This is a genomic window from Kosakonia oryzendophytica, from assembly GCF_027886705.1.
Classification (GTDB): Bacteria; Pseudomonadota; Gammaproteobacteria; order Enterobacterales; family Enterobacteriaceae; genus Kosakonia; species Kosakonia oryzendophytica.
Genome location: NZ_CP115659.1, coordinates 230686 through 1153431, shown reverse-complemented (window position 1 = coordinate 1153431; position 922746 = coordinate 230686). Strand labels below are relative to the sequence as shown.

The window sequence follows — 922746 nt, the reverse complement described above, 5'->3', positions numbered from 1 at the left end:
TGCTGCGCTATATGAGCCAGCACCACTTACTGGAGAGCGATATCCATATCGCCAGTTTTGACGATCACTATCTGTATGATTCCCTGTCGCTGCCGATTGATACGGTCGAACAGAATGTGCCGCGACTGGCGCAGGACTGCTTCGATATCATCACGCAGATGATTGAAGGCAACGAGCCGGCGACGCCGCAGCGTATCCTGCCGGCAACGCTGCGCTGGCGTCACCCCTAACCCATCAGGTGTTAAACGGTATGCCCTTTAGCGGGTGTTGCGGCTCGCCTGGCGCCTGCAACGATCCGCAACTGTTTTGCTGCGGCGCGTGCTCCATCACGCTGCGAACGAACGCCAGTTCATCCTCAAAGGCCACATTTACTGTGCCATTGTGGGTAATGCCGGGGTAGGTCTTCCACTCAACCGGATTCCCGGCGGCGCACAATGCAGCAACGGCAGCGTACTGATGGTGCGGCGACAGCGTGTGATCGGCCAGCCCGGTTGCGGTAAATAGTGGTGCCGGGAACATCTTCAGCGGCATGTTGGTTACCGGGGTTAACGCGGCATTAACTGGCCCGTCCCCCCCGATAAACGCCTTAGCACCATCAATCTTCTCCTTGTGCTCATAGTGACCCAGTTCTTTCATACAGGCGGTTCTGGCAAGCACCAGCATCTTCGCCCCTTGCTCTGTCACCCATTTATCGGCCGCTGGCGCGCCGTCCGGTAGCGAGCCGCCAATCAATCGTAGCAGGGTAAAACGCGCCGGATCGCGGTGACCTGGCCGTGCGTGACCCGGTTTTATCGGCCCTTCCGGAAACGTCGCCACCAGCCCGGTAGCAATCGTGGCGCGCAGTTTCAGCTCTGGCGCATAGTCTGGCGCAATGAGGCTGGCACCAAGAGAGGCCCCTGAACCTTGCGACTGCCCGGTGATCACTAGGTTATTAGCAATCTGTTGCGGATACGCCTGCAACACCGCACGCACGCTGTCGAGTACCGAGCGCCCCTCCGCTTCCCAGTTAAGATAAGGGTGAGGCCCAGGCCCCCCCAGGCCCTGGTAATCCGTGGCAACCACCACAAACCCCTGTTTCAACCACTGATTGATATAGTGCGCATCGCGCGGGGTCGGGTTCGTCCATGAAGGGGCGCAAGCATCGGCGACACCGAGTGTACCGTGCGCCCAGGCGATGATCGGCCAGCCTCCTTTCGGCGTCTCGCCTTGCGGAAACCAGAGCGTGCCACTCACCGGAACGCTGCCCGCATTCCAGCGTTTGTCCTGTGAGGTATAGAGAATGCGCTGGATCTTGCTGGCATCGGTGATGTCCGGCTGGCGCGGTATAGGCTCTTCACGCAGCATCACTCCCGGGCGCTGGGGAAGCGCGCTGTCCCAGATGTAAAATGGCGACAGCGACTGATCGCCGACCGCAGGGCCTACGGGGAGCGCGTTACTCCAGGCGTTTGCGCCACTCGTCCAAAGGCTCATGGCAACAACCAGCGTGCAGAGGATATTTTTCATCGTCCGGTAAACCTTCACACTCATATTCAGTGAATAGCATCATGTTATGAGCAGTTAACGCAGGCGATTGTAATAATTCAAACAGAAAGTGTGAGTGTTTTATTCTGCAAACAGATCCATTACGGAAAGCGGATATCGTTATTATATTCAAAAGGATAAAAACGATACTTCTCTCGCTGAGCGACAATATTACCTGGGGTTTTGTGAGGGTGTGGAGCGGTTGAGCCATCTCACCACCGCCATTCTATGTATTGTGCTTTTTATCTTGCGTGGCAGAAGCGGGTTTCTTTACTCAATACCCGACGTAGCTGTGCCTGTGAACTTCCGGTGATCGGCAAAAAAAAGCACTACGTTGAATGTCCCCTCCCAACCCAGAGTTGAAAACAACGTAGTGCAAGGGCTTATTATTATGTTTTTATTATCAACGCTCCTTGTCTGCTCAACTGCCCCCTTTACACGGGAAGGGGCCGCATTTATCGCACTACCGCGAAACTATTTGCATGGAGATGTTGCTTTAATTTTCACATGCACAAAAAGACATTCAGATCCATCCGCTATCGGCGATGGTGGCTCAGGAGAGCGTTTTTATATGAATATCTAATTTATTAATCTTTTGTTCGTAAAGCCCCTGACTGAATGCGACAATAAAACGAATGGTGTCATCATCAACAACCATAAAGTCGACATCCACCTCACCTTCCGGAACCATGTTCGATATTTTCTCTTTAATATCAACCGCAATTTTCTCGAAAACTTCCATCATCAATCTCACTTCATCATGACATTTATATTAGGCCACTTTATTACCTTGCTAAGATTCACCTGATGCACTAAACAGTAAAATAACCACCTTTACGGGGCAGCAACCCTATCATAGCCAAAACATCCCACTCAACAAAAAAACCATATAAATAACAGCTGATATATACGCATTTCCTATTGAAATGCTTGAGTGAAATCAATAAATTGAAAAACAATAACAAAATCAAATCGCCATTATTAAACACCGATCACAGATTGAATAAAGACCCCATAAAAAAGGTACTCATTCGATATTAATAGATGAATACTACACCGCTAATTTTTTTGTCTGATCCCAGGGGAAAGAAAATGAGGGTTAGAGATCTTGAGTATCTGTACGCGCTCGCGCGATACAAACATTTTCAAAAAGCGGCTGATGCTTGCAATGTTTCGCAACCGACGCTGAGCGCCCAGGTACGCAAACTTGAAAGCGATCTGGGAATAACATTAATTAATCGTCAGGTGCGTGGCGTTAAGTTTACAGCGCAGGGTATAGAAGCTTTGTCGCAGATAGAGGTCATTTTGTCAGAAGTGAAAAGCCTTAAACACATGGCGGAAGAATCCAAGAAATATCCATCGGGGGTATTAAATATCGGCTCAGTGCCCACCCTTGCTCCCTACATTTTTGGCGATATCGAAATGATTTGCCGGGAGCGATTTCCAAAAACTGAGTTCAAATTTCATGAAGCCAGCAAAGAAAAGCTGGTTGCCTTGCTCGACCATGATATTATTCAGGTCGCGATTATTACTTCGCCGATTAATAATAACGACGTGGTTGAATTTCCCGTATTTGAAGAGCCTTACGTCATTGGCCTGAGCACCAAACACCCCTCGGTGAGTCACGATAAATTCAAACTTCCGTTGCCCCGGAATGAAAAAATTATGATTACCGAGTCGCTGTTTGCCGAAACGCTGGATGATACCTTTGCCCAAACGGTTCTGAATGCCACCAAAATCATGCCCAACACTCTGGAAACTGCACGCTATATCGTGACGCACTCACAAAATGTTTCGTTTTTTCCGTTGTTGTCGTCCATTGATGAAAAAGTGAAAAACATCCGCTATCTGCGAACACACCCTGAGGAGCTTCGCAGGCGTGTCGTGTTGATTTGTCGCCGGGGCGATCCCTTCAGAAGACGGTTTGAGCAGCTTCGGGAAGACCTCTCCGCGGCGTTTTCCCGAAAAATCACTGGCCATCTGCAATAACCCCAGCAGCCAGGCGTTGCGTCGGTCTCATTCCTATCGATTAGTCTCATCCCGGTTATTCACAAGGATTGCCGACATGAGGCTATTCCTGCGCGGTTCCCCGCTTGCATCCTGCTGCCTTTTATTTTAGATTAATCTAAATTTAGAAAAACCTAAATAAAGCGACTGACATGGATATTCTTCAATTACAGGCGCAAGCCGAACAAGCATCCGGGCTGTTGAAATCGATGAGCAATCCTCACCGGTTGCTGATTCTGTGCATGCTGATCGATGCGCCGGGAACGTCAGCGGGCGAATTAAGTACGGCAACCGGCCTTAGCCCTTCGGCGACATCCCAGCATCTGGCGAGGATGAAAGAAGAAGGATTAATCACCAGCCAACGCCAGGCGCAGCGGGTTAACTACTTCATTCAGGATCCAACGGTCAGTAAAATCATTAACACACTCAAGGGCATTTACTGCCCGGAGGTATAAATATGCGTTACACCCAGGTCACCCCCGAGCAGGCGAGCAAATTGCAGCAAAGCGGCGCGCTGCTGGTTGATATTCGTCAGTCCGATGAGTTTCGCCGCGAGCACCTCCCTGATGCTGTCTCACTGCCGCTGGATACCCTGATCGCCGGTAAAAACGGGGCGCTCGCTTCCCCCCAGCAAACCGTGATCTTTCATTGCCAGTCCGGCATGCGCACACAGCAAAACATCGATGCGCTGATCCAGGCCGCCGCCCCTGCGCAGGTCGCGATCCTGGAAGGCGGGCTGAATAACTGGAAGCAATCAAAGCTGCCGACAGTGCAGGATAAACGTCAGCCACGCCCGTTAATGCAGCAGGTGCAAATCGTTGCCGGTACGCTGATCCTTAGCGGTGTCGTACTGGGCTATGCGGTTAATCCGGGATTTTTTCTGCTGTCGGGCTTTGTCGGCGCAGGTCTGTTGTTCGCCGGGCTAAGTGGCTGGTGCGGTATGGCGCTGCTGCTGGCGAAAATGCCCTGGAACCGGGCGCACTCATAACGCCGCCAGGTTGCTCTCTTATGGCAACCTCAACTCCAAATGGCAAAAGCAGGTGCCCTGTGGGAAACAGGACGCCGCATCCCGGCTTTTTTCAAACAGCGGGCTGCACATTTCGGGAACAACCTGGTGTTCTGCCGAATATCCTCTGGGTCAAATGAGTGATATATTTCAGACCATCATCCAAGGAGACGCCATGGCGGAATTTGATTCACTTGCGCTACATCAGTTGGTGCAGGCAGAGAGTGACCAACAGCGACAGCAGGAACGCGATCGGGCATTACTGGACCAGGTACTGGAAATTTACGGCCAAAAGTGTGTGGCGGAACAGCTTAAAAAAGCAGGTAAACGGGAATGGAGCCGGGAGTCCCTTAATCGCTGGGTAAATGGCAAAGGTGCGCCAAAAATCCTGACCGTAGCCGAAGAGACGCTGCTGCGCGGGTTGCTCCCCTCCCCACCAGCACATCATCCCCATTATCGCTTCCGATTTATCGATCTCTTCGCCGGTATCGGCGGCATTCGCAGCGGTTTTGAAGCCATTGGCGGGCAATGTGTGTTTACCAGCGAATGGAATAAAAACGCCGTGCGGACTTACAAGGCCAACTGGTACAACGACAGCGTCACACACACCTTTAACCAGGATATCCGCGAAGTGACGCTCAGTGGCAACCCGGCGATTTCCGAAACTGACGCCTATGCGCATATCTGCCAGCAGATCCCCGAGCATGATGTATTGCTGGCGGGTTTCCCTTGCCAGCCATTCAGCCTGGCCGGCGTCAGCAAAAAGAATGCCATGGGTCGCGCTCATGGGTTTGAGTGTGAAGCGCAGGGCACGCTGTTTTTTGATGTTGCACGTATTATTAAAGCCCGACGTCCGGCGATTTTTGTGCTGGAAAATGTCAAAAATCTGAAGAGTCACGACAAAGGAAAAACCTTTAGCGTGATCATGAACACGCTGGACGAATTGGGTTACGACGTTGCAGATGCCGGTATCAATGGCAAGGATGATCCGAAAATTATCGACGGTAAGCATTTTCTGCCCCAGCATCGCGAACGCATAGTACTGGTCGGTTTCCGCCGCGATTTACACCTTAGCGAAGGCTTTACCCTGCGCGACATCGATCGCTTTTACCCTTCACAGCGCCCGACATTTGGCCAGCTACTGGAGCCAACGGTCGACAGCAAATATGTGTTGTCGCACAAGCTTTGGGATTATCTCTATCGCTATGCAAAAAAGCATGCCGCAAAGGGCAATGGCTTTGGCTTCGGGCTTGTCGATCCTACTTGCGAAAACAGCATTGCCCGCACCCTGTCGGCGCGCTATCACAAAGATGGTTCTGAAATTCTGGTGGATCGCGGCTGGGATAAAGCGTTGGGCGAAGCGGATTTCAACCATGCGGAAAACCAGGCCCGCCGCCCGCGCCGCCTGACGCCACACGAATGCGCCCGTTTAATGGGCTTTGAGAAACCCGGCGATAAACCGTTTCGTATTCCGGTTTCCGACACACAAGCCTACCGCCAGTTTGGCAACTCGGTGGTCGTGCCGGTATTTGCCGCGGTGGCAAAACTGCTGGAGCCGCGCATTGCTATGGCGGTTAAACTGCGCAACAAAAAGTGAGCCACTTCCCGGTGTGTGACGCACCGGGCACTTACTTAAGTCTTAATTAAGTGTTTAAAAAGCGATCATAAAGTTAATTTATGCCAGGTCGATAACCATTGAGCAATCCCGACTCTCTCACGGACTATGGCCATGCTCAAAAATATACGGGTTATTACCGGCATCATTATCGCGCTTTCGGTATTTTGTCTTCTTCAGTTCGTCACCGGGGGGTTGTTCTACTCGGCAGTCAATAACGACAGAGTGAACTTCCAGAACACCGGCGTACTGAACGCGCAGCAAGAAAACCTTGGCGACAGCGTCAATACGCTGATCAAAACACGCGTCACCGTTACCCGCGTGGCAATCCGCTTCTTGAAAAACCAGCGCGATCCCGCCTCGCTTGCCAGTATCGAAAAGCTCCTGACCACCGCAACCGAGTCGCTCGGCAAGGCTGAAGGTTATTTCAACAATTACAAAAGCATGCCGCGCGTTGCAGGTCAGGATACAGCATTAGCGGACGACGTAGCGCAGAAAATCACCAAAATGCACGATGTGCTGCAACAATCAATCACCTTCCTGCGGGCGAACAATTACGAAGCTTACGGCAACCTGGACGCACAACAAGCTCAGGACGATATGGACGCCAGCTATGCCAAATGGCGCACGGAGAACAATACCTTCCTGCAAGCCGCCGCTCAGGAGAATCAGAGCAGCTTCACCAGTATGCAATGGACGCTGGGCGTGATTTTTCTGGTTGTGATTGCGGTGCTGATTGTTATCTGGCTGGGTCTGCAACATCTGTTGCTGCAGCCGTTGCATAGCGTGATGGCGCATATTCGCGCGATCGCCAGCGGCGATCTGACGCAACCCATCTCTGCTGAGGGGCGTAACGAAATGAGTCAGCTGGCGGCTGGTTTGCACGAAATGCAATCTTCGCTGGTGCAAACCGTGAGTGCCGTGCGAAACAGCTCCGACTCGATTTACACCGGCGCGAGCGAAATTTCCACCGGTAACAACGATCTCTCTTCACGTACCGAACAGCAGGCCGCCTCGCTGGAAGAGACCGCCGCCAGCATGGAGCAACTGACCGCAACGGTGAAACAGAACACCGACAACGCCCGTCAGGCTTCGCAACTGGCGAAGAACGCCTCAGATACGGCTGCGCGCGGTGGTCAGGTCGTGAGCAACGTTGTACGCACGATGAGCGAAATCTCAGACAGTTCGCAGCAAATCGCCCACATTACCAGCGTGATTGACGGCATCGCTTTCCAGACCAATATCCTGGCGCTCAACGCCGCGGTTGAAGCCGCCCGCGCGGGTGAACAGGGTCGCGGTTTTGCTGTGGTGGCCGGGGAAGTGCGCACGCTTGCCAGCCGCAGTGCTCAGGCAGCGAAAGAGATCAAGACGCTGATTGAAAACTCCGTAAACCGGGTCAATTCCGGTACCACTCAGGTGGCTGAAGCCGGTGATACGATGAAAGAGATCGTCACCGCCGTAACGCGGGTGACGGATATTATGGGGGAAATCGCGTCTGCCTCTGAAGAACAGAGCAAGGGTATTGAGCAGGTGAGCCTCGCCGTTTCGCAGATGGATAGCGTTACCCAACAGAACGCCTCGTTGGTGCAGGAATCCGCTGCGGCTTCTGCTGCACTGGAAGAACAAGCAGAGCAGTTGCGTCAGGCAGTGGCGGTGTTCCGCGTCAATGGCCACACGACGCAGTCAGGTACGAAGCCGGGTAAACCACAATCCACACCGTTGCGCCCGGCAGCCGCCTCTGCGCCAACTACCAGCGAAAGCAACTGGGAAACCTTCTGATCCTGTCTCCCGTAGAACCGGCGCGATGCTGTTTTTCGCGCCGGTAACATAACAGTCCTCCCCCGCATCAGGCGGGGAAGAGGACTCACGCTACGGAATTAAGATTATCGACAAAGTGCTGCCACTGCTGCTGTAGCGCGCTGATATGCTGCTTTTCGATCTCACTAATGTAAGGTAACGAGCGACTTTCGCTCACCCGGTTATTCAGCCGTGAAAACCAGACATCGCTCTCTTTGTTACTGGCGGTCAGTTGCAGCATCTCGTTACGTACCGTCTGCGAAGAGTGCGTACCTTCACTCAGTTGATCGATCGCATCCTGATGGTGCTTCGCCTGTTCCTCATCCCCCAAACTTTGCGCCAGTTTGCTTGCCTGCGAGAGCACAACACGGGTCATCTGATCCGCCTGCTCGGCCTTTTCGCTGATATAACTGGCAACAAAGTCGCTGGCCTGCTGCTGATAATCCGCAGAGACGAACTGCTCCACCACTTTGTTGAGCTTAGCCTGCATCAATGCCAGATCCATCGCATTAGTGGTGTAGTCGCCATTGACCTCCGGCGACGTCATCGCCTGATGCAGCGCGCTGGCCATGTCGTCCGCCGCCACGGTGGCATGCTGGAAAAAGCCGATAAAGCGCACAGCGTCGTTGGCCGTTGCCGGGTCACCATAAAATTCACTGGCAAGGCTTGGACCACCGCGGGTGACCGCTGCCATGTTGGCTTTGCGGACTTCCGCCATGGCGCGGGCGTTCTTTTCACTCTCTTCTTTGGTCAACGGTGGATGGCCTTCCATCCCACGTGCGAGCGCCGCTTCAGAAAGGCTCACCGCAACCGAACTTTCCGTGACAATCTCTTTTCCCGCAAACATACGGGTCCTGGACTGATGCGTAGCAGGCTCTGTCTGCGGACCGGTGGAGGCACCAACATCCTTAATGCTCATCTCTTCTCCTTAGAATCATTGCCAAATGTTTCATTTATCGTCTGAATGATAAATACCTTTACGTTTTTGCTCAGATTTGGCGAAGAACAGTACGAGTTAGCCATTTAATCATGCTGGTTTTTATTATGGGCGAAGCATCGCCCATGGCGTGTTTAATCGCGGGTTTGTACCCAAAACGCGTGGATCAGGCCCGGAATGTAACCCAACAGCGTTAACAGGATATTGAGGATAAATGCCCAACCCAGCCCCTTACCAAGCAGTACACCCAGCGGCGGAAGAATAATCGTAAAGACAATGCGCCAGAAACCCATATAGCCCCCTACAAATAAATGACAGCTTATTGAAAAAAAGACACTTTCTCTTCAAGAGTAGCCACTGCGCCTGTGGTTGCCACTTCCCCCCTGCGCTTTTACCCTGTTTTACTTTTCCCACATCAGTGGCTGTCGCGTTCCGCTGTACCGCAAGCAGGCGACAGGCTATGGTTACTGACACAAACCAATGATAAAGGAGCGATGTATGTTTTCTGTCGGCGATATTGTGCAACCGCGCATTGGCGGTCCCAAACTGAAAGTGCTGGAAGTCCATCAGGATCAACTCGTTGCGGTGCCAGCCCACGATGAACAAGCGGACAAAATTACGCTGAAAGCCGAGGATGTCTCTCTGTACAAAGAAGACGGTGATTTCGGCGTTTGCTGATCGTTGGCGGTGAGGTTAGCTCACCGCCATACCGTTATATATATGCAAAAAAGGAGCATAAATAACCATTTAAGTTATTAGCATTAAACGCTGCAAACTTGTCTTTATCAGCATAAAAAATGCTGTTGATTGTTTTACATACTCTGCAAAAGCACAGTGCGCTAAAAACCCCGCTTTGCTCCCCGACCTGAACGCTGCATTATTCTTCAATTTAAATATAAGCGTTTGATATACATTACTTTTTAAAAGCCATCCAACTAAAATAATGAAATGCGCAAAAAACAGACAATGGCAGAGCACTTTATCCAATAAACGGAAAATAATAAAAATTAATCTCTAGTTGTTAGTTTATATCCAGACATATAATCTATCCGCATTAAATCAGGCACTTCAAAACGCTAAACACTCTCACTGTTCGTTTTTTTATTGAGTATCAAGGAGCTCGATCATGTTCTCTTCGCAGTCCCGCCTGCGTCACGCCGCAGCAGACACCTTTGCTATGGTTGTCTATTGCTCGGTAGTGAACATGTTGATTGAAATTTTCCTCTCAGGAATGAGCTTTGAACAGTCACTTTCCTCTCGTCTGGTCGCCATCCCGGTCAACATTATTATTGCCTGGCCTTATGGCTTGTACCGCGATCTGTTTATGCGTTATGCCCGCCGCATTAGCCCCGCGGGTTGGATGAAAAATCTGGCGGATGTGCTGGCCTATGTCACGTTCCAGTCACCGGTGTATGTGGCGATTCTGTGGTCGGTCGGGGCAGACTGGCACCAGATTGTGGCTGCGGTGAGCTCCAATATCGTGCTGTCAATGATGATGGGCGCCGTGTACGGCTACTTCCTGGATTACTGCCGCCGCCTGTTCCGCGTCAGTAACTACCATCAGGCCAAAGCCTGATGGCGGGTAGCTGGTGAAAACCGGCTACCGCTTAATGCTGTTGCTCGCCAAATAATCCTTTCAGAAAACGTTCCAGCGCCATGCGCGAGCTAAAGCCGTGTGGAATGCCGTAATGTTCCTGCGCATCGCCGCCCAGATAAAGCGGGAAATTCTGGTAGTGATCGCACATTTTGATGTCCGAGGCGGGTTCCGCAAGCGACAAACTACGTTCTTTGAGTGTGGGATGGATAACCAGCGCCGTTCGTCCCATGCGCGCTTCACGGTTCACATACACATAATTATCGCCACGCCGGTAACCATAGGTTTTCGTCGTCGCCACATCCATCGTAAATCCCACATTTTCCAGCACGCGCGCCACTTCATCGGGTCTTAAATACATAGATTTTCCTCGTCATCTTTCTACAGCCTCGCCACCTTACATGACTGAGCATTGGCAACGCTTTCAGAAAAGTCCACAAACGGACGTGAAAGGCGTGATTGCCGTCTGGCCTTAAAATTTATGGTCTAAACTAAAATTCACATCAAAAACGAGGGAGGATCCTATGTTTAACAGACCGAATCGCCGTGATGTAGATGAAGGTGTTGAGGAGATCAACAACGACGTCAGCCAGTTGGCCGACAGTCTGGAAGAGGTGCTGAAGTCCTGGGGCAGCGATGCGAAAGACGAAGCCGATGCGGCGCGTCGCAAGGCGCAGGCTTTGCTGAAAGAGACCCGCGCGCGTCTGCATGGCCGCAACCGCGTACAGCAAGCAGCACGTGATGTCGTGGGGTGTGCTGATACCTTTGTGAAAGATAAACCCTGGTGCAGCGTTGGCGCTGCCGCTGCGGTGGGCATCTTTGTCGGTGCGCTACTCAGTTTGCGCCGTTAAACGCTCTGGCTCACCGCTGACCCCTGCCTGGTTTCATCGCCCGCAGGGGTTTTTATTTTCCGCTATGCCCAGCATAACCTGCTCTAAAACCGGTACAAATTCCCCTTACCCATTATGCTTATCCTTCGGGCAAAGCCTATGTCATTTTCCTATATATTGTGTGGTTGCATCTTTTAATAACTACATCTAGTATTCCTTTCAGTGACAAACACACAACATGACGCGACCCATCGCGCCATCCTTTTATTTTAAACGGAAATACGAATTATGCGCATTACCATTTACACTCGAAATAATTGTGTTCAGTGCCATGCCACCAAACGGGCAATGGAAAGCCGTGGTTTTGCATTCGAAATGGTGAACGTTGACCACGTACCGGAAGCCGCGGATAAGCTGCGCGCAATGGGTTTTCGTCAGTTACCGGTAGTCGTCGCCGGAGATATCTCATGGTCCGGTTTCCGCCCGGATATGATCAATCGCCTGCACACCGCTCCCCGCGTGGCCAGCGCATGAGCACCCTCGTCTACTTCTCCAGCCGTTCCGAAAACACGCAGCGCTTTATCACGCGTCTCGGACTGCCGGCAGTGCGCATCCCGCTGAACGAGCGCGAGCGTATCCAGGTAGACGAACCCTATATCCTGGTGGTTCCCAGCTATGGCGGTGGTGGTACAGCTGGCGCTGTCCCCCGTCAGGTGATCCGCTTTTTAAACGATCCGCACAACCGTGCATTGATCCGCGGTGTGATTGCTTCCGGCAACCGTAACTTCGGCGAGGCGTATGGCCGTGCAGGTGATGTGGTGTCGCAAAAATGCGGTGTCCCGTATCTGTACCGTTTTGAGCTGATGGGAACCTCGCAGGACATCGACAACGTGCGTAAAGGAGTAAGCGAATTTTGGCTACGACAACCGCAGAGCGCATGATGCAAAGCGCACCCGATTACCATGCGCTGAATGCAATGCTGAATCTTTATGATAAAGACGGCCGCATTCAGTTTGATAAAGACCATCAGGCCGTCGATGCCTTTATGGCGACGCATGTCCACCCCAATACCGTGACTTTCGCCAGTCAGGATGAGCGCCTCAACGACCTGATATCGGAAGGTTATTACGATGAAAGCGTGCTGGCGCGCTATGACCGCGCCTTTGTGGTCGATCTGATTGCCAACGCGCACGCCAGCGGTTTTCGTTTCCAGACCTTCCTCGGCGCGTGGAAGTTTTACACCAGCTATACGCTGAAGACCTTCGACGGCAAACGTTATCTGGAACATTTTGAAGACCGCGCCTGCATGGTGGCGCTGACACTGGCGCAGGGTGACCAGGCGCTGGCTCAGCAGCTAACAGAGGAGATCCTCTCCGGACGCTTCCAGCCCGCCACGCCAACCTTCCTCAATTGCGGCAAACAGCAGCGTGGCGAACTGGTCTCTTGCTTCCTGCTGCGTATTGAAGACAATATGGAATCTATTGGTCGTGCGGTGAACTCGGCGTTACAGCTGTCGAAACGCGGCGGCGGCGTGGCATTTCTGCTCTCTAATCTACGGGAAGCAGGCGCGCCGATTAAGCGTATCGAAAACCAGTCATCCGGGGTGATCCCGGTGATGAAAATGCTGGAAGACGCCTTCTCTTACGCCAACCAGTTGGGCGCGCGCCAGGGCGCGGGCGCGGTCTATCTGCACGCCCATCATCCGGATATTTTGCGTTTTCTGGATACCAAGCGCGAAAATGCCGACGAAAAAATCCGCATCAAAACCCTTTCACTGGGCGTTGTCATTCCGGATATCACTTTCCAACTGGCGAAAGAGAACGCGCAAATGGCGCTCTTCTCGCCATATGATGTTGAACGTTTGTACGGCAAGCCGTTCGGCGATGTCGCCATTAGCGACATGTACGACCAATTGCTGGCTGATGAACGTGTGCGTAAAAGCTACATTAACGCCCGCGATTTCTTCCAGACCCTGGCGGAGATCCAGTTTGAGTCCGGCTATCCGTACATCATGTTTGAAGATACGGTGAACCGCGCTAATCCCATTGCCGGGCGCATCAATATGAGCAACCTCTGTTCGGAGATTTTGCAGGTTAACAGCGCCTCGACGTTTGATGAAAATCTCGATTACGCCAATACCGGCCACGATATCTCCTGCAACCTCGGTTCGCTGAATATTGCCCATACCATGGATTCACCGGATTTTGGCCGCACGGTGGAAACCGCCATTCGTGGTCTGACAGCCGTGTCCGATATGAGCCACATCCGTTCGGTGCCCTCGGTGGAAAGCGGTAACGCCGCCTCGCACGCCATTGGGCTTGGGCAGATGAATCTTCACGGTTACCTGGCGCGAGAAGGCATTGCCTATGGCAGCCCGGAGGGGCTGGATTTCACCAACTTCTATTTTTACACCATCACCTGGCACGCGCTGCACACCTCGATGATGATTGCCCGCGAGCGTGGGCAATATTTCGCCGGGTTTCCAACATCGCGTTATGCCAGCGGTGACTATTTCAACCAGTACCTGGAAGGCGACTGGCAACCGAAAACAGAGAAAGTCCGTGCGCTGTTTGCCCGTTCCGGCATCACGCTTCCTACGCGTGAGATGTGGCAACAACTGCGCGACGATGTGATGCGTTACGGTATCTATAACCAGAACCTGCAGGCAGTACCGCCTACCGGATCCATCTCGTATATCAACCATGCGACATCAAGCATTCACCCGATTGTCTCGAAAATTGAGATCCGCAAGGAAGGCAAAACCGGACGTGTTTATTATCCCGCACCGTTTATGACCAACGAGAACCTGGCGCTGTACGAAGATGCGTATGAGATTGGGCCAGAGAAGATCATCGACACCTACGCTGAAGCCACGCGCCATGTGGATCAGGGGCTGTCGCTGACGCTGTTTTTTAAAGACACCGCCACCACTCGTGACATCAACAAAGCGCAAATCTACGCGTGGAAGAAAGGTATCAAGACACTGTATTACATTCGCCTGCGCCAGCTCGCGCTGGAAGGTACCGAGATCCAGGGCTGCGTGTCCTGCGCGCTGTAAGGAGGAAAGGATGAGCCAACTGTCACGCGTTAGCGCGGTGAACTGGAACAAAATCCAGGATGATAAAGACCTCGAAGTATGGAACCGCCTGACCAGCAACTTCTGGTTGCCAGAAAAAGTGCCCCTGTCGAATGATATCCCCGCCTGGCAAAGCTTAAGCCCGGCGGAGCAGCAACTGACGATCCGCGTATTCACAGGCCTGACGCTGCTCGATACCATTCAAAACACCGTGGGTGCACCGGCGCTGATGGATGACGCTATCACCCCGCACGAAGAGGCGGTGTTATCCAATGTCAGCTTTATGGAAGCGGTGCATGCCCGCTCCTACAGCTCGATTTTCTCTACGCTCTGCCAGAGCAAAGATGTGGATGCCGCCTATGCCTGGAGCGAAGATAACCCGGCGTTACAGCGTAAAGCGCAGCTGATTCTGGCGCACTACCGCGCCGATGACCCCCTGAAGAAAAAAATCGCCAGCGTGTTTCTTGAATCTTTTCTGTTCTATTCCGGTTTTTGGTTACCGATGTACTGGTCGAGCCGCGGCAAGCTGACCAACACGGCTGACCTGATTCGTCTGATCATTCGCGACGAGGCAGTGCACGGTTACTATATTGGCTATAAGTATCAGAAAGGGCTGGAAAAAGTGAGTAGTGAAAAACGTGAAGAGTTGAAGAACTTCGCGCTGGAACTGCTGATGGATCTCTATGATAACGAACTGGCCTATACCGACGATCTGTACGCGGACAGCGGCTGGGCTGAGGATGTAAAAGCCTTCCTGTGCTACAACGCCAATAAAGCGTTAATGAATCTGGGGTATGAGGCGCTGTTCCCGGCGGAAATGGCGGAAGTGAACCCGGCGATCCTCGCCGCGCTCTCGCCCAATGCCGATGAAAACCATGACTTCTTCTCCGGCTCAGGCTCCTCCTATGTGATGGGTAAAGCGGTCGAAACCGAAGATGAAGACTGGAACTTCTGACCCCCACCCCTTCCCTCTTTTCGGAGAGGGAATATTTCTTTTTTTCAGGAAAATGATAATAACCGTCAAATTAAAAAGGATATCGTTAATTCCCGCATATAGCCGAAATATCCGGCACAATATCCCCATAACTTGTACACTGTAATTGAACTGTCATTTTCGCCTGAATTCTCACATTTCAGGTGCGATTTCCCGATGAATACAAAAAAATGATCACCCACCGTCAGCCCTTATTTCATGGTAAATGGCGGCGATTCTGCACGGCGCAAATTCACCGTCTGAGGAAATTCAGGGTTGTCTCAGATTCTGAGTATGTTAGGGTATGGCCAGTTAATTATTATCACCGGGTATTATATCGACACAATAAATAACAGGAACTCTCTTATTGCATGGCAATTAAATTAGAAGTGAAGAACCTCTACAAGATATTTGGCGAGCACCCGCAGCGGGCCTTCAAATATATTGAAAAAGGTCTTTCAAAAGAGCAAATTCTTGAAAAAACGGGTCTGTCGCTTGGCGTGAAAGACGCCAGTCTGGCCATTGAAGAAGGCGAGATATTTGTCATCATGGGGTTATCCGGATCGGGTAAATCCACTATGGTACGCCTTCTCAATCGCCTGATTGAACCCACCCGCGGGCAGGTGCTGATTGATGGCGTGGATATCGCCAAAATATCGGACGCTGAGTTGCGCGAGGTGCGCAGGAAAAAGATCGCGATGGTCTTCCAGTCATTTGCGCTAATGCCTCATATGACGGTGTTGGAAAATACCGCGTTTGGTATGGAATTAGCCGGTGCGACAGCACAAGAGCGCGAGGAAAAAGCGCGGGATGCGTTGCGTCAGGTGGGACTGGAAAATTATGCCCATGCCTGGCCGGATGAACTCTCTGGCGGTATGCGTCAACGTGTTGGTCTGGCGCGTGCATTAGCGATCAATCCCGATATTTTATTAATGGACGAAGCCTTCTCGGCGCTCGACCCATTAATTCGCACGGAAATGCAGGATGAACTGGTAAAACTGCAAGCGAAACATCAACGCACCGTGGTATTTATTTCCCATGATCTGGACGAGGCCATGCGTATTGGCGATCGCATCGCCATTATGCAAAACGGTGAAGTGGTGCAGGTCGGTACGCCGGACGAGATTTTAAATAATCCGGCCAATGATTATGTGCGTACCTTCTTCCGTGGCGTGGATATTAGCCAGGTATTTAGCGCAAAAGATATTGCGCGCCGTACGCCGGTGGGCTTAATCCGTAAAACACCAGGCTTCGGCCCGCGATCCGCACTGAAAATGTTGCAGGATGACGATCGTGAATACGGTTATGTCGTCGAACGCGGTAATCGATTTGTCGGCATTGTCTCCATCGACTCCCTGAAAGAAGCCTTAGGGCAGAATCTGGGTATCGATGCGGCGTTACTTGACTCCCCGCTTGCCGTGGAGGCCGAAACGCCGCTCAGCGAGTTGCTCTCCCATGTCGGACAAGCGCCCTGCGCTGTCCCGGTTATCGGTGAAGAACAGCAGTATGTGGGCATCATCTCAAAACGGATGCTGCTACAGGCTTTAGATCGCGAGGGGGCAAACAATGGCTGATGCAAATAACCCGTGGGATAGCGCGCCAGCGGCAGACAATGCAGCGCAATCCGCCGACGCCTGGGGCGGCGGCGCTTCGTCGGCCCCCGCCAGTGGCGGTGGTACAGACTGGCTAAACAGCGCCCCGGCACCTGCACCGGAACATTTCAACATTATGGATCCGTTCCATAAGACGCTGATCCCGCTGGACAGTTGGGTAACACAAGGGATCGACTGGGTAGTGGTGCATTTCCGGCCGCTGTTCCAGGGGATCCGCATTCCGGTGGATTACATTCTCAGCACCTTCCAACAGTTGTTGCTGGGCATGCCTGCACCAGTGGCAATCATTGTTTTCTCGTTGATCGCCTGGCAGATGAGCAGCGCGGGAATGGGCATTGCCACGCTGGTCTCCCTGATCGCCATTGGCGCGATTGGTGCCTGGTCACAGGCCATGGTCACACTGGCGCTGGTGCTGACCGCGCTGCTGTTTTGTGTGGTCATCGGTCTGCCGTTGGGGATCTGGCTGGCGCGCAGCCAGCGGGCGGCAAAAATTATCCGTCCACTGCTGGATGCCATGCAAACCACCCCGGCGTTTGTATACCTGGTGCCGATTGTGATGTTGTTCGGCATCGGTAATGTGCCGGGGGTAGTGGTAACGATTATCTTTGCCCTGCCACCGGTGGTACGACTGACGATCCTCGGCATTAACCAGGTGCCGGCCGATTTGATTGAAGCGTCGCGCTCATTTGGTGCCAGCCCGCGACAAATGTTGTTTAAAGTGCAATTACCACTGGCCATGCCCACCATTATGGCGGGAATTAACCAGACGTTGATGCTTGCCCTCTCCATGGTAGTGATCGCCTCGATGATCGCCGTTGGCGGGCTTGGCCAGATGGTACTTCGCGGTATTGGTCGTCTTGATATGGGGCTGGCTACCGTTGGCGGGGTGGGAATTGTGATCCTTGCCATTATTCTCGACCGCCTGACGCAGGCTGTCGGCCGCGATGCCCGCAGTCGGGGCAATCGTCGCTGGTATCAGACCGGCCCGCTGGGTCTGCTGACCCGGCCATTCACCCGCTAATCCCGCTGCCCGGTGCAACATGCGCCGGGCGTCCAGTATCCCACCTGAAAATAAGGAACAACGATGCGACATAGCGTACTTTTTGCCACAGCGTTCGCCACCCTTGTCTCCACCAGCACGTTCGCCGCAGAGGCTGAGCTGCCCGGCAAAGGCATCACCGTGCAACCTTTTCAAAGCACCATTTCAGAAGAAGCCTTTCAGACTCTGCTGGTAAGCCGCGGGCTGGAAAAACTCGGCTACACCGTCAATAAACCGAGTGAAGTCGATTACAACGTTGGCTATACGTCACTGGCCGCAGGCGATGTGACCTTCACCGCCGTAAACTGGCAGCCTCTGCATGACGATATGTACGCCGCTGCCGGAGGCGACAAGAAATTCTACCGTGAAGGCACTTTCGTCACCGGCGCAGCGCAAGGTTACCTGATCGATAAGAAAACGGCTGAGCAGTACCACATTAAAAGTATTGATCAGTTGAAAGATCCGAAAATCGCCAGGCTGTTCGACACCAATGGCGACGGTAAAGCGGACCTGACCGGTTGCACGCCGGGCTGGGGTTGTGAAGCGGTGATTAATCACCAGATTGATGCCTATGGTCTGAGCAACAATGTGGTGCATAACCAGGGTAACTACGCGGCAATGATGGCTGACACCATTACCCGCTATAAAGAAGGCAAACCCATTCTTTACTACACCTGGACACCGTACTGGGTGAGCGATGTGTTGAAACCGGGTAAAGATGTGGTCTGGTTGCAGGTGCCGTTCTCTTCGCTGCCGGGCGAGCAGAAAAATATCGACACCAAACTGCCGAATGGCATGAACTATGGGTTCCCGGTCAACACTATGCACATCGTGGCAAACAAAGCCTGGGCGGAGAAAAACCCGGCGGCGGCGAAACTCTTCTCGGTAATGAAATTGCCCATTGCCGACATCAATGCACAGAATGCGATGATGCATGCGGGTAAAGCGTCGGAAGCAGATATTCAGGGCCATGTTGATGGTTGGATCAAAGCCCACCAGCAGCAGTTTGATGGCTGGGTGAAAGAAGCGCTGGCCGCGCAGAAGTAAGGCATTTCCCCTCACCCTAACCCTCTCCCACTGGGAGAGGGGACGGATCGAGCCCTTATAGCTTCCAGCTCTCACCTTTGGGTAGAGGAGACGGATCGAGCCCTTATAGCTTCCAGCTCTCACCTTTGGGGAGAGGGGACGGATCGAGCCCTTATAGCTTCCAGCTCTCACCTTTGGGGAGAGGAGACAGATCGAGCCCTTATAGCTTCCAGCTCTCACCTTTGGGGAGAGGGGGCAGATCGAGTCCTTATAACTTCCTGCTCTCACCTTTGGGGAGAGAGGATAGATCGAGTCCTTACAACTTCCTGCTCTCACCTTTGGGGAGAGGGGGCAGATCGTACCCTTCCAACCTCTTGCTCTCTCCTTTGCACAGAGGGAACCGACAGCACATATTTTTATTCCCCCTCACCCCTTTGTTTTTTCCCCCTCCCCCCTGGCTGACCCGCACCTATTTTTTCTCCCTCTCCCCTGTGGGGAGAGGGTCGGGGTGAGGGGAAGGTCTTTCACCGCACTTTCCGACACGCGATCATCCTCACAAACGCCTACCCATTGGTTATGATGAATTTCTGACGAAATCACAGGCAAATTTATCACTCCTATGGTCAAACCCAATCAGGGCCTTAGCCCGTCTCTTATTGCACTGATGTCCGTTGCAACCGGCCTTGCCGTAGCCAGCAACTATTACGCACAACCCCTGCTCGATACCATCGCACACGCGTTTTCGCTCTCGCCGAATCAGGCCGGCTTTATTGTCACCGCAGCCCAGCTCGGTTATGCCGCCGGGTTACTGTTCCTGGTGCCGCTTGGTGACATGTTTGAGCGCCGTACGCTGATCGTTGTGATGACGCTGCTTGCCGCAGGTGGGATGCTTATCACCGCCAGCAGTTCCTCGCTGGCGGTGATGATCCTGGGGACCGCGCTGACGGGATTATTCTCTGTAGTGGCGCAAATTCTCGTGCCGCTGGCAGCGACGCTCGCCACCCCGGATAAACGCGGCAAAGTGGTTGGCACCATCATGAGTGGCCTGTTGCTGGGTATTCTGCTGGCGCGAACGGTTGCCGGGTTGCTTGCCAGTCTTGGCGGCTGGCGCACCGTCTACTGGGTCGCCAGCATATTAATGGTATTGATGGCACTAGCGCTGTGGCGCGGTCTGCCAAAGGTCAAACAGGACACGCATCTCAATTACCTGCAACTGCTGGCGTCAGTGTTTACACTGTTTGCTGGCGATAAACTGCTGCGCACCCGCGCTATGCTGGGTTGTCTGAGCTTTGCGAACTTCAGCATCTTGTGGACGTCGATGGCCTTTTTACTTGCCTCGCCGCCGTTTCACTTCTCAGAAGCGGTGATTGGCTTGTTTGGCCTGGTCGGCGCGGCCGGAGCATTAGGCGCACGGCAGGCAGGCGGACTGGCGGACAGAGGAAAATCGCATCTCACCACGACCGGTGGCCTGCTCCTGTTGCTGCTGTCGTGGGTGGCTATCTGGCTCGGTCACAGCTCAGTTATCGCGCTGATAGTGGGCATCATTGTGCTGGATCTCACGGTACAGGGAGTGCATATCACCAACCAGACGGTGATTTACCGCGTCAAGCCCGATGCGCGTAATCGCCTGACCGCCGGGTATATGACCAGCTACTTTATTGGCGGTGCGGCGGGTTCACTGATCTCCGCGTCCGCCTGGCAACATGCCGGGTGGAGCGGCGTTTGCGCAGCGGGCAGTCTGCTTGCGATGGTAAACCTGCTGGTGTGGTGGCGAGGATTTCATCGTCAGGAGGCTGCGATGTAAGCAACCGCCCACGTTTCGCGGTTTCGGAGAAAAACCGGGGTGTTAAGGCGCGCCTTAGTCTGTTAAGGTTAAGGGACTTGTTTATCCCGGTTATATTAACGTGGGTGATATATAACAAACACTATGGATAGCTCAGCAACACCAACAGACGTCAGTGCCGTGAGTACGGCCACGTTACAGGAAGGTATCAAAGACAGTCTTCCCATTGTATTAAGCTACGTTCCAGTTGCGTTTGCTTTTGGCATGAATGCCACCAAACTCGGTTTTACTCCCCTTGAAAGCGTCTTTTTCTCCTGCATTATTTACGCCGGCGCCAGTCAGTTTGTGATCACCACGATGCTCGCCGCGGGTAGCGCCTTATGGGTTGCCGCCCTGACCGTCATGGCGATGGACGTCCGCCATGTGCTATATGGCCCGTCACTGCGCAGCCGTATTGTGTCCCCGCTCAAAAACCCCAAAACCGCTATCTGGGCCTTTGGTCTGACGGACGAAGTTTTTGCCGCCGCCACCGCCAAACTGGTGCGCAATAACCGCCGCTGGAGCGAGGAGTGGATGATCGGCATCGCCTTCTGTTCGTGGTTTTCGTGGGTATTGGGTACCGTGCTGGGCGCGTTTTCCGGTAGTGGCTTACTGGAAGGCTATCCGGCGGTGGAGTCAGCACTGAGTTTTATGTTACCTGCATTATTTATGAGCTTTCTGCTGGCGTCGTTCCAGCGGAAACAAGCCCCCGCCGTCACAGCAGCACTGCTTGGCGCGTTGGCTGGTGTCACGCTGTTTTCGATCCCGGCGGCCATTCTGGCCGGGATTGTCGCCGGTTGTCTGACCGCGCTGGTGCAAGCGTTTTACCAGGGAACGCCCGATGAGTCCTGACGTACTGCTCCTTGGATTACTGGTCGGCGGGGTAAATTTTTTATTTCGCTACCTGCCCCTGCGCATCCGCACCGTGCAGTCTCGCCCGGCGAGACGCGGTGTGACTGCCGTGCTGCTCGACACCATCGGTATTGCGTCTATTTGCGCCTTACTGGTGGTCTCCTGCATGCCGGAAATCATGGCCGATGACCGCCGCCTGCTACCAACACTGGTGGGTTTCGCGGTGCTTGGCGTGAGCTTCTGGAAAACGCGCAGCATTATTACCCCCACGTTACTGAGCGCGCTTGCGTACGGAATCGCCTGGAAACTGCTGACAGATGTATAGATAAGGCAAATTTATTAGCACAAATAATACATTTACTTTATTTGTCACTGTCGTTACTATATCGACTGCAATTAATGAGGTTATGCCCAAAATGGATAGTTCTTTTACGCCCATTGAACAAATGCTTAAGTTTCGCGCCAGCCGCTACGAGGATTTCCCTTTTCAAGAGATTCTGTTAACGCGTCTGTGTATGCATATGCAGGGCAAGTTGCTGGAAAACCGCAACAAAATGTTGAAAGCGCAGGGCATCAACGAAACGCTGTTTATGGCATTAATTACGCTGGAATCCCAGGAAAACCATAGCATTCAGCCGTCTGAATTGAGCAGTGCGCTGGGTTCATCGCGCACCAACGCCACGCGCATCGCCGATGAGCTGGAAAAGCGTGGCTGGATTGAGCGTCGCGAAAGCGACAATGATCGCCGTTGTCTGCACCTGCAACTGACCGACAAAGGTCACGATTTTCTGCGTCAGGTGCTGCCTCCGCAGCATAATTGCCTGCATCAACTCTGGTCTTCTCTCAGCGTCGCTGAAAAAGATCAGCTTGAGCATATCACCCGTAAACTCCTGACACGTCTCGACCAGATGGAAGAAGACGACGTCATTCTCGAGGCGTTGCGCTAACGCGATAAGACGCTCGACTATCCAGGATATAAGAATACAGACAAGCTGGCTGGCAGCTTTTGCTGCTGGCCTTTTTGGCGAAAACAGGTCGGCATTGCCGATATGAAATAAGAAGATCGTGGAGAAAAGCATGAGCGCAAATGCGGAGAGCCAAACCCCGCAGCAACCGGTCAAAAAGAAAGGTAAACGTAAAGGTGCCCTTCTGCTTCTGACCTTGCTCTTTATTGTTATTGCCGTGGCATACGGGATTTATTGGTTTTTGGTACTGCGTCATTTTGAAGAGACAGATGACGCCTACGTGGCAGGGAACCAGGTACAAATCATGGCGCAGGTATCCGGCAGCGTGACGAAAGTCTGGGCCGACAATACCGACTTCGTCAAACAGGGGGATGTGCTGGTCACGCTCGATGCGACCGATGCACAGCAAGCGTTTGAAAAAGCGCAGACTGGCCTGGCCAGCAGCGTCCGTCAAACCCGCCAGTCCATCATCAACAGCAAGCAGTTGCAAGCGAGCATAGAGCTGAAAAAAACCGCTCTCGCCCAGGCACAGAGCGACTTTAACCGTCGCGTACCGCTGGGCAGCGCTAACCTGATTGGCCGCGAAGAGCTGCAACATGCCCGTGACGCGGTTGCCAGCGCGCAAGCCGAGCTGGACGTGGCAGTGCAGCAGTTTAACGCCAACCAGGCGATCATCCTCGACACCCCTCTGGAAGATCAGCCGGCAGTTAAACAGGCAGCGACCGAAGTGCGTAATAGCTGGCTGGCGCTGCAACGTACCAAAATCGTGAGCCCAATTACGGGTTACGTCTCCCGCCGCGCGGTACAACCCGGCGCACAGATCAGCCCGACAACGTCCTTAATGGCGGTGGTTCCGGCCACTAATCTGTGGGTGGACGCCAACTTTAAAGAGACCCAGCTTGCGCATATGCGCATTGGTCAGACGGCGACCGTCGTCAGCGACATTTACGGCGACGAGGTAAAATACAGCGGTAAGGTTGTCGGGCTGGATATGGGTACCGGCAGTGCCTTCTCGCTGTTGCCTGCGCAGAACGCCACCGGTAACTGGATCAAAGTGGTGCAGCGTTTGCCGGTACGTATTGAGCTGGATGCGAAGCAACTTGCCGATCATCCGCTGCGTATTGGTCTCTCCACGCTGGTGAAAGTGGACACCTCAGAACGTGAAGGTCAGGTGCTGGCAAGCCAGGTTCGCACCAGCCCGGCGTATGAAAGTAACGCCAGGGAAATCAGCCTCGAACCGGTCAATACATTGATCGATAACATCGTGAAAGCCAACGCCGGTTAATCTGAGGTGAGTGCAATGCAACAGAAACCGCTGGAAGGCGCGCAACTGGTCATTATGACCATTGCGTTGTCGCTCGCGACCTTCATGCAGGTGCTGGATTCCACCATCGCTAACGTTGCTATTCCGACTATCGCCGGGAACCTTGGCTCATCACTGAGCCAGGGGACCTGGGTTATCACCTCGTTTGGGGTGGCGAACGCCATCTCGATCCCGATCACCGGCTGGCTGGCAAAGCGCGTCGGGGAAGTGAAACTGTTCCTCTGGTCTACAGTAGCCTTCGCCATCGCCTCCTGGGCATGCGGCATGTCGAACAGCCTGAGTATGCTGATCTTCTTCCGCGTGATTCAGGGGATTGTCGCCGGGCCGCTGATCCCGCTGTCGCAGAGCCTGTTGCTGAGTAACTATCCACCGGCGAAACGTTCGATTGCGCTGGCGCTGTGGTCAATGACGGTGATTGTCGCGCCTATCTGCGGGCCGATTCTCGGCGGTTATATCAGTGATAATTACCATTGGGGTTGGATCTTCTTTATCAACGTGCCGATAGGTATTGCGGTGGTGCTGATGACCCTGCAAAGCCTGCGCGGTCGGGAAACCCGTACGGAACAGCGCCGGATCGATGGCGTCGGTCTGGCATTGCTGGTGATTGGTATCGGTAGTTTGCAGGTGATGCTCGATCAGGGTAAAGAGCTGGACTGGTTCAACTCCACAGAGATTATCGTCCTGACGATTGTCGCCGTCATTTCGATAAGTTTCCTTGTGGTTTGGGAACTGACCGACGAAAACCCGATAGTCGACCTGTCGTTATTCAAGTCGCGCAACTTTACCATCGGCTGTCTGTGCATCAGCCTTGCTTACATGCTCTATTTCGGCGCGATTGTCCTGCTGCCGCAATTGTTGCAGGAGGTCTATGGCTACACCGCTACGTGGGCAGGCCTGGCGTCTGCGCCAGTTGGGGTGATCCCGGTACTGCTGTCGCCGATCATCGGGCGTTTTGCCCATAAGCTGGATATGCGCCGTCTGGTCACGTTCAGTTTTATTATGTACGCAGTGTGCTTCTACTGGCGTGCATATACGTTTGAACCGGGGATGGATTTTGGCGCATCTGCCTGGCCGCAGTTTATCCAGGGCTTTGCGGTGGCGTGCTTCTTTATGCCACTGACGACCATCACGCTGTCTGGTTTGCCACCGGAGCGCCTGGCGGCAGCATCAAGTCTGTCGAACTTTGCGCGTACACTGGCAGGCTCCATCGGGACGTCGATTACCACAACCTTGTGGACCAACCGTGAGTCGATGCACCACGCGCAGCTTACGGAGTCGGTGAATCCGTATAACCCGAACGCGCAGGAGATTTATAATCAACTGCAAGGTATGGGTATGTCGCAACAGCAGGCATCCGGCTGGATTGCGCAGCAGATCACGAACCAGGGGCTGATTATCTCCGCCAACGAGATTTTCTGGTTCTCTGCCGGAGTGTTCCTGATCCTGCTCGGCCTGGTCTGGTTTGCGAAACCCCCGTTTGGCGCGGGCGGCGGCGGTGGCGGCGCGCACTGATGCTCAAAAACAATCGCCTCCTTTAGGGAGGCGATTTTGTTATGGCTCAATGGCAAGCACATCCAGCGTGATCACCGAAACCACGCCCGGGGGCACCACACCAGGGATCCCCTCTTCGCCGTAGGCCAGTTCACCGGGCACATGCATGGTTACCCGCCCGCCAACGGCCAGCTTCTTCACGCCGGTACGCATAACGACCGGAAGCTCACTGACAGGACCATGACTCACCTCGCCACGGCTGAGGATCTGCCCGGTGCTGATCTTTTCATCCACTTTAAAACGAATGGTATCGCTGTCCTTCACCATTGCGCCCTGGCCTTTGTTCTCAACCAGATAGACAGCGCCATTACTCTCCCGCACAGCGCCTTTCTGCCTGGCGGCACTGGCAAGGAGTTGTTCGCCCTGTTTTTTATTGCGCGTCATTTCGCGTTGTCTGGCATCGTTTATCTGTTTATTCAGCGTCGCGAGAGTACGGTCAATATCGCTATCGCGCATCTGTAAATGATTTTCGAACCTGTCCTTTACGCCTTGCAGAAACGCCTGCGCTACGAATGCTTTACCAACATCCTTCAGCGCACGACTTTCCAACTGCGCTTTCGCGGCGAACCAGACGCCCCAGGCATAGTTTACTCTCGCCAGTTCACCCTTATTGGCCTCCAGTGAGAAAACGGGCGCTGTTGCACTCTGCTTTGCCTGTAATGCCATGATCTGTTGTTCAGCGCGGGCTTTCGCCGCTTCAGATTGTTGCAGCTTTGCTTCCAGAGTCGCAATACGGGCCAATTGATCGGTCACTTTCTTCCGAGCGTTATTGTCGTCATCGGGTTGAACTCGCTCAGCCGATGTGGGAGGTGTTTGCTGAGAAGGAGCAGCAACCGGCGTCTGCTCACGGGCGGGAAAGAGAGAGACCGGTTCATCGCGAATAATACCGTCTTCCATGAGTCGATCGAGCAATGCCGTGGGCGCAGCATATCCCCGCGAAAAGGAAATAACAGACAGAAGCCCCATCGTTAAAAGTAATTGTTTTTTCATAATTGATTCAGTTCATTGGCACGACGGGACATATCTGTAAATACCGCACTGCGGACACGCGAACAAACAACATTAATTTTATTATCGATTTCCAGTTTCATAATCTCAGCAGAGTTCTTATCAATATTTTTTTCGTTTCTCTTATAAACCTCGTAACTTTTATTAATAGTACTGAATTGCTGCTGGTAGATCTGAAACGTGGCATTGTCGAGACCTTTTAACGCCGTTAATAAATCATAGCACTTCTGTGCCTGCTGCTTCTGCGGCGCATCCTGCACCACAGCGGGCGGTTTTGACTTCACGCAGGCGGTTAAAGATAAACACATTGATAAGCACAAGACCAAAGAAAGAGATATACGCATACTATCCTCATACCCTGAGAGAATTATTTCCATAAAATATATTTAACAGAAAAATATATTACGCAGACAGCCACCGGACAAAACGGCGAAAGCAAACTATCACGACAAATTTCAAATAACAACTGAAGGCAAAGGGAGATTTAGCGAGGCATTATCCGGTTAAATATATAAAACAAAAACGATAAATATTATAAATAACAGGAAGCAGAAGAAGGGGAAAAATAGAGCCGCCTTCTCGTTACGGGAAGGCGGCACAGCACTAAATATGCAATTCCTGCAGTTTCTCTTTCGGCAGGGCCAGCTCTTCGTTGCTGTTAACACGAACATCGCGATCGAGGATATGACGCGCAATTTCCTGTGCTTCCTCCAGCGAGTGCATCAGGTAGGTGCCGCACTGGTAAACGTTCAGTTCCGGGATCTGATTCTGATCTTTAACCTTGAGTACATCCGCCATCGCCGCTTTCCATGCCTCGGCAACACGCTGTTCTTCCGGTGTGCCGATCAGACTCATATAGAAGCCTGTCCGGCAGCCCATCGGGGAGATATCAATGATCTCAACGCCATTGCCGTTGAGATGGTTACGCATAAAACCGGCAAACAGATGCTCAAGAGTATGAATGCCTTTTTCCGGCATAACTTCTTTATTGGGCACGCAGAAACGCAGGTCGAATACGGTGATGGTGTCGCCATGCGGCGTGTCCATGGTCTTAGCAACACGGACAGCAGGGGCTTCCATACGGGTATGATCGACAGTGAAGCTATCCAACAATGGCATTTAGTCACCTCCGATAGTGATTTTTTAAAAATAAAATGAACTCTTTTTTCCCATGCGAGTCTGAGTATATGAAAGACGCGCATTTGTTATCATCATCCCTGACTTTCAGAGATGAAATTTTGGCCACAGCGATGTGGCCTTTTTCTTTTCTGTCAGGCGTGCCGCGCTAAAAGCGCATCAAAAGACTCGGTATCACCGGCTTCCACTTCCTGCTGACGCACCAGCGACGCTTTGCATTCGGCGATAAAATCTTCTTCTCGCAGCACTTCCAGCGGCTCTTCACGCAACTGAGAACGATACTGATCGCCCAGCGCTTTACCTGTTCCGCCGATCCCATTATCAATCATAGAGCGCAAAATGCGCGCTGAGAACGTTAATTCCGGATCGTCAAAGCTGGCAACCAACTGGTCACATACATTTTCGTACGCTTTGCCACCGTACACGCCATCCAGTGTCTGCGCCACACGTTTCAGATCGAGGAATAGATCTTTGCCGACCTGGGCAAGCGGGAACTGCGCAGTTTCACAGCCCATACCCAGCGTAAGGCCCGGTTTGCGTCCTTCAAGGATCACGCGGTTCCAGTTTTTACGCGTACAGAGCAGTTCGTCGCTGCTCATTTCCGGCGCATCAGCCAGCGCGCACCAGACCATAAACAGATCGAGGAAGCGTACCTGTTGCTCATCGACGCCAATCGCCGTGAACGGGTTAATGTCCAACGAACGGACCTCAATGTACTCAATCCCCCCACGCAGCAGGGCATCAGACGGCGTTTCGCCGCTGCGGGTCACGCGTTTCGGACGAATGGGTGCATACAGCTCATTTTCAATCTGCAGGATATTGGTATTGATTTGCAGGTATTTACCCTCTTTCTTCAAACCAATTTTGGCGTACTCTTCAGAAGGCGTTTTAATCGCGCGTTTCAGCGCCACCACATAATCGTGCAGATTATTGAAGGTGATGCCGAGGTTACTTTGCGACTTGTTGGTGTACCCCAAATCGCTCAAACGCAGAGAGGTTGCGTAAGGCAGATAGTACATGCCATTCGGCATTTTCTCGAACGGCAGCGAGGTCGGTTTCCCTTGCAGGAAGGACGAGCAAATCGCCGGAGAAGCGCCAAAGAGATACGGGATCACCCAACCAAAGCGGTAATAGTTACGGATCAGGCGGAAATAACCGTCCGATACCGTTTCTTTATCAGTGCCGCCGCCTTTTGCTTCCCAGAATGCCATCGGCAATGAGAAGTTGTAATGCACGCCAGATATGGTTTGCATCAGCGCGCCATAACGGTTTTTCAGCCCTTCGCGATAGAGGGTTTTCAGGCGGCCGATATTTGAAGTGCCGTACTGGGCCAGCTCAATATCCTGACCGTCCTTGATATAGCACGGCATACTCAGCGGCCACATACGCTCGTCGCCAATCTGGCGGGCGGTGTAGCGATGAATATCGCGCATAATCGTTAGCATATGATCGATATCGCCATCCACCGGAGTAATAAACTCCAGCAATGCTTCGGCAAAATCGGTGGTGATCCATTTATGGGTTAATGCAGAGCCAAGCGTTGCCGCATGGCGGGTCGTCGCCAGAGAACCGTCCGCATTAACGCGTAACGTTTCACGCTCAAGGCCGCGTTGCATGCCTTTAAGCGCCTGAGGATGTTTTTCCAGCCAGGACAACGCCTGAGATACGTCCGGGATCAAATTGACCTCCCGCCTGTCATAATCATTTTATTAAGCATAATTGTAATGGTTGACGATTAAAGGTCACTCACTCAATCCAATTAGTGCCACCACGTCATACCCTGCAGCGTTACGCTGGCAATAGCCACATAGCGCAACGCTTTCCCAAGGCACAGAAAAATCAATACTGGCCCCCACGAGAGGCGCATCCATCCCGCCAGCAGGCACAGTAAGTCGCCTATTACAGGCGCCCAGCTCAACAGCAATGCAGCCGCGCCATAGCGTTTGAGCCAGCCAGTCGCTTTTTCCTGCCAGCGTGAGGTTTTACGCTGCGGAAAGAAACGCCCAAGAATAACGTTAGTCAGCCCTCCAAGGCTATTACCCATTGTTGCTATTACAACAAGAAGCCAGGGCTGACTGACGTGAGAGAGCAGCATGGTCACCAACACCACCTCCGAATTACCCGGCAGAAGCGTGGCGCTGAGAAAGCTGCTGGCAAACAACGAAAAAAGCGACAGCGCGTCACTCACAGTAAGCGAACATCCACGACGTCCATTCCGGCCGCTCGCGCCGCCTGAATGCCAAAATCCGCATCTTCAAACACCACACACTGCGTTGCTTCCACACCCATTCGCTCAGCGCAGAGCAGAAACGTATCCGGTGCCGGCTTGTGGTGCTGAACGTGATCGGCGGCAATGACCGCATGGAAATAATGCCGCAGACCAAGATGCGCCAGTAAGGCTTCTGCGATAGCGCTTTCGCTGCCCGTGCCAACAGACAGGGGGCGACGCCCATGCCACTCCTTTACCACCTCAATCAGCGGTAAAGGGCGTACAGAATCCAGCAGCATTGCTTTTACCGCTGCCGTTTTTTCTTGTGCAAGAAGATAAGGATCAAGATCGCCCTGATTGGCTTCAATAATCGATTGTGCGATACGCCAGGTTGGCGCTCCGTTCAACCCGATCATGGCCTGCTCGTCAAAGCGCATCCCGTAACGCGCCAGCACTTCACGCCAGGCTTTACGATGAGTGGGTTCAGTATCCAGGATGGTGCCATCCATATCAAAAATCAGCCCTGCATAACGGTCGTACATCGTGTTCTCACAAACTGGATAACAGGTGATTACTTTAGCGTAAACAGGGATTTTTGTCGCTGCCAGTGCATAACAGGCAAATTGAACAGAAATGAAACGGGGTACGGGGTATCGATATCAGAGAAGGTAGTTTTTGAGAGGGAATGGTGCTTGCGGTCATTACCGCTCTCCCAGAAAGAACAGACGCACTGTTATTTCACAGAAGATGGTGCATCCGGGAGGATTCGAACCTCCGACCGCTCGGTTCGTAGCCGAGTACTCTATCCAGCTGAGCTACGGATGCATCGGAAAAAACTTTATTTACAACGCAGATTCAGTGCCGCGTTACCTCGCCACACTGAACAAGATGGTGCATCCGGGAGGATGACTCGTCTTTCGACTCGCCCTGCGGGCCGTTGCTAAAGCAACGTTATCCTTCCTGGTGCTTGCTGCCAGTACCGCTCTCCCTGAGAAAACAGACATGCTGTTATTTCAAAGAAGATGGTGCATCCGGGAGGATTCGAACCTCCGACCGCTCGGTTCGTAGCCGAGTACTCTATCCAGCTGAGCTACGGATGCATCGGAAAACTTTATTTGCAACGCAGATTCAGTGCTTACGACTTCATTGCACTGATGCAAGATGGTGCATCCGGGAGGATTCGAACCTCCGACCGCTCGGTTCGTAGCCGAGTACTCTATCCAGCTGAGCTACGGATGCATCGGGAAAACTTGCTTTACAACGCTGATTCAGTGCCGCGTTACCTCGCTACACTGAACAAGATGGTGCATCCGGGAGGATTCGAACCTCCGACCGCTCGGTTCGTAGCCGAGTACTCTATCCAGCTGAGCTACGGATGCAAAATGGCGGTGAGGCGGGGATTCGAACCCCGGATGCAGCTTTTGACCGCATACTCCCTTAGCAGGGGAGCGCCTTCAGCCTCTCGGCCACCTCACCACACGCCTCTTTCGAGTGCTTCGAAGAACTTGTTGAGAGCTCATCGTCGCTGCGTGGCGCACATATTACTTTCTGGGACTTATAAGTCAAACACTTTTTCCTGCCCCTGAATCGTTTGCACACTTCGCAGACAATTAGCCTGTAAAAAGCCCAAAAAGGATGTTTTATCAGCAGAATTTCCACCGTACCGCTGAGAAAAAACGACAATGGAGCAGACGTAAAAAACGGCAGATAACGGCAAAATCGGACGAGTGAAATAAAAAGATAACGAAACAGAGGGAGAATCAGGAGGAGGTGTTGCGTCTCGCCGGGAAACAGCGAGACGCGATAATTGCATCAGTAATTTGACTGCTGTGATTTTTCAGCCTGGATACGCTGGTAGATCTCTTCACGGTGAACGGAAACTTCTTTAGGAGCGTTAACGCCAATGCGCACCTGGTTTCCTTTAACTCCTAATACAGTCACAGTGACCTCATCCCCAATCATGAGGGTTTCACCAACTCGACGAGTCAGAATCAGCATTCTTTGCTCCTTGAAAGATTAAAAGAGTCGGGTCTCTCTGTATCCCGGCATTATCCATCATATAACGCCAAAAAGTAAGCGATGACAAACACCTAAGTGTAAGCAGTCACGGCATTACATTCTGTTAAACCTAAGTTTAGCCGATATACAAGACTTCAACCTGACTTTCTTGTTATCAATAGCGTAGTGGCAATAACGCCATAACGGCAAGGTTATGGCGTCTGCTTTCGCTTTGTAATTATGACAGTTTAGCGCTTACCCACTCTTTAACGCTGGAGAGCGCTGCTGGAAGCGCGGCCGCATCGGTACCGCCGGCTTGCGCCATATCCGGACGTCCGCCGCCTTTACCCCCGACCTGCTGGGCAACCATGCCAATCAATTCCCCTGCTTTCACACGATCGGTCACATCCTTCGACACGCCCGCTATCAGAGAAACTTTTCCTTCGGTCACGGTGGCAAGAACAATGACTGAAGCACCCAACTGATTCTTCAGATCATCCACCATGGTACGCAGCATCTTCGGCTCGACGTCTGCCAGTTCGCTGACCAGGAGTTTCACGCCGTTGAGATCGATAGCTTTACCAGACAGATTTGCGCTTTCCTGCGCGGCCGCCTGCTCCTTAAGCTGCTGCAATTCTTTTTCCAACTGACGAGTACGCTCAATGACGGTGCGGACTTTATCGCCGAGGTTCTGGCTATCGCCTTTCAGCAACTGTGCAATGTCGTGCAGTTGATCGCTCTGCGAATGCAGGCTGGCAATAGCGCCTTCGCCGGTCACCGCTTCAATACGACGCACACCTGCCGCCGTACCGGATTCAGACACAATGCGGAACAGACCAATGTCACCAGTGCGGGAAGCATGCGTACCGCCACACAGTTCGGTGGAGAAATCGCCCATGCTCAGTACACGCACGCGCTCATCATACTTCTCGCCAAACAGTGCCATTGCACCGTTCGCTTTCGCGGCTTCCAGATCCATGATGTTAGTTTCGATCGGCAGGTTGCGGCGAATTTGCGCATTGACCAGATCTTCCACCGCGCGGATTTCCGCCGGTTTCATGGCTTCGAAATGGGAGAAGTCGAAGCGCAACGCTTTGTCATTCACCAGCGAGCCTTTCTGCGCCACATGCGTACCCAATACTTCGCGCAACGCAGCGTGCATAAGGTGTGTAGCGGAGTGGTTCAGGCGAATGCGCGCACGACGAGCTTCGTCCACTTCTGCTTTCACGCCGTCGCCCACTTTCAGTGAACCGGTAGTCAGCTTACCGAGATGACCAATTGCCTGACCATATTTCTGCGTATCCTGTACGGAGAAAGCAAAACCGTTGCCTTTCAGCTCGCCTTTATCCCCCACCTGACCGCCAGATTCCGCATAGAATGGCGTTTCGTTGAGAACAACGACAGCCTCCTGACCTGCGGCAATCGCGTTAACCGGTTTACCATCAACAAACAGCGCCGTGACTTTGCCGTTCAGTTCCAGATGGTCATAGCCTTTAAATTCAGAGCTGCCATCGACGCGGATCATCGCATTGTAGTCTGCGCCAAAACCGCTGGACTCGCGCGCGCGGCGGCGCTGCTCTTCCATTGCGGCTTCAAAGCCAGCTTCATCGACTTTGATATTGCGCTCACGGCATACGTCCGCCGTCAGATCGACCGGGAAGCCGTAGGTGTCGTACAGACGGAAGGCCGTTTCGCCGTCCAGCGTATCGCCTTTCAGTTTCGCCAGCTCTTCATCGAGCAGTGCCAAACCGCGTTCCAGCGTACGGGCAAACTGCTCTTCTTCAGTTTTCAGCACCTGCTCGACCTGCGCCTGCTGACGCTGCAAATCTTCACCGGCGGAACCCATCACAGCGATCAGTGGGCCAACCAATTTATAGAAGAAGGTGTCTTTCGCGCCCAGCATATTGCCATGGCGGATTGCGCGACGAATGATACGACGCAGCACATAGCCACGGTTTTCGTTCGATGGGATCACGCCGTCTGCAATCAGGAATGCGCAAGAACGGATATGGTCAGCGATAACGCGCAGCGACTTGTTGCTCAAATCCGTCGCGCCAGTCACCTTCGCCACCGCCTGAATCAACTTCACGAACAGGTCGATTTCATAGTTCGAGTTCACATGCTGCAATACCGCCGCAACACGTTCCAGACCCATACCGGTATCCACTGACGGTTTTGGCAGCGGCTCCATGGTGCCATCGGCCTGGCGGTTAAACTGCATAAAGACGATGTTCCAGATTTCGATATAGCGATCGCCATCTTCTTCCGGGCTACCCGGAGGGCCACCCCAAATATGATCGCCATGATCGTAGAAAATCTCGGTGCACGGACCACACGGACCGGTATCGCCCATTTGCCAGAAGTTGTCAGAGGCATACGGCGCGCCTTTATTATCACCGATGCGAATAATACGCTCGCGCGGGATACCCACTTCTTTTTCCCAGATTTCGTAGGCTTCATCGTCTGTTTCGTACACCGTCACCCACAGACGTTCTTTCGGCAGGTTGAACCAGTTTTCACCGGTCAGCAGCTCCCATGCGTACTGGATAGCATCATGTTTGAAATAGTCGCCGAAGCTGAAGTTGCCCAGCATTTCGAAGAAGGTGTGATGCCGCGCGGTGTAACCGACGTTTTCCAGATCATTGTGTTTACCGCCTGCACGAACGCAGCGCTGTGCAGTGGTAGCGCGGGAATAATTACGTTTGTCGAGCCCAAGGAATACGTCCTTGAACTGGTTCATCCCGGCGTTGGTAAACAGCAAAGTCGGGTCGTTATTCGGCACCAGGGAGCTGCTGGCAACTACCTGATGTCCCTTGCTATGGAAAAAATCGAGAAACGCCTGACGGATCTCAGCGGTGCTCTTGCTCATAATTATCCTGAAATCAAGCTAACGAAATGTGGTAACTGGTCGCCGCTATTTGCATAGCCCACGCACCAGCTACTGGAAAAAGTGGGAATAAGATAAGTTTTCTTTACTGCGAAGTAAAATCCCGTATGCGCTCAGTCGGCAAAATTTCGCCAGATTTCCTGAATATCTTCCTGCAGAAAGCCGCGATAGAGTAAAAAACGCTGCACTTTCACTTTGGCCACAAACTCGGTTGGCAATGGTTCACCATATTTACGTAGCGCCTGCTCACGAGCGCTCGCTACCCAGTCAATATCGCATTCATACATTGCATTTTCACTCATCTGCCGGGCGATACCTTTCTGATTTAACTCCTGGCGAATGCGGGCCGGGCCATAACCTTTGCGGGCACGGCTGGCAATGAACTGGCGTACAAAGCGCATATCATCGAGAAAGTGATGCTCCAGGCACCATGCCACCACCTGGTCGACCTCTTCCGGCGTGATATCCAGTGTTTCCGGGCCATTTTTGCTCATTACCGGCGCCGTTAGCTTGCGACGAAACTCCTGTTCACTGTGGTCGCGCATCGCCAGAATACGCATCGCGCGATCGCGCAGGCGTGCAATTGAAGAGCGGCGGGAACTGTTCTCTGACATGACGAAATCCTGTGGTCATAGAAAAGCAAAAGGGCTGCATCAGCAGCCCTTGATTGCGGTTCAGATTATCAGAAATCTTCGTTGGTTTCTTCAACGCCTTCACCGCTGTCATCCACCGAAAATTCCGCAGAGGAGCTCTGATTACTGAGCAGAATCTCACGCAGTTTTTTCTCGATTTCTTTCGCTGCCGCCGGGTTCTCTTTCAGCCAGGTCGTTGCATTCGCTTTGCCCTGACCGATTTTGTCACCGTTGTAGCTGTACCAGGCACCCGCTTTCTCAATCAGTTTCTCTTTTACGCCGAGATCAACCAGTTCGCCGTAGAAGTTAATGCCTTCACCGTAGAGGATCTGGAATTCAGCCTGTTTAAACGGCGCTGCGATTTTGTTTTTCACCACTTTTACGCGGGTTTCGCTACCGATAACGTTGTCGCCCTCTTTCACCGCACCGATACGGCGGATATCCAGGCGCACGGAGGCGTAGAATTTCAGCGCGTTACCACCGGTGGTGGTTTCCGGGTTACCGAACATCACACCAATTTTCATACGGATCTGGTTGATAAAGATCAGCAGCGTGTTGGACTGTTTCAGGTTACCCGCCAGCTTACGCATCGCCTGGCTCATCATACGCGCCGCGAGGCCCATGTGAGAGTCGCCGATTTCGCCTTCGATTTCCGCTTTCGGCGTCAGCGCCGCAACGGAGTCAACCACCAGCACGTCAACCGCACCGGAACGCGCCAGCGCGTCACAGATTTCCAAAGCCTGCTCACCGGTATCCGGCTGAGAACACAGCAGGTTGTCGATATCAACGCCCAGTTTGCGGGCATACACCGGATCCAGCGCATGTTCGGCGTCGATAAACGCACAGGTTTTACCTTCGCGCTGCGCGGCGGCAATCACCTGCAGCGTCAGGGTGGTTTTACCGGAAGATTCTGGCCCGTAAATTTCGACGATACGCCCCATCGGCAAACCGCCAGCACCCAGTGCGATATCAAGAGAGAGCGAGCCGGTAGAGATGGTTTCCACATCCATGGAACGGTCTTCACCCAGACGCATGATGGAGCCTTTACCGAATTGCTTTTCGATCTGACCCAGTGCGGCTGCAAGCGCCTTTTGTTTGTTTTCGTCGATAGCCATGATTACTCCTGTCATGCAGAGTGAAGCGCGTTACGCCCCGCCGTGAATTACTGTTTTGTTGTGGCAATTATACTGTATAGTCATACAGTATCAAGTGTTTTGTAGAAAATGTTGCCACAGGGTTTGCAACGCATAAGCCGTCGCCTGCCGGCGCACTGCTTCACGATCCCCCTGGAAACATTCGCGTCGGGTGATCCCTTCTCCGCGCGCGCTGGCGAAACCAAACCAGACGGTGCCAACCGGTTTCGACTCGCTGCCGCCGTCCGGCCCGGCAATACCGCTGACCGACACCGCGAAATCGGCTCGCGCGGCTTTCAACGCACCAATCGCCATTTCCACCACCACCGGCTCGCTGACCGCGCCGTGCGCTTCCAGCGTGGCGTCCTGTACGCCGATCATTTGCGATTTCGCTTCATTACTGTAGGTGACAAAGCCGCGCTCAAACCAGGCGGAGCTGCCGGCAATATCGGTGATCGCTTTCGCGATCCACCCGCCCGTGCAGGATTCAGCGGTCGTAAGCGTAGCGCCGCGCGCCTGCAGCGCCCGCCCGACACGTTCGCTCAGTTGCATTAATTCACTGTCCGTCATGATGGCTCCCGTGCGTCAAAAAATCGTGGCGGAAAAGATACCACTTTCAGCACAAAGATGGGGATGGGTTAACGAATTTACGAGGAGGCTTCAGAAATATTTGCCTGATGCGGTTAGCGGCGCGCGCCTCCGGCAAACGTAACATGACTGGATGGCAACGTCCGGGCGCGCCATCCGGTCATGCGAGGTTATTTCATGCTATTCGCGATGGTATCAACATTATGACGGAATGCTTTCTGGTAGGTATCCGCCACACCCCCTTTGGCACTCAACGCTTCCGGGTAGAGTTCGCCGCCCGGTTGCGCGCCCGTAGCGCTGGCGATCTGTTTCACCAGGCGCGGATCCAGCTGATTTTCCATAAACCACACTTTTACACCATCGGCTTTGATCTGTTGGATCAATGACGCCACCTGCGCCGCGCTGGCCTCGCTTTCAGAAGAGAGCCCCTGCGGTGCCATAAATTCAACGTCATAAGCACGGGCAAAGTAGCCGAACGCGTCGTGACTGGTCAGTACTTTACGCTTCGCTTGCGGAATAGCGCTAAAACGCGCTTTTGCCCAGCTATCCAGTTGTTTCAACTCCGCGATATAGCGCTGACCTGATGCGTTGAATGCCGCTTCATCAGCCGGGTCGGCTTTCACCAGCGCAGCAAGAATATTTTGCGCATAGAGTGCGCCATTAGCCGCGCTGTTCCACGCATGCGGGTCGGTCACTGTTGCGCCATCTTCTTCCAGCGTATGGGTTGTAACCCCCGTGGACGCCACAACAAGCTGGCCTTTGAAGCCAGACGCTTTAACCAGCCTGTCCAGCCAGCCTTCCAGCCCGAGTCCGTTGACCACGACCACATCGGCTTTGTTAAGCAATGCGCTATCTTTCGCCGACGGTTCAAAAGTGTGTGGATCACCATCTGGCCCGACTAGCGTCGTCACCTTGACATGATCGCCTCCCACCTGCTGCGTGATATCGCCAAGAATCGAAAAGCTGGTCACCACATTGAGGGTTTTTGCCATTGCCCCCTGCGCGATTACGCTCAACACGAGCGCCAGTATCACCCCTGTACGTTTCATCATTTCCCCTTGCTAAGTTAACAGTGTGCGCAGGCTGTGAGCCAGCCCGCTGCGCGTACCGAATAAAATGGAAAAAAAGAAGATAAGGCTGGCCGTCAGCACAATCGACGGACCGGCAGGTAAGCCCGCGCTCCAGGACAAACTTAATCCCAACCAGGCACAGACCGCGCCGATAGCAGCCGCCAGCAATAACAATCCCGCTAAGGTACGCGCCCAGCAGCGAGCCGCCACAGCGGGTAGCATCATCACCCCAACCGCCATTAAGGTGCCCAGTACCTGAAATCCGGCTACCAGGTTCAGCACCAGCAACGCCAGAAATAGCCCGTGGAACATACCAGGCACTCGGGGCGCATTAACCTGCAAAAAGGCGCTATCGAAGGCCTCACTGACCAGGCCACGGTAACCCAACGCCAGCACCACCAGCGTCAGGCTGGCAACCCCGGCAACAAACAGCGCGGCATCGTTGTCCACTGCCAGAATTGAACCAAACAGCAGATGCAGCAGATCAACACTGGAGCCGCGCAACGACACCAGCGTCACGCCAAGTGCCAATGAACCAAGGTAGAAACCGGCGAAACTGGCATCCTCTTTCAGAGGCGTACGGCGGCTAACCCAACCTGCCACCAGCGCCACGACAATCCCGGCGATAAACCCGCCAATACTCATGGCCAGCAGCGACATGCCATTAAGCAGATACCCCACTGCAACACCCGGCAAAATCGCATGTGATAATGCATCCCCCATCAGGCTCATGCGCCGCAACAGCAGAAAAACACCCAGCGCCGTAGTGCTAACCGATAACGCCATGCACACCACCAGCGCGCGGCGCATAAAGCCAAATTCAATAAAAGGCTGAAAAAAGAGATGCCAGATCATGCGCTGCAGACCTCTGTTTGCAGCGGTGCGGTGTGTGTTGCACCCCACAGCGGTTGTTGCTCGCCAAGCCGCAAGGTTTGCGGGAAATAACGCGCGACACGCTCGCTGTCGTGGAGTACCGCCAGAATGGTTTGCCCACTGCAATGCATATCAACAATCTGCTCCATCAGTATCTGAGACGTCGCCTCATCAATGCCGGTAAAAGGCTCATCAAGCATCACCAACGGCGCGTTTTGCACCCAAACACGGGCAAACAACATGCGCTGAAACTGCCCGCCAGAGAGTGTATCGATCGTTTCCCGCGCCATTGCTGTTAGCCCGACACGCTCAAGCCCTTGCGCCACACGGCTGCGGGCTGCACGGTTCAGCCCGCGAAACAATGAAATACGCGGCCAGCAGCCCATGCTCACCACCTCCTGCACCGTCACCGGGAACTGTGATTCCAGCGCATGGCGCTGCGCCAACCAGCCAATGACAGGACGCCGCTCCGGCCAGCGCAGCACACCGCTGACCGGCGGTAAAAATCCCGCCAGGGTTTTCAGAAGTGTCGATTTACCACAGCCATTTGCGCCAACGATGGCAGTCATGCTGCCGCGCACTACCCGGCCGCACAGTGCCGGGGTAATCGCCTGCCTGTCATAGCCAGCCACCAGGTGGTCAAGTTCAATCATGGCAGCGCCACCGCCCAACAAGTCAGCAGCCAGAGCACCAGCAATAACACCGCCGCCAGCAGTAGCCGCGTCGTGGCGGAAAGGGAAAACAGGGTTACGGGAATCATTCACTCACCTCATATGTTATAACGTAACAATAATCGGAAGTGATAATGAAGTAAACGGGTAGGCGAAACGGGAATGCGTCGAAATGTTTCAGTCCCCTCCCACAGGAGGGGCGCTGAATTAGCGAACCCGTGCCAGCGCAACTGCCTGGCCGAGCTGCCAGACTGCCATTGCGTAGTGGGTGCTGTGGTTGTAACGGGTGATGGTGTAGAAGTTGGGTAAACCGTACCAGTACTCATAACCAGTACCCACATCCAGGCGCAGCAAGCTGGCCTGCTGATGTGTGCCCAGCGGCTGCTGCGGTGTTAACCCGGCAGATGCCAGTTGCCCGATGCTGTAGTTGGTTTTAAAGCCGTTTTCCAGCCCCGGAGCCTGACCGTTAGCCGGAACGGCGACCAGATCGCCTTTCACCCAGCCATGCTGTTTGAAGTAGTTGGCCACGCTGCCAATGGCATCCACCGGATCCCACAAGTTAATGTGCCCGTCACCATTAAAATCCACGGCAAACTGCTTGTAGGAGGATGGCATAAACTGGCCGTAGCCCATTGCGCCGGCAAAAGAGCCTTTCAACTCAAGCGGGTCATCGCTTTCGTCACGCGCCATCAACAAGAACGTTTCCAGCTCGCCGGCAAAGTAATCCGCACGGCGCGGATAGTCAAAAGCCAGTGTCGCCAGACCATCCAGAATACGGGTTTTGCCCATCACTCTGCCCCAGCGGGTTTCCACGCCAATAATGCCGACAATGACCTCTGGCGGAACGCCGTACACCATCCATGCGCGGTTCAGCGCATCTTCGTATTGATTCCAGAATGCCACGCCGTTTTGCACGTTATCCGGGGTAATAAACTGCTTGCGATAACGCAGCCAGGCACCATTTGGCCCACTCGGCCCAGCGGTGGTCGGCGCTTGCTTGTCCATCAGGCGCAAGACGTAATCCAGGCGTTTTGCCTGCGAGATAATTTCATGCAGTTGCTGGCGGTCAAAACCGTGCTTGCTCACCATCTGATCAATAAACCGCTCTGCCGCCGGGTTATTGGCAAAATCGCCCCCGGTCATCACAACATTGTGCTGCGGTGCCAGCAAAAACCCGCCGGACGGCGCAGGCGGCGATGCAGTCTGTGGGGTTTCGGCAAGGGGGGGTTTACTGCTACAGGCACAGAGCACGACAAACGCAGGCAGCAACGCTGCGTAACAACGCTTCAACATGGGACATCCATTTTAAACGAATTCAGCCAGGAGCAAGTATGGTAAAGCATCTGACCACCGACAAGGAAGCGCCATAACGCCTGCGCGCACGATCGCACTTCACTTTTCATCCTGCTATTGCGCATTCATTTAAAACCGTCCCTCCTCGCAATATCTTTCACAATGATCATTTTTTCTTTCATAACGAGATCTAAATAACACATTTCAACCTTTCATAATGATTATGATAGTGCACGGTTAAACAACAAAACGACACCCCTACAGGAGAGAACAATGGAAACCATTACGCATGGTGCCGAGTGGTTCATCGGGCTGTTTCAGAAAGGCGGAGAGGTCTTTACCGGCATGGTGACCGGTATTCTGCCGCTGCTGATAAGCCTGTTGGTGATCATGAACGCACTCATCAACTTTATTGGCCAACACCGTATCGAAAAATTTGCCCAACGCTGTGCGGGCAATCCGATTGCCCGTTATCTGCTTTTACCGTGTATTGGCACCTTTGTGTTTTGTAACCCGATGACGCTCAGTCTCGGGCGGTTTATGCCAGAGAAGTACAAACCCAGCTATTACGCCGCCGCATCGTATAGCTGCCACTCGATGAACGGGTTATTCCCGCATATCAACCCCGGCGAACTGTTTGTTTACCTTGGCATCGCCAACGGCCTGACCACGCTGGGCCTGCCGCTTGGTCCGCTGGCAGTGAGTTACCTGTTGGTGGGTCTGGTGACCAACTTCTTCCGTGGCTGGATAACGGACCTCACGACCGCTATTTTCGAGAAAAAAATGGGTATCCAACTTGAACAAAACGTCCAACTCGCTGGAGCTACATCATGAGTCGTATCGTTATTGAAAAAGGCGCTGGCGGCTGGGGCGGCCCGTTGCATCTCGATGCCAGCAGCGACAAGAAAATCGTCTATATCACCGCAGGCACACGCCCTGCCATTGTTGACAAACTGGCGCAACTGACTGGCTGGCAAGCAGTGGACGGCTTTAAAGAGGGCGAGCCACCGGAATCTGAGATCGGTGTTGCGGTGATTGACTGTGGCGGAACGCTGCGCTGCGGTATCTATCCGAAACGCCGTATCCCGACCGTCAATATTCACGCAACCGGCAAATCGGGTCCGCTGGCGCAGTACATCATGGAAGATATCTATGTCTCTGGCGTGAAAGAGGAAAATATCTTCCTACAGGGAGAAGCCGACAGCACAACGCCATCGCGGCAGCCGCAACAGCCGCGGCAACGTGACTATGACACCAGTAAAAAGATCACCGAGCAGAGCGACGGTTTGCTGGCCAAAGTAGGGATGGGCATGGGTTCAGCGGTCGCCGTTCTGTTTCAGGCCGGGCGCGACACCATTGATACCGTACTGAAAACTATCCTGCCGTTTATGGCCTTCGTCTCGGCGCTGATCGGCATCATTATGGCGTCCGGTCTGGGCGACTGGATCGCCCACGGTCTCGCGCCGCTCGCCAGCCATCCACTCGGCCTGGTAACACTGGCGCTCATCTGTTCTTTCCCGCTGCTATCGCCGTTCCTCGGCCCAGGGGCCGTTATCGCACAGGTCATTGGCGTGCTTATCGGTGTACAAATCGGCCAGGGAAACATTCCGCCGCATCTCGCCCTGCCCGCGCTGTTCGCCATTAACGCACAGGCCGCTTGCGACTTTATCCCGGTAGGCCTGTCGCTGGCAGAAGCTCGCCAGGACACCGTCCGTGTCGGCGTTCCTTCCGTACTGGTTAGTCGCTTTTTAACCGGTGCGCCCACGGTGCTGATTGCCTGGTTCGTATCGGGTTTCATTTATCAATAAGAGGTGTGCCATGAAGGTGATTTACCAGACCACCATTACCCATATCGGCGACTGCGCAGCCGACGCGCTCAGCGACAACATGCTGATTACCTTTCGTGAAGGTGCGCCTGCGGATGTGGCGGAGTTCTGCTTTATTCACAACCACGGCGAGTTGTCTGGCGTGCTGCGTCCGGGCGCGGAATTCATGCTGGGCGAGCAGCATTATCCGGTCACGGCGGTTGGCGATGTGGCGGAGCAGAATCTGCGTGAGCTGGGCCATATCACCCTGCGTTTCGATGGACAGACGCAGGCCGAATACCCCGGAACGGTGCATGTTGATGGCGTAACGCCGCACGATATCGCCCCCGGTTGCATTTTGAAATTTGTCGCTTAAGTCGTAAGGAGAACTATATGAAACAGGTTGCCGTTGTCATTGGCGGGGGACAAACCCTTGGGGCGTTCCTCTGCCGTGGGCTTGCCGCAGAAGGGTACCGCGTCGCGGTCGTGGATATTCAGAGTGATAAAGCGGCCAATGTCGCCCAGGAGATCAACAGCGAGTTTGGTGAAGGCATGGCCTACGGATTTGGCGCCGACGCCACCAGCGAACAGAGCGTACTGGCGCTGGCACGCGGTGTGGATGAGATCTTTGGTCGTGTGGATCTGCTGGTCTACAGCGCCGGTATCGCCAAGGCGGCATTTATCAGCGACTTCTCGCTGGGCGATTTCGACCGTTCATTACAGGTGAATCTGGTGGGCTACTTCCTGTGCGCCCGCGAGTTCGCCAGACTGATGATCCGCGATGGCATCCAGGGCCGCATTATCCAGATCAACTCAAAATCTGGCAAAGTGGGCAGCAAACACAACTCTGGCTATAGCGCGGCAAAATTCGGCGGCGTCGGGCTAACGCAATCACTGGCGCTGGATCTGGCAGAGTACGGGATTACTGTGCACGCGCTGATGCTGGGCAACCTGTTGAAATCTCCTATGTTCCAGTCACTTATTCCACAGTACGCCAGCAAACTCGGCATTCCTGCCGAGGAGGTGGAGCAGTTCTATGTGGATAAAGTGCCGTTGAAACGCGGTTGCGACTATCAGGATGTGCTGAATGTGCTGATGTTTTACGCCAGCGCCAAAGCCTCTTACTGCACCGGCCAATCGATTAACGTTACCGGCGGGCAGGTGATGTTCTGATGATTACCCTTATCCGGCCTGATTACAGGCCGGATAAGGCATTAACCGCCCTCTGGCACCGATATAAAGGAGAACATGATGGTTTCAGCCCTGATCACCCTGGCCGTTATTGCCTGGTTAAGCCAGCTTGCCCTTGGCGGCTGGCAAATTCGTCAGTTCAATCACGCGTTCGACGCACTGTGCCAGCGCGGGCGGGTCGGCGTTGGCCGTTCGGGCGGGCGCTTTAAACCCCGTGTGGTACTGGCCGTGGCCTTTGATAAACAGGACCGCGTCAGCGACACACTGTTGATGCGCGGCATCACCGTATTCGCGCGTCCGGCGAAAATCGACCGTTTAATTGGCTTAAAACGCGAGGAATTAGAGCCTGATGTGATCTTTCCCCATGATCCTGGCTGTCAGAATGCTCTATTATTAGCGCTTAAAATGAAACATTGATAATTTCGTTGTGAACGCTATTAGCTTGCGAAATTATCATTTCGCAACGTAACGCAGGAAATCAGCGCCAATGAAACCACGTCAGCGTCAGGCGGCTATTCTTGAGCATCTGCAAAAGCAGGGAAAGTGTTCTGTTGAAGAGCTGGCATACCACTTCGACACCACAGGGACGACCATTCGTAAGGATTTAGTTGCGCTGGAGCATTCCGGTGCCGTGATCCGCACCTATGGCGGTGTGGTGCTTAATAAAGACGAAGCCGATCCCCCTATCGATCACAAAACGCTGATCAACACCGTACAGAAGGGGCTGATTGCCGAAACGGCCGTCACCTACATCCACGATGGCGATTCCATCATTCTTGACGCGGGCAGTACCGTGCTGCAAATGGTGCCGCTGCTCAGCCACTTCAACAACATCACCGTCATGACCAACAGCCTGCACATTGTAAACGCGCTGTCAGAGCTGGATAACGAACAAACCATCCTCATGCCTGGCGGTACCTTCCGCAAAAAATCCGCCTCATTCCACGGTCAACTGGCGGAAAACGCCTTTGAGCATTTCAGTTTCGACAAACTGTTTATGGGCACGGACGGTATTGATTTGAATGCCGGCGTCACCACCTTCAATGAGGTCTTCACCGTCAGCAAAGCCATGTGCAACGCTGCCCGCGAGGTGATCCTGATGGCGGACTCCTCTAAATTCGGCCGCAAAAGCCCCAACGTTGTCTGTAGCCTGGAGAGCGTCGATAAACTGATTACCGACGCCGGGATCCCGGCAGACGTCCGCACCGCACTGGAAGAGAAAGGGGTCGAAGTGATCATTGCCGGAGAACAGCATGAGTGAGTCATTGATTAACGCGGGTCGTCAAACCCTGCTGCTGGAGTTGCAGGAAGCCAGCCGACTGCCAGAAAGGCTGGGCGAGGATTTTGTCCGCGCTGCGGAAACGGTGCTGAACTGCAACGGCAAAGTGATCGTTTCCGGCATCGGCAAGTCCGGGCACATTGGTAAAAAAATTGCCGCCACGCTTGCCAGCACCGGCACGCCTGCTTTTTTCGTGCACCCGGCAGAAGCGCTGCACGGTGATCTCGGCATGGTTGAAAGCCGTGACATTATGCTGTTCATCTCCTATTCCGGCTCGGCAAAAGAGCTGGAGCTGATCCTGCCACGTCTGGAAGAAAAATCCGTCGCGCTGCTGGCAATGACCGGCAAACCCCGCTCGCCGCTGGCGCTGGCCGCCGATGCCGTGCTGGATATTTCCGTTGAGCGCGAAGCCTGCCCGATGCACCTGGCCCCTACCTCCAGCACCGTCACCACCCTGATGATGGGGGACGCACTGGCGATGGCGGTCATGCAGGCGCGAGGTTTTGATGAAGAAGACTTTGCCCGTTCGCATCCCGCTGGCGCGCTTGGCGCCCGCCTGCTGAACAAAGTGCATCATTTAATGCGCAAAGATGAACAGGTGCCGCACGTACAGATGACCACCAGCGTGATGGAGGCAATGCTGGAACTGAGCCGCACCGGTTTAGGCCTGGTTGCGGTATGCGATGCACAACGCCGGGTGCAGGGGGTCTTTACCGACGGCGATCTACGTCGCTGGCTGGTGGCGGGTGGCGCGCTGAGCACCGGGGTCAGCAAAGCGATGACCTACGGCGGTATTACGCTTGCCGCAGACAGCCGGGCAGTTGATGCCAAAGAGCGCCTGATGCAGCGCAAAATCGCCGCCGCGCCGGTGGTGGATGATACCGGTGTGCTGGTGGGAGCTATCAACCTGCAGGACTTCTACCAGGCCGGCATTCTCTAATTTTTCAGACCCAGGCGTTTCGCCAGCCGATGCAGGTTGGCGACGTCCATCTCCAGCCCACGCGCGCTGGCTGCCCAGTTGCCGCCATGCTCCTCCAGCGCGCGGGCGATCAATGCACGCTGGAAATCATCGGTCGCATCACGCAAATTCTGCCCAACCGGCAATGACTCCGGCAGAAGTTCCGGCTGTACAGGTTCATCACTGAGCGCGAAATGACGGGCTTCCAGCACCACTTCCGCCTGGTTTTGCGTCCCGCGCGCCAGCACAATCGCCCGGTGAATCGCATGTTCCAGTTCGCGCACATTCCCCGGCCAGCGATAGCTCAACAAATGATGCCGTGCGCCAGGGCTTAGCACCACGCGCCCGAGCCCAAGCCGCAGGCGGCACTGCTCGCAAAAATACCCCGCCAGCAGGACCACATCCTCACCGCGCTCGCGCAACGGCGGCACAGAGAGCGGAAAAACGCTCAGCCGATGGAACAGATCGGCGCGGAAACGCCCGGCCAGCACCTCTTCCCGCAGATCGCGGTTAGTCGCCGCCAGTACCCGCACATCCACGCGCAAACTGCGATCGTCGCCAACCCGCTGAATATCGCCATACTGCAACACACGCAGCAGTTTGGCCTGCAACGACAACGACAGCTCGCCAATCTCATCAAGAAACAGCGTACCGTTATCCGCCATCTCAAATTTACCGCTACGGTTGCTGATAGCCCCGGTAAACGCCCCTTTCACATGCCCAAACAGCTCACTTTCCGCCACGCTTTCCGGCAAGGCAGCACAGTTCAGATAGATCAACGGACTGGCGGCACGCGGCGAGCCTTCGTGAATGGCTTTCGCCACCAGCTCTTTACCGGTGCCGGTTTCACCGCTGATCAGTACATTGAGATCGGAGGCCGCCACGATATCGATCTCTTTTTTTAACTGCATGATCCCCGCCGACAGCCCGATCATCTCGCTGTTAGCCGCCTGCTCGAAAGTGGCTGGCGCGCCCGGCAGCATATTCTGGCTCTCCAGTTGCTCAATCAACAGCGCATTGTTCAGCGCCCCGGCCGCCAGCGCCGCAATCAGCCGCAACTCTTCATCACTGAACGTGTCGAACTGATCCGGTGCCATACCATCCAGCGTCAGCGCACCAATCAGGTTCTGTCCGGCAAATAACGGCAGGCCCACGCAGGCATGTACCTTCAGACTCTCCTGACCGGGGATCAGCCCATCGTAAGGATCAGGCAAATCACTGTCCGCCGGGAATCGCACCACGTCTCCGGCGCGGGCAATGGCCTCCAGCCGCGGATGCCCTTCCAGCGTAAAACGCCGCCCCAGTACATCCTGCGCCAGCCCGTCAATAGCAAGCGGGATAAACTGTCGCGCCTGGTAACGCAACAATGCTGACGCATCACACTCCAGCACCTGCCGCAGGGTGGTGATTAGCCGCTGGAAACGATCCGCGTGACCAATACCGCTTTGCAGCTCAATGGCGATCCCCGCCAGTACATTCAGTGAAAAACTCATGCTAACCTCACTGTCTTTTTGACAATGCATAGTGTCATATTGACCATTTTTATCATAGTCATTATGACCATCATTTTTTAGCAATAAAAATAAAAAATATAAAAATCAATGATATAAAAAGTGGCACGTTAATTGATATATGTCCTGCATCGCTTTCAAGAAAACAGTACAGGACATTTGATATGGCTATTCATGTAAAGAACAACATTCACTGGGTCGGGCAACGTGACTGGGAAGTGCGCGATTTTCACGGTACGGAATACAAAACACTGCGCGGCAGCAGCTACAACAGTTATCTCATCCGCGAAGGCAAAAACGTACTGATTGATACCGTCGATCATAAGTTCAGCCGGGAGTTTGTGCAGAACCTGCGCAGTGAAATCGATCTGCAGAAGATCGATTACATCGTCATTAACCACGCGGAAGAAGATCATGCGGGTGCGCTGACAGAACTGATGTCCTACATCCCGGATACACCGATTTACTGCACTGGCAACGCCATCGACTCCATTAACGGCCACCACCACCACCCGGAGTGGAATTTCAATGTGGTGAAAACGGGCGACTCGCTGGATATCGGTAACGGCAAACAGCTTATCTTCGTTGAAACGCCCATGCTGCACTGGCCAGACAGCATGATGACCTACATGACTGGCGACGCAGTGCTGTTCAGTAATGACGCGTTTGGTCAGCATTACTGCGACGAACGTCTGTTCAACGATGAAGTGGATCAAACAGAACTGTTTGAACAATGCCAGCGTTACTACGCCAATATCCTCACGCCATTCAGCCGTCTGGTAACGCCGAAAATTACTGAAATCCTCGGTTTCAACCTGCCGGTGGACATGATCGCCACCTCGCATGGCGTGGTGTGGCGCGATAACCCGACGCAAATTGTCGAGCTGTATCTGAAATGGGCGGCGGACTATCAGGAAGATCGCATAACGATTTTCTACGACACCATGTCCAACAACACCCGCATGATGGCAGATGCGATTGCCCAGGGGATTAACGAAGTCGATCCGCGTGTCGCCGTGAAAATTTTCAACGTTGCTCGCAGCGATAAAAACGACATTCTGACCAACGTTTTCCGTTCCAAAGGCGTGCTGGTTGGCACCTCGACCATGAACAACGTGATGATGCCGAAAATTGCCGGACTGGTGGAAGAGATAACCGGCCTGCGTTTTCGCAATAAACGCGCCAGCGCCTTTGGCTCCCATGGCTGGAGTGGTGGTGCGGTAGACCGTCTCTCCACCCGTTTGCAGGACGCCGGTTTTGAAATGTCCGTCAGCCTGAAAGCAAAATGGCGACCGGATCTGGACGCACTGGAAGTGTGCCGCCAGCATGGTCGCGATATTGCCCGCCAGTGGGCGCTGTCGCCGCTGCCGGAAGCCGTGAATCCGCCGCCCGCCAGCGCACAACAGGCCTGTGCTTGCGCCGCCGCAGCGGCTGCCGAACTCGGCCCACGCATGCAGTGCAGCGTCTGTCAGTGGATCTACGATCCGCAACAAGGCGAACCGCTACAGGATGTTGCGCCGGGTACGCCGTGGCGCGATGTGCCGGACATGTTCCTCTGCCCGGAATGTTCATTAGGTAAAGAGGTATTTGACGAACTGGCATCGGAGGCAAAATGAGCGCAGGTATTGTCATTATCGGTTCGGGCTTTGCTGCCCGGACGCTGGTGAAAAACATCCGTAAACTGGACAGCGCCGTCCCGCTAACGCTCATTGCCGCCGATGGGATGGAGGAGTACAACAAACCGGATCTTAGCCATGTCATCAGTCTCGCCCAGCGCGCCGACGATCTCACCCGCCAGTCGGCGGGGGAGTTTGCCGAACAGTACCATTTACGTATGTTCCCGCAAACTCGCGTGAGTGCCATTGATGCACAGGCGCAAGTGGTGAAAAGCGCGGATAAACAGTGGCAATACGACAAGCTGGTGCTGGCGACCGGGGCGGCGGCATTCGTGCCCCCGCTGCCGGGTAGCGACATGATGCTGACCCTGAACAGCCAGCAGGAGTACCGCGACGGTGAAACATCATTGCGCGATGCAAAGCGCGTATTAATCGTTGGCGCAGGGCTGATTGGCTGCGAACTGGCGATGGATTTTCAACGCGCGGGGAAAAGCGTCACCGTGCTGGATAACGCCAGCAGCATTCTCCCGTCTCTGATGCCGCCGGAAGTCAGCGGACGTTTGCAACACTGCCTGACCGCCATGGGCGTACGCCTGCTGTTGAAATCCCGCTTATTGTCCCTTGAACAGAGCGGTGGCGGCGTACGCGCGCAGCTTGATGACGATCGCTATCTGGAGGTCGATGTAGTCGTTGCCGCCACCGGCCTGTCGCCGCACACCGCGCTGGCACGCTCGGCGGGCATCGCGACAGGCCGTGGCATCGTGGTAGACGGTGCACTGCAAACCAGCGATCCGCATATTTACGCCCTCGGGGATTGCGCAGAGATCAATGGCCGGGTACTGCCGTTCCTGCAACCGATCCAGCTCAGCGCCATGACGCTGGCGAAAAACCTCACCGGCAGCAGCACACAGCTGGTGCTACCGCCCATGCTGGTGAAAGTGAAAACGCCGATGATGCCCCTGCATCTGGCCGGGGAAACGGCGCGGGGCGATCTGCGCTGGCATATCACCACCGAAGCCGACGGCATGGTGGCAAAAGGGCTGGATGCCGGTGATAAACTGCGCGCCTTTGTGGTCAGCGAAGATCGGATGAAAGAAGCGTTCGCGTTGCTGAAGGCGCTGTCCGCGTAAGGCGGGCCGCCGCCACCAGCCCCTGGCCGAAGGCAATCGCCCCATCCCCCGCAGGCAACTGATGCGGAAACAGCAAGGTGAATTGCGGCAAATAAACCCGTAAGCGGTTTTTCAGCAGGCGGTTATGCAGTACACCGCCGCTGAAAACCAGCGTCTCTATACCGTGCGACACCGCATGCAGGCGCGCCAATGCGGCGATACCATGCGCCAGCGCATCATGAAATGCCCACGCCCGTGCCGCCGGGCTGGCTTTCCAGTTCAGCCATTGCCGCCAGAACACAGCCAGATCAAGCTGCCGCCCACGCAACGGTAACGTCACCGGATGCGTGACTGCACCACTGCTTGCAGCCAGCGCTTCCAACTGACAGGCCGCCTCCCCTTCATAGCTCAGATGCAGCGGCGCACAGCCCAAGGCACAGGCCACTGCATCGAACAGCCGCCCGCAGGAGGACGCCAGCGGCGCATTAATGCCGCGCTCAATTGCCCGCGCCAGCAGCGGCCAGTTCTGCCGCTCCAGCACGGCGCATTCCGGGTAGTGCTGCCAGTCCGGAACAAATGCCAGCATCTGTGCCAGCAGGTTTCGCCACGGCTGTTGCGCCGCCAGATCGCCGCCCGGCAGCGCCACGGCGGGTAAGCCGCCCAGGTGCTCGCATTCGCGATAATTCACCCGCAGGCATTCACCGCCCCACAGCGCACCGCCCGCGCCCATGCCAATACCGTCCAGCGTCACCGCTATCACATCCCCCCCTTCCAGCGGCCAGCCGTGTTCCGCCAGACAGGCGGCTGCATGCGCGTGGTGATGTAAAACGGTCTGTACCGGTAAATCGTAACTCTCAGCCCACTGACTGGTGCGGTAACCTGGGTGCGCATCCACCACCACTTGCCGTGGGGTAAAGTCATAGATAGCCTGCATCAGGCGCAGCGCGCTACGCCACTGCGCTTCCACGCCTTCATCCGTCAGGTCGCCAAAATGTTGCCCAGGCACAGCGCTGTTGCCACGCAACAGGCAGAAGGTGTTTTTCATGTCCGCGCCAAGACACAGCAGCGGCGGAATGGCGTCAAACCCGTCCGGCAACGGTATGGCGTCCGGCACATAGCCGCGGGAACGGCGCAGCATTTCGCCATTCGCCCGCATCACCGAATCATCCATCCGCTGCACAATATCGCGGTTATGCAGTAAAAAGCCGTCGGCGATCTCCGCCAGATCGTCCAGCGCCTGCGCATTGGTTATCGCCGGAGGTCTGCCGCTGAGATTACCGGAAGTCATCACCAGCGGGCGCTGTAACGCCTGCGCCAGCAAATGTTGCAGTGGGTTGGCGGGTAACATCACCCCGACTTCATCAAGGCCGGGCGCAATCGCCTCGCATAACCCGCTGACGCCAGCTTTATCCACCAGCACAATCGGCGCAGCGGGTGTGGAGAGTAACGTCACGGCTTGCGCCGTTAAACCACGTGTGCCCGGCAACATGACCGCCAGCGGTTTTGCCGGACGGTGCTTGCGCGCACGCAGTAACTGCACCGCCGCCAGGTTAGTGGCATCACAAGCCAGATGAAACCCGCCCACGCCTTTCACCGCCACAATACCGCCGCTGTGCAGGAGGGCCACTGCCGCCTGCAACGCCGCCTCGCCTTCAGCCTGCTGCGCGCCGCTGCACCACTCAAGCTGCGGGCCGCAATCCGGGCAGGCGACCGGCTGGGCGTGAAAGCGCCTGTCCAACGGGTTGCGGTACTCCGACTCACAGGCCGGGCACAGGGGAAACGCCGACATCACCGTAAAGGGACGGTCGTAAGGCATGGCGTGAATAATGGTGAAACGTGGACCACAGTGGGTACAGTTGATAAACGGATAACGGAAGCGCCGCTCAGCGGGATCGTTCATTTCCGCCAGACAGGCGGGGCAGGTTGCCGCATCCGGCACAATCTGCGTGTTCATGGCCCCCCCGGCACTGTGGCGGATGGTGAAATCATTCGGCAGGGGTTGCCAGAGATATGCCGTGCTAATCACACGATCAATACGTGCCAGCGGCGGGCATTGTTGCTGCAACAGGGTGAGAAATTGGTCCGCATCACCAAGCAGACGAACCTCCACACCCTGCGCATCATTACAGACATCGCCTTTCAGCCCGAGCTGCTGCGCCAGTTGCCAGACAAAGGGGCGAAAACCCACCCCCTGAACTTTTCCGTAAACGCGTAAGCAGACACCGTTGCTGTTGGTCATGTCATCATTGCATCGCCGCATTCAGCAGGCGAGTCTTCATCTGTTGGTAAGTGCTCTGAGTGTACTCCTCTGCCCAGCGCTGATCGTTGATCGCACTCACCCGTACTGCGCAATATTTGGTTTCCGGCGTTTTCGAAATCGGATCCAAATTATCCTGCGTCAGTTCGTTACAGGCCCCAATCCACCACTGGTAGGTCATATAGACACTGCCATGGTTGATACGCTCATTCACATCCGCGCGGGTTATGACTTTGCCACGGCGGGACTCCACCCACACCAGTTGCTTGTCTTTGATACCCAGCGCCTCCGCATCTGCAGGGTTAATCTGCACAAAGCCAGGCTCATCCGCGAGCGTTTGTAACGCCGCGCAGTTACCGGTCATTGAACGGCAAGAGTAGTGACCCACTTCGCGCACGGTGCACAACACCAGTGGGAAGTCGGCATCCGGACGTTCCGCCGGTGCGCGCCATGGCGCCGCAAACAGATGACCTTTGCCGTCAGGCGTATCGAACTTGTTGTTCTGATACAGGTACGGCGTACCCGGATGATCAAGCGTCGGACAAGGCCATTGTACGTGCCCCATGTCACCCATTTTTTCGTAAGTAACACCGTAGAACAGTGGGCAGAGTTCACGCAGCTCATCCCAGATCTGCTGGTTATTGTCGTAGTGCATCGGGTAGCCCATTTCCGTGGCAATCAGGCTGATGATTTCCCAGTCGCGTTTGACGTTGTACTTCGGCTCAATGGCTTTTTCAAAACGCTGGAAACCACGGTCGGCACAGGTAAAGACGCCACCATGCTCACCCCAGGAGGTGGCGGGCAGCAGCACATCCGCCTGTTCGGCAGTTTTGGTCATAAAAATGTCCTGCACCACCACAAACTCAAGTGCTTCAAACCCTTTACGCACCAGCCCAAGATCGGCTTCGGTCTGTAGCGGATCTTCACCCATGATGTAATAGGCTTTCACCTTCCCTTCCAGCGCCAGATGCGGCACCTCAGTAATGCGCACCCCGACTTTATCGTCCATGGCGGCCACATCGATGCCCCAGGCTTTGGCGAATTTCGCCCGCACATCGGCATCCACCACGTTCTGGTAACCCGGGAACTGATTCGGGATCACGCCCATGTCGCACGCGCCCTGCACGTTATTCTGCCCACGCACCGGCCCCACGCCTACATGTTCACGCCCCAGGTTGCCAGTGAGGAGTGCCAGGCTGGAAAGGCCTTTCACCACATCCACCGCCTGGCCGAACTGGGTTACCCCCATGCCCCACATGATGGTGGCAGATGGTGCAGCGGCATAGGTACGCATTGCCTGGCGAACCTGTTTCGCTGGTACGCCTGTCAGGTGTTCCACCGCTTCCGGCGCGTAGTCTTTTACCGTTTCACGGTATTCATCCAGCCCGGTGGTAAAGCTGGCGACATAATCTTTGTCGTAGAGTTCTTCTTCCAGCAGCACATAGCCAAACGCATTGACCAGCGCCATATTGCAGCCGTTTTTCAGTTGCAGGTGCTGATCGGCAATACGCGCGGTTTCAATACGACGCGGATCGCAGACGATGATTTTTGCCCCTTTCTGGCGGGCTTTGATCACCCGGCGCGCCACAATCGGGTGTGAGTCAGCGCAGTTATAACCAAACACCAGCAGGCAGCGGGAGTTTTCAATATCACCGATGGAGTTACTCATTGCGCCGTTGCCGAGGGTTTCCTGCAACCCGGCGACGGAAGGACCGTGGCAAACGCGCGCGCAGCAGTCAACGTTATTGGTGTTGATGACGCCACGGGCAAATTTCTGCATCACGTAGTTGGTTTCATTCCCGGTGCCGCGAGACGACCCGGTGGTCATAATCGAACGCGGGCCATATTTCGCTTTGATTTCACTCAGACGGCGCGCGGTGTAGCGAATCGCTTCTTCCCAGGAAACAGGGGTAAACTTGCCACCGCGTTCATAGCGGATCATCGGCTGCGTCAGGCGTGGAGTCAGCAGTTTGGTATCGTTAAGGAAGTCCCAGCCGTAATACCCTTTCAGGCAGAGTTCATTTTGGTTGGTTTTGCCGTCGGCCGCTTCCGCACGGATAATTTTCCCGCCGTCCACCACCAGTTTCAGTTTGCAGCCCGCGCCGCAGTATGGGCATACACTTGTGATTTTTTTCATCAGTAACAGACCTGTTAAAAGTGAAAGTGAGAGGCGTTAAAACATCAGCGACACAGCGCCATCCAGCGCTGCGCGACGGCGTTTTTCCGCGCTCATCTGTTCCAGTAAGTTGCGGTCGACACACACCAGCGCCTTGGTCGGGCACGCCTGAATACAGGCCGGACCGGTTTCACTGTGGTGACACAAATCGCATTTGTTGGCTTCGGCCTTTTCCGCATGCACGTTAAGACCTGCGCCGCTGTTGCGCACAATTGGACGCACGACCACTTCCATTGCGCCATACGGGCACGCCACCACGCATGTTTTGCAACCAATGCAGCGTTCCTGCATGACATGCACAAAACCTTCATCGCGGCTGATTGCGCCATTCGGACAGACATTGGCACAGGGGGCATCTTCGCACTGACGACAGATAGCCGCCGTCGACACGTTGACGCCTTTAATGACGTGAATGCGCGGTAAAAATGTCTCAGGGGTGAGCGCCGCACAGTCCCGGTTTTCCTGATGAGAAACCACGCAGGCCACTTCACAGGTGCGGCAGCCAATGCATTTCGCAGCGTCTGCCATGATAAATCGGTTCATTGTTTCCTCCAGCAATATGCCTTATCCCGCCGAAGTATTCATAAACCGTGCCAATATTTAAGCCGCTGTAATATATGGGTTTTTAAGAAGTGAGAAGCGGCAGGAATCTGTCATCGACAGAAGTGACGATGACAGATGACGAGATCAGGCGTAGGGACCGGCACTCAGTGAGTCGCGTAACATTAATTCGCCAGGAAACGTTTGTTGATAGTTAAAATCGCCGCCATCAAGCATAAAGATCAGACGATCAATTGTCTCTTTCACCATTTCGGTCACCGGAATTTTAACGCTGGATAATGCCGGCACGGTAAAAGGCGCCATCGCGATATCATCAAAACCAATAATTGAAACCTGCTGCGGCACAGCTATTTTGCTGTCGTGCAACTGTTTAATCGCGCCAATCGCCATATCATCATTGCTCGCCACCAGCGCACTAAAACTAACCCCGCGGGATAATAATTCTCGTACGCCCATTGCTCCACTGAGCGGCGTCCATTTCCCTTCCACAATCAATTCATTACGTACAGGAATATGCTGCTGAGTCAGCGCATCTTTATAACCGGATAACCGTTCAATACCGGTAGGAGAATCCAGTGAGCCGGTAATAAACGCAATCTCCCGGTGTCCTTGTGCGATTAATTGTAATACCGCGCTCTGGCTTGACGCTTTTTGATCGGAATAAACACAGTGACTGCTGTTTTTACGCAAACGTCGATTAAGCACCATAATAGGCTGCGAATGGTTTTGAATTATCTCATCCAGCTCATCGACACTGAGAAAACGCGGATAAATAATGATCGCGTCGCAGCGTAAGTCGAGTAAATACTGAATCGCCTGCCGCTCTTCTTCCGCACTGTGTTTACCGTCCGCCAGCAGTAACTGACGCCCTTTGTCTTCGGTCATGCGCGCCGCATGAGACAACAGTTCGCTAAAATAAACGCCGTGATAGAGGGTGTTGGTGACCACCAACCCCAGCGTCTGGGTTTTATTGCTTGCCAGGCTGCGGGCCAGTAAATTCGGGCGATATCCGCTTTCCGCAATGGCCTGAAATACGCGCGCCTTCGTCTCTTCGCCCACATAACCCTTGCCTGTCAGCACACGGGACACAGTGGCTTTTGATACACCCGCCCGCTTTGCCACTTCCAGCATTGTCGCCATCTTTTTCCCCAACAAACCTCGTGAGCCGAAGTGTACTTCAGCCATCGGGATGATGGGAACACTTAACACCCGCAGACGGTACTTCTGCGAAACGCTTCATAGTGATCGTAATCACGATTTTTGAAAGTGGTTAAATTTAGATCTTGTCTGACTCAAATAAACTCATCATGATTTTGTGGAACCGGTTACCTATTTCGCGTTTCATGGCCGCCAGAGCGCACTATGAAAATGTACCTCATTGATAAAACAGGATAAAAATCCGATGGCAAAGAACTATGCGGCGCTGGCCCACTCTGTGGTGAACGCGCTGGGCGGTGTCGAGAATATCGCCGCCGTAACCCACTGCATGACGCGCCTGCGCTTTGTGGTCAAAGACGCATCGCATATCGACGGTGAAACGCTGAAAAACACCAGCGGCGTGATGGGCGTGGTACGCAACGATAACCAGTGTCAGGTGATTATTGGCAACACCGTGTCTCAGGCTTTCCGGGAAGTGACGGCTTTGTTGCCACAGGATATGCAGCCGGTAGAGACGCACTCTCCCCAGAAGCTGACGCTTAAACGTATTGGCGCAGGCATTCTTGATGCGCTGATCGGCACCATGTCGCCACTGATCCCGGCAATCATCGGTGGTTCGATGGTGAAACTGCTGGCGATGGTGCTGGAAATGTCCGGCGCACTGCCGAAAGGCTCCTCCACCCTGACGATTTTGACAGTCATCGGTGATGGCGCGTTCTTCTTCCTGCCGCTGATGGTCGCCGCGTCCGCCGCCATCAAATTCAAAACTAATATGTCGCTGGCGATCGCGATTGCCGGTGTACTGGTGCATCCAAGCTTTATCGACCTGATGGCAAAAGCCGCACAGGGCGAGCATGTTGAATTCGCGCTGATTCCGGTGACGGCCGTGAAATACACCTACACGGTGATCCCGGCACTGGTGATGACCTGGTGTCTGTCGTATATCGAACGCTGGGTCGATCGTATTACGCCTGCGGTGACGAAAAACTTCTTAAAACCGATGCTGATTGTGCTGATTGCCGCTCCACTGGCCATTGTGTTAATTGGCCCGCTTGGCATCTGGATCGGTAGCGCGATTTCCGCGCTGGTCTATACCATTCACGGCTATCTCGGCTGGCTCTCCGTCGCCATTATGGGCGCACTGTGGCCACTGCTGGTGATGACAGGCATGCACCGCGTGTTTACGCCGACCATTATTCAAACCATCGCCGAAACCGGCAAAGAAGGCATGGTAATGCCGTCTGAAATCGGCGCTAACCTGTCTCTGGGTGGTTCATCTTTAGCGGTGGCATGGAAAACGAAAAACCCGGAACTGCGCCAGACCGCAATGGCGGCAGCCGCCTCCGCTATTCTGGCGGGTATCTCTGAACCGGCACTGTATGGTGTGGCGGTGCGCCTGAAACGCCCGCTGATCGCCAGCTTAATCAGTGGCTTTATTTGCGGTGCAGTCGCAGGTATTGCCGGGCTGGCCAGCCATTCCATGGCGGCACCCGGGTTGTTTACCAGCGTACAGTTCTTCGACCCGGCTAACCCGATATCAATCGTCTGGGTGTTTGGCGTGATGGCGCTGGCGGTGGTGCTGTCGTTCGTGCTGACGCTACTGCTTGGGTTTGAAGATATTCCGGTGGAAACCACAACTACACCGCAGACGGCGCAGCCGGTTACTGTTAAAGAAGCACGCGCCTGATTAACGAAACGAGGTAAGGCATGTCAGTATTTCCGCAAGGATTCTTATGGGGCGGCGCGCTTGCCGCCAACCAGTCGGAAGGGGGCTTCCGGGAAGGCGGTAAGGGGTTAACCACCGTCGATATGATCCCGCACGGCGCTAACCGCCTGCCGGTAAAACTCGGTCAGGAAAAACGCTTTGCACTGCGTGATGACGAATATTACCCGAGCCACGAGGCGATCGATTTCTATCATCGCTACAAAGAAGATATCGCACTGATGGCGGAAATGGGCTTTACGGTGTTTCGCACCTCGATTGCCTGGAGCCGTCTCTACCCGGACGGTGATGAATTGACACCGAATCCGGAGGGCATTGCCTTCTACCGTGCGGTGTTTGAGGAGTGCAAAAAGTACAACATCGAACCGCTGGTCACTCTCTGCCATTTTGATGTACCGATGCATCTGGTGGTGGAGTATGGCTCCTGGCGTAACCGTAAAATGGTAGAGTTCTTCACCCGTTATGCCCGCACCTGTTTCGAGGCGTTTGATGGACTGGTGAAATACTGGCTGACCTTCAACGAGATCAACATCATGCTGCACAGCCCCTTCTCTGGTGCGGGGCTGGTGTTTGAAGAGGGTGAAAATCAGGACCAGGTAAAATACCAGGCCGCACACCATGAGCTGATTGCCAGCGCGCTGGCGACGAAAATTGCCCATGAAGTGAACCCGCAAAACCAGGTGGGTTGCATGCTGGCGGGAGGTAACTTCTACCCCTACTCCTGCAAACCGGCCGACGTGTGGATGGCGCTGGAAAAAGACCGCGAAAATCTGTTCTTTATCGACGTGCAGGCCCGTGGCGCTTACCCGGTTTATGCGGCGCGCGTGTTCCGCGAAAAAGGCGTCACCATTCATAAAGAGCAAGGTGATGACGAGATCCTGAAAAACACCGTCGATTTCGTCTCTTTCAGCTACTACGCCTCGCGCTGCGCATCGGCGGACATGAACGCCAATAACACCAGCGCGGCGAACATCGTCAAGTCACTGCGCAATCCGCATATTGAAGTGAGCGAATGGGGCTGGGGCATCGATCCGCTGGGGCTGCGCATCACCATGAACATGATGTATGACCGCTACCAGAAACCGCTGTTCCTGGTGGAAAACGGGCTTGGCGCGAAAGATGAGTTCAATGACCGCGGAGAGATTGAAGATGATTACCGCATCAGTTATCTGCGTGAACACATCCGTGCAATGGGCGACGCCATTGAAGACGGCATCCCGGTGATGGGTTACACCACCTGGGGCTGCATTGATTTGGTGTCTGCCTCTACTGGCGAAATGAGCAAACGCTATGGTTTTGTTTATGTCGATCGCGACGATGCCGGTCACGGTTCGTTGGCGCGCAGCCGCAAAAAATCCTTCTGGTGGTATAAAAAAGTGATCGCCAGCAACGGCGCAGATCTCGACTAAGCTCGGGACTTACCCGGCCTGCCGTATTTTCAGGTCGGGTAAGCATTGGCTTTACGGATACAGAGACAGTAGCAATTGCCGCTTATCCTGATCGAAGATGACAAAATCGCGACTCAATGACGGATTGCTTGCTGCTAATTTTTTCTTCTCTGCCTCAAATCTGCCGTCATCAGTAAAAAAGAGCGCCATCAAATAGTCCATATTTTCACTACCTGAACGTTCAGACAGGCTGATGACATGTTTATAACAAGCGGCATCGCCATCATTAATCCTGTCCTTAAGCATGCATTCTTGTAATAGCAGAGAGGGGTTGTTTCTCGCTTTATTGACCGGCTCCAGCAAGGAAATCGCTTTTTCATACTCTCCTCGAGATGAAAGTATGCTGGTATAGCTGCGGATGACATTCACATTGTCCGGGTTATCCCGAGCCAAATGGTCAAAATCCTGAAGCACCGATGGCTTAGCGCTTTCATCAGCCATGACATATTTCTTCGACAATTCAGAAGCCTGTGCTGTTGGCTTATCCGCATAGCCGCCCGCCGTAACACTAACGCTAAAGATGGACAATATAAACAGCATGACAATGTTTTGATAACGCATGGCTTCTATCCTTGAAAAGGTGTCAGGTTTATAACACGTTTGAAACTTCCGGGTATCGGGGGAACAGTCCCCGTGTAGCCAGAGTCATAAAAATAACCGGCTTCTATCTCCAGGGAGGGGCTGTTGTGGACTGAATTAGGCATAAAAAAAGATACAGACCCAATAGGAACATCATCCAAGCCAACCGCCCAATACTCTCCTTTTTTTCGTTCTAAACATATAGTTTACTATCAACCGTATTTTTTACTTTGCACCAAAATAAAAGATTCCCGCTGCCAGCTGCTTTTGCCGCATTACTTTTCCCAGTGGCCGCGACAGAAACGTTTTTACCACCGGGTGTATTTTCATCTGTTACGGTTAAATTAACGGAATAGCTAGCATGGATACCGACACCTTCTATACGTAGGTCAGCGATCTGCGAGAAATAAAAGTTTTTAATTGCCACAATATATCCTTATCAAGGCTGAGTGATGTTCTATATAAAAACACATCGTGATTCTATCCTGATACAGCCCTTTCCTGATGTCAAAATGACATCTCTGTATTTTAAACTGGTTCGCTTATGTCTCCCAATTACGACAGATCATGAACAATCAGCCAGGCTTTACGCGCAATCGTTATAACGTGCCACATTATCGCTCCCTTATAGCGGGGGCCCTGTGAAGGGGCCGTATAGCCTTAAGGCTATATACTCAAGCGCGAATGCTTAATCAATAACCACGAAAGTGCTTTCAGGCTCCGACCCCAAACACTCTGAAGAGGGCGCTTTTGCCTTCGTCTGTCACGGTGACTTCACGGTAGCCAGGCGTTCTGCGTAACCAGCCTTTATGTTCGAAGGCAATCAACAACGATGCGCCAGCATCGCCGCCAAGGTGGAAACGACGCTCGCTCCAGTCCAGGCAAGCGCAGCAGGGTTTGCGCCGGGTACGCGGGTCGAGCGTTACGCCCAGGGCTTCCAGTTTGCGTTTGCCCGGTTCCGTCACGGCACTGCCCTCGTCCGTTACCCAGCCTTCGCGCTGCATAAACTCATAAATGTCGACGGCGATTTCACCGGCAAGGTGATCGTAGCAGGTGCGTGCGCGACGCAGTTCAACCGGAGTGCGGGTCGCCAGCGCACGCCCTCCGCGCATTGACACCCCCATCATATTTTCCAGTAACCCGGCGACATCGCTCCCCGCCAGGCGGTAGTAGCGGTGTCGCCCCTGCGAAACGCAGACCAGCAGGCCATGGCTCAACAACCGGTTCAGATGCGCGCTGGCGGTAGATGCGGAAATATCCGCGACCGAACTCAGCTCGGTTGCAGTCCAAGCCCGCCCGTCCATCAGCGCGCAGAGCATACGCGCCCGCGAAGGGTCGGACATCGCGCTGGCAATACCGGCCAGCGCCTCTTCCAGCGCTGTGCCGCTCTCATGTGAATGCTGTAAACCGGGTAAACTCATTGTGCCTCTGTACTCCAGGGCTGCGTGACCTCACGGGTCAGGGTGTCGTTATCCGTCAGCAGGATCAGGCGGTTAGCATGATCACTGTACTGCACGAGAATATTGATGCCATTTTTCGCGATCGTGCGGGCTATCGCGCCTAACTCACCGGGACGTTCCTGCTTTAGCTTGCGGATCACCGGCTGCGTCACCTGCAGCACCATAAAGCCTGCAGCTGCCAGCACCTGGCGGGCACGTTCCCCCTCCACGACCAGAAAGTGCGCATGACTTTCACGACCGACGGTGAATACGCCGCCACCTTCCAGGCCTACGCCATTTTTGCCAAGTGTTTCACCCAGCATCGCCAGCCCACCGGGCGCATTGTTAAGCATAACGTGAATATCATACATGGCCTGGTTTCCTGCTTTCCGATGAATAGTCACGCAGCACCTGGGCCACACGGATACGGTAAAACGAGAAAATTGCGCGCTGCCCCTCCGCCTGCGCGGCCTGGTGCAGCACATTTTGTTTCCAGGCCAGTACTGCAGCTTCATCACGCCACCACGACAGCGACAAAATCTTGCCTGTGGTGGTCAGGCTTTGAAACCGTTCAATAGCGATAAAACCGTCGATTTCCACCAGTAGCGGCTTTAACTCCGCGGCCAGTTGCAAATAGCGCTCCTGCCCTTCTGCGGCGACATCGGCTTCAAACAGTACAGCAATCATCGGCTCACTCCTTCTGTGTATTTGCCGCCAGTTTACGCAGCCTTCAAAGAAATGCTTCGCTCAGCAACGAAATGTGGTTGCTGGTGTTGCCGGACCCCATCGGGAAGTGATTTAGCTCGCAGAATCCCATGAAACCGGTTGCATGGAGTAATGACCAGGTTAGCATGAAACCGGTTTCACCCAGTTACACCTACTCAGTTTCCGATAATAAAAGGTAAATGAACATGGCCGTTATCAGGGATTACAATAAGTTAGCGAGTGATATCCTCCGGGAGGTGGGTGGCGAAGAGAACATCAGCACCTTCTCCCGCTGCGCCACACGTCTGCGCCTGGTGCTCAACCATACTCCCGCCACCGCGAAAACCCACATCCAGAGCCTGCCCGGCGTCATAGCGGTCGTGGAAAGCGGCGGTCAGTTCCAGGTGGTGATAGGAACGCATGTCGCCGATGTGTTTAACGCCCTGTCAGGTATGGTGAAAGAGAATGAACACGGTGCGCAGCAGCCCAAAACACGCTGGCTGGATGCGGTGATCGCCACCATGTCCGCCGTGTTTGCGCCGATCGTCTATATTCTGGCTGCGGCGGGGATCTTACAGGGCCTGCTGATCCTGCTGGGTCTGGCCGATGCAGAGATCAAAACTTCCGGTACCTTCGCGATACTCAATTTTATGTCGTGGACGCCGTTTGCCTTCCTGCCGGTCTTTATCGCCATCACCGCTGCACGCCATTTTAAATGTAACCCGTTTATCGCCGTGCTCTGCTGCTGCGCGCTGATTAACCCGGAATGGACCGCTATGGCCGGGAAGATCGCCGCCGGCAACGAAGTGAAATTTCTCTTCTTCCCGTTGGCGGAAACGGTCTACACCTCGTCGGTCCTGCCACCATTATTCCTCGTCTGGGCGCTCTCCTGGTTTGAACGCCGTGTTGAAAAGTGGCTGCCAGAGGTCATCAGCCCCTTATTCACACCGCTACTCTGTTTTGTGGTGATTGTCCCGCTGACGCTTATCGTGATTGGCCCCATCACCAGTTGGGCGGCGCTGGGCGTCGCGCACGGCTATAACACCCTGTTCCATGCGGCTCCTGCGCTGGCGGCGGCGATTATCGGCGGTGTCTGGCAGGTGATCGTCATTTTCGGTGTGCACTGGGGGATTACCCCGGTGATCATGGCCAACTTCGACACCCAGGGCTATGACTCCTTCCAGGCCTATCAAACCATTGCGGTGATCGGCCAGATGGCAGCAGTCTTTGGCGTATTTATCAAAAGCCGCAATACGCAACTGAAAGCCACCTCCCTGTCTGCGGGCGTCACCGCCATTTTTGGTATTACTGAACCGGCCATTTACGGCGTGACCCTGCGCTTTAAAAAACCGTTTATCTGCGGCTGCATTGGCGGCGCGATCGGTGCGGTGGTGGCCAGTCTGTTTGGTAGCCTCTATTACGCCTATGCCGCGCTGCCGGGCCTGTTTACGCTGGTGAATGCCATCAGCCCCGATGCGCCAATGTCGTTTATTGGCGAGCTGGCAGGCGCAGGAACCGCCATTGTGCTGACCATTGTGATGGTGCAATTCGTTGGCTTTGACGATCCGATCGAAGAGACGACGCCAGACGAAAAAACCCCGGTGCTGAAAGTCGGCGCCGTGCAGATGCTTAGCCCGATCAAAGGTGAAGTGATTGCGCTGGAAAGTGTGGCGGATGAAGCCTTTGCCGGCAAAGCGCTGGGCGACGGCATTGCCATTATTCCGCACGAAGGTAAAGTGGTGGCCCCGTGTGATGCACAGGTCGCAACATTGATCGACTCTCATCACGCCGTGGGACTGATATGTGATAATGGTGCGGAATTACTGATCCATGTCGGGCTCAATACCGTTAATTTGCAAGGACGGCATTTTACCCCACGGGTAAAAGAAGGCGACAGAGTTGCAGCGGGCGACACGCTGCTGGAATTCGACAAACAGCGCATTGAGCAGGAAGGCTACGACCTGACAACCCCGGTGCTGGTGGTGAACAGCGATGAATTCACCCTGACCCGCCATCAGTCACAGGGCACGGTCACCGTGGGGGAGCCGCTGATGTCGCTGGGCTAATCATAACAAGAGTGAGGTTGAATTATGGTAACGATACTGGATGTCGCCAGACTGGCTGGCGTATCAAAAGCGACAGTATCGCGGGCGCTGAACGGTAAAGTCTTTGTGCGAGAGGAAGTGAAAGCCCGTATTTTTCAGGCGATTGCCGATACTGGCTATCGACCGAATCAGTTGGCCCGTAACCTTGCCAATAATAAGACTAACTCAATAGGGCTGGTGATCACCAACGGGCTGTATAACGGCCCGTTCTTCGCCAGCATGATTTACCACGCCGCAACCAGCAGCGAGAGCTTTAGCCGTCAACTGGTGCTGGCGGACGGCAAGCACAGTGCGCAGGAAGAGCGCGATGCCATTAACCTGCTGCTGTCGCTACGTTGCGAAGGCATCATGATCTACCCGAAGTACCTTTCTGTGGATGAGCTCGATGAGATTATCGATCACAACACGACGCCGATCGTGGTGATCAACCGTGAACTTCCCCGCCATCGCAGCCAGTGTGTCTTTGTCGATCATCAACAAAATTGTGAAACAATGATGGCGCATCTGCTGGCGCAAGGTCACAGGCGTATTGCCTTTGTGGCGGGTTCGGAGGGATCGCCGACGGGCGAAAGCCGTTTCGCGGGTTATTGTCATGCCCTGCGCAAGGCAGGCATTGAACCTGATCCGCAACTGCACGTGCGTGGTAGTTGGAGTATCGACAGTGGATATCAGGCGGCGCAGCAGTTGCTGGCGCGCAACGTGCCGTTTACCTGCATCCTGGCGGCGAATGATGATATGGCGATTGGCGTGGCGAAAGCCTGTCAGGAGGCCGGATTACGGCTACCGCAGGATGTTTCTCTGGCGGGGTTTGACGATTCGGTCATTGGTCAGTACTACAACCCCTCGTTAACCACGATTCATGTGCCCATGGATGAAATGATCCGCAATGCCGTCGGGATGCTGCTGCAACCGGACGCGCAAACCCTTAATGCCCATCAGGGCGAACTGGTTTGCCGGGAGTCGGTGGCGAGTGCTAAAAAGGCCCGGTAAACTGCTGAGGTATCGCGAAAGATTTCAGGATACCTCAGCCGTAAAGTCTGTTTTTTTATTGAGCCAAAGAGATATTCCCTTGAGCCCCAGCGGCAAGAGTGAAATCCGCAGTGATAAGGTGTAGCCCTTTTTCGGCGGAACTCACCTCCCATGTGATGGAGTAGCGTGTCCCGGCGTTGAAGGTAGCGTCAAATAACGGCAGGCATGCACCCTGCTCTATATAGAGGGGATGATGATAAAACCGCGTGAATATCGGATCGTGGTCCTTACTGTAGATAACCGCCCCTGTCATTTTTTCTCCCGGTTTCATTATTGACAAAGCACAGACGGCATTGTTGTTAATGACTACCGTGGTCGCAGTACGCGGCACCATCCTGTCTCCGGAACCCGGGCATCCAGCGAGTAAAAATAGCGTTGCCAGCAGAATGCTTTTCTTCTCCATCAGCCCTTCCCGTAACCCTTTTTTCGTTGCGTTCTCAAGTCGAGAATAATCATTCGCTGCCCTGCTAAAAAAGTCCCCTCATTTCATACGAACGGAGAATGCACTGAGGCATTCTCCGTTCGTTTTTACCAAAAACACACCTGACCTTTCTCTCGCTATCCTGCAGCGATAAACCAGCTATTCTTCCGCTATGCGCCGATACCGTTCAGTTTTTCCAGCGCTTCTGGCGGCAGCGTTATCTTCGCGCTCGCCAGGTTTTCCTGTAAATGCTGCGGCGAGGACGTACCGGGGATCAGCAGAATATTCGGTGAACGCTGCAGCAGCCACGCCAGCGCGATCTGCATCGGCGTTGCGCCAAGGGATTGCGCCACTTCATTCAACTCACCGGCCTGCAATGGCGTAAAACCGCCCAGCGGGAAGAATGGCACAAACGCAATGCCCTGCTCGTTAAGGGAATCGATCAACGCATCGTCCGCCCGGTTTGCCACGTTATAAAGGTTTTGCACGCAGGCCACAGGGGTCATCTTCTGCGCATCCGCCACCTGTTTCGCCGTCACATTGCTCAGGCCGATATGGCGGATCAGGCCACGCTCTTTCAGCGAGATCAAGGTTTCCAGCGGCGCTTCCAGCGAACCCTCTTCCGGGCCATGAACACCAAACATCGAGCGCAGATTCACGACCTCTATCACCTCCAGACCGAGATTACGCAGATTGTCCTCGACGGCACGGGTCAGTTCTTCCGCACTGAACGCGGGTAGCCAGTTAGCTTTATCATCGCGGCGAGCCCCGACTTTGGTGACGATACAGAGATCATCCGGGTAGGGATGCAGCGCCTGCTTAATCAATTTGTTGGTAACGTGGGGGCCATAAAAATCGCTGGTGTCGATATGGCGAACGCCGGCGGCAATCACATCACGCAACACCTGAAGCGCTTTCGCTTCATCGGCTGGCGGGCCAAACACGCCAGGACCTGCAAGCTGCATTGCGCCGTAACCCAGGCGACCAACCTGACGATCGCCAAGACGATAAGTAAGTGTGGGTTGAGACATGGAATACCTCCTGTGCATAAAGTAAACAGATTGTAGGAGCATTGCGGCTGTGCAACAATCTGCTGAAATTCACACACAGTGTACGGATTGTCGAACAATGAAGCTGGATTTTGCCCTGCTGAACGCCATTGTGGCGGTCGCCAATGCCGGAGGCTTTCGCGAAGCCGCTCGCATCACCGGCTCTAACCCTTCCCGCCTGAGCGACGCCGTCCGCCGCGCCGAGCAACAACTGGGGGTACGGCTCTTTAACCGCACCACGCGCACCGTCGCCCTGACTGAAGCGGGCAAAATGTTAATTGAGCGCCTGCAACCTGTCATGACCGAAGTGGATGCAGCACTGGACGCCATCAACCGCTACCGAACGACACCCAGCGGCACCTTACGGCTGAATGTGCCGGTCAGCGCCACACGCCTGGTGCTACCGGCCATCGTGCCGGATTTCCTCGCGCGCTACCCTGATATTCGCCTGGAAATTATTGCGGAAAGCAATGTACTGGATATCTTTCGCGACAGCTGCGATGCGGGTATCCGCTACGACGAATGTCTGGAGCAGGATATGGTCGCGCTGCCCATCGGCCCGCGTCGCCAGCGCTTTGCAGCAGCCGCCTCTGCGGCTTATCTGCAGCAGCATGGTTGCCCTGAGCACCCTCGGGATCTCGTGCATCACAACTGTATTCGCGGGCGTTACGCCAGTGGTGTAATGGCCGAGTGGGAGTTTAGCGGCGAAGCAGAGCCGTTTCGCGTACAGGTGAACGGTTCGCTGGTGGTCAGCATTGGTGGCGCGATGGATTTGGCGGTACAAAGCGCTATCGCGGGTAGCGGCTTGGTCTATCTTTTTGAAGAGTGGCTGCGCCCCTCGCTGGAAAACGGTGCGCTGATCCCGATTCTTGAACCCTGGTGGTTGTCCTTTAACGGCCCTTATCTCTACTATAATTCCAGGCGGCTGATCCCCGCTCCGCTCCAGGCGTTTATTGATTTCGTCCGCACAATGGGGCAAGCCACGGATATATAACGTTATGGCAACGCAAGCGCGATAAGTAATGTCTACACTTAAAAAGACTACCTTCAGCGAGGGACTAACTATGATATTCCCGGCCATGCCAATAAATGAAAATGAGCGGCTTAATTCGCTGTACATGATGGATTTGCTGGATAAAAAGGACGATGAGCGTTTTGACCGACTCACCAGAATGGCGAAAAACACCTTCGATGTGCCGATAGCGATCATCAGCCTGCTTGATCGTGAACGCCAATGGCTGCTGTCCCACGTCGGCATTGATGCTGACGAAACGCCGCGTAACGTATCGTTTTGCGCGCACGCCATTCTTGAAGAGGGTGCGCTTATCGTCAAAGACACGCTCGCTGATCCGCGTTTTGCCAAGAATCCGCATGTCACCGGCGACCCGTGGGTACGTTTTTATGCCGGTTGCCCGGTGCGGCTGCCGGACGGCGCCATCGCAGGCACCATCTGTATTGTCGATACCTATCCCCGCCCGTTCTCCTCATCTGAAATTGACACGCTGCTTGATTTTGCCGCTCTCGTCGAAGATGAATTTTTAATACTCAGTATGGCGATGACCGATAATCTCACCGGCATGCAAAATAGCCGGGGTTTTTACCGCAGCGGCGAGAAACGGTTTGCCGGGTTAAAAGAGCACAACAAAGGGTGCACCCTGCTCTATTTCAGCATCGATAATCTGAAACCCATCAATGAGCTGCTGGGGAATAAAGAGGGCGATGCGGTGGTGAAAAACTTCGCTAGCAACCTGACAAAATGCCTTAAAGATCACGATATTGTCGCGCGACTCGGCGGCGGTGAATTTGCGGTATTACTGGGGGATACGACAACCAATAGTGCGGATGCGTTTTTGCTCGATCTGCAATCCCGGATGGATGCCCAGGACGAGATGTCAGGCAAGAATTATCACATCAACTATTCCTACGGCATGGTTGAAAATGAGGATAACAAATACGCCTCGCTCCGCGAGATGCTGGATGACTGCGACAAAGTAATGCATACGGAAAAACGCCGTCGCTAATCTGAAACGCTGCGCCGGGTTCACCGGCGCACATTTAGAGCGGCTCGAAACCGCCTTTGCCTTCCCAGCCCGCCAGTCGCTGGTAAATGGTTTCAACTGCCGCCATCACCGGTGGCGTCATCGGGTAATAAAAACCGACAATATCCGGCTGGATACCCAGAAAAATCACCTCATCAATGTCCTCTTTCAACTGATCGATAAGGTAGTTCAACGGCATATTGTGGGTGGTCATCAGGAACATTTCAGCAATGTCATCCGGATCCACCACGCGGATTTCGCCAGGGTTCAGCCCCATATCGGTGGCATCCACGATCAGCAACCGCGACGGGCGCAATTCACGGATGGCCACCACATCGTTTTCCGGTGCGCTGCCGCCGTCAATCACCTTCCAGTTTCCCGGTGGGTTTACCGCACACATCTCAGCGAGCAGCGGGCCTGCGCCATCGTCGCCCATCATGCTATTTCCCACGCACAACAACACGTCAGTCACGTAGTCTCCTTACCATCAAATAGATGGCGCTCTCCAGATGAATATCATGCAACATGGACAGCAGCGCCTTGCTCCATGCCTGTTGCTGCGCATTTTGCCGCGCCTGCGCCTGATCAAACGCCTTCGCCAGTAGCATAACGTGACTGCTCTCAATCACGATTTCACCGTAACGCGGCACACCTTCCATTTTGCGCCGCGCTTCGCTCCCCGCCTCCAGCGTAGCGATCCACGCCAGATAGTCTTCCCACGGGCAGGTCAGCGCCGTCTCCAGACAGTCGATCACCCCGAGATGGTGGCCAATAGCCAGACTGTAGTAGACCACCTGTTGCGCCTGCTGTGGAGCGTTGTCGTTCTCATCAACAAACTTACGCCGTAACTGGCTAAAGACCACCGACTCGCCCATCAGATTTTCGCCTCCAGCACCACCTGGTTGAGATGGCTGACAATCTCGGTAAGGCGCGGATCGTTCTCCTGCGCCAGCCAGCGCACCACTTCATGCTCACCGACACTGCGTAACCGCAGGTAATCGTCTGCAATCTGCCGACCATAGCGGTAACCGGCCAGACGGCGCGCCGTGCGATCCACTTTCACGCGCAATGGCTGAACCATCGATGGGTGGAGAATTTCCGCCGGTTGGTCGTCCTGCTCGCCGGGGGTGCGGGCATGAATTTTCTGCTCCAACAGCCCCAGCGCCATGGCGAAACCATACAGTGTGGCCGCGGGCGTCGGCGGACAACCGGGAATATACACATCCACCGGGACGATTTGATCGGTTCCGCCCCAGACGCAGTACAGGTCGTGGAAGATACCACCGCTGTTGCCGCACGCGCCGTAAGAGATACAGATTTTGGGATCCGGCGCAGATTGCCAGGCACGCAGCGCCGGTGAGCGCATAGCGCGGGTTACCGCTCCGGTAAACAGCAGAATGTCGGCATGACGCGGCGACGGCACCACTTTGATGCCAAAACGTTCCGCATCAAACAGGGGAGAAAGCGTCGCAAAAATCTCGATTTCGCAGCCGTTACAACCGCCGCAGTCAACGCGATAAACGTAGGCGGAGCGTTTGATTTTATTCAGCAGTGACGCTTTCATGCTGGCGATGGACTCGTCCACCGTCATCGGCACCGGAATCCCCTCCGCATCGCGCGGTCCTAATAGCTGGCTCATTAGCTGGCCTCTCTCATATGGCGGGTCAAATCAATGCGATCGGAAGGCACCAGGCACTTCTGCCGCTTGCAGTCCGGGCAGGTTTCAAACGTGGCACGGTGCTGCTCGGCGCGGCTGTCGCCGTTATGCGCCAGCAGTGCAATGGCGTAATCGATCTCTTTTTGCACCGCGAAAGGCCGGGCGCACTCGCGACACTGGCACAGTTCAAAACGCGACTGCTGTAAAAAATCGGTCTTACTCCAGACCGCCAGTTCGTACTCCTGCGACAGTGCGATCGCCGCCGTCGGGCACACCTCTTCACAGCGACCGCAGAAGATGCAGCGCCCAAGGTTGAACTGCCACGCCAGCTCGCCCGTGGCGAGGTCAGTCTCTACGGTAAGCGCGTTTGACGGACAGGCATTCACACATGCCGCACAGCCAATACACTGCTGAGGATTGTGCTGCGGTTTGCCGCGAAAGTTCTTATCCACCGGCATTGGCGACAGCGGATAAGCGGTGGTCGCGGTGCCGGTTTTGATCACTTTTTTAATAAAGGTAAACATGGTTGCTCCACTGCGGTGTATTCATTTTTCCTCCCCTTCAGGAACGGAATCCCCTCACCCCGCCCCTCTCCCCGGAGGGGAGAGGGAGAAAAGCACTTGCCCCACCCCACTCCCCAAAGAAGACAGGCAGGAAGAGAATCCCCTCACCCCGGCCCTCTCCCCGGAGGAGAGAGGGAGAAAAGCACCTGCTTCACTCCACTCCCCGGAGGGGAAAGGGAGACAGGCAGTTGCCTCACCCCACGTCTCTCCCTAAGGAGGGCAATGCCCGGCCCCCTTTAAACAGACGGCGGAGGGGCGATCCCCTCTCCCTTTCAGGGAGAGGGTTAGGGTGAGGGTCAAAAAACAGAACCTATTTCAACGGCGAGTTCTTACGCTCAACCCCGTAACGTTCCAGCTCTTTGTACGCCACCACTTTGCTTTTCTTCTTGCGAACATCCACCACCGTCATCCGGTCGGTACAGGAGTAGCAAGGGTCGAGGCTACCAATAATCAGCGGCGCGTCGGACACGGTATTACCGCGCAGCATATAGCGCAGCGTCGGCCAGTTGGCGTAGGTCGCTGCACGGCAGCGCCAGCGGTAAAGCTTCTGGTTGTCGCCGGTCATACTCCAGTGAATGTCGTCGCCACGCGGCGCTTCAGCAAAGCCCAGCGCAAAACGGTGCGGAATATAGGTAAACCCTTCCACCATCAGCGGGCCACCGGGCAGGTTATCCAGACCGTAATCAATCATGTTCAGCGCGCTGAGTACTTCGTTAATTCGCACTTTCAGGCGCGAAATGACATCGCACCCCTGCTCGCTGTGCACGGTCATCGGCAGCAGACCATAACCCACAAACGGATGATCGGCGCGGGTGTCGCGGGCGTGGCCGCTGGCGCGCACCATCGGCCCCACGTTACTGAAATCGCGGGCGATCTGGGGCTCGAGGCGACCAATACCCACGGTGCGCTGCTCGATATTCGGCGTACTCATCAGCACATCCACCAATTCGATCACATCACGGCGCATCTGCTGGGCCAACTGGCGCGTCTGCACCATGTCCTCTTTCAGCATGTCGCGACGGATACCGCCAATCAGGTTGAGGCCATAGGTTTTACGCGCGCCGGTCAGGATTTCCGCCATCTTCATTGAGGCTTCGCGCACGCGGAAGAATTGCATAAACCCGGAGTCGAAGCCCACAAAGTGGCAGGCAAGCCCAAGGTTCAACAGGTGCGAGTGCAGACGTTCCACCTCCAGCAAAATGGCGCGGATCATCTGCGCGCGCTCCGGCACCACGATACCCATCGCGTTCTCGACCGACGTGGTGTAAGCGGTGCTGTGGGCAAAGCCGCAAATCCCGCACACCCTGTCAGAAAGGAAGGTAACTTCGTTGTAGCCCATGCGGGTTTCCGCCAGTTTTTCCATACCACGGTGGACATAGAACAGGCGGTAATCCGCATCAACAATGTTTTCGCCGTCGACAAACAGGCGGAAATGGCCAGGTTCATCAGAGGTGACATGTAACGGGCCAATCGGCACTACGTTGTTTTTCTTATCACCCAGTTCGTTAATAAACTGATAGGTTTCGGCATCGGTGGTCGGTGCCGGTCGCTGGCGATAATCCATACTGTCTTTACGCAGCGGGTAGAGTTCATCCGGCCAGTCATCCGGCAGCACCAGTCGGCGCTCATCCGGTAAACCGACCGGCATCAAACCGTACATATCGCGCACTTCACGCTCGCCCCACACTGCCGCAGGCACACGCGGTGTGACGGAAGGGTACTCCGGTTTCAGCGCGTCGACTTCCACACGCACGGTGATCCAGCACTTCACGCCCTGCTCCATCGACAGCACATAATAGACAGCGTAATGGCCGTTCAGCTTGCGTTCATCGTTGCCAAACAGCACGGAGAGCCAGCCCCCCTGCTGGTAATACAGAAACTCCACGACCTCTGGCAGATAGTTCACTTTCACTGTGACAGTAAGCTGGTCTTTGGTCTGCCAGGCTTCATCCAGCACCACACCGGGAAATTTCTCGTGCAGGGCGGCGAGATAGTGTTGACCGATTTTTTCTTCAGACATGCATAAACTCTCTTAATACGTCGCCAGTAAGGAGACGAACGCTAAAAAGGCGACGCCAAACCCGGCCCAGGTCACACGTGACGTGGCAAGGAAGCGCAAACGCGCCATGCTGTTTTCAAACAGCGCAATCACCAGGACGCCCACAATCCATTTCGCCAGCGCCACCACCACCGCCAGCAACAGACCTGCGGTGCTGAAATCGCTCATCTGCCCCCAAGGGAGAAAAACGCCGACAAACATTTGCAGCACCACCAGCTGTTTCAGACTGATGCCCCACTTCAGTACGGCAAAACCGCTGCCGCTGTATTCCGACAACGGCCCTTCCTGCAACTCTTGCTCCGCTTCCGCGAGGTCAAAAGGCAACTTGCCCATCTCGATAAAGGTGGCGAAAGCACAGGCGCACAGCGCCAGCAACAGCGGAATAGTGTGATGCAGCGGCCAGTGGTAAACGGTAAACGTGATAGTGCTGATATGGGTTGATCCAGCCACCAGTGCCGCAACCCACAGCCCGAGCAGCAGGATCGGCTCCACCAGCACGCCAAGCATCGCTTCACGACTGGCACCCAGCCCGGTAAACGGACTGCCGGTGTCCAGCCCGGCGATAGCGAAAAAGAAGCGGGCAATGGCGAAGAGGTAAATCAACGTGATCAAATCCCCCAGCGCTGGCAGCGGAGACGCAATCGTCACCACCGGCAACGCCGTGGCGAGGGTCAGCATGACGCCGGTCATCACAAACGGCGTCAGGCGAAACACCCAGCCGGAGGCCACCGGAGCAACGCTCTGCCGACCGAGTAATTTGAACAGGTCGCGGTACTCTTGCAGCACCCCCGGTCCGCGGCGGTTGTGCAACCGCGCACGCGCCACACGACTGATACCGGAAAGCAGCGGCGCAAACGCAAACAGCACCAGCGCCTGCAGTAAAGCAAACAGAAAACTCATCATCAGGCTCCTCGCGAAATCACCACGACCACCAGCACCGCCAGCTCGATCAGCGCCAGACGACGGAACAGCAGCGGCGCGGCATCGGCACGCCAACCAGGAATGGGCAGCGTCGGCTCCAGCCATTTACGCAGCTTCAGCACCGGGGAAAACGCGGCTTTAACCGGCATAGCAAAACCGTGCGCCGTCACCACCATCGACGCTTCGTGATCGTAACCGCACACCCATGCCGTTCCCCGGCTACGGGCTGGCAGGCGATCGCCTTTGAACAGCATCATCAGCAGCAGCGGCAATAACGGCGTGGCGATCAACAGCAGCGCCATCATCGGCGGTGATACCAGCGTATTCGCGGTTTGCAGCGGCAACGGTACCGCCGCGAACAGGCGCGGCAGCAGCCAGGGCGCAGCAACACCACCCACCACGCAACACAACGCCAGCCCGGCGACACAGATCGTCATCAGCCACGGAACAGGCTGCGGGTTTTCTGCCTGCGGCGTACGCGGCGCGCCAAGGAAGGTCACACCATAGACTTTTGCCATACACATCACCGCCAGTGCGCCGGTGATGGCCAGACCGACGGCCAGCAGCGGCCCTATCAGTTGCAGAGAAAACACGCCGCTGGCACTTAAACGGAAGAAGGATTGATAAATCACCCACTCACCGGCAAAACCGTTGAGCGGCGGCAGTGCCGCCATCGCCATCAGCCCCACCAGCATTGCCAGCGAGATAACCGGCATGCGCTTACCGATGCCGCCCAGTTTTTCAATGTCGCGGTAGCCGGTGCCAAACCACAGTGCGCCCGCGCCCAGGAACAGCGTGCTTTTAAACAGGCTGTGATTGAACAGATGGTACAAACCGCCCGTCAGCCCCAGCGCAATCAGCGCCGGTTGCCGTAACGCCAGGCCGGTGACACCTGCGCCAAGGCCGAGCAGGATAATGCCGATGTTCTCCAGCGTGTGGTACGCCAGCAGGCGCTGAATGTTATGCTCCATCAGCGCATACAGCCCGCCGACAAAGGCCGTGACCATGCCAAGCACCAGCAGCAGTACGCCCCACCAGAGCGGTGGCTGGCCGCCGAGCAGCGACAGACTGAGAATGCCGAACAGACCGATTTTCATCACCACGGTGGAAAACAGCGCGGCGGCCGGAGCCGGCGCATTAGCATGCGCCTGCGGTGCCCAGGCGTGCAGTGGAATGATCCCCGCCAGCAAACCAAAACCTATCACCCCCAGCAGCCAGATATCGCTGTCGGGTGTTTGCGCACTCAGTAGCAGCAAACTCAGTGTGTGATAGCGTTGCCATAACAGCCAGCAGGCTATCGCCAGCAGCGCCGTGCCCAAGCGTCCCATGGCGAACCACAGCTTGCCAGACTCACTGCAGCCGGTGAGAAATACCGCGCTGAGCGCCATGATCTCCACCATCACCACCAGCGCACCGAAATTCGCCGCACTCACTGCGCATAGCGCAGCGGCCATCAGCAAATTGATCAGCAGACCGTTGGCTTTTACCGCATCGTGGCGATGCCACTGGATGTTATAGAGGCTGGTGAAACCGCCGCACACGCCCAGCGTAATCAGCCAGACCGCACTTAACGGCGTGACCAGCACCTGATACTGGATAAGGGGGATCGTTCCACTGACGGAGTGCCCCCCCAGCAGCGCCATCCCACCTGCCGCCGTTGCCATCACGCAACCTACCGTACCGCCAAGCCCGGCGAGCAGACCGCTGAGCGCTTTCGCCGGTGTAAACAGATACGCCAGCGCCGCCGCGCACACCAGCACCGCGATGGCGTCACTTAACAAAGAGAGGATCGTCATTTCGCACTCCGGTTTTGCGACTGAAACAGCGATAAATCGCCGTAGTCAGTGGTAAGGGTAAGTTCGCGTTTGCGTCGGCTGGCGAGGGCAAGATCGCGGTTATTCACCAGGTGCAATGCCTTGGTCGGACACATGCGTACGCAGGCCGGACCTTGCTCATCGAAATGGCAGAGATCGCACTTCACGGCGATAGCCCGCACGCCCGGCACCCAGTCCAGCAGCGAGCTGACGCGCGCAGGCGCTGGCGGTGCGGCGGGCGCTTTTGGCGAGTTGACGTTGGCGGGAATATCCAGCGGGCGGCTACCGGAAAACTCGATAGCGCCAAACGGACAGGCAATCGCGCACAATTTGCAGCTCACGCACAGACTTTCATTAAGCTGCACCGCGCCCTCCACACGGTTAATCGCGTTGACCGGGCAAACGCCCGCACAGGGCGCATCTTCACAGTGGTGGCACTGCTGCGGCGCAGATTCATTTTCGTTACGCATCACACGCAGTCGCGGCATCGCCTGCAACCCCTGCGCGCGGTGCGTCTCGGCGCAGGCGGCTTCACAGGTATGGCAGCCAATACACAGCGAAGCGTCGGCAATTACAAAACGGTTCACCAGCACATCCTCAGGTGATTCACCCACGTTACGGGCGGTCATTTATGACGAAACGTGTCGCTCAAGGTGTCACTTTCGACACTTGTCGACACCCAAACTCAGGCCAGTGCAGGCGCGTGCGCGTTGCGGGCAAGCGCCGTAAGCGTTACCGGCGAGTCTGTCTCCATGGCGGCATAGAGGTTGTTGTAAACGTCGGCGATCGCGTCCAGGTAGTGGTTCAGTACTTTTTCGCGATCGCGGTTGCTGATAACACCATCAATCAGGCCATCGCTGCTGAGCTGCGCCTGAGCAATAACGCGCGGCTCGCCGCCGTCTTTGCCGGCAATGGCGTACTCAATGGTGTGACCGTTAAATCCCCCGACAAGGGTGACAGAGAGTGTGAAGTGTTCGAACAGCACAAAGCAGAGTTGCTGTTCCGGCGCACAGCCGATGGCATGGTGCAATCGTGCTTTGGACAGGGTAATTCCCTGAACCAGCGTATTACAGTAATGGCGCCACTCTTCCTGCAGACGGTGATGCCGTCCGGCAATGAAGTCCGCCTTTTCGCTAATTTCCCAAATCGTCATGTCAGCTTACCCGGTTAATTGAAACAACGGCGGTAAAGCATCATCCATGCCAAATTTTAATTTCATGATTTTTAAGGAAATTAAGACAAAACCTTCGCCATTTCGACGTGTCATTTCGTCATGTTCGACATCGTCACCGTGACTTTAACCACGCTGGCACTCTTATTGCATTAACGCGGCAAAGTCCTAAGGAGGCGTTATGCACGAAATCACATTATGTCAGCGGGCGCTGGAAGTGATTGAACAACAGGCGCGGGCAAACGGCGCACGTCGGGTGACCGGCGTGTGGTTAAAAGTCGGCGCATTTTCCTGCGTCGAAACCGAGGCTTTAACGTTTTGTTTTGATCTGGTGTGCCGTGGCAGCCTGGCGGAAGGTTGTACACTGCATATCGAAGAACAACAGGCGGAGTGCTGGTGTGAGTCATGCCAGCAGTATGTGACGTTGCTAACCCAGCGCGTGCGCCGCTGTCCACAATGCCACAGCGACCAACTGCACATCGTCGCCGACGACGGAATGCACATTCAGCGACTGGAAATTGAGGAGTAAATAATGTGTACAACATGTGGTTGTCAGGACGGTAACCTTTATATAGAGGGTGATGAACATAACCCGCATTCCGCATTTCGCGGTGCGCCGTTCGCCCCGGCAGATCGTCCGGCGCTAAAAATTACCGGCGTCAAAACTCGCGAATTTAATCCAACCGAGCTGGATAACGGTGACCTGCATTACGGTCATGGCGAAGCTGGCACCCATGCGCCAGGCATGAGCCAGAAACGGATGCTGGAAGTGGAAATCGATGTACTGGATAAAAACAACCGCATCGCCGCCCGCAACCGCGCCCGTTTCGCCGCGCAACAGCAACTGGTGCTGAACCTTGTCTCCAGTCCCGGATCCGGCAAAACCACCCTGCTGACGGAAACCCTCGAACGCCTGAAAACCCGCGTTCCGTGTGCGGTGATCGAAGGGGATCAGCAAACGGTGAACGACGCCGCACGCATCCGCGCGACCGGCACCCCCGCCATTCAGGTGAACACCGGCAAAGGGTGTCATCTTGATGCGCAAATGATTGCCGACGCCGCGCCGCGCCTGCCGCTCGCCCACCAGGGCATTCTGTTTATCGAAAACGTCGGAAACCTTGTCTGCCCGGCCAGTTTCGATCTGGGTGAGCGCCATAAAGTGGCCGTACTGTCGGTCACCGAAGGGGAAGACAAGCCGCTGAAATACCCGCATATGTTTGCCGCTGCATCGCTGATGCTGCTGAACAAAGTCGACCTGCTGCCGTACCTCAATTTTGATGTCGACAAATGCATCGCTTACGCCCGCGAAGTCAATCCGGACATTGAAATCATCCTTATTTCCGCCACCCACGGCGAAGGCATGGATCGCTGGATCGACTGGCTGGAGACGCAACGATGTGTATAGGCGTACCGGGGCAAATCACGGCCATTAACGGTCTGCAAGCCAAAGTAGACGTCTGCGGCATTCAACGCGATGTGGATCTTACGCTGGTGGGCAGCGAGGATGAAAACGGGCAGCCGCGGCTTGGGCAGTGGGTGCTGGTGCATGTGGGTTTCGCGATGAGCATGATTAACGAAGAAGAAGCCCGGGATACGCTGGCGGCACTGCAAAATATGTTCGACGTTGAACCGGATGTCGGCGCTCTGCTGTTTGGTGAGGAGAAATAATGCGATTTGTCGATGAATACCGCGCCCCGGAGCAGGTGATGCAGCTTATCGCCCATCTGCGTGAACGGGCGGCGCATCTCTCTTATACGGCGGCGCGCCCGCTGCGCATTATGGAAGTGTGCGGTGGCCATACCCACGCTATTTTCAAATTTGGCCTCGACCAGCTACTGCCGGAGAATATTGAGTTCATTCATGGTCCCGGCTGCCCGGTCTGCGTCCTGCCGATGGGGCGCATTGATACCTGCGTTGAGATAGCCAGCCACCCGGAAGTGATCTTCTGCACCTTTGGCGACGCGATCCGCGTGCCGGGGAAAAACGGGTCGCTGTTGCAGGCGAAAGCCCGTGGCGCAGATGTGCGCATCGTCTATTCGCCGATGGATGCGCTGGCGCTGGCACAGAACAATCCACAGCGCAAAGTGGTGTTTTTCGGGCTGGGATTCGAAACCACCATGCCTGCCACCGCCATTACGCTCCAGCAGGCGAAAGCCCGCAATGTGGACAATTTTTACTTCTTCTGCCAACACATCACCTTGATCCCCACGCTACGCAGCCTGCTGGAGCAGCCGGATAACGGCATCGACGCTTTCCTTGCCCCCGGCCACGTCAGCATGGTGATCGGCACCGACGCCTATACGTTTATTGCCGATGACTTCCAACGCCCGTTAGTGGTGGCAGGGTTTGAACCGCTTGACCTGCTGCAAGGCGTGATCATGCTGGTTGAACAGAAAATTGCCGCCGCCAGTCGGGTGGAAAACCAGTACCGCCGTGTGGTGCCGGATGCCGGGAACCATCTGGCTCAGGCCGCCATCGCGGATGTGTTTGCCGTCAATGGCGACAGCGAATGGCGCGGTCTGGGGATCATTGGCGAGTCGGGCGTGCACCTGACGGCAGAGTATCAACGTTTCGATGCCGAAGCGCATTTTCGCCCGGCGGTGCAGCAGGTGTACGACGATCCGCGCGCCCGCTGCGGCGATGTGCTGACCGGTCGATGCAAACCGCATCAGTGCCCGTTGTTTGGCAACACCTGCAACCCGCAAAGCGCCTTTGGCGCACTGATGGTCTCGTCGGAAGGCGCGTGCGCCGCCTGGTATCAATACCGTGCTCAGGAGTGTGAAGCATGAAGGAAGTTCAACTCGCCCACGGTAGCGGCGGTCAGGCGATGCAGCAGTTAATCAGCCAGCTGTTTCTGGAAGCCTTCGCCAACCCGTGGCTGGCGGAGCAGGAAGATCAGGCACGGCTGGACCTGGCTGCACTGGCGGCCGGAGGCGACAGACTGGCCTTCTCCACCGACAGCTATGTGATTGACCCGCTCTTTTTCCCCGGCGGTGACATTGGCAAACTGGCGGTCTGCGGCACGGCCAATGATATTGCCGTCAGCGGCGCGACACCGCGCTTCCTCTCCTGCGGTTTTATTCTCGAAGAAGGCCTGCCGATGGAGACGCTGAGAAGCGTGGTTGAAAGCATGGCGGCCACCGCCCGTAGCGCCGACATCGCTATTGTCACCGGCGACACCAAAGTGGTGCAGCGCGGCGCGGCAGACAAACTGTTTATCAACACAGCGGGCATTGGCGCTATTCCCACGACTATCCACTGGGCAGCGCAGTCACTGCAACCGGGCGATGTGTTACTGGCCAGCGGCACGCTGGGGGATCACGGTGCCACCATTCTCAACCTGCGTGAAGGTCTGGGGCTGGATGGCGAACTGATCAGCGACTGTGCGGTGCTGACACCTTTGATTGCCACCCTGCGCGATATCCCCGGTGTTAAAGCCCTGCGCGATGCCACACGCGGCGGCGTGAACGCGGTCGCGCACGAGTTTGCCGCCTCATGCGGTTATGGTATTGAACTGAATGAACGGGATTTACCGGTAAAACCGGCAGTGCGCGGCGTGTGCGAACTGCTGGGGCTGGATGCACTCAACTTTGCTAACGAAGGCAAACTGGTGATTGCCGTACAGCGCGAGGCCGCAGAGCAGGCGCTGGCGGCATTGCGCGCCCATCCGTTAGGGCGCGACGCGGCGATGATTGGTGAAGTGGTCGAACGCAAAGGTGTGCGACTGACGGGACTTTACGGCGTAAAACGCCTGCTGGATTTACCCCATGCCGAGCCGCTGCCGCGGATCTGCTAATTTATTATTTTGATATTTTTTTACACCTGCGGGTGTGTTCCTGGATTAGCAAAATGTCGTATACACCGATGAGCGATCTCGGGCAACAAGGGTTGTTCGATATCACGCGGATTTTATTACAGCAGCCGAACCTGGCTGCGTTGAGCGAAGCACTGACCCGTCTGACGCGACAGGCGGCGCTGGCGGACAGCGCTGCCATTGTGTTGTGGCATGCCGACAGCCACCGTGCCAGCCGCTACGTTGTGAATGCTGACGACGACAGCGCCGACTATGACGACCAGGCGTTGCTGGCGAGCGGCCCGGTGCGCCATATTCTCTCGCATCCACAAGCGCTGCACTGCACGGCAGAGATGTTTGCCGACACCTGGCCGCAGCTCATGCAAAGCGGAACCTGGCCTCCTTTTGCCCACTACGCTCTGCTGCCCTTAGCCGCCGAAGGGAAAATTTTTGGCGGCTGCGAGTTTTTTCGCCGTGATGAGCGGGCGTGGAGCGAGAAAGAAGCAGAGCGCCTGCATACGCTGACGCAGATTGTCGCCGTCGTGGTCGAGCAGTTGCAAAGCCGCGAAAATCCCACCCCGGATTACGAATTGCTGTGCCAGGAGCGCGACGATTTCCGCATTCTGGTGGCGATCACCAACGCGGTGCTCTCCCGGCTGCACATGGATGAGCTGGTCAGCGAAGTCGCGAAAGAGATCCACTACTATTTCGGTATTGATGCCATCAGCCTGGTACTGCGCGGTAGCCGCAAGGGCAAACTGACCATCTATTCCACCCACTATCTGGATGAAGCAGACCCCACGCACGAAACGCAGGAAGCTGACGAAGAAGGCACGCTGACCGAACGCGTGTTTCGCAGCAAAGAGATGCTGCTGCTGAACCTGCATGAACGGGACAAACTCGCCCCCTACGAGCGGATGCTGTTTGAAACCTGGGGCAATCAAATCCAGACACTGTGCCTGCTGCCGCTGATGTCCGGTAAGAATTTACTGGGCGTCTTAAAACTGGCGCAGTGCCAGAAAGAGGTCTTTACCCAGGCCAACCTGAAATTACTGCGCCAGATTGCCGAACGTATCGCCATTGCTGTCGACAACGCACTGGCCTACCAGGAGATCCACCGGCTGAAAGAACGGCTGGTGGATGAGAACCTGGCGCTGACCGAACAGCTTAACAATGTCGACAGTGAGTTTGGCGAAATCATCGGACGCAGCGAGGCGATGTTCAGCGTGCTCAAGCAGGTTGAGATGGTGGCGAAGAGCAACAGCACCATACTGATCCTCGGCGAAACCGGCACCGGCAAGGAGCTGATCGCCCGCGCAATCCATAATCTCAGCGATCGTAACAGTCGCCGGATGGTGAAAATGAACTGCGCAGCCATGCCCGCCGGGCTGCTGGAAAGCGATCTGTTTGGTCATGAACGTGGCGCATTCACCGGAGCCAGCGCCCAGCGCATCGGTCGATTTGAACTGGCGGACAAAAGTTCGCTGTTTCTTGACGAAGTGGGCGATATGCCGCTGGAGTTGCAGCCCAAGCTGTTGCGTGTGTTGCAGGAGCAGGAATTTGAGCGGCTCGGCAGCAATAAACTGATCCGGACCGACGTGCGGTTGATCGCCGCCACCAACCGCGATCTGAAAAAAATGGTTGCCGATCGCGAGTTCCGTAGCGATCTCTATTACCGTCTGAATGTGTTTCCGATCCATCTGCCGCCGCTGCGCGAGCGCCCGGAAGATATTCCCCTGTTGGTGAAGGCATTCACCTTTAAGATCGCCCGCAAAATGGGGCGCAATATTGACAGCATTCCGGCGGAGACTTTGCGGGTACTGAGCAATATGGAGTGGCCAGGCAACGTCCGTGAGCTGGAAAACGTGATTGAGCGCGCGGTGCTGCTTACGCGCGGCAACGTGTTGCAACTGTCGCTGCCGGAAATCAGCGTACCGCAGGAGGTCTCCCGACCTGCTGAAGTCGCGCGCGACGGAGAAGATGAGCGTCAGTTAATTGTCCGGGTGCTGCGCGAAACCAATGGCGTGGTCGCCGGGCCAAAAGGTGCGGCACAGCGGCTGGGGCTAAAACGCACCACGCTGCTTTCCCGTATGAAAAAGCTGGGCATTGATAAAGATGCGTTAAGTTGAGATAACCGGGTTTTCCCCCTTAATGTTCAATGGAGGAACCCGGGCGGTTTCGACACGTAATCAGTTTGCCGGTAGTGTAACGACGGTGACAGAAGGCGCGGCAAACGCATGATTGCGTTGGTTAAGGCATCTGCAATCCTGATTGCGACGCGTGTCTGAGTCGGTAACCCTCACCCCAACCCTCTCCCTGAAAGGGAGAGGGAGCAAACCTGCAGCCGCCTTATCCCCTTGCCTCTCCAGAGAAAACGAGGATGAATGGAAAACCACACCAGTCTTATCCCCTCTCCCCTCGGGGGAGAAGGCCAGGGTGAGGGAAAACATCTTCGCCAGTCTACCCTTTGCGACGATACTTTTCGGGGAGTTCCGGCACCGGGCGTTTATCATCCATTAAATGGCGCACCGTCAGCAGAGGATGACGCCACAACATACGCGGCCCTGCCCAACGCATAATCTGTTTCATCTCTTCACGTTTGGCGGGCTGGTAACAGTGCACCGGGCACTGTTTACAGGCCGGTTTTTCTTCGCCGAACACACATTTGTCCAGCCGTTTTTCCGCATACGCATACAATTCCGCGTAGTGCGACGCACTACTGACCGCATTCGGGCAAGCGCGCTGGTAGAGTGCAATCATCTTCCGGATAGTCCGTTTTTCCCGCAGGATGCGTGGGCCAGACATAGCAATCACCTCACCTTAAAGATGCAATAATAATACATCTTATCGGTAACGGATTGCACTTCATACGTGCATTTCCTGCGCAGTGACGGAGGCTAACGCTATGATGCGGCACCAGTGGATGCACAACCGGAGTCACCCCACCGTATTTACCGCCACGGCCGCATTTTGCCCGCCAAAACATCTAAAGAATTGCGTCTGATTAACGATAAATTAATCACTCACATTTATAGGTAAGGATGCTGTATGCTCACCCGACTGATCCCTTTGACACTGTTGGCCATGGCAACAACCGCCACAGCCACCCCACTCCCGGAAAGTTTACTGCGCTGCGACAGTCAGTTTTTTAGCGAACTGTACGCGCAACGCGCCACCCTGACCCACACCGCACCGCTGAAAACCGATAATCAAGGCCACGCCTGGTTTGTTGCCCCTAAAGAGGGGGGAAGATGTGGTGTGGTTTACGCAGCCGCTCAAGGTGCAGCAACTGACCATTTCCGGCTACTTCATGCGTACCAGCGACGGTGATGAACTGGGGAAATTCTATTTCTGGGGACTGGTTTTTGACCAGCCGCCGGAGACCATCGTCAGCGCCCTGCCTAATGTGAAGTGGCAGCAGGACGGCCATAATTACATCGTTGAGCCGATGATCAAACGCGTCGGTGATAAAGCGTGGCAACCCAATACCGGCGCGGCCAGCGGCATTGCGCCAGGCAAAAACAGCGTTGAGAAACTGGCCATGCTGGAAAGCAGCGGCGGCAAATCGCAACTGTTATGTACTTTGCAGGGCAACGTCACGGATGTGGATTTACTGCCGCTACGACCGGATCTGAAAGGCAACCACAAATGATAAAACCGCTGTGGTTATGCTCTGCCCTGTTGCTGATGACGGGCTGTGCCAGCGTCGATAAGCCTGCCGTACCGGCAGCGAACACGCGCCCGCATGGCATTATCAAAATGCTGGAAGATGACACCGGCGGCACTTATGCAGATATGCGCACCGTCTCCAGCTATAAAGGCAACACGCACCTGCGCCGTCTCTGGCTGATTAATAATTATGAGCAAGGCGGCCTGTACCAAAAAAAACCACCTATCCATATTTACAGCTCACGCGCCATTTATGTTTTCAACTGCGATACGCAAGAGTATGCCCAGTTTGAGCGTATCTACTTTACGCAGCGCTGGGCCGAAGGCGACAAAGTGTTTAAACGCCACAGCATCGGCCAGTGGCAGCCCTATCCGCAGGAGTCGTTAATGGGGATTGTCGCCGCGGCAGTCTGTCTGATTGAGCCTTCGCGTCTGAAGCCCGAACCCCCGCGTGATACCGACACGCCAGACGTCGGCGATTGATACAGTAAGAGACAGAACGGCGGTAAAAGGCACACAATCAGGATACATCGATCCCGTGCAATGGGGGGATGCGTTTGCGCCCCCCTCTCCCCTTTATCACGCAAGATGTCATCGATTGAAAATCCGCAGCCGCCGCTTTGTATCGCTGTGTACAACGGTTAATAGACATCGCGCTGGTAGCGCTTCTCCTCTATCTGCTTCGCCACCCAGTCGCTGGCCTCGTCGGCACGCATCGCACCCCAGCGCTGAACCACCCGTCTGAGCGCGGCATCCACATCTTTCGCCATGTGGTTTGCATCACCGCAGACATAGAAATACGCGCCTTCAGAGAGCCAGCGCCACAGGGTTTCACCCTGCTCCAGCATGCGATGCTGCACATATACTTTCTGCGCCTGATCGCGGGAAAAAGCCGTGGTAAAACGGTGCAATACCCCCTCTCGCTGCCAGGCCTCCAGCTCATCACGGTAGTAAAAATCCGTCGCCGCATGCTGTTCACCAAAGAACAGCCAGTTGCGCCCCCTGGCGGCGGTCGCCTGTCGCTCCTGTAAAAAGCTGCGAAACGGCGCAATACCGGTGCCTGCTCCAACCATAATGATCGCCGCGTTAGGGTCGGCGGGCAGGCGAAAATGCGGCGACGCATGAATAAAGATCTCGGCGTGGGTGGCACGATCCGCAAGGAACGTAGAGCAGACTCCACCGCGCTGTTTTCCCTCGCCATAACGTACCGTGGAAACGGTCAGTTGCACCTGCTGCGGCGAGACGGTCGGGCTGGAAGAGATGGAGTAAAAACGGGGCTGCAAGCGCCGCAACACCGACACCCACTCCGCAGCCGTCGCGCGAACCGGGAACATCTGTAACAGATCGATAATCTGCCGCCCCCATAACCACTGTTGTAAATCGTCTTTACCTGCGCTGCTGAGCAGCCCATTAAGCGTGGCATTCGCTGCCCGTTTGCCGACAAACTCCAGCACCTCCGGCGTAATCCGCGTAATGTCAACATGGCGGGTCAGCGCTTCAGAAAGCGGCATTTCCCCCTGTTCCGCCACCTGCACCGGCGTATGCCCTGCCAGCCCCAGCGCGTCGATGATGTGCGCCACGCTCTGTGCGCTGTTGCACGGCCAGACGCCCAACGCATCTCCGGCCTGGTAGTGCATGCCGCTGCCCTGCAAATCAAAGGCAAACTGACGGATCTCTTTTTCTGCCCCGGCGCCGCTCAGACGCTGGTTAAGCACCAACGGTGCAGGTAACGGCGCATGGCGGCTATAACCGGGTTGCCGATCATCGCAAGGGGCGCTGAGCACAACCGCAGTCGCATCGCACAGTAATTGCAGCAGGGTGTTGAGCCACTGATGCGCAGCCACGCTGCCCGCTTCACAGTCCACGCGCGCGGTGAGCCGCTGCGCGCCTAATGCCGCCAGGCGAGCGTCGAGCTGGCGGCCAAAACCGCAAAACCGATCGTAGCTGGCATCCCCGAACGCCAGCACCGAAAACGCCGTGGTAGAGAGTTGCGGTGCAGCCTCATCCTGCAATGCCGCCCACAGCGCTGTGCCGTTATCCGGCGGATCGCCATCGCCGAAGGTGCTGGCAATCAACAACACTCGCGGCACCGCGGCGAGATCCGCGACAGCAACGTTGTTCATCGCGCAGAGTCTGACCGTCATCCCGCTACGCCGGAATCGGTCAGCGCAGGTGTGTGCAAAGGATTCAGCATTGCCGGTGGTAGAGGCCCACAGCATCAGCACATCCGCCATGCCCTCTTCGTCTGCGGTGGGCGTATTGTCCGTAGGCGTTATCACTGGCTGCTGGCTGCTGCGCACCAACGAAATGGCGCAGAACTTCAGCTCAGGTTGTCGCGACAACGGATCGACCGCATCGCTGGTCACTGCGTTAATCGCCAGGTTGTCACCGAACAGATCGTTCCAGTGGAAAGGGGCAAAACAGTGACCGGCCAGTACGCGCCCGGTCACGACCGCAGGCAAGGTGGCGGAGCCGCGCCGGGAGCGCACATCCACATGATCCCCTGTGTAGATCCCCAGCCTGTCGGCATCCTGCGGGTGGATTTCGATAAACGGCCCCGGATTGAGCTTATTAAGTAGTGGGATCTTGCCGGTCTTGGTCAGCGTGTGCCACTGGTGCTGGACGCGCCCGGTATTCAGTACCAGCGGGAACTCCTCGTCCGGCATTTCCGCGGGCGGCAGATCCGGGCGGGCAAAAAAGTGTGCTTTACCGCTGGCAGTGGCAAAGCGCAGCGTTGACTGCCGGTAACGAATGGGATGGCGGGCATCGTTGTCCTCCGGTGAACAAGGCCATTGCAGCGGCGTCTCACGCAACCGCTGATAGCTGGCACCGCGCAGGTCATAGCCGGTATCCGGGTTCCACGCCTGGCGGAGTTCATCAAACACATCACTGGCGCTGGCATAGGTAAAACCATCGGCATACCCCATTTCGCACGCCACCTGCGCGATGATTTGCCAGTCGGCAAGCGCCTCACCCGGCGGGGCCACCGCCTGTTGCATCAGCGTCATGGTGCGTTCGGAGTTAACCATCACCCCTTCGGCTTCCGCCCACAGCGCGCCAGGTAGCAGGATATCGGCGTAGCGGTTGGTTTCGGTATCAAGAAAGGCATCCTGGGCGATCACCAGTTCCGCCTGCTGTAGCCCGGCAATTACCTTTTGCCGGTTCGGCACACTGGCCACCGGGTTCGTGCAGATGATCCAGCAGGCTTTGATATGCCCGGCGCACATCTCATCAAACAGCGCCACCGTGCCGTCACCGCAATCCGGGCGCAGCGTTCCCGGCGGGCGCTGCCATAGCCGTTCAATAAAGGCGCGATCTTTTTCTACCAGTACCGAGCGTTGCCCCGGCAACCCCGCGCCCATATATCCCATCTCGCGGCCGCCCATGGCGTTCGGTTGCCCGGTGAGGGAAAAAGGCCCGCTGCCGGGGCGGCAAATCGCCCCGGTCGCCAGGTGCAGATTGCAAATGGCGTTGGTGCTCCAGGTACCGTGCGTGCTCTGGTTCAGCCCCATCGTCCAGCAGCTCATCCACTCGCCTGCCTGGCCAATCCACTCCGCCGCCTGGCGAATATCGGCTTCTGCCAGACCAGTGCGTTCCGCCACCCACTGCGGCGGATAATCCAGCAGGAAGTCCGGCATCGCCTGCCAGCCGTCGGTAAAACGCGCGATAAACGCCGGATCGGTGTGACCGTTTTGTACCAGCAGCGCCAGCAACCCGTTAAGGAGTGCCAGGTCCGTTCCTGGGTTAATTTGTAAAAACAGCGAGGCTTTTTCCGCCGTTGCGGTGCGCCGGGGATCGACGACAATCAGTTTGGCCCCGGCATTTACCCGCTCCATCATGCGCAAAAAGAGGATCGGGTGGCAGTCGGCCATATTGGCACCGATCACCAAAAACAGATCCGCGCGATCGAAGTCATCATAGGAACCTGGCGGCCCGTCCGCTCCCAGCGACAGCTTGTACCCCGTCGAGGCGCTGGCCATGCACAACCGGGAGTTAGACTCGATATTGTTGGTGCCGATAAACCCTTTCGCCAGTTTGTTCGCCAGATATTGCGCTTCAAGGGACATCTGCCCGGAAACGTATAACGCCACCGCATCCGGGCCGTAATTATCAATAATATCCCGCAGCCGCCGGGCCGTTTCACGGATAGCGTCGTGCACCCGGACCTGAACCGGTTGTTGCTGGCGATCGGTACGCAACCACCCCTGTTCCAGCCTGCCCGCCGCGGTCAGGGCAGCAGCGCAGCTCTGGCCTTTAGTACACAGCCGACCGGCGTTGGACGGGTGCGTTTTATCCCCCGTGACGCTGATAATACGCTGGTTTTCCACGTTCATGACCAGCCCGCACCCTACCCCACAATAAGGGCATACGCTTTTTATCTGCTCCATTTTCGCCCCCTGACGCGGTTTATGACGCTTCGGCAATCGCCGGGAAGAGAGCCTGATCGACAGGCATGCGGCGCACCCAGATTTGCCCGTGCTCCACTTTTACCGGCCACACGCGCACGCGCAGAGCCGCATCATCCGGACTGACGCCATCGGCTAAGCGAAAACGTTTTTTGTAGAGCGGCGAAATCACCACCGGCTCGCCCGCAACGTCACCCAGCAGACCGCGCGACAGCACATTGGCATTGCTGCCGGGTTCATGGTTCTCCAGGGCGAAAATGTGCGGTTCGCTGCCCGGCAAATGAAACAGCGCGATTTGCTGCTGACCAAGGCGCGCCGCCACGCCTGCATTAGCCGGAACATCAGCCACAGCGCCAACGTGGAGCCACTCATCCTCACACGGCTTCGCGGTGCGCTGGGCCGGTTTTTCTTCCGCCGTGGCAGGACGAATTTGCCCGCGTTCCGGCACCATGACCACCGCTTCGTCAGGGTGGTCACTATTAATAAATCCACGGAACAGCAGGCGGTTTTGCGGGTTATCCAGCGTGGTTTTCCATTCGCACTGGTAGCTGTCCACCACCTGCTGCATCTCGCTCTCCAGCTCTGCGCCAATGCCGAGACTGTCCTGCAAAATCACCTGCTTGAGGTAATCAAGGCCGCCTTCCATATTGTCCAGCCAGGTGCTGGTGCGCTGGAGCCGATCGCCAGTACGGATGTAGAACATCAGCAGACGGTCGATGATGCTCATCAGTGTTTCACTGTCGAGATCGCTGGCGAACAGATCGGCGTGACGCGGTTTCATGCCGCCGTTTCCGCACACATACAGGTTCCAGCCTTTGTCAGTGGCGATCACGCCAATGTCTTTGCCCTGCGCTTCGGCACATTCACGGGTACAGCCGGAGACCGCCATTTTGATTTTGTGCGGTGCGCGCAGGCCCTTGTAGCGGTTTTCCAGCGCAATCGCCATACCGGTTGAGTCCTGCACACCGTAGCGGCACCAGGTGGAGCCCACACAGGATTTCACCGTGCGCAGAGACTTACCGTAGGCATGCCCGGTTTCAAACCCAGCCGCGATCAGTTCTTCCCAGATGGCGGGTAACTGTTCAAGGCGCGCGCCAAACAGATCCACCCGCTGCCCGCCGGTGATTTTGGTGTAGAGGTTATAGCGCTGTGCCACCTGACCGATGGCAATCAGCCCCTGCGGAGTGATCTCCCCGGCAGGAATACGTGGCACCACGGAGTAGGTGCCATCCTTCTGGATATTGGCAAAAAAGCGGTCATTGGTGTCCTGCAGCGGCAAATGTTGCGGCTTTAAGAGATACTCATTCCAGCAGGACGCCAGCATCGACCCCACCAGCGGTTTACACACTTCACAGCCGCTACCGCGCCCGAAGCGAGCAATCAGCGCATCAAAGCTGCGAATGTCATGCAGACGGATCAGGTGGTATAACGCCTGGCGCGACCAGGCAAAATGCTCGCAAACGTCTTTTTTCACTTCGACGCCCCGTTGCGTCAGTTCATGCTCCATCACCTGTTTCAGCAACGGAACACATCCCCCGCAGCCGGTACCGGCTTTCGTGCAGTCCTTGAGCGCCCCCAGTTCGGTACACCCCCCGGCAACAGCGGCGGCAATGTCCCCTTTACTGACGTTATGACAGGAGCAGATTTGCGCGCTGGCCGACAGCGCCGCCACGCCGAGTCCTTTTGGCGCATCGCCGGAACGGGCCGGCAGAATGAGCGTCTCCGGCTGAGCGGGGAGCGGCATGGCGTTAAGCATCATTTGCAGCAGCATGCTGTAATCAGCGCTGTCGCCAATCAACACCGCGCCGAGCAGCCGTTTGCCATCAGCGGAAACAACGATTTTTTTGTAGATTTCGTTCGGGCCGTCGGTCCACTGATAGCTCTGAGCGCCCTCCGTTTTGCCGTGCGCATCCCCCAGCGACGCCACCTCCACGCCGAGCAGTTTCAGTTTGGTGCTCATATCCGCACCGGTAAACGGCGTATCCTGCTGCGCCAGCCGATCCGCCAGGCTACGCGCCATCTGGTAACCCGGTGCGACCAGACCAAAGATCTGCCCGTTCCACAATGCGCATTCGCCAATGGCGTAAATCGCTTCGTTGGAAGTCTGGCAATAGTCGTTAATGACAATGCCACCGCGCGGCCCTTTTTGCAGTTGTGCGCTCTCCGCCAGTTCATCGCGCGGGCGGATCCCGGCGGAGAACAGCAGCAGATCCGTTTCCAGCACGCTGCCGTCAGCAAAGCAGAGGCGGTGTCGCGCCTGTTCGCCGTCGACGATCTCCCGTGTCTCTTTGCGGGTATGCACCTTCACGCCCAGCGCGTCAATTTTGCGTTGCAACATTGCCGCGCCACACTCATCCAGTTGTACCGCCATCAGGCGTGGGGCGAACTCAACGACGTGGGTCTCCAGCCCCAACTGACGCAGCGCGTTAGCCGCTTCCAGCCCCAGCAACCCACCGCCGATGACCACACCGCTTTTGGCCTGTTGCGCACAGGCAGCAATGGCGTCCAGATCGTCCAGCGTGCGATAGACCAGGCAGCCAGGGCGCGTATTGCCGCTGATCGGCGGCACAAACGCATATGAGCCGGTGGCGAGCACCAGTTTGTCGTAGTGGGTCTCAACGCCTTGCTCGTCACGCACGCAGCGTTGCTGGCTGTCGATAGCGACAATTTTACTGGCGCTGCACAAGGTTATGCCGTTGTCGGCAAAGAAACCTTCACTCACCAGAGACAGTGACGCGGCGCTGCGCCCGGCGAAATATTCCGACAGATGCACGCGGTCATAAGCGGGTAAGCGCTCTTCGCCAAACACCACAATCTCGTACTGCTGATGCAGTTCACGCGCCACCAGTTGTTCAAGGAAATAGTGCCCAACCATGCCGTGGCCGATCACCACTAATACCGGCTTTTTCATAACCTGGATCCTTACATCGAAAGAGGGGAAGAGAGGTCAGGCCGCTTTCGGCTGTTTCTCGTAGAGGAACTGCAACACCTGCTGGCGGTATCGCTGGTAACGAGCGTCGTCGGCCAGTGCCACGCGGGAACGCGGACGTTCCAGTTCCACCGCCATGATTTCGCCGACGGTCGCCGCCGGGCCGTTGGTCATCATCAACACGCGGTCCGACAGCAGCACCGCTTCGTCCACATCATGGGTGATCAACACAATGGTGGTGTGCAGGCGTTGCTGGATTTCCATCACCGCATCCTGCAAGTGAGCGCGGGTTAAGGCGTCCAGTGCGCCAAAGGGTTCATCCATCAGCAGCACGCTGGGTTTCATGGCCAGTGCGCGGGCAATGCCGACACGCTGTTTCATGCCGCCGGAGATTTCGTGCGGGCGTTTATTCCATGCGTGGGACATATGCACCAGCTCGAGGTTATGCATGATCCATTCATGCATCTCCTGTTTGGGCATTTCGCCGCGAAACACCTGGCGAACCGCCAGCGCGACGTTGTCGTAGGCGGTCAGCCACGGCAGCAGCGAGTGGTTCTGAAACACCACCCCGCGCTCCGGCCCCGGTCCGTCGATTTCACGGTTATTGCACAGCAGCCCGCCGCTGGTGGGCAGCGTCAGACCGGCAATCAAATTCAACAACGTGGACTTACCGCAGCCGGAGTGACCGATCAGGCTGAGGGTTTCACCGGTGTGAATGTCAAAGCTCACGTTATCCAGCGCCAGGAACTCACCGCTGCGGGTGGTGAAACGCTGGCTAACCTGCTGTACCTGAATTATTGGCGTTGTACGCATCATCGTCTCCTTAGCGGTGGCTGTAGTTAAAACGGCTGGCTATCCACATCAGCCCCTGCTCCAGCAGCAGGCCGACAACCCCAATCACCACGATGGCGATAATGATGTTTTCCACGTTCAGGTTGTTCCATTCGTTCCAGATCCAAAAACCGATGCCGATGCCGCCAGTCAGCATTTCAGCGGCGACGATCACCAGCCAGGCGATGCCAATCGACAGGCGCATGCCGGTGAGGATGCCCGGCAACGCCGCCGGCAGCAGGATTTTGCGCATAATGGCGAACTCCGAAAGCCGCAGCACCCGCGCCACATTCAGGTAGTCCTGCGGGATCTGCCGCACGCCTTCCGCGGTGTTGAGGATCATCGGCCAGATGGAGCAGATGAAAATCGTCCAGCTGGACGCCGGTTCGGCGCGCTGAAACAGCAGCAGGCCAATCGGCAACCAGGCCAGCGGGCTGACCGGACGCAGCAGAGAGATCAGTGGGTTGAGCATGTTGGCGACAAAGCGAAAACGGCCAATCAGGAACCCGGCGGGAATGCCCACCAGTGCAGCGAGACCAAAACCGGTCGCCACGCGCTGCAACGAGGCCAGCACGTTCCAGCCAATGCCCTGATCGTTTGGCCCGGCGATATAAAACGGATCGGCGAACAGGGTCAGCGCCGCCTGCCAGGTCCGCCACGGTGTGGGAAACCCTTTGCTATTGAGCGCGGCAACCTGCCACAGGCAAAGCAGTAGGCCAATGCCCAACAGTGCCGGAACCCCGCGTTGCATCAGCGGACGAAGCAGTGGCACACGGCGGCGTACCACCGGTTTAGCCGGTAACGGGACGATCTCTGCCTGCGTCCGCGCGGGCGGCGTGTTGTCCAACGGAATGGGGATAATCTGCGCCTGGTTTTTCATCTGCAACCTCTCACTTCTTCACACTAAAGCTATTGGCGTACGCGGCAGGATTGCTGCCATCCCAGCGAACGCCGTCCATCAATACGCTGCTGCGCATGTCGCTGCCCGGGAGCGACACATTGCCCACCGCAGCAGCAGCCTGTTTGTAGATATCAATGCGGTTAACCTGGCGGGCGATGGCAAGGTAATCCGGGTCTTCGGTGAGGAATCCCCAGCGTTTATGCTGGGTGAGGAACCACATCCCATCCGACAGCCACGGGTAATTCACCTCGCCATCATGGAAGAAACGCATGGCGTGCTGATCGGTCCAGCGTTTACCGATGCCGTTTTCGTACTGCCCTAGCATGCGCCCGAGAATGGTCTCTTCTTTGGTGTTGAGATACGCACGCCCGGCAATCACGCTGGCGGTTTCCCGGCGGTTGGCTTCAGAGGCGTCTATCCAGCGGGAGGCGTCAAGGATGGCGGCAGTCAGCGCGCGGGCGCTGTTGGGGTTTTTCTCCACCCAGTCGGCGCGCGTGCCGAGCACTTTTTCCGGATGATCCGGCCAGATATCCTGCGTCGTGGCGGCGGTAAAACCGAGATTGTCGCTGATGGCACGCTGGTTCCAGGGCTCACCCACGCAGTAGCCGACCATATTGCCAATCTTCATGTTCATCACCATTTGCGGCGGCGGCACCACCACGCTGCGAATGTCATTCAGCGGATGGATGCCCGCGCTCGCCAGCCAGTAGTTAAGCCACATGGCGTGCGTACCGGTCGGAAAGGTCTGGGCGAAGGTATATGTGCCTGCCGGGCTGGCAGCGATGTGCTTTTGCAGGGTGGCCAGATCGCTGACACCCGCATCGTGCAGCTGATTCGCCAGCGTGATCCCCTGCCCGTTCTGGTTGAGGGTCATTAGTGATGCCATGGCGGTTTGCGGGCCAGAGAGCCCCATTTGCAGGCCATAAAGCTGACCGTAAAGCATATGCGAGGCGTTCAGTTCACCCGATACCACTTTGTCACGCACGGCGGCCCAGTTGGCCTCTTTGCTGGGGAGCAGGGTAAAACCGTATTTTTTGTCGAAGCCTTTGATCGACGCCATCACCACCGATGCGCAGTCCGTTAGCGGGATAAACCCGACGCGGATCTCTTTCAGCTCCGGCGCATCGGAACCTGCGGCCCACGCGCGGTTGACGACGGACGGCAGCAGCAGACTGCCGCCCAGCGCTGCGCTACCCAGTAAAAACTGACGGCGGGAAACCGTCATCCCCTTTGTTTTGTTGTCGCTCATTGCCACCCTCGCGCTGCTCACCGTTGTGGGGATGCAAAAAAAACGGCGTCCATAAGCCGGTGCAAAGCTGCACGCTTATGGACGCCGTTGTCCGGTTAACACACGCCCGACCGCCGTTGGCCGCGCATGCGTTATGTTGTGTTGTTGCTACATGACTAAAGCAAGGGCTGTGCCAGGGTCAACGAATGGCGCATTTACCTGCTTCAGGGCCGTCAGAAAGCGGTTTTCCGTCGCGTTTTCGCACTATCACAGAGCACATTTCGCACCCTTCACGTGCAGCTACCCCTTAAGTATTAGGCTGAAAAACATCCGCTACCGCCAGCATTGCGCTGGCGATCTCAATCAGCTTTTTGTTCTGATTCATCGCCATCCGGCGCAGGGTTTTATAGGCCTCTTCTTCGCTAATCTGCCGGTGCTGCATCAGCATGCTTTTGGCGCGTTCGATCTGTTTGCGTTCATTGAGCGTTTCACGCAGCGCCGCCAGTTCGGTATCCAGCGCTTGCAGGCGTCGCGACTGCTGCTGCACCAGCGTTAACAAAGAGCGCCCGAGCTGCGGGCGTACGCCGCCGCTCTCCAGCCATCCATGAGAATCAATAAACACCGAATAACCGCTCTCTTCCCCTTCCTGCGGCGGCATCAGACTTTCCAGATCCGCCCGCTGTTCACTGTTGGCCTGTTCAGTGGCGGCGATGCGCGCCCGGCAATGGGCCATCAGGGTTTGCGCCAGCGCATCTTCCAGCGTTTTCATCGCATCAATGCGCTGCGTGGCCAGCGCAAACCAGCGCAGACAGTTATCCGCTTCGATGAATTCACGCCCGGTACAGGCAATGCGTCGTAAACGTTCAAACTGGCTGTCGGTGGTCATCTGTTGCCAGCGAAGACGGTGCTCGTCATCGGCGAAATCGGCGAAGGTGGCGAAACAACGCTCCTGGCGTTCAATGAGATCGAGCCATTTTTGCTGGGTCTCGTCGCTGAAGGTGCCAACCGCAAAGGCCGCCGCCCCTGTTGCCCGCTCCTGCCCGGCGTACTCCTTGCCCTGCATAAAGCTGAACATGGCAATCAGCGCACGGGAAATAGCGGGCTCTGCGGCGGTATCGGAGAGCTCAAACACCAGCGAAAGCAGGTTGCGGATGATGTCGTTAAAAAAGGTCATCGCCTGCGGTAAACGCAGCGCGCGCTGGCGGATTTGCTGGCGCAGGGTGGGCAGTAAACTGAGGGCATAGACCACGCTCGCCACGTGGCTGAACAAACGACTGGCTTGCGGCAGCGCGGCTATCTGGCTTTCCAGTGTGTCGAGCTGCATCATCAGCGGCGCTTGCGCTTGTGCCACGTCGCGCTCGCGCAGGAGCAACTCATCGGCAAACTGGCTGTCCGCCGAGCAGAGGAACATATTGGATGTCCCCCGCTCGCGTTGCAGCATATGCACCAGTTGGCTGATTTTGCCCACCAGTTCACCGCTTTGCAGCAGATAACGCAGGCTGTTCAGCTCGCACTGGCGCGAGGCTAACAGGAAACGGATGGTGGTCGACGAATTGGCTATCATGCGCGTGCTCCCGGGAAGTCAATGCTTCACTAATGCAAGCAACGCGCCAGCCATTATGTTATGGCGCTTTTTGTCCCGTCACGCTGTATGCACCATTCCTATAATGACCGCGCACAATTCGTCTTTGGCCTGAACATCGGTGATGGCCCCCTGAACCACCGCCCACGCCAGCCCCTCGGCAGAACCGAGCATGGCCCACAATGCCGCATCACGCAGCGGGTGAGTGCAAAATGGCGCAAACAGCGTTCGGCATTTGCCGATGAAGTCGACAGCATACTCCCGGCGGATTTTTTCCAGCTCCGGCGTTCCGGCCAGCGCAGCCAGTACGCTTGGCATTTCGCGTCCTTGCAGTAACACACAGTCGATGTAGGCAGTGGCAATCACTGCCGCCAGCTTTTCCGGCGTCGCATCAGTACGGCTGATGACCTCATCCATTTTCTGGTTCTGCCGCTGATCGTATTCGCGGTACAGCGCCGCCAGTAACCCGGAACGGCTGATGAAATGATCGTATACCACCGGTTTGGTCACACCCGCACACTCTGCGAGATGCCCCAGCGTTAACGCCTCCGTACCTTCATCGCGAATAATTTGCCAGGCCACTTCCACCAGCTGTGTATAGCGATCTTCACGCGTCAGACGTTGACGCACACGGGTATCGCTCATGGTCTCTCCCCTTGACAGTCTTATATACCAAAGGTAACTTACTAATGGTAGGTTACCTTTGGTATATAAGATTACGTTCCTGTACGCCATCTGGCAACGGAGGAGGTTTGATATGCATGCGTTGATTGTCGTTTCTCATCCATTAACTCACTCTTTAACCCACAGCGTAGCGCAGGCGGTTGCCGAAGGGATCACCGCGGCCAATGCGCAAAACAGCGCCGAAATCGCCGATCTGACACGGGAAGGTTTTAACCCGATCTTTTCTGCGGAAGATAGTGCCGCTTTTGCACACGCCGCGCCACTGCCCGCTGATGTCCTTGCCGAACAGGCGCGTATCGACAATGCCGACGCGCTGGTGCTGGTGTTTCCGATTTACTGGTGGACGATGCCTGGTTTATTAAAAGGCTGGATCGACCGTGTGTTTACGAACGGCTGGGCCTATGAAGAAGGTGCGGATGGCAAGGTCGCGAAAAAACTCGGGCATTTGCCGGTGCACCTTGTAGCACTGGGCGGTGCCGATCTGAAGACGTTTGAAAAACATGGCTATGCGCAATCCTGGAAGACGCAGATCGCTCACGGTATCTTTGATTATTGCGGTGCGCCAGTGATGACCAACACCACGCTGATGATGCCGGATCTCGGTACGCCGGAAGCCTGTTTGCACCAGGCGCATGAGACAGGAAAACGGATCTTTTAAAATTTGCGCCCCCATAAGTTTGGGGGCTACCTGAGCGGACAGATACCCCACATTCTATCAGCCTCAACAGTATGTCGTTATCAACGCGGCTTGTTTCAGGTAATGATGCCCTCGTGCCATACAGCAAGAGAGGAATGTCACAGTGGTAATGACCTGAGGGCGCTGCTCACTGAGTGATCGCGCAGGCATACCCGAGCAGGCGCGGGCAGCGTATAGTGGCGACCAGAGTGAAATGACAAAGGAGTGTGATGTGTTCAACAAGGTGCTCAACCCCACAACGTTCGGCTGGTGGCTGCTGGCTAACCTGGTAAATTATCTGACGCAGACGGTATTCAGCGCGTTTGCTAGCAACAATCTGCTGGTGCAGATGCTGATCGCGGTGGTGATGTTTATCTGGTATGTGGAGTTCAGCCTGACCTACTACCGCGCGCTGAAAGCCCGCAACAGCATCGGCCGTTTCTTTCTTGCCGCATGGGTGGGCTCGACGCTAATCGCGTTTATTACCGCCTCAGTCTGGCTATTTTTGCTGTTCCGTTAATGGATCTTTTAGGGCACCTGCTTGCGGACAACTTTTTGATTGCAAAACACTGCGCCGCTTAGCAGCGCAGTGTTGTCGGCATTACACTACCCAGCTCAGTAACAATGTTGCCGCAATCACCGTCGATGCACCGCCAATACGGGTGGCGATCTGCGCAAACGGCATCAGCGACATGCGGTTTGACGCCGAGAGGATAGCCACATCGCCGGTACCGCCCAGGCCACTGTGGCAACTGGTGACAATCGCCGCTTCCACCGGGTACATATTCAGCCATGAAGCAATGAAATAGCCGCTGAGCGCCATGGCAATCACCACCGAACCGCACACCACCACATAGCCGACGGAAAAGACCGCAACAACGCTTTCCAGCGGCACATACAGCATGCCCAGACCAATCATCAGCGGCCAGACCAGCGCAGCCGACACGAATTTATAGCAACTGTGCGCACCCTGCTCCATGGACGCCGGGATCACCTGCGCATATTTGCACAGTACGGCGATCAGGATCATCAGCACCGGCCCCGGAATATGCACCAGTTTTTCAAATAACCCGCCAACGATAAAAAAGGCGCAAATCATCAACAACCCGCCGCCCATTAACTGGAAATCCGTCTGCTGCGCGCTCTGGGTCTGAGTAAAAATACGGTTATCGTCATCGCTACGGATCAGCATACCGTTACCGGTAAGCGAAGGACGACGCACGCCAATACGCGCCAGCACCCCGGCGCAGATAATGGCGAAAATATTGCCCACCACCGCAGCGGGTGCCAGTTGTGCGACGTAGACATCCGGCGTTTGCCCGAGGATAGCCGAATAGGCCAGCGACAGCGGTAATATGCCTTCCCCAATGCCACCGCCAATGATCGGCACGATGATAAAGAAAAAGGTGTGATACGGCGTGTAACCAAACAGCATGCCCACCAGCAGCCCCGATACCACCGCCATCACGGTGCCAGCCACCAGCGGCACAAACATACGGATCATCCCCTGGATCAGGATAATCCGGTTCATCCCCAGAATGCTGCCCACCACCAGACAGGCAATGACAAAATAGAGCAGGTTGGCTTCTTTCATCAGCAGATGAACCGTCGCCATGGTGTGGGGTTCGAACATGCCAAAATAGACCAGTACCGACGGTACCATCAGGCACAAAATTGCCGGTCCGCCAATGTCTTTCAGGACGGGCAGCATGCGCCCGATTTTGGCGAAGGCGAAACCCAGCGTCATGATCACCGCCAGGCCGCCAATCATATTTTTGGGCAGTAAACCGGCGGATGCCGATACCGCAACGATCGAAGCAATACCCACAAACAGCAGCAGTGGTACCGCGCCGACTTCAAGCCCCTGCAAACGGGCGAGTTGCCCGCCTGCCGGGGCGGTTTCTACAGAGGGGTTAAGAGGATTATCTTTCATTATTTTCACCTGATTCGCTATTAATGAATAACAGTGGGCCAGGAATAACCTCAGGGTTATTCGTAATGGATAAAATGCTTGAAAAAATAAAACCAAAGTAATAAATATTGCCACCAGGAAGTTATTATTGAATAAATACCAACGACGGCTGACTGTAAAGAGCATGCCTGTTTTCCAATGTTAAAATTGTGAATACCGTGGTAATTCCATTTTAAATAACTTAACTCAGCTATTTGTAAATAAAGTAACCGCCAGGATATTCATTTCAGATATTTCTAATAAAAATAACCCCTTAAGCCTTTCTTATTATCCATTTAATTAAAGTAGCCATTATGAAACTAATTAAAACAGGAGAAGTGTGATTCCAGTCACCTCCGGGGATAAAGGCTCCCGATAGAGTGCCGCCTGAAAACAAGTTAAAACAAAACCCAGGATATCTTATGCCTTCATTACTTTTACAATCTTTATTCCCATTGGTATTTATTATGCTGTTGGGATGGCTGAGCGGGAAATTAGGTTATACGCGTCGCGAAGACGCCACAGTGTTAGCCACAGTGGTGATCCGATTTGCGCTCCCTTTTCACCTGTTTATCGGCGCGTTAAACACCAACCCGGAAAAGATCAAAAACTTCTCGTTTATGGCGGTTCTGATTATTGGCCTGATGGGTTCCTATTTACTGACGTTGATCCTGTCGCGCTATGTTTTCCGCCACGATATTAAAACCAGCGCCATACAGTCTCTGGTTTGCGCCTTTCCTGATATGGCGTATTTCGGCGCACCGGTACTGGCAGTGCTGATTGGGCCGGAAGGCTTCTTAGGCGTGCTGATCGGCAACGTAATCACCAGCGTATTTATGATCCCGTTGACCATTATTCTGATCCGCATGGGGGATAAAAATGCCGATAGCGAAGCGCTGCATCCAGGCAAACTGATTTTGCAAAACCTGATGCGTGCAGTGCGTAATCCTATCGTCTGGATCCCTATCTCCGGGGTGCTGCTCAGTCTGGCGGGAGTGCAATTACCACACCTGCTTAGCGCGCCGATTGAGATGGTCGGTAAAATTGCCGGTGGTCTGTCACTGTTCGCACTCGGTCTGCTCTTCTACGGCGAGCGCCCGTCGTTAAACCTGCAGACGTTTACCAATATCAGCATTAAAAACCTGATCCAGCCTGCCATGATGGCTGCCGCCGGACTGGCTTTCGGCCTGAGTCATACCTTAATGCAGCAGGTGGTGATTATTGGTGCCACCCCATCCGCTATCGCTGCGGGCATGTTTGCATTACGCAGCGAAACGTATATCGAGTCCGCATCCTCTTCCATTCTTATTGGCACTGCGATCGGCGTATTAACTGAGGGAATCATGATCTATCTGATTTCATGACACTGAGATCTGATATCCCCGATACAACGACAGTGGTGTCGTTATTATTTAGTCAGGAGCAGCAATAATGTCACGCAAAGAAACACTTTATACGCCTTATAATGGCGCAGTGTTACTGGAAAACCCGTTACTGAATAAAGGACTGGCGTTTACTGAAGAAGAGCGCCTCGCCTTTAACCTGCACGGTTTATTACCTCACAATGTTGAAAGCATTGAAGAGCAAACCGATCGCGCGTGGAAACAGTTCTGCCATTTCAAAAAAGATATCTCTCGCCACGTGTATCTGCGCAATATTCAGGATACTAACGAGACCTTATTTTATAACCTGCTGCGCACGCATATGCAGGAAACATTACCGATTATTTATACCCCGACAGTGGGTGAAGCCTGCGAACACTTCTCGGAAATTTACCGCCGTGCACGTGGGTTATTTATCTCGTGGCCAAACCGCCATCATATTGATGAAATGCTGCAAAGCTTTTCCCGTAACGACATCCGCGTGATCGTCGTGACCGATGGCGAACGTATCCTTGGCCTGGGCGATCAGGGTGTCGGCGGGATGGGCATTCCGATTGGCAAACTCTCGCTGTATACCGCCTGCGGGGGGATTCACCCGGCGTCTACGCTGCCTATTATGCTGGATGTCGGTACTAACAATACCCAACACCTGGAAGATCCGCTGTACATGGGCTGGCGGCATCCCCGCATCAGCGACGATGAATATCTTGAGTTTATGGATATGTTCATTGAGGCAGTGAAGACCCGCTGGCCGGACGTGCTGCTGCAATTTGAAGATTTTGCGCAGAAGAACGCGACGAAACTGCTTAACCGCTACCGTAATGAGCTGTGCTGCTTCAACGACGATATTCAGGGAACCGCTGCGGTCACCTCTGGCACGCTGATGGCAGCGTCGCAGGTGGCGGGGACACGTTTACGCGATCAGCGCGTGGTGTTCCTCGGTAGCGGCTCGGCCGGGTGCGGTATCGCCGACAAAATCATGGCGCTGATGGTTGCCGATGGCGCAACACCGGAACAGGCACGCAACAACATTTTCATGATTGATCGCTTTGGCTTGCTGACGGATGACATGCCTAATTTGCTGGATTTCCAGCAAAATCTGGTCACCTCACGCGCGAGCATCGCCCACTGGAAGGTGGAGTCGTCCAATATCTCGCTGCTGGAAGTGGTGCGCAACGCCCACCCAACCGTGCTGATTGGCGTCTCCGGTCAGCCGGGACTGTTCAGCGAAGAGATCGTCAAAGAGATGCATCGCCACTGCCCGCGCCCGATTATTATGCCGCTGTCCAACCCCACATCACGTGCGGAAGCGCAGCCCAAAGATCTGATCGAATGGACGCAGGGCGCTGCGCTGATTGCCACCGGCAGCCCGTTCGCGCCGGTATTCTGGCAGGACGAACACTACGAGATTGCCCAATGTAATAACGCTTACATCTTCCCCGGCCTCGGCCTTGGCGTACTGGCAAGCAAAGCCAGCCGCGTAACAGAAGCGATGCTGGTAACGGCCAGTAAAACCCTTGCTGCGCATTCGCCGCTGGCAACGACCGAGAAAGGCGGATTATTGCCGCCAGTGGAAATGATCGAAAGCGTTTCTCGTGCGATTGCGCTTGAGGTAGCCCGTGTGGCACAGCAAGAAGGTGTTGCGCCCGCCATGAGCGAAGACGCATTGCAGCAAAGCCTGGATAAAACCTGGTGGAATGCCACCTACAGCGCCTATAAACGCGCTTCGTTCTAAACCTGCCTGACCACGGAGGACTGCGGTCCTCCGTCATCTCTCCTGATAACGTTTTCCCCCGCCCATTTGCCCAAAGTGTGAAGAGGTGCATAGCACCAGGTCAACCAGAGACAATTTTGTTAACTGAGGAAATACCGACTCCGGAAGCGCTACCGTATACTTGTTTCAGTCCGGGAAAAAAGTTTTCCGCTGCAACCAGCAGTCAGAACCCACTTCTGGCCGCCAGGGAAACGCACATTGAGGGTCGAGTTTATGGAAAAGAAACATATTTATCTGTTTTGTTCTGCGGGCATGTCGACGTCGCTGCTGGTCTCTAAGATGCGGGCCCAGGCGGAAAAATATGCGGTCCCGGTCATTATTGAAGCATTTTCTGAAACGCTGGCCGCGGAAAAAGGCCCCCAGGCGGATGTCGTCTTATTAGGCCCGCAAATCGCCTACCTGCTTCCCGAAATCCAGCGCCTGTTACCCGATAAACCCGTTGAAGTGATTGATCCCCTGCTGTACGGCAAAGTCGATGGCTTAGGGGTGTTAAAAGCGGCCGTAGCGACAATCAAAAAAGCCGCTGCCCACTGATTTTTTGCCATTTCATCGTTATTTCCTCATGTTCACCGCGCGATATTCGTGCGGTCATTAAGGGTATTTTTCTATGAGTAATGCCATTGCTTCACTTGAAAAGATACTTCTTCCTTTTGCGGTCAAAATAGGAAAGCAACCTCACGTTAACGCCGTTAAAAATGGCTTTATCCGGCTGATGCCATTAACCCTTGCCGGGGCGATGTTCGTCCTGATCAACAACGTTTTTCTGAGTTTTGGCGACGGTTCGTTTTTCTATTCGCTGGGCGTTCGCCTTGATGCATCCACCATTGAAACGCTTAATGGCCTGAAAGGCATTGGCGGTAATGTCTACAACGGCACACTGGGCATCATGTCATTAATGGCGCCCTTCTTTATTGGTATGGCGCTGGCGGAAGAGCGCAAAGTGGATGCGCTGGCCGCCGGACTGTTATCCATTGCCGCATTTATGACCGTGACACCCTACAGCGTGGGTGAAGCCTATGCGGTGGGGGCAAACTGGTTGGGCGGCGCCAATATTATCTCAGGGATTATTATTGGCCTGGTCGTGGCGGAAATGTTCACATTTATTGTGCGCCGCAACTGGGTGATTACCTTACCGGATAGCGTGCCTGCATCGGTTTCCCGCTCCTTTTCGGCGTTAATTCCCGGTTTTATTATTCTGTCGGTCATGGGGATTATCGCCTGGGCGCTGGCGAACGCGGGCACCAACTTCCATCAAATCATTATGGATACCATTTCCACGCCGCTGGCTTCACTCGGCAGCATTGTCGGCTGGGTTTACGTGCTGTTTGTACCGCTGCTGTGGTTCTTCGGTATTCATGGTTCGCTGGCACTGACCGCACTGGATAGCGGCATTATGACCCCATGGGCGCTGGAGAACATTGCCACATACCAGCAATATGGATCTGTGGCCGCAGCACTGGAAGCCGGCAAAACCTTCCACGTCTGGGCGAAACCGATGCTGGATTCCTATATTTTCCTTGGCGGCAGCGGCGCAACCCTTGGGCTGATTATTGCCATATTCATCGCATCACGCCGCGCGGATCATCGCCAGGTTGCCAAACTGGCGCTGCCATCCGGTCTCTTCCAGATTAACGAACCGATTCTGTTTGGTCTGCCGATCATCATGAACCCGGTCATGTTTATCCCGTTTATTCTGGTGCAACCGGTGCTGGCGGCCATCACCCTGCTGGCTTACTACGCAGGCATTATTCCGCCAATTACCAACATTGCGCCATGGACCATGCCAACCGGGCTCGGCGCTTTCTTTAATACCAATGGCAGCATCGCCGCCTTGTTACTCGCGCTGTTCAACCTCGGTATCGCCACGCTGATCTACCTCCCCTTCGTGGTGGTCGCCAACAAGGCGCAACACGCCATTGAAGAGGAAGAGAGCGAAGAAGATATCGCTAACGCGTTGAAATTCTGATCATCACCGGCAGGCATATACACCTGCCGGACAGCTTACAAGGAGACACTATGTTCGATATCGACAATGCCATGGAGACGCCGCTGGCAACCGATGCGCTGGAAGAGGTGATCATGGGCCTTATCATCAATGCCGGTCAGGCACGCAGCCTGGCCTATGCGGCGCTGAAACAAGCCAAGCTGGGCGATTGCGCCGCCGCGCGAACCATGATGGAACAGTCGCGCATGGCGCTTAATGAGGCACATCGGGTGCAGACTAAACTGATTGAAGACGATCAGGGCGAAGGAAGAATCAACGTAAGCCTGGTGCTGGTGCATGCGCAGGATCATCTGATGAACGCCATGCTGGCGCGTGAACTGGTTACCGAGTTGATCGATGTCCATGAAATACTGAATAAGTGAGGAGCGAATGATGCAGTCGCAGCTCAACCCCCAGGAAATCACCACTGTCCGTGAACAGCAGTTGTTTAATGGCAAAAATTTCCATGTGTTCATCTACAACAAAACGGAAAGCGCCAGCGGGTTGCATCAGCACGACTACTACGAGTTTACTCTTGTGTTAACCGGCCGCTATTACCAGGTCATTAACGGTAAGCGCGTGCTGCTGGAGCGTGGCGATTTCGTGTTTATCCCGCTGGGATCGCATCATCAAAGTTTCTACGAATTCGGCGCGACGCGCATTCTGAACGTAGGTATCAGTAAGCGGTTCTTCGAGCAGCATTATCTTTCACTGCTGCCGTTTTGCTTCGTCGCCTCGCAGGCTTACCGCACCACCAGCGCTTTTCAGGCGTATGTCGAGACGGTTATCTCCTCCCTCAATTTCCGTGAAAGCGGGCTGGATGAATTTGTTGAAGCCATTACTTTCCATATTATCAACCGCTTACGCCATTACCGTGAAGAACAGGTGATTGATGATACTCCGCAATGGCTGAAATCCACCGTGGAAGCGATGCACGATAAAACGCAGTTTGGCGATCATGCGCTGGAGAATATGGTTCGCCTGTCAGCAAAATCCCAGGAGTATCTGACCCGTGCAGTACGGCGTTATTACGGCAAAACGCCAATGCAGATTATCAATGAGATCCGCATCGATTTTGCCAAAAAACAGCTGGAGATGACCAACTATTCGGTTACCGATATCGCCTGGGAATCCGGTTATAGCAGCCCCAGCCTGTTTATTAAGACGTTTAAAAAAATGACGTCTTTTACGCCCAATGGTTATCGCAAAAGTTTAACGGAGTTAATTCAGTAACCCGTTTATTTCCTGCATTTTCAACCGGCCCAGCCACGCCTGGCGGCAACGCGTTTCTTTCTGCAACGGGCTGAGCACACTGAAGGGAGAAGTTATGAGCCAGAAATTAAAAATCGTTACCATTGGCGGCGGCAGCAGCTATACCCCGGAGCTTCTCGAAGGTTTTATTAAACGCTATCACGAACTGCCGGTGAGTGAATTATGGCTGGTCGACGTTGAAGAGGGAAAAGAGAAGCTGGATATTATTTTCAATCTTTGCCAGCGCATGGTTGAAAAAGCGGGTGTGCCGCTGAAAGTGTACAAAACGCTGAACCGTCGCGAAGCGCTGCAGGGGGCGGATTTTGTCACCACACAATTGCGAGTGGGCCAGTTGAAAGCGCGTGAACTGGACGAACGCATCCCGCTCAGTCATGGGTATCTGGGCCAGGAAACCAACGGCGCGGGCGGCCTGTTTAAAGGATTACGCACCATTCCGGTGATCTTCGACATTATTAAAGATGTCGAGGCTATCTGCCCGAATGCGTGGGTGATTAACTTTACCAACCCGGCGGGCATGGTGACCGAAGCGGTTTACCGCCATACCGGCTTTAAAAAGTTTATTGGCGTTTGCAATATCCCCACCGGGATGAAGATGTTTATCCGCGATGTGCTGAAATTAACGCAGAGCGACGATCTCGCTATCGATCTGTTTGGCCTGAATCATATGGTCTTTATTAAAGAGGTGCGGGTGAATGGCGTCTCGCGCTTTGCGGAATTACTTGATGGCGTGGCAAGCGGAGCATTAAGCGCCTCGACGGTGAAGAATATTTTCGACATGCCGTTTAGCGAAGGGTTAATCCGCTCACTGAACCTGCTGCCTTGCTCCTACCTGCTCTACTATGTCAAACAAAAAGAGATGCTGGCCATTGAGATGGGCGAGTATTACAAAGGCGGCGCCCGTGCGCAGGTAGTGCAAAAGGTCGAAAAACAGTTGTTTGACCTCTATAAAGATCCACAACTGAACACGAAACCGAAAGAGCTGGAACAGCGCGGCGGCGCATACTACTCCGACGCAGCTTGTGAAGTGATTAACGCCATCTATAACGACAAACAGAGCGAACACTACGTCAACATTCCCCATCACGGACGGGTGGATAACATCCCGGCGGACTGGGCAGTTGAGATGACCTGCCTGCTCGGTCGCGATGGTGCAACGCCCCATCCGCGCATCACCCATTTTGATGAAAAGGTGCTGGGGCTTATCTATACCATCAAAGGGTTTGAAGTGGCGGCCAGTCAGGCGGCGCTGAGCGGCAAATTTAACGATGTGGTGCTGGCGCTGAGTCTCAGCCCGCTGATTCATTCCGACAGCGATGCCGAAGTGCTGGCGCGCGAACTGATTCTGGCGCATGAGAAGTGGCTGCCGAACTTTGCCGACTGCATTAAAACGCTCAGGGATGAACGACGCTAAGAGGTGGCTATGGAACGCTTATTGATTGTGAATGCCGATGATTTTGGCCTCAGCAAAGGGCAAAACTACGGCATTATCGACAGTTTTCTCCACGGTGTCGTCACATCGACAACGGCACTGGTTAATGGTGAAGCCGTTGAACATGCAGCACAACTGTCCAGCGAATTGCCTGCACTGGCCGTGGGTTTGCACTTTGTGCTGACGCTGGGTAAACCCCTTACGCCGATGCCGGGCCTGACCCGCGACGGGCAACTGGGAAAATGGATCTGGCAAATGGCAGAACAGGATACGTTGCCGCTCGACGAGATTGCGCAGGAGCTGGCGAGCCAGTACCGGCGTTTTGTTGGCCTGTTTGGCCGCGAACCGACGCATCTTGACAGCCATCATCACGTGCATATGATCCCGCAACTCTTTCCTCTCGTGGCGCAGTTTGCCGCAGAACGGCGCCTGCCATTGCGTATCGACCATCAGGCGCTGTTGCCGGCAGATGATGTGCCGCCGTCACTGCGTAGCACGCAGGGTTTCAGCAGCAGTTTTTACGGCGATGGGGTTTCGCAAGCGCTTTTTTTACAGGCGCTGGATGCCTCCGCGGACCGCGGTGAATCATCGCTGGAGATCATGTGCCACCCGGCGTTTATCGATAATACGATTCGCCAGAGCAGCTACTGTTATCCGCGCGTGACAGAGCTGGAGATCCTTACCTCTTCGTCACTGAAATATGCCATTGCGGAGCGTGGTTACCGCCTCGGCACGTTTCTGGATCTCGCAATGTAGCCGCGGCGTTTTGCGGCGCAACGCGCGCCGCAATTTTCCCACTCTCTTACCACCAGACTTCCGCTTGTGCGCCAATGGTCAGTTGGTCTTTTTTCCGATCGGCAAACCTGAACTGGCTGATTTCATTATCCTGTGCCCGAATATAGGTCGTGTAGAAACGCAGTTCAGGCCGCGACTGCAACAGACTGGTGTCGACTTTTAGCGCATGGAACAGCGTGGCTTTATAGCCTTTCTCCGCGTACGCGTTGCCCTGCTGCTGGTTGGTCTGCTTAAACCACGCCAGCTCCATGCCGGTCTGGTTGCCGTTGTTCCAGATCCAGGCTGGACGCACGACCGCACGATAGCTCTGGAAGTCGGTATGCGCCCCGGTATCATAACTGTAGATATCATTGCCCGCCGACCAGGCTAACGCATGCGCCAGTACAACAGACGATGCGGGGTAAAACTCGCCCTGCGAGATCACGCGCAATGCCTTGCCATAAGTGTGTTTGCCATAGTAGTTGTCGCCATTGCCATACCCCGGACTGGCATTGGAAATCAGTGCAAAACCGCTGGCCAATGAGTTATCCGCCGCCTGGACGGTCAGCTCTTCAAAACCGCCCGCATCAAAACGGTGTCGCAGCACCGCCCCCGCAAGCCAGGCATCTTTCACGCTAAAGTGGCTGCCGTTATTTTCACTGTTTTGGTAACTGTCGGATTTGTTCGCCCGCGAATATCGGCCGAGAAGTTCCGCCGTCGTGTTGCTCGCCACGGGGATCTCTTTATAGCGAATATCCACGGTGTTGGTATTCACCTGCATCGCATCCTGGGTTGCCGGGTAGTTAACGGCATGGGCGTTGAGATCCTGGCGAACCAGCGCCATGCTGAGCTTCCCGGCACCGACCTGCCAGTTCTCAATCCCCACCCCGGCACCGCTGTCAGTCAGGTGGCTTTTCCAGTCCAGCATCTGAATTTCGTATTTGGGCAGGTTATGTTTACCGATCCACAGAGAGGCGTCCGGTGCAAAGGGAAGAAACCCGGTAGTAGTGAGATAGATGTCAGAAAATTGCAGCAGGTTTTCCGAATCTTTATCAAACCATGCAGTGCCGTACTGTTCACCCACGTTACCATCCAGCGTGACCACCGCATGGGCAGATTTGCCATCTTGCGCATAGACGCGCTGCTTAAATTGCAGATCGAACCACGACGAGTATTCATTACCGAAACGCCCCAGCGAACCAATGGCATACTCTTTTGGCGAACCGTGATTGCCCGTTCCCCACCCGGAGCGCAAATAGCCGGTAAATGAGAAACCCATATCCTCTTTTACAAAATCGCTTAACGCTTTTAGCGTCTGCGGTGTCGTTTCCGCTGTCGAACCATTTGTATTTTTGCGATTGATTTCAGATTTATTTATTTCTTGATTATTAGCCACCCCGGTAATAGAAACAGGCGTGGTCATTTGTTTATATTTATTCAATTCCGCTTTGGTTTGGCTGAGTTCACGCGCATTTTCTTCCAGTTTTTTCTCCAACTGAGCAAGCCGCTCTTCAACGGATAAAGGTTGCCCCCAGGCGTTGCCACACGCGGCAGAGATCAACAACACGAGCAATGATTTTTTCATAGCATACAATCCATGTGTTATATAATTAGAATACAAAGTTAGTGGTTTACTTATTTAAAAGCGCCCTATTAAAAGAGCGAAAATGATTCTAACCCAGGTTAATTAAATAAATACAGTTAAAGATAATCCATTTATTTTAAAAATAAAAACGCAGTTATTATAAAGATGGGTATATATGCGTTAAAAAGAGAATTAATCAGGAAGTTTTTAATAGATAACAGGTTCACATTAAGTACAAAAGATCGTTTACATAAAAGTTAATGCGCGGATAAAACAGGGCGCCTGATGCCATAAACATATTTGTGCAGGGATTCTAATAATTGATAAGAGCAATACGCCGTGTTCCTCCTGACCTGGTAACGTTTAGTCGTATTAACACACTTATTCCGGTTATCGATCGCTGCCCTTTTCCTGCTGAGCGACTGCGGAATAGCACAGCAGTCGAGGCCTCTCCGCACTTTTTATCGAATAGAAATCGCCGTCGCCGCGTTTACCCTTCATTAACACGCAAATGGGGCCTCATTTATGACTGAAAAAACATCACCGTTAACACAGCTACGCATTAGCACCGCCCTGCATGACCTGCAAAACGCATCCGCGATCCTGCGACGTCTTCTGTTGCCGGTGGTATGTATGCTGCTGCCTGTCATGCCCGTTTTCGCAGCGGGTGACGATAATACCAACAGCAAGACACCGGATTGCCCCAGCGGGCAGGTTTATGACAGTACGGCGAAACAGTGCGTCCCGGCGAAAACAAGCCAACTCAGCGATGAAGATAAAACCCGTTATGCTTATCACCTGGCAAAAAAAGGGGAGTATCAGGCAGCGCTGAACCTGCTCAACACACTTAAAAATGGCAATACGGCTGAAGCCTGGAATTACCGGGGATATGCCACGCGTAAGCTGGGGCGTACTGATGAAGGTATCGGCTATTATCAGCGTTCATTAGCACTCAATCCAGCCTATGCCAAAGCACGCGAATACCTGGGCGAAGCATGGCTGGTAAAAGGGCGTCCTGACCTGGCAAAAGCGCAATTGCGCACCATCGCGACACTTTGCGGCCATGGTTGTGAAGAGTACCGGGATCTGCAGGCAGCTATCGACGGCCATCCTGAATCCTGAGTCATGGTAAGAGGATAAAAAGATTACGACCCGTGACGTCCGTCAGCATCTTGCTGAACATCTGACACGCCTGTGGCGCTATGGGCTGGTTCTGTCGCGTAACCGCGAGGTGGCGGAAGAACTGGTTCAGTCTACCTGTGTTCGCGCGCTTGAAAAAAGCGCGCAGTTCACCCCTGGGACACGCATTGACAGTTGGTTATTCACTATCCTGCATTCCATCTGGATTTCAGATGTGCGTGCCCGCCGGGTGCGCCTGGGACAGGGGTTCGTTGAAAGCGATGAGTTACTGGCGCCGGATACGCATGAACAGGATGAAGCACGCCTGCACTATGCGAAAATCATGCAGTGCGTAAGCGCACTGCCGGAAGCACAGCGCAATGCCATGTTCTTAGTCTATGTTGAAGGTTTTACCTATCAGGAGGCAGCAGACACATTGTCTGTACCGATTGGCACTATCATGAGCCGGCTGGCTACGGCGAGGGCAAAAATCGCCCAGGTGATTCACACGCCGCCCCCTGTACAGGAGAAACGATATTGAAATCAATCAGATTTACAGCACCGTACAGCGATGAGGCGATAGTCGCCTGGCTCGATGGTGAAATGCCAGCCAGTGATGCAGAGCGCTTTGCGATCGCGCTTGGCCAGGATAAACACCTGGCCGAACGAACCGATGAGTTAAAGCTCAACCAGGCAGACGTTGCCCGTGCCTTTGCGCCCCTCCTGGAGGATGCGCCGCAGTCTCGCATGGAGGAACAACTGGCTAACGTGCTGGCCCACCAACCGGCCCCTTTTCACAAGGCACCGGGCGTCAGTCGACGCGCGTTGATCGCGGCCTCACTCAGTTTTCTGGCTATGGGTTCGGGGCTGGGCTATTTCGCGCGCCCCGCGACCAGGGTTCAGGGCGAAAGCGAAAAAATGCGTGACCTTGAGGCACAGTATATGTCTCTGTACAGTGCGGAAACGTTGCTGGATGCAGACAGTTCCCCCTCAGCGTTGCAGCGTGGGCTGGCGCGTACGGCACAAGACATAGGTTTGCGGGCGAATGAACAGCAACTGGTACTGCAAGGCGCAGAGCTGAAAATGGTGCGGATGCTGCGCTATGACAGCACCTCGATTGCGCAAATTGCCTGGATGCATGCCGATTACGGCCCGATGGCGCTCTGTATTTCACCGGACAGCCATCCTGCCAGCACAGAACTTCGTCATGAACAACGCCATGCGATGAACCTCGTCTGGTGGCATTCCAGAGGCTATCAGTTTGTGTTGATCGGCCGTAACCCTGCCGACCAATTGCAACAAAACGCACTGACGTTGCAAGCGGCGTTGGCATAGCAAAAAAAACGCACCGGCATGCTGATTGACTGGCTGCCAGGAGGATTTATACGGCCTGGTGTGGGCGGGCCTGAATCTCAATCGTGATCGTCACGGTGTCATCCACCAGCGCGGCAAAGCTATCCATATTGAATGCTGAGCGCGAAATCGCGGTCGAGGCATGCAGAAAAATATTCTCCGCACCCGAGAGTTCGCCATGTTGACTTTCCAGGGAGGCATCAAGGATCACCGGGCGTGTGACATTTTTCACGGCCAGGGTCCCGAATACCCGAAAATGTCCCTTTCCGAGAGCCACCACGCGACTGCTTGTAAATGCGATGTTTGGGTAGTGTGCAGCATCAAAAAAAAGGTGGCTTTTCATCTGATACGTTAACAGGGTATTGGACGCCTTAAGGGTATCAACCGGAATGGTGACGTCTATCCGGTCGCCACGTTCATTTCCGGTATCCAGCGTAATATTTCCCGTCACCTTTTCCAGGCTGGCTTCTGAGGTCCCCCCAAATGCATGCCAGGCGAGGGCAATCGTCGTTTTCTGCGTGTTGATACTGTAGCTGGCAGGGCTGGCATATAACGAAAATGGCGTGATTAAAAATCCGAGAGCGATGACGGGCATGATACGGGTCATAGTGGTAATCCTTGAGGTGGTTACCGTGTAAACGCGTCAACCTTGCTTCTTATTCGATCCCGCATCTCGTTTCACAGCAAACAGACGGTAAAAGAGAGAAAGCGATAGAGAATACATTGTTAAAATATCTTAAATTTCAGTCAATTATAAACAAAAGGAGTGTGCAGGATAATCAGATGTGCGTTTGCATTACATCCCTTCTCGCTCATGCGGATCGTCTGATCCCACCGGGTCAGTCTGTATGTGCCAATAGCGAAAATTCACTCGTTGTCGCTCAAATCGCTGACAGAAACCGTCAACACGAACCTCTGCTGTTCGCGCTTAAGGGAGAGCCATATTCAAATCTCACACAAGGCTCAATATCAACGTGAGGCGCGTAACAAACGCTGGCGATTACCTATTCTGCTCCCGCCATTGCCTGACATGGTCGACCAGAGCGCGTAGTTTGGGTGCCATATTACGGCGTTGAGGAAAATAGAGATAGAAGCCCGGAAAAGAGGGAAGAAACGCGTCCAGCAATGAGACAAGTTGCCCTGTTTCAACAAACGGTCTGAACGTATCCTCTGTGGCAAAGGTAATTCCGCCACCGGCGAGCGCAAGCCGCAACATCAGGCGAAGATCGTTCGTTGTGATCTGCGGTTCAATCGCCAGGTTGAAAGGTTCTCCCGCCTCCTCAAATTCCCAGCGATAAGGGGCGACATCTTTGGCAGGACGCCAGCCAATACACCGGTGATGGATCAATTCACGCGGGTGTACGGGTGTGTTGTTAGCCGCGAGATACGTGGGCGAGGCAACCACCATTTCACGTTGCTTTCCTGTAAGCGGGACGGCAATCATATCCTTTTCGATCACCTCCCCAAGTCTGACGCCAGCATCATAACCCGCGGCCACAATATCAAACTCTTCATCCGTCACGACAATATCAACCGTCACGGCGGGATTGGCTGCCGCAAACGAGGCGATCAGCGGGCCGGAAAGAAACGCTTCGGCTATCGAAGTCACTGCGATCCGCAGACATCCTCGCGGCAGCGTGTCCGACGCCACGTCTTCGAACGCCGCGTCAATACTTGATAACGGTGATGACAGGGACTGACGCAGACGTTCTCCCGCTTCCGTCAGCGTGACTGAGCGAGTCGTTCGCATTACCAGCATGGTGCCGAATGCGTCCTCAAGCCGCCTTATTCCCTGGCTGACCGCCGATCGGGTGACATCCAGGCGAGCAGCGGCAGCACTAAAATTACGCTCTTCTGCCACCGCGAGAAAAACAGGTAAAAGGTTAAGATCGATTTTCATTGTTTAATGCCGCTAACCAGTGAGTCCAGTAATGACAGGATACTGAAAACAATCGCGACGTTCTATGATCGATTCGAACTCAACTGAGGAGCATGCTATGGATAAAGTGATAGTCATTACCGGCGCATCCAGCGGGATTGGTGAAGGCATGGCCAGAGAGCTTGGAAATGCCGGCGCGAAGGTGTTATTAGGGGCGCGCAGGCTGGAACGTATTGAAGCCATTGCCACAGAAATACGCAGCGCAGGGGGGATTGCCCTGGCGCGGGAGTTAGATGTCACCAGTCGCCTGTCGATGGCGGGCTTCGTGCAGGCAGCGCTTGATCAATGGGGTCGGATCGACGTGCTGATCAACAATGCGGGTGTCATGCCACTTTCTCCGCTTGCAGCGGGCAAACAGGATGAGTGGGAACGCATTATTGACGTGAATATTAAGGGGGTGCTCTGGGGGATTGGTGCTGTTCTTCCTGTCATGGAAGCCCAGGGCTCCGGTCAGATAATCAATATAGGATCTATCGGTGCCCTGACTGTGGTGCCAACCGCTGCCGTCTATTGCGCCTCAAAATTCGCCGTACGAGCGATTTCGGATGGTTTACGTCAGGAAAGTTCGACTATTCGCGTGACTTGCGTCAACCCTGGCGTGGTGGAGAGTGAGCTGGCCTCAACCATTACCCATACGGAAACCAAAGCGGCGATGGATGTGTACCGTTCTGTGGCACTTAAACCTGCGGATATTGCCCGCGCCGTTCGGCAGATTATTGACGCTCCAGAGAGTGTTGATACAACCGAAATAACCATCAGGCCAACGGCATCCGCCAACTGAAATACCTGACCGGGAACTGGCGTCGTGTCGGTGTAGACTGCCTGCTTTGCTCCGAAAGCAGATTCCGGAAGGAGAGAAAAGTGAGCCAGAAACAGCGTTCAGCACTGAGCCGTTTCCGGCTCCCTGCTCACCTGGGGGGTCTGCCGTCAGGCTCTATAAACGCACCGGACTCATCCCCTTCCAGAGCATATTTAACCGGCCGCCGCGCCCCCTCCGCTGGCGTCATTACCCCGTAACCCGTCAGGTCCGTTTTTACAAACTTCGGGCTGACAGCGTTGCCTTTTATACCGGTGTCCCTCAACGCTTCGCTCGGTTGAACAGTAAACATATCCAGCGCAGCCCTGGAGGCATTGTAGCCAATAAAGTGTGAAGCGTAAGACGTGGAGGTCGGGTTATCGTTAAGCGTCAGCAAGCCTAATCAACTGAAAACGTTAACTATCCTGACACCTCCAGGAGCCGTTAAAACCCTCTTCTGCGGAAAATGGCACGGGATCCGGGAGGTATTTTCACTCCTGACGGTCATGCGAAGTGAGACATATAATGTCTTAAATGACTACCATAATCGTCATTTAAGACACTTCTTTCTCACTTATGATTCTCTCATTGAATCAATCGTGATCGAAAGGAGTCTGCAATGAATCTCGCAACACAACCCGCTAAAGGCACCGCCGTGATCACAGGTGCGTCTTCCGGTATCGGTGCCATTTACGCGAATCGACTGGCGCGCATGGGTTACGACCTGATCATTATCGCTCGCAATCATAACCGCCTGAATCAGATGGCCAGCCACATTACTGCTGACACCGCCCGTAATGTGGAAGTGCTGGCAGCCGACCTTGGAGATGCCCAACAGCTTGCCGCTCTGGAGCGAAAACTGCGTGACGATGCCAGCATCACACTGCTGGTGAACAATGCCGGTGTGGGTACGCATACGCCGTTGTTGTTGAGCGAAGTCGATGAGATGCAGGCGATGATTAATATCAATGTCGTCGCCCTGACCCGTCTGACGTATAGCGTGGTTCCAGGTTTTGTCGCGCGAGGTACGGGCGCCATCATCAATATCTCCTCGATTGTCAGCCTCGCGCCGGAACTGCTGAACGGCGTATACGGCGGTACAAAAGCCTTTGTATTGGCATTCAGTCAATCACTGCATCACGAACTCGCCGAAAAGGGCATTCACATCCAGGCCGTGCTGCCGGGCGCGACAGCAACACCGTTCTGGGATAACGGCGGCTTACCCCTCGAACAACTCGATAAGTCGATAGTGATGAGTGCTTCTGACCTGGTCGATGCCGCGCTAACGGGTTTTCTTAACGGGGAACTTGTCACCATCCCATCATTGCATAACGACGCTTACTGGCAGGCGATGGAAAGCAGTCGTCAGGCCATGATTCCGCATCTTTCACGTAACGTACCCGCCGACCGTTATCGCGTCGGCCCGACTCGCTAATTATTTAGCCAACAGGAATAACCGTATGAAACTGACAGGCAACACTATTTTTATCACTGGCGGCACGTCCGGGATTGGCCGCGCGATGGCGGAAAAATTTCATCAACTGGGAAATCAGGTGATCATTTCAGGCCGCCGTAAGGCGCTTCTGGACACGGTCACGGCTGAAAATCCGGGGATGGCTTCCGTGGTGCTGGATGTGACCGATGCATCCAGCATTAAATCGGCGGCGAAAGAGGTGCTCTTGCGCTATCCGGCGCTGAATGTCGTGATCAATAACGCTGGCATTATGCCGTTTGATAACGCCTCCGCTGAACTGGACGATGAGATGGCTACCACCTTACTGGATACCAACCTGTTGGGCACTGTTCGGGTCAGTTCAGCTTTTGTTGAGCACCTAAAGCAGCAACCGGACGCGGTATTGATCAATAACAGTTCGATTCTGGCCTTTTTACCCCTGGTGACCAATGCACTCTACTCAGCAACCAAAGCGGCGATTCATTCGTACACCCTGTCGCAGCGTTTTTTACTGCGCGATGCCGGTGTGAAGGTCATTGAAATTTCACCCCCTTGGGTTGATACCGATTTGATCTACAAAAGCGGTGACTCCCGCGCGATGCCACTAGCCGATTTTATCCAGCAGACCTTTGACAAACTGGCGACAGACGCCATTGAAGCGATTGTAGAGAGTGTGCTGCCTGCGCGTGCAAATCCGGGTTTGAATGAACACGAGATGGTGAATGCCTTCAACCAGTCAATGATGGATAACCCGATCCCGGTTGCGTAACCTGCTCTGGGGCAGGTAACTGCCCCCGTTCTGGAGTTGATAATGCAAAATCACCTGTCCACCTCTCAACGCCGCGCACTATGGGCGCTTAGCCTGGCGTATTTTATTCAGGCGACCGGTTCGCTTTCCGTCGCGGGCAGTCTGGTCCCGATTTCTCAGGAGTGGGGGATCAGCGATGCACAAAGTGCTCGTCTGCTCTCTATTTTCGGTCTGACATTTGCGCTCGGCGCGCCGCTGGCACAGGTTATGTTCGGCAAGTTCATGCGCAGAACACAGGTGCTGGCAGGCATGCTGGTATTTGGACTGGGCGCCCTGACTTTTGCCATTGCTCCGGACTATAAGGTGCTGGTGGCTTCGCGGATTGTCATGGGGCTGGGTGCCTCCCTGATCGGTCCGGTACTGATTGCGCTCGGCGCAGAGTTAGTGGCTCCTGAAGAACGTGGCAGCGCCATTGCCATGATCCTGCTGGGCGTCTCAATGGCCAGTATGGTCGGTATTCCGCTGGCGGCATGGCTGGCCACCGTCTGGGGCGCGCGGATGTTATTCACGCTTATCGCGCTGATGAGTGTCCTCACCGCCAGTAGCGTGTTTCTGCTGGTGCCCAACGTGGTCAGCGGTGTTGATATCCGCTTACGCCAGGTCGGCATGGTGCTCAAGCAAGGCAAATCACTGGCCGCCTTTCTGGTCGTCTTTTTTATCACCTCCGGCGTTTACGACATGTACGCCTTTATCTCGCCGATGATCCGCGATCGCTGGCAGGGTGATACCCCGGCCGTCTCCATCGCGCTGGCCGTTATTGGCTCGGCGGGTATTGTGGGGAATCTTTTTGTTGCCCGTGCTGCACGCCACTACAGTGCGGAACACTTGTTGGTTGTCGGTCTGACGTTGCTGGTGGCGGATATGTCGCTGATCATGCTACTACCGGCTCAACTGTCATTGTTGTATCTCCTGCTGGTGGTCTGGGCCTTCTCCACTGATCTGTTATGGCCCACTCAACAGCGGCGTATTGTGGAGATCTCAACGGCGGAAACGCGTGGAATTTCGCTGGCATTAACCAGTGCGTTTATGTTCTGCGGTATTGGTTTTGGTTCGGCCGTAGCCTCATGGCTTTATCCACTGTCGGGCTTTTACGGAGTAATGATAAGCTCAATCGTGTTCCTGCTGCTGGCACTGGCCAGTCTGTGGACGTCTGAGCGCTTACGCGCCCGCTCTGCGGAATATCAGGCGGTTAGTCTGTCATAAAGGAGTTGCGATGCACCGAATAGGATTAATCATTGCCGACCATTTTCAGATGCTGGCGCTGTCTACGCTGACGGTATTTGAGTTTGCTAATCTGGTCGCTGATCGCCCGTTTTATCAACCTGAGGTTTACTCCGAACATGGCGGTACCGTACGTTCTTCTTCCGGTATTGGTGTAGATTCGGCGAAGTTGAGCGAGGAAACGCAGGTGGATACCTGGCTGGTGGCAGGCGTGCTGTCTCCCCAGGAGGAACCCGCCAGCCCCGGCGTGGTTACTTTCCTGCAAACTACCGCCAGCCAGGCACGCCGTATCGCCGGGATCTGCACCGGCGCATTTGTACTGGCACAGGCCGGACTGCTGGAGCAAAAACGTGCCACCACGCACTGGGCGCACTCACACAGTCTGGTCTCACAACACCCCACTATTCGGCTCGAAGATGATCGTATTTTTATTATTGATGACACTATCTGGACCTCTGCAGGCATGACCGCCGGGCTGGACATGGCGCTCGGTATGGTAGAGAAAGATCTCGGTGCAGACGTTGCCCGTACGGTGGCGCATCGTCTGGTGATGAATCAGCGGCGCTCCGGCGGCCAAACGCAGCATTCGGAAATGCTTGCCTTGTCACCTCGCTCAGATCGTCTGCAAACTGCGCTGGAATATGCCCGCAACAATTTGCGCAAAACCCTGACAGTGGAAATGCTGGCCGATGCGGTGCATGTCAGCCCCCGCCAGCTTAGCCGTCTTTTTCGTCAGGAGACGGGCAAGTCCCCGGCAAAAGCGATTGAAGGGCTGCGGCTTGAGGCCGCGCGCGTCATGATTGAGCAAAGCCGCCTGTCGCTGGATGCCATCGCTCGTGAGTCCGGTTTTCGCGACAGACGGCATATGCGGGAGGTGTTTATTCGCGGGTATGGCATTCCACCTCAATCCCTACGCGCAGGCCGTTAAGCCATAGTGCTGTATTCACTCTGCAAGGGGGACGTGGGGTTATTATTCTTTTCCGCGAGCGCAGACTAACGGCGTGTCACCGAAAGGAAATGCAAGTTTGCACGATAACATTACGCCTGATCATCGTTGCCGTCCGGCAAGGTTCCGGTGAAAAAGGGGCTATGCCCACGTCTACGATACTGAGCAGGCGTGATACCGTAGGTTTTTTTGAACGCTTTCGTGAAAGAGGAGAGCGACAAAAAACCGCACTGCTCAGCCACACCCTCCATCATCAGGTTTCGCGCTTCTGAAAGTAGCCTCACCGCCAACATCATACGCAGTTGATTAAGCCAGGCCTGCGGTGTCTGATGGTAGCTGTTTGAAAAGTGACGGGCGAAGGTGGCTCGGGACAAAAAACAGCGTTGCGCCATTGATGCCATCGTCCATGGCGCTGCCGGATCGGCGATGACAGCCAATACAGCAGGAGCAAGACGTTTATCGCTTAGCAAACGCAATACCCCGGCAGGAGGCTCGCGCCGCGACAGTAAAATACGCAGGATCAACGCAAGCAGCGTATCTGCCAGCCCCTTAACGATGCTCGCACTGCCCGGCAAACCGCTTAGACTTTCGCGTACCAACATTACCAGTAGCGCTTCCAGCTCGGGGCAATCGTGTCGCTCATCGGTACGGAGATGGATCAGCGTTGTTTCATCGGCGAACATCCAGCGATAGCCCGGACCGAAATGAAAGTCACCGCACAATACCTCTACCGCAGGCCCCGGCCCTTCCGTCCACACTTCAGTTACGATGCCATTATTGTTGACCTGCGCGGGAACGACCTGCCCCCAGTCCACAAGGCTTTGCAATAAATGCGGCGATCCGTGCGGGAACAGAACGATATCGCCCGCGCGAACATCGAATGTGTTCCCTTCAACAACCAGCCGGGTTTCACCATGAAGAATGACATGCCAGGGCACAATACCGGCGACCTGTTGCGGGTGGTCGGCGTCCCAACGCCCGGTAAAACGGCAGTGGAGATTGACGTTACATACTGGCGCGAGTAAGGAAAGCAAGCGACTGAGGTTGTCCACCCTGGCTCCTGAGACGATAAGACAAAAAGTCGAGACGATACGGCCAGAACGTCAGCCCACCGCGCCCTATTATGTGCTCATCGCCGATACGGCGAAACCCTTAAACTGAAAGGAAAAAATGATGAGCCGATTAACTTCCGTACACCCCGACAATGCGACGGGTCAGACAGCCGAACTCTTTAACGCCATTAAACGGGCGATGGGTAAAGTCCCGAATGCCTACCAGACCATCGGGATCGCTCCCGACATTCTGAGTCAGGCATTGCAACACAACGCCACACTGGCGAAAAGCCAGCTGAGTAAACAGGAAATTGAAGCCGTTAACCTTGTGGTGAGTGAGGTGTCAGGATGTGATTATTGTCTGGCGGCGCATACGTTAACCGGGAAAATGGCAGGTTACAGTATTGAGCAGATTCAGGCATTACGTCGGGGAGAGTACCCGGAGGATCCGCATCTTGATGCGCTGGTCAAATTTGTGAAAAAACTGGTGACGACCCGTAACACCTTACCAGAAGAAACCGTCAGCCGTTTTCTGGCTGCAGGCTTTAGCGACCGACACGTGGTTGAAGTGATCAGCGCCGTCAGTGCAATTCTGTTCACGAATATGATTAACCGTGTAAATGACACCGTGGTGGACTTTCCAAAAGTAAACTAGCCCACTGCATGTGGCAGAAAGCCCTCTCTTTCTGCCACAATATTACGTCTCTCCTTACCCACATCCCGGCGAATAAAACAATGGGGCGCAGGTCAGGGTCTCGCGCAGACGCAGGAAAAGTTCCTGTTTGCCCCTACCGGAAAAATGTCGCCATTGCCTCACTCAGTGCGTTGGGCTGTTCATCCGGGATAAAGTGACCACTCTGCGGGATAGTGATGCCCGTTACCACCGCCGCAAACTGATGTAGCGGGGCCGCCATATCAGGAATAGATCCCTCTTCAGCGCTAATTGCCAGGAGCGGTAGCATCAATTTACCCTGCCCGCACCGCGTCCGATTCTGGGCGGCTGACACTGCCGCCTCGCGATAAGGCGCTAACCCTGCGCGAAGAGCACCACGTTGTCTCATTAACCGCACATACTCTGCGATATCCTCATGGCTAAATGCCATCGGACTGGCGGTTTTGCGCCGCAGGAACCATTCAAGGTAAACATCCTCACGCCCGCTAATTAACGCTTCCGGCAGATCGGGAAGCACATGGAAAGCAAAGTGCCAGGTCTTCCAGGCTTTATCAGGTGTTGCAGGTAAGGCATCCGGCAATGTGATACCCGGGATACCGGCATCCAGCAGCGCCAATTTGATGACCTGCTGGCTATAACACATGGCATAAGGCCACGCGACCCAGGCACCGACATCATGGGCGGCAAGGTAATGTCTTTCAATCTTGAGCGTTTGCATAAAGCGATAGACATTTCCGGCTAGTGTCTGTGTATCGTAGCCAGCCAGAGGCTTGTCTGAGTCGCCCTGACCGGGCAGATCAAGCGCGATGAGGTCGTAACGATCGCCGAGCAGCGCCATCACTTTGTACCAGGCATATGCGCTTTGCGGAAAGCCGGCCAGCAGCAGCAACACGTCACCATGCGGGTTGCCGCCTCTGACATAGTGCAAGCGAACACCGTCGACTGCCGCGTAGAAATGAGCAAAGCCGGGCAAATTATCGACCGGTTGCGACCAGGGTTGTGTGATTGATTGATCAGGCATTTATCACTCCGGTTATTTAGGAAATGAATATTTCCTTTATGGTTAAAATTTTTAGTCGAGTAGGGCCATGACCGTGGCTACCAGACGATCATGTGCCGGTAACTCACCGCTCTTACCCGCCACACGCATACCCAGCACCAGACACATCAGGACGCTGCTCAGTGCTTGTGCATCATGTCGTGGATGCACAGACCCATCCTGCTTTCCCTGCTCAATCAGTTGGCGGATCGTGTGTTGGTTGCGTTCAAGTGCAGCGCGGACCAACCCGGCCAGTTCGTCGTCAAGCAGCCCCAATTCAATGGCACTCCCGACAACCAGACAACCGCGTCGCCCCTCCATATCGCTGGCAGACTCAAGATAGAAGCGCAGGAGTTCGGCGATTTTTGCCCGCCCATCAGGTTGCTGTGTCAGGCGCTGGCGCAGGGTTTGATTGCGCAGCGAGGTATACCGTGCAAACACTTGCAGGAAGAGGCTTCGCTTGTCGTGAAAGGCTTTATAGATACTGCCGGCCGTGAGCTGCATCGCCTCGCTTAGATCGGTTATCGACGCACTGTGGTAACCCTTTTCACGAAATACCGGTATTGCAAGATCCAGCGCTGAATCCGGGTCGAACTGTCGCGGGCGTCCCCGTTCACGGGCGCTGTGCAATGTCTCAGGCATCATGCTCTCCATTTTGGAAATAATCGATTCCTAAATACTCCCACAGAAAACGACAATTGGAAAGTTTTCCGCTTGATGAAAATGCGCGCTAAAACGAAACACGCTCGCGAACCGCAGGTGCCGCAGGATGAATAATGTCGCTCAGTTCGGGTGAATCTCCATTCGTCCTGGCCAGAAAAGTCCGTCAGTTATAAAAAACCACCCCTCATCAAATTAGCCAGATAATATGCGATAACCCTTTGTAGTATATCAGCCCGATACGTACTTCAATCGGTTGAATAGAGCGCTAAAAATACTAAAAATTGCCTTTTTCAATCCGCCTCAAATACATCCTTTAATATATCCATATCTATTCGCCTCCTGTATACTTCGCGATTAACTAAAAAAATGCGCTTGTTATTGTTGTATTATTTTTTACTATGAACCAGGGAAAGTAAAATGAATAACAGAGTTCTTTTTCTAAAAAATATGCACGTCCTTGCACAAAAACTCAGTTGGATTGAAAATGATTCCGTCGTGGATGAGTTGAAGGATTTATTTATTGCAAATAGTCATCTTTTAAATGATGATGAGAATACCACAACATTTATTAATCAACTGATTTACTGTGCCGGGAAAAATGTCACACCAGACGATGTTGAAAACTTACTCACTCACTTAACTGATTTTTTTATATACTATTTTTCAATACAACCGTGTCATGTTTTCTTCGTCGGAAGAGATTGGGACTCCTACCAGCAAAACGCGCTTTTCCTTCCATCTAATATGGAAAAAGTTACCGCATTCGAAATCAATCTGGACACAGACCCGGAAAGCATCCAGCTAAACCAGAGTGACGATACGTTTATTCCCCTGATCGTCACAGATTCCACAGGGTTTAACTTCATCAAAAAAAATAATATAGAATTCCCTGACGCGCTAACCATCCTGCAATTTCCAGAGAAGAATACCAGTCTTTATAGTATGGATATTGGATTCATACCTCTTCTTAATGCTCGTTATAAAAAAATCATCAGCGATCCAAATGTACAGAGTGTGATACTTGGATCATCCTATGCATACCAGGGATTCCCTGATGAGCTATTAGATAAATCAGTAAACCTCTCTATCTTCTCCGGTGATTTTACTTTATCGTACAGCCTGATTAAGAAAATAACAGAAACAACACATATACGAAATTTCATTCTCTGCATCGGTCTTTATGATGCTTTTTATGAGTTATCAATGGGCGCTGCCCCAACGTTCCCTATTGCTCGCTACTTCTGCAAAAGCCAGGATATTGAATACAATTTCAGGAATAAAGTCGATAACTCCAATAGTAGTTCAACTAGCCAACATATTCTGAGCCCACTTGATTTGCTCATCAGGCATATCTACGAGAGAAAAACTCACCTTAAGTTTTATAATGATGAGGAATTATCGAGGCTCAGTAGTCTGTTGCTTGATGAGCCGATTGTAAAAAAATCTGTCGATTTTATAAATGAGAGAAACTATCGCACTGACTTTTCATATTCATCAGCAGACATCCTGACACGTACATCAGAACTATCAAAGGCTTATACAAGAAAGCATAGTTTTGAAAATAATAAAGAGGTCATTTCCTCCATGATAGAGTTAATTAAAGAAACGAACTCTACCATTAATTTTATCGTTATGCCGTTCACTGACTTTTACGTTGAAAACTTTGATAAAAACCTAAAAAATGAAACGCTGGAGTATATCGAAAGTATTACTGATGGCCAGAATGTATTCATGACTGATTTATCGACACATGAAGCATTCACGCCTGAAGATTATTACGATTCGGATCATTTGAATTTTAATGGCGCCCGAAAGCTCTGTCACGTTGTTAAGCAGCTAGGGGGTGAAATTTAACAAACAGGCGTGTTATACCGAAAAATCGCTTTTCCTTATGGTTTAACAGCAGAAAAGCGATAATGTGGCCTTTAGCCTGACGCGCATTCGTCATGTTTTCTTGGGTCAGGATTTATCATACGGCGCATTGCAAGCATGACCGAAACCGGATGACGGCGTTTTTTACGCTCCAGGAGAGCGTGACGTATCCTGAACGTCAGACGACGTAATTTTTTGATTGTCTTGGAAAAAGTGAGCGAGCAAAGTACCGCCCCGTCATCTGAATCGGGGCGGAGCATATGCGTGTTTATTGACCGTGCATCGCCACACGCAGCCGGGAAGGACAGGCAAAAAAGCGCTCAGAAGCGATATGTCACTTTCAGGCTTCCGGTGGGCGATGATTTTCGTTGCACAATCGGGCTGTTGCGTGCGTCCCCCGTCAACTGCGTATAGCCTGCTGCAGTAACCACGCTCCAGTCTGGGGTGAGCTTGTACGTCCAGTCAATATTCATGTTATAGGCATAAATTCCCGATCTGGCATCATATTGAGCAAACCCCGATGCGGCCGACTGTGATGCGCTTACGCCGTAGTAAGTCTGCATGTACTGGCTCGTCCCCCAACTGCCGGTCAGCGCCAGTGTCACGGAATTTTTGGGTGACGTATACAGCGGGCTGGTAATGCCAAAATGCAGCGCCGTACCATTGCTTCGCTCAGAAATCGGCACCTCCGCCTGCAATTGCACATTAAGCCAGTCGGTCACCCTGTACCCTAACCCGTGTACACCAATCGCTGAGCCTTTGACGTCACCCATCCCCCGCAACTCATCGCTGCCGTAGCTGACTGAGTCGCTGTCCACGTTACGATCCTTACGGCCTGCGCGATAACTCAGCGCAGCGCTGTAATCCAGCTTGCCGATATTGTTGCCGTAACCGATACCCCGCGTACTGCTGATGAAGAAACCATTTGCCATCGAGTAATCAAGCACCAGGGCCGTTGTGGCGCGGCTTTTATCCGAACCAGAATAGCGTGGCGCAACATCCACGCCTCCCCCGAGGGTTAACGCGTTGCCTTGTTGCTGTTCTGCCGCCAGGGTCGGGGTGGCCAGCAACGCCAGAATAATGCCCGGCACTATTTTTTTCAGGTTGCGACCCGAGAGTGAGGGGGGAAACTTATGACGCAGTTCGATGTTTCTCATTAAAGAAGTCCTTGTGGATTCAACTGATTACGATATAAACGGTTTTTAAACACCAGAACGCTCAGTTTGAATGCTCCCCCTAAAGTTCTCATGAGCCAAAAATGAAGAAAGCATGAAGCAAGTACAGGTGCCCCAAACCTGATAGATTTCCTGATATCGATTTTTTCTTCAGACGTTCTTCATTCACCGTTGATACAGTAACCATTGTGAAAATTCTCCTAATCGAAGACGACCTGGATCTCGGCAATGGCGTGCGTATTGCTCTTTCAGATCAAGGGTTTGACGTCATATGGGTTCGCCGAAAAGAGGATGCGCTGCATCAGCTTGACGCTTGCGTGCCAGAACTTGTGCTGCTCGACCTCGGACTGCCCGACGGCGATGGCATGAGCCTGATGGCGTGCTTGCGTCAGCAGTGCAAGGGCATCCCGGTCATCATCCTGACCGCGCGAGGCACGTTGCAAGATCGCCTCAGTGGCCTGGATGCTGGTGCAGACGACTATCTCGTTAAACCTTTTGTGCTCGCCGAGTTGTTAGCAAGGGTGAGAGCCCTTGCACGCCGCAGTTACGGTTTTCAGGATGAGGCGATAGAAATCCGCGGCCTCTCTCTCCATGTGCCGACTCGTCGCGTAACCGTGGGTGCAGGTCATGTCGATTTGACGGCCAGTGAATACGCGCTGCTTGAAACGTTAATGTTGCGTGCTGACCGCGTGCTGACACGCCGTTTTCTGGAAGAAAAGATCTTCGGCGCAAAAGAAAACATGAGTAATGCGCTCGATGTGCATATGGGTAATTTGCGTCGCAAAATTGGCGACGGCTATGTACGCACGGTGCGGGGCGTAGGGTATGTCATTGATACCGTACCGATCCAGAAAGGAGCGGGTTGATGCGCAATGTTTGGCACCACCTGAGAACGCCAACGCTCGTGCGGCGAGTGATGATCGCGCAAATGGTACTGCTTACACTGCTTTGGTGTCTTTTTCTGACCTACGTTTTGTGGGAGGACTTGCGCAGCCCCCCGATACTAACGGGCAGTAAGACTTACGAAACCATTTTTACAATGATCGATCGTATGGACGATAGCCCGCAGAAGCGCACTGATGTTCTGGACGCGTTCAGCAAGGCCTTGCGGGAAGATTATGGCGGAAGTGAAGATCCGGAACTGTCAATCAGCCTGATCGTTCGGAAAAATAAAGAGATTATTTATGCATCTGATGGCGCCCCAACAGGCGTGACAAACACCAGGTATGGGAAAATCCAGACGATTCAGAGCGAAGGTCGTAGCTGGACTAGCCGTACCCTCAAATCCGAAAACGCCGATGTGGAGGTAACACTTATCACCCCTGCCGGAGGCTGGAACTTCTTTATTTACCTGAACTCGCGTGGCTACTACGTATTACCGCTGTTGGTGTGCATTCCTTTTCTTTTGTTTCCCGCGTGGCTGTCTATCCGCATTGCCATGCGTCCCTGGAACAAGGTCGTCACTGAAATTGCCTTCCGAACGCCAGAAGATCTCTCGCCCTTAAAAGAAGTGCCAAAACACAGGGAGCTTCGCCAAATGGTCGATGCGGTTAATGGATTCCTCACCAGAGTGCGAGAAAGCACGGAAAGGGAACGGGTTTTCATAGCCGATGCCGCTCACGAACTGCGTACTCCCCTGGCGGCGATGCGCATCAATGTTGAGGCCTTGCAAGCCTATATAAACAGCGATAGCCAACAGGAGTTACTTGCAGGGATTATTCGCAGCAATAGCCGTGCGGCTCGTCTCGTCAATCAGTTGCTGCTGCTGATGCACAGCGAAGCGCGTACAGACACGGTTATGGCGCCGGTGCCGCTGACGACGCTCATACAAGAGCGAATGGCTGCACTGGCACCGCTGGCGGCTGAACGTAGTATTGAACTCGAATTCTACTCTCATGATGAAATCTGGATTACCGGTGTCAGGGAACGCCTGATGTCGCTGATCGACAACGTCATTGAAAATGCCGTGAAATACAGTCCTGAGGGCGGACGGGTTGTGGTAGAGGTACGATCATCTGATGCATCCACTCAGCTATGTGTCTCAGACGCGGGGCCAGGCATTCCCGTTGAATTGAGGGAGCGGGTGTTCGACAGATTTTTTCGCGATCCCAATCAGGTGCAAAGCGGGAGTGGATTGGGGCTTGCAATTGTCAACGCGGTTGCGCAGCAACACAACAGCAGCGTAAGCCTGAGTACCTCTGCCGAAGGTGGGCTCATGGTTACGGTTAACTTCCCAAACCACACGTCCGCCTGAACGAAAACACGGTTTTTGAACCCAGCCCGCCGGAGAGTATCCCCGTTCGGGCCCCTTCCAAAATGCTTTCCGAATACCGCCCCTAACGTCTTACGAACATCTGCTGAATGGCCAGGATCGTCTACCGATCAGGCGTCAGCCCATATTGAATGTGAGATCAGCGTTGCCTTTTGTGCACACCGGAAACTTATTTTTACGAGTCAGGTCACCCGTAGACTTCTTCAAAAAAATTGCCGTATTTGTTATATTATTGCTCATTGATTATTCACCTCTGCGGTGCCAAAAAGAACAAGATTCACCGCAACCCAGGACAATGAAATGTTAGATTACCGCTTCCCGACAGCTTTGCAGATGGTACTCAGCGTAGCGATGGCGGAGCAATTGGGTGAACGTTCGACAAGTGCGATTCTGGCCTACGGTTTGGAAGCGAATCCGAGCTTTATCCGCAAATTAATGGTTCCACTCACGCGTGACGGCATTATCGTCTCAACGCTTGGCCGCAACGGTTCTATTCACCTTGGTCGCCCGGCGGAAAAGATCACTCTGCGCGATATTTATGTTTCCGTCACCGAAGATAAAAAGCTGTGGGCGTCGCGTCCCGATATACCGGCTCGCTGCGTGGTCAGTGCCAACGCGTGCTGGTACTTCAAATCTATCGCCGATGAAGCAGAGCAGGCTTCGTTAGAGGTGTTAGCTCGCCATACCAGCGCGCTGGCGGAAGTCCAAAAAGCCAATACCAGCGGGTTCGATCTGGTGCCTGACATTGTTGCCCAGCATAAAAAAGCGCTTTGATTCTTTTCTGATGACAAAAAAAACCGCCTTCTCTGTGAAGGCGGTTTTTTGTTATCTGCAACAACTCAGGCAGGCAAAACGTCCCTTGCTGATTTGTCACGCGTAACAAGTTTACGCAGCGTAACGTAAAACACCGGTGTCAGGAACAGACCAAACAGCGTCACGCCCAGCATACCGGAGAACACCGTGATCCCGGTGACGCCGCGCACTTCTGCCCCCGCGCCGTGGCCGAGGATCAGCGGAATGGTCCCGGCAATAAACGCAATGGAGGTCATCACAATCGGGCGTAAACGCAGGCGACACGCCTCCAGCGCCGCTTCCATGATACCTTTCCCCTGAATTTCCAGCTCGCGGGCAAACTCAACGATAAGAATCGCGTTTTTACAGGCCAGTCCCATGAGAACCACCAGACCGACCTGCACGAACACGTTGTTATCCCCACCGGTCAGCCAGACGCCAAACAGCGCGGACAGCATCGTCATCGGTACGATAAGGATCACCGCCAGCGGCAGGGTCCAGCTTTCATACAGCGCTGCCAGCACCAGGAAAGCCAGCAGAACCGCAACCGGGAAGACAATCAGTGCCGTATTGCCCTGAGTGGCCTGCTGGAAGCTCAAATCCGTCCACTCAATATTCATCCCATTCGGCAGTATTTGCTTCGACATTTTGTCCAGTTGCGTCATCGCCTGCGAAGAAGAGAGTATGCGAGGATCCGCGTCGCCAATGAGATCCGCTGCCGGATAACCATTGTAGCGAATCACCGGATCCGGCCCGTACGTCGTCGTGATCTTCACCATACTGCCGATCGGCACCATTTCACCCTGATTATTACGGGTGCGCAGATTAGCAATATCTTCCACGCTGTCGCGGAACGGTCCGTCTGCCTGCGCCATCACACGCCAGGTACGCCCGAACTGGTTGAAATCATTCACATAAGACGAACCCAGATAGGTTTGCAGCGTACCGAAAAGATCGGTCAGCGACACCCCTTGCGCTTTCGCCTTATCACGATCGACCTGCACATCCAGCTGCGGAACGTTAGCCTGATAGGTTGAGATAGGGAAATGCATCCCTGGCGTCTGCATAATCGCACCGGACATCATGTTCACCGCGTTTTGCAACGCACCATAACCAAGACCAGCACGATCCTGTATGTACAGCGAATAACCAGACCCCTGACCCAGCCCTAAAATCGGCGGCGGCAAAATAGAGAAGCCAAAGCCCTGCTGGATTTGTGCAATTTTCGCGTTGATCTCAGCGTTAATTTCCGCCGCAGAATGTTTACGCTGGTCGAACGGTTTCAGGCCAAAAAAGACCGTCCCGGTATTCGGCGTATTGGTGAATTGCAACGCATTAAGCCCAGGAAAGGCGACCGCATAATCCACCCCTTCGGTGTTCATGCCGATTTCGCTCATTTTGCGGATCACCGCATCGGTGCGTGCCAGCGAAGAGCCTTCCGGCATTTTCACACCGCCAATTAAATAGAGCTTATCCTGCGTGGGAATAAACCCGCCGGGTACGGCTTTAAACATGACGCCAGCGGCACAGAGCAGCAGCACATACACAACAAACACCGCACCCCGTCGTCCAAGCGTTTTGCCAACCAGCCCCTGATAGCGGTTCGAGCTACGGTGGAAAAAGCGGTTAAACGGACGGAAAAGCCAACCGAACAGACGATCAATAAGCCTGGTAGGGAAGTCTTTCTGTGCGCCGTGCGGCTTTAACAGCATGGCCGCCAGCGCTGGCGAGAGCGTCAGCGAGTTGATGGCGGAGATCACTGTTGAAATCGCGATCGTCACCGCAAACTGTTTGTAAAACTGACCGGTTACCCCGGAAAGAAACGCCATCGGTACGAACACTGCACAGAGCACCAGCGCAATCGCGATAATCGGCCCGGATACTTCACGCATCGCCTGATGCGCTGCTTGAAGGGGAGCCAGTCCCTCTTCGATATTGCGCTCAACGTTTTCCACCACCACGATGGCATCATCCACCACGATACCGATAGCCAACACTAGCCCGAACAAACTCAGGGTGTTAAGTGAAAAACCAAGCAGGTAGAGAATACTGAACGTACCCACAACCGATACCGGCACCGCGATCAATGGGATAATCGACGCGCGCCAGGTTTGCAGAAACAGGATCACCACCAGTACAACCAGCACCACCGCTTCCAGCAATGTTTGCACGACCGCGCGAATCGAATCGCGAACAAACACCGTAGGATCGTAAGGTGCCGCCCATTTCATATCTTCCGGGAAACGCGTGGCCAGTTCGTCCATTTTGGCGCGCACCGCGTTAGACAAATCGATGGCGTTCGCCCCCGGAGACTGGAAGATACCAATCCCGACTGCGTCTTTATTGTTAAGCTGGGAACGCAGTGCATAGCTGCCAGACCCCATTTCTATACGCGCCACGTCGCGCAGGCGTACCAGCGAGCCGTCTTGCGCCGTTTTCAGAATAATATTGCCAAACTCTTCTTCGGTGTGCAGGCGACCCTGAGCGTTAATGGAGATCAGGAAATCGCTCTCTTTCGGCAGCGGCTCAGCACCAAGCTGCCCGGCGGAAACCTGTACGTTTTGCTCCTGCATCGCCGTGACCACATCCGAAGCAGTCAATCCGCGCGCCGCGACCTTATCGGGATCCAGCCAGATGCGCATCGCGTATTCGCCCGAACCAAAAATCTGAATTTGGCCGACACCGGGAAGACGCGCCAGTTCATCCTTCACTTTGAGCGTGGCGTAGTTACGCATATACAGTGAATCGTATTTACCGCCGGGCGAAAACAGATGCACCACCAGCGTCAGCGTCGGCGATTGTTTCTGGGTGGTAATGCCCAAACGCCTTACATCTTCCGGCAAACGCGCCTCAGCCTGTGATACCCGGTTTTGTACCTGAACCTGCGCCTGATCGGGATCCGTACCCGGACGGAAAGTAACGGTGGTCACCAGTACGCCGTCGGAGCCTGCAACGGATTTCATGTACATCATGTTTTCAACGCCATTGATCGCTTCTTCCAGCGGCGTCGCCACGGTCTCTGCAATCACTTTCGGGTTGGCACCCGGATACTCCGCACGCACCTGCACGCTTGGCGGCACGACGTCCGGATATTCGCTGACCGGCAGCAGCGGGATAGCGATTAATCCGGTGACAAAAATTAGAATCGACAGCACTGCGGCGAAAATCGGCCTGTCGATAAAAAAGCGGGAAAAGTCCATGTGTCGGATTCTCAAATAAGGGATCAGTTGAGGGCAGTGCTGGCGGTCATGGCAACGGTTTTCGCGTTAACCGGCATACCCGGCATAAACACTTTTTGTAAACCATCGACGATGACTTTATCGCCCGGCTTCAACCCTTGCTGCACGATGCGTAAACCGGCAGCCAGACGCCCCGGCGTGATATCGCGACGCTGCGCTTTACCATCTTTATCAACGATATAAACATATTTGCGATCCTGATCGGTCAGCACCGCTTTGTCGTCAATCAGCGTGGCTTTGAATTCAGCGCTACCCGGCAGCCGTACGCGAGCAAACAGTCCCGGCGTGAACTGACGCTGCGCGTTATCCAACAGCGCGCGCATACGGATCGTGCCGGTACTCGGCGTTAACTGATTATCAAGAAAATCCACTTTCCCCTGGTGAGGGTAGCCCTCCTCGCCAACAAGGCCAATCTCAACCGGTAGCGCCAGGTGATTGCTGGACGCCCCTTGCCCACTGCGGGCAAGATTTTGATAGTGGAGGTAAGTCGACTCATCCACGTCAAAATAGACGTAAACCGTCTTCTGCGAGACCAGCGTGGTGAGCACGCTGGCGCTGTCACCGGCAGTGACCAGATTACCGCTGGTGATCAACGCACGGCTGGCGCGGCCATCGATAGGCGCGGTGACTTTGGTGAAATCCAGATTAAGTTGCGCCGCGTCAACCGCCGCCTGCGCTGCGCGAATGTCGGCCTGTGCCTGGACGGCAGCTGAACGGCGCTGCTCCCATTCTTCACGGGATACCAGATTGGTATGGATTAATTTATTGGTACGCTCAGCCTCACTTTGCGCCAGGCTGGCCTGCGTTTTGGCTCTCGCTAACGTTGCCTGCGCCTGTTCCAGCGCGGCACGATAGGTTCGGTCATCGATAGTGAACAGCACATCGCCCTTTTTCACCTCCTGGCCGTCGGTGTAATTCACTTTATCAATGTAGCCGGAGACACGGGGGCGTAGCTGAACACTTTCCACCGCTTCAATCCGACCGTTAAAGCTATCCCACTGACTGATGGATTTCACGACCACATCAGCGGCGCTGACGGCGGGAGCTTGTGGCATGGCGTTCTGCGCGACACCGTCATCGCAGCCGACAAGCAGTACGGAAAGTAACATTACTCCCAACGCATGCAGATGAAAGTTAACCCAAGGTTTTTGCAGGCTCATTATTTTTATTCCGCTAATTGTAGCCGCCGGGCAAGACGCAGTAGAAGACACCGCGCCACTTCCTTTGTCCGGTCTGGCTTCAGGCCATTTGTGTCGTTCATCGCCACAAAACTGTAACAGTTACGAATACACTATCGCGGGGATTGTAGGGAGGCGCTAAATTTAGTGCAACAATAATTAATACACTTTATGTGCTATTTTGGTCAGCGCAAAAGACGCAATTCCGGCAAGGTCTTAAATGCAACAATAAAACTTGCAATTAATGCAAAATCGGGCCACCTTTAAATGCAACAGATAAAGATACCTTTTAAGCTGCGTGGGGGAACGAAATGAACACTGACGCATTTATGCACGATTTACTCGACTGGATCGACAACAACCTTGAAAGCCGTCTGGACATTGGCACCGTTTCCCGGCGCGCGGGCTATTCGAAATGGCACCTCCAGCGGATATTCAAAGAACATACTGGCTATACCCTCGGCGAGTATATTCGCGCACAAAAACTGAAAAAATCGGTCGAGCGCTTAACGCACAGCTCTGAACCGATTTTGAACGTGGCGATCGCGTTGGGCTTTGACTCTCAGCAATCCTTCAAGCGCCAGTATGGCGTGGCACCCGGAGTATGGCGCCGTAGTATGGGCACCTCTGCAATGCGGACATTACGCCAGCAATCCACATAATATGTTGTCGTTTTCGCGGCAGCCCGTGCAGGATGAAGTCGTCAACCTGATAACAGCGCTACGGGCAGGCCGCCCGGCGTGTCCGGTTTGATGTTTCATCCAGACTGCCGATGTTAACCTGAGCAAGATTGCCCGTCAGCGGCTGGTGTAAGGACAGTAAAGAAGCGTTAATTCCGCTTGCTCCGTATGGGATGTGTAAACGCCGATGTTCGCCGATATCAGCTTTATCACTGCAACCAGGCTTGATTCATTATGAAACTTAAAAACATCACTCACTCATGAAATTTAAGAAAATGGACATCATAAACTGATGAGTACACTTAAGAATTTCGACGAACATACGCTTATGACACATTAGCTGTGCATCACAGGTCGAGAGATTACTCTACTCTCTGCTGCCGACATTCCCATTTAAACCCTTAAAACAAGCTTTGCATGTACAGCATGTAAATTCCACAAAAGTCTGTTGAGTGCCAAGAACAGACGTTGCTGACATCAGTTTGTGTTGATTAACGGGGAGCTGGTCACCAGGATTAATCCGATTCCGTAAAGCCCCGGTAAAATTTTTACAAAGTGTGTAGTCAAGCAGCTTCCTGTTGCAGTTTAATAAGCGCCATTATGCCTATCAGGAGATACGAGGAAGGGTCCTCCCATCCAGTAGTTCTTTCATGCCAAACCGTATAACAATTCAAACGCCCATAGATGGCTTCTTTTCTGGAAAATGTCAGGTCATGAGGCCATTTCGCAACCATTCTCACTCAATGTCGTGCTGCTAGGTACAGATGTACGGATCGATCGCAGCGCGTTACTAGGGCAACCACTCACTGTAACAATCCCAACGCAAAACGCCTTAAGCCCAAGATACTTTAATGGAAAAGTTACCGGCGTTGCGGTAAGCGCGGTTGAATTATCCGGAAGCCGTTATGCAGCCTATACGCTCACCGTTGAGTCTGATCTATGGCCGATGCAACGCGATCGTAATATGCGTATTTTCCAGGAACAAACAGTACCGCAAATTGTTAAAACCTTGCTTGCTGAATATCAGGTCAATGTTGAAGATGCATTGATTGAAAACCATCGGGTCTGGGATTACAGCGTTCAGTATCAGGAAAGTAGCTTTGACTTCATCAGTCGCTTAATGGAACTGGAGGGGATTGCATACTACTTCCGGCATGAGAAGGACAAGCATACCCTTGTGCTGGTTGATTCCGCTGAACAATATCAGCCTGCGAAAGGTTATGAAATAATCCCTTACCAACATACTCCGTCCGGTGGTAGCACGACGACCGAAGGCATCGCTCAGTGGGCTATCGCAGACTTCGTGACGCCGGGCCTTTACAGCCTGGACGACTACGACTTCCGTAAACCTAATGCATGGCTGCATCAGGCTCGCCAGAATCCCTCCTCTCCGCAACCCGGAAAAATAGATGTTTATGACTGGCCGGGGAGATTTGTTGATCATGGACACGGCGAAACGTATGCGCGGATCCGCCAGCAAAGATGGCAAGTAGAACATCATCGTATTAATGGAACTGCGACGGCGCTCGGCATTGCGCCAGGCACGACATTTCTATTAAGCAATGCCCCCTTCTTTAGTGATAACGGTGAATATCTCACAACTGAAGCCCATTATCAGTTTGAGGAAAACCGCTATGCCAGCGGCGCGGACAATAATACGCATCACCAAATCGATTTTTCTGTCATTCCATCAACGGTGGTATTCCGACCTGCTCAAGCCACATCCTGGCCGAGAACATATGGGCCGCAAACAGCGAAAGTTGTTGGCCCTCAAGGTGAAAGTATTTGGACTGACAGGTATGGCCGGGTAAAAGTTAAATTCCATTGGGATCGTCAAGGTAAAGGTGATGACACCTGCTCTTGCTGGGTACGCGTTTCAAGTGCCTGGGCTGGGCAAGGGTTTGGTGGGGTACAAATTCCTCGTGTCAATGATGAAGTGGTCATCGATTTTATTAACGGAGACCCGGATCGTCCCATCGTAACAGGCCGTGTTTACAATGAAGCCAATATGCCGCCGTGGGAGTTACCAGGCGATGCCACCCGTATGGGCTTTATGACACGTAGCAAAGATGGGAATAAAGACAATGCCAGTTATCTGTTCTTTGAAGATCGGATTGGGGGGGAGACGGTAGACCTGCATTCAGAACGAAATATGAATATTTCCGTTGAAAATGATAAGGCGGTAAATATCGATGGTCATCGTACAACTAAAATAGGCAAAACCCAAAATGACGAGGTCGTCGGAGATGCCTCTTTCTATTACCAGGCGAAACGGACGACGACTGTTGATAAGGAAGAAACGGCGACATTTAATCAGGGCACAACAACAACCATCTCGAAGGGGCGTAAACTGACCATCACTGATAGTGGTGATGTTTCTGATATTAAAGGAAATGTTACAACAACAATTGATGGCTCGGTTGATACGAAAATAAAGAACGGTTGGCAATATCTCACCCTCGAAGATGGCAGTATGTGGGTCAAGATCTCCACGGGTGGGCGCGGTGTTGAAATACAAAATGGTGATGAGCTACTTGTTCATAGTGGTGGACAAAAAAATATAATTACCGGTGGTGTAAATACAACCATCACAGGAAACTGGGAACAGAAAGTAACTAACGGTGACATTACAATTTCAACGCCAGGCACCATAACAATTAAAGGTGATACGAAGGTTGATATTCAAGCTCCTGACTGGTATGAATTCAAAGCAATTGCTCTGGCATTGAAATTGAATGAGAGCTCGTTTGGTTTGACCGAAATAGCTTCCAGAGGATTCAAGTATGAGACAAACCCTGCCCAGATTAAATTGAGGGGTAATACTGGATTCGAGGTGCATGTCAATGGTGTCCAGGTTAAAAAGGACATAGTTTCCATAAAAAATGCCGCCCTACAAATAATTACATGAGGTTTAGGATGTCAAAGTATTCAGGAATAATAGCAACCCTTTTGCCTTTGTTATTAATAATCTCTGTCATTTTCTATTTCTTACAGGGTTATTACGTATACTTAAAGATTAAAAAAGACCCTGTCCATACTAAAGCTAAAATTGTTAGCTACGTTCCCGGAAGCCCTAATAATTTAGGAAAAGTAGATATTGCAATAACTTATACATTTACAGCTGACAATAAAGTCTACATAAAGGGAAAAGAAAACTTAACTATTAATACGGTAGATCTTAATAAAGAGCATATCGGTAAAGAAGTTCCGATCGTCTATTACCGGAAGGATCCTAACTACAGCAAAATTGATGTATATGATGAGAGCTTACGTAACTAATAATATCTACTATTAACATATAGGGGCGGTTACCGCCCCTATTTACTTGACTATAGTTGCTCTATCTGAAAGTCTAACATATCCAGTTCGGTTCGCATATACCCATCCTGAAAAACAGAAAATGGAGCCATCCGTTAGAAAGATATATTTCACCCTTGGTTAACGCGTAAATCCTGATAAACATCTCTGCCTGACACGCATCATTACGAATATATACCGAATGTGCAATGCACAACTACAATTGCAGACAGAAGTTGCACGTAAAAAAGAGTTATGATTGCCCCTGACCTGCTCCCCGTGAATTAACATACCACAATCTAAGGTCCGCTCCTCGCTCATAGCGGATCTTACGGCTCTTCAACAGGTCCGCGCTGTGACAGGAGCGGATATTTATCATCTTGATGACGCCAAAATGTTCAAACCGGTAACTGGCATCTAAAAATGTCCAAAAAGATGATCCAGGAATGCACGCACAGCAGGATTAGCGCGGCGACTTTCATGCCACAGTACCGAAATGTTATGCCGCTCTACGGTAAAGTCCGTCAGCAGAGGGACTAATTTTTTATTCTTTACCCACGAATCAGCCACAAAGCTCGCTGCCATGCCTATTCCGGCACCGGCAGCCACTGCCGCTACAACGGCTTCACTGACATCAACGATGATCTCAGATGAAGGCACGATGTCGATCTCCTGCTCTCCAACCCGGAACGGCCAGCGAAAAACCTGCCCGGTATTCTGGTAACGCAGATTGACCGTTTTGTGCTCCGTTAGATCATTCGGGTGTTCTGGCGCGGGGTGCCTGGCCAAATATTCAGGCGAGGCATAACAACCTATGTGATAAGGAGAAAGGTGGCGAGACAAAAGAGTTGAATCCGCGAGTTCACCGAGCCGGACGGCAATATCAATATTCTCATCAACGATACTTATCACGTGATCGCTTAACCGTAAGTCAATCTTCACGTTGGGATAAATGGCGCAGAACTGCGGAATAACCGGGGCGATCATATGAATACCGATCGGCAACGATGCCGCTATTCTCAGTGTTCCCGCGGGCTCTGCACGTGCGCGCTTTGCCAGTTGCCCAATCTCTTCAGCATCGCGCAACAACCGTAATGCTCGCTCGTGCAGCTCACGCCCTTCCGCGGTCAAAACCAAAGAGCGTGTGGTGCGGGTAAATAACGTGACCCCGAGCTGATGCTCCAGCCGCTGGATACTCTTACTTACCGCTGAAGGTGAAACGGACAGAGAGCGGGCGGCAGCCGTATAGCTACCGAGAGACCCGGCACGCGCGAATGCAATAAGACCCGTGAGTCTTTCAAAACCAATTTGTTCCTTCATGGCACAATTAAAGCGAAATAGAGCCTAATTATCAATCCATGGGAACGATCTTATTATTTGTCACGTGAATCCTTTTACAGTGAGATGATAATGACTGAGGTAATGAAAGCAGTACAACTGCATGCTTTTGGGGGGCCCGAAAACCTGCTGTATGAAGACGCGCCGAAACCCACTGTGGGAAGCGACGAAGTACTTGTAAAGATATATGCTGCCAGTCTTAACCCCCCCGATTTGTATCTCCGGGACGGCTATCAGGCGCTTCCGCCTGAATGGTGGCCAACCCCCACATTCCCGCTCATCCTGGGAACTGATGTATCCGGCGTCGTTGCAGCCGTCGGTGAAAATGTCTCTGCCTTCAGCCCTGGCGATGAGGTCTATTCCATGGTGCGCTTCCCGGAAGGGATAATGAATGGCAGCGGTGCCTATGCAGACTATGTAAGCATTCCCGCACCACAGGTGGCGCTCAAACCCCACGGACTAACACATGTCGAGGCTGCTGGTGCGCCGATGTCGCTTCTTACGGCCTGGCAATTCCTTGTCGAGCTGGGTCACGATGCCCCCAATCCATTTCAGCCATTTCAGCACACACCGGTTTCACTGAATGGCCGGACAGTACTGGTAAATGGTGCTGGCGGGGGCGTGGGACATCTCGCCGTACAGATAGCGAAGTGGAAAGGGGCGCGGGTTATTGCCGTGGCCTCGTCCCGACATGAAAAACGTCTACGCGACCTGGGTGCGGATGAGTTCATCGATTACACCCTTACAACCGCTGAGACCGCAGTAAAAAATGTCGATCTCGTTCTGGACAGTGTCGGTGGTTCAAATATGGCGCGCTTCCTTGGTTGCATCAAACAGGGTGGCGCATTGTTTCTGGTTAATCCGTTAGGGTTTTCCGGCCAGAATGAGGCCGTTAAAAAAGGGATTACCGTCTCCTCCACACAAGTACGTTCGAGTGGTGCGCAACTCACTGAAGCCGCTCATCTTCTGGAAAAAGGCATTATTCGGGTAGTTATAGATAGTACTTATCCCTTAGCCAGAGCATCAGATGCGCATAAGCGCGCTGCGCAGGGAAGTATTCAGGGCAAAATTGTGCTCACGAACTTTTGATTATCGCGAAACCTGCCATTCATTGAGGTTATATGTGTGGCAGGAAGATGAGGGGTAACATGTTAATTATCCTTGGTTATGTCCATATCCAACCTTCTGTGTTGGGACAATTTATGAATGAGATAGGGTTGCTGGCTGAAAGTGTGCGGAGGCGCGATGGCAACATTTCGTACAACATCGCCGTCGAGGATAGTCTGGCAGGGAAAATACTGATAGCTGAGCGCTGGAAAAATCACGTTGCACTGAGCGCGCACCTTGAATCTGCCGATACTGTGGCCTTTATTGAGCGATGGCAGAATTCAATGACAGGAGACGTTCTGAAATATGACGCAGTTAATGAACGGGGGCTGACGGAGTTGACCTGAGCTCCGTTAATAAAAGAACCAATGAGCGATGTAAAATTTAATGAGAATTAAAAAAACCTCTAACTGATTAAAATTTAAGAAAATGCAATCATATACTGGTGGTGCGAACACGTTACACTTTGTCTGCAGCGTCGGGGACTTTCTGTTCCCGTAAGCGGAGAAGCCGCCGTGAATGACAGCAGAACAAAATCGCTCGCTATGAAGCAGAATATGGACAGGGCCGGTGGTGGCAGCAGCATGCGGCGGCCAATCCGAAAGCTGCCATAGCAGCCACTTTTGGCCGCTACAAACGATGTTTAACGTTGATTCTTCTCCCCCCTACTGGCTCTGGCCTCGAATATGATCCAATTACTGATTTGCCCAGGAGCCTTCCTTAATAGAGGAAGGCTCCTGTTTCTGCAGTAAATGATTTTGCGGTCTGCATCGTCAGTTGCTCTTAACCCTGTAGCACGCTTCAGTCAGGGCTCAGAGGATTCATAAGACTGAAACTGAAGCTTCCACGATCCTTTCAGTTTTATCCAGCATTCAATAAAGCTTATCCGGATTTGCTCATCCGGTGATGAAATCACGGCGATACCGCTTACCGAAGCTATGTCACCAAGCTCACGGGTGACAACGTCATATTCTTCCCGACGTGTCTGCTGAAAAACAGCAGGATTATCCTGCTTCAGGAGCGTTAATTTGCGCAGCTGATGTTTCTTATAGATCATCTTCTCTCCGTTAGTGGAGAAGAACCAATCAGCCTCAAGATAATCCAGTTGAGCAATATCCAAACAATAGAAAGCGTTATACCATTCTTTACGCATCAGCTGGAGATTTGATCCAATTTTCACAGTATCCTCTTCAGATCCATGTATTCCTGTATTTGCTCACTGAATGACTGATGCGTTTTTATCGCCTCTTCTATACCCGCATTGTAAAACAGGGGCCCAAAGGTTTTTATCACAAACTCCGCAAAAAATTCCGCATCGAATTGCTCCAGCTGGAAATCCAGCTGCTGTTCACAGTATGACTGCAGTTGAGACACGATAAGGTGCTTTTCTTCTTTGCTTAATTTAATTTCTGACATCCCGGGTCCTTATATCAGGGAGGTTGAACTTCACATATCGCTGCTGCATACAGTCTTGAATAATAGCTGACTCCCACAAATCTATATCAATTTCTTTAAGGCACTCTGTGAGCATCATCTGCAAGGATGCATTATCAGAAGCGCTGCTCGAAAAAGCGACAGGTTCGCGCAGTTCAGGATACCGCGCAAGGGAGTCTAAAACCGTTTTAATAACATCAAGTTTGCGCGGCCGGATCACAGGAAAAGAAATGTGAAGGGAGCGCTCCCCTTCTGTACGTACATTATGCCAGTATCCGGCGGGCAAATAGACGGCCTGTCCTGGCTCAATTCTCAGTGTCATCATGGGTTCACCCGCCGGTGGCGTGAAATCGAAACTTTTATCTGACAGCAAGGGATAGGGATGAGTGGGGGCGTGAATATCCCACAATTTAGCCCCCTCGATCTGTACGGCGATGACATCATGGTTATCGAAATGGAGACCAAAACTTGGCGTGGATGACCACGCGCAATAAAGATTCGCTGTCGACCGGCACCGTAACTGAGAACTCAGATAATCAGTCACTTTTCGCACATTTTCAAAATATGCCTGACAGCGATCGATAATAAGGGTACTTCCAGACTGCAGACTTTTGAGAAGATTGTAGCGATTTACATGCGGCGACTTTTCGCCAGTCACGCTGAGCGTGTAAGAAACAAAGCCTCTGTAACCCCGAATGGCAGGGTTACTGTCATTAGCCAGACGAATTCTTGGATAATCCAGAATATCTTTTTCCAGAAGATAATTAATATCATCCCAGCATAATAGCCCAGAAGCATCAACCTTCTCAAAAAGATACGGCTTCTTCTGAAACGCTGTGCGGGTAAATGTTTCAATTTCCTGCTGAGCAATAAATTGCTTGTCCATTTCAGCCTGCCTTTTGTTTAATGCCAGTTAGGTGAATAAGAGCATCTTTTTTAACTTCATATTTTACGGAGTCTGGAAATGCTGCCTGAAGTCCAGGATCGTGAGAAACAATCAGAACGTGGCCGGTTAGTAAATACTCTTTAATCATTTCTATAAGTACTCGTGTGGACTCATGATCGAGTGCAGATGTCGGTTCATCCATGATCAGGAGTTGGGATGATTTTAAAAAAGCTGTAATGATATTTAATTTTTGTAATTCACCACCTGAAAGGTTACGCCCGCCTTCACCAACTGAAAAATCCAGTTCGTAAGGGAAGAAAATCCGTTTTGAAATTACAGCAAATTTTTTCTCATCAAATTCTCCCAAAAAGAAGATAAGGTTATCTCTTAGCGACGCATTAAGAAGAGAAAAAGACTGGGTAACAACGGAAACGCCAGGAGGCGTCGTTCCGTCTGATCCGGCTGACGTTATGTCGGGGGAGAAAATGATAGTTCCTTTATCTGGCCTGTCAATCAAGCTCAACAACCTGACCAGGCTTGTTTTTCCTGTGCCATTTTCACCAAGCAGAAGAACGGGTTTTCCTGAATCAAACTGTATATCCCCGCTCAGGCCAGAAAAAACGGTTTTTCCATCTTTATTTTTGTAGACATCATTGAGCATGATATAAAGTTGGTCAGGGAAATTTCCACATTGTGAACTCATGTCAGCCTTATCTGCATTAATATGTTTGCGAAGAGGAGACAAAGCGTCATTTAATATACGGAAGTCAATCCTGCACCGGTTAATATTACGCCAGAGGACGCCAATGCGATTCAATGGGAGAAAGACCTGAAAGAGAAACGTCGCAAGCATGATAAGGCTTCCGAATGTTATCGCACCGGTATTAAAGGCAATACCGGCCGAAACGAGGACAATAACGCTACCAAAGGAAGAAAGAAGGGTCGTAAAAAAACCAAAGCGAAAAAATTCGTCCCGGACAGAGCGCTGAGAATTATCATAATTAATAACAGCATGACGCATTGTAGCCTGGCTCCGCAAGCCAGAACTATAAATTTTAGAGGAAAGATGAACGGACCCGAGCCCATGGAGAAGGCCGTTAATTTTCTTCCTGCTCATTGCTACATTTCGCATTAAAGAGAAACGTTTTTCCGTCAACTTTATAATAAAAATAACATATATTAAGACAACTGAAAGGAACTCCAGAGCTATTGTACTGCCGAGATACCACCAGACAGAAGCAATTATGAAAAGCGTCTGAAATACAACGGGTAAAGTTTCACTCCAGATGGTCCTGACATACGTTCCAATCGAACCCATTGCAGTTTCGTATACGGAGAACAGCTCACTTTTATTGACCGAATCCATATCCTCTGCATAAACAGAATTTATGTTTGAATATATTTCAGTACGCAATTCACTTTCCGATTTAATGCAGTACTCATGCACAATTCTTTCAGTAAGCGCATAACTGATAGGCATTAAAATTCTGATTGCGATGAAAAGAGAACAAAAAACAACCACTCCCTCATAGGAAGAAAGCTCCTGTTTATTATCAATGCAATATCGTACAAGAACACCGAATGAGATGAATAAAAATGAAGAAATCACCGTCAGTGATAGCGTCGATATTTGACTTAGCTTATTTTTTTTTAGCAGATTTTTTTCAATGAAATCCATACGATCACCTTTAAAGCCCGCATTAAGCGGGCTGCACTCATGAATTATCTTGAGTTACAAGAGCATCCGGCACCACAACCTTTTCCAGAACAGCCACACCCAGCCTTACCCGTGAGTGATCCCATGATAATTTTCATAACTTCATCTTTAGGCATAGCAAGAATTTCAGAAGTAATCATATTGAATGATTTACTGCTAACTTCACTTGAAACAAGTGGCATCCTTAAAGCATTAAGGCGATCGATACTATAGTTAACGGCATACTCACCGTACCATTTAATAACAGTCTCCTCGCCAAGAAGCTCCTTAATTTTAAGGATTTGGTTATGATAAGCCTGTTGTTTATAAGTCTCAAAATCACTATTCATCGCTGTTATGTGTTTAATTTCACTTCTCAGCATTTCTCGCGTAAACGGGAAGTGATGAAGGAATCCCCCAAGGTATTCTTCACAAAAATGGTGATACCTATCTGTAAAAAGAACGAAGGTATGCCACATCTCATCGATGACCTGCATTTGTTCGTACACTGATATATTAAAACATTCAGTTTGACAGCGGGCGGCAAGATAAAGGAACTTTTTAGTCTCGTAGAATATATCCTCCGCCTCCTCCTGAGTGACATTCCATTCCTTTCTAAATTTAGTGATGAGATCCTCATTTTGGTACGCCAATACCCTGTCGATATCGCTCACATTGAGAGGACCATTATTGATATTACTGCGTAGCGCTTGCTGTAGCATTGTAATCTCCAGTTGCAGGTGAGGGTTATCTGGATTGATTTAATGTAATGCCTAATTGTTTTAGCGAAACGAGATGTGAAAGTTTATAAGTGAAATTTAAATATTTGTGTATATATATTTTCTTGTTATTTTTGAAGTTTGAGAGCACATACCGAAAAAACAACTCTTACCTGATTGATTTATAATGCAAAAAATCTCAAACTTTCACACCAATAAGATAAATCTTAAAACTTTTGTGATAATTGTATTTTTCTATTTTTTAATTACGAATTATTAATCGCCTAATTATTTTTATTTATTTTTAAAATGCAAAATAAATTAGGGAATAGGCACTCACCATAAAAGCACTCAAAGACTCCTATAATTTCCAGTAATTTCTTTGTAGGCGGCATTAAACATAAGTATTAAATGATTTTCAAAAGCAGTAGGCGACTGTTCAACCAACACTTTTTTCACTCATCAACAAACATTGACTTAATAAAGGAGCTGGAAAATATTTCTTTAGATTCAGGACGGCCTGGATATATCCACACAAATAGCATTGGTTTAAATGAATATGCATACAATTGTCTATTTCACTGCATTTTAGAGGAATATTAAATATATTATTTCGCAAAAAGAGACTCTCTGAAGCTGCCCTGGTTTAGCCAGACAATCAGGCCAAACTATAGAGCCGGAACGTCTACCGGGTTGGGGTCACAAGCTTGCCCTGCAGAGCACTCGTGTAACAGTAGAAAAAAGACCTGACGCCGGTTGCGCCGCTGGAAACGCATCACCACGCGTTTTCCCGATATCGGCTTTATCACTGTCACCTGGCTTCATCATTTCTCTCACTTTAAACAACAACACCTCCCCATTGTTTCCCTGCCATAAAGACCTGGTTATCATGCTCGCTACGTCCTTATGAAAGGAAGTGCAGGATTTCATGAGATCCAATGAGCAACGTGAAACCTAATGAAAATTAAAAACATCACTCACTCATTAAAATTTAAGAAAATGGACATCATAAGCTGATGAGTACACTCGAGAATTTCGACGCCCACACCCCGATGATGCAGCAGTATCTGAAGCTGAAAGCTCAGCATCCGGACATTCTGCTGTTCTATCGCATGGGGGACTTTTACGAGCTGTTTTACGACGATGCCAAACGCGCATCGCAGTTGATGGATATCTCACTGACCAAACGCGGCGCATCGGCGGGTGAACCGATCCCAATGGCGGGCGTACCGTATCATGCCGTCGAAAACTATCTGGCGAAGCTGGTCAGCCTTGGCGAGTCCGTGGCGATTTGCGAACAGATAGGCGATCCTGCCACCAGCAAAGGGCCGGTTGAGCGCAAAGTGGTACGCATCGTGACGCCAGGCACCATCAGCGATGAAGCGCTGTTGCAGGAACGTCAGGATAACCTGCTGGCCGCCATCTGGCAGGACAGCAAAGGCTTTGGTTACGCCACGCTGGATATTAGCTCCGGGCGTTTTCGCGTAAGCGAACCGGCCGATCGCGACACCATGGCCGCCGAATTACAACGTACCAACCCGGCCGAACTGCTGTATGCCGAAGACTTTGCGGAAACCGCATTGATTGAAGGCCGCCGAGGTTTGCGCCGCCGCCCGCTGTGGGAGTTTGAAATTGACACCGCCCGCCAGCAGCTCAATCTGCAATTCGGTACCCGCGATCTGGTTGGCTTCGGCGTCGAGAATGCTCCGCGCGGTCTGTGCGCCGCCGGTTGTCTGCTGCAATATGTGAAAGACACGCAGCGCACCGCCCTGCCGCATATTCGCTCCATTACTATGGAGCGCCAGCAGGACACCATTATTATGGATGCCGCCACGCGCCGTAATCTGGAGATCACCCAGAACCTGGCAGGCGGGATAGAAAACACGTTGGCGTCGGTGCTGGACTGTACCGTCACCGCCATGGGTAGCCGTATGCTGAAACGCTGGCTGCATATGCCCGTGCGCGATACCCGGGTGTTAGTCGAACGCCAACAAACCATCAGCGCGTTACAGGAACGCACTGGCGAATTACAGCCAGTGTTGCGCCAGGTCGGTGACCTTGAACGTATTCTTGCCCGTCTGGCGCTGCGCACCGCTCGCCCACGCGATCTGGCGCGTATGCGTTACGCTTTCCAGCAATTGCCGGAACTGCGCCGCCAGTTGGCGGATATCGACAGTGCGCCGGTTCAGGCGCTGCGCGAAAACATGGGTGAATTCACCGAACTGCGTGAATTGCTTGAACGGGCGATTATTGACGCTCCGCCTGTGCTGGTGCGCGATGGTGGCGTCATTGCTCCAGGATATAACGCCGAGCTGGACGAGTGGCGTGGGCTGGCGGAGGGGGCGACCGATTACCTCGACAGACTCGAGATCCGTGAACGCGAACGTCTCGGGCTGGATACCCTGAAAGTCGGCTATAACGCCGTGCACGGTTATTACATCCAGATCAGCCGCGGTCAGAGCCACCTGGCGCCCATTCACTATGTGCGCCGCCAGACGCTGAAAAACGCCGAACGCTATATTATTCCGGAGCTGAAAGAGTACGAAGACAAGGTCCTGACATCTAAAGGCAAAGCGCTGGCGCTGGAGAAACAGCTGTATGAAGAACTGTTCGATCTGCTGATGCCACACCTGGCGGATCTGCAACAAAGCGCGTCTGCACTGGCAGAACTGGATGTGCTGGTCAACCTGGCGGAACGCGCTGAAACGCTCAATTACTGCTGCCCGACCTTTAGCGACAAACCGGGCATTCGCATTAGCGAAGGCCGTCACCCGGTGGTGGAACAGGTGCTGAAAGAGCCGTTTATCGCTAACCCGCTGAATTTATCCCCTCAGCGCCGGATGCTGATTATTACCGGGCCGAATATGGGCGGTAAAAGTACCTATATGCGTCAGACTGCATTGATTGCACTGCTGGCGTATATCGGTAGCTATGTTCCGGCACAGAAGGTCGAGATTGGTCCCATTGATCGTATCTTTACCCGAGTCGGCGCGGCGGATGATCTGGCCAGCGGGCGCTCGACTTTTATGGTGGAGATGACCGAGACCGCCAACATTCTGCACAATGCCACCGAAAACAGCCTGGTGTTGATGGATGAGATTGGTCGCGGGACATCCACCTATGATGGTCTGTCGCTGGCCTGGGCTTGCGCAGAGAATCTGGCGAATAAAATCAAGGCACTGACGCTGTTTGCCACTCACTACTTTGAGTTGACGCAACTGCCCGAGAAAATGGAAGGCGTGGCAAATGTGCATCTGGACGCACTGGAGCATGGCGATACCATTGCCTTTATGCACAGCGTGCAGGATGGTGCGGCCAGTAAGAGCTACGGGCTGGCGGTTGCCGCACTGGCTGGCGTGCCGAAAGAGGTGATCAAGCGGGCGCGTGGTAAGCTGCGCGAACTGGAAAGCCTGTCGCCGAATGCAGCAGCTACGCAAGTCGATGGTACGCAGATGTCGCTGCTGGCGGCTCAGGAAGAGACCAGCCCGGCTGTTGAAGCGCTGGAAAATCTTGACCCGGACGCGTTAACACCGCGTCAGGCGCTGGAGTGGATTTATCGACTGAAAAGTCTGGTCTAGGTTGCCCTCACCCCGGCCCTCTCCCCCAGGGAGAGGGAGAAAACCGAGCTCTCACGCCGGCCCTCCCCCCAGGGAGAGAGAAAACCGAGCTCTCACGCCGATCCTCTCACAAGGATGGGGGAGAACGGTTCCCTCACCCCGCCCCTCTCCCCCAGGGAGAGGGAGAAAACCGAGCATTCACCCCGCCCCTCTCCCACAGGGAGAGGGAGAAAACCGAGCACTCACCCCGCCCCTCTCCCACAGGGAGAGGGAGAAAACCGAGCACTCACCCCGGCCCTCCCCCCAAGGAGGGAGAAAACCGAGCATTCACGCAGGTTTTCTCACACTGGGAGAAGGGCCCCCTCATTCCTCCTGGAGGAAATGAGGGGAACGACTCATTTCGTCAACAGTGGTGGAATGGTCGGGACTTGCGGCGCGTTATCAATATCCTGTTGCGTCATTCGAAACGCTTCCGGGTAGTGTTCACGGCTGGTGCGGCGCAGTGGCTCAGTATCTCGCCAGGTATATAAACAGTGCTGGCACTGATAAACCGTCCAGACCCCTTTGACTGGCGAGGTCGCCATCACTTCAATCTGCTCATCGGCACAACGTGGGCATATCATCATTCGCTCCTTATCGACGATTCGCCAGCATGGCGGTTAGTTTTTCGGTCCAGTCTTTGGTCTCCGGCAGATCGCGTACCGGCTGGCTATAGTGACCGCGGTTATCCGGTGCGACTGGCGTGGTTGCATCGATAATCAGTTTGTCAGTGATCCCTGCCGGGCTGGATCCCGGATCCAGCTCCAGTACCGACATATTCGGCAACTGAACCAGATCGCCTGCCGGGTTCACTTTTGACGACAGTGCCCACATCACCTGAGGCAAGTTAAACGGATCGACATCTTCATCCACCATGATCACCATCTTCACATAGCCCAACCCGTGCGGCGTGGTCATGGCGCGCAACCCAACGGCGCGGGCAAAACCACCGTAGCGTTTTTTTGTTGAGATGATGGCCAGCAACCCGTGCGTATACATGGCGTTCACCGCCTGGACTTCCGGAAACTCGGCTTTGAGTTGCTGATACAGAGGAACACAGGTGGCAGGCCCAATCAGATAATCAATCTCTGTCCAGGGCATGCCAAGATAGAGTGATTCAAAAATCGGCTGGTTGCGGTAAGAGACTTTATCAATGCGTACCACCGTCATATTGCGCCCGCCGGAATAGTGCCCGGTGAACTCACCAAATGGCCCTTCGATTTCACGCTTACGCCCTTCTATCACCCCTTCGAGGATCACTTCAGACCCCCACGGCACATCGAAACCAGTCAGCGGCGCGGTGGCAATCGGATACGCTTTTTCGCGCAGCGCTCCCGCCATTTCATATTCCGATTGATCGTATTTCAGCGGCGTTGCGCCCATTAGCGTGATGATCGGTTCATTACCCAGCGAAATCACTATGGGTAAATCTTCACCGCGCTCTTCCGCTTTATGCAGGTGCAGCGCGATGTCATGCATCGGCACCGGTTGCAGGCCCAACTTGCGTTTACCTTTGACTTCCATGCGGTAGATACCGACATTCTGTTTACCAAAATGGTCGGGATCGGTCGGGTCGCGAGAAACCACGCAGGCTTTATCGAGGTAAAATCCGCCATCGCCATCGTTGAGGCGGAACAGCGGCAGAATGTCGAATAAGTTGATGTCGTCACCGTCAACGCAGTTCTCCGCCCATGGGGGATTGTCGCGGCGTTCTGGCGCAACCGGGAAGGTATCCCAACGGCGAATAAATTCATCAATCTGCTGCTTCACGGGGGTATTGGGTGGTAGTCCCATGGAAATCGCATGGTTTTGCCACGAACCGATGGTATTCATGGCTACGCGGGCATCCACAAAGCCGCGAATATTATCGAACCACAGTGCGGGCGCGCCTTCACCGATGCGGCCTGTCGCGTTCGCAGCGGCGGCCAGATCCGGCTCGGCATTGACCTCTTCACTGATCCTGAGCAGTTGTCCCTGGTCTTCCAGCGCGTTTAAAAAACCACGCAAATCATCAAAAGCCATTATGCATTCTCCTGTGAAAAATTCTGTGCCGCCTGCAAGCCGGCCCAACGTTTGGCCTGCGGCAGCGACAGACCAAACTGATCCAGCACGCGCGCAACAATATGCAGCGTGATGTCTTCAACCGTCTGCGGATGGTTGTAATACGCGGGCATCGGCGGCACCATGGCGACGCCAAGTCGGGACAGCGCCAGCATGTTTTCCAGATGGATGGCGCTCAGTGGCATTTCGCGCGGGACCAGCACTAACTTACGTCCCTCTTTCAGCACCACATCGGCGGCGCGTCCTACCAGCCCTTCAGCATAACCCGCGCGAATACCAGCCAGTGTTTTCATACTGCAGGGGATAATGATCATGCCGTCGGTATGGAAAGATCCGGATGAGATCGTGGCTGCCTGATCCGCCGGGTTATGGCAGTAATCCGCCAGCGCGGCGACATCGCGGGCGCGAAAAGGCGTTTCCAGCTCAATGGTGGTTTTTGCCCATTTCGACATCACCAGATGGCTTTCGACGTCTGGCATCGCTTGCAATGCCTGCAATAGCGCCACCGCTAATGGCGCGCCCGTTGCGCCGGTCATTCCTACAATCAGTTTCATCTGGCACCTTATTTTGTTCGTACACGAACATTGTGGCAATAACTTACGCTTGCCCCAAAAGAGTGACAAGAGAGTCACGGCGTTAGTCGCATAAAAGGTTAAAAACAGAGGCGTTATAAAGCGGCGCGGAAGCCGCTATGATAAAAGGAAGATCATGATGTGGAGTGCACATGGAATTAAGAAACGAAGCGTTTCACCTGTTACGCCAGCTCTTTCAGCAGCACACAGCGCAATGGCAGCAAGCGTTGCCAACGCTGACAAAGCCGCAGTATTCGGTGTTACGCTCCATTGCCGAACATCCGGGGATTGAACAGGTGATATTGACGGAAGCGGCGGTCAGCACGAAAGCAACGCTGGCGGAGATGCTCAGCCGCATGGAGAGCCGAGGACTGGTGCGTCGGGAAAGCGATCCTGCGGATAAGCGTCGACGGTTTGTTTATCTGACGAAAGAAGGCGAAACATTGCTGGCGGCGAGCATTCCTGTTGGCAACGACGTGGACGAAGCGTTTTTAGGCCGACTTACCGCTGAGGAACGACAGGCGTTTTCGCTGCTCATCAGGAAGATGATGGCAAAAGCGTAATGCCAGAAATGAAAAAGGCCGGGTCATCTGCGACCGGCCTTTTTGGCTTGAATGGGTGCTTATTCGCGGAACAGCGCTTCGATATTCAGCCCTTGCGTTTGCAGGATTTCGCGCAAACGACGCAGACCTTCAACCTGAATCTGGCGAACACGTTCACGAGTGAGGCCAATTTCGCGGCCCACATCTTCGAGCGTCGCAGCTTCATAACCCAGCAGACCGAAACGACGCGCCAGCACTTCACGCTGTTTGGCATTCAGTTCGAACAGCCATTTGACGATACTCTGTTTCATATCATCGTCCTGCGTGGTGTCTTCCGGGCCGTTATCTTTCTCATCGGCCAGGATATCCAGCAGCGCTTTTTCAGAATCACCGCCCAGCGGTGTATCAACTGAGGTAATGCGCTCGTTGAGACGCAGCATACGGCTGACATCATCAACAGGTTTATCAAGCTGTTCGGCTATCTCTTCCGCACTCGGTTCGTGGTCCAGCTTATGGGACAACTCACGCGCGGTGCGCAGATAAACGTTCAGCTCTTTCACAATGTGAATCGGCAGACGAATGGTACGGGTTTGATTCATGATCGCCCGTTCAATGGTCTGACGGATCCACCAGGTGGCGTAAGTCGAGAAACGGAACCCACGTTCCGGGTCAAACTTCTCAACGGCGCGGATTAACCCCAGGTTGCCCTCTTCAATCAGATCCAGCAGCGCCAGACCACGATTGCTGTAACGACGGGCAATCTTCACCACCAGACGCAGGTTACTTTCAATCATGCGACGGCGTGAGGCTACGTCACCTCGTAATGCACGGCGTGCGAAATAGACTTCTTCTTCGGCCGTCAATTGTGGGGAATACCCGATTTCCCCAAGGTATAGCTGAGTTGCGTCTAAAACACGCTGGGTAGCACCCTGCGATAACAGCTCTTCTTCCGCCAGGTCGTTATCACTGGGTTCCTCTTCTACTAAGGCTTTTTCGTCAAAAACCTCTGCTCCGTTCTCATCAAATTCCGCATCTTCATTTAGATCATGAACTTTCAGCGTATTCTGACTCATAAGGTGGCTCCTACCCGTGATCCCTGGGCAAAGCACCGGAACACTCATCACTGTGCTCATTGCAGCGGCATCTGCGCACACTGCAATGGCTCAAATGGGGAGTGCTTCAACCACTTTGCACCGATTTATCGCTGCGGCAAATAACGCAGCGGGTTTACGGATTTCCCCTTGTAACGAATTTCAAAATGCAAGCGTGTAGAACTGGTGCCGGTGCTACCCATGGTAGCTATTTTCTGCCCCGCCTTAACTTCTTGTTGTTCCCGGACCAGCATCGTATCGTTATGGGCGTAGGCACTCAGGTAATCATCGTTATGTTTAATGATGATGAGATTCCCGTAACCGCGCAGCGCATTACCGGCATAAACGACGCGCCCATCTGCGGTCGCGACAATAGCCTGTCCTTTGCTACCCGAGATATCGACCCCTTTATTGCCACCTTCGGTAGCAGAGAAGTTGTCGATAACTTTGCCGTCAGTCGGCCAGCGCCATGCTGAGATTGGCGAGCTGGTTGATGTACTGCTGACAGTCGGTTCGGTCGTGCTGACAGAAGGTGCCGTAACAGGCGCTGTGACCACGGTCGCAGGCTTGTTGTTAGGCAACATTTTATTAGCACTTTGTTCACCTGAATCTTCAGAATACGTAATTGTCGGTTTCGAAGCAACCACCACGGTTGAATTTTGTGCAGGTTTTGAGACGATTCCTTGCGCAGATGCATCAGCCTGAGTTATTGCATTACCACCTGTGATTGGCGCACCAGATGCATTACCCACCTGGAGCGTTTGTCCGACCTCCAGACTATACGGCGCAGCGACATGATTGCGTTGCGCTAAATCACGGAAATCGTTCCCGGTGATCCACGCAATATAAAACAGCGTGTCACCACGTTTAACGGTGTAAGTACTGCCGCCGGCATAGCTGCCTTTTGGAATATTGCCGTACTGGCGGTTATAGACAATGCGCCCGTTCACAGTCTGCACAGGCTGCTGGGCGACCGGTTGGATTTGCGCAGGCTGAACGCTGTGGCGCTGAACCGGCTGGATTGCCGGTTGCTGCTGCGATGCCGAGCCAATTTTGGGCGGCGGTGTGATGAGCATTCCTGAACCGGAATGGGAACTTGTACCGGCGTTACCGCCAACCGAGCTCACTGGCGCAGGCGCGTTAGTGGAATTTGAACACCCTGCCAGCCAAAGTGAAACCAGCGACAATGCCGCAATACGACTTACGGTGAATTTAGGGCTTCCCGTGCTCATTTTTCCCCCAACAATATGTATGATACCAATGACTTAATAATTACCGTGTACGTCAGCGGCAAATTTGCCCACCATACGCTGTTATCGCCTGAAAAACCCAGGAAAACTCTGTTTCTCAGGCCAGTTCGCCCCGCACCAGCGGGACAAAACGTACGGCTTCCACGGTATCGATAATAAATTCGCTGCCCCGCCGACGAACACGCTTCAGTTGTTGGTGTTCGTCGCCCACGGGCAAAACGAGAATTCCGCCTTCATCCAGTTGCGCCATCAGCGCAGCCGGAATCTCCGGCGGTGCGGCGGTCACGATGATGGCATCAAACGGCGCACGGGCCTGCCACCCTTGCCAGCCATCGCCGTGACGTGTAGAAACATTATGTAAATCAAGCTGTTTCAGGCGGCGACGCGCCTGCCACTGTAGCCCTTTGATGCGTTCAACGGAACAGACGTGGTGCACCAGTTGCGCCAGAATCGCCGTCTGGTAGCCGGATCCGGTGCCAATCTCCAGCACGCGGGAGGCGGGCGTCAACTCCAGTAGCTCCGTCATACGCGCCACCATGTAAGGCTGGGAAATGGTTTGCCCCTGGCCAATCGGCAGCGCAACGTTATCCCACGCTTTGTGTTCAAACGCTTCATCGATAAATTTCTCGCGCGGCACGCGCGACAAGGCCTCAAGCACTTGCTCGTTTTTAATGCCCTGCGCACGTAATTGCGTGAGAAGATCCTGAACGCGTTTGCTTACCATTGCCTGTTCACCCCGGCTCGCTCCAACCAGCCCGAGACCACATCATGCGCGCTGTAAGCGGTTAAATCCACATGCAGCGGCGTCACCGACACATACCCCTCGTCGATGGCAGCAAAATCGGTGTCCGGTCCGGCGTCACATTTTTCCCCCGGAGGGCCAATCCAGTACAGCGTGTTGCCACGCGGATCCTGCTGCGGAATCACCTGATCGGCGGGATGACGGCTGCCGCAGCGGGTCACGCGAATGCCTTTGATCTCCTCAAGCGGAAGATCCGGCACATTGATATTCAGGATACGACCGGTACGCAGCGGCTCACGGTTAAGTGCACGCAGAATTGAGCAGGTGACGGCCGCCGCCGTTGCATAATGGGTATGCCCGTTGAGCGACACAGCCAGCGCCGGGAATCCCAAATGACGACCTTCCATTGCAGCAGCAACGGTGCCGGAGTAGATAACATCATCGCCAAGATTCGGCCCGGCATTAATACCGGAGACAACCACATCCGGACGCGGGCGCATCAGCGCATTCACGCCCAGATAGACACAATCCGTTGGCGTGCCCATCTGTACGGCGATATCGCCGTTATCAAACGTGAAGGTGCGAAGTGAAGATTCAAGCGTAAGCGAATTAGACGCGCCGCTGCGGTTACGATCGGGTGCGACAACTTGTACGTCGGCAAATTCCCGGAGAGCCTTTGCCAGCGTCTGAATGCCCGGCGCATGGATCCCGTCATCGTTACTCAGCAATATTCGCATAATCACCCGATGTGTTGATAAGTTCCCTGACCACACTGGTGGCAAAACTTCCCGCCGGGAGCCAGAAACGTAGCTCGACGGTAACGTCATCCCACCAGTTCCAGCGAAGCGACTGCGGGTAAAGCAGCATCGCGCGGCGCGCCGCCTCGACTTTTTCCCGCACCAGCAGCGCCTGTAATTCCGGCGCGTCGGCGATAGCGTGTTGCTCAAAGGCCAGCGCCTCACGCTGCGCTCCCCATTCGCCGCAGCCAGGCAGCGATGCGGTGATCATTAACGCTTTGGCATCCACGCGAGCCTGCACGTCAGCGCGTTCGTCCTCGGTTGCGACGAACCAGCTTCCGCGCCCCGCTAATTGTAGCGCATCGCCGTCAACAACTTGATTAAAGTCCGGTTTTTTCAGACGCTCGCTAACCATTTGATTAAACAACGCACTGCGGGCCGCCGACAACCAAAAACTGCGTTTGTTGCGATCGCGCACCGGGGCATTGCTTTGCGCCCAGCGCAACGCGCCCTGGACGTTACTGCCGCCAATGCCAAAGCGCTGAGCGCCGAAATAGTTCGGCACACCGCGCTCCGCAATGGCCTGCAAACGTGATTCGACATCCGCGCGATCGCTCACCTCACGCAATACCACCGTAAACGCATTACCCTGCAAAGCACCGAGGCGCAACTTACGTTTATGACGGGCATACTCCAGCACTTTGCACCCTTCCAGCTCAAAGGCGCTGAGATCCGGCATGGCATTCCCCGGCACACGAGCGCACAACCACTGCTCTGTGACAGCATGCTTATCTTTCTGCCCGGCAAAACTCACTTCCCGCGCGGGAATTTTAAGGAATTTTGCCAGCGCATCCGCAACAAAACGCGTGTTACAGCCGTTTTTCAGAATACGTACAAGAATATGCTCGCCCTCGCCGTCTGGCTCGAAACCGAGATCTTCCACCACCACAAAATCTTCCGGGTTGGCTTTTAAAATGCCCGTCGCTGTCGGTTTGCCATGCAACCAGGTCAGATTCTCAAAATCGATCATTTTGCCGCCTTCACCAGCAACACCACCGCTTCACAGGCAATGCCTTCGCCACGACCGGTAAAGCCAAGCTTTTCGGTGGTCGTGGCTTTCACGTTGACGTCATCCATGTGGCAGCCAAGATCCTCGGCAATAAACACGCGCATCTGCGGAATGTGCGGTAACATTTTCGGCGCCTGGGCGATGATCGTCACATCGACGTTGCCAAGTGTATAGCCTTTGGCCTGGATGCGACGCCACGCTTCACGCAGCAGCCCGCGGCTATCCGCGCCCTTAAACGCCGGATCGGTATCCGGAAACAGTTTACCGATGTCGCCCAACGCCGCTGCGCCAAGCAGGGCGTCCGTGAGCGCATGTAGCGCGACGTCACCATCGGAATGCGCCAACAGGCCTTTTTCGTAAGGAATGCGCACGCCGCCGATGATTATCGGGCCTTCGCCGCCAAACGCGTGTACGTCAAAACCGTGTCCAATGCGCATTTATGCTTTCTCCTGGAGGTCTGAATGGGTCAGATAGAATTCTGCGAGTCGTAAATCTTCAGGTCGGGTGACTTTAATATTATCCGCACGCCCGGCAACCAATTCCGGGTGAAAGCCACAATGTTCCAGCGCGGAGGCCTCATCGGTGATGATAGCCCCTTCATTCATCGCCCGAATCAGGCAATCGTGAAGGAGTTCCAGCGGGAAAAACTGCGGCGTCAGCGCATGCCATAAATCATTACGTTCAACCGTATGGGCAATGGCGGTTTTACCTGGCTCGGCACGCTTCATGGTGTCGCGTACGGGGGAGGCAAGAATACCGCCGACGCGGCTGGTTTCGCGCAGTTGCAGCAGGCGGTTTAAATCGTCCTGACACAGGCAAGGACGCGCGGCATCATGCACCAGCACCCACTGCGCGCCCACGGCGGCTTTCAAACCAGCGAGCACGGAATCGGCGCGTTCAGCGCCACCGTCCACGACAGTGATCTGTGGATGACGGGCGAGCGGTAAGCGGGCAAAACGTTCGTCGCCAGGGCTGACGGCGATGATCACCCGGCCAACGCGCGGGTTAACGAGCAGCGCGGAAACCGCATGCTCAAGGATCGTTTTATCGCCAATGGAGAGATATTGCTTAGGACATTCCGTTTGCATGCGGCGGCCGAATCCGGCTGCCGGCACCACGGCACAGACGTCCGGTATCATTGCTGACATGTCGTAAACCCGGGACTGTTAAGGTCTGTTTTGTGTATTTTGTGAATTCTGCGTGTTTTGCGTTGACCCCGGCGCGCGTTTCGATGCGTCCGGCACCAGACGATAGAATGTTTCGCCCGGTTTGGTCATGGTCAATTCGTTGCGTGCGCGTTCCTCAATCGCTTCCTGACCGCCGTTGAGATCGTCAATTTCGGCGAAAAGCTGATCGTTGCGCGCTTTTAATTTGGCGTTAGTCGCCTGTTGTGCCGCTACATCTTCGCTGACGCGGCCGTAATCGTGCAGACCATTCTTGCCAAACCACAGTGAGTACTGTAGCCAGACCAGCAAAGCCAGCAATAGCAGCGTTAGTTTACCCATCCTGCCCCCTGAAAAACGGCATCATCATCCCATAACTTTTCGTCAGACTCCACTCCGGGGTCTGGTGATACCGCACAAGCGCCAGACTTTAGCATATTTCACTGCCGAACCGTAGCCCACCCCGTATCCCGGATACATTGTCTTAACATGCGTTACGGTTTGACGTATGCATGCCCTCAGCCGAGCAGCCACATAAACAGCACGCCGAACATGGCGATCACGGTCAGCAATGTCGCCACGCTACTGTACAGCAACTTACCGTCGAGCAGTGAATGCAACGCAATGCCAACCACCACCGAAACGGGCATCAGCGCAAGGAAGAAGGGCCAGGTGTAGAGAAAGAAAAAGAGCGTGTTGGGGCCGTAAATCATAAACGGGATCGCCAGCGCCACCAGCCATGCAACGAACCCCACAACGGCCCCAGGGAGCGACCATGTGGTTTCGTCGGCGGTCGTCGTAGAAAGCGACTCCGACCTGGAGAGGGTGATGTTCTGACTATTACGCATATCTGATCCTGTTACCTTAACGACCGGCAAAGGGGGGATACGCGCAATCATCAGGCAACGTGGAAATTAATGCCGGGCCACCTGATGATGACGGGTATCGCCAGTACCGTCTCAGGATCTGATAATATCGCCCTGTCGGAGGAGATCTAATAATTGGCTTACCAAATTTGTTACCAATTGTTCACCATCCAGATGAACCTCCGCAGAGAGCGGCGCTTCATAAACCGAGTCAATGCCGGTGAAGTTACGCAGCTCACCAGCACGCGCTTTTTTATATAATCCCTTAGGATCGCGTGCCTCGCAAATTGCCAATGGCGTATCGACAAACACTTCGATAAAACGCCCTTCCCCAAGCCGCTCGCGCACCATCTGGCGCTCCGCGCGGTGTGGAGAGATAAACGCCGTCAACACCACCAGCCCTGCGTCGACCATCACTCTGGCGACTTCACCCACCCGGCGGATATTCTCTTTACGATCGGCATCGCTAAAGCCCAGGTCGCTGCACAACCCATGGCGAACGTTGTCGCCATCCAGCAAATAGGTGCTCACGCCCGCGCGGTGCAGCGCCTCTTCCAGCGCCCCGGCGACGGTTGATTTACCCGAGCCGGAGAGCCCGGTAAACCACAGTACAACACCACGGTGACCGTGGAGTTGTTCGCGCTGCTCAGCCGTAACCGGATGTGCATGCCAGACGACATTTTCGTCATGCTGCGCCATTACTGACCTCCCAGCAGATCGCGTGCGCCCCAGTGCGGGAAGTGCTTGCGGATAAGCTGGTTCAGCTCCAGCTCAAAGGCGCTGAATTCAGAAGTGCGGGTCTGTTGCCCGGCATGAACTTCACGCACCATGCCAGCCCCAACGGTTACATTACTTAGACGGTCAATAAAGATAACGCCACCGGTAACCGGGTTCTGCTGGTATGCATCGAGCGTTAGCGGCTCATCAAAGGTGACATCGACAAGCCCAATGCCGTTCAACGGCAGGCTTTCCACCTGGCGCTGAGTGAGGTTATTGATGTCAACCTGATACTGGATGTTATCCACGCGCGCGCGGGTCTTTTTACCGGCGACTTTAATGTCGTAGCTTTGACCCGGTTGCAGCGGTTTTTCTGCCATCCACACCACATCGAGCGAAGCACTCTGCACTGCTGGCAGGGTTTCCTGCGCATCGAGGATCAGATCGCCGCGGCTGATATCAATTTCGTCTTTCAGCACCAGCGTAATCGCTTCACCGGCGGCCGCTTCCGGTAAATCGCCATCGAAAGTGACGATACGGGCAACTGACGACTCCACGCCAGACGGCAGGACTTTAATGCGCTGACCCACTTTCACAATACCGGACGCCAGCGTACCGGAAAAACCACGGAAATCGAGGTTCGGGCGATTCACATACTGCACCGGGAAGCGCATCGGCTGCGTATCCACCACGCGCTGGATCTCAACCGTTTCCAGCACTTCCAGCAGCGTCGGACCGCTGTACCATGGCATTTGCGGACTCTGGCTTGCGACGTTGTCGCCTTCCAGCGCCGAGAGCGGCACAAAACGGATATCCAGATTCCCTGGCAGTTGTTCTGCAAAGGTCAAATAGTCCTGACGGATGTTCTCGAAGGTCTCTTCGCTAAATGCCACCAGGTCCATTTTGTTGACCGCCACCACCAGGTGCTTAATACCCAGCAGCGTGGAGATAAAGCTGTGACGGCGCGTCTGATCCAGCACGCCTTTACGGGCATCGATCAGCAGGATCGCCAGATCACAGGTCGAGGCCCCGGTCGCCATATTACGGGTGTACTGTTCATGCCCTGGGGTATCGGCAATGATAAATTTGCGTTTTTCGGTGGAGAAATAGCGATAGGCCACGTCAATGGTGATGCCCTGTTCACGCTCTGCTTGCAGGCCATCCACCAGCAAGGCCAGATCGAGCTTCTCACCCTGCGTACCGTGACGTTTGCTGTCGTTGTGCAGCGTAGAGAGCTGATCTTCATAAATCTGGCGGGTGTCATGCAACAAGCGGCCAATCAGGGTGCTTTTCCCGTCATCGACGCTGCCACAGGTCAGAAAGCGCAGCAGGCTTTTGTGCTGCTGAGCATGCAGATACGCTTCGACGCCGCCTTCATTAGCAATTTGTTGTGCGATTGTGGTGTTCATGGCGGCTCCTTAGAAATATCCCTGACGTTTTTTCAGCTCCATGGAGCCGGCCTGGTCGCGGTCAATCACGCGGCCCTGACGTTCACTGGTGGTGGAAACCAGCATCTCTTCGATGATCTCAGGCAGCGTTTGCGCATCCGACTCCACGGCACCGGTGAGAGGCCAGCACCCCAGCGTACGGAAACGTACCATTCGTTGTTCGATCACTTCGCCCGGTTGCAGATCGATTCGGTCGTCATCGATCATCATCAGCATGCCATCACGCTCAAGCACCGGACGTTCCGCCGCCAGATACAGAGGAACAATCTCGATATTTTCCAGGTAGATGTACTGCCAGATATCCAGTTCAGTCCAGTTTGACAGCGGGAACACGCGAATGCTTTCGCCCTTGTTAATCTGGCCATTGTAATTATGCCACAGCTCCGGGCGCTGGTTTTTCGGGTCCCAACGGTGGAAACGGTCACGGAACGAGTAAATACGCTCTTTGGCGCGGGATTTTTCTTCGTCGCGACGCGCGCCACCGAACGCAGCATCAAAACCGTATTTGTTCAGCGCCTGCTTCAGCCCTTCGGTTTTCATGATGTCAGTATGTTTCGCACTGCCGTGCACGAATGGGTTAATGCCCATTGCCACCCCTTCCGGGTTCTTATGCACCAGCAGCTCACAGCCGTAGGCTTTCGCGGTACGGTCACGGAATTCATACATCTCACGGAATTTCCAGCCGGTATCCACGTGCAGCAGTGGGAACGGCAGCGTGCCCGGATAGAAGGCTTTACGCGCAAGATGCAGCATCACACTGGAATCTTTGCCGATGGAATACATCATCACCGGGTTGGAAAATTCGGCGGCCACTTCGCGGATGATATGGATGCTTTCCGCCTCCAGTTGTCGCAGGTGGGTGAGTCGTTTTTGGTCCATAACCATTCCTTAAGCCAGATTAATCACAGAAGCGTCAAACGCGTCCGTTCCTGTCGTATGCCGGAACCAGGCGAGTTCGCGATGAAGCCCAACCACCTCGCCCACCACTAACAAGGCGGGCATTGGGGCGGCTTTCGCCAGTTCCTCAAGTTGTTCTAATGTGCCAGTAGCCACATGCTGATCCGTGCGCGTACCGCGGGAGATGACCGCCACTGGCGTAGTGTTATCACGACCGTGGGCGATCAGTTGCGTGCTGATTTCCGCGGCCTTCATCGTCCCCATATAGATAGCCAGCGTCTGGCGGCTTTGCGCCAACAGCGACCAGTCGAAGGGGGTGCTATCGGCTTTATAATGCCCGGTAACGAACGTCACGCTCTGCGCGAAGTCCCGGTGTGTCAGTGGAATACCCGCATAGGCGGTCGCACCGGATGCAGCCGTCACGCCCGGCACCACCTGAAAAGGAATACCCGCTTCCGCTGCGGCCTGTAACTCTTCTCCACCGCGACCAAAAATAAACGGATCGCCTCCCTTCAGGCGCACTACCGTTTTGCCCTCGCGGGCGGCATCCACCAGCATGCGATTGGTTTCATGTTGTGCAACCGCATGTGCCCCGGCGCGTTTACCTACACAAATTTTTTCCGCATCCCGGCGGGTCAGCTCCAGCACCGCATCGCTGACCAGATGATCGTAAAACACCACATCGGCTTGCTGAATCACCTGCAAGCCGCGCAACGTCAGCAAGCCTGCGTCGCCCGGCCCCGCGCCGACCAGAATAATTTCCCCACTCGCTGAGCCCGGCTGCGTCAGTTCCGCTTCCAGCGCTTTCTCCGCTGCGGGTTCATCACCTGCGGCCATCAGGCTGGCAAAACGCCCGCGAAAGGCGCTTTCCCAAAAACGGCGACGTTCATCGGTGGTCCGACGAAATGCTTTAATACGTGTGCGCCAGCGCCCGGCGACGTCCGCCATGCGCCCCAGATTGCCGGGTAACAACGCTTCAATCTTTTCACGCAACAGGCGCGCCAATACCGGTGCGTTACCGCCGGAGGAGATCGCCACCAGTAGCGGTGAACGATCAACAATCGACGGGAAAATAAAGGAGCACAGCGGCTGATCATCAACCACATTGACCAGCCGGTGGCGCGCGTTGGCGGCATCAAATACCCGGCGGTTCAGCGCGGCATCATTGGTGGCGGCAATCACCAGAAAAACGCTGTCCAGTTGTGACTCGTCAAAGGTTGTCGCCACCCAGTGAATAGCCTGCCGTTCAGCAAGCTGTTGCAGCGACGCATCCAGGTGTTGCGCCACAACCTTTACCTGTGCGCCTGCACGACGCAAAAAAGCGATTTTGCGCGCGGCAATTTCGCCACCGCCAATCACCAGAACGGGGCGGTCTTTTACAGCAGCAAACAGCGGAAGGTAATCCACAACGCAACAACTCACTCGTAGCCAGCAATACAGGGACTATAGGGGGCGGTTTAGAACGAATGAAATTACGAATTGGAATGAGTAGTTCCGCAAAGGAATAACGCCTGTGCAAAGCAAATATCAAAAAGTGCTTAACGCGTGTCTTTTCGCACGGTTAAGAAGAAATGAAATTGTGTAAACCCGGTCACAGTTTCATACTAAGCGCGTCAAAATTTTTGCTGCATAAAGGACTCTCTATGTTTTCCGCATTGCGCCACCGTACCGCTGCCCTGGCGCTCGGCGTATGCTTTATCCTTCCGGCGCATGCCCGCCCTTCCCAACCCGGTGAGTTTGCTAATGAGCAGGCACGCCATATTGCCACTCTGTTTCCAGGCCGAATGACCGGTACACCTGCGGAAATGCTCTCTGCCGACTATTTGCAGCAGCAGTTCATGCAGATGGGTTATGAGAGCAATATCCGTAAATTTAAAACCCGTTACAGCTATACGGCGAAAGATAAGCAGCAGAGCTGGCAAAACGTTACCGGCAGTACGGTGATCGCCGCGCATGAAGGCAAATCGCCGCTGCAAATTATTATTATGGCGCATCTCGACACCTACGCGCCGCGCAGCGACGCCGATGTGGATAACAATCTGGGCGGCTTAACCTTACAAGGAATCGATGATAACGCCGCCAGTCTGGGCGTCATGCTGGAGCTGGCGCAGGCGCTCAAACAGGTGCCAACGCAGTACAGCATTCGTTTTATCGCCACCAGCGGTGAAGAAGAGGGCAAGCTCGGCGCACAAAACCTGCTTGATCGCATGAGTGAAGCAGAGAAGAAACACACCCTGCTTGTGATCAATCTGAACAACCTGATCGTCGGCGATAAACTCTATTTTAATAGCGGTAAAAACACCCCGGCTTCGGTGCGTAAACTGACGCGGGATCGTGCGCTGGCGCTTGCCCGTACGCAGGGTATTCTCGCCATGAGCAACCCAGGGCTTAACGCCAGTTATCCTAAAGGCACCAGTTGCTGCAACGATGCAGAAGTGTTTGATAAAGCGGGGATCCCGGTGCTGTCGGTGGAGGCCACGAACTGGTCGCTGGGCAATAAAGATGGTGAACAACAACGCGCAAAATCGAAAACTTTTCCCGACGGCGTCAGCCATCACAATCCGCGACTGGATAACCAGCAATATATTGACCGGGCGCTGCCAGGACGCATAGAACGCCGCAGTCGTGATGTTATGCGCATCATGCTGCCGTTAGTGAAAGAACTGGCCAAAGCCGGCAAATAACACGGACAAAAACGCCTGCCTATGCAGGCGTTTTTTCAGACTGTTCAGGCAACAAGCGCACCTGATGATGTGAGACTAACGCTCGTCGCGTCGCCCGCCGACCGCGGCCCACATCCGGCGTACATGTACCGTCACTTCTTCACGATCGTGGTACAGCTGTCGCGCCTGAATCTGCGCGGCGACACCGTGTTCATCAAGCTGCGCCTGAATATACGCCAGGTTGTTGGAGACCTCTTCGTAGCGTTTTTTCATCGGCAGTTTAAGGTTAAAAATGGTTTCGCGGCACCAGCCTTCAGTCAACCATTGCGCCATCAGCGCAGCGACTTTCGCCGGTTTCTCCACCATATCGCACACCATCCATGAGATGTTGTTGCGATTGGGGCGATAGCGGAAGCCATCTTCCCGCAGCCAGGTCACCTGACCGGTATCCATCAGACTTTGCGCCATCGGGCCGTTATCCACTGAGTAAACCCACATGTTGCGTTTTACCAGCTGATAGGTCCAACCGCCAGGGCATGCGCCAAGATCGACAGCATACATTCCATTGGCCAGGCGCTCGTCCCACTCATCCTCAGGGATAAAGACGTGGAACGCCTCTTCCAGCTTTAACGTTGAGCGGCTCGGCGCGTCGGATGGAAATTTCAGACGCGGGATGCCCATATAGAACGGTGAGTTATTAAAGGAGTAAGAATACCCGGTATAGCAGCAGCCAGGCGCAATAAAAAAGACATGCACCACCGGACGTTTTGGCGAATCACTGCGCGCCAGCACGCCCGCTTCACGCAACGCTGAACGCAGCGGCACGGTGAATTTGCGACAGAACTTCATCAGCTCTTTGCTTTCGTTGGTGTCAGCCACTTCAACCCGCAGATCGCCGCCTTTCTCCACCACACCTTGCAGCATACCGACAATCGGCGTAATACGATCCTCTGGCGGCAAGTCCTTCAGTAATTCCCCCACCACAAACATCTGACGGGCGAAAATCAGGCTATTAAACGGCAGTTCGCGCGCCAGCTTATCTGCATCGCTTTCCTGATAACATTCAAAAACAACATAGCCCGCGTTTTCTTTTACGCGCGCAAAACCGAACACCTCAAGACGCCCGGCCTTATCGGTAATTTCTGCTGCGCACTCTTTCTCAAAACCCGGGCGGCACAGCAACACCACTTTATTCATGAACAACGCCCTTACGTTTCAGACGGATCGCGCCAGTAAACATCAATGCCCAGCCGATTAAAAAGCAAACGCCACCGACTGGCGTAACAAACACCCACAGGCGTAAGTGAGAGAGCGCCAGGCAATAAAGGCTGCCGCTAAACAGCACGGTACCCAATGCCAGGAAAACGCTGCTCCAGTAGAACCAGATGCTAATACGGCGCTGCATGGCAACCGCCAATCCCAGCACCGCAAGCGTATGAAATGCCTGATAGTCGAGGCCGGTCTGGATCCAGCTCATATCCACCGACCCCAAAGATTTACTCAAAACATGTGCGCCGAATGCGCCCAGCGCGACATAGACAAAACCGCTCACCGCGGCGAAAATCAGCATAAAACGGCTGGTCATGAGATTACCCTAAAAGTCATACGCGCCGTTGCGCGCGAATTATTGTTCGTAACGGAAACGAAATTTTTCCTGTTCGTTTGCCGCTTTTGCCAGTATCCACTGTCGAAAGGCGGCTATTTTACCCAGTTCTGCCTGACTGTCATGACAAACCAGATAAAACGCATTTTTACTGACCAAAACATCGTTAAAAGGACAAACCAGCCGGCCTGCCTCAATTTCGGACTGCGCCATCACATTATTCGCCAGCGCGATCCCCTGTCCGTGGATAGCCGCCTGCAGCACCATCGAGCTGTGGCTGAATATCGGCCCTTGCTGGACATTAAGATTAAGACCTAACTGGCGCGTATAAGTTTGCCAGTCGCGACGGGATGCGTCGTGTAATAACGTGTGCTGCGCCAAATCATCTGGCTTTTTCAAGGGCTTATCGCCTGTAAGTAACAGCGGAGAACAGACCGGAAGCAGATATTCGGCGTACAATTTTTCCACGCGCAGCCCTGGCCAGTTGCCGCGACCGTAAAAAATGGCTACGTCGACATCGTCAGCCAGTTTATCTTCTTCACGATCCACAGCCTGAATACGCACATCGATTCCCGGATAAGCTGAGTTAAAGCTGGAGAGTCTTGGCACCAACCATTGAATGGCAAAACTGGGTAACAAACTGACCGTCAGCGCACCTTTGGCGCTGCGCGCCTGAAGCTTACGCGTCGCCTCATTAAGCTGTGAAAATATCTCTTTGATGTCCTGAAAATAACTCTGCCCCTCTTCAGTAAGCAGCAGAGAACGGTTACGTCGGCGGAAGAGTTTCAGCCCGAGAAAATCCTCAAGAGACTTGATTTGGTGGCTTACTGCGGCCTGCGTCACAAAAAGCTCATCGGCAGCGCGAGTAAAACTCAAATGGCGTGCAGCGGCATCGAAAACGCGTAATGCATTTAGTGGTGGTAATCGCTTTGACATGGTTATCAGGCTTAGATGTTAACTCAATTTAACAAACAGGAAACAAGGGTTAACCTATTAGTTTTTTTTATCTGAGCCATTATAAATTGTCCGTTGAGCTTCTACCAGCAAATACCTATAGTGGCGGCACTTCCTGAGCCGGAACGAGAAGCTTTTTTTGGAATGCGTGTTCTGAAGGGCTTTTGGCTTACGGTTGTGATGTTGTGTTGTTGTGTTTGCAATTGGTCTGCGATTCAGACCCCGGTAGCAACGCTACCCCTTTTTCACTTCCTGTACATTTACCCTGTCTGTCCATAGTGATTAATGTAGCACCGCAAAATTGCGGTGCTTTTTTTTACCCAAAATCCGGCCTATTTTTTCTCCAGAGCGACCATCTCTTTCACGTCTGAACGGTTAATCTGCTGCTCATTACCATTCGCATCTTTATAGGAAATCATCCCGGTCTGATCATCTGTTTTCGGTTTCCCTTCCGAGACGATGGTGCGTCCATCATTGGTGTGTAACGCGTAATTCGGACCAGAACAGGCGCTCAGGGTAAAAGCAAACATACATGCAGATATAATTGCGGCAGTCTTTTTCATGTTCTTCTCCTTCTGGCAATTAATGCTGTGAAAACCTCTTTCAGGAAGAGGCCAAAACATTTACCTAACACTATTCAGCATAACCTGCTTCTCCGGCCCTGCCAGGACAAACAGACTATTCCGATGGAGCGCAACGTTCTTGCTACGCCGGACAAATTGCGCGACGATCCGGCTATTGGTATGAGGAGTCCCATGAACGCATTTAACCCATCGCTATTTCGCGCCCAGTTTCCGGCGCTGGCTGACGCTGGCGTCTATCTGGACAGCGCCGCCACCGCTTTAAAACCGCAGGCAGTGATCGATGCCACACAGCAGTTCTACAGCCTGAGCGCGGGGAATGTGCACCGTAGCCAGTTCGCGCAAGCACAGCAGTTAACCGCCCGCTATGAAGCCGCCCGCGATCAGGTCGCCGCGCTGGTGAATGCACCATCCGGTAAGAACATTGTCTGGACGCGCGGTACAACGGAATCCATCAATATGGTCGCTCAGTGTTACGCCCGCCCACGCCTGCAACCGGGCGATGAGATCATCGTCAGCGAGGCCGAGCACCACGCCAATCTGGTGCCATGGCTGATGGTGGCGCAGCAAACCGGCGCACGGGTCGTCAAACTGCCGCTGGGCGCTGATCATCTGCCGGATATCGCGCAACTGCCGCAATACATCACCTCACGCAGCCGTATCCTCGCACTGGGACAGATGTCGAACGTCACGGGCGGCTGCCCGGATCTGGCGAAAGCCATCACGCTTGCTCATGCGGCTGACATGGTGGTCATGGTCGATGGCGCACAAGGCGTGGTGCATTTCCCGGCGAATGTGCAGAGCCTGGATATCGATTTTTATGCGTTTTCCGGCCACAAGCTCTATGGCCCCAACGGCATTGGCGTGCTCTACGGAAAAACCGAACTGCTGGATGCCATGTCACCGTGGCTCGGTGGCGGCAAGATGATCACCGAAGTGACCTTTGACGGTTTCACAACCCAGCCAGTCCCTTACAAACTGGAAGCGGGCACGCCTAACGTCGCCGGGGTAATTGGCCTGAGCGCGGCACTGGAATGGCTGAAGACGCATGATATCGCGCAGGCGGAAAGCTACAGCCGCGGGCTGGCAACCCTTGCAGAAGAGCGCCTGGCGCAGCGCCCTGGGTTCCGTTCCTTCCGTTGTCAGGACGCCAGTCTGCTGGCCTTCGACTTTGCTGGTGTGCATCACAGCGATATGGTGACATTGCTTGCGGGGTACGGCATTGCGCTGCGCGCCGGTCAACATTGCGCTCAGCCGCTTCTGGCGGCGCTTGGCGTCAATGGCACATTGCGGGCATCTTTCGCTCCTTATAATACGCAACACGATGTGGATGCGCTGGTGAACGCCGTTGACCGCGCCCTGGACATACTGGTGGATTAATGACAAACCCCGTTTTTGCCGGACATCCGTTCGGCACTGTGATCACCGAAGCAACGCTGCGCCAGACCTTTGGCGTGCTGACCCAGTGGGAAGATAAATACCGGCAATTAATCTTGCTCGGAAAGCAGTTACCTGCGGCAACGGACGCGCTGAAAGCACAGGCGCGGGAGATCCCCGGTTGCGAAAATCGTGTCTGGCTGGGAGCAATGCCCACGGCAGATGGCACCCTGCATTTCTTTGGCGACAGTGAAGGCCGAATCGTACGCGGGCTGCTGGCGGTATTACTGACCGCCGTAGAAGGTAAGCGCCCGGCGGAGTTGCTGGAACAGGATCCGCTGGCGTTTTTTGATGAACTCGGCTTGCGCGCCCAGCTTAGCGCTTCACGCAGTCAGGGGCTGGCGGCGTTGGCTGCCGCCGTACAGGATGCTGCCCGTCAGGCGTTAGCCTGACGTTCTGCTTTTGCCATCAGTTTTTTCAGTGCGTGGGACACCGCAACAAAACCAAAGGTGGCGGTAACCATTGTCGCCGCGCCAAAACCGGATGCGCAATCCATGCGTTTTGGCCCTTCTGCCGTGCTTTTCATCGCGCATACGGAACCATCCGCCTGCGGATAAACCAGCGCTTCCGTGGAAAAAACGCAGTCCACACCAAGCTTGCCTTTGCTGTTTTTTACCACACCGAAATCGCTTTTCAGCCGCTCACGGAGTTTCGCCGCAAGCGGATCCTGGATGGTTTTCGCCAGATCGCTTACCTGGATCTGCGTTGGATCGATCTGCCCACCCGCACCGCCGGTGGTGACCAACGGGATCTTGTTTCGACGACAGTATGCGATCAATGCTGCTTTCGGACGCACGCTATCGATAGCGTCAATCACGTAGCTGAAGCCCTGATCCAGCAGTTGCGCCACGTTGTCGGCAGTGACGAAATCATCGACGCCCGTCACCACGCACTCCGGATTGATTTGGCGGATGCGATCAGCCATCACTTCCGCTTTTGCCAGACCCACATTGTCACGCAAGGCATGAATCTGACGGTTGGTATTGGTCACGCACACATCGTCCATATCAATCAACGTAATCGCACCGATTCCGGTTCTCGCCAGCGCTTCCGCGGCCCAGGAGCCGACACCGCCAATGCCCACCACACAAATATGTGCGTCGGCAAACCATTGCAGTGCATTTTCACCGTACAAACGCGCCGTACCGCCAAAGCGCTGGCGCCAGGCATCGCTGATGACTACAGACATAAGACCTCAGAAATGAAGAATAAAGACAGGAGTTCCCCTCACCCGGAATCGGGAGAGGGGGAAGTTTATCACACTCAGCCGCTGAACACGCCGCCAGCGCCCGGTGCATTTTTCAGCACCCAGACGCGGCCATAATGGTTATACCATCCGGCACGGTGACCGGCATCCGGGCCAATGCCCTGATAAATATCAAAATGCTGCCCTTTAATCGCACCGCCAACATCCAGCGCCACCATCAGGCGCAGCTCATACTGGCCATTAAATTTGCCGTTGTTATCAAGCTGCGGCACTTCCGCCAGTAGCGTCGTACCCGGAGGGATCACGCTACGATCGGAAGCCACAGAGGCACGGCCAACCAGCGGCACTGCACTGGCACCTTTCACCGGTGCCCAGGATTGCGGCTTAAAGAACACGAATGAGGCGTTCTCTTCCAACAGTGCACGCACTTCTGATTCACTGTGCTTCGCCCCCCATTCCCGGATGGCCTGCATCGACATGTCTTCTTTCTTCACTTCACCACGGTCGATCAACACCTTACCGATACTGCGGTAGGGATGACCGTTTTTACCGCCATAGCTGAAGAAGTTAAGTGGGCTACCGTCGCCAAAATCGATATAGCCGCTGCCCTGCACGTCCATAATAAAGTTGTCCATCAGCGAGTTGCTGTAAGCCAGCACATAGCTGTCGCTCAGCGCACCGGCATAGATTTCGGCACGGGACGGCAACCGTCCGCGTTTGGACGGCATACGATAGATAGGGTACTGGAATTCGCCCTGGCGCGTGTGTCGCGCCTGTATCACAGGGGTGTAATAACCGGTGAACTGCACGTTGCCGTAGTTATCCGTGCCTTCCATCTGCCAGGCGTCGAGGCCGTATTGACGTAAAGTGCGAGTATCGCCTCCGGCTCGCAGCCACTCCTGGATAGCGTTATACACGTTGCTTTGGCTGCTATAGAGGCGCGGCGCTGCGCTGCGGATCTGGCTCACCTGCTCGGAGAAATCACCGGCATTGATTGGCGCGCCAACGGCGTCAGGCTGGTTGACCAGGGAAAACGGCTGGGAAAATTTCCCGTCTTTATACTGCTGACCGCGATCGGTCGGTTTAGAAGTACAGGCTGCGAGGATAGCAACCATCGCTCCCGTGAGTGCATACTTAACCCAACGTCCTTTCATTCTCTCTCATCTTCTGAATTAACCCGGAGCGAGGTGAAGATAACAAACCCCACTCGCTAATGAAATGCGCCAGCGCAACCCAACACAAATTTCGTTCAAAAAACGAACTGATTGTATTGTTTTTACGCATAATCTCCGCAAATTACGTATTGGGGCAAAAAAAAGGTTGCATCAAAAAGTTTGCAGCGTATAGTGCGCATCCACGGACGCGGGGTGGAGCAGCCTGGTAGCTCGTCGGGCTCATAACCCGAAGGTCGTCGGTTCAAATCCGGCCCCCGCAACCAATTAAAATGTGAAGAAAAACGTTTACATGATGGAAGTGTAAACAGACGGACGCGGGGTGGAGCAGCCTGGTAGCTCGTCGGGCTCATAACCCGAAGGTCGTCGGTTCAAATCCGGCCCCCGCAACCAACACAATAAACACCTTAACGGGTGTTTTTTTGTTTCTGCGTTGCAGTAAACGAAACATGGCACGCTGCGGTGCCATTTTGTTGTCGCGTTGCTCACCTTTCGTGCATCAGGACGTCTTATTTCCCTTTACTCTACCCCTCTTACGTGGCGACACTCGCTTTGCATCCTTTTCCGTCGCTAGTCTGGGACGCAAATCAACTCCCTTAACCTTGAGCTGCATTCCATAGCCCAGCTTTTCAACCAGACGCATTGCCTCATCATTCAACCATTCGATCAGCTGCGCGAAATCCATTTTCTTGCCGTCATCGGGTTTTTTCCAGTTTTTGTCGCTGGCAATGGTAATCATCAAACACCCTGCCCGACACTCCTCCGAAGCCATGTACTTATTGACGAGTTGATCCGACAAGGCGGCACGTAAGTCATTTGCGGAACGGGGCTTTTCACCAATTTTAAGTTCAATAACAGCCTGTGGCCCAGCAAGCGATCGCAAGCGAATGTCGGTCTCTTTCTCATCCGCAGTTGCTGATTCTTGATCGACGGTATAGCTATTTCTTGCACTATTACGCAATTCACGCGCAATTTCGCGTCGCATAACGCGCTCATCACGGATGCCAGCCCAGCTTTCACGTGGAGAAACATCTGATAGCAAAAGTTCATCCAGATCATCCAGACGATCGCATAGCAGAGCAAACATACTTTCACTGCTGGCTGGAGGGAGGTCGTGGCCGCCATAAATCCCGGCAATATCACCTTCGCTTAACACGTCGCTATCCGCTTCCTGGGCAGCCTTCTCCAGTGCGATAGCTAATGCTCTTGCGCTAAAATCAGCAAACAAAGGATCCTGACTCAACGCGATGCGGGCTGACCATGCAGATGACCCCGTGGTATTGAGTAAGGCAGACAGAATCACATCCCGACCACTTTGCGCGTAATCACGACGATCGGGTGTCCAGCTTCCTTCGTGCCAGGGATCATCTTCCCGGCGGATATGTGTATACGCGAGTCGGACCAGGCGCAGTAATAACTCCGGTGTGAACCCCGGCTGCGACAGATTCACCGGAGCATTGAGATGATGCGTGTCGAAGAGCTCGCCAAACCAATCAAGCGCAGCAGAATCTTTACTCACAGGGATCTTAGCCAGAATACGTTCCAGCTTTTCCACCCCGGTAGTCGGTTCCAACTGCAATAACGCAGCCACCCAGACGCTTTCAAACCTGACACCAGTGCGTCGAAGCCGTTTACGCGCCAGTAAACGGATTTGCTCGACCGCCTCTGGATCGCCGTGTTGGATCAATACGTCAAGAACGCGCTTTAAGCGTTGTTTTGCCCGCGTCGGGTCTTCTTTATTACCCGTACTGCTGGCATTCTGCTCAAGCCACTGGCGTAAACAAGGCACAAAAATCGCGGCGATTGCTGGCGTCGCATATTCGAGTCCGTGTAGAATGGGCGAGGGCGAAGGTAGCGTTAATTCGAACGTCAGTTGAGCCCCTAACGTACTGCTGACCGCCGTTGGATGGGCAATCACCAGCGCCTCAAGCCATGAGGGAAAGCTGCCATACCCAATCGGCACATAACGCGCGGCGTTTTCGGCTTCAGCAGGCGAAAGCTTTCGTGCCCAGTCGGGGTCTTCGGATTCAGCAAAAATGGCGGCGAACCCCAATTGCCACCGTCTGTAGACCACATTTCTGTCTTCGGGTTTAACCTCCATACCCAAACCGGGCCGTTCTCGTCGCCAAAACGGTATCAGCGCAGCCCGTACCCGATCGGCTGTCTCTTTACCAAAATGATTTTCCAGAAAAGCACGGTTCCACCCGGTTGCCCGTCCATGACTTTCAGTGCTTTCCATAACATGCCACAGTTTTTTTATTGTGGTATCGACGCAATCCTGGCTAAACGCCCGGTCCGGGTTATCGCTGATCTCATTCCACAGATCAATCCAGCTCGCCATCGCTTGTGCTTTGCGATCATTGCGTTGTTGCTCATCAAGGGCAGATTGTCGTTCAGACTCGGCAAATACAGGATCAAACACATGCCTTCGTTGTAACACCTTGTCGAGATCAGCAACAAGGGCTGGCGTATCGGCGACGCAGGACTTGAGGTGTTCCAGATATTCATGAAAAGAGAGTGCCGTTGGGCATAAAAAGCGGATTGCCACTTCCAGCAGCATCTCCCGATCTTCTAACGGGCGTTGCTTGTCTGTCAGGCAGGTGATAATCCACTCGCTATCCCGTTCAGGCTCTGGTGTGATTGCCCCCCCACTCGTCGCAGCCAGCATCCGTTGAAAAGCGTCTTCTTCTGGGTGAAAAACCTGACTTAAGGCATCACTGGCCCAGAAAAGGGATTCGCGCTCGCGACCGGAAAGCGTATCAATAGCCGCTCGCAGGTTTTGATAAGCGTCATTGCGATAGCGATATTCGTCCCGCAAGTAGAACGCCACCGCGACGGAACGAAAAATATGTTCTTTACGTTCACCGTTCTCAAGCAGCCGGGAGCAGACTTGTGCCAGTGCAGCAACCAGGTGCACACGCGGTACCACCTTACGCCGGGCTGTTTTGTCCCATAAAGCGCCATCAAGGATACATTCGGTCAAACGTTCACGTAGAGGCTCCAGTATTGACTCCGGAAAATCTTTTGCCGAAACAATGCCCGGCAGACGCCAACTGAGATCGCTAACGACATGTGCGCTTGACTCGGTTCGCATCAATAACGGAAGGAGTTGGTCCATATCCATATGACCGGGGAACAAACGGCAAATCATATGCTGGAGCATATGGCCATTCCAGATATCAGGCCGTGTCTCCAGCCTTAAGACGACAGGCTGCAAGGCGGGTGAATTAAGCGCAACCAGCGCATCGACTGCGTCATAACGCTCGTCTATGGCCGTTTCATCCGCCAGTGCGACTTCCCGGGGAATATGTTCGCACGCCGGGAGCGGCCCAGCTTCAATCAGCTTCAGTAAAAAGACCCGAATCTCTTTATTTTCAACGCCTCGTTGCCAAAGTTTATTAATCAGCTCACTCAAATCGGTAGAGACAAAACGGCGGGCGTTGATTTCAGGAACCTCAAGCCCACGCCATCCGCCACAACCGTAACGATCAACATAAGCTTGTAGCGCTTTTTGTCGCTGATGAGGATCGAGCTGTTGCGGATCGGCAGAATTCAGTAAGACTTCAGGCTCACGTCGAACCACTTCATCAAAAAAGCGAGGATCACAACCGGCCAACCATGCCGCAACAGGACGCATTGTAGGGCGTATAACTTCATTACCCTGCATCGTTCTCGTGAACAGCAACCGTTTTGCCGCTTTCACCGTTAGCCCTTTTTCAAGCAGGACGCGAATCTGTTCTGCCGCAAGGTATTCGATCACTGAACGATGATGAAAACGTACCCGCCCATAACTGGCGAAGCCAAATAATGGGCGCTCAAGCAATACCTGCCGCTCATCCTTTGTCCAGTCGGAGAGAAGAGTGTTCACATCCAGCGCTTGTTCTCCCGCATCTCCCAAATTTGATTCAGCGCTGTGACGGAGGGTCAACTTCCGGCTAAGCAGGGCTGCCAGTGCCAATTTGCGCGCGCCTTCCAGTGCCTTGTCGTCTGATAACGCAACGTGTTCAGAACGGTCTGGATTAGGCCGTAGTTTTATCGCAATGTCATGTGCAACCTGTTCCCGATGTGTCCGGATACGCCGGGACTCAGCCCAGCTGCTGCAAAGCTCAATTAAGTCCTGCGGGCGCCGTGCAAACTCCTCAGCGTTTCTCCGGTGAATATCCTCCATGAAACCCTCAACATCGACAACGCGCTGTCTGATGGCCATCTCGCGTATTTGAAGGTTATTCAAAGGCATTAAACCAACATGCAACCAGGTGGGTACCTCTTCCTTCTCCTCCCTGATTTGATGCGGGTCGATAGCAATGGCTGCAAAGGTGCTGGCGTTATATTCAGCCGCGCTTTTTGGCACCGGCAAATATTTTTCGATGAGTTGTTGTTCAATACGAATCGGACGCGTCGTGATGACTATTCTGGCCCGCGCAAGTTGCCCTTTCAACGCCCGGTTTAGCCGACGTAATGCCTGTTTGAAAGAACCAAGGGTAAGTTTTAACTCGTCAATCGCATCCAGAAAGAAAGTGGCGATAGCCGATTCTGAACTCAGCCAGGTCTCAAACTGTTGCTGCCCTTCATGATCAAACATCTCCAGCAGTTCTGTTTGTGCAAGAACAGCAAGCTCAAGAAAAAAGGCCGGCTCTCCTGACGCTTTTAACTCCTCTTGTTGCTGTTGGCATTCATAGGTTTTTCCTGCTCCGGCTTCGGCAATGATAAGAATACGCGGGGACTGAAGAAGCACTGGCCATGTCATCACACCAGGCATGCCAGGAGATAACAGTGCCGCGAGGCGATGGATATCCGTCGCATCCTCGGCGGAAAGTTTACGGAAAGTGCGTTGAATGGCTTGCTGGTTACCTTTTTTATTATCGCTACGCATAGTGGCGGGTTCCTGCTTAATCCTTTCGTTGCCGGGTCACTTATTGTTATAAACACGTTGTTATAAAAATGGCGCCTTAGGGCGCCTGTTTTTTATTGCCTTCTTGCCAGCGTCGCGCCATCCGCGAAATAGGCCTTTATCCCCGCCAGAATCGACTCTGCCACTTCCTGCTGGAACTTCGCGGTCTTGAGCTTACGCTCCTCTTCCACGTTACTGATAAACGCGGTTTCGACCAGAATCGACGGAATGTCCGGCGCTTTCAGCACTGCAAACCCTGCCTGTTCCACCTGGTTCTTATGCAGGTTATTGACCGTGCCAAGACGGTTAAGCACCGCTTTGCCAAACTTCAGACTGTCGTTAATGGTCAGTGACTGCACCATATCAAACATGGTGTGGTCCAGATAGCGATCGCCGCTCTTACTGACGCCGCCTATCAGGTCAGCCGCGTTTTGCGTATCGGCGAGGTACTTCGCGGCGGTACTGGTCGCCCCTTTGGTGGAGAGCGCAAACACCGATGAACCGCTGGGCTGTCGGCTACTGAATGCATCTGCATGTATCGAAACAAACAGATCCGCGCGCTGTTTCTGCGCTTTGGCAACACGCACCTTCAACGGAATAAACACATCCTCGTTGCGCGTCATGTAGGCCTTCATATTGCTTTCTTTTTCGATCAGCGCATGCAGACGACGAGCGATTTGCAGCACCACGTCTTTTTCGCGGGTGTGATATTTGCCCGTTGCGCCCGGATCTTCGCCACCGTGTCCTGGATCGAGCATGATCACAATCGGACGATCGCGTCCGGCTTTGCCCGGCTGCGGACCGCTTTCCGCTGGAGGGACCTGGTTATCAAGATCGCCTTTGTTGTACTCTTCCAGCAAGGCCAGCAGCGGATCCTGTACATCTTTCGCATTCGCCGGATAAAGGTCCATCACCAGGCGCTCTTTAAATCCGGCAACCGGAGCCAGCGCAAACAGCTGCGGAGTGATGTTTTGCTTCAATTCAAACACCATCCGCACTGTTTGTGGATCGAACTGACCAACGCGAGCCGATTTAATATAGGGATCGTCACTGCGAATTTGCGCGCCCATGCCTTTCAACACGGAATTAAGATGCACGCCTTCGAGATCCACCACCAGCCGGTCAGGATTACTCAGCGCAAACTGCTTATATTTAATGACCTGGTTAGACTCCACCGTCACGCGTGTGTAGGTCGAGGCGGGCCACACGCGAACCGCCACTACCTGGCTGACTGCGGCCAGACTGACCTGGCTCACGCTTAATAACCACATGGCCCCCGCCCCTTTTAATAATCTGCGGCGGCTCAGCGCTGATTGACTTCCCGACATGCTTCTCCCGAGCAATTAAACTGAAATAGTAATGAACGTCAGAATTGACCGAAAACTTTAACGAATGACGCATAAACTGTCATCTATTAAAGGGTAAACATATGTCTGGCTAATGGCTTTGTGGGCGTAGGTTTATTGTTTACTGAAAAATTTTGCACTTGCGCGCGGCACCAGAAAAGAATAAAAATACACAAATTACGAATAATCATGCAGTGAGGGTAGGCCGTGGTAAAGGAACGCAGAACCGAACTGGTACAGGGATTCCGCCATTCAGTTCCCTATATTAATGCTCATCGGGGAAAAACGTTTGTCATTATGCTTGGCGGTGAAGCGATTGAGCATGAAAACTTTTCCAGCATTGTCAATGACATCGGTCTGCTGCACAGCCTGGGTATCCGGTTGGTGGTGGTCTACGGCGCACGCCCGCAAATAGACGCGAATCTCGCCGAACACCATCATGAACCGATTTATCATAAAAATACCCGTGTTACCGACGCCAAAACGCTGGAACTGGTGAAACAGGCTGCCGGCCTGTTGCAACTGGATATCACTGCCCGCCTTTCTATGAGCCTCAACAACACGCCGTTGCAGGGGGCGCATATAAATGTGGTAAGCGGCAACTTTATCATCGCGCAGCCGCTGGGCGTGGATGACGGTGTGGATTACTGCCACAGCGGACGTATTCGCCGCATTGATGAAGAAGCGATCCACCGCCAGCTCGATAGTGGCGCGATTGTTCTGATGGGCCCGGTCGCCGTTTCGGTCACTGGAGAGAGCTTTAACCTCACGTCTGAAGAGATCGCCACTCAGCTTGCCATCAAACTGAAAGCGGAAAAAATGATCGGTTTTTGCTCCTCGCAGGGCGTGATGAACGACGAAGGCGAAATCGTCTCTGAATTGTTCCCAAACGAAGCCCAGGCACGCGTGGACGTGCTGGAAGAGCGTGGAGATTACTACTCCGGCACCGTGCGTTTCCTGCGCGGCGCGGTAAAAGCCTGCCGTAGTGGTGTGCGTCGTAGCCACTTAATCAGCTATCAGGAAGACGGCGCCTTGTTGCAGGAGCTCTTCTCGCGCGACGGTATTGGTACGCAGATCGTGATGGAGAGTGCCGAGCAAATCCGTCGTGCAACCATTAACGACATTGGCGGTATTCTCGAGCTGATCCGTCCGCTGGAGCAACAGGGCATCCTGGTGCGCCGCTCCCGCGAACAGCTGGAAATGGAGATCGACAAGTTCACCATTATTGAGCGCGATAACCTGACCATCGCCTGCGCGGCACTTTATCCGTTCCCGGAAGAGAAGATTGGCGAAATGGCCTGTGTGGCGGTGCATCCGGACTACCGCAGTTCTTCACGCGGCGAGATGCTACTGGAGCGCGTGGCGGCACAGGCGAAACAAATGGGACTGGCGAAACTGTTTGTCCTGACTACCCGCAGCATTCACTGGTTCCAGGAGCGCGGGTTTACGCCGGTGGATATCGACTCCCTGCCGGAAAGTAAAAAACAGATGTACAACTATCAGCGTCGCTCAAAAGTGCTGATGGCCGATCTCACCTGAACCTCGCCCCCGCGTCATGCGGGGGTTACATCATCCGACGAAATAACGCCTCCAGGCCGCTGCGCCTCTCCGTACGGGAGGTGATGGCCTGCATCAACACACGCTCGTCCGCATACAGCGATAAGCGCTTGCGCGCGCGGGTAATCGCGGTATAGACCAGCTCACGCGTCACTACCGGTATGATCTGCTGCGGCAGGATCAGCGCGGCGTGATCGAACTCCGATCCCTGCGACTTATGCACGGTCATCGCCCACGCAGTGTCGTGCTCCGGTAAACGCCCTGGCTGCACCGATTTAATGGTGCCATCCGGCAGCGGAAACCAGACGCGGATCCCCTGCCCCTGCTCAAGCGCAATGCCGATGTCACCGTTAAACAGCCCCAGCGATGAGTCATTACGTGCGATCATTACCGGTCGCCCGTGATACCAACGGGAGTGCGGCAATCGCGTAATCTGCCGCTGGCGTAATAACGCTTGCTCAAGTCGCTCATTCAAGCCGCTTACGCCGAATGGCCCTTCCCGCAATGCGCACAGCAACTGGTATTCGCCAAACGCTGCGATCACCTCTGCAGGCGCCGCATTGCTGTGTACCAGCGAGAGATAACGGGCATAACCGGCAAGGGCATCATCCAGCATCTGCTGATACTCTTCCGTCGACTGTAACGGCTTACGCTCAATATCGCTAAACCCCTGCCCGAACACGTCCCGGGTGGCGGATTTATCCCCCCGGTTTACCGCAGCAGCAAGCTGACCAATGCCGGAATCACTGCCGAAGCGATAGCTTTTTTGCAGCAGACACAAACTGTCACGCAGTGCGCTGGCCGCGCTCCCGTCTCCCGCCGGTACCGCACAGCCGGTCAGGCGCGTCAATTGTGCTGCGCGTTCCGCCGTGTAACCAGCATTAACCCAGGCGCAGATATCCCCCAGCACAGCGCCGGCCTCCACCGACGCCAGTTGATCGCGATCGCCAAGGAAAATCACCCGGGCATGCGGCGGTAGCGCCTCAATCAACCGCGACATCATCGGCAAATCGATCATAGAGGCTTCGTCAACGACCAGCACATCCAGATGCAGCGGGTTACCCGCATGATGGCGCATGCGCTGGCTCCCCGGCTGAGCGCCCAATAATCGGTGCAGTGTGCTGGCCTCATCGGGCAGCATCGCTTTTTGTTGCTCATTCAACGACAGCTGACGCAGCGCATTACCCAGCGACTCGGTTAATCGTGCGGCGGCTTTACCGGTTGGCGCCGCGAGGCGGATACGACACTTGTCGCCATCAACCATCTGCACCAGCGCAGCAAGCAGTTTCGCCACGGTGGTGGTTTTGCCGGTCCCGGGCCCTCCGGAAATCACCGAAATCCGCCGGGTTAACGCAACGGCGGCGGCCACTTTCTGCCAGTTGACGTCATCGGTAGCCGGAAATAGTGATGTAAGGGCCTGCGTCAGGCGCACCTCGTCAACCGCCAGGGGCGTGTTCTCTTGCGCAAAGAATGCAGCGACCTGCCGTTCGTTGCACCACATTCGGTTCAGGTAGAGACGCCCGTCGGAGAGGATCAATGGCGTGGGGGCATATCCCTCACTCACAGCGGGAGAGGCCAGTAGAGTTGCCTGCCAGTCATCCGGTTGCCCGGCGCATTCAAACAATTGCGCTAATAGCGTCGAGGGGTGAGCGAACGCCTCAGGCGTAAGACGCGCCAGCGGCATGCAGACATGCCCTTCCCCCGCTTCATGGCTGAGCAGTGCAGCCGCCAGCATGACGGCTGGCTCATCTTCGGTGGTCACAGTAAGGGCGAACTGAACGTCCAACGGACGCAGCAACTTCTGCTGCGCCGCTTCACGTAATAAGGTCGTCATGCTCATGGCGTCATCTCCTGCTCCAGCCCGGCAAATAACGCATCCATTTGCGCAATCAGCGCGCCATCAGGACGGGTAGCAAAAATGCCCTGCTGCGGGTTTTGGGCTTCCACACCGCGTAAAAAGAGATAAATCACGCCGCCGAAATGGCGTTCATAGTCATACCCTGGAATGCGATGGCGCAAATAACGGTGCAGTGCGAGCGTATAGAGCTGGTATTGCAAATCGTAACGATGCGACTGCATCGCCGCCGCCATCGCCTCTTGCGTGTAGGCCTCCGCGCTCTCACCCAGCCAGTTAGATTTATAATCCAGCAGGTAGTAGCGCCCGTTATGGCGAAACACCAGGTCGATAAAGCCTTTCAGCATGCCGCGAACATCGCGAAAATCAAGCGGCGGGCAGCCTGCCGATAGCGGGTCGTAGCGGCGTATCAATGCATCCAGTGCAGGCGCGGTTAATGTCTCGCTGATGGGGAGATAAAACTCCATCTCCACCTGTTTATCTTTGCCGCTCAACTGGCGCAGACACACGCCGGACTGTGCCAACGGCGCGCGCAATACCGTCTCCAGCCAGTCGCTGAATACCGGTTGCCAGTGCTCTTCATAGCCGCCCGTAAGCAATTTTTCCGTTACCCACGGCGCAGAAACCGGTTGGGTAAAATCCATCTCTTCAAACAGACTGTGCAAAAACGTTCCCGGCGAAGCGCCACGAGGAAACTGGTGCGGTGTTAACATCGGCTCTGCTTGTGGCTCCCGCTCTCCGGCTGCATCCATATCCAGACGCGGCAGTAAATCCAGAGCGATGCCGTGAGCACGCTGCTGTAACCCGGAGTAGCTGGTAACGCGCCAGTCATCGGCAATACGCCGCTGCATGTCACGTGCACTCAATGCGGGTGGTCGCACCTGCGGCATCTGCCAGGGCTCACCGTCCGGCGTTTGCGGCACACAGACGGCAATATCGTCATTGCACAGTTGCTGCAATGCGCTTTGCAGCGCGGTGGCATCCAGCGCCTCGCCTTTTTGCAGTAACCGGCCAAGTGCGCTTAAGTGGAAATCCGACGCCCCGGCTTTCTCGCCACGCCGACGGAACAGCGGCGCAATGCCAAGGCTGCAATGCCATATGGAACGCGTCAGTGCGACATACAGTAACCGCAGATCTTCCGCCAGCCGTTCTTCCTCTGCCAGCGCAACGCTGTCATCAGCATGGCTAAGGTCAAGCACAGCCTGAAAAGCGTCGCGATCGTGATAAAACCCCTGATCCTGCACACGGAAATTCGCAATAAATGGCAGCCATACCAGGGAATATTCCAGGCCTTTCGATTTATGGATCGTGACAATTTGCACCAGATGTTTATCGCTCTCCAGACGGAGTTGCTCGCTGGCGGCGTTGGTGTTTGGCTCGGCTATGCGTTGCGTTAACCAGCGCGTAAGCGCGTGCTCACTCTCCAGTTGCGTCCCCGCTTCCTGTAGCAGTTCACTCATGTGCAAAATGTCGGTCAAACGGCGCTCGCCGCCTGGCGTCGCCAGCAAGTTTTCCGCGACATGGCGTGCGCTCATCAGGGTGCGTAGCATCGGCATGACACCCCGTTTTTGCCACAGCTCCCGATAGCGGGAAAACTCTTCCACTACCGCATCCCACGCCAGCTCATCGAGATTCAGCGCTTCAATGTCCTGCGCCGTCAGTCCCAGCATCGATGTTGCCAGCGCGCTGCGGAGCGTACTTTCACGCTCCGGCGCCAACACCGCCTGCAACAGCCACAACAGCTCCTGTGCTTCAGGTGTTTCAAACACGCTGTCGCGGTTGGAAAGGTAAACAGAAGGAATATTCAGCAGCGTTAGCGCATCGCGGATCAATGACGCTTCGTGGCGGCTGCGCACCAGCACTGTAATATCCGAGGCTTTGACCGGACGGGCTTTTTCCCCTTGCTGCAACAGCGCCTCACCCTGCTGTCCGGCGCTTAACCAGTCACGGATCTGCGTTGCGCACAGTTGCGCCATAAAGCTTTGGTAATCCCCAACGCCGACGCCGTCACCCTCCATCAGCCACAGCTTCATCGCGGGCTGCGTTTCGCCCCGAAGCGTAAAACGCAGAGACGCATTTTTAGCGGCGGATTTGACCGGCAAAAAGGGGATCTGCCGGAACATAAAAGCATCATCCATCTGGCTGAACAGCCGGTTAACGCTGGCTACCATCCCCGGCGCCGAGCGCCAGTTAGTATCCAGCGTATAGCGGGCGCTCACTTCGTCCCGCGCTTTCATATAGGTGAAAATATCCGCCCCGCGAAATGCGTAAATCGCCTGTTTCGGATCGCCAATCAGCAGCAAACCACACGCTGGTTGCCCCAGCCAGATACGGCTGAAAATACGATACTGTTGCGGGTCGGTATCCTGGAATTCATCAATCATCGCCACCGGGAAGCGGTTGCGAATAGCGGCGGCCAGCGCTTCGCCGTTCGGGCTTTGCAGCGCGCTATCCAACCGACTCAGCATATCGTCAAAACCCAACTCGCCGCGACGGCGCTTCTCTTTGGCTACCGTTTCACGAATTTCACGCATAGCGGAGATCAGCACCAAATCGTTAAGCGTCAGAGGCTGTGCCAGGAGATCGTCGATGGCGACAAACAGAGCATGCTCCGGCACCACGCCACCGGCTTTGGTACGCTGGGCCAGAAACGACTGGGCAAACTTTTCCAGAGCGTCCGGTAGCAGATAACTTGTTGTCTCTTCCTGCGCCCAGGCGGTGATCTTCTCTGTCCATTTCGCCTGGTTGCCACGGTTGAACTTACGCCTGTCGATGCCGGAGTTTTCGATCAGCGGATCCAGCTCATCCAACGCAGCATTCCACTGGCGCTTTACGGCTTCGATTTGCGCAATGATTTTCTGATGGCGAGAAGCCAGCGTTTCATCTGCAGCTGGCAGAACTTTGATTTGCGGTGCTTCGCCTTGCAGATAACGATCAATCGACTTCAGCAGGTCCTGAGGGCCTTGCCACACCGCGTGGATTGCCTGGGCAATGTCGCGCGGCAACGGGTAGCAATGGCGTCGCCAAAAATCCGCACAGGCCTGATAGCGCAACAGTGACTCGTCTTCCACCAGTTGCTGCTCGAACAACATGCCGGATTCAAAAGCATTCAAGCTCAGCATCCGCTGGCAAAAACCATGGATAGTGAAGACAGCCGCTTCGTCCATCTGGCGTTCAGCCAGTAGCAGCCATTGCGCCGCCTGCTGTTTATCGTCGATCTCATCCAGCAAACGGGCATACAGAGGGTTGTCGGTGGATTCCCGCAGGCAGGCAATGCGCAGCTCGTGAATATTGCTGCGAATGCGGCCACGCAGCTCTTCTGTGGCCGCTTCGGTGAATGTCACCACCAGCAGTTCTTCAACGCTAAGCGGACGCGGGAAGGCGGCACTGCCGCCCAGCCCTAATAACAGCCGCAGGTAAAGCGCGGCAATGGTGAAGGTTTTACCGGTTCCCGCCGAGGCTTCAATCAGGCGCTCGCCAGTAAGCGGCAAGCGCAGGGGATCAAGGGGCTCAGCGGTGGCTTCATTCATCTTTCTCGACCATCATGGGTAAGGATTGCTGCAACGCGCTGACGCTGTCCCAGACCTTCCAGCCCCGCGGTCGGGCGTATTCGGCTTTCCCGCTCTGGCTACCGGAGATCTGCGACAAAATCGCCATACCTTGCGGCTCAACCACCGCCTGATGGAAGAAGTCGGCAAGTTTTTGCGGCGTCAGCTGTTTTATCTGGGCCACTACTTTATCACGTGAATCGAAACGCATATTACCGCGATCGAAATCTTTGCTCAGTTTGGAAGCCTCTTCACCTAACGTCTGCGGCGCTTGTTCAATTTGCGCAATCACACCCTGCTGAATTTGCGCGAACTCTTCCGGCTTCATGGCGCGCAGCCGCGTTTCCGCCGTCGGGAAGAATGCCTTATAGCGATCCCAGAGATACGCAGGCTGTTTACCGTTGCTTTGCAGCAGGAAACCCATTCCCCACTGGCGGCCAACACTCATCGGGAAGGCGAAAACCGCATAACCCAGTTGTTCTTCAGTACGAAGTTGGTTATAGAACCACGGCTGGACAATCTGCCCCAGCATCGTGCTATATGCAGAACTGCTGTATTCATCGAAACCGGGAGGAACAAATACAGCCGCGAGTGCGGAGTCAGTGCTGTTACCCGCTTTTTCAAAGCTTACATTCTGCTGTTTATCCACCAGCACGTCTTTATTACGACACCATTCCGTGCCTTTTGCGCCGAGCTGTTTCTGCACGTTATGAGCCAGATCTTTCGCCTGCTGCGCGCCGAGATTACCGATGACCAGGAACTCAGGACGTGCGTTGGTTTTCAACGTTTCGCGGTAGTTGAGAATGTCCTGCAGGGTAATGGAAGGCAGCAGGTCACGACGGGTTTCACGCTGAAAATAGGGCACCTGTGAGAGCATCTGGACCGGCATAATCGCCAGATCGAAGGCTTTGCCCTTCTCTGCCGAATCCATCATCTGCGTGTACCAGGATTTCGCCTGTGCCAGTTGTTCTTCCGTCGGCGTATAGCTGAAATACCCCGTTAACAGCGCCTGGAAGAGCTGAGGTAAACGTTGCGTGTAGCCATTGGCATTCAGCATCAACCCGTTGTTAGCATTGGTGGAGAAACTAATACCGCCGACCGACGCCTGATTACTGAGCTGATCGAGAGCCAGCCCGGCCAGGTAGTCATTGAGTGCAAACAGCACCTGATTTTTCGCGCTATCCATGGCTTGCGGGTTGCGCAGCACGACGCTGACATCAGCCTTCGGCTCGCTGGCGAAATAATGGCTTGGCATATACACCACGCGTAACGTGGGCTCATCGACAATCAGTTCCGGATGCGCATACTGCTTCTCAGGTTTGATCAACGAGAAGTCATCGGGAATATAGGGATTCAGCTCCGGAAATTTCAACGCTATCGCACTGGCACGTTGTTGCCAGTCAGCGAAGGTTTGCGGGGTGATTTTATTCACCTGATAGGGCGCCTCAACGAAATAGGCGGTCTTATCGTGGGGTTCGTCCGGGCTGATGTACCAGATGCGGGCGTTTTGCGGCGTCATTTCATCAAGGCGCGCCTGCACCGCTTTCGCATCGAACTGGTCAGCAATATTCACCGAATCAAGGGTGTGCGCGACCGGGACACGGATCATGGTGTCCGCCAGCCACTCAACATAATCCATATCGCGGGTAATGGACGGGTAGCGAAAATCAAGATCCAGAATATGGGACAGCTCGTCGAAATAGCGCTTATCCACGCCTTTATCACGCAGCAGTTGTAAGTAACTGAAGATCGCCGCCACCACCTGATCGCGGTTTGCCTGCCCTTTGTCAGTGAGTGTGGCGGAAATGGCCAGCACGCCACTGTTACCGTTGACCACCGGGTCAGAATCACCGCGAATGCTTTCCACCAGCCCCTGGCTCTGCAACCAGTCAGAGAGCGTCCCTGGACTGCGGTTGCCGATAAGATACGTGATCAGTTCATCCGTTTTGCTGCGAAACGCAGCGGTGTTGTTATCAATACGGAACTCGACGCGCACAACTTTGCGCGGCACCGCCGGGACATAATGGATGATGATCCCTTTTTGCGCATCGGTCACCACCGGCGTGGTAATCTCCGGCTTACTGATATTTTTATTCGGCACGCGACCGTAGGTTTCTACGGCGATCTTCGCCAGATCCGCCAGCGGACGATTACTGTAGACCACGGCCTTCATCAGATTGGCGGAGTAGTATTTATCGCGAAACGCCAGCAGCGCATCATGTACGGGGCTGCCGGGTTTGTCACTGAGGGTTTCAAGGTTGCCGCCAGAGAAGCGGGCTCCCGGGTGAGCCGGGTTGATGGTTTCTGCGCTCACCTGCGCCATCCGCATCCCGTCGCGGGTACGCGCCATCGTCAGTTCGGCATTCACGGCATTACGCTCGCGCTCCGCGTATTTTTTGTCCAGCATCGGTTCGGCAATGGCATCCGCCAGACGGTCAACGGCACCTTCCAGCGCATTATTTTCCACTTCCAGGTAGTACGCCGTGCGATAAGGAGCCGTACTGGCGTTATGACTGCCGCCGTGCAATTTGAGGAATTCGGCGAGACTGTCCGGCTGCGGGTATTTTTTCGACCCCATCAGCGTCATATGCTCAAGATAGTGAGCAAGACCAGGATGGGTATCGGGATCTTCCAGCGAACCCACCGGCACGACCAGCGCAGAGAGCGACTTCACCGCCTGAGGATCGGACACCAGCAACACGACCATACCGTTATCAAGGCGAATGGCCTGATACTCTCGGGTATCTTTGTCGCTCTTACGGATAGTTTCCTGAACAGGTTGCCAACCATTATCTGCCTGACTGAATGGCGCCCAGAGGGCAAAAAACAGTACGAAAGCTTTTAACCAGGTGCTGCAGGGCATTCACGAACCTCATCATTAACGATCCCGGAGATACCAGGAGCTGCGGATATCGCCGGGTAAAACATGTGCTGACTGTGCCAGCACTCTTGTTATATCAGTCCGTGATCGTCGCGCATAATAATAGAAGCCTTCATGTTGCGCAATTTTTATACAATCAACCAGACTGATTATGCCGATAAAGCGGTAACAGGAAACGCTGCGCCTGTTCAGTGATTTCTGCATAATATTCAGGTTCAAGGGTGCGCCACAGACGCTGATACCAGAGATCATCGCCTTCGCCGCGAACCATCATATTGCCTTCGTACGCCTGCAGAAATTTGCCCTGCGCTTTTTGTAACGTTTCGTCATCCATTACCATGGCATCATTTGCCGCGTCATAACAGACTTTTATCCATGCACCGCCGCTTTCCGGCAGCAGTAATAACGGTTTTGCCATGCCTTCCCGGTATCCGTCAATCATCAGGGCCAGATAATGCATTGCATGGTCAGGCTCCAGGGGCGGGAAGCGCCACTCGCCATCTTTGCGCACAAACAGTCGGCTCTCGCCGGTTCCCCCGCTGGCACAGTAGACAAGATGCTCCAGCCAAAGTTGCACCCCTTGAGAAACGCTCAATAGCGAGGGCCGCCAGCGTAGCAGGCCATCTGCCTGTACGCGCGGCAACCAGCCGGTTAAATGTACACCGGCACAATGTAAGTCGATTTCGAGGCTATCGGCAGGCTGGCGCAACTCGCTGACACGGCTGGCCAGTGCCTGCATCTCCTGGCATTGCGTCTCCCAGAAGATCTCGCCAAAGGCGCCATAAGGCAGTGCACCCGCTGCCCGGTAACGCCGGAACAATTTTTCCGCATCCTGCTGTTCAACCAGCGCGTTAAGCAGTTCATTATTCAGTTGATAACGGCTTAGCCCATCCAGCACAAAAGGTTCCGCATCCGGAATTTCACTCTCTTCCGGGCGGAAGTTAACCTGTAACCGCATCTGGAAAAAAGCGCGTACCGGGTGCGCCCAGAAACGCTGAAGCTGGTCAAAGGCCAGCGTCTGCAGCGGTAGTGGTGCCAGCGGCTGAATAAAAGCAGGATGTGTTTCGCCCTGCTGGTTTGCGGCCGGCAACCAGTCGCGTGCATAGCTCTGCCACTCATCAGCAACATAATTCGCGGGGTCGAACGGCATACGGGTATGCAGATGAGTGATATGCGCCTTCACCCGCGCTTCACTCTCATCGCAGTTCGCGGCCTCATCACCGGGCAGATAGTGACTTTGACCGATGTAGTCCACCAGTTCCTGCACCAGCACCGAAGGGAAACGTTCTTTGTTATCCTGAATGGCACGACCGATATAGCTGATATAGAGCTGCTGTTGTGCGGAAATCAGCGCTTCAAGGAACAGATAGCGGTCATCATCACGACGACTACGATCGCCACGCTGGGGTTTCTGACTCATTAAATCAAACCCCAGCGGCGGCAGCGTTCGCGGATAAACGCCATCGTTCATCCCCAGTAAGCAGACCACCTTAAAAGGGATCGAACGCATCGGCATCAGAGTGCAGATATTAACTGGTCCTGCAAGAAAACGCTGACTGATACGCTCCTGATCCAGGCGCTGCGCCAGTTCATCACGCAACAAAGAAAGGGGGATTGCTTCACCGTAGTTTGCTCCCACGCCCTTGGCGATGATCTCCTGCCACTGCTGTTCGATCAGCGCAAGCGCCGCTTCGGTGTCCGGATCCGGCAAGAAAAAATCGTTCAGCATTTCACGGCAAACCGGCAACCACTCCTCCAGCGGGCGTTCCTGCGCAAGCCCACGGCGCCAGATATTCAGTTGCATCAGCAGTGACGCCAGGTGACCCACCAGTTCTGCGATCAGCCCGCTGGATTCATCGTAAGGCAGAACAGACTGCCACTCGCCTTGACGACTCTCCATGGCGTAACCCAGAAGCATACGCGTGAGACCAAACTGCCAGGTGTGCTGACCGGTTGGCGGCAACGCCAGTTCGCGCACATTATCGTCATCCATCCCCCAGCGAATGCCCGACTCGTTTACCCACAGGCGCAAATAGCGCAGCCCCTCTTCGTTGATGTTGAAACGTGCAGCCAGTACCGGCACATCCAACAACGCCAGCACATCTTCTGACACGAAACGGCTGTCTGGCAACGACAGCAGGCTAATAAACGCCTGCAACGCCGGGTGCGCCTGGCGGGCGCGACGGTCGGAAATGGCATAAGGCACATAGCGTTCACCGCTGGCGCTGCCAAACACCGACTGAATATAAGGACTGTAGCTATCAATATCCGCCACCATCACCACGATATCGCGCGGGGTCAGATCGGGATCGGCGTCCAGCATCGCCAGTAAACGATCGTGCAAGATCTCAACTTCCCGCTGTGGGCTGTGACAGACATGTACCGTAACGCTACGATCGCCCGGTTGTAGCCTGCGTTTTTTATCGCTGCGGGAAAACTCTTCTGCGGTCACCCCGGCTACAGCGGCGTTTTTTAATTCAAGAATGTCGTATTTAATATTTTGTAGCAGTGTACCAGGCGTTATATCGACAAACGCATCCAGTTCCTCGTAGCGTTCCATTCCCGCCAACAAAAAGATATTGTCACGACCCAGTTTGCCCCATGAGCCAAGCAGCGGGTTACTGACATCCTGTTCTCCCTCGTCGTTGAATAAACTGCCGGCAGTTTGCGAATCCCGAAACAGCGGAAACTGCCGGGCTTCCCGGTGATGTCGACGCTGGCGGGTGATAAGTTTCGCCAAAAATGCGGGATCTTTGATGTCGCCCCAGTAGTAGCGACAAGGGTTAGTGAATAGCAGGTGAACATCGATATGCTTACCCAATGCCTGTAATGCTTGCAGGTAAACCGGCGGCAGAGCGGAAATCCCACAAATAAAAACCCGGGAGGGAAGTCCTGCGGGACGCGCCTGGGCTGATTCGAGTTTATCGATAAAACGTTGATACAGATTAGCGCGATGCCAGTGTGGCTGACCGAGAGCGGCAGTGTGCTCCACCAACGCACGCCATAACGGTGCTTGCCAGCGTTGCGCCTCATCCAGACCATCTACGCTCTGCCCCGCCTCCCAGCGAGTTAGCCACTCCGGGCGGTAAACAAGGTATTGGTCATAGAGATCCGCCACACGGGAAGAGAGCTGAAAGAGCTTTCGCTTATCATCATCGTCACTCAGGTAATGATGCAGCATCGCGAACTCTTCGCGCTGCAACATGCCTGGCAGCAGCGACATCAGTTTCCAGCTCATACTTTGTTTGTTAAACGCACTCTCTTTCGGAATATCGTCCAGCACACTGACGAACATGTCCCAGATAAAGCTCGCCGGAAGAGGAAACGTGATATTGGCGGCAATGCCAAATTTCTGCGCCAGCGTCATTTGCAGCCATTGCGCCATACCGGTGCTCTGCACCAGGACGACCTCAGGCTCAAAGGGATCGTCAAGCGGATCGCGCTCAACAATAAACTCCATCAATGCTTCCAGCACATCCAGACGATTGGAGTGATAAACCCTTAACATAAACGCTCCTGACTACTGACTAAGTGGGCAAAATAACCGTGTCATTTGTCCCTGCCTGCCCCCTGGCGAGATGACGGTAACCTGGATGCTGACACATCCCTCTGCCGTTGTCTGCAGTCGCTGGACCCGCCAACCAGGAGGCAACGGCGGCGGTGTTGGTTGCGCCTGCTGCCACGCGCAACGCCATAGCTGCCGCCACTGACTGGCGCTGGCAAAGCCCGACGCCAGAGCACGATGATAACCGCCAAGGGCAGTGACCACCATCACCATTAATACCATGGACAGCAGCACTTCCGTCAGGCTAAAGCCTGCCTGCTTATTTACGGGAGCTGGCATTGCGCAGACTCCTTTAACGGGCAAAAATCACTCCAGCCATGTGGCGAAAAAATCACGCGTTGCTGGCTCACCTGCCCGCGTCGCCACAATTGCACCTCGTCATACGCCGCAATCAATAATGCTGTCTCATCAGCAAAAATACGCAAACAAGCTCGCCATTGCCGCTCAACCTGCCCGAAACACTGCAACGCAGGCGTCGTTGTCCAGGGTTGAACCCGCGCCCATTCCATTGCCGAATGGCTCTGTGCAAGGCGGCGCAACATTTTGCTTTCATGGTTGACCTGCCAGATATGACTGGTTAACTGTTGGTTCAGGCCATTTAGCATCAGGCTGCCCAGCAACAGTAATAACAGGACCAGCGCCAACGATGACATCCCGCGTTGACGGTTCATAAGTTGTACCCCATCACGTCGAGAGCGGCGACCATCTCTCGCCCGTGTTGTCCGGACACACGCGCCGCCAGCGTCACTGTGATGATGGGAGCAAAACCCGCTGTACGACGTAGCGCAACGTTAAATCGCTGTACCGTCATCTGAGCCGGATCGGTGGTCTTTTCCCAACCGCGTCCTGTACAAGTGGTTGCGCCACGTAGCGTTTCCAGTGCACCTTTTTGCAGACGAAACCCGGTCTGCTCCGATTCGCTATGCCCTGACGGCTCCCAGCGTCCATTACTGTTCGCATCCCATTGCACAATCACACACTCCCCGGCATTGCGAATCAACAGTGGTTCACCGCTACAATGCCCGTTGCAATATCCTGCGCGTTGCAGATGTTTCGCCACAGTCCACGTACGCAGCCACAGTTCATTCTCAGCCGTTTGCATGCGGTAGTGCTGTAGCACGCCCGTTTGCAACGCCGGTAAAAAACGCGCCGAAGCGAGCAGTAGCACGCTGCTTATCGCCATCGCCAGCAATGTCTCCAGCAAAGAAAATCCTCGTGTCCGGCTTAACATAGTGACTCCACGGCTTGTTGGCACATTCTGATCCTTCCCCAGGCGGATATCACAATTCGCCACTCCCCGGCGTGACTGCGCAGGTGAATATGCCCCGGCCACGCGCTATTGCGCAGACCATAAAAACCCAATGAAGGCGTGACCTCCACTAAGGCTACTTCCGGCCAGTCAGGGGTCAACACAAAAGATCCTGCGGCCTCGCAGGTCTGTACGGGTGTGTTTGCCAGACACCAGCGTCCCCCTTCATGCACGCCATAAACGCGCTGCGAGCGGTTTAGTCCGTTCGCATCATCGCGTAAGCGTTCCAGAAAATGACGCGCCTGCAATGCGGTTTGCCACAATCGTTGCTGTGCCTGCCAGCGCTGCCAGCCGGAGAGCCCCGTTCCGCAGAGGATAACGATCAGCCCTATCGCCACAAGGGTTTCCATCAGGGTAAAGCCATGTTCACGTTTCATGGCGAAAGTCTGCGATGCACGAGACCAGGTTGCGAGCAAGGAAAATGGCTTTTACGAGGTGCTACGAAGGAAAGATTCGTTGTTGCAAGGCGTTGCAAATTAGCCGGAAGCGACACCGAAAATGCAGTTTTTGGGCAAAAAAAACCGGCGCATCACCGCACCGGTTGTGTCATGTTGAATACGATCAGATAGCGACCGGCGCTTTGATCCCGGGATGGGGATCGTAGCCTTCAATCTCGAAATCGTCGAAGCGGTAATCGAACAGCGATGCGGGCTTACGTTTGATAACCAGTTTCGGCAAAGCGCGAGGTTCACGGCTCAGTTGCAGCCGGGTCTGTTCCAGATGGTTACTGTACAAGTGGGTATCGCCACCGGTCCAGACAAAATCCCCCGGCTCCAGGTCGCACTGCTGAGCCATCATATGCACCAGCAGCGCATAGCTGGCGATATTGAACGGCAGGCCGAGGAAAATGTCGCAGGAGCGCTGATAGAGCTGACAGGAGAGCTTGCCATCTGCCACATAGAACTGGAAGAAAGCGTGGCATGGGGCCAGCGCCATTTTATCCAGTTCGCCGACGTTCCACGCGGAAACGATAATGCGGCGCGAGTCCGGGTCGTTTTTCAGTTGATTGAGGACAGTGGTGATCTGGTCAATATGGCGACCATCTGGCGTTGGCCATGCGCGCCACTGTTTGCCATATACCGGGCCAAGATTGCCCTGCTCATCAGCCCACTCGTCCCAGATGGAGACATTGTTTTCATGTAAATAGGCAATATTGGTATCACCCTGCAGAAACCACAGCAGCTCATGAATAATTGAACGCAAATGGCAGCGCTTGGTGGTCACCAGCGGGAAGCCATCCTGCAGGTTAAAGCGCATCTGATGGCCAAAAATAGACAACGTGCCTGTCCCGGTGCGGTCGTTTTTCGGAGTGCCTTCATTCAGCACCTTTTGCATCAATTCTAAATACTGTTTCATGGTTCCTCAGGAAACTTGTTGCTGCGGACGACGGTAAGCCCAAATCATCATAATGAGGCCCGCGACGATCATCGGAATGGACAGGATCTGCCCCATGCTGATGTATTGTACCCATGCACCGGTAAATTGCGCATCCGGCTGGCGGAAGAACTCAACGATAATACGGAACGCACCATAGCCAATCAGGAACAGGCCGGAGACTGAGCCGGTCGGGCGAGGTTTACGGATAAACAGGTTGAGGATAATAAACAGCACGATGCCTTCCAGCGCCAGTTCGTACAACTGCGACATATGGCGCGGCAACATACCGTAGGTATCAAAGATGGATTGCCATTCGGGATGTGACGGCAGCAGCGCCATGTCTTCCGCGCGCGAACCGGGGAATAGCATGGTGAAAGGGAAACTCGGATCAACGCGGCCCCATAGCTCACCATTAATAAAGTTGCCTAAGCGACCCGCGCCCAGACCGAAGGGGATCAGCGGCGCAATAAAGTCAGAGACCTGGAAGAACGTACGCCCGGAACGTTTGGCAAAAATAATCATCACCACGATCACGCCAATCAAACCACCGTGGAAGGACATGCCCCCATCCCATACGCGGAAAAGGTAAAGCGGATCGTTAAGGAACAGCGGGAAATTGTAGAACAGAACATAGCCGAGACGGCCACCGAGGAATACGCCAAGAAAACCCGCGTAGAGCAGGTTCTCAACTTCGTTTTTCGTCCAGCCACTGCCCGGACGGTTTGCCCTGCGCGTAGCCAGCCACATAGCAAAAACGAAGCCCACCAGATACATCAAGCCGTACCAGTGGAGGGAAACCGGCCCAATGGAAAAAATCACCGGATCAAAGTCCGGAAAATGCAGATAGCCACTGTTCATGTGTCACCACAACTTGTTGTTATTCCGCCCGAAAAGCCCAGCGGTTCACACGCGAGACCGCAACCGGCGGCCGCTCCAAAGCTGCGAATCATAACATAAGGCGAAGGCGCGGGTGGCGGTGAAGTGTAAAAGATATGTATAAGGCCTGCCAGCAGAGCACTGCCTGGCAGCGCCTCCACCGCCGCATAACGCTAACGCTTATTCGGGCCACACCTAATTAACAATCAGGTGATTAAATACCGCCGCGAATCAACCCGCCCAGGCCGCGTCGCTCCATAAAGGCCGCAATCTGATGGCGGACTTCTGTCGCCAGTTGCGCCTCCAGAGCGCGCCTTGCCAACGTCTGTGCCTCTTCACAATCGATGCGGCGCAGCAGGTATTTGATACGCGCCACAGAGCGCCCGTTCATCGACAAATGGCGATACCCCAAGCCAATCAGCACCGCAACACACATGGGATCGCCAGCCATTTCACCGCACAAGCGGATATCAATACCTAAACGTTCAGCCTCATCTGCCACCATCGCCAGCGCACGCAGCACCGCCGGGTGCAGGCTGTCGTACATATTTGCCACGCGGGTATTGTTGCGATCGACAGCCAGAATGTACTGCGTCAGATCGTTCGTCCCCACCGAGATAAAATCGACGCGGGTCGCCAGGTGAGACAACATAAATACCATCGACGGGACTTCAAGCATCACGCCAATACGCGGTTTGGGAATGGCGTAGCCGATCATCTCTTCCACTTCGCGCCCCGCGCGCTCAATCAACCGCCTTGCTTCATCCACTTCGTCAATACTGGTAACCATTGGTAGCAGAATACTGAGGTTGCCGGTTGCCGCATTGGCACGCAACATCGCCCGCACCTGCACCAGGAAAATTTCCGGTTGGTCGAGCGTAATACGGATGCCGCGCCAGCCCAGACACGGGTTCTCTTCGCTGATCGGCATGTAAGGAAGTTGTTTGTCGGCACCAATATCCAGTGTACGCAACGTAACGGGCTTATCGTTGAACATCTGCAACATGCCCTGGTATTGCGCCACCTGCTCCTCTTCCGAAGGAAAACCGCTTTGCAGCATAAACGGTATTTCGGTGCGATACAGCCCGATACCGTCGATGCGGCTACCGAGCTTCTCTTCATGCTCCGGGCTTAACCCCGCATTGAGCATCACTTTTACCCGCTCGCCGCTTTTTAGCTGGGCGGCAAGGTTCACATCATCTTCGGCCAGACGGCTTAATTCGTTCTCTTCCGTGATAAGCCGCTGATATTCCTGCAACAGTACCGGTTCAGGATCCACCAGCAATTCACCACGGTAGCCATCCACCACCAGCGTGCGACGTTGCAGCAACGAAGGCTGAATATCGGCCCCCATGACCGTCGGAATGCCCAGCGCGCGCACCATGATCGCCGCATGCGAGTTGGCAGCGCCATCGCGCACTACCACCCCGACAAGCCGGTCGTGCGGCAACTCAGCAAGCGTCGTAGCGGACAGTTCATCCGCCACAAGAATGAAGCGTTCCGGCCAGCTATTCGGCCCGGAAATTGAATCATCAAGATGGAACAGCAGTCGCTGCCCCAGGGTGCGTAAATCTCCCGAGCGCTCTTTCAGGTAGCCGTCGGTAAGTGCAGCAAACTGCTCAGCGAAACGTTCAATCACCGTTTTCACCGCCCACTCCGCGACCACGCCCCGGTCGACTTCCTCAAACAGTTCGCGGCGCAGACGCGCATCGGAAAGCAAGTGCGAGTAGAGGTCGAAAATCGCCGCCGTTTCTTTCTGCGCACCAGCGGAGAAACGTTTGCTATAACGACGGAACTCGTTAGCGGCTTCTTCAAGCGCAGCAGTCAGCCTTTCCCTTTCGAGGGTAGTGTCCAGCGTTGAGGCCTGATAGACCTGCTCCATCAGCGGCAACGTTTCATCTACCCACCCTTCGGCGATTGCCACACCAGGAGAGGCAGGGAGCGCACGAATGCGCGTCTGGCGATATTGACCAAACAACGCGTTTAATTGGGACTGGGAGAGAATTGCCGCCACCTGCGTGGCGAGCGTCACCAGAAAGGACTCTTCACTTTCATCGTACTGGCGCAGCTCACGCTGCTGAACCACCAGTACACCAAGCAACTGACGGCGCTGAATAATAGGTACACCAAGAAAGGCGCGAAAACGCTCCTCTTTCACCGCGGGAATATATTTAAAGCTGGGGTGCTTCTGCGCATCGGCAAGGTTGATAGGTTCCGCCAGCCTGCCGACCAGACCGACAATCCCTTGATCAAATGCGAGTGTGACAGTACGACCACGCGGTTTTTTCAAACCGCGCGTCGCCATCAGGTAAAAGCAACGTCTGTCGTGATCTGCGAGATAGACCGAGCACACCTCGGTTTCCATCGCCAGGCAAACGTCGGTAACCAGTATTTCCAGCGCTTCGTTAAGGCGCGGCGCGCTGGCGACTTTCTCAACTATTTCTCGCAGTCGGGTGAGCATGATGTGGGTGGCTTAACCTCGTTTACGTCGCCATGCAGGCGCATTCTGCGGCTTAGGAGGCGTTTCCTGAAGCAGCATGACCGCGCTTGCGAATTCTTTCATCACCCGCCGGTAGACGTCGCGTTTAAACGACACTACCTGACGAACAGGATACCAATAGCTTACCCAGCGCCAGCCATCAAATTCAGGCGTACTACTGGCTTGCATATTGATGTCGGCATCGTTACCGACCAATTGCAGAAGAAACCACTTTTGTTTCTGGCCGATACATACCGGCTTTGTGTCCCAACGCACCAAACGTTTCGGCAACTTGTAACGCAACCAGTTACGGGTAGAAGCAAGGATACGAACATCTTTACGACTTAAGCCCACTTCCTCGAACAGTTCCCGGTACATTGCCTGTTCCGGGGATTCTCCAGGGTTGATCCCCCCCTGGGGGAATTGCCATGAATGTTGTCCAAAGCGCCTGGCCCACATCACCTGGCCCTGGCGGTTACAGATTACGATTCCAACATTTGGGCGGTAGCCATCGTCATCAATCACCGGACTACCTCAAAATAAATCTGAATGAAGCGATTGTTTCACACTCGTGCATAACGGTAAACCACTCTATTACAGGGACACGGACGGATAACAATTGAATAACTCACAGTTATCGTCAGAGTTATAAACAGCGCTCGCCTCCGCCAACGGGTTTTATTCACCTTTTCTGTGGATAGAGTTGTGAAGAAGTGTGGAATTACCCAGGGAAAACCCGGAACAGTCTGAATAACTCGTGATGGACCTGTAAAAATAAAATACAGTAATTCATTGAGTTACAGTGTTTATCAACCTTTTCCTCGGACGTAGTGTGATGATCATCACTCTTCGGATCCTGTCGCTGATGAAAGATCGAACAGAGCCGTTTTTATCCACAGATTATGCCAATAAGTTAGGCACATTTTGTGCAGAAATTCGATTTTCGTCGCACGTCAAGGCTGTAAATTGAAACAGTAGTGGGGCTTTTCCCCAGTTATCCCACTTTTCTGTGGATAACAGGGTGTAAGATCCTGTTTATTGTCAGTGACCAGATTTGGAAAACCGATCACACTGTTGCGCAACGCCTGATCGATGAAAATAAATTACCTTATAAATCATCGCATTGCTTAGCCAGCATGGAAAAAGGTAAACTGCACAGATGCAGTGCAAAACTGCCGTCTGTTTTTTAACCAAAAGGTTTTTAGCATGTCCGCGTTAGCTCCACTGACAACACCTCCGGAAACAGAAGCTCAGTTGCTGGCTCAGGCGCAGCGCCTGGCAGGCTACTCACTGGGAGAACTGGCGGCAAAGGCAGGGTTGCCCGTTCCCCGCGATCTCAAACGAGATAAAGGGTGGACGGGTGTGTTGCTCGAGCTGTGGTTAGGCGCAAGCGCAGGCAGCAAACCGGAACAGGACTTTGCAGCGTTGGGCGTCGAATTGAAAACGATCCCTGTAGACAGTCAGGGACGCCCGCTGGAAACAACGTTTGTTTGCGTCGCGCCGTTGACCGGCAACAGTGGCGTGGTGTGGGAAACCAGTCACGTTCGCCATAAACTCAAGCGTGTCTTATGGATCCCTATCGAAGGATCGCGGGAAATACCGGTGGCAGAACGCCGGGTTGGCTCGCCCCTGCTCTGGAGCCCGAACGAAGACGAAGAACGGCAGTTACGTCTCGACTGGGAAGAGTTGATGGACCTGATCGTGTTAGGGAGAGTCACCCGTATTACCGCGCGTCACGGCGAAGTGATGCAGTTACGCCCGAAGGCGGCCAACAGCAAAGCACTCACCGAAGCGATCGGCGAGCATGGCGAACGGATCCTCACCTTACCCCGCGGTTTTTATCTGAAAAAGAACTTCACCAGTGCCCTGCTGGCTCGTCATTTTTTACTCTCCGGATATTAAATTTTTGCCACAGCAACGCTGGCGCTTATAATTAGCGCTTCTTTTTTTTGGCAGGACTTTGCTTAAATGTTATTTGCATGGATAACCGACCCCAACGCCTGGCTGGCGCTCGGAACATTGACGCTACTGGAGATCGTTCTCGGGATCGACAATATTATTTTCCTCTCTCTGGTCGTCGCCAAACTTCCCACTGCACAACGTAATCACGCACGTCGCCTTGGGCTTGCAGCGGCAATGATCATGCGCCTGTTACTGCTGGCGTCTATTGCTTGGGTGACCAGGCTGACGCACCCACTGTTCAGCGTGTTTGATCACAACGTTTCCGCCCGCGATTTGATTCTTTTTCTCGGCGGCTTGTTCCTGATCTGGAAAGCAAGCAAAGAGATCCACGAATCGATCGAGGGGGAAGAAGAAGGGTTGAAGACCAATGTGCACTCTTTCCTTGGCGCTATCGTGCAAATCATGCTGCTGGATATCATTTTCAGCCTTGATTCCGTGATCACCGCCGTGGGCCTGTCGGATCATCTGTTCATCATGATGGCCGCCGTGGTGATTGCCGTTGGCGTAATGATGTTTGCTGCGCGGCCGATCGGCGAATTTGTTGATCGCCATCCGTCGGTCAAAATGCTGGCATTGTCGTTTCTGATCCTTGTTGGCTTTACGCTGATCCTGGAAAGCGTCTCTATACATGTGCCGAAAGGCTATATCTACTTTGCGATGTTCTTCTCCATTGCCGTTGAAACGCTCAACCTGATGCGTAACAAGAAGAATCCGCTGTAATGTTCACGCTTCCTCTTCGGAGGAAGCGTTCTTCGCTGTTCCTCTCTCCTCATCCTCTCTTTTCAGATCTTTTCAGATAATCCCGCTTTTTCATCACCCGATCGCACGTTATTACTAGACTTGTGTATGACAGGCCGTGAGAGGGGCAGGATGATGAAAAAATGGGCAGTGCTGATTTCCGCAGTGGGACTGGTTTTTGCTGTTTCCGGATGCAGCAGCGATTATGTTATGGCGACAAAAGATGGCAGGATGATCCTGACGCAAGGTAAACCAGAAATTGATGATGAGACCGGGCTGGTCAGCTACCACGATCAGCAAGGCAATAAAATGCAGATTAACCGTGATGACATATCCCAGATTATTGAGCGCTAAGAAATCCCTATAAAGGTCAGTAACCTGCTGGCCTTTTTTTGAATTTCCGCTTTCCCTTTCTCTTCCCCTCTGCCATGGTTATATTCCTTTGTCAGGAGCTCTGACGTTGTTTGATTGAGGAAGCCGGCTATGCACTATCACCGTATCCCCCACAGTTCGCTTGAAATCAGCACCCTGGGGCTGGGCACAATGACGTTTGGTGAACAAAACAGCGAAGCCGACGCCCACGCACAGCTCGACTATGCCGTCAGCCAGGGCATAAACCTGATTGATGTTGCAGAGATGTACCCTGTCCCGCCACGCCCGGAAACACAAGGGCTGACTGAAACCTACGTCGGCAACTGGCTGGCGAAACGCGGCAACCGCGAAAAACTGGTGATCGCCTCTAAAGTCAGCGGCCCGAGCCGCAACAATGACAGCGGCATCCGCCCCAATCAGGCGCTGGATCGCAAAAACATCCGCAGCGCGCTGGATGCGAGTTTAAAGCGTCTGCAAACCGATTATCTCGACCTGTACCAGGTGCACTGGCCGCAGCGCGCCACCAACTGCTTCGGCAAACTGGGTTATAGCTGGGTAGAGAGTGCACCGGTCATCACGCTGTTGGAAACGTTGGAAGCGCTGACCGAATTTCAACGCGCCGGGAAAATCCGTTATATCGGCGTCTCAAACGAGACCGCCTTTGGCGTGATGCGTTATCTTCACCTGGCAGAAAAACATGAACTGCCGCGCATTGTGACCATTCAAAACCCGTATAGCCTGCTAAACCGCAGCTATGAAGTGGGCCTGGCGGAAGTGAGCCAGTATGAAGGCGTTGAGCTGCTGGCCTACTCCTGCCTGGCGTTTGGCACGCTGACCGGCAAATACCTCAACGGCGCGAAACCCGCAGGCGCGCGAAATACCTTGTTCAGCCGCTTCACGCGTTACAGTGGGGAGCAGGCGCAAAAAGCCGTGGCGGCCTATGTGGATATTGCTAAACGGCACAACCTCGATCCGGCGCAAATGGCGCTGGCTTTCGTGCGCCGTCAGCCCTTCGTCGCCAGCACCCTGCTGGGCGCAACGACGATGGAACAACTGAAGACCAATGTGGAGAGCCTGCACCTGGAGCTCAGCGAAGCGGTGCTGGCGGAAATTGAAGCGGTGCACCAGGTGTATACCTACCCCGCTCCGTAACCTGCTAACGGCGGCGCTGCCAGATCCACAGCGCCGCAATCGCCAACGCAAACAGCGTCCCGAAGCCAACGCCCACGCCAACCACCGGCGCCCCCGCTTTTACCGCCAGCGAATAGAGCCCCAGCATCAGCAACATCGCCATATTTTCGCCGAGGTTTTGCACCGCGATGGCGTTGCCCGCGCCCACAGATGCTTTACCGATTGCCTGCAATAGCGCATTTAAAGGCACGACGAAGAAGCCGCCCAGCGCACCAATCAGCAGCAAAACGCCATACGCAGGCAGTAATGCATGTTGTAACGAAAACAGCGTCACCGCCACACCGATCAGGATCCCGGCAGGCATACAGCGGGCAACGGTATCCAGCGTCACCAGTTTTGCCGCCAGGCCCGCTCCCGCCACAATACCCACGGCCACCATTGCATTCAGATAGGTTGGCGTGGCGTTATCGGTAATGCCCAGCGCCACCGGCACCCACAGCACCAGTAAAAAACGCAGCGTCACGCCCGCCCCCCAAAACAGACTGGTACCCACCAGTGAAAAGCGCGTCTCACCGTTGCGCCACAGGTTTTTGCAAGCGCTGAAAAAGCTGTGGGTCATCGGCGTAAAGTGCCAGGATTGCCCCGGCCGCGCAGCAGGCAGTTTAGGGATCATCAGGTTGGCGACCACAGCAGCGCCATATACCACCGCACACACGCCCAGCGCCGCCAGCACATGCCAGTCGGCCAGCACGCCACCAGCCACCGAACCCAGCAGGATCGCCGCAATGGTGGAAGACTCCATCAGGCCATTGGCTTTCACCAGCTTATCACCAGTGGTAATTTCACCCAGAATGCCGTATTTCGCCGGGGAGTAGGCCGCTGCGCCAATCCCCACCAGCAGATATCCCACAAACGGGTTCACGCCGATACAGATACTCACCGCGCCCAACAGTTTTAACCCGTTGGCCACCATCATTACTCGCCCTTTGGCATAGCTGTCGGCGACCTGACCGACAAAAGGAGCGAAAAGAATGTAAGCGCCCACAAACACCATCTGCAATACCGGCTGGCTCCAGTCAGGGTAAAACTCCGCTTTCAGCAGCGCCAGGGTGGCAAACAGCAGCGCGTTATCGCCAAACGCCGAGAGAAACTGAGCGGCAATCACCGCCATCATCCCCCGCGACCACAGCGAAGTGTTAGTGCTTACTGACTCACGCATGCGTGGATTCATCCTCTTCAACCATACCTTTCAGTGTAACGAAATCGGGTTTGCCGCTACCAAGCAGCGGAAGTTGCTTCAGGAAACGAATATCGCGCGGCACGGCCAGTTCCGGGATGCCATGCGCACGCGCCTGCTGGAGCAGTTTGTCGCGCGTCAGCGCATCATCGGTGGTAAACATCACCAGCGCCTCGCCTTTGCTGGCATCGCTTTTGATGACCGTAGCATGCAGTTTGTCAGGCGAGGTCATCAGCGCCAGCTGTTCCACCGTCTCCAGCGATACCATCTCACCCGCGATTTTGGCAAAGCGTTTCGCGCGCCCCTGAATCTGAACAAAGCCTTGCTCATCAAAACGCACGATATCGCCCGTGTCATACCAGCCAGGCTCCAGCTCACCATGAACATTCTCCGCGGCGGGCGTTTCCAGCACTCCGGGGTTTTCCACCCGCAGGTAACCGGTCATCACATTAGGCCCTTTAAGTTGCAGCCGACCGCCCTCTTCAATGCCCGGCACCGCCAGCAAGCGGGCGTCCATCCCCGGCAGGATCCGCCCGACGGTACCCGGTTTGGCCGCCATCGGCACATTGATCGATACCACCGGCGCGCACTCCGTTACGCCATACCCTTCGAGAATGCGCAAACCGAACTTGTCCTGCCAGAGCTGGCGGGTGCTCTCCTGCAATTTCTCTGCGCCTGCCACCACATAGCGCAGACGGTAAAAATCATAGGGATTGGCAAAACGAGCGTAATTCCCAAGGAACGTCGATGTGCCGAACAGCACCGTACAGTTCCGGTCGTACACCAACTCCGGCACAATGCGATAGTGCAGCGGGCTGGGGTAGAGAAACACCTGGGCGCCAGTCAGCAATGGGGTCAACAACCCAACCGTCAGGCCAAAGGAGTGGAACAACGGCAGCGCCGACATAAAACGGTCATTGGCGGTAAAGTCGGCGATGGTCTTAATCTGCTCGACATTCGCCAGAAGACTCTTGTGGCTATGCACCACGCCTTTAGGATGGCCTTCAGAACCGGAGGTAAAGAGGATCAGCGCCGGATCTTCCGGCTTTTGCGCAACCTGCGCTTTTAATGGTGTCAGCAAATGGCGGAAGATCCACAGCTTATCTTCCAGTTTGACGTCGCTTTTCAAATCTTCGAGGTAAACCCAGCGCACCTGGGTCAGTTGCTCCGGCAGATGCCACAGCTTGCCTTTCTCCATAAAGGTGCGCGAGGTAAAAATGGTCTTGATTTGCGCTGCGGTAATGGCGCTGCTCAGCCCTTTCACCCCGGCGGTGTAGTTCATCATCGCCGGAATTCGCCCACGGGCGATAGCGCCGAAAATGACCGCCGCGCTGATCCCGGCATTCGGTAACATCAGGCCGATTTTCTCTCCCTGCGCCGTGTATTTATCCAGAATACGCGCCACAAACAACGTTTTGGTCAACAACTTACGGTAACTGTCGGGGGTGAAGTTGATATCTTCTACGCAGGGCTTCTTTTCACCATAGCGGTACTGCGCCGAGAGCAACGCTTCGAACAGCGTTTCACGCGGGCGCACCGCCATGCGGGCTTCCATCATGATTTGATGCAACATCTCGCCCGCCAGTTTACGGCGATCGCGCGCACGTGGGGCATCCGGCATCGGTAATTGCGTTGGCGGCAGAATATGCAGCGTAATGCGCGGGAACAGGCGCTGTTTAACCAGCCCTTTCAGGCGGCTGAAATACGTAAGCTCCGCGCCATCAATGCGCAGTGGAACCACTGTCGCGCCGGACTTTGCCGCCACAAACCCAGCGCCATCGTAAATTTTCATTAGCGAACCAGAAACGGAAATACGCCCTTCCGGAAATATCACCACCGGCCGTCCCTGCTCTACCAGTCGCACCAGATGCTTAATGGACATCGGTTTGGTGGGGTCGAGCGGCACAAAATCAATGATTGAGCTTATCCAGCGCATATACCACTGGGTACTGATTGAGGTGTAAACAGCGAAAACCGGGCGCACAGGCAGGAACAACGCCAGCAGAATGCCATCAATAAAAGAGACGTGGTTAGGGGTGATTAATACACGCTCGCCATGCAGCGCCTCTGTTTTTCCGGTCAGTTGCACCCGGAACAACACCTGAAACAGGCTGCGGAAAAAGCCCAGTAGCATTTCAACTCCTTTTGCCAGTCAATTAAGCACAATGTCTTCAAATTGTGGCAGATTACACGAGAAGCGCAGGAGGGAAAACGCGGGCAAAAAAAAACCTGCGCGTCCGCGCAGGTTGGTGCAATAAATAAGTACGAAGAGTGTACCGAATACTTCACCAATCAATACCTCTGGGAACTTGATTGTGGCGTGGGGTATCGCGCGTTACCAGCGGGAAAAAGCAAGAGAATGAGCCGAAGTGAAACCAGGTATGTCTATCATTGATTCCTGTTACACCCCGGAAAACCGCAAAAAAAAACCTGCGCATCTGCGCAGGTTGGTGTAATTCGAGTGTGCAACCCCGAGGGTTGCCTTCACCTATCAATACCTCTGGGATCCCTACTTTGTCACGCGGGGTATAGCGCCACCAGCGGACAATCGAAACAGCCTTTCGCAAAGTGTAACTAAAGGTTTTCACTGTATTAATCGGTAAAACTTTTATGTGTAACGTTTTCACCTGCTTGCCACGCGTCACTTCACGTTTGCACGTTCCCGTCCGGCAACCTCCTTGATTAGCCCTCCCTTTTCCGTAACACTAGCCGGTGTGTAAACGCTTACCTCTAAGGACGGTGCATCATGGCGACCATCAAAGATGTCGCACGGCTGGCGGGCGTCTCCGTAGCAACGGTTTCCCGCGTCATTAACGACTCGCCAAAAGCGAGCGAAGCCTCGCGTTTGGCGGTGCAAAATGCAATGGATACCCTCAATTACCATCCCAACGCGAATGCCCGTGCGCTGGCGCAACAGTCGACAGAAACCGTCGGTCTGGTTGTGGGCGATGTGTCCGATCCCTTTTTTGGCGCTATGGTGAAAGCAGTCGAACAGGTGGCCTCCGCCACCGGCAATTTTCTGCTGATTGGCAACGGCTACCATAACGAAGAGAAAGAGCGTAAAGCGATTGAACAGTTGATCCGCCATCGCTGCGCCGCGCTGGTGGTACACGCCAAGATGATTCCCGATGACGAGCTGGCGTCGTTGATGAAGCAGATGCCAGGTATGGTGTTAATTAACCGTATCCTGCCGGGTTTTGAGCAGCGTTGTGTCGCGCTGGATGATCGCTACGGCGCCTGGCTGGCGACCCGCCACCTGATCCAACAGGGTCATACGCGCATTGGCTACATCTGTTCGAACCACGCCATTTCAGATGCGGAGGATCGGTTGCAAGGTTACTACGACGCACTGAAGGAGCACGGGCTGCCCTGCAACGACAGACTGGTGACCTTTGCTGAACCCGATGAGAGTGGTGGTGAACAGGCGATGACCGAACTGTTGGGGCGCGGCAGAAACTTTACCGCTGTCGCCTGTTATAACGATTCGATGGCAGCAGGGGCGATGGGGGTACTGAACGATAACGGCATTGACGTGCCGCGCGAAATTTCCCTGATTGGTTTTGATGACGTGCTGGTGTCGCGCTATGTGCGCCCGCGCCTGACGACCGTGCGCTACCCGATTATCACAATGGCGACGCAGGCCGCTGAATTAGCGCTGGCGCTGGCGTCCAGTCAGCCATTACCCGATGTCACCCATCTGTTTAACCCGACGCTGGTGCGTCGCCACTCGGTGATGACGCCGCAGGAAAGCTAACTCTGGTGTTAATGGTGTGCTACCCAGCCTGCAAATCCGGCAAACAGCACAACGCAATGCGGTAAAGATGAACGATGGTGTTGGGGTAATCGAGCGCATCACCAATGTAGTGCCAGCCGTAACGCTCGTAAAAATCGCGGCAGGCGGAGTAAAGATGCAACTGGCTGAAGCCCATGGCTCTGGCCTGTTGCATGACATGTCGCTGTAGCTGCCCCGCCAGCCCCTGCCCGCGCGCGCTCTCTTTCACGTACAGCGCCGCCAGCCACGGGTACAGATCCTGTCGGCTAATCAGATCGCAGCGCCACAATCCCACCGTAGCCAGCAACGCATCCCCGTCGAGCAACACAAAGGTCAACGGTAACTGCCCCGGCGTCTGGCTGTGCTGGATAATACTGGCGAAAAAATCACGCGGCAGCGAATCACCAAACTCACGCCACAGCCATTCGGTGACCTGCTCCGCATGGTGCGGGGCGTCGTACAATGGAACGATCGTCACATTAATTTTCCCTGAAAAATCGGCACGGATTCAAAAAGATAGCCGTCAAAATCCGGCGCATCCTCGTCGGACAGCTCCAGCAGACTCTTTTTTACGTTTTCCAGATGTTGCCACATTGCCTGCCACGCCCCCATCACATCGCGGCGGCGCAGCGCCGCCAGCAGCGTCTGGCGATCGCCAAGCCATTTCAGGCGATACGGGCGACTGGCAATATGCACATTAAATTGCTGCCACAGCGGACTACTGTCCATTTGGTGCCAGATGCTTTCCACCGTCGCCAGCAGCATCTGGTTTTGCGATGCACCCGCCAGCACCAGATGGAACATTTTGCTGTTATCCTGCGAGGTGTCATTCATAGCGATGGCGCGCTGCTCTTGCTCGAGGATGCGCCGCAGATTATCGATATCCGCCCGGGTGGCCATTTTCGCGGCAAAGGCGGCGATATTACTTTCCAACAGCTGGCGCGCCTGCAAAATCTCAAACGGGCCAACATCGCTACTTAAAAAGCGCTCTTCCTCATTTTCATGCTCCTGCGGAATGCGCATCACATACACGCCCGATCCCTGGCGAATATCCACCGTGCCTTGCAGTTCCAGCATCAGCAAGGCTTCGCGAACTATCGTGCGGCTGACGCCATACTTTTCGGCGATATTGCGCTCCGGCGGCAAACGCGAGCCAACGGGGTAATGCCCGTTGATGATTTGCTCACGTAAATCTTCGCCAATCTCCTGGTACTGTTTTTTTTCCGGCGGGACGACGGCCTTCTCCACAATATCACCTGCGCTTTTCAGTCATTGCGTTCTATTTTACGTCATCATCGAGGGTGAGGGTCAACTGACGCTCATCGCTTAGCTGGCGATACCATGACAAGGACTTCTTCGCCCGGCGATCGCGGTTGTTTTGCAGATCAATCTCCACCAACCCGTAACGGTTCTTGAAAGCGTTCATTGGCGAGACATTATCGGTGAATGCCCACAGCATGTAGCCCTGGCAGTTTGCGCCCGCTTCCCGTGCGCGCAGGGTTTGCCACAGATGCTCGCTGATAAACGCAATACGGTAATCATCCTCGATCATCCCTTGCGCATTGCGAAACCGCCCTTCGTTCTCCACGCCCATACCGCTTTCGGCAACAAACCACGGAATATTGCCGTACGCGTTTTTAATGCGCATCGCCATGTCGTAAATAATGGAAGGCAGGATCTCCCAGCCACGGGATGTGTTCATTCGCCGCCCCGGCAATTCAAACGGCTCATAATAATATGCCGGGTGGAAAGGGGTGTCCGGGTGCCAGGCGCGAGATGGGGCTTTGACCCGGTGCGGATAGTAGAGATTAATCCCCAGCTCATCGACGGTGTTATCACGAATGATCGCCAGCTCATCTTCGCTGTAGTCCCAGGCGACCTGGTGTTTCTCCAGCAGCGCAAACAGCTCCGGCGGGTAGTGCCCTTTCACCATCGGATCGAGGAAGACGCGGTTATAGAACAGATCGTAACGCTCAGCGGCCAGCACGTCGTGCGGCGCACGGGAGCGCGGATAGGTCACTTCCGGGTTGAGAATGCAGCCCACCGTACCGGTGTAGCCCTTTTCGCGGAACAGCTTCACCACCTTTGCCGTCGCCAGGTTTTTGTGGTGATTCCACTGCATCCAGGTACCGGTGTTCTGTTCATAAGGCCAGCGTAGCGCATCAAGGTAAACGCGGGTTTGCACCACGATCGGCTCATTAAAGGTAAACCAGCGCGTCACTTTATGATGAAAACGCTCAAACACCTTTTCGGCATACAGCAGATACAGCTCCACGACCTTTTTCGATGCCCAACCGCCATACGTTTCCAGCAGATAACCGGGCAGTTCGTAATGCTCAAGGCAGATCATCGGCACAATGCCGTTGCGCTGCATCTCATCGAACAGTGCGTCGTAATAAGCCGCGTAGGTTTCATCCACCACACCCTGCTCGTAATCGATCAGAAAACGCGCCCAGTTGATCGAGGTGCGGTAGTGGGTTAACCCCGCTTGCTTCATCAATTGCACATCTTCGCGAAAACGCTGGTAAAAGTTGGTTGCTACCGCCGGACCATACCCCTCATGCCAGACATGACGATCGTTTTTGTACCAGAGATCGGGCCAGGAATCCTGCCCCTCCCGTTTATCGATCCAGCCTTCTGTTTGCCAGGCCGACGCGGCAGCACCGAGGATAAATGACGGTGGTATGGCGATGGTTTTCGTACTCATGGTTTCCTCAGGCGTTAGACGGCGTTTCTGCCTGCAACTGCGCCTGCTCTGCGCGGCGGGAGGCAATTTTCACAAACGGCAGGTAGATAACGACGGCAGTAATAATGCAGATCAGTTGCGTCACCACCGCGCCCATCGAACCGGCGGTAGAGAGCCAGGCATTGATCAGCGGCGGTGTCGTCCAGGGCACCATCACCACGGCTTTTCCGGCAAACCCCGTCACGGTGGCGAAGTAGCCAATCGAGCCGGTCACCAGCGGCGTGATAATAAACGGGATGGCAAGGATCGGGTTCAGCATGATCGGCATCCCGAATATCACCGGTTCGTTAATATTGAAGATCCCCGGCCCGATGGAGAGCTTCGCGATCTCTTTCATCTCTTTGCGTTTGGTGGCAATCATCACCGCAATCAGCAGACCGATGGTCAACCCGGAGCCGCCGATGCTCATATACACGTCCCAGAATGGCATAGTGATGATATTCGGCACCTCTTTACCCTGCTCAAAGGCGCTCATATTGACGGTGATCGCCCCCAGCAGCAGCGGCTCGCGAATCGGTTTGATCATCTGGTTGCCGTGGATACCGATGACCCAGAACAACTGTGCGACAAACATCAGCAACAGGATCCCCGGCAGGCTCTGCACGACGCGCTCCAGCGGCTGTTGCACTACCTGGTAAACGGCATCGTACAGATACATGCCGGTCACTTTCTGAAAGGCAAAACCGAAAGTGGCAATCACCGTGGTGGTGATAATCGCCGGGATCAGCGCCGAGAACGATGCGGAGACATTTGGCGGTACCGTGTCCGGCATTTTGATCTTCAGCCCTTCACGGTTTTCCAGCCAGCAGTAGATCTCCACTGACAAAATGGCGATAAACATGCCAAGGAACAGGCTACGGGTGTCAGAGAACTGACGCAGCAGCACATCTTTCACCACGTGCATCTGCCCGTCCACCAGCATCTCAACGGTGGTTGGCGTGACGCAAATAAAGCAGATCACCGCCAGCAGGCCAGGAAACAGCGACTTGATGCCGTTTATGCGCCCCAGTTCAATACCGATTAAAAACACCGCGCCAATGTTGAGGAAGTTGAGCGTGGCGTAGTTGATGGCGCTGGTTATGGGTTTCAGCGCCGCCAGAAATGACAGTGCCTGAAAACTGGCGAGTCCGTTTTTCGGATCCAGCACCATATTGGAGATCAGCACGGAAAACGCGCCGACGATGATCACCGGCATCAGAGTAATAAACGAAGATTTGATCGCCATAATATAGCGATAGCTGTTGAATTTTGTGGCAAAACTACCCAGAGAATCGATGAGTTTGTCTTGTAGGGCCATGAGTTAACACCTCAGTAAAGGGGTTTTTTTATTGAAACCGGGATACAGCTCAATCCCATTTGGCATACCAAAAATAGTCATGGATGGAGAAAAGTTCTGTGACTCGCCTCGCAACGCTGCTTCTGGTATTCCAAAACGAAACGACAGCCCACATTGGCATACCACCTTGCATTGATCAGGGCTTTTTCGTGAGTGTGGTAAACTGCGTTTGATTACGCGAAACGAGAGCCCGTTATGGTCACAATGCTGGAAGTCTCACTGCGCGCGGGTGTGTCGAAAGCGACGGTGTCCCGCGTTCTCAACAACACAGGCCAGGTGAAAGAAAGCACCCGCAACCAGGTCTTTAAGGCGATGGAAGAGCTGGGCTACCGGCCTAATTTCCTTGCCCGCTCGCTGGCGAACCGCACCAGCAATAGCATCGGTCTGGTGGTCTCCAGCTTTGACGGCTTCTATTTTGGCCGACTGTTGCAGCAGGCCTCACGCCAGGCTGAACGGCATGGCAAACAGTTGATCGTGACCGACGGGCACGACACGCCGGAGCGGGAAGAGCTGGCGGTGCAGATGCTGGCCGATCGTCGCTGCGACGCCATTATTCTCTACACCCGCTTTATGAGTGAAAACGCGATCCTGCAACTGATCGACAGCGTATCGATGCCGCTTGTCGTCATTAACCGCGAGGTGGTGCAGGCGCACGATAAATGTGTGTTCTTTGAGCAACAGGACGCAGCTTTTCAGGCGGTGGATTACCTGATACGCCAGGGGCACCGCGAAATAGCCTGCATTACTGTTCCGATGCATACTCCCACCGGTAAAGCCCGGTTGATGGGCTATCGCAAGGCGCTGGAACACCATGGGATCGACTGGGATCCGGCAAAAGTAAAATACGGTGACTCCACCATGACGCGCGGCTATGAACTGTGTCGGGAAATGTTGCAGGAAGGTGCCAGCATCAGCGCCCTGTTCGCCTGTAATGACGATATGGCGCTGGGCGCTTCTAAGGCTATCTGGCAGGCGGGTTTACGCATTCCGCAGGATATTTCCCTGTTCGGCTTCGATGACGCCCCCAGCGCACGCTGGCTGGAGCCGGGTCTGTCAACGGTCTATCTGCCTATTGATACCATGATCACCACAGCGATTGACCAGGCGATCAGGTTGGCCAATAAGACGGCTGTCGATGCGATCCCACCGTTTACCGGCACGCTGGTGTTGCGCGAGTCAGTGGCGGCGGGACCGTATAGTGCGGTTTAGCACTGCTCCAGCGCGAGCAGTTCTTCAATGGTCTGACGACGGCGAATCAGCCGCGCCACACCCTTATCAAACAGCACTTCCGGCAGTAGCGGGCGGCTATTGTAGTTCGACGACATTGATGCACCGTAGGCGCCGGTATCATGCAACACCAGATAATCACCCGGCGCAACCTCCGGCAGCGCGCGGGTTTCAACTTTGCCCCCCTCCTGCTGGGTAAAGACATCGCCGGATTCGCACAACGGCCCCGCCACCACAGTGTCAATCAGGGCGGCATTTCGCAGATCCCGGCCATCCGCCGCCAGCGCGGTAATGTGGTGATAGCTGCCATACATCGCCGGACGCATCAGGTCGTTAAAACCGGCATCAATCAGCACAAAGTGGCGGCTGCCCATATTTTTCACGCTGCGCACCTGCGAAACCAGCACACCGGACTCCGCCACCAGGAAACGTCCCGGTTCGATCTCCAGTTTCACGGCATGACCAAGATGCCGGGCGATCTGCTCACGCGCGGCATTCCACAAACCGAAATAGTGTGCGGTATCAACCTGCGCTTCCCCTTCATGATACGGAATTGAGAGGCCTCCCCCTGCGGAAATCGCCGGCAGATCCTGGCCGAAATCCACCACCTGGCGCACCATCGCGCCGCATACCTGCTCCAGATGACCATAATCCACACCGGAACCGATGTGCATATGAATGCCCGCCAGTTGCAACTGGTAACGCTGCATGACCGCCAGCGCCGCCCCCAGATCGCTGTACCAGATGCCGTGTTTACTGTTTTCGCCGCCGGTGTTGGTTTTCTGGCTGTGACCGTGACCAAACCCCGGGTTAACACGCAGCCAGACACGATGACCCGGCGATACCGCCCCCAGTTGTTCCAGCATATCCACCGAACCGGCATTGACCGCGATACCCAGCTCACTGACACGCGCCAGTGTCGCGTCATCAATCACGTCAGCGGTGAAAACAATATCATCCGGATGCGTTTTAGGATCGTAGCCCGCCGCCAGCGCACGCTCGATTTCGCCCAGCGATACCGAATCCACTTTGACGCCCTGCTCACGCATTAACCGCAGAATATGGATGTTCGAGCAGGCTTTCTGCGCGAAGCGTACCACGTCGAAGTCGCGCAGTTTGGCGATTTGCGCGCGGATGATTTGTGCGTCGTAAACCCATACCGGGCAACCAAATTCGGCAGGCAGTCTCAGCAGGTTGGCAGCGTTAAGGTCAGTCTCAGTCTGGTGTAATGGGCGTGGCATGATGGGCTCCGTCGATATTTTTCATCATTACGCCACACGGTGAAGAGAATAAAAAATATCGTTTTATCGCGAGTCTATGCAAAAATGATATGGAACACCTTTAACAACCGGATACCGCCATGCCCGCTGTTAACCTGCGCCATATCGAAATTTTTCATGCAGTGATGACCACCGGCAACCTCACCGAGGCCGCCGCACTGCTACATACCTCGCAACCGACGGTAAGCCGGGAGCTGGCGCGGTTTGAAAAAGTGCTGGGATTAACGCTGTTTGAGCGCACACGTGGACGCCTGCATCCCACAGTGCAGGGGCTGCGGCTATTTGAAGAGGTACAGCGTTCCTGGTACGGGCTGGACAGGATCATCAGCGCCGCCGAAAGCCTGCGCGAATTCCGCCAGGGCGAATTGTCGGTCGCCTGCTTGCCGGTCTTCTCACAATCCTTTTTACCGCTGCTGTTACAGCCCTTTCTCACCCGCTATCCGGACGTCAGCCTGAATATCGTGCCGCAGGAGTCGCCATTGCTGGAAGAGTGGTTGTCGGCACAACGCCACGATCTGGGGTTAACGGAAACACTGACCACACCTGCCGGTACGGAACGTACACCGCTGCTAACCTGCAATGAAGTATGCGTGATGCCGCAGTATCATCCGCTGGCGCGTAAAAGCGTGCTGACACCAGCGGATTTTCATGCCGAGAACTACATCAGTTTGTCGCGCACCGACAGTTACCGGCAACTGTTGGATACGCTGTTCAACGAACATCAGGTGAAGCGCCGCATGGTGCTGGAGACCCACAGCGCCGCATCGGTTTGCGCGATGGTGCGCGCCGGGGTTGGCATTTCGGTCGTGAACCCGTTAACAGCGCTGGATTACGCCGCCAGCGGCGTTGCCGTCCGTCGCTTCAGTATCGATGTTCCTTTTACGGTCAGCCTGATCCGCCCTCTGCACCGCCCCGCTTCCGCGCTGGTCAACGCCTTTACACAGCACTTGCAAGCCGCCATGCCGCGGGTAACCCAACCGCTGGCGGCGATGCTCGGGACCGTTTAAGAGAGCATAAACTCCACGGCGTCGGCGGCATGGAGCGCCGCGGTGTCAAAGACCCTGATCGGGCAGTGTGTCTCCGGCAGCAGCAGACCGATTTCGGTACAGCCAAAAATCACGCCTTCAGCCCCTTCCGCCGCCAACTGTTTGATCAAATTCAAAAAGTAGTAGCGCGACTCATCGGTGAAGGTGCCGAGGCACAGTTGATCGAAGATGATTTCATTGACGCGTACGCGATCTTCCGGACCCGGTACGCGGGTTTTGATGCCGAACTGTTTTTCCAGACGCCCGCGATAAAAATCCTGCTCCATGGTGTAGCGCGTACCGAGCAGCGCGACGTTACTCAGTCCGGCGTTTTCAATCGCCCGGCCAGTGGCATCGGCAATGTGCAGAAAGGGAATATGGCAGCGCTCCTCGATTTGCCCCGCCACTTTGTGCATGGTGTTGGTGCACAGCACAATCGCCTGTGCGCCCGCCTGCTCCAGCCCAGCCGCCGCCTGGGCAAGAATTTCCCCGGCTTTGTGCCATTGCGCCGTGGCCTGACAGGCTTCAATCTCATGAAAATCCACGCTGTGCAGAAGTATGCTCGCGGAGTGCAAACCACCCAGGCGGGCTTTGACACCCTCATTAATCAGGCGGTAGTAGGGAACGGTCGATTCCCAGCTCATTCCGCCCAGCAGTCCTATCGTTTTCATCGTTTGTCTCCGTGGGTTAGTGCACTCAGTCAATCAAAGTTGTGATCGACTTTCAACTTCTCTGGCCTCACATTTATTTTTGCCTGCCGCTGAGATAAATTATTTTGAAACATCGTTTCATCTTATTACTCAACCACAGGACAGCCAGATGTTTATCTTTCATAAAGACACTCAGCTTGACGATCTGGGCAATGGTGTTACCCGCCGCATTCTGGCCCATGACGGCAAAATGATGGCCGTCGAGGTCATGTTTGAACAAGGCGCCATTGGCCCGATGCATAACCATCCTCATGAACAACTCACTTATGTCTTATCCGGTGAATTCGAATTTACCATCGGTGATGAGAAACATATCGTCACGGCAGGCGATACTCTTTATAAGCAACCGCACATTATGCACGGCTGCGTGTGCCTGAAAGCCGGTACGCTGCTGGACACCTTCACGCCGGTGCGAGAAGACTTTTTGAAAGCGTGATCCTGAGCACGTTATTACGCCCCCTGTTAACGCCCTCTTCATTGCGGGCGTTTTCATTTCATTTCTTTGATGATTTTCTCTAAAAAACACTTCGACGGGTAATCGTTTAAATATTGAATGATTTCATTCGGCGATATTTCCGCTGTTCTGACAGATCGCGGCAGCCTTTTTATTTCCGGCGAAACCTGTGTTTTTTCGGCAAAAACGTCATCCACCTCACCTTATTGAAACATCGTTTCGACTTTGATCACATTTCACGAATTAATCGAATGACGGCAAATCAAAACGCAATAAAATATTTTAAAACGATGTTTTACAAATCAAGAACGCAGGTTGAAAGGATTTTAAAACCCGGAAGATTGCTAATGATTTCGGGAAGTTAAAGACTCACATCACATTGATTACGCTAAATATTGTGATCAGGCGCACGCACAGAACCTGTTTTTACCCCCCAACGCCCAGGCGCCGGGGGAAAGAAGTTAATCTCCGAATCCGTATTACACCATTGTTCGCCAGGTAGGTATGTATGAATGAAAACAGACTACTGGGATTGGCCTGGATATCACCCTACGTTATTGGGTTGATCGTCTTTACGGCATTCCCGTTTATCTCATCGTTCTTTCTCAGTTTTACTGAGTATGACCTGATGAGCCCGCCAGTATTTAACGGCATCGAAAACTATCGCTACATGTTTACTGAAGATACCCTCTTCTGGAAATCAATGGGCGTAACGTTCGCGTACGTATTTTTAACCATCCCGCTGAAACTCGCTTTCGCGCTGGGTATTGCCTTTGTACTGAACTTTAAATTACGCGGTATCGGCTTTTTCCGTACTGCTTACTATATTCCCTCGATTCTCGGGAGCTCAGTGGCTATCGCCGTGCTGTGGCGCGCGCTGTTTGCCATTGATGGTCTGCTGAACAGCTTTATCGGCGTATTTGGCCTTGATCCGGTTAACTGGCTGGGCGAACCCTCGCTGGCGCTGATGTCGGTGACATTACTGCGCGTGTGGCAGTTTGGTTCGGCAATGGTTATTTTCCTGGCTGCGCTGCAAAACGTACCGCAGTCACAATACGAAGCGGCAATGATCGACGGCGCCAGCAAATGGCAGATGTTTATGAAAGTCACCGTGCCGCTGATCACGCCGGTTATTTTCTTCAACTTCATAATGCAAACCACCCAGGCGTTCCAGGAATTCACCGGCCCGTATGTCATCACAGGCGGCGGCCCGACCTATTACACCTACCTGTTCTCGCTCTATATCTACGACACGGCCTTCAAGTATTTCGATATGGGCTACGGCGCGGCACTGGCCTGGGTTCTGTTCCTGGTGGTAGCGGTCTTTGCCTCTATCGCCTTTAAATCGTCGAAATACTGGGTGTTCTACTCTGCTGATAAGGGAGGCAAAAATGGCTGATATCCAACACGTCACGCCGGGCATGCAGGAAGCAGAGCGCGAAGTGGCGCGTACCCTGCGCCGTGAGAAAGTGAGCGCGTGGATCCGCTATGTGATCCTGCTGTTTGTCGGCCTGCTGATGCTCTACCCGCTGGCGTGGATGTTCTCAGCGTCGTTCAAACCGAACCACGAGATCTTCACCACGCTGGGTTTGTGGCCGCAGCACGCCACCTGGGATGGCTTCATCAACGGCTGGAAAACCGGCACGGAATACACCTTCGGTCATTACATGCTGAATACCTTTAAGTATGTGATCCCGAAAGTGATCCTGACCATTATCTCCTCCACCATTGTGGCTTACGGCTTTGCCCGCTTTGAGATCCCGTGGAAGAACTTCTGGTTTGGTACGCTTATCGCCACCATGCTGCTGCCGAGCACCGTGCTGCTGATCCCGCAGTACCTGATGTTCCGTGAAATGGGCATGCTCAACAGCTATATGCCGCTGTATCTGCCAACGGCGTTCGCCACCCACGGGTTCTTCGTCTTTATGCTGATTCAGTTCCTGCGCGGTGTGCCGCGCGACATGGAAGAAGCGGCGCAAATCGACGGCTGTAATTCCTGGCAGGTGTTGTGGTACGTGGTGGTGCCGATCCTGAAACCGGCGATTATCTCGGTAGCGCTGTTCCAGTTTATGTGGTCGATGAACGACTTTATCGGTCCGCTGATTTATGTCTACAGCGTGGATAAGTACCCCATCGCACTGGCGCTGAAAATGTCCATTGACGTGACCGAAGGCGCACCGTGGAACGAAATTCTGGCAATGGCGAGTATCTCCATTCTGCCGTCCATCATTGTCTTCTTCCTGGCACAGCGCTACTTCGTACAGGGCGTGACCAGCAGCGGAATTAAAGGTTAAGAGGGAAGTATCATGGCTGAAGTTATTTTCAACAAACTGGAAAAAGTTTACTCCAACGGCTTCAAAGCGGTACATGGTATCGACCTGAAAATCGCCGACGGTGAATTTATGGTGATTGTCGGCCCGTCCGGCTGCGCCAAGTCCACGACTTTGCGTATGCTCGCCGGTCTGGAAACCATCAGCGGCGGCGAAGTGCGCATCGGTGAGAAGATCGTCAACAACCTCGCGCCAAAATCGCGCGGTATTGCGATGGTGTTCCAGAACTATGCGCTCTATCCGCATATGACCGTGCGCGAAAACCTCGCGTTTGGTCTCAAACTCAGCAAGATGCCGAAAGACGAAATCACCAAACAAGTGGATGAAGCGGCAAAAATCCTTGAACTGGAAGAGCTGATGGACAGGCTGCCGCGCCAGCTTTCTGGTGGTCAGGCACAGCGCGTGGCGGTAGGCCGCGCGATTGTGAAAAAACCGGACGTGTTCCTGTTTGACGAACCGCTGTCGAACCTCGACGCCAAACTGCGCGCTTCCATGCGTATCCGTATTTCCGACCTGCACAAGCAGCTCAAGAAGTCCGGTAAACCGGCCACCACCGTCTACGTGACCCACGATCAGACAGAAGCGATGACCATGGGCGACCGTATCTGCGTGATGAAACTCGGTCACATCATGCAGGTGGATACCCCGGACAATCTCTATCACTTCCCGAAAAACATGTTCGTGGCGGGCTTTATCGGCGCGCCAGAGATGAACATCAAACCGGCAAAAATTGTGAGAAAAGACGACCAATTACATATCACGGTTGGTCACGACACGCTGGCACTGAATGCCCGCCAGCAGGAAAAAGTCGTCGATTATGAAGGCAAAGAAGTGTTCTTTGGCGTGCGTCCGGAGTTTGTCTCCGTCGCCGATCAGCCTTTTGCCGATGACTACGGCTCCGGCGACCTGGTGCGCGTAGAAAACATGGGACACGAGTTCTTTGTTTATCTGAAAGTCGGTGACTACGAGCTGACCGCCCGAATTCCGTCCGATGAAGCTAAGCCTCTGATTGAAAAGGGTCTTCACCGGAAGGTGTACTTTAAGTTTGATATGAATAAGTGTCATGTTTTTGACGCAAAAACGGAACAGAACATCTCTCTGTAAATGAAAACTGGAGTATAAAAATGAAAAAAGTGCTAACAGGCGCCGTTATCTCCGCAACTCTGGGCATGTGCGCTGTACCCGCTATGGCCGCTGATAATGTTGACCTGCGTATGTCCTGGTGGGGGGGCAACGGTCGTCATCAGGTCACATTGAAAGCGTTGGAAGAATTTCATCAACAGCATCCGAATATTACCGTTAAATCGGAGTACACCGGCTGGGACGGCCACCTTTCCCGTCTGACCACACAAATCGCGGGCGGCACTGAGCCGGACGTGATGCAGACCAACTGGAACTGGCTGCCGATCTTCTCAAAATCAGGTGACGGTTTTTACGACCTGAACCAGGTGAAAGACATTATCGATTTGAGCCAGTTCGACGCCAAAGAGCTGAAATCCACCACCGTGGACGGCAAGCTGAACGGTATTCCGATCTCCGTCACCGCGCGCGTATTCTACTTTAACGATGAACAGTGGAAAAAAGCGGGCGTCGCCTTCCCGAAAACCTGGGATGAGCTGTTAGCGGCGGGCAAAACGTTTGAAAGCAAACTGGGTAAGCAGTACTACCCGGTGGTGCTTGAGCACCAGGACACGCTGGCGCTGCTGAACTCGTACATGGTGCAGAAATACAATATTCCTGCCGTTGACGAGAAAGCGAAGAAATTCAGCTATACCAATGAGCAGTGGGTGGAATTCTTCCAGATGTATAAAAAACTGGTCGACAGCCACGTGATGCCGGACGCGAAGTACTATGCATCGTTCGGTAAGAGCAACATGTATGAAATGAAGCCGTGGATCGAAGGTGAATGGGCCGGTACCTACATGTGGAACTCCACCATCACCAAATACTCCGACAACCTGAAGCCGCCAGCCAAACTGGTGTTGGGTGAATACCCGATGCTGCCAGGCGCAACAGACGCAGGCCTGTTCTTCAAACCGGCGCAAATGCTGTCGATTGGTAAATCCACCAAACACCCGAAAGAAGCCGCACAGGTGATTAACTTCCTGCTGAACAGCAAAGAAGGCGTGGAAACCCTCGGTCTGGAACGTGGTGTACCGTTGAGCAAAGCCGCAGTCCAGACACTGACCGCCAATGGTGTAATCAAAGCGGAGGATCCGGCCGTTGCGGGTCTGCGTCTGGCGCAGTCGCTGCCTGCCAAACTCACTGTGTCGCCCTATTTTGACGATCCGCAGATTGTTGCCCAGTTCGGCACGGCGATTCAGTACATCGACTATGGTCAGAAAACAGTGGAAGAGACCGCCGCAGACTTCCAACGCCAGGCTGAGCGTATCCTGAAACGCGCCATGCGCTAAGGTTTTACCGTCATCCCCTACCCTGCCGGATCCGGCAGGGTATTTTTTTATCGATGGAGAGAGGATCAGGAGAGAAGATCATGGCAAAAGGTAAAATCATCCCGCTGACATACCGTCGCCAGAAGGATCCGCATACCGGGCACGAGGTTATCCGGATGACGCCTCCGCACATTATTTGTCACCGTAACTACTTCTACCAAAAATGCTTTACCCGCGATGGCGGGAAACTGATCTTTGGCGGCGCATTCGAAGGCCACTGGAACTATTACCTGCTGGATATCGCCCGCAGCGAGGCAACCCAGCTAACCGAAGGGGCCGGGGATAATACCTTCGGCGGTTTTTTGTCTGCCGACGATCGCGACCTGTGGTATGTAAAAAATACCCGAGAATTACGCCGCGTCGATCTGAGCACGCTGGAAGAGTATGTCGTTTATGAGGTGGATGATGACTGGGTAGCTTACGGCACCTGGGTCGCCAATTCCGACTGCACCAAGCTGGTGGGCATCGAGATTAAAAAAAGTGACTGGCAGCCGTTAACGGACTGGCAAAAATTCCGCGATTTCTATTTCACCCATCCGGAATGCCGGCTGATCTGCATTGATCTGCAAAGCGGTGAGCGCAGCACGTTGTTGCAAGAAAAACGCTGGCTGGGGCACCCCCTCTACCGCCCGTTTGACGATAAAACCGTGGCGTTTTGCCATGAAGGTCCGCGCGATGCGATTGATGCGCGCATGTGGTTGATCAACGAAGATGGTAGCAACCTGCGCAAGGTGCGCCAGCATGAGGCTGGTGAAAGTTTTACCCATGAATTTTGGGTACCGGATGGCTCCGCGCTCTACTACGTGGCACACCGGGAAAATGACGCCCGGCGCTATCTGTTCAGCGCCGATCCACAGACGCTGGAAAACCGCCAGCTCATGGCGATCCCTCCCTGTTCTCACTTGATGAGCAACAATGACGGCAGTCTGGTGGTCGGTGACGGCGCGCCCCATCACACCGGAGATATTCATCTTAACGACCCCTTTATTTGGGTGTTTGATGTGCAAAGCGGGGAACAAACGGCTATCTGCCAGCATAACAGTAGCTGGAAAGTACTGGACGGCGACCGCCAGGTCACCCACCCGCACCCGTCATTCTCCCCGGATAACCAGTGGGTACTCTATACCTCAGACGCCGACGGCATGCCTGCGCTCTATTTAGCCAAAGTTTGAGTGTTCCCCTCCGCCCTCTTCGCTGCGTTGAGGGCTTCTTTTCTGATGCTTTTTCGCACGCTTTTCGCCCCCCATTTCATGCGTTTTTCCAGCCTTTTATGTTTACTCAAAAACAATACAACTCATTGTTATTATTATAATTTTTATTTAATCAGGCCTATTGACGGGGTGAATATCTCAGGCGTAGCATCGCCCTCGCTGTAGCAAAAAACCTGTTTTTATATACAGCACTTTCGGTGTAACAGAACGTCTCTGGTCTTCAAAAAGATGCGCACCGGATTTCCGCAATCCAACTCAAAAATGACAAAAGAGGAAAACAGTATGCCTGGATTTAACTATGGTGGTGGTGTAGGTGATGGTACCAACTGGAGTTCTGAACGTGGTTCAGAGCCGTCGCCTGGCGGTGGTTCGAACGGACATGGCGGCGATCGTGATAACGGCGGTTCAGTGAACGCGACGCCGGCGCAAAAACAGTTGGCGGCGATCCAGAACGATCAGGCGCTCCGCCAAAAGCTGGCTAACCTGATTCTGGCCGCCCATACCATTAACCCGTTAACGAAATTGAAAATTGAGCAAGTGAAACCCAATGGCATGCTCAGCATTTCCGCCGAAGGGTTGACGGCCGATCAAGCGACGGACATTGGCCTGTCTGGTCTGGTAATGGGGCTTCGCGGTAATGGCGTAACCATTGCGATTGGCGATTTCAACTCCGGTCATCCGCTGGAAGGCAAGCAACCGAATAACGGGAAAGGCGGTCTCAACGCCGACACGATCGCCGCCTCATCGGTTGGCCAATTTGTGACTGTGTTGCAGGGCGTATTGCCTTCCGGCTACTGGCTGAGTAATGGCAAAGTGATGACCAAAGTTCGCCGGGAGATCACCTCCGGTGGCGGCGGGAAAAACGGCAACGAGCATACCCGCATCGTGACCGTTGAACAGGAAGTGCCTGCGCTGACCCAGGCGTATAAGCAGGGTGAGACGCAACGCGCGGACGTGAAAGATGCCGTGAAATTTACGGCTGATTTCTACAAAGAGGTGACGGCGAAATTCAGTGAACAATCGGCGAAAGTTGCCCAGGAACTGGCTGCAGCCGCCAAAGGCAAGAAGATCCGCAACGTTGAACAGGCGCTGGCCGCTTTCGATCGCTTTCAAACCGTACTGGATAAAAAATACAGCGTGGCCGATCGCGAGGCGATTGCAAAAGCACTGGAGTCCGTGAACCGTGCCAACATGGCCAGCAGCCTGGCGAAGTTCAGTAAAGGGTTTGGCTATGTGGGTAAAGCCATTGATGCGTATGATGCGATCCTGGTCGAACTGCCGAAGGCGATCCGCACCAAAAACTGGCGTCCGTTCTTTGTGAAAGTGGAAGCCATCGCGGCGGGTAACGCGGCAACGGCATTGACGGCTTTCGTGTTCAGCGCCATCACCGGCAGCGCCCTGGGCATCCTCGGGTTTGCATTGATGATGGCCATCGTCGGCGCACTGGTAGACGAGGCTTTTATCACCAAAGTGAATGCTCTGTTAGGCGTGTAATGACAAACCAAAGGCCGGTATTAACCGGCCTTTTTCATCAGCAACAGATAGAGCAAATACGCCAATCCAAGCGGCACGGCGAACAAAAAGCAAGCGCCATAATACAAGGCATAAAGCCCGTTTTTGCCCGGAGTCTCTTTAAAATAGCCTCGCTGCCAGAAGGCTCGCGTCGTAAACCTCAGCGCCAGGGTTTCAACCCCTTTTTTGGCTAACGGATAGAGCGGGCAACTAAGGAGCGATAACACAAAGAAGTATTGGGAGACGCGATCCTGCATATCCTGGCTCCATGCCCAGGCAAAACCGGACAGAAAAAACATCCCCCAGAAAATATTCTTGAAGTAGTATTTCGCGGTCATAACGCGCCCATTCCTTATGATTTATCAACCGTAACTGATTAATATCATCATAAAAAGCAGCGACGTTGCACGCGCTTTTCACCCGCATTGTGAACGTGACGCCCATAAGCGCCACGCGTTGTGGTTATACCCCAATATTACGCAGCTTCTCGCCCGCCATCAGTCGACGTTCAATGTGCTCAAGCGTAACGTTTTTGGTTTCCGGAATCAGCCAGAAGGTAATCCCGACAAACACCAGGTTCAGCGCGGTATATAACCAGAAGGTGCCAGCCGCGCCAATCGCATCCAGAAGCGTCAGGAAGGTCGCGCCAATGATCATGTTCGACACCCAGTTGGTGGTGGTCGAACAGGTAATGCCGAAATCACGGCATTTCAGCGGCTGGATCTCTGAACAGAGGATCCATACCACCGGCGCAGCGCTCATTGCATACCCGGCGATGCAGATCATGGTCATCCCGACTGACAACCAGGACAACCCGCTCGATGCGGTGCCGTTATCAAACTGCATCAGGCAGTAGCCGAGGATCAGCGTACCCAGCGCCATCACGCTAAAACCAATTTTCAGCGCGGGTTTGCGCCCGGCTTTATCGACCGTGAATACCGCAATAAACGTGGCGAACATAAAGGTCAGTCCGACCACCAGCGTGGCAATCATCTGCTGCTCAGTGGTGGTGAATCCCGCCATTTTAAAAATACGCGGCGCGTAATACATGATGATATTCATCCCGGTGAATTGCTGCATTGCCTGCAACAACATGCCGAGGAATACTGCACGACGCACATTGCGGTTAGCTTTAAACAGGTGAAATCCCCCCTGTTTCAGCTTCAAGCTTTCGCGAATTTCATTCAGCTCTTCGCGGGCTTTTTCAGACGTGTCACGCAGCATGCGCAACACCTCTTCCGCTTCGATATGTCGTCCTTTTTGCGCCAGCCAGCGCGGGCTATTGGGCAGGAACACCACCAGAACAATCAGCAATACCGCTGGCAGCGCCAGCACGCCGAGCATTGCCCGCCAGTTGCCGCTGTAGCTGAACGCGGTATCAGAGAGGAATGCCAGCACAATGCCCAGCGTCACCATCAGTTGATACATGCTGATCATCTTGCCGCGCACATTTTCGCTGGCCATTTCCGACAGATAGAGTGGCGCGGTGTAGGAGGCAATCCCCACCGCCACGCCCAGCACCACGCGGGACACCAGCAACAGTTCCACGTTACCGGCGAAAGCCGATCCCAGCGATCCGGCTACAAACAATACAGCCCCCGCCATCAGGCTGTATTTACGGCCGAGACGGAAAGAGAGCCAGCCATTGAAGAGTGCGCCAAGCGCCGCGCCGAGCATCATGCTGCTGACGACCCACTCCTGCAATCGGCTGCTTAAGGTGAAATGATCGGTGATAAACGGCAACGCACCGGCAATCACGCCGATATCCAGGCCGAATAGCAGCCCGGCGACCGCCGCAGAGACAGAGACAAACAGGTTCATACGCCGGGTATCACGCAGCGCACGCGGTAAAACTACAGACTCATTACTGATAGATGTCATTTTTTTCCTGCCTGCACAGAAGAAGATGTCTTATGAAAGTAAGTCAGCAGCGTGAGCGAGCGTCAGTCTATAAAACGCGAAGATATGGATAAATTCGCTGTGGCATGATGTTTTGTGATGGAGTTTACAATTTTGAAAATATAGTTTAAGCCATAAACTATTTTTAACTCATTTATTTGTAATAATTTTTTAAACAAAGCCTGCTAATTAAGATAAAAGGATATGGATTTTTTAAGCAGTACCATATGGACAAATAATATGCAGAGATAAAAAAACCTGCCACAGGCAGGTTTTTATCGAATGCTGGCGAATACTTAACGCGCCAGCCAGCCGCCATCCACGGCAATGGTGTAACCGTTGATATAATCCGATGCCTGAGATGCGAGGAACACGACCGGCCCCATCAGGTCACTTGGCAGCCCCCAACGGCCAGCCGGAATGCGGTCAAGGATCTCCGCGCTACGTTGTTCGTCGGCGCGCAGTTGCTGGGTGTTGTTGGTAGCCATATAGCCCGGCGCAATGGCGTTGACGTTGATATTGTGCTTCGCCCATTCATTCGCCAGCAGACGGGTCACACCCATTACGCCGCTTTTCGACGCGGTGTAAGACGGAACACGGATGCCCCCCTGAAAGGAGAGCATGGAAGCGATGTTGATGATCTTGCCGCCGTGCCCCTGCGCGATAAAGTGTTTCGCCGCGGCCTGAGACATAAAGAACACGCTTTTAATGTTCAGGTTCATAACGTCATCCCAGTCTTTCTCGCTGAAGTTGATCGCGTCTTCGCGGCGGATCAAACCAGCGTTATTGACCAGAATATCGATTCTGCCGAATTCCGCTACCGCGCGCTCCAGCAGTGCCGGAATGCCATCAATCTGACGCAGATCGGCCGTCAGGCTGAGAAAACGACGACCCAGCGCAGTGACACGCTCAATGGTTTCCGTCGGTTCAACAATGTTGATACCAACGATGTCACAGCCTGCTTCCGCCAAACCCAGCGCCATCCCCTGACCGAGACCGGTATCGCAACCGCTCACTACCGCAACCTTACCTTGAAGAGAAAATGCATCCAGAATCATGTTTGTTCCTTAATCTATCAGCGCCTGTACCGGACAGGCATGGTTTTATGCTGCCCGCGACTAGCGCAGATCTTTTACAGCGACGTGGTCCATGTCATCAAAGACCTGGTTCTCCCCCACCATCCCCCAGATGAAGGTGTACGCGCGCGTACCCACACCCGAATGGATTGACCAGCTTGGAGAAATTACCGCTTGTTCGTTATGCATCACGAGATGACGCGTTTCCTGCGGCTGGCCCATCATATGGAATACGCAGGCGTCCTCTTCCATATTGAAGTAGAAGTAGACCTCCATCCGGCGTTCGTGCGTATGGCACGGCATGGTGTTCCACAGGTTGCCCGGCTCCAGCTCAGTCAGCCCCATGCTCAACTGGCAGGTTTCGAGTACGTCCGGCACGAAGTACTTATTGATAGTGCGACGATTGCTGGTCAGCGGATCGCCCAGGGTGACCGGCGCGACATCGGCTGGCGTCACTTTTTTCGTCGGGAACGTCATGTGTGCAGGCGCGCAGTTGTAGTAGAACTTCGCTGGTTTTGCGCTATCGATGCTGGCGAAAACCACCTCTTTCGCCCCTTTACCCACATACAGCGCATCGCGGTGACCGATTTCAAAGCACTGTCCGTCAACCGTAATGGTGCCGGGTCCACCGATGTTGATCACGCCCAGTTCGCGACGTTCAAGGAAATAGCTGACGCCGAGTTGTTTGCCCACTTCGCCGCCCACGGAGACGGTTTTCATCACCGGTTTGATACCGCCAACAATGATGCGATCGATGTGACTATAGACCATGGTGTATTCGTCATCGACGAAGACTTTTTCGACTAAAAACTCATTGCGCAGGCCCTGGGTGTCCAGCGTTTTTGCGTGCGCACTGTGGATGCTTTGTCTGACTTCCACAATAACCTCCGAAGTAAATTTTGACCGAAACGTCACCAATCAGAAGAGAAACAATGTTCCGTTTCTTATATTAGTGCATCTTATCCCGGCTAAAACACGTTTTCAATTGTAAATAAAACAACGTTTCACTTTTTCTGTTAATTCTTTCAAGATCTGTAAGTCCGATCACGAATGTTCAGCGTTGACATCGCCGCTACGTTGCGTCGCATGCAAATTTGACGAAAAATTAATCTTAACAAACAATAAGTTAATAGCGTCTTTGAGTTTTGACAGTCGAAGGACAGTTTTTCAGTTAAAAATCAAAGTTGCGCCTTTCCCGTTGTCTTATTGCATTTTGCTTTGCTCTTTTCTTAGAAAGTGCGTCAGCAATCACACATATTGAAACGTTGTTTTGATAAATTATTACCCAGTTTTTAAACTTAAAAGCATCTGTGGTCACAGCAGGGCGCGTGATTGCCCACCGGACCCTTAAAAGGAGCGAGATATGGCAAAAGGCATGCGGGTAAAACTGCAATACGCAGTCAGCCGCGATCCGGACACCGGCGCGGAAATCACCCGCTTAACCCCGCCGGAAGTGACCTGCCACCGGAACTACTTTTATCAGAAGTGTTTTTTTAACGATGGCAGTCATCTGTTGTTTGCCGGTGAATTTGACGGCAACTGGAACTACTACCTGCTTGATATCGCTAATGCAGAAGCCGTACAACTGACGGAAGGCGCTGGCGATAACACCTTTGGCGGCTTTCTCTCACCCGACGATAGCACGCTCTATTACGTGAAGAATGACCGTACGCTGCGCGAAGTGAATTTGCAGACGCTGGCCGAACGTGAGATCTACCGCGTACCGGATGAGTGGGTAGGTTACGGTACATGGGTTGCCAACAGCGACTGCACCAAACTGGTGGGGATTGAGATTGCCGCCAGCGACTGGACGCCGCTGAACAGCTGGCAATTGTTCCACGATTTCTTCCATAAAGGCCCGCACTGCCGTCTGTTACGCGTTGATCTGCAAAACGGCCAAAGCAGCGTCATCCATGAAGAGAAAAACTGGCTTGGTCACCCGATTTACCGCCCGTTCGATGACAATACCGTGGCGTTTTGTCATGAAGGTCCTCATGACCTGGTGGACGCGCGGATGTGGCTGGTCAACGAAGATGGCAGCCATGTGCGTAAAGTGAAAGATCACGCGGAAGGCGAAAGCTGCACGCATGAATTCTGGGTGCCGAACGGCTCCGCGCTGGTGTATGTCTCGTACCTGAAAGGCAAACAAGGGCGCACGATTTACCGCTTTAATCCGGATAGTGGTGTAAACGAAGCCGTGATGCCGATGCCGGCCTGCTCTCACCTGATGAGTAACGTTGACGGTACGCTGCTGGTTGGCGACGGTTCCGGTACGCCGGTGGATGTGAAAGACACCAGCGGCTACACCATTGATAACGATCCCTATTTGTATGTGTTTGACGTGGCACAAAAGGCCTATTTCCGCGTGGCCCGTCATGACACCTCATGGGCGACCGTGGCAAACAGCCGCCAGGTAACGCATCCGCATCCGTCGTTTACTCCGGATGACAGCGCCATTTTGTACAGCTCTGATAAAGACGGCAAACCGGCGCTCTATATCGCAAAACTTCCCGCGCAGCGCGTCATGCTGCAGGCATAAAATTTTAGTCGTGTTTCTGTAACTGGCCTTGCCCTCCTCCTGGGGGGCTTTTTTTTACCCGTCGATGCCAGGATAAATTTTCGCATTCCCAGACCTGCGTTTACCTTCATCCGCCGATGCCCTATTGCCAACGCAAGCGCTGTTTAAAACGACAGAACTGGGTGGTGCCCTGTGAACCCGGCCATATCCGAACCCCGGTAAATCAACTATTGAACTGAGCGGCGACACAACGGCGGTTCGAAAACAGAGCAAACAAAAATCCCCGGCCAACGGCTCCGGGGAATGTTTTTGAGGGTAATGCAGACAATCAGAAAGAATAGGCTACGCCGAGACGGAAACGGGTCTGGCGTTCGTCGGTGTTTTTCACGCCCACGTTGCCCAATTCAACATACGGAGACCAGTTCTGATCGAGTTTATAAGCCACTTTAGCGTTATATTCGTTTGAATAGGTTTTGTTGTTATCGCGGATAACGTCTTCAGTGCTCTTGGCATAAACATAGTTCAGCTCAAAACGGAAATCGCCCAGCGCCCAACCCACCCAGGTATCGAATTTGTTGACTTTATTATCAACGGTATTGGAATCCGGGTTACGTGTGTATTCATAACGATAGCGGCCTGCAATATAAACGCCGTTATCAAAGCTGTATTGCACATGCAGATACGGTTTATAAATGGAGTTCGTATCTTTACTTTCGATATTAAAGCCCGGTGTCAGCGCAAAATTCTTGGTCGCAGCCCAGCGCCAGTTGATCGATTCTTCGTGACCATTCCCCACAATTTCAGTTAAGGGTTTATCGGCATCATCGCCGCCGGATTTCCATTTCGCTTCAACACCAAAACCCACACCGTTATCAAAACGGTGAGAGACCGCAACACGATCGGCGTTAGAACCGCTGTCGATGTATTCATGACGTAAGTCGACGGTAACAGCTTGTGATGCGAAGGAAGCGCCAAGGAGTGAAGCAAGAGCCAGAGTTTTCTTAAACATGAGTCACCTCAATAATTAAAATTATGTTCCATTTTTATGGAATTACATTTTATTTTTTCGGTAACTTTATTTTAGTGATCTCGATCGTAAATAATTACACGGAACTGAACTATCTATAACGACGTGATGAATATCAATTTATTTGCCGCTTTTCCGATAAAAAACAAGGGCAAGATCACACCAATTTTTTATTAACCGAGAAGTTACAATTGGAAATACAACTTAAAAACACAATTAAAAACAGCCATATACAAAATGAATTATATAATAATAAGCATGCTTACCTTGTACAATGACAATGGTAACGGTGGCAACAATACAATTGTGGTAAATTTAAAGTGTGTTTTCTAATTAGGGGAAATGATTATTAGAGGCAGCCGAAAAGGTTTTAATTTAATTGAAACACCGCCTGAGATCACCATCACAAATAATAAAGCCTTCCCGGAGGAAGGCTTTATTTGACTTAAAAGAGGAGATCAATCGCGTTCAATAGCCAGCGCCACGCCCTGACCACCGCCAATGCATAATGTCGCCAGCCCTTTGCGCGCGTTGCGCTTTTGCATCTCGTGCACCAGGGAAACCAGAATACGGCAACCGGATGCGCCAATCGGATGACCCAACGCGATCGCGCCACCGTTGACATTGACGCGTTTCTCGTCCCATTCGAGGACCTTCCCCACCGACAACGCTTGCGCCGCGTAGGCTTCGTTCGCTTCAATCAGGTCAACATCATTTAACTGCCAGCCTGCACGATCCAGACAACGTCGCATCGCATAGACGGGCGCGATCCCCATCAACGCCGGATCAACGCCAACGCTGGCAAATGCCCGAATACGCGCCAGCACCGGCAGATTCATCGCCTGCGCTTTGTTCTCGCTCATCATCAATACTGCCGCCGCGCCATCATTCAATGGCGAAGCGTTACCGGCGGTGACCGAGCCACTCACGCCAAAAGCCGGAGACAATCTTGCCAGCGCTTCGGCACTGGGATCGGTACGCGGCTGTTCATCAGTATCAACAATCACCGCCCGACCATCTGCGGCAATCGCGTTCACCGGTACAATCTCAGCACGAAAGCGACCTGAATCAATGGCCGCGCGCGCTTTATGCTGGGAACGGAGTGCCCATTCATCCTGATGTTCGCGGCTGATGCCATACTCGCGCGCCAGATTTTCCGCCGTCATTCCCATATGGTAATCGTTGAACGCATCCCACAGCCCGTCGTGCACCAGACTATCAATCAGTTGGCTATTGCCCAGCGGCGCACCGGTTCGGCTGTCGGTGAGCACATGCGGCGCACGACTCATATTTTCCTGGCCGCCTGCAATCACCACATCTGCCTCGCCACACTGAATAGCCTGCGAGGCCAGATGCAGGGCTTTTAGCCCTGAACCGCAAACATCGTTAATAGTGATGGCGGAAACGGTATTCGGTAACCCACCTTTAATAGCCGACTGGCGCGCAGGATTTTGCCCGGCTCCGGCAGTTAACACCTGGCCCAGGATCACTTCATCAATATCCTGTGGCTGCACACCGCTGCGTTCCACCAACGCCTGCACTACCAGACTACCGAGCTCAACGGCGGAGTGGCGCGACAAGGCCCCCTGAAAACAGCCGATTGGCGTGCGGACAGCCCCCACGATCACGACATCTTTCATCTCTACCTCCGCCCTGGAATGAACCTGGCAATAGTAGTGCATTGTTAATGAGTGTTAACAAGGTTGTTTAAAATTGGTGATATTAATCACAAGGAAATAATGGACCAGAAACGGTGGAAATAAAGAAGGAGGAGAAGAAAACGGCGCTACAGGCGCGCGGCCAGAACAGCCGCGCGCCAGAAGGATCAATTATTAACCGGGATCACCGCACCTTTATATTTGGTGCGGATCCATTCCTGAATCTCTTTGGAGTGCAGCACGTTCACCAGCGCAACGATATCCTTCTTCTTCTCATCACCACGATGAACGGTAATGATGTTCGCGTACGGGTTGTTTTCACCGCTCTCTACCGCAATCGGATCGTGTACCGGATCCAGGCCAGCATCGATCGCGTAGTTGGCGTTGATCACTACCGCGTCGCCTTCATCGTTGTTGTACATCTGCGGCAGCAGCGCCGCTTCAACGTTCGGCAGGAATTTCAGTTTTTTCGGGTTATCCACGATGTCGTCAATTCGGGCAGTGACTTTATCCACACCCGGTTTCAGCTTGATCACGCCCGCTTTTTCAAAGATGGACAGAATACGCCCCTCTTCGGAGACCGCATCACGCATGATGATCTTGCCGCCTTGCGGCAGATCTTTCAGCGACTTGTATTTTTTAGAGTAAATACCAATCGGCTCAATATGAATCGCGCCCGCACTCACAAAATCATAGGTCTTGTCGCCTGCATGGTCTTTGATCACGCTGTTCAGGTACGGGATGTGCTGGAAGTAGTTGGCATCCAGTTCACGGCTGGCCAGCGCAGTGTTCGGCAGGATGTAATCCTGGAACGGTTTAATTTCCAGATCGATGCCCTGTTTCGCCAGAATCGGTTTCGCCTGCTCCAGAATTTCAGCATGCGGCACATTAGATGCGCCAACGATCAGCGTGTCCGCCCAGGAAGAGAAGCTCAGAACGCTCAGGGTGGCTGCGGCAATCAGTGTCAGTGTTTTTTTCATGATGGTGGTTTCCAATAATTATCGTTTATCTAACAGAGAAGTCATCACGTCGCCGCAGAACTGGATGATGAAGACGATGATCAGGATAGTCACCGTCGCCACCAGCGTGACGTCGTTGTGGTTTCGCTGGAATCCTTCCAGATAAGCAAGGTTGCCCAACCCGCCTGCGCCAATAACTCCGGCCATGGCGCTGTAGCTCACCAGCGCTATCAGCGTCACGGTAATACCGGACACCAGCGCAGGTGATGATTCAGGTAATAACACCCGAAAGATCAGTGTGCTCAGACGCGCGCCCATTGAACGCGTCGCCTCAATCACCCCTTTATCCACTTCGCGTAGCGCAATCTCGACCAGACGCGCATAAAACGGCGCAGCACCGACAATCAATGCGGGCAGTGCCGCATTAGCACCGAGAATGGTGCCAACCAGCGCCTTGGTAAACGGGATCAATAACACAATCAAAATGATAAACGGGATCGAGCGGAAGACGTTCACCAGAATCGAGATGATGCTGTACAACGCACGGTTCTGAAACAGACCGCCACGCGCAGTCAGAAACAGCGCCAAACCAAGCACAATCCCCAGCACAAACGTCGCCGCGCCTGACAGCGCCGTCATATATAACGTCTCTTGCGTGGCGGCCCAGAGTTGCTCCCATTTCAGATGGGGGAAAAATGACTCAGCCATGCGTTACCACCTCGCTTTCAATCTCGCTGTTGCGTAAGTCGGCGAGGATATTGTTCAGTTGTTCCGGGGTCGCCACCACGTGCACCCATAATTGTCCAAACACACCGTGCGCTGTTTGCGACATTTTGCCGTGCAGAATATTGAACGGCAGGCCATAGCGCAGGGTCAGTTCTCCCACAATCGGCTGGTGCGTATTGTGACCAGTAAAGGTCAACTTAATGACGGCACCGCCCAGGTCGCTGCTCAGTTCCGGATTAAACGCCTCGTCTTCTTTATACTGGCTGACCTGACGTACAAACTGCCGGGTGATCGGTTTTTGCGGGTGAGTAAAAACACTTAACACATCGCCCTCTTCCACCACCTGACCATTCTCCATCACCGCCACGCGGTCGCAGATTTTGCGTACGACATGCATTTCATGGGTGATCAATACAATGGTCAGTTTGAAGCGACGATTAATATCCAGCAGCAGATCGAGAATCTGGTCGGTCGTCTGCGGATCCAGCGCCGACGTTGCTTCATCACACAACAGCACATCCGGATTGTTCGCCAGTGCACGAGCAATACCGACGCGCTGTTTCTGCCCACCGCTCAATTGCGACGGATAGGCGTTTTCGCGACCTTTCAGCCCCACCAGCTCAATCAGTTCCGCTACACGTGCGGTGATTTTCGCTTTCGGCGCACCGGCAATCTGCATAGAAAAGGCGATATTTTCGCTGACCGTGCGCGACCACAATAAATTGAAGTGCTGGAACACCATGCTGATCTTCAGACGCGCCTGGCGCAGCGCTTCGCCCCGCGCGGCGGCGATATCCTGCCCATTGATCACGACGCTGCCGGAGGTGGGCTTTTCCAGCCCGTTCAGTAAACGGATCAGCGTACTTTTCCCGGCGCCGCTGTAGCCGATAATCCCGTAAATTTGCCCCTGCTCAACGGTCAGATTGACGCTGTCGACAGCAGTAATCGATGCCTTTCCCTGGTCGAAAATCTTAGAAATATTCCTGAGAACGATCATGCGTTGGTGTTTCCGTCTGGCAGTTTAGCAGTATGGATGTCCAGACGATAATAATCACCCGTAGTGATATTTCAAATAACCAAATGGACATTATTTATAACTAAAAGCGCTAAACGGCAGAAAAAGCGGGATTTTTCGAAAAGGATTTATTTCGCATTACATTGCCAAAAAACGCATAACTCCAGCGAACAGAACGAAAAAAGTGCATGAAATCAGCGCTAAAACACCTTTTTTGGCTATCAACACATCCGGACGACTATACGGCTCTCCGTCCCGACGGCCAAACAGAGCTTTATATTTCCGTTTGTTCTAAACGACAAATAAAGATTCTTTAAAAGAGAAAAATGGCAGACCTATCATCCGCCCATCACGATTTTCTACGGGTGAACACACAATGTCTGTCTTCCATTCAGTAACCGAATTGATCGGCCAAACACCGCTGCTGCAACTGCATAAACTCGACAGTGGCCCATGCGAATTATTTCTCAAACTCGAAAACCAAAACCCAGGCGGATCGATCAAAGATCGGGTCGCTCTGTCGATGATCAATGAAGCCGAACGGTTAGGTCTGCTCTCGCCTGGCGGCACCATTATTGAAGCCACTGCGGGAAATACGGGGCTCGGGCTGGCGTTGATTGCGGCGCAAAAAGGGTACTCGCTGGTGCTGGTCGTGCCGGACAAAATGAGCCGTGAGAAGATTTTTCATCTGCGCGCATTGGGTGCAAATGTGGTGCTCACCCGCTCTGACGTCAACAAAGGGCACCCCGCCTATTATCAGGACTATGCCCAACGTCTGGCGCTCGAAACACCGGGCGCATTTTATATTGATCAGTTTAATAACCCGGCCAACCCCCAGGCGCACACTACCACCACCGCGCCGGAGATTTACCACCAGCTTGACGGCAATATCGACGCCATCGTCGTGGGCGTGGGTTCCGGCGGCACGTTGGGTGGGTTACAAGCCTGGTTTGCCGAACACTCGCCGCACACCGAATTTGTGCTGGCGGATCCGGCTGGTTCCATTCTGGCCGACCAGGTCGAAAGCGGTCATTATGGTGAACCCGGCTCATGGCTGGTTGAAGGGATTGGCGAAGATTTTATTCCGCCGCTGGCGCATATCGATGGCGTGAAACAGGCATTTCGCGTCACCGACCGCGAGGCCTTCGCCACCGCACGGGATCTCCTGCAACAGGAGGGCATTCTGGCAGGATCGTCTACCGGCACGCTGCTGAACGCGGCACTGCGTTACTGCCGGGCGCAAACCACGCCAAAGCGCGTGGTCACGTTCGCCTGTGACAGCGGCAATAAATACCTGTCGAAAATGTTCAATGACGACTGGATGCGCCAGCAAGGTCTGCTCACCCGCCCATCGAGCGGTGACCTGACCGATTTTATCGCGCTGCGTCACGATGAAGGCGCGACGGTCACCGCCGCACCGCAAGACAGCCTTGCCGCAGTACTGGCACGCATGCGTTTGTATGACATTTCGCAGTTACCGGTGCTGGAAAAAGGTCACGTGGTCGGGATTGTTGATGAGTGGGATTTGATAAGCCATGTGCGTGGCGACAGTGCGCGTTTTTCCCTGCCGGTGAAAGAAGCGATGACCCGCAACGTTGAAATTCTTGATAAGCATGCTCCGGAGAGCGCGCTGTATGCCATTTTCGATCGCGGCCTGGTGGCGGTGATCGCTGACAACGGCCGTTTTGTCGGCCTTGTCACCCGCAGCGACGTCCTCACCACCTGGCGCAACCGCCTTGAACAATAAAGAACAAAAGGAAAAGAGAGTGAAAACACTGGCAACGCAGAGTGTCCATAGCGGCACATTCAACGACCAACACGGCGCAGTCATGCCGCCAATTTACGCCACGTCAACCTTCGCCCAACCCGCGCCAGGTCAGCACACCGGGTATGAATATTCGCGCAGCGGCAACCCGACGCGCCATGCGCTGGAAACCGCCATCGCCGAACTGGAAGGCGGCACGCGCGGTTATGCCTTTGCATCTGGCCTCGCCAGTATTTCAACCGTGCTTGAGCTGCTGGATAAAGAGAGTCACCTGGTGGCTGTCGATGATGTCTACGGCGGCACCTACCGCCTGATTGAAAATGTTCGCCGCCGGAGCGCCGGGTTACGGGTCAGTTGGGTAAAGCCCGACGATCTCGCCGGGCTGGAAGCCGCCATCCGACCGGACACGCGCATGATTTGGGTGGAAACGCCCACGAATCCGCTGCTAAAACTGGCGGATCTGGCGGCCATTGCCACTATCGCCAAACGGCATAATGTGCTGAGCGTGGCGGATAACACGTTTGCGTCCCCGGTGATCCACCGCCCACTGGAGTTGGGGCTCGATATTGTGGTGCACTCCGCCACGAAATACCTGAACGGACACTCCGATGTGGTGGCCGGGCTGGCGGTGGTGGGTGACAACCCGGCGCTTGCCGAGAAACTGGGCTATTTGCAAAACGCCGTCGGCGGCGTACTCGATCCCTTCAGTAGCTTCCTGACGCTGCGTGGGATCCGAACCCTGGCGCTGCGCGTGGAACGACACAGCAGCAACGCGTTAGCGCTCGCACGCTGGCTGGAGCAACAGCCGCAGGTGGAAAAAGTGTGGTTCCCGTGGCTGGAGTCACACCCGCAGTACGCGCTTGCGCGTCAGCAGATGGCGCTACCGGGCGGCATGATATCGGTGGTGATCAAAGGCGATGATGCGCGGGCGACGACCATCATCAACAAATTGACGTTATTTACCCTGGCGGAAAGCCTTGGCGGTGTGGAAAGCCTTGGCGGTGTGGAAAGCCTGGTAAGTCAGCCTTTTAGCATGACCCATGCCTCCATTCCGCTGGAACAACGGCTGGCCAACGGTATTACGCCGCAACTGATCCGTCTGTCGGTAGGCATTGAAGACGAAAACGATCTGATTGCAGACTGGCGGCAGGCATTGCTGTAAACCGGAGAGCCCCACCGCGTCAGCACATCGGCGCAGGCGCGGTGGGGCGTTGCCACCACGGACGATGTGCAAATTCAGGGAACGGTGTAGGCATCCCGCGCGGAAACCACCTGATTGCGACCTTGTTTTTTAGCCGCATAGAGCGCGGTATCAGCCAGGTGGATCAACCCACTGGCAATCATATGCAGCGGTTTATCCTCAATAGAGATTTGCTTGCCATGCAGGGTTGCCACGCCGATGCTGATGGTCAAATAACCGGTCGGACTGGCATGGTGCGGTAACGCCAGCGCATTAATATTGCTGCGCACCACTTCCGCCACACCCAGCGCCTGCACCAGATCGGTACCGGGCAAAATAATCAGAAACTCTTCACCGCCGTAACGGCTGACATTATCGCCGCTACGCAGGCGCGACGACGTAAGAGTTTTGGCAACAATGCGCAAACAGTCGTCCCCCGCCTGATGACCGTGGGTATCGTTGTAGTTTTTGAAGTAATCAATATCCGCCAGACAGACTGACAGCGGGAAATCGTCCTGCATGGCGCGGGTGATCTCCGCCACCAGGCACTCATCCATATAGCGGCGATTAAACAACCCGGTCAGATGATCGTGCTGCGCATATTGTTGCAGCACTTTGTTGGCACTCGCCAGTTTCTGCTCGGCGTGACGGCGCTCGGTAATATCCACCCAGGTCACCGACAGACCGATAACATTGTCCATCGCATCGCGAACCGGCACCGATTGAATGTCGTAGCAGCGATCAAACCAGCCCAGTTCTCGTGAAGGCAACGTTTCTCCGCCATCCGCCAGTTCAAAGTCCGTACGAAAGAAGTGCCAGTACTCTGGCATCAGGCTCTGGAAATGGATCTCCGCACCGTGCGGCGCGCGTTCTCCCAACAGCTTTGCCATCGCTTTATTGGACATCACCAGCCGCCCCTGGCGATCGATCATGCAGAGCGCCACCGGGGTGGTTTCATAGATTGTCTCCAGTTGCAGGACGCGCTCGCCAAGCGTGGAAATGTTGCGGTCGATCCCACGGTACCCGCACAGTTCACCGTTATCGTCAAACAGCGGAATACCGCTGGTTTCCAGCACCACAATGGTTCCATCAGCGCGCTGGTTACGGTTTACCAGCCCGGAAAACGCGCGCTTCTCCATCACGATAGCGCCAAAAGCGCCGGCAACGCGTTCGGCTTCGCCCGGTGGCATAAAATCAAAGGGGGTTTTGCCAATCACCTCTTCCGGTGGCACACCCAGCAGCTCCGTCACCACATCGGAAGACCAGGTATAACGCCCCTGAGCATCCACTTCCCAAACCCAATCTGAATTATTATTGAGCAACTCAAAGAGATGCTTAACGTCTTCATCCCTGTGGTCTGTCCGTCTTTTTTCACTCATGATTTTTGTTCCGCATGACCCGCTATGCGCTTAACAACAGCCTGATGATAGGGTGAAAGGCGAAAAGCACACCTGGCCGCTAAAATCGCACGCCTTGCCAGAATGACCTTCAGCCGCAAACGATTCACCACAAATAGATAACTTCGCGTCATGCCTAAGCTGCAGGCTAACCCTGTGAAAGTGAATCAGATTTGCACTCATTTTGCATAATTATTGTTAAGTGCTTTCTACTTACCAGGATCTGCTCTGGCCCTGTCGCGCCCCACATCCATTACGAGAAGTCATGATAGCCTTGCCGGGACGCAATGCATCAGGCTTTTTCGTTATCCCTGTGCGCGCCAGCACAATACCGCTTCCCTTTCCCAGCCCAATGTTGCCCAGGATAAATACCCAATCACCGTTATTTATTTGTTCTCCAGCCCAACCAAACCGGTAATTATAGAGTCAACCTATCTTAATAAATTTATTGTCCCAAACGCAAATTTCCGCATGGATTTTTATTTTTTTCCAGGTAATATAAATTTTCTTCGCTTATTATCGTCGTGCACGCATAAGAAAAAAAAGGTAATCATCGCGACCTGTCTATATATATAAGCGAATTAATTAAAAGCATCTATAAAACAAAAAAGAGCCTTCCTGTATTTATTGCAGCGGCTTGCTATACCTATGTTCGCTCCTGTGAAGCGCCGTGCCGCAAGGCCTGGCGTGGGCTATCATTAACGTCGGGTATTGTAAATTTATGCGTATTAACAATAGCGAAAATAAAACAACCAGTACTAATCCGGCCCGTCAGGCGCACCGTCACATGTCATGGGGGATGCTGGTTTTTTGCTTATTACTTATCATATTGAAATGTTTTAGTTAATTCGGCGAAAAATCTTTCTTATAAAAACAAGGCGGGAATAATGTATACCCATTATTCGGCTTGCCTGAGTGGGCAAGTCGTAAAAGAGTAGAAACTTATCTGACTCCGTTGCTGAAGGGGAAACAAAAAATAATCCCCCGGCACTGGACGCGCACCGGGGGAATTATTCCGGCCTGATTATCCTTTCAAGCCTGGGCCACTGCTACCGTGCAAACTCACTCTTAAATCATTTCACTTTGCGGCCTGCTTTGCAGCCAACCGGCCAGCGCTGCCGCCGTGAGCGCGCGGGAGTAAAGATAACCCTGCGCAATATCACACTGCAGATCGCGTAACTGATTACGCTGCTGTTCCGTTTCCACACCTTCGGCAACCACCGTCTGATGCAGACTCTGACCAATTTTGACCACCGTGGTGGCGATGGCTTTCATCTTGCTGCCTTCGCTCAAATCACGCATAAAGCTCTGATCGATTTTCAGTTCAGTCATCGGTAAATGCGCCAGTCGGGACAGGCAAGAGAAACCGGTGCCAAAATCATCCATCGACAACCCAACACCTAACTCCCGCACGGCGCAAATCACTTCCATCGTTTCCGGTCGCTTGTCCATCATCACCCCTTCGGTGATCTCGATGGTCAGACAACTGGCCGGAATACGGTACTGCCGGAGCAGATACGAAATGTAATTAGGCAGGCTGCTGTTATAGAAGTTGATCGGCGACAGATTAACCGACACCACGGGTACATCAATACCGTTATTGCGCCATTCCGCCATCTGGCGGCAAGCTTCATGGAGCGTCCAGCGACCAATGGCCTCGATCTCGCCGGTCTCTTCGGCCAGGGCGATAAATTTTCCGGGGGGAATATCGCCAAGAACCGGATCGGTCCAGCGTGCCAGCGCTTCGACCCCATAAAGCTCGCCATTTTTAAGCCAAACCTGCGGCTGATAGTGCAAATGCAGCAGATTGCTGGCGATTGCCAGTTTCAACGCCGCCGCCAGTTTTAGCCGTTCCTGATCCACCTGGTTCATCTCAGTGCTGAAGAACAGGTAACCGCCGGAGGCCGCCGCTTTCGCCAAATGTGACGCGTGGTTAGCATGCTTAAGCAAACCATCCCGTGAAACGCCATGATCCGGATACAGACTGATACCGGTGCTGACGGTCACATTTAACGCCAGATCGGCAATTTTAAACGGCATGCGGAACAGCGCCTGAATTTTCTGCGCGATACTGGTTGCCCGAGTGCTATCGCAATCCGGGATCACCAGCACAAACGCGTCGCTGTCGGCGTGGCTGACAAACCCCTGGCGGGAAAACTCAGTGCGCAGGCGCTGCGCGATGGCCACCAGCACGTTATCCCCTGCGGCGTAGCCGAGCGCATCGTTAACGTCTTTAAAATGATCCAGGTCGAGAAAGAAGAACGCCGCGCGGGCATGCTCGCTACTGGTCATCATCTGATCGATATACTGATGCAACGCGCTACGATTCGGCAGCCCAGTCAGACGGTCAAAGGTTGAAAGTTTAGTGACACGCTCCTGGTCAATGTGCACCACAACACGACAAGGTGCGCCCGTATTTTCTGGTCCGTCATAACTGATGGTTGCCGCCAGCGACGTCTCTTCGCCGGTTGCAGTAATGACGGTCAGTGCCTGCTCATTTTCTGCTTCGCAGGACAGCACATCGATAGCGCCAAACAACGGAATGGTTGACGCCTTACAGCCGAGGACCGAAATCCGCGGATAGCCCCATAATTGCTCAGCTGCGCGATTAAAAAAAACACGGTTTCCGTACTATCAAGTAGTACGACAGCATCGTGAACATTTTCGAGTGCGGCAAGCATATTCTGAGAGCCGAAAATATCATTTTCAGAATGCATAATCGTTTTTCTTAAAGAAGTGTTCGGGTACATCCTAATTGAAAGTATTAAAGGGTTCAATATCACTCAGCAGCTATATTAATAGAGAATGATGATTTATAGATGGTCTCAATATATAAACATTAATTAATCGCTAAAGAATCCAAAATAATTTCCGATAAAGACAGTGCGCACAAAAATCGAGAAATTATGAATAAATTGTGAAGAATTGATGTCGGGTAATTATTAATAAAAAGTTTAACTAACAATCCATGTGATAAATTTTACCTCTCACACCCCGCAACGCCGTGCTACCTGCGGCTTTGTCTCGACGCACAGTAATAAATAAAGCCAGCATTCATAGAAAACCCTAATAAGTGCATCCTAATTTATTGATATCGTCACTTGACCTTAACCGCTCCCCACCGACAGTATATGAGGAAATTCTCAAATAAACCGAATGTCTGAAATTTATCTTAACGAAAGACCTGGTTTATTACGTTTCCGCTGAATAACCCGGAAAATAGAGAAGATAACCTTGCTAATTATAGCTCGTATTCAACACATCGGGGTCAGGCAAATACTATGTATGATGATTTAGGTTCTTTGGCTGGAAAACTAAAAATGTCCGGTGTCTCTTTCCAGGAAATGAATGAAGAAGATGGTGCTACTATGCAAGCAGTAACCACAACGGCAGTCACCTCCGACGCCAGCGACGAAAAACACGAAGCGGCAATCACTGAAATCCCGGCTGTCAGCCGCAAAGAAGTGAGCCCTGCCAGTGCGCCAGCAGACGTACCGGCTAACACTATCTCCTGGCCGAAAAGCAAACCGGCACCGGTCGCTGCACCAAACGCGTTCAGCACACCGGCAAATACGATTATGGAAAGCGTTGCGGCCATCAGCCGTCCGGCGGAATTTGAAGTCCGTGAACGTAATCCGGTGCGGCTGGATATGTTATTTACGGTAATTGGCAAATAATACCGTTCAGCCATGTGGGATCCACACATGGTAATAATCAGCACAATTTTTCATGACCTGCTGCAGGTGATGCTATCGGTCTATGACTAATTTGATGGCCAGCAGAATGCGTCATGATTTTTAACAGGTAACCGGAAACATTGTTATGCCGGGGTACCTTTATTATTTTCTGTGCAAGATGATACAAACATGAAAAAAATCATCGGAATTATATTCACGCTGATGTTGTTAGCATTATCCCTGCTGGTGATCATCACCCCAATGGGCAGCGATAAGCAATACCTCTTCGGTCTTAGCGTGATGGCAGCCGTGCTCATTCTTGGTCGAATAAAGGGTAAGAAAGCCGTACTGGCAATGCTCACACTTTCATTGCTGATGTCAACGCGTTATATCTGGTGGCGTGCAACTACGACGCTGCATTTTGACTCCACGCTGGAAATGTTGCTGGGTAGTTTACTGTTTGCTGCTGAAATTTATTCGTGGACGATTTTGCTGTTGGGTTATATTCAAATGGCCTGGCCATTAGAACGCCCTATTGCTCCGTTACCTCAGGATAAATCGACATGGCCGACCGTCGATATTTATGTTCCTTCTTATAATGAAAGTCTCGAGGTCGTTCGCGATACCGTTCTTGCTGCGCAGTGCATCGAATATCCACAAGATAAAGTCAAAGTGTATATTCTCGACGACGGCAAGCGCGATGAGTTCCGTGACTTTGCTGCTGAAGCTGGGGTCGGCTATATCACGCGCCCGGATAACAGCCACGCTAAAGCCGGTAACCTCAACCATGCGATGACAGTGACCAATGGCGAGCTGATTTGCGTGTTCGACTGCGACCACGTGGCGACCCGCGTATTCCTGCAGGCTACCATTGGCGAGTTCTTCCGCGATGACAAACTGGCCCTCATCCAGACTCCGCACCACTTCTACTCCCAGGATCCGTTTGAACGTAACCTGACGGCGGCGAAACGCGTTCCGCACGAAGGTGCGCTGTTCTATGGCCCGGTGCAAAAGGGTAACGACAACTGGAACGCCACCTTCTTCTGCGGCTCCTGTGCGGTGATCCGCCGTGCTGCACTGAACGAAGTGGGGGGATTTGCAGTAGAAACCGTGACCGAAGATGCGCACACCGCGCTCAAATTGCAGCGTCGCGGCTGGAACACCGCGTTCCTGGATATTCCTCTGGCTGCCGGCCTTGCCACAGAACGTCTGGCGCTGCATGTGAACCAGCGTATTCGCTGGGCGCGTGGTATGACGCAGATCTTCCGTATTGATAACCCATTGCTGGGCCGTGGCCTGAAGCTGACGCAGCGCCTCTGTTATCTCAATGCGATGCTGCACTTCCAGTATGGTCTGCCACGCGTGATATTCCTGACGTCGCCGCTGGTGTTCATGTTGTTTAACCTCAACATTATCTCCTCGTCGGCAACGTTGATTTTTGCCTATGTGCTGCCACACCTGGTGCTTTCCACCATGGTCAACTCGCGGATCACCGGGCGCTATCGCTATGCGTTCTGGGGCGAAATCTACGAGACGGTGATGGCGTTCCACCTGATCCTGCCAACGTTGTTAAGCCTGATTTCACCACGTTTAGGTAAGTTCAACGTGACGGATAAAGGCGATCTGACCGACAAAAACTACTTTGACGCCCATACCGTTCGTCCGCTGATCATCACGACCATTCTGATGGTCGGCAGCATGATCTGGGTTGGCGTACGCTACTTTATGCATGACTACGCCGGTATCGACCCGCGCGTGATCCTGTTCAACATCGCATGGGGTACCTTCAGTACCATTATTCTGCTGGCCTCTATTGCCGTTGCAAAAGAGACCAAGCAAATCCGCAAAACCATCCGAATCTTCGCCCGTCTGCCGGTAACGATCCATTTTACCGACGGCTCACAGATGCAAACCCGCACCTTCGACATCTCCATGGGCGGCGCACGCGTGGCGCTGGTGAAAGGGGAAGATATGACGCGCAAAACCCCGGTGCAAATCGAACTGGGCCTCAGTGGTAAAATTGCCCATGTGCCAATCCGTGCAGCAGGTATGGGCGTGGGGGATATTCGCCTTGAGTTTGACACGCTGCCGCTGAGTGAACGCCGTAAGCTGGTGCGCGTCGTACTCTCCCGCGCCGATGCCTGGTACCGTCCACCGCATGCGCCTGATCGCCCGCTGATCTCCTTTATCGGTATTTTGCAGTGCGTATATGAACTGTTCTTTGGCCCGAAAAAACGCACCAATGGGTTTAACAGCCAGATGGCCACGGTCGCGAAGAAACAGAAAGAGGTTAACAATGCGCTTTAACCCCATCGCACTTGCCACTCTGCTGGTGTGCTCAGTAAACGGCACGGCCTTTGCGCTCTCGACGGACAGCGATGCGCTGCCTGAGCTGCCGCTGCCGGTTACGTTGCAAGGTTCAACCTCGGCGCAGACACCGCCGCCTGCGCCAGCGAATGCCAGTAATCAGAACATCGCCAGCACGCTCAGTTTTGGTGATATGGGCGCAACCGGTGGGCTGACGCTCTCCGGTATGCAACTGCAAAACGGCGTCTCCTTTAACCTGCCCGGTGATCTGGTGATCACCGATGCGCATATCAGCCTTAATGTGCAGGTCAACCGTAGCGATGTGAACGGTGAAAACCTGCAACTGATGCTCAACGGTCAGCCGCTGGGGGCGATCCCGCTGGATCAGTTACAACAGGATAAAGGCTTCTGGAATCTGGATGTGCCAGCGTCGATGATCGCCTCCAGTAACAACCTGAGCTTCCAGTTGAAAACCGGCGACGACATTATCAATAACGTCTGGAGCTGCCAGCGCCCGCTGCCTGCGGATTACAAAGTCACACTGCAACCGGAATCGACCCTAAATTATCAGGGGCTCTGGCTGAATGTGCGTAAAACGCTGGGGACGTTCCCACGTCCGTTCTTCGACGTGAAGCAAACCAAAGACCAGGCGGTCAGCATCGCTTATCCGGAAAGCCCGGATGCCGACGTGCTGATGGCATCTGCCATTGTCGCCTCACAATTTGGCACACTGAGCAACGGTCGGCCAAGCCGTTTCGAAGTGCAGTACAACGCGCTACCTGCGGGCAACGGCATTTTGATTGGTAAACCGGGTCAAATGATTGGCGGTGTAACGATCCCACAAAGCAATGGTGCAGCGTTGCAAGTTATCGACAACCCGCAAAACCCGGCCTACAAACTGCTGGTGGTGAGTGGACATAACGAAATGCAACTCCGCCAGGCCGCCTGGCGTCTGACGCAACCTGCCCTGCCAGATAGTGACACACTGGATGTTCCGGCGCTGAAAATCGTACAACGCGAAGCGTATGACGCTCCTCGCTGGATCAACACCGATCGCCCGGTGACGGTTCGCTCATTACTCAATGATGACGGCGCGTTGATCGCACACGGCGTCTGGCACGGCGAAAATCGTTTGCCGTTCCGCACCGCGCCGGACCTGTTTATGTGGGATGGCTCCGCCATACCGCTGCGCCTTAATTACAGCTTTGCGCAGAAAAACTGGATTGACGACGACGAGTCTTTCCTGAACGTCAGCCTGAATGGCGAGTTCCTGAAACGACTGCCGGTAAGCAAAGAAGGTCTACTGGCGCCGGTGATGTCAATGCTGGGTTTATCGCAACGTCAACAAAGCGCCGTGGTGAATATCGATCCGCGCGCCATTCTCGGCAGCAACCAACTGGGCTTCTGGTTTGGTCTGAAAGCACAGAAAAATGCACCCTGTAACGCCATGGCGGATGAAAACATCCAGAGCCGTATTGATGGGGACTCGACCCTTGATTTCAGCCGCTCCTGGCACTACGGCAAGCTGCCGAATCTGGCCTGGTTCAGCGGCGCGATGTTCCCGTTCACGCGTAACGCCGACCTGGCCCACACAACGGTGTTGATGGCTGCGCATCCCACAGTGGAAGAAGCGACAGTGCTGCTCAATCTGATGGCGCAGTCCGGCCGTAATACCGGCGTCACCGCCAATTTCCTGCACCTCTATACCGGCATGCCGGGGCACGATGACGCCCAGCAACAACTGACCGATAGCGATGTGCTGGCGATTGGCAACCTGAGCAATAACGAGCAGCTCAACCCGCTTTTACAAGGCAGCGCGTTTACGCTCAATGGCAACAATCTTGAGGTCAACACCACCAGTGCAGTGGGACGTGTGCTGTCGCTGCTGAGCGGCAATCAGCCGCTGACGGACAGGGAAGCCGCGGAATACCTCAGCGACAACAACCAGTGGCGCGGCCTGTTGAGCATGCGCTCTCCGTGGAACCCGCAACGCGTGGTGGTCGTGGCGACGGCCACGGACAACCACCAACTGGCGCAACTGTCTGAGGATATGACTAAACCGGCATTCCAGTCTGCGGCCGGCGGCGATTTTACCGCGGTCAGCAATACGGGTGATGTCCACAGTTGGCGTGTTGGTGAACAGTTCGTCAGCGGCAATCTGCCTGGCTATCTGCGCGTACTGTGGTTCACGAGCGAGCATGTTGTCTGGTTGGTGGTTCTTGCCTGCCTGATTGCCGCCGTGTCCGGTCCAATGTTGTTTCACTCGCTTCAGCGCCATGCGCGTCAACGCTTGCAGGATAAAACGAAGAAATGAATACGCGTAAACAACTGACGCACGCTTTTTACCTGCTGTGTCTGATGGGTGCCAGCCACCCGGCTGCGGCGGCTGATAGCGCCGATGCGACGGGGAATGACACAGCCGTAAAAAAACTGTTGGCACAAGCCAGTTACTGGCACAGCAAAGCCCATGACGATATGGCGATGGAAGCGCTGCAAAAAGTGCTGGCCGCCGATGATAAAAATATCGACGCTATGTACCTGATGGCGCTCTATCACTTGCAACAGGGCAACGTTCAGCAGTCTGAGATTTGGCGTAAAAAAATCGCTGATATCTCACCACAAGATCCGCGCCTGAATGCGTTGACCAGCGCCAACACCCTGCGCAACATTCCGCAGGACAAACTCAACGCCGCGCGCCAGCTGGCGCGTCGTGGACAAATTAAAGAGTCGATTGCCGCATGGCGTGCGCTCTTTAACGGCAACCCACCGCCAGATGACGTGGCACTGGAGTATTACCAGACGATGGCGGGTGACAGCGCCACCTGGCCAGAAGCCGTGGCGGCTATGCGCCAGCGCGCCAGCATTATGCCGGATGATGTGCCAACCAAAACGGCGCTGGCGATGGCGTTGACCTACCAGGAGCAAACGCGTCGGGAAGGGATCAATCAGCTCAGCAGCCTGGCGGCGGATGATAAAAACGCCGATAAGGCCCTGCAACAGGCCCTGTTGTGGCTGGATGCGAAATCGTCCGATCTCCCGGCGTATACCGCATGGGCACAGCGTCACCCGGAAGACAGCGCGCCGATGGACCACTACCGCAAAAGCGTGGAAGGCGATGCCACCAAAGCGGGCTTCGATGCGCTGAATGGCGGTGACTTAGGCAATGCGAAGGATAAGTTTGCCGAAGCGCTGCAAAACCGCGCTAACAACGGCAATGCGCTGGCCGGGATGGGTTACGTGGCATTACGGCAGAATAACTATGCCGATGCGGAAAAATATCTGCGCCGCGCCTCGCAAGAGGACACCAATAACACAAACAGCGTGCAGTGGGCGAAAGATGCTGACAACGCCCGTTACTACGGTGCGCTGGCGCAGGCCAAAAACCTGAGCCAGAAAGGCAGCTACGATCAGGCCCTGGCCAGTCTCGACAGCAGCGCCACTAACGACGCCAGTCAACAGCAAGCAGCCGATATGCTGCGCGCCGACATCCTGCGCCGTCAGGGCAAATTGCCGCAGTCGGAAGAGGTCTACCGCCGGTTACTGGAGCGACACCCACAGAATACCGACATCCGTACCGGATTGTGGTGGGTACTGAAACAGCAAAACAAACAGGCGGAAGCCGACGCCATGCTGCGCACCTTGCCCGCTAACCTGCGTACCCGTTATGCCTCGGTCGGGGACAATGGCGATAACGAACGGAAAGCGGCACAGGCGGCATTGCAGGAGGGGAACAGCTCACGCGCCATGCAAATCCTGCAAGCGGCATCCGCTAAATATCCGCAAAACGTCTGGCTGCAACTGGATTATGCCCGGGCGTTGCGTAAAGCCGGGCAGAAGCAACAAGCCAGCACGTTGATGTCTGGCGTGGCGCAACGTGGCGGCAGCAACAAAGAAGCCCTGTACGCCGCAGCCGTTTATGCCGCTGAAGATAGCGACTGGTCACGCGCACAGAGCCTGCTGGCTCGTCTGCCGCGCAGCAGCTATAGCGCCGATATGACGGCACTGAGCACCCGTGTACAGCTCAACCAGCAACTGGATGTTGCGCGTAACTACCTGCGTCTGGGTAATACCACGGCAGCACGCAACTCTTTGCAAGCGCTGAAACGCAACCCGCCGCAAACGCCGGTGGATGTGGGTCGTCTTGCAGAGATGTTGATGCAGAGTGGTGATAACGCAGGCGCGCTACAACTGGTGCGTGATAGTCAGGCGCAAGGGCTGCACGGCTCCGTAGTGGACTATGCAGGACAGATCCGCGTGCTAAACCAGGCCGGTCAGTTTGCCGAAGCGGAGAGTATTCTCAATGCACCGGCGCTGCAAAATGGCGCCAGCCAGCAAGAGATCAATGCGATTCGTACCGGCAACCTGATTGCTCGCGCGGATCGTCTGCGAGAGAAAGGCCAGATTGGCAAAGCGTGGAACCTGCTGATGCCGGAGCTACAGGCCAATCCGACCAATACCGATCTGCTGTTATCCGTCGCGCGCATTTATCAGGCCGATCACATGGATGAGAAAGCCACGGAGATCTACCAGTACGTGCTGCGTAAATCCCCGCGCGATAAGCAGGCACTGACCGGGATTGTTAACCTGGCGCTGGCGCGAGGCGATAACGACGATGCCCGTAAAGCATTCGCTTCACTGGAACCCAGTCAGGATGCGGATTATATGCTGCTTGCCGCACGTGTAGCGGCAGCCAACGGCGAGAACCAGCGTGCCATGTCGCTGCTGCGCACCGCGCAGTGGCGTCTGCAACAAGGCGGTGAGGAGGACAGCGATGAACTGAGCTCAGTCATGTCGCTGCCTTCGCCGACTCGCCAGGCGCAACAAACCGCCATGAGCGGCATCAATACGATGATGCGCGACTTGCAAGAGAAGAGCGCCACCTGGACCAGTGCGGGTATCTCGCTGCGCAGTCGTGATGGTGAGTCAGGCCTGAGCGCATTAGATGAGATCCAGTCGCCGCTGATCCTTTCCGGCGCGGTGGGCGACAGCACGCGCATCAACCTGAACGTCACGCCAACGGCACTGAACGCAGGCGAGATGTCGGGAGAGTCCGCCAACCGCTTTGGTTCCGGCGCGCTGGAGCACGCGGCAAAACTGGCGGAAGCCGCAGCCAGCACCAGCACCACGACGACCTCGACCAATGCCTCCAGCCAGGGTAGCCAGCAGGCCAACGGCGTGGCGGCAAACCTCAGTCTGAGCGGCGACAACTACAAGCTGGATGTTGGCAGCACGCCGACCGGCGGCGAGTTTACCCGCTTAGTCGGCGGCGTGGAGTGGACACCGAAACTGACGCAATACAGCTCGCTGAACCTGAAAGCGGAACGCCGCGCGGTCACCGACAGCCTGCTCTCTTACGTGGGTGTGAAAGATAAAAGTACCGGGGAAAGTTGGGGGGGCATTACCCGTAACGGCGTGTCCGCGCAGTTTGCGTGGGATAACGACCTGGTTGGTCTCTATACCCGCCTGGGTTTTGATACCTGGGTTGGTACTAACGTGCCGACGAACCACTCGGTCAACATGCTGGCGGGCAGTTACCTGCGCCCGTGGCGCACCAACGACAGCGAGATGAAGGTCGGGGTCAACGTCAACTACATGAACTTTGACCGTAACCTCAGCTATTACACGCTCGGCCAGGGCGGCTATTTCAGCCCGCAGGATTTTATGGCGGTCTCGTTGCCGGTGTCACTGACTCGCCATATCAACGACTGGGATATGACACTGAGCGGCTCCGTGGGTTACCAATCCTATAAACAGGATAAGAGTAACTACTTCCCGGGCCACAACACGCTGCAATCGCAGTTAAACAGTTACGCCAGTTCCGATGACGACGTGGATGCAGTTTACAAAGCCACGTCGAAAAACGGCATTGGTTACACATTGGGCGTGGATGCGCGCTACCACCTCAGCGACAACCTGGCTCTGGGTGCAAACCTGGGGTATGACACCTTCGGCAGTTATAACGAAGGTAAAGCGTTGTTTTATTTCAAATATTACGTCGATCAAAACAAATAAACCGTGGGATACATGATGTTTAGCAATCAGGACACTTATTTACAACGCAACTATCAGGCTGGCTGGCACGATCTGGTGTATCTGTTCTTCAACGAATACACCGAAGGTCGTGGCGATAAAGATCCCGACGCCTTGAGACGTATTGGTCAGATGATGGCCCAGTGGTATCCCATTGATAACGCAGCCACCGTCAGCGAACTGGAAGCGAGCATCAACCGGGTGCTGGAGCTGTTTAACTGGGGCTTCGTGAAGATGGCGCCCGCCCAGCGCGAGCTGATTCTGCTGCATTGCGCCTGGCCGCATGCACCGGAATACCGTGATGAAGCGGGCTGGCGTCGTGCCAGCGCCTATGTGCTGGAAGGTGCCTATTCCCAGTGGTTGGTGTCGCAGGGCGCAGGCAATCAGGTGCCCGTGCGCTGGAAAGACAACGCCACTGAAGATGTGCTGATTTTCCGTTACGCCATTGGCGAATAATTTCGCAAGGGCATTTCCACCATATATCAACAATCAGGTGACCATAATGTTTAATGAGATCGTGGTTTCAGGAAGAACACTGGAAATCGAAACAGTTAACCATATGGAGGACAATGCCTTTGTTTCACTGGTTCTCGATACATCCGGGCGAATTATTTACGCCAGCCCGTTTTTCTACCAGCTCACCGGTTTTAGCCATGACGAAGTGATTGGCCAGGTTTTGTTTCAGTCCGAAGATGAGACAACCATCATCTCTCTGGCGATGGCCATTAAACTCGCACAGCAAACCGGCGATAACTGGCAGGGGGAAATATCGCAGAAGAAAAAGAACGGCGAGAGGCTATGGCTCGACACCAGACTAATGCCGCGTCGTGATGATAACGGTGAAATATTCGCATTTATTCTGTTGGGTTTTGATATTACCCGACATATGACGATTCGTGAAAAATTGCATTTCCGTGCGCATAACGATGCATTAACCAAGACCCTGAACCGCCAGGGTTATTATATTCGCAGCCGTAAGAAAATTCGTGCAGCGAATGCGCGTGGCGCGCAGATTGTCGTGGCGATCCTCGATCTCGACAATTTTAAAACCATTAATGACGAACTGGGGCATGCGGCGGGAGATGAGGTGTTACGTTGCTTTATAAGCCGGGTGAAGCAATGTATTTCCCGCACGACGTTACTCGGACGGTTGGGCGGCGATGAGTTTGCCCTGACCTATATTGATGGTGTGGATGAACCAATGGGTCGTGGCGTGTTGCAATCCATTGTTGAGGCCACTCGTCAGCCAATGTATTTGCAGTACCTGCAACAAACTGTGGAATTATCGGTCAGTATTGGCGTTGCCAGTTATCCTGAACACGGACCGAATTTTTCATCAATATTAAAAGCTGCCGACACCGCCCTTTATCGGGTTAAGGCGAGCGGCGGTGATGATTTTATTAATTATCAGGTTCCAGGCATTAATGAGCCTGGTAGCATTATTAACACCGTTGTGTGTTGATATTTTAACGACTACAAACAGCAATAGTTTTTTCCCAGAGGAAATAAGTATGTTAAAGGCTGTAATCCCAGTGGCAGGCCTCGGTACACGTATGCTCCCGGCTACCAAGGCTATTCCCAAAGAGATGTTACCGATTGTGGATAAACCGCTTATCCAGTATATCGTGCAGGAATGCTACGCTTGCGGGATCCGTGAAATCGTGCTGGTGACCCACTCGTCCAAAAATGCCATCGAAAACCACTTCGATACCTCTTTTGAACTGGAGTCATTGCTGGAATCTCGCGTGAAAAACCAGCTTCTGGAAGAAGTTCGTACGATTTGCCCGGCAGGCATGAACATTATGCATGTGCGTCAGGGTCACTCAAAAGGCTTGGGTCATGCGGTACTGTGCGCAGAACCGCTGATTGGCGATAACGACTTTGTCGTGTTGCTGCCGGATGTGCTGATCGACGATAGCCAGTGCGACCTCTCTTCAGATAACCTGGCGGCGATGATCAACCGCTTTACCACAACCGGCGCCAGCCAGTTGATGATCGAGCGCGTTAACCATGAAGACGTCTCCCGCTACGGCGTGGTGGATTGCGGCGGTGTAAACGTAGCGGAAGGCCGCTTCGGTCAGGTGCAGGGAATGGTAGAAAAACCGGCCGTCGATGAGGCTCCGTCAGACATGGCGGTGGTTGGGCGTTACGTACTTTCCAAAGAAATTTGGCCGTTGTTGCGCAAAACCCCTATCGGCGCGGGTGGCGAAATCCAACTGACCGATGCCATTGCGATGTTGCTTGAACGCTCGCCTGTTGAGGCTTATGCCCTGACCGGTAAGTCTCACGACTGCGGCGACAAAATCGGTTATATGAAAGCGTTTGTGGAGTACGGCCTGCGTCATGACGCTACCGGTCCGGCGTTCCGCCACTGGTTGCAGCATGAACTGACGTTATCGCCGGTGGCTGAAGTCGTTGACCGCATTGCAGAAGTGGTTTAACGCCTGACGGCGTTTTACCCGGTTAACTGCCATATCTTCACAACAGGAAATCTCATGTTAAGGACCACCTGGCTCATGTCGTGCTTATTGCTTTCGCTGGCCATGACCTCTTTTTCAGCCCGCAGTCAGGACGGCAACTGGGTGCTATTTAAACAGAACTACCTAAGCCAGGATGGCCGCATAGTTGACCATGAAAATGGCGATATCAGCCATTCGGAAGGTCAGGGATATGGCATGTTATTGGCGGTGATGAACGATGATCCCGCCAGTTTTGAGAAAATATGGCGCTGGACGCGTAATACATTATTACGTCCTTCACTTTGGTTATTTGCCAGGCGTTATGATCCGCAACAACACAAAGTGACTGACGATAATAATGCCAGCGACGGCGATACACTTATTGCCTGGGCATTATTACTGGCCGGGAATAAGTGGCATGACCAGAGTTATCTGACCGCCTCTGAAAATATTCAAGAAGCGCTAATCAATTGTTTGATTATTGAACAAGATACACACACTTTACTGCTGCCAGGTTTGAGTGGATTTACTAAAGATGATGGCTATATTATTAATCCTTCATACTTTATCTTTCCAGCCTGGGATAGTTTCTGGCAACATCAGCATAATGATATTTGGCTGAAGCTGAAAAAATCGAGCCTGAATTTACTCGATAAAGCGCGTTTTGGTAAAACGCAACTGCCCAGCGACTGGATTTTTGTCAAGAATAATGGTGAAGTCATACCTGCCGATAACTGGCCGGCACGTTTTAGTTATGACGCAATTCGCATCCCGCTGTACTTAAGCTTGAGCGAAACGCAACAACATTCGACGGATAATTTCCGTCATTTTTGGGCAAATTATGCCCGAAGCGAAACGCCCGCGTGGGTGGATGTCTCCGGGGAAGGACATGCGAATTACTCGATGTCTGGCGGCATCCTGGCGGTGCGTGATTTAACGATGGGCGATTACCAGCATATGGATAAGTCCGTTCGTCCGGGAGAGGGATATTATTTGTCCGTACTGCATATGCTGTCGTTATTTGCCATCACATTAAAAAAAGAGTAACGGCGCTTCGTCGCCAGCAATACGCAGTTTTGCGCCGGTTACGTTGGCCCGCGCACCTTAGTGATGTTTTAGCAGTGCAGTCTCTGACGCAGGAATGCGCAGAAAACAGGCAGGATGCCTTTTAGAATTGACCGATAACCGGCCTGGCAATACAGGAACACCGGTTCGTTATGTCGTTTCCGTCTCTACAGGCTGCGGCACGAACCGGATGACAATGAATAATAAAAATCACACATCTCATGTCCAAGCATGAGGGAGAGACTTGATGACAGAGTTGAAAATAATAACACGTCATTTACACAGCACGTTGTTACACGCGGATCGTCAACCAAGCGGAAACTTGCGCCCCGGGGATCACAATGAACATCCGTAATCTTGAATATCTCGTCGCGCTGGCCAAGCATCGACATTTTCAACGTGCAGCGGAGGCCTGTAATGTCAGCCAGCCAACGCTGAGCGCACAGTTGCGTAAACTGGAAAATGAGCTTGGTTTGCAGCTACTGGAGCGTACGACACGCAGGATCCGCTTCACGCAGACCGGCCTGCGTCTGGTCGAACAAACCCAGGTGGTGTTGCGGGAGATCGAAGCGCTGAAAAACATGGCCAGCAGCAGTCACTATCAGAGCCTGATGCAGACGCTCGATGTGGGCATTATCCCTACACTTGCACCGTATATCTTTTCTCATCTGAATTCGGTATGTCACGAGAACTTCCCGGAAATCGAACTGGAAATTCACGAAGCGCAAACCAATCAGTTGCTGAACATGCTGGAGTCCGACGCCATTAAATGCGCGATCATGACCTCTAACAAAGATACCAGCAAATACGTTGAGCTACCGCTGTTCGATGAACCACTCGTACTGGGCGTAAGCCAACAGCATCCGTGGGCGCGAATGGGTGAAATCGATATGGGGCATCTGAAAAACAGTAAGATCCTGATGATTGATGACGGCAACTGCCTGCACAGCCAGGTGCTGCGTTATTGCTATCAGTTCGAGCTGGAACCCGATCCGCGTTTTGTCGCCATGCAACTTGAAACGCTGCGTCGTGGCGTGGCGTTTAACCGTGGCGTTTCATTCTTCCCGCTGCTTTCTACCCAGCAACAGGGGGGCAATGAAAACATTCGCTATTTGCGCTGTGTGAGTCCGGAGCCAAAACGCAAAGTGGTGCTGATTTTCCACCGCAGCGACCCGATGCGTAAGAAATATGAGATCCTGCGCAACGCCATTGCCCGCTATATGGAACGATACATTATCGATAACAACGTACTGGCGTGATCCATCAGCGCTGCTCATCAGTACAGGCAGCAGACTCTTTCTCATCTTTACGACAATCATGCGCCGGTATGGTTGTCGTTTTTTGCATTAAGCCGCGCATGATATCGTCCGGCAACACCGTTCCGCGATGGTACATCTCTTCAATCAACAACCAGACCGTCACCAGCGAAATCGTATAATCGGCAATCGCCGTTGGCGCACGTAAAGCGGCCATAAACGGGAAACGTGCGCACAGCTGGGCACGGTCATCTTCAGTGACTTCATCATGGTAATAAGGTAAGGAAAGCAGACGGTAAGCCTCAGCTTCATCCACAGAAGACGCCCAGCACAAGCGAACGGCGATGGTTTTCACAAACGGTGGAACCAGCACATTGCGCTCCGATAGCGGATCCAAATGCAAAGGAAGACGACTATGGTGCGACTCTGCTTTCATTTTTTCCTCAATACCTGGCGACCAGGGGGGCTGTTCCGTATTCGGAGCTATATCCATATCCATCGACCGCGTAGAAATTTTCTTTAGGGTTAATGTTTAAAATAGAGAATAAAATGAAATTGATCCATACGGAATGTCTTAAAATCATAAAAAAGTTCATATAAAGCAAAAGGTTAATTCATGTGCAGTTATTGATGCTATCGATCCTAATCTGTTATTTTCATTTATCCCATATATTAAAACCGGGAAACGTCTTACTGTTGTTGAATAATTTTGTCAGTAACCCGCCAGTAACGTGAAAATATATCACTGATGACACGGGACATTCGGTCAGCGTCTGCATACCTTTACTGACCGCACACCACCCATTCGATATGCATTAATTTATACAGCGATCCTCTTTTATATTGTCATACAAATTGGAATGATAACGACCCTCTTCCGGTACGACAAGGCTCCCGCACATGGCGTGATGCGTGAAACACAATTCCCCCTGTCATTGGACGTCTGAGGATGAAGCCCCACGCATGCTGCGCGGACAGCTTCCTGCGTGATCAACACCGCAACTTTCAGCTTTAACCGCCGCCCTTCCGGTGAAGCCGGTTGTTTTTGGCACAAATACCGCTTTTTATCTTGTTTGTTCGTATGATCGACATGGGCTGGCCCATGCTCTGATAAAGCACAAAATCCGGCTTAACGCGCACAACAGGAAAAGTGAACCATGCACCCGTTTCAGCAAATCTTGAATTCGACGCTCGCTCGCACGGAAGGCCAGCCTCAGCCGGCAACGCCGCATAACCCGCTGGATCTGGAGTTGCGCACCCTGCCGGTCAGCGCCACACCGGAGGATTTTCTTGCCCTTGCCAAAGCGCGCAGAACCATTTACCTGCTGGGTAAAGCGCTACCGCTCGATGAAGAGAAGGTGGAGGCGATAATCAAAGAAGCGATTCGTCAGGCGCCGTCGGCATTTAACTCACAAAGTTCGCGGGCATTGATTTTGATGGGTAAAGAACACGATCGTTTTTGGGCGCTGGTACGAGGGCAGTTGCGCAATGTGATCCCGGCGGAGAGTTTCCATGCCACCTCCGATAAGCTCGACGGGTTTGTTGCTGCCGCCGGATCGGTACTGTTTTTTGAAGATCAGGAGACGATCTCGCATTTACAGAAGCAGTACATTGCTTATGCCGATAACTTTCCCGTCTGGTCGGAACAAAGCAGTGGAATGGCCCAGTATGCGGTGTGGCTGGCGCTGGCGGAAAAAAACATTGGCGCTAACCTGCAACATTATAACCCGCTGATTGACGAGGAAGTTCGCCAGACATGGGCGATCCCGGAGAGCTGGAAACTGCGCGCAGAGATGAATTTTGGCAATATCGTCGCCGCCGCCGATGAGAAAACCTTTATCGACGACGACAAACGCTTTATTGTCGCCCGCTAATTGCACGTTCCGAAACGTCAACGCCACCTGGCAACTGTGCCAGATGGCGGCTTCACCTTCTCAGGCCCGCAGCGAACATTTTACTCGTCGAAGTACCAATATCCCTGGTTTACCAGCGCAGTCAGCTCGGCGGCAAATGCCGGGTTATCCAGAGCGTCACCCAGTTCCTGCTGACCGATAATGGTATAGCGACACAGCGCATCAGCGGCGCGCGCGTCGGCGGTCTCCAGACACTCGCTGTTAATAAAAAAGCTGTCGCCGATGTGCAGCACGCGCAGCCCACTCAGGCGGGTAAGCACCTGCCCCTCTTTCAACGCTGCCACAATCTCTTCCACAGGATAGTCATCCGGCTCCGGAGCAATATCCAGTTCATGCCGCGGCGTGGTGATAAAGCTGCCGAACCACTGTTTGAAATGCTCCGGCTGGCTGATCATCTCGATCATCATCCCGCGCACGCGCTCCAGCTCGTAATCTTCCACTCTGCCCGGATGTTCACGGCAGGTGAGATCGGGATCGCTGTAATGCTCGCCACCAAGATCGTTTTCCAGCGCGTAATCTGCAAAACTGCTGATCAGGTCGCGACCGTTCGGCCCGCGGAAGCCGATGGAGTAGTTAAACGCGGTCTCATGCGTGAAGCCGTCATGCGGGAATCCCGGCGGAATATAGAGGATATCGCCCGGTTCCAGATCTTCATCAATGATCGGCGGGAAAGGATCGACATGCAGCAATGCCGGATGCGGGCAGAACTGCTTCATCGGCAATTTGTCGCCCACGCGCCAGCGGCGGCTGCCCATCCCCTGAATGATAAACACATCGTATTGATCGATATGCGGGCCCACGCCGCCGCCCGGCACGGAATAGGAAATCATCAGATCGTCAAAACGCCACTCCGGTAACACGCGGAACGGTTTAACCAGTTCGGCGGAGGGTGCATGCCAGTGGTTCACTGCCTGTGCCAGCAATGACCAGTCGGTTTCCCCTAAATGATCAAACTGCTCAAACGGGCCGTTCCATGCCTGCCACTGACCATTGACGTGGCTGACAATGCGGCTGTCCACTTCCGGCTCCATAGCAAGGCCTGCCAGCTCATCGGGCGAAATCGGATCGACAAAGTCCGCGAACGCGCGCTTCAGGACAACGGGTTTCTTTTGCCAGTATTTCTCAAGAAATTCCGGCCAGTTAAGGTTTAGTTGGTAAGCCATAGGTCCACACCAGTGAGAAGGGAAACGCGGGAGATTATAAAGAGAGTCACCCCCTGCCCGCCTTGTCATTGGTCAAGAGCGTGCACGCTGACAGTCAGAGCGTCCGGCCGTTTCGTCTACCGGGCGCGTAAACCACTGTGCTATCAGTTAAGTTTGAGCGTGACTTGCAGCCCCTGCTCTACCGCCGCGCCGTACTGTGTTTTAATCTGCACGTCTTGGCCCTGCCCGTTCACGTAGCGCGCCTGAATACCATATTTCGCTGCAATATCAATGTTTTTTAACGATACATTCTGCACGACCGACTCCGGCAATCCGCTAAAAATCATGGCATGGTTGGCATTGGTTGCGGTGAGCCCGGAGATATCCACCCCGGAAATTTTCGGCGTCGAGGGCGTAACGGCTGCGTTTTCAATCGCCGAAATCAAGGTGTTGCCCTGCGCACCCGACTGGCCACTATAGCTGTTGGTTATCAGAATCGGCGTCGCCACGTTGGTCATTGTCAAATGGTCGGCCACCAGCGGACCTATCGTGTTCCCCCGATCGCGGGCCGATTTGATGCGAATACCGTTTTCCGTATTGAGGAACGTGACATGGCTGACTGTCACCCGCCCGATGCCGTTGGCGGTTTCGCTGCCAACAGAGATGCCGTGTCCATCGCGCATGATGGAGTCGCGAATGGCGATATCCTGCGATGGCGCTGCCGTACCGGGCACCAGACCGGACTTGATGGCAATGTTGTCATCACCGGTGTGAATGTCCATTTTCGACACGGTAACATTGCGTGAAGAGACAATATCCAGACCGTCTGTATTCGGTGAAGTGGTTGGGTTGCTGATGCTGACCTGGTGAACAGCAATCTTGTCGCTATTGCGGATAACGATATTCCACATCGGGGAGTTAGTCAGGTGAAGCTGTTCGATCTTCCCGTTGGTGACCTGGTTAAACTCCACAAACCACGGGCGCGGAGCACCATTTGCCAACGGAACGCCAGGAAAGCGGTCGGTAAAAGCGTTGGTATTGCCGCTGCGCACCTGTGCACGGATCTGCAACGCCTCGGGCCACCAGCTCTTTTCGCCATCGCCATCAAGCGTTCCGCTGCCGGTGATGGCGACATTCTGCGCCTGGCTGGCAAAAATAAAGGCTTCGTTGGCGCGGGCCGGCTGACCAATAAATGCGGCTACAAACTTCCCTTCCGCATTACTGGCCTTTAATGTCGCCCCCTTGCCAACCTCCAGGGTGATATTGCTTTGTAGCTGTATGGGGCCGCTTAACCAGACGCCAGGCGATAACACCACCGTGCCGCCGCCGCGCTGGCTACACTGTTGGATCGCTTGCTGAATAGCGTGTGTATTAAGGTTTTTTGCATCTGCTTTGCCGCCAAAGTCTTCGGGTATGCAGTGGGAAGGCGCGGCCTGCGCCGTAAACGATGAAAATGCGCCACAGCACATCAGCGCCAGCAGTGATTTATTCATACGTCCTCTGTTCCTGCGTAAATTGTCAAAAGCCACCTATGTGAAATTGACTTTAGGGCAGAAAATGCACGAGAACTATTGTGCAAAAGCACTTATTTACCGCTGGTTTATTAAAAAGTGACGTGAGATTCCCCGGCAATCAGCACAGCCGGGGGGAGTGGCGGGCGCGATCAGGCTTGCGTCTGAAACATCAGCGTGTCGGACGTAAACGAGCCATCTTCGCGGATCCGGAAATGCTGTTTTACCTCTTCGGAGGTGTGGTTTTGCAGATAACGGATGGCGGCACGCAATACCTCCGGTGTTTTCATGCGCTCTACCCATGAGTTGTACTCCAGCGCCAGTCTGTCCGTCGCCATTTTTTGCACCGTCATGCCGCTTTGCTGAGTCATATGCAGCCACTCAGCCGGCGAGTAGTTACGCACATGCGAAGGATCGCGCAGCACTTCGATGGTTTGCAGCCAGATGTCCAGCACCGACTGACCGGGTGAGGCAATATCCATCAAGATAAATTTCCCACCCGGCTTGAGCACGCGTTTCACCTCGCGCAGAGCCTGCGCCACATCATGCCAGTGGTGGGCGGAGTAGCGGCTGATCACCACGTCAAAGCTGCTATCGGCAAAGGGCAATTTTTCTGCTGCCCCCTGGGAGGTGGTGATATTTGCAAGATGACGTTCGTGAGCGGCCTGGCGCACTACATCGAGCATCTTTTCCGACAAGTCATAGGCGGTGACCGCCCGGGCAATGCCTGCGGCAACAAAGCTCGCGTGGCCCGCACCACAACCCAAATCCAGTATGGCTGCACTGGTATCGTCTGCCAGCCACTGTGCCAGTCTGACTAAATCCGCCCCTTGGGCATGAACCTGACTCTGCAAATAGGCCTGCGCCTGATCGCCAAATTGCTGTTCCGTTAACTGATGATGATTAACCGCCATTCTTCTTTCCTTCTGTTAGCACGACAAAGCCTCTTTTTGGCGACTATAAGACGCTCTTTATAGTGGTACAATATGAGCACTTATACTGGTATTAATGAGTACCCCCCATGGAAAATACCCTCTTTGCCGGCCCTAAAGCCCTGGGCGCTTTTTTGCGCTCGCAGCGGGAAAACACCGCGCCTGCGGATATTGGCTTGCCTGCTCTTGGGCGACGTCGCACCCGTGGATTACGCCGGGAGGAAGTGGCGCAGCTCAGCGGTATCAGTACCACTTGGTACACCTGGATTGAACAGGGGCGTGACATCGTGGTGTCGCCGCAAACCCTGTCGAATATCGCCAACGTGCTGAAGATGAAACCCACCGAGCGCAGCTACTTGTTTCATCTGGCCATGCAAAACGATCCGCAGGAAGAACAGGTCGTCACGGTAGAAAAAGAGGTGTTGGCAACCGTCACTCAGATGACCTGCCCCTGTTATCTGCTGGATTTAATCTGGAATATGCTGGCATGGAATGCGCCTGCCGAAGCGCTGTTCAGCGGCTGGCTGGACGAAGATCCACAGCCGAATATGATGAGTTTTATGTTCCGCCACCCACTGTCCCGCCAGCTGGTTGCTGACTGGGAGAGCCGCGCAAGCCGCATTGTGGCGGAGCTGCGTGCAGACGCGATGCACTATCCGCATGATCGGGAGCTCAATAACTTTGTGCAGGGTCTCAGTCATGACAGTGAGTTATTCCGCGACTTCTGGTCGCGCCAGCAGGTGGTAGTGCGCGAAGGGGGCGAGCGCGTGTTTCATCATCCGCAGCAGGGAGAAGTGCACTATCGCCAGATGACCTGGCAATTGACCAGCAATCGCTCGATAAAAATGATTATGTTAATGGCAGGATCAGTCGTGCAGAAATAAAAAAATCAGGCCAGTAAACTGGCCTGATTTTTATTATTTGCGAAAATCCAGTGGTGCCTGAGAGGACTGAACCCACGCGGTGAAATTATTAAATGCAATCATTGTAGATTTGCAAAAAATACATTTCGCGCCAGCCGGGTTCTTTTCAGTTACATCAAAACTGGAAATCCGGTATTGCGACCCGCTACAGCACGGGCAGCGAAAATGAATACGGTTCGTAATTTCTAAATCCTTAGCGAACCACAACGACATTTGCAGCCGCCGGGCCTTTCGCACCATTTTCAATGGCGAATTCAACTTCTTGATTTTCTTCAAGAGTACGGTAGTTATCGCTCTGGATCGCAGAGAAGTGTACGAATACATCTTTGCTGCCATCTTTCGGCGTGATAAAACCGAAGCCTTTCTCAGCGTTGAACCATTTTACGATACCAGTCATTTTAGCAGACATTCTTGTTACCTTCTGTTTTTTTTAGCCTTTTCGGCAGTAATGGTCTGAAGCATTATTTTATTCAGAGTGTAAAGCGAAGACCCAAAAAGAAGTAGCAAGGAGGTACTTAGAGATGAGAAAGACTTTAGTGAACTGCTGGAGATAATGGTTATCAAACCGACGGTGCATTAACGCATGGCTGAAGAAGGGATGCAAGCATTAATTAAAAAATATTTTATTGTTGCCTGCCGCATTGATGGTGCCATCGTGTGAAAAGAAAACGCACCGGCTCATGCCGGTGCAGATGATTACGCGCGGATATCGTCATATTCGCGTGTATTATCAAACTCATGTTTGGCGAAAGGACACAGCGGAATAATTTTGCGGTGCTCTGCACGCATTTTTTCTACCACTTTCGCCACCAACTGTTTACCGACACCTTGCCCTTTCAGGCTTTCATCAACATCGGTATGTTCGATAATGCTTAGGTGCTCGCCGGTGGGAACAAAAACGATTTCCGCTACCTGATTGCCTGCGGCGTCGTTCACGTAAAACTTGTTATGACCTTCCAGAATGTCCATGCGTTGTCTCACTCAGTTATGGCGGTACTTCAAGGCACCGCTCGGGCAGGTATCAATGACGTTCACTACCGTTGCGACATCCACTTCATCGGGGATGATCCACGGCTTGCGCTTCAGGTTGAACAGCTTCGAACTGCCACGTACGCAATTACCGGCGTGCTGGCAAATGTGGGTATTGAAGTACACATCAATCTTCTCGCCGGTGTATACGCGGTAACCCGCATCCAGTAGTTCCTTATCCATGACATTGCCTCAATTATTATGTGTGTTGCACAAGTAAGCATAGCCCGGTCATCAGACTACAAGGTTGTACAGCCTTTCAGCAATATCGGCGAATCTGAAACCCTTCCGCCTCGGTGGGTTCCACAAAGTAGCGCGTGATCTGTTCGAACTGCTCGTCAGTGGCGGCAAAATCATGCTCACCTGTGGCATTGCGTGCGCGCAGTCGCGCTTTGCAAACGTCATCGCTGACTTGCAAGTAGTGCAACAAATGGTGGGCACCAGACTGATCAATTATCTCTTTAAGCCACTGTCGACTGGTCAGCGTATTGGCCGGAAAATCCAGCACCACATTGACGCCCGCCTGGAGTAAAGCAACGACATGCGGCCTGATGGCCAGTTTTAGCTTTGCAGAATAGTGGACATAATCCTGAACACTGTGCAAAACATCGCGAAAAAGAAGCGATAACCAACGATCTTCGCTCAACATCACGGTACCAGGCGCTGTCATCAGTTCAGCGGCAAGGGTTGATTTGCCAGAGGCAATCTTGCCGCACAGGATATGCAACATCGGGCGAGCAACGGAAACGGGAGCGGTCATACTGAGTCACCTCACAGGTTGTCACCAGTAAGGCTCCCGCCGTACTGGCGGGAAACAGAGATGAACGCTATCCCACCACACTATTTGTGGTGCGAATAATGCTCATTGCAAACATCAATACGGAATATCTTTTGTTCATGATTTCAACGTAACAGCAATGTCGCCGGGTTGCCAGTATTGCGTTATCTCGGCGGCGTTTAGCCCGGCCCGTCGCTGCCGGCAGCCAGCAGGGGCACAATCACATCACTGAATGGCGTGGGGATACCGTGTTTGTTGCCGTACCGCTGTACCACACCATTACGGATGTCCCATTCCAGAGGGCGACCCGCCAGGCGGTCTGCAAGAATCGAGGTGCCCAGATCGGCAGGCGCACGCTGAAAACCGGCCACAATCTCCTGCGGCACAGCATCCCCTAACGTAGCCCCTTCCGCACGGGCAACCGCGAGGCACTCCTGCAAATAGTCCATCGCCAGTGTGGTGATGTCGTTGCGCGAGAACATGCCGGCGCGACGCCCTGCTAACACCATTAGCCCGGCAGCCGCATTCTGCAACAGCTTGCGCCACGCAACAGAGATGAAATCGGGAGAAAGATCAACAGCGCAGCGAGTACCCTGCAATACGGTCTGCACACGTTTCGCGGCTGGCGTATCCGGCAAGGTAAGCCGGGGGGCTGCACGCAACCAGACGGAGGCGTCCGGCTCACGCTGCGCGGGAAACCACACGACAGATGGCAGCACTTCGGCCCCCGCTACGTACGGCGTAATTTGCGCTTTTTGCTCCACGCCGTTTTGCAGTGCGCACACCACGGTATTTTCATTGCACAGCACCTTCAGCCACGCCGCACTTGCCGCCAGTTGCGTGGTTTTGGTCGCCACAAAAACCAGATCAAACGGCTGGTGAATGTCGCCCGGTTCAGTCAGCACCGGACCGGGTACCACAATATGTTCGTTATCGACACGCAAGATCAGCTGCGGGTGCGCCGTACGCCCGCACACCGTGGGCGTACGCCCGACTTCATGCAACGCCGCCACAATCGTGGTTCCAATTGCGCCAGGACCAATAAGGGCGACGCTGGGGTTATCTGACACCATCTCACTCTCCTGATTATCACGTGCCGCCCCGATAGCGGCAGTCATCACACACACTATGATACGCACTGAAGTCGATCACAAATGTGTCAATAAAAGAAACAGTGCTGTTTTGTGCGAATCGTTCGGTAAGAGCAGCGAAGAGGCGTTTTCATCCGGCGATGGGGATAATAAGACAAACGGGATACGTAAGATGCTTCGTAGTGGGAGTGACATCCGCGAGCCTGGGTAATCACAGGCTCGCGTTAATGACTCGATGGGGATTACCTGCCGGTATTAAAGAAAGCGACGGTCTCCGTCAGACGCCGGGTTTGCTCTTCCAGCGCACTTGCCGCTGATACCGCCTGCTGCACCAGCGCGGTGTTTTGCTGCGTCACCGCATCAATTTGAACAATCGCTTCGTTAACATGGCTGATCCCTTTGCTCTGTTCGTCGGTGGCAACGGAGATTTCCGACATGATATCTGACACACGTTTCACCGCGACAATCATCTCATCGATGTTGTTACCGGCAAGTTTGATCTGCGATGAACCGTTATTGACCCGCTCAACGGACTCTTCCACCAGGCCTTTTATCTCCTGCGCCGCCTGAGAGCTGCGTAATGACAGACTGCGCACTTCACCGGCGACAACGGCGAACCCTCGTCCCTGTTCACCGGCTCTTGCCGCTTCAACCGCCGCATTCAGCGCCAGGATATTGGTCTGGAACGCGATACCGTTAACCACTTCAATAATGCTGGCAATTTTCCCGGCGCTTTCAGAAATGCCATTCATGGTGTCATTCATGCCTTGCATCACCACGCCGCCGCGCGAAGCAATATCCACCGCTTCACTCGCCAGTTTGCGCGCCTGCCCGGCGTTTTCCGCATTTTGTTTTACAGCTGCGGTGATCTCTTCCATGCTGGAGGAAGTTCTTTCCAGCGACATGGCTTGCTGTTCAGAATGCGAAGCAATCTCCTGGTTTCCGGCGACAATGTCATGGGTGCTGGTGTTGATGATTTCCGCACCATCGCGGATATCTTCAATTACCGCAGTCAGTTGCTCTCGCATCACCCCCATTTCGTGGATCAGGCTTGAACTGTCGCCCGCTTTTTTATTTACCGGATGAGAGAGATCCCCGGCGGCAATTCGCGCTGCCACATCTGCGGCATAACGTGGCTCGCCCCCCAGAGTCCGTAGTGTACCCCGGTTAATCAGGTAGACGAGGATCGAGAGCAGAATGCTGATCGCCGCAAACTCAATGAGATTCTGGTAGAGCGACACCAGAAAGGCTTCATCAATATCATCAACATACAGCCCGGTGGTAATGATCCAGCCCCAGGGTGCCCACGGAATGTTGTAAGCAATTTTCGGTTGCGCTTTCGTCTCACCCGGGCGGGGGAAAACGTAAGCGGTATAACCAGCATGATTACCCTGCGTTACTGACACCATATCCCGGAAAATATAAACCCCGTTGGCATCGGCAATATCCGGCCCTTTGCCAATCAGTTTGGCATTGATCGGGTGCATAATGACCTGCGCCTGATTATTCACGATCGTGAAATAACCGGTTTCACCATAGCGCAGATCCTTAATTAATTGAGTGGCGCGCTGTTGTGCTTCCGCTTGTGAAATCAATCCCTTATCAGCCATGTCAGCCTGCGTTTTCACGATGCTGAGGGCCAGTTGCGAAACATGCAGTAACTCGTTCTTCCGCAGTGTCAGTTGGTCGTCTTTGACCGTCAGGGAACCGTAGAGCAGTGTTCCAGCCAGGCACAATAGCGCTACGATGAGAGGGAGCCAAAGTTTTTGCGCAAGAGATAGTTTCATGGCAGGAGTACCTATTGTTGTTTTATATGGCGGGTACAGCATCGGTCGTAGGGTTTCAGACCGCGCCTTATCTCTTTATCGGAAAGAGATAACAGCAGGTTAATCGATAGAAGTGATATATATATTCTTCTTAACCGCTTTTGGGTTATTAAAAATTTAACCAATTAATAACTAACGCGTTATTTTTCGGCAGATTAATTAACCTTTTGAATATCTTTGTATAAAGTCGAGCGTGATCACAATAATGCGCAGGAAGGCGCGAGAAGCGGAAGACGACGAATTCCTGTGAGGAAGATATACAGGGAAACACCATGCATGATGCAGGATCATCGAGGAATCTGGGGGCGGTTGCCCCCGTCATCGTTATTTCAGGCGTTTACCTGCACCATCAACAACCTGCTCGCCATCTTCTTTTACAAAAGCGCCTTTTTGCGCATCCGGAAGAATATCCAGCACAACCTCAGACGGGCGGCACAGGCGTGTTCCGCGTGGAGTCACGACAATCGGACGGTTAATCAGGATGGGATGTTGCAACATAAAATCGATTAACTGATCGTCCGTGAATTTATCTTCGGCAAGATTCAGCTCTTCGTAGGGCTCAACGTTTTTACGCAGCAGAGCCCGTACTGAAATCCTCATATCTTCGATAAGTTTAACCAGCTCATCGCGCGACGGCGGAGTCTCCAGATAATGAATAATTGTCGGTTCAGTGCCGCTGTTGCGGATCATCTCCAGTGTATTACGCGACGTACCGCAGGCCGGGTTGTGGTAAATGGTGATGTTGCTCATATCAGTATCTCATTACAAAGTGAAAGAGAGACGTAGCGCCAGCGCGGCCAGCGTTACAAACAGCACAGGCAACGTCATGATAATCCCGGTACGGAAATAGTAGCCCCAGGTGATCGTCATCGTCTTCTGTGAAAGTACGTGCAGCCAGAGCAGCGTTGCCAGGCTACCAATCGGTGTAATCTTTGGCCCCAGGTCACAGCCAATGACGTTGGCATAAATCATTGCCTCTTTGACCACACCAGATGCCGAGCTGCCATCAATAGACAATGCGCCTACCAACACGGTGGGCATATTGTTCATGATGGAGGAGAGGAATGCGGTCAGGAACCCTGTTCCCAGCGTCGCTGCCCAGAGGCCTTTTTCCGCCAATATGTTCAGCACACCGGAGAGATATTCCGTTAGCCCGGCGTTGCGCAAGCCATAAACCACCAGATACATTCCGAGCGAGAAAATCACAATCTGCCAGGGCGCACCTCTTAATACCTTGCCGGTGTTAATGGCATGACCACGCTTTGCAACGGCAAACAAAATCACGGCCCCCACTGCCGCAATCGCGCTCACCGGAATACCGAGCGGTTCCAGCACAAAAAAGCCAATCAGCAGAAGGAGTAAGACTATCCAGCCGGTTTTGAACGTAGCCAGATCTTTAATGGCTTTTGTTGGTGTCTTAAGGAGAGTCAGATCGTAAGTCGGCGGGATATCTTTGCGAAAGAAGAGATGCAACATTACCAGCGTGGCAACAATGGCGGCGATATCAACTGGCACCATCACCGACGCATATTCAGTGAACCCCAGGTCAAAGAAGTCTGCTGAAACGATATTCACCAGGTTCGACACAATCAGCGGCAGGCTGGCCGTATCGGCAATAAACCCGGCGGCCATCACGAAGGCCAGCGTTGTGCCTTTGCTGAACCCTAATGCCAGCAGCATAGCAATCACGATCGGTGTAAGGATTAACGCTGCGCCATCGTTAGCAAACAATGCCGCTACCGCTGCGCCGAGCAGGACGATGTACGTGAACAACAGGCGCCCCCGCCCCTTCCCCCAACGGGAAACGTGCAGTGCGGCCCATTCAAAAAATCCCGATTCATCAAGCAGTAGGCTGATAATAATGACCGCAATAAACGTGGCGGTCGCATTCCAGACGATATTCCACACCACGGGAATATCCCCCACATGTACCACACCGGAAACCAGCGCCAGTATCGCACCCAGCGTCGCGCTCCAGCCAATCCCTAACCCCTTCGGCTGCCAGATAACCAGAACAATGGTCAGGACAAAAATAGCGCCTGCCAGTAACATACATCCTCCTGAAAGGGCGACGCTGCCGCCCTGTATATCCCCAAAATTAACCCACTAATTCCCTGAGTTTTTCGATGCCCGCAGGCTCACACGCCCGTACCGGAACAAGCGCTATACGTTTAGCGTGCTGCCGCCTGACGGCTTCAATCTGAGGGAGCTCCTGCCGGGCGCGCTGGCAAAGCAGGGGTGAGTGAGTCTCTGCAATGGAAAGGCTGTTGTTGATAATCCATCCCCAGGGATGAATCCCCGCCCTTTCAAGATCGGCCTGCAAATTTGCCGCCTCCAACACAGGGGTCGTTTCAGGAAGCGTGACCAGTAGCACTTTGGTGCGATCAGGGTCCTGAAGCTGCATCATCGGCGTGGTGAAATGGCCTTTATCGCCCATTTTTCTCGCAATCTCACGGTGATACGCACCGGTAGCATCAAGCAGTAATAGCGTATGCCCGGTAGGTGCCGTATCCATCACTACAAACCGCTTACCCGCCTCCCGGATCACCCTGGAAAATGCCTGGAACACGGCAATTTCTTCAGTACAAGGAGAGCGTAAATCCTCTTCCAGCAGCCGTTTCCCCGCGTCATCCAGATCCTTACCCTTCGTCTCAAGGACATGCTGGCGATAGCGTTCGGTTTCGTCGTGCGGGTTGATCCTGCTGACCTGCAGGTTACTCAGGCTACCGTTGAGTGTTGCGCTGAGATGCGCAGCAGGATCGGAGGTGGTGAGATGCACATCAAATCCCCTGTCCGCTAAACTGACGGCGATAGCCGCCGCCATCGTCGTTTTCCCCACGCCGCCTTTTCCCATCAGCATAATCAGACCGTGTGTAGTGCGCGCGATTTCATCCACCAGGCCGGAAAGCGACTCGTACTCAGGTTTGGGGAGAATGTGCGTTTCCGTAAACGATGCTGACTCAAAACGGGGTTCGAATAGCCGCTTCAACGCGGACACACCCACCATGTTCACCGGCTGAAGAAATAAGGTGTCTGTCGGCAGCGCAGATAAACCCGCCGGAAGGTTAGCCAGTGCCGCCTGCTCCCGTTGCCATATCGCAGCCGCTAAGGCGTCACTTTCTGTTTCGGTTTCAGGCAGCACACCGTTAATAACCAGGTATTGATTTTTAAGGCCAAGCGTTGCCAGCTCGTCATGTGTGCGGGCCACTTCCTGCAGCGTTGCTTTTTGCAGTCGTGCAACCAGCACAAGGCGGGTACGTTCGGGATCAGATAACGCCTCAACCGCATGTGCATATTGCTCACGTTGCTTTTCCAGCCCGGCCATCGAGCCGAGGCAGGAAGCCCCCTCCGGGTTACTGTCAATGAAGCTGCTCCAGGCTCCGGGAAGCTGGAGAAGGCGGATGGTGTGACCTGTCGGCGCAGTATCAAAAATAATGTGATCAAAACGGGTCAGCAGAGAAGCGTCTGTCAATAAACCAGTGAACTCATCAAATGCCGCAATCTCTGTCGTGCATGCTCCCGACAGTTGCTCGCTGATACTGTTAACAACGTCATCAGGCAGAAGACCCTTGATAGGATCCACGATTCTGGCCCGGTATTGCTGAGCCGCATCCTGTGGATCGATCTCCAGCGCGGAAAGTCCGGGAACGGCTGCCACAGGATGAATAGTGTTACCGATAGTCTGATCGAACACCTGACCAACATTGGAGGCAGGGTCGGTGCTGACCAGCAGAACCCGTTTGCCCTGCCCTGCCAGGCGGATGGCCGTTGCGCAGGAAATGGACGTTTTCCCCACGCCTCCCTTCCCGGTGAAAAACAGGTAAGGCGGGATACGCTGTAAAAATTTCATATGTCCTCCTGACATATTCAGCAGCAGGAAGAATCACCACCGCAGCAACGTGCGGGAGCCAACCCCACTTTCTCCAGTGGAATACCAAACCAGCGTGCCAGTTCAGCCCGTTTGGGGTATCGCCCTGCCATGACGGTTTCACCGTCAAGCAACAGCAACGGCAGACCTTCCGCTCCCGATGCTTCAAGGAATGCTTTTGCTTTCTCGTTCTGAACGAAGCTCATGGGCTGTTGCGCCAGGTTGTAACGTTCAACCTGTACACCACGCCCTTTTAGCCATTGCACATCCGCAGAGAAATCGACCAGAACCTGATCGACATCTGAACCGCATACGCCAGTACTGCAACACATCGCCGGATCAAACACCGTTAACGTTTTCATCGCCACTACCTCACATTCATAAAATCATATATGTTCAGGCAAATTTTAGATGCAAACAGCCTTGCCGCTACCCGAGCAGTTTGCCGATGCCAGCTTACGGGCGATGGCCTGTACGTCGTCCTGTTGGCTTAACCAGGCCTGCTCAATAACCTGAGCCGCCCACGAAGGAATATGCGGAGATAAGCGGTAATGCACCCATTTTCCCTGCTTGCGATCCAGCAACAACCCGCTTTCCCGGAGCATAGCCAGATGGCGGGATATCTTGGGCTGCGATTGATCCAGTGCGGTGCAAAGATCGCACACGCACAACTCACCCATCTCCCTGAGCAGGAGAACGATCCCCAGACGGGTTTCATCAGAGAGATATTTGAAAAGTTGCAGAGAAGTAAGTGACATTATGCCTCCTGATCATAGGGAGACAGAATACGCTGCAAATGAATAAAAGCAATCAACACATTTGAAAAATCATATATGTGTACAGCAATAAATGTTGAATCGCCACGGATAATCCAGGCACTTTTGGACCGTAAGTGAACGGCCCCCACACAGCTAAAGTGCTCCGGTGTGATGTGAGGTCGCACGGTATCCTTCGGCTTGCCCTTGAAGTGACCCGCCTCTTTGGTGATAGCAATCCCTTCGTTCTGATGATGCGGTATCAATAACCCTGGGTAACCCGATTATTGCTACAGCAATATCAGGTATCTATTTAATCCCCCCCCAGCGATATAACCAGCATGCTCTCTTTTCCCACCATCAATCATACAGCCAACGACCCGCTCTGGCGGATTCAATAATCATCTCAACGGTAAGCGGCTTGATTTTTATTTTTGGTTTCTTCTGCCAGAACGGGTACACATATTCAATATAGTTACGGGTATCCATATTGCTGTAATCAATATTGAAATGCGTGAACACATCCAAAAGCATGTCTTCTGCGTCTTCTGGTACAAGCCGGAAATCATCGTTCAGTGTCCACTCTTTGGTAATTTGCTTAAATCCAGGCCTGAACCAGTGTTCTCTAATAGAGTAGCGTTCCATTAGATAATCAATGACTTTCTTTTCGTCGTCGCGCTCGTCCATCAGATATACGCCCATTGAATGCGGTCTTGAGGTTTGGCAATAAGTTGTATTGTTTTCGAGTTTTGCTCATTACCTGTTGGATGGCCATTATAGCCATCGCGTACCCAAGGTAATAAATATATCTTCCCCAAAAGAGAGCGACCTTCTTTGTGAGCACCATTTTAAGGGAAGAATTCATGAGAGCGCCCCCAACCTGGCAATGCAGAACCAGAGCGGGTACGGGCAATAACAACTTGATGCCCGGACGGTGGTATTGTGGCGTGAGCACGTCACTAAGTTTGGTCGTATTTTTTACACGTGAAATGAATCCCGACTTTCGGCGAGCTTAGCCGTCTGTCGTAACATCGCCGCACTCATAATTAATCAGGTGTCACCGTGAAACGAAGCTCATATCCCCTACCTGTCGGCCAAACTTTTTTCTCTGAGGACACCTTCCATCCATCGACGGCATATTCACCGTATTTCCCGTCAGTTAGCGAACCCACAATCCTGGCAACTTTTCCAGGTGAAGTGGGAAACATCTTTTTCATTATCTCAAATGACCCGTTTATAAAATAGCTTTTGGCAATTTTGACTGCATCCGGGTCCTGGTTGTTCATATTAAGCATGAGCATCAATTTCTTCGTTTTGGTTTCATCACCGGACACATAGTAAGCGATATTGTTGTTCAACGTGTCGCCACTGTTCGGTGTTTCTATTTCAAAATAGGGTGTGCCACACGTATAATCTTCGCTACCTTCTGAGTAAGGTTTATAGGTTGACGGCGTTTTAATGAAAGGCATTTTTGAAAGAAAGTGGCAAGCATCAGAAGGAACAGGAGCAGGAGTGTTCGCAGCAAAACTTGAACTGGCGATAACGGATAATAATAAAAAAATACTCTTTTTGATCATGGGGAAAGTCCCTATTGTGCGAACCCATTGAGGTTTATCTTATTGCCCATGCACTCTGTCATACATAAAAGATTACAAACTCTTCAGCAGTAATGATGGGCGTAAGTAAATAGCTTATCGACAAGTTCAGTAAATACTTTAATAAACTTCAAGATGCATTAATGGCTTGGCGTCCATTTTTTCGCAAATGCGAGAGGAGCCACTTTCCTGGTGGTTAAACATCGCCCTTCAAGACATCAGCAAGCCATTAACCCGATTAGTGATATCACATTAAGCAGGGCAGCACACCCTCTGCCCCTACCCCCGAACAGCATCCTGAATCACTTCAACGGCAAATAGATATCCGTGAGTAATTCATGTTCCGCTACCTCATGCACAAAGTTATGGTAATGAAGGAAAAGCGGGAAATCGCGAAGTTCCTCTCCACTCTCAGGCAACCAGTCACGGTACAGCGTCTTTGCCAACCCGGTTAACGCCTCATGCGCTCCCTGATGGCGTAATACCGCACATCGACCCGCAGGAATAACACTATTTATCACCCCGAAGCGATTGTCTTCCGCAATCGGTGACGTTATTGTTCCGCAAATATGGAACTCAAATTCATCCGGCGCAGTTAAGGTTGGATCGTGTGGTGCAATACCGTATGTCTGGCTGCTGGCAACAGGTGAATAACCCGTGCTTTTTCGCCATTCAATAAAGCGAGCCGCAGTTTCGTTTATCAGCTCCGGTTTTCCAGAATGCGTCAGCATTGCGACTGATGTCGCGGGGAAATTCATGATTCTGACCTGGCTTTGCATTGTTTGTCTCCTGGCTTTGTAAGGTTCGGATATGCGCTTATGCCAATCCACCCAAGGGGGTTGCTGGCGAAATTGCGTCGGTGACAGACCGAACATTTGCCTGAAAGCACGGCTAAATGATTCAGAATGCTGAAAACCGGCGTCAAACGCGATATCAGTGATTTTCTCTAACGGATTAAAAGCCAGCCGATAAGATGCGCGCTTTAATCGCATCATCTGTATGTAACGACCAGGTGGCATCCCACAATAACTGCAAAACTGACGATGGAAGTGAAATGGCGAGAAGTGAGCCACTTCACTGAGTTTTTCCAGTAACAAGGCGTCATCGAGATGATTGTCAATATAATCAAAGACCTGTTTAAAACGTCTGGCGTAACTATCAGTTTTATTATCACTCATGGCTTCCTCCGTGCGGCTTAATATGCTCGAAGGCGATTCAATTTGCCTGACCGATCTTGCCCAAAACAGTCACAGGAAACAGTATCCAACGGGCTATATCACGAACCTTTAACCAGACGAGCGCAGGAAACGCTACAAATTGAATAAACAAGAATCAGAAGGCGTCCCTGGATGTTCGGGCCATCTATCACGGTGTTCTTAAGAATAGCCGCCTCATGAGAGGTATCTTCGCCACTCAATGCGGTTTTCTTTATCATCACCCCTGAAGAAGCCCCAAAAGCCAGCAACGGAGATAATGCTTCATGCGCTGTCACGTATGATTTAGAAAATATGAGGGAATTAAGACGTCAGGAGAATTCTGGAGCGGGCGAAGGGAATCGAACCCTCGTATAGAGCTTGGGAAGCTCTCGTTCTACCATTGAACTACGCCCGCGGTGAGGTGCGAGGGGCATTATAACCCGTTACGGCGACAGAGCAAGGTGAGTTTGCTGATAACCGCTGGAGTTTTAAGCAGTTAATCTTCACGGCTTAAACACCTCCCCATTTGTGCAACCCGCACATCGACGCCGCTGAGCCCGGCATTACGAAGACATCCTCTCTGCGCTACGCCTTTCCCGTAAGTCTTTGCGTTTCCCAGGCTAAATTGACAATAATTAGGACAACACCACCTCCCGCTTCGCTTTACGAGGAATAGCATATCCTGCGTAGTCACTACTTATTGGTTGGGGAAAAGGATGAACGTTAAGGCAATCTTTGTAGGCGTAGTTTTGGTGTCGGGTTCCATCAACAACGCACTGGCGGACAGTTGCCGGGAAAACATTTTTGGCGGGCAAGATTGCCGCTACGACAACGGTACAACCTCAAGCAGTCGGGCCAATATCTTCGGCGGACAGGATGTCCAATATAGCGACGGCAGAACGTCAACCAGCCGAGCCAATATTTTCGGCGGTCAGGATGTGAAAAACAGTGACGGCAGCAGTTCAACCAGCCGCGCGAACATTTTTGACGGCCAGGACACGCAATACAGTAATGGCGATAGCTCAACCAGCCGCGCCAATATTTTTGGTGGGCAGGACACCCACTACAGCAACGGTAAATCATCGACCAGCCGGGCAAATATCTTTAACGGCCAGGATACGCAGAATTATTAATTCGCGGCGCAATAACGCGCTAACAGGCCAGTCAGCGCCTGTTAGCGTGCTTTATTAGCATTTCGGTGGGCTACCTTGCGGAGGTAAATAACGCAGCGGATCGATAGCCGTCGCGCGATAACGCAACTGGAAGTGCAGCTTGACTGAATCCGTATCGCTGCTGCCCATGGTGGCAATCTTCTGCCCCGCTTTCACACTCTGCCCGTTATTCACCAGCAATGTGTCGTTATGGGCATAAGCGGTGATGTAATCTTCACTGTGCTTAATCATGATTAAATTGCCGTAACCACGCAGTTGGTTGCCGACATACACCACTTTCCCGGCCCCGGCGGCATAAATCGGTTGCCCGCGCGAACCGGCAATATCGATCCCTTTATTCCCACCTTCTGCGGTGGAATAGGTCATGACCACTTTCCCGGTCGTCGGCCAGCGCCAGCAACGGTCACCTACTGGCGGCCAGGAAGATTGCGGCACAGCAGAAGAGGGGACGACTTTCGCCGTTTTGCCGCTGCCTTTACCCGAGGAAGAGGCCGTTTTCGCACTGCCTTTCACTTTTAACTGCTGCCCGACTTCAATGGTATAGGGCGGTGAAAGGCCGTTCATGCCAGCCAGATCTTTAATACTGGTGCCGGTTATCCGGGAAATACGGTACAGGGTATCGCCCCGCTTCACCGTATAAACGCCGCCGGAATAACTGCCAACAGAAGATTTGTTCCCGGCGCAGCCTGCCATCAGCAATATAATTGCCAGGCACATCACCCTGCGCAACGGGTTTATCATCAGGCGTCCTGCACGCAAAACAGTTCCTCAAATAAAATAAAAGGCGACCTATGATAAGCAGCCACCGATGGGATGCCAACCCTTTCACGCCGGATGACGCGGAATCGGGTATCCCTGGGCAATAATTTCCATAATTTCCGGCAAATAGGGCATGGCTGGCATCTTCACCAGGGCCGGATAAAAGACCTGCGGCGACGGGAAAACCTCCACCACGTGACATTGCGACAGCTTGCTGGCGTCGACTTCTGAAGAAGGCAACAGCGTCGCCGCCGCAAGTCCGGATTCCAGCCACTCAAGAATCACACCTGGCTGGGTAATATGCATAATCACCTTCGGATTGCCGCCCGCTTTACGAAATAAATCGATCAGCATTTCATAGGTTCCGGCATCTTTCGCCCGGTGTAACAGCACCAGCGGAAACGCCGCCAACGCCTGATAATCAAACGGGCTGACGGGGGCTTGTGGCAAACACTGCTTACTGATCACCGCCACTAACCGGACGGGATCGAACGAGACATAATCAAAACCTTCGCTGCGATAGGGTCGCTGAATCATCGCCAGATCGATAGTGCCTTCATTCAACATGGTTTCTAAATGGCTGGAATCGGTGACCGAGATATTAATTTCCGCGTCGGGATGGCGTTTATAAAGCTCCAACAACAATGGCTTAAAATAGGATTGAAAAAGATGTGTTAAGCCAAGTTTTAACTGGAATTTCTCTTTATTGGCAATCGCCACCGTTTCGCGTGCAGTATCTTCCACCTGACGTAATATTTCACAGGCTTTACGATAAAGAAAATAACCGGCTTCGGTAGGTTCAATACGATTTCCCTGACGGGTAAACAACGAAACTTGCAGTTCTTCTTCCAGCTCCTGGATCCGTTTACTGAGCGGAGGCTGTGCCATATTCAGCACTTTCGCCGCCTGGCTTACTGAGCCCTGCTCCACCACGCGACAAAAATAACGCAATCTTTTCAAATCCATACAACATCTCTCCGCCATACCCGAATGCTCAGTATCCCACTTAGTGTGACAAAGGAAAAGTCCGCGGCTTTAATCAATTCACCAACGTTAAATTAACAATTATATAAAGAGTACTTTTTTGATCTGGTCTGAATCAGGAAAACGGTATTTGTTTAATCGGCAACATAAAAATAAGGTGAGCACAGCAAGTAAATCCCTATCAAAAAATGGAAAAGACCATGTCAACCAGAAAAAATAATAATGCCAGCGGCGTTTCCGATTTACGCTCTGCTCTTGAATTATTAAAGACATTTCCCGGCGAATATGTCGAAACCGACACCGAAGTTGACCCGCACGCAGAGCTCTCCGGCGTTTACCGCTACGTAGGCGCGGGCGGTACTTGCCAGCGTCCGACATGTAAGAACGGCCCGGTGATGGTGTTTAACAGAGTGAAAGGTTTTCAGGACATCAGTGTGGCAATTGGCCTGAATGGTTCACGCAAACGTGTCAGCCATTTCCTTAACTGCGAACCGGAAAAACTCGGCCATCTGCTAAAAGATTCCGTACAGAACCCGATCCCTCCGGTCGTCACCCAAGACCACGCCGTTTGCCAGCAAGTGGTGCACCTTGCCAGCGACGCGAATTTCGATCTGCGCAAGTTGTTGCCAGCACCGACCAACACCGAAGAAGATGCTGGTCCGTACATCACCATGGGTCTGTGTTACGCCTCCGATCCGGAAACCCATGAATCCGATATCACCATTCATCGTCTGTGTGTTCAGAGCCGCGATGAATTGTCGATGTGGCTCACACCGGGCCGCCATATTGACGCATTTCGCATGAAAGCCGAAGCGGCAGGTAAACCGCTGCCGATCTCCATCAGCATTGGCGTCGATCCGGCAATCGAAATTGCCGCCTGCTTTGAACCCCCTACCACACCGCTGGGCTACGACGAGCTGAGCGTTGCCGGTGCGCTGCGCGGTCACGCAGTCGAAATGGTGCAATGTAAAACCATCAACGAACGCGCGATTGCGCATGCGGAGATCGTTATCGAAGGCGAGCTGCTGCCTAACGTGCGTCTGCGTGAAGATCAGAACACCGATACCGGTAAAGCGATGCCTGAATTCCCGGGTTATACCGGCGAAGCGAAAGAAGCGCTACCGGTCATCAAAGTGAAAGCAGTAACCCATCGCTACAACCCTATCTGGCGCACGACCGTGGGTCCAGGTGAAGAACATGTCAACATGGCGGGTATCCCGACCGAAGCCAGCATTCTGGATATGGTTGGCCGTGCAATGCCGGGCAAACTGCTTAACGTGTTTGCGCACTCAGCAGGCGGCGGCAAGCTGCTGGCGGTGATGCAATTCAAAAAATTCTCCCCTGCGGATGAAGGCCGTCAGCGTCAAGCCGCGCTGCTGGCATTCTCTGCGTTCCCGGAGCTGAAACACGTGATTCTGGTCGACGAAGACGTGGATATTTTTGACAGCGACGATGTGCTGTGGGCCATGCAGACGCGTTATCAGGGTGATGTGGATACCGTGACGATCCCAGGTGTGCGTTGCCATCCGCTTGATCCGTCGCAGATCCCGGCTTACAGCCCAAGCATTCTGCAGCAGGGGATGTCCTGCAAAACCATTTTTGACTGCACAGTGCCGTTCCATCTGAAAAGCCACTTTGAACGTTCGAAGTTCAAAGAGGTGGATGTAAAACGTTTCCTGCCAGATTTCAAGTAAGGGGAAAGGTGTGACCACACTGCAACGCATCATTGTCGGTATTAGCGGCGCTTCCGGTTTTCAGTATGGCGTGAAAGCACTTGAGCTTCTACGCGCGCAGGATCTTGAAGTCCATTTAGTTATCTCGAAAGGGGCGGAAAAAACCTGCGAGCTGGAGACGGATTACCAGCTTGACGACGTGAGGGCGATGGCGGATGTGGTCCACCCTATCGGCAATCTCGGCGCAGCTATCTCCAGCGGATCGTTTAAGACCATGGGCATGCTTGTCGCGCCCTGTTCCATGCGTTCGCTGAGTTCCATTGCAAACTGCCTGACGGATAACTTGCTAACCCGCGCCGCCGATGTGGTGCTGAAAGAGCGCCGTCGTTTGGTGCTGCTGGCGCGCGAAACGCCATTGAATCTCGGGCACATTCGCAATATGCAGGCCATTACAGAAATGGGCGGGATTATTTTCCCGCCGGTTCCGGCGCTCTATCAGCGCCCGCAAACCACAGATGAGATCATTACCCACAGCGTCAGTCGCGCACTGGATCTGTTTGGTATTGATGTAAAAAACCTCCCGCGCTGGGGTGAGGGACACCTCACCTATAACGCGTAATCTTTCAGGAAACATTATGTTAATCGGTCCTTATGTGAACGGCGCCGCAGTGATTGTCGGCGGTCTGCTGGGTTCAGTGGTTGGCACCCGCATCCCCGATCGGGTCAAAGTGGCATTGCCGCTGACGTTTGGTTTGTGCTCGGTTGGGCTTGGCATCAACCTGGTGATTAAAGTGAAATTTATGCCGGCAGTAGTGCTGGCAATGGTGCTGGGGGCGGTGATTGGCGAAGCCTTCTTCTTTGAAAAACAGATTGGCAGAGCGGCAGGCACTACCCGTGGCTTGATTAACCGGATTTTCCCACCAGTACAGGGGTTAACCCACGATGAATTTACGGAAAAATTCGTCGCGATTCTGGTGCTGTTTTGCGCCAGCGGAACGGGGATTTTCGGCGCCATGCATGAAGGGATGACCGGCGATCCGTCCATTTTGTATATCAAAACAGTGCTGGATCTGTTCACCGCCGCCATTTTCGCCACCATGCTGGGCTTTTCGGTGATGACCATCGGTCTGCCACTGATTGCCGTACAGGTCGCGCTGGCAACGCTGGCGGTTTACATCGTGCATATAATAACGCCAGATATGATGGGCGATTTCTCCTGTGCTGGCGGCCTGATTATGGTGGCAACCGGGCTGCGCATTTGTAATATCAAACCCTTCCCGGTGGCGAATATGCTACCCGGTCTGGTACTGGTGATGCCCTTTTCCGCTCTCTGGGCAAAGCTGTTTGCCTGATAGTCAGGTATAATTGGGTTCGCACGGTGGCGCTGCGCTTATCGGATCTGTGGGATCGCCCTCCCGTGGTCCGCAGTAAGCGCAGCGCCATCCGGCGTTCTCAGTACTGGAGTCGTTATGGGTCTACAAGAACACGTCATTTTGGTTAATCACCAGGGAGAGGTGACTGGCACTCAGGAGAAATACGCCGCACATACTTCCCACACCCCATTACATCTGGCTTTTTCATGTTGGATTTTCAATCGGCAGGGCCAGCTTCTGATCACGCGCCGCTCACTGAGCAAAAAAGCCTGGCCCGGTGTCTGGACCAACTCAGTGTGTGGTCATCCGCAACTGGGTGAATCCGATGAAGAGGCGATACACCGCCGCTGCCGTTTCGAAATCGGCACACGCGTCGACAACATTACGCCCATCCATCCTGGTTTTCGTTACCGTGAAACCGATCCATCCGGCATCGTCGAAAATGAAGTGTGCCCGGTTTATGCCGCGCGGATTGACGGTAAAGTCGTCCCCAACCCCGATGAAGTCATGGCGTATCAATGGGTTGACCTCGATGCCCTATTACAGGGGCTGGACGTAACGCCATGGGCCTTCAGTCCATGGATGGTCAGCGAAGCGTCGCCCGGTGAAGGACGGGATAATCTCCGCCGGTTTGCCGCCAGATTGCAGCAATAAAAAAGCCCCGACGCGATTAACGCCGGGGCTTTTGTTATCGCTGAGCGATTATTTTACCGGACGCATTGCCGGGAACAGGATCACGTCACGGATGGTGTGGCTGTTGGTAAAGAGCATAACCATGCGGTCGATACCAATCCCCAGACCTGCCGTCGGCGGTAAACCATGTTCCAGCGCAGTCACGTAATCTTCGTCATAGAACATCGCTTCGTCGTCGCCTGCATCTTTCGCCGCAACCTGATCAGCAAAGCGCTGTGCCTGGTCTTCTGCGTCATTCAGCTCGCTAAAGCCGTTACCGATTTCACGTCCACCGATAAAGAATTCAAAACGGTCGGTGATTTCCGGGTTCACGTCGTTACGGCGTGCCAGCGGGGAAACTTCCGCCGGGTACTCGGTAATGAAGGTTGGCTGAATCAGGTGCGCTTCGGCCACTTCTTCAAAGATTTCGGTCACGATGCGGCCCAGGCCCCAGCTCTTCTCAACCTTGATACCAATGCTGTCAGCAATGGCTTTCGCGCTGCCGAAGTTATCCAGATCCGCCATATTGGTTTCCGGACGGTACTTTTTGATCGCTTCGCGCATGGTCAGTTTTTCGAACGGCTTGCCAAAATCGAAAATTTCGTCACCGTACGGCACTTCAGTCTTACCAAGGATGTTCTGCGCCAGGGTGCGGAACAGCGACTCGGTCAGCTCGATAAGATCTTTATAATCCGCGTACGCCATATAGAGTTCCATCATGGTGAACTCAGGGTTATGGCGCACGGAGATACCTTCGTTACGGAAGTTACGGTTGATTTCGAACACGCGCTCAAAACCGCCGACTACCAGACGTTTGAGGTAAAGCTCTGGCGCGATACGCAGGTACATGTCCAGATCCAGCGCATTATGATGCGTGATAAACGGACGTGCAGACGCACCGCCAGGGATCACCTGCATCATTGGGGTTTCCACTTCCATAAAGTCGCGGCCAACCATGAACTGACGAATTCCGGCCAGGATCTGCGAACGAACCTTGAAGGTGTTACGGGATTCATCGTTCGCAATCAGATCGAGGTAGCGCTGACGGTAACGCGCTTCCTGATCCTGCAAACCGTGGAATTTATCCGGCAGCGGGCGCAGCGCTTTGGTCAGCAGACGCAGCTCAGTGCAGTGAATAGAGAGTTCGCCAGTCTTGGTTTTGAACAGCTTGCCGCGGGCGCCGAGGATGTCACCGAGGTCCCATTTTTTGAACTGCTCGTTATACACGCCTTCCGCCAGATCGTCGCGCGCAACGTAGAGCTGGATACGGCCCCCAACATCCTGCAGCGTCACGAAAGAGGCTTTACCCATAATACGACGGGTCATCATACGACCGGCAACCGCCACTTCAATGCCGAGTTCTTCCAGCTCTTCGTTCTCTTTGGCATCGAATTCAGCGTGCAGCTTGTCAGAGGTCTGGTCGCGACGGAAATCATTCGGGAACGGCACACCCTGCTCACGCAGCTGCGCCAGCTTCTCACGGCGATTTTTCAGTTCATTATTAAGTTCAACTGCCGCGTCAGCGCCCTGTGCTTGTTGTTCAGACATGTTGGTTCCTCATAACCCTGCTTTCAAACTTGCTTCAATGAATTGATCCAGGCTGCCGTCCAGCACCGCCTGCGTGTTACGGGTTTCAACCCCGGTGCGCAGATCTTTGATGCGGGAATCATCCAGGACATAAGAACGGATCTGGCTACCCCAACCGATGTCAGACTTGGTGTCTTCCATCGCTTGTTTCTCAGCATTTTTCTTCTGCATCTCCAGCTCATAAAGCTTCGCTTTCATCTGCTTCATGGCCTGGTCTTTGTTCTTATGCTGGGAACGGTCGTTCTGGCACTGTGTTACCAGCCCGGTCGGAATATGGGTAATACGTACGGCTGATTCAGTACGGTTAACGTGCTGACCGCCCGCGCCGGATGCGCGATATACATCGATACGCAGGTCCGCCGGGTTGATTTCGATATCGATATCGTCTTCCACTTCCGGGTAGACAAACGCGGAGCTGAACGAGGTATGACGACGACCGCCGGAGTCAAACGGGCTTTTACGCACCAGACGATGAACGCCGGTTTCCGTACGCAGCCAGCCGTAAGCGTAATCGCCGATAATCTTGATCGTGACAGATTTAATCCCCGCCACTTCACCTTCAGACTCTTCAATAATTTCGGTCTTGAAGCCACGCGCTTCTGCCCAGCGCAGATACATACGCATCAGCATGCTGGCCCAGTCCTGCGCTTCGGTGCCACCGGAACCCGCCTGAATATCAAGGTAACAATCGGCGCTGTCATACTCGCCGGAGAACATGCGGCGGAACTCCAACTGCGCCAGTTTCTCTTCCAGCCCATCCAGTTCAGCGACAGCTTCGTTGAAGGTCTCTTCATCGTCAGCTTCAACGGCGAGATCCAGCAGCCCGGCAACATCTTCCAGCCCCTGAGTCATCTGATCGAGCGTATCAACAATGGCTTCGAGTGAAGAACGCTCTTTGCCCAGCGCCTGTGCGCGCTCAGGCTCATTCCATACGTCCGGCTGTTCCAGCTCGGCGTTTACTTCTTCCAGACGCTCTTTCTTGGCGTCATAGTCAAAGATACCCCCTAAGAACGTCGGAGCGCTCCGTGAGGTCCTGAATACGATTTTTTACCGGGTTAATTTCAAACATGGTCTGATTTCTTTTAATGGACTTGTCAAAATGCGGTGATAAGGGCGGGAGTTTACCGGATCCACGCCCTTTTTTGTAGCGAATACTGGCGCTAAATTGGCCAGAGGTTTTCGATAATCAGCTGTACGCTACGGTTGCCGCGAAACTCGTTAACATCGAGTTTATAAGCAATATTCACCTGCCGCACCCCATTGTCTGGCCAGCAGGTGGTATCCACGTTAAACGCGATACCGTCGAGTAGCGGGCCGCCGCCAACGGGCTCCAGCATCACCTTAAGATGGCGTTCCCCCACCAGACGCTGCTGCAACAGGCGAAACTCACCGTCGAACAGCGGTTCCGGGAACATCTGCCCCCACGGCCCGGCTTCACGCAGCATCTCGGCGATCTCCAGCGTCATCTCCTGCGCCGTTAATGGCCCATCAGAAACGATTTCGCCCTGCAATAACGCCGGATCCAGCCACTCAGTGACCAGATCGCCAAAACGTTGCCGGAACTCGTCAAAGCGCCCTTCCTCCAGGGTTAAACCCGCCGCCATCGCATGACCGCCGAATTTCAGCATCATCCCGGGGAATAACATATCCAGCCGCTCCAGCGCGTCGCGCATATGCAAGCCCTGAATGGAACGCCCCGACCCTTTCAACACACCGTCGCCCGCAGGGGCAAAGGCGATAACCGGGCGGTGAAAACGTTCTTTGATGCGCGACGCAAGAATACCCACAACGCCCTGATGCCACTCAGGATGGTACATCGCCAGGCCACCAGGAAGGGTATCAAGACTGCGTTCGAGTTGTTCGCACAGGGTGAGCGCTTCAGCCTGCATACCCTGTTCAATCTCTTTGCGCGTCTGGTTCAGCGCATCCAAATCGTTGGCAAGCTGGCGCGCCTCACCAAGGTTATCGCACAGCAGCAGTGCCACGCCGACAGACATATCGTCCAGCCGACCGGCCGCATTCAGGCGCGGTCCCAGCGCAAAACCGAGATCGCTGGCCGCCAGTTTTTGCGCATCGCGATTCGCCACTTCCAGCAGCGCTTTGATTCCGGGACGGCAGCGCCCGGCACGAATGCGGCTCAGACCTTGCCAGGTCAGGATGCGGTTATTGGCATCCAGCGGCACCACGTCCGCCACTGTACCTAATGCCACCAGGTCAAGCAGTTCTGCAAGATTTGGCATCGCCAGGCCGCGCGCATCGAACCAACCGTTATCACGCAGGAAACTACGCAACGCCAGCATCAAATAAAACGCCACACCCACACCTGCCAGCGATTTCGACGGGAAATCACAGTCACGCAAGTTAGGGTTCACAATGGCTTCTGCCTCGGGCAAGGTTTCCCCCGGCAAATGGTGATCGGTCACAATCACCGGAATGCCCAGCGCATGCGCCCGTTCAACGCCAGCGTGGGACGAAATACCGTTATCGACGGTCAAAATAAGCTGCGCGCCGCGTGCATGTGCCTGATCGACGACTTCCGGGCTAAGGCCATAACCATCGTCAAAGCGGTTTGGCACGAGGTAGCTGACGTTTTCGCACCCTAGTGAACGCAGCGCCAACACGCTCAGGGCGGTGCTGGTTGCGCCATCAGCGTCAAAATCGCCGACGACAATAATCCGCAGCCCTTCGCGCAATGCGTTGTACAAATGCGTTACTGCATCGTCGATGCCATTTAACTGATGCCACGGCAGCATGCCTTTGACGCTACGCTCCAGTTCGCTGTCATGCCGCACGCCGCGGCTGGCATATAACCGGCGCAGCAGAGGCGGAAGTGAATCCGCCAGTTCCACCGCGTCATCAATTACGCGGCGGCGAAGTTGTATCTGAGCTTTCACGCGAATTATTTACCGCCAGTGGCTTTTTGATGTTGGTCGAGAAACGCTTTCATCTCGGCAGGTGCCTGATACCCCGGCACAACATAGCCATCATTCAGCACTACCGCTGGCGTACCATTCACGCCAAACTGCACGCCCAGCGCGTAGTGATTGGCGATATCCATATCACAACTGGCCGGTTTAACGCCTTTGCCGCTCATGGCATCATCAAAGGCTTTGTTACGATCTTTGGCGCACCAGATCGCTTTCATGTCCTTCTCGGCTTCACTTCCGATCCCCTGGCGCGGAAACGCGAGGTAGCGAACGGTAATGCCTAAAGCGTTGTAGTCAGCCATTTCGCTGTGCAGCTTCTGGCAATAACCGCAGGTGATGTCGGTAAAGACGGTAATTACGTGTTTTTCCTGCGGCGCTTTGTAGACAATCATCTCTTTTGCCAGCGCATTGAGGTGGGGCATCAGCATTTGTGAGGTGACATTCACGGGTTGCGCGCCACTGACGTCGTACATCGGCCCCTGGATAATATGTTTGCCATCTTCGGTAACATACAACACACCGCTACTGGTCAACACGGCTTTCATTCCGGCAACTGGCGCGGGCAGGATTTCAGAGCTCTGTACACCCAGTTTCGCCAGCGACTGTTTGATCGCCGCATCATCCGCATGCGCAACACCAGAAAACGCCGCTGCTAGCAAGGTGAACATGATTAAACCGTTTTTCATAACACATCCTTAGATTGTCAGTATCACGCCCGCGGGTGATGCTGTTGATGAAGCTTACGCAGCCGCTCTGTAGCCACATGCGTATAAATTTGTGTTGTCGACAGATCCTGATGCCCCAGTAACATTTGCACTACACGCAAATCCGCGCCGTGGTTGAGCAGATGCGTGGCAAACGCATGGCGCAACACGTGCGGCGACAGCTTCTCGCTATCAATGCCCGCCAATTGAGCATAGTGCTTGATACGATGCCAGAATGTCTGTCGCGTCATCTGTTGCGCGCGCTGGCTCGGAAACAATACATCTATTGATACGCCGTTAAGCAGCCAGGGACGACCATATTCAAGGTAATTTTCCACCCAGTAAACCGCTTCTTCGCCTAACGGCACCAGACGTTCTTTATTGCCTTTACCGATTACCCGCAACACCCCCTGCCTCAGGCTGATGTCGCTCATCGTTAATCCCACCAGTTCAGAAACACGAAGGCCGGTGGCATAGAGCACTTCAAGCATCGCTTTATCGCGTAACTCCAGCGGTTGGTCAACCACCGGTGATTGCAATAATCGTTCGACCTGCGCTTCGCTTAAATCTTTGGGCAAGCGCTGAGGCAGTTTTGGCGAGGCCAGTAACACACTGGGGTCGTCGCTGCGAATTTTTTCACGATACAGGTACTGAAAAAAACGCCGCACAGCGCTCAACAAACGTGCCGAACTGGTCGCTTTGTACCCTCCGTCGACGCGCTCCGCCAATATCGCCTGTAAATCCTCGCTTTGCGCCTGTTCGAGGCTGCTTTCCCGATGGTGTAGCCACTCCACGACGCTCTTCAGGTCGCGACGATAAGCGTTGAGGGTATTTTCCGCCAGGTTGTTCTCAAGCCAGAGAGCATCCAGAAACTGCTCAATGCGTGCCAGATCCTGTTCCATCTGCGCCTCCTTCTCTCAATCACTGCATTATGCCTGATTGCCGTACGATTCTGGTACACTGCTCGCAAAGAGACATTAAGCATTGAGAAGTTTACGTTATGAATATTGGTCTGTTTTACGGTTCCAGCACCTGCTACACCGAAATGGCGGCGGAAAAAATTCGCGATGTTATCGGGCCGGAACTGGTGACGTTGCACAACCTGAAAGACGACGCCCCTGCGCTGATGGAGCAGTATGATGCGTTGATCCTCGGCATTCCCACCTGGGATTTCGGCGAATTGCAGGAAGACTGGGAAGCCATCTGGGAGCAGCTTGACGACCTGCATCTCGATGGAAAAATCATCGCGTTGTACGGGATGGGCGACCAGCTCGGCTATGGCGAATGGTTTCTCGACGCACTTGGCATGCTGCATGACAAACTGGCACCCAAAGGCGTGACATTTATCGGCTACTGGCCAACTGAGGGCTACGAGTTTACCAGCAAGAAACCGGTCATCGCCGATGGCCAACTTTTCGTTGGCCTGGCGCTTGATGAAACCAACCAGTACGATCTGAGCGAAACGCGCATTCAGGCCTGGTGCGAGCAGATCCTGCTGGAAATGGCGGAACGGCTAGCCTGATTACACACCGTCTCGCGCTTAATGCAGCCCCTGCGCCGACTTTTGAGAGAGCATCCGGCGCAGATCGCGCCACTCCTGTGCATCCATGCTGTCCGCCGCCAGCCACAAATGTTGGCGTCGTCCGTCTTCTTCACGGCGTAACCGCAGCATCATACCGCTGCGTAACATCCACGGCGCACCGACAATATTCCACTCAACGCCCTGCCAGCGTAGACGTGACTCCATCAGCAGTTTGATCTCACCATGGCAGGCATTGATGCGACGCTGGCTGCGTACGCTGTCAAAAACCACCAGCGATAGCAATAACAGCCACAATGGCGTATAGCTCAATGGCCATGGCATCAGCAATATCAGTGCCGCCACCAGACCATGGAGCAGTAAAGAGAGCCATTGCGCGCGCCATGAGACGCGTAAATCAGATTGCCACAGGACCACGTTCCCGATTCCGTGTTTGAATTAACTGCACCATTCTCTGCAACCCCGCATCCTGAGGTTTGCCATGATTCATCAGCCAGTTAAATAAGTCCGGGTCATCACTTTCCAGCAGGCGCACAAACAGATGCTTGTCGTCATCGCTCAGCGTGTCGTACTCATGTTCAAAAAAAGGCATGATGGAGATATCGAGTTCGCGCATTCCACGGCGGCACGCCCAGTGGATACGGGCTTTGTTATTAATATCCATGTTCTTCTCCCTGCGTAGGCATAATGGGGCCTATTGTAACGTGTTTTTGTGCTTTCTTTTGCGGATTATTTATCCTTACGAGGACGCTCAGGGAATAAATCGCATGGTCTGCAAAAATTTCATTCCCCTGCGCAGTCGCTCGCAAGGCTTTCACAATGGCACAAAACGCGTGCTTTATCGCTTGCATTGAACAATGGCTCTTTTACCATTAAGCACCAACACAGCGTTAAGCTAATCAGGACATTATTATGGCTTTTACACCATTTCCTCCGCGCCAGCCGACCGCATCCGCACGTCTGCCGCTGACGCTTATGACGCTCGATGACTGGGCACTGGCGACCATCACCGGCGCCGACAGCGAAAAATACCTGCAAGGCCAGGTAACCGCCGATGTCGCGAAAATGCCCCCTGAACAGCATCTGCTGGCGGCGCATTGCGATTCTAAAGGTAAAATGTGGAGCAATATGCGGTTGTTCCACTACCAGGATGGATTTGCCTGGATTTTACGCCGCAGCGTGCGTGAATCGCAGTTGACCGAGCTGAAAAAATACGCCGTCTTTTCAAAAGTCACGATAGCCCCCGATGACGAACATGTGCTACTGGGCGTGGCCGGTTTCCAGGCGCGCGCCGCGCTGACGGATCTGTTTACGACGCTGCCGGATGCGGAAAAACAGGTTGTTCAGGATGGTGCGACCACCCTCCTGTGGTTTGCCCACCCCGCTGAGCGCTTTCTACTGGTGACCGATGTCGCAACCGCCGAACGGGTTACAGAGAAACTGCGCGGCGAAGCACAGTTGAATAACAGCCAACAATGGCTGTCACTGAACATCGAAGCCGGTTTGCCGGTTATTGATACACCGAACAGCGCACAGTTTATCCCGCAGGCGACCAACCTGCAGGCGCTCGGCGGCATCAGCTTTAAAAAAGGTTGCTATACCGGGCAGGAAATGGTGGCTCGTGCGAAATTCCGCGGCGCAAACAAACGCGCGCTGTGGTATCTGGCAGGCAAGGCCAGCCGTGCTCCGGAAGCCGGTGAAGACCTCGAAATGCAGATGGGGGAAAACTGGCGTCGTACTGGTACCGTACTGGCCTCTGTCCAGCTTGATGATGGACGCCTGTTAGTGCAAGTCGTGATGAATAACGATATGGAGCCTGGCAGCGTATTTCGCGTTCGCGACGATGCAAATACCTTAAGCATCGAGCCGCTGCCCTACTCACTATCAGAAGAATAGTTTGATGAAGCCGGGGCTGGCGCAAGCGCCCCCCGGCAAGAAAGGCTAAACCTGTCCGACGTACAGATAGATCGCCAGGAAGTGGCAGACACTGCCACCGAGCACAAAACCGTGCCAGATAGCATGGTTATAAGGAATCCGCTTGCAGACGTAAAATATCACGCCAAGCGAGTATACCAGTCCCCCCACCGCCAGCAGTGTTACGCCGCCAAGCGACAAGCGGGTGGCCAGTTGGTAAATCACAATCAGTGACAGCCAGCCCATCGTCAGATACGTCACCAGCGACAATACCTTAAACCGGTGTGCAATGGTGAGTTTGAACAGGATACCCAACAACGCGAGGCTCCAGATGACAATCATCAGCCCGCGCGCCAACGGCGAATCCAGACCGACCAGCAGAAATGGCGTATAGGTACCGGCAATCAACAAGTAGATCGCACAGTGGTCAAATTTCTTCAGCCATATCTTTGCCCGCTGATGCGGGATCGCATGGTAAAGCGTAGAAGCGAGAAACAGCAAAATCATGCTGCCGCCATAAAGACTGTAACTGGTGATAGCCATCATACTGGCGTTACTGTCCACTGCCTGCACCAGCAGCAGCACCAGACCGACAATACCAAACACCAGCCCGATACCGTGGCTGATGCTGTTGGCAATTTCCTCTGCCAGTGTGTATCCCTGTGCGATTAATGGTTTCTGCGCCATAGCTAACTCCGGGAAGAACTCTTAAAACGTTGCGATCATAGAGTAACTGAGAATGATTCCAGTGCACACCTGTACGCTAAAATAAATATCGTATCTGAATATTTGCCGGCCAAAGGGTGACACACCGCGCAAAAGTCGGGGCAACACCAGCAGAGTTATGGCAGCATGTGCGCACGCCCAGGCCAACCGTGCATAAGATGGGTGACGTTAACAAAAAGTAAAGGATACCGCCGTGACGATGTTTACTCACTCGGCCATCGCCAGCCTCAATAATCTGGAGATGATGGTCTATAACTTTGTCGTCAAGAATCGTGACAAAGTGATGTATATGACAATTCGCGAACTGGCCGACGCGGCGGACGTATCGACAACGACGGTGTTGCGCTTTTGCCGCAAACTCAACTGTGAAGGATATTCTGAGTTCCGGGTGCGTTTTAAATTATATCTGGAACAAAATGAACCCCAGCAACCTAATTTTGGCGCCAGCGAAATTATCAGCTTTTTTAAAGGGGTAAATAACGAAGAGTTTGATAAATTACTCGATAGTGCTGTCGATGTCATATTATCCTCTGAGCGCATTATATTTGTCGGCGCGGGAACATCAGGCGCATTAGCAAAATATGGTGCACGGTTCTTTTCTAATGTCGGGAAATTCAGTAACCATATCGATGACCCTTATTTCCCGGTAACGAATGATATGGCGAAAAACGCACTGGCAATTGTACTCTCCGTCTCCGGTGAAACAGAAGAGATCCTCCGTTTTGCCAGCCAGTTCAGCCTGCATCACTGTAAGGTGCTCTCTGTCACCAGCCACGAGCATTCACGACTGGCGAAGCTGGCGGACTTTAATATCTCCTGGCATATTCCACAGACCCGCATTACCGGCGGCTACGATATTACGACGCAAATCCCGGTCATTTATATTCTGGAGACGCTGGGAAGAAAACTGGCGAAAAGAATAGCATAAAAAAACAGGTTGTTTTTTTGATGTAACAAATTACTGGCCGGGTGATTTGTTATATCGTGACATTTAATTCCCCTTTGTTAGACTCGTTGCCAGCAAATATGACGAGAAAAGCAAAGATGAAAAAATTAACCTTACCGAAAGACTTTTTATGGGGCGGCGCCGTCGCTGCACACCAGGTTGAAGGCGGCTGGAATAAGGGCGGTAAAGGCACCAGCATCTGCGACGTGCTGACCGGCGGCGCACACGGCGTACCACGCGAAATCACCCAGCACGTTGAGCCGGGTAAATACTACCCCAACCATGAAGCCATCGACTTTCACGGCCATTACAAAGAAGACATCAAGTTGTTTGCGGAAATGGGCTTCAAATGTTTCCGCACCTCCATCGCCTGGACGCGTATTTTCCCGAAAGGCGACGAACAGCAACCGAATGAGGAAGGGTTAGCGTTCTACGATGACATGTTCGATGAACTGCTGAAATATAACATCGAACCGGTAATTACCTTGTCGCACTTCGAAATGCCGCTGCATCTGGTGCAGGAATACGGCGGCTGGACGAACCGTAACGTGGTCGACTTCTTCGTACGCTTTGCGGAAGTGGTCTTTGAGCGCTACAAAAGCAAGGTCAAATACTGGATGACCTTCAACGAAATCAACAACCAGCGCAACTGGCGCGCGCCACTGTTCGGTTACTGCTGCTCTGGCGTGGTCTACACCGATCATGAAAACCCCGAAGAAACCATGTATCAGGTACTGCACCACCAGTTCGTGGCCAGCGCCATGGCAGTTAAGATTGGTCATCGCATTAACCCCGCCATGAAAATTGGCTGCATGCTGGCAATGGTGCCGCTGTATCCATTCTCCTGTAAGCCAGAAGATGTGATGTATGCGCAGGAATCAATGCGTGAACGCTATGTCTTTACCGACGTTCAATTACGAGGTTACTACCCGTCGTATGTACTGAATGAATGGGAACGTCGCGGTTTCACGATCAAAATGGAAGCAGGTGATGAAGCCATCCTGCGTGAAGGCTGCTGCGATTACCTTGGTTTTAGCTACTACATGACCAACGCCGTAAAAGCGGAAGGCGGTTCCGGTGATGCACTGTCTGGTTTCCAGGGCAGTGTTCCCAACCCACATGTGAAAGCATCTGACTGGGGTTGGCAGATTGATCCGGTAGGGTTGCGTTATGCGCTGTGCGAACTTTACGAGCGCTACCAGAAGCCGCTGTTTATCGTCGAAAACGGTTTTGGTGCGTACGATAAAGTCGAAGACGACGGCAGTATTAACGACGATTACCGTATCGACTATCTGCGCGCACACGTCAAAGAGATGGTGGAAGCGGTAACTTACGACGGTGTCGACCTGATGGGTTATACCCCGTGGGGATGCATCGACTGTGTGTCGTTCACAACGGGTCAGTACAGCAAACGTTACGGCTTCATTTACGTGAACAAGCATGATGATGGCACGGGCGATATGTCACGCTCGCGGAAGAAGAGTTTTAACTGGTACAAAGCGGTGATTGCCAGCAACGGCGAAAACCTCTGAGTCAGTTTTCCCCTCACCCTGGCCCTCTCCCCTCAGGGGAGAGGGAATGTACCGGTGACAGAGGATATTTCCTTACCCGGCCTCATACCCTGGCGAAGAGAGGGAACAGGTCTGCGGAAGATGACCGTGGTTTTCCCCCTCTCCCTTCCAGGGAGAGGGCCGGGGTGAGGGTCTTTACCGCCCCCCAGCCAAATCTAAAAAGCTCCCCGTCACATACGACGCTTTATCACTAAGTAACCAGGCAATCCCCTGCGCAACCTCCTCGGGTTGCCCGCCACGTTGCATCGGTATCACACTGCTTACGCGATCAACACGCCCCGGCTCACCGCCGCTGGCATGCATGTCGGTATAGATAAAACCTGGGCGAACACAGTTGACCCGGATCCCGCAGGCCGCTACCTCCAACGCTAACCCGATCGTCAGCGTATCAACCGCGCCTTTCGAGGCAGCATAATCAACATATTCGCCAGGGGAACCGGTTCGCGCCGCAGCGGATGAAACATTCACAATCGCGCCCCCCGGCCCACCATACTGCCAAGACATGCGTTTTACGGCTTCGCGGCAACACAGAAAATAACCGGTCACGTTGGTGCTTAGCACCTGGTTGATACGTTCAGCGGTCAGGTGCTCCAGCCGGCTTTGCCGAAACAAGATCCCGGCATTATTTACCAGCGCCACCAGCGGTTCCGCTTCATGGTCGATACGGGTAAACAGAGCGTCTACCTGCGCTTCATCGCTGACATCCGCCTGCACCGCAAAAGCGTTACCGCCCTGTGCGATGATGTGTGCCACCACCTCATCAGCCGCCTGGGCATTATGCTGATAATTCACCGCCACGTTGTACCCTTCCTGCGCCAGCAGCAATGCAGTCGCCCGTCCAATACCCCGGCTGGCACCGGTGACTAACGCTATCGCCATTATCCTCTCCCATAATAAAAGGGCGCCGAAGCGCCCTTAAAAGATAGCCTTATTCCCACACTACTGATATTCGCTTACCGGTACGCAGGAGCAGAACAGGTTACGGTCACCGTAAACATCATCCAGACGTTTTACCGTTGGCCAGTATTTATTGACCACACCCGCCGGGAATACTGCTAACTCGCGGCTGTAACCGTGGTTCCATTCAGCAACCAGTTCATTTTGCGTGTGTGGCGCATTCACCAGTGGGTTATCTTCCAGTGGCCATTCACCTTGTTTCACGCGATCGATCTCGCCACGTATCGCCAGCATCGCGTCAATAAAGCGATCCAGTTCGACCTTGCTTTCTGATTCAGTCGGTTCGACCATCAGCGTTCCGGCAACCGGGAACGACATGGTTGGCGCATGGAAACCATAGTCAATCAGACGTTTAGCGATATCCAGCTCACTGATGCCGGTCTCTTCTTTCAGCGGACGGATATCGAGAATACATTCGTGCGCCACGCGGCCATCGCGGCCGGTATACAGCACCGGAAACGCCCCTTTCAGACGGCTGGCAATATAGTTGGCATTGAGGATCGCGACCTGGCTGGCCTGTTTCAACCCTTCAGCGCCCATCATGCGGATATACATCCAACTGATAGGCAGAATCGACGCGCTGCCGAAAGGCGCAGCGGACACCGCGCCCTGACGGGTCAGCATCCCGTCGATTTGCACCACGCTGTGGCCCGGCACGAACGGTGCCAGATGCGCTTTCACACCAATTGGCCCCATGCCCGGACCGCCGCCGCCATGCGGGATGCAGAATGTTTTATGCAGGTTAAGGTGCGATACATCCGCGCCAATAAAGCCCGGCGAGGTAATGCCAACCTGGGCGTTCATGTTCGCGCCATCCAGGTAAACCTGGCCACCGAACTGATGCACCACGTTACAGACTTCACGAATCGTCTCTTCATAAACACCGTGAGTAGACGGGTAAGTCACCATGATGCAGGAGAGATTATCGCCCGCCTGTTCGGCTTTCGCGCGCAAGTCAGCAAGGTCGATATTGCCGTTTTTATCACACGCGACCACCACCACCTGCATACCGGCCATCTGTGCGGATGCCGGGTTGGTTCCGTGGGCGGAGCTTGGGATCAGGCAGATATCGCGGTGCCCCTGGTTGCGGCTTTCATGATAATGGCGGATAGCAAGCAAACCTGCGTATTCGCCCTGCGCGCCGGAGTTCGGCTGCATACAGAGCGCATCATAACCGGTCAGTTTAACCAGCCAGTCAGAGAGCTGAGCGATCATCTGATGGTAACCCTCCGCCTGCTCCGGCGGGCAGAACGGGTGCAGCTCCGCAAATTCCGGCCAGGTGATGGGGATCATTTCCGCTGCGGCGTTCAGCTTCATGGTACAGGATCCCAGCGGGATCATTGCCTGGTTCAGCGCCAGGTCTTTACGCTCCAGCGAGTGCATATAACGCATCATTTCAGTTTCGCTGTGGTAGCGATTAAAGACCGGATGCGTCAGGAAAGTATCGTCACGCAGCATACTTTGCGGAACAGAACGGCTGTCGAGCGCCACGTCCTGGTCCAGCGTGTCGATATCCAGGCCATGATTATCCCCCAGCAGCACCGTAAATAGCGCCAACACATCTTCACGGGAGGTGGTTTCATCCAGCGTAATACCCACGGCGTTGAGGATATCACTGCGCAGGTTAATTTCCTGCGCTTCAGCGCGGGCCAGCACGGCGGCTTTATCCGCCACATCCACACACAGCGTGTCGAAGTAGTGCGCATGACGCAGTTTCAGACCTTTACGCTGCAAACCCGCCGCCAGGATATCGGTCAGGCGGTGAATACGCCCGGCGATACGTTTCAGCCCTACCGGACCGTGGAAAACCGCGTACAGACTGGCGATATTGGCCAGCAGAACCTGCGAAGTACAAATGTTGGAGTTCGCTTTCTCACGGCGGATATGCTGTTCACGCGTCTGCATCGCCATGCGCAGCGCGGTATTACCGGCGGCATCTTTAGATACGCCGATAATACGGCCAGGCATAGAGCGCTTGAATTCGTCTTTTGCGGCAAAGAAAGCCGCATGCGGGCCACCGTAGCCCATTGGCACGCCAAAGCGTTGCGCGGAGCCAAATACAATATCAGCTCCCTGCTTACCTGGCGCAGTCAAATATACCAACGTCATCAGGTCGGCAGCGACGCTGACGATAATTTTGCGGTTTTTCAGTTCGGTAATAAGCGCGCTGTAATCGTGTACTTCACCGGTGGTGCCCACCTGCTGGAGCAGCACGCCGAACACATCCTGGTGATCCAATACTTTGTCGGCGGCATCCACAATCACGTCAAACCCGAAGGTTCCGGCACGGGTACGGACCACATCCAGCGTTTGCGGATGAACATCGTCCGCAACAAAGAAGCGATTCGCCCCTTTCAGTTTGCTGACGCGCTTCGCCATCGCCATCGCTTCAGCCGCCGCAGTGGCTTCATCCAGCAATGACGCAGAAGCCATATCCAGCCCGGTCAAATCCAGCGTCACCTGCTGGAAATTGAGCAGTGCTTCCAGACGACCCTGTGACACTTCCGGCTGGTAAGGGGTGTAGGCGGTGTACCAGCCCGGATTTTCCAGCATATTGCGCAGAATAACCGGCGGTAGCTGCACGGCGGTGTAGCCCATGCCAATGTAAGACTTAAAGCGCTTGTTACGTCCGGCAATCGCTTTCAGTTCGGCCAGGGCCGCGAATTCGGTGGTTGGCTCTCCAACCTGCGGCGGAGTGGCAAGCTGGATGTCTTTTGGCACGATCTGGCCGATCAGTGCATTTAATGAATCCGCGCCAACAGTATTCAGCATCTCCAGCTGTTGCTGAGCATCCGGCCCAATGTGACGTTCAATGAAAGCGCCACGGTTTTCAAGCTGGCTTAAAGTCTGTGTCATGAGCGATGGTTCCTGAAACGTGCAGTGAATCGTGTTTGGACATTATCTGAATACGCTAAATCATTCATTCGCGTTGCAGGAGGGCGGTAACATAGCCACTCCCCAGACGCTTACATCAGCAGGTGACCGGGGTGGGCGAGGAGGTTACCGCGTTTGCAACGCGAAGAATGACGCGTATTTATTCGTCTTCCAGCAGCGCCGCGTAAGCCGTGGCATCCAGCAGCGCAGCCACTTCCGCTTCGTCACTGGCTTTGATTTTGAAGATCCAGCCTTCACCGTAGGGCTCGCTGTTAACCAGTTCAGGCGCGTCATTCAGCGCGTCGTTCACCGCGACAACTTCACCGCCGATAGGCGCATAAATGTCCGACGCGGCTTTTACCGACTCCGCCACGGCGCAATCGTCACCCGCAGCAACGGTTGTCCCCACGTCTGGCAGGTCAACAAACACCATATCGCCCAGCAGTTCCTGCGCGTGTTCGGTGATACCAACGGTGTAGGTACCGTCCGCCTCTTTGCGCAGCCACTCGTGTTCTTTGCTGTATTTCAGATCGCCAGGTACATTGCTCATCTCAATCTCTCCAGATAAAAAAAGGTTACGCGACGGCTTTGCCAGCACGCACAAAAATCGGTTTGGTCACTTTGACCGGCATTTCACGGTTGCGGATTTGCACCACTGCTGTTTCGCCAATACCAGCAGGTACGCGCGCCAGTGCAATACTGTAGCCAAGCGTCGGTGAGAAGGTTCCGCTGGTGATCACGCCTTCCTGAACATTGCCCTGGTTATCGGTGAAGCGTACCGGCAGTTCGTTGCGCAGCACACCTTTCTCGGTCATCACTAACCCAACCAGTTGCTCAGTGCCTTTTTCCCGCTGTACTTCCAGCGCTTCACGACCGATAAAATTGCGATCCTGCGGCTCCCAGGCAATGGTCCAGCCCATATTGGCCGCCAGCGGAGAAACGCTTTCATCCATTTCCTGACCATACAGGTTCATACCGGCTTCCAGACGCAGTGTATCGCGCGCGCCAAGGCCACAAGGTTTAACACCCGCGCCCAGCAATGCCTGCCAGAAGTCAGCCGCACGTTCATTCGGCAGCGCAATTTCATAGCCCGCTTCACCGGTATAACCGGTGGTCGCGATAAAAAGTCCATCAACATCAACGCCAAAGAAAGGTTTCATCCCGGCAACCGCGCTGCGCTGTGCATCGCTGAATAATGACGCGGCTTTCGCCTGCGCGTTCGGCCCCTGGACGGCGATCAGCGACAAATCATCACGCACGGTGAGTTCAATGGCGAAGGGTTCAGCGTGTTGGGCAATCCAGGAGAGGTCTTTTTCGCGGGTGGCGGAGTTAACAACGAGGCGGAAGAAATCTTCAGTGAAGTAATAAACGATCAGGTCATCAATGACACCGCCCGAGGCGTTTAGCATGCCGGTGTAAAGCGCTTTACCGGGCTTCGTGAGTTTCGCGACATCGTTAGCCAGTAAGTAGCGTAAAAACTCGCGGGTGCGTGCACCTTTGAGATCAACGATGGTCATATGCGACACATCAAACATACCAGCGTCGGTGCGCACTGCATGATGTTCATCAATCTGCGAGCCGTAATGCAACGGCATCATCCAGCCATGGAAGTCCACCATGCGGGCGCCGCACAGTGTGTGTTGTTCATACAAAGGGGTCTGCTGAGCCATCTTTTCCTCGTCGAATAAGCTGAGCCATCACGCTCGCCGGTGGCGTTTAATCACGCCGCCAAAAGCCGGGTTCACGACCTGTTGCAGGCCGCGACGCAAACGTTCTCTTTCGCCTGAACTTATCACCGAAAGCGGCGCTTAACCATAAGGTAAAATGGGCCATCACATTAGCTTATGACCTGTTTAGCCCAAAAACGGATAAGATGATTACACTGGATGAATGACGTAATGAGTGCACAAACCATTACAAAAAGGGGAATGCCAGGGTCATTTCCAGCATTTCACTCCGCAAAAAAGCGAATTTTGCCGCATAAGAAAAAACATGACATGAGAAAATCTAATCTGAAAAAAGCGGTGAAATTAGATTATTTCAAATGAGAAGTGCGAGCCCTTCCCGTTACCGGGAAGGGAAAATGTGACGGGGTTAACGTAACCACTCAGGGAGATCGTTCAGGCCTAATGCCTGACGCAGTAACTGACTTTTCACACCGGGGAGCGTATCGGCCAGTTTCAGGCCAATATCACGCAGCAATTTTTTCGCCGGGTTGGCACCGGCAAACAATTCGCGAAATCCCTGCATACCGGCCAGCATCAGTGCCGCACTGTGTTTGCGGCTGCGCTCATAGCGACGCAGATAAAGGTGCTGGCCAATATCTTTGCCCTCGGTGCGTAAACGACGCAGTTCGGCAATTAACTCCGCCGCATCCATAAAGCCAAGGTTTACGCCCTGCCCGGCCAGCGGATGGATGGTGTGCGCGGCATCGCCCACCAGCGCCAGCCGATGCGCGGCAAACTGACGTGCATAACGCCCGGTCAACGGGTAAACCTGGCGCTCGCTTTCCACATGGCAAAGCCCAAGGCGGTTATCAAACGCCATACACAGCGCCTGGTTAAACGCCTCATCGCTTGCCTGCTGCATGGCCTTTGCCTGCTCCGGAGGCAACGACCAGACAATTGAGCAGAGATGCGGGTCGCTAAGCGGCAGGAAGGCGAGAATACCATCGTGATGAAATACCTGGCGCGCCACCGCCTGATGGGGCTCTTCCGTGCGGATAGTCGCCACTAAAGCATGATGGTGATAATCCCAGAACGTCAGTGGAATATCGGCTTTGTTACGCAGCCAGGAGTTAGCGCCATCGGCACCGATCACCAGCCGCGCAGTCAGCATCGTGCCATCTTTTAACGTAAGAAAGGCTTCATTTTCGCCCCACGCAACTTGTTGCAGCTCCGCTGGGGCAAGCGTTGTCACATCCGGGCATTGCTGTGCTTTATCCCACAACGCCTGATGGATCACCGCATTTTCAATGATGTAGCCAAGGTGATCGTACCCCATTTTCTGGTCATCAAAAGCAATACGCCCGAAGCTGTCTTTATCCCACACTTCCATGCCGTGATAGCAACCCGCGCGACGGGCAATAATGTTTGACCACACGCCCAGATGACTCAGCAGTTTTTCGCTGGCAGCGTTGATCGCTGAAACGCGTAACGCAGGGGGCGCATCGTCAGCCAGCGGCGCAGGAAGCTGCTGCTCAAGCACCGCCACACGCAATCCGCTACCTTGTAACCCGCACGCCAGCGCCAGCCCCACCATACCGCCGCCGACAATCGCAACATCAACACTCTGCACTCTAACGCTCCTTTGATCCTTAACGCGCAACCCAACCAAGGGTTCGCTGCGCCAGCGCATCGCGCGCCGGGGTGAATAGATCCATCGCCATAAGCCCGATATTGCGTCCAACAACCAACGGAGCCCAATGGTTCGCAAACAGATGCACCAGCCCGTCGGTCACCCCAATGGTCGATTTTTTATCCGCATAACGACGATCGCGATAGCGGGTCAGCACCGGGAACTCCCCCACATCCTGCTGCGCGCCTGCGGCCTGCGCCAGCGTTTCCGCCAGCGTCATTACATCGCGCATGCCAAGGTTAAAACCCTGCCCGGCAATCGGGTGCAATGTTTGCGCCGCATTACCCACCAACACGGCACGATGAGAAATGGTCGAGGATGCACAGTTCAACGCCAGGGGATAAACGGTGCGTTTGCCGGTCTGCGTAATGCGCCCGAGCCGCCAGCCGAACGCTTTTTGTAGCTCATGACAGAAACGTTCATCAGACCAGGCGGCCACGGTTTGCTGTTTTTCCAGCGGGTGGCACCACACCAATGAACAACGCCCCTGCGACATCGGTAACATGGCCAGCGGGCCATGTTCGGTAAAACGTTCGAATGCGCGTCCCTGATGTGGCACCGAAGTCGTCACATTTGCAATCACCGCGACCTGATGATAAGGCGATTGCTGCTGACTGATGCCCAACTGCTCACCCACGGCGGAGCGGGAACCATCTGCCGCCACCAGCAATTTACCGATAATTGACTCGCCATTATCCAGCGTCACACAGACCTGCCGGGCATCACGGATAAACTGGCGAACGCTCGCCGGACAATGTACAGTAACGCCCGGGGCTTTTTGCAGCAGGCTAAACAGCCGCTGACCGACATCATGCAGCTCTACCACCTGACCGAGTGCATCAAGACGATACGCCTGCGCATCCAGGGTAACGAAACCGGCATGCCCGCGATCGCTGACGTGAACCGTCGAAATCGGTGTCGCGCAGGAAGCTATCGCCTGCCAGATCCCAACACGGGCCAGTTGCTGGCAGGTTCCCGCCGCCAGTGCAATTGCGCGAGCATCGAACCCCGGGTGGTTGCCCGCCCCCGGCGCAGTGGCTTCCACCAGATGAACGGGCAGTTGACCTGAGGTTAAATGTGAAATGGCCAGTGCCAGCGTTGCTCCCGCCATACCGCCGCCAACAATAATCACGCTCATGATCGGCGCGCCGCCGCCATCAGCGCCTCAATCTCATCCGCCGTTTTCACCACGCTGGCGGTCAGATTTTCGTTGCCGCTTTCTGTGATCACAATGTCATCTTCGATACGAATGCCAATCCCGCGGTACTGTTCCGGCACATCGGCGTCCGGTGCGATATACAGTCCGGGCTCAACGGTCAGCACCATGCCAGGAGCCAGTTTGCGGGAGCGATCCTGGCCATAAACACCCACGTCATGCACATCAAGCCCCAGCCAATGGCTTAGCCCATGCATAAAGAACGGACGGTGGGCGTTATTCGCCACCAGTTCTTCCACATCGCCTTTAAGAATACCGAGCTTCAGCAGGCCGCTAATCATGATACGCACCACTTCACCGGTCACTTCCTGAATCGAGGTATCCGGGCGGAACAGCTCAAGGGAGCGCGTCAGCGATGCAAGGACAATGTCATAAATTTCGCGCTGCGCCGGACTGAATTTGCCATTCACCGGGAACGTGCGGGTAATATCTCCGGCATAGCCCATGTATTCGCAGCCTGCGTCAATCAGCACCAAATCCCCGTCGCGCATCTGACTTTCATTTTCGGTGTAGTGCAGAATGCAGCCGTTGACGCCGGAGCCGACAATGGTGTTGTAAGAGGGGAAACGCGCGCCATGGCGGTTGAATTCATGATGAATCTCGCCCTCAAGCTGGTATTCGAACATGCCCGGACGGCAAACCTGCATCGCACGTGTGTGCGCCAGTGCGGAGATCTCCCCGGCGCGACGCATCACTTCAATCTCTTCGGCGGACTTGAACAGACGCATTTCATGCACGATCGGGCGCCAGTCGGTCAACGTGGCGGGAGCCTTCAGGTTTTGCCTCGAACCTTTGCGCAGCTTATCCAGCGCAGTAAACAGGACCTTATCGGCATACTCAAATTCGCCCTGAGCGTGATATACCGCATCAAGGCCGTTGAGCAGTTGATAAAGATGTTCGTTGATATCCGGGAACGCCAGCGCACGATCAACGCTCAGTTTTTCCGGCGCGGCGTCCTGCCCAAGACGTCGGCCAAACCAGATCTCAGCGGTTTTATCCCGTATGCGGTTAAACAGGACGCTGTGGTTGTGGGTGTCATCGCTCTTTATCAGCACCAGTACCGCTTCAGGCTCGTTAAAGCCGGTGAAGTACCAGAAGTCGCTGTTCTGGCGATAAGGATACTCGCTGTCCGCGCTGCGGGTTGCTTCCGGCGCAGCGAAAATCAGCGCGGCGCTTCCAGGCACCATCTGCGCCAGTAATGCCTGGCGACGACGGAGAAACTCAAGCTGTGTCATGACACCTACTCCCTGCAAGGCGAATTAATGTAATGTCGGCTTCCGCACTTCGGGTGCGGTCGGCTGTGGGCGCGTAAAGGTGTCGTGGCACAGCAGTGCCGCGACACGCACGTATTCGATGATCTCTTCGAGCGACATCTCCAGCTCTTCCTGATCTTCTTCTTCGTCATAGCCCAACTGCGCGATATTACGCAGATCGTCAATTGCTTCACCGGTTTCTCCGGTGACTTTATCAAGTTTGGGTTGCGTAACCCCCAGCCCCAACAGGAAATGGTTCACCCAGCCTGCCAGCGCATCCGCGCGATCAAACACGCTCACATCATCGCCCTCAGGCAGATAGAGCTGGAAAAGGAAACCGTCGTCTTCCAGTGAGTCACTGGTGCCGGCGTGCATGGCGCGCAGTGCCTGCGCCAGCTCGTGACCGAACGCCAGTCCGTCATTCGTCAAGTCATGCAGCAGCGGCAGCCAGGAGCTGTCATTATTGCCACCGCAGAGCATCCCCGCGATAAGACCGTGCATTTCAGCAGGAAGTAATCCCACGCCCTGTTGGTTGAGTAGCTGGCCTACTTCGTTGTAACCAGGTATTTCGTTCTGTATAGACATGCGCATTCGTCGTCGTTGGGGGGAATATTCATGATATGCTACCACTTTGGCCCCTGGTGATATACCCGTGATGCTTCACGTTCCATGCCTTTGCATGCACGCTGAATCATTAAGGTATAGACGCAAAAAACTTGAAAGCACGCGCCAGGCTAGCTTATAGTGTCGCCCCTTCGCAGCCCAGGGCTCGAATGCGAAGGCAGAGCGCAGTCAAACAGCAGGAAGGTGGCATGTCTGCACAACCCGTCGATATCCAAATTTTTGGCCGTTCACTGCGAGTGAACTGCCCGCCTGAGCAGAGGGATGCTCTCAATCAGGCTGCGGAGGATCTGAATCAGCGGTTGCAAGATCTGAAAGTTCGCACTAGAGTCACCAATACTGAGCAGTTGGTGTTTATCGCCGCGCTGAACATCAGCTATGAGCTGACTCAGGAAAAGGCAAAAACCCGTGAGTATGCCGCCAACATGGAGCAGCGTATTCGGATGTTACAGCAGACCATCGAACAGGCATTGCTTGATCAGGGTCGCATAACAGAAAGACCGGGGCCAAAGTTTGAATAACACTTCAGGGCCAGTTGTGGTAGAGTGACCTTGAAGAAAAAATTTCTCTGAGATGTTCGCAAGCGGGCCAGTCCCCTGAGCCGATATTTCATACCACAAGAATGTGGCGATCCATGGTTGGTGAGCATGCTCGGTTCGTCCGAGAAGCCTTAAAATCATGACGACACATTCACCTTGAACCAAGGGTTCAAGGGTTACAGCCTGCGGCGGCATCTCGGAGATTCCCTTCTTTTACTTACTACCATGACGCAACTTCCTGATTTTCCTTCATCACGACAAGAAATCCGCAAACTGATTCGCCAGCGCCGCCGGGAACTGACCCCTGAGCAACAAGCACATTTTGCACAGCAAGCGGCCGCTCGTATGATGGCGTACCCGTCGGTGGTGATGGCGCATACCGTCGCGCTGTTTCTCTCGTTCGATGGTGAGCTCGATACCCAACCGCTCATTGAACAGCTCTGGCGCAGCGGCAAACGTGTTTACCTGCCAGTATTGCATCCGTTTAGCCTGGGTAATCTGCTTTTTCTGCACTATCATCCCCATAGCGAACTGGTGGTCAACCGCCTGAAAATCCAGGAGCCGAAACTGGACGTCCGCGATGTGCTGCCGCTTCATCAGCTTGATGTTCTGATCACTCCGCTGGTGGCCTTTGATGAACACGGACAACGTCTGGGAATGGGTGGCGGTTTTTACGACAGAACTCTGCAAAACTGGCGCGAGTACGGTCTGCAACCTATCGGCTACGCCCACGACTGCCAGGGCGTCAACACGCTGCCGGTTGAAGAGTGGGATATCCCGCTGCCTGCGGTGATCACGCCGTCAAAAATCTGGGAATGGTAACAGCCTTCCTCCCCCGACCTGGGAGAGGAAGACGCGAGGTTTATCAGAACAGCAGACGGGAACGAATGGTGCCAGGAATGGCTTTCATGCTCTGCAGCGCTTTCTGCGCCACATCCTCATCGGCTTCAATATCCACCACCACATAGCCCATATACGGCGTTGTTTGCAGATACTGTGCAGCAATGTTGATGTTCTGGCTGGCAAAAATCTGGTTCAGCGCAGTCAGCACACCCGGGCGGTTTTCGTGGATGTGCAGCAGACGACGACCGCCATGCAACGGCAGAGAAACTTCCGGGAAGTTAACCGCAGACAGCGTTGAGCCGTTGTCCGAGTATTTGATCAGTTTACCGGCGACTTCTAACCCGATGTTTTCCTGCGCTTCCTGCGTGGAGCCGCCAATGTGCGGGGTTAGCAGTACGTTATCGAATTCGCACAGCGGGGAGTCGAAGGGGTCGCTGTTGGTTGCTGGCTCTGTGGGGAACACGTCGATAGCCGCGCCCGCCAGATGTTTGCGTTTCAGCGCATCGCACAGCGCCGGAATATCCACCACCGTACCGCGTGCGGCGTTAATCAGCAGCGCGCCAGGTTTCATCAGCGCCAGTTCTTCCACGCCAATCATATCTTTGGTGGAGTTGTTTTCCGGCACGTGCAGGCTCACTACATCGCTCATGTTCAGCAAATCGGAAAGGTGCTGAACCTGTGTGGCGTTACCGAGCGGCAGTTTGTTTTCAATATCGTAGAAGTAAACATGCATACCCAGCGATTCTGCGAGAATACCGAGCTGCGTACCAATGTGACCATAACCGATGATGCCCAGTTTTTTACCGCGCGCTTCATAGGAGCCCACAGCCAGCTTGTTCCAGATACCGCGATGGGCTTTGGCGTTCGCTTCCGGGATCCCGCGCATCAGCAGCAGCAGTTCGCCAATCACCAGTTCCGCAACGGAACGCGTGTTGGAAAACGGCGCGTTAAACACCGGGATGCCGCGCTTCGCAGCCGCGTCGAGGTTAACCTGGTTGGTGCCGATACAGAAACACCCAATCGCCACCAGTTTTTCAGCGGCAGCAATGACATCTTCAGTCAGTTGAGTACGGGATCGCAGGCCAATAAAGTGAGCATCACGAATGGATTCTTTCAGTTGTTCGCTGTCCAGCGCGCCCTTATGAAATTCGATGTTGGTATAACCTGCCGCACGAAGGCTATCCAGCGCCTTCTGATGAACCCCTTCAACCAGCAGGAATTTAATCTTGTCTTTCTCCAGTGATACCTTTGCCATTTACCCGACCCTGTTTTTGTCTTGACTGTGATGTTGTGCAGATCGCAATCCGCTTCAGTCAACATATCAAAAAAAACTATTGCGGCAATATGAACGTTTGCGTCGGCTATCTGAAGAAATGTCATACAGCGGGAATTGGCAGATAAAAATGCTGGAAAAATGGACAATACTGGCATGGTTCGTAGAAATAGCATAAAAATGTGACAGATATCACCAAATATGCCACTCGCAGATTTTTTAGAGGGAGGCAGGCGCCTCCCTGTCAGATCATTTTACGATGGTTTTCACGCCATCGGCAGTGCCGATCAACGCCACATCCGCGCCACGGTTAGCGAATAACCCTACGGTAACTACGCCCGGGATACCATTAATGCTGTTTTCCAGCGCGATCGGGTCGATAATCTCCAGCCCGTACACATCGAGGATCACGTTGCCATTATCCGTCACCACATTCTGGCGATATTCCGGGCGTCCGCCCAGTTTCACCAGTTCACGGGCAACCGCGCTGCGCGCCATCGGGATCACTTCCACCGGCAGCGGAAATTTCCCCAGGATGTCGACCTGCTTAGACGCATCAGCGATGCAGATAAACTTATCGGCGACCGACGCAATGATTTTCTCACGCGTTAGCGCCGCGCCGCCGCCTTTGATCATCTGCATCTGACCATTAATTTCGTCTGCACCATCAACGTAGATGCCTAACCGATCCACCTCATTGAGATCGAACACGGTAATCCCGAGGCCTTTCAACTTCTCGGTTGAAGCGTCCGAACTGGAGACTGCGCCTTCAATCTGGCCTTTCATCGTGCCTAATGCGTCAATAAAGTGTGCGGCAGTGGAGCCTGTGCCTACGCCCACAATGGTGCCGGGTTCAACATACTTAAGCGCTGCCCAGCCCACTGCTTTTTTGAGTTCATCCTGCGTCATGGTCGTTCACCTGTGGTGTGAAATTTCAGGCGCATTATAGACCAGCCTCCCCCTAAATGTCCCTGTGACCAGCGTCACATTACGCGACTGCCAATTTCGTCTGTATCTCCTAAAAATTTATGTCATAGTGCTGGGTAATCATTTTCAGGAGACAGTGCGAACAATGAAACGTCCGGACTACAGAACACTACAAGCGCTTGATGCGGTCATTCGTGAACGCGGGTTTGAGCGCGCCGCACAAAAGCTGTGTATTACCCAGTCCGCCGTATCGCAGCGCATTAAACAACTCGAAAATATGTTCGGCCAACCACTGCTGGTGCGCACGGTACCACCGCGTCCAACGGAACAGGGGCAAAAACTGCTGGCGTTGCTGCGCCAGGTGGAATTGCTGGAAGAAGAGTGGCTGGGAGATGAGCAAACCGGCTCTACGCCGCTGCTGCTGTCGCTGGCAGTCAACGCCGACAGTCTGGCGACCTGGCTGCTGCCTGCGCTGGCGCCCGTGCTGGTGGACTCCCCCATTCGTCTGAATCTGCAGGTTGAAGATGAAACCCGCACCCAGGAACGCCTGCGTCGTGGCGAGGTGGTAGGTGCGGTGAGTATTCAGCCGCAAGCGCTGCCCAGTTGTCTGGTTGATCAACTTGGCGCGCTGGATTACCTGTTCGTCGGCTCAAAAGAGTTTGCTGCGCGCTATTTCCCCAACGGGGTCACGCGCTCTGCGTTACTGAAAGCGCCTGCGGTTGCCTTTGACCATCTGGATGACATGCATCAGGCGTTTTTACAGCAGTACTTCGATCTGCCGCCGGGCAGCGTCCCATGCCATATCGTTAACTCCTCCGAAGCCTTTGTGCAACTGGCGCGCCAGGGCACCACCTGCTGTATGATCCCACACCTGCAGATTGAAAGAGAATTGAACAGCGGTGAGTTAATTGACCTGACGCCGGGACTGCTGCAACGCCGCATGCTCTACTGGCATCGCTTTGCGCCGGAAAGCCGGATGATGCGCAACGTAACCGATGCGCTGCTGGAATACGGACATAAAGTATTAAGGCAGGATTGATTTGCCCCTCACCCTCACGGGTGAGGGAAACGATCACTTCGCAGCAGGAGTCTGCTGCTGGCCCTGAACGGGCTCCAACTGGAACACCACATCAACCTGATCGTCAAACTGGATAGTCGGCTGTTCGTAAGTTTCCTGCGCTGAAGCTGGCGCTGCTGCCTCGGCTTTCATCATGCGAACCATCGGGCTCGGTTGATAGTTAGAAACATGGTAACGAATGCTGTAGACGGGACCGAGTTTGGCATGGAAGCCGTCGGCCAGTTGCTGTGCCTGGCGGGTGGCATCATCAATTGCGGCTTTACGGGCTTTATCTTTAAAGGATTGCGGTTGCGCAACCCCCAACGAGACGGAACGGATTTCGTTCAGACCCGCCTTCAGTGCGCCATCCAGCAGTGAATTGAGTTTATCCAGCTCGCGCAGCGTCACTTCAACGGTGCGCACTGCACGGTAGCCTTTGAGGATGCTTTTGCCGTTCTGGTAGTCATAATCGGGCTGAGTGCGTAAGTTCGCGGCATTAATGTCTTTACGGGCAATGCCATTTTGCTCAAGGAAGCTAAGATATTGCGCAACACGGTCATCGGCCTGTTTTTTGGCTGAGGCTGCATCTTTAGCGGCGACATTCACCTCTATCGCCAGGGTGGCGATGTCCGGTGTCGCATCCACGCTCGCCGTCCCTGAGGTGACAATATGCGGACCATCAGGCAATTCACTCGCCTGCACCGCCATCGCACTGAAACCCACCATCGCCGCCAGGGCCATCACTTTAAATTTCACAGTTGCTCCTCCATGGTGCTTTTGTTACGTCCATACACGCTGGACGCCTGGCAGCAAGCTTAGCGGCTCGGCGCAAATTGTCCATCGGACTTACCTTAACTGAATAATCCCTGCAAATGGTGGATGCCCTCTTTCGCCAGTTGAAGCGCGATAATCCACATCACCAGCCCAACCAGCAGATTGATAGCCCGCTGCGCTTTGGCTGTTCGCAGGCGGGGTGCCAGCCAGGCTGCGAGTAAAGCCAGGCTGAAGAACCACAGAAACGATGCACTGACTGTGCCTAACGCAAACCAGCGACGTGGCTCCACATCCAGTTGCCCGCCCAGGCTACCGAGCACAACAAAGGTATCGAGATAAACATGGGGATTAAGCCAGGTCACTGCCAGCATGGTAGCAATAATGCGCCAGCGCCCCTGGCGTAACGCGTCCGCACTGGCCATGTCCGGTTGGCTGCTGAGAGCAGTTTTCAGCGCGCCAAAACCGTACCACAGCAAAAACGCAACGCCACCCCAGGTGACCAGCGCCAGCAACCAGGGTGACTGCATCAGCAGCGCACTACCGCCAAAAATACCGGCGCAGATCAGCAGCAAGTCACTGAGGGTGCAGAGAAAAGCGGTCATGATGTGGTACTGCCTGCGAATCCCTTGGTTCATGACAAACGCATTTTGCGGACCCAACGGCAGGATCAACGCGGCACCGAGCATAAGCCCTTGAAAATAATAAGATAGCACGACTTTATTCCGTCAGAGTTGTTTCGGATGCAGACTATAGCGCGGAAGAGTTATTAGTTGAAATTGATAATTTTAATCGTTAATTAGAATCACTAATGAAAACAGGTAACAAAAAGGCCGGCTGAGCCGACCTTGGACGTTACTGCTCTGCAGCGGGTTTGGCACGTTTAAAATTGACGTCCATTTGCGGGTACGGGAAGCTGATGCCCTGTTCATCGAAGCGGCGTTTAATCAGCTCCAGTACGTCCCAGTAGACGTTTTGCAGGTCGCCGCTCTTACTCCAGACACGCACTACAAAGTTAATTGAAGAGGGGCCCAGCTCATTCAGACGCACGGTCATCTCACGATCTTTGAGAATGCGATCGTCAGCCTGAATAATCTCCGTCAGTATGTTTTTAACCTGATCGATATCGGAATCGTAAGCCACGCCGATAATGAACTCGTTACGGCGCACCGGCTCACGGGAAAAATTCACGATATTCCCGGCGATAATTTTGCCATTCGGGATAACCACAATACGGCCATCGACAGTGCGCATGGTGGTGGAGAAAATCTGCACCTGCAACACCGTCCCGGCTACACCCCCCAAATCGACATACTCGCCGGAGCGGAACGGACGGAAAGTGACCAGCAACACGCCTGCCGCCAGGTTAGAGAGCGAGCCCTGCAATGCCAGACCAATGGCCAGACCGGCTGCACCGAGTACGGCGATCACCGAGGCGGTCTGTACGCCAACCCGCCCCAGCGCGGCAATCAGGGTAAACGCGATGATGCCATAACGCACCAGTGCAGAGAGAAAATCTGCGACGGTGGTGTCAATATGCCGTGCCACCATCAACCGGTTCACAGCATTGGACACAATGCGCGCGACGATCATACCGACAATGATAATGGCGATCGCCGCCACAATATTGACGACGTAGCTCAGCAACAGCGCCTGGTTGTTGACCAGCCACGAGCCAGCGTCGTTGATGCTGTCGACGACGTTGAGATCTTCCATTCTTTCTTCCTTACTGTTGTTCCAAACGGGAAAACCGCCCCTTACGGGCAGGACGGTTTCCTAAAGGGTAAACAATAAGCGACGATTTCGCCAAATGGATCACATTTTATGTCGCGGACAGCCTGTTGAATTCTCAATAAAAAAGCCCGCATATATGCGGGCTTTTGGCTGAACCAGGACGCAAATTACAGAACGTCTACTGCGTTCAGTTCTTTGAAAGCCTGCTCCAGACGAGCGACCATGCTGGTCTGCGCAGCACGCAGCCATACACGCGGATCGTAGTATTTCTTGTTCGGCTGGTCTGCGCCTTTCGGGTTGCCCAGTTGGCCCTGCAGGTAGCCTTCGTTCTCTTTGTAGTAGTTCAGGATACCTTCCCAGGTTGCCCATTGGGTATCGGTATCAATGTTCATTTTGATAACGCCGTAGCTTACGGAGTCTTTGATTTCCTGAGCAGAAGAACCGGAACCGCCGTGGAAGACAAAGTTCAGGCTGTTGTGCGGCAGGTTATGTTTTTTAGACACATATTCCTGAGAGTCACGCAGGATAGTCGGGGTCAGTTTCACGTTACCCGGTTTGTACACACCGTGTACGTTACCGAAGGAAGCAGCGATGGTGAAACGCGGGCTGATCGCGTTCAGTTTGGTGTACGCGTAATCAACATCTTCCGGCTGGGTGTACAGTGCAGAAGCGTCCATGTGGCTGTTGTCTACGCCGTCTTCTTCACCACCGGTGCAACCCAGTTCGATTTCCAGAGTCATGCCCATTTTGGCCATGCGCGCCAGGTATTTAGAGCTGATTTCGATGTTCTCTTCCAGAGACTCTTCAGACAGGTCGATCATGTGAGAAGAGAACAGTGGTTTACCGGTAGCAGCAAAGTGTTTTTCACCCGCATCCAGCAGACCGTCGATCCACGGCAGCAGTTTTTTGGCACAGTGGTCAGTGTGCAGGATCACTGGCACACCGTAATGTTCAGCCATCTGGTGAACGTGATGCGCGCCAGAAATAGCGCCCAGAATTGCCGCACCCTGCGGAACGTCGGTTTTCACGCCTTTACCTGCGATAAAGGCAGCGCCACCGTTGGAGAACTGAATAATAACCGGCGCTTTTGCTTTCGCAGCAGCTTCCATAACAGCGTTGATGGAGTCGGTGCCCACACAGTTTACTGCTGGCAGAGCGAAGTTGTTTTCTTTCGCTACCTGGAACACTTTCTGAACGTCATCACCAGTGATCACGCCCGGTTTTACGAAATCAAAAATTTTAGACATGTTACGGAGTCCTGTATCTGTATCTTCGACCGTTAGAGAAAAGTCGCGAGCTCTTAAGCGCGCTGAAAATTGGGCAGGTTTCCCTGCCCAGTAAAAACTTACTTCTTAGCGCGCTCTTCGAGCATAGCTACTGCCGGCAGCACTTTGCCTTCCACGAATTCGAGGAATGCGCCGCCGCCAGTGGAGATGTAGGAAATTTTGTCAGCGATGCCAAACAGGTCGATCGCCGCCAGGGTGTCACCACCACCTGCGATGGAGAACGCGTCGCTGTCTGCGATAGCGTTAGCCACGATTTCAGTACCTTTACGGAAGTTCGGGAATTCAAACACGCCAACCGGACCATTCCACAGGATAGTTTTGGCGTTTTTCAGGATTTCAGCCAGTTTTTCCGCAGACGCATCGCCCAGATCCAGAATTTGCTCATCATCTTTGATGTCAGTCACGGACTTCAGGGTAGCCGTTGCGGTTTCTGAGAACTCGGTTGCAACGCGAACATCTGTCGGAACCGGGATATCACAAGAATTCAGCAGACGTTTAGCTTCATCAACCAGATCGGCTTCGTACAGGGATTTACCGACGTTGTGGCCCTGGGCAGCAACGAAGGTGTTGGCGATACCGCCACCCACAATCAGTTGGTCAGCGATTTTGGACAGAGAGTCCAGAACGGTCAGTTTAGTGGAAACTTTAGAACCACCCACGATAGCGACCATCGGGCGAGCCGGTTCTTTCAGTGCCTTACCCAGCGCGTCCAGTTCGTCTGCCAGCAGCGGACCTGCACAAGCTACGTCAGCAAATTTGCCGATGCCGTGAGTCGAAGCCTGCGCACGGTGTGCGGTACCGAAAGCATCCATAACAAACACGTCGCAGAGTGCAGCGTATTTTTTGGAGAGTGCTTCGTCGTCTTTCTTCTCGCCTTTGTTGAAACGCACGTTTTCCAGAACAACCAGTTCACCGGCCGCAACGTCAACACCGTCCAGGTAGTCTTTAACCAGACGTACCGGGCTGGACAGTTTGTCTTTCAGGTAATTAACAACCGGCAACAGAGAGAATTCTTCGTTGTACTCGCCTTCGGTCGGACGACCCAGGTGGGAGGTGACCATCACTTTCGCACCCTGCTTCAGGGCCAGTTCGATGGTCGGCAGAGAAGCACGGATACGCGCATCGCTGGTCACTTTGCCATCTTTAACCGGTACGTTCAAATCCGCACGGATGAAAACGCGTTTACCTGCCAAATCCAGATCGGTCATCTTAATTACAGACATGGTGAATCCTCTCAATGATTCTTAAAGTTTTGCAGACACGTAAGTGTCTTACCTGAAACTAATAGCCGCCATTGCTAACGTCGTGTCGAGCATCCGGTTAGCAAAGCCCCATTCGTTATCGCACCATACCAGGGTTTTAATCAGGTGCGCGCCACTGACCCGTGTCTGTGTACCATCAACAATGGCACTGTGCGGATCGTGGTTAAAATCGGTTGAAACCAACGGTAATTCCGTATAGTCAACTATACCATGAAATGTTCCCTGCGCTGCTTTTTGCAGCAACGCGTTGACTTCCATAGCTTTTACCGGTTTTTTTACCGTTACACTGAGATCGATAGCCGTCACGTTAATCGTCGGTACGCGAACAGCTATCGCCTCGAATCTGTCATTAAATTGCGGAAAAATACGCGTGATCCCCGCCGCCAGTTTGGTGTCCACCGGGATAATTGACTGGCTGGCTGCACGCGTGCGGCGCAGATCGGGATGATAGGCGTCAATCACCTGCTGATCGTGCATCGCGGAGTGAATGGTCGTCACCGTTCCTGATTCGATACCATACGCATCGTCGAGCAGTTTTATGACCGGAATAATACAGTTCGTTGTGCAGGACGCGTTAGAGACCAGGCGATCATCAGCACGCAGCGTGCTCTGGTTAACGCCAAACACGATGGTCGCATCAAGATCGTGGCTACCGGGGTGAGAGAACAGAACTTTTTTCGCTCCCGCCGCAAGATGGGCTTCGCCATCTTCACGGTTGCCATACACGCCCGTACAGTCGAGCACCACATCCACACCCAGTTCACGCCAGGGCAGCGCCGTGATCGATCGCTCATGCAGAATGCGAATGACATCATCGCCAACAAACAGTTGCTCGCGCTCCTGGCGAACATCCCAGGCAAAACGTCCATGGCTGGTGTCATACTTCAATAAATGCGCCATGCCCACGGCATCCGCCAGTTCATTGATTGCCACCACGGTGATTTCCGCCCGACGCCCGGATTCATATAAAGCACGAACCACATTGCGCCCGATGCGACCGAAACCATTAATCGCTATGCGTACGGTCATAACTCTCCTGCAAGACAAGCCAGCCTGAAGTGGATGACAGAGTAATCCAGCAACCACAAGAGGGGAATCCTCGCCTGCCTCAAACTGCGTCTGATTGGTCATTTGTCGAACATTTAATCGACTGAAACGCTTCAGCTAGAATAAGCGAAACATGGAATAAAAGGAATGATTGTCCAGACGGTTTCACCAGTAATCTGACTTGCATCACATTTTCACAGGAATAATTGGTACAAGAGCATCGAATGGAAGAATAACAGCCGAAAAAAAACCGGGCGTAATGCCCGGTTGATCTTTAACCTGTGAAGCCGCTATACGGCGACAGGGATTACAGCAGCGCTTTCGCTTTGGCGACCACGTTATCCACGGTGAAGCCAAACTCTTCAAACAGCAGCTCAGCCGGCGCCGACTCACCAAAGGTGGTCATGCCCACTACCGCACCGTTCAGGCCCACGTATTTGTACCAGAAGTCTGCAATGCCGGCTTCAATCGCCACGCGCGCAGAGACGGCTTTCGGCAGGACGGATTCACGGTACGCCGCATCCTGTTTGTCGAACGTATCGGTAGACGGCATAGAGACCACACGCACCTTCACGCCTTCGGCGGTCAGTTTTTCCCACGCCGACACCGCCAACTCTACTTCAGAGCCGGTGGCAATCAGGATCAGTTGCGGTTGACCAGCACACTCTTTCAGTACATAAGCACCGCGGGCAATATCCGCCAGCTGTTGCGCCGTACGCTCCTGCTGCGCCAGGTTCTGACGGGAGAGGATCAACGCAGTCGGGCCATCGGCACGCTCAACGCCATATTTCCACGCTACCGCGGATTCCACCTGGTCACACGGACGCCAGGTGCTGACGTTCGGGGTCAGGCGCAGGGAAGCCACCTGCTCCACCGGCTGGTGAGTCGGACCGTCTTCACCCAGACCGATAGAGTCGTGGGTGTAGACCAGCACCTGACGCTGTTTCATCAGCGCTGCCATACGCACCGCGTTACGGGCATATTCGACGAACATCAGGAAGGTGGAGGTGTACGGCAGGAAACCGCCGTGCAGGGAGATACCGTTGGCAATCGCGGTCATACCGAACTCGCGCACACCGTAATGGATGTAGTTGCCGGCAGTGTCTTCGTTGATGGCTTTCGAACCGGACCAGAGGGTCAGGTTGCTTGGTGCCAGGTCAGCCGAGCCGCCAAGGAATTCTGGCAGCAGCGGGCCAAAAGCTTCGATGGCGTTCTGCGAAGCTTTACGGCTGGCGATTTTCGCCGGATTAGCCTGCAGTTTCTCCACAAAAGCCTGTGCTTTAGCGTCGAAGTCAGAGGGCAGCTCACCCTTCATACGGCGGGTAAATTCGGCAGCTTCCTGCGGGAAGGCTTTCGCGTAAGCCGCGAATTTCTCGTTCCACGCAGCTTCTTTCGCCTGGCCAGCTTCTTTCGCATCCCACTGCGCATAGATGTCAGACGGAATTTCAAAGGCCGGGTGTTTCCAGCCCAGCGCTTCGCGGGTCAGGGCGATTTCTGCATCACCCAGCGGCGCGCCGTGGGAATCATGGGTACCGGCTTTGTTCGGCGAACCGAAACCGATGATGGTTTTGCACATCAGCAGCGACGGTTTGTCCGTCACGCTGCGCGCTTCTTCTACCGCGCGTTTGATAGCGTTTGCATCGTGACCGTCCACCCCGCGCACCACGTGCCAGCCGTAGGCTTCAAAGCGTTTCGCGGTATCGTCGGTGAACCAGCCCTCAACGTGACCGTCGATGGAGATGCCGTTGTCATCGTAGAACGCCACCAGTTTGCCCAGTTTCAGGGTACCGGCCAGCGAGCAGGCTTCATGGGAAATACCTTCCATCATGCAGCCGTCGCCCATAAAGGCGTAAGTGAAGTGGTCAACGATGTCATGACCCGGGCGGTTGAACTGCGCCGCGAGGGTTTTCTCAGCAATCGCCATGCCCACAGCGTTGGCAATGCCCTGCCCCAGCGGACCGGTGGTAGTTTCTACGCCAGCGGTGTAGCCCACTTCCGGGTGACCCGGCGTTTTGGAATGTAGCTGGCGGAAGTTCTGCAGCTCGGACATCGGCAGATCGTAACCGGTGAGGTGCAGCAGGCTGTAAATCAGCATCGAGCCGTGACCGTTGGACAGCACAAAGCGGTCGCGGTCAGCCCAGGCCGGATTCGTCGGGTTATGGTTCAGAAAATCACGCCACAGGACTTCGGCAATGTCAGCCATCCCCATCGGGGCTCCCGGGTGACCGGATTTGGCTTTCTGTACCGCGTCCATGCTCAGCGCACGAATAGCATTGGCAAGCTCTTTACGTGAGGACATTTTGACTCCAGATCGGACGATTAAGGGCTGTGCCCGTAACGACTTGACGACAGCGCGTTTTGGGCTACGCCGGAAAAAAGTGCCAACAATGTAACCCAAGCGGCTGGTCATGTACATGGAACATCCTTTTGCCTGTTCAGAAATCTCCGGAAGCTGCCTGCTTGTTGCGCAATCTCCTCGCTCGCCTTTCCTGCTCTTATTTATACTTACGCTGCCACCGGTTCGCATAACCCCGGTGCATAATCAGAAATGACTCACCATTGCGGAAGATGACACATGAAAATTCGCCCAGCATTACTTGCTCTGGGAATGACAACCCTGCTCGCCGGTTGCCAGAATATGGACTCCGGCGGTTTTCTCAGCTCGGGAGCGGAAGCTTTCCAGGCTTACACCCTGAGTGATGCTCAGGTTAAAGCACTGAGCGACGATGCCTGTAAACAAATGGACAGTAAGGCCAGCATTGCGCCAGCCAGCAGCCCGTACAGCCAGCGTCTGAGCAAAATAGCCGCCGCCCTCGGCGACAATATCAACGGCCAACCGGTGAACTATAAGGTTTACGTGGCGAAGGATGTGAACGCCTTTGCGATGGCCAACGGCTGCATTCGCGTCTACAGCGCACTAATGGACATGATGACCGACAACGAAGTCGAAGCGGTGATTGGTCACGAAATGGGTCACGTTGCGCTGGGGCATGTGAAAAAAGGTATGCAGGTTGCGCTCGGGACCAATGCATTACGCGCGGCAGCGGCGTCCGCGGGCGGTATTGTCGGCAGCTTGTCACAATCGCAGCTTGGCGCACTGGGCGAACAACTGGTGAATTCACAGTTCTCCCAGCGCCAGGAATCCGAAGCGGATGACTACTCTTACGATTTGTTGCGCAAACGCGGCATCAATCCGTCAGGGCTGGCGACCAGTTTTGAAAAACTGGCGAAAATGGAAGAGGGTCGTCAGAGTTCAATGTTTGACGATCACCCGGCCTCTGCCGAGCGTGCGCAACACATTCGTGATCGTATGGCAGCAGACGGTATTAAATAACGCAACAGGGAGGCAATAGGCCTCCCTGTTTTTACGCAGTGTGTGGACAATCACCTGTCACTGGAAAATCTTATTCATCTTCCAGATAGGTGTAGCCGTACAGTCCGGCTTCAAACTCTTCGAGGAACTGCTGCTGCAGCGCATCTTCGAGCCCGGTCTGTTTAACCTGATCGCGGAACTGCGTCAGCAGAGTGTTCGGATCGAGCTGCACATACTGCAACATATCCGCGACGGTGTCGCCTTCATCAGAAAGCTCCACTTCCACGCTGCCATCCGGGAAAACAAACACATCAACCGCTTCGGTATCACCGAACAGATTATGCATATTCCCGAGGATCTCCTGGTACGCGCCAACCATAAAGAAGCCCAGCATCGGCGGGTTCTCCGGGTCGTATTCCGGCATCGGCATCGTGGTGGCGATCCCGTCGCCATCCACATAGTGATCGATAGCACCGTCGGAGTCACAGGTAATATCCAGCAGTACCGCACGGCGTTCCGGTGCATGATTCAGCCCTTCCAGCGGCAACACCGGGAAGAGTTGATCGATCCCCCAGGCATCCGGCATCGACTGGAACAGCGAGAAGTTGACGTACATTTTGTCCGCCATACGCTCCTGCAATTCATCGATAATCGGACGATGTGCACGGTTGCTCGGATCCAGCTGTTTCTGCACTTCATGACACATATTCAGATAGAGCTGCTCAGCCCAGGCGCGCTCTTGCAGGCTGTAAGCGCCAGAAGAGTAACCGACATGGATATCGTGCAAATCCATCTGGCTGTCATGCAACCATTCACGCAGCGAACGGCGTGTGCCAGGCTCATGCATCTCCTGCCAGGTTTCCCACATACTTTGTAACGCACGCGGCGCATCGTCAGCCGGGGCTGTTGCCTGCGTATATTCGTTGCGTTCCACACCGATAATATTGGACACCAGCACTGTGTGGTGCGCAGTCACGGCGCGACCAGATTCCGTGATCACCGTCGGATGCGGCAAACCATGCTCTTCACACGCATCGCCAATCGCCCAAATGATGTTATTGGCATATTCGTTCAGGCCATAGTTCACCGAACAGTCTGACTGCGAACGTGTACCTTCATAGTCCACGCCTAACCCGCCGCCAACGTCGAAGCACTGGATATTCACGCCCAGTTTATGCAGTTCAACGTAAAAACGCGCGGATTCACGCACGCCTGTCGCGATATCGCGGATGTTTGCCATCTGCGAACCAAGGTGAAAGTGCAGCAGTTGAATGCTGTCCAGACGCCCGCGCTCGCGCAGAATTTCCACCAGTTGCAGAACTTGGGTGGCCGCCAGACCAAATTTAGATTTCTCGCCGCCGGAAGATTGCCATTTACCGGAGCCTTGCGACGCCAGACGCGCACGCACACCAAGACGCGGCACCACGTTCAGACGCTCCGCTTCTTCCAGTACGATGGCGATTTCGGTCATTTTCTCAATCACCAGATAGACCTTGTGGCCCATCTTCTCGCCAATCAGCGCCAGGCGAATGTATTCGCGGTCTTTATAGCCGTTACACACGATCACCGAGCGGGTCATCCCCGCATGCGCCAGTACGGCCATCAGCTCCGCTTTGGAACCGGCTTCCAGCCCCAGCGGTTCGCCGGAATGGATCAGCGACTCAATCACACGCCGGTGCTGGTTCACCTTGATCGGATAGACGAGGAAATAGTCGCCATTGTAACCGTAGGATTCACGCGCACGTTTAAAGGCGGCGTTAATCGAGCGCAGGCGATGTTGCAGGATCTGCGGGAAACAGAACAGCGCTGGCAGGCGCTGCCCTTGCGCTTCGCGCGCTTTCACCAGTTGCGCCAGGTCAACGCGGGCTTCCGGTACATCCGGATCCGGGCAAACACTGATATGCCCCAGTTCATTGACGTCGTAGTAATTATTACCCCACCACGCAATGTTATATGTACGTAGCATCTTGCTGGCTTCCTGGGAGCTCATCGCCACCTCCTGCATGGAACGTAATACACCGTGTTCGCCTGCTGACGAAGGCGAAACCGAAGACATGTCGTCAGACATAGCGAACCTCAACATAAAAAAGTGTATACCCTGTTGGTTTCACCGCGCCCGCAGGCCGCAGAGTAAAACGCAACGGATACAAAACAGTTGACTACTATCGCAGTGACATATAGCGATAACAACCCATAAACAGCCTGAATGCTCAGCATGTCATGCTGAAGCGCCGGCTGTGCGACCGGTTTCTTGTTCATATCATTGTAAAACACGTTCCGAACTTAAGTATGACAGTCCGGCGAAACCACGAGAAAACTCCTGATTTATCAGGAGAGCCCTTGTTCAGTTATCGCAACGCCTTACCGGCTCTGGAGTCCTGAGAAGCGCCGAAATGGGTATAACATCGGCTGGTTTGCAGATTAGAAATGCAGGTAGTGGGGAGTAAACATGCGTCAGAACGACGCAACAGTTTTTGCGGAAAACAACGGTTCATTATCTCGTATCACCTCCACGCAAGCCTTTTACAACCCGCGACAAGCCAAAGCCATTAAATTCACTGCTTAACCCGGCTGGAAGTGGCGACACAGCGTTTTTGCCGTGCGCTTTTTTAAGTGAGCCGCGCGCGGCGTTTTATACCGACAACGAGGTGAAAATGCAAAATAAAAAAGCTGTGTTTGACGCATTGCCAGGAAAATTTTCCGTCACTATTTGTGACAAGAAGTGGTGAACATCAAAAAGCGCTGGCAATAGAGTCAGGAAGTACCTTAGAATAGCCATCCAGATGTTAATCCGTCTATATTGATTAACACTCAGACTTTTGCGTCATAACCTGCAGTCCCCGCGGCGCCACCGCGAAGGCATATCCGGACGCAGAATTCGAGCTAACCGTATTACTCCAGGGTGAAAACAACATATGGCAAAACACCTTTTTACGTCCGAGTCCGTCTCCGAAGGGCATCCTGACAAAATCGCTGACCAAATTTCCGACGCCGTGCTGGATGCGATCCTCGAGCAGGATCCGAAAGCACGCGTTGCGTGTGAAACTTACGTCAAAACCGGCATGGTGCTGGTGGGTGGTGAAATTACCACCAGCGCATGGGTTGATATCGAAGAGATCACCCGTAATACCGTCCGTGAAATTGGCTATGTGCATTCCGACATGGGCTTTGACGCCAATTCTTGCGCCGTACTGAGTGCGATTGGTAAGCAATCTCCGGATATCAACCAGGGCGTTGACCGCGCCGATCCGCTGGAACAAGGTGCGGGCGACCAGGGGCTGATGTTTGGTTACGCAACCAACGAAACCGATGTACTGATGCCTGCACCGATCACCTATGCACACCGTCTGGTTGAGCGTCAGGCTGAAGTGCGTAAAAACGGCACCCTGCCGTGGCTGCGCCCGGATGCGAAAAGCCAGGTCACGTTCCAATATGAAGACGGTAAAATTGCCGGTATCGATGCCGTTGTGCTGTCCACACAGCATGCAGAGAATATCGACCAGAAATCCCTGCAAGAAGCGGTGATGGAAGAGATCATCAAGCCGATTCTGCCGTCTGAGTGGCTAAATGAGTCCACCAAATTCTTTATCAACCCGACAGGCCGTTTCGTTATCGGTGGCCCGATGGGCGACTGTGGTCTGACCGGACGTAAAATTATCGTTGATACCTACGGCGGCATGGCGCGTCATGGCGGCGGCGCATTCTCCGGTAAGGATCCGTCTAAAGTTGACCGTTCTGCCGCTTACGCTGCGCGTTACGTCGCGAAAAACATCGTTGCTGCGGGCCTGGCTGACCGCTGTGAGATCCAGGTCTCCTATGCTATCGGCGTGGCAGAACCGACCTCTATCATGGTAGAAACCTTCGGTACCGAGAAAATCGCCAGCGAGCAGTTGACCCTGCTGGTGCGCGAATTCTTCGATCTGCGTCCGTATGGTCTGATCCAGATGCTGGATCTGCTGCACCCGATCTACAAACAAACCGCTGCATACGGTCACTTTGGTCGCGAAACCTTCCCGTGGGAAAAAACCGACAAAGCTGATGCGCTGCGTGAAGCTGCCGGTCTGAAATAATCCTCTGGCAATGTCTTTTTAAGGCCAGCCCCGTGCTGGCCTTTTTTATATTCTCCGCCCTTCATCCCAACATATTTTTTCTCAATGCCAGTGCCCACTTAGCGTGAGGGAGTTTCGCATGAAAGCGATTACATCAAACCGCTTCGGTAAAAAATCAGAATTCTCTCTTTGAAAAGCAGCAAACTGATGACTGTTACATAATGCTTCGGTTTAGTCTGAAATCACGTCAACCACCTCACATTCTCTCTTCAGTAATTCTATAATATTTATGACTTTTATTTACATTACATCCTTGATTGTAATGTAACCGATTACACTCATGTGATGATAGTCACATATTTTTGCGTATTCCTGACCTACCTTTGACACCGATAAAACCAATGACATCAATGGAGGGCATAATGCCTGACACGAAAAAACAGGGGCGTTCAAACAAGGCAATGACCTTCTTTGTCTGTTTCCTCGCAGCACTGGCAGGATTGCTTTTTGGCCTGGATATTGGCGTGATCGCGGGTGCGCTGCCCTTTATCACAGATGATTTTCAAATTAGCTCACACACCCAGGAATGGGTGGTGAGTTCGATGATGTTCGGTGCCGCCGTAGGCGCTGTCGGCAGCGGATGGCTCTCCTGGCGCCTCGGCCGTAAAAAAAGCCTGATGATCGGCGCCGTACTTTTTGTGATCGGCTCGCTCTGCTCCGCCGCTGCCCCGAACGTTGACGTGCTGATTATTTCTCGTGTGGTGCTGGGCCTTGCCGTGGGCGTAGCGTCCTACACTGCACCGCTCTATCTGTCGGAAATTGCCCCGGAAAAAATCCGCGGCAGCATGATCTCCATGTATCAGTTGATGATCACCATCGGTATTCTCGGTGCTTATCTTTCCGATACGGCGTTCAGCTACAGCGGTGAATGGCGCTGGATGCTGGGGGTGATCATTATTCCGGCTATCCTGCTGTTGATTGGCGTCTTTTTCCTACCAGACAGCCCACGCTGGTTTGCCGCGAAGCGCCGTTTCCACGATGCAGAACGTGTGCTGTTGCGCTTGCGCGACACCAGCGCTGAAGCGAAAAATGAGCTCGAAGAGATCCGCGAAAGCCTGCAAGTGAAACAGACCGGCTGGGCGCTGTTCAGAGAGAACAGCAATTTCCGCCGCGCCGTGTTTCTTGGCGTGTTGCTGCAGGTGATGCAACAGTTCACCGGGATGAACGTCATCATGTACTACGCGCCAAAAATTTTCGAACTGGCGGGCTATACCAATACCACCGAGCAGATGTGGGGCACGGTGATTGTCGGTCTCACTAACGTACTGGCGACGTTTATTGCTATCGGTCTTGTGGATCGTTGGGGACGTAAACCGACGCTGGTGCTGGGCTTCCTGGTGATGGCGGCGGGGATGGGCATCCTTGGCACCATGCTGCATCTGGGCATTCACTCCCCGTCGGCACAGTACTTCGCGGTCGCTATGCTGCTGATGTTCATCATTGGTTTCGCCATGAGCGCGGGGCCGTTGATTTGGGTGCTGTGTTCCGAAATCCAGCCGCTGAAAGGCCGCGATTTTGGTATCACCTGCTCAACGGCCACCAACTGGATTGCCAATATGATCGTCGGCGCGACGTTCCTGACCATGCTCAATTCGCTGGGCAACGCCAACACCTTCTGGGTGTATAGCGCGCTGAATGTGCTGTTTATCGTCCTGACGCTGTGGCTGGTGCCAGAAACCAAACATGTTTCGCTGGAGCATATCGAGCGCAACCTGATGCGCGGTCGCCCATTGCGCGAAATTGGTTCCCACAACTAGCCCTGAAGGCTTCCTCCCCGGAGGAAGCCTTCCCTTCCCCTTGCACTCCCGCTTCGCCCATCCTATGCTCTGCAACTATGAAAACACCCCGCCTTCCCATTGCCACGCAACAAGCCGTCATGCGCAGCCTGCGAGAAAAACTCGCCCAGGCAAACCAAAAACTGGGGCGCAATTACCCGGAACCTAAACTGATTTATCAACAGCGCGGCACGGCCGCCGGTACCGCCTGGCTGGCGGATTACGAAATCCGGCTTAATCCGGTGTTATTACTGGAAAATGAACAGGCATTTATTGACGAGGTGGTTCCTCACGAACTGGCGCATCTGCTGGTGTGGAAACACTTTGGCCGTGTCGCGCCTCATGGCAAAGAGTGGAAATGGATGATGGAGAGCGTATTGGGCGTCCCCGCCAGACGCACTCATCAATTCGAGCTGGAATCCGTACGGCGCAATACTTTTCCCTACCGCTGCAAATGCCAGCAGCATCAGTTAACCGTGCGCAGACATAACCGGGTGGTACGTGGCGAAGCGGTTTACCGTTGTGTTCGCTGCGGCGAGCCGCTGATTGCCGACGCGAGTAACTGAATCCATTAAGAAGTTTTCTGCTCTTACTGATTGCATCAGGCAACGCCTTCCGTTACGTTGCGGACTCGTTTTGACAGGGAGTTCGCCATGTTTCGTCTTTTCTCACTTTTATTGACTCTTATTGCCGTTCCTGCACTCGCCGCAGACGGGATCAACAGTTTTGCCCAAGCCAAAGCAGCAGGCGTTAAAGTGAACGCCGATGCGCCAGGGGACTTCTACTGCGGGTGTAAAATTAACTGGCAGGGGAAAAAAGGCGTGGTTGATCTCGCCTCCTGCGGCTATCAAGTGCGGAAGAACGAAAATCGCGCCAGCCGTATCGAGTGGGAGCATGTCATGCCCGCCTGGCAGTTCGGCCACCAGCGCCAGTGCTGGCAGGATGGTGGACGGCAGAACTGCGCGAAAGATCCGGTGTACCGCAAAATCGAAAGCGATATGCATAACCTGCAACCCGCCGTAGGCGAGGTGAACGGCGATCGCGGCAATTTTATGTACAGTCAGTGGAACGGTGGTGAAGGTCAGTACGGCCAGTGCAGCATGAAAATCGATTTCAAAGCCAAACTCGCCGAACCGCCGGCCCGCGCCCGCGGCGCGATTGCCCGCACCTATTTCTATATGCGCGATCAGTATCAAATTTCGCTTTCACGCCAGCAAACGCAGTTGTTTACCGCCTGGGATAAACAGTACCCGGTGACCGACTGGGAGTGCGAACGCGATGCACGCATCGCCAACGTACAGGGTAACCATAATCCGTATGTGCAGCGCGCTTGCATGGCGCGAAAGAGCTAACCTACACTAGCGGCAATTATTTATTTGCAGGCGCGCCCCTCCCCTTCAATGGCGGAGGGGATAGACCGCGCCGCCCCACACATGGAATTTCATACTATGCGCATTCCCCGCATTCATCATCCGGAACGCATCCTGCCTGGCTGCGAAATCGCACTCAGTGAAGACGCAGCCAACCATGTCGGTCGCGTGCTGCGTATGGGGCCAGGCCAGGCGCTTCAGTTATTTGATGGTTCGAACCAGGTCTTCGAGGCGGAAATCGTCCATGCGGACAAAAAAAGCGTGCGGGTGAATGTGCTTCGCGGCGAGTTGGACGATCGGGAATCGCCGGTGCATATCCACCTCGGACAGGTGATGTCCCGCGGGGAAAAAATGGAATTCACCATCCAGAAATCCATTGAGCTTGGGGTAAGCCTCATTACGCCACTTTTTTCTGAACGCTGCGGCGTTAAACTGGATGCTGAACGCCTGAGCAAAAAGCTTCAGCAGTGGCAGAAGATTGCCATTGCCGCTTGCGAGCAATGCGGACGTAACCGCGTTCCGGAAATCCGCCCGGCAATGGATCTGGAAGCCTGGTGCGCCGAAGAGGATACCGGCCTGAAGCTGAACCTGCATCCGCGCGCCAGCCAAAGTATCAATACCCTGCCGTTGCCAGTGGAACGTGTGCGGCTGCTGATTGGTCCGGAGGGCGGGTTAACCGCCGATGAGATTGCCATGACCGCGCGCTATCAGTTCACGGATATTTTGTTAGGGCCACGCGTACTACGCACAGAGACCACGGCGCTTACCGCCATCACCGCGCTTCAGGTACGCTTTGGCGACCTGGGTTGAGAGGAGAAGCAAAATGATTAAGCTCGGCATCGTGATGGATCCCATCGCAGACATTAACATTAAAAAAGACACCAGCTTCGCCATGCTGCTGGAAGCACAGCGCCGCGGCTATGAGCTGCACTATATGGAAATGGCCGATCTCTACCTGATCAATGGCGAAGCCCGCGCACGCACCCGTAAGCTTTCCGTCGAGCAAAACTACGACAAATGGTACGAATTTGGCAGCGAGCAGGATATTCCGCTCGCCGATCTGGGTACCATTCTGATGCGCAAGGATCCGCCGTTCGATACCGAATATATTTACGCGACCTATATCCTTGAACGTGCTGAAGAGAAAGGCACGCTGATCGTCAACAAACCGCAGAGTCTGCGTGACTGTAACGAAAAACTGTTCACCGCCTGGTTCGCGGAATTAACTCCGGAAACGCTGGTTACCCGCAACAAAGCGCAGTTGAAAGCGTTCTGGCAGAAACACGGCGACATTATTCTCAAACCGCTGGATGGGATGGGCGGCACCTCGATTTTCCGCGTGAAAGAAGGCGATCCAAACCTGTCGGTGATTGCCGAAACCCTGACCGAACTGGGCAATCGTTACTGCATGGCGCAGAACTATCTGCCGGCCATTAAAGATGGCGATAAACGCGTGCTGGTTGTGGATGGCGAGCCAGTACCTTACTGCCTGGCGCGCATCCCGCAAGGTGGTGAAACCCGTGGCAACCTGGCGGCCGGCGGTCGCGGCGAACCTCGCCCACTGAGCGAAAGCGACTGGGCGATTGCCCGTAAAGTCGCCCCGACGCTGAAAGCAAAAGGGCTGATTTTTGTCGGCCTGGATATTATCGGCGATCGTCTGACTGAAATTAACGTCACCAGCCCGACCTGCGTACGTGAAATTGAAGCTGAATTCCCGATCTCGATCACCGGCATGCTGATGGACGCCATCGAGAAACGTCTGGGAAAATAAGCCTCAATGCTCCGGATACGGGAAGGAACCCGTATCCTGCCAGGTTTGGCTAGTGACAGCATTCTGCTTTCACCGCATACTAGACTGTCGCTTTTTTGAACCAGGAAACAGAACCTCTGACAATGAATTTACAGCATCACTTTCTTATTGCCATGCCTGCTCTTCAGGATCCCCTCTTCCGGCGCTCCGTGGTTTATATTTGCGAGTACAACGATGAAGGCGCAATGGGGCTTGTTATCAACAAGCCGCTGGAAAACCTGAAAGTAGATGGTGTGCTGGAAAAACTCAAAATCCAGCCAGAGTCTCGCGATCCGTCGATCCGTCTGGATAAACCGGTGCTGCTCGGCGGCCCGCTGGCGGAAGATCGTGGTTTTATACTGCACACGCCACCCGCCAGTTTCGCCTCCAGCATCCGTGTCTCTGACAACACCGTCGTGACCACCTCGCGTGATGTCCTTGAAACACTGGGCACAGCAGAGCAGCCAAGTGAAGTGCTGGTCGCGTTGGGCTATTCATCCTGGGAAAAAGGGCAACTGGAGCAGGAGATCCTCGATAATGCGTGGCTGACCGCCCCGGCGGATCTTAATATTTTGTTTAAAACGCCTATTGCCGATCGCTGGCGTGAAGCGGCAAAACTTATCGGCATTGATATCTCCACCATGCCGGGTGTTGCGGGGCACGCCTGATGAGTGGAACGCTGTTAGCCTTTGATTTTGGTACTAAAAGCATTGGCGTAGCCATTGGGCAGCGCATTACTGGCACCGCCAGGGCGCTGACCGCACTGAAAGCGCAGGACGGCACACCGAACTGGAGCGCCATCGAAAAGCTGTTAAAAGAGTGGCAACCTGAAGCAGTGATCGTCGGTTTACCGCTAAATATGGACGGCACAGAGCAGCCGCTGACGGCCAGAGCGCGTAACTTTGCCAATAAGATACATGGCCGTTTCGGCGTGCAGATCAAACTGCATGATGAACGGCTCAGCACCGTCGAAGCCCGTTCAGGGCTGTTTGAGCGTGGGGGATTTCGCGCCCTCAATAAAGGCAGTGTGGATTCCGCTTCCGCCGTCATCATCCTCGAAAGCTGGTTCGAACAGAACCTCTGATCCTCTCAGGGGCGGATTCCGCCGTCGATAACGTTTTCCCCCTCATCAAGCCGCGCATCAGCCGCGGCTTTCTGCCGATCGTGCTCACAAATTTAGCCCGTATTTTTTGCATTTCCATCAGTGTTTCTATAAAAGAAACATATCAAACAGTGTGAGTGGCGATCAGGGCTTTTCCGTCAGACGATTCACCAGAGAGTGAAGTTCCTCCAGGCGCGTTTCCACCACAGCTTCGTTTATCTGCCACATTCCGGCAAACGCCAGTGCGGCAGAGTGAGCGCCGAGAGGCTGCGCCATAGAAATTTCACCATCGTCATGGCGCCAGACAACATGCCCCTGCTCGCGCTGCTGAGCAACGTGTGGGCCAAGTTGCCGCCATTGCTCATCGGTAAAGCGTTTTTGCAAATCGTCATCGCTTTCCGCCGCCAGCAGTGACATGCCAATCACGGATTGCCAGGCAGGGAGCATATGGAAACCGGCCAGCGCCTGGCTAACCTGGCTACCGGGTTCGGAGTGATAGATGTAAATAACCTGGTCCTCCCACAGCACGGCCATTGCGACCACGATATCTTTCGGGGCGTAGCGTTCTAACAAGGGGAGTGCATGGGAGAACAGCGCCGATCCGCGAATAGCCTGGGCGGCCAGTGCGTGAATACCAGGGCCTGGTAGATAGCGTCGTTGAGCATCCTGCATGGTCAGGCCGATAGAGGCCATGGTCATCAATAACCGGTTTACGCGGGTGGTGTTGATCCCCATCAGGCGCGCCAGCTCGCGACAGCCAATAGCACGGCCGCTGGACACCAGGTACTGCAGGCAGCGAATACCGTCGATCAGGCTTTGGTTCGGTTGTGAAGACATAGCAGGGTTCGCTTCTCAGGTTGCTCAAAGAGTCGATTTTACCGCCAGTAAAGAAGGATACAAGGTTATGAAAATCTTTCCCCAATCCGCCGCCAGATGTTTTCCGACACAATACCTGCATGCCGACCTGCTGGTCGCAGGCGGCGGACTGGCAGGGCTATGCGCGGCCCTCGCCGCCGCACGTGACGGCTTACAGGTTGTACTGATCCAGGACCGGCCGGTGCTGGGCGGCAATGCCTCCAGTGAGGTTCGCCTGTGGGCCAATGGTGCGACTTCGCATATGGGAAATAATAACCGCTGGGCGCGCGAAGGAGGCATTATGGGCGAAATCATGGAGGAGAACCTCTGGCGTAACAAAGAGGGTAACCCGGTAATGTTCGACCTGGTGCTGCTGGATCTGGCGAAAACTCAGCAAGGTCTCACGCTTTTGCTGAATACAGCCGTCTACGAGGTGGAAAAAGAGCAGCAGCGCATCACGCAGGTCAGCGCCTTTAACCCGATTAACGAAACGTTTTATATCGTCAGCGCAGAACAGTTTTGCGATGCCACGGGCGATGGCGTGCTGGGTTTTCTTGCCGGGGCAGAATATCGGGAGGGTGCAGAAGATGCGGATGAGTTGGATGAAAAGATGGCACCAGGCGATAACTTTGGTCATAAACTGGGTCACTCGATTTATTTCTATACCAAACAAACAGCTGGCCCGGTCAATTTCATCCCGCCGTCTTTTGCGCTGAAAGACATTACCGACATCCCGCGTTACAAACGCCTCACCTCAACCCTTAACGGCTGCGATCTCTGGTGGCTGGAATGGGGCGGACGTCTCGATACCGTGCATGAAAGTGAAGAGATCAAATGGGAGCTATGGAAAATCGTCTGGGGCGTTTGGGATCATATTAAGAATTCGGGTCAGTTTCCTGAGGCTGAGAATATGACCATTGAGTGGGTCGGCGCGATCCCCGGCAAACGGGAAAGCCGCCGCTTTATGGGCGACCACCTGCTCTGCCAGCAGGACATTATTGAGCAACGGGATCACTATGACGCCGTTGCCTACGGCGGCTGGTCTATTGATTTACACCCGGCGGATGGCGTCTACAGCACCCATGACGGCTGCCGTCAGTTCCACAGTAAAGGTACTTACACTATTCCATTTCGTAGCCTTTACAGCCGCACGCTGGGTAATTTGCTGCTAACCGGACGGTTGATTTCCGCCTCTCATGTGGCCTTTGGCAGTGCACGCGTAATGTGCACCTGCGGTCTGCTGGGCGAAGTGGTTGGCCGCGCCGCCGCCCTGTGCAAGACGCATAATCTCACTCCGAGGGAACTGGCCAGGCCAGAGCATGTCACCGCGCTACAGCAGCAGTTGCAGCGTAATGGCTGCTACATTCCGCGTCACTGGCTGAGCGATCCGGCACAGGGTGCGACGGTCAGCGCTAGCAGTGAGTACCAACTCACGGAGCTTGCACCGAATGGTCAATGGCAGCCGCTGGCGGAACGGATGGCGCTGCTGCTACCGGTGCAGGCAGGCGCATCATTGCCGAAGATTACGCTGCACCTGCGCTCCACTACCCCGCAGCAACTGGCGGTATCGCTTTTGGGCAGCAAACGCGCCGGGAATTTCACACCGGACGAGCAGTATGATGAGTGCATACTGCAACTTTCGCCTGGCGAAGGTGAGTATGCACTAACGTTTAACTGGCAAAGCGCCCGTGACCAGTACCTGTTCCTCGCTTTTGACGCCCGGGATAGCGTGGAGATCGCCTTGACCGACACGCATCTGCCTGGAATGATGACGGTGTTTAACAGTCTGAATGCCCGCGTGGCGAAGCATACTCGCCAGGTAGCGGACGGTGATTACGGCGTGGACGAGTTCGACTTCTGGTTACCGCGCCGTCATCCGCAACAGATCATGCCCGCCCTGCAAGTCAGCCAGCCGTTGGCATACTGGGGGGCGCAAAATGTTCTGAATGGCCGCCTGCGCCCTGAGCAGCAAATCAATGCCTGGAGCCCGGCTGCAAATGACAATACGCCTGAAATCATCTGGCGCTGGCCTACGCCGCAGTCCCTGAAACAGCTAACGCTGGTGCAGGACAACGACTTCGACAACGCCATGGAGTCGGTACAAATGGGTCACCCTTATGCTGTAACGCCGCACTGCATTACACACTACCGCTTGTGGGCCGATGATCGGTTGCTGGCTGAGGTTAAAGCGAATCACCACTCCGTGTGTCAGCACTGTCTGGACGAACCGCTCACGGTGACAAGCATCCGGTTAGAGATCCTCGCCACAGCAGGTGCACTCCCGGCGATTTACTCTCTGAACGTAAGCTAAAGCCGCCCCGCCTGTTCGCGCTGCTGCCGGCTTTGCGCAAATGTCAGCATCCCCGCTTGCTGCCCGGTTTGCATTACGCCGGGCAGTTGGTGAGTCTTGCCTTCACGGATCAAGTTCGCCGATGCAGAGGTATTCACCAACAGTTCAAACAGCGCGACCCGCCCCGCCTGTTTATCGGCTTCCAGTTTTTGCGCCAGCACTGCCAGTAAACTCCCGGCAAGCTGGCTGCGCACCGGGTCTTTTTCCTGCGCCGGGAAAGCATCCACCAGCCGCTCCACGGCCTGTGCCGCACCGCGCGTATGCAGCGTCGCCAGCACCAGATGCCCGGTCTCCGCTGCTGTTAACGCCAGCCGGATCGTCTCACTGTCGCGCAACTCACCAAGCAGGATCACATCCGGATCCTCACGCAATGCCGCGCGCAACCCGCTGGCAAATGACCGGCAGTGCAGACCAACCTCCCGCTGCTGGATTAAGCACCGCTCGCTGGTATGTACAAACTCAATCGGATCTTCCAGCGTCACGATATGCCCGTCCATGCGTTGATTAAGGTGATTTACCATTGCAGCAAGCGTTGTTGATTTACCGCTGCCAGTAGCACCGGTCACCAGAATCAAACCATGCTCCTGCGCGAGCAACCCGGTAAGCGCCTGGGGCGCATCAAGTTCGTTGAGCTGCGGGCAGCGTTGCGGTAATAACCGCAGCGCCAGGGAGACACCGTCATGACGGGCAAACGCCCCGGCGCGCAAACGCAGACCGCTGGCAGTGGTGAGTGCAAAATCCACCTGCCCTTGCTCTCGCCACTGGTTTTGCAGCATTTCGCTAAGATGCCTGTTCATGAGTGCAGCGATGTCCGGACAGGGAAAAGGCGCAGGCTCCAGCCGCCCTTGTTGCCGCCAGCGTGGAGAACGCCCACTGCACAGGTGTAGATCCGAGACGTTATGCTTTACACTAAGCTCCACTATTTTTTCTATATCCATATAGCCACCCTGGAATCATGAACGATATCGCGCATAACCTGGCACATGTCCGGGACAAAATCTCCGCTGCGGCGACGAACTGCGGCCGTGCTCCAGAGGAAGTTGTTTTACTTGCCGTGAGCAAAACCAAACCTGCGAGCGCCATCGCAGAGGCTATTGACGCCGGGCAACGTGCCTTTGGCGAAAACTATGTTCAGGAAGGGGTGGATAAAATCCGCCATTTTCAGGAAGCTGGCGTTGAAGGTCTGCAATGGCACTTTATCGGTCCATTACAGTCCAATAAAAGTCGTCTGGTTGCCGAGCATTTTGACTGGTGCCATACCGTCGATCGGCTGCGTATTGCCAGTCGGTTAAGTGAGCAGCGTCCGGCAACGCTTGCACCACTGAACGTGCTGATTCAAATCAACATCAGCGACGAGCAGAGCAAATCCGGCATCGCGCTCAGCGAGTTGGATGCGCTGGCGGCGCAGGTTGTGGAATTACCGGGCATCCGCCTGCGCGGGTTGATGGCAATTCCTGCGCCGGAAACGGAGTATCAGCGACAGTTTGCCGTCGCGCAGCAAATGGCGGTAGCATTTGAGACGCTGAAAACCCGCTATCCAACGGTGGATACGCTGTCGTTGGGCATGACAGACGATATGGCCGCCGCCATTGCGGCTGGCAGTACCATGGTGCGCATCGGAACGGCCATTTTTGGTGCGCGCGATTACACAAAAAATTAAGGAAAACTGAGGAACGCCATGAAGACGTTGACTTTCCTGCTCTCGACGGTCATTGAACTCTATACGATGGTTCTGCTGTTGCGCGTCTGGATGCAGTGGGCTCGCTGCGATTTTTACAATCCGTTTTCGCAGTTCGTGGTGAAAGCCACGCAGCCGATTGTCGGGCCGCTGCGCCGCATTCTGCCGTCGCTTGGGCCGATTGACAGCGCATCGCTGTTGATAGCCTTTGTTCTGAGCTTTATCAAAGCGATCATGATGTTTATGGTGGTGACCTTCCAGCCGATTATCTGGATCTCCGCCCTGCTGATTTTACTGAAAACCGTCGGCCTGATGATTTTCTGGGTATTGCTGGTGATGGCGATTATGAGCTGGATCAGCCAGGGACGTAGCCCGGTGGAATACGCGTTAATGCAGTTGACCGAACCGTTGCTGCGCCCAATCCGTAACCTGCTGCCGGCAATGGGCGGGATCGATTTCTCGCCAATGGTGCTGGTGCTGCTACTGTATGTCATCAATATGGGGGTTGCCGAAGTGCTGCAATCCACAGGCAATATCTTGCTTGCAGGGGTGTGGATGGCGCCATGAGTGCCGTGCTCGTTTGCGAAGACGGGCTGATTTTGCGGCTGTACATTCAGCCGAAAGCCAGCCGGGACAGTATCATCGGGTTGCATGGCGACGAACTGAAGGTCGCCATCACCGCCCCGCCAGTGGACGGCCAGGCCAATGCTCACCTGGTTAAATATCTCGCAAAGCAGTTCCGCGTAGCCAAAAACCAGGTCGTGATTGAAAAAGGCGAACTGGGCCGCCACAAACACATTAAAATCACTCATCCGCAACAGATCCCGACGGAAGTCGCGGCGCTGATAAATTAGGATCCGCTATGCAAAAAGTTGTCCTCGCTACCGGTAATGCCGGTAAAGTGCGCGAGCTTGCCTCGCTGCTCAATGATTTCGGCCTTGATGTGGTAGCGCAAACCACACTGGGCGTAGACTCAGCAGAAGAAACCGGGCTGACGTTTATTGAAAACGCGATCCTGAAAGCCCGCCACGCGGCACAACTTACTGGCTTACCGGCCATTGCCGATGACTCCGGGTTGGCGGTTGACGCACTTGGCGGCGCGCCGGGTATCTATTCCGCACGCTATTCCGGTGTTGACGCCAGCGATCAGATGAACCTCGAAAAGCTCCTTGAAGCCCTGAAAGATGTCCCGGATGCTCAACGTCAGGCACAATTTCACTGTGTACTGGTTTATATGCGCCATGCAGAGGATCCGACTCCGCTGGTGTGCCACGGTACCTGGCCGGGCGTTATTGCCCGCCAGCCTGAGGGTAACGGCGGTTTTGGCTACGATCCGGTGTTCTTTGTCCCTTCCGAGGGCAAAACCGCTGCGGAACTGACCCGCGAAGAAAAAAGCGCCATTTCCCACCGTGGACAGGCGTTGAAACTGTTACTGGAAGCATTACGTAATGGCTGATTTGCCACCTCTGAGCCTTTATATTCACATTCCCTGGTGCGTGCAGAAATGCCCGTACTGCGATTTCAATTCCCATGCGCTCAAAGGGGAAGTCCCGCACGATGACTATGTGCAGCATCTGCTGTGCGATCTGGATGCCGATGTTCCCCTGGCGCAGGGGCGAGAAATAAAGACCATTTTTATTGGCGGCGGCACGCCGAGCCTGTTGTCCGGCCCGGCGATGCAAACGTTGCTGGATGGCGTGCGTGCCAGGCTTCCGCTGGCTGCCGATGCGGAAATCACCATGGAGGCCAATCCTGGCACCGTCGAAGCGAATCGCTTCGTCGACTACCAGCGCGCTGGTGTCAACCGTATCTCCATTGGTGTGCAGAGCTTTAGCGAAACCAAACTCCAGCGCCTTGGACGTATCCACGGCCCGGAAGAAGCCAAACGGACGGCGCACCTGGCCTGTGGGCTGGGATTGCGCAGCTTTAATCTCGATTTAATGCACGGTTTACCGGATCAGTCGCTGGAAGAGGCGCTGGACGATCTGCGCCAGGCCATTGCGCTTAACCCGCCGCACCTCTCCTGGTATCAGCTTACCATCGAGCCCAATACGCTATTTGGCTCTCGCCCGCCGGTCCTGCCGGATGACGATGCGCTGTGGGATATTTTTGAGCAAGGCCATCAGATTCTCACTGCTGCCGGGTATCAGCAATATGAAACCTCGGCCTATGCCAAACCGGGTTATCAGTGCGAGCACAATCTCAATTACTGGCGTTTTGGCGACTATCTGGGCATTGGCTGCGGCGCGCACGGCAAAGTGACCTTCCCGGACGGGCGCATTCTGCGAACCGCGAAGACGCGCCATCCCCGCGGTTATATGCAGGGAAACTATCTGGATAAGCAGCACGACGTGGAAACAGCGGACAAACCGTTCGAGTTCTTTATGAACCGTTTCCGCCTGCTTGAGCCCGCACCGCGCGCTGAGTTCTCTCGTTATACCGGCTTAAGCGAAAGTACGATCCGTGCCCAGTTGGATCGCGCGCTGGCGCTCAATTATCTGACCGAGTGTGATGACTACTGGCAGATAACCGAGCACGGCAAGCTGTTTTTAAACTCGCTACTTGAGCTTTTCCTTGCTGAGTAATCTCTCTGGAAAACGGTTCGCAAAACGCTCATCACGTTCTGTTAGCGCAAGGAGAGCGCTGACAGAATGGCGGGGTGGAAAAGATCACCCATGCCCGCGCCCTTCGCAAAGCATTAACGCCACAGGAGCGCCAACTGTGGCGACAATTACGTAGCCGTCGTTTTGCCTGTTATAAGTTCCGTCGCCAGCATCCGATTGGCCCGTGGATCGTCGATTTCGCGTGCTGCGAGGCTCGTCTGGTTATTGAACTGGATGGTGGGCAACATGAAGAACAACGTGGATACGATAACCGCAGAACACGCTGGCTGGAAGCTGAGGGCTGGAAGGTGCTGCGTTTCTGGAATAATGAGCTGGCGAGGAATGAGGAAGGGGTGATGATGAGAATTCTGGACGTATTGCAGGTGCTTTTACCCTCACCCCGGCCCTCTCCCTGGAAGGGAGAGGGAGAAAAACAGCGCTGACAGCCCGTCCCCAGGCAGAAAATCCGCACCTGACGGTCCCCTCTTCCCCCCGAGAGAAAAACCTGCACCAGACAGTCCCTCTCCCCTTTGGGGAAAAACCCGCACCAGACAGTCCCTCTCCCCTTTGGGGAGAAACCCGCACCAGACAGTCCCCTCTCCCCTTTGGGGAAAAACCCGCACCAGACAGTCTCCTCTATCCTCGGGGGAGAAAATCGGCACCAAATAGTCCCCTCTCCCCTTTGGGGAGAGGGTTAGGGTGAGGGGAAAGATTACTTCAGACCCGCTGTTAACGCTTTGCGGCTCTCTTCCAACGACACCACACGCTGGCACACATCTTTGCCAAATTGCTGGAAATCCGCTTCCTGGTTATTCCACTCATTCTGGATAGCAGTCTGTAAACCACCAAGGCTACCCAACACACCCTGTAATGGATTACCGCCGCCTTTTAGCACCGCTTTGGCACCCATCTCATTAATACTGTCCTGCAAAATACCGCCCATCGCCTGATTCACCAGTTGCTGACCGTTGGCACGCACCTCATCAATCGCTTTATAGTGGAACGTGAGCCCGTCACTACGGTGCTCAATAATGCGATTCATCTGCTCTTTCAGTTGCGCGTCCAGTTTGGTCAGACGACTGCGCATGCTGCTGCTCTCGCCAACTTCTTTAACGATGATTTTATCCAGTGCCGTACGGCCTTTCTCCACACGGCTGCGTGCGCCTTCATCAATCCACGGCAGCGCATGACGCAGATCGGCCTGATAATCTTTCGCCTGTTCACGCTGAGCAGCACTCAGCGAAGGCTGCTTACCGTTGAACATGACATTGCCATCCGGCGTAATCACCAGATTGCCGTTCTCCCCTTTTACCTGCACGGATTGCGGGCTGAGGATCACATCGTCACGTGGGGTCACGCTACATTGATAATCCGCCTGAGCGGCAAAAGCGGTAAACACCAGCGTTGCCGCTAGCAGCGTTTTGCGCATCATAAAAAAACTCCTGTAGAGACAAAACGGGCCAGCTAATGCTGGCCCCTTATGCATGCTTAGTCCCACCAAACGTCGAAAAGTTCGCTGATGCGCACCTCATCCAGTTTGCGGTCCTCAAGCCATTTACGCACGATGGCCTGGTGCTCTTCGGTGCACTTGCCCACTTCTTGCAGACAAATCAGCCCGTCCCAGGCCAGGTAACCGCTGCCGTCAAACGCCAGTTTGTTCGGCTCAATCACTTCCTGAATAAAATCATCGACGGTTTTATCGATTTGCTCTTCACTGGTGCCTTCCGGGAAACGCCACGCGACGGAGAAACCCAGTTCCTGGAATTCGTCGATATGCATTTTTTTACGCAAGCGACGGCTGCGGTTTGTTGCCATTATTTCACCCTCTCGAACATTAAGTCCCATACGCCGTGACCAAGACGATGGCCACGCTGTTCAAATTTCGTCACCGGGCGCGACTCGGGGCGCGGCACATAATCACTCGTCGCCGACAGGTTTTTATACCCATCAATAGAAGACATGACCTCGAGCATATGTTGCGCATAGGCTTCCCAATCGGTCGCCATATGAAACACGCCGCCGGGTTTCAGCTTACTTTTCACCAGTTCAGCAAACGGTACCTGAACGATGCGGCGTTTATTATGACGCGCTTTATGCCACGGGTCAGGAAAAAAGAGCTGCACCATATTTAACGAATTGTCAGGGATCATTTTGTGCAGCACTTCTACCGCGTCATGGCACATCACCCGCAGGTTTTCCACGCCCTCTTCGTGAGCGGAAGAGAGGCACGCGCCAACGCCCGGCGAATGCACTTCAATACCGAGGAAATTCTGCTCCGGGCGGATTTTCGCCATCTCCACCAGCGAAGCGCCCATGCCGAAACCGATCTCCAACGTCACCGGCGCGGTGCGGCCAAACAGCGCGGCAAAATCCAGCGGCTGTTCAGTGAACTCAACGCCCATCACCGGCCAGTAGTTTTCCAGCGCGTGCTGCTGCCCTTTAGTCAGGCGGCCCTGGCGACGGACAAAGCTGCGAATTCGGCGCAGCGGGCGACCGTTTTCATCAAATTCCGGTGAAATGACGTCGTTATTCATAAAGTTTTCTGCTTGTGAGAGTGTTCAGGAAACGGGCATTATCCAAAGTTCATCGCACGATGCAAGCACCGGAAAGTTCCGGTTTACAGTCTGCCGCCGCTGTGCTGCAATCTTGGCCCCTGATAACGCGATTCTGGTGACCATGCAAGCGTCTCAATTTTCAGCCCAGGTTCTGGACTGGTACGACAAATACGGGCGAAAAACTCTGCCCTGGCAAATTGAAAAAACGCCTTACAAAGTATGGCTGTCGGAAGTGATGTTGCAACAAACACAGGTCGCAACCGTTATTCCCTATTTCCAGCGATTTATGGCGCGCTTCCCCACGGTAACCGATCTGGCGAACGCGCCGCTGGATGAAGTACTGCATCTGTGGACCGGTCTCGGTTACTACGCCCGCGCCCGCAATCTGCACAAAGCCGCGCAGCAGGTGGCTAACCGGCACGGCGGTTATTTTCCTGAAACGTTTGACGAGGTTGCCGCCCTGCCAGGCGTTGGTCGCTCAACGGCAGGTGCGATTCTCTCTTTGTCGCTGGGCAAACACTTTCCTATTCTTGACGGTAACGTAAAACGCGTGCTGGCGCGCTGCTATGCCGTGGAGGGCTGGCCGGGCAAAAAGGACGTGGAAAAACGCCTGTGGGATTTGAGCGCCCAGGTGACGCCAGCCCATGGCGTAGAGCGTTTTAACCAGGCGATGATGGATCTCGGCGCAATCGTCTGTACGCGCTCAAAACCGAAGTGCGAGCTCTGCCCGCTGCAAACCGGTTGCGAGGCGTATGCCGCCCATTCATGGGCGCAGTATCCGGGTAAAAAGCCGAAACAGACGCTTCCTGAACGCACCGGTTACTTCCTGTTGATGCAGCACGAAGGTGAGGTCTATCTTGAACAGCGCCCACCAAGCGGTCTGTGGGGCGGTTTGTTCTGTTTTCCGCAGTTCAGTGATGAAGCCGCCCTGCGTGACTGGCTGGCGCAAAGAAGCATTCCTGCGGATAATCTCAGCCAACGGGTAGCATTTCGCCATACGTTTAGCCATTTCCATCTGGATATTGTGCCTATGTGGCTTGATGTGTCCTCGCTCTCGTCTTGCATGGATGAAGGCGCGGGTCTTTGGTATAACTTAGCGCAACCGCCGTCGGTCGGTCTGGCGGCCCCAGTGGAACGCCTGATACAGCAATTACGCGCAGGCGCTTTATAGCGCTGGCGCATGAAAGAGGATGACTTATGAGCAGAACCATTTTTTGTACCTTCCTGCAACGCGAAGCAGAAGGACAAGACTTCCAGCTCTATCCGGGCGATCTGGGTAAACGTATTTATAACGAGATCTCAAAAGAGGCCTGGAAGCAGTGGCAGCAGAAACAAACCATGCTGATCAACGAGAAAAAACTCAACATGATGAATGCGGAGCACCGCAAGTTGCTGGAAGAGGAGATGGTGAATTTCCTTTTCGAAGGCAAAGATGTGCACATTGAAGGCTATACGCCGCCAGAAAAAAAATAAGCGTCTGCACGCTCACCACGGCTGGCAATGTCGCTAAATCATGGGAAGACATTGCCCGCAAGCGAGCGTCACTGGCGCGGTTAAACCAACACAACTGCATCCCGGAATGATGAAAAAATTTTTAGCGCTCGCCCTGATTGCGCCGTTGCTGATTTCGTGTTCCAGCTCTAAAAAAGCAGGCGAAGACTATAACGAAGCCTGGATCAAAGACACCAACGGTTTTGACATTTTGATGGGGCAGTTTGCCCATAATATTGAGAATTTATGGGGGTTTAACGAAGTCCTTATTGCAGGGCCGAAGGACTACGTTAAATACACCGACCAGTACCAGACGCGAAGCCATATTAACTTCGACGCCGGGACAATCACTGTTGAAACCATTGCCGGTACCGAACCGGCCGCACATCTGCGCCAGGCGATCATCAAAACCCTGCTGATGGGCGACGACCCCGGCTCTATCGACCTCTACTCCGACGTTGACGATATCCCCATCTCCAAAGAACCGTTCTTGTATGGCCAGGTGCTGGATAACAACGGCGAAGCCATTCGCTGGCAGTGGCGCGCTGTGCGCTTTGCCGATTATTTGCTGCAAACTCGCATGAAAAGCCGCAGCAACGGTTTACGCGTGATCTACAGCGTCACCATCAATCTGGTGCCAAACCACCTCGATAAGCGTGCGCACAAATACGTGGGTATGGTACGCCAGGCGGCACGCAAATATGGCGTGGAAGAGTCACTGATTCTGGCGATTATGCAAACCGAATCCTCATTTAACCCGTATGCGGTCAGCCGTTCCGATGCGCTGGGATTGATGCAGGTCGTGCAGCACAGCGCCGGGAAAGATGTGTTCCGTGCGCAGGGGAAATCCGGTACACCGGACAGAAACTATCTCTTTGATCCGCAAAGCAACATTGATACCGGTACTGCCTACCTGGCGATGCTGAACAATATTTATCTTTCCGGCATCACTAACCCAACATCACGCCGTTATGCGGTGATCACCGCCTATAACGGCGGCGCAGGTAGCGTGTTGCGCGTCTTCTCCAGTGATAAGGTGCAGGCGGCAAATATCATTAACAGCATGACGCCGGGGGATGTTTACGAAACCCTGACCAGCCGCCATCCGTCCGCGGAATCCCGCCGTTACCTCTATAAAGTGAATACGGCGCAGAAGACATACCGCCGCAATTAACTCCCTTCACCTTATGCCTCTTTCACGCATCACGCGGAAAGAGGCATAAGCGTTACCTTTGAGAGATGCAAACGGTTGCGTAAAATTGTGACATACGTCACCATATGGAATTGCAATCAGAGGAAGTTTGCATTTTTATGTCGGGCGTAACAAATTCACCACGCCGTCGATGATAGAATCCTGACACATAACAAAAGCAATTGTGCCCATTCCAACACCTAACCGTCTCCTTTGTGAGGAAATTAGCATGAATCTTAAGCTGCAGCTGAAAGTCATTATCTTTCTGCAGTTCTGCCTGTGGGGTAGCTGGCTGACTACACTTGGCTCTTATATGTTCGTCACCCTGAAATTTGAGGGTGCGGAAATCGGCGCCGTTTACAGCTCGCTGGGTATTGCCTCTCTGCTGATGCCAACGCTGCTCGGTATCATTGCGGATAAATGGCTGAGTGCAAAATGGGTTTACGCCCTTTGCCACCTGGTCGGGGCGATCACGCTGTTTATCGCCGCAGGCGTGACGACGCCGGGGGCTATGTTTGCCATTATTCTGCTCAACTCGCTGGCCTATATGCCAACGCTGGGCCTGGTAAACACCATCTCCTACTTCCGTTTGCAATCCGCCGGTCACGACATCGTGACAGAGTTCCCGCCAATTCGTATCTGGGGCACCATTGGCTTTATCCTGGCAATGTGGGCGGTGAGCTTCTCAGGTTTCGAACTGAGCCATATGCAGCTCTATATCGGCGCTGCGCTGTCGCTGCTGCTGAGCCTGATCTCTCTGACGTTACCGCACATTCCGGTGGCAAAAAGCAAAGAGAAACAGACCTGGGTGGAAATGCTCGGCCTGAACGCGTTTGCGCTGTTTAAAAACAAGCGCATGGCGATTTTCTTTATCTTCTCGATGCTGCTGGGCGCCGAGTTGCAGATCACCAACATGTTCGGCAACACCTTCCTGCACAGTTTCGATGCTAACCCGCTGTTTGCCAACAGCTTTATCGTGACCCATGCCTCGGTCATGATGTCGATTTCGCAGATTTCCGAAACCGCCTTCATCCTGGCTATTCCGTTCTTTATGAGCCGCTACGGCATTAAGAACGTCATGATGATCAGTATCTTCGCCTGGGTGCTGCGTTTTGGCCTGTTCGCCTTCGGCGACCCGACACCGTTCGGCACCGTACTGCTGGTGCTGTCGATGATCGTGTACGGCTGTGCATTCGACTTCTTCAACATCTCTGGCTCCGTATTTGTGGAGAAAGAAGTCAGCCCGGCCATCCGCGCCAGTGCACAGGGTATGCTGCTGATGATGACCAACGGTTTCGGTTGCATCCTCGGCGGTATGGTGAGCGGTAAAGTGGTGGAGATTTACACCACTGCAGGCGTGACCGACTGGAAAACCGTATGGTTGATTTTCGCCGGTTATTCGCTGGTACTGGCGTTCGCGTTCATCACGATGTTTAAGTACAAACACGTGCGCGAACCGGCAGGCGTCGCGCAAAAAGCGTAAGACAAAAAACCCGGCCTGAGCGCCGGGTTTTTTATTGGCCTGTTGCCGGATGATGGCCTCGCCCTATTCCTCCGGCAAAAACAGCTTAAGGGAGCGATGCCAGCACATACGCGACGGCCAGTAAGTCCGCGCTACCGCCGGGGCTTAAGCGCCTCGCCATCAACGCATTATCCATTTCCCGCAGGGAATCGCTATTCCACGAGGTCGCCAGCAATGCGGCCGCATAATCCTGTACATAACGCAGCCCTGCCATACCCCCACGCGATACCAGATTGCTGTCGGCGTTGGCGGCCATCAGGCGCAGCAGCGCGTTGTGCAAGCGGCGCTCCCCTTGTTCCTGATGCCAGAACGGCAATACCGCGCGTCGAACGGTGATAAAGCCCTGTTCAACTTCTCCGCGAGCCCCGGTCAGGCCATAGGCATGAAATTGCTTCTCACCAGCGGTGGCTGCTTGCGGTCGCGCCATCAGCTCACGCGCCACCAGGCCACGACAAATTTCACTGACCTGACGGCACAATGCATCAGCGCTAACCACTCGGTTTTGCCCCTGCAAGCGCCCGGCAGCGAAACATAACAACCCCAGCGAAAAGATGCCGCCTTTATGGGTATTCACCCCGTTTGTGGCGCTGAGCATGGCCTGTTCACAGGCGATGCCCTGAGGTCGTAACAGGCGTAACTGCTCGCTGGCGGGTTTATGGGCATGTGCTTGCCCAGCCTGCATAAACGCGGAAAACCAGGGCGTGATAGCCGCAATGCTCTTCACAAACAGAGCGTGGTCCATATCCTGGTGCGAGCCGGTATTCGCTCTGTCCACCAGCCCCGGTTTCGGGGTTAAATCCAGTTCAATACGCAACGCCCGCGCGGCAAGCGTGGGCACATCGTCTTGTTGGGGGTTAGTCGCGAGCAAACCAGCCATCAATCAATCTCTCTACACGCCCGACCACATCCTCAACCGGATGGCGACGAGAGCGTGCGCAGCCGTGTGCAGGCTCGTCGCATACCAGGCAGCGGCGCGTGTTCAGATCCAGCGAATGTCGGCCAACTTGTCCGTTGTCCGGGCAAAAAACATCAAAATCCCACAATCTACCCAGCGGATGCGTTTGCTCCATCTCCACGCAGCAAGCTTTGATTTCCACCGCCGGATGCGCCACGCACCACAAGGCTTCTGCGCCGGTTGGCAACCACAGCACCTGTCTGTCCAGCACGTTCCAGCGATGCTGCCACAGCAACTGGTCGCAGGCTTGCAACGCCACCCCCATGGTATTGCGATAGCGGATACTGTCTTTAACCGCGCCGGGCGTCACCAGCGTCAGCGAAATAACCGGTTGTTGATAGTGAGCGAGCCAGTCAGCCTGACGCGCCGCGCGGCTATCTTTCGCCGCCAGCAGCGCTTCAAGGCTGACGCCCGCTCTCACGGGCGTCAGTGTGGTCATTGATTTTCCTCTTTAACCTGACGGACAACGTCAATCACGCTGCCGTCGCGGTAGCGGATCACCCCGACGATACGGTCGGTAAAGGCGATCGGTTTCGGTTCACCGGTAAGGGAGATGGCACGTTGATAAAGCGCGTCGATATCCACGATTTTCAGTCCGGCCGCCAGCAGGCGTTCGCGAATTTCCGGGCGCGCCGGGTTAACGGCAATTCCGTGGTCGGTCACCAGCACATCGATGCTTTCCCCTGGTGTCAGCAGTGTGGTTACCCGTTTTACCACGGTCGGGATACGGCTACGCAGCAGAGGCGCAACCACAATGGTCAGGTTTGCCGCTGCAGCCACATCACAGTGACCACCGGACGCGCCACGCATCACACCATCGGAACCAGTAATTACGTTAACGTTAAAATCGACGTCAATTTCCAGCGCGCTGAGGATCACCACATCCAGTTGATCGCAGCTTGCCGCTTTACCACCGGGGTTGGCGTAGACGTTGGTGGAGATTTCCACATGGTTCGGGTTACGACGCAGTGATGCCGCCGCTTCGCTGTCAAAGCACTGGGTATCCAGCAGTTTTTCGATTAACCCTTTTTCATGCAGATCCACCAGGCTACCGGTGATACCGCCAAGCGCAAAACGGGCTTTCACACCGTGGCGCTCCATTTTCTCTTCCATAAAGCGGGTCGCTGCGGTGGACGCCGCACCGGACCCCGTCTGCATGGAGAAGCCGTCTTTGAAATAGCCGGAGTGTTCAATCACATCGGCGGCATAACGGGCGATCATCAGTTCACGCGGGTTACTGGTCACACGGGCTGCACCCACGCTGATTTTGGCCAGATCACCAACGCTCTCCACCTGAACGATCAGATCCACCTGATTCTGACTGAGGCTTGCCGGCATATTCGGGAACGGCACCAGCTCTTCGGTCAGCAACACCACTTTTTTGGCGAACTGCGCATCCACCATCGCGTAACCCAACGAGCCGCAGGACGATTTGCCCTGCGTACCGTTGGCATTACCAAATTCGTCGCTGCACGGTACGCCAAGGAAAGCGACATCGATGTTCAGCTCACCGTCCTGCAACAATTTCACGCGACCACCGTGGGAGTGAATTTGTACCGGTTCGTCCATCAGCCCGTGGGAGATAGCATCTGCCAGCTTGCCGCGCATACCGGAGGTATAAATCCGGGTGATCACGCCATTCTGAATATGCTCGATCAGCGCATCGTTACAGGTCATCAGTGAACTGGAGGCCAGCGTCAGGTTTTTAAAACCCAGACGTGCCAACGTCGCCACCACGTTATTGATCACGCGGTCGCCTTCGCGAAACGCATGATGGAAAGAGATCGTCATACCGTCTTTCAGGCCGCTGCGGGCAATGGCATCTTCCAGCGTGGCGCAGAGTTTACGCGTATGTTTGCTGTTAACGTCCGCCAGCCACGGCGTGGCGGCATGGGCGCTCTCAAAGGGTTTTAAATCACGCAGATGGGGGAAATTAACGTGAAGAAGCTCTGTTTGATTCATTGTTCTGTCCTTAATGACGCACGCCGGACGCAGCCGCACGTTCCAGCACCATCTGCGCGTGATTAATAATGGGGGCGTCGATCATTTTGCCGTTCAGCGATACAACACCAAGGCCGTTGCGTTCACCCTCTTCCGCCGCTTCGATAACCCGTTTAGCATGGTCAACTTCCTGCTGGGTGGGGGCATAGGCGTTGTGCAGCAGGTCGATCTGACGCGGGTTAATCAACGACTTACCGTTAAAGCCCATTTTGCGGATCAGGTCGACTTCACGCAGGAAACCGGCTTCGTCATTCACGTCTGACCACACCACGTCAAAGGCATCAATACCGGCGGCGCGGGCAGCATGCAGTACGGCGCAACGCGCGTAGAACAGCTCAGTGCCGTCGCCACGTTCGGTTTGCATATCCATCACATAGTCAAACGCCGCCAGCGCAATACCGATCAAACGTTGAGAACTACGGGCAATGGCCACAGCATTGATAACGCCGATAGCGGACTCAATTGCCGCCATCACACGTGTGGAGCCCACTTCGCGGCCGCACGCCAGCTCAATGCGTTCCAGATGGCGTTCCAGTTCGTAGATATCTTCCGGAGTGTCGGTCTTCGGTAAGCGCACCACATCCACCCCGGCGCGAACGACGGCTTCCAGGTCCGGCAAACCGAACGGCGTGTTCAGTGGGTTAATGCGCACCACGGTTTCAATGTCCTGGTACATCGGGTGTTGCAGCGCATGAAATACCAGCAGACGCGCCGTGTCTTTTTCACGCAAAGCGACAGCGTCTTCCAGATCGAACATGATTGAATCCGGGCGGTAGATAAACGCGGTGGAGAGCATGGCGGCGTTAGCGCCTGGCAGAAACAGCATGCTACGACGAAGTTTTTTCACAGCAGTTTCCCCCAGTCAATTTCAGTGCCTTCAGCGGCACGCAGGATAGCGCTTTGCAGACGGGCGCGAATAACGCAATCCAGCGCACCTTTATCTTCAATAATCACCAGCCCCTGATGGACGTCCATCGCGCGTAACGTGGCATTGACCACCTGGCGGATTTGATCGCCAAACTGCTTAATCACTTCGCTGTGCACAACGACTTCCAGCTCGCCCGCAGTCGGGGCTATTTTCACCATCAGGTCGCTGGACTCCATGGTCCCGGCCAGCGCCTCCCTCACAATTTTCATAATGACATTCCTGATTTTTAAGCGACTTCCGCGCTGTAATGGGATTCAAGGTGCGCGAAAGTGGTATCCGGTACGATTTCCCGAATGCGGGAAAACTGGTGTGTTTTGAGTAAACGGCGCACTTCCGAGGCGGAGATGGCATTGCCGGTGGCTTTAATGCGCGGAATTTCCACCACCTCCACGACGCCTGCCAGCAGCTGATGCATGGTTTGGTTGTACTGGCGGGTGATATCGCAAAACGGCTCGCTGCCGATAAAGCGGTGGGTAATCCCCAGCGCCGGGGCGATATAATTGCGGAAGATAAGCAGATCGATTTCGCTCCACGCCTGCTGCACTTTGCCGGTCTCTTTCAGGAAGTAGGCCGGGAAGGTGGCGCGGGAAATAATGTACTGAGAGCCTTCATGCACGGTGACGTTCGCCAAATGCGACACGCCTGCTTTCACCATTTTTAAGCGTGCGGCAAAGGGAAAGAACGAAGCGTCTTCACGCACCACAAACAGGTGCAGCCAGTCGCACGCCTGCGCAGCCTGCTCGACCAGATGGCGATGCCCAAGGGTAAAAGGATTGGCGTTCATCACAATCGCGCCAATACGCTTTCCCGGCATGCGATCTGCCTGCAACGTGCGGCAATAGCGCTGAATCCCTGACGGCGTGTTTTCCATCAGAATGGCATTATTGCCGCTCTGCGCAACAGGCCAGAATCCGCTGTGCTGAAAGCGCTCCCGGTTACAGGGGCGAGTGCACAGAAACAGATGAAAGTGGCCGCGCGCCAGCGCCAGGTGTTCAACTTCTGCCAGGAGTTGCGCGCTGAGGTTCTCACCGCGCATCTCTTCATCTACTGCCACGCACTTGATGACGTTGTCGGCCAGGCCCGCACAACCCACCAGTCGGTTTCCCGACCAGGCTTCAACGAAAGTGGTGATATCGTGGTCCATACCTAAGCCGCTGTCAGCGAGCAACGTGCGGATAGAGGCCAGCCGTTGAGTATTGCCGTTGACTTCCGCTACGCGGAAGTCGATGGGGGGTCGTGCTTGCATGGTGTTGCCTTCGTCCTTAGTGCGCCGCCGTCAGCGCATGCGCTGGCGCATCGATAATCACATTGCTGAGGTGACCGATATTCTCGATTTCCACTTCAATGCGATCGCCCGCTTTCATGAACAGCGGCGGGTTACGCTTTTTGCCGACGCCGCCCGGTGAACCGGTGATGATGACGTCGCCTGGCGTCAGGCTGGTGAAGGTACTGATGTACTCGATAAGCTCGGCCACCTTATGGATCATGCTGGCGGTGTTGTCGTCCTGCACCATACGGCCATTCAGCCAGGTACGGATAGCAAGCGCATGCGGATCCGGGATCTCATCCGCGGTGGTCATCCACGGGCCAAACGCGCCTGTCTGCCGCCAGTTTTTGCCTGCGGTAAACCAGGTGTGCTGCCAGTCACGTGCGGAACCATCCATATAGCAGCTATAACCCGCCACATGACTTAACGCCGTCTCGCGGGAAATATTTTCACCACCTTTACCCATGATCACCGCCAGTTCGCCTTCGTAGTCGAATTCGCTGGAGTGACGCGGTTTAAGCACCGGTGCGTTATGCCCGGTCTGCGAGTCGGCAAAGCGGACAAACAGCGTCGGTGCCGGGTTGTGCTGATCAAATTCTTTGCGTTTTTCGGCGTAGTTCATGCCAACACAGAGAATTTTGCCGGGGTTATCGATCACGGGCAGAAAATCGAGATCATCGAAGCGGAGTTCCGGTGCTTCACCGACAAACTGCTGTGCCTCGTTCAGCGCGTTGGCCGCGAGCAGTGATTTCAAATCACCGTAACGATCGCCCAGGCGCTTACCCAGATTGATGACGCCATCAGCCTTGACGATGCCGTAGCTACGGATCCCCTGATGGACAAAGCTTGCGAGTTTCATATCAGTTCCTGTAATGCTTAATCAAACGAGGAAATTGCCAAGGACCAGCAGTGACACCGACACGTTGATCGCGCCGCCAATACGGGTCGCAATCTGTGCAAACGGCATCAGGCTCATGCGGTTACCCGCCGTCAGGATGGCAACATCCCCTGTCCCGCCCTGACCGCTCTGGCAGCAGGAAACGATGGCCACATCAATAGGATGCATGCCAATCTTTTTACCCACGAAGAAGCCAGTCGTAACCAGTGCGGAAACGGTACTCACGATCACCAGCAAGTTGTCGATGGTGAAAGCGTGAACCAGTTCTTCCCACGGCGTGATCGCCACGCCAACCGCGAAGAGAATCGGATAGGTGACCGAGGTCTGGAAGAATTTGTACACCACCTGAGAGCCTTCCAGCAGGCGCGGAGAAACGCCATGTACCAGCTTGATCAGGACAGCAACAAACAGCATGCCGACCGGTGCAGGCAGGCCAATCAGTTTGTGGCCAAGCATGCCGATCATGTACAGCAGTACTGCCAACAGTGCGCCAGCTGCAATAGTGGTCACATCGGTTTTGCCGGAGAATGCCGGTGCCGCCGGAGCCTGTTCATCACCGTTGCTGCGGTTAGGCATCAGTTGGCCTTCACCGGTCAAATGTGGGAAGCGTTTACCGAGCTGGTTCAGACAACCAGAGATAATGATGGCAGTCAGGCCACCCAGCATTACCATTGGCAGTACACGACCCAGTGCAACACCCTGATCCATATGCAGCAGCGTGGCGTAACCAATAGAGAGCGGAATCGCCCCTTCACCCACACCACCGGCCATGATCGGCAGAATAATAAAGAAGAAGATCTGGAACGGTTCCATACCGAGCATCAGGCCAACGCCCATGCCTACCAGCATGCCAACAATTTCACCGCACAGCATCGGGAAGAAGATACGCAGGAAACCCTGAATCAGGGTGGTGCGGTTCATGCTCATGATGCTGCCGACAATGATGCAGCAGATATAGAGATAGAGGATGTTGGTGGATTTATAGAACTTGGTGGTAGATTCCACGACCACGTCCGGCAGCAGACCGTAATAGACCATCGCCGAAGGAATAAAGGTTGCGCAAATCGCCGCAGCGCCCAGCTTACCGATGATCGGCAAACGCTTACCGAATTCACCACAGGCAAAGCCGAAGAACGCCAGCGTAGCGACCATCACCACGATATCGCTGGGAAGCTTGCCGCCCAGACAGTCAATCGCAATCAACGCACCCGCCAGCAGGAATAACGGCAGTGGAATAATCCCTACCTTCCAGGTATCCATAATGTGCCACCACTTATCTTTAAGTGATGTTTTTTGAATCGCCAGCGATTCAGAGGTAACAGAAAATGAATCGTCAGTTGTGCTCATAATTAAGCCCCTTGGTTATTTTGTGCGTACAGACTAAAGGGCTAAACACACACTTTATGTGAGGAGCTGCATAATAAAATTGGAGTTTTAATGGCGCCTATGGTTTTTATGGTTTCTTTTATTTTGTGTGATTTACGCCTTAATAATGCGCGTGGTTTTTATGGTTTTTATATATAGAAATACAACTTAATAACATTTCCCAAAAAGAATATTTAACAGGCCGTTTTTCAGCGTCAGCGCTTGCTGTGCAAGGGATCACAAGTTTCCAGTAAACTGCGTACGGCAGCAAAAAAAGATGGTACATTGGCGCATTGTTAGCTGCTGTGCGTACCGTCATGAAAGTATCCTTTCAAATCAAACTTTTTATTTCGCTGGTGCTTTTCTTCTCCGGCCTTTTTGCCTTGCTGGGGGTTTATTATTACAAGGATGTCGGTCGTCAGCTATACCAGGAAATGAGCGTCAGAGCAAAAATACAAGCTGAAGAAATAGCGATTATTCCGAATTTACGCAAGGCCGTTGCTGAAAAAGATATTCCGGCAATTACCCAGTTTATGCATCAGGTTGTATCCCACAGCGACGCCAGCTTTATTGTTATCGGTGATAATAAGGGCCTGCATTTATTTCACTCGGTGCATGCCAATGTTGTGGGTAAGACGCTGATAGGCGGCGATAACGAAGAAGTGCTGCGAGGTTTAACTACCACCACGATCCGCAAAGGAGGCTTAGGTATTTCCCTGCGCAGTAAAGCGCCGATATTCGACGATAACGGGCAGGTCGTGGGAATTGTTTCCGTGGGATATCTGACCAGCTATCTGGATACTATTACGCTTGGCAAAGCGATCAATATTTTTATTGCTGCCGTGTTGCTGCTCGTCGCGCTCTTTATCTTTTCCTGGTTTTTCACCCGCGGAATTAAAAAACAGATCTTCTCGCTGGAACCGCGGGAAATTGGTCTGTTAGTGCGCCAGCAAAAAGCAATGATGGAGTCCATTTATGAAGGGGTGATCGCCGTCGACAGCGAACTGCGCATTGAGGTGATAAACCAGGCCGCGCGCAAACTGTTGGGACTGAGCCAACCTACCCGTGCCCTGCGCGGACTTGCCATTGGCGACGTGATTGCACCGGTGCCCTTTTTCACCCGCACGGTGATGCTGGAGCACGACACCCACGATGAGATCTGCTGTTTTAACACCTTAACAGTGATCGCCAGTCGGGTGCGCATTATGCTGGAGGATAAATTACAGGGCTGGGTAATCACCTTCCGCGACCGCAATGAGATAGACAGCCTCAGCGCGCAACTCAGTCAGGTTAAACGCTATGTTGATAACCTGCGCATTATGCGCCACGAGCAATTAAACCGCATGACCACACTCTCGGGTCTGCTGCATATGGAGCGTTACGACGAGGCGGTGCGTTACATTCAGGCGCAGTCTGAGCACGCGCAGGAATTGCTGGACTTTATCTCGTCGCGTTTTAGCTCGCCGACCTTATGCGGGCTGCTGTTGGGCAAAGCGGCGCGCGCCCGTGAAAAAGGCGTCGAACTGGCGTTTGATCCGCTGTGCAGGATGGATCGCGCCTGTCTCGCGCTGGGGGAAGCGGAACTGATCTCGATCATCGGCAATCTGCTGGATAACGCCATTGAGGCAACGCAGCGTGCAGCGCTGCCGCACGAACCGGTGGAAGTATTGATCCTGCTGAATGAACGGGAGCTGATTATTGAAGTAGCGGATCGCGGTATTGGTATCGACCCGACTATTCGCGAGCACATTTTTGAACGCGGGATGACCACCAAACACAGTGGCGATCATGGTATTGGCCTCTATTTGATCGCCAGTTATGTGACACAGGTAGGCGGATCGATCGACGTTTCTGATAACGATCCCCGCGGTGCGATTTTTTCTTTGTTTATTCCTGAAGCGGGCAACGTACAGCGTCCCGTACCGACCCTGGAAGATCAGAATTATGCGACATGAACTGATAGACGTGCTGATAGTAGAAGATGAAAACGCGCTTGCGCAGCTTCATGCTGAACTGATCAGCAAACATCCGCGTTTACGTCTGGTGGGCATTGCCTCATCCCTTGCCGAAGCAAAGGTGTTGCTGAACAGTACGCAGCCGCAACTGGTTTTACTCGACAATTACCTGCCGGACGGTAAAGGCATTACGCTTATCAGCGATCCGCTGATTACCCGCGCCAACTGTTCGGTCATTTTTATCACCGCCGCCAGCGACATGGACACCTGTAGCCTGGCTATCCGCAACGGCGCTTTCGACTATATCCTCAAACCGGTGTCCTGGAAGCGGTTAAGCCAGTCGCTGGAGCGTTTTGTGCAATTTGCCGAGCAGCAACGGGTATGGAAAATCGTCGACCAGCAGAACGTCGACTCGCTCTATCAGCTACAGGCCAAAAACTACCGCCAGGATAACGGCAGTAAAGGTATTGAAGAGAATACGCTGGCGCTGGTGCAAAAGTTGTTTGCTGATGAGGCTGAACGCTGTTTTTCCGTTGATGAAGTAGTAAGCGAAACGGGGCTGAGTAAAACCACTACCCGACGCTACCTGGAACACTGCGTGGAGGCGGGTTTTCTGGCGGTGGAGATGCAATACGGCAAGATTGGGCATCCACGCCGTATGTACCGGCGCGTAGCCGCGTGATGATTGCCCTCTTCCCAAGGGGAGAGGATGGAAAACAGCGCCATACACATCTCCCTCTCCCCTCAGGGGAGAGGGCTGGGGTGAGGGGAAAAACTACTTCAACACATACCCGTACAAACGTTTGATCCCGTCCGCATCCGTTTCGGAATAGACGCCCTGCAATTCCGGCGAGAAGCCCGGCAACAGATTTACGCCCTCTTCCAGTGCCAAGAAATAGCGTTGCACCGCGCCACCCCATACTTCCCCCGGCACCACACACAGCACCCCCGGTGGGTACGGGAGCGCGCCTTCAGCGGCAATACGCCCTTCCGCTTCGCTGATGCGCACCAATTCCACATTGCCACGAATAAATTCGCTGTTGGCATCCTGCGGATTCATCACCACTGGGGGCAGGCTCTCTTTGCGGAACATCGCTTTTTGCAGATCTTTCACCCCGAAGCTGACATATAAATCATGCATCTCCTGGCACAGTTCGCGCAGCGTGTAATCGCGGTAACGCACCGGATATTTGTTGAAGATGGTCGGCAGCACATCCGCCAGCGGCGTATCGTCTTCAATATGCTGTTCGAACTGACCTAGCATCGCCACCAGTTGCGCCATCTTCTCTTCGCTTTCCGCTGGTGTCAGCAGGAACAGGATTGAATTGAGATCGCACTTCTCCGGCACAATGCCGTTTTCGCGCAGGAAGTGCGCAAGAATGGTCGCCGGAATACCGAACTCTGTGTACTCGCCGGTTTCAGCATCAATACCTGGCGTGGTCAGTAGCAGCTTGCAGGGATCAACAAAGTACTGTTCCCGCGCATAGCCCTCAAACCCGTGCCATTTATCGCCCGGTTCAAAACTGAAGAAACGACGTTCGCGGGCAATATTCTCCGTAGGATGATCCTGCCACGGTCGACCGGCGATTTCTGGCGGCACAAATGGCCTGATCATTTTGCAGTTGGCGATGATCGCTTTGCGCGCTTCAATCCCCAGAGTCACGCACTCTGCCCACAGGCGGCGACCGCTCTCGCCCTGGTGAATTTTGGCGTTAACGTCCAGCGCTGCGAACAACGGGTAAAACGGACTGGTGGACGCATGCAGCATAAAGGCGTTGTTGAGCCGCTTATGCGGGCAAAAACGCGCCTGACCACGCAGGTGGTTATCTTTTTTATGGATCTGCGATGTTTGCGAGAACCCCGCCTGCTGTTTGTGCACTGACTGGGTGACGAAGATCCCCGGATCATTTTCATTGAGCTCCAGCAGCAGCGGCGAGCAATCCGCCATCATCGGAATAAACTGCTCGTAGCCCACCCACGCGGAGTCAAACAGAATGTAATCACACAGGCTGCCGATTTTGTCGATCACCTGGCGGGCGTTGTAAATGGTGCCATCGTATGTGCCAAGCTGGATCACCGCCAGGCGGAACGGGCGCGGCTGGTTAGCTTTTTCCGGGGCGACTTCGCGGATCGCATCGCGCAGATATTTTTCATCAAAGCAATGCTCATCAATACCACCGATAAAACCAAACGGATTACGCGCGGCTTCAAGATAGATCGGCGTCGCACCCGCCTGGATCAGCGCGCCATGATGGTTGGATTTGTGGTTATTGCGGTCGAACAACACCAGGTCGCCACGCGTCAACAGCGCGTTCGTTACCACTTTGTTGGCGGCGGAAGTGCCGTTAAGCACAAAATAGGTTTTGTCAGCGTTAAACACTTTGGCGGCAAATTTTTGCGCATGCTTGGCGGATCCTTCATGGATCAACAAGTCGCCCAGTTTGACATCCGCGTTGCACATGTCGGCGCGAAAGACGTTTTCACCGAAAAAATCATAGAACTGTCGCCCGGCCGGGTGCTTTTTAAAAAACGCGCCGTGCTGATGTCCGGGGCAAGCAAAGGTGCTGTTATCCATCTCAACGTACTGGCGCAGCGTATCGAAAAAGGGTGGCAACAGATGGTCTTCATAATCGCAGGCGGCAGTTTCCAGCTCCAGCCAGTCCTGCGCTTTACCGCCGATCACTGCCGTTACACCGTCCGGCATTTCAACAGGCTCGTTAGCAAACAAGAACACCGGCAGATTAAAGCCAGTCCGTTTCAGCAACGCCAGAATGCCACTATGACTCTCCGCCACCGTCATGACGACTGCCGCCACATCCGTAAAATCGGTACTGTCCAGCGTCACGGCTTCGCGGTGAGTGGAAAGTTGGGACACCAGCTCACGGCTGACGGCAATTTTCATTGATTTCATAAGCACGAATACCCGTTTCAGGGGAGTAAAAGACCCCGGGCAAAGCGGTGGCTTCACCCAACGAACGTGTCTGACTGGGACCAGCTCCGACCGCCAGACATCAGTAAAAGCAGACAGCTTCTGATCTTACTGTTGTCCTACAGTGAGCGTACGATACCCTCACCGCATGGTGAGAGACGTAGGGGACAAAACGATACGGGCGCCCATTCGCATGCTGGCGTAAAGCGTGTGACAAACAGTGTTAATGTACGTCATCAGGCAGCCCCGTGAAGGTAGAGGAAAATTCGCGCAATCATGGCATCTTTCCCCGGGTGGTGCAACCAACGGGGCGGCTCAACCGCATAAAAATGCTATTCTGTGCGTTATCTTATTCAGTTTTATGAACATCAGGGAGAGAGGGTGTGTTAACGGGTCCCTTTATTAATGCTGCTGCCGTTTTAATCGGCGGTAGCCTCGGTGCGCTGCTCAGCCACCGTCTGCCGGAGCGCGTACGCTCTTCTATGCCATCGATATTCGGCCTCGCATCATTGGGGATCGGTGTTTTGCTGGTGATCAAGTGTGTCAACCTGCCGGTGATGGTGCTCGCCACGCTGGTCGGCACATTAATTGGCGAGCTGTGTTACGTTGAGCGCGGGATCAGCGGTGGCGTTAACGCCCTGCGCAACCTGGTGCTAAAGCGCAAAAGCGGCGAAGCCAATAGCGCGCATGAATCGTTTATTCAGAGTCTGGTGGCCATCATTATTCTGTTCTGCGCCAGCGGCACCGGGATTTTTGGCGCGATGCGCGAAGGGATGACCGGCGATCCAAGCATTCTTATCGCCAAGGCGTTTCTGGATTTCTTTACGGCGGTTATCTTTGCCACCTCGCTCGGGTTTGCCGTGGCGATCATTTGCGTACCGATGCTGATTATTCAGCTTACGCTCGCCACCTGCGCAACACTCATCCTGCCGCTGACCACGCCCGCCATGATGGGAGATTTCACTGCTGTGGGCGGAATTTTGCTGCTGGCAACCGGGCTGCGCATTTGCGGGATTAAGATGTTTGCCGTGGCGAATATGCTGCCTGCACTGGTGATCGCCATGCCGATTTCCGCACTGTGGACAGCGTTTTTTGCCTGACACGGCGTGCGTTTTCAACAAAGTGGTGATAGATTGTGCAGTCTGCAACGAATTAAAGAAATTTCGTTGACGGAGCGCGGTGAATCAGGTTTAATGCGCCCCGTTGCCCGGATAGCTCAGTCGGTAGAGCAGGGGATTGAAAATCCCCGTGTCCTTGGTTCGATTCCGAGTCCGGGCACCACTTATTCAGAGAACCCAGCCTACGGCTGGGTTTTTGCTTTCTGTTTTCCGGACTCTCCATCGAACTTCGTTCGATTATTCGCCGCAAGCGGCTCACCCCTTCGGGGCCAGCGCGACAAGCGCGCTGTTCAACGCCTGCGGCGTTAGTCCGGGTCCGGGCACCACTTATTCAGAGAACCCAGCCTATGGCTGGGTTTTTGCTTTTCTGCTTCCGGACTCTCCATCGAATTTCGTTCAATGATAAAAAAACCACCTCCGCGGAGGTGGTTTTGGGTGACAACAGAGGAATCTCAGTCGCGGGTCTGACTCATCACAGTTGTGATGTAATCGGCAAGCTTTGCCACAAAGGGCATGGTCAGCATGGTCATATGATTACCAGGGTTGAGCAGAGGAGTTAATCGCTCTGCATATGCAGACCACACCGCATTATGTTTTTCTCTTGCTACGCAGTCCCCCTCCTGGGCATTAATCATATGCATCACCCCGCGGTAGCGAGTCGCCGGGTAATACGACGTGTTTAAGTTCGCTTTTATGACCTGAAATACCCCCTCCAGTGCGGAAAGCGGCGTTTTGTTTGTATATAAACCGGCATCCACCAGAACCTGATGCAAATAGCCAAGTTGCTCTTTCGGTGCCAGGGGTGATAACTCTTCCCACGTCACAGGAAGAGTCCGGTTCAGCATTAAGTTATAAATATCAATCAACTTCATTATCGCCTCACGATGAGAGGCCGATTGTTTACTTCCCGGCGCCCTGCTATCAATCACAATCAGATCGGAAACGCTTTCACCCTGCGCCTGTAATTGCAGTGCAATTTCCAGCGCGATCCAGCCGCCAAACGAGTGGCCGACAACGAAGTAAGGCCCGCACGGCTGTATTTGCCGCATTGCATAAATATAGTCGCGCGCTGTCTCTTCAACCGTCAGGTGAGGCATGCGGGTAACCTCGGTTAATCCCCGGGCCTGCAATACATAAACCGGTGAGCTGACAGGCAAAAGCCCCGCAAGATCGAGAAAACTGAACGCAGACGCCCCCGCGCCGGGTATGCAAAAAAGTGGCGGCTCTGTTTTTACCCCCTCGTGCATGATCACTACCGGGTTATAGGGCGTCTGAGGCAACAGATGTGCAGACAGATACGCTGCCAATTGTGCAAGCCGGGGTTGCTGCATGATGGAGTGATGGGTTCCTCCTACCGGATGCAGTGATGAGCGCTCACCCACAATGCCGTGCCAACCACGCCATCTGTCCTCGTTTTCCTGCGTCTCTGCCGTGTACAAATTGACAGTAAAGTCTGAGGACGACGGCCTGTATTTCAGCCCGAGCGGCCTGATATAAAGCGCCGTATTTAACCGCAGCAACAGTGCTTCACAGGTCATATCGTCGGGTAACCAGCGGTGAAAAGAACAGAGGTCAACGGCTTTTTTCTCATCAATCGGTCGTTGAAGTTGCGCTAATACCGCCCGGTCGCTCTCCGGCACATAGTTGGATAAAAACGTCAGTATCATTGCATCTCTTTGTTCCGCTGCGGAAAGCGCGTCGAAAGCGCTATTCTGCAGCAAAGCGGGGTGATAACTGTCGATCATCCCGATAAAAGCAATCTCCTCCCCGCGCTGATGCAACTGACAGGCTATTTCATAACTTAGCAGCCCCCCTAATGACCAACCGCAGAGGTAATAAGGCCCATGGGGCTGAACGCGACGGATGACTTCTGCATGGTAAGCAGCAAGCGCCTCCAGTGACGTAGGCGGATTCTCCAGAGCATACATGCCCAATGCGTGCAGCACATATACCGGGCGATCGACCTGAAGTAATGAGGCGAGAGGCGAATAAACCAGCGGATCGCCTGAAGGCTCATGCACAAAGAAAAGCGGCGGCTGAGTCCCCTCCGCACGCAGCAGCAACGGGTTATCGTCCAAAGGAGATGTTGTGAGTTTCCCTGGGCGTTTAACGGCTACGGCAAGCTGACGCAATATCGGATGAGCAAAGAGTATTGCCAGCGAGGTTTCCATACCGGCCCGTGCCAGACGATTCAGCAACTGAACCGCCATCAGCGAGTGGCCACCAAGCTCGAAGAAGTTGTCATGCCGGCCGACGCGCTCCAGCCCCAGCAGGTCACACCACACTGCCGCCAGTTCCCGCTCGGTCTCCCCTTCCGGCGCTTCATACCCCTGTGTCACCACCGATGCACTGTCCGGCACCGGCAGTGCACGCCGGTCCAGCTTGCCGTTCGCCGTCAGCGGGAACGCCGCCACCGTCACCCACGCCGCAGGCAGCATGTACTCCGCCAGCGTCTGTGACAGCTGCCGCCGCAGCACTCCCGGCGACAGCGTGTGCCCCGGCTCCGCCACCAGGTAGGCAACCAGCCGCTTCTCACCCGGCGTGTCCTCCCGCACCGTCACCACCGCGTCTCGCACCCCGTCGCACGCCACCAGGGCCGCCTCCGTCTCCCCCGGCTCAATGCGGAACCCGCGCAGCTTGACCTGAAAGTCATTGCGCCCCAGATACTCTATGTTGCCGTCCGCCCGCCAGCGGCCCAGGTCTCCGGTCCGGTACATCCGCTGACCCTCCCCGCCCGCAAACGGGTCCGCCAGGAAACGCTCCGCCGTCAGTTCCGGACGGTTCAGGTAGCCGCGCGCCACCCCGTCGCCGCCTATATACAGCTCGCCCGTCACGCCGACCGGCACCGGCTGGCCCCGTTCGTCCAGAATATAGATGCGTGTATTGGCGAGAGGTTGCCCAATAACAGGGAGGGCAAGGCAGTTGTCAATCAAGCAGATAGTGGCATCGACGGTGCATTCAGTGGGGCCATAGACATTAAAAAAACGGATCTGCTTTATTGTTTGCAATGTTGTCCATGTTGAAGATGAGATCGCGTCTCCGCCAACAAGGACCCATCGAGGTTGTGGGTTACGCATGTCGCCCAAACCAGCCTCAAGAAGCCCTTGTAATTGAACAGGGGTGCAATCAACAACATCCACATCATGGCGCAATAAGAATTGCAAAAATGCCCCGCTATCTTTGCGCACGGCTTCCGGAACAATGATTAAAGTATGCCCCGACAGCAGTTGCAGCCAGCACTGTACGGACGCATCAAAGACAATGCTGGCATTCATTGTCACGCGGCACGGTTGTGGCAAACCCAACCTGCTCTTCAGCGCTGAATGCAGGTTGATAACACTGCGGTGCTCCACCATCACCCCTTTTGGCTGCCCGGTGGAGCCCGAGGTGTAAATCACATACGCCAGATGCCGCGACGTCAGCCCTTCCGGGGACGGGTTGCACTCCGTTTCCGCCTCCCCGTCAGCGGCCAGCGTGTCCAGCCACACCTGCGGCACCGCACACCCCGGCGGCACCCCCTGCCCGCTCACGCTCACCAGCGCCACCGGCTCCGCATCCGCCAGCATCCTCTCCAGCCGTCCCGCCGGACTGGCCGGATCCAGCGGCAGGTACGCCCCGCCCGCCTTCAGGATCCCCAGCAGCGCCACCACCGTCTCCGCACTCCGTGCCATACACACCGCCACCCGCGCATCCGGCCGCACGCCCAGCGCCATCAGACGGTGCGCCAGCCGGTTCGCCCGCCGGTTCAGCGCGTCGTAGCTCAGTGACGCCCCCTCACACACCACCGCCACCGCTTCCGGCGTGCGCCGCACCTGCGCCTCAAACAGACGGTGGATAAGGCTCGCCTGCGGGTAGTCGCGGCGGGTGCCACTGAACGCCTCCAGCAGCACCCGCCGCTCGTCCGCCGGCAGCACGGGAATATCCGTCAGCGGACGCTGCGGTTCGCTTTCCAGCGCCGACACCAGACCGGATACCGCCGTCAGCAGGTAACCCGCCATCCGCTGCGGCGCTATCCCCGCCGCCGTCTGCGCCGTCAGGGTGAACCCCGCCCCGGTCTCATCCACCGAAAAGGTGACCGGGTAGCTGGTCCGCTCTTCCGACGCCAGCAGGGTCATCCCCGCCAGCCCTTCCGGACCGCCTTCGCCGGGACTGTGGCGGTAATTAAGCAGCGTGCTGAACAACGGCAGCGGGTGCGGCACCCCGCTGCACCGCAGCGCCAGCGACAGCGGCGCCTGCTCATGCTCCAGCAGTGCGGCCAGCGCACTGCGTGTGTTCAGCACCGCATCCCGCACGCCCTCCCCCGCCAGCGAAAGCCGCAGCGGCAGCGTGTTGATAAACATACCGGGCGTGCCCGCGCCTCCGGCATGCAGACGGCCCGCCAGCACCGTGCCGAAGACCACGTCGTCACGCCCGCAGAGCTGCGCCAGCACGCGGGCCAGCGCCGTGTGGAACAGCACGCCGGGACTGACCCCCAGACGCCGCGCCTGCGTCACCACCGCCGCCGTGAGCGCCGTATCCGTCGTCAGCCGCGCCTCCCCCGTCTCCGCCCCGCTCTCCCGGGTGTTCAGTATGCCGAAGGGGGCGGTCGGGGTGTCGACATCCGCCAGCTGTGCGCGGAACCAGGCTTCGTGCTCCGCCGCCGGAACCCGCAGCGTCCGGGCAATAAAGTTGCGGTACGGCTGCGGGGCGGGCAGCGCCGCACCGTTCCCCGCCAGGATGTGAGCAATCTCCGTGCAGATAAGCCCCATCGTCACGTGGTCGCAGACCAGATGATGGAAGCTGAGCGCCAGCAGCCACTGCTGCTGCGCCGCATCGTAAGCCGTCTCTGCCCGGAACAGCGGTGCCCGGCGTAAGTCGATGCGCCGCCGGCGCGGGTCCATGTGTGCCCGCAGTTGTGCGGGAAGCGCCGCCTCCCCCTGCGGGACAAATTCCGTCACCGGCAGCGTCGCGTGCCGCCAGACCACCTGCACCGGCGCGGACAGCCCCTCCCGGCACACGGCGGTGCGCAGGATGTCATGCCGGTCAATGACCTGCTGAAAGGCACCGAGAAACGCCGTCCGCCGCGCCGCGGAGTCAAAGGCCAGCAGGCTGTAAAGCAGGTAGGCGTCCCCCTCCTCCTCCAGCAGGTGGTGGAACAGGATCCCCTCCTGCAACGGCGACAGCGGGTAAATGTCCTGCACGTTGGCCGCCCCGCCGCTGACCGTGGCCACCACCGCGTCGGTTTCGGCCTGCGACAGGGTGACCAGCGGCAGCATCGCCGGGGTGACGGCCCGGCAGTGCGCGGGAATACGCGACGGCGGGACGTCCCCGTCCGTCTCATCCTGCGCGGTGACACACCGGGCCATGCCGGCCAGCACCGGCGCGGCGAACGCGCGGCGGATATCCAGCACCCGCCCGCTGCGGCGCAGCCGCTCAAGCAGGCTGACCATCATCAGCGAGTGGCCGCCAAGCTCGAAGAAGTTGTCATGCCGGCCGACGCGCTCCAGCCCCAGCAGGTCACACCACACTGCGGCCAGTTCCCGCTCGGTCTCCCCTTCCGGCGCTTCATACCCCTGTGTCACCACCGATGCACTGTCCGGCACCGGCAGTGCACGCCGGTCCAGCTTGCCGTTCGCCGTCAGCGGGAACGCCGCCACCGTCACCCACGCCGCAGGCAGCATGTACTCCGCCAGCGTCTGTGACAGCTGCCGCCGCAGCACTCCCGGCGACAGCGTGTGCCCCGGCTCCGCCACCAGGTAGGCAACCAGCCGCTTCTCACCCGGCGTGTCCTCCCGCACCGTTACCACCGCGTCGCGCACCCCGTCGCACGCCACCAGGGCCGCCTCCGTCTCCCCCGGCTCAATACGGAACCCGCGCAGCTTGACCTGAAAGTCATTGCGCCCCAGATACTCTATGTTGCCGTCCGCCCGCCAGCGGCCCAGGTCTCCGGTCCGGTACATCCGCTGACCCTCCCCGCCCGCAAACGGGTCTGCCAGGAAACGCTCCGCCGTCAGTTCCGGACGGTTCAGGTAGCCGCGCGCCACCCCGTCGCCACCGATATACAGCTCGCCCGTCACGCCGACCGGCACCGGCTGGCCCCGTTCGTCCAGAATGTAGATGCGCAGATCGGCAAGAGGGGTGCCAATCAGGCTCGCACCCTGGGGGGTAATGTCTGAGAGAGGAATGGCATAATAGGTGGCATGTACGGTAATTTCGGTTATGCCATACATGTTAATAAGACGCGTATTGCGATTGGATTCCCTGGCCACCCAGGGGAGAAGGGAGTGCATTTCAAGCGCTTCACCGCCGAAAATGATACAGCGCAGCGTATGTGGCGTCGTATCTTGCGCAGCAATCAATTGGCGAAACGCACTGGGAGTTTGATTGAGGATGGTGACCTGCTCGCGGCATAACAGCGCATAGAGTGTGTGCGGCGATCTGGCGCATGCGGTGGGTACAACAATTAACCGACCGCCGGAACATAATGCGCCAAACAATTCCCATACCGAAAAATCAAATGAGAAGGAGTGGCACAGCGTCCATCTGTCATTGTGGGTGAAATGAAAATGGGCCTGTGTTGTCGTTAAAAGACGCGAAACATTCCTATGTTCAACCATCACGCCTTTAGGCCGCCCCGTTGAACCCGAGGTATAAATCACGTACGCCAGATGGTGAGTAGCGAGGCCGAGTAACGCAGGATCCGGGTTGTTCTCATCCTCAATATTTTCAGATGAGGAATGGGGAGCATCCACCATCACGGTTGGTATTTGTTTGCCCAACGTATTCGCCAAAGAATATTGCGTGACTAAGGCGACAGGTGCGGCGTCTTCAAGCATATACATCAGACGTTCACCAGGGTAAACCGGATCCAGGGGAACATAAGCCCCGCCGGCTTTGAGAATACCAAGGATCCCCACCACCATTTCAAGACCACGCTCAAGGTGGATAGCCACCCGATCATTCGGGCGTACCCCCAGGGCGATTAAATGATGAGCCAATCTGTTCGCCCGGCGATTAAGCTCATCATAGGTCATTAATTTTTCGTCAAAAACAGCAGCAACAGCGTATGGTTTTTGCCGGACCTGCGCCTCAAACATTTCGTGGATTAATAGATGATTCACCCTGCTGCCTGCGAGTGGATGGGGAGCCTGTAACACTTGCTGGCGTTCATGGTCGGGTAAAACAGGCAAGCACGAAACCGGTGTGTTGAGGTCTTGCAAAGCCCCTTCCAGCAATACGGCGAGGCGAGATTGAATCGCAACAATATCCTCAGTCGTGAAATAAGCGTCAGAGTAATTAAATTCAACGATAACTGACTGATTCTGCTTATCATTGCTGGTGAATGCATATCGGTTAATGGTGACCGCCAGAGGGTATTGCGCTCTGTGGTGCGGTTTGATGGATGTCACAACCGCCCCCTCCATATGCACATCTACCACGTAAGGCTCATACGATAACGTCATATCAAATAAATGCGCCCTGCCTGTATTCTGGTGTATTTTTGTTTTGCGCTGAATTTCCGCTATGGGTAAGCGCTGATGCTTGTAGCAATAACGCAATTCGGTCGCTGCTTTGTGCATAATTTCGGCAAAAGTATCCTCTGCCGTTAACTTTATGCGCACGGGAATAACAGAAGCATACATACCGACGGCTAATTTTTGACGCGCATTTCTGCGGTTATGTAATGGGATACCGAGAACGATATCTTCAATATCCTGGGTTCGCTTGAAATAACAGGCAAAAACGGCATACATAAAATGCAGTACCGATAACCCTTGAGACTCAGCAGCCTGCTCAATACGCTGAAAAAGTTCGCCATCCAATACCCAATTAACCGGCTCAGATTGCAAAGGCGCCATTTTTTTTGCAGAAATCAGCGGCTGGAATAGCGAAGGGGGATGTGCCGCATAGCGTTCAAGCCAGAATTCAAGATCTTTTACACATTGTTTAGAATTAAGATAAGCCGCGTCATCCGTAATAAAATCAGCATAGGAAGGTGCCTCATCATCTAAGGGCATTGCTTTCCGTATCAGTTGACTATAATTATAAGCCAACTCAGCATTAATCAGACTCAAACTCATCCCATCGGCAATAATATGATGGCAACAGAATTGCCAATACCAACTATTTTCACCGCTGCGTATTAATGCCGAACGCCACAAGGCTTTATCTAAATCAAAGGGGTTGTGAAAATTTTCACTTATACATTGCGCAATTTTTTGGGATATGTTACCCACCGTTGAGAAGTCATAATATTCCAACAATGCAGGCGTAGCACTATCAAAACATTGGGCTGGAGTGTCACTGTTAACCAAATTTATTTGGAATGCATCATGACGCTTAATGATGGCTTCAAAAGCCTGAGACATGATCTCAGGAATGATATGCCCTTCTATCGCGACGACACAGCCGATATTGTAATTTGTGAGCTCAGGATTGAGTGATTGATCAAGCCAGATAGCCTGCTGTGCAGAACTGAGGGGGAAGCACTCTCCTGGCGATAGTGGGCTGTTGTTCAACGGTGAAAGATGACGTGCAGATGCAATATCAGTAGGAGATATACACATGATTTTCTTCCCTAATTTATAAAAACCACATCATTGTGTTAAATGAATTTCATTTTTAATCAGACAGGATATCGTTCCAATGATATCCTTCATCAATACATGTTTTATTCCTGATGTTTAATCATTACCCACAGCCTTTCGATAAACATGTTTTAACACAGCTTACAGAAAGCGCTCTTAGCTGAACAAGAAATGTGCAATAGAGAATGAAGAAAATTCTCATACACTGATATAGACGCGTTTAAAGCGAGCAGTTAAATAACATCTCATCACCTTAGCATTCACAGCATGCAAAATATATCAAACAACACTTATTGAAACTTATAAAAACAAATTCAAAAACAAACCTCACCATAAAAAATCAACAGCAACCAATTAAATTAACAATGTCTGGCAAGTTTACAGGGCAAATGGAAAATTTGGCAAGAAGATTGTACCCCCTCTCTTTACGCTTTTGCGTCAACCATTACTTGTTAATGGCATTTACCCTTTTCACAAAGATACGAACTATAATATTTAAAGAGACATTAATTATATGAATAACAACAAGTCAATTTAATGCTATTACTCTTTGCAGAGATAAATGAGAAACTCAGTAAATAACTTTTATTGGTCGCCATAAATATGCTGACTTTATTAGCTACCCATTCACAGCCGTCTTTCTTTCGCCAAATCAACGCGGGAGTCGTGTCGCACTTTCCTGCCATAGCCTACTGCCATGTGGTGTTCGACGAGCCTCTTTATCAGGATGCGTTATTTGGCGAAAACGCAATCCCTTTTCCTGCAGAACTGGAAAAAACAGCGCTAAAACGCCGTGCGGAATACCTTGCCGTTCGCTATGCCGCAAGACAATTACTGCAAGATGCCGGCTGCGCTGGTTATGTTGGTACTGCCGCCAGTCGGGCTCCTGTCTGGCCCACAGGTTGGCGCGGCAGTCTTTCCCATACCGCGAGTCATGCAATCGCCATCATCACGCCCGACAACACAGGCCTTACGCCTGGCATTGATATTGAAATGCTTGCCCCGGAAACCATGCGGGAAACCGCAGATATCTTTACTGACGCCGAAGAGCAAAGTCTGCTTGCCAGCTGCGGTATTCCATACGAAACCGCGTTGCTCATCACCTTCTCCGTCAAAGAGAGCATGTTTAAAGCGCTGTATCCGGAAGTAGGCTGCTTTTTCGGCTTTGACGCCGCACGGGTTTGCGCCATCGAACCCGCAACACAGTGCATCACCCTCGAACTGACGCAATCGTTGACACCGATGAGAAAGAGCGGACATCGGATCAGAGGTTATTACCTCCTCCAGGCTGACCGCGTAATCACACTCGTTGCATAAGCACGGATGATCCTCCGCCCCCACCGCGCCACGGTTTGCCTCTCTCGTATGCAGTGGCCTCACCAACGCTGTATGTGGCGTAGCGATAATTGTCGAGCACGGATAACGAACAGCCAGATGACGTTGCCTGGCTATTTCATCCGTTCTTCTTTTTACTGTTTATAATTCAGCCACTTGCCATACGCCAGCATTGATCCAGATTGTGAAACCATTGGAGAAGGAGCGTGAGGCAGGCGTAAGGCCGCCGTTATTTTTGTCGAGAGATTCCAGCATAAAGGAGACATGGTAGGCGCGCCCCGGCTGGAAGGTATAACCATAAGTCGGAAGGCATTTCTGCACAGAAACAGGAACATCCACAATATTGTATTTCTGCAATTGATGCTCCGGATTGCCAATTTCCTCAATCCAGAGACTGCTCATCCGCTCGCGGCCCTCGGGTTGAACCTGTATGCATAGCGAATTCGCCACCATGAGCAGTTTTGCGGAATAGACCATGGGCACACGATCGCCCATCGGGCAACCGGTTAAAAAAAGGGGGAAAAAAATGACGGGAAAATTCCGTTTCACACGCTGCCACTCCTGTCGGGATAAAAACCGGGTCAGTATAAGCCTGAACCGTCTGTGCTGACAGCGTCCATAAAAAAACCCGCCTGTTTTCAGACGGGTTCTATATTAGCGCGCACAGTTCATTCCAGTAGCTGTAGCGCATGACCAGATGTAAGCGCTCATTTTTCATCGTAAATCCATACCGACGGATGGTAATCAAGGCCATAGAGCAGGCCGAACGGAATCAGCAACGCCACATGGCGACCTGAATCATACTCCCCGTCTTCCACCCGCACAGGCAGCGCAGGCGTGAGGCGATTAAGCCATTGTTGCAGCATTGTCTTCATCAGCGCGTTCTCCGGTTAACGTTGACCCTGTCAGTTAAGCGCAAACCGTTCCATAACCAAAACGAGAATTTTTGCGCTGGTTTTCCGAAAAACGCATATGGATTTCCTTCAACACAGTGGAATAAAAAAGCCCCCGGCGCGAACGCAGGAGGCAAGGCTGTGTCCGAGCCAAAAACCGTTAGTTAAACACCATACCTCCATCAATCAGCAGCGACTGGCCTGTCATATAATCCGAGTCCGGCCCGGCAAGGTATGAGACACAAGCCGCCACATCTTCCGGTTCCGACAAGCGACCCAGCGTAATGCGTTTGGCAAATTGTTCCGTACCGTAGCCCGGTTGTTTGCCTGCTGCTTCTGACACCTGACGATCGATTTCCGCCCACATCGGCGTTTTAACAATTCCCGGGCAATAGCCGTTAACGGTAATCCCCAACGGGGCCAGATCCCGCGCCGCGGTTTGCGTCAGACCACGCACAGCAAACTTACTGGAGCTGTAGACCGCCAGTTCCGGGTTACCCACATGCCCGGCCTGCGAACAGGCATTGATGATCTTGCCGCCGTGTTTTTCCGCTTTAAACGCGTTGACAGCCGCCTGGATCCCCCAAATCACGCCTTTCACGTTGATGTTATAAACCTTATCCACCACCGCTTCAGTAATCGACTCAATCGGAGTAGAAGGCGCGACGCCCGCGTTATTGACGATCACATCAAAACCTTGCAGTTTTGTCCTGGCCTCTTCTACGGCGGCAAAAACCCGCTCGCGATCGGCAACATCCACCGTTACCGCAATGGCGCTGCCCTTACCATGTGCGTGATTGATCTCGTCGGCTACCGCATGGGCGGTTTCCGCGTTGTAATCTGCCACGGCAACAGCAAACCCGTCATTGGCCAGACGCAGGGCAATGGCTTTACCAATCCCCTGGCCTGCGCCGGTTACAAATGCGACTTTTTTCATAGCATTTTCCTGGTTATTTACAGAATCTGATTAAGATTGAGCTGGCTCATCAGCAGCGGGTTGTCGCTATAATCCACCGGAATGGCGACCACTGCCGGGCCATCGATATCCATGGCGGCGCGCAGCGTTGGTTCCAGTTCCGCGGTGCTCTCCACAGCAAAACCGGCCGCGCCAAACGCCTGAGCATAGGCTTTAAAATCCACCGGGCCGAAATTCACGCCGGAGAGCCGTTGGTATTTTTTCTCTTCCTGGATAGCCACCATGTTGTAGGCGTTATCCACCCAGATGATGTGCAGGATATTCGCGCCCAGACGTACAGCGGTTTCCAGCTCCATGCTGGATTGCAGGAAACCGCCATCGCCGGAGACGGAGACCACTTTCCGGCCGGGGTTGACCAGCCAGGCGCCGATCGCCCATGGCAGCGAGACGCCCATGGTCTGCTGACCATTGGAAATCATCATCTGACGGGCGCGGAAACTGTAGAGATAACGGGCGATCCAGATATGGAAACTCCCCATATCTACCGTCAGCGTAACGTCGTTATTCACGATGTCCTGCATAGCCCGCACAATCCGCAACGGATGAATCGCAAACTGACTCAGCTGCGCCCCCCGGCGGCTTAGCAATTCACGCTGGTTGCGACGTTCAATGAGAATTTCCGAGGCCCGCGGCGAGAGAACCAGCGGTTTTTCGATGCGCGCCGCCAGTTTGCTCAGAGTGGCGGAAATATCGCCGACCAGTTCAATGTCCGGCACGTAGTGGCGCTCCTCATAAGCCGGGAGCACATCGATATGCACCAGTTTTGCCTCACCGGTATTCCACATCGCCGGTTCATATTCCACCGGGCTGTAACCGATGCAGATGATCAGATCCGCCAGCCGCAGCAACCGATCTCCCGCCTGGTTATTGAACAGGCCAACACGCCCGGCAAAACGCGTAAAATGCTGTTGATTGACGGCCCCGGCGGCCTGGTAGGTACTGGTGATGGGGATATGGCTCTTTTCCAGCAACTGGTGCAGCGCGCTAATGTTCTCCTGCCGGCTGGCCATCAGTCCGAGCAAAAACACCGGGTTTTGCGCGGCGGCGATGCGTTTTGCCACCTCGTCAATGGCGGCGTCAGGCGCGGCGCCAAGTTGCAGAACACCGCTGGCGGGAAGAATATCGCCAGTTGCCGGTTGGTCGGCGATATCCTGCGGCACACTGATAAATGCGCTGCCTGGCCTTCCCTGTTCGGCTGCGCGAAACGCATTCGACACCACTTCGGAGATGGCATCCGGCGACGAAATTTCCACGGCGTATTTAGTGACGGGATTAAACATCGCCACGGTGTCCATGCTCTGATGCACCAGTTTGGCTTTGTCGGCGCGTTTGACCGCGCCGCCAATCGCCACCAGCGGATCCCCTTCGGTATTGGCGGTCGCCATCCCGGTAATCAGGTTAGAGCATCCCGGCCCCGAGGTGACCAGCGCCACGCCCGCTTTGCCGGTAATTCGCCCGACGGCCGCGGCCATAAATGCCGCATTGGCTTCATGGCGCACCGGGATAATGCGGATGGTTGAATCGAGGAGGGAGTCAAAAACCTTATCGATTTTGGCGCCGGGAATGCCAAAGATCTGTTTGACGCCCTGAGCTTCCAGTTGGCCCACAATCATATCAGCGCCGTGCGCCCACTGGTGTGTACGGTTTTCACTGCTCATCAGTCTCTCCTTGAAATGGGCTTAACTCTCCACGGAACGAATGGCGGCATCCAGATTGTCCGGATGCAGATCGGCGTTCAGGAAGGCATCATCCGCAGGCAGATCGATCATCAGCTTGTAAATGGCGCCAAACGCCAGCGTGCCGTGCTCCAGCTGGTAGTCCAGCAAGTGACCGCCACCGCGGCGATCGTCGGTAATAAAGTGCTCGTGGTAACCCGCAACGTTGATACCCTGCATATGCTGCGGTGTACGAAATCCCACCAGTACGCCACTGCGCTGGTTGAAGCGGAACACCGGTTGATCGTCGAGCACGTCGGTCATGGCGCGGTAGGGCGGCGTCTGGCGCGGAACCGTGCGGGTATGGGCGTGACAAAAGTGGCCATCAATGCGCAGTGCACAAAAGAGATTGTCGGACGGGATCTGTTTATCGATGATGTCGTGCAGTTGCTGCCGGCTGACAGGTTTATCAAACTGCTGGCGGTACTGTGGCAAAAACCAGGTCATGACCGCGAACGGTGTTTTCTGCTGCGGGCTCGCCTCCCGCGCACTGCCATCCGCCCGCAGCTGATAAACTTCACTGTTGAAAGCAATCAGCTCACCGTCCAATTCGTTAAAAGTACCGAGCCCAAAATCACCGTGGTCGAGCAACGCCTTGATCGTCGTCTCCCCCTCATACACCCCGCTGAGCAGCGCACTCATTAGCGATGTTTGATATATCACGCCATTTGGATTGTTTCTGGAAAAAGCACGAAATGTTTCTCGTAGATTTTCCTCACAACAACAATCATTTACATGAGTCATCCTCTTTTCCCTCGCTGAGTAGTCGTTCAGAAAAGCTGATAAAATATTGACTCGCTTCAGCCGGGGATTCCAATATACAAAGCATCAGGGTTTGAGATGTTTTCGATATGGAACTTCGTTATCTACGCTATTTTGTTGCCGTTGCGCAGGCACAACACTTCACCCGTGCCGCCGAAGTGCTGGGAATTTCCCAGCCGCCACTAAGTCAGCAAATCCGTCGTCTGGAGGAGGAAGTGGGCACGCCGCTGTTCTACCGATTGACGCGCGGTGTGGAACTGACCGAAGCCGGTGAGGCTTTCTATGAAGACGCGTGCCAGATCCTGGCGCTGAGCGATGCCGCGTTGGAAAAAGCCAAAGGCATTGCCCGGGGAATCAATGGCAAACTCTATTTGGGAGTGACCAGCTCTAACGCTTTCCACGGCAAAATATTTTCGGTACTGCAAAGGTTCAGAGACGACTACCCGCAGGTGTCGCTCTACCAGAAAGAGGACAATATGGCGACGCTGATGCAGGAACTGGATGAGGGGTTGATCGATGTGGCGTTTGTCCGCTTGCCCTGCGAGAACAGCAAGTCGTTCAATCTGAAGCTGATTGATGAAGAACCGATGATTATTGCGCTGCACCACACGCACCCGCTCTCCGCCAAAACAGAATTATCGCTGTTTGAGCTGCAAAAAACGCCGGTGGTGATCTTTCCGCAGGAGGTGGCGCCGGGGCTTTACGAGCTGGTGTATAACGCCTGCCTGCGCGCGGGGATCAATATGGACGCTCAGCAGCAGGCATCGCAATTCGCATCGTCTTTGAGCATGGTGGCGGCAGGCTTTGGCTTTGCCATCATTCCCCAGTCAATGGCGTGCATCAGCCATCCGCAGGTAACATTTCACCAAATGGAAGAGACGCTGAAGACCGATATTGCGCTGGCATGGCGGAAGTTTGAGCGTTCCCCCGCCGTGCGGCGCTTTATCGACAACTTTTAACCCCGGCGCGTTAGCCGTGTCGGGTGTTCACCACCTGCCCGATGCCTTTGCCTTCTAACGCTTCATTGGGATCGGCAAAGAAATCGATATTGAAATAGGTATCGTCCGTCAGCAGTTCGATATGGTGCCAGTACTGCGGCGGACTGATGCCAAAGTGTCCTGCTTCGATCACCACTTCACTTTCCGGCGTGGTGTCATGCTCATTCGCGAAACCGAAATATTTCACTGCTCCCTGCATCACCGATAGCCGGCCGTACACGCCTTTTTGGGTGTTGTGGTGGGTTAACAGCGCATGCGGCACCGTCTCTTTCGTCCAGAACGGGGTGGAGCGGGTGTGGCGAAAATGCACAGGAATACCTGATGCCATGGGAACCTCCTCGGTATTACCAACCGCAGACGTTGGTTTCTTCATCGGATTCGTAGCCACGCACAATATTAATCAGCTCTTTAACCGAATCGGCAGCGTTTAGCGGGTCTTTTAATTCATTAATACTGGTAAAATCTTTATCTACGGATACACCGTTATTGTTATTGGTTACCGTCAGGACAATCTCACTGGCATTATTTTTAGCTTCAGAAAGCCGTGCCACGAGTTCCATTACGGCCTGGACTGCCACATCCGGAACATATAACGACATCGGTTTCAGATACACTTTTTCTTCGGTTTCATTGTTGCTGCGGTTAGATACCGCTAAAGAATAACCTTTATTTTCAATGGTCATAATGAATACCTCAACCTTCAATCAAAATTTTCGGGTCAACATAGAAATCCACGCTGAATATCGTGTCATCGGATAATGCCTCAATGTTGTGCCATTTCTCCGGCGGGAATACACCAAATTCTCCGGCGTTAATGGTCAGCGTTTCCACGGGCTCGGGGCTGGTTTCATCGGCGTAGCCGTAGTAGCGGATCGCCCCTTGTAGAACACTGAGTCGTGGATAGACACCCTGCCGGGTACCGGCATCAAGATGGCGTTTCCAGATGGACGCCGGCGCGGTCTCTTTGGTCCAGAACGGTGTGGTGCGGGTGTGGACATAGTCCACGGGTATCGCAATACGTTGCATGTTTCATCCTCATGGTTCTCAGCAAACGGCGCCTGCCGGGAAGGTAAAAACATATGTTGCATATCATATGCCTGTTTTATAAATTTGTGGACCACTTTTTTAGTAGTTATTTTTATGGGTTTTCAGTACTCAGAAAGGGTTATTGAAAAACACGCTATCGAGGGGGAAAAATAGTCATTAGATTGTTTAAACAAGGCATCAAAGACATCATGAAAAACAAATCAAAGTTGAATTCATTTTATTATGGCTTCCCTGTATTTTTAGTTACCACGCAAGATAGTAATGGCAACACAAATATTTCCGCCGCTTCATCCTCTATTTCCCTTGGCGAAAAGCTGATTATTGGCATCAGCAAAGGAAGTAAAACCTGGCATAATTTGATGGCAGGTTCCGATGCCGTAATTAATATTCCCGATCACACCCAGTGGGAGAAAGTCGAGCAAATTGGCAGACTGACCGGCGGTGATACCTTGTCGGAAGCACAAACCAAATGGGGCGTTGAGATTTGCCACGATAAATTCAGTAAAAGCGGACTGCACGCCGAAGCATCCGTGGACGTCGCACCGCCGCGCATTGCAGAATGCCCGATTCAGGCCGAATGTCGGTTAGTGAGCACCAGCGATAAAGGGCGCTTTATCCTCGCCGAACTGGATATTGTTAACCTGTGGGTTGACGATCATCTGTTGGGGGAAAACGGCATGGTGGATTCCACCAAATGGAAGCCGCTGATTTTCAATTTCCGCGAGTACGACACCGTCGGCAGCGCGCTGGGTTTTAATGTGAAATACGGTCACTGACCCGGCTTAATGCCCCCGCAACCGGGGGCATTGGCGCGTTTACTCCAGCAACCCTTTATCCCAATCGGCGAAGATGGCGGCGAGAGAATATTGTGCAGCATCGGCAGCGCTTAGCTGATATCTTTCGCCTCCCTGCCCGGCCCCTGGCCCGCGGTTTGCGGACTCGTAAAAGCGGCTATCTTCAGGATAAAACCAGATCTTCTCCCCCGCTTTGTCTTTGCCGGACATTTTGTCCCAACCGTAGATATGATCGTCAATGTCGCAGTTGATAAAGGCTGCCAGACCGATCGCGTTCGGATCGGCATAACGCCCGTCGCTAAATTGCGTCGTTGGGTGCCATGGTCGCCCAAGCGCAAAGCTTTTCGCCGGTACACCCGCCTCTTTGCTCAGCGTGCTGTTGATGATAAACAAGCCAAACTTCTCATCCGCCTGTGTGGCCGGAGCCATGATGTAGCCATACGGCGGGGCAGTGTCGTTACGGTTACGGGCAATGATCTCGCAGCGATCGAACACAGCGATGCCAGGGCCAAAGATAAAATCGACATGCCCGCTGACCTCACAATCAGTGAAATAACTGCGACTGCCGCTCTTGCTGTAAAACGTGTCCTGGTACCCTTCCAGCCGGACATGACGGAAGCGCGCTTTGTCGACATTTTCCGACACCATTAACGCCACAGCCTGGGTATCCTTCAGCTTCTTCGCATCGCCATCCGGCAGCGCCGCATTGGCCGGGAAATCAAAGCTATTGCGGATGGTCAGATTCTCAATCGTCACATTATTGGCGCGGATCTCAACGGTGCTGGTACGCCCGGTGCCTAACTTCTGCCCGCTATCATCTAACGCCCCGGCGGGTGTGTTGGCTTCAATCTGGGTTAGCGTTTTCGACTCCCCTACCAGCGTGACGGGTTTTTCAATCACCAGCCGCTCATTCCAGCGCCCCTCTTTTATCAGAATACGCCACGGCGTGCCGCTGTCCGGTGCGGCCGCCAGCGCCTGGCGAATCGTGGCGAACTCGCCAGCCCTGGGTGAAACAGAGACCACGGCGTTCCACTCCGCCGCCTGGACGGAAACGCTTATGCAGGCTAATAGCAACGCGGACGCGGAACAGTACAGTGTTTTCATCAGACTCTCCTTCGTGTTTTAACCTGTCAGCACGCGCGCTCAATTCTGGCGTCTGACGGCTCTGCGCGGTGACAATTGATGCAACGGCTTCCACTTCCGAGACCAGTCGGTCGGTTAACGGGGGTGATATTCGCGATATTCACGCGGTCTTTTTGCAGGGTAAACCGCAGTGAAGCCATGCAAGGGGCGCGAGGAGCATCACTGCACAGGCATGTTGATGGCCCGCCATTACCGGCAGGCAAGATAACGGTGCTTAATCCCAAGAGGTATTGCATTGTCATTCTCCCGAAACAAGGGCTCCCGGCGATAGCTCGCCGATGTCATCCTGCGTGTCTGTTCCTGGAAAATGAGGCTCAATAAAATGCCGGATGACGCCAAGCGGATCCGGCCAGAAGTCCGACCAAAAATATGTGCTTATTTTTATAGAGATACAAACGAAACAAAGTTTTACACATAACGAAACGCGGTTTTGAGATCGAATTCAAAAATATCACAATCGAAAAAAACCCGGCGAACGCCGGGCTTCAGATTAACGAGCAAACACGCGTGCAGGCCCAGTGATCTGCACATTGACCTGCATACCTGGCGACCAGGCAGCATCCGTCACGGTTTGCAAACTGAGGGATTCACCACTCTGTGCGAAGCGCAGCGTCAGCGAAGAGAGATAACCGGCAAAATCGATCCCGACAATCTGCGCTTGTGGGGCCGCCTGCTGATTGTCACAAGGCAGAACGCGGATCTGCTCCGGACGCAACATGATCCGTTTTGCACCGCACACCGCGGCACTGTCGACCGCCACCTCACCTAACAGGCAACGCGCCTTACCCTCAGCGACCTCCGCAGGGAGGATCAACGCATCCCCTAAAAACAGCGCAGTTTCTTCATCCGTAGGTTGCGAATAGACCTCAAACGGTGACCCCACCTGAGTAAAACGCCCGTGGCGGATAACCGCAATCTGGCTGGCGAAGGAGAGCGCTTCTTTCTGGTCGTGCGTCACCAAAATCGACGCAACACCTGCCTGCGTCAGCAGTTCTGCCGTGGCCTTACGGGTCGCCGCCCGCAAGCCGGTATCCAGTGCCGAAAAAGGCTCATCCAGTAGCATCACTGCGGGCTGCTGCGCCAGCGCACGGGCCAGTGCCACACGCTGTTGCTGCCCACCGGAAATCTCATGCGGCCAGCGTCGGGCCAGTTTCGCATCCAGAGAGACCATTGCCATCAAGGCCGCCACGCGATCGCGCTTCGCCTGGCGCGCGCCACGCAATCCCCAGGCAATGTTTTCCCCCACGCGAAGATGGGGAAATAACGCGCCTTCCTGCGGTACAAAACCAATGCGGCGCTGATGGGCCGGAACACACTGCCCGTCGGCGAATAACGGCTTTCCCTGCATCATAATCTGGCCGCTGTCCGGCGCATCAAACCCGGCTATCAGGCGCAGCAACGTGGTTTTACCGGAGCCGGACGGCCCGACAATCGCCGTACGGCTGCCAGGTGGAATAGTCAGGCTGACATCGTCCAGTACCCGTACGGCGCCAAATGTTTTGGAAATATGCGTGAGTTCTAACATCTTAAAGACCTGAAAGTTTTTGTGATTGCTTGTATAGCAAGCCGGTCAGCGGCAGTGAAATCAGGATCATCAGCGCGGCATAAGGCGCCGCTGCAACATAATCAATCTCGCTGGTCAGCGCCCAGAACCCCGTCGCCAGTGTACGGGTGCCAAGCGGTGAAAGCAGTAACGTCGCGGTAAGTTCATTACTCGCGCCAAGAAATACCAGCGCCGCAGCGGCCGCCGCGCCCGGCGCCGCAAGCCGTAACGTTACGCTGAGCAGTGCTCTGGCGGGTGTTGTACCAAGACTTTGCGCTACACGTTCCAGCTCAACCGGCGCTTGTGCAATACCGGCGCGAAGATTCACCAGCGCTCTGGGCATAAACATCAGCACGTAGGCAAGAAACAGCGTCACTTCGGTCTGGTAAATCGGCCGGGCGTAATGGATGGTCACCGTCACCAGTGCCAGTGCGACAACAATTCCCGGTAGCGAGCTGGCAATGTAATTACAGCCTTCGAGCAGGCGAAAGGCAGGACGCGGATGACGTACGCTAAGCCAGGCCGTTGGGAGCGCAAAAGCGGTGGTGATTACCGCGCCGCAAAGCGCCAGAAAAAGCGTCTGGTGCAGAGAAAGCCACAAATCGGCATTATCCCAGCAGGCGACCCCACCTAACCATAACCAACGGGCAAGCACGACAAGCGGCGTGCCCAGCGACAGGATCACGGCGCAAAGGCACACTAACAGCCCCAACATACGGCCCCAGCCGCCCAATTCATGTTGCTGCTGCTTACGCGCCGCGCCAGCGCCAACACGGGCATAGCGAGCGCTGCCGCGCGCAGCGTTTTCCAGTAACAGTAACCCCAGGCAGCAGATTGCCAGAACGCCCGCCAGCATATTCGCCGCCGGGCCGCTAAAAGTGGACTGAAACTGGTCGTAAATGGCGGTGGTGAAGGTGTCGAAACGGATCATCACAAACAGGCCATATTCCGCCAGCAAGTGAAGTGCCACCAGCAGCGCACCACCGCAGAGCGCCAGCTTAAGTTGGGGCAACACGACGCGGAAAAAGATAAGCCAGGGCGGTGTTCCCAGCGAGGCGGCCACATCTTCCAGCCCCGGATCCAGTCGGCGCAACACGGCGGCCACCGGCATAGTGATAAACGGAAAATAGGCCAGCACGGAGATAAAAACCGCCGCCCAAAGCCCATTAAATGCAGGCGCAACGCTGACCCACGCATAGCTTTGCACGAATGCGGGAATGGCCAGCGGCGCGACCGCCAGAACCGACCATAGCCGTCGGCCTGGCAGCGAGGTCCTTTCGGTTAGCCACGCGATCGCCGTGCCAAGGACCACGCAGGCAGGCACGGCAATGGCGACCAACAGAAAGGTATTGCTCACCAGTTCGCCCACGCGGGGGCGGAAAATGAGCGCTTTAACGCTCTCCCATCCGGTGTCGATTCCCACAGCGATAACAAACCCCACGGGAAGTAAAGCAAGCAACGCGACAAAAAGGGCTAACACCACTAACACCACCGGGGGACGGTGACGCGTGGTCTGGCTGGCCGCGGCGGTTGCCGCCGGAAGCGTTAAACTGGACATAAAGCGCTCATGGTTATGCAATCAATTACAGTAGACCGGCTTCGGTCATTAACTCTGTGACTTTTTGGCTGTTCAGGGAGGATGGTTCAACAGCAGGTGCATCTAACTGATTCAGCGGCACTAATTTTTCGTTGGAAGCAGCATGCTCGCCCACGGCATATTCAAATGCGGTGTTGGTACGCAGCATATCCTGACCGGTTTTGCCAGTGATCCACTTGATAAACGCCTGCGCCTGTTTCGGATGTTTGCTGGATGCCAGCACGCCACCGCCAGAAATGCTGACAAATGCGCCAGGATCCTGGTGTTTGAAGTAGTGAAGCTGGGTGTTTTTACTGTTTTCGCCAGTTTTGGACTGATCAACAAAGTAGTAATAGTGATAGATCACGCCGCCATCGATCTGCCCGGCGTTCACCGCTTTCATCACCGTGCTGTTGCCTTTGTACGGTGTAAAGTTGATTTTCATGGCTTTCAGCCAGTCGAGTGTGGCTTTTTCCCCTTTCAGCGACAGCATAGCACTGACAATGGCCTGGAAATCCGCGCCTGACGGGGAAGCCGCCCAGCGGCCTTTCCATTCTGGTTTCGCCAGATCCATCAGCGATACCGGGAGCTGCGCATGGCTAATTTTGGACGGATTGTAGACAAACACCGTGCTACGTGCAGCGATGCCAATCCAGCGACCATGCGCAGGGCGGAAACGGGCAGGCACCTGTTTCAGCGTGTCGGCATCCAACGGTGCGAACAGCTTCGCATTATCCACCAGCGTCATCGCCGGGGAGTTTTCCGTCAGAAACACATCCGCCGGAGAGACACTGCCCTCCTGCACCAACTGGTTACCCAGCTCAGTATCGCCGCCGTTGCGCAGCGTGACTTTGATACCGGTCTCTTTGGTGAACTCATCAACCCAGGTTTTGGTCAGGTTTTCATGTTGCGCGTTATAAACAACGATACCGTCATCGTTATCCGCCGCCAGTGCAGCGGGGGCGGCTAAAACCGAAGAGATGACCAGTGCAAGCGAACAGAAAGGCAAAAAGCGATTCTTCATCTTCATTCCTTTTTTCATTGGTTTAATAGCGAACGTCTACAGACGAGGCTGGAGTGTAATCGTAGCGGAAATGAAATGAGAATCAAAACTATTATCACCAGAAAAGTTTAAAATTTAATATGAATAAAAGAGAAAAATAAGAAAGCGTCCGGTTAGCCGTTGCAAGATACTGTAAATATTAAGATAACCTTAAGATAATAAAAATATTTCAACTGTTATTAATAGCCACTATCTGCCACCCTGTTCTTTCCTTTTTGAGGATAACAAATTAACATCATACAGAGTGAGCTTAATATCAGACATCGCGAAGCAGCCTGCACAGGTAAGTAAAATAATTATGAAAAATAAAAAGATAGATACATTAGCAAAAGTGGCTATGCGCAACAGGGGTTTGTCGGTTAAAGAAAAACGCGTGCGTTATCAGGGGAAAATATTCACCTTTAAATACGTATCAGGACATTATGAGGTTTTTTTAGAAGACCAGCAGGTTGACTCCATCGCCACAGATAGTATCAACGACGCAATTGCTGAATATAAAGAGAAGCATAACAAAACGAAGCGTTAGGACCTGTGTCAATCGTTCCCCCCTCCTGAAGAAAAATACACGTACACCTGCTCCCCATCCGGATGAAACGAGGTGACGACATCTCTCTTCATGTACGCATGACATACCTTTGGTTTGCATACCCGGTGTTGCGGACTCTTTCTCCACTGTGGAAATGGCAGACAGATTTTATGGCCAACGCCAGATAACCAGGCAAAAGATAGCCGATATCCTCAGCTCACAAATCGCTGAAAATTCACCCTATCATTAACGTACTTAAGCCAAACAGATATCAGAATGGCGACGTTATTCGCAACAACAATATAAGATATATTTTCTCGCAAGCAGATGAAAGAACGGCAGATAATCAACTGATTGCGTTACATGCAAAAAAAAAGAAAATACCCACTTAAAAATAACGGATATTAGAACAACTATTTATTGCATATCCGTCAGTTCTGACTCGCCGGGCATCGCATTTGGCAATGTCTCGACTTTAGGTTTACTTTCCAATTGTTGCTGAGCGATCTGGCTATTTTTTTTCGCCATCTCCGCCTGCTCTAAATCCTGCTGTGTGACTTTTTTACCGGAAAACGCATCGATCATTTCCGTTCGGCCATCTGGATATTTCACGATCGTAACCAGTCGCCCGCCATATTGCGGAATACCGGACATCGCCAGCGAATAATCAATCTGATGATTTTCCACTTTTTTCTTTTCCTGAGCCTCTTGCTCAGTCTGAACTTCTTTTAAAGATTTGTGGTTTTCTGCACGAGAGGAGAGCGTCACTTTGGTGCTGTCATCCTGATACGACTGTTTGCCAGCGCCATGTTCAGTACTGGTGCCGATACTGATGCCGGTGCTATTCGCCGTTTCAATCTTATGCGTGATAGTCTCTTTTGTGCTGGCAAGGTGCGCGCTTGCCTGAATCGCCTGAATCTCCTGCATCATTATCTCCGCTACTCGTTAACCAGATAATTTGCGACGAATGACTCATCCTGGTGAGTCGAGAAAGATCCTCATAACGATTATCGACAGGCAGTTAAAACATATTAATAACAAATAATGCTGACAAAAGATGATTGACATAAGAAATTAAAATAAGCAACCCATCATTATATATTATATTAATTTCAGTTAAATCAGATGCAGCATGAAAAATATCATTTAAGTCAGATTAATTAATTTATCGCGGTGCAAAGAGCGACGTTAATGGCTGATTGTTACAGATGATCAGGGCATGATGTTCACGACGGCGGGTACATTTTCACACGGTTACGGCCCTGCTTTTTGGCCTCGTACAGCGCCTCGTCGGCCCGGTTAATCGCCAGATGGATGTTTTCGCCCAGCCCGCATCGAAAGGCACTGATACCCACACTGGTGGTAAAGCTCAGTGGCGCGGCACCCGGCACTTTAACCGGCGTCAGCGCAACCCAGGCACGCAGCCGCTCGCCGAGTAACAGGGCATCGGGTGGGCTGAGGTCCAGCGCAGCGATAATAAACTCTTCACCTCCCCAGCGGCAGATCAGGTCATTTTGCCGCATCTGCTTTTTCAACAGGGCAACAAAATGGCGAATAACATCATCGCCCGTCGAGTGGCCGTAAATGTCATTGATCTTTTTAAAGTTATCGATATCAAGAAACAGGATGGCCACTTCCCGGTGGGCCAGCCCTTCTCGCTCTGTGCAAAGCCGGGAAAGCTGCGCCAGAAAAGCGCGGCGATTCAATGCGCCGGACAACACATCGCGACTGCTGCCCGATTCAATGCGTTTAAGCAGAATTTTATTGGCAGAGACCACCCGTGAAACCATTAATATAGCCATGATCAATATTGAGAGATTGAGGCGAAACGCATTGAGCATGGCATCAAGATCCGCCTGGGTGACGCCCGTGCCAGGCTCGAGCAACCTGACAGCATAGAGATAATTCAACGCCACGCCGGTAAGCATGCAGAGTACAACGGTCGTTTTAAAGGAGTAACGCAAGGCGAACCAGGCGAGTGGAAAGAGGATCAATGCCACCATCTCAGTGCCGGAAAAAAGGACACATAGCAGCACAAACACTAAAAAAACGATCACCAATACCTGCGGGCGTAGCTGTTGCCAACCACGGTGTAATTGCCGCCGCACGGTGCGGAAAATTGCCTTGAACCGAATAAAAAAACAAACAAAGATGATACCTGTGCTGAGTTGTTCGCTGAACCAGCCGCGCATGAGTTGGTAGATATCAGCGCTGTTTGTCGCCCATAGCCAAAGGCCGAACACCGCCGCCGAGCAGAACGCGCCAGCCACCACCGGAATAGTCATCACCAGAACGGCATTGCCGGTGAACGTGCTTCGCTGTAGAAAACGGCTGTGGAAACAGTAAATAAAGCACAACCAGGCAGGCAGATAAAAGCCGATATTGAACGCGCAGTAGATAACCTTCTGCTCAATACCCGACCCGTCTTCAAAACTGAGAGCCGCCACCAGCATCGCGCTATAACTGATAACGGTCAGCAATGCATTGTGCAACAGTTGTCGCCCCACATGGCGACGACGTAAACGGAAGTGAATAAACAGGCTGAAGGCCAGTACGTTAGCAGGCCAGAATAGAGAAACATTGTTGCCAGGGCGAAAGTTTAACCCCCAGTCACTTACGAGATATACCGCGAAAAAGAGCACACACAGTCTGACGAGGTAACGACACATAATCTCCGCCCTCTTTAGTTCCTTTTCACCATCGCCTGTTACCGTTAGTAAACCGAATACCTCATTTATTTCAATAAGAAAGCACTGTAAGAGAGGTTAACCGCATCCAGCACAAAGCGTACTCCCCGCGTCTATCGCATCCTGCTATTCTCAGAGACGATAAAAACATCACATACCAGGAGTGATAATGAGCCAACAACCTTTACACGCCGATCCGCTTAGCTGGGGCCATGGTCCACGCACGTTCGAGGTGTTCCTTGAACCGACCTGCCCTTTCTCCGTCCGCGCATTTAACAAGCTGGACGCCTTGCTCAACGAAGTGGGCGAAGAGAAGGTCACCATCAAAATCCGCCTGCAATCGCAACCGTGGCATATGTTCTCTGGCGTGATTGTGCGCTGCATCCTTGCTGCCTCCACACTGCCGGAAGGCAAAGCCGCTGCGCGAAGCGTACTGAAAGCAGTAGCGGACCATCGAGAAGAGTTCGAATTCACGGACCACTGTAGCGGCCCGAATATGGATACCACGCCACAGCAAATTATTGAACGTATTGAGAAGTATAGCGGAGTGAAACTGGCGGCGGCATTTGCCAGGCCGGAATTGCAAACCGAAATCAAATGGCATAGCAAATATGCGCGGCAGAACGGCATTCATGTCTCCCCGACCTTTATGGTTAACGGGCTGGTACAGGCCGATCTCGGCAGCGGCGATGACATCGGCGTCTGGGCGCAGCGTATCCTCGCCTGAGACGCTGCTACACTGATGAGCACCCCATTCCAATAACGCTTCAACAGATCAACCAAAAGGCAGACCAATATGTCAGACAACTATCAGCCACCTAAAGTCTGGACGTGGGATAAATCCGGCGGCGGTGCATTTGCCAATATTAACCGTCCGATCTCCGGCCCGACGCATAAGAAAACCTTGCCGGTGGGCAAACATCCGTTGCAACTCTACTCGCTGGGTACGCCAAACGGCCAGAAAGTGACCATCATGCTGGAAGAGCTGTTGGAGAAAGGGGTTACTGCGGCTGAGTATGACGCCTGGTTAATCCGCATTGGCGAGGGCGATCAGTTCTCCAGCGGTTTTGTTGAGGTGAATCCGAACTCGAAGATCCCGGCGCTGCGCGATCACTCCACCACGCCGCCAACCCGCGTATTTGAATCCGGGGCAATCTTGCTGTATCTGGCAGAAAAGTTTGGCCATTTTCTGCCCAACGATCCGGCCGGGCGCACCGAAACCCTGAACTGGCTGTTCTGGTTACAGGGCTCTGCGCCGTTCCTCGGTGGTGGTTTCGGCCACTTCTATAACTATGCGCCGGTGAAAATCGAGTACGCTATTAATCGCTTTACCATGGAAGCCAAACGCCAACTGGATGTACTGGATAAGCAACTGGCTAACCATCCGTTTGTCGCCGGTGATGAGTATACCATTGCCGATATGGCGATTTGGCCGTGGTATGGCAATGTGGTGCTGGGTAATGTCTACAACGCCGCAGAGTTTCTCGATGCAGGCATCTACACCCATGTACAACGCTGGGCGAAAGCGATCCTTGCGCGCCCGGCGGTACAACGCGGACGGATCGTTAACCGTACGTTCGGCGAGCCGCATGAACAGTTGCATGAGCGCCATGACGCCAGCGACTTCGATACCAACACAGAAGATAAGCGTCAGGCATAATCTTCTGCACCGGGCGGTCGTCCGCCCGGTTTATTCCCGCTCTCCATTACCTTCCACTGTTTTTTTCACATCATATTTACACGACCAGAATAACTGGTAAGAATGCGCTTTATTTACCTGTAGCCGGCCCCCATGTCCGACATCGCGCTCAAACAGCAGATCCAGAATCTGAAAAAGCATAACGCCCGGCTGGTGCGGATAGCGCGTGATGCGCGCAATAAACTCAGCGCTGCGCTGGACGGTACCGGGCTGTGCCTGTGGCAGCTTGATGTTCCCAGTGGCAAGCTGATCATCTACAACCGCCGTTGGGGTTCGATGCTTGGGTATCAACCCAAAGAGTTGAGCGCCCATTTTGATGTCTGGCGTGAGCATCTGCATGAAGATGACCGCCAGCGCGTGCTGGACGCGTTTTACGATCATTTGCACGGCAAGACCCCGTTTTATGAAGCCCTGCACCGCATGCAGCATAAAAACGGCACCGTCACCTGGGTGCTCGACAGAGGCCGCGTAACGGAGTGGGATGCCAACGGTTCACCGCTAAAAGTGACCGGTACGCATATCGACATGACCAAAGAGAAGCAGTATGAGGAGCAACTCTCGGCGCTGGCGAACCACGATCCGCTCACCGGGCTGGCAAATCGTCACGCGCTGTTGCAACACTTTGATGAGTTAAAGCTTTCCGGGCCAGTGTGCGTAGCCTTTATCGATCTTGATGATTTTAAAGCGGTTAACGACACCTTCGGTCACCGTAGCGGCGACGAACTGCTGATCCAGCTGAGCCAGCGTCTGCGCAATGCCTGCCCGGAAGGAACGATTGTCGGCCGTCTCGGCGGCGATGAGTTTGTTCTGCTGTTACCGTTTCCGCTTACCAGCCTGCTGATTAACAGCACCGCGCATACTTGCCTGCGCGCGGCGCTGACGCCCTTTGAACTGGATAACGGCGAGGCGTCGGTTGGGGCATCGATTGGCATTGATGAAGCGCAGGATGACGACGATTTCATCAACGCGCTGAAACGCGCCGATCGGGCGATGTATCACATCAAGCATACCGGGAAAAACGGCGCGGCTCTCGGCCAGACACTGATTTCCCTCTCCGCTTGCGCCGGAGCATAGTTGATGAAAACCGCTCGCCAGCAGACGATTGTGCAACTCCTCACCCGCTATGACACCCTCACGACTGCGGCGCTGGCTACCCAATTGAACGTGAGCATCGAAACCATCCGCCGGGATCTGAATGCGCTGCAAACCCAGGGGAAAATAGTGCGTCGCCATGGTCGCGCACGGATGCTGCATTCACCGCAGCAGGAAAGCAGCGAGCCGTTTCGCAGCAGGCTGAAAAGCCATTATGCGGATAAAGCCGATATTGCCCGCCATGCGCTGAACTGGATCGATACGGGGATGACGCTGGCGCTGGATGCCAGCTCCACCTGTTTTCACCTTGCGCGGCAGTTGCCGGATATCGACCTTACCGTCTTTACTAACAGCGTGCCGGTATGCCAGGAGATCGTCCGACGGCAAAACATCACGCTGGTCTGTTCAGGTGGGAAACTGGATCGCGCCGAGCGTTGTTATGTCAATCCGGCGCTGCCGGGCCTGTTGAAATCGCTGGAGATCGATCTGTTTATCTTCTCCTGCGAGGGGGTGGATGCGGCGGGCGAGATGTGGGACTCCACCCGCCATAACGCCGCATTTAAAGCGCATTTGTTACGCCGGGCGCAGCAATCGCTGCTACTGATCGATAAGAGCAAATTTTACCGCGCCAGCGAAGTAAAAATCGGCAACCTGTCACTGGTGACGCAAATGATCACCGATGTAAAAACCGACACGCCTCATCGCTGAGGGGCAAAATCCGCCAGCTCCATATTGCGCAACGCCGCAAGCGTCTCTTGCGCTTCATTTTCATCAATCAGGCTCATGGCAAACCCCACATGTACCAGTACCCACTGCCCGAGCAGCGCACGCGGATCATCTTCGCACACCAGGGCGATATTGACCTCGCGCCGCACGCCGCAAACGTCCACCTGCGCCAGTTGATGAAAATCGTCGCCCACGGCCACGACTTGGCCCGGTACGCCTATACACATCTTACTTACTCCACTTCAATACTTTTGATCTGTACGCCCTCGCTGTGCTCAATATGCAGCGTTGGGCAGTGACAGAGAGGGCACTCATCATGGCGGGTAATTTCCACCGACTGGCTGCAATTCCAGCACCATGCCTGCGCGGGTTTATGGAGGATATGCAACGCGCACCCTTCAGCAAGGGTATCGCGGCAGGCGATATCAAAGCCGAAACGCAGCGCACTCTCCTCCACACAGGCCAGCGCGCCCACTTCCAGCCACACACCGGTCACCTTGCTGGCGCCGTTTTGCCTGGCCTGCTGTTCGATGATCTCCACCGCGTTCTGGCATAGCGATAACTCATGCATGCCGGGCGTCCTTCAGCCGGGTGAGCAACGCTCGGCGACTCACCGACTCGCTCACCGGCAGGGAGAGTGCCATTTTCAGGCAATCATGCGCCAGCGAGGCCCCCTGTTCCGCACGCAGTTCCCGCGCTAATGGTGACATTAACGAACAGCTCAGATACTGCGCAAGGGCGGGCATTTCGCCAACGGTAAAGGTCATTTCGCCATAGGGTAATCGCAGCCCAATACGCTCGCCAACATTGCGACGTACCCAACATTGCTGCGGACCGGGAAAAATCAGCAAACTCAGCATCCAGGGCGTTATCACACAACCTATCCACTGCCCCTCAAACAGTGTGAAGGGCGTCACCGAGACCGGCATGTGTGGATGCACAAAAGGTAAATCGTGCATCTCACCTGCGGCCACGGCTGCAAAAGCAGCCTGCACCTCGCTGTGCGGCGAGGCGTCAAAACCGGTGATTTCATTCTGCATGCTGAACCTCCCTGGGCGTCAGGACTACACCAGACTCCGCCAGCGCATCCAGCACCGCCTGTAATGCCGTATCGATACTTGCAGCAACGATCGGCGTCAAACCAATATGCGGCTCCAGTGAGGCCGGAATGACACCGACCAGCGTCAGCTTCGCCGGAAACTCGCCGGTAAAGCGCAGCGCGGACAGCACATCAGACAATCCCAGTTGGTGCGGGGAAATTTTATTGCTGAACAGCGTGGGCACTTCATCGTCGCGCAGGCAAATGACGCTGCCAGGCTCGCTTTTGCGCGTGACAATGGCGTCTGCAATGATCAGATGATCGCGGTTCGCCATCGCGCTCAGCAACTCCATGCCAGCGGTGCCACCATCCAGCACCTCGACCTGTTCCGGCAGGTGGAAACGCTGCTCCAGCGCTTCCACCACCCGTACGCCGATTGCCTCATCGGTGAGCAAAATATTGCCCACCCCCAACACTAAGATCGACATTACAGCACCTTCACCGACACCACATCGTTACCCTCTGCGTCCAGCACGTGTACGGCGCAGGACATACAAGGGTCGAAAGAGTGAATGGTGCGCACCACTTCCAGCGGTTTTTGCGGATCGGCAATCGGCGTGCCTACCAGCGACTGCTCGTAGGGACCGGCTTCGTCATTCACGTTGCGCGGTCCGGCGTTCCACGTCGATGGCACGACAGCCTGGTAGTTGCTGATAGTCCCGTCTTTGATCACGATCCAGTGCGAGAGCATGCCACGCGGCGCTTCGAGGAAGCCTACACCTTTAAACTCGCCGCTGGCGGGAATATCCGGCTTCACAAAGGTGGTCATGTCGCCTTTGCCGATGTTGTCGACCAGCGCCTGATACTGCTGGCTGGCAACCTGATGCAGCTCGCAGGCATGCACGGTACGACCAATAATGCGGCCCAGCGTAGAGTGCAGTTGCTCTATTCCCAACGTTTTGCCAGTGAGTTTGTGGTAGATCGCCACAATTTCATTGAGTTTGGTGGTCGTGGATTCGCGCTTCGCCGCCAGTTTACAGAGCATATTGGCCAGCGGCCCCACTTCCACGGTTTTGCCGTAGAAAGTCGGTGACTTCACCCACGAATATTTCCCGTCTTCCTGCCAGCCGGTGTAATTCGGCACCGTCGTCCCTTGCCATGGCTCTTGCGGCGCTTCGTCTTTATACCAGGCGTGTTTCGCGCCCTCCTGAATGCCTTTCACCATAAACGGATCGTTGTATGCGGTGATGGCCCGATAGGTGCTGAGATCGGCGTTTTCGATGTAACCGCCAGGGAACAGGAAACTGCCGTTTTCACCGTCGGTCGGAAACTCCGGCGTACTCAGGTAATTGACACTGCCTTTACCACGCTCCAGCCACTCCGGATAGAACGCCGCAATCACGGCGGTATCGACCTTATAAACCTGTTCGATAAAGGCCTGCAGCTTGTCGATGAACGACTTGAGGTACATCAGCCGTTCCAGATTCAACACTTCGATGCCGTCAAGATTGATCGGGTTGGCAACACCGCCCACCGCCATGTTTTGAATATGCGGCGATTTCCCGCCAAGCAAGGCGACGATGCGGTTGGCATCACGCTGACACTCCAGCGCCTGTAAATAGTGCGCGACGGCAATCAGGTTCACTTCCGGCGGCAGCTTCATGGCCGGATGTCCCCAGTAGCCATTGGCGAAAATCCCCAACTGACCGCTGGCAACCAACGCTTTGATTTTGTCCTGCACCTCTTTAAACGTGTTTTCGCTGTTCAGCGGCCAGTCAGAGAGCCCTTTCAGCAGGTTCGCCGCTTTTGCCGGGTCAGCATTGAGCGCAGACGTGATATCAACCCAGTCCAGCGCCGAGAGTTGGTAGAAGTGCACGATATGATCGTGGATAGTATGCGCGGCCAGAATAATGTTGCGAATATACTGGGCGTTGACCGGAACGTTCATATCCAGTGCGCTTTCCACGGCACGGACAGAGGCAATAGCGTGAATCGTCGTACAGACGCCGCAGATGCGCTGCATAATGATCCATGCATCCCGCGGGTCGCGGTTCTTCACTATCTCTTCCATACCGCGCCACATCGTGCCTGATGCCCAGGCTTTGGATACAACACCGTTTTCAATTTCGCAGTCAATGCGTAAATGACCCTCAATACGGGTCACCGGATCGATGGTAATTCGTTGACTCATGCTTTACTCGCCTCATGACGTTCTTGTCGTTGTAACGGAGGAATAATCGGCAACAGACGTATGAGTAAGATGTACGCACAGACTTCAATTGCCACAAAACCGATAGAAATCAATATCTCTTCCCAGGCCGGGAAGTAGTGATAGCCATTGCCGGGATTAAACGCTAACAGCGAATAGGAGAGTCGCCACAGAGCGCATCCCAACAGCATGCTTAACGCGCCGATAAACAGAACACGGGAATCAGTACGCAGACGCGCCGAGCGCAGCACCAACAGCGGGAACATCAGCAGTGCGATTTCCAGCCAGAACATCAGGCTGTAAAAATCCCCAGCAAAGGCGTAGCTCCACTTGTCGCGCCAGGTGATTTCCCCTACGCGCAGCAGCAAAAACAGCGCCAGGAGAACGCTTAACGTCCCGGTTAACTTCGTAAAGAGCCGCTTTTCATCCGGCCCGTTGCCGCGCAGACTGGCCTGCAACAGCGAACCTTCAAAGATGACGATCGAAAAGCCCATGATAAACGCGGTCAACAAGGAGAAGACCGGCAGCATTTCGTAGCTTTGCCACAGCGGATAGACCTTGTACCCGGCCGCGATCATCAAAGAGCCCATCGAAGACTGGTGCATGGTGGGCAGCAGCGCGCCAAGAGCGATAATAAAAAACATCACCTTATTCAGCCGCCGCAGCGACACTTTCCAGCCCAACCGCTCCAGCAGCGCGGGCGCGAACTCCAGCGCCATCACACCGATGTAAATCGTCATACAGACGGCAGTTTCAAACAGGACCGAGTTCACGTTGAAGTGCCCCGGGATGTAAAAATAGGGCAGATTCCAGTAACGCCCGACGTCAATGGTGATGGACAAACCGCCCAGCGAATAACCAAACAGACTGGCCAGTAATGCCGGGCGCACCAGTGGATGGTAGTCGCCACGGTTAAAGGCATATACCGCCCAGGCGAGCGCCCAGCCGCCGCAAGCGAAACCGGTGCCGATCAGCAAATCGAAAGCGATCCAGATCCCCCACGGATAACCACCGTTAAGATCCGAAACCGATCCCAGGCCGAAGATCAGACGCTTGAGGATAAAGATCCCGCACAGCACGATCAGCGGGGCAAAAAGCAGTATTGGCTTGCTGAACAGCTTGCCGCCCAACGGTTGCGGATCATGACTCATGATCGTCGCCTCCTTCATGGTGCTCATTCTTCGTATGTCGACGTACCAACGCCGTCAGCCCCGCCAGCACAGCCAGCGGCAACATCATGCCTTTGTACACCGTATGCTGAACATGTTCCGAACGGGCACCGGTCGCCAGATCATCCAGCGCTGGTAACCCCAGCACCTCGTAAGGCACGCCGGTCAGCACCAGCACCTGTGTGCCGCCCCCCTCTTTTTCACCGTACAGATGTGGGTAGTAGCTGGCGACAGTGTGTTGATAGGTGTCGGCGGAGGTGAGCGTTTGCCGGGGGTAGTGATACTCAGTACCCGGTTTTAGCGAGAGGCGTTTTTTGGCTTCCGCCAGTAACTCTTCGCGCGTGCCGAAAATCACCGCACCGGCAGGACAGACTTCCACACAGCCAGGCAATCCGCCTTTATCCAGACGCTCAACGCCTTTCTGGTTACAGAGCTGGCATTTGTGCAGTTCACCGAACGGATTGTTGTAATCGTATTTCGGCACATCGAAGGGACAGGCGACCATGCAGTAGCGGCAACCGGTACAGACGCTGGCGTCATAATGGACGATGCCGGTTTTACTGTCCTTCTTCAGCGCCTGAACCGGGCAAACAGAGACACAGTTGGCATCCACACAGTGCATGCACTGCTTTTTGATATAGGCGTAGCCATCATCGAGGCGATCTTTGTTCACCCCGCTGCCGCTATGCCAGACCTGAATGATGTTATTGGTGTATGGCGAAAGTTTGTCGTTGTTGGACCAGGTTTGTTGACCCTGCGGATTACGTTGCGGGGTATTGATGTCCTGGCAACGGGTCACGCAAGCCTGACACCCCACACAGAGCGTGGAGTCGTAGAGCATGCCCAGCGCGCCGGGGATCGGCGGGCGGTTCTCTGCGGCGGCAAAACTCGTCGACGAGCCTGCCGCCAGCAACGCCCCGCCGGACGCCACTTTTAGAAAATTACGTCTGTTCACGGTTAGTCTCCCTGTGAGTCAGCGTCGTTTTTCTTTTGCTGACGCCCCAGCTCGCGCACCGTCATAACGCCTACGCCCGCCACCAGACCCACTACGCCGCCCAGCAGACCAACGGCCGTTGCCGAAACCGCGCCCCCCTCTTTCAGGTTGACATCGGGTTTCTCTGCCCGCGGCGTAGGGTTCTCGACATGCGCCAGTTGATGGATGCCTTTATGGAAGCCAATGCCTTCTTCATTACAACCATAACAGGGGTGACCGATCGCCACTGGCCAGACGCCGCCCACATCGCAAAATTGCAGCGTGGAGCAGTTACCGTAGGTTTCCGGCCCTTTACAGCCTAAGTGATAGAGGCACCAGCCTTCACGATGGCCCTGATCGCCAAACGCTTTCGCAAAGCGTCCGGCATCAAAGTGCGGACGGCGTTCGCAATGCTCGTGGATCAGCCGACCATAGGCAAAAGCAGGACGGTTTTTGGCATCCAGCGCAGGCGGTTTGCCAAAGGTAATGATGTGCGCCACCGTCGCGAGGAAGTTTTGCGGGTTCGGCGGACAGCCTGGAATGTTGATCACGGTTTTACCCGGCAACACCGATTGCAGGCTTACCGCACCGGTAGGATTGACGCCCGCCGCGGCCACACCGCCCCAGGCGGAGCAGGAGCCGATGGCGATGATCGCCGCCGCGTTTTCTGCCGCTTTACGGATATGTTCCACAATAGGCTCGCCAGCCACCATGCAGTAAATCCCGCCGTCTTTCATCGGAATTGAGCCGTCAACCACCAGCACATACTTCCCTTTATATTGCTCGAGCGCGCGGTGTTTGTTCTCCTCAGCCTGATGACCAAAGGCAGCAGAAAGCACTTCGTGGTATTCCAACGAAATGGTTTCCAGTACCAGGTTTTCAACAGTGGGGTGGGTAGAGCGAAGCAGCGATTCGGTACATCCGGTGCACTCCTGTGCGCCAATCCAGATAACCGGTGGACGTTGAGGATGACTGACGGCTTCCGCCATCTCAGCAGCAGCCTTGCCGCTTAATCCCATGGTGGCCGCTAACGCAGCACACAGCTTCATAAAATCACGACGGCTCACACCCTGTGATACAAAATGTTGATTCTCTCCTGCCATTTACTTGTTATCCCTTAGCCTGGACTAGGATTATTCTCCTCCCCTTTGGGAACAGAATGCTGCGATCGCCCCGACAATTAATCACATAAAAAACAAGGGTATTATGCAAAAAGTTGATGCGGTTCACAGTAGGCACAAAAGAAATAGGGGCTTGTGGGCACAAAACGACAAAAAAAAATGAAAGCCACCCTCGACAAAAGTGACCTTCACTAAAGAGAACTACATTGAGCAAAGCTTATTTTTAGGTTTCGAGGCGGTAACCCGCCATAAAAAATCGGATCACAGTGCTGGAGTGGCTCTCGCGAAAGAAGTCCATCACCATGTCCTTATCCAGCCCGTAACGACGCGTAAGCATGCCTGCTTCCCACGCGCTGAGTTGACGATCGCCGGTTTTTTCAAACATGCGATGCGAAAACCCGAGTACAAAACCACGCTTATAATCCGGGCAGAAATGCGCCACGTTACTGGCGCTATCCGCCTGTGACGCATTCAACCCGGCCATCAAACCCTTACCAAAATGGTTGTCCATCGCTACTCCCCTCAATCGCTATATAAAAAATTATATATCGATCTTTAATGGGGGCAATAGCGCTGATTAAAACGCCACCCACTCATCAGACGAAGCGGCTTCTTTTTTCGCTGCCCCGCGTGATAAATCCGGTTTGACCAGCTTCGGTGCAGCCGGTTTATGCTGCTCTTCGCTGGAGAGACGGAACTGCTGAACGGAACGCTGCAACTCTTCTGTCTGGCGTTCCAGCGCAGCAGCAGCAGCAGAAACTTCCTCAACCAGCGCGGCGTTCTGCTGGGTAACGTTATCCATTTGCGTAATCGCCACCCCCACCTGAGAAATGCCTTTACTCTGTTCAGAAGAGGCGGAGGCTATTTCTTTCATAATGGTGGTGACTTCAGTGACCGCGCGCAGAATACCTTCCATTGTGGTGCCCGTATCGTTAACCAGCTGTGCACCTTTTTCTACGCGGCTAACCGAGTCGGCAATCAGCGTTTCAATCTCTTTTGCTGCGCCCGCACTGCGGCTGGCAAGGTTGCGGACTTCCCCGGCAACCACTGCGAACCCGCGGCCTTGTTCACCTGCACGCGCCGCTTCAACGGCGGCGTTCAACGCCAGGATGTTGGTCTGGAACGCAATGCTGTTAATGACGTTGGTGATTTCAGCAATTTTCTTCGAACTGCCGGAGATCCCATCCATCGTGGTGATCACTTCTTTTACCAGTGAACCGCCTTTACTTGCCGTCACCGAGGCCGCCTGCGCCAGCTCGCTTGCATGGCTGGCGTTCTCTGCATTCAGTTTCACTGTTGAGGTCAGTTCTTCCATACTGGCGGCGGTTTCTTCAAGCGCGGCAGCCTGCTCTTCAGTACGGGAAGAGAGATCGTTATTACCGGATGAAATTTCTGTCGCACCGCGCCAGATATTCTCACTGCCGTGGCGGATGCTGCTTACCGCTTCACGCAGGCTGTCCTGCATCGCTAACAGCAGCGGTACCAGTTGCCCCACACAGTTACGGCCAAAATCTTCCAGCGGCTGGCTGAGATCGCCTTGCGCCATCAGACCGAAGTGCGACCGAATACGTGCCAGCGGTTTCACCATCATGGTGACCAGATAACGATCGGTGAACAGCAGGATCAGCAGACCAAATACCATCGCCGCAATTAGCGCATTACGCGTGCTGCTGGTTTGCCCGTCAACCAGGATCCGGGTCTGATCCAGCATCGCGCTGGCGGTTTTATTAAAACTTTCAGTGGCCGCGCCAAAGGTACGGCTCAGCACCGGGGTCACTTCGTTGGCCTGTTTACGGTAAGCCTCCGGCGTGCCTTGCTGCGCCAGTTGCATCTGCGGCGTGATCCCCTGGTCGAGCAATGCCTGCCAACCGGCAATCACTTGTTCGGAGACTTTTGGATCCATCGGACCCGGAGATATCGCTTTAAAGTCCGCCAGTCGACGCCCCATGTTATCCAGCGCCTGTTGGACCGGCGCCATATCCGGTGAGCCACCCGCAGCTTTGGCTTCCATAACGCGACTGAGACGAGTAACAAACCGAAAATATTGATCGTTACCCTGACTGAGCAGAGTCATCTGTGACACTAACTGGCGATCAACATCATTGCCATCGGCCACTTTTGACAACGAAAAAACGCTATACAACCCGACGCCAGACCACAGCAGACCGAAGATCCCCAGGATCACCAGCATCACGGCTCGTATAGTAAAGTTACGAAGCATACCCATAATATTATCCTTGCGGTGAAAGTAGATTCTCGCCTGCGGGCGAAACTTAACTTCTTATCGGCAAGTTTTAGAAAAGTTGTATGGTTCGCTTAAAATTTTTTGTGCATCCTGAAGTGCCACATATCACCTCAACTGGTAGATCCAGTATCCTCCCAGAACGTTATTCTGCTAACTTTATGCCATATTTCCCTTCACCACCCAAAAGAGGGCAATGCAAAAACACACACCATAACAGACTAATTTATAATGATTTTTTTATTTATAATTTTTATGAAAAAAATTGAAAATACTTTTCACCAGAAAATGATAGTTATTAACAACCTTTTGCAAAAGGCTAAAACAGCGTGCACATATAAGGATTACGTTATATCGATATGTTGATAAAAAGAGACCGCGCGCCTTTTTCTTAAAACAATCAAAAAAACGCCTCAGGAAATATTAAAATATATAAACAAACGCTTCAGTAAAATATCCAAACAGGGTGTTAAGTGTACTTTAAAGGTAAGTTAAGAATTATTAAAACATACTCACGCCCAGCTTGGGAACAGACATCTTTATGTGCAATCTGGAACAACCTGAAACAACAAAACCCAGGTGTCATGCGACATGGTCGAGAGATTACGAACTCAACGATCACCATGTCCGCTCTCTCACCGTGAGCGTATATGCGCCGTATTGCTTATTTTTTCATACATTCACAAATATTATGAATCGCGCCTCATTATTTATGAGGAGGTTATTTTTCAACCGTTTCTCTCAGCCGTTTTGCCAGACAATATCTGGTTACCTAACGTAAATTAAAACAGCTATTGCCCCTCTGTGAGGTGATTTTAAAATAGTGAATCGTCTGTTATTTGATCGATTCATGCACCTCGTTCAGCATAAAGATCGACAATACCGGTCTCCCTGCGGGAGATTCATCCCTGGCGCAGGTACTTTTCGAACCAACCGAGAGTGCGCTGCCAGGCCAGTTCCGCCGCAGCACGGTCATAGCGCGGCGTAGAGTCGTTGTGAAAACCGTGATTCACCCCCGCATAAATGTACGCCTCATAGACTTTGTGGTGTGCTTTCAATGCCTGCTCATAGGCAGGCCAGCCTTCGTTAATGTTTTTATCCAGTTCAGCGTAATGCAGCAGCAGGGGCGCGTTAATTTTCGCCACATCCGCGGCTGGCGGTTGACGACCATAGAACGGCACGGCGCAATTCAGCTCCGGATAAGCCACTGCCGCTGCATTCGAAACGCCGCCGCCATAGCAAAAACCGGTGATCCCCACTTTTCCGCTGGCATCCGGGTGTTGGCGCATAAATTCGACAGCGGCAAAGAAATCATTCATTAGCTTTGTCGGATCGACCTTTTGTTGCAACTCACGCCCTTCATCATCATTGCCGGGATAGCCGCCTACGGAACTCAGACCGTCCGGCGCTAACGCCAGGTACCCCGCTTTTGCCACCCGACGCGCCACATCTTCAATGTAAGGGTTGAGACCACGGTTTTCATGCACCACCACCACCGCCGCTATTTTCCCGGTGGCTTTTGTTGGCCTGACAAGATATCCCCTCACTTCACCATGCCCGTTTGGCGACGGGTAGGTGATATATTCCGGGTGAATATCCGGATCGGTGAACACCACCTGCTCCGCCAGCGCGTAATTCGGCTTAAGCAGGTTAAACAGCGCCAGCGCCGTCATCCCTCCTACCGTGTACTTACCGGCCAGATGTAAAAATTCGCGCTTGTTGATTTTGCCGTGCGCGTAATAGTCGTAGTAGTCGAGTAATTCCTGAGGAAAGTCTTTCGCTGTTAAACGCGTCATCACATGTCTCCGCTCGTTTTTTCCTTCTAAGCAAAGCATAGCGGTCCGTTTTCTGCACAAAAAATGTTCAACTATCAGACTGACCTTTGATGTGCAGAAATCCGGCGATAAGATAGAAACGTTGTTTCGAATTAGCCTGTACAATAAAGGAGACATCATGCCTGGTTTCGTCAACCCGGATCGCTATGCGCAGATGCACTATCGCTACTGTGGCAAAAGCGGTTTGCAGTTACCCGCCCTTTCACTCGGTTTGTGGCACAGTTTTGGCCACAGTCACGCCCTGGAGTCACAGCGCGCCTTGCTGCGCAAAGCGTTTGATCTGGGGATCACCCATTTTGATTTAGCCAATAACTACGGACCACCAGCAGGCAGCGCGGAAGAAAATTTCGGCCGTCTGCTACGGGACGATTTCGTCAGCTACCGCGACGAACTGATTATTTCCACCAAAGCGGGATACGATATGTGGCCAGGGCCGTACGGTTCCGGTGGCTCACGCAAATATCTGCTCGCCAGCCTTGATCAGAGCCTGAAGCGTATGGGGTTGGAGTACGTGGATATCTTCTATTCGCACCGGGTAGATGAAAAAACGCCGATGGAAGAGACCGCCGCCGCGCTGGCCCATGCAGTGCAGAGCGGTAAAGCGCTCTACGTCGGTATCTCTTCCTATTCCACCGACCGCACCCGGCAAATGGCGGCGCTGCTGCGCGAGTGGAAAATCCCCCTGTTAATCCACCAGCCCTCCTATAACCTGCTTAATCGCTGGGTGGATAAAACCGGACTGCTGGATGCGCTGGAAGATAATGGCATGGGCTGCATCGCGTTTACGCCGCTGGCGCAGGGCTTGTTGACGGGGAAATACTTGAGCGGTATTCCGGAAGGCTCACGCATGCAGCGTGAAGGCAATAAAGTGCGCGGTCTGACACAGAAGATGCTGACGGAAAGTAATCTCAACAGCCTGCGGCTGCTGAATGAGATGGCGCAGCAGCGCGGGCAGTCGATGGCGCAAATGGCGCTGAGCTGGTTGCTGAAAGATGCCCGCGTCACCTCCGTGCTGATTGGCGCAAGCCGCCCGGAACAGATCGCGGAAAATGTTCAGGCGTTGAATAATCTGACATTCAGCGCAGACGAACTGGCGCAAATCGACAAGCACATCGCCGATGGAGAGCTCAATTTATGGCAGGCGTCGTCGGATAAATGATCGTACGCAGGCCGGGAAACCGGCCTGCAGCGATCAATGTTTTTCGCGGGTCAACCTGTCCAGGTAGCCCATCACAAATGCTGAGAGCACAAATGTCAGGTGGATTATTACGTACCACATCAGTTTGTTGTCCGGCACATTTTTCGCATCCATAAACACCCGCAGCAAATGAATGGACGAGATGGCGACGATAGAGGCGGCCACTTTGTTCTTCAGGGACGTGGAGTCCATTTTGCCGAGCCAGTTCAGTTTCTCTTTGTGTTCTGCGATATCGAGCTGCGAGACAAAGTTTTCATAGCCGGAAAACATCACCATCACCAGCAGGCCGCCGACCAGCGTCATATCCACCAGCGACAGCAGCGTCAGAATGAGATCGGCTTCCGCCAGGCTGAATATGTTGGGCAGGATGTGAAAAATCTCCTGGAAGAATTTTACCGTCAGTGCAAGCAGAGCAAGGGAGAGGCCAAAGTAAACCGGGGCGAGCAACCAGCGCGAAGCGTACATTGCGTTTTCCAGAAATCGTTCCATAGTGTCCTGTAAGATAGCTTAACCAGCGGCCAGTATATCCCAGTCAGGTAAACATTTGGCAACACTCTGCCAACATCAACGGAACACAATGATACGTACAAGGTAGCGAGGTTGATGGCAGGCCAGACCTTCGGCCTGCAAAAGATATGAACAATATTGCTATACGTCCTCGGGGTTTACCCACGGACGCTGGTTCTCCGGCCACACCAAAACAACCAGTGCCGGGTAGGCTTCAGTACTGAACTCGTGGAAACACTGACGCAGATTGAGCACATCCAGATCGGCATGCGGCACCTTCTCACCATTGAGGCAGCGCTTCTTTATATTGTCATAATACTTATACACAGCAGAATTGAGATCGCTACACCGACGCTGCGCCTCAAATAAACCAGGGGTATTATTTAATTCTGCCATGTTCATGCGTTTTATGGTCGCATGAAGAAAATCAATATATTCATGGTTAACCCGCCAGTACCACACCGGAGTAATGGCATTCATTAACACAGAAAAATGATCCTCACCTTCCTCTTTTGACAACGGTTGAGGTCTGGGAGGAAGGTTCTCAATTTCGCTGCGCGGGGCTTTATTGTACTCGCGCATTAATAAAAGTACGCCGCCAGTGAGCAGCAATAATGTAATAACAGAATAAAAAATACTGTTCATGAGCAGGCTCCATTTTTTTTGATTTTAAAAGTGCGCCATGATATTGTCAACGAACCTCACGTCTGTCTTGCCCCTTCCCTGTTGATATTAAAGGATATTAGAAATGCTTCCCGAGAATCTTGTCCCGGCACGATTTCACATTTCTGCCGCTGAAACCAGGCCAGGAGAAGAAGGAAAAGAGCCTAATTTAACTCAGGGAAAAAGAACGCTCTCCGAACACGCTGACCAAATATTAGCGAACGTGAGCCACAATGGGCAATCAAGAAATATGTTACTTGAGGAACGCGATCGGCATATAAAAGATCGTCTGTTCCGTGTAGTAAAAATCGAGACATTCGCCCGTCTGCTTAATGACTTACAAGCGGAAGGCGAGATTGATGCCCAGACATTAAGCAAAATAATTGCGGATAAAACACAGGAAATTAATGAATCTGGCGATAAGATTTGGCTTAACCTGATTACCCGTGAAAAAGATGGACCAATGTTTTATAAAATTGGGGAAGAGTAACGTGAAAGAAATCGATAACAATAATGTGTATTTAGCTTTAGATGATAAAAAAAGTGATGAGTTTATCTTAAAGCAAAATATAGAAGCATTAATGCTCGATAAAAACAGCACAATTGAGCGCATTGCACGTGAACTGGTATCCATTCCCGCCGCGCTGGTGCGTCTTAAATGGCAGAATCGTCGGGAAATCTATCCATTACAGGTTAAAGAAGAAATTTATGGCGCGGTGATCAACGCCATTATTGAACAGAAGCCTGAGCTCATGGAAAAGATCATGGGTCGTCTGGAAACCAACTATCAGCATATTCTGGGACGGGAAGCGGCAACGCTGCGCCTGAACCGTAAATTGATTGACGGTGAATACCGCACATCAAACGTCACTACCGTCGCGCTGGATGAAGAAACCGCCGCGAACAAGCCAGACGCAAACTAACTGGCCGTCGCCGGTTGCGCATATCATTACTATCCAGAAAATCCTGAATCTTGCTGCAATAACAGCGCAGACAACTACCCTTAAGTACTCAACCACCGATATGGAGGGTACTTAATGGCAACTAACCAGACAAAAATTCAGGATCCCACCACGCAATACTACGCTGGCGATTACCCGCAGCAGAAACAACCCTATCCCGGGGTGCAGGCAAAAATGGATCCTGTACCTGACTGTGGTGAAAACAGCTACGTGGGCAGCGGACGGTTGAAAGATCGGAAAGCGCTGGTCACCGGCGGGGATTCCGGTATCGGTCGTGCTGCCGCCATCGCCTACGCGCGTGAAGGGGCGGATGTGGCGATCAACTACCTGCCTGCGGAAGAAGAAGATGCGCAGCAGGTCAAAGCGCAGATCGAAGCGGCCGGACGCAAAGCGGTGCTGATCCCCGGCGATCTGAGCGATGAGTCATTTGCCCGTGCGTTGCCACACAAAGCCAAAGAGCAGCTTGGCGGTCTGGATATCCTGGCGCTGGTCGCTGGCAGACAAACCGCAATTGAAGAGATTGCTAATCTGACCACCGAGCAATTTATTCAGACCTACACGGTGAACGTTTTTGCGCTGTTCTGGATAACTCAGGAAGCCATCCCACTGCTGCCACGCGGCGGTAGCATCATCACCACCTCATCAATCCAGGCGTACCAGCCAAGTACACACCTGCTGGACTATGCCTCCACCAAAGCGGCTATTCTCAATTACAGTCGCGGGCTGGCAAAACAGGTGGCGGAAAAAGGGATCCGCGTCAATATCGTGGCGCCAGGGCCAATCTGGACAGCATTGCAGATTTCTGGCGGTCAGCCGCAGGAGAAACTGCCGCAGTTCGGCCAGCAAACGCCATTGAAACGCGCCGGACAACCGGCTGAGCTGGCCCCCGTCTACGTTTATCTGGCAAGCCAGGAGTCGAGCTACGTCACGGCCGAAGTGCATGGCGTCACAGGCGGCGAACATCTCGGATAAGCAGGTGAAAAAAAAGCTGGCGAGAGCCAGCTTTTTTACGTTTGGCAAGGGCAGATTACTTCGCTTTCGCGACCTCTTCACCGACCAGACCGATTTTCAGATACCCCGCCTGATGCAACGTATCCATCACCTTCATCATTGTTTCGTAGTCTACGGTTTTGTCCGCACGGAAAAAGATGGTGGTGTCTTTTTTACCTTCCGTCATCGTATTCAGTGCGTTGATCATCGTGTCATCCGTCACCTGATCGTTACCGATAAACATCGTGTTATCCGCTTTTACAGAGAGGTAGACTGGCTTTTCCGGGCGCGGTTGTGGCTGGCTGGAGGATGCCGGCAGATTCACTTTCACATCCACCGTGGCAAGCGGTGCGGCCACCATAAAGATAATCAGCAGCACCAACATAACGTCGATAAACGGCGTTACGTTGATTTCGTGCATTTCGCCGTTATCGTCCAGGTTTTCATTCAAACGCATTGCCATGGCGTATCAACCTACACGTAATTTCTGAGCCGCACGCACCGGCTGCGCATTGCTGGCAGCCAGGTCAAGATCGCGGCTTTGCAGTAACAGAACCTGCGCGGCAACATCGCCGAGGGTGGCTTTGTAACTGCCAATCATGCGCGCAAAAAGGTTGTAAATCACCACCGCCGGAATGGCAGCAACCAACCCGATCGCCGTAGCCAGCAGCGCTTCGGCAATACCCGGCGCCACAACAGCGAGGTTCGTGGTTTGCGTCTGCGCGATGCCGATAAAGCTGTTCATGATGCCCCACACGGTACCGAACAGACCGATAAACGGAGAGATCGCGCCGATAGTGGCGAGATAGCCATTACCGCGCCCCATATAACGCCCGGTCGCCGCCACGCGACGCTCCAGGCGGAACCCGGTGCGCTCTTTAATGCCTTCGTTATCTTCGCTGCCTGCGGATAACTCCAGCTCGTTCTGGGCTTCGTTGATTAACAGGGTGCTGAGGCTTTTCGCATGGAAGGAGGAGGCGATTTCGCTGGCCTGGTCCAGTGAGCGGGCATCAGCCAGCAGGGTCTGCTCGCGCTTGATGCGGCGCTTTTGCGCCATCATCTCAACGCTTTTGCTGAAAAACAGAGCCCATGTCACCACGGACGCCAGAATCAGGCCGATCATTACCACTTTAACGACAATGTCGGCGTGCTGATACATACCCCACACGGATAGATCCGTCTGCATCAAATTATTACCCACTGTGTTTCTCCGCGACGCAAATCACAAAAACTGAGCGCCATCATATCAAAATGATGTCGAATTGATAGTAGTTCTCATTACTATTTACATAGTGCCTGAATTGAAAGCCATTTTCTTTGCGCTCACGCAGTAAACCCGCGCGACTGAACAGGTCGTAGAAAAAATTAACACCCGCACCGCAAACAGGGATGCATCAACCCACAATCATGGTAGTCTGGACATCCAGACGTATAAAAACAGGTTGAGCGAAAATGACGGCGAAGCATCTTGATACCGCTCTGGTAAACGCAGGGCGCAGCAAAAAATATACACTAGGCTCGGTGAACAGCGTGATCCAACGCGCCTCTTCCCTGGTCTTCGAAACGGTGGAAGCCAAAAAACACGCTACCCGCAACCGGGCAAACGGCGAACTGTTTTATGGTCGCCGCGGTACGCTAACACACTTCTCATTACAGGAAGCGATGTGTGAACTGGAAGGCGGCGCCGGATGCGCGCTTTTCCCCTGCGGCGCCGCGGCGGTGGCTAACACCATTCTGGCGTTCGTTGAGCAAGGCGATCATGTGCTGATGACCAACACCGCCTATGAACCGACCCAGGATTTCAGCACCAAAATTCTCGCCAAACTGGGCGTCACCACCAGCTGGTTTGACCCGATGATTGGCGCCAGCATTGTGCATCTCATCCAACCCAATACGAAAGTGGTGTTCCTGGAATCTCCCGGCTCCATCACCATGGAGGTGCATGACGTTCCGGCGATTGTTCAGGCGGTGAGAAGCGTGGCCCCGAACGCCATCATTATGATTGATAACACCTGGGCGGCTGGCATCCTGTTCAAAGCGCTGGAGTTTGATATTGATATCTCGATTCAGGCAGGCACCAAATACCTGATTGGTCACTCAGACGCGATGGTGGGCACCGCCGTTTCCAACGCCCGCTGTTGGGAGCAACTGCGTGAAAACGCCTATCTGATGGGGCAAATGCTGGATGCGGATACCGCGTATATGACCAGCCGCGGTTTGCGTACATTGGGCGTGCGCCTGCGTCAGCACCATGAAAGCAGTTTAAAAATTGCCGAATGGCTGGCGACGCACCCGCAAGTGGCGCGGGTGAATCATCCGGCGCTGCCTGGAAGCAAAGGGCATGAGTACTGGAAACGTGACTTTACCGGCAGCAGCGGCCTGTTCTCCTTTGTATTAACTAAACGCTTAACCCATGAAGAACTGTCGCAATACCTCGATCCGTTTTCACTGTTCAGCATGGCCTACTCCTGGGGCGGTTATGAGTCGTTAATTCTGGCCAACCAGCCGGAACAGATAGCGGCGATCCGCCCGGATGATGAAGTGGACTTCACCGGTACCTTAATTCGGGTGCATATTGGTTTAGAGAATGTTGACGATCTGATTGAAGATTTAGCTGCAGGATTCCAGCGTATCGTGTAAACCAGGCTAACCGGGGTAAAGCTTCAGAAAATTCTCTGTTTCTTGCGCCCCGGATCAAGGTGTTTTTGGCGAGTTGGAGTACAATAGCCTCCTCTACGCGGTACCACAGGAACGTCCATGGCTGTTATTCAAGATATTATCGCTGCGCTTTGGCAACACGACTTTGCTGCGCTGGCTAACCCGCATGTTGTTGGCGTTGTTTATTTTGTGATGTTCGCCACGCTGTTTCTGGAAAACGGCCTGCTTCCTGCTTCGTTTTTACCGGGGGACAGCCTGCTGTTACTGGCCGGTGCGCTGATTGCGCGCGGCTGCATGGACTTTGTATCCACCCTGTTTATCCTCACCTCCGCCGCCAGTCTCGGCTGCTGGCTCAGCTACCTGCAAGGCAAGTGGCTGGGCAATACGCGGGTGGTGAAAAGCTGGCTTGCGCAGCTACCGGTGAAATACCATGAACGGGCGACCTGTATGTTTGACCGCCACGGTCTGCTGGCGCTGCTTGCCGGGCGTTTTCTGGCGTTTATTCGCACCCTGCTGCCGACCATGGCCGGCATATCCGGTTTGTCGAACCGCCGCTTCCAGCTGTTTAACTGGCTGAGCGCCCTGCTATGGGTTGGCGTCGTCACCTCTTTTGGCTACGCCATCAGCATGATCCCGTTTGTGAAACGTCATGAAGATCAGGTGATGACGTTTCTGATGATCCTCCCGGTCTTCCTGCTGGTTGCCGGGCTTGTCGGCACTGTTGCGGTGGTGCTGAAGAAAAAATACTGCAACGCCTGACCCGCTGCCCCTCTTCCCGGCGAAGAGGGGCCGTTTTTACATCCCCTGCATGGTACGAATTCTCGCCACATCCTCTCCCGGCGTCAGACCAAAATAGCGTTTAAACTCGCGGCTGAACTGCGACGGACTTTCATAGCCAACCCGTATCGCCGCAGCGCTGGCTTTCATACCATCATGCACCATCAGCATACGTGCTTTGTGCAGACGGTAGCTCTTCAGGTACTGCAAAGGCGACGTGCTGGTCACTGACTTAAAGTTGTGGTGAAACGCCGACACGCTCATATTGGCTTCAGCGGCAAGCTGATCGACGCTCAGATTCTCCGTGTACTGGCTCTCAATGCGCTTCAGCACCCGGCTAATCAGGCTAAAATGCGTCTGGCGACTCACCAGTGCCAGCAACGCACCGCCGCGCGGCCCGGTCAGCACGTGGTAAAGGATCTCGCGGATAATCTGTTTACCGAGAATACGCGCATCCAGCGGGCGCTCCATCACGTCCAGCAAGCGTTCGGCGGCGCACAGGATCTCTTCCGACAGGACCGCCGAGTTAATCCCGCTCGCGGCGATATCAGGGCGAAAGAGTTCATCTTCGCCGATATCCATCAACAGTTCCTGTAATTGCAGGATATCGACATTTACGCGAAGACCCGCCAATGGCACCTCCGGCGTGGCAAAGGTTTCACACTCAAACGGTAACGGCACCGTCAGTAATAAATACTCGTTAGTGTCATAGCGAAAAACGCGCTCATTGATATAACCGATTTTATGACCGGAAAAGAGAAAAACGATCCCCGGAAGGTACATCACCGGCGTTCGGGTTCCCGGCTGAGTCCCGTACAGCAAACGGATATCCGGCAGCAGTTCACTGAGTGTGTTTTCATTTATTTTCAGAGCCTTAATCTTTTCTGTCAGGTGCAAACAAATCTCTTCGCGCTTCATTTTCCGCTACTCCGGCAAGGCTTTTTGACACAGACAGTGTGCTCAGTTTTATGCTTTTTCTCCAGCCTAAAAGAGAAACAGGCAAGACATTCGCAGGAATGTGCATTGAGAGAGACGCTGCCCACGCCCACAATAATCCCATCAGGCAGACAGCTGCCGGACATTTTTCACCTAATGAGAAGGGAACGAGCAATGAATAACTTTAATCTGCATACCCCTACCCGCATCCTGTTTGGTAAAGGCGCAATTGCTAACCTGCGTGAGCAGATCCCGGCGGAGGCCCGCGTGTTGATTACCTATGGCGGCGGCAGCGTGAAGAAAAATGGCGTGCTGGATCAGGTCTACAGCGCGCTGCAAGGTCTGGATGTCCGCGAATTCAGCGGCATTGAGCCAAACCCGACGTACGAAACCCTGATGAAAGCCGTAAAAATCGTGCAAGACGAAAAGATCACATTCTTGCTGGCGGTGGGCGGTGGTTCTGTACTCGATGGCACCAAATTTATCGCCGCAGCAGCGCAGTACGCAGACGGCATCGATCCGTGGCACATCCTGCAAACGCGGGGGAATGACATCAAAAGCGCCATTCCGATGGGTTCTGTGTTGACGCTGCCAGCCACCGGTTCTGAATCCAACGCAGGCGCGGTGGTATCTCGTAAAGCAACCGGCGACAAACAGGCGTTCCACTCTGCTTTCGTGCAGCCCGTATTTGCCATCCTCGATCCGGTTTACACCTACACCCTGCCGCCGCGTCAGGTGGCGAATGGTGTGGTGGATGCCTTTGTCCATACCGTTGAGCAGTACGTCACCTATCCGGTGGACGGCAAAATCCAGGATCGTTTCGCGGAAGGCATTTTGCTGACGCTGATCGAAGAAGGCCCAAAAGCGTTGCAGGAACCGGAAAACTACGACGTACGCGCCAACGTGATGTGGGCGGCAACGCAAGCGCTGAATGGTCTGATTGGCGCAGGCGTACCGCAGGACTGGGCAACACATATGCTCGGTCATGAACTGACTGCGATGCATGGTCTTGACCATGCGCAAACCCTGGCCGTTGTTCTGCCTGCGCTGTGGAATGAAAAACGCGATACCAAGCACGCCAAATTGCTGCAATACGCTGAGCGCGTGTGGAACATCACTGAAGGCTCTGAAAACGAGCGTATTGATGCGGCCATTGAAGCAACGCGTAACTTCTTCGAACGTATGGGCGTGCCGACGCGGTTGTCCGGTTACGGCCTCGACGGTAGCTCAATTCCGGCGCTGTTGAGCAAACTCGAAGAACACGGTATGACGCAACTCGGCGAACACCAGGATATTACACTGGAAGTCAGCCGTCGCATCTACGAAGCGGCGCGCTAAGGTCGTCTGGCAACGGCTTTCGTTTTTGGTTTTTTCGACCACACTTAATGCACACCACCTTACCGGGCCTGTCCCGGTAAGCCTATTGAAAGGAGAAATGCATGACACATCCCACCGTGATTAAGCTTTCTGACGGCACACTGATGCCGCAACTGGGTCTTGGCGTGTGGAAAGCGAGCAACGAGGAAGTGGTTACCGCGATTCATAAGGCACTGGACGTGGGGTATCGATCCATTGATACCGCCGCAGCCTATAAAAATGAAGAAGGCGTGGGCAAAGCGATTGCCAGCTCGGGCGTACCGCGCGATGAGTTATTTATTACCACCAAGTTGTGGAATGACGATCAGCAGCGTCCGGCGCAAGCATTAAAAGAAAGTCTGAAAAAACTGCAGCTTGATTATGTGGATCTCTATCTGATGCACTGGCCAGTACCGGCCATCGATCATTATGTCGAGGCGTGGCAAGGGATGATCGCATTACAGCAGCAGGGGCTGGTGAAGAGCATCGGCGTATGCAACTTTCAGATCCCACACCTGCAACGCCTGATCGATGAAACCAGCGTCGCGCCGGTGATTAACCAAATCGAGCTACACCCGTTGATGCAGCAGCGCCAGTTGCACGCCTGGAATGCCACACACAAGATCCAGACCGAGTCCTGGAGCCCGCTGGCACAGGGCGGTGAAGGGGTCTTCGATCAGAAAATCATCCGTTCGCTGGCGGATAAATACAGCAAAACACCTGCACAGATAGTGATCCGCTGGCATCTTGATAGCGGTCTGGTGGTGATCCCGAAATCGGTCACGCCGTCGCGCATTGCCGAAAACTTTAATGTCTGGGATTTCCGCCTGGATAAAGACGAGCTGGCGGAAATTGCCAAACTGGATGCCGGTAAACGGCTGGGGCCAGACCCGGATCAGTTCGGCGGTTAAATGCCTGTTGAGCACAAAAAAATGCCCGGTGTAAACCGGGCATTTTTAGGGTGACTTAACGCACCCGCGTGGCTTTTTTCTTCGTGGATGCAGCGCTTTTACCGTTGCTACGCTGGTGCACAATCGGCGTATGTTTGGTCAACGCTGGCTGCGACTGGCGGTTCTGACGGCGCGCTTCACGCATCTCTTCCAGCGTCGGTGCCGGCACCAGGCATTCGCGGCGCGAGCCAATCAAATGCTTTTTACCCATCGCTTCCAGCGCCTGGCGCAGCAGCGGCCAGTTGGCCGGATCGTGGTAACGCAGCAGCGCTTTATGCAGACGGCGCTGTTTGTCCCCTTTGGGGACCACCACCTCTTCGCTCTTATAGTCGATTTTCGACAGCGGGTTTTTGCCGGTGTAATACATGGTTGTCGAGTTCGCCAGCGGTGAGGGATAGAAGTTCTGTACCTGGTCAAGACGGAAGCGGTGACGCTTCAGCCACAGCGCCAGGTTCACCATGTCTTCATCACGCGTACCGGGGTGCGCAGAGATAAAATAGGGGATCAGATACTGTTCTTTGCCCGCCTGTTTGGAATAGGTGTCGAACAACTGCTTAAAGCGGTCATAGCTGCCCATTCCCGGCTTCATCATCTTCGACAGCGGACCTTCTTCAGTGTGTTCCGGCGCAATCTTCAGATACCCGCCCACGTGGTGCGTCGCCAGCTCTTTCACATAGCGCGGATCTTCAACGGCCAGATCGTAACGCACACCAGAGGCAATCAGGATCTTTTTAATACCTTTCAAATCACGGGCACGACGATAGAGATCGATCGTCGGTTGGTGATTGGTATCCATATGCGGGCAGATCTCCGGGTAAACACAAGAGAGTCGGCGACAGGTCTGTTCCGCACGCGGCGATTTGCAGCGCAGCATATACATGTTGGCGGTCGGCCCGCCGAGATCGGAAATCACCCCGGTAAAGCCCGGTACGCTATCACGAATCGCTTCGATCTCATTGATGATCGAATCTTCGGAGCGGCTTTGAATGATACGGCCTTCATGCTCGGTGATGGAGCAGAAGGAACAGCCACCAAAACAGCCGCGCATAATATTGATGGAGAAGCGGATCATCTCATACGCCGGGATACGGCTTTTGCCATAGGCGGGGTGCGGCACGCGCTTATAGGGCAAAGCAAACACGCTGTCCATCTCTTCGGTCGACAGCGGGATAGCTGGCGGGTTGATCCAGATGTAACGATCGCCGTGTTTTTGCATCAGCGCGCGGGCGCAGCCGGGGTTGGTTTCGTGGTGCAAAATACGCGACGCATGGGCGTAGAGCACCTTATCACCTTTTACCTTCTCAAAAGAAGGCAGCAGCACATAGGTTTTTTCCCACGGTTTCGGGCGCGGCGGCTGCACCGTCACACGTTTTGCTTCCTGCGCTACGGGTTTGTTGTCCGCACAGGGTAAATCTTCGCCATACGGATGCGGGATCGGGTCGATCTTACCCGGCGTATCGAGGCGGGTGGAGTCCACCCCGCTCCAGCCCGGCAGCGCTTCTTTGACGATGATCGCGGTGTTACGCACATCGCGGATCTGCGAGATCGGTTCGCCCGCGGCCAGACGATGAGCCACTTCCACCAGTGGGCGTTCACCGTTGCCAAACATCAGCATATCGGCTTTGGCGTCAATCAGCACCGAGCGACGCACGGTATCAGACCAGTAATCATAATGTGCAGTACGGCGCAGGCTGGCTTCAATACCGCCGAGGATCACCGGCACCTCTTTCCACGCTTCTTTACAGCGTTGGGTATAAACCAACGTGGCGCGATCCGGACGCTTACCGGCGACGTTATCCGGGGTGTAGGCGTCGTCATGACGCAGCTTACGATCGGCGGTGTAGCGGTTGATCATCGAATCCATGTTTCCAGCGGTGACGCCGAAGAACAGGTTCGGTTTGCCCAAACGCATAAAGTCGTCTTTGCTGTTCCAGTCCGGTTGGGCAATGATGCCAACACGAAACCCTTGTGCTTCCAGCATACGGCCGCAAATCGCCATCCCGAAACTGGGGTGATCGACATATGCATCGCCCGTCACCAGAATAATGTCGCAACTATCCCAGCCGAGTTGATCCATCTCTTCGCGCGACATCGGCAAAAACGGCGCAGGGCCGAAGCAGGCCGCCCAGTACTGGGGCCATGAGAAAAGGTCACGATCCGGTTGGATCAGGGATATTGCGCTCATCTTGCTTCCAAAAATGATAAAAAAATAATCAAAGGGCGGCGATTATACGCCGTAATTTGACCGGAAATGAAGGAGGATTTTGTACAGGACAGCAGCCTGACAGGTAAAAACCTGGCAGGCTTACACATGTTACGGCGCCGGGTTCACCAGCAGCTGCCCTACCGAACCACGGTCGGTCATCTCCAGCGTCTGGCTTTGATACTGGAACGGGAAGTGCGGCCAGGAAGGCTGGCCGAACCACACCAGCAGTTCCACCTGTCCGTCGATCCAGACAGTATCTTTCCAGCCCCGGTCCTCCGGGAATGGCATCGCACCGTTAACGTTGCGCACCAAAAACATTACGCCTTCAATATGGAAGGATTGCGGCATCTCGGCGCGGACGGTCCAGCGCTCCCAGGTGCCTTGCTGCGTAGTGATATCGATCCGCTGCGGATCCCATAACTGCCCGTTAATGCCCGGATCGCTGCCCAGCGTGATATCCCGGCTGCGGGTTGGTGTACCGGCCATAATCTCTGACGGCAGCAGACGCATGGGTAGTCTGTCCGTCACCAGCGGTAACAGCCCGGTTGGACGCAACGTCAACACCAGCGTCGAAATCAGGATGCTGGAGGGCTCGAAGAAACCGCGTACGCGATCCATCAGGGTTGCCGCTTCGCCACAGGTGATCGACACTTCATCACCGTTGGTCATATCCACCAGCACCTCGCGGCGCTCCCCCGGCGCCAGCGACAACTGCTTTACTGATACCGGTGCAGGTAAAAAGCCCTGATCGCCGGCAATCACATGCAGTGCGCGACCATCACTCATTTGTAACTGGTAGCGCCGGGAGTTCGAGGCATTTAACAGACGCAGTCGCACCCAGCCACGGGAAACATCCACATACGGGCTTTGCGCGCCGTTCACCAGCAACGTATCGCCAACAAAACCACCGCTACCGGGTTCGCTGTATTGCGGCGTACCGAAATTATCCAGCCGCTTATCCTGAATAATGACCGGGAAATCATCCACGCCGTAATGGTTCGGTATCGGTAACGACTTACTGATCTCATCCTCCACCAGCCACATTCCCGCAAGACCGTTATAGACCTGCTGCGCGGTGCGGTTCGGCGTATTGGCGTGATACCACAGCGTCCCGGCATTCTGACGAATAGGCAGCACCGGTGCCCAGTCGTTATTGGCGGTCATCATGCGCGCTGCGCCACCAATCAGCGGCCCTGGCACCTGCAAACCACTGACGGTCATTGCCACGTTTTCCGCCAGTCGGTTGCTATAAATCAGTTTGACGTCATCACCGTTCCATACCCGGATCGTTGGCCCCAGATAACGCCCATTGATGCCGAAAACCTGGGCACGTGTACCGGTCGTGAATGACCAGTGCGTACGTTGCAGGGTAAGAAACAGCGGTTGCCCGCGACGGGATTCAAACAGAGGAGGAACGGGCAGCTGCGGTTGTTGCCCGGCGGCATTTGCCCTCAGCGGCACCGCACCTGCACATAGCGCAACCCCGGATGCCTGAATAAACTGACGCCGACTGAGTGACATATTTGCTCCGTGTAACACTGACTCTTTGCCGCAAGCATCACTGTCTGCGGACTTATTAACAACAAAAGGTTAAACCCGACCGGCGGCTTCGCGTTCTGCAACTTCTTTATCGAGTTCCTCGATTTTCGTTGCCATCAATTCGCGGCAATGAGTTGCCAGCTCACGCACCTGATCTTTACCAAAGCGGGTGATATCAATGGGCGGCAACATCTCAACGATAACCAACCCGTTGCGCAGGCGATTGAGTTTAATTTTGTTAGACGTCGTCGACACGCAGACCGGAATGATCGGCACACCGGCGGCAATCGCGGCATGAAACGCCCCGGTTTTAAACGGCAGCAAACCGCGACCGCGGCTACGGGTGCCTTCCGGAAACATCCAGATGGAAATATTGCGTTTCTGGATCTGCTTAACCACTTCGGCAATGGTGCCATGGGCTTTCGCACGGTTATTACGATCAATCAGCAGATTGCCGGTCAGCCAGTAAAGCTGACCAAAAAACGGGATCCACAACAGGCTCTTTTTACCCACGGTCACCGTTGGCGGTAGCACAATGTTGGATGCGGTCACCATGTCGAAGTTGTTCTGATGGTTCGCAATATAGATAGCATTGCCAAACTTCGCAGCATCCGGCGGCAGACGTTTTTCGACTTTCAACCCGAAAACTGGCGCAAGGCGACCAAACATATGACCAAAGGTCGCAACATGTTTTGGATTACGTGGACTAAACAGGCAGTAAAGGGACCCGAATACGCACACCAGAATGGAATAAATAACAACGATGATTACGCGAAAAATGAATAGCATAGCGACCTCTGAAGCCCATACCTTTGAGCATTATATACACGCCAGCAGCACTACGCTGAGGCTGGCGGCGCCACAATGAGCCATCAACTGGCCTGGGCTTTGTGTTATGCGGCCTTTAAAAAAGCGTATTGTTAATCGCAATTGCCGAATTAACAACGCTTTTACGGGAAATTTTAATGTAGAAACGTGTCGCCCTCAGGGGCGATGGAGACACGCTTTTGCGCCTTACTCTTCGCTGTCGCCCGTCGCCGGACGGGAAGGCGCATCAATCTCAACGCGATCGATACGCTGCAAACCGCGCATCAGCGTACCGCGGCGCCCGCGTTCGCCCTGCACTTTTTGCAGCTCTTCAGGACGCAGCTTGATTTTGCGTTTGCCGACATGGATGGTTAACGTGCTCTGCGGCGGCAACAGGTAGAGGTGCGCAAGCCCGTCGCTACCGTTTGCTGCATCCGCAGACGGGATGCCGATGATCTTGTTGCCTTTCCCTTTCGACAACTGCGGCAAATCGCTGACCGGGAACATCAGCATACGACCGGCGGTGGTGATGGCCAGCAGCATATCGTCATCGTTAACGATTTCCAGCGGCGGCATCACCCGCGCGTTATCCGGCAGGCTGATCAGCGTTTTACCGGCACGGTTACGCGCCACCAGGTCGTTAAAGGTACACACAAAACCGTAACCCGCGTCCGACGCCATCAGCAGTTTCTGCTCGTCGTTGCTCATCACCATATGCTCAACGGTCGCTCCCGGCGGCAGCGTCAGCTTACCGGTTAGCGGTTCGCCCTGACCACGTGCGGACGGCAGCGTAATCGGGTCGATTGCGTAACTGCGTCCGGTGGAGTCGATGAACACCACCGGCTGGTTGCTCTTGCCTTTCGCCGACGCTTTCCAGCTATCACCGGCTTTGTAACTCAGTCCCTGCGCGTCAATGTCGTGGCCTTTGGCGCTACGCACCCAGCCCATTTGCGACAACACAATGGTCACCGGCTCAGACGGCTGCATATCGTGCTCGTTCATCGCTTTCGCTTCTTCGCGCTCATGCAACGGAGAACGGCGATCGTCACCGAACGCATCGGCATCCGCCTGTAGCTCTTTCTTCAGCAGAGTGTTCATCTTGCGCTCAGAAGCGAGGATCGCTTGCAGTTGATCGCGCTCTTTCGCCAGATCATCCTGCTCACCACGGATCTTCATCTCTTCCAGTTTGGCAAGATGGCGCAGTTTTAACTCAAGGATCGCTTCCGCCTGCGTCTCGCTGATGCCAAAGCGTGACATCAGCACTGGCTTCGGTTCGTCCTCGGTACGAATGATTTCGATCACTTCGTCGATGTTGAGGAATGCCACCAGCAAACCTTCAAGGATATGCAGGCGTTTGAGGACTTTTTCCAGACGGTGATTCAGGCGGCGGCGCACGGTGTCGCGGCGGAACGCCAGCCATTCGGTGAGGATCTCCAGCAGGTTTTTCACTGCCGGGCGGCCATCCAGACCGATCATATTCAGGTTAATGCGGTAGCTCTTTTCCAGATCGGTGGTGGCGAACAGGTGGTTCATCACCTGCTCCATGTCCACGCGATTAGAACGCGGGACGATCACCAGACGCGTCGGGTTTTCATGATCCGATTCGTCACGCAGATCGTCGACCATCGGCAATTTTTTATTGCGCATCTGAGCGGCGATTTGCTCCAGCACGCGTGCGCCGGAAACCTGGTGCGGCAGCGCGGTGATCACCACCGCGCCATCCTCTTTTTTCCAGACCGCGCGCATACGCACTGAACCGCGACCATTCTGGTAAATTTTGCGGATCTCGGCACGGGAGGTAATGATCTCTGCTTCAGTCGGGTAGTCCGGCCCCTGCACAATATCCAGCAACTGGTCGATCGTGGTTTTCGGCTGCTCAATCAGGGCAATAGCCGCATTAGCGACTTCGCGCAGGTTATGCGGTGGAATATCCGTCGCCATCCCTACTGCAATCCCGGTCGTGCCGTTCAGCAGGATATTCGGCAGGCGCGCAGGCAGCATTTTCGGCTCCTGCATCGTACCGTCGAAGTTCGGTACCCAATCAACGGTGCCCTGGCCCAGTTCGCTCAGCAGCAAATCGGCATATTTCGACAGACGGGATTCGGTATAACGCATGGCGGCGAAGGACTTCGGATCATCCGGCGCCCCCCAGTTACCCTGCCCATCAACCAGCGGATAGCGGTAGGAGAACGGCTGCGCCATCAACACCATGGCTTCATAGCAGGCGCTGTCGCCGTGCGGGTGGTATTTACCCAGGACGTCGCCCACGGTACGGGCGGATTTCTTAAATTTGGCGCTGGCGTTCAGCCCCAGTTCAGACATAGCGTAAACGATGCGGCGTTGAACAGGTTTCAGGCCATCACCGATAAACGGCAACGCACGATCCATGATGACGTACATGGAGTAGTTCAGGTAGGCGTTTTCCGTAAATTCATGCAGCGCAAGGCGCTCTGCCATATCGCTCATTAATCGTGATTCCTCAACGTATGTGCCCGCCTGTACGGCGGCAATATTGCCGCAGATACTACCCTATCTGCGGCGAGGAGTCATAGAGATGAGCGATTTTTTCACGCGCACCTGGCGCTTACTGGGCGACCTTACTGATCTCTTTTACATCGATTTCCACCGAGTTCCAGTCTTTATCCACTTCTCCCTGGATCTCCACCACATCCTGTGGCCCGACTGTCACGCCATTCCAGCGTTTACGGTTGATATCCACATTGATAGTGCCGGTGGCATCTTTGAATAAATAGGTATCGTCGGAAACGCGCTCAACGATGTTCCCCCGCAACGTAACCCAGGCATCGTCCCGCAGCGACTTCACGCTCTCAACGGTGGCTTTGCTACCGTTCGGCCCGGTAAAACCCCCACTCTGCTGAGAGGCACCAGGGCCGGTAAACCCGCCCTGATTCGCGGCGAAGGCCGGTGCGGAACATAACGCAAATACGGCAATAATGGCGGCGATCTTTTTCATTTTGTCTCTCCCTTTTCCTGTGGTTTGCGACCATTTAACCGGTCATTCCTTAACGACTTCTTAACGGGAAAAAAGATAATTTTTCGCTGTACATTGCCTGTCGCCAACGGGTTTACTGCCCATAACAGGGTGATGAAAGGAGGCATTGTGCGCATTTTACTGATTGAAGATGACACGCTCATCGGCGACGGCATTAAAACCGGACTCAGCAAAAAGGGATTTAGCGTCGACTGGTTCACGGACGGCAAACAAGGGAAAGCGGCGCTGTTTACCGCCCCTTATGACGCGGTGATCCTCGATTTAACGCTCCCCGGTATCGATGGCCTCGACATTCTGCGCGACTGGCGCGAACAACAACGCGCCGAACCGGTGCTGATCCTGACCGCCCGCGATGCCCTTGATCAACGAGTGGAAGGGCTGCGCCTGGGTGCGGATGATTATTTGTGCAAACCGTTTGCGCTGATCGAAGTGGCCGCCCGACTGGAAGCCCTGATTCGCCGTACACACGGACAAACGCAAAATACGCTGCGCCACGGCGGGGTGATGCTGGATCCCGGCAGCCTGGTCGCCACATTGAATGGCGAAACGCTGGCACTCAAACCGAAGGAGTTCGCCCTGCTGGAACTGTTACTGCGCAACGCCGGTCGCGTACTGCCGCGTAAACTCATCGAAGAGAAGCTCTATAACTGGGATGACGATGTCACCAGCAATGCCGTGGAGGTGCATGTGCACCACTTGCGACGCAAACTGGGCAGCCACTTTATCCGCACGGTTCACGGCATCGGTTACACCCTGGGAGAAGCATGAAACGCACCCGCCCGTTGAGTCTGCGCCTGCGCCTGACGTTACTGTTTTTACTGTTATCGCTCGCAGCCTGGCTGTGCGCCAGCCTGGTTGCCTGGCAGCAGACCCGTGATAAGCTCGACAAGCTGTTCGACACCCAGCAAATGCTGTTCGCCAAGCGCCTGAGCGTTATGGAGTTTGAACAACTGCAAAGCGCCGCGCCGCAGATCGCGAAGAAAAAGGTGAAGCATGGCCATCTCGACGATGATGCGCTGGCGTTCGCCATCTATTCGACAGACGGCAAAATGCTGCTGCATGATGGCGAGAACGGCAAAGAGATCCCCTATAACTATCGGCGCGAAGGGTTTGATAACGGCCATCTGCGCGATGATGATGACTCGTGGCGCTTTCTCTGGCTAACCGCTGAAAACAAGCGCTTTCGCATTGTTGTCGGTCAGGAGTGGGATTATCGCCAGGAGATGGCGCTGGAGATTATAACCTCACAACTCACGCCGTGGCTTGTCGCCTTGCCGTTGATGCTGATTCTGCTGATTGTTCTCCTGAGTCTGGAGCTGCGCCCGCTGAAAAAACTGGCGCTGTCGCTGCGCGCACGCGCGCCGGATCTCGCCGAACCGTTGCCAGACGACGGTGTACCCCGTGAAGTGCGTCCGCTGGTGGAGGCGCTGAACCAGCTCTTTGCCCGCACTCATACGATGATGCAGCGCGAGCGGCGTTTCACCTCCGATGCCGCCCATGAGCTACGTAGTCCGCTGGCGGCGCTGAAAGTGCAGACCGACGTCGCCCAGCTTTCCGATGACGATCCTATTGATCGGCAAAAAGCGCTGGCTCAGTTACATACGGGAATCGATCGCGCTGCCCGTCTGGTGGATCAGTTACTGACGCTGTCACGGCTCGACTCACTGGATAATCTTGACGATCTCGAACCCATCTCACTGGCTGCGCTGCTGCAATCCGCGGTAATGGATAATTACCATCCGGCGCAGCAGGCCGGCATTGATGTCCGTCTGCATCTCCATGACAACACCGTCAGCCGCCAGGGTCAGCCCTTGTTACTCAGCCTGCTGGTACGTAATCTGCTGGACAACGCCATTCGTTATAGCCCGGCGGGCAGTACCGTGGATGTTACGCTCGATGCCCATTGTTTTAGCGTAAGGGATAATGGTCCAGGCATTAGCGAAGAAGCGCTGGCACGTATTGGCGAACGTTTCTATCGCCCGCCCGGCCAGAGCGAAACCGGCAGCGGGTTGGGCCTGTCGATTGTGCAGCGCATTGCCAGGCTGCATCACATGACGGTGACATTCGGTAATCATCCGCAGGGGGGGTTTATCGCGCGGGTCAGTTGGTAGCGGCATTATTGCTGTAAAAGCAAAAGTCTTTGCACTTTTTGCCAATTTAACCGCACCGTCGATCAGGATACCATGGCCCGCAAACGTATTTCGCTGAGGAATTCCCATGAGCAATATTCTGATTATCAATGGCGCGAAGCAATTCGCACACTCAAAAGGTCAACTGAATGACACCCTGACCGAGGTCGCGGAAAGTTTTCTGCGCGACGTCGGGCATGATGTTCGCACCGTCCGCGCCGACGGTGAGTATGACGTAAAAGAAGAAGTGCAGAACTTCCTGTGGGCAGACACTATCATCTGGCAAATGCCCGGCTGGTGGATGGGCGCGCCCTGGACGGTGAAAAAATATATGGATGATGTCTTCACCGAAGGCCACGGTACACTCTACGCCAGCGATGGCCGTACCCGTTCCGATGCGTCAAAAAAATACGGTTCCGGCGGCCTGATTCAGGGCAAAACCTATATGTTGTCACTGACCTGGAACGCGCCAATGGAAGCGTTCACCGATAAAGAACAATTCTTCCACGGTGTCGGCGTAGACGGCGTCTATCTGCCCTTTCACAAGGCAAATCAATTCCTTGGCATGGACGCGCTGCCAACCTTTATCACCAATGATGTGATTAAAATGCCGGACGTCCCGCGTTATATCGCAGAATATCGCAAGCATCTGACAGAGATTTTTGCTTAACTGTGAAGCTGGACTTATAGGGAGTAGGTTAATCATGTTGACAGTAATTGCAGAAATCCGTACCCGTCCAGGGCAACATCATCGCCAGGCGGTGCTCGATCAGTTCGCGAAGATAGTGCCGGTGGTATTGCAGGAAGAGGGATGTCATGGCTATGCGCCGCTGGTGGATCACGCCGCGAACGTGAGCTTTCAAACCACCGCACCGGACTCCATCATGATGGTGGAAGTGTGGGAAAGCGTGGCGCACCTTGAAGCCCATCTGCAAACGCCGCATATGAAAGCGTGGAGCGAAGCAGTAAAAGGCGATGTACTGGAAACCCATATCCGTATTCTGGAAGCGGGTCTCTGAACGTTGTCTTCCCCTCTCCCTGACGGGAGAGGGATGTGTTGCCTACCAGTACAGTTTCCAGCTTTGCGAAAACCGCGCCAGCGCCTCCACATAGAAATAATCCCCCCAGCTACTGCACTCATCCACCCCTTTATTGCTCGCCAGATGGTAAACCGAATGCTTGAGTAGTCCGTTCGTGGCCTCGTTTTTTCCCGCCAGGTAGTGTTTACCTAACGATGACATGATCTGCATGGCCCACTGCTGGTAACGCGCGCGATCCGGGTCCGTCACTGGCAGGTGCTTGATCAGCTCCAGCAAACCGCACACGGCAATCGCGGCTGACGAAGAGTCCCGCAGCGCATCGGTACCCACCAGCGCCAAATCCCAATGGCAGACCGCATCGTCCGGTAAACGGTTGAGAAAATAGTTAGCCAGCCGTTTCGATAGCGCCACCATCTCACGGTCGCCGGTATAAATGAAACTCAGCAGAAAACCATAGATCCCCCACGCCTGCCCGCGCGACCAGCATGAATCATCCGCATAACCTTGCTGCGTATTGCCGTAGCGAGGCGCGCCGGTTTTTACATCCATATAGTAAGTATGGAAGGTGGATGCATCTTCGCGGATCAGGTATTTCGCCGCCTGCTTCACGTGGGCTACAGCCGCATCGGCAAAACGCCGATCCCCGGTTTGCTCCGTTGCCCAATAGAGCAGCGGCAGGTTCATGTTGCAGTCGATGATCATACGACCCGCCTGCTCCGGATCCGCGAGATCGCCCCACGCCTGGATGATCTGCGCCTTGTGATGAAAACGTTCCAACAGCGCTTCCGCCGCCAGCAATGCAAAACCCCGCGCGTCCCGGTTGCCGGTCAACCGCCAGCCCGCCACGCAGGAGAGCGTGTATAAAAAGCCCAAATCGTGAGTGTTAGTATCATGACGCCCGGCGATGCGCACGCCGAAAGAGCGCACATGCCGCTCCGCCAGCGCACGAAAGGGTTCCTCACCGCTCATCTCCCACGCCAGCCATAATTGCCCGGTCCAGAAACTGGTGGTCCACTCGATATTATCGGTTAACGGATAATATCCCCGCACGCAGGTTTCAGCCGGGAACTTATCGCCGAATTCCGTTAAATGGCGGCGAATCAGTTCAAGGGTATGCGCCCGCGCCGTCTCCAGTTCATCTTTAAAGGTCTGCGCATCAATTTTGGTGCCTGGATAATCGCGTAACGTTTCCTCAACGAGGTTACTTAACATATTTCGGTTCCTTCTTTTTACAGATAATTAGCGCAGCCATTAACGCGTCACATTATTGCGGGCAATATCCAGCGAACCGCTCTGCCGCCATTTGCTCTGGCACGCGGATAACGTAAACAGCGAGACAAGCGTAAACAGCAGCGCAATCCCGCCCATAATGATGTAGGTATTTTCAAAACCGATGCGGTCATACAGAATCCCGGCGGGTGAGGAAACCACCACGTTGCCGACATACAACATGGCCTGATAACCAAGTAAATACATGGTCGCATTTACGCGTTTATCAAAATGCTCGGCGATATATTTAAATACCGACACCAGCAGAAGGCAGATTTCCAGGCCGTACAGCGGTTTTAATACCGAAATCAGCAGATGCGATTCGCACAGCCCGGAGATGATCAACCGCGCCCCCACCACCATGCCGACAATCAGCAACCCACGCTTAGCGCCAATAAAATTCACAAACAGCGGGATCACCATATACATCACGAACTCCATGCCGGACTGGACCGTTCCCAGATAACCAAAGACGGCATTGCCCTGATGGACATCATCAAAGAAGGTCACAAAATAGCGGGAGAACTGCTGCTCGGCGATAAACATCATCCATGCCACACCGGCTACATACAGGCAGAACGCCCAGAATTTACGGTTACGTAGCAGCGCATAGACATCCGCCGGAACGATCTTCTCTTTGGTCAGCACCTCATTGGCATGGGCAGAGTGGACATTCACTTTCAGGCTTAACAACACCGCCAGCATCACCAGCGAAGCGACCGATCCCATCATAAAGTTATAGGCGGGCGAGAGATTAAACAGCAGGCCGGAAAACGAGGATGCCACCGCCCAGCCAAGCGACCCCCACATGCGAATCTGACCAAATTCCATACCGTTTAAACGGCTGTAGCGATCGGTATAAGACTCGCAGGCGGCCACTCCCGCATACCAGGCAAAACTTAAATAGATTGCCCCGACAATAATTCCCAGCAACGTATTCGACATTAATAACGGCTGATAAACATAAATAAAAAACGGTGCCATTAATGCCGACATCAGCACCACAAAATAGAGCAGATATTTGCTCATACCGATTTTATCGAGGATATAGCCGTAAATCGGTTTCAGGATCACGGAGAAAATACCGTTCACGGCAAATACCGTACCAATGACCGTGCCGCTCAGGTTGGCTTTTTGTCCTAACCAGATAGCCAGCAGCCCAATACTGGCCGACCAGGTAAAGAAATAGAGAAAGATAAATGTGCTGATTTTGTAATATTCAGTTTTAGGGTTGATGGCTGTCTTTTCCATACTATCCTCGGCGAAAGCATGTAGGGTTCAGAGTTCGGCATCCGGTAATAACCGGGAATTAAAAAGTAATGACGTGTTTTGCTTTTCCGGCCTGGTGAATAACCAGCGCCTGTTCTTCTCTGTGCAGTTGCGGTATGCAGGAATTAAATGCCCCTTCAGAGGCGGCGGCCTGTACCGCGCACGCCAGCCAGTGACGACCAGGGGGAATATCGCCCTGCAACACCGGGATCGCCGCGCAGGGAGCAAACATAATGCTGCTGTTTGGCGGTGTAACCACGCTCTCCGCCTGACGCATAACGGTGCTTGCCAGCGGGAAAATGGCGCTGATGCCGTTTTCCGCCACCACCAGGCTTCCGCCCTCTTCGCAACGATGCGCGGCTTTCAGCACCGCGAAACCACCCTCCACGCTCTGCAAATGGCGGGCGGAGTCAATACGGTGCACCCGCACGTGCCAGTCGCCATAGGGAATCAGCCAGGTGGCAATATGCACGTCATGCCACGGTGACCAGCGGGAGAAAATGGCCTGTTCGCTGACGACCACCTCGTCACATTCCCGGCGGCCGCGGAAATAGTTGTCACCGTCGCTGAGCAGCAACATGGAGTCGCAGGCGGCGTGTTTAATGCCATAACGCCCGCGTTCAATGGTGAAGCCAAACAGGCTTGAATAGGCAAATTTGGTGTATTTCGCCTCGGTGTTGACGTAATTGTTCAGCTCAAGCTGCCCGGACGCGAGCATCCAGACATGCCGCGCGTGATCACTGTGCACCAGAATTTGCCCGGCGTGCGGCAGGGTTCGCTGCGCGGCCCGCTCCGGCAAGGGCAACTCTTCGGCACGCCAGAACGGGTGCGCGGCGGGCAGCGCCAGAATGAGAAAGACCTTTAAGGCCCAGTACGGCGAACCCGGTGAGTTGTAGTCTTCGCACATCGCCAGGTTGGGGTAGGCAAAACCCAGTGTCAAAATGCCGTCACGGTCAAAAATCGGCTGCTTCTGCCACCAGCGCAGATGGCGCAAGATCACCCCTTTCACCACGCCAGCCGGGAAAACATCCAGCCCGGAGAACGCCACTGCACTCCAAAAAGCAACCATCGCAAAACGGTACGTCAGGCTGCGTCCATAGGGGACGCACTCCCCTTCCGCAGCCGACATTGAGATAAAATCCTGCGCAAACAGGCGCGCCCGTTCGCGGATAATGTCTGCCCGCACGGGGTCGTCATCGCCATTCAGCGTGGCGTAAACCAGGCCGTAAAAATGGAACGCCATCGGAATGTAGTAATCTTTCGGTCGGCCAGGACCATCGGAATACCAGCCATCCCCCAGGTAATAAGCGTCCATCATCGCAAAACGGCGTTCAATCGCCGCGGCATCCCAAGGGAGTCCCGCACGTTTAAAGCCCAGTTGCACCATGATGGCAAAGAAATGCCAGTTGCTATCGGGCATCTCAGCATCGGTAATCTGGTTAAGCCAGCGATGCAGGTTATGCACTTCGCGTTCGCTAAAGCTTGCGGTGAGTGCGTCGCCCAGTAGCGCCAGACCGAGGCCATAGGCAGCCATCTCCACCAGGCGTTGATCGTAAGGCCCGGTTTCCCCCCAGTAGCCCTCACTTTGCGGATCGGTGCCGCGCTTTATTGCCGCCAGGTATTTCGGGCTAAACGGTTCGGCATCGCCTCCCGCCATCAACGGGAACAGCCCCCATAATGCCCGCGACAATCCCTCCATCTCTGCAATATCGGTAGGGTAATGGGCGCTGGTCGCCCCCAGTGAAAAGCGGGATTCCCCCGCCGGGAACTGGCGATCCAGCGCGCTCAGCATCGTGTTCAGCGCGGCGACCACGTCGTCGCGGGATGACAATGGATTTGATGTTTTCACTTCCGCCGTCTGCATAGGTTGCTCTCCCTTGGGTGTGGCTGAAGGATAGTGAATGCATGAGAAGGGGAAATGTTAGCTTTGTCACACCGCCTGAATTTGCCTGAAACCGCTATTGAGGAAATTTAAAACTGTGGTTTATAACTGGATTCATTCGGGCAAAAATTGAGAACTGTTGCACTATGAGTGACAACTGGCAGGCAGAGCGTCTTGAGCTGATCACCCTGAATGACACCATCGTGTCGTTCAGTCGGCTTTTCGCCAATACCGTGCGTTACCACCACTGGCATCAGGGTCTGGAAGTGTTGTACGTCGAAGAGGGTTTTGGCGTGGTGATTGTCGATAACCGCCAGTACACCATGCGCCCCGGTCGGCTGTTTTTCTTCCCGCCCTTTACCATTCATAAAGTGATGGTGGATGAGCAGGCACAGGATCGTTATCGCCGCACCATCATTCATGTCGATCACCGTGCGGTGCTCAAACAGCTGCGCGATTTCCCGCATAACCACAGCCGTTTACAGCGTCTCTCGCTGCGTGGCGGCGCGGCGGTGGTGATGGACGCCGCCGATATTCACCCGCATATCGATCACCTGTTTAGCTGTTATGCCAAGCTTGCTGCCTGCGCCAGTCTGACGGGCGAGCAGGTCGCCTGCCTGCTGCTTAACCTGCTGGGCATGTTGCCGGAAGCCAACGAGGAGTTGCCGGAAGAGCGCAGCGGCATTGCCACGCCGGTAATGTTCTGGCTGGAAGAAAACTACCGGCAAAAATTCCGTCTCGACAGACTGGCTCAGGAGCTGGGCAAGTCCCGCAGTTATGTCTCGCGCCGTTTCCATTTCGAAACCGGTGAGCATATCCATCAATACCTGAACACCATCCGTCTGCGAAAAGCCTGTGATCACCTGCTGCACGGCGTACTCAGTATGCGCGAGATCGCCGATGACGTCGGTTTTTCCGATGTGACCTACTTTATCAGCGCGTTTAAGAAGGGCATCGGCGAAACGCCACTTCAGTACCGTAAAAATCATCCCACGGCGCAGCGCTGACTGTTGCCCCTGGCACGGTTTTGCTATGGTGATGCTCTGATAACTTCACCGGAAAAAGCATATGGAACGGCTGGATTGCGATCGCATGTTTGTGGCGGTAATGGAAACCGGCAGCTTTACCGGCGCGGCGCAACGCTGCGGCACCAGTCACGGTCAGGCCTCTAAGCTGATCTCCCGCCTGGAACATGAACTGGGGGTCAATCTGTTGCGCCGCAGCACACGCTCGCTCACCCCCACCGAGGTGGGACAGGCCTATTACGAGCGCATTCGCCAGTTACTGATCGATTACGACGCTCTCAATGACTCGGTACGCAACATTGCTAATGCCCCTTCCGGTCTGCTGCGCATCTCTGCGCCCGTCACCTTTGGCACGTCGCAACTGACGCCGCATCTGGTGGCGTTCGCCCGTCGTTATCCGGATATTGAGCTGGATGTCAGCTTTGCCGATCGGCTGGTCAGCGTGGTGGATGAAGGCTTTGATCTGGCATTACGCATCGGCAGCCTGACGGACAGCAGCCTGGTCGCACGCCGTTTGTGTGCAATTCGCAACGTGGTGGTGGCATCGCCGGACTACCTGGCCCGCCACGGTGAACCGTCGCACTGGCAGCAACTTGACCAACACAGCCTGATTGTCGATACCAACTTTCGTGACCCCTGGCACTGGCCGTTTATTGATGCGCAACAGCAGCTACACGCCCAGCCCGTGCGCGGGCGCATGAAGTTCTCCAATGCCGAAGTCTGTCTTGAAGCAGCTTGCGCCGGGCTGGGCATTGCGCGGATACCGGTTTTTGTGGCCGGAAAAGCGCTGAAAGCCCAGCGTGTGAAACCGCTGCTGAGCGCCTATGAAGCGCCGCCATTGGCGCTGTTCGCTGTCTACCCTCCCGCCCGCTACCTGGCGCAGAAGTCCCGCGTGTTGATCGACTTTCTGGTGGAATCCTTCTCACCACAGCCCGTCTGGGAACAGGGGTGGTGATAATTTCCATATTGGAAATAAACATACCTGTTCTGAGCGGATAATCATTGATATGGAAAGACTATACACTCCCCTCATCAACTGACCTGAGAGGAAGACCACCATGTTCGATCAACGCACGACCCCGTATGCTGCTCTGCTGATGCGCCTGGCGCTGGGTATTCTGTTTCTGGCGCATTTCAGCCTGAAATTTTTCGCGTTTACCCCGGCGGGCACGGCAAAATTCTTTGCGTCTCTGGGACTGCCAGGCTGGCTGGCCTACATCACGATGACTGTTGAACTGCTGGGCGCAATTGCCCTCATCCTCGGTGTCTACACCCGCATTGTGGCGATTGTGCTGATTCCTATCCTGCTTGGCGCTATTTTTACCGTACACGGTCCGGCGGGCTTCTTCTTCACAAACCCGAACGGTGGCTGGGAATTCCCGGCATTCTGGATCGTGGGTCTGCTGGTGCTGGCGTTAACCGGCGACGGTAAATTCGCACTGAAGCCCACCACACGACAGAGTTAACGGAGTTTATATGCTGATTGAGGGTAAATGGACAGCGGACTGGCATCCGGTACAGTCTACCGACGAGAAAGGTGGCTTTGTGCGCCAGACCTCCAGCTTTCGCCACTGGGTCACACCGGACGGGTCGGCTGGCGTCACCGGCGATGGTGGCTTTCAGGCCGAACCGGACCGCTATCACCTGTATGTGGCGCTGATCTGCCCGTGGGCGTCCCGTACGTTGATTGCGCGCAAACTGAAAGGGCTGGAAGCGGTCATCAGCGTGTCCGTGGTCGAACCCTGGCTGCTGGCCGAAGGCTGGCATTTTGGTGATTACCCCGGCGCTCATCGCGATACGCTCAATCAAGCGGAGTGGCTGCATCAACTTTACACCCGCGCCGACGCCCGATTTACCGGGCGCGCAACGGTGCCGGTGCTGTGGGACAAGAAAACCCACACCATCGTGAATAACGAGTCGGCCGATATTGTCCGCATGTTTAACAGCGGCTTTGGCGAGCTGGCAAACCAGACGCTCGATCTCTATCCGTTGCCTCTGCGCGATGAGATCGACCGCCTGAACGCGGAGATCTACCCGAATCTCAACAATGGGGTTTATCGTGCCGGTTTTGCCACCACGCAGGTCAGTTATGAAGAGGCGGTCAGCGATGTGTTTACGCAACTGGATAAACTGGAAAGCCACCTTGCGCAGCGCACGTTCCTTTGCGGCGACCAGTTAACGGAAGCGGATATTCGCCTGTTCGTGACGCTGGTGCGCTTTGATGCCGCTTATCACGGGCTGTTTAAATGCAACCTGCGCAAACTCGCGGAATATCCCCATCTGGACCGCTATCTGCGCCAGATGCTGGCCTACCCCGGCATTCGCGAGACGGTGAATATCGATCACATTAAGCAGGGCTATTACTCCATCAAAGCCCTCAACCCTAACGGCATTGTCCCGCAGGGGCCGGATTTGAGCGCTTATGGGCTCTGACAGGACGCGATGATGAAAAAAATGATTGTGCTGTTACACGGTGTTGGCAGCCGCGGAGACGACTTGCGCGGCCTGGGGAAATACTGGTCGCAGACGCTGGGCGATGTGCTGGTGGCTTCGCCAGACGGGCCGTCGCACTTTGATATGGGACCGGGTTTCCAGTGGTTTAGCGTTAACGGCATCACCGAAGAAACGCGTGCCGGACGTATTGCGGATGCGCGCGCGGCATTCAATGCCACGATCAACGGGTTGCTCGAAAAGCATGATGTACAGCCAGGCAGAGACAAGCTGGTGCTGGCGGGCTTCTCTCAGGGAGCCATTATGTCGCTGGACGCGCTGGTTAATGGTCAATGGCCGCTGGCGGCGGTGGTCGCCTTTTCCGGTCGTCTCGCCTCCCCCCGGCCGTGGCAGCCTGCAAGCAATACACCGGTGTTACTGGTACACGGGATGAGCGATCCGGTGATCACCTGGAAAGAGAGTGAGCGCGCCGCCGCAGCCCTTGGGGACGCGGGTATCAATGCCGATACGTATTTTGAACCCGGCGTGCCGCATACCCTTACCGCCAATGGCGCGATGAAAGCCGCCAGTTTCCTGCAACCCCTGCTTAACCGTGTAGATTAACGCGTGACGGGATGCCGGACCGGCATCCCTGTTTACGCCACCAGTTGCTGCATGACCTGGATAAAGGCAGACGTCATGCGCGTTTCGTGCACATGCCGCCCCTCTTCAATCACCCATCGTCCTCCCACCATGACTCTTTTTATCGGGTTGGCCGCACAGGCAAAAATCCAGCGGTTCAGCCGTTCGCGATCGCCGGCAGTGGCCAGGAAAGGATCGCGGCTATCCAACAACAGCATATCGGCACGTTCGCCTGTCGCCAGTTGACCGATTGGCTGACCTAACGCCCTGCGCCCGCCCTGCAACGCCCCCTGATACAGCACATTACCGATATAAGGCTCGTCGGGCAGATGCAGAAGATTGCGCCGCCGCTGATTCAGGCGTTGACCGTACTCAAACCAGCGCAGATCTTCCGTAACGCTGACGCTAATATGGCTGTCGGAGCCAATTCCCCAGGCACCGCGCCGGGTAAGGTAATCCGCGCCGGGGAAAATACCGTCGCCAAGGTTGGCCTCCGTGGTCAGACACAGACCCGCCACTGCACCGGATGCGGCCATCCTGCGCGTCTCTTCCGGCGTCACGTGCGTCGCATGGATCAGGCACCAGTGTTCATCCACCGGTTGATGGCGGTACAGCCACTCCACCGGGCGCAGCCCGGACCAGGCGACGCAGTCCTCCACCTCTTTTTGCTGTTCAGCGACATGAATATGTACTGGCTGTTTTTGCGGACTGGCCTCGAGTACCGTCTGCATCTGTTCCGGCGTCACCGCCCGCAGTGAATGGAAGCACAGCCCGGTACGCTGCATCGGTTCACTGGCAAGCTGTGCAGTAAGCGTTTCATGCAGCGCCAGATAGCCTTCGGTGTCATGAAGAAAACGGCGCTGCCCGGCAGAAGCTGCCTGCCCACCAAAGCCGGAATAGCTATAGAGCACCGGCAGTAACGTTAACCCGATGCCTGCGGTTTTAGCCGCCTGCGAAATACGCAGCGCCAGTTCAGCGGGGTGCACGTAAGGTTTGCCACCGCGATCATGGTGTAAATAGTGAAACTCCGCCACAGAGGTATAACCGGCTTTCAGCATTTCGATATACAGATAGCTGGCAATCACTTCCAGTTGGTCCGGGCTGATTTTATCCACCAGCCGGTACATCAAGTCCCGCCATGTCCAGAAGCTGTCCGCCGGATCGCCCACCACTTCGGTCAATCCCGCCATGGCGCGCTGAAAGGCATGCGAGTGCAAATTTGGCATCCCCGGCACCAGAAAACCCGCCAGCCGGATGTCGTCATCACCCGGCTGACTGTCGCTTTCCAGCGCACTGATCATGCCCTGTGCTGAAACCGTGATCCTGACATTATTTGCCCAACCTTGCGGCAGCAATGCTTTTGCCGCGAAATAGACCGCCATATCCCCTCTCCGCGCAGACATTCACAAGATGTATATACATGTTTATATATATACATCTAATAGGGGGTAGAGTAAACTTTATCACTCATCAGGTGAGGATAGCGTAATGGCGCAAAGCGACGTGTTTAAAACAGTGGCTGAAGAAGGGCATCTGGATCAGCCCGCCCCTTTCTATGAAAGGGTAAAAAGCATGATCAAAACCAATGTTCACAGCGGCGTCTGGCCGGTCAATTTCCGCGTACCATCCGAAAGTGAACTGGTCAGCCAGTTCGGCTACAGCCGCATGACCATTAACCGCGCCCTGCGCGAGCTGACCGCCGAAGGTCTGCTGGTGCGTATGCAGGGCGTCGGCACTTTTGTCGCCGAAGTGCGTGGGCAATCTGCGTTGCTGGAAATCAATAACATCGCCGATGAGATTGTCAGCCGCGGTCATCGTCATCACGCCCGAGTGCTTGAACTCACCCAGTTGCATGCCGATGCCCAGCAAGCACTGGCATTTAACCTGCCAAAAGGCAGCCGTCTGTTCCACTCGTTGATCTGCCATTACGAAAACGGCGTACCGGTGATGCTGGAAGACCGATTGGTGAATGCGTTGATTGTGCCGGACTATCTACAGCAGGATTTTACCCGCATCACCCCGAACGCCTACCTCTCCTCCATCGCGCCGATTGTAGAAGGGGAACACATTATTGAAGCGGTCAACGTGCCCCGCACGGAGTGCGCGTATCTGGAAATTGATGAGCACACCCCTTGCTTACAGGTCAATCGCCGTACCTGGACCGGTCGGCAGGACAAAAAAATCGTCACCAGCGTGCGGCTGGTCTACCCAGGCCCACGCTACCGGCTGGAAGGAAGCATGCGCAAATGACCGTGCTGCTGTCCTACGCCGACTATGCAGAGATGCGCTGGAAAAACGGCCAGGGTGTTACCCGTGAAGTGTGTCGTTTTCCCGGAAGCGAAGCGTACGACTGGCGCGTATCGGTCGCCACCATTCGTGAGAACGGCGCATTCTCGCGTTTCTCTGGCTACCTGCGAAATATCAGCGTGCTGGAAGGCGACGGCATGTTCCTCACCCTCGACGGCCAACGCAGCGCACTGATCCCGCCTTTTCAGGCAACGGATTTTAACGGCGACAGTGACGCATACTGCGAGGTGGTCGGCGGGCCGCTGCTGGATTTCAACGTTATCTATAACCCGCAAACCACACAGGCTGCCGTTCGCTGGGCGTGCGATGGAGAGTGGGCGCATCCGCAAGGCACCCTGCTGCTGTTTAACGCCGGTGACGCACTGGATGTCGCCGTTAACGCACAATCATTTACCTTGCAGCATTACGACAGCTTGTTGATCGATGCCCCGGCGACCCTCGCAGTCAACGCAGGCGCAGACACGCATTTCGCCTGCGTAACACTCCTCTCCCGCTCATCGCGGCGCTGACGTTTACCCATTCTCCGCTTCGTCGTTAATCAGCGCACAAAGCTGGCGACTCAACTCACCGCTGGCAATCAGATCGCGAACAGCGTGCATATCCGGATATAGCGCCGTATCCGTTTCACGAAACGCCACCCGCTTACGCACCTGCGCCAACGTTAACTCCGTGCCGACGGATGCCCGCAGCGGGCGGTGGAACTCAATCGCCTGACAGGCACATAGCAGTTCAATCGCCACAATATCCACCGCATTCGCTACCGCTTGCCGTGCCTTACGCGCCGCCGACACACCCATGCTGATATGATCTTCCTGCCCGGCGCAGGTCGATACCGTGTGCACGCTGGCGGGCGCAGCCAGACTACGGTTATCCCCGGCGAGCGCGGCTGCGACATAGGGCGGGATCATCATCCCGGAATTGGCACCGCTTTTGCCCACCAGAAACGCGGGCAGTCCACTGAGATGCACGTTGGTGATCCGGTCTGAGCGCGCCTGTGAGGCCGTGCTGAGTTGGGCAATCGCCACCGCCAGCGCATCCAGCGCCAGTGCCAGCGGCGCGCCATGCCCGTTCCCCCCCGGCAACGTCACCAGTTCATCCGCTTCAATTAAAAATACCGGGTTATCAGTAACCGCATTGAGTTCGGTGGTCACGATATGGCGGCAATGCGCCAGTTGATCGCGCACCGCACCGTGGATCTGCGGAATGCAACGCAGACTGAGCGCATCCTGTACCCGATGGTCGCGGTAGCGTTGAAGAATGTCGCTTCCCTGCAATAGGCGGCGCAAAATGCGCGCCGTTTCCTGTTGTCCGGCATGGGGGCGTAGCGCATGCAGTCGCGCATCGTAGCCGCGGGTGTTGCCTTTCAACGCTTCAAGGCACATGCCGCCCGCCATATCCGCGACCGGCAGCAACTGTTCAAAATCCCGCACCGCCAGGCAGGCCAGCGCGGTGATTTCGTATGTGCCACTGATCAGCGCATGCCCTTCACGCGGACCGGGAACACGGGGCGGGATCCCCGCCTTCGCCAGCGCATCGGCGGAAGGCAGCAACTGCCCCTGATACCAGCACTGCCCTTCGCCAAACAGGGATAAACCGATATGCGCGGTGGCAATCAGATAGCCAACGGAGCCGCCAGCCGGAGACCACGGAGTAACCTGCCGGTTCAGCATGAGTGCCATCCGCTGCGCCAGTTCCGCACTGACGCCGCTGCATCCTTGCAGCAACGATTTCAGCATCACCGCCATCATCGCCCGCACTTCCCGCACCGACAGATCTGCCCCCATGCCACAGGCATGGCTGCGCAGCATATTAAGTTGCATGCTGGCAATCTGATCCGCAGAGAGACGCTCGGTTACCAGATCTCCCACGCCGGTTGTCAGGCCATAGATCACGTCGCCACGGTTCATGGCGTTGTGGATATACCCGCTGACCGTATCCATGTACGACAGCGCATCAGGATCCAGCGCCACTGGTGCACCATCGGCAATACGCACCAGTTCATCAAGAGTCGTGGTGGCCCGGCCTAATGTCACCGCATCACGCTGTTGCGTGGAAGAAAAGGACGTTGTCGTCATCTTGCAGCCGTTCCTTACTTGCTCAGTTGGTGTTTAACCAGCCACTGGTGCGCCACATCATCAATGCTGGCGAACTCAGCAAGCTGTTCATTCATGGCAATCAGATCCTCGGTCGTCAATTGCGCGGAGATCGCATTCAGCGTGCTTTGAATGGTCGGGTTCAGCGTGGCGCTGGCGACAATAGGAACAATATTCTGTGCCGCAAACAGGTGTTTTGGATCATCAAGCGCCACCAGGTGATCTTTTTTGATCTCCGGCGTAGTGGAAGTGAGATCCGCGACCTGGATCTGGTTGTTTTTCAATGCGGTCAGCGTCAACGGACCGGCGACATCCAGCACTTTAAAGCTTTTGAAATTCAGGCCATAGACCTCGCGCAAGCCGGGAACGCCTTCATGGCGGGTTTTCCACTCCGCCGGGCCGCCAAGCACCAGCTCACTGGCAATCGGCTTCAGGTCATCGATGGTTTTCAGTTTGTACTTGTCGGCGGTCTTTTTCGTCACCGCAAGCACATCACTGTTCTGCGCCGCAGAGGTGTTCAGCATGCTGACATTTTTTGGCAGTTTCGTGGCCAGCGCTGTTGCCACCTCTTCCGAGCTGTGCGCGGTATTTTTCGCATCCAGATAGCTCAGCAGCGCGCCGCTGTACTCCGGGATAACATTAATAGAGCCATCAAGCAGCGCCGGAATATAGACTTCGCGACTGCCAATATTGAGTTTTTTCTCTACCGGAATGTTCTGCGCTTCCAGCGCACCGGCGTAAATGGTCGCCAGTAACTGGTTTTCCGGGAAATCCGCCGAGCCGATAATGACTTTCTGACCGGCGTCCGCAGCCCAGACAGAAGAAGCGACAGACAGCAGTGCGGCACTGAGCAACATAAGAGAGCGTTTCTGAACATTCATCGTGTTAACCTTCTGTAATTAAAGGACTAAGCATCACTGGTTGTGGGTACGCCGGGAGATGCCTGGCGACACCACCACTTTCCCGACGAGCGAAAATAAGAGATCAATCATCAGTGCCAGCAGCGCGACGAGGATCGCGCCGGCAGTCATTTGTGCGAAATCATTCGCCGCCCTGCCATCGATAATCAGCCGCCCGAGACCGCCAAGCGACACATACGCCGCGATGGTAGCGGTAGAGACGATTTGCAACGCCGCGCTGCGAATCCCAGAGAGGATCAGCGGCGCAGCACAAGGTAATTCCACCTGCATCAGTACCTGAAACGGGGTCAGGCCAATGCCTTTCGCCGCATCATGCACACCGGGATCCACCGAGCGAATCCCCGCGTGTACGCCCAACGCCACCGGAGGCAACGCCAGAACCACCAGCACAATGATGCAAGGCAGTACAAAGGCCATATCCGATTCGAAATAGCCCGCCAGCAGGATCACCAACAAAATAATCAGACCAAACGAGGGCAGTGAGCGCAGTGCGTTCGTCATCCCCATCAGGAGCGCCTCCCCTTTACCGGTATGCCCGGTATAGCACCCCACCGGGAAAGCAATGGCGATCGCAAATGCCAGCGCCGCTGCGCTATAGCCCACATGCTGTAACAGCAGAGGCGCAATGCCGTCATCGCCGTACCAGTGGCTGGGATCGAAAAACCATTCAGACATTGCTCATCCCCTTTTAGGTTGCCAACGACTCAAGACGCGGGTTATCGCCACTACCAACGCATCAAGCACCAGGGCCAGCACGATACACAGCGCAATACCGGCGATAATTGGCGTGAGAAACTGCAACTGAAAACCCTGCGTAAACAGCGATCCCAGTTGCGGCGCGCCAATCAGCGCTGCCACAGAGACAATACTGACGTTGGACACCACGGCGACGCGCAGGCCCGCGCCAATCACCGGCACGGCAAGCGGCAGATCGATTTGCAGAAACTGTTGCAGCGGCGTGTAGCCCAGCGCAGAAGCAGACTGCCGGGTCTCGGTCGGGACCGAATCCAACCCGTCGCACACCGTCCTGACCAACAGTGCAAAGCTGTAAATCGTCAACGCCACCACCACGTTGAGCGGATCGAGGATTTGCGTATTCAGCAGCGGTGGCAACAGCACAAACAGCGCCAGCGACGGAATGGTGTATAGCAGGCCAAACAGATTGAGGATCATCGCTTTGACGCCCGGCAGGCTCTGCACCGCCCAGCCAACCGGCACGGCCAGTAGCAGCCCCATCATGATTGGCGTAATCGACAAGTAGCAGTGCCACAGCAACAGCGAGAGGATTCGGTCGCTCTGCGCCCACAGCCAGTCAAACCTCATAGCGCCTCCTGGGTCAGCGACTTACAGGCATCCAGCACCTTTTCCAGCGACAGCGATCCCACCGGTCGGTGTTGTTCGTCAACCACCACAGCGCGATGACAGGGTGAACTTAACGCCGAGTCCAGCAGTTGACGCAGCGTGCCGCCCTGCGGCGAAAAAGTGGCACCCAGATTGATGTTTTCCGGGGCAATAACCTCTACCTGCTGGTGGGTGTCGAACCAGCCGCAGGCTTTACCCTGCTGCGTGACCAATAACCAGCGTTGCGCACTGACGCCGCACGCATGTGAAAGAGATGCGCCTATTTCAACGGCAGGTTCCGCCTGAAGGGCTGGCAATGGCCCGGAAGCGTGAAAACTGAGTTTGCGATAGCCACGATCGCGGCCGATAAAGTCCGCCACAAATTCGCTTTGTGGCGCATTCAGCAACTCTCCGGGGGTAGCCAGTTGCGCCAGCTTGCCGCCAGGTTTCAATACCGCGACACGGTCACCCAGCTTCATCGCTTCATCAATGTCGTGGGTGACCATGATAATGGTCTTGCTCACCGCCTTCTGAATGCGCAGAAACTCCTCCTGCAACTGTTCGCGCACCACCGGATCGACCGCACTGAAGGGTTCATCCATCAGCATAAATTCCGGGTCGGCGGCCAGCGCACGCGCCACACCAACGCGCTGTTGTTGACCGCCGGAGAGCTGCCAGGGGTAACGTTTTGCCAGTTGCGACGCCAGCCCAACCACCTCCAGTAGCTCCCCCGCTCTGGCTCTGGCTTTGCTTTTGGTCGCACCGTTAAGGATGGCGGTGGTGGCGATGTTATCGAGGATGGTTTTATGCGGAAACAGCCCGGCATTCTGGATGACGTAACCAATGCGCCGACGCAGTTGCACCACATCCATTTGCGCGGTGGATTCACCGTTCAGCAAAATGGTGCCGGAAGAGGGTTCCACCAGCCGGTTGATCATCCGTAATGAGGTGGTTTTTCCGCAGCCGGACGGCCCCACCAGTACGGTAATTTTCCCTCCCGGCGCAACCAGGTTCAGGCCGTCCACCACAACGGTGCCGTCGTCATAATGCTTGGTCACATTATTGAAAGTAATCATCGCTACGCCTTATGGTCATCATGTGCCGCCAAAGAACAGGGCCGGGTAACAGGCCGTATGTATATCCTTGTATGTACAACTTGCAAGCCATGTGCCATAACGCTATTGCAACCATCACCATTTCAAATAAAAAGCATAAAAACAAAGTTTTAAATCAATAAAGCATTCAAGACCTGTGAAAAAAACATATATTCAACTGTGTTGCCGCCTGTACCCGGCGCTCTTTTTTGCACCTGAATCGCTCACAAATCTCCTCATCTCGCACAATGACGGTGCATAAAAACAGCAACAAATCAGATTGATAAACGCACACCAATAAAGATTTATTTTTAAAATGCTGTTTTTAAAAGAAAATAAATAAAATGATCAAAGTGGCACTGTATGTGCTTATCATGTATATACAAGATAATGCAAAATGACATCGCCATTTCAGCGAGCATTTATTCCGCTAGCAAACAGAGAAGGTAAACCGCATGAGTAGTGAACATTCCCGTTATCGTGATGTTGAAATCAGAGCGCCGCGCGGCACAACATTGAATGCAAAAAGCTGGCTGACGGAAGCCCCGCTGCGCATGCTGATGAATAATCTGGATCCTGATGTTGCGGAAAATCCCAAAGAGCTGGTGGTCTACGGGGGGATTGGTCGTGCGGCGCGCAACTGGGAGTGCTTCGATAAAATGGTTGAGGCGTTAAAACAGCTTAACGACGATGAAACGTTGCTGGTGCAGTCTGGTAAACCGGTGGGCGTGTTTAAAACCCATACGCATGCTCCCCGGGTGCTGATCGCCAACTCTAACCTTGTTCCTCATTGGGCGAACTGGGAACACTTTAATGAGCTGGATGCCAAAGGGCTGGCGATGTACGGGCAGATGACCGCCGGCTCCTGGATCTACATTGGCAGCCAGGGGATCGTACAGGGCACCTATGAAACCTTCGTGGAAGCGGGTCGCCAACACTATAACGGTTCACTGAGCGGGCGTTGGGTACTGACCGCGGGGCTGGGGGGTATGGGCGGCGCGCAGCCGCTGGCGGCCACGCTGGCTGGCGCCTGTTCACTGAACATTGAGTGCCAGCAGTCACGTATCGATTTCCGTCTGCGCACCGGCTATGTGGACGAGCAGGCAAGCGATCTGGATGATGCCCTGGCGCGTATCCATCGCTATACCCGCGAGGGCAAAGCGGTTTCCATTGCGCTGCACGGTAACGCAGCAGAGATATTGCCAGAGCTGGTTAAACGCGGTGTACGCCCGGACATCGTTACCGACCAAACCAGCGCCCACGATCCGCTGAACGGCTATCTGCCCATCGGCTGGCAGTGGGAAACCTACCGCGAACGCGCGAAGACAGAGCCTGCGCAGGTGATTCAGGCGGCAAAAGCCTCTATGGCGGAGCATGTGAAAGCGATGCTCGCCTTCCAACAGCAGGGGATTCCAACGTTTGATTATGGCAATAACATCCGCCAGATGGCGAAAGAGATGGGCGTCAATAATGCGTTCGATTTTCCCGGTTTCGTTCCCGCCTATATTCGCCCGCTGTTTTGCCGGGGGATCGGTCCGTTCCGTTGGGCAGCGTTGTCTGGCGATCCGCAAGATATCTATCGCACCGATGAAAAGGTGAAAGCGCTGATTCCCGACGATGCGCACCTGCACCGCTGGCTGGATATGGCAAAAGAGCGCATCAGTTTCCAGGGCTTGCCGGCGCGTATCTGCTGGGTTGGTCTGGGGCAACGCGCGAAGCTGGGCCTGGCGTTTAACGAAATGGTCAGACGTGGTGAGGTTTCCGCACCGATTGTCATTGGCCGCGACCACCTCGATTCAGGTTCCGTCGCCAGCCCAAACCGGGAAACGGAGTCGATGAAAGATGGCTCTGACGCCGTTTCCGACTGGCCGTTGCTGAATGCACTGCTCAATACCGCCAGCGGCGCGACCTGGGTCTCTCTGCACCACGGCGGCGGGGTTGGCATGGGCTTTTCCCAACATTCCGGAATGGTGGTGGTGTGCGACGGCACGGATGAAGCCGCAGAGCGTATTGCCCGTGTGCTGCATAACGATCCGGCGACAGGCGTGATGCGACACGCGGATGCGGGCTACGATTCGGCCATTGCCTGTGCCAATGAGCACGGTCTCAACCTGCCAATGATTTCTGGGGCATGATTTAACGGCGCGGTAACCGCCGCGCACTATCATCACGGGAGAACGCTTATGCGTACTTTATGGCGCCATTGTCAGATTGCCACCATGGTGGATGGGCAATATAACCTGATAACCGGAGCCGCCATGCTGACCGATGGTTCGCAGATTGTATGGCTGGGCAAAGAGGGAACGCAGCCGGAAGGAGCGGTCAATGATGAAGTGGATCTGCAGGGGCATCTGGTTACCCCCGGGCTGATTGATTGCCACAGCCATAGTGTCTTTGGCGGCAATCGCAGCCAGGAGTTCGAGATGCGGCTTAACGGGGCGAGCTATGCGGAGATCGCGGCGGCAGGCGGCGGAATTATCAGTACCGTCAACGCCACCCGCCGCGCCGATCAACAGCAACTGCTGACCAGCGCGCGCAAACGCATCGACGCACTTCGCAAAGATGGCGTCACAGCGCTTGAAATCAAGTCCGGTTACGGCCTCAGCTTTGCCGATGAGCGTAAAATGTTGCAGGTGATCCGTATGCTGGCTGACGAAATGCCGTTGGCCCTCTTCAGCACCTGTCTTGCCGCACACGCGTTGCCAGCGGAGTATCAGCACCGTGCAGATGAGTACATCGACGACATCTGCCAGCGCTGGTTACCTGATTTGCACGCAGAAGGGCTGGTGGATGCGGTTGACGCCTTTTGCGAACATCTGGCTTTCTCTCCCGAACAAGTGGAGCGCGTATTCCGCACGGCGCAACAGCTGGGTTTACCAGTGAAATTGCATGCGGAGCAACTCTCACTGCTGCATGGCGCAGGGCTCGCTGCCCGCTATAACGCCCTTTCTGCCGATCATCTGGAATACTTGTGTGAAGAGGATATTGCGCTAATGGCGCAACACGGCACCACCGCTGTGCTGCTGCCGGGGGCGTTCTATTTTTTACGGGAGCAGCAACAGCCGCCTGTAGCGTTGTTACGTCAGTACCGGGTGCCGATAGCCATTTCCAGCGACCTGAATCCCGGCACCTCTCCGGTGTTATCCCTGCGATTGATGATGAACATGGCCTGCACCCTGTTCCGTCTGACGCCGGAAGAGGCGCTGGCGGGTGTGACCTGTCATGCTGCCCGCGCATTAGGCATCAGTGCGCATTGCGGTACGTTACAGGCCGGCAAAGAGGCCAGTTTTGTGGCGTGGGACGTCGAACATCCGGCGGAACTGAGCTACTGGTTGGGCGGCACGTTATCCAAGCGGGTGATTTATAAGGGGGAGGAAGTCTGGCATGACTAACGGGTTCGAATTACATCAGGGTACGCTGCCGTTGCTGGTGAGTATGCCGCACCCTGGCACACAATTGACATCGGCGATCGCCGCCGCGCTGACGCCCCGTGCGCAGCGGCTGGAAGATACTGACTGGCATATTCCGCGGCTGTATCAGCCCATCCGTGCGCTGGGCGCAAGTGTGTTGAGCGCGAACTACTCCCGCTATGTGGTGGATTTAAACCGCCCGGCCGATGATAAACCGCTGTACAGTACTGCCACCACCGGCCTGTTTCCGGCCACGTTCTTTGACGGCGAACCGCTGTTCAACGCCGGACAAGAGCCGGATGAAGCGATGAAGGCCGCGGTTTTGCAGCATCTGTGGCAGCCTTATCATCAGGCGCTGATGCAGGAACTAACAAGGCTGCGCGATACCTTCGGTTACGCCTTGTTGTGGGATGCACATTCGATCAAGTCGGTGGTGCCGCGTCTGTTCGACGGTAAGCTGCCGGATCTCAATTTTGGCACTGCCGATGGCGCAAGCTGCGCACCGGATCTGAGTGCCGCGTTGCTGGCGCGCTGTGAGGCATTTCCGCACTACACCAGGGTATTGAATGGCCGCTTTAAAGGCGGTTACATCACCCGCCACTATGGTGATCCGCAGCAGCATATTCATGCGGTGCAGCTTGAGGTTGCGCAATGTTGCTACATGGATGAAGAGCAATTTACCTGGTCGGAAGAGAAGAGCGAGCGGTTCCGCGAGTTACTGATCGCGCTGATCAACACCGCGCTGGAGTGGGGTGAACGGCACCTGCGCCGCTAAGTAAAAAGGGATGCTTCGGCATCCCTTTTTTTTGCATCAGGCTTCGATATCCGCCATATCGCCTTTTTCCTGCAACCAGTTACGCCGGTCTTCCGAGCGCTTTTTGGCCAGCAGCATATCCATGGTCGCGTTGGTTTGCTGCTCATCTTCATCACTGATAATAAGCTGCACCAGGCGGCGGGTATTCGGATCAAGCGTCGTTTCACGCAACTGCATCGGGTTCATTTCGCCCAGCCCTTTAAAGCGCTGCACATTCGGTTTGCCCTTTTTGCGTTTTAACTGCTCCAGCACGCCAGTTTTTTCCTCTTCCGTCAGCGCGTAATAGACCTCTTTACCGAGATCGATACGGTACAGCGGCGGCAGCGCCACATGAACGTGACCGTTTTTCACCAACGCGCGGAAGTGTTTGACAAACAGCGCACACAGCAGTGTGGCAATGTGTAAACCGTCGGAATCCGCATCCGCGAGGATACAGATCTTGCCGTAGCGCAACTGGCTGAGATCGTCGCTGTCCGGATCGATGCCGATCGCCACCGAAATATCGTGGACTTCCTGGGAGGCGAGAACCTCATCGGAAGAGACTTCCCATGTGTTCAGGATCTTCCCTTTCAGCGGCATGATCGCCTGATACTCACGATCGCGCGCCTGTTTGGCGGATCCGCCTGCGGAATCCCCCTCCACCAGGAACAGTTCAGTACGGCTCAGGTCCTGCGCAGTACAGTCTGCCAGCTTGCCCGGTAACGCCGGACCGCTGGTGAGTTTCTTACGCACCACTTTTTTGGCGGCACGCATACGTCGCTGCGCGCTGGAGATCGCCATTTCCGCCAGCAGTTCAGCCAGCTGGATATTCTGGTTCAGCCACAGGCTGAATGCGTCTTTCACCACGCCGGAAACAAACGCGGCGCACTGACGGGACGACAAACGCTCTTTGGTCTGCCCGGCAAACTGCGGATCCTGCATTTTTACAGACAGCACATACGCACAACGATCCCAGATATCTTCAGCGGAGAGCTTCACGCCGCGCGGCAGAATATTGCGGTATTCGCAGAACTCACGCATAGCGTCCAGCAACCCCTGACGCAAGCCGTTAACGTGCGTGCCGCCCTGCATGGTTGGGATGAGGTTAACGTAGCTTTCCGTTAGCAGTTCACCGCCTTCCGGCAGCCACAGCAGCGCCCAGTCCACCGCTTCTGTCTCTGCGGAGAAGGTGCCAATAAAGGGTTTTTCCGGCAGCGTAGGCAGGCCGTTAACCGCCTCGCTCAGGTAGTCGTTGAGACCATCCTGGTAACACCAGCGCTGCTCCGCGTTGTTCACTTCATCTTTGAAGGTGATTTCCACGCCCGGACAGAGCACCGCTTTCGCCTTCAGTAAATGCGTCAGGCGGGAGACAGAGAAACGCGGGCTATCGAAGAAAGATTCATCCGGCCAGAAGTGGACGCTGGTACCGGTGTTGCGTTTGCCGCAAGTGCCGATAACCTGCAAATCCTGCACTTTTTCGCCGTTTTCAAAGGCGATGCTGTAGACTTGCCCATCACGCCTGACGGTGACTTCTACACGGCGGGACAGGGCGTTTACCACTGAAATTCCGACACCGTGCAAGCCACCGGAGAACTGGTAGTTTTTATTGGAGAATTTACCGCCCGCGTGCAGACGGCAGAGGATCAGTTCAACTGCCGGAACCCCCTCTTCCGGGTGGATATCCACCGGCATGCCGCGCCCGTCGTCGATAACTTCCAGCGACTGATCCGCATGCAGGATCACGTCCACACGCTTGGCGTGGCCCGCCAGCGCTTCATCCACGCTGTTATCAATAACTTCCTGACCCAGATGGTTAGGGCGTGTGGTATCGGTGTACATCCCCGGACGGCGGCGAACCGGCTCAAGCCCGGTGAGTACCTCTATGGCATCAGCATTATAGGATTGCGTCATGGTTTGTTCGTAGATAGTGACCGCATCGTTTCCTGGTGAGCTCAACACAGCCCAAGGAACTCGATAATCTGTGTGAAATGATTCTCAAAGCCTACAAAGGCATGGTTTCCGCCCTCTTCCACAGTCTGGCGGCATGCGTCGTAATATGCCACAGCCTGGCGGTAATCCAGCACTTCGTCCCCGGTTTGTTGCAGCAACCAGATAAGATCCGGCGCTTCGAGCGGGTCAACTTGCATCACTTTGAGCTCGTAAATATGGCGAGACTCTAGCACATATTGTTGCCCCGTGTAGGGGTTCTCGTTATTACCGAGGAAATCCGCCAGCAATTCAAAGGGCCGCACCGCCGGATTAACCACGACCGCGGGCAACATAAAACACTGCGAAAGCCAGGTCGCAAAATAGCCGCCCAGCGACGAACCTACTATACCAAGCTGTTTTCCGCCCTGCGCCATCACCAGTGATTCAACCAGTTCCGCCGCCGCGGCAGGATAAGGCGGTAATTGCGGCACAATAATGTCAATCTCGGGATGGTTTTGCGCCAGCCACTGCGAAAGCTGCGTCGCCTTGGCAGAACGCGGCGAGCTGTTAAAGCCATGCAGATAGAGAAGCGTAGACATCAGTATCCTTCCGACGCCGTGTCCGGACTGAATTTCGTGCTTTGCAGGCGGCAAACTTCCGTGTGCAGGGTGCCGTCGGCGTGCAGGTCCAGCCAGCGCCAACCTGGCGCGATGGTATCGAGCGTGAAATTAGCGCAGTGCGGCTTGAACTGAACGCAGGTTGATGGCGTCGCCAGCAGGCGGCGGCCATTCCAGTCGAGATCCAGCTCCTGATGAATATGCCCGCACAGCAGATGCCGTACTTTCGGGAAACGCTGCAATACGTTGTTAAGCTCACCGGCATTGCGCAGGCTGTGCTGATCGAGCCAGCTACACCCTGACGGCAACGGATGATGATGCAGTAGCAGCAAGGTGTGCCGATCCGGACTGGCGGCAAGCTTTTGCTCAAGCCAGTCAAGTTGGAACTCACTTAGCTCACCGTGCGGAACGCCGAACACCTGGCTGTCGAGCAGCAGGATTTGCCAGCTATCACCAACGAAAACACGTTTCGCCGGGGAAATCCCCGCTTCTTGCAGCGCGCTGTACATCGCAGGTTGAAAATCGTGGTTTCCCGGCAGCCAGACGCAGGGCACGTTAAAGCTTGCGATGCCTTCAGCAAAGTGCTGATAAGCCGCAGCGGTATGATCCTGCGCCAGGTCGCCGGTGGCGACAATAAGATCGCATCCGCGCTGTTGAGCTTTAATCGCGTCCAGTACCGCCTGGTAGCTCTCCCAGGTATTCACCCCTAACAGCGTTTCATGCTTTTCGGCAAACAGGTGAGAGTCGGTAATTTGTAATATCCTGACCCTGGCCTCACCAGCCAGAGAAAGGTTTAACAGGCTTTCCAAATGGTGTCCTTAGGTTTCACTACGCTAACAAACCGGAATCGCCATTGCTCCATGTGCTAAACAGTAACGTAGCCAGTCGGCCAGAAACTGATTAATTTGATGCTTTTCGTCGCGTTGATGCAACTTTTTATTCGGATAATCATAACGTGCTTTAAAGCGAAAGATCTGCTGGCTCGAACACACTTCAGCCACCATGGCGTCATGGTAGAGGCGCACCGTCATTGAAGGCAGGCTCCAGTAGCTCACGGCAGGCACCGTCTGTTCAATTTCCACCAGCGTAGTGTAGCGGGTGGATTCGACTATCGTTAACCGGTATTGCGCGTTGGTCACCTGATAGCTTACCGCTTCGCCCGCTGCATCATTACGCGGCAACAGGCGGCGCAACTGGGCGAAATTGGTCTCGCACAGGCGCATCATTTCAGGAAAGTCAGGTGTGTAACGCTTCATTTTTTCCACTCGTTTTTTAAGCTCTCATGATGCAGTTGCAGCCATTGCAAGGCGATGACAGACGCTGCGTTGTCAATTTTCCCCTCTTCTACCCACTGGTAAGCCTGCTCCCGGCTCACCACCTGAACACGAATATCTTCGTTTTCATCCACCAGACCATGGATCCCTGCGGCCTGCGTGGCGTCCACTTCGCCAACCATTACAGATGAGCGCTCGCTGGTGCCGCCAGGGCTTGCCAGATAACTCAATACTTTTTTCACGCGTCCAACGTGCAAGCCCGCTTCTTCTATCGCTTCGCGGCGCGCGACGTCTTCATCAGTTTCGCCTTCTTCGATCATTCCGGCGATCATTTCCAGCAACCACGGGGTTTCGCTGGTGTCGATTGCGGCAATGCGGATCTGTTCAATCAGCACCACTTCGTCGCGCACTGGGTCAAAGGGTAGCAAAACTGCGGCGTGGCCGCGTTCAAAAATTTCACGGCGCACTTCACCGCTCATTCCGCCATTAAATAAACGGTGGCGAAAACGGTATAATTCAAGCGAAAAAAAACCGCTGTAGAGCGTTTCCCGTGCAATAATTTCTACATCGTTTTTTGTGAAAGTCACTGCAGATGATGTTGACTGACTCATTGGCGGTATCTCATGAAAAATAATGATCAAACTGTGGATTTCAAGCCTGTTTAGCGAACGTTTCAAGCGCTATGTGATAGATTGGGGCAAATTTCCGTCAATGGCACGTTACGCCAAGCTTTAGCGCCACTAATCTCTGGTAGAATCGGCGAATATTTTTCCAATTTAGACCAGCGCTAGTACTGCTTCACAACAAGGAATGCAAATGAAGAAATTGCTCCCCCTCCTTATCGGCCTGAGTTTGACCGGTTTCAGCGCCATGAGCCAGGCAGAAAACCTGCTGCAGGTTTACCAGCAGGCGCGTTTAAGCAACCCCGATCTCCGCAAATCCGCAGCCGATCGCGATGCGGCTTTTGAAAAGATCAACCAAGCGCGCAGCCCATTACTGCCGCAGCTCGGTTTGGGTGCAGATTACACTTACAGCAACGGCTATCGTGACAGCAAGGGTGTGAACTCAAACGTCACCAGCGCCTCTCTCCAGTTAACGCAAACCATTTTTGATATGTCGAAATGGCGCGCACTGACCTTACAGGAAAAAGCAGCGGGTATTCAGGATGTCACCTGGCAGACTGACCAACAAACGCTGATCCTGAACACGGCTACCGCTTATTTTAACGTGTTAAGCGCCATTGATACGCTTTCCTACACTGAAGCGCAGAAACAGTCGATCTACCGTCAGTTGGATCAAACCACCCAGCGTTTTAACGTCGGCCTGGTGGCAATCACCGACGTGCAAAACGCCCGTTCGCAATACGATACCGTACTGGCTAACGAAGTGACCGCCCGTAATAACCTCGATAATGCGATTGAATCGCTGCGTCAGGTGACCGGCAACGAGTACCCGGAACTGGCATCGCTGAACATCGATAACTTCAAAACGGAAAAACCACAACCGGTTAACGCCTTGCTGAAAGAAGCGGAAAGCCGCAACTTGTCGCTGTTGCAGGCGCGTCTGAATCAGGATCTGGCTCGTGAGCAGATCCGCCAGGCGCAAGATGGCCATCTGCCGACGCTGGATTTAACCGCCTCAACCGGCGTGTCGAATACCTCTTACAGTGGCTCAAAAACCAATAACAGCGCGCAGTATAACGATAATGACGCTGGCCAGAACAAAGTCGGTCTGAGCTTCTCTCTGCCGCTGTATCAGGGTGGTCAGGTGAACTCGCAGGTGAAACAGGCGCAATACAACTTTGTGGGCTCCAGTGAGCAACTGGAAAGCACACACCGTTCCGTTGTGCAGACCGTGCGTTCCTCGTTCAACAACGTGAATGCCTCCATTAGCAGCATCAACGCTTACAAACAAGCGGTGGTGTCCGCCCAGAGTTCTCTGGATGCAATGGAAGCCGGTTACTCCGTGGGTACACGCACCATTGTGGATGTGCTGGATGCGACCACCACGCTGTATAACGCCAAACAGCAGCTTTCCAGCGCGCGTTATAACTACCTGATCAACCAGCTTAATATTAAGTCTGCGCTGGGTTCGTTGAACGAACAGGATCTGGTTGCACTCAACAACACCTTGGGTAAATCCATTTCCACTTCACCGGAAAGCGTCGCGCCGGAAAACGCGCAGCAGGCTGCCGCCGTTGATAACTTTAACGGTAACGCACAACCTGCCGCCATGCGCACCAGCGCTAAGCGTTAATCGCTGTTTTCTTCGCTTTTCCACAACGGGGGCACACAGCCCCCGTTTTTACGTAAGGCAACGTAAAGGCCTCCCCTCCTTGCTTTCACTTCCCCCCCTCATCCTCTATCCTGATCGTCTGTTTATGCCTTTGGGTCCACAGGAAGATAAAAATGAAACGGACAAAAAACATTCAACATGCGACGTTCCGCAAAAGCTGGGGCGCACGTCATCTGACACCGGTTGCGCTGGCAGTCACCGCCGTGTTTATGCTGGCGGGCTGTGAGAAAAGCGACGAAACGGTTTCTCTGTACCAAAATGCCGATGATTGCTCGTCGGCGAATCCGGGTAAAAGTGCCGAGTGCACCACGGCCTACAATAATGCCCTGAAAGAAGCAGAACGCACCGCGCCGAAATATGCCACGCGCGAAGATTGCGTCGCCGAATTTGGTGAAGGTCAATGCCAGAAAACACCGGTACAGGCCGGCACCGCGCCGGAAAACCAGGCGCAAGCGCAGTCCAGCGGCAGCTTCTGGATGCCGCTGATGGCGGGTTATATGATGGGCCGCCTGATGGGCGGTGGCGCGGGGTTTGCTCAGCAACCGTTGTTCAGTTCACGCAACCCGGCAAGTCCGGCTTACGGTCAGTACACCGACGCATCCGGTAAAGGTTACGGCGCAGCACAGCCGGGCCGTACCATGACCGTGCCGAAAACCGCAATGGCGCCTAAACCGGCGACCACCACCACCGTGACGCGCGGCGGTTTTGGCGAATCGGTTGCGAAGCAGAACACCATGCAGCGTCGCGTTAGCGGCACGCCAACCCGTTCAATGGGTGGCTGATCGTCATGGAAAGAGTCACCATTACCGAGCGCCCGGACTGGCGCGAAAAAGCCACCGAATACGGTTTCAATTTTCATACCATGTATGGCGAACCCTACTGGTGTGAAGAGGCGTATTACAAGCTGACGCTTGCCCAGGTCGAGAAGCTCGAAGACGTGACCGCAGAGCTGCACCAGATGTGCCTGAAAGTGGTGGAAAAGGTCGTTGCCAGCGATGCGCTGATGGCGAAGTTCCGCATTCCGAAGCACACCTGGGGTTTTGTGCGTCAGTCATGGGCCACGCGCCAGCCATCGCTCTATTCACGCCTGGATTTGGCCTGGGATGGCGTGAATGAACCCAAGCTGCTGGAAAATAACGCCGATACGCCAACATCTTTATACGAAGCGTCGTTTTTTCAGTGGATCTGGCTGGAAGATCAGCTCAATGCCGGGTTGTTACCGGAAGGCAGCGATCAATTTAACAGCCTGCAGGAAAAGCTGATTGCGCGTTTTGCAGAGCTGCGTGAGCAGCACGGCTTCCAGTTGCTGCATTTCACCTGCTGTCGCGATACCGTTGAAGATCGCGGTACAGTGCAGTATTTGCAGGATTGCGCAGCGGAAGCGGAGCTGGCAACGGATTTTCTCTATATTGAGGATATTGGCCTCGGGGAAAAAGGCCAGTTCAGCGATCTGCAGGATCAGGTTATTGGCAATCTCTTCAAGCTCTATCCGTGGGAATTTATGCTGCGTGAAGTCTTCTCCACCAAGCTGGAAGACGCGGGTGTACGCTGGCTGGAACCGGCATGGAAGAGCATTATTTCCAACAAAGCGCTGTTGCCGATGTTATGGGAAATGTTCCCGGATCATCCGAATCTGCTGCCCGCGTATTTCGCTGAAGATCCGCACCCGGAAATGGAAAAATACGTCGTTAAGCCAATTTTCTCCCGCGAAGGCGCTAATGTGTCAATTATTGAGAATGGCAAAACGCTGGAATCCGTTGAAGGCCCCTACGGCGAAGAGGGAATGATTGTGCAGCAGTTCTGTCCGCTGCCGAAATTTGGCGACAGCTATACCCTGATTGGCAGCTGGCTTATTAACGATCAGCCTGCCGGGATTGGCATCCGTGAAGACCGCGCGCTGATCACCCAGGATCTGTCGCGTTTTTATCCCCATATCTTTGTTGAATAAGCGAAAACCCGGCCATCCGCGCCGGGTTTTTTATTCCCTCACATCACACCAAACAGCGTCGGCAGAAAGAGTGAGATCGCCGGAATATAGGTCACCAACATCAGCACAACAAACAGAACGGCATAGAACGGCAGCATGGCTCTCACCACCTGCTCAATCTTCTGTTTACTCACCGCGCTTGCCACGAACAGTACCGATCCAACGGGTGGCGTAATCAGCCCGATCCCAAGGTTAACTAACATGATCATGCCGAAATGCACCGGATCAATGCCCAACGCATTCGTCACTGGCAACAGTACTGGCGTGAGGATAAGGATCAGCGGTGCCATATCCATCAATGTACCCAGCAGCAACAGCATGATGTTAATGCACATCAGGATCACATACTTGTTATCGGAGATGCTGGTAAAGGCTTCCGTGATCCGCCCCGGCAGTTGCATATAGGTCATTACGGCACCAAACGCCGCGGCAAACCCGATCAGGATCATCACAATGGTCACCGTCTTTACAGTGCGGTACATCAGCCTGGGCAGTTCTGACCATTTGTAATCACGGTAGATAAACATGGTGACGAAAAATGCCCATAAGCAGGCGATCGCCGCCGATTCTGTAGCGGTAAAGATCCCGGAGAGGATCCCGCCCATAATGATCACCACCGTCATCAGACCCCAGAGCGTATCCGCAAATATCTTTAACGCCTGGCGAAACGGCACGCGTTCCCCTTTTGGGTAACCACGTTTATGCGCAAAGGCCACGCACATCACCATCAGGGTAAAACTCAGCAGTAATCCAGGCAGGATCCCGGCAATGAAGAGCGCCGCAATGGAGACCGTGCCGCCCGTTGCCAGTGAGTAGATCACTGAGTTGTGGCTGGGCGGCGTTAAAATCGCCTGCACCGATCCGCTGGCTGTCACCGCGGCGGCAAAATCCCGCGGGTAGCCTTTTTTGTCCATCTCCGGGATCATCACCGAACCAATTGAGGCGGTATCCGCCACCGACGATCCGGAAATGGCACCAAAAAATGTTGAGGCCACGATATTTACCAGCGACAGACCGCCGCGAATAAAACCGACAAAGATATAAGCGAAATTCACGAGCCGACGGGCAATACCGCCTTCGGCCATGATCGCCCCCGCCAGAATAAAGAACGGGATCGCCAGCAGTGAGAATTTGTTGACGCCATTGGTGAGCTGGATCATCACCGCTTCCAGAGGAATATCGATATACCACGCCCCCAGTACTGCGCTGATCCCAACGGCGTATGCCACCGGAACGCCCACCGCCAGCATAATGGCTAACGTAAAGACAAGAATAAATGCATCCATAAACTTTCCTTACCGGATCAGCTCGACGAACCCAGCAGTACCACCTGGCGGTGGTACTGCGCGCCAAAAAGCATCTTCTCGATAATAAACAGGAGAGTAATCGCCGAACCGACAGGAAGCGGCAGGTAGCTCTCACCTGCGGTGAACAGCGGGAATTCCGCCACCGGCTGTTCCCACAACTCCGCACACAACGCGCTGCTATACCAGAGAATAAACAGGCTGATAGCCATCAACATCAGATCCGCCACAATGGAGCAGGCTTTGCGCGCAGGTTCGCTCAGGCGATCCGTTACCATGCTGACAGCGATATGCGACCCCGCACGGTAACTCACGGCTGCACCGACGAAGGTAAATGTCACCATGCAGATAATGGCCACCGGTTCCGGCCAGGACAACGCACTGTTCATCACATAGCGGGCAAAAATCCCCACAGGAATAATGGCAACCATAATTAACAGCGCCAGCCCGGCAACCCACATTGAAACCCGGTAAAGAATATCCATCAATATCGAATAGCGTTCACCCATAATTGTTTCCCCGGAGAAGATTGAAAACAGCAATACGGAAACACGTTATTTGGGCAAGGCCGCCCCTGCCCGTTAAACGTTATTGCACTTGCTGAATCCGGGTAATTAAATCCTGGTGTTCTTTTCCATATTTATCGCGAACCGGTTGAGTGGCTTTATAAAAGACGGCTGTATCGATATCGTGAAATTTCACACCTCCGGCTTTCATCGCCTCCAGGGATTTTTCATTATACGTTTTCCACAATGCCCGCTGCTCAACCTGAGCCTCTTTCGCCAGTTTAAGAATTAATTCCTGATCCTCTTTTTTCAATTTATCCCATTTCGGCTTAGAGAATAAAAACAGCTCAGGAATAATAAAGTGTTTGCTCCAGGTGTAATTTTTGACAACCGGAAGATAATTATGCGCAACAAAAGTCGGTGGGTTGTTTTCCGTACCATCAATCACCCCGGTCTGCATACCGCTAAACACTTCGCTCACCCCCATAGCCACGGAGTTCGCCCCCATTGCCTTCAGCGTATCGAGTGCGATTGGACTGCCCTGAACACGGATCTTCATTCCTTTTAGATCCTCAGCATTGTTTACCGGCGCTTTGGTGATTAAATTACGCGTACCGGCATCCATCCAGCCAAGAAAGATCAATCGGGATTTACTGCTGTCAGACAAACGACCACCAATTTCCTGGCCAATCATCCCATCGAGCACTTTGTGCATATGATCTTCATCGCGGAAAATATAGGGCAGCGTAAAGACATTAATCTCGGGGAGTATCGCCGCCACCGGCGTCATCGATACGCGAATAATATCAATTGCGCCAATCTGCGCTTGTTCAATCACCTGTTTTTCGTCACCTAATACGCCGCCAGGAAACGTTTTAATATCCAGTCGTCCGTTTGTCGCTGCGCTTAACTTCTCTCCCATATGCTTAACAGCAACAACATTAGGATAGTCAGCAGGATGGACGTCAGCTGCGCGGAAGGTCTGAGCTAAAGAGGCGTGGGAGATAAACAACAGAGCGGAACTAATACATACTTTCAGTAAGGTTTTTGCTGAGTTCATATTTCCGTGTCTCCAGAGGGTCTGATTTTTAGAAAAAAAGGTCGACCGCGAACAAGGCGTTCGTGGTATTACGGTAAACGTTTTTTATGGGTATATCTGAGACAGTAGACACTCTGAAGAGTAGTCACTCGATGGCGTTATTGCGACGATGCTGTTCACAAAAAATTGCTAAATTCAGCACAGCGTTTCATTTTTGCAGCGAACATCTTTTTATTTTCAAAAAAACGGCATTTCAGTATCCGTTTTTTGAGATCCACCTCGTATTTCTCTACTTTCGGGATGAAAGCACAAACAAAAATGGCGCATTACGCGCCATTGGGTTAACCAACCTGAACGGAAAGCATGCTGAGAGAGCCCATCTCAATGCCATCAACCGGGATCGATACTGGCTCTTTACCGTCCCACGCGCCAAGTACGTACAACAGTGGCAAGAAGTGCTCCGGCGTCGGGTTCGATAACGAACCGCCTTCATGGTCAAGGTAGTTGACCAGCGGATGTTGCTCAGCCGGTCCCTGCCAGGTCAGATTCTCTTTCACAAAGTCATTGAACGACGTTGCCCACGGGTATGGCGTATTCTCACCGTGCCAACGCGCTGTTCTCAAGTTGTGCACGACGTTACCACTGGCAACCAGCATAATGCCCTCGTCACGCAACGTCGCCAGTTTACGCCCCATCTCAAGATGCCATGCTGCGGGTTTAGTGCTGTCCACACTCAGTTGCACCATCGGGATATCCGCATTGGGGTACATTTTTATTAATACTCCCCATGAACCGTGGTCGAAACCCCAGGCTTCTTTGTCGAGCACCACCGGCACCGGTGCCAACAGTTCAACCAAATGCTGTGCTAATTCTGGTGAACCCGGCGCCGGATAATGCGTGTCATACAGCGCCTGCGGGAAACCGCCAAAATCATGGATCGTTTTCGGTGCTTCCATCGCCGTCACGCCCGTGCCACGCGTAAACCAGTGGGCGGATACCACTACAATCGCTTTCGGGCGCGGCAGTGTTTCGCCCAGTTCCCCCCAGGCACGGGTATAAATGTTATCTTCCAGAACATTCATTGGACTACCGTGGCCCAAAAACAGCGCTGGCATACGGGGTGCTGACATGGTGATATCCTTACAGAGTGTGACAATTTGATAGCACTACATTACGCCTTTTCAGTAGACGAAGAACTCTGATAACCATGATGAAGATCTTCAGTAATTTTGAATGTAAGGAATGCGTAAAGATGGCGCGCCCGCCTCGCTTTTCGCAACGTGAAAACATACATTAATGAGAATCATTATCATAAAGGAGTTATGCATGTCAGTGCCCCTAATCCTGACCTTACTGGCAGGCGCTGCCACCTTTATTGGCGCGATCCTCGGCGTGTTAGGCCAGAAACCCTCTAATCGCGTACTGGCGTTTTCGCTTGGTTTTGCCGCCGGAATTATGTTGCTCATCTCGCTGATGGAGATGCTTCCCGCCGCGCTGGCAACAGAGAATATGTCGCCCATGCTGGGCTATGGCATGTTTGTTGTCGGGTTGCTGGGTTACTTTGCGCTGGATCGCATGCTGCCTCACGCCCACCCGCAGGACTTAATGCAGGGTACACAACACAGCTTCCCGCGCGGCATCCGCCGTACCGCCATTCTGCTGACGCTCGGTATCAGTCTGCATAACTTTCCGGAAGGGATCGCCACGTATGTCACCGCCAGCAACGATCTGGAGTTGGGGTTCGGCATCGCTTTTGCGGTGGCATTGCACAATATTCCTGAAGGACTTGCGGTTGCCGGCCCGGTCTATGCCGCTACGGGTTCCAAACGTACTGCTATCTTCTGGGCCGGCATTTCGGGTCTGGCGGAAATTATCGGCGGCGTACTGGCGTGGTTGATCCTCGGTAGCCTGGTGTCACCGGTGGTGATGGCTGCAATCATGGCTGCTGTCGCGGGGATTATGGTTGCGCTTTCTGTAGATGAGCTTATGCCCCTGGCAAAAGAAATAGACCCGAATAATAACCCGAGCTATGGCGTACTGTGTGGTATGTCGGTGATGGGATTAAGTCTGGTCGCCCTTCAGGCGATGGGAATTGGCGGTTAAGCCGACCGCCTGCCACCATGGACGGGTAGCGCTGCTACTCGCCCTGCCTGGCACCGCTGATTTTCTTCAACTCATCAAGCACACGCTGATAAGCTGTGTATAGCGCATCGCGGTCGTGGCGACAGGCTTTATTGTTGCGTTTAAGCGCATGAATATAGACAACGAGGACCAGAACAATAAGCAGTAGCCAATACCAGGAAATAAACATCGCGACTCCATGACTCTATTTGGCAAAAAACACAACGCAGAATCATTAAAAATCTTTTTAATTTAACGGATTAGGTGAATTCAAACCCATTACTCACATCAGATAACGCCATTACCACTTTATAAGTAGAGGCCTAAGATTTCAACGTGTGAGCATGAGAAGTGCAACAAAGTTTGATACAGGACAGGCAAAAAAAATCCGAAGCCAGCGACTTCGGATTTTTAGCGTTAACGGCAACAATTAGCTGGCTTTGCGCTCATGCTCCTGACGGTATGCCACGAGGTCTTCAATCGTCACAACCGCCATATTGTGTTGCTTAGCAAACGCGATGCACTCCGGCGCACGGGCCATAGAGCCATCGTCATTGGTTAATTCACACAGCACACCCGCCGGTTTAAACCCGGCCAGCGTGACTAAATCGATAGTGGCTTCGGTATGACCGCCACGGGTCAGAACACCACCCGGTTGCGCCCGCAGTGGGAAGACGTGACCAGGACGGTTCAGGTCAGACGGTTTAGCACCGTCTGCAATCGCCGCGCGAACGGTCGTAATACGGTCAGCAGCGGAAACACCGGTGGTGACGCCGTGAGCGGCTTCAATAGTGACGGTAAAACCGGTGCCATAGGCGCTGGTATTGTTCTCGACCATCATGGGCAGATCGAGTTGTTTACGGCGTTCGTCAGTCAGGCATAAACAGACAATCCCACTACCGTGACGGATAGTCAGCGCCATCTGCTCAACGGTCATGGTTTCGGCGGCGAAAATCATATCGCCTTCGTTTTCACGGTCCTCGTCATCGAGCACCATTACACCCCGGCCTTCGCGCAGTGCGGCGAGTGCGTTTTCAATACGTTGGAAAGGCGTGCCAAAAGAAGAAAGCAGCGTCTGATTCATGGTAAAAGACCTCAATAAAGTTATGGTTACCAGAATCAGGGCAGTCTTAGGAGTGTCGCAAAGCGGCAAAAAAATAACGCGAGCGGGCATCATGCCCGGCAGTATCGTTACTCTCTCCCATCCGGACTTTAACCGTCGGCCCCGGAATTACACCGGATCTGCTGACCTTCAGGCATTAACCTGAAGCGCTCGCGGGCTTTCAGCGTACGCTGATTTACCGCCGGTGGGGAATTTCGCCCCGCCCTGAGAATAAGCGGAATAACTATAACGCCATTGATTACCTTCGGCAATGCATAAGCTTCAAACAATTCTGGTTTATCACCTGGGGTTATCACACTACAATGACTGCATGAGCCCATCCGAGCAGGGAACCCAAAATGATTGACCCGAAAAAAATTGAACAGATTGCGCGCCAGGTTCACGAATCCATGCCAAAAGGGATCCGTGAGTTCGGGGAAGACGTTGAGAAGAAGATCCGTCAAACGCTACAGGCACAGTTAACCCGCCTCGATCTGGTAAGCCGTGAAGAGTTTGACGTGCAAACGCAGGTGCTGCTGCGCACACGTGAGAAGCTGGCTTTACTGGAACAGCGCCTTAGCGAACTGGAGAATCAGGGAAAAAACACCGAAGTGAAACCCGCGCCTGCTATTCCGCCGGTTGACGATCACGCGTAATACGACGCGCTCTTTGCCTGGCAAAGAGCGCTATTAGAGGGTTTAATCACCCTGTTTCTGGATTTTTTTGATGATATTGGTGGTTGAACAACCGTCTTCAAAGTTGAGCACCAGTACTTCACCGCCGTTGGCCCAGACCTCTTTGCTACCGGCAATTTGCTCCGGCTGGTAGTCACCGCCTTTTACCAGCAGATCCGGCAGGATCCCGGCAATCAGACGCTGCGGCGTATCTTCTTCAAACGAAACCACCCAATCCACCGCTTCCAGCGCGCTCAGCACAATCATGCGCTGCTCCAGCGGGTTCACCGGACGGGTGTCGCCTTTCAGGCGTCGAGTGGACGCATCACTGTTCACCGCAACAATCAGACGATCGCCGAGTTTCCGCGCATTCGCCAGATAAGAGACGTGCCCGGCATGCAGGATGTCGAAAACGCCATTGGTCATCACGACTTTCTCACCACGCTTACGCGCTGCAGCAACAGCCTCTTTCAGCTCCGCTTCCGTCATCACGCCAAAACCGGTTTCCGCACGACCACGCACCGCGTTCTCCAGCTCAATCGGCGTCACGGTTGAAGTACCGAGTTTACCGACCACCACACCCGCCGCCGCGTTCGCGAAGTAGCAGGCTTCTTCCAGAGAATTGCCCGACGCCAGCGTTGCCGCAAGAACGCCGATGACCGTATCGCCAGCACCGGTCACGTCATACACTTCCTGCGCCTGGGTTGGCATATGCAGTGGCGCTTTACCCGGTTGCAGCAGTGTCATGCCCTGTTCGGACCGGGTCACCAGAAGCGCCGACAGCTCATAGTCAGCGATCAATTTCATGCCGCGCTCAACAATCTCCGCTTCGCTTTTGCATTTACCCACGACGGCCTCGAACTCGGATAAGTTAGGCGTCAGCAGCGTTGCGCCGCGATAGCGTTCGAAATCGGTGCCTTTCGGATCGATAAGCACCGGTACACCTGCGTTGCGCGCAAGCGTAATCATCTGCCGGACGCTGACCAGTGCGCCTTTGGCATAATCAGACAGCACCAGCGCGCCAACGTTGCCCAGCGCCTGGCTAATGCGATCGTGCATCGGTTGCGGGTCAACGCCATCAAACCCTTCTTCAAAATCGAGACGGATCAGTTGCTGGTTGCGGGAAAGCACGCGCAGCTTGGTGATCGTCGGATGCGTCGGAACAGAAACAAAGTCGCATTTAACGTTAACGTCCGCCAGCGCCTTACTGAGCGCCCGCGCCGCATCGTCAATACCGGTCAGCCCGACCAGACGTGCAGTAGCACCCAACGATGCGATGTTCATCGCCACGTTTGCCGCGCCGCCGGGGCGCTCTTCAATCGTATCGACCTTCACCACGGGTACTGGCGCTTCCGGAGAAATGCGGCTTGTTGGGCCGTACCAGTAGCGATCCAGCATCACATCACCCACTACCATGACACCGGCCTGTTCAAACTCTGGCAGCGTTACTTTCATTCCTGTCTCCTGAGAGATACAAAATTTGCGCGCGATAATACCACACTTACGCGTGGGCGCACGGTTCCACCAGCCACTTCTCCCAGCTCGCTTTGATCAGAGCGCGCTCAGCGACAAAACAAGAGAGCGCGACATTTCCCGGCAGCTCCTGCAACGCAAGATGGTGCAGTTCATCACGCAGCGTGGTGTAAGCGTGCGTCAGCGCCAGCGCTTCTTGCTCATCCATAATGCCGTTTTGCGCAAGCCCTTCGAGGATGCGTACATTATCCGACCAGCGTGTCAGCTTCGGTTTGTCATGCGCGTATCGCAGCACCAGATACTGCGCGATAAACTCGATATCTGTAATACCGCCTTCATCTGCTTTCAGGTCGAAGCGATCTTTATGTTTGTTGCCGAGATGCGCACGCATCTTTTCCCGCATCTCACGCACTTCGGTTTGCAACGTCTCCCCGTCACGTGGAGTCATCAGAATATCGCGACGAATAGCGTCAAAATCGGCGGTCAGTTGCGGATCGCCGTACACCACGCGCGCACGCGCCAGCGCCTGATGCTCCCACGTCCAGGCTTCGTTTTTCTGGTAATCCGCGAACGATTCCGTCGTCGTCACCAGCATACCTGCCGCGCCGGATGGGCGCAGACGGGCGTCGACTTCGTAAAGGATGCCGGACGATGTGCGGGTGCTGAACAGGTGCATGACTCGCTGGGCAAGACGCAGATAAAACTGACGACCATCAATTTCCCGTTCGCCATCGGTCATGGCATCCGGTGGGCAATCATGTAAGAACACCAGATCGAGATCGGAACTGTAGCCCAGTTCCCAGCCCCCCAGCTTACCGTATCCCACCACGGCAAAACCGCGCCCTTCGCGCTCGCGCAGGTGCGTCGGCTGGCCATAACGGGCCACCATTTGCCCCCACGCCTGCTGCACCACCGCATCGATAATCGCTTCTGCCAGCCAGGTCAGATGATCGCTCACCTTCATCACCGGCAGCGTTCCGGCAATGTCCGCCGCCGCTACGCGCAACAATTGGGCCTGTTTAAACTGGCGCACCGCTTCGAGCTGTTGCTCTTCATCATCTTCAGGCACGCGCAGTAAATATTGCCGCAGCTCATCGCGGTACGCATTCATTGCCGTGGGCTGATACAGCGTGTTGGGATCGAGCAGTTCATCCAGCAGTATCGGATAACGCGCCAACTGGCTGGCGACCATCGGCGATGCCGCGCACAGCGAGATCAAATGCTTCAGCGCACCGGGGAATTCACTCAACAGCTCAAGGTAGGTCGTTCGGGTAATAATGCCGGTCAGTAGCGGCGTCAGGCGCGACAACGGCACCGGGGCATCATCACGCGAGCACACATCGCTGAGCAAGTGCGGCATCAAATGGTCGAGCACCTGACGACCACGCGGCCCAATGGTGCGTTTATCAAGTTCTTTGCGAAAATCGGCAATCAACGCCAGCACGCGATGGCGATCGTCATCAGAGAGGTGCGCCAGCGCAGGTGTGGTGTCATCTTCCTGCAGCGCGTCCTGCCACAGTTCGCGCCAGTGTTCAGACAGGGTATCTTCCGGCGAATCCGTTTCATCATCGCCAATCAACGCATTAAAAATGCGTCGTACCGCCGCCATATGGGTTTCCAGCGCACAACTGAGCGCTTCCCAGTCGGGAACGCCCATTCCCCAGGCGAGTCGCGACCGATTCAGTTCATCACCCGGCAGCGTCTGTGTCTGTTCGTCATTAATACTTTGCAGCAGGTTTTCCAGCCGGCGTAGCCAGAGATAGGCTTCACGCAGGGTGGTGGCTTCGCCCTCCGGCAACAAGCGCAACTGATCAATTGCCGCCAGCGTCGGCAGCAACGAACGGGATTGCAGCGCCGGTTCGCGACCACCGCGGATCAGCTGAAACACTTGGACGATAAATTCGATTTCGCGAATGCCGCCAGCGCCCAGCTTGATGTTGTCTTTCAAACCACGGCGACGCACTTCACGGGCAATCATGCCCTTCATATTACGCAGCGACTGAATGACGCTAAAATCGATATAACGGCGGAAGACAAAGGGCCGCAGCATCGCCCGCAACTCCCTGGCGTGATCGCCGTCGTCATCCCCCATGATCCGCGCTTTGACCATGGCATAGCGCTCCCAGTCGCGCCCCTGCTCCTGGTAATAATCCTCCAGCGCGGCAAAGCTGAGCACCAGCGGGCCGCTGTCGCCAAAGGGACGCAGCCGCATATCCACGCGGTAGACAAATCCATCCTGCGTGGGTTGATCGAGCACTTTAATCAGCCGCTGGCCGAGACGCGTGAAAAACTGCGCATTATCCAGCTCCCGCCTGCCGCCACGGGTAGCACCGTTTTCCGGCCAGGCAAAAATCAAATCAATATCAGACGAGAAGTTCAGTTCGCCGCCGCCGAGTTTCCCCATTCCCAGCACCAGCATCGGCTGCGCAACACCCTGCGTATTGCACGGCGTGCCCCATTCGCGGCAGCAGGCATCGTAGAGCCAGTCTCGCGCCGCAACAATCAGCGTTTCCGCCAGCACGCTTAACTGCTGAAGAATGTCTTCTTCCGCTGTCAGTCGCAGCGCCTGAGCCCAGGCAATACGCACCATTACGCGGCGGCGAAACTGCCGCAATGCCCGCATCAGCGATGCTTCATCCGCAACGTCCTGCAACACGCTTTGCAACATGGAGGCATAGTGCCGCCACTCGTCAGCCTGCGGCGGCGCGCTTTCAAGCTCCGCTAACCACGCCGGATGCGCGATGATCGCATCCTGAACAAAGTCACTAAAAGTGAGCACTGACTGCGCCTGTGTGCTTAGTGGCTTCGCAGCTAAGGATTCCGGCAGACGAGTGAGTACCGTCTGCCAGTGTTGCGATAACGGTGAGGCGTGCGACATCCGAAATATCCTTTAGTTAGCGTTTCCCGCTGTGTAACCAGAACGGTGGCTGGTTAATGGCGGTATTACGGAAATGTTCAATTTCGATGATTTGGCGGGTTTCAATGGCGTGATACAGCCCTTGCCAATTTTCCAGCCATTCAATCGCCAGTGCGCGATCGTAAAAACCGGCCAGCAGCAACGCGCTGTCGATATCCCGCGCCAGGCGCGGCAACTGGTCGCGATAGCTGTCGCCAAGCGGTTGAGCAAACGTTTTTTTCAGCTCAGCGGCGGTGCGCGAGAGGTGAACATCCGCAAAGCGTTTAAACGAATCGGCAAACTTCGCCTGTGCTTTTTCATCCAGGAAAGCACGCCAGCCTTGGCTCACCAACCATTCTGTCAGCACCAGTTTTGCCATGGCTGATGGCGTGCTCCAGACGGCTGTCTCGGCGGAGACCGCAGAGGTGATGGTGGCTTCAGCTTGCGTCAGTAAATCACGTAAGTGAGCGCTCGCTTTACGCGGCACAATACCGCCAAACAGCACCAGAGTATGACGCAGCAGCGCAATGGCGCGCAGTACATCGTCTTTTGCGCGGTTATTCCCCCGGATCCATAACTCTTCGTGGTACTGCCATTGCGACAGCGCCAGCTCCAGCGCGGCGGCGAAACCCTGCTCTACGCTGGCTTTCGCTACTGGTTGCAGAATCGGCGTCGGGTGAATTTCACGTGGCGTATTGCCCTGCGCCAGATGATAACCGCGCGCCGCTTTGCTCAGACTTCCCTGACGTAACCCTGAGAGCGTGACGAGCTGGCGCGCCAGCTTAAGGATATCCGATGGATCGCCACTCAGCAGTTCAAGCTCCAGTTCGCAAATCGGCTCGGCAAATTCACCGGCTTTGACTTCGCCTAAATCAAGAGCAATCTCAATGCGACTGTCGCCCACGGTCACCAGCCATTTTTCGCGCCAGAAATCGGTGCTAAACAGCGGGTGAGTCTGCGCCTGTAAGTCAGCAGGCAGAGAGCCTTCCGGCCACACTTCTGCCGGGAAACGCGCCAGGTCAAGCTCGGCTTTTTCCAGCGGAATGTTGTATTCCGGGCGTTGATGTAAACCGCCGATCACCCGACCGGCGATTTTCATCGTCATCTCATATTTGCCGTCAAAACCGCGAATACGCAGCCCCATATCGTGGCCACGCAGCCAGTTGTCCGGCGTTTCATAATAGATGTTCAGTAGCTGGCTGGGTGCGACATGTTCGTCGGTCAGCGTATGGAGATGTTGGCGAAGCGTTTCCACGCTGTCGCTATTCACGATAAACTTTAATTCGATTTCCTGAGCCATGGCCTTGCACTTATGGTTATGTCACATCAGTGAAAATTTCGGCGAACTAACGCGCCCGATGTTTGTCAGTAGATAGTATTTTGCGCCAAATTGCCATGCAATGCGCAAACTGGCTGGAGCAAAAGTTCGCATAAGTGCGCAGTTTGACCCGGAAGATTCCGATTGATGCCAACAGCAGGGTATCGTCAGACTGTGGTCACTGTTGACCCTTCACGTCCAATGGAAATAACGACTACCTGATGCCAAAATTACGCCTGATTGGATTGACCTTATTTGCGCTTAGCGTGTCCCTGGGAACCCACGCTGAGGAAAAACGTTATGTTTCCGACGAACTGAATACCTGGGTCCGTAGCGGACCGGGAGATAATTACCGCCTTGTGGGCACGGTGAATGCCGGCGAGGAAGTGACCCTGCTGCAATCCAATAGCGATTATGGTCAGGTGCGCGATAGCACCGGGCGTACCGCGTGGATCCCTCTCAAAGAACTGAATACCCAGCCCAGCCTGCGCACCCGCGTACCGGAACTGGAAAACCAGGTCAAAACGCTGACCGATAAACTCAACAATATCGACAATACCTGGAACCAGCGCACTGCCGAGATGCAGCAGAAAGTCGCGCAGAGCGATGGGGTCATTAGCAGCCTGAAAGATGAAAATCAGAAACTCAAAAACGAGTTAATTGTGGCGCAAAAAAAAGTGAATGCCGCCAATCTGCAACTGGATGACAAACAGCGCACCATCATTATGCAATGGTTTATGTATGGCGGCGGCGTGCTGGGCGCAGGCCTGTTACTGGGCCTGGTGTTGCCGCATATGATCCCCACCCGCAAACGCAAAGATCGCTGGATGAACTAAGCACATTAGCCATCTTCTCTACACTTACGTATTATCTGTCGGCAAAATAAGTGAGAGGAGTGGCGGGTGAAGAGTTATCTGGTCGGTGGTGCAGTACGCGATACGTTGTTAGGCCTGCCAGTCAAAGACAGAGACTGGGTGGTAGTCGGCGCCACGCCGGAAGAGATGCTCAACGCGGGCTACCAACAGGTAGGCCGTGATTTTCCTGTGTTCCTGCACCCGAAAAGCCACGAAGAGTATGCCCTGGCACGCACCGAGCGCAAATCGGGCGTCGGCTATACAGGATTCACTGTCCATGCGGCACCAGACGTTACGCTTGAGCAAGATTTGCTGCGCCGCGACTTAACCGTTAACGCCCTCGCACAGGATGAAAACGGCAACATCATCGATCCTTTCAATGGTCAGCGAGATCTGCACAATCGGGTCCTGCGCCATGTCTCCCCCGCCTTTGGCGAAGATCCTTTACGCGTTCTGCGCGTTGCGCGCTTTGCTGCCCGCTATGCGCATCTCAGTTTTCGCATTGCCGATGAGACCATGGCGCTGATGCGCGCCATGACAGACGAGGGTGAACTGGCGCATTTGACCACCGAACGCGTATGGCAAGAGACGGAAAATGCATTGCGCACCCGTAACCCGCAGGTCTACTTCCAGGTACTGCGGGATTGCGGCGCGCTGGCCGTTTTATTCCCGGAAGTGGACGCGCTGTATGGTGTTCCCGCGCCCGCGAAATGGCATCCGGAAATCGATACGGGCGTGCATACACTGATGACGCTGACAATGGCGGCCATGCTCAGCCCAGACGTGGATGTGCGTTTTGCCACGTTGTGCCACGATCTGGGCAAAGGGTTAACCCCCAAAGAGCTGTGGCCACGACATCATGGTCATGGCCCGGCTGGCGTAAAATTGGTAGAAGGGCTGTGTAAACGGCTTCGCGTTCCTAATGACATCCGCGACCTGGCAAAACTGGTGGCGGAGTTTCACGATCTGATCCACACCTTCCCGATCCTGTTGCCCAAAACCATCGTGAAATTGTTTGATTCTATCGACGCCTGGCGTAAGCCGCACCGCGTCGAGCAAATCGCGCTGACCAGTGAGGCAGATGTGCGCGGTCGTACCGGGTTTGAAGCCAGCGATTATCCGCAGGGGCGTTTATTGCGTGAAGCCTGGGAAGTGGCGCGTGCGGTGCCAACCAAAGCGGTGATTGATGCGGGTTTTAAAGGCGCGGAAGTGCGCGAAGAGCTGACCCGTAGACGGATAGCAGCCCTTGCACACTGGAAAGAGCAGCGTTGCCCTCAGCCGAAAGAGTGAGGGCGCAACGCTTATAAAAAGACCAGATAGACAACCGCAGCGACGATAAAACGGTAAATCGCGAAGGGGATAAACGAGATACGTTTAATCACGTGCAGGAAGGTTTTGATGGCAATCAGCGCCACAATGAACGCTGTAATAAAGCCAACGGCGAACATCGGGATATCACCGGTCGTGAGGAACCCCATACTTTTATAGAGATCCAGCACCGTGGCCCCCATCATCATGGGCACTGCCAGCAGGAACGAAAACTCAGACGCCGCGTAACGGCTTACTCCCATCAACATCCCGCCGGAAATGGTGGCGCCGGAACGGGAGAAGCCCGGCCACAGCGCCAGGCACTGGAAGCAGCCAATCATAAAGGCCTGACGATAGGTAATATCATCAACCCCTTCCGCGCGCGGAACCTTAGGTTTCAGAACTTCTGCGGCAATCAACAGTACACCACCCACCACCAACGCATAGGTCACGGTCAGCGGGTTAAACAGCGACTTGATGGTATCGTGGAAGACCAGCCCGAGCACCACGGCCGGAACCATGCCGAGCAGAATATGCCCCAGTGTCAAGCGGCCTGTACCGGTGCCTTCATGGGGCTGATGACCGAAATGAATACCAATTAAACCAAACAGGCGTCGCCAGAACATCACCACAACCGCCAGAATCGACCCCAGCTGAATCACCACCTCAAAGGTTTTTGCCGTATCGCCCTCAAATCCCAGTAAATGCCCTACGATAATCATATGGCCGGTACTGGAGACCGGCAGAAATTCGGTAAGCCCTTCAACGACACCCAGAATGGCTGCCACCAGCAACGAATGCATATCGCCCATCAAATAAACCCCTAAGAAAGCTATAAAAAACGGCTTACCCCGCAGAGAAGCCGAAAATGCCGTTATCTATGACCTGAATACTAGCGCTTGGTTTAATTATTATGAATTTAAATACTTTCTTTCGGATTTAAGCCACGCTCAATGATCACGCCTACGTTTAGCGCGCGCGCGACCGCGCCTGGTTTGCTGAGTTTGATGCGCACCCACGGCGACTGAAAGCGCGCCAGCAGCAGGTCTGCAACCTCTTCCGCCACACGCTCCACCAGTGCAAAACGCCCGCCTTCAACATGACCGACAATCACATCGGCGATATCGGCATAGCTCAGGCAATCCTTCACATCATCGCTTTTAGCGGCTTTGCGGTTATCCCACGCCATTTCGATATCGAACACCAGCTTCTGTTCAATGGTCTGTTCCCAGTCGTAAACACCAATTGTGGTGATAACTGAAAGCTGCTCAATAAATACGATGTCCATTACACCTCGCCTGCTATTGGGTTACACACTTCTTGCTTCAGGCCGCCGCTTTCCTGGCGATCCGTCAGATTTTGCGCATTCCCTGGATACCACTTTCCGGAATTTATGCGTATTATCCACGGATGCAGAGAATAAAACGACATTTTCACAACGGAACAGCGTTATGAGTGCAATCGCGCCCGGAATGATCTTCCTCGCGTACCTTTGCGGCTCAATTTCCAGCGCAATTCTGGTCTGCCGCATCGCGGGTCTTCCGGACCCACGCGAGAGTGGCTCCGGAAACCCCGGAGCGACCAACGTATTAAGAATTGGCGGCAAGGGAGCAGCCGTAACGGTACTGATTTTTGACGTATTGAAAGGCATGCTGCCGGTCTGGGGCGCATACGCGCTGGGCATCACGCCATTCTGGCTAGGCCTCATCGCGATAGCTGCCTGTCTTGGGCATATCTGGCCCATTTTCTTTAAGTTTCAGGGCGGTAAAGGTGTGGCCACAGCATTTGGCGCCATAGCGCCAATTGGCTGGGATTTAACAGGTGTGATGGCGGGAACCTGGCTGCTGACGGTGCTGCTAAGCGGTTATTCCTCCCTGGGCGCGATTGTCAGTGCGCTGATTGCCCCATTCTATGTCTGGTGGTTCAAACCGCAGTTCACTTTCCCGGTGGCGATGCTGTCGTGCCTGATCCTGCTGCGCCACCACGACAATATTCAGCGCCTGTGGCGACGCCAGGAAACCAAAATCTGGACCCGGCTCAAAAAGAAAAAACGGGAAGAGTAGGAATGTTGCCCGGCGCGCAAATAGCAACCGGGCTGTCATAGATCACGCCGCAGGTAGCTCCGCCAGCGGCCAGCGAGGGCGAACAGTCACGCCAAGCCCGGCGTCATTCCCCACTTTCAGGCGCACCATCCCCGCATAAGCAATCATCGCGCCGTTGTCGGTGCAAAACTCCGGACGCGCATAAAAGACCTCACCGCGACGCTTTTGCATCATCTCCGCCAGTTTTGCGCGCAAGGTCCGGTTGGCGCTCACGCCGCCCGCCATGACAAGGCGCGTAAAGCCGGTTTGATCCAGCGCGCGCTTGCATTTGATCATCAGTGTATCGACCACTGCATCTTCAAACGCACGTGCAATGTCGGCGCGGGTTTGCTCATCGTCGCCATTACTTCGAATGGTGTTCGCCGCAAAGGTTTTCAGACCGGAGAAACTGAAATCCAGCCCGGGACGGTCAGTCATCGGGCGCGGGAAAACAAAACGCCCCGCCGTTCCCTGCGATGCGAGTTTTGACAGCATCGGGCCACCAGGATAATCCAGTTCGAGCAGTTTCGCCGTTTTATCAAAGGCTTCGCCTGCCGCATCATCAATCGACTCGCCCAGCAGTTCATAATGACCAATGCCCGTGACGCTAATCAATTGTGTGTGACCGCCGGAAACCAGCAGAGCGACAAAGGGGAATGCCGGGGGATTCTCTTCCAGCATCGGCGCCAGTAGATGCCCTTCCATATGGTGAACAGGGATAGCCGGAACATTCCAGGCAAACGCCAGTGAACGACCGACGGTCGCGCCGACCAGCAGCGCGCCAACCAGCCCCGGACCGGCAGTATAGGCCACCGCATCAATATCTTTTGCGGTTAATCCGGACTCTTTCAGCGCAGCCTGAATCAGCGGTACGGTTTTGCGCACATGGTCGCGGGATGCCAGTTCCGGCACCACTCCGCCGTAATCGGCGTGCAGTTTTACCTGACTATACAGTTGGTTGGCTAAAAGCCCTTGTTGATCGTCATAAATTGCGATGCCGGTTTCATCGCAGGATGTTTCAATGCCCAGTACGCGCATGGCTCTTTTTACCTCGTTGCAATACCGCGCAGTGTAGGGCGAATGCGGGTCGATGTAAAACTTTGCTCACCCCAGGTGAGGAGTTCGTGTATACTCCCCACCCTTATGAAAGTCCCTTTCAAAAAGGGCGGAGGTGCTTTACAAAGCAACAGTAGTTGCAGTAAAATTCCGCACCATTTTGAAATAAGCTGGCGTGAACGCCAGCGGCAAACCGATTTAATCAAAGGTGAGAGGCACATGCCGGTAATTAAAGTACGTGAAAACGAGCCGTTCGACGTAGCTCTGCGTCGCTTCAAGCGTTCCTGCGAGAAAGCAGGTGTTCTGGCGGAAGTTCGTCGTCGTGAATTCTATGAAAAACCGACTACCGAACGTAAACGCGCTAAAGCATCCGCTGTGAAACGTCACGCGAAGAAACTGGCTCGCGAAAACGCACGCCGTACTCGTCTGTACTAATCTGTTGAGGGCGCATCGCCCTCAATTGCAGACCGAGTTGTAGTTGTAAGGCCGTGCTTCCGAAAGGAATGCGCGGCTTATTTTCGTTTATAAGCAGACATATTCTACGGACTTCCGGTTGCATCACAGCGACCTGAACGACAACGAATATAAATAAACGGGGCCTATGGCTGGACGAATCCCACGTGTTTTTATCAATGACCTGCTGGCGCGCACCGACATCGTCGATCTCATCGACGCGCGTGTAAAGCTGAAAAAGCAGGGCAAGAACTACCACGCGTGCTGTCCATTCCATAACGAAAAAACCCCCTCTTTCACCGTAAATGGTGAAAAACAGTTTTACCACTGCTTTGGTTGCGGCGCGCACGGTAACGCTCTCGACTTCTTAATGAACTACGACAAGCTCGAGTTCGTCGAAAGCGTCGAAGAACTGGCGGCCATGCACAACCTTGAAGTGCCTTTCGAAGCAGGCAGCGGGCCAAGTCTGATTGAGCGCCATCAACGGCAAACGCTCTATCAACTGATGGACGGCCTGAACGCATTTTATCAGCAATCTCTGACGCAACCTGCCGCTGAACCTGCGCGCCAGTATCTACAAAAGCGTGGTTTGAGCAGCGACATCATTGCGCGGTTCGCTATTGGTTACGCCCCACCCGGCTGGGACAACGTGTTAAAGCGTTTTGGCGGCAACAGCGAGAACCGCCAATCGCTGATCGACGCAGGTATGCTGGTAACGAACGATCAGGGACGCAGTTACGATCGCTTTCGCGAGCGGGTCATGTTCCCCATTCGCGATAAGCGTGGCCGGGTGATTGGTTTTGGCGGGCGTGTATTAGGTAATGATACGCCCAAATACCTGAACTCACCGGAAACCGATATTTTTCATAAAGGCCGCCAGCTGTATGGCCTGTATGAAGCGCAGCAGGATAACGATGAACCGCAGCGACTGTTAGTCGTCGAAGGCTATATGGACGTGGTGGCGCTGGCACAGTATGGCATCAACTACGCGGTAGCCTCGCTGGGAACGTCGACAACGGCGGATCATATCCAGTTGCTGTTCAGGGTGACGAAAAACGTCATCTGCTGTTACGACGGCGACCGTGCAGGTCGCGATGCCGCATGGCGAGCGCTGGAAACGGCGCTGCCGTATATGAGCGACGGTCGCCAGCTACGTTTTATGTTTTTGCCGGACGGTGAAGATCCGGACACGCTGGTGCGTAAAGAAGGTAAAGAGGCGTTTGAAGCGCGGATGGAGCAGGCTCAGCCGCTCTCCACGTTTCTGTTTAACAGCCTGTTGCCACAGGCAGATTTAACCACGCCGGACGGTACAACGCAGTTGGCCGCGCTGGCGCTGCCGTTAATCAACCAGGTGCCGGGCGAAACATTGCGCATCCAGTTGCGCCAAATGTTGGGTAATAAGATTGGTATTTTCGATGATGCACAGCTTGATCGATTAATGCCAAAACAGGCGGAAAACAGCGTGGTCCGCCCCGCTCCTCAGCTAAAACGCACAACCATGCGTATACTGATAGGGCTATTGATCCAGAACCCGGAGCTGGCGCCAGCGGTGCCTCCACTCACCGGCCTGGATCAATCCAGACTACCTGGGCTTGGCTTATTTGCAGAACTGGTCAACACTTGTTTGTCACAGCCAGGACTGACCACCGGGCAGTTGTTGGAACATTACCGCGGCACAAAAGAGGCCGCAACACTTGAAAAACTGTCAATGTGGGACGATATAGCAGATAAGGACATTGCGGAAAAAACGTTCACCGACGCACTCAATCATATGTTTGATTCGATGCTTGAACGGCGACAAGAAGAGTTGATAGCTCGCGATCGCACACACGGTTTAAGCAGCGAAGAACGCCGGGAGCTCTGGCAGTTAAACCAGGAACTGGCGAAAAAGTGAATTCAACGGCTTAAGTGCCGATAATCGTTCGGGTAGATCCCGACAGCCGCGATGAGGGCCAGCGGCAAAAATATAAATACACCCTCGCGTTAAATGTTGGCGGTTTATTTCGCCGACCGACACCAACCCTCATGAATTTAAGTGTGGATACCGTCTTATGGAGCAAAACCCGCAGTCACAGCTGAAGCTTCTTGTCACCCGTGGTAAGGAGCAAGGCTATCTGACCTATGCCGAGGTCAATGACCATCTGCCGGAAGATATCGTCGACTCCGATCAGATCGAAGACATCATCCAAATGATCAACGATATGGGCATCCAGGTGATGGAAGAAGCACCGGATGCCGATGATCTGTTGCTGGCTGAAAACTCCAACAACACCGACGAAGATGCGGAAGAAGCTGCTGCGCAGGTACTTTCCAGCGTTGAGTCTGAAATCGGGCGGACAACCGACCCGGTGCGTATGTACATGCGCGAAATGGGTACCGTTGAACTGCTGACCCGCGAAGGCGAAATCGACATCGCTAAACGTATCGAAGACGGGATTAACCAGGTTCAGTGCTCCGTTGCCGAGTACCCGGAAGCCATTACTTATCTGCTGGAACAATACGACCGCGTTGAAGCAGAGCAAGCGCGTCTGTCTGATCTGATCACCGGTTTCGTCGATCCCAATGCGGAAGAAGACATGGCGCCTACGGCGACCCACGTCGGTTCTGAACTCTCCAGCGAGGAGATGGACGACGATGACGATGATGAAGACGAAGATGACAGCGACGATAACAGCGATGACGATAACAGCATCGACCCGGAGCTGGCGCGCGAGAAATTCGCCGAACTGCGTACCCAGTACGAACTGACCCGCGACACCATCAAAGCAAAAGGCCGCAGCCACGCTGCCGCTCAGGAAGAGATCCTGAAGCTGTCTGAAGTGTTCAAGCAGTTCCGTCTGGTACCAAAACAGTTCGACTACCTGGTTAACAGCATGCGCACCATGATGGATCGCGTGCGTACCCAGGAACGCATCATCATGAAGCTGTGCGTTGAGCAGTGCAAAATGCCGAAGAAGAACTTCATTACGTTGTTCACCGGCAATGAAACCAGCGAAACCTGGTTCAACGCTGCGTTGGCCATGAACAAACCGTGGTCGGAAAAACTGCATGAAGTGACGGAAGAAGTACAACGCGCACTGCTGAAGTTGCAACAGATCGAAGAAGAAACCGGCCTGACCATCGAGCAGGTTAAAGACATCAACCGTCGCATGTCCATCGGCGAAGCGAAAGCCCGCCGTGCGAAGAAAGAGATGGTAGAAGCGAACCTGCGTCTGGTTATCTCTATCGCCAAGAAATACACCAACCGCGGTCTGCAGTTCCTCGATCTGATTCAGGAAGGCAACATCGGTCTGATGAAAGCGGTAGACAAGTTTGAATACCGCCGCGGCTATAAGTTCTCCACCTATGCAACCTGGTGGATCCGTCAGGCGATCACCCGCTCTATCGCGGATCAGGCGCGTACCATCCGTATTCCGGTGCATATGATTGAGACCATCAATAAGCTCAACCGTATCTCCCGCCAGATGCTGCAGGAAATGGGGCGTGAACCGACGCCGGAAGAGCTGGCTGAGCGCATGCTGATGCCGGAAGACAAAATCCGCAAAGTGCTCAAAATCGCCAAAGAGCCTATCTCCATGGAAACACCGATTGGTGATGATGAAGATTCGCATCTGGGCGATTTCATTGAGGATACCACCCTCGAGCTGCCGCTGGATTCTGCCACGACTGAGAGCCTGCGCGCTGCCACGCACGATGTTCTGGCTGGCCTGACCGCCCGTGAAGCGAAAGTCCTGCGTATGCGCTTTGGTATTGACATGAATACCGACCACACGCTGGAAGAAGTGGGTAAACAGTTTGACGTTACCCGCGAACGTATCCGTCAGATCGAAGCGAAGGCGCTGCGCAAACTGCGCCACCCGAGCCGTTCTGAAGTGCTGCGTAGCTTCCTCGACGATTAAGTTGTTATGCCGTAATGCTAAAAGGCTTCCAGCGATGGAAGCCTTTTTTGTTTCCTCTCCAACGCATTAAAGTCCTCGCGTGACCAGTGCCTCATCCAGTTCCCGGTAAGATTGCACCAATTTATCCAGCGTTGCGCGGTTGAGCCCGCTGGGGTTCGGCAACACCCAAACCTGCGTGACGCCAATGGTAATAGCCTGTTTGCCCCAGGGCGCGCCGCGCACGCTGAATGCCTGCTCAAAGGCATTTTTACCGAGGATCGCTAACGCAGCTGGTTGGTAATCTTCGATCTTCTTGATCAGTTCCCTGCCACCGTTACGCAGTTCATGAAGATCCACTTCGCTTGCCTGCACGGTCGGGCGTTCGACCAGCATGGTGATACCACAGCGAGTATCAAGCAGATGCCGTTCATCTTCCGGGCGCAACAAGGTATCAGTAAAGCCCGCCTGGTGGATCACTTTCCAGAAGCGATTCCCCGGGTGAGCAAAGTGAAAACCCGTATGGGCGGAAGACTTGCCAGGGTTGATACCGCAAAACACCACCCGCAACCCCGGCTCCAGAATATCGTGGATCATACCCACCTCCTGATGAATGCCGTAAAAGCCAGTATAAGAGATTGAAAATAGGTTGTTTATAAAAACATCAGCCAGGCGATTCCCGCTGGATTGCGTGGGTAAGTTACTTTATAATTCCCCGCCACGGCCCCTTAGCTCAGTGGTTAGAGCAGGCGACTCATAATCGCTTGGTCGCTGGTTCAAGTCCAGCAGGGGCCACCAAATTTTCTAATTACCTTCAATAAGTTACCTGCATTTTCTTAATGTAATTTGTTTTACCTTTTCCTCGAATGTCTCAAAAGTGTCTCACCGTCATAACGGTGCTAAAGATTTACGATTTGTTTTTCACTGGCGCTTTACCTGTCGTAAATGGAAATTTATACAAAACTCAATGCTTGCGCCGAAGTGATTTCAGCACATCATAAATCTCCGCCGTTTTCCCTTCCCCAATATCGTTGCCCACCCTCACCGTAAGAACGATAAACGCCCCGCGTTATAGAAGAAAAATATAAGCAAAAAAGCCTGTCAAATTATAGCCCTGCGGATTTGCTATTTACGGGGCCAACTCCTAATCTTCCATCATCGGGACAGTTGACGATGTACTGGACCAGGCGAGTACAGGCGTGAAGATTGCTGTTCAGAATGGGGAGATAATGCCGTGAATTTCCAACCCAGATATGCAAGTAGCGAGTCTCCGGATCCGGTTCAGGCAGTGGCCGAGTTTGCTGAACAGATCGGTCACGACGAAATCGAAACCGTTATTTTCTTCTGCTCTCCGGATTATGATCTGGAGGCTCTAGGCCGGGCGTTAAAAAGCACCTTCTCCTGTCCCTGCATCGGTTGTACTTCCTCAGGTCACATTGGCACAGAAGGTTTCCAGCACTCCGGGCTACTGGGGCTTGGATTAGGCGGTGGTTTTCGCGCCCGCACTTTTATCATCCACCCGCTGATTGAATACACCGCCGTCATCACCGACATTGCCGAAACCATTCGTCGCGACAGTCAGGAGAGACCCAACCTGCACCGTTTCGGCCTGCTGCTGGTCGATGGTCTTTCGATGGCCGAAGAACGTCTTGTCGCGAACCTGTATCAGCAGATAGGCAATGTTCCTATCGTGGGGGGATCCGCAGGCGACGATTTACGTTTCGAAAAAAGCTACGTCTATGATGGTAACGGGCATTTCGTCTCTGATGCCGCCGTTTTTGCCGTTATCGAAACCAGCTCTCCGGTCGCCACCTTTAAGATCCAGCATTTCGAACCCAGCGACGTGGAACTGGTTATCACCGAGGCCGATGCCGAGAAACGGCTTATTCTTGAGATCAACGGCGAACCTGCCGCACAGGTGTATGCGGAGTCTCTTGGCCTGACTGTCGATGAATTAACACCAACGGTCTTCTCCCGAAACCCGCTGGTTCTCTCTTTCGGCGACGAGCCTTACGTTCGTTCGATCCAGAAAATGAACGCGGACCTCTCTCTTACTTGTTATTGCGCCATTGAAGAAGGGTTGATCGTGTCGATTGGCATTGCCGAAGATCCCATTCAGACCTTTAGCCAGGCCTTTGACAAAGTGCGTGAAACCATTCCGGATCCCGCTGTCATCATCGGCTGTGATTGCATCCTGCGCCGTCTCCAGTTCGAAAAAGAGGGGCTTGAGCAACAGATCGGCGAAATTATGGTGCAGAACAGGGTGGTGGGGTTCTCAACTTATGGCGAGCAATATAACGGGCTGCATGTAAACCAGACATTTACAGGTGTTGCCATTGGAGGTTAACCATTATGTCCGCCTTTCCCGAAGCCTCCCCAACCAGCCTTTCTCTCGCGGATTATGAGCGCAAGCTCATCGCTCGGGACAAGACCATCGACGTCCTGAAACGCCGCATCGCACAAGAAGCCCGACACAGCCACGCCACGCCGTTCGCCATTCTGGAGCAGAATGTGGGGCTGGAAAAAGTGGTCGCCCGTAAGACAATGGAGCTGGAAAACGAGCGACACGAACTGGAAAAAGCGCTGGCTGAGTTGCGCATTACCCAAACGCAGCTGCTTCAGGCGCAAAAAATGGAGTCTATCGGCCAACTTGCCGCCGGTATCGCCCATGAAATCAACACGCCGACCCAGTATGTCTCTGACAACGTCGGCTTTGTTAAAAGTGCGAATGCTACGCTGTTAACGCTGCTTGATGCGGCTCTTGCGCTGGCCGATGTCGCGCGTGGGAAACTGGCCGATGAGCCCGCCATGGCGGAATTTGACGCGACGCTCAAGCGCACGAAGTTAGACTTTTTGCGCCGCCAGATCCCAGGTGCGCTGGACGAATCACTCGAAGGCCTTGGCCATATCGCCAGAATCGTCGCCGCCATGAAAGAGTTCTCACACCCTTCGCAAAATGTGAAGGAGCGGGTGGATATACGCGAAATCATCAATACCACGGTGACTGTGGCCCGCAACGAATGGAAGTACGTGGCCGATCTTGAAACCCATTTCAGCGACGATTTACCCCAGCTACCTTGCCTGCGCGATATGGTGGGCCAGGCTATCCTCAACCTGGTGGTTAACGCCGCGCATGCTATTGCGGACACGCTGAAGGAAGGCATCAAAGAGAAAGGCCGCATCACCATTTCTGCGCAACAGAACGGTGATTATCTGGAAATCCGCGTCAACGACGATGGCAGTGGTATCCCGGCGGCGATCCGCGACCGCATTTTCGATCCCTTCTTTACCACTAAGGCCGTGGGAAAAGGAACAGGGCAAGGGCTGGCGATTGTGTACTCAACGGTGGTAGACAAACACGATGGACAGATCCGTTGCGAGTCGCAAGAGGGCGTCGGCTCAACGTTTATCCTGCAGTTTCCGCTACGCAGCAGCAAGGAGGATGATCCGGCATGCAAGTGATGTTCGTGGATGACGAAAGCAGGGTGCTGTCAGGTATTGAGCGGGCCATCATGATGCACGATGCCGACTGGGAGAGTCGCTTCGCCACCAGCGGCCCTGAGGCGCTGGCAATGCTGGAAGAGACGCCGGCGGACGTGGTGGTGTCCGATATGCGCATGCCTTTTATGGACGGCGCAGAATTACTGGCCCAGGTGCGCGATCGCTGGCCTGGCACAATACGCATTATCCTCTCCGGTTACTCCGAACCTGATGCCACTCGGCGAATGCTGGACGTCGCGCACCGATTTGTGGCCAAACCCTGCGACAGTGCAGCGTTGTTCACGATGATCGGCAGTGCCCTGGCGTTACGCGATATGTTTAAAGATCCTGCCGTGCTCGGGATTATCGGGCGTATTAACCAGTTGCCCGCCTCACCTAAAGTGTTTACCGAAGTCTGCCAGCTCATCGCCCGCCCCGACAGTGATACCCGGCAGATCGCAGAACGCCTGGCCAGCGACCCTGCGCTAAGCGCCAAAATCATGCAGCTTGCCAATTCCGCATGGTTCAGCCGGGGAGGGAAAATTCATGATATTGGCAGCGCCATTACCCATCTGGGGCTGGAACAAGTAAAGCTGCTGGTGCTGGCCTCCCAGTTTTTTGCCGATGCGAAAGCCGATCCGTACGTTGAACAACTGCAACACCGCGCCCTTCTCGCCTCCAAACTGGCTGAGCGTATCGCCGGGCATCAGGGGCTGGAACCTACCGCTGCGCTGTTGGCCAATATTGCATTGCTGATCCCGGAAATGCGTGAGGACGGCGGCGAATCCCCTCTCGCGCGCGACAATATTCCCCTGCGTTCCGCTGTGGGCGCTTATCTGCTGGCGCTATGGGGCTTACCCATGGACATTGTGGAGATTGTGGCGGGCCACGCTCAGCCTTCCCGTTCCACAAACGGCGTTTTTGACGCGCTCGGTATCGTGCACGTCGCGGTCGCGCTGGCCAATCACACCCTGCCGGATCGGGATTATCTCGAACAGACAGGCATGCTGAACCAGCTACCTTTATGGCAGCAAATGCTTGCCACCCTACAGGACACTCCTCATGACTGATACCGCCTTACCCCGGGTGCTGTGCGTCGACGATGAACCCAATGTACTCGCAGCGATAGAACGAAACCTGTTTGGTGAATTTGACGTGGTCGTCGCACCGAGTGGGGAAGCGGGACTGGATGCGATTCGCTGGGGAGAACCTTTTGCTGTGATCATGTCGGACATGCGCATGCCCAACATGGACGGTGCGACCTTTCTGGCCAAAGCGCGGGAGCTTTCTCCCGATAGCGTGCGGCTCCTCCTCACCGGGCAAGCCGATGTCACATCCTCCATTGCGGCCATCAACAAAGGGGCTATTTTCCGCTACCTGTGTAAACCCTGCCCGAAAGAGGAATTGATTGCGACGCTCAACGACGCTGTTCGTCAGTATCGTCTCGTCCGTGCAGAAAAAGAGTTGCTGGCCACCACCCTCACCGCCTCGGTGAAAACGCTGACGGAAGTGCTCGCCATGGTAGCGCCCTGGGCGTTCCAGCGAGCAGCCTTCGCCCAATCCTGCGTCCGTCACGCATTGCCAAAACTGGAGTGGCACGATGAGTGGATATACACTATCGCCGCCTCATTGAGTCAAATCGGTTGCGTCGGCATTCCCGCCGACATCGTGCAAGCCGACGCAGCCCAGCGCAAACTCTCGGAAGAAGAGAGGAAACTGTTGGTGGGGCATCCGGAAGTTGCCGCCCGTCTGGTTGGAAATATCCCGCGTCTTGAACTGGTGGCCGAAATCATTCGTCATCAGGCGAAAGAGCCAGCACCCAATGTGCCCCTCGAAGTGTTGCGCGGTTCGCATTTACTGCGTGCAGCCCTTGAACTGGAACGCCATGCCGCACGCGGATGGAGTCTGGAGCGCCCCTGGGAGATCCTGCGCGCCGCAAGCCCCGCGTTGCCGGACTATATCATTAAATCCCTTTCGGATTTCCGCACCAATGTCACCGGCGTACGCTCTGCGCGAATTCGTGAACTGATGCCCGGCTGGGTGGTGGATGAAGATATCCGCACCACGAACGGTTTGATGGTGCTGACGAAAGGGCATGAACTCACTGACACCGCTATCTCTGCCCTTCAGCGGCTGCTCAGTGCAGAGGCCATTAAAGAGCCGATACGGGTACGCGGGCTGCCTGACAGCACAACGCCTGGTTAATGTTATGCCGCGTCCGGCAGATAAGGGTGAGGTCTTATCGGCAGCAGAAAACGTTCCGCTGCGCGGTAATTATCTGCTTTGCCATAACGCAACTTTTTACGCATTTCGCATGGAAAAGAGGCCGTAAACGCAATTTTCACAGAAAGACTACGCATTGAAAGGGGGCGCATGTAATATGGTGCCGGACGATTGCGAGCTTCATAGTCGTGGTCCAGATCTGATGAACAACTCCCATTAACAGACTCATTACGCGCTTTGACGAAACGCCATGAACAAACCTATAAAACGGCTTGAAATCATCAAATACGCCATTGAACTGGAGGATGACGGGATCATCCATAGTCAGCTTCCCTTACTCAAAGCGGAAGTCACGGACCCGGAATTAGCCTTCATTGTCCAGGCGCTTGAAGCGAAAAACTACAGTGATGCGATGCGCGTTATCACGGAGTGGCTGCAGAATCAGCGCTCGGTGGTCGCCTGGTCAGATCCGCAGGTATCCGCCAGCAAACTGGAGCTGAAAGCCCTGGAAGAACAATTGCGGGAGCTGATTGATAAACGTAACGCCCGCATCCAGTTGCTGGATGAGTTCAACGACCTGTACATGACCCGCCTTGGGCCACTGATGTCGCAGATCCTGAACTTGCGCAAAACCCTCGCCGAAGCCGCCGTCCGCCGCCAGGAAGCCGAAGCGCGCCGCCGTGAAGCGGATTATCAGCGTTGCCAGAAATACCTGTCGCAGGCGGTCAATGTTCTGGTGATGCTGACTCAGCGTTGGGAAAGTATGCCGCCTCACTCCATACAAGCCGCTGAAGCGCGTAAACATTTACAGCAGCAAAACGACCTGATTGCCTCTCTGCTGGCCGAAGCGCTGGAGCTGGAAAGCGGCCTCACGCGTGAAGACGAACCGACTCGCCATGCCCGTGACGAGGCACGCCAGGAGTACGAAAACCATCAGGAACAGCAGCACGATGCCGAAAAACGCTTCAGTTTTGAACAAAAAATGACGGAAGACGAGCGCACTGAGCTGAAACGGCTGTGGCGTCAGGCGAGTAAACTCTGCCACCCGGATCTGGTGGATAATGAGCTGAAAAACGAGGCCCATGGCATGATGGTGCAGCTGAACCAGGCGCGCGAGCGTGGCGACCTGAGCGCCATTCGCTCTTTGCTGACCCGTCTGCAACAAGGCTTAGACCCCATGATGGCCAGCGATCGTTTAAACGATCTGCAACGTTTACGTCAGCGTATCGTCGAGGTGAAACAACATATCGCAACGCTGATTGAGGAACTCGCCGCGTTGGAAAAAGAGGAGACCTGGCAACTGGTGTCAACACTCGGCGATCAGGAAACCTACTTCCGCCAGCAGGAAAAAGCACTGACAGAATTGCGTCAGACGCTGGAGCAGCAAGTCAGCGAGGCGGAGTACGACGAAGTCGCCTGAAAGCAGTAAGCCCGGTCACCCACCGGGCCTGCTCGCTACTTTTTGTGCCAGTACGCCTGCGCACGCACCAATTGCTGATCGATACCGTTACCCTCAAAGCGGCCCATCAGTGATTTCACCGCATCGCCCTCCCCGGTCAGCCAGATAAAATAATCTTCATCCGGTACCGCCAGGGCCGCCAGCTTGTCAGCCACCGCCTGCGGGTTATGGCCAATCACCCACTGGATATCAAAACCGCTCAGATGCGCCAGGTAGTCCTGATACGCAGCATTATCAATCGTGACCACCGCCATGACGTTCGGGCGCGCAGCAAGCTGGCTTATCCCTTCCAGGCGACGGCGCAGCGCTGGCATGCCGGACTCATCACACACATAGAGCTGCCAGGCATAATCTTCCGGCACAACCAGCGAACCGCGCGGTCCGCCAATGGTCAGCTTATCGCCAACCTGTGCCTTTAGCGCCCACTGGCTCGCCACTCCGCCATCATGGATATAGAAATCCAGCAGCAGCTCATGACGCCCGGCATCATACAGCGGTGTATAGTCGCGGGAAGCCGGACGCGGCCCGTCGCCCCAGACAATCCCTTCATCTGTCACAACTGGTGGCACAAACGATGTGCCCGGCTGCGGGAAAAAAACTTTGGTGTGATCGTCAAATCCGCGGGAGGAAAACCCCTCCAGTTGCTCGCCGCCCAGCACCACACGCTGGAAGCCAACGCCCGGACGCTCTACGCGCAGTACAGTTAATTCACGAAAGCGCAGCGCATTGCGTACGCGCTGCGGATAACGCTGTGGGTTGGTAGTCATAATCGGCCTTCGTAGCGTTGAATACGATATATCTAAATATTGTGCAAATGATAATGATTGTTGATTAGAAAGAAGGCAAGCGATTTTTATGATATAGACAAGACAAAGCGCACAGTTCGTTAAAGTGGAAAATAATTACTATATTTATCAGCATATTAAAGAAATAAAGGTTTTAAATATTGTCTGAAAAGTAATTTTAGATATAAATTAGATATATCAAATAACAGGAGAGGTGTATGCGGCATCATCACGGTAACAATAACGAGGGGCACCACCACGGTGGCGGCCGCCGCCAGCGCTTTTTTGGTCATGGCGAATTGCGGCTGGTTATTTTGCACCTGCTGGCGCACAACGCCAGCCACGGTTATGAGTTGATTAAAGAGATTGAAACCCTGACGCAAGGCAACTACACGCCAAGCGCTGGTGTTATCTATCCAACACTGGATTTTTTGCAGGATCAGCAGTTGATCGCCATCAGTGATGAAGAGAGCGGGCGCCGGAAAATAGCCATTACCGCAGAGGGGCTGCGCTGGCTGGAGGAAAATCAGACGCAACTGGCGCAAATTCAGGCGCGCATTAAAGCCCGTAATGTAGGCTATCAGTTACGCCGAGACCCACAGATGAAACGCGCGCTGGAGAATTTCAAAGCGGTACTGGATTTACGCGTCAATCAGGGGGAACTCAGCGCCACGCAGCTAAAGCAGATCATCGGCATTATCGACCGCGCAGCGCTGGATATTTCACAACTGGATTAAGCCGACGCGGGCATATCGCGCAGACGGAACACCTGTACCAGCTCATGCAGGTGCAGCGCCTGTTCATTTAGCGCTGCCGCCGCCGCAACAGACTCTTCCACCAGGCTGGAGTTCTGCTGGGTGGTGGAGTCAATCAGCCCGATGGCGCTGTTGATCTGCGAAATGCCGTCGGTTTGCTCCCGGCTTGCCTGGCCAATCTCACGCAGGATCACATCCATCTCTTCAACGTTCGTCACCATACCGTTAATCAGCGCACTGGCTTTTTCCACCAGCGACATCCCCTCGCGGGTCTGGCTGGCTGAACTTTCGATCAGATGACGGATCTCGTTCGCCGATGAAGCGCTTTTCTGCGCCAGTTGACGGACTTCGCCTGCCACTACCGCAAAGCCACGGCCATGCTCACCGGCCCGTGCGGCTTCTACCGCGGCGTTAAGTGCAAGGATATTGGTCTGGAACGCAATGGAATCGATCAGGTTGATAATGTCGGACATGCGGTTAGACGTGTCGTTAATGACACGCATTTTTTCCGTCACCTGCTTCATCATCTCGCCATTGTTTTTCACTACCGTTGCCGCACCCGCAGAGAGCTGCGACGCTTCCGATGTATGATCGGCGGTGTTTTTCACCGTTGCCGTGATCTGTTCCATCGAGGCGGCCGTTTGCTCAACGGAGCTGGCCTGTTCTTCGGTTCTTGCCGCCAGATCCTGGTTACCCGCTACGATCTGCGCTGCTGCGCTGGAAATGCTTTCAGAGCCGTTTTGCACCTGGTGGACAATCTCAACCAGGCGGTTTTTCATTTCCATCAAGGCATGCAGAAGGATACCGGTTTCGTCGCGATGACGAACATCAATGGTGCGGGTTAAATCACCATCGGCAATCGCTTCGGCAAAAACGACCGCTTCACCCAACGGGCGGGTGATCATGCGCACGATATACCAGCCCATCAGGCTTCCCATACCAATGCTGAATACCGCAAGCAGGATCAGCATTAAGCGGTTGGTGCTGAAGTCATTTTGTACCTGAGCGCCTGCCGTGCGTATCTGTTTGTCCTGTATAGCAATCAATGCCATCACTTTCTCTTTATAGGCGTTTTGAATCCTGACCGTGTTGGTCATCATCTCTTCAATCGCCGCCGCACGGTCGTTTTTCTTCACCGCATCAAGGATGCGGAAGCGGGAATCAAGATACTGCTGGCGTACGGTGCGGATATCAGAAAGAACTTTTTGTGATTCGCGGTCCGGCAGGTTTTTCGACAGGTCTTCAAGGAGGGAGGTAACGTGACTGCTGATGTCGGCGAGCTGTTTCTGCGTTTCCGTCGTCCATCTGCCATCATTGTCGAGCAACATCATTTGCTGGGTGTTCACGAAGGCATTGAAATTATCGATCAAATCGTTCGCTTTGACAGTGGTGGGATAGTCATTATGAACAATCTCTTGCATGCCATTATTTGCACGATTCAGGCTGAGTAGTGAAAGGCAGGAACTTACTACCATCAACACAATAAAAAAGCCGAATGCCAGAAATAATTTCGTGCCGATTTTTACGTCATGTAAAAACATATATTCTCCATGGGATTGATTATTTTGCTGAGGAAAGCGCGTGCCCCTAATCGAAAAGGCGAGCTTAAGTCCCTGGTGCGTTTAAAAAGAAAGCAACCACCTAACGTTATCGGTAACCGAAACGCTAACTTTATGAGTTTGATCGTTTTTTTAATTACTTATTGAATAAACCGATAGTTACAGGCGATTAATCCCATTGCATCGATCGTTATATGTACGGAAAAATTGATAAGAACAATGTATTTACTACAACTTAACCGGATTTAATTAATAATTAAGTTACAGTCTTTGATGTTTATTAATGCTTCACAATTCCAATTATATTTAATAATAATTTAACAAAGAAAGAATAATACTATTACATAATAAAACGCACTTTTATTATGGTTATAGACAAAAAAACCACCAGAATATCTCCTGGTGGTTTTTAATTCGCTTAGAGGGGTTAATGCAATACAGAAACGGCATCCTGTAAACGCCCGGCGCGATGCTGCACCATCGCCGACACCGTCGCACTCTCTTCAACTAACCCGGCGTTCTGTTGGGTAATGGCATCCAGTTCAGAGACCGCGCGCGTCAGCTCGGAAAGCCCCGCTGCCTGCTCGGATGCCGACTGGCTGATTTGCCCAATCAGAGCCGTCACGTTCTGCACCTGATTAACAATATCATCCATGGTCTGGCCTGCGGCATGCACCTGCTCGTAGCCAGACTGTACTTTGCTGGCGCTGGCGTCGATAAGCTTGCGAATATCATTGGCCGCATTGGCACTGCGGCTGGCCAGGTGGCGAACCTCCCCGGCGACAACAGCAAACCCTTTGCCCTGCTCCCCGGCGCGGGCAGCTTCAACTGCCGCGTTCAATGCCAGGATATTGGTCTGGAAAGCGATGTCATTAATCAGCGCGGTAATTGAACCAATACGCTGCGTACTGTTGGCAATCTCATCCATGGTTTTCACCACCGTTTCCATCACTTTTCCGCCGTGCGACGCCGCACTGCTAGCGGAGCTGGAGAGCTGGTCCGCTGCCGACGCGGTTTGCGAACTGGTCTGCACCGATGCAGCCATCTGGCTCATGGTCGCCACGGTTTGCTGAACGTTGTCGACCGTCGCGCGGGTACGCGCATTGAGATCATCGTTACCTTTGGCCAGCGTTTCACTGCCTTTACGCACGCTATTGACCTGGCTGGAGACATCGTGGATCAACCAGCGACACATTAACCCCAGTTGCCCGACCGCACGTAGCGCAAGCCCCAGTTCATCACTACGGTTGAGCGGTTGTACGCTGTTACGCTCCCCGGTTGCAACGCTCAGCGCCTGGCGAGCAACGTTTTCTGCCGGGCGAACGATTTGCCACTCAAACGCCATCCCGCCTGCCAGCATCGCCAGTGTACTGACCATCAATGCCAGTGTGCTGCTATCCGCCAGCCACAACCCCATCAGTTGTGCAACCCAGGCGCACACCATCACGCTCCGGGCACGCCAGCGAAGCGGCATGGCGCGCAGATTTCCCCACCACCTTTTGCTTACCACCAGCCCCTTATGGATCCGCTTATTACAGCGTCCTTCATTTAACGCGTTGTACAGTGGTTCAACGGCGGCAATCTCATCGTCCGTCGCGCGGGTGCGAATCGACATGTACCCGGTAAGTTGCCCATCACGCACCATCGGGATCGCGTTGGCGCGCACCCAATAATGGTCGCCATTTTTACGTCGGTTTTTAACAATTCCGCTCCAGGGTTCTCCCTGTTTGAGCGTATACCACATATCGGCAAACGCGGCTTTGGGCATATCCGGGTGACGAACCAGATTGTGCGGCTGGCCCTGTAACGCTTCCAGAGGGTATCCGCTGGCCTGGACAAACGCATCATTTGCGTGGGTGATGTAACTGTGCACGTCGGTTGTTGACATAAGAGTGATGTCGTCATCCAGCGGAAAAAGCCGCTGACTAACATAAAGCGGAGAAGGCATGATGGCATCCTTGGCAGGTTATAGGTCTGTTAAAAATTATTGCGAATGTTATTTCGGCGATAATGGATTTATCTTTAGTTGTTAAATTTGATTTAGATCGCAATTCACGCTAAAACCGCATTTTTTGTATGCCCTGTAACTCGCTGATTTTAATAATTTCAGTATGAAATCACGTAATAACCCTAAACGGTCATGCTCCGTTATTGGGCACTCTTTGCACCACCATGGCGCATAATCCGCATAAAACCGTTGCCATCGTTCAAATTTTAATCACGAAGATAGCGATATTTCAACGAAACGGGACGATTAAATCTTGCACAACCCCCTATTGCCCTGGCGTTTATCCCGATTTTTGTAACACAAGCCGAAGTGGCGTAATCCCTGCAATACTTAAATCGGTATCATGTGATACGCGAGCCCCTGGAGCACATTTTGAACAGGTTACCTTCCAGCGCATCGGCTTTAGCGTGCAGCGCTCACGCATTAAATCTCATTGAGAAGCGAACGCTTGATCATGAGGAGATGAAAGCATTAAACCGAGAGGTGGTGGACTACTTTAAAGAGCATGTTAATCCGGGGTTTTTAGAGTATCGAAAATCTGTTACCGCCGGCGGGGATTACGGAGCCGTAGAATGGCAAGCGAGCAGTTTGAATACGCTTGTCGACACCCAGGGACAGGAGTACTTAGATTGCCTGGGTGGTTTTGGAATATTCAATGTGGGGCACCGTAATCCAGTTGTGGTTTCCGCCGTACAGAATCAACTCGCCAAACAACCTCTGCATAGCCAGGAACTTCTCGACCCGCTACGGGCGATGCTGGCAAAAACGCTGGCGGCGCTCGCCCCTGGCAAACTGAAATACAGCTTCTTTAGCAACAGCGGGACGGAGTCCGTCGAAGCTGCGTTAAAACTTGCCAAAGCGTACCAATCGCCGCGCGGCAAATTCACCTTTGTCGCCACCAGCGGCGCGTTCCACGGCAAGTCGTTAGGGGCGCTCTCTGCGACAGCGAAATCGACCTTCCGCAAACCCTTTATGCCGCTGCTGCCGGGCTTCCGTCATGTCCCCTTCGGCGATATCGAGGCCATGCGCACGTTACTGAGCGAATGCCATAAAACGGGCGATGACGTTGCTGCCGTGATCCTGGAACCCATTCAGGGCGAAGGTGGGGTAATTCTGCCGCCACAAGGCTATCTGCCTGCGGTGCGTAAGCTGTGCGACGAATTTGGCGCACTGCTTATCTTTGATGAAGTGCAAACCGGTATGGGACGTACCGGCAAAATGTTCGCCTGCGAGCATGAAAACGTGCAGCCGGACATTCTGTGCCTCGCCAAAGCACTGGGCGGCGGTGTGATGCCGATTGGCGCGACCATCGCCACGCAGGAGGTATTCTCCGTTCTGTTTGATAACCCCTTCCTGCATACCACCACCTTTGGCGGTAACCCGCTGGCCTGTGCGGCTGCGCTGGCAACCATCAATGTGCTGCTGGAAGAGAACCTGCCTGCGCAGGCTGAACAGAAAGGCGACATCCTGCTGGATGGCTTCAGGGCGCTGGGACGCAAATATCCCGATCTGGTGCAGGATGCGCGCGGTCGCGGGATGCTGATGGCGATCGAGTTTGTGGATAATGAAACGGGCTACAACTTTGCCAGTGAGATGTTCCGCCAGCGGGTACTGGTTGCCGGGACGCTCAATAACGCGAAAACCATTCGCATAGAACCGCCGCTGACGTTAACAATGGAACAGTGTGAGCAGGTGCTGAAAGCCGCGGGTAACGCGCTGGAAGCACTGCGGGTCGCCGTCGCACAAGCGTAATCGTTCCCCCTCTCCCGGTGGGGAGGGGGAACCCCATCAGGCTGGCATCACGCCAATAAAGCTGCGTTTTTTACGCGGCTCAGACATCAGTTCCTCCAGTTTTTCCACACAGGCCAGGTAGTGCGGCGTCTTCTTATGGGCAAGCACGGCGGCATCATCCTGATAAGCCTCATAAATGAAAAAGCGGGTTTTCACTTTTGGATCCTGCAAAACATCGAAACGCAGATTCCCCGGTTCACGGATGGCGCCTTCATGGTTAGCGCGAAACACCTGCAAAAACTCCTCCACGCGATCGGGTTTAATGTTGATCTCCACCAGCGTTACATTCATGGTTGCTCTCCTTGTTTTTCTTCCAGCCAGAACTGGTACGCCTCGTGGGCGCGCATATTTTCGTGCACCACTTTTTTCACCGCTTTTAGCATTGCCAGCGGCGCGCTGGATTGAAAGATATTTCTCCCCATGTCCACGCCGGACGCGCCCTGATCGATGGCGCGGAAACACATCTCCAGCGCCTGCTGCTCTGGCAGCTTTTTCCCCCCCGCGATGACAATCGGCACCGGGCAGCTCGCGGTGACTTTCTCAAACCCCTGCTCCACAAAATAGGTCTTCACAAACTGAGCCCCCATCTCGGCAGCGATTCGACTGGCAAGGGCAAAATAGCGGGCATCGCGGGTCATCTCTTTGCCAACCCCGGTGACGGCAAGTGTTGGAATACCGTAGCGATTACCCGCGTCCACCAGCGTGATGATATTGCTGATTGATTGATGCTCATACTCGCTGCCAATGTAGACTTGCGCAGCAACAGCACAGACATTCAAACGCAGAGCATCCTCCATGGCCACCGCCACACACTCGCGGGATAGCTCCGCAAGGATCGAGTTACCGCCCGACGCGCGCAATACCACCGGTTTATTGGTCGCGGGCGGCACCACGCTGCGCAAAATACCGCGCGTACACATCAGCACATCGGTTTCACCAAACAACGGCGCAATAGACAAATCAATGCGCTCAAGCCCGGTGGTCGGTCCCTGGAAATAGCCATGATCGAATGCGAGCATGACCGTGCGATTGCTTGTCGGGTTAAATATCCGCGCCAACCGCGACTGCATCCCCCAGTCCAGCGCCCCACACCCTTTCAACGCAAAAGGGACGTTATGTTGCGGTGTGTCGAGGCCAAAATCTTTACCGTCTTTGATGTCATCTAAATCCGCCATCATCTCCCCCGCCAGAAGCTGTGATTGAGTCATTGATTTTGTGATTGAAGATTGTTCAAAAGCGTAGGCGGTGAACTATATTTACGACCGTACGAGGATCACAGTTTTATCTCTGATGCCGCGCGAGGGGGAAAAACCCATGAGTTATCTATTAGCGTTAGATGCAGGAACCGGCAGCATTCGTGCGGTGATCTTCGACTTATCCGGGCGGCAGTTAGCGGTGGGTCAGGCCGAGTGGAAACACTTGAGCCTCGAAAATGTGCCCGGCTCAATGGAGTTCGATCTCCACGCCAACTGGCAGCTCGCCTGCCAGTGCATCCGACAGGCACTGGCAAAAGCCAGCCTGCGCGGAGAAGATATCCAGTCTATCGCCTGCTGCTCTATGCGCGAAGGCATTGTGCTCTACGATCGCAATGGCGAAGCGCTCTGGGCCTGCGCCAACGTTGATGCCCGCGCCAGTCGGGAAGTCGCTGAACTGAAAGAGATCCACGACGATCACTTCGAAGCCGAAGTGTATGAAGTTTCCGGTCAGACGCTGGCACTCAGCGCCATGCCGCGCTTGCTCTGGCTGGCGCATAACCGTCCGGATATCTACCGCAATGCCGCCACCATTTCGATGATCAGCGACTGGCTGGCCTCCCGCCTTTCCGGCTGGCTGGCGGTTGATCCTTCCAACGCCGGTACCACTGGACTGCTTGATCTATTTACCCGCGACTGGCGTCCAGAACTGCTGGATATCGCCGGGCTGCGCGCGGATTTTCTCTCTCCGGTAAAAGAAACCGGCAGCCTCCTTGGCGAGGTCACGTACGAGGCGGCGCAGGAGAGCGGCCTGCGCGAAGGCACGCCGGTAGTCATGGGCGGTGGCGATGTACAACTGGGTTGCCTCGGCCTTGGCGTGGTACAGGCCGGACAGGCCGCCGTGCTGGGCGGAACATTCTGGCAGCAAGTGGTGAATTTGCCGCAGGTGCGTGTCGACCCGGAGATGAATATTCGTGTGAATCCGCATGTGATTCCCGGTATGGCGCAGGCAGAATCGATCAGCTTCTTCACCGGCTTGACCATGCGCTGGTTCCGCGATGCCTTCTGTGCAGAAGAAAAATTGATCGCTGAACGGCTGGGCGTCGATGCTTACACGCTGCTGGAAGAGATGGCCAGCCGTGTACCGGCAGGCTCGTGGGGTGTGATGCCGATCTTCTCTGACGCCATGCACTTTAAACAGTGGTACCACGCTGCGCCGTCGTTTATTAATCTCTCGATCGATCCGGAAAAATGCAACAAAGCCACCCTGTTTCGCGCGCTGGAAGAGAACGCCGCCATCGTTTCTGCCTGTAATCTGGCGCAAATATCGCGTTTCTCCGGTGTGCGCTTTGACAACCTAGTGTTTGCCGGCGGCGGCGCAAAAGGGGCGCTGTGGGGGCAAATTTTAAGTGACGTCACAGGCGTGCCGGTACGTGTACCGGTGGTGAAAGAGGCGACCGCGCTGGGCTGCGCGATTGCCGCAGGTGTGGGTGCCGGGCTGTATGATGATCTGGCAGCCACCGGCGAACGGCTGGTGGCGTGGAGCCATGAATATACCCCGGCCCCGCAGCACCGCGAACTGTACGACACCATGATGCAGAAGTGGCAAAAGATCTATGCCGATCAGCTCGGTCTGGTTGATCGCGGGCTGACAACCTCTATGTGGACGGCGCCAGGGCTGACAACCCGGGCGTAATTTTTGCCCCTCACCCCGGCCCTCTCCCCACTGGGGAGAGGGAGAAAATCATTATCACCGTCCGGCACAGGAGGAAGAGAATTCCCCCTCACCCCGGCCCTCTCCCCACTGGGGGAGAGGGAGAAAATCATTATCACCGCCCGGCACAGGAGAAAGAGAATTCCCCCTCACCCCGGCACTCTCCCCACAGGGGGAGAGGGAGAAAATCATTATCACCGCCCGGCACAGGAGGAAGAGAATTCCCCCTCATCCCGGCCCTTTCCCCACTGAGGGAGAGGGAGAAAATCATCCTCACCGCCCGCCACAGGATGACAAAGAAAATCGCCATCACCTCTCTTCAGGTGGAAAGAGAAGATCCCCTCTCCCCTCCGGGGAGAGGGTTAGGGTGAGGGGCAACGATTTTTGAATCCCATCACAATCATTCGCTCCCGCTTTTCCCTTTTTGTCCGGGACGGCTACAGTAGAACTCATCCGACCACATAACAATTATTTTACATTGGAAGAGAGCATGAGCCATTACCCGTCGTTGTTCGCCCCGCTGGATTTGGGCTTTACCACGCTAAAAAACCGTGTACTGATGGGCTCGATGCACACCGGGCTGGAGGAGCGCCCGGACGGCGCAGAGCGGCTGGCGGCCTTTTATGCCGAACGCGCACGGCACGGCGTTGCGCTGATTGTCACGGGCGGCGTCGCCCCTGCGCTTTCGGGCGTTACCATGGAAGGCGGCGCGGTATTATGCGACAGCAGCCAGCTTCCCCATCACCGGCAAATCACCGATGCGGTTCATCAGGAAGGCGGCAAAATCGCGCTCCAGATCCTGCATACCGGGCGTTACAGCTATCAACCGCATCTGGTCGCGCCGTCTGCGCTCCAGGCACCGATCAACCGTTTCACGCCGCATGCCCTCACCCACGATGAGATCCTCACGTTGATTGCTGACTTTGCCCGTTGCGCGCAACTGGCGCAGCAGGCCGGATATGACGGTGTGGAAGTGATGGGTTCCGAAGGCTATTTGATCAATGAATTCCTCGCTGCGCGGACTAACCAGCGTGAGGATGCATGGGGCGGCGATGCCACCCGGCGCATGCGGTTTGCCCTGGAAGTGGTTCGCGCTGTGCGCGAGGCCGTGGGCCGCGAGTTTATTATTATTTACCGTTTATCGATGCTGGATTTGGTGGAAGGCGGCGCGACGCTGGACGAGACCATCACGCTGGCAAAAGCAGTGGAAGCCGCAGGGGCAACCCTTATTAATACCGGTATCGGCTGGCATGAAGCGCGCATTCCGACGATAGCCACGCCGGTACCACGCGGCGCGTTTAGCTGGGTGACGCGAAAATTAAAAGGCCAGGTGGGCGTGCCGCTGATCACCACTAACCGCATTAATGATCCGCAAGTTGCGGAAGCGATCCTGGCTCACGGCGATGCCGATATGGTCTCGATGGCGCGCCCGTTTCTTGCCGACGCGGCGTTCGTGTCAAAAGCGCAGGAAGGCCGCGCAGACGAAATCAACACCTGCATCGGCTGTAACCAGGCCTGCCTCGATCAAATCTTCGTCGGCAAAGTCACCTCCTGCCTCGTTAACCCCCGCGCCTGCCATGAAACCCGGATGCCCGTCATCCCGGCGCTGCACAAGAAAAACCTCGCCGTGGTCGGCGCTGGTCCCGCAGGGTTAGCGTTCGCGATAAATGCCGCCACCCGTGGCCACAGCGTAACGCTGTTCGATGCACAGGCGGAGATTGGCGGCCAGTTCAACATCGCCAAACAGATCCCCGGCAAAGAGGAGTTCTATGAAACGCTGCGCTACTACCGCCGAATGATTGCGCTGACTGGCGTTGAGTTATGCCTGAATCAGCGCGTTTCGCCTGCCATGTTAACGTTGTTTGATGAAGTCGTTCTCGCCTGCGGCATTGAACCGCGCATTCCGCCCATCCCCGGTATTGATCACCCCAAAGTACTGAGTTATCTCGATGTATTGCGTGACAAAGTCCCGGTGGGTGAAAGCGTGGCCATCATCGGCTGCGGGGGAATTGGTTTTGATACTGCGATGTATTTAAGCCAGCCGGGCGAACCCACCAGCCAGAATATCGCCGAGTTTTGCGTGGAATGGGGCATTGATACCAGCCTGCAAAATGGGGGAGGACTGCGCCCGGAAGGGCCGCAACTGCCAAAAAGTCCGCGCCGTATCGTGATGCTGCAACGTAAAGCCAGCAAACCCGGTGAAGGTCTGGGTAAAACTACGGGCTGGATCCACCGCGCAACCTTGCTGTCGCGCGGGGTGAAAATGATCCCCGGCGTAAGCTATCAGAAGATCGATGATGCCGGTCTGCACCTGTTGATCAACGGTGAACCGCAACTGATTGAGGCGGATCATGTGATTATCTGCGCCGGGCAGGAACCGCGTCGTGAACTGGCGGATCCGCTACGGGAAGCGGGTAAAACGGTGCATTTAATTGGCGGGTGCGATGTGGCGCTGGAGCTGGATGCGCGCCGGGCAATCGCGCAAGGGACAAAGCTGGCGCTGGAAATCTAGGTTAGCCGACTGCCGGAAGGCGCTGATGCCTGTCCGGCAGGACGGTTTACGGCATCAGCGTTTTTTACGCACTTTCACCGCTTTCAGGATGACAAACTTATTGTTGGTCGCCAGCGTTTCGCAGTTGCCGAACACCTTCTTCAGCTTACGGAAATAGTCCAGATGCCGGTTTCCGACAATACGCAGTTCGCCCCCGTATTTCAGGCAACGACGCGCATCATTAAACATCTGCCAGGCAATATGATCGGTGATGGCGCTTTGCTGATGAAACGGTGGATTGCACAGCACTGCGTCAAAACGATCCGGATCCACGCCCGACAAGGCGTTGTTGATCATGTAATCACAACGCGAGACATCCGCCGGTAAGTTGGACTCCACATTGAGTCGGGAAGAGGCGACGGCCATCGCCGACTCATCCACAAACAGCACGCGGCTGCCCGGATTTTGCGCCAGCAATTGCAGACCAATCACGCCATTGCCGCAGCCGAGATCGACCATTTCCCCTTCCACGCCTTCCGGTAAGTGTTGCAGGAAAAAGCGAGCGCCGATATCAAGACCGCTGCGCGAAAAGACATTGGCGTGGTTATGGATGGTCCAGTCGGTGCCGTCCAGTTTCCAGCTCGCCAGCGGTGACGCATCCGCCAGTTCCGGTGCAGTGAACGTACAGTTGATCAAGCGCGCCTTTTTCCATGCCAGCGTCGTGGTGGTTGGCCCAAGGATCGTTTCAAACAGCGCCAGCGTGGAGTTGTGCACATCGCGCGATTTCGCCCCGGCGATAATACGCGTCTGCGGTGTTACCACCTGACGCAGCGCGCGCAATTGCTGTTCCAGCAATGCCAGGTGTTTCGGTATTTTGATCAGCACCAGCGCCGGGTTAGCAGGCAGCGAGCTAAGGCTGTCTTGCTGCGTTACGCTGCTTTCATCAAGTGCATTAATGCGCAGGTTATGTTGTGTGGCCAGCTCAGCAATGTACGAATCGTTTACGCTGACCGGGTGATGTTGCGACAGCGCGCACGCCAGTGCACCGAAGCTATCGTTGAAGATGAGCACCGGGCCAGTGACCTCATTCACCTGCTGCAGCAGATATTCGTCCGCCGCGTCCCATGCCTGTAATGACGCATCTTCCACGCCGACCGGGAATCTGTCTAAAGTGAACAACTGTCCGTTTAACTCAACCTGGCTCATCACCCCTCCGCAATGCTAAAATTCGCGCGTTTTATCGCTTAAATACGTCGGGAAGTAAACACATTTCGCCATGAACACGCTCACGTACCTTCAGGGTTATCCTGAAACCCTGCTGGCGCAGGTAACCGCATTGATTGAACAGAACCGCTTAGGCGAGGTGCTGCAAAAACGCTATCCCGGCAGCCACGGCATTACCACCGACAAAGCGCTGTATCAGTACACGCTGGAGATGAAAAACCAGTATCTGCGTAACGCCGCACCGGTGAATAAAGTGATGTACGACAGCAAAATCCATGTGCTCAACAACGCCCTCGGTCTGCATACTGCGGTATCACGCGTGCAGGGCGGTAAGCTGAAAGCCAAAGCGGAAATTCGTGTGGCGACGGTGTTTCGCGACGCGCCGGAAGCCTTTCTGCGGATGATTGTGGTGCACGAGCTGGCGCACCTGAAAGAGAAAGATCACAACAAAGCGTTTTATCAGTTGTGCTGTCATATGGAACCGCACTATCACCAGCTCGAGTTCGACACCCGCCTGTGGCTGACGCATCTTGCGTTGAAATAACCTGCCGGGCAAAAAACTGGTAGTCTGGGGGTTACCCTTTTCCGCCCGCCAGTGATGCCCATGTACAACATTGATGATTTCGACCTGAAGATCCTGACGCTGTTGCAGTCAAATGGCCGCCTGACAAATCAGGAGTTGAGTGAACTGATTGGTTTGTCGGCATCGCAGTGTTCCAGGCGACGTATTGCGCTGGAGCAGGCGCAGCTTATTCTGGGCTATCACGCCAGACTAGCACCGGATGCGGTGGGTCAGGAGATGCTGGGGCTGATAGAAGTGCGTCTGTTGAACCATACGCCGGAGTGCGTGGCAAGCTTTCACCAGATGGTCAGCGGCGTTGATGCGATTCTTGACGCTTACAAAACCACGGGCGACAACGACTATTTGCTGAAGGTTGCGGTGTCGGATTTGCCGGGGCTTAACCATGTGATCAGCGGTATTCTGGCGCAAAATAAGAGCGTGGCGCACCTGAAAACCTCCGTCGTGCTTCATCGACTGAAAGAGAACGGGTTGTCGATGCCGGGAAGCAACACACTGCCCTGATTTGGGGCATTTCGCCCCAAAACTGTGCAAAAACACAATCACTTCACGCATAAAAGATCGCTTAAACGCACATTGCACGCCACAAACGCAACGAAGACGCACACATCGTGCATATTGCTCTTTTTGTAATTTCAACCTGTTAGCGTAGACGCCGTCTGTTTTTCCGCCATTCACTGTGAACGCAGGTTCAGTCTGGTGTATTTATTGCAAGTGACACTTATCTTTATGACTTAATAGATAGTGCACGCTTATGGATAACGTCCTCACCCCGACTACACTCACGCACACCTGGCTGGAAGACGCGCTGGCATTGCTATTCGGCACGCTGATGATCTCCTTCGGCGTGGTGCTATTTCGCCAGTCTGGCGCATTGACCGGCGGCACGGCGGGGCTGGCCTTTCTGATCCACTACACCATGCACATTTCATTTGGCGTCGCCTTCTTTGTGATTAACCTGCCCTTTTATTGGTTATCCGTACGCCGCATGGGGGCGCAGTTTACGCTGAAGACCTTTTGCGCCGTGGCAATGGTGTCGCTCTTTTCCGATTTGCATGGCCGTTTTATTCATATCGACCAGTTAAATCCGTTCTACGCCACGCTGTTTGCCAACATTATGATGGGAGTGGGCTTTGTGGTGCTGTTCCGCCATAAGGCCAGCCTGGGCGGTATGAACATTCTGGCGCTCTATCTGCAAGAGAAAAGCGGCATCCGCGCGGGGAAATTCCAGATGGTGGTGGATGCCTGCATCGTAACGGCATCGTTGTTTGTGGTGAGCCTCCCGATGCTTGTCGTGTCTGTTGCCGGCGCTACGCTGCTGAATTTGATTATCGCCATGAACCATCGGCCTGGTCGTTACGTGGGTTAAAAGCGTGTCGCACCTCCACCCGCGTTAACCGCCGGATGTAACTGAACGCAGCGCGGTTCCGGCTGACGCGCTCTTCTTCTTAATGCCATTTGTGCTTCTGCGTGGCAGTGCACTGGTTTTGTCATGCTGTCGTGCTAGAGTGACAAAAGACCCCCATTACGGAGAATCAGCGCCTGTATGATACGTTTCGCTGTCATAGGCACCAACTGGATCACCCGCCAGTTTGTCGATGCCGCCCATGAAACGGGCAAATATAAACTCACCGCCGTTTTTTCCCGCAGCCTTGAACAGGCGCAAGCGTTCGCCAGCGATTATCCTGTCGAACACCTGTTTACCTCTCTCGACGAGATGGCGCAAAGCGATGCGATTGACGCGGTATATATTGCCAGCCCGAATGCCCTGCATTTCCCGCAAACCCGCCTTTTCCTCAGCCACAAAAAACATGTGATTTGTGAAAAACCGCTGGCCTCAAACCTGCGGGAAGTAGAAGCGGCGATTGCCTGTGCGCGGGAAAATCAGGTGGTACTGTTTGAAGCGTTTAAAACCGCCAGCCTGCCCAATTTCATCTTGCTGAAACAGTCGCTGGCGAAAGTCGGTAAGGTGCGTAAAGCCTTTATCAATTACTGCCAATACTCTTCCCGCTATCAGCGTTACCTGGACGGTGAAAACCCGAATACCTTTAATCCGGCGTTCTCTAACGGCTCGATTATGGATATTGGTTTCTACTGTCTGGCATCCGCCGTGGCGCTGTGGGGCGAGCCGTATGCCGTGCAGGCCACGGCCAGTAAGCTTGAGAGCGGCGTTGATGCACACGGCGTGGTCGTGATGGATTACGGTGACTTCAGCGTAACATTGCAGCACTCCAAAGTGAGTGATTCCGTGTTACCCAGCGAAATCCAGGGCGAAGCCGGTTCACTGGTGATCGAGAAGATCTCCGAATGCCAGAAAGTGTCATTTGTGCCGCGCGGCGGTAAAGCACAAGAGCTGACGCAGCCACAGCACATCAACACCATGCTGTATGAGGCCGACGTGTTTGCCCAACTGGTGGAAGAGAATCAGGTCAACCATCCGGGGCTGGATGTCAGCCGCATCACCGCAAAACTGCAAACGGAGATCCGCCGCCAGACCGGTGTGGTTTTCCCGGCGGATGATGTCAGCCAGCAACTTCCCGCGTAAAGGTTCGTAAGCAGGGCGGGCATATTATTGACGGGATGAATATCCTGACATATTTTGTTACCTGCAAAGGGGAGTAACTTCATTGCCGGTGGATCGTCATTACGATGCGTATATGCATCCGGTCGCCGGGCGTCTTTACCGACGTAAGTGAGACCTTGCCGGAAGGCGAGGAACCATTGCATCGAAAGCAAGCGGCTAACGTCTTCTGACGTTGGCCGTTTTTGTTTTTTAGGTAAGGAACTGATGATGAATAGTGTCGGCACACCGATGTTATGGGGCGGATTCGCCATTGTGGTAGCAATTATGCTGGCCATCGACCTTCTGCTTCAGGGGCGTCGCGGCGTCCACACGATGACCATGAAGCAGGCGGCCGTCTGGTCAGTGGTATGGGTAAGTCTCTCTTTGCTGTTCAATGCCGCGTTCTGGTGGTATCTGGCGCAAACCGAAGGTCGCGCCGTTGCGGATACGCAAGCGCTGGCCTTTCTCACGGGTTACTTGATTGAAAAGGCACTGGCGGTGGATAACGTCTTTGTCTGGTTGATGTTGTTCAGCTACTTCGCTGTGCCTGCTGCGTTGCAGCGCCGCGTGTTGATCTACGGTGTACTCGGCGCGATCGTGCTGCGTACCATCATGATCTTCGCGGGAAGCTGGCTGATCAGTCAGTTCTCGTGGCTGCTGTATGTGTTTGGCGCGTTCCTGCTATTTACCGGCGTGAAGATGGCGCTGGCGAAAGAGGATGAAACCGGGATCGGCGATAAGCCGCTGGTGCGCTGGCTGCGTGGGCACCTGCGCATGACAGACACCATTGAAAATGAGCACTTCTTCGTGCGCAAAAACGGGCTGCTGTTTGCCACGCCGCTGCTGCTGGTGCTGATTCTGGTGGAACTGAGCGATGTGATTTTTGCGGTCGACAGCATTCCGGCGATTTTTGCCGTCACCACCGATCCCTTTATTGTGCTGACCTCGAACCTGTTCGCCATTTTAGGGTTGCGCGCCATGTACTTCCTGCTGGCAGGCGTGGCAGAGCGCTTCTCAATGCTCAAGTACGGTTTATCGCTGATCCTGGTGTTTATCGGCATTAAGATGCTAATTGTCGACATCTTCCATATTCCAATCGCCATTTCGCTTGGCGTGGTGGGTGGGATCCTTGTGCTGACTATGCTGCTCAATGCCTGGGTTAACCACCAGAACGACAAAAAAACGAAGGCGTAAGCTGTAATTCGCCGCTCTGCCACTATGCTGAGCGGCGAATGCGTCAGCCTTGTCGCCTTTATCACAAAACGTTAACACAAAAAATCAAAAAACAGCGCCAGGCCCGAAAAGTACATCTTCCACCCTTCCCTGTTGCCGCAGAGTCCATATACTTCTTTCTGCAAATAAATGTTACATCCTGACAAATGTCATCAAAAAAGACAGGCGGGATGCAACTCCACAACACGAAAGGAACATGGCATGACAACGCACCGCTCCGCCGGGTTACTGCAACGTCTTATTGATGGCAGCCTGGTGAAACAGATCCTTATTGGTTTAATTCTGGGTATCTTACTGGCGTGGATTTCCACTCCCGCCGCCATTGCGACCGGCATTCTGGGTACGCTTTTTGTTAGCGCGTTAAAAGCGGTAGCGCCGGTACTGGTGCTGATGCTGGTGATGGCCTCCATCGCCGGTCATCAGCAAGGACAAAAGACGCATCTGCGCCCGGTATTGATGCTCTATCTGTTAGGCACATTCACCGCCGCACTGACCGCCGTGCTGGTCAGTTTCCTGTTCCCTTCCACGTTACAGCTTGTACCCGGTGCAAATGATGTCGCACCGCCTTCCGGTATTGTGGAAGTGCTGCGTGGTTTGCTGACCAGCATGATCGCCAACCCGGTAACGGCGCTCATGAATGCTAACTACATTGGCATACTGGTATGGGCCGTGGGGCTGGGTTTTGCACTGCGTCACAGCAACGAGAGCACCAAAAATCTGGTGCAGGATTTTGCAAGCGCGGTGACCTTTATGGTGCGGCTTGTGATCCGCTTTGCCCCGATCGGGATATTCGGTCTCGTCTCATCCACCCTTGCGACATCGGGTTTTGGTGCGCTGTTAGGCTATGCGCAACTCCTGGTCGTGCTGGTGGGATGTATGGCGTTTGTCGCGCTGGTGATTAACCCGCTGCTGGTATTCTGGAAAATCCGCCGCAACCCTTTCCCACTGGTTTTTACTTGCCTTCGCGAAAGTGGCGTCACCGCATTTTTCACCCGCAGTTCAGCGGCGAATATTCCCGTTAATATGGCATTGTGTGAGAAGTTGAACCTCGATCGCGATACCTACTCTGTCTCTATCCCGTTGGGTGCCACCATTAACATGGCAGGTGCGGCAATCACGATTACGGTGCTGGCACTGGCGGCAGTCCATACCTTAGGTATTACGGTCGATCTGCCGACAGCGTTGCTGTTGAGCGTCGTGGCGTCGCTTTGTGCCTGTGGTGCCTCCGGCGTGGCGGGCGGCTCCCTGCTGTTGATCCCGCTGGCCTGTAACATGTTTGGTATTTCCAACGATGTGGCGATGCAGGTGGTGGCGGTCGGCTTTATTATCGGCGTGCTGCAGGACTCTTGCGAAACCGCGCTCAACTCCTCCACGGATGTGCTGTTCACCGCAGCGGTATGCCAGGCGGAAGATTCGCGTCTGGTTAACAACGCCCTGCGTAATTAACCTCTTCACCTGCCGTCAGCGGGCGGCAGGCGTCTCTTTTTGCTGCGCGGTTTCGACTTTAAACGGGTCGATGCCGCGTTTTTGCATTCGCCAGAAACGGATGATATTCAGCCCGTTCATGATAAGAAAGCTGCCTTCGATCAATGAGCCACCAATCGAGCCGAGCCAGATATTGTGGATCACCCAACAACCGGTAGAACACCAAATCACACAGCGCATTGGCAGACCTTTAAAACGAAATAGCGCCCAGGTGCTGACGATAGTGCCCGCTACAGGTAACAGCTCCATCGGATGGTGAAATTTCGCCAGCCCCAGCCCGCCGGTCAGCACGATAAACAGCGCCATCACCCAAAGACTGCGCGTGCGCAAGGTAATCAGCGTACGGACGGCGTTGAGCATCGCGCTCGAACCGGCAGGAAACGCCCCCATCAGAAAGAAGTGGACACCAATAATGGCGCTATACACCGAGAGCTGTTTTTTAAACCGTCTTTCATCACGGTTAATAAACGTGGTAATACCAATCAAAAAAGCAATGACACCCACACCCTGGGCAAGCCAATACGCGGTCATGGAAAATCCTTGAAGGGTAGATAAAAAAAGAAACGGCCTCTATTAGAGCGCCGTTTTTATCAGGGGATCTACCTGCGTTACCAAAAGATTTCGCACCGTGGTAAGGCGGAGTGCCCGCGCAGCCCGGAAACTGACACATCAGCAACCGGGGTGAATACGCGTAACCATGGCGCAAACGCGAACGGTAACTTACAGGGTTACGCCGCTTTTGAAGATCGCCAGTTCACGGAAATCGTTCTTCTCGTTGCAGGTCTGCTGACCGTTAGCGATAGCCACAATCACATCGACAAACTCATTCAGCAGTTGCGGCATCGCTTTGCCGTGGATCAACTGACCGGCATCAAAGTCGATCCAGTGTTTTTTCTTCGCCGCCAGCTCGCTATTGGTGGCGATTTTCACCGTCGGTACAAAACCACCGTAAGGTGTACCGCGACCAGTGCTGAACAACACCATATGGCAGCCCGCCCCCGCCAGTGCGCTGGTTGCAACGGCATCGTTGCCCGGCGCGCTCAGCAGGTTCAGACCGTGGGTTTTCAGCCGTTCGCCATAACGCAGTACATCCACGACCTGGCTGGCGCCTGCTTTCTGCGTACAACCCAGAGACTTCTCTTCCAGAGTGGTGATCCCACCCGCTTTGTTGCCCGGCGAAGGGTTCTCGTAAATGGGCTGGTTATGCGCGATAAAGTACTGTTTGAAGTCGTTGACCATGGTAACGGTCTTCTCAAAGGTACTTTCGTCGCGGCAGTGGCTCATCAGGATCTGCTCCGCGCCAAACATCTCCGGTACTTCGGTCAGGACGGTTGTTCCGCCATTACCGATGACATAGTCCGAGAAACGCCCCAGCATCGGGTTCGCGGTAATACCGGACAGCCCGTCAGAACCGCCGCATTCCAGGCCAAATTTCAGTTCGCTCAGTTTACCCGGTACGCGCTTATCGTTGCGCATGACCTGATAGAGCTCGTGCAGATGCTCAAGCCCGGCTTCCACTTCATCGTCCTGGTGTTGGCAAACCATAAAGTGAACACGCTCAGAGTCGAACTCACCCAGCGTCTGGCGGAAAGCATCGACCTGGTTGTTTTCGCAACCCAGACCAATCACCAGTACAGCGCCGGCATTCGGGTGACGCACCATGTTTTGCAGCATGGTACGGGTGTTGATGTGATCGTCGCCCAGTTGCGAACAGCCATAGGTGTGGCTGAACAGGTAGACGCCATCGGTGCCTTCGGCATTTTGCGTCTCTTTCAGGAAACGGTTCTGGATCTGGCGGGCAATGCCGTTGACGCAGCCAACCGTTGGCAGGATCCACAGCTCATTACGGATCCCCACTTCACCATTAGCGCGACGGTAGATTTGAATATCCCGGTCCACCGCCTGTGCGCCTTCATCCTGAAAATCAGGTTGATAGCTATACTCGTCCAAATCACTCAGATTGGTACGCGCGTTGTGGGAATGAATGTGCTCGCCCGGCGCGATATCTGACGTCGCATGGCCAATTGGCAGACCGTATTTAACGACATTTTCGCCCTGCGCAATGGCCTGCAGGGCAAATTTATGCCCACGCGCCACCGCCTGACGCAGCCGAACGGTCTGGTTGTCGACAACGACTTCCGCGCCTTCGGCAAGATCGGCCAGTGCTACCGCAACGTTATCCAGCGAATGGATCTTGATGTATTGCATATCAACCTCAAACGGCTTTAGTTCAGTTCAATCGCGAAGTAATCACGCGCATTGTTAAAGCAGATATTTTTCACCATCTCGCCCAGCAGCTGGATATCCGCCGGCGCTTCCCCTGCTTCCACCCAACGGCCAATCATCTGACACAGGATGCGGCGGAAATATTCGTGACGGGTATAAGACAGGAAGCTGCGGCTGTCGGTCAGCATACCGACAAAACGGCTCAGCAGGCCGAGTTGCGCAAGCTGGGTCATCTGACGTTCCATGCCATCTTTCTGGTCGTTAAACCACCAGCCGGAACCGAACTGCATTTTGCCCGGCATGCCTTCCCCCTGGAAGTTACCAACCATGGTGCCCAGAACTTCGTTATCACGCGGGTTCAGACAGTAAAGAATGGTTTTTGGCAGCAGGTTTTCTTCGTTCTGTTTGCTTAACAGTTTGGAGAGTTCTTCCGCCAGCGGGCGATCATTGATGGAGTCGAAGCCAACGTCCGGCCCCAGCAGTTTGAACTGACGCAGGTTGTTGTTGCGCAGCGCGCCAATGTGGTACTGCTGTACCCAACCGCGACGGGCATATTCAGCACCCAGCCATACCAGTACCGCCGTTTTAAACTGTGCCACTTCTTTTTCGCTCAGCGTTGCACCGGTCAGACGACGCGCCAGGATGCTATCCAGCTCGGCTTCGCTGGCTTCGGCAAACAGCACAACGTCCAATGCGTGGTCAGACACTTTGCAGCCATGCGCGGCAAAGTGATCCAGACGTTTGCTCAGGGCTGTTTGCAGATCGGCAAAGCGACGAATGTCGGTATCAGACACTTCGCCCAGTTTCGCCATGTAATCAGTAAAGGTCGCCAGTTCAATATTGAAGGCTTTATCCGGACGCCAGCTCGGCAGCACTTTGATACGGAAGGTGGTGTCTTTGGCAACCGACGCATGATGCTCCAGAGAATCAATCGGATCGTCAGTGGTGCCGACCATTTTGACATTCATCTGCTGCATGATACCGCGCGCGGAGAACGTATCCTGCGCCAGCAGTTCGTTACCACGCTCCCAAATTTCCCCGGCAGTAGAAGGCGAAAGTAGCTTACCTGTAATACCAAAAGGACGACGCAGCTCAAGATGCGTCCAGTGGTATAACGGGTTGCCGATTGTATGCGGCACGGTTGCCGCCCAGGCATCAAACTTCTCGCGATCGGACGCATCCCCGGTACACAGGCGCTCAGGTACACCATTAGTACGCATTGCACGCCACTTGTAGTGGTCACCTTTCAGCCAGATGTCATACAGGTTTTTAAAGCGGTAGTTATCTGCAATCTGCTGCGGCGGCAGATGGCAGTGGTAATCAAAAATTGGCTGATCTTTTGCGTAGTCGTGGTACAGGCGGCGAGCAAATTCAGTGTCCAGGAGAAAATCTTCAGTCATAAACGGAGTCATTATCGTCTTCCTCTCAACGAGTGCGTCTGATGTTTACCTTAGATGCTGACAAAGTTATCACACCAATTTCTATAGCCCGAAGATATTTTCGTGAGTTGGATCAATAAAAGCAGACAAAAAATTACCGTTTGTTCCTGTAAATAGCGCGCCAGACCGCGCTGCATCTGGCTTCTCGCGCCAAAGTTAAAGACCACACAAAGAAAAACACTTTTGTGATATCACTCACCTTTTCAAGTTGTATGACAAGTTATCTTTCTGCCGTCGAACACATAAGCCGACGGAATGCATTCCCGACAACACATTGATCGGATTTTTTGGGTACGGATACCGACTTGAACACGCTTACTTATGGCAAGGTTTGGGCCGTACCGGGACTGGTTCCCGGTTACGTCCTCCCGTTTCATCCTTCGAGGGCGATCGCAGGATGACCGCGCAAGCGGTAATAACATAACGATGAGGTTTACATGCGTAAAATCAAAGGATTACGTTGGTACATGATAGCACTGGTGACGGTCGGCACCGTGCTGGGCTACCTGACACGTAACACCGTAGCGGCAGCGGCTCCAACGTTGATGGAAGAGCTGCACATCAGCACTCAGCAATACTCCTATATCATTGCGGCTTATTCCGCGGCTTATACCGTTATGCAGCCTGTTGCAGGCTATGTTCTGGATATCCTTGGCACCAAGATTGGCTACGCCTTCTTCGCTGTAACCTGGGCTATCTTCTGCGGCGCGACTGCGCTGGCGGGTAGCTGGGGCGGTCTGGCGCTGGCGCGTGGTGCGGTCGGCGCGGCTGAAGCGGCGATGATCCCCGCAGGCCTGAAAGCGGCGTCTGAATGGTTCCCGGCAAAAGAGCGTTCTATCGCCGTTGGCTATTTTAACGTTGGTTCTTCTATCGGTGCGATGATTGCTCCGCCGTTGGTGGTGTGGGCTATCGTGATGCACAGCTGGGAAATGGCGTTCATCATTTCTGGTGTGCTGAGCTTTGCATGGGCAATGGCGTGGTTGCTCCTTTATAAGCACCCGCGCGATCAGAAAAAATTAAGCGAAGAAGAACGTGACTACATCATTGGTGGTCAGGAAGCACAACACCAGACCAACAATGGCAAGAAAATGTCGCCATGGCAGATCCTGCGCACTCGTCAGTTTTGGGGTATCGCGCTGCCGCGTTTCCTGGCAGAACCGGCATGGGGTACGTTTAACGCCTGGATCCCGCTGTTCATGTTCAAAGTTTACGGCTTTAACCTGAAAGAAATTGCGATGTTCGCCTGGATGCCAATGCTGTTTGCTGACCTTGGCTGCATCGTGGGTGGTTACCTGCCGCCGCTGTTCCAGCGCCTTTTCGGTGTTAACCTGATCGTCTCCCGTAAAATGGTTGTCACCATGGGTGCGGTACTGATGATTGGCCCAGGCATGATCGGCCTGTTCACCAGCCCGTATGTTGCAATTGGTCTGCTGTGCATCGGCGGTTTTGCTCACCAGTCTCTGTCCGGCGCGTTGATTACCCTCTCTTCCGACGTATTTGGTCGTAACGAAGTGGCCACCGCAAACGGCCTGACCGGTATGGCCGCCTGGACCGCAAGTACGCTGTTTGCGCTGGTGGTCGGCGCACTGGCTGACACCATCGGCTTCAGCCCGCTGTTCGCCGTACTGGCCCTGTTCGACGTGCTGGGTGCGATTGTCATCTGGACCGTGCTGAAAAACCAAACGGCGGAAGAATTTGCGAAAAGTCATTCGGTGGGTAGTACCGCAACACAAAGTTGATGCACCGCATTAATGTTGACAAAAGCCGCCTTGCAGGGCGGCTTTTTCGTTATAGATTGTGGTGAGAATCAGGTAAAAGTGGTATAACAAATCTACTATTGCCCTTCTTTCCCTGGAGCTCATATGGAAATCTCCGAGTCACGACGTTTGTACCAGCAGCTAGCCGCGGAGCTTAAAAGCCGTATTGAGCAAGGCGTGTACCTTGTCGGGGACAAACTGCCTGCCGAACGCTTCATCGCTGATGAGAAAAACGTGAGCCGGACCGTCGTTCGTGAAGCCATCATCATGCTGGAAGTGGAAGGGTATGTCGAAGTACGTAAAGGCTCCGGCATCCATGTCATCTCTAACCAGCCGCGGCATACGCAAGCGCCGGATGAAAATCTTGAATTCGCCAATTACGGTCCGTTTGAACTGTTGCAAGCTCGCCAGCTGATTGAAAGCAATATCGCCGAATTCGCCGCCACTCAGGTGACGAAACAGGACATCATGAAGCTGATGGAAATTCAGGATAACGCGCGTAAAGAGAAGTGCTTCCGCGATTCAGAATGGGATTTGCAATTCCACGTACAGGTTGCGCTGGCGACGCAAAACACCGCGCTGGCAGCGATTGTCGAAAAAATGTGGACCCAACGCGTACACAACCCGTACTGGAAAAAACTGCACGATCACATTGACTTACGTACAGTGGATAACTGGTGCGATGACCATGACCAGATCCTGCGGGCGTTAATCCGTAAAGATCCACACGCGGCAAAACTGGCGATGTGGCAACATCTGGAAAATACCAAACAGATGCTATTTAACGAAACCAGCGACGATTTCGAGTTTAACGCCGACCGTTATCTGTTTGCGGAAAACCCGGTGGTGCATCTCGATACTGCCGCTACCGGCACCAAGTAAAAATAGCTTTCCGGGCGCAGAGTTACGCTGCGCCTGTCATCTGTTTTGGGTAAGTAAAAAGTATAGAGTGTCAGCGTTTGTAAATAGCCTCGCCTCCCCCTCTCCCGACAAGCAAAATCATCACCGAAACGTTTTTTTCTGACTGACGTATAACGTCAGCCTTTGTTACAATTGGATGCATTTCGCCATCATGTGAGTTAGTGCTTGCTCCCAGAGTCTTTTTCGGGAATATGCCGCACCGGGCGTGTCACGAGCGACCATAATGTATTAGAACGCATCGCCGTGCTGTTCCGGGCGTGACGTAAACCGATGTACCAGGAACACTGAATGGAACTATTAAGCCAATTACTTCATGCCCTCTGGAGCCAGGATTTCGAAACATTGTCGAACCCAGGCATGATCGGCATGCTTTATTTTGTTTTATTTGTCATTTTATTTCTGGAAAATGGCCTGCTTCCGGCGGCGTTTCTTCCGGGTGACAGTCTGCTGGTATTGATTGGCGTGTTGATTGCCAAAGGTGCGCTGGGTTACCCGCAAACCATCCTTTTGTTGACCGCGGCGGCAAGTCTCGGTTGCTGGCTCAGTTACATCCAGGGGCGATGGCTAGGCAATACGCGCCTTGTGCAAAACTGGCTGTCGCATTTGCCTGCGCATTATCATCAACGGGCGCACCATCTGTTTCATAAACATGGGCTTTCCGCGCTGTTGATTGGTCGTTTTATCGCATTTGTTCGTACGCTGTTACCAACTATTGCCGGACTTTCTGGTCTGAGTAATGCCCGCTTTCAGTTTTTTAACTGGATGAGCGGTCTGTTGTGGGTGCTGATCCTGACCACGCTGGGTTACCTGCTGGGCAAGACGCCGGTGTTTCGCAAATACGAAGACGCACTGATGTCCTGCCTGATGTTGCTTCCGGTAGCCCTTCTGGTGATTGGCCTGATTGGCTCACTGGTGGTTCTGTGGAAGAAAAAATATGGCAACCGGAGTTAAAAGCATGGAATTGCAACGTCCGTTTCTGTGCTGGCTGGTCATGAGCATCTGCGCGCTGGCGCTGTTCAGCGCGATGTTTTTCGCCTGGACAGCATTGCAGGATCGCGAGTCCACGCTGGCGATTCGCCCGGCAGCGCAAAACATTAGCGTACCCGATGGCTTCTCCATCTGGCATCATCTTGACGCGAATGGCATTCGCTTTAAAAGCATTACCCCTGATAACGACACCATACTGATCAAGTTTGATTCCAGCGCGCAAAGCGCCGCGGCAAAAGCCGTACTGGATCGTACCTTGCCCCACGGATACATCATCGCCGCACAGGACGATGACGCCGGCCAGACCTCCGCCTGGCTCACCCGCCTGCGCAACAGCACGCATCGGTTCGGTTGATCCTTCCAGGATTCTGAATCTTTTCACTCACTTTGGTGTTATCCGTTAACTTAACTATGCTTGAGTAGACGGAACCAGGGTTCACTTTTTGTCACTGGATGCTGGCGTAACGACCGTTTCGCCGGCTAACAATGGAAGGTTTCGACTATGAATTACCGCATCGCACTGGCTCTGGCCCTTCTTTCTCTGAGTGCAGTTTCTCAGGCCGCGACGCCTTGTCAGGAGAAGGAGCAGGCGATCCAGCGAGAAATCAGCTATGCCGAAAAGCATAACAATCAGAGCCGGATTGACGGTCTGAACAAAGCGCTGCGCGAAGTGCGCGCAAGCTGTTCTGACAGCAAGCTACGCGCTGCCCATCAGAAAAAAATCGCTGAACAGAAAGAAGAGATTGCGGAGCGTCGCCGGGAACTGAGCGAGGCGAAGCAAAAAGGCGATGCGGACAAAATAAGCAAACGTGAACACAAGCTGAAAGAGGCGCAGGAACAACTGAAAGCTCTGGAAGCGCGTGACTACTGAATGAAGGAAGTTACCACTCACTCACCTGGAGAGAATTATGTCGAAAGATAATGCTGATCATCTGCGCGCTGAGTTGAAATCCCTGGCGGATACCCTCGAAGAAGTCCTGAGCAATTCCGGGGAAAAATCGAAAGAAGAGCTGAGTAAGTTACGCAGTAAAGCTGAACAGGCGCTGCGCGATAGCCGCCATCGCCTTGGCGAAACCGGCGATGCGCTCGCCCGCCAAACCCGTGAAGCGGCCGCCCGTACCGATGAATACGTACGCGAAAATCCGTGGGCCAGCGTAGGTATCGGCGCCGCCATTGGCGTGGTGTTGGGCGTCCTGTTGACGCGTCGCTGATATGACAGAGCCACGAAACGCGCAGGGGCCAGGCAAAAGCGTGCTGGGGATTGGTCAGCGTATTCTGACCATCCTTGTTGAAATGGTTGAGACCCGTCTGCGGCTGGCGGTCGTCGAGCTGGAAGAAGAGAAAGCCAATTTATTCCAGTTGCTGCTGATGCTGGGGCTGACCATGCTGTTTGCCGCATTTGGCCTGATGAGCCTGATGGTGCTGATAATCTGGGCCATCGATCCGCAATATCGTCTGAATGCGATGATTGCAACCACCGTGGTGTTGCTGGTGCTGGCGCTCATTGGCGGCATCTGGACACTGCGCAAAGCGCGGGCGTCAACGCTACTGCGCCATACCCGGCAGGAGCTGGTGAATGACCGCGCCTTGCTGGAGGATGAAAAACCGTGAGCAACAAAGCGGAACGCCTGAAGCGCAAAGCACGCTTGCTCAGTGAGATCCAGCAACAACGCCTGGATCTCACCGCCGGACGGCGCGACTGGCTGGAAGCCACCGGTGCCTACGATCGTGGCTGGAACGTGCTGTTAAGCCTGCGTTCCTGGGCGCTTGTGGGTAGTGGTGCAATGGCTATCTGGTCTGTTCGTCACCCCAACAGGCTGGTGCGCTGGGCCAAACGCGGGCTGAGCGCCTGGAGTTTGTGGCGACTGGTTAAAGCAACGCTTAACGCGCCACGATAACCCCCTGACAGGCGATGGGACACATCGCCTGCCTCTCACTTCTCTTACTCAGTTTTTTTGAAAAATTTCGACAGTTTTCCTTGCTAACAATCCGCCACCGTCGCGATTAATATCCTCTCCATCGACAGCAAGCACGCGGCATCTGCCGGTAATTGCACACTATTTACTTACAGCCGCTATTGTGGTTCCCTGGAGAGAAAGATGAAAAAATTAGAAGATGTTGGTTTTCTGGTTGCGCGTATCCTGATGCCAATTCTGTTTATTACCGCTGGCTGGGGCAAAATCACCGGTTATGCAGGTACCCAGCAATACATGGAAGCAATGGGCGTTCCGGGGTTCTTCCTGCCGCTGACCATTCTGCTTGAGTTCGGCGGTGGTCTGGCGATCCTGTTCGGTTTTCTGACCCGCACCACAGCACTGTTTACTGCCGGTTTCACGCTGCTGACCGCATTTATCTTCCATAGCAACTTTGCGGAAGGCGTGAACTCGCTGATGTTTATGAAAAACCTGAGCATCGCTGGCGGCTTCCTGCTGCTGGGCATCACTGGTCCGGGTGCTATCAGCATTGACCGTGTGCTGAATAAAAAATGGTAAGCGCTCTATACTGAAAAGTACCAATACAGCAAAGCGAGGGGTTTACTCCTCGCTTTTGCTATCTGAAGGAGAAGCAAAATGGGACAACTGATTGACGGCGTCTGGCATGACACCTGGTATGACACGCAATCCACCGGCGGCAAATTCAAACGCTCTGTTTCCGCATTTCGCAACTGGCTGACTGCCGACGGCGCGCCAGGGCCATCCGGTGAAGGTGGCTTTATCGCCGAGAAAGAGAGATACCACTTGTACGTTTCTCTCGCCTGTCCATGGGCACACCGCACGCTGATCCTGCGCAAGTTAAAAGGGCTCGAGCCGTTTATTTCCGTCTCCGTGGTTAACCCGTTGATGCTGGAAAATGGTTGGACCTTTGATGATGATTTCCCGGCCGCCACCGGCGATATGCTGTACCAGCATGAATTCCTTTATCAGCTCTATCTGCATGCCGACCCCCACTACAGCGGACGCGTCACCGTACCGGTGCTGTGGGATAAGCAGCGTCACACCATCGTCAGCAATGAATCTGCGGAAATCATCCGCATGTTTAACACCGCCTTTGACGGACTGGGCGCGAAAGCAGGCGATTACTATCCGCCAGAATTACGCAGCCAGATCGACGAGTTAAACAGTTGGATCTACGATAACGTCAATAATGGTGTCTATAAAGCGGGCTTCGCTACCAGCCAGCAAGCATATGACGACGCTGTGGTAAATGTGTTTAACGCGCTGGAGCGACTGGAACAGATCCTTGGCCAGCACCGTTATCTGACCGGCGACCGACTGACAGAAGCAGATATTCGCCTGTGGACTACACTCGTTCGCTTTGATCCGGTGTACGTTACCCATTTTAAATGCGACAAACACCGCATCAGCGATTATCTCAACCTGCATGGTTTCCTGCGCGATATCTATCAGATGCCGGGTATAGCGGAAACCGTCAATTTTGATCATATCCGCCATCATTACTTCCGTAGCCACAAAACCATCAACCCGACCGGGATTATCTCTATCGGCCCATGGCAGAACCTGGATGAACCCCATGGCCGGGACAGTCGTTTCCGTTGATCCTTAAGGGCGCGTCACGACGCGCCCGAAAATTTGTTTCCGCGCTTACCCGTTTCTCTTTTTGCCGTCTATTCTTACTATGATCGCTTAGAAAACAACGAATTGACCGTTGACCGAGGTGGAGAATGGACTGGTATTTTAAAGTGCTTAGAAACTACGCCACTTTCCGCGGACGCGCGCATCGCCGCGAGTTCTGGATGTTCACGCTGGTCAATCTCATTCTCTTTGGCGTACTGCATGTTATAGACAGGATCATCGGCTGGCACACATTGAGTCTGCTTTATGAGCTGTTGGTACTGGTGCCGTCGCTTGCTGTTCAGGTCCGCCGTTTACACGATACCGACCGTAGCTGGCGCTGGTTATTGCTGCTGCTCTTTCCGGTGATTGGCTGGCTGGCGCTGCTGGCTTTCTACAGCCAGCACGGGACGCCCCAGGAGAACCGTTTCGGGCCGGAACCCAAACTCTTTGCCTGAAAGTGACCGCAGCGCACCCGGCAAAACGATCACTTATTTACCGGCAAACAGTTTTGGGATTTCGCGCAAGCACCAGGCTTTACCTTCGCCCATACTGTCGCGCCGCCAGGCCATAATAATGTCCACCTGGCTGGTGTATTCCGGGCTAACCACCCGCAAACGTCCTTCCGCGATATCCTGCTCCACCAGCGGGTAAGGCATGGTCGCCACACCCAGCCCGGCCAGCAACGCCTGACGTTTGTCCTCAATGGTGCTTACCGTCAGCCTTGGCTGTTTATCCAGCAACTGCACCGTCAGTACAGGACGCTCACGGGCGGTGTCCGCTACCGCAACGCCACGGTATTTCACTCGCGTCACTTCCGACAACGGCTCTGGCTCGTGGTGAATAGGGTGATCTGGCGCGGCAACGTACACATTCATCACCGAGTACAGCTTGCGCGAATTGATTTCGGATGACGATCGAAAGTGCATATCCGGCGCGACCACGATATCCGCCCGCCCCTGCTCCAGCCGCTCCCATGCCCCAGCCAGCACTTCAGTGATGATCGACAGTTGGGTGTTGGCCTTCGCTGCTAAACGATCCACCAGCGGGAACAGCTCAACCGTCGGCACCAGCGCTTCCGTCACCAGCGTCAGGTGTGTTTCCCAACCACGCGCCAGCGCTTCAGCGTCGGTAGTGAGTTTGTCTGCGGCTTCCAGCAACACACGGCCGCGTTCCAGCAGCATGCGCCCGACGTTGGTGAATTTTGTCCGGTGTCCGGAGCGATCAAACAGCACCACATCCAGCTCTTCTTCCAGTTTCTGCATGGTGTAGCTCAACGCGGAGGGAACGCGCCCTAACTCATCCGCTGCCGCAGCGAAGCTCCCGCGCCGATCAATTGCATCCATTACGCGCAGCGCTTCCAGCGTAAGTGCCCTTTCTTTCGCCATTTTTGTTCTCATTCAGGAAATTTGAACATACCGGGCAGAATATCTGGCTAACAATGAAGCGTCCATACCTTTAACATTGTTTTAAGTAAAGAGAGGTCAATAACGATGATTACTACCCGTACAGCAAAACAATGCGGACAAGCTGACTTCGGCTGGCTTCAGGCCCGCTACACTTTTTCTTTTGGACACTACTTTGACCCGAAACTTCTGGGCTATGCCTCACTGCGTGTATTAAACCAGGAAGTCCTCGCACCGGGCGCGTCTTTCCAGCCGCGTACCTACCCGAAAGTGGATATTCTGAACCTGATTCTGGAAGGTGAAGCCGAATATCGCGACAGTGAAGGCAACCATGTTCAGGCGAAAGCGGGCGAAGCGCTGCTGATTGCCACCCAGCCTGGCATCAGCTACAGCGAACATAACCTGAGCAAAGATAAGTCGTTAACGCGTATGCAGTTATGGCTTGATGCCTGCCCGGAGCGGGAAAACCCGCCGGTGCAGAAAGTCATGATTACTGCGCGACCGCAACAGTTGCTGGCCTCGCCGGATGGCAGCCAGGAGAGTTTGCAACTGCGTCAGCAGGTTTGGCTGCACCATATCGAGATGGAAAAAGGCGAAGAACTGAGTATTCAGTTACATGGCCCACGGGCGTATTTGCAGTCCATTCACGGGACAGTGCATGCAGTCACGCACTGCGAAGCCAGGGAAGCCCTGACGTGCGGTGACGGTGCGTTTATTCGTGACGAGGCTAACATAACGCTGGTTGCCGATACGCCTTTACGTGCATTACTGATAGATTTACCGGTGTGATAGTTGCGTTATGCAGGTAAGTCCATGAACAAAAACAGCAGAAGTACCCTCTCAGATAGTGCGCAATCCTCCCCCCACGATGCCACCTGTGGGTTTGGGTTTGAAGAGATGTTGACGGAACTGGAAGCCATTGTTGCCGAAGCCGAAATCCGGCTGGCGGAAGAAGAAGCCTCAGCCTGACTGTCCGCCCCGGTGCTGGCCGGGGCTACGCCTTGCCCGAACGTCTCTATGCTTTCCCTTGTCGCTACCGCCCGTATCAGCCACCGTTATTCAAACGAAACGCCCCCGGTGTTGTGCCAAAGCGCAGCTTGAATGCAGCGATAAACGCGCTGACATTCTCATACCCACATTGCGCCGCCGTCTCGCTGACAGACTCTCCCCTCAGTAAATACTCCAGTGAAGCCAGGATTCGCGTCTGCTGCCGCCACTGACTAAAACTGAGCCCGGTTTGCTCACTGAACAACCGGCTAAGTGTTCGAACGCTAAGCCCAAAGCGAGAAGCCAACTGCGTTTGCCGGATCGTAGTCTCGGGCTGCATTAATAGCAATTCAGCTACCTGCCGGGCGCGACGGTCTTCCGGCAGTATCAGTCTCAGCGGCGCAGGAGATAGCTGTGCGATTTCGTCAACCATTACTGTCAGAAGGTGTCGCTGTCGCTGCTGTTCCGCCGGGTTTGTTACACGATGACGCAGCCTTTCCATTAGCAGCATCAAAAAAGGATCGGCAAACCAGATGCCCGCCTGCGCGGATAAAGCCACGCCGTCAAGCTGCATGCTGATCCCATCGATGTCGCCAACGCTCCAGGCGCTGTGGCGCATATGCGCAGGAAACCAGCCGAGGGTTGCGGGAGTCAGCGCCCACTGCGCATGCGCTGTCTGTACAATCATCATGCCACGGTGGATGCAGAACAACTGCCCGGTCGCGTGCTGGTGCCAGTCAGTTTTATGTTTGCTTTGATGCGTCAGTCGCTCACTGTGCACAATTAACATGGCTGATTTACCGTATTTAATGACCTGTTACGGCTAATATACCGTTCACCGGCTTCGATATCCTCTGCTTACCCGAATCAATGAGGATCAAACGATGTCCGATGTCTCTCAGCGCGTTGCCCTGGCATTACATGCTATCGTCTGCAACCCGGAACACGATGAAGCCAAAATCCGCGCATTCTTTTCACCACAGTATCGTCAGTATGTGGACGGTGAGTCGCTGGACTTCCACGGTTTTGTGGATCATATGGCCAGGCTTAAGCAACTGACACACGCTATTGAGGTGACCATTATCGCCATCGCCCATGCCGACCAGGAGGTGCTAACCCACCACCGGGTCGTGGTGAGTAAGAAAGCGGGCGGGCAGTCACATGTCGACGTGCTGGCACATTTTACGCTACAGGACGGGATGATCATCCGCTGTGAGGAGTTGACGCGCCTGATTCAGGGCCCGGAAGGCGATCGCTCGCTGGGTCACATTCGGTGACTACGCTGGCTACTTACGCGCAATAACGCCCTGTACGAAGCACCGCAGAAAGCAAAAACCCGCCGAAGCGGGTTTTTACCTGAAAAACTGAAACTGGCCGGTAAGCCGCGTTCGTTCGTAGAAAGTGGAGTGGACCGTCATTCACGCCCTGAACGAAGCACCGCAGAAAGCAAAAACCCGCCGAAGCGGGTTTTTACCTGAAAAACTGAAACTGGCCGGTAAGCCGCGTTCGTTCGTAGAAAGTGGAGTGGACAGTCATTCACGCCCTGTATGAAGCACCGCAGAAAGCAAAAACCCGCCGAAGCGGGTTTTTACCTGAAAAATTGAAACTGACCGATAAGCCGGGTTCTGTCGTGGACAGTCATTCATCTAGGCCAGCAATCGCTCACTGGCTCAAGCAGCCTACCCGGGTTCAGTACGGGCCGTACCTTGTGAACCCCTATTTGGCCTTGCTCCGGGTGGAGTTTACCGTGCCGCGAACTGTTGCCAGACGCGCGGTGCGCTCTTACCGCACCCTTTCACCCTTACCTGATCCCGCTTGCGCGGGCCATCGGCGGTTTGCTCTCTGTTGCACTGGTCGTAGGCTTGCGCCTCCCAGGCGTTACCTGGCACCCTGCCCTATGGAGCCCGGACTTTCCTCCCCTTCGCCCGTCTCCCCCGAAGGAGGACTGCGACGAAGCGGCGACTGTCTGGTCAGCTTCGGCGCGCAGTATAGAGGGTTTGCGCGCGGCTGTCACCCTTCCGTCAACATTCCGACCTGCAGGGTGGCCGCAATGTTACGTGAAGCGCGATAAATATTGTCAAACGCGCCGCGGAACGCCTCCTCCAGCGTGCTGATACTGGTCAACACGCTGAACACCGCATCAATCCCATACTGATGCACAACGCCGACATCGCTGGTCAGGCTACCGGCAATGCCGATAACCGGCTTATGGTATTTTTTGGCAACGTGCGCAACACCCACCGGCACTTTACCGTGGATGCTCTGACTGTCGATACGCCCTTCGCCCGTCACTACCAGCGTGCAATCGTGAATATGTTCTTCGAGATTCAGCGCCTGGGTGACAATCTCAATACCACTGCGCAGTTCCGCGCCGAGGAATGCCATCAGCGCGGCCCCCATGCCACCTGCCGCACCGGAACCGGGTACATTCTTCACATCCACATGCAGACATGTTTTGATCACATCAGCAAAATGACCGAGGTTGCGATCCAGTTCGACGATCAACGCTTCAGTCGCACCTTTTTGCGGCCCAAAAATGCGCGATGCGCCTTTCTCACCGGTTAAGGGATTCGTTACATCACAGGCAACGCGCAGGATGCAGTTTTTCAGCCGCGGATCCAGACCGGAAATATCAATGGTGTTAAGGCTCATTAAACTACCGCCACCGTAACCCATTTCGGTGCCGTTGGCGTCAGTCAGTCTGGCACCCAATGCCTGCACCATACCCGCGCCGCCATCGTTCGTGGCGCTACCGCCGATGCCAATAATAATGTTTGTCGCCCCATGCTCCAGCGCCTGCAAAATAAGTTCCCCGGTGCCGCGCGAAGTGGTAATCAAAGGATTACGTAATTCAGGAGGGACAAGCGCCAGTCCGCTGGCAGCTGCCATTTCGATAAAAGCCGTTTTGCCATCGCCAGACATTCCCCAGCAGGCCTCAACACTTTCACCCAGTGGGCCAGTCACGTTCGCAGTGTGAACGGTGCCTTGCGTGGCGGCAATCATGGCTTCAACCGTACCTTCACCACCATCCGCGACCGGAACTGAAACGTACTGAGCATCGGGAAATATTTCCCGAAATCCTTTTTCTATCGCCTGCGCTACCTCAGAGGCAGACAGGCTTTCTTTATAAGAGTCTGGGGCGATTACGATTTTCATAATGGTTAGCCTGAAAGTGCCGCGCAAACCAGGCACTTCATCCCCCAGGCTCGGGCAATACGAAGCCCGTCAACAACCTGAAAGATGCTGATGTAAAAGAGATCAAGGGCGCCGTTACGCGCCCCTTCTGGTTAACGAGTGACTTCGATTTTCGCCAGTTTCTCGTAGTAGCACGCAATCGCGCTGTGATCAGCATTACCCAGACCATCTGCACGCAATGCCTGCATCATTTCCATCACGGCCGCCGTCAGCGGCAGTTGCGCGCCCACACCATGAGACGTATCCAACGCGTTGGAGAGATCTTTGATATGCAGATCGATACGGAAACCCGGTTTGAAGTTGCGATCCATCACCATCGGTGCTTTTGCTTCCAGCACGGTACTGCCCGCCAGACCGCCACGAATTGCCTGGAATACCAGATCCGGATTCACACCAGCTTTCGTTGCCAACGTCAGTGCTTCAGACATGGCAGCAATGTTCAACGCCACGATCACCTGATTTGCCAGTTTGGTTACATTGCCCGCACCGATATCACCGGTGTGCACCACAGAGCCAGCCATGGCTTTCAGCAGGTCGTAATATTTATCGAAAATCGCTTTATCGCCGCCCACCATGACTGACAGGGTGCCATCGATAGCTTTCGGTTCGCCGCCGCTCACCGGCGCGTCCAGCATATCAATGCCTTTCGCTTTCAGCGCGTCGCTAATTTCACGGCTTGCCAGCGGAGCGATAGAGCTCATGTCGATCAGCACAGTACCGGCTTTCGCACCTTCAATGATGCCCCCTTCGCCCAGCGCCACTTCTTTTACATGCGGGGAGTTAGGCAGCATGGTGATGATCACATCACACTGTTCAGCAACGGCTTTCGCGCTGGTGGCGGCTTCAGCGCCTGCGGCGATCACTTCGGCAACCGCGTCCTGGTTACGGTCCACGACCACCAGTGAGTAACCTGCTTTAATGAGGTTTTTACTCATTGGTTTACCCATGATGCCCAGGCCAATGAAACCAACTTTCATCGTCATAATTGCGTCTCTCTCTCTTTAATGGTGGTTTGGTTATTTCTTAAAGGTGTCGGCCAGTTTCTGCGTAGCAGAACGGAACACGCCCAAATCGCTACCGACAGCAACCACGGTCGCCCCCCATTCCAGGTAACGACGCGCGTCCGCTTCAACCGGTGCCAGGATACCGCTCGGTTTGTTGTGCGCTTTGGCGCGGGCAAAAATGTGCTGAATAGTGCGTTGAACTTCCGGGTGCGCAGCGTTGCCGATATAGCCCAGGGTCGCAGCCAGATCGCTCGGCCCCACAAACACGCCGTCTACACCGTCGGTAGACAGAATGGCGTCCAGGTTATCCACTCCCGCCTGGCTTTCAATCTGCACCAGGATGGAAATATTGGCGTTAGACTGGCGGAAGTAATCCGGTACGGTGCCAAACATATTGGCGCGATGAGAGACAGAGACCCCGCGGATACCTTCCGGCGGATAACGGGTCGCGGCGACAGCGTTCATCGCTTCTTCTTCCGTTTCCACGAACGGGATCAAGAAGTTGTAGAAACCGATGTCCAGCAGGCGTTTAATCACAACCGGATCATTAGTCGGCACACGCACCACCGGTGCGCTGACGCTGCCTTTTAAGGCCATTAATTGCGGTACAAAAGTGAGCACGTCGTTAGGGGCGTGTTCGCCGTCCAGAAGCAGCCAGTCAAAGCCTGCCAGGCCCAGAACTTCAGTGCTGATATGACTACCCAGCGCAGACCAACAACCGATTTGAATCTGTTGCGCCGCCAGCGCGGCTTTGAATTTGTTTGGGAAGATATCGTTATTCATCTTTTGTACCTTAATGAGTTGTTGCTTATTTCTTCAGTTCCATACGTTTGATGTCGCCAACCACAAACAGGTAGCAGACCATCATCATCAGCGCTGAACAGCCAACGAACACCAACGCACCGTTGAAAGAATGCAACTCCTTAACCATGTATCCGATGACCAGCGGCGTTACGATAGACGCTACGTTACCGAACACGTTGAATACACCGCCGCACAGCCCAACAATTTCTTTCGGCGCGACGTCGGAAATAACCGGCCAGCCCAGCGCGCCGAAGCCTTTACCAAAGAATGCGAGCGCCATCAGTGCGACTACCAGTGTTGTGTTATCGGTGTAATTACACAGAATGATGCTTGAAGCCAGTAACATGCCGACCACGATAGGGAATTTACGCGCCACCGTCAGGGTGGAACCACGTTTGATCAGATAATCGGAGAACAACCCGCCCAGCACACCACCGGCAAAACCGCACAGCGCCGGAATGGAAGCCACAAACCCGACCTTCAAAATCGACATGCCCTTTTCCTGCACCAGATAAATCGGGAACCATGTCAGGAAGAACCAGGTAATGGTGTTCAGGAAGTATTGCCCGAAGAACACGCCGAGCATCATGCGGTTGCAGAGCAATTGCTTGATGTAATCCATTTTAGGACCGGCTTTTTGGCTGTCGTCGGTTTTCTTGTGATCCATATCCACAACCGCGCCATTCTTCTCGATGTACTCCAGTTCTTCGCGGGTCATACGAGGATGATCGGTCGGGTTGTGGACAAACTTAACCCAAGCGAAGGTCAGCACAAAACCGATCGCCCCCATCACGGTAAACACATGTTCCCAGCCCCAGGCAAATGTCAGCCAGCCCAGCAGCGGCGAGAACAGTGCCAGGGAGAAGTACTGCGCGGAGTTAAAAATCGCCGAAGCAGTACCGCGTTCTTTTGCCGGGAACCAGGCTGCCACAATGCGGGCGTTCGCCGGGAAGGATGGCGCTTCAGAGAAGCCCAGCATAAAACGCATGAAAAACATGGAGATCCCTGCCAACGCGATCGGGAATACGTCGACAAAACCTTGCAGGAAGGTAAAGAGCGACCAGAAAAACAGGCTCCAGGTATAGACCTTTTTCGAGCCGAAGCGGTCGAGCAGCCAGCCACCCGGAATCTGCATCAACAAATAAGCCCAGCCAAAAGCGGAAAAGATGTAACCCATCGATACAGAATCAAGCTGCAACGCTTTCGCCACTTCTGTTCCGGCGATAGAAAGCGTCGCGCGATCGGCATAGTTAATTGCGGTGACGATAAATATAATCAGCAGAATTAAATAACGGGTGGGTAAACCCCGTTTTGTCTCGACGGCATGTTCAATAGTCATTTTAATTTCCTCGGGCACCGCTAACTTTTAAAATATAATTATATTTTCCGTTTATTATCCGATTTTATTTAAGCACTCGAAACTTAATATCAAATAATTGGCACTTCGATTTTATAGCCCCCAGTATAAACAGCGTTATGACGCCACACACTGGTGTGTTGCTCAATTTTAACATTGAACAGAAAGAATATTTTGAGCATATGCACATAACCCTGGGCGCTGATGCACAGATCTTGCAATATCCAGCCCCACCACACGGGGAATCGCGGAAATAAGTGATTTAGATCACATTTTAGTATTTAAACTCCTGACATTCTTATTTCAGCAAACAAGATTTTTATTTCTGATATTTATTCCAGAATAAAGAATTGGTTCCTTTCTTTGAGTAATGCATCATACAGTTAGCTGGAGATTACTTGACAATGTCCGACATTGAAATTAGACAGCAATCGCCTGGGGCGTTTTATATTAAGGTACACGACACCGATAATGTCGCTATCATCGTTAATGACAATGGCTTAAAGGCGGGTACGCGTTTTCCGGACGGTCTCGAGCTGGTTGAGCATATTCCTCAAGGCCATAAAGTCGCCCTCGTGGATATTCCGCATCATGGCGAAATCGTACGTTATGGTGAAGTCATTGGTTACGCCGTACGTGATATTCCTCGTGGTAGCTGGATTGATGAGTCTATGGTCGAGCTGCCAACAGCGCCACCGCTGAACACACTGCCGCTGGCCACCAAAGTGCCAGAACCATTGCCGCCGCTGGAAGGTTACACCTTTGAAGGTTACCGCAATGCAGACGGCAGTGTCGGCACCAAAAACCTGCTCGGCTTGACCACCAGCGTGCACTGCGTTGCCGGAGTGGTGGATTATGTCGTGAAGATTATCGAACGCGACCTGCTGCCGAAATACCCGAACGTCGACGGCGTGGTCGGTCTGAATCACTTATATGGCTGCGGCGTGGCGATCAACGCGCCTGCGGCAGTGATCCCCATTCGCACCATCCATAACATCTCCCTGAACCCGAACTTCGGCGGCGAAGTGATGGTGATTGGTCTGGGTTGCGAAAAATTGCAGCCGGAACGCCTGCTGCAAGGGACTGAAGATGTGCAGTCTATTCCGGTGGATAGCGCCAGCATTGTGCGTTTGCAGGACGAGCACCATGTCGGCTTCCGCTCCATGATTGACGATATTTTGCAGGTTGCAGAACGCCACCTGGCGAAACTCAACCAGCGTAAACGTGAAACCTGTCCGGCCTCTGAACTGGTTGTCGGTATGCAGTGCGGCGGCAGCGACGCTTTCTCCGGTGTCACGGCAAACCCGGCGGTCGGTTATGCATCTGATCTGCTGATCCGTTGCGGCGGCACCGTGATGTTTTCTGAAGTGACCGAAGTCCGCGATGCGATCCACCTGCTGACACCGCGCGCCATCAACGAAGAAGTGGGCAAACGTCTGCTGGAAGAGATGGCCTGGTACGATAACTACCTGGACATGGGTAAAACCGACCGCAGCGCCAACCCTTCTCCGGGGAACAAAAAAGGCGGTCTGGCAAATGTGGTGGAAAAAGCGCTGGGCTCGATTGCCAAATCCGGTAAAAGCGCCATTTCTGAAGTGCTCTCTCCTGGCCAGCGCCCGACCAAACGCGGCCTGATTTACGCGGCTACCCCGGCGAGCGACTTTGTTTGTGGGACGCAACAGGTTGCTTCCGGCATCACCGTTCAGGTGTTCACCACCGGTCGTGGTACCCCTTACGGCCTGATGGCTGTCCCGGTGATTAAAATGGCGACCCGTACTGAACTGGCAAACCGTTGGTTCGACCTGATGGATATCAACGCCGGGACCATCGCCACAGGTGAAGAGACTATCGAAGATGTGGGCTGGAAGCTGTTCCACTTTATCCTTGATGTGGCCAGTGGCCGGAAGAAAACCTTCTCGGATCAATGGGGCCTTCACAACCAGCTGGCGGTATTTAACCCGGCTCCGGTGACCTGATTTTTATAAAAAAGTTGTAAACCTCAACCTTAAGCATGGCTCCGGCCATGCTTTTTTTTTGTTGTAATAAATCGCAATGATTATTGGCCTTGATTATCCAGCGCGTATTTATACAGCGCATTTTTCTTCACGCCGTGGATTTCCGCGGCCAGCGCGGCGGCCTTTTTCAGCGGCAACTCCGCTTGCAGCAACGCCAGCGTGCGCAGCGCATCGGCGGGAAGTTCGTCTTCCTGTGCTTTATGGCCTTCCACAATTAATACCATTTCGCCTTTGCGACGGTTTTCGTCTTCTTTGACCCACGCCAGCAACTCACCAACCGGCAAGCCTTGAATGGTTTCCCAGGTTTTGGTCAGTTCACGCGCCAGCACCACATAACGGGATTCGCCCCAGACGGCGACCATATCTTCCAGGCTTTCCAACAAACGGTGGGTCGATTCATAAAAAATCAGCGTACGGCTTTCTGTTTCCAGCCCTTTTAACGTATCGCGGCGGCCTTTTGATTTGGCAGGCAGAAAACCTTCATAGCAGAAACGGTCCGAGGGCAGCCCCGCCGCACTCAGTGCCGCAATAGCCGCACAAGGCCCCGGCAGAGGAACAACGCGAATACCGGCTTCCCGGCAGGTACGCACCAGGTGATAGCCCGGATCGTTAATCAGCGGCGTACCAGCATCTGACACCAACGCGATATTCTGCCCCTCTCTCAGTTTCGCCACCAGCGTGTCGGCTTTTTGTTGCTCATTGTGATCGTGCAGCGCAAACAAACGGGCGTTAATGGCGAAGTGCTGGAGCAATAAACCGGTGTGACGCGTGTCCTCAGCAGCAATTAAATCAACGGTTTGCAACACAGTCAGCGCACGTTGAGTAATATCAGCCAAATTCCCGATGGGAGTAGGTACAATATAGAGCTGACCCTGAGAATTCTCCGCCGATTCGTGTTGTTTCATTGTTTCATCCGTATTGCCGATTTAATATTGAGCATTGCGTAAAAAATATCACTGGATACAGTATGCTACCGTCAACATTTCTACGTTCGAAAGCCACACGCTGCCTGCCTGTGGTGCTGGCCGCCCTGCTGTTTGCTGGCTGTGGCACCCGGTCTGGTGACCAGAGCGCCGCGCATATGCAAGGGGCAGCGCAGGCTAATTCTGCTTTTTACCTGCAGCAGATGCAGCAAAGCACAGATGATAGCAAGACCAACTGGCAATTACTCGCCATTCGTGCACTGCTGAAAGAGGGGAAAACCCAGCAGGCAAGCGAGCTGTTTGGCAAGCTACCGCAGGATCTGAACGATACCCAGCGTAAAGAGTACAGCCTGCTCTCTGCAGAGCTGAAACTCGCGCAGCGGGATTTTGCCGGTGCGCTGGCGTTACTGAATAAAATCGATCCTGCCGACCTTGAGCAGCAGCAACAGGCCCGCTACTGGCAGATCGGCATCACCGCCTCTCAGGGTAAACCGTCGCTGACACTGCTGCGCGCATTGATTGCCCAGGAGCCGCTGTTAACCACCCCGGAAGAAAAACAGAAAAATATCGACGCCACCTGGCAGGCGCTGTCATCTTTTAATCAGGATCAGGCAAAGGCTTTTGTGATCAACGCCGATGAAGTCACCCTGCAAGGCTGGCTTGATCTGCAACGCGTGTGGATCGACAACCGTAACGATCCGAATATGTTGAAAGCCGGTATCACCGACTGGCAGACTCGTTATCCGCAAAACCCGGGTGCGAAAACCCTGCCGAGCCAGCTATCGAATCTGCAAAATTTTAAACCCGCATCTGCCAACAGAATCGCCCTGCTGCTGCCATTAAATGGCCAGGCCGCAGTCTTTGGCCGGGCTATTCAGCAAGGTTTTGAAGCCGCGAAAAACGGAGTGTCTGCAGTGTCCGGCCCGGCAGTACCGCAACAGGTGGCTCAGGCGGCAACCAGCCCGGTAGTGAGTCCATCACAAACCAGCGTCAGCGATCTGACCGACGCCTCTGCGCAGCAAGACGCTGTCGCGCCAGATGCGCAACAAGCTGTAGCGCCGGACAGCGCGGCGCAAACCGCAACAGCTCCTGCTACCGCAGAAACCACACCGGCGACAGAGACGGCGCAACCCGCAGATGCCAATGCAACGCAGCCCGTAGCCGCGCCTGCTGTGGCAGCAACACCAGCCAACCCTGGCGTAGAGCTGAAAATTTATGACACCAGCGCGCAGCCGATGGATCAGGTGCTCAATCAGGTGCAGCAGGATGGCGCCAGTATCGTGGTAGGTCCGCTGTTGAAAAACAACGTTGAAGAGCTGATGCGCAGCCACACCACACTGAACGTGCTGGCGCTCAACCAGCCGGAAAACGTCGAGAACCGCGCCAACATCTGCTACTTCGCCCTCTCTCCGGAAGATGAAGCCCGCGATGCCGCACGCCATATCCACGAGCAGGGCCGCCATGCGCCGTTATTGCTGATCCCACGTAGCGCGCTGGGCGATCGCATCAGCAACGCCTTTGCTCAGGAGTGGCAAAAACTGGGTGGCGGCGTCGTACTGGCACAAAAATTTGGCTCTACCGCTGAGCTGCGTATGGGGATTAACAGCGGTTCCGGCATTGCGATGACCGGCAGCCCGGTGCTCTCCAGCCTGCCGAAACAGCAGGGCGTGACCATTGGTGGGCTGAACATTCCTGCGCCGCCGACCGATGCGCAAATCAGCGGCAGTGGCAATATTGACGCGGCGTATATCGTGGCGACACAGGATGAAATTGCGCTGATCAAACCGATGATCACCATGCGTACCGGCAGTCAGAGCGGCGTGATGCTGTATGCCAGTTCCCGCAGTGCACAAGGCGGCGCAGGCCCGGATTTCCGCCTTGAAATGGAAGGATTGCAGTTTAACGATATCCCAATGCTCGCGGGTGCTAACCCCTCGCTGATGCAGCAGGCGCTGAAAAGCGTGAACAATGACTATTCACTGGCGCGTTTGTATGCAATGGGCGTCGATGCCTGGTCGCTGGCGAATAACTTCTCGCAAATGCGCCAGGTGCCAGGGTTCGAACTCAATGGCAATACTGGCGATTTGACCGCCACTCAGGATTGCGTGATCAACAGGAAGTTGTCATGGCTCAAATACCAGCAGGGGCAAATCGTCCCGGCGAGTTAAATCGTAAACAGACCGGCGACGCGTGGGAAGCCAAAGCGCGTTGCTGGCTGGAAAGCAAAGGACTGCAGTTTATCGCCGCCAATGCGCGCGAGCGCGGCGGCGAGATTGATTTGATAATGCGGCACAATCACACCACCGTATTTATCGAGGTACGTTATCGCAGGTCAGGCCGTTTCGGTGGCGCATTGAGTAGTGTCACCCGGGCGAAGCAAGTGAAACTGCTGCATACCGCCCGTTTGTGGCTCGCCCGGCACAATGGGAGTTTTGATACTGTGGATTGCCGGTTTGATGTGATAGCCTTCACCGGAAATGAGGTTGAGTGGATACAAAACGCCTTTAACGACCACTCATAATTGCTGAATGATAGGGATTACCGTGCTCGAACGAATTAAAGTCTGCTTTACGGAAAGCATTCAAACGCAAATTGCGGCGGCGGAAGCGTTGCCTGACGCCATTTCCCGCGCCGCCATGACGATGGTCCACTCCCTGCTTAACGGCAACAAAATCCTCTGTTGTGGCAATGGCACGTCTGCCGCCAACGCACAGCATTTTGCTGCCAGCATGATCAACCGTTTTGAAACAGAACGTCCCAGTTTACCTGCCATTGCACTTAATACCGATAATGTGGTCTTAACGGCAATAGCAAACGATCGTCTGCATGATGAGATTTACGCTAAGCAGGTTCGGGCGCTCGGTCATACCGGCGATATTCTGCTCGCTATCTCTACGCGGGGTAACAGTCGCGATATCGTGAAGGCCGTGGAAGCGGCGGTAACACGCGATATGTCAATTATCGCGTTGACGGGCTATGACGGTGGCGAGCTGGCGGGTCTGCTGGGGCCGCAGGATGTCGAAATTCGTATTCCTTCCCACCGCAGCGCGCGCATTCAGGAGATGCACATGCTGACGGTTAATTGCTTATGCGATCTGATTGATAACACGCTTTTTCCTCACCAGGATGATTAAGGAGTACACATGAAGGCATTTACGCCCCTCGCAGTCCTTATTTCCGCGCTGCTGTTACAAGGTTGTGTTGGCGCTGTGGTGGTAGGTTCCGCAGCCGTGGGCACCAAAGCCGCGACGGATCCGCGTACCGTGGGCACCCAGGTAGACGACAGTACACTGGAACTGCGCGTGAATAGCGCGCTGTCGAAAGACGAACAGATTAAGAAAGAAGCGCGTGTTAACGTCACTGCCTATCAAGGGAAAGTGTTGCTGACAGGCCAGGCGCCAAATACCGATCTCTCTTCCCGGGCAAAACAGATTGCTGTAGGCGTTGACGGTGCCACCGAAGTCTTTAACGAGATCCGCCAGGGCCAGCCCATTGGTCTGGGCACCGCCTCTTCCGATACCTGGATCACCACCAAGGTGCGCTCTCAACTCTTAAGCAGCGATCAGGTGAAATCGTCTAACGTGAAAGTCACCACGGAAAACGGCGAGGTGTTCCTGATGGGCCTGGTGACCGACCGTGAAGGCAAAGCCGCAGCGGACATCGCCAGCCGCGTCAGTGGTGTTAAACACGTCACCACCGCGTTTACCTTTATCAAGTAACAAAAAAACCCGGCATCGCCGGGTTTTCTTTTTCTTTGTCTGTCATCAGAACAGGGCAATCGTTCCGGTGATCATCCCACACAGCGCCACCAGGCCCGCCGTCATCCATAAGGCTTTCGCCGGGAATGATTTACGCAGCATGATAAGCGACGGCAAGCTCACCGCCGGTAACGTAATCAACAAGGCCAGCGCAGGTGCCATGCCCATACCGGCCAGCATCATGGTCTGAACAATTGGGATTTCCGCGGCTGTTGGAATGACAAACAGGCAGCCGACAACCGCCATCACGATCACCCACAGCAACGTGTTGTCGATAGCGCCATCTGCATGCGGGAACAACCAGACGCGCGCTGCGCCCAGCACCAGTACAGCCAGAATATAAACAGGAATGGTGCTCCAGAAAAGCTGCCACAGCGCTTTCCCCCAACGTGCCATAAAGCTGCCCTGCGGCTCCGGCAGCGTGATATCCACGGCGTCCGCCTGCTGCGAGTTCTCTTTCACCAACGCCTGCACCAGCATCGCCACGCCAAGGACAGTCACCAGCCCCGCCACAAGGCGAATAGCGGCAAAATGCCAGCCGAGCACAAACCCCATAAACACCAGCGTAGCCGGATTCAGCAGCGGGTTACCCATCCAGAATGCCAGTGCGCCGCCCATCGATACACGCTGGCGGCGCATACCAGCGGCAACCGGCGCAGCACAGCAGGAGCACATCATGCCAGGTAAGGCGAACAGCGTGCCAAAGAGCGTACCGCTAAAGCGTTTTTGCCCCAGCGTCCGCAGCAACCAGTCACGCGGGATCAACACCTGAATTAACGATCCCAGCAGCACGCCCAATACGGCAGCTTTCCAGACGGCAAGGAAATAGACCATTGCGTAATCCCATGCCGCTTTAAACGGACTGGCATCGGCCTGTGCGAGAATAGATTTACCAATACTGTGTGTTTCTGCAGCAGTGAAGGCTTTGCCGTAATAAGGCTGCCATTTCACATACCAAAGACCAACAATAACAACAAGAAAGAACAACGCGGGTTTCCACCACTGAAAGCGGGCTGCCGCCTGAGATGAAGACTGACCAGTCATAACAATCCCCGGGGATAAAGTGATTTGAGCCTGCGAATAGTACGCCGGAAATACTATTTTGCAAACGTACGCTCAGCGGCGATTGCGCTAAGCTGCGCCGACCTGATGATCTGCACCCCACGATTATCTGGCGAAAATGCCAGCGTCAGTAATGCCAGCGCGACATCCTGCGCACGAATTGACTTCCAGTTGCCCGGTAGAAAACGAAAAAGCGGTGCCAGCAACGACTCATTAACACGTGTCTTCTGGCGATCCCCCAGCAGCATAGACGGGCGGGCAATAGTCAATGAAGGCCACTCCTGCGCGATTAACGCATTCTCCATTTCGCCTTTTACCCGGTTATAAAAAAAGGGGGAACGTGCATTGGCTCCCATGGCACTGACCACCAGCATCTGTTTCGCGCCCAGTCGCAAACCGGCGATCGCCGTGTCCACCACCAGCGTGAAATCCGCATGGATGAATGCCTCTTTACTGCCCGCTTCGCGCCGCGTGGTGCCAAGGCAGCAAAACACCGTGTCCACGGGTTCCGTCACCTGCGCCAGCGCGTCGGTTAATTGCGGATCGTGGGGATTGAACACGCCCGCGACGTCATCCAACGGGCGCCTGGTCGGTGCGGCAATGGCGGTGATGCGCGGCTCATTAATCAGTAGCCGCAGCAAATGCCCACCCACCAGACCGGTCGCCCCGGTCAGTAATATACGTTGCATCTCTCCCCCCTTTGCAGATGAATCTGTCTTGCAATACTCGCCCGCTGAACCAGGCTTACTGTTCTGGTGAATTATCAGTATGAATAATTCGCCTCTCTGAAGCCAAAACAACGGAGGAATTATGAGCAAGAAAATTGCTGTCTTGATCACCGACGAGTTTGAAGATTCAGAATTCACGTCGCCGGCGCAGGAATTTCGTAAAGCCGGACATGAAGTTATCACCATTGAGAAACAAGCCGGGAAAACCGTGCACGGTAAAAAAGGCGAAGCCGATGTGGTGATAGATAAAGCCATTGATGACGTTCGCCCGGCGGATTTTGATGCGCTGTTACTACCGGGCGGGCATTCGCCGGATTACCTGCGCGGGGACGATCGCTTTGTAACCTTTACGCGGGACTTTATCAGCGCCGGTAAACCTGTTTTCGCCATTTGCCATGGCCCACAGCTGCTGATCAGCGCAGATGTCGTGAGAGGCCGTAAGCTGACGGCAGTGAAACCCATCGTTGTGGATGTGAAAAATGCCGGGGGCGAATTTTATGACCAGGAGGTGGTGATCGATAATGATCAACTGGTCACCAGCCGAACCCCCGATGATTTGCCGGCTTTCAACCGCGAGGCACTGCGTTTACTGGGCGCCTGATTCACGGACCCAGTGAAGCTTTTTGCCAAACCCCAGCGTGTTGTCGGTGAATTTCACCTCGTTGAGGCGAATTTCCCACATCGGGGCTGACAACACGCGGGCTACCGGAAAGCGACGGTTGTACTGCGCACGCGGCGCCGCGCTTTCCTCTTCATCCAGCCGACGGATCTCCCCGGCAAACTGAACACCACGGATTAACGCCACGGTTTTCGGTTGACCGTTTACCGTACCGGCGACCTGCGCTTTCAGGCCAGTCATTTGCCCATGGCGCGTCTGGTCTTCACTCAGGACATAAAACGCCACGGCGTGCGGATCATAGAAATAAAATGCATTGGCGCACCATAACTCTCCCCTGTTCGCCACGCACCAGGTCACCACATGCTGTTTTGCCAGCCAGCGATTAATGGCCGCAAGAGTCTCCATATTTGCCCTTCCTCGTGTTATTTTTCCGTTCACATTAACATAATGAATACTGCCATGACGCCCTGGTTTCTCTATCTTATTCGTACGCCAGACAATACCCTCTACACCGGCATTACGACCGATGTCGCACGTCGCTTTACGCAGCATCAAAACGGAAAAGGGGCAAAAGCGTTACGGGGAAAAGGTGCCCTGCAGCTGGTCTTTTCAGCACAAGTGGGGGACAAATCGATCGCGCTACGGCTGGAATACCGAATCAAGCAATTGAACAAGCGCCAGAAAGAGCGCCTCGTCGCCGGGGATGGCTCATTCGAAGCGCTGCGAGAGAGTTTGCTATCGTCTGCAGTTACAGGCGATTAAAGTGCTCTGAATACTCAACCAGACCGCGAACACCGTGTAAGGCATCGTCGGCCAGGCGGTGCACCAAAAACGCAGCTTCGGTGTCCGGCCAACGGCAATGCAGGCCGTGCTGCGCCGCGTTTTCAAAACCGAGACGGCTGTAGAAAGCCGGATCGCCCAGTGTCACAGCCGCCGCATAGCCAAATTCATTCAGCGAATCCAGCCCTTCGTACACCAGCTGCCGCGCAATACCCTGACCGCGGTACTGCTCGTCCACCGCCAGCGGTGCAAGCCCGACCCATTGCAGCTCCTCGCCCTCAACCGTGACCGGGCTGAACGCAACATAGCCAATCACTTGCCCTTCATCATCGGTTGCGACAAATCCCAGCGTGATCAAACCGTCTTCGCGCAGGTCGTGCACCAGCCGGGCTTCGCCCTCACCGCCAAAGCTGCGCCGGAGCAACGCGTCGATACCCGGCGCATCAATGGGAATTTCAACTCTAATCAGCATGGCTCACCTACAGAAGGTTGTGTCGTTGCAGGCGGCGCTTGCAGGCCAGCCTCAACAAATTCCGCCAACTGCAACAGCATCACCCGCAGGGGTTTTGGCATCTGCTCCAGTTCAATGGCGTCCATCAAATTCTTGACGTAAAGCCCAAGCTCCGTATCCCCTTCAATGACCAGTCGGCGCTGGAAGAAGAGTGTATCCGGATCCTGTTTGCGTGCGGCTATCATCAGCAAATCACTGGCATCTGCGCTGAAGCTCACATCGGCGTCCGCCGATTCGCGCACGATCAACCGCCCGTCCTCAACAGAGGTATACCACGTCAGGCCAATATCACGAACCTGAATACTTAACCAGCGGCCTTCCAGAAACTCAAGCTCTCCGTCCGCCAGAGCCTGTTGGAACTGCCAGCGCAGCACCTGCTCCAGGACCTGGCGCTTGATGGCGAAAGGCGTCAGCTTAACCGGCACACTCAGTAACGACGGACCAAAGTGAACAAGATGTGAACGCAATTTTTCCAACACGAGCTTTACTCCCTGAAATGATAATGACTGCTATTTTGCCACATCAATGAAATGACATAGCGGCGCAAATCAACAATTCCACAATAAATCGGCCCCGATTATTGGTATTGCCAATACACATTTAACTGCCTCAAATCAAGAATTGTCGCAGACAGGTTAACTAAAATCCCAGTTCGTTAACAATTAGCGCCCCCAGGGGTACGACCGGGCCACTGCGCCCCCGATTGCAGGATACACTATGGAGTTGCTCTGCCCTGCCGGAAACCTTCCGGCATTGAAGGCGGCCATCGAAAACGGCGCCGACGCTGTCTATATCGGCCTGAAAGATGACACCAACGCCCGCCATTTTGCCGGACTCAATTTTACGGAGAAAAAACTCCAGGAGGCGGTCAGTTTTGTGCATCAGCACCGCCGCAAGCTGCATATTGCCATCAACACCTTTGCGCATCCGGATGGCTACTCACGCTGGGAGCGTGCGGTGGATATGGCAGCGCAAATTGGCGCCGATGCGTTGATCCTGGCGGATCTGGCGATGCTGGAGTATGCCGCCGAGCGTTATCCGCACATTGAACGCCATGTTTCCGTGCAGGCTTCTGCGACCAATGAAGAGGCTATTCGCTTTTATCACCGCCACTTTGATGTTGCCCGCGTCGTGCTGCCGCGTGTGTTATCTATCCACCAGGTTAAACAACTGGCTCGCGTTACTCCCGTGCCGCTGGAAGTGTTCGCTTTTGGCAGCCTGTGCATTATGGCGGAAGGACGCTGCTACCTCTCCTCTTATCTGACGGGTGAATCGCCGAATACCGTGGGCGCATGCTCCCCGGCGCGCTTTGTCCGTTGGCAGCAAACCCCGCAGGGGCTGGAATCACGCCTCAACGAGGTACTGATTGATCGTTATCAGGATGGCGAAAACGCGGGTTACCCGACCCTGTGCAAAGGGCGTTATCTGGTGGATGGCGAGCGCTACCACGCGCTGGAAGAGCCCACCAGCCTGAACACGCTGGAGCTTCTGCCGGAGCTGCTGGCGGCGAACATCGCATCGGTCAAAATCGAAGGGCGTCAGCGTAGCCCGGCCTATGTGAGCCAGGTGGCAAAAGTGTGGCGTCAGGCAATTGATCGCTGTATGGCTTCCCCGCAACATTTCGTGCCGCAGCCCGCGTGGATGGACACGCTGGGAGCAATGTCTGAAGGTACACAAACCACCCTTGGCGCGTACCACCGTAAATGGCAGTAGGTAGAACATGAAATATTCATTAGGACCGGTGCTTTACTACTGGTCAAAAGAGACGCTGGAAGACTTTTATCACCAGGCGGCGAACAGCACTGCCGATGTGATCTATCTTGGCGAAGCCGTCTGCAGCAAGCGCCGCGCCACCAAGGTCGGCGACTGGCTGGATATGGCGAAGGCGCTGGCGACCAGCGGCAAACAAGTGGTGCTTTCCACCCTTGCGCTGGTGCAAGCATCATCCGAACTGAACGAGCTCAAACGCTATGTCGATAACGGCGAATTCCTGCTGGAAGCCAGCGATTTGGGCGTGGTGAATATGTGCGCTGACCGTAAGCTGCCGTTTGTCGCCGGGCATGCGCTCAACTGCTATAACGCCGTGACGTTACGCTTGTTGCTGAAGCAAGGCATGGTGCGCTGGTGCATGCCAGTGGAGCTTTCCCGCGACTGGCTGATTAATCTGCTCGATCAGTGCGATGCGCTGGGCATTCGTCAACAATTTGAAGTGGAAGTGCTCAGCTACGGTCATTTGCCGCTGGCCTACTCCGCGCGCTGCTTTACGGCGCGTTCAGAAGACCGCCCCAAAGATGAATGCGAAACCTGCTGTATTAAATACCCGAACGGACGCAGCATGCTGTCGCAGGAGAATCAGCAAGTGTTTGTGCTCAATGGCATCCAGACCATGAGCGGCTATGTCTACAATCTCGGTAATGAACTGACATCAATGAACGGGATTGTGGATATGGTGCGCCTGTCACCGATGGGTAATGACACGTTTGCCATGCTCGATGCGTTTCGTCGCAATGAAACCGGCGCAGCGCCACTGCCGCTGGCGTCAAACAGCGACTGTAACGGCTACTGGCGCAGGCTACCGGGTCTGGCACTGCAACAGTAAAAAAGCTCAAGTTGTTAACAGCAATCAGCAAAGGTTAATGCACTATAAAAGTTGCAGCTTTTCTGGCCGGGCGCGGCACATTGCGCCAGGCTGGAAGAAGACCTTCAATCTGATGACGATGCTGTAGCAAAGTGAGTTTTTATGGCTGATAAAACCCTTCCTTTTTCGGTGCTCGATCTGGCGCCGATCCCGCAACACTCCAGCGCTCGTGAGGCGTTTACGCACTCACTGGATCTGGCAAAACTCGCCGAAAAGCGCGGTTATCACCGTTACTGGCTGGCGGAGCACCACAATATGACCGGTATCGCCAGCGCGGCGACATCGGTGCTGATCGGCTATCTGGCGGCGAATACGCAAACCCTGCATCTGGGCTCAGGTGGCGTTATGCTCCCTAATCATTCACCACTGGTGATCGCGGAACAGTTCGGCACGCTGAATACGCTTTATCCTGGCCGTATTGATCTCGGGCTGGGTCGTGCGCCTGGCAGCGATCAGCGCACAATGATGGCGCTGCGTCGCCATATGAGCGGCGATATTGATAACTTCCCGCGTGATGTGGCGGAACTGGTGGACTGGTTTGATGCCCGCGATCCGAACCCACACGTGCGCCCGGTTCCGGGCTATGGTGAGAAGATCCCGGTCTGGCTACTGGGCTCCAGCCTGTATAGCGCACAACTGGCTGCACAGCTTGGTCTGCCGTTTGCGTTTGCCTCGCATTTTGCGCCGGATATGCTGTTCCAGGCGCTGCATCTCTACCGCTCCAATTTCAAACCTTCTGAGCGACTGGAAAAACCGTACGCGATGGTGTGCATCAATATTGTCGCCGCCGACAGCAACCGCGATGCGGAATTCCTGTTTACCTCCATGCAGCAGGCCTTTGTGAAACTGCGCCGTGGCGAAAGTGCGCAACTGCCGCCGCCTATCGAGAGTATGGATCAATTCTGGTCGCCAGCAGAGCAATACGGCGTGCAGCAAGCATTAAGTATGTCACTGGTGGGCGATAAGGCGAAGGTACGCCACGGTCTGGAATCCATTTTGCGGGAAACGGACGCGGACGAAATTATGGTTAATGGGCAGATTTTTGATCACCAGGCGCGGCTGCACTCTTTCGAGCTGGCCATGCAGGTGAAAGAAGAGCTTCTGGGTTAGCGTTTCACCGGGTGGCGCAGGCCAGAAGCCGCGCCGCCCTGCTTTATGCTACTGATAAACCGGCAACAGATTAAAGCTGGAAAGCAGATGTACCACCGCGTTGCCCGCGCCAAACAACAGGATTAATACAATCATCGGCTTACCGCCCCACACGCGGAAAATCGGGCTGCCAAAGCGTTTACGGGATGCATTTGCCAGCAAGGCCGGCACAATGGCCGCCCAGATGGTCGCGGCCAGCCCCGCATATCCAATGGCGTATAAAAAACCATTCGGCCAGAGCACACCGCCAATGATCGGTGGCGTGAATGTCAGCAGTGCGGTTTTAAAACGCCCTAACGGGGAGTCATCAACGTTGAACAAATCCGCCAGATAGTCAAACAGCCCCAGCGTGACACCGAGGAAAGAACTGGCGACGGCAAAATTCGAGAAAATCACCAGCAGCAGATCCAGACTGCGGCTATTCAGCACACCGCTCAATGCCTGCACCAACACATCAATATTACCGCCCTTCGCCGCGATATCGATAAACGCCGGGCGCGGAATATTGCCCATGGTTACCAGCAACCAGATAACGTACAGCCCCAACGCCAGCAGCGTTCCGTAGACCAGGCAACGGATGATGGTGCGCGGATCCTTACCGTAGTACTTCATCAGGCTTGGTACATTGCCGTGATAACCGAATGAGGCCAGACAGAAAGGCAGGGTCATCAATAAGTAGGGCGTATAGGAGGTGTCGCTTTGCGCCACATTCAACAGCGTGGCGGGCTGCACATGCCCGAGCAAACTGCCGAAAGTCAGAAAGAACGTGATCACTTTCGCACCCAACACAATCGCGGTCATCCGGCTGACTGCATGGGTTGAGAGCCAGACGATAAATGCCACTCCCAGTGCAAAGCAGAATCCCGCCAGCCGCGCCGGAACATTCAGCGATAGCTCTGAGAAGGTGTGGTGCAGAATAGAACCACTTGCCGAAATATAGGCGTAGGTCAGGATATAAAGCACAAAAGCAATGGACACACCATTCACCAGGTTCCAGCCTTTACCCAGCAGATCTTTGGTGATCGTGTCAAAGCTCGCACCGCTGCGATAGTTCAGGTTCGCTTCGAGGATCATCAACCCGGAGTGCAACATGCAAAACCAAGTAAAAACGAGCGCCAGAAGCGACCAGAAGAACCACGCGCCGGACATCACCACTGGCAGCGAAAACATGCCTGCGCCAATGATCGTACCGCCGATGATCACGACCCCGCCGAACAGCGAAGGGGAAGCCTGTGTGGTTGTCAGTGTCGACATCTGAAAAATTCTCCTGTGGTGATGCAATGCCGGAAATGGAACCGCTGCATTGTACCAGTACAGGAGTACATTACAGATAAAAAAAGCCCCAATCATTTCGACCGGGGCTGTATCTTTTTCTTTACGACCTGTAACGCAGAAGAATCAGCGTTAATTACGCATCGTTACGACGACGTGGAGCGCTGTCATCACGATCGCGGCGCGGTGCACGACGTTCGCCACCGAAACCACGGCCTTCCTGACGCTCACCGCTGAAACGGCGACCTTCACCACCGCGACCGCCTTCACGACGCTCGCCACCGAAACCACCGCCACGACGCTCACCACCACCGCGACGTTCGCTACGTTCACGCGGCTGCGCATCGCCCAGCAGTTGCATATTCATCGGCTTGTTCAGAATACGCGTGCGGGTAAAGTGCTGAAGCACTTCGCCCGGCATGCCTTTCGGCAGCTCGATAGTGGAGTGGGTGCCAAACAGTTTGATGTTACCGATGTAGCGGCTGCTGATGTCGCCTTCGTTAGCGATAGCGCCAACGATATGACGAACTTCAACACCGTCATCACGGCCCACTTCAATGCGGTACAGTTCCATTTCACCAACATCACGACGCTCACGACGCGGACGATCTTCACCACCACGTTCCGGACGGTCGCCACGCGGGCCACGATCGTTACGATCGCCACGGCGTTCGAAACGGTCATCACGCTCACGGAATTCGCGACGCGGACGCATCGGCGCATCCGGCGGCAGAATCAGCGGACGTTCGCCCTGCGCCATTTTCAGCAGTGCAGCGGCCAGCGTTTCGATATCCATCTCTTCTTCAGAAGAAGGCTGGATTTTCGCCAGCAGCGCACGGTACTGGTCCAGATCGCTGCTTTCCAGTTGCTGCTGTACTTTTGCGGCAAATTTTTCCAAACGGCGTTTACCCAGCAGTTCTGCGTTCGGCAGCTCTACTTCCGGAATGGTCAGCTTCATCGTACGTTCGATATTGCGCAGCAGGCGGCGTTCGCGGTTCTCAACGAACAGCAGCGCGCGACCAGCACGACCCGCACGACCGGTACGGCCAATACGGTGAACGTAGGATTCAGAATCCATCGGGATGTCATAGTTGACAACCAGGCTGATGCGTTCAACATCCAGACCACGCGCCGCAACGTCGGTCGCAATCAGGATATCGAGACGACCATCTTTCAGGCGTTCCAGCGTCTGCTCACGCAGCGCCTGGTTCATGTCACCGTTCAGCGCGGCGCTGTTATAGCCGTTACGCTCCAGCGCTTCCGCCACTTCCAGCGTTGCGTTTTTGGTGCGCACGAAAATGATCGCCGCATCAAAATCTTCCGCTTCCAGGAAGCGAACCAACGCTTCATTTTTACGCATGCCATACACCGTCCAGTAGCTCTGGCTGATGTCCGGGCGCGTGGTAACGCTGGACTGAATGCGCACTTCCTGCGGCTCTTTCATAAAGCGGCGGGTGATGCGACGGATAGCTTCCGGCATGGTTGCAGAGAACAGCGCGGTCTGATGACCTTCCGGGATCTGCGCCATGATGGTTTCTACGTCTTCGATAAAGCCCATACGCAGCATTTCGTCGGCTTCATCCAGTACCAGACCGCTCAGTTTAGAGAGATCCAGCGTACCGCGTTTCAGGTGATCCAACAGACGACCCGGCGTACCGACGACGATCTGCGGCCCCTGACGCAGGGCGCGTAATTGCACGTCATAACGCTGGCCGCCATACAGAGCAACCACGTTTACGCCGCGCATATGTTTAGAGAAATCGGTCATCGCTTCAGCGACCTGAACCGCCAGTTCGCGGGTCGGAGCGAGCACGAGGATCTGCGGCGCACGCAGGTCCGGATCGATGTTGTTAAGCAGTGGCAGGGAAAACGCTGCGGTTTTACCACTACCAGTCTGGGCCATACCCAGCACGTCACGACCAGAAAGCAGGTGCGGAATGCACTCAGCCTGGATCGGAGATGGTTTTTCGTAACCGAGATCGTTAAGGGCTTCAAGGATAGGAGCCTTCAGGCCCAGATCTGCAAAAGTGGTTTCGAATTCAGCCATGTAGTACAAGTGCCTCTATGTCATTGGCGGCCAGTCTACATAACTCATCGTGAAAAAAATTAGCAATTTTCATTGAAAAGTGTGAACCGGCTCAAAGTAGGTTAATTAACGAACAATAAAGCCCTCACCCGTGAAGGTGATGGCAATCAAAAGAGATTACGGGCTGATGTGTTCGTCAGCTATTGCTGGTCCGATTCTGCCAGGTCGTCGTGCTCCTGGCCCAAGAGCGCTAATTCCAACAATGCGTAACGGTGCTCAACAAAGTTATGTACGTTGTTAGCAACCGCCAGTTTGAACAGTGCCGTGGCGCTGTCCTTATCCCCCAGACTTAGGTAGTACTTACCTAAATAGAAGTTGGTTTCACTGAGATGCTCAGCGAGCGAGGTGTTATCCGTTGCGTCTGCCTTCAGGCGATCCATTAGCGTTGCTTCGCTAATGTCGCCGAGGTAGAACTCGACAATGTTCCATCCCCACTGTTCCTGGTCCGATTTTTCGAAGCGCTGTTTCAGTGCTTCTTTAGCCTGCTTCTCATCGAGCTTCCGCTCAACGATGTAAAGCCACAGACTGCGGAAAGGATCATTAGGATCGTCTTGATAAAACGCCAGCAGATCATCTTGCGCTAACTTATCACGACCGCCGTAATGCAAGGCGATACCGCGATTCAAGTGCGCGTAGTTGTAAGTTGGATCAAGCTCAAGTACAGAATCAAACGCTTCATAGGCAGCATCAAAATTGCCTGCCTGCGTTAAATAAATGCCTAAGTAATTGAATACTTCAGGCATATCGGGTCTGATCGCAAGCGCTTGTGAAAAATCATTCCGCGCCAAAGCTCTCAAACCGAGGCTATCATACAATACTCCGCGCTCATATAAAAGCTGTGCGCGTTCGTCATCGGTTAAAGCCCGACTGGCAAGAATTTGTTCCATGCGTGCCAGAATCACTTCCTGCTGCAAAGTCGGTTGCAATGGCACCGCGAGGACTTCGCTCTTACGCCAGGCAGAGTTGCTGCATCCTGCCAGCGTTAAAGCTGTCGCAACGAAACACCAGCGCAAAAAAGGCTTCATTTCCCACTCCCGAAGACAACTATTGGATGAACGTCCTGTCCCCCGGCTGCAAACATGGCGTCCTGCCTGCTAATACGCCCTCCGCATAGGCGGAGGGCAAAGGCAACCTTACTCGCCCTGCTCTGCCTGCGGCGCTTCTGCCGCTTCAGCAGGCTGAGTTTGCTCAGTTGCTTCTTTAATGCTCAGACGGATACGGCCCTGGCGATCAACTTCCAGAACTTTCACCGGCACTTCCTGGCCCATCTGCAGATAGTCGGTCACTTTCTCAACACGCTTGTCAGCGATCTGAGAAATATGCACCAGACCTTCTTTACCGCCGCCGATGGCAACAAACGCGCCAAAGTCAACGATACGGGTCACTTTACCGTTATAGATGCGGCCCACTTCGATCTCAGCGGTGATCTCTTCGATACGACGGATAGCATGTTTTGCTTTATCGCCGTCGGTTGCCGCAATTTTCACGGTACCGTCATCTTCGATTTCAATGGTTGTGCCGGTTTCTTCGGTCAGCGCGCGGATCACGGAGCCGCCTTTACCGATCACGTCTTTGATCTTGTCCGGATTGATCTTGATGGTATGGATACGCGGTGCGAATTCAGAAATATCGCCGCGTGGCGCGTTAATCGCCTGCTCCATCACGCCCAGAATATGCAAACGTGCGCCTTTCGCCTGATTCAGCGCAACCTGCATGATCTCTTTGGTGATACCTTCAATTTTGATATCCATCTGCAGCGCAGAGATACCGTCGCGGGAACCCGCAACTTTGAAGTCCATATCGCCCAGGTGGTCTTCATCGCCCAGGATATCAGACAGAACTACAAAGTTGTCGCCTTCTTTCACCAGACCCATTGCGATACCAGCTACGGCCGCTTTCACCGGCACGCCAGCGTCCATCAGCGCCAGAGATGCGCCGCACACAGATGCCATGGAGGAAGAACCGTTAGATTCGGTGATTTCAGAAACCACGCGCACGGTGTACGGGAATTTTTCTGCATCCGGCATGACTGCCAGTACGCCGCGTTTCGCCAGACGACCGTGACCAATTTCACGACGTTTCGGCGAACCCACCATCCCGGTTTCGCCTACGGAGTACGGCGGGAAGTTGTAATGGAACAGGAAGGAATCAGTACGCTCGCCCATCAGTTCATCGATGATCTGTGCATCACGTGCGGTACCCAGCGTTGCGGTCACTAGCGCCTGCGTTTCACCACGGGTGAACAGTGCTGAACCGTGAGTACGCGGCAGTACGCCAGTGCGAACGTCCAGACCACGGATCATGTCTTTTTCGCGACCATCGATACGCGGTTCGCCAGCCAGTACGCGGCTACGCACAACCTTTTTCTCGATAGCGTGCAGGATTTCACCCAGCTCGTTAGCATCCAGCGTTTCGTCTTCAGCAACCAGCGTCGCGATAGTTTCAGACTTGATCACGTCAACCTGAGCATAACGCTCTTGTTTGTCAGTGATGCGGTAAGCATCGCTCAGACGAGATTCCGCCAGCGCAGCAACACGCGCATTTAACGCTTCGTTTACTGCTTCCGGCTGCCAATCCCAGCGCGGTTTGCCAGCTTCTTTCACCAGCTCGTTGATGTTCTGGATAACAACCTGCTGCTGGTCGTGGCCAAATACCACTGCGCCCAGCATCTGGTCTTCGCTCAGCAGTTCTGCTTCGGATTCAACCATCAGAACCGCGGCTTCAGTACCGGCAACGACCAGATCCAGCTTACTTGCTTTCAACTCTTCCTGAGTCGGGTTCAGCACGTACTGGTCGTTGATATAACCAACGCGAGCCGCACCGATTGGGCCGTTAAACGGGATACCAGACAGAGACAGCGCAGCAGAAGCACCGATCATCGATACGATGTCCGGGTTAACCTGCGGGTTAACGGAAACAACAGTAGCAATAACCTGAACTTCGTTAACGAAACCTTCCGGGAACAGCGGACGAACCGGGCGGTCAATCAGACGCGCAATCAGGGTTTCGCCTTCGCTCGGACGGCCTTCACGACGGAAGAAACCACCAGGGATTTTACCTGCAGCGTAAGTACGCTCCTGATAGTTAACGGTCAGTGGGAAAAAGTCCTGACCTGGTTTAGCTTTTTTCTGACCAACAACAGTAACGAATACGGCGGTGTCATCCATGCTTACCATTACGGCAGCGGTGGCCTGACGGGCCATCATGCCAGTTTCCAGCGTGACGGTGTGTTGGCCATACTGGAATTTACGAACGATCGGATTCAGCAAAATTCTATCCTTTCTTAATGAATATCAGCACACCGCTGGCGTACTGAGTATTTAACCGGACCTTCTTGCATCCTCGCGACTAATGACAACCCTGACCCGCCCCATTGCGGATAAAGCCTCTCATTAGCCGCGCGAACCTCTGCAACGAAGATCATACATGGCAACAATACATTAGTTTACTGCCAATTGCTGCCGCCTGGTTGAAAAAAGGGGCCTTGAAGGCCCCTTCTTGAAACTCGCCAGACTTAGCGACGCAGACCCAGACGCTCGATCAGCGCGGTGTAGCGTGCAACGTCTTTACGTTTCAGGTAGTCGAGCAGTTTACGACGCTGAGAAACCATGCGCAGCAGACCACGACGGCTGTGGTGATCTTTTTTGTGCTCTGCAAAGTGACCCTGCAGGTGGTTGATCTGAGCAGTCAGCAGTGCAACCTGAACTTCGGTAGAACCGCTGTCGTTAGAACCACGACCAAACTCGGAAACGATTTTCGCTTTAGCTTCAACGCTTAGAGACATTTTAAACTCCAATAATAATAAAAATGAAAGGGCGCCGATCTCTAATTCAGCGACCCCAGGTTTAACGACGCACGATGTTAAATACATAGCCCGACGTTAAGCGGCAATATTCTACTCGCAGTAGCAGCTTCCCGCAAGGAGAGGCCGTTATACGGCAGGATACTCCACAACCAGACGACGCGGTGCAATGCGGCCTTCATCGTCAATTTCACCCATGCCGATGAATTTCGCTTCGTCACCTTCTGTCACGCGTACCAGCCCCTCTTTTGGTGCGGCCGATGTACGCACCGGCTGACCGTTTTTAAAGTACGCAGCCACAACGGACGGAATATTAACAACCGGGAAATCAGACGCAGGGCTGTCCATCGGCATGAGCAAGGGATCCAATAATTGCGCCGCCGGAATAGCCTGCTGCTCAGCCTGCTCCACCAGTTCACGTAACTGTTCAAGCGTGACCATTCGCTCGACGGGGTACTTACTCACCGCCAGACGACGCAGGTAAATAACGTGTGCGCCGCAACCGAGTTTCTCGCCAAGATCATCAACGATCGTGCGGATATACGTCCCCTTCGAGCAATGAATTTCCAACTCAAGTTCATTACCTTCATGGCGTATAAACAGCAGCTCATAAACCGTGATTGGCCGGGCCTCACGCGGGACGTCAATCCCCTGGCGCGCATATTCGTAGAGCTTCTTTCCTTGATACTTCAACGCAGAATACATCGACGGGATCTGTTGCGTATCACCGCGGAAACTTTCCAACGCCGCCGCCAGTTGCTCTGCGGTGAACGTCAGCGGGCGTTCTTCAACAATCTGCCCATCAGCATCCGAGGTATCCGTACGCTGACCAAGGCGAGCAATCACCCGATAGCGTTTATCAGAATCCAGCAAATATTGAGAGAATTTCGTCGCTTCACCCAGACAAATCGGCAGCATGCCGGTGGCCAGCGGATCCAGCGCGCCAGTATGCCCGGCGCGGTTGGCATTATAGAGGCGCTTCACTTTTTGCAAGACATCATTGCTGGACGCGCCTTGCTGTTTATCCAGCAGCAACACGCCATGCACATCGCGACCGCGACGACGAGGACGACTCATCAGTCCTCCTTGCTGTCGTCCGGATTCACCCGACGCTCGTCATCGTGTTTCACAACGCTTGTTACGAGATTAGACATGCGCATCCCTTCTACCAGCGAGTTGTCATAGAAGAAGGTCAGTTCCGGCACAATACGCAAACGCATCGCTTTCCCCAACAGGGTACGGATAAATCCTGACGCATCATGCAATGCTTTAATACCCGCTTTGACAGAGGCTTCGTCTTTGTCGTTGAGGAACGTCACAAACACTTTGGCGTAAGCCAGATCGCGGGACACTTCCACTCCAGAAACGGTGGTCATCATGCCTAAACGCGGATCTTTAATTTCGCGCTGCAAGATGATAGCAATTTCTTTTTGCAGCTCCTGAGCGACGCGCTGAGGGCGACCAAATTCTTTCGCCATAATAATTCTCCAGACTAAAAAGGGGCCGTAGCCCCTTTTGATATTTCTTGCCGGGTGGCGCTTCGCTTACCCGGCCTACATGACTGACACTGTCGCGTCGATTACTCGATGGTACGCTGGATCTCAATGATTTCGAACACTTCGATCATGTCACCGGTACGTACGTCATTGTAGTTCTTCACGCCGATACCACATTCCATACCGTTACGCACTTCGTTGACGTCATCTTTGAAGCGACGCAGGGATTCCAGCTCGCCTTCATAGATAACCACGTTGTCACGCAGTACGCGGATCGGGTTGTGACGTTTAACCACACCTTCGGTAACCATACAGCCTGCGATGGCGCCAAATTTCGGTGATTTGAAGACATCACGAACTTCCGCCAGACCGATGATCTGCTGTTTCAGTTCCGGAGACAGCATACCGCTCATCGCCGCTTTCACTTCGTCGATCAGGTTATAGATGACGGAGTAGTAACGCAGATCCAGGCTTTCTGCTTCGATTACGCGGCGCGCAGAGGCATCTGCACGAACGTTGAAGCCAACCAGAATGGCGTTGGAAGCGGCAGCAAGGGTCGCATCGGTTTCGGTGATCCCACCGACGCCGGAGCCAACGATCTTCACTTTCACTTCGTCGGTAGACAGTTTCAGCAGTGAGTCGGCAATCGCCTCCACAGAACCCTGAACGTCTGCTTTCATGACGATGTTCACTTCATGAACTTCACCTTCGGTCATGTTGGCAAACATGTTTTCCAGTTTGGATTTCTGCTGACGTGCCAGTTTAACTTCGCGGAATTTGCCCTGACGGTACAGCGCCACTTCACGCGCTTTCTTCTCGTCACGAACGACAGTCGCTTCATCACCCGCAGCAGGAACACCGGACAAACCGAGAATTTCTACCGGAATAGACGGACCGGCTTCACTCACTTCACGACCTAATTCGTCACGCATAGCACGCACACGACCGTACTCAAAACCACACAGCACGATATCGCCTTTATGCAGCGTACCTTCGCGGACCAGAACCGTTGCTACCGGACCACGACCTTTATCCAGGAAGGATTCGATAACCACACCGCTTGCCATCCCTTTACGCACGGCTTTCAGTTCCAGAACTTCAGCTTGCAGCAGGATGGCATCAAGCAGTTCATCGATACCGGTACCGGCTTTCGCAGATACGTGTACGAACTGGCTTTCGCCGCCCCACTCTTCCGGGATGATCCCGTACTGGGTCAGCTCGTTTTTAACGCGATCCGGATCGGCTTCTGGTTTATCGATCTTGTTCACTGCGACTACCACCGGTACCTGTGCCGCTTTCGCGTGCTGGATAGCTTCGATGGTCTGCGGCATCACGCCGTCGTCTGCAGCAACAACCAGCACCACGATATCCGTTGCCTGAGCACCACGGGCACGCATTGCGGTAAACGCGGCGTGACCTGGGGTATCCAGGAAGGTGATCATACCGTTGTCCGTTTCAACATGGTAAGCACCGATGTGCTGAGTAATGCCACCCGCTTCGCCAGAAGCCACTTTCGTCGAACGAATGTAGTCAAGCAGAGAGGTTTTACCGTGGTCAACGTGGCCCATAATGGTCACCACTGGCGCACGCGGTTCTGCCGCAGCACCTGTATCACGGTCGCTCATTACCGCTTCTTCCAGTTCGTTTTCACGACGCAGGATGACTTTGTGCCCCATTTCTTCAGCAACGAGCTGTGCGGTTTCCTGGTCGATAACCTGGTTAATGGTGGCCATCGCGCCCAGTTTCATCATCGCTTTGATGACCTGAGAGCCTTTTACCGCCATTTTGTTAGCCAGTTCGCCAACGGTCAGGGTTTCGCCAATCACCACGTCACGGTTAACAGCCTGCACCGGCTTCTGGAAGCCCTGCTGCAGAGAAGAACCTTTACGCTGTCTGCCGCCTTTACCACCACGAACAGCAGCACGCGCTTCTTCACGATCGGCTTTACTTTCAGCGTGCTTGTTGCCTTTCTTCGGACGCGCTGCTTTCGCAGTGCGACCGCGACCACGCCCGCCTTCAACTTCACGGTCGTTGTCATCTTCAGCCTGACGCGCATGCTGGGAAGTGGTTACATGATAATCACCGGTAGTTTCTTCTTCATCGCTACCAGCGCTCCAGCCATTTTCGTTCTGTTCTGCCATACGACGAGCTTCTTCCGCTACGCGACGCGCGTTTTCTTCCAGTTTACGACGAGCCTCTTCCTCCGCTTTGCGCTTGAGTTCTTGCGCTTCGGATTCACGACGAGCTTTTTCCGCCTGGGCTGTCCTGGTCATTTCGTCAGATTGTTGGTTGCTCACTTTGCTATTTTCCGCAGCCTCGCGTTTTGCGTTTTCAGCATGTTCGCGTTTAGCTTTTTCTTCGGCTTCACGTTTCACACGGCTTTCGGCGTCACGCTTTGCTTTTTCCTCGGCTTCGCGTTCAGCGGCTTCCTGCGCTTCACGACGGGCCTTCTCTTCCGCTTCACGCATCGCCTCTTCTTCCGCAGCGAGACGTTCAGCCTCTTGTGGATCGCGTTTTACAAAGGTGCGTTTTTTACGGACTTCGATCTGCACCGATTTACTTTTACCACCGGTGCCCTGAATACTTAATGTGCTGCGCGTTTTGCGCTGCAGCGTCAGCTTATCAGGCCCGGCACCGTGTTCACGGTTCAGGTGCGCTAATAGCGTCTGCTTTTCTTGTGCCGTCACTGAATCTTCAGAGGACTTGCGGATCCCTGCATCAGCAAATTGCTGTACCAGGCGGTCCACAGAGGTCTGAATCTCAGCGGCCAGCGTTTTTACGGTTACATCTGTCATGCTGTTCCTTCCTGCTACAGTTTATTACGCTTCGTCACCAAACCAGCAAATATTACGTGCGGCCATGATGAGCTCACCTGCTTTCTCGTCGGTTAACCCTTCGATATCACTCAGGTCATCCACGCCTTGCTCAGCGAGGTCTTCCAGCGTACAAACACCACGAGCAGCCAGTTTGAAAGCCAGTGCGCGATCCAAACCTTCCAAATTCAACAGGTCTTCAGCCGGTGCTTTATCGCTAAGGCTTTCTTCCTGCGCCAGTGCCAGAGTGGTCAGCGCATTCTTCGCGCGATCACGCAGGGCTTCAACGGTGTCTTCATCCAGACCGTCGATTTCCAGCAGCTCTTTGATAGGCACATAGGCCAGTTCTTCCAGCGTAGAGAAACCTTCTTCGACCAGAACAGTGGCGAAATCTTCGTCAATATCCAGATAACGGGTGAAGGTATCGATCGCTGCGTGCGCTTCAGCCTGATGCTTAGATTGCAGGTCTTCAACGGTCATTACGTTGAGTTCCCAGCCGCTCAGTTGAGACGCAAGACGCACGTTTTGACCATTACGGCCGATCGCCTGCGCCAGGTTACCCGCTTCAACAGCGATATCCATCGTGTGTTTATCTTCATCCACGACGATAGAGGCAACGTCAGCCGGTGCCATCGCGTTGATAACGAATTGCGCCGGGTTGTCATCCCACAGCACAATATCAATACGCTCGCCACCAAGCTCGGTAGAAACCGCCTGAACACGCGCGCCGCGCATACCAACACAAGCGCCGACCGGATCGATACGCTTATCGTTAGTTTTTACTGCGATTTTGGCACGTGAACCCGGATCGCGGGCAGCGGCTTTAATTTCAATCACTTCTTCGCCAATTTCCGGCACTTCAATGCGGAACAGTTCGATCAGCATTTCCGGTTTGGAACGGGTGACGAACAGCTGTGCACCACGCGCTTCAGGGCGCACGGCATACAGTACGCCACGAATGCGGTCACCCGGACGGAAGTTTTCGCGCGGCAGCATATCTTCACGCAGAATCACGGCTTCAGCATTATTACCAAGATCGAGCGAGATGTTGTCGCGGTTCACTTTTTTCACTACGCCAGTGATGATTTCGCCTTCGTGCTCGCGGAACTGATCAACCACCATCGCACGTTCAGCTTCACGAACTTTCTGTACGATTACTTGCTTAGCGGTTTGCGTTGTAATGCGGTCAAAGGTTACGGATTCGATCTGATCTTCAACGTAGTCGCCAACGTTCAAGCTCTCATCTTCGTAACGTGCCGCTTCCAGAGTGATTTCGCGCGTTGGCTGAGTCACTTCTTCAACGACAAGCCAGCGACGGAATGTATCGAAATCACCGCTTTTGCGATCGATGCTTACACGCACATCGATCTCTTGTTCATATTTTTTCTTGGTTGCTGTAGCCAAAGCACTTTCCAGCGCTTCAAAAATTTTTTCACGCGGAAGCGACTTTTCATTAGAGACAGCTTCAACAACAGCCAAAATTTCTTTGTTCATTGGGGGCCTTTCACCTCAATCCAGACTGTTAAAAGTGGGGGACCAGGTTCGCTTTCTGAATGTTGCTCAATGCGAACACTTCATCTTTACCTTCGACCGTAACGGTGATCATCTCGCCATCAACATCTTTGATAATGCCCTGCCATTTGCGGCGATTCTGTACCGCCATGCGAAGGACCAGCGAGACTTCTTCGCCCTTAAAACGCGTATAGTGCGCAGCCGTAAACAAAGGACGCTCAAGACCTGGTGAAGACACTTCCAGGTTGTAAGCGACGGTAATGGGATCTTCTACGTCCAATACCGCACTGACCTGGTGGCTGACATCAGCGCAATCATCAACATTGATGCCATCTTCACTATCAATATAGATGCGCAGCGTCGATGTGCGCCCACGTATAAACTCGATACCGACCAGTTCATAGCCCAGTGCTTCAACTGGCGCAGTAACCATCTCTGTTAACTTTTGCTCTAATGTGGACAAGTCCACCCCCAAGACATAAAAAAAGGGCGTATAGCCCAGTTATTCCGTAGTCAGATAACAAAAAACCCCGATAAGTCGGGGCTTTAAATAACTGAACCCTATAGCTGCAAATGCAGCCTGGAGAACCTTCCGTGAGTGTTTTTTTCAAATCCGGCTACGAAGGCGTTAAGTCTTCATAGTATATTTGAAAAAAAACACTTAGGGAAAGTGGTTGCGGGGGCCGGATTTGAACCGACGACCTTCGGGTTATGAGCCCGACGAGCTACCAGGCTGCTCCACCCCGCGCCTGAAACGTGACAAACTCTACTCGTTTGAGAGCTAATTTGCAAATAATGCTGGGATTTGGTACCGAAGACGGGACGTAAAATCGGCCTGAAGTATATTGATAAACATAACCGTCTGTCAACAGCAGTCATTAGCATCTCGTGCGCATGCACGTATGCACATTATAAATGAAGGGATGGCATGCCCCATCGATACATTGCAGCATTAATCCGATGAAAATTGCACTCTTCTCTTTCGGTCAACGTCAAAAGATGATTAAATGAAAACTCATTTATTTTGCATAACCATTCATTAATAAGTATCTGGTGGATGGCACAAACATGATGGCGCAGCTGTAAAGTCTGTCTCCACAGGTCTATCAAGCAGGGATTTTTTTATGACGACGATTCTCAAGCATCTTCCCGCAGGTCAACGTATCGGCATCGCTTTCTCTGGCGGTCTGGACACCAGTGCGGCACTGCTGTGGATGCGCCAAAAAGGCGCGGTTCCTTATGCATATACGGCAAATCTGGGTCAGCCGGATGAGGATGATTACGACGCGATCCCCCGTCGTGCGAAAGAATACGGTGCCGAAAATGCTCGCCTGATCGACTGCCGCAAACAGCTGGTTGCAGAAGGTATTGCTGCTATTCAGTGTGGCGCATTTCACAATACCACAGGTGGCCTGACTTATTTCAATACCACACCGCTGGGACGTGCGGTAACAGGCACGATGCTGGTTGCCGCAATGAAAGAAGATGGCGTGAATATTTGGGGCGACGGCAGTACTTATAAAGGAAACGATATCGAACGTTTCTATCGTTACGGCCTGCTGACTAATGCCGAACTGAAAATTTACAAACCGTGGCTGGATACTGACTTTATTGATGAGTTGGGTGGGCGTCAGGAAATGTCCGAATTCATGACTGCTTCCGGTTTCGACTACAAAATGTCTGCCGAGAAAGCATATTCAACGGACTCCAACATGCTGGGTGCCACGCACGAAGCAAAAGACCTCGAGTTCCTGAATTCCAGCGTGAAAATCGTCAATCCGATCATGGGTGTTAAGTTCTGGGACGAAAACGTCAAAATCCAGGCTGAAGAAGTCACCGTTCGTTTTGAGCGCGGTCACCCGGTTGCGCTGAATGGTAAAACGTTCGCTGATGATGTTGAGCTGATGCTGGAAGCAAACCGTATCGGTGGGCGTCACGGCCTGGGTATGAGCGACCAGATTGAAAACCGCATCATTGAAGCGAAAAGCCGCGGCATTTACGAAGCCCCTGGGATGGCGCTATTGCATATCGCCTATGAGCGTCTGTTAACCGGTATCCATAACGAAGATACCATTGAACAGTATCATGCACACGGTCGCCAACTGGGTCGTTTACTGTATCAGGGCCGCTGGTTTGATCCACAAGCTCTGATGTTGCGTGATTCTCTGCAACGCTGGGTGGCAAGCGCCATTACCGGTGAAGTGACACTGGAGTTGCGTCGTGGTAACGACTATTCAATCCTGAATACCGTTTCCGACAACCTCACTTATAAAGCAGAACGTCTGACCATGGAAAAAGGTGAATCGGTGTTCTCACCAGACGACCGTATCGGGCAACTGACTATGCGTAATCTTGATATTACCGATACCCGTGAAAAACTGTTTAATTATGTGCAAACGGGTTTATTGTCAGCCAATTCCGGCAACGGTTTGCCGCAGGTTGAGAATCTGGAAAACAGTGACAAGAAATAACCGTTTCTGCTGAATTAAAGCAGCCTGCGGTTCATCGTCGGTATCTGCCGAAAAAAGGCTCATGTTCATCATGGGCCTTTTTTATTGTGTTAATCCCCCCCGTTGTAGTGCCCTGTCTTAATGCACAACTTCTTTCGAGAATAGGAGAGAAAAACGATGTTCATTGAGTCCGGTATTGGTTTGCACAATATGACCCTGGCCTAAAATCAGCGCAGCAATAAATAAGAGATCCTCGTTTTTTACAGATGCAGAGAGCCAGGATGAAAAGAAAAGGTGTGAAATACAGATTCTGAAGCCGTACGTGACAAGAAAAAAAAGGACCATCGATGGTCATCATTTTCCCGGAATACAGACGAAAAAAAAGACATCTTTCGATGTCTTTTTTTTGGAATATTGGTACCGAGGACGGGACTTGAACCCGTAAGCCCAATCGGGCACTACCACCTCAAGGTAGCGTGTCTACCAATTCCACCACCTCGGCACGACTTACTGATTAATGCGGGATATCGCTGGTCGGCTTAGCCGGCGCTGCTGGCTGAGTCTGCTCAGTTTTAGCCGGAGCACTCAGATTTTCCCACTCGCTTCCTTTATTGGTTTTGTTGCTGTTAATGTTGCCCAGCACCAGGCTAATAATAAAGAACAGTGTTGCCAGTACAGCAGTCATACGGGTCATAAAGTTACCCGAACCACTTGAACCGAACAGCGTACCAGACGCGCCAGCGCCAAAGGAGGCTCCCATGTCAGCGCCTTTACCTTGCTGCAGCATAATCAGACCCACAAGAGCCAGCGCTACAATAAGGAAAAAAACTAAAAGAGCTTCGTACATAATCAACCTGTTCCTTGCGGGGTTGCCGCAGCCAATGCTTCAAACCAATAATCGTGGGAGGTTTCTTGCTTTCCCACTGAAGCGGGTGTGAATACTAACCAAAGCGAATGACCTTCGCAAGGGCAATTTCAGCGCATTTTATCAAGTGCGGAAAAAAACAGCAAAACTGCGATCTTCGCCTGATAAAAAGGCAGCAATAGCCGCCTTTTTAAACACTTAACACCCGGTTATACCGCTTTCACCGCATCCGCAATGCGATTTGCCAGTGCTGTTACCTGCGCTTCATCTTCGCCCTCAACCATCACGCGAATAAGCGGCTCAGTACCTGACTTACGCAGCAACACGCGACCACGGTTACCGAGCGTCGCTTCAACTTCCGCCGTCACTGCTTTGACCGTATCATCTTCTAGCGGGTCGCCATTGCCTGCCGTGAAGCGCACATTAACCAGCACCTGCGGAAACATTTTCATGCCGCTGCAAAGATCGTGCAGAGACATATGGTTGCGGACCATCGCGGCAACCACCTGCAGCCCCGCAACAATACCGTCGCCAGTGGTCGTTTTATCAAGCAGAATCACATGCCCGGAGTTTTCCGCCCCAATGCGCCAGCCTTTTTCCTGCATTTTTTCCAGCACATAACGGTCACCGACTTTCGCACGGGTAAACGGAATGCCCAGTTGCTTCAACGCCACTTCCAGCCCCATATTGCTCATCAGGGTACCGACCGCGCCACCGCGCAGCTGGCCCTGGCGCAACCCTTCACGCGCAATGATATACATGATTTGATCGCCATCGACTTTATTCCCCAGGTGATCAACCATGATGACGCGATCGCCGTCACCGTCAAATGCAATCCCCAGATCGGCTTTTTCTGCGAGAACACGCTGCTGTAACGCGGCAACGTCAGTCGCGCCGCATTTCTCATTAATATTCACCCCATCCGGCTCGCAGCCCATCGGGATAACTTTTGCGCCCAGTTCACGGAATACATTTGGCGCAATGTGGTAAGTCGCACCGTTCGCGCAATCAACCACAATTTTCAGCTCATTGAGGCTCAGTTCGTTAGGGAATGTGGCTTTGCAGAACTCAATATAGCGGCCAGCTGCGTCAACAATACGGCTGGCTTTACCCAGCTCAGCGGAATCCACGCAGGTCAGCTCTTTTTCCATTTCAGCTTCAATGGCTTCTTCAACGGCATCCGGCAGCTTGGTGCCATCGATAGAGAAAAATTTGATGCCATTGTCATAGAAAGGATTGTGCGACGCGGAAATCACGATCCCCGCTTCGGCACGAAACGTGCGCGTCAGATAGGCCACCGCTGGCGTCGGCATGGGGCCGGTGAACGAAGCCGAAAGCCCGGCAGCCGCCAAGCCCGCTTCCAGTGCAGACTCCAGCATATAGCCGGATATGCGAGTATCTTTGCCAATAATTATCTTACGCGAACCATGGCGAGCGAGAACCTTGCCTGCGGCCCAGCCCAGCTTCAGAACAAAATCAGGGGTGATCGGTGCGTCGCCAACACGGCCACGAATGCCATCGGTGCCAAAATATTTACGGTTACTCATAACGCTTATTTTCCTTCGCTGACAGTGTGGCTTCCACCACCCGCATAGCCTCTACGGTTTCTTTTACATCGTGAACACGAATAATTTGCGCACCCTGCATCGCAGCAATAACTGCACAGGCGAGGCTGCCACTTAAACGCTCGGAAGGACCGACATTCAACAACTGACCGATCATGGATTTCCGTGACATTCCCACCAACAGAGGCAGACCAAAATGATGAAATTCGGCAAGCCGGGCAAGCAGCGCATAATTGTGGGAGAGATTCTTACCGAAACCGAATCCCGGGTCGAGTAACAATTTCTCTTTTGCAATACCAGCTTGCTCACAGCGCGCAATATGTTCAACAAAAAAGCGGTTCACATCGGTATAGACATCATCATATTTCGGTGCTTCCTGCATCGTTTTGGGCTGCCCTTGCATGTGCATCAGACAGACGGGAAGGCCCGTTTGCGCAGCCGCTTCCAGTGCGCCAGGTTCAGTTAGCGAACGAATATCGTTGATGATATGCGCCCCTGCCCGTGCCGATTCGCGGATAACCTCTGGCTTGGATGTATCAACAGAAATCCACACTTCAAAGCGCTGTGCAATGGCTTCAACAACAGGAATAACACGCTCCAGCTCCTCTTCCACGCTGACGTCCGCAGCGCCGGGGCGTGTAGACTCGCCGCCAATATCCACAATAGTCGCGCCTGCATTGATCATCAGATTGGCGTGCTTGACGGCCTCAATCAGCGTATTGTGCGTTCCGCCGTCCGAGAACGAGTCTGGCGTGACATTGAGGATGCCCATCACATGAGGATGAGACAGATCGAGCGTGGTGCCCTGGGCATGGAGTTTCATGTCTAAAAAACCCTGATAATTACGTGGTTAAACAGTAAAGAAAAACCCCGGAGCAAGCCCGGGGTTTTAGAAGAAGAACAGGTCATCAACGGTGGATAACTTATTTGTCGCCCAACTGCTCTGACATGGTATTACCGGGGTTCGGCGTACGTGGTTCATCAACCGGACGTGGCGCACGCGGCGTACCATTATTGTCAGAATTATTCGCACCTGGCTCTTCCCAGCCCGCAGGCGGACGTACGTCACGACGCGACATCAGGTCATCAATCTGCGGTGCATCGATGGTCTCATATTTCATCAGAGCATCTTTCATTGCATGCAGGATATCCATGTTGTCATTCAGAAGCTGACGTGCACGATTGTAGTTACGTTCAATCAGCGCTTTCACTTCCTGGTCGATGATACGCGCGGTTTCATCGGACATATGTTTCGCTTTCGCGACGGAACGGCCAAGGAAAACTTCGCCTTCTTCTTCCGCATACAACAGCGGGCCAAGTTTGTCAGAGAAGCCCCATTGAGTGACCATGTTACGCGCCAGGTTCGTTGCGACTTTAATGTCGTTCGACGCACCAGTAGAAACATGTTCCACACCGTAGATAATCTCTTCCGCCAGACGACCGCCGTACAACGTAGAGATCTGACTTTCCAGTTTCTGACGGCTGGCGCTAATTGCATCCCCTTCCGGCAGGAAGAAAGTTACACCCAACGCGCGGCCACGCGGAATAATCGTCACTTTGTGCACCGGATCATGTTCCGGCACCAGACGACCAATAATCGCATGCCCTGCTTCGTGGTATGCAGTCGACTCTTTTTGCGCTTCCGTCATCACCATGGAGCGACGTTCCGCACCCATCATGATTTTGTCTTTCGCTTTTTCGAACTCAACCATCGAAACAACGCGCTTGTTACCGCGTGCGGCAAACAGCGCCGCTTCGTTCACCAGGTTAGCTAAATCTGCACCCGAGAAGCCTGGGGTACCACGCGCAATGATTGCCGCATCAATATCCGGAGAGAGCGGAACACGGCGCATATGCACTTTCAGGATCTGCTCGCGACCACGAACGTCCGGCAGACCGACCACAACCTGACGGTCAAAGCGACCAGGACGCAGTAATGCAGGGTCAAGCACATCCGGGCGGTTAGTTGCGGCGATAACAATAATGCCTTCATTACCTTCAAAGCCATCCATCTCAACCAGCATCTGGTTCAGTGTCTGTTCACGTTCATCGTGACCACCGCCCAGACCTGCGCCACGCTGGCGACCTACGGCATCGATTTCATCAATAAAGATAATGCACGGTGCTGCCTTCTTCGCCTGTTCGAACATGTCACGTACGCGGGAGGCACCCACACCAACGAACATTTCAACGAAATCAGAACCAGAAATCGTGAAGAACGGGACTTTCGCTTCACCGGCGATGGCTTTCGCCAGCAGTGTTTTACCGGTCCCAGGCGGCCCAACCATCAGGACGCCTTTCGGGATTTTACCGCCCAGTTTCTGGAAACGGCTCGGCTCACGTAAGTACTCAACCAGTTCGCCAACTTCTTCTTTCGCTTCGTCGCAACCAGCAACATCGGCGAAAGTGGTTTTGATCTGATCTTCCGTAAGCATCCGCGCCTTGCTCTTACCGAACGACATGGCACCTTTGCCACCGCCGCCCTGCATCTGGCGCATAAAGAAAATCCAGACCCCAATCAACAGCAGCATCGGGAACCAGGAAATGAAGATGTTAGCCAGCAGACTCGGCTCTTCAGGTGGTTCACCCACAACCTTGACGTTTTTCGTCAGCAGGTTGTCGAGCAGTTTTGGATCGTTGACCGGGATGTAAGTCGTGTAACGGTTACTATCTTTCTTGGTAACGTTGATCTCACGTCCGTTGATACGCGCTTCGCGAACCTGGTCCTGGTTGACCTCTTGCAGGAAGGTAGAATAATCCACCTTACGGCCATTAGACTCGCTGGGCCCAAAGCTCTGGAATACTGACATCAGCACGACGGCAATGACCAGCCAGAGTATTAGGTTTTTCGCCATGTCACTCAAGGGATTAACCTCATATTACAACTGTGTTAAAAACAGCGTCAGGATACAACATATCCCGTTTCTTTCAAACCAAAGGCCGAAATCAACGAGGTATCATTTTCGCCCGGTCGCTACAATGTACACTTCGCGAGAACGCGCACGCGAAGAGTCCGGTTTACGCACTTTCACTTTCGTAAACAGGGAGCGAATTTCCGTCAGGTACTCATCGAAACCTTCGCCCTGAAACACCTTCACTAAAAAACTACCGCCAGGCGCCAACACGTCGCGGCACATTTCCAGCGCCAGCTCTACCAGGTACATAGAGCGGGGAATATCTACTGCCGGCGTTCCACTCATGTTCGGCGCCATGTCTGACATGACAACCTGCACTTTACTGTCACCTACGCGATCCAGTAACGCTTTCAGGACTAATTCATCACGAAAATCGCCCTGAAGGAAGTCCACACCGACGATTGGATCCATCGGTAAAAGATCGCAAGCGATAATACGACCGTTGCCCCCGATTTGGGTGACCGCATACTGCGACCATCCACCGGGTGCCGCACCAAGGTCAACAATCGTCATCCCCGGTTTAAAAAGTTTGTCACTTTGCTGTATTTCATCAAGTTTAAACCAGGCACGGGAACGCAACCCTTTTTTCTGCGCCTGTTGAACATATTTATCGCTAAAGTGTTCCTGAAGCCAGCGGCTCGAGCTGGCAGAACGCTTTTTACCTGTCATTTAACTTTCCATCCGGGTTCATCGTCGACATCGATAAATTTCGACGTGCAATTTGGCGATACAGTGGAGATGGCGGTAGAATGAACCGTTTTCAATCCCAACGTAAGCAAAATATACGATGAATCTGAGTACTAAACAAAAACAGCACCTGAAAGGTCTGGCACATCCGCTCAAGCCTGTAGTTATGCTTGGCAATAATGGTTTGACCGAAGGGGTACTGGCCGAGATTGAACAAGCGTTAGAGCACCATGAACTTATCAAGGTGAAGATCGCCTCTGAAGACAGAGAAACTAAGACCTTGATTGTGGAAGCTATCGTTCGCGAAACCGGCGCCTGCAACGTACAGGTCATCGGTAAAACGCTGGTGCTTTATCGCCCAACCGCGGAGCGTAAAATCGCGCTGCCACGCTAAGAATATCCTGAATTGAACACAAGATCTGTGTAAAACGAGGGGTTTCCGCCAGCAGAGGTGCAAAATGCCACGCTCCAGGTGTTGTTGAAAGGCCGCAATGCGGCCTTTTTCTTTTCTTTACAATACGTCAACAATTACTGCAAATGCAGCAATCAGAGATATTCTACTTTGACGATTTCGTATTCGACTTCGCCACCAGGCGTACGGATCACAACCACATCATCCTGCTCTTTGCCCACAAGGCCGCGAGCAATCGGCGAGTTAACGGAAATGAGATTCTGTTTAAAATCAGCTTCATCATCGCCAACAATGCGGTAAGTTTGCTCTTCGTCGTTATCCAGGTTCAGGACTGTGACGGTCGAACCAAAAATCACGCGTCCACTCTTCGGCATCTTCGAAATATCGATAACCTGCGCATTAGACAATTTCGCTTCGATATCTTTGATACGGCCTTCGCAAAAACCTTGCTGTTCGCGCGCCGCATGATATTCCGCGTTCTCTTTCAGGTCGCCATGTTCGCGGGCTTCCGCGATAGCGGCGATAATTTCAGGGCGACGAACGGATTTCAGAAATTCCAGTTCTTCGCGCAATTTTTCAGCACCACGTAAGGTCATCGGAATAGCTTGCATTTGTTATACCTCTTGAACATTCCTGTAAGGAGCAGGTTGTCCTGCCCCGGCAGCTCTCTATCCACCCGATTACAGGCGTATACCGCCGGGCAGAAGCAAAAGAAAACTGACCCGGGGACAAAGCCCCAGGTCAGCAGCAATTTTTCAATTTGATACGTATTTTACCCGGAAGTTCACTATGGGTCATCGTTTACTTTCCGGGTCGATGCGCCGTAGTATGACGGCTTGTTTCCAGGTTCTTAGCGCGAGATTATGCGATTTTCCAGCTTTATCATCGGATTGACCACCAGTATAGCCTTGAATGTTCAGGCTGCGAATGTCGACGAATACATCAATCAGCTCCCGGACGGTGCGAATCTTGCGCTGATGGTGCAAAAAGTTGGCAGCCAGACCCCCGAGATTGATTATCACGGTAAACAAATGGCGCTGCCGGCAAGTACGCAAAAAGTGATCACCGCGCTGGCGGCCCTGCTGCAACTCGGGCCGGATTTTCGCTTCACCACCACGCTGGAAAGCAAGGGTTCCGTCGATAATAGCGTATTAAAAGGTGACTTAATTGCACGATTTGGCGGCGATCCGACACTAAAACGCCAGGATCTGCGCAATATGGTTGCCGCGCTAAAAAAGTCAGGCGTGCAGAAAATCGACGGTAATGTCTTAATCGATACGTCCATTTTCGCCAGCCATGATAAAGCCCCCGGTTGGCCGTGGAATGATATGACGCAATGCTTCAGCGCTCCGCCCGCTGCGGCAATTATCGATCGTAACTGCTTTTCAATTTCGCTGTACAGCGCCCAGAAACCTGGCGATTTGGCCTATATTCGCGTGGCGTCATACTACCCGGTGAACATGTTTAGTCAGGTGCGAACGCTGGCACGAGGTTCGTCGGATGCCCAGTATTGCGAACTGGATGTGGTGCCGGGCGATCTCAATCGTTTCACGTTAACCGGCTGTCTTCCGCAGAGAGCCGATCCGTTACCACTGGCTTTCGCTATTCAGGATGGCGCCAGCTATGCTGGGGCGATCCTCAAAGATGAACTCAAAGAAGCCGGGATCACGTACACCGGCACCTTACTGCGCCAAACGCAAGAAAATCAACCCGGTACGATCATTGCGAGTAAACAATCCGCACCGCTGCACGATCTGCTGAAGATCATGCTAAAAAAATCGGACAATATGATTGCTGATACCGTGTTCCGCATGATCGGGCATGCGCGCTTTGGTGTGCCAGGCACATGGCGCGCCGGATCCGATGCGGTACGGCAGATCCTGCGCCAGCAAGCTGGCGTTGACCTTGGCAATACGATCATTGCCGATGGCTCCGGCCTGTCGCGACACAACTTGCTGGCACCGGCCACGATGATGCAGGTGCTTCAATACATTGCGCAGCATGATACGGAACTCAATTTTATCTCAATGCTACCGCTGGCGGGCTACGACGGCTCTCTGCAGTATCGTGCGGGTTTACACCAGGCAGGCGTGGATGGCAAAGTCTCGGCAAAAACGGGCTCGCTGCAAGGTGTTTATAATCTGGCGGGCTTTATCACCACTGCCAGCGGTCAGCGGATGGCCTTTGTACAATATCTGTCCAGTTATGCGGTTGAGCCCGCGGACCAACGTAATCGACGGATCCCGCTGGTACGCTTTGAGAGCCGACTCTATAAAGATATTTATCAGAACAACTAATAAAAATGCCGGGTCAGCAGGCTGCCCGGCATTGTTTGACGACAATCTCCCCGGCGCACCGGGGAAGTCTCAGAGTTATTAACGCTTATAGATAAATTCGACGCCTTCTTCGTCGTCTTCATCCCAGTCGTCATCCCACTCTTCGTCATCTTCTGCTTCCGCTTCCTCGAGCTGCTGGCGATGATAATCATCCCACATGAACTCGACTTTCTCAGGCTGTTTCTCTTCCTCCGCCTGCGTCAGCGGGTTTTCGATGATAAATGTCATCACATCCCAGCAGAGATCTTTAACCCCTTGCTGGCTGGCTGCAGAGATCAGATAGTACTTATCTTCCCAGCCCAGCGCCTGCGCGATGGCTTTGGCTTTCTCTTCCGCCGCAGCTTTATCCATCAGATCAATTTTGTTGAACACCAGCCAGCGTGGTTTATCAGCCAGTTTTTCGCTGTATTTTTCCAGTTCGCCAACGATGATGCGTGCGTTTTCGACCGGATCAGAGCCATCAACAGGCTCAATATCGATCAGATGCAACAACACGCGGCAACGTTCCAGATGTTTCAGGAAGCGAATACCGAGGCCTGCACCATCAGCAGCCCCTTCAATCAGCCCAGGGATATCTGCAACCACAAAGCTTTTTTCGTTGTCCATACGTACAACGCCAAGGCTTGGCACCAGGGTGGTAAACGGATAATCCGCCACTTTCGGTTTTGCTGCGGAGACGGCACGGATAAAGGTCGATTTCCCGGCGTTCGGCATCCCGAGCATACCGACATCAGCCAGCAACATCAGTTCCAGTTGCAAATCACGCTTGTCACCCGGCGTACCCATCGTTTTCTGACGCGGAGTACGGTTTACCGAGGATTTGAAACGGGTATTCCCCAGACCGTGCCAGCCACCTTTTGCCACCATCAGACGCTGACCGTGTTTCGTCATATCACCCATGGTTTCGCCGGTGCCCTGATCGATCACACGCGTACCAATCGGCACTTTAACGGTGATATCTTTACCCCGTTTTCCCGTGCAATCACGGCTCTGACCATTCTGACCACGCTCAGCGCGAAATGATTTTTCAAAGCGGTAGTCGATCAGAGTATTCAGGTTTTCGTCGGCCTCCAGCCAGACGTCGCCGCCGTCGCCGCCGTCGCCGCCGTCAGGACCGCCTTTCGGGATATATTTCTCGCGGCGGAAGCTTACACAGCCGTTACCGCCATCGCCCGCTACGACCAGGATCGTCGCTTCATCAACAAACTTCATTTTACTCTCCGTAACTCATTCGCCTGAGCGGGGCACAGTGGCGACCACTTCGCGATTGCGCCAGCGTCCTAAAAGACGATGGCCAATAGCAGAAAACATCGCGCCCGCAACCACGACAAACGCACCGAGATAACCGATCAGGTTTAACATCGGTCTGGCGAAAACATCGGGCCAGGCCATTGATAACAAATCCGAAAACAACAATGTAAATAGCGGTGTCAGCGTAATCAACGCGCTAACCTGTGCCGCCTGCCAACGGGCCATGGCTTCCGCCAGCGCGCCGTAGCCTACCAGCGTGTTCAGTCCACAAAAAATCAGACAGGCCAGTTGCCAATTGCTTAACTGCAATAATACTCCCGGCTTAGCCAGCGGCAACAATGCAATCGTACACAAAGTGTACAGCAAAAAAAGGATCTGCTGGGAAGCCAGGCGACGCAATAATACTTTTTGCGCCACGCCGTAACTGACCCATACCGTTGCTGCGCCAACGCCGAAAATAACGCCCCAGGTGTAGTCCGTCAGCCGGGTAAAAATCTCCACCAGACTGGTATTAAAAAACAGTACCAGACCACAAATAAGCATCAGGGCGCCAATCACCTGGGTGCTACGCATCTTCTCTTTAAGAATAAAGACGCTGGCAACCATCATACCCACAGGGGACAGTTGACCAATCACCTGCGACGCCGTAGGGCTAACATATTGCAGGGAAGAACTGAACAAAATGAAGTTCCCGAACAGTCCCCCCGTTGCAATGGCAAGCAGGATTAACCAGCGCGGCGTGCGAAAAATACGCATTGGCGGAAGTTTTCTTTTGCAGGCCAGGATCAGACCGAGGCCAACGGCTGCCATCAAAAAGCGATAAAACACCACGGTCGGTGGCTCCATCACTTCCAGCACCTGTTTCATCGCAATAGGTAACGCCCCCCAGCACATGGCCGTAGTGAGCGCCAGGACGATACCGATGCCTGCCTGCTGTTTCATGCCCTATTTCCTGCCAGAAATTTGCCGGACTTCTAATGTAAAAAGCCCCGCAACGTGTTGCGGGGCTTTCTTCCGTTACCGGGACTCGAAAAACTTATTCAGCAACGATGCTGATGAATTTACGATTTTTCGGGCCTTTAACTTCGAACTTAACTTTACCGTCAGTCAAAGCGAACAGAGTGTGGTCACGGCCGCAACCAACGTTGGTACCTGCGTGGAACTTGGTGCCACGCTGACGAACGATGATGCTACCTGCCAGAACTGCTTCACCGCCAAAGCGTTTAACGCCCAGACGTTTAGCTTCTGAATCGCGACCGTTACGAGTTGAGCCGCCAGCCTTTTTATGTGCCATTTAAATCTCTCCTCAGGTCTTAGGCGCTGATGCCAGTGATTTTCACATCAGTGAACCACTGACGGTGACCTTGCTGCTTACGGTAGTGTTTACGACGACGAAACTTAACGATTTTAACTTTCTCGCCACGACCATGAGCAACAATTTCAGCTTTGATTACGCCGCCATCAACGAAAGGAACGCCGATTTTGACTTCTTCACCGTTTGCGATCATCAGAACTTCTGCGAACTCAACAGTTTCGCCAGTTGCGATGTCCAGCTTTTCCAAGCGAACGGTTTGACCTTCGCTTACTCGGTGTTGTTTACCACCACTTTGGAAAACCGCGTACATATAAAACTCCGCTTCCGCGCACTTCTTCTGAATAATTCAGAGCGCGCTAAAAATATTCACAATAGGGCGCGAATATTACGCAAGTCGCGAGCCTTTGACAAGTACGATCGTCAATACATGCAGAAAAAAAACACAACGTGTAAGGTAACGTTTATCTGGCGCGTTTTTTCAGTACAATCAGCAATACTATTCTAACCCGTAACCCTTCGTTATCCCATTTTGATATGTGGTAAACAGGACTGAAAGCTCGGCTTTTGCGATGAATTTAGAAAAAATCAATGAGTTAACCGCGCAAGACATGGCGGGTGTGAATGCGACGATTTTGCAACAGCTCAACTCGGATGTTCAGCTAATCAACCAGTTGGGTTATTACATTGTCAGCGGGGGCGGCAAACGCATCCGTCCAATGATTGCCGTGCTGGCGGCTCGCGCCGTGGGCTATGAAGGCAATTCGCATGTCACTATCGCTGCGCTAATCGAATTTATTCACACCGCGACGCTATTACATGACGATGTCGTGGACGAGTCCGATATGCGACGCGGCAAAGCCACCGCCAACGCGGCATTCGGTAATGCGGCCAGCGTTTTGGTCGGCGATTTCATCTACACCCGCGCTTTTCAGATGATGACCAGTCTCGGGTCATTGAAAGTGCTGGAGGTAATGTCGGAAGCCGTGAATGTCATTGCCGAAGGGGAAGTCCTGCAGTTGATGAACGTGAACGATCCGAACATCACTGAAGAAAACTATATGCGCGTCATTTACAGCAAAACGGCGCGTCTGTTTGAAGCCGCTGCGCAATGTTCCGGTCTGCTTGCTGGATGTAGCGATGTGCAGGAAAAAGCATTGCAGGATTATGGACGCTACCTTGGTACCGCATTCCAGTTAATCGACGATCTGCTTGATTACAGCGCAGACGGCGAAACACTCGGTAAAAATACGGGGGATGATCTCAATGAAGGCAAGCCAACACTGCCTTTGCTGCATGCCATGCACCACGGCACACCGAAACAATCCCAAATGATCCGCGACGCTATTGAGCAGGGTAATGGTCGCCATCTTCTTGAACCTGTACTGGAAGCGATGGCCGAGTGCGGTTCGTTGGAATGGACACGTCAGCGCGCTGAAGAAGAAGCAGATAAGGCTATCTCCGCTCTGCAAGTGCTGCCAGATTCGCCATGGCGCGATGCTCTGATTGGTCTTGCACATATCGCTGTTCAACGCGATCGCTAATATGCCTGTCCCGCGCTTGTCGCGGGAAGCTCCAACAAGTTCCCATAAAATCAAAAACTCACAAAAAACACTGATTATTCATCCTGGTATAATCCTAAAACGCACAAACATTACATGAACTTTTTAGAGCAAGTGAGTTTGTATGCGTATAGTAAACAGTGTGCAGATACACAAATGCCGGCGTGTTTTACTATCAGGGAGATATTATGGAAACAAAATTCAATGACTGGCACCAGGCCGATATCATTGCGGGGCTGCGTAAAAAGGGAACATCGCTCGCCGCAGAATCACGCAAGCATGGTCTCAGTTCTTCAACACTTGCCAATGCCTTGACCCGTGCATGGCCGAAAGGGGAATGGATTATCGCTCAGGCATTGGATACCGACCCCTGGGTCATCTGGCCATCGCGTTACCATGATCCGATCACGCATGAGTTTATTGACAAAACCAAGTTGATGCGGAAAAAACGAGGCTCAGAGTAAAGGCTATATCAACCAGCAATCCCCCTTGCGCATCTGGCAGGGGGCTGCCTGGCTCGAATTAATGGCCAAAGAAGGGCAGGACTACATCGTTACAGCTCAAAAGCGTCATCATCGACTAAACCACGGATAAACGCTTCGAAATTATCAGCAAGGTGCACGATCCTGTAATCCTGCTCTTGATCAATATGCACAACCGCAGGCTCATCATCTGCTGTCAGGCACTGTCGATAATCAAGAAAAACCATATCATGTCCTGCTGATGGACAGGTGCAAATCGCTACGCCAATGTCAGGATAACCCCAGTGTTCGATCCAGAAACGGCTGCCGTAATCACTACCCAACGAATAGCGCTTATTGCCAATCCCCATAATACCCGTGATAGCAATGTGATCTTCTGCCCAACTGGTAAATTCATTGGTTGGGAAATTCTGGTTTCGAGGGATCCCGCCATTGTGTTGCCGCATTAGCCAGACATAAGAGGCAGGCAAGCGATAACCTAATGTCGATTCAATGGCCGCCAACTCATCTTCGCTAAAAGGGTCATTGATATACGCTTCGCGCGCATATTCCCGGTCATCCCAAAAAGCGGTGAAGTCAAAACCGGCAAACGGTGTAGTTCCCATCATCCAGATATCCTTTCAGAAAAATCAGTAAAAAGGGGAGCCGAAGCTCCCCTGTATAAGCATCAAAAAAAGGTTATTCGCCTTTTACACGCTCAATATTGGCCCCCAGGGCGCTGAGCTTATCTTCAATACGTTCGTAACCACGATCGATATGATAGATACGATCGACAAGGGTGGTTCCTTCTGCAATACACCCCGCCAGCACGAGGCTTGCGGATGCGCGCAGATCGGTTGCCATCACCTGAGCGCCGGAGAGTTTTTCCACGCCGTGGCAGATAGCCGTATTGCTTTCGATTTCTGCGTGCGCACCCATACGGATCAGCTCCGGAATGTGCATAAACCGGTTTTCAAAAATGGTTTCAGTGATCACGCCGGTTCCTTCCGCCACCAGGTTCAGCAAGGTGAACTGTGCCTGCATATCCGTCGGGAATCCCGGGTGCGGAGCCGTACGTACATTGACCGCTTTCGGACGTTTACCGTGCATATCCAGGCTGATCCAATCTTCGCCAACTTCAATATCCGCGCCCGCATCACGCAGCTTCGCCAGCACTGCATCAAGCGTATCCGGCTGTGCATTGCGGCAAACGATTTTCCCGCCAGAGATTGCCGCAGCCACCAGGAAGGTACCGGTTTCGATACGATCCGGCAGAACACGGTAAACCCCGCCACCCAGACGTTTCACACCTTCAATGGTGATACGATCGGTTCCCATACCGGTAATTTTCGCACCAAGGGTATTGAGGAAATTCGCCGTATCAACAATTTCTGGCTCACGCGCAGCGTTCTCAATAATGGTTGTGCCTTCAGCCAGCGTGGCTGCCGACATAATGGTCACCGTTGCGCCAACACTCACTTTATCCATCACGATATGCGCGCCTTTCAGACGGCCATTGACGGAGGCTTTAACGTAGCCCTCTTCTAAAGTGATTTCGGCGCCCAGTTGCTCCAGACCGGAGATGTGCAAATCAACCGGGCGTGCACCGATCGCACAACCGCCCGGCAAAGAAACCTGCCCTTGACCAAAACGCGCCACCAGCGGGCCAAGCGCCCAAATCGACGCGCGCATGGTTTTCACCAGATCGTAAGGCGCACAGAACACATTCACTTCGCTGGCATCGATCCATACGGATCCGTTACGCTCCACCTTCGTGCCCAACTGACTGAGCAACTTCATGGTGGTATCAATATCTTTCAGTTTCGGGACGTTACGAATTTCAACCGGCTCTTCCGCCAGTAATGCAGCAAAAAGGATCGGCAGCGCAGCGTTTTTTGCGCCTGAAATTGTCACTTCGCCCTCGAGACGCGTCGGCCCCTGTACACGAAACTTATCCATTCATCTGATCTCTGTTTAGAATTCACACGCGCGGGGAAAATGCTCCCGACGCTCAAAAACCGTTAAGTTTGCGATCCCGCGCCCACTCAGCAGGCGTGAACGCTTTGATCGACAGGGCATGAATGCGGTTATCCGCGATATATTCCATCAGCGGACCGTAAATGGTCTGCTGCTTTTTGACCCGACTCATGCCGTCAAAAATTTCACCCACAGCAATAACCTGAAAGTGACTGCCATCGCCAGTGACGTGGGCTTCCTGGAGAGAAAGTGCGCTCATCAGCACTGTCTGAATTTCATGATTTTCCATGGGCGTAAATATCATCTAAAAGTGAAAACAGTCACACATCTTAGAGGAAAGTGGCGCTGGCTTAAACAAGCAAAAAGCCCCATCGCAATAAAGGATGGGGCTTCAGGTAGTAACGCATTGAAAAAATTAGCGAGACAATACATCCTGGGGCAAATTATAGAGTGCGGCCAGCGTGACAACATTCTCGCTCACGCCATCAAGCATCACGCTCACGCCCTGCTTTTTCCCCTGCTCGACAAGATGAACCAGCAATGCGACGCCCGCTGTGTCCACGCGCGTCACGCCTTGCAAGTCGATACAGGTGACCCCCTTCATTGCTTCAATTCGGGCGTCCCAGAGCGGATTTAACACATCCTGATCCAGCTCGCCTTGCAATGCCAGACGTTCGCCGTCACGCGACCAACTCAGCCGCTGCGTCATTATTTCTTCTCGTCCAGCGTAATTTTCTGGCGGGAAATGGACTGTAGTTGCGCGGTCAGACCATCGATGCCTTTAGTACGCAGCAAGTCGCTCCATTCATTCTGCTTGGTGGTGATCATGCTCACCCCCTCTGCGATCATGTCGTAAGCCTGCCAGTTTCCGGTTTGTGTGTTTTTACGCCACTGGAAATCAAGACGCACCGGCGGACGCCCGTTCGGATCGATAATCGTGACGCGGATGGGCACAATTGTGGCATCGCCCAGTGGTTGTTCCGGCGCAATCTCATAAGTCTGGCCATGATACAACGCCAGCGCCTGACCGTAAGCCTGTTTCAGGTATTCACGAAATGCCGCAAAATAGGCATCACGCTGTGCAGGTGTGGCGTCCTTATAGTAACGCCCCAGCACCAACGCACCGGCGTATTTCACCTGCACATAGGGTAGCAGTTCCTGATCCACCACATCACGCAAGTGGTCCGGGTTTGCGCGGATCTGCGGCTGTTCGTTTTTAAGGCGATCAAATGTTTTCTGCGCCGCAGCTTTCATCGCGGCATAAGGGTTACTTTGATCGGCCGCTACGGCCGCGCCCAACGGTGCAACCACCAGCAGAGCAACCATCAATAGACGTTTAAACATACGTCGCATCTCCTCGTTAATTCGCCTGACCAGCAGACGGTGCGGCTTGATTATTCCCTTCGCTATGCGCCGCCGCATCGCCTGAATTCTTATTGTCACTGCCTTTACTGCTGTAAAGGAATTGTCCTATCAGATCCTCCAGCACCATTGCGGATTTCGTATCCTGGATAGTACTGCCCTCTTTAAGCATAGAAGTCCCCAGTTCAGGATCATCAAAGCCGACATTCAGTGCCAGATATTGCTCACCCAGCAAGCCTGACGTCCGGATCGCCAGTGAACTGGTATCGGGGATTTGGTTGTAACGTTCTTCTATATCCAGCGCGACGCGCGGCAGATACGTTTTGGGATCAAGAGAGATATCAGCAACGCGGCCAATCACCACCCCGCCAATACGCACTGGCGAACGCACTTTAAGGCCGCCAATATTGTCGAATGTCGCGTATACGCGGTAAGTCGGTTCTGTACGCATTGAGGCGACATCTGCCGCTTTCAGGCAAATAAAGAGTGCGGCCAGCAGCGCCAGCAACAGAAAAACACCTACCCAAATTTCACTTTTTTTCGTTTGCATGAACTCAATTCCCAAACATCAATGCGGTGAGCACAAAATCAAGGCCCAGTACGGCCAACGATGAGTGCACAACGGTGCGTGTTGTCGCGCGGCTGATCCCGGCCGACGTTGGAATCGCGTCGTAACCGTTAAACAGCGCAATCCATGTCACAGTGATGGCAAACACCACGCTTTTAACCAGACAGTTGACTAAATCCATCCGCCATTCGACGGCGTTTTGCATCGCGGTCCAGAAAAAGCCGGTATCAATACCTTTCCAGTTAACGCCAACCAGAGAACCGCCCCAAATCCCGACGGCAACAAAGATTATCGTCAACAGCGGCAGTGAGATCACGCCCGCCCAAAAGCGCGGAGAGATGACACGCCGCAACGGATCGACCGCCATCATCTCCAGACTGGAAAGCTGTTCCGTCGCGCGCATCAAACCGATTTCGGCTGTTAATGCTGATCCGGCTCGCCCGGCAAACAACAATGCAGCGACAACCGGCCCCAGTTCACGCAGCAGCGACAGCGCCACCAGCATGCCAAGGCTCGTCTCCGCACTGTAAGTTGTCAGCACCAGGTATCCCTGCAAACCAAGCACCATACCGATAAAGACGCCAGAAACAATAATAATGAGCATCGACAGCACGCCCACGTTATAGAGCTGGCGCACCAGCAATGGCGCATGCTTGCGAAATTCCGGCTTACCGACCACCGCGTTGAACAGCATTAAACCAGCCCGCCCGAACGTCGCGATGGTTTTAATCCCGCGATGCCCTAGCGACGCCAGTGCATTTAACAGCATGAGTGCTTAACTCCCTGTTTTTAATAAATCGAGACGATAATCGCCTGCAGGATAACGGAACGGAACCGGCCCGTCGGCGATACCATCAAGGAACTGACGCACCCGGGGATCGCTGTTTTCCTGCAGACCTTGCGCGCTACCGTGGGCGATGATTTTCCTCTCCGCCACGATGTAGGCGTAATCCGCAATACTCAGCACTTCCGGTACATCGTGAGAAACAACGATACATGTGACGCCTAACGCACTGTTGAGTTCAGAAATCAATTTCACCAGCACACCCATGGTGATTGGATCCTGCCCCACAAAAGGCTCATCAAACATGATCAGATCCGGTTCCAGCGCAATTGAGCGGGCAAGCGCGGCTCGACGCGCCATACCGCCAGAAAGCTCTGACGGCATTAGCCAGGCCGCACCACGTAACCCGACGGCTTCCAACTTCATCATAACGGTGGTATGCAACAGCGCTTCGGGCAAATCCGTATGTTCGCGAAGGGGGTAAGCGACGTTGTCGAAAACGTTCATGTCGGTAAACAACGCGCCAGACTGAAACAGCATGCTCATTCTTTTACGCACGGTGAACAGACGCGAACGGGTCATCCCCGGCACGTTTTCGCCATCAAACAAGATTTCGCCGCTATCCGGAGGGATCTGCCCACCGATAAGGCGTAACAATGTTGTTTTGCCGATACCGGACGGCCCCATAATGGCGGTGATTTTGCCGCGTGGCACCGTCAGTGAAATATTGTCGAAGATAGGGTGACTGCCACGGGAGAAGCTGACGCCACGAACATCGACCAAATTCGCCATATTCTGGCTCATTGACTCTTCCTTATAAGCCTTATCGGGTATAAGCATGACGCTGGATAACATCACGAACCCAACATTTTTACAGAATATTACCTGCTGGGGTTAGCGAAAGCTGGCATTTGTTTTACTTTTGAGCCGCATAAAGTCAAAATTAGGAATCATTACGCTACGCGGAACACCCGGTCTCTTCCGGCATGGCAGCCTGCGAACCGGCGGATTATACCTGAAGAAAGGACGTTAGATGCTCTTAGCGACAGCGCTATTGATAATTGGTTTGCTTTTGGTGGTCTACAGCGCCGATCGTCTGGTTTTTGCTGCCTCTATTCTCTGCCGGACACTCGGCGTACCTCCACTGATTATTGGTATGACCGTGGTCAGCATTGGCACCTCGTTGCCGGAGATCATTACCGCTGTCGCAGCCTCACTGCATGGCCAGTTGGATCTGGCGATTGGTACAGCCATCGGTTCTAACATCACCAATATTTTGCTGATCCTGGGTGTTGCCGCCCTGCTCCACCCTTTTACCGTGCATTCCGATATCCTGCGTCGCGAATTGCCGTTCACCCTTGTCGCCAGCCTGCTGGCGGGCCTCGTGCTGTATGATGGTCAGATCACACGCGTTGACGGCATTATTTTACTGTTATTAGCCGTGCTATGGCTGGTGTTCATTGTTAAAATTGCCCGCCTTGCCGAACGACAAGGCAACGACAGCCTGACCCGGGAACAGTTGGCTGAACTGCCGCGTGAAGGAAGTCTCTCGGTGGCATGTCTGTGGCTTGGGGTGGCGTTGATCATCATGCCGATGGCAACCCGCATGGTGGTGGATAACGCAACTGTCGTGGCGAATTATTTCGCGATTAGCGAGCTAACCATTGGCCTGACGGTCATTGCAATCGGCACCGGCCTCCCTGAATTGGCGACCGCGATTGCAGGCGCGCGCAAAGGCGAAGACGATATCGCCATTGGCAATATTATTGGTTCAAACATTTTTAACATTGCCATCGTACTGGGCTTACCGGCGATGATTGCACCGGGCGCCTTTAACCCGATGGCTTTTACACGTGATTACGGTGTGATGTTGCTGGTCAGCGCCATTTTTGCTCTCATTTGCTGGAAGCATAAGCAAATCACCCGGGGCATTGGCGCGCTATTGCTGAGCGGGTTTATCGTATGGCTGGCGCTGCTTTACTGGCTGTCGCCGCTTTTAACAGGATAATCGGATACGCATTATGTCGCAGATAGATTTGCAGCCGGGTTTTGACTTTCAACAGGCAGGAAAAGAGGTCCTGGAGATTGAACGTGAAGGCCTCGCTGAACTGGATCAGTACATCAATGAGGACTTTGCACAAGCGTGCGAAAAGATGTTCTATTGCGCGGGCAAAGTGGTGGTTATGGGCATGGGCAAATCCGGGCATATTGGCCGGAAAATGGCCGCCACGTTTGCCAGTACCGGCACCTCTTCATTCTTTGTGCACCCCGGCGAAGCCGCCCACGGCGATTTGGGGATGGTTAGCCCGCAAGATATCGTAATAGCGCTGTCTAATTCCGGCGAATCCAATGAGATCCTCGCCCTGATCCCGGTGTTGAAACGGTTAAAAGTGTCGTTGATCTGCATGACCAGCCGACCAGAAAGCAGTATGGCGCGCGCGGCAGATATTCATCTCTGCGTGAAAGTGCCGAAAGAGGCCTGCCCGCTCGGCCTGGCCCCCACCTCCAGTACCACAGCGGCGCTGGTCATGGGCGACGCATTAGCCGTGGCGCTACTGAAAGCCCGTGGTTTCACCGCAGAAGATTTCGCCCTGTCGCACCCAGGTGGCGCACTGGGCCGTAAACTGCTGCTGCGGGTTAACGATATTATGCACACGGGTGATGAGATCCCACACGTCAGCAAAAAGGCCAGTCTGCGCGATGCCCTGTTGGAGATTACGCGCAAAAATTTAGGCATGACGGTTATCTGCGATGACCTGATGAAGATCGAAGGGATCTTCACCGATGGCGACTTGCGTCGCGTGTTCGATATGGGTAGCGATGTCCGCAATATGGGCATCGCGGAAGTCATGACGCCTGGCGGCATTCGCGTGCGTCCGAATACGCTGGCCGTCGACGCGCTTAACCTGATGCAATCCCGGCATATCACTTCCGTCATGGTTGCCGATGGCGACCAGTTGCTGGGTGTGTTACATATGCATGATCTGCTGCGCGCAGGCGTAGTGTAAAGAAGGACAGAAGAATGAGTAATGCTGGCGCATCGCTTGCCACCTGCTATGGGCCGGTAAGCGCGCAAGTCATGGCAAAAGCCGGGAAGATCCGTCTGTTAATCCTGGATGTCGATGGTGTGTTATCCGATGGGCTCATTTATATGGGCAACAACGGAGAAGAGTTAAAAGCGTTCAACGTTCGTGATGGGTATGGGATCCGCAGCGCGCTCACGTCTGGCATTGAGATTGCTATCATTACCGGGCGAAAAGCTAAACTGGTGGAAGATCGTTGTGAAACACTGGGTATCACGCATCTGTATCAGGGACAGTCTGATAAACTTTTGGCTTACAGAGAATTACTGGCGAAACTGGATCTGGCTGCGGATCAGGTTGCTTATGTCGGCGATGATTTGATCGACTGGCCCGTGATGGCGGAAATTGGTTTAAGCGTTGCCGTCGCGGATGCACACCCGTTACTGATTCCGCGTGCAGATTATGTCACCCGTATCAACGGAGGACGCGGCGCGGTTCGTGAAGTCTGCGATTTATTGTTGCTGGCTCAGGGCAAGCTGGACGAGGCCAAAGGGCAATCAATATGAGTAAAACCAGACGTTGGGTGATCATTCTGCTGTCGCTGGCCGCCCTGGTGCTGATTGGCATCAACCTGACCACTCAGGATGCACCGGAACAGGTGACGACCAGCAGCACGGATCCAACTTATAAGAGCCAGCATACGGACTCCCTGGTTTACAGCCCGGAAGGAGCGCTGAACTATCGCCTGGTGGCGCAAAATGTTGAATATTTTTCCGCCGACGGCGTGAGCTGGTTCGCCCAACCGCTGCTGACGACCTTTGATAAAGACAAAATTCCGACCTGGTCAATTAAGGCGGATAAAGCGAAGCTGACCGATGACAGAATGCTTTATCTTTATGGACATGTTGAGGTTAATGCCCTGACAGCGGATGCCCAATTACGAAAAATCACCACGGATAACGCCCAGATCAATCTGGTAACGCAGGATGTTACCTCCGATGATCAGGTCACGTTGTACGGTACAACATTTAATTCCACCGGCCTGAAAATGCGCGGCAATTTACGCAGCAAAAACGCCGAGCTGATTGAAAAGGTTAGAAGCTTCTATGAAATCCAAAACAAACAAACTCAGCCTTAATCTTATCCTGGCCAGTACACTTTTAGCCGCTGCGCTTCCGGCGCTTGCCGTAACCGGTGATACTGAACAGCCCATTCACATCGATTCAGACCAGCAATCGTTAGATATGCAGGGCAATATTGTGACCTTCACAGGCAACGTGGTGGTTACGCAAGGCACTATCAAAATTAATGCCGACAAAGTCGTCGTTACACGTCCTGGCGGTGAGCAAGGAAAAGAGATCATCGACGGTTACGGTAATCCGGCCACCTTCTATCAAATGCAGGACAACGGCAAACCGGTGAAAGGCCACGCATCGCAGATGCATTACGAACTGGCGAACGATTTCGTTGTGCTGACCGGCAACGCCTACCTTGAACAGTTGGATAGCAATATCAAGGGCGACAAAATCACCTACCTGGTGAAAGAGCAGAAAATGCAGGCATTCAGCGACAAAGGTAAACGCGTGACCACCGTGCTGGTGCCATCGCAGTTGCAGGATAAGAGCAACAGCAAAACCCCGGCTCCGGCGCAAAAAAAGAGTAACTAATTCGTTATGGCAACATTAACTGCAAAGAATCTCGCCAAAGCCTATAAAGGCCGCCGCGTTGTTGAAGACGTCAGTCTGACGGTAAACTCTGGCGAAATCGTCGGCCTTCTCGGTCCTAACGGTGCAGGGAAAACCACCACATTCTACATGGTGGTAGGCATTGTGCCGCGCGATGCAGGCAACATCATTATTGATGAGGAAGATATCAGTCTGCTGCCGCTGCATGCGCGCGCGCGTCGTGGCATTGGCTATTTACCGCAGGAAGCCTCTATTTTTCGCCGCCTGAGCGTGTACGACAACCTGATGGCAGTATTGCAAATTCGTGATGACCTGACGGCTGAACAGCGTGATGATCGTGCCAAAGAGTTGATGGAAGAGTTCCATATTGAGCATCTGCGAGACAGCATGGGGCAGGCGTTGTCCGGTGGTGAACGTCGTCGTGTGGAAATTGCCCGCGCGCTGGCGGCTAACCCGAAATTTATTCTGCTGGATGAACCGTTTGCGGGCGTTGACCCCATTTCGGTCATTGATATTAAACGTATCATCGAACACCTGCGCGACAGCGGCCTGGGCGTGCTGATTACCGACCATAATGTCCGCGAAACATTGGCAGTGTGCGAACGCGCTTACATCGTCAGCCAGGGGCATTTAATTGCTCACGGGACACCGCAGCAAATCCTTGAAGACGAACACGTTAAGCGCGTATATCTTGGGGAAGACTTCAGACTCTGATAGGGTAGAGATTATTGACGTTTTTTGTCGGAGAGTGCTGCTCTGAATATGAAGCAAGGTTTGCAACTAAGGCTTAGCCAACAGCTAGCCATGACGCCACAACTGCAGCAGGCAATTCGTTTGTTGCAGTTGTCCACGTTGGAACTTCAGCAGGAACTTCAGCAGGCGCTGGAGAGTAATCCATTGCTGGAGCAAACCGATCTTCACGAAGAAGTGGATGCCCAACAAAACCAGGATAATGAAGGCCTGGATACCGTCGACGCGCTTGAACAAAAAGAGATGCCCGACGAGCTGCCGCTGGATGCAAGCTGGGACGAGATCTACACCGCAGGAACCCCCTCCGGCAGCAGCAATGATTACCTTGATGACGAACTGCCCATTTATCAAGGTGAAACCACCCAGTCGCTGCAGGACTACCTGATGTGGCAGGTAGAACTGACGCCGTTCTCCGACACCGATCGCGCAATTGCAACATCCATTGTGGATGCTGTTGACGATACGGGCTATCTGACCGTATCGCTCGAAGATATCCTCGAAAGCATGGGCAATGAAGAGGTGGGTCTTGACGAAGTCGAAGCCGTACTTAAACGCATACAGCGTTTCGATCCGGTTGGCGTAGCTGCGCGGGATCTGCGCGACTGCTTGCTGATCCAGCTTTCGCAGTTTTCGAAAGAGACACCGTGGTGTGAAGAAGCACGATTGATCATTAGCGATCACCTTGATCTGCTGGCTAACCATGACTTCCGTACGCTAATGCGTATGACGCGTCTGAAAGAGGACGTGCTGAAAGAAGCGGTTAACCTGATTCAATCGCTGGATCCGCGCCCTGGCCAGTCTATCCAGACCGGTGAACCGGAATACGTGATCCCGGACGTGCTCGTGCGTAAGCACAACGGACGTTGGACTGTGGAGCTGAACTCCGACAGTATTCCGCGCTTACAAATCAACCAGCACTACGCTTCCATGTGCGCCGGAGCACGTAACGATGCCGACAGCCAGTTTATCCGCAGCAATTTGCAGGATGCGAAATGGCTGATCAAAAGTCTGGAAAGCCGTAATGATACCCTGCTCCGGGTTAGCCGCTGCATTGTTGAGCAGCAGCAAGCCTTCTTTGAGCAGGGTGAAGAGTTTATGAAACCGATGGTTCTGGCGGATATCGCGCAGGCCGTCGAAATGCACGAGTCCACCATTTCACGTGTGACGACCCAGAAGTACCTGCACAGTCCGCGCGGCATTTTTGAACTTAAATATTTCTTCTCCAGCCATGTAAGCACCGAAGGCGGCGGCGAAGCCTCGTCTACGGCTATTCGCGCGCTGGTGAAGAAGTTAATCGCCGCAGAAAACCCTGCGAAACCACTGAGCGATAGTAAGCTGACGACACTGCTTTCCGATCAAGGAATTATGGTGGCGCGGCGAACCGTTGCGAAGTATCGAGAATCTTTATCCATTCCGCCGTCAAACCAGCGCAAACAACTGGTTTGACCAAAACCGATAAGGAAGACACTATGCAGCTTAACATCACAGGACAGAACGTCGAGATCACTGATGCTCTCCGCGACTTTGTAAATAGCAAATTCGCCAAGCTTGAACAGTATTTCGACAGGATTAATCAGGTCTATATTGTGTTGAAAGTGGAGAAAGTGACTCACACTTCGGATGCAACGCTCCATGTTAATGGAGGGGAGCTTCATGCCAGTGCGGAAGGGCAGGATATGTATGCTGCAATCGACGGTTTAATTGATAAACTGGCGCGGCAACTAACGAAACATAAAGATAAACTGAAACAACACTAATTGTCCGGGCGTCAGCCTGGTGCGTCGCACCCTACCGCAATCCGGTAGGGTGTCTGCACTGGCGTCGCTTAGGTGAAATTATGATGAATAACGATTCCGCTCTTCAACTGAGCAATGTCCTTAACCAGGAATGCACCCGTAGCGGCGTTCACTGTCAGAGTAAAAAACGTGCTCTGGAAATCATCAGTGAACTGGCGGCAAAACAGTTAGGCCTACCGCCGCAGGTCGTCTTCGAGGCCATCCTTACCCGTGAAAAAATGGGCAGTACCGGTATTGGTAACGGTATCGCTATTCCACACGGTAAGCTCGAAGAAGACACGCTTCGCGCCGTCGGCGTTTTTGTCCAACTCGAAACGCCCATTGCTTTCGACGCTATCGATAATCAGCCCGTCGATCTACTGTTTGCATTATTGGTGCCGGCAGATCAAACCAAAACGCACTTGCATACGCTCTCGCTGGTCGCTAAGCGCCTGGCGGATAAAACAATTTGTCGGCGCCTGCGCAGCGCGCAAAGTGATGAAGATCTGTATCAGATCATCACGCAGACAGAAGGCGAAGGTGATGATGCGTAACGGAAAGGCCGCTTTTTTATCAGTCGTCCTGAGGAGAAATGGTTCATGGTCCTGATGATCGTCAGTGGTCGTTCGGGTTCAGGCAAATCAGTGGCGCTACGCGCCCTGGAAGACATGGGTTTTTATTGTGTCGATAACCTGCCGGTCGTGTTATTGCCGGATTTGGCGCGCACGCTTGCCGACCGTCAGACTTCCGCAGCCGTCAGTATTGATGTGCGCAATATGCCGGAATCCCCGGAAATCTTTGAGCAGGCGATGAGCAGCCTGCCGGACGCCTTCTCTCCTCAATTACTGTTTCTGGATGCCGATCGCAACACCCTGATCCGTCGTTACAGCGACACCCGTCGTCTGCACCCGCTTTCCAGTAAAAATCTGTCGTTGGAAAGCGCCATCGACGAAGAAAGTAACCTGTTGGAGCCGCTGCGTTCCCGCGCGGATCTGATCGTCGATACCTCTGAGATGTCGGTGCATGAGCTGGCAGAAATGCTACGCACGCGCCTGTTGGGTAAACGTGAGCGTGAACTGACGATGGTGTTTGAATCGTTCGGCTTTAAACATGGCATCCCTATTGATGCAGACTATGTGTTTGACGTGCGTTTTCTGCCTAACCCACATTGGGATCCCAAACTGCGCCCGATGACCGGTCTCGACAAACCTGTCGCCGCGTTTCTTGATCGTCATACCGAAGTCCACAACTTTATCTACCAGACACGCAGCTACCTTGAGTTGTGGCTGCCGATGCTGGAAACCAATAACCGCAGCTACCTGACCGTGGCTATCGGTTGTACCGGTGGTAAACACCGCTCTGTGTATGTCGCCGAACAGCTCGCGGATTATTTCCGTTCGCGCGGTAAAAACGTTCAATCCCGTCACCGTACGCTGGAAAAACGCAAAACATGACCGTAAAACAAACTGTTGAAATCACCAATAAGCTGGGCATGCACGCGCGCCCGGCGATGAAACTGTTTGAACTGGTGCAGGGCTTCGATGCAGAAGTACTGCTGCGAAATGATGAAGGCACCGAGGCGGAAGCCAGCAGCGTTATTGCCTTGCTGATGCTGGACTCCGCGAAAGGGCGGCAGATAGAAATTGTGGCAAACGGTCCCCAGGAAGTTGAAGCCCTGGCGGCAGTGATTGCCCTGTTTAATGCGGGCTTTGACGAAGACTAGTCAATACAGCTTGTTACGCTGCAAGAATTCCTCGCCCCCTAACTGGCGCATCTGACGCATGATCCATGCCTGTCGGCTACGAACATAACCTGACGGCGCGCCTGCATTAAAGCGAATGGGATTGGGTAACACCGCGGCCAGCAGCGCCGCTTCAGACATCGACAACCGACTGGCGGGCTTATGGAAATAGCGCTGAGCCGCCTCTTCTACGCCAAAAATTCCCTCGCCAAATTCGGCGATATTCAGATAAACAGTGAGGATCCGACGTTTGCTCCAGACGGTTTCCATGCCTAGCGTCAGCCCCGCTTCCAGTCCTTTACGCACCCAGCTCTTTCCATCCCAGAGCAGTAGGTTTTTTACCGTTTGCTGAGAAATCGTCGATGCGCCGCGGATGCGATTTTCATGGCGCTCATTGTGGGAAAGCGCTTTTTGGATCGCCGGAAGATCCAGCCCCCAGTGTTCGGGGAAACGCTGATCTTCTGCCGCGATCACCGCCAGCGCCATCGACGGAGAAATGTCATCCATACTGACCCAGTCAGAATGCGCCACGTAACCGAAGTCGCCGGTTAACCACGCACCCAGCTGGCGCTCCACCATCACCGCAGAGAATGGCACGGGCAGGAAACTGAACAGCACAATGCTGCCGCCCCAGAAGATAGCCAGCATCAGTAAAAACCGCAGGAGAAGTCGCTTAAGGATAGTTTTCAGCGGGCCGCGAAACACCGTCTTCATTCGGTCAGCACCAGCACCCGCGCCACCAGTTTTTCGATACCTGTCGCCGCCTGAGCGATATCTTCCGCCAGCATATATGCAGGCGTGGTCACCACTTTGTTCTCTTCATCGACAACAATATCGTCCACCGGGCAGGGAACGTGTTCCGCCCCCATCTCTTCCAGCACCTCAGCGGTATCGATATCTGTTCCAATGGTTAGACGTAGCGGAAAATCGAAAATCTTCGGCAGCATCGCAGGGGCAATACACATAAAACCCAGCGGTTTCCCCGCCTTGTGCATCTCAAGCACCAGTTGTTTTAACGTACTATCGACCACGCATTCGCTGCCCTGGCTGGCAAAATTACTCAGATTTTTGGCCGCGCCAAAACCGCCCGGAACAATCAGCGCATCCAGATCGTTTGCTGATGCCTGTGCCAGATTTTGGATCGCGCCACGCGCAATACGGGCGGACTCAATCAGTACATTACGGCTACCAGCCAGCGCTTCACCAGTAAGGTGATTGATAACGTCGCTCTGGCTTTTATCAGGCGCAAAACAGACAGCCTGTGCACCACTGCGTGCGATAGCCAGCAGTGTTATGACAGCCTCATGAATTTCTGATCCATCATAAACACCTGCGCCGCTGAGAATAACGCCCACTTTTTTCATTTTGCTCATCCCTTATGCAACGTACTGTCGATAATTAAAAATTTTGATAAGAGCGCCGTGCTTCACACATTTCACTGATTGATGTAACAAATCATTTAAGATTTGCTATCTTATGTGCGTGCAGTCGAATTTTTTCTGACTACGCCCTTGCAAAAAAATCTAAAAATTACGGCGCAGCCACGGTTTCCCTGGTGTTGGCGCAGTATTCGCGCACCCCGGTTAATCCGGGGTCATTTTTTTCCAGCGTCTGCAACCCAGGCTTTCAATACCGCAACGTCGTTGCGCCACTCTTGTTTCATCTCTTCTACCCAGTCTCCGACATTGTCTGACCAGGCCGGAAGATCCGGCGACTGGATCTGCTGACCCAACTGCTGCAAATGGCGTAACCCAACAGAGCCTGCCGCGCCTTTGATTTTGTGCCCTTCGTCGACGATCCCTTTTTGATCGCGCGCAGTCAGATTCGACTCCAGTACACTCAGGTAACCCGGCATCATTTTCTCGAACACCGCCAGCCCGTCAGTGATCAGCTTCGGCCCGACCAGCTCGATGTATTGCTCAAGCATGGCGATATCAAGCAACGTTTGCGCTTTACTGTTATCCGTGGTCGTCACTTGCTCCTCCTCGTCATTACCGGCATCCCAGAACTTTTTAATCATGGCAGTTAATGCCGGGACCGCCAGCGGTTTGCTTAGCACATCATCCATACCCGCATCGAGATATTCCCGTTTGTCTTTCAGCACGTTGGCAGTTAACGCCACCAGTGGAGGGAGATCTTCGCGGGGATAACGGCTGGTCAGCGCCCGGGAAATATCCAGACCGGTCATATCCGGCAACTGGATATCCAGCAGCACCAGGTCATATTCACCCGGCGTGAACATCTCCAGCGCAGCCGTCCCCGTCATCGCCACGTCTACGCTGCTGCCCAGTTTTTCCAACACAGAACGTGCAACAATCACGTTCAGCTCAATGTCCTCCACCAACAGCACATGTAGCGCTGGAAGCGGCATGTCATCCTCGTCAAACGCGTCTTCGACTTCTTCCGCCACCGCCGGAGCATGGATGGTCAGGGTAAAGACGGAACCGGCTCCCGGCTCACTGCTGACGGTAATATCGCCCCCCATATTTTTTGCCAACCTGCGTGATACGGCCAGACCGATACCGGTCCCGGTTGCCGGTTTTCCGCCATGGCTATCTTTGACCTGATAGTACATGGCGAAAATTTTATCCTGCTCTTCACGGGGAATACCGATACCGGAATCCTGCACCTCAAAGTGCAACATCTCGCCTTCGTCATAGCGCACACGCACCACAACCTGGCCTTCGCGGGTAAACTTGACGGCGTTACTGATAAGATTCCACAGGATCTGCCGCAGGCGCGTACCATCAGCGATAACCTGATGCGGCAATGGCAGCGTCGGCTCAAGCACAAAACGCAGCCCTTTCTGATGCGCCTGCAAACCGGAGAGGTTTTCCAGATCCGCCAGGAAACTGGTGAAGTCGAGAGGCTGGTTATCCAGTTGCACCTTACGGCGCTCCATCTTATCCATGTCGATAATATCGTTAAATATATTCCCCAGCGTGACCGCAGAGACATGGATAGTTTTCAGGTATTTTTCTTGCTCTTCTGTCAATTCGGTATCGAGCAAAATGCGGCTCAGCCCGACAATCCCGTTAAGCGGTGTACGCAGCTCGTGGCTGATCGTTGAGATAAAGGTTGTCTTATCCCGGCTGGCGCGCTCCAGCGCATCCTGATAGCGCTTACGCTCGGTAATATCGCGGCCAAAGCCCATCAGTCCGTGGCGTTTACCGACACGATCGTAATAGGGCACTTTGCGGATTTCGAAACAGGCTTTACGCCCGTCAGGATAGTCAAGCCACTGCTCATAGGTCAGTGACACGTTATGGCGGAAGACTTTCTCATCGGTCTCGATCACTTTTTCCGCTGCTTCCGGCGAGTAAACGTCCTGCGGCTTCAGATTGATCAACTGCTTTTCGCTTTTTCCCGTAAGCAGCTCCATCGCCCGGTTACAGCCAGAAAACTCTTTGTCTTCATTGCGGTAAAACACCAGATCCGGGGAGGCATCAAGGAAAGAGCGCAGGAAAGAAGATTGCTGTTCGAGCTGGATCTGCGTTTGTTCGCGCTCCTGCATCTCTATTTTGAGTTGCTCAAACGTGGACTGCCGTTCAGCCTCCGCCTTTTCGCGATCGCTGATTTCCTGATTAAGCTGCGTAATGTTGTCTTTCAGTTGCACATTGAGCTGGAGATCACGCTCACGCATCTCTTCCAGCTTATCCACCAGGCGAGACAAGCGCTGGCGCGACTCTTCAAGCTGCTCCACCACCACCGACAGGAAATAGACCGCCCAGGGCGTAATCAACAGACCAAAGAAAATGGAGCGGATAACGTCAATGCTTTCCACCTCCCCTTGCAACACCATGGTAACGGCCATCTGCACCACAATCGCAGTCACTACCAAGGCCAGCGCCAGCAGGAGGGAAAAACGCACCAGACCCAGTTTCATCATCAGGTCTACATAATATTGCGCCAGTAAACGGATTTGCTTCATAGAGATTTCCTCGAACAAGTCCGCTCAATAATACCCAATTCTGAGCAAAGGGTTGAAGCGAGTGCGAAAAATGCGGTGGTAGTTCGCGATCCGATGAAAAAATACGAAAGAAGCAGAGCGTGTTACGCGGGAGACTGCCAACAGCGACCTAATGCAGAGCCTTGCGCACCGTGGGCGGTCAGATAACGATCGAGCTCCACCATACCCGTCCAACGGTTTTCGCACCATAGCGGCGCCAGCAACGTCGGGCGACGCGCGCTGGCAGAAACGCGGTGATAAATCATCTCTGGTGGCGTGTGGCGGATCATTTCACCGGCAATCACGGTGTACTCCTCAAGCCCAATGCCATTAAGACGACCGGCTTCCCACGCTTTCGCCATAATGCTGCCTTTCACAATATGCAGCGGATGAAGCTTAATACCGTCGACGCCGGTCTCGACAACGCGTTCAATGGTTTGCAGACAGTCCGGCTGACGTTCGCCAGGCAATCCCACAATCAGATGAGTACACACTTTCAGGCCGCGTTCACGAGCCAGTTGCGTGGTTTTCTGATAACAGGCGAAATCGTGGCCGCGGTTAATGCGGTGCAGTGTTTTATCGTGCGCGGTTTGCAGACCCAGTTCCAGCCAGACTTCATACCCCTGGTGGTGATATTCGCACAGCAGATCCAGCACCGCGTCAGGAACGCAGTCCGGGCGAGTGCCGACGCACAACCCGACAATGCTCGCCTGGCTTACAGCCTGCTGGTACATCGAGCGCAGCACCTGCACTTCAGCCCAGGTGCTGGTATAGGCCTGGAAATACGCAAGATAGCGCCTGGCACGATTAACAAGCATGGCCTGATGGGCCAGTTGTTCGGCAATGGAGCGATGCTGCTGCGCCTCGTCAGCAAAGGAAGCCACATTACAAAAAGTGCATCCCCCACGACCAATCGTGCCATCGCGGTTAGGGCAACTAAAACCGCCATGCAGCGTCAGTTTGTGAACTTTTTGCCCATAACGGCGAGCAAGATCCCCACCAAACATATTGACTAATTTCTGTAACTGCATAATCTGGAAGGCCGCCCTGAAGAAAGGGTGTAGCCTGCCACTTTTAGCTTTCGTCGGCGATGACCTGGATCAATCGCCCGGGAAGGCCTTTATCTATTGCATAAACAGTCAATATAATCGCAATTTCATTCACGCTACAAGCAATTACTTTTCCTTATGTTCCTGCATTATTTTGCAGAAATACGAACACCGGTGAAAAACAGTGACTTTATGCGGGTCCAGCCCCTGATGCAGAATAAAAATCTGCCATTAATTCAACAATCAGAACAGAACGTCATAAAGGGCGCTTTTGTATAGTGAGTCAGATCACACTCTGCTGCCGCTTAGTCTGCCGTTTACTCAATGTAAAAATAGTTAAATTAACTTATTTATCAAAAAGTTAATTCATGTTTAGCACTTTTTTGTATAAATAAGCTCGGCATTTGACCTGTGTACGGATTCCCGATAACTTGGAAATCCGCTGGAAGCTTTCTGGATGAGCAGTCTGCTCATCATATTTATGCAGTAATTGAGATTCCCTCTTAAGCAAGTCCTCAACACTTGTGTATCGATGCGAAAAGGAAATTAAAAGAGGGCGACATGCGAGGCAAATGCCCCGTCGCCATGCTCTTTTTACGCCTGTGCGCATCGTTCAGGAGGGGCTCCCGTAGAGCCTGGGGAGGTTCACTGATATGTTGTACGATAAATCCCTTGAGAGGGATAACTGTGGTTTCGGCCTGATCGCCCACATAGAAGGCGAACCTAGCCACAAGGTAGTGCGCACCGCTATTCACGCACTGGCCAGAATGCAGCACCGTGGCGCTATTCTCGCCGACGGTAAGACCGGTGATGGTTGCGGCCTGTTGCTGCAAAAACCCGATCGTTTCTTCCGGATTGTGGCGGAAGAGCGCGGCTGGCGTTTAGCCAAAAATTACGCCGTGGGCATGCTATTCCTGAACCAGGATCCGGAAAAGGCCAGCGCATCGCGCCGTGTTGTTGAAGAAGAGCTTCAACGTGAGACCTTATCCATTGTTGGCTGGCGCGATGTGCCGACGAACGACGGGGTGCTCGGTGAAATTGCCCTCTCCTCGCTGCCTCGTATTGAGCAAATTTTTGTTAACGCCCCGGCAGGCTGGCGTCCGCGCGATATGGAGCGTCGTCTGTTTATCGCCCGTCGCCGTATTGAAAAACGCCTGCAGGAAGATAAAGAGTTCTACGTTTGTAGCCTTTCGAACCTGGTGAACATCTATAAAGGTCTGTGTATGCCGGCTGACCTGCCGCGCTTCTACCTGGACCTGGCGGACCTGCGTCTGGAATCGGCCATTTGCCTCTTCCACCAGCGCTTCTCCACCAATACCGTACCGCGCTGGCCGCTGGCGCAGCCGTTCCGCTACCTGGCGCACAACGGTGAAATTAACACCATCACCGGTAACCGCCAGTGGGCGCGTGCGCGTACCTATAAATTCCAAACGCCGCTGATTCCGGATCTCCATGATGCCGCGCCGTTCGTCAACGAAACCGGCTCAGACTCCAGTTCGATGGATAATATGCTCGAACTGCTTCTGGCAGGTGGGATGGATATCGTGCGCGCGATGCGTCTGCTGGTACCGCCAGCATGGCAAAACAACCCGGATATGGATCCGGACCTGCGCAGCTTCTTCGACTTTAACTCCATGCATATGGAACCGTGGGACGGCCCGGCGGGCATTGTGATGTCCGACGGTCGTTTCGCCGCCTGTAACCTCGACCGTAATGGTCTGCGTCCGGCGCGCTATGTCATCACCAAAGACAAGCTGATCACCTGTGCTTCTGAAGTGGGCATCTGGGATTACCAGCCGGACGAAGTGGTGGAAAAAGGCCGCGTTGGTCCAGGCGAGTTGATGGTTATCGATACCCGCGGCGGGCGCATCCTGCACTCGGCAGAAACCGATGACGATCTGAAAAGCCGCCACCCGTACAAAGAGTGGATGGAGAAAAACGTCCGCCGTCTTGTGCCATTTGAAGATCTGCCGGATGAAGAAGTCGGCACTCGTGAAATGGATGATGACCTGCTGGCCAGCTATCAGAAACAGTTTAACTACAGTTTTGAAGAACTGGACTCCGTTATCCGCGTACTGGGTGAAAATGGCCAGGAAGCAGTCGGATCAATGGGTGATGACACACCATTCGCCGTGCTCTCCAGCCAGCCGCGCATTATTTATGACTACTTCCGTCAGCAGTTTGCGCAGGTAACCAACCCGCCTATCGATCCGCTGCGTGAAGCGCACGTGATGTCGCTGGCCACCAGTATTGGCCGCGAAATGAACGTCTTCTGCGAAGCTGAAGGCCAGGCGCACCGTCTGAGCTTTAAATCGCCGATCCTGCTCTATTCCGATTTCAAACAGCTCACGACGATAAAAGAGGAGCACTACCGCGCTGATACGCTGGATATCACTTTTGACGTCACCGAAGTGACGCTGGAAGAGACCGTTAAGGCGCTGTGTGATAAAGCTGAACAGATGGTGCGTAACGGCACTGTGCTGCTGGTGCTCTCCGATCGCAATATCGCCAAAAATCGCCTGCCGGTGCCAGCGCCAATGGCAGTGGGCGCCATCCAGACACGTCTGGTTGAGAAGAGCCTGCGCTGTGACGCCAACATTATTGTCGAAACGGCCAGCGCTCGCGACCCGCACCACTTCGCTGTGTTGTTGGGCTTCGGCGCGACGGCAATCTACCCGTATCTGGCATATGAAACGCTGGCCAAACTGGTTGACAATAAAGCCATCGAGAAAAACTACCGCACGGTGATGCTGAACTACCGTAACGGCATCAATAAAGGCCTGTACAAGATCATGTCCAAAATGGGCATCTCGACCATTGCCTCTTATCGCTGTTCAAAACTGTTCGAAGCCGTCGGTCTGCACGACGATGTCGCCGCACTGTGCTTCCAGGGTGTGATTAGCCGTATTGGCGGCGCTGGCTTTAGCGACTTCCAGCAGGATCTGCTGAACCTCTCTAAAGTCGCCTGGCTGGCGCGTAAGCCGCTTTCGCAAGGCGGTTTGCTGAAGTATGTTCACGGCGGCGAATATCACGCTTACAACCCGGACGTGGTGCGTACGCTGCAACAGGCAGTACAGAGCGGCGAGTATAGTGACTATCAGGAATATGCGAAGCTGGTGAACGAACGTCCAGCGGCAACGCTGCGCGACCTGTTATCCATCACGCCAAACGGCGAAGCGGTCAATCTGAAGGACGTGGAACCGGCGAGTGAGTTGTTTAAACGCTTTGATACTGCGGCCATGTCTATCGGTGCATTGAGTCCGGAAGCACACGAAGCGCTGGCTGAAGCCATGAACAGCCTTGGCGGTTTCTCAAACTCTGGTGAAGGTGGTGAGGATCCAGCGCGTTACGGCACCAACAAAGTCTCGCGTATTAAGCAGGTTGCTTCTGGTCGCTTCGGCGTCACACCGGCTTATCTGGTAAACGCTGATGTTATCCAGATCAAAGTCGCTCAGGGGGCTAAACCGGGTGAAGGCGGTCAGTTACCGGGTGATAAAGTCACGCCGTACATCGCGAAACTGCGCTACTCCGTGCCTGGCGTCACGCTGATTTCTCCGCCGCCGCACCACGATATTTACTCGATTGAAGATTTGGCACAGCTCATTTTTGACCTGAAACAGGTCAACCCGAAAGCGATGATCTCCGTGAAGCTGGTTTCCGAACCAGGCGTCGGCACCATCGCGACCGGTGTGGCAAAAGCATACGCCGACTTGATCACTATCGCCGGTTACGATGGCGGCACGGGTGCGAGCCCGCTCTCCTCCGTGAAATATGCTGGTTGCCCGTGGGAACTGGGGCTGGTGGAAACCCAACAGGCGCTGGTTGCCAACGGTCTGCGTCATAAGATCCGTTTGCAGGTGGATGGCGGTCTGAAAACCGGGCAGGACATCATTAAAGCGGCGATCCTGGGCGCAGAAAGCTTTGGCTTCGGCACTGGCCCGATGGTGGCGCTGGGCTGTAAATATCTGCGTATCTGTCACCTCAACAACTGCGCAACCGGCGTAGCAACGCAGGACGATAAACTGCGTAAGAACCACTATCACGGCCTGCCGTTCAAAGTAACGAACTACTTCGAATTCATCGCACGTGAAACCCGTGAGTTGATGGCGCAACTGGGTGTGAAACGTCTGGTCGACCTGATTGGCCGCACTGACTTACTCAAAGAGCTGGAAGGCTTCACCGCGAAGCAACAAAAACTGGATCTGGCGAAACTGCTGGAAACCGCTGAACCCCATCCGGGTAAAGCGCTGTACTGCACCGAAAACAACCCGCCGTTTGATAATGGCGTGCTGAATGCGCAATTGCTGCAGCAGGCGAAACCGTATGTGGATGAAAAACAGAGCAAAACCTTCTGGTTCGATATCCGCAACACCGACCGTTCCGTTGGCGCATTGTTGTCTGGCTATATTGCGCAGACGCACGGCGACCAGGGTCTGGCGGCCGATCCGATTAAAGCCCACTTTAGCGGCACCGCAGGCCAGAGCTTCGGCGTGTGGAACGCAGGCGGGGTTGAGCTTTACCTGACCGGCGATGCCAACGACTACGTCGGTAAAGGTATGGCGGGCGGTCTGCTGGCCATTCGTCCTCCGGTGGGTTCGGCGTTCCGCAGCCATGAAGCGAGCATTATCGGTAACACCTGTCTTTATGGCGCTACCGGTGGCCGACTGTATGCCGCAGGGCGTGCGGGCGAGCGTTTCGCAGTGCGTAACTCGGGGGCTATCACCGTAGTGGAAGGCATTGGCGATAACGGTTGTGAATACATGACCGGCGGTATTGTTTGCGTACTGGGTAAAACCGGCGTCAACTTCGGTGCGGGTATGACAGGCGGCTTCGGCTATGTGCTGGATGAAGACGGTGAATTCCGTAAACGCGTTAACCCGGAACTGGTGGAAGTGTTGAGCGTCGATGACCTCGCCATCCATGAAGAGCATCTGCGCGGTCTGATCACCGAGCATGTGCAGCATACCGGTTCTCAGCGCGGCGAAGAGATCCTGGCGAACTGGCCAGCATTTGCGGCGAAATTCGCTCTGGTTAAGCCGAAATCCAGCGATGTGAAAGCCCTGTTAGGTCACCGTAGTCGCAGCGCGGCTGAGTTGCGCGTGCAGGCGCAGTAAGGAATTCAGATGAGTCAGAATGTTTACCAATTTATCGACCTACAGCGCGTTGACCCGGCAAAAAAACCGCTGAAACTGCGTAAAATTGAATTTGTTGAGATCTATGAGCCCTTCTCTGAAGGTCAGGCCAAGGCGCAGGCAGATCGCTGCCTCTCCTGTGGCAACCCTTACTGCGAGTGGAAATGCCCGGTTCATAACTACATTCCGAACTGGCTGAAGCTGGCTAACGAAGGGCGTATTTTCGAAGCCGCAGAGCTGTCGCATCAGACCAACACCCTGCCGGAGGTGTGCGGGCGTGTATGCCCGCAGGATCGCCTGTGCGAAGGCTCCTGTACGCTGAATGACGAATTTGGTGCCGTGACCATCGGTAATATCGAGCGCTATATCAACGATAAAGCCTTCGAAATGGGCTGGCGTCCGGATTTAACGGGCGTGAAGCAGACCGACAAGCGTGTCGCCATCATCGGTGCAGGTCCGGCCGGGCTGGCGTGTGCCGACGTGCTGACCCGCAATGGTGTAAAAGCGGTCGTCTTTGATCGTCACCCGGAGATCGGCGGCCTTCTGACCTTTGGGATCCCGGCATTTAAGCTGGAAAAAGAGGTAATGACGCGTCGTCGTGAAATCTTCACCGGCATGGGCATCGAATTCAAACTGAATACAGAAGTCGGTCGTGACGTACAGTTGGAAGATCTGCTGAAAGAGTATGACTCCGTCTTCCTGGGCGTGGGAACCTACCAGTCCATGCGTGGTGGCCTTGAGAATGAAGATGCGCAGGGTGTCTATGATGCATTGCCGTTCCTGATCGCCAATACCAAACAGCTTATGGGCTATGGCGAAACACCGGACGCACCGTACGTCAGCATGGAAGGTAAACGCGTCGTGGTGCTTGGCGGGGGTGACACCGCGATGGACTGCGTACGCACTTCGGTTCGCCAGGGTGCCACGCACGTCATCTGCGCCTATCGGCGTGACGAAGAGAACATGCCGGGCTCGAAACGCGAAGTGAAAAACGCACGCGAAGAGGGTGTGGAATTCCAGTTTAACGTGCAGCCGCTGGGCATTGAGATTAATGCCAACGGGAAGGTCTGCGGCGTGAAAATGGCGCGTACCGAGATGGGGGCACCGGATGCGAAAGGCCGTCGTCGTGCAGAGATCGTTGCAGGTTCAGAGCATGTGGTGCCTGCGGATGCAGTTGTTATGGCGTTTGGTTTCCGTCCTCACAGCATGGAGTGGCTGGCGAAGCACAGCGTTGAGCTGGACTCTCAGGGCCGTATTATCGCACCTGAAGGTAGCGAAAATGCCTTCCAGACCAGCAACCCGAAAATCTTTGCCGGTGGTGATATCGTGCGGGGTTCCGATTTGGTCGTTACCGCCATCGCCGAAGGCCGTAAGGCGGCTGAGGGCATCATGAATTTCCTTGAAGTGTAATATCCATGTAGTGCCCAAAAGGAGGCTTCGGCCTCCTTTTTTATTGTCTATTTCAGGGAAGCATCAGGAACTACCGATAGCAAAACAGGGCCAACCGGCCCTGTTTGTTTTATTTCACTACCCGCAGCGACGGACGCCCACCGCGCGGCGGCGGATCATCGTCAGGATTGTTATCCTGATCGTCTGCGTGGTCCGGTTTATCACCGTCGATAACCGACATTACCGTCTCGCTTTCCTGCGCAGGAGCCTCGCCATCATCGTTCAGACTAACGGCGTCTTCGTCGTATGCAGCTTCTGGTTCAAACATGGTGCCAGCGCCGTTTTCACGGGCATAAATCGCCAGTACAGCGGCAAGCGGCACAGAGACCTGGCGAGGTACACCACCGAAGCGAGCGCTGAAGCGCACTTCGTCATTGGCCAGCTCCAGGTTTCCGACCGCGCGCGGCGCGATGTTTAACACGATTTGCCCGTCACGCGCATACTCCATCGGCACGCGTACGCCCGGCATCGTCACATCAACAACCAGATGCGGCGTAAGCTGGTTATCCAGCAGCCATTCGTAAAAGGCCCGTAATAAGTACGGACGGCGTGGAGACAGTTGTGACAAATCCATGCAATTAACCCCGGCCCAGGCGCATTTCGCGCTCGGCTTCTGTCAGAGAGGCGAGGAAAGAGTCGCGTTCAAATACCCGCGTCATATATCCTTTCAGCTCTTTAGCACCTGTGCCGCTCAGCTCGATACCCAGTACCGGCAAACGCCACAGCAGCGGAGCAAGGTAGCAATCCACCAGGCTGAATTCGTCATTCAGGAAGTAAGGTTTCTGGGTGAACAGCGGGCCAATCGCCAGCAGTTCTTCACGGAGTTGTTTACGCGCTGCGTCAGCCTGCGCACCGCTGCTGTTCTGGATAGTATTCATCAGCGAATACCAGTCCTTCTCAATACGGTGCATGTACAGACGGCTTTCACCGCGTGCGACCGGATAAACCGGCATCAACGGCGGGTGCGGGAAACGCTCATCCAGATATTCCATAATGATGCGTGATTCCCACAGAGTGAGCTCACGATCTACAAGTGTCGGTACGCTTTGATTCGGGTTGAGGTCAATCAGATCCTGAGGAGGATTATCCTTTTCCACGTGCTCAATTTCGAAGCTGACACCTTTTTCGGCCAGCACGATACGGACCTGATGGCTATAGATGTCCACAGGACCAGAAAACAGCGTCATTACCGAACGTTTGTTGGCAGCGACAGCCATGAAAACCTCCAGGTATATTCAGTATTTACTACTACCGGACCTAATCGACCGGTCAGATGTTGAGTTAACCACCCGCGCGTACTGTCACTCTCGTTTAAAAAGCAAACAAAAAATGAACAATCCCAGCCATTTGGGCAGAAAATTGGATGATAGTTTACCAGATTTTGCGGGCTTTGTGGTGAGGGGATTCTGGAAATGCTGAAAAAGAAGAGATAATCAATCAATTACTGTGGATAAGATGATTTTTATCCATAAAAAAACCCGGTTTGCACCGGGTTTTTTCGCCAATCGTTCTGCCGAAGCAGAAACCAATTAACGTTTGGAGAACTGCGGACGACGACGTGCTTTGCGCAGACCGACTTTTTTACGTTCAACCTGACGAGCGTCACGAGTGACGAAGCCAGCTTTACGCAGTTCGGAACGCAGAGACTCGTCGTACTCCATCAGAGCGCGGGTGATACCGTGACGGATCGCGCCGGCCTGACCAGAGATACCACCACCTTTAACAGTGATGTACAGGTCCAGTTTTTCTACCATATCAACCAGTTCCAGCGGCTGGCGAACTACCATGCGAGCAGTTTCGCGACCGAAGTACTGTTCCAGAGAACGCTGGTTAATAACGATTTTACCGTTGCCCGGTTTGATGAACACGCGAGCGGCGGAGCTTTTGCGGCGACCAGTGCCGTAGTATTGATTTTCAGCCATTGCCTATAATCCCGATTAGATGTCAAGAACTTGCGGTTGCTGTGCCGCGTGGTTGTGCTCGTTGCCTGCGTAAACTTTCAGTTTACGGTACATAGCACGACCCAACGGGCCTTTTGGCAACATGCCTTTAACCGCGATTTCAATCACACGCTCAGGACGGCGGGCAATCATCTCTTCAAAGGTCGCTTCTTTGATACCACCGATGTGGCCGGTGTGGTGGTAGTACATTTTGTCTTCACGCTTGTTGCCGGTTACAGCAACTTTTTCTGCGTTCAGAACGATGATGTAATCACCAGTATCAACGTGCGGAGTGTATTCCGCTTTATGCTTACCGCGCAGGCGACGAGCCAGTTCGGAAGCCAGACGGCCCAGAGTTTTACCGGTCGCGTCAACAACATACCAGTCGCGTTTTACGGTTTCTGGTTTAGCTGTAAAAGTTTTCATTAAAAGCTTACCCAAATAAATTAGTTACACGTTGGTGAACACCCAAACGCTTAAATACAAGTGAGGTTCACACGACATTGTCCAGTAAACCCACCCCTTCGGATATGTTTAGCCGGCACACAAGTGTTTCGGGAAAAAAACCTTGTTGTAACGTGGGGTCGCAGGATTATAGAGAAGTCGGGGTCAAAGATCGACCCCTTTTTGTGATTTGGATTGGGATTTGTCGCGTCTTTTCCCGCCTCACTACGGCATATGTGTGCGTTTCAGATACTCCTCGCTCTGCATCTCCTGCAGACGCGATAAGCAGCGCTGAAATTCAAACTTCAGGCGTTCACCTTGATAAATCTCATGCAGCGGCGTCGCGGCGCTCACCACCAGTTTGACGTGACGCTCGTAAAACTCATCCACCAGCGCAATAAAGCGCCGAGCCTCACTTTCCATCAGCGGCGTCATCACGGGCACATCAAATAACAGAACGGTATGGAACAGCCGTGAGAGTGCAATGTAGTCGTGCTGACTACGCGCATCCACACAGAGCGTGGCAAACGACACCGCCAGCGTCTGGTTTTCCACGCCCAGGGTTGGCAACGGCCGGTGATTAATTTCCAGCTCCGGCGCTCGCTCGCGTTTTGCACCCGCCAGCGCCAGCCAGAGTTTGTCCATCTGCTGGTGAGTTTCATCATTAAGTGGCGTCAGCCACAGATGCGCCTGCGTTAACGTACGCAGGCGATAATCCACACCCGCATCGACATTCATAATGTCGCAGAACTGCTTGATTGCATCGATAGCGGGCAGGAAACGCGAACGCTGCAAGCCGTTGCGATACAGCTCATCTGGCGGAATATTCGAGGTGGCAACCAGCGTGATCCCACGCGCGAACAGCGCTTTCATCAATCCGCCAAGTAACATTGCGTCGGTGATATCCGACACGAAAAATTCATCGAAACACAGCACATCGGTTTCGGCTTTAAAGCGATCAGCCACAATTTCCAGTGGGTCTGTTTGCCCTTGCAGCGAAGTGAGCTCTTCGTGCACACGAAGCATAAAACGGTGGAAATGCAGGCGCTGCTTACGGGCTCCGGGCAGGCTTTGATAGAACAGATCCATCAGCCAGGTCTTCCCGCGCCCTACACCGCCCCACATATACAGGCCGCGTATTGGTGCTGGCGTGCGCGTATCGCGCTTGCCCAGCCATTTGCTGAACGTTGCCAGCAGTCGGCTGTTCTGCGGCGCGGCAGTTTCGCTACGGTCGATTAACGCCTGGTAAATAATATCCAGTCTATTAACCGCTTCTTTTTGCACATCATCCGGCTGATGACTACCCTCGTGCAGGGCATTTAAATATCGCGATGTCGGGGAAAGGCTTTGCATGGTGTTATTGTTGTTCCTTGAAAATCGATCCGCCCCCACAGGGTTGACGAAAAAAAGGCCGTTCTACACTACGCGATGCTGCGGCAGGATTCCACTTCTGCACTATTAGCGGTTATAGTGGCACTATCAGGCGCAGGCAGGAGCTTGCTGCCGGGACCCTACGGAATCACAAAACAACGGGAGAAGTTCATGACCTGGGAATATGCGCTAATTGGGTTGGTTGTCGGCATTATTATCGGTGCCGTGGGCATGCGTTTCGGAAACCGCAAATTGCGCCAACAACAGGCCTTGCAGTACGAACTGGAAAAAAACAAAGCCGAACTGGAAGAGTACCGCGAAGAGCTGGTGAGCCACTTTGCTCGCAGCGCAGAGCTTCTGGATAACATGGCACACGACTACCGCCAGCTTTACCAGCACATGGCCAAAAGCTCCTCCAGCCTGCTGCCGGAAATGTCCGCGGAAGAAAACCCGTTCCGTAACCGTCTGGCTGAATCCGAAGCCAGCAACGATCAGGCGCCGGTACAGATCCCGCGCGACTATTCAGAAGGCGCATCCGGCATGCTGCGCGGCAGCGCAAACCGCAAATAATCGCTCCTTTTCCTTATTTTTACGGGCGCGTATCGCGCGCCCGTCCCTTCTTCTGCATCGCAGCTATTATTTAGTCGTTCACCTCATTGTTACGCGGTTGAAATTTCAATAACATCAAATTGTTTTGGAGCGTCATTCCTTTCACTTCAGGTAACGAGAGCCAGCATCAATGAAGAAACCAACCCAGCTGTTGAGTGCGTTTGCGTTAAGTGTCGGGTTAACTCTCTCGGCACCATTCCAGGCGATGGCGGCGATGCCATCACAAGTGCCTGGCCAGGGTGCGCTACCAAGCCTTGCGCCGGTTCTGGAAAAGGTTCTGCCCGCCGTGGTGAGTGTGCAGGTTGAAGGCACGGCCGTACAGGGTCGGAAAATCCCTGAGGAACTGAAGAAATATTTCGGCGAAGAGATGCCGGATCAGCAGCAACCGCAACCCTTTGAAGGTCTGGGTTCCGGCGTCATTATCGATGCCGCCAAAGGTTATGTGTTGACCAATAACCACGTCATCAATCAGGCGCAAAAAATCAATGTGCAACTGAACGATGGGCGCGAGTTCGAAGCCAAACTGATTGGCAGCGACGATCAGAGCGATATTGCTCTGCTGCAGCTGCAAAACGCGTCTAACCTGACGCAAATCGCTATTGCCGATTCGGATACGTTGCGCGTGGGCGATTTCGTTGTCGCTGTTGGCAACCCGTTCGGCTTGGGTCAGACGGCGACATCCGGCATTGTCTCTGCGCTTGGGCGAAGCGGTCTGAATCTTGAAGGGCTGGAAAACTTTATTCAAACCGACGCCTCTATCAACCGCGGCAACTCCGGCGGCGCACTGCTAAATCTTAACGGTGAGCTGATCGGTATTAATACGGCGATCCTCGCACCGGGCGGCGGTAGCGTAGGCATTGGCTTTGCCATTCCCAGCAATATGGCGCAAACGCTCTCTAAGCAACTGATTCAGTTTGGTGAGATAAAACGCGGCCTGCTCGGTATTAAAGGCACGGAGATGAGCGCAGACATCGCCAAAGCCTTTAATCTCAACGTTCAGCGTGGCGCATTTGTCAGCGAAGTGTTACCGAATTCCGGATCTGCAAAAGCAGGAATCAAATCCGGTGATGTGATTGTTAGCCTGAACGGGAAGTCTTTAAACAGCTTTGCTGAGCTGCGTTCACGTATTGCCACCACAGAACCCGGTTCAAAAGTGAAACTCGGCATTCTACGCGATGGTAAACCGCTGGATGTGGAAGTGACGCTGGATAAAAGCACCTCCTCTTCCGCCAGCGCGGAGCTGATTTCTCCCTCCTTGCAGGGTGCAGAGTTAAGCGATGGCCAGCTTAAAGACGGCACCAAAGGCATTACCATTGGCGAGGTAGAGAAAGGCAGCGCCGCTGCGCAGGCCGGTCTGCACAAAGATGATGTGATCATTGGCGTGAACCGCGATCGTGTGCAATCCATCGCGGAAATGCGCAAAGTGCTGGAAACGAAACCTTCGGTAATGGCGTTGCATATCATCCGCGGAAACGACAGCATCTATTTATTGCTGCGTTAAGCGTTTCCCCTTCCCGGGCATCACCGCCGCATGTGATGTCCGGGTAACTCATGGTATGCTGCTGCCGTTCCCTCTTATTAATGACTATCCCATCATGTATGTGAAGCTTTTACGCTCGGTTGCAATCGGTGTTGTCGTGGGTGGCCTGATCATCGCCGCCATGCCTTCGTTACGCCAGCATAACCCTCTGATGTCACGTCAATTCGACAGCGCAGACGAAACACCCGCCAGTTATAACCAGGCGGTTCGTCGCGCGGCGCCCGCAGTGGTGAATGTCTATAACCGCAGCCTGAATAGCTCCACCCATGACCGCCTCGAAATCCGCACCCTCGGTTCTGGCGTAATCATGGATCAACGCGGCTATATCATTACCAACAAACACGTGATTAACGACGCAGACCAGATCATCGTCGCGTTGCAGGATGGTCGTGTGTTTGAGGCGCTGCTGGTCGGTTCGGATTCACTGACCGATTTGGCGGTACTGAAGGTTAACGCCACCGGCGGACTGCCGGTGATCCCCATCAATGCCAAACGCACACCGCATATCGGTGATGTGGTTTTGGCTATCGGCAACCCGTATAACCTCGGGCAAACCATTACCCAGGGGATTATCAGCGCCACCGGTCGTATCGGCCTGAACCCTACCGGTCGGCAAAATTTCCTGCAAACCGATGCCTCCATCAACCACGGTAACTCCGGTGGTGCATTGGTTAACTCGCTGGGTGAACTGATGGGCATCAACACCCTTTCCTTCGATAAAAGTAATGATGGTGAGACGCCTGAAGGCATTGGTTTTGCGATCCCCTTCCAGCTGGCTACCAAGATTATGGATAAGTTGATTCGCGATGGCCGGGTAATCAGGGGCTATATCGGTATTGGCGGTCGGGAAATCGCTCCATTGCATTCGCAGGGCGGTGGCATCGATCCGATTCAGGGGATTGTCGTTAACGAAGTCTCAACCGATGGGCCAGCCGCGCGCGCAGGCATCCAGGTGAATGATGTGATTACGTCCGTGAACGGTAAACCTGCGGTTTCAGCTCTCGAAACCATGGATCAGGTCGCGGAAATTCGCCCGGGTTCGGAAATCCCGGTGGAAGTGATGCGTGATGATAAGAAGTTGACCTTCAAAGTCACAATTCAGGAATACCCGTCGACCAATTGACGACAACAAAAAACCGGAGCGACAGGCTCCGGTTTTTTTTCGCTTCCCGCCATCGCGGGGCTACAGCTTTTAGCGGTTAACGAAGTCAACGCCAAGCTGGATGTCTTTATGTAGCGTCTCCAGCATGCCTTCAAGCGACTGCTGCTCAAATGCGCTGAGCTTACCGATAGCATGACGCTCTTCGATACCGTTTTTCCCCAGACGCAGCGGTTGTGCAAAGAAACGCGCATACTCGCCGTCACCTTCAACATACGCACATTCCACCACGCCTTGTTCACCTTGTAGCGCGCGCACCAGCGACAAACCAAAACGCGCAGCGGCCTGGCCCATAGAAAGTGTTGCAGAGCCGCCACCCGCTTTCGCTTCAACCACTTCTGTACCCGCGTTCTGGATACGTTTGGTCAGATCAGCGACTTCCTGCTCAGTAAAACTCACGCCCGGAATCTGTGACAGCAGCGGCAGGATGGTGACGCCAGAGTGGCCACCGATCACCGGCACTTCAATAGTGCCTGGCTGTTTGTTCTTCAGCTCGGCGACAAAGGTATTAGAACGGATGATATCCAGCGTGGTCACGCCAAACAGCTTGTTCTTATCATAGACACCGGCTTTTTTCAGTACTTCAGCAGCAATAGCCACGGTGGTGTTCACCGGGTTGGTGATAATGCCAATGCAGGCTTTTGGCGCGGTTTTCGCCACCTGCGCCACCAGATTTTTGACGATACCCGCATTCACGTTGAACAGATCGGAGCGATCCATACCCGGTTTACGTGCGACGCCAGCCGAAATCAGGACGACATCAGCCCCGACCAGCGCAGGGGTAGCGTCTTCGCCGGCAAAGCCTTGAATGTTCACATCGGTCGGAATATGGCTGAGATCCACAGCGACCCCTGGCGTGACAGGGGCAATATCATAGAGTGAGAGTTCTGAACCAGAAGGCAGTTGTGTTTTCAGTAGTAGGGCTAGCGCCTGACCGATACCGCCGGCCGCGCCGAGGACTGCGACTTTCATCCTAAACTCCTTATTATGGTTAGCTAAATATTTTGTTACTCCGTTGCGGCGACCTTAATTCACCCTGATAATTATGACAATGACCCTGCAAAAATTCTGCGGACTGGCACACTGTTAGATCTTATAGTAGGTGGATACGACCGACAGATCGGCAAACTAAGCAACTAACACAGAGAGTTTATAATATAGCTCTGTTGTTCACCAAAATTACATCAACTTTATAACATTTACTTTACTTTCAAATGTTATTTGCGACGCAGGACACAAGCCACTGTCCTTCATGGCAGTTTTTGATAAACTCCGCGCCTTCCACGGTTTTTTTCAGAATTTACCTCAGCAGATTATTTGCATAAAAATTCATCAATATGCATAATGATGTTGTTTTCATGGCCATAATACGGGTGACTTATGCGAAGCTCGGCAAAACAAGAAGAATTAGTTAAAGCGTTCAAAGCGCTGCTTAAAGAAGAGAAATTCAGTTCTCAGGGAGAAATTGTTCAGGCGTTGCAGGATGAAGGCTTCGACAATATTAATCAGTCCAAAGTATCCCGCATGCTGACCAAATTCGGTGCGGTGCGCACACGCAACGCAAAAATGGAAATGGTTTACTGCCTGCCGGTTGAACTTGGCGTCCCGACCACATCCAGTCCGCTGAAAAACCTCGTGCTGGATATCGACTATAACGACGCGGTGGTCGTGATCCACACCAGCCCGGGTGCTGCGCAGCTTATTGCACGTCTGTTGGATTCTCTGGGTAAAGCAGAAGGGATCCTCGGCACCATCGCCGGTGACGACACCATCTTTACTACGCCTTCCAGCAACTTTACCGTTAAACAACTGTACGAAGCGATCCTGCAAGTCTTCGAACAGGAGCTTTAATCGCTTTCCCCCCGGTTTTTACCGTGGGGGAATGTTCGGCTTTTCTTCCCCTCACCCCGACATTTCACCACGCTTACTTTAACAGTTAGTGCGATTTATCGTTTCGCTTGACCGCTCCAGCGCATACCACCGCACAAAAAATCAAATCCAGATATCCATATGATTTTATTAACTATCGTTAAGTAATTTATGCTGCAGCGGTGATTTTTTATGCCTCAAGGTAATAAAAAAGCACATCCTTTATTCCGATAATTGAGAGTTATAATTAGCTTGGTATTAATTCTTTGCGTGATTAGTGTATACTTGATTTTGTGATGAGGGTCACGAAATAAGACCCCCGAAGAAATTAAAGCAAAGAATACGACGAGGTAAGCATCATGAATATCAAATCAACTGTAGCAACACTGAGCCTGCTGTCAGCACTGTCATTCGGCGCATTCGCCGCTGATTCCATCAATGCGGATCAGGCACAATCCCGCCAGTCTCTGGGCACCGTTTCTGTTGGCGCGATCGCCTCTTCTCCGATGGATATGCGTGCTGAGCTGAACAAAAAAGCGGAAGCACAAGGCGCATCGGCTTACCGCATCATCGAAGCCCGTACCGGTGACCAGTGGCACGCTACTGCTGAACTGTACAAATAAGTTTTACCAATAAACCCTATGTAATGTCGCTCAACAGCACCAGGCATAAAAAAAGTGGTTCAATCCTTCTCGCTGTTGAGACGCTCTTAAGGAGACTGACAATGAAACGTAATCTGATCATCGCATCCCTTGGCCTTGCTTCACTGATCTCTTTTGGCGCAAGCGCCGCCACCCTGGTCACTAACGATCAGGCCAGCAACCTGCAACCTATGGGCAGCGTCTCTGTATCACAGGTAGCCGGTGTGCCGATGGATATTCGCCAGGAACTGTCCGCAAAAGCTGACGAGGCGGGTGCCAGCAGCTATCGCATTATCGAAGCACGTACGGGCGACCATACGCACGTAACGGCGGAACTGTATAAATAAACCCTCGTCGTCTTGTCCGACGACTTGCCCCTGCCTGTCAGGGGCTTTTTTTTGCCTTCAGCGAACGTTAAAGCGCAACTGACCTTCCAACTCCTCTTCAGCTTCGTCGAACAGCAATATCAACGCACCAAAACGGCGACGCTGTTTTTCCGGTAAATGCGTAAACTCAATCTCCACCGGTAACGGTAACTCCCCTTCCATCACCACGTCCCACAATGAATCCAGATCGTGAATTTTCTCGCGATCAATAGCGAACTGGTGGGTAAATTCACGATAGAAAGCACGTTGATCAACAATGTTTTTAAAATCGAACGTATAGGTTTTCATGGTCTCCGCCCCCCGCCAACGGGGCGGCATCCGCCGCCCGTAACGTTACAGTCCCCCGAGATGCAGGGTTTTCACTTCAAGGAATTCCTCCAGTCCCAGCACCGATCCTTCACGGCCCAGCCCCGACTCCTTCACCCCGCCAAATGGCCCCAGTTCCGTTGATACAGCGCATTCGTTAATGCCGATCATCCCGCTCTCAAGCGCCTGCGAAACACGGAATACCCGCTGCAGATTCTGCGTATAGAAGTAGGCCGCAAGACCAAAAGGCGTGGCATTAGCCCGCGTCACGACCTCCTCCTCCGAGGTAAACCGGAAACAGGCCGCCACCGGACCAAATGTCTCTTCCTGCGCCAGTTTCATACCGTCACTGCAATCGCCCAGAACCGTGGGAAGCCAGAAATTACCCCCGAGGCTATGAGGTTTGCCGCCCGTCAGCACTTTCGCGCCTTTGGCCACCGCATCGTCCACATGCTCGCGCACTTTCTCCACGGCGGCAGGTTCAATAAGCGGGCCAACGACTACCCCCTCATCCAGACCATTCCCAACCTTCAGCGCGCTCACTGCTGCGCTCAACTTCTGGGTAAACTGCTCATAGACCGATTCATGGATATAAAAACGATTAACGCTGACACAAACCTGACCGGCATTACGGAATTTATTAGCAATCGCCCCCTGCACCGCCGCGTCGATGTCCGCATCTTCAAACACGATATAAGGTGCGTTCCCGCCAAGCTCCATCGACACTTTCTTCATCGTTTCGGCGGCATTGCGCACCAGCGTTTTACCGACAGCGGTCGAGCCAGTGAACGAAATCTTGCGCACGTCATGGCTGGCCATAATTGCATCGCTGATTTCAGCGGTATTGCCGGCAACGGCATTCAGCACACCATCCGGTACTCCCGCTTTTTTTGCCAACGTCAGCAAGGCAAACGCGCTAAGCGGCGTGTTATTGGCAGGCTTGATGACCCCGGTACAACCCGCAGCCAGCGCTGGTCCCAGTTTGCGCGTCAGCATCGCCATCGGGAAGTTCCACGGCGTAATAGCCGCCACCACACCGACGGGTTCTCGGGTCGCCAGGATCCGCGAACCGGGCTTAATCGGGGGAATAATCTCCCCGTTGGCGCGTTTGGCCTGCTCCGCAAACCACTGAATAAAGCTGGCGGCATATTCCACTTCGCCTTCGGCTTCTTTCAAGGGCTTGCCCTGTTCGGTGGTCATCAACCGACCCAGCCAGCTTTTATTTTCAATGATCAATTCATACCAGCGATAAAGAATGGTGGAACGTTCTTTCGCGGTTTTCGCCCGCCATGCGGGAAAGGCCCGGCTCGCAGCGGCGATGGCCTCTTCCGTCTCTTTTTTGCCTGCTTTAGCAACTTTCGCAATGACTTCACCGGTGGCGGGGTTCAGAACGTCAAATGTGGTAGCCAGCGATTTCCAGACGCCATCAACCAGATAACCGGTCTGAAAAAGCGCGTTATCCTGCAGTGCCTGCGTGGTCATTTGTCCTCCTGATCGGTGATATGTGAAATCTCTTCCCAAGTATAGACATAAAAAAACCGACGCTTTTGGCGTCGGTTCTGTGTTTAACTGCGGGTAAGCGCATGCTGGTATTTCCGTAACATGCCTGTCAGCCGGTGTACAGGCTCTGTAACCTGCGGCGGAGCATCCCAGTGGTGCAATTTATGCTGGTAAATGTCCAGCTCATCCAGTAACTGCGTAAAACTGAGCTGGCGCTTATTATCGTTACTGGCAGAAATGACCTGCGCGGCGGTACGACGTAGCTGCCGGTGAAACGCCGAGAGATCGTCATTAATCGGTACAGGCGCATCGCGCAGGCGCTGGTGAGCAATAATCAGCGTTAATGCCAGACGAAACTTCGCTATATCGCCGGGAAATTTGTTCAACAGCAGAAAAAGCTGCTGGTACAGCGCAGGCAAATGGTTCTCTTTACGGCGCGCAGCATTGGTGGTCATCGCCGACACCGCCGCCGACACAAACTGATTCAACAACATGCGTCCGGTGCGTGCTTGCGAATTATCCCGCACCAGCAGCAGCACCAGCATCGCCAGCACCACACCCACCAGTTGCCCCAGCGCATTATCCAGAAACTGGCTGAACTTAAAGGTCATGGGGTTATCCAGCACCAGGATATTAATGGTTCCCGCCAGTGTCGCCATCGAGCCCAAACGCCGTTTCTGCACTTCTATGCCAATGAAGAACGCAAGCACCGCCATACTGATACAGAGCAGCAGCATGCTTTGCTGGGTCGAAGGCAGGATCACTAAGTAATAGAACGACCCGATAGGCAACGCCCATAACATGCCGTATATAAAGTCTTTTGCCACCATTTTCGGATTAGGCAAACGCATCGCCAGTGAGGTGACAACGGCAATCATCACCATCGAACCGCTGCCAGATGTCCAGCCCGTCCATAACCAGAACAGCGTCCCAAGCATGCATGATAATGTCGTGCGCCAGAAGTTAACCATCGCATGATGGCGCTCCGCCGATTCCGGTTTCACCACCGTTTCGCCCTGCAACACCTCTTCTTCAATGGTGCTGATCTTCGCATTACCCATCACGCCACGTTTCAGCAGCAGATAGCGGGTTGCCGCGCCAACCCAGCTATAAATGGTCACCGGCGTCTCCCGCTCACCGGTCCAGGCGATCACGCGACGCATTCTTTTCATCTGTTTGTGAACATCCTGCACACTGTCGACCGGCTCATTGAACAGATCGCGGAAGGTGTCCGTGATCAGCTCCGGGCGAGTATTTTGAATCAGGTACGTTTCGCATGCCTGCGTGATTAATGTCAGCGACAGAGTATTTATCACCTTCAGGCGTCGGTTAGCACGCCCCCAGCGGGAAGACTCAATTTTCAGGTTGGTGCGCATGCCCTCCAGCGCGGTCGTCCGGCGCACCAGGGCGGCCCAGGCTTTGTCGACTTCTTCACTGTCGCCATGTTTGATGCACAACTGCATCAGTTGATAGTGTGCCACCAGCAGACTATCCAGTTCGCGGTCAATTTCCTGCTTAATTGAGCGCGGGGAAAACAGCAGATCGGCGACAATCGCACAGAGAATACCCACGACAATTTCGCTGCAACGTTCAACGGCAAATTGCGGGGCCAGCAGAGGTTCAGTTTGAATGGTGACGACAATAATTAACGCGGTGTAACCCGCCAGTCCCCAGGCATAGGAGTTTTCGACGCGCACCAGCGAAGAGACCCAGGTGCAAAACCCGGCCCAGATACAGCACACCATCAGCATCAGCAGCGGGGTGCGGATCAGCGTGATAATAATGGTTAATCCGGCAATACAACCAATAAAGGTGCCGACAATGCGCAACATCCCGCGATAACGGATCGCACCGGAATAAGGTTCGCCGCCAGCGGCAAAGGCCGGCCCCGCAGCAACAATAGCAGCGGTCAGCACCGCCCAGCGTGGCGTTTCAAGTTGAAAGTGAAAACCGACGAACAACGCCAGCACCACGGCAAAGGCCAGTTTGAAGGCAAAACGCAGATGCTGGCTGGCAATTGAGAACAGCCCCATAGCGATTACCCCAGCTCACGCAGACGATGCGCCATTTTGCGGAAGAAAGAGTCCTGGCTTTCATCGCGATCGGATTGCCCCGTCACCACCACTGTCGCGGTCGTGCCCGACGGCCACAGGTTCCCATGTTGCTGATCGAGGCGGATACGCACCGGCACACGCTGTGCCAGACGAACCCACTCCAGATTGGAGTCAATGGTTGCCATTCCTTTGCTGTCATTGCTGCTACTGGCATTCGTTACCCCGGCGGCAATGCTGTCCACGGTTCCTTTCAATACCTGATTACTGCCCAATGGGGTAACTTCCGCCCGGTAACCCGCGCGCACACCTTCCAGTTTGGTCTCTTCCATATAAGCCAGAACATAGAACGTGTTCTGCTTCACCAATGCCACAGCGGTAGAACCACGGGTGATAAACTCACCGGCGTAAACGTTAAGGTTGGTGACCCAGCCATCCGCCGGGGCGCGAATAATCGTGCGTTCTAGATCCAGCTTCGCCAGGTCGCGGGTCGCAACGGCTTTTGCTAACTGATGCAGTTCGGTTTGCAGCGTATTATTGGCCTGGTCGATTTCCTCTCGCGACATCGCCTGCACGCCCAATTGGTTACGACGCCCGGCTTCACGGCGTTTTTCGCTGACCAGCGCTTCGTAATAGGCGACATCCGCCTCGTCTTGTTCCAGGGCTTTTTGATAGCGCGGCTGATCGATAGTGAACAGAACTTGTCCCTGTTTCACCAGTTGGTTGTCATGCACATTGACTGACGTTACCAGACCGGTGACATCCGGCGCGATGGCAACGACGTCAGCGCTAAAACGTGCATCGCGCGTCCAGGGCGATTCAGTGTAATAAACCCAGGCGCGGAAGATTGCGATGAATGCCAGGATAACCAGTACCATCGTGATGGCGGTACGGGTGATATTTCTTGTTAGTGTTTTCACATCTACCTCAAACAAACAGGCGCGACAGCAGATAAAACAGGCAGCAGTAGAGCGCGGTATTAAATAACGCCGGGTGCCAGACAAAGTCGTAGATCCCGGTCGGGACCAGCACACGGCGCACCAGCCAGAAGATCGCCAGTGACAAAATTAATTCGAAAAAAATCGGTGGGAACGATAAACCGAACACCACGATTACGGGAAACAGACTCATGTTGACCTTGATTAGAGAGCACGCAGGTGACAATTTTTCTCACGTCACCGCAGGAGTAAGGGCAAGGAAAGCCAGGCGAGAGTGACGCGTTTTTTCTTACCCTGATCGGGCTTAGCCGCCCCAGGGTGATTATTCAGCTAACAGTATATTAACGTAACTGTTATGCTGTTATCTATATAATGTGATCTAAATCACTTTTAAGCCAGAGTGAATAATGGAACGACTAAAGCGGATGTCGGTATTTGCCAAAGTGGTGGAGCTGGGCTCTTTTACCGCCGCTGCCCGACAGTTACAAATGAGCGTTTCGTCCATCAGCCAGACGGTGGCAAAGCTGGAAGATGAGTTGCAGGTAAAGCTGCTTAACCGCAGCACGCGCAGCCTGGGGCTGACCGAAGCCGGTAAAATTTACTACCAGGGCTGTCGAAGGATGCTGCATGAGGTACAGGATGTACACGAGCAACTTTATGCGTTTAACAACACACCTATCGGCACGCTGCGCATTGGGAGTTCTTCAACCATGGCGCAAAATGTGCTGGCAAAAATGACAGCGGATATGCTGAAAGAGCATCCGGGGTTGTCGGTTAACCTGGTGACCGGCATCCCGGCACCGGATCTGATCGCCGACGGGCTGGATGTGGTGATCCGCGTTGGAGCATTGCAGGATTCCAGTCTCTTCTCCCGCCGTCTTGGCGCAATGCCGATGGTGGTCTGCGCTGCCAAAAACTATCTTGCCCAATACGGCATTCCTGAAAAACCCGCCGATCTGGCAAATCACTCCTGGCTGGAGTACAGCGTGCGCCCGGATAATGAGTTTGAGTTGGTCGCGCCGGAGGGGATCTCCACGCGGTTGATCCCGCAGGGGCGTTTTGTCACCAACGATCCGATGACGCTGACGCGCTGGCTGACCGCCGGAGCCGGAATCGCATTTGTGCCGTTAATGTGGGTGATCGATGAGATCAACAATGGCACGCTGGAGATCCTGCTGCCGCGTTATCAATCGGATCCCCGCCCGGTTTATGCGCTGTATACGGAAAAGGATAAGCTGCCGCTCAAGGTGCAGGTGTGTATTAACTATCTGACGGATTACTTTATCGATGTGGCAAAGGTTTACCAGAGTATGCAAGGCCGCAGTGTGTGATGCTCCCCTCCCGTAAAGGAGAGGAGCGGTGAGCCATTATGCCGTGCCGCCGACGGTGAGTTTGTCCACTTTCAGCGTCGGCTGTCCCACGCCGACCGGTAAGCTCTGGCCCTCTTTGCCGCAAACGCCAACGCCGTTGTCCAGCTTCAGGTCATTACCCACCATGGAGATCTGCTGCATCGCTTCAATGCCGGAGCCAATCAGCGTCGCGCCTTTTACCGCTTTGGTGATCTTGCCTTTTTCGATCAGGTAGGCTTCAGAGGTCGAAAACACGAACTTGCCGGAGGTGATATCCACCTGGCCGCCGCCAAAGTTCGGCGCATAGATACCATAATCCACCGATTCAATAATTTCCTGCGGCGTGGATTTCCCTGCCAGCATATAGGTGTTGGTCATGCGCGGCATCGGCAGATGCGCATAAGACTCACGACGCCCGTTACCGGTAGGTTTAACCCCCATCAGACGCGCGTTCATTTTGTCCTGCATATACCCTTTCAACACACCGTTTTCGATCAGCACATTGTACTGGCCCGGCGTACCTTCATCGTCAATAGCAACCGAGCCGCGGCGGTCAACAATGGTGCCGTCATCCACCACGGTACAAAGTTCAGAGGCGACCAGTTGCCCCATCTGACCACTGAACACTGATGTGCCGCGACGGTTGAAATCGCCTTCCAGACCGTGACCGACCGCTTCGTGCAGCAGCACGCCAGGCCAGCCAGCGCCCAATACCACCGGCAACGTGCCCGCGGGCGCAGCAACAGCAGAAAGATTGACCAACGCCATACGTACGGCTTCTTTGGCCCAAGCATCTGCGCGTACGTCGCCATCGACCTCTTGCAGGAACCAGTCATAACCAAAACGACCACCGCCACCGCTGGAACCACGCTCGCGCTTGCCATCATCTTCAACCTGAACGCTAACCGACAGACGCACCAGCGGACGCACATCCGCCGCCAGCGTACCATCGGTTGCCGCCACCAGAATCAGCTCATAAACACCGGTCAGACTGGCGGAAACTTCCTGCACGCGCTTGTCCGCCGCCCGGGCAACGTTATCCACACGGCGCAGAATATCCAGTTTCTCTTCGCGGCTCATACTTTGCAGCGGATCGATGCTGGTATAAAGGCGCTGATGCTCCACCGCCCCCAGGGTTTTCACCTTCCCGTCGCCCTCTTCACGCACGATGGTACGTGCCGCCTGTGCGCTCTGCTCCAGCGCCAGCAGGCTGATTTGGTCAGCATAGGCGAAACCGGTTTTCTCTCCACTCACGGCCCGCACACCCACGCCCTGGTCGATGTTATAAGAACCATCTTTGATGATGCGGTCTTCCAGAACCCAGGATTCGTGATAGCTCGACTGAAAATAGAGATCGCCGTAGTCAAGACGACGCGCGGTCAGTTGGCCAAGAATGGTAAACAGATCCTGATGGCTCAGGCCATTCGCTGCCAGCAGTTGTTCACTCACCAGATTAAGACTCATCATTATTTTCTCGTCGTTGCCGCCACTTCGGGCAATAAAAAATGCGATATAAGGAGCTTGAGGCAATTCGCTGATGCCGTCAAATCATTGCTTTTTATCCGTCCGCGCCTGGCGCAGGACTTCGTTGATCTGCGGCTGATCCACCGGACCGGTAATGCGGTAACGCAGAATCGAGACTTTATTCCACAGCGGCCCCAGAACTTTGCTGGCGGCAAACACCGCTGCGCCAACAATCGGGTTAACCGCAAATGCCGCCGCGACGCCAACGGTAGCGGAAATTTCCGGTGCGACGACCGCTTCAACATCCAGTTCCCGCCGGACCAGGTCCACCGAACCTTTCATGGCGATATCCGCTTCCAGGCCGTCCACCAGCGTATCGTCGCTGTGCAGCACACCATCTTTGATCCACGCAGTACTGCGAATCGAGTCGAACCAGAAACCCTCACTGCTGAATGTGTCACTAAAATCCAGACGCAACTTTCGCAATAACGAATCAACACTGAACAGACGCAATAGCTGCCCGGCATGGCCGGTGCTGATATCGGTGATTTGCCCCTTGCCCAACCGCGTACGCAGGATACCGTTGAGCGACTCCTCCTGCGGCTCCCAGGGTGGGTTACGCCAGTGCAGGTCATAGTTGATATCGAAAGAGGAACCCCGTACAGGCGTTGGCACGCCGAAGAAACCCATTGCCGAATCGAGCTTATCGCCGCGCAGAGCGCCTTTGATGGAGGTACGCTCATCACCGGCTTTGTTCACCCACTCGCCTTCAGCTGTCAGGCGTGCAAGACCGCTATCGACCAGACCACCAACCAGCGTCATCGTCTCGCCTTTAATGGCGAAATCGCCGTCAATGCGGCCATATTTTTGCCCCCACAGCCAGCACTCTGCGCAGCGTAACTGCAAATCGGGCCAGCCGGTAAAATCCACCCGGGTCTTGCCACGCAGCAGCGTTGAAGGCGACGAAATATCATCATCATTGGGCTCGGTGCTTGACGGGTTGTAGTAGAGATAACGAATTGCAGCCAGCCACGGCGCATTATCACGCAGGGTCAGTGTCCCGCTAATCTCCCGCCCTTGCGCTTCGATCAGCGAGCCGGAAGCCTGCGGTTGCGACACGATACTCAGGTTATTCCACTGCTGTCCGCCCAGCGTCAGCGCCGGCGTGCGCAGGGTGATGCTTTGTGGGAACGTGGTGGTATTACTAACATTGTTCGCCACCCCCTGGCGTAACAAGCCCAGCCATTGCGCGCCATTCATCGCCGGAAGGTTTAATTCCAGCCCGCTCTGATCCGGTAGCGGAGGCACGGTTCGGCTGTCTGACGTCCAGATCCCACGATCAAGCCCCAGCTTGTTACTCAGCAACCAGCGGCTATTAAAATGGTTGGTGCTGCCCGCGTTCCCGGTGAGATCAAAACTGTGCAGATTCCCTTCCACCTTCAGCTTGACCGGCAGCGCTTTGCCCGCCGGTTTGTCCAGCGGCGGCGGTAAGGTACTGGCGAGATTATTCAGATTGCCATCAATGTTAACTTTATAGGTCGCACCAGACTTATACGGTAACTCGATGCCGACATCGCCTTTCCACGCGACACTGCCGCGCAGCGCATCATTGAGCTGTGAGGGTAAAACGCCGGTGCGCGCAGGCTGCCAGTTACCGTCCAGATTCACCGCCACCTGATAGGCTTTGTCGCCTTCGGTGGTTGAGAAATTCACATTTAGCGGCTGGTTAAACCAGGTGGCCTGTAGTGGCTCGCTCTGCAGATTGCCGTTAACAAAGCTGAATTTGCCGCTGAGATCCTTCAGAGTGCTATTAAGCGGTTTGATAAACAGGCCGTTATTACGCAACATGACCTCGCCTTTGGCGGTCGTCCTCTCGCCGTCCAGCGGGATATCAAGATGTAAACGAGCATTCACGTCGCCATCAACTTGCAGCTCTTCCAGCGCGTTGCCAAGAGAGTCATGCAGCGGCGTCTCTTTAAAATAGGGTCCCACCGCCTTGCCAGGCCCGTTGATATCCGCATCGATGAGCAGTTTTTCTTTTACATAGTCCGGGATATTCGCGGTCAGATTACTGGCCGTCACGCCGCCGAGCGCAACGTTATTGCTCTTCATCCACAGGCCATCGTTAATAAAATCGAGCTGAATATCGAGATTTTTCAGCGCCGGCCAGTCAGGCTGGAAAGCAAACGTCGCGTTACGCAGCGGTACCAGTACTTCAAACTGGCCTTCATTGTGTTTATAAGGGAAGAGACGCGGGTTGCCCCCATAGACCAGCGTGGCATCTTGCGCCTGCCCCCCCTGAATGGCGGCGCTGAGATAATCCACCAACGCTTTACCCATCAAGTTTTCCGGGAAATAACGCCATGCCTGACCGCCATCCGTAACGTTGATCCCTGCCAGAATGCCGAGCCAGGGCTCATCATCCTGCGGCTGAAGATAACGGAAACCACCATGAGCATGAATGGCATTGGCCTGCACATCGATGTTGCGCCCATCGAGTTGAAAACCGTGCTCGTTCTGCTGCCAGTTCAGCGTAGCCTCGCCCTTTTCAATCTCCAGCGGCGCGCGGAACACGGTCTCATACGGCATCTTTGCTTTCGCCATATTCACGGTCAACCGCCCGTCGTCCATGCTCCCTTCAAGTGTTCCGCCCAGATGCTCCACACCTGGCAGTAGCTGCCACTGTTTCCAGGCGATATCTTTCCAACGCGCCTGGAAACGCGTTTTACCGGGAGACTGCAACGGAATATCCAGCGCTAACTGTTCCAGCAGTCCGCTGGGCTGCATCGTGCCCCAGATGTTGTAGAGCTGTGGCGAGATTTTTTCGGCAATCGGCAGCAATCCTTCCAGCCTGCTGAGCTCAAGATTGCTGGCACGCACGCGTAACTCATCGCTCTGAACGCCGCCTGCACCGCCAGTCTGCTGTGCCGGAACCCAGGCAAAACTCAGCGAACCTTGCGGCCAGGTACGATCGTCAATAGCAATGCGTGTGGCAGGTACATCAAACTGCCACCCCTGCTGCTGGCGCGACACATGTACCGTAAGGTTATCCACCGTCATCCGGTGCACCGTGTTATCCCCTTGCCAGCTGGCACCGCCCCGCTTTAACCAGACATCGCCGCTTTCGACCACGCCTTTATTCAGCGCCATCCAGCCTTCCAGGCTGAAACGCGCGCTATTGAGCGCAACGTTGTCGCGCATCCATTCGCCAAGCCAGGGTTTGACATCGATATCATCCGCCTGCAACCAGACACGCCCATTGTTCAGTAACCCGTTGTCATCACGCAGGTCCATTCGCACCTGCATAATGCCGTGTTGGCCGGTCAGACTGGAAAGACTGACTTGCCCTTCTGCACGGTGTCTATCGTTACTGTTGAGCCAGGTTAATTGCGGGATCGCCAGTTCGGCACGTTGACCGGAAAGGGTCAGGAAGCTGATGCGGCTGTCACGCAGATCAAAGTGATCGAACTGACGCAGGAACAGATCGCTCATGCGATCCGTCTCAAGGGTGTCGCTCGTATCGTTACGTTGCAGCGGCGTATTGGTATGTGCGACCAGTTGCCAGAAGGTAAGATTGCGGAACTGCCAGCGCAGGTGCAGCAGGCTTTGCCAGATATCCAGCGCCAGGGTTACACGTTTAATGGAGAGGTCGCTGCCGTCTTTCATCGCGGCGTGGATATCGCGCACTTCCAGCTCAGGGCCGAAATTTTCCCAGCGCGCCTGAATCTGCCCGGCCTGCACCACTATCCCCGTGCGGGCTTCGATCTGCGCCAGAATCTGCGGGCGCCAGTTATCCAGATGGGGAAGGACAAGGCGTAACCCACTCACCAGCAGCGCCACGATGACAATCAGCGTCGCTCCTGTAAGCAGCAATATCCCCGGCAGTCGCCTCACGCCTCTCTCCTTGTCAACCCAACAACCAGACCCGCTCGTGTCGCAGCGCGCTGCGCAATCACATCATTACTACGTCGAACTGTTCCTGATTATAGAGCGGCTCGATTTGTACTTTGACCTGTTTACCGACGAAGATTTCCACCTCCGCCAGCGCGTGTGACTCTTCGCCTTTCAGTGTCTCGGCCACCGCCGGAGAAGCGTAAACCAGGAAGCGATCGGAATCGTAAGCATGATGCACACGCACAATCTCGCGCATGATTTCATAGCACACGGTTTCCACCGTTTTTACGGTGCCACGGCCATGACAGGTCGGACACTCATTACACAGAACATGTTCCACGCTTTCACGCGTGCGCTTGCGGGTCATTTCCACCAGCCCAAGTTGGGAGAAACCATTGATGCTGGTTTTCACCCGATCCTTGCTCAATGCCTGCTCCAGAGAATGCAGTACGCGACGGCGATGATCCTCATTATTCATGTCGATAAAATCGATAATGATAATGCCGCCGAGGTTGCGTAAACGCAGCTGGCGGGCGATCGCCTGCGTGGCTTCAATGTTAGTGTTGAAGATAGTGTCGTCGAGATTACGATGGCCGACAAACGCACCGGTATTGATATCCACCGTGGTCATCGCCTCGGTCTGATCAATGATCAAATAACCGCCCGATTTCAGCTCAACTTTCCGCTCCAGCGCCCGCTGAATTTCGTTTTCCACATCAAAGAGATCGAAAATCGGCTGCCGCCCGCTGTAGTGCTCAAGCTTGCTGGTCATCTCCGGGATGTACTCCGCAGTAAACTCCAGCAACGCTTCAAATGTCAGCCGGGAGTCAACGCGAATACGGTCGAGATGGGCATCGGCGAAATCGCGCAGCACACGCTGTGCCAGCGCCAGTTCGCCATACAGTTTGCAGCGCGACTGCTGGCGCTTTTTGCGCTCCATCACCTTGGTCCAGACGCGCTTCAGGTAGGCCGCATCAGAGGCGAGATCCTCTTCACATACGCCCTCCGCCGCCGTGCGAATGATAAAACCGCCCTGCTCATCGCAATAGGCTGCCACGACCTGCTTGAGGCGCTCGCGCTCGGCTTCACTTTCAATACGTTGGGAAACCCCCACATGTGCAGCACCTGGCATAAACACCAGATAACGTGAAGGGAGGGTAATGTCCGTGGTCAGGCGTGCACCTTTCGTACCGAGGGGATCTTTCACCACCTGCACCATCAGATCCTGTCCCTGACGAACCAGCTCGGAAATATCGCGGACGGTGAAGTTCTTCTGCTCTTCTCCGGCGACGCATTCAGTGTGCGGCATAATGTCGGAAGCGTGAAGGAATGCCGCCTTTTCCAGACCAATATCTACAAAAGCCGCCTGCATACCCGGCAGAACCCGGCTAACCCGACCTTTGTAGATATTGCCTACTATCCCGCGCCGTGCTTCACGCTCGATGTGAATTTCCTGAAGGATACCGCCGTCAATATACGCGACGCGTGTTTCCGATGGTGTTACGTTGACCAGTAATTCAGCCGTCATGATTATCTCTTCCCTCGCGCAGTGCGTTAAAATTGCTCAGCAATTCCCAGGTTTCTACCAGCGGTAACCCCATAACGGCATGATAGCTACCGTTAATCTTCCTGACGAAACAGCCGCCAGCGCCCTGAATACCGTAGGCGCCCGCTTTATCCAGTGGCTCGCCGCTGGCAACATAAGCGGCGATATCCGCGTCTGACAACACTCTGAAGGTCACTTCCGTTTCCACCAGGCAATCGAGCAGATACTGGCTGTCCGCCAGCGCCACCGCAGTCATCACCTGATGTGTTTGCCCGGAAAGCTGACGCAACATACTGGCAGCATGCGAGGAGTCTTTCGGTTTTTCAAGCACTTCACCATTAAATATCACGATGGTATCGGCACCCAACACCGGCAGATCCTGCGTTGCCATCGCCACGCCCGCCTGCGCTTTTTCTCGCGCCAGCCGCGTTACGTATTGCCGGGCGGATTCCTGCGCCTGACGCTGTTCTTCAATGCCCGGAATAATGCGCCTGAACGTTACGCCCAACTGGGTGAGCAGTTCCTGACGACGAGGGGAGCCGGAAGCAAGCCAGATATCTGTCATAAAAACCTTTATTGCACCGCGAACTGCTGGCGAATTTTACGCATTAACAGGAACAGCCATGGCCAGAGCACGCCATTGACAAGACTGCTCCAGAAAATATCAGGCTTGAACGAAACGTTAATCACCAAAAATTCCGCCCAGAAGACAATCACTTCGGTAGCCAACGACAACAACATCACCACCAGCGCCTGTTGCCAGAGCGCCAGATTACGGAATAACTGAAATTTCAGTGCGACCAGATAGGCGACAATGCTTAATGACAACGCACGTACGCCAAGTGTGGATCCGCTAATCAGATCCAGTATGGCACCCATGGCGAAACCCGTACCGACATTTACGCGGTGCGGCAACGCCAGGATCCAGTAAAGCAGAATAAGCAGCACCCAGTTTGGCCGGTAGACAATGATGTCATCCGGCCAGGGCATAATTTGAAGCAACAGAGCAATGAAAAACGAGAGCCAGATAACCCAGCGCCCCTGGCTACGGTAACTTGCCACTATTGCCCTCCCGTCGAGGCTGAGGGAGGTGGTTGCGTCATGCCGGTCGCAGGAGCTGGCATGGGTGCTGGCGGCCCCATCACATCCGGAGAAGGCAGCACCTGCGGCATCATTTGCAGCAGACGTTCATTCGCGACGCGATGGACATCTTCCGGCGTTCTTGGGTTAGAACCATTACGATCCGCGCCCCATAACAGCAGCAGATAACGCAGACGTTGCAGACCTGCGGTTGGACGCGCCTGAATCACCGTGTAAGCACGCTGTGTATCCAGTTTGACCGAGGAAACGACCGCCACCGGATAACCTTCCGGGAAACGCCCCCCAAGGCCAGAGGTCACCAGCACGTCGCCGACACGGATATCGGTGTTCGCGGGCAGATGTTCCAGTTGGAGATCATCGGTGCAACCGTTACCAGCGGCAATCACGCGGATATCATTACGCAGTACCTGGATGGGCAATGCGTGGGTCGCATCGCAAATCAGCAGCACCCGACTGGTGAGTTTCGCTACCGCGACAACCTGCCCCACCACGCCTTTATCGCTGATCACCGGCTGACCTTCATATACGCCGTTGACGCTGCCTTTATCGATAACCACTTGATCGCTATAAGGGTCATTCACCGTTGAAATAACCTGGGTCACCATTTTTTGCTCATCCTGACGCAGCGGTGAACCCAGCAGTTCACGCAGGCGCGCGTTCTCCTGCTTATACTGCCCTAACATTAGCAGCTCGCTGTTTTTCAGCAGCAATTCCTGACGCAATGCCCGATTTTCAAGCTCAAGCTGATCGCGCGAGGCCAGCGTTTGCGAAACGCTGTCTAATAATTCGCGAGGACCGTTAGAAATAAAATAGAAAGGACTGACGGCAGTATCCATGTACGTTCTGATTTGACTGAACGTACCGAGGCGGCTGTCGGCAATAATGACTCCGAGCGCCACCAGGACCGCCAGGAAAAGACGAATCTGCAGTGACGGGCCACGGCTAAAAATTGGCTTCATAGGCTTTGCGTATTCTCAGGCCAGCCAGATTCGGAGCGACATAGCGCTCCGAATCTGACACGGACTATTCTTCGCTGAACAGGTCGCCGCCGTGCATGTCGATCATTTCCAGCGCCTTGCCGCCGCCACGCGCTACGCAAGTCAGTGGATCTTCTGCAACTACAACTGGAATACCTGTCTCTTCCATCAACAGGCGATCGAGGTTACGCAGCAGCGCGCCGCCGCCGGTCAATACCATACCGCGTTCGGAGATATCGGACGCCAGTTCCGGTGGGCACTGTTCCAGTGCGACCATCACAGCGCTTACGATGCCCGTCAACGGTTCCTGCAACGCTTCCAGAATTTCGTTGGAGTTCAGCGTGAAGCCACGCGGTACGCCTTCAGCCAGGTTACGGCCACGGACTTCAATTTCGCGCACTTCATCACCCGGGTACGCAGAACCGATTTCATGCTTGATGCGCTCTGCCGTTGCTTCACCAATCAGAGAACCGTAGTTACGGCGCACATAATTAATAATCGCTTCATCAAAACGGTCACCACCGATACGCACGGAAGAGGAGTACACCACACCGTTCAGGGAGATAACCGCCACTTCGGTGGTACCACCACCGATATCCACAACCATTGAACCGGTCGCTTCAGAAACCGGTAAGCCTGCGCCAATCGCGGCGGCCATCGGTTCTTCAATCAGAAACACTTCACGGGCGCCAGCACCCTGAGCAGATTCACGAATTGCACGGCGTTCAACCTGGGTCGCGCCAACCGGAACACAAACCAGTACACGCGGGCTCGGACGCATAAAGCTGTTGCTGTGCACTTGTTTAATAAAGTGCTGCAGCATTTTTTCGGTCACGAAGAAGTCAGCAATAACGCCGTCTTTCATCGGGCGGATAGCGGCGATATTGCCTGGCGTACGACCAAGCATCTGTTTCGCTTCATGACCTACAGCGGCTACACTTTTCGGTGAACCGGCACGATCCTGGCGAATGGCCACCACGGAAGGCTCATTCAATACGATGCCTTGTCCTTTTACATAAATCAGGGTATTCGCGGTACCCAGGTCAATGGACAGGTCATTGGAAAACATGCCACGAAATTTTTTCAACATACTGAGGGATAATCCTGAAAGCTGGGGCGGAAACAAAATCCGCTTACTTTACCAACCACACGCAGCAGCGACAAGGCGCAAAAACTGTCTGCTACGGTGAAAATTAGTGCAGTTTGTTTCCTTTGTTGCAAAACGACATGACTTCGTCCGGAAGCGATAAAATCCAACTGTTCCAGTACCCTGCGTTTACAACCTGTCAAAGGTCAAACCGGCTTTTTAAACGCCGCAACGATCCGGCGGGCAGGCAAGCACACCCCCATACAAAGCAGCGCGCATTATTCTACGTGAAAACGGCTCAAACAGCAGTTCAAACCGAATATCTTTGCGAATATTTTTTCACATTGGTATCGAGCGCTTGAGAAGCGGCGAAGAAATCCCCCTGCGCACCCGCAACGCCACATTCCACCAGCGTCTGCCATTCCACCCTGGAGCGGACGCCCGTGGCGAAAACCCGCGTACGCGTGCCTTTGCACACCTCCACAAGGCTTTGAACCAGCAACTGGTTTTCCGTGCGTTTTTCAATGTTCCTGACCAACCCCGGATGCAGCTTTAATAACTCAACATCCAACGCTTTAATCCAACTGGTGCTAACCAACGTCAGCCCCGCCTGATTAACCACCACGCGAGCGCCTAATGCATTGATCAAACGCACAACTGACTGTAATCGGCTGATGTGTTGACAAACATCCGCCTCGGCAAGTTCAAAAATAATCCGTTTACGTTGCGATTTTTCGCACTGCATTAGCGTATCACGCACCCAGCGCTGAAAACGCGGGCGGATCAGCGACTCAACCGTCACTTGCATAGCAAGGTTTTCTTCCGGCCAGAAACGGATAAACGGAATCAGTCGTGTCACCTGCTGACGGTCATACTCTTCGGATAAACCAAATTGCAGCACCATCGGCATATACTCTTCGGCAATCACTTCCTGCTCGCCGTCGTAAATACGGCACATTAATTCCCGATGATGCACCTGTCCGTCACGATTCACCGCCGGTTTCTGGTAAACACGCGGCCCACCCCGGCTTAACATTTGCTCAATCAGCGTGCGCCAGCGAACATTGCCACGCCCCTGTTCTGGTAACGAGTCATCATACACTGACCAGCTATTACCACCTTGCAGCACCGCATTGCGCGCGGCGGCTTCACTGTGCTCCATAACCTGCTCGGTGGACTGCCCGCTGCGCCAGGCGCAAATCCCGATATGCATCATATCTTCACGGGTCAACATTTTGCTCGGCGGCAAGCCATCCACCGCGTTGAGGATCTGCCCGGCGATACTTTCCGCTTCTTTTAACGTGCGGTGTGGGAGCAGAACCGCAAAATCACTACGATGATAACGGGCCAGCAGCGCGCCAGGATAACGCATAATAAAGGTGGAGAGTAAATTGATCAGCGCAAAGAGATGCTCCTGGACTGCCGACAATCCCCAGCTATCGCGTAGCAGGTCAAAATCCGGCAGGCGGATCATCATCACCACACCATGCGCTCCGACTTTTTCCTGGTCCTCCAGTAAGGTCGCTAACTGATTATCAAAAAACAGACGGTTATTGAGGCCAGTGCGGGTATCTTGCGCGGCATAAGAGCGGATTAACGTATCCATACGACTACGCTGATCGCTGGCGAACTGGATATCCGTCAGCAGCACATCCAGCGCGCTGCTGGTGCGCGACGGCCATTCATAAATGCTGCCGCGGACTTGCGGGCCTCGCTCGCCATTGAGGATCCGCGTGGCGCGTGTTTCCAGCAACTCCTGCCCGGAAAGTTGTCGGCGCAACCAGCGCACCGACAAAAAGATAATGACAATCATAAAGCCGATCGCCAGCGTTAGCGGCGCGGTCGTCAGCAGCGAACGAAAATAGTTCGCCATTGGATCCTGATAGACCAGTGTTATCACAAATCCTGGGTTTTTCACCGAAGGAATCTGCAACTCCCGGTATTGATAATTGCTGCCTGCCGGGCGGTAAGTGCTTTTACGAGTGTAACTGAGGATAACGTGCTCGCCCTGTTTGACATCAATACCGATGATGTCTACCGGCACCATTAATTCATCAAGCTGATGCAAGAGAGCAGAGGGTGAGGAGGAGATCAAACGCGCATCAACAACGGCCGCTACCGCTTGTACGCGGTTAGCAACCTTATTCTGGATAGCAGTATAAAAACTGAGTGAACAGCCAATCAGGGTAACGAAGATCGCCAATCCCGTCAGTAGTGTTACAAATGCGGAGAATTTCGTCGTTAATCGCATCCCTGTGTTAACTCCGTTTATATAAAGAACAAGACGGTTCCAGCCGGGATAACGTTACCCTGGTAAGTACTAACTTCGGCGTAGTGACGCCCCCGAGATAGCCTGCTGAGACTGGCAATAAAATGGCACCGTATTTCATTATTGCGAGTATAGACCTCAGAAATTATTTGCCAATCATCAATAGGCCAAAGAGATAGTTAAGACGCTAAATTTACAATGTTTGGTAACACACTCCTACTCGCACTAACGCATTGTTTCCACCATGCTTAAGAGGAAAGTAGCGGAGGATGCCATGAAGAAAAAATTGACCGAAGCCGACGTAACTGCCGAATCCGTTTTTATGTTACAACGCCGACAGGTACTGAAGATGTTGGGCATTGGCGCAACAGCGCTAACCCTTCCTGCCAGCGGCCATGCTGATTTACTGGACTGGTTTAAAGGCCATGACCGCCCGAAAGCCCCATCCGGTAAAGCCCTTGATTTCAGTAAACCGGACGCCTGGCAATCCACGTTGGCGCTGACGCCGGAAGATAAGGTCACCGGTTATAACAACTTCTACGAATTTGGTCTGGACAAAGCCGACCCTGCTGCCAATGCTGGCGGGATGAAAACCGACCCCTGGACATTAACCATTGATGGCGAAGCCGCGAAACCATTAACCCTTGACCATGATGCGCTGACGTCGCGCTTCCCGCTGGAAGAGCGCATTTACAGGATGCGTTGCGTGGAAGCCTGGTCAATGGTGGTGCCGTGGATTGGCTTCCCGCTCCATAAACTGCTGGCGCAGGTTGAACCCACCAGCAAGGCAAAATACGTTGCCTTCCAGACGCGCTACGCGCCAGAAGAGATGCCAGGGCAGAAGGATCGCTTTATTGGCGGCGGCCTGGCGTATCCTTACGTCGAAGGATTACGTATAGATGAAGCCATGCATCCGCTAACACTCCTCACCGTTGGCGTTTACGGTAAAGCGCTGCCGCCACAAAATGGTGCACCTATTCGCCTGACGGTGCCGTGGAAATACGGTTTTAAAGGCATCAAGTCGATTGTCAGTATTAAACTGACCAGCCAGCGCCCGCCCACGACATGGAACCTGTCGGCACCCGATGAGTATGGTTTTTTCGCCAACGTGAATCCGCATGTTGACCACCCTCGCTGGTCGCAAGCCACCGAACGCTTTATTGGTTCAGGTGGTGCGCTGGATGTAAAACGCCAGCCAACGTTACTCTTTAACGGCTACGCTGAAGAGGTAGCTTCGCTGTATCGTGGGTTAGATTTACGGGAGAATTTCTGAGTGCGTTTAACGGCAAAACAGGTGACCTGGCTTAAAGTCCTCCTCCATCTGGCGGGGTTATTGCCTTTTATCTGGCTGTTTTGGGCTGCCAGCCAGGGCTATTTCAGCGCCGATCCGGCAAAAGATATTCAGCATTTTACTGGTCGAATGGCGCTAAAATTCCTGTTAGCCACGCTGCTGGTCACTCCCTTGGCGCGTTATGCAAAACAACCTTTATTAATTCGCACCCGCAGGCTGCTGGGATTATGGTGCTTTGCCTGGGCGACGCTGCACCTGACCAGTTATACCTTGTTGGAACTGGGTATCAACAATCTGACGTTACTGGGTCAGGAGCTGACCACGCGGCCCTATTTAATGCTCGGCGCGATAAGCTGGCTCATTTTACTGGCGCTGGCAGTCACCTCAACGCAGTGGGCGCAACGTAAATTGGGCAAACGCTGGCAGCAATTGCATAACTTCGTCTATCTGGTGGCGATCCTCGCCCCCATTCACTATCTCTGGTCAGTGAAGATTCTCTCACCACAGCCCGTGATCTATGCCATCATCGCCGTGGCGCTATTAGCATGGCGTTATAAGAAGTTCCGCCAATGGTGGCATTAACGTCTCATTCTGTGCACTTTCCCGCAGATCTTCTATCATTCACAGCCATGTTGCTGGCGGTGATGGATAATCTTCCCTGATAAGACCAGTATTTAGCTGCCAAATGCTACGAAATCGTTATAATGTGCGACTTTGGTTTTCCTGACAGGGGTTTTTAGCCTCTGAAAAGGTGACAATCGCGCATCGAAGGTATATTTTGTTTTTTACCGGCGAATCGCAGGAGATAGCAGCATAATGGCTGACAAGTTCCACATTTTGCTTTTGAACGGACCGAACCTTAACATGCTCGGTGCCCGTGAGCCGGAGACGTATGGCTCGCTAACGCTGAACGATATTGTTAAGCAGTTGAGTACAGAAGCAGCAGCACTTGATGTGGAACTGACGCATTTTCAGTCTAACGCGGAGTACGCAATTATCGACCGTATTCATCAGGCTAAAGATACCGTGGACTCTATCCTGATCAATCCGGCCGCATTTACGCACACCAGCGTCGCTATCCGCGATGCATTGCTGGCGGTGGGCATCCCGTTTATCGAGATCCACCTCAGCAATGTGTATGCGCGGGAGCCATTCCGCCACCACTCTTATCTGTCTGATATCGCCGCTGGCGTTATCTGCGGATTGGGTGCGGATGGTTATTCATACGCTTTACAGACAGCGGTAAAACGCTTGTCACAATCACACTAAACAAGAGTACGGAACCCACTCATGGATATTCGTAAGATTAAAAAACTGATCGAGCTGGTTGAAGAATCAGGCATCTCTGAACTGGAAATTTCTGAAGGCGAAGAGTCAGTACGCATCAGCCGTAGCGCGCCGAATGCAGGTTTCCCGGTGATGCAGCAGGCTTATGCCGCACCGATGATGCAACAACCTGCACTGTCTAACGCTGTAGCACCGACAGCTGCTCCAGCAATGGAAGCACCGGCAGCGACAGAAATCAGTGGTCACATCGTACGTTCCCCGATGGTCGGGACTTTCTATCGTACCCCGAGCCCGGACGCGAAAGCGTTCTGTGAAGTTGGCCAGAAAGTCAACGTGGGCGACACCCTGTGCATCGTTGAAGCGATGAAAATGATGAACCAGATTGAAGCCGATAAAGCAGGCGTGGTGAAAGCCATTCTGGTTGAAAGTGGCCAACCGGTTGAATTTGACGAGCCGCTGGTCGTCATCGAGTAACGAGGCGCACATGCTGGATAAAATTGTTATCGCCAACCGCGGCGAGATTGCACTGCGTATTCTTCGTGCCTGTAAAGAACTGGGCATCAAGACTGTCGCTGTGCATTCCACTGCGGATCGCGATTTAAAACACGTACTGCTGGCGGACGAAACAGTCTGTATCGGTCCGGCGCCGTCCGTAAAAAGTTATCTGAATATCCCGGCAATCATTTCCGCTGCCGAAATCACCGGCGCGGCTGCGATTCACCCGGGGTATGGCTTCCTTTCCGAAAACGCTAACTTTGCTGAGCAGGTTGAGCGTTCCGGCTTTATCTTCATCGGTCCGAAAGCAGAAACCATCCGCCTGATGGGCGACAAAGTGTCGGCAATTAACGCGATGAAACAAGCTGGCGTACCATGTGTACCGGGCTCTGATGGCCCGCTGGGCGATGACACCGAGGTGAACCGCGCCCATGCGAAACGCATTGGTTACCCGGTAATCATCAAGGCCTCCGGCGGCGGTGGCGGTCGCGGTATGCGCGTTGTGCGTAAAGATGCCGATCTGGCGCAGTCTATCGCCATGACCCGTGCGGAAGCGAAAGCCGCTTTCAACAACGACATGGTGTACATGGAGAAATACCTGGAAAATCCTCGCCACGTCGAGATCCAGGTACTGGCTGACGGCCAGGGCAACGCTATCTATCTGGCTGAGCGCGACTGCTCTATGCAGCGTCGTCACCAGAAAGTGGTTGAAGAAGCACCTGCACCGGGCATTACACCGGAACTGCGTCGCTTTATCGGTGAACGCTGTGCGAAAGCCTGTGTTGAAATCGGTTATCGCGGAGCGGGTACGTTCGAGTTCCTGTTCGAAAACGGTGAGTTCTACTTCATTGAGATGAACACCCGTATTCAGGTTGAACACCCGGTAACGGAAATGATCACCGGTGTTGACCTGATCAAAGAGCAGTTGCGTATTGCCGCCGGTCAGCCGCTGTCCATCAAACAGGAAGACGTGATGGTTAAAGGCCATGCGGTAGAGTGCCGTATCAACGCCGAAGATCCGAACACCTTCCTGCCAAGTCCGGGTAAAATCACGCGTTTCCACGCGCCGGGCGGTTTTGGTGTACGCTGGGAATCGCACATTTACGCCGGGTACACTGTCCCGCCGTATTACGATTCAATGATCGGCAAACTGATTTGCTTTGGTGAAACCCGCGAAGTGGCAATTGCACGTATGAAGAATGCGTTGCAGGAGCTGATTATCGACGGCATTAAAACCAACGTTGATCTGCAGATGCGTATTATGAGCGACGAGAATTTCCAGCGCGGTGGAACCAATATCCACTACCTGGAGAAAAAACTCGGTTTGCAGGAAAAATAATCTGTAAACAGCGCAACAGGCCGGATTTTCCGGCCTTTTTTCTTTTTCTCTCCCCTCATCTTTTCCATAGGGTACAATCCCCGCTTTCTTCATCCACAAGGGAATACAATGGACAAGCGTTTTGTTCAGGCCCACAAAGAAGCCCGTTGGGCGCTGTGGCTGACCCTTCTTTATCTGGCTGCCTGGTTAGTATGTGCTTACATACCCGATTCCGTACAGGGATTCACCGGGCTGCCGCGCTGGTTTGAGCTGGCCTGCCTGCTCACGCCATTGGTGTTTATTTTGCTGTGCTGGGGAATGGTGCGTTTTATCTTCCGCGATATCGCCCTGGAGGATAACGATGCAGAATGAAATCATTGCCGTACTGGTCATCTATTTAATTGTGGTTTTTGGCCTCTCTTTTTACGCCATGCGTCAGCGCAGCAGTGGAACCTTCCTGAGCGAGTATTTCCTCGGTAGCCGTTCAATGGGTGGCTTTGTGCTGGCGATGACGTTGACCGCCACCTATGTCAGTGCCAGCTCTTTTATTGGCGGGCCAGGCGCTGCCTATAAATTCGGGCTGGGGTGGGTACTGCTGGCGATGATCCAGGTGCCGACAATCTGGTTGTCGCTGGGTATTCTTGGCAAGAAGTTCGCCATACTGGCGCGCCGTTATAACGCCATCACCCTGAATGATATGTTGATGGCGCGCTACCAAAACCGCGCGGTGGTCTGGATTGCCAGCGTCAGTCTGTTGGTGGCGTTTGTTGGCGCCATTGCGGTGCAGTTTATTGGCGGCGCGCGTTTACTGGAAACCGCTGCCGGCATTAAATATGAAACCGGGCTGCTGATCTTCGGCATTACGATTGCGCTGTACACCGCGTTTGGCGGCTTCCGCGCCAGCGTTTTGAACGACACAATGCAAGGGATGGTGATGCTGATCGGCACTCTGGTGCTGCTGGTCGGTGTGATCCATGCCGCAGGAGGCCTGCATAATGCAGTCGACACCCTGCAACATATCGATCCCAAACTGGTCAGCCCGCATGGCGCATCGGATATTCTCACGCCGGCATTTATGACCTCATTCTGGGTGCTGGTCTGTTTCGGTGTGATTGGCCTGCCACATACCGCTGTACGCTGCATCTCGTATAAAGACAGTAAATCCGTGCATCGCGGCATTGTCATTGGCACTGTTGTCATTGCACTGTTAATGCTCGGTATGCATCTGGCGGGCGCACTGGGCCGTGCCGTGCTGCCACATCTGTCGGTACCGGATCTCGTGATCCCGACGTTGATGGTTGAAGTGCTGCCGCCATGGGCGGCGGGTCTGTTCCTCGCAGCACCGATGGCGGCGATCATGTCGAACGTGAATGCGCATCTGTTACAGGCTTCTGCAACGATCGTGAAAGATCTCTGGCTCAACGCGCAGCCGACTAAAATACATCATGAGCAGCGTCTGAAACGCATCTCCACGATCACCACCCTGGTGCTTGGGATCCTGATGATGCTGGCGGCATGGCGGCCGCCGGAAATGATCATTTGGCTAAACCTGCTGGCATTTGGCGGGCTGGAAGCCGTGTTCTTGTGGCCGCTGGTGCTGGGGCTTTACTGGGAACGCGCGAACGCGGTGGGCGCGCTCAGCGCGATGATTGTCGGCGGTGTGCTGTATGCCGTGCTCGCCACCTTTAATATTCAATACCTGGGCTTCCACCCGATTGTGCCCTCGTTACTGTTAAGTTTGCTGGCTTTCGTTGTCGGGAACCGTTTTGGTCAACCGGCGTCGCAGGCTCCGACTATCTCTGTTAATCAATAAAGAGTTAAGACATGCCCTGGATCCAACTGAAACTGAACACCACCGGCGCTAACGCCGAAGAGCTGAGCGATGCCCTGATGGAAGCGGGTGCCGTTTCCATTACTTTCCAGGACACGCATGATACGCCGGTGTTCGAGCCATTGCCGGGCGAAACGCGCCTGTGGGGCGATACCGATGTTATCGGCCTGTTCGATGCCGAAACCGAGATGAATGACGTTATCGCCCAACTCGCTTGCCACCCACTACTGGGTGAAGGTTTCGTCCACAAGATTGAGCAACTGGAAGATAAAGACTGGGAGCGCGAATGGATGGATAACTTCCACCCGATGCGTTTTGGCGAGCGTTTGTGGATCTGCCCAAGCTGGCGCGATGTCCCGGACCCTAATGCGGTTAATGTGATGCTCGATCCGGGCCTGGCCTTTGGCACGGGCACCCACCCAACAACGTCACTCTGTCTGCAATGGCTCGATAGCCTGGATCTGGCAGGCAAGACAGTGATCGACTTTGGTTGTGGCTCAGGGATCCTCGCGATCGCCGCCCTCAAGCTTGGCGCAGCAAAAGCGATCGGTATTGATATCGATCCGCAGGCCATCCAGGCAAGCCGCGATAATGCAGAGCGTAATGGGGTATCAGAACGTCTGGAACTCTATCTGCCACACGATCAGCCAGAAGCGATGCAGGCCGACGTCGTGGTCGCCAATATCTTGGCAGGCCCGTTGCGTGAACTGGCACCGTTAATCAGCGTGCTGCCCGTTGAGGGCGGTTTACTGGGCCTTTCTGGTATCCTTGCCAGCCAGGCAGATAGTGTCTGTGAAGCCTATGCCGACATCTTCACCCTCGATCCGGTGGTGGAGAAAGAGGAGTGGTGCCGCATCACCGGTCAGAAAAAATAATCTTCTCAGCGTGGCCTGCGGGCCACGTTTTCATGTCGCTTCGTCTTTTTCGCCTTTCCCCAACCGCAAGTCATCCTCAAACGCCACAGGGTTGTCGAATAATCCCAAAAAATGTCAGGTCAAAAATTGCGAGCAGGTTCGCAAAACCCGCCTTTTTTGCGCGAAATAAAAGCAATCCCCCTGCTTATTCCCCGGTAAAAAACGATTACTTGTGTGAATTTATCTCCTTAACAAAATTTTTCTCTTTCCAGTAACCTAATGAAAAATATGGTTTAATATTTTGAACCCCTGCCATTGCTGGCGATTCCTTGATCTACAACAGAGGATTGCTCAAAGTTTGGCCTTTCATCTCGTGCGAAAAATGCGTAATATACGCCGCCTTGCAGTCACAGTATGGTCATTTCTTAACTCATGCGCATCGGACACCACCAGCTCAGAAATCGCCTGATCGCAGCGCCGATGGCTGGCATTACTGACAGGCCATTCCGGACGTTGTGCTACGAGATGGGAGCCGGTCTGACCGTATCCGAGATGATGTCGTCTAACCCGCAGGTTTGGGAAAGCGACAAGTCCCGATTGCGGATGGTGCACATTGATGAACCCGGTATTCGCACCGTGCAAATTGCAGGTAGCGACCCGGATGAAATGGCGGAAGCCGCACGTATTAACGTGGAAAGCGGCGCCCAGATTATTGATATCAATATGGGCTGCCCGGCCAAAAAGGTGAATCGTAAGCTGGCAGGTTCAGCCCTGCTGCAATACCCGGATCTGGTGAAGTCGATCCTGTCCGCGGTGGTGAATGCAGTGGATGTTCCCGTTACGCTGAAGATTCGCACGGGTTGGGCTCCGGAACACCGTAACTGCGTAGAAATTGCCCAACTGGCTGAAGATTGTGGTATCCAGGCTCTGACCATTCATGGACGCACCCGCGCCTGTTTGTTCAATGGAGAAGCTGAATACGACAGTATTCGGGCAGTTAAGCAGAAAGTTTCCATTCCGATTATCGCGAATGGCGACATTACTGACCCGCTTAAAGCCAGAGCTGTGCTCGACTATACGGGGGCGGATGCCCTGATGATAGGCCGTGCAGCTCAGGGAAGACCCTGGATCTTTCGGGAAATCCAGCATTATCTGGACACTGGGGAGCTGCTGGCCCCGCTGCCTTTGGCAGAGGTTAAGCGCTTGCTTTGCGCGCACGTTCGGGAACTGCATGACTTTTATGGTCAGGCAAAAGGTTACCGAATCGCGCGTAAACACGTCTCCTGGTATCTCCAGGAGCACGCTCCGAATGACCAGTTTCGGCGCACATTCAACGCCATTGAGGATGCCAGCGAACAGCTGGAGGCGTTGGAGGCATACTTCGAAAATTTTGCGTAAACAGAAATAAAGAGCTGACAGAACTATGTTCGAACAACGCGTAAATTCTGACGTACTGACCGTTTCTACCGTTAACTCTCAGGATCAGGTAACCCAAAAACCGCTCCGTGATTCGGTAAAACAGGCACTGAAGAACTATTTTGCTCAACTGAATGGTCAGGATGTTAATGACCTGTATGAGCTGGTACTGGCTGAAGTAGAACAGCCACTGTTGGACATGGTGATGCAATACACCCGTGGTAATCAGACCCGCGCGGCGCTGATGATGGGCATCAACCGCGGCACGCTGCGTAAAAAACTGAAAAAATACGGCATGAACTGATTTTCAATCAGTGAGTTGTATTGATAAAAAGGCGCTAACCGGCATGGGGAAGCGCCTTTTTTATTGCCTGAAATACCCCACAAAACCCCGCTTTCCTCGTCTTTTCACCGTCGTGGTTTCATGTATATTTTCAGCAAATGGTTGCAAGATAGGGAAACACGGGATGATTCGCAAATATTGGTGGCTGGTAGCTTTCGCTCTGTCGATCCTGATTCTGGATGTCGTAATCATGCAATGGATTGAGTATCTGACGACCGAAATGGATAAGTGCCGCAATATGAACTCCGTGAACCCACTCAAACTGGTGAACTGCGAAAGCTTGTAAGTGGCGGAAACTCGCGACAATACCGCTTTCGCCCCGGCTAACGCTGGGGTTTAAATCGCTTTGAGCCATCCCTTACGATGACAATGTCTCAGCCCTTTTCGCCCGACGACGGCAGTAATGCGTAACGCCCTTAGTGAATGAGTTGATGACATCATGCTGGTTAGCCAATACGACTATATCCTGGTTGTTGTTTCTTTTATCGTCGCCATCCTGGCCTCTTATACTGCATTGAACATGGCCGGTCGCGTCTCCACCAGTACGGGTGCGTCAGCCTGGATCTGGTTAACAGGCGGCGGTATCGCAATGGGGATCGGCATCTGGGCGATGCATTTTATCGGTATGCTGGCCATGGATATATCAATGAGTATGCGCTACGAACCGCTGCTTACCGTTATATCCATGTTCATTGCCATTGGCTCCTCACTGTTCGCGCTTTGGCTGGTTAGCGCGCCACGACTCAATCTACAGCGCCTGATCCCCGGTTCTATTGTGATGGGGCTTGGCATTGTCGCGATGCATTATACCGGGATGGCCGCCTTGCAGGTCTCACCGGCTATTGTCTGGAATATGAACTGGGTCGCCTTGTCGGTAGTGATTGCACTGGCGGCATCTTTTGCCGCGTTGTGGCTCACTTTCCGTTTACGCCATGAGGCCGCGCAAGTGGCATTAATGCGCTTTGGTGCCGCCATTCTGATGGGGATTGCGATTGCCGGAATGCATTACACCGGGATGACAGCTGCGCAATTTCCCCAGCAGCACATCATGGGGAATAGCGGTTTTAGCAATAACTGGCTGGCGATTCTGGTCAGTATGATGGCGTTCTCGGTGCTGGGCATTACGTTACTGGTGTCGATGTTCGATGCGCGTCTGCAGGCCCGCACGTCGTTGCTTGCGACGTCACTGGCTGCAGCTAATCGTGAACTGGCGCGCCTGGCCCTGCACGATACGCTTACCCGTTTACCTAACCGCGTATTACTGGAAGACCGCCTTGAGCAGGCCATTACGAAAGCCAACCGCGAAAGATCCTGTTTTGCCCTGATGTTTATGGATCTTGATGGTTTTAAAACCGTTAACGACGCCTGGGGCCATGATGTCGGCGATAAGCTTCTGATTGCAGTGACTGACCGCCTGACGCAACAGCTAAAAGGACAATATACGCTGGCGCGAATCGGCGGCGACGAATTCGTCTTACTGGTCGAAGTCAGTGCGCCTGATGAAGCGGCCACCCTTGCCAATTCCCTGGTGCATGTTATTGATAAACCGTTCAACATCGATCCCTATGATGTCATGGTCACGCTAAGCGTGGGCATCGCGCTGTATCCGCATGACGGTAAGAATGAGCGTGAGATGATGTTCAACGCCGATGCAGCGATGTACCACACTAAGCATATGGGGCGTAATGGCTATCATTTTTTCCAGCCGTCAATGAATGCGCTGGCACAAACGCAACTCCACTTGCTCAATGATTTATGGTCTGCGCTGGAACATCAGGAATTTCGTCTGGTGTATCAACCTAAATTCAACGCCCCTTCAGGCCCGGTGATTGGTTTTGAGGCGCTCCTGCGCTGGGATCATCCACAAAGGGGTCGCCTGACGCCGGATGTGTTTCTCCCTTTGGCCGAAAAAACCGGGCTCATTGTCCCCTTGGGCAACTGGGTGGTAGACGAAGCCTGCCGACAGCTTAGCGAATGGCGCAAGCAGGGCCGTCTGGTATGGTCAATTGCAGTGAATCTCTCAACGCTTCAGTTTGAGCAATCCGCACTGGTCGAGACCATTATTGCCACGCTCAAGAAGCATGATGTGCCAGCGGACAAGCTGATCCTTGAAGTGACGGAAACCACTGCGATGAACAACCCGGACGAGAGCGTGCGGGTGCTAACAAAACTGACTGAATTGGGTGTGAAGGCGTCTATTGATGATTTCGGTACTGGTTACTCCAGCCTGCTGTATCTGAAACGCCTGCCGGCCAGTGAGTTAAAAATCGATCGCGCATTTGTACGTGAACTCAGTCGTAAAGGCGATGACGCCACGATAGTCTCTGCCATCGTGGCGCTGGCAAAAACGCTGAATCTGAAAGTGGTCGCCGAAGGGGTGGAAACGGAAGAGCAGCGCGCGTTCCTCACCGAACTCGGCTGTAATACCCTGCAAGGTTATTTACTGGGGAAGCCTGTGAGCGCTGAATCCATTACCGCAGAAGCCTACATACATCCCGATGAAAATATTCACGAAGGAAAATGAACAGGTTAAATAAAAACGCCTGTGGCGTTGTTATTTAACCTGGGCGGATATTTTTTTATTATTCTCGCGGTAACAAGGGATTTATGTCTCACCAGACTGTCATTAATGCCACTAAAGGATATATCGTTTATTTACGATTCATCTTTTCTGCACGATTGTTCCTACTATCCGGTTTTACCTCCATGATGTTTACACTGCACATACTTTGAGATTATTACTACACAGCAAGCCACTATGCCAATGGTAAAATAATGGCATCGGTTCTGGACGGGTATCGCTATTATCGATACCGGGAATCGTGATTATTTCGAGGTAACATCATGAAAAAATTCATTTCCATTGCGTTGCTGTCTACTGTTCTGGCTGGCTGCGCTCACGATTCTCCTTGTGTACCGGTTTACGACGATCAAGGCCGTCTGGTACACACCAATACCTGTATGAAAGGGACCACCCAGGACAATTGGGAAACCGCCGGGGCAATAGCCGGTGGCGCAGCCGCACTGGCAGGCCTGACGTTGGGTATAGTGGCCTTAACCAAATGATCTCACGAAAGCGCGGCGCCCCCCGCGCTTTTGCTTTATAACAGTGCAACGATTTCCTCAGGCGTAAATTTTTGGCTTCACAAAGAAGCAATAAAAGAAAACGTCCTTTTCATCCTGCCGGTAAAATCCCCTCTTTTTTATTTCCTTTGCGCCAGGACGTGATTCATTTCACAAAGCGATGCCATTCAATATTTTGCTTATATTCACCCTGGAAGCTTGTCTGTTAATTCCAGGTAACAGATGTTCCTTTTTTGCTCCATTTTGTGGCGCAGGTTATAGTTTTGCACCAGCACAGGGCAAAAGTTTTATTTTTTACTGTCTACACTCTCAATATTGCGTGTTCAGCACCCTCAAATGTGCTGTCCGCAAAACTGGCACTACCTTTGCTTTAAAGAGTATGGCCATAGCCACAGACAGGTTTCAGGCGTTTCCCGGACGCCTTATATAACGATAAATTTTCGCCACACAGGATGCATTATGAAAAAGATGATGATCGCCAGCCTGGCCGCCGCCAGCGTGCTGTTTGCCATTGCAAACCAGGCGCACGCGGGCACAACGCTGGATGCCGTGAAAAAGAAAGGCTTTGTACAATGCGGTATCAGCGACGGTCTGCCTGGCTTCTCCTACGCGGATGCGAGCGGTAAATTCACCGGTATCGACGTGGACGTTTGCCGCGGCGTTGCCGCCGCCGTATTCGGTGACGATACAAAAGTTAAATACACCCCGCTGACCGCAAAAGAGCGTTTTACGGCGTTGCAGTCCGGCGAAGTGGATATGCTCTCACGTAACACCACCTGGACTTCCTCACGCGACGGCGGTATGGGTCTTTCCTTTACTGGCGTCACCTATTATGACGGTATCGGCTTCCTGACGCATAACAAAGCGGGTCTGAAAAGCGCCAAAGAGCTTGATGGCGCAACCGTTTGTATTCAGGCTGGCACCGACACCGAGCTGAACGTGGCGGATTATTTCAAATCCAACAATATGAAATATACGCCGGTCACGTTTGACCGCTCCGACGAATCGGCAAAAGCGCTGGAATCAGGTCGTTGCGATACGCTGGCGTCTGACCAGTCTCAGCTGTATGCATTGCGTATTAAACTGAGCAACCCTGCCGAGTGGATCGTACTGCCGGAAGTGATCTCGAAAGAGCCTTTGGGTCCGGTTGTTCGCCGCGGTGATGATGACTGGTTCTCCATCGTTCGCTGGACGCTGTTCGCCATGCTGAATGCCGAAGAAATGGGCATCAACTCGAAGAACGTCGACGAGAAAGCGGCGAACCCGGCCACGCCGGATATGGCGCACCTGCTGGGCAAAGAGGGCGACTTCGGCAAGGACCTGAAGCTGGATAATAAATGGGCTTATAACATCATCAAGAAAGTCGGTAACTACTCTGAAGTGTTCGAACGTAACGTCGGTTCTGAGAGCGCGCTGAAAATCAAACGTGGCCAGAACAATCTCTGGAACAACGGCGGCATCCAGTACGCTCCGCCGGTACGCTAATTTGTAAGTGCTGTAACGGGCGTCACCCCGCGTGACGCCCAGCCCAGAGTCATGGTTACTGAGGTTTTCCCTATGTCCCATCGCCGCCCAACCGTGAAAGGCGCTATTTCCCTTTCAAACCCTGCGGTTCGCGCCTGGCTGTTTCAAATTATTGCGATTGTGGCCGTGGTCGCTATTGCCATCTATTTGATACACAACACTGTTACTAACCTGAATAATCGCGGGATCACCTCCGGCTTTGCCTTCCTCGACCGCGCCGCCGGTTTTGGTATTGTTCAACATCTTATCGATTATGAGCAGGGCGATACCTATGGCCGTGTGTTTCTTGTTGGCCTGCTTAATACGCTGCTGGTCTCCGCATTGTGTATTGTTTTCGCGTCTTTCCTTGGCTTTTTCCTGGGCCTTGCGCGTCTTTCAGAAAACTGGTTACTGCGTAAGTTATCGACGATTTATATCGAAACTTTCCGCAACATCCCGCCGCTATTGCAGATTTTCTTTTGGTACTTTGCGGTGCTGCGTAATTTGCCAGGCCCCCGCCAGGCAGTCAGCGCAATGGATCTCGTCTTTCTGAGCAACCGTGGGTTGTATATTCCTTCCCCCCAGATGGGCGAGGGTGTACTGCCATTTATTGTCGCCATTGTGATTGCGTTGATCGCCGCTGTCGGTCTGTTCCGCTTTAATAAAGCACACCAGATTAAAACCGGGCAATTACGCAGAACATGGCCGACTGCGCTGGGGTTAATCATTGGACTGCCGCTGCTGGCACATTGGGTGTTCGGTGCTGCATTGCATTGGGAAATACCGGAGCTGCGCGGATTTAACTTCCGCGGTGGTATGGTGCTGATCCCGGAACTGGCGGCACTGACCATTGCGCTGTCGGTGTATACCTCTGCGTTTATCGCCGAGATTATTCGCTCTGGCATCCAGTCTGTCCCTCATGGGCAACACGAAGCGGCTCGCTCGCTGGGGTTGCCGAATCCGGTGACGCTGCGCCAGGTCATTATTCCGCAAGCGTTGCGTGTGATTATTCCCCCGCTGACCAGCCAGTACCTGAATATTGCGAAAAACTCCTCTCTGGCCGCTGCTATCGGCTACCCGGATATGGTGTCGCTGTTTGCCGGTACGGTACTAAACCAGACGGGGCAGGCCATTGAAACAATTGCTATCACGATGTCTGTTTACCTGCTTATCAGCCTGTCGATTTCCCTGCTGATGAACATCTATAACCGTCGCATTGCACTGATTGAGCGCTAAGGAACGAAGATGACAAAAGCTATTCTGTCTCCTGCTACGCGCCCGACACCGGCAGGCAGTAGCGGTATTGTGTTATGGGTGCGGAAAAATCTCTTTTCCAGTTGGTCTAACGCTCTGCTGACGCTTTTTTGTCTGTGGTTGATGTGGGAATTGATCCCGCCTTTGCTGGAATGGACACTATTTCAGGCAAACTGGGTGGGTTCCACCCGTGCGGATTGCACGAAAGCGGGAGCCTGTTGGGTGTTTATTCATGAGCGTTTTGGCCAGTTTATGTATGGTCTTTATCCTCACGATCAGCGCTGGCGTATTAACCTGGCGTTGCTTGTGGGTCTGCTCTCTATTGCCCCCATGTTCTGGAAAGCGTTGCCGCGCCGTGGCCGCTATATCGCCTGTTGGGCCATCGTCTATCCGATTGTGGTCTGGTGGCTGATGTTTGGCGGGTTTCTTGGGTTGGATCGTGTTGAGACCCGTCAGTGGGGCGGTTTAACCCTGACGCTGATTATTGCATCAGTGGGGATTGCCGGCGCATTACCACTCGGCATTTTGCTGGCGTTGGGTCGTCGTTCGAAGATGCCCGTTGTGCGAGTGCTGTCTGTCGTCTTTATTGAGTTTTGGCGCGGTGTTCCGCTGATCACTGTTCTGTTTATGTCCTCCGTCATGCTGCCGCTGTTTATGTCTGAAGGGACGAGTATAGATAAGCTGATTCGTGCGCTGGTCGGGGTGATCCTGTTCCAGTCGGCTTACGTGGCTGAAGTGGTCCGTGGCGGTTTGCAGGCACTGCCGAAGGGGCAATACGAAGCGGCAGAATCACTGGCGCTGGGTTACTGGAAAACGCAGGGCTTAGTGATCTTACCGCAGGCCTTGAAGCTGGTGATCCCGGGACTGGTGAATACCATTATTGCACTGTTCAAAGATACCAGTCTGGTGATCATCATCGGTCTGTTTGATCTGTTCAGTAGCGTACAGCAGGCCACAGTGGATCCCGCATGGCTTGGTATGTCGACTGAAGGTTATGTCTTTGCAGCGTTAGTTTACTGGATTTTTTGTTTTAGCATGTCGCGCTATAGCCAGCATCTGGAGAAGCGCTTTAACACCGGGCGTACACCGCACTGAGGATCCCCATGAGTAATACAATTATGCAATCTGGCGACGCGATGATTACGCTCGAGAATGTGAACAAATGGTATGGGCAATTCCACGTCCTGAGAGATATCAATCTGAATGTGAAACAGGGCGAGCGCATTGTGCTTTGCGGCCCTTCCGGCTCAGGAAAATCGACAACCATCCGATGTATTAATCATCTTGAAGAACATCAACAAGGACGGATTGTCGTAGATGGCATCGAGCTGAACGAAGATATCCGCAATATTGAGAAAATCCGTCAGGAAGTCGGTATGGTGTTCCAGCATTTCAATTTATTCCCTCATCTTACGGTACTGCAAAACTGTACGCTGGCACCTGTTTGGGTGCGTAAGATGCCGAAGAAAGAAGCTGAAGCGCTGGCAATGCACTACCTGGAACGTGTGCGTATTGCCGAGCATGCGCATAAGTTCCCGGGGCAAATTTCCGGTGGGCAGCAGCAGCGTGTGGCTATTGCCCGTTCGCTTTGCATGAAGCCGAAGATTATGTTGTTCGATGAACCTACTTCTGCACTGGATCCGGAGATGGTAAAAGAGGTACTGGATACCATGATCGGACTGGCTCAGTCAGGCATGACAATGTTGTGTGTAACGCATGAAATGGGATTTGCCCGTACTGTTGCTGACCGGGTGATCTTTATGGATCGCGGTGAAATCGTGGAGCAGGCACCACCAGAAGAATTCTTCGCGAACCCGAAATCAGAACGTACTCGTGCGTTCCTGTCGCAGGTTATCCATTAGTCAGTCAAACCGTTTTAGTGAAAGCCACCTGTGCAGGTGGCTTTTTTATTGCCTGTATATCAACGATCTGAGATCGGTACAAAACAAAAGGCCCCGTCTTTCGACGAGGCCTTTTGTTTTAATTGATGCCTGGCAGTTCCCTACTCTCGCATGGGGAGACCCCACACTACCATCGGCGCTACGGCGTTTCACTTCTGAGTTCGGCATGGGGTCAGGTGGGACCACCGCGCTAGTGCCGCCAGGCAAATTCTTTTCTAAGTGCCGAACTTTAACCGTTATAACTGGTGCTGATACCCAGAGTCGAACTGGGGACCTCACCCTTACCAAGGGTGCGCTCTACCAACTGAGCCATATCAGCACACTAAATTTGATGCCTGGCAGTTCCCTACTCTCGCATGGGGAGACCCCACACTACCATCGGCGCTACGGCGTTTCACTTCTGAGTTCGGCATGGGGTCAGGTGGGACCACCGCGCTAGTGCCGCCAGGCAAATTCTGTCATCAACACACCTTCCGGTCTGTCAATCTAATCTGTATCAGGCTGATTATTGCGTCTCTTCCGCCAAAACATCTTCGGCGTTGTAAGGTTAAGCCTCACGGTTCATTAGTACCGGTTAGCTCAACGCATCGCTGCGCTTACACACCCGGCCTATCAACGTCGTCGTCTTCAACGTTCCTTCAGGAGACTCAAAGTCTCAGGGAGAACTCATCTCGGGGCAAGTTTCGTGCTTAGATGCTTTCAGCACTTATCTCTTCCGCATTTAGCTACCGGGCAGTGCCATTGGCATGACAACCGAACACCAGTGATGCGTCCACTCCGGTCCTCTCGTACTAGGAGCAGCCCCCCTCAATTCTCCAGCGCCCACGGCAGATAGGGACCGAACTGTCTCACGACGTTCTAAACCCAGCTCGCGTACCACTTTAAATGGCGAACAGCCATACCCTTGGGACCTACTTCAGCCCCAGGATGTGATGAGCCGACATCGAGGTGCCAAACACCGCCGTCGATATGAACTCTTGGGCGGTATCAGCCTGTTATCCCCGGAGTACCTTTTATCCGTTGAGCGATGGCCCTTCCATTCAGAACCACCGGATCACTATGACCTGCTTTCGCACCTGCTCGCGCCGTCACGCTCGCAGTCAAGCCAGCTTATGCCATTGCACTAACCTCCTGATGTCCGACCAGGATTAGCTGACCTTCGTGCTCCTCCGTTACGCTTTAGGAGGAGACCGCCCCAGTCAAACTACCCACCAGACACTGTCCGCAACCCGGTTCACGGGTCCACGTTAGAACATCAAACATTAAAGGGTGGTATTTCAAGGTTGGCTCCACGCAGACTGGCGTCCACGCTTCAAAGCCTCCCACCTATCCTACACATCAAGGCTCAATGTTCAGTGTCAAGCTATAGTAAAGGTTCACGGGGTCTTTCCGTCTTGCCGCGGGTACACTGCATCTTCACAGCGAGTTCAATTTCACTGAGTCTCGGGTGGAGACAGCCTGGCCATCATTACGCCATTCGTGCAGGTCGGAACTTACCCGACAAGGAATTTCGCTACCTTAGGACCGTTATAGTTACGGCCGCCGTTTACCGGGGCTTCGATCAAGAGCTTCTCCTTACGGATAACCCCATCAATTAACCTTCCGGCACCGGGCAGGCGTCACACCGTATACGTCCACTTTCGTGTTTGCACAGTGCTGTGTTTTTAATAAACAGTTGCAGCCAGCTGGTATCTTCGACTGATTTCAGCTCCACGGGTAAACCGCTTCACCTACGTATCAGCGTGCCTTCTCCCGAAGTTACGGCACCATTTTGCCTAGTTCCTTCACCCGAGTTCTCTCAAGCGCCTTGGTATTCTCTACCTGACCACCTGTGTCGGTTTGGGGTACGATTTCGTGTTACCTGATGCTTAGAGGCTTTTCCTGGAAGCAGGGCATTTGTCACTTCAGCACCGTAGTGCCTCGTCATCACGCCTCAGTGTTAAAGTGAACCGGATTTACCTGGAACACACACCTGCACGCTTAAACCGGGACAACCGTCGCCCGGATGACATAGCCTTCTCCGTCCCCCCTTCGCAGTAACACCAAGTACAGGAATATTAACCTGTTTCCCATCGACTACGCCTTTCGGCCTCGCCTTAGGGGTCGACTCACCCTGCCCCGATTAACGTTGGACAGGAACCCTTGGTCTTCCGGCGAGCGGGCTTTTCACCCGCTTTATCGTTACTTATGTCAGCATTCGCACTTCTGATACCTCCAGCATGCCTCACAGCACACCTTCGCAGGCTTACAGAACGCTCCCCTACCCAACAACACATTCGTGTCGCTGCCGCAGCTTCGGTGCATGGTTTAGCCCCGTTACATCTTCCGCGCAGGCCGACTCGACCAGTGAGCTATTACGCTTTCTTTAAATGATGGCTGCTTCTAAGCCAACATCCTGGCTGTCTGGGCCTTCCCACATCGTTTCCCACTTAACCATGACTTTGGGACCTTAGCTGGCGGTCTGGGTTGTTTCCCTCTTCACGACGGACGTTAGCACCCGCCGTGTGTCTCCCGTGATAACATTCTCCGGTATTCGCAGTTTGCATCGGGTTGGTAAGCCGGGATGGCCCCCTAGCCGAAACAGTGCTCTACCCCCGGAGATGAATTCACGAGGCGCTACCTAAATAGCTTTCGGGGAGAACCAGCTATCTCCCGGTTTGATTGGCCTTTCACCCCCAGCCACAAGTCATCCGCTAATTTTTCAACATTAGTCGGTTCGGTCCTCCAGTTAGTGTTACCCAACCTTCAACCTGCCCATGGCTAGATCACCGGGTTTCGGGTCTATACCCTGCAACTTAACGCCCAGTTAAGACTCGGTTTCCCTTCGGCTCCCCTATTCGGTTAACCTTGCTACAGAATATAAGTCGCTGACCCATTATACAAAAGGTACGCAGTCACACCCCAGAGGGTGCTCCCACTGCTTGTACGTACACGGTTTCAGGTTCTTTTTCACTCCCCTCGCCGGGGTTCTTTTCGCCTTTCCCTCACGGTACTGGTTCACTATCGGTCAGTCAGGAGTATTTAGCCTTGGAGGATGGTCCCCCCATATTCAGACAGGATACCACGTGTCCCGCCCTACTCATCGAGCTCACAACCTGTGCGTTTTTGTGTACGGGGCTGTCACCCTGTATCGCGCGACTTTCCAGACGCTTCCACTAACACACAAGCTGATTCTGGCTCTGGGCTCCTCCCCGTTCGCTCGCCGCTACTGGGGGAATCTCGGTTGATTTCTTTTCCTCGGGGTACTTAGATGTTTCAGTTCCCCCGGTTCGCCTCATTAACCTATGGATTCAGTTAATGATAGTGTGACGAGTCACACTGGGTTTCCCCATTCGGACATCGCCGGTTATAACGGTTCATATCACCTTACCGGCGCTTTTCGCAGATTAGCACGTCCTTCATCGCCTCTGACTGCCAGGGCATCCACCGTGTACGCTTGGTCGCTTAACCTCACAACCCGAAGATGTTTCGTGAAACATCCTCAGTTGCGAAAATTTGAGAGACTCGCAGAACAGTTCACACTGTTCTGTGTTTCAATTTTCAGCTTGATCCAGATTTTTAAAGAGCAAATATCTCAAACATGACTCGTGAGTCAGTTTTGAGATACGGTGGCCGGTGACTTTCACTCACAAACCAGCAAGTGGCGTCCCCTAGGGGATTCGAACCCCTGTTACCGCCGTGAAAGGGCGGTGTCCTGGGCCTCTAGACGAAGGGGACACTGAAGTCTCAATCGCAAGACGCCTTGCTTCTTTCTTTTCATCAGACAATCTGTGTGAGCACTGCAAAGGCAGGTTCTTTAAGGTAAGGAGGTGATCCAACCGCAGGTTCCCCTACGGTTACCTTGTTACGACTTCACCCCAGTCATGAATCACAAAGTGGTAAGCGCCCTCCCGAAGGTTAAGCTACCTACTTCTTTTGCAACCCACTCCCATGGTGTGACGGGCGGTGTGTACAAGGCCCGGGAACGTATTCACCGTGGCATTCTGATCCACGATTACTAGCGATTCCGACTTCATGGAGTCGAGTTGCAGACTCCAATCCGGACTACGACGCACTTTATGAGGTCCGCTTGCTCTCGCGAGGTCGCTTCTCTTTGTATGCGCCATTGTAGCACGTGTGTAGCCCTGGTCGTAAGGGCCATGATGACTTGACGTCATCCCCACCTTCCTCCAGTTTATCACTGGCAGTCTCCTTTGAGTTCCCGGCCGGACCGCTGGCAACAAAGGATAAGGGTTGCGCTCGTTGCGGGACTTAACCCAACATTTCACAACACGAGCTGACGACAGCCATGCAGCACCTGTCTCACAGTTCCCGAAGGCACCAAGGCATCTCTGCCAAGTTCTGTGGATGTCAAGACCAGGTAAGGTTCTTCGCGTTGCATCGAATTAAACCACATGCTCCACCGCTTGTGCGGGCCCCCGTCAATTCATTTGAGTTTTAACCTTGCGGCCGTACTCCCCAGGCGGTCGATTTAACGCGTTAGCTCCGGAAGCCACGCCTCAAGGGCACAACCTCCAAATCGACATCGTTTACAGCGTGGACTACCAGGGTATCTAATCCTGTTTGCTCCCCACGCTTTCGCACCTGAGCGTCAGTCTTCGTCCAGGAGGCCGCCTTCGCCACCGGTATTCCTCCAGATCTCTACGCATTTCACCGCTACACCTGGAATTCTACCTCCCTCTACGAGACTCCAGCCTGCCAGTTTCGAATGCAGTTCCCAGGTTGAGCCCGGGGATTTCACATCCGACTTGACAGACCGCCTGCGTGCGCTTTACGCCCAGTAATTCCGATTAACGCTTGCACCCTCCGTATTACCGCGGCTGCTGGCACGGAGTTAGCCGGTGCTTCTTCTGCGGGTAACGTCAATTGCTGCGGTTATTAACCACAACACCTTCCTCCCCGCTGAAAGTACTTTACAACCCGAAGGCCTTCTTCATACACGCGGCATGGCTGCATCAGGCTTGCGCCCATTGTGCAATATTCCCCACTGCTGCCTCCCGTAGGAGTCTGGACCGTGTCTCAGTTCCAGTGTGGCTGGTCATCCTCTCAGACCAGCTAGGGATCGTCGCCTAGGTGAGCCGTTACCCCACCTACTAGCTAATCCCATCTGGGCACATCTGATGGCAAGAGGCCCGAAGGTCCCCCTCTTTGGTCTTGCGACGTTATGCGGTATTAGCTACCGTTTCCAGTAGTTATCCCCCTCCATCAGGCAGTTTCCCAGACATTACTCACCCGTCCGCCACTCGTCACCCGAGAGCAAGCTCTCTGTGCTACCGTTCGACTTGCATGTGTTAGGCCTGCCGCCAGCGTTCAATCTGAGCCATGATCAAACTCTTCAATTTAAAAGTTTGATGCTCATCGAATTAAACTTCGTAATGAATTACGTGTTCACTCGTGAGACTTGGTATTCATTTAGCGTCCGTGGACGTCAAGAATCCATGTCACTTTGAGTGCCCACACAGATTGTCTGATAAATTGTTAAAGAGCAGTTGTGACGCGCTCTGGAGCGCTGTCACGAGGTGGCGTATATTACGCTTTCCTCTTTCAGAGTCAACCCTGAATTTCAGGATTTTTCTCTCTCGTTGTTTCGACTATCTCGTGAAGTGATTCACGTTGTCGTGTCAACGGAGGCGCATTATAGGGATCCCAATTTTAAGCACAAGTCTTTTTGCGATCTTTTTTTCTAAGTGCTGTTTTTTCATTCTTTCCGCTGCGATCCCGTACGATGTGTTCAAATAATGATATGTAAATGGCTTGCAGAAGATCTTTCTTCCGATCACAGTCATTATCTGGGTCAGTATTTGATGAGGTAATTATGTCTGCTGCTTTACGTCCATATAAAGATCTTTTCCCTCGCATTGGTCAACGAGTCATGGTCGATGCTACGAGTGTGGTCATTGGCGATGTCCGGATTGCTGATGATGTTGGGATCTGGCCGTTAGTCGTGATCCGGGGTGATGTGAATTATGTAGAGATAGGTGCGCGCAGCAATATTCAAGATGGCAGCGTTCTGCACGTCACACATAAATCATCATCTAATCCTGAAGGCGACCCGCTGATCATTGGTGAAGATGTTACTGTGGGACATAAAGTGATGTTACACGGTTGCACTATTGGTAATCGGGTTCTGGTCGGTATGGGATCGATTTTACTTGATGGTGCCATAATAGAAGATGACGTAATGATCGGGGCTGGCAGCCTGGTTCCCCAAAATAAGCGCCTGGAGAGTGGCTATCTTTATCTGGGAAGCCCGGTAAAACAAATCCGCCCCCTGAAGGAAGCGGAAATAGAAGGGCTGAAATACTCCGCAAATAACTATGTGAAGTGGAAAGACGAATACATTGATCAGGACAGCCAGACAACGCCCTGATCATCTTCTTCTTGCTGCCGAATACGTTGCTCAGCCTCCTCTTCTAAATCCCAGCGATATTCACGAAACAGCGCCAGATGCTCTTCTGGCGCTGCACTACCAAAACGTCGTGCCAGTACTTCACCTTTGATTGCACAGCTGAGTCGCATACCATTGACCAGCGCGGGGAAAAAGACCGCCTGCGCTGAGACATTCCACTCTTCGCGATCAGGAAACTGGATGGCCTGATTCATTTCGCCAGTTCCAGCTTCAGGGAGTTAATGACAGGTTCAACGTCAGGCAGTACACCATGCCACAACAGCACGGCATGGGCCGCTTGTCCCACCAGCATGCCCAGACCATCGGCACAATTCTTTGCGCCCAGCTTTTCGCACCAGGCAAGGAATGGCGTATTCCCCTTCTGATAAAACATGTCGTAGCAATATGTCTGAGGGTGAATGATGGCTTCCGGCAATGCGGGAATGTCTCCACCAATCCCGCTGGAAGTGGCATTGATAATAAGATCAAATGCATGGTCAGCCAGGTCATCCATGGCTACCGCATCAACACTCCCCGTATGGGCGAAGAGTCGAGCCAGCTCTTCTGCACGAGCCCCTGTGCGATTAGTAATGGTTACCGCGCAGTCCAATGAGAGCAAGGGAAGCAATACACCCCGCGCGGCGCCACCCGCACCGATCAGAAGAATGCGAAACCCCGGGCGGATAAATGCCAGACGTTCGAGATCGCTCAGCAGGCCAATTCCATCCGTGTTGTCTCCGAGTAAGCGGCCATCTTCTAGTCGCTTTAGTGTATTGACCGCCCCAGCAAGCGCAGCACGTTCGGTCAGTTCATCAGCGCGGGCAAAAGCTTCTTCTTTGAAAGGCACTGTAATATTGGCCCCTTTTCCGCCTCCGGCAAAAAAGGACTCCAGTGTATTCACAAAATCATTCACCGGCGCAAGCACACGACCATATTGATGATCAATACACAGTTGCGTAGCAAACTGCTGATGAATAAAAGGCGATTTGCTATGCGCGATGGGATTACCAAAAACTGCATAGGATTCCATATGATTACCCCTGACGGAAAAGTTCGCCGGTTAGAGCATCCCGGATTTCAGAAGGATTCTGTCGTCCTCCTGTTGGCGCATCAATGACCGGAAAATCCACGCCGAACTGCTCAGCCACTTCTTTTGCAGTTCTGCAAGGTGGTAAGCCAGACAAGTTAGCGCTGGTCGATACCAGCGGCTTGCCGTACGCCTCACACAGCGCAATGACATCCGGATGATTGGTAACGCGCACAGCCAACGAGTCGAAACGGCCTGTCAACCAACGAGGCGTCGTAGGCTTCGCCGGGAAGACAAAAGTCACCGGGCCGGGCCAACTGGCAAAAATCGTCTGACGCTGCGCATCGGTCAACATGCTGTCATCAATATAGGGTTTCAGTTGTTCAAAGCTTGCGGCAATCAGGATCAATCCTTTTTCAACCGCGCGTTGCTTCAGTTCAAGCAGGCGATGAACCGCGATTTCGCTGTCCGGGTCACAACCGACGCCGAAAACAGCTTCTGTTGGATATGCGATGACGTGTTCTTTATTCAAAACCTCTACCGCCGCAGCGATTGGGTCTGTTGGCAGGTTATTCTTCACGAGTTTGTTCCGCCGTTACCGGCTGTCCACATTGTTTACTGGCGCAAAAGCATTTCACACCCTGCGCGGTTTTCTTTTCTATAAGTAGCGGGTAGCGGCACACAGGGCATTCGCCCGCCACTGGCTTGAAATTAATGACGAACTGGCAATCAGGATAGCGATCGCAGGAGTAGAAGGTCTTACCATATCGGGAGCGGCGCTGCACCAGATGCCCATTCTGACACTGAGGGCAGGTTATTGCCGTCTCGTCGGGTTTATCAATCAGCTCGGTATGTTCACACTCAGGATACTGGCTACAACCAATAAACATACCAAAACGCCCTTGACGCAGCACCATGGTGGCACCGCATTCAGGGCAAACATGCCCTTCCAGAACTTTAACGATATGTCCGTCCGCCTGGCTCTTCAGGGGGCGTACATAATCGCATTCCGGATAATGTGAGCATCCGAGAAACGGACCGTGTTTCCCGGAGCGAATAACAAGTTCAGCCCCGCATTGTGGGCAGGGCTCATTGTTACGCACCGAAAACAGTGCTGATTTGGCCATAACGACTCTTGAAGCTGCAAAAATGATTAGTGCAGCATACCTTCATTCACTTCAAAGAGTAATTCTTCCATTTGCTGGTATGCGTTCTCACATCCTGGAATATTGAAGAGCACCATCAGAATGACCCATTTCAGATCTTCCAGTTCGAACTCTGCCGTATCCAGCGCCAGCACACGTTCAATCACCATTTCTCGCGTTTCGAGGTTTAGCACCTGAATCTGCTCGAGGAATAATAAAAACCCCCGGCAACTGGCATCCAGCCTTTCGCACTCGTCCGCAGTATAAATACGCACAGAGAGCGGATCAGAAGCAAGCTGCATCGGTTCGACAAGGCCTTCCTGATAATCAGCCAGCTTTTCCAGCCAGAGAAGTGCATTGTAGATGTCTTCACGATCAAATCCGGCGTCGGTAAGATCCCGTTCCAGTTTGTCTTGATCCACACGCATTTCAACTTCGTTATGGATGTAAGTCTCAAACAAGTACATTAGTACGTCGAACATGGCTTGCCCTCCTCAATCGGACATAGCCGCCGGGTACAGCTGCGATCCATCCTGCTAACTCCAGTTCAAGCAATTGTGATGCAGTAACTGGCACAGGTTGGCCGGCACGTTCAGCGACGACGTCAACAGGTGTTACCTCATCTCCTACGTTAGCCAGGAGCTCAGGAAATGGCAATGCCGCGCTTTCTTGATCTGATGAATAAATTGTTTTTTCGCGTGATTCAGGTAGCCAATTGAGATCATTTTGCAAATTTTCGAGGATCTCTTCTGCCGATGTCACCGGTGTTGCTCCCTGCTTAATTAGCCAGTGGGGCCCTTCGCTGCCAGGGCTACCAATTGGCCCTGGCAGAGCAAACACTTCACGGCCTTGTTCAAGCGCAGCACGGGCAGTGACCAGGGAACCGCTGCGCACGGCAGCTTCGACGACGAGTACACCCAGGCTAAGCCCGCTAATAATCCTGTTGCGGCGAGGAAAATGCCCAGGCAAAGGCGGCGCCTGCAAAGGGAATTCTGACACAAGGGCTCCACCTCGCTCGATCAATTGTGCAGCCAGAGATGCATGCCGGCGCGGATGAATATGATGTAAACCATTCCCCAAAACAGCAATACTCTTGCCGTTCGCATCTAAAGCAGCACGATGAGCAACACTATCGATCCCTAATGCCAGCCCGCTGGTGATCGTTAACCCACTGGCTGCAAGCATCCCACAAAAGGTTCGCCCCCAACGTTCGCCATACCACGAGTGCGCCCGACTTCCGACGACCGCCAGTTGTTTTGTTTTTAGTACCGAAATCGTCCCCTTCACAAAGATCGCGCCAGGGTAATCATCCGTCGCGCGAAGTGACATGGGGTATGCCTCGTCACTGGCAAGAATTAAATGATGATCCGGTGCAGCAAGCCAGGAAAGGGTTCGCTCAATTTCACTCTGCGTGAGTGAAAAAAATCGTCGGGTCTGTGCTGCGGTCAAACCAATGTGTTGGAGCGCATCAGGTGTATATTCTTGATTCTGTGACAGCCATTGCTCCGTATTTAGCCATCGGTCGCCACACAAATCGCCAACCTGCATTAAACGCAGCCAAATCTCCGTGGGTGTCATCCTTCCTCCCTGCCACAAGCCGCCCCGCCAATCCTTGCGATTGGTCACTGATGCTGTCAATCGGAAGGGGATTTGTCTAGAATAGAGGTAATATTCTCACCAACTCCTGAACACGACTCTGGATATTTATGGCAGTTTTGCATGTGTTACATATTCCGGACGAGCGTCTTCGCAAAGTCGCTACGCCGGTAAAAGAAGTGAATGCGGACATCAAGCGTATCGTCGATGATATGTTTGAAACGATGTACGCAGAAGAAGGCATTGGCCTGGCTGCAACCCAGGTAGATATTCATCAGCGCATTATCGTTATCGATGTGTCAGAAAACCGCGATGAGCAACTGGTGCTGATTAACCCGGAACTGCTGGAAAAAAGCGGTGAAACAGGTATCGAAGAAGGCTGCCTGTCAATTCCGGAACAGCGCGCGCTTGTTCCGCGTGCTGAGAAAGTAAAAATCCGCGCGCTCGATCGTGATGGAAAAACATTTGAGCTGGAGGCTGACGGCTTACTGGCGATCTGTATCCAGCATGAAATGGATCATCTGGTGGGCAAATTGTTTATCGATTATCTGTCGCCGATGAAACGCCAACGTATTCGTCAGAAAGTTGAAAAACTGGATCGCATGAACGCCCGTGCGTAATACGGGCTGAAGGGATAAACGTGTCAGAATCGTTACGTATTATTTTCGCCGGCACCCCGGACTTTGCAGCGCGTCATCTTGACGCGCTGCTGTCTTCTGAACATCAGATAGTCGGCGTGTTCACCCAACCCGACCGCCCTGCTGGCCGTGGAAAAAAACTGATGCCCAGCCCGGTTAAGGTATTGGCAGAAGAAAAAGGTCTGCCCGTGTTTCAGCCAGTATCGTTACGTGCTCAGGAAAACCAGCAACTGATCGCCAACCTTAACGCTGATATGATGGTGGTGGTGGCCTATGGATTGATTCTCCCCAAATCCGTACTGGAAATGCCGCGTCTTGGCTGTATCAATGTTCATGGCTCATTGCTTCCACGCTGGCGCGGTGCCGCACCTATTCAGCGCTCATTATGGGCCGGCGATGCGGAAACTGGCGTTACCATCATGCAGATGGACGTTGGTCTTGATACCGGAGACATGTTGTACAAACTTTCCTGTCCTGTCACTGCCGAAGATACCAGTGCTACGCTGTACGATAAACTGGCTCAGCTCGGCCCTCAGGGGTTACTCGATACGTTGCAGCAGTTAGCGCAGGGACGTGCCGAGCCGCAAGTGCAGGATGAAGCGCTGGTCACCTATGCAGAAAAACTGAGCAAAGAAGAAGCGCGTATCGATTGGTCCTTGAGCGCGGCTCAATTGGAGCGATGCATTCGCGCTTTTAATCCGTGGCCGATGAGCTGGTTCGTGATTGACGAGCAGCCGATCAAAGTATGGAAAGCGTCAGTGATTCCGTCATCCACAACTGCGGTTCCTGGCACGATTCTCGAGACGTCGAAAGCCGGCATCCAAGTTGCAACGGCTGATGGCATATTGAACCTGGAATCGCTGCAGCCCGCAGGTAAAAAAGCCATGAGTGCGCAAGATCTTCTAAATTCGCGGCGGGAGTGGTTTGTTCCCGGCAATCTTCTGGCCTGATATTGATTTTGAGCCCGGTTCTGCCGGGCGTTTTTATTTTTATCCTTATGAAAAAACAATTCAATTTGCGCAGTATGGCCGCACAGGCCATCGAACAGGTAGTGGAACAAGGGCAATCGCTCAGCAATATTCTGCCGCCGTTACAACAAAAAGTATCCGATAAAGATAAAGCACTGCTGCAGGAACTGTGCTTTGGTGCGTTACGCGTATTACCACAGCTCGATTGGCTTATTAATAAGCTCATGTCGCGCCCGATGACCGGCAAACAACGCACGGTACATTACCTTATCATGGTTGGATTTTACCAACTGATGCATACCCGTATTCCTGCCCATGCTGCACTGGCAGAAACGGTTGAAGGCGCAGTGGCCATCAAACGGCCACAACTTAAGGGATTGATTAACGGCGTGTTACGCCAGTTTCAACGCCAACAAGAAGAGCTGCTGGCTGAGTTCGCCAAGAGCGAAAACAAGTACCTGTTCCCGACCTGGCTGCTAAAACGACTGCAAAAGGCATATCCACAGCAGTGGCAACATATTGTGGAGTCCAGCAATCAGCGTCCCCCCATGTGGCTGCGAGTAAATCGCCAGCACCATACACGCGATAGCTGGCTGGCGCTGCTGGAAGAAACAGGTCTGCACGGCTTCTCTCATCCTGACTATCCGGACGCCATACGCCTGGAAACTGCGGCGCCCGTTACTGCCTTGCCGGGGTTCGCAGAAGGATGGGTGACCGTACAAGATGCATCTGCGCAAGGGTGTATCCCGCTCCTTGCTCCTGAAAACGGCGAACGGATCCTCGATCTCTGCGCTGCACCAGGCGGTAAAACCACGCATATTCTTGAAGCTGCGCCGGATGCTGACGTACTTGCTGTGGATATTGATGAACAACGCTTGTCACGCGTTTATGACAACCTGAAACGGTTGGGTATGAAAGCGCAGGTGAAACAAGGTGACGGGCGCTTCCCGACCCAGTGGTGCGAAGATGAACAATTTGATCGCATTCTTCTGGATGCGCCATGCTCGGCAACCGGTGTTATTCGCCGCCATCCGGACATTAAGTGGCTGCGTCGTGAGCGCGATATCCCGGAACTTGTACAGCTTCAGTCCGAAATTCTGGATGCTATCTGGCCGCATCTGAAAACAGGCGGTACGCTGGTATACGCGACCTGCTCAATTCTGCCGGAAGAAAATAGTCTGCAGGTTGCCGCATTCTTAACCCGGACGCCGAATGCGAAGCTTATCCAGACAGGTTCGCTTGAGCAGCCCGGGCAGCAAAATCTGCCTGGCGCGGAAGAAGGCGATGGCTTCTTTTACGCTAAGATAATCAAACAGTGATGAGAGCAGCGGGTCACAACAGATGAAAATAATTATTCTGGGTGCGGGGCAAGTCGGCGGTACGCTGGCTGAAAACCTGGTCGGTGAGAATAACGATATTACCGTTGTCGATACCAATGGCGATCGCCTGCGCAGCCTGCAGGACAAATTCGATTTGCGTGTTGTACAAGGGCATGGTTCACATCCACGCGTGCTGCGCGAGGCAGGTGCCGATGATGCGGATATGTTGGTGGCGGTTACCAGCTCAGACGAAACTAATATGGTTGCCTGCCAGGTTGCCTACTCGCTGTTTAATACACCAAATCGCATCGCCCGAATCCGTTCGCCGGATTATGTTCGCGATGCGGATAAACTCTTCCATTCCGAGGCCGTGCCAATCGATCATCTGATTGCGCCCGAGCAACTTGTCATCGACAGTATTTATCGCCTGATAGAATATCCGGGCGCGCTGCAAGTGGTGAATTTTGCCGAAGGAAAAGTGAGCCTGGCCGTAGTTAAAGCCTATTATGGCGGTCCACTTGTCGGTAACGCACTGTCGACGATGCGCGAGCACATGCCACATATTGATACCCGTGTTGCCGCGATATTCCGCCACGATCGCCCTATTCGTCCCCAGGGGTCAACGATAGTGGAAGCAGGCGATGAAGTATTTTTTATTGCCGCATCACAGCATATACGCGCCGTAATGAGCGAATTACAACGCCTGGAAAAACCCTATAAACGCATTATGTTAGTTGGCGGCGGAAATATTGGCGCCGGTCTTGCGCATCGACTGGAAAAAGATTATAGCGTGAAGTTGATCGAACGCGATCAGCAGCGTGCTTCGGAACTGGCGGAGAAACTGCAAAATACCATTGTATTTTATGGTGACGCTTCAGATCAGGAATTACTGGCGGAAGAGCACATCGATCAAGTAGATCTCTTTATTGCCGTTACCAACGACGATGAAGCGAATATTATGTCCGCGATGCTTGCCAAACGCATGGGGGCAAAAAAAGTGATGGTGCTGATCCAGCGCCGCGCCTATGTCGATCTGGTACAGGGCAGTGTTATCGATATTGCAATCTCTCCTCAACAAGCGACTATTTCCGCGCTGCTTAGTCACGTACGCAAAGCAGATATTGTCGGTGTTTCTTCACTTCGTCGCGGTGTCGCTGAGGCAATTGAGGCGGTTGCCCACGGAGACGAAACCACTTCACGCGTTGTGGGTCGTGTGATTGACGATATCAAACTGCCGCCGGGCACAATTATTGGGGCTGTCGTGCGAGGCAATGATGTCATGATCGCCAATGATAATTTACGTATTGAACAAGGCGACCATGTAATCATGTTTTTAACCGATAAAAAATATATTACTGACGTTGAGCGTTTGTTCCAGCCTAGCCCATTTTTCCTGTAATCATCCGGGCGCCGCTTAAGGCGCCTTTTTTTAATCCCTTTCTTTATCAGGGTTAAGAAATCCGGCGAGTTATTTCCACAAATGGAATTTGATCGGTATTTTGTTAGACTTACCGTGACAGCCTGCACATGGAGAGAGATATGAGCATTTTAAAAGAGTTCCGTGAATTCGCGATGCGCGGAAATGTTGTGGATTTAGCCGTCGGTGTGATCATCGGTGCAGCTTTCGGCAAAATAGTGTCGTCTTTGGTCGCTGACATCATCATGCCGCCGTTGGGATTATTAATTGGCGGGATCGATTTTAAATCGTTCGCACTGACATTGCGTGATGCGCAAGGCGATGTTCCCGCAGTCGTCATGCATTACGGTGTGTTTATCCAGAACATATTTGACTTTATTATTGTCGCCTTTGCTATTTTCATTGCGATTAAGCTGATCAATAAGCTGAAACGCAAGCAAGAAGAAGAGCCAAAGGCACCACCTGCACCGAGCAAAGAAGAGGTGCTGTTGAGCGAAATCCGCGATTTGCTGAAAGAGCAGAATAACCGGAGTTAAGCTGCAATAAGAAGGGCAGTGGTAAAGAAGCGATTCGCTTGTTTGCCACTGCCCTCCTGAAAACCTCGTTTTGAATGTTTGTTTTTACGCAGATAGCTTCCTTTCCCTTTCTTATTCTTCTCGACCCGTTGTCGGAACAGTGGGTCATGCAAGAGTGCCTCAATGGCGTTATCGTTGATCTGCCCCTTCGTATGCTGATAGCGACTCATAACTACTCCAGATTGTGTGTTTAAACGCGCGGAGTGTAGATCCCTCTGCGTAAAAGATCAACAGACAGGTGAACCGGTACCCGTACCTGCACTCGCTCCTTGTTCAAGCGCCTCAAGAATAGAACAATAAACACTGCTGTGCGCCGTACCACAGCAGGCATCATTTAGCTTCTGTAGCGATCGACGCATGGCTTGCAGCTCATCAATTCGTGCTTCGACTTCGCTTAAACGGGACTGCACAATGCTTTTCGACTCCTGGCAAGTATGATGCTCGGGGTCAATACGGATAGATAACAATTCGCGAATGGACTCCAAAGTGAAACCCAACTGTCTGGCGTGACGAATAAATTTAAGGCGTTGCAGATCTTTATCCGTATAAAGACGAAAACCGCCTTCCGTACGCACTTCGTGATCCATCATCTCCTGTTTCTCGTAATAACGGATTGTATCTGGCGTAACGTCAGCCAGCTTTGCAATTTCACCGATGCGGTACATGGCTACTCCTCATTAATTTTATTCAGTAATTTCGTCGCGTACTCGCCACGCAGAAAGTCAGTGCTTAATCCAGCTTGCCGCAGTTTCAGCTCAATTAACGCTAGACGACGCTGCAGTTCATGGTGCTGTGGATGATCAGGCTGCACAGTATGGAGGAGGTCAGCTAACGCGACAGCTTCTTTGCGATACTCCAGCTCAGGAGGAATACAGCCTGCATTTTTCAGCAAGCGATATGCTGCACGCAACTCAGACGGAATATGTGAGTCGTCGTCCAGCGTAAGAGGCTCACCGTTACCCGGCAGATTATCAAACTCACCTTTTTGTTGGGCATCGATAATATGTCGTTCTGCCCACTGATCAAGCAACCACATTATTGGTCTCCAGAGGGATGAACAAAAAAGATACGTATATTGTAGGAAAGAGGTGGGGCAGAGGATATAAAAAAACCCGCCGAAGCGGGTCTTTTTACGTTACCACAGATTACTCTGCAGCAGCTTCTGCTTTCGGCTCGGCGCGATCAACCAGCTCGATGTAAGCCATCGGAGCATTGTCACCAGCACGGAAGCCACACTTCAGAATACGAGTGTAGCCACCTGCACGGCTCGCGAAACGCGGGCCCAGCTCGTTAAACAGTTTTGCCACGATCTCGTTATCACGAGTACGGGCGAATGCCAGACGACGATTAGCAACGCTATCAGTCTTGGCAAGAGTAATCAGCGGCTCAACTACGCGACGCAGCTCTTTGGCTTTCGGCAGAGTCGTCTTGATGATCTCATGACGAACCAAAGAACCTGCCATGTTACGGAACATGGCCTGGCGATGGCTGCTGTTGCGGTTCAGTTGACGACCACTCTTACGATGGCGCATGACCTTATCCTTCTCAGTAAAACCTTAACCTGTGATCCGGTTACTCGTCAGCAATGCTTGCCGGTGGCCAGTTTTCCAGGCGCATACCCAGAGACAGACCACGTGAAGCCAGCACGTCTTTAATCTCGGTAAGAGATTTTTTACCCAGGTTCGGCGTTTTCAGCAACTCAACCTCGGTACGCTGTACCAGATCACCGATATAGTGGATAGCTTCTGCCTTGAGGCAGTTAGCAGAGCGGACAGTCAATTCCAGATCGTCAACAGGGCGCAGCAGGATCGGATCGAATTCTGGTTTCTCTTCTTTGACTTCCGGCTGACGTACATCACGTAAGTCAACGAAAGCTTCCAGTTGTTCTGCCAGGATGGTTGCCGCACGACGAATCGCCTCTTCAGGATCGATTGTGCCATTGGTTTCCATTTCGATGACCAGCTTGTCCAGGTCGGTACGCTGTTCAACACGTGCTGCTTCAACATTGTAGGCAATACGCTCTACAGGGCTGTAGCACGCGTCAACCAGCAGGCGGCCGATCGGGCGCTCATCTTCTTCCGAATGAATTCGGGCAGACGCCGGCACATAACCACGACCGCGCTGAACTTTGATACGCATGCTAATGGATGCGTTTTCATCGGTCAGGTGGCAGATCACATGCTGCGGCTTGACGATTTCGACATCACCGTCGTGGGTGATATCGGCTGCGGTCACAGGGCCAATGCCAGATTTATTCAGAGTGAGAATAACATCATCTTTCCCCTGAACTCTCACCGCCAGCCCTTTCAGGTTGAGCAGGATTTCAAGGATATCTTCCTGAACGCCTTCTTTGGTGCTGTACTCATGAAGTACACCATCAATCTCAACCTCTGTCACCCCCCCCCCCCCCCCCCCCCCCCCCCCCCCCCCCCCCCCCCCCCCCCCCCCCCCCCCCCCCCCCCCCCCCCCCCCCCCCCCCCCCCCCCCCCCCCCCCCCCCCCCCCCCCCCCCCCCCCCCCCCCCCCCCCCCCCCCCCCCCCCCCCCCCCCCCCCCCCCCCCCCCCCCCCCCCCCCCCCCCCCCCCCCCCCCCCCCCCCCCCCCCCCCCCCCCCCCCCCCCCCCCCCCCCCCCCCCCCCCCCCCCCCCCCCCCCCCCCCCCCCCCCCCCCCCCCCCCCCCCCCCCCCCCCCCCCCCCCCCCCCCCCCCCCCCCCCCCCCCCCCCCCCCCCCCCCCCCCCCCCCCCCCCCCCCCCCCCCCCCCCCCCCCCCCCCCCCCCCCCCCCCCCCCCCCCCCCCCCCCCCCCCCCCCCCCCCCCCCCCCCCCCCCCCCCCCCCCCCCCCCCCCCCCCCCCCCCCCCCCCCCCCCCCCCCCCCCCCCCCCCCCCCCCCCCCCCCCCCCGCGCAACCCGGCATCGATGAGAGCAGAATACGGCGCAGTGCGTTACCCAGAGTATGGCCAAAGCCACGCTCTAAAGGCTCAAGGGTCACCTTGGCGTGCGTCGAACTCACTTGCTCGATATCTACCAGGCGCGGTTTTAGAAACTCTGTCACAGAACCCTGCATTGTGTCCTCTCTTTGGTACTAAGCTTTACTTGGAGTAAAGCTCGACGATCAGGTGTTCGTTAATGTCCGCAGACAGATCAGAACGCTCCGGCTTACGCTTGAACGTACCTTCCATCTTGCCAGCATCAACTTCCAGCCAGGTTGGCTTTTCACGCTGCTCAGCCAGCTCCAGAGCGGCTTTCACGCGAGATTGCTTTTTCGCTTTCTCACGAATGCTAACCACGTCATTCGGACTAACCTGGTAAGAAGCGATGTTAACAACACGACCGTTTACCATGATTGCTTTATGGCTAACCAACTGACGTGCTTCTGCACGAGTGGCGCCGAAGCCCATACGGTATACAACGTTGTCCAGACGACCTTCCAGCAGACCCAACAGGTTTTCACCGGTGTTGCCTTTCAGACGTGCTGCTTCTTTATAGTAGTTACGGAACTGACGCTCCAGCACACCGTAGATACGGCGAACTTTTTGCTTTTCACGCAACTGCACACCATAGTCAGACAGACGCGGTTTACGCGCACCGTGCTGGCCAGGAGCTTGTTCAATTTTACACTTGGTATCGATCGCGCGAACGCCAGACTTAAGGAACAGGTCTGTGCCCTCACGACGGCTCAGCTTGAGCTTAGGACCCAAATATCTTGCCATTTTCTTTCTCCAACAATCCTAGAAAACGAGCGCGTTATACGCGACGTTTTTTCGGCGGACGACAACCGTTGTGAGGGATCGGAGTCACATCAGTAATATTAGTGATGCGGAAACCAGCGGCGTTCAGTGCACGAATAGTAGATTCGCGACCCGGACCCGGTCCCTTAACCATAACTTCCAGATTCTTGATGCCATATTCTTTTACGGCTTCAGCGCAACGCTCTGCCGCAACCTGAGCTGCGAACGGAGTGGATTTGCGAGAACCACGGAAACCGGAACCACCGGCTGTTGCCCAACCCAGCGCGTTACCCTGACGATCAGTAATAGTAACGATGGTGTTGTTGAAAGAAGCATGGATATGAGCCACGCCGTCAGAGACTTGTTTTCTTACACGTTTACGTGCACGAATTGGTGCCTTTGCCATTATTCAATCACCCCGATTATTTCTTGATCGGTTTGCGCGGACCCTTACGGGTACGTGCGTTGGTCTTGGTACGCTGACCGCGAACCGGGAGACCACGACGATGACGCAAACCGCGATAGCAACCAAGATCCATCAGGCGCTTGATGCTCATGCTAATTTCACGGCGCAGATCACCTTCAACGACAAATTTGGCAACTTCGTCACGCAGCGTGTCGATTTGTTCTTCAGACAGCTCACTGATCTTAACATTTTCAGCGATGCCCGCAGAAGCCAGAATAGCTTGAGAGCGGGTTTTGCCGATACCGTAGATCGAAGTTAATGCGATCACAGCATGTTTTTGATCAGGAATGTTAATGCCTGCTATACGGGCCACTATGCACTCCTATAATTTTACTTGCACGCACCATGCTGAAAAGCCCGTTTTCAGGATACTCAAATGGAAACGTACAGACATACAAAAGATTGGCTGGCTAATCTAGCCAGCTCAACCCAACTTTGCAAGAAAAATATGCGAAATAATCAGCCTTGGCGCTGTTTATGTTTCGGCTCGGCACTGCAAATCACACGGATGACGCCATCACGTTTAACGATTTTGCAGTTACGGCATAATTTCTTGACGGAAGCACGAACTTTCATTTTTACTCTCCGTAACTTCTCGGGCGACCATTACCGGCCGTAGCCTTTCAGGTTCGCCTTCTTCAATGCAGACTCATACTGACTAGACATCATCAGAGTTTGCACTTGAGCCATAAAGTCCATAATCACGACGACAACGATAAGCAGTGAAGTCCCACCGAAGTAGAACGGTACTTTCATCGCATCACGCATGAACTCCGGGATCAGGCAGATAAAAGTAATATAAAGCGCACCGACCAGAGTCAGACGGGTCATTACTTTATCGATATACTTCGCCGTTTGCTCTCCCGGACGAATTCCTGGTACAAATGCACCGGACTTCTTCAGGTTATCTGCTGTTTCACGCGGGTTGAAGACCAACGCCGTGTAGAAGAAACAGAAGAAGATGATTGCAGACGCATAGAGTAACACATAAAGCGGTTGCCCAGGCTGCAAATACAGCGAAATTGTTGTCAGCCAGTTCCAACCAGTACCGCCCCCGAACCATGACGCGATGGTAGCCGGGAACAGAATAATACTGGAAGCGAAGATTGCCGGGATTACCCCCGCCATATTCACTTTCAGCGGTAAATGTGTGCTCTGAGCAGCATAGACTCGACGGCCTTGCTGACGTTTGGCGTAGTTTACCACAATGCGGCGTTGACCACGTTCAACGAATACAACAAAGAACGTCACAGCAAATACTAATACTGCAACCAACAGCAACAGGAGGAAGTGCAGGTCGCCTTGACGCGCTTGCTCGATAGTATGGGCAATGGCTGGCGGAAGTCCCGCCACAATACCAGCGAAGATAATGATCGAAATACCGTTACCGATACCACGTTCAGTAATCTGTTCGCCGAGCCACATCAGGAACATTGTCCCCGTAACCAGACTTACAACAGCGGTGAAGTAGAATGCAAAGCCTGGATTCATTACCAGGCCCTGCATACCAGGCATATTCGGCAGACCAGTAGCAATACCGATCGACTGGAATATTGCCAACACCAGAGTACCGTAGCGGGTGTACTGGCTGATCTTACGACGACCAGACTCCCCTTCTTTCTTCAATTCTGCCAGGGCCGGATGAACGACCGTTAACAATTGGATGATAATCGATGCCGAGATATACGGCATGATACCCAATGCGAAGATAGAAGCACGGCTTAAAGCACCACCAGAGAACATGTTGAACATTTCAATGATGGTGCCACGCTGTTGTTCAAGCAGTTTGGCAAGTACAGCGGCATCGATACCAGGGATCGGAATAAAAGAGCCAATACGGAAAACAATCAACGCACCGATAACAAACAGCAGTCTGCGTTTCAGTTCGCCAATTCCACCCTTGGCACTTTGAAAATCTAATCCCGGTTGCTTAGCCATCTGCTACTTATTCCTCAATTTTACCGCCAGCAGCTTCGATAGCAGCACGAGCGCCTTTCGACACGCGTAAGCCACGAACAGTTACCGGACGAGCAACTTCACCAGCCAGGATCACTTTCGCGAACTCGATCTGGATGCCGATAATGTTAGCCGCTTTCAGCGTGTTCAGGTCTACTACGTCGCCTTCTACTTTAGCCAGATCGGACAGACGAATCTCTGCCGTGATCATTGCTTTACGAGAAGTGAAACCGAATTTCGGCAGACGACGATACAGAGGCATCTGACCACCCTCAAAACCGCGACGTACGCCACCGCCAGAACGAGATTTCTGACCTTTGTGACCACGACCACCGGTTTTACCGAGGCCAGAACCGATACCACGACCCAGGCGTTTACCCGCCTTTTTGGAGCCTTCGGCCGGAGACAGAGTATTTAAACGCATCTCTTACTCCTCAACTTTAACCATGAAGGAAACCGCGTTGACCATACCACGAACCGCAGGAGTATCCTCACGTTCAACAGTATGACCAATACGACGCAGACCCAGGCCAAGCAGCGTTGCCTTGTGTTTCGGCAGACGACCGATTGCACTGCGGGTTTGAGTGATTTTAATAGTCTTTGCCATGGTCAATTACCCCAGAATTTCTTCAACGGATTTACCACGCTTGGCAGCGACCATTTCCGGGGACTTCATATTCGCCAGGCCATCAATAGTTGCACGAACCACGTTAATCGGGTTGGTGGAACCATATGCTTTAGCCAGTACGTTATGAACCCCAGCGACTTCCAGAACGGCGCGCATTGCACCACCGGCGATGATACCGGTACCTTCGGAAGCCGGCTGCATGAAGACACGAGAACCCGTGTGAACACCTTTAACCGGGTGCTGCAGGGTGCCGTGATTCAGCGCGACGTTAATCATATTGCGACGGGCTTTTTCCATCGCTTTCTGGATCGCTGCCGGAACTTCGCGAGCTTTACCGTAACCAAAACCGACGCGGCCATTACCATCCCCAACAGTCACAAGAGCTGTGAAGGAGAAAATACGACCACCCTTTACGGTTTTAGATACGCGGTTTACCGCGATCAGCTTTTCCTGCAGTTCGCCAGCTTGTTTTTCGATGTGAGCCATCTTACACCTCTACCTTAGAACTGAAGGCCAGCTTCACGAGCAGCATCTGCCAGTGCCTGGACGCGACCATGATATTGGAACCCGGAACGGTCAAAGGACACATCTTTAATGCCTTTTTCCAGAGCGCGTTCAGCTACAGCTTTACCCACAGCTGCGGCCGCGTCTTTGTTACCGGTGTACTTCAGTTGTTCCGCGATAGCTTTTTCTACAGTAGAAGCAGCTACCAGAACTTCAGAACCATTCGATGCGATTACCTGGGCGTAAATATGACGCGGGGTACGATGTACCACCAGGCGGGTCGCACCAAGCTCTTTGAGCTTGCGGCGTGCGCGGGTCGCACGACGGATACGAGCAGATTTCTTATCCATAGTGTTACCTTACTTCTTCTTAGCCTCTTTGGTACGCACGACTTCGTCGGCGTAACGAACACCCTTGCCTTTGTAAGGCTCAGGACGACGGTAGGCGCGCAAATCAGCTGCAACCTGGCCGATAACCTGTTTATCAGCGCCTTTCAGCACGATTTCAGTTTGAGTCGGACATTCAGCAGTGATACCCGCCGGCAGTTGATGGTCAACAGGATGAGAGAAACCCAGTGCCAGGTTTACAACATTCCCTTTAACCGCTGCACGATAACCTACACCAACCAGCTGCAGCTTCTTGGTGAAGCCTTCGGTAACACCGATAACCATTGAGTTCAGCAGGGCACGCGCGGTACCAGCCTGAGCCCAAGCGTTCGCGTAACCTTCACGCGGACCAAAGGTCAGAACATTGTCTGCATGGTTAACTTCAACAGCATCGTTAAGGGTACGAGTCAGCTCGCCGTTTTTACCTTTGATCGTAATAACCTGACCGTTGATTTTTACATCAACGCCGGCAGGAATAACGACCGGTGCTTTAGCAACACGAGACATTTTTTCCTCCGATTAGGCTACGTAGCAGATAATTTCGCCACCAAGACCAGCCTGGCGCGCTGCACGATCAGTCATAACACCTTTTGAGGTAGAAACAACTGCGACACCCATACCACCCATAACTTTCGGCAGCTCATCTTTTTTCTTATAGATGCGCAGACCAGGGCGGCTGATACGCTGAATGCTTTCTACCACAGCTTTACCCTGGAAGTACTTGAGAGTCACTTCCAGTTCCGGCTTGATGTCGCCTTCAATTTTGAAATCTTCAATAAAACCTTCTTCCTTCAGCACGTTGGCGATTGCCACTTTCAGCTTGGAGGAAGGCATGGTGACCGCAGCTTTGTTCGCGGCCTGACCGTTACGGATACGGGTCAGCATATCCGCGATCGGATCTTGCATGCTCATCTGTCTTTACTCCCGTGATTCAATTGGTGACAATTACCAGCTAGCCTTTTTCAGACCCGGGATTTCACCGCGCATAGCGGATTCACGGACCTTGATACGGCTCAACCCGAACTTCCGCAGGAAACCATGCGGACGACCAGTTTGACGGCAGCGGTTACGCTGACGAGACGGGCTGGAATCACGCGGCAGACTCTGCAGCTTGAGAACAGCGTTCCAACGATCTTCGTCGGAAGCGTTCACATCAGAAATGATCGCTTTCAGTTCAGCGCGTTTCGCGAAGTATTTTTCAGCTAAAGCTACGCGTTTAACTTCGCGTGCTTTCATAGATTGCTTAGCCATGAAGTAACCCTACCTTACTTGCGGAACGGGAAGTCAAAGGCAGCCAGCAGAGCACGGCCTTCTTCGTCAGATTTCGCAGTAGTGGTAATGGTAATATCCAAACCACGCACGCGGTCGACTTTATCGTAGTCGATTTCTGGGAAGATGATCTGCTCACGGACACCCATGCTGTAGTTACCACGACCGTCGAAAGACTTAGCGGACAAGCCACGGAAGTCACGGATACGCGGTACAGCAATAGTGATCAGGCGCTCAAAGAACTCCCACATGCGTTCGCCACGCAGAGTCACTTTACAGCCGATCGGATAGCCCTGACGGATTTTGAAGCCCGCAACAGATTTGCGCGCTTTGGTGATCAACGGTTTTTGACCGGAGATTGCTGCCAGGTCAGCTGCTGCGTTATCCAGCAGTTTCTTGTCAGCGATCGCTTCACCAACACCCATATTCAGGGTGATCTTCTCGACCCGAGGGACTTGCATGACAGAATTGTAGTTAAACTCAGTCATGAGTTTTTTAACTACTTCGTCTTTGTAGTAATCATGCAGTTTCGCCATCGTACTACTCCAAATTACTTGATAGTTTCGCTGTTAGACTTGAAGAAACGGACTTTTTTACCGTCTTCGAATCTAAAGCCTACACGGTCAGCCTTGCCGGTTGCCGCATTGAAGATTGCAACGTTAGAAACCTGAATAGCAGCTTCTTTTTCAACGATGCCGCCTGGTTGGTTCAGGGCCGGAACCGGCTTCTGATGTTTTTTAACCAGGTTGATACCTTCAACAATGATCTTGCCGGAAGACAGGACATTTTTTACTTTACCGCGCTTACCTTTATCTTTACCGGTTAACACGATAACTTCGTCATCACGACGGATTTTAGCTGCCATGATTCGCTCCTTAGAGTACTTCTGGTGCCAGAGAGATGATTTTCATAAACTTCTCAGAACGAAGTTCACGAGTAACCGGCCCAAAAATACGCGTACCGATTGGCTGCTCGCTGTTGTTGTTCAGAAGAACACAAGCATTGCCATCGAAGCGAACGACAGAACCGTCAGGGCGACGAACACCCTTCTTGGTGCGCACCACTACCGCCTTCAGCACATCACCTTTTTTGACCTTACCACGCGGAATTGCTTCTTTGATGGTGATCTTGATGATGTCGCCGACGCCTGCGTAGCGACGGTGCGAGCCACCCAGAACCTTGATACACATTACGCGACGTGCACCGGAGTTGTCGGCGACGTTCAGCATAGTCTGTTCTTGGATCATTTCAGTGCTCCGCTAATGTCAACTACTACTGAAGACCCCAAAATCAGGGTCGATAAAAAGCCCCATATCGGGGGCGCAGCATTATAACACCGCTTCCCTGAGATGGGTAGAAAAAATAAACGGCCCATCGCTGAGCCGTTTATTCGTTAGAGAACGCGTACTGTATTACAGAACAGCTTTCTCTACAACGCGAACCAGCGTCCAGGACTTAGTCTTGGACAGCGGACGGCATTCGCGGATTTCAACCACGTCGCCGGTACCGCATTCATTGTTCTCGTCATGTACGTGCAGTTTGGTCGTACGTTTAATGAATTTACCGTAGATCGGGTGTTTCACGAAACGTTCGATAGCTACAACAATGGATTTCTCCATTTTGTCGCTAACAACACGACCTTGCAGAGTACGGATTTTATCGGTCATTACGCACCCGCCTTCTCAGTCAGTAAAGTCTTAACGCGTGCGACATCACGACGCACTTGCTTCAACAGGTGAGTCTGTTGCAGCTGGCCACTTGCCGCCTGCATACGCAGGTTGAACTGCTCGCGCAGCAGGTTAAGCAGCTCGGTGTTCAGCTCTTCAACGCTCTTTTCACGCAGCTCTTTTGCTTTCATTACATCACCGTCTTAGTTACAAAGGTGGTTTTAATCGGCAGTTTTGCTGCTGCCAGCTCGAAGGCTTCACGGGCCAGCTCTTCCGGAACACCGTCCATTTCATACAGGACTTTACCCGGCTGAATCAAGGCAACCCAATACTCCACGTTACCTTTACCTTTACCCATACGAACTTCCAGCGGCTTCTCGGTGATCGGTTTGTCCGGGAATACACGGATCCAGATCTTACCCTGACGCTTAACAGCACGAGTCATAGCACGACGTGCTGCTTCGATCTGACGAGCGGTCAGACGACCACGGCCAACAGCTTTCAGACCGTAAGTGCCGAAGCTCACATCCGTGCCCTGCGCGAGACCACGGTTGCGGCCTTTATGCACTTTACGGAATTTTGTACGCTTTGGTTGTAACATCAGCGACGCTCCTTATTTACGGCCTTTACGCTGCTGCTTTTTAGGTTGAGCAGCCGGTTTTTCCGGTTGTTCAACTGCAGCCATACCACCAAGGATCTCACCTTTGAAGATCCACACTTTTACGCCGATTACACCGTAAGTGGTGTGCGCTTCAGAGGTGTTGTAGTCGATGTCAGCACGCAGAGTGTGCAGCGGAACGCGACCTTCACGATACCATTCGGTACGTGCGATCTCAGCACCGCCCAGGCGGCCGCTAACTTCAACTTTGATACCTTTAGCGCCCAGACGCATTGCGTTCTGTACAGCACGCTTCATCGCACGACGGAACATAACACGACGTTCCAGCTGAGAAGTGATGCTGTCAGCAACCAGTTTTGCGTCCAGTTCAGGTTTACGAACTTCGGCGATATTGATCTGAGCAGGAACGCCAGCGATATCCGCTACGACCTTGCGCAGTTTTTCAACGTCTTCACCTTTCTTACCGATAACGATACCCGGGCGAGCAGTGTGAATAGTCACACGGATGCTTTTAGCCGGACGCTCGATAACGATACGAGATACAGACGCTTTCGCCAGTTCCTTCGTCAGGTACTGACGTACTTTAAAGTCGCTGTCCAGGTTGTCAGCGAATTCTTTGGTGTTCGCAAACCAGGTTGAGTTCCATGGTTTTACAATACCCAGGCGAATACCATTAGGATGTACTTTCTGACCCATTGCTAGTCTCCAGAGTCTCAGCGATCGGACACAACCACAGTAATGTGGCTGGTGCGCTTCAGGATGCGATCTGCACGACCTTTTGCACGCGGCATAATGCGCTTCATGCTCGGGCCTTCGTCTACGAAAATTTTCGCAACTTTCAGATCGTCAATGTCAGCGCCATCGTTGTGTTCAGCGTTAGCAATGGCAGATTCCAGAACTTTCTTGACCAGTACAGCCGCTTTCTTATTGGTGTAGGTCAGAATATCCAGGGCCTGCGACACTTTCTTACCGCGAATCAGGTCAGCAACAAGGCGAACCTTCTGAGCAGAAGAACGAGCATGGCGATGTTGAGCTAAAGTTTCCATCTCTTCCTCCTACCTTATTTCTTCTTCGCTTTTTTATCAGCAGCATGGCCGCGATAAGTACGAGTCGGTGCGAATTCACCCAGTTTGTGACCGACCATTTCGTCGGAAACAAATACCGGAACGTGCTGACGACCATTATGGACAGCGATGGTCAAACCGATCATGTTAGGAAAGATCGTTGAACGACGGGACCAAGTGCGCAGGGGCTTCTTGTCTCCGCTTTCCACCGCTTTCTCTACCTTCTTCAGCAAGTGCAGGTCAATAAAAGGACCTTTCTTGAGAGAACGTGGCATGGCTTATCCTCTAAAATTATTTGCTACGGCGACGTACGATGAATTTATCAGTACGCTTGTTGCTGCGGGTCTTCTTACCTTTGGTCTGCAGGCCCCACGGGGATACCGGGTGCTTACCAAAGTTACGACCTTCACCACCACCATGTGGGTGATCGACTGGGTTCATCGCGGTACCGCGAACGGTCGGACGAACACCACGCCAGCGTGCAGCACCTGCTTTACCCAGAACGCGCAGCATATGCTCAGCATTGCCAACTTCGCCCAGAGTAGCGCGGCATTCTGCTTCGACTTTACGCATTTCACCAGAACGCAGACGCAGGGTGACATAAGCACCATCACGAGCAACGATCTGAACGTAAGTACCAGCGGAACGAGCCAGCTGACCGCCTTTACCTGGTTTCATTTCTACGTTATGAACGGTAGAACCAACCGGGATATTGCGCATCGGCAGGGTGTTGCCTGCTTTGATTGCAGCATCAACGCCAGACTGAATCTGGTCGCCAGCTTTCAGGCCTTTCGGGGCCAGGATGTAACGGCGTTCGCCGTCTTTGTACAGAACCAGCGCGATGTTCGCGGAACGGTTCGGATCGTACTCAAGACGTTCAACAACTGCCGGGATACCATCTTTGTTGCGTTTGAAGTCAACAATACGGTAAGCCTGCTTGTGGCCACCACCGATATGACGAGTGGTGATACGGCCATTGTTGTTACGACCACCGGATTTGCTGTTTTTTTCCAGCAACGGAGCAAACGGTTTGCCCTTGTGCAGCTCAGGGTTAACCACTTTAACTACGTGGCGACGACCCGGAGATGTCGGTTTACATTTAACAACTGCCATTGTATTACTCCTCCGACTTACTCAGCGCCGCCGACGAAGTCCAGATTCTGGCCTTCTTTCAGGGTGACGTAAGCTTTTTTCCAGTCGCTACGACGACCGATACGCTGTCCGTGACGTTTAACTTTCCCTTTAACTACCAGGGTGTTAACGACTTCGACTTCGACTTCAAACAGTTTCTGCACAGCAGCTTTGATTTCTGCTTTGGTCGCGTCTTTAGCAACTTTGAGAACGATGGTGTTTGTTTTTTCCATCGCAGTAGACGCTTTTTCAGAAACGTGCGGTGCACGCAGCACCTTCAGCAGACGTTCTTCACGAATCATGCCAGCATCTCCTCAACTTGCTTAACAGCATCAGCAGTCATTACGACTTTGTCGAAGGCGATCAGGCTAACCGGGTCGATACCAGTCGCGTCGCGAACGTCAACCTTGTGCAGGTTGCGCGCGGCCAGGAACAGGTTCTCGTCCAGCTCACCGGTGATGATCAGCACATCTTCCAGAGCCATGTCTTTCAGTTTCTGAGCAAGCAGCTTGGTTTTCGGTGCTTCAACAGAGAACTGCTCGACAACGATCAGACGATCTTGACGTACCAGTTCGGACAGGATGCTTTTCAGCGCGCCGCGGTACATCTTTTTGTTAACTTTTTGACTGTGGTCCTGCGGACGCGCAGCGAAGGTCACGCCACCAGAACGCCAGATCGGGCTCTTGATAGAACCAGAACGAGCGCGGCCGGTGCCTTTCTGGCGCCACGGTTTTTTGCCGGAACCAGTTACTTCAGCACGGGTCTTCTGAGCACGAGTGCCCTGACGCGCACCAGCTGCATAAGCAACAACAACCTGGTGTACCAGCGCTTCGTTAAAGTCACGACCGAAGGTAGTTTCGGAAACAGTCAGCGCGCTCTGCGCGTCTTTCAATACTAATTCCATTGCTATCTCCTCACGCCTTCACAGCTGGTTTAACGATCAGGTCGCTACCGGTTGCACCCGGGACAGCACCTTTAACCAGCAGCAGGTTGCGCTCAGCGTCAACACGTACTACGTCCAGGCTCTGAACGGTTACACGCTCATTACCCAGCTGACCTGCCATTTTCTTGCCCTTGAACACTTTGCCCGGAGTCTGGTTCTGACCGATAGAACCCGGAACGCGGTGAGACAGGGAGTTACCGTGAGTAGCGTCCTGGGTACGGAAGTTCCAGCGCTTAACGGTACCGGCGAAACCTTTACCTTTAGAGGTGCCAGTTACGTCAACTTTTTTAACTTCAGCAAACAGTTCAACGCTAATGTTCTGACCTACGGTGAATTCTTCGCCGTCAGCAAGACGGAATTCCCACAGACCACGGCCAGCTTCAACGCCAGCTTTAGCGAAGTGACCAGCTTCCGGCTTGGTTACACGGTTAGCTTTTTTAGCACCGGTGGTAACCTGAATAGCGCGGTAGCCATCGTTAGCCAGATCTTTAACCTGAGTAACGCGGTTTGCTTCAACTTCGATTACGGTTACTGGGATAGATACGCCATCTTCAGTGAAGATGCGGGTCATGCCCACTTTTTTACCGACTAAACCAATCATTGTTTCAACCTCTCAATCGCTCGATGACCTGATCAACCCAGGCTGATCTGCACGTCTACACCGGCAGCCAGATCCAGACGCATCAGAGCATCAACGGTTTTCTCGGTTGGCTCAACGATGTCAACCAGACGCTTGTGAGTGCGGATTTCGTACTGATCACGCGCGTCTTTGTTGACGTGCGGGGAGATCAGAACGGTAAAGCGCTCTTTGCGGGTCGGCAGCGGGATCGGACCACGAACTTGCGCACCAGTGCGCTTCGCAGTCTCGACGATTTCGGCGGTTGATTGATCGATCAGACGATGATCAAACGCTTTCAAGCGGATACGGATTCTTTGGTTCTGCATGAGACCAGAGCTCCAATTATTTATAGACGAAAATAATTACTCCTCACACCCATTACGATTGATGGGGGAGTGTAATCGTTCTTACGTAGCCCCCCAATCGGGGGCATTGTTAGCGGTTAAACCACACCGCTATGGCTCAGATTGAACCAGCCGTCATTTACTACAGGCCCGCGCATTATACGCAAATCCAGACGCGACGCAAGTGCAGCGTAGAAATTAAGCAGTCTTGCGTACTGGTTCCGGGTTCTGATGCGAATGCAACAGTACGGCACATATCTTCGCAAGCAACTGCGCAATATCACGATTACGCGTTTTCTTTATTTCCCGTACTCCGGCACCCTCGACTGCACATAACTGCATTTCAAAAAGGAACAATGTGCTGATTTTTCTTTCTATTTATCTGGTGCTGAATGTAATCCTTATCCGCTGTGATATGCGTTCAGGGCTGCTACCAGACCTATTCACCTGCCCCCTCTTATGGGCCGGGTTACTTTGGCATTGCGTCTTACACCCGCCTTTTTTAGCAAGCGCGGTCATCGGTGCGATTGCTGGCTACTCAGGCTTTGCGCTGATCTATTGGGGGTACCGTTTCATGCGTCATCAAGAAGGGTTTGGCTATGGTGATATCAAATTTCTGGCCGCGCTGGGAGCCTGGCATGGCTGGCAAAGTTTACCTATGCTGGTATTTCTCGCAGCCTTGCTGGCAGGCTGTGCGGTAGTGACGAAAACATGCTTGAGTCGCAGATTACAGGTACTAAAAAACCCGCTGCCTTTCGGGCCATTTCTGGCAGCAGCGGGTTTGCTGATGGGGTATCACACCATGGGGCTGGGTTAATCTTCAACTTTGATTTGCGATTGCAGGTAGTTCGGCACCCCAATTTTACCAATCAGGTCAAGCTCGGTTTCCAGCCAGTCGATATGATGTTCTTCATCGGCAAGAATTGCGATCATCATATCGCGACTGACATAATCATGGACACTATCAGCATAGGCGATCGCTTCACGCAAATCTTTCGCGCCTTCAAGCTCCAGCCTCAGATCAGATTGCAGCATCTCTTCAACATCTTCACCAATCCCGAGCTTGCCTAAATCTTGCAGATTCGGGATCCCTTCTAAAAACAAAATACGCTCGATGTACTTATCTGCGTGTTTCATTTCATCGATGGATTCATGGTATTCGATATCATTCAGGCGCGTCAGCCCCCAGTTCTTAAACATACGCGCATGGAGAAAATACTGGTTTATTGCGACAAGCTCATTTCCCAATAATTTATTGAGATAGTTTATGATTTTAACATCACCTTTCATTATATAGTCCCTCCGCTTCCACTCATTGAAGCGTAGATGGGGCTACAGGGATGTCAAAAAAAAGATAGCGCCTCAGGCGATCTCTTTATATTCCGGGAGCTGTGTGAGCTCATCCTGCATAATTTCTCGTGCAACACGTATGCACTTGCCACATTGGTTTCCTACAGGAACAAACTTGCGAAGCTGCTGAAAGGATTGAGGGTGAAACTGGCGTACAGCCTGGCGAATCTTTTTATCACTCACACCATTACACAAACAAACGTACATGATCACTCCCGTTCAATTTATGCGCAAAAGTGTAAATGAGAATGGTTACGATTACAATAGCACAAACTGTAAAGCTGTTGCGGTATGGTCCGCAAAATCACACATAAATATGGCTGTTACTAAATAGCAGACAGCAAAAAGGGCGCCGAAGCGCCCTTTTCAATTCAAAGCTAAAAAGATTAGCCCAGAACTTTTGCTACAACGCCCGCGCCAACGGTACGGCCGCCTTCACGGATTGCGAAACGCAGACCATCATCCATCGCAATCGGGTGAATCAGGGTAACAACCATTTTGATGTTGTCGCCCGGCATTACCATCTCTACGCCTTCCGGCAGTTCGATGGTGCCAGTCACGTCAGTTGTACGGAAGTAGAACTGCGGACGGTAGCCTTTGAAGAACGGAGTATGACGGCCGCCTTCATCTTTGGACAGGATATAAACTTCAGATTCGAATTTGGTGTGCGGCTTGATTGAACCCGGCTTAGCCAGTACCTGACCACGTTCGATTTCTTCACGTTTGATACCACGCAGCAGAACGCCTACGTTCTCACCAGCACGGCCTTCGTCCAGCAGTTTGCGGAACATTTCAACGCCAGTACAGGTGGATTTCGCGGTGTCTTTGATACCAACGATTTCAACTTCTTCACCTACTTTGATGATACCGCGCTCTACACGACCGGTAACAACGGTACCACGACCGGAGATGGAGAATACGTCTTCGATCGGCAGCAGGAACGGCTTGTCAATCGCACGTTCTGGTTCCGGGATGTAAGAATCCAGGTAACCAGCCAGTTCGATGATTTTCGCTTCCCACTCTGCTTCGCCTTCCAGCGCTTTCAGTGCAGAACCACGAACGATCGGAGTGTCGTCGCCCGGGAAATCGTACTGAGACAGCAGTTCACGAACTTCCATCTCAACCAGTTCCAGCAGCTCTTCGTCATCAACCATGTCACATTTGTTCAGGAACACGATGATGTACGGAACGCCTACCTGACGACCCAGCAGGATGTGCTCACGAGTCTGCGGCATCGGGCCGTCAGTCGCAGCTACTACCAGGATCGCGCCGTCCATCTGAGCAGCACCGGTGATCATGTTTTTAACATAGTCGGCGTGGCCCGGGCAGTCTACGTGCGCGTAGTGGCGAGTCGGGGTGTCATATTCAACGTGAGAGGTGTTGATGGTGATACCACGAGCTTTTTCTTCCGGCGCGTTATCGATCTGATCGAATGCGCGAGCGTTACCACCGTAGGTTTTTGCCAGAACGGTAGTGATGGCAGCAGTCAGGGTAGTTTTACCATGGTCAACGTGGCCGATAGTGCCGACGTTGACGTGCGGTTTTGTACGTTCAAATTTTTCTTTAGACACGGCTTTATTCCTTACTATAGTGCTCTCCCCTTCTGGAGAGAGCACGGGACTTTGGTTTTAACCCTGAGGCTTATTTACCACGGGCTTCGATTACGGCCTGAGCAACGTTGTTCGGTGCATCATCATACTTCAGGAATTCCATAGTGTACGATGCACGACCTTTGGTCAGAGAACGCAGTTGAGTTGCGTATCCGAACATTTCAGACAGCGGCACTTCAGCGTGAATCTTAACGCCAGTGACTTCAGATTCCTGACCGCGCAGCATACCGCGACGACGGCTAAGGTCACCGATAACATCACCGGTGTTCTCTTCCGGAGTCTCTACTTCAACCTTCATGATCGGCTCAAGCAGAACTGGTTTCGCTTTCTTAAAGCCATCTTTAAAGGCAATAGACGCAGCCAGTTTAAACGCCAGTTCAGAGGAGTCAACGTCGTGGTAAGAACCGAAGTGCAGACGCACACCGAGGTCAACAACCGGGTAACCCGCCAGCGGGCCAGCTTTCAGCTGTTCCTGGATGCCTTTATCAACAGCCGGGATGTATTCACCAGGAATTACACCACCTTTAATGTCGTTGATGAACTCGTAACCTTTCGGGTTAGAGCCCGGCTCCAGCGGGTACATGTCGATAACAACATGACCATACTGACCGCGACCACCAGACTGTTTGGCGTGTTTACCTTCGATATCGGTAACTTTAGCGCGAATCGCTTCACGGTAAGCAACCTGAGGTTTACCGACGTTCGCTTCAACGTTGAATTCACGTTTCATACGGTCAACGATGATGTCGAGGTGCAGCTCACCCATACCGGCGATAATGGTCTGGTTAGATTCTTCGTCAGTCCATACACGGAATGACGGGTCTTCTTTCGCCAGACGGCCCAGAGCCAGACCCATTTTTTCCTGGTCAGCTTTGGTTTTCGGTTCTACCGCGATGGAGATTACCGGTTCCGGGAATTCCATACGTTCCAGAATGATCGGATGATCCGGATCACACAGGGTATCACCAGTAATAACGTCTTTCAGACCGATCGCAGCAGCGATGTCGCCCGCGCGAACTTCTTTGATCTCTTCACGTTTGTTGGCGTGCATCTGTACGATACGACCAAAACGCTCACGTGCAGCTTTCACAGAGTTCAGTACGGTATCACCGGAGTTAACTACGCCGGAATACACGCGGAAGAACGTCAGGTTACCAACGAACGGGTCGGTAGCGATTTTGAATGCCAGAGCAGAGAACGGCTCTTCATCGCTAGCGTGACGCTCAGCCGGGGTATCTTTACCGTCGTCCAGAACGCCGTTGATCGCAGGTACGTCAGTCGGGGATGGCAGGTAATCAATTACCGCATCCAGCATCGCCTGAACACCTTTGTTTTTGAACGCAGAACCACAGGTCACCAGGATGATTTCGTTGTTCAGAACGCGCTGACGCAGGGCAGATTTGATCTCTGCTTCAGTCAGTTCTTCACCACCCAGGTATTTTTCCATCAGCTCTTCGGAAGCTTCCGCAGCGGATTCGATCAGGTTCTGGTGCCATTCGTTAGCCAGATCCTGCATCTCAGCCGGGATATCTTCGTATTCGAAGGTTACGCCCTGGTCTGCTTCGTTCCAGTTGATGGCTTTCATTTTCACCAGGTCAACAACACCGGTGAAACCTTCTTCAGCACCAATAGCCAACTGCAGCGGAACCGGGTTCGCGCCCAGACGGGTTTTGATCTGACCAACAACTTTCAGGAAGTTAGCGCCCATACGGTCCATTTTGTTAACGAACGCGATGCGCGGAACTTTATATTTGTTAGCCTGACGCCATACGGTTTCAGACTGCGGCTGAACACCACCAACTGCGCAGTAAACCATTACCGCACCGTCAAGAACACGCATGGAACGTTCTACTTCGATGGTGAAGTCAACGTGCCCCGGGGTGTCGATGATGTTTACGCGATGCGGTTCATACTGCTTCGCCATACCAGACCAGAATGCAGTAGTTGCTGCGGAGGTAATGGTAATACCACGCTCCTGCTCCTGCTCCATCCAGTCCATGGTTGCGGCGCCGTCATGAACTTCACCGATTTTGTGGTTTACACCGGTGTAGAACAGAATACGTTCGGTAGTCGTGGTTTTACCGGCGTCGATGTGCGCACTGATACCAATGTTACGGTAGCGTGCGATGGGTGTTGTACGAGCCATTTGATTCCTCGTTTGTCTCTTTAGGCGCTCAGATTTAAGTTGCCAAACGGCGGGCGACTTACTGGAAGCGCCCGCCTGGTGACTAAAACTCCGAAGGGATTACCAACGGTAGTGTGCGAACGCCTTGTTGGCTTCGGCCATACGGTGAACGTCTTCACGTTTCTTAACTGCAGTACCTTTGTTGTCTGCAGCATCAGAAAGTTCGTTCGCCAGGCGCAGAGCCATGGATTTATCACCGCGTTTACGAGCAGCTTCAACGATCCAACGCATTGCCAGAGCATTGCGGCGAACCGGACGTACTTCAACCGGAACCTGATAAGTAGAACCACCAACGCGGCGAGACTTAACTTCGACAGTCGGGCGCACGTTTTCGAGAGCTACTTCGAAAGCTTCCAGTTCGTTTTTACCAGAACGCTGAGCCAGGGTCTCCAGCGCGCTGTATACGATTGATTCTGCAGTAGATTTTTTACCGTCTACCATCAGGATATTGACAAATTTAGCCAGCAGTTCTGATCCGAACTTCGGATCCGGCAGAATTTTACGCTGACCAATAACACGACGACGTGGCATGGAAATACTCCGTTGTTAATTCAGGATTGTCCAAAACTCTAAGAGTTTAGTTTGACATTAAGTTAAAACAGTTTGGCCTTACTTAACGGAGAACCATTAAGCCTTAGGACGTTTCACGCCGTATTTGGAGCGAGATTGCTTACGGTCTTTAACACCGGAGCAGTCGAGCGCGCCACGTACAGTGTGGTAACGAACACCCGGGAGGTCTTTTACACGACCGCCACGGATCAGGATCACGGAGTGCTCCTGCAGGTTGTGACCTTCACCACCGATGTAGGAAGTCACTTCGAAACCGTTAGTCAGACGAACACGGCATACTTTACGCAGCGCGGAGTTCGGTTTTTTCGGGGTGGTAGTATATACGCGAGTACATACGCCACGTTTTTGCGGGCATGCTTCCAGCGCCGGAACGTTGCTTTTTGCAACTTTACGTGCGCGTGGTTTGCGTACCAGCTGGTTAACTGTTGCCATTAAATAGCTCCTGGTTTTAGCTTTTGCTTCGTAAACACGTAATAAAACGACCTCATATAATATGAGGACGCAGAATTTTATGGCTGTGCTGAAAAGGTGTCAAGAAATATACAGCGATCACACATTACCAACGCATCTGAGTATCGTGTTTCACCGCCAGACTCACGAAATCAGTATAGCCAACCCTGACGACACTGCTCGAAATTTGACCAGAAAGACCACGCGCATCAACGTCTTCACTCAGCACGTGTAGCGATATGGGGGCATCGAGCAATATGTCAATGAAACGTCCGCCTTCCAGCGCTGCCGTTACGCCGTCAGACAACAGCAGTAAATCATCGCCCGGGCGCACTAACCGCAGCATAGCCGCCATATCGCACTGCCATGGGGATTGAGACAAAGTATGCAGCATAGGCGCCTCAAAAAGTCATAACAACGGAGTATTCATCAAGCCGCTCACGCAGCGCATCAGGTTCCAGACACCGGGCAGGCAAGACAAACTCTGCATCCTCGCGTAAACCACGCTCACGCAGTGAGGCAGCACATAGCCAGCACTGATCGATATCGTAGAGAGGAAGGACTTTAAATGTGGCGATGTAATCCCGCGCCAGGATGGCATCAGGTCGCTGATTCGCCAGAAGTTGAAAAACGCCGTCTCCCACGAAAAACACACCAATGTCATCGGTAAGCGCGGAAGTCGCCAGCAACGCATCCAGACCTTCACGCCCGGAAGCGGAGCCGTGCGGTGCCGAGGTAAATACAAAGGCAATACGCGTCATCAGAACTGCACCACCCGATCGCAAGAGAGCGCGGCTTCCGCCAGCGCACCCAGCCCGGTCAGCGAAAAACCGGCCTGCAGGTTGGCAGCAGGAAGCCCCAACCGCTGCGCTTCCGCAGAATCAACCACACCGCGACGTAGCGCCGCAGCGACACAAATGTGCAATTCGACCTGCTGTTCATCGTGCAATTTTTGCCATGCACGCACCAGGTCAAACTCATCGCTGGCGGGCGCAGTCAACGCGTTCGCGTTGCTCACCCCTTCCTTGTAAAAAAAAACGCTGCCAAGCGTATGCCCTGCCGCCAACAGCGCAACGGCAAACTGATAGGCACTGCTGGCCTGTTGTGTGCCGTACGCCGGGCCGGTCACCATCAGGGCAAAACGCATTACCGTTCCTGCCCGGAAAAGTCGCCGCTTTTGAACTGGCGAATGTACAGATACACGGTGTGCTTGGAGATGTTCAGGCGGTCAGCCACCTGGTTAATGGCGTCTTTAATATCAAAGATGCCTTTCTCATAAAGATTCAGGACGATCTGCCGGTTCTTGGCGTTGTTGGAAACGTTACGATCGGCATTCACCTCTTCGATTGTGAACTCCAGCGTTTGTGTGACGAGGTCTTCCACCGAAGAGGCAAAGTTGACCGACGATCCCGCATCCGGAGTTTCTGGTGGAATAAAGGTGCTCATTATTTGCGAGAACGGCACATCAAGGTTCATGTTAATACACAGCAGACCAATCACCCTCTGCTCGCGGTTACGGATGGCGATGGTCTCCGACTTCATCAGTACACCACTTTTCGCCCGTGTGAAGTAGCACTTGGACACGCTGCTGTCCGCGCCCGTCATATCATGCAGCATACGCAATGCAAGATCGGTAATGGGTGAGCCGATTTTACGCCCGGTGTGTTCGCCGTTGGCAATGCGAATAGCGGAACATTTCAGATCCTGCAGGGAGTGCAAAACAATTTCGCAATGGGAACCAATGAGCATCGCTAACCCGTCCACCACCGCTTCATAAGATTTGAGGATATCGAAGTCGGTTTGATCGAAAGGACGTTGATCCAGTAAATCAAGCTCACTGGTTTCGTTGGTTAATAGCGACCTGGACATGAAAAAAAACACTCCTTTTCAGGAGCCTGTCGTTATGTTTTCAGGGCAGGCTCAGTATTTATATGGGGATCTAAATTAATACATCGTAGGTTAAGCTTTCCAGAATTATATACACTTTATCCGTCAAGCTACCTGTTTGTTGGCTGCATCCTGAATGGGGGTCAAAAAAAACGCCGCCCGAAGGCGGCGCTTTGTTCGCGGTGTTACTTCTTACTTGCGTCTGCAGCTTTCGGGTCAGCGGCTTTATCGCCTGCGGCCGGTGCTGCTTCTGGTGCTGCGGCATCAGCTTTCGGTGCCGCTTTAATGTCCAGCAGTTCTACATCAAAGACCAGCGTAGAGTTAGCCGGGATCCCCGGAACGCCAGTTTTGCCATAGGCCAGAGCCGGCGGGATAACCAGTTTGATCTTGCCGCCTTTCTTGATGTTTTTCAGGCCTTCGGTCCAGCCCGGGATAACGCCATCCAGACGGAAGGAGAGCGGCTCACCACGGGTGTAGGAGTTATCGAACTCTTTACCGTCGATCAGCGTCCCTTTGTAGTTCACCACCACGGTATCGCTGTCTTTCGGCGCATCGCCAGTCCCGTCTTTCTCCACTTTGTACAGCAGACCGGTGTCAGACGTTTTCACACCTTTCTCTTTCGCAAAAGTGTCACGGAAGGCTTTGCCTTTGGCTTCGTTATCAGCCGCGTCTTTTTCCATTCGTTCCTGAGCGGCGCTCTTCACGCGAGTTTCAAACGCTTGCAGAGTCTGTTCGATTTCCTGGTCGCTCAGTTTGCTCTTGTCGGCAAACGCATCCTGAACACCCGCGATCAGCTGAGCTTTATCCAGTTTGATACCGAGTTTTTCCTGCTCTTTCAGGGAGTTTTCCATGTAGCGGCCCAGTGACGCGCCGAGCGCATAGGCGGATTTCTGGTCGTCATTTTTAAATGCCGCTTTGCTGTCAGCTGCTGCTGCAGTCTCTTTCTTTGCGGCATCCGCAGCGAAAGAAATCGGTGCATGAAGGGCTACGGCCATGGTGGTCGCCAGCAGCGTGACTTTAAACAGTGATTTCATCCATTTCTCCAGGGGCCGGGGCATCTCGCCCCAGGGTTAAACATAAGAAAGTAAGGAACGTACTATAAAGCGTTGCGCGGGAAATCAACATAAGGACACCCACCGAATTCACCTGTTTTCTGACTATTTTTGTTTAAATAAGTTTCTGCTTTTCTGCACTGATGCTGTATCGCACGGCAAAGTTAAGTAAAATCCGCCCGTTTAATGAAAACCAGGTCAGACGCAACCCAGAGGTGAAGAATGCAAGAGTTAACGATAGAAGCCCGGCTGGCGGAACTGGAAAGCCGGTTGGCCTTTCAGGAGATGACCATTGAAGAGCTGAACCAGACGGTCATCGCGCATGAACTGGAAATGGCGAAGCTGCGCGAGCACCTCCGTTTGATGGCTGAAAAGCTCAAAGCCAGCCAGCCTTCCCATATGGCCTCACCGTCAGAAGAGACGCCACCGCCCCATTACTGAGGCGTAAAAAAAGCGGGTTTCCCCCGCTTTTTTATTACGCAATCAACGCACCGACAGTGCGAACGACGGCGCGTATTAGTGGCAACCGCAACCGCCGTGACCGCCGCAACCACCTTTACCATGGTCATGATCGTGATCGTGGCCATGACCACCGCAGCAACCATCGTGACCGTGGTCGTGGTCATGATCGTGACCGTGCGCACCGTGAACGTGGCCATGAGCCAGTTCTTCTTCAGTGGCTTCGCGGATAGCAACAACTTCCACATTGAACTTCAGGTTCTGGCCTGCCAGCATGTGGTTGCCGTCAACCACAACGTGGTCGTCTTCCACTTCGGTAATTTCTACCGGCACCGGGCCCTGGTCGGTTTCAGCCAGGAAACGCATACCTACCTGCAGCTCGTCAACGCCCATAAAGACGTCTTTCGGCACACGCTGCACCAGGTTTTCGTCGTACTGACCGTAAGCGTCGTTCGCGCCAACAGCCACATCGAATTTGTCGCCGACTGCGTGACCGTCCAGCGCGTTTTCCAGACCAGAGATCAGGGAACCGTGACCGTGCAGGTAGTCCAGCGGCGCACTCACCGGAGACTCATCAACCAATACACCGTCTTCTGTACGTACCTGATAGGCCAGGCTGACCACCAGGTCTTTTGCTACTTTCATGATATCTCCTGAGCGTTGGAAAATTACTGGCGCAGATTGTAGCGGAATTCTGCACCCGTGTACCCTTTAGCTTAAAAAAACCTGCCTGATATCGCTAGTCCGGATGAAAAATCCCGATCACTTGCTCATCTTTGCGTACATGCTCCTTAACGTCCTTGTCGGCTTCACGCATCTGATGCCCGCACTTAACGCATTCAACAATATCGACATTATTTTCACGCCACATCGCCATCGAATCCTTCGCCTGGCACGCCGGGCAGACAGCGCCGGCAATAAAACGTTTACGAACAGCCATTCGAATTCCCCTTATTCAAACTCGTCCCAGCCATCCAACTGGCGACGCTCTTGCTGCATTTCACGCTGAAAAATCTCTTCCAGCTCGCGCCGCGCTTCGCGTACGCGGGAAATCTGTACCGTATCGGTATGTACCGGCATCAATTCACGCAGCATGCGCATATCCAGCCGCTTAAAATGGAGCTGTGCGCGTTGGGCCTGATGCGGATGCATCCCCAGCGAGATAAGCGACTTACGCCCCAACTCCAGCGCACTGGAAAAGGTCTCGCGGGAAAACTGCGTCACCCCGGCCTGTAACAACTCATGGGCTTCCACACGCCCTCTCGCTCGCGCCAGAATGGTCAGGTGCGGGAAATGCTGCTGGCATATTTCCACCAGCTTCATGGTATCCAACGGGTCGTTACAGGTAATCACGATGGATTTCGCCGCCTCCGCCCCCGCTGAGCGCAACAATTCCACTTGCGTCGCATCGCCGTAATAGACCTTATAACCGTATTTTCGCATCAGGTTAACGGCACTGATATCCCGCTCCAGCACGGTAATACGCATTTTATTGGCCATTAACAGGCGACCAATCACCTGACCAAAACGCCCGAAGCCCACCACGATGACCTGCGGTTTATCGTCTTCCACCCACGGTGCTTCGTCTTCATCTTCCGGGGTGTTAAAACGCCGGGAGAGGACGTTATCAATGCCGCGCATCAATAAGGGTGTGGTCATCATCGACAGGGTGACGGTCACCAGCAATAGCGCCATCTGGTCATGCTGAAACAGATGCTGGGAAGAAGCGGACGAGAAAAGCACAAACGCAAATTCTCCCCCCTGGCTGAGCACACCCGCAAACTGCATCCGCTCTGAGCTACGCAGGCCATACAGGCGCGCCAGCCCGTACAACACCAGTGTTTTCACCGCCACCAGCACCGCCACGCTCAACACAACCCACAACAGGTGGGTATAGAGCACGCCCAGATTCAGCGCCATGCCAACAGAAATAAAGAACAGCCCCAGCAACAGACCTTTAAACGGCTCAATGGCAATTTCCAGCTCGTGCCGGTATTCACTTTCAGCCAGTAAAACCCCGGCGATAAACGTACCGAGCGCCATCGACAACCCCAGCGCATCCATAAACAGCGCTGAGCCAAGCACCAGCAGCAGTGTCGCAGCAGTAAAAACTTCCCGCACGCCAGAACCGGCAATAAAACGGAACACTGGTCGCAACAGATAACGGCCGCCAATCAACATGCCCGCGAAAGCCAGCACCTTCAGGCCAACCTTCATCCAGTCGAGATGCTCATCCCCATTCCCCGCCAGCAGTGGCACCAGAGCCAACGCGGGGATCACGGCCAGATCCTGAAACAGCAGCACCGAAAAACCCAGTTGCCCGGACTCGCTGCGGTTCATCCCCTTATCGCGCATCAGTTGCAGCGCCATCGCGGTAGATGACATTGCCAGCCCAATACCGCCAATTACCGCGGCCTGCCAGGAAAAGTGCGTCAACATGAGCAGACCAGCAAGCAGCGCGGCGCTAAGCATTACCTGCGCCGCCCCCACGCCAAAGATTGACCGCCGCAGTTCCCACAGCTTTGCCGGGTTCAGCTCCAGCCCAATAATGAACATCAGGAACACCACGCCCAGCTCGGAAAAATGCAGGATTTCATCCACATCGCTGATGAACCCCAATCCCCATGGGCCAATAGCGATTCCCGCCAGCAAATACCCAAGCACCGCCCCAATACCCAGACGGGAGGCTAACGGTACGGCGACCACTGCCGCAAACAGAAACAACACCCCTGCCAGTAACAGATCGGAGCCTTCCATTAACGGCCTCCATCCGGCAAGGGCGAAGCCAGCCATTCAGCGTAAGCTTTAGCGTGATTCGCCAGTTCCTGCGGGGCCTGCCTGCGCGCCCAGTAGATAATGATCGGGCTAAGCCAGTGCATGCGACACATGGCGGCGGTGAGTTCGAAGGGGCGCAAAATATCGCTCATCGGATAACGGTTAAGACCATCGTGACGATAGGCCGTCTCCGGTTCACCGGTGGTGATTACGCTACGCCAGTACTTTCCCGCCAGTTGATTCCCGCCGGTACCGCTGGCAAACCCACGGCTCAAAACGCGGTCCAGCCACTCTTTGAGCAGCGCCGGGCAACTGTAGGTATAAAGCGGGTGTTGGAATACGATAACGTCATGCTCACGCAGTAACGCCTGTTCATAAGGGATATCAATAAAAAAATCGGGATAACGGGCATACAAATCATGCACCGTCACGTTTTGCATCTGCATTGCCGGTTTAAGCAAAACCCGGTTCGCCACCGAGTCCTGAGATTCCGGATGGGCATACAGCAGCAACACTTTCGCTGTCTGTGACATCTATTCCCCTCCCGGGTGTCGTACCTGTTACGCTTCCGGCTGGCTCCCCGCGGGCGCTGCCAGAATGATTTTGTCTATCATCTTCATTTTGGGCTACCATTGCGGCCCCGGTACGGCATTTGGCCGTAACCTTACATTATCATAATGACAAATTAACATAGTCTGAACATACGGCGCCTTATGATTGTTTTCTCCTCGTTACAAATTCGTCGCGGTGTGCGCGTCCTGCTGGACAACGCCACGGCCACCATCAATCCAGGCCAGAAAGTCGGTCTGGTGGGTAAAAATGGCTGCGGTAAATCCACGCTGCTGTCGCTGTTGAAAAACGAGATTGGTGCCGACGGCGGCAACGTGACCTTTCCGGGAAACTGGCAGCTGGCGTGGGTAAACCAGGAAACACCCGCACTCAACGAAGCGGCTATCGATTATGTGATAGACGGCGATCGGGAATACCGCCAGCTTGAAGCGCAGCTCAACGCCGCCAATGAGCGCAACGACGGTCATGCCATCGCCCTTGTGCACGGCAAACTGGATGCGATTGATGCATGGACCATCCGTGCCCGCGCCTCCAGTCTGTTACATGGTCTGGGTTTCTCCAACGAACAGCTTGAACGCCCGGTCAGCGACTTCTCTGGTGGCTGGCGCATGCGCTTGAACCTCGCACAGGCGCTGATTTGCCGTTCCGATCTTTTGCTACTCGACGAACCGACCAACCACCTGGATCTCGACGCGGTGATCTGGCTGGAAAAGTGGCTGAAAAGCTACCAGGGAACGCTGATCCTGATTTCCCACGACCGTGACTTCCTCGACCCGGTCGTGGACAAGATTCTGCATATTGAGCAGCAAAGCCTGTTCGAATATACCGGCAACTACAGCTCATTCGAACGCCAGCGCGCTACGCGTCTGGCTCAGCAGCAGGCCACTTACGAGAGCCAGCAGCAACGTGTTGCCCATCTGCAAAGCTTTATTGACCGTTTTAAAGCCAAAGCCAGCAAAGCGAAACAGGCGCAAAGTCGCATCAAAATGCTAGAACGCATGGAGTTGATTGCACCGGCGCACGTGGACAATCCGTTCCATTTCAGCTTCCGCGCGCCGGAAAGCCTGCCCAATCCCTTACTGAAGATGGAAAAAGTCAGCGCAGGGTATGGCGATCGCACCATCCTTAATGCCATCAAAATCAACCTGGTGCCGGGCTCCCGTATTGGTCTGCTGGGGCGTAACGGTGCCGGTAAATCCACTTTCATTAAACTGCTGGCCGGGGAACTGGCGGCGCAGAGTGGTGAAATCGGCCTCGCGAAGGGCATTAAGCTGGGTTATTTCGCTCAGCACCAACTGGAATTCTTACGCGCCGACGAGTCCCCCTTACAGCATCTTGCCCGCCTCGCCCCACAGGAGCTGGAGCAAAAACTGCGCGATTATCTTGGCGGTTTCGGTTTCCAGGGCGACAAAGTCACGGAAATAACTGAACGTTTCTCCGGCGGCGAAAAAGCGCGTCTGGTGCTAGCGCTGATCGTCTGGCAGCGTCCGAACCTGTTGTTGCTCGACGAACCGACTAACCACCTTGACCTGGACATGCGCCAGGCGCTGACCGAAGCGCTGATTGAATTTGAAGGCGCGCTGGTTGTCGTGTCGCACGATCGCCACCTTATCCGTTCCACCACGGATGATCTCTATCTGGTGCACGACGGCAAAGTCGAGCCATTCGAAGGGGATCTGGAAGATTATCAGCAGTGGCTGAGTGACGTCCAAAAGCAGGAGAGTCAGCCTGTGGATGCCGTGGCTAAAGAGAGTGGCAACAGCGCGCAGGCGCGTAAAGATCAAAAACGCCGTGAAGCAGAGCTGCGCACGCAAACGCAGCCGCTACGTAAAGAGATCGCCCGTCTGGAAAAAGAGATGGAAAAGCTGAACGCACAACTGGCGCAGGCAGAGGAGAAGCTGGGTGACAGCGGGTTGTACGATCAGAGCCGCAAAGCGGAGCTGACCGACTGCCTGCAACAGCAGGCCGCAGCGAAATCCGGACTGGAAGAGTGTGAAATGGCATGGCTGGACGCACACGAGCAGCTGGAAGCGATGCTGCAAGGGGACTAACGCGCCCGTCAGGCTGCAAGAGGGTTTATGAATCTGGACATCACCAACGATATTACGTTTCGCAAGCTGGGTATTTTCATGGCCTTTATGGACAAAGGAAATATCGCCCGCGCCGCCGAAGCCCTGAATCTTAGTGGTGTCAGCGTGCACCGTGCGCTGCATACGCTGGAAGAGAGTGTCCGCTGCCCGCTGTTTGTCCATAAAGGGCGTAACCTGATCCCCCTGCCTGCCGCCTGGACCCTGCTGGAGTATTGCCAGGAAGTGACGCAACTGATGGAGCGCGGTCTGGACGAAGCGCGCAAAACCGCCGGCGTCGGCCAGGGCAGATTACGCGTTGGCACTCTCTACTCGCTGACGCTGGAAACCGTACCGCGACTGATTATGGGCATGAAGTTGCGCCGCCCCGAGCTGGAAATGGATTTAACCATGGGCTCGAACGACACCCTTCTGCACATGCTGGCAGAGGGGACGCTGGATGCGATTCTGATCTCCATTTCCGAAAGCGAGATCGACCGCAGCACGCTTGAAGTGCTCCCGCTGTTTCATGACGATATCTTCCTTGCCGCTCCGGCCAGCGCCACGCTGAAAACCGATACCCTCGCTGATCTGCGGGATTACCGGACACAGAAATTTGTCTCGCTGGCAGAAGGTTTCGCCACCTATGCCGGATTTCAGGAAGCGTTTCATATTGCCGGGTTTGAACCGGAAATTGTTACCCGCGTTAATGACATTTTCTCGATGCTCAGCCTGGTGCAGGCGGGCGTGGGCTTTTCGCTGATGCCGGGAAGAATGAAAAAGGTCTATGAAAGTTCGGTACAGCTACTGCGTCTGGCGGAGCCCTATCAAATGCAGCAGTTAATCGCCATTGTCTTCGCTCGCAACCGCGAGCACGATCCCAACCTGCTGGCGCTCGCCGCCGAAGGCCGGATGTACGCCCGCAGTTTACAGGATAACGCCTGATTTTTTGCCCACAAAGACGCCTCGCGTCACCATTCAACAGAAGGCAAAACCCTTTACTCTCTGAGTCGCTTCGCCAGATGCAACACCACATCCACACCGCTTCGCTCCAGCGAAAGGCTTTCGCCATTCCACGCCGCCTGTCGGGTCAGACAGGTCAAAATACCGCCCGGCGGCATTTCGATAACCAGTCTGGCGTCCCGTTCGTTCGCGGCGATCACCGCTTCCTGCCAGCGCACGGTGCGCGCCATATTCCACGCCAGATCGTCGGCAATCTTCTCCGGCTGCCATAGCACGCGCCCGGTACTGCCGCTTAAATAGGCGCATTGTGGCCGGGACAACGTGACGTCAGCAAAAGCCTGCGCCAGTTTTTTTGCTGGCGCATCCAGCAATGCACAATGAGAGGGTACGCTAACCGCCAGCCGTTGCGCTTTGCTGGCCCCTTTAGCCAGCGCACGCTGTGCCACCTGCGCCATCGCCTCATCGCTCCCGGCAATGACAATTTGTGTTTCGGCATTGAGATTCGCGATATACGCCCCGCTGCCTTCCACCAGTGTTTCCACCTGAGGAAGCGTCAGTCCCATAATGGCCGTCAACCCGTATCCATGCGGATAGGCCTGCTCCATCAAATCACCGCGCAGCGCCACCAGTTGCAACGCATCGCGAAAATCGAGTGCGCCAGCAATCACCGCCGCCGGGTAAGCACCAATCGACAACCCGCTGGTGATATCCGCCTGCACGCCGCGACGCTGTAACTCCCGCGCCCAGGCGACTCCGGCAATCAGCAGCGCCAGTTGTACTGCACGCGTATGTTTTAATGCTTCCGGCGTATCCAGGGTATCAACTTCTGCCCCGAGCACCGCGCGCGCTTCGTTGATTTCGTTTCCCGGAAGCGCCTGTAACATACCGGGACGCTGTGTCCCCTGCCCCGGGAACGTGAACAGAATTTTCATTACTCCTCCCTGCGCCAGGGGTCGCTCATCAGACACGGTCCGTGGTTCGTTTTCAGCATCACCCGACCATCGCGCAGCCACTCCGCCAGCGCAAAACCGCCATAGGGTGTCTCCACTTGCGTATCTGCCCGACACAGCCCACCGCTGATTTGCTGCTGCCAGCGTTGCAGCTCAGCCTGAGCAAGCGGCTGCGGCGCGCGGATCAACAGGTCGAGATCGCTGGTCGCGTGAATCACCGGAATCCCGGTCGCCAGCGCATAGGCGGTACTGCCAGTAACACCCCATGGCCAGGGCCAGTTTTGCTGCGCCAGTTGCAGCGCCAACTGTACTGGCGGCTGAGAGATAAACGGCGAACGCAGCAGTGCCTGCGGCGCGATAAGCTGTTCGGGTGAGACCACACGGTTAACCTGTTCCGGCCTCACCCATCCCGCCGCGCGCTGATCGCGGCGCAGACCGCGCACACCTACGGGAATTCGTCCACTCACATCAACATCACGCCGCACAACAACCGGTAACCCGATGTGCCAGATCTCAGCGACCCAAGGTTCGCTTACCTCTTCCAGCGCGTCACGCGCAGAAAGCCAAAGCAGGTCGTGTGGGCGTAATGAGGTGGTCATGATTACATTCCTGACGTCAGAGAAATAAACAGCGGCAGCGACAGGATACACAGAACGGAGCTCAGCAGCAGTACGGCTTCGGCATCCGGCGACTGCACGCCAAAGCGGTTACCGAATACCACGCCGAAGAAACCAGCCGCCAGGGCAATCATCAGGATAGCGGTGATCGCCACCGAGCCATGCAGACCGAGCATCAGCACAATCCCCCAGGCAATGGCGGGTTGGATCAACAGTTTTGTGAGGGTTGCAGAGATAACCATGGTGTTAATTGCCAGTTTGCGCGCAGACAGGATAACCCCGGTCAGGAACAGCGCCGCAGCCGTCGCAGACAGGCCCAGCGGTTTAATGGAAGCCAGCACCAGCTCCGGCATTTTGATACCAATAGCGGAAAGCACCACACCCAACAACGGCCCCCAGACAATCGGTTTTTTCACCGAGCGCCACATCAGCACCGGCAACATCGCCAGCGTGGAACCGCTATTACCGCCCGCTGCGCGCGCCTTTTCACGTTCGAGAATGAGCAGGCAGAACGGGGTCATCAGTACCGAACCACAGGCAATGGAAACGGCAACAGAAAGCGAGGTGGACGGGCCTTCACCTAACACACTACCAAGGATCGGCAAGCCGAGCGCCGCATAGTTCGGCAGTGCGACGGTCAACGTCAGCACGGCAGCATCCTGCGGTGATTTTTTGAAAACAGACGTCGCCAGGAAATAGATGGCCGCGTAGGTAATCCACATGGAGAGCACCAGCACCACAATCAGGGGTGACTGGGCGATAATCCCGGTCCACGGTGTCTGTGCGGTGGCGCTAAACAGCGCTGCCGGCAGGGCGAAGTCCATTACAAAGATATTGAGCAGGGAAACGTTTTTGTTATCGACCATTTTGGCCTTTCCCGCCCAGAAACCCAGCAGCATGATGACAAAGATCGGTGCGAGGGCATGAACAATCACATAAGTCATAAAAAATCACCTGTAAGCCTTGAAGAGAAAAAAGAAATAGCGCGATGGTTATTATTTTCAGCAGCAAAATTCTGTATGGGCGCGGCAAGCACGCCCATGGTTTTGCTCTCTGGCAGGTTTCTTTTTACTTACCAGCTCGCTTTCATGCGTTCGCGCACAAGAGCGGAGCTACGGCGGTTGTCAGCACCCAGACGGTTTTTCAGCGAGGTGTCCTGACGAGCGTCTTTAATGGCCTGTTGCAGCGTGGCGGTCACCTGCACCAGATCGCTTGCTGAAGGGGCATCCGGATTGCTGATATTCAGCAGATCCGCCAGCAGCCCCAGTGTTGCGTAGTTGCTGATGTCATACGCCATCGGCGGAATGGTGGCGGCCAGTTTTTCCAGCGCCTCGACGGTACGCAGCGTTATGCGTGCCGCTGACGCTTTGCCCATGGCGTGAATCAGCACGCCAGCGTCGTTGAATGCAATCAGGCGGTTAGCCTGGTAACCGTGCGCCAGAAAGGCACCGGACATCGCTTTACCGACGATCAAACCGATAACCGGGTGACCCGCCAGACGTGCATTGGCGTAAGCTGCGGCCGCACCGGCCAACGCCTGGTGAATGCCAAACGCTTCTTCGCGACGACCATAAGCCTGGCTCGGTACATCAATCACCGCGATGATCGGGCGCTTCACGCGGCTGTTGGCATCAGCGGCGACGGTTTCGCTGACAACTTTTGCCAGCGTCCAGCCTTCCAGCAGACCGACTTCCCCTTTTGCCGCACGCGGATAATGGTTGTTGGCATCCGGCACCACGGCGATAAAACGCACCGCTTCGCCGTTAACGTCACCGTCAACCGCTCGTACCGACGGGCACAGCCCGCTCAGGCGTTGGGCATTGGGCGCCAGTTTTTCCAGCCATAATGCGCCGCGGCTCATTGTCGTACTCATGCTTTACCCTCCCCGGCAAACAACGCGCTGATCTGTTCTGCATCCGCTTGTTTACGGGTGTCGAACTGGCTCAGACGTTGCAAATAGTCATCGTATTTATCGGTGCGATGTTGCGCAGGCACGCCTTTGGCGATCGCCGCCTTCATTGCCGCTTTCACCGCATTAACACCATCGCCGACCAGCGCATCCACCAGCCCGCTGCGATAACGCACTTCGCCACCGGTCATGCTCCAGATAAACGGACGGTCGCGGGAGTCATACTCTTCGATCCCGGCTTCCTGCTCGATAACCTGCGGGCCGTTCAGACCAAGGCGGGCTTCACGGGTAACAATGAGATAGCTGCACAACGCCGCCGCGATGGACATCCCACCAAAACAGCCAACCGTCCCGGCAACAATGCCGACCACCGGGGTGTACCGGCGCAGATCGACAATCGCGGCATGGATATCGGCAATCGCCGCCAGACCGAGGTTGGCTTCCTGCAAACGCACGCCGCCGGTTTCCAGGCACAACACCGCCTGTGTCGGGATGCCGTTGCGGTTATCTTCCGCTGCCAGCTCCAGCGCCGCCGCCATTTTTGCGCCGGAGACTTCCCCCATACTGCCGCCCTGGAAAGCGCCTTCGATGGCCACCACCACCGCAGGCTGACCATTGATGCTACCTTTAGCGACGACCATGCCATCATCCGCCTGTGGCACGATGCCCTGCGGCCCTAACCACGTGGAGATAATGCCTTCGAACGGATCGAGTAATTCGCGGTAGCTGCCTTCATCCAGCAGCGCATGGGCACGCTGACGCGCTTTGAGTTCGATAAAACTGCGATCGTCACGCATAGCTCACCTCTTCGAATACCTGTTCGATGCGGATACGCGCCACACCGGGCGTCGCGCCGAAATCGTGAATCACCAATGTGCCGGCAGGCAGGGTGCTGACCAGACCGAGGCGGTTGAACAGGGCTTCCCAGCGTCCACGGCTGTTATCCACCGAGGTGGTGATATCAATTGTCAGTGTTTGCCCCTGGTCGGCGGTGAATAACACCTCCATATCCCCGGAGCCCACAACGCCTGCCAGCGCTTTACCGCGTAAGGCGCGGCCCGCAGGCACGGTTATCGTAATGTGTTCCATAACTTCCTCTTAATTCGCTAAATAAGGCGTGGTCATGCGATCGAGAAACAGCGTGGCGGCGAGTAAATCTGCCGCACCGCCCGGTGACGCGTTTAGCGCCAGCATTTGCCTGTCCAGTTCGGCCAGCCGCTGCTGCCCGTCAGGATGCGCAACTCCACCCGCACGCAGTACCGCACGCGCACCGTGGCGCATCGTCTCCAGCCCTTCGAGACCCGCGCGCGATAACACACAGGTGTCGCTGAGCGAGGTCATGATGGCCATCAGCGCATCGAGCCTTGCGTGGGTTTCGCTGCTGCCGCGCTGGCGGCTGAGGTGGAGCTGCGGCAGCGCCAACCTCATGATGTGCGGAAACGCCTGCTGTGCTTCTTCACGCGCGCCGGGAACCCGGTAGCGGTGCGTGGCGCGAAGCCCTTTACTAAAGACCTTCGGCGCAGCGTCATCCGGCAGTGTCGCCAGTTGGGCAGCAATGTTGGCAATCGCCTGCGCCGACCCTTCGCCGCCGCACATCGCCACCGCGCTGACCAACAAACCCAGTGCCCAAATCGCACCGCGATGGGTATTCACGCCGTCGGTGGCGGCCATCATCTGCTGCTCGCCTTCCCGACCGAGCCGCCCTATGGTTTGTCTGAGCGCAACGTTTGCTGGTTGCAACCAGCTCTGTTGCGCCAGCGCCTGAAACGTAGGGGTCAGGCTGTGCGCGGAACGCTCCATCAGTTCGAGCGTTAAATCGTGGTGCGCGCCATTCCCCCGACTGTCCACCAGACCGGGTTTCGGGCTTAAACGTGCTTCGTCAATCAGGCATTCTGTGGCGGTGTGCGCCAGACGAAAGGCACCGCCCTCAGCCGCAATCTGTGGCAGAAGTTTCATCACCAGCTCCGGAATTTCGCAGGTGGGTTGTAAAGACCGCCAGACCATTCCACCAGGTCAGCCACGCTGCTGGCAGCCAGCAACGAGCGGGTCGCATCAGTGCGGCGAATACCCATATCTTCCGGGTAAACCACCTTGCCGCTTTGGCGCAATGCCGCGACGCGTTTTGCGTCCACACCCAGACCGATGTCAGTAATACCGGCAACGGCGGCGACCATCGCACGACGCTCTTCAATACTTTCCGCACGGTAGAGGTAAGCAATCCCCTCTTCGGTCAGCACGTGGGTAACGTCATCGCCGTAAATCATCACGGGTGCCAGCGGCATACCGGAGGCGTTCGCCACGTCCACCGCGTCGAGTTTTTCAACGAAGGTCGGTTTCGCGCCGGCCTGGAAGGTTTCCACCATCTGCACCACCAGTTTTTTACCGCGCTGCATCGGGTCCGCTTCGGTGATCATGTTCAGCCATGCCGGTGTGGCGTGACGGCGACCGTGCGGGTCATGCCCCATGTTCGGCGCACCGCCAAAACCGGAGAGACGACCACGGGTAACGGTGGAGGAGTTCGCCAGCCCGTCGACCTGCAAGGTGGAGCCGATAAACATGTCCACCGCATACTGGCCTGCTAACTGGCAGAACGCGCGGTTAGAACGCATGGAGCCGTCAGCACCGGTGAAGAACACGTCCGGACGCGCACGGATGTACTCTTCCATGCCGAGTTCACCGCCGAAGCAGTGCACGCTTTCGACCCAACCGCTTTCAATCGCCGGGATCAGCGTGGGATGCGGGTTCAGCGTCCAGTGTTTACAGATTTTGCCTTTCAGACCGAGCTGTTCGCCGTAAGTCGGCAGCAGCAGTTCGATGGCGGCGGTGTTAAAGCCGATACCGTGGTTCAGCGACTGCACCTGATGCTCTGCATAGATGCCTTTAATGGCCATCATCGCCATCAGAATGTGTTCTTGTTTGATCAGACGCGGGTCGCGGGTGAACAGCGGTTCGATAAAGAACGGTTTATCGGCGACAACCACGTAGTCAATCCACGAGCCAGGAATATCCACGCGCGGCAGATCGCATTCGTCGTCCACCAGTTCGTTCACTTGCGCGATGACAATACCGTCACGAAAGGCCGCTGCTTCAACCAGCGCCGGGGTATCTTCCGTACTTGGACCGGTGTAGAGATTACCTTTGCGGTCCGCTTTGTAACCGGCAATCAGCGCCACGTTTGGGCACAGGTCAACGTACAGACGGGAATAAAGTTCGATGTAAGTGTGGATCGCGCCGATTTCGAGCAAACCGTCTTCCAGCAGTTGCGAAATGCGCAAGCTTTGGGTGCCTGAGAAGGAAAAATCGAGTTTGCGTGCGATGCCTTTCTCGAAGATATCAAGATGTTCGCTACGGCCGACGCTGGGCATAATCATATGCAGGTCGTGCACTTTCTGCGGGTTCACTTCCGCCAGAGAGCGGGAGAGGAAATCCGCCTGCTTCTGGTTGTTCCCTTCCAGCACGACACGGTCGCCCGGTGCGATCAGTTTTTCCAGCATGGCGACAAGATCGCCAGTCGGCAGTACCTTCCCCTGCACGGGGATGGACGCCAGGCGGCGCTGTTTCTCGCTGCGCCGCGTGTTCCATACCTGTGCTGGCGTTTGCCCAGATAACATTATTAACCTCCTGATTCAGCTCATCATTTTGATTTGCTTAACACTGAACTCAGTGTGCGCCCTGGTGAGAAAGGCATCAATTAAGGAGGTCGTTAAATCATTAGCCTGAGAGTAATAATCAAAGAAACAATCTGTGATGTGGATCAGTTTCAGCGGCGGGAAAAAGAACTATAGCGGCACAGAATGTGCCGCTATAGAGATTAGCGCTGGCTGGCCAGACGCTGACGAATGTGCTCGAAGTGTTCAGTCTGGTAGAGCTTGCCATCAAGGAAGCGGGTTTTCAGTTCACCGCCTTGCTCCTGCTCCCAACTCTGTTCGTCATGCAGTTGCAATTCGCCCTGCGCGTCACGCTCTACCCGCAATAACCCTCGTGCGGAACGTTTCAGGCCGTTATCGGTTTTCGGCTCTTTAAAAATCATCCGCCCTTCGCCGTTTACCGCCCCCCAGGTGGCTTTCATGGCAAAACCGAAGGTATCGCGGGTGTTGTACTGATAAGTAAACGAGCCTACGCCGAACACCACATTCGAACTGGCAAACCCTTTAGCCTCCAGACGGCGCAGGATCTCATTGGCGCGTGCCAGTGTAATGGAGTCGCCGTAAATCAGGCCAACGTGCGGATCCAATACTTTGTAGCCTTTGTCGTTGATCGTGCCGCCAAAAATTTCCCACAGCACTTCTACCGAGCCTTTCTCTTCCGGGCTGCGTTCTGGACGCGTATCGTCATCCGCGCCGGTACCGCAGAGGATTTCCACCGGGTCGCCGCTGTCCGGACGGAACACTACGCGACCTTCGCGACCACGAATGATCTGTTTCAGCTCGCGGGTATATTCCGTCAGAACGCGCCAGTAGTCCCAGGTATCAGAGACAATCGACACAAATCCCTGCGGATAAATATCGGCAATCAGGCGACGGAACGTTTCGATTTCATGGTCGTGTTCACCCATACACATCACGCTGTGTTCAGTGGCCGGAATGCTGGCTCCGATGAAGTACTCTTCGCCGCCGGTGTAGTGATCGCGGGCATACAGCAGCGACGGGATGCTGTCTGTCCCTTTAAAACTCAGCAGATGCCCTGCTCCGGCTTGCGCGGTGTCGTGCAGGCCCGCCATACCACGGAATGAGAAGTCATGACACTGGAAATCCAGGTGTGATAAATCCGTACAGGTTTTTTCTGCCCACTGTTCACAGATCTTACGGTAGTGGTGCGCAATGGTGGCATTGGTGGAGGCTTTCCACAATTCAGCGGAGAGCACCGTTTCCAGGTAGTTCACCAGCCAGAAAAACTCATCGCGGGTATTAGTGATGGTGAGAACCGGCACTTTCATCGGGACTTTACTGCCTTCATCCAGCGACTTGATGTGCAATGGCAGGTAACCCAAACGGTGCAGCGCACGAATGTGATCCACCGCCACGGCATCCCTGCCGAGATAGCTGTCCATCACCTGTTTGTATTCGTTCACCACGTCATCTTCCGGGCGGGCAAAAAAACCATCGTTAAACAGATCGACCATAAACCATTGCAGGAAACCCTGCAGGCCAAAGAACACCAGTTTGCCGTCTGCTACCGGCGACTGGAAAAAACGATCGCTGCGCGGAGTGAAGTTGGAATAAACCTGCGTTGTCCCCTGCGGATACTGTACGCGGTGCGACACTTTATAACCGTCGATAGCCAGGATTGGATTGATATTCATGGTGTTATCTCCCTTAAGCGCGAAAAATGGTATCAATGTCGATCAGTTCAACCCGCGGCTCATCAAGCTCCGGGGAAGCGTAGGACGTGGTGGTGTAAATGGCGTCGATACCGTTGTTGAGCAGGTTCTCCACGCCTTTGGAGAAGACGCCGTGCGTAACATACAGGCTGACGCTGCGAGCGCCTGCATCGCGCAGTACCTGAGCTGAGCCAATAAACGTGCCGCCTGCATCGCAGAGGTCATCAACAATTAGCAGATCTTTTCCTGCCACATCGCCTGAGACCAGCGCAAACCCTGTCAGATTACCAGTCGCCACATCGCGCGCCTTCGTCAGAATGGCGTAGGTCTGCGCACCGCTGGCTTTCGCCACGTTGTGGATTTTCTTCAGTGCGCCCGCATCCGGTGCCACCAGCATCAGTTCGCCCTGACGAATGGCGCGGCGCAGCGTTTCGCTCTGTAACAGGCAGGTTTCCTGCGCAATGGCGACACAGTGATGAATGGCTGCTGCGGCGGCATCGCTGTGCGGATCGAGGATAAACACTTTATCGAAATTCAGGGTGTTCAGTTGGTTAGCGAACACTTTCAGCGCAAAGCTGTCGCCTGTCACCATATGCCGATCCTGACGCGCCCATGGCAGCCAGGCCAGCTCCAGATGGCTGATGTTGATATCTGTAACGTGGCGTACCGCCTCGACCAGTTGCGCCAGCAGCATAAAATCGTTCATATCACGCATGGCGGCCACACGGATACGCATAACGCGGGCGAAGGATGGCAGCGTACCCGTGACTTTCAGCCATACGGCACCATCCGGAAAAACGCCGTGCGTCACATCAACCTGCTGATTATCCATAAACAACTCAATTCTGCTCGCCATCATTCACCTCACATTCACTTAATTATGTCCTTTGGACACTTTTAATATTGTCCATGAGACACTATTAATGCAAGCGTTTTTTGTATGTACCACACAGAAAGAAGCTAACAAGCTGAAAAATAATGGATTAAAAGTTAGCTTGCCGCACTTTGGCAGGCTGATAAACTTGGGACGTGTGAAATTAAGCGAGTAAGCGATGATCAGCGAAGCAGAGTATCTTGACTCTTATGATGCCAGCCGTTTTCCTTCACCTTTGGTGACGGTCGACAGTGTGTTGTTTACCCTGCATCAGCAGGTGCTTTGCGTGTTGTTGGTTGAGCGTGCCAGCCAGCCGCAACAAGGGCGTTGGGGGTTACCCGGTGGTTTTATTGATATGGCGAAGGACGATTCCACCCGTGCCACGGCGCTGCGTAAGCTGATCGAGAAAACCGGCGTCTCTCCCTCCTGGCTTGAACAACTGGATACCTTTTCCGGTCCACAACGCGACCCGCGCGGCTGGAGCCTGACCGTTGCCTGGTTCGCCCTGATCTCGTGGGTTTCTTGCGCACCGCACATTGCCAGCGTCAGCAATGCCAAATGGGTGCCGGTCAGTGAACTGGATCAGTATGAGCTGGCCTTCGATCATCGTGATATTATTCAGGCGGCGCAGCACCGGTTACGACAGAAAACCATGTACTCGCTCCTGCCGGTTTACTGTCTGCCGGAAACGTTCACACAGACGCAACTCCAGGAAGCGACCGAGATTATTCTTGGCCAGCCTATTCAGCGTAAAAGTCTGATCCGCCGTTTTGAAGCGTCCGGCATGTTTGAAGAAACCGGGGAAAGCGTGGCGACCGGAGCACGAAAAGCGCGGCTGTGGCGGCGTAAACCGGATGTTGATATCCACCTGTTTTCGCGCAATTTATTAACCGATTAAACCAACCGCTGCGCATAACGTGTCTTAAGCCATTATTGCGAAGGGAAAAGATTGATGGCCGGGAAGTAAAACGCCCGCACGGCGGCGGGCGTTCGGTCAGGTGTTATAACCGTCAGTTTTGAGGATTTTTTCCAGCACTTTGATCTCGATGCTGAGATCGTCCGAGTCATTTTCCAGCAGCTTCTGGTGATGCTGACGAAACGCCTGTCTAAGGGATGCCAGCGCATCAAGCTGTTCCGTTATCGACTGCTGCCGCTTTTCAGGATCGTCCAGTTGTCTGGCAAGGGTTTGCCCTTTAGTAACGATGTTCTCCACGATAGGCAGATAGCGTTGTAAAAACTGCCGCCCTGGCTCGCTATCCCTTTTATCGGTTTCCATACAGTGACGAATCAGCCGCGCGGCGGCGGTGATATCCGTCAGCTCTTGTTGTACCAGCTCAGGCAGTTTCGCCATTTTTTCCAGCCGTGCAATCTGCTGATCCAGCGTTTGCTCGGTGAAAGCGACCTCCTCTTTCGCCAGTTCAGCCTCTTCGCGCATCGCCTCTATTGCCGCCTTTCTGCGGGCGTTAACCTTTTGTGCGTATTCATATACGAAGTAAGCGAGCAGCAAAACGACAAAAAGCACCAGATAGAAAGGATGCGCCATCAGGGAGTATTGATCGGTATACGCCGCGATTGTCGGGACAGTGGCGATAAACAGGTACCAGATAAGAAGGGGTGAGAAATCCCGTCGGCTGCGGTAAAGATGGACCAGCAGCGCCATACTTCCGGCCCAAAATGGCATCACCACAGCATCGCCGAATAAGAGCCATGTAAAACCGGCAATCAGGCCCGCATAGAACGCGATACGGTCATAAACCAGCGTACGGTAAAGAATGACAAACCCTACCCAGCAGAGGATAGACATGGTGGCGCCCAGCGTGTTATCCGGCGCGTAAGCTAACTGGCTCTCCTTCGCCCAACGGACAAAAATAGCGGCGTAGATACCGGCGAGATAAAACACAAAAACCTGCAGCGAGAAGCGCCGCAGGCGCGTAGAGCGCATCTTATTGAGTGCGGCGGCTAACTTTTCAATCATGCTATCTTCCCTGACTTAAGGCTGGCGGGCCGGGTCGCGGCTTATGCTTGCCAGGCGATCGCGCAGCTCGTTTTCCATTGTGAGTAGCTCTTTTTCTACTTCAGATCGGCGTTGACGCGCGTCAGTAGCAATTTTCACTGACTCTTCAATGGTACTCAGCAACCGCGACTGCACATCGCGCAGGGTGTCGATATCCACCACTGACCGCTCCACCTCACGCGCCGTTTCCAGCGTGCCGGTTTGCAGCATTTCCGCATTGCGGCGCAGTAAATCATTGGTGGTATCCGCCACCTCTTTTTGCAGTTTCGCCGCCTGACGCTGGGTTTGCAGTGACATGGCCAGCGCTATCTGGCTTTTCCATACCGGAATGGTGGAAAGAATGCTGCTTTGGATCTTTTCTGCCAGTGACTGGCTGTTGCTCTGCATCAGGCGAATTTGCGGGGCGGACTGCATCGCAATCGTGCGCGATACCATCAAATCATGCAGGCGACGCTCAAAGCGCTGAATACCTTCCAGCAGATCGCGCACGCGCTGCGCGTTCATCGGGTCCGATGCTGCCTGTGCCTGCAAAGCGGGCAGTTCATTCTGTTTTATCTGCTCCAGCTTTTGCTTACCGGCAATAATGTGCAGCGTAATTTGCTGAAAAACCTCGCGGTTACGCTCAAAGAGGGTCTCGAGCACGGAAATATTGCGCAATAAATCAACCATCGCGTCATTCAGCTTTGCGGTGATGCTTTCCACCTGTTGAGACAGCGTCTGGTACTCCAGCAACGTGCGCTCAATGCGGTTAAACAGCGATCCCAGCAGCGGCAGTGAGGCGAGAAAGCCCGGTTTTTGCTCAAAGGCGTTGATGTCCACCCCTTTGATTTTTTGCAGCAACTCGGTCAGTTGCGTACCGATAATGCCCGCATCTTTTGCCCGCACTTCCTGCATCAGAGAGTCGGAGAACTGCGAGATGCTGTTCATGGTTTTTGCGCCAAAACCCAACGAAAAGGCCGGGTCGGTAATATTGATCGCTTCGACAATATGCTGGATTTGCGCGTGATCCGCCGGGGTTAAATGCTCACTGCCCGGCAGGTCATTCATCGACTGGTTTACTTGCTGCGGCGTTGCGAGGTCAAGCGAGGTATTTTCCGTCATCCAATACGTCCTCAATGGGTAAATGGCAGACAGCGGTAATGTAATCGCTGCTTTTCTGAAGTCTTTATGAAGCTGCCTGCAAAGGCTAATACGTTACAACAGCAGCAAAGTATTAAACAGCCTAATTGTTAGCAAGTATAATAACCGTCTATTAACTTAAATTTCTTATTAAGATGGCAGATATTACACCGGCAAATTTCCTTGAAAATCAGGGAGACGCGCACAACTTTCATCCGATGCCGGGTGCGCGTAATCCGCATCTACAAACGATGCTGCCACGTCTTTTACGTCGTCGCCTGCAGTTTGAGCCGTGGTGGCAGCGCCTTGAGCTGCCGGATGGCGATTTTGTTGATCTCGCCTGGAGTGAAGAACCGTATCAGGCGCGGCATAAACCGCGTTTGGTGGTCTTTCACGGTCTTGAGGGCAGCCTGCACAGCCCTTATGCCCACGGTCTGGTTTATGCGGCCAAACAGCGCGGCTGGCTGGGTGTGGTGATGCATTTCCGCGGCTGTAGCGGCATCCCTAATCGACTCAACCGCATCTATCACTCTGGTGAAACCGAAGATGGCACCTGGTTTTTGCACTGGCTGCGCGAAACGTTTGGCGCAGCGCCGACGGCGGCAGTCGGTTACTCGCTTGGCGGCAACATGCTCGGCTGTCTGCTGGCGAAAGCAGATGACAACCTGCCAGTCGATGCGGCGGTGATTGTGTCAGCACCACTGGTGCTGGAAGCGTGCAGCTACCACATGGATAAAGGTTTCTCCCGCGTCTATCAGCGCTACTTGCTGAACTTGCTGAAAGCCAATGCGGCGCGAAAGTTACGTGCTTACCCGGGGTCACTGCCGTTAACGCTGTCGGCGCTGCGCAAAGTGCGGCGCATCCGCGAGTTTGACGATTTGATCACTGCGAAAATTCACGGCTTTGCCGACGCGCTGGACTACTATCGCCGCTGTAGCGCAATGCCGGTACTGCCGGATATTCGCAAACCGACGCTGATCATTCACGCCAAAGATGATCCATTTATGGATCATAACGTGATCCCGGATATCGGGCATTTGCCGGCGAATATTGAGTACCAATTGACTGAACACGGGGGTCATGTTGGTTTTGTCGGCGGAACATTACGCCACCCGGAAATGTGGCTCGAAACGCGTATTCCGGACTGGCTATCCACTTATCTGGAGTCCAAATGATCATTCCCTGGCAAGATATCGCAACCGAAACGCTGGACAATCTTATTGAGAGCTTTGTCTTGCGCGAAGGCACCGATTATGGTGAACATGAACGTTCGCTTGAACAAAAGGTCGCCGACGTTAAACGGCAACTGCAACGCGGTGAAGCCGTGCTGGTGTGGTCTGAACTGCACGAGACGGTAAATATTATGCCGCGCGGGCAGTTCCGGGACTAACAGGGTGCCGGGCGGCTGGCTATACTGAAAACAATCGTTGATTCAGGGAGTTGCTATGTCCGCCAAACACCCGGTTATTGCCGTCACCGGTTCCAGCGGTGCGGGAACCACCACCACCAGCCTTGCCTTCCGTAAAATCTTCGCCCAGCTTGGTATGCAGGCCGCCGAGGTGGAAGGCGACAGTTTTCATCGCTTTACCCGCCCGGAAATGGATATGGCGATCCGCAAAGCCCGCGATCTTGGGCGGCATATCAGCTACTTTGGCCCGGAAGCAAATGATTTTGGGCTGCTGGAGCAAACCTTTAGCGAGTATGGTCAGACCGGAAAAGGCCAGGCGCGGAAATATCTCCATACCTACGATGAAGCCGTGCCGTGGAATCAGGTGCCGGGTACGTTTACCCCCTGGCAACCCTTGCCGGAACCCACAGATGTGCTGTTTTACGAAGGGCTGCATGGCGGCGTTGTGACGCCGCAGCATGACGTGTCGCGTTATGTGGACTTGTTGGTTGGCGTGGTGCCGATTGTTAACCTGGAGTGGATCCAAAAGCTGGTGCGCGATACCAGCGAGCGCGGGCATTCTCGCGAAGCGGTGATGGACTCCGTCGTGCGTTCAATGGAAGACTATATCAACTTCATCACCCCGCAATTTTCCCGCACCCATATTAACTTCCAGCGCGTCCCGACCGTCGATACCTCAAACCCGTTTGCGGCAAAAGGCATTCCCTCGCTGGATGAGAGTTTTGTGGTGATCCATTTCCGCAATCTGGAAGGGATAGATTACCCGTGGTTATTAGCGATGCTGCAAGGTTCGTTTATTTCCCATATGGACACGCTGGTGGTGCCGGGCGGCAAGATGGGGCTGGCGATGGAGCTGATTATGACACCACTGGTGCAACGGCTGATGGAAGGGAAAAAGATCAAATAGCAGTGGTCGAATTATGCCCGGTAAGCCTGACGCTACCGGGCATCGTCCGTCAGGCTTCGATGACTTCGTAGGAATGGGTGATGTTCACCGCTTTTTCCAGCATCAACGCTACGGAGCAATACTTCTCCGCCGACAGATCCACCGCCCGGGAAACCGCCGCATCTTTCAGATCGTGGCCGGTGACAATAAAGTGCAGATTGATATGCGTAAACAGACGCGGCGCTTCTTCGCGACGTTCCGACGTCAGTTTCACTTCGCAGTCCGTCACGTTATGACGCCCTTTTTGCAGGATAGAAACCACGTCGATCGCGCTGCATCCGCCTGCGGCCATCAGCACCATTTCCATCGGGCTTGGCGCTTTGTCACCTGAGTTGCCGTCCATCAGGATTTGGTGACCCGATGCGGACTCACCGAGGAACGTTAACCCTTCCACCCATTTCACACGAGCCTGCATTTTGATTTACTCCGGAGTTGCAATTTTCTTTACAGATTACGCGCACATAACAAAAGTCGCAACGGAAGGCGACCTGCGTCATGCTGAAGCGAGACACCAGGAGACATGCGGTAAAAGCTATGCTAAAACAATCTGGATGCTACAGAGATACATTGACATTACGCATGTACGCAAAGGACATCATTGATTAGAGGCCGCAGATAACGCTGACGGTCCACTTCCGAGGATTTTGGAAGCGAAGACACGAAGTCGAATGATAGCGTGTTTAGATTGCAACCCCAGACGCAGGGTGCACATCCTGTGTCTGGAGACAGCTTATAACAGAGGATAATCGCGCATGGTGCTTGGCAAACCGCAAACAGACCCGACTCTCGAATGGTTCTTGTCTCATTGCCACATTCATAAGTACCCGTCGAAGAGCACGCTGATTCACCAGGGTGAAAAAGCGGAAACGTTGTATTACATCGTCAAAGGCTCAGTGGCAGTGCTGATCAAGGATGAGGAAGGGAAAGAGATGATTCTCTCCTACCTGAATCAGGGAGACTTTATCGGTGAACTGGGACTGTTCGAAGAAGGTCAGGAGCGCAGTGCATGGGTACGCGCTAAGACCGCATGTGAAGTGGCCGAAATCTCCTACAAAAAATTCCGTCAGTTGATCCAGGTTAACCCGGACATTCTGATGCGTCTCTCCTCGCAAATGGCGCGCCGCCTGCAGGTCACGTCGGAGAAAGTGGGTAACCTCGCCTTCCTGGACGTAACAGGTCGTATCGCACAAACACTGTTGAACCTGGCGAAACAGCCGGATGCCATGACCCACCCGGACGGCATGCAAATTAAAATTACCCGTCAGGAAATTGGTCAGATCGTCGGTTGCTCCCGTGAAACGGTGGGCCGTATTCTGAAAATGCTGGAAGATCAGAACCTGATCTCCGCCCACGGTAAAACCATCGTGGTTTACGGAACCCGTTAATCCGCAAAACGGCGCGTTGATCATCCGGCGCGCCGTTTTTGTTTCCTCATGTGGCGCAGGCTGATTTATCACCCCGAAATCAACTATGCACTGCGACAAACGCTGGTGTTATGTTTGCCCGTGGCGATTGGGTTAATCGTCGGCCATCTCCAACAGGGCCTGCTGTTTTCTCTGGTTCCTGCCTGCTGCAATATTGCCGGTCTTGATACCCCGCATAAACGCTTCTTTAAACGTCTGATTATTGGCGGTTCGCTGTTTGCCGGATGCAGTCTTGCCGTACAGCTTCTGCTGGCCGAAGCCCTGCCTCTGCCGCTGATTTTTACCGTTCTCACTTTACTGCTCGGTGTGACCGCCGAGATCAGCGCATTGCACGGGCGGCTGCTGCCTGCGTCGCTGATAGCCGCCATCTTCACGCTGAGTCTTGCGGGCAGTATGCCCGTGTGGGAGCCCCTGCTAATTTATGCACTGGGTACACTCTGGTACGGCGCGTTTAACTGGTTCTGGTTCTGGATGTGGCGCGAACAGCCGCTGCGCGAATCACTCAGCCTGCTCTACCGGCAACTGGCTGATTATTGCGAAGCCAAATACAGCTTGTTGACGCAACATGCCGATCCGGAAAAAGCCTTGCCGCCGCTACTCGCACGCCAACAAAAAGCGGTGGATATGATAAGTACGTGCTATCAGCAACTGCATATGCTGGCGGCCAATCAACACAATGATTACAAACGTCTGCTGCGCGTCTTCCAGATGGCGTTGGATTTACAGGAGCATATTTCTGTCAGCCTGCACCAGCCGGAAGAGGTGCAAAAACTGGTGGAACAGACCCATGCTGAACAGGTGATCCGCTGGAATGCACAAACCGTCTCCGCCCGCCTGCGCGTCCTGGCGGATGACATTCTCTATCATCGCTATCCGACACGTTTCACCATGGACAAGCAGGTTGGCGCGCTGGAAAAAATCGCCCGCCAGCATCCGGAAAACCCGGTCGGTCAGTTTTGCGCCTGGCACTTTAGCCGTATCGCCCGTGTGCTGCGAACCCAACGTCCGCTCTATCTGCGCGATTTAATGGCAGAAAAGCAGCGGCGCCTGCCGCTCATTCCGGCGCTCAAAAGTTATTTATCATTGAAATCTGCGGCGTTGCGTAATGCTGCGCGTATCAGCGTGATGCTCAGCATTGCCAGTCTGATGGGGAGCGCACTGCATTTGCCGAAGCCGTACTGGATCATGATGACTATCATGTTTGTGACGCAAAATGGCTATGGTGCAACACGGGTGCGTATTGTGCACCGGGCGGCCGGCACGCTCGCCGGGCTGATGATTGCCGGGATTGCCCTGCACTTTCACGTACCGCTCGGCGTCACGCTGGCGGCCATGTTGCTGATCACCCTGATAAGCTATCTGATCATCCGTAAGAACTACGGCTGGGCGATGGTCGGCTTTACCATTACCGCCGTGTATACCCTGCAACTGCTGACGCTCAACGGCGAGGAGTTTATTGTCGCCAGACTGATCGATACGCTGCTCGGTTGCCTGATTGCCTTCGGCGGCATGGTCTGGCTATGGCCGCAATGGCAAAGTGGTCTGTTGCGGCAGAACGCTCATGACGCGCTGGAAACCTACCAGGAGGCTATTCGCCTGATACTCAGCGATAACCCGAAGCCCACTCCGCTGGCCTGGCAACGGATGCGCGTCAACCAGGCGCACAATGCGCTGTTCAACTCACTGAATCAGGCCATGCTCGAGCCGGGATTCAATACCCGCTACCTTGAGGACATGAAGCTCTGGGTGACACACAGCCAGTTTATTGTTGAGCATATCAACGCCATGACGACCCTCGCACGCGAACACACCATGCTGACGCCGGATCTGGCACAACGCTATTTGCAATCCTGTGAAATTGCCCTGCAACGCTGCCAGCAGCGACTGGAGTATGACGGGCCGGGCGAGTCGGGGGATGTGAATATTCTGGAGGCGCCGGAGACATTGACCCACGGGCCGATGAGCACCCTGGAGCAACATCTACAGCGGGTGCTCGGGCATCTGAACACCATGCATACCATTTCGTCGGTAGCATGGCGTCAGCGCCCACATCATGGCATCTGGTTGACCCGCAGCCTGCGGGGTTAGCCGTTGACCACTTTCGCCACCGCAGCGGCAAAACGGTTCATCCCTTCGTTAATGTCCTGCTCGTCTATCACCAGCGAAGGCGCAAAGCGCATCACATCCGGGCCGGCATTCAGCACCATTACGCCCGCATCGGCCGCCGCGTAGAGGAAATCGCGAGCGCGGCCTTTGTACGCTGCTTTTAACTCTGCGCCAACCAACAGTCCCATACCGCGAATATCGCTGAACAGGTCGAATTTCTCGCCGATTTGCTGCAAATGTTTAACAAACAGCTGGCGTTTTTCATTCACTCCGCTCAGCACGTCTGGCGTATTGATAATATCAAACGCCGTACCAGCAACGGCGCACGCCAGCGGGTTGCCGCCGTATGTCGAACCGTGTGAACCAGCATGGAACACGCTGGCAATCTCATGGGTGGTCAGCATGGCGCTGATGGGGAAACCACCGCCCAGCGCTTTCGCACTGGTGAGAATGTCTGGCGTGACACCATAGTGCATATAAGCAAACAGCTCACCACAACGTCCCATACCGCACTGGACTTCATCAAACACCAGCAACGCATCGTGCTGGTCGCACAGTTCACGTAAGCCTTTAAGAAACTCCGGTGACGCCGCCGTAACGCCGCCTTCACCCTGAATCGGCTCAACCACCACCGCACAGGTGTGATCGTCCATCACCGCTTTTACCGCATGCAGATCGTTAAACGGTACATGGATAATGTCTGCCGGTTTCGGACCAAAGCCGTCGGAGTACTTCGGTTGCCCCCCCACGCTCACGGTGAACAGTGAACGGCCATGGAAGGCATGATGAAAAGCGATGATTTTGGTTTTATATGGGCTATGGCGCGTAGATGCATAAAAACGCGCCAGCTTAAATGCGGTTTCGTTGGCTTCAGTCCCCGAATTCATAAACACCACGCGCTCGGCAAACGTGGCGTTAATCAGTTTCCGCGCCAGGCGCAGCGCCGGTTCGTTAGTGAACACATTGCTGGTATGCCACAGGGTTTCCCCCTGCGTTTTCAGCGTTTCCACCAACGCCGGATGGCAATGACCTAACGCCGTGACGGCAATACCACCTGCAAAATCAACATACTCTTTACCCTGCTGATCCCACACACGGCTGCCTTTTCCCTTCACCGGGATAAACTCGGCTGGTGCGTAAATTGGCAGAATAACGTCATCGAATGTTGCGCGCGTAATTGCGTCTTGCTGAGTTGCCATGTCATGCCCACCTATTAATATGCAGCATTGATTATGAAAATATAATCACGAAATATGCATAAAAAATCACTGCATGGCAACCACAAATCACCGACTGAGGAAGTTTTTCAGTAGCTGATGCCCTTGCTCGCTCAGGATGCTTTCCGGGTGAAACTGCACCCCTTCCAGATCCCACTGTCGATGACGGATCCCCATAATTTCACCGCTTTCACTCCACGCCGTGACCACAAAGTCGCCGGATAACGTACGCGGATCGATAACCAGTGAATGGTATCGCGTGACGGTTAATGGATTATTAAGGCCGGTAAACACCCCAGTGCCATCATGGCTGATTGGCGAGGTTTTACCGTGCATCACTTTTGCCGCGCGCACGATCGTGGCGCCAAACGCCTGCGCAATCGCCTGATGGCCAAGGCAGACACCAAGAAGGGGACATTTTCCGGCGTAATGGCGGATCACGTCTAACGAAATACCGGACTCATCCGGTGTACAAGGGCCAGGTGAGATAACGATTTTTTGCGGTGCCAGCGCAGCGATATCCGCCAGCCCTATCTCATCATTACGTCTGACCTCTACGCTTGCCCCTAACTCGCAGAAATATTGATACAGGTTCCAGGTAAAAGAGTCGTAATTGTCGATAAGCAGGATCATGGCGGCCTCTGTGGTAGCAAACCGCGCTAGTTTACTCGCTTTCGCTGGCTTCGCTTACTACTTTGCTGAAGATCGCGCAGAGCGACGCTAAATCCCCCATTGCTCCGGCCTGGTTCGCCGCCCCCCAGCGCGCAGGGTCGGCTTCCCGCCAGTCAAGCGAGAAATCAGCGTGCAGCGCCAGTTGTTCAAAGAAAATACGCTGCGCAATACCATTACCGAGGCGGAATGGATGCAGCATATTGATTTCACAGTAGAAGTGGGCCAGACGCTCGACAAATTCCGCTTTTTCCAGGCCACACAGCCACTCTTCGTTTTCCAGTTGCTGCATCAGCGCATTGCCCTCTTTCTCGATGTACCCGAAATGGCAAAAGCGTGTATCGCCCTGATAGATATCGACCTCACGAAACTGCCCGGCCCAATCAAAGACGTCCTGATAGAGATGATGATGGATAGCGCACAAATGCGGCAGCCCCCGCGCAAGCGGGCCAAGCTCCAGCGTTGCCGCTCGTAAGGCCGTCAATTCATACGCAGCCTGTTCCAGCCGTTGCGCTTGCCGGATGCCCAGCACATTGCGCATCACGTTCAAACCGGGGTAGAGATAGGGATCGCGCCCGTCGCCAAATTTATCGCTCATAGTGCCTCCTGAGTTCATCAAGACGCGCGTTCGCTTCGGCGGTAGTGAGCGTCACCAGCGGGGTATCGACCCCCTCCAGACGCCTGCTGGCCTGGAAATTGGCGTTGCGCTGCTGCTCCCAGAGACGGGATTTTTGCCTGTCGGTGAGTTTTTTGGTCATAGCGCCTCCCTGTTTCACACAGTTGCCACAAGTATAAGCAGCAATTTTGCGTTACGCAGAGAAGACGAAGCAGCACGGGCCGGCTGACCCGTGCGGAAAAGACTTACGGCAGTACTTTAGCGGAGAGGATAACTATCGGTTTTGACGGGACATTCTGATAAGGACCGAAGTCATGAGTCTGTACCTGAGAAATCTTATCGGCGACATCCATGCCTTTCACAACTTTACCGAAAACGGCATAGCCAAAATCGCGCTGGCCATGATCGAGGAAGGCATTATCTGCAACGTTGATAAAGAACTGGCTGGTGGCGCTGTCTTTATCTGCTGTGCGCGCCATCGCAATAGTACCGCGGGTATTGCGTAAACCGTTGTCAGCTTCGTTTTTGATCGGCGGATTAGGCTGCTTTTGCTGCATCTGCTCGTTAAAACCCCCGCCCTGAATCATAAACCCCGGGATCACACGGTGAAACGTCGTGTTGTTGTAAAAACCGTTGTTCACATAATCAAGGAAGTTTTTTACCGACACAGGGGCTTTCTGGTTGTTCAGCTCCAGTTCGATATTACCTGCAGAAGTGGTGAGCAGAACATGAGGGTCGCCTTTTGCGGCGAACGCAGCAGAGGAGAGACCAGAAAGCGCAAAAACAGCCGCAACGGCCGCCAGAGTCGATTTAACCATTAGGTTTCCTTAACGAAGAGCAGTAAAGAAAGCGAGTGGCTTGATTCTAAAGAGCAGTCAGCCAGCAGGCCAGCCTTTTACTCAATTTTACGTATTTGGAAACATATGTAACACCAGGCAGCGCTTTGTAAAAGCATACTGCCTGATGAATCGCTATTTTTGTGCGTTATGACGGCTGAAAACCACCTCTTCACCGCCACAGTCCGTCTGTACCCAGGTTTGCGCCGGTTGCGTAGTGGCAATCACCCGCCCCTGGCGAATCGACCAGCGTACCGGCGCCTGGCAACGCACCGCGTCAAAGCCGCTTTCCACCGGTAAGATAATCATATTTGCCGGATTGCCCGGAACAATGCCGTACTCTGTCAGACCAAAGGTACGGGCGCTGTTATGGGTGATTAAGCGCAGCCCCTCATCAATTTGCTGATAGCCCATAAGCTGGCAAACATGCAGCCCCATATGCAGTACCTGCAACATATTGCCTGTGCCCAGCGGATACCACGGATCGAACACATCATCGTGACCGAAGCAGACATTAATCCCCGCGGCCAGCAGCTCTTTTACCCGCGTAATGCCCCGGCGTTTGGGGTAATTATCAAAGCGCCCCTGCAAATGAATATTGACCAGCGGATTAGCAACAAAGTTAATGCCGGAAAGTTTTAACAAGCGGAACAAACGAGAGGTATAAGCCCCGTTGTAAGAGTGCATGGCCGTGGTATGGCTGGCCGTCACTCGCGGGCCAATACCCATTTTTAACGCCAGCGCCGCGACCGTTTCCACAAAGCGCGACTGCTCATCATCAATTTCATCGCAGTGAATATCCAGCGGGCGGTCATACTTCTGCGCCAGCGCAAAGGCAATATGCAGCGATTCGACGCCATACTCCCGGGTAAATTCAAAATGCGGGATCGCCCCCACCACATCCGCGCCTAACCGAAGCGCCTCTTCCAGTAACGCTGCGCCATTGGGGTAGGAGAGAATCCCTTCCTGCGGAAAAGCGACAATTTGCAAAGTTATCCATGGCGCCACTTCGGCTTTCACTTCCAGCATCGCTTTTAATGCCGTCAAAGAAGGGTCGGAAACATCAACATGGGTGCGGACATACTGCACGCCGTTGGCCATTTGCCATTTCAGGGTTTGCCACGCACGGCGCTTCACATCGTCGTGGCTGAGCAGCGCCTTGCGCTCGGCCCAGCGCTCAATGCCTTCAAACAACGTACCGGATTGATTCCAGTTCGGCTCCCCGGCGGTTTGTGTCGTGTCGAGATGAATATGCGGCTCAATAAACGGCGGCAACGCCAACCCGCCGCGCGCATTCAGCACCTCATAACTGTCGCTGTGCGACGACCCCATTGGCGTAATATCACCAAAGCGCCCGTTCTCGATCGCAATTTGCCACACACCATCGCGACCCGGTAAATGCACATTCTGGACTAACCAAAGCGGTGCTGTAGACATCACGCTACTCCCTCTGTTTTCGTCTGCTATTTCGGATCAGACGAGCAGGCAAAAAGACCTCTCTTTTTGTACACAATTTCTGCAAACCAGAAAAGCCTGTTATATCCACAACTTATAAAAACCAATAAAAATCAAACATCTACTCATTAAGTGGTATGCGAAGATGTATTTGATGCACATCAATAAGCCCCGAAGCTGAATCGTTAAGGTAGGCAGTAATAGAAAAGAAATCGAGGCAAAAATGAGCAAAGTCAAACTCGCTATTATCGGTAACGGCATGGTCGGCCACCGCTTCATTGAGGACCTCCTCGATAAAGCCGACGCGTCCGAATTCGACATTACCGTTTTCTGTGAAGAGCCGCGTAAAGCCTACGACCGCGTCCATCTCTCGTCCTACTTCTCTCACCACACGGCTGAAGAGCTGTCACTGGTACGTGAAGGTTTTTATGAGAAACATGGCGTTAAAGTGTTGGTCGGTGAACGCGCTATCACCATTAACCGTCAGGAAAAGGTGATTCATTCCAGCGCCGGGCGCACCGTCTGGTACGACAAACTGATCATGGCTACAGGTTCGTATCCGTGGATCCCACCGATTAAAGGTTCCGAAACGCAGGACTGTTTCGTCTACCGTACTATTGAAGATTTGAACGCCATTGAGTCGTGCGCACGTCGTAGCCGCCGCGGTGCAGTGGTAGGCGGCGGCCTGCTCGGTCTGGAAGCCGCAGGCGCACTGAAAAACCTGGGCGTCGAAACGCACGTTATTGAATTTGCACCCATGCTCATGGCAGAGCAGCTCGACCAGATGGGCGGCGAGCAGCTTAAACGCAAAATCGAAAGTATGGGCGTGCGTGTGCACACCAGCAAAAACACCAAAGAGATTGTCCAGCAAGGCACGGAAGCACGTAAAACGATGCACTTTGCCGACGGCAGCGCGCTGGAAGTTGACTTTATCGTCTTCTCTACCGGTATTCGCCCGCGCGATAAGCTGGCCACGCAATGCGGTCTGGAGATCGCGCAACGCGGCGGTATTGTCATTAACGACACCTGCCAAACCTCCGATCCGGATATCTACGCCATCGGCGAATGCGCAAGCTGGAGCAATCGCGTTTACGGTCTGGTCGCGCCGGGTTACAAAATGGCGCAGGTCGCCGTGGATCATATTCTTGGCAAGCAAAATGCGTTTGAAGGCGCGGATCTCAGCGCCAAGCTGAAACTGCTCGGCGTTGACGTTGGCGGCATTGGCGATGCGCATGGCCGTACACCGGGCGCACGTAGCTACGTTTATCTTGATGAAAGCAAAGAAGTCTACAAACGCCTGATTGTCAGCCCGGATAATAAAACCCTGCTCGGTGCGGTATTGGTGGGCGACACCAGCGACTTCGGCAACCTGCTGCAACTGGTGCTGAACGCCATTGAGCTACCGGAAAACCCGGACGCGCTGATCCTGCCGGCGCATGCCAGCAGCGGCAAACCCTCTATCGGTGTCGATAAGCTGCCGGATAGCGCGCAAATTTGCTCCTGCTTCGATGTGACCAAAGGCGACCTGATTGCCGCCATTAACAAAGGGTGCCATACGGTTGCGGCGCTGAAAGCCGAAACCAAAGCCGGTACCGGCTGCGGCGGTTGTATCCCTCTGGTGACGCAGGTCCTGAATGCAGAACTGGCGAAACAAGGCATCGAAATCACCAACAATCTGTGCGAACACTTCGCCTATTCTCGCCAGGAGCTGTATCACCTGATTCGCGTAGAAGGGATCAAATCCTTCGACGAACTGTTGGCGAAATACGGTAAAGGTTACGGTTGCGAAGTGTGTAAACCGACCGTTGGCTCACTGCTGGCATCCTGCTGGAATGAGTACATCCTGAAACCGCAACATACGCCGTTGCAGGATACCAACGATAACTTTCTTGCCAACATCCAGAAAGACGGCACCTATTCGGTGATCCCGCGTTCCGCCGGTGGTGAAATCACGCCGGAGGGTCTGATGGAAGTCGGTCGTATCGCTCGCGAATTTAATCTTTACACCAAAATCACCGGGTCACAGCGTATTGGTCTGTTTGGCGCGCAAAAAGATGACCTGCCGGAAATCTGGCGTCAGTTGATCGATGCTGGTTTCGAAACCGGTCACGCCTATGCCAAAGCGTTACGCATGGCGAAAACCTGCGTCGGCTCGACCTGGTGTCGCTATGGCGTCGGCGATAGCGTCGGGCTCGGCGTTGAGCTGGAAAACCGCTACAAAGGCATTCGTACGCCACACAAAATGAAATTCGGCGTTTCTGGCTGCACCCGTGAATGTGCGGAAGCGCAGGGCAAAGATGTGGGGATTATCGCCACTGAGAAAGGCTGGAACCTGTATGTCTGCGGTAACGGCGGCATGAAACCGCGTCACGCTGATTTGCTGGCGGCGGACCTCGACCATGACACGCTGTTGCACTATCTCGACCGCTTTATGATGTTCTACATCCGCACCGCGGACAAACTGACACGTACCGCGTCCTGGCTGGAGAGCATGGAAGGCGGCATCGACTACCTGAAAAGCGTGATTATTGATGACAAGCTCGGCTTTGATGCTCAACTCGAAGCAGAAATGACTCGCCTGCGCGACGCGGTGATCTGTGAATGGACCGAAACCGTGAATACGCCAGCCGCGCAGACACGCTTCAAACACTTTATTAACAGCGATCGTCGCGACCCGAACGTGCAGGTCGTGCCAGAGCGCCAGCAGCATCGTCCGGCGACCCCGTATGAACGCATCCCGGTAACGTTAGTGGAGGAAAACGCATGAGTCAGTGGAACACCATCTGCAAAATCGACGACATTTTGCCAGCCACCGGCGTTTGCGCCCTGGTGAACGATCAGCAAGTGGCGATTTTTCGCCCGCGCCACGACGACCAGATTTACGCCATCAGCAATATCGATCCGTTCTTCCAGTCCAGCGTGCTGTCTCGTGGGCTGATTGCGGAGCATCAGGGCGAGCTGTGGGTTGCCAGCCCGTTGAAAAAACAGCGTTTCCGCCTGCGTGACGGGCTGTGCATGGAAGATGAAAGCCGCTCTGTCGCGCATTTTGAAGCGCGCGTTAAAGACGGTGCTGTACAGATTAAAGCGTGATACCCCGGCGGGGGTGCAATGCTCCCGCCGTTACTTTTTGATTTTTAAACTTTTCTTTTTAACTTTGGATAATCAACACGATGTTTACCGACACAATTAATAAGTGCGCGGCTAACGCTGCGCGCATTGCACGCCTCGCTTCACTAAATCCACTGGGTTTTTGGGTGAGTTCCGCGATGGCAGGCGCTTACGTTGGGCTTGCCATTATTTTGATTTTCACACTCGGCAATCTGCTCGATCCCTCGGTCCGCCCGCTGGTAATGGGGGCAACGTTTGGTCTTGCATTAACGCTGGTGATCATCGCTGGCTCTGAACTGTTTACCGGCCACACCATGTTTCTGACGTTGGGCGTTAAAGCAGGCAGCATTAGCCACACTCAGATGTGGACCATTTTGCCGCAAACCTGGCTGGGTAACCTGCTGGGTTCCGTTTTTGTTGCACTGCTGTACAGCTGGGGTGGCGGCAGCCTGCTGCCGGTGGATACCTCTATTTTGCACACCGTTGCGCTGGCAAAAACCAACGCGCCCGCCTCGGTGCTGTTCTTTAAAGGCGCGCTGTGCAACTGGCTGGTCTGCCTGGCGATCTGGATGGCGATCCGCACCGAAGGGGCGGCAAAATTTATCGCTATCTGGTGGTGTCTGCTGGCATTTATTGCTTCCGGCTACGAGCACTCCGTTGCCAATATGACCCTGTTTGCGCTCTCCTGGTTTGGTCATCATAGCGATGCATATACCCTCTCTGGCATTGGCCATAACCTGCTGTGGGTAACGCTGGGCAATACTTTCTCCGGCGCCGTATTTATGGGGCTGGGTTACTGGTATGCTACGCCAAAATCAGAGCGCCCATCTGCGGTCAATACCGTGAAAAGCCAGCCAATAGCAGATAACTAATTTATCGGGGTAATGTCGTGGATCACTTACCAATTTTTTGCCAGCTACGCGATCGCCACTGCCTGCTTGTCGGCGGCGGTGATGTTGCCGAACGTAAAGCCCGGCTGTTAATGGACGCGGGTGCACGACTTACCGTCAATGCTCTCTCTTTTGTTCCCCAGTTCACCGTCTGGGCAGAGGAAGGCATGCTGACGTTGGTGGAAGGAGAATTCACCGAAACGCTACTGGATGCGTGCTGGTTGGCCATTGCCGCCACCGACAATGAGGCAGTGAATCAACGCGTCAGCGATGCCGCAGAAGCCCGCCGCATTTTCTGTAACGTGGTGGATGCCCCCACGCAGGCGAGCTTTATTATGCCGTCAATTATCGACCGCTCGCCGCTGATGGTGGCCGTTTCCTCCGGTGGTACGTCGCCGGTGCTGGCACGTTTGCTGCGTGAGAAACTGGAGTCGTTGCTGCCACAACATCTCGGGCAGGTGGCGCGGTTCGCCGGAAAGCTACGCAGCCGGGTGAAGCAACATTTTGCCACCGTTAGCGAACGCCGCCGTTTCTGGGAAAAATTGTTCGTTAACGACAGACTCGCGCAATCGCTGGCTAACCAGGACATGCCAGCCGTCAATAACATCACTGAGCAACTGCTGGCGGAGCCGCTGGATAGCCGTGGCGAAGTGGTGCTGGTGGGTGCTGGCCCTGGTGATGCCGGGTTGCTGACCCTGAAAGGTTTGCAGCAAATCCAGCAGGCGGATGTGGTGGTATATGATCGACTGGTCTCCGACGACATTATGAAACTGGTGCGCCGCGATGCCGATCGTGTGTTTGTCGGTAAGCGTGCAGGTTACCACTGCGTACCGCAGGCGGAGATCAACCAGATCCTGCTGCGTGAGGCGCAAAATGGTAAACGCGTCGTGCGACTGAAAGGCGGCGATCCGTTTATCTTCGGGCGCGGCGGTGAAGAGCTGGAAACCCTGTGTCATGCGGGCATTCCTTTCTCGGTTGTACCAGGCATTACGGCAGCCTCGGGGTGTTCCGCCTATTCCGGCATTCCGTTAACCCACCGCGATTATGCGCAAAGCGTCAGGCTGGTTACCGGGCATTTGAAAACCGGGGGAGAGCTGGACTGGGCCAATCTGGCAGCAGAAAAGCAGACACTGGTGTTCTATATGGGCCTCAATCAGGCTGCCACTATTCAGGCACAGCTGATTGCACATGGCATGCAGGAAGATATGCCGGTGGCAGTGGTGGAAAACGGCACCTCGGTACAACAGCGTGTGGTCAACGGACGTTTGTCGCAACTCGGTGAGCTGGCACTGCAGGTAGAAAGCCCGGCGCTGATCATTGTTGGCCGCGTGGTGGCGCTACGCGATAAGCTGAAGTGGTTTTAAAGACAGAAAAAAGGGCAGGTTAAACCTGCCCTTTTATTTCGTCCGCGATTACGGTTTTGCCACAAAACCAATCGCTTCGTAGACTTTTTTCAGCGTTTCAGACGCACGGGCGCTGGCTTTCTCCGCTCCGTCTTTCATCACCTGCTGCAAGAAAGCTTCGTCATTGCGATAACGGTGGTAACGCTCCTGCAACTCGGTCAGCATGCCGGATACCGCATCCGCGACTTCACCCTTAAGGTGACCGTACATTTTGCCTTCGAAGTGTTGTTCCAGCTCAGGAATACTCTGGCCCGTCACCGCAGAGAGAATATCCAGCAAGTTAGAGACACCCGCTTTGTTGGCAATGTCGTAACGCACTACCGGCGGCTCATCGGAGTCGGTAACCGCACGTTTGATTTTCTTCACGACTGATTTTGGATCTTCCAGCAGGCCAATAACGTTGTTGCGGTTATCGTCCGACTTGGACATCTTTTTGGTCGGCTCCAGCAGCGACATCACACGCGCGCCAGATTTCGGAATAAACGGCTCCGGTACCTTAAAGATATCGCCATAAATGGCGTTAAAACGCTGTGCAATATCGCGGCTCAGTTCCAGATGCTGTTTCTGATCTTCACCCACTGGCACCTGGTTCGTCTGATACAACAGAATGTCCGCCGCCATCAGTACCGGATAGTCAAACAGACCGGCGTTAATGTTTTCTGCATAGCGTGCAGATTTATCTTTGAACTGAGTCATACGGCTCAGTTCGCCGAAATAGGTGTAGCAGTTCAGCGCCCAGCCCAACTGGGCATGTTCAGGAACGTGGGACTGAACGAAAATGGTGCTCTTCTGCGGATCGATACCACAGGCCAGGTAGAGTGCGAGAGTATCCAGCGTGGCCTTGCGCAGCGCCTGCGGATCCTGGCGCACGGTGATGGCATGCTGGTCAACGATGCAGTAGATACAGTGATAGTCATCCTGCATGTTCACCCACTGACGCAGCGCACCCATATAGTTGCCAATGGTTAATTCACCGGAGGGCTGTGCGCCGCTAAAAACGATGGGCTTAGTCATTTTTCGTTTCCTGATTTTCACTGTGCGGGAGCCCGAGTGCGGGCAGTAAATCTTTTAAGCTTTCAAACACGAAGTCTGGTTTGCTTAAGGTGATGTCTTCGCCGTAGTTGTAACCGTAAGTCAGCCCCACAGAGGTGCTGCCTGCCGCCTGAGCGGCGAGAATGTCATTACGCGAGTCGCCGACGAAAAGCAACTCATGAGTCTGAATATTGAGCTTTTTACATACCAGAAGCAACGGTTCCGGATGCGGCTTTTTGTTCACGACGTCGTCGCCACCCACCACAAAGGTGAAGTACTGTGCAATACCGAGTGCTTCAAGTAACGGTGCGACAAACGGCGTCGGCTTGTTGGTAACCAGCGCCAGAGGCAAACCTTTAGCCTGTAACGCCGCCAGCGTATCTGCGACATCCGGGAACAGAAAACTGCCCTCTTCCACCGTCTCTTCGTAGTAACGGTTAAACAGTTTTCGCAGCATACGAACCTGTTCTTCCTGCGGCACATCTCCGGTATCAACATCCGGTTTACCTTGTGCAGCGCGCTGGATAGCACGCTCCTGGCGTGACCAGTTAAACGCGCGCTCCATCAGTACATCGGCGCCGTTACCAATCCAGGTCACCACGCGTGCCTCTCCGGCCTGCGGCAACTCCAGCGCGTATAATGCGCTGTCTACGGCAGCGGTCAGACCCGGTGCGCTGTCTACCAGCGTGCCATCCAAATCAAAAGCAATACCCCGAATTGACTGCATTTTACTCATGACTTACCTTTGCCAGTTCGCGACGCATTTCATCAATAACTTTTTTGTAATCCGGTTGGTCGAAAATCGCCGACCCCGCGACGAACATGTCCGCCCCCGCGGCGGCAATTTCGCCAATATTGTTCACATTCACACCGCCGTCGACTTCCAGACGAATATCAAATCCGGACGCGTCAATGCGACGGCGGACTTCACGCAATTTGTCCAGCGTGTGCGGAATAAAAGACTGACCGCCAAAGCCCGGGTTAACGGACATCAGCAAAATCACATCCAGCTTATCCATCACATAATCAAGGTAGCTCAGCGGCGTGGCCGGGTTAAACACCAGCCCGGCTTTACAGCCATGTTCTTTAATAAGCTGCAACGTGCGGTCAACGTGCTCAGACGCTTCAGGATGAAAGGTAATAATGCTGGCGCCAGCGGCGGCAAAGTCAGGAACCAGACGATCGACCGGTTTCACCATCAGATGCACGTCAATTGGCGCGGTTATGCCATAGTTGCGCAGCGCTTTCAGCACCATCGGACCAATCGTCAGGTTCGGGACGTAGTGATTATCCATCACGTCGAAATGAACGACATCCGCCCCGGCAGACAGTGCATTGGCGGTGTCTTCACCCAGACGGGCAAAATCAGCCGACAGAATCGAAGGGGCAATTAAATACTGTTTCATCCGCATCTCCTTGAAAATTGATAAGTCGGCAGGCTGGCGGCGCGGTGAAAGCAGGTTACCGGGTTGCCGGTCGGTAAAGCGCCAGCAATTCATCCACCTTTTTACGCGTGCCGCCGTTACTGCTAATACTGCGTCGCACTTTCACCACATGCAATTTTGCCTGACGGTACCACTCGCGCGTGAGCGCTGTATCGTGGTTGGAAATTAATACCGGGATCCGGTTCTGCACCAGGCTTTCGGCAATCGCCGCCAGATGCGCCTGCTGCTCCAGATTGAAACTGTTTGTGTGATACGCCGTAAAATTAGCGGTAGCGGAGAGCGGCGCATAGGGAGGATCGCAATACACTACGGAGTTCTCGTCGGCGCGCGCCATGCTGTCGGCGTAAGATTCGCAGTAAAAGAAGGCATTCTGCGCTTTTTCTGCAAAGTGATACAACTCTGCTTCCGGGAAATAGGGTTTTTTATAACGTCCGAACGGCACGTTAAATTCGCCACGCAGGTTATAACGGCAAAGACCATTGTAACCATGACGGTTGAGATACAAAAACAGCACTGCTCGTCGGAACGCATCCTGGCAGGCATTAAACTCATCGCGCAGCGGATAGTAAACCACAGACTGATTGGTTTCTGGCGTGAACAGTTCCCGCGCATGATGCACATACTCATCAGCACGGTCTTTAACAATGTTGTAGAGGCTAATCAAATCGCTGTTGATATCAGCGAGGATATAGCGAGAGAACGACGTGTTGAGGAACACCGACCCCGCGCCGACGAACGGCTCGATAAGGCATTCGCCTTGTGGCAGATGCCTTTCGATATCGTCCAGCAGGGGGTACTTCCCCCCCGCCCATTTCAAAAAAGCGCGATTTTTTTTCATGCTGACTGATTGCTTATACTCTCTCCGGCTGTGGAGAAAGCTCCGACAGCATCTGCGCTTTAAACATTACTTCAGATCGGCCTGAACCTGATGCAGTGGTTTCGCCCATGGGTTCTTCGCCTGGACATCTGCTGGCAGTGCAGCAACCGCGCGTTTTGCATCATCTTTTGAGGCATACACACCGCTCACCAGCACATACCACGGCTGACCATTACGCGTGGTCTGATAAACAACGAAGTTTTTCAGATTTTCTTTCTTCGCCCACGCATTCAGGTTGGTGGAGTTCGAAGAACTGCTCAACTGCAACGTATAGTGGCTACCTGGCGCTGCTTTCAGTGCAGCGACATTACCGGTCGATGCTGCACCGCTTGCGGCTGGCGCAGCGCTCGCCGCTGGCGCTGTAACAACCGGCGCAGCAGCCGTCGCTGCCGGTTTCGGCTGAACTGGCGTTGCTGACGGCGCTTTCACCGGCGCAGTTGTCACGGTTTCAGTGCGTTTCGGCGGCTGAGCAACCGGTTTTGATTCTGCCGTTACCGCCGGAGCTTTCGCCTGCGGTTTCGGCTCAATTACCATTTGCTTGCGCTCAGGACGCGAGGCAGCCGTATGGTTTTCTGCCGTTGACTGTTGGCGGGCAGCGGCATTGCCATTACGCACCGGCGCAACCGTTGCCGGTTCGGTTGGCAGCGTGGAGTTTACGGCGCTGTCAATCTGCGACTGATTTTGCGGCTGCGACAGCGCGCTGTTCAGATCGCCCTGCACTTCGACACGCTGCTGACCTTCAGGGGCAGTTGACGTCTGGCCTTGCGACGGGGTTGATGAGATTGGCGGCAAAGAGACATCCTGCGATGGGTTACCCGCAGTCTGCGGTGCAGAAGCAGCACCTGGCGCTGGCTGAGCACCGTTAGTCTGCTCGGCAGCGCCTGGCGCACTCGCATTGCCATTATTTGCCGAGAGATCGATATTCTTCTCTGTCGGGGCTTGTTCGGTCGTGGAGGGCGCTGGAGACTTCAGCGCAGAGCCGATGCCGATAATCAGCAGCAATAGCACCAGAATACCCACACCCATCATCATGTACTGACGGGAGGCAGGCCTTGCAGCAGCGGCCGTTTTACGCTTACGTGGACGACGTTCTTCACGCTCCTCGTCCAGAGCGCCTTCATCCTCGTCATAACCCTCTTCTTCACGTGCCCGGCGGGTACGGGAAGGACGACGATCGTCGGTATCAAGATCAACATCATCAAAGTTAATCTGCGGCTCATCGACGCGATCGGAAGATTGACGAGAACGACCAGCACGACGATCGCTGGGATCGGGTTTCAGCTCGTCTTCTGGTTTGAATTCATCCATTTAACACCCCACTCAAAGGCGCATGCTACGACCTGCATAGCGCCCGAAGTTAAACGTCACGGCTTACCCGTGACCAGACCTTTCTAATTAGTTACGCTTGCTGGCAATCAGCAATAGCGGCCAGAACTACGTCGTGCGGCACTCCGCCGCGCACTTCACTCTTCCCTATGGCCAACGGGAGCACCAGGCGCATCTCCCCCGCCAACACTTTTTTATCGCGCATCATATGCGGCAAGTAGGCCTGTGCAGACATGTCACGAGGACCGTGCACCGGCAATCCTGCGCGTTCAAGCAGGGCGATAATACGCTGTGTATCGGCCTTGCTGAACTGCCCCAGGCGCTCTGATGTACGTGCCGCCATCACCATGCCAGCCGCAACGGCTTCGCCATGCAACCAGTTGCCGTAGCCCATTTCCGCTTCGATGGCATGACCGAAGGTATGACCGAGATTTAGCAAAGCACGCAGGCCCGTTTCACGCTCATCGGCAGCCACGACTTCTGCTTTCAGTTCACAACAGCGACGAATACAGTACGCCATCGCCTGGCCATCAAGACGCAATAACGCGTCCATATTCTCTTCAAGCCATTCAAAGAACGCGCCATCAAGAATAATGCCGTATTTGATCACTTCTGCGAGACCGGAGGACAATTCGCGGGCAGGAAGGGTATCCAGACAATCGAGATCCACCACCACACATGCAGGTTGATAGAACGCACCGATCATGTTTTTACCGAGGGGATGGTTCACCGCCGTTTTACCGCCAACGGAGGAGTCAACCTGGGAGAGGAGCGTGGTCGGAACCTGAATAAAACGCACGCCCCGCTGGTAGCTTGCCGCCGCGAAGCCGGTTAAATCACCAATCACCCCGCCGCCAAGCGCGATCAGCGTGGTGTCGCGCCCATGAGGTTTTTGCAACAGTGCGGTGAAGACCGTATCCATTACTGCCAGACTTTTGTATTGCTCGCCGTCCGGCAAAATAACACTGTCGACCTTCACCCCAGCCTGCTCAAGCACACGGCGAACGTTATCAAGATAGAGCGGAGCCAGTGTTTCGTTGGTGACCAGCATAACCTGATCACCAGACTTCAGCGGCGCGAAGGAAGCTGGATCGTTAAACAAACCAGCCGCAATGGTGATAGGGTAACTACGTTCCCCGAGAGTGACGGTAATCCTCTCCATGACGCGACATCCACCTTAGTTGCTTAAACCCGCAGGCCTTGTATTAAGCCAGAATTAGTTGCCTTCCAGCATATGAATAATCTGGTTTGCGACCACTTTAGCGCTCTGATCGTCGGTACGAATGGTCACGTCCGCAATCTCTTCGTACAGCGGATTACGTTCGTTGGCCAGCGCTTCCAGCACTTCGCGCGGCGGTGCGTCCACTTGCAGAAGTGGGCGTTTTTTGTCACGTTGCGTGCGAGCCAATTGCTTTTCGATAGTGGTTTCCAGATAGACCACTACGCCACGGGCGGAGAGACGATTACGGGTTTCGCGAGATTTCACAGAACCGCCGCCGGTTGCCAGTACAATGCCCTGTTTTTCCGTCAGCTCATTGATGATTTTTTCTTCGCGATCGCGGAAACCTTCTTCACCTTCAACGTCGAAGACCCAGCCCACATCAGCTCCGGTGCGTTTCTCAATCTCTTGATCAGAATCGTAAAATTCCATATTGAGTTGTTGAGCTAACTGGCGCCCAATAGTGCTTTTGCCGGCACCCATAGGCCCAACCAGAAAGATATTGCGTTTCTCTGCCATTTTTTTGGTACTACTAAGACTATTCGTTGATGATAAACCCGCTGCGCAGACACCTGGCGTAGCAGGACATGAACTGAAACCTCATATGCGATAGTGCGAGAGTCAGATCGAAAATTATCTCAGTACTCCGGCTTGTTTGGCAACACATTAAATTACCAGTCGGGCGCGGATACCTGTTCAGGCGCGACGGAGACCACTGACGCTCAAATCGGTACTCCTTGTAAGCTAAATCATCCCTCACGTCAAACACCTGAACTAAGTTCCGTAGAAAAAGGGGGGTAACGGTGGGATTAATGTACCGATGCCAGTCGCGGTGTAATAAACACTACCAACTCGCGTCGTTCATTATCCTTTGCATCGTGGCGAAACAACCGCCCGAACCCTGGGATGGTGCCGACTCCGGGAATCCGGCTTTCGCCAGCGGTCTGCTTTTGCGAGAAAATGCCGCCCAGCGCCAGCGTATCACCGCTTTTCACCTCTACCTGCGTTTCAATTTCCTGTTTATCAATCGCCATCGTTTCACCACCGGCCTGTTGCAGGATCTGGCCTGGCATATTCTGACTAATGCGCAGCTTTAAGCGCACACGCTTATCAGGCAATACCGTGGGCGTGACGTCCATACCCAGCACCGCCTCCTTAAATTCCACTGACGTCCGTCCGCTTTCGCCGCTGGAGACCTGATAAGGGATTTCACTACCTTGCTTAATGCTGGCGGGCTGGCGATGTGATGCCAGAAGCCTTGGACTGGCAATGATCTCCAGTTGCTGCTTTTGTTCAAGCGCGGACAGTTCAAGCTCCAGCAAACGGGCGTTAATACTGCCAATATTAAATCCCACCCGGGTCGAAGCCGCCGGTACAGACAAATCGGCAGACAGCGCGCCAACCTGCCCACGTGCCGTCGATTCCGCCTGTGCTAACCCCCACTTCACCCCCAGCTCGCGCAGGCTTTTTTCATTAATGGTGACGATATGCGCCGCCAGTTCAACCTGCTCAACCGGCAAGTCCATTTGCGTCACCCATTTTTCCAGCGCCGCCACCCCTTCTTTATTATCACGCACCAATAAACGGTTAAGGCGCGTATCCACTGTGATTGTCCCTTGCGGGCTCAGCATCGCTCCCCCGGCCTTTGCCAGCTCTCCGGCATCAGCATAGCGCAACACCACGCTGCGGCTCAGGACAGGGGCATTCTGTTTACGCTTTGCCTGCGCTGCCTCCCGTTCCGCCTGCTGTTGCTGTTGCCGCGCCGCTGTGTGCGCCAGCCAAATATTCCCTTGTTGGCTCAACGTGAGTCCAGCACTGGCGGCGACAGTTTGCAGCGCCTGCCGCCAGGGAACATCCACCAGATGCAACGACAACGTGCCGTTAACGTCCGGTGGGATCACCAAATTTTGATTTTCCAGTGCGACCAGCGCCTGCAGCACTTGCGCGACGGGCGCGTCATCCACCGTCAGCGTCACCGGATTCGGTGTTTGTGCGCAGACGATCGGCAAACTGAAGCACGCGGCGCTGACTATCCATTTTTTCATCCTGATCTCCTTCTCGTTTCCAGCGCCATTCTGCTGGCACACAGTGTTCTCCCAAGGCTATTCGTATGCCATGTTCGTCGACAGCAATAACACGCCAGCCGGTTGGCAGCCTGTCTCCCTCGACGACCCGGCGCCATCGCCCGCCGTCATCACGTAAAATGCCGATGCTTTCCTCCCCCGCTACCACCCCATGAACACGCCAGCTTGCAAGCTGCCCCGCAAGGCAGGTATCCCGAGGAGGCTGAAAGGGATCGCGCATTCCGCTAAGCAGCAAACAAAGCCCTCCGGCGCAGAGCAGGCGTTTAGCGGTCATGATCATGCTCCAGCCCCAATGTAAAGCGCAGCCCATTTCCCTCAGTCACCAGCGAGAAAGACGGAACCCGCATGTCGCGCTGCGCCAACATCAGGAACGTCCCGGTAACCCGCGACCACTGTGTTTGCAGCACCATTTCCCCACCATTTTGCGCAGGCTGCCAACGGACCAACTGTTGTTCGTGGGTATGAAAATCCAGCGGAGTAAACGGAGACGATGCGACCTCGGTAGCGCTTTGCTGCGGAGGCGTGATATCGCGTACTTTACGCCACTGCGCACGCAGCGCACTTTCATGCGTCTCCTGCTGAATGAGCAGTTGCACTTGCCTGTCTTTTAAAGGGGAAACCGCCAGCCACCACGCCAGCATTAGCCCGCAACAGGCCCCAGTAAGCCAGCAAGCAAAGCGCAAGCGTGGCGTCAAATCAAACCAAAAATCAGCGTTAAGGGGCACGAAGAGGCTCCTTACTCAATTGGTAATGAAATTGCCATCGCCCTTGTGCATCGCGCACCATTGTCCCCGAGGGCTGTAGATGGAACCCCGGGATAGCCCGCAGCATCGTTTCAAGGTCGTTTAATGCGGCAAATACTCTCGCCAGGCCCGACAGTTCCAAACTCCCCTGCTGCCAGCGAAGCTGCGTCAACCAGGCTTCCTGCGGCAGATTTTCCGCCAGCGCAGAGAGCATTGGCTGCCAGTCCCGGGTCTGCTGTCTCCGCTGCGCCCGTGCTTGCGCCTGCTGCCATCGTTGTTGCCTGAGCAGCAGCGGCTTCTCTCCGGCGACCAGCGCCGCCAGGACGTTTTCGTCCGATTGTCGCCAGATTGACGCCTGTCGAAGATCGGCAGCAACACTCACGCGCCAGACTATACTGCCAGCGACCAACAGGAATACCGTGCTTGTGAAGGTTACCGCCCATAGCCGCGCAATGCGCTGCCGCCTGCGCCGTCGCCAAGGTAAAAAGTTGACCAATTGCGACATCAGCACCTCCCGGCAAGCGCCAGCCCGAGCGCAACGGCATAGCTGGCCCCGGCTTTGGGCAGCGGAGGCTGGCGCCACGGAATAACTGACCAACAATCGAATTCGCCTTCCGCCTCGCCGCAAAGCGCGATTTCGCCAGTGGTCAGCCCAAGCAGCGTGGCCAATTGCGCGACACTGTCAGCCTCTTCCAGACCCCGTCGCCCCCAGCTCTCTTTTGTGGCCCACAGCCATTGTCGTTCATCGCGCCAGGCGAGGCAGCGAACGGGAGGAGTAAGCCAGAGTAAAAGCGGTTGTAGCGCGGCCGCATCGGGCGTAATAAAGGAAAGATTCAACGAGAGCGACTGCCCCAGGCTCAGTAATGCCGCGACGTCTTTATTTTGCGCGGCGGTCACGCCATAGACATTTCCGGGTTCGTCTTCAGTGAAGTCGAAGCAGAGATCGCTTTCCACCATTTCCAGTTCCCGCGCAACGGAATGCGAAACCCAGCCGGATAATTCCCGTTCGCGCAGTGAGATAGCCAGTCGCGGCAACTTTCTTTGCAACGTTTGCCCGGCAGGAAATGCCATACGTACGCAGTGCCGCTGCGGAAGCGCGTGACGCCAGGGGCGCAGCACAGTTAAAAGCTGTTCGGGGGATTTAATACGCCCTTGCACAATCACGCCGTGAGGCAGCGGTAAATGCCACCAACGGCGTAGCGTCTGGCCGCGCCGGCCAGCGGCGATGGCGACGCTGAAGATGCCATCTTGTTGAATATGCAGACCAATCTTCCATTGCCTGAATGCCATAAATTACGATCTCCTTATCGTCTCTCTGGATGACGCTATATCAATGCATCAGGCTTGCCTTTATACTACCGCGCGGTTGTTTATAAACTGCCCAAATGACACTAAATGGGAAATCTCCAGTGAAGTTCGTAAAGTATTTATTCATCCTTGCAGTATGTTGCATTCTGCTGGGAGCAGGCTCGATCTACGGTCTGTACAAATATATTGAGCCACAGCTACCTGACGTTGCGACGCTCAGAGATGTGCGGCTACAGATTCCAATGCAGGTGTACAGCGCCGATGGCGAATTGATCGCGCAGTACGGCGAAAAGCGCCGTATCCCGTTATCCCTCAGTCAGATGCCACCGGAACTGGTGAAGGCATTTATCGCGACAGAAGACAGCCGTTTTTATGAGCACCACGGTGTCGATCCGGTCGGGATTTTCCGCGCCGCCAGCGTGGCGTTGTTTTCCGGCCATGCGTCACAGGGGGCGAGTACTATCACGCAGCAGTTGGCGCGTAACTTCTTCCTGAGCCCGGAACGCACGCTGATGCGTAAAATTAAAGAAGTGTTCCTGGCCATCCGTATTGAGCAACTGTTGAATAAAGATGAGATCCTTGAGCTCTATCTCAATAAGATCTACCTCGGTTACCGCGCCTATGGCGTGGGCGCAGCGGCACAGGTCTATTTCGGTAAATCTGTCGATCAGCTGACGTTGAGTGAAATGGCGGTGATAGCCGGTTTGCCTAAAGCACCGTCGACGTTTAACCCGCTCTATTCGCTTGATCGTGCAACAGCCCGCCGCAACGTGGTGCTGGCGCGTATGCAAAGCGAAGGCTATATCACCCAGGAAGAGTACGATCAGGCGCGCGTCGAGGCCATTGATGCCAATTACCACGCGCCGGAAATCGCCTTCTCCGCTCCCTACCTTTCCGAAATGGTACGCCAGGACCTGGTGGCGCAGTACGGCGATAAAGCCTACGAAGATGGCTATCGCGTTTACACCACCATCACCCGTAAAGTGCAGCAGGGTGCGCAGGATGCAGTGCGCAATAACGTGATGGATTACGATATGCGCCACGGCTATCGCGGCCCCTCCAATGTATTGTGGAAAGTGGGTGAAGCGGCATGGAACAGCAAAAAAATCACCGACTCGCTGAAAACGCTGCCGACATACGGACCACTTTTTCCGGCTGTTGTCACCAGCGCGAATCCGCAAGAAGCCACCGCGATGCTGGCAGATGGCACCTCCGTGTCGCTGCATATGGAAGGTGTGCGCTGGGCGCGCCCGTACCGTTCAGATACCCAGCAGGGTGCAACCCCGCGTAAAGTGACCGATGCGGTACAGGCCGGTCAGCAGATTTGGGTGCGTCAGGTAGATAACGCCTGGTGGCTGGCGCAGGTGCCGGATGTGAACTCGGCGCTGGTTTCCCTTAACCCGCATAACGGCGCAGTGCTGGCGTTAGTGGGGGGATTTGACTTTAACCAAAGCAAATTCAACCGTGCGACCCAGGCGCTGCGTCAGGTAGGGTCGAACATCAAACCGTTCCTTTACACGGCAGCGATGGATAAAGGCCTGACGCTGGCAAGCATCCTCAATGACGTTCCGATTTCCCGTTGGGATGCCGGCGCAGGTTCCGACTGGCGTCCCAAAAACTCACCTGACGAATATGCCGGACCAATCCGTTTGCGTCAGGGTTTGGGGCAATCGAAAAACGTGGTGATGGTTCGTGCCATGCGCGCAATGGGCGTCGATTATGCAGCAGAGTACCTGCAGCGATTCGGTTTCCCTGCGCAAAATATTGTGCATACAGAATCACTGGCGCTCGGTTCGGCTTCGTTCACGCCGATGCAGGTTGCCAGAGGATATTCCGTGATGGCCAACGGCGGCTTCCTGATTGATCCTTATTACATTGCCAAAATCGAAAACGATCAGGGTAATGTGCTGTTTGAAGCGCACCCGAAAGTGGCCTGCGCAAATTGCGATATCCCGGTGATTTACGGTGAAACGCCGAAGTCAAACGTGCTGGAAAATAAGGACATGGAAAATGTAGCTATCTCGCAGGAGCAGCAGAATACTTCCGTGCCCATGCCGCAATTGGAACAGGCGAATCAGGCTCTGGTGCAGAGAAGCGGCGGCGAAGAGTATGCGCCGCATGTGATCAGCACTCCGCTGTCGTTTTTGATTAAGAGCGCATTGAACAGCAACATCTTCGGCGAACCCGGCTGGCAGGGTACCGGCTGGCGAGCGGGTCGCGATCTCAAACGTACTGACATCGGCGGAAAGACCGGCACCACCAACAGCTCAAAAGATGCCTGGTTCTCCGGTTACGGTCCTGGTGTGGTTACCTCTGTGTGGATCGGTTTTGACGATCATCGTCGCGATCTGGGGCGTACCACCGCTTCCGGGGCGATCAAAGATCAAATTTCCGGCTATGAAGGCGGTGCGAAAAGCGCCCAGCCAGCCTGGGATGCCTATATGAAAACGGTACTGGATGGCGTTGCGGAAGATCCGTTAACGCCACCGCCTGGCATTGTGACGGTGAACATTGATCGCAGTACCGGGCAGTTGTCGAACGGGGGCAGTAGCCGTCAGGAATATTTCATTGAAGGTACGCAGCCCACGCAGCAAGCTGTACATGAAGTGGGCACGACAATCATCGATAACGGCGAGACCCACGAACTGTTCTGATCCCTCACCACTTCCCTGAGGAGTGGTGTAAAAATGGCAACAAAAAAGGGCGCAAAAGCGCCCTTTTTAATTTGCTTAGGTCGTTACAGCCGCCCCTGCCCCTTTAGCCATTCACGGACCAGAAACAGTGCGCTGACGTTACGCGCTTCATTGAAATCGGGATCTTCCAGCAAATCCATTAAATGCTTCAGCGGCCAGCGAACCTGAGGCAGCGGCTCTGGCTCGTCGCCGGGCAAGGATTCCGGATAGAGATCTTCAGCAACGATGATATTCATCTTACTGGAGAAATAAGAGGGCGCCATGCTGAGTTTTTTCAGAAAAGTAAGCTCATTTGCACCAAATCCTACTTCTTCTTTTAGTTCCCGGTTCGCCGCTTCGTATATACTCTCACCAGGATCGATAAGACCTTTGGAAAATCCCAACTCGTAGGACTCGGTTCCCACTGCATATTCGCGGATCAGAATGAGATGGTCGTCGACAATAGGCACAATCATCACGGCTTCGTGTGTGGATGGACGCATGCGTTCGTAGACACGGCGCACACCGTTGCTAAATTCCAGATCCACACTTTCAACGTTAAACAGTCGTGAAGAAGCGACCGTTTCAACATTAAGAATGGTGGGTTTTTGCAATGAATCGCTCATTATTATCGGTCTTTGCAGAGAAACTTGCGTTATTGTGCGACACTACACACGGTTTGGGCAATGTCATTCGCCGCTAATTTACATTTTTGTAACCTATCAGAAATCAATCCCCAAATAAACCCAAAAGTCAATAGCTTGAAATAAAACTAAGAATTTGCTGATATTCCCGTTAGGGTGGTTTTGCTATTCTTGTGTGTGATGGTATGCGCTTAAAATTACTCAAGTTAATTTCCTGCTTGCAGCGGCGAACCACGACACATTATTTACGGGAAGGGTGCAACTGACTACACCTGTTAGGAAAAGTAAGATGGGGAAAGCATGAGCACCATTTTGATTTTTTTCGCTGCTATGCTGGCCTGCGCATTCCTCGCTGGATGGATTTTCAGGTTCAGGTCGCAACGTCGCTACAGGCTGCCTTATTTGCAGGCCTTCGCTGGCGCGACGACCCGTAAACTGTTGCCAGAAGAGCGCGAAACTGTCGAAAACTATCTGGAGTCGCTCTCCCGTACACAAAATATCCCAGGCCCAACCGGTGCAACAACCGCCCCGGTTTCCATCAAATTAAATGCCCAGAGCAATACGGTTCTGTTTGTGGCGCACTCCATTACGCGCTATGGCATTACTACCGACGCCCCCAATAAGTGGCGCTACTATCTTGATTCTGTCGAAGTGCATCTGCCGCCTTTTTGGGAGCAGTACATTACCGATGAGAACAACGTCGAACTGATCCGTACCGACTCACTGCCGCTGGTGATCTCACTGAATGGTCATACCCTCAGTGAATATATGAATGAAGAGCGCAGTGGCGAACTGGAGCGGGTTTCTGCGGCGCACTCTGCCATCCGTGGTGAAGAAACGGAGCAGATCGAACTGCTGAATATTCGCCGGGAAACACAGGAAGAGTTCGCCTTAAGCCGACCTGACGGCATGCGTGAAGCCCTGCTGGTATCCACCGCTTTCTTACTGTTCTTCTTCTGCCTGGTGGCTCCCGAAGTTTTCGTTCCATGGCTGGCGGGCGGCGCTGTTATGTTGCTTGCCGCTGGGTTATGGGGCCTGTATGCGCCGCCAGCCAAAAACACCCTGCGAGAAATTCACTGTCTGCGCGGTACGCCAAAACGTTGGGGTTTGTTCGGTGAAAATAATCAGGAGCAGATGAACAATATCTCTCTGGGCATTATCGATCTGATTTATCCACGCCACTGGCAGCCTTTTGTCACGCAGGATCTGGGGCAACAAACGGATATCGATATTTATCTCGATCGCCACGTTGTGCGCCAGGGGCGCTTTTTATCCCTGCACGATGAGGTGAAAAACTTCCCGTTGCAACACTGGGTACGCAGCGCGGTCATCTCCACCGGCTCGCTCGTGGTACTGGCGATGCTGCTGATTTGGGTGCCGCTGGATATGCCAATAAAATTCACCGTTTCGTGGATCAAAGGTGCACAAACCATTGAGGCCAGTAGCGTCAACCAACTCGAAGCTGCGGGGTTGCGCATAGGCGACACGTTGCGCCTCAGCGGCACCGGGATGTGCAACATTCATACTCAGAATAACTGGGCTTCGCGTCAGACATCACCGTTTACGCCATTCGACTGTTCGCAGATTATCTGGAATAACGCACCACCACTGCCCTTGCCGGAGTCCGCGACGGTGACCAAAGCCACGGCGCTTGCCCAGGCGGTTAGCCGCCAGTTACACCCTACTGCAGAAGATGATTCCCGCGTTAGCCCTGTGCTGCGTTCCGCCATTCAGAAATCTGGCATGGTCTTGTTGGATGACTTTGCCGACATCGTCCTGAAAACCCAGGATTTGTGCTCAGCTGAAGACGAATGTTTACGGCTGAAAAATGCGCTGGTTAACCTGGGTAACAGCAAAGACTGGGACACGCTGACCAAACGGGCAAGCGAAGGGAAACTCACCGGTGTGAACGTTCTGCTGCGCCCGGTAAGCGCGGAGTCGCTGGATAATTTGGTCACGACCTCCACCGCGCCCTTTATCATGCGTGAAACAACCCGCGCGGCGCAGGCGCTGAACAGCCCTGCTCCAGGAGGTTTCCTGATTGTCAGCGAAGAGGGCAACGAGCTTGTCGACCAGCCATGGCCACCGATCGCCCTGTATGACTATCCTGCGCAGGAACAGTGGAATGAATTCCAACGGCTGGCACAAATGCTGATGCAAACACCATTCAGCGCAGAAGGGATCATCACCAACATTTATACAGATGCCAACGGCACCAAGCACATCAGTCTGCACCGGATGCCGGACACTACGGGCCTGTGGCGCTATGCAGGCACCACACTGTTGCTGCTGACCATGATCATCAGTACCGTCTACAACGGTGTCCTTGCGCTGCGTCGTTACCAGCGTAATCGCACGCGCCTCGAAGAGATTCAGCAGTACTATCAAAGCTGCCTGAATCCACAACTGCTCCCCACGCAGGAAAGCCTCAGCTGATAACGACCCGCTGAACGAGCTGTGTTAACCTGTCGCGCAGGTTTTCATCTGGCTGGAGTTTTCCAATGCATCTTGATATCGCATGGCAGAATATCGATACCGTTCTGCTGGACATGGATGGCACGCTACTCGATCTCGCTTTCGACAATTTTTTCTGGCAAAAACTGGTGCCAGAAACCTTCGGTGCGAAACAAGGCTTAACCCCGGATGAAGCGAAGAACGTCCTCCGCCAGGAGTATCACGCCGTGCAGCATACGCTAAACTGGTATTGTCTGGATTACTGGAGCGAGCGACTCGGTCTCGATATCTGTGCGATGACCACCCAGCATGGGCCACAGGCCGTGCTACGTGAAGACACCGTGCCGTTTCTGGATGCGTTGAAAAAAAGCGGAAAACGCCGCATTTTGCTGACCAATGCGCACCCGCATAACCTGGCCGTCAAACTTGAACACACCGGACTCACGTCGCACCTTGATTTATTGCTTTCCACCCACACATTTGGTTATCCGAAAGAGGATCAGCGTTTGTGGCAAGCAGTTACGCAAGAAACTGGCTTAACCCCCGAACGAACGCTGTTTATTGACGACAGCGAACCTATTCTGGACGCAGCGACCAAATTTGGCATTGGTTACTGCCTTGGCGTCACGAACCCGGATTCCGGTCTGGCGGAAAAAAGTTATTTACGCCATCCGGGAATGAACGATTACCGTCGACTGATCCCTTCTCTTCTTAAGGAGGCTTAATGAAACAACAGCCTGCGCAAGATGTCCGACTGGATAAATGGCTGTGGGCAGCGCGTTTTTATAAAACCCGCGCCATTGCCCGCGAGATGATTGAAGGCGGCAAAGTGCATTACAACGGACAGCGCAGCAAGCCGAGTAAAATCGTTGAGCTGAATGCCACCTTAACGCTGCGTCAGGGAAACGATGAACGCACGGTCATCATTAAGGGCATCACTGAACAGCGCCGTCCGGCCGATGAAGCGGTAGCACTTTACGAAGAGACAGCGGAAAGCATCGAGAAGCGCGAGAAAATGACGCTTGCCCGCAAGCTCAATGCCCTGACCATGCCGCACCCCGATCGTCGCCCGGATAAGAAAGAACGTCGCGATCTGATGAAATTTAAATACGGTGATAGCGAGTAACGCTCACCCGCAAGAGAGATAATTATGGCCCATCAAGACCAATTACACCGCTATCTGTTTGAAAACTATGCCGTACGCGGCGAGCTGGTGACTGTATCCGAAACCTGGAAACAGGTGCTGGAAAACCACAACTATCCGTTACCGGTGAAAACCATCCTTGGGGAACTGCTGGTCGCAACCAGCTTACTCACCGCCACGCTGAAGTTTGCCGGTGATATCACCGTTCAACTGCAAGGGGATGGCCCGATAAGTCTGGCGGTGATCAATGGCAATAACCGCCAGCAGATGCGCGGTGTTGCCCGCGTGCAGGGCGATGTGCCGGAAAATGCCGATCTGAAAACGCTGGTCGGTAATGGCTATCTGGTGATTACGATTACGCCAGAAGAAGGCGAACGTTATCAGGGCGTTGTGGGTCTGGAAGGCGATACGCTGGCGGCCTGCCTGGAAGATTATTTCCTGCGCTCAGAACAGTTGCCGACGCGCCTGTTTATTCGTACCGGCGATGTCGATGGCCAGCCCGCTGCCGGCGGTATGCTGCTACAGGTACTGCCTGCCCAGGACACCCAGGCTGCAGATTTCGAACATCTGAGCGTGCTGACGGAAACCATCAAAGCAGAAGAACTTTTCACGCTGAACGCCGAAGACGTGCTGTGGCGTTTGTACCATGAAGAAGAGGTCACGCTCTACGATCCGCAGGATGTGGAATTTAAATGCACCTGCTCTCGCGAGCGTTGCGCTGGCGCGCTGAAAACCCTGCCGGATGAAGAAGTCGATAGCATTCTTGCCGAAGAGGGTGAAATCGATATGCACTGCGACTACTGCGGTAATCATTATCTGTTTAACGCGATGGATATTGCTGAAATCCGCAATAATGCCTCTCCAGCCGATCCTCAGGTTCACTGACAGACTATTTCGCGCCGCCTTCGGGCGGCGTTTTTGCAAATCTTGTCACGTTTCCGCTACAATCCCGCCTGAAACTCTTACGTAACTTTCTTTCATGAAAGCGATTACAGTCACAAAGTGACGGTTTAAAATGTTGCGTTATGGTGTTTTAAGAACATTTTCCCGATCATTATGATGTAATTTGCCATAATCCGTTCCGTTGCGTGACGGGTGTCACAGCGTTTTCCGTTAGTTTGGGTTTGTCGAGATACGTAAATCTATGAGCGTCGTCCCGGTTAACAAATGAAGAACAACCCTACAATTTCAGGCAGTACATCTTGGCTAAGGAGTAGTGATATGCGTGTTAAGAGCTTAACCCCGCAAGATCTCAAGGCTTATGGTATCAACGATGTTCAGGATCTCGTCTACAACCCCGATTACGATACGCTGTATCAGGAAGAGCTCCGCCCAGACCTGGAGGGATATGAGCGTGGTGTGTTGACGAATTCTGGTGCTGTCGCCGTCGACACCGGTATTTTTACCGGCCGTTCGCCGAAAGATAAATACATTGTCCGTGACGACACTACCCGCGACACCGTGTGGTGGTCTGATAAAGGCAAAGGTAAAAACGACAACAAACCGCTCTCCCCTGAAATCTGGCAGCACCTGAAAGGTCTGGTCACGCAACAACTCTCCGGAAAGCGCCTGTTTATTATTGATGCCTTTTGCGGCGCCAACCCGGACACCCGTCTTGCCGTGCGCTTCATTACTGAAGTGGCCTGGCAGGCGCATTTCGTCAAAAACATGTTTATTCGCCCGACGGAAGAGGAACTGGCAAGCTTTACGCCGGATTTTATTGTGATGAACGGTGCGAAGTGCACCAACCCCCAGTGGCAGGAGCAAGGGCTGAACTCCGAGAACTTTGTGGCCTTTAACCTCACCGAACGCATCCAGTTAATTGGCGGTACCTGGTACGGCGGCGAGATGAAAAAAGGCATGTTCTCAATCATGAATTATCTGCTGCCGTTGCAAGGTATTGCGTCGATGCACTGCTCCGCTAACGTCGGCGAGAAAGGCGATGTCGCGGTGTTCTTTGGCCTTTCCGGTACCGGCAAAACCACCCTCTCCACCGATCCCAAGCGTCGTCTGATTGGCGATGATGAGCACGGTTGGGATGACGATGGCGTGTTTAACTTCGAAGGGGGTTGCTACGCCAAAACGATCCGTCTCTCTGAAGAAGCGGAACCGGATATCTTCCACGCCATCCGTCGGGATGCGCTGCTGGAAAACGTCAGCGTCCGCGCCGATGGCAGCATCGATTATGATGATGCCTCGAAAACGGAAAACACCCGCGTGTCGTATCCGATTTACCATATTCAGAATATCGTTAAACCGGTATCAAAAGCGGGTCACGCTACCAAGGTGATCTTCCTGACGGCGGATGCTTTTGGCGTACTGCCGCCAGTGTCACGCCTCACAGCAAGCCAGACGCAGTACCACTTCCTTTCCGGCTTTACCGCTAAACTGGCGGGTACTGAGCGCGGGGTAACAGAACCGACGCCGACCTTCTCCGCCTGTTTTGGTGCGGCGTTCCTGTCGCTGCATCCAACGCAGTACGCAGAAGTTCTGGTGAAACGCATGCAGGCATCCGGCGCGCAGGCTTATCTGGTCAATACCGGCTGGAATGGCACCGGCAAGCGTATTTCCATCAAAGATACCCGCGCCATCATCGACGCGATTCTGGATGGCTCGCTGGACGACGCCGAAACCTTCACCCTGCCGATGTTTAACCTGGCCATCCCCACAACGCTGCCCGGCGTGGACAGCCGGATTCTCGATCCACGCAACACCTACGCCTCGCCGGAACAATGGCAGGAGAAGGCCACGCAACTGGCCACGCTGTTTGTGGAAAACTTCGAGAAATACACGGATACCCCTGCTGGCGCCGCGCTGGTCAGCGCCGGGCCGAAACTGTAATCCGGCAACGCAAGAGAAACAAAACCCGCCTACTGGCGGGTTTTTTATTCAGGCGTCTTTCGTTGGCCCGCTCACGCGAGCAACAGGAACAGGTAGCCAGGCGCGAATAGATAACCCGCCGCGCTCGCTGGTGCCCAGTTCCAGCAAACCGTTATGGTTATCGACAATACGCTGCACAATCGCCAGGCCAAGACCGGTGCCGCTGGTGCTACGGGCGCTATCGCCACGGACAAACGGCTGGAACAGATGCTTACGTTGCTCCGGCTTAATGCCCGGGCCGTCATCCTCCACCTGGAACCAGGCACGATTCAATTCGGTGCCGCTGCTGACTTTAATCCAGCCTTTGCCATAGCGTGCCGCATTCACCACCATGTTGGCGACTGCACGCTTAATCGAAAGCGGATGCATACGCACGAAGATCTCGCTGGCGTTTAATGCCGTCTCAATTTCCCGCTCATAGCCGCTTTCGGCTGCCACCACTTCGCCAAGCACCGCATTCAGTTCCGCCATTTCCATCGGCATCTCCTGACCGGTACGCAGATAATCAATAAACTGCTCGATAATGGCGTTGCACTCTTCAATGTCTTTATTAATCGACTCGGCAAGATAGCCATCTTCTTCCGCCATCATTTCCGTCGCCAGGCGGATACGCGTCAGTGGCGTGCGCAAATCATGGCTCACCCCGGCCATTAACAACGTGCGGTCATCCGCCAGTTGTTTCACCCCAGCGGCCATCTGGTTAAAGGCGCGAGTCACCGAACGCACTTCCGATGCGCCATATTCCCGCAACGGCGCCGGAATTTGCCCTTTCCCCACTTTGAGCGCGGCATGTTCCAGGTCAACAAGCGGTCGGTTCTGAATGCGGATAAACAGCCAGGCGCCGCCTATCGCCAGCAGCATAATCGCCAGCGTATAACGGAACAGCGGAGAGAAGTCGCCCTGGTGAATTTCGGTCAACGGCACACGCACCCAGATATTGGGCGACAGCCAGGTCTTTAGCCACACGACTGGCGAACTTTTGTTCACCTCGACGCGCACCTCAGTCGGCCCGCCAAGCTGCTGCGCCATCTGCTGACTTAAGAACTCATAATGCTGAGCCCAACGCAGACCTGCGTCTTCCGCGGCCTCGTTGGAGTAGAGCGAAATCCCTAATTCCCGGTAGATTTCGCGACGAAACGCCGGTGGCACCACCAGTTGCGTACCATCCTCCAGTTGCAGTTTATCGGTCATCAACATACGTACTTCGTAGGCGAGAACCTTATTAAACTGCTGGAGGCTGGGCAAAATGGCGAAGTTCAGCACCACCAGGTAAGTTGTCACCAGGCTGACGAACAGCAAGGTGACAATGAGCAACAACGTGCGGGCGAATGAACTGCGCGGTGAGAAGCGCACTCGCTTCATGCTTTAGAGCCATCCGGCACAAATACGTAGCCCAGACCCCACACGGTCTGAATATAACGTGGATGAGCAGGATCCTCTTCCACCATGCGGCGCAGACGGGAAATCTGCACATCAATAGAACGTTCCATCGCCGAATATTCACGACCGCGCGCGAGGTTCATCAGCTTATCGCGCGATAGCGGCTCACGCGGGTGACTGACCAGCGCTTTCAGCACCGCAAACTCACCGCTGGTCAGCGGCATCGGTTCATCTTCGCGGAACATTTCACGGGTACCGAGGTTCAGTTTGAATTTACCAAAGGCAATGACCGCTTCTTCCTGAGAGGGTGCTCCCGGCAGTTCATTCGCCTGGCGGCGCAGTACCGCGCGAATACGCGCCAGCAGTTCACGCGGGTTAAACGGTTTGGGAATGTAGTCGTCAGCGCCAATTTCCAGACCAACGATACGGTCCACCTCTTCCCCTTTCGCCGTCACCATAATGATCGGCATCGGGTTGCTCTGGCTGCGCAGACGGCGGCAGATAGAGAGGCCATCTTCGCCGGGCAGCATCAGATCCAGCACCATCAGATGGAAAGATTCACGGGTTAACAAACGATCCATTTGTTCAGCGTTAGCGACGCTACGAACCTGGAAGCCTTGCTCGGTAAGATAACGCTCAAGTAATGCGCGCAGACGCATGTCGTCATCCACTACCAGAATCTTATAATTCTCTTGCATTGTTTATACTCCCAAAGGTTCCGACAATTATGAATCCGTATTCTAAAAAAGTGCGCGTTCACGACCAGCTAAATCTGGTATACATTCTAGTCGAAATTGTTACAAAGCATATTTAACAGCAAGTTATATGCATATTTCATCACAGAAAGCATGATTAATCCGCACCTTAGACATAACGATTTGTAAAGCATGTGCGAGACAGAGAAAAGGCAATTGCATGAAAACGCCCCTGATCACCCGTGAAGGTTACGACAAACTGAAGCAGGAACTCGATTTTCTCTGGCGTGAGGAGCGCCCGGAAGTCACCAAAAAAGTGACCTGGGCCGCGAGCCTGGGCGACCGCAGCGAAAACGCCGACTACCAGTACAATAAAAAACGCCTGCGTGAGATAGACCGCCGGGTACGTTATCTCACCAAATGTCTGGAAAACCTGAAAATTGTTGATTATTCACCACAGCAGGAAGGCAAAGTGTTCTTTGGCGCCTGGGTGGAAATTGAAAACGATGAGGGCGCAACCCTGCGTTTTCGCATCGTGGGTTATGACGAGATCTTTGGTCGTAAAGATTACATCTCAATCGACTCGCCGATGGCGCGCGCCTTGCTGAAGAAAGAAGCGGGAGATGTCGCCGTGGTGCAGACACCGGGCGGCGAAGCGACCTGGTACGTTAACGAAATCGAGTATGTGAAATAACCCATCCGGAACAGTCCGAGAGCAACCCATAGCGGCTGGCAATTTTCAGCGCCAGTCCGTATAACTACACGCTGTTTTTATGCAGAAGATGATAAAGAAATGATGAATGATTCGCTCTGCCGCATTATTGCGGGTGAACTTCAGGCCCGGGCCGAACAGGTGGAATCCGCCGTTCGCCTGCTTGATGAAGGGAACACAGTGCCGTTTATCGCGCGCTATCGTAAAGAGGTCACCGGCGGTCTGGACGACACGCAACTGCGTCAGCTCGAAACCCGTCTTGTCTACCTGCGCGAACTGGAAGAACGCCGTCAGGCGATCCTCAAATCCATTGGCGAGCAGGGCAAACTCAGCGACGAACTGGCCAAAGCCATTAACGGTACGCTGAGCAAAACCGAACTCGAAGATCTCTACCTGCCATACAAACCTAAACGCCGCACCCGCGGGCAGATTGCCATTGAAGCCGGTCTGGAGCCGCTGGCCGATGCGTTATGGATCGATCCTTCACAGGATCCGGACACCTTAGCCGCGACCTTTGTCGACGCCGGGAAAGGCATCGCAGACAGCAAAGCCGCGCTGGATGGTGCACGTTATATCCTGATGGAACGCTTCGCCGAAGATGCCGCGCTGCTGGCAAAAGTGCGCGACTATCTGTGGAAAAACGCTCATCTGGTGTCGACTGTCGTCAGTGGCAAAGAGGAAGAAGGCGCGAAATTCCGCGACTACTTCGATCATCATGAACCGATTGCCACCACCCCGTCTCACCGTGCACTGGCCATGTTCCGTGGGCGCAACGAAGGCGTGCTTCAGCTCTCGCTGAATGCCGACCCGCAATTTGACGAGCCGCCAAAAGAGAGCCACTGCGAGCAGATCATTATCGATCATCTCGGCCTGCGTCTTAACAATGCCCCGGCAGATAGCTGGCGCAAAGGCGTGGTGAGCTGGACCTGGCGCATCAAAGTGTTAATGCATCTGGAAACCGAGCTGATGGGCACGGTGCGTGAACGCGCAGAAGATGAAGCGATTAACGTTTTTGCCCGCAACCTGCACGATCTGTTGATGGCCGCACCGGCAGGACTGCGCGCCACCATGGGACTAGATCCGGGTCTGCGTACCGGCGTAAAAGTCGCGGTCGTGGATGGCACCGGCAAACTGGTGGCGACCGACACCATTTATCCGCATACCGGCCAGGCTGCGAAAGCGGCGGTTGCCGTGGCGACACTGTGTGAGAAGCATAACGTTGAGCTGGTCGCCATCGGTAACGGCACCGCGTCCCGCGAAACAGAACGTTTCTATCTCGATGTGCAAAAACAGTTCCCGAAAGTCACTGCGCAAAAAGTGATCGTCAGTGAAGCAGGCGCATCGGTCTACTCCGCATCTGAGCTTGCAGCGCTGGAGTTCCCGGATCTCGACGTTTCCCTGCGCGGTGCAGTCTCTATTGCCCGCCGTTTACAGGATCCCCTGGCTGAGCTGGTGAAAATTGATCCCAAATCCATCGGCGTCGGCCAATATCAGCACGATGTCAGCCAGACGCAGTTAGCACGTAAGCTGGATGCGGTCGTCGAAGACTGCGTGAACGCAGTCGGCGTTGACCTGAATACCGCCTCTGTTCCGCTGCTAACACGCGTGGCGGGCCTGACCCGCATGATGGCGCAGAATATCGTCACCTGGCGTGATGAAAATGGTCAGTTCCAGAATCGCCAGCAGTTACTCAAAGTTAGCCGTCTTGGGCCGAAAGCCTTTGAACAGTGTGCAGGTTTCCTGCGTATCAACCACGGCGACAACCCGCTCGATGCCTCAACGGTCCACCCGGAAACGTACCCGGTGGTGGAGCGTATTCTGGCGGCAACCGCGCAATCCCTGCGCGATTTGATGGGCAACAGCAGCGAACTGCGCAAACTGAATGCCGCTGAATTTACCGATGAGCGCTTCGGTGTGCCAACGGTGACGGACATTATCAAAGAGCTGGAGAAACCGGGTCGCGACCCGCGTCCGGAGTTCAAAACCGCGACCTTTGCTGAAGGCGTTGAAACCCTCAACGACCTGCTGCCCGGCATGGTGCTGGAAGGTGCGGTCACCAACGTCACTAACTTCGGTGCGTTCGTTGACATCGGCGTGCATCAGGATGGCCTGGTCCATATCTCTTCGCTGGCGGACAAGTTCGTTGAAGATCCACATACGGTGGTCAAAGCAGGCGATATCGTCAAAGTGAAGGTGCTTGAAGTGGATCTCCCGCGCAAACGCATCGCGCTGACCATGCGTCTGGATGAGCAACCCGGCGACAGCACCACCCGTCGCGGTAATGGCAACAGCAACGGGGGCAACCGCGATGCAGGCCGCAACAATGCGCGCCCGGCGAAAGCCCCGCGCGGCCGCGATGCACAACCCAGCGGCAACAGCGCAATGATGGATGCGTTAGCGGCAGCAATGGGTAAGAAACGCTAAACGTCAACGATAGCCCTTCCGGAACAAGAGAAGGGCTATTTTTCCTCAAACTATTCGAAAATATAAGTATTGATCCGCACCGTTATTCGACGAAATAAAACTAACGCATTATTTTACATGCTAATTAGCGTTCAAAAATATTAATCAACCCTATCTATAATTAGCTCGCTTAATGCCCTGTATCTGCGCCTTATTTACGTTATCCACTTTCCATTCTTAATAAACGCTTAAGTCTGAAAAATGCCATTAACGATCTTTTTGTGTTTCTCTTTATCCAATGCAGCACGAAATGGATAACACAACAAAATGTTGAGCTACGTCAAAACAGGTCCAAATTAATATATTCGACTGCCTGCCAGCGCATTTTTATGATTGATGATAAAAACTATTCTCATTATCATTGTGCCATGTTGAGTATTTCTCTTTTTTCATTGGCCCTTTACCGGATGCCATGCGCCCGCACGACGCATGATAAATATTGGTTCACAGCGTACATAAGTAGGTTCTATGCAATTCTCTCCTGACAGCGCGTGGAAAATTACCGGCTTTTCACAAGAAATTAGCCCGGCATGGCGGCAAAAACTCCTCTCTTTAGGCATGTTGCCCGGTTCCTCTTTTAATGTGGTACGTGTGGCACCGTTAGGCGATCCCATTCATATCGAAACCCGACGCGTTAATTTGGTGTTACGAAAAAAAGATCTCGCCTTCCTTGAGCTGGAAGCAGTTTCACGTTAATGGTTCAGCCGTTACAGAGAGTTACGTAAAATGAAAAAAATAACCATTGGCTTAATTGGTAATCCTAATTCAGGCAAGACGACATTATTCAATCAGTTAACCGGTGCGCGCCAGCGTGTAGGTAACTGGGCTGGCGTTACCGTTGAACGCAAAGAGGGTTCATTCACCACCACAGATAAACAGGTTACGCTGGTCGACCTTCCTGGTACTTACTCCCTGACCACCATTTCTGCGCAAACCTCACTGGATGAACAGATTGCCTGCCACTACATTCTGAGCGGCGACGCAGACTTGCTGATTAACGTGGTAGATGCCTCCAACCTGGAGCGCAACCTCTACCTGACCTTACAACTGCTGGAACTCGGCATTCCCTGCATTATCGCGCTGAATATGCTTGATATCGCCGAAAAGCAGAAAGTACGCATTGATGTCGATGCCCTTGCTGCGCGCCTTGGTTGCCCGGTAATCCCACTGGTTTCCACACGGGGCCGCGGCATAGAAGCCCTTAAGCTGGCGATCGACCGTCATCAGGCTAACGACAGCGTTGAACTGGTGCATTACGCTCAACCACTCGCACGAGAAGCTGACGCGCTGGCGCATTTGATGGGTGACGAGACGCCGTGGCAGCAACGCCGTTGGATGGGGCTGCAAATGCTGGAGGGCGATATCTACAGCCGCGCCAATTCAGGCATCAGCGCCCAGCACCTGGATACCAGCCTGTCTCGTTTGCAGGCCGAAATGGATGACCCGGCACTGCATATTGCCGATGCACGTTATCAATCCATCGCCGCCATTTGCGACGCGGTGAGCAACACGCTGACTGCCGAGCCCAGCCAGTTCACGGCCGCGGTCGACCGCGTGATCCTGAACCGCTTTTTGGGCCTGCCTGTCTTCCTGTTCGTGATGTACCTGATGTTCCTGTTCGCCATTAATATCGGTGGCGCGTTCGCACCTATTTTTGATGCCGGTTCAGTGGCAGTTTTCGTGCATGGCATTCAGTGGCTGGGTTATACGCTGCACTTCCCGGCATGGCTAACCGTGTTCCTTGCTCAGGGGCTGGGCGGTGGGGTGAATACCGTACTGCCGCTGGTTCCCCAGCTTGGCATGATGTACCTGTTTATGTCTTTCCTAGAAGACTCCGGGTATATGGCGCGCGCCGCCTTTGTGATGGATCGCCTGATGCAATCGCTGGGATTGCCGGGTAAATCCTTTGTGCCGTTGATTGTGGGCTTTGGCTGCAACGTGCCATCGGTGATGGGTGCGCGTACGCTCGATGCACCGCGTGAACGGTTGATCACCATGATGATGGCGCCGTTTATGTCCTGCGGTGCGCGTCTGGCGATCTTTGCCGTCTTTGCTGCGGCTTTCTTTGGTCAGCAAGGCGCGGTGACGGTCTTCTCACTGTATGTGCTTGGCATTGTAATGGCTATTCTGACCGGGCTGATGCTGAAGTTCACTCTGCTGCGCGGTGAAGCGACTCCGTTCGTTATGGAGCTGCCGGTTTATCATGTACCTCACCTGAAAAGCCTGCTGCTGCAAACCTGGCAACGTCTGAAAGGTTTTGTTATCCGTGCCGGTAAAGTGATTATCGTGGTCAGTATTTTCCTGAGCGCGATGAACAGCTTCTCGCTGGATGGCCGCACCGTCGACAAAATCGACGAGTCGGCGTTGGCTTCCATTAGCCGCGTCTTCACTCCCCTGTTAGAGCCGATTGGCGTGCATGGCGATCACTGGCAAGCGACGGTCGGGCTGTTCACCGGCGCGATGGCAAAAGAAGTGGTGGTGGGTACGCTGAATACGCTCTACACCGCCGAAAATATTCAGGAAGCGGCGTTTAATCCGGCGGAATTCAGCCTGACGGGCGAGTTAGCGGCAGCGCTGAGTGAAACCTGGAAAAGCCTGCAAGACACGTTCAGTCTGAGCGTGCTGGCCAACCCGATTGAAGCCAGCAAAGGCGAGGGTGAGATGGCCACCGGTACAATGGGCGTGATGAGTGAGAAATTCGGCAGTGCGGCAGCCGCTTACAGCTACCTGATTTTTGTGTTGCTTTACGTTCCCTGCATCACGGCAATGGGCGCTATCGCCCGTGAATCCAGCCGTGGCTGGATGGGGTTCTCGGTATTATGGGGACTGAACATCGCCTACTCGCTGTCGACCCTGTTCTACCAGACGGTGACGTTTAACCAGCACCCGGTTTACAGTCTGACCTGCATTCTGGCGGTGCTCCTGTTCAACGTTGTGGTCATTGGCGCGCTGCGCCGTGCCAGAAGCCGGGTGAACGTCAACCTGCTGGCAACACGCAAAACCGTCGCCAGTTGCTGCGACAGCCCGGCGGGCGACTGCCACTAAGGAGCGACATGATGGCATCGTTAATTGACGTACGGGATTTACTGGCCTTGCGCGGGCGAATGGAAGCCAGCCAGCTCAGCGCGACACTGCACACGCCACGAGCGCTGATCGATGCCATGCTCGCGCGCATGGAGGCCATGGGCAAAGCGGTTCGCATTCAGGAAGAGGCTACCGGGTGTTTGACCGGTAGCTGTAAACACTGCCCGGACGGGAAAGACGCCTGCTCACGCGAGTGGTGGGCGTTGCGATAATGGCACCCTCTTCCCCGATGGGAGGAGCTTAAAGCCGCGATTTAAGCGCCACCAGCGTGTCACAAAAAGCATCAGGATGTGAGATAAACGGCGCATGCGCGGCTTTCGGGAAGATCACTGATTCACTCTCCGGCCACATCTCATCCAGCAGCGGGACGATTTTGCGCGGCACCAGCCCATCAAGCCGGCCATACAAACGCAAAAACGGCATGGACAGCCCCGTTAACGCCTCACGCAAATCCACCGTTTTCAGGATCTCCAGTCCACCATTCAACACCTCTGCCGATGGCATATCCAGCGACAGCACCGCGCTTTTCAGCAATCGGGCATCCTGCTTTGCCGTTTCCGTTCCCAGTGTTTGTAGCGCCAGAAAACGTTCGACGGTGCGCTGGAAATCTTCACTGAGTTGGTGCTGAAACCCCGCCAGCACATCGGGCTTGATCCCGGCCCAGTCATCCTGCGCGCTAAAACAGGGCGACGAGGCTACCGTGACCAGTGCATTAACGCGTTCAGGAGCCAGTAACGCAGCCTGGCTTGCCACCAGCCCGCCGAGACTCCAGCCAAGCCATACTGCTTTTTCCGGTGCCTGAGACAATATGAGGTCCGTCATTTGCCGCAGTGTTAACGCAGTAAAACCACGGCTCCTGCCGTAGCCCGGCAAATCCACCAGATGCAGGGTAAAGTGCGTACTCAATTCCGGGGTGATGCAATCCCAGACCTGCGCATTCAGTCCCCATCCGTGCAGCAGCACAAGATGACAATCTCCTTCGCCTTTGGTTTGCCACCAGATGTCACTCATCAGTTATCGTTCTCTTTTTTCACACAGGGAGGTGCAATATGCTAACAGCGCCGGGGTTATGCTGGCTATGCCGGATGCCGCTCGCATGCAGCCACTGGGGAATCTGTTCGTTGTGCGCGCGTGTCATCCTCAGGCGTGGCAGCGTTTGCCCTTTGTGCGGTTTACCTGCCGCCCGCGACGATATTCACTGTGGGCGTTGCCTGCAAAAACCGCCACCCTGGCAGCGGCTTATCGCCGTCAGTGATTATGCACCACCGCTCAGTACGCTACTGCATCAGTTTAAGTTTGCACCGCGTCCGGAAGCAGCTAATGCGCTGTCCCGGCTGCTGTTATTAGCCGTACGTACCGCGCACCCGACCCGGAATCCGGCAAAACCCGATATGATCCTCAGCGTGCCACTGCATACCCGTCGCCAGTGGCGCAGAGGCTTTAATCAAAGCGATCTGTTATGTCAGAAGCTGGCGCATTGGTTACAATGCAGCGCTCCACGCGCCGCGCTGCGCCGCCTGCGGGCAACGCCGGTTCAGCATCATCTCAGCGCTCGTTTGCGCAAACAGAACCTGAAAAACGCCTTCCGACTTGAATTGCCGGTCGCTGGTCTCCATATCGTCGTGGTGGATGATGTCGTCACGACCGGCAGTACTGTTGCAGAAATCACCCGCCTGCTTTTACGCAGCGGCGCAGCGACTGTTCAGGTATGGTGCCTGTGTCGAACCTTGTAGACCCTCGATGATGGGCGTATTATAACCAAGTAAAATAGTCAACTATTAGGCCATTGCTATGATCCGTATCTCCGACGCAGCCCAGGCGCATTTTGTTAAACTGCTGGCAAATCAGGAAGAAGGGACACAAATCCGCGTATTTGTGATTAACCCGGGTACGCCAAACGCCGAGTGCGGCGTCTCCTATTGCCCACCGGACGCGGTTGAAGCAAGCGACACCGCACTGAAATTTGAGCAGTTGATCGCCTACGTCGACGAACTGAGCGCGCCGTATCTGGAAGATGCGGAAATCGATTTTGTTACCGACCAGTTGGGTTCCCAGCTCACGCTGAAAGCGCCGAATGCAAAAATGCGTAAGGTCTCTGACGACGCCCCGCTGATGGAACGCGTGGAGTATCTGCTGCAGTCGCAAATTAATCCTCAACTCGCCGGCCACGGCGGCCGTGTATCGCTGATGGAAATCACCGATGAAGGCTACGCCATTTTGCAATTTGGCGGCGGCTGTAACGGTTGTTCTATGGTCGACGTCACGCTGAAAGAGGGGATCGAGAAGCAGCTGCTGACCGAATTCCCGGAACTGAAAGGCGTGCGCGATCTGACCGAGCACCAACGCGGCGAGCACTCCTACTACTAAGCCTTACTCCCGTTGTCGCATACAGGTCCGGTGGCGCTTCGCTTACCGGGTCTTGCGCCAGATGCCCGTCCCCCGCCATCTGGCGATGCCTCCCCGGTTAAGTCATATACCCCTCGCTGTTACCCGTATCCTTGTCATCACAGATCGCTTTTTCATTGTGGTTAGTTTACTCGCGTTAATATGACGGATGTCTCAGTTCTCACATTTAGATCCGCCTGGTGATTCTCTTCCCATAGATGTTACCCGTATCATTTCAGTCAGCACCCACAAGACAACAACATCCAGCTACAATTTTGAGTTATGGATGTAAGCCGTAACGGTGCGGCAGCCCGCTGTTTCGTACCCTGGAGCATTAAGGGACTGCCAAAAAAGAATGACGTTACCCATAACAAATTAAAGGCCAGGTAAATCATGCCATTAGTCATTGTCGCTATCGGTGTCGCCCTTTTATTGCTGTTAATGATCCGTTTTAAACTCAACGGGTTTATTGCCCTGATCCTGGTGGCGCTCGCCGTCGGGATGATGCAGGGCATGCCGTTGGACGCGGTGATCAAATCCATTAAAGCCGGAGTCGGTGGAACGCTGGGTAGTCTTGCGCTGATCATGGGCTTCGGCGCCATGCTGGGTAAACTGCTGGCGGATTGCGGCGGCGCGCAGCGCATTGCCACGACGCTCATTGAGAAATTCGGCCGTAAACACATTCAGTGGGCCGTGGTGTTAACCGGTTTTACCGTCGGTTTCGCCCTGTTCTATGAAGTGGGCTTTGTACTGTTGCTGCCGCTGGTGTTCACGATTGCCGCGTCTGCACGTATTCCGCTGCTCTATATCGGTGTGCCCATGGCCGCTGCGCTGTCCGTCACGCATGGTTTCCTGCCACCGCACCCAGGTCCGACCGCCATTGCCACCATTTTCCATGCGGACATGGGGAAAACCCTGCTTTACGGTACGCTGCTCGGTATCCCGACGGTGATCCTCGCAGGCCCGGTATATGCGCGCTTCCTGAAAAGCATTGATAAGCCGATTCCTGAAGGTCTGTACAACACCAAAACCTTTACCGAAGAAGAGATGCCAGGCTTTGGCGTCAGCGTCTGGACCTCTCTGGTACCGGTGATCCTGATGGCGTTGCGCGCGGTAGCGGAGATGGTGCTGCCGAAAGGTCACGCTATCCTTCCGTATGCCGAGTTCTTTGGCGACCCGGTGATGGCAACGATGATCGCCGTCCTGATTGCGGTCTTCACCTTTGGCCTGAACCGTGGTCGTTCAATGGACGACATTAACGACACCCTGACCAGCTCTATCAAAATCATCGCCATGATGCTGCTGATCATCGGCGGCGGCGGCGCGTTCAAGCAGGTTCTGGTCGATAGCGGCGTGGATAAATACATTGCCGCCATGATGCACTCCACCAACCTCTCTCCGCTGTTTATGGCGTGGTCTATCGCTGCCGTCCTGCGTATTGCGCTCGGATCTGCAACCGTGGCGGCGATCACCGCAGGCGGTATTGCCGCGCCGCTGATTGCCACCACCGGGGTAAGCCCGGAATTGATGGTGATTGCCGTGGGCTCCGGTAGCGTGATCTTCTCCCATGTGAACGATCCGGGTTTCTGGTTGTTCAAAGAGTATTTCAACCTGACTATCGGTGAGACCATGCGTTCCTGGTCCGCGCTGGAAACCATTATCTCCGTGTGCGGCCTGGTAGGATGCTTGCTGCTGGGAATGGTGGTCTGATAAAACGCAGGTCCCTCCTGACAAGATGAAAATGCCCGGTCTGACCGGGCATTTTTATTAGCGTTTACCTGCTGCTTTGCGGCGACGATCGAGATCCTTAATCAGGCGGTTAACCTTCTCATCGGCAAACATCTTCTCCAGCGTAACCGCCAGCTTACGCCGCCAGTTCTTATACTGATAACTGGTGCCCGGAATGTTTACCGGCCCTGGCATATCGAGCCAGTCTTCCGGCTGTAATCCCAGTAACGCGCTGTTGCTATCCGCGATAAAACGCTGCATCCCACGATTAAGGATCGCCGTCATCGGCATGCGTGAGGCATTATGCCCGGCACGTTTTGGCAGGCACCCGGACTGATGCAACGCATCCAGTAACCCCTGTTTTGCCCTTTCGCGATCCTGATACAGTCCACGCAATATCACTTCATCCGGGTAGAGCCCAAGGGTTTTGCCGAGGGTTAAATCGCCGCTCTCCCAGTATCCCCGTAACGTCGGCAGATCATGCGTGGTGGCGACCGCCATCGACTGTGGCGGATAGGCCTGCGGCGTACGGAAGGTCTTTTCATGATCGCTTTCAAAATAGAGCACCTTGTACGAGTAAACGCCGCAACTGCGCAGCTTACCGACAATCTCCACCGGCACCGTACCCAGATCCTCACCAATCACCATGCACTGATGACGCTGACTTTCCAGCGCCAGAATAGCGAGCAGATCATCGACCGGATACTGCACATACGCCCCGTGGTCAGCGGTTTCACCGTAAGGGATCCACCATAAGCGCAGCATCGACATCACATGATCAATACGCAGCGCGCCACAGCTTTTCATATTGGCGCGTAGCAGATCGATAAACGGCGCATAACCACGAGCCTGCATAACATGCGGATCCATCGGCGGCAGCCCCCAGTTTTGCCCCAGCGGCCCCAGAATATCCGGTGGCGCGCCAACGGAGGCTTTCAGGCAATACAACTCGCGATCGCACCAGGTTTCCGCACCGCCTTCCGCCACGCCTACCGCCAAATCACGGTACAGGCCAATCGGCATACCGTTGTTCTGACTTGTCGCCCAGCATTCGGCAAACTGCGTATACGCCAACCACTGAAGCCAGAGATAGAAATCCACCTCGTCGGCATGTTGCTGACAAAACGCTTTCACCTGCGGGCTTCGGATAGACTGATACCCTTCCGGCCATACGGGCCAGCCCCAGCGCAATTCATCCTCCTGCACCTGCCAGGCATGTAGCGCATCAAATGCCGCCTGCCAATACAGGCTTTCCCCCTCCTGCTGCACAAAATCCCGGAAGGCTAACGCTTGTTCGTCATCTGCGGCGCGCTGACGAAAGTGCTTCCATGCCATACGCAGCGCCGCCAGTTTCAACGCGGTCACCGTGGCGTAATCCACCCATTCGGCATCCCGCGCAGCACCTAGCGTTTGCTGCGTCGTGGGCAACGTCCACCATGCCTGCGCCTCTTCACTGTCGCGAAAGTCCGTCAGGGCATTAACATCGATATAGATAATATTCAGCCAGCGCCGGGATGACGGACTGTACGGACTGGCGCTCTCCGGGTTCGCCGGATAGAGCGCATGAATAGGGTTTAAACCTATAAACGCACCGCCGCGCTTTGCCACCTCGCCCAGCATCGCCTTCAGATCGCCAAAGTCGCCAATGCCCCAGTTATCCTGCGAACGCAGGGTGTAAAGCTGAACGCAAGCGCCCCACAGCTTTTTCCCCTCCAGCAATGCCTGCGGTTCGTAACAGCGTGCCGGAGCGATAATTAACCGGCACGGCCATTGCTGGCCTTTCTGCTCCAGCACCAGAGAGTGATAGCCGAGCGCCAGCCCGCCTGGCAACGCCAGGTTCGCACCGCCTCGCACCTCGCCTGTATGCTGTTTGCCCGCTTCCGTGGTCAGATGCCAGCGGAAATCGCCTTTGCCCTGCACCGGCAGTACCTTCTTTTTGCCGCGGATAAAAACCTGCACCGGTGGCACAGGTGAAACTGTGCCTGTCGCAGGAGCCGGATGCATGGCCTCCAGCAACCGCCGTTTGGTGAGCGCAGTAATGGACTGCGGTTTGCCGTGCGCATTGATGTAGTCAGGGCTGATCCCCGCCGCCAGCGCGGCATGCTCCAGACGTTTGCTTTCCATTGCGCTTCCTTAGCGTTTCGCCTGCCAGATACGGGTTTGATAATCACGAATCGAGCGATCGGAGCTGAACATACCGCAGCGGGCGGTATTGAGGATCGCAGCACGGCTCCAGGCCTCCTGATCGCGATACAGTGCATCGACACGTTTTTGCGCTGCCACATAGGCGCTGAAATCCGCCAGTACCAGGTACGGATCGCCGCCCTGTTTGCCAATGCTATGCAGCATTTGATCAAACGCATGCTTGTCGCCGCCGCTAAACTTCCCGCTCTCCAGCGCTTTCAGCACCGCATCCAGTTGCTTGTCTTTCTTGCGCCATTTCAGCGGATCGTAGCCTTTAGCTTTCAACGCTTTCACCTGCTCAACGGTATGGCCGAAGATAAAGATATTCTCTTCGCCAACCTGCTCGGCAATCTCGACATTCGCGCCGTCCAGCGTCCCCACGGTGAGCGCGCCATTCAGCGCCAGCTTCATATTGCCGGTGCCGGAGGCTTCCTTACCGGCGGTAGAAATCTGTTCGGAAACATCCGCCGCCGGGATCAGTTTTTCCGCTGCCGACACACAATAATCCGGCAGGAACACCACCTTCAGTTTGTCGCCCACCTTCGCGTCGTTGTTGATCACCTCCGCCACTTTGTTAATGGCATAGATAATGTTTTTCGCCAGGTAATAACCCGGCGCGGCTTTCGCGCCAAACAGGAATACGCGCGGCACACGGTCGGCCTTCGGGTTTTCGCGGATCTCGTTATACAGCGCAATGATATGCAACAGACCGAGATGCTGGCGTTTGTACTCGTGAAGGCGTTTGATCTGAATATCAAATAGCGCCTGTGGGTTGATCTCAATACCGGTACGGGCTTTGACAAAGGCCGCCAGACGGATCTTGTTCTGCTGTTTGATCTCGCGATATTGCTGGCGGAACGCCGCATCATCAGCGTATTTCTCCAGATTAATCAGCTGATCGAGATCGTTAGCCCACTCTTTTTTCAGCGTTTTATCCAGCAACGCTGCCAGCAAGGGGTTGCACTGCTTAATCCAACGGCGTGGGGTAATACCGTTGGTCACATTGTGGAATTTACCCGGCCATAACTGGTGGTATTCCGGGAACAGATCTTTGACGACCAGGTCCGAATGCAGCGCTGCGACCCCGTTTACCGCAAACCCCCCGACCACGCACAAATTCGCCATTCGCACCTGTTTGTGATGCACCACCGCCAGCTTAGCCCATACCGCCTTGTCGCCAGGCCAGGTCTTCTCGACCAGTACTTTAAACTTGTCGTTGATCTGCTTAATTATCTGCATATGGCGCGGCAGCAGCGCTTTTACCAGGGTTTCGTCCCAGCACTCCAGCGCTTCCGGCATCAAGGTATGGTTGGTGTAAGCAAAGGTCCGGCTGGTGATCGCCCAGGCCTCATCCCAGCTCAGTTGATGCTCATCAAGCAACACGCGCAGCAGTTCCGGGATGGCAATGGTCGGGTGAGTGTCGTTTAACTGGATAACTTCAAAATCCGGCAGCTGCGCCAGTTTGCGTCCTGCCAGATGGTGGCGGCGCAGAATATCAGCCACCGAACAGGCGCACTGAAAATATTGCTGCATCAGGCGCAGTTTTTTCCCGGCCTGGTGGTTGTCATTGGGGTACAGCACCTTGGTGAGTTTTTCTGCGTCAATGCCGGTTTGCTCGGCACGCAGGAAATCACCGTCGTTAAATTTGGTCAGATCAAACGGATGAGCATGCGTCGCCTGCCACAGACGCAGCGGCTGCGTCACACTGTTGCGATAGCCAATAACGGGCAGATCCCAGGCTTCGCCAACCAGGGTAAATGCCGGTTGCCACAGCCCCTCTTTGCTGACCTTACCGCCAATACCTACGTGCACGTCCAGCTGTTCGTTGTGGCTGAACCACGGGTAGCTGCGACGATGCCAGTCATCCGGCGCTTCATGTTGTTGGCCGTCGACAAAAGATTGACGGAACAGGCCATACTGGTAATTCAGCCCATAGCCTGTGGCGGATTGTCCCACCGTCGCCATTGAGTCCAGAAAACAAGCTGCCAGTCGCCCAAGCCCACCGTTGCCTAACGCCGGATCGATCTCCTCTTCCAGCAGATCGCTAAGATTTATCGCGTGCGTATCCAGCACCGCCGCCACATCCTGATACCACCCCAGATTAAGCAGATTGTTGCCCGTCAGGCGACCAATTAAAAACTCCATCGAGATGTAGTTAACATGGCGCTGCTTTTTCTCCGCTTTCGGCGCAGGCTGTGCTGCCAGCAGTTCCGCCAGCGCGCCGCTGACTGCGTGCCACCACTGACGGGTGGTCATTTCCGTTGCAGCCGCCAACCCCAAACGCTGCCACTGGCGAGTGAGGGCCGCTTCAAACTGCGCTTTATCAAACGTTGGCTTTGACATAAAGAATCCGGGTCCTTTTGTGAATTAAATCGACGTTAGCGCTAGTGTGCCAGGCTCAGTTTATGAGTTCCTCATCCTGCCTGGGATTAGCCGGGGAGGAGTAGCGGGGATGAGCGAAAATTGTGATCGCCGCCACTTAAAGGTAGCGTCTCTTTTGCACATTTTTCAAACAAAAAGCAGCAAAACGAGACGGAAAAATGCGCGCCGTTTTAACGAAGGGGAAAAAGGATATGAAATGTCGTTTCAGAAGAAATTGGTTTTGCTCATCTGTGAAAACCGGCAGATATTAAATTCATTTAAAATCTGGTTCGCACGATTTCGCTATTTGTGCGATTTAAGCCCGGCAGAGATAAATAGCTTTCCGGGACGCGGAACGTTAACAAACGCACCACGCGACAGACCGGGACAGCCCGCCAATTCTGACCCCACGACTTTTGTAACTATTGTTCTTAATTTATTCATTACGGAAATAAAAATGTGACATGGTGCAAATTCACAATCGTCAGATTTGGACATAACTTGCAATAAACTCACATCTGACCGACCTTATTAGTATTAATTACGAAGCGCAAAAAAAATCATCCCCCCAGTTTGCCTCACAGTGAAGTGATAACTATGTTGATTCCGTCAAAATTAAGTCGTCCGGTTCGTCTCGACCACACGGTGGTGCGTGAACGTTTGCTGGCGAAACTTTCCGGCGCCAACAATTATCGGCTTGTGCTGATCACAAGCCCTGCGGGTTACGGAAAAACAACGCTCATTTCCCAATGGGCGGCCGGTAAAAATGACATTGGCTGGTTCTCGCTGGACGAAGGAGATAACCAACAAGAACGTTTTGCCAGCTACTTTGTCGCCGCTATCCAGCAGGCGACAGGTGGTCACTGCGCAAGAAGCGAGGCGATGGCGCAAAAACGCCAGTACGCCAGCCTGGCCTCACTCTTTTCTCAACTGTTCGTGGAACTGACTGAATGGCAGCGGCCGTTGTATTTGGTGATTGACGATTACCATCTAATAACGAACCCGGTAATCCACGATGCCATGCGTTTCTTCCTGCGCCATCAACCGGAAAACCTGACGCTGTTTGTGCTATCACGCAACTTACCTCAGTTAGGCATTGCCAACCTGCGCGTGCGTGAACAGTTACTGGAAGTGGGCAGTCAGCAACTGGCCTTTACCCACCAGGAGGCCAAACAGTTTTTTGATTGTCGCCTGGCGTCACCTATCGAAGCCGCAGAAAGCGGCCGCCTGTGCGATGATGTCGCGGGCTGGGCCACCGCGCTCCAACTCATCGCGCTTTCCGCCCGGCAAAACCACAGTGCCCCACATCAGTCCGCGCGCCGTTTGTCAGGAATTAACGCCACCCATCTCTCCGACTACCTGGTGGATGAGGTGCTGGATAATGTTGATACCGATACCCGTAAGTTCCTGCTAAAAAGCGCGCTGCTACGCTCAATGAATGATGCCCTGATTGTCCGGGTGACCGGCGAAGAGAATGGGCAAATGCGCCTGGAGGAGATCGAACGCCAGGGGCTGTTCCTGCAACGTATGGATGATTCCGGCGAGTGGTTTAGTTATCACCCGCTGTTCGGCAGTTTCCTGCGCCAGCGCTGTCAATGGGAACTGGCGACCGAACTGCCGGATATCCACCGCGCAGCGGCGGAAAGCTGGATGGCGCAAGGCTTCCCAAGCGAAGCCATTCACCACGCACTGGCCGCTGGCGATGGCGTTATGCTGCGGGACATTCTGCTGCATCACGCCTGGGGACTCTTTAACCATAGCGAACTGAGCGTACTGGAAGAGTCGCTGAAAGCGCTGCCATGGGAAAGCCTGCTGGAGAACCCGCGTCTGGTGCTGTTACAGGCCTGGTTGATGCAGAGCCAGCATCGCTATGGTGAAGTGAATATGTTACTGGCCCGTGCTGAGCAAGAGATGACCACGCAGATGGACTCTTCATTGCACGGCGATTTCAATGCCCTGCGTGCTCAGGTCGCCATTAACCATGGCGATCCTGTTGAAGCGGAGCGGCTGGCAATGGTTGCGTTGGATGAGCTGCCGTTGGCGAACTACTACAGCCGTATTGTCGCCACCTCCGTGCATGGCGAAGTGTTGCACTGTAAAGGCGAGCTGACCAGTTCGCTGTCGGTGATGCAGCAAACCGAGCAGATGGCCCGCCGCCACGATGTCTGGCATTACGCGCTGTGGAGCCTGATCCAACAGAGCGAAATCCTCTTTGCGCAGGGCTTTTTGCAGGCCGCCTGGGAGATGCAGGAGAAAGGCTTTACGCTGATCCGCGAACAACACCTCGAACAACTGCCGATGCACGAATTCTTGTTACGCATTCGTGCGCAGCTTCTCTGGGCATGGGCGCGGCTGGATGAATCAGAAGCCGTGGCGCGTCAGGGGCTGGAAGTCCTGTCCGCATTGCAACCGCAACAGCAACTGCAATGCCTGGCGCTGGTGGTGCAAAATTCCCTGGCGCGCGGCGATCTGGATAATGCCCGCAGCCATCTGCACCGCCTGGAAAACCTGCTTGGCAACGGTCAGTACCACAGCGACTGGGTGTCGAACGCCGATAAAGTCCGGGTCATTTACTGGCAAATGACCAATGACAAGAAAGCCGCTGCGCAGTGGCTGCGCCAGACGCCAAAACCCGAGTTCGCCAATAACCATTTCCTGCAAAGCCAGTGGCGCAACATCGCCCGCGCACAGATCCTGTTGGGGGATTTCGACCCGGCGGAAATGGTGCTGGAAGAGCTGAATGAAAACGCGCGCAGCCTGCGACTGATGAGCGACGTCAACCGCAATCTGCTGTTGCTTAATCAACTTTACTGGCAAGCCGGGCGTAAAAACGATGCTCAGCGCGTACTGCTGGAGGCCTTGCAACTGGCTAACCGCACCGGGTTTATCAGCCACTTTGTGATTGAAGGCGAGGCGATGGCGCAGCAGTTGCGTCAGTTAATTCAGCTCAATACGCTGCCGGAGCTGGATCAGCACCGCGCCCAGCGTATTCTGCGCGAGATAAACCAGCACCACCGGCATAAATTCGCCCATTTCGATGAGAGTTTTGTTGAACGACTTCTGACCCACCCGGAAGTACCGGAACTGATCCGCACCAGTCCGTTAACCCAGCGTGAATGGCAGGTGCTTGGGCTTATCTACTCCGGTTACAGCAACGAACAGATTGCCGGGGAGCTGGCTGTCGCCGCGACCACCATCAAAACCCATATCCGCAATCTTTACCAAAAACTCGGCGTTGCTCACCGTCAGGATGCAGTCCAGCACGCGCAGCAGTTACTGAAAATCATGGGGTATGGCGTCTGACGGCGGCACGGTGCCGTCAGACATCGCACTCTGTCAGCACAGCTCAAGCTGAATATTGCTGTTAGTAATCACTTTCATCACGCCAGCAGGCGGCATGATATCGGTGTAGACCGCATCTACCATGCTGATGCTGCCCATATTGACCATCGCGTTGCGACCAAATTTCGAGTGATCGACCACCAGCATGACGTGGCGCGAATTTTCGATAATCGCGCGTTTGGTGCGCACTTCATGGTAATCAAATTCCAGCAGCGAACCATCGGCGTCAATGCCGCTGATGCCGAGGATGCCAAAATCGAGACGGAACTGAGAGATAAAATCGAGGGTCGCTTCCCCGACTATTCCGCCATCGCGGCTACGCAACTCCCCGCCCGCCAGAATGACGCGAAAATCATCTTTCTTCATTAAGGTATTGGCGACATTCAGGTTGTTGGTCACCACGCGCAAGTCGCTGTGATCGAGTAACGCATGGGCTACCGCTTCCGGCGTGGTGCCGATATCAATAAACAGCGTTGCGCCGTTGGGGATTTGCTCCGCGACTTTGCGCGCAATACGCTCTTTTTCTGCGGTCTGCGTCGATTTACGATCGTGCCAGGGGGTATTCACCGAACTGGACGGCAACGCCGCACCGCCATGATGACGTAAAATTTTATTTTGATCGGCCAGGTCGTTCAGATCGCGACGAATAGTCTGCGGGCTAACGGAAAATTGTTCGACCAGCTCTTCGGTACTGACATATCCCTGTTGTTTAACCAGTTCAATAATCGCGTCATGACGCTGTGTTTGTTTCATGAATTGTCCCTGAAGAATTATGTTCGTTTTCGCACATTCTGTGAGTCCACCAGCGCCATCGCCAACCCAATCAGCAGGCCGGCAGTATGCGCGCCGCTGGCGATGGCGAAGCCCGTCAGGCCAAACCATTCCGCCACCATCAATGCCACCGTAAAGATAAACAGCCCATTAGGCAGGGCGACCTGCGGTTGCGGATCGCGCACGCCATGCAGCCAGACATAGCCAATCAGCGCATAGACCACGCCGGATAAACCGCCAAACCAGGGTCCGGTTAGGTGGTACTGAACAAAACCGCTCAACAGCGCGCTGATCACGGTGATCACCAACAGTTTTCCGCTGCCCAGCCGCTTTTCCACCGCGCCGCCAAGATACCACCACCAAAAGAGGTTGAAGATGATGTGCACCAGGGAAAAATGCATTACTGCATGGGCGAAATAGCGCCATACCTCAAACTGCACACTGGCATCCCACGGCCAGGCCAGCCACATCATCACCGTTTGGTCGCCAACAATATTCATCAATACAAACACGAATATGCTAAGCGCGGAAATGATCAGCGTTAAGGGACCGCTGCGTTCACGTATTGCCGCCTTCAACGGGAAACGGCGGTAATGCAGGCCACTGCCGGTTTGCCCGGATTGCCAGCTCGCCGCGAGATAACGCGGATCGGTGGGGTTTTCAATAAAACGCGCAAGTTCTGCTCGCACGCGCTCAAGCTGGCTCTCATCTGCGAGCCAGATGTCGCTTTGCACATGGTGTTGAATGGTCAGGATCACACCCTGGGTCTGCATATAATCAACAAACGCCTGGGCGACGCGAGGGTTAGCAAAAGAGGTAATCATCAACATGACAGGCGTCGCTTAATCCGTACAAAGAGAGACAGTATAGCGGTCTAAAGCGTGCCGTGTGCCACTTCAGCCGGGAAATGGCGATGCCAGGCATCGAAACCGCCGTCGACACTGTAAACCTGATCGTACCCCTGTTGCAGCAGATATTGCGCTGCGCCTTTACTGCTGTTGCCGTGGTAGCACATCACCATTACCGGCGTATCGAAGTCGTTTTCGCGCATAAACGCGCCCAGCGTGTCGTTGGTCAGGTGAAACGCCCCCGGCGTATGGCCCATGGCAAAGCTTTGCGGATCGCGGATATCCACCAGCACAGCCTGCTGCTGATGCAGTTTTTGATGGGTTTCTTCTACGTTAATGCACTCAAAGTGTTCCATGGCTTTCTCTTAATTGACACAGGGAATGGCTATTCTCCTGTCAAGTGTACGTCGTGACGGCAGGTAAACGCCATTATGTTATGCATATCACTCTAAATTGTTTTTTTGATGTTACCAATGGCGCGTTCATTTGCTATTATGAGCGATATCGAACATTTTTGAGCTTTAACGAAAGTGCATGAGGGTAGCATGGAAACCAAAGATCTGATTGTGATAGGCGGGGGCATCAACGGTGCCGGTATCGCGGCAGACGCCGCAGGGCGGGGTTTATCCGTGCTGATGCTGGAAGCCCAGGATTTAGCCTGCGCCACCTCCAGCGCCAGCTCCAAATTGATCCACGGCGGGCTGCGCTACCTTGAACACTATGAATTCCGTCTGGTGAGCGAAGCGCTCGCCGAACGCGAAGTATTATTGAAAATGGCGCCGCATATCGCTTTCCCGATGCGTTTCCGCCTGCCGCACCGCCCGCATTTACGTCCGGCATGGATGATCCGTATTGGTCTGTTTATGTACGATCACTTGGGCAAACGTACCAGCCTGCCGTCATCTACCGGTTTGCGTTTTGGCGCAGAATCGGTACTCAAACCGGAAATCGTGCGCGGTTTCGAATATTCTGACTGCTGGGTCGACGATGCGCGACTGGTGCTTGCCAATGCGCAGATGGTAGAGCGTAAAGGCGGCGACGTGTTAACCCGCACCCGCGCCACCCGCGCGCGTCGCGAAAATGGAATGTGGATTGTCGAAGCGGAAGATATCGACACCGGGGAAAAATATAGCTGGCAGGCACGCGGTCTGGTGAACGCAACGGGACCGTGGGTGAAACAGTTCTTTGACGACGGTATGCACTTGCCCTCGCCGTATGGTATTCGCCTGATCAAAGGCAGCCACATTGTGGTGCCGCGCGTGCACTCGCAGAAACAGGCTTATATTCTGCAAAACGAAGATAAGCGCATTGTGTTTGTTATTCCGTGGATGGATGAGTTCTCTATTATCGGCACCACCGATGTCGAATATAAAGGCGATCCGAAACACGTGGAGATCGAAGAGAGCGAGATCAACTACCTGTTGAAAGTGTATAACGCCCACTTCCGGAAACAGCTGAGCCGCGAAGATATTGCCTGGACCTACTCTGGCGTGCGACCACTGTGTGACGACGAATCGGACTCACCGCAGGCCATCACGCGCGACTACACGCTGGATATCCATGATGATAACGGCCAGGCGCCGTTATTGTCGGTCTTTGGCGGTAAGCTCACGACCTACCGTAAGCTGGCCGAGCATGCGCTGGAAAAACTGACACCGTATTACAAAGGTATTGGCCCGGCCTGGACCAAAAACTGCGTTCTGCCAGGCGGGGAGATCGCTGGCGATCGTGATGATTACGCAGCAAAACTGCGTCGCCGTTACCCCTTTATTAGCGAGTCGCTGGCACGCCATTTCGCCCGTACCTACGGTAGCAACAGCGACCTTATTCTCGAGAATGCCAGCAGTCTTGAAGACCTGGGTGAGCATTTTGGTCACGAGCTCTATGAGGCGGAACTGCGCTACCTGGTAGAACATGAATGGGTTAAGCGCCTGGATGACGCCATCTGGCGTCGCACCAAACTCGGGATGTGGTTAAATGCGGAAGAGCAATCCCGCGTTGCACAGTGGTTAGCCCATCATCAGAAAGACGAGTTGTCGTTAGCCTCATAACAGTAGTCATGCAGGATGGCAGCTACGCGAATCCGGTCTGCGGGCCGGATTTTCGCAGCGCCATCCTGACATCTCACTACAAACGCACCGGTTTGATATGCCAGATATTCTCCGCATATTCGAGGATGGTGCGATCAGACGAGAAATAGCCCATATTGGCGATATTATGCATCGCTCGCATCGTCCACTCTTCCGGATGCTGATACAACGCATCTACTTTGTCCTGGCAGTCGACATAGCTACGGTAATCCGCCAGCACCTGATAGTGGTCGCCAAAGTTAATGAGTGAATCCACCAGATCGCGGTATCGACCCGGTTCCTGCGGACTGAAGAGACCGGTCGCGATTTGTGTCAGCACCTGATGCAACTCTTCATCTTTTTCATAGTATTCACGCGGTTTGTAGCCCTTGCGACGCAGCGCTTCCACTTCATCTGCCGTGTTACCGAAGATAAAGATATTTTCCTCGCCGACATGCTCGAGCATTTCCACGTTCGCACCGTCCAACGTCCCGATAGTCAGCGCCCCGTTCAGCGCAAACTTCATATTGCTGGTCCCGGACGCTTCCGTCCCCGCCAGCGAGATCTGCTCTGACAGATCGGCCGCCGGAATGATCACTTGCGCCAGGCTCACGCTGTAGTTAGGGATAAACACCACTTTCAGCTTATCGCCAATCACCGGATCATTATTGATCACCTGCGCAACATCGTTGATCAGATGAATAATGTGCTTCGCCATGTAATATGCGGACGCCGCTTTACCGGCAAAGATATTCACTCTCGGCACCCACTCTGCCGTCGGGTCGGCCTTGATGCGGTTATAACGGGTGATCACGTGCAGTACATTCATCAACTGGCGCTTATATTCGTGAATACGCTTGATCTGCACATCAAACAGCGCCTTCGGGTTCACCACTACATTTAACTGTTGGGCTATCACATTCGCCAGCCGCTTTTTATTCTCCAGCTTGGCCTGACGAACAGCCTGATTCACCATCGGATAGTCAATATGTTGCTCCAACTCACTCAACTGGCTCAGATCAGTACGCCAGGTGCGGCCGATATTTTCATCCAGCACGTCCGAGAGCGACGGGTTTGCCAGTGCCAGCCAGCGACGCGGCGTCACGCCGTTGGTGACATTGAGAAAACGCATCGGAAATATTTCGGCAAAATCAGCAAACAGCGACTGCACCATCAGGTTAGAGTGCAGCTCAGAAACGCCATTCACTTTATGACTGACCACCACCGCCAGCCAGGCCATACGCACACGACGCCCGCTGGCTTCATCAATAATTGACGTCCGGCCCAGCAACTCAATATCGTCAGGATGCTGTTCCTGTACCGTTTTCAGGAAATAGTCATTAATTTCAAAGATGATTTGCAAATGGCGCGGCAAAATCTTGCCGAGCATTTCCACCGGCCAGGTCTCCAGTGCCTCACTCATCAAGGTATGGTTGGTATACGAGAACACCTGGCAGGTCACTTCAAACGCGTCGTCCCATTCAAACTTATGTTCGTCAATCAACAGGCGCATCAGTTCCGGAATAGACAACACCGGGTGCGTATCATTGAGGTGAATGGCGATCTTATCCGCCAGATTCTCATACGTCTGATGCAACTGATAATGACGGCTCAGGATGTCCTGAATCGTCGCCGAGACAAGGAAATACTCCTGACGTAAACGCAATTCACGCCCGGAATAGGTCGAGTCATCCGGATAGAGGACGCGCGAAACGTTTTCGGAATGGTTTTTATCCTCTACCGCCGCGAAGTAATCCCCCTGGTTGAATTTACCCAGATTGATCTCGCTACTGGCCTGGGCATTCCACAGGCGCAGCGTATTGGTCGCGTCAGTATCATAACCGGGGATAATCTGGTCATAGGCCACCGCGAGGATCTCTTCGGTTTCGACCCAGCGGCTCTTTCTTCCCTCCTGCTGAATACGACCACCAAAGCGCACTTTGTAGCGGGTATTGTGGCGCTTGAACTCCCACGGGTTACCGTATTCCAGCCAGTAATCGGGAGACTCTTTTTGCCGCCCGTCGACAATGTTCTGTTTAAACATGCCGTAGTCATAGCGGATGCCATAGCCGCGTCCGGGCAAGCCCAGCGTCGCCAGCGAATCAAGGAAGCAGGCCGCCAGTCGCCCGAGGCCGCCATTACCAAGGCCCGGGTCATTCTCTTCATCGATCAGCTCTTCGAGATCCAGTCCCATCTCCTCCAGCGCGCTTTTCACGTCATCATAAATGCCAAGCGAGAGCAGGGCGTTGGAGAGCGTGCGACCAATCAGGAACTCCATCGACAAATAGTAAACCTGACGCACCTCTTGGGAGAGCTGCGCGCGAGTGGAGCGCAGCCAACGTTCTACCAGTCTGTCGCGCACAGCAAACAGCGTGGCGTTCAGCCATTCATGTTTGTTAGCGATAACCGGATCTTTACCGACGGTGAACATGAGTTTGTAGGCAATCGAGTGTTTTAATGCCTCAATACTTAATGTCGGTGCTGAATAAGTAAAAGGTGCATTCATAAGCGTGATTCCTGGAAATCTATTTCAACCGAAAATAAAGATCGCGGTACGACTGTGCTGCGACCTGCCAGCTAAAATCCATGGCCATTGCCTGCCGCTGGACAAAGCGCCAAAGCGAAGGCCGGGACCACAACACGAAAGCCCGCCTGATTGCTCTTAACAGCGCCCAGGCATTACTGTCCTCAAAAACAAAACCGCTGGCGATGCCATCGGCCAGGTTTTCCAGCGAACTGTCGGATACGGTATCCGCCAGCCCTCCGGTACGACGCACCAGCGGTAATGTCCCATACTTCAGGCCATACAATTGCGTTAAACCACATGGCTCAAAACGGCTCGGCACCAGAATCACATCTGCGCCGCCCATGATGCGATGCGAGAAGGCTTCGTGATAACCAATCTGTACCCCGACCTGCCCGGAATGTTCGGCGGCAGCAGCCAGGAACCCTTCCTGTAACACCGGATCGCCTGCACCGAGCAGCGCCAGTTGCCCACCTTGTTCAAGTAACCCCGGAAGCGCCTCCAGCACCAGGTCGAGGCCTTTCTGGCTGGTCAGTCGGCTAACCACCGCAAAAAGCGGAACTTTATCGTTAACCTTCAATCCCATAGCGATTTGTAGCTGGCGTTTGTTCTCCGCTTTCTCTTCCAGCGTATCCCGCGTATAACGCGCGCCAAGCAACAGATCGGTGGACGGGTCCCAAATTTTTTCATCCACACCGTTGAGTATGCCGCTCAATCGCCCTTCAAGCTGCCGCTGACGCAGCAGGCCTTCCATACCATACGCATACTGCGGTTCGGTGATCTCCCGTGCATAGGTCGGACTCACGGCAGTAATATGATCGGCATAATACAATCCCGCCTTCAAAAATGAGATCTGACCGTTAAATTCCAGACCATGCATGTTAAAGAACGACCATGGCAATTGGATGTCATCCATATGTTGTGCATAAAACATGCCTTGATAGGCGAGGTTATGCACGGTAAAGACGGATTTCGCCGGACGCCCGTTTGCCGCAAGGTAAGCGGGAACCAGGCCTGCATGCCAATCGTGAGCATGCACCACATCCGGGCGCCAGAATGGATCAAGCCCGGTGGCCATTTCGCTGCCCACCCAACCCAGCAGAGCGAAACGCAGTACGTTGTCAGGGTAAGCAAACTGGTTTGTGTCGTGGTAAGGACTACCGGGACGTTCGTAAAGGTGCGGCGCGTCGATCAGGTATATTCCCACACCGTTAAAATGCCCGAACAGCAGCGTAATACGCCCGGCGAAAGTGTCCCGACGGGACACCACATGTGCATCAGTCACACCCCGTCGAATATCGGGGAAAGCGGGCAGCAATACGCGGGTATCAACACCACCGGCAATCTGCGCCGCAGGCAACGCGCCAATCACGTCCGCCAGACCTCCGGTCTTCAGCAACGGAAACATCTCAGAACATACATGTAAAACCTGCATTATCGCTCCTGTTCAAAACCACCCGGTTAGCGAAGCCGTTAGCGGGAAAACAGCGCGCGGACCCCTTCCGCGCAAGGTTAAAATAAAGGCTTTCAGGCTTTCAGTTTGCGTAACATTTCACGCGTGACCAGTACAATCCCCTCTTCTGAACGGTAAAAGCGACGGGCGTCTTCCTCTGCGTTTTCGCCAATCACGGTACCTTCAGGGATTTCACAAGCTCTATCGATAATGCAGCGGCGCAGCCGACAGGAGCGCCCAACCCAGACATCAGGCAGCAGCACAGCCGAGTCGATATTGCAGAACGAATTCACGCGCACGCGATTGAACAACACCGACTGCACCACCACTGACCCGGAAATGACACAACCACCAGCCACCAACGAATTCAATGTCATGCCATGGCTACCGGAGCGGTCCTGCACGAATTTCGCGGGTGGAAGAGATTCATTATAGGTACGGATTGGCCAGCTTTGATCGTACATGTCCAGTTCCGGCACCACTGAGGCCAAATCAAGGTTCGCTTTCCAGTAAGCTTCCAGCGTTCCCACGTCCCGCCAGTAGGGCTCTGAATTCGGGTCAGACTGTACACAGGAGAGCGGGAAAGGGTGCGCATACGCCATGCCAGCCTTTACCACCTTCGGCAGGATATCTTTGCCGAAATCATGGCTTGAGTTTTCGTCTTTATCATCCTGCTCCAGCAAGCCGTACAGGTACTCCGCATCGAAAATGTAGATACCCATACTGGCCAGCGCCTTGCTGTCATCGCCAGGCATACTGGGCGGTTGCGCGGGTTTCTCGACGAAGTCGATCACTTTGTCCTGGTCATCAACAGCCATGACGCCGAACGCGGTCGCTTCATGAACGGGCACCGGCAAACAGGCAACGGTGCAGCGCGCGCCTTTCTCGACATGGTCGATAAGCATGCGCGAATAGTCCTGTTTGTAGATATGGTCTCCCGCCAGAATGACGATGTATTCCGCACCGTAGCGCCGAATAATATCGAGGTTCTGCGTCACCGCATCCGCCGTGCCGCGGTACCAGTGTTCTCCGTGCACGCGCTGTTGAGCAGGCAACAGATCGACAAACTCGTTCATCTCTTCATTGAAAAAGGCCCAGCCGCGTTGGATGTGTTGCACCAGCGTGTGGGATTGATATTGCGTTATTACGCCAATACGGCGAATACCGGAGTTAATGCAGTTAGACAGGGCGAAGTCGATAATGCGGAATTTACCGCCGAAGTGCACCGCAGGTTTGGCACGCTTGTTGGTTAAATCTTTCAGGCGCGTCCCGCGCCCTCCTGCCAGGATCAGGGCGACAGACTTTAATGGCAGCTGACGGGCCAACATTGTAGGGTCGTTCTTTTCTAATCTCACCATGACTGACTCCATTTTTATGACCGCTGAAATACACACACTCCGTGTGCTGGCCCATGCCAGACAGCCATTACGACCGGGTTGTCTTCTCCGGCAAAGGGAGGAATGGCGCGCCACTCCCCTTCGGGCAATATGATTTCCGCTACCTCAGGCGTGGCGTTAATCGCGATCAGCACATTGCCTGACAGCAGAATTTGTAAACGCTGCATCCCCTGTTGCCACTCCTGCGTAGTGAGTGGCGCTCCTTCGTTGTTTAACCAGACGACATGACCGTCGCCCTCCTCCCACCATGTATCGCGGGTCAATGCCGGAATTTGCTGACGCAGGTGGATCAACGCGGCGGTAAATGCAACCAGCCCGCTATCGGCTTGCGTCCAGTCGAGCCATGTCAGCGCATTGTCCTGACAATACGCATTATTGTTGCCGTGCTGGCTGTGCCCCTGTTCGTCACCAGCCAGCAGCATTGGCGTGCCTTGCGACAACAGCAGCGTCGTCAACAATGCATGTACGCTGGCGCGCCGCCGTTCAATCACATCCAGGTTGCCACCCAGCCCTTCAAACCCGTGATTGTTGCTGTGGTTATTATTTGTGCCATCGCGATTGTCTTCACCGTTAGCTTCGTTGTGCTTATGGTTGAAACAGACGCAATCCCGCAGCGTAAAACCATCATGGGCGGTGATCAGGTTGACCGACGCAGACGGCAAGCGGCCACCGCGTTTAAAGACATCGCTGGAGGCGGCAAAACGTCCGGCAAACTCCCCGAGGGGAAGCGATGTTTCAAGCCAGAAACGGCGCATCGCATCGCGGAAATGGTCGTTCCACTCGGCAAAGGGCGCAGGATAGTTACCAACCTGGTAGCCGTCAGGACCAATATCCCAGGGCTCCGCGATCAATTTCAGGTCGCGTAATACAGGATCGTTCTTGATCGCCATAAACAGCGGCGCCTGCTGGCTGAACGCTGGCGTACGCCCCATCACCGATGCGAGATCAAATCGAAAACCATCCACATGGAACGTCTCCACCCAGTAACGCAGACATGCATGGGCATACGCCACGACGCCAGGGTTACTCAGGTTCAGCGTGTTACCGCAGCCGGTCCAGTTGTGATAATCGCCATCCTCTCTAATCCAATAATAGCTACGGTTGTCAATTCCGCGCAGGGAGAGGGTCGGACCGTCGAGATCGATTTCGGCGGTGTGGTTAAGCACGATGTCGAGGATCACTTCGATTCCAGCCTGGTGCAGCGCTTTCACCGCCTCGCGAAATTCAACAATGGCCTGCCCCGGCGCACTGGCGTAACGTGGATTCAGCGCAAACAACGCCAGCGGGTTATAGCCCCAGTAGTTGCTTAATCCCAACCGCTGCAAACGCGGCTCGCTGGTGAAGTGGGCAACCGGCATTAACTCCAGCGCGGTAATGCCAAGATGTTTAAACCAGTTGATCATCACCGGATGCCCCAGCGCCTTGTAGGTGCCGCGAATGGCTTCCGGAATATCGGGATGGAGCCAGGTCAATCCTTTAACGTGCGCTTCATAAATAACGGTGTTACCCCAGGGAATACGCGGCGGGGCATCATGCTCCCAGTCGAAGACTTCATGCACCACAACGCTGCGCGGGGCAATAGCGGCATTATCGTGTGGATCGGGCTGCTCATCGCCGCCATGGAATAGCGGATTATCCTGCACATCGCCCTCCACGCGCTGCGCGCAAGGATCGAGTAATAATTTCGCCGGGTTGAAACGGTGCCCTTGCGCAGGATCCCAGGGGCCATGCACCCGATAGCCGTATTGCAGACCAGCCCGACCGCCTTCCAGAAAACCGTGCCAGACATCCCCGGTACGGCCAGGCAAATCAACGCGCTGCTCATTGCCTTCATCATCAAACAGGCACAGTTCTACACGCTCCGCATGGGCGGAGAAGAGTGTAAAATTGACGCCATCATCCCGTAGATGCGCACCGGGTGGTGTGGCGTTACCGGCCGCCAGTCTCGTCATTCCCCCTCCCTGACCAGCCAGATGGTGCCCAGCGGTGGCAATGTCAGTAACAGCGAGTGTTCACGCCCGCGATTGGCGATCGCATCACTGTGCAACACACCGCCGTTACCGGTATTGCTGCCGTGGTAATGCATAGAGTCGCTGTTCAGCTCTTCACGCCAGCGACCTGGCTGATTAATCCCCACACGGTAATCGTAGCGCGGTACGGGCGTGAAATTGCTGGCGACAATGATTTCATTACCCTGCTTATCCCGGCGCACAAAAACAAATACCGAAGCCTCATGATCGTCCACCACCAGCCACTCAAAACCGTAGGGATCATAATCCAGCTCATGTAGCGCTTTATGATGGCGATAGGCGTGGTTCATATCGCGTACCAGCCGCTGAACACCGTGGTGCCAGTTATCACCGCCCTCCAGCAAATGCCAGTCAAGGCTGCTATCGTGATTCCACTCGCGCCCCTGGGCGAATTCGTTACCCATAAAAATCAGTTTTTTGCCGGGAAAGGCCCACATCCAGGCGTAGTAAGCGCGCAGGTTGGCGAACTTCTGCCAGGCATCGCCGGGCATCCTGTCGAGGATCGATTTCTTGCCATGCACCACTTCGTCATGGGATAGCGGCAGAATAAAGTTTTCGGTGTAGTTATAGAGCATGCCGAAAGTGAGTTTGTCGTGGTGGAACTTGCGGTACACCGGATCAAGCTTCATGTAGTCCAGCGTGTCGTGCATCCACCCCAGATTCCACTTGAACCAAAAACCCAGTCCCCCCATCGAAGCCGGGCGTGACACGCCGGCAAAATCCGTAGACTCTTCCGCCATACTGACCGCTCCGGGAGCCTGCTCACCGAGGATACGGTTGGTATTGCGTAAAAACTCAATTGCCTCGAGGTTTTCGCGCCCGCCATATTCATTGGGGATCCACTCCCCTTCTTTGCGGCTGTAATCGCGGTATATCATCGATGCCACCGCATCCACACGCAGCGCATCAATGCCAAAACGTTCGATCCAGTACAGCGCATTGCCGACCAGGTAGTTGCTCACTTCCCGACGGCCATAGTTGTAGATCAGCGTGTTCCAGTCCTGGTGAAAACCTTCACGTGGATCGTTATGTTCGTAGAGTTTGGTGCCATCGAAATCCGCCAGACCAAAATCATCAGAGGGGAAATGTCCCGGAACCCAATCGAGGATCACACTAAGGCCGGCGGCATGTGCAGTATGGATAAAATGCAGGAAGTCATCGCGGGTGCCAAAACGGCGAGTCGGCGCATAAAGCCCGGTTGGCTGATAGCCCCAGCTCCCGTCGAAGGGGTGTTCGTTAATCGGCATCAGCTCCAGATGGGTGAATCCCATCCATTTGGCGTAGGGCACCAGTTGATCCGCTAATTCCCGGTAACTCAGCCAGAAATTGTTGTCGGCATGTCGACGCCAGGAGCCCAGGTGCACTTCATAGATAGAGATAGGCGCATCAAACTGATTTGCTTTTTTGCGCTCTTCACTCTGTGTTTTCTTGCCTGGCAGGCCGCAAATCAGCGATGCGCTGTCCGGACGCATCTGGGATTCAAACGCGTAAGGATCGGCTTTGATCCGCAGTTTGCCTTGTGCATCTATCATCTCAAATTTATACAGTTGCCCGTTCAGCGCTCCGGGGATAAACAGCTCCCAGATCCCGCTTTCACGACGCAGGCGCATGGGGTGGCGACGACCATCCCAGTAGTTAAACTGCCCAACTACGGAGACGCGCTGCGCATTAGGCGCCCAGACGGAAAAACGTGTCCCCACCACGCCCTCCATCGTATCGGCATGCGCGCCAAGCGTTTCGTACGGCCGCATATGCGTGCCTTCACTCAGCAGCCAGGCATCAACATCCTGCAACAGAGGGCCGAAGCGATAAGGGTCATCAATCAGGTTCTCCTGTCCGTGCCAGACAACGGCAAACTGATAATAGAAAGGATTTTTGCGGCGCTGCATCACGCCACAGAAAAAGCCCCGCGAGTCGAGACACTCCAGCTTGCCGACTTTGCGTCCGGTTTTCGGTTCGATAACCCAGACTTCCGTGGCATCGGGCAACAGGGCACGAACCTCAAGACCTGCGTCGGTGGAATGCATTCCCAATACGGAAAAAGGATCGGCAAAATGACCGGCGATTAGCGCGTCAATCACGTTTTTATCAACATCAACGGACATGGTTCTCATCCTGTTGTAATGGTATCGCACCTTCCACCGTGGTTACGTCCGGTTGCGATACTTATGTGATCTGAACGGTGCAGCCCCTCGGGAATCTGCTCAGCACCGTCCCATTTCAGGCAAAATATGAAAATACCCAACCTTAAGCATAGCCAACGTGCTCAGACTCTTGAGAAAATAAAAACATCACTTTTTATTTGCGGAAAATTTGCGGAAAAAAAGCATAAAAAAAGGGGTGCCGAAGCACCCCCTGATTCTTTTTTTTATGCTTACGCCAGTTGGCGCAACATACGACGCAGCGGCTCGGCTGCCCCCCACAAAAGCTGGTCACCTACAGTGAAAGCGGAGAGGAACTCCGGCCCCATATTCAGCTTACGCAGACGGCCCACAGGCGTGGTCAGCGTGCCAGTGACTGCGGCAGGCGTCAGTTCGCGCATGCTGATCTCACGATCGTTTGGCACCACTTTCGCCCACGGGTTATGCGCCGCCAGCAGTTCTTCCACGGTCGGAATTGAGACATCTTTTTTCAGTTTGATGGTGAAAGCCTGGCTGTGGCAGCGCAGCGCGCCGATACGTACGCAAAGGCCATCAACCGGAATGATGCTGGAGGTGTTGAGGATTTTGTTGGTTTCCGCCTGGCCTTTCCACTCTTCACGGCTCTGACCGTTATCAAGCTGTTTGTCGATCCACGGGATCAGGCTTCCCGCCAGCGGTACACCAAAGTTTTCGACCGGCAGCTCGCCACTGCGGGTCAACGCGGTGACTTTGCGTTCGATGTCGAGAATAGCGGAAGCCGGATCCGCCAGTTCCGCCGCAACGTGGTTGTGCAACTGACCCATTTGCGTCAGCAGCTCGCGCATGTGGCGCGCGCCGCCACCGGATGCCGCCTGATAGGTGGCGACAGAGACCCACTCCACCAGATCGTTGGCGAAGAGCCCGCCGAGGGACATCAGCATCAGGCTGACGGTACAGTTGCCGCCGACAAAGGTTTTCACGCCATTGTTCAGCCCGTCGTTAATCACAGCCTGGTTGACCGGGTCGAGAATAATAATGGCGTCATCTTTCATGCGCAGCGAAGAGGCTGCGTCAATCCAATAACCCTGCCAGCCGCTTTCCCGGAGCTTTGGATAGATTTCGTTGGTATAATCGCCGCCCTGGCAGGTGACAATAATGTCGAGTGCCTTCAGCGCTTCCAGATCGAACGCATCCTGAAGTGTGCCCGCTGCCTGGCCGCTGAATGCGGGAGCAGCTTGCCCAAACTGGGAAGTGGAAAAGAAGACAGGGCGAATGGCGTCAAAATCGCGCTCTTCAACCATGCGTTGCATGAGTACAGAGCCGACCATTCCGCGCCAGCCGATAAAACCAACATTTTTCATAGCGAAGTTCCTGCAGAGGTGTGTGCTGTTGTGCGAGCCAGTGTCCAACTGGGGTATGACCACATTACAAAATGCTGCCAAAGTCGCAAGTGAAATTAATCAATGATCGCGAATGTATCAGAAACGCAGCTAATTACTGCAATTATGTGGCAAGTGTCAGGGATAATAATGAATGAGTGAGATCATCTCCGCAACCGTGTTGCTGATCCTGATTATGGATCCGTTGGGCAACCTGCCTATCTTTATGTCGGTATTAAAACATACCGAGCCCAAGCGCCGCCGGGCCATCATGATCCGCGAACTGCTGATCGCCCTGCTGGTGATGTTTATCTTCTTGTTTGCTGGTGAAAAGATCCTCGCGTTGCTGAACTTACGCGCCGAGACGGTCTCCATTTCCGGCGGCATTATTCTGTTTCTGATCGCCATTAAGATGATTTTTCCCAGTGAGTCTGGCGGCAGCAGTGGTCTTCCCGCCGGTGAAGAACCCTTTATTGTGCCACTGGCAATCCCGTTGGTTGCAGGCCCGACTTTGCTGGCAACGTTGATGCTGTTGTCGCACCAATACCCGAATCAGATGGGGCATCTGGTGATTGCGCTGCTGATTGCCTGGGGCGGTACGGTGGCCATTCTGCTGCAATCATCGTTGTTTCTGCGTCTGCTCGGTGAGAAAGGCGTCAATGCGCTGGAACGCCTGATGGGGCTAATTCTGGTAATGCTCGCCACCCAAATGTTCCTCGATGGGATAAGAGTGTGGATGAAGGGATAGCCTACTCCTCTTCAATTTTTATCTGTCTGTCCCGGCTGCGGAGGGACTTTGAGGTAAGCAACAGCGTTTGATATCACCTTGCCAGACGCGGGTAAAAAAAACACCACGTTAAACAACGTGGTGTTTTTCAACGCCAGATGGCGGTTTTGCCTTATCAACCAGGCATACCAACCTTAGCTCAGCAGTGTAAAGGCAATCATGCCAATAATCGCGCCGGTGGTGCCGAGGATGGTCTCCATCATCGTCCAGGTCTTCAGGGTTTGCGCTTCCGTCGCACCGGTAAAGCGACCATACAGCCAGAAACCGGCGTCGTTCACGTGGCTCACCACGATGGATCCCCCCGCGATGCAAATAGAGAGTGCTGCCATCTGCGCGCCGTTGAAGTGCAGTTGCTCAATCACGGGCATCACCAGACCGACCGCAGTCAGGCAAGCCACCGTGGCGGAACCCTGAATAATGCGCACCGCCGCCGCCAGCACAAAGCAGGTGATCGCGATAGGCAGTCCCATCCCGGTCAGTGCTTCGCCCAGTGCCGGGCCGACGCCTGAGTCAACCAGCACCTGCTTGAACACGCCGCCCGCACCGATCACCAGCAAAATAATGCCAGCCGGCTGCAACGCATGACCGCAAATTTCCATCACGCGATCTTTCGCCATGCCCTGACGTATTGCCAGGCCGTAAATCGCCACCAGGCACGCCACAAGGATCGCGGTGAACGGGTGACCGATAAATTCCAGCCAGTCATACAGGCTGCTGCCTTCGGTCACGAAGCGCGCAGCGATGGTTTTCATCCCGACCAGCACCAGCGGCAGCAGGATCAGCGACAGACTGAAAGCAAATGACGGCATTTTGCCTTCGCCCAGATGCGGCTCGCTAACATCGTCCGGAATATGCAGTTGCACATGGCGACTAATAAAGTTGCCCCACAGCGGACCCGCAATCAGCATGCCTGGGATTGCCGCACACAGGCCAATCAGGATCATCCAGCCAAAATCCGCATGCATCTGCGAAGCCAGCAGCATTGGCGCGGGCCCCGGTAGCAGGAACGCCGCGGCCGCCGCAACACCGGCAAACAACGGGATCACCAGTTTGACCAGGTTAGTGCCGGTGTGGCGCGCCATTGAGAACGCAACACTAATCAGCAACACAATCGCCACTTCAAAGAACAGCGGTAATGCGCAAATCAACCCTGCCAGACCAATCGCATAATGTGCGCGATTGTGACCAAACGATTTGAGCATCTTGACGGCGATTTGATCCACCGCGCCGGTCTCATGAAGAATTTTGCCGAACATCGCGCCGAGCGCCACCACAATGGCGAGGAAACCCAGCGTACCGCCCATGCCTTTTTCCATGGTCTGCGCGATCTTAATCAACGGCATTCCGGAAAAAAGCCCTGCACCAATAGACACCACCATCAAAGCCATGAAAGCATGCATACGCGCTTTCATCACTAAAAACAGCAGCAGTAAAACCGACCCTACTGCTGTTAAAACAAGCGTTAATGTACTCACTGCGCACTGCCTTTATTAATGACTGCAATCGTGCTGGCGACCACGTCGTCCAGCGGTTGATCGATATCAACGATCAGCACATCACGCTCATCTGCGCCCGGCTCTTCCAGCGTGTCAAACTGGGTTACCAGCATTTGCGTTTTGAAGAAATGGCCTTTACGCGCTTTCAGACGGCTTTCGATGACATCAAAATCGCCTTTCAGATAGATAAATGAGAGGTTCGGGTTACCGTCGCGCAGCTGATCGCGGTAATGCTTTTTCAGCGCCGAGCAGACAATTAGCGACACTTTATTGGTGCGTTGCATGGCAAACGCGGCGTCGTTCAGCGCCTGTAGCCACGGCTTACGGTCATCGTCGTTCAGCGGTTCACCGGACGCCATTTTAGTGATGTTGCTGCGCGGATGAAGGAAGTCACCGTCAAGAAACGCGGCATGCAGCTGATGCGCCACTTCGCTGGCGACGGCAGATTTACCACTGCCGGAAACGCCCATCAGGACATAAACGTGGTGATCAAGATTAGTCGTGCTCAAAGGGAGGCCCCCACTGGTGCAAGAGTGAATTGTTACGGGTAACTGTTATCGGTAACATTGTCCTGCCGGGGTAACGGAGAAGCAATATCCATTCGTGCCAGAGATAAATAAGTGTGAGCTACTTCAAATTTGTCAGACTAAATAGATCCACCCGGTGACAAAGTGAAACCTAAATCTAACATTTTCGGCGTAACTGCTTCACCACGAATGCGCGCCAGCAGACGTTCGGCTCCAATACGCCCCATACGTTCACGCGGCGTGAGCACGCTCGCCAGACGCGGCTCCATTACCTGGCCAATGTCGTGACCGTGGAACCCGGCGATCGCCATATCATCAGGAATTCTCAGCCCCAGGCGCTGGCACTCAAACGCGGCACCTACCGCCAGGTCATCGTTGGTACAGAAAATTCCGTCCAGTTGCGGGTACTCGCGACGCGCCTGACGCATCAGTTCAATACCGGCTGTGTAAGAGGAGGACTGTTCCACCATCACACTGTACGGCGTGAGCCCGGCATCCAGCATCGCCTGCTCGTAACCCTTCTGTTTGATGATAGTACGTTCATCCAGACGTGCGCCGAGATAGGCAACGCCGCGATGACCGCGTTCAATAATCGCGGCGGTCATCTGCCGCGCCGCTTCGAAGTTATCGAAACCGACGGCGATATCCAGGCAGGGAGATTTGCTGTCCATTAATTCCACAACCGGAATGCCCGCCACTTCAATCATTTTCAGCGTACGTGGCGTATGTGTGCGTTCGGTGAGGATCAGGCCGTCAATGTTCCAGGAGAGCATCGATTCCAGACGCTCTTCTTCCATTTCGGCTTTATAACCGTAGTGCGCCAGCATGGTTTGATAGCCGTGCGCATCCGTCACGCTTTCGATACCGCGCAACACTTCAGCGAACACCTGGTTGGTCAGCGACGGAAGCAATACGCCAATAGCGCGGCTGGTGGCGTTAGAGAGAATATCGGGAGCGCGATTGGGAATGTAACCCAGCTCATCAAGCGCAGCAGCGATTTTGCCACGTAACGCAACGGACACCTGTTCCGGGTTACGCAAAAAACGGCTGACCGTCATTTTGGTCACGCCAACGCGATCGGCCACATCCTGAAGTACGGGTCTTTTCTTTTTCATCGTCCTGACATTTTAAACAGAGAGAGATTTTCTCAGTTTATCACGGACAACGCGCAACCTTCCGGCCAAAACCAGAAGGTTGCGTCATTTATTTAAGCCACATCAAACTGGCGGCAGGTCAAACAGCAGAATTTCACTGTCGCTATCGGCATGAACCGAGATAGCCTGCTCATCCCAGATTGCCAGACCATCGCTGGTGGTGGCTTTGGTGCCGTTAATGGTGACATCCCCTTTTACCACCTGGATCCACACGCGGCGATCCGCGGCGATCTGGTGTACCGACTGCTCATCTTTCAACAGTGCCCAGCGGTAAAGTTCCATATCCTGGTGCACTTTCAGAGACCCATTACGTGCGTCCGGCGACAGCACCAGTTGTTTACCCTGCGCAGCATCAAAGCGGCGCTGCTCGTAGCGCGGCGTGATGCCGTTCGTTTCCGGAATGATCCAGATTTGGTACAGGCGCAGACGCTCAGTATCGCTTGGGTTGTACTCAGAGTGACGTACCCCGGTCCCGGCGCTCATAATCTGGAATTCACCCGCAGGCACCTGCTCTTTGTTGCCCATGCTGTCCTGGTGCTCAACGGCCCCTTCCAGCACATAGGTCAGGATTTCCATGTCTTTGTGCGGATGGGTGCCGAAACCCTGCCCCGGATCGATCACGTCGTCGTTAATGACGCGAAGCGCCGAGAAGCCCATAAAATTCGGGTCATAATAGTTGGCGAAAGAGAACGTGTGCCAGGAATCCAGCCAGCCATGATTTGCGTGGCCACGGTCGTTTGCTTTGCGTAAGAAGATCATGTTTTTTACCCCCGTATGTTTTCGATGGGGTAAGTGTGGACGCAATCGGTCGGGGATCATAGAGGGTGAAAATTGACTCCTCTGTTCAAAAAATGTGAACAAGTTGTGAGGAGTCTTTTCAGGCTATTTTGCGAGGGTTACCGTGGCAGGTGACGCCTGCTCAAAGGCACGCTCCAGCAGTTCAAGGTTGGTGAGAACTTCAGATTCCTTGACGTAATTTGGCGCGCCATTCACCAGCGTTTCATACAACGCATCGTAGACGCGGCCATAATCGCCTTTTTCCGGCGCGATCTCTTCCCGCACCGTCTCGCCCGCTGCATTCACATACTCAAGCACGCCAATGCTATCGTCTGCGGCAAATCCGGCCTCACCCGGCATGATATTGGCTTTCAGGCTGGTTTCCTGTTGATCGATACCGTATTTGATAAACGAACCTTTGGTGCCATGAACAATAAATTTGGGGTAGTCGATCTTCACCAGGTGGCTGGTTTTGACGATGGCTTTCAAATCGCCATAAAAGAGTTGTGCTTCGAAGGTATCGTCCGGATTGGCCTTATTACGCAGACTACGGATGTCATACGCGGCATGATCCGGTCGGCCAAACAGAGAGATAATTTGGTCCATGGTATGAACGCCCAGACCGTAAAAGGATCCATCCTGCGGCAAGCCGGGTTTGGTTTCCGCCACCGGGCGGTAATAATCAAAATGGCTTTCGATTTCAACGATATTGCCAAGCTTACCGCTTTCAATCGCCTTTTTGGTAGTCAGGAAGCAGGCGTCAAAACGGCGATTCTGATACGGCGTGACCGTCAGACCTTTGCGTTTCGCCAGTTCAAACAGGGTGATCGCTTCCGCCATCGTTGGCGTAAACGGCTTTTCCACCAGCACATTTTTACCCGCTTCCAGCGCTCGCTTTGCATAGTCGAAGTGGCTGTCAGCGTGGGTGCAGACGATCACCAGTTTGACCTGCGGATCATTAAAGATGTCATCAATATCGCTGGTAAAGTGAATATGTTGATACTGCGGATGCTGCTCTTCTGGTTTAGGGTGACGCCGGAAAATATGCGCCACATGCCAGCTCGCTTTGCGGTTGAGTACGTAGGGAAGATGATAGCGAGTGGTGCTTTTGCCAAATCCAATGAATGCGCAATGTAAGGTCATGTTCCAGTCCTTGTTAAGGTGACTGCCATTACCATAGCGCAATCTTGCAGAAGTTGTCCCTGCATGGGGTCTTAAAAGACCGGCATGCTTGCGGCAAAAAAAAAGCCAGCACCCGGCTGGCTAAGAAAATACTGGAAGCAATGTGAGCAATGTCGTGCTTTCAGGATTACCGCTACGGTTTCCCTGAACGCATGGCAATAATAATCATTATCATTCGCACTTGTCTACTGATTTTTGCAAAAATTGGCAGTTGACGCTGCATCATAAAGCCAGGAATGTGTAAGGCACCCCCACAAACCAGGAGAAGCAGGATGAGTAAGATAGTGATACGCCATGCCGAAGCGCGCGATGCAGAAGCTCTACGCCAGTTTTATGCGCAACCTGAGGTGTATCACAACCTGCTACAGCTACCTCACCCGCCTGCTGAGCTGTGGGAAGATCGTCTGAAACCGCAGCCAGGCCGCCGCCAGTTGGTCGCCTGTATTGATGAACAGGTCGTCGGAAACCTGACGCTGATGTTGGAACAAAATCAGCGACGTAGCCATGTGGCCTTTTTTGGCATGGCGGTTTCGTCAGCGTTTCACAATCGCGGCGTCGCCAGTGCACTGATGCAGGAGATGATCAACCTGTGCGATAACTGGTTGCGCATCGAACGCATTGAATTGACGGTGTTTGTCGATAACGCGCCCGCGCTGGCCGTGTACCGCAAATTCGGCTTTGAAATCGAGGGCACCGCTAAGCGTTACGCACTGCGCAATGGCGAGTATGTGGATTCTTACTTTATGGCACGCGTGAAGGGTTAAACGGAAACCTCTCCCCGGGCGGGGAGAGGTTTAAATCAATAACCGGCCGTTAAATCATCCACCGAACGCGGGTCAGACGCGCCATACAGCGTGCCATCCGGCCCGACCATAATGCTCTGCGTACTGCCCATCGCCTCTTTCACCACCACTTTCTGCCCGCGTTGCTCGAGCAGTTTTAGCGTGTCCGGGCTGAAGCCTTTTTCTACGCGCAACTCATCCGGCAACCACTGATGATGAAAGCGCGGCGCATTGCTCGCTTCGGCGACGTTCATCCCAAAATCGATGCTGTTAACCACCATTTGCAGCACTGTTGTGATAATACGACTACCGCCGGGACTACCGGTGACCAGCCAGGTTTTGCCGTCTTTCACCACAATGGTTGGCGACATGGAAGAGAGCGGACGTTTGCCGGGGCCGACCGCGTTGGCGTCACCGCCAACCAGTCCGTAGACATTCGGTACGCCGGGTTTTGCGGAGAAGTCATCCATCTCATTATTCAGCAAAATGCCGCTATTCCCCGCGACAATCCCGGTCCCGAACGTGGTGTTCAGTGTATAGGTCACCGAAACCGCATTACCGTCTTTGTCCACCACGGAGAAGTGCGTGGTTTGGTTACTCTCATACGGCTCCAGCTTACCGGGGCGGATCTGGCTGGAGGGCCGGGCTTTGTTAACGTCAATTTTTTCCGCAATGGATTTGGCATACGCTTTATCGGTGAGTGCCTGCCACGGCACTTTCACAAAGTCCGGATCGCCCAGATATTCAGAGCGATCGGCATAGGCGTACTTTTCGGCTTCCGCCATCACCTGCATTGCATCGGCGCTGCCAAAGCCATATTTCGCCATGTCGAAGTTTTCAAGAATATTGAGGATTTGCACAATATGGATGCCGCCCGATGACGGCGGCGGCATGGAGTAAACCTGGTAACCACGATAATCACCGCTGATGGGCGTACGCTCTACGGCTTTATAATTTGCCAGATCCTCTTTGCTGATAAGCCCGCCGTTCTTACTCATCTCTTGCACGATCTGGCTGGCAATCTCGCCTTTATAGAAAGCATCCGGCCCTTTCTCCGCAATCAGTTCCAGGCTTTTGGCGAGATTGCTCTGCACCAGTTTGTCGCCTTTTTTCAGCGGTTCGTCGTTTTTCCAGAAAATCGCTTTACTGTTTTCGTGGTTTGGCAACACTTCGCTGCCGTAGGTTTTCAGGTCGTCCGCCAGCGCATCATTCACCGTGATCCCTTGTCTGGCCAGCTTAATCGCAGGTTGAATGACTTTGTTCAATGGCAGAGTGCCGTACTTCTCCAGCGCCAGCGAGAACCCCGCAACCGTGCCGGGCGTACCGGAAGCCAGATGCGATGTCAGTGATTTTTTACTGTCCGGGTTGCCTTGATCGTCAAGAAACATATCGCGTGTGGCCGCGGCGGGTGCCATTTCGCGGAAATCGATAGCAGTAACCTTGCCATCTTTGGTGCGGATCATCATAAACCCGCCGCCGCCCAGGTTCCCGGCCTGGGGATGGGTGACTGCCAGCGCATAGCCCACCGCGACGGCAGCATCCACGGCGTTCCCCCCCTGTTTCAGGATATCCACGCCGACACGGGTTGCGGTCTCATCCACGGATGCCACCATGCCCTGCTTCGCCCGCACAGGATGGAAGACATCGGCTTCAACGCCATATGAGACGGGCGCAGGTGCTTGCGTCGGTGGCGGCGCAGCGCCCGCGCTAAAACATCCTCCCGCGGTCAGCGCGGCGATAGCCACCCAGCGCGCAAACGTCTGTTTCATCATCGTTGTTCTCCGAATAGAAGGGCTACAGTTCCCGATTAAGCCTGGTTCACAACTCCTAAAAAATCATCGTCATGAATGAAACGAGGTAAACTTAGGAGAAGCCTCAAAGGAGGAAAGGACGATGAAACGATTACTGTTTGTGGCGGCACTGCTGCCTTTTGCCGCATTTGCACAGCCACTGAATACCACTAATAATCCCAATCAGCCGGGTTATGTGATCCCCAGCCAGCAGCGCATGGAAACGCGGATGCTTAATCAGCAACAACAACAGCAAGGAATGCTGAATCAACAGCTACAGACGCAAGCCCGTCAACAACAACAACACCTGCAGACCCAGTTAAATAACGACGCGCAACGCGTAAGGCAGGCCCAGCCGGGGGAGCTCGATCCCAGCCGCCAGCAACTGCTCCCCAATACTAACGGCGGCATGCTCAGCCAGGGGATCGGTAATGGTGGCAGGGTGAATATGCAGCAGCATATGTTGCCGCAGAATCAGAACGGCAATCAGCTCAGCAACGGAACAAATAATGCCGATACTGGAACACAGCAGCACATGTTGCCGCAAAATCAGAATGGCGGCCTGCTGCGTGGCACGCCGTCATCCACAACGCCTTAAAACGTAAAATCAGGGCCGATCTCGTCGATTTTATCGGTGCAGATACAATCTACGCCCCAGCGCAGCAACTCTCCCGCGCGTTGGGGTTCATTGACGGTATAAACCAGAATGCGTAAACCCGCTGCACGCAGCATCCGCGTGCGGGCTTCGTCCAGCAGACGATGATTCAGGTGAATTGATACGCACCCTAACCGGGTAGTCAGCGCCTGCCAGTCATCACGCCATTCATCCAGCAATAGCCCGCGCGGCAGCTCAGGCGCAGCCTGTTGCGCCGCTTCCAGTGCATCAATCTCAAAGGAAGAGAGCAGCGGGGGCGTCATGTCTGCCCAGAGTTCTCGCGCCGCCAGCGCCACCACTTTGCCCGTCAGCGGCCCGGTGCCGGTGGTGGGTTTGATTTCGATATTGGCCATCATGCCGTGCAGACGGCAGCGCTCCGCCACCTGAGAGAGCAGCGGCAACGGCTCACCTTTAAATTTCCCGCCGTACCAGCCGCCCGCATCCACTTTCAGCAAATCATTCCATGCCAGCTCGCCCGCCACGCCCCAGCCATTGCTGGTGCGCTCGAGGTTGTCGTCATGCAGTAGGAAAATTTGCCCATCTTTTGACAGTTTGGCGTCGAACTCAATCATCGTGTGACCGTAGCGAGCGCCGACATCAATCGCCGCCAGCGTATTTTCCGGCGCCAGTTTACCGCCGCCACGATGCGCGACGATGTGGGGATATGGCCAGTTACTCATACTCGTTGTCCTGTTTCACCATCAAATAAGTGGAGGTGATTTTCCGGCAGAGAGAGCCACAACGTGCTGCCTGCCGCCGGGCGCTCCTGATGCGCAAGACGCACCACCAGCTTCTGCTCTCCCCAGCGCCCATGCGCCAGGTTATCTGCGCCGAGCATCTCCAGCGTATCCATCACCAGCGGGATACCGCCGGCGGATTGTGAGCTTAACGCAATATGTTCCGGGCGGATACCCAGCGTCATTTTACGCCCGGCGTAACCGTGATAGTACCCGTTGATGGGCAGCGCCATACCGCTGTCCAGTTCAAAGTGGGTGCCGGCGCTACAGATACGACCATCAAGCAGGTTCATGGCCGGGCTGCCAATAAAACTGGCAACGAAACGGCTGGCGGGTTTTTCATACACCTCAACCGGCGTACCAATCTGTTCCGCCACACCTTTGTTCATCACCATCACCCGCTGTGCCAGCGTCATCGCTTCCACCTGGTCGTGTGTCACATACAACGAGGTGGTGTTCAGGCGACGGTGCAACTGTTGCAGTTCCAGGCGCATCTGTACACGCAGTTTGGCGTCGAGATTCGAGAGCGGTTCATCAAACAGGAATACCGCCGGATCGCGCACAATCGCACGCCCCATCGCGACACGCTGACGCTGACCGCCAGAAAGCTCGCGCGGGCGGCGTTTTAACAGCCCATCCAGTTCGAGAATACGTGCTGCTTCCGCCACGCGCCCGGCGATATGCTCCTTGCCCATACCGCGGATCTTCAGCCCCCACGCCATGTTCTCCTCCACACTCATGTGCGGGTAGAGCGCGTAGTTCTGAAACACCATCGCAATTCCGCGATCTTTGGGTTCCATTTCCGTAACACGCTGGGTATCGATCCAGATATCGCCGCTGGAGACACGCTCCAGCCCGGCGACCATGCGCAGCAGGGTGGATTTCCCACAACCGGATGGCCCAACCATAACAATAAATTCGCCGTCGGCGACATCCAGCGTCAGTGGCTGGATCACCTGGGTTTTACCATTGTCCCAACTCTTCGTAACCGCTTGTAATTTTAATCCTGCCATCTTATTTCTCACTGTCGACCAGGCCGCGTACAAAGGCGCGCTGCATGGCTAAAACGATAACGACCGGGGGGATCAGCGTCAGCAACATGGCTGCCATTACCTGGTTCCATTGCGTGGTGCCTTCGCCGCTGGCAATCATGCCCTTCACGCCCGCCACGGCGGTGCCAAGGTTCACATCGCTGATAATCAGCAGCGGCCACAGATACTGGTTCCAGCCGTAGATAAAGGTGATAACAAATAACGCCGCAAGGTTGGTTTTGGAGAGCGGCAGCACGATGTCGCGGAAAAAGCGCATCGGTGAGGCACCATCAATGCGCGCCGCTTCCATCAGTTCGTCCGGCAGCGTCATAAAGAACTGGCGGAACAGGAATGTTGCGGTGGCCGAGGCCATCAGTGGCAGCGTCAGGCCGGTGTAGCTGTCGAGCATTTTCAGGTTGGCGATCACTTCCACCGTCGGAAAAATGCGCACTTCCACGGGCAGCATTAACGTACTGAAGATCATCCAGAAAAACAGGTTACGCAGCGGGAAACGGAACCAGACGATGGCAAACGCCGACAGGATCGACACGGCGATTTTCCCGATGGTGATCACCAGCGCCATAATGAAACTGTTGGTCAGCATCAACCAGAAAGGCGCGCTGTTCACGCCGATACCGTTTATCCAGATATTGCGCAGGTTTTCCCACAGGTGCGTCCCGGGGATTAAGGTCATCGGGGTGTCATAGACCGCCTTGATATCCAGCGTTGCCGTCACAAAGGCGACATACAGCGGAAACAGCACCACCGCGATGCCGAGAATAAGCATGATATGGCTGAACAGGGTCAGGCCAGGGCGATTCTCAATCATTGGTAGCGCACCTTACTTTCAACATAGCGGAACTGAACGACCGTCAGCACAATCACCAGCACCATCAGCACCACCGACTGCGCCGCAGAAGCGGAGAGATCCAGCCCGGCAAAACCTTCACGGTAGATTTTGTAGATAAGCGTGGTGGTCGCCTGTACCGGTCCACCTGCAGTGGCAGCATCGATAACCGGGAAAGTGTCGAAGAAGGCATACACCAGGTTCACCACCAGCAGGAAAAAACTGACCGGTGCGATTAACGGTAGCGACAATGTGAAGAACCGGCGAACAGGCCCTGCGCCATCAATGGCGGCCGCTTCCACCAGCGAACGGGGGATCGACTGTAACGCCGCAAAAAAGAACAGAAAGTTGTAGCTTATTTGCTTCCACACCGAGGCGAACACCACCAGGAACATGGCCTGGCCGCTATGTTGTGCATGGTTCCAGTCATAGCCAAAGTGTTCCAAAAAGTGGGTGATCAGCCCGCGCCCGGGATTGAAGAGGAAGATCCACAACACTGCGGCAACAGCAGGAGCAACGGCATAGGGCAGCAGCATCAGCGTTTGGTAAATCCGACTGCCGCGCACCACGTTATCCACCAGAGCGGCAAAAAACAGCGACACGAGCAGACCGCTGAACGTCACCAGTGCGCTAAACCGGATAGTCGTCCAGAAAGCATCCAGATAATAACTGTCGTGAAACAACGCCACGAAGTTATCCAGCCCAACGAACTGGCTGGAAAGCCCGAACGGATCGACGCTCTGCACCGAGTACCACAGCGCTTCGCCCGCAGGCCAGATAAAGAAAATAACCGTGATCGCCAGTTGCGGCGCAACCAGAAGGTAAGGTAGCCAGCGTGAACGAAACACCGGACGGGATGAGGACATAAATTAGCTCTGCTTGTGTTTGCCTCTCCCCTGCCCCTCTCCACCAGGGGCAAAGGGAAAAACACCCTCTCCCGGGTAGAGAGAGGGCCGGAGAGAGGGTGAGAAGATTAAGACTTGGTGGACTGCTCGAAGCGGCGCAGCAGTTGGTTACCACGCTCTACGGCCGCATCCAGCGCCTGCTGCGGGGTTTTCTTGCCGGTCCATACGCTTTCCAGCTCTTCATCAACAATGGTGCGGATCTGCGGCATGTTGCCCAGACGCAGACCTTTGGTGAAAGCCAGAGGCGGCTTGTTCAACATCTGACGGGTAGCGATATCCGCACCGGGGTTTTTATCATAGAACCCTTGCTGGCGCGTCAGGTCGTAAGCGGCGGTAGTAATCGGCAGATAACCGGTTTTCTGGTGCCATTCGGCTGCGTTTTCCGGTTTCGTCAGGAAGTCGAGGAATTGCGCAACGCCTTTGTAGGTTGCCTCGTCTTTGCCCTGCATGACCCACAGGCTCGCTCCACCGATAATGGCGTTCTGCGGCGCACCTTTCACCGTGGCATCGTAAGGCATCATGCCGACGCCATAGTTAAATTTGGCGTAGTGACGAATATCTGCCAGCGACCCAGAAGACGCGGTAGTGATAGCGCAATCGCCGTTATAGAACTTCTCGGTGGACTCATCTTTACGTCCAAAGTAGCTGAATTCACCTTTCTTGTTCAGTGCTTCCAGCATGGCGATATGTTTCACCTGCTCCGGTTTGTTAAATTCCAGTACGGCGTCCGTACCGTCAAAACCGTTGTTTTTGGTCGCAACCGGCAAACCATGCCAGGCGCTGAAGTTTTCAATCTGGATCCAGCCCTGCCAGCCGCTGGCGTAGCCGCATTTCATGCCTGCAGCTTTCAGCTTCGCGGTGTATTCGGCGAGATCCTGCCAGGTTTTCGGCGGCTGGTCCGGGTTCAGACCGGCTTTTTTGAAAGCGTCTTTGTTGTAATAGAGCACCGGCGTGGAGCTGTTAAACGGCTGAGAGAGCAAATGGCCGGTTTTAGAGTCGGTGTAATAGCCGGAAACCGTCGGAACGAACTGGCTTTCATCAAACTTGATGCCTGCGTCCTGGAAGACCTGGTACACCGGCTTGATCGCTTTTGATGCCATCATGGTCGCGGTGCCCACTTCGTATACCTGCAAAATCGCCGGCGCGTTGCCAGTACGGAAGGCAGCGATACCTGCGCTCAGGCTCTGCTCATAGTTGCCTTTGTACACCGGTACGATTTTGTAATCCGGATGGGTGTCATTGAAACGTTGCGCCAGGGAGTCAACTTCTTTACCTAACTCCCCTTCCATCGAATGCCAGAATGGAATGGTGGTTGCGGCCAGGGCGTTGCCTGCAAAAACGAATCCCAGCGCCAGACCCAAAGCTGTATGTCGTAACGTTGTCATTATGCTCTCTCTTGTTATACGGGATGCGCGATATCACGCGTTTTGTGCTCGCGAGGTAACATGACATGCTCGAATGACAGAAAAATAATCTTTTAATTACAAATAAATGACAGCCAGGCGTCAGGGAAATGTCGGTGGGATGATAGTAACGTGAAGGAAAAATGGCGGATTGCCAGAGGATAAGGGAAAGGGCTTCCCTGCTCGCAAAGAAGCCCTTTATAAAGGCGCTCAGAGGCGATGCCGGCAACTGTCGCTCCTGAAAAGGCAGGGATTGCTCCCTGCCTCCAGGTTGCTACTTACCGGATTCGTAAGCCATGAAAGCCGCCACCTCCCTGTCGCTATCCCTGTAGCGGATCTCGCACAGTGATTTTCGTGTCAGCCAGGTGAATATCACGAGTGTGAAACACACCATAAATACGCACCAGAGAAGAGTGTTTCGCGGAATTTTCATGGTTCACGCCTCCTTGCCTTGCGGCGGGTAAGAGGCTATCCTGATGTTGTTCAGGCATTCGGATGGCCTCGTGGTGGTTAATCAACATTAACTTACTACGGGGCTTTCTTCTTTGTGCCGCACAACTTTCTACCGTCATGAGGCAAAAAGCCTCAAGCGCCGCCCGCATCATATCCCATCAAATCCGCAGGCAGCATCCCGGCATGGCACTTTTCAGATAATAAAAAACCGGCCACTCGCGACCGGTTCAGATGTTTTACGCGAACGTTTAACCGCCCAGATAAGCACTGCGCACCGCTTCATTCGCCAGCAGTGCTTCACCGGTATCTTCCAGCACCACGTGACCATTCTCCAGCACATAGCCGCGATCGGCGAGCTTCAGCGCCTGGTTGGCGTTCTGCTCCACAAGGAAGATGGTCATCCCTTCTTCACGCAGTTGCTCAATGGTGTCGAAGATTTGCTGAATAATGATAGGTGCCAGTCCAAGCGACGGCTCGTCCAGCAACAGCAAACGCGGCTGGCTCATCAATGCACGGCCAATGGCCAGCATCTGCTGCTCACCACCGGACATGGTGCCCGCACGCTGAAGACGGCGCTCATGCAGACGCGGGAACAGCTCATACACCCGCTTAATGCGGGTTTGATACTGCTCGCTGTCGGCAAAGAAACCGCCCATCGCCAGATTTTCCTCAACGGTCATACGCGAAAAGACACGACGCCCTTCCGGGACAATCGCCACCGCTTCACGCATGATCTTCGCGGTTTGCCAGTCGGTAATATCTTTACCATCAAACACAACACGCCCACTGGTGGCGCGCGGATCGCCGCACAGCGTCCCAAGCAGCGTGGTTTTACCCGCACCGTTCGCGCCAATCAGGGTCACGATTTCCCCCTGATTAATATGCAGACTGACATCGTGCAGTGCCTGGATTTTGCCGTAGTGGGCGCTTACTTTGTCAAACGACAACATGACTTTTTCCATCTTAGCCTCACCCACCTTATGCTTCGCCCAAATAGGCGCGGATCACGTCCGGATTGTTACGAATTTCTTCCGGTGTTCCGTTCGCCAGCGGCGTCCCCTGGTTCACCACATAAATACGATCGGAAATGCCCATCACCAGTTTCATATCGTGCTCAATCAGCAGAATGGTGGTGTTGTGGTTATTGCGCAGCTCAACAATCAGCTCATCCAGTTCTTTCGTCTCTTTCGGGTTCAGACCGGCGGCTGGTTCGTCGAGCATCAGGATCTCTGGCTGCGTCACCATGCAACGCACGATTTCCAGACGACGCTGGTCGCCGTAGGCAAGGTTGCTCGCCTGGCGGTTAGCGTGCGCTAACAAACCAATACGATCCAGCCAGGTGGCGGCGCGATCCAGCGCTTCACTCTGCGCCCGGCGAAACGACGGGGTTTTCAGCAGACCAGAAAAGACCCCGGTCTTTAATTGCTGATGCTGTGCCACCAGCAGGTTTTCGATCACCGTCATTTCACGGAACAAGCGCACATGCTGGAAGGTGCGCACCACGCCCATCCGGGCGATTTCCTGACCCGGCAGCCCTTCCAGGTGCTGGTCACGCAGCATAATGGTACCGCCTGTCGGTTTATAGAAACCGGTGAGACAGTTGAACACCGTGGTTTTACCCGCACCATTCGGACCAATCAGCGAAACGATCTCTTGTGCCTTCAGCTCCAGCGCCACGTTGTTAACGGCGAGCAGGCCGCCGAAGCGCATCATCAGGCCGTTTACGGATAATAATGGCTGACTCATGCCTGCTCTCCTTTTACTTGCCCGTTTTTCAGTTTCAACTGCGGACGGGTCATCGGCAGCAAGCCTTGCGGACGCCAGATCATCATCAGTACCATCAAACCACCCAGCATCAACATGCTGTATTCATTAAAGTCACGCATCAGTTCACGGGAGACCACCAGCAGGATAGCGGCGAGGATAACCGCAAATTGCGACCCCATCCCCCCCAGCACCACGATCGCCAGTACAAATGCAGACTCGGCGAAGGTGAAGGATTCCGGACTGACAAACCCCTGGCGCGCAGCAAACAGCGTCCCGGCAAAACCGGCAAACGCCGCACTGATGGTAAACGCCGTCAGCTTGATGCGGGTCGGGCTAAGACCCAACGAACGGCAGGCGATCTCATCTTCGCGCAGCGCTTCCCACGCTCTGCCCAGCGGCATGCGCAGCAGACGGTTGATCACAAACAGCGTCACCACCACCAGCAGCAGCGCTACCAGGTAGAGGAATACGACACGATCGCCGGGATCGTATTGCACATTAAAGAAGTTGCTGAAGGTATCCCAACCGCCTTCACGCGCCGTCCGGCTGAACTCCAGACCAAACAGCGTCGGTTTCGGGATCTGGCTAATGCCGTTCGGGCCACCCGTAACTTCAGTATTGTTCAACAGCAGAATACGGACGATTTCCCCAAAACCCAGCGTCACAATCGCCAGATAGTCGCCACGCAGACGCAGCACCGGGAAACCAAGCAGGAAACCCGCGGCGGCGGAGACCAGACCGGCCAGCGGCAGGCAAGTCCAGAAACCGAGACCGTAATAGTGGTTCAGCAACGCAAAGGTATACGCGCCAATCGCGTAGAAACCACCGTAGCCCAGCACCAGCAGGCCAGAGAGACCCACCACTACGTTCAGGCCCAGACCGAGAATGATATAAATCATTGTCATGGTGGCGATATCCACCGTACCGCGCGACACCACAAACGGCCACGCCACGGCAATCACCAGCAGCGCCAACAGGAACAGCTTCTGTTTTACCGTTGAGCCATCAATAGCTGGCAGAATAAACTTCGGCCCGGAGACACCCTTCAGTGATTTCTGGAACATCGGGCGCAACAACTGGAAGAAAAAGACCACCGCCGTGCCGATAAATACCCACTGCCAGCGAATATGCGCAGCGGTGTTCACCACCAGTTTGGTCCCGTCCAGTTCCAGTTGGACGCCCATAAAGACGCTCGCCAGGATGAAGAACAGCGCAGCAGAAAGCAGCGCCATCGCAAAATGCATCGGTTTCATACTTTTTCAACCTCCGGGCGGCCAAGGATACCGGTCGGCATCACCAGCAACACCATGATCAACAGCGCAAACGACACCACATCTTTATATTCGGTACTCAGATACGCCGAAGAGAGGGATTCCGCCACACCGAGGATCAGCCCGCCGATCATAGCGCCAGGAATACTGCCGATACCGCCGAGCACTGCCGCGGTAAACGCCTTCATCCCCGCCATAAAACCGATGTAAGGGTTAATAACGCCATAGAACTGGCCCAGCAGCACACCCGCCACCGCCGCCATTGCTGCGCCGATCACAAAGGTCAGCGCAATCACGCGGTCAGTATTGATGCCCAGCAGGCTTGCCATTTTTAAGTCTTCCGAACAGGCGCGACAAGCGCGCCCCATGCGGGAATAGCGGATGAACAATGTCAGCGCCAGCATGGAGATAAACGTCACGATCCAGATAACCAACTGCATGGTGGTGATGCTGGCAGAAAAGTTTTCACTGTGACCGACTACCCACTGGCCGTTAAACAGGCTTGGCAACGCCACGTCACGGGAACCTTCGGTCAGGCTGACGTAGTTTTGCAGGAATATCGACATACCGATGGCGGAGATGAGCGCAATCAGGCGTTTGGAGTTACGCACCGGGCGATAGGCCACCCGTTCAATGCTCCAGCCGTAAGCGCTGGCTATCACAATCGCCCCGACGAAACCGGCCGCCACCAGCAACCAGCTGGAGTCGATGCCCATCATCATCAGTGCAGCGATAATCATAAAAGAGACATAGCTACCGATCATGTACACCTCGCCGTGGGCGAAGTTGATCATACCGATAATGCCGTAAACCATGGTGTAACCAATGGCGATCAATGCATAGGTGCTTCCCAGCGTGACGCCGTTAAACATCTGCTGCAAGAAGTAAAGAAACTGCTCGGACATAACATAACCTTCTTAAATCTCTCCAGACGTTGCGCCCGGAGAGAGGGATGACAGTTATTTCGCCACGGACGACGAACCATCGGCGTGCCATTGGAAAACGCCAAAATCAAATCCCTTCAGATCGCCTTTTTCATCCCAGTTCAGCGGCCCAATCACGGTTTTAGCCCCGTTGGCTTTTAAATCTTTGATCAGCGCCAGCGGCTCGGCGCTGCTGCTCCGCTCAAGCGCGGTCGCCAGCGACTGTACGGCGGCATAGGTAATCCACACATACGGACCGCTCGGATCTTTTTTCTCTGCTTTCAGCGCATCGACGATGCCCTGATTCGCAGGATCCTGGTCATAGCGTTTCGGCATGGTAACCAGCATGCCTTCCGCTGCATCCCCCGCGATATTGGACAGCGACGCGTTGCCCACACCTTCCGGTCCCATAAACCGGGTTTTCAGGCCGTTGGCGCGAGCCTGACGCAGCATCTGCCCCATCTCAGGGTAGTAACCACCGTAGTAGACAAAGTCGATGTTTTCTTTTTTCAGGCGTGCAATCAGCGCAGAAAAGTCTTTTTCACCGGCGGTAATACCGTCGAAGAACACCACATTCGCTCCGCCCGCTTTCAGCCCGTCCTGAACGGAACGTGCGAGGCCTTCGCCGTACTGCTGTTTATCATGGATGATGGCGATGCGTTGCGGCTTCACCGTATTCAGGATGTATTTTGCAGCAGTCGGCCCTTGCGAGGAGTCCAGCCCGGCGGTACGCATAATGTGCTGATAACCGCGCTGGGTCAGTTCCGGATTGGTCGCGCCAGGCGTGATCATCAGAATGCCTTCGTCTTCATAGATATCGGAAGCAGGCTGCGTTGATGAGGAACAGAGGTGACCAATGACATATTTCACGCCGTCGTTAACGATTTTGTTAGCGACAGCAACCGCTTGTTTCGGATCACAGGCATCGTCATATTCCATCGCAACCAGTTTGTCGCCTTTGATCCCGCCTTTAGCGTTGATATCGTGGATTGCCTGCCGCGCACCGTTAAACTCCATGTCGCCCCACTGCGCAACAGGACCGGACATCGCACCTACAACCGCGACTTTAATCTCTGCCGCCATGGCCGCGTGAGACATCGCAAGTGCAACCATCCCCGCGATCGCTGTCTTCGCGTTCCTTCTCATTCTTTTAAATCCCCACTTGTCGTGATGTTGTGTAAATATTTTGTTTTTTTATGGTTAAAAAGCATTCTGTACTTTTAATGTACAACGCTATTTTTACCAGTGCCTTTAATGGTTTAGCGCAGTCTTTTGGCAAAAACCAGACTAAATCCTCTATTTTTCAGGCGATTAAGCAGAGATAATATTCTGTATTTAATCGGAGATAAACAAAAAAAGGCCAGGCTTCAGCATAAAATAATGGTACAAAGAGCGGAATAAATCACTACTGATCAGGTTAAAATCCTGTCTGTTTTTCGATCTCCAATGTTTCACGCTACCCCGAAGGCTGCGGCAAAATTATTCGCCTGTTAGATGAAAAATAAAAAACTAACAGACCCGGCCAAACGAAATTGTTTACACTCACACTATCTTTTGCATTTTGGACAAGCTGTACATGAAATTGACTATCATCCGACTGGTGAACTTTACCGAGCAGGATCATATTGATTTAGCGAAAGTCTGGCCGGAATACTCCCCCGCGTCGCTCGACGTGGACGACACGCACCGCATCTATGCGGCGCGCTTTAATGACAGGTTGCTGGCCGCCGTACGCGTGACATTACGCGGTACCGAAGGCGCACTGGATTCACTTCGCGTGCGCGATATCACTCGCCGTCGCGGTATCGGGCAATATCTGGTCGAAGAAGTGATGCGCGATAATCCGGCGATAACCAGTTGGTGGATAGTGGATATTGGTGTGGAAGACAGGGCCGTGATGGCCGCCTTTACCCAAACACTGGGCTTCACCGCACAAGAAAACGGCTGGGAAAAACGCTAAAAAAAGCCGGATGGGAAGATCTCCATCCGGCTTAGAAGAACGCCTTGCCCGGGAATATGGCGTCTCAGGCAGGTTGCTGCTCTCCCCGGATACCTACACAGATAAGTAAACGGGGTAAGCGAGCGCAGCCAGTGCGCCTGCGGCACGAAAGGCTGCGGTCAGTTCAGGCTTATTTCGCGTCGGTTGCTGTGCCGTTAGCATGCCAGGTGAAGACACCGAACTCAAAACCTTTCAGATCGCCTTTCTCATCCCAGGACAGCGGCCCCATTACGGTATCCACTGAGTGCCCTTTCAGCCAGGTTGCGATAGCTGCCGGATCGGCAGACTGATTCAGGCCAGCAGCCAGCGACTGCAGCGCCGCGTAGGTGGTCCATACGAACGCGCCGCTCGGATCCTGTTTCTTGCCTTTGATCGCGTCCACAATCGGTTTGTTTGCCGGGATCTGATCATAGTTCTTCGGCTTGGTCACCAGCATGCCTTCCGCAGAGTCGCCTGCAATATTAGACAGGGAAACGTTGGCGACCCCCTCCGGGCCCATGAATTTGGTTTGCAGACCTGCTGCGCGTGATTGACGCAGGATCTGACCCATTTCCGGGTGATAACCGCCGTAGTAGACGAAATCGATATTTTCTTTCTTCAGGCGCGCCACCAGCGTAGAGAAGTCTTTCTCACCCGCGGTGATACCGTCAAAGAACACCACGTTCGCGCCGCCTTTTTTCAGCCCGTCCTGCACAGCGCGCGCCAGGCCTTCGCCATATTGCTGCTTATCATGAATAACCGCGATACGCTGCGGCTTCACGCTCTGCAGAATGTATTTCGCGGCGGTCGGCCCCTGATCGGAGTCCAGACCGGTGGTGCGCAGCGTCAGTTTGTAACCACGGCTGGTCAGCTCTGGTGCCGTCGCTGCAGGCGTAATCATCAGAATGCCTTCATCTTCGTAGATATCAGACGCTGGCTGAGTGGAGGAGGAGCACAGGTGACCGATTACGTATTTGATCCCGTCGTTAACCACTTTGTTGGCAACCGCTACCGCTTGTTTCGGGTCGCAGGCATCGTCATATTTCACCGCAACCAGTTTGTCGCCTTTGATCCCACCCTTCGCGTTGATATCGGCAATTGCCTGCTCAGCGCCGGTAAATTCCTGGTCACCGTACTGCGCAACCGGACCGGACATTGCACCCACAACGGCAACTTTAATATCTTTGGCGAATGCCACGTTGCTCATTGCTAACGCAATACATCCCGCCAGTAACGCTTTACCCTTCATTTTCATCCTGAGATTCCCCATTGTTATGGTGATTGCTATTTGTTGTGATGTTGTTGTTTGACACATTATTTTGCTTATACACATAAGCAAAGAATATGATAGTAGTTATTAGCGATTCTGCCCGTGCACTGGCAGCATACTCTGCTAAAACATACCCCAATTTTCAGAATATGGAATAACAATTTTGAAGGTTGTGCGACAGCGTGATGACAGTTTGTGGAAAAGCCGCCCATAAGGCGGCTAAATAATTAGTGCGTCAGCGACTGCTGGAGAATATCCAGCGCTTTACGGAACTGGACTTCCGGAATGGTCAATGGATAGAGGAAACGGATCACGTTGCCGTAAACGCCGCAGGTCAGCAGTAACAGCCCTGCCGCCAGCGCCTTATCCTGCACCTGCTTCGTAAATTCTGCCGACGGTGCGCCGGTGTTCGGATCGTTAAACTCCACCGCCACCATCGACCCCTGCGCACGAATCTCCGCGATATAGGGGCACTGCGTTTTGGCGTTGTTCAACACTTCCACCAGATGTTTACCCAGGTGATTAGCGCGTTCGCACAAATCCTCTTCTTCGATAACATCCAGCACCGCATGCGCTGCCGCCACCGCCAGCGGGTTACCTGCATAGGTGCCGCCCAGCCCGCCAGGTGCAGGAGCGTCCATGACCTCCGCGCGTCCCGCAACCGCCGACAGCGGCAAGCCGCCCGCCAGACTCTTCGCCATGGTGATCAGGTCAGGTTTGACGTCGTAATACTCCGAGGCAAAGAGTTTGCCGGTACGGGCAAACCCGCTCTGGACTTCATCGACAATCAATAAAATACCGTGGCTATCACACAACTTACGCAGCGCTTGCATAAAGTCCGCAGGTGCGACATTAAAGCCCCCTTCGCCCTGTACCGGTTCCAGCAGGATAGCGGCAACCTGATCCGGTGCGATATCGGCTTTAAAAATGCGTTCCAGGCTTTTCAGCGCATCGCCCGTGCTCACGCCGTGCAAGGTGTTTGGGTACTGCGCGTGGTAAATCGAACCCGGGAACGGGCCAAAGCCGATTTTATAAGGGGCGACTTTGCCAGTCAGGGCCATGGTCATAAAGGTTCGGCCATGGAAACCGCCGCCGAAGGTGATAACACCCGGGCGCCGGGTATATGCACGGGCGATTTTCACCGCGTTTTCCACCGCTTCCGCCCCCGTTGAGAAGAACGCTGTTTTGGCCGGGCCAGTGACCGGCACGCGCGCATTGATGCGCTCCGCCAGTGACACATAGCTTTCGTAAGGCACGATTTGGTAGGCAGTATGCGTAAATGCCTGCAGCTGTTTTTCTACCGCCGCCATCACTTTCGGATGGCGATGTCCGGTATTCAGCACTGCAATACCGGCGGCAAAATCGATCACTTCGTTGCCTTCCACATCCCACAGCGTGGCGTTCTCCGCTTTTTCGGCGTAAAACCCGCACATCACCCCAATTCCACGCGGCGTCGCCTGTAAACGGCGTTGATGTAATTCGTTATTTTTCACCTTGATGTCCCCTGTCTGTGTATGCCCGCTTACCAAGTATATAGCGCCTTTAGCAATGCGATATTTCACTCAGTTTCGCGCAAGCGATGGAACACCGACAGGACAGCTTTTATGTTGCGATGTGACAGAAACAAGAAGTGGTGAATGACGGGACGAAACGGCGGGATAACATGGGATGAAGGCGAAGACAGGAACAAACAGACAACAAAAAGCCGGGAGAGGCTGACGCCGTCCCGGCTTGTTTCACTGCAATTCGCTTACGCTTCGATAGCGGCGCGCAGTTTTTTCATCGCGTTCTTTTCTAACTGACGCACACGCTCGGCAGACACGCCGTAACGGTCGGCCAGCTCCTGCAACGTGGACTTATTCTCTTCGTCCAGCCAGCGGGCGCGAATAATCTGCTGGCTACGTTCGTCCAGCCCCTGCATCGCATCGACCAGTTTGTTAGCGGCCTGCTCTTCCCAGTTATCGTCTTCAATGCCGTCGGCAAAGTTAGACGATTTATCCTGCAGATAAAGCACCGGTGCCATTGGCTGGCTGTCTTGCGCATCGTCATCAGGCGACATATCAAAGGTCATGTCCTGGGCGGCCATACGCGATTCCATTTCACGCACGTCTTTGCTGGTTACGCCCAGCTCACGGGCAACCATTTCCACTTCATCCTGATTGAACCAACCCAGACGCTGCTTGGTTTTACGCAGGTTAAAGAACAGCTTACGCTGTGCTTTTGTGGTGGCGACCTTCACGATACGCCAGTTGCGCAATACGTACTCGTGGATCTCAGCTTTAATCCAGTGTACGGCGAAGGAGACCAGGCGCACGCCCACTTCCGGGTTGAAACGACGCACGGCTTTCATCAGGCCGATATTACCTTCCTGGATCAGATCCGCCTGCGGCAGACCATAGCCCGAGTAATTACGAGCAATATGAACAACAAAGCGCAGGTGAGACAGAATCAGCTTTTTCGCTGCTTCCAGATCGCCCTGGTAATGCAGCTTTTCAGCCAGTGCCCGCTCTTCATCAGCCGTCAACATCGGCCATGCGTTAGCGGCCCGGATATACGACTCCAGGTTACCAACAGGGGCTAAAGCTAAAGTTTGCATTTCTTTGGTCATTCAAATCCTCTCAATTCACTTTCAACTGGCGGCGGTCAGTCCCCATCAGGCAACAAACATGCCAGCGTTTTTGAGCAACGAGAATAGCACTCACAGTTTTATCAGACAGTGATTTTATCCACAAGTTCCCTGTAGGGTTGTGAATAAATTACGCACAAATTGTGACATCGGGATGAAAAAACCGTGGCAAGGAAGATCAAAGGAATCCGTATCCTTCCCGGCAACGGAATTCTGCATTGCCGGGAAAGAGTATACCAAAATTTTTCTAATCCGGAGTAAAGTGACGTAAATGTTGCACTGTCGCCAGCCAGGCCGCGACCCAGCCAATCATAGAGCACACCAGCAGCAACAGCAGGCACTCATCGAACGACAAACCGCTCAATTCAAACTGGGTGCCAAAGACTTTCGCCACTTCGGTCACCGCCGATGACAAACGCATCACCAGGATTTCCGACAGGATCAACGATAGGAACGCGCCGGAGAAGCCGAGCAGCGCACCGCCATACAGGAACGGGCGCAGAATAAAGCCATCCGTTGCGCCAATCAGTTTCTGCACGTTGATAGTGTCGCGGCGGGCGAAGATACTCAACCGCACGCTGTTGCCAATCACCAGGAAGACAGCCGCCACCATCAATACGCCAATCATCGCCGACACGCGCCCCACCAGCCCGGTGAGTGACGCCAGGCGCGCAAACCAACTATCATCCATGCGTACTTCATCAATGCCGTGGATACGGGAAATGCGGTCACGCAAGGTGTTAAGCGAATCGGGCGTCTGGAAATCAAGTTTCGGCACCACGACCGCCACCGCAGGCAAGGGGTTCTCTTCCAGCATATCCAGTGCGCCACCGAAACCGGACCAGTTGCGGAACTCGCCAAGCGCATCCTCGCGGGAAAGATAGTTCACCTTTTCAACTCCCTGCTCCGACTGCAACTGCCCTACCACCTGCTGAGCAGCGTTATCATCCAGCGCCTTGTCGAAGTAAACGGTGATCTGCGGAGACGGATAGTACTGCGAGGCCGCCTGGTTGACGTTTTTGTACACCATGTAGCAAACGCTGGGCAGCGTCAGAGAGATGGCGATAACCATTACCGTCAGGAAGGTTGCCAGCGGTTTACTTTTCAGATCCTGCAAAGCGCCGTGCCAGGCGTAGCGCACCTGCTCGTTAAACACATTGCTCTTACGCGATGGCGCTTTGTTCGCCGCTTTGCCGCGACGCGGCGCATTGCGGTTGCTGTCGCCAGAAGAACCAGACGCTTTACGGAAACGGTCAAGCTTGCTGCCAAACTGCCGGATCTGGTTTAGTGCATCACGCTTATTCACCCGCATGGCCTCCGTGCAAATGACCGTCGCTCAGGCTCAGCATGCGATACGAACGCCGGGAAATCAGTCCCAGATCATGCGTCGCCATCAGCACTGTCACCCCAACGCGGTTAAATTCCTCGAACAGACGTAAGATTCCTTCCGACAGCGCGTCATCCAGGTTGCCGGTCGGTTCATCCGCCAGCAGCACGGCAGGCTTATTCACCACCGCACGGGCAATCCCTACGCGCTGTTGTTCACCACCGGAAAGCTGAATGGGAAAGCTTTTCGCTTTGTCGAGCAGACCCACTTTATCCAGCGCCGCAGAGACGCGACGACGAATATCATCGCCGCTGGCGCCAGCAATGATCAGCGGGATCGCCACATTGTCGAATACCGTACGATCCATCAACAGATGGTGATCCTGAAAAATCATGCCGATTTGGCGGCGCAAAAACGGCACTTCGCGGTTCTTCAGACGGGTAATATCATGGCCGCCGAAAAGGATTTTCCCGGCGCTGGGCCGCTCAATCCCGCAGATAAGCTTCAGCAGGGTGCTTTTCCCCGCACCGGAATGCCCGGTCAGAAAGGCCATCTCGCCCGGCTGCAGGTGAAAGGTCACCCCCTGCAGCGCTTGTCTCCCACCGAGATAGGCTTTGCTGACGTGTTCAAAGCGAATCATTGTTAATCCTCTCGGGCAAAAAGTGCCTCAATAAAATCGCCCGCATTAAACGGACGCAGATCCTCAATACGCTCGCCGACACCAATGTAACGGATAGGAATGCCAAACTGATCCGCCACCGAGAAGATCACGCCCCCCTTGGCCGTACCATCAAGCTTGGTCAACGTAATCCCCGTTAACCCTACCGCTTCGTGGAACAGTTTGGCCTGGCTGATGGCATTTTGCCCGGTGCTGGCGTCAATCGTCAGCATCACTTCGTGCGGCGCATCTTCGTCCAGTTTTTTCATCACGCGGACGATTTTCTTCAGTTCTTCCATCAGGTGCGATTTGTTCTGCAAACGCCCTGCGGTATCGGCAATCAGCACATCCACATTACGCGCCTTCGCCGCCTGGATAGCGTCAAAAATCACCGAGGCGGAATCCGCGCCGGTATGCTGAGCAATCACCGGAATATTATTGCGCTGGCCCCACACCTGGAGCTGTTCCACCGCTGCCGCACGGAAGGTATCCCCCGCCGCCAGCATGACCGATTTGCCCTGTTGCTCAAACTGACGCGCCAGCTTGCCGATGGTGGTAGTTTTCCCCACACCATTCACGCCAACCATCAGGATAACAAACGGCGTTTTGCCTTCGACACTGAGCGGCTCATCCACTTTTGCAAGGATCCCGCTCATCTCATCTTTCAGCAAACCATACAGTGCTTCGGCGTCGCGCAGTTGTTTGCGGCTGGCGCCTTCTGTCAGATTGGTGATGATTTTACGCGTGGTTTCCACGCCCACATCCGCAATCAGCAGTTGCTCTTCCAGCTCTTCAAACAGATCATCGTCGATCTTTTTCCCGCGGAACAGACTGATAAATCCGGATCCGAGATTCTCTTTTGTTTTCAGCAGGCTGCGTTTAAGACGCGCAAAGAAACCCTCTTTCGTCGGTTTCTCCTGTTCAATCGCCGTCTCGTCCACCGGCACCACCACAACCGCTTCTTCAGCCGCCTGCGCCGCCAGCGCCTGGGCTTCCAGCTCTTCGTCGCTCAGCGGTGCGTCGTTGTCTTCAGCATCAACGTGCGCTTCCGCGTGTGGTTCAGCTTCCGACATCCACTCTTCAGCGCCGCTCTCCTGCTCAACCACCTCTTCCGGCAGCGGCAGCTCTTCGTGTTCAAGCTGCGCGCGCGTCTCTTCCGCTACCGGTTCCGGAGACGGTGCTTCGTGGCTGAGCGTTTCGCTTACCGCTACGACCTCTTCGGCGAATTTTTCACTGTCGGCAGGCTCAGCTACCGGCGTCTCGTCAACCGGCTGCTCAGTGACAGGCTGTTGTTCGGTTTGCGCCTCATCAGCCTGCTCTTTCTGCCCAAAGCCAAGCCAGGAAAAAAAGCCACGTTTCTTCTCATTTGCCATTGGCGACCACACTCCTCGCGATTGATTCATGGCGCAGCCCGTCTGCACGACCAGGACTGAAAACATTTGTTAATTAGTCGGATAGTCTACCACTTTCCTGAACTCGCATCACGACTTGAGGATTAGGGTTTAACGTCCTTCTCCGGGTCGCTAGAATAGCAGGCCGAAATGATGAGCAAAGCGAAAACCATGAAGAAACCCAACCGTGCCGCCAGCGGCCAGATACGCATTATCGGCGGGCAGTGGCGAGGCCGAAAACTGCCGGTGCCCGACAGCCCCGGCCTGCGCCCAACCACCGACCGCGTGCGTGAAACATTGTTTAACTGGCTGGCACCCTCAATGGTAGACGCCCACTGTCTCGACTGCTTCGCCGGAAGCGGCGCGCTGGGGCTGGAGGCACTGTCGCGCTACGCTGCCCGTGCCACCCTGCTGGAGATGGAGCGCAGCGTCGCGCAACAATTGCAACAGAATCTGGCTACGCTGAAAGCAACGAATGCAACCGTCGTTAACACCAATACGCTGAGCTTTTTAGCCGCGCCGGGCACCCCGCACAATATTGTGTTTATCGATCCACCCTTTCGTAAAGGCATGCTGGAAGAGACGCTACGCTTGCTGGAAAACAACGGCTGGCTCGCTGATGACGCGTTAATCTATATAGAAAGCGAAGTGGAAAATGGGCAACCGCCGGTGCCTGCGCACTGGCAACTGTATCGGGAAAAAGTCGCGGGTCAGGTGGCTTACCGTCTCTATCACCGCGCAGTACAAGGAGAGAAGCATGCCGCTGCTGATTAATTTGGGCCGTCTGTTGATGCTGTGCATCTGGGCCTTTTTGCTGTGGAACTTAATTAAACCCTTTCCGCGCCCACTGAATATTTTTGTCAACGTCGCGCTGGTATTCACCGTGTTTATGCACGCTTTGCAGGCTACTATGCTGAAAAGTGCACTGCCGAAAGACGGTCCGCAGATGAGCAAAGCAGAACAGATCCGTATCTTCCTGTTCGGCGTTTTCGAGCTGTTGATCTGGCAAGAAAGGCTCAAAGCGAAGAAATAAGCCGGTCAGAAAAAGCGGAATTACGTCCATAGTGGGGGAGTCAGCATTGTCATCCCCCTTTCCCCGCCACTACACTGAGTAAGAGAGATTCACGCAACGCTAAAAGATACAGGGACTTAATTATGCTGTGGTCATTTATTGCTGTCTGTTTATCCGCCTGGTTGTATGTCGACGCCTCCTACCGCGGCCCGGCCTGGCAGCGTTGGGTTTTCAAACCCGTTACCTTACTTCTCCTGTTGTTGCTGGCCTGGCAAGCCCCGATGTTCGATGCCATCAGCTACCTTGTGCTGGCGGGTCTGTGCGCTTCACTGGTCGGGGATGCGCTGACGCTTCTGCCACGGCAAAAAATGCTCTACGCCATTGGGGCATTTTTCCTTGCTCATCTGCTTTATACCATCTACTTCGCCAGCCAAATGACGCTCTCCTTCTTCTGGCCATTGCCGCTGGTGTTGCTGGTGATTGGCGCACTGCTGGTGGCGGTGATTTGGACGCGGCTGGAAGAGTTGCGCCTACCGGTGCTCACCTTTATTGCCATGACGTTAGTGATGGTCTGGCTGGCGGGTGAACTGTGGTTCTTCCGTCCGACAAGCCCTGCGCTGTCTGCATTTGTTGGTGCCACGCTGCTGCTGCTCGGCAATGTGGTCTGGCTGGGCAGCCACTACCGTAAGCGCTTTAGCGCCGATAACGCTATTGCGTCCGCTTGCTACTTCGCCGGGCATTTTCTGATCGTTCGCTCTCTGTATATTTAAAAAGCTTGACTCTGGAGTCGACTCCAGAGTGCATACTCTGGTTAATGAGAAAATTATCATTAACCGGAGGATGCAATGCCGACCCCCACACCGCAGCCTGAACCGAAAAAAGCCCCGCAGTTCGCGGCGGTCAAACTGCGCCCGATGCCGGAAAAACCGCAACCGTGTTGTGCCGACGAAACCTGCGAAAACACCGTTGCTGCCCCGGTGAGCGCCGAAGGTGAGCGTTATAGCTGGCAGGTCTCCGGTATGGATTGTGCCGCCTGTGCCCGTAAAGTGGAAAACGCCGTACGCCAGCTTGATGGCATCGGCCTGGTGCAGGTTGCCTTCGCCACAGAAAAACTCACTGTCGTGGCTAACCGTGATGTACGTACACAGGTCGAACAGGCGGTACAGCAGGCGGGTTATCAGTTGCGAGGCGAACACAGTGCGCCGGAAGCGCCTCCTTCGAGCCTGCGCGAAAACCTGCCGCTGCTCCTGTTGATCGTCATGATGGCAATAAGCTGGTTGCTAGAGCAGTTCAACCATCCGCTCGGCCAGGCCGCATTTATCGCCACTACGCTTGTTGGCCTGTGGCCTATCGCCCGTCAGGCGCTGCGCTTGATGAAAAGCGGTTCCTGGTTCGCCATCGAAACGTTAATGAGCGTCGCCGCCATCGGTGCGCTGTTTATTGGTGCCACTGCCGAAGCCGCCATGGTGCTGATGCTGTTTTTAATTGGCGAGCGCCTTGAAGGCTGGGCTGCCAGCCGCGCACGCCGTGGCGTCAGCGCATTGATGGCGCTGAAACCGGACACCGCAACCCGCCTGCGCAACGGTGAACGTCAGACGGTGGCAGCCAGCGAACTGCAACCCGGCGATACGATTGAAGTCCCTGCTGGTGGTCGTTTACCGGCGGATGGCCGTTTGCTGTCTTCGTTTGCCAGCTTTGATGAAAGCGCACTCACCGGTGAATCCGTACCGGTTGAACGCGCCAGCGGCGAGGCGGTTCCCGCCGGGGCGACCAGCGTTGATCGGCTGGTCACGCTGGAAGTGGTTTCCCGACCCGGTGAAAGCGCCATTGACCGTATCCTGAAACTGATTGAAGAAGCGGAAGAGCGTCGCGCGCCGATTGAACGCTTTATCGATCGCTTTAGTCGCCTCTACACGCCTGTGATAATGGGAGTTGCACTGCTGGTCGCCCTCCTGCCTCCGTTACTGTTTTCCGCGCCCTGGCTGGAGTGGATCTACAAAAGTCTGGCGCTGTTGCTGATTGGCTGCCCCTGCGCACTGGTGATCTCCACCCCGGCGGCGATTACCTCCGGCCTTGCAGCAGCGGCTCGACGCGGTGCACTGATCAAAGGCGGCGCAGCGCTGGAGCAACTGGGCAGCATCCGCCAGATTGCTTTTGATAAGACCGGTACGCTGACCATCGGGAAACCGCAGGTCGCCGCGTTAAACCCGCTGAGCGGGTGCAGCGAAGAGGAACTGTTAACACTGAGCGCCGCTGTTGAACAAGGCTCCACCCACCCGCTGGCGCAGGCCATCGTGCAGGAAGCTCAGCGTCGCCAGCTCGCCATTCCCGATGCGCAGGCGCAGCGCGCTCTGGCCGGGAAAGGTATTGAGGCCGAAGTAAACGGGCGCACCATCCACATCAGCGCGCCGGACAAACTCGCCGCAGGCATGCTGGACAGCGCGTTACTGGCGCAGATTAATCGCCAGGAAAGCCACGGTCAGACGGTGGTTGTGGTACAGCGTGACGGAGAAGTGATAGGGACGCTGGCATTGCAGGATACGCTGCGTGACGACGCCAAAGAAGCCATAGCCGCGCTCCATGCGTTAGGGGTACAAGGCGTGATCCTCACCGGCGATAACCCGCGTGCAGCGGCGGCGATTGCCGGGGAATTAGCACTGGATTTCCGCGCCGGGCTGCTGCCGGAAGATAAAGTCAGCGTCGTACAAACATTAAACCAGCATGCGCCGCTGGCGATGGTGGGCGATGGTATTAACGACGCGCCGGCAATGAAAGCCGCCGCCATTGGCATTGCAATGGGTAGCGGCACAGACGTCGCACTGGAAACTGCCGATGCAGCATTAACCCATAACCGATTGACCGGTCTTGGTCAGATGATCCGCCTGGCGCGCGCCACACACAGCAATATCCGGCAGAACATCGCCATGGCGCTGGGACTGAAGGCCATATTCCTGGTGACGACGCTGCTGGGAATAACGGGATTGTGGCTGGCGGTGCTGGCGGATACGGGCGCGACGGTGCTGGTGACCGCCAACGCCCTGCGCCTGTTGCGCCGCAAAGATTAGTGGCTTTTACGCACTACATAGCGGTACGGCAGCGTCTCGGTTTGCCCGGCGACCAGCTCATGTTCCATAAAACGGCAAAAGCCGGGAATATCGCGGGTGGTTGCCGGATCGTCGGCAATAATCAGTAATGTTTCGCCAACCTGCATGTTGCGTACGGTTTTGCGCACCATCATTACCGGCTCCGGACAGCGCAGGCCCTGAGCGTCCAGCGTATGGTCGGCAGTGGTAAACGGATCGGTCATTTTCATCTCACAACGGAAAAAACCGCATTAGTTTACGCTGCCTTTTTTGTGACGCAAGCAAGGTTAACGATTGCGTTAAAAATAGCCATTGCATCCGGTGATGATTGCAGTATCATGCGGCGGCTCTGTTTGACAGAGCATAAAAAGTACTGGGTTCCCTCACCCCATTTACCAAAAAGGTCACAATATGACGCAATTTTCGCACTCGCAGCGCATGAAGGCGCTGTTCTGGCTTTCGCTTTTTCACCTGCTGGTGATCATCTCCAGTAACTATCTGGTCCAGTTGCCGGTTGCCATTTTTGGTTTCCACACCACCTGGGGCGCATTCAGTTTCCCGTTTATCTTCCTGGCGACGGATTTAACCGTACGCATTTTCGGCGCGCCCCTCGCACGGCGGATTATCTTCGCAGTGATGGTTCCGGCGTTGCTGGCTTCGTATGTGATCTCCTCCCTGTTCTATATGGGTTCCTGGCAGGGCTTTGGTGCACTCGCCCACTTCAATCTGTTTGTGGCGCGTATCGCCACCGCCAGTTTTATGGCCTATGCGCTGGGTCAGATTCTTGATGTACACGTATTTAACCGCCTGCGTCAGAACCGTCGCTGGTGGTTGGCGCCTGCCGCATCAACCGTTTTTGGCAACGCCAGCGACACCGTTGCATTCTTCTTTATTGCCTTCTGGCACAGCCCGGATACGTTTATGGCGCAGCACTGGATGGAAATCGCGCTGGTGGACTACGGCTTCAAAGTGATTATCAGCATCGCGTTCTTCCTGCCGATGTACGGTGTGCTTTTGAATATGTTGCTGAAAAGACTGGCAGACAAATCTGAAATTCCCGCATTACAGGCCAGCTAAAGGTACGGCTTATCAGTTATGATAAGATGCACTGATGAGCCGTTATGGCTGTTTATTGAAAGGATGAAGTCAATGCGGAATCTGGTGAAATATGTCGGTATTGGCCTGCTGGTAATGGGGCTGGCGGCCTGTGATAACAGCGACAGCAAAAAACCTGTTCAGGGCGCCGCCGCTGAAAGCAACGCCAACGGTCAGCCCGTCACGCTGCTCGACGGCAAACTCAGCTTCTCGCTTCCGGCAGATATGACCGATCAGAGTGGCAAACTGGGTACACAGGCTAACAATATGCACGTCTACTCCGACGCTACCGGGCAAAAAGCCGTGATTGTGATTGTGGGCGACAACACGCAGGAAGATCTCGCCGCACTGGCGAAACGCCTGGAAGATCAGCAGCGCAGCCGCGATCCGCAACTGCAAGTGGTGACCAATAAATCCATTGAGTTGAAAGGCCAGCCCCTGCAACAGCTCGATAGCATTATCTCCGCCAAAGGTCAGACTGCATGGTCTTCTGTGGTACTGGGTAAGGTCGATAATAAACTGCTGACCCTGCAGGTGACGCTGCCGGCGGACAACCAGCAGCAAGCGCAAACCGCGGCAGAAAACATTATCAATACCATCGTGGTGAATTAACACCGCGCCAGAAATGAAAAAAGGAACCTTCGGGTTCCTTTTTTATTGCGGATCTCCGTGATACCAGGCATTACTCCAATGTTGGACGTAACTTCAATCGCCACGCCAGCAGTAGCGCTATCGCCACCAGTCCAGCCGCCGCCAGATAAATCATTGAGACCCCGGACCAGGCCATCAACAACCCTGCCAGCGGCCCGGTAATACCGAGCGACAAATCCATAAACACCGTATAGGTGGCCAGTGCAGAACCCTGGTTATGCTGCGGTACGGCTTTCACCGCCACCACACCAAGTGCAGGGAAGACCAGTGAGAAACCCGCGCCAGCAAGGAAGACGCCAAGCTTCGCCATCCACGGATCCGCCGCCAGCCCTACCAGCACCAGGCCGATGGTTTCCACCGCAAAGCAGATCATCGCCACATTCAACCCGCCGAAGCGGTTAATGCCGTTCGGAAACAGCAGACGCGTGCCCACAAACGCAACACTGAACAGTGTCAGGGCGAAGGCCGCCCCTTCCCAGCCCTGCGCATCGTAATAAAGGGTAATAAAAGTGGCGATAACACCGAAGCCCGCAGAGCCCAGCGCCAATGCCAGGCCATACACCCACACGCGGCCCAGTACGGCGCGAAACGGCAACGGTTTGCCTTTACTGGCTTTCACTGCCGGGCGCGGCAGCGCCAGCAAAATCGCCAACAGCGCCACCCCCATAATGGTGAGTGATAACCCGGCTAAACCACCATAGCGATAACAGAGCACTCCAAGCGGGGCACCAAGCGCCATCGCACCGTACGTCGCAATGCCATTCCAGGAAATAACGCGCCCAATATGTACAGAGCCAACCACACCGACGCCCCACAAAGTGGCTCCGGTTCCGGCAAAGCTCTGGCCGATCCCCAAAATGACACGCCCGAGGCACAGCAACACCAGGCTAAGGATACCGGCATGGCTGCTACCCATCCCCGCTAACATGTAGCTCAGTCCACTCAGAAACGCGCCGCACAGGCCAAACACCACCACCTTTTTCGGCCCCAGCGCATCGGCATAACGCCCGGCATGCGGTCGGCTAAGCAGCGTAGCGAAGTATTGTAAACTGATGACCAAACCGGCCCAGAAGGCGCTATACCCCATAACATCATGGACATAGCCAGGCAACACGGCCAGCGGCAGGCCGATAGTGAGGTAGCTTGCGAAGTTAAAAATAACGACGGACAAAATCCGCAGATTAAGACGCCATCCGCTAAGCGCCGATTCAGCGGCGTTTTCAGGCATGAGAGTGAAATCCAGATATTTACAACAGTGTTTCACTATTACCACGTCAGCGCACAGAAATCAGCATTCACTTTAAGAATATCGTCGTCAGGCGAAGACCTTACAAGGCACTACACTTGAACAGGCAAAATGACATAAGGACGTACATATGACATATCCTCAGCCTGATCAGGCGGGTTTACATATTCTCTTAAAACTGGCTGCGCTGGTGGTGATCCTCGCCGGTATCCATGCTGCCGCCGATATTATCGTGCAACTTTTACTGGCGCTCTTTTTTGCCATCGTACTCAACCCGTTAGTCCGCTGGTTTATCCGCCGGAAACTGTCGCGCCCGGTCGCTATCGCCATCGTCGTTCTGGTTATGCTGATCGTCCTCACCGCGCTGGTCGGCGTGCTGGCCGCGTCGATAAACGACTTTATGACCCTGTTGCCAAAATATAACCGCGAATTAACGCGCAAATTCCTCGATCTGCAGCAAATGGTACCGTTCCTCAACCTGCATATGTCGCCGGAACGCATGCTGCAACGGATGGATTCCGATCGCGTGATGACGTTTGCCACCACGATGATGACCCAACTCTCCAACGCCATGGCCAGCATCCTCCTGCTGGTAATGACCGTCGTATTTATGCTCTTTGAAGTCCGCCATGTGCCTTATAAACTGCGTTTCGCGCTGCACAACCCGCAGATCCACATTGCCGGACTGCACCGGGCGCTGAAGGGCGTGTCGCACTATCTGGCACTGAAAACCTTGCTCAGTTTATGGACCGGGGTCATTGTCTGGCTGGGTTTGGTACTGCTGGATGTGCAATTCGCATTGATGTGGGGAGTACTGGCGTTTTTACTCAACTATGTTCCCAATATTGGCTCCGTGATCTCCGCTATTCCGCCCATGCTCCAGGCATTACTTTTTAATGGCGTTTACGAATGCCTGCTGGTGGGTGCGCTCTTTCTGGTCGTGCATATGATCATCGGCAATATCCTGGAGCCCCGTATGATGGGCCACCGCCTTGGCATGTCGACGCTGGTGGTATTTTTATCATTATTAATCTGGGGCTGGCTGCTCGGCCCGGTAGGAATGCTGTTGTCGGTTCCCCTCACCAGCGTATGTAAAATCTGGATGGAGACCACCACCGGGGGGAGCAAACTGGCTATTTTGCTCGGGCCAGGCAGACCTAAAAGCCGCTTGCCAGGATAAATGACCTACCAACGGGGGTAGTTTTATATTTATCTTATTAACGTTAAAGTAAAGAAAATAATTGCGCCTGCTTTATTGCAGGCGTTTTAACGATAAACAATGCACCACTTAAAACGCCTGGAATTTACCTTAAGCTAATTAAATAAATATAACAATTTTATAACCAGAATAATTACCCGCATCAGAATCAAGCTAACAGCCTGTAATACATACGATTAGTAATATATAACCATTGATATCCTCTTATCATTATGGTTGCACTGTACACAATGATATTTTATTATTCGCCCACCCCGACTGACTCCACAAAATTTGGCAATATGCTTATAAAAAGCCGGGCAGCAGTATCACTCACTTTAAAAAAACCCAATATTCGCAAACAAAAATGGCAATCTGCACCGTTTTTATTGGCAGTATTTTCCATTTTCATCATGGCGTTGGATTAATTCCAGAAAGTAAGTGTGTCTTCAATCTTAAATTATTTGATACGGAGTTCTCATGAAGAAGATTGTTCAATTCCTGGCAGTGATTGCCGTAGCCGGAGCACTGGCAGGTTGTGCGCGTACCGCTATTGTGCAAAATATCGACGCCCCGGTCAGCGCAGGTCACACTCAATCTCAGGTGCGCGCCGCTATTCTGAAAGCGGGTCAACAACGTCAGTGGGTTATGAACGATGCTGGCCCAGGCGTTATCACAGGTCGTCTGGATAACCGCGGCCACGTTGCCGAAATTCGTATTACTTACGCTGCAGACAGCTACTCCATTAACTACGCAAACAGCCTGAACCTGAAAGCGTCTGATGGTCGAATCCATAAAAAATACAACACTTGGGTGAACACCCTCGATAAACAAATTCAGCAGAATTTGGCTTCAGGCGCCGCGCTTTAATTGCCATCCTGTCTAAAGTCGGGCTGGTAACGGTCCGATAATCCTGATGCATTTAATAAGGTTGTATACGCCATGTATGAACAGGATCCGTTCAGCGCGCTCGAAGCAATAGCGGAAGCGCAGCGTATTGCTTTTGCCCCGATGCTATTCCAGACGGCAGTTTGTCTGCGTAAGTTTGGGTTGCTGGATTTTCTCGATAAGCAAGGAAATCAGGGCGCAACCCTTGATGAAATTGTTCTCGGGAGCGAAGCCGATGAATATGCCGCGAGTGTATTACTCGACATGGCGCTTAGTGGACGAATTATCACGCGCAGTGCAAATCGTTTTTATCTTGCCAAAGTCGGACACTTCCTGCTCCATGATACAATGACGCGTGTGAATATGGATTTTTCGCAGGATGTTTGTTATCAGGGACTCTATTTCCTTGACGAGGCGCTAAAACAGGGAAAACCTGCGGGGCTGCGCGTGTTTGGCGAATGGCCGACCATTTACCCGGCATTATCGCAATTACCGAACCCGGCACGGGAAAGTTGGTTTGCTTTTGACCATTACTATTCCGATGCGGCGTTTAACGCAGCGTTACCGCATATATTCGCCAGCCAGCCGGCAAATCTGTACGATATAGGCGGTAATACCGGAAAGTGGGCAATCAGTTGCTGCAAATATGACGAAAACGTCGCGGTAACCTTGCTGGATCTGCCGGAGCAAATCGCCCTGGCGCAGCAAAACGTCAACGCAGCGGGACTCGCTTCGCGGATCGGCTTCCATGCAATTGATATGCTGGGTGACGCGCCGCTGCCCAACGCAGCGGATATCTGGTGGATGAGCCAGTTCCTGGACTGCTTCTCCCCGGAACAGATTGTTGGCATCTTAAGTAAGATAGCCCAGGTCATGAAACCGGATGCCAGACTGTGTGTGATGGAACTGTTCTGGGATGCGCAAAAATTTGATGCTGCGGCATTCAGTTTAAACGCAACGTCGTTGTACTTTACCTGTATGGCGAATGGCAACAGCCGTTTTTACAGCGCGGAGAATTTCCTGCGCTATCTCGACATGGCGGGCTTCGGCGTTGAAAAGCGCCTCGATAACCTCGGGGTGGGGCATACCTTATTGATATGTCATAAAAAATAAGAAAGGGCGGCGCCCGCGCCGCCATGATGCCCGAAACGGCATCACTGGATATCACGTTTTTTCGCGGACGCGCGTTTGATGAAATTTGCACTCAAGATTACCGACTGGCAGGCTCGTGCGCCGGGATTAAGTGAAGCGGCGCAGTGGCGGGAATGGTCACAAAACCTCGACGCTATCGATCCGGCGTTACCCCAGGCAAAATTGACCGCACTGCCCATGATGACCGCGCGTCGTCTCAGCTCAGGCAGTCGGCTGGCCGTTGAATGCGGCATCACGCTGCTGCGCCAGCATCAGGTAGAGGCCGTGGTCTTTACCAGCCGCCACGGTGAGCTGGAGCGTAACTTCCGCATTCTGCAAGCGCTGGCGATGGGGCAGGATCTCTAGCCGACCGATTTCGCGATGTCGGTGCACAACTCGGCTGTGGGGAACCTCACTATTGCTGCCCAACAACCTATCGTCTCCTCTTCGCTTTCCGCCGGGCTGGATACCTTCCAGCAGGGGCTATGTGAAGTCATCTGCTTTTTGCAGGCGGGTTATCAGCGCGTACTGATGGTGGATTTCGATGGCGCGCTCCCGGCGTTTTATCACCCCGGATTGCCCCCGGATATGCCAACCTGGGCCTATGCCGTCGCGCTGGTCTTTGAAGCCGGTGAAGACCTGCAATGCACCAGTGAAGCGGCAATCTGTGAAGGTGAGCCACGGCTACCCCAAAGCGTGCAATTTTTACAACATTATCTGCGCGAAGAGCGTGAATTCATGATTCCCGGCGAGCGTTTGAACTGGCACTGGAGCCGCGCATGAAACGTCTCGCCTCTCGCCTGAATTGGTTCTGGCGCTTGCTGATGACCGGCTTGTGCTTTGCGCTGTTTGGCATCGGTGGGCTGTTGCTGTCGCTGGTGTGGTTTAACCTGTTGCTGATTGCCGTGCGCGACAAAGCAACGCGCCGCCGCCTCGCACGCCGCAGTATTGCCGCCAGTTTCCGTCTGTTTTTAAACACCGCGAAAGCAACAGGCGCACTGGATTACCGCATCCACGGCGTAGAAACCCTGCGTCATGAACGCGGTTGTCTGGTGGTGGCCAACCACCCTACGCTTATTGATTATGTTCTGCTGGCATCAGTGATGCCGGAAACCGACTGCTTGGTTAAAAGTGCGCTGCTGCGCAATCCCTTTCTTGGCGGCGTGGTAAAAGCGGCGGACTACCTGATTAACAGTCAGGCGGATGCCCTGCTTCCCACCTGTGAGCAGCGCCTGCAACAGGGCGATACGATTCTCATCTTCCCGGAAGGTACGCGAACACGCCCGGGAGAGGCAATGACACTGCAACGCGGCGCGGCGAATATTGCTGTGCGCTGCGGTTGTGATCTACGCATCGTGGTCATCCACTGTAGTGAACATCTGCTGGATAAACACAGCCGATGGTATGACGTCCCACCCCATAAGCCCATGTTTACCGTGGAAGTACGCGAACGGGTGGCAATAAAACAATTTTTTGATGCGGAATCGCAAGAACCGGCGCTGGCGGCAAGACAGTTGAACCGGCATCTTCTGCATCAATTAACACCGGGTTTTGCACCTTTTTAGGAATGAATGATGCAACAGCTTTATCTTGAAATTAAAAATCTCATCATCAACACACTGAATCTGGATGAACTGAGCGCCGATGACATCGACACCGATGTGGCGCTGTTTGGGGATGGCCTGGGTCTGGATTCTATTGACGCGCTGGAATTAGGTCTGGCGATTAAAAACCAGTACGCCGTGGTCTTGTCGGCCGAAAGCGAAGAGATGCGTCAGCACTTCTACTCTGTCGCCACGCTGGCGTCATTTATCCAGGCTCAACGCGCATAAGGGTGGGTTCGCTATGATCGAGAAAAATGAAATTTACCAGGAAGTCTCCACCCTTCTTACCAAACTGTTTGAAATCGACCCGCAGGATATCTCCCCGGAATCCCGGCTGTATGAAGACCTGGAGCTGGACAGCATCGACGCCGTCGACATGATTGTGCACCTGCAGAAGAAAACCGGTAAGAAAATCAAGCCGGAAGAGTTCAAGGCCGTGCGCACCGTACAGGATGTTGTCGACGCGGTAGAACGTTTACTGCAAGAAGAGTAAACCACGATGCGCGGATCCCGCCTCCAATCGGGACTCAGGCTGGTCGCTGCCCTGTTAATGCTCAGTTGGCCATTTGTGGTCTGGTTTGGCCTGACGCATAACAGTTTGCACTGGCTGCTGCCCCTGATGGCGCTAATGCTGCTTTTCCGTTTACGGCGAGCCCGGCAGGCGATAGCACCACTGCGCGCTGTCAGTGGCGGCGTGGCGGTCGTGGGCATCGCGCTGTGCGCGGCAAGCTGGCTGCTAAAAACCCACCAGTTGCTGCTGTACTACCCGGTGGCGGTCAATCTCATCATGCTGGCGGTGTTTGGCGGTTCACTCACAACGGCGATGCCGCTGGTTGAACGACTGGCGCGCCTGCGTGAACCGCAGTTACCCGCCGCCGCCGTACGTTATACCCGCCGCGTAACGCAGATCTGGTGCATCTTTTTTGTGCTGAACGGCGGCATTGCACTGTTTACCGCCCTGTACGGCGATATGCGTCTGTGGACAGCCTGGAACGGGATGATCGCCTACCTGCTGATGGGCGCACTCATGGTGGGAGAGTGGCTGGTGCGCCGCCAGGTGATTAAACGAGAGACAACATGAAGACCCTTCCTTTCGCCGCCTGGCTAAACAGCCCGCGCACTGCCGAAACGCCGATTGCCTGGCTTGGCGATCAAACATGGACGCTGGGACATTTACGTCATGACGTTTCACAATGCGTGGCGCAATTAACGCAGCAACCTGGCGAACGCTGGGCGCTCTGTTTCGAAAATAGCTACCTGTTTATTGTGGCGCTGTTAGCCTCGCTGCACGCGGGTAAAACCCCGGTCATCCCTGGTCATAGCCGGGTATCGCTGCTGGCAGAGCAACAATCCTTGTTCGACGGGGTGCTAAGCGACCGGCCGCTGAACTGGGAAGGGCCACACTATGTAGTGGCGTCCGACAACAGGCAGGCCGCAGATGCGCCCACCTTTCCCGCACTGCGCGAAGATGCCTATGTTGAGCTTTTTACCTCCGGCTCCACCGGTCAGCCACGTCGGGTTATCAAACCCATCGCCTGTCTGGACAAAGAAGCCGCGTTACTGGCTGCGCGCTTTGCCGATCGCCTGGCCGGGTGCCGTGTTGTCGCCTCCGTGGTGCCGCAGCATCTGTACGGTCTGACGTTTCGTATCTTTCTGCCAATGTCGCTCGGGTTGCCGCTGCATGCCGCCATGCTCTATTACGCTGAGCAACTTGCTGCGCTCGACGGGCAGCACCGTTATGCGTTTATCAGCAGTCCGGCATTTTTAAAACGTCTCGATCCCCGGCTCTCGCCTCCGCCCGTGTCGCTTATCCTCTCGGCGGGCGGCATGCTGCCCTGGCGCGATGTTCAGGAAACGGCGAACTGGCTGGGCGTCTGGCCGGATGAAATCTATGGCAGCACCGAAACCGGGATCCTTGCCTGGCGCTATCGCCAGCAGGATAACATCTCATGGCTGCCGTTCCCCGGCGTGACCATCGAACAGGAAGCGGAGAGCTTTCGCGCGCATTCACCGCTCATTCCTGAACCCGATGGCTTGTTGCTGGACGATGAGCTGATTTTTGATGCCAGCGGCACTTTCCTGATTGCCGGTCGCCGTGGTCGGGTGGTCAAAATCGAAGAGAAGCGCATTTCACTTAGCGAGATCGAACGCCGCGTTCTGGCGCTGGGCGGTATACGTGAAGCGGCGGCGCTACCGGTCTCCCGTGGCGGTCGTCAGGGTGTGGGTGTTCTGCTGGTGCTGGACGATGAGATGCGCACGCAATGGCAACACAGCGACAGTAAAGCCCTTGAGCTGTCGTGGCGGCGGGCGCTTATCCCATGGCTGGAGCCGGTGGCAGTGCCGCGCTACTGGCGAATTCTTGATGAGATCCCGGTCAACAGTATGAACAAGCGGGTTTATGCGCAACTACAGGAGTTATTTCATGAAACCCCATGAAATTGAACGCCATCAGGCGCAACCACAACACGCGGAAATCGTGATCCAACTGGAGCCGGAACTGTTCTGGTTTCGTGGTCACTTTGCCATTCAGCCTCTGCTTCCCGGCGTTGCACAACTCGACTGGGCGATGCACTACGCCACCACCCTGCTGGCGCCGGAGCACCGTTTTCACAGCATTCAAAGCGTGAAGTTCCGGGCGCCTCTACTGCCGGACAATGTCGTCACGCTGGTGCTCGACTGGCACGAAGAAAAACAGCAATTGACCTTCAGCTATCATCGCCATGAAGGTGAAGTGCGCCACCTCTGCAGCAGCGGGAAAATTCGCCTATGTCGTTAACGTTTACCCCTTGTGTGGTGATCCCTTGTTATAACCACGGCGCAACCATGTCCAACGTATTGACTCGCTTACAGCCTGCGGGCCTGCGGGTTTTCGTGGTGGATGATGGTAGCACTGACGATACGCCAATCATTCTGGAAGCGCTGGCGCGTGGCGACAGCAACCTGACGCTGATCCGCCTGCCGCAGAACGCCGGAAAAGGCGAAGCGGTGATCCGTGGCTTGCGTGAAGCCGCACAAGCGGGCTTCACGCATGCGGTGCAGGTGGATGCCGACGGGCAGCATGCCATTGAAGATATCCCGGCGTTACTGGCGCTGGCGGAGCAACACCCGCAGGCGCTGATTTCCGGCCAACCGCTCTATGACGACTCCATTCCACGTTCGCGTCTATATGGTCGCTGGATCACCCATGTCTGGGTATGGATTGAAACCCTGTCGCTGCAACTGAAAGACAGCATGTGCGGTTTTCGCGTTTACCCGATTGCCCCCACGCTGCAGCTCGCCAGCCGGGTGACGTTGGGCAAACGTATGGATTTCGACACCGAAGTGATGGTGCGACTTTACTGGCAGGGCAATGACAGCTACTTCGTGCCGACGCGCGTGATCTACCCGCTGGATGGCCTGTCGCATTTTGACGCCCTGAAAGATAACGTGCGCATCTCACTGATGCATACCCGCCTGTTCTTCGGCATGCTGCCGCGTATTCCGTCTCTGCTGTTTCGCCGCAATGCCACGCACTGGGCGCAGCAAAAAGAGGTGCAAGGCCTGTGGGGTATGCGCTTTATGCTACTGGTCTGGCGCGTATTAGGTCGCCGCGCTTTCTCGCTGCTGCTTTATCCGGTGGTCGCCGTCTACTGGCTCCTCGCCCGTGATGCGCGTCGGGCCTCGAAAAACTGGCTGGCGCGGGTGCGCACCACGCTGGCGGCCCGCCATCTTCCGCTGCCTGCCGGGTTAAACAGCTACCGCCACTTTTTGCGCTTCGGCGAAGCAATGCTGGATAAAGTCGCGGGCTGGCGTGGCGAGTTGCACTTTGGCCGCGATGTGGAATTTGCCCCCGGTGCGGAAGAAGCACTCGGACTGCACGATGGCAAAGGCAAACTGCTACTGGCGTCGCATCTGGGTGATGTGGAAGCCAGCCGGGCGCTGGCGCAGATCAACGAGAGCAAGATTATTCATGCGCTGGTGTTTCATGAAAATGCCCTGCGCTTTAAGCAGATTATGCAAGAGATGGCACCGGAGGCGGGCGTTAACCTCATCCCGGTGAAGCACATCGGCCCGGATACCGCGATGTTGCTGAAAGAGAAGCTTGATCGCGGGGAATGGGTGGCGATCGTCGGCGATCGGCTGGCGGTTAACCCACAACGCGGCGGCGACTGGCGGGTGAACTGGAGCGAATTTATGGGCCACCCTGCGCCCTTCCCGCAGGGACCGTTTATTCTCGCTGCGGCGTTACGCTGCCCGGTACTGCTGATGTTTGCATTGCGCCAGCAGGGCAAATTGCGCCTGCACTGTGAAGTCTTCGCCGATCCACTGCCCATGCCGCGCGCCGCAAGGCAGGCCGCTCTGCGCGAGGCCGTCGATCACTATGCTGCGCGCCTTGAGCACTACGCCCTGCAATCACCGCTCGACTGGTTTAACTTTTTTGATTTCTGGCGGCTGCCCGATCATGCACCGCAATCCACGGACAAGGAGTAACAGGTGTTAAACGATCCGCGTTTTACCGCCGAAGTAGAACTGACCGTTCCCTTCCACGACGTCGATATGATGGGTGTGGTATGGCACGGTAACTACTTCCGCTACTTTGAGATTGCCCGCGAGGCGCTACTGAATCAGTTTGATTATGGCTACCGTCAGATGAAAGCCTCCGGCTATGTCTGGCCGGTGGTGGACACCCGGGTGAAATACCGCGATGTGCTGACTTTTGAGCAGCATTTTCGCGTACGCGCCCGACTGGAAGAGTTCGAAAACCGCCTGAAAATCGCTTACGACATCTTTGATGCCGCCAGCGGTAAACGCACCACCACCGGTTACACCATTCAGGTCGCGGTGGACGAAAAAAGCCGTGAGATGTGCTTTGTCAGCCCGGCAGTGTTGTTTGAACGTATGGGGGTAACACCATGAAATACTGGCCTTTGCTGGCGCTGTTGCTCAGCCCCTTCGTTGGCGCGATCACGCTGGACACGCTGCAACAACGTTTTACCGAACAACCGATAGTACGGGCGCATTTCACCCAGACCCGCACCATTAAAGATCTGCCGCAGCCTCTGCGCTCGCAGGGCGAGATGTTGATCGCACGCGACCAGGGCTTGCTGTGGGATCAAAAAGTGCCGTTCCCGATGGCACTCATGCTCGATGACTCGCGGATGGTGCAAATCATCAATGGTCAGCCGCCACAGGTGATCACCGCCGAAAACAACCCGCAGATGTTCCAGTTTAATCACCTGCTGCGCGCACTGTTTCAGGCCGATCGCGCGGTACTGGAGCAAAACTTCCGTATCGATTTTCAAGATATGGGCGCAGGACGCTGGACCCTGAAACTGACGCCGATCACCACGCCGCTGGATAAGATTTTCACCTCTATCGAGCTTGCCGGTCAGCAGTATCTGGACAGCATCCGCCTGAACGACAAACAGGGCGATCTCACCGATATCGCTTTTTCCCAACACCGACTGACGCCCACCACGCTGACCGATGACGAACGCCAACGCTTTGCCGCGCACTAACTCCCTGCGTCCGGCGCTACTCTGGGGACTGCTCTGCCTGCTGCTGCTCGGCATGCTGTTGATGCTGCTGCCAAAAGCGCGCATGAACAGCAGTGTGCTGGCGATGCTGCCCGCTCAGACGATGGGTACGCTTCCCCCGGCGCTGAACGACGGCTTTATGCAGCGCCTCGACAAACAGTTGGTCTGGCTGATCAGCCCCGGCAAACAGGCCAATCCTGAGGCGGCGAAATACTGGCTTTCCTTGCTCAGCCAGTCGCAGGCGGTGAACAACCTGAAAGGGCCGATGGATGCGCAAAGCCAGCAAGCCTGGGGCACATTCTTCTGGCAGCATCGTAACGCCCTACTCGACAGCGCCACTCGCGCACGTCTGCAAAACGGCGGCGAGGCACAGGCACAATGGGTGCTGACGCAGCTCTACTCGGCGTTTTCCGGCGTGAGCGGTAAAGAGCTGCAAAACGATCCGTTGATGCTGATGCGCGGCGCACAGCTTGCGATGGCGCAGAACAGCCAGAAGCTGCGGTTGATGGATGGCTGGCTGGTGACGCAGGACGATAAAGGTAACGACTGGTATCTGCTGCACGGTGAACTGGCGGGTTCTTCATTCGATATGCAGCAAACGCACCAGTTTGTTAACACGCTGGCGTCACTGGAAGCGCAACTGAAAGCCCGATTCCCGCAGGCACAGCTGCTATCACGCGGCACAGTGTTCTACAGCGATTACGCCAGCCAGCAGGCCAAACGCGACGTCTCCACGCTGGGCATCGCCACCCTTCTTGGGGTGATTGCGCTGATTGTCGCCGTGTTCCGCTCCCTGCGTCCCCTGCTGCTGTGCCTGATTTCAATTGCGATTGGCGCGCTGGCGGGCACCGTCGCTACACTGCTCCTGTTCGGCGAACTGCATCTGATGACGCTGGTGATGAGCCTGAGCATCATTGGGATTTCAGCAGATTACACACTTTATTACCTGACCGAACGGATGGTGCATGGCGCAGAGGCATCGCCATGGCAAAGTCTCGCCAAAGTGCGTAATGCGTTGTTGCTGGCGCTGGCCACCACCGTTGTCGCCTACCTGATCATGATGCTGGCCCCCTTCCCTGGCATCCGCCAGATGGCGATTTTCGCCGCCGTCGGCCTTAGCGCCTCCTGTCTGACGGTGATCTTCTGGCATCCGTGGCTATGCCGCGGTTTACCGGTGCGTCCGGTGCCCGCCATGGTGCTGCTTCTGCGCTGGCTGGCAGCCTGGCGGCGCAATAAAAAACTCGCTATTGGCCTGCCAGTAGCGCTGGCGCTGTTCTCTCTCGCCGGTCTCGCTACGTTGCGCATTAATGACGATATCAGCCAGTTACAGGCGCTGCCGCAGGGGATCCTGGCGCAGGAGAAAGCCATCACGGCGCTGACCGGGCAAAGCGTCGATCAGAAATGGTTTGTGATTTATGGCGATACGCCGCAGCAAACGCTGGAGCGGCTAGAAGCGTTTACGCCGCAACTGGATCACGCGCGCAAACAAGGGATGATTGCGGGTTTCCGCACCCTCCCGATTAACTCACTGGCGCGACAACAGCAGGATCTTGAACTGCTGAAAAACGCGACGCCTGCCGTGACGCGCACACTCCACGCCGCGGGAATGGCAAGTGTTGCGCCAGACCTCAGCCCGATGAGCGTTACCGTTGAACAGTGGCTTGCCAGCCCGGCCAGTGAAGGCTGGCGGTTACTGTGGTTAACGCTGCCCAACGGGCAAAGCGGCGTGCTGGCCCCGGTCGACGATGTTAAAGACAGTGCAGCGCTTAGCGCACTGGCAAAAACACAACCGGGCATCGCCTGGGTAGATCGCAAAAGCGCGTTTGATGAGCTGTTTGCGCTGTACCGACTGGTGTTAACCGGGTTGCTGTTCGTTGCGTTGGCGGTGATTGCCGCAGGCGCGGTGCTGCGTCTGGGCTGGAAAAAAGGGCTGATAAGCCTTGTGCCATCAGTGCTGTCGCTCGGTTGCGGGCTGGCGGTGTTATCACTGAGCGGTCACACAGTAAATCTGTTTTCCCTGCTGGCGTTGGTGCTGGTGCTGGGGATCGGCATCAACTACACGCTGTTTTTCAGCAATCCGCGCGGCACGCCGCTCACGTCGTTGCTGGCCATCACGCTGGCCATGATAACCACGTTACTCACCCTGGGGATGCTGGTGTTCAGCGCCACTCAGGCTATCAGCAGTTTCGGCATTGTGCTGGTCAGCGGTATTTTTACCGCCTTCCTGCTTTCCCCCCTCGCAATGCCAGCGAAAAAAGAGAGAAAACGATGATTCGCCCCCTCTGCACTGGCGTCGCGCTTGCCGCCGCCCTGCTGCTCACCGGATGCAGCCACTCAACCCATTCTCCCGACGGCAGCCGTCCGCAAGCGTGGCTGGAGCCGGGGACCCGCGTAACGCTGCCTGCGCCGGGGATCGCGCCGGCGGTGAACTCCCAGCAGTTGTTAACCGGCAGTTTTAACGGGCAAACCCAGTCATTGCTGGTGATGATGACCGCCGACGACAAAAAGATCACCCTTGCCGGGCTCTCATCGGTGGGGATCCGTTTATTCCTCGTCACCTATGATGAACGCGGAATTCATACCGAGCAGTCGATCGTCGTGCCGCAACTGCCGCCCGCCAGCCAGGTACTGGCGGACGTGATGATCAGCCATTGGCCGATTGCCGCCTGGCAGCCGCAGTTACCCAAAGGCTGGACACTGACCGATCACGACGATAAGCGCGAACTGCGTAACGCGCACGGCAAGCTGGTGACGGAAATCACCTACCTGCAACGCAAAGGCAAACGTGAGCCGATCAGCATCGAGCAGCATGTTTTTAAATACCACATCACCATTCAGTATTTGGGTGACTGAGATGATCTACATTTCTGCCATCGGCATGGTGAACGCGCTGGGGCGCACCCTGGATGAGATAGCCGCCAACCTGACGCGCGGCCATGCGCCAGGGATGCACACCCGTACAGGCTGGCTGCAGGGACAAACGGAGGTGGTACTCGGCAGCGTGGACGGCGAACTGCCCGCCATTCCGCCGCAAATGGATGCCCACCGCAGCCGCAATAATCAACTGCTACTGGCGGCGCTGGAACACATCCAGCCAACGGTGGATGAGGCGATTACCCGCTATGGCCGCGACCGCGTGGCTGTGGTGCTGGGCACCAGTACTTCCGGGCTGGATGAAGGGGATCTGCACGTCCGACTTTCGCTCAACGGGGAAGAGAGCCTTGCATGGCGCTACCCACAGCAGGAACTGGGCGATCCATCGCGCTTTTTAAGTCGCTGGCTGGCGCTGGAAGGCCCGTCGTTTACCGTTTCCACCGCGTGCTCTTCCAGCGCGCGCGCCATTATCAATGGTCACCGCCTGATTGAAGCCGGTCTGGCAGATGTGGCGATTGTAGGCGGCGCAGACTCCCTGAGCCGAATGCCGGTCAACGGGTTTAATAGCCTGGAGTCCTTCTCCACGACGCTGTGCCAGCCGTTTGGCCGTGACCGCTGCGGCATTACGATTGGCGAAGCATCGGCACTGATGGTGCTGACCCGTGAGCCGCAGCCGTTGGCGCTACTTGGCACCGGCGAATCCAGTGATGCATGGCATATTTCCGCACCGCATCCACAGGGGGAAGGCGCTATCCGCGCCATCAATATGGCGCTGGCGCAAGCCAGGCTCACGCCGGCCGATGTGGGGTATATCAATCTGCATGGCACCGCCACGCCGCTCAACGATCAGATTGAATCGGCGGTCGTGCACACACTGTTTGGTGAGGGTGTGGCGTGCAGTTCCACCAAACACTTAACCGGACACACGCTGGGCGCGGCGGGGATTACGGAAGCGGCGCTGAGCGCGCTGATCCTGCAACGCGACTTACCACTACCGCCTCAGGATTTTAGCCGTGGGCCTATCGATCCAACGCTCCCGGCCTGCGGCCTGTTGTTGGCTGCAGAGCCACTGGCGCGTCCGGTCATTTTATCTAACTCCTTCGCCTTCGGCGGAAACAACGCCAGTATTTTGCTGGGGAGAGTGACATGATTCAGTACCTTACGGCGGGGGAATATCTGCCCCATGACACGCCGATGATCCTGCTGGAAGACGTTATTTCGGTAACGGATGACGATGCCCACTGCCGGGTGAGCGTGAATAAGGGGGGCGTGCTGTCGCCCTTTATGGATGCGCAAGGCAATCTGCCCGGTTGGTATGCGCTGGAGCTGATGGCGCAATGTATTGGCGTCTGGTCCGGCTGGCACCGCCTGCAACGCGGCGAAGAGAGCATTGCGTTGGGTATGGTGCTCGGCGCGCGCGAGCTGACCTGCGCCGCAGGCTCATTGCCCGCAGGCGCAGTGCTGGATATCCACGCCAAACTGCTGATGCAGGATACGCGTTTCGGCAGCTTCGACTGCACGATCCAAATTGGTGCAGACACCGTTTCTGTCGGGCGCATCAACACTTTCCAGCCAACAAAAGACGAGCTTAGTGCGCTGTTTCATCAACCACATACATCGAAAGGGGCAGAGGCATGAATCGTTCCGTTCTGGTTACCGGAGCCAGTAAAGGCATCGGCCGCGCCATTGCCCAACACCTTGCCGCCGATGGCTTTACCGTTGGCGTGCACTATCATCGTGACGAAAACGGCGCGCAGGAAACGCTGCGTGCCATTGAGCAGGCGGGCGGCGCGGGCCGTCTGCTGAGTTTTGATGTCGGCAACCGCGAACAGTGTCGCCGCGTTCTGGAACAGGATATTGAGCAGCACGGTGCCTGGTATGGCGTGGTCAGCAATGCAGGTATCACCCGTGACGCGGCGTTCCCGGCACTGAGCGATGATGACTGGGATGCGGTGATCCACACCAATCTCGACAGCTTCTACAACGTGATTCAGCCCTGCATCATGCCGATGATTGGCCTGCGCAAAGGCGGACGTATCATTACCCTCTCGTCGGTTTCCGGGGTGATGGGCAATCGCGGCCAGGTTAACTACAGTGCAGCAAAAGCCGGTATTATCGGCGCCACAAAAGCACTGGCGATTGAGCTGGCGAAACGCAAAATCACCGTCAATTGCATCGCACCGGGGCTGATTGATACCGGCATGATTGAAATGGAAGAGGCCGCGCTGAAAGAAGCGATGGCGATCATCCCGATGAAACGTATGGGCCAGGCACAAGAAGTGGCCGGGCTTGCCAGCTATTTAATGTCAGATATTGCGGGTTATGTGACCCGCCAGGTTATTTCCATCAACGGGGGAATGTTATGACACGTCGCGTCGTCATTACCGGCATGGGCGGCGTCACCGCCTTTGGCCAGAGCTGGCAGGATGTGTCAAAACGTCTGCTGACCTATGAAAACGCCGTCCGCAAAATGCCGGAGTGGCAAATTTACGACGGTCTGCATACCCTCCTTGGCGCGCCGATTGATGATTTCACATTGCCGGATCACTACACTCGCAAACGCATCCGTGCAATGGGCCGCGTGTCGCTGCTCTCCACCCGCGCCAGCGAACTGGCGCTGGAACAGGCCGGGTTGATTGACGATCCGGTATTAACCAGCGGCAATACCGGCATTGCTTACGGCTCCTCGACCGGCAGTACCGGACCGGTGAGCGAGTTCGCCACCATGTTGACCGAAAAGCACACCAACAATATCACCGGCACAACCTATGTGCAGATGATGCCGCACACCACGGCGGTGAACACCGGGCTGTTTTTCGGCCTGCGGGGACGCGTTATCCCCACCTCCAGTGCCTGTACTTCCGGAAGCCAGGCCATTGGTTATGCCTGGGAAGCGATTCGTCACGGTTATCAGGACGTCATGGTCGCGGGCGGCGCAGAAGAGCTGTGCCCATCGGAAGCGGCTGTGTTTGATACCTTGTTTGCCACCAGCCAGCGCAACGATGAACCGAAAACCACGCCCTCCCCGTTCGATGCCAGCCGCGACGGTCTGGTGATCGGTGAAGGTGCGGGCACGCTGATTCTGGAAGAGCTGGAACATGCGAAGGCGCGTGGTGCGACCATTTTCGGTGAAATCGTCGGCTTTGCGACCAACTGCGACGCGGCACATATCACCCAGCCGCAGCGGGAAACCATGCAAATCTGTATGGAGCAGGCGCTGAAAATTGCCGGGCTCAGCCCGCTGGATATTGGCTATATCTCCGCACACGGCACGGCCACCGATCGCGGCGATATCGCAGAAAGCCAGGCGACGGCGGCCATCTTTGGCGATAATGTTCCCATCTCGTCGCTGAAAAGCTACTTCGGTCATACCCTTGGGGCATGCGGCGCGCTGGAGGCCTGGATGAGCCTGCAAATGATGCGTGAAGGCTGGTTTGCGCCAACGCTCAACCTGACCACCCCGGATGAACAGTGCGGCGCACTGGATTACATCAAAGGTGAAGCGCGCCGGATCGATTGCGAATACCTGCAAAGCAATAACTTCGCTTTTGGCGGCATTAACACCTCCATCATTATTAAACGCTGGGCATAACGTATGTATCGGGTAGTACTGGGTCATATCTCCGCACTGAGCGCCGGCAACATTCCGCCCGCACTCAGACAACAAGCGCCGCAGGGCAAACGCCGGGAGAGCTGGCTTGCCGGGCGGGCATTACTGGCGCGCGAGTGTTCTCCGCTACCTGACATTGTCTACGGCGAGCAAGGCAAACCGGCATTCGCTAACGGGACGCCGCTGTGGTTCAACCTGAGTCACAGTGGCGATCGTATTGCGCTCCTGTTGAGCGATGAAGGTGAAGTGGGTTGTGATATTGAAGTGATACGCCCGCGCGCCAACTGGCGCACGCTGGCTAATGCGGTATTTAGCGAGGCGGAGCATGATGAACTTGAGCAATGGCGCCCGGATCATCAGTTGACGGCGTTCTGGGAAATCTGGACACGCAAAGAAGCCATTATCAAGCAGCGTGGCGGCAGCGCCTGGCAAATTGTCAGCGTTGACAGCCGCAACACGCCCAATCTCAATGTTAGCCACTGCCAGGTTGGCGAGGTGAGCCTGTCAGTCTGCACGCCGACGCCGTTTACACTTTCGGCCGATCTGCTCGCGACGCTCCCGGCAGAAAGATAACCAGCACGCCCGCCACAATCACCAGCACGCCCAGCGCGCCGCGCCACGAAAACGGTTCGTGCCAGCCGGGAAGCCAGATGGCGGCAGCCCACACCAGAATATAACTCAGGCTGAGCAGAGCATACGCTTTGCTTAGCGGCAGGCGATGCAGGGCAAAAAACCAGCATCCCATCGACGCGACATACCCCAGCAGGCCACACAGCAGCATAAGCGTCCCTTTCTGCGGTTGCAGTACGGCGCTGATAAACGACCAGGAGGGTGCAACCGGCGGCAGTACCTGCATTGCTGAGCGCAGCAGTAACTGCGCGACGCTGACCAGCAACACACTCATCAGCGCCCAGACCACGCCTTTCATAGCGAACTCCCTAACAGCACGATGCCGATAATGATCAGTAGCACGCCAACAGCATGGCGGGCGGTCACCCGTTCACGCCAGACGAAGCGCGCCGCCAGCGTGACCCACACGAAATTGAGGCTTAGCATTGGGTACGCGACGCCCACAGGAAGACGCTGCAACACCAGCAACCACAGCGCCATGCCTGCGCCCAGCGCGGCCAGCGCCAGCCCCAGCCAGAGGCCAACGTGCCTGCCGCGATGCCCGGGCGTTGCCGGGCGTGTCGCCTGTTTCTGGCACAGTTGCCCGGCGCAGCTCAACAGGCTTGCCAGTGCGAGCAGCAGCCAGCTCATCATTGCGGATAATACTGAATAAAGACCATACGCCCCTGTACATAGACGTTATCCGGCTTCGGGATCGGCAGCCGGGTAAAGTCATCCGGTTTAGATTGATGCAGCACCAGCGACACAACCCCCTGCTGACGGCGTTGCGCCAGCCAGTCACTGAAGTTGTCTTCCTCCACAAAGCGATCTTTCGCATCCGGGTAGGCCAGGCCATAGGTCAGCTCTCCGCGCGAGCCGAACATAATGATATCGGAACGCTTCAGTTCCCAGGCCAGTCCCGCCGCTACCCCCACATTGTCAGTCAGCACGTAACGACTTGGCTTCAGCGCTTCATTAACAAAGTTGATGAGAAATTGCGGCTGTTTGGAATCCATCACCTTGTCCGGGATCACCGCCCCCGCCACCAGCGCCAGACCTAGTGGGCAGAGCGCGGCCAGCGGCCAGCGCTGTTCACTGGTTTTCAGCGCCAGCCAGCCAAACAGCGCCCATACGCCCAAGGCAAAAGCCGCCAGCCAGGCTTTATACAGCTCAATGGGCGTCCACACCGGGTGTTTCAGGAATCCCCACGGCGAGACGACAATCGCGGCGATAAGACCGACCAGACCAAAGACGATATTGATCCACGCATTAATACGCAATGCCCGTCCACCTGTCTGTGCGAGAGTCAGCGCATAGCGCGCCATCAGGATCGCCAGCGGTGCAAAACAGGGCAGGATATAGGTTGGCAGCTTACCCTTCGCGATGCTGAAAAACAGCAGTGGCATCACCACCCAACCGAACAGGTAAAACGCCTCTTGCAGAACAGACTTACGCGCCAACCAGCCCGTTTTCAGCGCGCCGGGCAGCAACGCCAGCCACGGCAAACTTCCGGCAATCAGGAACGGAATGTAATACCAGAACGGCGCTTTATGCTGCGCATCCTGCTGGGCAAACCGTTGAATATGCTCGACCCAGAAGAAGTAGCGCCAAAAGTCCGCTTCACGCGTGGCAATCGCCAGCCCCCAAGGCAGTACCGTCAGTACGCAGCAGAGAATCGCTAACCAGCCCCACAACAGCACCTCTTTCCAGCGCTTTTGCGTGATCACCCACGGCAGCACGCCCAGCACCGGCACAGCCAGCGCCAGGAAACCTTTGGTCATCACCCCCATGCCGCAGGCAATGCCCAACAGCGCATAACCGGCGAATTTGCCGCCGCGCGTTTGCGCCTGCGCTGCCAGCCAGAAGCTGAACATCGCCAGCGTCATCCACAGCGTAATCATCGGGTCCAGCACCGCATAGGTACCGATACCGTACACCAGAAACGCCGTCAGAAAGATAACGCCAGAAAGCACGGCAACGGCTTTGTCGCGCCACATGTTCCACGCCTGCGCCGCAACCAGTAGTGCCGACACGGTAATGGAAAAGACAGAGCCAAAACGCACTGCAAAATTGTTATGTCCAAACAGCCACTGACCGAGGCTGTTGATCCAATAACCCGCGATGGGTTTTTCAAAATAACGCAGTCCCAGAAAATGAGGTACCACCCAGTCACCGCTATTAAGCATCTCCCGGCTGATCTCCGCATAGCGGGTTTCATCCGGTTGCCAGAGCAGCCGGTACTCAAGGGGAACAAGGTAATAGAGAACAAATAGTGCAACCAGACCCAACACAGCGTTAGTGGATTTCATTACCTGGCACTCAACAGTTGTTGGCAACCCAGCCAGCCTTCCCGGCCAGCCACTTCTCCGCGCACCACTTTCCCCACCGGTAGCGTGCTGACATCCGTCGGCAATAGCTGACTCAGAGGGCAAAAGGCGATCTCTTCGCGCGCGGCCATACTCAGCAATTCATCAAAACCGTCTGCGCCGATAATGCCTTCCACTTCAGCATGGATGGTATAAACCGGCGTACCGTTATCCCGGTGGATACAGTCAAGAATAAAACGGTTGTAATTCGCCGCATCGACGCGCGTTCCCACCACCTCATCCCAGGTCGGCAGCGTCACAGGGATCTGCGGGACAGCGCACTCCTCTTCTGTGAGCTGCGGCCGGAAAGGTCGGGTGCCGCGGCAGTCACTGTTATAGCGAAAATTAAACGCATTTTTGGCTTTCACGACACGCTGATCCGCACGCCAGCCCGCCACGGCGGAACAGGTCACGGCCCTCCCGATGATCATTTCCAGCGCCAACAGGCCCCGTTCGATCTCGGCCTCCAGCTTCGTCTGATCCCATACGCCGCTCCAGCACTGCCAGCCATGATGATCCCAGGCGTGCAGGCCGACTTCATGCACCTGTGCAGTAGCGCGAATCACTTCTGCATTGGCTTCGCCGATGATCTTCCCCGGCCACGCCGTACCAGCCAGCAGGATATCCCACCCGTAGAGGGATGCTGCGCGCGAGCGCAGCATCTTCCACAGAAATTGCGGCTTAAGCAGGCGCCAGATATGGCGCCCCATGTTGTCCGGCCCGACGCTGAAGAAAAAGCTCGCCTGAATATTGTGCTTTTTCAACAACGTCAGCAGACGCGGCACACCGTCGCGAGTACCGCGAAAGGTGTCGACATCAATGCGTAAGCCGACTGACTTCATGCGTTTTTCTCATCCGAGAGTTCTACGGTACGCAGGAAGAAATCCAGCGTCTCATCAATGGTCTGGCGCATATCGACTTTCGGCTCCCAGTGCAGGCAGCGTTTCGCGTTACGAATGCTCGGCTTACGGTGCTCCACGTCCTGATACCCTTTGCCGTAGTAACTGCTGCTCTCCACTTCGCGGAAACCGGCGAACGGCGGGAAGCGGTCGCGCAGCGGGTGCTTCTCGAAGCTGGCCAGCAGCATTTCCGCCAGTTCTTTAATACTGGCCTCGTTCTCCGGGTTACCAATGTTGATGATCTGCCCGTCGCAACGCCCTTCTTTGTTCTCAATAATGCGGAACAGCGCTTCGATGCCGTCGCTGATATCGGTAAAGCAACGTTTTTGCTTGCCGCCTTCGATCAACTTGATCGGCGACCCTTCCACCAGGTTGAGGATCAATTGGGTGATCGCACGCGAGCTGCCGATGCGCGCCGCATTGAGGTTATCCAGGCGCGGCCCCATCCAGTTAAACGGACGGAACAGCGTAAAGCGCAGGCCCTCTTTCTCGCCATACGCCCAAATCACCCGGTCCAGAAGCTGTTTTGACACCGAATAGATCCAGCGCTGTTTGTTGATCGGGCCAACTACCAGATTGGAGTTGTCTTCGTCGAACACTTTGTCGGTGCACATGCCGTACACTTCTGACGTGGACGGGAAAATGATGCGTTTATTGTATTTCACGCAATCACGGATGATTTTCAGGTTCTCTTCAAAATCAAGTTCAAATACACGCAGCGGGTTGCGGGTGTATTCGATTGGCGTTGCGATCGCCACCAGCGGCAGCACTACATCGCATTTCTTGATGTGGTACTCGATCCACTCAGAGTGAATGCTGATATCGCCTTCTACAAAGTGGAAACGCGGGCAGTCGAGGAAACGGCTGATGGCATCTGAACCAATATCGAGACCATAAATTTCGTAGTTATCGTCATTCAGCAGGCGTTCGGTCAGATGGTTACCGATAAAGCCGTTCACGCCGAGGATCAATACGCGCGTGCGGCGTTTCACCGCAACCACCGGCTTGCTGGTTAACAGCGCACCGGCCACCAGCCCCAGAGACTGCGCCAGTTGCCCGCCCTGCATATAGACACCGTTGTCCACCTGCCCGGTGAGGATTTCCAGCGCACCTTCAGCACAGGCTACCACCAGTGGAGAGACAGACAGCACCGTACCGGCTCTGGCCGCCGCAATGTCATTACGCACGCGGGATTTCCAGACGATAAATTTGTGTGTCCCGGCAAAACTGTATGCGCCCGGCCACGGGTCGGACACTGCGCGCACCAGGTTGTGCAGGGTTTGCGCCGGCAGTTCCCAGTCGAGACGCCCGTCTTCCGGGGTACGACGGCCATAGTAGCTGGCTTTGCTGTCATCCTGTGCGGTTTCCGTGAAGGTCTGCGCTTTGATGGTCGGCAGCGTGCTACGCAGCAGCGTTTGCGCGGCTTCGCTCAGTTTGCGGTGCAGCGACATCGCATCATCACTGTCGGCAATGGCGACTTTCTGCTGCGCCACAATTGCGCCCGCATCGGCACGCGCCACCATCCGGTGCAGCGTTACGCCCGTTTCCGTTTCCCCGTTCACCAGCACCCAATTCAGCGGCGCACGTCCACGGTAAGCCGGCAGCAGGGAGCCGTGCAGATTGAATGCGCCAAGACGCGCGCTGTTGAGGATATTGTCGCAAAGTAAGTTGCGGTAGTAGAACGAGAAGATCACATCCGCGTTGAGATCGCGAATGCGATCGACCCACAGCGGGTGGTTAACGTCTTCCGGAGCATACACCGGAATACCGCGTTCTGCGGCAATGCGCGCGACGGAACCGAAAAAGTGGTTTTCATTGGCGCTGTCCGGGTGGGTAAAAATCGCCGCAACCTCAAACCCGGCATCCAACAACGCCTGAGTGCCGACACAACCCATATCGTGATAGGCAAAGACAACAGCTTTCATTGATTATTTTCCTCTTGCGGAGCGTCGTGCTCCTGACGAACAACACGTTGAATAAAATAGCGTGGACGGGCGCGAACATCGTTGTAGATACGGCCGATGTACTCCCCAAGGAGTCCCATACCGATAAACTGTGCGCCGATAAACGTGAACAGGATGGCAAAGAGCATAAACACCCCTTCGCCTGCCCACTGCGGACCAAACGTCAGACGCAGAACCACCAGTAACACCGCCAGCGAAAAGCCCGCCAGAGCAATCACGCTGCCCACAACGCTGAGCAAGCGCAGCGGCGTAGTGGTCAGGCAGGTCACCAGGTCGTACATCAGGTTGATCAGACGCAGAAAGCTGTATTTCGAATCGCCAAACTCGCGCTCGGCATGCTGCACCGGGATCTCCACCGCTTTACGGGCAAAGGTATTGGCGAGGATTGGAATGAAGGTACTGCGCTCATGGCAGTGCAGCATGGCATCGACGATATGGCGGCGATACGCACGCAACATGCAGCCATAATCCCCCATCGCTTTACCGGTGGTCCGTTGGATCAACCGGTTAACGGTGCGTGACGCCAGTTTGCGGAACAGACTGTCCTGCCGATGCTGGCGCACGGTGCCCACCACGTCATAACCTTCGTTCGCCTTCGCCACCAGGCGCGGGATCTCTTCCGGCGGGTTTTGCAGGTCGGCATCCAGCGTGATGATCAAATCGCCAGTGACATGGCTGAAGCCCGCCATGATTGCGGAGTGCTGACCGTAGTTCCGGTTTAACAGCACCGCCACAATATGGCTGCCGGGCTGCTCTGCCGCGGTCGTGAGGATCTGCGCGGAGTTGTCACTGCTGCCGTCATCCACCAGCAGAATTTCATAGTCGATACCGAGGCTGTCGCAACTGCCGGTCGTACGACGGATCAGCTCAGGTAAGCTCTCCTCTTCGTTAAAAACCGGGATCACCACGGAGACTTTTTCAACGGGAGGCAGGGTAAACATATCAGCGTCCTGCAATGCGATGGAGCGCGTCAATGACGCGGGTTGTGTCGTCATGGGTCATGTCCGGGAACAGGGGGATAGAGCAAATGCGCGCACTGTTCCACTCGGTATTCGGTAACGAGACAGGAAAGTGTTCGCGGTAATACTTCTGCGTATGCGCAGCGCGGAAATGCAGGCCAGTACCAATGCCTTGCGCTTTTAGCGTTTCCATCAATGCATCACGGGTGATGCCGCAACGCTGTTCATCAACACGCAGAATAAACAGGTGCCAGGCATGCTGGTGCGGCCATGACGGTAGCGCCAGCGGCTGGAACGGCGTATCGGCGAGTTCGCGCAAGTAGCGCTGCGCAATCTCGTGGCGGCGGGCGTTCGCCGTTTTCAGCTTGCCAAGCTGCACCAGGGCGATGGCAGCATTAATATCGGCAAGGTTGTATTTGAAACCCGGCGAGATAACTTCCGCCTGCGGCGCGCGACCGTGCGTCTGACGATCATAGGCATCCACGCCGAGGCCGTGGAATTTGAGGCTGCGAATGCGGTTGGCCAGTTGCTCATCGTCCGTCACCACCAACCCGCCTTCGGCGCAGGTCATATTTTTGATGGCATGGAAGGAGAAAATCGCGGTTCCTTTGCCGCCAACGTGCTGTTCTTTGTAGTACGTCCCGGCAGCATGCGCAGCGTCTTCAATCACCGCAATGCCGTGCTTTTCACCCACCGCGCGGATAGGGTCAATATCCGCCGGGGCTCCGGCGTAGTGCACCGGAATAATCGCCCGGGTGCGCGGCGTGATGGCCGCGTCAATCGCTTCCGGCGTAACCATCAGCGTATCTTTGTCGACATCAATCATCACCGGCGTCGCGCCCAGCAGCACGATCATATTGAGCGTGGACACCCAGGTCATTGATGGCGTAATGACTTCATCCCCCGGTCCAATGCCCAACGCCATCAGCGTCACGTGCATCCCTGCCGTCGCCGAGCTCACGGCAATGGCATGGCGGTTACCGGTTAACGTACAGAAAGCCTCTTCCAGAGCCTGATTTTTCGGGCCGGTCGTGATCCAACCCGATGCCAGCACTTGCTGGATAGCGGCGAGTTCTTCCTCCCCCATTGAGGGGCGTGAGAACGGTAGAAAATCACTCATCTTCTTTTCCCTGCGTCACAGACGCGTTAAAGGACCCCACAAAGACACTTTGCGGCTATTGAGTAAAATGGCGGATGGAAGTTAAACCGAAATATAATGAACGTCCGGTTGTCCCAATAATCATTCATCACAGCTTATTTCTGAATATTATCAATTGAATATTAGGACAAGATTAAGAAAAGAGGGGAGCAAGAAATATAATATTATTAAAATATCGAATAAAAACATCAACTTAAATAATTCTCTCACAAGGAGAGTAAGTGATCCATGTCAAATAACTGTAACAATCCACGCCCTGCACTGTATACAGGGCATGAATATACTTATTTAAACAACACAGCAACAAACTCAAAAAAAATAATACTGTTATGCAATTAATTATTTCAATCGTAACCGTTGAAATATATTAAACAGCGTTAATAAATTACGAAAGATTCTGCGGGAAGCCGGCTGGCAATTCGCTGGCGGCGCAGGCAATGACGCTGTCATTGTTGGCGCCGCAGTCGCGCACATAAGTAATCGTGGCAAATTCATCAATCACTTCTGTGGGGTAAGCCGGGCCTGCTGCGCGGTACGACTCCATCAGCGGAATGTGATCGTTCTGGAAGCAGACCGTTTTTTCCGGGTTGTTGATGACCCAGCGCGGGAAGAAAATGGTGCCGTGGAACAGGCGGTCGCCAAGGTTCACAATCAGGCTGACATCGGTGCCAGTGGGCTCTGTCCAGGAAATTTTATAGATACTTTCGCCTACGCGAACGATAAATGCTTTTTGATCTTTCACCCAGCGATTCGCCACAATGCCGCTGTGAATACGGTAGTCGAGCGTGGTGTCATTTTTCACGTAAATCTCGTAATTCCAGCCGTTATCGTAGGTATAAACCAGATGTTTGCCGACGAAACCGCTCAAATCGTGTTTATCAAAGGTGCTCATTTTTTCTCTCCTCTGTTGGAATAGCACCATCGTACGCCTGCAAAAAATCAATAAAAAACGCTATATTTGCATCACATTCATTCAATTTTTAGATGAGTCATGCACAAGACCACGCTGGAACAATGGGCGCTACTGCAAAAAGTGGTAGAGCTAGGCAGCTTTGCGAAAGCCGCTGAAGAGACGCACCGCAGCCAGTCTTCGGTGAGCTATAACCTGGCGCTATTGCAGGAGAGACTGGGCGTAGCATTACTGATGCAGGAGGGGCGGCGCGCGGTGCTGACACCTGCTGGCGAGCTGTTGCTGAAGCAGGTCAAACCACTGCTGAAAGCTTTTGACTGGGTGGAAACCCGCGCGGCCACACTGCGTAACGGCATGCGTACGCGTCTGGATCTGGTGGTGGACAGCATTTTTCCGCGCTCACGGTTATTCGCCATTTTGCGCCAGTTTCAGCAATGCTACCCACAAACGCAGGTGCGCCTGACAGAAGTGCTGGAAACCGCCTCTGCCGACCTGCCGGTGCATGCACAGGCGGATGTGATGATTTTGACCCGTCGCCAGGATATGACCGGGCGCGGCGAATGGCTGATGAATATCGATTTTGTCGCCGTGGCGCACCGCGATCACCCCCTCTGTGCCGCCGAAGAGGTGAGCGAAGCGATGCTCGCCGCCTGGCCGTTGATCCGCATTGCCGAAGGTGACGATCGGCAAAGCCCGGTGGCGCAGGCCTCATGGACCTTTTCTACCATTGATGCGGCCGTCGAAGCCGTGCAGTATCAGGTAGGCTACGGCTGGCTACCGGAAGAGCGGATCCAGCCCTTGCTGGCTAACGACACGCTGCGCATCCTGCCGCTCAGCCACGGTGTACGGCGCGCCACGCCGCTGCATCTGATTGTGAAAAAAGATCTCGCCCCACTGGATGAGCAGGTGGAAAGGCTGTTGCAGCTCTTTAAAGAGGCGTAAGCGCACTCAACAAACGTAGCCTGCTGTATGCCCCTGAATTTCCTGCGAGAAATGTTTGCAGGTGCATTCGTTATATAATTTAATATATATCGCCAACTCCTTTATGAGCGATACCATGTCAAAAATCACATCATTGATGCTGGGCTTTACGCTGGCCTGCGCCAGCCTGTTTGCCCACGCAGAACGCACCCTCACCGATCAACTGGGACGCCAGGTCACCCTGCCGGACCATGTCACCCGCGCAGTGGTGCTACAACACCAGACCCTCAACCTGCTGGTGCAGCTCAACGCCACAGACGATGTTGTTGGCGTCCTCAGTAGCTGGAAGAAGCAGCTTGGTCCGGGCTTCGCCCGCTTTATGCCGACGATTGAAACGCTCCCGACACCGGGCGATCTGACCCAGGTGAACATTGAAAGCCTGCTGGCGCTACACCCGCAGGTGGTATTTATCGCCAACTATGCGCCAGCCGATATGATCCAGCAGATCGAACAGGCTGGGATTCCGGTGGTCGCCGTGTCGCTGCGTGAAGATGCCGCCGGGGAGAAAAACAAAATGAACCCCACCATGGACGATGAAGAGAGAGCCTACAACGAGGGGTTGAAGCAAGGGATCCGCCTGATCGCAGACGTGGTGGATCGCAAACAACAAGCGGAAGATCTGATCCATTACACCTTTGCCGCGCGCGAAAAAGCGAACGCCCCGGTGGCGAAGGTTGCCGAAGCAGACAAAATCCGCGTCTATATGGCCAACCCGGATCTGAATACCTATGGCTCCGGTAAATATACCGGCTTGATGATGGAGCACGCTGGCGCGAAAAACGTGGCTGCCGCGACCATCAAAGGCGCGCATCAGGTGTCGCTGGAACAGGTGATCCAGTGGAATCCGCAGGTCATTTTTGTGCAGGATCGTTACCCGGAAGTGGTGACCGCTATTGAGAACGATCCAGGCTGGAAAAACATCGATGCCGTGAAAAACCACCGTGTCTGGTTGATGCCGGAATACGTCAAAGCCTGGGGCTATCCGATGCCGGAAGCGCTGGCCATCGGCGAGCTGTGGATGGCGAAAAAACTCTACCCGGCACGTTATGCAGCGGTGAATGTCGACGCCGAAGCGCAGAAATATTACCAGCGCTTCTACCGTGTTGACTGGCACGCGAATGCAGGCCACTAACCGCTACCCGCTACTGCATGGCGGGTTTATTGTCCTGACACTGTGCCTGGCGCTGGCCTCACTCTGTCTGGGCCAGTACCGGCTGGGGCTGAGCGAGGTGATGCAACAGATCGTCTCCTTTCCGGGTGATGGCACCGCCGGGCAGATTGTCTGGTCGGTGCGTTTGCCGCGTATTCTGCTGGCTCTGCTGGCGGGCGGCGGGCTCGCGCTGTGTGGTGCGGTGTTACAGGGTGTGTTCCAGAACCCATTAGTGGATCCGCATATTATTGGTGTGACCTCCGGCTCCGCGTTTGGCGGAACACTGGCCATTTTGCTTGGCGTCAGCCCGCTCGTAATGATGTTCTCCACTTTTGGTTTTGGCCTTGGTGCGCTGATTCTGGTCTGGCTTATTGCCGCCTTACAGCAGCGGGAAAACACCCTGATGCTGATCCTCTCCGGCATTATCATCAGCGGTTTTTTTGCCGCACTGGTGAGCCTGATGCAGTACCTGGCTGACAGCGAAGAGACCCTGCCCAATATCGTGTTCTGGCTACTGGGCAGTTTTGCCACGGCCAACTGGCATAAAGTCGCTATGTTGGCCATTCCGGTCTCGTTCGTCACCGTGGTGCTGTTTCAGTTGCGCTGGCGCATTAATCTGCTGGCGCTGGAAGAGAAAGATGCGTTGGCGCTGGGCGTGCCGCTGAAAATGCTGCGTCGCAGCGTGCTGATCTGCTGCGCGGTGCTGGTTTCGTCGCAAGTGGCGGTCAGCGGCAGCATTGCCTGGGTCGGCCTGGTTATCCCGCATCTGGCGCGTTTGCTGGTTGGGGCGGACCACCGCCACCTGTTGCCCGTCGCCTTCTGGCTTGGTGGCAGCTTTATGATTGTGGTGGATGATCTGGCGCGTACCCTGACGCAGGCGGAGATCCCCATCGGTATAATCACTGCGCTGCTTGGCGCACCGATGTTCGCGGTACTGCTTTTCCACACCACCCGCAGGAGCACGCAATGACACAACCCGCGTTAACGGTTGAAGGACTGGTTTTCGGTCGCGGCCAACCGCTCTTTTCACCGCTCAGCTTTTGTTGCAAGCCGGGGGAAATCTGGGCAGTCCTGGGGGCGAATGGCCTGGGGAAAAGCACCCTGCTGGATACGCTCACCGGTGTGCTGCCGGCGCTGGCGGGCCATTTTACCGTGCAGGGCGGTGTCAGTATTGTGCCGCAATCTTTTCGCCCAGCCTTTGACTGGAGCGTGCATGATGTGGTGCTGATGGGCCGCGCCCGCCATGTGGGGCTGCTCTCAATGCCCTCGAAACAGGACAACAGGCATGTCGACAATGCCCTGCGTCGGCTCAATCTGCACACTCTGGCTCGCAGTACCTTTCTGACACTCTCCGGCGGGCAGCAACAACTGGTGATGATTGCCCGCGCGCTGGTCAGCGGAAATCGCACCCTCCTGCTGGATGAACCCTGCTCGGCGCTCGATCTGGCGAACCAGCAAATCGTCTTACAGCTGATTGCCACCCTGGCTCATCGTGAAGCACGCAGCGTGGTGTTCACCACCCACGATCCTACCCATGCCTGGCAGGTTGCCGACAACACACTGCTGCTATTGCCGGATCAGCAATGGCTCGCCGGAAAGACGCACACCCTGCTGAGCGAAGAGAACCTGCAACGCGCCTACGGTATACCGGTACGCCGCATCCAGCTTGATGACGCACACGGTGCGGCGCTGGTGCCACTATTCGATCTGCGGCGGCAAGAACCCGGCGGCCTGTAACCACGTCTGCCCCTGCGAAGAGAGAATAAAGTGCATCAGCGGCGTCGCCTGTGCCTCCAGCAGCGCCAGTTGATAGTCGCAGCGAATATTGTCGGCCTCCGGGATCGTCACCACCCGCAGATCCGCCTCTTCTGACAGGCGCCGGGTATAGTGTTGATAGCCAATAAACATATCCGCCCATCCCTGACGCAACAGCCACGCGCTGGCAATCTCGCCTGGCGGCACGCCTAAGGTTTCACGTCCGCCCACCAGCGGCAACGCGCGCTGCATCAATTGCTGCCCAAGACCGGGGCGCAGGGTGTCGATATGGGCAAACAACTGCCAGGTGTAGTCGCCGGAAGGATCGCAGCCGGGCGTGGAGGTCGCCAGACGCAGCCGGGTATCCGCCAACAGCGTAAGCCAGTCGGCCTGCCGTGTGGACGCGCTATGACGAACTGTCAGGCTCAGGCAGTTACGGGCAAAGGTGTGCACCTCGAGCGCGCGCCCGCTTGCCAGTAAGGCCTGCGGGTGTGCGGTATTGGCCGAGGCAAACAGTGCGCAGGGTTCTCCGGCCTCAATACGTTCCCGCAGCAGGCCCGCCGGGCCAAAATCCGCCGTCACCGCCATTCCACTCTGCTCGCGAAAGACCGCCAGTAAAGGGGTAAAGGCAGACTTCAGGCTTCCTGCCGCCAGGATATTCAGCGTTGTAGTCATCCTATTTACCCTTCTGAGTACGCTGCCATCATGCTACCTGTGCAGGCTGTGCGGTTAAACCCCTTTAAGTGACAGGGTTTTTGATCCAAAACATACTATTCGTATGATGAATATCTAAAATCATCATACTTCTTCGCCATACTTTTCGTCAGGGAACCTACTGTGTCTTTCTATCGTCAAGCCGGCGCTCTGCTGCTGCTCTGCGCATCTTTCGCCGTTTCTGCGGCGTTACCGACGCTCACCACCGCCTGGCCGGTGAACGTTGGCCCACTGAATCCACACCTTTACACTCCGAACCAGATGTTCGCCCAAAGCATGGTTTACGAAGCACTGGTGAAATACCAGGCCGACGGCAGTGTGAAGCCCTGGCTGGCAACAAGCTGGACGCACTCGGAAGACGGCAAAATCTGGGTCTTCACCCTGCGCGAGGGGGTGACTTTTTCCAACGGCGAACCCTTTAATGCCCAGGCGGCGGCAGAGAATTTTCGCGCCGTGCTGGATAATCGCCAGCGCCATGCCTGGCTGGAGCTAACCAATCAGATCACCGACGTCAAAGCCCTGAGCCCCAGCCAGTTACAAATTACCCTGAAAAGCGCCTACTATCCTTTCCTGCAAGAACTCTCCCTGCCCCGCCCGTTCCGCTTTATCGCCCCCTCGCAATTTAAACAACACGGAACAAAGGACGGTATCGTCGCACCAGTTGGCACCGGGCCGTGGGTGTTGCAGGAATCGCGCCTGAACCAGTACGACGTGTTGGTGCGCAATGAACATTACTGGGGCGAAAAACCGGCATTCGGTAAAGTCATCGTCAACGTGATCCCCGACCCGACCAGCCGCGCCGTGGCGTTTGAAACCGGGGATATCGATCTGCTGTACGGCAATGAAGGGCTGCTGCCGCTGGATACGTTTGCCCGCTTCAGTCAAAACCCGGCGTGGCATACACAGCTCTCCGCCCCGATGGAGACCGTGATGCTGGCGCTAAACTCGGCACGCGCACCAACGAACGAGTTAGCCGTGCGTGAAGCGCTAAACTATGCAGTGGACAAAAAGACGCTGATTGATGGCGCACTGTATGGCACACAACAGGTTGCCGACACGCTGTTTGCCCCGTCCGTACCGTACGCCAATATTGGCCTGAAACCGCGCCAGTACGATCCAGCGCAGGCGCGCGCGCTGCTGGATAAGGCGGGCTGGACGTTAACCGCCGGGAAAACCATCCGTGAAAAAGCCGGGCAGCCGTTGCATGTCGAATTGGCGTTTATCGGCACCGATGCGTTAAGCAAATCGATGGCAGAGATCATCCAGGCCAATCTGCGTGCTATCGGCGTGGACGTTGCACTGGTTGGTGAAGAAGAGAGCAGCATTTATGCACGTCAGCGCGACGGGCGTTTCGGCATGATTTTCAACCGCACCTGGGGCGCGCCGTACGACCCGCACGCCTTTATGAGCTCAATGCGCGTACCGTCGCATGCGGATTATCAGGCGCAGCTTGGCCTGCCGGACAAGGCTGTGATCGACAAAGAGATTGGTGAAGTGCTGACGACCCGCGAAGAAACCGCACGTCAGGCGCTATACCGGGATATTCTCACCCGTCTGCATAACGACGCGGTCTATCTGCCGATTAGCTATATCTCCATGATGGTGGTGGCGAAACCCGAACTGGGGACCATCCCCTTCGCCCCCATCGCGTCGGAGATCCCCTTTGATCAGCTCACGCCAGGCGCCGCAAAATGAGCCGCTATATCTGCAAGCGCTTGCTGTTGCTGATCCCGATGATCTTCGCCGCCTCGGTGGTGATTTTTCTGCTGCTACGCCTGGGCGCGGGCGATCCGGCAATGGACTATCTGCGGCTGTCCAACCTGCCACCCACGCCGGAGATGATTGCCGCCACCCGCATCCAACTGGGTCTCGACCAGCCGCTGATCGCGCAATATAGCCACTGGCTATGGCGCGCGCTGCACCTTGATTTCGGCCTCTCTTATGCCACGCAACGCCCGGTGCTGGACGATGTGCTGCACTTTCTGCCCGCCACGCTGCAACTGGCAGGCGCAGCGCTGGTGCTGATTTTACTCACCTCTGTCCCGCTCGGCATCTGGGCGGCGCGCCACCGCGACGGGCTGCCGGATTTCGCCGTACGGGCAATCGCGTTCCTCGGGGTGTCGATGCCTAACTTCTGGCTGGCCTTCCTGCTGGTGATGTTTTTCTCCGTGCATTTGCAGTGGCTGCCCGCCCTGGGTTATGGCGGCTGGCAGCATGTGATCCTGCCTGCGCTCTCTATCGCGTTTATGTCGCTGGCCATCAACGCCCGTTTGCTGCGCGCCAGCATGCTGGAAGCCGCCGGGCAGCGCCATGTGACCTGGGCACGGCTGCGGGGGTTAAGCGAGAAGCAAACTGAGCGGCGGCACATTCTGCGTAATGCTTCGCTTCCGGTGATCACTGCGCTGGGGATGCACATTGGCGAGCTGATTGGCGGTACGATGATTATCGAAAGTATTTTCGCCTGGCCCGGTATCGGGCGCTATGCGGTGTCGGCGATTTTTAACCGCGACTACCCGGTGATCCAGTGCTTTACATTAGTGATGGTCATGGTCTTTGTGCTGTGCAATCTGGCGGTGGACCTGCTGAGCGCAGCGCTGGACCCGCGTATTCGTCACCATGAAGGAGCGCACTGATGCACTTTCTGAACACGGCCCGCTGGCCGGTGCGTATTGCGTTGCTGATCTTATTCCTGCTGTTGGTGATTGCCCTGACCTGCCAGTGGTGGACACCTTATGATCCGCAGGCCATTGATTTACCTGCCAGGCTATTGCCACCGGGTAGCCAGCACTGGCTCGGTACAGACCATCTCGGGCGCGATATTTTCTCACGCTTAATGGCCGCCACGCGTGTTTCGCTGGGATCGGTCATGCTGTGCCTGTTGCTGGTACTGGCACTGGGCTTAACGGCAGGCGGCTGCGCCGGACTGCTGGGCGGCCGGGTTGACCAGGGGATAATGCGCGTGGCGGATATCTTTATGACCTTCCCCACCTCCATCCTCTCCTTTTTTATGGTCGGCGTACTGGGCACCGGGCTGACCAATGTCATCATCGCCATCGCCCTTTCCCACTGGGCTTGGTACGCCCGCATGGTGCGCAGCCTGGTGATCTCGCTACGCGGTCGTGAGTATGTACTGGCGGCACGGCTCTGCGGTGCCAGTTCTCTTCATGTCTTTCGCGATCACCTGGCAGGCGCAGTGGTGCCGTCTCTACTGGTACTGGCGACGCTGGATATCGGTCATATGATGCTGCATGTGGCGGGCATGTCCTTTCTGGGTCTCGGCGTCACCGCGCCAACCCCCGAATGGGGTGTGATGATCAACGACGCACGGCAATATATCTGGACACAGCCGCTGCAAATGTTGTGGCCAGGACTGGCGCTGTTTATCAGCGTGATGGCATTTAACCTGGTGGGCGACGCGCTGCGCGACCATCTTGATCCTCATCTGGAAACGGAGCACGCCCACTGATGCCTGCACAACTGAGCCTGGAGAGTATTACCCTGCATGCGGAACGCCCGCTGGTGCAGGACGTCTCGTTAACGCTGCAACGCGGGCGCGTGCTGGCACTGGTGGGCGGCAGCGGTAGCGGCAAATCACTGACCTGCGCGGCGGCACTCGGCGTATTACCGCCTGGCGTGCGGCAAACCGCTGGCCGGGTGCTGGCGGATGGCGCGATTGTCAGCCCGCAGGCGCTACGCGGCATCACCGTCGCGACAGTGATGCAAAACCCGCGCAGCGCGTTTAATCCGTTACGCACCATGGCGGAACATGCACGGGAAACCTGCCTGGCGTTGGGCAAACCCGCAGATGACGAAACACTGCTGGCGGCACTGCAGGATGTGGGGCTGGACGAGGCGCAACGCGTACTCTCGCTCTACCCCTTCGAGATGAGCGGCGGCATGCTGCAACGGATGATGATTGCCATGGCGTTGCTCAGCGACGCGGCCTATATCGTTGCCGATGAACCCACCACCGATCTTGATGCCGTGGCGCAGGCGCGCATTCTGGATTTACTGGAGAACATTGTTCGCAAGCGCCAGCCCGGCATGCTGCTGGTGACCCACGATATGGGTGTCGTAGCACGCCTGGCGGACGACGTGGCGGTGATGGATCACGGACGCATTATTGAATATGGCGCGGTGCAGTCACTGTTTCACGCACCGCAGCACCCGGTGTCACGCCAACTGGTGGCGGCGCATCTGGCACTGTACGGGATGGAGCTAACCTCATGAATCTGCTGGATGTTAACGGCCTGTCACATGGCTATCATCAGCAACGGATCCTCGACAATATTTCCCTGCAACTGAAGAGCGGCGAGACGGTTGCCTTACTGGGACGCAGCGGCTGTGGTAAAAGCACGCTGGCACGGCTGCTGGTCGGGCTGGAAACACCAAACGAGGGCAATGTGGTCTGGCAGGGCACGCCGCTGTCCCGGCTTGACGCCCGCGCCCGCAAAGCCTTTCGCCGCGATATTCAGATGGTCTTTCAGGATCCGATAAGCGCGGTGAACCCACGTAAAACCGTGCGCGACATTCTGCGCGAACCCTTGCGCCATTTGTTAAAACTGTCGAAAACGGAACAACAGGCGCGCATTACGCAGTTGCTGGACGATGTTGAGCTGGAGAGCACGCTGCTGGATAAACGCCCGCCGCAGTTGAGCGGCGGTCAGTTGCAGCGCGTGTGCCTGGCGCGTGCGCTGGCGGTGGAACCCACGTTGCTGATTCTGGACGAAGCCGTCTCCAGCCTGGATTTGGTGCTCCAGGCCGGGGTGATTCGCCTGCTCAAACGCCTGCAAGAGCGATCCGGTGTCGCCTGCCTGTTTATCACCCACGATTTACGTCTGGTGGAGCGCTTTTGCCAGCGGGTGATGGTAATGGAAAACGGCACTATCGTTGAAACGCTGGACGTCGCGACGCCGCTGCGTTTTACCTCTCAGGCCGGGCAAACGCTGCAACAGGCGGTATTGCCTGCCTTCCCCCGCGCATTAACAAGGATCCTGCCATGCAACGCGTGACCATAACACTGGATGATGACCTGCTCGAAACGCTGGATAACCTCAGCGAACGCCGTGGCTACAACAACCGCTCAGAAGCGCTGCGGGACATTCTGCGCAGCGCGCTGTCACAGGAGTCCGCACAGGACAATGAAAAGCAGGGCTACGCCGTGCTCTCGTACGTGTATGAACATGAGAAACGCGATCTGGCGAGCCGTATCGTCGCCACGCAGCATCATCATCACGATTTATCTGTCGCCACCTTGCATGTGCATATCAGCCACGACGACTGCTTAGAGATTGCCGTGCTGAAAGGCAAAATGGGTGAAGTACAGCATTTTGCCGACGACGTTATCGCCCAGCGCGGCGTGCGCCACGGCCATTTGCAATGCCTGGCGGCAGAAGAGTAAGGCTATACCGCATAGCGGGGTGTAAAAAATTGCTCCGTCAGGCGTAGCGCTCGTTCAATGCGTGCGGGCTCCAGCGAAAACGGTAAATGCTCCGCCGCCGCGCGAGGAAAATTGATACTGCGCGCCACCGCCTGGATCACCGCCAGGCGGATCTCTTTCAGCGGCGCCAGCGTCAGCGGCATCTCGTACTGACGCAGTAAACTCAGCAGCGCGGCGTCCGGTGTTTCACCGTCGCCTTCGAGGAACGACTGCACCAGCAAGCTGTAACCTACCCGCTCGCCATGCAGCCAGTCACGCAGCGCCGGTTCGTAGGTTAACCGGTTATGAATAGCGTGTGCGACGCCTGGTGTGGGGATCTCGCCGCGAATGCTGTTGGCCAACCCGGCAATCGCAATATTGGCATCAATAACATTGATTAACGCCTCGCTGACAACCTGCGCTTTATTATCCTGTACCGCCTGCGCACCGTGTTTTTCGTAAATATCCACGGCCAGTCGGGCGGTCTGCACTTTTAACTGCAACGCCAGGTTATCCGGCGAATGTCGTAAATAGGGACGGAATTCGTACCATTTCGCCAGCGCATCCACGATACCCGCTTTTAAATAACGCACGTCGCTCTGTGCAATAATTTCACTGTCCACCAGTACCAGTCGCGGCAATGTTTTCAACGGTTGACTGCGGATTTGCCCGCCTTCTTCAGTATAAAACACCGACAGCGGCGACCAGGCCGCGCAGGTAGAGGCGACCGTCGGGATGGTGACCGACTCACCGCCGTCAAGCGCATCCGCTACGGCTTTCGCGGTATCCAGTACGCGACCGCCGCCGACGCCAACAATCCACTGCACCCCCAGTTTTCGTGCGCGCTGGGCGTAATGCGCCACCCGCTCGTCGGTACAATAGCCGGTCATGATCTCGGTCTGCCATTTCACGCCGCTGGCGCGCAAACTGCTTTCCAGGGCCGGGTTCACTCGTGCCCAGGCCTGCGCACTGGTAATAATTAAAATATGCTGTGACAGCGGTGAAATATATTTCCCTGCGTCATGACGAATACCTGACTGGTGGAACCAGGTTTGCGGCGTTTTTATCGCAAGCATTGAATTGTCCATTTAATTAATTAAATCGCATTATCAGCTCATGCTACAAAAATAAAAACAAAAAACAATCTTTCCTATTTTCTGTATTTTCATATCGATAGAAGAATATTAGATAAGGCGACAAATGCCTTGCCGCCGGTATATTCATGAATGAAGATGCTGAACAGAAAATAAAGTTAACCGGCATCTTTTTTTAATTTACGACAGGCACATAACATGTCATCGCATCCCATCGACTTTCTGATTATCGGCAATAACTTCGCCACACCGGAAATGCGCGCCATCTGGTCGGAAGAAAACCGCCTGCGCCAGCAGGCCGCCGTGGAAGTGGCGCTGGCGCGTGCGCAAGGTGAACTGGGCGTCATTCCGCCGAAGGCCGCACAGGAGATTGCCGACCGCGCGCAACCGCAGGCGCTGCAACTGAGCGATATCGCCCAACTCGCCGCGCAAATGAAGCACTCTTTTATGCCCACGCTGACGGCGCTGCAACAGCAGTGCGGCCCGGCGGGGGAATACCTGCACTACGGCGCCACCACGCAGGATATCGTCGATACGGCCACCATTTTGCAACTGCGCGATGCACTAGGCATTATCCGCCGCGATACCGTTGGCGTCGCCCGCGCCCTGCGCCAGCTTGCCGAACGCCACCAGCACACACTGATGGTCGGCCGTACTCACGGCATGCAGGCGTTGCCCACGACCTTTGGGTTTAAGGTCGCCGTCTGGCTGGATGAGTTTTTGCGCCATCTGACGCGTATCAACGAAATCAGTCCGCGCGTACTGACGGGCAACATCAACGGCGCTATCGGCACCAATGCGGCGCTGGGCGATCAGGGGCCGGAGGTGGAGCGTCGCGCACTGGCGCTGCTCGGGCTGGCCTGCCCGACGATTGGCTGGCAATCCGCACGCGATCGCTTGAGCGAATTCGCCTCGCTGGCGGTGCTGATCAGCGGTTCGCTCGGCAAAATCGGCAACGAACTCTACAACCTGATGCGGACCGAAATCGGCGAAGTGGAAGAGCCCTTCAGCGCCGGGAAAATCGGTTCCACCACCATGCCGCACAAGCGTAACCCTGCCGCGATTGAAGGGCTGGCAAGCCTGACTGCGCCCGTGCGCCACAGCGCCGGTCTGATTTTTGAGTCAATGCATGTTGAACACGAGCGCGATGCCATGAGCTGGCGCGCAGAGTGGCTGGCGCTCCCGGAAATCTGTCTCTATCTCTCTGCGCAACTGCAAAACGCACAGGGGATCCTTAACGGCCTGACGGTGAATAGCGAAAAAATGCGCGCCAATCTGGATATCCAGGCCGGGCTGCTGCTGTCGGAGCGGGTGATGTTTGAAGCCGGGAAAACCCTCGGGAAACAGACGGCGCACCACCTGGTGTACACCTGCGCGATGACGGCATTTGAAAGCGGACGCGATTTTAAAAGCGTGCTGGCGGAACAACCGGAAATCGCCGGTGCAATCAGCGGCGCCGATCTCGACAGCTGGCTGGATCCGGCGCGCTATTTAGGCAGCGCGGTCGAAAAAGTCGGTGATGTCTTGCGCGCCGCAGATGACTCGCAGTTGCTGGAGAGGGTATGAGCGAGCACTATCGCCAGCTGACCGCCGCCGACCGCGATATCTATCTGACGCTGATGCTGGAAGCCTACGCGCAGGTGCGTGAGATGGGCATTCATTTTGATGCCGCCACCACCACCGCCGCGCAGGTGACGCAACACCTGCAACAGCACGGTGTCTGGGGGCTGTTTGTCGATGATGCGTTAGCCGCCTCCATTACGCTGCGCTACCCGTGGGGGCCGCTGCCGGGGCCGTTTGGCCTGCCGCATATCGGCTGGTTTGGCGCGCATCCGCGCCATCGCGGGGAGCAGCGCGGGCGGCAAATCTACGACTGGGTGGAGACCCATATTCTGCGCGGTGTGTTGCGCGCGCCTGCGGTGTCGCTTGGCACCGCCATCAGTCACCCGTGGCTGATCCCCTTTTACCAGCAGTATGGCTTTGTGCCTTCGCATGAGGCGGATCTGGGCAAAGGCCATATCACCCTGTTTATGAAAAAAATCCTTGATGACGCTAACCACACCGCGTGGCTGGCGCGTCGTTCACCCTGATGAGTAACGCTATGACCGACATCGCTGAATTACCGGCCTGGCTGACCGACTTTCGCCATGAACTGCATCGTTTCCCTGAACTCTCTAACCAGGAGTTCGCCACCACCGCCCGTCTTCGTGCCGCGTTGGAAACCTACCAGATACGCATTCTGCCGTTAGACTTGCCGACCGGGCTGGTCGTTGAACTGGGCGGGCAACAACCGGGCCCGTTGATCGTCCTGCGCGCGGATATCGACGCACTGCCGATTGATGAAAAATCCGGCGTGCCGTTCAGCTCAGAGCACCCCGGCGTGATGCATGCCTGCGGCCATGATTTCCACAGCGCCTCGGCGCTGGGCGCAGCGATTTTGCTCAAACAGCAGGAAAGCAGCCTGCCCGGACGCGTGCGCATTCTGTTTCAACCCGCGGAAGAGACCGGACAAGGCGCACCGGCGGTGATTGCCGCAGGCGCGCTGGAGGGGGCAACGGCGATTTTTGGCATCCATAACGATCCGGCGCTACCGGTGGGCGTTATGGGCAGTAAAGCCGGCGCGCTGACTGCGGGCGTTGACCGCTTCCGCATTGATATCACCGGCACCGGCAGCCATGCTGCGCGCCCGCATGAAGGCAACGATCCGGTGGTGATCGCCGGGCAACTGATCTCTACCCTGCAAACCCTGATCAGCCGTAACGTCCCGTCCGATGAAAACGCCGTGCTCTCCCTGACTCAGGTGCACAGCGGCAGCACGTGGAACGTGATCCCGGATAGCGCCTGGCTGGAAGGCACCGTGCGTACCTTTAGCCAGACGGTGCGTGAACAGATTGAGCAGCGCATGCGTGATGTGCTGACAGGGCTGGCCGCCGCGTTTAACGCGCGCATCACGCTTGACTGGCAGCCCGGCCCGCCGTCGGTGGTGAACAGCGAAGAGTGGGTCTCGCTGGCGCTGGAAACTGGTCAGGAGGCAGGTTTTGACGCCCGCCGTATCGCCGCGAATCCGATTGGCGAAGACTTCGCGTTTTACCAGCAACGTCTGCCCGGCGCGTTTATCATGATTGGCTCCGGCGGCCCGTATGCCCTGCACCATCCCCAGTTCCGCGTGGATGACGCCGCGCTGTTCCCCACCGCACAGTGGCTGGCGACGCTGGCGGTAGAAGCGCTGAAAAAGGCGACGGCATGAGCGATATCACCCAGGCTGTCGCCCGGCTGATTGTCGACACGCAGCCGGATGACGCCGCCCGTGAACAGGCGCGGCGCGGTGTGCTGGACTTTTTCGCCGTCGCCTTGCCGGTGGTGAACGGCGCGTTACCTGACGCTACCTTAGCGTCATTGCGCCAAATCTGGCCGGGGCAGGACGCGCAGTCTCGCGCGCTGCGTCTTGGCTACAGCGGACATGCGCTGGATTTCGATGATTTTCACCCGGATTTTCGCGGGCATGTCGGGACGGTCATCCTCCCGGCGTTGCTGGCGCTGTCGGCAGAGAGCGCCATCATTGAACCGACGCAGTTTCTCGATGCCTTTGCGCTGGGTGTGGAAATGGCAGGCCGCCTGGGTCTGGCGGTCGGCAGCGGTCATTATGTGCAGGGCTTTCACAACACCAGCACCCTCGGCGTGCTGGCAGCAGCGGCGGCCTGCGCCCGTCTGGTGAAGGCGGATCCTGCGCAAACCGCGAATATCCTCGCCATTGCCGCCACTCAGGCTGCCGGATTACGCGTGCAGTTCGGTTCGGATATCAAACCGTTGCATGCCGGGCTGGCGGCACGGGCGGCGGTCACCGCCGTACAACTGACGCAGCATGGCGTCAGCGCGCAAACAACCGGCGCGCTGGATAGTTTTCTCGCCGCTTATAGCCCCACGACTGCCCGCCCGGCGTTGCTCACTGAATGCTGGGGCGCGCCGTGGCGCATTGTTACACCAGGGCTGGAGTTTAAGCCCTGGCCGACCTGTAGCGGCACCCACGGCGCTGCGCTGGCGGCACTGACGCTACGTGAGAAATGGCTGGCGGCAGGGTTTTCCATTGCGCAGTTACACCACGATGTGGAGCGGATTGAGGTGGCGTTTCCGCCCGGCGGCGATGTGGCGGCATTTATTCATACCCCGACCAATGGCGTTGAAGCCCGTTTCAGCCTTGAATATGTGATCGCCGAATGCTTACTGGACAATGATTTGCCGTTGAGCAGTTTCGCCCCCGGCAATGTCAAACCGGCTACCGCCGCGCTGGCGGCACGCGTCGTGCGTACGCCGGATCACAACGCGCCGCCGGACGCGCTCAACCCGGCTGCGCGTTTTCATCGCCTTCGCGTAACCACCCGCGCCGGAGTGATACTGGAAACCGAAGCCACACGCCAGATGCTGCTGGCAAAAGGCGTGGATTTAGCGGAGAAACTACACCGCTGCCTGCCACAAGCGGATGACGCCACCCGCAATGGCTGGCTTACGCTGACCCGTCTGGAGAGCGCCCAGGCGCTGCGTACCCTACAGGCGCTCTTGCTGGTTTAGGGGCACAAAAGCCTGCACCTCGCCGACATCGCCGGTAAACAGAGACACCTGAACGACAGTGATCTGCCCGCTGCACCCTTGCCCCAGCGAAGAGGTACCGATGTCGCGCGTCAGAACGTTGGGGTTACCATGACGACACAGTGGACGCGCAGCCAGCGGGTCCACCGGATCGTACCAGGCACCGGTCGGCAGTTGCACCACGCCGGGCATGATGTTCTCCGACAAAGTCACCGCCGCCAGCACGGCACCGCGCAGGTTATGCAACATAATCATCGCCCCTTCGGTAATACCGCGCGCAGCGGCGTCGGTCGGATGCATCATGCACACCTCTTTACCCTGCTGTTTATGCCGTGCACTGTGTCGCCCGTAGTCGAGCTGACTGTGCAGGCGGGTGGCGGGTTGATTGGCAATCAGCCACAGCGGATGCTGCGCGTCGGGTTGTTCGTCCGGCGTCAGCCACACCGGGTGACCGGGGCAATCAGCATAGTTGAAACTGGCGATGGTCGCCGAATAGATCTGGATTTTGCCATCCGGCGTCGGTAAGGGGTGCGCATCGGGATCATCACGAAAACGGCGCATCATGCGCCCGCCATCGTCCACCTGCGGCAGCGTCAACACGCCCTGCTGCCAGAAGCGGTCGAAATCGGGTGTTTTCACCCCTTCCTGCGCCAGTTTTTCCTGCATCTGCCCGTACAGATGTTGTAACCACTCACGCACCGTACGCCCTTCGGTAAACGCCTCTTCACGCCCCAATCGGGCGGCAATATCCCGGAAAATAGCAAAATCATCCCGCGCGTCGCCCCACGGTTCAGCCACCGGGTGCATGGCGAACAGGTGTCTGTCCGTTGGCGCGCCGCCCACGTCTTCGCGCTCCAGCGTCATGGTGGCGGGTAAGATCAGATCCGCATGACGCGCGGTCGCCGTCAGGCTGTGTTCGTGGACAATCAGCGTATCCAGTTGACAAAACGCGTGGCGCAACCGCGCCAGATCCTGGTGATGATGGAAGGGGTTACCGCCCGCCCACCACGCCAGCTTAATGTGCGGATAGCGGCGGCGCTGGCCGTTAAAATCAAAGGGCGCGCCAGGGTTGAGCAGCATATCGGCGATACGCGCGACCGGAATAAACTCGTCAACGCCATTGTTGCCCTGTGGCAGCGAGGGGAAAGAGACGCGGTTAAACGCTTTCCCGTAGTGACCCAGCGCCCCCAGCGCATAGGCATAGCCGCCGCCGGGCAGACCGGGTTGCCCCAACGCCGCGGCCAGCACCATGCCCAGCCACACCGGCTGCTCGCCGTGCTGCGCACGTTGTAACGAATGGGCGACCGTGACCACCACGCGCTTACCGTGCAGGCGCCGCGCCAGCGCAACAATGTGTGCGGCAGGCACGCCGCAAATGGCTTCCGCCCAGGCGGCATCCCGCACCGTGCCATCCTGCGTACCATTGAGGGAGGCAACCAGCGTTGGCCAGCCGGTGCAGTAACGCGCCAGAAAATCTTCATCACTCAGCCCGTGTCGCCATAAGGTGTGCAAGAGCGCCAGCATTAATGCCGCATCAGTACCCGGGCGCACCGGTATCCACTCCCCGGCGGCTTCATCCGGCAAGTCATGGCGCAATGGGCTGATGGAGATAAATTGCGCGCCGCGTTCGGCAGCCTGGCGCATATACCCGCGCTCGGTGTGTTCGCTCATGCCGCCGCTGGCGACCTGGGAATTTTTCAGCGCCAGACCGCCAAAAGAGAGCACTATCTCGCTGTGTTCGGCAATCTCACGCCAGCTCACACCGCGCCGGGAAATCTCATCCTGCGAGGCAGCAATGTGCGGCAGGATCACGCTGGCCGCCGCAGAACTGTATGACCATACCGAGCGAACATAACCGCCGATGGTGGTGTTCAGAAAACGGTGCACCTGGCTCTGCGCATGGTGGAAGCGCCCGGCGCTGGACCAGCCATACGAACCGCCAAACACCGCTTGCGGGCCAAAGCTATCCGCCACGCGTTGCAGTTCGTTTGCCGCCAGATCCAGCGCCTGCGCCCAGCTAATGGCAATGTACTCATCGGCCCCGCGCCGCGCGTCCGGGCCTGGCCCCTGCTCCAGCCAGCCTTTGCGTACCATCGGCCTGGTCACGCGCGCCGGGTGGCGCAGCACATCGGTAAAATTGTCCAGCAACGGGCTGGGATCGGGATCGCCAGCAAAGGGCGTAATGTGCAGTTCATCCCCCGCCGGGGTGGCAGTAAACGCTCCCCAGTGGGAGCTGTGCGTCACGGGCGGCATATTAAAGCACCGTGGAGAGAAAGTGGCTGACGCGAGCGTTGGCGTTATTTTCCAGTACCTGGCGCGCCGGACCGGAGGCGATCACTTTTCCCGCTTCCATAAATACGATGTTGTCCGCCACTTCGCGGGCAAAGCCGATTTCATGGGTGACGATCACCATGGTGATGCCGGAGTGCGCCAGCGCTTTGATCACCTGCAACACTTCCCCCACCAGCTCCGGGTCAAGCGCCGAGGTCGGTTCATCAAACAGCATGACTTCAGGATCCATCGCCAGCGCGCGGGCAATCGCCACGCGCTGCTGCTGACCGCCGGAGAGCTGCTGCGGCCAGTCATCTTCCCGCCCGGAAAGCCCAACCTGTTGCAGAAGCAGGCGTGCTTTCGCCACCGCCTGCGCCCTGGGCTGCTTTTTCACCCGGATGGGCGCATCGATAATGTTTTGCAGCACGGTGCGGTGCGGGAAGAGATTAAATTGCTGGAACACCATGCCGATACGGCTGCGCTGGCGGGCGATTTTGCTGTCGCTCACTTCAAACAGCGCCTGGCCTTTTTGCTCATACCCCACCAGTTCGCCGCCAATGCGGATTGTCCCGGCATCCAGTTTTTCCAGGTGGTTAATGCAGCGCAGCAGCGTCGATTTCCCCGACCCCGATGGGCCGAGGATCACCGTGACCGACCCGGCATCCACATCCAGATCGACGCTATCGACCACCGTCTGCCCGGAGAAACGCTTGGTGATATTGCGTAATTCAATTGCCTCAGCCATTACTCACTCTCCTGGCGTTAAACAGATACACCGGCAGCCTGCGGGCAAACCAGACTTTGGCTTCAACGCGCTTTACACCCCGGGAGAAGTAGCGTTCGACATAGAACTGCCCGACCGACAGTACGGACGTCAGCAGCAGGTACCACAGCGTGGCGACCAGCAGCAGGGGGATCACTTCATAGGTGCGTTGATAGATAATTTGCGCCGAGTAGAGCACATCCTGTAATGAGATAACCGACACCACCGCCGTGGTCTTCAGTTGACCAATCACCTCGTTACCGGCGGGCGGCAGGATAGCGCGCATCGCCTGCGGTAAAACGGTATGGCGGAGAATCTGCCCGCGCGAATAGCCAAGTGCCCGCGCAGCTTCCAGTTGCCCATTCCCAACGCTCTGGATGCCCGCACGGATGATCTCCGCCGCATAGGCGGACTGGTGCATCACCAGCGCGATCACCGCTGCGCTAAAGGGGCTTATCAACGCGTTCGCCGGAGAACTGTAAAGCTCCCCCAGCCCCGGCAGGCTAATGGCGATGGTTGGATAAAGCGCCGCCACGTTGTACCAGAGGAAAAGCTGCACCAGCATCGGCACGCCGCGGAAAAACCACGTATATCCCCAACTTACCGCCACCAGCACCGGGTTCGATGACAGGCGCATCAACGCCAGCACGGTGCCGCCCGCAAAGCCCAGCACGACGGAAATGGCGGTCAGTTGCAGGGTCATCACCACGCCGCTGATGATGGAGTCTTCGGTGAAGCTTTGCGCCACCACGCCCCACTCAAAACGCGGGTTGTTGAAAATGGAATGCAGCAAGCCTGCCAGCAGCAGTAAAACGAACAGGGCGCTGAACCAGCGCCCGTAGTAGCGTTTACCGACAATGCGCAAAGCGTCCTGCGAGGGTGAAGGAGTGGTGTGCGCCATCAGAAAATCTCTTCGTTACGTTTGGACTCTTTTACCGCGCCGAAACCAATCGACCAGTGGTCGAGGATCTTCTGGTAAGAGCCATCTTTGATCAGGGAGTTGAGGGCAGCCTGTACGGCCTCTTCCAGCCCGGAGCCTTTCGGGAAAGCGATAGATACCGGTGCATCGTTAACGCTGATTTGCCCGCTCATGGTCAGCGGTTTCACTTTGCTGACCTGCCAGGTCAGGCCTTCATAGGGGCCAAAGAACATCGGTACGCGCCCGCTGACCACCGCCTGTACACCTGCCGGACGGTCCGGGAAGACGGCGATTTTAATCGGCGCTTTACCCTGTGCTTCACACGCTTTGCTGCCTTCGTTCAGACGGTTGATTTGCGTGGTGCCCGCACCTGCGCCAATCTCTTTGCCGCACACCTGCGTCAGTTCGGTAAAGGCGGGAATGTTTGCATCCTGACGGGAGATAATGCCAAGGCGGGACGCATCGTAATAGCTGACGAAATCCACCTGTTCCAGGCGCTTTTGGGTGGCATTAATGTTGGCGAGCGCCACATCGTAGCGGCCGGATTTCAGCCCCGGAATAATATTGTCGAAACCGCCGGTATCGTGCCACTGCACTTTCACGCCGAGGCGTTCGGCAACCGCGGTCATAATATCGATTTCGCGCCCGGCCAGCGTTTTATTATCTTCCTGATAAAACGTTGTTGGCGGCGTATTTGGGTTGGTGCCCGCAATAATATAACCGCGCTGGATGACCTCCTGCGGTAATTTCGCTTTTAGCGACGCATCTGCCGCAATAGTAAACGTGGTTTGCGCCGGAACGCTCTGTTCAGCGGCATTAACCTGTTGCACGCCACTTATTGCGAGGAGAATGGAGAATACGCCGTATTTATTCATATTGTGGTCTGTCCCCTGAAAAAGAAAATAACTGCCAAATATATTGTGTGAATTCCATTCTGTTAGAGCAGTGAAAACGAGGGAAGCAATAAAACCAGAAAAGCAATGCTGCAAATTGCATAAGCCAGTGCGCACACGTAATCAGGCAACAATTGGCAATGCGCGTGCTCACTCAGGTGCTAGCCTTGATCCATAGGTTAAATCCCTCACATCAGGAGCAGACGATGAAGATTGATCTCAGCGGGAAAGTGGCGCTGGTGACGGCGTCAACGGGCGGCATTGGTTTTGCGATTGCCAAAGGGCTGGCGGAAAGCGGCGCGGCGGTGATCCTCAACGGGCGAAGCGACGCCTCGACCCGTAAAGCAAAAGCCGCGCTGGAGAAAGAACTACCGGACGCCACATTGCACACGGCTATTGCCGATCTGGGCTCTGCGCAGGGCGTGGAGGCGTTGCTCAACGCGGCGGGTGACGTGGACATTCTGGTGAATAACGCCGGGATTTACGGCCCGCAGGATTTTTACGCCACCGATGATGAGACCTGGGAAAACTACTGGCAGACCAATGTGATGTCTGGCGTGCGCCTCTCCCGCGCGTTACTCCCGGCGATGGTGAAAAAACAGTGGGGACGGGTGGTATTTATCTCGTCCGAATCGGCGCTCAATATCCCGGCGGACATGATCCACTACGGCGTGACCAAGACGGCGCAACTGTCGCTGGCACGCGGGCTGGCAAAATTTGTCGCCGGCAGCGGCGTGACCGTCAACAGCGTCTTGCCGGGGCCGACCATGTCCGACGGCTTTGCGGAGATGATGAAAGAGGAAATTGAAAAAACCGGCAAGCCGCTGGAGACGCTGGCGAAAGAGTTTGTGATGGCCCATCGCCCGAGTTCAGTTATCCAGCGCGCCGCCACGGTTGAAGAAGTGGCGAATATGGTGGTGTATGTCTGCTCGCAACAGGCTTCCGCCACCTCCGGCGCGGCGCTGCGCGTGGACGGCGGCGTGGTGGACGATATTGTCTGACTGGTTCCGGCTGGCCTCAGGGCCAGTCGGGATAAAAATGCCCCATCAGGATCATAAACAGCGGCGTCGTTACCGTAGAAAGGAGAGTGGACAGCAGCATGCTGGTCGCGGTCGCGCCTTGCAGCACCTGGAATTTTTGCGCCATCAGATAGACGTTTACCCCCACCGCCATCGACCCCAGCAACACCACCACCTGACTTTCCGCCCGCGGCAGATGCAACAGGTATGCCGCCGCCCAGATAAGCCCTGGCATCAACAGCAGTTTAAGCAAACAGATTGCGCTACTCTCGCGCAGGCCTTTGCGAATGTGATAGCGCGAGAGGCTCATGCCAAGCGTGATCAGCGTTAACGGCGCGGCAACCTGCGCTACCATGCTGACCGGACTATCAAAAAACTGCGGCAGCGGGCGACGAAGCGCAAAACTCCAGAAAAAGCCAGTAAAGATGCCGATAATGATCGGGTTGCGCAGTACGCTTATGAGCGTCTTGCCGATCCCACGCACCGAGAAACTGCCGTTTTGTGCCCATTCGACAGAGACGGTCACCAACGTCCACAAGATCAGGCTGTTAAAGACCAGCACCAGCGCGACCGACGCGAGACTCGCCTGACCAAGCAGGATGACAGCCACCGGAATACCGAGCATGACGTTGTTAGAAAAGATGCCGCCCAGGCCAAACACCGAGCCGGAAATTGCGTCCAGGTGGAACACATTTTTCGCCAGCACGCGGCCAATAACATAGATGACCAGGCAACTGCCGAAATAGGCGATCAGCAGCCGCATATCCACCGGCGGACTTTGATAAAACTTACTCATGACTTTGAACAACATGCAAGGAATCGCCACGTTAAAGCAGAAGCGATTTAACCCCTCGTTGACCGACTCCGGCCAACCGGCAAAGCGGCCTAAGCCATACCCCAGTGCAATCAGTAAAAAGAGCGGCGCAGAGAGGAGCAGTTGCTGCGCGAGTTGCCCGAAAAATTCCGCCGTGTCCATCCCTTACCCTGTCTGTATTAATGAAATTACTGTTAACGTCTTGTTTTTGACAGTATATGGGGAGGCAACCGCGCCGTCAGTCCCTGATGACGGAGGATCCACGCATTTTTGCGTTTTTCTTTTATTGAAAAGTTATACGTTTCGCTAACTATATAGTTTCATTGGGTAAATATAACGCTTGGCAACAATATTTGTAACAATATATTTCTAATATATAACAAATATGTAATTTTATTCGTATAGTTCTGTTATCTATTTTTTTAAGAAGGCCCACCTGCAACCTGAATTTATCTATTCCTTATCACAGCAATTATTAGCCGAATAGTAAAAACAAATAATGATAGTTCGAGGTTAACTCCATGATAGCACTGAAAGCATCCATTGTGGTTGCTGGCTGCGCACTGCTTTTATCAGGCTGCGCATCCTATGACAACACAGCCTGTAATAATGCCTTCACCGCCGGGCAAAATGCCATTAATAATAAAAACTATGATGCCTACCTGAATAATCGCCAATTAATGCTGCAACTTTGCTATTCCAGCCAGACGGAATATAAAGTTACCAGTGCAGTTATGGATTACGATAATGGATTATTAAAAAAACTCTATGATGATAAAGATTATGCGAATCTCATTAAATTCACTGAACAGCAATTCGCTGCCAGCGATACTAAAGACTATTTTTATCATCTTCTCATGCAATATCAGTACTATAGCGGGCTGGCAAAACAGCAAGCGAGCAGTAATAAAACGCAGGCTATCAGTACTCTGACGAGTTACGAGACGCTGGTAACACGTTATGCCCGTGAATTAGGCGCTGCGCATGCGAATTACCTGTATGCGTCCTCTTACAAAACCCATAGCGAAATAGGCGATGGCTCCAAAACGTTGCTGGATAAATTCGTCACCGCGCTGAACCTGACGCCGCTGGCAAGCGGTGATATGTATACCGCAGCAATAAACCTGGCGCGGGACCTGAAAAATAATAAACTCGCCAGCCGCCTGGGGACACAGTGGTCCACGCTAAACAGCGCATGGGGCGGTGTGGATGAGGGCCATCGCGTTGTCGCCGACAGCAATAAACTCCGCGACGTGGCGGCCATTCTGAAGAAGAAAGGCTTTGGTGACCTGTCTGACGTGACGGCCGCGCTGGCGGGTACGCGCCATAAAACGGAGGTCAGCAACCAGCAATACGCTGCGCAGCAGGCACAGGCGGAAACCGAGCGCGCTCAGGCTGCGCAGCAAGAAGCGCAGCAGCCATCGCAGGTCGATACGCTGGTCAATGCGGTGACGGGTGTCGCCAGCAGCGCCATCGTTGCGCATGCCTCTGGCGGCAGCGTGTCTCAGGCCGTCGGTAACTCGCTCAACCAGGCCGCGCTGGCCGCTAACAGCAGCAGTGAGAGCAGTTATTCGCCCTCTGCGTCGTCCGGCGCCGGTGCTTCTTCTGCAGGCAGCAGCGGTGGCGGTTCTGGTGGTGCCCGCCCGGCGCTCTCCGCCGAAGCGATGGCTATCGACCTGAGTGGCGATTGTGATACCGCCGAGCGCAAAGGCGCTGAAGCGGCAGAGAAGATAGGCGCACAGGCGCAGTCACCAGACGCCGGGATTTGTTCCTCCGGTAAAGGCGTCAAACTGCTGGGGGAAATCGCCGTTCGTGTTGCGCAGGCCTGTAAAGTCCGCCCGACCTGGAAACAGATGGAAGATCAGGGCTATGAGACGATTAACGAGGCGCAGCAGACCATTAACGATTCCTGTTCACCCTGACAAACAGCGCCCCGCACACTGCGGGGCCTTTCCACGCCGCGATTGATACAGCCGCGCCAGTGTCAGGCACAGAGCTGGTCGATATCTTCCGCGATAGGCTCCATTTGCAGACTACCCAGCGCGCCCAGATCCTGTGTGTAGATGGCTTCCTTGCCCACACGCGCGTGGATGAAATAGCCCACATCGCCATCCTGACCGATCAACAGGTATTCCGGCTCCACCTGCTGGACAGCATAGGTCTGGTTGCGCTCCAGCAGATCGTGGTAATTGAATAACACCAGAGCGTCGCCGTTCGGGGTGGTGATTTCCCAACACGCGTTTTCCCGGATCGTTTGCAGTAAATAGCGGCGGTAGCGCGGCGGCAATGTCATGCCCAGCACGCGCTCAAGGTGTTGCAGTGAAGGTGGCAGCAGGTTACTCATTTTCGTTTCTTCTTCACGTTCTTTACGTTGGGCACCAGCGGCGAGTGATCGTAAACGTAGATTTCGTTCAACGTCAGCTCAGGCGGTATCTGGTGGAGATGATCGGCGAGCTCGTCATGCGGCGAAGGTAGAGGAAACGACAATCCATAATCGTTATCGACAATCAGCGCGCCGTGCAGAATGCGCACCTCTTTCACGAGCATGGAAAGCTTCTCCATGGTGATCCCCGGGTAGAGGGTCTGCCGGTATTTACCGCTATAAGTCTGGTTACAGCCCACCGACACGATGATATCCAGCGAATTGGTGAAGACGACCATCGCGCCGTGATTAATAAAATAGCCGTGCATTGTCTCTGCCTGCGGGTGCGCGGGCGGGTAGATTTTCGTTTCCACCGTGAAGCGCTCAAGCAACTCTTCCAGATAGACATCAATCGACTGGCCAAGGCAGATATTGCCTAGCGAGTGATTACTGATGATGTCCGCATTCAGATCAATCATCCTTCCTCCTGCGTTGCCGGAAACCGGCCACGAAGATACGCAGACCACAGTTGCGTGACTGCCCAGCCGCCCGCCTTCCCGGCAGCCAGACTTTTAGCAATCAGATCGACATCGTCAGCAATACGCGCCGCGATCTCTGCATTGCCGTTGATGCGAAAAGCATGTTTGAATGCTTTTTCGCGTAATGTGTCGATAAAAGTCAGCACCTGCGCCGGGAATGCCTGGGCCTGAAGTTCACGATATGCCTGCATCCAGGCCTCATCGAATGCAGCTTCATCGCGCAAATCCAGGGCGGCATCGGCATCCAGCGATGCCAGGAAATCAAAAAATCCGTTGGCGGATAAGCGGTTATCCAGCTCGGTTAAGGCAGGACTGATCATCTTGCTACTCGCTCCGTTGGTGCGCTGATGGGGATAGGGACACGCTCAGCGATAGATCCCGCGTTGCTCTGCCTGTTCAATCCAGATGTCCTGCAGGCTTCCCTGGATTTCGGCATCCTGATAATGCACCGCAAAATCGCCATCAATCCCTTGCGGGAAATGACTGCCATCCAGCATGCCGAAGATAACCGAGGCACTGTCGGCCATCGCCATCTGTATAAAGCGCAACACATCTTGTTGCTGCTCGACGGTAAGCGATGCCAGCGCATTTCTGGCCCTACCATAGACGTCGCTGTCGCTGTTCACCGGTCTGGTCAACGTCTGCTGGTAACGTACGGCATTGTCGTCAAACAACGCGCGGGCAACCGCCTTCACCACCTGTTCATCATGTTCCATTATGTTCTCCTGCAATGGGGCTATCGCGGATGCCGCTCTCCCCTGAGGTCGTGTGCAAATGCAGAAAACGTGGCCTTATGCTATTTCCTGCCAGAAAGCGAGATTAACCGCGCCGACCGCGCTGGCAACCTCTTGCGGGTGCGCGGCCTGTAAAAACAGTGACCCAACACCCCGGATAAACAGCGCAAAACTGTCAGCAACCGGATCGTCATCCGCCGCTGTCGGTTCGCTGGTAATGGCGTAAACGCGCTGATTCAGGGTATTAAGCAGCAGGGTATACGGATCGGAAAGCGCAATCACGATGATGCCCTCAGGACGGCTGACGCCGGGCCACCAGCGGTTAAACGCCTCACTTTGATTGAGCGCTATCACCTGCGCGAGGTAATCCTCACCTGTGCCAAAGGCGATATTGCCAAGGGAGAAATGGTCCAGATCATAGCGGGAAAGAAACGCCAGGAAGTCACCGCTCAGCCTGACATTCAGGATTTGCTCAAGCGCACATATGTCGCCCACCGGTTCGCGCCGTTGTTTTAGCAGTAATTCATCCATCTCACCCTCTAAGGGTAAAAATTTTTCGGCCAGTCGTTGTTCAATATCCGCCAGGGTTAATAGCATCACGTCCTCGTTTACACGGTTTCCATCACATTGAATTGAATCATCGCTGCCGCGCAAGGTAAAACTCCAGGTACTTGTGAGGATATTCTTTAAAAGGCCGACGCTTGCCATAACGATAGATCGCGTCGAAATAGCGGAAGGCCTCATCCAACTGGCCCAGTTCATATAAGGCCATGCCCAAATCCATATGCGGCCCGACATCAATTTCAGAACGGCGATATTCCAGTTCAACCTCCGCCCATGCTTTGGCTTTTTCATAGTTGCCAAGGGCAAACCAGGCGTTGTAATAACTCCCTGTCAGCCATCCACCGATCATTTCCCATGCAAACTTCGGCTCAGGCAACAGTGCACAGGCCTGATCATATTGCCGGATAGCCTCGGCGAATTGCTTTTTATCCGACAATGCATTGCCAGCGTTAATAATATCGACAATCCTGTTTTCCAGTGCGGCGTCAGTTTCTGAGAGCAATGGGCTTAATAACATATCGGCTCCTGATGCTTATTCTGCTGGCTTGTTGTGAGCAGCCGGCGGCGTTAATCCGTATTTATTCATCACATGTCGTGCTTTTGCGGCTACCGGCTGCCACTGACTGTCGGTTAACGCCTGTAATGCGGCAATGGCAGACGGAGTGGCTATTTTCGCCAGCGCATAAATACAGTCCGTCGCCAGGTTAAATATTCCGTTCTCGCGATCATCACAAAGGTAGTCATGATCCGTTGCAGCACACTGATAAATTGCCGCTACCGCGCTTTCACTGCGCGGCGCGAGAGTTAACAGCGCTCTGAGCACTTCCGCATGCCGTTGATGCCAGAATGCCGTTAACGCCGGAATAAGTGCCTCGCTGTCCGGTGGTGAAAAGTGAAAGTGAAAACCAAGGTATAAGGTTAACTCCAGCGCCAGCGCATTTTCCGTCTCTACCGCATGACGCAACTCATCATTAATGAGGGTACCGATAGTTTCCTGGCTGGCCGGGTAGTTGAGGAAAAACACCGCATCGCTGATTTTCCCCTCGCGCAGCGGGCGGTTATCGAGCACCGCTAAAACCAGCGCCAGTTTGTCCGTTATCATGGCAGGCGCTTCCGTGTTTTAGTGGCGTCACCGCCTTTCCAGGCAATCAGTAATCCGGCCTCGCCCAGCGTCTGATTGACTTCAGCAATACGCGCGTCGCTGACCGTCCAGAGCCATAAATCATTCTGCAGGTGTTCAATATCACCGGCACCGGTTGTCGCGATCCAGGTTTGTAGCGGCATGCCCATTACCGGCAGTGCCAAATGATGGCGATTAACGACGTTAACGGGATAAATCATTCGCAGCATGCTGCGCCTGTAACGCTCCGCCCCGCGGAACCGGCCCGGCGTTTCCCGCTTAAATAACGCGGGGTTTTCGCAGCCGCAAACAGAGACCAGATTTTCGCCGGCCGCATAATAGTAAGCTTTGCTGACCGTGTCGCAGTGGTACGCAATCCCGTAATCGAAATGAATCTCGCAGGCCACCATTCTGAGCAGAGCCGCCATATCCCCACACGCAGGAAGTTGCATATCGATATGGTGAAACTGGCCGAACTCGGCGGTGGACACACCGAAAGAAGCAGACCAGGGCAGCGCACCGGGCTTCTCGCTATACAATCTGAATGCATTGATCTGCTGCGCCGCCACTTTTTCCCGCAATGCATCCAGCGTGGACTCGATCAGATCGTGATCGCCGGGGTGGTCGCCCGGCTGCACATACTGATTCCAGCCACAGGATGAGACCTCCAGCGCAGCGTGTTTGAAAAGCGTCATACCCAGCGCCAGCGCCGAAGCGGGTGAAACCTGTTCTGTGCCGTATAGCGCAATTCCTGTGTACATACCTCTCCCTATGTTGCGGTTATTCCCCAATCCTGGTTTGTTGCACGCGCAAATCAATCACCGGGTTTTTCCCAGCAGCGAATTTTTTCCATTTCACGTTCCAGATCGCCCATATCATCATCGCCCAGTTCATCGTTAAATTTCGCAGACAATATGGCGCGCACCTTCGCCAGACGATGCGTTACCCGGTTACGATCGATAAAACCGGTAGTTTCCCGGCAATATGCCAGCTCATTTTCCGCCGCATCACATATTGTTTCGCCGTGGTAATAGTGGCGGGCGATATCGCGTAGGGAGATCAGGATATACTCAACCTCACTCAAAATGGCTAACGCCTCTTCTCCGGTCAGCTGGATCTGTTCGTTTTCTGCTTTCATATACTCTCCGCAGGCGCTGCAATATGTGTCTTCACTCCAGAAAGATCTGTTCTATATAGCGGTTAACCGCTGAACTCATCCCGGCAAGCGCGCGGGCATCTTCACCTGAAGCATATTTCAAGGCGCCTTCCAGATTATCGCGAAGGACAAACAGTGCCCAGGCGACGGATTTTGGAAGCAGGCTGTTATCTTTATACGCGGCGTAGAACGCATCCAACGCCCGATACAGTTCTTCCACGGTGTCCTTCCCGGGGATATTCGCCAGGCGGACATTCTCAACAATATCGAGAATCAACGCATTTATATGCGCAACACTGTTTTCCATAGTATCCCGTTATCTCTTACAGTACATTCTCATCGCGGCGCGTTACCACGCCAACTGCGCGGTAAAATCCCGCCATGCACTTAGGATGAGTAAAAGATGATGCAAATAACAGAAAATACTCCCGTCGCGGAACGGGAAATAAGAGCGTTTTATACTAACGATGTTATCCGCGTTTATCAGGCTTATTCCGACGCCATTGCCGATAGCGCCCTTGCGCAGGGTACCTTTGTTTCCCCGCCCTTTAGCATGACCCGTATGACGTGGATTAAGCCCTCGTTTCTGTGGATGATGTACCGATCTGGCTGGGGGAAGAAAGATCCGCATCAGTGCCGGGTACTGGCTGTCGATCTTAGCCATGAAGGCTTTAAGCAGATCCTTAATCAGGGGATTTTAAGCAGTCACCGTCATGCCACTTGCGACGATCAGGCCGAATGGAAAAGTAAAATCGCCGCGTCCGATGTGGTCATTCAGTGGGATCCGGAGCGGGATATTCACATGAATAAACTGCCCTGGCGCACCATTCAGATTGGCTTACGCAACCAGGCAGTGGTGGATTATTGTCAAAAATGGATCGTCAATATCACCGATGTCACCGAACGTGCGACCGACATTCACACGCTGGTTAATGCCGGAAATATTGATGACGCCCGCCGGTTGCTGCCGGAAGAGAGAATTTACACCGTTTAAGCAGGAGGCATAACGCACCGGCCACGCAGAACAGTCAGCCGGATGAGGGGGCGGTACGATTCTGCAAAAAATAATCGAGATATTTTTGTGGTCGCCCCTGAAATGCCCGCCGCTGACCATAGTGCCAGGCTTGCGCAAAATAGTTCAGCGCCGCGTCGTATTCCTTTAGCTCATAGCAGGCCATTCCCAGATCAATGAGCGGCGCGGTATCAATCGCAGAACTGTTCGCGGCCAGAGCGATTTCGCCCCATGTTTTTGCCGCGGCGAAGTTCTGCAAATCGAAACAGGCGCTGTACAGACATGCCGCGACCCAGCCCGTCACGCTCCACGCCATTTTAGGCTCAGGCAGTAGCGCCCAGGCCTGCTGATACGCCGCCAGCGCATCGGTAACGTTCGCATTATCGTGGTGGATGTTGCCGGCTTCAACCAGCATCGTGATGCGATTGTCCAGTTCTGCGTCAAGATCTTCATGTTTCGTCATGTTCAACCTGCCAGGGTAAAAAGCGATCTTTCAAGTGAGTCCGCCCTCGCATTACCGCCTCTGTTAAACCTTACCGGTTTGCATAAACTCTTCGAGTTGCCGGATAAAGTGCGCTTTTTGCTTTGTGCGCTTCACGTCCAGTACGCTGACACGGGTGATATGCCCCTTTTTGTCATAATCCTGTTTTTGTAACACCAGCACGAACTCCCCGCCGGGGATCCCTTCGGGTTCGTACCGGGAATCAAAACTCACGCCCAGTCGCTTATTTTCACCGCCGATCAGCACCGCGCTGAAAAAGTAATCGATATTTTCGGTCACCGGCTCAACATCATAGAAATTATTAAGCGTGATAAACCATCCCGCAGGAACACGCAGCGGCTGCAAGCCAACATTCTTATCCGTCATGTGTCGTCGCCTTGAAATACGAGGCCGGAAGCGCAGCCAGTTGGTGGATTTCGTTATCATAGGCGTGCCGGTCGATGCCTTTTAACGTAACTATGCGTTCAAAAAATCGACGCGCCTGTGTTGCCATTTCACGTATAAATTCGCCTTTCCCGACCACGGCTTTCACTTCACCGTGGCAATCAACGCTGATCAGAACCTGGTCCCGCAAGGGTGTAAACCGCACGGTGATAGGCTGATCCGGGAAACACGTTTCGAACGCGTTTTCTTCCGCCAGCGCCAGCAAGCCCGACGTGAAATACGCCCACAGCTGATCGACATAATCCCACATGGCCTGATTAATCAGCTCCACACCGTTTATCCGCAGCAGCAGAGCGCCATCAATATAGTCCGGATCCGTAATGGTGCCTTCAAAGGCGAAAACATCAACAAAACCCTGCTCAGACTTAATAAAACTCTGTACCTCAATCATGGTAAAAACCTTGTTCAGTCACGCTCAGGACATCCTCAGGATCGGGTTAATTAATCCCTTGTATAGCGGGTAAAAGAGGCAAGAAATGCCGAAAAATCTGGCCAGATGCCGAAGATTTCCGCCTGCTCATGCAAAATATAAAAATAGACCTGACCGGCGTCCTTTTCCCTTAACGATACCGCATAGATGCCCGAGCCCGGATCGTAAGCAAACGGGAGTAACTCGCCTTTTTTAAAGCCTTCCGGCAGACCTTCTTCATCGAACTGATGGAAACAGTCCCCTATCTCATCCACTGTAAAAAACGCATTGATGGGATAAATATAGGCATCGTCATGAACATACGAAGGCAGCGGCTGGCCGCCATTGAATGTCTGGTATAACGCGATCATCCCAACAGGCAGCGGCACGGGCGTGAGTGCGGCCAGGCGCGCAATGTCATTTTCCGTTGCGGGCGGCAGACTGTCGGTCAAAAACAGCGCCCCCTGGTAATCCTCGGCCGCATCAATGACCTCTCTCAACCAGTCGGCGAAGGTGTCAAACACCGTGACATTCTCGTATCCCGCGCTCGCAAAGTCGTGAATGATAATGACACGCTCGCCCTGATCCCGTTCCCAGCAGGCTATATCGTCGTTATCTTCCCGGCGGGCGAAAGGCAGCAGCGCCCGCCCCGGATAGCGTGTTTTCACGCCCTCATAACGTGTCTTCAGCCTGTCGCCTTGCAGAATAATCCACGGGTCGAAATCCACCGTTCCTTGCGCGCAGAGTCGCAAAAAATCCGCTGGGTAGCTAAACCATGCCGGTAATTCACTGGCCGTTAAAAGTTGTGCCATGTCTTTTCTCCCTGTTAGTTACAGACCCAAGGGTTTCGTTTTTGCCGCAACGGCACAAGCCGGGTATTTATATTCTCAGGAGATCCTGAATATCATTTGATGCGCCCTCGACGGGGGTGAAGGACAGCGATATTTGCGACTGTGATTTGCTGTAACGGACCCTATAACAGCTCACCGGAAGGGGCAAAAATATGCCAGCCATTACCGCTGAGCCGTCAGGTTCAAGATCGCCGCCGGAGGTATCTTCGCCTGCGCCAATAAACACCCTGCCGGACGGAACGCGCAGCGACAGCGAGGCGCAGGTGTCATCGAGATCATCCCTGATGATCACGCGGTATTCACCGTCCTCACCCAGATTAAGAAACAGCGCATTCCCGCGATTAATTTCTTCTATTTCATCTTCAGGAATGCTCCACCAATCAGCATCATCACTGACCCGATGCTGCAAACAAGCCAGGTCAAAAATCGCCAACGTCGCCGTGCCGGTGACAAAAGTAAATGTCGTCTCCATCAGGTATCCTTTGAGGTGAAGGCGCAGCTATAAAACGCCAACGGAGGGTTATTCATAGCTTTTAGCAGCCATTAATACATCGGCAAAAACGCCCCAGCTAATATTCTGGGGAAGCGGCAACTGCCTGTTTTTGTAATAACCGTCCATATCTTCAATCCACGACGCCATGGCCTCAAGATAATCCGCAACGCTTTTATTTTGCCACGCTTCAGGTGAATGTCGGGCATCGGTTGCTAATGCCTGTATCAGGGTTAGTAGTTCCTCCCGGTTATTTACCGGGAAATATTCTTCACACATGCTGTGCTCCTTATCCGTTCTCTACGATGTTGAGACCGATGATAAAGCGTACCGCTATCTTACCGCGGTTTTATCACAACAGATTTTCCGCACCTGCGCCCTCGATCAGTAAGGTGACCTGGCGATAATGAGGGTGAAATTTAAAAAATCGTGCGTCATTCAGGCTCCTTACACGCATACCCCCTGAACTAAAGCGCGTTGATCGTGTGTTGCGCAGAATAACAACAACACAGTGATGTGTGGATAATGATATTCACCACGTAGTAGCCCGGAGATTAGGGTAAAGAATGCGGAGCCCAACGTCGTCTCGTCCACTGTATTGCGTGATCAGATAACAGGGCTTTAATCCGTGCCTCAAACGCTTCATTGAAGTGGTCATCAGAAGCGATAATCACATCCAGAACATAGTGTTCGTCGCACAGCAATTCACTCAGTCGGTCCTCTTTATCGATAACCTGGATTTCAAAGTCATGACAGACCGCACAGGCAATATAGCGCCCTTTATCATCACGACAGATGAGCGGCTGTTGAAAAGCACGTTCGAACTTGCAAAGTAGCGCGTCGAACGTCCCCTCTTCCGCCAGGACAAAACTCAACCACCGTTTATTGCTCGTCATATTTACTCCCCTGAATGAGACCAATAAATTAGCCCATATTGCTGGCTACGGTCGATGCATGCCCGTAGATGAGGATGGCGCTGCTCTGGCAAAGAGCCAAAAGCCGACATGTCTCCTTGCATCGCATACGCATTTTAACGGCTTAGACATTCCATCTTTCATAAATATGATGATATTAATAGATTATCAGCTTACCCACTGGCCATTTTCCATCCCAGCCGCAGGGAATATGCCCATGTTCATAGATATTAATAAGCGACTCAAAGAAGAGACTATCCTTTAAATGTTTTTTATACGCATCTTCCATCAAATAATTAATCAAATCCCATTTAATATTATCCAGAATAACATGTTGAACCACTTCATTATTTATCATTAGCGGGATAATTGCAGTATCGATAATTCCCTGAGCTTCTCTGGCAAGAGTATTCCATTCTTGATAGTCATTACTGTGTTTTTTGGCTAAATGCCCCGTTATTTCATTCCGTGCCTCAAGGGTGGTGTCTTCCCAATCCGCACTGGCAATCTCTTTAATAAACGCATTTTCATCAGTAAGCTGCGTTGCATCATATAAAACAGTAGGCTTTCCTAAATTTATGAACCAGTTAATTTTCAGCAAGCGATCTACGGCTAATCTGGAGATATTCATGGCTTCACCTGTTTTTTTTCGGTATTTCTGAGACATTCCTTGCACCATCCAACACCGAGCTCATCGGGCAGATGCAAGCTGTTGCCGCAGCAGCACGGTGGAAACCGTAACATAAAAGTCCGCTAAAACATCATAAATCAATCATTAAAAAATAACGATGCTTTGGCAAGGTTATGTTCTTGTATATAGTTATCCTCCCATGCAAGGTAACCCTCTGGTGCAGTGTAACTGTATCCTTTATCAAAAAAACGTTCGCCATGCGACATGACCATAGCCCAATAGTACTCTTCTTCATGACCTAACAAAGATGCTTCAAGATAATTTTGGGGTGGACGGGTAAACAGAGGCGTATTATTAATTATTCTTTGCGCCTCATCTTCAGTTTTCTGACCATAAAAAACCATGATCCCTTTAATAATAGATACCCAAGTATAAAAATTAAATATGATGAATTCGTTTGGATTATTTTCATTTACAAATACCAAACCATCTTGTGGCTTTTCATTTTCGATCATGTTATGCATTCACCATGTAAAATTTCATCTTTTATGTTAAATAATTCTTGGGTTGTTATCTTTTTTATTATCAATGGTTTCCCCATCAATAATTTTCGACTTATCTATCATCATTAACACCTTTTTTCTTAAACTTATCGAATAAAACTGCAGCTTTTTCTGAAAAAATAGCCACCTGCCTCCCCTCTACCTATAGGCGATTTCCCGCCTCTTACTGCTCCGGAGTTTCCTACCATAGGTCAGCTTACATCATCATGAGTATGAGAAAGTATCCCTTTTCTGCCCCCAGTAACAAAGTCGGACCATTCTCCATTGGCTGAGTAAAATATTTTAATATCTAGTTTTGCCATCTCATGGTTCTGGAAATCAAGCTGAATAGCAGTCGATGGTTACTGCAGGTTCTAAAAATCAGAATTTTCAAAGAAACCGAAAAGTTAAGGACACTGTGTTAAAATTAACTTGAGCAGAGTTGATTTACTATCATGTCAAAAAACGGCAAAATGGAGAATCAACTTGATTATATATAAAAGCAGTTAAAGAGATCTGTAAAATACTCTCATGCCTTTACACTAGGCCGGAAAAATCGTTGAAATTACTTCCGACCTGTTGTTTACTAATCGCTACTAACTCTTATGTATTTCATTTCGCCATTATTTATTATTTTTTTTATTTCCTTTATATCTATTCCTTCCAGTGAATTAACTTCACAAATTTGAATTAACTCATTAATAAATAAAATGGCATCATTTTCCTTAAAAATACTGTCAGCACGGTAATAATCTTTTATTTTTCTTAAATATTTTAGACTACTCCATCTTGTCTTGTTAGAAAAAATAGATGAGTGTAATGATTCGCTGATATCAAAATGAAAAATTTCACCTGAAACATTTATATGTAAATCTAATGCCATAACTACCTCACAATATCATATCTGTTATTTTAGCATCCCTAAATACACTTTGCGGGAATGCAGTAACCAGATCACCATTTGATTCAACCACAACCCTAACTTTTGTCAAAACTTCACCTTCAGGGGTTCGTCCTACCGCTTTCGATAAAGTTTTTTCATAAACGAACCGAGAACCATCACGTGTTATTCGATCTGGATTACGGAAAACATGTCTAACTGTTGATTTCCATTCCGCGTTACCTATAACCCATTTACTTTTATGCTCCCAGCCAATTTTATTTCCTACGTGTCGCTCTTTAACGTGTTGAACTCCCCCACGAGTCAAATTGACTTTTGATGGTAACGAACACCCAGCCAACCCCAACGGATCAACCCATCCCAGCGGATCGACAACATACGTATATGTGTTCAGCCCGCCCTGCAGCCCGATGGGGTCCATCTGGGTGTAGCAGCCCCCGGTGGGGTCATAGTAGCGGAAGGTGTTGTAGTGCAGTCCCGTTTCGCGGTCCAGGTACTGTCCCTGGAAACGCAGGTTCTGCGGCACGTCCCACTCCGCATGCACGCTTTCGTGCTGACTGCGTCCCCAGGCGGTGGAGGTGCCGCGCCACACAATTTCACCCCGGCTGTCGGTCACTTTCTCCGGCAGGCCGTTGATTTCCGTGTGATACCAGTACATCTCCGCGTGCTGCTGCCGGCTGTCGATGCGGGCCAGCGGCTCGTAGCTGTTTTCCGTGTAGACATACTGCACGGCTGCGTCCGGGTCGCTGTCGCTGCGCTCGCCCACCATCTGTAAACCCGACCATGCGTACTGCGTGCGTTCCGGTTTACGGGTATGGCGTCGCCACACCTGTTTCTCCGTACGGCGGCCCAGGGCGTCGTAACGGTACTGCGCCCGGGTGAACTCAGGGTCACCCTCAATCACCACCGCGCTGATGCGCTGCTCATCGTCGTAGCTGAAACGCTGTGTGATGCCGCGATGGCTGTCGTGGCGCTCCGTCATCCGGCCAAAGCCGTCATATTCCCGGCGCACACCGTCCAGCCGTTTTAACAGGTTGTCCCACACCGGCTGTAAATCCGGTGTCGTGCGGTTATCCGCCGCGTCATACCAGAAACGCTCTTCCCCGCCCGGCTGAAGGCTCTGCGTCATGCGTCCTGCCGCATCGTAACCCCACAGCGACTGACGGTATTTCTCCGCCGGGGTCGCCGGTGCACCGTCGGTGTACATCTGGCGGATAATCTGGTCGGCGCGGTCCCACTGGAAACGCCGCTCAAACACCAGCCGGTCACGCACATTGTCCATGCAGCGGCGCTGCGTGATGCGCCCCGCAACGTCATACTCCGTATCCAGTGCCAGCGACCCCAGCGTGCGCTGCGTCTCCCGGTGCAGTTTATCGCGCTGATAACCCGTCACCGGCAGCGTTTTACCGCCGAAAACAAGCTGCATCTCCAGCAGGTGCCCGGTGCCAGCGGTTTGCAGTGATCCTTAATATTCAGGTGGTTTTAAAGTTATTTTTGCTTTCAATAAATAATACCAAACCAATATTGTTCAGCGAGGTACCATAAACTCAAAAAGAGGATCTTCCTGTGTAGTAATAATATACTCTGGCAAGATATTTTCCGTTACAGGAACAATAATTAAAGGAATTATTAGATCATATTTCTCTATCGGCCCCCTAAGAAAATCCAATAAATCCATTTTTGCAGCCTCTACCACATTCCCTGTAAAAAAAATACGTTTCCCCTTTCGTCTGGGATCATTATTCATCACTAAATAGTGATTATCAGATAACACACTGTCTAGCTGATTAAATTCAAAAAGACCTTTTAATTTATACTCTTTCTTTATTTCAAAATACTTCATGAAAATTTCGCGGGCGTGCTCCCGCTCTATAACATCTGATTTCCTCAAACTCGAAAAATCATAATCCATATATCCAAGCGATTCATTCATACTCTAACCTCTGTCAATGCGGGACATCATAGAATACATGACCATCTGCACCATTGTTGTACCATTTCACATGATACAAATCTAAAATGCTACCCTCATCCTGCATATGCTGCTCATATCCTTTCGTATATTTTTCGTTTCCAGACGAGCGACTATAGGTGTTTTCTTTATATCGATTCATATTTCCTTGGGCTTCTTTTAAAAGTTTTTTTGCATCTGAACTAGATTCAACTCTAACTTGAAACTTGCGCCCATCTCCTGAACCGTTTACAACCTCTTGCATCTCTTTAATAGCCTGCTTCCATGCCTTTGTTCCCGGTTTGATCACTTCCATTTGTGACGCAGAGAATGGATGATCTTTTGCAAATTTACCTTTAAAGAAAGCAGGAGCGCACATCAACCCCAACGGGTCCACCCATCCCAGCGGATCCACAACATACGTATAGGTGTTCAGCCCGCCCTGCAGCCCGATGGGGTCCATCTGGGTGTAGCAGCCCCCGGTGGGGTCATAGTAACGGAAGGTGTTGTAGTGCAGTCCCGTTTCGCGGTCCAGGTACTGTCCCTGGAAACGCAGGTTCTGCGGCACGTCCCACTCCGCATGCACGCTTTCGCGCTGACTGCGTCCCCAGGCGGTGGAGGTGCCGCGCCACACGATTTCACCCCGGCTGTCGGTTACTTTCTCCGGCAGGCCGTTGATTTCCGTGTGATACCAGTACATCTCCGCGTGCTGCTGCCGGCTGTCGATGCGGGCCAGCGGCTCGTAACTGTTTTCCGTGTAGACATACTGCACGGCTGCGTCCGGGTCGCTGTCGCTGCGCTCGCCCACCATCTGCAGGCCTGACCACGCGTACTGCGTGCGTTCCGGTTTACGGGTATGGCGTCGCCACACCTGTTTCTCCATACGGCGGCCCAGGGCATCGTAACGGTATTCTGCCCGGGTGAACTCAGGGTCACCCTCAATCACCACCGTGCTGATGCGCTGCTCATCGTCGTAGCTGTGAGGATATGCTGAGTGCTGGACTAAAAGTATCTGCTTAAAACTTGTCTATCAAAGTTATTAACAAGAATGTTTCCATATAAGATTTGTGAAAATGCAAATTAATCCATTTTCACTCATAATGCAGTTACTCTGGAAAGTTAGATATTTGAAACTGCTATATGGCACACCGGGCACTAATATTCAAGTGTCGCCATTTAGCGAAGATCAAGTTTTCCTAAAACATCCAAATCAGTAGATGTGCCCTATAAAGTATGCCCCAATAACGATATTGTTGCTTATCTGATTATTAATAACCATTTCATCAACTCTTGAAGAAATTTTAACGCCCTCTTTCACAAGAGTTAATTATTTTTTATTTAGCATTTCTAGAATTTCCTCTTCCGTTTTGCCATAAGGAGGACGCCATACTGCAGTCTCAACCTCTAAATATTCATCAAATTCATCAGGAGACATTCTTTCCTCCAGCTCATGGTATAAAAATTTTCTTACTTTGGACAATTTGTCAAGCACATTGCATTGATTAAAGAAAAGTAATAATGCTGCGGCTGTAACATTACTATGCTCGAAACCGGAACCTATCTTATCTGATACAGAGACAATTTCTTCCAGAAAAGCCGTAACTTCTTTTAATTCTTCAATATTTTCCTTACTCTTATTTTTCATACATCAGCACCTTTTAATAAATTTCGTGGTTTTCGAGTTAAGTTCAACATCACCTTTTATCTTATACTCTTCAACACCTAAATCATTTTTCCTAAATTCGACACGACTATCGTCAATATCGAAGTCTATATAATTGCGAGCATAGTTCTGTTTAATTTTAAATCTATCAGCTGCATCAGCCATACTTAATGGTTTACCTTTTGCCTTAGTGGCAAATACTGCATTCTGATCTCCAGCCTTAATTACCATTGTTTCTTGGATACCAGTAAACCCTTGGTTGCTTGTATAGTGCCTCAAACGAACGACAGCTAAACCCAACGGGTCCACCCATCCCAGCGGATCCACTACGTAAGTATACGTGTTCAGCCCGCCCTGCAGCCCGATGGGGTCCATCTGGGTGTAGCAGCCCCCGGTGGGGTCATAGTAGCGGAAGGTGTTGTAGTGCAGTCCCGTTTCGCGGTCCAGGTACTGACCCTGGAAGCGCAGGTTCTGCGGCACGTCCCACTCCGCATGCACGCTTTCGTGCTGACTGCGTCCCCAGGCGGTGGAGGTGCCGTGCCACACGATTTCACCACGGCTGTCGGTCACTTTCTCCTACGTAGATATTGATTATCGCATGTAGATGGATAATTATGGGAACTATAAAAAATCCGGTATTATAAATTACTCCCGGATTATTTATTTAACTATGCAATATAAACCGACGGCCCCGCAAACTGTATATGTAAACATTCAAGTGTTAACGAAAAATCATCACCTGAGATAAAAATTTTATTTCTATCCTCTATCCTAATATTTACTATCATGTTAGTTTTTATGCCATCCATTTTCAGCATCTTAATCCCACTGCAATTCAAGCCACATCGACATCGGTTGTAATTTTTGACCCATTTAGGTGGCGGATTGTTAGGTAACGCACCGACAAGGTCAAATTCTATATAAGCCATAGGACCTTCACGATCAAATTTGATAGAAAATAGATCTATAGTAGATATTTCTACAGGCTCTAAAAAAACCTTTCTCAGTAAAAAAGTACCATCTAAATCATTCCAATACATTTTTTAACCTCAAAAATCATAATGATCCGCAGTACCAGGGACATGCTCTGTTCTAATATTTTCGATCGGCCTTATATTTATATGAGCCCCTTGATCACCTATGCCATTCGGATAAGAATGCCCAGCCGAGTGGTCTTGGATGACTATTTTTGAACCGTCATTCCTGGTAAACTGATATTCTTTCGTCCATATTGGCTTACCACCAGCGTCTAAAATAGTATCCCCATGAGAGTCAGTCATTAGGACATGTCTATAATCCCCTTCGAACCCAGTTTTAGGATTAAATATCCTATCTGGATGTTGTTTCATTGGAATCCCGGCATCTCTCTTGGCAGCCCTAAACGCAGCATTTCTGGATGCAAATTTTACGTTACACCCAGCCAACCCCAACGGATCCACCCATCCCAGCGGATCCACAACATACGTATAGGTGTTCAGCCCGCCCTGCAGCCCGATTGGGTCCATCTGGGTGTAGCAGCCCCCGGTGGGGTCATAGTAACGGAAGGTGTTGTAGTGCAGTCCCGTTTCGCGGTCCAGGTACTGTCCCTGGAAACGCAGGTTCTGCGGCACGTCCCACTCCGCATGCACGCTTTCGCGCTGACTGCGTCCCCAGGCGGTGGAGGTGCCGCGCCACACGATTTCGCCATGGCTGTCGGTCATTTTCTCCGGCAGGCCGTTGATTTCCGTGTGATACCAGTACATCTCCGCGTGCTGCTGGCGGCTGTCGATACGGGCCAGCGGCTCGTAACTGTTTTCCGTGTAGACATACTGCACGGCTGCGTCCGGGTCGCTGTCGCTGCGTTCGCCCACCATCTGCAGGCCTGACCACGCGTACTGCGTGCGTTCCGGTTTACGGGCATGGCGTCGCCACACCTGTTTCTCCGTACGGCGGCCCAGGGCGTCGTAACGGTACTCCGCCCGGGTGAACTCAGGGTCACCCTCAATCACTACCGCGCTGATGCGCTGCTCATCGTCGTAGCTGAAACGCTGTGTGATGCCGCGATGGCTGTCGTGGCGCTCCGTCATCCGGCCAAAGCCGTCATACTCCCGGCGCACACCGTCCAGCCGTTTTAACAGGTTGTCCCACACCGGCTGTAAATCCGGTGTCGTGCGGTTATCCGCCTACTTATATCAAGTAGAGTAACGGAAGGATTTCTTATTCCGGCAGCGCTACCTGATTTGTCGTCGAGTTAAGTTGCCTATGCTCTCATGCTCATAGATCTATCATGGTAAAAGTAGATATTCATCCGGTAGATATCCCCGAAATTTTCTTTAAATTTTATATGGATGAAGACAATAGTTAATGATTAAATCCTTTATTTTTTCGTCTAAAAGAGAACCATTTTCCTTTTCAGAAGCTAAAATTTTGTTGAACACTACTTTCTTATTAACCTCTGGAAGGTTTTCAAAAACCTTTTCCCAGTCAGATTTGTAACCATACATCACTAAAAATTTATCGAGAGCCGAATTGATTAACGGACTCCCCGCATACAATAATGAACCAGTCTCCTGACATGTAAATTTCAGATAAATGATTGCTTTAATCAATGTGTTAATCTCTTCTCTTGAGAGAATCAAACCTTCATCATTTTTCATTATTCATAGCCACTTAAAAACATTTGCTCATCAGCTAATTCCAGCCGTACTCCATAATCTATGCCGGAAAGCAGCATAGAACAAGTTTTTTTATCGACACAAATAAAAACCTTAATTCTAACATCAAAATATACATCCTCGCCAGAACATTAATAAAACCAAATCCAATGTTCACTCTGTTACTTTACGTTATATCATCCAAAATGGATGATATAGAAACTTCAGCCCTCCTCATAACAAATTTATTAGAGATATTAACTCTTACTGGAGAGTTAAATTGCAATGTTCCCGAAGAATCTCAACGATATCATACGAAGATAGCGTATAAATTTCATTGGGAATTGTGTTATCAATAGCTTTAAAAGAAAGCTCGCTGTCTTTCCAAATAATATCTATTGAGACTCTATTTTTTTTAAGCTCAACGATGCAATCATCGAATGCATCTAGATTTTTCCCCACATAACCAAAGATACCAAAGAATGCATAACCAAACTCACAGTAGAAGGAATAGTAATCATGTATATATTTACCTTCAATTATAATAGTATTTTTTTCTAAAGAATCTCTCACGCCATTAATCATATAACATGCAGAGATATAAACTCTTTTGGACTCTTTAACCAAGTCCAACCAGAACCTTTCATTACTACTATTATGTACTTTTAATAATGAAAGTACACCGATTTCATACATACTATTCATAACGATTAGATACAGATAAATTGTCCCATTAGATTTTATTATTTTCTTTACAGTAAAGTCGAAATCTAATCTCCCATTATAATCAGCGCATTCCAATCGATAGACCTGATCGCCTATCGAAAAATCAACATCATTTTTCGATAGGCCATTAAGAGCGAATAAGTAAGCATCGCCAATTCTTGAAAAATCCTGACACTCAATCAAATCATGACAGGAAAGGATGATATTTCCAGATTCATCATATATTTTATATAAATATTCCATTGGAATCCCCTTATTTAATAATATTAAAACCACATACCATCAACTATAACATCGAATATTCTTTCATAATGATCTGGGCTAAAACCAAATTTAGTTTTCCCATTTCCCAAATCAAGAGTCAATATTCTCATGTCATTATTCCCTTTAATTACCTCCCATTCTTTAGCTCCCTTCCAACCAGCATTTTTACCTCTTCCCTGGAATATTTTTTGACCACCTGCCCCGTCAGAACGAATAATGCCTTTACCATCAAGGATATCATTAATTGATTTATTCATTGCATCGAGCTCTTTCCTTGAAAGAGGTTTTTTGGGAGGTTTCTTCAATGAGCACACCCGACTCAAACCCAACGGGTCCACCCATCCCAGCGGATCCACAACATACGTATACGTGTTCAGCCCGCCCTGCAGCCCGATGGGGTCCATCTGGGTGTAGCAGCCCCCGGTGGGGTCATAGTAGCGGAAGGTGTTGTAGTGCAGTCCCGTTTCGCGGTCCAGGTACTGTCCCTGGAAACGCAGGTTCTGCGGCACGTCCCACTCCACATGCACGCTTTCGCGCTGGCTGCGTCCGGGTCGCTGTCGCTGCGCTCGCCCACCATCTGTAAACCCGACCACGCGTACTGCGTGCGTTCCGGTTTACGGGTATGGCGTCGCCACACCTGTTTCTCCGTGCGGCGACCCAGGGCGTCGTAGCGGTACTCCGCCCGGGTGAACGCCGGGTCACCCTCAATCACCACCGCGCTGATGCGCTGCTCATCGTCGTAGCTGAAACGCTGCGTGATGCCCCGGTGGCTGTCGTGGCGCTCCGTCATCCGGCCAAAGCCGTCATACTCCCGGCGCACACCGGCTGTAAACCGGAGCTTGCGGATGGTGAGCACTATGGCGGTATCGACAGTATGCAGGGAAATTAAAAGAAGGAGTGGTTTGGTAATGTAGGATGTTTATACTTAATATGGTTTGCTACCCGTATTGACATGCTGGCTATTTGGATTGTCTATATAGCAGTCGTATTTACAATACGTAGTTTCATAATTTGAATAATGCAACTGATTCGTTTTAACCCATTCAGAGTTTTTTATAACAGCCTCATACCATTAGGATTAATCTCATAAAACAATTTACCCTTAATATTCACATACACTTCTTTAAGATTTTAGAAAAAGGAGCACAACCCAATATAGAAATATCTTATTTCGCCTCTCCGCCCATCGATTTCACCTGAACAATCCAAGATTAAATAATAAAAAGCCGGAAAGGCATAAGCTTGTACCGGCTTTTATCCATTTAAAATGGTAACGTTCCTCTAATTGCAGAAAACCTCGTAATATCAACTCCTTGTCCCCTAAAATAATTGAAAGCATCACCTATATCGGAAAATGAACTGATTTCTTCAGTTGCATAGTCTTCGACTAGTTCCATTTTTTTTTCCGGCACCTGAAAAAAATAAGTGCGGTATATTTCACCTTCTTTTTTTAGAGCATATTGAAAGTAATAATTCTCACCATTAATCTCCTTCACCTCATCAAAACCTCTAACCTTACCCTTTTCTATAGCAAGTGCTAATTGTTCAATTGGCAAATCAACCATCTATATCTATCCTCACCATTGTTCCATCAGAACGTTTAATATTAACATGAGGCAAAGAACCATGCCCCGTTCCTTTTGGATCATCATGACCATATACACGACCAGTATTAGAATCAATAGGATAGTCTTTCCTATAACGGACAGTACCGTCTCTTTTCTTAAATTGCTCCATTTTATGTTTCCTTCTAATACCAGTAGCATCCTGCGAGCCGATCCCTCTTACTTTCTGGGCATCAGGGAAAGCCTCCATTAATAAATCATGGGCTTCTTGTTTCGATTTAACAGTAATAACCGTCCCTTGAGGCCCCTCTCGTAAGGCTTTAGCACTTTTAGAGCACATCAACCCCAACGGGTCCACCCATCCCAGCGGGTCAATCACATAAGTATAGGTATTCAGCCCGCCCTGCAGCCCGATGGGGTCCATCTGGGTGTACCAGCCGCCGGTGGGGTCATAGTAGCGGAAGGTGTTGTAGTGCAGTCCCGTTTCGCGGTCCAGGCACTGACCCTGGAAGCGCAGGTCGGCAAATTGTTCATGCAGAAAGTAGAATTTATCGATTGTATATATCGCACCAGCATATTGATATATAATATCAGAAAAAAATTCGTGTCATGCAAGCTAATTACCCTCCCAGCGCCGTATTTTCATTACTACACATCAAAAAATTTCCATACCTTTCTATAAAACATTATTTACCACCATAAATAGAAATAACAGACTTGGTCTTAACATCCAAATCTACATTTAACTCCTGGATTTCAATAGAATCAGAACCAATATCCATCCAGTTATCTTCCGTTATTTCATCCGAAAGAAATGTAATCGTTAAGAAATCAAGCCCTTCAGATTTTCTGATGGTAGGGTTTATAAAAATATGAAAATTCTCCACATCGTAAATTTTACTCCACTCACTATTTTTTATCGCAAAAAAAGCATTATATAAAAAAGGCGTCAATTCCTTTGGCACTTCTAAAGTTTTACTGCATTTAATATTCATACTCACTCCAACATCTATAAAGGCATTGCATCATCAGGACCATTAACTCTTCCAAAGATTTTCCAAAAATCTCCACTTGGTGTGCCTAGGGCATCTGTATATCTTGGGAAGGTGTTATCTGCCTGATTGTGTACAAAAATGTCTTTGGCCGAAAATTTATCGCTATTATGTGCATCACCAAGCCTATTTGTTCTATTAAACCCGAGATCTGAATAGTCACCATGCGTGTGATATTGACCTACCGGTGTAGACCCTTTCGGTAAACCGGCTGATGATTCTTTAAATGTCGGTGCGGTTCTCCCAGTACCTGGGCGACCTCGGGTATAAATATATTTACCATCTTTCGCTCTATATATAATTCCACCATATTCTCTGTTCTTAAATATAGACATAGGGTTGTATTTATTCAGTACAGATCTTGCTGCATCGTCAACACGGCTAAATCCTCAGGTGCATTTTCTCAACTACAGCTGGTCCCCCCAAACCAATGGATTCACCGCATAAGTATAGATATCCTGTTCACTCAGTAACATTTTGTAATTCATCTAAGTATAGAAGCTGCTGTAGGCGGTAGTTTAGGCGTAAGGATTTCAGACCCAATAGACTATTCAAATAGCCTATTGAGTCCCGTGCTGGGAAGAGTATTATTTTATATAAACATTTTTCATGTACTTACCCCATCCAACTTGTTGAATGTCATTCTCTGTTGCAAAAGAAGAAGGGACCTCATGCCCTAAGAAAACAGAGTTACTAGCCCCAATATCCTTTTCATTAAACCACGATGAGTCACACTCATCGCAATTGAAGAACAAACGCCCATTCAGCTCCGATCGTCTAATAACCAAACGTCCCTGCCCGTAGCATTTTGGACATACACAAAACCAAAACATCTTTCCTCCTTACTTTACTCAACAGGAAAACCGGTAATAATCTTGTTCGTATTTCTCTTAACAACGATAAAAATTTTATTTAACTCCTTCCCGGTATCTCTGTCGTATCCGATAGGATGTTTCATATCAACAATAAATGTATCTGATACTGCATCCGATGAGTCCGGGAATGGATTAGACTTCATTCTTTTTTTCCATGCTTTATTGATTTGTTTAATAGGATTTTTATTAAATAAGGTTTGCACTGGCTTATTAGGATTTAATATACCATGCCCTTTCATTACATGCTGAACTCGGGTTTCTCCATCTGAAGAAACAACAGCTTTCCAGTTCAAATGCCCACATGGCCTTAAACCCAACGGATCCACCCATCCCAGCGGATCCACAACATAAGTATAGGTGTTCAACCCACCCTGCAGTCCGATGGGGTCCATCTGGGTGTAGCAGCCGCCGGTGGGGTCATAGTAGCGGAAGGTGTTGTAGTGCAGTCCCGTTTCGCGGTCCAGGTACTGACCCTGGAAGCGCAGATTCTGCGGCACGTCCCACTCCGCATGCACGCTTTCGTGCTGACTGCGTCCCCAGGCGGTGGAGGTGCCGCGCCACACGATTTCACCGCGGCTGTCGGTCACTTTCTCCGGCAGGCCGTTGATTTCCGTGTGATACCAGTACATCTCCGCGTGCTGCTGCCGGCTGTCGATGCGGGCCAGCGGCTCGTAACTGTTTTCCGTGTAGACATACTGCACGGCTGCGTCCGGGTCGCTGTCGCTGCGCTCGCCCACCATCTGTAAACCCGACCATGCGTACTGCGTGCGTTCCGGTTTACGGGTATGGCGTCGCCACACCTGTTTCTCCGTACGGCGGCCCAGGGCGTCGTAACGGTACTGCGCCCGGGTGAACTCAGGGTCACCCTCAATCACCACCGCGCTGATGCGCTGCTCATCGTCGTAGCTGAAACGCTGTGTGATGCCGCGATGGCTGTCGTGGCGCTCCGTCATCCGGCCAAAGCCGTCATATTCCCGGCGCACACCGTCCAGCCGTTTTAACAGGTTGTCCCACACCGGCTGTAAATCCGGTGTCGTGCGGTTATCCGCCGCGTCATACCAGAAACGCTCTTCCCCGCCCGGCTGAAGGCTCTGCGTCATGCGTCCTGCCGCATCGTAACCCCACAGCGACTGACGGTATTTCTCCGCCGGGGTCGCCGGTGCGCCGTCGGTGTACATCTGCCGGATAATCTGGTCGGCGCGGTCCCACTGGAAACGCCGCTCAAACACCAGCCGGTCACGCACATTGTCCATGCAGCGGCGCTGCGTGATGCGCCCGGCAACGTCATACTCCGTATCCAGTGCCAGCGACCCCAGCGTGCGCTGCGTCTCCCGGTGCAGTTTATCGCGCTGATAACCCGTCACCGGCAGCGTTTTACCGCCGAAAACAAGCTGCATCTCCAGCAGGTGCCCGGTGCCGTAACGCAGATACTGCATCTGCCGCCCGTCCGGGAAGGTGGTCGCACTCAGGTTGCTTAATGCATCGTACTGATGCTCGTATTTGCCGGACGCATTCTCTTCACTGACCAGGTCGCCGAGCTTGTTGCGCGTCAGGATGATGGTATCGATACTCTGCGGCTCGCGCATATCAATAACCGACTGACGCCACTCGCCGTAGGCATAACGGCGGATTTCCGTCGCCAGCGCACTGTAGCGGTACTCGGTGCGGTGCTGTTCGGTTTCCCGCGCCACCATGCGCCCGAGTGCGTCGTACTCGTAGTTCACCACCTGCGGCGGTAGCGCACTGCCGCGGGCAGGGTGACGGGTCATCGTCGCCACCTGCTGCGCGGCATTGTACAGATACTCGGTCTGCCGCCCGGCGTAATCCTGCTGGCGGGTCAGCAGCCCGGTGGCGGTGTAATCAAAACGCCACTGCTGATTGTTGGCATTGGTCAGCGTGACCAGGCGGCCAGCGCGGTTAAAGGCAAAACGGGTGACCTGCCCGGCAGAATCCACCGCTTCGATGACCTGGCCGCGCGCATTCAGCGTGACGTTGCGCTCCAGCATGCCGTCAATGTTCTGCCCGCACAGTAACCCGGCTTTGTTGTACTTGAACAACGTCTCGCGGCCATCGGCGCGCACAAAAGTTTGCAGGCGCGACGCCGCGCTCCAGCGGTAACGCTCGGTATTGCCCAGCGGATCGGTCACAGACACAAGCCGGCCTGCGGTGTCGTACTGGCGGCGGCTCTGGTAACCCGAGCAATCCTCTTCGCGGATCAATTGCCCCAGCTCGTCCCACCAGAACCGGTGGCTGTTCTCCAGCGCATCGATGCGGCGGGTTAAATCGCCCTGATCGTTCCACTCAAAGCGGGTGACACCGCCTTCCGGGTCGGTCAGCGCCACCACATCCCCCGCCAGGTTGTACTCATAGCGCCAGATCGCGCCGTCGGGTAACACTTCAATCGCCGGGAAATCATACAGCGGATGCCAGGTCGTCATCCTTGCACGATCCAGCGGATCGCGTTCCAGCGTCAGGTTACCGCGCTCGTCCCAGGTGTATTCCCAGCGGCCGCCATCCGGTTGAATAGCAGAACGTAACTGTTCGGCATTTCCCGCCCAGTTAAATTGCCACTGACCACCGTGCACATCGGTATAGTGGGTGATGCGATACAGCGTATCCCAGTGATGTTCGCTGACCACGCCTTCGTCATTGCTGACCCGGGCGTAGCGCTTTTGCTCGTCGGCGTCGATACGCCAATTCTCCAGCACGGCACCCTGTTCGTCGTGAACCTGGTAGCCGCTCACGCGCCAGTGTTCAGAGCCTGTCTCTGGTCGCCACTGGTAGTGCACCGTTAATCCCGTCGAGAAGCTGTGCCAGGCCAGCATGTCGCTGGCGCGATCCCAACCGAACTGGCGGGTGACCACACCATCGGCGTCCGTCACTGTGATCAGTTGCCCTTGATCGTTATAGCGATAAGAGACCAGCAAACGGCGCTCGTCTGCGCAAATCTGGTACACAGCACTCAGTCGCCCGAAGCGGGATTCATACTCCAGTTCCACATCCAGCGCTTCGTTATCGCTGGAGATGCGCGTCAACTGGCCTTTTTCGTTCCAGCTGTAGTAGTGGGCGTTCTCATGGCGGTCATAAATGCGCTGGATGCGCCATTCACCCGATCGAGTCGGATCCGGTTCAAAGATCTGGTGCTCGCCATCGCCCGTTTGCATGGCGATGATCCCGTTCGGGCTGGCGAAGATCCGCATGCCATCTTCCGGGTAGAAGATCATATCGCCGACCCGTACTTCGCCCAGCCCCAGTTCACGCCCGCTCATATCGCGGAAGATCATCTGGTTCTCCGCCAGGCGCAGGAAGCGGGTTTCAAACGGCATCATCCAGCCGGTACCGAGGATGCCGGTGGCGCGATTGCGGCTGTGGTAGATACGCTGCCAGTAGAGTGGCATGCGATCCGGCAGCACAAAGTCGAGATCCTCTTCCTTGGCGAGGATTTTGCTGCCAAGCGGAATATGAACAGGGAAAAAGGTGTGCGCTGCACTGATTAGCGCTGCTGAAAGGGTATCGGAGACGGCAACGCCACCGAGCAGACAGAGAAACTCTTTTGCCAGCCCGCGTAGCAACTGGCGTTCACAAGCGAGCTTCGCCAGCCGCGACAATGCGCCCAAGCCCACGCTGCCCACCAGATTGCCCAGTAGATAAGCCAGCTGATTTTTGCCGCTGTGAATATCGCGCACCGTAATGGTATCGCCACCGATCCGCACGCGCGGGTCGTCACTGACTTTGATTTCGGCTTCGCAGGTGCTTTTCTCACCGTTGCGGGCGGCTGGCTGGTTGTTAATTAAGACTTTTTTCGAGCCCTGCGCGACAAAGTTGCTGCTGGTGACCATATGGCCTTTTTTACAGTCAACGTTGTCTTTCGGCATCGGGGTCGCATGAGGATTCGCGCTTTCCACTACCGGTTGTGTGAGGGTTTCCCAAAAGCTGGTGCCCCACTTTTTCAGGTCATCGAGGGTGATATCTTTGGCGCGTTCGGCGACCGCCATCATCACACCGCCTGGCGTGAGGATCGTTTTCGCAGCTGTGGCCGCGACGGCAAGTGCAACCATACCGACAGCGGCCCAGTCAATGCCTTCATCGGCAGCCGCGGGGCTGTTCAGGTAATCGCGCTCCACCGTTCCGGCAGCGCGGGCGGCTTTTTTACCCTTGATATAAACATTGTCCGAACCGGAAACAATAACCGCGTCCGGTGGCCCGGGGTCGATGAGCGCATCCACCATTTTGCCCGCAGCATTGCCGATCTCCTCCAGTTTGCCGCTGAAAATTAGCGCAGCAAGCCCGGCAAGCGCCACACCGGCAACCAGAAGGCCAACACCCGTGCCAACAAAAGCGATGACGCCCCACACGATCGCCCCTTCCACCATCCCGCCAACGAAATCCGCCAGCGCAGAGCTGTGAATAAGCGGATCGTCAATACGGGCAGCGATGTAATCCGTCATCCTTACGCCCTCAGCTGTAAACCCGTTCTGATAGACGCCCAGAATGCATCAGCATCGGCATCGAAAGGCGCAGTACGGCTGAGCGTCAGCACCAGCAGATGGTCTTCTACGCGGGTGATCGCGAGTTTTTCATACACCATCGTGCTCTGGTTTAAGAAACGCAGCGCCACCTCGCGGGCAGGCTGACCAGCGATGGTGCTGTCTTCCACTTCGCCCATCGTGACCTTTTTCATGCTGCGCTGCACTTTCGCCAGTTGCTGCTTAATGAATGTTTCTTCTGCACCAGGCTGAATATCCCATGCCCGGGTGATCGCCAGCGTTGCGTCATACTCGTTGAATTTCAATAAGTTAATACTGCGATCCTGGTACGCGCCCGGCAGATTAAGCTCACCTTCGGACAGTGCAAACTGCGTTGTCGTCATTATTTATCCGTCCCTTGATTAAATGCTTGTTTCACGGCAGCCTGGATTTCTGACGGCGTGGGCGACGCCTGGGTTGCGGGCTTGGCTTCAGAGAGATTCAGATCCAGCAGACCGCCGGTGTTAATCACGCCGTGTCCGCCCGCTTCGATAAGAAAGTCATTGCACTTGAGCTCCACCGTACCGTTGGCGTTCAGCGTGAGCGACGAATAGCCGCTGACTAATGTGATGCTAGTGTCCGAGGCCTGTAGCAACCCGCCCTGGACTTTCTGTGTAAACCCGCCGCCCACCAGTTCCCCGTGTGCAAACTGTGTCGCCTGGGTGTGCGAGCCCGCCACCGAACCGGTGTAATCCTGCGCAACGCTGACCGTCCGTGAGCCGCCAACGCTGTGGGTCTCATCGTTTTTAACGTGAGTATCCATATTGCGTTCGGCCTGGATCCACACCTGCTCTTCACCCGCCTTATCTTCAAAACGCAGGGCGTTGGCGTTGTCAACGGAGCCATCTTTCGAACGGCTGAGGAACCCCATCTGCGTGGCGGCAGCCGGTAGTGCCCACGGCGGCATACTGGCTTCGTTATATACGCGCCCGGTGATAATGGGCCTGTCCGGATCGCCGTTGATAAAGTCGATCACCACTTCATCGCCCACACGTGGAATCTGCACGCCACCGAAGCCCTGCCCGGCCCATGCACTGGAGACGCGCACCCAGCAGGAGCTGGTGTCATCACCTTTTGCCAGTCTGTCCCAATGAAACTTCACTTTTACCCGACCATAACGGTCAGTCCAGATGCTCTCGCCCTGCGGACCGACCACTTTTGCCGTCTGCGGACCATAAGTGCGCGGCCATGCGGTTTGCTGCGGTGGGCGGAAAACGACCGAAGAGGGGATCACGCTAAAATCGATACGGTGGATAGTTTCGCTGTCCGCGCCGCTGGCATAGCGATTCTCTTCAAAGTTGTACCAGGCAGCGGTGACCAGGTACTCGCCGTTGTCGTTAAAAAACGCGGCATTGGTCAACTGGAATGTACTGCCCGGCGCAATACCGATCGCCGTTGCGGTGCCTTCGATCTGCTGGTGCTCAACCTGCCAACGCTCCTGACGAATGCGGGCGTAAAACTCACCATGCCCGTGTTCAACAAAACGGCCAGGCCAGTCATAGACATCAATGGCACCAGGAGACGGCGAATTGGGGTTTTGCCGCGCCTGGAAAAGCCAGGCGTTCGGCTTACGGAAATCGTAATCGTCCAGGCTGTACAATCCCGGCGTGACGCTGTCTTCCAGCGCCCACTGACTGATACCCTCTTCGTCGGTGCTGCCGCCGGACGGGGTCTGATGGTAAGGAATGGATTCGTAACCGCTGAACGGTTGATGCTGGGTCGCGGCATCCGTCAACACCAGCGTATGTTTGTCCGCCTCGTGGCGGAAGTGATAGGTAATCCCTTCAAGCTCCATCAGACGGCTGATGAAATCAAAACTGCTCTCCTGGTACTGCACGCAGTATTCCCAGGTGCGGTAACTGCCGCTCAGCTTGTCTTCAATATTGACCTGATACTCGCCAAGCAACGTTTTGACGATCTGCGGTACCGTTTGTTCCTGGAAAATGCGCAGGTTGCGGTCGCGCTTCATCGGCCAGAGATCAGGTTCAACAGTAAGCTGATAAACCGCATAACGCGTACCACTTAGTTCAACGGCACTCACCGCCACACGGGTAATTTTGCCATTAAGATAGCGGGGGCCAGTCAGGCCCTGTGTAGGAATGGTGACGGTAACCGGTTTGCCGAGCAGTGTGCTGCGATCCATTCGCGCATCGGTGCCAAGCAATTGCAGGTTAAAAGCAAATGACTCGGATAACGCTTCCCGACCAGAAAGTTTCCAGAAAAGCAGTCCTTCGACAGGTAACTGAACAGCAATACGATTACTCATAAATCGAATCCTGACATAAAGACGGATGCCGCTCCGGGCTCCGTTCTTGAGTTTAATGTTGCGATATCCGGGTAAAGCTACCGCACGAAATCCGTAAATCAAAAGATCATTATTGTCTGTTTTCTCCGCTAAATAAATGCCAGGAATAATCCTAATCCAGGGTGGTAAACCTGAAAAAAATTCACGTTTTTAGTGGGTTAAGCACAATGAATAATCAAAACGGCAACATAAGATAAATTTTAACCCGCAAAAAGGCGTGTTTTGGATAGGGTCAGTAAGATGCCAAAACCCCGATTCTGCGTCCTGACGCATTGTTTCGCGAGTATTATCGCAATTTCATCGCAAATATTAGACGGCACGGCTGAAAGGCAGTATAAGTTTTTTATACGTTTTCACATTTATTATTACCCTGGCTATATGCACGTTCTTTTTATATATCCATCGCATAAGCCCTACTGATAGTTAATAACCATTTAATTACGTTTAAGCGAAATTAAACTGGTCATTTATGGAGGGAGTCATGGAAAGTTATAACCAGTTTGGGCAAAGAATTGGCCCGGAATTGCCCGAGTGGACAACCCGGGAAATGCCGGAAAAAGTCAGCCTTCGCGGGCTTTACTGCAACGTCATACCCTTAGCCATCGACCATGCTGAAGATTTGTTTCCTGAATGGCACAGCATTGAAGATGAACGGGACTGGACCTACCTTGAAGGAGACAGACCGAAAGATAAAGCTGCTTGTTATGCCTGGTTAAGAGAGTTAATTGCACATAAAGAAAGATATTATTTTTCGGTGCAGGATCAAAAAGACGATCAAGTAAAAGGCATCTTTTATATCGGTAAAGTGGATCCGGACAATGGCTCTTTCGATATATCCGAAATTAACTGGACGCCATTAATGAAACGCACACGTTCCAGTACTGAATCACTTTATCTTATTCTTGCTTACTTTTTCGACAACCTGAAGTATCGCAGATGCGAATGGCGCACCAGTATCTATAACGCTGAGGGCACCCGCTCGGCGGAGAGGATCGGCTTTGTCAAAGAAGGTGTATTGCGGGATAAAAAAGTCCGCAAAGGGCATTCGACGGATATCGCCGTTTTTTCTATCACCCGAAAAGAGTGGCCAGGGATAGCTTCAATGATCACCGCCTGGCTGCGGGAAGAGAACTTTGACGGTCTCGGTCATCAGTTACAGAAATTAAGTGCCTTACGTCGCTATTAAATATCATCTGAATATCATCGTTGCCATGCGTTGGTTTCTCTCTGTCAGCGCATGGCTGTTGATGCAGTCACTGGCTGAACCCTCCACGCAACGGTAAGTCATACCCCACCCGATTACTGGAACAATACCTCACAATGAAAGTGCTACTGGTACGCCACGCTGAAACAGAATGGAACCAACGCGGTATTATTCAGGGACACAAGGATAGTCCCCTGACGGTACGCGGCGCGCAGGAAACGTCGGCATTACTGGCAGCGTTAGCCTCTTATCCCATTGCGTGTGTTTATGCATCCCCTCTGGGCCGTGCATGGCAGATGGGACAAGCATTGGCGGGACATTTCGACTGCCCACTGGTGGCACACACGGCATTGAAAGAGCAGGCATTCGGCCACTACGAAGGGATGCCATCAGCGCTATTGCGTGACGAACATCCCTATGAGGCAGAGGCGTTATTTGCAAAAGACGCCACGTTTTGCCCACCCGGCGGCGAGTCTCTGGCGCATGCTTCCCAACGCATTATCGATTTTATACAGCAGCAACAACAGACAACGGCGCACCAGACGCTCTGTATTGTTACGCACGGGCAGGTCAGCCAGGGCGTTCTTGCTCTGCTTAAGGAAGGGAATATCGATAATTTCTCCCGTTATGCTCAGCCAAACGCAAGCTATTCCGTTTTCGAAATGACGGAAGGTCAATGTATTACGCTCCGCTGGGGGATCGCTACGCATTTACGCACCCTGACCCTCCATAAATAAATGTATTTCCTCGCAAACCGCCCCACTCAGAACATTTTGGGATTTTCCTGATGAGGGGTAAATCCATTACAAAGCGTAAAATATGTAACGAGGAATGAGTCGCTGTATCAGATCGCTTTTTTATCGACAGCATTCTTACAATTTTATGCTGAGGTTTGTCCGAAGAGAAAACACCGTCCCGGACATAAGCGATATATCCACAGAGACCGTTATTCACCTGAAAAGTTTGCCGCTAAGCGAGCAAACATGCCTCTTCAGGAAAGCCATATCTGCCAAAACGATGCCAATAAATACACTGTCGCGGTCATAGCGCGACGTCATTATTTGTTGAGAAGCCTCTATTTTTGGGCAATCAGAACGCTGCGATGCGCATAAACCCCTTTCTTAAGGGGATGTATTTCTTTTATGGCCATGTTTTGCAGGCTTCGAGCCTGTTGTGCAGAGAAAACGCACATTAACAACCTCTATTCGCACGACATACCTGTACGAATACGGGGAATAAAACAACAAAAAACTCAGGCGTGATGAGGTTCTCCGTCACGTCATTTGGAATGGTGTAATACAACATGAGGTGCCCTTAATGAAAGGCGAAGCCATTGAACACTGTGTGAGAGATCACCTTAAATCGCTGAAACGGACAATTACCAACCTGCATAAGAAATGGAAATATCGAAATAGTTTTAGTTCGGAAGTAAGTTGGATTTCATTGGGTGAAAATTGCCTTCCTGACGATATTCTCCGGCGACATAACAGAAAATCATTCAGCTCTGTTTTTTCCTCCGGACGATCAAATATAGAATATATTATTCAGATGGAAAAAGATAATTACCGGAATCTGCTGAAGAAAGAGCATCTGCAACATTTTCCCGATGGTCAGCATTCTGTGGTGCGCTCGACGTTTTATAAAAACTGTGTGGGCCAATACAGCGAAAGACATATGTTGGGGTTTGAATTCACACATCATGACCCGCTCAGAATTAAAGAGGATAACCGCGCTTTCCAACGACGAATCAGCCGTCAGTTACAATACCGTGGGAATAAAAACTTTGTTTTTCTTTATCATCACAGAATAACAGAGAACTCAGATCTTGCTCTTTTACGGGCGCATTTAAATGAATTTCTTACCTTCTACAACACGCAAGGCCGCGATTGCAAAATGGTGCTTTTTTATCAACATATCATCGCCGAGAACGAGACGAAGCGTATCGATTTCACACCGCACGATACAGGGCTCCTCGAATTTACCTGCCATACCCATGAGATATGGGGAGGGGATGATCTGGAAACGTTCTGGGCCAAAAAAGATGATGGCCTGTTCGCAGAAATGTTCGACACGGTTGATAAATACAATCTGAGTGCGGATAAACCTTACCCTGGCAGCCCCCTTGTCCCGGCAGGCACAGTATAAGCCGCCTGGCTCTTCTCTGAGCGTGTTTAACACCTCAGAGAAGAGTCTGCTTTTTTATCCTTCAACAGCCGCCAGTGCCTGTGCGCATGCCGCTGCGCTGGACCACGCCCACTGGAAGTTATAGCCGCCCAGCCAGCCGGTAACATCCATGACTTCGCCAATAAAATAAAGCCCCGGTACATTGCGGGCCTCCATAGTACGTGACGACAATTCGTTGGTATCCACCCCGCCCAGCGTCACTTCCGCCGTGCGGTAACCTTCGGTGCCGTTTGGCTGTACGCGCCAGCAGGTAAGCGTATCGACCAGCGTTGTCTGCTCGCGGGCATTAAGCTGCTTTAACGTCACATCCGGGATCTGCCCCAGCTGTTGCAGGCATTCCACTAACCGTTTCGGCAACTGCATGGCGAGGGTATTTTTCAGGCTTTGATTCGGGTGCACATCGCGTTGCTGATCGAGGAAGCTTGCCAGTTCGCACTCCGGCAGCAGATTAATGCTGACGAACTCACCTGGTTGCCAGTAGCTGGAAATTTGCAGGATCGCCGGACCCGACAGGCCGCGGTGCGTAAACAGCAGGTTTTCGCGAAAAACCGTCCCGTCTTCGGCAGTGATCACGGACGGCACTGATACGCCAGAAAGCGTCTGCATCTGCTCAAGGAGCGGTTTGTGCAGGGTAAACGGCACCAGGCCCGCACGGGTAGGTAACACCTTTAAGCCGAACTGTTCGGCAACTTTATAACCAAACGGCGACGCGCCCAGCCCTGGCATCGATAAACCACCGGACGCGATAACCAGTTTCGCCGCCTGTACGCTCGCACCATTCAGTTGCAGCGTATAACCCTCCTCGTTGCGCTCCACGCTCAACACTTCACTGCGCAGGCGAAGCGTGACGTTGCCTTTCTCACACTCAGCGACCAGCATATCGACAATCTGCTGCGCAGAGTCGTCGCAGAACAACTGCCCGAGCGTCTTCTCATGCCAGGCAATACCGTGCTTGCCCACCAGGTCGATAAAATCCCACTGGGTATAGCGCGCCAGCGCAGATTTGCAAAAATGCGGGTTCTGACTCAAATAGGCCGCGGGCTCCACATAAAGGTTGGTAAAGTTGCAGCGCCCGCCGCCGGACATCAGGATCTTACGGCCTGGTTTTTTGCCGTTATCCAGTAGCAAGACGCGGCAGCCCGCCTGCCCTGCCAGAGCCGCACAGAACATTCCCGCCGCACCGGCGCCGATAACAATGGCATCAAACCTTTCCACACCCGTTTCCTCATTTAAAGATCGTGGCGGATTGTAAAGAGATCATGCTGGTCGCACCAGCGCGAATACGCACAGCAAGATGATGACGTTGAAAAATATAAGATATTTTAAAGATTTAAGGGCTTTGTAAGAAATAATGTCAAAAAAAATACATATTTCACTTTGCCCGCACTGGCAATGTCCCTGATAATGCGCCGCGTTCATGTCCTCAAAATGGCGTAACGGCTTATGTTACATTTGTTTGCCGGCCTGGATCTTCATACCGGGCTGTTACTCTTGCTTGCTCTGGTTTTTGTTCTGTTTTACGAAGCGATTAACGGCTTCCACGACACAGCAAACGCCGTGGCAACCGTGATTTATACACGCGCTATGCGCTCTCAGCTGGCGGTGGTGATGGCAGCGGTGTTTAACTTCTTCGGCGTTTTGCTGGGCGGGTTAAGCGTCGCGTATGCAATTGTGCATATGCTGCCAACCGATCTGCTGCTAAATGTCAGCTCTGCGCACGGTCTGGCAATGGTCTTTTCCATGCTGTTGGCCGCGATTATCTGGAACCTGGGCACCTGGTATTTCGGTCTGCCTGCTTCCAGCTCCCACACCTTGATTGGCGCGATTATCGGCATTGGGTTAACCAATGCATTGATGACCGGCACGTCAGTCGTTGATGCATTAAACATCCCGAAAGTGCTGAATATCTTCGCGTCGCTGATCGTTTCCCCGATCGTCGGCCTGGTGTTCGCAGGTGGACTGGTGTTTATACTGCGCCGCTACTGGAGCAGCACCAAAAAACGTGCGCGCATCCATATGACCCCGGCTGAACGCGAGAAAATCGACGGCAAAAGAAAGCCGCCGTTCTGGACGCGTATTGCGCTGATCCTCTCCGCCATTGGCGTGAGCTTCTCCCACGGCGCTAACGATGGTCAGAAAGGCATTGGCCTGATTATGCTGGTGCTGATTGGCGTCGCCCCTGCGGGTTTTGTGGTGAATATGAACGCATCCGGTTATGACATCACCCGTACGCGTGATGCCGTAAACAATGTGGAATCCTATTTCCAGCAACACCCGGCGCTGCTGCAAAAAGCGACGGGTGTGGATCCATTGATCCCAACGCCGGAAGAAGTGACCACACAACCCGGTGAGTTCCATTGTCATCCTGGTCGCGCCATTATCGCGCTGGACCGTGCGAAGTCGATGCTGACGAATGTTGAAAGCTACGACAAACTGCCGGTTGAACAGCGCAGCCAGTTGCGTCGCATTATGCTCTGCCTCTCCGATATTACGGATAAAGTGGCGAAGCAGCCGGAAGTCAGTGTTGACGACCAGCGCCTGCTGAAGAAACTGAAAAGCGACATGCTGAGCACCATTGAGTACGCGCCAATCTGGATCATTATGGCGGTCGCGCTGGCACTGGGTCTGGGCACGATGATTGGCTGGCGCCGTGTGGCAACGACGATCGGCGAGAAAATCGGTAAAAAAGGCATGACGTACGCGCAGGGGATGTCCGCGCAGATGACGGCAGCGGTTTCTATCGGTCTGGCGAGTTATACCGGGATGCCAGTCTCCACCACGCATGTGCTGTCATCGTCCGTTGCCGGCACAATGATTGTCGACGGCGGCGGTCTGCAACGCAAAACCGTCACCAGTATTCTGATGGCCTGGGTCTTTACTCTGCCAGCATCAATTATTCTGTCCGGCGGGTTGTACTGGATTGCGCTGCATCTGATTTAACAAATCAGATGCAGGACAAAAACGGGTCAGGAAACTGGCCCGTTTTTTTATGGCTCAAGAATGGCAATGCGCCGTCACTTATCCGGCTTCTGCAGGCCAGAGAAAGCATAGCCGCCCGACAGCACGGCCTTTAGTGCCAAATCATCAGCGCAATCAAACTCACCACTACCAGCCCGCATAACGCGCTGGTCAGGATGAACTGACGGCGTACGCGTTCGCAGCGGCGAATAAACTCTTCGTCATGATGATCGCGGTAACGCTGGGCGTAGATGTACCACACCAACCGCATCTGTTTACCCGGCTGACCGTGCGAAGTGAAAAAGCCTCCGCCGTCCACATATTGATAGAGTAAGGGGTCACAACCTCGAAGTACCACTAACAGTGCGCGCAACGATGAGTAATAACGCACCATGTTAACCACACACACGACACACAAGGCCCAAAACAGCGCAACAGTGCTGATCACCATATCCCCTCCCCGGCGATTCGCCCACGAAGACCCGCTTCGCAACGACCGCTCCTGGATACTCAACCAAGTCAGACAATGAAGAGTGTTATCAACGCCGAACGGGGCGACAGCACAGGCGGTGTCCCGCAATTGACCGTGCATCCATGCCGGGACAACTGTGGGACACCGTCTGTTTTCCGTACGGTTTATTAATAGTGTAGGAGAAAGGATTCTTTTTTTGCCACAAGGTTATCATCATCAATGCATATGGTTGTAAATATGGCTTAAGTGAATCGTGATCCAGGTTAATTGACGGTGCTGCAAGAGAGTTATAAGGTAGAAATATCTTCTACAATGAGATCCTTAAGGCCGGGCGCTACCCGCTTATGTGATACGCAGGATGCGGGCGCAGTGCACACACATCAGGGCTTTGTCCCGATGGTCATCGACAACTTATGGAAGGAGTAACACTATGGCTTACAAACACATCCTCATCGCTGTTGATCTCTCCCCCGAAAGTAAATTGCTGGTTGAGAAAGCAGTGTCCATGGCGCGTCCTTATAACGCGAAGATTTCCCTGATTCATGTCGATGTAAATTACTCCGATCTGTACACAGGCCTGATCGACGTTAACCTCGGCGATATGCAGAAACGCATCTCCGACGAAACGCACCAGGCGCTGACCGATCTCTCCACCAATGCAGGCTATCCGATTACCGAAACCCTGAGCGGCAGCGGTGACCTCGGGCAGGTGCTGGTAGACGCGATCAAAAAATACGATATGGACCTGGTGGTCTGTGGTCACCATCAGGACTTCTGGAGCAAGCTGATGTCTTCCGCGCGTCAGCTGATCAACACCGTTCACGTGGATATGCTGATTGTCCCACTGCGGGATGAAGAGGATTAATGCCTCGCTAACGCACTGTCGTTAGAGCGAATACCGCCCGGCCCGCGCAATGCGGCCGGGCTTTTTTATTCCCCGGAACCGGGGTAGATGTCAAAGCGATGACTTTTGGTCACCACCGCCGATTGTGTCGCGACACCCGCCAGCGGCGGCGCATAATCCGGGCGTTTCACCACCACCCGCTTAATGGCAAGCTGACGCGCGGGCTCCAGCAAACCATCGGCATCCAGATCCGGGCCAACCAGTGACTGAAACACACGCATCTCTTTCTTCACCAGCGCGCTTTTTTGCTTATGCGGGAACATCGGATCGAGATAGACCACCTGCGGGCGCGGCGTGATATCTGCAAGCCCCGTCAGGCTGGAGGCGTGGATCAGCTGCAAACGCTCGCGCAGCCATGAGCCAATTTCCGCATCCGCATAACCGCGATTGAGACCATCTTCCAGCAAGGCCGCCACCACCGGGTTGCGCTCCAGCATGCGCACCCGACAACCGACAGATGCCAGTACAAAGGCATCCCGTCCCAGCCCTGCGGTGGCATCCACCACATCCGGCAAATAACTGCCTTTGATACCCACCGCTTTGGCCACCGCTTCACCGCGACCGCCGCCGAACTTACGCCGGTGCGCCATGCCGCCGCCGACAAAATCGACAAAAATACCGCCAAGCTTAGGCTCATCGCGCTTGCGCAGTTCCAAATGCGCAGGCGTCAGCACCAGCGCCATCAGGTTGTCATCGTCCTGTTCCAGCCCAAAGCGGGCTGCAAGAACAGATAAGGCGCCGTCTCCGGCGCCTGTTTCATCTAACAAACAGATTTTCAATGCATTAGCCTTCGATACCGTAATGCTCAAGCATCGCGTCGATCTGCGGCTCACGGCCGCGGAAGCGTTTGAACAGATCCATCGGCTCTTCCGAACCGCCGCGGGTAAGGATGTTATCCAGGAAGGACTGCCCGGTTTCGCGATTGAAAATTCCCTCTTCTTCGAAGCGGGAATACGCGTCTGCTGCCAACACATCGGCCCACAGGTAGCTGTAGTAACCCGCCGCGTACCCCCCGGCGAAAATATGGCTGAACGCATGCGGGAAACGGCCCCACGACGGCCCCGGCACCACAGCAACCTGGCGTTTGATTTCCGCCAGCGTTTCAAGGATTTTCGCCCCTTGTTCCGGACTAAACTCCGCATGCAGGCGGAAGTCGAACAGACCAAACTCAAGCTGACGCAGAATAAACATCGCCGCCTGGTAGTTTTTCGCCGCCAGCATTTTATCCAGCAATTCCTGCGGTAACGGTTCACCGGTTTCATAATGGCCGGAGATAAACGCCAGCGCTTCCGGCTCCCAGCACCAGTTTTCCATAAACTGGCTCGGTAATTCGACCGCATCCCACGGCACACCGCTGATGCCCGCGACACCGGCAGTTTCAATACGCGTCAGCATATGATGCAAACCGTGCCCAAACTCATGGAACAACGTGATCACTTCATCATGGGTGAACAGTGCAGGTTTGCCGTTGACCGGGCGGTTAAAGTTACAGGTGAGATAGGCCACCGGCTTTTGCAGTGAACCGTCGGCTCTGCGCAACTGACCCACACAGTCATCCATCCACGCACCGCCGCGTTTGTGTTCGCGGGCGTACAGATCGAGATAGAAGCTGCCGCGCAGTTCATTGCTTTCGTCATACAGCTCAAAGAAACGCACATCCGGATGCCAGACATCAATATCTTTGCGCTCTTTGGCGGTGATGCCGTAAATGCGTTTCACCACTTCAAACAAGCCATTAACCGCGCGTTCTTCCGGGAAGTACGGGCGCAGTTGTTCATCGCTGATGCTGTAGAGGTGTTGTTTCTGTTTTTCGCTGTAGTAGCCAATGTCCCACGGTTGCAGTTCATCGACGCCGAACTCCGCTTTGGCGAACGCGCGCAGTTGTGCCAACTCTTTTTCCCCCTGCGGACGGGCGCGTTTGGCGAGATCGGTTAAAAACTCAAGCACCTGCGCCGGGTTTTCTGCCATTTTGGTGGCCAACGATTTAAAGGCATAGCTTTCGAAGCCCAGCAATTGCGCCAGTTCATGACGCAGCGCGAGGATCTCTGCCATGACCGGGCTGTTATCCCACTTACCGGCATTCGGCCCCTGGTCAGAAGCGCGAGTGCTGTAAGCGCGATACATCTCTTCACGCAGCGCGCTGTTGTCGCAGTAAGTCATCACTGGCAAATAGCTCGGGATATCCAGCGTCAGTAACCAGCCCTGCTGCTCTTTGGCTTCCGCCTGCGCTTTCGCCGCCGCTAATGCACTTTCCGGCATGCCAGACAGCTCGGCTTCGTCCGTGATCAGTTTGCTCCAGCCCATGGTGGCGTCCAGCACGTTGTTGCTGTAGATGTTGCCCAGTTCAGACAAACGCGCCGCGATTTCGCCATAACGCTGCTGTTTCTCTTTCGGCAGACCGATGCCCGATAAGGTAAAGTCGCGCAGCGCGTTATCCACGGCTTTTTTCTCTGCGGTGCTCAGACCTGCGTAATTCTCGCCATCGCGCAGATCGCGATACGCGTTATACAACCCTTCGTGCTGCCCGACCCAGGTGCTGTACTCAGACAGCAGCGGCAGCGTCTGCTCATAGGCTTCACGCAACTCCGAGCTGTTTTTCACCGAATTCAGATGGCTGACCGGCGAGAAAAGACGCCCAAGGCGGTCGTCCACTTCCGCCAGCGGCTGGCAGAGGTTATCCCAGCTATAAGGGGCACCCTGCGCGACAACGCTTTCTACCGCAGCCCGGCAGTCTTCCAGCGCCTTTGTGACGGCGGGAACAACATGTTCAGGAAGGATTTTGGAAAAGGGCGGTAATACGAAAGGCGTCAGTAATGGATTGGTCATATGCGCAGTCCTTGGAATGAGGTAGTTGTTTAGCATGGGGTTAAGTGTAGGAGATTTCAATGCCAGGCGGTGCGCTTAACGGGGTATTGCTGCAATAAGCAGCAACCATCAACACACCCGGCGGCATTGCGCTCGCCGGGCGGAATACAACATCACCCTTAACGGGTTTTATGCGCCGTGTCGTAAGCTGCCGACAAATTCAGACGCTGCCAGAAGTTCTGTTCATCGGTCGCGCCGGAAAGCGGGTAACCTGCCGGAAGCGCGGTTTTCACCATCAACGCGCGACGCTGGCTGGCGGAGAGTTTTGGTAAGGCCGCCTCCAGCAGCACGTCAGCACCTTCCGGTACGCTCACCGCCTTCGTCGCCCCTTTCTGCTGTGGCAGGTTGTAGGTCATGGTGAAGCGGTAAAAGTCATGCATTGCCGGGTCGCGATAAGGATCGTCTTTTCCTGCGGTCTGTGCGCATTGCGCCAGCGTTGTGCCACACTCTTTTTCCAGCGCGGCGCGGAGCTGATCGCGCGCTTCATTGAACATTGCACGGTACTGTGCATCATTGAGGTAATGAGCAACATTACGCTCGGCTACCATCCGCGAGCCGATAACATCCAACGGATAGTGCACGCCCAGCACCACGCGGGAATAACCGTAACGCGCACCGCGCGCCAGCAGTGCGTCAAAACGTTCCGGGATCATCTCCGCCATCAGCAAAGCATCGGTATAACCGGTGTTGGTATGCCCGCTCGGAAAAGAGCCACCGTCTGCGGTATAGGGTTTGTTATCTTTGACCACCACGTCGTCCGGAACCAGGTGGATGCTGTTTCCAGGTATCAAAAACGGGCGCTTGTAATCGAAATGTTTTTTCGCCACACCAGTACTGACTTCGCTGGCTTTGATCAGCGCCGCCGCCTTGCCTAACTCACCTTTATCGTAAGCCGTAAGAAAGGCTTCTCCCAGCTTTGGCCCCAGCGCATCAGCCAGAAAATAGAGATAGCTAATACCTTCGGCATCCGCCAGCGCCTGACGACGCAGACCTCGCGTGGCATCGCGGTTGATCGCTTCAACGGTTTGCAGGTTGGCATCCAGCACCGGTTTCGGCAGCGCGTTAAACCCCGACAGCAGTTCAATGCCCACCTGCTGGTTCTCTTTGGTGCGGAAGTCATAACCCCGCGCTTTCAGCCACGCATTATCGGCTTGTTTTGCCGTTTGGGTCGCGTGTTCAAGCGGAGTACGAGTGAGTTGAGACGCATCGCCCTGCAATGACTGGCGCAGAGCTGCCAGCGACTGTGCTTCGAGCGCAACAAAGGGCTGGCTCTCCGCTGCCGGTGTCGTGGCATCGGCGATATCGCGCACCTGAGTCAGCGGAATATCATTTGCCATCGCTTGATGAGCCAGCAGCAGCGCGGCAGTTAACAGCGTGAGACGGATTTTCATTTTTTGCCCTTTTATTCAAAGAATTACCTTGTCTTCAGCCGACGCTAGCGCCGCAATTTGACCGTTTTATGACACGGTTATGTTTTGAAACCTTTTCCGACGGCCTGAAACAAGCGCGGCGCGCCTGCGGTAATCCGGAGCAATCTGCGGTAAACTGTGGCAAACCTCGTTTATTTTCCGGAATCCCAGTATCCATGCTCAGTTATCGCCACAGCTTCCACGCAGGCAACCATGCCGACGTCCTTAAACACACCGTTCAGAGCCTGATCATTGAAGCGCTGAAAGACAAAGAGAAACCGTTTCTCTATCTCGACACGCACGCAGGCGCAGGGCGTTATCTGCTCTCCGGCGAGCATGCGGAACGTACCGGGGAATATCTGGAAGGTATCGCGCGTATCTGGCAACAGGATGATTTGCCTGCGGAGCTGGAGCCTTACATGAGCGCTGTGCGCCATTTCAACCGCAACGAGCAGTTGCGTTATTACCCGGGTTCGCCGCTGATTGCCCGCCAGTTGCTGCGTGAACAGGACAGCCTGCAGCTCACCGAACTGCACCCCAGCGATTTCCCGTTGCTGCGCCAGGAGTTCCAGAAAGACAACCGCGCCCGTGTTGAACGCGCTGACGGTTACCAGCAACTGAAGGCCAAACTGCCGCCGGTCTCCCGCCGTGGTTTGATTCTTATCGACCCGCCGTATGAGATTAAAACCGATTATCAGGCGGTCGTGAGTGGTATCAGCGAAGGGCACAAACGTTTCGCCACTGGCGTGTTCGCGCTCTGGTATCCGGTAGTGTTGCGCCAGCAGATAAAACGCATGCTGCGCGATCTGGAAGCCACTGGTATCCGCAATATCCTGCAAATCGAGCTGGGCGTACGCCCGGACAGCGATCAACGCGGGATGACCGCCTCCGGTATGATTGTGATTAACCCGCCGTGGAAACTGGAAGCGCAAATGAACAATGTACTGCCGTGGCTGCACGGTAAACTGGTGCCCGCAGGCACCGGGCATACGCTGATTCACCAGCTAGTCCCGGAGTAATCGCAGCCATTGGTGGAACCTTTCGGGCTGCGCGTTACAATCGCGACACTTTTTCGACCTCGTTCAGGATTAAGGAATCAACCATGAGCAAACATTACGACTATATCGCTATTGGCGGCGGCAGCGGCGGTATTGCATCGATTAACCGTGCGGCGATGTACGGTCAGAAATGCGCGCTAATCGAAGCGAAGGCGCTTGGCGGCACCTGTGTGAACGTCGGTTGTGTTCCGAAAAAGGTTATGTGGCACGCGGCGCAAATCGCGGAAGCCATTCATCTCTATGGCCCGGATTACGGGTTCGACACCACGGTAAACCACTTCGACTGGGGCAAACTGGTCGCCAGCCGTACGGCCTATATCGACCGTATTCACACCTCGTATGACAATGTGCTGGGTAAAAATAATGTCGATGTGATCCGCGGCTTTGCGCGTTTTGTTGATGCAAAAACCGTCGAAGTGAACGGTGAAACCCTCACCGCCGATCATATCCTCATTGCCACCGGCGGTCGCCCGAGCCACCCGGACATTCCGGGGGTGGAGTACGGTATTGATTCCGACGGCTTCTTTGCACTGCCGGCGCTGCCAAAACGTGTGGCGGTGGTGGGTGCGGGTTATATCGCCGTTGAACTGGCTGGGGTGATTAACGGCCTTGGCGCTGAAACGCATCTGTTTGTGCGTAAGCACGCGCCGCTGCGCAACTTCGATCCGCTGATCACCGAAACGCTGGTGGAAGTGATGGCCGCCGAAGGTCCGACGCTGCACACCCATGCCGTGCCGAAAGAGGTAGTGAAAAATGCCGATGGCAGCCTGACCCTGACGCTGGAAGATGGCCGTTCACAGATCGTGGACAGCCTGATTTGGGCGATTGGCCGCGAACCCGCGACCGACAATTTCAATCTTGCCGCCACCGGAGTGAAAACCAACGCCAAAGGCTATATCGAGGTCGATAAGTACCAGAACACCAGCGTACCGGGCATCTATGCGGTAGGCGACAACACCGGCGCGGTGGAACTGACGCCAGTGGCGGTCGCAGCAGGCCGCCGTTTGTCTGAACGTTTGTTTAACAACAAGCCGGACGAACATCTGGATTACAACAATATCCCGACCGTAGTGTTCAGCCACCCGCCGATCGGCACCGTCGGGTTAACCGAGCCGCAGGCGCGCGAACAGTTCGGCGATGAGTTAGTCAAAGTGTATAAATCGTCGTTTACCGCCATGTATACCGCAGTGACCACCCACCGCCAGCCGTGTCGTATGAAGCTGGTCTGCGTTGGTCCTGAAGAGCGTATTGTCGGTATCCACGGCATCGGTTCCGGTATGGATGAAATGTTGCAAGGCTTTGCGGTCGCGCTGAAGATGGGCGCAACCAAGAAAGACTTCGATAACACCGTGGCGATTCACCCCACCGCAGCGGAAGAGTTTGTGACCATGCGCTAACCACGCGCCCTCCTGCCTTCCTCCCCGTAAGCTGAAGAGAAGCCTTCATTGTGCTTCTCTTCAGTCACTTTCTTTGTCTTAGTTTGCGCCTGACCGCTTCTTCACCCTATCGCAAATGTCATTGTATTCAACGAAGCGACATAACGACCGCCATCACAGGTTATTTCGTGAATTCTTATTCATTATTTTTAATTAACTAACGCCTCTTTTTATTTAACTTATTTGTCTTAGCTAATTTATTTTTTCTGGATGTTAAAAAATAAATAAAATATTAATTTTAACAAAAATAACAAATAATAAACAATGCAGTGCGTTATCTCGCAATATGCATAAAACGCGACTAATTATTTCTGGGACGATCTGTTTTTATTGATCATAGTCACACAAAACGGCTTTTTCCTGGATAAAATACCCTCACCTTACATTTACCCAGGAAAGGTGATGAAAATGGAAAACAATAACCATGCAATGCCACATATAAGGCGAACAACACATATTATGATGTTTGCCAACCGTAATAGCTTCGACTTTCATTTCTTTAATGCCCGATAGTCATTTGACTACGGGCACTCCAGCATACAGGTCTTTCTGACCCTCTGTAATACAGGCTGAATGCCTGTATCTCGCGGTGCTCGCCCAAATAAACCCTGAGTTACTTGTGACCGGACTGGTTAGGGTTTATTGCATCTGAATAAAACCGACTTACTGATTTTAATTTATCAGTGGGACGCTCTTATTCGCTCCGGAGATATCAATTTCCTGTTCAGGAAATTGAGGACCTGCTATTACCTGAAATAAAGAGATGAAAATGTCTGAATTAAAAATTGCAATCAGCCGTTCTTGCCCTGACTGTTTTTCTACCCATCGCAATATTGTGAATATTGATGAAAGTAAATTTATCGACGTCGCTGCTATCGTGTTATCCGTCAATGATATTGAACGAGGCAAACTCGATGAAATTGACGCTACCGGCTATGGCATTCCGGTCTTTGTCGCCACAGAAGATGAAGAACGTGTTCCGGCTGAACATCTGCCACGCATTTCGGGCGTCTTTGAGTTTAACGAAACCCGCAGCGATTATTATGGTCGCCAGTTGGAAACAGCGGCACATCACTATGAAACGCAACTGCGTCCACCGTTCTTTCGGGCACTGGTGGACTATGTAGGTCAGGGTAATAGCGCGTTTGACTGCCCGGGGCATCAGGGCGGTGAGTTTTTCCGCCGTCATCCGGCCGGGAATCAGTTTGTTGAATATTTTGGTGAAACGCTCTTTCGAGCCGACTTGTGTAATGCCGATGTCGCCATGGGCGATTTGTTGATCCACGAAGGCGCGCCGTGCATTGCTCAGCAACATGCCGCCAACGTCTTTAACGCCGACAAAACGTACTTTGTGCTCAACGGTACCTCATCGTCCAACAAGGTGGTGCTTAACGCCCTGCTGACGCCGGGAGACCTGGTGCTGTTTGATCGCAACAACCACAAATCAAACCACCACGGTGCGCTGTTGCAAGCTGGCGCAACACCGATCTATCTGGAAACCGCGCGTAACCCGTACGGTTTTATCGGCGGCATCGACGCCCACTGTTTTGAAGAAGCGTACCTGCGCCAGCTTATTGACGAAGTCGCACCGCAGCGGGCGAGAGAAACACGCCCCTTCCGCCTGGCGGTGATCCAGTTAGGTACTTACGACGGTACCATCTATAACGCCCGTCAGGTGGTGGATAAAATTGGCCACCTGTGCGACTACATCCTGTTTGACTCCGCCTGGGTGGGTTACGAGCAATTTATTCCGATGATGGCCGATTGCTCACCGTTGCTACTGGATCTGAATGAAAACGATCCGGGCATCCTGGTGACACAATCGGTACACAAACAGCAGGCAGGTTTTTCTCAGACGTCGCAGATCCACAAAAAAGACCGCCATATCAAAGGGCAACCTCGCTATGTACCGCATAAGCGCATGAATAATGCCTTTATGATGCACGCCTCCACCAGCCCCTTCTACCCGCTGTTTGCCGCGCTGGATATCAACGCCAAAATGCATGAAGGTGTGAGCGGTCGCAACATGTGGATGGATTGCGTCGCCAACGGCATTGATGCCCGCAAACTGATCCTCGATAACTGCCGTTATATCCGCCCGTTTGTGCCGGAAACCGTCGATGGTAAGCCATGGCAGTCTTACGACACGGCTGAAATCTCCGATGATCTGCGCTTTTTCCACTTCGTTCCGGGCGCACAGTGGCATGCTTTTGAAGGCTATGCCGAACATCAGTACTTTGTTGACCCCTGCAAATTGCTGCTCACCACACCCGGTATCAATGCCGCAAATGGCGAATATGAAGACTTTGGCGTTCCGGCGACTATCCTCGCCAACTTCCTGCGTGAAAACGGTGTGATACCGGAAAAATGCGATCTTAACTCGATCCTGTTCCTGCTGACCCCGGCGGAAGATATGGCCAAGCTGCAACAGCTTATCGCCCTGCTGGTGCGTTTCGAAAAATTGCTGGAATCCGATGCGCCACTGGCTGACGTTCTGCCCTCACTCTACCGTCAGCATCAGGCGCGTTACGACGGTTACAGCCTGCGCCAGCTCTGCCAGGAGATGCACGACCTTTACGCCCGCCACAATGTGAAACAGTTGCAGAAAGAGATGTTCCGCAAATCGCACTTCCCACGCGTCAGCCTCTCACCACAAGAAGCCAACTACGCCTACCTGCGCGGCGAAGTAGAACTGGTTCGTCTGCCGGATGCGGAAGGCCGCATTGCGGCAGAAGGCGCACTGCCTTATCCGCCAGGGGTACTGTGCGTGGTCCCCGGTGAAATCTGGGGCGGTTCGGTACTGCGTTATTTCAGCGCGCTGGAAGAGGGGATCAACCTGCTGCCGGGCTTTGCGCCTGAGTTACAGGGTGTGTATGTCGAAGAACAAGACGGTCGTAAACAAGTGTGGTGTTACGTCATCAAACAGCAGGAAAAGCAACATAACCTGTTGAAAGGAGAAAAATTATGAGTGCTCAAAAATCCAATAAGATGGGCGTTCTCCAGCTCACCATTCTGACCATGGTCAATATGATGGGCTCCGGGATTATTATGCTGCCCACCAAGCTGGCAGAAGTCGGTACCATCTCGATAATCTCCTGGCTGGTGACCGCCGTGGGTTCGATGGCGCTGGCATGGGCATTTGCCAAGTGTGGTATGTTCAGCCGCAAATCCGGAGGCATGGGCGGCTATGCGGAGTACGCGTTCGGCAAATCCGGCAACTTTATGGCGAACTACACCTATGGCATGTCGCTGCTAATTGCTAACGTGGCCATTGCGATTTCCGCAGTGGGTTACGGTACCGAACTGTTTGGTGCGTCGCTGACGCCGGTACAGATTGGTCTCGCGACGATTGGCGTCTTGTGGATTTGCACCGTGGCTAACTTCGGCGGTGCGCGCATTACCGGGCAGATCAGCAGTATCACCGTCTGGGGGGTGATTATTCCGGTGGTGGGCCTGTGCATCATCGGCTGGTTCTGGTTTAGCCCGAGCCTGTATGTCGCCTCATGGAACCCACACAACGTGCCATTCTTCAGTGCGGTCGGTTCCTCTATCGCCATGACGTTATGGGCATTCCTTGGCCTTGAGTCGGCTTGTGCAAATGCCGACGTGGTAGACAACCCGGAACGTAACGTACCGATTGCAGTACTGGGCGGAACATTGGGCGCAGCGGCGATTTACATCATTTCAACCAACGTGATTGCCGGGATTGTCCCCAATATGGACCTGGCGAACTCCACGGCGCCGTTTGGGCTGGCTTTCGCGCAGATGTTTACCCCGGCAGTCGGGAAAGTGATCATGGCGCTGATGATCATGTCCTGTTGCGGGTCACTGCTCGGCTGGCAGTTCACCATTGCGCAGGTCTTTAAATCTTCCGCCGACGAAGGTTATTTCCCGAAAATCTTCTCACGCGTGACGAAAGTGGATGCGCCGGTGCAGGGGATGCTGACCATTGTGGTTATCCAGAGTGGATTATCGCTGATGACCATCAGCCCGTCGCTGAACAGCCAGTTTAACGTGCTGGTCAATCTGGCGGTGGTCACCAACATCATCCCGTACATTCTGTCGATGGCTGCGCTGGTTATCATTCAGAAAATGGCCAACGTTGCCCCGTCGAAAGCCAAAGCCGCTAACGTTGTCGCCTTTATCGGTGCGCTGTACAGCTTCTACGCGCTTTACTCCTCCGGTGAAGAGGCCATGCTCTACGGCTCAATCGTGACCTTCCTCGGCTGGACGCTGTATGGGCTGGTTTCACCACGCTTTGAACTGACCAACAAGCACAGTTGAGTCTGCAGGGTTCAAGCGCTCTCTGTCAGCACAGTTCTGCGCTGCCTGGGCAGGAAGAATCCGCAGTGACCCGATACGCTGGATGTAAAAAAACCGACCTCACCCGTCGGTTTTTTTTCGCTTGTACCGCAGCACCCTTATCCTGACATGAGTTGGCACTGTATTTCCTGCCTTGTTCATAACACAAGGGGGTCACGCTATCCGCACCGTTTTTAACTCATTAATCAGCCACTGTACCGCAGGCTGGTAGTCATACAAACGGTGGGTAAGTAGCAATAAATCGTACGATGGCGCGCCGTCCGGCAGATCCAGGATACGCAGCGGCAACATCTTCGCCAGCTCCTGCGCGATGCGGAAAGGTACGCACATCAAATAACCGGATGCCACCGCCACACGCCCACCGACAGCATAACTCTGCACCACCGTCGCCAGAGGACGATAGAGATGCTGCGACAACAGCCAGCCGTCAATATGATCCGCGCCTGAACTGACCGCGGGTAAATGGATTTGTGGTTCGCTGACAAGGTGTTTCATCGTCAATTGGTCGGGCAAATCGTGGCGATCAACAGAGGCAATGGCCACAAAATGGTCAGAAATAAGTGGGTGTTTATTAAAATAGTGCGGAATATGCTGCACATTATCCACACCAATAAATGCATCCAGTTGTCCCTTCTCAACCCGTTCGACTTTTATCGTCTCCGACAGAATATCGACAGACAAGCGCACATTGGGCGCGATGGTTTTAAAACGCGCGGTCAGCACCGGCATAAACATAAATTCGAAGTAATCCACCGCGCCGATATAAAAGGTGTGCGCATCACGCAGCGGATCAAAGTGACTCGGCCCGCGCGTGGCGGTATCCAGCTTGCTGAGCGCATTCTCAATCACCGGGATCATCATCGCTGCATAGGGCGTGGGCTCCATGCCGTTGCGGGTGCGGATAAACATCTCATCATTTAACTGTTCACGCAGTCGGTTCAGCGCATGGCTAAACGCCGACTGGGAAAGATTCGCTTTCTGCGCCGCACGGGTGACATTTTTCTCTTTCGCCAGAATCGGCACCAACCGCAGCAAGTTCAGATCCATCGCCACTATGCATCCTGTTCATGTTTTCATGATAACAATACATTTTATGCATAACGGTTTTCGTTGCTATAGTTTGCAGCAAAATAAGTGCTGATGCTCTGCACCGCCTGAACTGAGAACCACGGGAGATTTTTTATGAGAAATGTCACAGTCGCCGCAACGCAAATGGCCTGTAGCTGGGATCTGGAAAAAAACATTCAGAACGCTGAACGCCTGGTCCGTGAAGCCCACAGCAAAGGCGCGCAGATCATCCTCATTCAGGAGCTGTTCGCTGCGCCCTATTTCTGCATCGACCAAAGCCCGGAACACTACGCGCTGGCACAGGAAGTCGCCACCAGCCCACTGATTAAGCACTTCTCTGCGCTGGCAAAAGAGCTGGAAGTGGTGCTGCCACTGAGCCTGTTTGAAAAGAGCAATAACGCCTATTACAACTCGCTGGTGATGATCGACGCCGACGGCAGCGTGCTGGACACCTACCGTAAAACCCATATTCCGAACGGCCCGGCGTACCAGGAAAAACAGTTCTTTATCCCTGGTGATACCGGCTTCAAAGTGTGGAACACCCGCTATGCCAAAGTCGGCGTTGGTATCTGCTGGGATCAGTGGTTCCCGGAAACCGCACGTTGCCTGGCACTGCAGGGCGCAGAAGTGATCTTCTACCCGACGGCAATCGGCTCTGAACCCGCCTACCCGGACATCGACAGCCAGCCGCACTGGACCCGCGTCCAGCAGGGCCACGCTGCCGCTAACGTCATTCCGGTGATTGCCTCTAACCGCATCGGTACCGAAGCCAGCAAATACATTGAAGGTCTGGAAATGACCTTCTACGGCTCCTCTTTCATTGCCGATCAGACCGGTGCCCTGGTGGAGCAGGCAAACAAAACCGACGAAGCGGTGCTAGTGCACACTTTCGATCTGGATGCCGTTGCCGCACAGCGCGCCGCCTGGGGTTTGTTCCGCGACCGTCGCCCGAACATGTATGGCGCCATCGCCACCTCTGATGGCAGCGTAAGGAGCTAACCGATGTCACAGCTGACCACGCCGGTGAAAGATGGATTTGCCATGCCCGCAGAGTGGGCGCCACACCAGGCGGTATGGATGATTTGGCCTTATCGCACGGATAACTGGCGCGCAGATGCCGCCCCCGCGCAGCAGGCTTTTGCCGCAGTGGCAAAGGCTATCTCGCACCGTACGCCGGTTATTATGGGCGTCCCGGTCGCTGAGATGACCAAAGCGCGCGCCACCCTGCCCGCTGAAGTGACGCTGGTGGAGATGGAGAGCGATGACGCCTGGATGCGCGACACCGGCCCCACCGTGGTGCGCAATGCGGCGGGCGAACGGCGTGGCATTAGCTGGACGTTTAACGCCTGGGGCGGCTTCAACGGCGGGTTGTACGCGCCGTGGGACCGCGATCAACAGGTTGCGGCTCAGGTGGCGAACTACCACCAGATGCCTTGCTATCACACAGATTTGATTCTGGAAGGTGGCTCGATCCACGTTGACGGCGAAGGCACATTGCTGACCACCGCCGAATGCCTGCTGAACCCCAACCGCAATCCGGGGTTAAGCCAGGATCAGATTGAGCAGCAGTTGCGCGACTATCTTGGCGTATCGCAAATAATCTGGTTGCCGGAAGGTGTGTTTAATGACGAAACCGATGGCCATATCGACAATATGTGCTGCTTCGTGCGTCCTGGCGAAGTGGCGCTGCACTGGACTGACGACCAGAACGATCCTCAGTACGCCCGCTCCGTTGCAGCGCTCAACGTGCTGGAGAACGTAAAGGATGCGCAGGGTCGCACACTGAAAGTCTGGAAAATGCCCTCTCCGCAACCGCTGTACGCCAGCGCGGAAGAGACCATTGGTGTGGAAAAAGGCACGGCGATTGAGCGCCATGAAGGCAACCGCCTGGCCGGTTCCTACGTCAACTATCTGGTCAGCAATCAGCAGATTATTTTCCCACTGCTGGATGCGGCAACCGATGCCAAAGCACAGGCGCTGTTCGAAGAGATGTACCCCGGCTTTGTCATTACCGGTGTCCCGGCGCGCGAAATTTTGCTCGGCGGCGGCAACATCCACTGCATTACCCAGCAAATCCCGCGTTAACCCTCCTCCCGGCGGCAGCCATGTCGCCGGGTGTTTATAACCCGCGCGACATGCGAATGTACTCCACCCCTTTTTTACAGAACGGTGTCCCTTCGGCTATAAAACCAAAACGGGTATAGAACGATGTGGCCGATGTTCTGGCATCCAGTTGTACCGACGCCATGCCTGTTTGCAGTAGCCGATCGAGCACCGAGCGCAATAAAAAACCGCCAAACCCACGCTGTTGATGCGCCTGCAAAGTGGCAAATTTGCGGATCTGGCAGTGACGATCGCCGAGCAAAAACACAGATAAACAACTGACGATCTTCTGCTGCGACAATACGCCATAATGCCAGGCCTGCTCATCGCCTTCCACGCGCGAGGCATCCCGCTCAAGCTGCGGCCACAGTACCGCATGGCGGATATCGAGACATTGCTCTAACGTAATAGTGGCGAGTTCCAAATAGCGCTTCCTCTTTATGACGGGCAATCCCCTCACTTTACCCTGCACGAGTGTACAGCGGGGGGATTATTCACAAATCGTTGCAAAACGAATGCTCCGAATTTCGCCGCTGCGCCAGCCGTTGGGTTATCCGTTTTGTTTATGAATAAACAACAGGTTATGGAAAATTCGCCAACCGTTACCCGATAAAGAAACGTGATCAAGCGCACAGTTTGTCTTTCACAGACCGAAGCGAATGTCTACGCTTATTAAAGAACCGGGCAACACCCGTCATTTTTTTACGACGACATCCGGAGGCCAACGTCACTATGTTCAACCAGAAACAACAAAGCGCAGAACCTATCGAATTCGTGATTGCAGAAGAAACCGTCTACGAAACCGATCCGTGCGAGTTAAAACTGGATGAAATGATCGAGGCGGAGCCGGAACCGGAAATGATCGAAGGGCTTCCCGCGTCGGATGCGCTTACCCCTGCCGATCGTTACCTTGAACTGTTTGAACACGTGCAATCATCACGCATCTTCGCCGATAGCAAAACGTTTCCCGATTGCGCGCCGAAAATGGATCCGCTCGATATTCTGATTCGCTATCGTAAAATCAAACGCAAACCGGAATTCGACCTGCGTCAGTTTGTCGCGAGACATTTCTGGATGCCGGAAAACTACGCAAAAGAGTATATCTCCGACCCCAGTCGTTCGCTGAAAGAGCATATCGATCACCTGTGGCCGGTACTGACCCGCGAGCCCCAGGATCATATCCCGTGGTCTTCATTACTGGCGCTGCCGCAAGCCTATATTGTGCCTGGCGGTCGATTCCGTGAAACCTACTACTGGGACTCCTATTTCACCATGCTTGGGCTGGCGGAAAGCGGCCGTGACGATCTGCTGCGCTGTATGGCGGATAACTTTGCGTGGATGATCGAACGCTACGGCCATATCCCGAACGGTAACCGGACCTACTACCTGAGCCGCTCCCAGCCGCCCGTCTTTGCGCTGATGGTGGAACTGTTTGAAGAGGATGGCGTACGCGGTGCACGGCGCTATCTTGAACACTTGCTGATGGAGTACGCCTTCTGGATGGATGGCGCAGAGTCGCTGGCGCTCAACCAGGCCTACCGCCATGTGGTGCGCATGCCTGATGGCTCACTGCTTAATCGCTACTGGGATGACCGTGATACGCCACGCGACGAATCCTGGATTGAAGACGTGGAGACCGCGCGTAACTCGGGGCGACCGGCCAACGAAGTCTACCGCGATCTGCGTGCCGGTGCAGCGTCCGGCTGGGATTACTCGTCACGCTGGCTGCGCGACGCCCATCGTCTGGCGAGTATCCGCACCACGCAGTTTATTCCTATCGATTTGAATGCGTTCCTGTTTAAGCTGGAAAGCACCATCGCCAACATTTCCGGTCTGAAGGGCGACCGCGAACGGGAAGCGCTGTTTCGCCAGAAAGCCAGCGATCGCCGGGCAGCGGTTAACCGTTACATGTGGGATGATGAGCATGGCTGCTACCGCGACTATGACTGGCGTCGTGAAGAGATGGCACTGTTTTCCGCTGCCAGTATCGTCCCGCTGTATGTCGGTATGGCGACGCATGAACAGGCTGACCGGGTGGCGGAAGCCGTTACAGCGCGACTGCTGACGCCGGGCGGCATTCTGGCAACCGAGTATGAGACCGGTGAACAGTGGGATAAACCCAACGGCTGGGCGCCACTACAGTGGATGGCCATTCAGGGCTTCAAACTGTATGGCAATGATTCACTGGGCAACGAAATCGCCCATAGCTGGCTACAAACGGTAAATCATTATTACCAGCATCACCATAAGCTGATTGAGAAGTACCACATTGCCAGCAGCACCCCTGCTGAAGGGGGCGGTGGGGAGTACCCACTACAGGATGGCTTTGGCTGGACAAACGGTGTGGTGCGCAGACTGATTGGTTTATACGGCGAGCCGTAACGAAAATGCCCGGCAAGCATTGCGCTACCGGGCAGATTTGATTAATCAATGACGTCATAGATGGCAGACTGAATATCCGCCAGTTTGCGGTTCTCGTCGGACGGGTCAGCGTTATAGCGCAGTTGCGCCTGTTCCATCTCATAGCGCTGGCGCTCCACCACTGGGTCCCGCGTACAGAATGCCCTTAGATAATTTTTTGCGGTTGAAGTGAGTTTTTTACCCGCCAGCATTTCATGGGACAACGTGGTGATAAAGCGCCGACAGGGCCGGTTTTCATCCATTTGCAGCCGGTAGCGGAGCAGCATGTCCAGCACTTCGTTGTAATCCGACTCCATTGCCTGTTCCGTCCAGGAGAGTTTCCAGTTCATCCCCGTCCGTAAAAACATCGATACCACTTTGGTGTCATTGCGATCGATCGCTGAACGGAAGTTGTTCTCATCGCGCGGAATCCCCATATTGCTCAGTTCTTCCTTTGGCGATGTCCGCTGGCGATCTTCGGTAATCGGAACGGTAATACCGCTTCCACGGGTATTCGGCACGGAGAGCCCGCTGGTAAACATCCAGAACGCGCCAATCACCATTAACAGCACCATCACGCCCACCGCGCCCCATAACGCCCCGGAGAGCATGACCTCTCGCTCCTCGCGGCTACGCGCCGCACGTTTCGCGGGCGGTTCAATATTGTCACGTATCGGCATTGCATCACCTCCGGCCGCGCGATCTTTCTTCCGCGCTTGTTCCCAGAAAGCGTCCAGCCCCATTCCCGCTTCTTTCAGTAATGCGTCGGGGTTTGTTTTCGTGCGCCCCTCTTCCCATGCCCGCTGTACCGGCCCGGTGATTTGCGGGTAATAACTCGCCAGCAGACTCAGCTGGTTCGACGTCAGCGGCTGGTTTGCAATCACCGCCGCACGTATCTGGCGGATATCTTCCAGAAACGTCTGTAGCGTTTTACGCGTTTCCAGAAAAAGTGTTAATACCGACGAGTCATTGAAGATCCGCGCATAGTGCTGACTGAACTCCTTCTTATCGATCAGCATCAGCGCCAGTTCACTAAACCGCATACCACTTAGCACATCGTTACGATCGCCAACGCGCAGCCAACGCCGCACGCGGTCTGCACCAAACTGTACTTTGAGATGGTTACGCAGCCGCTCCGGGTCCGACCATGCTTGCGTCACCAGCGACGTGATCATCAACTCCAGCGCCCGCAACTGTGTCACGCCTTGTTTCTGCTGCGCATCGCTCACTTTTGTCAACGTGTTGTAACTCAGCAACGGCTGCTTAGCGCGCAGATTTTCTAACGCCGCCACAAAACGCAACGCGGCGATAAGCTGATTTTCCGTCACGTTTTGCCCGCTCTCATAGTGCGGAACGAGCTGCTGCAAATGGCGAAGTTGTAAAGTGAACTGTGTTAATTCCGCATCGTTGAGTTTAAGTCGTTTAGCCACTGCGCCCCACCCACCCATACTGAGGCGCGCAATATCCAGTTGTTCTAAAAACCAGCGGGGATCTTTTCCCTCATCGAAATGCGCATTGAGCAATAACAGAATTTCGATGGATGCCTCGCGAATAACGGCAATACACTTTTCAAACTGTTCACCCGTACTATCTGGGGCAGTATGTGTCATTATTTTCCTTTAAGTACAACTGTAGAAATAATTAGCTGGACAATGTCAGCGCTTAACTTTTTCTTTATTTATGAGTCATTAAAAGATAGCTCAGATGCTACGTATTATCAGTGACAGCCGTTTGAACACGAAAAAAAATTGCCGGAGACATTCACGATGTTAATGCTTCGTACCCCAAGACTGATCTGCTCGTCGATTGTAGAAAGTGACTGGGAATTTTTCCTTTCACTGCAACAGCAGCCGGATGTGATGCGCTACGTTGCGGATCCCCGCTCCAGCGAGGAAATCCGCGAGCAATTCCTATCACGACTACCGGAATGGTTCCCGGGAAGCCGGCACTGGCTCTGCTTAGTCGTCCGCGACAACACGACGCAAATGCCGCTGGGGGTGACCGGATATATTCACCGCGAAGATGACTGTGCCGAAGTGGGTTTCCTGTTCGCCCCCCAGGCGCAGGGCAAAGGCTATGGTCGGGAATCCCTAAAAGCAGTGTGCGATTACGCGTTCAGCGAGGGTGGCATCCGGCGGCTGGTGGCTACGGTTACGTCAGGAAATATCGCTTCCCGGCGCTTACTGGAAAAAACCGGTTTTATACTGGAAGGGGAACTGCGCGAAGCCTGGTGGCTGGCGGGACGCTGGCAAAACGACTGGTTATTTGGTTTATTGCGACACGAATATGGGAATAATGGCTAATTCGCCAGCATACCTTTCCGACCTCTGCCAGGCTTAGGAGTGTGTTCCGGTCCTATTCAGGAGAAGTGATGAAGAAAATGTTGCTGACCGCCTGTCTGGCGGCGCTGTTCTCCATGACAGCATTCGCAGACGATCAACCCGGCCTGAAGGCAGATAAGGCCCCGCCGCCGCCGCATAAGATGGATGATGGCTATCGCGGCATGGAGGATGCCCGCACCATGACTATCCAGCAGGCCAAAGCCCTGCATGACGGTGCATCGGTCTCACTGCGCGGTAACCTGGTGGAAAGGGAAGGCAAAGATGTGTACTTGTTCCGCGATAAAACCGATCAGATACAGCTGGATATTCCAATGGCGGTTTTTGACGGGAAATCCATCTCGCCCGATGAACTGGTGGGCGTCACCGGCTCGCTGGATAAAAAACAACAACCGGTTCGCGTCCGGGTTACGCACTTTCAGAAGCAATAATCGCCATACGCCCGGCAGCAATGTACCTGCCGGGCGTCGCGTTTTACAGGAACATGCCCCCGGAAACTTCGATACGCTGCGCATTCATCCAATGCAGCTCATCGCTGAGCAAGGCAGCAATTGCATCGCCAATATCATCCGGCAAGCCCACACGGCCAAGCGCCGTCTGCGCGGCAATATGCTGATTAATCTGCTCATTATCACGTACCATGCCACCGCCGAAATCGGTCTCGATTGCCCCCGGCGCAATAATATTGACCGAAATGCCGCGTGCTCCCAACTCTTTCGCCTGATAGCGCGTCAGAACTTCCATCGCACCTTTCATGGCGGCATAAGCGGCATAACCTGGCTGGCAAAAACGAGCCAGGCCGCTGGAGACATTGAGAATGCGCCCGCCGTTTTTCATTAGCGGCAGCAGGCTCTGCGTCAGGAAGAACGGTCCCTTAAAGTGGATGTTCACCAACTGGTCAAACTGCGCTTCCGTCGTGTCGGCAAACGACGCGTTAATGCCAATGCCAGCATTGTTTAATAAATAATCAAACGTCTCACGCTGCCATACCGTTTTCAGCTGTTCCTGTACTGCACGGGTGAAAGCGGGAAAACTCGCGCTATCGCCGACATTCAACTGTAATGCCGTGGCTTTTACGCCTTTTTGCTCAATTTCGCGTACCACCTGTTGCGCATCGTCGGCGTTATTATTGTAGGTCAGGATAATGCCGATTCCTTTCGCCGCCAGCTTCAGCGCCGCGTTTTTACCTAATCCACGGCTACCGCCAGTTACTACTGCAATATGTTGTGTCATAAGAACCTCGTTTTTGCTGAATCAGGGGAGTGAGAAAAGCTTATTAGGTGCTATGAAAACAATAAAGGTGCTAAATTACGTTTCACTGTTTCAATGACGATAACAATAGCGTGCAATGATGGATAAAATTTACGCAATGCAACTGTTCATTCGCGTCGCGGAACTGGAGAGCTTCTCCAGGGCGGCAGACTCTATGGGACTTCCTAAAGGTAGCGTATCGCGGCAGATCCAGGCGCTGGAGACCCACCTTGGTACACAGTTGCTGCACCGCACTACACGACGCGTACAGCTCACGCAAGATGGGATGGTCTATTACGAGCGGGCAAAAGATCTGCTGGCGAACATGGATGAGCTGGATGGCCTTTTTTTACACGATCCTTCCAGCATCAGCGGCCGTTTACGGGTGGATATGCCCGTCGGTGTCGCGAAAAATCTGGTGATCCCGCGCCTGCCCGCGTTTTTACAACAGTATCCCGGTATTGAACTGGAACTGAGCAGTAGTGACCGGCTGGTGGACATTATCCGCGAAGGGTTTGACTGCGTGGTACGGGTGGGCACGCTGAAAGATTCTGGCCTGATTGCTCGCCAATTGGGCCGCTTGTCGATCATCAACTGCGCCAGCCCGGATTATCTGGCGCGTTTTGGCTATCCGGAAACACTGGAGGACTTATCTTCCCATGCTCTGGTGCACTACGCCGTCAATCTCGGCACCCGACCTCAAGGTTTTGAGGTGTGGCAGGATAACCAGACCCGCTGGGTGAAAACCGGCGGCATTCTGACGGTTAACAGTACTGAAACTTACCAGGCCGCCTGTCTCGCCGGGCTGGGGATTATCCAGGTACCACGTATTGGCGTACGGGATGCGTTACGCAGCGGAAAACTGGTGGAGATCCTGCCGCAATACCGCGCAGAGCCAATGTCGGTGTCGCTGATTTATCCCCATCGCCGTAATCTTTCTCGCCGGGTACATCTGTTTATGGAGTGGCTGGCAGGCGCGTTAAGAGATTATGTCGATTAGCCCCCCAGGCTATAATTTTCACACTAACCCATTCAGGAGAAGGAAAACGCACCTGATGACGCCGGAAAACCACGAAAAACGCCCGACGCACGATCTCGACTACCAACCCGTCAGGAAGATGGCGGAGCAGCTCCCCGAAAAGAAACGTCCCGCCAGCGATAAACTCAACAGTACGCTGAATACGCTGACCAGCACCGCGAAAAAAATCCAGCGACGCCCGATGATTGCGCACCTGATCCGCGCGACGGAACGCTTTAACGATCGTATGGGAAATCAGTTTGGCGCCGCCATCACCTATTTCTCATTTCTGTCGATGATCCCGATCCTGATGGTCTCGTTCGCCGCCGCCGGTTTTGTGCTCGCCTCACACCCTACGCTGTTACAGGATATTTTCGACAAAATCCTGATGAGCGTCAGCGATCCGACGATGGCAATGACCCTGAAGAACACCATCAATATTGCGGTGCAACAACGCACCACTGTCGGTATTGTCGGGCTGGCAATTGCCCTCTATTCCGGCATCAACTGGATGGGTAACCTGCGTGAAGCGATCCGCGCCCAGTCGCGTGATGTCTGGGAGCGCAATGCCCAGGACAAAGAGAAACTCTGGGTGAAATATTTCCGCGATTTCATCTCGCTGATAGGTCTGCTGGTGGCGCTGATTATTACGCTGTCGATCACCTCGATTGCTGGCGCAGCACAACAGATGATTATCTCAGCGCTCTACCTGGATTACATTGAGTGGTTGAAACCGGCCTGGCGACTGATTGGCCTGGCGATATCTATTTTTGCCAACTATCTGCTGTTCTTCTGGATCTTCTGGCGCTTGCCTCGTCATCGCCCGCGCAGAAAGGCGCTGATTCGTGGGACGTTAATTGCCGCCATCGGCTTTGAGGTCATTAAAATCGTCATGACCTGGACGCTCCCTTCACTGGTGAAATCCCCTTCCGGCGCTGCATTTGGCTCCGTGCTCGGGCTGATGGCCTTTTTCTACTTCTTTGCCCGCCTGACCCTGTTCTGCGCAGCCTGGATTGCCACCGCGCACTATAAAGATGACCCGCGCATGCCGGGCAGGACACCCCGCTAAGCAGCTATCGGGCTGAACGTAAACGCAAAATATCAGCCCGATCGATGATTTCAGCATGATAATCCAGAACGTAACTTTTATTTAACCAAAAACCAGTTTTATCCACCAATCTTTAAAAATTGTGAAGCATTTCATAGAAGGTAAATCGCGAGCCTGAAAATTATTCGCTTTTTGCTCAATTTTCAGGCTGTCCGTGATTTTGTTACAGATTGAAATGTCTCTTTTGCTGTGACTAATATGGCTGTTCGTTCGCCAAAATAAGAAAATTTTATGCAAGCTACAGCCACAACATTAGACAACGAACAGGAAAACGCACCGGTAAACTCCCGTAATAAAGTCGTCATCGCGTCTCTGATCGGCACCGCCATCGAATTCTTCGACTTCTATATTTACGCCACCGCTGCGGTCATTGTTTTTCCTCATATCTTCTTCCCGCAGGGTGATCCGACGGCGGCAACACTGCAATCGCTGGCAACCTTCGCGATTGCCTTTATCGCCCGTCCAATCGGCTCTGCGGTATTTGGTCACTTCGGCGATCGCGTCGGCCGGAAAGTTACACTCGTCGCCTCGCTGCTGACCATGGGCATTTCCACGGTCGTGATCGGCCTGCTGCCGGGCTATGAGACTATTGGCGTAATGGCGCCGTTGCTGCTGGCGTTGGCGCGTTTTGGCCAGGGTCTGGGCCTGGGCGGTGAATGGGGCGGCGCAGCCCTGCTGGCGACGGAGAACGCCCCGCCGCGCAAACGTGCGCTGTATGGCTCCTTCCCGCAGCTTGGCGCACCGATCGGTTTCTTCTTTGCCAACGGCACCTTCCTGCTGCTCTCCTGGCTGCTGACCGATGAACAGTTTATGAGCTGGGGCTGGCGCGTGCCATTTATCTTCTCCGCCGTGCTGGTCATTATCGGTCTGTATGTTCGCGTGTCCCTGCATGAAACCCCGGTATTCGCCAAAGTCGCGGCGGCAAAGAAACAGGTCAAAATTCCGTTGGGAACGCTGTTGACCAAACACGTCCGCGTGACGGTGCTGGGCACGTTTATCATGCTGGCAACCTATACACTGTTTTACATCATGACGGTCTACTCGATGACCTACAGCACCTCGGCGCAGGGGCTGGGCCTGCCGCGTAACGAAGTGCTGTGGATGCTGATGCTGGCCGTGATCGGTTTTGGCGTGATGGTTCCGGTTGCAGGCTTACTGGCGGATGCGTTCGGTCGTCGCAAAAGCATGGTGGTGATAACCTCGCTGATTATTCTGTTCGCGCTGTGCATCTTCCCGCCGTTGCTCGGTTCCGGTAACCCGGTGCTGGTGATGGCGTATCTGTTGATTGGTCTGAGTCTGATGGGGCTGACCTTTGGCCCGATGGGCGCGCTGCTGCCGGAGCTGTTCCCGACGGAAGTTCGCTATACCGGCGCGTCGTTCTCCTACAACGTGTCGTCCATTCTGGGCGCATCGGTGGCACCGTATATCGCGACCTGGTTGCAGGCGAACTACGGTCTGTTTTACGTTGGGATTTACCTGGCGGCGATGGCGTCATTGACGTTGCTCGCTCTGCTGCTGACGCACGAGACGAAGCACCAGTCGCTGTAATATTTACCCTCACCCCGCCCTCTCCCTAAAAGGGAGAGGGAGAAAACCCCCGCACCCCAGGGAAGAAAATCCCAACCTTCAGGAAGAGGCAGAACATTCACTCGCCGGTGACGGAAGCCAGAAACCCCACTTTCTCCTTTAGTGCTTCATCTGCGACAAAATGGCCTGACATTGATTTTGTTCACCTTCAGAAGGCGAAACCAACGCCAGTAGAGCTGCTGCTGGGGTGACTAACGTTGCCAGTGCTGCCGCGACCGCACCGCGGGCAATCAATGGCCCGGCTTTGACGCCCGCCTGCGGGTTTTTGAAACTGCCGCGCACGTACAACGGCGAGCGTAGCGTCACTATACGGATGCCTTTACTTTCCGGATCGATGGTTAAATCCAACTGCTCTGACGCAAAACTGGCGCTGCCTGTCACGTTGATCAACGCGTTCTCCGTATCAAAAGCAAAGATCTGCGGGCGCGCGACGCCGTTCACCAGATTGAGATTCGCCGCCGCACAGTTGACCCGGACCTCATCATCGCCAAAGATCTGCCCGACAAGGTAATTACCGACGTTAAGACCGAGGATCTCCATCAGGTTACGGCTCACCAGACCGTCGTTCATCAGCAGCTTCAGATCGCCATTGCTGGTACCGAGCAGTGCTGCGACAGAATTACCCACCCCCCGAATGTTGGCATCACCGTTCATCTCCCCGAGCGTCTTCTGCATCAGTTCCACGTTGGGCATCAGTTCTTTGAGCTTCAGGCGACGCGCCTGGATATCCGCCTGCCCGTGCATTGGCTTCTTATCGCCTTCAAGGTGGAGGGTGGCTGAAATCGTACCGCCCGCCAGGCCGAACTTCAGCGGTTGCAGACGCAAATCGGCATTATTTAGCAATACGTGTGTCGAGAGATCACTGATGGGCAGCGTTGAACCGTGTTCAATACGGCGACCTTTAAAACGGACATCGGCATCCATCACGTCCCATTTGTCGGTTTCGAAACGATCGTACGGCAGCACCTTCCCTGCCGGCTGCGTTGACGCATCCTCTTTTTTCGCCACGGTGCCTTTGCCGGAATTGACGCCAATCAGCGGCCCCAAATCCGCCAGACGAAGCTGGCGCGATTCGACGTCACCTTCCAGTTTAGGGCGTGGTTTTCCGGTGGTGTACTTGAGCGTACCGTGAATATCGCTGTCACCGATATGGCCATTAAAGTCGCGGTAATCATAGATCTGGCCCTTAGCGTCATAGAGCTTCGCCACTAAGTGACCATCCGTTTCAAAGGGGGGCGTATCCGGCAGCAGTACGCCGGTGAGATCGTACAAGTCGCCAAGCGAGTCGCCGCCGAATTTCAGTTGCAGATCGATGCCGCCCAGATTCAGAGGGTCATTAACAGTGCCGACAAATGCCACGCGAGTATTGCCTGAACGGAAATCTGCCTGCACCGGAAAGGGCATCCCTTCGCTGCGCAGCGCCAGCATGCCACCGATTTTCCCCGTACCGGAGAGCGGCTGACCGTTGTAGCGCCCTTTCGCCGTCAGGCCAAAGACATAATCTCCGGCGTTGGTTTTGTTATCGCTTTTGCCTGTGACTTCGCTAAACGGCAACGGCTTGCCGAGCGGGTCGACCAGGATGTCGATATTGGCGCGGGTTACGCTGTCATCAATAGCGATGCGACCGCGATCGAAAAGGATCGTATCGAGGCGGAAAGACCAGTCGGAGGGGGGCGTATCGGGCTTTTTCGTGCTGTCACTGGCGAGGTTGAAGGTCCAGTTATTCAACGTATCGGAGCGACGAATCAATCTGGCATCGGGCTGCTGAAGTTTGATCCACGGTAGATAGACGGTTTTGGTTAGCAGCGCGAGCGGGGCCAGCGTGGCTTCCACACGAGGCAGATGCACCATGGTGATTTCGGGAATGTCCGGCGGGTTGCCAAGCAGGACGTCATCGGCATGCACATGCGGCCAGGGCACCCAGCTTCGCCAGCCAGTTTCCTCTTTTTGCCGCTCCCAAACCACGCCAAGATCGCCGCGGATGGCGAAAGGGCGGTTCAGTTCAGCTGAGACTTTCTCGTTAATCGTCGGTTTGAGGCGGTTCCAGTCGAATGTGGCGACAACAATGATGGCAACCACAATCAGTAACAGCAGCGTCGCAATGACGGCAATAATCGCTTTACTCGTTTTTGTCATTGTGCCTTTCCTTTACAGCCTGACTTTCATAAAGATAGTTGAGGCTCAGGGAAAGGGCGGTGATTACAGTTCGAGTATCACATGTTCAAGCCTGGCTAAAGGAACCGGGCGCGAGAGAAAATAGCCCTGTGCGGCAAACGCCGGCGAATCCTGCACGTCGCGCCACTCTTCCAGGGTTTCAACCCCTTCAACAATCACGCCCTGGCAATAACGGTTCATCAACTGCAACAGTAGCGTAAACAGATTTTGCCCTTCCGGGGTTTTACGCAACATGATGAACAGATCGCGCGCGACTTTGATGTAGTCGTAACGGACTTCGCTCAGCGCCGAAAAATTCGCCATGCCGGTGCCAAAATCGTCCAGCCAGAGCGGGCCGATTTCGCTGATTGACGCGAAGGTGGAGTCTTGCGGTAAACGGATATGTTCAACCAGCTCGAAGCGGATCCACGGCAGTGATGCCACCAGTGACATTAACTCTTCATTCTGGCGCATCGCCAGCAGCGTTGGGCCATCGACATTCACCGATGCCAGCACATCATTTTCCTCGAAGAATGCCTTTTGCTCTGCCAGTAGCGCCACCTGCTCGTACACCACTTCCACACGCTGGCGCACTGCCACTTCCGAAAAGTAGCGATCCGGCGCGATGCGCTGATCCGGTTGCAACGGATGGGTCACAATGGTCAATACTTCAATAGCCATCAGGCGTCCATCTGTTCTGTAGATGGGCTGATAAGTATAAGCACGCTCGCATTGCAGCCAGTAACGACGTTCCTGCAAGCTTTCTATATCTGCCTCAGGAATATTGAGTCGCTGGATGACCTGCTTTAACTTCATTTCTACTGTCCTGTCGATGGGATGACCTGGAGGAACTCGTCAAAGGGTTATCGGCGCTCGGTCTGATAACTTTATGTTCACGCTGGCGGCAAAAACCAAAAAGCGGGACGCCGGAATCTGCACAGAACACGCTTTAGCTCAAAAAAATACTGGAACGTTGTTTTAATATAGTTGACCACGAATCACCCACAACGCACACTACCGTTAATTCATCTGATTCAGGTTCACGACTATGTCCAGGAAAATTGCCGTCATTGGCGAATGCATGATCGAGCTGTCACAAAAAGGCGCAGAAGTTAATCGTGGCTTTGGTGGCGATACCCTTAACACGTCGGTTTACATCGCGCGCCAGGTCGATCCTGCGGCGTTGTCCGTGCACTATGTCACCGCGCTGGGTACGGATAACTTCAGCCAACAGATGCTGGAAGCGTGGCAGAGCGAGAGCGTGGATACCCGCCTGACTCAGCGTATGGAAAACCGCCTGCCTGGCTTGTACTACATCGAAACCGATGCGACCGGCGAACGCACCTTCTACTATTGGCGTAACGAAGCCGCAGCCAAATTCTGGCTGGAGAGCGACCAATCCGACGCAATCTGTGAAGAACTGGCCACGTTCGATTATCTCTATCTGAGCGGCATTAGCCTGGCTATTCTGAGCCCAACCAGCCGTCATAAACTGCTGTCATTGCTGCAGGAGTGCCGCGCCAATGGCGGTAAAGTCATTTTCGATAACAACTACCGTCCACGTTTGTGGGCCAGCAAAGAAGAGACGCGCCAGGTTTATCAGCAGATGCTCGCCTGCACCGATATCGCTTTCCTGACGCTGGATGATGAAGATTTGTTGTGGGGCGAAAAACCTGTCGAAGAAGTGATAGCGCGCACCCAGCAAGCCGGTGTGAAAGAAGTGGTCATCAAACGCGGCGCGGACGCATGCCTGGTGGCGATTGCGGGCGAAGCGATTGTGGAAGTCCCGGCAGTGAAATTGCCGAAAGAAAAAGTGATCGATACCACCGCAGCGGGCGACTCGTTCAGCGCAGGCTATCTGTCCGTGCGGCTGACCGGCGGCGATGCCGTTGCGGCAGCAAAACGCGGCCATTTAACCGCCAGCACGGTAATTCAGTACCGTGGTGCGATCATTCCGCGCGACGCGATGCCGAACTGAGTTGACGTTGACGCCTCTGCCCGATGGGGAGAGGCGTCATTTTCATCATTGCCGTGGCGGAATATCCGACACATCGGAACGCATATCATCATTGCTTGCCGGCGCAGCTGTGGCTTCGGCTGGTGCCATCACCTCTTCCCACGTCGCCTGCAAATCCTTCATGTTGTATTCCGGCTCACCTTTTGGTTGCAGCAGTATCAACGACATATCCTGCGATAACTGCTGGTGCAGATCCTGGTTCAGCATTTCCGGCGTTAAGTTGTTGAGGAAGGCCTGACGCAGTTTCTGATACTGCTCCGGTGCAATGTCCACGACCTGGTTTTGCAACGAGCGCACCCGCTGGCTAATCAGAATATCGGTGCCGGTGCGGGCATAGGTCGCAAACAGCTTCTGCAACTCCAGGTTCTTCTGCGCGATCAGCGCTTTAAACTCCTCTTCCGGCAGGCCTTTTTGCCGCACTTTCCCCAGTTCACGTGCGATCAGCCCCGCATTGGCATTAAGCTTGTCGTTTGGTGAATCAACGTTAATGGCGCATTGCGCCCGCTGGAACAGCACGCGGCACTCGAAGCTCAGGCCAATATCCTTGGCGTTATTGCGGGTCAGATTCTGCTGGATGTGCCAGAACAGCGCTTCACGGGCCAAATCCGCACGCCAGTATCGCTCCAGCGCCGACGATTCACGGATCGGCTGCCAGGCAGAATCCCACATAATTGACAGGCGATCCTGCGTAACCGCGTCGGTCATCAGACTTACCGGCTGCGGCGGCAAAGGCGACAGCGTCGGCACAGGCGCTGGCGTATGGCGTTTACCCTTCAGTTCACCAAAGGTTTTATTGATTTGCTCGGCAATCGCGCGGCTGTCCACATTGCCGACCACAATCAGCGTCATGGCGTCCGGTGTATACCATTTTTCGTAGAATGCCTTGACCTGTGCGGCATCGATCGGCTCTTTTGGCATCACGGCCGGATCGTGACCCAACAACGCGGAACCTTTCAGGCGATAACGCCAGGCGTTATCTGTCGTATTGCCAGGCCAGGTAACGACCATATCGTTGCTGGCAAGCGCATGATTAACGGTCTCAGGCGTAATGGTTAAGTTCCCGGCGGCATCCGCCAGCCAGGCCAGCGCCTCTTTCAGCAAGTCGCCACGATTATTTGGCAGACTCAGGCTGTACTGCGTAAAGTCGTACGACACCACCGCTGGCGGCAACGGACGTTTCGGATCGATGCCCTGCTGCCAGAGCGAACGCATCTGCACAGGTTCCAGCGGACCGCTATGGGTCAGCGCGATGCGAGGAATAAAATGGTTGAAACCGCTCTGTTGTGTGCTTTCGGTGAGCGAACCGGTATTAATAGACAGGCGAATTTCAATGCGATCGCTGGGACGCTGTGGAGTGGCTAAAACCTGCCACTGAAAACCATTTCCCAGTGTCCCTTGTTGCCAGGCCGGGTCGGGCTGGAGCGCATCTGCCTGCACATAACCGACAGCCGCCAGCATCAGCAAACCGCCTGTTAACAACCGAATTTTTGTGCCCTGCATGAGAACCCCTAATCAACATTCCTGGTTAAAAAGTCAGCCCTCCAGGAGGAGGCCGAAAGATACGTAAAAACACTTCGCTTTTAGACCGCAGGAAAAGCAAAACGTCACACCGTGAAGTGAATAATCCCGAAAATTCATCGTGAATTGTGACGGTAATAGGGGGAATTATGCGCAGAAGCCCGCAGTCCGACAAGGGACTGCGGTCATAAGTCATGAAATTATGAGGAAATTTCGCGGGTTTTTCCGCTTTCAGCACGATTATTGAGCGTATCGGACAACTGTTTCTGATCCAGTTCCTTCACCCACTTCGCCACCACAATGGTCGCCACACCGTTACCCACGAGGTTGGTTAACGCACGGGCTTCCGACATAAAGCGGTCAATCCCCAGAATCAACGCCAGGCCCGCCACCGGTAGATGACCCACCGCAGAGAGCGTCGCGGCCAGCACAATAAAGCCACTCCCGGTCACCCCGGCAGCACCTTTTGAGGAGAGCAGCAGCACCACCAGCAGCGTAATTTGATGGAAGATATCCATATGACTGTTGGTAGCCTGGGCGATAAACACCGCCGCCATCGTCAGATAGATAGAGGTGCCATCGAGGTTAAAGGAGTACCCCGTCGGAATAACCAGCCCGACCACCGATTTGCGGCAGCCCAACCGTTCCATCTTCTCAAGCATGCGTGGCAGCGCAGACTCCGACGACGATGTACCGAGCACGATCAGCAGCTCTTCACGGATATAGCGAATAAACTTGAAGATGCTGAACCCGGTCGCCCGGGCAATCGCACCGAGTACCACCACCACAAACAGAATACAGGTCACATAGAAGCAGATAATCAACTGGCCGAGCTGCACCAGCGTGCCGACGCCATATTTGCCGATGGTGAATGCCATTGCGCCGAACGCGCCAATCGGCGCAAGACGCATGATGAAGTTGATGATGCCGAAAATCACCTGCGAGAAGCTTTCGATAACGTTGAAAATCAGCTGGCCTTTATGACCGAGGCGATGCAACGCAAAGCCAAACAACACGGCGAACAACAGCACCTGAAGGATATTACCGCTGGCGAACGCACCAATGACGCTGGCGGGGATCACATCCAACAGGAAGGCGATAATCCCCTGTTGCTGCGCCTGTTCGGCGTAAACCGCCACCGCTTTCGCGTCCAGCGTCGCGGGGTCGACATTCATCCCCGCGCCGGGTTGCACTACGTTAACAATGACAAGGCCGATAATCAGCGCCAGGGTACTGACGATCTCGAAGTAAAGCAGTGCAACCGCACCGGTGCGACCAACCGCCTTCATGCTTTCCATACCAGCGATACCGGTGACAACCGTACAGAAAATGACGGGCGCGATGATCATCTTGATAAGCTTAACGAAGCCATCACCAAGCGGCTTCATCTGCGCACCTAATTCAGGATAGTAATGGCCAAGCAGAATACCGATGGCTATTGCTGTCAGAACCTGAAAGTAGAGACTTTTAAATAGAGAGGTTTTCATAAGGTGTCCTTGGATTAAACCTCAGGCTTTGTGGGGTTTTCAATTAGCCTGCGGTTTAAAAATAACACCCGTCAAACATGACAGAAATAAACTTACATCAAATCCGAAACAACAATGTTAAAAAGTTTGAACTGACTCGCACAACCTCGTAACAATTTAACGATTTTCAGTCATATCCGAACCGGTAAACCAACGCTGTTCAAACGCCTCTGGTGACGAGGCATGGGCAAAAAGGAAGCCTTGCGCCACATCTACGCCCGCTTGCGCCAGCCAGTCGCGCTGATTTTCCCGCTCCACCCCTTCAGCAATAATCTCCAGCTCGAGGCTGCGCGCCATATGGATAATGGCCGATACCAGGCTGTTGTCATCCGGTAACCCGTCAACAAATGTCTTGTCGATTTTCAGCACATCCACAGGCAGCGATTTCATATGTTGTAACTGACGTAACCCGGCATAACCCATACCGAAGTCGTCCAGCGCAATGCGAACCCCGGCGTCGCGCAACGGGCGTAGGATCGCCACCGCGGCTTGCGGATCATCAATACGGCGACTCTCCGTGATTTCCAGGATCAGCGTACCGGGTGCGATACGGTAGCGATGCAGCAGTTCAAGCATATCGGACGCCATATTGTGATGAAGAAGTTGCAAGGCGGAAAGATTGACCGACAGCGGCAGCATAATCCCCCGCGACTGCCATGCCGCCAGTAAGCGACAGGACTCTTCCAGCACCCAGTAACCCACGTTGATCATCAACCCACTGGATTCGATACGTTCAATCAGACCTTCCGGCAACGCCCAGCGAGAGTCCTCTTGCTGCATACGCAGCAACACTTCTGCGCTTTTAAGTTCACCGCTGGCAAGATCCACCTGCGGTTGCAGCCAAATCGCAAATTTTCCCTGCTCAAGCGCAGAGAGAATATCGCTTTCAAGGGCCAGACGCTGCTGCGCCAGCGCCATGTGTTGCGGATCGAAGAACTGGAGCTGGTTTTTCCCTTTGTGCCGCGCACTGCTGGCTGCGGATACCGCGCGGCGGTAAAGCTGCTCAGCGGAAAGATCGCCATGACACATCGCCACGCCGATACTGGCTGTCGGGCGTAACTGGATCCCCTGAAGCGGAATCCGCTCGTTAATCGCAGTGAGTACTTGCTGACCTAAAGTGATAGCATGCCACGGCTCCTCTACGCCGTTGGCAATAATCGCGAAGTCATTACCGCTGACCTGCGCAAGCGTCATGTGCGGTGACAGCACCGACTTCAGCTTCTCTACCAGCGTCAGCAGCAGCATTTCTCGCTGATTTTCCTGCAATACGCCCGCCGTATCGCGCAGCGTGTCGCAGGCAATCACCATCAGCGCTGTGGTCTTTTTCTGCGCAACCGTCTGCTCCAGCAACGCCATCAGAAAAGCCTTGTTCGGCAATTCAGACACCGGGAACTGCGTGGATTGCTGATTTAACGCATCATATTCCCGCAGCAATTGCTGTTGATGCCGGTTATAGCCACGCACCAGGATGCCTATTTCATCGTCATGGTGATGGGAAGGCAAAATCAACTGATGCCCAAGGCGATCCTCTGCTGAGAGATCATTTAACTCACGGGCGATTTTCCGCAGCGGGTGTACCAGTAACCGATTCATGCACCAGGAAATCGCGACGGTCAGCATGAGCCAAAGCAGTAAGTAAGCAGTCACTAACGTAGACAGTGTGCTGATAACGAATTTATAGACACGGTACGAATCCGCCTGCAACACCAGGTAAGCCAGTGGCTGAGGGTTGGCCGGGCGCTCCAGCGAATAAATCGGCAGCGAGATCTGGATCGGTAATTCAAACATCCGGGTGATCATCACCGGGATTGGGCGTTCCGGAATAAAGCGCATCCGCAGCGCCTGAAATTGATTGGGCAGCACGACGTCCGCCCGGCTCACCACCCCGGCAGGTTTAATTTGCTGCAAGATAGATTCCGCGTCAGGAATATCGGCTTTCAGAATCGCTGCCGAGAGCGGTTCTCGAACAGAGCGGGCAATACTTTCCAGTTGCATGGCCGTGTTATAGCGATTCTGCTGTAAGAAGTGAAACAGCAGAATGACGCAAAAAATAAAAACAAACACCATGGACACGGCAGACACCGCAGCCATCTGTTTAATGGTTAAAGAACGGCTAACACGCAAAATCACTCTCCAGAGGTACGATAAGCGCAGAGGAAATCAACAGCGACTCTGCCGCCAGATTATACTCGATCGTGACGCTCTTGAGACAAACGCCCGCCAGATTGCAACGCGAAAGAGGATTGCGGCAATCATCGTAGGTAACTTATTGAATAAGAAGTGTTTAATCACCCTGTGCCAGCCATGACGCATAGCGATTAACCACCAGGAATTGTCTTTTATTACCAGTCAGCGTAAGGCGTGAGCGTTTGCGGCGGCATATCCATATCGCCCTGCCACCCGGCGCCGGAATAACGTACATAAATCAACGCATGGCTTGGCGTGTAATCCTTCGCTTGCTGAATATCGACACCCGCCCCAACAAACCAGTGAGACGTCACCCGACGCTCTACCAGCGCACGGGCGGTATAACCAAAACCGTTCGAGCTGCTGCTCGTGCTGCTATTGTCCTTATCCAGGAACATTCGGTCGCCGTTAGCAAAGAACTGGTTATCCGGAATCAGATTCTGCAACGGATAGCGTTTGATGCCATCGGTTTTTGAGTGCGACCACGAACCCGACGCGCCCAGCTCCCACGACCAGTTTGCCGTACGTTTCCGCCAGACAACCGGCACCGCAAACGAGATATACTGCTGCGGGCTGTAATAGCCTCCCTGTCCCAGCGTGTAGTCGCTCAGATCCTTGTCGTAATGCCACAGCATATTGTTGAGGCCGACGGTCAAACGTTCATTATCTTTGTTGATTAGCTTGTAGTAGTAGCCAGTCATCCAGCGAATGCGCCAGTTATCCGCCACGTTCTTACCGGTGAGGGAATCCGCATTCAAACTCGACCAGACGCCGTTCGCTTCACCTTTGTCGTAACTCAGGCTAACGCCGCCGCCCGTTGCGCGAACGCCCCCCCATGTGACGCCGGTGTTCGGATCTTTTTGCCCGCCGAACGCCAGTAATGAGCTGGAAATCGGCCGGCGATGGACGTTAACAGTGTACCCCAGCGGCCCCAAATCGCTGCTGTAGCTCAGGCCACCCACGACATCCACCACATCAAACCCCATCGGCGTGGTGCCGATATCCCCCGACCAGGTGCCATTTTGCCAACCGACCGCCAGACTTGCGCCATTGGCTTTCTGACTGGTGTTGCCGCGACATGGCGTCGCGGAACAGGTACCCCAGTTGGGATCGTAAACATCATCTGTGGTGTCGAAGCTGCCCACGTTCATATTCACCACATCAGTGCGGAAGAACATCCGTCCGTCCGCCAGCGGCGCATCCGCCTGCAACAGGGTGGTATGGGCTTTCAGATCGGAATACCCGCCGGTACCGCTGGAGCCCCAATAATCATGCTGGAGCGTGACATTGATATCCTGCTGCCGGTAGAGATCGGCCGCATCGCTGCGGATACCACGCTTCAGCCAGTCATCTTTCGCGTTATTGCGCGTTAAACGCGTGAAGGTGTCATTATCCGCAGGCGGCGTGGTAGTCACGCCGGAGGCCACCATGGCATCTTTCCAGGTTTCCAGCGCCTGCTGCGGCTCGCCCTGCTGCGCCTGAAAACGCGCGGCATCACGCAACACCAACGCGCTCTCCATTGACGGCGGCTGTGCTTTCGCCTGCGGCATAATGCGGCTAAAGGTTTGCCGGGCGCTGTCGGTATCGCCAAGCGCGGCCTGCACCAGCGCCAGACGCCGCTGGGTATTGATGGATTGCGGTTGCGCCGCCGTTGGGGCGGGCAACTTCGCCAGTTGCGCACGCGCCGCCATTTTATTGCCATCGGCGGCATACAACTCCGCCAGACCAAGCAGCGCGTCCTGGTTATTCGGCTCCCGCTCCAGCACCCGGTTGAAATAGTGCTGCGCAGATGCGCTATCGCCACCCTGCTGCGCCCAGTCAGCCAGTGTCAAATCAATACGCGTCGACGCAGGCTGCTGCGCCAGTAGTGCCCGCGCCTGCTCTTCATGGCCGCTGTCGCGCAGCCGGTTGGCGTTGTCCAGCAGGCGATTGGTTTGCAGCCGTTCCGCCAGTTCCTGGATATTACTGTTCCACTGTGCTTTCGGCAGCGCATTAAGCTGGTTCAGCGCCGCCATCTCCTGATTATTACCAGAGAGGTACAGGCCATAAGCGTACACCTGCTCCGGATCGCCGGGTTTGAGCGCAGCGAGACGCTGCATGTGCGCATCGGCTTCGCGTGGCTCTCCGGCCTGGCGCAAATCGCTCGCCAGACGATAAGTCACCCATACGCTCCCAGGATCGAGTGCCAACCGCTGGCGTTGCAACTCCGCCGCCTGCGCCCACTGTCCGCTGTTTTCCAGCGCTTCCGCCTGCTGCGCCAGGCGATCGTTTTTCAGCCCGCGCTCAATGTCATCAATGCTGCGGCGCTGGCTGGCGGAAAGCGATTGAATAAATGTGTCGGCCTCTTGCGGCGAACGTGCACGGTAAATATTCGCCAGCCCACGGACCGCATTGCTGTTGCCACTGTCCATACGCAGCGCCTGGCGGTAAAAACTTTCCGCCGCGTGGCTGTCCTTGCGGGCCATCGCCGCATCGCCGAGGCCAAGCACCGCATAGCTGTCGGTATTATCAATGCGCCGCGCCTGTGAATAGAGGCGCTCCGCCTCACCAGGGTTGTTCGCTTTCAACGCCGCATCGCCCTGCTGGATCAGCAGCCAGTAGCGATTGGTTTTTAACAAACTGTCCCACTTACTGCGGTTGCCACTGGTGGGATCCATGGCGATGGCTTTTTCGAATTGCGCCACCGCACGGGCGCGGTCGCCGCTTTGCGAATAGGCTTGCCCGAGCGCGCCAACGGCTTCACTGTCCGTTCCGTTGGCATTAACGGCCTGGCGCAACTCATTCACGGCTTTCGCCCCTTGCCCGGCATCCACTGCCGCCAGGCCGGTGGCCCGGGCGCGAAACGCCGGATCGGCGAGTTGTTTTTGCTGCGCGGCAAGCTGTGTACGGGCGCTGTCCACGGTGTCACCCGAGCTGAATACGGTCAGAAAACGTTGTAGCGCTTTCACACTGGCGTCACTCACCGGCATGCGTTGGATTTGCTGATACCAGAGCCCAGCCGCCGCTTCACGGCCCGCACTGGATTTCGCCATCTGCTCAAGCACCGCATACGCTTCGGCATCACGACCTTCGCCAAACAGCAATTGCGCCAGCGAATTTTGCAGGGCCGCGTTGCCCGGATTGCGCGCGTTCAGTGCTTTCAGTTGCGTGATGGCTTCACTGCGACGCGCCGGAACTTTCGCAACCAACGCCCAGTACTCGACCGCCAGATCGCCCTCTGGCGGGTTACCTTTAAACAACGCGTCATAGGCTGCGAGCGCTTCCGGAACATGCCCTGTCGTTGCCTGTAAACGTGCCTGTTGCAATGCCTGACGGCCTTCTGCGCCAGAAAGCGTCATCGACGTCACGGAGGATTTATACGCCGCAGAATCTGGCGCCAGTTGCTTCATGCGATCGAGCTGCTTTTGCGCCCCGGCGTTATCGCCCTGGCGCAGTAAATAGCGAAAACGCGCGGCAATCACATCCGGGTTATCCGGATCGATAAGTTCGAGACGGTACAACGACTGACGCACCAGGTCCTCACGTTTGGTGGCTTCGCCCAGCCGCACTTGTGACAGCAACTGCTGCTGAGCGGTGGGCTCATCCGCTTGCGTAGCTGGTGTCAACGCAAGCACGAGTGAGAGACAAAGTAAGCTTACTGTGAACTTGCGCATGCCTGGCCCCAGTCAGGTTGTAACTCACCGCGAGGGGTGAAACGAAAACGGTGCTCATCCCAGCCTTGACCGAACAGGGTAAGAACATAACTGAAATAAGCATCATCGCCAGGGAAATGGTCGGCGACCTTTTGCCGTTGCACGGCCTGCGCATCACGATCCTGCAGGAAGGGCAACAGCGCAGCAGCAAAGCCGACAGGGCCATCACCGCGCGGTTGTGCTGTGGCAACATCCACTTTTTCCGGCACAACGCCCTTTTTCGCCGTCAGCGCTGCCATCGGTTTTAGCCGTTCGAGCAGAGACGCTTTTTGCGCATCGTGGTCGTTCATCATTCCCACCCACAGATAGACGCGGATGGCATCGTAGCCACTGATCAACGTCTTATCGGGGGCCAGTTGCCAGCCTTTACTTTTTTCATAACGCACCCAGTCCGGGGAAAACCCCTTCGGCGCTGTCTCCAGCAACAACCGGTGATTGGTCTCCTGCAGTGTCGTCCAGGGTTCGCCAAAACGGGTCAAATAGCGGGCAATCTGCGGCGGCAGGTAGCTGGGGTTAAACCGCCAGACCGTCTCCTCGGCAAAGCCGACTTTTCCTGGTAGCAGCATTGGCCCCAGCCCTGGCACAGTCACCACTTCCTCTTTGGCGATGCGGTTTAACAACGCGTTGCCCAGGGTGGTATAGCGCGCTTCTTTCCATAAGCGTCCGGCTTCCAGCAGCGACCAGGCTATCCAGATATCCGCATCCGACGCGGAGTTGCTATCCAGTACGGTCCAGTTGTTTTCGTCCTTTTTCCCCCACAACCAGGCCGGAAGATGTTCGCCGGGATCCCCCTGCGCCAGATTGTCTTTTGTCCATTCCAGCACGTTATCGAACATCGGGCGATCATTCGCCGCCAGGGCGAAGAACAAGGCATAGCTTTGCCCTTCCGAGGTGGTTATCTTGCGCGCGTCGCTGGGGTCAATCACCCGCCCGCCATCGCTGATATACGCCCGTTTGAAGTGTTCCCAGGCAGGCCATGTGCAGGCGGCGCGCACATTCATCGCCGCCAGCACCAGCGCCATTACAACCCAACGTAATGCCTTCATCGCCGTTACTCGTGATCCGGGTCAAGACGACGGCGGCTGATGATCCGCAACAGACGCCACAGCACCCACGCCAGCAGCACAATACTCACCGCCGCCAGCACCGCCAGCAGCACGGGATGGTTCGCCAGCGCATACCAGACACGCTCAAACCATGGCAAATGGCCCACGTAATAGATGTCACCAACGCGTAAACCGTTCACCCCGGACTCGCGGATCACCGACACCGAACCGAAAATCGCCGCGCGTTTGCCACTGTCATTCATTGCCTGATTGAGCAAGGTGTAACCACGCGGGCTATCCGCCAACAGTGCAACCACGCTACGCTGATCGTTAAACGGTGACTGGAAGCCGACAATGGCTGCCATCGGGCCGTCGGAGGTGACGGCGGTCTGCGTCTCCGCCTGGCGATCGACTTCATCCGGCAGGCTCGCCGTAAACGGGGTCTGGCGCTGCGGCGTTTTCACCCAGCTTTGCGCCGCCTCCACCAGCAGGTCGATTTTCTTATCATCTTTGAGCGATGGCGGAATCGCGCCGACAATCATGATATCCGCGTCTTTGCCCTGGATTTTGCTGGCATCGTCGGTCAACTGCACGTTAATAGCCGGGAAGCCCGTCTGCGCACCCACGGTGCCCAACGCATTGAGCAACGTGGTCAGTTGCGCAGGCGCGGGTTTAGGGGGCATCACCACCAGCGTTTGCGACAGATCCGCCATCCGGCTGAACGGGAAGCCTGCATTGGCGAAAGCACGCAGATCCGGCATGGCAATAAAGTGGTAATACTTCGAGAAATCGATGGTGGAATCGTCGCCAATCACCACGCGGTTATCCACCTGCTGGAAAGTCACGCAGTTATCGATAGTGCCGCCCGGCATCGGGTTCATATACTGGAAATCAAAGCGTAACTGATTGACAGCCCCCAGTTTCAGCGCCGGAATGGAGACATCCGTTTTACCGTCCAACAATCCCTGTAGCACCGGCAAGCGCAGCAGCAACTTATTGCTGTCCTGATTGCTCAGCAGATTGAAATATTGCAGGAACTGGTTGTTCAGGCTGATATCCATGCGCGAGTTATCTTTCGTCGGCGGCGCGGTATAACGGTAATTGAGGTTCATATCAATGCCGTTGCTGCGCAGCAGATAGAGATCCGGCGGCAGATTCAGCGCCACGTTGATCGACGCAGGTTGCAACCCGGTTGATTGCAGCTGCTCTTCATAGGTTTTCAGCTCGCCAAAACTGACCGGACGATCGGTGCGGATCCAGTTCGGTGCATCATAGGGCTGACGCGCCAGCAACGGTTTCACTTCATCAACCGTGACGCTATCGCCACGGAACAACACGTTGCCCTGCGCAATCCCTTTTGCCGCCTGCAACAGATCGTTATCGTCACGCCCCATCACCACCAACAACTTCACATACGGATTCCCCGGATGCGCAATCATGCTGATGGTCGGCCCTTTCACCGCCGGGGCATCACGCAGGAAGTCCGGACGCTTATCATTGGTAGCGAAAACAATGGCGTTACTGTCCGGCAGGGTGTTGTAACTGACCGGGAACGTCTGTCCGCGCCAGCCGGAGCGGGAACCAAACCAGGAAGCAATAACCGCCGCAGCCTGCTGTTGCCCCAGGCCCGGCGCATCGGCAAAGACCATCGGCAGCGTTAAGGCACGGTTATCACGCGCATCAAAGAACGGAACAGGGAAGTGGGACAGATCGTTTTGCACAGCCAGCTTCTGATAGGTCAGATCCAGCGAACTGCTACGCCCGATATCCAGCCACAGCGTGTTGCTGGCCGGGTTTTCACAGACATCGCGATAGTGCCCGATAAACTCCAGACGCACGCGGTTAAAATCGGTGATAAAGAGCGGGTTAATCGGCACCTGCGCCAGCGTTTTTTTACCCAGTTGCTCTTTGCTGACCGGCAGTACGCCCATCAATTCATCGTTCAGGTAAACCTTCAACTGTGACTGCACCGGCAGCAGCGACGGTGACGGGGTGTACTCAAGGTTCAGCACCGCTTTTGACACCAATTCATCGCTACGCATGCCAAACTCAACGCCGCCATTCGGATTGACGCCGCGCAGCACCATGCTTCCTGGCGGAGGCGCAATCTGAGCAAACGTCAGCTTCACATCGCGGGACGGGGCGTTTTCCGCCACGACCGGCGCGTTCGCGCCCTGTACGCCAGGCATAACCTGGCCAACCATCGCCGCACCATTCGCGGCAGGCAGCGTCTGCCCGGTGGTCGGCGTCGTCGGTCGCAGGGCTTCCGCTTGCGCTGGCCCTTGCGTGACCACTGGCTGGGTCGCTGGCGAAACGGCCGGAACAGTTGGCGCAGCAGGGTTTGCAGGCGCCGCAAGGGTCGTCATCGGAGGCAGCGCGCTCATCCCCACTGCCACTGCACAAATCCAGGAGAGTTTTCTTTTCATCGCGTTTTCATCATTGTTGAGCCATAACCGGATTCGGTTGCTGTGCCGTCAGGTTCCGTGCTGGCCTGCGAGGGATAAACGACACCACCCAGGAGACCAGGCCGGTGAGCACACGGAAAATCACCTTCACTGACGACGGAGCGAATTCCGCGAGATGGCGATAGCCGCGGAAACCCAATTTCAAAATATCGAACAGGCTTTCCAGCGGTTTATCTTCCGGAAAACTGTCCTGCCACAACGCCCATGTGTCGGCGCGGGCAAACGTACACTGCACAAAATCGATATGCTGTTTGGTGGTCAGCGGCATCAGTTGCAAACCGACTTCATTGCCGGAGACGCGCGCCACGGTCGTAGGAAAGACGTACTCTTGCCGACCGCGCTTGAGCAACAGGTTTACACGTTGCCCTTCAAGCACCTGCGCCTGGCCGTTGATCTTGATGCCCAGCCCACCGTCAGAGAAGTCATGCACGGTACAGGAGAAAAGATGGCCGTCTTCACGGGCGATCGCCGCTGGCATGGAGATTTCGACCCTGTGCGCCCGGCGAACCTGCTTGCTCTCCACCGATACCGCCACCGCGCCACCGAGAATGACCATGTTGTAGAACACCCACGCCATACTGACGAAGACCGTCAGGATTTCGTTTTCCGGCCCATAGAAGTAGCGCCATACGCCAACCGCCAGACCGAGCACGTTAATCAACACCAGGTAGATATAGGGACGGGAAATCACCCAGTCCACATACTCTTCTTCCACCAGGCCGCCTTTCGCCGTGACGTTAAACTTGCCTTTGTGCGGGTTAAAGAGCGCCACCATCGTAGGCGGCGCGATATACCAGGCCAGTACCGTTTCATAAATCTCACTCCAGAAGGAGTGACGGTATTTGCCCTGAATTTTCGAGTTGGTCAGGCTGGCGTGGATCATATGCGGCAGAACGAACAGCGCGATCATCAGCGCCGGGGCATAAATGATGTAGGCATGCAGCAGCAAAAATGCCAGTGGCGCGGTGAGGAAGATCAGGCGTGGAATACCCGATAAGAAGTGAAACATGGCGTTGACGTAGCACAATCGCTGCCCGAGCTTCAGCCCTTTGCCAAACAGCGGGTTATCAAGGCGGAAGATCTGCACCATACCGCGTGCCCAGCGAATACGCTGCCCAATATGTGCAGACAGACTCTCCGTCGCCAGCCCTGCCGCCTGCGGAATACGCATATACGCGGAGGTGTAACCCAGGCGGTGTAAACGCAGGGAGGTGTGCGCATCTTCGGTGACGGTTTCTACCGCAATGCCGCCGATTTGATCCAACGGTTCACGGCGGATCACCGCACAAGAGCCACAGAAGAAGGTGGCGTCCCACATGTCATTGCCATCCTGTACCAGGCCATAGAAGAGCGTGCCTTCGTTAGGCGTTTTACGAAAACGCCCGAGGTTACGTTCAAACGGATCCGGCGAGAAAAAATGGTGCGGCGTCTGCATCATCGCCAGCTTTTTCTCTTTCAGGAACCAGCCCATGGTCATTTGCAGGAACGAGCGCGTGGGCACATGGTCGCAGTCGAAAATCGACACAAATTCGCCCTTCGCATATTTCAGGGCGTTGTTGATATTCCCGGCTTTGGCGTGTTCATGAGTGGTACGGGCGATGTACTCCACCCCGACGGTGTTGGCGAAGACACGAAACTCTTCGCGGCCGCCATCGTCAAGGATCCAGATTTTGAGTTTATCTTTTGGCCAGTCAATGCCCAATGACGCGTAAATGGTATTTTTCACCACGTTTAAATCTTCGTTATAGGTGGGCACGAAGATATCCACCGAGGGCCACAGCGCCATCTCTTTTGGCAACGGCACCGGCTGGCGATTGAGGGGCCACACCACCTGGAAATAACCGAGGATCAGCACAATCCAGGCGTAGGTTTCCGCAAACAGCAGTATCAGACCACATACCAGACTGACCGGATCGTTCCAGTTCAGTGTCGAGGTATAACGCCACCAGATATAACGACAGGACACAGTGAGTGACAGCACAATCAACATTAACGCTGAGAAGCGCCCCGGAATACGCCGTACCAGCAGGGCCACCCCCCATAGCAACATCAGGAACACAAACTGCGAAAGCGGGTTAAAAGGCTGCGTAATACACAAAATCGCCAGAACCAGCGAGAAGACAACCACCACGCCAAGAATGAAACGCCGGACGCGCGGATGAATATGCGCCAGCTCTTTTTTGTGGTCGAGGTGACCGGTATGTTGCGTTACCCGTGCCGGCAGACTATCCAGCCAGTGATACCAGCGCCCACGCAACGCGCGTGCCCGGGCAAAGCGCTGACGGCGCGCGGATTTCGGCGGTCCCCAGGGTAGGGTGACTAACAGCCAAAGGGTTTGCACCAGGTAACGCGCCGGGTCGAAAGGGCGTGGTTTGTCAGGATCAATATGAGGAAATAACTGATGTTGCTGCGCACGCAATTGCTGCCAGCGTGGGTGCTCAAGCGGAATGAACATCCATGCGAGTATCGCCCAGAAGCAACCAGAAGCCGCGCTGAACCCGGATGCGCCATGACGGCGATAGTGCTGATAGCGCTCGCTTAAGCGCGCGCTAACTGGCGGGATCAGCAACCAGGCAGACAGGCGACTCATTGCGGACTCCTTGCCAGCTCCTCACTGCCCGCACGCGTTTGTGCACAGTGCAGCAGGCACCAGTTCGCCAGCGTTAACATCTCTTCCGCTGCCAGCGCATCAGCCCGGTATTCGCCCAGCGGCTGTTTTGCCGCCATGCACTCTGCCATCGCTTCATCGCGATGAATATAGATCGGCAACATTCGTCGCTGGCTCTGCAACCACACCTGCCAGAGGTCATCCTGTAGCTGACTGCCTACGCGCAGATCGTTTATCAGGATATGCGTGCCCACGGGTAAAACCTGCTGGTGCAGACGCACATGGCAGTTCGTGTCCGGCTTGATAATGGTCAGCGTATGATCGCACTGCTCAATAAACTGACGAGCCAGTGGTGAATACCCGTGCGGCAGGTCGATCAACACCCACTGATAATGTTGTTGCTGTTGCAGCGCCTGCAAAATAGAGGTGAGCGCGTTAAGCACGTCGGGCAGCCGCTGGCTATTTTCCCATTCGCTTGTCGTCAGGCGGCCAAAAGGCAAAACATCCAGTTGGGAAGTGTAACGCAATCCCGCATCACGCCAGTCCTGACCATCCAGTAACGCGCGCGCCCAACCGCCGTTATGATCGAAATCGACATTAAATGACAGGCGCAAAAGATTATCGGGGCACGCGTCAATAACGAGCACCGACTCGCCTAATAATTGTAATGACCAGGCCAGAGCCGCAGTGATGGATGTTGTACCCACGCCACCGCGTATCCCCTGTAATCCCAAGATGGCCATTCATGGCTCCCTTATTGTTGACGGGCGAATTCAGCAAGCAGCGGCCAACGCTTAATAGCTGCCGCCAACTGTTCTCGTTGGGAAATATCGGCATAATCTATTTCAGGCAATGAAAATGCTTTGCTCAGCGCCAGAAAATCATTTTGAAATGTGTAGCCCAGCGTGGGATCTGTCTGACTTTCGAATTCATCGCTATGCATGTTTAACCGATCCCTATGAATAAAAAGCACTTGAGCAAATGAGGCAAGGCAATCGCGCCTGAGAAAATTCGTTTACATGCTAAATCTGATGTTCTTTAATTTCAATGTTAGGTTTATTTCTTCGCTTACGCTAGTAAACTGAGATACAGTTAAATTCTCTGTAAGAGGGACATCGTGGACCCCATATTTTCTATTGGAATCCAGTCGTTATGGGATGAATTACGTCATATGCCCGCAGGCGGCGTCTGGTGGATAAATGCCGATCGCGAGCAGGATGGAATCAATCTTATAAATCAGACGATTGCGACACAAGATAAAGAAGCCAAAGTCGCAATAATTGGCATGGGCCACGATCTGCATAAAATCATGCACCTGGATAACGATCACGGGCCAGAAAAAGTCCAGCTGTTCACCATGCCAAATCAGGAAAATGGTCTATACTTTTTCACCCGCGATTTACTGTGCTCAATAGAGCCTGAAAATTATTTACTGATCCTGCTGTGCGCCAACAATGCATTTCAGAATATTCCCGTGGATAATTTGCAAAGATGGCTGGAAAAAACTCATGCGTGGGCAAAATACCATAAATGTGCGTTGCTGATAATTAACCCCAGCGGCAACAGCGATAAACAGACGTCGATTTTAATGAGTGAATACCGCACATTATTTGGCCTGGCCAGTTTACGCTATCAAAATGACTTACATGTTTATGACGTTGCCTGGTGGTGTAATGAAAAAGGAGTTAGCGCACGGCAACAGCTGCAGATCCTTAATCTTCAAGGACGTTGGCAATTAGCGGAACGGGAAGAAACATCTGTCCAGCCACGCAGCGATGAAAAGCGAATCTTAAGTAATATTGCTGTATTGGAAGGCGCACCGCCGCTCTCTGAATACTGGTCATTATTTGAAACCAACGAAGCATTATTTGAAGAAGCTCGCGCCAGCCAGGCGGCAACATTGATATTTGCGCTGACGCAAAATAATCAAATAGACAGCATTGCACGGCAGATCCACACGCTGCGTCGCCAACGCGGTAGCGGCCTGAAAATCATTGTCCGTGAAAGCCACGCCAGCCTGCGCGCCACGGATGAGCGCCTGTTGCTGGGTTGCGGAGCCAATATGGTTATCCCGTGGAATGCTCCGTTATCGCGCTGTTTAACGTTAATAGAAAGCGTGCAAGGCCAGCAGTTCAACCGTCGGGTGCCGGAAGATATCACCACTCTGCTGTCGATGACCCAACCGTTGAAACTGCGAGGTTTCCAGCCGTGGGGCACATTCTGCGATGCTGTCAGCAATATGGTGAATAACCAGCTTTTACCCGCAGATGGCAAAGGCGTAATGGTCGCGCTGCGACCGGTGCCGGGCATTCGCGTTGAGCAAGCACTCACCCTGTGCCGGCCAAACCGCACCGGGGATATTGTGAGCATTGGCGATAACCGGCTGGTGCTGTTTTTATCTTTCTGCCGGGTCAACGATCTCGACACCGCACTGAACCATATTTTTCCGCTGCCAACGGCGGATATCTTCTCTAATCGCATGGTGTGGTTCGAAGATAACCAGATTGCCGCCGAGCTGGTACAAATGCGCACGCTGACGCCGGATCAGTGGGCAAAACCGTTAATCGTCACGAGTGAAACGAAGAAAGTGATCAATGCAGAACACGATGGCACCGCCTGGCGCCGTATCCCGGAACATTACCGGTTACTCAGCGAAACCACGGAGCGTACATCATGATGTCGATTAGCGATATCGTTCAGCTTGTTGTGTTGTGCGCGTTAATTTTCTTCCCGCTGGGGTATCTTGCCCGCCACTGGTCGCGCCCGATTCGTACCGCGCTCCGTTTAACCTTTTCCAAACCCCGCTATGTGAAACCAATCGGTATTTTGCGCCGGGAATCGCTCGTCAAGGCAGACCGTAAACATGACTAATCATACAACGACCTCTCCAACGCCTTCGCCGCTGTGGCAATACTGGCGCGGCCTTTCCGG

876 protein-coding genes, 14 tRNA genes, 4 rRNA genes, 2 other RNA genes, 12 pseudogenes and 1 riboswitch (2 of these 909 cut by a window edge) are annotated in these 922746 nt (G+C 54.0%); of the genes and pseudogenes, 376 read left to right on the top strand and 532 right to left on the bottom strand.

Going from position 1 to position 922746, the window contains the following annotated elements:
• Positions 1–230, top strand: the final stretch of a protein-coding gene (locus O9K67_RS05550; protein ID WP_061493492.1) for a substrate-binding domain-containing protein. Its footprint begins 778 nt before the window's first position; only the last 230 of its 1008 coding nucleotides appear in the window; its start codon lies beyond the left edge, outside the window; it ends in the stop codon at positions 228–230.
• A 4-nt stretch (positions 231–234) separates the two neighbouring features.
• Here O9K67_RS05550 and O9K67_RS05545 read toward each other — a convergent pair whose 3' ends face one another.
• Together O9K67_RS05545 and O9K67_RS05540 are read right to left on the bottom strand one after the other, a co-directional pair.
• A complete protein-coding gene (locus O9K67_RS05545; RefSeq protein ID WP_148654689.1) occupies positions 235–1503 on the bottom strand; it encodes a lipase family protein in 1269 nt (422 codons plus the stop codon).
• Between the two features lie 571 nt (positions 1504–2074).
• The gene (locus tag O9K67_RS05540; protein WP_061493491.1) at positions 2075–2266 is read right to left on the bottom strand and encodes a hypothetical protein; all 192 of its coding nucleotides are present in this window, start codon (positions 2264–2266) and stop codon (positions 2075–2077) included.
• Positions 2267–2613: 347 nt separating this feature from the next.
• Between O9K67_RS05540 and O9K67_RS05535 the strand changes: the two genes are divergently transcribed.
• From O9K67_RS05535 to tcp, 5 genes are all read left to right on the top strand, one after another.
• Complete coding sequence (locus O9K67_RS05535) at positions 2614–3510, top strand: LysR substrate-binding domain-containing protein (protein ID WP_061493490.1); 897 nt, start codon at positions 2614–2616, stop codon at positions 3508–3510.
• Positions 3511–3680: 170 nt separating this feature from the next.
• Positions 3681–3983 carry an ArsR/SmtB family transcription factor gene (locus O9K67_RS05530; RefSeq protein ID WP_061493489.1) on the top strand — a complete coding sequence of 101 codons (303 nt, stop codon included), beginning with the start codon at positions 3681–3683 and terminating at the stop codon, positions 3981–3983.
• A 2-nt stretch (positions 3984–3985) separates the two neighbouring features.
• A complete protein-coding gene (locus O9K67_RS05525) occupies positions 3986–4516 on the top strand; it encodes a rhodanese family protein (protein WP_061493488.1) in 531 nt (176 codons plus the stop codon).
• 193 nt (positions 4517–4709) lie between these two features.
• Positions 4710–6131, top strand: a complete 1422-nt coding sequence (locus tag O9K67_RS05520; RefSeq protein ID WP_061493487.1) for a DNA cytosine methyltransferase — start codon at positions 4710–4712, stop codon at positions 6129–6131.
• A gap of 132 nt (positions 6132–6263) precedes the next feature.
• Entirely contained in the window at positions 6264–7928 is a 1665-nt protein-coding gene (gene tcp, locus O9K67_RS05515) for a methyl-accepting chemotaxis citrate transducer (protein ID WP_061493486.1), read from the top strand.
• Positions 7929–8013: 85 nt separating this feature from the next.
• On the opposite strand, the gene O9K67_RS05510 is transcribed toward tcp, so the two are convergent.
• Both O9K67_RS05510 and O9K67_RS05505 read right to left on the bottom strand, forming a co-directional pair.
• Complete coding sequence (locus O9K67_RS05510; protein ID WP_061493485.1) at positions 8014–8865, bottom strand: hypothetical protein; 852 nt, start codon at positions 8863–8865, stop codon at positions 8014–8016.
• Positions 8866–9017: 152 nt separating this feature from the next.
• On the bottom strand, positions 9018–9176 hold the full coding sequence (locus tag O9K67_RS05505; RefSeq protein ID WP_071889874.1) for a YqaE/Pmp3 family membrane protein: 159 nt from the start codon (positions 9174–9176) through the stop codon (positions 9018–9020).
• Between the two features lie 205 nt (positions 9177–9381).
• Here O9K67_RS05505 and O9K67_RS05500 point away from each other — a divergent pair, with 205 nt between their 5' ends.
• On the top strand, positions 9382–9561 hold the full coding sequence (locus tag O9K67_RS05500; protein ID WP_061493484.1) for a hypothetical protein: 180 nt from the start codon (positions 9382–9384) through the stop codon (positions 9559–9561).
• 448 nt (positions 9562–10009) lie between these two features.
• Positions 10010–10459 (top strand): L-alanine exporter AlaE, encoded by a 450-nt coding sequence (alaE, locus tag O9K67_RS05495; RefSeq protein ID WP_061493483.1) that lies wholly within the window; start codon positions 10010–10012, stop codon positions 10457–10459.
• A gap of 31 nt (positions 10460–10490) precedes the next feature.
• On the opposite strand, the gene O9K67_RS05490 is transcribed toward alaE, so the two are convergent.
• Complete coding sequence (locus tag O9K67_RS05490; RefSeq protein ID WP_061493482.1) at positions 10491–10838, bottom strand: DUF2002 family protein; 348 nt, start codon at positions 10836–10838, stop codon at positions 10491–10493.
• Between the two features lie 163 nt (positions 10839–11001).
• On the opposite strand from O9K67_RS05490, the gene O9K67_RS05485 reads away from it, so the two are divergent.
• The 14 genes from O9K67_RS05485 (at position 11002) to emrB (ending at position 25509) form a co-directional block, all read left to right on the top strand.
• The gene (locus O9K67_RS05485; protein ID WP_061493481.1) at positions 11002–11328 is read left to right on the top strand and encodes a DUF883 domain-containing protein; all 327 of its coding nucleotides are present in this window, start codon (positions 11002–11004) and stop codon (positions 11326–11328) included.
• 267 nt (positions 11329–11595) lie between these two features.
• Positions 11596–11841 carry a glutaredoxin-like protein NrdH gene (gene nrdH, locus O9K67_RS05480; protein ID WP_061493480.1) on the top strand — a complete coding sequence of 82 codons (246 nt, stop codon included), beginning with the start codon at positions 11596–11598 and terminating at the stop codon, positions 11839–11841.
• Entirely contained in the window at positions 11838–12248 is a 411-nt protein-coding gene (nrdI, locus tag O9K67_RS05475) for a class Ib ribonucleoside-diphosphate reductase assembly flavoprotein NrdI (RefSeq protein WP_061493479.1), read from the top strand. The genes nrdH and nrdI overlap by 4 nt, the downstream gene beginning before the upstream one ends.
• On the top strand, positions 12221–14365 hold the full coding sequence (nrdE, locus tag O9K67_RS05470) for a class 1b ribonucleoside-diphosphate reductase subunit alpha (RefSeq protein ID WP_061493478.1): 2145 nt from the start codon (positions 12221–12223) through the stop codon (positions 14363–14365). The genes nrdI and nrdE overlap by 28 nt, the downstream gene beginning before the upstream one ends.
• A gap of 10 nt (positions 14366–14375) precedes the next feature.
• Positions 14376–15338, top strand: coding sequence for a class 1b ribonucleoside-diphosphate reductase subunit beta (gene nrdF, locus O9K67_RS05465; protein ID WP_061493477.1), 963 nt, complete (start codon positions 14376–14378; stop codon positions 15336–15338).
• A 389-nt stretch (positions 15339–15727) separates the two neighbouring features.
• The gene (gene proV, locus O9K67_RS05460) at positions 15728–16930 is read left to right on the top strand and encodes a glycine betaine/L-proline ABC transporter ATP-binding protein ProV (RefSeq protein WP_061493476.1); all 1203 of its coding nucleotides are present in this window, start codon (positions 15728–15730) and stop codon (positions 16928–16930) included.
• A complete protein-coding gene (gene proW, locus O9K67_RS05455) occupies positions 16923–17990 on the top strand; it encodes a glycine betaine/L-proline ABC transporter permease ProW (RefSeq protein ID WP_061493475.1) in 1068 nt (355 codons plus the stop codon). Before proV ends, proW begins: the two co-directional genes overlap by 8 nt.
• A 63-nt stretch (positions 17991–18053) precedes the next feature.
• Positions 18054–19055 carry a glycine betaine/L-proline ABC transporter substrate-binding protein ProX gene (gene proX, locus O9K67_RS05450; protein WP_061493474.1) on the top strand — a complete coding sequence of 334 codons (1002 nt, stop codon included), beginning with the start codon at positions 18054–18056 and terminating at the stop codon, positions 19053–19055.
• A 598-nt stretch (positions 19056–19653) separates the two neighbouring features.
• Positions 19654–20838, top strand: coding sequence for an MFS transporter (locus O9K67_RS05445; RefSeq protein WP_061493473.1), 1185 nt, complete (start codon positions 19654–19656; stop codon positions 20836–20838).
• 123 nt (positions 20839–20961) lie between these two features.
• Positions 20962–21708, top strand: a complete 747-nt coding sequence (locus O9K67_RS05440; RefSeq protein WP_061493472.1) for an AzlC family ABC transporter permease — start codon at positions 20962–20964, stop codon at positions 21706–21708.
• The gene (gene ygaH, locus O9K67_RS05435; RefSeq protein ID WP_061493471.1) at positions 21698–22033 is read left to right on the top strand and encodes an L-valine transporter subunit YgaH; all 336 of its coding nucleotides are present in this window, start codon (positions 21698–21700) and stop codon (positions 22031–22033) included. Before O9K67_RS05440 ends, ygaH begins: the two co-directional genes overlap by 11 nt.
• 91 nt (positions 22034–22124) lie before the next feature.
• Positions 22125–22655, top strand: a complete 531-nt coding sequence (gene mprA, locus O9K67_RS05430) for a transcriptional repressor MprA (RefSeq protein ID WP_061499792.1) — start codon at positions 22125–22127, stop codon at positions 22653–22655.
• 130 nt (positions 22656–22785) lie between these two features.
• Positions 22786–23958 (top strand): multidrug efflux MFS transporter periplasmic adaptor subunit EmrA, encoded by a 1173-nt coding sequence (emrA, locus tag O9K67_RS05425; RefSeq protein ID WP_061493470.1) that lies wholly within the window; start codon positions 22786–22788, stop codon positions 23956–23958.
• A gap of 15 nt (positions 23959–23973) precedes the next feature.
• Positions 23974–25509, top strand: coding sequence for a multidrug efflux MFS transporter permease subunit EmrB (gene emrB, locus O9K67_RS05420; protein WP_061493469.1), 1536 nt, complete (start codon positions 23974–23976; stop codon positions 25507–25509).
• A gap of 39 nt (positions 25510–25548) precedes the next feature.
• On the opposite strand, the gene O9K67_RS05415 is transcribed toward emrB, so the two are convergent.
• From O9K67_RS05415 to mltB, 20 genes are all read right to left on the bottom strand, one after another.
• Positions 25549–26538: an FKBP-type peptidyl-prolyl cis-trans isomerase N-terminal domain-containing protein gene (locus tag O9K67_RS05415; RefSeq protein WP_061493468.1), complete on the bottom strand. Its 990-nt coding sequence runs from the start codon at positions 26536–26538 to the stop codon at positions 25549–25551.
• A complete protein-coding gene (locus O9K67_RS05410) occupies positions 26535–26900 on the bottom strand; it encodes a hypothetical protein (protein ID WP_245191446.1) in 366 nt (121 codons plus the stop codon). The genes O9K67_RS05415 and O9K67_RS05410 overlap by 4 nt, the downstream gene beginning before the upstream one ends.
• A 259-nt stretch (positions 26901–27159) precedes the next feature.
• Entirely contained in the window at positions 27160–27675 is a 516-nt protein-coding gene (gene luxS / locus O9K67_RS05405; protein ID WP_061493467.1) for an S-ribosylhomocysteine lyase, read from the bottom strand.
• 152 nt (positions 27676–27827) lie between these two features.
• On the bottom strand, positions 27828–29372 hold the full coding sequence (gene gshA, locus O9K67_RS05400) for a glutamate--cysteine ligase (protein WP_061493466.1): 1545 nt from the start codon (positions 29370–29372) through the stop codon (positions 27828–27830).
• Between the two features lie 80 nt (positions 29373–29452).
• Positions 29453–29881: a YqaA family protein gene (locus O9K67_RS05395; RefSeq protein WP_061493465.1), complete on the bottom strand. Its 429-nt coding sequence runs from the start codon at positions 29879–29881 to the stop codon at positions 29453–29455.
• Entirely contained in the window at positions 29878–30444 is a 567-nt protein-coding gene (yqaB, locus tag O9K67_RS05390) for a fructose-1-phosphate/6-phosphogluconate phosphatase (RefSeq protein ID WP_061493464.1), read from the bottom strand. The genes O9K67_RS05395 and yqaB overlap by 4 nt, the downstream gene beginning before the upstream one ends.
• Positions 30445–30650: 206 nt before the next feature.
• Positions 30651–30727: transfer RNA gene (locus O9K67_RS05385), tRNA-Arg, on the bottom strand.
• Between the two features lie 198 nt (positions 30728–30925).
• Positions 30926–31002: transfer RNA gene (locus O9K67_RS05380), tRNA-Arg, on the bottom strand.
• A gap of 62 nt (positions 31003–31064) precedes the next feature.
• A tRNA-Arg gene (locus O9K67_RS05375) sits at positions 31065–31141 on the bottom strand.
• Between the two features lie 63 nt (positions 31142–31204).
• Positions 31205–31281 (bottom strand) — tRNA-Arg (locus tag O9K67_RS05370).
• A gap of 4 nt (positions 31282–31285) precedes the next feature.
• Positions 31286–31378 (bottom strand) — tRNA-Ser (locus O9K67_RS05365).
• 336 nt (positions 31379–31714) lie between these two features.
• Positions 31715–31900: a carbon storage regulator CsrA gene (gene csrA / locus O9K67_RS05360; RefSeq protein ID WP_007370562.1), complete on the bottom strand. Its 186-nt coding sequence runs from the start codon at positions 31898–31900 to the stop codon at positions 31715–31717.
• A gap of 238 nt (positions 31901–32138) precedes the next feature.
• Complete coding sequence (alaS, locus tag O9K67_RS05355) at positions 32139–34769, bottom strand: alanine--tRNA ligase (RefSeq protein ID WP_061493463.1); 2631 nt, start codon at positions 34767–34769, stop codon at positions 32139–32141.
• 131 nt (positions 34770–34900) lie between these two features.
• On the bottom strand, positions 34901–35401 hold the full coding sequence (recX, locus tag O9K67_RS05350; RefSeq protein WP_061493462.1) for a recombination regulator RecX: 501 nt from the start codon (positions 35399–35401) through the stop codon (positions 34901–34903).
• A gap of 68 nt (positions 35402–35469) precedes the next feature.
• The gene (gene recA, locus O9K67_RS05345; RefSeq protein WP_061493461.1) at positions 35470–36534 is read right to left on the bottom strand and encodes a recombinase RecA; all 1065 of its coding nucleotides are present in this window, start codon (positions 36532–36534) and stop codon (positions 35470–35472) included.
• Positions 36535–36624: 90 nt separating this feature from the next.
• Entirely contained in the window at positions 36625–37122 is a 498-nt protein-coding gene (pncC, locus tag O9K67_RS05340; RefSeq protein ID WP_061493460.1) for a nicotinamide-nucleotide amidase, read from the bottom strand.
• A gap of 188 nt (positions 37123–37310) precedes the next feature.
• Positions 37311–38189, bottom strand: coding sequence for a metal ABC transporter substrate-binding protein (locus O9K67_RS05335; RefSeq protein ID WP_061493459.1), 879 nt, complete (start codon positions 38187–38189; stop codon positions 37311–37313).
• Positions 38190–38201: 12 nt separating this feature from the next.
• A complete protein-coding gene (locus O9K67_RS05330; RefSeq protein WP_061493458.1) occupies positions 38202–39065 on the bottom strand; it encodes a metal ABC transporter permease in 864 nt (287 codons plus the stop codon).
• Positions 39062–39736 (bottom strand): metal ABC transporter ATP-binding protein, encoded by a 675-nt coding sequence (locus tag O9K67_RS05325; protein WP_061493457.1) that lies wholly within the window; start codon positions 39734–39736, stop codon positions 39062–39064. The genes O9K67_RS05330 and O9K67_RS05325 overlap by 4 nt, the downstream gene beginning before the upstream one ends.
• 225 nt (positions 39737–39961) lie before the next feature.
• Positions 39962–41047: a lytic murein transglycosylase B gene (mltB, locus tag O9K67_RS05320; RefSeq protein ID WP_061493456.1), complete on the bottom strand. Its 1086-nt coding sequence runs from the start codon at positions 41045–41047 to the stop codon at positions 39962–39964.
• 273 nt (positions 41048–41320) lie between these two features.
• Here mltB and srlA point away from each other — a divergent pair, with 273 nt between their 5' ends.
• From srlA to gutQ, 7 genes are all read left to right on the top strand, one after another.
• On the top strand, positions 41321–41881 hold the full coding sequence (srlA, locus tag O9K67_RS05315; protein ID WP_061493455.1) for a PTS glucitol/sorbitol transporter subunit IIC: 561 nt from the start codon (positions 41321–41323) through the stop codon (positions 41879–41881).
• On the top strand, positions 41878–42855 hold the full coding sequence (gene srlE / locus O9K67_RS05310) for a PTS glucitol/sorbitol transporter subunit IIB (protein WP_061493454.1): 978 nt from the start codon (positions 41878–41880) through the stop codon (positions 42853–42855). The genes srlA and srlE overlap by 4 nt, the downstream gene beginning before the upstream one ends.
• A 10-nt stretch (positions 42856–42865) precedes the next feature.
• The gene (gene srlB / locus O9K67_RS05305) at positions 42866–43228 is read left to right on the top strand and encodes a PTS glucitol/sorbitol transporter subunit IIA (protein WP_061493453.1); all 363 of its coding nucleotides are present in this window, start codon (positions 42866–42868) and stop codon (positions 43226–43228) included.
• Positions 43229–43245: 17 nt separating this feature from the next.
• The gene (gene srlD, locus O9K67_RS05300; RefSeq protein ID WP_061493452.1) at positions 43246–44025 is read left to right on the top strand and encodes a sorbitol-6-phosphate dehydrogenase; all 780 of its coding nucleotides are present in this window, start codon (positions 43246–43248) and stop codon (positions 44023–44025) included.
• A gap of 78 nt (positions 44026–44103) precedes the next feature.
• Positions 44104–44460 (top strand): transcriptional regulator GutM, encoded by a 357-nt coding sequence (gutM, locus tag O9K67_RS05295; protein WP_061493451.1) that lies wholly within the window; start codon positions 44104–44106, stop codon positions 44458–44460.
• A gap of 70 nt (positions 44461–44530) precedes the next feature.
• Positions 44531–45304 (top strand): glucitol operon DNA-binding transcriptional repressor SrlR, encoded by a 774-nt coding sequence (srlR, locus tag O9K67_RS05290; RefSeq protein WP_061493450.1) that lies wholly within the window; start codon positions 44531–44533, stop codon positions 45302–45304.
• Positions 45297–46262 carry an arabinose-5-phosphate isomerase GutQ gene (gene gutQ, locus O9K67_RS05285; RefSeq protein ID WP_061493449.1) on the top strand — a complete coding sequence of 322 codons (966 nt, stop codon included), beginning with the start codon at positions 45297–45299 and terminating at the stop codon, positions 46260–46262. The genes srlR and gutQ overlap by 8 nt, the downstream gene beginning before the upstream one ends.
• On the opposite strand, the gene norR is transcribed toward gutQ, so the two are convergent.
• Positions 46259–47773, bottom strand: a complete 1515-nt coding sequence (norR, locus tag O9K67_RS05280) for a nitric oxide reductase transcriptional regulator NorR (protein WP_061493448.1) — start codon at positions 47771–47773, stop codon at positions 46259–46261. The genes gutQ and norR overlap by 4 nt on opposite strands.
• Before the next feature lie 182 nt (positions 47774–47955).
• Between norR and norV the strand changes: the two genes are divergently transcribed.
• Together norV and norW are read left to right on the top strand one after the other, a co-directional pair.
• Positions 47956–49407 carry an anaerobic nitric oxide reductase flavorubredoxin gene (gene norV / locus O9K67_RS05275; RefSeq protein ID WP_061493447.1) on the top strand — a complete coding sequence of 484 codons (1452 nt, stop codon included), beginning with the start codon at positions 47956–47958 and terminating at the stop codon, positions 49405–49407.
• The gene (norW, locus tag O9K67_RS05270) at positions 49404–50537 is read left to right on the top strand and encodes an NADH:flavorubredoxin reductase NorW (protein WP_061493446.1); all 1134 of its coding nucleotides are present in this window, start codon (positions 49404–49406) and stop codon (positions 50535–50537) included. Before norV ends, norW begins: the two co-directional genes overlap by 4 nt.
• Here norW and hypF read toward each other — a convergent pair.
• The 4 genes from hypF to O9K67_RS05250 form a co-directional block, all read right to left on the bottom strand.
• Positions 50482–52755: a carbamoyltransferase HypF gene (gene hypF, locus O9K67_RS05265; RefSeq protein ID WP_061493445.1), complete on the bottom strand. Its 2274-nt coding sequence runs from the start codon at positions 52753–52755 to the stop codon at positions 50482–50484. The genes norW and hypF overlap by 56 nt on opposite strands.
• Before the next feature lie 4 nt (positions 52756–52759).
• Positions 52760–54910: a formate dehydrogenase subunit alpha gene (gene fdhF, locus O9K67_RS05260; RefSeq protein WP_061493444.1), complete on the bottom strand. Its 2151-nt coding sequence runs from the start codon at positions 54908–54910 to the stop codon at positions 52760–52762.
• A gap of 36 nt (positions 54911–54946) precedes the next feature.
• Complete coding sequence (gene hydN, locus O9K67_RS05255; RefSeq protein WP_061493443.1) at positions 54947–55492, bottom strand: electron transport protein HydN; 546 nt, start codon at positions 55490–55492, stop codon at positions 54947–54949.
• Between the two features lie 144 nt (positions 55493–55636).
• Positions 55637–56650, bottom strand: coding sequence for a LacI family DNA-binding transcriptional regulator (locus O9K67_RS05250; protein WP_061493442.1), 1014 nt, complete (start codon positions 56648–56650; stop codon positions 55637–55639).
• 262 nt (positions 56651–56912) lie between these two features.
• On the opposite strand from O9K67_RS05250, the gene ascF reads away from it, so the two are divergent.
• A complete protein-coding gene (gene ascF / locus O9K67_RS05245; RefSeq protein ID WP_061493441.1) occupies positions 56913–58355 on the top strand; it encodes a PTS cellobiose/arbutin/salicin transporter subunit IIBC in 1443 nt (480 codons plus the stop codon).
• A gap of 20 nt (positions 58356–58375) precedes the next feature.
• Complete coding sequence (locus O9K67_RS05240; RefSeq protein ID WP_061493440.1) at positions 58376–59800, top strand: 6-phospho-beta-glucosidase; 1425 nt, start codon at positions 58376–58378, stop codon at positions 59798–59800.
• Positions 59801–59851: 51 nt separating this feature from the next.
• Here O9K67_RS05240 and O9K67_RS05235 read toward each other — a convergent pair whose 3' ends face one another.
• The 5 genes from O9K67_RS05235 to O9K67_RS05215 form a co-directional block, all read right to left on the bottom strand.
• A complete protein-coding gene (locus tag O9K67_RS05235; protein WP_061493439.1) occupies positions 59852–60400 on the bottom strand; it encodes a hypothetical protein in 549 nt (182 codons plus the stop codon).
• Positions 60401–60611: 211 nt separating this feature from the next.
• Positions 60612–60845: a hypothetical protein gene (locus O9K67_RS05230; protein ID WP_061493438.1), complete on the bottom strand. Its 234-nt coding sequence runs from the start codon at positions 60843–60845 to the stop codon at positions 60612–60614.
• A gap of 286 nt (positions 60846–61131) precedes the next feature.
• The gene (locus O9K67_RS05225; protein ID WP_061493437.1) at positions 61132–61839 is read right to left on the bottom strand and encodes an ArsR/SmtB family transcription factor; all 708 of its coding nucleotides are present in this window, start codon (positions 61837–61839) and stop codon (positions 61132–61134) included.
• On the bottom strand, positions 61836–62228 hold the full coding sequence (locus O9K67_RS05220; RefSeq protein WP_061493436.1) for a hypothetical protein: 393 nt from the start codon (positions 62226–62228) through the stop codon (positions 61836–61838). Before O9K67_RS05220 ends, O9K67_RS05225 begins: the two co-directional genes overlap by 4 nt.
• Positions 62221–62544, bottom strand: a complete 324-nt coding sequence (locus O9K67_RS05215; RefSeq protein WP_061493435.1) for an antibiotic biosynthesis monooxygenase family protein — start codon at positions 62542–62544, stop codon at positions 62221–62223. Before O9K67_RS05215 ends, O9K67_RS05220 begins: the two co-directional genes overlap by 8 nt.
• A 224-nt stretch (positions 62545–62768) precedes the next feature.
• On the opposite strand from O9K67_RS05215, the gene O9K67_RS05210 reads away from it, so the two are divergent.
• Both O9K67_RS05210 and O9K67_RS05205 read left to right on the top strand, forming a co-directional pair.
• Positions 62769–64628: a beta-glucoside-specific PTS transporter subunit IIABC gene (locus tag O9K67_RS05210; protein WP_061493434.1), complete on the top strand. Its 1860-nt coding sequence runs from the start codon at positions 62769–62771 to the stop codon at positions 64626–64628.
• A 24-nt stretch (positions 64629–64652) separates the two neighbouring features.
• The gene (locus tag O9K67_RS05205; RefSeq protein WP_061493433.1) at positions 64653–65657 is read left to right on the top strand and encodes a LacI family DNA-binding transcriptional regulator; all 1005 of its coding nucleotides are present in this window, start codon (positions 64653–64655) and stop codon (positions 65655–65657) included.
• Between the two features lie 55 nt (positions 65658–65712).
• Here the strand turns inward: O9K67_RS05205 and O9K67_RS05200 are convergent, their stop codons facing one another.
• A complete protein-coding gene (locus tag O9K67_RS05200) occupies positions 65713–66099 on the bottom strand; it encodes a putative T6SS immunity periplasmic lipoprotein (protein ID WP_061493432.1) in 387 nt (128 codons plus the stop codon).
• A gap of 188 nt (positions 66100–66287) precedes the next feature.
• A complete protein-coding gene (locus O9K67_RS05195) occupies positions 66288–67148 on the bottom strand; it encodes an aldo/keto reductase family oxidoreductase (RefSeq protein WP_061493431.1) in 861 nt (286 codons plus the stop codon).
• Between the two features lie 97 nt (positions 67149–67245).
• Between O9K67_RS05195 and O9K67_RS05190 the strand changes: the two genes are divergently transcribed.
• Positions 67246–68160 (top strand): LysR substrate-binding domain-containing protein, encoded by a 915-nt coding sequence (locus O9K67_RS05190; protein ID WP_061493430.1) that lies wholly within the window; start codon positions 67246–67248, stop codon positions 68158–68160.
• Between the two features lie 70 nt (positions 68161–68230).
• The gene (locus O9K67_RS05185) at positions 68231–69187 is read left to right on the top strand and encodes a sensor domain-containing diguanylate cyclase (protein WP_061493429.1); all 957 of its coding nucleotides are present in this window, start codon (positions 68231–68233) and stop codon (positions 69185–69187) included.
• Positions 69188–69221: 34 nt separating this feature from the next.
• Here O9K67_RS05185 and hycI read toward each other — a convergent pair whose 3' ends face one another.
• The 9 genes from hycI to hycA all read right to left on the bottom strand — a co-directional run bounded on the left by hycI (position 69222) and on the right by hycA (position 77372).
• The gene (gene hycI / locus O9K67_RS05180; protein ID WP_061493428.1) at positions 69222–69677 is read right to left on the bottom strand and encodes a hydrogenase maturation peptidase HycI; all 456 of its coding nucleotides are present in this window, start codon (positions 69675–69677) and stop codon (positions 69222–69224) included.
• Entirely contained in the window at positions 69670–70080 is a 411-nt protein-coding gene (locus tag O9K67_RS05175; protein WP_061493427.1) for a formate hydrogenlyase maturation HycH family protein, read from the bottom strand. Before O9K67_RS05175 ends, hycI begins: the two co-directional genes overlap by 8 nt.
• Positions 70080–70844, bottom strand: coding sequence for an NADH-quinone oxidoreductase subunit B family protein (locus O9K67_RS05170; protein WP_061493426.1), 765 nt, complete (start codon positions 70842–70844; stop codon positions 70080–70082). The genes O9K67_RS05175 and O9K67_RS05170 overlap by 1 nt, the downstream gene beginning before the upstream one ends.
• A complete protein-coding gene (locus O9K67_RS05165) occupies positions 70844–71386 on the bottom strand; it encodes a formate hydrogenlyase complex iron-sulfur subunit (RefSeq protein WP_061493425.1) in 543 nt (180 codons plus the stop codon). Before O9K67_RS05165 ends, O9K67_RS05170 begins: the two co-directional genes overlap by 1 nt.
• A 349-nt stretch (positions 71387–71735) precedes the next feature.
• A complete protein-coding gene (gene hycE, locus O9K67_RS05160) occupies positions 71736–73445 on the bottom strand; it encodes a formate hydrogenlyase subunit HycE (RefSeq protein ID WP_061493424.1) in 1710 nt (569 codons plus the stop codon).
• Between the two features lie 12 nt (positions 73446–73457).
• Complete coding sequence (locus O9K67_RS05155; protein WP_061493423.1) at positions 73458–74384, bottom strand: respiratory chain complex I subunit 1 family protein; 927 nt, start codon at positions 74382–74384, stop codon at positions 73458–73460.
• Between the two features lie 2 nt (positions 74385–74386).
• The gene (gene hycC / locus O9K67_RS05150) at positions 74387–76201 is read right to left on the bottom strand and encodes a formate hydrogenlyase subunit 3 (protein ID WP_061493422.1); all 1815 of its coding nucleotides are present in this window, start codon (positions 76199–76201) and stop codon (positions 74387–74389) included.
• Positions 76198–76806 (bottom strand): 4Fe-4S dicluster domain-containing protein, encoded by a 609-nt coding sequence (locus tag O9K67_RS05145; protein WP_061499785.1) that lies wholly within the window; start codon positions 76804–76806, stop codon positions 76198–76200. Before O9K67_RS05145 ends, hycC begins: the two co-directional genes overlap by 4 nt.
• Positions 76807–76904: 98 nt before the next feature.
• Positions 76905–77372, bottom strand: a complete 468-nt coding sequence (gene hycA / locus O9K67_RS05140) for a formate hydrogenlyase regulator HycA (RefSeq protein WP_061493421.1) — start codon at positions 77370–77372, stop codon at positions 76905–76907.
• Positions 77373–77571: 199 nt separating this feature from the next.
• On the opposite strand from hycA, the gene hypA (O9K67_RS05135) reads away from it, so the two are divergent.
• From hypA (O9K67_RS05135) to flhA, 6 genes are read left to right on the top strand one after another with little or no spacing between them, the layout of a single operon-like run.
• Positions 77572–77919 (top strand): hydrogenase maturation nickel metallochaperone HypA, encoded by a 348-nt coding sequence (hypA, locus tag O9K67_RS05135; RefSeq protein WP_061493420.1) that lies wholly within the window; start codon positions 77572–77574, stop codon positions 77917–77919.
• Between the two features lie 3 nt (positions 77920–77922).
• Positions 77923–78795 carry a hydrogenase nickel incorporation protein HypB gene (gene hypB / locus O9K67_RS05130; RefSeq protein ID WP_061493419.1) on the top strand — a complete coding sequence of 291 codons (873 nt, stop codon included), beginning with the start codon at positions 77923–77925 and terminating at the stop codon, positions 78793–78795.
• Positions 78786–79058 carry a HypC/HybG/HupF family hydrogenase formation chaperone gene (locus O9K67_RS05125; RefSeq protein WP_061493418.1) on the top strand — a complete coding sequence of 91 codons (273 nt, stop codon included), beginning with the start codon at positions 78786–78788 and terminating at the stop codon, positions 79056–79058. Before hypB ends, O9K67_RS05125 begins: the two co-directional genes overlap by 10 nt.
• The gene (gene hypD / locus O9K67_RS05120; protein ID WP_061493417.1) at positions 79058–80179 is read left to right on the top strand and encodes a hydrogenase formation protein HypD; all 1122 of its coding nucleotides are present in this window, start codon (positions 79058–79060) and stop codon (positions 80177–80179) included. The genes O9K67_RS05125 and hypD overlap by 1 nt, the downstream gene beginning before the upstream one ends.
• A complete protein-coding gene (hypE, locus tag O9K67_RS05115; RefSeq protein ID WP_061493416.1) occupies positions 80176–81186 on the top strand; it encodes a hydrogenase expression/formation protein HypE in 1011 nt (336 codons plus the stop codon). Before hypD ends, hypE begins: the two co-directional genes overlap by 4 nt.
• Before the next feature lie 53 nt (positions 81187–81239).
• A complete protein-coding gene (flhA, locus tag O9K67_RS05110) occupies positions 81240–83312 on the top strand; it encodes a formate hydrogenlyase transcriptional activator FlhA (protein WP_061493415.1) in 2073 nt (690 codons plus the stop codon).
• A 331-nt stretch (positions 83313–83643) separates the two neighbouring features.
• Here the strand turns inward: flhA and O9K67_RS05105 are convergent, their stop codons facing one another.
• Positions 83644–83988, bottom strand: coding sequence for a nitrous oxide-stimulated promoter family protein (locus O9K67_RS05105; protein WP_061493414.1), 345 nt, complete (start codon positions 83986–83988; stop codon positions 83644–83646).
• Between the two features lie 243 nt (positions 83989–84231).
• Between O9K67_RS05105 and O9K67_RS05100 the strand changes: the two genes are divergently transcribed.
• From O9K67_RS05100 to O9K67_RS05090, 3 genes are read left to right on the top strand one after another with little or no spacing between them, the layout of a single operon-like run.
• Entirely contained in the window at positions 84232–84513 is a 282-nt protein-coding gene (locus tag O9K67_RS05100) for a hypothetical protein (RefSeq protein ID WP_271044645.1), read from the top strand.
• Positions 84440–84835, top strand: coding sequence for a hypothetical protein (locus O9K67_RS05095; protein ID WP_271044644.1), 396 nt, complete (start codon positions 84440–84442; stop codon positions 84833–84835). The genes O9K67_RS05100 and O9K67_RS05095 overlap by 74 nt, the downstream gene beginning before the upstream one ends.
• Positions 84832–85335: a surface-adhesin E family protein gene (locus O9K67_RS05090; protein WP_061493413.1), complete on the top strand. Its 504-nt coding sequence runs from the start codon at positions 84832–84834 to the stop codon at positions 85333–85335. The genes O9K67_RS05095 and O9K67_RS05090 overlap by 4 nt, the downstream gene beginning before the upstream one ends.
• 158 nt (positions 85336–85493) lie before the next feature.
• On the opposite strand, the gene O9K67_RS05085 is transcribed toward O9K67_RS05090, so the two are convergent.
• The 7 genes from O9K67_RS05085 to O9K67_RS05055 all read right to left on the bottom strand — a co-directional run bounded on the left by O9K67_RS05085 (position 85494) and on the right by O9K67_RS05055 (position 97374).
• On the bottom strand, positions 85494–89240 hold the full coding sequence (locus O9K67_RS05085) for a bifunctional nitrate reductase/sulfite reductase flavoprotein subunit alpha (protein ID WP_061493412.1): 3747 nt from the start codon (positions 89238–89240) through the stop codon (positions 85494–85496).
• Between the two features lie 19 nt (positions 89241–89259).
• Positions 89260–92169, bottom strand: coding sequence for a nitrite reductase large subunit NirB (nirB, locus tag O9K67_RS05080; protein WP_061493411.1), 2910 nt, complete (start codon positions 92167–92169; stop codon positions 89260–89262).
• Positions 92170–92205: 36 nt separating this feature from the next.
• Positions 92206–93000: an ABC transporter ATP-binding protein gene (locus O9K67_RS05075; RefSeq protein WP_061493410.1), complete on the bottom strand. Its 795-nt coding sequence runs from the start codon at positions 92998–93000 to the stop codon at positions 92206–92208.
• Positions 93001–93010: 10 nt separating this feature from the next.
• The gene (gene ntrB / locus O9K67_RS05070) at positions 93011–93898 is read right to left on the bottom strand and encodes a nitrate ABC transporter permease (protein ID WP_061493409.1); all 888 of its coding nucleotides are present in this window, start codon (positions 93896–93898) and stop codon (positions 93011–93013) included.
• Between the two features lie 10 nt (positions 93899–93908).
• Entirely contained in the window at positions 93909–95168 is a 1260-nt protein-coding gene (locus O9K67_RS05065; protein WP_061493408.1) for a CmpA/NrtA family ABC transporter substrate-binding protein, read from the bottom strand.
• A gap of 286 nt (positions 95169–95454) precedes the next feature.
• The gene (locus O9K67_RS05060) at positions 95455–96711 is read right to left on the bottom strand and encodes a nitrate regulatory protein (protein ID WP_061493407.1); all 1257 of its coding nucleotides are present in this window, start codon (positions 96709–96711) and stop codon (positions 95455–95457) included.
• Between the two features lie 78 nt (positions 96712–96789).
• A complete protein-coding gene (locus O9K67_RS05055; RefSeq protein ID WP_061493406.1) occupies positions 96790–97374 on the bottom strand; it encodes a TetR/AcrR family transcriptional regulator in 585 nt (194 codons plus the stop codon).
• Positions 97375–97486: 112 nt separating this feature from the next.
• Between O9K67_RS05055 and O9K67_RS05050 the strand changes: the two genes are divergently transcribed.
• Together O9K67_RS05050 and O9K67_RS05045 are read left to right on the top strand one after the other, a co-directional pair.
• Complete coding sequence (locus O9K67_RS05050; protein WP_061493405.1) at positions 97487–98071, top strand: NAD(P)H-dependent oxidoreductase; 585 nt, start codon at positions 97487–97489, stop codon at positions 98069–98071.
• A gap of 250 nt (positions 98072–98321) precedes the next feature.
• On the top strand, positions 98322–98609 hold the full coding sequence (locus O9K67_RS05045; protein ID WP_061493404.1) for a hypothetical protein: 288 nt from the start codon (positions 98322–98324) through the stop codon (positions 98607–98609).
• A gap of 81 nt (positions 98610–98690) precedes the next feature.
• Here O9K67_RS05045 and O9K67_RS05040 read toward each other — a convergent pair whose 3' ends face one another.
• On the bottom strand, positions 98691–100022 hold the full coding sequence (locus tag O9K67_RS05040; protein ID WP_061493403.1) for a 2-hydroxycarboxylate transporter family protein: 1332 nt from the start codon (positions 100020–100022) through the stop codon (positions 98691–98693).
• Between the two features lie 440 nt (positions 100023–100462).
• Between O9K67_RS05040 and O9K67_RS05035 the strand changes: the two genes are divergently transcribed.
• From O9K67_RS05035 to chbG, 8 genes are all read left to right on the top strand, one after another.
• Complete coding sequence (locus O9K67_RS05035; RefSeq protein WP_061493402.1) at positions 100463–101404, top strand: AEC family transporter; 942 nt, start codon at positions 100463–100465, stop codon at positions 101402–101404.
• 67 nt (positions 101405–101471) lie between these two features.
• Complete coding sequence (locus O9K67_RS05030; RefSeq protein ID WP_061493401.1) at positions 101472–103157, top strand: NAD-dependent malic enzyme; 1686 nt, start codon at positions 101472–101474, stop codon at positions 103155–103157.
• Positions 103158–103409: 252 nt separating this feature from the next.
• Positions 103410–103730 carry a PTS sugar transporter subunit IIB gene (locus O9K67_RS05025; protein WP_061493400.1) on the top strand — a complete coding sequence of 107 codons (321 nt, stop codon included), beginning with the start codon at positions 103410–103412 and terminating at the stop codon, positions 103728–103730.
• Positions 103731–103803: 73 nt separating this feature from the next.
• On the top strand, positions 103804–105162 hold the full coding sequence (gene chbC / locus O9K67_RS05020) for a PTS N,N'-diacetylchitobiose transporter subunit IIC (RefSeq protein WP_061493399.1): 1359 nt from the start codon (positions 103804–103806) through the stop codon (positions 105160–105162).
• 50 nt (positions 105163–105212) lie between these two features.
• A complete protein-coding gene (gene chbA, locus O9K67_RS05015; protein WP_061493398.1) occupies positions 105213–105563 on the top strand; it encodes a PTS N,N'-diacetylchitobiose transporter subunit IIA in 351 nt (116 codons plus the stop codon).
• A 7-nt stretch (positions 105564–105570) separates the two neighbouring features.
• Positions 105571–106413, top strand: a complete 843-nt coding sequence (gene chbR, locus O9K67_RS05010; protein WP_088237824.1) for a transcriptional regulator ChbR — start codon at positions 105571–105573, stop codon at positions 106411–106413.
• 94 nt (positions 106414–106507) lie between these two features.
• Positions 106508–107863 carry a 6-phospho-beta-glucosidase gene (locus O9K67_RS05005; RefSeq protein WP_061493396.1) on the top strand — a complete coding sequence of 452 codons (1356 nt, stop codon included), beginning with the start codon at positions 106508–106510 and terminating at the stop codon, positions 107861–107863.
• A gap of 9 nt (positions 107864–107872) precedes the next feature.
• Positions 107873–108637, top strand: coding sequence for a chitin disaccharide deacetylase (chbG, locus tag O9K67_RS05000; protein ID WP_061493395.1), 765 nt, complete (start codon positions 107873–107875; stop codon positions 108635–108637).
• 46 nt (positions 108638–108683) lie between these two features.
• On the opposite strand, the gene O9K67_RS04995 is transcribed toward chbG, so the two are convergent.
• Positions 108684–110240 carry a carbohydrate porin gene (locus O9K67_RS04995; protein WP_061493394.1) on the bottom strand — a complete coding sequence of 519 codons (1557 nt, stop codon included), beginning with the start codon at positions 110238–110240 and terminating at the stop codon, positions 108684–108686.
• A 633-nt stretch (positions 110241–110873) separates the two neighbouring features.
• On the opposite strand from O9K67_RS04995, the gene O9K67_RS04990 reads away from it, so the two are divergent.
• The 3 genes from O9K67_RS04990 to O9K67_RS04980 are packed head-to-tail and all read left to right on the top strand — an operon-like array spanning position 110874 to position 112694.
• On the top strand, positions 110874–111362 hold the full coding sequence (locus O9K67_RS04990) for a tetratricopeptide repeat protein (RefSeq protein ID WP_271044663.1): 489 nt from the start codon (positions 110874–110876) through the stop codon (positions 111360–111362).
• Positions 111363–111384: 22 nt separating this feature from the next.
• Positions 111385–111900 carry a sigma-70 family RNA polymerase sigma factor gene (locus O9K67_RS04985; RefSeq protein ID WP_071889871.1) on the top strand — a complete coding sequence of 172 codons (516 nt, stop codon included), beginning with the start codon at positions 111385–111387 and terminating at the stop codon, positions 111898–111900.
• Complete coding sequence (locus O9K67_RS04980) at positions 111897–112694, top strand: anti-sigma factor family protein (RefSeq protein ID WP_061493392.1); 798 nt, start codon at positions 111897–111899, stop codon at positions 112692–112694. Before O9K67_RS04985 ends, O9K67_RS04980 begins: the two co-directional genes overlap by 4 nt.
• A gap of 46 nt (positions 112695–112740) precedes the next feature.
• Here the strand turns inward: O9K67_RS04980 and O9K67_RS04975 are convergent, their stop codons facing one another.
• The gene (locus O9K67_RS04975) at positions 112741–113319 is read right to left on the bottom strand and encodes a YceI family protein (protein WP_061493391.1); all 579 of its coding nucleotides are present in this window, start codon (positions 113317–113319) and stop codon (positions 112741–112743) included.
• Between the two features lie 393 nt (positions 113320–113712).
• The gene (locus O9K67_RS04970) at positions 113713–114612 is read right to left on the bottom strand and encodes a LysR family transcriptional regulator (RefSeq protein WP_061493390.1); all 900 of its coding nucleotides are present in this window, start codon (positions 114610–114612) and stop codon (positions 113713–113715) included.
• A 97-nt stretch (positions 114613–114709) separates the two neighbouring features.
• On the opposite strand from O9K67_RS04970, the gene O9K67_RS04965 reads away from it, so the two are divergent.
• Complete coding sequence (locus O9K67_RS04965) at positions 114710–115432, top strand: SDR family oxidoreductase (RefSeq protein WP_061493389.1); 723 nt, start codon at positions 114710–114712, stop codon at positions 115430–115432.
• 127 nt (positions 115433–115559) lie between these two features.
• Here the strand turns inward: O9K67_RS04965 and O9K67_RS04960 are convergent, their stop codons facing one another.
• On the bottom strand, positions 115560–115844 hold the full coding sequence (locus O9K67_RS04960; protein WP_061493388.1) for a Rossmann-fold NAD(P)-binding domain-containing protein: 285 nt from the start codon (positions 115842–115844) through the stop codon (positions 115560–115562).
• A gap of 222 nt (positions 115845–116066) precedes the next feature.
• Between O9K67_RS04960 and O9K67_RS04955 the strand changes: the two genes are divergently transcribed.
• From O9K67_RS04955 to O9K67_RS04940, 4 genes are read left to right on the top strand one after another with little or no spacing between them, the layout of a single operon-like run.
• A complete protein-coding gene (locus tag O9K67_RS04955; RefSeq protein WP_061493387.1) occupies positions 116067–116882 on the top strand; it encodes an SDR family NAD(P)-dependent oxidoreductase in 816 nt (271 codons plus the stop codon).
• A gap of 25 nt (positions 116883–116907) precedes the next feature.
• Positions 116908–117669: an SDR family oxidoreductase gene (locus O9K67_RS04950; RefSeq protein ID WP_061493386.1), complete on the top strand. Its 762-nt coding sequence runs from the start codon at positions 116908–116910 to the stop codon at positions 117667–117669.
• 42 nt (positions 117670–117711) lie between these two features.
• Positions 117712–118911: an MFS transporter gene (locus O9K67_RS04945; protein ID WP_061493385.1), complete on the top strand. Its 1200-nt coding sequence runs from the start codon at positions 117712–117714 to the stop codon at positions 118909–118911.
• Positions 118912–118921: 10 nt separating this feature from the next.
• Positions 118922–119857: a GlxA family transcriptional regulator gene (locus tag O9K67_RS04940; protein ID WP_061493384.1), complete on the top strand. Its 936-nt coding sequence runs from the start codon at positions 118922–118924 to the stop codon at positions 119855–119857.
• 110 nt (positions 119858–119967) lie between these two features.
• Here O9K67_RS04940 and O9K67_RS04935 read toward each other — a convergent pair whose 3' ends face one another.
• Positions 119968–120927, bottom strand: a complete 960-nt coding sequence (locus O9K67_RS04935; RefSeq protein ID WP_061493383.1) for an AraC family transcriptional regulator — start codon at positions 120925–120927, stop codon at positions 119968–119970.
• Between the two features lie 121 nt (positions 120928–121048).
• On the opposite strand from O9K67_RS04935, the gene O9K67_RS04930 reads away from it, so the two are divergent.
• Positions 121049–121582, top strand: a complete 534-nt coding sequence (locus tag O9K67_RS04930) for a carboxymuconolactone decarboxylase family protein (protein WP_061493382.1) — start codon at positions 121049–121051, stop codon at positions 121580–121582.
• 133 nt (positions 121583–121715) lie between these two features.
• On the opposite strand, the gene O9K67_RS04925 is transcribed toward O9K67_RS04930, so the two are convergent.
• Together O9K67_RS04925 and O9K67_RS04920 are read right to left on the bottom strand one after the other, a co-directional pair.
• Positions 121716–122621 (bottom strand): alpha/beta fold hydrolase, encoded by a 906-nt coding sequence (locus O9K67_RS04925; RefSeq protein WP_061493381.1) that lies wholly within the window; start codon positions 122619–122621, stop codon positions 121716–121718.
• Positions 122622–122672: 51 nt separating this feature from the next.
• A complete protein-coding gene (locus O9K67_RS04920; RefSeq protein WP_082794130.1) occupies positions 122673–123293 on the bottom strand; it encodes a TetR/AcrR family transcriptional regulator in 621 nt (206 codons plus the stop codon).
• A 426-nt stretch (positions 123294–123719) separates the two neighbouring features.
• Here O9K67_RS04920 and O9K67_RS04915 point away from each other — a divergent pair, with 426 nt between their 5' ends.
• A complete protein-coding gene (locus tag O9K67_RS04915) occupies positions 123720–125156 on the top strand; it encodes a hypothetical protein (RefSeq protein ID WP_061493379.1) in 1437 nt (478 codons plus the stop codon).
• A gap of 338 nt (positions 125157–125494) precedes the next feature.
• On the opposite strand, the gene O9K67_RS04910 is transcribed toward O9K67_RS04915, so the two are convergent.
• A complete protein-coding gene (locus O9K67_RS04910; protein WP_061493378.1) occupies positions 125495–126331 on the bottom strand; it encodes a MipA/OmpV family protein in 837 nt (278 codons plus the stop codon).
• Positions 126332–126537: 206 nt separating this feature from the next.
• Here O9K67_RS04910 and O9K67_RS04905 point away from each other — a divergent pair, with 206 nt between their 5' ends.
• The 3 genes from O9K67_RS04905 to O9K67_RS04895 all read left to right on the top strand — a co-directional run bounded on the left by O9K67_RS04905 (position 126538) and on the right by O9K67_RS04895 (position 129395).
• Complete coding sequence (locus O9K67_RS04905; protein WP_061493377.1) at positions 126538–127215, top strand: response regulator; 678 nt, start codon at positions 126538–126540, stop codon at positions 127213–127215.
• Entirely contained in the window at positions 127215–128603 is a 1389-nt protein-coding gene (locus O9K67_RS04900) for a sensor histidine kinase (protein WP_061493376.1), read from the top strand. Before O9K67_RS04905 ends, O9K67_RS04900 begins: the two co-directional genes overlap by 1 nt.
• 318 nt (positions 128604–128921) lie before the next feature.
• Positions 128922–129395, top strand: a complete 474-nt coding sequence (locus tag O9K67_RS04895; RefSeq protein WP_271044643.1) for an RrF2 family transcriptional regulator — start codon at positions 128922–128924, stop codon at positions 129393–129395.
• A gap of 65 nt (positions 129396–129460) precedes the next feature.
• On the opposite strand, the gene oqxB is transcribed toward O9K67_RS04895, so the two are convergent.
• Both oqxB and O9K67_RS04885 read right to left on the bottom strand, forming a co-directional pair.
• Positions 129461–132613 (bottom strand): multidrug efflux RND transporter permease subunit OqxB, encoded by a 3153-nt coding sequence (gene oqxB / locus O9K67_RS04890; RefSeq protein ID WP_061493374.1) that lies wholly within the window; start codon positions 132611–132613, stop codon positions 129461–129463.
• Between the two features lie 23 nt (positions 132614–132636).
• A complete protein-coding gene (locus O9K67_RS04885; RefSeq protein ID WP_061493373.1) occupies positions 132637–133812 on the bottom strand; it encodes an efflux RND transporter periplasmic adaptor subunit in 1176 nt (391 codons plus the stop codon).
• Positions 133813–134141: 329 nt separating this feature from the next.
• Here O9K67_RS04885 and O9K67_RS04880 point away from each other — a divergent pair, with 329 nt between their 5' ends.
• From O9K67_RS04880 to O9K67_RS04870, 3 genes and pseudogenes are all read left to right on the top strand, one after another.
• Complete coding sequence (locus tag O9K67_RS04880) at positions 134142–134492, top strand: helix-turn-helix domain-containing protein (protein ID WP_271044642.1); 351 nt, start codon at positions 134142–134144, stop codon at positions 134490–134492.
• Positions 134493–135160: 668 nt separating this feature from the next.
• Positions 135161–137418: pseudogene (locus O9K67_RS04875) on the top strand (type VI secretion system Vgr family protein).
• A gap of 8 nt (positions 137419–137426) precedes the next feature.
• On the top strand, positions 137427–137789 hold the full coding sequence (locus tag O9K67_RS04870; RefSeq protein ID WP_071889869.1) for a hypothetical protein: 363 nt from the start codon (positions 137427–137429) through the stop codon (positions 137787–137789).
• Positions 137790–138224: 435 nt separating this feature from the next.
• Here O9K67_RS04870 and O9K67_RS04865 read toward each other — a convergent pair whose 3' ends face one another.
• Positions 138225–139127 (bottom strand): LysR family transcriptional regulator, encoded by a 903-nt coding sequence (locus O9K67_RS04865; protein ID WP_061493371.1) that lies wholly within the window; start codon positions 139125–139127, stop codon positions 138225–138227.
• A 90-nt stretch (positions 139128–139217) separates the two neighbouring features.
• On the opposite strand from O9K67_RS04865, the gene O9K67_RS04860 reads away from it, so the two are divergent.
• Together O9K67_RS04860 and O9K67_RS04855 are read left to right on the top strand one after the other, a co-directional pair.
• Complete coding sequence (locus O9K67_RS04860; protein ID WP_061493370.1) at positions 139218–140234, top strand: NADP-dependent oxidoreductase; 1017 nt, start codon at positions 139218–139220, stop codon at positions 140232–140234.
• 59 nt (positions 140235–140293) lie between these two features.
• Complete coding sequence (locus O9K67_RS04855; protein ID WP_061499776.1) at positions 140294–140599, top strand: putative quinol monooxygenase; 306 nt, start codon at positions 140294–140296, stop codon at positions 140597–140599.
• A gap of 458 nt (positions 140600–141057) precedes the next feature.
• On the opposite strand, the gene O9K67_RS04850 is transcribed toward O9K67_RS04855, so the two are convergent.
• The 5 genes from O9K67_RS04850 to O9K67_RS04830 are packed head-to-tail and all read right to left on the bottom strand — an operon-like array spanning position 141058 to position 144990.
• Positions 141058–141432 carry a nuclear transport factor 2 family protein gene (locus tag O9K67_RS04850; RefSeq protein WP_245191429.1) on the bottom strand — a complete coding sequence of 125 codons (375 nt, stop codon included), beginning with the start codon at positions 141430–141432 and terminating at the stop codon, positions 141058–141060.
• Positions 141429–141668, bottom strand: coding sequence for a DUF2164 domain-containing protein (locus tag O9K67_RS04845; protein WP_061493369.1), 240 nt, complete (start codon positions 141666–141668; stop codon positions 141429–141431). The genes O9K67_RS04850 and O9K67_RS04845 overlap by 4 nt, the downstream gene beginning before the upstream one ends.
• On the bottom strand, positions 141655–142572 hold the full coding sequence (locus O9K67_RS04840; RefSeq protein ID WP_061493368.1) for a JmjC domain-containing protein: 918 nt from the start codon (positions 142570–142572) through the stop codon (positions 141655–141657). The genes O9K67_RS04845 and O9K67_RS04840 overlap by 14 nt, the downstream gene beginning before the upstream one ends.
• A 1-nt stretch (position 142573) precedes the next feature.
• Complete coding sequence (locus O9K67_RS04835; protein ID WP_061493367.1) at positions 142574–144250, bottom strand: ATP-binding cassette domain-containing protein; 1677 nt, start codon at positions 144248–144250, stop codon at positions 142574–142576.
• 44 nt (positions 144251–144294) lie between these two features.
• Positions 144295–144990 carry a glycine-rich domain-containing protein gene (locus O9K67_RS04830; protein WP_061493366.1) on the bottom strand — a complete coding sequence of 232 codons (696 nt, stop codon included), beginning with the start codon at positions 144988–144990 and terminating at the stop codon, positions 144295–144297.
• Between the two features lie 1013 nt (positions 144991–146003).
• On the opposite strand from O9K67_RS04830, the gene mutS reads away from it, so the two are divergent.
• Positions 146004–148565, top strand: coding sequence for a DNA mismatch repair protein MutS (gene mutS / locus O9K67_RS04825; protein ID WP_061493365.1), 2562 nt, complete (start codon positions 146004–146006; stop codon positions 148563–148565).
• A gap of 374 nt (positions 148566–148939) precedes the next feature.
• Here the strand turns inward: mutS and O9K67_RS04820 are convergent, their stop codons facing one another.
• The 3 genes from O9K67_RS04820 to O9K67_RS04810 are packed head-to-tail and all read right to left on the bottom strand — an operon-like array spanning position 148940 to position 151198.
• A complete protein-coding gene (locus tag O9K67_RS04820) occupies positions 148940–149167 on the bottom strand; it encodes a non-oxidative hydroxyarylic acid decarboxylases subunit D (RefSeq protein WP_061493364.1) in 228 nt (75 codons plus the stop codon).
• Between the two features lie 10 nt (positions 149168–149177).
• Positions 149178–150605: a non-oxidative hydroxyarylic acid decarboxylases subunit C gene (locus tag O9K67_RS04815; protein ID WP_061493363.1), complete on the bottom strand. Its 1428-nt coding sequence runs from the start codon at positions 150603–150605 to the stop codon at positions 149178–149180.
• Positions 150605–151198: a non-oxidative hydroxyarylic acid decarboxylases subunit B gene (locus tag O9K67_RS04810; RefSeq protein WP_061493362.1), complete on the bottom strand. Its 594-nt coding sequence runs from the start codon at positions 151196–151198 to the stop codon at positions 150605–150607. The genes O9K67_RS04815 and O9K67_RS04810 overlap by 1 nt, the downstream gene beginning before the upstream one ends.
• Positions 151199–151368: 170 nt before the next feature.
• Between O9K67_RS04810 and O9K67_RS04805 the strand changes: the two genes are divergently transcribed.
• Complete coding sequence (locus O9K67_RS04805; RefSeq protein WP_061493361.1) at positions 151369–151779, top strand: MarR family winged helix-turn-helix transcriptional regulator; 411 nt, start codon at positions 151369–151371, stop codon at positions 151777–151779.
• 59 nt (positions 151780–151838) lie between these two features.
• Here the strand turns inward: O9K67_RS04805 and rpoS are convergent, their stop codons facing one another.
• From rpoS to cysG (O9K67_RS04740), 13 genes are all read right to left on the bottom strand, one after another.
• A complete protein-coding gene (rpoS, locus tag O9K67_RS04800) occupies positions 151839–152831 on the bottom strand; it encodes an RNA polymerase sigma factor RpoS (protein WP_271044641.1) in 993 nt (330 codons plus the stop codon).
• 125 nt (positions 152832–152956) lie between these two features.
• Complete coding sequence (gene nlpD / locus O9K67_RS04795) at positions 152957–154081, bottom strand: murein hydrolase activator NlpD (protein WP_061493359.1); 1125 nt, start codon at positions 154079–154081, stop codon at positions 152957–152959.
• A 115-nt stretch (positions 154082–154196) separates the two neighbouring features.
• A complete protein-coding gene (locus O9K67_RS04790; protein WP_061493358.1) occupies positions 154197–154823 on the bottom strand; it encodes a protein-L-isoaspartate(D-aspartate) O-methyltransferase in 627 nt (208 codons plus the stop codon).
• Entirely contained in the window at positions 154817–155578 is a 762-nt protein-coding gene (gene surE / locus O9K67_RS04785; protein ID WP_061493357.1) for a 5'/3'-nucleotidase SurE, read from the bottom strand. Before surE ends, O9K67_RS04790 begins: the two co-directional genes overlap by 7 nt.
• Entirely contained in the window at positions 155559–156608 is a 1050-nt protein-coding gene (gene truD / locus O9K67_RS04780; protein WP_061493356.1) for a tRNA pseudouridine(13) synthase TruD, read from the bottom strand. The genes surE and truD overlap by 20 nt, the downstream gene beginning before the upstream one ends.
• On the bottom strand, positions 156605–157084 hold the full coding sequence (gene ispF, locus O9K67_RS04775; RefSeq protein WP_061493355.1) for a 2-C-methyl-D-erythritol 2,4-cyclodiphosphate synthase: 480 nt from the start codon (positions 157082–157084) through the stop codon (positions 156605–156607). The genes truD and ispF overlap by 4 nt, the downstream gene beginning before the upstream one ends.
• Entirely contained in the window at positions 157085–157795 is a 711-nt protein-coding gene (gene ispD / locus O9K67_RS04770) for a 2-C-methyl-D-erythritol 4-phosphate cytidylyltransferase (protein ID WP_061493354.1), read from the bottom strand. It lies immediately after the preceding gene.
• An 18-nt stretch (positions 157796–157813) separates the two neighbouring features.
• Positions 157814–158152, bottom strand: a complete 339-nt coding sequence (gene ftsB, locus O9K67_RS04765) for a cell division protein FtsB (protein ID WP_061493353.1) — start codon at positions 158150–158152, stop codon at positions 157814–157816.
• Between the two features lie 176 nt (positions 158153–158328).
• Positions 158329–158658 carry a DUF3561 family protein gene (locus O9K67_RS04760; RefSeq protein ID WP_061493352.1) on the bottom strand — a complete coding sequence of 110 codons (330 nt, stop codon included), beginning with the start codon at positions 158656–158658 and terminating at the stop codon, positions 158329–158331.
• A gap of 111 nt (positions 158659–158769) precedes the next feature.
• Entirely contained in the window at positions 158770–159375 is a 606-nt protein-coding gene (cysC, locus tag O9K67_RS04755) for an adenylyl-sulfate kinase (RefSeq protein WP_061493351.1), read from the bottom strand.
• A complete protein-coding gene (gene cysN / locus O9K67_RS04750; RefSeq protein ID WP_061493350.1) occupies positions 159375–160802 on the bottom strand; it encodes a sulfate adenylyltransferase subunit CysN in 1428 nt (475 codons plus the stop codon). Before cysN ends, cysC begins: the two co-directional genes overlap by 1 nt.
• Positions 160803–160811: 9 nt before the next feature.
• Positions 160812–161720, bottom strand: coding sequence for a sulfate adenylyltransferase subunit CysD (gene cysD / locus O9K67_RS04745; protein ID WP_061493349.1), 909 nt, complete (start codon positions 161718–161720; stop codon positions 160812–160814).
• A 9-nt stretch (positions 161721–161729) separates the two neighbouring features.
• The gene (gene cysG, locus O9K67_RS04740; protein WP_061493348.1) at positions 161730–163145 is read right to left on the bottom strand and encodes a siroheme synthase CysG; all 1416 of its coding nucleotides are present in this window, start codon (positions 163143–163145) and stop codon (positions 161730–161732) included.
• 236 nt (positions 163146–163381) lie between these two features.
• Between cysG (O9K67_RS04740) and O9K67_RS04735 the strand changes: the two genes are divergently transcribed.
• Positions 163382–164422 (top strand): aminopeptidase, encoded by a 1041-nt coding sequence (locus tag O9K67_RS04735; protein WP_061493347.1) that lies wholly within the window; start codon positions 163382–163384, stop codon positions 164420–164422.
• Between the two features lie 75 nt (positions 164423–164497).
• Here O9K67_RS04735 and rlmM read toward each other — a convergent pair whose 3' ends face one another.
• The 4 genes from rlmM to O9K67_RS04715 all read right to left on the bottom strand — a co-directional run bounded on the left by rlmM (position 164498) and on the right by O9K67_RS04715 (position 167521).
• Positions 164498–165598, bottom strand: coding sequence for a 23S rRNA (cytidine(2498)-2'-O)-methyltransferase RlmM (gene rlmM, locus O9K67_RS04730; RefSeq protein WP_061493346.1), 1101 nt, complete (start codon positions 165596–165598; stop codon positions 164498–164500).
• A complete protein-coding gene (locus O9K67_RS04725; RefSeq protein ID WP_061493345.1) occupies positions 165591–165986 on the bottom strand; it encodes a DUF423 domain-containing protein in 396 nt (131 codons plus the stop codon). Before O9K67_RS04725 ends, rlmM begins: the two co-directional genes overlap by 8 nt.
• Before the next feature lie 39 nt (positions 165987–166025).
• Complete coding sequence (gene gcvA / locus O9K67_RS04720; RefSeq protein ID WP_061493344.1) at positions 166026–166940, bottom strand: glycine cleavage system transcriptional regulator GcvA; 915 nt, start codon at positions 166938–166940, stop codon at positions 166026–166028.
• A 350-nt stretch (positions 166941–167290) separates the two neighbouring features.
• Positions 167291–167521 carry a YgdI/YgdR family lipoprotein gene (locus O9K67_RS04715; protein ID WP_061493343.1) on the bottom strand — a complete coding sequence of 77 codons (231 nt, stop codon included), beginning with the start codon at positions 167519–167521 and terminating at the stop codon, positions 167291–167293.
• 192 nt (positions 167522–167713) lie between these two features.
• Here O9K67_RS04715 and csdA point away from each other — a divergent pair, with 192 nt between their 5' ends.
• Entirely contained in the window at positions 167714–168919 is a 1206-nt protein-coding gene (gene csdA, locus O9K67_RS04710; RefSeq protein WP_061493342.1) for a cysteine desulfurase CsdA, read from the top strand.
• Positions 168919–169368 (top strand): cysteine desulfurase sulfur acceptor subunit CsdE, encoded by a 450-nt coding sequence (gene csdE / locus O9K67_RS04705; RefSeq protein ID WP_061493341.1) that lies wholly within the window; start codon positions 168919–168921, stop codon positions 169366–169368. The genes csdA and csdE overlap by 1 nt, the downstream gene beginning before the upstream one ends.
• Here csdE and tcdA read toward each other — a convergent pair.
• The gene (tcdA, locus tag O9K67_RS04700) at positions 169353–170165 is read right to left on the bottom strand and encodes a tRNA cyclic N6-threonylcarbamoyladenosine(37) synthase TcdA (protein ID WP_061493340.1); all 813 of its coding nucleotides are present in this window, start codon (positions 170163–170165) and stop codon (positions 169353–169355) included. The two genes, csdE and tcdA, sit on opposite strands and share 16 nt — an antisense overlap.
• Positions 170166–170239: 74 nt before the next feature.
• A complete protein-coding gene (gene mltA, locus O9K67_RS04695) occupies positions 170240–171337 on the bottom strand; it encodes a murein transglycosylase A (RefSeq protein ID WP_061493339.1) in 1098 nt (365 codons plus the stop codon).
• A 207-nt stretch (positions 171338–171544) separates the two neighbouring features.
• Here mltA and O9K67_RS04690 point away from each other — a divergent pair.
• Both O9K67_RS04690 and O9K67_RS04685 read left to right on the top strand, forming a co-directional pair.
• Positions 171545–171621: transfer RNA gene (locus tag O9K67_RS04690), tRNA-Met, on the top strand.
• A 50-nt stretch (positions 171622–171671) separates the two neighbouring features.
• Positions 171672–171748, top strand: a tRNA-Met gene (locus O9K67_RS04685).
• A gap of 106 nt (positions 171749–171854) precedes the next feature.
• On the opposite strand, the gene O9K67_RS04680 is transcribed toward O9K67_RS04685, so the two are convergent.
• Both O9K67_RS04680 and amiC read right to left on the bottom strand, forming a co-directional pair.
• Positions 171855–176228, bottom strand: coding sequence for an NACHT domain-containing protein (locus O9K67_RS04680; protein WP_061493338.1), 4374 nt, complete (start codon positions 176226–176228; stop codon positions 171855–171857).
• A 92-nt stretch (positions 176229–176320) separates the two neighbouring features.
• A complete protein-coding gene (gene amiC / locus O9K67_RS04675) occupies positions 176321–177574 on the bottom strand; it encodes an N-acetylmuramoyl-L-alanine amidase AmiC (RefSeq protein WP_071889867.1) in 1254 nt (417 codons plus the stop codon).
• A gap of 225 nt (positions 177575–177799) precedes the next feature.
• Between amiC and argA the strand changes: the two genes are divergently transcribed.
• Positions 177800–179131, top strand: a complete 1332-nt coding sequence (gene argA / locus O9K67_RS04670; RefSeq protein ID WP_061493336.1) for an amino-acid N-acetyltransferase — start codon at positions 177800–177802, stop codon at positions 179129–179131.
• 25 nt (positions 179132–179156) lie between these two features.
• Here argA and recD read toward each other — a convergent pair whose 3' ends face one another.
• The 12 genes from recD to rppH all read right to left on the bottom strand — a co-directional run bounded on the left by recD (position 179157) and on the right by rppH (position 197564).
• A complete protein-coding gene (gene recD / locus O9K67_RS04665) occupies positions 179157–180989 on the bottom strand; it encodes an exodeoxyribonuclease V subunit alpha (RefSeq protein WP_061493335.1) in 1833 nt (610 codons plus the stop codon).
• A complete protein-coding gene (recB, locus tag O9K67_RS04660; RefSeq protein WP_061493334.1) occupies positions 180986–184534 on the bottom strand; it encodes an exodeoxyribonuclease V subunit beta in 3549 nt (1182 codons plus the stop codon). Before recB ends, recD begins: the two co-directional genes overlap by 4 nt.
• Complete coding sequence (gene ptrA, locus O9K67_RS04655; protein WP_061493333.1) at positions 184527–187415, bottom strand: pitrilysin; 2889 nt, start codon at positions 187413–187415, stop codon at positions 184527–184529. Before ptrA ends, recB begins: the two co-directional genes overlap by 8 nt.
• A gap of 154 nt (positions 187416–187569) precedes the next feature.
• The gene (gene recC / locus O9K67_RS04650) at positions 187570–190941 is read right to left on the bottom strand and encodes an exodeoxyribonuclease V subunit gamma (protein ID WP_061493332.1); all 3372 of its coding nucleotides are present in this window, start codon (positions 190939–190941) and stop codon (positions 187570–187572) included.
• Between the two features lie 12 nt (positions 190942–190953).
• The gene (locus O9K67_RS04645) at positions 190954–191277 is read right to left on the bottom strand and encodes a prepilin-type N-terminal cleavage/methylation domain-containing protein (protein ID WP_061493331.1); all 324 of its coding nucleotides are present in this window, start codon (positions 191275–191277) and stop codon (positions 190954–190956) included.
• Positions 191262–191669 (bottom strand): DUF2509 family protein, encoded by a 408-nt coding sequence (locus tag O9K67_RS04640; protein WP_061493330.1) that lies wholly within the window; start codon positions 191667–191669, stop codon positions 191262–191264. Before O9K67_RS04640 ends, O9K67_RS04645 begins: the two co-directional genes overlap by 16 nt.
• Entirely contained in the window at positions 191666–192229 is a 564-nt protein-coding gene (locus O9K67_RS04635; RefSeq protein ID WP_061493329.1) for a prepilin peptidase-dependent protein, read from the bottom strand. Before O9K67_RS04635 ends, O9K67_RS04640 begins: the two co-directional genes overlap by 4 nt.
• The gene (locus O9K67_RS04630) at positions 192223–192684 is read right to left on the bottom strand and encodes a prepilin peptidase-dependent protein (RefSeq protein ID WP_061493328.1); all 462 of its coding nucleotides are present in this window, start codon (positions 192682–192684) and stop codon (positions 192223–192225) included. Before O9K67_RS04630 ends, O9K67_RS04635 begins: the two co-directional genes overlap by 7 nt.
• A gap of 184 nt (positions 192685–192868) precedes the next feature.
• Positions 192869–193663, bottom strand: a complete 795-nt coding sequence (gene thyA / locus O9K67_RS04625; protein ID WP_061493327.1) for a thymidylate synthase — start codon at positions 193661–193663, stop codon at positions 192869–192871.
• Between the two features lie 6 nt (positions 193664–193669).
• A complete protein-coding gene (lgt, locus tag O9K67_RS04620; protein ID WP_061493326.1) occupies positions 193670–194542 on the bottom strand; it encodes a prolipoprotein diacylglyceryl transferase in 873 nt (290 codons plus the stop codon).
• Positions 194543–194774: 232 nt separating this feature from the next.
• Complete coding sequence (gene ptsP, locus O9K67_RS04615) at positions 194775–197021, bottom strand: phosphoenolpyruvate--protein phosphotransferase (protein WP_061493325.1); 2247 nt, start codon at positions 197019–197021, stop codon at positions 194775–194777.
• A gap of 12 nt (positions 197022–197033) precedes the next feature.
• On the bottom strand, positions 197034–197564 hold the full coding sequence (rppH, locus tag O9K67_RS04610) for an RNA pyrophosphohydrolase (RefSeq protein ID WP_061493324.1): 531 nt from the start codon (positions 197562–197564) through the stop codon (positions 197034–197036).
• Positions 197565–198245: 681 nt separating this feature from the next.
• On the opposite strand from rppH, the gene mutH reads away from it, so the two are divergent.
• From mutH to O9K67_RS04585, 4 genes are all read left to right on the top strand, one after another.
• Positions 198246–198941 carry a DNA mismatch repair endonuclease MutH gene (mutH, locus tag O9K67_RS04600; RefSeq protein ID WP_061493322.1) on the top strand — a complete coding sequence of 232 codons (696 nt, stop codon included), beginning with the start codon at positions 198246–198248 and terminating at the stop codon, positions 198939–198941.
• A 66-nt stretch (positions 198942–199007) separates the two neighbouring features.
• Entirely contained in the window at positions 199008–199721 is a 714-nt protein-coding gene (locus O9K67_RS04595) for a TerC family protein (protein ID WP_061493321.1), read from the top strand.
• 153 nt (positions 199722–199874) lie between these two features.
• On the top strand, positions 199875–200093 hold the full coding sequence (locus O9K67_RS04590; RefSeq protein WP_061493320.1) for a YgdI/YgdR family lipoprotein: 219 nt from the start codon (positions 199875–199877) through the stop codon (positions 200091–200093).
• Positions 200094–200222: 129 nt separating this feature from the next.
• Positions 200223–201263: an NADP(H)-dependent aldo-keto reductase gene (locus tag O9K67_RS04585; RefSeq protein ID WP_061493319.1), complete on the top strand. Its 1041-nt coding sequence runs from the start codon at positions 200223–200225 to the stop codon at positions 201261–201263.
• 4 nt (positions 201264–201267) lie between these two features.
• Here the strand turns inward: O9K67_RS04585 and lplT are convergent, their stop codons facing one another.
• Together lplT and aas are read right to left on the bottom strand one after the other, a co-directional pair.
• Positions 201268–202461, bottom strand: a complete 1194-nt coding sequence (gene lplT, locus O9K67_RS04580; RefSeq protein WP_061493318.1) for a lysophospholipid transporter LplT — start codon at positions 202459–202461, stop codon at positions 201268–201270.
• Positions 202454–204613: a bifunctional acyl-ACP--phospholipid O-acyltransferase/long-chain-fatty-acid--ACP ligase gene (gene aas, locus O9K67_RS04575; protein WP_061493317.1), complete on the bottom strand. Its 2160-nt coding sequence runs from the start codon at positions 204611–204613 to the stop codon at positions 202454–202456. The genes lplT and aas overlap by 8 nt, the downstream gene beginning before the upstream one ends.
• A gap of 612 nt (positions 204614–205225) precedes the next feature.
• Here aas and galR point away from each other — a divergent pair.
• Complete coding sequence (gene galR / locus O9K67_RS04570) at positions 205226–206233, top strand: HTH-type transcriptional regulator GalR (protein ID WP_061493316.1); 1008 nt, start codon at positions 205226–205228, stop codon at positions 206231–206233.
• A gap of 19 nt (positions 206234–206252) precedes the next feature.
• Here galR and O9K67_RS04565 read toward each other — a convergent pair whose 3' ends face one another.
• Genes O9K67_RS04565 through O9K67_RS04550 form a run of 4 tightly spaced genes read right to left on the bottom strand, consistent with a single transcriptional unit; the run spans position 206253 to position 210294 of the window.
• On the bottom strand, positions 206253–206729 hold the full coding sequence (locus O9K67_RS04565; RefSeq protein ID WP_061493315.1) for a GNAT family N-acetyltransferase: 477 nt from the start codon (positions 206727–206729) through the stop codon (positions 206253–206255).
• Complete coding sequence (locus O9K67_RS04560) at positions 206726–207499, bottom strand: GntR family transcriptional regulator (RefSeq protein WP_061493314.1); 774 nt, start codon at positions 207497–207499, stop codon at positions 206726–206728. The genes O9K67_RS04565 and O9K67_RS04560 overlap by 4 nt, the downstream gene beginning before the upstream one ends.
• Before the next feature lie 31 nt (positions 207500–207530).
• Complete coding sequence (locus O9K67_RS04555) at positions 207531–208958, bottom strand: glycoside hydrolase family 1 protein (protein ID WP_061493313.1); 1428 nt, start codon at positions 208956–208958, stop codon at positions 207531–207533.
• 7 nt (positions 208959–208965) lie between these two features.
• Positions 208966–210294: a PTS sugar transporter subunit IIC gene (locus O9K67_RS04550; RefSeq protein ID WP_061493312.1), complete on the bottom strand. Its 1329-nt coding sequence runs from the start codon at positions 210292–210294 to the stop codon at positions 208966–208968.
• Positions 210295–210537: 243 nt separating this feature from the next.
• Between O9K67_RS04550 and O9K67_RS04545 the strand changes: the two genes are divergently transcribed.
• On the top strand, positions 210538–211542 hold the full coding sequence (locus O9K67_RS04545) for a LacI family DNA-binding transcriptional regulator (protein ID WP_271044661.1): 1005 nt from the start codon (positions 210538–210540) through the stop codon (positions 211540–211542).
• Here the strand turns inward: O9K67_RS04545 and lysA are convergent.
• The gene (gene lysA / locus O9K67_RS04540) at positions 211539–212801 is read right to left on the bottom strand and encodes a diaminopimelate decarboxylase (RefSeq protein WP_061493310.1); all 1263 of its coding nucleotides are present in this window, start codon (positions 212799–212801) and stop codon (positions 211539–211541) included. The two genes, O9K67_RS04545 and lysA, sit on opposite strands and share 4 nt — an antisense overlap.
• 119 nt (positions 212802–212920) lie before the next feature.
• On the opposite strand from lysA, the gene O9K67_RS04535 reads away from it, so the two are divergent.
• Complete coding sequence (locus O9K67_RS04535; RefSeq protein ID WP_061493309.1) at positions 212921–213847, top strand: LysR family transcriptional regulator; 927 nt, start codon at positions 212921–212923, stop codon at positions 213845–213847.
• Here the strand turns inward: O9K67_RS04535 and O9K67_RS04530 are convergent.
• Complete coding sequence (locus tag O9K67_RS04530; protein WP_061493308.1) at positions 213844–214536, bottom strand: aspartate/glutamate racemase; 693 nt, start codon at positions 214534–214536, stop codon at positions 213844–213846. The genes O9K67_RS04535 and O9K67_RS04530 overlap by 4 nt on opposite strands.
• 148 nt (positions 214537–214684) lie before the next feature.
• On the opposite strand from O9K67_RS04530, the gene O9K67_RS04525 reads away from it, so the two are divergent.
• From O9K67_RS04525 to O9K67_RS04495, 7 genes are all read left to right on the top strand, one after another.
• Entirely contained in the window at positions 214685–215011 is a 327-nt protein-coding gene (locus tag O9K67_RS04525) for a cupin domain-containing protein (RefSeq protein WP_061493307.1), read from the top strand.
• A gap of 526 nt (positions 215012–215537) precedes the next feature.
• Positions 215538–216428, top strand: coding sequence for a carbohydrate ABC transporter permease (locus O9K67_RS04520; protein ID WP_061493306.1), 891 nt, complete (start codon positions 215538–215540; stop codon positions 216426–216428).
• Positions 216421–217323: a carbohydrate ABC transporter permease gene (locus O9K67_RS04515; protein ID WP_061493305.1), complete on the top strand. Its 903-nt coding sequence runs from the start codon at positions 216421–216423 to the stop codon at positions 217321–217323. Before O9K67_RS04520 ends, O9K67_RS04515 begins: the two co-directional genes overlap by 8 nt.
• Positions 217324–217335: 12 nt before the next feature.
• Positions 217336–218463 (top strand): ABC transporter ATP-binding protein, encoded by a 1128-nt coding sequence (locus O9K67_RS04510; protein WP_061493304.1) that lies wholly within the window; start codon positions 217336–217338, stop codon positions 218461–218463.
• 20 nt (positions 218464–218483) lie between these two features.
• Positions 218484–219773 carry an ABC transporter substrate-binding protein gene (locus O9K67_RS04505; RefSeq protein WP_061493303.1) on the top strand — a complete coding sequence of 430 codons (1290 nt, stop codon included), beginning with the start codon at positions 218484–218486 and terminating at the stop codon, positions 219771–219773.
• A gap of 80 nt (positions 219774–219853) precedes the next feature.
• Positions 219854–220984 (top strand): oligogalacturonate lyase family protein, encoded by a 1131-nt coding sequence (locus O9K67_RS04500; RefSeq protein ID WP_061493302.1) that lies wholly within the window; start codon positions 219854–219856, stop codon positions 220982–220984.
• A 321-nt stretch (positions 220985–221305) separates the two neighbouring features.
• Positions 221306–222517, top strand: a complete 1212-nt coding sequence (locus O9K67_RS04495) for a colicin-like pore-forming protein (RefSeq protein ID WP_061493301.1) — start codon at positions 221306–221308, stop codon at positions 222515–222517.
• 20 nt (positions 222518–222537) lie between these two features.
• Here O9K67_RS04495 and O9K67_RS04490 read toward each other — a convergent pair whose 3' ends face one another.
• The 4 genes from O9K67_RS04490 to kduI form a co-directional block, all read right to left on the bottom strand.
• On the bottom strand, positions 222538–222873 hold the full coding sequence (locus tag O9K67_RS04490) for a colicin E1 family microcin immunity protein (protein WP_061493300.1): 336 nt from the start codon (positions 222871–222873) through the stop codon (positions 222538–222540).
• Between the two features lie 124 nt (positions 222874–222997).
• A complete protein-coding gene (araE, locus tag O9K67_RS04485) occupies positions 222998–224416 on the bottom strand; it encodes an arabinose-proton symporter AraE (RefSeq protein WP_061493299.1) in 1419 nt (472 codons plus the stop codon).
• Between the two features lie 314 nt (positions 224417–224730).
• Positions 224731–225492, bottom strand: a complete 762-nt coding sequence (kduD, locus tag O9K67_RS04480) for a 2-dehydro-3-deoxy-D-gluconate 5-dehydrogenase KduD (RefSeq protein WP_061493298.1) — start codon at positions 225490–225492, stop codon at positions 224731–224733.
• Positions 225493–225552: 60 nt separating this feature from the next.
• Complete coding sequence (kduI, locus tag O9K67_RS04475; protein ID WP_061499771.1) at positions 225553–226389, bottom strand: 5-dehydro-4-deoxy-D-glucuronate isomerase; 837 nt, start codon at positions 226387–226389, stop codon at positions 225553–225555.
• A 484-nt stretch (positions 226390–226873) separates the two neighbouring features.
• Between kduI and O9K67_RS04470 the strand changes: the two genes are divergently transcribed.
• The gene (locus O9K67_RS04470) at positions 226874–228049 is read left to right on the top strand and encodes an oligogalacturonate lyase family protein (protein WP_061493297.1); all 1176 of its coding nucleotides are present in this window, start codon (positions 226874–226876) and stop codon (positions 228047–228049) included.
• Between the two features lie 307 nt (positions 228050–228356).
• Here the strand turns inward: O9K67_RS04470 and O9K67_RS04465 are convergent, their stop codons facing one another.
• From O9K67_RS04465 to O9K67_RS04445, 5 genes are all read right to left on the bottom strand, one after another.
• Positions 228357–229037, bottom strand: a complete 681-nt coding sequence (locus tag O9K67_RS04465) for an oligogalacturonate-specific porin KdgM family protein (RefSeq protein WP_061493296.1) — start codon at positions 229035–229037, stop codon at positions 228357–228359.
• Positions 229038–229513: 476 nt separating this feature from the next.
• On the bottom strand, positions 229514–230695 hold the full coding sequence (locus O9K67_RS04460) for an acetyl-CoA C-acetyltransferase (protein WP_061493295.1): 1182 nt from the start codon (positions 230693–230695) through the stop codon (positions 229514–229516).
• Between the two features lie 185 nt (positions 230696–230880).
• Positions 230881–231693: a MetQ/NlpA family ABC transporter substrate-binding protein gene (locus tag O9K67_RS04455; RefSeq protein WP_061499767.1), complete on the bottom strand. Its 813-nt coding sequence runs from the start codon at positions 231691–231693 to the stop codon at positions 230881–230883.
• 18 nt (positions 231694–231711) lie between these two features.
• Positions 231712–232380, bottom strand: a complete 669-nt coding sequence (locus tag O9K67_RS04450; RefSeq protein ID WP_061493294.1) for a methionine ABC transporter permease — start codon at positions 232378–232380, stop codon at positions 231712–231714.
• Complete coding sequence (locus O9K67_RS04445) at positions 232373–233395, bottom strand: methionine ABC transporter ATP-binding protein (RefSeq protein ID WP_061493293.1); 1023 nt, start codon at positions 233393–233395, stop codon at positions 232373–232375. Before O9K67_RS04445 ends, O9K67_RS04450 begins: the two co-directional genes overlap by 8 nt.
• A gap of 394 nt (positions 233396–233789) precedes the next feature.
• On the opposite strand from O9K67_RS04445, the gene O9K67_RS04440 reads away from it, so the two are divergent.
• Together O9K67_RS04440 and O9K67_RS04435 are read left to right on the top strand one after the other, a co-directional pair.
• Positions 233790–235160: a pyridoxal-phosphate dependent enzyme gene (locus O9K67_RS04440; protein WP_061493292.1), complete on the top strand. Its 1371-nt coding sequence runs from the start codon at positions 233790–233792 to the stop codon at positions 235158–235160.
• Between the two features lie 19 nt (positions 235161–235179).
• A complete protein-coding gene (locus tag O9K67_RS04435) occupies positions 235180–236340 on the top strand; it encodes a trans-sulfuration enzyme family protein (RefSeq protein WP_061493291.1) in 1161 nt (386 codons plus the stop codon).
• Between the two features lie 74 nt (positions 236341–236414).
• Here the strand turns inward: O9K67_RS04435 and O9K67_RS04430 are convergent, their stop codons facing one another.
• A complete protein-coding gene (locus O9K67_RS04430) occupies positions 236415–237737 on the bottom strand; it encodes a sensor domain-containing diguanylate cyclase (protein ID WP_061493290.1) in 1323 nt (440 codons plus the stop codon).
• A 1086-nt stretch (positions 237738–238823) separates the two neighbouring features.
• Complete coding sequence (locus O9K67_RS04425) at positions 238824–240293, bottom strand: putative bifunctional diguanylate cyclase/phosphodiesterase (RefSeq protein ID WP_271044640.1); 1470 nt, start codon at positions 240291–240293, stop codon at positions 238824–238826.
• A gap of 782 nt (positions 240294–241075) precedes the next feature.
• On the opposite strand from O9K67_RS04425, the gene O9K67_RS04420 reads away from it, so the two are divergent.
• From O9K67_RS04420 to oxyR, 9 genes are all read left to right on the top strand, one after another.
• Complete coding sequence (locus O9K67_RS04420; RefSeq protein WP_249277791.1) at positions 241076–241432, top strand: hypothetical protein; 357 nt, start codon at positions 241076–241078, stop codon at positions 241430–241432.
• A gap of 189 nt (positions 241433–241621) precedes the next feature.
• Entirely contained in the window at positions 241622–243739 is a 2118-nt protein-coding gene (bcsA, locus tag O9K67_RS04415; protein WP_061493288.1) for a UDP-forming cellulose synthase catalytic subunit, read from the top strand.
• On the top strand, positions 243729–246053 hold the full coding sequence (gene bcsB, locus O9K67_RS04410) for a cellulose biosynthesis cyclic di-GMP-binding regulatory protein BcsB (protein WP_061493287.1): 2325 nt from the start codon (positions 243729–243731) through the stop codon (positions 246051–246053). Before bcsA (O9K67_RS04415) ends, bcsB (O9K67_RS04410) begins: the two co-directional genes overlap by 11 nt.
• Positions 246050–249751, top strand: coding sequence for a cellulose biosynthesis protein BcsC (locus O9K67_RS04405; protein WP_061493286.1), 3702 nt, complete (start codon positions 246050–246052; stop codon positions 249749–249751). The genes bcsB (O9K67_RS04410) and O9K67_RS04405 overlap by 4 nt, the downstream gene beginning before the upstream one ends.
• A gap of 12 nt (positions 249752–249763) precedes the next feature.
• Entirely contained in the window at positions 249764–250225 is a 462-nt protein-coding gene (gene bcsD / locus O9K67_RS04400; RefSeq protein WP_061493285.1) for a cellulose biosynthesis protein BcsD, read from the top strand.
• A gap of 46 nt (positions 250226–250271) precedes the next feature.
• A complete protein-coding gene (locus O9K67_RS04395; protein ID WP_061493284.1) occupies positions 250272–251231 on the top strand; it encodes a sensor domain-containing diguanylate cyclase in 960 nt (319 codons plus the stop codon).
• A gap of 49 nt (positions 251232–251280) precedes the next feature.
• On the top strand, positions 251281–252210 hold the full coding sequence (galU, locus tag O9K67_RS04390) for a UTP--glucose-1-phosphate uridylyltransferase GalU (protein ID WP_061493283.1): 930 nt from the start codon (positions 251281–251283) through the stop codon (positions 252208–252210).
• A gap of 54 nt (positions 252211–252264) precedes the next feature.
• Positions 252265–253275 carry a glycosyl hydrolase family 8 gene (locus tag O9K67_RS04385; protein ID WP_061493282.1) on the top strand — a complete coding sequence of 337 codons (1011 nt, stop codon included), beginning with the start codon at positions 252265–252267 and terminating at the stop codon, positions 253273–253275.
• A gap of 359 nt (positions 253276–253634) precedes the next feature.
• Positions 253635–254552, top strand: coding sequence for a DNA-binding transcriptional regulator OxyR (gene oxyR / locus O9K67_RS04380; protein WP_061493281.1), 918 nt, complete (start codon positions 253635–253637; stop codon positions 254550–254552).
• A 4-nt stretch (positions 254553–254556) separates the two neighbouring features.
• Here the strand turns inward: oxyR and O9K67_RS04375 are convergent, their stop codons facing one another.
• Positions 254557–255042, bottom strand: a complete 486-nt coding sequence (locus O9K67_RS04375; RefSeq protein WP_245191431.1) for a hypothetical protein — start codon at positions 255040–255042, stop codon at positions 254557–254559.
• Between the two features lie 664 nt (positions 255043–255706).
• Here O9K67_RS04375 and O9K67_RS04370 point away from each other — a divergent pair.
• Positions 255707–256423 carry a nitroreductase family protein gene (locus O9K67_RS04370; RefSeq protein WP_082794128.1) on the top strand — a complete coding sequence of 239 codons (717 nt, stop codon included), beginning with the start codon at positions 255707–255709 and terminating at the stop codon, positions 256421–256423.
• 80 nt (positions 256424–256503) lie between these two features.
• On the opposite strand, the gene O9K67_RS04365 is transcribed toward O9K67_RS04370, so the two are convergent.
• From O9K67_RS04365 to O9K67_RS04355, 3 genes are all read right to left on the bottom strand, one after another.
• A complete protein-coding gene (locus O9K67_RS04365) occupies positions 256504–257625 on the bottom strand; it encodes a ribosomal protein uL16 3-hydroxylase (RefSeq protein ID WP_061493279.1) in 1122 nt (373 codons plus the stop codon).
• A gap of 143 nt (positions 257626–257768) precedes the next feature.
• Positions 257769–259097 carry a glycoside hydrolase family 28 protein gene (locus O9K67_RS04360; RefSeq protein ID WP_061493278.1) on the bottom strand — a complete coding sequence of 443 codons (1329 nt, stop codon included), beginning with the start codon at positions 259095–259097 and terminating at the stop codon, positions 257769–257771.
• Between the two features lie 170 nt (positions 259098–259267).
• The gene (locus tag O9K67_RS04355; protein WP_061493277.1) at positions 259268–260029 is read right to left on the bottom strand and encodes a class I SAM-dependent methyltransferase; all 762 of its coding nucleotides are present in this window, start codon (positions 260027–260029) and stop codon (positions 259268–259270) included.
• A 107-nt stretch (positions 260030–260136) separates the two neighbouring features.
• Between O9K67_RS04355 and O9K67_RS04350 the strand changes: the two genes are divergently transcribed.
• On the top strand, positions 260137–260931 hold the full coding sequence (locus tag O9K67_RS04350) for a helix-turn-helix transcriptional regulator (RefSeq protein WP_061493276.1): 795 nt from the start codon (positions 260137–260139) through the stop codon (positions 260929–260931).
• Positions 260932–260964: 33 nt separating this feature from the next.
• On the opposite strand, the gene ymcF is transcribed toward O9K67_RS04350, so the two are convergent.
• The 16 genes from ymcF to O9K67_RS04270 form a co-directional block, all read right to left on the bottom strand.
• Positions 260965–261183, bottom strand: a complete 219-nt coding sequence (gene ymcF / locus O9K67_RS04345; protein WP_245191432.1) for a cold shock small protein YmcF — start codon at positions 261181–261183, stop codon at positions 260965–260967.
• Positions 261164–261379 carry a transcription antiterminator/RNA stability regulator CspE gene (gene cspE, locus O9K67_RS04340; protein ID WP_061493275.1) on the bottom strand — a complete coding sequence of 72 codons (216 nt, stop codon included), beginning with the start codon at positions 261377–261379 and terminating at the stop codon, positions 261164–261166. Before cspE ends, ymcF begins: the two co-directional genes overlap by 20 nt.
• A gap of 287 nt (positions 261380–261666) precedes the next feature.
• Positions 261667–261939 carry a GNAT family N-acetyltransferase gene (locus O9K67_RS04335; protein ID WP_061493274.1) on the bottom strand — a complete coding sequence of 91 codons (273 nt, stop codon included), beginning with the start codon at positions 261937–261939 and terminating at the stop codon, positions 261667–261669.
• 12 nt (positions 261940–261951) lie between these two features.
• The gene (yjdI, locus tag O9K67_RS04330; protein WP_061493273.1) at positions 261952–262182 is read right to left on the bottom strand and encodes a 4Fe-4S mono-cluster protein YjdI; all 231 of its coding nucleotides are present in this window, start codon (positions 262180–262182) and stop codon (positions 261952–261954) included.
• Positions 262183–262258: 76 nt separating this feature from the next.
• The gene (locus O9K67_RS04325; RefSeq protein WP_061493272.1) at positions 262259–262759 is read right to left on the bottom strand and encodes an AAA family ATPase; all 501 of its coding nucleotides are present in this window, start codon (positions 262757–262759) and stop codon (positions 262259–262261) included.
• Between the two features lie 197 nt (positions 262760–262956).
• On the bottom strand, positions 262957–263847 hold the full coding sequence (locus tag O9K67_RS04320) for an oxidoreductase (protein ID WP_061499759.1): 891 nt from the start codon (positions 263845–263847) through the stop codon (positions 262957–262959).
• 263 nt (positions 263848–264110) lie between these two features.
• The gene (locus O9K67_RS04315; protein WP_170933842.1) at positions 264111–265655 is read right to left on the bottom strand and encodes a methyl-accepting chemotaxis protein; all 1545 of its coding nucleotides are present in this window, start codon (positions 265653–265655) and stop codon (positions 264111–264113) included.
• A 363-nt stretch (positions 265656–266018) separates the two neighbouring features.
• On the bottom strand, positions 266019–266444 hold the full coding sequence (arsC, locus tag O9K67_RS04310) for a glutaredoxin-dependent arsenate reductase (protein ID WP_061493270.1): 426 nt from the start codon (positions 266442–266444) through the stop codon (positions 266019–266021).
• Positions 266445–266456: 12 nt separating this feature from the next.
• Positions 266457–267746 (bottom strand): arsenic transporter, encoded by a 1290-nt coding sequence (locus tag O9K67_RS04305; RefSeq protein ID WP_061493269.1) that lies wholly within the window; start codon positions 267744–267746, stop codon positions 266457–266459.
• 46 nt (positions 267747–267792) lie between these two features.
• On the bottom strand, positions 267793–269544 hold the full coding sequence (gene arsA / locus O9K67_RS04300) for an arsenical pump-driving ATPase (RefSeq protein ID WP_061493268.1): 1752 nt from the start codon (positions 269542–269544) through the stop codon (positions 267793–267795).
• Between the two features lie 17 nt (positions 269545–269561).
• Entirely contained in the window at positions 269562–269924 is a 363-nt protein-coding gene (gene arsD / locus O9K67_RS04295; RefSeq protein WP_061493267.1) for an arsenite efflux transporter metallochaperone ArsD, read from the bottom strand.
• A 45-nt stretch (positions 269925–269969) separates the two neighbouring features.
• Complete coding sequence (gene arsR / locus O9K67_RS04290; RefSeq protein ID WP_061493266.1) at positions 269970–270320, bottom strand: As(III)-sensing metalloregulatory transcriptional repressor ArsR; 351 nt, start codon at positions 270318–270320, stop codon at positions 269970–269972.
• Between the two features lie 357 nt (positions 270321–270677).
• Positions 270678–271004 carry a DUF1493 family protein gene (locus O9K67_RS04285; protein WP_082794198.1) on the bottom strand — a complete coding sequence of 109 codons (327 nt, stop codon included), beginning with the start codon at positions 271002–271004 and terminating at the stop codon, positions 270678–270680.
• 359 nt (positions 271005–271363) lie between these two features.
• Positions 271364–271894, bottom strand: a complete 531-nt coding sequence (locus O9K67_RS04280) for a hypothetical protein (RefSeq protein ID WP_061493264.1) — start codon at positions 271892–271894, stop codon at positions 271364–271366.
• 320 nt (positions 271895–272214) lie between these two features.
• Positions 272215–273090, bottom strand: a complete 876-nt coding sequence (locus tag O9K67_RS04275; RefSeq protein WP_061493263.1) for an AraC family transcriptional regulator — start codon at positions 273088–273090, stop codon at positions 272215–272217.
• 359 nt (positions 273091–273449) lie between these two features.
• A tRNA-Gly gene (locus tag O9K67_RS04270) sits at positions 273450–273523 on the bottom strand.
• 301 nt (positions 273524–273824) lie between these two features.
• On the opposite strand from O9K67_RS04270, the gene O9K67_RS04265 reads away from it, so the two are divergent.
• Positions 273825–274241: a hypothetical protein gene (locus O9K67_RS04265; protein ID WP_061493262.1), complete on the top strand. Its 417-nt coding sequence runs from the start codon at positions 273825–273827 to the stop codon at positions 274239–274241.
• Positions 274242–274295: 54 nt separating this feature from the next.
• On the opposite strand, the gene actS is transcribed toward O9K67_RS04265, so the two are convergent.
• Entirely contained in the window at positions 274296–275039 is a 744-nt protein-coding gene (gene actS, locus O9K67_RS04260) for an amidase activator ActS (protein WP_061493261.1), read from the bottom strand.
• 66 nt (positions 275040–275105) lie between these two features.
• Entirely contained in the window at positions 275106–276005 is a 900-nt protein-coding gene (locus O9K67_RS04255) for a LysR family transcriptional regulator (RefSeq protein WP_061493260.1), read from the bottom strand.
• 218 nt (positions 276006–276223) lie between these two features.
• Between O9K67_RS04255 and O9K67_RS04250 the strand changes: the two genes are divergently transcribed.
• The 4 genes from O9K67_RS04250 (at position 276224) to idi (ending at position 279723) form a co-directional block, all read left to right on the top strand.
• Positions 276224–277717: a UbiD family decarboxylase gene (locus tag O9K67_RS04250; protein ID WP_061493259.1), complete on the top strand. Its 1494-nt coding sequence runs from the start codon at positions 276224–276226 to the stop codon at positions 277715–277717.
• A 10-nt stretch (positions 277718–277727) separates the two neighbouring features.
• Entirely contained in the window at positions 277728–278315 is a 588-nt protein-coding gene (locus O9K67_RS04245) for a UbiX family flavin prenyltransferase (RefSeq protein WP_082794127.1), read from the top strand.
• Between the two features lie 16 nt (positions 278316–278331).
• Positions 278332–279048: a DUF554 domain-containing protein gene (locus tag O9K67_RS04240; protein ID WP_061493258.1), complete on the top strand. Its 717-nt coding sequence runs from the start codon at positions 278332–278334 to the stop codon at positions 279046–279048.
• A gap of 117 nt (positions 279049–279165) precedes the next feature.
• Positions 279166–279723, top strand: a complete 558-nt coding sequence (gene idi / locus O9K67_RS04235; RefSeq protein WP_061493257.1) for an isopentenyl-diphosphate Delta-isomerase — start codon at positions 279166–279168, stop codon at positions 279721–279723.
• Positions 279724–279771: 48 nt separating this feature from the next.
• Here idi and lysS read toward each other — a convergent pair whose 3' ends face one another.
• From lysS to xerD, 5 genes are all read right to left on the bottom strand, one after another.
• Positions 279772–281289: a lysine--tRNA ligase gene (lysS, locus tag O9K67_RS04230; RefSeq protein ID WP_061493256.1), complete on the bottom strand. Its 1518-nt coding sequence runs from the start codon at positions 281287–281289 to the stop codon at positions 279772–279774.
• 9 nt (positions 281290–281298) lie between these two features.
• Positions 281299–282397, bottom strand: a protein-coding gene (prfB, locus tag O9K67_RS04225; protein ID WP_134318702.1) for a peptide chain release factor 2 whose coding sequence is annotated in 2 segments (ribosomal slippage) — positions 281299–282321 and positions 282323–282397 — 1098 coding nt in all. Because the reading frame shifts where the segments join, the coding sequence is not laid out codon by codon here.
• 91 nt (positions 282398–282488) lie between these two features.
• Entirely contained in the window at positions 282489–284222 is a 1734-nt protein-coding gene (gene recJ, locus O9K67_RS04220; protein WP_061493254.1) for a single-stranded-DNA-specific exonuclease RecJ, read from the bottom strand.
• Positions 284223–284227: 5 nt separating this feature from the next.
• Complete coding sequence (gene dsbC, locus O9K67_RS04215; protein ID WP_061493253.1) at positions 284228–284941, bottom strand: bifunctional protein-disulfide isomerase/oxidoreductase DsbC; 714 nt, start codon at positions 284939–284941, stop codon at positions 284228–284230.
• A gap of 23 nt (positions 284942–284964) precedes the next feature.
• Positions 284965–285861 (bottom strand): site-specific tyrosine recombinase XerD, encoded by an 897-nt coding sequence (xerD, locus tag O9K67_RS04210; protein WP_061493252.1) that lies wholly within the window; start codon positions 285859–285861, stop codon positions 284965–284967.
• Positions 285862–285959: 98 nt separating this feature from the next.
• Here xerD and fldB point away from each other — a divergent pair, with 98 nt between their 5' ends.
• On the top strand, positions 285960–286481 hold the full coding sequence (fldB, locus tag O9K67_RS04205; RefSeq protein WP_061493251.1) for a flavodoxin FldB: 522 nt from the start codon (positions 285960–285962) through the stop codon (positions 286479–286481).
• 18 nt (positions 286482–286499) lie between these two features.
• Here fldB and O9K67_RS04200 read toward each other — a convergent pair whose 3' ends face one another.
• Together O9K67_RS04200 and sdhE are read right to left on the bottom strand one after the other, a co-directional pair.
• Positions 286500–286916, bottom strand: coding sequence for a protein YgfX (locus O9K67_RS04200; protein WP_061493250.1), 417 nt, complete (start codon positions 286914–286916; stop codon positions 286500–286502).
• Positions 286897–287163 (bottom strand): FAD assembly factor SdhE, encoded by a 267-nt coding sequence (gene sdhE / locus O9K67_RS04195; protein ID WP_061493249.1) that lies wholly within the window; start codon positions 287161–287163, stop codon positions 286897–286899. Before sdhE ends, O9K67_RS04200 begins: the two co-directional genes overlap by 20 nt.
• Before the next feature lie 248 nt (positions 287164–287411).
• On the opposite strand from sdhE, the gene ygfZ reads away from it, so the two are divergent.
• A complete protein-coding gene (ygfZ, locus tag O9K67_RS04190) occupies positions 287412–288395 on the top strand; it encodes a tRNA-modifying protein YgfZ (protein WP_061493247.1) in 984 nt (327 codons plus the stop codon).
• Between the two features lie 45 nt (positions 288396–288440).
• Here the strand turns inward: ygfZ and trhA are convergent, their stop codons facing one another.
• Positions 288441–289100 (bottom strand): PAQR family membrane homeostasis protein TrhA, encoded by a 660-nt coding sequence (gene trhA / locus O9K67_RS04185; protein ID WP_061493246.1) that lies wholly within the window; start codon positions 289098–289100, stop codon positions 288441–288443.
• A gap of 238 nt (positions 289101–289338) precedes the next feature.
• On the opposite strand from trhA, the gene O9K67_RS04180 reads away from it, so the two are divergent.
• Both O9K67_RS04180 and O9K67_RS04175 read left to right on the top strand, forming a co-directional pair.
• Positions 289339–290067 (top strand): MurR/RpiR family transcriptional regulator, encoded by a 729-nt coding sequence (locus O9K67_RS04180; protein WP_061493245.1) that lies wholly within the window; start codon positions 289339–289341, stop codon positions 290065–290067.
• Between the two features lie 116 nt (positions 290068–290183).
• Positions 290184–291617, top strand: a complete 1434-nt coding sequence (locus O9K67_RS04175; RefSeq protein ID WP_061493244.1) for a 6-phospho-beta-glucosidase — start codon at positions 290184–290186, stop codon at positions 291615–291617.
• 174 nt (positions 291618–291791) lie between these two features.
• Here the strand turns inward: O9K67_RS04175 and O9K67_RS04170 are convergent, their stop codons facing one another.
• The 8 genes from O9K67_RS04170 to O9K67_RS04135 form a co-directional block, all read right to left on the bottom strand.
• Complete coding sequence (locus O9K67_RS04170; RefSeq protein ID WP_061493243.1) at positions 291792–292535, bottom strand: SDR family oxidoreductase; 744 nt, start codon at positions 292533–292535, stop codon at positions 291792–291794.
• A 60-nt stretch (positions 292536–292595) separates the two neighbouring features.
• Entirely contained in the window at positions 292596–295469 is a 2874-nt protein-coding gene (gene gcvP / locus O9K67_RS04165) for an aminomethyl-transferring glycine dehydrogenase (protein ID WP_061493242.1), read from the bottom strand.
• Between the two features lie 178 nt (positions 295470–295647).
• Positions 295648–296037, bottom strand: coding sequence for a glycine cleavage system protein GcvH (gene gcvH, locus O9K67_RS04160; protein ID WP_061493241.1), 390 nt, complete (start codon positions 296035–296037; stop codon positions 295648–295650).
• Positions 296038–296062: 25 nt separating this feature from the next.
• Entirely contained in the window at positions 296063–297157 is a 1095-nt protein-coding gene (gcvT, locus tag O9K67_RS04155; protein ID WP_061493240.1) for a glycine cleavage system aminomethyltransferase GcvT, read from the bottom strand.
• 424 nt (positions 297158–297581) lie between these two features.
• Positions 297582–298784, bottom strand: coding sequence for an FAD-dependent 2-octaprenylphenol hydroxylase (ubiI, locus tag O9K67_RS04150; protein WP_061493239.1), 1203 nt, complete (start codon positions 298782–298784; stop codon positions 297582–297584).
• Between the two features lie 19 nt (positions 298785–298803).
• Positions 298804–299982 (bottom strand): 2-octaprenyl-6-methoxyphenyl hydroxylase, encoded by a 1179-nt coding sequence (ubiH, locus tag O9K67_RS04145; RefSeq protein ID WP_061493238.1) that lies wholly within the window; start codon positions 299980–299982, stop codon positions 298804–298806.
• The gene (gene pepP, locus O9K67_RS04140) at positions 299979–301295 is read right to left on the bottom strand and encodes a Xaa-Pro aminopeptidase (protein WP_061493237.1); all 1317 of its coding nucleotides are present in this window, start codon (positions 301293–301295) and stop codon (positions 299979–299981) included. Before pepP ends, ubiH begins: the two co-directional genes overlap by 4 nt.
• A 24-nt stretch (positions 301296–301319) precedes the next feature.
• Positions 301320–301898: a YecA/YgfB family protein gene (locus tag O9K67_RS04135; RefSeq protein WP_088237846.1), complete on the bottom strand. Its 579-nt coding sequence runs from the start codon at positions 301896–301898 to the stop codon at positions 301320–301322.
• A 227-nt stretch (positions 301899–302125) separates the two neighbouring features.
• On the opposite strand from O9K67_RS04135, the gene zapA reads away from it, so the two are divergent.
• The 3 genes from zapA (at position 302126) to O9K67_RS04120 (ending at position 303295) form a co-directional block, all read left to right on the top strand.
• Positions 302126–302455 (top strand): cell division protein ZapA, encoded by a 330-nt coding sequence (zapA, locus tag O9K67_RS04130; RefSeq protein WP_061493235.1) that lies wholly within the window; start codon positions 302126–302128, stop codon positions 302453–302455.
• Between the two features lie 41 nt (positions 302456–302496).
• Positions 302497–302680, top strand: a non-coding RNA gene (gene ssrS / locus O9K67_RS04125) — 6S RNA.
• 18 nt (positions 302681–302698) lie between these two features.
• Complete coding sequence (locus tag O9K67_RS04120; RefSeq protein ID WP_061493234.1) at positions 302699–303295, top strand: 5-formyltetrahydrofolate cyclo-ligase; 597 nt, start codon at positions 302699–302701, stop codon at positions 303293–303295.
• 43 nt (positions 303296–303338) lie between these two features.
• Here O9K67_RS04120 and serA read toward each other — a convergent pair whose 3' ends face one another.
• Together serA and rpiA are read right to left on the bottom strand one after the other, a co-directional pair.
• Positions 303339–304571: a phosphoglycerate dehydrogenase gene (gene serA / locus O9K67_RS04115; RefSeq protein ID WP_061493233.1), complete on the bottom strand. Its 1233-nt coding sequence runs from the start codon at positions 304569–304571 to the stop codon at positions 303339–303341.
• 267 nt (positions 304572–304838) lie between these two features.
• On the bottom strand, positions 304839–305498 hold the full coding sequence (gene rpiA / locus O9K67_RS04110; RefSeq protein ID WP_061493232.1) for a ribose-5-phosphate isomerase RpiA: 660 nt from the start codon (positions 305496–305498) through the stop codon (positions 304839–304841).
• A gap of 163 nt (positions 305499–305661) precedes the next feature.
• On the opposite strand from rpiA, the gene argP reads away from it, so the two are divergent.
• Complete coding sequence (gene argP / locus O9K67_RS04105; protein ID WP_061493231.1) at positions 305662–306555, top strand: DNA-binding transcriptional regulator ArgP; 894 nt, start codon at positions 305662–305664, stop codon at positions 306553–306555.
• Between the two features lie 33 nt (positions 306556–306588).
• On the opposite strand, the gene O9K67_RS04100 is transcribed toward argP, so the two are convergent.
• The 7 genes from O9K67_RS04100 to tkt form a co-directional block, all read right to left on the bottom strand.
• Complete coding sequence (locus O9K67_RS04100) at positions 306589–307329, bottom strand: oxidative stress defense protein (protein WP_061493230.1); 741 nt, start codon at positions 307327–307329, stop codon at positions 306589–306591.
• Between the two features lie 95 nt (positions 307330–307424).
• On the bottom strand, positions 307425–308060 hold the full coding sequence (argO, locus tag O9K67_RS04095; protein ID WP_061493229.1) for an arginine exporter ArgO: 636 nt from the start codon (positions 308058–308060) through the stop codon (positions 307425–307427).
• Positions 308061–308199: 139 nt separating this feature from the next.
• Positions 308200–309060 carry a small-conductance mechanosensitive channel MscS gene (gene mscS / locus O9K67_RS04090; RefSeq protein ID WP_061493228.1) on the bottom strand — a complete coding sequence of 287 codons (861 nt, stop codon included), beginning with the start codon at positions 309058–309060 and terminating at the stop codon, positions 308200–308202.
• Positions 309061–309245: 185 nt separating this feature from the next.
• A complete protein-coding gene (gene fbaA / locus O9K67_RS04085; protein WP_061493227.1) occupies positions 309246–310325 on the bottom strand; it encodes a class II fructose-bisphosphate aldolase in 1080 nt (359 codons plus the stop codon).
• Positions 310326–310423: 98 nt separating this feature from the next.
• Complete coding sequence (pgk, locus tag O9K67_RS04080; protein ID WP_061493226.1) at positions 310424–311587, bottom strand: phosphoglycerate kinase; 1164 nt, start codon at positions 311585–311587, stop codon at positions 310424–310426.
• A 48-nt stretch (positions 311588–311635) separates the two neighbouring features.
• Entirely contained in the window at positions 311636–312655 is a 1020-nt protein-coding gene (gene epd, locus O9K67_RS04075) for an erythrose-4-phosphate dehydrogenase (protein WP_061493225.1), read from the bottom strand.
• Positions 312656–312980: 325 nt separating this feature from the next.
• Positions 312981–314972 carry a transketolase gene (gene tkt, locus O9K67_RS04070; RefSeq protein ID WP_061493224.1) on the bottom strand — a complete coding sequence of 664 codons (1992 nt, stop codon included), beginning with the start codon at positions 314970–314972 and terminating at the stop codon, positions 312981–312983.
• A gap of 276 nt (positions 314973–315248) precedes the next feature.
• Here tkt and loiP point away from each other — a divergent pair, with 276 nt between their 5' ends.
• Positions 315249–316007, top strand: a complete 759-nt coding sequence (gene loiP, locus O9K67_RS04065; RefSeq protein ID WP_061493223.1) for a metalloprotease LoiP — start codon at positions 315249–315251, stop codon at positions 316005–316007.
• 70 nt (positions 316008–316077) lie between these two features.
• Here the strand turns inward: loiP and speA are convergent, their stop codons facing one another.
• The 3 genes from speA to O9K67_RS24810 form a co-directional block, all read right to left on the bottom strand.
• Complete coding sequence (gene speA, locus O9K67_RS04060; RefSeq protein WP_071889861.1) at positions 316078–318054, bottom strand: biosynthetic arginine decarboxylase; 1977 nt, start codon at positions 318052–318054, stop codon at positions 316078–316080.
• Between the two features lie 8 nt (positions 318055–318062).
• Complete coding sequence (yqgB, locus tag O9K67_RS24725) at positions 318063–318203, bottom strand: acid stress response protein YqgB (protein WP_408612865.1); 141 nt, start codon at positions 318201–318203, stop codon at positions 318063–318065.
• Positions 318204–318334: 131 nt separating this feature from the next.
• Entirely contained in the window at positions 318335–318481 is a 147-nt protein-coding gene (locus O9K67_RS24810) for a hypothetical protein (protein ID WP_420843407.1), read from the bottom strand.
• A gap of 420 nt (positions 318482–318901) precedes the next feature.
• Here O9K67_RS24810 and metK point away from each other — a divergent pair, with 420 nt between their 5' ends.
• The 8 genes from metK to ruvX all read left to right on the top strand — a co-directional run bounded on the left by metK (position 318902) and on the right by ruvX (position 326113).
• Complete coding sequence (metK, locus tag O9K67_RS04045) at positions 318902–320056, top strand: methionine adenosyltransferase (RefSeq protein WP_061493221.1); 1155 nt, start codon at positions 318902–318904, stop codon at positions 320054–320056.
• Between the two features lie 401 nt (positions 320057–320457).
• A complete protein-coding gene (locus tag O9K67_RS04040; protein WP_061493220.1) occupies positions 320458–321852 on the top strand; it encodes a sugar porter family MFS transporter in 1395 nt (464 codons plus the stop codon).
• A 77-nt stretch (positions 321853–321929) separates the two neighbouring features.
• Positions 321930–322436 (top strand): SprT family zinc-dependent metalloprotease, encoded by a 507-nt coding sequence (locus tag O9K67_RS04035; protein WP_071889859.1) that lies wholly within the window; start codon positions 321930–321932, stop codon positions 322434–322436.
• Between the two features lie 87 nt (positions 322437–322523).
• On the top strand, positions 322524–323222 hold the full coding sequence (gene endA, locus O9K67_RS04030) for a deoxyribonuclease I (protein ID WP_061493218.1): 699 nt from the start codon (positions 322524–322526) through the stop codon (positions 323220–323222).
• Positions 323223–323318: 96 nt separating this feature from the next.
• Positions 323319–324050: a 16S rRNA (uracil(1498)-N(3))-methyltransferase gene (gene rsmE / locus O9K67_RS04025; protein WP_061493217.1), complete on the top strand. Its 732-nt coding sequence runs from the start codon at positions 323319–323321 to the stop codon at positions 324048–324050.
• Positions 324051–324063: 13 nt separating this feature from the next.
• The gene (gene gshB, locus O9K67_RS04020) at positions 324064–325011 is read left to right on the top strand and encodes a glutathione synthase (protein WP_061493216.1); all 948 of its coding nucleotides are present in this window, start codon (positions 324064–324066) and stop codon (positions 325009–325011) included.
• 122 nt (positions 325012–325133) lie between these two features.
• The gene (locus O9K67_RS04015; protein ID WP_061493215.1) at positions 325134–325697 is read left to right on the top strand and encodes a YqgE/AlgH family protein; all 564 of its coding nucleotides are present in this window, start codon (positions 325134–325136) and stop codon (positions 325695–325697) included.
• Positions 325697–326113 carry a Holliday junction resolvase RuvX gene (ruvX, locus tag O9K67_RS04010; protein ID WP_061493214.1) on the top strand — a complete coding sequence of 139 codons (417 nt, stop codon included), beginning with the start codon at positions 325697–325699 and terminating at the stop codon, positions 326111–326113. The genes O9K67_RS04015 and ruvX overlap by 1 nt, the downstream gene beginning before the upstream one ends.
• 162 nt (positions 326114–326275) lie before the next feature.
• On the opposite strand, the gene O9K67_RS04005 is transcribed toward ruvX, so the two are convergent.
• Positions 326276–326968, bottom strand: coding sequence for an IclR family transcriptional regulator domain-containing protein (locus O9K67_RS04005; RefSeq protein ID WP_061493213.1), 693 nt, complete (start codon positions 326966–326968; stop codon positions 326276–326278).
• 67 nt (positions 326969–327035) lie between these two features.
• Here O9K67_RS04005 and O9K67_RS04000 point away from each other — a divergent pair, with 67 nt between their 5' ends.
• Positions 327036–329297, top strand: coding sequence for an FAD-dependent oxidoreductase (locus O9K67_RS04000; protein ID WP_061493212.1), 2262 nt, complete (start codon positions 327036–327038; stop codon positions 329295–329297).
• On the opposite strand, the gene O9K67_RS03995 is transcribed toward O9K67_RS04000, so the two are convergent.
• Entirely contained in the window at positions 329294–330274 is a 981-nt protein-coding gene (locus tag O9K67_RS03995; protein WP_061493211.1) for a type IV pilus twitching motility protein PilT, read from the bottom strand. The genes O9K67_RS04000 and O9K67_RS03995 overlap by 4 nt on opposite strands.
• A gap of 17 nt (positions 330275–330291) precedes the next feature.
• Between O9K67_RS03995 and O9K67_RS03990 the strand changes: the two genes are divergently transcribed.
• From O9K67_RS03990 to O9K67_RS03965, 6 genes are all read left to right on the top strand, one after another.
• A complete protein-coding gene (locus O9K67_RS03990) occupies positions 330292–330996 on the top strand; it encodes a YggS family pyridoxal phosphate-dependent enzyme (protein ID WP_061493210.1) in 705 nt (234 codons plus the stop codon).
• 18 nt (positions 330997–331014) lie between these two features.
• A complete protein-coding gene (locus tag O9K67_RS03985; RefSeq protein ID WP_061493209.1) occupies positions 331015–331581 on the top strand; it encodes a YggT family protein in 567 nt (188 codons plus the stop codon).
• Complete coding sequence (yggU, locus tag O9K67_RS03980; protein WP_061493208.1) at positions 331578–331868, top strand: DUF167 family protein YggU; 291 nt, start codon at positions 331578–331580, stop codon at positions 331866–331868. Before O9K67_RS03985 ends, yggU begins: the two co-directional genes overlap by 4 nt.
• 8 nt (positions 331869–331876) lie before the next feature.
• The gene (locus O9K67_RS03975; protein ID WP_061493207.1) at positions 331877–332470 is read left to right on the top strand and encodes an XTP/dITP diphosphatase; all 594 of its coding nucleotides are present in this window, start codon (positions 331877–331879) and stop codon (positions 332468–332470) included.
• Positions 332463–333599, top strand: coding sequence for a radical SAM family heme chaperone HemW (gene hemW / locus O9K67_RS03970; RefSeq protein WP_061493206.1), 1137 nt, complete (start codon positions 332463–332465; stop codon positions 333597–333599). Before O9K67_RS03975 ends, hemW begins: the two co-directional genes overlap by 8 nt.
• A gap of 74 nt (positions 333600–333673) precedes the next feature.
• On the top strand, positions 333674–334060 hold the full coding sequence (locus O9K67_RS03965) for an endonuclease domain-containing protein (RefSeq protein WP_061493205.1): 387 nt from the start codon (positions 333674–333676) through the stop codon (positions 334058–334060).
• Between the two features lie 269 nt (positions 334061–334329).
• Here the strand turns inward: O9K67_RS03965 and O9K67_RS03960 are convergent, their stop codons facing one another.
• The 3 genes from O9K67_RS03960 to trmB are packed head-to-tail and all read right to left on the bottom strand — an operon-like array spanning position 334330 to position 336151.
• Positions 334330–335049: a YggN family protein gene (locus tag O9K67_RS03960; protein ID WP_061493204.1), complete on the bottom strand. Its 720-nt coding sequence runs from the start codon at positions 335047–335049 to the stop codon at positions 334330–334332.
• A gap of 56 nt (positions 335050–335105) precedes the next feature.
• Complete coding sequence (locus O9K67_RS03955) at positions 335106–335432, bottom strand: YggL family protein (RefSeq protein ID WP_061493203.1); 327 nt, start codon at positions 335430–335432, stop codon at positions 335106–335108.
• Positions 335432–336151, bottom strand: coding sequence for a tRNA (guanosine(46)-N7)-methyltransferase TrmB (gene trmB, locus O9K67_RS03950; protein ID WP_061493202.1), 720 nt, complete (start codon positions 336149–336151; stop codon positions 335432–335434). The genes O9K67_RS03955 and trmB overlap by 1 nt, the downstream gene beginning before the upstream one ends.
• A 136-nt stretch (positions 336152–336287) precedes the next feature.
• Between trmB and mutY the strand changes: the two genes are divergently transcribed.
• The 4 genes from mutY to O9K67_RS03930 all read left to right on the top strand — a co-directional run bounded on the left by mutY (position 336288) and on the right by O9K67_RS03930 (position 340338).
• A complete protein-coding gene (gene mutY, locus O9K67_RS03945) occupies positions 336288–337343 on the top strand; it encodes an A/G-specific adenine glycosylase (protein ID WP_271044659.1) in 1056 nt (351 codons plus the stop codon).
• A 26-nt stretch (positions 337344–337369) separates the two neighbouring features.
• Complete coding sequence (locus tag O9K67_RS03940; protein ID WP_061493200.1) at positions 337370–337645, top strand: oxidative damage protection protein; 276 nt, start codon at positions 337370–337372, stop codon at positions 337643–337645.
• Between the two features lie 109 nt (positions 337646–337754).
• Positions 337755–338837 carry a membrane-bound lytic murein transglycosylase MltC gene (mltC, locus tag O9K67_RS03935; protein WP_061493199.1) on the top strand — a complete coding sequence of 361 codons (1083 nt, stop codon included), beginning with the start codon at positions 337755–337757 and terminating at the stop codon, positions 338835–338837.
• Positions 338838–339084: 247 nt separating this feature from the next.
• A complete protein-coding gene (locus O9K67_RS03930; RefSeq protein ID WP_061493198.1) occupies positions 339085–340338 on the top strand; it encodes a nucleoside permease in 1254 nt (417 codons plus the stop codon).
• A gap of 85 nt (positions 340339–340423) precedes the next feature.
• Here the strand turns inward: O9K67_RS03930 and citG are convergent, their stop codons facing one another.
• From citG to O9K67_RS03890, 8 genes are read right to left on the bottom strand one after another with little or no spacing between them, the layout of a single operon-like run.
• A complete protein-coding gene (gene citG, locus O9K67_RS03925) occupies positions 340424–341254 on the bottom strand; it encodes a triphosphoribosyl-dephospho-CoA synthase CitG (protein ID WP_061493197.1) in 831 nt (276 codons plus the stop codon).
• Positions 341232–341771, bottom strand: a complete 540-nt coding sequence (citX, locus tag O9K67_RS03920) for a citrate lyase holo-[acyl-carrier protein] synthase (RefSeq protein ID WP_061493196.1) — start codon at positions 341769–341771, stop codon at positions 341232–341234. Before citX ends, citG begins: the two co-directional genes overlap by 23 nt.
• A complete protein-coding gene (citF, locus tag O9K67_RS03915) occupies positions 341768–343294 on the bottom strand; it encodes a citrate lyase subunit alpha (protein ID WP_061493195.1) in 1527 nt (508 codons plus the stop codon). The genes citX and citF overlap by 4 nt, the downstream gene beginning before the upstream one ends.
• A 10-nt stretch (positions 343295–343304) precedes the next feature.
• The gene (citE, locus tag O9K67_RS03910; RefSeq protein ID WP_061493194.1) at positions 343305–344180 is read right to left on the bottom strand and encodes a citrate (pro-3S)-lyase subunit beta; all 876 of its coding nucleotides are present in this window, start codon (positions 344178–344180) and stop codon (positions 343305–343307) included.
• Entirely contained in the window at positions 344177–344470 is a 294-nt protein-coding gene (citD, locus tag O9K67_RS03905; RefSeq protein ID WP_061493193.1) for a citrate lyase acyl carrier protein, read from the bottom strand. Before citD ends, citE begins: the two co-directional genes overlap by 4 nt.
• Positions 344471–344487: 17 nt before the next feature.
• Entirely contained in the window at positions 344488–345507 is a 1020-nt protein-coding gene (gene citC / locus O9K67_RS03900) for a [citrate (pro-3S)-lyase] ligase (RefSeq protein WP_061493192.1), read from the bottom strand.
• A gap of 16 nt (positions 345508–345523) precedes the next feature.
• Entirely contained in the window at positions 345524–346387 is an 864-nt protein-coding gene (locus tag O9K67_RS03895) for a fumarylacetoacetate hydrolase family protein (RefSeq protein ID WP_061493191.1), read from the bottom strand.
• Between the two features lie 21 nt (positions 346388–346408).
• Positions 346409–347773, bottom strand: coding sequence for a 2-hydroxycarboxylate transporter family protein (locus tag O9K67_RS03890; RefSeq protein WP_061493190.1), 1365 nt, complete (start codon positions 347771–347773; stop codon positions 346409–346411).
• Between the two features lie 335 nt (positions 347774–348108).
• On the opposite strand from O9K67_RS03890, the gene O9K67_RS03885 reads away from it, so the two are divergent.
• Together O9K67_RS03885 and O9K67_RS03880 are read left to right on the top strand one after the other, a co-directional pair.
• Entirely contained in the window at positions 348109–349746 is a 1638-nt protein-coding gene (locus O9K67_RS03885; RefSeq protein WP_061493188.1) for an ATP-binding protein, read from the top strand.
• A complete protein-coding gene (locus O9K67_RS03880) occupies positions 349736–350428 on the top strand; it encodes a response regulator (RefSeq protein ID WP_061493187.1) in 693 nt (230 codons plus the stop codon). The genes O9K67_RS03885 and O9K67_RS03880 overlap by 11 nt, the downstream gene beginning before the upstream one ends.
• A gap of 93 nt (positions 350429–350521) precedes the next feature.
• Here the strand turns inward: O9K67_RS03880 and O9K67_RS03875 are convergent, their stop codons facing one another.
• Positions 350522–352657: an ornithine decarboxylase gene (locus tag O9K67_RS03875; protein ID WP_061493186.1), complete on the bottom strand. Its 2136-nt coding sequence runs from the start codon at positions 352655–352657 to the stop codon at positions 350522–350524.
• Positions 352658–353058: 401 nt separating this feature from the next.
• On the opposite strand from O9K67_RS03875, the gene O9K67_RS03870 reads away from it, so the two are divergent.
• A complete protein-coding gene (locus O9K67_RS03870; RefSeq protein WP_061493185.1) occupies positions 353059–353775 on the top strand; it encodes a DUF554 domain-containing protein in 717 nt (238 codons plus the stop codon).
• A gap of 105 nt (positions 353776–353880) precedes the next feature.
• Positions 353881–353956, top strand: a tRNA-Phe gene (locus tag O9K67_RS03865).
• Between the two features lie 289 nt (positions 353957–354245).
• On the opposite strand, the gene O9K67_RS03860 is transcribed toward O9K67_RS03865, so the two are convergent.
• Positions 354246–362339, bottom strand: coding sequence for a non-ribosomal peptide synthetase (locus tag O9K67_RS03860; protein ID WP_071889857.1), 8094 nt, complete (start codon positions 362337–362339; stop codon positions 354246–354248).
• Positions 362340–362963: 624 nt separating this feature from the next.
• On the opposite strand from O9K67_RS03860, the gene O9K67_RS03855 reads away from it, so the two are divergent.
• Positions 362964–363677, top strand: coding sequence for a 4'-phosphopantetheinyl transferase family protein (locus O9K67_RS03855; RefSeq protein WP_061493183.1), 714 nt, complete (start codon positions 362964–362966; stop codon positions 363675–363677).
• Positions 363678–363836: 159 nt separating this feature from the next.
• On the opposite strand, the gene O9K67_RS03850 is transcribed toward O9K67_RS03855, so the two are convergent.
• The 5 genes from O9K67_RS03850 to budA all read right to left on the bottom strand — a co-directional run bounded on the left by O9K67_RS03850 (position 363837) and on the right by budA (position 368023).
• Complete coding sequence (locus O9K67_RS03850; RefSeq protein WP_061493182.1) at positions 363837–364244, bottom strand: putative T6SS immunity periplasmic lipoprotein; 408 nt, start codon at positions 364242–364244, stop codon at positions 363837–363839.
• 158 nt (positions 364245–364402) lie between these two features.
• A complete protein-coding gene (locus O9K67_RS03845; protein ID WP_271044638.1) occupies positions 364403–364570 on the bottom strand; it encodes a hypothetical protein in 168 nt (55 codons plus the stop codon).
• 178 nt (positions 364571–364748) lie between these two features.
• Entirely contained in the window at positions 364749–365525 is a 777-nt protein-coding gene (locus tag O9K67_RS03840; protein ID WP_061493181.1) for a (S)-acetoin forming diacetyl reductase, read from the bottom strand.
• A 17-nt stretch (positions 365526–365542) separates the two neighbouring features.
• Positions 365543–367222 (bottom strand): acetolactate synthase AlsS, encoded by a 1680-nt coding sequence (alsS, locus tag O9K67_RS03835; RefSeq protein WP_061493180.1) that lies wholly within the window; start codon positions 367220–367222, stop codon positions 365543–365545.
• A gap of 21 nt (positions 367223–367243) precedes the next feature.
• A complete protein-coding gene (budA, locus tag O9K67_RS03830) occupies positions 367244–368023 on the bottom strand; it encodes an acetolactate decarboxylase (RefSeq protein ID WP_061493179.1) in 780 nt (259 codons plus the stop codon).
• 107 nt (positions 368024–368130) lie between these two features.
• On the opposite strand from budA, the gene O9K67_RS03825 reads away from it, so the two are divergent.
• Complete coding sequence (locus O9K67_RS03825; protein ID WP_061493178.1) at positions 368131–369000, top strand: LysR family transcriptional regulator; 870 nt, start codon at positions 368131–368133, stop codon at positions 368998–369000.
• Between the two features lie 10 nt (positions 369001–369010).
• Here O9K67_RS03825 and O9K67_RS03820 read toward each other — a convergent pair whose 3' ends face one another.
• The 3 genes from O9K67_RS03820 to O9K67_RS03810 are packed head-to-tail and all read right to left on the bottom strand — an operon-like array spanning position 369011 to position 370065.
• A complete protein-coding gene (locus O9K67_RS03820; RefSeq protein WP_061493177.1) occupies positions 369011–369367 on the bottom strand; it encodes a DUF1971 domain-containing protein in 357 nt (118 codons plus the stop codon).
• A gap of 16 nt (positions 369368–369383) precedes the next feature.
• Entirely contained in the window at positions 369384–369722 is a 339-nt protein-coding gene (locus tag O9K67_RS03815; RefSeq protein ID WP_061493176.1) for a DUF1869 domain-containing protein, read from the bottom strand.
• A 10-nt stretch (positions 369723–369732) separates the two neighbouring features.
• The gene (locus tag O9K67_RS03810) at positions 369733–370065 is read right to left on the bottom strand and encodes a DUF1971 domain-containing protein (protein ID WP_061493175.1); all 333 of its coding nucleotides are present in this window, start codon (positions 370063–370065) and stop codon (positions 369733–369735) included.
• Between the two features lie 209 nt (positions 370066–370274).
• Here O9K67_RS03810 and O9K67_RS03805 point away from each other — a divergent pair, with 209 nt between their 5' ends.
• Complete coding sequence (locus O9K67_RS03805; RefSeq protein ID WP_061493174.1) at positions 370275–370862, top strand: flavin reductase family protein; 588 nt, start codon at positions 370275–370277, stop codon at positions 370860–370862.
• Positions 370863–370901: 39 nt separating this feature from the next.
• Here O9K67_RS03805 and O9K67_RS03800 read toward each other — a convergent pair whose 3' ends face one another.
• The 4 genes from O9K67_RS03800 to O9K67_RS03785 all read right to left on the bottom strand — a co-directional run bounded on the left by O9K67_RS03800 (position 370902) and on the right by O9K67_RS03785 (position 376166).
• Complete coding sequence (locus O9K67_RS03800) at positions 370902–371984, bottom strand: pectinesterase family protein (protein ID WP_061493173.1); 1083 nt, start codon at positions 371982–371984, stop codon at positions 370902–370904.
• 529 nt (positions 371985–372513) lie between these two features.
• Complete coding sequence (locus O9K67_RS03795; protein WP_061493172.1) at positions 372514–373548, bottom strand: ABC transporter ATP-binding protein; 1035 nt, start codon at positions 373546–373548, stop codon at positions 372514–372516.
• A gap of 1 nt (position 373549) precedes the next feature.
• Positions 373550–375124, bottom strand: coding sequence for an ABC transporter permease (locus O9K67_RS03790; RefSeq protein WP_061493171.1), 1575 nt, complete (start codon positions 375122–375124; stop codon positions 373550–373552).
• 25 nt (positions 375125–375149) lie between these two features.
• Positions 375150–376166 (bottom strand): iron ABC transporter substrate-binding protein, encoded by a 1017-nt coding sequence (locus O9K67_RS03785; RefSeq protein WP_061493170.1) that lies wholly within the window; start codon positions 376164–376166, stop codon positions 375150–375152.
• Positions 376167–376503: 337 nt separating this feature from the next.
• On the opposite strand from O9K67_RS03785, the gene O9K67_RS03780 reads away from it, so the two are divergent.
• Entirely contained in the window at positions 376504–376731 is a 228-nt protein-coding gene (locus O9K67_RS03780) for a hypothetical protein (protein ID WP_061499753.1), read from the top strand.
• Between the two features lie 417 nt (positions 376732–377148).
• On the opposite strand, the gene O9K67_RS03775 is transcribed toward O9K67_RS03780, so the two are convergent.
• Positions 377149–377661, bottom strand: a complete 513-nt coding sequence (locus tag O9K67_RS03775; protein ID WP_271044637.1) for a hypothetical protein — start codon at positions 377659–377661, stop codon at positions 377149–377151.
• 296 nt (positions 377662–377957) lie between these two features.
• Complete coding sequence (locus O9K67_RS03770) at positions 377958–379400, bottom strand: GGDEF domain-containing protein (RefSeq protein WP_061493168.1); 1443 nt, start codon at positions 379398–379400, stop codon at positions 377958–377960.
• Positions 379401–379587: 187 nt separating this feature from the next.
• On the opposite strand from O9K67_RS03770, the gene O9K67_RS03765 reads away from it, so the two are divergent.
• The 4 genes from O9K67_RS03765 (at position 379588) to fucR (ending at position 382917) form a co-directional block, all read left to right on the top strand.
• A complete protein-coding gene (locus tag O9K67_RS03765) occupies positions 379588–380145 on the top strand; it encodes a DsbA family protein (RefSeq protein ID WP_061493167.1) in 558 nt (185 codons plus the stop codon).
• Positions 380146–380214: 69 nt separating this feature from the next.
• The gene (yghU, locus tag O9K67_RS03760; protein WP_061493166.1) at positions 380215–381078 is read left to right on the top strand and encodes a glutathione-dependent disulfide-bond oxidoreductase; all 864 of its coding nucleotides are present in this window, start codon (positions 380215–380217) and stop codon (positions 381076–381078) included.
• Positions 381079–381210: 132 nt separating this feature from the next.
• The gene (locus O9K67_RS03755; RefSeq protein WP_061493165.1) at positions 381211–382191 is read left to right on the top strand and encodes a sensor domain-containing diguanylate cyclase; all 981 of its coding nucleotides are present in this window, start codon (positions 381211–381213) and stop codon (positions 382189–382191) included.
• Positions 382192–382194: 3 nt separating this feature from the next.
• Positions 382195–382917 carry an L-fucose operon activator gene (gene fucR / locus O9K67_RS03750; RefSeq protein WP_061493164.1) on the top strand — a complete coding sequence of 241 codons (723 nt, stop codon included), beginning with the start codon at positions 382195–382197 and terminating at the stop codon, positions 382915–382917.
• Here the strand turns inward: fucR and hybG are convergent.
• The 11 genes from hybG to yghX all read right to left on the bottom strand — a co-directional run bounded on the left by hybG (position 382908) and on the right by yghX (position 393484).
• Positions 382908–383162: a hydrogenase maturation factor HybG gene (gene hybG / locus O9K67_RS03745; RefSeq protein WP_061493163.1), complete on the bottom strand. Its 255-nt coding sequence runs from the start codon at positions 383160–383162 to the stop codon at positions 382908–382910. The genes fucR and hybG overlap by 10 nt on opposite strands.
• A 5-nt stretch (positions 383163–383167) precedes the next feature.
• The gene (hypA, locus tag O9K67_RS03740; protein ID WP_061493162.1) at positions 383168–383506 is read right to left on the bottom strand and encodes a hydrogenase maturation nickel metallochaperone HypA; all 339 of its coding nucleotides are present in this window, start codon (positions 383504–383506) and stop codon (positions 383168–383170) included.
• A complete protein-coding gene (gene hybE, locus O9K67_RS03735) occupies positions 383499–383975 on the bottom strand; it encodes a hydrogenase-2 assembly chaperone (protein ID WP_061493161.1) in 477 nt (158 codons plus the stop codon). The genes hypA (O9K67_RS03740) and hybE overlap by 8 nt, the downstream gene beginning before the upstream one ends.
• Positions 383965–384462 carry a HyaD/HybD family hydrogenase maturation endopeptidase gene (locus O9K67_RS03730; RefSeq protein ID WP_061493160.1) on the bottom strand — a complete coding sequence of 166 codons (498 nt, stop codon included), beginning with the start codon at positions 384460–384462 and terminating at the stop codon, positions 383965–383967. Before O9K67_RS03730 ends, hybE begins: the two co-directional genes overlap by 11 nt.
• Positions 384462–386165 (bottom strand): hydrogenase 2 large subunit, encoded by a 1704-nt coding sequence (gene hybC / locus O9K67_RS03725; RefSeq protein WP_061493159.1) that lies wholly within the window; start codon positions 386163–386165, stop codon positions 384462–384464. The genes O9K67_RS03730 and hybC overlap by 1 nt, the downstream gene beginning before the upstream one ends.
• Complete coding sequence (hybB, locus tag O9K67_RS03720; protein ID WP_061493158.1) at positions 386162–387334, bottom strand: Ni/Fe-hydrogenase cytochrome b subunit; 1173 nt, start codon at positions 387332–387334, stop codon at positions 386162–386164. The genes hybC and hybB overlap by 4 nt, the downstream gene beginning before the upstream one ends.
• Positions 387324–388307: a hydrogenase 2 operon protein HybA gene (hybA, locus tag O9K67_RS03715; protein WP_061493157.1), complete on the bottom strand. Its 984-nt coding sequence runs from the start codon at positions 388305–388307 to the stop codon at positions 387324–387326. Before hybA ends, hybB begins: the two co-directional genes overlap by 11 nt.
• 2 nt (positions 388308–388309) lie before the next feature.
• Positions 388310–389428 (bottom strand): hydrogenase 2 small subunit, encoded by a 1119-nt coding sequence (gene hybO, locus O9K67_RS03710; RefSeq protein ID WP_061493156.1) that lies wholly within the window; start codon positions 389426–389428, stop codon positions 388310–388312.
• Positions 389429–389669: 241 nt separating this feature from the next.
• On the bottom strand, positions 389670–389957 hold the full coding sequence (locus tag O9K67_RS03705; RefSeq protein WP_061493155.1) for a DUF2623 family protein: 288 nt from the start codon (positions 389955–389957) through the stop codon (positions 389670–389672).
• A gap of 66 nt (positions 389958–390023) precedes the next feature.
• Positions 390024–391673 (bottom strand): methyl-accepting chemotaxis protein, encoded by a 1650-nt coding sequence (locus O9K67_RS03700; protein ID WP_061493154.1) that lies wholly within the window; start codon positions 391671–391673, stop codon positions 390024–390026.
• A gap of 917 nt (positions 391674–392590) precedes the next feature.
• The gene (gene yghX, locus O9K67_RS03695) at positions 392591–393484 is read right to left on the bottom strand and encodes a YghX family hydrolase (RefSeq protein ID WP_061493153.1); all 894 of its coding nucleotides are present in this window, start codon (positions 393482–393484) and stop codon (positions 392591–392593) included.
• Between the two features lie 157 nt (positions 393485–393641).
• Between yghX and O9K67_RS03690 the strand changes: the two genes are divergently transcribed.
• Entirely contained in the window at positions 393642–394682 is a 1041-nt protein-coding gene (locus O9K67_RS03690) for an aldo/keto reductase (RefSeq protein WP_061493152.1), read from the top strand.
• A 33-nt stretch (positions 394683–394715) separates the two neighbouring features.
• Here the strand turns inward: O9K67_RS03690 and O9K67_RS03685 are convergent, their stop codons facing one another.
• Together O9K67_RS03685 and O9K67_RS03680 are read right to left on the bottom strand one after the other, a co-directional pair.
• Positions 394716–395210, bottom strand: coding sequence for a TIGR00645 family protein (locus O9K67_RS03685; RefSeq protein ID WP_061493151.1), 495 nt, complete (start codon positions 395208–395210; stop codon positions 394716–394718).
• A gap of 159 nt (positions 395211–395369) precedes the next feature.
• The gene (locus O9K67_RS03680; RefSeq protein ID WP_061493150.1) at positions 395370–395873 is read right to left on the bottom strand and encodes an ESA_00282 family adhesion-associated protein; all 504 of its coding nucleotides are present in this window, start codon (positions 395871–395873) and stop codon (positions 395370–395372) included.
• A gap of 103 nt (positions 395874–395976) precedes the next feature.
• On the opposite strand from O9K67_RS03680, the gene O9K67_RS03675 reads away from it, so the two are divergent.
• The 3 genes from O9K67_RS03675 to O9K67_RS03665 all read left to right on the top strand — a co-directional run bounded on the left by O9K67_RS03675 (position 395977) and on the right by O9K67_RS03665 (position 397825).
• The gene (locus O9K67_RS03675) at positions 395977–396381 is read left to right on the top strand and encodes a hypothetical protein (protein ID WP_061493149.1); all 405 of its coding nucleotides are present in this window, start codon (positions 395977–395979) and stop codon (positions 396379–396381) included.
• Positions 396347–396814, top strand: coding sequence for a hypothetical protein (locus tag O9K67_RS03670; RefSeq protein ID WP_061493148.1), 468 nt, complete (start codon positions 396347–396349; stop codon positions 396812–396814). The genes O9K67_RS03675 and O9K67_RS03670 overlap by 35 nt, the downstream gene beginning before the upstream one ends.
• A gap of 114 nt (positions 396815–396928) precedes the next feature.
• Positions 396929–397825: an SDR family oxidoreductase gene (locus O9K67_RS03665; RefSeq protein ID WP_061493147.1), complete on the top strand. Its 897-nt coding sequence runs from the start codon at positions 396929–396931 to the stop codon at positions 397823–397825.
• 55 nt (positions 397826–397880) lie between these two features.
• Here the strand turns inward: O9K67_RS03665 and exbD are convergent, their stop codons facing one another.
• Both exbD and exbB read right to left on the bottom strand, forming a co-directional pair.
• Complete coding sequence (gene exbD, locus O9K67_RS03660; protein ID WP_061493146.1) at positions 397881–398306, bottom strand: TonB system transport protein ExbD; 426 nt, start codon at positions 398304–398306, stop codon at positions 397881–397883.
• 6 nt (positions 398307–398312) lie between these two features.
• Positions 398313–399044 (bottom strand): tol-pal system-associated acyl-CoA thioesterase, encoded by a 732-nt coding sequence (exbB, locus tag O9K67_RS03655; RefSeq protein ID WP_061493145.1) that lies wholly within the window; start codon positions 399042–399044, stop codon positions 398313–398315.
• A 251-nt stretch (positions 399045–399295) separates the two neighbouring features.
• Between exbB and metC the strand changes: the two genes are divergently transcribed.
• Both metC and yghB read left to right on the top strand, forming a co-directional pair.
• The gene (metC, locus tag O9K67_RS03650) at positions 399296–400483 is read left to right on the top strand and encodes a cystathionine beta-lyase (RefSeq protein WP_061493144.1); all 1188 of its coding nucleotides are present in this window, start codon (positions 399296–399298) and stop codon (positions 400481–400483) included.
• Positions 400484–400600: 117 nt separating this feature from the next.
• Complete coding sequence (gene yghB, locus O9K67_RS03645; protein WP_061493143.1) at positions 400601–401260, top strand: DedA family general envelope maintenance protein YghB; 660 nt, start codon at positions 400601–400603, stop codon at positions 401258–401260.
• A 36-nt stretch (positions 401261–401296) separates the two neighbouring features.
• On the opposite strand, the gene O9K67_RS03640 is transcribed toward yghB, so the two are convergent.
• Entirely contained in the window at positions 401297–402196 is a 900-nt protein-coding gene (locus tag O9K67_RS03640; protein WP_061493142.1) for an AraC family transcriptional regulator, read from the bottom strand.
• 192 nt (positions 402197–402388) lie between these two features.
• On the opposite strand from O9K67_RS03640, the gene yqhD reads away from it, so the two are divergent.
• A complete protein-coding gene (yqhD, locus tag O9K67_RS03635; RefSeq protein ID WP_061493141.1) occupies positions 402389–403552 on the top strand; it encodes an alcohol dehydrogenase in 1164 nt (387 codons plus the stop codon).
• 101 nt (positions 403553–403653) lie between these two features.
• Positions 403654–404481 (top strand): 2,5-didehydrogluconate reductase DkgA, encoded by an 828-nt coding sequence (gene dkgA / locus O9K67_RS03630; RefSeq protein ID WP_061493140.1) that lies wholly within the window; start codon positions 403654–403656, stop codon positions 404479–404481.
• Between the two features lie 55 nt (positions 404482–404536).
• Here dkgA and O9K67_RS03625 read toward each other — a convergent pair whose 3' ends face one another.
• The 5 genes from O9K67_RS03625 to O9K67_RS03605 form a co-directional block, all read right to left on the bottom strand.
• Positions 404537–406705 (bottom strand): YgiQ family radical SAM protein, encoded by a 2169-nt coding sequence (locus tag O9K67_RS03625; protein WP_061493139.1) that lies wholly within the window; start codon positions 406703–406705, stop codon positions 404537–404539.
• A 129-nt stretch (positions 406706–406834) separates the two neighbouring features.
• Complete coding sequence (gene ftsP / locus O9K67_RS03620) at positions 406835–408247, bottom strand: cell division protein FtsP (RefSeq protein WP_061493138.1); 1413 nt, start codon at positions 408245–408247, stop codon at positions 406835–406837.
• Between the two features lie 69 nt (positions 408248–408316).
• Positions 408317–409054, bottom strand: a complete 738-nt coding sequence (plsC, locus tag O9K67_RS03615) for a 1-acylglycerol-3-phosphate O-acyltransferase (RefSeq protein WP_061493137.1) — start codon at positions 409052–409054, stop codon at positions 408317–408319.
• 225 nt (positions 409055–409279) lie between these two features.
• Positions 409280–411538, bottom strand: coding sequence for a DNA topoisomerase IV subunit A (gene parC, locus O9K67_RS03610; RefSeq protein ID WP_061493136.1), 2259 nt, complete (start codon positions 411536–411538; stop codon positions 409280–409282).
• A gap of 118 nt (positions 411539–411656) precedes the next feature.
• On the bottom strand, positions 411657–412046 hold the full coding sequence (locus O9K67_RS03605; protein ID WP_061493135.1) for a YgiW/YdeI family stress tolerance OB fold protein: 390 nt from the start codon (positions 412044–412046) through the stop codon (positions 411657–411659).
• A gap of 147 nt (positions 412047–412193) precedes the next feature.
• On the opposite strand from O9K67_RS03605, the gene qseB reads away from it, so the two are divergent.
• The 4 genes from qseB (at position 412194) to O9K67_RS03585 (ending at position 415233) form a co-directional block, all read left to right on the top strand.
• Positions 412194–412853: a quorum sensing response regulator transcription factor QseB gene (qseB, locus tag O9K67_RS03600; RefSeq protein WP_061493134.1), complete on the top strand. Its 660-nt coding sequence runs from the start codon at positions 412194–412196 to the stop codon at positions 412851–412853.
• Positions 412850–414196, top strand: coding sequence for a quorum sensing histidine kinase QseC (gene qseC, locus O9K67_RS03595; RefSeq protein ID WP_061493133.1), 1347 nt, complete (start codon positions 412850–412852; stop codon positions 414194–414196). Before qseB ends, qseC begins: the two co-directional genes overlap by 4 nt.
• A gap of 106 nt (positions 414197–414302) precedes the next feature.
• The gene (locus O9K67_RS03590; RefSeq protein ID WP_061493132.1) at positions 414303–414884 is read left to right on the top strand and encodes an NAD(P)H-dependent oxidoreductase; all 582 of its coding nucleotides are present in this window, start codon (positions 414303–414305) and stop codon (positions 414882–414884) included.
• A gap of 34 nt (positions 414885–414918) precedes the next feature.
• On the top strand, positions 414919–415233 hold the full coding sequence (locus O9K67_RS03585; RefSeq protein WP_061493131.1) for a putative quinol monooxygenase: 315 nt from the start codon (positions 414919–414921) through the stop codon (positions 415231–415233).
• A 42-nt stretch (positions 415234–415275) separates the two neighbouring features.
• Here O9K67_RS03585 and O9K67_RS03580 read toward each other — a convergent pair whose 3' ends face one another.
• The 3 genes from O9K67_RS03580 to O9K67_RS03570 are packed head-to-tail and all read right to left on the bottom strand — an operon-like array spanning position 415276 to position 419656.
• Complete coding sequence (locus O9K67_RS03580; RefSeq protein WP_061493130.1) at positions 415276–416466, bottom strand: glycoside hydrolase family 88 protein; 1191 nt, start codon at positions 416464–416466, stop codon at positions 415276–415278.
• A 39-nt stretch (positions 416467–416505) separates the two neighbouring features.
• On the bottom strand, positions 416506–417774 hold the full coding sequence (locus O9K67_RS03575; RefSeq protein WP_061493129.1) for an oligosaccharide MFS transporter: 1269 nt from the start codon (positions 417772–417774) through the stop codon (positions 416506–416508).
• Positions 417775–417832: 58 nt separating this feature from the next.
• Positions 417833–419656, bottom strand: a complete 1824-nt coding sequence (locus O9K67_RS03570) for a DUF2264 domain-containing protein (protein ID WP_061493128.1) — start codon at positions 419654–419656, stop codon at positions 417833–417835.
• 164 nt (positions 419657–419820) lie between these two features.
• On the opposite strand from O9K67_RS03570, the gene O9K67_RS03565 reads away from it, so the two are divergent.
• The 5 genes from O9K67_RS03565 to O9K67_RS03545 all read left to right on the top strand — a co-directional run bounded on the left by O9K67_RS03565 (position 419821) and on the right by O9K67_RS03545 (position 423753).
• On the top strand, positions 419821–420681 hold the full coding sequence (locus O9K67_RS03565) for a helix-turn-helix transcriptional regulator (RefSeq protein ID WP_061493127.1): 861 nt from the start codon (positions 419821–419823) through the stop codon (positions 420679–420681).
• Between the two features lie 61 nt (positions 420682–420742).
• Positions 420743–421654, top strand: a complete 912-nt coding sequence (locus tag O9K67_RS03560) for a LysR family transcriptional regulator (protein ID WP_061493126.1) — start codon at positions 420743–420745, stop codon at positions 421652–421654.
• Between the two features lie 103 nt (positions 421655–421757).
• Positions 421758–422165 carry a DoxX family protein gene (locus O9K67_RS03555; protein ID WP_061493125.1) on the top strand — a complete coding sequence of 136 codons (408 nt, stop codon included), beginning with the start codon at positions 421758–421760 and terminating at the stop codon, positions 422163–422165.
• A 10-nt stretch (positions 422166–422175) separates the two neighbouring features.
• Positions 422176–423132: a glutathione S-transferase family protein gene (locus O9K67_RS03550; protein WP_061493124.1), complete on the top strand. Its 957-nt coding sequence runs from the start codon at positions 422176–422178 to the stop codon at positions 423130–423132.
• Positions 423133–423141: 9 nt separating this feature from the next.
• Positions 423142–423753 carry an alpha/beta hydrolase gene (locus tag O9K67_RS03545; RefSeq protein ID WP_061493123.1) on the top strand — a complete coding sequence of 204 codons (612 nt, stop codon included), beginning with the start codon at positions 423142–423144 and terminating at the stop codon, positions 423751–423753.
• Between the two features lie 32 nt (positions 423754–423785).
• Here the strand turns inward: O9K67_RS03545 and O9K67_RS03540 are convergent, their stop codons facing one another.
• Complete coding sequence (locus O9K67_RS03540; protein WP_061493122.1) at positions 423786–425153, bottom strand: formimidoylglutamate deiminase; 1368 nt, start codon at positions 425151–425153, stop codon at positions 423786–423788.
• 106 nt (positions 425154–425259) lie between these two features.
• Here O9K67_RS03540 and hutC point away from each other — a divergent pair, with 106 nt between their 5' ends.
• Together hutC and O9K67_RS03530 are read left to right on the top strand one after the other, a co-directional pair.
• A complete protein-coding gene (gene hutC, locus O9K67_RS03535; protein WP_061493121.1) occupies positions 425260–426021 on the top strand; it encodes a histidine utilization repressor in 762 nt (253 codons plus the stop codon).
• The gene (locus tag O9K67_RS03530) at positions 426018–426587 is read left to right on the top strand and encodes a HutD/Ves family protein (RefSeq protein ID WP_061493120.1); all 570 of its coding nucleotides are present in this window, start codon (positions 426018–426020) and stop codon (positions 426585–426587) included. The genes hutC and O9K67_RS03530 overlap by 4 nt, the downstream gene beginning before the upstream one ends.
• Before the next feature lie 3 nt (positions 426588–426590).
• On the opposite strand, the gene O9K67_RS03525 is transcribed toward O9K67_RS03530, so the two are convergent.
• Genes O9K67_RS03525 through O9K67_RS03505 form a run of 5 tightly spaced genes read right to left on the bottom strand, consistent with a single transcriptional unit; the run spans position 426591 to position 431508 of the window.
• The gene (locus O9K67_RS03525; RefSeq protein ID WP_061493119.1) at positions 426591–428153 is read right to left on the bottom strand and encodes an HAL/PAL/TAL family ammonia-lyase; all 1563 of its coding nucleotides are present in this window, start codon (positions 428151–428153) and stop codon (positions 426591–426593) included.
• A 14-nt stretch (positions 428154–428167) separates the two neighbouring features.
• Entirely contained in the window at positions 428168–429052 is an 885-nt protein-coding gene (locus tag O9K67_RS03520; RefSeq protein WP_061493118.1) for an ABC transporter substrate-binding protein, read from the bottom strand.
• Between the two features lie 33 nt (positions 429053–429085).
• Positions 429086–429766: an ABC transporter permease gene (locus O9K67_RS03515; protein ID WP_061493117.1), complete on the bottom strand. Its 681-nt coding sequence runs from the start codon at positions 429764–429766 to the stop codon at positions 429086–429088.
• A 3-nt stretch (positions 429767–429769) separates the two neighbouring features.
• Entirely contained in the window at positions 429770–430414 is a 645-nt protein-coding gene (locus O9K67_RS03510; RefSeq protein ID WP_061493116.1) for an ABC transporter permease, read from the bottom strand.
• On the bottom strand, positions 430411–431508 hold the full coding sequence (locus O9K67_RS03505; RefSeq protein WP_061493115.1) for an ABC transporter ATP-binding protein: 1098 nt from the start codon (positions 431506–431508) through the stop codon (positions 430411–430413). Before O9K67_RS03505 ends, O9K67_RS03510 begins: the two co-directional genes overlap by 4 nt.
• Before the next feature lie 473 nt (positions 431509–431981).
• Between O9K67_RS03505 and hutU the strand changes: the two genes are divergently transcribed.
• From hutU to hutG, 3 genes are read left to right on the top strand one after another with little or no spacing between them, the layout of a single operon-like run.
• Complete coding sequence (hutU, locus tag O9K67_RS03500; RefSeq protein WP_061493114.1) at positions 431982–433661, top strand: urocanate hydratase; 1680 nt, start codon at positions 431982–431984, stop codon at positions 433659–433661.
• Between the two features lie 48 nt (positions 433662–433709).
• Complete coding sequence (gene hutI, locus O9K67_RS03495; RefSeq protein WP_061493113.1) at positions 433710–434918, top strand: imidazolonepropionase; 1209 nt, start codon at positions 433710–433712, stop codon at positions 434916–434918.
• Positions 434911–435711 carry an N-formylglutamate deformylase gene (hutG, locus tag O9K67_RS03490; protein ID WP_061493112.1) on the top strand — a complete coding sequence of 267 codons (801 nt, stop codon included), beginning with the start codon at positions 434911–434913 and terminating at the stop codon, positions 435709–435711. The genes hutI and hutG overlap by 8 nt, the downstream gene beginning before the upstream one ends.
• Before the next feature lie 36 nt (positions 435712–435747).
• On the opposite strand, the gene parE is transcribed toward hutG, so the two are convergent.
• Genes parE through nudF form a run of 5 tightly spaced genes read right to left on the bottom strand, consistent with a single transcriptional unit; the run spans position 435748 to position 440160 of the window.
• Entirely contained in the window at positions 435748–437640 is a 1893-nt protein-coding gene (gene parE, locus O9K67_RS03485) for a DNA topoisomerase IV subunit B (protein ID WP_061493111.1), read from the bottom strand.
• Positions 437641–437681: 41 nt separating this feature from the next.
• Entirely contained in the window at positions 437682–438257 is a 576-nt protein-coding gene (gene yqiA, locus O9K67_RS03480) for an esterase YqiA (RefSeq protein ID WP_061493110.1), read from the bottom strand.
• A complete protein-coding gene (gene cpdA / locus O9K67_RS03475) occupies positions 438257–439084 on the bottom strand; it encodes a 3',5'-cyclic-AMP phosphodiesterase (RefSeq protein ID WP_061493109.1) in 828 nt (275 codons plus the stop codon). Before cpdA ends, yqiA begins: the two co-directional genes overlap by 1 nt.
• A 24-nt stretch (positions 439085–439108) precedes the next feature.
• On the bottom strand, positions 439109–439531 hold the full coding sequence (locus tag O9K67_RS03470) for a DUF1249 family protein (RefSeq protein ID WP_061493108.1): 423 nt from the start codon (positions 439529–439531) through the stop codon (positions 439109–439111).
• Positions 439528–440160 carry an ADP-ribose diphosphatase gene (gene nudF / locus O9K67_RS03465; RefSeq protein WP_061493107.1) on the bottom strand — a complete coding sequence of 211 codons (633 nt, stop codon included), beginning with the start codon at positions 440158–440160 and terminating at the stop codon, positions 439528–439530. The genes O9K67_RS03470 and nudF overlap by 4 nt, the downstream gene beginning before the upstream one ends.
• 205 nt (positions 440161–440365) lie before the next feature.
• On the opposite strand from nudF, the gene tolC reads away from it, so the two are divergent.
• The 3 genes from tolC to O9K67_RS03450 all read left to right on the top strand — a co-directional run bounded on the left by tolC (position 440366) and on the right by O9K67_RS03450 (position 443792).
• Complete coding sequence (gene tolC, locus O9K67_RS03460; RefSeq protein ID WP_061493106.1) at positions 440366–441805, top strand: outer membrane channel protein TolC; 1440 nt, start codon at positions 440366–440368, stop codon at positions 441803–441805.
• Between the two features lie 152 nt (positions 441806–441957).
• Entirely contained in the window at positions 441958–442626 is a 669-nt protein-coding gene (locus O9K67_RS03455) for a DUF1190 family protein (protein ID WP_061493105.1), read from the top strand.
• A 5-nt stretch (positions 442627–442631) separates the two neighbouring features.
• The gene (locus O9K67_RS03450) at positions 442632–443792 is read left to right on the top strand and encodes a glutathionylspermidine synthase family protein (RefSeq protein WP_061493104.1); all 1161 of its coding nucleotides are present in this window, start codon (positions 442632–442634) and stop codon (positions 443790–443792) included.
• A 38-nt stretch (positions 443793–443830) separates the two neighbouring features.
• On the opposite strand, the gene O9K67_RS03445 is transcribed toward O9K67_RS03450, so the two are convergent.
• The 4 genes from O9K67_RS03445 to ygiD all read right to left on the bottom strand — a co-directional run bounded on the left by O9K67_RS03445 (position 443831) and on the right by ygiD (position 447810).
• Positions 443831–445117 carry a TRAP transporter large permease gene (locus O9K67_RS03445; protein ID WP_061493103.1) on the bottom strand — a complete coding sequence of 429 codons (1287 nt, stop codon included), beginning with the start codon at positions 445115–445117 and terminating at the stop codon, positions 443831–443833.
• A 17-nt stretch (positions 445118–445134) separates the two neighbouring features.
• Positions 445135–445644, bottom strand: a complete 510-nt coding sequence (locus O9K67_RS03440; protein ID WP_061493102.1) for a TRAP transporter small permease — start codon at positions 445642–445644, stop codon at positions 445135–445137.
• 79 nt (positions 445645–445723) lie between these two features.
• Entirely contained in the window at positions 445724–446701 is a 978-nt protein-coding gene (locus O9K67_RS03435) for a TRAP transporter substrate-binding protein (RefSeq protein WP_061493101.1), read from the bottom strand.
• Between the two features lie 320 nt (positions 446702–447021).
• A complete protein-coding gene (ygiD, locus tag O9K67_RS03430) occupies positions 447022–447810 on the bottom strand; it encodes a 4,5-DOPA-extradiol-dioxygenase (RefSeq protein WP_061493100.1) in 789 nt (262 codons plus the stop codon).
• A gap of 196 nt (positions 447811–448006) precedes the next feature.
• Here ygiD and zupT point away from each other — a divergent pair, with 196 nt between their 5' ends.
• Positions 448007–448783 carry a zinc transporter ZupT gene (gene zupT, locus O9K67_RS03425; protein WP_061493099.1) on the top strand — a complete coding sequence of 259 codons (777 nt, stop codon included), beginning with the start codon at positions 448007–448009 and terminating at the stop codon, positions 448781–448783.
• Between the two features lie 34 nt (positions 448784–448817).
• Here the strand turns inward: zupT and O9K67_RS03420 are convergent, their stop codons facing one another.
• Positions 448818–448991, bottom strand: coding sequence for a hypothetical protein (locus O9K67_RS03420; RefSeq protein WP_071889854.1), 174 nt, complete (start codon positions 448989–448991; stop codon positions 448818–448820).
• Positions 448992–449231: 240 nt separating this feature from the next.
• Entirely contained in the window at positions 449232–449885 is a 654-nt protein-coding gene (gene ribB, locus O9K67_RS03415; protein WP_061493098.1) for a 3,4-dihydroxy-2-butanone-4-phosphate synthase, read from the bottom strand.
• Positions 449886–449990: 105 nt separating this feature from the next.
• Positions 449991–450140: riboswitch (FMN riboswitch) on the bottom strand.
• A 122-nt stretch (positions 450141–450262) separates the two neighbouring features.
• On the opposite strand from ribB, the gene ubiK reads away from it, so the two are divergent.
• Entirely contained in the window at positions 450263–450559 is a 297-nt protein-coding gene (ubiK, locus tag O9K67_RS03410; protein ID WP_061493097.1) for a ubiquinone biosynthesis accessory factor UbiK, read from the top strand.
• Between the two features lie 42 nt (positions 450560–450601).
• Here the strand turns inward: ubiK and hldE are convergent, their stop codons facing one another.
• Genes hldE through O9K67_RS03395 form a run of 3 tightly spaced genes read right to left on the bottom strand, consistent with a single transcriptional unit; the run spans position 450602 to position 456246 of the window.
• Positions 450602–452032: a bifunctional D-glycero-beta-D-manno-heptose-7-phosphate kinase/D-glycero-beta-D-manno-heptose 1-phosphate adenylyltransferase HldE gene (gene hldE, locus O9K67_RS03405; RefSeq protein WP_061493096.1), complete on the bottom strand. Its 1431-nt coding sequence runs from the start codon at positions 452030–452032 to the stop codon at positions 450602–450604.
• Positions 452033–452078: 46 nt separating this feature from the next.
• Positions 452079–454928 carry a bifunctional [glutamate--ammonia ligase]-adenylyl-L-tyrosine phosphorylase/[glutamate--ammonia-ligase] adenylyltransferase gene (glnE, locus tag O9K67_RS03400; RefSeq protein ID WP_061493095.1) on the bottom strand — a complete coding sequence of 950 codons (2850 nt, stop codon included), beginning with the start codon at positions 454926–454928 and terminating at the stop codon, positions 452079–452081.
• 16 nt (positions 454929–454944) lie between these two features.
• On the bottom strand, positions 454945–456246 hold the full coding sequence (locus O9K67_RS03395) for a CYTH domain-containing protein (RefSeq protein ID WP_061493094.1): 1302 nt from the start codon (positions 456244–456246) through the stop codon (positions 454945–454947).
• Between the two features lie 239 nt (positions 456247–456485).
• On the opposite strand from O9K67_RS03395, the gene O9K67_RS03390 reads away from it, so the two are divergent.
• Complete coding sequence (locus O9K67_RS03390) at positions 456486–457100, top strand: TIGR04211 family SH3 domain-containing protein (protein ID WP_061493093.1); 615 nt, start codon at positions 456486–456488, stop codon at positions 457098–457100.
• Between the two features lie 66 nt (positions 457101–457166).
• On the top strand, positions 457167–458408 hold the full coding sequence (locus O9K67_RS03385) for a multifunctional CCA addition/repair protein (RefSeq protein ID WP_061493092.1): 1242 nt from the start codon (positions 457167–457169) through the stop codon (positions 458406–458408).
• An 11-nt stretch (positions 458409–458419) separates the two neighbouring features.
• Here O9K67_RS03385 and bacA read toward each other — a convergent pair whose 3' ends face one another.
• Together bacA and folB are read right to left on the bottom strand one after the other, a co-directional pair.
• Complete coding sequence (bacA, locus tag O9K67_RS03380; RefSeq protein ID WP_061493091.1) at positions 458420–459238, bottom strand: undecaprenyl-diphosphate phosphatase; 819 nt, start codon at positions 459236–459238, stop codon at positions 458420–458422.
• A 107-nt stretch (positions 459239–459345) separates the two neighbouring features.
• A complete protein-coding gene (gene folB / locus O9K67_RS03375; protein WP_061493090.1) occupies positions 459346–459714 on the bottom strand; it encodes a bifunctional dihydroneopterin aldolase/7,8-dihydroneopterin epimerase in 369 nt (122 codons plus the stop codon).
• A gap of 163 nt (positions 459715–459877) precedes the next feature.
• On the opposite strand from folB, the gene plsY reads away from it, so the two are divergent.
• Positions 459878–460489, top strand: a complete 612-nt coding sequence (plsY, locus tag O9K67_RS03370; protein WP_061493089.1) for a glycerol-3-phosphate 1-O-acyltransferase PlsY — start codon at positions 459878–459880, stop codon at positions 460487–460489.
• Between the two features lie 42 nt (positions 460490–460531).
• Here the strand turns inward: plsY and tsaD are convergent, their stop codons facing one another.
• Positions 460532–461545 carry a tRNA (adenosine(37)-N6)-threonylcarbamoyltransferase complex transferase subunit TsaD gene (tsaD, locus tag O9K67_RS03365; RefSeq protein ID WP_061493088.1) on the bottom strand — a complete coding sequence of 338 codons (1014 nt, stop codon included), beginning with the start codon at positions 461543–461545 and terminating at the stop codon, positions 460532–460534.
• 237 nt (positions 461546–461782) lie between these two features.
• On the opposite strand from tsaD, the gene rpsU reads away from it, so the two are divergent.
• The 3 genes from rpsU to rpoD all read left to right on the top strand — a co-directional run bounded on the left by rpsU (position 461783) and on the right by rpoD (position 465915).
• Positions 461783–461998: a 30S ribosomal protein S21 gene (rpsU, locus tag O9K67_RS03360; RefSeq protein WP_001144069.1), complete on the top strand. Its 216-nt coding sequence runs from the start codon at positions 461783–461785 to the stop codon at positions 461996–461998.
• A 166-nt stretch (positions 461999–462164) separates the two neighbouring features.
• Complete coding sequence (gene dnaG / locus O9K67_RS03355; protein WP_061493087.1) at positions 462165–463910, top strand: DNA primase; 1746 nt, start codon at positions 462165–462167, stop codon at positions 463908–463910.
• A gap of 157 nt (positions 463911–464067) precedes the next feature.
• On the top strand, positions 464068–465915 hold the full coding sequence (gene rpoD, locus O9K67_RS03350) for an RNA polymerase sigma factor RpoD (protein ID WP_061493086.1): 1848 nt from the start codon (positions 464068–464070) through the stop codon (positions 465913–465915).
• A 66-nt stretch (positions 465916–465981) separates the two neighbouring features.
• Here rpoD and mug read toward each other — a convergent pair whose 3' ends face one another.
• Positions 465982–466488, bottom strand: a complete 507-nt coding sequence (gene mug, locus O9K67_RS03345) for a G/U mismatch-specific DNA glycosylase (protein ID WP_061493085.1) — start codon at positions 466486–466488, stop codon at positions 465982–465984.
• A 125-nt stretch (positions 466489–466613) separates the two neighbouring features.
• Here mug and O9K67_RS03340 point away from each other — a divergent pair.
• From O9K67_RS03340 to O9K67_RS03315, 6 genes are all read left to right on the top strand, one after another.
• Positions 466614–466689: transfer RNA gene (locus O9K67_RS03340), tRNA-Ile, on the top strand.
• A 436-nt stretch (positions 466690–467125) separates the two neighbouring features.
• Positions 467126–468238 (top strand): FIST N-terminal domain-containing protein, encoded by a 1113-nt coding sequence (locus O9K67_RS03335; protein ID WP_061493084.1) that lies wholly within the window; start codon positions 467126–467128, stop codon positions 468236–468238.
• A 5-nt stretch (positions 468239–468243) separates the two neighbouring features.
• Entirely contained in the window at positions 468244–469353 is a 1110-nt protein-coding gene (locus tag O9K67_RS03330) for a sensor histidine kinase (RefSeq protein WP_061493083.1), read from the top strand.
• Positions 469344–470441, top strand: a complete 1098-nt coding sequence (locus O9K67_RS03325; protein ID WP_061493082.1) for an HDOD domain-containing protein — start codon at positions 469344–469346, stop codon at positions 470439–470441. Before O9K67_RS03330 ends, O9K67_RS03325 begins: the two co-directional genes overlap by 10 nt.
• Positions 470434–471576, top strand: a complete 1143-nt coding sequence (locus O9K67_RS03320; protein WP_061493081.1) for a response regulator — start codon at positions 470434–470436, stop codon at positions 471574–471576. Before O9K67_RS03325 ends, O9K67_RS03320 begins: the two co-directional genes overlap by 8 nt.
• Before the next feature lie 268 nt (positions 471577–471844).
• Positions 471845–473014 (top strand): hypothetical protein, encoded by a 1170-nt coding sequence (locus tag O9K67_RS03315; RefSeq protein ID WP_061493080.1) that lies wholly within the window; start codon positions 471845–471847, stop codon positions 473012–473014.
• Positions 473015–473049: 35 nt separating this feature from the next.
• On the opposite strand, the gene O9K67_RS03310 is transcribed toward O9K67_RS03315, so the two are convergent.
• Positions 473050–473820 carry a siderophore-interacting protein gene (locus O9K67_RS03310; protein WP_061493079.1) on the bottom strand — a complete coding sequence of 257 codons (771 nt, stop codon included), beginning with the start codon at positions 473818–473820 and terminating at the stop codon, positions 473050–473052.
• Positions 473821–474056: 236 nt separating this feature from the next.
• On the opposite strand from O9K67_RS03310, the gene O9K67_RS03305 reads away from it, so the two are divergent.
• Positions 474057–474575 (top strand): PadR family transcriptional regulator, encoded by a 519-nt coding sequence (locus O9K67_RS03305; protein ID WP_061493078.1) that lies wholly within the window; start codon positions 474057–474059, stop codon positions 474573–474575.
• On the opposite strand, the gene O9K67_RS03300 is transcribed toward O9K67_RS03305, so the two are convergent.
• Positions 474572–476134, bottom strand: a complete 1563-nt coding sequence (locus O9K67_RS03300) for a methyl-accepting chemotaxis protein (RefSeq protein ID WP_061493077.1) — start codon at positions 476132–476134, stop codon at positions 474572–474574. The two genes, O9K67_RS03305 and O9K67_RS03300, sit on opposite strands and share 4 nt — an antisense overlap.
• A 445-nt stretch (positions 476135–476579) precedes the next feature.
• Entirely contained in the window at positions 476580–478100 is a 1521-nt protein-coding gene (locus O9K67_RS03295; protein ID WP_061493076.1) for a methyl-accepting chemotaxis protein, read from the bottom strand.
• 432 nt (positions 478101–478532) lie between these two features.
• On the opposite strand from O9K67_RS03295, the gene ygjG reads away from it, so the two are divergent.
• Positions 478533–479912, top strand: coding sequence for a putrescine aminotransferase (gene ygjG, locus O9K67_RS03290; RefSeq protein ID WP_271044636.1), 1380 nt, complete (start codon positions 478533–478535; stop codon positions 479910–479912).
• A 36-nt stretch (positions 479913–479948) separates the two neighbouring features.
• Here ygjG and lsrG read toward each other — a convergent pair whose 3' ends face one another.
• Both lsrG and lsrF read right to left on the bottom strand, forming a co-directional pair.
• The gene (gene lsrG / locus O9K67_RS03285; RefSeq protein ID WP_061493074.1) at positions 479949–480242 is read right to left on the bottom strand and encodes a (4S)-4-hydroxy-5-phosphonooxypentane-2,3-dione isomerase; all 294 of its coding nucleotides are present in this window, start codon (positions 480240–480242) and stop codon (positions 479949–479951) included.
• Entirely contained in the window at positions 480239–481126 is an 888-nt protein-coding gene (gene lsrF / locus O9K67_RS03280) for a 3-hydroxy-5-phosphonooxypentane-2,4-dione thiolase (RefSeq protein ID WP_061499751.1), read from the bottom strand. The genes lsrG and lsrF overlap by 4 nt, the downstream gene beginning before the upstream one ends.
• 139 nt (positions 481127–481265) lie before the next feature.
• On the opposite strand from lsrF, the gene lsrK reads away from it, so the two are divergent.
• Both lsrK and O9K67_RS03270 read left to right on the top strand, forming a co-directional pair.
• Positions 481266–482840, top strand: coding sequence for an autoinducer-2 kinase (gene lsrK / locus O9K67_RS03275; RefSeq protein ID WP_061499748.1), 1575 nt, complete (start codon positions 481266–481268; stop codon positions 482838–482840).
• Positions 482841–483348: 508 nt separating this feature from the next.
• On the top strand, positions 483349–485370 hold the full coding sequence (locus O9K67_RS03270; protein ID WP_061493073.1) for an NADPH-dependent 2,4-dienoyl-CoA reductase: 2022 nt from the start codon (positions 483349–483351) through the stop codon (positions 485368–485370).
• Positions 485371–485424: 54 nt separating this feature from the next.
• Here O9K67_RS03270 and rlmG read toward each other — a convergent pair whose 3' ends face one another.
• The gene (gene rlmG, locus O9K67_RS03265; RefSeq protein WP_061493072.1) at positions 485425–486555 is read right to left on the bottom strand and encodes a 23S rRNA (guanine(1835)-N(2))-methyltransferase RlmG; all 1131 of its coding nucleotides are present in this window, start codon (positions 486553–486555) and stop codon (positions 485425–485427) included.
• Between the two features lie 70 nt (positions 486556–486625).
• Here rlmG and O9K67_RS03260 point away from each other — a divergent pair, with 70 nt between their 5' ends.
• The 6 genes from O9K67_RS03260 to sstT all read left to right on the top strand — a co-directional run bounded on the left by O9K67_RS03260 (position 486626) and on the right by sstT (position 492395).
• The gene (locus tag O9K67_RS03260; RefSeq protein WP_061493071.1) at positions 486626–487117 is read left to right on the top strand and encodes a M48 metallopeptidase family protein; all 492 of its coding nucleotides are present in this window, start codon (positions 486626–486628) and stop codon (positions 487115–487117) included.
• Positions 487118–487177: 60 nt separating this feature from the next.
• The gene (locus O9K67_RS03255; protein WP_061493070.1) at positions 487178–487657 is read left to right on the top strand and encodes an Lrp/AsnC family transcriptional regulator; all 480 of its coding nucleotides are present in this window, start codon (positions 487178–487180) and stop codon (positions 487655–487657) included.
• Between the two features lie 250 nt (positions 487658–487907).
• Positions 487908–488522 carry a YitT family protein gene (locus O9K67_RS03250; protein ID WP_061493069.1) on the top strand — a complete coding sequence of 205 codons (615 nt, stop codon included), beginning with the start codon at positions 487908–487910 and terminating at the stop codon, positions 488520–488522.
• A 177-nt stretch (positions 488523–488699) separates the two neighbouring features.
• Positions 488700–489698, top strand: a complete 999-nt coding sequence (locus O9K67_RS03245) for a Gfo/Idh/MocA family protein (RefSeq protein WP_061493068.1) — start codon at positions 488700–488702, stop codon at positions 489696–489698.
• A 246-nt stretch (positions 489699–489944) separates the two neighbouring features.
• Positions 489945–490910 carry a TerC family protein gene (locus O9K67_RS03240; protein ID WP_061493067.1) on the top strand — a complete coding sequence of 322 codons (966 nt, stop codon included), beginning with the start codon at positions 489945–489947 and terminating at the stop codon, positions 490908–490910.
• 240 nt (positions 490911–491150) lie between these two features.
• A complete protein-coding gene (gene sstT, locus O9K67_RS03235; protein ID WP_061493066.1) occupies positions 491151–492395 on the top strand; it encodes a serine/threonine transporter SstT in 1245 nt (414 codons plus the stop codon).
• Between the two features lie 15 nt (positions 492396–492410).
• On the opposite strand, the gene O9K67_RS03230 is transcribed toward sstT, so the two are convergent.
• The 3 genes from O9K67_RS03230 to uxaC form a co-directional block, all read right to left on the bottom strand.
• Positions 492411–492965, bottom strand: a complete 555-nt coding sequence (locus O9K67_RS03230) for a YgjV family protein (protein WP_061493065.1) — start codon at positions 492963–492965, stop codon at positions 492411–492413.
• A 189-nt stretch (positions 492966–493154) separates the two neighbouring features.
• Entirely contained in the window at positions 493155–494642 is a 1488-nt protein-coding gene (locus O9K67_RS03225) for a UxaA family hydrolase (RefSeq protein ID WP_061493064.1), read from the bottom strand.
• A 17-nt stretch (positions 494643–494659) separates the two neighbouring features.
• A complete protein-coding gene (uxaC, locus tag O9K67_RS03220) occupies positions 494660–496072 on the bottom strand; it encodes a glucuronate isomerase (RefSeq protein ID WP_061493063.1) in 1413 nt (470 codons plus the stop codon).
• Between the two features lie 464 nt (positions 496073–496536).
• Between uxaC and O9K67_RS03215 the strand changes: the two genes are divergently transcribed.
• From O9K67_RS03215 to O9K67_RS03165, 11 genes are all read left to right on the top strand, one after another.
• Positions 496537–497838, top strand: coding sequence for an MFS transporter (locus O9K67_RS03215; RefSeq protein ID WP_061493062.1), 1302 nt, complete (start codon positions 496537–496539; stop codon positions 497836–497838).
• A gap of 123 nt (positions 497839–497961) precedes the next feature.
• Positions 497962–498738 carry a transcriptional regulator ExuR gene (gene exuR, locus O9K67_RS03210; RefSeq protein WP_061493061.1) on the top strand — a complete coding sequence of 259 codons (777 nt, stop codon included), beginning with the start codon at positions 497962–497964 and terminating at the stop codon, positions 498736–498738.
• 327 nt (positions 498739–499065) lie between these two features.
• On the top strand, positions 499066–499728 hold the full coding sequence (yqjA, locus tag O9K67_RS03205) for a DedA family general envelope maintenance protein YqjA (protein ID WP_061493060.1): 663 nt from the start codon (positions 499066–499068) through the stop codon (positions 499726–499728).
• Between the two features lie 4 nt (positions 499729–499732).
• Positions 499733–500119 carry an EnvZ/OmpR regulon moderator MzrA gene (gene mzrA, locus O9K67_RS03200; protein WP_061493059.1) on the top strand — a complete coding sequence of 129 codons (387 nt, stop codon included), beginning with the start codon at positions 499733–499735 and terminating at the stop codon, positions 500117–500119.
• Between the two features lie 147 nt (positions 500120–500266).
• Positions 500267–500635 (top strand): DUF1090 domain-containing protein, encoded by a 369-nt coding sequence (locus O9K67_RS03195; protein WP_061493058.1) that lies wholly within the window; start codon positions 500267–500269, stop codon positions 500633–500635.
• 37 nt (positions 500636–500672) lie between these two features.
• On the top strand, positions 500673–500975 hold the full coding sequence (locus tag O9K67_RS03190) for a DUF883 family protein (RefSeq protein ID WP_061493057.1): 303 nt from the start codon (positions 500673–500675) through the stop codon (positions 500973–500975).
• 1 nt (position 500976) lies between these two features.
• On the top strand, positions 500977–501375 hold the full coding sequence (locus O9K67_RS03185) for a phage holin family protein (protein WP_061493056.1): 399 nt from the start codon (positions 500977–500979) through the stop codon (positions 501373–501375).
• Positions 501372–501662, top strand: coding sequence for a YqjK-like family protein (locus tag O9K67_RS03180; RefSeq protein WP_061493055.1), 291 nt, complete (start codon positions 501372–501374; stop codon positions 501660–501662). The genes O9K67_RS03185 and O9K67_RS03180 overlap by 4 nt, the downstream gene beginning before the upstream one ends.
• A 201-nt stretch (positions 501663–501863) precedes the next feature.
• Positions 501864–502256, top strand: a complete 393-nt coding sequence (locus O9K67_RS03175) for a DoxX family protein (RefSeq protein WP_061493054.1) — start codon at positions 501864–501866, stop codon at positions 502254–502256.
• Between the two features lie 78 nt (positions 502257–502334).
• A complete protein-coding gene (locus O9K67_RS03170; protein ID WP_061493053.1) occupies positions 502335–503321 on the top strand; it encodes a glutathione S-transferase family protein in 987 nt (328 codons plus the stop codon).
• Between the two features lie 125 nt (positions 503322–503446).
• Complete coding sequence (locus O9K67_RS03165; RefSeq protein WP_061493052.1) at positions 503447–503794, top strand: DUF805 domain-containing protein; 348 nt, start codon at positions 503447–503449, stop codon at positions 503792–503794.
• A 33-nt stretch (positions 503795–503827) separates the two neighbouring features.
• Here the strand turns inward: O9K67_RS03165 and O9K67_RS03160 are convergent, their stop codons facing one another.
• On the bottom strand, positions 503828–504724 hold the full coding sequence (locus tag O9K67_RS03160; RefSeq protein ID WP_061493051.1) for a LysR family transcriptional regulator: 897 nt from the start codon (positions 504722–504724) through the stop codon (positions 503828–503830).
• A gap of 105 nt (positions 504725–504829) precedes the next feature.
• Between O9K67_RS03160 and O9K67_RS03155 the strand changes: the two genes are divergently transcribed.
• Positions 504830–505531: a pirin family protein gene (locus O9K67_RS03155; protein WP_061493050.1), complete on the top strand. Its 702-nt coding sequence runs from the start codon at positions 504830–504832 to the stop codon at positions 505529–505531.
• A 24-nt stretch (positions 505532–505555) separates the two neighbouring features.
• Positions 505556–505711: a hypothetical protein gene (locus O9K67_RS24680; RefSeq protein ID WP_167352673.1), complete on the top strand. Its 156-nt coding sequence runs from the start codon at positions 505556–505558 to the stop codon at positions 505709–505711.
• A gap of 76 nt (positions 505712–505787) precedes the next feature.
• Here the strand turns inward: O9K67_RS24680 and O9K67_RS03145 are convergent, their stop codons facing one another.
• Positions 505788–506519: a helix-turn-helix transcriptional regulator gene (locus O9K67_RS03145; protein WP_061493049.1), complete on the bottom strand. Its 732-nt coding sequence runs from the start codon at positions 506517–506519 to the stop codon at positions 505788–505790.
• Between the two features lie 94 nt (positions 506520–506613).
• On the opposite strand from O9K67_RS03145, the gene O9K67_RS03140 reads away from it, so the two are divergent.
• Entirely contained in the window at positions 506614–507006 is a 393-nt protein-coding gene (locus O9K67_RS03140) for a nuclear transport factor 2 family protein (protein ID WP_061493048.1), read from the top strand.
• 321 nt (positions 507007–507327) lie between these two features.
• On the opposite strand, the gene rnpB is transcribed toward O9K67_RS03140, so the two are convergent.
• From rnpB to O9K67_RS03115, 5 genes are all read right to left on the bottom strand, one after another.
• Positions 507328–507707: RNase P RNA component class A (gene rnpB / locus O9K67_RS03135), an RNA gene on the bottom strand.
• A 32-nt stretch (positions 507708–507739) separates the two neighbouring features.
• Positions 507740–508885, bottom strand: a complete 1146-nt coding sequence (garK, locus tag O9K67_RS03130) for a glycerate 2-kinase (RefSeq protein ID WP_061493047.1) — start codon at positions 508883–508885, stop codon at positions 507740–507742.
• Between the two features lie 131 nt (positions 508886–509016).
• Positions 509017–509907, bottom strand: coding sequence for a 2-hydroxy-3-oxopropionate reductase (gene garR, locus O9K67_RS03125; protein ID WP_061493046.1), 891 nt, complete (start codon positions 509905–509907; stop codon positions 509017–509019).
• Positions 509908–509940: 33 nt separating this feature from the next.
• Complete coding sequence (garL, locus tag O9K67_RS03120; RefSeq protein WP_061493045.1) at positions 509941–510711, bottom strand: 2-dehydro-3-deoxyglucarate aldolase; 771 nt, start codon at positions 510709–510711, stop codon at positions 509941–509943.
• Between the two features lie 25 nt (positions 510712–510736).
• A complete protein-coding gene (locus O9K67_RS03115) occupies positions 510737–512071 on the bottom strand; it encodes an MFS transporter (RefSeq protein WP_061493044.1) in 1335 nt (444 codons plus the stop codon).
• A gap of 422 nt (positions 512072–512493) precedes the next feature.
• Here O9K67_RS03115 and garD point away from each other — a divergent pair, with 422 nt between their 5' ends.
• Entirely contained in the window at positions 512494–514065 is a 1572-nt protein-coding gene (gene garD, locus O9K67_RS03110; protein ID WP_061493043.1) for a galactarate dehydratase, read from the top strand.
• Positions 514066–514145: 80 nt separating this feature from the next.
• Here the strand turns inward: garD and rsmI are convergent, their stop codons facing one another.
• A complete protein-coding gene (gene rsmI, locus O9K67_RS03105; RefSeq protein WP_061493042.1) occupies positions 514146–515009 on the bottom strand; it encodes a 16S rRNA (cytidine(1402)-2'-O)-methyltransferase in 864 nt (287 codons plus the stop codon).
• A 62-nt stretch (positions 515010–515071) separates the two neighbouring features.
• Between rsmI and O9K67_RS03100 the strand changes: the two genes are divergently transcribed.
• The 4 genes from O9K67_RS03100 to dolP are packed head-to-tail and all read left to right on the top strand — an operon-like array spanning position 515072 to position 518746.
• Positions 515072–517195: a penicillin-binding protein activator gene (locus O9K67_RS03100; RefSeq protein ID WP_061493041.1), complete on the top strand. Its 2124-nt coding sequence runs from the start codon at positions 515072–515074 to the stop codon at positions 517193–517195.
• Entirely contained in the window at positions 517153–517548 is a 396-nt protein-coding gene (locus O9K67_RS03095; RefSeq protein WP_061493040.1) for a YraN family protein, read from the top strand. The genes O9K67_RS03100 and O9K67_RS03095 overlap by 43 nt, the downstream gene beginning before the upstream one ends.
• A 22-nt stretch (positions 517549–517570) precedes the next feature.
• Positions 517571–518161 (top strand): DnaA initiator-associating protein DiaA, encoded by a 591-nt coding sequence (gene diaA / locus O9K67_RS03090; protein ID WP_040016590.1) that lies wholly within the window; start codon positions 517571–517573, stop codon positions 518159–518161.
• A gap of 9 nt (positions 518162–518170) precedes the next feature.
• The gene (gene dolP / locus O9K67_RS03085; RefSeq protein ID WP_061493039.1) at positions 518171–518746 is read left to right on the top strand and encodes a division/outer membrane stress-associated lipid-binding lipoprotein; all 576 of its coding nucleotides are present in this window, start codon (positions 518171–518173) and stop codon (positions 518744–518746) included.
• Positions 518747–518791: 45 nt separating this feature from the next.
• On the opposite strand, the gene O9K67_RS03080 is transcribed toward dolP, so the two are convergent.
• A complete protein-coding gene (locus O9K67_RS03080; RefSeq protein WP_061493038.1) occupies positions 518792–519829 on the bottom strand; it encodes a permease in 1038 nt (345 codons plus the stop codon).
• Between the two features lie 53 nt (positions 519830–519882).
• On the bottom strand, positions 519883–520536 hold the full coding sequence (locus O9K67_RS03075) for an NAD(P)H-binding protein (protein WP_061493037.1): 654 nt from the start codon (positions 520534–520536) through the stop codon (positions 519883–519885).
• A gap of 121 nt (positions 520537–520657) precedes the next feature.
• Here O9K67_RS03075 and O9K67_RS03070 point away from each other — a divergent pair, with 121 nt between their 5' ends.
• Entirely contained in the window at positions 520658–521176 is a 519-nt protein-coding gene (locus tag O9K67_RS03070) for a type 1 glutamine amidotransferase (RefSeq protein ID WP_061493036.1), read from the top strand.
• Here O9K67_RS03070 and O9K67_RS03065 read toward each other — a convergent pair.
• Positions 521162–521599 (bottom strand): YhbP family protein, encoded by a 438-nt coding sequence (locus tag O9K67_RS03065; RefSeq protein ID WP_061493035.1) that lies wholly within the window; start codon positions 521597–521599, stop codon positions 521162–521164. The two genes, O9K67_RS03070 and O9K67_RS03065, sit on opposite strands and share 15 nt — an antisense overlap.
• A gap of 54 nt (positions 521600–521653) precedes the next feature.
• Between O9K67_RS03065 and O9K67_RS03060 the strand changes: the two genes are divergently transcribed.
• Positions 521654–521956, top strand: coding sequence for a GIY-YIG nuclease family protein (locus tag O9K67_RS03060; protein ID WP_061493034.1), 303 nt, complete (start codon positions 521654–521656; stop codon positions 521954–521956).
• On the opposite strand, the gene O9K67_RS03055 is transcribed toward O9K67_RS03060, so the two are convergent.
• Positions 521943–522446: a GNAT family N-acetyltransferase gene (locus O9K67_RS03055; protein WP_061493033.1), complete on the bottom strand. Its 504-nt coding sequence runs from the start codon at positions 522444–522446 to the stop codon at positions 521943–521945. The genes O9K67_RS03060 and O9K67_RS03055 overlap by 14 nt on opposite strands.
• The gene (ubiT, locus tag O9K67_RS03050) at positions 522440–522964 is read right to left on the bottom strand and encodes a ubiquinone anaerobic biosynthesis accessory factor UbiT (RefSeq protein ID WP_061493032.1); all 525 of its coding nucleotides are present in this window, start codon (positions 522962–522964) and stop codon (positions 522440–522442) included. Before ubiT ends, O9K67_RS03055 begins: the two co-directional genes overlap by 7 nt.
• 238 nt (positions 522965–523202) lie before the next feature.
• Between ubiT and ubiU the strand changes: the two genes are divergently transcribed.
• The 3 genes from ubiU to O9K67_RS03035 all read left to right on the top strand — a co-directional run bounded on the left by ubiU (position 523203) and on the right by O9K67_RS03035 (position 526233).
• On the top strand, positions 523203–524198 hold the full coding sequence (gene ubiU / locus O9K67_RS03045; RefSeq protein ID WP_061493031.1) for a ubiquinone anaerobic biosynthesis protein UbiU: 996 nt from the start codon (positions 523203–523205) through the stop codon (positions 524196–524198).
• A gap of 7 nt (positions 524199–524205) precedes the next feature.
• Positions 524206–525084: a U32 family peptidase gene (locus O9K67_RS03040; protein WP_061493030.1), complete on the top strand. Its 879-nt coding sequence runs from the start codon at positions 524206–524208 to the stop codon at positions 525082–525084.
• A 141-nt stretch (positions 525085–525225) separates the two neighbouring features.
• Positions 525226–526233, top strand: a complete 1008-nt coding sequence (locus O9K67_RS03035; RefSeq protein WP_061493029.1) for a luciferase-like monooxygenase — start codon at positions 525226–525228, stop codon at positions 526231–526233.
• Positions 526234–526281: 48 nt separating this feature from the next.
• Here O9K67_RS03035 and mtr read toward each other — a convergent pair whose 3' ends face one another.
• The 12 genes from mtr to O9K67_RS02980 form a co-directional block, all read right to left on the bottom strand.
• On the bottom strand, positions 526282–527526 hold the full coding sequence (gene mtr, locus O9K67_RS03030; RefSeq protein ID WP_061493028.1) for a tryptophan permease: 1245 nt from the start codon (positions 527524–527526) through the stop codon (positions 526282–526284).
• Between the two features lie 154 nt (positions 527527–527680).
• Complete coding sequence (locus O9K67_RS03025) at positions 527681–529591, bottom strand: DEAD/DEAH family ATP-dependent RNA helicase (RefSeq protein WP_061493027.1); 1911 nt, start codon at positions 529589–529591, stop codon at positions 527681–527683.
• Positions 529584–529664 carry a protein YrbN gene (gene yrbN, locus O9K67_RS24720; RefSeq protein WP_097400725.1) on the bottom strand — a complete coding sequence of 27 codons (81 nt, stop codon included), beginning with the start codon at positions 529662–529664 and terminating at the stop codon, positions 529584–529586. The genes O9K67_RS03025 and yrbN overlap by 8 nt, the downstream gene beginning before the upstream one ends.
• A gap of 106 nt (positions 529665–529770) precedes the next feature.
• The gene (nlpI, locus tag O9K67_RS03020; protein WP_061493026.1) at positions 529771–530655 is read right to left on the bottom strand and encodes a lipoprotein NlpI; all 885 of its coding nucleotides are present in this window, start codon (positions 530653–530655) and stop codon (positions 529771–529773) included.
• A gap of 108 nt (positions 530656–530763) precedes the next feature.
• Positions 530764–532899 carry a polyribonucleotide nucleotidyltransferase gene (pnp, locus tag O9K67_RS03015; RefSeq protein WP_061493025.1) on the bottom strand — a complete coding sequence of 712 codons (2136 nt, stop codon included), beginning with the start codon at positions 532897–532899 and terminating at the stop codon, positions 530764–530766.
• Positions 532900–533144: 245 nt separating this feature from the next.
• Positions 533145–533414, bottom strand: coding sequence for a 30S ribosomal protein S15 (gene rpsO, locus O9K67_RS03010; RefSeq protein WP_017457357.1), 270 nt, complete (start codon positions 533412–533414; stop codon positions 533145–533147).
• Between the two features lie 147 nt (positions 533415–533561).
• Positions 533562–534509 (bottom strand): tRNA pseudouridine(55) synthase TruB, encoded by a 948-nt coding sequence (gene truB, locus O9K67_RS03005; protein WP_061493024.1) that lies wholly within the window; start codon positions 534507–534509, stop codon positions 533562–533564.
• A complete protein-coding gene (gene rbfA, locus O9K67_RS03000) occupies positions 534509–534910 on the bottom strand; it encodes a 30S ribosome-binding factor RbfA (RefSeq protein ID WP_061493023.1) in 402 nt (133 codons plus the stop codon). The genes truB and rbfA overlap by 1 nt, the downstream gene beginning before the upstream one ends.
• Before the next feature lie 101 nt (positions 534911–535011).
• A complete protein-coding gene (infB, locus tag O9K67_RS02995) occupies positions 535012–537723 on the bottom strand; it encodes a translation initiation factor IF-2 (protein ID WP_061493022.1) in 2712 nt (903 codons plus the stop codon).
• 24 nt (positions 537724–537747) lie between these two features.
• A complete protein-coding gene (nusA, locus tag O9K67_RS02990) occupies positions 537748–539235 on the bottom strand; it encodes a transcription termination factor NusA (protein ID WP_061493021.1) in 1488 nt (495 codons plus the stop codon).
• A 28-nt stretch (positions 539236–539263) separates the two neighbouring features.
• Positions 539264–539716, bottom strand: a complete 453-nt coding sequence (gene rimP, locus O9K67_RS02985; protein WP_061499745.1) for a ribosome maturation factor RimP — start codon at positions 539714–539716, stop codon at positions 539264–539266.
• Positions 539717–539924: 208 nt separating this feature from the next.
• Positions 539925–540001: transfer RNA gene (locus tag O9K67_RS02980), tRNA-Met, on the bottom strand.
• A 376-nt stretch (positions 540002–540377) separates the two neighbouring features.
• Between O9K67_RS02980 and argG the strand changes: the two genes are divergently transcribed.
• Positions 540378–541724: an argininosuccinate synthase gene (gene argG / locus O9K67_RS02975; protein ID WP_061493020.1), complete on the top strand. Its 1347-nt coding sequence runs from the start codon at positions 540378–540380 to the stop codon at positions 541722–541724.
• A 394-nt stretch (positions 541725–542118) separates the two neighbouring features.
• Here the strand turns inward: argG and O9K67_RS02970 are convergent.
• The 6 genes from O9K67_RS02970 to rlmE form a co-directional block, all read right to left on the bottom strand.
• A tRNA-Leu gene (locus O9K67_RS02970) sits at positions 542119–542205 on the bottom strand.
• Between the two features lie 12 nt (positions 542206–542217).
• Positions 542218–542550, bottom strand: a complete 333-nt coding sequence (gene secG / locus O9K67_RS02965) for a preprotein translocase subunit SecG (protein WP_061493018.1) — start codon at positions 542548–542550, stop codon at positions 542218–542220.
• A gap of 227 nt (positions 542551–542777) precedes the next feature.
• Positions 542778–544115 (bottom strand): phosphoglucosamine mutase, encoded by a 1338-nt coding sequence (gene glmM / locus O9K67_RS02960; protein WP_061493017.1) that lies wholly within the window; start codon positions 544113–544115, stop codon positions 542778–542780.
• Positions 544108–544956: a dihydropteroate synthase gene (gene folP / locus O9K67_RS02955; RefSeq protein WP_061493016.1), complete on the bottom strand. Its 849-nt coding sequence runs from the start codon at positions 544954–544956 to the stop codon at positions 544108–544110. The genes glmM and folP overlap by 8 nt, the downstream gene beginning before the upstream one ends.
• A gap of 100 nt (positions 544957–545056) precedes the next feature.
• Positions 545057–546988, bottom strand: a complete 1932-nt coding sequence (gene ftsH, locus O9K67_RS02950) for an ATP-dependent zinc metalloprotease FtsH (protein WP_061493015.1) — start codon at positions 546986–546988, stop codon at positions 545057–545059.
• Between the two features lie 102 nt (positions 546989–547090).
• A complete protein-coding gene (gene rlmE, locus O9K67_RS02945; RefSeq protein ID WP_061493014.1) occupies positions 547091–547717 on the bottom strand; it encodes a 23S rRNA (uridine(2552)-2'-O)-methyltransferase RlmE in 627 nt (208 codons plus the stop codon).
• Positions 547718–547835: 118 nt separating this feature from the next.
• Here rlmE and yhbY point away from each other — a divergent pair, with 118 nt between their 5' ends.
• Positions 547836–548129, top strand: a complete 294-nt coding sequence (yhbY, locus tag O9K67_RS02940; RefSeq protein ID WP_061493013.1) for a ribosome assembly RNA-binding protein YhbY — start codon at positions 547836–547838, stop codon at positions 548127–548129.
• Positions 548130–548281: 152 nt separating this feature from the next.
• Here yhbY and greA read toward each other — a convergent pair whose 3' ends face one another.
• Positions 548282–548758 (bottom strand): transcription elongation factor GreA, encoded by a 477-nt coding sequence (gene greA, locus O9K67_RS02935; protein ID WP_061493012.1) that lies wholly within the window; start codon positions 548756–548758, stop codon positions 548282–548284.
• A gap of 252 nt (positions 548759–549010) precedes the next feature.
• On the opposite strand from greA, the gene dacB reads away from it, so the two are divergent.
• Positions 549011–550444 (top strand): serine-type D-Ala-D-Ala carboxypeptidase, encoded by a 1434-nt coding sequence (dacB, locus tag O9K67_RS02930; protein WP_061493011.1) that lies wholly within the window; start codon positions 549011–549013, stop codon positions 550442–550444.
• A 78-nt stretch (positions 550445–550522) separates the two neighbouring features.
• Here the strand turns inward: dacB and cgtA are convergent, their stop codons facing one another.
• The 4 genes from cgtA to rplU form a co-directional block, all read right to left on the bottom strand.
• Positions 550523–551695, bottom strand: a complete 1173-nt coding sequence (cgtA, locus tag O9K67_RS02925; protein WP_061493010.1) for an Obg family GTPase CgtA — start codon at positions 551693–551695, stop codon at positions 550523–550525.
• 15 nt (positions 551696–551710) lie between these two features.
• Positions 551711–552676, bottom strand: a complete 966-nt coding sequence (locus O9K67_RS02920; RefSeq protein ID WP_061493009.1) for a DMT family transporter — start codon at positions 552674–552676, stop codon at positions 551711–551713.
• A 94-nt stretch (positions 552677–552770) separates the two neighbouring features.
• The gene (gene rpmA / locus O9K67_RS02915) at positions 552771–553028 is read right to left on the bottom strand and encodes a 50S ribosomal protein L27 (protein ID WP_002434222.1); all 258 of its coding nucleotides are present in this window, start codon (positions 553026–553028) and stop codon (positions 552771–552773) included.
• A 19-nt stretch (positions 553029–553047) separates the two neighbouring features.
• On the bottom strand, positions 553048–553359 hold the full coding sequence (rplU, locus tag O9K67_RS02910; RefSeq protein ID WP_061493008.1) for a 50S ribosomal protein L21: 312 nt from the start codon (positions 553357–553359) through the stop codon (positions 553048–553050).
• A 259-nt stretch (positions 553360–553618) separates the two neighbouring features.
• Between rplU and ispB the strand changes: the two genes are divergently transcribed.
• Both ispB and sfsB read left to right on the top strand, forming a co-directional pair.
• Complete coding sequence (gene ispB, locus O9K67_RS02905; protein ID WP_061493007.1) at positions 553619–554590, top strand: octaprenyl diphosphate synthase; 972 nt, start codon at positions 553619–553621, stop codon at positions 554588–554590.
• A 206-nt stretch (positions 554591–554796) separates the two neighbouring features.
• Positions 554797–555072 (top strand): DNA-binding transcriptional regulator SfsB, encoded by a 276-nt coding sequence (gene sfsB, locus O9K67_RS02900; protein ID WP_061493006.1) that lies wholly within the window; start codon positions 554797–554799, stop codon positions 555070–555072.
• Between the two features lie 89 nt (positions 555073–555161).
• Here sfsB and O9K67_RS02895 read toward each other — a convergent pair whose 3' ends face one another.
• The 8 genes from O9K67_RS02895 to mlaF form a co-directional block, all read right to left on the bottom strand.
• Positions 555162–555698 (bottom strand): SMI1/KNR4 family protein, encoded by a 537-nt coding sequence (locus O9K67_RS02895; protein ID WP_271044635.1) that lies wholly within the window; start codon positions 555696–555698, stop codon positions 555162–555164.
• Between the two features lie 70 nt (positions 555699–555768).
• Complete coding sequence (gene murA, locus O9K67_RS02890; protein WP_061493005.1) at positions 555769–557028, bottom strand: UDP-N-acetylglucosamine 1-carboxyvinyltransferase; 1260 nt, start codon at positions 557026–557028, stop codon at positions 555769–555771.
• Positions 557029–557080: 52 nt separating this feature from the next.
• Positions 557081–557335 carry a BolA family iron metabolism protein IbaG gene (ibaG, locus tag O9K67_RS02885; RefSeq protein WP_061493004.1) on the bottom strand — a complete coding sequence of 85 codons (255 nt, stop codon included), beginning with the start codon at positions 557333–557335 and terminating at the stop codon, positions 557081–557083.
• A gap of 126 nt (positions 557336–557461) precedes the next feature.
• The gene (gene mlaB, locus O9K67_RS02880) at positions 557462–557755 is read right to left on the bottom strand and encodes a lipid asymmetry maintenance protein MlaB (RefSeq protein ID WP_061493003.1); all 294 of its coding nucleotides are present in this window, start codon (positions 557753–557755) and stop codon (positions 557462–557464) included.
• Entirely contained in the window at positions 557755–558390 is a 636-nt protein-coding gene (gene mlaC, locus O9K67_RS02875; protein ID WP_061493002.1) for a phospholipid-binding protein MlaC, read from the bottom strand. Before mlaC ends, mlaB begins: the two co-directional genes overlap by 1 nt.
• A 16-nt stretch (positions 558391–558406) precedes the next feature.
• Positions 558407–558958: an outer membrane lipid asymmetry maintenance protein MlaD gene (mlaD, locus tag O9K67_RS02870; RefSeq protein ID WP_061493001.1), complete on the bottom strand. Its 552-nt coding sequence runs from the start codon at positions 558956–558958 to the stop codon at positions 558407–558409.
• Between the two features lie 4 nt (positions 558959–558962).
• A complete protein-coding gene (gene mlaE / locus O9K67_RS02865; RefSeq protein WP_061493000.1) occupies positions 558963–559745 on the bottom strand; it encodes a lipid asymmetry maintenance ABC transporter permease subunit MlaE in 783 nt (260 codons plus the stop codon).
• 6 nt (positions 559746–559751) lie between these two features.
• Positions 559752–560564, bottom strand: a complete 813-nt coding sequence (mlaF, locus tag O9K67_RS02860; protein ID WP_061492999.1) for a phospholipid ABC transporter ATP-binding protein MlaF — start codon at positions 560562–560564, stop codon at positions 559752–559754.
• A 229-nt stretch (positions 560565–560793) separates the two neighbouring features.
• Here mlaF and O9K67_RS02855 point away from each other — a divergent pair, with 229 nt between their 5' ends.
• The 11 genes from O9K67_RS02855 to npr all read left to right on the top strand — a co-directional run bounded on the left by O9K67_RS02855 (position 560794) and on the right by npr (position 568716).
• The gene (locus tag O9K67_RS02855) at positions 560794–561768 is read left to right on the top strand and encodes a calcium/sodium antiporter (protein ID WP_061492998.1); all 975 of its coding nucleotides are present in this window, start codon (positions 560794–560796) and stop codon (positions 561766–561768) included.
• 13 nt (positions 561769–561781) lie between these two features.
• A complete protein-coding gene (gene kdsD, locus O9K67_RS02850) occupies positions 561782–562768 on the top strand; it encodes an arabinose-5-phosphate isomerase KdsD (protein ID WP_061492997.1) in 987 nt (328 codons plus the stop codon).
• 14 nt (positions 562769–562782) lie between these two features.
• Entirely contained in the window at positions 562783–563349 is a 567-nt protein-coding gene (gene kdsC / locus O9K67_RS02845; RefSeq protein ID WP_061492996.1) for a 3-deoxy-manno-octulosonate-8-phosphatase KdsC, read from the top strand.
• Entirely contained in the window at positions 563346–563921 is a 576-nt protein-coding gene (gene lptC / locus O9K67_RS02840; RefSeq protein ID WP_061492995.1) for an LPS export ABC transporter periplasmic protein LptC, read from the top strand. The genes kdsC and lptC overlap by 4 nt, the downstream gene beginning before the upstream one ends.
• On the top strand, positions 563890–564450 hold the full coding sequence (gene lptA / locus O9K67_RS02835; protein WP_061492994.1) for a lipopolysaccharide ABC transporter substrate-binding protein LptA: 561 nt from the start codon (positions 563890–563892) through the stop codon (positions 564448–564450). The genes lptC and lptA overlap by 32 nt, the downstream gene beginning before the upstream one ends.
• A 6-nt stretch (positions 564451–564456) precedes the next feature.
• Positions 564457–565182, top strand: a complete 726-nt coding sequence (lptB, locus tag O9K67_RS02830; RefSeq protein ID WP_061492993.1) for an LPS export ABC transporter ATP-binding protein — start codon at positions 564457–564459, stop codon at positions 565180–565182.
• Between the two features lie 48 nt (positions 565183–565230).
• The gene (rpoN, locus tag O9K67_RS02825) at positions 565231–566664 is read left to right on the top strand and encodes an RNA polymerase factor sigma-54 (RefSeq protein WP_061492992.1); all 1434 of its coding nucleotides are present in this window, start codon (positions 565231–565233) and stop codon (positions 566662–566664) included.
• A 23-nt stretch (positions 566665–566687) separates the two neighbouring features.
• Entirely contained in the window at positions 566688–566975 is a 288-nt protein-coding gene (hpf, locus tag O9K67_RS02820; protein ID WP_061492991.1) for a ribosome hibernation promoting factor, read from the top strand.
• Positions 566976–567055: 80 nt separating this feature from the next.
• Positions 567056–567547 carry a PTS IIA-like nitrogen regulatory protein PtsN gene (gene ptsN / locus O9K67_RS02815; RefSeq protein ID WP_061492990.1) on the top strand — a complete coding sequence of 164 codons (492 nt, stop codon included), beginning with the start codon at positions 567056–567058 and terminating at the stop codon, positions 567545–567547.
• Positions 567548–567592: 45 nt separating this feature from the next.
• Positions 567593–568447, top strand: a complete 855-nt coding sequence (gene rapZ / locus O9K67_RS02810; RefSeq protein ID WP_061492989.1) for an RNase adapter RapZ — start codon at positions 567593–567595, stop codon at positions 568445–568447.
• Positions 568444–568716: a PTS phosphocarrier protein NPr gene (gene npr, locus O9K67_RS02805; protein ID WP_061492988.1), complete on the top strand. Its 273-nt coding sequence runs from the start codon at positions 568444–568446 to the stop codon at positions 568714–568716. Before rapZ ends, npr begins: the two co-directional genes overlap by 4 nt.
• Here the strand turns inward: npr and mtgA are convergent, their stop codons facing one another.
• From mtgA to O9K67_RS02785, 4 genes are all read right to left on the bottom strand, one after another.
• Positions 568717–569382 (bottom strand): monofunctional biosynthetic peptidoglycan transglycosylase, encoded by a 666-nt coding sequence (gene mtgA / locus O9K67_RS02800; RefSeq protein ID WP_408612864.1) that lies wholly within the window; start codon positions 569380–569382, stop codon positions 568717–568719.
• A 62-nt stretch (positions 569383–569444) separates the two neighbouring features.
• A complete protein-coding gene (gene elbB / locus O9K67_RS02795; protein ID WP_061492986.1) occupies positions 569445–570098 on the bottom strand; it encodes an isoprenoid biosynthesis glyoxalase ElbB in 654 nt (217 codons plus the stop codon).
• Between the two features lie 230 nt (positions 570099–570328).
• On the bottom strand, positions 570329–572665 hold the full coding sequence (arcB, locus tag O9K67_RS02790; RefSeq protein WP_061492985.1) for an aerobic respiration two-component sensor histidine kinase ArcB: 2337 nt from the start codon (positions 572663–572665) through the stop codon (positions 570329–570331).
• Between the two features lie 122 nt (positions 572666–572787).
• Positions 572788–573714, bottom strand: a complete 927-nt coding sequence (locus O9K67_RS02785; RefSeq protein ID WP_061492984.1) for a TIGR01212 family radical SAM protein — start codon at positions 573712–573714, stop codon at positions 572788–572790.
• Between the two features lie 671 nt (positions 573715–574385).
• On the opposite strand from O9K67_RS02785, the gene gltB reads away from it, so the two are divergent.
• Positions 574386–578846 (top strand): glutamate synthase large subunit, encoded by a 4461-nt coding sequence (gltB, locus tag O9K67_RS02780; RefSeq protein ID WP_061492983.1) that lies wholly within the window; start codon positions 574386–574388, stop codon positions 578844–578846.
• Between the two features lie 9 nt (positions 578847–578855).
• Entirely contained in the window at positions 578856–580274 is a 1419-nt protein-coding gene (locus O9K67_RS02775; protein ID WP_061492982.1) for a glutamate synthase small subunit, read from the top strand.
• A gap of 109 nt (positions 580275–580383) precedes the next feature.
• Here O9K67_RS02775 and sspB read toward each other — a convergent pair whose 3' ends face one another.
• The 5 genes from sspB to zapE all read right to left on the bottom strand — a co-directional run bounded on the left by sspB (position 580384) and on the right by zapE (position 584050).
• The gene (sspB, locus tag O9K67_RS02770; RefSeq protein WP_061492981.1) at positions 580384–580887 is read right to left on the bottom strand and encodes a ClpXP protease specificity-enhancing factor; all 504 of its coding nucleotides are present in this window, start codon (positions 580885–580887) and stop codon (positions 580384–580386) included.
• Between the two features lie 4 nt (positions 580888–580891).
• On the bottom strand, positions 580892–581530 hold the full coding sequence (gene sspA / locus O9K67_RS02765) for a stringent starvation protein SspA (protein ID WP_045512693.1): 639 nt from the start codon (positions 581528–581530) through the stop codon (positions 580892–580894).
• Positions 581531–581842: 312 nt separating this feature from the next.
• Positions 581843–582235, bottom strand: a complete 393-nt coding sequence (rpsI, locus tag O9K67_RS02760) for a 30S ribosomal protein S9 (RefSeq protein WP_000829818.1) — start codon at positions 582233–582235, stop codon at positions 581843–581845.
• A 15-nt stretch (positions 582236–582250) separates the two neighbouring features.
• The gene (rplM, locus tag O9K67_RS02755) at positions 582251–582679 is read right to left on the bottom strand and encodes a 50S ribosomal protein L13 (protein WP_004868222.1); all 429 of its coding nucleotides are present in this window, start codon (positions 582677–582679) and stop codon (positions 582251–582253) included.
• Positions 582680–582922: 243 nt separating this feature from the next.
• Positions 582923–584050, bottom strand: coding sequence for a cell division protein ZapE (gene zapE / locus O9K67_RS02750; protein ID WP_061492980.1), 1128 nt, complete (start codon positions 584048–584050; stop codon positions 582923–582925).
• A 189-nt stretch (positions 584051–584239) separates the two neighbouring features.
• Between zapE and zapG the strand changes: the two genes are divergently transcribed.
• From zapG to degS, 3 genes are all read left to right on the top strand, one after another.
• Complete coding sequence (gene zapG, locus O9K67_RS02745; RefSeq protein WP_061492979.1) at positions 584240–584638, top strand: Z-ring associated protein ZapG; 399 nt, start codon at positions 584240–584242, stop codon at positions 584636–584638.
• 169 nt (positions 584639–584807) lie between these two features.
• Positions 584808–586178, top strand: coding sequence for a serine endoprotease DegQ (gene degQ / locus O9K67_RS02740; protein WP_061492978.1), 1371 nt, complete (start codon positions 584808–584810; stop codon positions 586176–586178).
• A gap of 94 nt (positions 586179–586272) precedes the next feature.
• Positions 586273–587340 carry an outer membrane-stress sensor serine endopeptidase DegS gene (gene degS / locus O9K67_RS02735; RefSeq protein WP_061499737.1) on the top strand — a complete coding sequence of 356 codons (1068 nt, stop codon included), beginning with the start codon at positions 586273–586275 and terminating at the stop codon, positions 587338–587340.
• A gap of 69 nt (positions 587341–587409) precedes the next feature.
• Here the strand turns inward: degS and mdh are convergent, their stop codons facing one another.
• Positions 587410–588348, bottom strand: a complete 939-nt coding sequence (gene mdh / locus O9K67_RS02730; RefSeq protein WP_061492977.1) for a malate dehydrogenase — start codon at positions 588346–588348, stop codon at positions 587410–587412.
• Positions 588349–588756: 408 nt separating this feature from the next.
• Between mdh and argR the strand changes: the two genes are divergently transcribed.
• From argR to yhcN (O9K67_RS02715), 3 genes are all read left to right on the top strand, one after another.
• Entirely contained in the window at positions 588757–589227 is a 471-nt protein-coding gene (gene argR, locus O9K67_RS02725; RefSeq protein ID WP_061492976.1) for a transcriptional regulator ArgR, read from the top strand.
• 377 nt (positions 589228–589604) lie between these two features.
• Complete coding sequence (gene yhcN, locus O9K67_RS02720) at positions 589605–589868, top strand: peroxide/acid stress response protein YhcN (RefSeq protein WP_061492975.1); 264 nt, start codon at positions 589605–589607, stop codon at positions 589866–589868.
• Positions 589869–589969: 101 nt separating this feature from the next.
• Complete coding sequence (gene yhcN, locus O9K67_RS02715) at positions 589970–590233, top strand: peroxide/acid stress response protein YhcN (RefSeq protein ID WP_061492974.1); 264 nt, start codon at positions 589970–589972, stop codon at positions 590231–590233.
• 57 nt (positions 590234–590290) lie between these two features.
• On the opposite strand, the gene O9K67_RS02710 is transcribed toward yhcN (O9K67_RS02715), so the two are convergent.
• The 5 genes from O9K67_RS02710 to aaeX form a co-directional block, all read right to left on the bottom strand.
• The gene (locus O9K67_RS02710) at positions 590291–590560 is read right to left on the bottom strand and encodes a barstar family protein (protein WP_061492973.1); all 270 of its coding nucleotides are present in this window, start codon (positions 590558–590560) and stop codon (positions 590291–590293) included.
• A gap of 45 nt (positions 590561–590605) precedes the next feature.
• Positions 590606–592060: an NAD-dependent succinate-semialdehyde dehydrogenase gene (locus tag O9K67_RS02705; RefSeq protein ID WP_061492972.1), complete on the bottom strand. Its 1455-nt coding sequence runs from the start codon at positions 592058–592060 to the stop codon at positions 590606–590608.
• 83 nt (positions 592061–592143) lie between these two features.
• Positions 592144–594111 (bottom strand): p-hydroxybenzoic acid efflux pump subunit AaeB, encoded by a 1968-nt coding sequence (gene aaeB / locus O9K67_RS02700; RefSeq protein ID WP_061492971.1) that lies wholly within the window; start codon positions 594109–594111, stop codon positions 592144–592146.
• Positions 594112–594116: 5 nt separating this feature from the next.
• Complete coding sequence (gene aaeA / locus O9K67_RS02695; protein WP_061492970.1) at positions 594117–595049, bottom strand: p-hydroxybenzoic acid efflux pump subunit AaeA; 933 nt, start codon at positions 595047–595049, stop codon at positions 594117–594119.
• 7 nt (positions 595050–595056) lie between these two features.
• Positions 595057–595260: a p-hydroxybenzoic acid efflux pump operon protein AaeX gene (aaeX, locus tag O9K67_RS02690; RefSeq protein ID WP_061492969.1), complete on the bottom strand. Its 204-nt coding sequence runs from the start codon at positions 595258–595260 to the stop codon at positions 595057–595059.
• 214 nt (positions 595261–595474) lie between these two features.
• Between aaeX and aaeR the strand changes: the two genes are divergently transcribed.
• Positions 595475–596398, top strand: coding sequence for an HTH-type transcriptional activator AaeR (gene aaeR / locus O9K67_RS02685; protein WP_061492968.1), 924 nt, complete (start codon positions 595475–595477; stop codon positions 596396–596398).
• A 36-nt stretch (positions 596399–596434) separates the two neighbouring features.
• Here aaeR and tldD read toward each other — a convergent pair whose 3' ends face one another.
• The 8 genes from tldD to csrD form a co-directional block, all read right to left on the bottom strand.
• Positions 596435–597880: a metalloprotease TldD gene (tldD, locus tag O9K67_RS02680; RefSeq protein WP_061492967.1), complete on the bottom strand. Its 1446-nt coding sequence runs from the start codon at positions 597878–597880 to the stop codon at positions 596435–596437.
• An 84-nt stretch (positions 597881–597964) separates the two neighbouring features.
• Entirely contained in the window at positions 597965–601774 is a 3810-nt protein-coding gene (yhdP, locus tag O9K67_RS02675) for an AsmA2 domain-containing protein YhdP (protein WP_061492966.1), read from the bottom strand.
• Positions 601775–601832: 58 nt separating this feature from the next.
• The gene (rng, locus tag O9K67_RS02670) at positions 601833–603302 is read right to left on the bottom strand and encodes a ribonuclease G (protein WP_061492965.1); all 1470 of its coding nucleotides are present in this window, start codon (positions 603300–603302) and stop codon (positions 601833–601835) included.
• The gene (locus O9K67_RS02665; protein ID WP_061492964.1) at positions 603292–603885 is read right to left on the bottom strand and encodes a Maf family protein; all 594 of its coding nucleotides are present in this window, start codon (positions 603883–603885) and stop codon (positions 603292–603294) included. The genes rng and O9K67_RS02665 overlap by 11 nt, the downstream gene beginning before the upstream one ends.
• A gap of 8 nt (positions 603886–603893) precedes the next feature.
• Complete coding sequence (gene mreD / locus O9K67_RS02660; RefSeq protein WP_061492963.1) at positions 603894–604382, bottom strand: rod shape-determining protein MreD; 489 nt, start codon at positions 604380–604382, stop codon at positions 603894–603896.
• Positions 604382–605380 carry a rod shape-determining protein MreC gene (gene mreC, locus O9K67_RS02655; protein ID WP_061492962.1) on the bottom strand — a complete coding sequence of 333 codons (999 nt, stop codon included), beginning with the start codon at positions 605378–605380 and terminating at the stop codon, positions 604382–604384. The genes mreD and mreC overlap by 1 nt, the downstream gene beginning before the upstream one ends.
• Before the next feature lie 64 nt (positions 605381–605444).
• Positions 605445–606488 (bottom strand): rod shape-determining protein MreB, encoded by a 1044-nt coding sequence (gene mreB / locus O9K67_RS02650; RefSeq protein WP_006818047.1) that lies wholly within the window; start codon positions 606486–606488, stop codon positions 605445–605447.
• Positions 606489–606795: 307 nt separating this feature from the next.
• Positions 606796–608736, bottom strand: a complete 1941-nt coding sequence (gene csrD, locus O9K67_RS02645; RefSeq protein ID WP_061492961.1) for an RNase E specificity factor CsrD — start codon at positions 608734–608736, stop codon at positions 606796–606798.
• 292 nt (positions 608737–609028) lie between these two features.
• Between csrD and msrP the strand changes: the two genes are divergently transcribed.
• The 17 genes from msrP to O9K67_RS02560 all read left to right on the top strand — a co-directional run bounded on the left by msrP (position 609029) and on the right by O9K67_RS02560 (position 625292).
• Positions 609029–610027 (top strand): protein-methionine-sulfoxide reductase catalytic subunit MsrP, encoded by a 999-nt coding sequence (msrP, locus tag O9K67_RS02640; protein WP_061492960.1) that lies wholly within the window; start codon positions 609029–609031, stop codon positions 610025–610027.
• On the top strand, positions 610028–610627 hold the full coding sequence (gene msrQ, locus O9K67_RS02635; protein ID WP_061492959.1) for a protein-methionine-sulfoxide reductase heme-binding subunit MsrQ: 600 nt from the start codon (positions 610028–610030) through the stop codon (positions 610625–610627). It begins immediately after the preceding gene.
• 234 nt (positions 610628–610861) lie between these two features.
• Entirely contained in the window at positions 610862–611314 is a 453-nt protein-coding gene (gene aroQ, locus O9K67_RS02630; protein WP_061492958.1) for a type II 3-dehydroquinate dehydratase, read from the top strand.
• A 21-nt stretch (positions 611315–611335) separates the two neighbouring features.
• Positions 611336–611806: an acetyl-CoA carboxylase biotin carboxyl carrier protein gene (gene accB, locus O9K67_RS02625; RefSeq protein WP_061492957.1), complete on the top strand. Its 471-nt coding sequence runs from the start codon at positions 611336–611338 to the stop codon at positions 611804–611806.
• A 10-nt stretch (positions 611807–611816) separates the two neighbouring features.
• A complete protein-coding gene (gene accC / locus O9K67_RS02620; RefSeq protein WP_061492956.1) occupies positions 611817–613166 on the top strand; it encodes an acetyl-CoA carboxylase biotin carboxylase subunit in 1350 nt (449 codons plus the stop codon).
• 108 nt (positions 613167–613274) lie between these two features.
• A complete protein-coding gene (locus O9K67_RS02615) occupies positions 613275–613517 on the top strand; it encodes a YhdT family protein (RefSeq protein WP_061492955.1) in 243 nt (80 codons plus the stop codon).
• The gene (gene panF / locus O9K67_RS02610; protein WP_061492954.1) at positions 613507–614958 is read left to right on the top strand and encodes a sodium/pantothenate symporter; all 1452 of its coding nucleotides are present in this window, start codon (positions 613507–613509) and stop codon (positions 614956–614958) included. The genes O9K67_RS02615 and panF overlap by 11 nt, the downstream gene beginning before the upstream one ends.
• Positions 614959–614969: 11 nt before the next feature.
• Entirely contained in the window at positions 614970–615851 is an 882-nt protein-coding gene (gene prmA / locus O9K67_RS02605; RefSeq protein WP_061492953.1) for a 50S ribosomal protein L11 methyltransferase, read from the top strand.
• A 411-nt stretch (positions 615852–616262) separates the two neighbouring features.
• Positions 616263–617228, top strand: coding sequence for a tRNA dihydrouridine synthase DusB (gene dusB, locus O9K67_RS02600; RefSeq protein ID WP_061492952.1), 966 nt, complete (start codon positions 616263–616265; stop codon positions 617226–617228).
• Positions 617229–617253: 25 nt separating this feature from the next.
• A complete protein-coding gene (gene fis, locus O9K67_RS02595) occupies positions 617254–617550 on the top strand; it encodes a DNA-binding transcriptional regulator Fis (protein WP_000462905.1) in 297 nt (98 codons plus the stop codon).
• Positions 617551–617713: 163 nt separating this feature from the next.
• Positions 617714–617875: a DUF2556 family protein gene (locus tag O9K67_RS02590; RefSeq protein WP_071889848.1), complete on the top strand. Its 162-nt coding sequence runs from the start codon at positions 617714–617716 to the stop codon at positions 617873–617875.
• A 153-nt stretch (positions 617876–618028) separates the two neighbouring features.
• Positions 618029–620113 (top strand): putative bifunctional diguanylate cyclase/phosphodiesterase, encoded by a 2085-nt coding sequence (locus O9K67_RS02585; protein WP_061492951.1) that lies wholly within the window; start codon positions 618029–618031, stop codon positions 620111–620113.
• Between the two features lie 320 nt (positions 620114–620433).
• Positions 620434–620655 carry a putative periplasmic lipoprotein gene (locus tag O9K67_RS02580; RefSeq protein WP_061492950.1) on the top strand — a complete coding sequence of 74 codons (222 nt, stop codon included), beginning with the start codon at positions 620434–620436 and terminating at the stop codon, positions 620653–620655.
• 477 nt (positions 620656–621132) lie between these two features.
• Positions 621133–622158 (top strand): amino acid ABC transporter substrate-binding protein, encoded by a 1026-nt coding sequence (locus tag O9K67_RS02575; protein ID WP_061492949.1) that lies wholly within the window; start codon positions 621133–621135, stop codon positions 622156–622158.
• Positions 622159–622230: 72 nt separating this feature from the next.
• Positions 622231–623412, top strand: coding sequence for an amino acid ABC transporter permease (locus tag O9K67_RS02570; protein WP_061492948.1), 1182 nt, complete (start codon positions 622231–622233; stop codon positions 623410–623412).
• Positions 623413–623421: 9 nt separating this feature from the next.
• A complete protein-coding gene (locus O9K67_RS02565) occupies positions 623422–624525 on the top strand; it encodes an amino acid ABC transporter permease (RefSeq protein ID WP_061492947.1) in 1104 nt (367 codons plus the stop codon).
• Positions 624526–624533: 8 nt separating this feature from the next.
• On the top strand, positions 624534–625292 hold the full coding sequence (locus O9K67_RS02560; protein WP_061492946.1) for an amino acid ABC transporter ATP-binding protein: 759 nt from the start codon (positions 624534–624536) through the stop codon (positions 625290–625292).
• 127 nt (positions 625293–625419) lie between these two features.
• Here O9K67_RS02560 and rrf (O9K67_RS02555) read toward each other — a convergent pair.
• From rrf (O9K67_RS02555) to O9K67_RS02530, 6 genes are all read right to left on the bottom strand, one after another.
• Positions 625420–625535: ribosomal RNA gene (gene rrf / locus O9K67_RS02555) — 5S ribosomal RNA — on the bottom strand.
• Positions 625536–625574: 39 nt separating this feature from the next.
• Positions 625575–625650 (bottom strand) — tRNA-Thr (locus tag O9K67_RS02550).
• 14 nt (positions 625651–625664) lie between these two features.
• A 5S ribosomal RNA gene (gene rrf, locus O9K67_RS02545) occupies positions 625665–625780 on the bottom strand.
• A gap of 94 nt (positions 625781–625874) precedes the next feature.
• Positions 625875–628781, bottom strand: a 23S ribosomal RNA gene (locus O9K67_RS02540).
• Positions 628782–628972: 191 nt separating this feature from the next.
• Positions 628973–629048, bottom strand: a tRNA-Glu gene (locus O9K67_RS02535).
• Positions 629049–629133: 85 nt separating this feature from the next.
• Positions 629134–630673 (bottom strand): 16S ribosomal RNA (locus O9K67_RS02530).
• Together the 16S, 23S and 5S rRNA genes with 2 tRNA genes alongside form the textbook arrangement of a ribosomal RNA operon.
• Positions 630674–631146: 473 nt before the next feature.
• Here O9K67_RS02530 and O9K67_RS02525 point away from each other — a divergent pair.
• Positions 631147–631701 (top strand): gamma carbonic anhydrase family protein, encoded by a 555-nt coding sequence (locus tag O9K67_RS02525; RefSeq protein WP_061492945.1) that lies wholly within the window; start codon positions 631147–631149, stop codon positions 631699–631701.
• Here the strand turns inward: O9K67_RS02525 and O9K67_RS02520 are convergent.
• The 6 genes from O9K67_RS02520 to dprA are packed head-to-tail and all read right to left on the bottom strand — an operon-like array spanning position 631677 to position 635469.
• Positions 631677–631934 (bottom strand): DUF1488 family protein, encoded by a 258-nt coding sequence (locus O9K67_RS02520; RefSeq protein ID WP_061492944.1) that lies wholly within the window; start codon positions 631932–631934, stop codon positions 631677–631679. The genes O9K67_RS02525 and O9K67_RS02520 overlap by 25 nt on opposite strands.
• Entirely contained in the window at positions 631931–632749 is an 819-nt protein-coding gene (gene aroE, locus O9K67_RS02515; protein WP_061492943.1) for a shikimate dehydrogenase, read from the bottom strand. Before aroE ends, O9K67_RS02520 begins: the two co-directional genes overlap by 4 nt.
• Before the next feature lie 4 nt (positions 632750–632753).
• A complete protein-coding gene (gene tsaC, locus O9K67_RS02510; RefSeq protein WP_061492942.1) occupies positions 632754–633326 on the bottom strand; it encodes an L-threonylcarbamoyladenylate synthase type 1 TsaC in 573 nt (190 codons plus the stop codon).
• Entirely contained in the window at positions 633316–633873 is a 558-nt protein-coding gene (locus O9K67_RS02505) for a DNA topoisomerase family protein (protein WP_061492941.1), read from the bottom strand. The genes tsaC and O9K67_RS02505 overlap by 11 nt, the downstream gene beginning before the upstream one ends.
• A gap of 26 nt (positions 633874–633899) precedes the next feature.
• Positions 633900–634373 carry a DUF494 family protein Smg gene (gene smg, locus O9K67_RS02500; RefSeq protein ID WP_061492940.1) on the bottom strand — a complete coding sequence of 158 codons (474 nt, stop codon included), beginning with the start codon at positions 634371–634373 and terminating at the stop codon, positions 633900–633902.
• Entirely contained in the window at positions 634345–635469 is a 1125-nt protein-coding gene (dprA, locus tag O9K67_RS02495) for a DNA-protecting protein DprA (protein ID WP_061492939.1), read from the bottom strand. The genes smg and dprA overlap by 29 nt, the downstream gene beginning before the upstream one ends.
• Positions 635470–635597: 128 nt before the next feature.
• On the opposite strand from dprA, the gene def reads away from it, so the two are divergent.
• The 5 genes from def (at position 635598) to mscL (ending at position 640365) form a co-directional block, all read left to right on the top strand.
• Positions 635598–636107: a peptide deformylase gene (def, locus tag O9K67_RS02490; RefSeq protein WP_061492938.1), complete on the top strand. Its 510-nt coding sequence runs from the start codon at positions 635598–635600 to the stop codon at positions 636105–636107.
• A gap of 20 nt (positions 636108–636127) precedes the next feature.
• Complete coding sequence (gene fmt, locus O9K67_RS02485; protein ID WP_061492937.1) at positions 636128–637075, top strand: methionyl-tRNA formyltransferase; 948 nt, start codon at positions 636128–636130, stop codon at positions 637073–637075.
• 47 nt (positions 637076–637122) lie between these two features.
• On the top strand, positions 637123–638412 hold the full coding sequence (gene rsmB, locus O9K67_RS02480) for a 16S rRNA (cytosine(967)-C(5))-methyltransferase RsmB (protein WP_061499734.1): 1290 nt from the start codon (positions 637123–637125) through the stop codon (positions 638410–638412).
• Between the two features lie 22 nt (positions 638413–638434).
• Positions 638435–639811, top strand: coding sequence for a Trk system potassium transporter TrkA (gene trkA / locus O9K67_RS02475; RefSeq protein WP_061492936.1), 1377 nt, complete (start codon positions 638435–638437; stop codon positions 639809–639811).
• A 140-nt stretch (positions 639812–639951) separates the two neighbouring features.
• Complete coding sequence (gene mscL, locus O9K67_RS02470; RefSeq protein ID WP_061492935.1) at positions 639952–640365, top strand: large-conductance mechanosensitive channel protein MscL; 414 nt, start codon at positions 639952–639954, stop codon at positions 640363–640365.
• On the opposite strand, the gene O9K67_RS02465 is transcribed toward mscL, so the two are convergent.
• From O9K67_RS02465 to rpsJ, 32 genes and pseudogenes are all read right to left on the bottom strand, one after another.
• The gene (locus O9K67_RS02465) at positions 640362–640574 is read right to left on the bottom strand and encodes an alternative ribosome-rescue factor A (protein WP_061492934.1); all 213 of its coding nucleotides are present in this window, start codon (positions 640572–640574) and stop codon (positions 640362–640364) included. The genes mscL and O9K67_RS02465 overlap by 4 nt on opposite strands.
• A 57-nt stretch (positions 640575–640631) precedes the next feature.
• The gene (gene zntR / locus O9K67_RS02460; protein ID WP_061492933.1) at positions 640632–641069 is read right to left on the bottom strand and encodes a Zn(2+)-responsive transcriptional regulator; all 438 of its coding nucleotides are present in this window, start codon (positions 641067–641069) and stop codon (positions 640632–640634) included.
• Between the two features lie 2 nt (positions 641070–641071).
• Positions 641072–641440, bottom strand: a complete 369-nt coding sequence (locus O9K67_RS02455; protein WP_061492932.1) for a DnaJ family domain-containing protein — start codon at positions 641438–641440, stop codon at positions 641072–641074.
• 109 nt (positions 641441–641549) lie between these two features.
• Positions 641550–641936, bottom strand: a complete 387-nt coding sequence (rplQ, locus tag O9K67_RS02450) for a 50S ribosomal protein L17 (RefSeq protein WP_002919206.1) — start codon at positions 641934–641936, stop codon at positions 641550–641552.
• Between the two features lie 40 nt (positions 641937–641976).
• Positions 641977–642810, bottom strand: a pseudogene (locus O9K67_RS02445) (DNA-directed RNA polymerase subunit alpha); the annotation flags it as partial.
• A gap of 491 nt (positions 642811–643301) precedes the next feature.
• Positions 643302–643466, bottom strand: a pseudogene (locus tag O9K67_RS02440) (DNA-directed RNA polymerase subunit alpha); the annotation flags it as partial.
• Between the two features lie 25 nt (positions 643467–643491).
• Complete coding sequence (gene rpsD / locus O9K67_RS02435; protein WP_003031138.1) at positions 643492–644112, bottom strand: 30S ribosomal protein S4; 621 nt, start codon at positions 644110–644112, stop codon at positions 643492–643494.
• Positions 644113–644146: 34 nt separating this feature from the next.
• Positions 644147–644536: a 30S ribosomal protein S11 gene (gene rpsK / locus O9K67_RS02430; RefSeq protein WP_002919257.1), complete on the bottom strand. Its 390-nt coding sequence runs from the start codon at positions 644534–644536 to the stop codon at positions 644147–644149.
• A gap of 16 nt (positions 644537–644552) precedes the next feature.
• Positions 644553–644909: a 30S ribosomal protein S13 gene (gene rpsM, locus O9K67_RS02425; protein WP_061492931.1), complete on the bottom strand. Its 357-nt coding sequence runs from the start codon at positions 644907–644909 to the stop codon at positions 644553–644555.
• Positions 644910–645055: 146 nt separating this feature from the next.
• Positions 645056–645172, bottom strand: a complete 117-nt coding sequence (gene rpmJ / locus O9K67_RS02420; RefSeq protein ID WP_000868187.1) for a 50S ribosomal protein L36 — start codon at positions 645170–645172, stop codon at positions 645056–645058.
• Positions 645173–645202: 30 nt separating this feature from the next.
• Positions 645203–646534 (bottom strand): preprotein translocase subunit SecY, encoded by a 1332-nt coding sequence (secY, locus tag O9K67_RS02415; RefSeq protein ID WP_007369823.1) that lies wholly within the window; start codon positions 646532–646534, stop codon positions 645203–645205.
• Between the two features lie 7 nt (positions 646535–646541).
• Positions 646542–646976 (bottom strand): 50S ribosomal protein L15, encoded by a 435-nt coding sequence (gene rplO / locus O9K67_RS02410; protein WP_061492930.1) that lies wholly within the window; start codon positions 646974–646976, stop codon positions 646542–646544.
• Between the two features lie 3 nt (positions 646977–646979).
• Entirely contained in the window at positions 646980–647159 is a 180-nt protein-coding gene (rpmD, locus tag O9K67_RS02405) for a 50S ribosomal protein L30 (protein WP_001140434.1), read from the bottom strand.
• A gap of 6 nt (positions 647160–647165) precedes the next feature.
• Complete coding sequence (gene rpsE / locus O9K67_RS02400; protein ID WP_061492929.1) at positions 647166–647666, bottom strand: 30S ribosomal protein S5; 501 nt, start codon at positions 647664–647666, stop codon at positions 647166–647168.
• Positions 647667–647680: 14 nt separating this feature from the next.
• Entirely contained in the window at positions 647681–648034 is a 354-nt protein-coding gene (gene rplR, locus O9K67_RS02395) for a 50S ribosomal protein L18 (RefSeq protein WP_007369820.1), read from the bottom strand.
• 9 nt (positions 648035–648043) lie between these two features.
• Positions 648044–648577: a 50S ribosomal protein L6 gene (gene rplF / locus O9K67_RS02390; protein WP_061492928.1), complete on the bottom strand. Its 534-nt coding sequence runs from the start codon at positions 648575–648577 to the stop codon at positions 648044–648046.
• Positions 648578–648589: 12 nt separating this feature from the next.
• On the bottom strand, positions 648590–648982 hold the full coding sequence (gene rpsH / locus O9K67_RS02385) for a 30S ribosomal protein S8 (RefSeq protein WP_061492927.1): 393 nt from the start codon (positions 648980–648982) through the stop codon (positions 648590–648592).
• 33 nt (positions 648983–649015) lie between these two features.
• A complete protein-coding gene (gene rpsN, locus O9K67_RS02380) occupies positions 649016–649321 on the bottom strand; it encodes a 30S ribosomal protein S14 (protein WP_007369817.1) in 306 nt (101 codons plus the stop codon).
• Positions 649322–649335: 14 nt separating this feature from the next.
• Complete coding sequence (gene rplE / locus O9K67_RS02375) at positions 649336–649875, bottom strand: 50S ribosomal protein L5 (protein ID WP_001096200.1); 540 nt, start codon at positions 649873–649875, stop codon at positions 649336–649338.
• Between the two features lie 14 nt (positions 649876–649889).
• Positions 649890–650204 carry a 50S ribosomal protein L24 gene (gene rplX, locus O9K67_RS02370; protein ID WP_007369816.1) on the bottom strand — a complete coding sequence of 105 codons (315 nt, stop codon included), beginning with the start codon at positions 650202–650204 and terminating at the stop codon, positions 649890–649892.
• A gap of 10 nt (positions 650205–650214) precedes the next feature.
• Positions 650215–650586: a 50S ribosomal protein L14 gene (gene rplN, locus O9K67_RS02365; RefSeq protein WP_004388611.1), complete on the bottom strand. Its 372-nt coding sequence runs from the start codon at positions 650584–650586 to the stop codon at positions 650215–650217.
• 165 nt (positions 650587–650751) lie between these two features.
• Positions 650752–651006 carry a 30S ribosomal protein S17 gene (rpsQ, locus tag O9K67_RS02360; RefSeq protein ID WP_003031120.1) on the bottom strand — a complete coding sequence of 85 codons (255 nt, stop codon included), beginning with the start codon at positions 651004–651006 and terminating at the stop codon, positions 650752–650754.
• Positions 651006–651197 carry a 50S ribosomal protein L29 gene (rpmC, locus tag O9K67_RS02355; RefSeq protein ID WP_004388609.1) on the bottom strand — a complete coding sequence of 64 codons (192 nt, stop codon included), beginning with the start codon at positions 651195–651197 and terminating at the stop codon, positions 651006–651008. The genes rpsQ and rpmC overlap by 1 nt, the downstream gene beginning before the upstream one ends.
• Positions 651197–651607, bottom strand: coding sequence for a 50S ribosomal protein L16 (gene rplP / locus O9K67_RS02350; RefSeq protein ID WP_007369814.1), 411 nt, complete (start codon positions 651605–651607; stop codon positions 651197–651199). The genes rpmC and rplP overlap by 1 nt, the downstream gene beginning before the upstream one ends.
• A 12-nt stretch (positions 651608–651619) precedes the next feature.
• Positions 651620–652321, bottom strand: a complete 702-nt coding sequence (gene rpsC, locus O9K67_RS02345; RefSeq protein WP_000529945.1) for a 30S ribosomal protein S3 — start codon at positions 652319–652321, stop codon at positions 651620–651622.
• Positions 652322–652338: 17 nt separating this feature from the next.
• Complete coding sequence (gene rplV / locus O9K67_RS02340) at positions 652339–652671, bottom strand: 50S ribosomal protein L22 (RefSeq protein WP_002919773.1); 333 nt, start codon at positions 652669–652671, stop codon at positions 652339–652341.
• Positions 652672–652685: 14 nt separating this feature from the next.
• Positions 652686–652964 (bottom strand): 30S ribosomal protein S19, encoded by a 279-nt coding sequence (gene rpsS, locus O9K67_RS02335; protein WP_001138115.1) that lies wholly within the window; start codon positions 652962–652964, stop codon positions 652686–652688.
• A 16-nt stretch (positions 652965–652980) separates the two neighbouring features.
• Positions 652981–653802 carry a 50S ribosomal protein L2 gene (gene rplB / locus O9K67_RS02330; RefSeq protein WP_061492926.1) on the bottom strand — a complete coding sequence of 274 codons (822 nt, stop codon included), beginning with the start codon at positions 653800–653802 and terminating at the stop codon, positions 652981–652983.
• Between the two features lie 17 nt (positions 653803–653819).
• Positions 653820–654122: a 50S ribosomal protein L23 gene (gene rplW, locus O9K67_RS02325; RefSeq protein ID WP_000617546.1), complete on the bottom strand. Its 303-nt coding sequence runs from the start codon at positions 654120–654122 to the stop codon at positions 653820–653822.
• The gene (rplD, locus tag O9K67_RS02320) at positions 654119–654724 is read right to left on the bottom strand and encodes a 50S ribosomal protein L4 (RefSeq protein ID WP_007369811.1); all 606 of its coding nucleotides are present in this window, start codon (positions 654722–654724) and stop codon (positions 654119–654121) included. The genes rplW and rplD overlap by 4 nt, the downstream gene beginning before the upstream one ends.
• Positions 654725–654734: 10 nt before the next feature.
• Complete coding sequence (rplC, locus tag O9K67_RS02315; RefSeq protein WP_061492925.1) at positions 654735–655364, bottom strand: 50S ribosomal protein L3; 630 nt, start codon at positions 655362–655364, stop codon at positions 654735–654737.
• A gap of 32 nt (positions 655365–655396) precedes the next feature.
• Positions 655397–655708, bottom strand: a complete 312-nt coding sequence (gene rpsJ, locus O9K67_RS02310; protein ID WP_001181005.1) for a 30S ribosomal protein S10 — start codon at positions 655706–655708, stop codon at positions 655397–655399.
• Positions 655709–656141: 433 nt separating this feature from the next.
• Here rpsJ and O9K67_RS02305 point away from each other — a divergent pair, with 433 nt between their 5' ends.
• Complete coding sequence (locus tag O9K67_RS02305) at positions 656142–656543, top strand: prepilin peptidase (RefSeq protein WP_408612881.1); 402 nt, start codon at positions 656142–656144, stop codon at positions 656541–656543.
• Here O9K67_RS02305 and bfr read toward each other — a convergent pair.
• The 11 genes from bfr to fkpA form a co-directional block, all read right to left on the bottom strand.
• Entirely contained in the window at positions 656540–657016 is a 477-nt protein-coding gene (gene bfr, locus O9K67_RS02300; protein ID WP_061492923.1) for a bacterioferritin, read from the bottom strand. The genes O9K67_RS02305 and bfr overlap by 4 nt on opposite strands.
• A 72-nt stretch (positions 657017–657088) precedes the next feature.
• Positions 657089–657283, bottom strand: a complete 195-nt coding sequence (gene bfd / locus O9K67_RS02295) for a bacterioferritin-associated ferredoxin (protein WP_071889846.1) — start codon at positions 657281–657283, stop codon at positions 657089–657091.
• A 179-nt stretch (positions 657284–657462) separates the two neighbouring features.
• Entirely contained in the window at positions 657463–658647 is a 1185-nt protein-coding gene (gene tuf / locus O9K67_RS02290) for an elongation factor Tu (RefSeq protein ID WP_061492922.1), read from the bottom strand.
• 70 nt (positions 658648–658717) lie between these two features.
• Positions 658718–660832 carry an elongation factor G gene (gene fusA, locus O9K67_RS02285; protein WP_061492921.1) on the bottom strand — a complete coding sequence of 705 codons (2115 nt, stop codon included), beginning with the start codon at positions 660830–660832 and terminating at the stop codon, positions 658718–658720.
• Positions 660833–660931: 99 nt separating this feature from the next.
• Positions 660932–661402, bottom strand: a complete 471-nt coding sequence (rpsG, locus tag O9K67_RS02280; RefSeq protein ID WP_035894363.1) for a 30S ribosomal protein S7 — start codon at positions 661400–661402, stop codon at positions 660932–660934.
• A gap of 96 nt (positions 661403–661498) precedes the next feature.
• Positions 661499–661873: a 30S ribosomal protein S12 gene (rpsL, locus tag O9K67_RS02275; protein ID WP_003023654.1), complete on the bottom strand. Its 375-nt coding sequence runs from the start codon at positions 661871–661873 to the stop codon at positions 661499–661501.
• 124 nt (positions 661874–661997) lie between these two features.
• Positions 661998–662285 carry a sulfurtransferase complex subunit TusB gene (tusB, locus tag O9K67_RS02270; protein ID WP_061492920.1) on the bottom strand — a complete coding sequence of 96 codons (288 nt, stop codon included), beginning with the start codon at positions 662283–662285 and terminating at the stop codon, positions 661998–662000.
• A gap of 7 nt (positions 662286–662292) precedes the next feature.
• Positions 662293–662652 (bottom strand): sulfurtransferase complex subunit TusC, encoded by a 360-nt coding sequence (gene tusC, locus O9K67_RS02265; protein ID WP_061492919.1) that lies wholly within the window; start codon positions 662650–662652, stop codon positions 662293–662295.
• Positions 662652–663038: a sulfurtransferase complex subunit TusD gene (tusD, locus tag O9K67_RS02260; RefSeq protein ID WP_061492918.1), complete on the bottom strand. Its 387-nt coding sequence runs from the start codon at positions 663036–663038 to the stop codon at positions 662652–662654. The genes tusC and tusD overlap by 1 nt, the downstream gene beginning before the upstream one ends.
• The gene (locus tag O9K67_RS02255) at positions 663038–663760 is read right to left on the bottom strand and encodes a helix-turn-helix transcriptional regulator (protein WP_061492917.1); all 723 of its coding nucleotides are present in this window, start codon (positions 663758–663760) and stop codon (positions 663038–663040) included. The genes tusD and O9K67_RS02255 overlap by 1 nt, the downstream gene beginning before the upstream one ends.
• A gap of 203 nt (positions 663761–663963) precedes the next feature.
• Entirely contained in the window at positions 663964–664812 is an 849-nt protein-coding gene (gene fkpA, locus O9K67_RS02250) for an FKBP-type peptidyl-prolyl cis-trans isomerase (protein WP_061492916.1), read from the bottom strand.
• A gap of 240 nt (positions 664813–665052) precedes the next feature.
• On the opposite strand from fkpA, the gene O9K67_RS02245 reads away from it, so the two are divergent.
• Positions 665053–665271, top strand: coding sequence for a protein SlyX (locus O9K67_RS02245; protein WP_061492915.1), 219 nt, complete (start codon positions 665053–665055; stop codon positions 665269–665271).
• Positions 665272–665346: 75 nt separating this feature from the next.
• On the opposite strand, the gene slyD is transcribed toward O9K67_RS02245, so the two are convergent.
• From slyD to kefG, 4 genes are all read right to left on the bottom strand, one after another.
• Complete coding sequence (slyD, locus tag O9K67_RS02240; RefSeq protein ID WP_061492914.1) at positions 665347–665934, bottom strand: peptidylprolyl isomerase; 588 nt, start codon at positions 665932–665934, stop codon at positions 665347–665349.
• Positions 665935–666028: 94 nt separating this feature from the next.
• Positions 666029–666229 (bottom strand): YheV family putative zinc ribbon protein, encoded by a 201-nt coding sequence (locus tag O9K67_RS02235; RefSeq protein WP_061492913.1) that lies wholly within the window; start codon positions 666227–666229, stop codon positions 666029–666031.
• A gap of 11 nt (positions 666230–666240) precedes the next feature.
• Entirely contained in the window at positions 666241–668046 is a 1806-nt protein-coding gene (gene kefB / locus O9K67_RS02230; RefSeq protein WP_061492912.1) for a glutathione-regulated potassium-efflux system protein KefB, read from the bottom strand.
• Positions 668046–668597, bottom strand: coding sequence for a glutathione-regulated potassium-efflux system ancillary protein KefG (gene kefG, locus O9K67_RS02225; protein WP_061492911.1), 552 nt, complete (start codon positions 668595–668597; stop codon positions 668046–668048). Before kefG ends, kefB begins: the two co-directional genes overlap by 1 nt.
• Positions 668598–668777: 180 nt before the next feature.
• Between kefG and O9K67_RS02220 the strand changes: the two genes are divergently transcribed.
• Together O9K67_RS02220 and O9K67_RS02215 are read left to right on the top strand one after the other, a co-directional pair.
• Positions 668778–670685 (top strand): ABC transporter ATP-binding protein, encoded by a 1908-nt coding sequence (locus tag O9K67_RS02220; protein ID WP_061492910.1) that lies wholly within the window; start codon positions 668778–668780, stop codon positions 670683–670685.
• Positions 670686–670712: 27 nt separating this feature from the next.
• Complete coding sequence (locus tag O9K67_RS02215; RefSeq protein WP_061492909.1) at positions 670713–671645, top strand: LysR family transcriptional regulator; 933 nt, start codon at positions 670713–670715, stop codon at positions 671643–671645.
• Positions 671646–671698: 53 nt separating this feature from the next.
• On the opposite strand, the gene mdcH is transcribed toward O9K67_RS02215, so the two are convergent.
• The 10 genes from mdcH to prs form a co-directional block, all read right to left on the bottom strand.
• The gene (gene mdcH, locus O9K67_RS02210; protein ID WP_061492908.1) at positions 671699–672595 is read right to left on the bottom strand and encodes a malonate decarboxylase subunit epsilon; all 897 of its coding nucleotides are present in this window, start codon (positions 672593–672595) and stop codon (positions 671699–671701) included.
• Positions 672595–673212 (bottom strand): malonate decarboxylase holo-ACP synthase, encoded by a 618-nt coding sequence (locus O9K67_RS02205; protein WP_061492907.1) that lies wholly within the window; start codon positions 673210–673212, stop codon positions 672595–672597. The genes mdcH and O9K67_RS02205 overlap by 1 nt, the downstream gene beginning before the upstream one ends.
• Before the next feature lie 2 nt (positions 673213–673214).
• Entirely contained in the window at positions 673215–674174 is a 960-nt protein-coding gene (locus O9K67_RS02200; RefSeq protein ID WP_061492906.1) for an AEC family transporter, read from the bottom strand.
• Between the two features lie 128 nt (positions 674175–674302).
• Complete coding sequence (gene mdcE, locus O9K67_RS02195; RefSeq protein WP_061492905.1) at positions 674303–675103, bottom strand: biotin-independent malonate decarboxylase subunit gamma; 801 nt, start codon at positions 675101–675103, stop codon at positions 674303–674305.
• Positions 675100–675936 carry a biotin-independent malonate decarboxylase subunit beta gene (locus tag O9K67_RS02190; protein ID WP_061492904.1) on the bottom strand — a complete coding sequence of 279 codons (837 nt, stop codon included), beginning with the start codon at positions 675934–675936 and terminating at the stop codon, positions 675100–675102. Before O9K67_RS02190 ends, mdcE begins: the two co-directional genes overlap by 4 nt.
• Positions 675929–676228 (bottom strand): malonate decarboxylase acyl carrier protein, encoded by a 300-nt coding sequence (mdcC, locus tag O9K67_RS02185; protein WP_061492903.1) that lies wholly within the window; start codon positions 676226–676228, stop codon positions 675929–675931. The genes O9K67_RS02190 and mdcC overlap by 8 nt, the downstream gene beginning before the upstream one ends.
• A gap of 9 nt (positions 676229–676237) precedes the next feature.
• Positions 676238–677095 (bottom strand): triphosphoribosyl-dephospho-CoA synthase, encoded by an 858-nt coding sequence (locus tag O9K67_RS02180; protein ID WP_061492902.1) that lies wholly within the window; start codon positions 677093–677095, stop codon positions 676238–676240.
• Positions 677095–678750: a malonate decarboxylase subunit alpha gene (gene mdcA, locus O9K67_RS02175; protein WP_061492901.1), complete on the bottom strand. Its 1656-nt coding sequence runs from the start codon at positions 678748–678750 to the stop codon at positions 677095–677097. Before mdcA ends, O9K67_RS02180 begins: the two co-directional genes overlap by 1 nt.
• Positions 678751–678950: 200 nt before the next feature.
• Positions 678951–680441, bottom strand: coding sequence for a nicotinate phosphoribosyltransferase (locus O9K67_RS02170; protein ID WP_061492900.1), 1491 nt, complete (start codon positions 680439–680441; stop codon positions 678951–678953).
• 13 nt (positions 680442–680454) lie between these two features.
• The gene (prs, locus tag O9K67_RS02165; protein WP_061499731.1) at positions 680455–681315 is read right to left on the bottom strand and encodes a ribose-phosphate diphosphokinase; all 861 of its coding nucleotides are present in this window, start codon (positions 681313–681315) and stop codon (positions 680455–680457) included.
• 196 nt (positions 681316–681511) lie between these two features.
• On the opposite strand from prs, the gene O9K67_RS02160 reads away from it, so the two are divergent.
• Positions 681512–682231 carry an NUDIX hydrolase gene (locus O9K67_RS02160; protein ID WP_061492899.1) on the top strand — a complete coding sequence of 240 codons (720 nt, stop codon included), beginning with the start codon at positions 681512–681514 and terminating at the stop codon, positions 682229–682231.
• A 96-nt stretch (positions 682232–682327) separates the two neighbouring features.
• On the opposite strand, the gene O9K67_RS02155 is transcribed toward O9K67_RS02160, so the two are convergent.
• Together O9K67_RS02155 and O9K67_RS02150 are read right to left on the bottom strand one after the other, a co-directional pair.
• Entirely contained in the window at positions 682328–683308 is a 981-nt protein-coding gene (locus tag O9K67_RS02155; protein WP_061492898.1) for a 5-bromo-4-chloroindolyl phosphate hydrolysis family protein, read from the bottom strand.
• Between the two features lie 15 nt (positions 683309–683323).
• Complete coding sequence (locus O9K67_RS02150) at positions 683324–684448, bottom strand: toxic anion resistance protein (protein WP_061492897.1); 1125 nt, start codon at positions 684446–684448, stop codon at positions 683324–683326.
• Positions 684449–684621: 173 nt separating this feature from the next.
• Here O9K67_RS02150 and O9K67_RS02145 point away from each other — a divergent pair, with 173 nt between their 5' ends.
• The 3 genes from O9K67_RS02145 to O9K67_RS02135 are packed head-to-tail and all read left to right on the top strand — an operon-like array spanning position 684622 to position 686781.
• Positions 684622–685641 (top strand): hydrolase, encoded by a 1020-nt coding sequence (locus O9K67_RS02145; protein WP_061492896.1) that lies wholly within the window; start codon positions 684622–684624, stop codon positions 685639–685641.
• Positions 685638–685856, top strand: coding sequence for a YheU family protein (locus O9K67_RS02140; RefSeq protein WP_061492895.1), 219 nt, complete (start codon positions 685638–685640; stop codon positions 685854–685856). Before O9K67_RS02145 ends, O9K67_RS02140 begins: the two co-directional genes overlap by 4 nt.
• Before the next feature lie 55 nt (positions 685857–685911).
• Positions 685912–686781, top strand: coding sequence for a phosphoribulokinase (locus O9K67_RS02135; protein ID WP_061492894.1), 870 nt, complete (start codon positions 685912–685914; stop codon positions 686779–686781).
• 49 nt (positions 686782–686830) lie between these two features.
• On the opposite strand, the gene O9K67_RS02130 is transcribed toward O9K67_RS02135, so the two are convergent.
• Positions 686831–687235 carry an OsmC family protein gene (locus O9K67_RS02130; RefSeq protein ID WP_061492893.1) on the bottom strand — a complete coding sequence of 135 codons (405 nt, stop codon included), beginning with the start codon at positions 687233–687235 and terminating at the stop codon, positions 686831–686833.
• A 337-nt stretch (positions 687236–687572) separates the two neighbouring features.
• Here O9K67_RS02130 and crp point away from each other — a divergent pair, with 337 nt between their 5' ends.
• Both crp and O9K67_RS02120 read left to right on the top strand, forming a co-directional pair.
• Positions 687573–688205 (top strand): cAMP-activated global transcriptional regulator CRP, encoded by a 633-nt coding sequence (crp, locus tag O9K67_RS02125; protein ID WP_000242758.1) that lies wholly within the window; start codon positions 687573–687575, stop codon positions 688203–688205.
• Between the two features lie 48 nt (positions 688206–688253).
• A complete protein-coding gene (locus O9K67_RS02120) occupies positions 688254–690332 on the top strand; it encodes a YccS/YhfK family putative transporter (RefSeq protein WP_061492892.1) in 2079 nt (692 codons plus the stop codon).
• Here the strand turns inward: O9K67_RS02120 and argD are convergent.
• From argD to O9K67_RS02090, 6 genes are all read right to left on the bottom strand, one after another.
• A complete protein-coding gene (argD, locus tag O9K67_RS02115; RefSeq protein WP_061492891.1) occupies positions 690329–691549 on the bottom strand; it encodes a bifunctional acetylornithine/succinyldiaminopimelate transaminase in 1221 nt (406 codons plus the stop codon). The two genes, O9K67_RS02120 and argD, sit on opposite strands and share 4 nt — an antisense overlap.
• Before the next feature lie 87 nt (positions 691550–691636).
• The gene (gene pabA, locus O9K67_RS02110) at positions 691637–692200 is read right to left on the bottom strand and encodes an aminodeoxychorismate synthase component 2 (protein WP_061492890.1); all 564 of its coding nucleotides are present in this window, start codon (positions 692198–692200) and stop codon (positions 691637–691639) included.
• 31 nt (positions 692201–692231) lie between these two features.
• Positions 692232–692834, bottom strand: a complete 603-nt coding sequence (locus O9K67_RS02105; protein WP_061492889.1) for a putative adenosine monophosphate-protein transferase Fic — start codon at positions 692832–692834, stop codon at positions 692232–692234.
• On the bottom strand, positions 692824–692994 hold the full coding sequence (locus O9K67_RS02100; RefSeq protein ID WP_071889841.1) for a YhfG family protein: 171 nt from the start codon (positions 692992–692994) through the stop codon (positions 692824–692826). The genes O9K67_RS02105 and O9K67_RS02100 overlap by 11 nt, the downstream gene beginning before the upstream one ends.
• A 103-nt stretch (positions 692995–693097) precedes the next feature.
• Positions 693098–693670, bottom strand: a complete 573-nt coding sequence (gene ppiA, locus O9K67_RS02095) for a peptidylprolyl isomerase A (RefSeq protein WP_061492888.1) — start codon at positions 693668–693670, stop codon at positions 693098–693100.
• A gap of 153 nt (positions 693671–693823) precedes the next feature.
• Positions 693824–695125, bottom strand: coding sequence for a cytosine deaminase (locus O9K67_RS02090; protein ID WP_061492887.1), 1302 nt, complete (start codon positions 695123–695125; stop codon positions 693824–693826).
• 241 nt (positions 695126–695366) lie between these two features.
• Here O9K67_RS02090 and nirB (O9K67_RS02085) point away from each other — a divergent pair, with 241 nt between their 5' ends.
• The 4 genes from nirB (O9K67_RS02085) to cysG (O9K67_RS02070) all read left to right on the top strand — a co-directional run bounded on the left by nirB (O9K67_RS02085) (position 695367) and on the right by cysG (O9K67_RS02070) (position 700505).
• On the top strand, positions 695367–697910 hold the full coding sequence (gene nirB, locus O9K67_RS02085; protein ID WP_061492886.1) for a nitrite reductase large subunit NirB: 2544 nt from the start codon (positions 695367–695369) through the stop codon (positions 697908–697910).
• Positions 697907–698233 carry a nitrite reductase small subunit NirD gene (gene nirD, locus O9K67_RS02080; protein WP_061492885.1) on the top strand — a complete coding sequence of 109 codons (327 nt, stop codon included), beginning with the start codon at positions 697907–697909 and terminating at the stop codon, positions 698231–698233. The genes nirB (O9K67_RS02085) and nirD overlap by 4 nt, the downstream gene beginning before the upstream one ends.
• A gap of 80 nt (positions 698234–698313) precedes the next feature.
• Positions 698314–699123 (top strand): nitrite transporter NirC, encoded by an 810-nt coding sequence (nirC, locus tag O9K67_RS02075; protein WP_061492884.1) that lies wholly within the window; start codon positions 698314–698316, stop codon positions 699121–699123.
• A gap of 17 nt (positions 699124–699140) precedes the next feature.
• Positions 699141–700505 (top strand): siroheme synthase CysG, encoded by a 1365-nt coding sequence (gene cysG, locus O9K67_RS02070; RefSeq protein WP_061492883.1) that lies wholly within the window; start codon positions 699141–699143, stop codon positions 700503–700505.
• Between the two features lie 48 nt (positions 700506–700553).
• Here the strand turns inward: cysG (O9K67_RS02070) and trpS are convergent, their stop codons facing one another.
• The 12 genes from trpS to O9K67_RS02010 form a co-directional block, all read right to left on the bottom strand.
• Entirely contained in the window at positions 700554–701558 is a 1005-nt protein-coding gene (gene trpS, locus O9K67_RS02065) for a tryptophan--tRNA ligase (RefSeq protein ID WP_061492882.1), read from the bottom strand.
• Positions 701551–702312, bottom strand: a complete 762-nt coding sequence (gene gph, locus O9K67_RS02060; protein ID WP_061492881.1) for a phosphoglycolate phosphatase — start codon at positions 702310–702312, stop codon at positions 701551–701553. The genes trpS and gph overlap by 8 nt, the downstream gene beginning before the upstream one ends.
• Complete coding sequence (gene rpe, locus O9K67_RS02055) at positions 702305–702982, bottom strand: ribulose-phosphate 3-epimerase (RefSeq protein ID WP_061492880.1); 678 nt, start codon at positions 702980–702982, stop codon at positions 702305–702307. The genes gph and rpe overlap by 8 nt, the downstream gene beginning before the upstream one ends.
• Positions 702983–703037: 55 nt before the next feature.
• Entirely contained in the window at positions 703038–703859 is an 822-nt protein-coding gene (dam, locus tag O9K67_RS02050; RefSeq protein ID WP_061492879.1) for an adenine-specific DNA-methyltransferase, read from the bottom strand.
• A 66-nt stretch (positions 703860–703925) separates the two neighbouring features.
• The gene (gene damX, locus O9K67_RS02045) at positions 703926–705206 is read right to left on the bottom strand and encodes a cell division protein DamX (protein ID WP_061492878.1); all 1281 of its coding nucleotides are present in this window, start codon (positions 705204–705206) and stop codon (positions 703926–703928) included.
• Between the two features lie 91 nt (positions 705207–705297).
• Positions 705298–706386, bottom strand: a complete 1089-nt coding sequence (gene aroB / locus O9K67_RS02040; RefSeq protein ID WP_061492877.1) for a 3-dehydroquinate synthase — start codon at positions 706384–706386, stop codon at positions 705298–705300.
• A 54-nt stretch (positions 706387–706440) separates the two neighbouring features.
• Complete coding sequence (gene aroK, locus O9K67_RS02035) at positions 706441–706962, bottom strand: shikimate kinase AroK (RefSeq protein WP_061492876.1); 522 nt, start codon at positions 706960–706962, stop codon at positions 706441–706443.
• Between the two features lie 290 nt (positions 706963–707252).
• The gene (gene hofQ / locus O9K67_RS02030) at positions 707253–708488 is read right to left on the bottom strand and encodes a DNA uptake porin HofQ (RefSeq protein ID WP_061492875.1); all 1236 of its coding nucleotides are present in this window, start codon (positions 708486–708488) and stop codon (positions 707253–707255) included.
• On the bottom strand, positions 708400–708801 hold the full coding sequence (locus O9K67_RS02025; RefSeq protein ID WP_071889837.1) for a HofP DNA utilization family protein: 402 nt from the start codon (positions 708799–708801) through the stop codon (positions 708400–708402). The genes hofQ and O9K67_RS02025 overlap by 89 nt, the downstream gene beginning before the upstream one ends.
• Positions 708791–709252 (bottom strand): HofO family protein, encoded by a 462-nt coding sequence (locus O9K67_RS02020; protein ID WP_134319032.1) that lies wholly within the window; start codon positions 709250–709252, stop codon positions 708791–708793. The genes O9K67_RS02025 and O9K67_RS02020 overlap by 11 nt, the downstream gene beginning before the upstream one ends.
• Positions 709242–709775, bottom strand: coding sequence for a PilN domain-containing protein (locus O9K67_RS02015; protein ID WP_061492873.1), 534 nt, complete (start codon positions 709773–709775; stop codon positions 709242–709244). Before O9K67_RS02015 ends, O9K67_RS02020 begins: the two co-directional genes overlap by 11 nt.
• Positions 709775–710560, bottom strand: coding sequence for a type IV pilus biogenesis protein PilM (locus O9K67_RS02010; RefSeq protein WP_061492872.1), 786 nt, complete (start codon positions 710558–710560; stop codon positions 709775–709777). Before O9K67_RS02010 ends, O9K67_RS02015 begins: the two co-directional genes overlap by 1 nt.
• Before the next feature lie 119 nt (positions 710561–710679).
• Here O9K67_RS02010 and mrcA point away from each other — a divergent pair, with 119 nt between their 5' ends.
• A complete protein-coding gene (gene mrcA, locus O9K67_RS02005) occupies positions 710680–713232 on the top strand; it encodes a peptidoglycan glycosyltransferase/peptidoglycan DD-transpeptidase MrcA (protein WP_061492871.1) in 2553 nt (850 codons plus the stop codon).
• A gap of 83 nt (positions 713233–713315) precedes the next feature.
• On the opposite strand, the gene nudE is transcribed toward mrcA, so the two are convergent.
• Entirely contained in the window at positions 713316–713876 is a 561-nt protein-coding gene (nudE, locus tag O9K67_RS02000) for an ADP compounds hydrolase NudE (RefSeq protein ID WP_061492870.1), read from the bottom strand.
• A gap of 318 nt (positions 713877–714194) precedes the next feature.
• Here nudE and O9K67_RS01995 point away from each other — a divergent pair, with 318 nt between their 5' ends.
• From O9K67_RS01995 to pckA, 5 genes are all read left to right on the top strand, one after another.
• Entirely contained in the window at positions 714195–716330 is a 2136-nt protein-coding gene (locus O9K67_RS01995) for an intracellular growth attenuator family protein (protein ID WP_061492869.1), read from the top strand.
• Between the two features lie 65 nt (positions 716331–716395).
• Positions 716396–717073 carry a GMP/IMP nucleotidase gene (gene yrfG, locus O9K67_RS01990; RefSeq protein WP_061492868.1) on the top strand — a complete coding sequence of 226 codons (678 nt, stop codon included), beginning with the start codon at positions 716396–716398 and terminating at the stop codon, positions 717071–717073.
• Positions 717073–717474, top strand: a complete 402-nt coding sequence (gene hslR, locus O9K67_RS01985; RefSeq protein WP_061492867.1) for a ribosome-associated heat shock protein Hsp15 — start codon at positions 717073–717075, stop codon at positions 717472–717474. The genes yrfG and hslR overlap by 1 nt, the downstream gene beginning before the upstream one ends.
• A 24-nt stretch (positions 717475–717498) precedes the next feature.
• Positions 717499–718377: an Hsp33 family molecular chaperone HslO gene (hslO, locus tag O9K67_RS01980; protein WP_061492866.1), complete on the top strand. Its 879-nt coding sequence runs from the start codon at positions 717499–717501 to the stop codon at positions 718375–718377.
• Positions 718378–718713: 336 nt separating this feature from the next.
• Positions 718714–720333: a phosphoenolpyruvate carboxykinase (ATP) gene (gene pckA, locus O9K67_RS01975; RefSeq protein ID WP_061492865.1), complete on the top strand. Its 1620-nt coding sequence runs from the start codon at positions 718714–718716 to the stop codon at positions 720331–720333.
• Between the two features lie 48 nt (positions 720334–720381).
• Here the strand turns inward: pckA and envZ are convergent, their stop codons facing one another.
• Positions 720382–721734, bottom strand: coding sequence for a two-component system sensor histidine kinase EnvZ (gene envZ / locus O9K67_RS01970; protein WP_061492864.1), 1353 nt, complete (start codon positions 721732–721734; stop codon positions 720382–720384).
• On the bottom strand, positions 721731–722450 hold the full coding sequence (gene ompR / locus O9K67_RS01965) for an osmolarity response regulator transcription factor OmpR (RefSeq protein ID WP_001157751.1): 720 nt from the start codon (positions 722448–722450) through the stop codon (positions 721731–721733). The genes envZ and ompR overlap by 4 nt, the downstream gene beginning before the upstream one ends.
• A 217-nt stretch (positions 722451–722667) precedes the next feature.
• On the opposite strand from ompR, the gene greB reads away from it, so the two are divergent.
• From greB to feoC, 5 genes are all read left to right on the top strand, one after another.
• Positions 722668–723141 carry a transcription elongation factor GreB gene (gene greB / locus O9K67_RS01960; RefSeq protein WP_061492863.1) on the top strand — a complete coding sequence of 158 codons (474 nt, stop codon included), beginning with the start codon at positions 722668–722670 and terminating at the stop codon, positions 723139–723141.
• A 99-nt stretch (positions 723142–723240) separates the two neighbouring features.
• The gene (locus O9K67_RS01955) at positions 723241–725583 is read left to right on the top strand and encodes a Tex family protein (RefSeq protein WP_061492862.1); all 2343 of its coding nucleotides are present in this window, start codon (positions 723241–723243) and stop codon (positions 725581–725583) included.
• A 507-nt stretch (positions 725584–726090) separates the two neighbouring features.
• The gene (gene feoA, locus O9K67_RS01950) at positions 726091–726318 is read left to right on the top strand and encodes a ferrous iron transporter A (RefSeq protein WP_017459530.1); all 228 of its coding nucleotides are present in this window, start codon (positions 726091–726093) and stop codon (positions 726316–726318) included.
• A 30-nt stretch (positions 726319–726348) separates the two neighbouring features.
• Positions 726349–728667 carry a Fe(2+) transporter permease subunit FeoB gene (feoB, locus tag O9K67_RS01945; RefSeq protein WP_061492861.1) on the top strand — a complete coding sequence of 773 codons (2319 nt, stop codon included), beginning with the start codon at positions 726349–726351 and terminating at the stop codon, positions 728665–728667.
• A gap of 11 nt (positions 728668–728678) precedes the next feature.
• On the top strand, positions 728679–728918 hold the full coding sequence (feoC, locus tag O9K67_RS01940; RefSeq protein ID WP_061492860.1) for a [Fe-S]-dependent transcriptional repressor FeoC: 240 nt from the start codon (positions 728679–728681) through the stop codon (positions 728916–728918).
• 28 nt (positions 728919–728946) lie between these two features.
• On the opposite strand, the gene bioH is transcribed toward feoC, so the two are convergent.
• Positions 728947–729717, bottom strand: a complete 771-nt coding sequence (gene bioH, locus O9K67_RS01935; protein WP_061492859.1) for a pimeloyl-ACP methyl ester esterase BioH — start codon at positions 729715–729717, stop codon at positions 728947–728949.
• A 38-nt stretch (positions 729718–729755) separates the two neighbouring features.
• Between bioH and gntX the strand changes: the two genes are divergently transcribed.
• The 3 genes from gntX to gntT all read left to right on the top strand — a co-directional run bounded on the left by gntX (position 729756) and on the right by gntT (position 732801).
• The gene (gene gntX, locus O9K67_RS01930; RefSeq protein ID WP_061492858.1) at positions 729756–730439 is read left to right on the top strand and encodes a DNA utilization protein GntX; all 684 of its coding nucleotides are present in this window, start codon (positions 729756–729758) and stop codon (positions 730437–730439) included.
• Positions 730440–730497: 58 nt separating this feature from the next.
• Positions 730498–731073, top strand: a complete 576-nt coding sequence (gene nfuA, locus O9K67_RS01925; RefSeq protein WP_061492857.1) for a Fe-S biogenesis protein NfuA — start codon at positions 730498–730500, stop codon at positions 731071–731073.
• A 411-nt stretch (positions 731074–731484) separates the two neighbouring features.
• Positions 731485–732801 (top strand): gluconate transporter, encoded by a 1317-nt coding sequence (gene gntT / locus O9K67_RS01920; protein WP_061492856.1) that lies wholly within the window; start codon positions 731485–731487, stop codon positions 732799–732801.
• A gap of 57 nt (positions 732802–732858) precedes the next feature.
• Here gntT and malQ read toward each other — a convergent pair whose 3' ends face one another.
• Positions 732859–734943 carry a 4-alpha-glucanotransferase gene (gene malQ / locus O9K67_RS01915; RefSeq protein WP_061492855.1) on the bottom strand — a complete coding sequence of 695 codons (2085 nt, stop codon included), beginning with the start codon at positions 734941–734943 and terminating at the stop codon, positions 732859–732861.
• Between the two features lie 9 nt (positions 734944–734952).
• The gene (gene malP, locus O9K67_RS01910; protein WP_061492854.1) at positions 734953–737346 is read right to left on the bottom strand and encodes a maltodextrin phosphorylase; all 2394 of its coding nucleotides are present in this window, start codon (positions 737344–737346) and stop codon (positions 734953–734955) included.
• Positions 737347–737455: 109 nt separating this feature from the next.
• Between malP and O9K67_RS01905 the strand changes: the two genes are divergently transcribed.
• The gene (locus O9K67_RS01905; protein ID WP_061492853.1) at positions 737456–737827 is read left to right on the top strand and encodes a hypothetical protein; all 372 of its coding nucleotides are present in this window, start codon (positions 737456–737458) and stop codon (positions 737825–737827) included.
• 134 nt (positions 737828–737961) lie between these two features.
• A complete protein-coding gene (gene malT / locus O9K67_RS01900; protein WP_061492852.1) occupies positions 737962–740667 on the top strand; it encodes an HTH-type transcriptional regulator MalT in 2706 nt (901 codons plus the stop codon).
• A gap of 33 nt (positions 740668–740700) precedes the next feature.
• Here the strand turns inward: malT and O9K67_RS01895 are convergent, their stop codons facing one another.
• The 3 genes from O9K67_RS01895 to glpE are packed head-to-tail and all read right to left on the bottom strand — an operon-like array spanning position 740701 to position 742681.
• Positions 740701–741459: a DeoR/GlpR family transcriptional regulator gene (locus O9K67_RS01895; RefSeq protein WP_061492851.1), complete on the bottom strand. Its 759-nt coding sequence runs from the start codon at positions 741457–741459 to the stop codon at positions 740701–740703.
• Between the two features lie 17 nt (positions 741460–741476).
• Positions 741477–742307 (bottom strand): rhomboid family intramembrane serine protease GlpG, encoded by an 831-nt coding sequence (glpG, locus tag O9K67_RS01890; RefSeq protein ID WP_061492850.1) that lies wholly within the window; start codon positions 742305–742307, stop codon positions 741477–741479.
• Between the two features lie 44 nt (positions 742308–742351).
• Positions 742352–742681 carry a thiosulfate sulfurtransferase GlpE gene (gene glpE, locus O9K67_RS01885; RefSeq protein ID WP_061492849.1) on the bottom strand — a complete coding sequence of 110 codons (330 nt, stop codon included), beginning with the start codon at positions 742679–742681 and terminating at the stop codon, positions 742352–742354.
• Positions 742682–742870: 189 nt separating this feature from the next.
• Between glpE and glpD the strand changes: the two genes are divergently transcribed.
• Positions 742871–744376, top strand: coding sequence for a glycerol-3-phosphate dehydrogenase (glpD, locus tag O9K67_RS01880; protein ID WP_061492848.1), 1506 nt, complete (start codon positions 742871–742873; stop codon positions 744374–744376).
• Between the two features lie 76 nt (positions 744377–744452).
• On the opposite strand, the gene glgP is transcribed toward glpD, so the two are convergent.
• The 6 genes from glgP to asd form a co-directional block, all read right to left on the bottom strand.
• On the bottom strand, positions 744453–746900 hold the full coding sequence (glgP, locus tag O9K67_RS01875) for a glycogen phosphorylase (RefSeq protein ID WP_061492847.1): 2448 nt from the start codon (positions 746898–746900) through the stop codon (positions 744453–744455).
• Between the two features lie 19 nt (positions 746901–746919).
• Positions 746920–748353, bottom strand: a complete 1434-nt coding sequence (glgA, locus tag O9K67_RS01870) for a glycogen synthase GlgA (protein ID WP_061492846.1) — start codon at positions 748351–748353, stop codon at positions 746920–746922.
• 92 nt (positions 748354–748445) lie between these two features.
• The gene (glgC, locus tag O9K67_RS01865; protein ID WP_061492845.1) at positions 748446–749729 is read right to left on the bottom strand and encodes a glucose-1-phosphate adenylyltransferase; all 1284 of its coding nucleotides are present in this window, start codon (positions 749727–749729) and stop codon (positions 748446–748448) included.
• 14 nt (positions 749730–749743) lie between these two features.
• On the bottom strand, positions 749744–751720 hold the full coding sequence (glgX, locus tag O9K67_RS01860) for a glycogen debranching protein GlgX (protein ID WP_061492844.1): 1977 nt from the start codon (positions 751718–751720) through the stop codon (positions 749744–749746).
• Complete coding sequence (gene glgB, locus O9K67_RS01855; protein ID WP_061492843.1) at positions 751717–753903, bottom strand: 1,4-alpha-glucan branching enzyme; 2187 nt, start codon at positions 753901–753903, stop codon at positions 751717–751719. Before glgB ends, glgX begins: the two co-directional genes overlap by 4 nt.
• Before the next feature lie 269 nt (positions 753904–754172).
• On the bottom strand, positions 754173–755279 hold the full coding sequence (gene asd / locus O9K67_RS01850) for an aspartate-semialdehyde dehydrogenase (protein WP_061492842.1): 1107 nt from the start codon (positions 755277–755279) through the stop codon (positions 754173–754175).
• Between the two features lie 172 nt (positions 755280–755451).
• Here asd and O9K67_RS01845 point away from each other — a divergent pair, with 172 nt between their 5' ends.
• Positions 755452–756045, top strand: a complete 594-nt coding sequence (locus O9K67_RS01845; protein ID WP_061492841.1) for a YhgN family NAAT transporter — start codon at positions 755452–755454, stop codon at positions 756043–756045.
• A 173-nt stretch (positions 756046–756218) separates the two neighbouring features.
• Here the strand turns inward: O9K67_RS01845 and gntU are convergent, their stop codons facing one another.
• From gntU to O9K67_RS01820, 5 genes are all read right to left on the bottom strand, one after another.
• The gene (gene gntU, locus O9K67_RS01840) at positions 756219–757559 is read right to left on the bottom strand and encodes a gluconate transporter (protein ID WP_061492840.1); all 1341 of its coding nucleotides are present in this window, start codon (positions 757557–757559) and stop codon (positions 756219–756221) included.
• On the bottom strand, positions 757556–758089 hold the full coding sequence (gntK, locus tag O9K67_RS01835) for a gluconokinase (RefSeq protein ID WP_061492839.1): 534 nt from the start codon (positions 758087–758089) through the stop codon (positions 757556–757558). The genes gntU and gntK overlap by 4 nt, the downstream gene beginning before the upstream one ends.
• 137 nt (positions 758090–758226) lie before the next feature.
• Positions 758227–759222 (bottom strand): gluconate operon transcriptional repressor GntR, encoded by a 996-nt coding sequence (gene gntR, locus O9K67_RS01830; RefSeq protein WP_061492838.1) that lies wholly within the window; start codon positions 759220–759222, stop codon positions 758227–758229.
• A gap of 102 nt (positions 759223–759324) precedes the next feature.
• Positions 759325–760020, bottom strand: a complete 696-nt coding sequence (locus O9K67_RS01825; RefSeq protein ID WP_061492837.1) for a pirin family protein — start codon at positions 760018–760020, stop codon at positions 759325–759327.
• 123 nt (positions 760021–760143) lie between these two features.
• Positions 760144–761181 carry an oxidoreductase gene (locus O9K67_RS01820; protein ID WP_061492836.1) on the bottom strand — a complete coding sequence of 346 codons (1038 nt, stop codon included), beginning with the start codon at positions 761179–761181 and terminating at the stop codon, positions 760144–760146.
• 311 nt (positions 761182–761492) lie between these two features.
• Here O9K67_RS01820 and yhhY point away from each other — a divergent pair, with 311 nt between their 5' ends.
• Positions 761493–761984, top strand: coding sequence for an N-acetyltransferase (gene yhhY / locus O9K67_RS01815; RefSeq protein WP_061492835.1), 492 nt, complete (start codon positions 761493–761495; stop codon positions 761982–761984).
• Between the two features lie 35 nt (positions 761985–762019).
• Here the strand turns inward: yhhY and ggt are convergent, their stop codons facing one another.
• Positions 762020–763774, bottom strand: a complete 1755-nt coding sequence (gene ggt / locus O9K67_RS01810) for a gamma-glutamyltransferase (RefSeq protein WP_061492834.1) — start codon at positions 763772–763774, stop codon at positions 762020–762022.
• 121 nt (positions 763775–763895) lie between these two features.
• On the opposite strand from ggt, the gene O9K67_RS01805 reads away from it, so the two are divergent.
• Positions 763896–764390 carry a DUF2756 family protein gene (locus O9K67_RS01805; protein ID WP_061492833.1) on the top strand — a complete coding sequence of 165 codons (495 nt, stop codon included), beginning with the start codon at positions 763896–763898 and terminating at the stop codon, positions 764388–764390.
• On the opposite strand, the gene ugpQ is transcribed toward O9K67_RS01805, so the two are convergent.
• From ugpQ to livK, 12 genes and pseudogenes are all read right to left on the bottom strand, one after another.
• A complete protein-coding gene (ugpQ, locus tag O9K67_RS01800; protein WP_061492832.1) occupies positions 764387–765127 on the bottom strand; it encodes a glycerophosphodiester phosphodiesterase in 741 nt (246 codons plus the stop codon). The genes O9K67_RS01805 and ugpQ overlap by 4 nt on opposite strands.
• Positions 765124–766197 (bottom strand): sn-glycerol-3-phosphate import ATP-binding protein UgpC, encoded by a 1074-nt coding sequence (locus O9K67_RS01795; RefSeq protein WP_061492831.1) that lies wholly within the window; start codon positions 766195–766197, stop codon positions 765124–765126. The genes ugpQ and O9K67_RS01795 overlap by 4 nt, the downstream gene beginning before the upstream one ends.
• 1 nt (position 766198) lies before the next feature.
• Positions 766199–767044 carry a sn-glycerol-3-phosphate ABC transporter permease UgpE gene (gene ugpE / locus O9K67_RS01790; protein ID WP_061492830.1) on the bottom strand — a complete coding sequence of 282 codons (846 nt, stop codon included), beginning with the start codon at positions 767042–767044 and terminating at the stop codon, positions 766199–766201.
• Entirely contained in the window at positions 767041–767928 is an 888-nt protein-coding gene (gene ugpA / locus O9K67_RS01785; protein WP_061492829.1) for a sn-glycerol-3-phosphate ABC transporter permease UgpA, read from the bottom strand. The genes ugpE and ugpA overlap by 4 nt, the downstream gene beginning before the upstream one ends.
• Positions 767929–768035: 107 nt before the next feature.
• Complete coding sequence (gene ugpB / locus O9K67_RS01780; protein ID WP_061492828.1) at positions 768036–769352, bottom strand: sn-glycerol-3-phosphate ABC transporter substrate-binding protein UgpB; 1317 nt, start codon at positions 769350–769352, stop codon at positions 768036–768038.
• Between the two features lie 292 nt (positions 769353–769644).
• Positions 769645–769803, bottom strand: a complete 159-nt coding sequence (locus O9K67_RS01775; protein ID WP_061492827.1) for a type I toxin-antitoxin system Hok family toxin — start codon at positions 769801–769803, stop codon at positions 769645–769647.
• Positions 769754–769861: pseudogene (locus tag O9K67_RS01770) on the bottom strand (DUF5431 family protein); the annotation flags it as partial. The pseudogene O9K67_RS01770 and the gene O9K67_RS01775, both read right to left, overlap by 50 nt.
• A gap of 210 nt (positions 769862–770071) precedes the next feature.
• Positions 770072–770785, bottom strand: a complete 714-nt coding sequence (livF, locus tag O9K67_RS01765; protein ID WP_061492826.1) for a high-affinity branched-chain amino acid ABC transporter ATP-binding protein LivF — start codon at positions 770783–770785, stop codon at positions 770072–770074.
• Positions 770786–770801: 16 nt separating this feature from the next.
• Positions 770802–771569, bottom strand: coding sequence for a high-affinity branched-chain amino acid ABC transporter ATP-binding protein LivG (gene livG, locus O9K67_RS01760; RefSeq protein ID WP_061492825.1), 768 nt, complete (start codon positions 771567–771569; stop codon positions 770802–770804).
• Positions 771566–772843, bottom strand: a complete 1278-nt coding sequence (locus O9K67_RS01755; protein WP_061492824.1) for a high-affinity branched-chain amino acid ABC transporter permease LivM — start codon at positions 772841–772843, stop codon at positions 771566–771568. Before O9K67_RS01755 ends, livG begins: the two co-directional genes overlap by 4 nt.
• On the bottom strand, positions 772840–773766 hold the full coding sequence (gene livH, locus O9K67_RS01750; RefSeq protein WP_061492823.1) for a high-affinity branched-chain amino acid ABC transporter permease LivH: 927 nt from the start codon (positions 773764–773766) through the stop codon (positions 772840–772842). The genes O9K67_RS01755 and livH overlap by 4 nt, the downstream gene beginning before the upstream one ends.
• A gap of 54 nt (positions 773767–773820) precedes the next feature.
• On the bottom strand, positions 773821–774930 hold the full coding sequence (livK, locus tag O9K67_RS01745) for a high-affinity branched-chain amino acid ABC transporter substrate-binding protein LivK (RefSeq protein WP_061492822.1): 1110 nt from the start codon (positions 774928–774930) through the stop codon (positions 773821–773823).
• Between the two features lie 430 nt (positions 774931–775360).
• On the opposite strand from livK, the gene panM reads away from it, so the two are divergent.
• Positions 775361–775744: an aspartate 1-decarboxylase autocleavage activator PanM gene (gene panM, locus O9K67_RS01740; protein ID WP_061492821.1), complete on the top strand. Its 384-nt coding sequence runs from the start codon at positions 775361–775363 to the stop codon at positions 775742–775744.
• A gap of 169 nt (positions 775745–775913) precedes the next feature.
• Here the strand turns inward: panM and O9K67_RS01735 are convergent, their stop codons facing one another.
• The 6 genes from O9K67_RS01735 to ftsY form a co-directional block, all read right to left on the bottom strand.
• Positions 775914–777017 (bottom strand): branched-chain amino acid ABC transporter substrate-binding protein, encoded by a 1104-nt coding sequence (locus O9K67_RS01735; RefSeq protein WP_061492820.1) that lies wholly within the window; start codon positions 777015–777017, stop codon positions 775914–775916.
• Positions 777018–777259: 242 nt separating this feature from the next.
• Complete coding sequence (locus O9K67_RS01730) at positions 777260–778525, bottom strand: 4-aminobutyrate--2-oxoglutarate transaminase (protein WP_061492819.1); 1266 nt, start codon at positions 778523–778525, stop codon at positions 777260–777262.
• Positions 778526–778782: 257 nt separating this feature from the next.
• A complete protein-coding gene (gene rpoH / locus O9K67_RS01725; protein WP_061492818.1) occupies positions 778783–779640 on the bottom strand; it encodes an RNA polymerase sigma factor RpoH in 858 nt (285 codons plus the stop codon).
• 265 nt (positions 779641–779905) lie between these two features.
• The gene (gene ftsX / locus O9K67_RS01720) at positions 779906–780964 is read right to left on the bottom strand and encodes a permease-like cell division protein FtsX (protein ID WP_061499729.1); all 1059 of its coding nucleotides are present in this window, start codon (positions 780962–780964) and stop codon (positions 779906–779908) included.
• Positions 780957–781625, bottom strand: coding sequence for a cell division ATP-binding protein FtsE (gene ftsE / locus O9K67_RS01715; protein WP_061492817.1), 669 nt, complete (start codon positions 781623–781625; stop codon positions 780957–780959). Before ftsE ends, ftsX begins: the two co-directional genes overlap by 8 nt.
• A gap of 2 nt (positions 781626–781627) precedes the next feature.
• Positions 781628–783016: a signal recognition particle-docking protein FtsY gene (gene ftsY, locus O9K67_RS01710; RefSeq protein ID WP_061492816.1), complete on the bottom strand. Its 1389-nt coding sequence runs from the start codon at positions 783014–783016 to the stop codon at positions 781628–781630.
• A gap of 189 nt (positions 783017–783205) precedes the next feature.
• Here ftsY and rsmD point away from each other — a divergent pair, with 189 nt between their 5' ends.
• From rsmD to zntA, 4 genes are all read left to right on the top strand, one after another.
• Entirely contained in the window at positions 783206–783808 is a 603-nt protein-coding gene (rsmD, locus tag O9K67_RS01705) for a 16S rRNA (guanine(966)-N(2))-methyltransferase (RefSeq protein WP_061499726.1), read from the top strand.
• A complete protein-coding gene (locus tag O9K67_RS01700; RefSeq protein WP_170933847.1) occupies positions 783798–784067 on the top strand; it encodes a DUF1145 family protein in 270 nt (89 codons plus the stop codon). The genes rsmD and O9K67_RS01700 overlap by 11 nt, the downstream gene beginning before the upstream one ends.
• A gap of 122 nt (positions 784068–784189) precedes the next feature.
• On the top strand, positions 784190–784816 hold the full coding sequence (locus O9K67_RS01695; protein WP_061492814.1) for a lysoplasmalogenase: 627 nt from the start codon (positions 784190–784192) through the stop codon (positions 784814–784816).
• A gap of 75 nt (positions 784817–784891) precedes the next feature.
• The gene (zntA, locus tag O9K67_RS01690) at positions 784892–787111 is read left to right on the top strand and encodes a Zn(II)/Cd(II)/Pb(II) translocating P-type ATPase ZntA (RefSeq protein WP_061492813.1); all 2220 of its coding nucleotides are present in this window, start codon (positions 784892–784894) and stop codon (positions 787109–787111) included.
• Here the strand turns inward: zntA and tusA are convergent.
• Complete coding sequence (tusA, locus tag O9K67_RS01685; protein WP_061499722.1) at positions 787108–787353, bottom strand: sulfurtransferase TusA; 246 nt, start codon at positions 787351–787353, stop codon at positions 787108–787110. The two genes, zntA and tusA, sit on opposite strands and share 4 nt — an antisense overlap.
• A gap of 187 nt (positions 787354–787540) precedes the next feature.
• Here tusA and O9K67_RS01680 point away from each other — a divergent pair, with 187 nt between their 5' ends.
• Both O9K67_RS01680 and O9K67_RS01675 read left to right on the top strand, forming a co-directional pair.
• Entirely contained in the window at positions 787541–788206 is a 666-nt protein-coding gene (locus O9K67_RS01680; RefSeq protein ID WP_061492812.1) for a 7-cyano-7-deazaguanine/7-aminomethyl-7-deazaguanine transporter, read from the top strand.
• A 72-nt stretch (positions 788207–788278) separates the two neighbouring features.
• The gene (locus O9K67_RS01675; protein ID WP_061492811.1) at positions 788279–788836 is read left to right on the top strand and encodes a DcrB family lipoprotein; all 558 of its coding nucleotides are present in this window, start codon (positions 788279–788281) and stop codon (positions 788834–788836) included.
• A gap of 70 nt (positions 788837–788906) precedes the next feature.
• Here O9K67_RS01675 and O9K67_RS01670 read toward each other — a convergent pair whose 3' ends face one another.
• Positions 788907–790139: an MFS transporter gene (locus O9K67_RS01670; RefSeq protein WP_134319046.1), complete on the bottom strand. Its 1233-nt coding sequence runs from the start codon at positions 790137–790139 to the stop codon at positions 788907–788909.
• A gap of 112 nt (positions 790140–790251) precedes the next feature.
• On the opposite strand from O9K67_RS01670, the gene O9K67_RS01665 reads away from it, so the two are divergent.
• The 20 genes and pseudogenes from O9K67_RS01665 to acpT all read left to right on the top strand — a co-directional run bounded on the left by O9K67_RS01665 (position 790252) and on the right by acpT (position 807515).
• On the top strand, positions 790252–791301 hold the full coding sequence (locus O9K67_RS01665) for an AI-2E family transporter (protein WP_061492809.1): 1050 nt from the start codon (positions 790252–790254) through the stop codon (positions 791299–791301).
• Positions 791302–791799: 498 nt separating this feature from the next.
• Positions 791800–792189, top strand: a complete 390-nt coding sequence (locus O9K67_RS01660) for a hypothetical protein (RefSeq protein ID WP_061492808.1) — start codon at positions 791800–791802, stop codon at positions 792187–792189.
• A 72-nt stretch (positions 792190–792261) separates the two neighbouring features.
• The gene (locus tag O9K67_RS01655; RefSeq protein ID WP_061492807.1) at positions 792262–793320 is read left to right on the top strand and encodes a methyltransferase; all 1059 of its coding nucleotides are present in this window, start codon (positions 792262–792264) and stop codon (positions 793318–793320) included.
• A 78-nt stretch (positions 793321–793398) separates the two neighbouring features.
• Positions 793399–794121: pseudogene (locus tag O9K67_RS01650) on the top strand (beta-ketoacyl synthase chain length factor).
• A pseudogene (locus tag O9K67_RS01645) lies at positions 794100–794932 on the top strand (lysophospholipid acyltransferase family protein). Before O9K67_RS01650 ends, O9K67_RS01645 begins: the two co-directional pseudogenes overlap by 22 nt.
• On the top strand, positions 794913–795170 hold the full coding sequence (locus tag O9K67_RS01640; RefSeq protein WP_061492806.1) for a phosphopantetheine-binding protein: 258 nt from the start codon (positions 794913–794915) through the stop codon (positions 795168–795170). The pseudogene O9K67_RS01645 and the gene O9K67_RS01640 overlap by 20 nt, the downstream one beginning before the upstream one ends.
• A 13-nt stretch (positions 795171–795183) precedes the next feature.
• On the top strand, positions 795184–795435 hold the full coding sequence (locus tag O9K67_RS01635; protein ID WP_061492805.1) for an acyl carrier protein: 252 nt from the start codon (positions 795184–795186) through the stop codon (positions 795433–795435).
• A 6-nt stretch (positions 795436–795441) separates the two neighbouring features.
• Positions 795442–796023, top strand: coding sequence for a COG4648 family protein (locus tag O9K67_RS01630; RefSeq protein WP_061492804.1), 582 nt, complete (start codon positions 795442–795444; stop codon positions 796021–796023).
• Positions 796020–797378 carry a class I adenylate-forming enzyme family protein gene (locus tag O9K67_RS01625; protein WP_061492803.1) on the top strand — a complete coding sequence of 453 codons (1359 nt, stop codon included), beginning with the start codon at positions 796020–796022 and terminating at the stop codon, positions 797376–797378. The genes O9K67_RS01630 and O9K67_RS01625 overlap by 4 nt, the downstream gene beginning before the upstream one ends.
• Positions 797365–797718: an ApeI family dehydratase gene (locus tag O9K67_RS01620; RefSeq protein WP_061492802.1), complete on the top strand. Its 354-nt coding sequence runs from the start codon at positions 797365–797367 to the stop codon at positions 797716–797718. Before O9K67_RS01625 ends, O9K67_RS01620 begins: the two co-directional genes overlap by 14 nt.
• Positions 797709–799412 carry a glycosyltransferase family 2 protein gene (locus tag O9K67_RS01615; protein WP_061492801.1) on the top strand — a complete coding sequence of 568 codons (1704 nt, stop codon included), beginning with the start codon at positions 797709–797711 and terminating at the stop codon, positions 799410–799412. The genes O9K67_RS01620 and O9K67_RS01615 overlap by 10 nt, the downstream gene beginning before the upstream one ends.
• 3 nt (positions 799413–799415) lie before the next feature.
• The gene (locus tag O9K67_RS01610) at positions 799416–799838 is read left to right on the top strand and encodes an acyl-CoA thioesterase (RefSeq protein WP_061492800.1); all 423 of its coding nucleotides are present in this window, start codon (positions 799416–799418) and stop codon (positions 799836–799838) included.
• Positions 799835–800440 (top strand): outer membrane lipoprotein carrier protein LolA, encoded by a 606-nt coding sequence (locus tag O9K67_RS01605; RefSeq protein WP_061492799.1) that lies wholly within the window; start codon positions 799835–799837, stop codon positions 800438–800440. Before O9K67_RS01610 ends, O9K67_RS01605 begins: the two co-directional genes overlap by 4 nt.
• Positions 800409–802730: an MMPL family transporter gene (locus tag O9K67_RS01600; protein ID WP_061492798.1), complete on the top strand. Its 2322-nt coding sequence runs from the start codon at positions 800409–800411 to the stop codon at positions 802728–802730. Before O9K67_RS01605 ends, O9K67_RS01600 begins: the two co-directional genes overlap by 32 nt.
• Positions 802727–803311, top strand: coding sequence for a DUF3261 domain-containing protein (locus O9K67_RS01595; protein WP_061492797.1), 585 nt, complete (start codon positions 802727–802729; stop codon positions 803309–803311). The genes O9K67_RS01600 and O9K67_RS01595 overlap by 4 nt, the downstream gene beginning before the upstream one ends.
• A 1-nt stretch (position 803312) precedes the next feature.
• A complete protein-coding gene (locus O9K67_RS01590) occupies positions 803313–804482 on the top strand; it encodes a beta-ketoacyl-[acyl-carrier-protein] synthase family protein (protein WP_061492796.1) in 1170 nt (389 codons plus the stop codon).
• Positions 804479–804970 carry an ApeP family dehydratase gene (locus O9K67_RS01585; protein ID WP_061492795.1) on the top strand — a complete coding sequence of 164 codons (492 nt, stop codon included), beginning with the start codon at positions 804479–804481 and terminating at the stop codon, positions 804968–804970. The genes O9K67_RS01590 and O9K67_RS01585 overlap by 4 nt, the downstream gene beginning before the upstream one ends.
• On the top strand, positions 804967–805698 hold the full coding sequence (locus tag O9K67_RS01580) for a 3-ketoacyl-ACP reductase FabG2 (protein WP_061492794.1): 732 nt from the start codon (positions 804967–804969) through the stop codon (positions 805696–805698). The genes O9K67_RS01585 and O9K67_RS01580 overlap by 4 nt, the downstream gene beginning before the upstream one ends.
• Entirely contained in the window at positions 805695–806924 is a 1230-nt protein-coding gene (locus O9K67_RS01575) for a beta-ketoacyl-ACP synthase (protein ID WP_061492793.1), read from the top strand. The genes O9K67_RS01580 and O9K67_RS01575 overlap by 4 nt, the downstream gene beginning before the upstream one ends.
• Before the next feature lie 3 nt (positions 806925–806927).
• Positions 806928–807515, top strand: a complete 588-nt coding sequence (gene acpT / locus O9K67_RS01570; RefSeq protein WP_061492792.1) for a 4'-phosphopantetheinyl transferase AcpT — start codon at positions 806928–806930, stop codon at positions 807513–807515.
• Here acpT and arnF read toward each other — a convergent pair.
• The 8 genes from arnF to O9K67_RS01530 all read right to left on the bottom strand — a co-directional run bounded on the left by arnF (position 807469) and on the right by O9K67_RS01530 (position 815790).
• The gene (arnF, locus tag O9K67_RS01565) at positions 807469–807870 is read right to left on the bottom strand and encodes a 4-amino-4-deoxy-L-arabinose-phosphoundecaprenol flippase subunit ArnF (protein WP_061492790.1); all 402 of its coding nucleotides are present in this window, start codon (positions 807868–807870) and stop codon (positions 807469–807471) included. The two genes, acpT and arnF, sit on opposite strands and share 47 nt — an antisense overlap.
• Complete coding sequence (gene arnE / locus O9K67_RS01560; protein ID WP_061492789.1) at positions 807867–808205, bottom strand: 4-amino-4-deoxy-L-arabinose-phosphoundecaprenol flippase subunit ArnE; 339 nt, start codon at positions 808203–808205, stop codon at positions 807867–807869. Before arnE ends, arnF begins: the two co-directional genes overlap by 4 nt.
• Entirely contained in the window at positions 808202–809860 is a 1659-nt protein-coding gene (gene arnT / locus O9K67_RS01555; RefSeq protein ID WP_061492787.1) for a lipid IV(A) 4-amino-4-deoxy-L-arabinosyltransferase, read from the bottom strand. Before arnT ends, arnE begins: the two co-directional genes overlap by 4 nt.
• A complete protein-coding gene (gene arnD / locus O9K67_RS01550; RefSeq protein ID WP_061492785.1) occupies positions 809860–810759 on the bottom strand; it encodes a 4-deoxy-4-formamido-L-arabinose-phosphoundecaprenol deformylase in 900 nt (299 codons plus the stop codon). The genes arnT and arnD overlap by 1 nt, the downstream gene beginning before the upstream one ends.
• Positions 810756–812741, bottom strand: coding sequence for a bifunctional UDP-4-amino-4-deoxy-L-arabinose formyltransferase/UDP-glucuronic acid oxidase ArnA (arnA, locus tag O9K67_RS01545; RefSeq protein ID WP_061492783.1), 1986 nt, complete (start codon positions 812739–812741; stop codon positions 810756–810758). Before arnA ends, arnD begins: the two co-directional genes overlap by 4 nt.
• The gene (gene arnC, locus O9K67_RS01540; protein WP_061492781.1) at positions 812738–813721 is read right to left on the bottom strand and encodes an undecaprenyl-phosphate 4-deoxy-4-formamido-L-arabinose transferase; all 984 of its coding nucleotides are present in this window, start codon (positions 813719–813721) and stop codon (positions 812738–812740) included. Before arnC ends, arnA begins: the two co-directional genes overlap by 4 nt.
• A 1-nt stretch (position 813722) precedes the next feature.
• Positions 813723–814859: a UDP-4-amino-4-deoxy-L-arabinose aminotransferase gene (gene arnB / locus O9K67_RS01535; RefSeq protein ID WP_061492779.1), complete on the bottom strand. Its 1137-nt coding sequence runs from the start codon at positions 814857–814859 to the stop codon at positions 813723–813725.
• A gap of 424 nt (positions 814860–815283) precedes the next feature.
• Entirely contained in the window at positions 815284–815790 is a 507-nt protein-coding gene (locus O9K67_RS01530) for a phenolic acid decarboxylase (protein ID WP_061492777.1), read from the bottom strand.
• A gap of 99 nt (positions 815791–815889) precedes the next feature.
• Here O9K67_RS01530 and O9K67_RS01525 point away from each other — a divergent pair, with 99 nt between their 5' ends.
• From O9K67_RS01525 to O9K67_RS01510, 4 genes are all read left to right on the top strand, one after another.
• Positions 815890–816750 (top strand): LysR family transcriptional regulator, encoded by an 861-nt coding sequence (locus tag O9K67_RS01525; RefSeq protein WP_061492774.1) that lies wholly within the window; start codon positions 815890–815892, stop codon positions 816748–816750.
• 115 nt (positions 816751–816865) lie between these two features.
• Positions 816866–817921, top strand: coding sequence for an ABC transporter substrate-binding protein (locus tag O9K67_RS01520; protein WP_408612842.1), 1056 nt, complete (start codon positions 816866–816868; stop codon positions 817919–817921).
• On the top strand, positions 817908–818909 hold the full coding sequence (locus O9K67_RS01515) for a FecCD family ABC transporter permease (RefSeq protein WP_061492772.1): 1002 nt from the start codon (positions 817908–817910) through the stop codon (positions 818907–818909). The genes O9K67_RS01520 and O9K67_RS01515 overlap by 14 nt, the downstream gene beginning before the upstream one ends.
• Positions 818906–819676 (top strand): ABC transporter ATP-binding protein, encoded by a 771-nt coding sequence (locus tag O9K67_RS01510; protein ID WP_061492769.1) that lies wholly within the window; start codon positions 818906–818908, stop codon positions 819674–819676. The genes O9K67_RS01515 and O9K67_RS01510 overlap by 4 nt, the downstream gene beginning before the upstream one ends.
• Here the strand turns inward: O9K67_RS01510 and O9K67_RS01505 are convergent.
• On the bottom strand, positions 819638–820369 hold the full coding sequence (locus tag O9K67_RS01505; protein ID WP_061492767.1) for a substrate-binding domain-containing protein: 732 nt from the start codon (positions 820367–820369) through the stop codon (positions 819638–819640). The two genes, O9K67_RS01510 and O9K67_RS01505, sit on opposite strands and share 39 nt — an antisense overlap.
• A 162-nt stretch (positions 820370–820531) precedes the next feature.
• Here O9K67_RS01505 and nikA point away from each other — a divergent pair, with 162 nt between their 5' ends.
• Genes nikA through nikR form a run of 6 tightly spaced genes read left to right on the top strand, consistent with a single transcriptional unit; the run spans position 820532 to position 825809 of the window.
• Positions 820532–822103, top strand: coding sequence for a nickel ABC transporter substrate-binding protein (nikA, locus tag O9K67_RS01500; protein WP_061492765.1), 1572 nt, complete (start codon positions 820532–820534; stop codon positions 822101–822103).
• On the top strand, positions 822100–823041 hold the full coding sequence (nikB, locus tag O9K67_RS01495) for a nickel ABC transporter permease subunit NikB (protein ID WP_061492763.1): 942 nt from the start codon (positions 822100–822102) through the stop codon (positions 823039–823041). The genes nikA and nikB overlap by 4 nt, the downstream gene beginning before the upstream one ends.
• Positions 823041–823874: a nickel ABC transporter permease subunit NikC gene (gene nikC / locus O9K67_RS01490; RefSeq protein ID WP_061492762.1), complete on the top strand. Its 834-nt coding sequence runs from the start codon at positions 823041–823043 to the stop codon at positions 823872–823874. Before nikB ends, nikC begins: the two co-directional genes overlap by 1 nt.
• Positions 823874–824638: a nickel import ATP-binding protein NikD gene (gene nikD, locus O9K67_RS01485; RefSeq protein ID WP_061492760.1), complete on the top strand. Its 765-nt coding sequence runs from the start codon at positions 823874–823876 to the stop codon at positions 824636–824638. The genes nikC and nikD overlap by 1 nt, the downstream gene beginning before the upstream one ends.
• Positions 824635–825420, top strand: a complete 786-nt coding sequence (gene nikE / locus O9K67_RS01480; RefSeq protein ID WP_061492758.1) for a nickel import ATP-binding protein NikE — start codon at positions 824635–824637, stop codon at positions 825418–825420. Before nikD ends, nikE begins: the two co-directional genes overlap by 4 nt.
• The gene (nikR, locus tag O9K67_RS01475; protein ID WP_061492756.1) at positions 825408–825809 is read left to right on the top strand and encodes a nickel-responsive transcriptional regulator NikR; all 402 of its coding nucleotides are present in this window, start codon (positions 825408–825410) and stop codon (positions 825807–825809) included. Before nikE ends, nikR begins: the two co-directional genes overlap by 13 nt.
• A gap of 2 nt (positions 825810–825811) precedes the next feature.
• Here the strand turns inward: nikR and O9K67_RS01470 are convergent, their stop codons facing one another.
• Complete coding sequence (locus tag O9K67_RS01470) at positions 825812–826903, bottom strand: iron-containing alcohol dehydrogenase family protein (protein ID WP_061492754.1); 1092 nt, start codon at positions 826901–826903, stop codon at positions 825812–825814.
• Positions 826904–827119: 216 nt separating this feature from the next.
• On the opposite strand from O9K67_RS01470, the gene purB reads away from it, so the two are divergent.
• The 4 genes from purB to O9K67_RS01450 are packed head-to-tail and all read left to right on the top strand — an operon-like array spanning position 827120 to position 831487.
• Complete coding sequence (gene purB, locus O9K67_RS01465; RefSeq protein WP_061492752.1) at positions 827120–828487, top strand: adenylosuccinate lyase; 1368 nt, start codon at positions 827120–827122, stop codon at positions 828485–828487.
• On the top strand, positions 828484–829011 hold the full coding sequence (locus tag O9K67_RS01460; protein ID WP_061492750.1) for a GNAT family N-acetyltransferase: 528 nt from the start codon (positions 828484–828486) through the stop codon (positions 829009–829011). The genes purB and O9K67_RS01460 overlap by 4 nt, the downstream gene beginning before the upstream one ends.
• Before the next feature lie 11 nt (positions 829012–829022).
• Positions 829023–830168 (top strand): amidohydrolase, encoded by a 1146-nt coding sequence (locus O9K67_RS01455; RefSeq protein WP_061492748.1) that lies wholly within the window; start codon positions 829023–829025, stop codon positions 830166–830168.
• Entirely contained in the window at positions 830165–831487 is a 1323-nt protein-coding gene (locus tag O9K67_RS01450; RefSeq protein WP_061492746.1) for an MmgE/PrpD family protein, read from the top strand. The genes O9K67_RS01455 and O9K67_RS01450 overlap by 4 nt, the downstream gene beginning before the upstream one ends.
• Here the strand turns inward: O9K67_RS01450 and O9K67_RS01445 are convergent.
• Genes O9K67_RS01445 through O9K67_RS01430 form a run of 4 tightly spaced genes read right to left on the bottom strand, consistent with a single transcriptional unit; the run spans position 831464 to position 836333 of the window.
• Positions 831464–833758: a molybdopterin-dependent oxidoreductase gene (locus O9K67_RS01445; protein ID WP_061492744.1), complete on the bottom strand. Its 2295-nt coding sequence runs from the start codon at positions 833756–833758 to the stop codon at positions 831464–831466. The two genes, O9K67_RS01450 and O9K67_RS01445, sit on opposite strands and share 24 nt — an antisense overlap.
• Before the next feature lies 1 nt (position 833759).
• Complete coding sequence (locus tag O9K67_RS01440) at positions 833760–834521, bottom strand: amino acid ABC transporter ATP-binding protein (protein ID WP_061492741.1); 762 nt, start codon at positions 834519–834521, stop codon at positions 833760–833762.
• Positions 834514–835440: an amino acid ABC transporter permease gene (locus O9K67_RS01435; RefSeq protein WP_061492739.1), complete on the bottom strand. Its 927-nt coding sequence runs from the start codon at positions 835438–835440 to the stop codon at positions 834514–834516. Before O9K67_RS01435 ends, O9K67_RS01440 begins: the two co-directional genes overlap by 8 nt.
• A complete protein-coding gene (locus O9K67_RS01430; RefSeq protein WP_061492737.1) occupies positions 835440–836333 on the bottom strand; it encodes an ABC transporter substrate-binding protein in 894 nt (297 codons plus the stop codon). Before O9K67_RS01430 ends, O9K67_RS01435 begins: the two co-directional genes overlap by 1 nt.
• 224 nt (positions 836334–836557) lie before the next feature.
• Here O9K67_RS01430 and O9K67_RS01425 point away from each other — a divergent pair, with 224 nt between their 5' ends.
• A complete protein-coding gene (locus tag O9K67_RS01425; RefSeq protein WP_061492735.1) occupies positions 836558–837352 on the top strand; it encodes an SDR family NAD(P)-dependent oxidoreductase in 795 nt (264 codons plus the stop codon).
• Positions 837353–837368: 16 nt separating this feature from the next.
• Here the strand turns inward: O9K67_RS01425 and O9K67_RS01420 are convergent, their stop codons facing one another.
• Entirely contained in the window at positions 837369–838346 is a 978-nt protein-coding gene (locus O9K67_RS01420) for an AEC family transporter (protein ID WP_061492734.1), read from the bottom strand.
• A gap of 359 nt (positions 838347–838705) precedes the next feature.
• On the opposite strand from O9K67_RS01420, the gene O9K67_RS01415 reads away from it, so the two are divergent.
• A complete protein-coding gene (locus tag O9K67_RS01415) occupies positions 838706–840106 on the top strand; it encodes a hypothetical protein (RefSeq protein ID WP_061492732.1) in 1401 nt (466 codons plus the stop codon).
• 62 nt (positions 840107–840168) lie between these two features.
• Here O9K67_RS01415 and O9K67_RS01410 read toward each other — a convergent pair whose 3' ends face one another.
• The 10 genes from O9K67_RS01410 to O9K67_RS01365 form a co-directional block, all read right to left on the bottom strand.
• The gene (locus tag O9K67_RS01410) at positions 840169–840528 is read right to left on the bottom strand and encodes an SMI1/KNR4 family protein (protein ID WP_071889834.1); all 360 of its coding nucleotides are present in this window, start codon (positions 840526–840528) and stop codon (positions 840169–840171) included.
• Positions 840525–841025 (bottom strand): hypothetical protein, encoded by a 501-nt coding sequence (locus O9K67_RS01405; RefSeq protein ID WP_061492730.1) that lies wholly within the window; start codon positions 841023–841025, stop codon positions 840525–840527. The genes O9K67_RS01410 and O9K67_RS01405 overlap by 4 nt, the downstream gene beginning before the upstream one ends.
• Positions 841022–841405, bottom strand: a complete 384-nt coding sequence (locus O9K67_RS01400) for a hypothetical protein (RefSeq protein WP_061492728.1) — start codon at positions 841403–841405, stop codon at positions 841022–841024. The genes O9K67_RS01405 and O9K67_RS01400 overlap by 4 nt, the downstream gene beginning before the upstream one ends.
• A gap of 45 nt (positions 841406–841450) precedes the next feature.
• Positions 841451–841801 (bottom strand): hypothetical protein, encoded by a 351-nt coding sequence (locus tag O9K67_RS01395; protein ID WP_061492726.1) that lies wholly within the window; start codon positions 841799–841801, stop codon positions 841451–841453.
• Positions 841802–841876: 75 nt separating this feature from the next.
• Positions 841877–842416: an SMI1/KNR4 family protein gene (locus O9K67_RS01390; protein ID WP_061499713.1), complete on the bottom strand. Its 540-nt coding sequence runs from the start codon at positions 842414–842416 to the stop codon at positions 841877–841879.
• 40 nt (positions 842417–842456) lie between these two features.
• On the bottom strand, positions 842457–842900 hold the full coding sequence (locus tag O9K67_RS01385) for a tetratricopeptide repeat protein (protein ID WP_061492725.1): 444 nt from the start codon (positions 842898–842900) through the stop codon (positions 842457–842459).
• 15 nt (positions 842901–842915) lie between these two features.
• Positions 842916–843485, bottom strand: coding sequence for a hypothetical protein (locus O9K67_RS01380; RefSeq protein ID WP_061492723.1), 570 nt, complete (start codon positions 843483–843485; stop codon positions 842916–842918).
• Positions 843482–844264 carry a hypothetical protein gene (locus tag O9K67_RS01375; protein ID WP_061492721.1) on the bottom strand — a complete coding sequence of 261 codons (783 nt, stop codon included), beginning with the start codon at positions 844262–844264 and terminating at the stop codon, positions 843482–843484. Before O9K67_RS01375 ends, O9K67_RS01380 begins: the two co-directional genes overlap by 4 nt.
• Before the next feature lie 53 nt (positions 844265–844317).
• A complete protein-coding gene (locus O9K67_RS01370) occupies positions 844318–844641 on the bottom strand; it encodes a hypothetical protein (protein ID WP_061492718.1) in 324 nt (107 codons plus the stop codon).
• Between the two features lie 31 nt (positions 844642–844672).
• Complete coding sequence (locus tag O9K67_RS01365) at positions 844673–844966, bottom strand: hypothetical protein (RefSeq protein WP_061492716.1); 294 nt, start codon at positions 844964–844966, stop codon at positions 844673–844675.
• A gap of 96 nt (positions 844967–845062) precedes the next feature.
• On the opposite strand from O9K67_RS01365, the gene O9K67_RS01360 reads away from it, so the two are divergent.
• Positions 845063–845653, top strand: coding sequence for a DUF4291 domain-containing protein (locus O9K67_RS01360; RefSeq protein WP_061492714.1), 591 nt, complete (start codon positions 845063–845065; stop codon positions 845651–845653).
• Between the two features lie 34 nt (positions 845654–845687).
• Here the strand turns inward: O9K67_RS01360 and O9K67_RS01355 are convergent, their stop codons facing one another.
• The 27 genes and pseudogenes from O9K67_RS01355 to O9K67_RS01220 form a co-directional block, all read right to left on the bottom strand.
• Positions 845688–846134: a hypothetical protein gene (locus tag O9K67_RS01355; protein WP_061492712.1), complete on the bottom strand. Its 447-nt coding sequence runs from the start codon at positions 846132–846134 to the stop codon at positions 845688–845690.
• Positions 846135–846197: 63 nt separating this feature from the next.
• On the bottom strand, positions 846198–846539 hold the full coding sequence (locus O9K67_RS01350) for a hypothetical protein (RefSeq protein WP_061492710.1): 342 nt from the start codon (positions 846537–846539) through the stop codon (positions 846198–846200).
• The gene (locus O9K67_RS01345; RefSeq protein ID WP_061492707.1) at positions 846529–847008 is read right to left on the bottom strand and encodes a hypothetical protein; all 480 of its coding nucleotides are present in this window, start codon (positions 847006–847008) and stop codon (positions 846529–846531) included. The genes O9K67_RS01350 and O9K67_RS01345 overlap by 11 nt, the downstream gene beginning before the upstream one ends.
• Positions 847009–847058: 50 nt before the next feature.
• Positions 847059–847838 carry an SMI1/KNR4 family protein gene (locus O9K67_RS01340; protein ID WP_271044634.1) on the bottom strand — a complete coding sequence of 260 codons (780 nt, stop codon included), beginning with the start codon at positions 847836–847838 and terminating at the stop codon, positions 847059–847061.
• Positions 847839–847905: 67 nt separating this feature from the next.
• Positions 847906–848349, bottom strand: coding sequence for a DUF6386 family protein (locus O9K67_RS01335; protein WP_061492705.1), 444 nt, complete (start codon positions 848347–848349; stop codon positions 847906–847908).
• Positions 848350–848397: 48 nt separating this feature from the next.
• Complete coding sequence (locus O9K67_RS01330; protein ID WP_061492703.1) at positions 848398–848646, bottom strand: DUF7660 family protein; 249 nt, start codon at positions 848644–848646, stop codon at positions 848398–848400.
• 275 nt (positions 848647–848921) lie between these two features.
• Positions 848922–849263, bottom strand: coding sequence for a hypothetical protein (locus O9K67_RS01325; RefSeq protein WP_061492701.1), 342 nt, complete (start codon positions 849261–849263; stop codon positions 848922–848924).
• Between the two features lie 175 nt (positions 849264–849438).
• Positions 849439–849948 carry a hypothetical protein gene (locus tag O9K67_RS01320; RefSeq protein WP_271044633.1) on the bottom strand — a complete coding sequence of 170 codons (510 nt, stop codon included), beginning with the start codon at positions 849946–849948 and terminating at the stop codon, positions 849439–849441.
• A 101-nt stretch (positions 849949–850049) separates the two neighbouring features.
• Complete coding sequence (locus tag O9K67_RS01315) at positions 850050–850427, bottom strand: hypothetical protein (RefSeq protein WP_061492700.1); 378 nt, start codon at positions 850425–850427, stop codon at positions 850050–850052.
• Between the two features lie 613 nt (positions 850428–851040).
• On the bottom strand, positions 851041–851337 hold the full coding sequence (locus O9K67_RS01310; RefSeq protein WP_139109656.1) for a hypothetical protein: 297 nt from the start codon (positions 851335–851337) through the stop codon (positions 851041–851043).
• Positions 851338–851689: 352 nt separating this feature from the next.
• A pseudogene (locus O9K67_RS01305) lies at positions 851690–852802 on the bottom strand (RHS repeat-associated core domain-containing protein); the annotation flags it as partial.
• Positions 852803–852883: 81 nt separating this feature from the next.
• Positions 852884–853288, bottom strand: coding sequence for a hypothetical protein (locus O9K67_RS01300; RefSeq protein WP_061492697.1), 405 nt, complete (start codon positions 853286–853288; stop codon positions 852884–852886).
• A 397-nt stretch (positions 853289–853685) separates the two neighbouring features.
• Positions 853686–854285 (bottom strand): annotated as a pseudogene (locus tag O9K67_RS01295) (RHS repeat-associated core domain-containing protein); the annotation flags it as partial.
• Positions 854286–854633: 348 nt separating this feature from the next.
• Complete coding sequence (locus O9K67_RS01290; protein WP_061492693.1) at positions 854634–854951, bottom strand: hypothetical protein; 318 nt, start codon at positions 854949–854951, stop codon at positions 854634–854636.
• Positions 854952–854954: 3 nt separating this feature from the next.
• Positions 854955–855545, bottom strand: a pseudogene (locus tag O9K67_RS01285) (RHS repeat-associated core domain-containing protein); the annotation flags it as partial.
• 92 nt (positions 855546–855637) lie between these two features.
• Positions 855638–856009: an Imm50 family immunity protein gene (locus O9K67_RS01280; protein WP_061492689.1), complete on the bottom strand. Its 372-nt coding sequence runs from the start codon at positions 856007–856009 to the stop codon at positions 855638–855640.
• A gap of 9 nt (positions 856010–856018) precedes the next feature.
• A pseudogene (locus O9K67_RS01270) lies at positions 856019–857131 on the bottom strand (RHS repeat-associated core domain-containing protein); the annotation flags it as partial.
• Between the two features lie 150 nt (positions 857132–857281).
• Complete coding sequence (locus O9K67_RS01265; RefSeq protein ID WP_061492685.1) at positions 857282–857605, bottom strand: hypothetical protein; 324 nt, start codon at positions 857603–857605, stop codon at positions 857282–857284.
• Between the two features lie 261 nt (positions 857606–857866).
• Complete coding sequence (locus tag O9K67_RS01260; RefSeq protein ID WP_061492683.1) at positions 857867–858571, bottom strand: barstar family protein; 705 nt, start codon at positions 858569–858571, stop codon at positions 857867–857869.
• A 338-nt stretch (positions 858572–858909) separates the two neighbouring features.
• Positions 858910–859430, bottom strand: a pseudogene (locus tag O9K67_RS01255) (RHS repeat-associated core domain-containing protein); the annotation flags it as partial.
• Between the two features lie 424 nt (positions 859431–859854).
• Entirely contained in the window at positions 859855–860157 is a 303-nt protein-coding gene (locus O9K67_RS01250; protein ID WP_071889831.1) for a hypothetical protein, read from the bottom strand.
• A 340-nt stretch (positions 860158–860497) separates the two neighbouring features.
• A pseudogene (locus tag O9K67_RS24710) lies at positions 860498–860677 on the bottom strand (RHS repeat-associated core domain-containing protein); the annotation flags it as partial.
• A gap of 166 nt (positions 860678–860843) precedes the next feature.
• Complete coding sequence (locus O9K67_RS01240; protein WP_061492677.1) at positions 860844–861152, bottom strand: hypothetical protein; 309 nt, start codon at positions 861150–861152, stop codon at positions 860844–860846.
• A gap of 14 nt (positions 861153–861166) precedes the next feature.
• Positions 861167–861544, bottom strand: coding sequence for a DUF4329 domain-containing protein (locus O9K67_RS01235; protein WP_071889829.1), 378 nt, complete (start codon positions 861542–861544; stop codon positions 861167–861169).
• A gap of 512 nt (positions 861545–862056) precedes the next feature.
• A complete protein-coding gene (locus O9K67_RS01230; protein ID WP_271044632.1) occupies positions 862057–866532 on the bottom strand; it encodes an RHS repeat-associated core domain-containing protein in 4476 nt (1491 codons plus the stop codon).
• A 2-nt stretch (positions 866533–866534) separates the two neighbouring features.
• Positions 866535–866954 (bottom strand): DcrB-related protein, encoded by a 420-nt coding sequence (locus O9K67_RS01225; RefSeq protein ID WP_061492675.1) that lies wholly within the window; start codon positions 866952–866954, stop codon positions 866535–866537.
• Complete coding sequence (locus tag O9K67_RS01220; protein WP_061492673.1) at positions 866954–868876, bottom strand: type VI secretion system Vgr family protein; 1923 nt, start codon at positions 868874–868876, stop codon at positions 866954–866956. Before O9K67_RS01220 ends, O9K67_RS01225 begins: the two co-directional genes overlap by 1 nt.
• A gap of 520 nt (positions 868877–869396) precedes the next feature.
• Between O9K67_RS01220 and O9K67_RS01215 the strand changes: the two genes are divergently transcribed.
• From O9K67_RS01215 to O9K67_RS01205, 3 genes are all read left to right on the top strand, one after another.
• A complete protein-coding gene (locus O9K67_RS01215; protein ID WP_061492671.1) occupies positions 869397–870101 on the top strand; it encodes a GNAT family N-acetyltransferase in 705 nt (234 codons plus the stop codon).
• Between the two features lie 134 nt (positions 870102–870235).
• Entirely contained in the window at positions 870236–870856 is a 621-nt protein-coding gene (locus tag O9K67_RS01210) for a histidine phosphatase family protein (RefSeq protein ID WP_061492669.1), read from the top strand.
• A 580-nt stretch (positions 870857–871436) separates the two neighbouring features.
• Positions 871437–872264 carry a DUF1796 family putative cysteine peptidase gene (locus O9K67_RS01205; protein WP_061492666.1) on the top strand — a complete coding sequence of 276 codons (828 nt, stop codon included), beginning with the start codon at positions 871437–871439 and terminating at the stop codon, positions 872262–872264.
• A 54-nt stretch (positions 872265–872318) separates the two neighbouring features.
• Here the strand turns inward: O9K67_RS01205 and O9K67_RS01200 are convergent, their stop codons facing one another.
• Positions 872319–873518, bottom strand: coding sequence for a BaiN/RdsA family NAD(P)/FAD-dependent oxidoreductase (locus tag O9K67_RS01200; RefSeq protein WP_061492664.1), 1200 nt, complete (start codon positions 873516–873518; stop codon positions 872319–872321).
• Positions 873519–873746: 228 nt separating this feature from the next.
• On the opposite strand from O9K67_RS01200, the gene pitA reads away from it, so the two are divergent.
• Positions 873747–875243 carry an inorganic phosphate transporter PitA gene (gene pitA, locus O9K67_RS01195; protein ID WP_061492662.1) on the top strand — a complete coding sequence of 499 codons (1497 nt, stop codon included), beginning with the start codon at positions 873747–873749 and terminating at the stop codon, positions 875241–875243.
• Between the two features lie 130 nt (positions 875244–875373).
• Here the strand turns inward: pitA and uspB are convergent, their stop codons facing one another.
• Positions 875374–875709 (bottom strand): universal stress protein UspB, encoded by a 336-nt coding sequence (gene uspB, locus O9K67_RS01190; RefSeq protein ID WP_061499696.1) that lies wholly within the window; start codon positions 875707–875709, stop codon positions 875374–875376.
• A 454-nt stretch (positions 875710–876163) separates the two neighbouring features.
• Between uspB and uspA the strand changes: the two genes are divergently transcribed.
• On the top strand, positions 876164–876598 hold the full coding sequence (gene uspA, locus O9K67_RS01185) for a universal stress protein UspA (protein WP_061492660.1): 435 nt from the start codon (positions 876164–876166) through the stop codon (positions 876596–876598).
• Between the two features lie 65 nt (positions 876599–876663).
• Here uspA and rsmJ read toward each other — a convergent pair whose 3' ends face one another.
• The 3 genes from rsmJ to O9K67_RS01170 form a co-directional block, all read right to left on the bottom strand.
• The gene (rsmJ, locus tag O9K67_RS01180; protein WP_061492658.1) at positions 876664–877416 is read right to left on the bottom strand and encodes a 16S rRNA (guanine(1516)-N(2))-methyltransferase RsmJ; all 753 of its coding nucleotides are present in this window, start codon (positions 877414–877416) and stop codon (positions 876664–876666) included.
• A 4-nt stretch (positions 877417–877420) separates the two neighbouring features.
• Positions 877421–879463, bottom strand: a complete 2043-nt coding sequence (gene prlC, locus O9K67_RS01175) for an oligopeptidase A (protein ID WP_061492656.1) — start codon at positions 879461–879463, stop codon at positions 877421–877423.
• Positions 879464–879621: 158 nt separating this feature from the next.
• Positions 879622–880893 (bottom strand): acid phosphatase, encoded by a 1272-nt coding sequence (locus tag O9K67_RS01170; RefSeq protein ID WP_061492654.1) that lies wholly within the window; start codon positions 880891–880893, stop codon positions 879622–879624.
• Positions 880894–881087: 194 nt separating this feature from the next.
• On the opposite strand from O9K67_RS01170, the gene O9K67_RS01165 reads away from it, so the two are divergent.
• The 5 genes from O9K67_RS01165 (at position 881088) to potE (ending at position 887689) form a co-directional block, all read left to right on the top strand.
• Entirely contained in the window at positions 881088–881930 is an 843-nt protein-coding gene (locus tag O9K67_RS01165) for a 23S rRNA (adenine(2030)-N(6))-methyltransferase RlmJ (protein WP_061492652.1), read from the top strand.
• Between the two features lie 83 nt (positions 881931–882013).
• A complete protein-coding gene (gorA, locus tag O9K67_RS01160; protein WP_061492650.1) occupies positions 882014–883366 on the top strand; it encodes a glutathione-disulfide reductase in 1353 nt (450 codons plus the stop codon).
• Positions 883367–883813: 447 nt separating this feature from the next.
• Complete coding sequence (gene speFL / locus O9K67_RS01155; RefSeq protein WP_134319175.1) at positions 883814–883918, top strand: leader peptide SpeFL; 105 nt, start codon at positions 883814–883816, stop codon at positions 883916–883918.
• Between the two features lie 256 nt (positions 883919–884174).
• Entirely contained in the window at positions 884175–886373 is a 2199-nt protein-coding gene (gene speF, locus O9K67_RS01150) for an ornithine decarboxylase SpeF (RefSeq protein WP_061499694.1), read from the top strand.
• Positions 886370–887689, top strand: a complete 1320-nt coding sequence (potE, locus tag O9K67_RS01145; protein ID WP_061492648.1) for a putrescine-ornithine antiporter — start codon at positions 886370–886372, stop codon at positions 887687–887689. Before speF ends, potE begins: the two co-directional genes overlap by 4 nt.
• A 192-nt stretch (positions 887690–887881) precedes the next feature.
• On the opposite strand, the gene O9K67_RS01140 is transcribed toward potE, so the two are convergent.
• The gene (locus tag O9K67_RS01140) at positions 887882–888775 is read right to left on the bottom strand and encodes a LysR family transcriptional regulator (protein WP_082794119.1); all 894 of its coding nucleotides are present in this window, start codon (positions 888773–888775) and stop codon (positions 887882–887884) included.
• 135 nt (positions 888776–888910) lie between these two features.
• Here O9K67_RS01140 and aguB point away from each other — a divergent pair, with 135 nt between their 5' ends.
• Entirely contained in the window at positions 888911–889795 is an 885-nt protein-coding gene (gene aguB, locus O9K67_RS01135; RefSeq protein WP_061492644.1) for an N-carbamoylputrescine amidase, read from the top strand.
• 3 nt (positions 889796–889798) lie between these two features.
• Positions 889799–890881, top strand: coding sequence for an agmatine deiminase (gene aguA, locus O9K67_RS01130; RefSeq protein WP_061492642.1), 1083 nt, complete (start codon positions 889799–889801; stop codon positions 890879–890881).
• Positions 890882–890915: 34 nt separating this feature from the next.
• Here aguA and O9K67_RS01125 read toward each other — a convergent pair whose 3' ends face one another.
• Complete coding sequence (locus O9K67_RS01125) at positions 890916–891323, bottom strand: GNAT family N-acetyltransferase (protein ID WP_061492640.1); 408 nt, start codon at positions 891321–891323, stop codon at positions 890916–890918.
• 308 nt (positions 891324–891631) lie between these two features.
• Between O9K67_RS01125 and O9K67_RS01120 the strand changes: the two genes are divergently transcribed.
• Positions 891632–893281 carry an alpha,alpha-trehalase gene (locus O9K67_RS01120; protein WP_061492638.1) on the top strand — a complete coding sequence of 550 codons (1650 nt, stop codon included), beginning with the start codon at positions 891632–891634 and terminating at the stop codon, positions 893279–893281.
• A 41-nt stretch (positions 893282–893322) separates the two neighbouring features.
• Here O9K67_RS01120 and O9K67_RS01115 read toward each other — a convergent pair whose 3' ends face one another.
• Positions 893323–894909, bottom strand: a complete 1587-nt coding sequence (locus O9K67_RS01115) for an STY4199 family HEPN domain-containing protein (RefSeq protein ID WP_061492636.1) — start codon at positions 894907–894909, stop codon at positions 893323–893325.
• Positions 894910–895065: 156 nt separating this feature from the next.
• Here O9K67_RS01115 and O9K67_RS01110 point away from each other — a divergent pair, with 156 nt between their 5' ends.
• Positions 895066–895602: a GNAT family N-acetyltransferase gene (locus O9K67_RS01110; protein ID WP_061492634.1), complete on the top strand. Its 537-nt coding sequence runs from the start codon at positions 895066–895068 to the stop codon at positions 895600–895602.
• A 68-nt stretch (positions 895603–895670) separates the two neighbouring features.
• Positions 895671–896069, top strand: a complete 399-nt coding sequence (locus O9K67_RS01105; RefSeq protein WP_061492632.1) for a YdeI family stress tolerance OB fold protein — start codon at positions 895671–895673, stop codon at positions 896067–896069.
• Between the two features lie 43 nt (positions 896070–896112).
• Here the strand turns inward: O9K67_RS01105 and O9K67_RS01100 are convergent, their stop codons facing one another.
• Positions 896113–896871, bottom strand: a complete 759-nt coding sequence (locus tag O9K67_RS01100) for an SDR family NAD(P)-dependent oxidoreductase (protein WP_061492630.1) — start codon at positions 896869–896871, stop codon at positions 896113–896115.
• 118 nt (positions 896872–896989) lie between these two features.
• Here O9K67_RS01100 and O9K67_RS01095 point away from each other — a divergent pair, with 118 nt between their 5' ends.
• The 3 genes from O9K67_RS01095 to O9K67_RS01085 all read left to right on the top strand — a co-directional run bounded on the left by O9K67_RS01095 (position 896990) and on the right by O9K67_RS01085 (position 900563).
• Complete coding sequence (locus tag O9K67_RS01095; protein ID WP_061492628.1) at positions 896990–897889, top strand: LysR family transcriptional regulator; 900 nt, start codon at positions 896990–896992, stop codon at positions 897887–897889.
• Between the two features lie 55 nt (positions 897890–897944).
• Positions 897945–898976, top strand: coding sequence for an inner membrane protein YhjD (gene yhjD / locus O9K67_RS01090; RefSeq protein WP_061492626.1), 1032 nt, complete (start codon positions 897945–897947; stop codon positions 898974–898976).
• Between the two features lie 270 nt (positions 898977–899246).
• Entirely contained in the window at positions 899247–900563 is a 1317-nt protein-coding gene (locus O9K67_RS01085; RefSeq protein ID WP_061492624.1) for an MFS transporter, read from the top strand.
• A 138-nt stretch (positions 900564–900701) separates the two neighbouring features.
• On the opposite strand, the gene O9K67_RS01080 is transcribed toward O9K67_RS01085, so the two are convergent.
• Both O9K67_RS01080 and pdeH read right to left on the bottom strand, forming a co-directional pair.
• On the bottom strand, positions 900702–902738 hold the full coding sequence (locus O9K67_RS01080) for an AsmA family protein (protein WP_061492622.1): 2037 nt from the start codon (positions 902736–902738) through the stop codon (positions 900702–900704).
• Between the two features lie 63 nt (positions 902739–902801).
• Positions 902802–903572 (bottom strand): cyclic-guanylate-specific phosphodiesterase, encoded by a 771-nt coding sequence (pdeH, locus tag O9K67_RS01075; protein ID WP_061492620.1) that lies wholly within the window; start codon positions 903570–903572, stop codon positions 902802–902804.
• 232 nt (positions 903573–903804) lie between these two features.
• Here pdeH and kdgK point away from each other — a divergent pair, with 232 nt between their 5' ends.
• Positions 903805–904734, top strand: a complete 930-nt coding sequence (gene kdgK / locus O9K67_RS01070) for a 2-dehydro-3-deoxygluconokinase (RefSeq protein WP_061492618.1) — start codon at positions 903805–903807, stop codon at positions 904732–904734.
• A gap of 45 nt (positions 904735–904779) precedes the next feature.
• Here kdgK and O9K67_RS01065 read toward each other — a convergent pair whose 3' ends face one another.
• The 9 genes from O9K67_RS01065 to bcsR form a co-directional block, all read right to left on the bottom strand.
• Positions 904780–906273 carry a M16 family metallopeptidase gene (locus O9K67_RS01065; protein ID WP_061492616.1) on the bottom strand — a complete coding sequence of 498 codons (1494 nt, stop codon included), beginning with the start codon at positions 906271–906273 and terminating at the stop codon, positions 904780–904782.
• Between the two features lie 218 nt (positions 906274–906491).
• Positions 906492–907778: a dicarboxylate/amino acid:cation symporter gene (locus tag O9K67_RS01060; protein WP_061492614.1), complete on the bottom strand. Its 1287-nt coding sequence runs from the start codon at positions 907776–907778 to the stop codon at positions 906492–906494.
• 156 nt (positions 907779–907934) lie between these two features.
• Entirely contained in the window at positions 907935–909941 is a 2007-nt protein-coding gene (hmsP, locus tag O9K67_RS01055) for a biofilm formation regulator HmsP (RefSeq protein WP_061492613.1), read from the bottom strand.
• Between the two features lie 218 nt (positions 909942–910159).
• Positions 910160–913657: a cellulose synthase complex outer membrane protein BcsC gene (gene bcsC, locus O9K67_RS01050; protein WP_061492611.1), complete on the bottom strand. Its 3498-nt coding sequence runs from the start codon at positions 913655–913657 to the stop codon at positions 910160–910162.
• On the bottom strand, positions 913639–914742 hold the full coding sequence (bcsZ, locus tag O9K67_RS01045) for a cellulose synthase complex periplasmic endoglucanase BcsZ (protein WP_061492609.1): 1104 nt from the start codon (positions 914740–914742) through the stop codon (positions 913639–913641). Before bcsZ ends, bcsC begins: the two co-directional genes overlap by 19 nt.
• 5 nt (positions 914743–914747) lie before the next feature.
• Complete coding sequence (gene bcsB / locus O9K67_RS01040; protein ID WP_071889826.1) at positions 914748–917168, bottom strand: cellulose biosynthesis cyclic di-GMP-binding regulatory protein BcsB; 2421 nt, start codon at positions 917166–917168, stop codon at positions 914748–914750.
• Between the two features lie 10 nt (positions 917169–917178).
• Entirely contained in the window at positions 917179–919797 is a 2619-nt protein-coding gene (bcsA, locus tag O9K67_RS01035) for a UDP-forming cellulose synthase catalytic subunit (protein WP_061492605.1), read from the bottom strand.
• Entirely contained in the window at positions 919794–920558 is a 765-nt protein-coding gene (bcsQ, locus tag O9K67_RS01030; protein ID WP_061492603.1) for a cellulose biosynthesis protein BcsQ, read from the bottom strand. The genes bcsA (O9K67_RS01035) and bcsQ overlap by 4 nt, the downstream gene beginning before the upstream one ends.
• An 11-nt stretch (positions 920559–920569) precedes the next feature.
• Positions 920570–920758 carry a cellulose biosynthesis protein BcsR gene (gene bcsR / locus O9K67_RS01025; protein ID WP_061492601.1) on the bottom strand — a complete coding sequence of 63 codons (189 nt, stop codon included), beginning with the start codon at positions 920756–920758 and terminating at the stop codon, positions 920570–920572.
• A gap of 174 nt (positions 920759–920932) precedes the next feature.
• On the opposite strand from bcsR, the gene bcsE reads away from it, so the two are divergent.
• The 3 genes in view from bcsE to bcsG are tightly spaced (each overlapping or abutting the next) and all read left to right on the top strand, a layout consistent with a single transcriptional unit that may run on beyond the window.
• On the top strand, positions 920933–922492 hold the full coding sequence (bcsE, locus tag O9K67_RS01020) for a cellulose biosynthesis c-di-GMP-binding protein BcsE (protein WP_061492599.1): 1560 nt from the start codon (positions 920933–920935) through the stop codon (positions 922490–922492).
• Entirely contained in the window at positions 922489–922686 is a 198-nt protein-coding gene (gene bcsF, locus O9K67_RS01015) for a cellulose biosynthesis protein BcsF (protein ID WP_061492597.1), read from the top strand. The genes bcsE and bcsF overlap by 4 nt, the downstream gene beginning before the upstream one ends.
• Positions 922679–922746 carry the beginning of a cellulose biosynthesis protein BcsG gene (gene bcsG / locus O9K67_RS01010; protein WP_061492595.1) on the top strand. It continues 1612 nt past the right edge of the window, so 68 of the gene's 1680 nt are visible here — the first part of the coding sequence; the start codon lies at positions 922679–922681; the stop codon falls past the right edge of the window. The genes bcsF and bcsG overlap by 8 nt, the downstream gene beginning before the upstream one ends.

Coding starts and splice junctions, on each gene's coding strand:
- yghB (WP_061493143.1), top strand. CDS start 400,601: ATGGCTGTTATTCAAGATATTATCGCTGCGCTTTGGCAACACGACTTT.
- O9K67_RS01215 (WP_061492671.1), top strand. CDS start 869,397: ATGGAAAGTTATAACCAGTTTGGGCAAAGAATTGGCCCGGAATTGCCC.
- O9K67_RS04830 (WP_061493366.1), bottom strand. CDS start 144,990: ATGCTACAGCAAGCGCTACGCAGTAATATCAATAATGGTCCTCTCAAT.
- O9K67_RS03875 (WP_061493186.1), bottom strand. CDS start 352,657: ATGAAATCAATGAAAATTGCCGTCAGCCGTGAGCTGGTGTCCCAACTT.
- O9K67_RS05445 (WP_061493473.1), top strand. CDS start 19,654: ATGGTCAAACCCAATCAGGGCCTTAGCCCGTCTCTTATTGCACTGATG.
- nikB (WP_061492763.1), top strand. CDS start 822,100: ATGAGCCGCTATATCTGCAAGCGCTTGCTGTTGCTGATCCCGATGATC.
- O9K67_RS01660 (WP_061492808.1), top strand. CDS start 791,800: ATGAAGAAGATTGTTCAATTCCTGGCAGTGATTGCCGTAGCCGGAGCA.
- O9K67_RS03160 (WP_061493051.1), bottom strand. CDS start 504,724: ATGGCGAAAGAAAGGGCACTTACGCTGGAAGCGCTGCGCGTAATGGAT.
- garD (WP_061493043.1), top strand. CDS start 512,494: ATGTCCGACATTGAAATTAGACAGCAATCGCCTGGGGCGTTTTATATT.
- mzrA (WP_061493059.1), top strand. CDS start 499,733: ATGGAATTGCAACGTCCGTTTCTGTGCTGGCTGGTCATGAGCATCTGC.
- O9K67_RS01110 (WP_061492634.1), top strand. CDS start 895,066: ATGTTAATGCTTCGTACCCCAAGACTGATCTGCTCGTCGATTGTAGAA.
- pepP (WP_061493237.1), bottom strand. CDS start 301,295: ATGACACAGCTTGAGTTTCTCCGTCGTCGCCAGGCATTACTGGCGCAG.
- arnD (WP_061492785.1), bottom strand. CDS start 810,759: ATGAAGTCAGTCGGCTTACGCATTGATGTCGACACCTTTCGCGGTACT.
- O9K67_RS01530 (WP_061492777.1), bottom strand. CDS start 815,790: ATGAGCACCTTTGATAAACACGATTTGAGCGGTTTCGTCGGCAAACAT.
- bacA (WP_061493091.1), bottom strand. CDS start 459,238: ATGGGCGATATGCATTCGTTGCTGGTGGCAGCCATTCTGGGTGTCGTT.
- rplC (WP_061492925.1), bottom strand. CDS start 655,364: ATGATTGGTTTAGTCGGTAAAAAAGTGGGCATGACCCGCATCTTCACT.
- O9K67_RS02455 (WP_061492932.1), bottom strand. CDS start 641,440: ATGTGGTTGCTTGATCAGTGGGCAGAACGACATATTATCGATGCCCAA.
- hypE (WP_061493416.1), top strand. CDS start 80,176: ATGAAGGAAGTTCAACTCGCCCACGGTAGCGGCGGTCAGGCGATGCAG.
- O9K67_RS05545 (WP_148654689.1), bottom strand. CDS start 1,503: ATGAAAAATATCCTCTGCACGCTGGTTGTTGCCATGAGCCTTTGGACG.
- zupT (WP_061493099.1), top strand. CDS start 448,007: ATGTCAGTGCCCCTAATCCTGACCTTACTGGCAGGCGCTGCCACCTTT.
- O9K67_RS01680 (WP_061492812.1), top strand. CDS start 787,541: ATGACGCAATTTTCGCACTCGCAGCGCATGAAGGCGCTGTTCTGGCTT.
- O9K67_RS02560 (WP_061492946.1), top strand. CDS start 624,534: ATGAGTAATACAATTATGCAATCTGGCGACGCGATGATTACGCTCGAG.
- O9K67_RS03155 (WP_061493050.1), top strand. CDS start 504,830: ATGATTACTACCCGTACAGCAAAACAATGCGGACAAGCTGACTTCGGC.
- O9K67_RS04455 (WP_061499767.1), bottom strand. CDS start 231,693: ATGAAAAAAACACTGACACTGATTGCCGCAGCCACCCTGAGCGTTCTG.
- csdE (WP_061493341.1), top strand. CDS start 168,919: ATGACAAACCCCGTTTTTGCCGGACATCCGTTCGGCACTGTGATCACC.
- O9K67_RS04135 (WP_088237846.1), bottom strand. CDS start 301,898: ATGTCTATACAGAACGAAATACCTGGTTACAACGAAGTAGGCCAGCTA.
- mlaE (WP_061493000.1), bottom strand. CDS start 559,745: ATGCTGTTAAATGCACTGGCGTCGCTAGGGCATCGCGGGATTAAAACC.
- O9K67_RS02235 (WP_061492913.1), bottom strand. CDS start 666,229: ATGGCTGTTCGTAAACGTTTTATTGCCGGCGCTGTCTGCCCGGCGTGC.
- gntR (WP_061492838.1), bottom strand. CDS start 759,222: ATGAAAAAGAAAAGACCCGTACTTCAGGATGTGGCCGATCGCGTTGGC.
- argP (WP_061493231.1), top strand. CDS start 305,662: ATGAAACGTCCGGACTACAGAACACTACAAGCGCTTGATGCGGTCATT.
- rpoS (WP_271044641.1), bottom strand. CDS start 152,831: ATGAGTCAGAATACGCTGAAAGTTCATGATCTAAATGAAGATGCGGAA.
- O9K67_RS04545 (WP_271044661.1), top strand. CDS start 210,538: ATGCTGGAAGTCTCACTGCGCGCGGGTGTGTCGAAAGCGACGGTGTCC.
- O9K67_RS04955 (WP_061493387.1), top strand. CDS start 116,067: ATGAATCTCGCAACACAACCCGCTAAAGGCACCGCCGTGATCACAGGT.
- O9K67_RS03730 (WP_061493160.1), bottom strand. CDS start 384,462: ATGTCGATCTTAGTGTTGGGGGTGGGCAATATTTTGCTCACCGATGAG.
- O9K67_RS03580 (WP_061493130.1), bottom strand. CDS start 416,466: ATGTTAAGTAACCTCGTTGAGGAAACGTTACGCGATTATCCAGGCACC.
- O9K67_RS03840 (WP_061493181.1), bottom strand. CDS start 365,525: ATGAAAAAAGTCGCATTTGTAACCGGCGCAGGCCAGGGGATTGGTAAA.
- O9K67_RS02135 (WP_061492894.1), top strand. CDS start 685,912: ATGTCCGCCAAACACCCGGTTATTGCCGTCACCGGTTCCAGCGGTGCG.
- ntrB (WP_061493409.1), bottom strand. CDS start 93,898: ATGAAAAACCAGGCGCAGATTATCCCCATTCCGTTGGACAACACGCCG.
- O9K67_RS04590 (WP_061493320.1), top strand. CDS start 199,875: ATGAAAAAATGGGCAGTGCTGATTTCCGCAGTGGGACTGGTTTTTGCT.
- O9K67_RS01440 (WP_061492741.1), bottom strand. CDS start 834,521: ATGGCTGAGGCAATTGAATTACGCAATATCACCAAGCGTTTCTCCGGG.
- O9K67_RS04910 (WP_061493378.1), bottom strand. CDS start 126,331: ATGAGAAACATCGAACTGCGTCATAAGTTTCCCCCCTCACTCTCGGGT.
- O9K67_RS03790 (WP_061493171.1), bottom strand. CDS start 375,124: ATGTCCAGTTTAACGCTTCCGGCGGCAACCGCCGCGGCCAGCCAGACC.
- O9K67_RS01445 (WP_061492744.1), bottom strand. CDS start 833,758: ATGCCGCCCGTGACGCACAGCTCCCACTGGGGAGCGTTTACTGCCACC.
- mprA (WP_061499792.1), top strand. CDS start 22,125: ATGGATAGTTCTTTTACGCCCATTGAACAAATGCTTAAGTTTCGCGCC.
- trkA (WP_061492936.1), top strand. CDS start 638,435: ATGAAAATAATTATTCTGGGTGCGGGGCAAGTCGGCGGTACGCTGGCT.
- arnA (WP_061492783.1), bottom strand. CDS start 812,741: ATGAAAGCTGTTGTCTTTGCCTATCACGATATGGGTTGTGTCGGCACT.
- sspB (WP_061492981.1), bottom strand. CDS start 580,887: ATGGATTTGTCACAACTGTCTCCACGCCGTCCGTACTTATTACGGGCC.
- bfr (WP_061492923.1), bottom strand. CDS start 657,016: ATGAAAGGTGATGTTAAAATCATAAACTATCTCAATAAATTATTGGGA.
- O9K67_RS03175 (WP_061493054.1), top strand. CDS start 501,864: ATGAAAAAATTAGAAGATGTTGGTTTTCTGGTTGCGCGTATCCTGATG.
- O9K67_RS04325 (WP_061493272.1), bottom strand. CDS start 262,759: ATGACCGCTCCCGTTTCCGTTGCTCGCCCGATGTTGCATATCCTGTGC.
- envZ (WP_061492864.1), bottom strand. CDS start 721,734: ATGAAGCGAGTGCGCTTCTCACCGCGCAGTTCATTCGCCCGCACGTTG.
- O9K67_RS02590 (WP_071889848.1), top strand. CDS start 617,714: ATGATTCGCAAATATTGGTGGCTGGTAGCTTTCGCTCTGTCGATCCTG.
- O9K67_RS04995 (WP_061493394.1), bottom strand. CDS start 110,240: ATGAAAAAATCATTGCTCGTGTTGTTGATCTCTGCCGCGTGTGGCAAC.
- gcvH (WP_061493241.1), bottom strand. CDS start 296,037: ATGAGCAATGTACCTGGCGATCTGAAATACAGCAAAGAACACGAGTGG.
- sfsB (WP_061493006.1), top strand. CDS start 554,797: ATGGAAACAAAATTCAATGACTGGCACCAGGCCGATATCATTGCGGGG.
- O9K67_RS04535 (WP_061493309.1), top strand. CDS start 212,921: ATGCCCGCTGTTAACCTGCGCCATATCGAAATTTTTCATGCAGTGATG.
- O9K67_RS01250 (WP_071889831.1), bottom strand. CDS start 860,157: ATGGTTGATTTGCCAATTGAACAATTAGCACTTGCTATAGAAAAGGGT.
- arnC (WP_061492781.1), bottom strand. CDS start 813,721: ATGTTTACCCTGCCTCCCGTTGAAAAAGTCTCCGTGGTGATCCCGGTT.
- O9K67_RS01580 (WP_061492794.1), top strand. CDS start 804,967: ATGAATCGTTCCGTTCTGGTTACCGGAGCCAGTAAAGGCATCGGCCGC.
- ggt (WP_061492834.1), bottom strand. CDS start 763,774: ATGATGAAACAGACGTTTGCGCGCTGGGTGGCTATCGCCGCGCTGACC.
- O9K67_RS01435 (WP_061492739.1), bottom strand. CDS start 835,440: ATGGCGCACACCACTCCTTCACCCTCGCAGGACGCTTTGCGCATTGTC.
- O9K67_RS03960 (WP_061493204.1), bottom strand. CDS start 335,049: ATGATGCGCAAAACGCTGCTAGCGGCAACGCTGGTGTTTACCGCTTTT.
- O9K67_RS02520 (WP_061492944.1), bottom strand. CDS start 631,934: ATGAATCAGGCCATCCAGTTTCCTGATCGCGAAGAGTGGAATGTCTCA.
- zntR (WP_061492933.1), bottom strand. CDS start 641,069: ATGTACCGCATCGGTGAAATTGCAAAGCTGGCTGACGTTACGCCAGAT.
- hpf (WP_061492991.1), top strand. CDS start 566,688: ATGCAGCTTAACATCACAGGACAGAACGTCGAGATCACTGATGCTCTC.
- O9K67_RS04175 (WP_061493244.1), top strand. CDS start 290,184: ATGAAAAAATTAACCTTACCGAAAGACTTTTTATGGGGCGGCGCCGTC.
- O9K67_RS05185 (WP_061493429.1), top strand. CDS start 68,231: ATGATATTCCCGGCCATGCCAATAAATGAAAATGAGCGGCTTAATTCG.
- O9K67_RS05520 (WP_061493487.1), top strand. CDS start 4,710: ATGGCGGAATTTGATTCACTTGCGCTACATCAGTTGGTGCAGGCAGAG.
- O9K67_RS01340 (WP_271044634.1), bottom strand. CDS start 847,838: ATGGCACAACTTTTAACGGCCAGTGAATTACCGGCATGGTTTAGCTAC.
- alsS (WP_061493180.1), bottom strand. CDS start 367,222: ATGAGCAGTGAAAACCGTACACACCAGTGGGCGCACGGCGCTGATATG.
- rpsE (WP_061492929.1), bottom strand. CDS start 647,666: ATGGCTCACATCGAAAAACAAGCTGGCGAACTGCAGGAAAAGCTGATC.
- rpsL (WP_003023654.1), bottom strand. CDS start 661,873: ATGGCAACAGTTAACCAGCTGGTACGCAAACCACGCGCACGTAAAGTT.
- recB (WP_061493334.1), bottom strand. CDS start 184,534: ATGAATGAAGCCACCGCTGAGCCCCTTGATCCCCTGCGCTTGCCGCTT.
- tusA (WP_061499722.1), bottom strand. CDS start 787,353: ATGACCGATCCGTTTACCACTGCCGACCATACGCTGGACGCTCAGGGC.
- O9K67_RS03975 (WP_061493207.1), top strand. CDS start 331,877: ATGCAAAAAGTTGTCCTCGCTACCGGTAATGCCGGTAAAGTGCGCGAG.
- norR (WP_061493448.1), bottom strand. CDS start 47,773: ATGAGTTTTTCACTGAATGTACTGGCGGGGATCGCCATTGAGCTGCAA.
- O9K67_RS01365 (WP_061492716.1), bottom strand. CDS start 844,966: ATGGAAAACAGTGTTGCGCATATAAATGCGTTGATTCTCGATATTGTT.
- rplO (WP_061492930.1), bottom strand. CDS start 646,976: ATGCGTTTAAATACTCTGTCTCCGGCCGAAGGCTCCAAAAAGGCGGGT.
- fkpA (WP_061492916.1), bottom strand. CDS start 664,812: ATGAAATCACTGTTTAAAGTCACGCTGCTGGCGACCACCATGGCCGTA.
- O9K67_RS24680 (WP_167352673.1), top strand. CDS start 505,556: ATGAACAAAAACAGCAGAAGTACCCTCTCAGATAGTGCGCAATCCTCC.
- O9K67_RS02565 (WP_061492947.1), top strand. CDS start 623,422: ATGACAAAAGCTATTCTGTCTCCTGCTACGCGCCCGACACCGGCAGGC.
- O9K67_RS02855 (WP_061492998.1), top strand. CDS start 560,794: ATGCTCTTAGCGACAGCGCTATTGATAATTGGTTTGCTTTTGGTGGTC.
- O9K67_RS03930 (WP_061493198.1), top strand. CDS start 339,085: ATGAATCTTAAGCTGCAGCTGAAAGTCATTATCTTTCTGCAGTTCTGC.
- O9K67_RS02180 (WP_061492902.1), bottom strand. CDS start 677,095: ATGAAACTTCTGCCACAGATTGCGGCTGAGGGCGGTGCCTTTCGTCTG.
- O9K67_RS02160 (WP_061492899.1), top strand. CDS start 681,512: ATGATCAGCGAAGCAGAGTATCTTGACTCTTATGATGCCAGCCGTTTT.
- O9K67_RS01300 (WP_061492697.1), bottom strand. CDS start 853,288: ATGAATGAATCGCTTGGATATATGGATTATGATTTTTCGAGTTTGAGG.
- nfuA (WP_061492857.1), top strand. CDS start 730,498: ATGATCCGTATCTCCGACGCAGCCCAGGCGCATTTTGTTAAACTGCTG.
- O9K67_RS04865 (WP_061493371.1), bottom strand. CDS start 139,127: ATGAAGGAACAAATTGGTTTTGAAAGACTCACGGGTCTTATTGCATTC.
- aaeR (WP_061492968.1), top strand. CDS start 595,475: ATGGAACGACTAAAGCGGATGTCGGTATTTGCCAAAGTGGTGGAGCTG.
- ispF (WP_061493355.1), bottom strand. CDS start 157,084: ATGCGCATTGGACACGGTTTTGACGTACACGCGTTTGGCGGCGAAGGC.
- lsrK (WP_061499748.1), top strand. CDS start 481,266: ATGAGTTATCTATTAGCGTTAGATGCAGGAACCGGCAGCATTCGTGCG.
- O9K67_RS05505 (WP_071889874.1), bottom strand. CDS start 9,176: ATGGGTTTCTGGCGCATTGTCTTTACGATTATTCTTCCGCCGCTGGGT.
- oxyR (WP_061493281.1), top strand. CDS start 253,635: ATGAACATCCGTAATCTTGAATATCTCGTCGCGCTGGCCAAGCATCGA.
- O9K67_RS03435 (WP_061493101.1), bottom strand. CDS start 446,701: ATGAACTCAGCAAAAACCTTACTGAAAGTATGTATTAGTTCCGCTCTG.
- glgP (WP_061492847.1), bottom strand. CDS start 746,900: ATGAATGCACCTTTTACTTATTCAGCACCGACATTAAGTATTGAGGCA.
- O9K67_RS01615 (WP_061492801.1), top strand. CDS start 797,709: ATGTCGTTAACGTTTACCCCTTGTGTGGTGATCCCTTGTTATAACCAC.
- aas (WP_061493317.1), bottom strand. CDS start 204,613: ATGCTACTGGGCTTTTTCCGCAGCCTGTTTCAGGTGTTGTTCCGGGTG.
- ompR (WP_001157751.1), bottom strand. CDS start 722,450: ATGCAAGAGAATTATAAGATTCTGGTAGTGGATGACGACATGCGTCTG.
- O9K67_RS01470 (WP_061492754.1), bottom strand. CDS start 826,903: ATGCTTGCGATAAAAACGCCGCAAACCTGGTTCCACCAGTCAGGTATT.
- O9K67_RS03550 (WP_061493124.1), top strand. CDS start 422,176: ATGCTGATTGAGGGTAAATGGACAGCGGACTGGCATCCGGTACAGTCT.
- O9K67_RS02105 (WP_061492889.1), bottom strand. CDS start 692,834: ATGAGCGATAAATTTGGCGACGGGCGCGATCCCTATCTCTACCCCGGT.
- O9K67_RS04280 (WP_061493264.1), bottom strand. CDS start 271,894: ATGATCAAAAAGAGTATTTTTTTATTATTATCCGTTATCGCCAGTTCA.
- nusA (WP_061493021.1), bottom strand. CDS start 539,235: ATGAACAAAGAAATTTTGGCTGTTGTTGAAGCTGTCTCTAATGAAAAG.
- O9K67_RS03895 (WP_061493191.1), bottom strand. CDS start 346,387: ATGAAACTCGCAAGCTTTGTCCATCAGGGGATCCGTAGCTACGGCATC.
- O9K67_RS04585 (WP_061493319.1), top strand. CDS start 200,223: ATGCACTATCACCGTATCCCCCACAGTTCGCTTGAAATCAGCACCCTG.
- rsmI (WP_061493042.1), bottom strand. CDS start 515,009: ATGAAACAACACGAATCGGCGGAGAATTCTCAGGGTCAGCTCTATATT.
- fis (WP_000462905.1), top strand. CDS start 617,254: ATGTTCGAACAACGCGTAAATTCTGACGTACTGACCGTTTCTACCGTT.
- srlD (WP_061493452.1), top strand. CDS start 43,246: ATGAAACAGGTTGCCGTTGTCATTGGCGGGGGACAAACCCTTGGGGCG.
- O9K67_RS03065 (WP_061493035.1), bottom strand. CDS start 521,599: ATGGAGACTCTTGCGGCCATTAATCGCTGGCTGGCAAAACAGCATGTG.
- kduD (WP_061493298.1), bottom strand. CDS start 225,492: ATGATTCTGGATGCATTTTCTCTTCAAGGTAAGGTTGCGGTAGTGAGC.
- ygfZ (WP_061493247.1), top strand. CDS start 287,412: ATGGCTTTTACACCATTTCCTCCGCGCCAGCCGACCGCATCCGCACGT.
- O9K67_RS04945 (WP_061493385.1), top strand. CDS start 117,712: ATGCAAAATCACCTGTCCACCTCTCAACGCCGCGCACTATGGGCGCTT.
- O9K67_RS04385 (WP_061493282.1), top strand. CDS start 252,265: ATGTTAAGGACCACCTGGCTCATGTCGTGCTTATTGCTTTCGCTGGCC.
- O9K67_RS01115 (WP_061492636.1), bottom strand. CDS start 894,909: ATGACACATACTGCCCCAGATAGTACGGGTGAACAGTTTGAAAAGTGT.
- speA (WP_071889861.1), bottom strand. CDS start 318,054: ATGTCTGACGACATGTCTTCGGTTTCGCCTTCGTCAGCAGGCGAACAC.
- mdcE (WP_061492905.1), bottom strand. CDS start 675,103: ATGAGTACGACAATGAGCCGCGGCGCATTATGGCTGGAAAAACTGGCG.
- rlmM (WP_061493346.1), bottom strand. CDS start 165,598: ATGAATAAAGTGGTGTTGCTGTGCCGCCCGGGTTTTGAGAAAGAGTGC.
- nudF (WP_061493107.1), bottom strand. CDS start 440,160: ATGAGTCAGTCAACATCATCTGCAGTGACTTTCACAAAAAACGATGTA.
- glgA (WP_061492846.1), bottom strand. CDS start 748,353: ATGCAGGTTTTACATGTATGTTCTGAGATGTTTCCGTTGCTGAAGACC.
- O9K67_RS03570 (WP_061493128.1), bottom strand. CDS start 419,656: ATGCAGACGGCGGAAGTGAAAACATCAAATCCATTGTCATCCCGCGAC.
- garR (WP_061493046.1), bottom strand. CDS start 509,907: ATGACGATGAAAGTTGGTTTCATTGGCCTGGGCATCATGGGTAAACCA.
- rpmJ (WP_000868187.1), bottom strand. CDS start 645,172: ATGAAAGTTCGTGCTTCCGTCAAGAAATTATGCCGTAACTGCAAAATC.
- O9K67_RS01460 (WP_061492750.1), top strand. CDS start 828,484: ATGAGCGAGCACTATCGCCAGCTGACCGCCGCCGACCGCGATATCTAT.
- O9K67_RS05060 (WP_061493407.1), bottom strand. CDS start 96,711: ATGATAGCCAATTCGTCGACCACCATCCGTTTCCTGTTAGCCTCGCGC.
- O9K67_RS03855 (WP_061493183.1), top strand. CDS start 362,964: ATGCTGACTTTATTAGCTACCCATTCACAGCCGTCTTTCTTTCGCCAA.
- O9K67_RS03995 (WP_061493211.1), bottom strand. CDS start 330,274: ATGGATATAGAAAAAATAGTGGAGCTTAGTGTAAAGCATAACGTCTCG.
- O9K67_RS04430 (WP_061493290.1), bottom strand. CDS start 237,737: ATGAGTGAAAAAAGACGGACAGACCACAGGGATGAAGACGTTAAGCAT.
- O9K67_RS04790 (WP_061493358.1), bottom strand. CDS start 154,823: ATGGTAAGCAAACGCGTTCAGGATCTTCTCACGCAATTACGTGCGCAG.
- gltB (WP_061492983.1), top strand. CDS start 574,386: ATGTTGTACGATAAATCCCTTGAGAGGGATAACTGTGGTTTCGGCCTG.
- O9K67_RS03310 (WP_061493079.1), bottom strand. CDS start 473,820: ATGACTACCAACCCACAGCGTTATCCGCAGCGCGTACGCAATGCGCTG.
- O9K67_RS02145 (WP_061492896.1), top strand. CDS start 684,622: ATGGCAGATATTACACCGGCAAATTTCCTTGAAAATCAGGGAGACGCG.
- O9K67_RS01515 (WP_061492772.1), top strand. CDS start 817,908: ATGCAGGCCACTAACCGCTACCCGCTACTGCATGGCGGGTTTATTGTC.
- feoC (WP_061492860.1), top strand. CDS start 728,679: ATGGCATCGTTAATTGACGTACGGGATTTACTGGCCTTGCGCGGGCGA.
- O9K67_RS04465 (WP_061493296.1), bottom strand. CDS start 229,037: ATGTTTAAGAAAACTCTGGCTCTTGCTTCACTCCTTGGCGCTTCCTTC.
- O9K67_RS04550 (WP_061493312.1), bottom strand. CDS start 210,294: ATGGCCCTACAAGACAAACTCATCGATTCTCTGGGTAGTTTTGCCACA.
- parC (WP_061493136.1), bottom strand. CDS start 411,538: ATGAGCGATATGGCAGAGCGCCTTGCGCTGCATGAATTTACGGAAAAC.
- O9K67_RS05525 (WP_061493488.1), top strand. CDS start 3,986: ATGCGTTACACCCAGGTCACCCCCGAGCAGGCGAGCAAATTGCAGCAA.
- O9K67_RS04645 (WP_061493331.1), bottom strand. CDS start 191,277: ATGCCAGCTCCCGTAAATAAGCAGGCAGGCTTTAGCCTGACGGAAGTG.
- hypF (WP_061493445.1), bottom strand. CDS start 52,755: ATGACCAACAGCAACGGTGTCTGCTTACGCGTTTACGGAAAAGTTCAG.
- O9K67_RS03305 (WP_061493078.1), top strand. CDS start 474,057: ATGCGGCATCATCACGGTAACAATAACGAGGGGCACCACCACGGTGGC.
- srlB (WP_061493453.1), top strand. CDS start 42,866: ATGAAGGTGATTTACCAGACCACCATTACCCATATCGGCGACTGCGCA.
- O9K67_RS03585 (WP_061493131.1), top strand. CDS start 414,919: ATGTTGACAGTAATTGCAGAAATCCGTACCCGTCCAGGGCAACATCAT.
- O9K67_RS01240 (WP_061492677.1), bottom strand. CDS start 861,152: ATGAATATTAAATGCAGTAAAACTTTAGAAGTGCCAAAGGAATTGACG.
- hofQ (WP_061492875.1), bottom strand. CDS start 708,488: ATGAAAAAATGGATAGTCAGCGCCGCGTGCTTCAGTTTGCCGATCGTC.
- O9K67_RS04515 (WP_061493305.1), top strand. CDS start 216,421: ATGGCTGATATCCAACACGTCACGCCGGGCATGCAGGAAGCAGAGCGC.
- mdcC (WP_061492903.1), bottom strand. CDS start 676,228: ATGGAACACATTACGATAACCGTGCCTGCGGGCCGCGCCTTACGCGGT.
- yhcN (WP_061492974.1), top strand. CDS start 589,970: ATGAAACGTAATCTGATCATCGCATCCCTTGGCCTTGCTTCACTGATC.
- O9K67_RS01260 (WP_061492683.1), bottom strand. CDS start 858,571: ATGGAATATTTATATAAAATATATGATGAATCTGGAAATATCATCCTT.
- O9K67_RS01510 (WP_061492769.1), top strand. CDS start 818,906: ATGACACAACCCGCGTTAACGGTTGAAGGACTGGTTTTCGGTCGCGGC.
- O9K67_RS05035 (WP_061493402.1), top strand. CDS start 100,463: ATGCCTTCATTACTTTTACAATCTTTATTCCCATTGGTATTTATTATG.
- arsR (WP_061493266.1), bottom strand. CDS start 270,320: ATGTCACTTACTTCTCTGCAACTTTTCAAATATCTCTCTGATGAAACC.
- O9K67_RS01520 (WP_408612842.1), top strand. CDS start 816,866: ATGTCAAAAATCACATCATTGATGCTGGGCTTTACGCTGGCCTGCGCC.
- cysN (WP_061493350.1), bottom strand. CDS start 160,802: ATGAACACCACAATCGCACAACAAATTGCTAATGAAGGCGGCGTCGAA.
- O9K67_RS03165 (WP_061493052.1), top strand. CDS start 503,447: ATGGACTGGTATTTTAAAGTGCTTAGAAACTACGCCACTTTCCGCGGA.
- O9K67_RS01675 (WP_061492811.1), top strand. CDS start 788,279: ATGCGGAATCTGGTGAAATATGTCGGTATTGGCCTGCTGGTAATGGGG.
- aroK (WP_061492876.1), bottom strand. CDS start 706,962: ATGGCAGAGAAACGCAATATCTTTCTGGTTGGGCCTATGGGTGCCGGC.
- accB (WP_061492957.1), top strand. CDS start 611,336: ATGGATATTCGTAAGATTAAAAAACTGATCGAGCTGGTTGAAGAATCA.
- aguB (WP_061492644.1), top strand. CDS start 888,911: ATGAGAAATGTCACAGTCGCCGCAACGCAAATGGCCTGTAGCTGGGAT.
- O9K67_RS03450 (WP_061493104.1), top strand. CDS start 442,632: ATGGAAAGAGTCACCATTACCGAGCGCCCGGACTGGCGCGAAAAAGCC.
- feoA (WP_017459530.1), top strand. CDS start 726,091: ATGCAATTCTCTCCTGACAGCGCGTGGAAAATTACCGGCTTTTCACAA.
- O9K67_RS05050 (WP_061493405.1), top strand. CDS start 97,487: ATGCATGCGTTGATTGTCGTTTCTCATCCATTAACTCACTCTTTAACC.
- purB (WP_061492752.1), top strand. CDS start 827,120: ATGTCATCGCATCCCATCGACTTTCTGATTATCGGCAATAACTTCGCC.
- O9K67_RS02895 (WP_271044635.1), bottom strand. CDS start 555,698: ATGATGGGAACTACACCGTTTGCCGGTTTTGACTTCACCGCTTTTTGG.
- O9K67_RS01205 (WP_061492666.1), top strand. CDS start 871,437: ATGAAAGGCGAAGCCATTGAACACTGTGTGAGAGATCACCTTAAATCG.
- O9K67_RS02140 (WP_061492895.1), top strand. CDS start 685,638: ATGATCATTCCCTGGCAAGATATCGCAACCGAAACGCTGGACAATCTT.
- rplV (WP_002919773.1), bottom strand. CDS start 652,671: ATGGAAACTTTAGCTCAACATCGCCATGCTCGTTCTTCTGCTCAGAAG.
- trmB (WP_061493202.1), bottom strand. CDS start 336,151: ATGAATAACGACGTCATTTCACCGGAATTTGATGAAAACGGTCGCCCG.
- arnF (WP_061492790.1), bottom strand. CDS start 807,870: ATGAAAGGCGTGGTCTGGGCGCTGATGAGTGTGTTGCTGGTCAGCGTC.
- ascF (WP_061493441.1), top strand. CDS start 56,913: ATGGCAAAGAACTATGCGGCGCTGGCCCACTCTGTGGTGAACGCGCTG.
- O9K67_RS03810 (WP_061493175.1), bottom strand. CDS start 370,065: ATGCAACGTATTGCGATACCCGTGGACTATGTCCACACCCGCACCACA.
- epd (WP_061493225.1), bottom strand. CDS start 312,655: ATGACCGTACGCATAGCGATTAATGGTTTCGGTCGCATCGGGCGCAAT.
- O9K67_RS04495 (WP_061493301.1), top strand. CDS start 221,306: ATGCCTGGATTTAACTATGGTGGTGGTGTAGGTGATGGTACCAACTGG.
- truB (WP_061493024.1), bottom strand. CDS start 534,509: ATGAGTCGTCCTCGTCGTCGCGGTCGCGATGTGCATGGCGTGTTGCTG.
- exuR (WP_061493061.1), top strand. CDS start 497,962: ATGGAAATCTCCGAGTCACGACGTTTGTACCAGCAGCTAGCCGCGGAG.
- O9K67_RS03230 (WP_061493065.1), bottom strand. CDS start 492,965: ATGACCGCGTATTGGCTTGCCCAGGGTGTGGGTGTCATTGCTTTTTTG.
- O9K67_RS04860 (WP_061493370.1), top strand. CDS start 139,218: ATGACTGAGGTAATGAAAGCAGTACAACTGCATGCTTTTGGGGGGCCC.
- O9K67_RS01095 (WP_061492628.1), top strand. CDS start 896,990: ATGGATAAAATTTACGCAATGCAACTGTTCATTCGCGTCGCGGAACTG.
- O9K67_RS05190 (WP_061493430.1), top strand. CDS start 67,246: ATGAAGCTGGATTTTGCCCTGCTGAACGCCATTGTGGCGGTCGCCAAT.
- O9K67_RS03510 (WP_061493116.1), bottom strand. CDS start 430,414: ATGAGGTTTGACTGGCTGTGGGCGCAGAGCGACCGAATCCTCTCGCTG.
- O9K67_RS03845 (WP_271044638.1), bottom strand. CDS start 364,570: ATGAAGACAATGCTGCAACAATGGCTTAATCGCCTCACGCCTGCGCTG.
- yqgB (WP_408612865.1), bottom strand. CDS start 318,203: ATGCTGAGCATTCAGGCTGTTTATGGGTTGTTATCGCTATATGTCACT.
- trpS (WP_061492882.1), bottom strand. CDS start 701,558: ATGACTAAGCCCATCGTTTTTAGCGGCGCACAGCCCTCCGGTGAATTA.
- rpsQ (WP_003031120.1), bottom strand. CDS start 651,006: ATGACCGATAAAATCCGTACTCTGCAAGGTCGTGTTGTTAGCGACAAA.
- kdsC (WP_061492996.1), top strand. CDS start 562,783: ATGAGTAATGCTGGCGCATCGCTTGCCACCTGCTATGGGCCGGTAAGC.
- O9K67_RS03440 (WP_061493102.1), bottom strand. CDS start 445,644: ATGGGTGAACGCTATTCGATATTGATGGATATTCTTTACCGGGTTTCA.
- hybE (WP_061493161.1), bottom strand. CDS start 383,975: ATGCAGAATGAAATCACCGGTTTTGACGCCTCGCCGCACAGCGAGGTG.
- dolP (WP_061493039.1), top strand. CDS start 518,171: ATGAAGGCATTTACGCCCCTCGCAGTCCTTATTTCCGCGCTGCTGTTA.
- O9K67_RS01595 (WP_061492797.1), top strand. CDS start 802,727: ATGATTCGCCCCCTCTGCACTGGCGTCGCGCTTGCCGCCGCCCTGCTG.
- zapA (WP_061493235.1), top strand. CDS start 302,126: ATGTCTGCACAACCCGTCGATATCCAAATTTTTGGCCGTTCACTGCGA.
- O9K67_RS03100 (WP_061493041.1), top strand. CDS start 515,072: ATGCTACCGTCAACATTTCTACGTTCGAAAGCCACACGCTGCCTGCCT.
- nlpI (WP_061493026.1), bottom strand. CDS start 530,655: ATGAAGCCTTTTTTGCGCTGGTGTTTCGTTGCGACAGCTTTAACGCTG.
- O9K67_RS01735 (WP_061492820.1), bottom strand. CDS start 777,017: ATGAAAATGAAGGGTAAAGCGTTACTGGCGGGATGTATTGCGTTAGCA.
- malP (WP_061492854.1), bottom strand. CDS start 737,346: ATGTCAAAGCCAACGTTTGATAAAGCGCAGTTTGAAGCGGCCCTCACT.
- O9K67_RS04500 (WP_061493302.1), top strand. CDS start 219,854: ATGGCAAAAGGTAAAATCATCCCGCTGACATACCGTCGCCAGAAGGAT.
- mscS (WP_061493228.1), bottom strand. CDS start 309,060: ATGGAAGATCTCAACGTCGTCGACAGCATCAACGACGCTGGCTCGTGG.
- O9K67_RS03300 (WP_061493077.1), bottom strand. CDS start 476,134: ATGTTTTTACATGACGTAAAAATCGGCACGAAATTATTTCTGGCATTC.
- O9K67_RS04350 (WP_061493276.1), top strand. CDS start 260,137: ATGGAAAATACCCTCTTTGCCGGCCCTAAAGCCCTGGGCGCTTTTTTG.
- O9K67_RS04240 (WP_061493258.1), top strand. CDS start 278,332: ATGTTAATCGGTCCTTATGTGAACGGCGCCGCAGTGATTGTCGGCGGT.
- hypA (WP_061493162.1), bottom strand. CDS start 383,506: ATGCATGAGTTATCGCTATGCCAGAACGCGGTGGAGATCATCGAACAG.
- chbC (WP_061493399.1), top strand. CDS start 103,804: ATGAGTAATGCCATTGCTTCACTTGAAAAGATACTTCTTCCTTTTGCG.
- O9K67_RS03445 (WP_061493103.1), bottom strand. CDS start 445,117: ATGGATGCATTTATTCTTGTCTTTACGTTAGCCATTATGCTGGCGGTG.
- nlpD (WP_061493359.1), bottom strand. CDS start 154,081: ATGAGCACGGGAAGCCCTAAATTCACCGTAAGTCGTATTGCGGCATTG.
- O9K67_RS02615 (WP_061492955.1), top strand. CDS start 613,275: ATGGACAAGCGTTTTGTTCAGGCCCACAAAGAAGCCCGTTGGGCGCTG.
- dusB (WP_061492952.1), top strand. CDS start 616,263: ATGCGCATCGGACACCACCAGCTCAGAAATCGCCTGATCGCAGCGCCG.
- csrA (WP_007370562.1), bottom strand. CDS start 31,900: ATGCTGATTCTGACTCGTCGAGTTGGTGAAACCCTCATGATTGGGGAT.
- alaS (WP_061493463.1), bottom strand. CDS start 34,769: ATGAGCAAGAGCACCGCTGAGATCCGTCAGGCGTTTCTCGATTTTTTC.
- hybO (WP_061493156.1), bottom strand. CDS start 389,428: ATGGCAGGAGAGAATCAACATTTTGTATCACAGGGTGTGAGCCGTCGT.
- O9K67_RS04885 (WP_061493373.1), bottom strand. CDS start 133,812: ATGAGCCTGCAAAAACCTTGGGTTAACTTTCATCTGCATGCGTTGGGA.
- O9K67_RS03145 (WP_061493049.1), bottom strand. CDS start 506,519: ATGTTAATTGTGCACAGTGAGCGACTGACGCATCAAAGCAAACATAAA.
- O9K67_RS04975 (WP_061493391.1), bottom strand. CDS start 113,319: ATGACCCGTATCATGCCCGTCATCGCTCTCGGATTTTTAATCACGCCA.
- folP (WP_061493016.1), bottom strand. CDS start 544,956: ATGAAACTCCATGCCCAGGGCACCACGCTCGATCTGTCTCATCCTCAT.
- O9K67_RS01620 (WP_061492802.1), top strand. CDS start 797,365: ATGAAACCCCATGAAATTGAACGCCATCAGGCGCAACCACAACACGCG.
- tusC (WP_061492919.1), bottom strand. CDS start 662,652: ATGACGCGTATTGCCTTTGTATTTACCTCGGCACCGCACGGCTCCGCT.
- O9K67_RS04470 (WP_061493297.1), top strand. CDS start 226,874: ATGGCAAAAGGCATGCGGGTAAAACTGCAATACGCAGTCAGCCGCGAT.
- mreC (WP_061492962.1), bottom strand. CDS start 605,380: ATGAAGCCAATTTTTAGCCGTGGCCCGTCACTGCAGATTCGTCTTTTC.
- proV (WP_061493476.1), top strand. CDS start 15,728: ATGGCAATTAAATTAGAAGTGAAGAACCTCTACAAGATATTTGGCGAG.
- O9K67_RS05220 (WP_061493436.1), bottom strand. CDS start 62,228: ATGTATGATATTCACGTTATGCTTAACAATGCGCCCGGTGGGCTGGCG.
- O9K67_RS05025 (WP_061493400.1), top strand. CDS start 103,410: ATGGAAAAGAAACATATTTATCTGTTTTGTTCTGCGGGCATGTCGACG.
- rbfA (WP_061493023.1), bottom strand. CDS start 534,910: ATGGCGAAAGAATTTGGTCGCCCTCAGCGCGTCGCTCAGGAGCTGCAA.
- panM (WP_061492821.1), top strand. CDS start 775,361: ATGAAATTGACTATCATCCGACTGGTGAACTTTACCGAGCAGGATCAT.
- O9K67_RS01655 (WP_061492807.1), top strand. CDS start 792,262: ATGTATGAACAGGATCCGTTCAGCGCGCTCGAAGCAATAGCGGAAGCG.
- mltB (WP_061493456.1), bottom strand. CDS start 41,047: ATGTTGAAGCGTTGTTACGCAGCGTTGCTGCCTGCGTTTGTCGTGCTC.
- norW (WP_061493446.1), top strand. CDS start 49,404: ATGAGCGCAGGTATTGTCATTATCGGTTCGGGCTTTGCTGCCCGGACG.
- O9K67_RS02090 (WP_061492887.1), bottom strand. CDS start 695,125: ATGTCTACAGCACCGCTTTGGTTAGTCCAGAATGTGCATTTACCGGGT.
- O9K67_RS05165 (WP_061493425.1), bottom strand. CDS start 71,386: ATGTTTACCTTTATTAAAAAAGTGATCAAAACCGGCACCGCGACCACC.
- truD (WP_061493356.1), bottom strand. CDS start 156,608: ATGATCGATTTTGAGAATCTGACCTGGTTGCATGGCAAACCGACAGCG.
- mlaF (WP_061492999.1), bottom strand. CDS start 560,564: ATGAGCCAGAATATGGCGAATTTGGTCGATGTTCGTGGCGTCAGCTTC.
- O9K67_RS02255 (WP_061492917.1), bottom strand. CDS start 663,760: ATGTCCAGGTCGCTATTAACCAACGAAACCAGTGAGCTTGATTTACTG.
- lptA (WP_061492994.1), top strand. CDS start 563,890: ATGAAATCCAAAACAAACAAACTCAGCCTTAATCTTATCCTGGCCAGT.
- emrA (WP_061493470.1), top strand. CDS start 22,786: ATGAGCGCAAATGCGGAGAGCCAAACCCCGCAGCAACCGGTCAAAAAG.
- idi (WP_061493257.1), top strand. CDS start 279,166: ATGGGTCTACAAGAACACGTCATTTTGGTTAATCACCAGGGAGAGGTG.
- pitA (WP_061492662.1), top strand. CDS start 873,747: ATGTTACATTTGTTTGCCGGCCTGGATCTTCATACCGGGCTGTTACTC.
- aroQ (WP_061492958.1), top strand. CDS start 610,862: ATGGCTGACAAGTTCCACATTTTGCTTTTGAACGGACCGAACCTTAAC.
- O9K67_RS03860 (WP_071889857.1), bottom strand. CDS start 362,339: ATGTGTATATCTCCTACTGATATTGCATCTGCACGTCATCTTTCACCG.
- bcsR (WP_061492601.1), bottom strand. CDS start 920,758: ATGCATAGCGATGAATTCGAAAGTCAGACAGATCCCACGCTGGGCTAC.
- O9K67_RS03115 (WP_061493044.1), bottom strand. CDS start 512,071: ATGACTATTGAACATGCCGTCGAGACAAAACGGGGTTTACCCACCCGT.
- nirD (WP_061492885.1), top strand. CDS start 697,907: ATGAGTCAGTGGAACACCATCTGCAAAATCGACGACATTTTGCCAGCC.
- O9K67_RS03640 (WP_061493142.1), bottom strand. CDS start 402,196: ATGAAGCGCGAAGAGATTTGTTTGCACCTGACAGAAAAGATTAAGGCT.
- rplB (WP_061492926.1), bottom strand. CDS start 653,802: ATGGCAGTTGTTAAATGTAAACCGACATCTCCGGGTCGTCGCCACGTA.
- qseC (WP_061493133.1), top strand. CDS start 412,850: ATGAAACGCACCCGCCCGTTGAGTCTGCGCCTGCGCCTGACGTTACTG.
- crp (WP_000242758.1), top strand. CDS start 687,573: ATGGTGCTTGGCAAACCGCAAACAGACCCGACTCTCGAATGGTTCTTG.
- O9K67_RS03455 (WP_061493105.1), top strand. CDS start 441,958: ATGAAACGGACAAAAAACATTCAACATGCGACGTTCCGCAAAAGCTGG.
- O9K67_RS01590 (WP_061492796.1), top strand. CDS start 803,313: ATGATCTACATTTCTGCCATCGGCATGGTGAACGCGCTGGGGCGCACC.
- O9K67_RS01325 (WP_061492701.1), bottom strand. CDS start 849,263: ATGACGAGCAATAAACGGTGGTTGAGTTTTGTCCTGGCGGAAGAGGGG.
- csrD (WP_061492961.1), bottom strand. CDS start 608,736: ATGCGATTAACGACGAAATTCTCCGCATTTGTAACACTACTGACGGGA.
- speFL (WP_134319175.1), top strand. CDS start 883,814: ATGGAAAACAATAACCATGCAATGCCACATATAAGGCGAACAACACAT.
- hypB (WP_061493419.1), top strand. CDS start 77,923: ATGTGTACAACATGTGGTTGTCAGGACGGTAACCTTTATATAGAGGGT.
- O9K67_RS04950 (WP_061493386.1), top strand. CDS start 116,908: ATGAAACTGACAGGCAACACTATTTTTATCACTGGCGGCACGTCCGGG.
- cspE (WP_061493275.1), bottom strand. CDS start 261,379: ATGTCTGCTAAAATGACTGGTATCGTAAAATGGTTCAACGCTGAGAAA.
- O9K67_RS01505 (WP_061492767.1), bottom strand. CDS start 820,369: ATGACTACAACGCTGAATATCCTGGCGGCAGGAAGCCTGAAGTCTGCC.
- lgt (WP_061493326.1), bottom strand. CDS start 194,542: ATGAACAGTGGCTATCTGCATTTTCCGGACTTTGATCCGGTGATTTTT.
- O9K67_RS03530 (WP_061493120.1), top strand. CDS start 426,018: ATGACCGTGCTGCTGTCCTACGCCGACTATGCAGAGATGCGCTGGAAA.
- nudE (WP_061492870.1), bottom strand. CDS start 713,876: ATGAGCGATTCATTGCAAAAACCCACCATTCTTAATGTTGAAACGGTC.
- O9K67_RS05055 (WP_061493406.1), bottom strand. CDS start 97,374: ATGAGCGATACCCGTGTGCGTCAACGTCTGACGCGTGAAGATCGCTAT.
- O9K67_RS02570 (WP_061492948.1), top strand. CDS start 622,231: ATGTCCCATCGCCGCCCAACCGTGAAAGGCGCTATTTCCCTTTCAAAC.
- O9K67_RS01410 (WP_071889834.1), bottom strand. CDS start 840,528: ATGAGTAACCTGCTGCCACCTTCACTGCAACACCTTGAGCGCGTGCTG.
- endA (WP_061493218.1), top strand. CDS start 322,524: ATGTTTCGTCTTTTCTCACTTTTATTGACTCTTATTGCCGTTCCTGCA.
- uspA (WP_061492660.1), top strand. CDS start 876,164: ATGGCTTACAAACACATCCTCATCGCTGTTGATCTCTCCCCCGAAAGT.
- O9K67_RS02190 (WP_061492904.1), bottom strand. CDS start 675,936: ATGCGTGACGATCGCAGTTTTATCGAACTCAAAGCGCGTCAGCGTGCC.
- nikR (WP_061492756.1), top strand. CDS start 825,408: ATGCAACGCGTGACCATAACACTGGATGATGACCTGCTCGAAACGCTG.
- O9K67_RS05100 (WP_271044645.1), top strand. CDS start 84,232: ATGCTCACCCGACTGATCCCTTTGACACTGTTGGCCATGGCAACAACC.
- ftsE (WP_061492817.1), bottom strand. CDS start 781,625: ATGATTCGCTTTGAACACGTCAGCAAAGCCTATCTCGGTGGGAGACAA.
- ymcF (WP_245191432.1), bottom strand. CDS start 261,183: ATGTCGTTGTGGTTCGCTAAGGATTTAGAAATTACGAACCGTATTCAT.
- O9K67_RS04035 (WP_071889859.1), top strand. CDS start 321,930: ATGAAAACACCCCGCCTTCCCATTGCCACGCAACAAGCCGTCATGCGC.
- O9K67_RS03240 (WP_061493067.1), top strand. CDS start 489,945: ATGAATAGTGTCGGCACACCGATGTTATGGGGCGGATTCGCCATTGTG.
- O9K67_RS04395 (WP_061493284.1), top strand. CDS start 250,272: ATGTTTAATGAGATCGTGGTTTCAGGAAGAACACTGGAAATCGAAACA.
- chbG (WP_061493395.1), top strand. CDS start 107,873: ATGGAACGCTTATTGATTGTGAATGCCGATGATTTTGGCCTCAGCAAA.
- plsY (WP_061493089.1), top strand. CDS start 459,878: ATGAGTGCAATCGCGCCCGGAATGATCTTCCTCGCGTACCTTTGCGGC.
- glgB (WP_061492843.1), bottom strand. CDS start 753,903: ATGTCCGTTGATGTTGATAAAAACGTGATTGACGCGCTAATCGCCGGT.
- O9K67_RS01280 (WP_061492689.1), bottom strand. CDS start 856,009: ATGTATTGGAATGATTTAGATGGTACTTTTTTACTGAGAAAGGTTTTT.
- O9K67_RS03880 (WP_061493187.1), top strand. CDS start 349,736: ATGCGACATGAACTGATAGACGTGCTGATAGTAGAAGATGAAAACGCG.
- thyA (WP_061493327.1), bottom strand. CDS start 193,663: ATGAAACAGTATTTAGAATTGATGCAAAAGGTGCTGAATGAAGGCACT.
- O9K67_RS03800 (WP_061493173.1), bottom strand. CDS start 371,984: ATGAAAACACTGTACTGTTCCGCGTCCGCGTTGCTATTAGCCTGCATA.
- yjdI (WP_061493273.1), bottom strand. CDS start 262,182: ATGGATAAGGAACTACTGGATGCGGGTTACCGCGTATACACCGGCGAG.
- O9K67_RS01405 (WP_061492730.1), bottom strand. CDS start 841,025: ATGATTGATCTGAATGCGGACATCATCAGTAATCACTCGCTAGGCAAT.
- dnaG (WP_061493087.1), top strand. CDS start 462,165: ATGGCTGGACGAATCCCACGTGTTTTTATCAATGACCTGCTGGCGCGC.
- rpoD (WP_061493086.1), top strand. CDS start 464,068: ATGGAGCAAAACCCGCAGTCACAGCTGAAGCTTCTTGTCACCCGTGGT.
- ugpE (WP_061492830.1), bottom strand. CDS start 767,044: ATGATTGAGAATCGCCCTGGCCTGACCCTGTTCAGCCATATCATGCTT.
- O9K67_RS03245 (WP_061493068.1), top strand. CDS start 488,700: ATGATACGTTTCGCTGTCATAGGCACCAACTGGATCACCCGCCAGTTT.
- O9K67_RS01825 (WP_061492837.1), bottom strand. CDS start 760,020: ATGATCTTCTTACGCAAAGCAAACGACCGTGGCCACGCAAATCATGGC.
- O9K67_RS05330 (WP_061493458.1), bottom strand. CDS start 39,065: ATGATCTGGCATCTCTTTTTTCAGCCTTTTATTGAATTTGGCTTTATG.
- zapE (WP_061492980.1), bottom strand. CDS start 584,050: ATGCAAAGCCTTTCCCCGACATCGCGATATTTAAATGCCCTGCACGAG.
- O9K67_RS01575 (WP_061492793.1), top strand. CDS start 805,695: ATGACACGTCGCGTCGTCATTACCGGCATGGGCGGCGTCACCGCCTTT.
- O9K67_RS01450 (WP_061492746.1), top strand. CDS start 830,165: ATGAGCGATATCACCCAGGCTGTCGCCCGGCTGATTGTCGACACGCAG.
- O9K67_RS01385 (WP_061492725.1), bottom strand. CDS start 842,900: ATGTTATTAAGCCCATTGCTCTCAGAAACTGACGCCGCACTGGAAAAC.
- O9K67_RS01625 (WP_061492803.1), top strand. CDS start 796,020: ATGAAGACCCTTCCTTTCGCCGCCTGGCTAAACAGCCCGCGCACTGCC.
- O9K67_RS04810 (WP_061493362.1), bottom strand. CDS start 151,198: ATGAAACTGATTGTAGGAATGACCGGCGCAACGGGCGCGCCATTAGCG.
- rng (WP_061492965.1), bottom strand. CDS start 603,302: ATGACGGCTGAATTACTGGTCAACGTAACACCATCGGAAACACGCGTC.
- O9K67_RS04555 (WP_061493313.1), bottom strand. CDS start 208,958: ATGAGTACGAAAACCATCGCCATACCACCGTCATTTATCCTCGGTGCT.
- nrdF (WP_061493477.1), top strand. CDS start 14,376: ATGAGCCAACTGTCACGCGTTAGCGCGGTGAACTGGAACAAAATCCAG.
- O9K67_RS03095 (WP_061493040.1), top strand. CDS start 517,153: ATGGCTCAAATACCAGCAGGGGCAAATCGTCCCGGCGAGTTAAATCGT.
- ribB (WP_061493098.1), bottom strand. CDS start 449,885: ATGAATCAGACGCTGCTTTCTTCTTTTGGCACGCCTTTCCAACGTATT.
- O9K67_RS02120 (WP_061492892.1), top strand. CDS start 688,254: ATGTGGCGCAGGCTGATTTATCACCCCGAAATCAACTATGCACTGCGA.
- O9K67_RS03670 (WP_061493148.1), top strand. CDS start 396,347: ATGGACCAATGTTTTATAAAATTGGGGAAGAGTAACGTGAAAGAAATC.
- O9K67_RS04250 (WP_061493259.1), top strand. CDS start 276,224: ATGTCAACCAGAAAAAATAATAATGCCAGCGGCGTTTCCGATTTACGC.
- O9K67_RS04630 (WP_061493328.1), bottom strand. CDS start 192,684: ATGAAACGTGAACATGGCTTTACCCTGATGGAAACCCTTGTGGCGATA.
- rpmA (WP_002434222.1), bottom strand. CDS start 553,028: ATGGCACATAAAAAGGCTGGCGGCTCAACTCGTAACGGTCGCGATTCA.
- arnT (WP_061492787.1), bottom strand. CDS start 809,860: ATGAAATCCACTAACGCTGTGTTGGGTCTGGTTGCACTATTTGTTCTC.
- O9K67_RS03540 (WP_061493122.1), bottom strand. CDS start 425,153: ATGGCGGTCTATTTCGCGGCAAAAGCATTGCTGCCGCAAGGTTGGGCA.
- O9K67_RS03675 (WP_061493149.1), top strand. CDS start 395,977: ATGCTTCCCGAGAATCTTGTCCCGGCACGATTTCACATTTCTGCCGCT.
- potE (WP_061492648.1), top strand. CDS start 886,370: ATGAGTGCTCAAAAATCCAATAAGATGGGCGTTCTCCAGCTCACCATT.
- O9K67_RS04445 (WP_061493293.1), bottom strand. CDS start 233,395: ATGATCGTTCTCAGGAATATTTCTAAGATTTTCGACCAGGGAAAGGCA.
- O9K67_RS04970 (WP_061493390.1), bottom strand. CDS start 114,612: ATGAAAATCGATCTTAACCTTTTACCTGTTTTTCTCGCGGTGGCAGAA.
- ygiD (WP_061493100.1), bottom strand. CDS start 447,810: ATGTCAGCACCCCGTATGCCAGCGCTGTTTTTGGGCCACGGTAGTCCA.
- rsmB (WP_061499734.1), top strand. CDS start 637,123: ATGAAAAAACAATTCAATTTGCGCAGTATGGCCGCACAGGCCATCGAA.
- O9K67_RS01600 (WP_061492798.1), top strand. CDS start 800,409: ATGACGAACGCCAACGCTTTGCCGCGCACTAACTCCCTGCGTCCGGCG.
- pckA (WP_061492865.1), top strand. CDS start 718,714: ATGCGTGTTAAGAGCTTAACCCCGCAAGATCTCAAGGCTTATGGTATC.
- def (WP_061492938.1), top strand. CDS start 635,598: ATGGCAGTTTTGCATGTGTTACATATTCCGGACGAGCGTCTTCGCAAA.
- exbD (WP_061493146.1), bottom strand. CDS start 398,306: ATGGCAATGCGTTTGAATGAAAACCTGGACGATAACGGCGAAATGCAC.
- loiP (WP_061493223.1), top strand. CDS start 315,249: ATGAAAATTCGCCCAGCATTACTTGCTCTGGGAATGACAACCCTGCTC.
- O9K67_RS04005 (WP_061493213.1), bottom strand. CDS start 326,968: ATGTCTTCACAACCGAACCAAAGCCTGATCGACGGTATTCGCTGCCTG.
- hutI (WP_061493113.1), top strand. CDS start 433,710: ATGCGTACTTTATGGCGCCATTGTCAGATTGCCACCATGGTGGATGGG.
- trhA (WP_061493246.1), bottom strand. CDS start 289,100: ATGGCGCAGAAACCATTAATCGCACAGGGATACACACTGGCAGAGGAA.
- dacB (WP_061493011.1), top strand. CDS start 549,011: ATGCGATTTTCCAGCTTTATCATCGGATTGACCACCAGTATAGCCTTG.
- srlA (WP_061493455.1), top strand. CDS start 41,321: ATGGAAACCATTACGCATGGTGCCGAGTGGTTCATCGGGCTGTTTCAG.
- recA (WP_061493461.1), bottom strand. CDS start 36,534: ATGGCTATCGACGAAAACAAACAAAAGGCGCTTGCAGCCGCACTGGGT.
- alaE (WP_061493483.1), top strand. CDS start 10,010: ATGTTCTCTTCGCAGTCCCGCCTGCGTCACGCCGCAGCAGACACCTTT.
- O9K67_RS05195 (WP_061493431.1), bottom strand. CDS start 67,148: ATGTCTCAACCCACACTTACTTATCGTCTTGGCGATCGTCAGGTTGGT.
- panF (WP_061492954.1), top strand. CDS start 613,507: ATGCAGAATGAAATCATTGCCGTACTGGTCATCTATTTAATTGTGGTT.
- O9K67_RS04170 (WP_061493243.1), bottom strand. CDS start 292,535: ATGGCGATAGCGTTAGTCACCGGTGCCAGCCGGGGTATTGGACGGGCG.
- glgX (WP_061492844.1), bottom strand. CDS start 751,720: ATGACGAGACTGGCGGCCGGTAACGCCACACCACCCGGTGCGCATCTA.
- O9K67_RS05205 (WP_061493433.1), top strand. CDS start 64,653: ATGGTAACGATACTGGATGTCGCCAGACTGGCTGGCGTATCAAAAGCG.
- dam (WP_061492879.1), bottom strand. CDS start 703,859: ATGAAAAAAAATCGCGCTTTTTTGAAATGGGCGGGGGGGAAGTACCCC.
- glmM (WP_061493017.1), bottom strand. CDS start 544,115: ATGAGTAACCGTAAATATTTTGGCACCGATGGCATTCGTGGCCGTGTT.
- O9K67_RS03190 (WP_061493057.1), top strand. CDS start 500,673: ATGTCGAAAGATAATGCTGATCATCTGCGCGCTGAGTTGAAATCCCTG.
- O9K67_RS24810 (WP_420843407.1), bottom strand. CDS start 318,481: ATGAACCGTTGTTTTCCGCAAAAACTGTTGCGTCGTTCTGACGCATGT.
- O9K67_RS04840 (WP_061493368.1), bottom strand. CDS start 142,572: ATGGACAAGCAATTTATTGCTCAGCAGGAAATTGAAACATTTACCCGC.
- hypA (WP_061493420.1), top strand. CDS start 77,572: ATGCACGAAATCACATTATGTCAGCGGGCGCTGGAAGTGATTGAACAA.
- tldD (WP_061492967.1), bottom strand. CDS start 597,880: ATGAGTCTTAATCTGGTGAGTGAACAACTGCTGGCAGCGAATGGCCTG.
- rplD (WP_007369811.1), bottom strand. CDS start 654,724: ATGGAATTAGTATTGAAAGACGCGCAGAGCGCGCTGACTGTTTCCGAA.
- citD (WP_061493193.1), bottom strand. CDS start 344,470: ATGAAAATTGTGAGGGAGGCGCTGGCCGGGACCATGGAGTCCAGCGAC.
- glpD (WP_061492848.1), top strand. CDS start 742,871: ATGGAAACCAAAGATCTGATTGTGATAGGCGGGGGCATCAACGGTGCC.
- srlR (WP_061493450.1), top strand. CDS start 44,531: ATGAAACCACGTCAGCGTCAGGCGGCTATTCTTGAGCATCTGCAAAAG.
- O9K67_RS01290 (WP_061492693.1), bottom strand. CDS start 854,951: ATGAAAAATAAGAGTAAGGAAAATATTGAAGAATTAAAAGAAGTTACG.
- O9K67_RS03060 (WP_061493034.1), top strand. CDS start 521,654: ATGACGCCCTGGTTTCTCTATCTTATTCGTACGCCAGACAATACCCTC.
- O9K67_RS01310 (WP_139109656.1), bottom strand. CDS start 851,337: ATGGCATTAGATTTACATATAAATGTTTCAGGTGAAATTTTTCATTTT.
- livK (WP_061492822.1), bottom strand. CDS start 774,930: ATGAGAAGGAACGCGAAGACAGCGATCGCGGGGATGGTTGCACTTGCG.
- rpmD (WP_001140434.1), bottom strand. CDS start 647,159: ATGGCAAAGACTATTAAAATCACTCAAACCCGCAGTGCAATCGGTCGT.
- O9K67_RS01320 (WP_271044633.1), bottom strand. CDS start 849,948: ATGTCTCAGAAATACCGAAAAAAAACAGGTGAAGCCATGAATATCTCC.
- hemW (WP_061493206.1), top strand. CDS start 332,463: ATGGCTGATTTGCCACCTCTGAGCCTTTATATTCACATTCCCTGGTGC.
- O9K67_RS02465 (WP_061492934.1), bottom strand. CDS start 640,574: ATGAGTCGCTATCAGCATACGAAGGGGCAGATCAACGATAACGCCATT.
- yhjD (WP_061492626.1), top strand. CDS start 897,945: ATGACGCCGGAAAACCACGAAAAACGCCCGACGCACGATCTCGACTAC.
- nirC (WP_061492884.1), top strand. CDS start 698,314: ATGTTTACCGACACAATTAATAAGTGCGCGGCTAACGCTGCGCGCATT.
- O9K67_RS04505 (WP_061493303.1), top strand. CDS start 218,484: ATGAAAAAAGTGCTAACAGGCGCCGTTATCTCCGCAACTCTGGGCATG.
- ygaH (WP_061493471.1), top strand. CDS start 21,698: ATGAGTCCTGACGTACTGCTCCTTGGATTACTGGTCGGCGGGGTAAAT.
- mscL (WP_061492935.1), top strand. CDS start 639,952: ATGAGCATTTTAAAAGAGTTCCGTGAATTCGCGATGCGCGGAAATGTT.
- yrbN (WP_097400725.1), bottom strand. CDS start 529,664: ATGAAAATTGCTAATTTTTTTCACGATGAGTTATGTAGACTGGCCGCC.
- O9K67_RS03755 (WP_061493165.1), top strand. CDS start 381,211: ATGTCCGACATCGCGCTCAAACAGCAGATCCAGAATCTGAAAAAGCAT.
- hypD (WP_061493417.1), top strand. CDS start 79,058: ATGCGATTTGTCGATGAATACCGCGCCCCGGAGCAGGTGATGCAGCTT.
- gshB (WP_061493216.1), top strand. CDS start 324,064: ATGATTAAGCTCGGCATCGTGATGGATCCCATCGCAGACATTAACATT.
- yghU (WP_061493166.1), top strand. CDS start 380,215: ATGTCAGACAACTATCAGCCACCTAAAGTCTGGACGTGGGATAAATCC.
- bcsB (WP_061493287.1), top strand. CDS start 243,729: ATGCGCTTTAACCCCATCGCACTTGCCACTCTGCTGGTGTGCTCAGTA.
- O9K67_RS04180 (WP_061493245.1), top strand. CDS start 289,339: ATGTTTACTCACTCGGCCATCGCCAGCCTCAATAATCTGGAGATGATG.
- O9K67_RS03330 (WP_061493083.1), top strand. CDS start 468,244: ATGTCCGCCTTTCCCGAAGCCTCCCCAACCAGCCTTTCTCTCGCGGAT.
- ptsP (WP_061493325.1), bottom strand. CDS start 197,021: ATGCTCACCCGACTGCGAGAAATAGTTGAGAAAGTCGCCAGCGCGCCG.
- O9K67_RS03505 (WP_061493115.1), bottom strand. CDS start 431,508: ATGATTACTTTCAATAATGTGACCAAGCATTATGACGACGGCACCGTT.
- rsmE (WP_061493217.1), top strand. CDS start 323,319: ATGCGCATTCCCCGCATTCATCATCCGGAACGCATCCTGCCTGGCTGC.
- ubiU (WP_061493031.1), top strand. CDS start 523,203: ATGGAGTTGCTCTGCCCTGCCGGAAACCTTCCGGCATTGAAGGCGGCC.
- O9K67_RS01085 (WP_061492624.1), top strand. CDS start 899,247: ATGCAAGCTACAGCCACAACATTAGACAACGAACAGGAAAACGCACCG.
- O9K67_RS01995 (WP_061492869.1), top strand. CDS start 714,195: ATGAGCACCATTTTGATTTTTTTCGCTGCTATGCTGGCCTGCGCATTC.
- ftsH (WP_061493015.1), bottom strand. CDS start 546,988: ATGGCGAAAAACCTAATACTCTGGCTGGTCATTGCCGTCGTGCTGATG.
- O9K67_RS01795 (WP_061492831.1), bottom strand. CDS start 766,197: ATGGCAGGATTAAAATTACAAGCGGTTACGAAGAGTTGGGACAATGGT.
- O9K67_RS04120 (WP_061493234.1), top strand. CDS start 302,699: ATGACGCAACTTCCTGATTTTCCTTCATCACGACAAGAAATCCGCAAA.
- chbA (WP_061493398.1), top strand. CDS start 105,213: ATGTTCGATATCGACAATGCCATGGAGACGCCGCTGGCAACCGATGCG.
- acpT (WP_061492792.1), top strand. CDS start 806,928: ATGTATCGGGTAGTACTGGGTCATATCTCCGCACTGAGCGCCGGCAAC.
- O9K67_RS04355 (WP_061493277.1), bottom strand. CDS start 260,029: ATGGCGGTTAATCATCATCAGTTAACGGAACAGCAATTTGGCGATCAG.
- O9K67_RS01210 (WP_061492669.1), top strand. CDS start 870,236: ATGAAAGTGCTACTGGTACGCCACGCTGAAACAGAATGGAACCAACGC.
- sstT (WP_061493066.1), top strand. CDS start 491,151: ATGACAACGCACCGCTCCGCCGGGTTACTGCAACGTCTTATTGATGGC.
- rpe (WP_061492880.1), bottom strand. CDS start 702,982: ATGAAACAGTATTTAATTGCCCCTTCGATTCTGTCGGCTGATTTTGCC.
- O9K67_RS04490 (WP_061493300.1), bottom strand. CDS start 222,873: ATGACCGCGAAATACTACTTCAAGAATATTTTCTGGGGGATGTTTTTT.
- bioH (WP_061492859.1), bottom strand. CDS start 729,717: ATGAGTGACATCTGGTGGCAAACCAAAGGCGAAGGAGATTGTCATCTT.
- O9K67_RS03075 (WP_061493037.1), bottom strand. CDS start 520,536: ATGCAACGTATATTACTGACCGGGGCGACCGGTCTGGTGGGTGGGCAT.
- hutC (WP_061493121.1), top strand. CDS start 425,260: ATGGCGCAAAGCGACGTGTTTAAAACAGTGGCTGAAGAAGGGCATCTG.
- O9K67_RS01420 (WP_061492734.1), bottom strand. CDS start 838,346: ATGGACACGGCGGAATTTTTCGGGCAACTCGCGCAGCAACTGCTCCTC.
- luxS (WP_061493467.1), bottom strand. CDS start 27,675: ATGCCATTGTTGGATAGCTTCACTGTCGATCATACCCGTATGGAAGCC.
- xerD (WP_061493252.1), bottom strand. CDS start 285,861: ATGGAACAGGATCTGGCACGCATTGAGCAGTTTCTGGATGCTCTCTGG.
- O9K67_RS04015 (WP_061493215.1), top strand. CDS start 325,134: ATGAATTTACAGCATCACTTTCTTATTGCCATGCCTGCTCTTCAGGAT.
- rpiA (WP_061493232.1), bottom strand. CDS start 305,498: ATGACGCAGGATGAACTCAAAAAAGCAGTGGGCTGGGCAGCGCTTAAG.
- O9K67_RS04000 (WP_061493212.1), top strand. CDS start 327,036: ATGAAAATCTTTCCCCAATCCGCCGCCAGATGTTTTCCGACACAATAC.
- O9K67_RS03035 (WP_061493029.1), top strand. CDS start 525,226: ATGGCTGATAAAACCCTTCCTTTTTCGGTGCTCGATCTGGCGCCGATC.
- O9K67_RS02920 (WP_061493009.1), bottom strand. CDS start 552,676: ATGAAACAGCAGGCAGGCATCGGTATCGTCCTGGCGCTCACTACGGCC.
- csdA (WP_061493342.1), top strand. CDS start 167,714: ATGAACGCATTTAACCCATCGCTATTTCGCGCCCAGTTTCCGGCGCTG.
- emrB (WP_061493469.1), top strand. CDS start 23,974: ATGCAACAGAAACCGCTGGAAGGCGCGCAACTGGTCATTATGACCATT.
- O9K67_RS04805 (WP_061493361.1), top strand. CDS start 151,369: ATGGAATTAAGAAACGAAGCGTTTCACCTGTTACGCCAGCTCTTTCAG.
- O9K67_RS02305 (WP_408612881.1), top strand. CDS start 656,142: ATGCGTTCAGGGCTGCTACCAGACCTATTCACCTGCCCCCTCTTATGG.
- O9K67_RS04510 (WP_061493304.1), top strand. CDS start 217,336: ATGGCTGAAGTTATTTTCAACAAACTGGAAAAAGTTTACTCCAACGGC.
- O9K67_RS01220 (WP_061492673.1), bottom strand. CDS start 868,876: ATGAGTAATCGTATTGCTGTTCAGTTACCTGTCGAAGGACTGCTTTTC.
- garK (WP_061493047.1), bottom strand. CDS start 508,885: ATGAAAATCGTAATCGCCCCAGACTCTTATAAAGAAAGCCTGTCTGCC.
- O9K67_RS05090 (WP_061493413.1), top strand. CDS start 84,832: ATGATAAAACCGCTGTGGTTATGCTCTGCCCTGTTGCTGATGACGGGC.
- O9K67_RS04595 (WP_061493321.1), top strand. CDS start 199,008: ATGTTATTTGCATGGATAACCGACCCCAACGCCTGGCTGGCGCTCGGA.
- O9K67_RS01525 (WP_061492774.1), top strand. CDS start 815,890: ATGCACAAGACCACGCTGGAACAATGGGCGCTACTGCAAAAAGTGGTA.
- arnB (WP_061492779.1), bottom strand. CDS start 814,859: ATGAGTGATTTTCTACCGTTCTCACGCCCCTCAATGGGGGAGGAAGAA.
- O9K67_RS04420 (WP_249277791.1), top strand. CDS start 241,076: ATGTCCGGTGTCTCTTTCCAGGAAATGAATGAAGAAGATGGTGCTACT.
- ubiK (WP_061493097.1), top strand. CDS start 450,263: ATGATTGACCCGAAAAAAATTGAACAGATTGCGCGCCAGGTTCACGAA.
- O9K67_RS01165 (WP_061492652.1), top strand. CDS start 881,088: ATGCTCAGTTATCGCCACAGCTTCCACGCAGGCAACCATGCCGACGTC.
- lysA (WP_061493310.1), bottom strand. CDS start 212,801: ATGCCACGCCCATTACACCAGACTGAGACTGACCTTAACGCTGCCAAC.
- O9K67_RS01315 (WP_061492700.1), bottom strand. CDS start 850,427: ATGATCGAAAATGAAAAGCCACAAGATGGTTTGGTATTTGTAAATGAA.
- O9K67_RS05030 (WP_061493401.1), top strand. CDS start 101,472: ATGTCACGCAAAGAAACACTTTATACGCCTTATAATGGCGCAGTGTTA.
- O9K67_RS04915 (WP_061493379.1), top strand. CDS start 123,720: ATGAATAACAGAGTTCTTTTTCTAAAAAATATGCACGTCCTTGCACAA.
- O9K67_RS05410 (WP_245191446.1), bottom strand. CDS start 26,900: ATGCGTATATCTCTTTCTTTGGTCTTGTGCTTATCAATGTGTTTATCT.
- mltC (WP_061493199.1), top strand. CDS start 337,755: ATGAAAAAATTTTTAGCGCTCGCCCTGATTGCGCCGTTGCTGATTTCG.
- O9K67_RS04360 (WP_061493278.1), bottom strand. CDS start 259,097: ATGAATAAATCACTGCTGGCGCTGATGTGCTGTGGCGCATTTTCATCG.
- nikC (WP_061492762.1), top strand. CDS start 823,041: ATGCACTTTCTGAACACGGCCCGCTGGCCGGTGCGTATTGCGTTGCTG.
- chbR (WP_088237824.1), top strand. CDS start 105,571: ATGATGCAGTCGCAGCTCAACCCCCAGGAAATCACCACTGTCCGTGAA.
- hycA (WP_061493421.1), bottom strand. CDS start 77,372: ATGACGATTTGGGAAATTAGCGAAAAGGCGGACTTCATTGCCGGACGG.
- rpsS (WP_001138115.1), bottom strand. CDS start 652,964: ATGCCACGTTCTCTCAAGAAAGGTCCTTTTATTGACCTGCACTTGCTG.
- citG (WP_061493197.1), bottom strand. CDS start 341,254: ATGGCTGGTTTGCTCGCGACTAACCCCCAACAAGACGATGTGCCCACG.
- O9K67_RS04265 (WP_061493262.1), top strand. CDS start 273,825: ATGAACGTTAAGGCAATCTTTGTAGGCGTAGTTTTGGTGTCGGGTTCC.
- O9K67_RS03140 (WP_061493048.1), top strand. CDS start 506,614: ATGTCCGATGTCTCTCAGCGCGTTGCCCTGGCATTACATGCTATCGTC.
- O9K67_RS01330 (WP_061492703.1), bottom strand. CDS start 848,646: ATGTGTGAAGAATATTTCCCGGTAAATAACCGGGAGGAACTACTAACC.
- ugpA (WP_061492829.1), bottom strand. CDS start 767,928: ATGTCCTCATCCCGTCCGGTGTTTCGTTCACGCTGGCTACCTTACCTT.
- murA (WP_061493005.1), bottom strand. CDS start 557,028: ATGGATAAGTTTCGTGTACAGGGGCCGACGCGTCTCGAGGGCGAAGTG.
- bcsQ (WP_061492603.1), bottom strand. CDS start 920,558: ATGGCCATCTTGGGATTACAGGGGATACGCGGTGGCGTGGGTACAACA.
- ugpQ (WP_061492832.1), bottom strand. CDS start 765,127: ATGAGTAACTGGCCATATCCCCACATCGTCGCGCATCGTGGCGGCGGT.
- nikD (WP_061492760.1), top strand. CDS start 823,874: ATGCCTGCACAACTGAGCCTGGAGAGTATTACCCTGCATGCGGAACGC.
- kdgK (WP_061492618.1), top strand. CDS start 903,805: ATGTCCAGGAAAATTGCCGTCATTGGCGAATGCATGATCGAGCTGTCA.
- tsaD (WP_061493088.1), bottom strand. CDS start 461,545: ATGCGCGTACTGGGCATTGAAACATCCTGCGATGAAACCGGCATCGCA.
- ptrA (WP_061493333.1), bottom strand. CDS start 187,415: ATGCCCTGCAGCACCTGGTTAAAAGCTTTCGTACTGTTTTTTGCCCTC.
- fusA (WP_061492921.1), bottom strand. CDS start 660,832: ATGGCTCGTACAACACCCATCGCACGCTACCGTAACATTGGTATCAGT.
- O9K67_RS01120 (WP_061492638.1), top strand. CDS start 891,632: ATGTTCAACCAGAAACAACAAAGCGCAGAACCTATCGAATTCGTGATT.
- O9K67_RS03555 (WP_061493125.1), top strand. CDS start 421,758: ATGTTCGATCAACGCACGACCCCGTATGCTGCTCTGCTGATGCGCCTG.
- yqjA (WP_061493060.1), top strand. CDS start 499,066: ATGGAACTATTAAGCCAATTACTTCATGCCCTCTGGAGCCAGGATTTC.
- O9K67_RS04760 (WP_061493352.1), bottom strand. CDS start 158,658: ATGCGTAATAGTCAGAACATCACCCTCTCCAGGTCGGAGTCGCTTTCT.
- O9K67_RS04925 (WP_061493381.1), bottom strand. CDS start 122,621: ATGCCTGATCAATCAATCACACAACCCTGGTCGCAACCGGTCGATAAT.
- secG (WP_061493018.1), bottom strand. CDS start 542,550: ATGTACGAAGCTCTTTTAGTTTTTTTCCTTATTGTAGCGCTGGCTCTT.
- O9K67_RS03590 (WP_061493132.1), top strand. CDS start 414,303: ATGAGCAATATTCTGATTATCAATGGCGCGAAGCAATTCGCACACTCA.
- gcvA (WP_061493344.1), bottom strand. CDS start 166,940: ATGTCAAAGCGATTACCACCACTAAATGCATTACGCGTTTTCGATGCC.
- O9K67_RS03070 (WP_061493036.1), top strand. CDS start 520,658: ATGAGCAAGAAAATTGCTGTCTTGATCACCGACGAGTTTGAAGATTCA.
- O9K67_RS05335 (WP_061493459.1), bottom strand. CDS start 38,189: ATGAAACGTACAGGGGTGATACTGGCGCTCGTGTTGAGCGTAATCGCG.
- O9K67_RS01455 (WP_061492748.1), top strand. CDS start 829,023: ATGACCGACATCGCTGAATTACCGGCCTGGCTGACCGACTTTCGCCAT.
- metC (WP_061493144.1), top strand. CDS start 399,296: ATGACGGCGAAGCATCTTGATACCGCTCTGGTAAACGCAGGGCGCAGC.
- O9K67_RS02205 (WP_061492907.1), bottom strand. CDS start 673,212: ATGACCACCTCATTACGCCCACACGACCTGCTTTGGCTTTCTGCGCGT.
- O9K67_RS01170 (WP_061492654.1), bottom strand. CDS start 880,893: ATGAAAATCCGTCTCACGCTGTTAACTGCCGCGCTGCTGCTGGCTCAT.
- O9K67_RS05250 (WP_061493442.1), bottom strand. CDS start 56,650: ATGGCGACAATGCTGGAAGTGGCAAAGCGGGCGGGTGTATCAAAAGCC.
- O9K67_RS04365 (WP_061493279.1), bottom strand. CDS start 257,625: ATGGCTTACCAACTAAACCTTAACTGGCCGGAATTTCTTGAGAAATAC.
- O9K67_RS02130 (WP_061492893.1), bottom strand. CDS start 687,235: ATGCAGGCTCGTGTGAAATGGGTGGAAGGGTTAACGTTCCTCGGTGAG.
- nirB (WP_061492886.1), top strand. CDS start 695,367: ATGAGCAAAGTCAAACTCGCTATTATCGGTAACGGCATGGTCGGCCAC.
- argD (WP_061492891.1), bottom strand. CDS start 691,549: ATGGCAACTCAGCAAGACGCAATTACGCGCGCAACATTCGATGACGTT.
- mlaB (WP_061493003.1), bottom strand. CDS start 557,755: ATGACGCAGCGGCTGAGTTGGTCGCGTGACGGCGAACGTCTGGCATTG.
- ftsB (WP_061493353.1), bottom strand. CDS start 158,152: ATGGGTAAACTAACGCTGCTATTGCTGGCTTTGCTGGTCTGGCTACAG.
- O9K67_RS03520 (WP_061493118.1), bottom strand. CDS start 429,052: ATGAATGTTCAGAAACGCTCTCTTATGTTGCTCAGTGCCGCACTGCTG.
- O9K67_RS04460 (WP_061493295.1), bottom strand. CDS start 230,695: ATGAAAGATGTCGTGATCGTGGGGGCTGTCCGCACGCCAATCGGCTGT.
- aroE (WP_061492943.1), bottom strand. CDS start 632,749: ATGGAATCCTATGCAGTTTTTGGTAATCCCATCGCGCATAGCAAATCG.
- O9K67_RS03170 (WP_061493053.1), top strand. CDS start 502,335: ATGGGACAACTGATTGACGGCGTCTGGCATGACACCTGGTATGACACG.
- norV (WP_061493447.1), top strand. CDS start 47,956: ATGGCTATTCATGTAAAGAACAACATTCACTGGGTCGGGCAACGTGAC.
- ftsY (WP_061492816.1), bottom strand. CDS start 783,016: ATGGCAAATGAGAAGAAACGTGGCTTTTTTTCCTGGCTTGGCTTTGGG.
- garL (WP_061493045.1), bottom strand. CDS start 510,711: ATGAATAACGATATCTTCCCAAACAAATTCAAAGCCGCGCTGGCGGCG.
- yqaB (WP_061493464.1), bottom strand. CDS start 30,444: ATGTACGACCGTTATGCAGGGCTGATTTTTGATATGGATGGCACCATC.
- O9K67_RS02170 (WP_061492900.1), bottom strand. CDS start 680,441: ATGAATATCAATCCAATCCTGGCTATCGACGGTTATAAAGTGTCGCAC.
- gcvT (WP_061493240.1), bottom strand. CDS start 297,157: ATGGCTCAGCAGACCCCTTTGTATGAACAACACACACTGTGCGGCGCC.
- O9K67_RS01845 (WP_061492841.1), top strand. CDS start 755,452: ATGAGTGAGATCATCTCCGCAACCGTGTTGCTGATCCTGATTATGGAT.
- hydN (WP_061493443.1), bottom strand. CDS start 55,492: ATGAACCGATTTATCATGGCAGACGCTGCGAAATGCATTGGCTGCCGC.
- O9K67_RS05200 (WP_061493432.1), bottom strand. CDS start 66,099: ATGGAGAAGAAAAGCATTCTGCTGGCAACGCTATTTTTACTCGCTGGA.
- nirB (WP_061493411.1), bottom strand. CDS start 92,169: ATGAAAAAGCCGGTATTAGTGGTGATCGGCCACGGCATGGTTGGGCAC.
- O9K67_RS02525 (WP_061492945.1), top strand. CDS start 631,147: ATGTCTGCTGCTTTACGTCCATATAAAGATCTTTTCCCTCGCATTGGT.
- O9K67_RS03775 (WP_271044637.1), bottom strand. CDS start 377,661: ATGATGCAGGAGATTCAGGCGATTCAGGCAAGCGCGCACCTTGCCAGC.
- O9K67_RS03250 (WP_061493069.1), top strand. CDS start 487,908: ATGGATAACGTCCTCACCCCGACTACACTCACGCACACCTGGCTGGAA.
- O9K67_RS03545 (WP_061493123.1), top strand. CDS start 423,142: ATGATGAAAAAAATGATTGTGCTGTTACACGGTGTTGGCAGCCGCGGA.
- O9K67_RS04900 (WP_061493376.1), top strand. CDS start 127,215: ATGCGCAATGTTTGGCACCACCTGAGAACGCCAACGCTCGTGCGGCGA.
- cysC (WP_061493351.1), bottom strand. CDS start 159,375: ATGGCGCAGCATGACGAAAATGTCGTCTGGCATGCACATCCGGTTACG.
- O9K67_RS04040 (WP_061493220.1), top strand. CDS start 320,458: ATGCCTGACACGAAAAAACAGGGGCGTTCAAACAAGGCAATGACCTTC.
- rplF (WP_061492928.1), bottom strand. CDS start 648,577: ATGTCTCGTGTTGCTAAAGCACCGGTCGTTATTCCTGCCGGCGTTGAT.
- tkt (WP_061493224.1), bottom strand. CDS start 314,972: ATGTCCTCACGTAAAGAGCTTGCCAATGCTATTCGTGCGCTGAGCATG.
- slyD (WP_061492914.1), bottom strand. CDS start 665,934: ATGAAAGTAGCAAAAGACCTGGTGGTCAGCCTGGCCTATCAGGTACGT.
- folB (WP_061493090.1), bottom strand. CDS start 459,714: ATGGACATCGTATTTATTGAGCAGCTTTCAGTTATCACCACAATTGGT.
- O9K67_RS03990 (WP_061493210.1), top strand. CDS start 330,292: ATGAACGATATCGCGCATAACCTGGCACATGTCCGGGACAAAATCTCC.
- O9K67_RS03985 (WP_061493209.1), top strand. CDS start 331,015: ATGAAGACGTTGACTTTCCTGCTCTCGACGGTCATTGAACTCTATACG.
- O9K67_RS04725 (WP_061493345.1), bottom strand. CDS start 165,986: ATGACCAGCCGTTTTATGCTGATTTTCGCCGCGGTGAGCGGTTTTGTC.
- bcsD (WP_061493285.1), top strand. CDS start 249,764: ATGATGTTTAGCAATCAGGACACTTATTTACAACGCAACTATCAGGCT.
- rpsO (WP_017457357.1), bottom strand. CDS start 533,414: ATGTCTCTAAGCGTTGAAGCTAAAGCGAAAATCGTTTCCGAGTTTGGT.
- O9K67_RS04315 (WP_170933842.1), bottom strand. CDS start 265,655: ATGAAACTATCTCTTGCGCAAAAACTTTGGCTCCCTCTCATCGTAGCG.
- O9K67_RS01400 (WP_061492728.1), bottom strand. CDS start 841,405: ATGATCAGTCCTGCCTTAACCGAGCTGGATAACCGCTTATCCGCCAAC.
- feoB (WP_061492861.1), top strand. CDS start 726,349: ATGAAAAAAATAACCATTGGCTTAATTGGTAATCCTAATTCAGGCAAG.
- O9K67_RS03395 (WP_061493094.1), bottom strand. CDS start 456,246: ATGGCTCAGGAAATCGAATTAAAGTTTATCGTGAATAGCGACAGCGTG.
- mdcA (WP_061492901.1), bottom strand. CDS start 678,750: ATGTTATCTGGGCAAACGCCAGCACAGGTATGGAACACGCGGCGCAGC.
- arcB (WP_061492985.1), bottom strand. CDS start 572,665: ATGAAGCAAATCCGTTTACTGGCGCAATATTATGTAGACCTGATGATG.
- O9K67_RS03325 (WP_061493082.1), top strand. CDS start 469,344: ATGCAAGTGATGTTCGTGGATGACGAAAGCAGGGTGCTGTCAGGTATT.
- hycC (WP_061493422.1), bottom strand. CDS start 76,201: ATGACGATCCTCTCTTTGTTAAGTGACGCCATCGCGGTGCTGGTGTGC.
- O9K67_RS04880 (WP_271044642.1), top strand. CDS start 134,142: ATGAACACTGACGCATTTATGCACGATTTACTCGACTGGATCGACAAC.
- elbB (WP_061492986.1), bottom strand. CDS start 570,098: ATGAAAAAAGTGGGCGTTATTCTCAGCGGCGCAGGTGTTTATGATGGA.
- O9K67_RS02200 (WP_061492906.1), bottom strand. CDS start 674,174: ATGACTTATGTGATTGTTCATGCCCTCGCACCGATCTTTGTCATCATG.
- O9K67_RS04820 (WP_061493364.1), bottom strand. CDS start 149,167: ATGATATGCCCACGTTGTGCCGATGAGCAGATTGAAGTGATGGCGACC.
- kefB (WP_061492912.1), bottom strand. CDS start 668,046: ATGGAAGGCTCCGATCTGTTACTGGCAGGGGTGTTGTTTCTGTTTGCG.
- dprA (WP_061492939.1), bottom strand. CDS start 635,469: ATGACACCCACGGAGATTTGGCTGCGTTTAATGCAGGTTGGCGATTTG.
- O9K67_RS01695 (WP_061492814.1), top strand. CDS start 784,190: ATGCTGTGGTCATTTATTGCTGTCTGTTTATCCGCCTGGTTGTATGTC.
- O9K67_RS02100 (WP_071889841.1), bottom strand. CDS start 692,994: ATGACCAAAAAACTCACCGACAGGCAAAAATCCCGTCTCTGGGAGCAG.
- O9K67_RS01905 (WP_061492853.1), top strand. CDS start 737,456: ATGAGCGAAAATTGTGATCGCCGCCACTTAAAGGTAGCGTCTCTTTTG.
- citX (WP_061493196.1), bottom strand. CDS start 341,771: ATGACCACACTGACGCCCGTGAGAGCGGGCGTCAGCCTTGAAGCGCTG.
- accC (WP_061492956.1), top strand. CDS start 611,817: ATGCTGGATAAAATTGTTATCGCCAACCGCGGCGAGATTGCACTGCGT.
- O9K67_RS03560 (WP_061493126.1), top strand. CDS start 420,743: ATGGAACGGCTGGATTGCGATCGCATGTTTGTGGCGGTAATGGAAACC.
- O9K67_RS04815 (WP_061493363.1), bottom strand. CDS start 150,605: ATGGCTTTTGATGATTTGCGTGGTTTTTTAAACGCGCTGGAAGACCAG.
- rpmC (WP_004388609.1), bottom strand. CDS start 651,197: ATGAAAGCAAAAGAGCTGCGTGAAAAGAGCGTTGAAGAGCTGAACACC.
- O9K67_RS05510 (WP_061493485.1), bottom strand. CDS start 8,865: ATGAGCATTAAGGATGTTGGTGCCTCCACCGGTCCGCAGACAGAGCCT.
- gutQ (WP_061493449.1), top strand. CDS start 45,297: ATGAGTGAGTCATTGATTAACGCGGGTCGTCAAACCCTGCTGCTGGAG.
- O9K67_RS04845 (WP_061493369.1), bottom strand. CDS start 141,668: ATGTCAGAAATTAAATTAAGCAAAGAAGAAAAGCACCTTATCGTGTCT.
- hldE (WP_061493096.1), bottom strand. CDS start 452,032: ATGAAAGTAACGCTGCCAGAGTTTGAACAGGCCGGTGTCATGGTAGTG.
- O9K67_RS01425 (WP_061492735.1), top strand. CDS start 836,558: ATGAAGATTGATCTCAGCGGGAAAGTGGCGCTGGTGACGGCGTCAACG.
- zapG (WP_061492979.1), top strand. CDS start 584,240: ATGACCTGGGAATATGCGCTAATTGGGTTGGTTGTCGGCATTATTATC.
- O9K67_RS03565 (WP_061493127.1), top strand. CDS start 419,821: ATGAGTGACAACTGGCAGGCAGAGCGTCTTGAGCTGATCACCCTGAAT.
- O9K67_RS05105 (WP_061493414.1), bottom strand. CDS start 83,988: ATGTCTGGCCCACGCATCCTGCGGGAAAAACGGACTATCCGGAAGATG.
- metK (WP_061493221.1), top strand. CDS start 318,902: ATGGCAAAACACCTTTTTACGTCCGAGTCCGTCTCCGAAGGGCATCCT.
- O9K67_RS04835 (WP_061493367.1), bottom strand. CDS start 144,250: ATGGATTTCATTGAAAAAAATCTGCTAAAAAAAAATAAGCTAAGTCAA.
- O9K67_RS05215 (WP_061493435.1), bottom strand. CDS start 62,544: ATGATTGCTGTACTGTTTGAAGCCGATGTCGCCGCAGAAGGGCAGGAG.
- O9K67_RS02025 (WP_071889837.1), bottom strand. CDS start 708,801: ATGACCGCTAAACGCCTGCTCTGCGCCGGAGGGCTTTGTTTGCTGCTT.
- O9K67_RS01665 (WP_061492809.1), top strand. CDS start 790,252: ATGACATATCCTCAGCCTGATCAGGCGGGTTTACATATTCTCTTAAAA.
- nikE (WP_061492758.1), top strand. CDS start 824,635: ATGAATCTGCTGGATGTTAACGGCCTGTCACATGGCTATCATCAGCAA.
- O9K67_RS04405 (WP_061493286.1), top strand. CDS start 246,050: ATGAATACGCGTAAACAACTGACGCACGCTTTTTACCTGCTGTGTCTG.
- asd (WP_061492842.1), bottom strand. CDS start 755,279: ATGAAAAATGTTGGTTTTATCGGCTGGCGCGGAATGGTCGGCTCTGTA.
- O9K67_RS01895 (WP_061492851.1), bottom strand. CDS start 741,459: ATGAAACAAACACAGCGTCATGACGCGATTATTGAACTGGTTAAACAA.
- bcsA (WP_061492605.1), bottom strand. CDS start 919,797: ATGAGTCGCCTGTCTGCCTGGTTGCTGATCCCGCCAGTTAGCGCGCGC.
- glpE (WP_061492849.1), bottom strand. CDS start 742,681: ATGGAACACTTTGAGTGCATTAACGTAGAAGAAACCCATCAAAAACTG.
- mlaD (WP_061493001.1), bottom strand. CDS start 558,958: ATGCAAACGAAAAAAAGTGAAATTTGGGTAGGTGTTTTTCTGTTGCTG.
- rpsK (WP_002919257.1), bottom strand. CDS start 644,536: ATGGCAAAGGCACCAATTCGTGCACGTAAACGTGTAAGAAAACAAGTC.
- fdhF (WP_061493444.1), bottom strand. CDS start 54,910: ATGAAAAAAATCACAAGTGTATGCCCATACTGCGGCGCGGGCTGCAAA.
- O9K67_RS04855 (WP_061499776.1), top strand. CDS start 140,294: ATGTTAATTATCCTTGGTTATGTCCATATCCAACCTTCTGTGTTGGGA.
- rpoN (WP_061492992.1), top strand. CDS start 565,231: ATGAAGCAAGGTTTGCAACTAAGGCTTAGCCAACAGCTAGCCATGACG.
- hybG (WP_061493163.1), bottom strand. CDS start 383,162: ATGTGTATAGGCGTACCGGGCCAAGTCGTGGCCGTGGGCGACGATTTT.
- O9K67_RS03390 (WP_061493093.1), top strand. CDS start 456,486: ATGCCAAAATTACGCCTGATTGGATTGACCTTATTTGCGCTTAGCGTG.
- O9K67_RS01060 (WP_061492614.1), bottom strand. CDS start 907,778: ATGAAAACCTCTCTATTTAAAAGTCTCTACTTTCAGGTTCTGACAGCA.
- citF (WP_061493195.1), bottom strand. CDS start 343,294: ATGAATCAAACAGAGCTTCTTCACGTTAATTTCCCCCATCTGCGTGAT.
- yhhY (WP_061492835.1), top strand. CDS start 761,493: ATGAGTAAGATAGTGATACGCCATGCCGAAGCGCGCGATGCAGAAGCT.
- rplP (WP_007369814.1), bottom strand. CDS start 651,607: ATGTTACAACCAAAGCGTACAAAATTCCGTAAAGTGCATAAAGGCCGC.
- O9K67_RS01080 (WP_061492622.1), bottom strand. CDS start 902,738: ATGACAAAAACGAGTAAAGCGATTATTGCCGTCATTGCGACGCTGCTG.
- hslO (WP_061492866.1), top strand. CDS start 717,499: ATGGCCCATCAAGACCAATTACACCGCTATCTGTTTGAAAACTATGCC.
- rpoH (WP_061492818.1), bottom strand. CDS start 779,640: ATGACCAAAGAAATGCAAACTTTAGCTTTAGCCCCTGTTGGTAACCTG.
- nrdI (WP_061493479.1), top strand. CDS start 11,838: ATGAGCACCCTCGTCTACTTCTCCAGCCGTTCCGAAAACACGCAGCGC.
- glpG (WP_061492850.1), bottom strand. CDS start 742,307: ATGTTGATGATTACCTCTTTTGCTAACCCTCGCGTCGCCCAGGCGTTT.
- ftsP (WP_061493138.1), bottom strand. CDS start 408,247: ATGTCACTCAGTCGGCGTCAGTTTATTCAGGCATCCGGGGTTGCGCTA.
- malQ (WP_061492855.1), bottom strand. CDS start 734,943: ATGGAAAGCAAACGTCTGGAGCATGCCGCGCTGGCGGCGGGGATCAGC.
- O9K67_RS01265 (WP_061492685.1), bottom strand. CDS start 857,605: ATGAAAAATGATGAAGGTTTGATTCTCTCAAGAGAAGAGATTAACACA.
- O9K67_RS01635 (WP_061492805.1), top strand. CDS start 795,184: ATGATCGAGAAAAATGAAATTTACCAGGAAGTCTCCACCCTTCTTACC.
- yhbY (WP_061493013.1), top strand. CDS start 547,836: ATGAATCTGAGTACTAAACAAAAACAGCACCTGAAAGGTCTGGCACAT.
- O9K67_RS03690 (WP_061493152.1), top strand. CDS start 393,642: ATGCCTGGTTTCGTCAACCCGGATCGCTATGCGCAGATGCACTATCGC.
- bfd (WP_071889846.1), bottom strand. CDS start 657,283: ATGTACGTTTGTTTGTGTAATGGTGTGAGTGATAAAAAGATTCGCCAG.
- rpsH (WP_061492927.1), bottom strand. CDS start 648,982: ATGAGCATGCAAGATCCGATCGCGGATATGCTGACCCGTATCCGTAAC.
- O9K67_RS04640 (WP_061493330.1), bottom strand. CDS start 191,669: ATGAACCGTCAACGCGGGATGTCATCGTTGGCGCTGGTCCTGTTATTA.
- kefG (WP_061492911.1), bottom strand. CDS start 668,597: ATGTCACAGACAGCGAAAGTGTTGCTGCTGTATGCCCATCCGGAATCT.
- rplU (WP_061493008.1), bottom strand. CDS start 553,359: ATGTACGCGGTTTTCCAAAGTGGTGGTAAACAACACCGAGTAAGCGAA.
- surE (WP_061493357.1), bottom strand. CDS start 155,578: ATGCGAATATTGCTGAGTAACGATGACGGGATCCATGCGCCGGGCATT.
- O9K67_RS05065 (WP_061493408.1), bottom strand. CDS start 95,168: ATGAGCGACAACAAAACAAAGGGGATGACGGTTTCCCGCCGTCAGTTT.
- bcsZ (WP_061492609.1), bottom strand. CDS start 914,742: ATGAAGGCATTACGTTGGGTTGTAATGGCGCTGGTGCTGGCGGCGATG.
- fbaA (WP_061493227.1), bottom strand. CDS start 310,325: ATGTCTAAAATTTTTGATTTCGTAAAACCGGGCGTGATCACTGGTGAT.
- aaeB (WP_061492971.1), bottom strand. CDS start 594,111: ATGGGGCTGTTCTCAATTGCCAGCCAGCATCTGCGTTTTGCCTTCAAA.
- rplQ (WP_002919206.1), bottom strand. CDS start 641,936: ATGCGCCATCGTAAGAGTGGTCGTCAACTGAACCGCAACAGCAGCCAT.
- O9K67_RS03225 (WP_061493064.1), bottom strand. CDS start 494,642: ATGCAATACATCAAGATCCATTCGCTGGATAACGTTGCGGTAGCACTG.
- fucR (WP_061493164.1), top strand. CDS start 382,195: ATGAAAACCGCTCGCCAGCAGACGATTGTGCAACTCCTCACCCGCTAT.
- O9K67_RS02215 (WP_061492909.1), top strand. CDS start 670,713: ATGAATCTGGACATCACCAACGATATTACGTTTCGCAAGCTGGGTATT.
- lysS (WP_061493256.1), bottom strand. CDS start 281,289: ATGTCTGAACAACAAGCACAGGGCGCTGACGCGGCAGTTGAACTTAAT.
- rplE (WP_001096200.1), bottom strand. CDS start 649,875: ATGGCGAAACTGCATGATTACTACAAAGACGAAGTAGTTAAAAAACTC.
- O9K67_RS05325 (WP_061493457.1), bottom strand. CDS start 39,736: ATGATTGAACTTGACCACCTGGTGGCTGGCTATGACAGGCAGGCGATT.
- hutU (WP_061493114.1), top strand. CDS start 431,982: ATGAGTAGTGAACATTCCCGTTATCGTGATGTTGAAATCAGAGCGCCG.
- secY (WP_007369823.1), bottom strand. CDS start 646,534: ATGGCTAAGCAACCGGGATTAGATTTTCAAAGTGCCAAGGGTGGAATT.
- O9K67_RS01360 (WP_061492714.1), top strand. CDS start 845,063: ATGATGCAAATAACAGAAAATACTCCCGTCGCGGAACGGGAAATAAGA.
- rpsD (WP_003031138.1), bottom strand. CDS start 644,112: ATGGCAAGATATTTGGGTCCTAAGCTCAAGCTGAGCCGTCGTGAGGGC.
- araE (WP_061493299.1), bottom strand. CDS start 224,416: ATGACATCTATCAGTAATGAGTCTGTAGTTTTACCGCGTGCGCTGCGT.
- O9K67_RS05485 (WP_061493481.1), top strand. CDS start 11,002: ATGTTTAACAGACCGAATCGCCGTGATGTAGATGAAGGTGTTGAGGAG.
- O9K67_RS03215 (WP_061493062.1), top strand. CDS start 496,537: ATGCGTAAAATCAAAGGATTACGTTGGTACATGATAGCACTGGTGACG.
- livH (WP_061492823.1), bottom strand. CDS start 773,766: ATGTCCGAGCAGTTTCTTTACTTCTTGCAGCAGATGTTTAACGGCGTC.
- hutG (WP_061493112.1), top strand. CDS start 434,911: ATGACTAACGGGTTCGAATTACATCAGGGTACGCTGCCGTTGCTGGTG.
- hycE (WP_061493424.1), bottom strand. CDS start 73,445: ATGTCTGAAGAAAAAATCGGTCAACACTATCTCGCCGCCCTGCACGAG.
- lplT (WP_061493318.1), bottom strand. CDS start 202,461: ATGCGTGAGTCAGTAAGCACTAACACTTCGCTGTGGTCGCGGGGGATG.
- O9K67_RS05085 (WP_061493412.1), bottom strand. CDS start 89,240: ATGGAGCAGATAAAAAGCGTATGCCCTTATTGTGGGGTAGGGTGCGGG.
- proX (WP_061493474.1), top strand. CDS start 18,054: ATGCGACATAGCGTACTTTTTGCCACAGCGTTCGCCACCCTTGTCTCC.
- O9K67_RS03515 (WP_061493117.1), bottom strand. CDS start 429,766: ATGTCTGAATGGTTTTTCGATCCCAGCCACTGGTACGGCGATGACGGC.
- lsrF (WP_061499751.1), bottom strand. CDS start 481,126: ATGGCGGATTTAGATGACATCAAAGACGGTAAAGATTTTGGCCTCGAC.
- nrdH (WP_061493480.1), top strand. CDS start 11,596: ATGCGCATTACCATTTACACTCGAAATAATTGTGTTCAGTGCCATGCC.
- tolC (WP_061493106.1), top strand. CDS start 440,366: ATGAAGAAATTGCTCCCCCTCCTTATCGGCCTGAGTTTGACCGGTTTC.
- mtgA (WP_408612864.1), bottom strand. CDS start 569,382: ATGCTGGCTATCTTCTGGGGCGGCAGCATTGTGCTGTTCAGTTTCCTG.
- npr (WP_061492988.1), top strand. CDS start 568,444: ATGACCGTAAAACAAACTGTTGAAATCACCAATAAGCTGGGCATGCAC.
- O9K67_RS05540 (WP_061493491.1), bottom strand. CDS start 2,266: ATGATGGAAGTTTTCGAGAAAATTGCGGTTGATATTAAAGAGAAAATA.
- arnE (WP_061492789.1), bottom strand. CDS start 808,205: ATGATGAGCTGGCTGCTGCTCGCACTGGCAAGCCTGTTGAGCTGCGCC.
- tcdA (WP_061493340.1), bottom strand. CDS start 170,165: ATGTCTGTAGTCATCAGCGATGCCTGGCGCCAGCGCTTTGGCGGTACG.
- fldB (WP_061493251.1), top strand. CDS start 285,960: ATGAATATTGGTCTGTTTTACGGTTCCAGCACCTGCTACACCGAAATG.
- O9K67_RS03320 (WP_061493081.1), top strand. CDS start 470,434: ATGACTGATACCGCCTTACCCCGGGTGCTGTGCGTCGACGATGAACCC.
- O9K67_RS02585 (WP_061492951.1), top strand. CDS start 618,029: ATGCTGGTTAGCCAATACGACTATATCCTGGTTGTTGTTTCTTTTATC.
- O9K67_RS05175 (WP_061493427.1), bottom strand. CDS start 70,080: ATGGGCGAGTCGGTGGTCTTTAGCCAGTTACGGCGTAAGTTTGTTGAT.
- rapZ (WP_061492989.1), top strand. CDS start 567,593: ATGGTCCTGATGATCGTCAGTGGTCGTTCGGGTTCAGGCAAATCAGTG.
- O9K67_RS03255 (WP_061493070.1), top strand. CDS start 487,178: ATGTACAACATTGATGATTTCGACCTGAAGATCCTGACGCTGTTGCAG.
- O9K67_RS05530 (WP_061493489.1), top strand. CDS start 3,681: ATGGATATTCTTCAATTACAGGCGCAAGCCGAACAAGCATCCGGGCTG.
- plsC (WP_061493137.1), bottom strand. CDS start 409,054: ATGCTATTCATTTTTCGCGTAATCATCGTTGTTATTTATTCCATTCTG.
- O9K67_RS04285 (WP_082794198.1), bottom strand. CDS start 271,004: ATGGACGAGCGCGACGACGAAAAGAAAGTCATTGATTATCTAATGGAA.
- O9K67_RS01605 (WP_061492799.1), top strand. CDS start 799,835: ATGAAATACTGGCCTTTGCTGGCGCTGTTGCTCAGCCCCTTCGTTGGC.
- pgk (WP_061493226.1), bottom strand. CDS start 311,587: ATGTCTGTAATTAAGATGACCGATCTGGATTTGGCAGGTAAACGCGTT.
- prlC (WP_061492656.1), bottom strand. CDS start 879,463: ATGACCAATCCATTACTGACGCCTTTCGTATTACCGCCCTTTTCCAAA.
- mutS (WP_061493365.1), top strand. CDS start 146,004: ATGAGTACACTCGAGAATTTCGACGCCCACACCCCGATGATGCAGCAG.
- tcp (WP_061493486.1), top strand. CDS start 6,264: ATGCTCAAAAATATACGGGTTATTACCGGCATCATTATCGCGCTTTCG.
- O9K67_RS04520 (WP_061493306.1), top strand. CDS start 215,538: ATGAATGAAAACAGACTACTGGGATTGGCCTGGATATCACCCTACGTT.
- O9K67_RS01390 (WP_061499713.1), bottom strand. CDS start 842,416: ATGCTATTAACCCTGGCGGATATTGAACAACGACTGGCCGAAAAATTT.
- O9K67_RS01350 (WP_061492710.1), bottom strand. CDS start 846,539: ATGACGGATAAGAATGTTGGCTTGCAGCCGCTGCGTGTTCCTGCGGGA.
- rplN (WP_004388611.1), bottom strand. CDS start 650,586: ATGATCCAAGAACAGACTATGCTGAACGTCGCCGACAACTCCGGTGCA.
- yqhD (WP_061493141.1), top strand. CDS start 402,389: ATGAATAACTTTAATCTGCATACCCCTACCCGCATCCTGTTTGGTAAA.
- oqxB (WP_061493374.1), bottom strand. CDS start 132,613: ATGGACTTTTCCCGCTTTTTTATCGACAGGCCGATTTTCGCCGCAGTG.
- O9K67_RS03625 (WP_061493139.1), bottom strand. CDS start 406,705: ATGAGCGCAATATCCCTGATCCAACCGGATCGTGACCTTTTCTCATGG.
- rlmG (WP_061493072.1), bottom strand. CDS start 486,555: ATGAGCCAGGTTGAGTTAAACGGACAGTTGTTCACTTTAGACAGATTC.
- O9K67_RS04440 (WP_061493292.1), top strand. CDS start 233,790: ATGTCTGTCTTCCATTCAGTAACCGAATTGATCGGCCAAACACCGCTG.
- O9K67_RS05440 (WP_061493472.1), top strand. CDS start 20,962: ATGGATAGCTCAGCAACACCAACAGACGTCAGTGCCGTGAGTACGGCC.
- gntT (WP_061492856.1), top strand. CDS start 731,485: ATGCCATTAGTCATTGTCGCTATCGGTGTCGCCCTTTTATTGCTGTTA.
- O9K67_RS01640 (WP_061492806.1), top strand. CDS start 794,913: ATGCAACAGCTTTATCTTGAAATTAAAAATCTCATCATCAACACACTG.
- O9K67_RS04335 (WP_061493274.1), bottom strand. CDS start 261,939: ATGGACATTCTGGAAGGTCATAACAAGTTTTACGTGAACGACGCCGCA.
- mtr (WP_061493028.1), bottom strand. CDS start 527,526: ATGTCGACACTGACAACCACACAGGCTTCCCCTTCGCTGTTCGGCGGG.
- yghX (WP_061493153.1), bottom strand. CDS start 393,484: ATGACGCGTTTAACAGCGAAAGACTTTCCTCAGGAATTACTCGACTAC.
- yggU (WP_061493208.1), top strand. CDS start 331,578: ATGAGTGCCGTGCTCGTTTGCGAAGACGGGCTGATTTTGCGGCTGTAC.
- prs (WP_061499731.1), bottom strand. CDS start 681,315: ATGGCGAGCAGAATTGAGTTGTTTATGGATAATCAGCAGGTTGATGTG.
- livF (WP_061492826.1), bottom strand. CDS start 770,785: ATGGAAAAAGTCATGTTGTCGTTTGACAAAGTAAGCGCCCACTACGGC.
- O9K67_RS02705 (WP_061492972.1), bottom strand. CDS start 592,060: ATGACCACGCAGGCACTGCAGGATAACGCGCTTTTTCAGACCGGTTAT.
- O9K67_RS01105 (WP_061492632.1), top strand. CDS start 895,671: ATGAAGAAAATGTTGCTGACCGCCTGTCTGGCGGCGCTGTTCTCCATG.
- O9K67_RS03315 (WP_061493080.1), top strand. CDS start 471,845: ATGAACAAACCTATAAAACGGCTTGAAATCATCAAATACGCCATTGAA.
- lptB (WP_061492993.1), top strand. CDS start 564,457: ATGGCAACATTAACTGCAAAGAATCTCGCCAAAGCCTATAAAGGCCGC.
- O9K67_RS04530 (WP_061493308.1), bottom strand. CDS start 214,536: ATGAAAACGATAGGACTGCTGGGCGGAATGAGCTGGGAATCGACCGTT.
- recX (WP_061493462.1), bottom strand. CDS start 35,401: ATGTCAGAGAACAGTTCCCGCCGCTCTTCAATTGCACGCCTGCGCGAT.
- O9K67_RS01345 (WP_061492707.1), bottom strand. CDS start 847,008: ATGATTGAGGTACAGAGTTTTATTAAGTCTGAGCAGGGTTTTGTTGAT.
- O9K67_RS03885 (WP_061493188.1), top strand. CDS start 348,109: ATGAAAGTATCCTTTCAAATCAAACTTTTTATTTCGCTGGTGCTTTTC.
- ispB (WP_061493007.1), top strand. CDS start 553,619: ATGAATTTAGAAAAAATCAATGAGTTAACCGCGCAAGACATGGCGGGT.
- ruvX (WP_061493214.1), top strand. CDS start 325,697: ATGAGTGGAACGCTGTTAGCCTTTGATTTTGGTACTAAAAGCATTGGC.
- rpsG (WP_035894363.1), bottom strand. CDS start 661,402: ATGCCACGTCGTCGTGTTATTGGTCAGCGTAAAATTCTGCCGGATCCG.
- O9K67_RS03780 (WP_061499753.1), top strand. CDS start 376,504: ATGAAAAATAAAAAGATAGATACATTAGCAAAAGTGGCTATGCGCAAC.
- O9K67_RS03195 (WP_061493058.1), top strand. CDS start 500,267: ATGAATTACCGCATCGCACTGGCTCTGGCCCTTCTTTCTCTGAGTGCA.
- O9K67_RS02775 (WP_061492982.1), top strand. CDS start 578,856: ATGAGTCAGAATGTTTACCAATTTATCGACCTACAGCGCGTTGACCCG.
- O9K67_RS01225 (WP_061492675.1), bottom strand. CDS start 866,954: ATGACGACAACGCAGTTTGCACTGTCCGAAGGTGAGCTTAATCTGCCG.
- O9K67_RS03270 (WP_061493073.1), top strand. CDS start 483,349: ATGAGCCATTACCCGTCGTTGTTCGCCCCGCTGGATTTGGGCTTTACC.
- O9K67_RS01415 (WP_061492732.1), top strand. CDS start 838,706: ATGATAGCACTGAAAGCATCCATTGTGGTTGCTGGCTGCGCACTGCTT.
- O9K67_RS05075 (WP_061493410.1), bottom strand. CDS start 93,000: ATGCGTACAACGCCAATAATTCAGGTACAGCAGGTTAGCCAGCGTTTC.
- greB (WP_061492863.1), top strand. CDS start 722,668: ATGAAAACGCCCCTGATCACCCGTGAAGGTTACGACAAACTGAAGCAG.
- yrfG (WP_061492868.1), top strand. CDS start 716,396: ATGCATCTTGATATCGCATGGCAGAATATCGATACCGTTCTGCTGGAC.
- O9K67_RS05125 (WP_061493418.1), top strand. CDS start 78,786: ATGTGTATAGGCGTACCGGGGCAAATCACGGCCATTAACGGTCTGCAA.
- arsC (WP_061493270.1), bottom strand. CDS start 266,444: ATGAGCAACATCACCATTTACCACAACCCGGCCTGCGGTACGTCGCGT.
- O9K67_RS05240 (WP_061493440.1), top strand. CDS start 58,376: ATGTCAGTATTTCCGCAAGGATTCTTATGGGGCGGCGCGCTTGCCGCC.
- O9K67_RS05005 (WP_061493396.1), top strand. CDS start 106,508: ATGAGCCAGAAATTAAAAATCGTTACCATTGGCGGCGGCAGCAGCTAT.
- O9K67_RS01585 (WP_061492795.1), top strand. CDS start 804,479: ATGATTCAGTACCTTACGGCGGGGGAATATCTGCCCCATGACACGCCG.
- pncC (WP_061493460.1), bottom strand. CDS start 37,122: ATGACGGACAGTGAATTAATGCAACTGAGCGAACGTGTCGGGCGGGCG.
- pdeH (WP_061492620.1), bottom strand. CDS start 903,572: ATGAAGTTAAAGCAGGTCATCCAGCGACTCAATATTCCTGAGGCAGAT.
- O9K67_RS04375 (WP_245191431.1), bottom strand. CDS start 255,042: ATGGATATAGCTCCGAATACGGAACAGCCCCCCTGGTCGCCAGGTATT.
- galU (WP_061493283.1), top strand. CDS start 251,281: ATGTTAAAGGCTGTAATCCCAGTGGCAGGCCTCGGTACACGTATGCTC.
- degS (WP_061499737.1), top strand. CDS start 586,273: ATGTATGTGAAGCTTTTACGCTCGGTTGCAATCGGTGTTGTCGTGGGT.
- mlaC (WP_061493002.1), bottom strand. CDS start 558,390: ATGTTTAAACGTCTATTGATGGTTGCTCTGCTGGTGGTTGCACCGTTG.
- O9K67_RS01395 (WP_061492726.1), bottom strand. CDS start 841,801: ATGGAACATGATGAACAGGTGGTGAAGGCGGTTGCCCGCGCGTTGTTT.
- O9K67_RS01065 (WP_061492616.1), bottom strand. CDS start 906,273: ATGCAGGGCACAAAAATTCGGTTGTTAACAGGCGGTTTGCTGATGCTG.
- O9K67_RS03260 (WP_061493071.1), top strand. CDS start 486,626: ATGAACACGCTCACGTACCTTCAGGGTTATCCTGAAACCCTGCTGGCG.
- O9K67_RS04870 (WP_071889869.1), top strand. CDS start 137,427: ATGTCAAAGTATTCAGGAATAATAGCAACCCTTTTGCCTTTGTTATTA.
- O9K67_RS03785 (WP_061493170.1), bottom strand. CDS start 376,166: ATGAAGAATCGCTTTTTGCCTTTCTGTTCGCTTGCACTGGTCATCTCT.
- O9K67_RS05225 (WP_061493437.1), bottom strand. CDS start 61,839: ATGAGTTTACCCGGTTTACAGCATTCACATGAGAGCGGCACAGCGCTG.
- rpsC (WP_000529945.1), bottom strand. CDS start 652,321: ATGGGTCAGAAAGTACATCCTAATGGTATTCGCCTGGGTATTGTAAAA.
- O9K67_RS01805 (WP_061492833.1), top strand. CDS start 763,896: ATGAAACGATTACTGTTTGTGGCGGCACTGCTGCCTTTTGCCGCATTT.
- O9K67_RS03040 (WP_061493030.1), top strand. CDS start 524,206: ATGAAATATTCATTAGGACCGGTGCTTTACTACTGGTCAAAAGAGACG.
- O9K67_RS04715 (WP_061493343.1), bottom strand. CDS start 167,521: ATGAAAAAGACTGCCGCAATTATATCTGCATGTATGTTTGCTTTTACC.
- aaeX (WP_061492969.1), bottom strand. CDS start 595,260: ATGAGTCTGTTTCCCGTAATCGTGGTGTTCGGTTTATCGTTCCCACCG.
- gorA (WP_061492650.1), top strand. CDS start 882,014: ATGAGCAAACATTACGACTATATCGCTATTGGCGGCGGCAGCGGCGGT.
- cysD (WP_061493349.1), bottom strand. CDS start 161,720: ATGGACCAAAAACGACTCACCCACCTGCGACAACTGGAGGCGGAAAGC.
- O9K67_RS01370 (WP_061492718.1), bottom strand. CDS start 844,641: ATGAAAGCAGAAAACGAACAGATCCAGCTGACCGGAGAAGAGGCGTTA.
- srlE (WP_061493454.1), top strand. CDS start 41,878: ATGAGTCGTATCGTTATTGAAAAAGGCGCTGGCGGCTGGGGCGGCCCG.
- aguA (WP_061492642.1), top strand. CDS start 889,799: ATGTCACAGCTGACCACGCCGGTGAAAGATGGATTTGCCATGCCCGCA.
- bcsC (WP_061492611.1), bottom strand. CDS start 913,657: ATGCGCAAGTTCACAGTAAGCTTACTTTGTCTCTCACTCGTGCTTGCG.
- uxaC (WP_061493063.1), bottom strand. CDS start 496,072: ATGACTCCGTTTATGACTGAAGATTTTCTCCTGGACACTGAATTTGCT.
- O9K67_RS04895 (WP_271044643.1), top strand. CDS start 128,922: ATGTTAGATTACCGCTTCCCGACAGCTTTGCAGATGGTACTCAGCGTA.
- sdhE (WP_061493249.1), bottom strand. CDS start 287,163: ATGGATATTAATAACAAAGCCCGTATCCACTGGGCGTGCCGCCGTGGA.
- O9K67_RS03815 (WP_061493176.1), bottom strand. CDS start 369,722: ATGACCATTGAAAATAAAGGTTATTCTTTAGCGGTATCTAACCGCAGC.
- recD (WP_061493335.1), bottom strand. CDS start 180,989: ATGAGCATGACGACCTTATTACGTGAAGCGGCGCAGCAGAAGTTGCTG.
- galR (WP_061493316.1), top strand. CDS start 205,226: ATGGCGACCATCAAAGATGTCGCACGGCTGGCGGGCGTCTCCGTAGCA.
- O9K67_RS03795 (WP_061493172.1), bottom strand. CDS start 373,548: ATGTTAGAACTCACGCATATTTCCAAAACATTTGGCGCCGTACGGGTA.
- O9K67_RS01375 (WP_061492721.1), bottom strand. CDS start 844,264: ATGTACACAGGAATTGCGCTATACGGCACAGAACAGGTTTCACCCGCT.
- proW (WP_061493475.1), top strand. CDS start 16,923: ATGGCTGATGCAAATAACCCGTGGGATAGCGCGCCAGCGGCAGACAAT.
- rplM (WP_004868222.1), bottom strand. CDS start 582,679: ATGAAAACTTTTACAGCTAAACCAGAAACCGTAAAACGCGACTGGTAT.
- O9K67_RS03820 (WP_061493177.1), bottom strand. CDS start 369,367: ATGGCATCAGGTATTCCTGTGCATTTTCGCCACACCCGCTCCACCCCG.
- O9K67_RS01100 (WP_061492630.1), bottom strand. CDS start 896,871: ATGACACAACATATTGCAGTAGTAACTGGCGGTAGCCGTGGATTAGGT.
- O9K67_RS02150 (WP_061492897.1), bottom strand. CDS start 684,448: ATGACGGAAAATACCTCGCTTGACCTCGCAACGCCGCAGCAAGTAAAC.
- yhcN (WP_061492975.1), top strand. CDS start 589,605: ATGAATATCAAATCAACTGTAGCAACACTGAGCCTGCTGTCAGCACTG.
- flhA (WP_061493415.1), top strand. CDS start 81,240: ATGTCGTATACACCGATGAGCGATCTCGGGCAACAAGGGTTGTTCGAT.
- O9K67_RS02245 (WP_061492915.1), top strand. CDS start 665,053: ATGCAAGAGTTAACGATAGAAGCCCGGCTGGCGGAACTGGAAAGCCGG.
- mltA (WP_061493339.1), bottom strand. CDS start 171,337: ATGAAAGGACGTTGGGTTAAGTATGCACTCACGGGAGCGATGGTTGCT.
- O9K67_RS03025 (WP_061493027.1), bottom strand. CDS start 529,591: ATGGCTGAATTCGAAACCACTTTTGCAGATCTGGGCCTGAAGGCTCCT.
- ibaG (WP_061493004.1), bottom strand. CDS start 557,335: ATGGAAAATCATGAAATTCAGACAGTGCTGATGAGCGCACTTTCTCTC.
- arsD (WP_061493267.1), bottom strand. CDS start 269,924: ATGAAAACGTTAACGGTGTTTGATCCGGCGATGTGTTGCAGTACTGGC.
- ubiH (WP_061493238.1), bottom strand. CDS start 299,982: ATGAGCGTGATTATTGTTGGCGGCGGTATGGCGGGAGCAACGCTGGCA.
- msrP (WP_061492960.1), top strand. CDS start 609,029: ATGAAGAAAAAATTGACCGAAGCCGACGTAACTGCCGAATCCGTTTTT.
- O9K67_RS03765 (WP_061493167.1), top strand. CDS start 379,588: ATGAGCCAACAACCTTTACACGCCGATCCGCTTAGCTGGGGCCATGGT.
- mdh (WP_061492977.1), bottom strand. CDS start 588,348: ATGAAAGTCGCAGTCCTCGGCGCGGCCGGCGGTATCGGTCAGGCGCTA.
- ppiA (WP_061492888.1), bottom strand. CDS start 693,670: ATGGTTAAATCGACTCTGGCGGCCGTTGCGGCTGTTTTTGCGCTTTCT.
- O9K67_RS03575 (WP_061493129.1), bottom strand. CDS start 417,774: ATGGAAAAGACAGCCATCAACCCTAAAACTGAATATTACAAAATCAGC.
- O9K67_RS03940 (WP_061493200.1), top strand. CDS start 337,370: ATGAGCAGAACCATTTTTTGTACCTTCCTGCAACGCGAAGCAGAAGGA.
- amiC (WP_071889867.1), bottom strand. CDS start 177,574: ATGTCGGGAAGTCAATCAGCGCTGAGCCGCCGCAGATTATTAAAAGGG.
- aroB (WP_061492877.1), bottom strand. CDS start 706,386: ATGGAGAGGATTACCGTCACTCTCGGGGAACGTAGTTACCCTATCACC.
- rpsN (WP_007369817.1), bottom strand. CDS start 649,321: ATGGCTAAGCAATCTATGAAAGCACGCGAAGTTAAACGCGTAGCTTTA.
- argR (WP_061492976.1), top strand. CDS start 588,757: ATGCGAAGCTCGGCAAAACAAGAAGAATTAGTTAAAGCGTTCAAAGCG.
- O9K67_RS05490 (WP_061493482.1), bottom strand. CDS start 10,838: ATGTATTTAAGACCCGATGAAGTGGCGCGCGTGCTGGAAAATGTGGGA.
- gntX (WP_061492858.1), top strand. CDS start 729,756: ATGCTAACAGCGCCGGGGTTATGCTGGCTATGCCGGATGCCGCTCGCA.
- O9K67_RS01355 (WP_061492712.1), bottom strand. CDS start 846,134: ATGACGAAACATGAAGATCTTGACGCAGAACTGGACAATCGCATCACG.
- O9K67_RS04930 (WP_061493382.1), top strand. CDS start 121,049: ATGAGCCGATTAACTTCCGTACACCCCGACAATGCGACGGGTCAGACA.
- livG (WP_061492825.1), bottom strand. CDS start 771,569: ATGAGTCAGCCATTATTATCCGTAAACGGCCTGATGATGCGCTTCGGC.
- O9K67_RS05210 (WP_061493434.1), top strand. CDS start 62,769: ATGGCCGTTATCAGGGATTACAATAAGTTAGCGAGTGATATCCTCCGG.
- O9K67_RS05040 (WP_061493403.1), bottom strand. CDS start 100,022: ATGAAAGATAATCCTCTTAACCCCTCTGTAGAAACCGCCCCGGCAGGC.
- ptsN (WP_061492990.1), top strand. CDS start 567,056: ATGATGAATAACGATTCCGCTCTTCAACTGAGCAATGTCCTTAACCAG.
- O9K67_RS05500 (WP_061493484.1), top strand. CDS start 9,382: ATGTTTTCTGTCGGCGATATTGTGCAACCGCGCATTGGCGGTCCCAAA.
- smg (WP_061492940.1), bottom strand. CDS start 634,373: ATGTTCGACGTACTAATGTACTTGTTTGAGACTTACATCCATAACGAA.
- O9K67_RS05170 (WP_061493426.1), bottom strand. CDS start 70,844: ATGAGCCAGCTATTAGGACCGCGCGATGCGGAGGGGATTCCGGTGCCG.
- O9K67_RS05235 (WP_061493439.1), bottom strand. CDS start 60,400: ATGCGTTATCAAAACATTGTCATGCTGTTTATATTGTCCATCTTTAGC.
- lsrG (WP_061493074.1), bottom strand. CDS start 480,242: ATGAATGTAACGCTGGTGGAGATCAACATTAAACCCGATCGCGTGGAG.
- gutM (WP_061493451.1), top strand. CDS start 44,104: ATGGTTTCAGCCCTGATCACCCTGGCCGTTATTGCCTGGTTAAGCCAG.
- O9K67_RS04525 (WP_061493307.1), top strand. CDS start 214,685: ATGTTTATCTTTCATAAAGACACTCAGCTTGACGATCTGGGCAATGGT.
- budA (WP_061493179.1), bottom strand. CDS start 368,023: ATGACTCATGTAAATGATTGTTGTTGTGAGGAAAATCTACGAGAAACA.
- O9K67_RS03955 (WP_061493203.1), bottom strand. CDS start 335,432: ATGGCAACAAACCGCAGCCGTCGCTTGCGTAAAAAAATGCATATCGAC.
- malT (WP_061492852.1), top strand. CDS start 737,962: ATGTTGATTCCGTCAAAATTAAGTCGTCCGGTTCGTCTCGACCACACG.
- recC (WP_061493332.1), bottom strand. CDS start 190,941: ATGTTAAGGGTTTATCACTCCAATCGTCTGGATGTGCTGGAAGCATTG.
- dkgA (WP_061493140.1), top strand. CDS start 403,654: ATGACACATCCCACCGTGATTAAGCTTTCTGACGGCACACTGATGCCG.
- O9K67_RS03825 (WP_061493178.1), top strand. CDS start 368,131: ATGGAACTTCGTTATCTACGCTATTTTGTTGCCGTTGCGCAGGCACAA.
- rlmE (WP_061493014.1), bottom strand. CDS start 547,717: ATGACAGGTAAAAAGCGTTCTGCCAGCTCGAGCCGCTGGCTTCAGGAA.
- serA (WP_061493233.1), bottom strand. CDS start 304,571: ATGGCAAAGGTATCACTGGAGAAAGACAAGATTAAATTCCTGCTGGTT.
- rplR (WP_007369820.1), bottom strand. CDS start 648,034: ATGGATAAGAAATCTGCTCGTATCCGTCGTGCGACCCGCGCACGCCGC.
- ispD (WP_061493354.1), bottom strand. CDS start 157,795: ATGTCAGCAATGATACCGGACGTCTGTGCCGTGGTGCCGGCAGCCGGA.
- degQ (WP_061492978.1), top strand. CDS start 584,808: ATGAAGAAACCAACCCAGCTGTTGAGTGCGTTTGCGTTAAGTGTCGGG.
- lptC (WP_061492995.1), top strand. CDS start 563,346: ATGAGTAAAACCAGACGTTGGGTGATCATTCTGCTGTCGCTGGCCGCC.
- O9K67_RS01230 (WP_271044632.1), bottom strand. CDS start 866,532: ATGACGGATTACATCGCTGCCCGTATTGACGATCCGCTTATTCACAGC.
- sspA (WP_045512693.1), bottom strand. CDS start 581,530: ATGGCTGTCGCTGCCAACAAACGTTCGGTAATGACGCTGTTTTCTGGT.
- O9K67_RS02710 (WP_061492973.1), bottom strand. CDS start 590,560: ATGAAAACCTATACGTTCGATTTTAAAAACATTGTTGATCAACGTGCT.
- speF (WP_061499694.1), top strand. CDS start 884,175: ATGTCTGAATTAAAAATTGCAATCAGCCGTTCTTGCCCTGACTGTTTT.
- O9K67_RS05535 (WP_061493490.1), top strand. CDS start 2,614: ATGAGGGTTAGAGATCTTGAGTATCTGTACGCGCTCGCGCGATACAAA.
- O9K67_RS02010 (WP_061492872.1), bottom strand. CDS start 710,560: ATGGCATTCAGGCAATGGAAGATTGGTCTGCATATTCAACAAGATGGC.
- O9K67_RS03055 (WP_061493033.1), bottom strand. CDS start 522,446: ATGCTGATTAGAGTTGAAATTCCCATTGATGCGCCGGGTATCGACGCG.
- tusD (WP_061492918.1), bottom strand. CDS start 663,038: ATGCGTTTTGCCCTGATGGTGACCGGCCCGGCGTACGGCACACAACAG.
- glnE (WP_061493095.1), bottom strand. CDS start 454,928: ATGTCGCACGCCTCACCGTTATCGCAACACTGGCAGACGGTACTCACT.
- O9K67_RS01335 (WP_061492705.1), bottom strand. CDS start 848,349: ATGGAGACGACATTTACTTTTGTCACCGGCACGGCGACGTTGGCGATT.
- O9K67_RS01380 (WP_061492723.1), bottom strand. CDS start 843,485: ATGATAACGGACAAACTGGCGCTGGTTTTAGCGGTGCTCGATAACCGC.
- O9K67_RS04305 (WP_061493269.1), bottom strand. CDS start 267,746: ATGTTACTGGCAGGCGCTATTTTTGTCCTGACCATTGTTCTGGTTATC.
- O9K67_RS04275 (WP_061493263.1), bottom strand. CDS start 273,090: ATGAGTGATAATAAAACTGATAGTTACGCCAGACGTTTTAAACAGGTC.
- rpsJ (WP_001181005.1), bottom strand. CDS start 655,708: ATGCAGAACCAAAGAATCCGTATCCGCTTGAAAGCGTTTGATCATCGT.
- hybC (WP_061493159.1), bottom strand. CDS start 386,165: ATGAGTCAACGAATTACCATCGATCCGGTGACCCGTATTGAGGGTCAT.
- O9K67_RS02575 (WP_061492949.1), top strand. CDS start 621,133: ATGAAAAAGATGATGATCGCCAGCCTGGCCGCCGCCAGCGTGCTGTTT.
- O9K67_RS01820 (WP_061492836.1), bottom strand. CDS start 761,181: ATGACCTTACATTGCGCATTCATTGGATTTGGCAAAAGCACCACTCGC.
- bcsB (WP_071889826.1), bottom strand. CDS start 917,168: ATGAAAAGAAAACTCTCCTGGATTTGTGCAGTGGCAGTGGGGATGAGC.
- bcsA (WP_061493288.1), top strand. CDS start 241,622: ATGAAAAAAATCATCGGAATTATATTCACGCTGATGTTGTTAGCATTA.
- dsbC (WP_061493253.1), bottom strand. CDS start 284,941: ATGAAAAACGGTTTAATCATGTTCACCTTGCTAGCAGCGGCGTTTTCT.
- O9K67_RS03705 (WP_061493155.1), bottom strand. CDS start 389,957: ATGGACAACCATTTTGGTAAGGGTTTGATGGCCGGGTTGAATGCGTCA.
- argG (WP_061493020.1), top strand. CDS start 540,378: ATGACGACGATTCTCAAGCATCTTCCCGCAGGTCAACGTATCGGCATC.
- prmA (WP_061492953.1), top strand. CDS start 614,970: ATGCCCTGGATCCAACTGAAACTGAACACCACCGGCGCTAACGCCGAA.
- O9K67_RS01755 (WP_061492824.1), bottom strand. CDS start 772,843: ATGAAACCGATGCATTTTGCGATGGCGCTGCTTTCTGCTGCGCTGTTC.
- O9K67_RS04920 (WP_082794130.1), bottom strand. CDS start 123,293: ATGGAGAGCATGATGCCTGAGACATTGCACAGCGCCCGTGAACGGGGA.
- tusB (WP_061492920.1), bottom strand. CDS start 662,285: ATGCTGCATACTTTGTCTCAATCCCCATGGCAGTGCGATATGGCGGCT.
- zntA (WP_061492813.1), top strand. CDS start 784,892: ATGCCGACCCCCACACCGCAGCCTGAACCGAAAAAAGCCCCGCAGTTC.
- O9K67_RS05415 (WP_061493468.1), bottom strand. CDS start 26,538: ATGAAAAAACAATTACTTTTAACGATGGGGCTTCTGTCTGTTATTTCC.
- O9K67_RS01430 (WP_061492737.1), bottom strand. CDS start 836,333: ATGAATAAATACGGCGTATTCTCCATTCTCCTCGCAATAAGTGGCGTG.
- citC (WP_061493192.1), bottom strand. CDS start 345,507: ATGCAAGCACGACCCCCCATCGACTTCCGCGTAGCGGAAGTCAACGGC.
- rpsU (WP_001144069.1), top strand. CDS start 461,783: ATGCCGGTAATTAAAGTACGTGAAAACGAGCCGTTCGACGTAGCTCTG.
- O9K67_RS04255 (WP_061493260.1), bottom strand. CDS start 276,005: ATGGATTTGAAAAGATTGCGTTATTTTTGTCGCGTGGTGGAGCAGGGC.
- O9K67_RS02665 (WP_061492964.1), bottom strand. CDS start 603,885: ATGACAGATATCTGGCTTGCTTCCGGCTCCCCTCGTCGTCAGGAACTG.
- O9K67_RS03470 (WP_061493108.1), bottom strand. CDS start 439,531: ATGAAGCGTTACACACCTGACTTTCCTGAAATGATGCGCCTGTGCGAG.
- mreB (WP_006818047.1), bottom strand. CDS start 606,488: ATGTTGAAAAAATTTCGTGGCATGTTTTCCAATGACCTGTCCATTGAC.
- O9K67_RS04450 (WP_061493294.1), bottom strand. CDS start 232,380: ATGGCTGAGTCATTTTTCCCCCATCTGAAATGGGAGCAACTCTGGGCC.
- arsA (WP_061493268.1), bottom strand. CDS start 269,544: ATGAAATTTTTACAGCGTATCCCGCCTTACCTGTTTTTCACCGGGAAG.
- rplW (WP_000617546.1), bottom strand. CDS start 654,122: ATGATTCGTGAAGAACGTCTGCTGAAGGTGCTGCGTGCACCGCACGTT.
- glgC (WP_061492845.1), bottom strand. CDS start 749,729: ATGGTGAGATTAGAAAAGAACGACCCTACAATGTTGGCCCGTCAGCTG.
- O9K67_RS03890 (WP_061493190.1), bottom strand. CDS start 347,773: ATGAGCACAACTGACGATTCATTTTCTGTTACCTCTGAATCGCTGGCG.
- hslR (WP_061492867.1), top strand. CDS start 717,073: ATGAAACAACAGCCTGCGCAAGATGTCCGACTGGATAAATGGCTGTGG.
- O9K67_RS03700 (WP_061493154.1), bottom strand. CDS start 391,673: ATGGGTATGCTTCGTAACTTTACTATACGAGCCGTGATGCTGGTGATC.
- gcvP (WP_061493242.1), bottom strand. CDS start 295,469: ATGACACAGACTTTAAGCCAGCTTGAAAACCGTGGCGCTTTCATTGAA.
- O9K67_RS01955 (WP_061492862.1), top strand. CDS start 723,241: ATGATGAATGATTCGCTCTGCCGCATTATTGCGGGTGAACTTCAGGCC.
- gph (WP_061492881.1), bottom strand. CDS start 702,312: ATGAGTAAAATGCAGTCAATTCGGGGTATTGCTTTTGATTTGGATGGC.
- O9K67_RS03080 (WP_061493038.1), bottom strand. CDS start 519,829: ATGACTGGTCAGTCTTCATCTCAGGCGGCAGCCCGCTTTCAGTGGTGG.
- pabA (WP_061492890.1), bottom strand. CDS start 692,200: ATGATCCTGCTTATCGACAATTACGACTCTTTTACCTGGAACCTGTAT.
- O9K67_RS02220 (WP_061492910.1), top strand. CDS start 668,778: ATGATTGTTTTCTCCTCGTTACAAATTCGTCGCGGTGTGCGCGTCCTG.
- O9K67_RS02580 (WP_061492950.1), top strand. CDS start 620,434: ATGAAAAAATTCATTTCCATTGCGTTGCTGTCTACTGTTCTGGCTGGC.
- O9K67_RS03295 (WP_061493076.1), bottom strand. CDS start 478,100: ATGCCTTCTCCGCTTTATGTTAGTCAGCGGCTTTTTCCGCTGGATGAC.
- O9K67_RS01235 (WP_071889829.1), bottom strand. CDS start 861,544: ATGTCTATATTTAAGAACAGAGAATATGGTGGAATTATATATAGAGCG.
- cgtA (WP_061493010.1), bottom strand. CDS start 551,695: ATGAAGTTTGTTGATGAAGCGACGATCCTGGTCGTAGCGGGCGATGGC.
- O9K67_RS04990 (WP_271044663.1), top strand. CDS start 110,874: ATGCTGCTGCCTGTCATGCCCGTTTTCGCAGCGGGTGACGATAATACC.
- O9K67_RS02155 (WP_061492898.1), bottom strand. CDS start 683,308: ATGATTGAAAAGTTAGCCGCCGCACTCAATAAGATGCGCTCTACGCGC.
- O9K67_RS02505 (WP_061492941.1), bottom strand. CDS start 633,873: ATGGCCAAATCAGCACTGTTTTCGGTGCGTAACAATGAGCCCTGCCCA.
- damX (WP_061492878.1), bottom strand. CDS start 705,206: ATGGATGAATTCAAACCAGAAGACGAGCTGAAACCCGATCCCAGCGAT.
- O9K67_RS02015 (WP_061492873.1), bottom strand. CDS start 709,775: ATGTCGCAATTGGTCAACTTTTTACCTTGGCGACGGCGCAGGCGGCAG.
- O9K67_RS03770 (WP_061493168.1), bottom strand. CDS start 379,400: ATGTGTCGTTACCTCGTCAGACTGTGTGTGCTCTTTTTCGCGGTATAT.
- O9K67_RS03605 (WP_061493135.1), bottom strand. CDS start 412,046: ATGAAAAAGATCGCCGCCATTATTGCCGTATTTGCGTTATGTTCCGCA.
- bcsF (WP_061492597.1), top strand. CDS start 922,489: ATGATGTCGATTAGCGATATCGTTCAGCTTGTTGTGTTGTGCGCGTTA.
- mutH (WP_061493322.1), top strand. CDS start 198,246: ATGTCCGCGTTAGCTCCACTGACAACACCTCCGGAAACAGAAGCTCAG.
- O9K67_RS03685 (WP_061493151.1), bottom strand. CDS start 395,210: ATGGAACGATTTCTGGAAAACGCAATGTACGCTTCGCGCTGGTTGCTC.
- O9K67_RS04680 (WP_061493338.1), bottom strand. CDS start 176,228: ATGCGTAGCGATAATAAAAAAGGTAACCAGCAAGCCATTCAACGCACT.
- kdsD (WP_061492997.1), top strand. CDS start 561,782: ATGTCGCAGATAGATTTGCAGCCGGGTTTTGACTTTCAACAGGCAGGA.
- infB (WP_061493022.1), bottom strand. CDS start 537,723: ATGACAGATGTAACCGTAAAAACGCTGGCCGCTGAGATTCAGACCTCT.
- hybB (WP_061493158.1), bottom strand. CDS start 387,334: ATGAGTCATGATCCGCAACCGTTGGGCGGCAAGCTGTTCAGCAAGCCA.
- O9K67_RS04965 (WP_061493389.1), top strand. CDS start 114,710: ATGGATAAAGTGATAGTCATTACCGGCGCATCCAGCGGGATTGGTGAA.
- O9K67_RS04635 (WP_061493329.1), bottom strand. CDS start 192,229: ATGTTAAGCCGGACACGAGGATTTTCTTTGCTGGAGACATTGCTGGCG.
- O9K67_RS04940 (WP_061493384.1), top strand. CDS start 118,922: ATGCACCGAATAGGATTAATCATTGCCGACCATTTTCAGATGCTGGCG.
- O9K67_RS01775 (WP_061492827.1), bottom strand. CDS start 769,803: ATGAAAATTCCGCGAAACACTCTTCTCTGGTGCGTATTTATGGTGTGT.
- O9K67_RS02785 (WP_061492984.1), bottom strand. CDS start 573,714: ATGCAGTTACAGAAATTAGTCAATATGTTTGGTGGGGATCTTGCTCGC.
- O9K67_RS03680 (WP_061493150.1), bottom strand. CDS start 395,873: ATGAACAGTATTTTTTATTCTGTTATTACATTATTGCTGCTCACTGGC.
- O9K67_RS03665 (WP_061493147.1), top strand. CDS start 396,929: ATGGCAACTAACCAGACAAAAATTCAGGATCCCACCACGCAATACTAC.
- O9K67_RS03525 (WP_061493119.1), bottom strand. CDS start 428,153: ATGACGACAACGTCCTTTTCTTCCACGCAACAGCGTGATGCGGTGACA.
- rpsI (WP_000829818.1), bottom strand. CDS start 582,235: ATGGCTGAAAATCAATACTACGGCACTGGTCGCCGCAAAAGCTCCGCC.
- O9K67_RS03185 (WP_061493056.1), top strand. CDS start 500,977: ATGACAGAGCCACGAAACGCGCAGGGGCCAGGCAAAAGCGTGCTGGGG.
- yqiA (WP_061493110.1), bottom strand. CDS start 438,257: ATGTCTACGCTTCTCTATCTGCATGGCTTTAACAGCTCGCCGCGTTCT.
- greA (WP_061493012.1), bottom strand. CDS start 548,758: ATGCAAGCTATTCCGATGACCTTACGTGGTGCTGAAAAATTGCGCGAA.
- rplX (WP_007369816.1), bottom strand. CDS start 650,204: ATGGCAGCTAAAATCCGTCGTGATGACGAAGTTATCGTGTTAACCGGT.
- parE (WP_061493111.1), bottom strand. CDS start 437,640: ATGACGCAATCCTATAATGCTGATGCCATAGAGGTACTCACCGGGCTT.
- O9K67_RS01630 (WP_061492804.1), top strand. CDS start 795,442: ATGCGCGGATCCCGCCTCCAATCGGGACTCAGGCTGGTCGCTGCCCTG.
- rsmD (WP_061499726.1), top strand. CDS start 783,206: ATGAAGAAACCCAACCGTGCCGCCAGCGGCCAGATACGCATTATCGGC.
- mdcH (WP_061492908.1), bottom strand. CDS start 672,595: ATGAAAATTCTGTTCACGTTCCCGGGGCAGGGGACACAGCGTCCCGGT.
- O9K67_RS04370 (WP_082794128.1), top strand. CDS start 255,707: ATGCACCCGTTTCAGCAAATCTTGAATTCGACGCTCGCTCGCACGGAA.
- O9K67_RS01140 (WP_082794119.1), bottom strand. CDS start 888,775: ATGGATCTGAACTTGCTGCGGTTGGTGCCGATTCTGGCGAAAGAGAAA.
- O9K67_RS03420 (WP_071889854.1), bottom strand. CDS start 448,991: ATGTTTATTTCCTGGTATTGGCTACTGCTTATTGTTCTGGTCCTCGTT.
- ugpB (WP_061492828.1), bottom strand. CDS start 769,352: ATGACAACGTTACGACATACAGCTTTGGGTCTGGCGCTGGGATTCGTT.
- O9K67_RS04735 (WP_061493347.1), top strand. CDS start 163,382: ATGTTTTCCGCATTGCGCCACCGTACCGCTGCCCTGGCGCTCGGCGTA.
- O9K67_RS05155 (WP_061493423.1), bottom strand. CDS start 74,384: ATGAGTTTTCTGTTTGCTTTACTGCAGGCGCTGGTGCTGTTTGCGTTT.
- mug (WP_061493085.1), bottom strand. CDS start 466,488: ATGATCCACGATATTCTGGAGCCGGGGTTGCGGGTGGTGTTTTGCGGT.
- O9K67_RS03805 (WP_061493174.1), top strand. CDS start 370,275: ATGAAAAACAAATCAAAGTTGAATTCATTTTATTATGGCTTCCCTGTA.